This is a genomic window from Halopseudomonas sabulinigri, assembly GCF_900105255.1.
Classification (GTDB): Bacteria; Pseudomonadota; Gammaproteobacteria; order Pseudomonadales; family Pseudomonadaceae; genus Halopseudomonas; species Halopseudomonas sabulinigri.
On the sequence record NZ_LT629763.1, the window covers coordinates 1 to 922746 of the forward strand.

Genomic DNA, 922746 nt, shown 5'->3' on the forward strand with positions numbered 1-922746 from the left:
GCTATGACGTGGACTTCAATAGCGTGGGTGAGCTGACCACGGCGCAACCCTATGCGGTGACCGGCTGGGTACCGCTGGATAGCGAAGGTCAGCCGACGGGTGCCGAATCACCGGTAGCCAACCTGACCATCAACCTGGCAGGCTCTTCGCAGTACGCTTCCAGCTTTGCCGTAACCTCGGTAACCCAGGACGGTTTCACCACCGGTGAGCTGGCCGGCCTTGAGATTGATGAGTCCGGTCTGCTGGTCGCGCGCTACACCAACGGTCAGACCCGCGTGCAGGGCCAGGTAGTGTTGGCGACCTTTGCCAACCAGCAAGGCCTGACCCCGCTGGGCAATACCTCCTGGGCGCAGTCGTTCGCGTCGGGTGAGCCGGTGATTGGGGCGCCTGCTACCGGTACCCTGGGTGGTATCCAGTCCGGCGCGCTGGAGGAGTCCAACGTGGATATCTCCGAGCAGCTGATCAACCTGATTGTGGCGCAGCGCAACTACCAGGCTAACGCCAAGACTATCCAGACCGAAGACGCGGTAACCCAGGCGATCATCAACCTGAGATAAGTCAGCGGCTGATCCCTCAGCGGCGAACCTGGCGGCAATACCGGCAATAAAGCTTGCCGGTATTGCCGCTTTTTTATGGGCGTCTATTTCCAAGCTATTGAAGATAAAGCAATAAATTTGTTTTATCTAGTGATGGCATGATCCGTGCTTTATCTTCTGTATCAAGAGCAAAAGCGGCAATTACTTGTCGCGTAAGTTGATGCGGGAGTAGGGCATGGACAAATCCTTGTACATATCCATGACGGGTGCGAGCCAGAACGCCTTGGCGCAACGCTCGCACGCCAACAATCTGGCAAACCTGACCACCACGGGGTTCCGCAAGGACTTCGAGCAAGCGCGCTCCATGCCGGTATTCGGCGATGGCTTTGCCACGCGCGCCTACGCCATGACCGAGCGCCCCGGCACCGATTTTTCTGCCGGCAGCATGCAGGAAACCGGGCGTGAGCTGGATGTGGCGGTGCAGGGCGAAGGCTGGATCGCGGTGCAGGCACCCGATGGCACCGAAGCCTATACTCGCGCCGGCAACCTCAAGGTTGATGTATTCGGCATCCTGCGTACCGCTGGCGATTTGCCGGTGCTGGGTAATGGCGGCCCGATTGCCATTCCGCCCGCAGAAAAGATCGAAATTGGCTCCGACGGCACCATCAGTATCCGCGCGTTGGGCGAGGCGCCGACGGTGATGGCAGAAGTCGACCGTATCAAGTTGGTCAATCCCGATCCTGCCAGCATGCGCAAGGCCGAAGATGGCCTGATGCGCGCTGACGGTCTGGAACAGCCCGCCGATGGCGCAGTGCAAGTGGCTACCGGGTTTCTGGAAGGCAGCAACGTCAATGCGGTGGAAGAAATGACCTCCATGTTGGCACTGGCACGGCAGTTCGAGTTGCACGTGAAAATGATGCGCACCGCCGATGAAAACGCACAGGCGTCCGATCGCGTCCTGCAGATCAGTTAACGTTTAACAGCAGTGTCAGTTAACTGACACGCGAGGAGACACAGCATGCTCGCAGCACTTTGGGTCAGCAAAACCGGTTTGTCCGCACAGGACACCATGCTCACCACCATCTCCAACAACCTGGCCAACGTGTCGACCACCGGCTTCAAGCGTGATCGCCCGGAGTTTGAAGACCTGCTGTATCAGGTCAAGCGCCAGCCCGGCGGCCAGAGCACCCAGGACACCCAGCTGCCGTCCGGCTTGCAGCTGGGTACCGGTGTGCGGGTGGTGGGTACGCAGAAGATCTTCACCGAAGGTACCCTGCAGACCACCGAGCAGCCGCTGGATATGGCGGTGAACGGCCGCGGCTTTTTCCAGATACTGATGCCCGATGGCAACCTGGGTTATACCCGCGACGGTAGTTTTCATCTGGACGCGGACGGTCAGATCGTCACCTCCAATGGCTTCCCGCTGGAGCCCGGCATTGTACTGCCCGACGACGTGCAGAACCTGACCATTGGTGAAGACGGCACCGTCACTATCTCGGTGTTTGGCGATCCGGCGGTGCAGCAAATCGGCAACATCCAGACCGCCGACTTCATCAACCCGGCTGGCTTGCAATCGATCGGTAACAACCTGTTCCTCGAGACCGCCGCCAGTGGCGCGCCGCAGACCGGCAACCCCGGTGAAAACGGCCTGGGCACGGTGTTGCAGAACACCCTTGAGAACTCCAACGTCAGCGTCGTTGAGGAACTGGTGAATATGATCACCACCCAGCGCGCCTACGAGATGAACTCCAAGGTTATTTCCACCGCAGACCAGATGCTGCAATACATCAGTCAGAACCTCTGACGGGAGTGAGTCGCAATGAACATGTTGCGTAATGCATTGGTGCTTTTCGGCTTGGCAAGTCTGGTGGGTTGCGTGCAGATGCCGCCGACCCGCGACGATCCGGCCTATGCACCTGTGTTACCGCGCACGCCGTTGCCGCAAGAGTTGAACAACGGTGCGATCTATCAGCCCGGGTTTGAAATGAGCCTGTACAACGACCGCAAGGCGCACCGGGTGGGTGACATCATCACCATTACCCTGAGCGAGCGAACCGCTGCGCAGAAAACCGCTGAGAATGAGATCGACAAGGACAGTAGCGCTTCTATTGCCAACCCGACCCTGCTGGGTAATGCGGTTGGCTTCAAAGGCCTGGATCTGGGCGTGAGCCTTTCTGGCGAGCGTGAGTTTGATGGTTCGGCCGACGCCAACCAGAGCAACAGCCTGACCGGCTCGATTACCGTGACGGTTGCCGAGGTATTGCCCAACGGCATTCTGGCGGTTCGTGGCGAGAAGTGGATCACCCTGAACCAGGGCGACGAGCTGATTCGTATCTCGGGCCTGGTGCGCTCGGACGATATTGGCCCGGACAATACCGTGCTCTCGACCCGGGTGGCCGACGCCCGCATTACCTATTCCGGTACCGGCGCCTTTGCCAATGCCAGCCAACCGGGTTGGTTGAACCAGTTCTTCCTCAGCCCGCTGTGGCCGTTCTGACAGGAGAGACAAGATGCGCCTTTTTTCGCTCTGCCTATGTCTGCTATTGGCCAGCCCATTGGCTTTGGCTGACCGCCTGAAAGACATCGGCAGCATTGCCGGGGTTCGCAGTAACCAGTTGATCGGCTACGGCCTGGTCGTTGGCCTGGACGGTTCGGGTGACCAGACCAGCCAGACACCCTTTACCGTGCAGACCTTCAATAACATGTTGGCGCAGTTCGGCATTACTGTGCCGCCAGGTACCCGCATTCAGATGAAGAACGTGGCGGCGGTGGCTATTCATGCCGATCTGCCGCCCTTTGCACGGCCAGGGCAGAGCATCGACATCACCGTGTCGTCTATCGGTAACGCCAAAAGCCTGCGCGGCGGCAGCCTGCTGATGACTCCCCTCAAGGGGATCGACGGTCAGGTCTATGCCATTGCCCAGGGCAATCTGGTGGTCGGCGGCTTTGGTGCCGAGGGCGCGGATGGCTCGCGAATTACGGTTAATATTCCCAGCGCCGGCCGGATTCCCAATGGCGCCACGGTAGAGCGCTCGGTCGCCAGCCCCTTTGCCTCCGGTGATCACCTGACCTTTAACCTGCACCGGCCCGATTTCACCACCGCCAAGCGTGTGGTGGATCAGGTGAACAATACCTTTGGCCCGGGCGTCGCTCAGGCGCTGGATGGCGGCAGTATTCGCATACGCGCCCCGATCGACCCCAATCAGCGCGTCGATTACCTGGCGATGGTCGAGAACCTGCAAATCGAGCAGGGCAATGCCGCTGCCAAGGTCATCATCAACTCGCGTACCGGCACCATTGTGATCGGTCAGGATGTGCGGGTGCAGCCGGCCGCCGTGACCCACGGTAACCTGACGGTGACCATCAGCGAGAACATCAATGTCAGTCAGCCCGATGGCGTGCTGTCCGGCGGCCAGACTGTGGTCGCGCCCAGCTCGCAGATCAACATCGATCAGGGCGACAGCCGCATGTTCGTGTTCAATCCGGGCGTGTCGCTGGATGAAATTGTTCGCGCGGTCAATCAGGTGGGCGCAGCGCCCGGTGACCTGATGGCCATTCTCGAAGCACTCAAGCAGTCCGGCGCCCTGAACGCCGATCTGGTCATCATCTGAGTCGGGAGGCCAGCATGAGCATCAGTAACAGCAGTCTCAACTACACCGACCTGAACAGCGTCAGTCAGCTGAAGTCGGGTGCCAAGGCCAATAGCCCGGAGAATATCCGCAAGGTGGCCGAGCAGTTCGAGTCGTTGTTCGTGAACATGATGGTCAAGAGCATGCGTGACGCCAACGCGGTATTTGCCGAAGGCAACCCGCTGAACACGCCGCAGACCCGGCACTACCAGGATATGTACGACAATCAGCTGTCGATCCATCTGGCGGAAAGCAAGGGCCTGGGTCTGACGGACACTCTGATGCGGCAGCTCTCGCCGCAGGGCAGTACGCCGGTCGCCACCAGCGCTGCCAGCCAGGCTGAAGCGGTCAGCGGCGTGGATCAGTCTGCCTTGCTGGCGCGCCGCCGCCTGGCTATCTCGTCCAACTACAGCGCCTGGGCGCAGAAGCACGCCCAGCAGCAGGGCGGTAATCTGCAGACCACGGACAGTGGCAGCGTAGCCGACAACTGGCAGCCGCTGCGCGCCTTGCAGGCAGCCGCGCGGACTACGGCCGTGGGTACCACTGCCCAGACCCTGGGCGCTGAAACCACCGGTCGCACCCGTTTTGCCAACGCTGATGAGTTCGTCGAAACCATGCTGCCGATGGCGGAGAAGGCTGCTGCGCGCCTGGGCGTAGACCCGCACTATCTGGTCGCCCAGGCAGCGCTGGAAACCGGCTGGGGCAAGTCAGTGATCAAGGAGTCTGACGGTTCCAGCAGTTACAACCTCTTTGGCATCAAGTCGCATGGCGGCTGGCAGGGTGATTCGGCCAACGTGATGACCACCGAATATCGCAATGGCGTGCAGGGTAAGGAGCGGGCCTCCTTCCGCAGCTACGACTCCTGGGAGCAGAGCTTCGAGGATTATGTCAGCTTCCTGGAAACCAACGGTCGCTATCAGCAGGCGTTGAGCAGCACCGCCAACCCCGACTCCTTCTTCCGTGAGCTGCAGCAGGCCGGTTATGCCACCGACCCGCAGTACGCGAACAAGGTATCGCAGATCGCCCGCAAGCTGATCAGCGAAACCGATACCCGGCTGGCCAACAACACAGCGGCGGCTGACAGCGCGGGCAGGGCATAATGGCGGATCTTTTTGGCATTGGCCTGAGCGGGCTCAAGTCGGCGCAGACCCAGCTGTCGGTAACCGGTCAGAACATCAGCAACGTCAATACCCCGGGTTACTCCCGGCAGACCGCCATACAGGCGGCGCAGGTGCCAACCCTGACCGGTGCCGGTTACCTGGGTAATGGCAGCAAGGTGGTGGATGTCGAGCGCATCTACAACCAGTTTCTGACCAACCAGGTGCGTACCAGCACGTCGGCGAATGCCGAGGTCAACGCCTTTCAGTCGCAGATGGAGCAGCTCAATACGCTGGTCTCCAGCACGGCTACCGGCATCACGCCTGGCCTGCAAAACTACTTTGATGCACTGCAGACCGCGATTGAAGATCCATCGAACCTGCCGGCGCGACAACTCTTTCTATCCGAGGCGGAGGGGCTGGCGTCGCGCTTCAACACCGTGCAGTCCAGCCTGACCGCGCAGAACCAGTTCATCGGTCAGCAGATGAGCACCTTGACCGATCAGGCCAGTCGCCTGGCCACCTCGGTGGCGCAGTACAATGACAGCATCGCCAAGGCCGCCGCCAATGGTGCACAACCCAACGACCTGCTGGATGCGCGGGACGAAGCCGTGCGCCAGCTGGCGGAGCTGGTGGGCATCACGGTGGTGCCGCAGGACGACAACCAGATCAACGTGTTTGTGGGCTCGGGGCAGCCGCTGGTAGTCGGCAATCAGGCCTCGACCCTGGCGGTCGCCACGGGTGCCTCTGATCCGTCGCGGGTTGATATCGTGCTGAAAAGCGGTGGCTCTACCCAGGACATCACCTCGCTGATCAGCGGCGGTGAACTCGGCGGTCTGCTGCGCTACCGCGACGATGTGCTGGACCAGGCTTTGAATGCCGTGGGCCGCCTGTCGCTGGCCATTGCCGATCAATTCAACCAGCAGCAGGGCCAGGGCCTGGACCTGAACGGCAACGCCGGCTCGCTGCTGTTCAACGACATCAACAGCGAGGCGCTGGTCGAGGGCCGTAGCCGGGCGCGGGCCAACAACACCGACCCCAACGCCAAGCTCGATGTGCTGATCAGCGACACCTCGCAGCTCAGCACCTCGGATTATGAAGTGGTATTTTCTAGCGCCACGCAATTCACCGTGCGCCGTACCTCGGATGACAAGGTCAGCGGTCCTTATGACCTGAGCAGTGTGCCGCCGCCGGAACTGGATGGCTTCACCATTGAGCTGGACTCCGGCAGCATCACCTCCGGCGACCGCTTTCTGCTGTCGCCGACCCGCTATGCGGCGGCCGGCATTGAAGTGGTCATGCAGGAGCCGCAGGAGCTGGCGTTTGCCGCACCGGCCAGTGCCGACGCCAGTCTGGATAACCGCGGCACCGGCAGCCTGTCGCAGCCGACCCTGAGCAGCGGCCCGGCGCCGATAGACCCGGCGGCATTGCAGACGCTGCTGCCGATTGACCTGACCTACGACGCCGCCACCGGCGAGCTGACCAGTTCCAGCGGCACCCTGAACCCATCGCCACTGGTGATCAGTGCCGGGCAGACCAACGCCGTAGAGGTAAGCGTCGGTGGCTATACTTTCAGCATGAGCATGACCGGCACGCCCAAGGATGGCGACACCTTTACGCTGAACTTCAATGAGGGCGTGGCGGATAACCGCAACGCACTGGTGATGTCCGAGCTGCAGACTGCCAAGGTGCTGGGGCAGGCCAATGGTGCCGATGGTTTCTCTTTCGTTGATGGTTACGGTGATCTGGTGCAGCGGGTGGCGACCTATACCGCGCAAGCACGTACCGACGCCGAGTCCAGTGCGGCGGTGCTGCAACAGGCGACCAACAATCGCGATTCGGTTTCGGCGGTGAGCCTTGATGAAGAGGCCGCCAACCTGATCAAGTTCGAGCAGTACTACAATGCCTCGGCTCAGGTCATTCAAGTTGCGCGCACTTTGTTCGATACATTGATCAGCAGTATTCGCTAACGGGTAAAGAACGATGCGAATTTCCACCATTCAGCAGTTCAACAGCGGCGTGCGGGGCATTCAGGATAACTACGCCAATGCCTCGCGTACCCAGGAACAGATCAGCTCCGGCAAGCGCATCCTGTCGCCCGCCGACGATCCGGTGGCCACGGTGCGTCTGCTGCAGCTGAGTCAGGAGTCGAATAAACTCGAGCAGTACAGCAACAACATGACGGCTGCGAACAACAGCCTGGCGCAGGAGGAGGCCATCCTCAATTCGGTCAACAACGCGCTGCAGCGCGTGCGTGAGATTGCGCTGGAGGCCGGTGGCGGCGGTTTGACCAACGAAGACCGTCAGGCACTGGCGACCGAGTTGGGGCAACGGGAAGAAGAGTTGTTGGATCTGTTCAACAGCCGCAACGCCCGCGGCGAATATCTGTTTGGTGGTTATCAGAGCAACCAGGCCCCGTTCGTCAAGAACCCCGATGGCAGTTACAGCTATCAAGGCGATGAGGGCCAGCGCTCGGTTCAGATTGCCGGTTCCAAGACTGTGGCGCTGAACGACAACGGCAAGGAGCTGTTCGTCAACGTCGCCAACGTCAACCGCGTGTTGACCAGTGCCGATGCCGCCAACACCGGCAGCGGACGCATCTCGCTCGGCGTGGTGGAGAACAAGAACACCTACGATGACAGTTTCTACCCGCAAGGCAGCGTTGGCATCGTGATCGGCGCTAACGCCGCCACCTATGAAATTGTCGACAGCGCCGGCAACCCTCTGGTGCCACCGGTGACCGGTGCACTGGAGGAGAACGACGAGGGCGGTTACGACATTCGCTATGCCGGAGTGGCGGTCACTCTGGATGGTCAGCTGGCGGCGGGCGACCGCTTTACCATCGCTACCGGCGACAGCGACCCGGCCAGCGACAAGCGTGAAACCCGAGGTGTGCTGGCGACCATCGCCAACCTGCGTAGCACACTGGAAACCAGTACCGACAGTACCGAAGACAAGCTGCACCGGCGCGATGTGATTGCAGTCACCCTGGACAACCTCGACAACGCGATGAACAGCGTGCTGCAGGTGCAGACCACCATTGGCGCGCGGATGAACGTGATCGACTCTACCCAGGTGCAGAACGACGAGTTGTCGCTGATCAACACCAGCGTCACCTCCGAGCTGGAAGACCTCGATTACGCCGAGGCGTTGAGCCGCCTGTCGTTGCAGACAGTGGTACTGGAGGCTGCACAGCAAAGCTTCGTCAAGGTCAGTGGCCTGAGCCTGTTCAACCTTATCTGACGCCTTGCTCGTCTGCGCCACTGGCGGCGGCCTGCAGTATTTCGATAAACGCGGTGGCCGCCGGTGATAGCGGTCGGTGCAGGCGGGTGACCAGGCCAAAGCTGGTGCCGGGCATCAGCGCCGGCCAATCCAGCAACACCAGTTGTCCGGCGGCCAGCTCGCTGGCCAGAGTACTGCGGCTGGCAATACTCAGGGCGTCACACTGCATGACCAGACGCTTGAGCACATCCAGGTTGTCGCACTCCAGGCTGATCATCGGTTCCGCGCGGGGCAGAGTACGCCGCAGTATCTGTTCGATACTGCCAGGCAAGCGGAAGCTAGCCAGCGGGTAGGCGGCCAGGCGCTCGCGGGTCAGTACAGCCTCGCTGCACAGCGGGTGGCCGGGCCGGCAAAACAGCAGGCTTGGCTCTTGCTGCAGCGGTTGCACCTGGAGCAGGGGATCACCCTCCAGCTCACGAATGTCCGCCACAAAAAGCTCCAGTTCCTCGCCCAGCAGTTGCCGCCGCAGGGCATCCCAATGTTGAATGTCCAGGCGCACCCGCACGCCGGGATAACGCCGGTTGAACGCGCCCAGCACGCGGGGCAGCAGATCAGCGGCGGGGAAGGGACCGGCACCGATCAACAGTTCGCCGTCTTCCAGATCATTGAATTGGCGCAAGGCATTTTTCAGCGCCGTACTGCCGGCCAACAGCCGCTTGGCGTGCGCCAATACCAACTGCCCCTGCGGCGTCAGTTCCACTCCCTTGCCACCGCGCACGATCAGCGCGCAGCCCAGGCGGTGTTCCAGGGTCTGGATGCTGCGGCTGAGTGCAGGCTGACTGAGGCCAATGGCCTCGCCAGCGCGAATGAACCCCTGGTGCTCCACCAGTGCGGCAAAGTGGCGCAAGGATTTAAGGTCCATAGGATGTTGTTCGCTCATGCAGTCGCCAGTGAATTGATGATCGGGCAGTCGGGACGTTCATTGCCCTGACAGCAGCGTGCCAGATCTGCCAGCGTATCGTGCATCGCCTGCAGCTCTGCAATTTTCTGCTCCAGCGCCTGCAGGTGATGCTCGGCCAGCGCCTTGACCTCGGCGCTGCTGCGCGAGCGGTCCTGCCACAGGGCCAGCAATTGCGCGGTATCGTCCATACTGAAGCCCAACTGACGGGCGCTGTGAATAAAGCGCAGTGTATGCAGCTCGCGTTCATTGTATTGACGATATCCGGCATCGCTGCGCGCCGGCGCCTGCAGCAGGCCAATATTTTCATAGTGGCGAATCATTCTGGGGCTCAGCCCACTGGCCTTGGCGGCCTGGCTTATGTTCATGCGCTCTCCGGTTGCCAGCGTTTGAGCAGCAGCGCGTTGCTGACTACGCAGACGCTGCTGGCTGCCATCATGGCGCCGGCCAGCATGGGGTTTAACAGCCCCACGGCGGCCAGCGGAATACCGATGCAGTTATAGACAAAGGCCCAGAACAGGTTCTGTCTGATCTTGCGCCAGCTGGCGCGGGACAGCGACAGCGCCGCCGGCACCAGTAACGGATCGCCGCGCATCAAGGTGATGCCTGCGCTGTGCATGGCTACATCGGTACCGGTGGCCATGGCCATGCCAATGTCGGCCGCCGCCAGCGCCGGCGCATCGTTGATGCCATCACCTACCATGGCCACTGACTTGCCCGCGGCACGCAGGCGCTCAACCACTGCGGCCTTGTCCTCTGGCAAAACGTTGCCGGTCACCTGGGTAATGCCCAGGCTGCGGGCGACCGACTCGGCGGCGGCCTGGCTGTCGCCGCTCAGCAGTTGGGTGCTGATGCCCTTAGCGTGCAGCTGGCTGACGGCTGCTGCGGCAGTGGGCTTGAGGGTGTCGGTGAAGGCGAGCAGAGCAACCGCACGGGGCGGGTTGTCAGTGGCCAGCCAGGATACTGTGGCGCCGTCTGCGGCCAGCGCCTGGGCGTCCTCCTGCCAGGCCGAGAGGTCGATCTGCTGATCCGCCATCAGCCGGTTGTTGCCCAGCCAGAGGCTGTGCCCGTCAATGCGCCCTTGTGCGCCGCGGCCCGCCAGAACCCGAAAGTCGGTTGCCGCTGCCGAGCGGACACCCTGCGCCTCAGCGTAAGCACACAGGGCGCGTGCCAGCGGATGCTCCGCCTGTTGCTGAAGCGCCAGCGCCCAACCCAGTGCTTGTTGCTTTGCGGTGTCACCGAGCGGTTGCAATGCGCTCAGTTGTGGCTGGCCGAGGGTCAGGGTACCGGTCTTGTCGAACACCAGGGTATCTATGCCGTGCGCCTGCTCCAGCGCTAGCGCATCGCGGATCAGAATGCCATGGCGGGCGGCGACACCGGTGCCGACCATGATGGCGGTAGGCGTGGCCAGGCCCAGCGCGCAGGGGCAGGCGATCACCAGCACGGCGATGGCGTTGAGCAAGGCCTGCTCGGGCCCAACGACTAGAGCGCCGATGCCCCAGGTTAGTAGCGCAATAAGGATGACCACCGGGACGAAAACGGCGCTGACACGGTCGACCAGACGCTGAATCGGCGCCTTAGAGGTCTGCGCGGTTTCTACCAGGCGGACAATCTGCGCCAGGCGGGTTTCGGCGCCGGTGGCGCGGGTTTCCAGCAATAGCATGCCGTCCTGATTCATCGCCCCGGCGCTGACTGCATCGCCGGGTTGCCGGCTCACCGGCAGGCTTTCACCGGTCAGCATCGACTCGTCGACATGGCTACCGCCCTCGCTGACCACGCCATCCACCGGTATGCGTTCGCCGGGTCGCACGACCAGCAGGTCGCCGGGGCTGATCTGGCCCAGTGCCACCGTCTCCTCGGCGCCGCTGGCGGTGCGCCGCCGCGCGGTGTCCGGTCGCAGGGCGCTGAGCGCGCGAATGGCTTCCAGGGTTTGGCCCTTGGCGCGGCTTTCCAGGTACTTGCCCAGCAGAATGAAGCTGACGATGGTGGCTGAGGCTTCGTAGTACAGGGCCGGCATCTCTCCTGGCGCCGCCTGCAACAGATGCCAGGTGCTTAACGCCCAGCCGGCACTGGTGCCGAGGGCAACCAGCAAATCCATATTGCCGGTTTTGTTACGCAGGGCATGCCAGGCGCCGCGGTAGAAGCGGGCGCCAAAGATGAATTGCACTATCGAGGCCAGCAGCAATTGCAGCCAGGGCGGCAGCATAAATTGATGGTAGCCGAACAGTGCCGGCACCATGCCCAAGGTTAGCGGCAGGGTGAAGGCAATGGCGAGCAGCAGCCAACGCTTCTCCTTGCGCTGGGTAGCTGCCTGCTCGAGCCCGGCGGGGCGGGCCGCATCCAGCCACTCAGCGGGATAGCCGGCAGCCTGCAGCGCGGCGAACAGCGGTTCGGTAGCGGCATTCTTGAGCAGCGTCACCCGGGCCTGCTGACTGGCCAGATTGACCTCGGCATGCTGCACGCCGGCCACGGCGCTCAGGGCGCGCTCCACCCGGCCCACACAGCTGGCGCAGCTCATGCCCTGCAGTTGCAGTAGTCGGGTTGTCTGCTGGGCGGGGTAGCCGGCGTGGGCCAGGGCTTGGGTTGCGGCCTGCAACTGCTCGGCGCCGGCGTAGTTGAAGCGGGCGCTGTTGGCGGCCAGGTTTACCTGGGGTTCGGTGATCCCGGGCAGATCGCCGAGCACGCGCTCGACGCGACTGACGCAGCTGCCGCAGTTCATGCCGTCCAGGGTCAGGGTTACGCTGTGCATTGCGGATCTCCCATGCTGATGAGGAGTTCAGCATGAACCTTGACATCATGTAAAGGTCAAGCGACTTGCTCATACGCTGAGCTGCAGCTGGCCGGTCAGAACCCCAACGTGGGGCCGCTGCTGCCTTCGCCGAGCTTGAGGCCCACCTTGAGAATCCAGTCGTTATCCATGGCGGCGACGACCCAGCTGTGCCCTTCCCACTGAATATGGTCGCCGACCACCGGGTGGCCACCAAAGTGGCGGCTGAAGAACGCAGCCAACGTCAGGTCCTGCATTTCCTCCGGCACCTCGAAGCCGTAGAACTTGCCGACTTCACCGAGCTGCGCGTCGCCTTCCAGAATAAAGTCGCCAAAGAAATTGCGACTCTCCAAATAGCGTTTGGGCTGCGCCTTGCTGAACAGCTTGGACAGCGCAGGCAGGTCGCGCGGTCGGCCCACCACGCAGAGCACATCGTGCAGCGCCAGCTGGGTGCTGCCGGTGGGGTGGAGTAACCGGTTACCACGAAACAGCGCAGCGATGCGGGTATCGGCGGGCATGGTCAGGTCGCGCAGCGCCACGCCAACGCACCAGTTGGCGTTATCCAGCTGATAGATCAGCAGTTCAAAATCGCCCTGAATGGCGGTATCCAGGCTGGTGCGTTGCAAGGGCTCCGGCTGTGGTGGGATCTCCACCTTGCACAGGCGTGCCGCTAGCGGCAGCGATGAGCCTTGTAAAAGCAGTGAAACCAGCACCACTACGAAAGCCAGGTTGAATAGCAGCTGCGCCTGCTCCAGCCCTGCCAGCAGCGGGAAAATGGCCAGAATGATGGGCACTGCGCCGCGCAGGCCGACCCAGGCAATAAACAGGCGCTCGCGCCACGAGAAGACAAAGGGCGCTAGGCAGATGAGCACGGCAATCGGCCGCGCCACGAAAATCAGGAAAAGCGCAATCAGCGTAGCGGGCATGGCAATGATGATCATGTCGCTCGGTGTGACCAGCAGGCCAAGCATAAGGAACATGCCGATCTGACTCAGCCAGGCCATCCCGTCCTGCACCTGCAGAATGTTCTGCAGATTGCGTACGCGCTTGTTGCCGAGGATCAGGCCGGTGAGATAAATCGCCAGAAAGCCGCTACCGCCGATTTTGTTGGTCACCGCAAAGACCAGAATGGCGCCGCTGGTAATCAGCAGCGGATACAGCCCTACCGGGAGTTGCACACGGTTGACCAGCCACACCAGCAAAAATCCGCCGCCCAGACCGCACAGCGCGCCAATGCCGAACTGTTCAATCAGCAGCAGGGCGAAGTTCCAGCTGAAACTGGTTTGCCCACTGGAAAGCATCTCGACCAGGGTAATGGTCAGGAAGATTGCCATGGGATCGTTCGAGCCGGACTCGATTTCCAGCGTCGCGCCAACCCGCTGCTTGAGATTCAGCCCCTTGCCCTGCAGTAGCGAGAAGACCGCGGCGGCGTCGGTAGACCCTACAATGGCGCCGAGCAACAAGCCCTGCAGCCAGTGCAGATCCAGCAGCCAGGCGGTCAGGCCGCCGGTCAGCGCGGCGCTGATCAATACACCGCCGCTGGCCAGCGACATGGCGGGCCAAAGGCCTACACGGAAGTTCTCTACCCGGGTGCGCATGCCACCATCCAGCAGGATAATGGCCAGGGCCAGGCTGCCGATCAGAAAGGCGCTGCTGGTGTCCTCAAAGGCGATGCCGCCCAGGCCGTCTTCACCCGCGAGCATGCCGATGACCAGGAAGATCAACAGCAGCGGGATGCCCAGCCGCGAGGAGAGGGAGCTGGCGAGCACGCTGAAGCACAGCAGCAGCGCGCCGATCATGAACAGGGTATTGATGTAATCCATTAAACGCTGGCCTGGAAACCGGATGATAGACAGGCCCACTATATCTTCTCCCACCCGATTGGGTGAAAAAATTACTGTATAGTCAAGCGATTGCATTAGCGGAGGTGAAGATGGACGCAGCGTTCTGGCAAGCCCGCTGGCAGCGGGGTGAAACCGGTTTTCACAAGGCGGCGGTGAACCCGTTATTGAGCCATTGGTGGCCAAAACTGCAGGTGCCGGCCAGCGCCGCCATCTGGGTACCGCTGTGCGGCAAGAGCCTGGATATGCTCTGGCTGCGCCAGCAGGGGCATCGGGTGCAGGGCGTCGAGCTCGCCCGCAGTGCCATAGAAGCCTTTATCCACGAACATCAGCTGGCGCTCGACTGGCAGCAGCAAGGTGAATTCAGCGCTGCAACGGGGGACGGTTTTGAACTGCTCTGCGGGGATTTTTTTGCATTGACGCCGGATCGGCTCAAAGGCATCAGCGCCGTGTATGACCGCGCCGCGTTGATCGCCCTGCCGGAGGCCATGCGCGCCCAGTATGTTGCACATACTCGCCGCCTGTTGCCAGCCGGCTGGAGAATGCTGCTGGTGACCCTGGAGTACCCGCAGGAACAACGCCCCGGGCCGCCCTTCAGTGTGTCCGATGCTGAGGTAAAACACCTCTACGCCGGCTGCCATATAGCGCTGTTGGACGAGCAGGATGTGCTCGCTGACCACGCGGTATTTGCCGCCCAGGGTATGCGTGAGCTGGTCGAGCGGGTTTACCTGATTTCCGATGAGCGTGTCGCCGCCTAGAACGTTGCGGTCTTTGCTGTGAGATAAGCCATGCTGGCGTCCCTCGCCTTGTTGTACAAATTGCTACCACTCTACGTGACGGTGGCGCTCGGCTGGGTGGCGGGTCGCTATCTGGACGCCAGTGGTCGTCATATCGCCGGCATCATGATGTATATCGTCACTCCGTCGGTGGTGTTCGCCGGCGTGATGAATGCGCCGCTGTCGCCAGAGGTGGTGTTGCTGCCGTTTCTCACCTTCAGCCTCTGCTCGCTGCTGGGAATACTGCACCTGTGGCTCGCCAAGCGCTGGCTGCATGATGGCAGCGCGAACATGATTCCGCTGTCGGTAGGTACCGGTAATACCGGTTATTTCGGCATTCCGGTGGCCTTGCTGCTGTTCGGCGAGCAAGGTCTGAGTATCTATATCGTCTGCATGCTGGGCACCACGTTGTTTGAAAACTCCGTGGGCTTCTATCTGGCGGCGCGTGGCCGTTTCAGTGTGCGCGACTGCGTGCGCAAGGTACTGCGACTGCCCTCGCTGTACGCTTTTTTCTTGGCCGTTGCGCTGAATTACAGCGGGCTGCAGATCCCCGCTGCCTTCGTGCCATTGTTCGATAACCTGCGCGGTGCCTACAGTATCTTCGGCATGATGATTATCGGCATGAGTATCCTCAGCTTTCAGGGGCTGGCCGGCAACCTGCGCTTTACCGGCCTGGCATTCTTCGGCAAGTTCTTCAGTTGGCCACTGGCTGCGTTGTTGTTCTGGTGGCTGGACAGCCAGTTCCTGCATATCTACGACGTGGCGGTGTATCGCGCCATTTTGCTTATCTCCATCACGCCCATAGCCGCCAATACGGTGGTGATTGCGACGTTACTCGATACCAGCCCGCAACAGGTAGCAGGCACCGCCCTGCTGAGTACGCTGGTGGCGCTGGTCTATATTCCCCTGATGATCGCCTGGCTGCTGCCTGCAGTGGGCTAGCGGCCAAGCGCCATTATTTTGTAACAGCAGGTTTTTATCGAGTGAAAGCGCCTTAAATCCGTTAATGCTTTGCCGGATTTGGTCGATACTGTGGTTAGGAGGCGATAGCGCGGGGAAGGTGTATTGCGCCATTGCGGGGCGGTCCCGTGATCTTCTTCCCGTGGCGTTCGTCATACCTGTCTGGGCAGGACGTCCGGGGTCGACGGACCAAGGAACCGCATTTCAAAGGAGTTGAAGCGCCGTGTGCTACGGCGTTTGCCAGCGTCGCCAAATGCTATTGCCAACGCAGCACAACTAAAAAAGAGTGCAGACAATGATCAGCCTATTTCGTGACATGAGCTTCCGTTGGAAGCTGACACTGCCAATACTGGTTCTCGCCATTCTGTTTGGCGTTTTGGGGTTTTCTGCCTTTTGGGCAGTTAACCAGGTTGAAAGCCGGCTGGAGCGGGTTTCGCAAGAATTGCTGCCGCAAAGCTCACTCATCCTTGAAGCTGACCGCGATATGTACCAGGCGTTGCAGGCCGAGCGCGCGTTGTTGGCTGGGGTTCCGGCGGCCGAGGTAGGTGATGAGCAGACCGGTAATATGCAGCAGGCGCGTGATCGGATTGCGAAATACGGAGCGTCTACGGTTTCTGCGCAAGGCAAGGCGTTGGCGGCGGATTTTGCTCGTGCCTTCGAGGTTTGGCAGCGCACGTCGCTCGACAACGCACGTATGGCGGCCAGCGGTAATGCCGATCAAGCCAGTGAGATCAGTTACGGTCGTGGTTATCAGGAGTTCAGCACCGCACGCGATCTTATTGATCAGATGACCGAGCTGGTCAACGCCGAAGCAGAGCAGGAAGGCATCGACGCCCGTGCCGATGCTGACGCCAGTCACTTCAGGGTCGGGGTCGTATTGGTGATTGGCGCGCTGGTGTGCCTGCTGATGATCGCCTTCTTCCCCAGCCTGATCGTCACCCCACTGCACGATTTGCTGCAGCGCATTCGCGACATTGCTGACGGCGAGGGCGACCTGACCAAACGTGTAACCGTGCACTCCAGCGACGAGTTGGGCAAGCTCAGTCGCGCGGTAAACGACTTCCTTGAGCAGTTGCAGACGCTGATTCGCCAAGTCGCGGAGTCAACCTTGCAGGTTGCTTCTGCCTCCGAAGAAATGAGCGCCATTGCCACCGGGCAGGAGCGGCTGGTCAACGAGCAGTACATGGCGATCGACCAGGTCAGTACCGCCGCTACCGAGATGAGCGCCGCTATCCATGAGGTAGCGGACAACGCGCACAGCACGGCCGATGCGGCCAGCACTGCCGACAAGCAGGGTCACCAGGCATCTGAAGTGGTTGGTCACACAATGAACGATCTGCGCCGCCTGGCGGCCGACGTCGAAGAGGCAGCCGGTGTTATCGACAACCTCGAGCAGGACACCGACAAGATTGGCGGCGTGCTGAGTGTGATTGAAGGCATTGCCGAGCAGACCAATCTGCTGGCGCTGAATGCAGCGATTGAAGCGGCGCGTGCGGGTGAGCAGGGTCGTGGTTTTGCGGTGGTGGCAGATGAGGTGCGAGCCTTGGCGGCGCGTACCCAGGATTCCACCCGTGATATCCAACAGATGATCCAGAAGCTGCAGGCCGGTGCCGGTCAGGCGGTATCGGTGATGCAACGCGGTGCCGAGCTGGCCGCGCAAAGCGTCGAGAAAGCGACCGCCACGGAAACCTCGCTCTCGGAAACCTCGGCTTCGGTAATGCGCATCAACGACATGGCGGCGCAAATTGCCGCCGCCTGTGAAGAGCAGAGCCAGACCACCGAAGACATCGCCCGCAATATCAGCGGTATTCGCGACCTGTCCAACCAGGCCGCGCAGTCGTCGCAGGAGAGCCGTGATGCCAGCAACGCCTTGGCGCGTCTGGCCTCGACCCTGCAGCAGCAAGTTGGTCGCTTCAAAACCTGATATTCGGGTTGTAACTTGTGGGCAAGCCGTTACAATAGCGCGGCCTGACATCAGCTCAGGCCGCTATGGTGACCCTGCCGGTCCCCTCGCAATGATCAGCCGTGAACCCGGTCAGGCCCGGAAGGGAGCAGCCGCAGCGGTCATATCGTGTGCCGGGGTGTGGCTGGTAGGGTTGCCACCCAATTTTCCTGTATCCCCCTTTTTCCAAGCTTTTGCGCACTCTTTGCTGCGGCGTTTTACCGTGCCCTGGTGCTGCCCGCTTCTGTGCAGGGTAGCTGTCGTGTCGTCTCGCATTGTCCGTCTGCATTGGGTACAGTACCGGCTTGCACACTGACCACACTGGACTGCAGAAATCCCGATGAGTTATCAGGTACTGGCTCGTAAATGGCGTCCCCGCCTGTTTCGTGAAATGGTTGGGCAGACGCACGTACTGCAGGCGCTGATCAATGCGCTGGATAACAATCGACTGCATCACGCCTACCTGTTTACCGGTACCCGTGGCGTAGGTAAAACCACCATCGCGCGCATCCTGGCCAAGTGCCTGAATTGCGAGCAGGGCGTCAGCTCCGAGCCCTGCGGCGTTTGTTCGGCCTGCCGTGAGATTGATGAAGGCCGCTTTGTTGATCTGATCGAAGTCGACGCCGCCAGCCGTACCAAGGTTGAAGACACCCGCGAGCTGCTTGATAACGTGCAGTACGCGCCGTCGCGCGGGCGCTTCAAGGTCTACCTGATCGACGAAGTGCACATGCTCTCCAGCCACAGTTTCAATGCCTTGCTGAAGACGCTGGAGGAGCCGCCGGAGCACGTCAAATTCCTGCTCGCGACCACCGACCCGCAGAAGCTGCCGGTCACCATTCTGTCGCGTTGTCTGCAGTTTTCACTGAAAAACATGCCGCCGGAAAAGGTGGTAGAGCATTTGCGCCATGTACTGGGCGAAGAATCCATCGGCTATGACGACGAGTCGCTCTGGCTGCTGGGACGTGCCGCCGATGGGTCAATGCGCGATGCCCTCAGTCTGACCGATCAGGCGATTGCCTTTGGCAATGGCGCCTTGCAGGTGGCCGAGGTGCGCAGCATGCTGGGCACCATTGATCATGGCCAGGTATTTGGGCTGCTGGAGGCACTGGTGGCCAACGACGCCCGCGCGTTGATGCGGGCGGTTGCCGAGTTGGCGGAGCAGGGCGCCGATTTTGCCGGGGTGATGGCGGAGTTGATCTCCACCCTGCAGCGCCTGGCTATGGCGCAGGTGGTGCCAGAAGCCGCTGACAATAGCCTGGGTGACCAGGCGCGGGTACTGGAGTTGGCCGGGCGCATCAGCGCCGAGGATATACAACTTTTCTATCAGTTGGGGCTGCATGGGCGGCGTGATCTGCCCCTGGCGCCCGAGCCGCGCGGCGGCTTTGAAATGGCGCTGCTGCGCATGCTGGCGTTTCGTCCGGGTACCCTGGGTGATGGCCCCGTGGTCAGCGCGCCGACCAGCCCACCAGCGCCGCCTGAGCCTGTGCCGGAAAAGCCGGCAGGACTCAGCCCGGCCAAGGCTGAGTCTGCGCAAGACCGGCCTGACGACGCAGCGCCTCCGCGTCCGCCAGCCTCGGCTGTTGAGCCTGAGCAGATTGCCCCCGTCCTGCCTGCTGAGCAGTCAGCGATCAGTGGCCAGCCCGCGGTGCAGGCTGCCGCGCCCGCGCCGCCACCAGTCAGCCAGCAGCCAATCAATCCAAACACGCCGGTCAAGCCACCGCAGGACGAGCCGCCGGCTGAATGGCTGGAATCACCGCCACCGCAGGATGACCTGCCGGACCGTGATGATGACGACGACTCATTGGACGCTGCGCAGTACCTGGGCGACTGGGCTGATGAGGGCAGTGTGGTGGCAGACGACGGCCAGCAGACTGAGAGCGATGACATCAGTGATCTGCCCCCCGCGACCGGGCTGGCGGCGGAGTGGCTGCAGCTGTTCGAACAGCTGGGCCTGAGTGGTCTGACACAGAGCATTGCCGCCCACTGTCAGTTGGTCGGGCGCGAAGGCGGCGTTTGGTCGCTGCATCTTGATCCCGGCCACAGCGCGTTATACAACGAGAACCATCGTCAGCGGTTGCAACAGGCGCTCAGCACCCAGCAAGGCGCTGAGCTCCGGCTTGAGGTGGCGGTGCAGGCTCCAACCCAGGAAACACCGGCGGTTGCGGCGGCCCGGCGCAAGGCCGCCAGACAGAAGGCGGCTGAGGCGAGCATTCAGGCCGATCCCATGGTCCAACGCCTGTGCACTGAGTTTTCCGCCGAAATATGTGAGGGCAGCATCCGTCCGCTGGATGCGCCCGCCCCCTAACCACAGAGGACAGAATCATGATGAAAGGTGGCATGGCAGGCCTGATGAAACAGGCACAGCAGATGCAGGAAAAAATGGCCAAGATGCAGGAAGAGTTGGCCAACGCCGAGGTGACCGGCCAGTCCGGTGCAGGCCTGGTATCGGTGGTGATGACCGGTCGGCACGATGTGCGCCGGGTCAGCATCGATGACAGCCTGATGCAGGAAGACAAGGAAGTACTTGAGGATCTGATTGCTGCCGCGTTCAACGATGCTGTGCGCAAGCTGGAAAACGAGAGCAAGGAAAAGATGTCGGGCATGACCGCAGGCATGAACTTGCCCGACGGCTTCAAGATGCCGTTCTGATCAGGCCACAGGCGACCCATAGATGAGTTTCAGTCCATTGATTCGGCAGATGATCGACGCCCTGCGTGGCTTGCCAGGGGTGGGTCCCAAGACCGCCCAGCGCATGGCGCTGCATTTGCTGGAGCGCGATCGCGCCGCTGCTGCGCACCTCTCAAGTGCGTTGGACAAGGCCATCGCCGGGGTCGGTTACTGCCGCCGCTGCCGCACCCTGAGCGAAACCGAATTGTGCGCTATCTGTACCGATCCGCGCCGTGATCCCAGCCTGCTGTGCATTCTGCAAAGCCCGGCAGATGTCTGGGCGGTGGAGCAGGCCGGTGGCTTCAACGGCCGCTATTTTGTGCTCAAGGGGCATCTTTCGCCCATTGATGGCATGGGCCCCGATGAAATAGGTATTCCGGCGCTACTGGATTGCCTTGATGGCAGTGAGGTAATGGAGGTTATTCTGGCCACCAACCCCACCGTCGAGGGTGAGGCCACGGCGCATTACATTGCCAGTATGCTGCGGCCACGCGGCATCAAGGTATCGCGTATTGCCCATGGCGTGCCGCTGGGTGGCGAGTTGGAATACATCGATGGCGGCACGCTCGCCCACGCCCTGGCAGGCCGCACCCAGATACTCTGAGTGCGGCATGTTGGCTAGCCGGCCAATTGACCCAGTTGGTAATCGCGCACCGCCTGATGAATCTCGGCTTCGCTGTTCATTACAAAGGGGCCGTATTGCACCACGGGCTCGCCAATCGGCTTGCCGGCAATCACCAGCAGGCGTGCTCCCGCTGCGCCAGCGGCCAGCGCCAGCCGATCGCCCTGCGCAAAGCGGCCAAGTTGACCTGCCTTGAGCGATGCCTGGCGCTGCTCCCCCTGCACCTCAATCCCGCCTTCATAGACGTAGCTCAGCAGCGTATGCGCTGTGGGCACAGGTAGTTCCAGCTGCTCGTTGGGTTGCAGCAACAGATCGAGATACAAGGGCTTGGTGGACTTGCCGGTAATCGCGCCTTGCAGCGTGCGGTCCTGCAGCCTGAGCTCGCCGGCAATCAGCTTTAGCATGCCGCCGCCGGGCAGTGTGTGTAGCGTGACTGCGGCGGCGGGCAGGTCCTGATAATGCGCGGGCTGCATTTTTTCGGCAGCCGGCAGGTTCAGCCAAAGCTGAAAGCCGCGCATGGTGCCATGATCCTGCTGCGGCATTTCCGAGTGGATAATGCCGCGCCCGGCGGTCATCCATTGCACACCGCCAGACTCAAGCAGGCCTCGATTGCCCATGTGATCCTCATGCAGCATGCGGCCCTCAAGCATGTAGGTCACCGTCTCAAAGCCGCGGTGCGGATGCGAGGGGAAGCCGCCGATGTAGTCATCGGCGCTGTCAGAGCCAAACTCGTCAAGCATCAGGAAGGGGTCAAAGCGCGCCGCATCGCGGCCGCCGAAGACGCGGGTCAACTTGACGCCGTCGCCATCGGAGGCGGGCTGGCCCACGATAGCTTCAAGCAGATCACGTTTTTTGAACTGGTTCATGACGCACCTCCGTTAGTGGTTATGCGTCATTGTAATAACTGTAAATTCGATTTAATAACGCAATTTTTGCGCTGAAAATATCGATTTTACTGTTCTTTCTGGGCTTGCTCGGCGTCCGCTTGCGTCTGCTTGGTCGCTTCGCCATCCAATGCGTCGATCAGGCGCTGATAGGCTTGGCAGGCATCGAAGCTGCTGTCGGCAGGATTCTCTTCCTGCAGCTGATTCATGCGTTCACGCAGTTCATCCGCTTTGCCGGGATTGTTCTTGGTCATGTCGTAGATAAGTTGCGCCACCACTTCGGCTTTGGCGATCGCGGCCTCCGGTGTGCAGGCTTCCACTTCGGCAGTGGTCTGCGCTGTAGCGGGTATAGCGGTGAGGCAGAGCAGGCCGGCGCACAGCAGTGCAGAATAACGTTTCATCATTACCTCATGTGTGGGTATCTGGAGTTTCATGGTAGCCGCATCGCTGGCAACCTCCAAGTAACTGTTGGACGTTGCCAGCGGCCAGAAAGTGCCGGACACTCTGTAGATAAAGCAAAGGGGGGCAAAAATGGCGGGCTGGGGAGCCATTGCAGTGATGGTGCTAGGGACTGGCTGTGCGCTTGTGTCGCAGGTGCGTGCCTCGCCGCTGCTGGTTGGTTTTGGAACCACCAAGCCGCCCTATGTATTCGAGTTCGAGGGGCGTGGGCTGGAGTACGATCTGGTGGCCGCGGCGTTACGTGAAGGCGGTATCGAGATGCAGCCGTATTATGCGCCGTCAGAGCGACTGCATCTGATGCTCAAGCTCGGCGAATTGGATGCGATCACGACGACCAGCAGGGACAGTGGCATCAGCGCGTTTTACTCAGACAGTTATATTGAATACCGCAACGTGGCGGTGAGTTTAACGCGCAACCGGATTCACCTGCAGCGTATTGAAGATCTTGCCGGCTATTCGGTCAGCGCGTTTCAGCGGGCGCGGTATCTGCTGGGCAACGAGTTTGGCGCCATGGCGGCGGCTAACAGCGGTTATCGCGAAGAGGCTCGGCAGATTACCCGAAATTTACTGCTCTATGCCGGGCGTGTAGAGGTGGTGGTAGCGGATGAGCGCATTTTTCGCGCATTCAATCCACTGATTGCGCAGCAGGTAGACGTACAGCAACCGGTTACCCTGCACGCGCTGTTCCCGGCTACCCCCTATGCGGTGGGGTTCATCGACAAGGCGTCGCGTGATGGCTTCAACACGGGGCTGGCCGCGTTGCGTGCCAGCGGCGAGTACGCGCGCATCATGGCCGCTTACGCCGGCCAGTGATGCGCGCACGTCTCAGTTATGGCTTTTCTGCCAATCCTTCTTGAGGCTGAGCCAGAAGGTTTTCAGGCTCAAAACCTTGTGATCGACGGCGTCGATAAACTCGTCGAGATGCTCAATCAGGTCGTGCTGGTTGGCGTCATCCTGGCGGTGTGTCGCCAACTGGCTTTCCAGCTGGTTGAGCGATTCGCGCAGTTCCTTGATGCGCTCTTCGGTTTCCTGGCGGCTGTACTGATTCATTGCGTTGTGCTCCTTGCAGTTAAAGTTGGCTGGCGCCGATCAGTACCAATGGCAGCGCGAAGAAGACGCCGCCAATATAGCCCGCGACATATAGCTTGTTGCGTTGCGCAAGCGTAGCCAGCCACTCGGCAATGCGCGGCGGCACCTGACGCAAAAAGGGTAGGCCGTAGATCAGTACTATGCCCAGCAGGTTGAAAAACAGGTGAACCAGGGCAATCTGCAGGGCAAGCACGGCGTTGTCCCCTACAATGGCTGTCGCTGCCAAGAGGGCGGTGACGCAGGTGCCGATGTTGCTACCCAGGGTGAACGGATACACCTGGCGCATCGAAAACACGCCGGTACCCGCCAGCGGTACGATCAGCGAGGTAGTGGTGGAAGACGATTGCACCAGCACGGTGATGATGGTGCCACTGGCCATGCCTGACAGCGGGCCGCGGCCCACGCTGGCGTGCATGATGTCCTTGGCGCGGCCGACCATGACCTTGCGCAGCACCCGGCCAATCGCCGACACCACAAACAGAATCATGCCCACCCCAATCAGGATCAGCGCAACCCCCTGCCATACCGAGCCCGGCAACCAGGAGACCAGAAACTTCAGCAGGTCGGTGGCCGGGGTCAGGATGGTTTTCATGATGTTCACACTGCCCATGTCCAGGCTGGCATCACTGACCAGCAGCCCGGCCACCATCTCCGAGCTGATTTGCAGCGGATGAAACAGCAGTTCGATCGGGAGCAGTAGCAGCACGGCGAGAATATTGAAGGCGTCGTGCACCGTGGCGGCAGAAAAGGCGCGGCGGAACTCCTCACCGTTGCGCACGTGCCCCAGACTGACGATGGTGCTGGTCAGTGAGGTGCCGATGTTGGCGCCCATGATCAACGGAATGGCAATTTGTACCGGCAGACCACCGGCGACCAGACCGACGATGATCGAGGTGACCGTGCTGGAGCTCTGAATCAGCGCCGTGGCGACCAGTCCGATCATCAGGCCGACGAAGGGGTTGGTGGCGAAGGCAAACAGCTCCTTGGCGTTATCGCCCGCCGCGGCCTTGAAGCCACCGCCAATCGAGCCGACGGCCGCCAGCAACAGATAGACCAGTACCACCACGGTCAACCAGGCCAGCCATTGGCGGCTGACGGGTTGGGTGGGTTCTTGCGAAAGCGGTTCCTGCGGAACAGATTGGGCGTGGCTGCTCATCCCTGGCGATCCTGTGTGAGAGTGAGGGGTAGGTACCCTCAGACTTTCTACGGCGACTATGGCCGACAGGTGACAGCATGATGAACATCTGATGACGGCGGATGCCCGGTGTCAGCGTTGCTCAGCGAGAAAGTCGCGCAGCATCTCGGGTGGCACATCGCGGCGGTGGCAGAGGCTGGCGTCTCCAGTGTCGGCGTGAAAGACGATCAACAGTTCCTTGCGCTCAAGCAGCCGGCGCACCTGGGTAACGCGCTCGGCCAAGCTGTCGTCGTAGCCGTTGTCGGTGCCGTCGCGGGTAACAAAATCTTCCAGCAGGCGTTGCAGAGTCTCGGCTTCCAGCAGTTCGTAGGGTATGAGCATGGGTCTACTTCTCGGATGACAGGGTGAGCGATGCTACACTCGCAGGCCCTCGATAGACGCTTGGCCTGTAATGATTACTGACCCGCTATTCTACCTGTGCGCCATTCCTGCCGTCCTGCTTTACGGCATTGCCAAGGGCGGCTTTGGCGGCAACATCGCCATTCTCTCCGTGCCGCTGATGGCGATGGTCGTAGTGCCGCAGCAGGCGGCGGCGATTCTGCTGCCGATTCTCTGCGCCATGGATCTGGTGGCGCTGCGTACCTTTCGCGGGCGCTGGGACAAGACCAATCTGCGCATCATTTTGCCCGCCGCACTGGTGGGCATTGCCCTTGGCGCTTTGACCTTTCGCTATTTGAATGATGCTCATATCAAGTTGCTGATCGGCGCGATCGCACTGCTGTTTACGCTCAATATGGCGCTGCGTCGTGGTAACCCCGAGCCGCGTCCGGCGAGTCTGTGGCGCGGGCGCTTCTGGGGCATGGTGTCTGGCTTCACCAGTTTTGGTATTCATGCGGGCGGGCCGCCCATCAATGTCTATATGCTGCCGCAGCGGCTGGAAAAGACGCTCTTGATGGGCACCATTGCGGTGTTCTTTACCGTGGTCAACTGGGTCAAGGTGCCGGCCTACGTCTATCTGGGGCAATTTTCCGCCGAGAATCTGCTCACCTCGCTGGTGCTGCTGCCATTGGCTCCCATCGGCGTAAAACTGGGTTTCTGGATGCTGCAGCGCAGTAACGAGCAGTTGATCTACCGGTTGTGCTACCTGTTTTTGTTCTTTACCGGCGGCAAGCTCTTTATTGAGGGTGTCATGGGCCTGGTTTCGGCCTGATCAGGCGCTTCAGGCTGCTGTATAAAGTCTCGCTCTGTACCGGTTTGGCCAGGTAATCATCCATGCCGGCAGCCATGCCTTCCAGCCGATGGCTATCCAGAATATGCGCGGTGAGGGCGACGATGGGCGTGCGCGGCAGGTGCTCGCGCTGCTCGTGGGCACGAATGCGGCGGGTGGCTTCAAAGCCATCCATGACCGGCATTTCGCAGTCCATCAGTATCAGGTCATAGCGTTCCGGCGCGGCGCGATAGGCGGCCAGGGCGTCGACGCCGTTGGCGGTCATGTCCAGGCTGTAACCGACCTTTTCCAGCAAGGTTTTCACCACCAACTGGTTGACGCTGTTGTCTTCGGCAATCAGCAGGTGGCCGCTGGCGCGCTCCGCTTCCCCAACGCTCTCTGGCGTAAGCTCATTGCTGCGACTACCCAGCGTCTGCAGTTGCTGCAGCAGTTCCCGCATCTGGCTCGGCAGCAGTGGTGTGTCGTGAATCAGCAGGCCGGGCAGGCCATGGTTGGCGGCTATGCGGTGATCACGCTGGTCGCGCAGCAGCAGGGTAGGTGTACCGCTGCCTTCGGCGCTGCGCAGCAAGCTGTCGAGGGGGGCGTCGGGCAAGCCCTGAGCGGCGATCACCAGTAGCTGCAGCTCGCCGACTGGCAGCAGCGGTTCGCCGGTTTCTGCGGATTGGCAAATGACATCGTAACCCAGGCGTTGCAGCTGCAGCCGATAGGTCAGTTGGGCACGCGGCTGCTGGGCGATCAGCAGCGCCCGCGGGGCCGGCTCTGGCGGCGCCTCGGTGGCGTGGTCCTGCGGGGTCACCGGCAGCTCCAGCGTGAAGCGAAAGCTGGACCCCTCGTCTGGCGCACTGGAGACGTTGATCTGGCCGCCCATCATGCTGATCAGCTCCTGGCTGATGGTCAGCCCCAGACCACTACCACCGTAGCGCCGGGTGGTGCTGCTATCGGCCTGGGTGAACGAGCGAAACAGGTTCTCGCGGGCGTCTGGTGCGATACCGATGCCAGTATCGGTGACGCTGAAACTCAGTTGCCAGTGCGGCTGCGGGCTCTTGATCGGCAGACCGCTGATATCCAGCGCGATGTAGCCGCGCTCGGTGAACTTGAAGGCATTGCCAAGCAGATTGAGTAGTACCTGCTTGAGCCGTGTCGGGTCGCCAATCAGCTGCCGGGGAATGTCGGGGGCAATGCTGCAGTAGAGGTTCAGGCCCTTGTCGAGGGTTTGCGCTGTGAACAGGCTGGCGGTATCGGACAGCAGTTCCTCGGGGTCGAAAGCGATGGCCTCCAGTTCCACGCGTCCGGACTCCAGGCGGGCAAAGTCGAGAATGTCGTTGATCACGGTAATCAGCGTATTGCCCGACTTGCTGATGGTGTCCAGGTAATAGCGTTGGGTGGTGTCCAGGCGGGTGTCGCGCAGCAGTTGCAGCATGCCCAGCACGCCGTTCAGCGGGGTGCGGATCTCGTGGCTCATGCGGGCCAGAAAGCGCCCCTGCGCGCGCGATTCCAGCCGCGCCTGGCGCGCCTCTTCATCTGCCCGGTAGCGCGCCTCCTGCAGTGCGTTGATACGGTCGGCCAGGCCCAACGACAGAATGAACATTTCGACACAGATGCCGAGCTTGACCCAGGTGGTGCCGTAGGACGAGCCGAAGAACTCGTAACCGAGGGAGCCCGCGGTGGAGAGCATCAGTGAACACAGCAGCAGCACCCAAGCGCAGGTGTAGTACGAACCATAGCGAAAGCCCTGTCGCCACACGCGCAGGCCGCTGAACAGCAAGATCGCGGAACTGCTCAGCACAAACAGACTGGCAGCGCGGTTGTACAGGTCATAACTGATCAATGGCAGCACGAACAGGCTGATCAACACCAGCATGATCTTGATGCGCAGCAGGCGATCTAGCTTGGGAAAGTGCGCAGCCGTGTGCAGAAAATGGCGGCTGAACTGGGTAGCTACGGCGCAGTGCAGGAACATCAGGGTGTAAACCGATAGCGACTGTATGGTGTTACCGGGAGCCAGCCATTTCCACAGCACGCCGTCGAAGGCGAGCATGAACAGCATCATGTTAAGTGCGTAGATCAGGTACCAGAGGTAGGTAACCTCACGCAGCGACACCAGCAGAAACAGGTTGTAGGCAAAGAGCCCCAGCATGATGCCGTAGAACAGGCCGGCGGCCAGGCTGCTGTTTTCCTGCGCCACCGCATTCGCCGGCCAGGTGGACGCGAACAGCGGTACAAACACGGTGCTGGTGGTTTCCACCCGCAGATAAAAGAAGTTGTCGCCGGGCGCCAGGGTGATCGGCAGCCAGTGGTTGCGAACCTCGATGGGCCGCTGGTTGGCATCGATATGGTCGCCACTTTGCTGGTGGCTGATATCGTCGCCGGCGATCTGGTACAGGTCCAGCTGGTCGAGCAGGTTGTAGTTGACCTCAATCACCGCTTCCTGCGGCTGCTGAGCCGGGTTGCGCAGGGTAAAGCGCAGCCACCAGACCGATTGATTCTTGCCCTGGTTTACGTTGCGCGCGCGGGTGGTGTGCCAGTCAGCAGGGGAGGTGAGGGTGAGTACCTGGTTGAGTGTCTGGCTGGCGCTGGGATCCTCGTATATCTGCAGATGCGATACCAGGTTGATTCTGGGGGTCTGCTGATCAAGGGTAACCGCGTCAGGTGGCGCGCTGGCGGAGATAAAGCTTTCCGGCGTGTTGGCGGCATGCGTGGCGGTTTGCCAGAGCATCAGGCACAGCAATAACAGGACTAGGCGGCACGCGTGCATTCAGATTCTTACCTGATCGACCCATCAACTGATTGTAGTGTTATTCAACGTGAGGGTATTGGCCAAAGGCTAGCACAGTCAGCTCATTCTGGCGCCGCCCCCGGAGGGCCTTTCTGACGGTCGGCTCGGTTGCCGCGAATCAGCGTGCGCAGCGGAAAACGGCTGGGGTGCACGGCCTCGCTCAGATCCCGCGGCAGGGGTAGTGGCTCGCCGGTAATCCAGGCCGCTACCAACTCGCCAGCCAATGGGCAACTGATCAAGCCGCGTGATCCGTGCGCGGTATTGACGAACAGATCTGCGTACCAGGGTGCGCACGCCGTGGGCTGTTGCGAGGCATCCTTGGCGAGCATGGCAAAGCGCTCGGCAAAGCTGACGGGGTCGGCCAACGGGCCAATCAGCGGCAGGTAGTCTGGTGACGTGCAGCGCAGCGCCGCGCGCGCCGCAAGGGTGGCGGTCTGATCGCGGCAGTGGGCAAAGCCGGCGTTCAGTTGCGCCGACAGCGCCGGCAGCAGATCGAGGTTGCTCAGGTTCTCTTCGCTGCTGGGGGTGGAGTCGAGGCGATCAAAGCGAAAGCTGGCACCCAGATGATGTTGATTCTGGCGGGCTGGCGAGATGTAGCCGTCGGCGCACAGCACGGTGCGTAAACCGCGGCTTTGCGCGGTAACCGGTAAGTGGGTGATCTGGCCGCGGATCGCCTTCAGCGGCAGTTGGGTACTTTGCTGGAACCGGGCGCTCTCATGCGCGCAGCAGATCACCGCCACCGGCGCGCTGGCCAGTAGCTCGCCCGCGGCTGTGCGCACTTGCCAGGTATCCTCTATACGCGTCAGTTGCTCGGCTTCGGCCAACGGCTGAACCTGAATCAGCGGGTGCGCCACCAACTGACGACAGAGGTTCGGTGGGTTGACCCAGCCACCGCCGGGAAAGAACAAGCCGCTACGCTCCACGGTGACGCCCGCCACGGCACTGGCCTGGTGTGGATCGAGTGCTTGCAGAAAATCTGCCGGGTAGCCCTGCGCTGCCAGCTGTGCCTGGCGTTCTGCCTCCTTGGCATTGCCGGCCAACTGCAGCACGCCACAGGCCTGCCAGTTATCGTCGTTAGCTGGCAACTCGCGGGCCAGCAGGCGCAGACTGTACTGGTAGCTGCTTTGAATAAAGCGCGATAGCGGCGGGTGGTGTGGTGACAGCTTGGCGTAGAGTATCCCCTGGGGGTTGCCGGAGGCTTCCTGCGCCAGCTGCTTATGGCGCTCGAGCAGGGTAATGCGCCAGCCACGCCGGGCCAGGGCGTGAGCGGTGCTGCAACCCGCCAGCCCGCCGCCGATCACCAGAGCATGGCGTTCCGCCCGCGCGGGCTGCTCGGGTCTGGCATACCAGGGTGCTTGCCAGCGGCTTGCCGCCGCGCTGCTCAGGTTGCCGCACAGCATCTCGCGTTTGCGGCCAAAGCCTTTCACCTTGCGCATGCTGAAACCAGCCGCCTGCAGGCCTCGTCGCACCTCGCCAACGCTGGTAAAGGTAGCCACCGTGGCCTGTTTGCTAGAGAGCTCAGCCATGCGTTGATACAGCGCGGGTTGCCACATGTCCGGATTCTTGGCGGGGGCAAAGCCGTCGAGAAACCAGGCGTCGACCTGGGCATCCAGTTGCGGCAGGGTATCAAACAGATCGCCTATCAGCAGGGTGAGCGTGACGCGACCCTCGGCCAGGCTGAAATGCTGCCAGCCGCTCGTCAGACCGCTGTATTGCTGAAGTAGCTGCTGCGCCCAGGGAGCGAGTTCCGGCCATAGTGCCAGTGCTTTGCGCAGATCCTGCGGAGTAAGCGGGTATTTTTCAGTGCTGACAAAGTTCAGCTGTGCGTCAAGCGGAGCTCTTTGGTCCCATAGTTGCCAGGCAGCAAGGAAGTTCAGGCCGGTGCCAAAGCCGGTTTCGGCGATACAGAAGCGCGCGCCTGATGTCAGTTCAGCCCAGCGCTCGGGCAGACTGTTGTGCTGCAAAAATACATGGCGCGTTTCGTCCAGGCCGGCATCGCGGGAGAAATAGACGTCGGCAAATCGGGTGGAAAAGGGCTGTCCACCTTCAATCCAGTCCAACTCTGCGGTAGGGGATTTTGACTCTGACAAAGTGGCTCCGAAATCGACGATTTCGGGCTATTGTAACGCCGCCTAGCGCGGCTTGCCGCCGTCAAATTACCCCTTTTCAACTCATGTTGGGCAATATCAGCAGCAACCAGGTGGCAAGGAAAACCAGGCCGACAGTCGACCATTTGGCTTTGATCAGGTTTTTCATGGCATACGCCTTTTATTTTTATTTGGCTGTTGGCTCCTTGTGGGGGCCTTGCGGGCGCTTACCGCGGGTAGCAGTTGAGCGCAGGGCGCGATACTGATACGTACCCCAGTGGGGTCAAGTGTCGCGCCACGGGCTATTTATATCATGGCTTAAAGGTCAGTTTAGTGACTTGCATCGCTTCTATTAGACCAATTGGCTACAAGCCCTCACAGGCATGTCGCCAACCACTATGAAACCGTCATCAAACTGTCATCTGCATTCGCCTGAGTTGGTAAGAGATGCCTATGCCAGTTGATCCGTTCTGGCGGCCATGATCAGGTCGTTTCGGTGCAGGCCGCCCAGGGAGTGGCTCCACCAGCCAACGGTAACCTGCCCCCACTCGGTCAGCAGCGCGGGATGGTGATCTTCCTGCTCAGCCAGCGCGCCTACCTGATTGGTAAACGCCAGTGCCTGACTGAAATCCTTGAATGAATAGACTTTTTCGATGCGTTCAACGCCATCGACTTTTTTCAGTAACCAGCCGGGTAGCCCACGCAGCAGCGCGCTGACGTGTTCTGTAGGTAACTGGCTGGCAGCGCTCTGACTGGTATCGAGGGCCTCGCTGGCAAGATCGGTCATCATGGACTCCAGATAATTGCGGGTGATGTTCAGCAGCCTAGCGGAGCTGCCGCTGTGACGGGCGGACACCCCAAGGGGTATCATGGCCCGATATACATGATCTGAGTGGCATTGCGTGAGTAAGTTTCGGGCGATATTTCTGAAGGGTAGGCGCGCGGTGAAGCGTGGGCTGCGTTTTGTCGGCTGGCGCGCGGACAGTACCAGCCATCGGGAAAAGGCCATCTCGGCGCTGGGCACCACGGTATCTCTGCTGTTGGTTTATTGGACTACTCACCTTGGCTTCGGCGCGGAAGGCGCGCTTTGGGTCACCGGCTCTATGGGCGCGACCGCCATTCTGGTATTTGCCATGCCGCACGGGGCGCTGTCGCAGCCGTGGCCGGTGATTGGCGGTCACGTGCTCTCCTCCACGTTTGCCGTGGCCTGCATTCACTGGTTACCGAGCAATCCGCTGATGGCGGCGCTGGTAGTTGGTGGCAGCGTTCTGGTGATGATGTATGCGCGTTGCCTGCACCCGCCCGGTGGCGCGACTGCCATGATTGTGGTGCTGGGTGGGCCGACTGTGGCAGACGCTGGCTACGGCTTTGTGCTTTACCCGATTCTGCTCGACTGCGTGATCATCGTTTGCGCCGCCATGTGCTTCAACAGCCTGTTTGAAAGTCGCCGTTATCCGTTGGCGCTGGTCAAGCATGAAGTGACGCGGGCTCCCGGTATTGCCCCGGAAGATTTCGAGCACGCGCTCAAGCAGATGAACTCCTTCATGGACATCCAGTTTGACGACCTGCTGCGCCTGGTGGAGTTGGCCAATGCCAATGCCCAGAGCAAAGGCGTGGCATTGGATGATCTGGCCGAGGGACGTTTCTACAGTAACGGCCTGCCAGGAGAAAACTGGTCGGTGCGCGAGGTGCTGCAGGTGGTTAATCGGCCGGGGCGGGCCGGACGCGTGCGCTACCGTATCTTCAAGGGCCGCGGCGAGGGTGGTAACGGAATCTGCCGCGCCAGCGAGTTCGTGCGCTGGGCGCGCTATCGCGTTGAGGCGGATGAGAGTAGTGAGGCCTGGCATCGGGTGATGCCGAGCTGAGTCTGCCGCTGCGACCATAACAGTTGGTGCCTTAACCGCGGCGCAGCTGTTTCTGTTTGGCTTGCCTGCGCCATCCTACAATAGGGGCTTCTCCCTCCTGTCTTTTCGAGTTCCCCCATGCACGTTGCGTCCGGTCGCTGGTTGTACGGATTTTTGTTGGCGTTGACTACCACCATTCTGTGGGGCGTTCTGCCGATCATGCTCAAGGAAGTGCTCAAGGTCATGGACCCCTACACCGTGACCTGGTACCGCCTGTTCAGCGCTGGCCTGGTGCTGTTTCTCTGGCTGGCAGCCAAGCGCCGGCTGCCGTCGATTCGAGCTTTGTCGCTGCGTAACCGGGGCCTGTTACTGGTGGCGATTCTGGGCCTGGCGTTCAATTACGTGTTGTATCTGATGGCGCTTGATCGGCTGACCCCGGGCACCATGCAACTGATCATTCAGGTTGCCCCGATCATGTTGATGCTCGGCAGCATGCTGGTATTTCGCGAACGTTTTGGCCTTGGCCAGGTGATAGGTCTGGCGGTGCTAATTCCAGGTTTTGCACTGTTCTTCAACCAGCGGCTGATAGAGCTGCTGACGCAGATGAGCGGTTATACCCTGGGGATTCTGATTGCCATTGCCTCGGCGTTCAGTTGGGCGTTGTATGGTCTGGCGCAAAAACAACTGCTGACTATCTGGTCATCGGTGACCGTGATGATGGTGATATATCTAGCCTGTGCGCTGCTGCTCTGGCCGCTGGCATCACCGCTGGAGTTGCTGCAGCTCTCGACGCTGCAACGCTGGCTGTTGCTGGGTTGCTGCCTGAACACGCTGGTCGCCTACGGCGCCTTTGCCGAGGCGCTGGCGCACTGGGAAGCCTCAAGGGTGAGTGCCACTGTGGCGACGACGCCGCTGTTTACCTTCTCGATGGTGGCGCTGGGCTCGATGCTCTGGCCTGGCCTGATTGAACCTGAGCTGCTCAACTCGCTGGCCTACCTGGGCGCGCTCATGGTAGTGGGTGGTTCGGCGTTGATCGCGCTGGCGCCCAGCCTGATCCAGAACCTGCGCAGCCGCCGGTTGCGCAGGCTGAGTATCACGCCGCCGCCGGCGCCCTGATCAGGGCTCCGGGCTGTGGTCGCCGAGCATCAGCTCGGGTCTGACTGCGGCATCAAAACCGGCCTCATCCAGATAGCCCAGCGCCAGCGCCGCCTGCTTCAGTGTAGTGCCTTCACTGTAGGCCTTTTTGGCGATATCGGCGGCCTTGTCGTAGCCAATCACCGGGTTGAGCGCGGTGACCAGCATCAGACTATTATCCAGATGCTCGCGCATGCGCGCCGCGTCGGGCTGCATGCCCTCTACGCAGTGCTCGCTAAAACTGTTGCAGGCATCGCTCAGCAGGCGGATGGACTGCAGCAGAGTATGGATAATCACCGGCTTGAACACGTTCAGCTGAAGCTGGCCGTTGCTGGCGGCAATGCTCAGGGTGGTGTCGTTGCCGATTACCTGACAGGCCACCATCGACAGCGCTTCACACTGGGTTGGGTTGACCTTGCCGGGCATGATAGAGCTGCCGGGCTCGTTGGCTGGCAGCCGTACTTCGGCAAAACCGGCGCGCGGCCCGCTGCCGAGCAGGCGCAGATCATTGGCCAGTTTCATCAGGGTTACCGCCAGCTGCTTGCAGGCACCGTGTAGTTGCACCAGCGGCTCGTGTCCGGCCAGGGCGGCAAATTTGTTGTCGGCACTGGTGAAGGGCAGGCCGGTCAGCTCGGCCACTTCGCGGGCAAACTCGGTCGCAAAGCGGGGCGGGGTGTTCAGCCCCGTGCCTACGGCCGTGCCGCCCTGGGCCAGCGCCAGCACGCGGGGCATGGCCTGTTCCACCGCCTGCACGCCCATTTCCAACTGCGTGACGAAAGCAGACAGCTCCTGCCCGAAGGTGACCGGCGTCGCGTCCATCATGTGCGTGCGGCCAATCTTGATCAGCTGCGCATGTTGGTCGGCCTGCTTTTGCAGTGCGTCGCGCAGTGCACAGACCGCCGGCAATAGCTGTTGGTGTGCCTGCCGGGCGGCGGCAATATGCATGGCGCTGGGGAAGGTGTCGTTGGAACTTTGCGACTTGTTGACCTGGTCGTTGGGGTGAACCGGCTGCTTGCTGCCCAGTGGCTGCCCAGCCAGCTCGTTGGCGCGGTTGGCGATCACCTCGTTAGCATTCATGTTGCTTTGCGTGCCGCTGCCGGTCTGCCAGACGGAGAGCGGGAAGTGCGCATCCAGTGCGCCACTGATGACTTCGTCGGCGGCGCGCTCGATCAGGCTGGCCAGCTCCGGGGAGAGTTGTCCGAGTTGCTGGTTGGTGCGCGCTGCGGCCTTCTTGATGATGCCCAACGCGTGGACCACGGGTAGCGGGATACGCTCTTCGCCAATCGCAAAATGTGCCAGCGAACGCTGGGTCTGTGCGCCCCAGTAACGCCCGGTGGCGACCTCAATTGGCCCCATGCTGTCGGTTTCGGTACGGCTTGTCATAGTGGCTCCCGGGTAGTGCGGTGGATGGGCGGCGCTGACGCGTGACCGGATTGAGCAGGCCGCCGGGTAAAGTATGGCAGGCCAGCACCGCGATGCTATGCAGGTTGAACTCTTGGCAGTTTGGACTCTTGCTGGCGGCAGTGGTTCGCCTGTTGGTACCGCCGCTTTGGGCTACAATGGCGGCCGCACTTATTTGGAGGTCAACATGAGCACGACTCAACAGGCACTTGAGCAGGCGTTACAGGCCCTGGCACCGAGCCATCTGGAACTGGTCAACGAAAGTTACATGCACAGTGTGCCGCCGGGCTCGGAGTCGCACTTCAAGGCGGTTCTGGTGAGTGAGGAGTTTACCGGGCTGAATGCGGTCAAACGGCATCAGGCGGTGTATCGCGTATTGGGCCCGCTGATGCAGCAGATCCATGCGTTGGCGCTGCATACCTACACCGCAGAGGAATGGCAGGCCCGGCAGCAGGCGCCGGCCTCACCCAATTGCCTGGGTGGCAGCAAAGCCGACGCTTGAACCCGGCGACCGACAGCGGTTTTGCGCAGCGCAGCGCTTTGCTAGAATGCCGCCTCCCAAGGTACGCCCTTTACGTGGGCGCCCACTGAAAAAGAGGTATGCATGTCTGCAATCGTTGTTGTGGCACTCTACAAGTTCGTCTCGCTGGAAGATTACCAGGCCCTGCGCCAGCCCCTGCTCGACACCCTCACCAGCCATGGTGTGAAGGGTACGCTGTTGCTCGCGCGCGAAGGCATCAATGGCACCGTGGCCGGCCCGCGTGAGGGCATGACGGCAGTACTCGACTGGCTGCGCAGTGATCCGCGCCTGAGTGATCTGGATTACAAGGAATCGCTGTGCGACGAGATGCCGTTCTATCGCACCAAGGTCAAACTGAAGAAAGAAATCGTCACCCTGGGCGTCGAGGGTGTGTCGCCCACCAAACGCGTCGGTACCTACGTTGAGCCGCAGGATTGGAACGCGCTGATCAGCGACCCCGAAGTGCTGTTGATCGATACCCGCAACGATTACGAGGTGTCGATTGGCAGCTTTGCCGGTGCCATTGATCCCAAGACCAAGACCTTTCGCGAGTTCCCCGATTACGTCAAGGCGCATTACGACCCGGCCAAGCACAAGAAGGTCGCGATGTTCTGCACTGGCGGCATCCGCTGCGAAAAAGCCTCCAGTTACATGCTGGAAGAGGGCTTTGATGAGGTGTTCCACCTCAAGGGCGGCATTCTCAAGTACTTCGAAGAGGTGCCCGCCGAGCAATCCATGTGGAATGGCGAGTGCTTCGTGTTCGATAACCGGGTAACCGTTCGGCATGACCTGGCACCGGGCTCTTTCGACCAGTGTCACGCCTGCCGTCATCCGGTCTCGGCTGAAGACATGGCCTCGGTACTCTTTGAAGAAGGCATCAGTTGCCCGCATTGCTACGACAGCCTGCCGGAGAAGACCCGCCAGCGTGCGATAGAGCGGCAGCGGCAGATTACACTGGCCAAAGTGCGCAATCAGCCGCATCCTATCGGCCAACCCCAGCACCTGGCTTCGCCCAACGCCAAGCCGAGCTGACCCGCCGATCTGCGAGGTACGTGATGAGCCAGCGCCTGATCTACGTGATGGACCCCATGTGTTCCTGGTGCTGGGGCTTTGCCCCGGTCATTGATGCGATTGTTGCTGCGTATCCGCAGTTGCCGCTGCGTCTGGTGGCGGGCGGCCTGCGGGCCAACCACGGCGCGCCGCTGGATGAGCACACCCGCAGCGTGCTGGCTGAACACTGGCAGACGGTGGCGCAAGACAGCGGTCAGCCAGTGGGTGACCCGCAGAACCTGCCAGCGACCTTTGTGTACGACACCGAGCCCGCCTGTCGCGCATTGGTGGTGGCCCGCGAGCTGGACCCTGCCAGGGCGTGGAGTTTCGTGCGGACGCTGCAGCAAGCCTTTTACCTGGATACCGAGGAAATCACCCACGCAGCGGTGTTGATGCGGCTGGCCGAAGCGGCCGGTTACTCGGTTGCGGCGTTTAGCGAGCTGTTTGACCAGCAGGCGATGCGGGAGGCTACCGTGGCTGACGTACGCTGGATGGCAGACCTGGGAATAGCGGGTTTGCCCATACTGCTGGCTGAGCGGGACGGTCAGTTGGCGTTGCTGGCCAACGGTTACCAGACGCCTGAGCAGGTGCTGCCGTTATTGGCGCGCTGGGTTGCGGCGGGAGAACAGTGCGCTGAGGTAAGTGCCTGAGCGCAGTCGCCATGGACAAGCCTGGCGCTGCGCTCAGAGGCTAGGGCGAGTTACTTGCGGGGAGAGATCAGCGCAGGCTTCTGCTTTTCTTCCGGCGCGTGGAACAGCAGAAACAGCTGGGTCAGGACGCCCGGAATGTGTTCCATCATGTCTTCGACCATGTCCTCGTCTTCGTCGATCTCGGCGAATTCCGGTTGATCGGCAAACAGACCCGAACCCACCATTACCGGCAGCAGCAGTTCGCTGACCAGCTCTTCGTCATTCTCGAACCAGGCTTCCTCACGCAGAAAAACCCCTTCCATGAAGCCGATGCACCAGCTGCGCAGATCTGAGTAGTCGGGCTCATCACCCAGGCTCAGTTCGCAGGGTAGTTCCAGGTCTTCATCGCTGGCCAACTCGCGGGCGATCCGCGACTTCAGCTCTTGCAGGGTTCCGACGATCTCGGCTTGCTGCTGCTCGTCAGTGTAGTTGGGGGTTTCGGCGAACAGCTCTGCCAGCCATTCTTCACTCGGCACCTCTTGCGGGCTGACGGACAGTGCCGCGAGATAGCCGCAGGCGGCCATGTAGTCCAGCGCTTCATCGTGCAGGTCATCGGCGTCCAGGAATTGCTGTAGGCGCTGGAGTTGATCATTGAATGACATGGGACACCTCTCATTGGTTATCCCGGCATTTTACGCATGCCCCCGGACAATTGCCAAAGACGTTATACTCGGCGGCCGATATGGTGGTCCCGCCACTGGCCCAACCTGCAAAGGAGTCCCATGCGCGAGCAAGCCCTTCAACAACTGCGTGACGTTTTTGGCTACGGTGAATTCCGTGGTCAACAGGCCGATATCATCGATCAGGTGGCCACGGGCGGTGATGCCCTGGTACTGATGCCCACTGGCGGCGGCAAGTCGCTGTGCTACCAGGTTCCGGGTCTGCTGCGGGCAGGGCTGACGGTGGTGGTATCGCCGCTGATCGCGTTGATGGAAGATCAGGTCGCCACGCTGACCGAGCTGGGTCTGAACGCAGCGGCGCTGAACTCCACCTTGACTGATGATCAGCAACGGGAAATCGCGCGCCAGATGCGCAGCGGCGAGTTGGAGTTTCTCTACATGGCGCCCGAGCGCCTGCTCAAACCGCGCACGCTCAACTTTCTGCAGTCGCTTGATATTGCCCTGTTTGCGATTGATGAGGCCCACTGCGTATCGCAGTGGGGGCATGATTTCCGGCCAGAGTATCTGCAGCTGGGGCAGCTTGCCGAGCTGTTCCCTGGCGTGCCGCGCATGGCGCTGACGGCCACTGCCGATGAGCGCACCCAGGGCGAGATAGTTCAGCGTCTGAAGCTGGAATCGGCGGCCTGTTTTATCTCCGGCTTTGATCGTCCGAACATTTTTTATCGCATCGTGCCCAAAGACAAACCCCGGCAGCAACTGCAGCAGTTTCTGCGGGGCCACAAGGGTAACGCCGGTATTGTCTACTGCCTGTCACGCAAGAAGGTCGAAGATACCGCGGCCTGGCTGAGTGATCAGGGCTGGCCGGCGTTGCCCTATCACGCGGGGCTGCCGCCGGAGTTGCGCGCCACGCACCAGCGGCGCTTTCTCAACGAGGAAGGCCTGATCATGGTGGCGACCATTGCCTTTGGCATGGGTATCGACAAGTCCAACGTGCGTTTTGTTGCTCACCTGGACCTGCCCAAAAGCATCGAAGCCTACTATCAGGAAACCGGGCGGGGTGGGCGCGATGGCCTACCCGCGGACGCCTGGATGGCCTATGGGCTGCAGGACGTGCTGATGCTCAATCAGATCATGGCCAACTCTGAGGGCGATGAGCGGCACAAGCGCATCGAACGGCACAAGCTGGATGCCATGCTGGCCCTTTGTGAGATGACCAGTTGCCGGCGGCAAGCGCTGCTGGGCTACTTCGGTGAGGAGCTGGCCGAGCCCTGCGGGCACTGCGACAACTGCCAGGAGCCGGTGGAAACCTGGGATGGCAGTGAACCGGCTCGCATGGCGTTATCGACCGTGTACCGCAGCGGCCAGCGTTATGGTGTGGGCCATCTGGTGGATATTCTGCTGGGGCGCGATAACGAAAAGATTCGCACCGCCGGACATCAGCACCTGTCGACCTACGGTATTGGCAAGTCGCTGGCGGAAAACGAATGGCGTTCGGTGTTTCGGCAATTGATTGCCCGCGCGCTGGTCGAGATCGACCTCGACGGCTTTGGCAGCCTGCGCCTGGCTGATAGTTGCCGGCCGTTATTGCGCGGCGAGGAAACCCTGTTGCTGCGCAAGGATATAACACGCAGCAGCGCGCCTATGGGGAGAACCGGCAACAAGGCGGTTATCGCCGATGCCGACCGCGACTTGTGGGAAGCGCTGCGCGCACGCCGCAAGCAGCTGGCGGATGCGCACGGCGTGCCGCCTTACGTGATCTTCCCCGACAGCACCCTGGTCGACATGCTGCGCCAGCGCCCGGCAACCCTGCAGGACATGGGCCTGGTCAGCGGCATCGGCGCGCACAAGCTGGAGCGCTACGGTGCGGACTTCTTGCAGGTACTGCAACAGTCGGGCGGCGCCGAAGCCGCGGTAGAGCAGGATCAGCAGGCCCAGGCGCATGAAGTCAACGCGCTGGTGCTTTCGGGCATGAGCGCCGAGCAGGTGGCACGGCAGCTGGGCAAACCGCTGCGCCAGGTCTACGGACAGTTGGCGCAAGCCATCGCCACCGGTAGTCTGACGCTGGAGCAGGCGATTGATATCGGGCCGGCGCAGCTCGAACGTATTCAAGACGCCTTTCTCAACCACGACGGCGAAGATCTGCCGGGCGTGCGCACCCTGGCAAAGGAGCTGGACGAAGCGGTAGATGAAGGGGTGCTGCACTGCATTCGTGCTGCCCTGGTTGCGGAAATCAGCGGCTGACTCCACAAGCTCGACCCGCGATATCGCCGTCACGGCTGTTGTTCAGCGTGGCCGCAGCCTTCCGTGCGGCTGGCTGATCCCGTGTGCTGCGCCCATCAGGCAACGTCAGGGGGAAGGGCCAAAGCCGGGCTCGAGCTGAACCTGCCGGCTGCGGGCAATGGGCTTATCAGAAGGTTTGGCCAAGCTTCATATAAAGGGCTTCCTGGCCTTCTTCGTTAGCTCCCAAGCCAAAGAACAGTGGCCCAAGGAAAGTATCCAGCCCGAGCAGCAGACTGCCGGCGGCAAAATAGCCGGTATCAAAGGCGTCCTCACCCCGGTTGTACACCCGGCCATATTCCAGACTGGTGCCCAGATACAACGGCATACTGAGGATATCGAAGTACCTGGGGTTCAGGCGGCGATAGTAAACCAGCCGGCCCAGATCATAGTTCTGCCCGGCCAGACCATCCTGACGATACCCGGAGAACAGACCAGGGCCGCCAAGAATAAAGCTGCTTTGCGCCACATTGACGTCGCTGTCGGTACGCCCCATGAAGGCGCCCACCTGCATGCTGTTGAGGCCAAAGCCAAAGGCTTTATTGGCCTTGATCTCCAGCTGCTGATAGCGTTCATCGGCGCCCAGGTCGGGTTCGGACTGGCGCCAGGCAATCTGCGCCTCGTCGCCGGAGTGCGGGAAGTTGACGTTATCCAGGGTGTCGCGGTTGAACTCGATACCGTAAAAAGCTTCCTCAAAACTGATGCTCGGCGTCTCTGGGTCACCGACGCGTACCTTGGATTCGCCCCAATAGCGCGACAGGCCGAAACGCACTTCGCCGGTATTGGCGATCTGGCGGCCCAGGTTGATGCCGGTGCCATAGCGCTGCTGACGGAAATCCACCACCGGTTCGTTATCCTGCAGCACTTCGACGTTCACCGCTTCGCCATCAATAAAGGGGGCGATGAAGTAGCGCGAGCCATAATCCAGCGGCTGGTAGAACTCCGAGTAGAGAATTTGGTGGGAGCCTACTTGCGCGCGGGTCAGCCACTCGGCGCCGAGCGGGTTCAGACCATTGACCCGGAAACTGGCGCCGATGTTGTACTGGCTGCCGCCCTCGAAGTCATCAACCAGATTCAACCCCAGGCGCAGATAGTCGGTGCCGGTACGGCGCCCGGCAGTATGGATCAGCAGGGTATTGCGCCCCTCATCGTGCACCACCTCGTAGGTCACGCGGCTGAAGTAGTCGGTGCCGTAAACGGTGCCCATGTCGGTCTGCAGGCGTTCCAGGTTCAGCGGTTCGCCGATGGGCTGACGGATCATGCCCAGTACGACTTCGTCGGCAACCTTGCCGCTGTTGTCTACCTCGATGGCGTCGATCACCGCCTGACGTTGCGGGCGCGCGCTGGCCAGGTTACCACCGGTCGGCTGCTGCGCCGGGTTAACAAACGAGAGCGCCTGGTGCGAGGCGCGCAGGGCCGTGGCGCCGGCATCAATGGCTTCGGCAATCGCATCAAAGCTGTTGAAGCCCATATCGCCCAATTGCGGTTGCAGTAGCAGGTCGTGGGGCCCCAGGGTGGCCAGCTGCTTCTCGGAGTTCACCCGGGTCAGCAGGGTGGTGGTCTGGTCCATGATGTCGAGCACGGTCTTCAGCTCGCCGGTGGATTTCAGCGGCGTGCCGATGTCGACCACGATCACGCGATCCACACCCATGGCGCGAGCAACGTCGATGGGCAGGTTTTTTGACAGTACGCCGTCGACCAGCAGCCGGCCGTCGACTTCAACCGGGGCGAAGAAGCCCGGCAGCGCCAGGCTGGCGCGGATGGCCAGCGGCAGGTGGCCGTGGTCGAACACCACGGCTTCGCCGGTGGCGATATCGGTGGCCACCGCGCGAAACGGAATCGGCAGTTTGTTGAAGTCGTCTATTTCATTGGTGTGCACCAGCAGGCTTTCGAGCTGCAGGCCCAGATTCTGGCCTTGCAGCAGGCCCAGCGGAAAGCTGAGCTTGCCGTGGTCGAAGCTCAGGCGCTGTTTGACCAGAAAGTCGCGGTCGTCCTGTTTGCGCCGAAAGGGGATGTCCTCGCGCAGCGGTGCATCGGCCAGGGTGTTCTCCCAATCCAGCTCCTGAGCGATCTTTTCCAGTTCCTCAGCGCTGTAGCCGGCCGCATACAGGCCGCCAATCACGGCGCCCATACTGGTGCCGGCGATCGCATCGATGGGGATATTCATCTCTTCCAGTTGTTTGAGCACCCCAATGTGCGCCAGTCCGCGGGCGCCGCCGCCGGAGAGCACCAGCCCTGTGCGCAGCGGTTCGGCACAGGTCCAGCCCGAGAGGGTGAGCAACAACAGCACAAGGGCTCGTTTCAGCATGCGTGGCATCCAGACGACAGAGAGCAGTGAACAAAAGTCGACATTGTATACGAACGCCGCCCAGGCTGCGGCGCTCAAACTGGTTAGTGCTTGTCATCTTAGATACATCTGTTTGCCATATGAGGTTCACGCCTGTGACCTAGCCTGTGTGCATCTTCCAAAGGAGATGGGCGTATGAACACAGCAGTGTCGTTGCCAGTGGAAAAAAAACAACGGGTCAAAACCCTGTGGATTTCAGACCTGCATCTCGGGACGCGGGGCTGCCAGGCCGATAAACTCGCCAGCTTTCTCAAATCCTACGATTGCGATCACCTGTACCTGGTCGGCGACATCATCGACGGCTGGCGCTTGCGCAAGGGTATTTATTGGCCCCAGGCGCATACCAACGTGGTGCGCCGGGTGCTCACCATGAGCAAACGCGGCACCCGCGTGACTTACGTCACCGGGAACCATGACGAGTTTCTGCGGCGCTACTCGACGTTGCAATTGGGTAATATCGAGCTGGTCGACGAGGCGGTGCATACCACCGTTGATGGGCGTAAATTGCTGGTTATTCACGGTGATCAGTTTGACGTGATCACCCGTTGCCACCGTTGGCTGGCGTTTCTGGGTGACCATGCCTACGAATTCAGTCTGGTGCTTAATCGCTGGTACAACCACTGGCGCAGCCGTTTCGGCTATGGCTACTGGTCGTTGTCGGCCTACCTCAAGCAGCGGGTGAAGAAAGCGGTCAACTTCATCAGCGATTTTGAGGACGGGATCGCCCACGAGTGCGTCAAGCGTGGTTACGACGGTGTGGTGTGCGGGCATATCCATCACGCCGAGATCCGTGATGTGAAGGGTATCGAGTATCACAATTGCGGCGACTGGGTAGAGTCATGTACGGCACTGATCGAGCATCAGGATGGTCGTATCGAGCTCTATCGCTGGAACGACGCTATGGTGCCGGACATCGCGGCTGAGGCGGCGGCCATGAAGGGCCAGACGGCGGCAGGCTAAAGCTTTGCTCTGCCCGCTGCTGCTGCACGCCGCCGGTCAGACGATGACCTTGTCTTTCAGCCGGCGCGCAGCCTGCTCCAGGGCTTTGATGATCTCGTCCTTGTCGTAGTTGCGAATGGTGTTGGTGTCGAGATACATCGAAAAACCCGACAGCTCGTGCTCGACAAAGGTGGGAGCGATACCCAGCTCGCGTCGCAGCCCGACTACCTGGTAGATCTGTACCGGGCGGGCAAAGCCCTTGACGCTGATCTGCCCCTTGTCGCGGCACATGATGATGTCCTTGATCAGCGAGTAGGTCTCGTGGGAGATCAGAATCTCGCCCGCATCAGCCGCACTTTCCAGCCGGCTGGCCAGGTTCACTTCACGGCCGATGATGGTGTAGTCCATACGCGTGGCCGCGCCGAAGTTACCCACGGTGCAATAGCCGGTGCTCAACCCCATGCGAATTTCCAGCGGCTTGGTGATGCCGCGACTGCGCCATTGCTGGCGGAGTACCTTCATGTGCTTGCGCATGGCGATCGCCATCGAAACCGCCGCTTCAGCATCCTGCTTGGCGCCGCTGCTTTTGGGGTCGCCAAAAAACACCATGACGCAATCGCCGATGAACTTGTCGATGGTGCCGCCGTATTGCAGCGCTATACGCGACATTTCCGTCAGGTAGCTGTTCAGTAGATCAGTCAGCGCTTCGGCTTCCAGTTCCTCGGCCAGCTCGGTAAAGCCACGAATATCGGAGAAAAATACCGTCAGCTTCTTGCGGCGGGTTTCCAGCTTGACGGTGCGTTTGCCCGAGAAAATCGACTCCCAGACCTGTGGCGACAGGTATTTTGAAAGGTTGGCGGCCAGTCTGGCGGTTTTTTCCTGCTCGGCGCTGATCAGCGACTGCGCAGCCTCAAGGTTGCGGCCCTGCCGATGTACGAAAGCAGCGGTAATGAGAATGCACAGGCCGCCGCTGACCAAGCTGACGACGGTGACCAATACTGAACTATGCAGGCTGACATCGGGCGTAAAGGCGGCCGCGCCGAGTAAAATGCCGGCCACAGCCAGTAGCCAGCCAGCGAGCAGATAAGTGGGGCCGCCAGCAATCAGACAGGAGAACCCCAGCAAAAGCAGGAAAATCAGGCTGGGGACGTAGTTGAAGCCCAACAGGGCGACAAAAACGCCGGTATGCACGGCATCCAGTGCAAGCAATATCAGGCGTCTGGGGATTTGTTTGTGGTTTAACAGCCACTTGGGCAGGTATTGAGCCAGCTGCGGGTAGGCCAGTGCGTAGAGAATGGTTGCCAGCACCGTCGCCGTGTGGCCATTTTCAACCAGCAGTGCCGCGAAGGTAACCGCCACACACAGGTAGGCTATAACCCTGGAGTAGTAGCCTTCCAGTGGCGGTCTGACGGGTTTTATGCGGCTTTTCACGGTCATGATCGGTCAGTTTCCAGAGCCTGGTGAGGCGTCCGCGCCGGCGGGCGCCGGCTGAATCGTCTCGCTGCCTGATCATAATATGACTCTGCGTCCGGGGGAAACACCAAGGTTGCCCCCAGATGGTGCGATTGCGCTGTTACTCGGTTTTGTATACCGAGTTGCGTGGTCTGGCGAATACGTTACGCAGCATGGGTTCAAAAAATGCCAGGGGTTCGGTGTCGTAGTCGGCGTCAAACGCAGGCGCGTCGTACTTGGCGCAGAACTCGGCCGTGTGGGCGTACAGCGGGTGGTCCTTGAATTGGTCCCGCAGGTGGCGATCCATGCCCAAGTGGTGGAAGAAATAATAGCCTTGGAAGATGCCGTGTTTTTCGACCATCCACAGGTTCTCTTCGCTGACAAAGGGTTTGAGAATGGCAGCGGCTACGTCGGGGTGGTTGTAGCTGCCAAGAGTATCACCAATATCATGCAGCAGGGCGCAAACCACGTACTCTTCATCGCGGCCATCGCGGTGGGCGCGGGTCGCGGTTTGCAGCGAATGTTGCAGGCGGTCGATAGGAAAGCCGCCAAAGTCACCATCGAGCAGCATCAGGTGGGCGATGATGCGATCGGGCAGTTCCTTGGCGAAGGGCCGGTAGTGGTCGGCGATGATGCCCCAATCCTCGGCGGTACCTTCCTGCATGGCGCGAAACTGTGCACGTTGCTCACCCATGGTTGTTCTCCTCTTGTTTTGGTTTTGGGTCAGGCTGTAGAGGCATCATAGTCTCGCTACGCCTGGGTGACTGTCGCGCTGCTGACAGTCACCCAGCTGCAGCTTTAGAAGCGGATACGGCCGGTCAGTGCATCGCGCAGCATCACCCAGTCGCCGAGCAGGCTGTAGAGTGGATAGGTAAAAGTGGCCGGTTTGTTGTGCTCGAAAAAGAAGTGGCCTACCCAGGCAAAGCCGTAGCCGGCCAGCGGCACAGCGAGTAGCCACCACCAGGCCTGGTTGAGCAGGGCAAAGGCGATGATCAGTATGACCAATGAGCTGCCGATGTAATGCAGGCGGCGGCAGCTGTCGTCGCGATGCTCGCTCAGGTAGTAGGGATAGAATTCGGCGAAGCTGTTGAAGCGGGGCACGGCAGTCTCTGGGGAGGCGTTCGGCATGGGAGCTCCTGATAGTTCGCAGGGGTGATTCAGCAGGGGAATAGTGGTTTTTGCTATTTCACTATAGTGTAGGCTGCGCTGGCGGCCATGGCCTTGTGCGCCAGAAAGCTATCCGTTGGCGGTGATTTTATCTTGGTGGGCACTTTGTTCTATGATCTGCCCCCAAAACACCCTGTGACCCAAAGGTCGAATAGACAAAACCTGTTGCGAGAAAACATGGAGCACGCTGAAAGGACTACATCTGCTGGCTGGGCCAGGGCCATCGCGCAGGCGCTGGAGGGGCGAGGCATGAATGCCGCTGCCCTCTTTGCGGAGTTGGGTATTGATCCGGCCGTTATCGCCGACCCGGATGGCCGTATTCCACAGGATAGTATGACCCGGCTGTGGCAACGTGCGGTTGCGGTATCGGGTAATCCGGCGATTGGTTTGAGTATGGCGCAAACCCTGCGTCCAGGGCATTTCAGTGTGGTGGGCTACGCGATGATGTCCAGTCGCACGTTGCTGGAGGGGTTTGGCCGGGTGATTCGTTACCAGCGGATTCTCGCTGAGGCGGCGGACCTGGCGCTGAGCGTGGAGCCGGGTTGCTACCGTATTACCTTTTCCATTCATGGTGACCGGCTGCCCGCGCCGCCGCAGAGCCACGAGGCTGCCATGGCCTACGCCCTGGCATTTTGCCGCTGGATGACGGCCCAGCACATTCGCCCGCTGAGCGCCAGTTTTGCTATTGCCGAGCCTGCCGACCCCAGCCCTTACGCCGAGCTGTTCGACTGCCCGCTGAGCTTTGCCGCGCCGACCTACAATCTGCAGTTGTCGCGCGAGGTGATGGAGGCGCCGCTGGCATCGGCCAATGACATGCTGGCACAGTTGCATGACCGCTTTGCCGGCGATTATCTGGCGCGCTTTGAATCCGACCCGGTCACCCATCAGGCGCGGCAGGTGTTGTGCCGCTTGCTGCCGCAGGGCGAGCCCAAGCGCCAAGCGGTGGCCAATGCCATGAAAGTGAGTACCCGCACACTGCAGCGTCGCTTGCAGGAAGAGGGCATCAGCTTTCAGCAACTGCTTGAGAAAACCCGCCGGGAACTGGCGCTACAGTATCTTGGTCAACCGCAACTCACGCTTTTCGAGATTGCCTGCATGCTTGGTTTCGCCGATCCCAGCAACTTTTTCCGTGCTTTCAAGCGCTGGTTTGGCCTGCCCCCGGGACAGTATCGTGAGCAGGTGTTGCAGAACGCGCAGTCGGGCGAGCAACAGAGTACAGCGGAGGAATAATGCCAGTCGACGCGATCAGCGCTCTGCATCAGCGGGTTTCGGTCCCGCGTCTGACCGGCCCAGTGCCGACGGCGGAGCAGCAGCAGGCCATTTTTCAGGCAGCGCTGCGTGCACCGGATCATGCCTACCTGCGGCCATGGCGTTTTCTGGTCATGCAGGGCGAACAGCTTGAAGCCCTGGGTGAGCTGTTCGGCCAGTCGGCGCTGGCCGACACGCCGGACTTGTCGGCCGATACGCTGGCGCGTTTTCAGGGGCTGCCGCTGCGTGCACCTTTGGTGATAGTCGCCATCAGTTGCCATCAGGAGCATCCCAAAGTACCCGCCATCGAGCAGGATCTGGCCTGTGGCGCAGCCGTCAGCAACATGCTGCTGGCCGCGCATGCTTTGGGGTTGGGCGCGGTATGGCGCACCGGCGCGCTGGCTTACCATCCGCTGATCAAGCATGGGCTGGGTCTGGCCGAAAATGAACAGATCATCGCGTTCCTGTATGTCGGCCAGCCGGCTGGCGAGCGCAAGCAGGTGCCGCAGTTGAACGTCGACGATTTTTTCCAGCCCTGGCCCCCGCAAGCCTGATACGCAGTCGCTTGGCGGCCTGAGCGCCGTCCGGTATTAGCTCTGTCCTTTTGGCAGTCGAATGATCGCTCGCAAGCCACGTTGCGGCGCACAGTCGAAGCGCAGGGTGCCGTTGTGGCGGGCAATGGCGCGTGCGGCAATGGTTAGTCCGAGCCCGTAGCCGCTGTCGGCGGGCTGTCCTGGCACCCGCACAAAGGGCTCACTGAGCTTGCTGAGCCAGGGTTCGGCAACGCCAGGTCCCTCATCCTCAATGCTGATTTCGCAGTGCCCAGCGGCAGCATCCACTTGCACGCGGATTTGCCCCTCTGGCGGGCTGAACCGCTGCGCGTTACGCAATAAATTATCGATGGCGCTGGCCAGTTGTTCCGGCCAGCCGCTGAGCTGCAGCTGGCTCGCGCCTTGCAGGTTGATAGTCAGTTCCGGCGTGGCAAACTGAGCGTCTTCGACCACTCGCCTGAGCAGCGGGTCGAGAGCGAAGGTTTGCGCGGGTTCGGCCTGACTGTCCAGGCGGCTGAGCGTCAGAATTGCATCAATCAGGCGGTCGAGCCGGTCGCATTCCCGATCCAGACGCTGCCAGAGCGCCGCGTCAGCTGCCCGGTCAGGCTGACTGCCCAGCGCCAGGCCGATGCGCAGTCTGGCCAGCGGCGAGCGCAGCTCGTGGGAGATGTCGCGCATCAGTTGCTGCTGGCTGTCCAGCAGGTTCTGCACCTGCTCGGCCATCAGCCCGAACTGGCGAGACAGATCGCCGATTTCGTCGCGTCGCTGGTTGATGCGAGCCAAACGCGCACCTTCGAAGCGTCCATGCCCCAGCGATTGCGCGGCCAGCCCCAGTTGCCTGAGCGGCGCGGTCATGTAGCGGCTAAGCAGCAAGCTGAGCAAGGCCAGCAAGCCCATACCCAGGGCGATGTTGAGCACCAGGCCGATGGGCGCGCGTTCTGCGTTCCACAGGTTCGGCTCGGCAATGTGCACGGTTATCAAGTAGTCCTGCTGGTCGGTCTGCCAGCTGAGCTGCAGCAGGCGCCCTCGTGGTGGCGGTGGTTCCGGGTGGCGTGCCGAGGGAGGAGGCTGCGGACCGAAACGCGGTAGCCGCGGCAGGGTGCCTGGTAACAGGCTGGTCGCGCTGGCGTCGAATAGCCGTGCGCGAATGCGGTGCTGGCGCCGTTGTTGTTCAAGCCAGTCCTGGGCAGCAACGGCGCCCTCGTGTTCGTAGGTGCTGGTCAGCTGCGCAGCAAAGTCCCGCAGCTGGGGGTTCAGTTGCAGCAGTAGCCAGTCCTGTTGCAATGCACGACTGACCAGAAAGCCTGAGCCGCCTACCAGCAGGGTGGCCAGCCAGAGTACGGCAAAGACTTTCCAGAACAATCGCATCACATTACTCCATCAGAACGTGATTATTTCTTTTCGCAGGGCGGGCCGTCACGGCGCTCGCGGCGTTCGTTCATGCGCTCGCGGCGCTCTTCACGCAGGCTCTCGGCCTTCTCGCGCTGCTCGGCGGTCAATACGGCGTCCATGCGGGCCTTGCCTTCTTCACGCAGTGCTTGCAGTTTGGCGCCTTCCTCTTCGTGAATCTGGCGCAGCTGTTCTTGCTGCTCGGTCGTCAGCGACAGCTCTTTGGCCATACGTTCCATGCCGCGCTCGTGGCGATCAGCCGGGCCACCTTCGGCCAACAGGGCACCAGACAGGGTGGTGGCGATGAGCAGGGTGGTAGCGATCAGGATCTTTTTCATGATGATTCTCCGGTTTCGATCTGGCCGGCTTATCCGGTCATTGGCTACAGAGTTTAGGGCGCGCAATGTCAGTGGTAGCCGTGACAGGGTAAAGATTGTGTAAAGACCGAACCGGGCTTTGTCAGGGTCAGAGTCAGGGGCTGAACAGATAGCCCCGGCCACGAATCGATTGAATGCGTGGATGGCCCTCGGGGTGGGGGCCGAGTTTGCGCCGCAGATTGCTGATGTGCATATCCAGGCTGCGATCGTAGCTGCCGAGGGATTTGCCCAGTGCAATCTGTGAGAGGGTCTGGCGATCGACCAGTTGCCCGGCTTGCTCCATCAAGGTACGCAGAATCAGGGCTTCGCTTTGCGTCAGTTGCAGTGGCTGGTCGTCGCGCCAGGCGAGCAGGCTATCGCCATCCAGCCGCAAATTGCCGGCTTGCAGCTGGTTGCTGTCGGAGCTGGCAGGCTGGCTGCGGCGCAGCAGGGCGCGCAGGCGCGCGACCAGTTCGCGCGGGTCGCAGGGTTTGGCAAGATAATCATCCGCCCCCAATTCCAGCCCCAGAATACGATCGACGGGTTCACCGCGGGCGCTGAGCATCAACAGCGGCGTCTGGCAGCTCTGGCGCAGCTGTCGGAGGATTTCCAGCCCGTTCATACCCGGCAGCATGACGTCGAGGATGATGGCGGCGAAGTCACCGCCAGTGGCGGCCTGCAGTCCACTGGGGCCGTCGTGGGCGGCGGTCAGGCTGAAGCCTTCTACCGCCAACCAGTCGCCCAGCAGTTCGCAGAGTTCCTGATCATCGTCGATGATCAGCACCGGATGCGGCATCAGTTCAGCCATTCGTTGCGCTTGCGGCGCCCACCCTTGGCCAGCATGAAGCCCAGCAGCAGGCTGACGGCAACGGTCAGGCCACCGACCAGAAACCATTGCTGGCGCTGTTGCACCAGTTTGCTCTGTGCGCTGAGGCGTTCGGCCTGATTGGCATTGCGCAGCTGCTGATTTTCGTCCTGCAACGCCTGTAGCTCTTCGCTTTGTCCGCTCCCGGCTAGTTGGTCCGCGAGGCGCTGGCGCTCCGCCTCGACCTTGGCCAGTTCTGCCTGCAACGTGCCCAGGTCATGCTGCTGGGTGGCGGTTGCAGCGTCGCTGGCGGCCGCAGGTTGTGCGGCTGGTGCGGCAGGTGTCTCCTGCGCCATGGCAGTACCGGCAAGCAGGGTCGCACTGAGCAGCAGGGCAGGGTAGACGGCGTGTCTGAACATGAAAAACATCCTTGGATTAGGCCGGAAATACGCGCTTTAAAGGTTTTACCGTGACTTGCTGATAGACGCCGGCAGCCACGTAGGGATCGGCGTCAGCCCAAGCCTGCGCCTGTTCCAGCGAGGCAAACTCGGCGACAACCAGGCTGCCGCTAAAGCCCGCGCTGCCCGGATCGGCCGCATCGATGGCCGGGTGTGGCCCCGCCAGCAGCAGACGGCCGGCGTCCTGCAGGGTCTGCAACCGGGCCAGGTGATCGGGGCGGGCGGCCAGGCGCTTGCTCAGGCTGTCGGCGTTATCGGTAGCCATGATGGCATAGAACATTGCACTTCCTTGGATCGGTGGTTGTCTGTAGGGTGCCGGCATGCTCGAATCAGCCATTCGGGCAGTATCACAGCCGTTTAGGTGCTGGGCAGGCTTAGGCGGCATAATAGGCGAAACACGCGCTGTCCCGTCAAGCGCCGCACCGGAAGGAGAGTCATTTGTTAGCCGATCTGCACATGCACAGTACCGCCTCCGATGGCGCGCTGGACCCCGCTGAGTTGATGCGTCGAGCCAGCGCCGCCGGCGTCGAGTTGATTGCGCTGACCGATCATGACTGCGTCGACGGTCTGCCAGCGGCAGCGGACACAGCCCGCGGCCTGGGTATGCGCTGGGTCAGCGGGGTGGAGATGTCGGCACAGTGGCACGGTCACACACTGCACATCCTCGGCTATGGGTTTGATCCGCAACAGGGTGCCATGGTGCAGGCGCTGGCAGATGTGCGAGACGGGCGCTGGCGGCGCGCCGAGCAGATCAGCAAACGCCTGGAAGGCAAGCGCATGCCCGGCGCCTATGCAGGCGCCGTGGCTGCACAGCAGGCGGCTGGCGGCGACGTCGATCAGCCGCCAGGGCGGCCGCACTTTGCTGATTGGATGGTCAGTGCCGGGTACGTTGCCGATCGCGGCGAGGCGTTTCGTAAATGGCTGGGGGCGGGCAAGCTCGGAGATATAAAGCAGCATTGGCCAACCCTGCCGGAGGTGGTGCAACAGATCCGCAGCGCCGGTGGCATGGCGGTGCTGGCGCACCCCTGGCACTACGGACTGACCCGCAGCAAGCTGCGCGCGCTACTGCGCGAGTTCGCCTCCGCTGGCGGGCGCGGCATTGAAGTAGCCAATGGCAAGCAACCGGTGGACCAGGTGGCCTATCTGGGCAAGTTATCTGTCGAGTTCGGTTTTCTGGCCAGCTGCGGCAGCGATTTTCATACCCCGGAGTCGCCCTGGACCGGGCTAGGCGTAATGACCGCCTTGCCACCCGATTGTCAGCCTGTCTGGGAGGATCGGCTGTTCACCAGCTAGACTGACATCAGTATCTGTATTTCATCAGACCCCACGACACAGAGTAGCGTTTGCACATGAGTCAGTTTTTTCAACTACATCCGGCCAACCCCCAGGCGCGTCTGGTGCGCCAGGCGGCCGACATCATCCTGCAGGGCGGCGTGGTGGCCTATCCGACGGACTCGGCCTATGCGCTGGGGTGCCGGTTGGGCAACAAGGACGGGCTGGAGCGTATTCGTCGCCTGCGTCAGCTGGATGACAAGCACAACTTTACCCTGGTGTGCCGCGATCTCTCCGAGCTGGCGCTGTATGCCAAGGTCGACAACAGCATGTTTCGCCTGCTCAAGGCCAACACGCCGGGCGCCTACACCTTCATCCTCAACGCCACGACCGAGGTGCCGCGGCTGATGCTGCACCCCAAGCGCCGTACTGTGGGCCTGCGCATCCCCGATCACCAGATCACCCTGGATCTGCTGGAAGCCTTGGGCGAGCCGCTGATGAGCGTGACCCTGATGCTGCCCAGCGATAATCTGCCGCTGACCGACCCTGAGCGCATCCGCGAGCTGCTCGGCAAACAGCTTGATTTGATCATTGATGGAGGCGCCTGCACCGTTGAGCCGACCACGGTGATCAGCCTGCTGAACGGCGAGGTGGAGGTGATGCGTCAAGGTCTGGGCGATCCTGAGCCTTTTGGTGTCTCGCGCCGCGAGCTGCACGAAGGCTGAGCGCGAACGCTGACGTCGCCGGCAATATCGGTATAATCGCCGACAGATTACCATCACAGCCATATTACTGTTCAGGAGTTCCCCTTGAGTTCTGTTGATTCGCAGCGCCGGGTTTTGTCAGGCATGCGCCCCACCGGGCGTCTGCATCTGGGCCATTATCACGGCGTGCTGAAAAATTGGGTCAAGTTGCAGCACGAGTTCGAATGCTTCTTCTTCGCCGCCGACTGGCACGCGCTGACCACCCACTACGAGAATCCGCAGGATATCGAGCAGAGCGTCTGGGACATGCTGATCGACTGGCTGGCCGCCGGCGTCAGTGGCAGCTCTTCCACCCTGTTCATCCAGTCGCAGGTGCCGGAGCACGCCGAGTTGCACCTGCTGCTGTCGATGATGACCCCGGTCAGCTGGCTGGAGCGCGTGCCGACCTACAAGGATCAGCAGGAAAAGCTCAAGGACAAAGACCTCGCTACCTACGGGTTTCTGGGTTACCCGCTGCTGCAAAGTGCCGATATCCTGATCTACCGCGCCGGTCAGGTGCCGGTGGGGGCCGACCAGGTGGCGCACGTCGAAATCACCCGTGAAGTGGCTCGCCGCTTCAATCATCTTTACGGCAAAGAGCCGGGCTTTGAAGAAAAGGCCGAGTCCGCCGTCCACAAGATGGGCAAGAAGGCCGCCAAGCTCTACAACAACCTGCGCAAGGCGTATCAGGAACAGGGCGATGCCGATGCCCTGGAAACCGCCCGGGCGCTATTGAAAGAGCAACAGAACATTACGCTGGGCGACAAGGAACGGCTGTTCGGTTATCTGGAAGGCGGCGGCAAGGTTATCCTGCCCGAGCCCCAGGCGTTGCTCACGCCAGACTCCAAGATGCCGGGCCTGGACGGGCAGAAGATGTCCAAGTCCTATGGCAATACCATTACCCTGCGCGACACCACCGACGAGGTGTCGGAGAAAGTTCGCCGCATGCCGACCGATCCGGCCCGCGTGCGGCGCACCGATCCCGGCAACCCGGATAAGTGCCCGGTGTACCAGCTGCACCAGGTGTATACCGACCAGGCCACCCACGATTGGGTGCAGGAAGGCTGCCGCAGCGCTGGCATTGGTTGTATCGACTGCAAGAAGCCGATCATCGATGCCATCAGCGCAGAGCTGGCGCCCATGCAGCTGCGGGCCCGCGAATACGAAGCCAACCCCGACGCTGTCCGGCTGATTCTCAACGAGGGTACCGAGCGTGCCCGCGAAGCTGCCCGCGAGACGCTGATCGAAGTGCGTCAGGCCATGGGCCTGCAGTACCGGCAGTGAAGCATGGCTGACCAGCCGCAGGACGCCGCGGTCGGCCCCGAGGCTGAGTCCGCCATCCGCCCCGCCAAACCCTTGGCGTTGGGTGGGGGCGGCCAGCAGGAACTGCCTTTTGCCATGGTGTACGGGCAGAAGTACACGGAGATGCCCCAGGACCTCTACATTCCCCCAGAGGCACTGGAAGTCTTTCTCGAAGCCTTCGAGGGCCCGCTCGACCTTCTTCTCTATCTCATTCGCAAACAGAACATCGATATCCTGGATATTCCGGTGGCGGAAATTACCCGCCAGTACATGGGCTATGTCGAGCTGATGAAAGTGGTGCGGCTGGAGCTGGCAGCCGAGTATCTGGTGATGGCGGCCATGCTCGCCGAGATCAAGTCACGCTTGCTGTTGCCACGCCCCGAGCAGGAAGATGACGAAGAGCATGATCCGCGCGCCGAACTGATTCGCCGGTTGCAGGAATATGAGCGCTTCAAGAAAGCTGCGGAGGGGCTCGACAGCCTGCCGCGTGAGGGCCGCGACTTTCAGCAGGCGCATGCCGAGGTCCCGGAGTATCCCTCGCGCAAGCCACATCCTGAGGTTGATATGCAGGAGATGCTGCTGGCGCTGTCCGAAGTGCTGCGCCGTGCGGATATGTTTGAGAGTCACCAGGTAACCCGCGAAGCCCTGTCGACCCGGGAGCGCATGGCCGAGGTACTGGATCGGCTCAAGGCGGGCCACTTTGTTCCCTTCGTCAGCCTGTTCAGCGCCAGTGAGGGCAAGCTGGGCGTGGTGGTAACCTTCATGGCGGTGCTCGAGCTGATCAAGGAACAACTGGTTGAACTGGTGCAAAGCGAGGCGTATGCACCTATCCACATCAAGGCGAGAGGGAAGGATGAGTCAGCCACCGATTGAGCATATTCTCGAGGCCGCCTTGCTGGCAGCGGGCCGTCCGCTGTCGCTCGACAAGTTGCGTGAGCTCTTTGATGAGGACCAGCTGCCCGGCAATGACGACCTGCGCAAGGCGTTGGCCAAGCTCGAAAAGCATTATGCCAAGCGCGCTATCGAGCTGAAGGAGGTGGCCAGCGGCTGGCGTTTGCAGGTACGTGAGGCCTACACGCCCTGGGTGAGCCGCCTGTGGGAAGAGCGCCCGCAGCGCTATTCAAGGGCGCTGCTGGAGACCCTCGCGCTGGTGGCTTACCGGCAGCCAATCACGCGCGGCGAAATCGAGGATATTCGCGGCGTGGCGGTCAGCAGTCAGATTGTGAAAACCCTGCTTGAGCGCGAATGGGTTCGTATTGTCGGCCACCGCGATGTGCCAGGCCGGCCTGCCATGTACGCCACCACGCGGCAGTTTCTCGACTATTTCAATCTGCGCAGCCTCAATGAGCTACCACCGCTGGCGGCCATCCGCGATCTCGATGACCTGGAGCCGCAGCTCCAGCTGCAGGACGAAGGCGTGGATGCGGCGGACGACATTGATACTCCTTGGATGCCGGTCGAGCCCCTCAAACCGCTGGAGGCGGGGCAGGGTGAAGGCGGCTTCCGGCACTTGCTGGATGAGCTGAATGCGATGGAAGCCAACCTGAAGAGCGACTTTGATGACATGCCGATTTCGGTGCCGGTGCGCTCAGCCGGCGACGCTGCTGACGAAGAAGCTGACTCTTCGGACGAGTGAACTGGCTGGCGCGCCGCGCCGGTGCTATCCTGCGCGGCCTTGATCAATTCCTACACCGGGAGGTGCCCTATGACTGATGTAACCGAATCCCCCTCTATCCCCGCCGCCGGCGAAAAACTGCAGAAAGTGCTGGCCCGTATGGGGCTAGGCTCGCGTCGCGAGGTGGAAGGTTGGATTTCCGCCGGCCGCGTCAGCGTCAACGGCAACGTTGCCGAGCTGGGCTGCCGGGTTGATAGCCTGGACCAGATCAGCGTCGACGGCCGCCCGCTCAAGCGTGATCTGAACACCGAAGTCGTGCGTCGCGTCATGCTCTACAACAAGCCCGAAGGCGAAGTCTGTACCCGCGATGACCCGGAAGGACGCCCCACCGTCTTTGATCGCCTGCCGCGCCTCAAGCAGGGCCGCTGGATCAACGTTGGCCGGCTGGATATCAATACCACCGGTCTGCTGCTGTTCACCACCGACGGCGAACTGGCCAACCGCTTGATGCATCCCTCCTACCAGATGGACCGCGAATACGCGGTGCGGGTGATGGGGGAGGTTGAGGACGAAATGATTGAACGCCTGAAAGAGGGCGTCATGCTGGAAGATGGCCCGGCCAAGTTCACCGATGTGGTGGCCTCGGGCGGTGAAGGCATCAACCGCTGGTTCCATGTGTGTCTGCTGGAAGGCCGCAACCGTGAGGTGCGTCGCCTGTGGGAGTCCCAGGGTTTGCGCGTCAATCGCCTTAAGCGCGTGCGTTTCGGGCCGGTATTTCTCGGACCGGAACTGCCGGTGGGCCGCTGGCGCGAGCTGAAGCAGAACGAGCTGGACGCGCTCAGCCAGGAAGTCGGCCTCGAGCCCATTGCGTTGCCGGCGATGAAAGCCAGCGAGAAAGAAAAGCAGCAACGTCTGGCGCGCAAGCCTTCAATGCACCAGGCACGTCAGCCACGCCGCACCAAGGTGCCCAAGGGGCGCTAACAACGCCTTGGTTGTTAGTTGAATGAAAAACGCCAGAGCCTGCAGGCTCTGGCGTTTTTCATTTTATGGATAGCCGCATTTTGCGCGCGTGTTAACGGTTATTGCTTGATGCTGGTCCGGCTGGCGTCGGCAACTTATTGCGCAGCAACCACGCAACCAACCTGCTAAAAGCGCCTGCAACCCCCGTGCTACGCTGCCTCCACTCCACTGCGCAACAACTTGCACAGCACTGCGCAACATCCTGCGCAACTTTGCGTGACCGAGATCACAAACGGCTTTTTCGCCACCTGCCTGATCACTCCAATCGTTTGATTTAATTGCCCTTTTTATTCCTGGCACAGCTCTTGGTTGTACTGGGTCAACCGGATCAACCGGTAACCCCATTTCAAGCAAGGAGAGCAGCAATGCCAACACCCGCGTATCTGACCATCGAAGGCACCAAGCAGGGCCTGATCACCGCCGGTACTTTCACCGAAGACTCGGTCGGCAACATCTTCCAGGAAGGCCACGAAGACCAGGTGCTGGTGCAGGGCTACAACCACCAAGTCATCATCCCGCGTGACCCGCAGTCCGGCCAGCCCACCGGCCAGCGCGTACACAAGCCGTTGATGATCACCAAGGTGTTCGACAAGTCCTCACCGCTGATCTTCAACGCCCTGACCTCCGGCGAGCGCCTGAGCAAGTGTCGCCTGGAGTGGTACCGCACCTCCGCCACCGGCACCCAGGAGCACTACTTCACCATCGAACTGCACGACGCCATCATCGTCGATGTGCAGTCGCAGATGCCCAACTGCCAGGACCCGAACATGGCGCACTTCACTCACCTGGAAGACGTCTACTTCACCTACCGCAAAATCGTCTGGACCCACGAAGTCTCAGGAACCTCCGGTTCTGATGACTGGCGCACACCCATCGCCGCCTGAGGTCTTTACAATGCCAGGCCACCGAGTGACTTGAGAGTCAGTCGGTGGCTTTTCGCGTTCAAGCGTCTCGCCGATCCCCGCCCGGATCACTGAACGAATTCTGTAAAAAGGACAACGGATGTTCTCTCCAGCCAACGAAGCGGCCTTTACCCTGCACATCGACGGCGCCGCCCACGACTTCAAGGTACTGGCCTTCACCGGCAGTGAGGCCCTCAACCGGCCCTACGCCTTTGAACTGGAACTGGTCAGCGAACAGCCCGACATCGACCTGGCTTCCCTGCTGCACCACACCGCTTTTCTTGCCATGGGCCAGGGCGCCGGCATCCACGGCGTGATCGACCGCCTCGCCCAAGGCGAAGCCGGCAAACGCCTTACCCGTTATCACCTCTGCCTGCGCCCGCAGCTCAGCTACCTGGCGCACCGCACCAATCAACGCATCTTCCAGCACCTACCGGTTCAAGCCATCATCAGCCGCCTGCTGGAAGAGCACGGCATCCAGAGCGACGCCTACCGCTTTCAACTGAACCAGAGCCACCCGGCGCGCGACTACTGCACCCAGTACGATGAAAGTGACCTGCAGTTCATCCAGCGCCTGTGTGAAGAAGAGGGCATGCACTACCACTTCGAACACAGCCAGGAAGGCCACATCATCGTCTTCGGTGATGATCAAACCGCTTTCCCCCAGCTCAGCCCCATCGGCTACAGCCAGGGCACCGGCCTGGTGGCCGACCAACCCGTGGTCAAACGCTTCGGCCTACGGGTAGAAACCCGCCCCAGCCGCGTGACCCGCCGTGACTACGACTTTGAAAAGCCGCGCCTACTGATGGAAGCGGCGTATACCAGCCAGAATGCCGCAGAAGAGCACCAGAAGCCCGAGCCGGACCTGGAAGACTACGACTACCCCGGCCGCTTCACCGACCGCGAGCGCGGCAAACAGCTCAGCCAGATCGCCCTCGAACGCCACCGCGCCGAACAGCAACTGGCCGACGGCGCCAGCGATCAGCCGCAGCTGCGCAGCGGCCACTTCATGCCGCTTACCGGTCACCCCAGAGACGACTGGAACGACCTCTGGCTGCTGACCGAAATCCAGCACGAAGGCAAGCAGCCGCAAGTACTCGAAGAGGGCGTCACCAGCGACCTCAGCAAAGCAGACGGCTTCACCCAGGGCTACCGCAACCACTTCAAGGCCACGCCCTGGCAAATCCTCTGGCGCCCGCAGCTCGATCACAAAAAGCCAAAAGTCCTCGGCAGCCAAAGCGCCGTCGTCACCGGCCCAGAAGGCGAAGAAATCCACTGTGATCAATACGGCCGCGTCAAGGTCCAGTTCCACTGGGATCGCGAGGGCCAGGCGGATGACAAAACCAGCTGCTGGCTCAGAGTCGCCTCCAGCTGGGCCGGCGACCGCTACGGCGGCATCGCCATCCCACGAGTCGGCATGGAAGTACTCATCTCATTCCTCGAAGGCGACCCCGACCACCCCCTGGTCACCGGCTGCCTGTACCACAAGGAACACGAAGTCCCGTACGAACTGCCCGCGCACAAAACCCGCAGCGTGTTCAAAACCCTCAGCAGCCCCGGAGGCGGCGGTTACAACGAACTGCGCATCGAGGATAAAAAGGGCGAAGAACAGATCTACCTGCACGCGCAGAGAGACTGGGATGAAAACATCGAGAATAACCAGACCGTCCGCGTCGGCAACGAACGCCACGACACGGTCGAAGCCAACAGCTACAGCGAGTTCAAGGCCGAAGAACACCACACCACCCACAGCGACCGAAAAACCGACATCAAAGCCAACGACCACCTCACCGTCGGCACCAGTCAGCACGTCAAGCTGGGCACTGCGCAACTAACCCAAGCCGGTAATGAAATTCACTATTACGCTGGTGACAAGGTCGTGATAGATGCTGGCATGGAGATGACCGCCAAGGGTGGCGGTTCTTTCTTAAAGCTCGACCCCAGCGGCGTAACCCTGGTTGGGCCGGGGATCAAGATTAATTCGGGTGGTGGGGCAGGCAGCGGTAGCGGTCTGGCAATCAAGCCGCCACTACAACCTGGTGCGGCAGATAGCGATGCTGCAGGTAACCTGCTCGAGCAAGCGCTTATCGGGCAAGGCTTGCCTGTTGATCCTCTTAATACGCCGGATCTCCGCTTTAAAATTCGGTTATCCGACCGCCCCGGCAAGGATGGTCTGGCTCTGGTAGCTGCGAAATGGCGGATTGTTCGTATGAATCAGCCTACCTGGAAGAAGCTTGGGCAAGTCTCGGAGCAAGACATCCTGGCGAGCGGTGAAACCGACGAGCAGGGACTGGTTTGCTTGAGCGATAGCGACCAGAAAAACCTGTCCCTTGAGTATGCAAAATACCCGGGGATGCTGTGGCTGGTTTACCCCGGGCAATGCGTTTCACTACGCGTCCACTTGGAGCAGGACTGGACCGAGGAGCAGAAGCAAGCATTAGCGATTGCGAGTATGGATTTCAGCGCGGCCACACACTCGAATCTACAAGAGGCAAATGCCGCGCACGATAAACAAAGCGCTATGGACAGCTGGTCGCTAGCCGACGCTGCAGAGCTTTACGGCAAGCTCAAGGAGTTTCTGGTATAACCGAGATGAATGGAATCAAAGCCAAACAGCTTAATCAGATCAACACCCAAGAGGGCGAAGCACTTTGCGCGACGTCCGCTCCCGACTGGTTCATTCCGCAGAAAAGTGGTCTGGGCGAGGCTTTCGCGCCACCACGGCCAGGCAACGACATCCGGTTTTTCACCACCGGTGCCGATTATTTCAAAGATGTGGCCCAAGCGATAAAAAATGCCAAGAAGTCCGTTTTCATTACCGGCTGGCAAATTAACTATGAAGTACGCCTGGACGGCGACACGCGTTTGTGGGATTGCCTACACGAAGCAACGCGTAAAGAGAACGCGCCAGATATCTACCTAATGCCCTGGCTCTCCCCCAAAGCGGGGGTAGATACCGGTGATATGGAAACCATGCTGGCCGCTTTCATCCTCAATGCCGGATTAGCTCAGCGCAAGGTTTGGTGTATGCCAGCTATCCAGCAGAGCGATATGGGTAATCTCGGAACTTTCTTTTCTCACCACCAGAAAGCGGTCGTGATCGATAACGAAATTGCCTACGTTGGTGGCATCGATCTAGCCTATGGCCGTCGTGATGACAACAATTTCCGCTTAGCGGCAGGCGATCGGCAGGCACGAGAGTTATACAACCCCTGCATTCCGCCTCTGGCTGAGATTGAGGGTCACAAGCAGTATCCCTATATGACCTCTGTAGAGTTGATCGGCGCCGCACTCATGGCTGGCGACAGTCTCAGCAAAGCGCAACGCGCTATCGGCTGGGCCTCCGATAACCGGATGTTCAATGCCGTGCGTGGTACCGGGAAAGAACTGGGCGAATGGGTAAGCGACCAAGGCAAGGACTTGCTACGTTTTTTTGGCGCCGGCGCAGCAGATACGACTGGGGGGGTTATCGAAATTGCAAAGTTCGTTAACAACCAACTCACTCCTGCCAACATAGCGCTTTGGAAAAGCACCTTGAAACAGTGGCAGCATTCACTCAATGCAGCGCTTCAAGAGCTGGATAAGGAAACCGACACCTTTGCAGGCAGCAGCCAAGGTTTGAACGACTTGCGCCTACAAGCACGTGAGATCAATGGCTTAATATCCAGTTGGCTGGTTAGCGCAGAGCAGGCGGGCGCGTTAACATCGGAGCAGCAGCAAAGTCTTACGAGCCGGGCCGAAACCATTCTAGCTAAGGTTGAAAATTGGATAACCCAAGCTCTGGAGCTAACTCCAACCGCACGTACCCAGAGCGCTACGTTAAAGGGGCGCATCGCTTCATTGAACGCTCAAGTTGATGAGTGGAAAGCGCGAGTCACGCCAGAGCTAAGTGCACTTGAAAGCGAGTTATCGCGCTGGGCGAAACAAACCATCGCATCGGGGCAGGCAATCAGCAACGATCTGCTCACCCGGGGTACGGAGCTGGTCAATCTATGGACGCAGCAGTCTGGGCTTGGGGCATTTTACGCCTGGCTAAACAACACGCCCACCCCCATCATTACTGCCAACGCGCTCAAAGAGTTTGACGAGCTAGCCACACCTTTTTTGCTATATCTGCACTCCATACTCGACCGGATGGCCGACAGTCAGAAATCAGAACCTTACAGCTATCTAGCCGACCGAAATACAAGGCTGTTACCCGTCAGCGGCATGACAATAGACCCAAAAAAGCAGCCGCGCATGCCCTGGCATGATGTACACATGCGCATGGAGGGAACGTCCGTATACGATATATCTCGCAACTTTGTAGCCCGCTGGAACAGCATTCAGGCGCGCTACGATGGAAAACAGCAGCAACTGCCGGCCGTTTTGGCAAGTGCGCTAAGCCTGGTGAGTGAAGATCTTAAACCCGTTCCGTTCATACCCCACTTCCTTCCCGAACCAGCGCCAGTAGCGGCAAAAGGCAGCGTCACTGCGCAGGTTCTGCGCAGTGCCCCTTTCCGCTTGCTTCAGGAAGAGCATCAGGGCAAGGGCGGCCAAGGCGCCGCTCCACAGAGCCGTCAAGCCAACTGCCAACAAGCCATGCTGCAGGCTATATCGGGCGCTCAGCATTTCATTTACATCGAAAATCAATTTTTCCAGAGTGATTTTGGGGAAAGTAGCCCGAGCAGCGAACAGGCTCCTGGCGCGGTAACCGGCCCTATGGATAGCCTCATGAGCGTAGAAGGATTGCCTGGTTACGAACAGTACGCACAGCGGCTGTGTTTGGATGAACTGGAAGAGAACTCAGCCAATCTACACAAGATCAACTATTTCGAACTGGCAAAAATGATTCGCAGTGGTGAAGCGGAGCCCTTCACGCGCGGCTTGATTCAAGTGCTCAGTAACCAAAGCGCAATGGAAGCGCTGCGCGCTATACAAGAACCCCAGGCCAATATACTCAATGACCTGGCCGGCGCCATAGCGGAACGCATAGAAAAAGCCATCGATATGGGAGAGAGCTTTCATGTCTATATGGTGCTGCCCGTTCATCCGGAAGGGCCCCTGAACATGCTTACCTTGATGACTCAGGTGCACCTGACTATGCAAACGCTCTCGCTTGGTGAGAACAGCCTGGTTGATAGGATTCAATGGGCCATGGAAATAAAGGCTTATATGGACAGAGGGTCGACCGAGCAGGAAGCAAAGGCACGCGCCTTGATAAAAGACAACAAAGATATTCCCCTGTATAAAAAACAGAACTGGCAACAGTATCTAACCCTGCTCAATTTGCGTACTTGGGACATGTTTGGTGGCTATCCAGTCACCGAGCAGATTTACGTGCATAGCAAGCTGTTGATAGCTGATGACCGTGTTGCTGTGATCGGCAGCGCCAATATTAATGACCGGAGCCAACTGGGTGGCCGTGACTCGGAACTGGCAGTGGTTGTTTCAGGTGGCGCCACCAGCACCGAATCCATTGATGGCCACTGCAACTACCCTGTGTGTAATGCGGTTCAGCAGTTGCGTATAGATTTATGGCGCAAACTATTTGGCTTGGAAATCAGCCATCCGGAAGTCAAGGTAAAGCCGGCCAGCCAGCTGGAAGCGATCCTCCCACAACCCGCTGTCGCTGAAAGCTGGCGCTCGATTCAAGCCCAAGCGGCAGAAAATACAAAATTCTATCAAGCTGCGTTTCCTTTCATACCACGTAATGGTGCGTCTATCTGGCCTACTTGGGAGGAGATGGTGAGTGCGCGTACAACGCCGAATACCCCTGAAGAAGAGCTGGATATTTATATGCCATTTGAGGAAGGCTTTTGGAAGTATTCAACGATGGCAGCTGAACCAAACGAAATAAAAGGCTTTATTACCGCTCTGCCTGTTAGTTGGACGCAGAGCGAGTACAACGACTGCACTGCAAACCTGTCTATCCTGGCGTTGATAGAGCCACAGCTTTCCTCTGGTCAAGGCTTCGCCACCGTTGCTTACAAGCCCCGAGCCCAGAACAACAAAGGGACCACCTGATGCGTTTAGTACCCTTCTCCTTTTTACTGCTGCCCGCCGTAGTATTTGCTGAAGCTGTAGCGCCTGACAGGTATCAAACACCAGAAGGCTGGCGTACCGAATGTTTGGGTCGCTCACAATTTGACATGCCGCCTACAGCGGTTTGGCAGCTTCAAATCCCATACGGTGATACCGTCGATTATGCAGCGACCGACCCTCGGGCTAAGCGCAGTCTTGATTACGGCACTGACCCAGGCAATGGTATTTACAAATTTGTTCGTATTCGGGTTAGCCCAGAAACCACTCGCGAAGCATATGAGAACGCATTGGGCACTGAGCTGCCGAACGAAACTAAAGCAAAAATGAGGGTGCTCGAAAACAGAGTAAAGGAAAAAGAGGAACGGTTTGACTCTTTGAATGATGACATGAAAAAACATGTCGAAGAGCTGATGGCGCTAGAGGCAGAATATAAAAAATACAGCGACATGGTCTCTGACATAACAAGGTTTAAAATATTTATCGATTTTGATAAAAGCAAGGGTCGACCAACAGAAGAGTTAGAGGCTCAACTCGCAGATTTTGAGAGACAAGTAGCTGCGCTGCCTACAGACGCACGCTATGAAAAAGAACGCGCTTTTGAACTTGGTATTCCCGATGCAGCCGGCGCTTGGCACCCAGACAGGATGGTGGCAGTGTTATGGCGTAACAACCGCATTTTTCATTTCGAGTTTGGCCCCAAAAACGGAGAATATGACAGCTCGATTGAAGCGATAGAGCCCGCGGCGCGCGATCTGTTGGCACGTTTTCGTCCCCGCGAGGCATTTGAGATACCGCAAGAGCCCGGCGTTTGTCTGCCATTTGGTTTTATTGCTGATAACGGCACTGAAAATTACTACGCAGGCTTTTCCTGGCATGTAAAAAGCACGCCCTACGTGCTGAACAGTCTGACGCTAAGTAATTCAGTGACAGATGCTATCCAGCTGCTACCGATGCTCACCAAACGGTTGATGGGCAATCCTTTCCCGGCCGCCCTGGTTGCGACCAACATAGGCCCACGCCGTATCGATATCGGCAGTAGCCGCGGCACTCTAACTGGTCGCAGTCTGCAAGCCATTGATCCCGAGGGCGACCGGCTCTCATCGCACGCCCAGTACAACCTCAACGCCGGCGCAGCGGCCGGCAAGTACACGCCAACCTTGCTCTACAAGCTGCAAACCTACGCCAACGACCAGCCGCCGCCACCCATAGAGCAAGCCGAAGCTGATGTACTGAAATTCATGAAAAGCTTCCGACCACTGCCTGGTATGCAGGCGCTATATGAAGCTGCAGAAAACCAGCAGTGAGCGCCTATTTTTCACAAGGATTGTGTATGAACACGCTGGCAAAGCTCGTTAGCTCCTGTTTGTTGCTACCCGCGGCGTTGGCAGCAGCGGATGCCCCGCGCAAAGAATGTCTTGGACGCCTAAGTTTTAACGTTCCAGAAAGCATCGAGTGGGCCACCTTCTCTAAGGGCTACACCCTCCGCATATCACAAGGAGGAGGGCATGGCTTTGGTTTAAAGGTAGGCGCTGACGGCGATAACGCTAGGTACGGCGAGTTCGGCGCGGTCATCTACGTCAGCGACGTAGTAGATAGGTCTATGCTTGACCATGTTTATGGTTATAGAAGAGGAACAAGCGTACTTTACCAAGACTATTTGAAAGAAGAGTTGGAGACTGAAAAGCGATTAGTAGAGCAGTTTGAAAGGGACAACGATCCAGAAAGTGCTGCCATATGGAAAAAGCAGATCGAAAATACCAGAGAAAATATTTCTCTTGCTCTCCCCACAGTCCACAACCTCGGCATCCCCGACGCCTATTTTGTAGGCTCCGCTTCAGCCCCCGCTGAAGCCTACATTTACTGTAATAATCGCGTTTATGCCTTTTTTATGAGTGAGGCCTACGCTCAGGGCGAGGGCAAAGATGCCATGCTCGATATGGTGTCGCGTTTTCGGCCACGTGAGCTTTACGAGGTGCCGGATGAAAGCGGTGTGTGCATCCCCTACGGTTTTATTGCCGATGACGGCAACGCTCACTACTCAGTCAAGAACAGCCTGCGCTTCACTGCAACGCCCAACGTGGTATTCAGCATCGTCACGGCCTCGGCCAACGATCCTTGGGATACACACCCAAAAACAGGCACCTACGATACCGATTATTACCCCGGCTACGATGCCCAGAAGTGGACCTTCAAACGCTTCGTGGAACCCACCTATATCGGCCCTCACCTGGCCGGCATGGACGGCTGGCGGCTTGATCCCAAGCCAGATTCAGGGGAACAGGAGCGCGGTTGGTTTGGCTTGGCGAAAACCGGCGGTATGCTCAGCCCGCTGGTAGCTGTGCAAGTGTTTACCTTCCAGAAAGGCACGGACGATCTGACGGACTTCACCCCGCCGCCGGAGGAGGAGGTGCTGCCCCGTTGGAAGGCGCTGAGTGAAACAATAGAAATCAGCGGTGACTGAAAGCAAAGCGCCGACCGTTTTTCCATGTTGGCGTCGGCATGGCTATGCGCTGTTCTGCAATGTGCTGGCTGGCGGCTGGCGGACCGCGTAAATAGCTAGCCCGTTGCGGTAACAGGATTAGGTGCCGTGTTGCCGGTGGCAGCCAGGTAATCTGGCTGCTGGAGTTAACTCTCTACTCGGACCCGGTTGCGGCCCTGGCGCTTGGCATCGTACATCAACTGGTCGCCCCGGTTGATCAGGCTGTTGGCGTTGTCCTCGGCGTGCAGGGTGCTCAACCCAATGCTGACGGTCAGTGGAATCGGTTGGCCGTCCAACTCGAATTGCATGTTTTCCACCGATTTGCGAATACGCTCTGCGACCATGCGTGCAGCGTCCAGCGAGGTGCTGTTGAGGAGTACGACAAACTCCTCGCCGCCCAGGCGATACAGCCCATCTACCGATCGCAGTGAGTCGCTGATGCAGTTGACCACGGCCTTGAGCGCGGCGTCGCCATAGGCATGGCCGTAGCGGTCGTTGACCTGCTTGAAGTGATCAATATCGAGCACGAGCAGCGATAGAGGCTGTTGGCTGCGATGGCTCTGCCGGATGTCGCGTTCCAAGTTCTGATTTAGCGCCAGACGGTTGCTGGTGCCGGTCAGGCTGTCGTTGAGCGCATCGCGCAGGGCAGCGCGGTACATCAGCGCGTTACGCAGCGGATAGAGCAGGGTGCCGAGCAGGGTTTCGATGGCCAGCAATTCGTTTTCGCTAAAGCGTTGCTGGCGGCTGAACTGCAGCTCGCCCAGGTAATTGCCGGCGTGCGATATGCGGTAGCTGCAGCGGTGTACGGCGGGCCGCCCGACTTGCACGACGGCGGGCTCCGCATTGTGCCGGTATTCCAGGGCGTCAACCTGCAGCAACTCTTGCAGTCCCTTGTGGAACAGGTTCAGTACCTGATCGACTTCCAGCGTGGTTTGCAGGCTATGCAGTAGCTGCTGCTGTACCGCCTCGAACTGGCTGCCGCGTTTGGCCACTTTGCGTCGTGCGCCAGCGTTTTTTGCGCTCTGGTCTAGCTTCAAGCGGGCGGTATCGAAGTCGATGGTGTTTCCCTGCACATGCATCATGGCGAATCCTGACATGGGGTCTTATGCAGGACATGAAGCAATCAATGTGCCATTATATTAATCTTATTAATTTCAATGGCTTATGATTTATTCTTGAGGGCGGGGTACGCCTAGGCGGCAAAAAATTGCCGCCTAGGCGGGAAGCTTTGCCGCTCTGGTAGTCCGAGCGACAAAAAACCGACTATTGCGCGTCCCGCGCCTGACCGTTGGTGCTGCGGCTGTCGGGGCCCAGGAGGTAGAGAAAGGCCGGCATGATAGCGCTGGGTTCCGGGTTGGTCTCGGCGGGCTCGTTGGGATAGGCCTTGGCACGCATCTTGGTGCGGGTGGCGCCGGGGTTCAGGCTATTGACGCGAATCTCGCTGGTGCCGTCCTGCTCGTCTGCCAGGGTCTGCATCAGGCCCTCCACGGCAAACTTGCTGACTGCGTACGGGCCCCAGTAGGCGCGGCCTTTGCGACCGACACTGGACGACAGCAATACCACTGAAGCGTCGGGCGCAGCACGCAGCAGCGGCATCATGGTTTTGGTCAGCAGGAAGGGGGCGTTGACGTTGACCTGCATGACCTTGAGCCAGGCGTCTGCCTTGACGGTGTCGAGCAGGGTGCGCGGGCCCAGTTCGGCGGCATTGTGCACCAGGCCATCCAGCTTGCCGAAGGTGTCAAATAATTGATCGGCGAGGTCTTCGTAGTCTTTTTCGAGCGCTGTTTCCAGATTCAGTGGACAGAGGGCCGGGCGTGGGTGGCCGGCTGCTTCAATCTCATCGTACACCGCCTCCAGCTTGCTCAGGGTGCGGCCGACCAGAACCACGGTTGCGCCATGGGCGGCGCAGCTCAGTGCGCAGGCCCGGCCAATGCCGTCGCCGGCGCCGGTGATCAGAATGACACGGTCCTTGAGCAGGTCGGCGGGGGCGGTGTAATCAAACATGCGTTGTCTCCGTAGCGCGGCGCTGCTCCAGCCAGGGGCGGAGTGCAGCGGCGTTGTTGATGCTGTGGGTGGCGTTCCAGTTCGCAGGATCGTCGCCGGCCGGTATGTAGCCGTAGAGGGCGGCCACGGTGGCGGTGCCCGCGGCCTTGCCGGCCTGAATGTCTCGCAGGTGGTCGCCGACAAACACGCAGCCAGCGGGGTCGACCCCAAGCTCGGCGCAGGCCTTGAGTACGGGCTCGGCGTGCGGCTTGCCGTGGGTGACCTGGTCCGGGCATACAAGGGTTCGGCAGCGCTGTCCCAGCCCCATGCGCTCTATCAGCGGAATACTGAAGCGGCTCATCTTGTTGGTGACCACGCCCCAGGGCAGGTCTTGCGCATCAAGCCAGTCAAGTAATTCGCTGATACCCGGGAAGGGCCGAGTCTGGTTGCCCAGCTGGTCGGCGTAGCGCTGCAGAAAGTCTTCGCGCAGTGCGTCAAACCCGTCGGCATCGGGCCGCATCGCGAACGCGGTGCAGAGCATACCGATGGAACCGTCAGACACCTGGCTACGCACCAGGCGGGCGTCTATCTCGGGCCGGCCGTGTTCATGCAGCATGGCCTCGATGATGCTCATGAAGTCGTCGACGGTGTCCAGCAGAGTGCCATCCAGATCGAACAGGACGCTGTTGAGCATCAGGCTTCGGCTCCGCGCTGGCAGTGGATCATGTAATTGACGTCCACGTTGGCTTCCAGCTTGTAGGTCTTGGTGAGTGGGTTGAACGTCAGGCCGGTCATGTCCAGCAGGTTCAAGCCGGCTTCGCGCGACCAGCTGCCCAGTTCGGCAGGGCGAATGAACTTGGCGAACTCGTGGGTGCCGCGCGGTAGCATGCGCAATACATATTCGGCACCGACGATGGCGAACAGAAAGGATTTGGGGTTGCGGTTGATGGTCGAGAAGAACACGTGGCCGCCGGGCTTGACCAGTTTTGCGCAGGCGCGAATCACCGAGCCGGGGTCGGGTACGTGCTCCAGCATTTCCAGGCAGGTGACCACGTCGAAGCGTCCGGCGTGTTGCTCGGCAAACTCTTCGGCGGTGCTCTGCTGGTAGTCCACGGCGACGCCTGATTCCAGTTGATGCAGACGTGCTACCGAGAGCGGTGCTTCGCCCATGTCGATGCCGGTCACCGTGGCGCCACGTTGCGCCATGGCTTCGGCCAGGATGCCGCCGCCACAACCTATATCGAGCACTTCTTTGCCGGCCAGTGGGGTCCGCTCGTCGATCCAGTTGGTGCGCAGCGGGTTGATTTCATGCAGTGGCTTGAACTCGCTGTTGCGATCCCACCAGCGGCTGGCCAAGGCTTCAAATTTGGCGATTTCCGCCCGGTCGACGTTAAGACTCATGTGTATCCCCTTTGCGAATGCGTGTGGCCAGCTCATTGGCCTGCTGCAACATCGGACCGGTATCCACAGAGCAGAGTTTCCCTGCGCGCAGTTTCGGTCTGCCGGCAACCCATACGTCGGAAACCTGGGCGGCGTTGCAGGTGTAAAGTAGTTGTGAAACCGGTTGGTAGACAGGTTGTTGGGCCAGTGCGGAAAGGTCGATGGCGGCAAGATCGGCAGCCTTGCCAACTTCCAGCGAGCCAATCTCGTCGCTTAGCCCCAGCGCCTGCGCGCCGGCCAGGGTGGCCATGTGCAGAGCGGCGTGCGCATCAAGTGCGGTTGGGTCGCCGGCGGTCAGTTTGGCCAGCAGCGCAGCGCTGCGCATCTCGCCGAGCATATCCAGATCGTTGTTGCTGGCCGCGCCGTCAGTGCCAAGGGCGACATTCACCTTGGCGTCCAGCAGTTGCTGTACCGGCATGGCCCCGCTGGCCAGCTTCATATTGGACTCGGGGCAGTGAATCACCTGCACGCCGTAGTCGCTCAGTAGTTTGAGATCGTCGTCGTTGACCTGGGTGACATGCACGGCCTGCAGGCGCGGGCTGAGCAGGCCAAGCTGCTGCAAGCGTTGCAGCGGACGCTGGCCGCTCAGCCGAACGGCTTCGTCGACTTCAAAGGCAGTTTCATGGATGTGCATGTGAATCGGTAGATCGAGTTCATCGGCCAGGGTGCGCACCCGGGTCAGGGTTTCGTCGCTGACGGTGTAGGGCGCATGGGGGCCAAAGGCGACGCTGATCAGGGGGTTGTGGCGGGTTTCATCGTGCAGCTTCAGGCCTTTGGCGATAGCCTCGGCGCTGTCGCGCGCGCCCGGGATCGGATTATCGATCACCGGGAACGCCAGTTGGGCGCGAATGCCGGCTTCCGTGGCAGCGGCAGCGGCGACATCCGGGTAGAAATACATGTCGGAAAAACAGGTGGTACCGCCGCGCAACATCTCGGCAATCGCCAGCTGCGTACCCAGTCGCACAAAATCGGCATTGACCCAGCGCCCTTCGGCTGGCCATATATGATCAGTAAGCCAGGTCATCAGCGGCAGGTCGTCGGCCAGGCCGCGGAACAGGCTCATCGCGGCGTGGCCATGTGCATTGACCAGGCCGGGGATCAGCAGGTGGTCTGGCAGGTCGCGGCGTTCGCGGACCTTGAGGTCGGCGGTCTGCTCGACCGGCAGCAAGGCGACGATGCGGCCTTGATGCACTGCCAGTGCGTGCTGTTCCAGTACTAGCCCGCGCGGCACAACCGGTACTATCCAGCGCGGCAGCAACAGCAGGTCGAGTTCGTCGGGTAGGGTAGTCATATCGAGTTCGCCTTGTTTCATGGTGGCGAGTATAACCTTAGGTGGGAGGGGCGTGCAGGGGATTAAGTGCGGCAACAGCGCCGCAGAGCAGCGGCGGGAAGAGGTCCAGGCAGTCAGATCAAAATAAGGAGAGCTCGCTATGTTGCAGTCCAAAGCACTGGGTGGTGAGCAAGTTTCGCTGGAATCCATTGAATGGTTGAGTAACCGACGTCTGCGCCTGCTGGACCAGCGCAGGCTGCCGGATCGTATCGTCTATTGCGAGTGCAGTTCGGCGCCAGAAGTGGCTGAGGCTATTGCCAGTATGACGGTGCGCGGCGGGCCGGCGATCGGCATAGCCGCAGCCTATGGTATCGCCCTGGCAGCCCAGGCCATTGGCGCCAGCGAGGACTGGAACGCCGCTCTGGCGGCCGATTTTGAGTTGCTGGAAGGCGCTCAATCCACGGCGATCAGCCTGACCTGGGCGCTGGGCATCATGCGCGAAACGCTGCGCAAACTGACCCTGCAGCAAGACGTGCCGGCGCGCTTGCTGCAGGCGGCAATTGCAGTGCACGAAAGTGATCGCGAGGCCAATCGCAGCATGGCGCGGTTTGGTGTGCAGATACTCGGGCGACGGCACAAGAAGCCGCAGAGAATCATGCTGCACTCCAACGACGGTGCCTTGGCCAGCGGTGGTGTTGGTACTGCGCTGGGCGTGGTGAGTGCCGCGCACGAGGCAGGCTTGGTAGAGCGGGTTTATATCAGCGAGACCCGGCCGCTGCTGCAGGGGGCGCGCTTGACCGCGTGGGAGTTGGCACAGGCAGGCGTGCCGGCACAATTGCACATCGACAGCGCCGCTGCGCATCTGATGAAAAGTGAGGATATCAACTGGGTCGTGGTTGCGGCTGACCGGATCGCGGCCAACGGTGATGCGATCTGCAAGATCGGTACCTATGCCTTGGCAGTGCTGGCCATGCACCATGGTTTGCGGTTCATGGTTGTAGCCTCCAGCTCCTGTATCGATCTGAGCCTGGAAGTCGGGGACGACCTGCCGCTGGAGGAGCGATCCAGTCGTGAGTTATTGCAATTGGGTGAGCGCAATATTGATACCGGAACACCGGTCAGCAACCCGGTATTCGATGTCACCCCGGCGGACCTGATTGATGTGATTGTTACCGAGAAGGGCGTTATCGAGCGTCCGGACGAGAAAAAGCTGGCTGACCTGGTCAGTCATCGTCGCCTGCACTGATGAAAAAGTGCTAAATGCCTCTGCTGGCTCCTGAGCGCGTCTCAGGGGCCTTTTCCGCTCTGCTTAATGCTCCCTCCCCAGTCCTGTCTGTGGTATCCTGTGCGGCTTTGATCGGGCGGGTTGAGCGGTGCTGCGGCCAAATCGTCGCTGCCTTTACGGGCGAGCGCTTCCAGCCTCCTTGCAAGCTTGAATAATGCTATTGGCATCAATGAGTTGCCGACAATAAAAGGAATGCCGTTTCATGGGTGAACTGGCCAAAGAAATCCTTCCAGTCAGTATTGAAGACGAGTTGAAGCAGTCCTACCTCGATTACGCGATGAGCGTTATTGTCGGGCGGGCATTGCCGGACGTGCGTGATGGCCTCAAGCCGGTGCATCGGCGCGTGCTGTTCGCCATGAGCGAACTGAACAACGACTGGAACAAGCCCTACAAGAAGTCGGCCCGTGTGGTCGGTGACGTGATCGGTAAATATCACCCGCATGGTGACTCCGCCGTATACGACACTATCGTTCGTATGGCGCAGCCGTTCTCGCTGCGCTATCTGCTGGTCGATGGTCAGGGCAACTTCGGTTCGGTCGATGGCGACAACGCCGCCGCCATGCGATACACCGAAATCCGCATGACCAAGCTGGCCCACGAGCTACTAGCTGATCTGGATAAAGAAACCGTCGACTGGGTGCCCAACTACGACGGCACCGAGCAGATCCCGGCCGTGCTGCCAACCAAGGTGCCGAACCTGCTGATCAACGGCTCCAGTGGTATTGCCGTCGGCATGGCGACCAACATTCCGCCGCATAACCTGACCGAAGTGGTCAATGGCTGCCTGGCCTTGATTGCCAATCCGGATATGTCCATCGACGATCTGATGGAATACATCCCGGGGCCCGACTTCCCTACGGCCGGTATCATCAACGGTCGCGCCGGCATCGTCGAAGCCTACAAGACCGGCCGTGGCCGCATTTACGTGCGTGCGCGCTGCGAGATTCAGGACATCGACAAGGTCGGTGGCCGCCAGCAGATCATCATTCACGAGCTGCCTTATCAATTGAACAAGGCGCGGTTGATCGAAAAGATCGCCGAGCTGGTAAAAGAGAAGAAGATCGAAGGCATTTCCGAGCTGCGCGACGAGTCTGACAAGGACGGTATGCGCGTGGTGATCGAGCTGCGTCGCGGCGAAGTCGCCGAGGTCGTGCTCAACAACCTTTACCAGCAAACCCAGATGCAGGGCGTGTTCGGTATCAACATCGTTGGTCTGCTCGACGGTCAGCCGCGCATTCTCAACCTGAAAGAGCTGCTCGATGCCTTCGTGCGTCACCGCCGCGAGGTGGTTACCCGCCGTACCGTGTTCGAATTGCGCAAGGCGCGTGAACGTGGCCACATTCTGGAAGGTCAGGCGGTAGCGCTGTCGAACATCGACCCGGTTATCGAGTTGATCAAGAAGTCGCCCACCCCGGCCGATGCCAAGGTCGCGCTGATCGCCAAGGCCTGGGAACCGGGTGCCGTGGTCGAAATGGTCGAACGCGCCGGTGCCGAATCTTGCCGCCCCGACGGTCTGGATGAGCAGTACGGTCTGCGTGAAGGCAAGTACTACCTGTCGCCTGAGCAGGCCCAGGCTATTCTCGAGCTGCGCCTGCACCGTCTGACAGGCCTCGAGCATGAAAAGCTGCTCAGCGAGTATCAGGAGATCCTCAAACAGATTGGCGAACTGCTGCGCATCCTCAATAGCGAAGAGCGGCTGATGGAAGTCATCGTCGAGGAGCTGGAACAGATTCGCGACAATTACGGCGACGCGCGTCGTACCGAAATCGTCGCTTCGCGCATGGATCTGACCATTGCCGACCTGATTACTGAAGAAGACCGCGTGGTGACCATCTCCCACGGCGGTTACGCCAAGAGTCAGCCGCTGGCCGATTACCAGGCGCAGCGCCGGGGTGGTCGCGGCAAGGCGGCAACCGGCGTGAAGGACGAAGATTACGTTTCGCATCTGCTGGTTGCGCACAGTCACACCACGTTGTTGCTGTTCTCCAGCCGCGGCAAGGTGTATTGGCTGAAAACCTATGAGATTCCCGAAGCGTCGCGTACCGCACGTGGTCGCCCGCTGGTTAACCTGCTGCCGCTGGAGGAGGGTGAGTTCATCTCCACCATGCTGCCGGTCGACGAATACACCGAGGGCTGGTTCATTTTCATGGCCACCGCCAACGGCACTGTGAAGAAGACGCCCCTGGAGCAGTTCAGTCGTCAGCGCAGCGTCGGTCTGATTGCTCTGGATCTGGACGAGGGTGACACCCTGATCTCGGCCGCGCTTACCAATGGCGAGCGCGAGATCATGCTGTTCTCCGACGGCGGCAAAGTGACCCGCTTCAAGGAAACCGATGTGCGCGCCATGGGCCGCACGGCGCGCGGTGTACGCGGCATGCGTTTGGCCGAGGGTCAGCGTCTGGTGTCCATGCTGATTGCCGAGGCCAATACGCAGATTCTCACCGCCTCGGCGCGCGGCTTCGGCAAGCGCACCGCGGTAGAAGACTTCCCGCAGTACAAGCGTGGCGGTCAGGGCGTCATCGCTATGGTCTCCAATGAGCGCAACGGGCCGCTGGTCGGTGCGGTGCAGGTGGTAGACGGCGAAGAGATCATGCTGATCTCTGACCAGGGCACGCTGGTGCGTACCCGCGTCAGCGAGGTGTCCTGTCTGTCGCGTAATACTCAGGGCGTGATGCTGATTCGCCTGGCGGCAGATGAGAAGCTGGTGGGCCTGGAGCGCGTTCAGGAGCCTTCTGAAGAAGAGCTTGAGGCAATGGCAGAACTGGATGAAGAGGGTAACCCTCTGCCGGTGGAGCCAGCCGCCAACGATGGTGTGCCGAATGACGAAGAGCAGCAACCCTTGGATGATCAGGAGTAATCGTGAGTAAGCGTCTGTTCAATTTCTGCGCGGGTCCGGCGGCATTGCCGGAAGCGGTATTGCAGCGGGCCCAGGCCGAGCTGCTCGACTGGCAGGGCAAGGGTTTGTCGGTTATGGAAATGAGCCATCGCAGTGACGAGTTTGTCAGTGTGGCCCAAACCGCCGAACAGGATCTGCGTGACCTGCTGTCGATCCCGGATAATTACAAGGTGCTGTTTTTGCAAGGCGGCGCCAGCCAGCAGTTCGCGCAGATTCCGCTGAACCTGATGCCTGAGGGCGGCAGCGCTGACTATATTGATACCGGAATCTGGTCGCGCAAGGCGATTGAAGAAGCCTCTCGATTTGGCGCTGTGAACGTCGCCGGCAGTGCCAAGGCGTACGACTATTTCGCCATTCCCGGACAGAACGAATGGCAATTGTCGCAAGACGCCGCCTACGTACATTACTGCCCGAACGAAACCATCGGCGGGCTGGAATTCAATTGGGTGCCGCAGACCGGTGACGTTCCGCTGATTGCGGATATGTCCTCGACCATACTGTCACGCCCGGTGGATGTGTCGCAGTTCGGCATGATCTACGCCGGTGCACAGAAAAATATTGGCCCCAGCGGTCTGGTTGTGGTGATCGTGCGTGAAGATCTGCTCGGCAAGGCGCGCTCCAGTTGTCCAACCATGCTGGACTATGCGGTGGCCGCGCAGAACGACTCTATGTACAACACGCCGCCAACCTTCGCCTGGTACCTGTCCGGCCTGATCTTCAGCTGGCTGAAAGAGCAGGGCGGTCTGGACGCGATGAAACGTATCAACGACGCCAAGCAGCGCAAGCTGTATGCCGCCATTGATGCCAGCGAGCTGTACAGCAACCCGATCAACCTGGCGGATCGCTCCTGGATGAATATTCCCTTCCGCCTGGCAGACGATCGTCTCGATAAACCGTTCCTGGCCGGTGCCGAGGAGCGCGGCCTGTTGAACCTCAAGGGGCACCGGTCGGTTGGTGGTATGCGCGCGTCCATTTATAACGCGGTGCCTGAGGCTGCGGTGGATGCACTGGTGGCCTACATGGCCGAGTTCGAACAGCAGCACGGTTGATTTCCATGTCAGATGAAGACCAGTTGAAGGCGCTGCGCAAGCGTATCGATACCATCGACGAGAAGATTCTCGGCCTGATCAGCGAACGTGCCGCCTGTGCGCAGACGGTGGCGCAGGTAAAGCAGAAGTCGTTGCCGGCTGACGCCAAGCCGGTTTTTTACCGCCCTGAGCGTGAGGCCTGGGTGCTCAAGCACATCATGGAGCTGAATCAGGGGCCGCTCGACAACGAAGAAGTGGCACGTCTGTTCCGCGAGATCATGTCGGCTTGTTTGGCCCTGGAGGAGCCGCTGCGCGTGGCTTATCTGGGGCCGGAAGGCACCTTCACCCAGGCCGCCGCGCTCAAGCACTTCGGTCACTCGGTAATCAGCGTACCGATGGCGGCGATTGACGAGATCTTCCGTGAAGTGGCAGCGGGCGCTGTGCAATTTGGCGTGGTGCCGGTGGAGAACTCCACCGAAGGTGCCATCAACCATACGCTGGACAGCTTCCTCGAGCATGACATGGTGATCTGCGGCGAGGTCGAGCTGCGCATCCATCACCACCTGCTGGTCGGCGAAAACACCCGTGCGGACAAGATTTCTCGCGTTTACTCGCACTCCCAGTCATTGGCCCAGTGCCGCAAATGGCTCGACGCGCACTATCCCAATGTTGAGCGGGTTGCGGTGGCCAGTAACGCTGAGGCAGCCAAGCGCGTCAAGGGCGAGTGGAACTCCGCGGCGATTGCAGGGGATATGGCCGCTGAACTGTACGGCCTGACCAAGCTGGCGGAGAAGATCGAGGATCGTCCCGACAACTCCACGCGTTTTCTGATCATCGGCAACCAGGCGGTACCGCCCACCGGCGACGACAAGACCTCGGTCATCGTTTCCATGCGCAACAAACCGGGGGCATTGCATCAGCTGCTGCAACCGTTCCACTCCAATGGTATCGACCTGAGCCGCATTGAAACGCGCCCATCGCGCAGCGGTAAATGGACCTACGTGTTCTTCATCGACTTCTTCGGCCACCAGCACGATCCGCTGATTCGCGATGTGCTGGAGAAGATCAACGATGAGTCGGTTGCACTGAAGGTGTTGGGGTCCTACCCGAAAGCGGTACTTTGAATCGTCAGCGACAAGCTGCAAGCCGCACGCTGCAAGCAACTGCGGCCTGGTGTGACTTGAAGCTTGCTGCTTGTAGCTTGAGGCTTGTGTTATGAGTTGTGATTTCCTCTCCCTGGCGCGGCCAGGAGTGCAAAAGCTGTCACCTTATGTCCCCGGCAAGCCGGTAGAAGAGCTTGCTCGCGAGTTTGGCTTGCAGGCGCAGGATATCGTCAAGCTGGCCAGTAATGAGAACCCCATGGGGCCAAGTCCGGCGGTCAAGGCGGCTATCGCTGCGGCGCTGCCGGAGCTGACACGCTACCCGGACGGCAACGGCTTTGCCCTTAAACAGGCGCTCGCAGAGCGCCTGGGTGTTGCGACCGACAGCATTACCCTGGGCAATGGTTCAAACGACATTCTGGAGCTGGTTACCCGCGCCTTTGTCGGGCCCGAGCACGAGGTGATTTTCAGTGACCACGCGTTTGCGGTCTATCCGATCGTTACCCAGGCGGTCGGCGCCAAAGCGGTGTCTGTGCCGGCAAAGAACTGGGGGCACGATCTGGTCGCGATGGCGGCAGCCATTACCGAGTCGACTCGGCTGATCTTCATTGCTAACCCCAACAACCCAACCGGTACCTGGATTGAGCGGGCTGAGCTGGAGGTGTTTCTGGCGAAGGTGCCGGAGCGGGTGATTGTGGTGCTGGATGAGGCCTACACCGAATACGTTGAAACCGATGACGTACCCAACGGCATGGATTATCTGGCCCAGTACCCGAACCTGCTGGTCTCGCGCACCTTCTCCAAGGCCTACGGTCTGGCGGCGATAAGGGTAGGTTACGGGGTGTCGTGTGCAGCCATCGCCGATGCGTTGAATCGCGTACGTCAGCCATTCAACGTAAACGCATTGGCGCTGGCAGCAGCGCTGGCGGCTCTGCAGGATGAGGCCTACCTGATTGAAAGTCGGCGCCTTAACCGAGCTGGTATGCAGCAGCTGGAAGACGGCTGCGCCGCGCAGGGGCTGAGCTGGATACCGTCGCGCGGCAACTTTCTGGCGATTGATCTGGGGCGTGAGGCAGCGCCGATATTCCAGGCCTTGCTGCGCGAGGGTGTGATTGTGCGCCCGGTAGCCAATTATGGCATGCCCAACCATTTGCGCGTCACCGTTGGCCTGCCGGCAGAGAATCAACGCTTTCTGGATGCATTGAAGCGGGTAATGCTTCGTGGTTGATGTAACAGGGGTGTCATCGACAGCTCCCACAATCGGGCGCCTGACGGTCGTTGGTCTCGGCCTGATCGGCGGCTCCTTCGCCAAGGGCATGCGGCAGAGTGGCCTGTGTGGTGAAGTGGTCGGTTGTGATCTGGATCCGATGTCGCGGCGCCAGGCAGTGCCTTTGGGCGTGGTCGATCGAGTGGTAGCCGATCTGGCCGAAGCAGTGAAAGGCGCCGATGTGATCATGCTCGCAGTCCCGGTCCTCGGCATGCGCGCGGTGCTGGAGCAACTGGCCGGCTTGCCGCAGCAGAATGCAGTGATTACCGATGTCGGCAGTACCAAGGGCGCTGTGGTCAAGGCAGTAGCAGAGGTTTTTGGCGAGGTGCCGAGCCGGTTCGTGCCCGGTCACCCGATTGCCGGCTCGGAAAAAAGCGGCGTTGAGGCGGCGCGGGCTGATCTGTTCAAGCACCATAAGGTCATTCTGACGCCGCTCGACAACACCTGCGAACAGGCGCTGACGCTGGTACAGCAGTGCTGGCAAGCGCTGCAGGCTGATGTCGAGCAGATGAGTGTAGCCGACCACGACGAAGTGCTGGCAGCCACCAGTCACTTGCCGCACCTGCTGGCATTCTCCCTGGTCGATACCCTGGCCGGGCGCAACGAAAATCTGGAAATCTTCCGTTACGCCGCCGGTGGCTTTCGGGATTTTACTCGCATTGCTGCGAGCGACCCGGTGATGTGGCGCGACGTATTTCTCGCCAACCGGGACGCGGTATTGCGCAGCCTGGACGCCTTTACCCAGGATTTGAGCCGCTTGCGTGATGCGGTCGAAAGCCGGGATGCCAACACGCTCTTGGGCGTGTTTACCCGAGCCAAGTCGGCGCGCGAGCATTTCAGTACTATTTTGGCCCGTCGGGCTTACTTGGAACCTATGCAGACTAAATCGATCAATTTCGTCGCCAGCCCTGGCGGCAAGGTGCAGGGCAAGATTCGCGTGCCCGGCGACAAGTCCATCTCTCACCGCTCGATCATGCTGGGTTCGCTGGCCGAAGGCGTGACCGAGGTTGAAGGGTTTCTGGAGGGCGAGGACAGCCTGGCGACGCTGCAGGCATTTCGCGACATGGGCGTGGTGATCGAAGGCCCCCATCACGGTCGCGTTACCATCAATGGGGTCGGCTTGCACGGCTTGCAGGCACCTCCTGGCTCGCTCTACCTGGGTAACTCGGGCACATCCATGCGCCTGCTCTCAGGGCTGCTGGCCGGACAGGAGTTCGATACCGTGCTCACCGGCGATGCCTCCTTGTCCAAACGCCCCATGGGTCGTGTAGCCAAGCCACTGCGAGAAATGGGTGCGCAGATTGAAACCGGCGATGAAGGCCGGCCGCCGCTGCGTATTGGCGGCGCCGGGCGCCTGATGGGGATGGATTACACCATGCCGATGGCCAGTGCGCAGGTTAAATCCTGCGTGCTGCTGGCAGGGCTATATGCCTCTGGCAGTACCTCGGTGACCGAGCCGGCGCCTACCCGGGACCACACCGAGCGCATGCTCAAGGGTTTCGGTTATCCGGTCAAGGTCGATGGCGCAACCGTAACCATCGAGTCCGGCCATACGCTGAAGGCCTGCAAGATCGACGTGCCGGCGGATATTTCCTCTGCTGCCTTCTTCATGGTCGCAGCCAGCATCTGTGAAGGTGCTGACCTGCTGCTGGAGCATGTGGGCATCAACCCTACGCGTATCGGCGTTATCAACATCCTGCGTGAAATGGGCGGCAACATCGAGTTGACCAATGAGCGGGAAGTGGGTGGTGAGCCGGTCGCTGATATTCGCGTGCGCTATGCGCCGCTCAAAGGTATCGATATCCCGGTCGATCAGGTGCCGCTGGCGATTGACGAATTCCCGGTACTCTTTGTGGCAGCGGCTTGCGCCGAAGGCCGCACTGTACTGCGCGGCGCTGAAGAGCTGCGAGTCAAGGAGTCTGATCGTATTCAAGTAATGGCCGACGGGCTGATCGCCCTAGGGGTCGCGGCCGAGCCTACGCCGGACGGCATTGTGATCAACGGCAGCAGTATCGGTGGTGGTAGCGTGGAAAGCCACGGTGATCACCGCATCGCCATGTCCTTTGCAGTAGCGGCGCTGCGCGCCGAGGGCACCATTCAAATCAATGACTGTGCCAACGTGGCCACATCATTCCCGGACTTTGTCGGTTTGGCGCAGAGCGTCGGCATGCAGGTTCGTCTGGAGGAGAACGCGTGACTGAACAAGCTATCCCGGTGATCACCATCGACGGCCCTGGCGGGTCCGGAAAGGGCACCATCGCCGGTTTGCTGGCCAGTCGGTTGGGCTGGAATCTGCTGGATTCCGGGGCCTTGTATCGGCTGCTGGCGTTCGCGGCGCAGAACCATGGTGTGTCGCTCACCAATGAAGAAGCGCTGGAGGCGCTGGCCGCGCATCTGGACGTGCAATTCGTCGCCGGCGATGACGCGCGCGAACAGCACATCATTCTCGAAGGTGAGGAAGTGACCCGTGCCATTCGCACTGAAGCCGCGGGTGCTGGCGCTTCCCAGGTTGCTGCCCTGCCGGCCGTTCGCGCGGCGCTGTTGCAGCGCCAGCGGGCTTTTCGCGAGGCGCCGGGCCTGGTTGCCGATGGTCGCGACATGGGTACGGTGGTGTTTGCCGACGCCCAATTGAAGGTTTATCTGACGGCCAGTGCTGAAGAGCGGGCCGGCAGGCGTCATAGGCAGTTGCTCGAAAAGGGTGAAGCTGCTAATCTGGCGAGTCTTCTCGATGAGATCGTTGCGCGTGACGATCGGGATATGAATCGCAGCGTTGCGCCTCTACGGCCGGCTGAAGATGCAATCCTGATTGACTCCACGCAAATGGACATCGAAGAGGTACTTGAAATGGTTCATAAGGAAGCGCAAAAGCGCGACCTGCTGAACTGATCAGGCTGCTCTATCCGGGCAACCAGCCAAACCGGAAAGAGCATTGATACCATCAACCCACGCAAGCTGGTGGCGTGGCGGGTAAGTGGCTGCACGGCGCGCTCTTGAGCGGCTGAGCGGTAGCTGCCTTTATACTTAATTTACAGGATTCCAAATGAGCGAAAGCTTTGCCGAACTTTTTGAAGAAAGCCTAAAAACCCTTGATATGGAGCCAGGCTCCATCATCACCGGTATCGTTGTGGACATCGACTCCGACTGGGTCACCGTTCACGCCGGTTTGAAATCAGAGGGTGTTATCCCACGCGAGCAGTTCCTGAACGATCAGGGCGAGCTGACTATCGAAGTGGGTGATGAGGTTCACGTTGCACTGGACGCCGTTGAAGACGGTTTCGGTGAAACCAAGCTGTCCCGCGAGAAGGCCAAGCGCGCCGAGTCGTGGAAAGTCCTCGAAGCTGCTTTCGCTGCAGAAGAAATCGTCAAGGGTGTTATCAACGGCAAGGTCAAAGGTGGCTTTACCGTCGACGTCAACACCATTCGCGCGTTCCTGCCAGGCTCTCTGGTTGATGTGCGTCCGGTTCGTGATACCACGCACCTGGAAAACAAAGAGCTGGAATTCAAGGTCATCAAGCTGGACCAGAAGCGCAACAACGTTGTCGTTTCCCGTCGCGCTGTCCTCGAAGCCGAAAACTCCGCCGAGCGCGAAGCTCTGCTGGAAACCCTGCAGGAAGGCCAGGTGGTCAAGGGTATCGTCAAGAACCTCACCGACTACGGCGCGTTCGTCGATCTGGGTGGCGTCGATGGCCTGCTGCACATCACCGACATGGCGTGGAAGCGTATCAAGCATCCGTCTGAAATCGTCAATGTTGGCGACGAGATCGATGTCAAGGTGCTGAAGTTTGACCGTGAGCGCAACCGCGTTTCTCTGGGTCTGAAGCAACTGGGCGAAGATCCATGGGTTGCTATCACCGGTCGTTACCCAGAAGGCACTCGCGTTACTGCCAAGGTCACCAACCTGACCGATTACGGCTGCTTCGCAGAGCTGGAAGAAGGCGTAGAAGGCCTGGTTCACGTATCCGAAATGGATTGGACCAACAAGAACATCCATCCTTCCAAAGTTGTCAATGTTGGCGACGAAGTAGAAGTTATGGTTCTGGACATCGACGAAGATCGTCGTCGTATCTCCCTGGGCATCAAGCAGTGCAAGATGAACCCATGGGAAGAGTTCTCCAGCAAGTTCAACAAGGGCGACAAGATCTCCGGCTCCATCAAGTCGATCACCGATTTCGGTATCTTCATTGGTCTGGACGGCGGCATCGATGGCCTGGTTCACCTGTCCGACATCTCCTGGAACGAAGCCGGCGAAGAGGCAGTACGCCGCTTCAAGAAAGGCGACGAGATCGAGACTGTTATCCTGTCTGTTGACCCAGAGCGCGAGCGCATCTCCCTGGGCGTCAAGCAGCTGGAAGACGATCCGTTCTCCAACTTCGTTTCCCTGAACGAGAAAGGCACCATCATCACCGGTACCGTCAAGGAAGTTGATGCCAAGGGTGCAGTAATTACCTTGGCCGACGACATCGAAGGCACTCTGAAAGCCTCCGAAATCAGCCGTGACCGTGTTGAAGATGCTCGTAACGTTCTGAACGAAGGCGACAGCGTCGAAGCCAAGATCATCAGCATCGACCGCAAGAGCCGCGTCATCAGCCTGTCTATCAAGGCGAAAGACGTAGAAGACGAGAAAGAAGCCATCCAGGACCTGCGCAAGCAGGAAATGCTGGCAGCTGGTCCGACCACCATCGGTGATCTGATCAAGCAGCAGATGGAAGGCAAAGGCAACTAAGCCTTTCCAGCTGTAGAAAAAGGGCGACTTCGGTCGCCCTTTTTTGTGCGCGCTTTTTGCGCGCAAGCCGCAAGCAGCAAGCTTTACGCTTAAAGCGAACCCCTAAACGCCAACCTGCTTGAGTCTGGTTTTTGCTTCAAGCTTGAAGCTAGCTCCGACCGTATAGTCCTTCCCGCCGCACGAGACGTGGTGCGCTTGTCTCCTGGCTCGCGCCAGTTTTGCTAGTAGCTTGAAGCTTAAGGCTTGCAGCGTGCGAGCAAGCTCGCGCTTATCAGGCTGTTCAAAGCTAGTCAAGCATGGTAAAACCGTGTAAAACGAAGCTACTCGCTTGATAAAAAAGGGAAAACCATGACCAAGTCGGAGTTGATCGAGCGCATTGTCGAGCAACAGGGGCAGTTGTCGGCGAAGGATGTTGAGCTTGCGATCAAGACTATGTTGGAGCATATGTCTCAAGCGCTTTCTACTGGGGAACGGATAGAAATTCGGGGGTTTGGCAGTTTTTCGCTGCACTACCGCGCACCGCGGGTAGGGCGTAATCCGAAGACCGGTGACGCAGTCGAGCTTGAGGGCAAGTTCGTGCCGCATTTCAAGCCAGGCAAGGAGTTGCGTGACCGGGTTAACGAGTCGCTGGAAAACAGCTGATCCGGTGTATCACTGACAGTGCCCTGCGTTATACTTCGCCTACACAAATGGATGCGGAGTAGTGTGGCATGCTATGGCTAAAGCGCGCGTTGCTGATCGTTGTATTGCTGCTGGTGGCATTGGCAACAATGGACTTCATGCTGGAAAACCAGCAATCCACGACGCTGCAATTTCTTGAAGTTCAGTCTCCTGAATTACCCCTGTCCATCTATATCGTTTTTTCCTTCATTCTCGGCAGTATTCTCGGTGTCTTCATTGGCTGGCTGATCACCACCCGCCTGCGCCTGAAGTTGATGGTGCAGAGCAATGAGCTGAACCGTTACCGCAAGGAAGTCGACAAGCTGCGCACCCAAGCTGTCAAAGGTTGATCCCATGCAGGAACTGCTGTTCCTCGGCCTGTTCGTTGTGGCATTGGCGATTGGCTGGTTTCTCGGTCGTCGGGAGGCGATCAAGGTCGGTTTCATGCTGCAGCCGCACGGGAGTGCGATTGATCGCCAGTATTTCATCGGCCTGAACTACCTGCTGAATGAGCAGCCGGATGAGGCGATTGAAACCTTTATTCGCGCCCTCGAAGTAAATCCGGAAACCGTTGAAACTCACATCGCTATCGGCAAGCTGTTCTGCCAGCGTGGCGATGTCGAGCGTGCCATCAAGGTTCACCAGAACCTGCTCGCCCGCCCCAGTTTGAGCGCGCAGCAGGCTGATCGTGTGCAGCTTGAGCTGGCCCGTGATTATCTCGCAGTGGGTATGCATAACCGCGCGGAGCGTCTGCTGGAGGAATTGGGCGGCTCTTCTTCCAGTTTGCGTGGCGAGGCGCTGGGTGATCTGGTCACGGTCTACGAGCAGCAGCGTGACTGGGCGCAGGCATCGCAGATCGGTTCGCGTTTGCTGCGAGAGCGGCCGGGGTTTGCCGTCACCCAGGCACACTATTGTTGCGAGTTGGCCGACGAGGCGCTGCGCAATCATGACAGCAATCTTGCGCTTGGGCATCTGCACGCGGCGCTCAAGGTCGACCCTGGTAGCACCAGAGCGATGTTGATGCTGGCTGATCTGGAAGAGCGGCAGGGGCATACCTGGGCTGTGCTCAAGCTGCTGCAGCGAATTGCCGATGAATCTCCCGACTTTGTCCCGCAGATATTGCCGCTGGCACGACGCTGCGCGGATAATGGCGACCTGGACCTGTCCGCGTACCTTGACCGGGTGCTGGAGCGCCCAGAGCCACCCATGTTGCAAACCGTGCTGGCCCGTAGCGGGCAGTTGGAGAAGCAAGAAGGGGGGGCTAGTGCGCAGCGCTTTTTACTCGGTTGGGTGCAGCGTCAGCCGTCTATTGGCGGCACGCTTGGTCTGGTCAACTTGCAGTTGCGTAGTGCCGCCGAGGCAGAGCAGGGCGGTATGCAGGTGCTCCGGCAGATGCTGGAGTCCCTGCAGCAACAAAGGCCACAGTACCGCTGTGAGTCCTGTGGTTTCGCCGGGCAGAAGCTGTACTGGCAGTGCCCCACCTGCCACGGCTGGTCAACTATCAGGCCTCTCAAGGGATATGAGGTGGTCTGAGTTTTAACTCTTGAATGTTCAAAACAGGATGCAAAGTATGTCGAGCACTAGCCCAATCATTGTCGCGCTGGACTTTCCGGATGCGCCATCGGCGATGAATATGGCCGAGCAGCTGGATCCGGCGCGTTGCCGCGTCAAGGTCGGCAAGGAATTGTTTACCAGCAGCGGCCCTGCAGTTGTCGAAGCGCTGCAGCACAAGGGCTTTGAAGTGTTCCTTGATCTCAAGTTTCACGATATTCCCAACACCACCGCGAGTGCGGTTCAGGCCGCCGCTGAGCTGGGCGTCTGGATGGTCAATGTGCATGCCGCCGGTGGCCGCCGCATGATGGAGGCGTGCCGCGATATCCTCGAGCGCCGCAGCACGCGACCGCTGCTGACGGCGGTGACCATCCTGACCAGTCTGGAGCAGGAAGACCTGCAGGAAGTAGGGGTGGATATTGAACCCATGGTGCAGGTGCAGCGCTTGGCTCGACTGACCCAGGACTGCGGGCTGGATGGTGTAGTGTGTTCGGCCCGTGAAGCCAAAGCGCTGCGGCATGCCCTGGGGGATGAGTTTTTGCTGGTAACGCCGGGGATTCGTCCTGCTGAAAGCAGCGCAGATGATCAGAAGCGGATCGTGACGCCCGCACAAGCGCTTGAGAACGGCAGTAGCTATCTGGTGGTTGGTCGGCCGATTACCAAGGCCGAAGAGCCTGGGCAGGCACTCGAGGCGATTCTGGCCAGTCTGTAGGTGGCCTTTGCCACCGCCCAATAAAAAACGCCGCATGATGCGGCGTTTTTTATTCTTGCTTTAGCGGCGAGCTGACTAAAGCTTACTCACTGATTTGTGACTGCTGATAGTTCTCAAGACCCACTTTGTCGATCAGGCTCAGCTGGGTTTCCAGCCAGTCCACATGTTCTTCTTCAGACTCGAGAATATCTTCCAGCAGTTCGCGGCTGCCGTAGTCGCCAGCTTCTTCACAATAAGCGATGGCGGATTTCAGGTCGGGTATGCCCTTCATTTCCAGCTTCAGATCGCACTCGAGAATTTCACGAGTGTTCTCGCCAATCATCAAGCGGCCAAGGTCCTGCAGGTTGGGCAGGCCTTCGAGAAACAGGATGCGCTTGATCAGCACATCGGCATGCTTCATCTCGTCGATGGATTCTTCGTATTCGTGTTTGCCCAGCTTGTCCAGACCCCAGTCCTGCAGCATGCGGGCATGCAGAAAATACTGGTTGATGGCGACCAGTTCATTGCCAAGAATGGTGTTCAGGTGCTGGATGACTTTTTTGTCGCCTTTCATGGTGCAGACCCTCGTAAACATGTACGTGCCAATAACCAAGTTTGATCTGGGCAGGGCCGTCTGTCAAATATAAGTATTTGAAAAGAAAGGAGTTAAAAATGATTATCAGTTGGTATCTGCAGCGCTTTCTTAGGCCGCTACGTACTGCACTGTAGCCATTGCGGCCGCCTGGCTGCTGGTCATGTTTTCCAGCAGGATGGATTTGCAGTCACGAGCGCATTTGCCGCATTGGGTTGCTACGTCCAGCTCTGCTCGCAGATCACGCATGGAGCAGGCGCCCTGATTGATGGCGTCCTTGATCTGATTGTCGGTAATACCCTTGCAGAGACAAACGTACATGCAGGCTCTCCGGTAGCGGATCTGGCGGCTGATGCATGCATGCTAATGTTAATGAGAATGATTGTCAAAGTTTATGATGGTCTTTTTACTCTGTACTGCACTCAAGCGCCTGAAGGTCTTTGGTCAGGTCTTCCAGGCGGTCAGTCAGGTGGTCTCGCTGCTTGACGGTAGCGCTCTGCATGACCTGCACCAGGAGAGCCATGAAGGCTTGTCTGGAGAGCGGTTCCTGTTGGGCGTAGCGCGGCGTTTGCAGTTCACGGTAATCGACAATCAAATGGTGTATGCGCTGGCTGAAGTCGCTGTGGTGGCGAGTGGGTAGTTCGTCGAATAGCAGCTGATGCCAATGCGCGCGGTTATCCAGCCAGATTTCGGTGTTGCCATCACGCGTGCTCGCCCAGTGTACGACCAGCGTCTGCTGATCGGGCTGCAGGCGCCCTAACCAGTATTTCAGCATTTTCTCCACGCGCTCAGCGCTGTGCTCACGCTGCTCGTCCAGTGGCGGGTCCAGCAACTCTTCGCGCTGCTCTGCAAGCTGTTCGGCCAGGTTGGCCTGCAGCTCCTCTACTTGTTCATCATTGAGGCGCTGCAACAGGCCGCTGCTGAGCGGTGCACTGCGCGCCAGCAGCGCGTCAGCCAAGGCCTCAGCGCGCTGAGCGTCGGCTTCTAGCGTTGCCGTTTGCAGATCCTGGCTGAGCAGATGCTGACCGATTTCTGTGAGGATGGCACGATAACGAGGTAGCTCCTCGGCGCAGTGCCAGCGGAGTGTGTTTTGCAGTTGATTGTCGAACCAGGCCTGTTGATCACCGTTCAGGTCGACTAGCTGATTAACCTTGCGGCTGATCAGCCAGTCCAGGTTGCGATAGGTCAGTTGTGTTGCACTGCACGCGCTGATAAGCAAAGCCAGCAGGGCGACAGTGAACTGCCGGACGGTTCGCCGGCTGGGGTACGACTGATTAAGCCTACGGCGGATCAAGGCGCTACTCGTCAATCAAATGCGTCGTTGATAATGGCCTCGATAATGCCGGTAGTGACGCTGACCAGAATCGCGTCTTCACCGGCCTGGCGCCAGTCGTAACCGTCGTAATGGGGCAACTGACGGCTGAGGCGAGGGTCGATCTGCTTGGCGATGCCGGGTGGTAACGGCTTGCCCCGCGCCAGATTCTTGCGAATGCCCGGTGGCAGGCTGTCGCGGCTGTCTACGTACTGATGGTTGTCACGGAAGATGCTGCGCACCAGTTGATCATTGATATCGATGCGCGCGTCTCGCTCGCGTTGTTCGTGGCGCTCTTCCTGGTGGTGACCGCCGCCTTTATTGTTTCCCTGGCCAGGGTGGTTGTCGGGCTTGGCCTGCAAGGGTGTCGCCAAGGCGATTGCAATCACACTGGCCGTCAGTAAGTAGGGTAGGCGCTTGTTCATGGTAGTTACTCCCTGTGCTGCAGGTTACCTGCGTTTATAGCGCATTGGAGTCGCGCGGGTGCGTGAGGTTCAACTTGTATGCTTGGGCACTGGGTTGACCTTGAACATCCACACCAGGCTCCAGACTAACGCGGCAGCGCCAAGCCAGAGCGTGTCAGCTAGCTGGCCGCCGTGATCCAGCCATAGCCGGGCAAGCCAGGGCGCAATAAGCTGAGTAAAACCATACAGGGCGATGAGCGCGGCGGAGAGCCGTGGGCCTTGATTGGGCTGCAAGGCGCGCCCCAGGCGCTGAGTCAACAGCACTGCGCCAAGGAAGCTGCTCCCCATCAGCAGCGCACACAGCGGCATGCCGAGCGGCGCTGACAACAGCAGGGCCGCCAACACGCTGGCAGTCTGCATGGCGTAATTGAGGATCAACGCGTTACGGTCACCCAGGCGCAGCCCCAGCCGGTTCCATACCCAGGCAGAGGGCAGGGTGGCACAGGCAAGGATCAGCCAGCTTTGGCTGACCATCGGGTGCTGCTCGCCCAGCTGCAGGCTGGCGATCATTGGCAGAAAGGTCATGGGCAGGATGTAGCCCAGCCCGGCACCGGCATAGGCGAGAAACAGCGGATTGCTGTGGCGATCAAATAGTGGGCGTTTGGCCGCTGTACCAGGCTGCTGGTGGTGCGCCAGCGCCATGTTGGCCATAACCAGAGCGCCCCAGACTGCCAGCGGGATGCTCAGCAGCGCCGCGGGCCACCAGCGCTGCGCGCCATGCAGGTCCAGCAGGGGAGGATTGGCGAGCAACCCCGAGATCACCAGTCCGCCACCGACACCTAGGTAGGCCAGGCCGCTCAGCGCTATGCGCTGCCGCGTGGCCAGCCACTCCATTAGCAGTGCCGGCACCATGACAAAGATCATGCCGTTGCTGATGCCATTGGCCAGGCGCAGGCCGAGCAAGCTGCTGAAGTGGGTACTCTGCGTCAGTGCCAGTAGCGTGATGCAGTGCAAGATCAGGGCGGCGGGTATGGCAATGCGCAGTTGGCCGGCGGTATGCCAGCGTATGGCGGCCAGGGCGCCCAATAGGTATCCCACGTAGTTCCAGCTGGCCAGGTCAGCCGCCTGTGTCACGCTGAGCTGACCGTCGGCCACCAGGAGCGGAAGCAATGGGGTGTAAATGAAGCGGCCAAGGCCGTGCACCACCAGCAGCAGGCAAGCCGTAGCGGCGACGGCGGTTTGCGGCGTTGGTTGGGCTTGGGGCATCGGCGGGCTCTCATTTCACGAAGGCGGGAAGGGGCTAACGGCGCTACGCGGCGGCCTTGCCGCCGGCTTCAATTTGCTGGCCGGAGCTGACAGTACACCGCCGCACTCGCCTGGGCCAATAATGTATATGAATGTTGCAAATCCTTCCTGCTGATTGTGGGTTAAAAGACGTGATTGTGCGGCTTTCGTGTAGGTAATATCGCTCAAATAGAACGGTTTCTGGAACGGTGTCGTCGCCTTGACCAATTTTTGGTCGGGAGCGAGCAGCTGCTCTAGCGCGCGACCTTCATATAGAGTAGACAGGCGTACACAGCGCAGGGCTCTGATGCTCCTGCCTGCCCTGAGACGACAAATACAATAAAGCGGCCGACCGGCTCGCAAGGTTCTCACCAGGAGAAAAGCATGGCCGACACCGGCATATTGAAGCGCTCCACAATTCTTATTCACGGCTCCATCGGTATGCCGCTGGCGATCATCGGTTACCCGCTGGTGGTGTATTTGCCGCCGTTCTATGCACAGGAAGTGGGTCTGAACATGGCGCTGATGGCGCTTGTTCTGGTGTTTGCGCGGATCACCGATGTGATTACCGACCCGCTGATCGGCACCCTGAGTGATCGCTGGCAAACCCGCTTTGGCCGTCGCAAGCCCTGGTTGGTGATGGGGGTGCCGCTGATGCTGATGGGCACCATCATGATATTCATGCCACCGGAGGGTGTGGGTATTGGCCACCTGCTGTTCTGGACCGTGTTGATGTACCTCGGCTGGACCATGGTGACGCTGCCGTATGGCGCCTGGGGCGCAGAGCTCTCCAACCTGTATCACCAGCGTAGCCGGGTAGTGGCCTCGCGTGAGGGCTACGTACTGATCGGGCTGTTCCTTGCGGCCCTGGCACCGGCCATAGTGCAGGCGTTGGGCGCGCGTTATCAGGCCGGGCAGACCGAAGGCTTTTTGATGGAGTCGGCCGTCTGGCTATTCGGCAAGGACGGTGAGCTGGGCATTGGCTACGGACCCATTCTGGCGGTGATGGCTTGGTTGATGATCATTCTCTTGCCGCTGACAGTCCTGCTGGTGGTCACCCGCGTCAAGGAAGCGCCGTCGCAATCGGTACAACGTACCGAGTGGAAGCAGGGGCTGCGAGTACTGAAGAACAACGGTCCGTTCAAGCGCATGATTTTGATGCTGCTGGTGGTGGTAACGGGCGAATCGTTCCGCAACGCGCTCTCGGTATTTTTCATGCAGCACGTGATCCAGATTCAGGCGCAGATCGGTCTTATGTACCTGCTGTATTTTGGCGTTGGCATTCTGGGTATTCCCTTCTGGCTGCTGGTGGGCAAGCGCATTGGCAAGCACAAGGCGTTTTGCATGGCGTTGGGGATTTCCAGTGCCAGCATCCTGTGCATGTTCTTCCTCGGGGCCGGGCAACTACTGCCCTTTGCAGTGTTGTTCTGCGTCAAGGGCTTCTGTTTTGCCGCGTTCCAGTTTCTGCCGCTGTCGATGCTGGCGGATATCGTTGATCTGGATACCGCGCGCAGCAAGGAGCACCGTACTGGGTTGTTTTTTGCCATCGCTGGCATGGCGCAGAAGATGGCCATGGCGTTGGGCCTTGGGCTCTCGCTTGGGTTACTGGCGCTGGTCGGGTTTGACGCCAAAGCGGTTGAGCACAGCGCCAACCAGCTGCTGTCGTTGCGCGTGCTTTATATTCTGGGGCCTGTGCTGTTGTATATGACGGCCTTTGCTATCGCCTGGAAGTACCCGTTGACCGCTGCGCGCCAGGAGCGCATCAATCAGTGGGTCGTTCGCCGCAACACACGACTGGGCCGCACGGCCGGCTAGTAAGGTCCGGTTGCTGACGGTCAGCATGTGCTGCCCGTCAGCCGACTCTGTGTCGGGCGTTTTTCCTTTGCGCTTTGCTGCCGGCTTCCGCCGGTATGTATTACTTGGGTATGCTGGCGTACTTCAATGATTGAACGCCATGGCACAAGGAACTTCAGGCCCATGTCTGAGCACTCGCAATTTCGTTTGCTGCGTAGCAAGCGCTTCTTACCCTTCTTTCTCAGCCAGCTGCTGGGCGCTTTCAACGACAACCTGTTCAAGCAGGCATTGATTCTGGCGATTCTGTTCAAGCTCAGTTTTTCGGCCGACAGTGACTTGTTGATCAACCTCAGTGCCATGCTGTTTGTACTGCCGTTCTTCCTGTTCTCCGCACTGGGTGGGCAGTTTGGCGAAAAGTACCGCAAGGATGCACTCATCCGTCGTATCAAACTGGGTGAGGTGGTGATCATGCTGGTGGGCGCATTCAGCCTGTGGCAGGGCAGCCTGCCGCTCATGCTGGTGGTGCTGTTTGCCATGGGTACCCAGTCGGCGCTGTTTGGTCCGGTCAAATATTCGATACTCCCGCAGCACCTGCAAGAAGACGAGCTGATTGGCGGCAATGCGCTGGTCGAGATGGGCACCTTTCTGGCGATTCTCGGCGGCACGCTCTATGCGGGACTGTTGATGTCGGGTACGACTTGGGCGCACTGGGTCGGCGGCTCTGTGGTGGCGCTGGCGGTGCTGGGTTATCTGGCCAGTCGGCGCATTCCCGCCGCGCCGGCGGCATTGCCCGAGCTGGCACTGGACTGGAACATCTTTCGCCAGTCCTGGTCAATTTTGCGCCTCGGTCTGGCAAAGCAGGTGCCCTCCGTGTCGCGGTCGATTCTGGGCAACTCCTGGTTCTGGTTTCTGGGCGCAACCTACCTCACGCAGATTCCGGCTTACGCCAAGGAATACCTGTTTGGCGACGAGAGCGTGGTCACGCTGATTCTTACCGTGTTTTCGGTCGGTATTGCACTGGGTTCTATGCTCTGCGAGCGGCTCTCCGGGCATAAGGTTGAAATCGGTCTGGTACCCTTTGGTTCAATGGGGCTGACAGTGTTTGGCTTATTGCTGTGGTGGGTCTCGGGCGCCGTAACGCCGGGCAATATTGCCTACACCTGGACCGCCTTGTTGGTTCAGCCAGCAGCCTGGATGGCGATGGGCAGTATTCTGGGGCTGGGTATTTTTGGCGGCTTTTACATAGTGCCGCTGTACGCGTTGATTCAATCGCGTACCCATGAGGACGAACGCGCGCGGGTAATTGCTGCCAACAATATTCTCAATGCGCTATTGATGGTCTGCTCGGCGATTCTATCCATTGTGCTACTCGGCGTTGCCGGCTTCAGTATCCCGCAGGTGTTTCTCACTATCTCGCTGCTGAACATACTGGTGAACCTGTACATCTTCAGCGTGGTGCCGGAATTTACCATGCGCTTTCTGGTCTGGCTGCTGGGCCATTCGATGTACCGCGTGGAGCATCAGAACCTTGCGGCCATCCCGGACGAAGGGCCTTGTGTGCTGGTGTGCAATCACGTCTCTTTTGTCGATGCGCTGCTGATTGGTGGTGCCGTGCGGCGGCCGGTGCGCTTTGTCATGTACTACAAGATCTACCGCCTGCCGGTGCTCAACTTCATCTTCCGCACCGCCGGCACCGTGCCCATTGCCGGTCGACAGGAGGATGAGGCCATCTATGAGGCGGCGTTCAAGCGCATTGATGCGTACCTGCAGGCGGGTGAGGTGGTGTGTATATTTCCGGAAGGCAAGCTGAGCGCCGATGGCGAGATGAGCGAATTCCGCAGTGGTATCAGCCGCATACTGGAGAGCAATCCGGTACCGGTAATTCCGATGGCGTTGCAGGGTTTGTGGGGTAGTTTTTTCAGTCGCGACCCGAACAAGGGCTTTTTTCGGCGCTTCTGGTCAAGGGTAGGCTTGGTAGCGGGGGAGGCCTTGCAGCCAGAGCAGGCTGAGCCGGCGGTATTGCAAAGCCAGGTGCAGACTCTACGCGGTGATCGGCGTTAGAGTCTGTGCACGTGGGGCTGGGTTACTCTGCGGTTTTGGCCGCTACCGCGGGCTTGGCGGCTGGCTTGCCGGCGCGGGGTGAGCTGTAGGTCTGACCGCTTTTGCCGTTGGGGATCTGCTGGATTTCGCCACCCGACGACAGAAAGGCTTCGATCTGGTTGTCGATGGACTGGCTGGTGGCAACAGCCGCATCGGCTTTGCGCTTACTGGTGGTGGTTTTCGGTGCAGTGGTTTTTGCTGCCGCGGGTGCTTTTGACTCGGTTGTTTTGGCGGTCATGTGGGGCCTGTGTGGTTAGCGGGTAGTCAGCCAGCTTACAGGTTTTTGCACTTTTTTGCTGAACTTTCTCTTGACCTCAGGTCGAGCAGGTATTAGTGGTTTGGCTTTAGCGCGGCTGTTGGCTGTGTGCTGGGCAGGTTAGCGATCTGCGCAGAGAGAGTGGCGCCGGGCGAGTGGCGCTGGTCGAGACGGAACTCGACCTGCCCAGCATTAACGCCATCCCCTAGGTAAAGGGGTGGTTATTTTCTGGGAGGGCGGGTTCCGGTCCGGCCGAGAGGCAGGAATCAGTGCTGGTGACCGCCCGCACCGTGCGCGTGGCCATGCGCCAGCTCATCTTCGGTCGCTTCACGTACATCCAGAATGTCGATAGTGAAGGTCAGTTCGCGACCGGCCAGCGGATGATTGCCATCCACGACAACCTGCGACAGACCGGGCTTGACGACGGTGACCTGGCGCGGACCCTGTTCGGTCTGCAGCACGGCGATCATGCCGGGCTTCCACTTCTTGGCACCCTGCAGACGTTTGGCCTGAACCTTTTGAATAGCGTTGTCGCGCGGTTGGCCATAGGCTTTTTCCGGCGCGATGGTGACGCTGAAGCTGTCGCCCGCGGTGCGGCCTTCCAATGCCTCGATCAGACCGTCGATCAGACCAGCCTGGCCATGCAGGTAAAGTACCGGCTCGTGTTTACGTGAGCTCTCAATCGGTCCGTTGCTGTCGGACAGGTCGTAGTGAAACTGCACTACGGTTTTATCGGCTATTTGCATAACGTGAATCCATACGGGCTGAATAATGAAAGTGCGCCATTATCCAGCCTCGCTCGGCGGATTACCACGCCTGCGTCAGTTTCCCCACAACTCTTCCAGACGGGCGTCGCGGCCGCAGGTAGTGCGATAGAAGTTGTAACGCAGCGGATTCTTGTTGTGGTAGTCCTGATGGTAATCCTCGGCGGGGTAGAAGGGCTTGAGCGGCAATATCGCAGTGACGATGGGATCGTCAAAACGCCCCGAGTCCTTCAGCTTCTTCAAGGAGGCTTCGAGCACCTGCTTCTGCTGCTCATCGGCGTAATAAACAGCGCTGCGGTATTGGGGGCCGTGATCACAGAACTGAGCGTTGGCGGTCAGCGGATCGATTGTCGGCCAGAATGCCTCGACCAGTTTCGCGTAGCTGGTTTTCTGCGGATCATAAAACACGGCAACCGATTCTATGTGCGCAGTGCGGCCGGAGGAGACCTGCTCATAGTCGGCGGTTTCCGCCGCGCCGCCGGTATAACCTGAAATGGTTTCCAGTACGCCGGGCACCTTGTCAAAGTCCGACTCGGTACACCAGAAGCAACCGCCGGAGAAAACGGCCATTGCGCTGCCCTCAGGGCCTTTGTCGAGTGGCTCAGCTGCCTGTGCCAGGCTGGCACAGAGCAGTAGGGCGCTAGTCAGAAGAAGGTTTTTCATGCATCACCTCGCAGTGCGGGCAGATCTTCGCCCTTGGGAATAAAGCGCAGTGCCACACCGTTATTGCACCAGCGTTCGCCGCGCGGCTCAGGGCCGTCATCAAACACGTGCCCCTGATGACCACCGCAGCGCCCGCAGTGATACTCGGTACGTGGCCAGATCAGCGCGTAGTCGGCGCGGGTCGCCATGTGGCCATCAATCGGCTGGGTAAAACTGGGCCAACCGGTGCCACTGTCGAACTTGGCGCTGGCATTGAACAGCGGCAGGTAGCAGGCGGCACAAACGTAGGTGCCGTCGTCATACAGTTTGTCCAGCGGGCTGCTGCCGGGGCGCTCGGTATCCTCTTCAAACAACACGTCGTACGCCTCTGCCGATACCTTGTCGCGCCAGTAGCTTTCCGGCTGATCCAGCGGCGTGATCTTGAGGGGCCCGGTCTTTTCATCCGCGAGGGCCGGCGCGGTCCGCGCCAACAGCGGAATAGCGGGGGCGGCAAGAAAGCCGCTCAACAGAGTTCTGCGTTTCATTGAAGCACCTTTGTCCGGTTGTGCGATGGCTGATGACTATCTGACGCCGCGCAGCGGCGTTTGTTACAGCGGGCTGTCACGCATTGCCTGCGGTCAGAAAATAAGCCTGTTTTGTCTTGAGCCATCTTGGCTAAGTGTGCCGCTCAGGCTAGAGTCGTCTGGCCAACACATTCCAAGGAACAACAATAATGCTGGATATCAGAGAAGGGGTACTGCGCACCAGAGTTTTGCTGCAGGGCGGGCTGCTGGCAGCCGGCTTGGTGCTGGGGCAGGCAGCCAATGCCGAGGCGCTGTCGCAACAGCGGCTGGACGCCTTCGCCAGCGCCATGCAGGCGCAGGTGGAGCAGGGCAAGATTGGCGGTATTGCGACGCTGGTCTATCAGAACGATGAAGTGGTGCAGCGGGGCAATTATGGCTTTCAGGATCGCGAAGCGGAAAAGCCGTTGCGCGACGATTCGCTCTACAAGATATTTTCCCTGACCAAGCTGGTCACCGGTACCGGCCTGCTGCAGTTATACGATCAGGGTAAGTTCCAGCTGGACGATCCCGTGGGCAAGTATCTACCGCAGCTGAAGGACTTGCAGGTGGCCGTGGCCGAGGGGCCGGATGGCTTCCCGCTGACCGAACCGGCCAACCACCCTGTCACCATCCGCGAGCTGATGACGCACACCGCCGGTTTTACCTATGGCCGGTTTTCGCAGTCGCAGGTGGATGAACTGTACGTCAAGGCAGACATCCAGGATCCCAAGACTACGCTGGCGGTCATGATGGACAAGCTGGCCAGCATTCCGCTGCGTCAACAGCCGGGTACCGTCTGGCACTACAGCATCTCGGTAGACATTCAGGCGCGGTTGATCGAAGTGCTCTCTGATATGCCGTTTGACGCCTATTTGAAACAGCACGTGTTCGAGCCGCTGAACATGGTGGATACCGATTTCTACGCACCGCCAGATAAGGCCGAGCGCTTGGCTGTTTCGTACATGCCGCAGGAAGACGGCTCGCTCAAGCCACTGCCGAATGACTTTTTCCTGAGCAAGCCCAGCTTTCTCAATGGCGGCGGCGGTTTGATCTCCAGTACCGACGACTACCTGCGCTTTGCCCGCATGCTGCTCAACGAGGGCGAGCTGGATGGTAAACGCCTGCTCAAGGCCGAGACGGTGCGGCTCATGCGGCAGAACCAGTTGCCGCAGGGTGTCGACAACATTGGTCCGTTCTTTCCCGGTAACCAGTTTGGCTTGAATGTGGCTGTTGTAAACGATTCCAAGGCGGCCGGTTATCTGCCAGAGGGTACTTTTTGGTGGTGGGGCATTCAGGGCGCCTGGGCCTGGATTGACCCAACCAACAACAGCATCGTGCTGGGTATGATGCAAAACACCGATTACCGTCTGTCACGGGTTATTCACAACACGGCCAGCCAAGCGCTGTATGGGCCGGTGGAGCAGCAGAAGCAGTGAGCATTCTGCTTTCAGCAGAAAGCGGGGTAGCGGTTTAGGCCGTTGGTCGGGACGGCCCCTGACCCTCCCATGCTAAACGCCGCAGCGCACCTGGGAAGGTCGAGTTCCAGCTCGACCAGCGGCCTCGGCGTGGCAACTCAAGGCTGTTTTGAATACATCCAAAACAGCCTCTGCTGCGCATAGATTCGAGCACCGGCTAACTGTTGGCGACACCCGCATCCAGCACCTGCTCCAGCGGCAGCCGGGCGTGCAGGTTGACGCTGCCCTGCGCAGCGAAGATCACCAGGTGCTCGGCCGCCACGCGGATACCCAGGCTATCGCCAACACTGTGGTCTGCGTGGCTAGGGAAGATGGCTTCCAGCACGCTGCCGGTCGGTAGCTGCAATTGGTAGAGAATATTGGCGCCAAGAAAGGTACGCCCCAATACCTGTGCTCGCAGGTCGCCATCTGGCGCGGCGACCACATCGTCTGGCCGCAACAGGACATCAACGGCGCTACCTACCGGCAGGCGGTAGGCCCGGTTGCCGCGAATCAGGCCCAGTTCGGTCTGGACGGTATCCGGCGTCACCATCTGCCCGCGAATGAAATACCCCTGACCGATAAAACTGGCGACGAAAGGCGTGGCCGGCTCGTGGTAGAGGTTGTAGGGCGTATCCCATTGCTGCAGCTGGCCATCCTTCAGCACTGCGACGTGGTCGCAGACGGCGAAGGCTTCGCTCTGGTCGTGAGTGACCAGCATGGCGCTGATGCCGCGGCTCTTGAGTATCTCGCGCACTTCGCCAGACAAGCGGCGGCGCAGCTCACCGTCCAGATTGGAGAAGGGCTCATCCAGCAATAGCAGTTTGGGATCGGGTGCCATGGCGCGCGCGAGGGCGACGCGTTGTTGCTGGCCGCCTGAGAGTTCGTGCGGGTAGCGCTTGCCCAGCTGGCTGAGTTTGACCAGATCGAGCAGCTCACTCACCAGGCGTTTACGCTCGGGGTGCTTGTGAATGCCGAAGGCGATGTTGTCGGCTACGGTCAAATGGGGGAAGAGCGCGTAATCCTGGAACACCATGCCGATGCGCCGCTGCTCGGGCGGCAGGCGCGTGCTGGCGCTGGACAGCACTTGGCCATCGAGCACGATAGTGCCGGCACTGACCGGCTCAAACCCGGCAATCGCCCGCAAGGTGGTGGTTTTTCCGCAGCCGGAGGGCCCCAGTAGGCAACCAATGTCGCCGGGGCGCAGGTGCAGGTTGAGGTCGGCGACTACGGTATGTTCGCCGTAACCGCAGGCGAGCTGGTTGAGCTCAAGCAGGGCCTTGGACTGACTGGGCATGCAGCGTCTCCGCGTCAGTCGACGAGCAGGAACTCGACCAGTGCCTTCTGTGCGTGCAGGCGGTTTTCGGCCTGGTCCCAGACCACGCTACGCGGGTCTTCCATCAGCTCGGCGCTGACTTCCTCACCACGGTGCGCTGGCAGGCAGTGCATGAAGAGCACCGATTCGTCTGCCGCATCGAGCATGGCGGGCGTTACCTGGTATGGGGCAAAGCGCTTGAGACGGGCTTCTGTTTCGTCTTCCTGCCCCATAGAGGCCCACACATCGGTGTTGATCAGATGTGCGCCTTTGACTGCTTCCTGCGGATCGCGCATGACCTGGACACGGTCACCGGCCTGCGCGAGGAACTGCGCACCCGGCTCATAGCCCTCAGGGCAGGCAATACGCAATTGAAAATCGAACTGAATAGCCGCCTGAATAAAGGTGTTGCACATATTATTGCCGTCACCGATCCAGGCGACTGTCTTGCCCTTGATGGCGCCGCGGTGCTCCAGGTAGGTCTGCATGTCGGCCAGCAACTGACAGGGGTGCAGGTCGTCGGTCAGACCATTGATCACGGGTACGCGGGAATACTGGGCGAAGGTTTCCAGCATGTCGTGGGCGAAGGTACGGATCATGATGGCGTCGCACATGCTGGAGAGTACGCGCGCGCTGTCTTCAATCGGCTCGCCGCGGCCCAGTTGCGTGTCGCGCGGCGAAAGGAAAATAGCCTGACCGCCAAGATGGGTCATGCCCGCCTCGAAGGACACCCGCGTGCGGGTGGAGGCCTTTTCGAAAATCATGCCGAGCACGCGGTTTTTCAGCGGCTCGTAGACCACACCCTGGCGGTGCAGTGATTTCAGCTCGATGCCGCGTTTGATCAGGCCAATCAGTTCAGCCTCGGTGCAATCCATCAGTGACAAGAAGTGCCGTGCAGTCATATCCATACTACCTGGTTAACGCGGTCGTCTACCGACCGGAAACAGTGTGCCCTACCGCGACCTGACGGCCCGGTAACAGCCACAGCAAAAAAAGAGAAGCAGCGATCTTATAGGGAAATTCCGGGCAAAGGCAAATGCGGGGCGCGCCAGCTGCCGAGCGGGGCTGGATTCAACCACTGAATAGCCATGCATTTTGCCGCTTGCGGCCCCGTCAGCCGCGCCTTAGAGTGAATTTCAACATAATAAAATCAGCCTGGTGAATTCAATGTCGGTAACCCATTTCCGCGCCTGTCATCTGTGCGAGGCCATCTGTGGTCTGGCCATCGAGACCGAAGGCGAGCGTATTCTGTCGATCAAGGGCGATGCACAGGACAGCTTCAGCCGTGGGCATATCTGTCCCAAGGCCATTGCACTGCAGGATATTCAGAACGATCCCCAACGCCTGCGCCAGCCGGTCAAGCGGGTGGGGGATGAATGGCACACCATCGGTTGGGATGAGGCTTTTGAATTGGTCGCCCATCGTTTTGCAGCGATTCAGCGTGAGCAAGGCAACAACGCCGTCGGCGTGTATATGGGCAATCCAAATGTGCATAACTATGGCTCAATGACGCACGGCAACTACTTTCTCGGTCAGCTGCGCACCCGACAACGCTACTCGGCGACATCGGTCGATCAGTTGCCGCACCACCTGGTCTCGCTGTGGCTGTACGGCCACATGCTGATGATCCCGATTCCCGATATCGACCATACCGACTTCTTTCTGATGCTCGGTGCCAACCCGATTGCCTCCAATGGCAGCATCATGACCGTGCCGGACGTCGGCAAGCGTATCAAGGAGCTGAAAGGTCGCAGCGGCAAGCTGGTGGTGGTTGATCCGCGGCGCAGCGAAACCGCCGAGGTCGCCAGCGAACACCTGTTTATTCAGCCCGGTACCGACGTGGCTCTGCTACTTGGCTTGCTCAATACGCTGTTTGCCGAGGAGTTGACCAAGGCCAGTCCGGCGCTCGATGCAACTCAGGGGTTGGAAGAGGTGGCAGCTGCGGTCAGGCCCTTCAGTGCCGAGAAAATGGCCGCGCACTGTGGCATTGCAGCCGAGCAGATCAAGCAGTTGGCGCGGGAGTTTGCGGCCGCCGAACGCGCCGTCTGTTATGGACGTATGGGCGTTTCGGTGCAGCGTTACGGCACTCTGTGCCAGTGGCTGATTCAGGTGATCAATCTGGTGACGGGTAATCTGGACGCACCCGGCGGCTCGCTGTTCCCCGAGCCGGCCTTCGATGTAGTCAGCAAGGGGCGAGGTGGCCACTTCAATGCCTGGCAGAGCCGTGTATCGGGCTTGCCGGAGTTCAACGGCGAGTTGCCCTCTGCGGTGCTGGCTGAAGAGATACTCACGCCGGGCGAGGGGCAGATTCGCGCGCTCTTTACCTCGGCAGGCAATCCGGTGCTCTCTACCCCGAACGGCCGGCAACTGGATGAAGCCCTGGCCGGTCTTGATTTCATGGTCAGCGTCGATCTCTACATCAACGAAACCACCCGCCACGCCGACGTTATTCTGCCGCCCACCTCATCGCTAGAGCACGATCACTACGACATCACCTTCAACAACTTTGCGGTGCGTAACGTCACCCGTTATAACGAGCTGGTGCTGCCCAAGCCCGCAGGGGCACTGCATGACTGGGAGATCTTCGTCGGCCTGGGTCAGGCGTTCGCCCGTGTCAATGGGCAGCCTGCGCGCGAGACAAGGTCACCGGCCGAGATGGTCGATCTTGCCATGCGCAGCGGCCCCCATGGTGAGCGGCTGAGCCTGGCCGAGTTGCAGAAGCACCCGCACGGCATTGATTTGGGGCCCTTGCAGCCGAACCTGCTGCGCCGTATTCAGACCGAGAGCAAGAAGATTGAGCTGGCACAGCCCCTGATGCTGCAGGATTTGCAGCGTGTAGCCGCAGAGCTGCAGGGCCTGATGCCGCAGCAGGGCGAGTTGCGGTTAATCGGTCGGCGGCACGTGCGCAGCAACAATTCCTGGATGCACAACTACCAGCGGCTGGTCAAAGGCAAGCCGCGCGACCAACTGCTGATGCACCCGCAGGATCTGGCCGAACGCGGTCTGCAAGATGGTCAGTTGGTAACGGTGCGCTCACGGATTGGCGCGGTGAATGTACTGGTAAGCGCTACCGATGAGGTTGCTCAGGGCGTGGTCAGCCTGCCGCACGGCTGGGGCCATAACCGTAGCGGTACGCAAATAGAGGTGGCAGAGCGCAACGCCGGGGTGAGCGTGAACGACCTGACCGATGAACGCTTTTTTGACCCGGTAACCGGCAATGCCGCAGTCAACGGCGTCAGCGTTGAGGTGGTGGCAGCATAAGTGGGCGCTTTGCTGTAGAATGCCAGCCCAGAAACGCGTTCGAACGCCTGACCAAGCTATGAGGATTTACCATGGACGTCATCGATACCATTAAAGAACAGATCGCCAACAACCCGGTGCTGATCTACATGAAAGGCGCCCCGAATGCTCCGCAGTGCGGTTTTTCCGCCCGTGCCGTGCAGGCGCTGATGGCCTGCGGCGAGAAATTCGCTTACGTCGATATCCTGCAGAACCCGGATATTCGCGCCAACCTGCCTGCCTACGCCAACTGGCCAACCTTCCCACAGCTGTGGATCGGCGGCGAACTGGTCGGCGGCAGCGATATCATTCTCGAGCTGCACGAGTCTGGTGAGCTGACCGGGATGGTAAAGGCTGCGCAACCGGCTGAGTAATTTGTAGGTGCTCAAGAAAAACCGCACTTTGGTGCGGTTTTTTTATGCGCGCGTTGGGGGAAGCGCTCAGAGGTAGGGGCGATCCTTGGGCCGGCGAACCCGCGCAGAGATAAGACTGAAGCTACGCGCGCGCAGCCATGAGCGTGCTCAAGCAGGGGTGGAAGCAAAAAAGGCTTGGCCGCCGCTTGCCACAAAGTGCGGGTTTTCAAACCCGTGCTTGCCGTACATCAAGGGCTCGCCCGACAGCGTCTGGACTTGACCACCTGCCGCAGCAAGTACGGCATGGCCGGCTGCGATGTCCCACTCCATGGTACGTCCCAGGCGTGGGTAAATGTCGGCTTGGCCATCTGCGAGCAGACACAGCTTCAATGAAGAACCAGCGCTGACCAGAGACTTGACATTGCGGCCCTTCAGTAGCTGCTCCAACGCGCTGGCATCGCCGTGCGATCGGCTGGCAACGACATCCAATCCGGCGCTGCTGGCAACACGAACCTGCACGCTGCGGCGCTCATGGGCGTCCTGCATGAACGCGCCGTTATCGCGTGAGCCTGCATATAGCTGACCCAAAGCGGGCGCGAATACGACGCCCAACAAGGGTTTACCATGCTCAATCAGGGCAATGTTGACGGTGAATTCGCCGTTGCGATTGACGAACTCCCTGGTGCCGTCAAGCGGGTCCACCAGCCAGAAGCAGTCCGCCACCTCTGGAGTCTTGCCCGCCGCGTGGGCTTCTTCGGCAACCACCGGGAACTGGCGTTGCAGTTTGCTCAAACCCGCCAAAATCAGCGCCTCGGCTTTCTCGTCTGCTTCAGTAACCGGCGAGGCGTCATCCTTGCCGCGCACCTCAAAGTCACTTTTATAGACCTCAAGAATCAAATCACCGGCGTCCTTTGCGATCTGGATGATGGATTCGACCATCGCTGCCTGTTCACTTGCCTGCATCGCCTGTCTCCTGCTGCGTTATTTCGCGGATGCGGTCATTTTATACCGCACTGAACTATGGGCAACGCAGGCGCGTTAATGAAACCCGCTTCAGGGCGACTTGTTGCGCTTGCCGCTATAGGCGCTAGACCAGCGCCAATCTTCAGGCTGGTCGCAAAGTCCGGCTCTGACCGGACTTTGTTGCAGTACCTGGATAGCCTCAGCCAACTGTTTATTATCAGGGATGTATCTATCCTGGCAGCGCTTGAGCCAGAGTCTTTTGCCATTCAGGCCCAAGCCAAGTGCTTCATTGTTCTGCACAGCCCAGCGCGTAGTGAGCACTCGCCAATCCTGAATGATGCGACCCACCGGAAAACAGGGTTCTATCAGCACGTGCAGTTGGTTGGGCAGTATGCACCAGGCGATCAATTTGTACTTCTTGGCGTGCTGGTCTTCCAGTACATCCAGCACAGCACGGGCGAGCTCTGGGTTCTTTAAGGCGCAACAGCCGTGCTGGGCATCCAGTATTTCTTCGGTACGCTGGCGCTTGAACAGAACGCGGTCGGCAGGCTGGATCATCAGCGCATCGACATTCATCTGCTCCAGCGTTTCAGGGGGCAGGGCGTCCGCCAGGCGCAAGCTGATGAGTTGAACGTCGTAGGGGATTTCGGGTTCTGGCTTGGGCGTATGGAAGTACCAGCCGCGCCATACTTCAAAGTGTCGGTTGTTGATCCTGTAAGTAGTTCGGCTCATGCAACGTCATCCTTGTCGTTTCAGGTGAGTTACAGAACTTATCAGTCACAAAGTGGTTAATGGTGAGATGCAGTGCGCAGTTCGCCGTTTTGATGGCAATTTGATGACAGGGATGCGGGGTAGTTCGCGTTTGCGGGCGGCGATTGAGTTTCGGTCGCCGCGCTAGCGTGGCGGGCGATCCGATTTCCCAGAATACGTCAGCAGCTGATAGGCGCCGAGGCACAGAAGCCCGAAGGCGATGCCGCCGGAGTTGGCATAAATATCTGCCCAGTCGGCGGTCCGGGTCGGGTGAAACGACTGCACGTACTCGACCGCCACGCCAACCGCAAACATGAACAGCGCACGCCACCACCAGCGCCAGTGCGGAAAGGCGAGGGCGCTGAGTATGGTCAGAGAGAACAAGCCGCCAGCGTGATAGCCAGCGGCCTGCCAACTATACGCCGTCGGCGGGGGCGTTGGGCGCATGCCCAAATACAAACCCAATGCGAGCAGCGCAAAAAAGGCGATTTTGAACAGGGTGCGATACCGCGCCCAGAGGCGTAACAGGGTCGGCCGCATGGTTACTCCGTTATGCTGCCGAACCCGTCATTAAAGTGATCCAGGTCTCGGTCTGAGGTGAAATTGTACAGCTGATAGTAGCGGTTCAGGCGCGCGCCACCGTCTCGGGTGAGTGGGTTCCAGGCGATAGTGCCGGTAGAGGTGGTAGAGCGTACAAAGAAAGCATCAAACGGAAAGCTAACGTATATACCTTTATCGAAGCTACCTTCACCGTACTCTTCTTTGGATACATTGGTCAGAGTAGCCCAACCCCCTATGGAAACGCCGTTGTTGAAGCGACGAGAGAGATCCAGCGTTCCGCCGTAATCGCCAGCCAGATAACGGCCGACGCTACCCTTGGCCAAAATATTGTAAAAGCCAGTCTGCAGGTAGCCAGTCACATGCCCAGTCAACGTCGAGTAGTCACGGAAGCCAAAGCGCTGATCGTAGTCCCGCTGCTTGACCCAGTTGGCGTCCACACCCAGGGCCCAGTTGGCATCGTAAGGGCGGTAGAGAAGCTCGCCGCCTACACCGCCATACATAGACTCGAATAGACCGGCGTAGGCCATGCCATAGAGATCGCGGTCGAGCTGCTTGGTCTGTGTATATTGCAGGTGAGAGAGCTGTACGTCAGAGGTGGTCATGTACTGGCGAATATCGGTGCGCACCCGTGGCAGGTTGCTCGGAGCATCGTATTCAAACTGGTCGTAGTTGTTCAGTAGGTTGACACCCAGACTGCCATGTAACCACTTGTTGCGCTCAAAGTAATAAGCGCCATCAAACCTCAGAAGAAACTGATACAGCAGGAAGTTGTCTGGACCACCGACGTTCTGGGTATAACCCAAGTTGGTGCTGAAATCGGTTTTGTCGAGCTCTCCAGTATAGACAATATCGTCGTCCAGCACGGCAGGGACGGCATTGGCAGTAGCACGGCGCAAAGCCTGACGATCAATCTCATTGCGCTCATATTCACGCAGCTTTTCGGCATTGATGCTGGTTTGGCTGATAGGCATGCCACGCGAGCTATAAACCAAGGTGTACCAATTGTAGCTGCCCTCTCCCAGGCTATTGTCCAGTACCCTGGCGGCGCGGCCGAGGCCTTTGGCGCTATCACGAAACATTTTTTGCTCGCCGGTAACGATCACTTCATCGCCGTGCAGCGAAATCTCCTGCACCTCGATGCCAGCATTGCTGCGCAGTCGCTGGCTCACGTTACTCCAGTCTATAGCGTTTCCACTCACGCCGGTGGGCAGTGGCTTGCGGGCCTCCGGCGCCGGGTCTAGCACCTTCTGCGGCATGCTGCCGGCTTTAAGGTTGGTATGTAAGGTGATCCCGAACATCGCGGTGTTGCCGCGCTCCCAGGCGGCGGTCAGATCTATGCCGTCACTAAGGCGGTACAGTGCACCAAAGTTGACCGGATACTCTTGCGGCTGATCGTTTCCTTGAGGCTCAGACTTGTAATCGTTACCGTCAAGCTCCACCTTAAACCGCAGCTTTTCCCAAGGGCTTTGGTACTCAATACCGCCGAATACGCCGAGGGGGCCCCTGAAGTAGCTATTGGTTCGGGTCCCACCCGCCTGGCTCACATCAGTAGTTACCTCGCCGCGGGTGTCAAACTTGTCATTGAGGAGTCCAAGCGGGTTGTCTATACCTCCGCGATTGCCGATATAGCCCCACGCCAACCCAAGGCTGAAGTCAAAGTTGTACACCCGCTTGTTGGCGACGAAGTATTCGCTGGAGAAAAGCCCAGTGCCGCCCAGGTCACGCATGCCGAAAGCCACCTGTGGATACCAGTAGCTTTCTTTCAATAGGCGGACTTTTGCGTCTATCCCCTTATCCTTGAAACTTTGATCACCACTGAAGCTTTCCGCGCCATAGCGGCGGTTGCTCACAGACGTATATCTGATAGTACCCTCAAGCCAGGGTAGAGGCTGGGCGGAAATACTGTATCGGCTGTAAGGATCAACGCGAGTAGCATTGAAACTGATATCGCCCTCGGGTGCCATGCGCGCTGTTGGCGTTTGCAACAGGCCTGTGCCGCCGAAGTCACTTTGTGTTGTGCGGTACTTGGGGTTCTGCGCGGATAGCGCAACAGGAGCCGCAATAAGCACGAACAGAGCGGTCAGCAATGGAGCGTGCAACTGCAGGGCTGGTCTTTTCTGTATCACTGTGTTTGCTCGCCCCATTGGTACTGCGTGGCCAGCCATGTGGCCAGCTCCTGATTGAAGTCGGCACTGCTGGTGCCAAACTGGGCCGGCGTGATGGGTACATAGATAATCGCGCCCACGGCGACCCAGGCGTCCTCTACATTCCAGTAGGCAGCTCCAACGGTTTGCACCTTGCCGTCGGGCTGAATCAGGAACAGCTGGTTTGGGTCTGCGGCCGGGTGGGCGGGGCAGTCTTCAAGGTACTCAACAGGTGTGCGCGCTGGAGAGAATGGCAAGGTGCAATCTTGCATTACAGCGCCGACTACCCGTATCGAGTTTGGCCGGCGGGGATAAAAAATGTGATCCCCCGGTTCAAGTAAGGGGTTGCTGCTGATAAGCCACTGCTTCAGCGGATTCAGCTCGGCGGGCACGCGGCCCGTAACCGGCATGTCTGCCACCCGCTGTGACCAGCGCTGGAGAAGTTCCACAGTGGAGGTTGCGTTATTGGCACGAGCCTCGACGATCGCGGTTTGCAGGTCGAACTCAATACCGCGTTTGAGTTTGCGCTGCTCGCGCATGGCGCTTTTGCGTAGCAGTGCCGCCCCCTGATACCAGGCGTCCTGGTTCACCTGCGCTACCACAGAAGCGCCCAGTAGGCGGCTGCCGGGCTGCCACGCGAAGTCGCCAGGGTTGGCTACCGCACCGGTAACGGTCACTGTTTGTGCATCAGCAAGAGCAGTAATGCCAGCGCAGCAGGTCAGCACCAGAGCCTTGGCAAGCGCCGTCGCCATTCTACTCATTGTGGCCGCTCCGTGGCGGGGAGGCGTACCAACGTGATGTCCAGTGCCGGCAACTCCGGGGCAATGTGTTGAATGCTGCGGCGTATATGCCCGTTATTCGGGTCTACCCAGTAGTAATTGGTGGCTTCGTAGTTCAGCTGCGGCATCCAGATTTGCTCATCGACGCGTTGCAGGGCAATTAACTGGTCGAGTACCTGGATTCGTTCGTAAGGGCCCTGGTTATAGGTCGCGTATTGTTCCAACCCACTTTGATAGGCCAGCGGGTAGTCGACATGCCGCAGCACCTGTGTGCCCTCAGTCACGTTCAACAGGCCTTGAGAAAAGGGGTCCTGCTCGTTCAGCGGCGCAAGCACGTCATTGGCGTAACCGACCAACTGCGTCAGCCGGCCATGATTGGTTTGCACGTTTTCGTTCAAACCCACCCAGTCGGTTCTGCCGTCGTAGCTTTCCTGGCGTACATACAGGCCTTCGGCCTGGCCTGCCTTTATCAGGAGGCTATCATTTTCAACTGCTGTGATTTGTTCCAGCGGAATCTTGTTGAGGTCGCCTTTGATAGCCAGATTGATAGTTTCAATCGTGGTGGCGGTAAGCGAGTTACAGCCACCCAAAGCAAGGAAAAGCAGGGCCAGCGGGCCCCTGCGATAGAACGAATTCACAGGGTCGCCTTATTTAATTGTTGTTTGATAAGTCGTTGTAATCATTGCCGATATTTACGGCAGTGCCCAAGATATTCGCACTGGGGAATAGCTGGCTGACAAAGCGATTCCAGCGAGTGATGCCGGCGGCTCCAACAAATACCACGTCCTGCGGCTGCATTTCGAACTGGTCAGCGAGGATGAAGGCGGAAGGGGACTGGGCGTTTAGCTGGAAGATGGTCGCTTTTTCTGTTTCCAAGTTTTCCACGCCGCGAATCACGTAGACCTCGCGGCCACTGGCAGAAGTCGGCGACGGCCCGCCCACAGTGGCCAGCACTTCGCTCAGGGTCATACGGCTGGTGCTGTAGGAAAGCGCAGCAGGGCGAGGTACCTCACCCATGATGAACACTTTGCGGGCATCGTTCAGCCCCATATGCAGCTTGTCCCCGGCCTTAAGATAGACGCTGCCCACTGCGCTAGGATGGCTGGTGAGATAGTCATAATCCAGCGTGAAAACCTGACCGTCCCGTATCAGGTTCAAGGTGGATAGGTCAGCACGCTCATTGTCGATAACGGCTTCGCCAACAGCCTGTAGCAAAGTTAATGGCTGGGAGTTTATTTCACGAAAGCCAGGGGTAACAAAAGCTCCACTGAGTGTGACTTTCTGGCTGTTGTACTCAAGGATATTAACGTCGACCTGAGGCTGCTCGATATACCTGGACAGCTTGTCGCTAAGCAGCTTGCGTAGTTCTTCTTGGGTCAACCCAGCGACCTTGATGCTGCCAACAAAAGGGTAAAACAAGGTGCCGTCATCTCTAACTACGCGAGAGTTGGCCGAGGAGGTTTGTTGCTGCCCGCCTGGAATGGTCAACTCGGGGTGATCCCAAACCGTGATAAAAAGCGAATCATTAGGGCCCAGACGGTAGTTCTCAGGCACAAAGTTCAGCAATTCTTGGGGGACTGCTCTATTGGTAGCGACTGCCTGTTCCTGGGCAAGCACCTTGGGCGTAATTTGCACCATCTCGACCAGGCTTTCTTCCACAGAGTCCTCGGCTAGCAGGCGATCCGTGTCCATATGCATACCCGGCGAAAACATGCAGGCTTGCAGAAGTAGTGCTGAGGTGCCCAGAGCGGCAAAAGAGAAACGATTCATGGTCGAGGTTCTTGTCTTTTATGTTGTTACGGAATGCAGGCAATAAAAAGGCCACCCGAAACAATGTCTCAGGTGGCCTTAGATTTACTATTGCTCAAAATCAGGGAGCAGTAGCGGTAGTGCCGGTAGTGCCAGTGGTGCCAGAGGAGCCATCACCACTGTCAGTGGCAGCCACAACAGCGCCAGCGACGATTGCGGTGCCAAGAGCCACGCCACCGGCTCCTACGCCGCCTGCTGCGCCACCCGCTGCAGCAGGGTTGCCAACCGGAGTTTGAGTGGGTGGCGGATTGCCGGTAGTGTCAACACCAGTGCCGCTGCCCACTGTAGCATCGCCAGTAGCTTGACCAAAGGCCACAGAAGAGGCGAGCAGCAGGCCGCTGGCCACCAAAGCAAAAGTTTGTTTTTTCATAACTCGTCTCCTTGTCAATCGGAATTCAAAATTGATTATACGCAGCTGCTTACAAATAGAAACCCCAGTCTAGCTTAATTTCCTCTCGCCAGCGTATTAATGCGGCTGCAATACGGTGGTTAGAGATAGAGGATTATGCCGTTAGGGTAACGACTTTGATCATTATGTCGCCTGATTGTTGCAGTTCGCTTGGGTTTAAAAATGTTGCGATATTTTGCTATGTAATCGCGCTTCTGCTGACTTTAGGCTGGCAGCTACTGTGATGCAATAGAGCTATTGGCTTTTTTCGTTCATAGGGGCTGGGTAGAGGTCTTTGTGCGATGGCGTTCACGAAATTGAAGCCGTCTAGGAATTCTTTGGTTCACTGTGTTGTCTGTTGGTGAAGGCCAGATTTGTTAACGGGCGGTGCATGAGTCTGGCATAGTGCCTGCATGGCTTTGCGTGCCATGCGCGGGCATTCATGGCACGTAAAGCCTTTCAGTGTGTTTCTGTCAAGACTTGTTCAGGTTGGCTGCTCACGGATATGATGCGCACAGCACAAATCTCACGAGTTCATGCCGCTGGACCTGTCACGCCATCAGGCATGGAGTAGGTGGGCAATGAGCGAAGTCAATGCAGCAACTTCGGGTGGCGTCACCCGACAACGAGACAGGATGTCTGAGGTAACGTCGCCAGCCGCATGCTGGTATTTGATCCAGAGCAAGCCGAAGCAGGATGAGCGAGCTGAGCTCAACCTGCGTAATCAGGGCTTCACCTGTTACCGCCCGACTCACAAGGTGGAAGTGTTGCGCCGCGGGCGGCGAGTGCAATTGGAAGAGTCGCTGTTTCCGGGTTATTTATTCATCCGCCTGGATCGCATGCAGGATAACTGGTTTGCGATTCGCTCCACGCGTGGTGTTTCGCGCCTGGTCTGCTTCGGTCAAGACCCAGCCCGAGTGTCGGCCGGCATCATCTACAGCATCAAGACCCTCGCCGATATAGAGCCCGTGTCCCCCGCGTTACACAGCGGTGATCGCGTACGCATCACCGAAGGTCCCTTTAGCGATCTTGAGGCCATTTTTTTACGGCCTGACGGCGATGAGCGGGCCATCTTGCTGCTCAATTTGTTGCATCGTGAGCAGAAGCTCAAGGTTCCACTGCGAGCCATTAAACCATCCAGTCCACCTCGGGCGGCGCCTACCCGTGCATTCGCTGGCCCAACGTATGCTTGAAAAGTTTGACAGTTAAGATAAATCGTTTTTTTACGGTCTCTTGTGTTCCTGAGGCCGGCACTCAATATTGAATTTTGGTAAAAGGAATTTATTGTGTCAGTAAAAACAGCAGTACTTCCCGTAGCAGGCCTTGGTACCCGTTTTCTGCCCGCCAGCAAGGCCATTCCCAAGGAAATGATCACCGTAGTAGACAAGCCCGTTATCCAGTACGTGGTTGACGAAGCGGTGGCCGCGGGTATCAAGCAAATTGTTTTGGTTAATCACTCGGCCAAACGCGCCATTGAAGATCATTTTGATGTGCATTACGAGCTTGAAACTGAACTCGAGCGCCGTGGTAAAGACGAGTTACTGCAGATAATGTGTTCCATTTTGCCAGCCGATGTCAGGGTCATCAGTGTGCGTCAGGGTAAAGCGTTGGGCCTGGGCCATGCGGTGATGTGCGCGCGTGAAGTGGTAGGCGATAGTCCCTTTGCGGTGATGCTGCCTGATGTTTTGGTAGATGCCTACCATCAAGCAGCAGGCAGCCAGGGCGATTTGGCGGCCATGAATCAGCGTTTCGAGCATTCGGGGCGGGCACAGATCATGGTCGAACAGGTACCCATGGAGCGGGTTTCGCAGTACGGCGTGGTTGCGCTCGACGGCGAAGCCCCGGTGGCCGGGCATAGCCAGGTCATGACCGGTGTGGTCGAAAAGCCGGCGCAGAGCGAAGCGCCTTCGGATTTGGCCGTAGTAGGCCGCTACGTGCTGCCGGCGCGTATCTTCGAATTACTGGAGACGACCAAGCCTGGAGCGGGTAACGAGATTCAATTGACGGATGCCATTGCCAGCCTCATGCAGGAACAGCAGGTTGAGGCCTACCGGATGCAGGGTGTGACCTACGATTGCGGCAGCAAGCTGGGTTATTTGCAGGCAACCCTGGCCTACGGCTTGCGGCACCCGCAGGTTGGCTCCGGTTTTGCCGAGCTTATTCGACAATGTGACGTCTGAGCCGGAGAAGGCAGCATGCAAATCGATCTGTATGGAGACACCCTCCCGGCGTTGGTAACTGCGGCCTGCATGGCGGCGACAGGGCACGATGTAGTACTGCGTATGCCACAAGGCCGTATACGGCAGCAGGTCATCGCCAACAAGGTGGCTTACAGTGAGCCCGGGCTGCGGCGTCTCATCAGTAATGAGCATACGGAAGGGCGATTGGTTTACGGTGATTTTGATGGCTTGCCCGGTGCCGATAGCCGAGCGGTGTTTCTTGCGCTGGATACCGATGAGGCGCCACAAGCGAATGTTATTGTAGAGCGTCTGGCTGCAGTTGATGGTCGTCGCTGGCTGGTTGTCAATCAGTCGCCCTTTGCTGTCGGTTCTACCGAAGAGCTGGATAAGTCGCTAAAAAGCGGTATAGCGCACAGTCAAAGCGCGGCCGTGGCATTGCCAGACTTCCTGCAGGAGGGCACCGCCCTTGCCGGCATGCAACGGCCACCGCAAATCATCCTTGGCTGCAACGATGGCTACGCGGAGTTGCTGGTCAAGGAGATTTTCCGCCCATTCAATCGCGACAGCGACCACTTTCTGGTGATGACGCCACGTGAAGCGGAGTTCACCAAGCTGGCCATTACCGGCATGCTGGTAACGCGAATCAGCTTCATGAACGACATGGCAAACCTGGCTGACTCACTCGGTATTGATGTGGAGAACGTACGCCAGGGTGTGGCAGCGGATCCGCGAATCGGCCCTACCTATCTTTATCCTGGCGTTGGCTTTGGTGGCCCCGGTTTCTCCACTAACGTGATCAACCTGGTCGATACACTGGACGCAACCGGTGTGGGTTCAACCCTGCTTAACCAGGTGATCGAGATCAACGAGCGGCAAAAAGAGTACTTGTTTCGCAAACTCTGGCAGCACTACCGCACCGACTTGAAAGGCCGTACCGTGGCTATCTGGGGTGCGGCATTCAAGCCCGACACCGGCCGCATTGATAACGCCCCCATCATCAGAATGCTCGATGCGCTCTGGGCGCAGGGTGCCAAGGTGCGGGTGCACGACCCTGAAGCGCTGCCGGCATTGCTGGAGCGCTATGGTCACCACCCAGGGCTGCATTATGCCAGCCACCCCTATGCCGCTGCAGAGGGGGCGGATGCTCTGATTGTGCTTACCCAGTGGCGCGCGTATTGGAGCCCCGATCTGGATCGGCTGGCCGCCATCATGCGGCAAAAGGTGTTATTGGATGGTCGCAATATTTATGACCCAAGCTACGTGCGTGAGCATGGCTTCACCTATTACGGGGTAGGGCGCTGAGCCCTAAGGACAACGGAATGAATGCATTCAAAGCCATACCCGATACTGGCAGCCAGGCCGAGCAGCAGGCCTGGGCAGAGCTTAATCTGCAGGCTGAGCGGCTCAAGCCGCTGCATATAGCTGAACTTTTCAGAGCTGACTCCCAGCGTTTCAGCGGTTTTAGCGTAAGTCATGGCCCACTGCTGTTGGATTTCAGCAAACAACGCCTGGACAGCCTGGCGCTGGACAAACTGTTTGATTTGGCGGATGCCTGTGACCTGCAAGGGTGGACCGAGAAGTTGTTCAGCACCCAGGCGGTGAACAACACTGAAGATCGAGCGGCCATGCACTGGGCCCTGCGAACCCCGGTGGACGATGTGCAATATGAATCCTGCCGGGACGTGCTGGAAGGCGTGCAGGAACAGTTGGACAAGATGGCTGACATGGTCGATAAAATTCACAGCGGCCAATGGCGCGGCATGACGGGCGAGCCCATTACAGATGTGGTAAACATTGGGGTGGGTGGTTCTGACCTGGGGCCGCTTATGGTCAGCCGTGCCCTTAATGACTTTACCCTCAAGCGCAGCCGCTCACTAGGGATTCATTTCGCTTCATCCATGGATGGCAGCCAAATGGCGCAATTGCTCAAGCAACTGCGCCCGCAGAATACCCTTTTTATCGTTTCTTCCAAATCCTTTAGTACCGTCGATACCCTTTACAACGCCAATACCGCGCTGGCCTGGCTGGAGCGCTCGCTTGGCAAGTGCGCCGGACTGCTGCATTGTCATTTTATTGGTGTGTCATCTAAGCCCGACAAGATGAGCGAGTGGGGTATTCACCGCGAGAACCAATTGCAGATTTGGGACTGGGTTGGCGGTCGTTACTCGCTGTGGTCCTGCATCGGTCTGCCTATTGCGCTGCGCATTGGTATGAAGGGTTTCCGCCGTTTGTTGGCGGGTGCTCATTTAATGGACAACCACTTCCGCAATGCACCTTGGTCAAGCAACATTCCGGTGCTCATGGCGTTGATTGGAGTTTGGAATACCAACTGTCTAGGCATTAACGCGCAGGCGATCCTGCCCTACGATGGACGCTTGGAGAAACTGCCAGCCTACCTTGAACAGCTCGAAATGGAGTCCAACGGCAAGTCGGTCAATCGCGACGGGGAGCTGGTCCAGTTGCACACTTGCCCGGTGCTCTGGGGTGAGGTTGGCCCCAATGCACAACACGCGTTCTACCAATTGCTGCATCAAGGGACTGAGGTGGTGACCTGCGATTTTATTGCGCCGGCCCTGCGCTACCACGAACCCACCCACAGCGAGGACTCGCTGGAATTGGTTCGACAGCACGAGCTGGCATTGGCTAATTGCCTCGCACAGTCACGTCTGCTGGCATTGGGTGAGGCTGCATTGGAGGGGGAGGGCGAGCTGCCGCACTACAAGCGTTATCGCGGCAATCAGCCCAGTTCGACGCTGTTGATGAAGGAGTTGAGTCCCTTCAGTCTCGGCGCCATGCTCGCGGCCTATGAACACAAGGTATTTGCTCAAGCGGTGATTTGGGGGATCAATCCCTTTGACCAGTGGGGGGTTGAAATGGGCAAGAAAATTGCTACCGAAACCTTGGGCGTCATTCGCAAAGAGCAGGCACCGGAGTTTCCGCTAGACAGTTCAACCCTCGGGTTAATTGATTTCATCAACGCTCAGTAATAGGTCCAGACTTCGTTAGCCTTTGGGAGATTCGGGCTCCATCCTGACCAAGCTGGTGTAGCTGTTAAGCATGGTTGAGATGGAACTCGAGGTATAAAAAATACCCAAGCTCTACACGAAAAAGCCGGGCTCCGTCAGGAAGCGCGGCTTTTAGCATTGCAGCAAAGTTTATCTATTCAGCCGCGGTACCCGGCAGGATTCTGCGACTGCCAGCGCCAACTGTCGGCGCACATGTCTTCAAGCGTTAGGCGGGCCTTCCAGCCCAGTTCCTGCTCGGCCAATGCCGGATCAGCGTAGCAACTGGCAACATCACCGGGGCGCCGGGCTTCCAGCTTATACGCCAGTGTCTTGCCACAGGCTCGCTCAAACGCCTTGAGCATCTCCAAGACCGAGTAGCCTCGGCCGGTCCCCAGATTAAACGCCTTGATACCCAAGCCTTGCTCTAGCCAGGCCAGTGCTTTTACGTGGCCGTCTGCGAGGTCCATCACATGGATATAGTCGCGAACTCCGGTACCGTCTTTAGTTGGGTAATCGCTACCAAACACACTTAATTTGTCACGGCGCCCGACTGCTACCTGTGCAATGTATGGCATCAGGTTATTGGGAGTGTCGCTCGGGTCTTCACCAATAAGTCCGCTGGGGTGTGCGCCCACCGGATTAAAGTAACGCAGTAGTGCGACGTTCCAGCGCGGGTCTGAGCTATGCAGATCAGCCAGAATTTCCTCAATGATTAGTTTGGAGCGACCATAGGGGTTGGTCGCACTGGTAGGAAAGTCCTCACCAATGGGCAATGACGCCGGGTCACCGTACACCGTCGCAGAAGAGCTGAACACCAAGTTGAACACACCAGCGCGCTGCATGGCCTGGCAAAGCGTGACTGTGCCGCTCACGTTATTATGGTAATAGAGCAATGGCTTAGCTACGGACTCTCCTACCGCCTTGAGCCCAGCGAAGTGAATGACCGCATCAATTCTGTGCTGCGCAAACAGGCCGTCCAGCAGAGCAGCATCATTAATGTCACCCTTTTCGCAAAGCACCTCTATACCCGTAATCGACTCCACTCGGTGGAGCGCCTCTGGTGAGCTATTGCTGAAGTTGTCCAGCACCAACAGTTGATAACCGGCCGCCAGCAACTGAATGCAGGTGTGGCTGCCGATGTAACCAGCGCCGCCGGTTACTAATATGAGTGGGTTACTCATGACGCTCCAGAGGTAATCATATAGATGGTGTTGAGGTAGCTACGGCGTGGTCTGACTGTAGACTGATTGCGTTCGCTATATCACGTGCTATCAGCCTAGCGCCGTGCATACTTGGATGGTGCCCATCAAAAAAATAGGCGCCTCCTTCATCCCCGACATAGCAGTCGTCGTTTATGCAGAAGTTTTTCCAAGACTCGATTTTTGTGACTGAGGAGGGTAAGCCCGACACTAGGTCAAAAGACTCTGAATATTTATTCATAAAGGCCTCCAAAGTCATACTGGTTGCACGTTTTTGGCTAAGCATGATTGAGCGGGCGATCATTGTTGGGGCGTTGTCTGTAGTTTGAGGCAAAGGGTACATTACAATAACGTTCTTCCCAGCAGACTCCAGGTGCTCAACGCTAGCTTTAAAGCCATCAAGAAAATCACTGGAAATTTTTTGGTTTACCGGGAAATAAGCAGAAAGAATTACAGTTTGAATTTGGGGGTCAGCTATTATGGCCTGTAATGTTGCTTCATTATGGCTTCTGCATCCAGGTCTACTTGCTTTTGCTAAATTTATTGCAGGGGGGCAGGAGCTGTAAGTTAATTGCCTTACAGACTGCTTTTCTGGAGCGAGCTGCTCAGCAAGTGCTGCCGCGATCTCGACGCCATGGCTGTCGCCCCAAACCGCTACCGAAGAAGGGGAGTTGCTGTGCCCAAGAATGCAAGACTTAGAGTACTCAAGGCGGTTTCCTTCCCCGGAGTGGCACGAAGCTCGGTAAGGACTATAGTCTTCCAACGCTGCTTCTGCTGCTATTACGTTAGATTCAACCCGAAATGGCAGACCGTTTGTCAGTAGTGTAGATGAGCTCAACGCGATGACGGGGAGAAAGATACTTACGACGCATGCAGAAGCCGGAATTGGTCGCAAGCGGGCTATTTTTCCTCGGCTCCATTTTTCAATTGTTGCCCATGAAAATAAGCCGATACAAATCGAAATTGCTGCGATCAGAATACTCTGAACAAGATTGCTTGGATAGCCAAATACTAGTCCGTAGAAAACGATGAATGGCCAATGCCACATGTAGATTGAGTAGGATGCTTTTCCTAAGGTGGTGACGGGAGCGAAATTGAACGCTTTACGAATACTGTTTTGAGGGTGTGCTGTCGAATAAATAAGTAGGGCTGCACCCAAAACGGGGAATAGCGCATTGGGGCCTGGAAATGCTGTCTCTTTATTGAAAAAAAAGATACACCATAGGCACATTGAAAGGCCTGTCCAAGATAGAACTTCGGAGGCGATTCGTCTGCTGGGTATTGGTAAACGTATTAGTGCGAGCAATGCGCCGATTAGTAGCTCCCATGCTCTTGTTGGAAGAAGATAGAAGGTGGCTGAGCTGTAGTTTTGCAATGCGAGTGATGAAAGTGTAAACGAAACTGCAGCGGCAATCGCAACTAAGGCAATGGGTAGCTTTAGGCGAAAGGCTATAATGAGTACAAAGGGAAAGAAAATATAGAATTGTTCTTCTATTCCTAATGACCAAGTATGGAGCAGTGGGATTGTGAATGCGGATGCCGAGAAGTAGTCGCTAGTGCTCCAAAAAAAGATGTTGGAGGTGAATGTGCCCGCGGCAATCACGCTTTTCGCTATTTCTTGGTATTCGTCCGGCGGGCTAGTAAAAAATCCAATAATAAGCGTTGCTAAAAGCACTGACGCAAGAACAGGGAAAAGCCTGTCGGCTCGTTTCTGGTAGAAAGTTGAGATCTTAAAAGTATTGCTCTCTATTTCGCGGCTTATAATGCTTGTTATTAAATACCCCGAAATTACGAAAAAGATATTTACTCCGGAAAATCCGCCAGAGAAGGCTTCAACTCCGGAGTGAAAGAGGACTACGGGTACAACGGCGAGAGCTCTAAGGCCATCTATTTCTGGACGATATTTAATCGTACTGCTCACAATTATTCTCCGTTGTTAATACGCATTCTTGTTGATAAAGCCCTTGAACACGGTCAAGAATACTATCTTCAAATCCAGAAACAGCGACCAGTTACGAATGTAGTCGAGATCGTACTCGATACGTTTTTCCATCTTGTCGAGTGTGTCGGTCTCGCCACGCCAGCCGTTGATTTGCGCCCATCCGGTTATGCCCGGCTTGACCTTGTGGCGGAGCATGTAGCCGCTGATAACCTTGCGATACTCCTCGTTGTGGGCTATCGCGTGGGGACGGGGGCCGACGATAGACATCTCACCACGCAGTACATTGATGAACTGCGGTAGCTCATCAAGGGAAGTCTTGCGTAGGAAGGCGCCAAAAGGCGTGATGCGGTTGTCGTTACGAGTGGCCTGAGTCACCTTGCCGCCGTTTTCCATAACTTTCATGCTACGAAACTTCCATACCTCAATCGGCTTACCGTCAATACCGTAGCGCTTTTGGCGGAACAGGGCAGGGCCGCTGGAGGTCATGCGCACGCAGAAGGCAATAAACAGCATAGGCAAGGCGATCAGAGCCAGAATAAGACAGGACAGCACAATGTCTTCAATGCGTTTTACGATGCGGTTGGCGCCGTCCATGGGCGTGTCGAAAATACTGATGCTGGGTAGGCCATTGATCGACTCGCTGCGTGCGTGCAAAAGATCAAAAACAAACACATCAGGAATGATATAGACCGATGCAGTGCTGTCGCTAAGCTCATCCAGCAGCCATTTGATCTTCAGCTCTGCCCGCATCGGCAGCGTAATATAGATTTTGTCGATGATACCGGCCTTGGCATCTCTTACCAATGCCTGCATATCGCCATTGGTGGGAATAGAGACGGGTGTACCTGCCAAAGGCACTGGGTCGCTGGACTTGTCGTCATAGAAACCCATCAGATTCAGCCCCATCCAGGGCGTGCTCACAATGTTGTCTGCCAAGCGCTGGCCTAGCGGCCCTGAACCTGCAATCGCTACCGAGCGAGTGTTGTAACCACGGCTGCGTAATTGGCGCATGGTATGCCGCAGCCCCACTCGGTAAAACAGCAGTGCGATCAGCCCGGTGGAAAACCAGATGATCTTGTCCATGTCGGGCAGGCGGGTGTTCTGAAACAGAAAATAATCGGCAACGAACATACCGGCAAAGGCCACCGCCCAGTTACCGCCAACCTGGCGAAGCTCTTTGAAGGATTCTTCACCGCGCCAGGAACCGTACAGTTGGCTGAAATCATTGATCAAATAAAACAGGAAGAGTGTGACAAGCAAACTGATCCAGTGATCGCGGTGCAGGGTGGTGTCTTGCCACCAGAGCACCAGCACAAAGGCCAGGCCGATGACCAGAATATCCAGCCAGCGATGCAGCACGGCAAGCATGGGTTCGTTGGAGCGGATAATGCCATTCTGGTTATGCATCATGCTTTCATACCTGAAAAATTCCGTATCAATAACGTCTGTGCAGCAAGAGCAAGGGGGCCAGGCCTTGGAAAGCAAGATCCTGGCGGAGCGCCGTGATCAAAGGGATTTGATATGGGCTAACAGTTCCTCAGTCTTTTCCTTCATCAATCCTGCGTTGCCTCGGCTTTCGACATTCAGCCGAATCACCGGTTCAGTGTTGGAGGCACGAAGATTGAATCGCCATTGTGCAAAGCGAATACTCACTCCGTCCGTGTGATCTACGTCTTCGGCGTTTTCAGAGTAGGCACGCTCAATCGCTGCCAACACTGCCGGGGCATCCGACACCGTAAGGTTGATCTCACCAGAGGACGGGAAGGCCGCGATACGTTCGTCGACCAGGGCGGACAGCGGCTTCCCTTTCGCGCACAGCAACTCCGCGACCAGTAACCAAGGGATCATACCACTGTCGCAGTAGGCAAAATCGCGGAAGTAGTGATGAGCGCTCATCTCGCCGCCGTATATGGCATCTTCCTCGCGCATACGCTCCTTGATGAACGCGTGCCCGGCTTTGGTTTGTACAGCGACCCCGCCGTTGGACTCAACTTGCTCCACTGTATTCCAGGTCAGGCGGGGGTCATGAATGATCCGCGCGCCTTTTTCTTTCTGCAGGAAGGCTTCTGCAAGTAGCCCGACAATGTAGTAGCCCTCGATAAAACGTCCCTGCTCGTCAAATAGGAAGCAGCGGTCAAAGTCGCCGTCCCAGGCTATACCCATATCAGCCTTGTGCTCCAACACAGCGTTCCGCGTCATGTCGCGGTTTTCGATCAATATTGGGTTGGGAATGCCATTCGGAAAGCTGCCATCAGGTTCATGACAAATCTTGATGAAAGTTACAGGAACGCCAGCTGCTTGGAATGCAGCTTCAATAGCGTCAAGCGCGGGACCGGCGGCGCCGTTGCCCGCATTAACCACTAGTTTGAGTGGTCGCGAAAACTTCGCAATATCGATATATCCCATCAGATGTTCGACGAAAGCAGGACGTGTATCCACGCATTCGTAGCTACCGCGCGTAGCGTCATCGACGCGCGGATCGCGGCCGTCGACAAGGTCGAAGCTCATGGATTCCGCCATGGAGCGGATATCGGCTAGCCCGGTATCGGCTGATATGGGGCGGGAGCCTTGGCGTACCAGCTTGAAGCCGTTGTAGTCGATAGGGTTGTGTGAGGCAGTCACTTCAATACCGCCGTCGACGCCCAAATGGAAAGTCGCGAAATAGACTTCCTCGGTACCGGCCAATCCCAAATCAAGGACATCCACACCCTCGTCTCGCAAGCCGTTGGCAAGCGCCGCTTTGAGTTCGGGAGAGGTGGCGCGTACATCGCCTCCCAGCACTATACGCTGAGCCTTTAGGAAGCGGGCAAAAGCGCGAGCGATGCGGTAGGCGATGTCCTCGTTAAGTTCGGTGCCGAGCTGGCCTCGGATATCATAGGCTTTGAAACAGGTAAGATTCATTTAAAGTCCAATTAAATAAAGTTATCGGAATATGTACGCCATGCTGTTATGGTTGATAAGTAGAAGTAGGTCTATGGAGCAGAGGATTATGGTTTTCGGTGTTTGGCGAGTTGCGCGTTATTAGAGAAGAGGAAAACATTATGCACGCCACGCCGAGGGCGCCATATACACTATTTATTGACGATACCGAAAGTCCATTTAGAAAAAGAAGGGTTAATACGCATATTTTATATTTTATCGGGCAGCGTCCCAAGAGTTGCCATAGCACGAATAGGGTGGCTACAGTTAATATAATGCCATGGTCATAGATTATTCTAAGATTAAAGGAGTGTAAGATAACGGAATAGCAAGTCCCATCTCCCTTGAAGCTGTTAAGTGTGTTGTAATATGACAGGCTTGAACACACGTGCTGCGGTAACGCTGATATTCGTTCAGCACCAAATAAGTAGTTAAGCACTCCCCAGTCAGAGATCGAAATTAGGAAGCTTTGAAGAAAACGGTATCTGTCTATGTCTTCAATACTTGCTGTGCCTGAGCGTTGGCTGAAAACGTACACTGCGGCTGCGACACCAATTAGCCCCATGCTGAGGAGAAGCAAATTCTTGGTTTTGTGAGCTTGCTTAAAATCAAACGAGAAAAGTATTGCTACCGCAATCAACGCGGAGCCAGAGCGGGATCCTGAGGCTGCGGCAATTAATAGGATTAGAATTGTGTCAAGTGTCTTGGGTTTGTCTGGGGATATGCTGCATGCAATATATAAAAGTGATAAAAGCATCAGCTCGAAATTATTTTCGGTAAAGAACGTGGGTCTTGGGTTTCCTAATGCCACTTTCCCAAAGTAGACCAAAAAAAACATGACTAGTGAGGCTCTTAGTATTTTATATATGTCATTCGAAGTAGATACAGGGCGAGCATAAAATAGCGAGAGTATTAGGAGGTACCAAGTGAATTTATAAGCCATAAGGAAGTCGAGAATGTTTGCTCCTCGCAGCGCGACGGATATAAACATACCTGCTGTGATGTATATAAATATTAGTGTGGCGACCCTAAGTGTTGTACTTTGTACTCTTCGGCTATGCTGAGCTATAGCGATGAGGCCAAGCAGGGCGAAATAAACTTCCAATATTCCGTCGGCAGAAAGGCTGGTCACGGCGTCGACTAGCCAGCCGAACAGCATTAAAAATAGCATTCCCCAGTAAAAAAAGGCTTGAGGAAAGGGTCTGCGCTTTATGGATGAAATAGTGATGTTAAGCATCAGTATGCTTGCGTTCTCTTGTGAAAAAAAAGTCAAAAATGAAAAGCGTCATTCCTACGGGGTAGTCGACGGCATATCGAAATAACAGTCGACGTGGCTCTTTAGCAATTCGGTACAGCCAGCGAAGATTATACCTATCTACCCAAGTAGGATAATAATCTTTGCCTCCTGCGCTTACTAGCTGGTCTAAAAAACCACCGCAGGTGAAGCCGGTGCCTTCCCAGTTTTGCAGGCGAAGTTCATAAAGAAAGTCTTCTTGTCTGGGAGTACCCATGCTGCAGACAATCACATCACATTCGAGCGCTTTTTCTTTTACGTCTACTTCGGTCTGACCGCTCAGAAAACCGTCGGAGACAAGCTGCACAATTAGGCTGGGATATCTCTGCTGTAATAACTGAGAAGCCTCTTCCGCTATTCCAGGTGCGGAGCCCACAAGCCCAACCGAAAGTTGATGACGCTGGCATTCGCTAAAAACTGTAGGTGCTAGAGATGTATCGTCAAAGCTGCTCCTTTTGCTCGGTAGGCCCAAAGCGTTGCTTAAGCAAACTAAGGCTATACCATCATAGTGCAGTTGGAAGCAGTTCTTGGTGAGATATCCGGGCCGCTGCTTCCTTAGGATTGAGTAAGAGTAAGGGTTTACGAAAGTATGGTTCTTATTGTCAATTACGTTCATGGCTTTAGTCGCGACCTTTGGTTGAGTCTTTATTCCTGATGCGGATGAACGCGTTCACTAGGGCGCGATACTTATCGCGTGGGACAATGCACCGCAATACTTGGCGCGACGCAATTTTTGTTGGCACCCCGGCAGTTAGCCAGGCAGAGAGTATCAGTCTCAGTGCAGTTAGTTTTTTGCTGGGAGCAAGGTAATATGCCAGCACGGTGGCCTTGTAGCCTTTTGCTGCTCGCTTTGTTAAATAAGGTTCTGCCTTGTTTAGCCAGTCCAGCACTGGCTTGTAGCCAGAGATATGAGAGGTTCTACCTACTTCAGTTTTATCGGACCATATGGAAAGTGGATTGCTAAGCATTTTGAAGCGAACGCCGGCATGATGAAGCCTCAGGCAAAAGTCTAAGTCTTGGCCTTTTCGCAAACTTGGATCAAATGGAATTTTTTGAGCAAGTTCTCTTGTTAGTACAATCGTTGAGGTCTGTATGAACTCGTTTTTTATGAACAAGTACTCACCCATGTCTTCGTCGGGCTTAATGGCACGTGAAGGCCGTAGCCACATGGTGCTCACACCCCTATCTACGAGGGTCTGAGTGTACCAAGCAGTGTCCATAGAAGGATAAACATGTTTTGAAAATTCAAGTAACTTATCCGGCAAGAAAAAATCGTCACTATCAAGGAATGAGATATAGGTACCCTTCGCTGCAAAAATGCCGGTATTCCTGGCTGCCCCCCCCCAGAGTTCTCTTGCTGAAGCACACTAAACCTAACATCGTTGAGTGATGTGATAACTTGTTTTAGTTCTTCAATGTCGTCGCTTCCGTCGTCTATAATCAAGCATTCAAAGTCAGTGAAAGATTGGTTTTTTACTGAGGATAGCGTTGGAAGTATCGAGCTGGCTCTATTATAGGTCGGTATGATTACAGAGAAGGAAGGGGCTTTTTGCTTGTCAGTCATGGCATGTCAATAAAAGTAAGGGTTGGATTTAAATAGTGAGTATTTTATCTTTCGATAGGCGCCAGTGATAAAGTCATTAACCACACCTTTCCTTCTCTCGATTAAGTGCGTTGAGAGATTTAAGTAATCTTTCGAGTATACTATCCGGTTTGTGGAGTGCCACTGCTTATGCCCAGCGGAGAAGTGCATGATCGCCGGGTCGCTTAGAAAATCAGTGTTCCACCGTGGAGTTAATTCTTTTTCCAGTTCTTGGTGCTTGATAAGCATTGATACTTGGCAGTTGTATGTTGGGCATATTTCTAAAATCTTTCCTTTAAGTACCACGTTTAAAGCATCTTGGTCCGGCATTCTTAAAATGTCAGAATTTCCGGATAGAAAACTGATTATTTGATCTTTTGTGGCATTTTTGCGCCACTTCTCTGCATTGATTAAAAGCACGCCAGAGTTAAAGTATAGTTCCGGGCTTTCGATACCTAATCTAGTGGCGTCGTAGAAGGGGTTGACTGCCGCTGCGAGGTAATTGTCATTGAGTTCTATGCTAATTAAGTCGCAAATATCTTTTCTGACTATGATGTCGCAGTCTAGATATAAAACTCTATCGGCGTTTATCAGCTCCGGAATCAAAAGGCGATAGTACATCGCTCTAGAGATATGGGTGACTTCTATGAGGTGCTTGAACCCCTCTGGGTCTATAATATGCAGCTGGTTGCGTCCAGGGCATAACTGTCTTATGGCGTCCTTAAATTCGATACTTGGAGCGTGGTCCATTATTATGCTCACAAACCACTGCTCAGGGTTTGCGGATGCACGCAATAGTGACTCCAGTGCAGGTATAATAAACTTAATGTACCGTCCGTCTGCACAGAAGCAAACATGATTGTATTCGTCAGGCTTAATAGTTGGCTCTGCCATTGTCGTGCTCTCTAATGTATTTAACCAAGCGACTATGCTCGAAGGCCGATTTTCTGCAAGGGAAGGCTTTTACGCAGGTTAGGTATTCCTGCCAGCAATAGTGTGAATGTTAAAAACGCTGTGAAACTGACAGTCGCTTGATAAAATATTGAATCAAATTTATAGGGTATTAATTGCGCTATCGCTAATGCTAAAGACAATATTGAGATTGCTGGGAGCGTGAGCTTTATAAGCATCTCGCGGGTTCTCCGTTTGCTTACATTGCATGCCTTGCTGCTACTTATATATATAAATACTCCAATTGCTGCGCGCTGAATAGATAGAAGCACTACTGCGCCTTCTAGTCCGAAGTTATACGCTCCGATTGTTACTGAGCCTAAAACGGTAACGGCGTCAAGGGAAATGTAAGAAAACTTTCTCTTCCATAGCCCTTTGGCCTCTAGTAGAGAGTAGCTCATTGGGGCAAGCATTTTCAGCGGCAATGATACGGCAAAGAAAGAAGCGAGAAGTGCCGCTGTATCCCACTTGCCATCCCAAATTAGGTGTACTGCTGAAGGCCCTAAAAGAATAAAAGTAAGGGATATTATTGATGTGCCTGAGAATATAATAGAGCTGTGCTTTGTAAAAAGCATAGCGCGCGCGTGGTTGTTCTTATTCTCTTTTACTAGGAATGGCATGAAGACATTATTTATCCCGTGGGCTATTACCAAGCCAAGGTTGGCGGTCAGCATGAATGCGAAATAATAAATGCCAAGATCTGATTCGGATAAGAATTTGGATAGTACTAAAAAGTCTCCTCGTAGAGCTATGCCCATCGCAAATGTTGTTAGAGCTATCCAGCGTAATTGGTATGCTAGCTCGATGATTGTTGTCGTTTTTTCTGTGAAAGTGATCTTTGGGCACCTACTTTTTGTTGCATGTCTTAATAGTATAAAGGTTGTTGAGTAACTAGCCGCAAAGGCTAGACCATAGCTGGTCACTCCTAGTCCGAAAAAGGCACACCCTATTAGTACAGCAGTGTTTGCTATGGAGGCATATATTTCTACGCGAGATATTACGGGAAGGCTTAAGTTTATGGATAGCCTAGCTTTGTAAATTTGAGCTGCTGAATTTAACGGCAGAAACAAGGCAATGATGCACGCGGCTGCAACGGTTTCCGTGTCAAGAGTTTGGGCGTATGTTGCTGTTACTAGGATTGCACCACCTGCTATAGCCGCGAGCAATGTAAATATGATGGCCGGCCTCATATTTTCCGGCAGTTTGTCCTGCTCTTTAATGAGGAACTTGTTTATGCCGGTGTCAATAAAGCCAGAAGTAAGGCTCATGGTGCCAACTATTAACGCAAATTTACCAAACTCTCCGGCAGAAAAGAGATAACCCAAAAATACTTGAGCTATTAGCGTTGAAGTTTTTGCCGCAATGATTGCGACAGACATCCAAGTAAAGCTTCTTCCAATAGACATTACGATGCTAACGCTGCAGTTAGTTTATTCCTAGACTCTTTTGCTAGGTCTTGTACTATTGTTTCTTGCTGTGCGGAGAACGGTTTTGTCAATAGTGACAAAATTTCTTGCTGCGTGTTGTTGACTTCTACTGCTCTCTCTTTCATCTTTAGCTGTTCCAGCATAAATCCGAGCTTGTTTCGCTTGCTCTCATTCATGAATGCTACGAATGGGGTAGAGGATTTAATTGAAAATATACTGCCATGAAAGAGTGACGTGATATGGTACTTTGAACGATTTATATGCTGAACCCACTCCAGCGCTGTGGCGGAAAAGTAACTGTTCTCGAGCCCTTTGTACAGGTACCCAGGGGAGATTATCTTAAGGTTTAGCGCCTGTGCTATTTTCTTCGCGGTTTCGAGTTGGTCCTCTGTCATCTCTCCGGACAGTATTAGCTGGTTTTCTTTATCAACTATTTTTTCCGTGAGTTCAACTAAGTAGGTTGGGTCTAATACGAGTTTAGGGTGAAGGGAGAGACCACGTACCGCTTCCGCGGTGTGATTATCCCTTACGAGGATTGTGCTAAACTGCCTCAATGCAGCTTCAAAATTGCTTTTTTCAGCCGTTGGTAAATTGTAAGACCCCATTGAGGCTGCATAGCTGATTTTTTTGCCGTCAAATGGGAAGTCCAGTATAAATGGAGGCTGGTGGCCTAAGTAATTCCCAAAGTTCCAAATCTCGTCGCTTCCACATATCAATGCATCGTAGTTCTTCGAGATTTTTTGTACTCCTGAAGTAGTGTATAGCGCCTTGGTGTTGATGCAACCGAGCTCTATTGCTGACTTTCTGAATGTGTTTCTCGCTTCTAAGTTTCGGAAATATTCTTTCGTTTTTAATTTCAGTGCAGGCCGTATAATGTGTGCAGCTATCCGTGCTCTTGATCTTGGAGGCTGGTAATTTATTATGTCGCACTCGTACCCACAGTCAATGCAGAACTTTCGCAGGGAGGCGGCTTGCAGTTGTGCGCCGAAGTTGTTTATTTCATGGTAGGTTAAAATTCCAAGCTTCTTCATGGCGTCAGGCTTTATCTTCTTCCAAGGGTTGGTTTATCTTACAAGTTTCGCTAATGTCTCTTCTAGGGGATGCTGCTATCACCGTTTCTTCTGGTATGTGGCCAAATGCGATGAGTGTAATGACTATTTCTGATTCGGGTATCCCTGTTAGTTCATGTAGTTTTTTGTCTGTTCTGACGCCTTGACTCCAGTTAAGCATGCAACTCCCAAGGCCGACTGCGTGCGCCGCGTAAACGATGCTCATGGCGTACAGGCCACCATCCACGTAACCTTGATTACGCTCTGCTCCTTTGTAGAAGCACGCCAGTTCAGATGTTACCACCGCTATAGCTTTGGCGTGATGACCAAACCCTGAGTTTCCGTCTTGCAAGCTTAGTATTCTTTTTATCGACTCTTCATCAGTGTAGAAATATGACTTCGCTGTTTGTCTGTTGCATACTGAAGGTGTCTTAGAGGCTATAAGCCCAATTCGCTTCAGGAGCTCTTCGCTTATAGGAGTAGCACTGTAGTTTCGTAGGCTGAATCTAGAGAAAAAGAAGCTTTCAGGGTTGGCTGGTAAGCTTGCGGCTATTGCTTTTTTGGAAATAACCTTGTTGCCAGCTATTCCGGAAGTAGTCTCTTGTTTGCCGGCGTTTTTATGAAAAAGAGCTGTAAGCTCTTTTGTGTCCATTCCTTGTTTGGCTTGGTACTCTAGATAAGCTGTTGCAGTTGCCAAGGCGGCGGATAATGAAGAGTCGCTGTCGTAAGAGTTTAAATGTATGTTGCAGGATTTCATTAGTTCTTGAAATTTATTAACTCCAAAGCCCTTTCTGGGGTTTGGTAGCGACATCCCTTTTTCCAATGCGTGAGCTGTTCTTAGGAGGTGAGCTTGAAGGGAGTTTCGGTTTTTATAAGGGCCAAATAACTGGGAATGCCTCAATAGTCGGCGTATGTCTGAGCTATAACCGTAAAATACTATTGCTAGGTTTTTTAGTCGAGTTTTCATGTTGGTTGAGGCTTCTGTTTAATCAATTTTGTATATGTCGCGAGTGTAAATCTTTTCTGAAATGTCTAGCAGTTCGTCACAAAGTCTATTTGCTAGTACTATGTCAGAGCGCTCTTTAAGCTCTGTGAGACTTCGAGTTACTTTAGATCCAAAAAAAGTGCTCTCTTGCATGTTCGGCTCGTAAATAAGTATTTCTATGCCCTTTGCTTTTAATCTTTTCATTACACCCTGTATTGCGGAGGCTCTGAAGTTGTCTGAATTTGACTTCATTGTTAGTCGATATATTCCAACGCAAGAAGGCGATAGTGCGAGAATCCTTTCCGAGATAAAATCTTTCCTTGTTTTGTTGGCATCAACGATCGCTTTTATCATTGTGCTAGGAACGTCGTAGTAGTTTGCGAGCAATTGTTTCGTATCTTTGGGCAGGCAATAGCCGCCATAGCCAAAGCTTGGATTGTTGTAATGGTCACCAATACGTGGGTCCAAGCATACACCATCAATAATCTGGCGAGTGTCCAGCCCGTGAGTTTCTGCGTAAGTGTCTAGCTCGTTGAAGTAGGCTACGCGCATGGCCAAGTAGGTGTTGGCGAATAGCTTGATTGCCTCCGCCTCAGTGCTATTGGTTAGCAGCACCTGCACGTCTTGCTTTACTGCTCCCTCTTTCAATAGATCTGCGAATGCTTGTGCGCGCTCGCTCTTCTCGCCCACGATGATGCGAGATGGATATAGGTTGTCGTATAGAGCCTTGCCCTCGCGCAGGAACTCAGGCGAGAAGATAATGTTTGGGTGACCTGTTTTCTCACGCAGTTGCTGGGTATAACCAACCGGGACGGTAGATTTGATTACCAGAGTTGCTTCTGGGTTCAAGGTTAGGGCGTCCGAGACAACCGACTCTACGCTTTTAGTATTGAAGTAATTAGTTTGTGGGTCGTAATCAGTTGGCGTGGCAATGATGATAAAGTCAGCACCTTTGAACGCAACCCCTTTATCAGTTGTTGCTTGCAAGTGCAGAGTGCGATTGCAGAGAAAGTCTTCGATCTCCGCATCTACGATAGGGGACTTACGATCATTGATTAAGTCCACTTTACTCTGCACTATATCGAGTGCGACTACTTGGTTGTGCTGTGCCAGTAACACAGCATTGGACAGTCCGACGTAGCCAGTCCCTGCGACGGCGATTTTCATACGAATGTTCCTATGGTTTTGTTGCGGCTTTTTCTGCGGAAAAGGGGTGAGGTTGCCTTTGATCGCGGTGCCGTAGTGAGGGCAGAGAGAGTTTCACTGTTACAAACTAGTTCGCTTCAACGGCTGCTGTGTTGCACAGAAGCCGTTGAAAAGGCCCGAAACTTCAGGACTTGTCTGATTTGTACTCGTAGTTGTAGTAACCGTAGTTGCCATAACCATAGGCGCCGTAAGACGAGGCTTTTTTCACAACGGCATTGAAAATGGCGCCTTTGAGCTGAATATTGTTTTGCTCGAACCGGCGCTTGGTTACTTCAATCTCCTTCGCGCTGTTCAAGCCAAAGCGAGTCACGATAAGGCTCATGCCCACCTGCCGGCCAACAATGCTGGCGTCCGTTACCGCGAGAACTGGGGGGGTGTCGATAATAATGCTGTCGTACTCATCCTTCACGTTATCCAGGAAGCTCGAGAAGTTGGCATGCATGAGCAACTCGGACGGGTTGGGCGGTATCTGGCCTCGTGGAATAAGGTGCAGATTATCCAGTTCCGTTTTGTAAATGGCGTCTGCGCTGGTAATGCGGGTAGACAACAACTCAGACAGGCCGTTTTCCGGCGCCTGGCGGAACATTTTGTGGATGTATCCCTTGCGCATGTCTGCGTCGATAAGCAGTACTTTCTGGCCTGCCTGCGCCATGATGGCCGCGAGGTTGGCTGAAACAAACGATTTACCGACGCCTGGACTAGGGCCGGAGATCATCATTATGTTGTTCTTTGATTCGAGGCGAGCGAAGTGCAGGCTGGTGCGAAGGCTGCGCAGCGATTCGATTGCCAGATCTGCCGGGTTGCTGATGGCGAGCAGTAGCGAGTGCGCATTTGACGGCGCTTGGCGTTTACCTTTGGCAACGTTTTCAACGACCTCCTGATCTTTACTGAAAGGTATGCTGGCGTATACCGGGAGGCCGAGTTGTTCGATAACGTCGGGGTCTTCCACGCCTCGGTTCATAGCGTGGCGCAGTAGCACTACGGCAACACCTATTATGCCGCCCAGTAGGGTGGCGACGACTGCAATCAGTGCCTTCTGGGGTTTAACTGGCTTAACGATGTTAACGTCCGCATTATCAATAATACGGACGTTCCCCACGGTGCCTGCACGCATTACATCCAGCTCTTGTGAGCGGTTTAAAAGGGCCGTGTACACCTCGGTGGTAACCTGCACATCACGCGTGAGCCGCAGAAGCTCTTGTTGTGTCTCTGGCAGGCCTTCTACCTTGCTGGTGAGCTCGTCTTTTTGTCGCTTGAGCTGCTCCATCTGGTCGAGCAGGGCTTGGTAGGATGGGTGCTGACGTGTGAACCGGCGCTCCATTTCAGCGCGCTTGAGGTTTTGCTCTGAGATCAGCGTGTCGATCTCAACAATCTGATCAAGCACAGCCTGTGTCTCAATGGAAATATCCACAGACTTGCTGCTGGTTTGGTAGTCGTTCAACGCCTGCTCATAGCGTTCAAGCTCTTTGCGTACTTGGGGTAACTGCTGCTTAAGAAACTCCAGGCTCTGTGCGGCCTCCGCTGAGTTACGCTCTACGTTTTGGCGCACGTACAGTTTGCTGACTTCATCTAGGACCCTGGTCGCATGCTCGGGCTCAGGACTTTGCAGCGCGAGCGCGATGATGCCAGAGTCTCGTCCGCGCTCGCTTGCCAAAATTTGCTCCTGGTAACTCAGTGTGGTGTTGAGCTCTCGGGCTTTGGTCAGGGTGAATTCGGCTCCGGGGTTGGCCATCAGCGTCTGGATCTGGATCTTGAATCCGCCCTGTACTATCTGCTCGCCGACTTTGCCTTCGACCAGCAGGTTCTCATCGTCGTTGTACAGCCCAAAAGTTTGACTCTCTCCTACGACCAACGTCAGTGGTTTAGCCAAGTAGTCGGCAGGAACCTCGAGCTGGAATACATCCAACTGCTCGCCACCCCAATTGTAGCTATTTAAGCCAAGCCAGGGCTCAGCAACGTGTTGTTGTTCCGTTGGCGTGAAGTGCCTCGCTATCCACTGGCCCAATACCGGGAAATAGTTTGGCTTAACCGTAATATCCAGCTTGAGGTTACGTACGGTCTGCCCTACAACTGCGCGCGACTTTAAAAGCTCTATTTCGGTAACAGCTTTTGACGTTGCGCCAAACATTTCGCCGACTTCGCTGAAAGCGGATAGGCCGCCTCCGGATTTTTCCTCAATCTGGATCAGCGCATTAGCCTGATAAATAGGGGTTGCCAGAAGAGCATAAGCGACACCGATTACTGCAAAAACCAACGTAAATCCGATGATTATCCACTTACCATCTATCAACGCCCCCAGGAGAGCCAGCAGGTCAATTTCATCACTGTCGTGTTGTGGTGCTTGAGGAGAGGGGGTGTTGTTTTGCATGAAATCCCTTAAATGGATAACCAGGATGGTGACGCTGGGTGTTTATAGGTGTTTTGACCAGCTGGTGACGCCTTGGCTGATCAGAGTATAGACGTGTTCAAATGCAGGCTTTTGCTGGCGATAGGGGTCAGGTATTTTTTGATCGCTTTGCCATTTGCCTAGCAGGAAGGTCTTGCCGCGTGCTTCGGGGGCCATCTCTAGGATGTCGTGTACGTGCCTGGGTTCCATGGTGAGAATCAGGTCGTTTTGATGTAGCAGGTCGCGGGTAAGCTGCTGGGCGCTGTGATGCGGATGGTCACCGCCGTGGGCGCGGAGTACCTCAAGGGCGGTGGCGTCCATGGGCTTGCCGACCAGGGCGCCGATACCGGCGGAGCTGACCTTGATGCCTTTATGTTGCAGGCTTTGCTGCAGCATGGCTTCAGCCATGGGGCTGCGGCAGATATTGCCCACGCAGACGACGAGGATGGTTTTGAACATGGGTACTGTTGGTCTCTGCCTTGATTATTCCGTGGCTTCGGTCTTGGGCTGGCAGGCTGTTTTTGCCAGCTTGGCGTGTTCAGAGGCCATTCTTATATGACGATAAAGTGACGTCAATGAAAAGGATGTCTTTGTGCGCCAAAACGGTGCCTTCAGGCACGCTACCGCCCCAGGATTTACAGTCTTCCTCCTGAGGACTCTCTCTAGCATGCGGTTGGTCGGCCGCGTTAAGGGCGCCTGAGCATGCGATGCATATTTTAAGCCGAGTCAGTATGTTTAGTTAAGGTTAAAGTTTTGTGACCTTATGTCGCGGGCCAATGCTCGCTAAAACAATAACTAAGGCCCGTCAGTTCGGCTGTTGCCTGACGGGCCGGTGGCTTTGAGGGTTGGGACTGGCCGCGGTTCCGTGGTCGGACGTTATTCAACGGTGACCGATTTGGCCAGATTCCTTGGCTTGTCTACATCCGTGCCCTTAACCAGTGCAACGTGGTAGCTAAGCAGTTGCAGCGGCAGAGTATAGAGCACTGGGGAGATGCAGTCTTCCACCCAGGGCAGGCTGATTGTCTGGATGCTGCTGTCACTGGTCGGTTCGATGGTTTCACAGGCGAAGTTGATCAGTTGGCCCCCGCGTGCGCGTACTTCTTCCAGGTTCGATTTGAGCTTTTCCAGCAGGCTGTCGCTGGGGGCGACGCTGACCACGGGCATGTCGTCGTCGACCAGCGCCAGCGGGCCGTGCTTGAGTTCGCCAGCGGCATAGGCTTCGGCGTGAATGTAGGAAATTTCCTTGAGTTTGAGCGCACCCTCCATGGCAATCGGGTAATGCGTGCCGCGGCCAAGGAAGAGGGCGTGGTGTTTGTTGGCAAAGCGCTGAGCCAACTGGGTGATGGCCGGCTCCAGGGTGAGCACCTGCTCTATGATCGCTGGCAGCCCGCGTAGGGCGTTGACATTGCGCGCGACAGACTCGTGTTTGCCCCGCGCTTGTGCCAAGGCGGTGGTGAGCCAGAGGAGGGCTACCAGTTGCGTGGTAAAGGCTTTGGTGGAGGCGACGCCAATTTCGGGGCCGGCGTGGGTGAGCAGGCGCCAGTCGGCTTCGCGCACCAGTGAACTGCCGGCAACGTTGCAGATCGCCAGGGTGGCGAGGTAGCCCTGGTCCTTGGCGTAGCGCAGGGCGGCGAGAGTGTCTGCGGTTTCGCCCGACTGCGAGATGGTAATCAGCAGGGTGTCCTTGGGCACAACGACGGTGCGATAGCGGTACTCGCTGGCAACTTCTACCTGGCAGGGGATGCCCGCCTGGGCTTCGATCCAGTAGCGGGCGACCAACCCTGCGTGATAACTGGTGCCGCAGGCGACAATGTGAATATTGGCAATGTCGACCAGGCGGGTTTCGGCATCGGGCCCGAGAATGGCGGTGAGTACGTGATCGTCACCCAGGGTGCCGGCGATGGTGTCGCGGATGGCCTGCGGCTGCTCGAAGATTTCCTTGAGCATGAAATGACGGTACTCGCCCTTATCGAGGCTATGGGCGGCATGCTCATAACGGGTAATGGGGCGATCTACCTGCTGCTCGTTGCGATCCCAGACATCGCAGCTATCCAGGCTGATGCGAGCATAGTCGCCTTCTTCCAGGTAGCGGAAGCGGTCGGTGACCTGCAGTAGGGCGAGTGGATCGGATGCCAGATAACGCTCGCCGCTGCCCTCGCCAATCACCAGCGGACTGCCCATGCGCGAGCAATAAAGAGTGTTGGGCTCGGACTCATGAATCACCGCCAGTGCGTAGGCACCGTGGATGTCATTCAAGGTCGCGCGGAAGGCGCCGAGCATGTCCTGGCTTTGACTGTAATGATGGGCCAAGAGATGGGCGACTACTTCGGTATCGGTTTCTGAGGTGAAGACGTAGCCCAGGTCGATCAGTTTCTTGCGCAGCGGCGCGTGGTTTTCGATGATGCCGTTATGTACCACGGCCAGCCCGGCAGACAGGTGCGGATGGGCGTTATGTTCCGCCGGTTTGCCATGGGTGGCCCAGCGGGTGTGGGCGATGCCCAGGTGGCCAACGGCTGGCGTCGCCTGCAGTGCCTTTTCCAGTTCGGCGACCTTGCCGACAGCGCGCACGCGCAGTAGCTGTTGCGCGCTGGTGAGCACGGCGACGCCGGCGGAGTCGTAGCCTCGGTATTCGAGGCGGCGCAGACCCTCAAGCAGGATGGGAGTGATATCTCGCTGGGCGACGGCGCCGACGATTCCGCACATGGTGATGTCCTTGGCTGGCAAACAAAGGCGCAAGTGTATCACCGAGCCGCTCGTGGTGGGCACTGGGCGCCCCGACTAGCGGTTCAAAATGGCGATAGGTTGGCCCAATGCTGGCCTGATAATGTTGGTTTTTATCTGCATTTGTGAATTTTTCTATGCGCACTGGCGAAAGCTTCTGGGCTGTCTATGCTGGGGTATGTGCGGCTTTTCTGATCTCGCTTGAGCTGCGCTTTAACTCGCATGGAGAATAGCAATGGAATACCGGCAGACAACACCCTCATCGCGGCGTCTTACCAGTGTGCTTTCTATGGCATTGTTATGCGCATTGGCGGGCCCAGCGGCCGCCCAGCAAACCGAAAAACCCAATATTCTAGTGCTGTGGGGCGATGATATTGGTCAATCCAATATTTCTGCCTATACGCATGGCCTGATGGGCTATCAAACGCCCAATATCGACAGCATCGCCAACGACGGCATGATGTTCACCGATTACTACGGTGAGCAATCCTGTACGGCGGGGCGGTCGTCCTTTATTACGGGGCAAAGTGTGTTCCGTACAGGCCTGTCCAAAGTAGGTATGCCCGGCGCCAAAGAGGGCCTCAGCATTGAGGACCCAACTATTGCCGGACTGTTGAAGGCGGAGGGTTATGCCACAGGCCAATTCGGCAAGAACCACCTTGGTGATCGGGACGAACATCTGCCAACCAACAATGGTTTCGATGAGTTTTTCGGCAACCTTTATCACCTCAATGCTGAGGAAGAGCCGGAACTGCCTGACTATCCTGGCGACATGAAGATGCCCGACGGCAAAACCTTCCGTGAAACCTTCGGGCCGCGTGGCGTGATTCACTCCACCGCTGATGGCAAGATCGAAGACACTGGCCCGCTGACTCGTAAACGCATGGAAACCATCGACGACGAATCGTCGGCGGCCGCTCTGGACTTCATGCAGCGTAAAACCGATGAAGGCAAGCCTTGGTTCGTCTGGTGGAACGCGACGCGGATGCACTTCCGTACCCACGTGAAGGATGAGCTGCGCGGCATCTCCGGTCAGAACGAGTACGCTGACGGAATGGTAGAGCACGATCGCCACGTTGGGCTGTTTCTCAAGAAACTGGACGATCTCGGCGTTGCCGACAACACCATCGTATTTTATTCGACCGACAATGGCCCGCACATGAACTCCTGGCCGGACGCGGCAATGACGCCGTTCCGCGGTGAGAAAAACACCAACTGGGAAGGTGGCTGGCGTGTGCCAGCTATGGTTCGCTGGCCGGGCCATATCAAGGAAGGCGTTATTTCCAATGACATCATGCACCACATGGACTGGCTGCCTACCTTCCTTGCCATGGCAGGTAATGAAAACATTACCCAGCAATTGCTGGACGGGGAGGCAGAGGCTATTGGTCGTGAGTACAAGGTGCATTTGGATGGTTATAACTTCCTCCCGTACCTGACTGGAGAGACTGAAGAGTCTCCGCGTCATGAGGTTTTCTACTTCTCTGATGACGGTGATCTGACTGCGCTGCGCTTCAACGACTGGAAGTTGATCTTCATGGAGCAACGGGCTGAAGGTACCTTGAAAGTCTGGGCTAACCCCTTCACTCCGCTGCGTATGCCGCTGATGTTCAACTTGCGTCGCGACCCCTATGAGCGGGCTCAGATTACCTCGAATACCTACTATGACTGGGTGCTGGACCATGCCTTTATGTTGGTCCCGGCGCAGGCCTACGTGGGGCAGTTCCTGGAAACGTTCAAGGAATACCCGCCGCGCATGGAAGCTGCCAGCTTCAGTCTCGACAAGGTACTTGAGAAATTGCAAACCCCACCTGCCAGCCACTAAACCGGCCAGGTGTTTTGTTAGCACCCGCTGGCATGCCAGCGGGTGCTGGCTTGAGTAGTCGGCTTGGATTTTCTTCGGGTTGCTTCACGCAACCGCACTCTGTTTCTGCAAAGTAAAGCATTGCTTCATAGCGGTTGGCCGGCAAAGGTTTGAGTCGCCGCGCGCGTGGAACAGTGGCTCAACAGAACAGGGCACCAAGGGTTCCAGCGACTGACCTACTTCTTTTGGTGGGAATGGATCATGAGTTCTCGAGCTGACATCGAAGCGCTGGAAGCAGCGATTGGCGAGTCCATTATTGGGCAGGCAGCTGTGGTTCGGCGTCTGGTTATCGGTTTGCTGGCCAACGGCAATCTGTTGATTGAAGGCTTGCCCGGCTTGGCGAAAACCCGTGCGATCAAAGCGATGGCGCGGCATCTTGAGGCTGACTTCAGCCGTATACAGTTTACCCCCGACTTGCTGCCCTCGGACGTGACGGGCAGTGACGTCTATCACCAAAGTGAGGATGGCCCGGTGTTTCGTTTCAGCCCAGGGCCGCTATTTGCCAACCTGGTGCTGGCGGACGAAATCAACCGCGCACCAGCCAAGGTGCAGTCTGCATTGCTGGAGGCCATGGAAGAGCGTCAGGTGACGGTCTCCGGTAAAACCCATCCGATGCCAGACCTGTTCATGGTTCTGGCCACGCAAAACCCGATTGAGCAGGAAGGCACCTATCCGCTGCCGGAGGCCCAGTTGGACCGTTTCATCATGAAAGTATTGATCGACTACCCCAGCGTGGATGACGAGGTAGAAGTCATTCGCCTGGTACGTAGCGAAGAGCAGGCGGCCCAGGAAAAGAGTGGCCACTCTACCGCACCGGTTCAGATCGCCCAGAGCGCCATCTTCGCTGCTCGGCGTGAGATTGCCGCGCTGCATGTGGCCGAGCCGGTGGAGCGTTATATGGCCGAGTTGATTGATGCCACGCGGTCACCGCAGCGGCTATCCGAAGATCTGGGTCGCTGGATTGAGCTGGGTGCCAGCCCGCGCGCGAGTTTGGCACTGGATCGCTGCGGCCGCGTGCATGCCTGGTTGAACGGGCGAGACTATCTGGACCCGCAAGACGTGCAGGCGGTCGCGCCCGATGTGCTGCGCCACCGCCTGGGCCTCAGCTTTGCTGCGCAGGGCGAGGGCATCAACATGGAAGCGGTGATTGAGCAACTGTTGGCCGTTGTGGCCTTGCCATGAGTGAGCGGGGCGTTTGCCCCAGGTTGGCAAAGGAGAGCTGAATGGCGTTTTTCCCTAACCGGCGCCCGGCGGAACCTGCGGCTGCGAGTGCAATGCCCGGCGTCGCTGATACCCGCGTACATGTTGATCTGACGCACCTGCGCGGGCTCGAAGGGCATGCCAAAGCGTTGAGTCTCTTGCCCCGGCAACCGGCCAGCAGCGTACTCAGTGGCCGCCACGGTTCCCGGTTGCGCGGTCGCGGCCTAGATTTTCTCGAGTTGCGGGGCTATCTGCCTTCCGACGATGTGCGCAACATCGACTGGCGCGTAACCGCACGCACTGGCGAGCCCCATGTGCGAGTGTTTACCGAAGAGCGTGACCGTCCCGCGTTGATCGTGGTGGACCAGCGTATGTCGATGTTTTTTGGCAGCCAGCATGCGATGAAGTCAGTAACCGCTGCCGAAGCTGCCGCTTTGTTGGCTTTCGCCGTGTTGGCGCAGCAGGACCGGGTTGGTGGCGTGGTGATGACCGACAGCCAGGTCGAGGAGTTTCGCCCGGCGCGCTCGCGGGCCGGCGTAATGCACTTTCTGCAAGCGCTCGCCGCCGCCAACCAGGCGCTGCACGCCGATGCCGCCGCCCCAGCGCCTACCTCGCTGGACAGGGTGCTGGAGTCTGTTGCGCGTCTGGCCCGGCGCGACCATCTGATTATCGTTCTGAGCGATTTTGACGTTATTGGCCCGCACAGCGACTCTTTGTTGAGCGCTTTGTGCCAGCACAACGATGTAGTACTCGCGCCGGTCACCGATCCGCTCGCAGAGCAATTGCCCCATGATCTGAGCCAGGTGGTGTCCGATGGTCGCCAACAGGCACTGCTGAACACGGCGAATGAACAGGTACGGGGCGAGTTGAATGGCGTCTCACAGGCGCGCCGTGAACAATTGCTGGACTGGCAGCGTCGCTTTGGGCTGTCGATCGCGCCCCTCTCGGCCAGTGAGGACGCTGTGCTGCAACTGCATCGCTTGCTTGGTGTCACGCGGGGCAGGAGATAGCTGATGGCTACCGATAGCGCTGTGCCAGCCGATCCGGCAGCCATGCCGATGATGCTGCCGGAGTTGATTGACCTTCTGCCGCCGGTGCCTGAGCCGGAGGCGATTTCCTGGCTGCCGCAGACTTGGGGCTGGGCAGTGCTCGGGTTAACGCTTTTGGTGTTACTGGCCTGGTACGGTTGGCGCGGCTACCGGCATTGGCAGGCCAACCGTTATCGCCGCGCCGCGTTGCAGGAGCTGGAGCATCGGCTCGCTGCGGGCGAGGGTGCCGTGGCCTTGACGGAGGTGTTGCGGCGCACCGCCCTGGTTGCCTTCCCCCGCGCGGAGGTAGCGGCCTTGAGCGGCGATGCATGGTGTGACTTCCTTAACCAGAGCACGGCGCCTGATAAGCCCTGCTTTGATGCCCAGGCGATCGCGCAACTCTCACGTATGACCTATCGCCAGGAAGCCGCCGCGGCCGACGGAGACTCGCTGAATGCCTTGCGCCAGCGGGTCGAGCGTTGGATCAAAACCCATGAGCTGAGCCATGGAGTGGCCCATGATTGAATTGGCCGCGCCGCTTGCTTTGTTGTTGCTGCCCTTGCCGCTCTTGGTGATGTGGCTGGCTCCTGCTCACAAACGCCAGATGCCGGCCCTGCGCTTGCCGTTCTTTCAACGCTACGTTGCCGCTGCCGGAGTGACCCCGGCCGCCGGTGCGCAGGTGGTGCCACGTACGCGCTTGCAGTGGTTGCTGGGTGCTCTTTGCTGGGCACTGCTGGTCTTGGCGCTGGCCAGACCTGAGCAGGTAAGTGCGCCGATCCACTGGCAGACCTCGGCCCGCGATCTGATTCTGGCTGTGGATATTTCCGGCTCGATGGACGAAAACGATTTTGCCGCCAGCGAGGAGGATAAGCTGCAGCGTCTGGCGGGCGTCAAGCAGGTTATCGCCGAGTTTCTGGATGGCCGTGAGGGCGAGCGCATGGCGTTGATTGTGTTTGGCTCGCAAGCGTTCGTGCAGTCACCCCTGACCGAAGATCTGGATACCCTGCAGGCGCTGTTGGCGCGTACCGAAGTCGGCATGGCTGGTCCGCATACCGCATTGGGCGACTCCATCGGCTTGGCCATAAGACAGTTTGACGCCAGTGAGGTGGAACAGAGATTGCTGATCTTGCTGAGCGATGGCGCCGATACCGGTAGCCGCATGAGCCCCATCAACGCCGCCGAAATTGCAGCTGATCGGCGCGTGCGCATCGTCACCATCGCCATTGGCGACCCCGACGGCAGCGGTGAAAATCGGGTAGACACCGCCACCCTGAAAAACATTGCCAACACCACCGGCGGCGCTGCTTTCCTCGCTACCGACCAGGCGGCGCTCAAGCATGTGTATGACCAAATAGATGAGCTGGCGCCGCGCAAGGTGTCTGACCACAGCTACCGCGAACGGCGCTCCTTGGCGGTCTGGCCGATGGGACTGGTGTTTCTGCTGGTGGCGCTGGGCTGGGCTTGGCGTAACTGGGGCCTGCGGCGGAGGCCGGCAGCATGAACCTGCTTGATTCGCTGTCTGCCTTTCACTTCCTGCGCCCGCTTTGGTTTCTTGGGCTGCCGATCATCGTGGGCCTCTGGTGGTGGTATCGGTTCCGTCAGCAGCAAGCCGACCGCATCTCTAGGCACTTTGCGCCGCATTTGGCCAAGGCGCTGCGTACCGGGCAGTCGGCGGCGGGCCGCATTTCCCCGGCCGATACCCTGGCGGCGATGCTGCTGTGCCTGCTGGTGGGGTTGGCCGGGCCAAGCTGGAATCGCATGGCCAATCCCATGGTCAGCCAGACGGCACCGCTGGTAATAGCCCTGGAAGTGTCCCAGGGCATGCTCGCCAATGATGTACCGCCCAACCGGCTGGAGCGCGCCAAACACAAAATTGAAGACTTGCTTGCCACTCGCACCGGGGCCGATACGGCGCTTATTGCCTATGCCGGCTCCGCGCATTTGGTGGTGCCGCTCACCAACGATCCTGAACTCATCAAACCCTACCTGGAAGGCCTGCGGCCGGACATCATGCCCAGCGAGGGCGATGTTGCGGCGCAGGCACTGATCATGGCTGAAGAGCTACTGCAGGCCCGCGATGTGGCCGGCACCATTGTGTTTATCACCGATGGGATGGGCGCGCAGAACGCTCCGGGCTTCGCTGACCGGCAGGAGCGCAACGCGCTGGCTATTTTGCAGATGCTGCCCGAGGGTAAGCAGGATGCCACCCTGGCGGCCATTGACGCCCAGCGCGTGGTGGTGAGCGCGGATAACAGCGATGTAGCGCAGCTGGAAAAGACCCTGGCGACAGCCTACCAGCAGGCGCTGCGCGAAGATGATCGGCTGGCCTGGAAAGATAACGGCGGCTGGCTGGCCTGGCCGGCAGCGCTGCTGGCCCTGTTGTGGTTCCGGCGCGGGTGGGGCCTTGGCGCGGTGGCGTTGCTATTGTGGTTGGCACCGCTGGGCGCCTGGTTGCCGGCCAGTGCCTGGGCGCAGCAAGACAACAGCTCGGTATCCAAACGCGCAGAGACAACCGCAGAGCCCAACTCACCCTGGCTTCAGAGCCTGTGGGATGCTTTCCTGACGCCCGACCAGCAGGGTGCTTGGTGGTTGCAACGGCGTGACTATGCCCGGGCCAGTGAGCACTTTACCGATACTGCCTGGCAGGGCTACGCGCTGTTTCGCGATGGTCAGTACAGCGCGGCAATCAACACTCTGAGTCAGTTGGACACCGCCGATGCGGCGTACACGCAGGGTGTGGCCATGATACGCAACCGCCAGTATCGCGATGCTGTGCAGGCCTTTCAAACCGTCTTGCAGCGCGACCCGGATTACCCCGATGGCGAGAAGAATCTGGCGCTGGCGCAGCAGATTCTGGAATACGTGGAGAAAACCCGAGAACAATCGGATACGGGGGAGGAGAGTGGTGAGGGCGCCGATGACGTGGTGTTCGACAACGAATCCGGCCGCGGTGAGCTCACCCAGATGGCGGGAGAAAAGGGCGATAAGCTGTTGACTGCCGATCAGTGGATCCAATCGATTGATGCCGACACCAGTGATTACCTGCGCCAACGCTTTGCCTTGGAAGCAGCGGAGGCCAAGCCATGATGCGGACCCTGTACAGGTGCCTGCGCCGGTCTCATCTGGGCGCCGCCGTGCTGTGCGGCGCGATGTTTTGCGCGACTGTCTCTGCGGTCTATGCGCAGGAGCAAGCGCAAACTCAGCCACTGTCTGAGAATAGCGCGGCGCAACAAAGCGACGAGAGCGCAGATGCAGGCGCGCTGGCCCCCAAAGTCACCAGCGAGCTGATGCCAGATGAAGTCGCGCCCGGCCAAAGTGCGCGCTTGCGCGTCACGGTATTGGTACCTACCTACATGCCCAGACCGGTCGAATTTGCCGATCTGGATCAGGCCAACCTGCGAGTGCGGCTGGGCGAGCGGGCTACTACGCCCCTGAGTCGTCGCATGGACGGTCGCACCTGGTCCGGGGTGACGCGCACCTATCAACTTACGCCACTTGCGCCAGGGCAGTACAACCTGGGGCCGGCCAAGCTGACGATTACCTTCCAGCACCCGGACAGCGGCGAGATAGTAAGTGAAGCGGCAGAAACCGACGTTCAGACGCTGACGGCCACAGTACCGCCGGCCGCCGCTGGCTTGTCGCCGTATATCGCCGGTCGCTCATTGTCTTTGAGTCAGACGTTCACTACCACGCGAGCTGGCGCTGAAGAAAGCGAAGGTGCTGTTGAGCAGATTGACGCCAGCAGCGAGGGGACAGTGGAGCTGGCAGTGGGGGATAGTCTGAAACGCGACATCACCTTGGCCATTGAGGGTGGCAGCGTGTTGCTGCTGCCCTCGTTGAATGAGCAGGCGAGTGCTGCCGGGATGGAAGTTTATACCGCATCGCCCAAGGTAAGTGAGCACGAAGCCGGTGGTGAGCGGAGTGAAAGCGTGACTTATATTGCGCAGCAGAGTGGCCATGCCAGCTTGCCGTCACTCTCTTTGCGTTGGTATGACACGCAGAGTGAAAAGGTAGCTACGGTGCAACTGGAGGGACTGGCGCTGAGCATCAAGGGCGGCGGTTTTCCTGCGGTCGGTCAGCGCAGCGACTTCGCCTGTTGGTGGCTGCTGATGCCGCTGTTAGGGTTGCTGCTCTTGCTCTGGGCCTGCCGGCGCTGGCTGTTGCCTCTGTGGCAGCAGCGGCAGCAGAAGTTGGCACAGCAGCAAGAGGCGCTCGGCGTCGGCGCGCTTGCCGATCTGCACAAGGCAGCGAAAGCAAGGCACTACGCAGCCAGCTTGACGGCCTGGCAGCACTTGCAGCAGTGCGTACCGGTGTTGTCTGCGCACCGCCGCGCAGCTGTTATCGAGGCGCTGGCGGGCATCGGGCAGCAACGCTACGGCACCGGTGCTGGCACGGAAACTTCGGCGTTATGGCAGACGCTGGAGCAGGCCTTGCCCTCCGCCGGTGACCTGCGCGCCAGCGCGGAACCCGGTGTGCTGCCCGAGCTTAACCCGCACGCGCGCCCACAGACGGTGGCCTGAAGCGTCCGGCAATACTGCTGTGCTTCCAGGCGCCGCTGATTATCCCCTGACCACACCGCACCAACTCAACATAGCAGATGCATGCTTGAACGCTGGTCCTGCAGCGCTCAGGGGGGATAGCACGTTGTTTTGTGGTTTCTCTACCGCTCTAGCTATGCCTTCGAAGCACCGCCGTGATGGCGACCCGGTCTGATCGCCAAAGCGCCTGCAGACTTGATCAGCGCTCCTTAACGGCGGTTGAAGCGTTCAACCAGGTTCACCTGTTGCTCCGCGGTGGCTGCCAGTTCGCCGCTCAGGTCGGCACTGCGCTGGGCCTCCTGCGAGGTAGTGTCGGCGAGGCTGGCGATATTGGTGACGTTGCGGTTGATCTCTTCCGCAACGCTGCTTTGCTCCTCGGCGGCACTGGCAATCTGGCCGGCCATTTCATTGATGCGCTCTACGGCCTGGCGGATGCCTTCCAACGCGTCGTCTGCCTCTATGACCTGTGCAACACCACGCTCGGCCTGCTCGTTGCCGATGCGCATGCTGTCGACTGTACCTTGGGCGGCGTGTTGCAGGTTGGCGATCAGGCTGTGGATCTGCTCGGTTGACTCGGCCGTACGGCTGGCGAGTGCGCGCACCTCGTCGGCGACCACGGCAAAGCCGCGACCCTGCTCGCCGGCGCGGGCGGCTTCGATAGCGGCATTCAAGGCCAGCAGGTTGGTCTGCTCGGCAATGCCTTTGATCACGTCGACTACCGTACCAATCTCGCGCGCATCGCTGGCCAGTTTATTGGCGACGGTGGTCGCGGTGTTGACGGCGCCTGACAGGTTCTCAATGGATTCGCGAGCTTTGGTCGCGACGTTTTTGCCGTGCAGTGCCAGCTCGCTGGCGTCGCGGGTGGCGGTGGCGGTGCTTTGGACGTTGCCCGATACCTCCTGGGTGGCGGCGGCCATTTCGTTGATGGCGGCGGCAACCAGGTCGGTCTCGTTGCGTTGCTGGGCAAGCCCTGTGCTGCTTTGGCTAGCCAGCTGACTGGCTTCACCGGCCTGCCGCTTGAGCTGCTCGGCGCTGTCGGCCAACCGGGTCAGGCAGGTTTGCAGCCGCGCTTGCTGGCTGTGGATGGCCATTTCGATTTGCCCCAAGGCGCCGTGAAACGGCGTGTACATCTGCGCCAGCAGCGGGTCGGTAATGCTGCTGTCGGCAGCGTTGATAATGCGGTTCAGACGTTGATCAAGTGCGGCTTTCAGCGCGATGCCGGCAGGCAGGCCGAGCACGGCGCCCAAAGCGATGCCAGGTGCGCCAAGCAGCGCGCCGGCGGCACCACCCACTGCCAGCATCAGTGCGCTGGGCACCACGTGTAGCGCCACGCCAGACCAGTCGGCGGGGATCGCTTTTTTCCCTTTGTTCAGCCGCGCATAAAGTTCTTCGGCCCGCTGAACCTGGCCGGGTGTGGTCTTCACGCGCACCGATTCATAGCCCTGAATCTGGCCGCCTTCATAGATGGGGGTTACAAAGGCGTTGACCCAATAGTGGTCACCGTTCTTGCAGCGGTTTTTTACGATGCCCATCCAGGCGTGCCCCTGCTTCAGGTCGCCCCACATGTGACCGAATACAGCTGAGGGCGTATCCGGGTGGCGCACCATGTTATGCGGGCTGCCGATCAACTCTGCACGCTCAAAGCCACTGACATCGACGAAGGCGTCGTTGCAATAAGTGATGATGCCCTTGAGGTTGGTGGTAGAGATCAGGCGTTGCTCTTCCGGAAAGGTGCGCTCTCGCTGGGTGACGGGCTGATTGTTGCGCATATCGGCATCCTTGACTGGAGTTGCGGGATTTTATTCCCGTCGTGTTGTCTATTCTGTGGTTATCGGCTGCAATCGGAATGGCTGAATAGCCGGTTGCAGAGGCTGGTTTTGCTTAGTACGGTGAAAACAGCCTGTCGATTCATAACTATGTAATAGACCGTGATTTCGAGTTAAGCCAATCAAAAGCCGGTTCGTAGCCGGCTGAGAGGAGACGACTGAATGTCTGTAGTCAACAGTTTGAAAACGCACTCCACACTGGATGTGGCCGGCAAGACCTACCAGTTTCATTCCCTGCAAAAGGCCGCTGAGCAACTCAAGGGCATCGACAAATTGCCCAAATCACTCAAGGTGTTGCTGGAAAACCTGCTGCGCAACGAGGATGGTGAGACGGTGACCGGGGCGGACATTCAGGCCATGGCTGACTGGCTCGAGGCGCGGCATTCTGACCGCGAAATCCAGTACCGTCCAGCGCGGGTATTAATGCAGGACTTTACCGGCGTGCCGGCGGTGGTCGATTTGGCGGCGATGCGTGACGCCGTGGCCCGCGCCGGTGGTGACCCGCAGCAGATCAATCCGCTGTCGCCGGTCGATCTGGTGATTGATCACTCGGTCATGGTCGACCGGTTTGCCACCGACGAAGCCTTTCATCAGAACGTTGAAATCGAGATGCAGCGCAATGGTGAGCGCTATGCGTTCCTGCGCTGGGGTCAGACAGCCTTCGACAACTTCCGCGTGGTGCCGCCGGGTACCGGTATCTGCCACCAGGTGAACCTGGAGTATCTGGCGCAGAGCGTCTGGGCCTCCGAGGTCGACGGCAAGCTCTGGGCCTATCCTGACACGCTGGTAGGTACCGACTCGCATACCACTATGGTCAACGGCCTGGGTGTACTGGGCTGGGGTGTCGGCGGTATTGAAGCAGAGGCGGCGATGCTGGGGCAGCCAGTGTCGATGCTGATTCCCGAGGTTATCGGCTTCAAGCTGACGGGCAAGTTGCGCGAAGGCATGACCGCTACGGATCTGGTGCTGACAGTTACCCAGATGCTGCGCAAGCGCGGCGTGGTCGGCAAGTTTGTCGAATTTTACGGCGATGGCCTGGCCGATCTGCCGCTGGCGGATCGCGCGACTATCGCCAACATGGCGCCCGAGTACGGTGCGACCTGCGGGTTCTTCCCGGTGGATGACATCACGCTGGGCTATATGCGTTTGAGCGGTCGCCCTGACGAGGTAATTGCGCGGGTGGAGGCGTACAGCAAGGCGCAGGGTCTGTGGCGTGAGCCAGGCGATGAGCCGGCCTTTACCGACAGCCTGCATCTGGACATGGCCGAGGTGGAAGCCAGCCTGGCCGGGCCCAAGCGCCCGCAGGACCGGGTGGCACTGCCGGATATCCCCGACGCCTTTGATGACCTGCTGGCGCTGCAGGTGGCTCCCGCCGATCAGGAACAGGCACGCCTGGAAGGTGAGGGCGGTGGCGGCACTGCAGTGGGTGCGCAGAATGCCCAGGCGACCATTACGGTGGATGGCAAAGAGCACGTGATGAGCCACGGTGCGGTGGTGATCGCGGCGATTACCTCCTGTACCAATACGTCCAACCCCAGTGTGATGATGGCGGCGGGGCTGGTGGCGAAGAAGGCCATCGAGCGCGGTTTGATGCGTAAGCCCTGGGTCAAATCTTCGCTGGCTCCCGGCTCCAAGGTGGTGACCGACTACCTGGAAAAAGCCGGTTTGACTGATTACCTGGACCAGCTGGGTTTCAATCTGGTGGGTTATGGCTGCACGACCTGTATCGGCAACTCCGGCCCGCTGCCCGATGACATCGCCCATGCGGTGAGCGAGAACGATCTGGTGGTCTCTGCCGTGCTTTCGGGCAATCGCAACTTTGAAGGCCGCGTGCATCCGCAGGTAAAAGCCAACTGGCTGGCCTCGCCGCCGCTGGTGGTGGCGTACGCCCTGGCGGGCAACACGCGCCTGAACTTGGCCGAAGAGCCGTTGGGGCTGGATGCCGAGAACAAGCCGGTATTCCTCAAGGATATCTGGCCCAGCAACGCGGAAATCGCCGACGCTGTTGCTCAGGTTGAAGATGGCATGTTTCGCTCGCGCTACGCCGATGTGTTCAGCGGCGACGAGCATTGGCAGTCGATTCAGATCAGCGAGGGAAAAACCTATGCCTGGCAGAACGACTCTACCTATGTGAAGAACCCGCCGTATTTCGACGAGATTGATCAGCCGCTCAAACCGCTGGTGGATGTGCAGCAGGCACGCGTGCTGGCAGTATTTGGCGACTCCATTACCACCGATCACATCTCGCCCGCCGGCAACATCAAGGCCAGCTCGCCCGCCGGCGAGTATCTGCAGAGCCTGGGTGTGAAACCCGACGACTTCAACTCCTACGGTTCGCGGCGCGGTAATCATGAGGTGATGATGCGCGGCACCTTCGCCAATATCCGCATTCGCAACCGTATGCTGGGCGGTGAAGAGGGTGGTGAAACAATCCATACGCCTAGCGGTGAACGCATGGCGATTTACGATGCTGCGATGCGCTATCAGCAAGAAGGCACACCGCTGGTGGTGCTGGCGGGCAAGGAGTACGGCACTGGCTCCAGCCGCGACTGGGCGGCCAAGGGCACCAACCTGCTGGGTGTAAAAGCCGTGCTGGCCGAAAGCTTTGAGCGTATTCACCGCTCCAATCTGGTCGGTATGGGCGTCCTGCCATTGCAGTTCAAGGAAGGCCAGAACGTCGCCAGCCTGGGATTGGACGGCCACGAGGTGATCGACATCCAGGGTATCAACGATGACCTCAAACCCGGCCAAAGCCTCAAGGTCGTTGCCACCACCAGCAAGGGTGACAAGGTCAACTTCGACGTGCTGTGCCGCATCGATACGCGCAACGAGATTGATTACTTCAAAGCGGGCGGGATCTTGCACTACGTGCTGCGCGATCTGATCGGCAGCTAAAGGACGCTGCGCCGGCAAGGCCGGCGCTGTGCTCCTCCAGAAGGGCCGGGTTCCATCCCGGCCAGCGTCGGCGCGTTGCTGATGCAGTGGGTCGAGATGGAATTCGACCCTCACAGAAGCGGGCACGTGCCTTTCCGGGAGCACTACTTCTATCCCGGCCACCACTGCCTTTGGCGGCCTGCCGGAGATACAAATAAGTACGGGTTGAACCGCGCCGAGCACCAGGTGCGGTAATTCCGCGCACCCAAAAATAAATATAAGTTGTTGTTTTAACTGGCTTCTGGCGAGGCGTACAAGGTCCGGTTTCAGCAAATTATGTAAATGTGATTTTCTTACACATTTTGTAACATGTATGCTGTGGCTCACTTGATAGTGATTCCCGTTCCCATACCCGGTTGGTGGTGATGCTCGTTCCCTTTCTTATCATGTTGCGTGAAGGCCTTGAGGCCGCTTTGATTGTCGGCATTATTGCCAGTTACTTGCGCCAGACCGGTCGGGGTGCCTGGATGCCGGCGGTGTGGATAGGTGTTTTTCTTGCCGCGACCCTGGCGCTGCTGGTTGGCGCGGGCCTGCAATTGGTCAGCGCCGAGTTTCCGCAGCGCGAGCAGGAGATGTTCGAGGCGGTGATTGGCTTGCTGGCGGTGGGCGTGTTGACCTGGATGGTCTTCTGGATGCGGCGTGCGGCCCAAGGGCTGCGGACGGAGTTGACCGGCGCACTGGATAGCGCCTTTGCCCGTGGCCAGAGCCACACCTACGCGCTGATCGGCATGGTATTTCTCGCCGTGGCGCGCGAGGGGCTGGAGTCGGTGTTCTTTCTGCTGGCCATTTTTCAGCAAAGCCGCGGAAGTGGCGCACCCTTGGGCGCGTTGCTCGGTGTGCTGTGCTCAGTCGCTGCTGGCTGGGCGTTCTATCGCGGCAGCCTGCGGCTCAATCTCAAGCACTTTTTCCGTCTGACCGGGTTGTTCATCCTGCTGGTAGCAGCGGGCCTGTTTGCCGGTTCGGTGCGCGCCATGCACGAGGCGGGTTGGTGGAACCAGGCTCAGCAGGTGCTATTTGATCTGAGTGCCTGGCTGCCGCTGGACACGCCGTTGGGCAGCGTTTTTGCCGGCGTGTTTGGCTATCAGCCGGCGCCCAGCCTGAGCGAAGTGGTGGCCTATCTGGGTTATCTGGCGGTCACGCTCGCGCTGTTCTTCCGCACTCAACGCCTGTCGCCGCTGCCGGCGCGGGCTGATGTTGTCCGTTAAGCCTACAAGCGAGTTTTCCATGTCTGATTCAAAGTCGTCTTCCGCGGCGCCATCAGCCGGCCTGCTGCGTCTGGGTATGGTTCTGGCGGCGCTGCTGCTGTTGGCCGCACTGGGGCTGTTTTATCTCTCGTTGGGGCATAACACCGGCGATCAGCAGGTAGGCACCGAGATTGTGATTACTGCCCGGGGCTGCGAGCCGAACGCGGTCACCGTGCCAGCGGGGCAGCCGCGCTTCACGGTGATCAACCAGAGTGAGCGCGCCATTGAGTGGGAGATTCTCGACGGTGTAATGGTGCTGGAGGAGCGCGAGAACATTGCCCCGCAGTTGCGCCAGCCCATCACCGCGACGCTGGCGCCGGGCGAGTACCAGATGACCTGCGGCCTGCTCAGCAATCCACGGGGCACGCTGACCGTCACCGCGGTGGCCGGCCAACCGGCCGGCGCTACCCTGTCTCCCAAGGCGCTGATCGGGCCGCTGGCGGAATACCGGGTCTACCTGACGTTACAGGGGCGCGAGCTGGATCGCGCTGCGCAGGCGTTGCAGAGCGCGATTGCTGCAGACGACCTGACGGCGGCGCAGGACGCCTATCGCCAGGCGCGACTGATTGATCAGCGCATGGCCCCTGCGATTGGCCTGTTCAGCGATCTGGATCAGCGCCTGAATGCCCGTGCCGACTACTTTGCCGAGCGCGAACAGGATTCGGCTTTTTCCGGTTTTCAGCGTTTGGCCTATGGCCTGTTCGAACAAGGCAGCACGGCGGAGCTGCTGCCGGTGGCAGACCAGTTGAGGGCGGATATTCAGCAACTGCGCGAGCGACTGCGCAATGACGGCGTACCGGCACCGCAGCTGGCTCAGGGGCAGGCGCGGGTGTTGCAGTCCTGGCATGACCAGCAGCGCACGCAAGCGCAGCTCACACCGCGTGAACTGGATGATTTGCGCGGCCTGCAGCAAGGCGCAGACAAAGTGGTGAGTCTGCTGGCGCCGCTGTTACCCGATGCCGATGAGCTGCAGCAAGCGCTGGGGGCACTGGATCAGCAGCTGCAGCACAAGCCGGCAGAACGCAGTGCGCTGTTGCGCGATACCCAGGCGTTGGCGGCGGCGCTGCAGCAGGTCAATGGCGAGCTGGCCTCGGCGTACTGAGTGCGCTGCACGGTGAAAGTAAACAAAGGTGGTTAAAGCATGAGTGAGTACGACAACAACGCCGGTGGCGGCTGTCCCTTCGCCGGTCTGAACCGACGGCGGTTTTTGCAAGGCTTGGGCGCTGCCGGTCTGGGGGCGGCCAGCCTGAGCGCCGTCGCTGCCGCTAACACTGCTGGCGGTCAGGGCAGGGCGGTAGAGGTAACAGATGCGCCCTCGAGCGCCGCCACCTTTCAGGCACATGACTTTCATGGTGCGCATCAGCAGGGCATTACCACGCCGCGCCCGGCGGTGGGCATGATCGCCGCCTTCGATGTGCTGAGTACCGATCGCGCGGGCCTTGAGCGCTTACTGCGGATACTGTCCGAGCGCATTGCCTTTCTGACCCGCGGCGGTCGAGTAGAACAGCGCGACGCGCGCTTCCCACCGACCGACTCCGGCATCCTCGGCCCGCAGGTAGCGCCCGATGCGCTGACCATCACCGTGTCGGTGGGGGCCTCATTGTTTGATCAGCGGTTTGGGCTGGCAGCGGCCAAGCCGCGCCATCTGCAGCGTATGGTGGCATTCCCCAACGACGCCTTGGACGCAGCACGTTGCCATGGCGATTTGTCTTTGCAGTTCTGTGCCAACACCGAAGGCACCACCATTCACGCGCTGCGCGACATTATCAAGAACACCCCCGGTCTTTTGTTGCTGCGCTGGAAGCAGGAGGGCACCGTGCCGGTGATGGCGCCTAAAGCCGACGGCTCCACCGAGAGTGCGCGTAACTATCTGGGTTTTCGTGATGGTACCGCCAACCCGCAGGCCGATGACCGCCAGCTGATGCAGAAGGTGGTTTGGGTCGATGGCAGCGAGGGTGAACCAGCCTGGGCGCGTAATGGCAGCTATCAGGCGGTGCGCATCATTCGCAATTTTGTCGAGCGCTGGGATCGCACGCCGCTGCAGGAGCAAGAAGCCATTTTTGGCCGCCGGCGTGACAGCGGCGCGCCCATGTCGGGCACCGTGGAGCACGATGAGCCGCACTATGCCGATGACCCGAAGGGTGAGATTACCGCGCTGGACTCACATATCCGTCTGGCCAACCCGCGCACTGCGGGCAGCGAGCGCAATCTGATTCTGCGTCGGCCGTTCAATTACTCCAATGGCGTTGAGGCTAATGGCCAGCTGGATATGGGCTTGCTGTTCATTGCTTATCAGGCCGACCTGGAGGCGGGTTTTATCAGCGTACAACAGCGCCTGGATGGCGAGCCGCTGGAGGAATACATCAAACCGGTGGGTGGGGGCTATTTCTTTACCCTGCCGGGCATACAACAGGGGGATTTCCTGGGCAGCAGCCTGCTGACTGCCAGCTGAACCCCGTTATTCGTCGATTGGCCATACCCTTCATTTGCTGGAGAGAAAAAATGTCATTACCTCGCACCTTGTTTATTGCCGCCAGCGCCTTTGGCCTGATCGGCATGCAGGCCTCAGCGCACGCAGCGGTGGCGCCGCAGGATCTGGTCGCGCCCATCACTGATTACAAACTCTATGTGCTGGATAATCTGGAGCAGTTTACTGCCCACAGCCGCGAATTCACCGAGGCCATCAAGGCCGGTGACGTGAAGAAAGCGCAGGCGCTCTACGCCCCCTCGCGCGTTTACTACGAGCGCATCGAGCCGATTGCCGAGCTCTTTGCCGATCTGGATGCCAGCATCGATGCGCGGGAAGATGACTATGAGAAAGGCGTCAAGGACCCGGAGTTCACCGGCTTTCATCGCCTGGAATACGCGCTCTTTCACGATCAGAGCACTGATGGCATGGCGCCTTACGCAGAGCGCCTGATGAGCGATGTGGAAGATCTGGAACAACGCGTTGCCGGCTTGACCTTCCCGCCTGAGAAAGTCGTGGGCGGCGCAGCAGCGCTGATGGAAGAAGTGGCCGCCACCAAGGTGTCGGGGGAAGAGGACCGTTACAGCCGCACCGACCTGTGGGATTTTCAGGGCAACGTCGACGGCGCCAAGAAAATCTTTGAACTGGTCAAGCCGCTGGCGGCGGAAGAAGATGCCGCCTTCGTGCAGCGCGTGGAAGACAACTTTGCTTCGATGGAAGCGACGCTGGCGCATTACTACGTGCAGAAAGGCGATGTAGACAGCGGCTTTGTCAGTTACGAGCAGGTCAGCGATGCCGACCGCCGTGCGCTGGTGGGACCGGTGACAGTGCTGGCCGAAGAGCTATCTACGCTGCGTGGATTGCTGGGTCTGAACTGACGTCCTGCAGGCATCCCTGACCAGTAGGCAGTGCCGACAACGGCGCTGCCTGCCCGGCCGCGCTGGCGGCTTACGGCTGTGCTCAGGTTGGGTCGCGAGTGGCCAGGAGGCGCCGTCTGCAGCGCCTCCGCTCAGTGCTCATCCCGCACACGGCGAATCGCGTCAAGCCAGCCATCATATAGCGCGTTGCGTTTCTCTTCGCTCATCTGCGGGGTGAAGGTGCGCTCACAGGCCCAGTGCCTGGCGATATGCTCCAGGCTGTCGAACATCCCCAATTGCAGTCCCGCCAAATACGCGGCGCCCAGCGCAGTGGTCTCGGTCACTTGTGGTCGGTCGACGGTCACGCCGAGTATGTTGGCCAGCTCCTGCACTACCCAGTTATTGATCACCATGCCGCCGTCCACCCGCAGGGCGGCGGTGCTGTGGGCGCCGTCAGCGGTCATGGCGTCGAGCAGGTCGCGGGTCTGGAAGCAGACCGACTGCAGCCCGGCGGTGACAATCTGCGCGATGCCGGTATCGCGGGTCAGACCGAAGATGGCGCCGCGTGCGGCCGGGTCCCAGTAGGGCGCGCCCAGGCCGGTGAAGGCCGGCACCAGATAGACGCCGGTGGTGCCGCCGGCTTCGCGCGCCAGGGCTTCGGTTTCACCGGCGTTCTGAATCAGCTTGAGGCCATCGCGCAGCCATTGAATCGCTGCGCCGGCAACAAAGATGCTGCCCTCCAGCGCGTAGGTGGTTTCGCCCTTGAGCCGATAACCCACAGTGGTCAGCAGACGGTTGCTGGAGCGTACCGGCTCACTGCCAGTGTTCATCACCATGAAGCAGCCGGTGCCGTAGGTGCTCTTGACCATGCCTGGGCTGAAGCACGCCTGGCCGATCAGCGCGGCCTGCTGGTCGCCGGCAATACCGCAGACCGGGATGCTGGCGCCGAGCAGCTCGGCGTCGGTCTGGCCGAAATCGGCGGCGCTGTCCATTACCTCTGGCAGCAGGCTGGCAGGAATATCCAGCAGGGTGAGCAGTTCCTCATCCCAGCATTGCTGATGAATGTTGAACAGCATGGTGCGTGAGGCGTTGGTGGCGTCGGTGCGGTGCACTTGGCCCCCGGTGAGGCGCCAGAGCAGAAAGGTATCGACGGTGCCGAAGCGCAGCTCGCCGCGTTCGGCGCGCGCGCGCGCGCCCTCGACGTGCTCCAGCAACCAGCGCAGTTTGGTGGCGGAAAAATAGGGGTCGATCAGCAGGCCGGTATGTTCGGTCACCATGGTTTCGTGGCCGGCGGCCTTGAGCTCGGCGCAGAAGTCGGCGGTACGGCGGTCCTGCCAGACGATGGCGTGGTAGAGCAGCTCGCCGGTTTGCGCGTCCCACAGCAAGGTGGTCTCGCGCTGATTGGTAATGCCGATGCCCGCCACCTGATCGGCACTGATGCCAGCTTTTTCGAGCACCTCGCGGCAGACCGCCAGGGTGCTGTTCCAGATATCTTCACCGTCGTGCTCCACCCAGCCGTCATGCGGAAAATGCTGAGCAAATTCCTGCTGCGCAGTAAATTCGGGCTTGCCGGCGGCCGAGAACAGGATGGCGCGGCTGCTGGTGGTGCCCTGGTCGATGGCGAGAATGGGGTTGGCCATAAGGCTGGAGTCCTGTGCGGTCGGTATTGTTATGGGCGTTATGCTCAGTCGCGGCACAGCTCGCAGAGCTGGGCGGCGGTATGCTGGCGCAGATCTGCGGCGCTGAGTTCAATTTCCAGCCCACGGCGCCCGCCACTGACGTACACAGTAGGCCAGTTTGCCGCGCTGGCATCAATAAAGGTGCGCAGGCGTTTCTTCTGCCCCAAGGGGCTGATGCCGCCAACCAGATAGCCGGTGCTGCGCTGCGCGGCGGCGGGGTCAGCCATGGCGGTCTTCTTTACCCGCGCGGCGCTGGCCAGAGCCTTGAGGTTGAGCTTGTCGGTTACCGGTACCACGGCCACCAGCAGTTCGCCGGTTTCGGTCGTGGCCAGCAGGGTTTTGAACACCCGGCCGTGCTCCAGACCTAGCTTGTCGGCGGCTTCGGTACCGTAGGACTCGGCTTGCGGGTCGTGGCTATAGCGGTGCAGTTGATAACTGACGCGGGCTTTGTCGAGCAGTTTGGTGGCTGGGGTCATGGCGTTCACATGCAGGTAACTGGCCACAGAGTAAACTGCCGGGCGCGCGGGGCCAAGTCGCCGTTTGCAGGCCTTGCGAGCGGGCCGGTGACGTTGTACAACAGGCTGGCGCGGGATTGCGCAGGTTTCGGAGATGCTGATGTTCAAGCCCCATCCAGAAGAACGCCGTACCGTCCGACCGGCCGGCGAAGCCCCGGTCTATGATCTGTTGGTCATTGGCGGTGGGGTAAATGGCGCAGGGATCGCCAATGATGCCGCCGGGCGCGGCCTTTCTGTACTACTTTGCGAGCAGCATGATCTGGCCTCGCACACCTCGTCGGCGAGCAGCAAGTTGGTACATGGCGGCTTGCGTTACCTCGAACACTACGAATTCAGATTGGTGCGTGAGGCGCTCGGCGAGCGTGAAGTGCTGTTGCAGAAGGCGCCGCACATCATCTGGCCGCTGCGCTTTGTGCTGCCGCACCGGCCGCATCTGCGCCCGCGCTGGATGCTGCGCGCCGGCTTGTTTCTGTACGATCACCTGGGCAAGCGCACCACACTGCCGGGCTCCACCGGCGCGCCCTTGAATGGCCAGGGCCCGTTGAACCCGCAGATCGATTATGCCTTCGAGTACTCCGACTGCTGGGCTGATGACGCGCGGCTGGTGGTACTCAACGCGGTGCAGGCGGCGAGCCTGGGCGCCGACATTCGCACCTACACCCGCTGCGAGTCGGCACGCCGCAAGGGTGACCTGTGGCAGATTGAGCTGTTGTCTGACCATGGCACGGCGGAAACCGTGCACGCGCGGGCGCTGGTCAATGCAGCCGGGCCCTGGGCCGCGCGAGTGATGGAGCGCGTGGTGGATACGCGCTCGCCCTATGGCGTGCGTCTGGTGCAGGGCAGCCATATTGTGGTGCCGCAGCTGTACCACGGTCGTCAGGCCTATATTCTGCAGAACGAGGACGAGCGTATCGTCTTTGTATTGCCCTACGAGAACGATTACTCGCTGATTGGCACCACCGATGTGGACTATCAGGGGGACCCCGCCCAGGTTGAGCCTACAGAGGCCGAGGTCGATTACCTGCTGCAGGTGGTGAACGCGCACTTCAAGCGCCAACTTAAGCATGAAGACATCCGTCACCGGTTTTCCGGGGTGCGGCCGCTGATCAGTGATGCCAGTGAATCCGACCCTTCGGCGGTCAGTCGCGATTACAGCCTGACGTTGGAAGGGGATACCGGCCAGGCGCCGCTGCTGGCCGTGTACGGCGGAAAACTGACGACCTTTAGAACCCTGGCCGAGGCGGCGGTAGATAAACTCAAGCCCTGGTTCCCTGACGCGCACCCATCCTGGACCGCTAGCCATGCGCTGGCCGGGGGCGACTTTGAGTCACAGGCGCAGCTGAGCGCCGAGCTCAAGACCGAGTACCCCTGGCTTACCGAGCAGCAATTGGAGCGCTTTGTGCGTTGCTACGGCACCCTGAGCCAGGTATTTCTGCGCGGTATGCGCTCACAGCAGGACATGGGCGAGCAATTCGGCGCGGGCCTGACCGAGCGCGAGATCAAGTACTTGCGCGAGCGCGAGTGGGCGCGGGACATGCAGGCGATCCTCTGGCGGCGGACCAAGCTGGGGCTGCACTTGAACGCGGCTCAGCAGGCGCGACTGGCTGACTATCTGCAGGCGTTGGCGGGCGAAATACTGGCGGTGTGACTAGCGGCAGCAGCCCGCATGGCGAAGCCTGGCCCGTGCAACGCACCCCGCAGGCCAGGCTCGGCATACCTCAATCGGCGATCTTGACCACCAGCTTGCCGAAATTCTTACCTTCCAGTAGCCCGATGAAGGCTTCTGGCGCGTTCTCCAGACCCTCTACGCGATCTTCCTTCACCCGCACCTTGCCACTCTCGACCCAGGGGGTCATGGTCTTGAGGAAGTCCGGGAAGCAGTGACCGTAGTTGTCGAAGATAATGAAGCCCTGCATGCGAATGCGTTGGCTCAGCATCAGGCGCATCAGTTGTGGCAGGCGGTCCGGGCCGGCGGGCAGCTCGGTTGCGTTGTACTGCGCGATCAGACCGCACAAGGGGATGCGCGCGTGCGGGTTGAGTAGCGGCATCACGGCATCGAACACCTTGCCGCCGACGTTCTCAAAGTACACATCAATGCCCTTGGGGCAGGCGGCGATCAGTTTGTCGTTGAGGTCATCGGCCTTGTGATCGATACAGGCATCGAAACCCAGCTCTTCGACCGCGTAGCGGCGCTTGTCTGCACCGCCGGCAACGCCGACCACGTGGCAACCCATCAGCTTGGCGACCTGACCCACCACAGTGCCGACCGGGCCAGTGGCAGCCGCGACGACGACGGTTTCACCGGCCTTGGGTTGGCCGATATCGGTCAGACCCATATAGCCGGTGAAGCCCGGCATGCCGAGCACGCCCAGTGCCTGCGATGGTTCTTTCATGTTGTTGTCGAGGCGAAACACCATGGCGCCGTCGGAGAGGGTGTAGTCCTGCCAGCCTGAGGCAAAGCTCATTACCAGGTCGCCTGCGGCGTAGCCGTCGAGCTTGGATTCCAGCACCTCACTGACGGTGGCGCAGGTCATTACGCCGCCGACCGGGACCGGATCGGCGTAGGATTTGGCGTCGCTCATGCGTCCGCGCATGTAGGGGTCGAGTGACATCCAGCGGTTGCGTAGCAGCATCTGCCCCGTGCCCACGGCGGGAATGGCGGTTTCTACCAGATTGAAGTTGGCAGCGGTCGGTGCGCCGACCGGGCGCGAGGCAAGCAGAATCTGGCGATTGGTGGTGTCTGACTGTGGCATTGCACGTCTCCTGCTTTGGGGTGTGAGGCGGCATGGGGCCGATGTTGGCGCCATGACGATGGTGTTGCCCTAGGATGCGCAGTGCGCGGTAATGGTTCAACTTGGCGCTAGTGGCGGTGATGCTGTGCTATTGATCGCGAAGAGACGCTGCTGGGCGCGCTAGGTGCCCGTCGCGCAAGTTGGTGTTGCAGCGCGCCCTGGTCGAGAGGGAGCGCGACCCGCCCGGGAGGGCGAGGAGAGCTACTTGCAGGCGGCGCGCCAGGCGCGCAGGAAGTCCTGTGCGCGGCCACCCTTATGGGGGTAGGAGCGCTCCCAGATTCGCGCTAGGCTGGGCAGGTCGCTGCGCGTGGAGATGGCCAGTTGCTGGCGCTCGTAGATCAACCAGGCAATGGCGGTCGCGTAGGCGAGGTTGTAGCCCAGTTCGGCGTGCGGGTTTTGCAGAAAACAGTGTTGGCTGGCCAGACCGCGAACCTTGCTGGCCAGTTCGGGCTGACTGGCCAGGTGCTGATCCCAGATGTCGGTGTGTTGCTGTGGGCTGATGGCGTATGGGCCAATTGCCTGGTCGCCGCGCTGCAGCGCTGGCAGGCGCGCGGTGGTCAGCAGAGTGCCCAGCAACAGTTGCTCCATGGCAACGCAGCGCACGCCAAGATAGGCGAGGGTCGGTCGCAGTATGTTTTCCAGTAGGTTGTCGGCAGCGCTGAGGGCCAGCAGGTTTAGGGGGAAAAGGTCTTGGGCAGCATTGTCCGGTGTGGGTAAGGCAACTGGGCTGGCAATCACGACTACATCCTGTTTGTTTATATGCCTAAGCTAAAGCGTAGTTGTAATTTGTTGCGGTAAAGCGCTGTTTTTAAATTATTTTAAGGCGTAGGTTTTTTTCGATATAACTGCTTGCTATATAGCGGGACGATTACAAGAAAAATGGATGAAACACCATGAGTAACCCGACTGTGACTGCAGCGACAGTCATTGATGAGCCGGCCTTATTGGCGCAGGAGCGGGGCTTTGCCCGCTTGCGCTTCAGCGCGCAGTTGGAGCCCGGATTTCAGCTGTATCTGCACGCCAAGATGTGCGCACGGGTCAAGATAGTCGCGATCTCGTCGATCTCATTCATGCTGTTTTTCATGTTGCTGGACTACGTCTATCTGCCGCATTGGGTCAGTGATTACACGCTGGTGGTGCGGATGATCGGTTTGCTGGCTATCTGCTTTGCTCTTTTCTATTCCAACCGGGTGGGTAAGGTAGCGCCCAACCGGGCTTTTGCGGTTTCCACACTGGCGTACTTCTGCACCGGGCTGATGATTGCCATGGTGATTATCGTGGCCAGGCTGGCGGAGGTGTCCATACGGGTGACCCATGATGGGCTTTATGTGGTGCTGCTGTCGGGTATGTTTCTGCTGGCGTTGCCCATGCGCCACGCCATCGTCGGCTCCGGGGCCATAGTGGCGGTCTATTTGCTGGCGGAATACGCGATCGGCTCAAGTCGGGCTTTGGTGATATCCAACAGTATTTTCCTGATCAATTTCACCATCATGGGCGCTTTCGGCGCCTATCTGTATGAATACATGCAACGCCGCGCCTACCTCAACGAGCAGCTGCTGGAGGCGGCGCGTAACCGCGCCGAGCGCGAAAGTCAGAGCAAAACGCGTTTTCTGGCCACCGCCAGCCATGATCTGCGGCAGCCGTTGCATGCGATGTCGCTGTTTATTCAGCATTTGTATGAACAGGTCGACAGCCCTGAGGCCAGCAAGACGGTGGCGCGTCTGGCCGACTCTACCCAATTGCTGCAGGCGATGCTCAACTCGCTGCTCGACATGTCGCGCCTGTCGGTGGGCATGGTGCGTGCGCAGGAGCGCTCATTCAATCTCGAGCCCTGGTTGCAGCAGTTGCTGGACAGTCTCGAGCCCTTTGCCAGTCGCCGCAATATTCGGCTGCAGCTGCGTTGCAACAAGGCCTACGCGGTACACAGCGACCCACTGTTGCTGGAACGACTGATTCGCAACTACCTGAACAACGCGCTCATTCATGCCGAGGCGAGTACCGTCAGCATTGAGGTACAGCGGGTGGATGAGCGCCTGCGCATTGCTGTAGTGGACGACGGATGTGGTCTGGCAGAGGCAGATCAGGAGCGGATTTATGAAGAGTTCACCCAGTTGCGCAATCCCGCGCGAACGCTGGACAAGGGCGTGGGCTTGGGCTTGAGCATCTGCCGTCAGATAGTGCACCTGCTGGAGTACCCCTCCGGATTGCAGTCGCACCCCGGCACCGGCTCGCGTTTCTGGTTCGATGTGCCGCTGGGTGAGTGGCAACTGCAGACCCAAGCCCCGCAGCAGCAGCATGCCCCGACCCTGAGTGGCCAGGTAGCGCTGATTGAAAATGACCGTGTCAGCCGTGAAGCCATGCAGGCGTTGCTGTCGGCCTGGGGCTGTATTGTGTGGGCCTTTGAAAGTGCCGAAGAGGCCATTCGCGGGCTGCAGGGCATCACGGTGGATGTGCTGCTGACCGACTATCGGCTGGAGGGCGAGCGAAATGGTTTGATGCTGGTGCGTACGCTACGCGATCAGGCGATCTTTGCCGGCCCGGCGGCGCTGGTTACCGCAGATACCTCAGAGGACGTGACCGAGGCCGCGCGGCTGGCGGATGTGGAGCTGCTGTACAAGCCAGTCTTGCCGGCCCGCTTGCGGCGCGTGGTGCATAACCTGTTGGCGCTGCGGCAGTAAGTTGTTTCCAGGCGCTTGGCAGTGGCTTGTGGCGGGCATCCGTGCCCGGTGAGCGAAAAGAAAATCCGGCTAGAAGCTGACCAGGCCGAGTTTGCGCGCGTTACTTACGCATTCGGTCCGGTTGTGGCACTCGAGCGAGGTGAACAGTGCCTTGAGGTGGGTCTTTACCGTGTCTTCTGAGAGCGACAGACGCTGACAAATCACCTTGTTCGGCAAGCCCTCTGCGAGCAGGTCGAGGATCTCCAGTTGCCTGGGCGTGATGCCGACATCGCGTGCGCTGCTTTGCCGGTCGAGCGGGCGATTTTCATCGCCGATCACCACCTGCACGCCGTAGAGCAGCTGGGTAACGGCATCGAGCAGGGTTTTGCCATCGGCGGTTTTGCTGATGAAGCCGGCCGCGCCCAGTTGCAGTGCTGCGTCCAGATCACTGGGGCTGTTGCTCGCGGTCAGTACCGCGACCGGCACCATGGCGTCTTCGCTGCGCAGCTTTTGCAGCAGCGCCAGGCCGCTGCTGTCGGGCAGCTGCAGGTCCAGCAGAATCAGGTCATAGGTGTTGTGTTGGACTTGCTGCAGGGCCTGCGCCGCATTGTGCGCATGGTCCAGTTGTACCCCTTCGCATAGGCTGCCCAGCGTCAGGCTGAGGCCGTCCAGGTAGATCTGGTGATCATCAATCAACAACAGCCGGGTATCCGGCGGCAGATTACTGCTCATGTTCGTCATCCTCGACAGCTGCCTTCATGCCGGAAGGCCGGGCAGACTTGTTATTTTTCACCTGGGTGATAATAAGCAACCCTGTCCGGCAGGTCTAGCAGCAGGCCGCGAGGCTGTGCGCTATTGCTCGTCTGCGCCGCCTGTTGGCGGTGGCAAGCGCTGATGCAGGCTATGCAGCTCAGCACGCAACTGGCGCACCTCCTCGAGCAGCAAAGCCTGCTCGGTTGGTGGCCCGGGGGCGCGTGCTCGGCGGTGCGCTCGCGTTGAGTCTGAATGGCATCAACGATGACCGCGATAAACAGGTTCAGCATCATGAAGGTGGCAATCAGGATGAAGGGCACGAAATACAGCCAGGCATAGGGGAACTGCGCCATGACCGGTCGGACTATGCCCATCGACCAGCTCTCCAGCGTCATTACCTGAAACAGGGTGTACAGGCTGGCGCCAAGGGTGCCGAACCACTCGGGGAAGTGCTCGCCGAACAGCTGCGTGGCGATTACCGCGGCGACATAGAAAATCAGCCCCAGCAGCGCAACGATGCTGCCCATGCCCGGCAGCGAAGACAGCAGCGACTGCACTACCATCTTCATGCTGGGAACAATCGAGATCAGCCGTAGCACGCGTAGTACTCGCAGCGCGCGCAGCACGGCCAGCGGCCCGCTGGCCGGAACCAGGGCGATAGCGATAACCAGGGTGTCGAACAGGCCCCAAGGGTCGCGCAGCAGACGCCAGCCGTGGGCGGTGAAACGCAGGCCAATTTCGATGACGAAGCAGGCGAGTATCAGTTGATCCAATGCCTTGAGGCCGCCGCCCCAGTGCTGCATTGCGCTGGGCGAGGTTTCCAGGCCGAGAATCACGGCGTTGATCAGGATCAGTGTGGTAATCAGGTACTGCACGGCAGGGCGGTCAAGCCAGTCGGCCAGCCGCTGCCGCCAGGGGCGGGTGAGGTTCAATGTGTCGGTCATGGGAGCGTCAATGGCGCTGCAGAGCCCGCGTGAGCGGCAAGCCCTGCGGGCGGTTACTGTTCGTCCTCGGCAAAGGCGCAGAGGGTAAAGGTAGGAATGCCGGCATCCTGCATGCTGCGCGAGCCGCCAAGGTCGGGCAGGTCGATGATGGCGGCGGCTTCGTACACGTTTGCACCGCACTGGCGCACCAGCCGGGCGGCGGCGAGAAAGGTGCCGCCGGTGGCGATCAAATCATCCAGCAGCAACACCTGTTCGCCACCACTGAGGGCGTCGCGGTGCATTTCCAGTGTGGTTTCGCTGTATTCGGTGGCGTAGCTTTCGCGCAGGGTATCGGCGGGCAGCTTGCCGGCCTTGCGGAACAGCACCAGCGGCTTGTTCAACTCGTAGGCGAGCACTGCACCCAGCAGAAAGCCGCGGGCGTCAATGGCGCCGATGTGCGTGACGGGCGACTCGACGTAACGCTGGATCAGGCTGTCGGCCACCATGCGCATGGCGCGCGGTGAGTGATACAGCGGCGTGATATCGCGGAAGGTAACGCCAGGCTTGGGAAAGTCGGGCACCGGGCGAATCAGCGACTTGATGGTGTATTCGTCAAAAATCATCGTGGTTCCTGCAATCAGTCGAGTTGGCCGCCAGCCAGGGCGCACAGCTCGGCGTGGTCAAGAATGTCAATTTGCTTGCCTTCAGCGGCAATCAGGCCCTGCTGCTGGAAGCGGGTAAACACGCGTGACACGGTTTCCACGGCCAGGCCCAGGTAGTTGCCGATGTCGTTACGTGACATGGCCAGACGGAAGCGATTGGCCGAGTAGCCGCGCGAGCGAAAACGTGCAGAGAGGTTGATCAGCAAGGTAGCAATACGTTCATCTGCGGTTTTCTTCGAGAGCAGCAGCATCATCTGCTGGTCGTCACGAATCTCACGGCTCATCAGGCGCATTACCTGACGGCGCAGGCCGGGCATGCTGGCGGTAAGATCATCCAGGCGTTCATAGGGGATTTCGCAGACCGAGGTGGTTTCCAGCGCCACGGCAGACAGCGGCTGGCGCTCACCGTCCATGCCGGAAAGGCCAATCAACTCGCCCGCCAGATGGAAACCGGTAATCTGCTCGACGCCCGCGTCGTTGACGCTGAAGGTCTTGATGGTGCCGGAGCGCAGCGCGTAAACCGAGCTGAAGGTATCACCCTGACGGAACAGCATCTCGTTCTTGCGCAGCGGCTTGCCCCGCTTGACGATGTTGTCGAGGGTGTCCATTTCGTTGTCATGCAAGGCCAGGGGCAGACACATGGTCGCCAGGCTGCAATCCTTGCAGTGCGCTTCGGGCAGGGCGCGCAGTTTGATGGCGTCAGACATGGGGGACTCGTTTCGTTGGCGGATAGCTGCAAGCGTACAACAAGCGCTGGTGGGTTTCACATCGGAGTGTGCGCAAATTGTTGCCGTCAGGGTTGGGCATGGTCATGGTGTCCACCACTGTGCTGGCTGCCGGGTGGCGCGAGCGTGCTGATGACCCACTGCTGGTGCGGTCCGGGCAGGGTCCAGAGGCCAAAGGCGATGATCAGACTGGCCGCGCCGATGCGCAGGCTGCGCTTGCGCAGCAGGGCAGTCAGCTTGTCGGCGGCGGCGCCGGTGGCGAGCAGGGTAGGTAGCGTACCCAGCCCGAAGGCGAGCATCAGGAGTGCCGAGGTGCCGCTGCTGCCATGGCTGCTGGCCCACACCAGTGAGCTGTATACCAGCCCGCAAGGTAGCCAGCCCCAGAGCATGCCCAGACACAACGCCTGAGCGGGGCGCTGCACCGGAAGCAGGCGCCGCGCGCGAGGCTCAATGTGGCGCCATAAGCCACGGCCGAGCGATTCGATACGGGTCAGCCCCGACCACCAGTTGGCCAGATACAGGCCCATGCAGATCATCAGCAGACCGGCGATGGTGCGCAGCACCACGCCCAAGCCCATCCCCTGCAATGCCCAGCCGAAGCTGCCGAGCAGGGCACCGGCGAGTGTATAGCTGCTGATACGGCCCAGGTTGTAGCTCAGCAGGATGCGCCACAATGGCCAGCCCTTGCGCTGCTCGGCGGGGATGGCCAGAGTCAGTGCACCCATCAGGCCACCGCACATACCGATGCAGTGGCCGCCGCCGAGCAACCCCAGCGCCAGAGCGGTAAATAGCTGCGGCAGCAAGTCTGCGCTCATGCCGGGCGGTCGTCGTCGGCTTGGGCGGTTTTGTCGTCGCTTTGGTTGGCGCCTTGATCTGGGGTGCTGGCAGCTTTGCTGCGGCCTTGAGCGGCCAGATGGGCCGGGTCATCCTCGTCAAACAGGATGCTGTGCGCGGGGCTATCGAGATCGTCGTACTGGCCGTTGTTCACCGCCCAGTTGAAAACCCAGATGGCGATCACCACCAGCAAAATGGCGATCGGAACCAGAATGTAGAGTACGGTCATGCGCGGGCCTCCGCGAGTTGGCCGGTGGACGCCTGCTGCGGCGCAAGCCTGAACCGGGTCAGGCGCAGGGCGTTGAGTACCACCAGCAATGAACTGGCTGACATGCCGAGTGCCGCCCAGGCTGGCGTGACCATGCCCAGTGCGGCGAGCGGCAATATCGCCAGATTATACAGGCTGGCCCAGGCCAGGTTCTCGATCATGATGGCGCGGGTGCGCTGAGCTACCTGCAGGCTGTCGACCAGGGTCAGCAGGCGGCTGTTGAGCAGCACGGCGTCGGCATTGGTCTTGGCCAGGTCCGAGGCGTTGCCCATCGCTACTGAGATGTCGGCGCTGGCCAGTACTGGCACGTCGTTGACACCATCACCCAGCATCAATACCTTCTCGCCGCGCGCCTGTTGCTGTTGCACGTAGGCCAGTTTGTCGTCGGGACTGGCGTTGCCGATCGCTTCGCTGATGCCCAGTCGTTCGGCCATGCGGTCAACCACTGCGGCCTGGTCGCCAGACAACAGGACAACCCGCAAACCGCGCGCCTGCAATGCGGCCACCATGGCGGCGGCGTCGCTGCGCAAGCGGTCGTTCAGGGCAAACCAGGCGATTGGACCATCCGCGTTGCCCAACAGCAGCCACTGGCCTGGCGCTTCGGGGTAGGCAGGTGGGGTATAGCCGCCCAGCGTGCTGACAAAGTCTGCTTTACCGATGCGCAGTGTTTGTCCGTCGCATTCGCCCTGCAGACCCTGGCCCGGCACGTTTTCGATGGCGTTGGCACTGTGCAGGCTGCGGCCGAAGGCGCGAGCAATCGGGTGCTCCGAGCTGCTTTCCAGCGTGCGCGCCCAGTGCAGCGCCTGATCGGCATCATGCGCGGCAAAGGGCTGAATCTGCTCCAGCGTCATACGACCTTCGGTCAGGGTGCCGGTCTTGTCGAGAATGACCGTGCTGATCTGCTTCATGCCTTCCAGTACGTGGCCACGGGTAATCAGCAGGCCGAGTTTGTGCAGGCTACCGGTGGCGGTGGTCAGCGCGGTGGGCGTCGCCAGTGAGAGGGCACAGGGGCAGGTCGCTACCAGCATGGCCAGCACAATCCAGAATGCGGTATCAAGGTCGCGCAGCGACCACCAGAGGGTGCCCACCACGACCACCGAAAGCAGCACCGCGAGCAGAAAGTACTGCGCAACCTGATCGGCGAGTTTCGCCAGCCGGGGCTTATCGGACTGGGCGCGTTCCAGCAGGCGGACGATGGCCGAGAGCCGCGTTTGGTCGCCCAGCGCCGTCACTTCGATCTGCAGGGGGCCTTCGACATTGAGCGTACCGGCGGTAACCGCATCGCCGGCGGTTTTGGCGATGGGTAGGTATTCGCCGGACAGCGCAGACTCGTCGATGCTGCTGCTGCCCTGGCGAATACGCCCGTCAGCGGGGATGCTTTCACCGGGTTTGACTTCGACCAGGTCGCCGCAGGTCAACTCCTCCAGCATGATGCGCTGGCTGCTGCCATCCGCGGCAATACGCAGCGTGCTGGGTGGCAACAGATTGACCAGCCGGGCGGTACTTTCCACCGTGCGCTGGCGCGCGCGGCGTTCCAGATAGCGGCCGGCAAGCAGGAAGAAGGCGAACATGGTGACCGAGTCGAAGTACACCTCGCCGCGGCCGATGACGGTGGCCCAGATGCCGGCCAGATAGGCGCCGCCGATCGCCAGCGAGACCGAGACATCCATGCTCAGGCGGCGGTTTTTCAGGTCGCGCCAGGCGCCCTGAAAGAAGGGCGCACAGCTGTAAAACACCACCGGGGTGGTCATCAGCAGGCTGGCCCAGCGCAGCAGATGTGCCATGCCCTCGGTCAGGTCCTGATCAAACTCCTCATACAGGGCCATGGTTGCCATCATTACCTGCATGAACATCAGCCCCGCCAAACCCAGGCGGCGCAGATAGCGGCGGTTTTCGGCGGCAATCTGCTCGGCAGCCTTGTCGGGCTCGTACGGGTGGGCGGTGTAACCGATGCGCCGCAGCCCTGCAATCAGTGTCGAGAGTTTGGTGGCGTCGGCCTGCCAGCTGAGGCTGAGGCGCTGATTGCCCATGTTCAGACTGGCCTCCAGCACGCCGGGTTGCGCGCGCAGGTGGCGCTCGATCAGCCAGCAGCAGGCGGCGCAGTTGATCCCTTCGATGAGTAGCTGAATCTGCTGGCCAGTGCCTTGGGAGGAGGTGTAGCGCTGTTGCACGTCTTGCCGGTCATACAGCTCCAGCTCGTCCTGCAGTACCCGCGGCATGGCTTCGGGGTTGGCGGAGCGCTCGGTCCGGTGCTGGTAATAGGATTCCAGCCCGGCGCAGCAAATGGCTTCCGCCACCGCCAGGCAGCCGGGGCAACACAGTGGCCGCTGTTCGCCAAGTATGTTCGCGTGCCAGGGCGCGCCGGCGGGAACCGGTTCGCCACAGTGAAAACAGGGGGTGGGTTGCGCCATCGGTTACTGTGCGGAAATCTGGTACCGCTGACCGGGTACCAGGTTCAGCTCGCCGGTCAGACGCCAGCCCTTGTCGCCGGGTTTGTCCGGATCGCTGAGCTCAATGTAGCGACGGCCTTCGATCTGTTGTTCGAGCTGGCCGGTGTAGCTGTTGCCGCGAATCTGCCGCAGGATGATGGCGCGATCTTGCGAGGCGTGCGCGGGGGAGATCAGGTCGAGCGTAAGGCTGCGCGGCAAAGCCACAAAGTCACCCTGCAGCTCCAGGGTGATGTCACCGGTGACTTCGTCGATGCCGAAATCAGCACCCACGCCCAGGTCGCGTGCCATATGGTCGCGGCCAAGGTACAGGTTGATGGCCTTGCCCTCAGTGTAATAGTTGTCGCGTACCAGGCTGTCGGGGTTGAGCGTGGCAACGAACAGCAGCCCCAGGCCAATGAACACCGCAAAGGCCAGAATGGCGATGATGAACCAGGCCCAGAACTGCTTGTACCAGGGCGTGCTGAGGTTGTCGTGCTGCATGGGTGTTCCTGTAATCATTGACCTGACTGTCTTTGCGCTAACGGGTTGAGCGTCGCCCGGCGATCAACGCACCTTGGGTGCCATGAACCGACTTTCCGAGCTGGCGACGACGCTGTCGTCATCGGTGGCGACCACTTCAAAGATGACGGGTATGTTGGTTGCGCCATCCAGCTCTGCCGGGTCGATCTGCACATTCAGCGGCAATTGCAGTTTGCTGCTTGGGCCGACCAGCAGTGGGCGATCCGGCAAGTGCAGAGTGAGCCCTTCATGGCCTTGCATGCTCAGCCGGTAGCTGCGCTCGGTAGTACCCTTGTTGAAGATTTTGACAATGTACACGTTCTCGATCTGGCCGCTGCTGGTTTCTCGAAACAGAACATTTCGATCGCGTTCAATATCCAGCGAGACCTGAGAAATATTGCTGACGGTGATGATGAACAGGCCAATCATCACCAGCAAGGCGGTGCCATAACCGAACAGGCGGGGGCGGAACACTTTGGTCGGCTTGCCCTCCAGACTGTGCTCGGTAGTGTAGCGAATCAGGCCCGGCGGGTAATCCATCTTTTCCATCACTTCATCGCAGGCGTCGATACAGGCGGTGCAACTGATGCACTCGATCTGCAGGCCATTGCGAATGTCGATGCCGGTAGGGCAGACCTGCACGCAGATTTCACAATCGATGCAGTCACCCTTGCCAACCTCGGCGGGATCGGCGCCTTTCTTGCGTGAGCCACGCGGCTCCCCGCGCGCCGCATCGTAGGAGACGATCAGCGTATCGGCGTCAAACATCACGCTCTGGAAACGAGCGTACGGACACATGTGGATGCACACCTGTTCACGCAGCCAACCGGCGTTGATGTAGGTAGCTGCGGTAAAGAAGAACACCCAGAACAGCGACCAGCCGGCCATCTGCCAGGTAAACATCTCGACGATCAGCCCGCGGATCGGCGTGAAGTAGCCGACGAAGGTCAGTGCGGTAGCCAGCGATACCAGCAGCCAGATGCTGTGCTTGGCCGCGCGGCGCGCGAATTTGTTGAGGCTCATGGGCGCGTGATCGAGCTTGATACGCGCGTTGCGCTCGCCCTCGGTAACGCGTTCGGCCCACATGAATACCCAGGTCCAGACCGTCTGCGGGCAGGTATAGCCACACCAGACCCGGCCGGCAAAGACGGTAATGAAGAACAGTCCAAAGGCGCAGATGATCAGCAGAAACGACAGCAGGAAAAAGTCTTCCGGCTGGAAGGTGGCGCCAAAGATGTGGAACTGGCGGGCAGGCAGGTCCCAGAGCACTGCAGGGCGGTCACCCCACTGCAGCCAGACGGTACCGAAGTACAGCATGAACAGGAATGCCACCCCGGCCAGGCGAATGTTCTTGAACAGGCCCTTGTAAGAGCGGGTCTGTATCTTTTCGCGTTTGGCGTAGAGGTCGTAGGTTTCTACCTTGGGAGTGACGTCTTCCAGGGGGATTTTACTGCTCATATCAGGCTGACCCTCAGGCGAAGGGGAGTGTTGGCGGACTGACCTCACGTAGGGTCAGACTTTGCCTGTATCACTGAAAATAGACCGGATTGGTAAGCTGCACAATGCGACCAGTGGTCGCGCAGCCGGAAAGCCAGAAACAAGATGGGGGAACCAAGTTCCCCCATCTGTCAGTGCTTTTACTTACGTGCTAACTACACCTTACTGCTCGTCCTGCTGATGGGACAGGCTGTAGATGTAGGAGGCCAGCATGTGGATCTTGTCTTCACCCAGATGCGCCTGCGACGGCATGTGACCGTTACGGCCGTAGCGCACGGTCTGCTGAACCTGCAGGAAGCTGGAACCGTACAGCCAGATATCGTCGGTCAGGTTCGGCGCGCCCATCTGATGGTTGCCCTTACCGTCTGCGCCGTGACAGGCCACACAGGTATTGGTGAAGGTTTCGGCACCGGCAACCAGATCAACGCCTTCTGTTTCCAGACCAGACAGGCTGCGAACATAGCCAGAGACGTTGCGCACACCGGACTCACCAATTACGTTGAGCCAGGCAGGCATGGCTGCCTGACGACCGCCGCGCAGTGTGGTCTTGATGGTTTCCGGGTCGCCGCCGTACAGCCAATCGTTGTCGGTCAGGTTGGGGAAGCCGAATGCACCGCGCGCGTCGGAGCCGTGGCAGACCGAGCAATTGGTGGCAAACAGACGCTGGCCAATGCGGGTGGCATCGCGATCCTTGGCTACTTCTTCCACCGGCATTTCGCGGTATTTGGCGAAAATCGGAGCAAACTGCTCTTCTGCCTTGGCGACTTCAGCCTGATATTCCTTGACTGAAGTCCACTCCAGGTAACCGGGCCATTTGCCCAGGCCCGGATACAGGAACAGATAGAAGGCAGCAAATACCATGGTGGCGACGAAGAGTACAAACCACCAGCGGGGCAGGGGGTTATCGTACTCTTCAATACCGTCAAAGCTATGGCCGACTTTCTCGTCGGTTTGCTCCGGACGCTGACCCTTGCGCGTGGCCAGCAGCAACCACAGGATCAGGCCCAGGCAGGTCAGGGTCAGGACAACAATGTACCCGCTCCAGAAATTAGTCATTACTTGTTACTCCTAGCATCATCTTGCTGCTCTTCCGTGGCCTTGGCGTCGTCGTCATCGAGGAAGGGCAGTTGCGCTGCTTCGTCGAAGTCTTTCTTCTTGTATGAGCTGTAAGCCCATATCACGACACCAATGAAGGCCACCATGGCAAAGATGGTGCCCAGGCCGCGGAGAGTGTTGATATCCATGGTTGCTTACCGATCCGAAAGGACAGTGCCGAGGTGCTGCAGGTAGGCGATGATGGCGTCCATTTCGGACACTCCCTCAACCGCTTCCTTGGCACCAGCGATGTCTTCGTCAGTGTAAGGCACGCCCATTCCACGCAGCACTTCCATCTTCTTGGCGGTGTACTTGCCATCGAGGACGTTGTCCTGCAGCCAGGGGAAGGCGGGCATCTTGGATTCCGGCACCACGTCACGCGGGTTGATCAGGTGAGCACGGTGCCAATCGTCGGAGTAACGCTTGCCGACACGGGCCAGATCCGGACCGGTACGCTTGGAGCCCCACAGGAAGGGGTGTTCCCAAACGCTTTCACCGGCGACCGAGTAATGGCCGTAGCGCTCTGTCTCGGCACGGAAAGGACGAATCATCTGCGAGTGGCAGCCAACGCAGCCTTCACGGATGTACAGGTCACGACCTTCCAGTTCCAGGGCAGTGTAAGGGCGCAGGCCCTCTACCGGCTGGGTGGTTTCCGGCTGGAAAAACAGCGGGACGATCTGGACCAGGCCGCCGAAGCTGATGGCGATAACCATCAGCACGACCATCAGGCCCAGGTTCTTTTCTACGGTTTCATGCATTTTCATCTAATTCGTCCCTCAAGCAGTCTGGGCTGCGGCTTCAAGTGCCGCCGGCTTGCTGTGACGCACGGTACGCCACACGTTGTAAGCCATCAGCAGCATGCCCAGCAGGAAGAAGGCGCCGCCGATCATCCGCACGATGTAACCCGGATGGCTGGCTTCCAGAGCTTCGACGAAGGAGTAGGTCGGAGTGCCGTCGACGTTGACTGCACGCCACATCAGACCCTGGGTAATACCGTTGACCCACATGGCAACGATGTAGAGCACGGTGCCGATGGTCGCCAACCAGAAGTGGGCGTTGATCAGCGGGGTGCTGTACATGGCTTCGCGACCAAAGATCTTGGGGATCATGTGGTACAGAGAGCCGATGGAGATCATGGCAACCCAGCCCAGAGCACCGGCGTGTACGTGACCAATGGTCCAGTCGGTGTAGTGGGACAGCGCGTTCACGGTCTTGATGGCCATCATCGGGCCTTCAAAGGTGGACATGCCGTAGAACGCCAGCGCCACAACCAGGAAACGCAGGATGGGATCGGTGCGCAGTTTGTGCCAGGCGCCGGACAGGGTCATCATGCCGTTGATCATGCCGCCCCAGCTCGGAGCCAGCAGAATCAGCGACATCACCATGCCTAGGGATTGAGCCCAGTCAGGCAGGGCGGTGTAGTGCAGGTGGTGGGGGCCGGCCCAGATATAGATGGAGATCAGCGCCCAGAAGTGCACGATCGACAGGCGATAGGAGTAGATCGGACGCTCAGCCTGCTTGGGTACGAAGTAGTACATCATTCCTAGGAAGCCCGCAGTCAGGAAGAAACCAACCGCGTTGTGGCCATACCACCACTGAATCATCGCGTCAGTCGCACCGGCATACATGGAGTACGACTTGGTCAGTGAGACCGGTACCGCCATGCTATTGACGATGTGCAGCACGGCGACGGTGATGATGAAACCACCGAAGAACCAGTTGCCGACATAGATGTGCTTCATCTTGCGCTTCATGATGGTGCCGAAGAACACCAGCGCATAGCTGATCCAGACGACCGCAATCAGGATATCGATCGGCCATTCCAGCTCGGCGTATTCCTTGGTGGAGGTCAGACCCTGTGGCAGGGTGATAACCGCCAGCACGATCACTGCCTGCCAACCCCAGAAGGTGAAAGCAGCCAGGCCGTCGGAGACGATGCGCGCTTGTGAGGTTCGCTGCACTACATAGTAGGAGGTAGCAAACAGGGCGCATCCGCCAAAGGCGAAGATGACGGCGTTGGTGTGCAGTGGACGAAGACGCCCAAAGCTGGTCCAGGGTAAGCCAAAATTAAGTTCAGGCCAGACCAGTTGGGAGGCAATAAAGACGCCCATGGCCATGCCTACGATACCCCAGACGACCGTCATGACGGCGAACTGGCGTACCACCTTATAGTTATAGGCTGTCGGAGTGGTAGCTGTGCTCATGCGAGATTCCACGGATAGCAGTTGGTTTATGGGTATTAAAGCGCTGGCAAGTATGAGGAAAGCCCGCGCGCATTGCAATGACATAGGTCATTGTTTGGCCGCGGGAAATGGCCTCTGGAACGGCTTTGCAGGCTATTGTTATGCTGCTGCTATGACGCCTTTGGCAGTTGTTCATCGACCGCTTGGTTGCTGGCATGTCACCGTCTTCCGATGAGCGCTGATGAGGGCTACGGGTTTCCGGCCGCCTGCGCGCGAGGCCCGTATGTTCTGCCCTAATCAGCGTAGCCGTCGCTGGCGGATCTGTGAAGCGCAGCGGATCAAGTTTGCCGCTGTGACAAGATGTCGCATTCCACTATTGAGAGAAAATATGTCAAACGCGGTTTTGCTTGATGAAGCGGTAACCCCCCTGGGGGCCACGTTGGTGCTTGGACATGGTGCGGGTGCGCCGATGGACAGTCCTTTCATGGCGCTTTTGGCCGCGCAGCTGGCGCTGCGCGGCGTACGCGTACTGCGTTTTGAGTTTCCTTATATGGCTGCGCGGCGACGTGATGGCGGCAAGCGCCCACCCAATCCCATGCCGGTTTTGCAGGCCCATTTGCGCGAGCTGTGCGGTGAGCTGGATCAGCCGTTCTTTGTCGGTGGCAAGTCCATGGGCGGTAGGGTAGCCAGTATGCTGGCTGGCGAGTTGGGCGCGCGTGGCTTCCTTTGTTTTGGTTATCCCTTTCATCCACCGGGCAAGCCGGAGAAAACGCGTATCGCGCATTTGCAGCAGCTGGAGTGCCCTGGCCTGATCTTACAGGGCACCCGCGATCCCTTTGGTAAACCGGAGGAGCTGGCAGCTTATACGCTGGATTCACATCTGCAGCTGCATTGGCTGGACAGCGGTGAGCATGACTTCAAGCCATTGAAGGCGAGTGGGCGAACGCAGCAGGAGTTGATAGCCGAGGCGGCCGAGGTGGCTGCCGGTTTCTGCCGGCAGCACCTGTGATATGAGGGGGTCAGACGCCCAGGGCGGCGGGCATGATAGCGGCGGACATAGTGCCCCAGCGGCGGCCTTTGACAAAGATAGGCACGTAGAGGACGAAGACCACCATGGTAGTGCCCGGTAGCACGAAGGTGCCCAGGTTCAAATAGGTGCATGAGCCCATGACCCGCAGATCGGCCTCGCTGGTCACCGCAAAACGCTTGTAGTTACTGCGCGCCGCGTCGGTAGCGAAGTCACCGGTCGGAGGTTGGGAAGAGGCCGTGCGGCTGGTTGGCAGATAGCCCTTTTCGTTGACCGCAGCGGTGTACACGACGCCGTCCTTGCCGCCCTTGTCCCACTCATCCAGCAGCGGGCGTACGCGCTCGATAAAGGCGTTGGCCCAGCTCACCTCGTGCTTGGGTGGATTGGTGTTGGCGATAGGGGTGTAATGCTGATCGAACAGATCCACGCCGCTGTCTGCCAGTTGCTCAAGGCGGCTTTCCATCTCGCGGCGCCGCCCCATCAACAACTCAGTCACCGCTTCCAGGTGACCTTCACCCAGCCGGAAACCGGCGAGCGCGCGCAGGGCCAGGTTGGTGTTGTCGCGCAGGGAGTCGGCCTGGGTAAAGGTATCTTCCATGCGCTTGCTGATAGTCATGCTGAGATCGCGTATTTCGCCGCCATGCTGCAGGGTCTCGGCGTTGGTGGCCGTCAACTCTTCCAGGGCGCTGCTGACCATCAACAGGTCGTCGTTGGTACGCTGGAAATCCTCTACCAGCGTATCGAACTGATCAGCAGCGCTGCTGACAGCGGAGCCGGTGGATTCGGTTTGCTCCAGCATGCCGTGCGTCTGTTGCTCGGCACCGGCCATGGCCTCGGTCATCTGTTCCATCAGTTGACTGATCTGCTCGGCAGCGTTGCCTACCTTGAATGACAGGTTACGCACCTCATCGGCCACCACGGCAAAGCCGCGCCCCTGCTCGCCGGCGCGGGCCGCTTCAATGGCTGCGTTCAGGGCCAGCATGTTGGTCTGTGCGGAGAAATCCTGGACCGTTTTGAGAATCTCACGCACTTTGCCCGATGTGGCGTCCAAGGCATTGATATTGTTCTTAAATCCATCCATGGCAGCGTTGATCAACTTCATCTTGTCGCGGGCATTGCCGAGCTGCACCTTGGACTCGCGGGCCATGTCCAGATTGCGGGTATTGACCTCGGTCACCCCGGTGGCGCGTGAGGAGATATCCTGCAGCGCCTGGGTGGTCTGCTCGCTGGCGTGGAAGATGAGTTCGGACAGCTGCTGCTGTTTGCCGGCATCGCGCGCGGCTTGCTCGGACAGTAGTCGGCTGTTGGCGGATGCCAGGGCGGTACCCAAGCTGTTTTGTTGCAGCTCGAGCATGATGCTGCGCAGGCGGTTGTTCAGTTCGGCGAACTGGCGGCTGGCTTCTTCGCTGGTGGTCTGATCCAGCGCGCGCAAGTCAATCTGCTGGCTATTGGTTTTGCTCAGTTGGTTGCTCAGTGAGGTCCCGGTACCGGCAGTGCCCGGTACACTCCACCAGGTCAGCAGCAAGGTGGGCGCGACCATAGCGATAGCCACCCAGAACAGCGTGCCCTCGGCGATCGATATCAAAGCAACAAAGAAAAACAGCTCGCAGGCCATTAACCCCAAACAGCGAACCAGCGGTGACAACGCCGGTGCGGAGGAGGGCTTGTTGTGTCGGTCCGCAGACAGGGGAGCGGCTGGGTACTGGTTTGGCATGGTTGACTCGCTGCATCGTTATTTTTATTGGGCAGTGCTTGTAATAACACACTGTCACAAAATGAGACTCTCGTCTCGTTCTAGACACAGTATCGGCAGCTGCTCAGCAAATCTATAGGTCATTTCTGCCATTTGCCCGGCTGATTTGCAGTTTAATGTAAGCGACTGTAGTCGGGCTGGCCCTGCCGAGCGCTGGTTCAATGAGCCAGCGACGGCAGCCAGAGAGACAGGCTGGGGAAGAGTACCAGCAGCAAGGTGGCAAACAGCAGGATGATAATGAAGGGCGGTGTGCCTTTTATTACATCGAAATACGGCCGCCGGAAAATCGCCATCGCAGTGAAGATATCGCAGCCAAAGGGCGGTGTGGCCGAACCTATGGCGGCCTGCAGGGTGACGATCACGCCGACATGAATCGGATCCAGACCGGCAGCTTCAACCGCGGGCTTGAACAGCGGTGTCAGAATCAGGATGACCACAATAGGGTCGACAAACATGCAGCCGATGAAAAATGAGACAGCAATCAGGCCAAGAACCAGCGTTGGGCTATCGCCAATGCTGGCAATAACCGGCTCCAGTATGGCTTGTGGAATGCCGGCAAAAGAGATGGTGTAGGTAAAAGCATTGCCGGCAGCCACCAGAATGAACACCACGGCGGTGATCAGACCGGTGGACAGGGCCACGTCCCAGATCTCTTTCAGTTTTACCGCGCGCAGGATGATGACCTCAAGAATCAGTGCGTAGAGTACGGCGATGGCAGCGGCTTCGGTGGGGCTGAAAATTCCGCCATAGATGCCGCCCACCACCACCAGCGGGAAGCCCAGTGGCAGTAACGCCTTCTTCATTGCCTGCCAGCGCACCGCCCAGCCGACGCGCTCTTCGGGTTCGATACCCATACGGATGGAGCCAATCCAGCAGTACACCGAGAACAGCACCAGAATCAGCAGGCCAGGCAGGATGCCGGCGATGAACAGGTCGCCGATCGATGAGCCCGATACCACGCCGTAGATGATCATGCCGATGCTCGGCGGAATCAGCAGGGCAATGTCGCTGGCATTGATGATCAGCGCGATGCTGAAGGCGTCGGAGTAGCCCTTCTCAAGCAGCTTGGGCCGCATGGGACCGCCCATGGCGACGACGGTCGCCTGCGTTGAACCCGACACCGCGCCGAACAGCGTGCAGCTGGCTGCCGTGGTAATCGGCAGGCCGCCGCGTAAATGGCCGACAAAGCTCTGTACCAAGTCAAGCAGCCGCTGGGAGGTGTGGCCGCGGGTCATCAGGTCTGCGGCAAATATGAACAGGGGCACCGCGGCCAGTGCCCAGGATTGCACGCCACTGATCATCTGCCCCATCAAGAGTCCAACATTGCCCATGTCGATAACCAGAAACAGCAGCATCAAGCTGGCGACCAGCAACGGCACCATCATCGGGAAGCCCAGCATCAACAGCACTATCATGGTTATGAACGTCAGAGTCAGCATGCGGGGTCCAATAGCTAGCGGTTAGACGGCGCCATCGTCGGGAATGGCGTCGTACTCTTCTTTCTCGGTGAAGGAGCGATAGATGTCGCGGGAGATCAAATTGCGGATGGCGGTGAGCCAGTATTGAATGCCCGCCAGAGCAAACCCGATTGGTGCTGCCAGGTAGGGAATCCACAACGGGATTTGCAAGGCAGAGGAGGTGCGCCCGCGATCCTGAATAGCGCTGACGTATTCCCAGGCGTACCAGGCGAAGTAGAACATCAAGGCGCCGGTCAACAGGCTGATGCATACCAGCAGCGCCTTGCGTGGCCAGCCGCTGAGCTGATCGTAGAAGGCCGACATGCAGATGTGGCGGGCCCGCCGCACGCCGTAACCCAGGCCGGCAAAGGTCATCACAATCAGGCTTATTTGAGTGAGTTCGACCTGCCCGGTGAGACCGTTACCCAGCAGCTGCCTGCCCAGTACATGCACTATCAGCAAACCGGCGAGAAACAGCACGCTGAGCCCGAGAATGGTTTTTTCGATGTGTTCCGACGTGCGATCCAGTGCGCCCAGCGCTTTGCTGAGCAATGCCTTTGGAGAGTGGCTGGCCGACGTGTCGCCAGGCTCGGGCATTGAGCTGTCCTCTGCTTGGCCTGTTGGGTCAGGCTCTGACCGGGTGCGTGAAAATACGGCCCGATTTGAATTCGTGTGCTGAAATCGACGTGCCGGTCAGCTTGTGATGGCGTTATCGATTTACGATCTGTTTTTGAACATACCCTATCCCAAGCGGTTTTGCACGGGTGGACATCCGCTGGTCGTATGTTAGGGTTATTTAGCTAACCAGAACAGTTGATAAGGAGTGTTCCATGAATTGGCGTAATGGATGTATTGGTGCAGCGGCAGTCCTGCTGGCGGCCTGCGGATCGGATGAAGAGCCTACGGCTGAAACTGCGGCGCCCGAAGCGGAAGCGGAGCAAACCACTGCCGCTGCCGAACCTGAGACCTGGGGCTTTGCGCTGGAAGAGATCGAGGGCAGCGTCCAGTACGAATACGGCGCCAAGTTCGCCGAGCTGGTCAAGGAAAAGACCGATGGCGAGGTGGAGGTGAAGCTTTATACCTACGGCCAGCTGGGTGGTCTGACAGATATCTATGATCAGGTTCAGTCAGGCGCCGTACAGTTTGCCTTTGGCTCCGGCTTTCTGGGCGGGACCGTTCCCGAGTCGCAACTGTTCAGCCTTAACTTTGTGCTGACCGACAACGAAAAAACCAACGCCGAGATCCTCAACGCGCCTGAGTTCCGCAAGAACGAAGATCTGGTCGCGTCTTTCCGCGAACGTGATCTACAGCCCCTGGCCATCGTGCCCGAAGGCTGGCAGGTATGGAGCGCGAATAAGGAAGTGCGGTCTCCCGAGGATTTCGACGGCATGGCCATCCGCACCATGGATAACCGCCTGCTGCGCGAAACCTACAGCGCTTATGGCGCCGATCCGACCACCATGGAGTACGGCGAGTTGTTCAGTGGCATGCAGCTTGGCCAGCTGGACGGCAACATCCAGCCGGTCTTTGCGCATCAGGAGATGGATTTTTACAAGGTCCAGGACTACCTGATCTTTGCCAACCAGGCTGAATTCATCGCCACCTTTATGGCCAACAGCCCTTGGTATGACGGCTTGAGCCAGGAGCGCAAGGACGTGATTGAAGAGGCGGTCACCGAGCTGGTGCCTTACATTCACGACGTGCAGACCCGCCTGAACACCGAGCGTCTGGATATCATCACTGAGAACAGCGATATCGAGCTGGTTTACTTGACGCCAGAGCAGCGTGAGGTGTTCCGCGAGCGCAGCCTGCCGGTACGTGAAGTGTTTTCCGAGATGGTGGGTGAGCGTGGTACGCGCCTGATGAATGCCCTGCTGGAGCAGGTCGAGAAGGCGGATGTAGACAAGTCGGCAGCTGCTGCCGAACCCGCTGCGGCCGAACCAGCCGATGAGCAATCAGAAGCAGAAGAGCCTGCAATGGATGAGGCTGCCTGATACGCAGTGAGCCATTTGCAGTAGTGCTTACCTCGAGTCGCGTATTCGAGGTAATTGCAGAAAACCCGGATTGGCGTGAGCTGATCCGGGTTTTTTGTGGTCGCACGTTAGGTAGTCGTTACTCACTTCCAATGGAGAACACCATGAGCAAGACAGTCAGCACCATTGACCCGAGCACAGGTGAACAGATTACCGAATACCGCTTGCTGAGCGACGAGGCGGCCAGCGCTGCAATCGATCGCGCTGACGCCGCCTTTCAGAGCTGGCGAATGGAGAGCCTGGCCAACCGTGGCAAGGTACTGAATAAAATGGCCGACCTGATCGAGCAGCACAGCGATGAGCTGGCGCAGCTGATGACCCGCGAAATGGGCAAGCCGATTGCCCAGGGCGGCCAGGAGTGTCAGCTGTGCGCAGCTATCTGCCGGTATTCTGCCGAGCAGGGGCCCGAGCAGTTGAAGGATGAAACCCGGCCGCTACAGGGTGGCCGAGCGCTGATTACCTACCAGCCAATCGGCGTGATTCTGGGCATTCAGCCGTGGAACTTCCCGCTGTACCAGGTCATCCGTTACAGCGCCTGCAATATCATGGCGGGCAACACTACTGTGCTGAAACACGCGAGCAATGTGTTCGGTATGGCGCAGAAGATCGAGCAGCTGTATCTCGAGGCGGGCTTGCCGGAGGGTGTCTTCCAGTCGCTGTTGCTCGACGGCGCCGGTGCCAGCAAATTGGTGGAGCATCCCAAGGTGCGCGGCGTTACCTTTACCGGCAGCGACAATACCGGCAAGAAGATCGCCGAGGCAGCCGGTAAGGTGGTTAAGAAAACAGTGCTGGAGTTGGGCAGCAACGATGCCTACGTGGTGCTGTCCGATGCCGATATTGAATTGGCGGTGAAAACCTGCGTGCAGGGGCGTGTGGTCAATAACGGCGAAACCTGTGTGTCTGCCAAGCGCTTTGTGATCGCGGCGGATGTATACGATGAGTTTCGCGATGAGTTTGTCGCGCAGATGGCCGCCATCAAGACCGGTGACCCGCGCCAGAAGGGCACCCAGTTGGGCCCCATCGCCCGCAAGGACCTGCGCGAGACCCTGCACGAACAAGTTCAGGAGTCGGTACGCCAGGGCGCTAAAGTCAGTGTGGGCGGGCAGATTCCCGAGGGCGCCGGCTTCTTCTACCCCGCTACGGTACTGGAAGACGTCAAACCCGGTATGCCGGCTTACGACGGCGAGTTGTTCGGGCCGGTTGCGGCGCTGATCAAGGCTGCCGACGATGAAGATGCCATGCGTATCGCCAACGACTCGCGTTATGGTCTGGGTGGCGGTATTTTCTCGCGTAACGAAGATCGCGCCATTGAGCTTGCGCGACTGCATTTTGATACCGGCATGGTCAACATCAACGGCTACAACCTGGCGCAGCCGCACTTGCCCTTTGGCGGCGTGAAGGACAGCGGCTATGGCCGCGAGCACGGTGGATTTGGCATTCGCGAGTTCGTCAACATCAAGGCGGTGATGATCAGTCACCAGTAAGGCGGTCGCCGCACTGTCTGCACCTCTGCGCGCAGTGCGGCGCTCTTTCATGATGGCCAGCGAGCCAGTAGCATAGCGCCCATTCCCCAAGTTGATCGGAACACCCCATGAGCCAAGTTGATCGCGCTGCTGTCGAGCAGGCCATAGCCCAGTACCAGGACCCCTATCTGAAAACCGATCTGATCAGCAGCGGCTGTCTGCGGCGTCTGGATATAGAAGAAGGGGTGGTCAATGCCGAATTGGTACTGGGGTATGCTGCGGGCTCCATCGTCGGCGGCATTGCGCAGATGATCCAGACCGCTGTCGAGAACCTCGACGGCGTCACCGCCGCCCATATAAAGGTAGGCTTTGAGGTCGCTGCGGGCGAGCTGCAAGGCAAGGTGCCGGCGCTTGCCAACGTCAAGAACGTGATTGCCGTGGCCTCGGGTAAGGGGGGCGTGGGCAAATCTACTACGGCTGCCAACCTGGCGCTGGCGTTGTCGCGTGAGGGCGGCAAGGTTGGAGTACTGGATGCCGATATCTACGGCCCCAGCATGGGCTTGATGCTGGGCCTACCGGAAGGTACCCGGCCCGAGGTGCGCGACAACAAATGGTTCATCCCGCCGCGCGCACACGGCTTGCAGGTGATGTCGATGGCTTTTCTGGTCGACGACACCACGCCGGTGGTCTGGCGCGGGCCCATGGTGTCGGGTGCGCTGATGCAGCTGCTGACCCAATCGGCCTGGGATGAGCTCGACTACCTGGTGGTCGACATGCCGCCGGGCACCGGTGATATTCAACTCACCCTTGCGCAAAAGGTGCCGGTAACCGGCGCGGTGATCGTGACGACGCCGCAGGATCTGGCGTTACTGGATGCCAAGAAGGGCATCGGCATGTTCGAGAAGGTGAATATTCCGGTGCTGGGTGTGGTCGAGAATATGGCTATTCACATCTGTTCCAACTGTGGTCACGCCGAGCATCTGTTTGGCGAAGGCGGCGGCGAACGCCTGGCCGATGAGTACGGGGTAGACCTGTTGGCCTCGATGCCGCTGTCGATGATGATTCGTGAGCAGGCAGATGGCGGCAAGCCCACTGTCATCGCCGAACCGGAATGCCAGATCAGCATGATCTACCAGGATATGGCGCGACATGTCGGCGCGCGCATCAGCCAGCAGGCGGCTGGCCAGGGGATGCCGGAGATCAGCATCAGTGATGACTGACCGTGGTCTTTTGTCCGCTCCCATAACCCGGTAACATGCAGGCTCTTTTTCGACCAGTTCAGGACACACCATGAGCATCAAAGCCGACCGTTGGATCCGCAGAATGTCCCAGGAGCACGGGATGATCGAGCCCTTTGTGGAGCGCCAGGTGCGCGGCGCGGAAGGCGATCGGGTGATCTCTTATGGGGTGTCCAGCTACGGCTACGATGTACGCTGTGCCGATGAGTTCAAGGTATTCACCAATATTCACTCGGCCACTGTCGACCCCAAGCACTTTGATGAAAAGAGCTTCGTTGATGTGAAGGGTGATGTTTGTATCATTCCGCCAAACTCCTTCGCGCTGGCACGCACGGTTGAGTACTTCCGCATTCCGCGCGACGTACTGACCATTTGCCTGGGCAAGAGCACCTACGCGCGTTGCGGCATTATCGTCAACGTCACGCCGCTGGAGCCTGAGTGGGAAGGGCACGTGACCCTCGAGTTCTCGAACACCACCACGCTGCCGGCCAAGATTTACGCCAACGAAGGTGTGGCGCAGATGCTGTTCTTCGAGTCTGACGAATCCTGTGAAGTGTCTTACCGTGACCGTGGCGGCAAGTACCAGGGCCAGCGCGGTGTGACCCTGCCACGCGCCTGAGGCAAGTGGATGGCAAAACCGGCGCTTTAGCGCCGGTTTTTTTTGCTTGAATCACAGCTAACGCAGCATTGCAGACGTAAAAAAACCGGTCTGCGAACCTTGCCGTGGAACAAGGCGTGCGAGACCGGTGTAATGCTACTGCTTCAGCTGATGACATCCCTGGATGAGTGGGGATGTCAGATAGTGCTCTTACAGAGACTTGGACACGGAGAAAGTGAAGTTCGCGTCGCAAGAGTCGCTGTCTGAATAGGCGCAGTCGTCACCTAGGTCGGTATCGCTATACATCAGCGCCATGTCGAGGCCCAGGACGGTTTTGCCGATGCTGACAGCCCAGTCGCCGTACTCTTCGTCACCGTCAACACCGTTCAGCGGGTCTTTGGTATCGGTCAGACCGTAGTGCAGGCCCAGACCCATGTCCCATGGCAGGTCAAAGCCGTAGTCGATGTAGGTATACAGGGCGCTGGACGGGTCATAGGCGTACTTGGCGCCTAGAGTGAAGCCATACAGGCTCAGGCTGGCCAGCGCTTCTTCGACGTCGATGGAGCTGTTTTTCGGATAAGTGTAAGTGGCCCAGGACAGGTCGTAGGTGATGTCATCGGTGATGGCGCCGCCGTAGCCTGCGTAGTAGTCGATTTCTACGCTGGCGCCACCGAAGTCGTCGGCATCTACGTTGGATGCCCAGGCGCCGATGTACAGGCCGCTTTCATGGGCGAAGTCCAGGCTGCCTTGAATTGCGCCTGCACCGTCAGTCTGAGACTGGCCGCGCCAGATGTAGTCGGTGGCGAGAGTTACAGTCATGCTCGCGTCGATTTCCCCAATCGCTGTGTCAAATGCTTCAGCGTGTGCCATGTTGGCAAAGGACAGTGTGCTGGCGGTAGCAACGGCAACTGCAAGTTTCTTCATCATCGCGTGTTTCCCCAAAATGTTTTGATTAAATGCGTTGGCATTGCTCTCATAGCATTTTGCTTGCCAGGTTTTAAAAACCTTTTACTTTCATTTGCTTATGTCATTTTTATGACAATGTGAAGCGTGGCATCGCAGGTCTCTGGGGAAAGTCATGCACTGTGGGGGTGCGCAAAAAAATGCTAGTGGCACAAAGGGTGGCAGTGCGATAGCACCGTAATAGCCTTTTCAGTGCAAGGGGATGCAAGGGAGTGCAGAAGGAGGGATTCCGGTGCAGGTAGATGCGTGTGTGAGCTAAACCGGTGGGCTGTTGATGAGGGCAATCAGCGTTTTGTGGCGCCGATAGCGCAGCAGTTTGTCTTGCAGGCTTTCTGGCAGCTCGCTGGCCACTCGATAGCCAGTCTGCTCATAGAGGGGGCGTAGTTCCGGTGCGCAGAATAGCCAGATTGGCCCGGCGTACTCGTGTCTGATGTGCTTCAGCAGCATAGCGGCCAAGCCAAGACGGCGGTGGCTCGGGGCAACCAGCAAGCTGGTCAGCCAGTGGCCGTGGCTAATCGGCGTCAGGCAGAGCGCACTGACTATCAGGTCATGCTTCTTGCCAACCCACACCAAGTGCTGTCTGCCGACTTTGGTGCCGCGCTGGTGCTGTCGGTAAAACCGGTTCGCCAGCGGATATAGCAGTGGCGTTAACTGGTGAATGTCGGCGGGCATGCAGGCGGTTTGGCGGGCTCGTGATCAGATGCGGACAATTATGGCACACAGCTGCGCGGGCCGGGCCAGCAGCGCTCGCCCAGCTCGACTAGATACGACGACGCTTGCTCATCCACATGGTGCCGACGAACAGTAAAAGACATACGCCGAAAAACATTTTTCCCAGTGTCGCGGCGGTGGCTCCAAACCCCCCAAAGGTGAAAACGGCCGCAGCGACGGTCATGACAAAAAATACAATGGCCCAGTTAAGCAAGGGATACCTCCGGAAATACGCGGTGTTGCTGGACTGCCCGCCCATACATTCGATTGCGCCTGGCAAGGTCGCTTCCTTTATATGGAAATAGATGGCCGGTTTTTGCTCCATGTTCATCTGGTGTTGGTCCTTAGCTGTCTATCTATGTAGAAAATGGTTTATGCAGCAATGGGTTGGTTACAGGCGCAGGGTTGGCCCGCGGTCGGTCACCGAGTCGGTCGACGCCCAGCGTGGTTCGGTCAGCTGTGGGGCAGCGCGACCTACCTTGAGTTCGCTGGCATCAAGAGCCCGTACACCGGGGGTGTTGCGTGCGGTGGCGATGGCTACACGTTTGTCGTTGACGTGCAATACGGTGCCGCTGAGGGTGACCATGCCGTCATGCGCATTCACGCGGATCTGGATGCCGTCCGTGTTACCATCCCATTGCAGACGCGACTGCAAGGTGGCGGTCAGAATACGGTCATCATCCAGTGGTTGCCCCTTACCCTCGCGCTGTTCGGTGGGCATGGTCCGACTGTCGCTGTCGGCGGCGTGTGCTGTCAGTGGCAGCAGTGCAGTAAAACTGATCGAGAGTGCAAGCAAAGCAGTGCGGTTGATGCCGTGCATGATGTCAATCTCCGTTCAATCAATGTCCATATCAGGGCCGGCCATCCAGCCCACGAGCATTCACAGTAGATAGAGCAACAGCTGTGCCAGTTATTTTTAAATAATAAAAGCCTTTAAAATCAATAGCTTGATATGTTTTTGCGTGTCTGGCGGAGTGCGTTTTGCAAGATTGCACGATTGGCGCCATGCAACTTGCACGATTATTGGTGGACTAATACCTCACATCACGTCTGGAGCAGACAAACAAATGGAAGCAGCACAGAATTCGGGGCGCATCCTGCTGGTCGATGACGAGCCAGCGATCCTCAGGACCTTTCGTTATTGCCTAGAGGATGAGGGCTACCAGGTAGCTACGGCGGCCAGCGCGATGCAGGCGGAATCGGTCCTGCAAAGCCAGGTATTCGACCTGTGTTTTCTCGACCTCCGCCTAGGCGAGGACAATGGTCTCGACGTCATGGCCAGAATGCGTGTGATCGCTCCCTGGATGCGCGTGGTGATAGTGACGGCTCACTCAGCGGTGGATACTGCAGTGGATGCCATGCAGGCCGGCGCGGCAGATTATCTGGTCAAACCGTGCAGTCCAGATCAATTGCGCATGGCGGCAATCAAGCAACTGGAAATGCGCCAGATGGCTGCCCGACTTGAGCAGCTCGAAGGTGAAGTGAAGCAACCTCAGGCACGTGCAGAATCGCAAAGCCCGGAAATGATGGCGGTGCTGGAAACGGCTCGGCAAGTAGCGACAACAGACGCCAACATTCTTATCCTCGGCGAGTCAGGCACTGGCAAGGGCGAACTGGCCCGGGTGATTCATGGCTGGAGCCGGCGGGCGAAGAAGGCCTGCGTTACCATCAACTGCCCCTCGCTGACCGCAGAGCTTATGGAGAGCGAGCTTTTTGGCCACAGCAAGGGGGCGTTCACCGGGGCCAGTGAGAACACCCTTGGGCGCGTCAATCAGGCTGACGGCGGGACTCTGTTCCTTGATGAGATTGGCGACTTCCCGTTGACCCTGCAACCCAAGTTGCTGCGTTTTATTCAGGACAAGGAATACGAGCGCGTCGGCGACCCGGTTACCCGCCGTGCCGACGTGCGCATTCTTGCCGCCACCAACCTCGACCTGGCTGAAATGGTCAAGGAAGGCCGCTTCCGTGAGGATCTGCTCTACCGTCTGAACGTCATCACCCTGACGCTGCCGCCACTGCGCGACCGCCGGGATGACATCATGACTCTGGCCGAACGTTTTCTCGCCGGTTTCGTCAAAGATTACGCGCGCCCGGCAACCGGTTTCAGTGCCGAGGCGCGCGAAGCCATGCTGGGCTATCGTTGGCCCGGCAACATTCGCGAGCTGCGTAACGTGATCGAGCGTGCCAGCATTATCTGCGGCGAAGAGCTGGTGCAGGTAAGCCACTTGGGGCTTTCAGCGGCCGACACTAGCAGCGCTCCCAGAGTCGGCGCCGAGTTAAGTCTTGAAGCGCTGGAGAAGGCGCATATCGCCGCCGTACTGGCGTCCAGCCCTACTCTGGACCATGCAGCAAAGACGCTGGGTATTGATGCCTCGACCCTGTATCGCAAAAGAAAGCAGCTGGGTTTATGAAACTAAGAACGCAACTGTTCCTCAGCAGCAGCGCGTTGATCACGGTGGCCTTGGTGGGGCTGGTTGTGGGGATGTTTGGGGTGTTGAGCCTGACGCAGTCGCAAAAACTGTCGATGACCAGCACGCTGAATATCATCAAATCGACATTGGCTATGCGTCAGGAGATCGGCAGTCAGGTCACCATGCTGCTGCAGGAAGATCTCGACCGCGATGCACTGAAAGCATCGGATGCCAGCTTCAAGCACTGGCTGGCCGTTGCCAAAGCGCATGCGGTGGATGACGCCGATCGTCAGGCCATGGAAAGCCTGGCCAGAACCTACGACGACTACGATGACATTCTCCGCCGCCCGGTAACTCTGCGCCGTGAGCTGCTGTCCAACGACGTGTTCAGCGATAACGTCTCGAACATGCGCGATCTGCTCAACACCATTCAGAATCGCTACCTGGCAAAGGCCGAGCGGGCCGAAGCGGCTGCGCATCAGCGTGCCTGGCTGATTGCCGGCCTGCTGGGGCTGATTGGCCTGGCGGTGCTCTTGTTGGGCTTGCTGACGGCGAACAGCATTGCACGTCGCTTTGCCCAACCCATTGAAGGGCTGGCAAAGGCGGCGGATCAGGTCAGTACCGGCGATTTCAACGTGATGCTACCTATCTCCCCGGTGCTGGAAGTGTCGGCTTTGAGCCGCCGTTTCGGCGCCATGGCCGAGGCGCTGCGTGAGTTCAAGAACAGCGATGTAGAAGCCCTGAAGAGCGAACAGCGTCGCCTGCAGGCGGTGCTGGACAGCATTGATGATGGCTTGCTGATTCTCGATCAGGACGGCGAGGTAGAGCACTTCAACCCCGTTGCGCGGCGCCAGCTTGATTGGGATGCGCGTGAGTTGGGGCAGAGCCTGGGCATTGCCATGGGGCGGCCTGAACTGGACGAGCAGGTGCGGGACGTCTTGGCGGGCAACCCGCACAGCAGTGAGCAGGAAGATCTCGCAGTGGAAGTCGCCGGGGAAACTCGCTTGCTCGACTACAGCCTGACCCCGGTGCTGCGCACCGATACCTGGGTGCAGGGCGCGGTGATGGTGCTGCGTGACGTAACCGATCAGCGGGCATTCGAGCGCGTGCGCCGTGAGTTTGTGCTGCGCGCCTCGCACGAGTTACGCACACCGGTTACCGGCATGCACATGGCGTTTTCTTTGTTACAGGAACGCGTCAGCTTCGCTGCCGAGAGCCGTGAGGCCGACCTTCTGGCCGTGGTCGACGAAGAAATGCGGCGTCTGGTGGATCTGATCAATGATCTGCTGAATTTTTCCCGATACCAGAATGGCTTGCAGAAGCTGAATCTTGAGCCCTGTGATCCAGGCGAGTTGGTGCATCAGGCGGCAGCGCGCTTTGCCGAACAGGCAAGAGGGCTGGGTATCGAGCTAGCGGTAGAAATACACGACGAGATGCCGCATGCGCGACTCGACCGGCTGCAAATCGAAAGGGTGCTAGACAACCTCTTGGGCAACGCGCTGCGGCACTGTAGCAGCGAAAACGGTGAAGTGCGCCTGCAGGCGCGACGTCAGGGCGAGCGGGTTATCCTCAGCGTTGAAGATAACGGCGAGGGCATTCCCTTCAGTCAGCAGGTCCGGGTGTTTGAGCCTTTTGTCCAGGTGGGCGGCAAGAAAGGCGGTGCGGGACTGGGGTTGGCCCTGTGCAAGGAAGTGGTGCAACTGCATGGCGGGCACATTGGAGTGCAGTCAAAACTGGGCCAGGGCGCCCAGTTCTACATGTCGTTGCCGTTATAGCCGCTCAGCGTTTACCCATTGAGCGCCGCGTGTTGCGCGGCGCCATGCCGATCTTCTTCTCGTGGCGATCACCGCCAGCTTTGCCCTTGCTCGGTGCTGCGCCGGTGCGAGCGTGCGCGGTAGCCGCAGCAGAAAACAGCGAACCCAAACCCGGCAGGGCCTTTGCAGTCTGAGGAGCAGCCTCTACAGGTGCTGTGGTGGCATCGGGGGTGGGACGGTCGGTCATGGGTTGCTCGGCTGGGTGTTGAAAAGGTCGGCAAGTATACTGGCTCATGCGCTGTGGCCCTAGCCGCTGATGAAAAAATAACCGGCGCAGTGAATAAACCGATTTTGAACGCAGGAAGCTTATGCCCGCGATTATCCCCATTGCCTACCAGGGCGTTGAAACTCTCAGCCTGCGTCAGCTGGATGAACTCAACGCTGCGCCCAAGGGCACCAGTTTTCGGGCGTTCAAGCGCGCGTTGCCTCACCTGTGTGAAGGTGAGCACTTTTTTCATCTCCCGGCGGATGAGCACAAAAGCTGGATTGAGGCGCTCAAGGCCAGCGAACAGGTATATGCCACCACAGTTCATCTGGTGCTGCTTACCCGCAGCGGCTGTGAACGAGTGCAGCAGGTCGCCCGTTCCTCAGCGTAACGCCGGCCGGCCCCGTTGTCAGGCCAATAATCCGAGCCAGCCGGAACCGGCCAGCAACACTCCCATCAACTGATTGAATCGACGCAGCCCACGGGGTGAGTGCAGCCAGCGCCCGGCTTGCAGGCCCAGCCAGGCCCAGAGCAGCATGCAGGGCACCGCGATCAACAGAAACAGCAGTGCCAATATCCAGGCCGGCGCGCCAGCGCTGGCCATGAATACGCTGACTACCGCCAAGGCCACTGTCCATGGTTTGGGGTTGATCAGCTGCAGGAAAGCGGCGGTCCAGCCACTCACCGCGCGTTCAGCGGCAAGATTGGCGTCGAGCGTGACGGGTGCTCGGGCGATCTGCCAACCCAGATAGCTCAACCAGAGCGCGCCAGCGTAGCCGAGCACGTGCGCCAGTTCAGGGCTGGCCAACAGGGTGCTGCCCAGCCCCAGACCCACCGCCAACACCAGCGCGGCAGAGGCAAGGCAACCACCCCAAACGATCGGCAGGCTGGCGCGCCAGCCGAAGCGAGCACTGTTGCTCATGGCCAGCAGGTTGGTAGGGCCGGGGGTGATGGAGGCAACGAAAGCGAACAGTAGAAAGGGCAGTAATGGCGTCAAGGTGGGTCTCCCGAAAGTGGTCTCGGGAATCAGTCTGCGCTGTGCTTCAGCGCCGGTCTGGAACGGGCGTGCAGCGGTTACGATAACTGGCCGGCGTGACCCCGTAGGCGCGTCTGAACCAGCGGCCGAGGTGGCTCTGGTCGGCGAAGCCCAGGCTGGCGGCGACCTGCGCGGGTGTCTCGCCGGCGGCCAGGCGCCGTCTTGCCTGGGCGAGCCGCAGTTGCACCAGATAGGCATGCGGGGCCATGCCGAAGGCGGCCTTGAAGGCGCGGGTCAGGCGAAAGCGATCCACCCCGGCAACGACCGCGAGTTCGTTCAGGCTCACGTCCTGCTCCAGGTGCGCGTGCAGGTACTCCCTTGTGCGCTGGGCCACCAACGGCATGCGCGGATCGGCCTGCTTACGCTGGCGCCATTGCATCTGGCTGGATAGCTGGGTCAGCAGGTAATCGGTAGCGGTTTGCCGCACGATGCGCAGTTCCTGCTGATGCAGGGTCTGGAAGGTGCTGGCGATGGCAAAGATCAACTCGGGCGAGGGGCCCACCGTCATACTCATGGTGGGTACGCAGTCCTGCGGCGCATCGGCGAACAACGCTCTTAACTCACGCTCAAGCCACTGCGGATCAAGGTACAGCATGGAATAGGTAAAGCCGTCTGGCGTCGGCGCTTCACCATCGTGAATCTCGCCCGGCTCCAGCAGAATGACCTTGCCGGGCACGCTGTCGTAACGCTGACGCCCGCAGCGAAAGCGCTGCACGCCCTGTTCGGTAAAGCCCACCAGATAGCTGTCATGCCAATGCGGGTCATAGGCATGGCCCTCAAAATGCGCGCGAATGGTCTCAATGCCGGTGTCGGCATCCTGTTTGAGATCAATCCAGTTGCGTGCGCTCATGGGGTTCAGTTGCTAAGCCGGTGCGTTGCGATGAACGGCCATCATAGCGCGGCAGGTGCGGCAGTCTGGAAGATTTGTGCAACTCAGCGCTCGCCGCTTTGCACCCATTTGGCCACCTTGGGGGCTTCATAGGCTTGTACTTTGCTCAGTAGGGCATCTACCTCGTCTGCGACTATCAGCATGTCGCGGTAGGGCTGCTTCATGAAGCCCTCGGCCAGGGTGTGGTCGAGAAAAGCGATGAGCTTGTCGTAGTAGCCCGCGGCGTTGAACAGCGCGCAGGGCTTTTGGTGGTGGCCCAGCTGCCCCCAGGTCCAGACCTCAAACAGCTCCTCAAAGGTACCCACGCCACCGGGCAGTGCGATGAAGCCGTCGGCCAGGTCAGCCATTCTGGCCTTTCGTTCGTGCATGGACGCCACCTCGATCAGCTGCGTGAGGCTCTCATGAGCCAACTCTCGCTCCACCAGGTGACGTGGAATCACCCCAATTACCTCGCCACCGGCTGCCAGCGCGGCGTCGGCCACGGCGCCCATCAGACCGACCTGTGCGCCGCCGTAGACCAAACCGATGTTGGCCTGGGCGAGGGTGGTTCCCAGTTGCACGGCAGCTTGCAGGTACTCGGGTTGGTTGCCGGCGCTTGAGCCGCAGAAAACGCAAATTCGCACAGGAGCTCCTTGGAGTGTGAGATCGGGATAGGGGATAGCAGCGGACAGTAACCGAAAAAAACGGCGCTCGCCAGCGTAGTGGCAGGGCATGCCAGTCAATACGAGCGCGTGCGCAAGCGCTGGCGAATATTGCTGAATTGCCGGTGCCAGAGGCGTCCCAGGCGTGTGCTCGCTTGGCCGGATCTGCCGTCTTGGCAGCCGGGCGCAGCGTCCGTGGCTATAGCGCAGGTATCACCGAAGTTGAGGTTTCGTGTTAGGTTTTGCGCTGACTCATAGTGGAGCCTTACCGTGTACCTGCCTGATCATTTTTCCGAAACCCGGCCAGAAAAGCTGCATGCACTGATTCAGGCTAACCCGCTGGGAGCGCTGGTGACGCACAGTGCCAATGGGCTGGACGCCAACCATATTCCCTTCGAGCTGCTGGCAGAGCAGGGCGTGGAAGGCACCCTGCAAGGTCATATCGCCCGCGCCAATCCGTTGCTGCAACAACTCACCGAAGGCATGCCAGTGCTGGTCATCTTTCAGGGCGCGCAGGGTTACGTCTCACCCAACTGGTATCAGAGCAAACACGAGACGCATCAGCAGGTGCCGACCTGGAACTACCAGGTGGTTCACGCGCACGGGCGCCTCCGCCTGCGCGACGACGAACGCTTTGTGCGCGGCCTGGTGGCGCGTTTGACCCGCAGCCACGAAGTGCGCAGCGAGCAGCCGCGCCCCTGGAAAATGACCGATTCCAGCGCGGACTATATCAGACGCATGCTCGCGGCCATTGTGGGTATTGAGATCGAGATAGAGCAGCTTGTGGGCAAGTTCAAGTTGAGTCAGAACAAGGCGCCGGCGGATATCGCGGGTGCGGCAGCGGGGCTGGAAGCGCGCGGGCACGCTGTCTTGGCGCAGGCGATGCGCGAGGCCGAAGACGGCGCCTGAATCGCCATCACAGCTGCATTTGAGGTCACGGGTTTGATGATCAGCACCGCTCTGGTGCGGCACTTTGCACGCAACCAGCGGTAATTGGGGTGGCACGATAGTGGCACCCTTCTTGCTGTGCTCTTGAAGCAAGTCTGTCCAATTAGTCAGGTTTTACTTCAAGGCGCGAAAATATGCTGTCCATGCTTCGAAACATCTCGATGCGCGGCAAGTTGTTGCTGCTCATCCTCCCGGCGCTGCTGGGTACCCTGTATTTCTCCATCACCACCGTCAGTGCACGCTATACCAATCTGGAGGCGACTGAAGCTGCGCGCGATCTGTTCAATCTGGTGCTGGTAGCCGATCCCTTGGTCGAGAACCTGCAGAAGGAACGCGGTCTCACGGCATTGCTGATTGCCTCCGGAGGCGCCGACGGTCGTGTGATCGAGCGATTGGAAGCGCAGCGCGAGCAAACCGATGCCAGTCTGACCAACTTTGCTACAGAGCTGGAAAGCCTGGATGGCGCCGTGCGCTCGGTAATTGCGCCGCAGTTGGCGCGGTCCGGTGCCGCGTTGAGCGAGCTGGCGCCCCTGCGCGAGCGGGTGATGAACGAAGACCTGCCAGCCGAAGCCGTTAGCGCCGCCTTCACCCAGGCGGCTGCGCAGTTGATTGCACTGAGCCCCGAGATACTGCACCAGTCCGAAGAGCCGCAATTGACTCGCTTGATGGGCGCTTTTTACGCGCTGACCGAGGCGACTGAATGGGCGGCGCAGGAGATGGCCAGCGGCGCTGCCGTGCTTAGTGAGGGCAATGTGTCGCTGGCGTTAGCGGCCGAGGTCAGCGGCGCTGGCGCGCGCAAACAGGCGTTGCTGGATACCGCGGGCAGCCTCTTGGGCGATGCCATGCAGGCGCAGGTAGAGAGCCTGCGCGAACAACCGGACAGTCTTGCGTTCAGCGAGTTGCGCAACAAGCTGATTGGCTCGGAATACGGATTTCTTGGTATGGCCAACATCGAGTGGTTCGACAGCGCGAGCAACGCCATCAATGGCGTTTATCTGTTGAAGAAAAAGGTTGCGGCGGAAATGGCCGCGCGCACCGATTACGTGCTGGGCCATGCCCGCAGGGAGCTGCAACAGGCGGCGATTATCGGCGCCGTGGTGGTGGTGGCCGTGCTGCTGCTGGCGCTGATGATCATCATGGGCGTGACTGGGCAGGTAAATCAGTTGTTGGGTGATTTCCGGCAAATCATGGAAAAGAAGGATTTGTCGATTCGTACCCGCGTTTGCTCACGCGATGAAATGGGCCTGATCGGCAGCGCGCTCAATGGCTTGATCGAAACCTTCTCAGGCGCCCTCAGCCAGATTGACCAAACCAGCGTGCGCCTGGCTTCAGCCTCTGAGCAAACCCGCGCCACGGCGAGCCAAAACTCCGATCAGGTCGGCCAGCAGCAGTTGCTGGTAGAGCAGGTGGCGGCCGCGGCCGAAGAGATGTCGAGCACCTCGGAAGAAATTTCGCGTAATACCCAGCAGGTGGCCGAGGCAGCGTTCCACGCCTCGGGCAAGAATCAGGCAGGCCGTGCGGTGGTGGAACAAAGCGTCGCGCGCATTCGCCACCTGGCCGGCGCTATCGAACAGGTTAATGGGCAAATGGAGCGCCTGCAGCACAGCAGCGAATCTATCACCCGCGTGATAGATGTGATCAAGGCGGTCGCCGACCAGACCAACCTGTTGGCACTGAACGCGGCTATTGAGGCCGCTCGAGCGGGCGAGCATGGCCGTGGCTTTGCCGTCGTGGCGGATGAGGTGCGCAACCTGGCCCGGCAGACCCACGACTCCACGGTAGAGATCGAAAGCATGATCGGCGGCTTCCGCGACATCGCCGACAGCGTCAAGACGTCGGTCACTCAAAGCCACCGGTTGGCGACCACCAGCGCCGATGAAGCGGAGAAGCTAGAAGGCACCCTGGCCGATATTCTGCAGGATGTTGATCGTATCTCCGGCATGGCCAGCCAGATTGCCGCTGCGGCAGAAGAGCAGGTGGCGGTCACGCGCGACATTTCACGCAGCATGTCGTCGGTACGGGAAACCTCACTGCAAACCCTCAGCGGCTCGCAGGAAATCTCGCAGGTAACGGTCAGCCAGGCGGAGCTCGCCAGCGAACTGCAGGCGTTGGCGCAGGGGTTTCGGGTCTAGGGCGCGGGTACTGCCAAGGGACGTCTTTCTGTGTGTTTTTGGTAAATAAGTATCAAAAAAACACAAAAATACATTTTGCATCACTCTTGCTTGCGGCCAATACTCTAGACAATACCGGCGTGTGTCTTGGAGGCCCTATGAGTCGTTTCAAGTCGTTCGATGGCGTATCTATCTATTATCAGCGCTGGGGGCGCCTGTCTGCCCAGCCGCCTGTAGTGCTACACCACGGTTATGTGGCCAATGCTCGCATAAACTGGGTGATCCCTGGCTTTGTGCGGCGGCTCACCTTGGCCGGCCGCTGTGTCATCGCGCTGGACGCGCGCGGCCATGGCCGTTCAGAGAAGCCGCATGACCCGGCAGCCTACGGCGAAGCCCGCATGGCCAAAGACCTCAGCTGTCTGCTGAATGAGCTGGGCCTGGAAGAGGTCGATCTGGTGGGCTACTCGATGGGCGCAACGGTGGCATTACTGGCAGCCACGCAAGAACCGCGGATTCGCCGGCTGGTGGCTGGGGGCATCGGTGGTAACACCCTGCATCTTGATAGCCATTTCCATGTAGAGGGCAGAAAAGCCCTTTCGCGCGCCATGCTCGCCAGTCGCTGGAGTATTCGCAACCCCACCTTGGCCGGTTTCAGGCTGCTCGCGGATATGGTCTGGGCCGATCGCAAGGCCATGGCCGCGCAGGCGCTGGCCTTCCATTCCACGCGCATTCCGCTGGAAAAGATCAGCGCTCCCACACTGATTATCGCCGGCGACAAGGACCCCTTTGCCAAACAGCCGCGCAAATTGCAAAAAGCCATTCGTGGAGCGCAGCTGAAGGTCGTGCTGGGTGATCATTCCAGTGTGTTGATTCGGCCCGGTTTTCAGCGCGCCATTGTAGATTTTCTGCAGGCCTGAAGGCGAAACGCAGAACTGGTTGTTCGTGCCGCCCAGGCTGGTGAGCACGAACCGTGCGCAGGCATGGCCTGCCAAGGGGCGCGCGCAGTAACACCCACTTGTCTATGGCACCTTTTGGCGTCTGACTGATCCAAGTTCTAACGCCCGTTTGAATTATAAGGGCGCAGTCAAGTAATGGCGTGGCGCGTTGGAGTGCGTGCAGAGCAGAGAAGCCCAAGCGTAAAGCGCCCTGATCGCCCGTATGTGGGCTTCTCACTGCGGCGTAGCGGTACCATTAGTGGGGGGGCACATCAATGATTATTCGCGCTATGAGGGCGGCTGATCTCACCGGGTCTGTGCAGGTTCATCGGCAGGCGTTTGGCCGGCTTGCACAATCACCGTACTGGATTGAGGTCACGCTCGAAGCTTTTCCGCGCTTTCTGTGCTTTGTCGCGGAAGAGGGAGCGCAGATCCTGGGTTACTTGATCTGGGCGCAGCAGCGCGGCTACCGCGATGAGGCAAGCGTAGAGCTGGACCAGATTGCCGTGCTGCCAGAGTTTCTGAACGAGCAGGTAGCGCGGCGGTTGATAGAAGAGTCTATGCCACACGTGAGTGCGCAGCTGGCCAGCCAAGGGATCTGCGCCAAACATATCAATATCAGTCTTCGCGACGATGAGCACCTGCATCGGCCTTATCAAGCCGCGTTGGATATTGAGGTCACCACCGCTATCTCTGAACTGTACCGTATTGATAAAGTGATGATGGCGGCAAAGGAAATGGAAAGGCGGGCTGAAACGGCGGACTGAGCAGCCGGCTGCACGCCGATCAGCAGCTTCCCAGCATCGGCGGCCAGAACGAATCGCTGGCGGTAAATGAGGACGCATCTGGGGACGTGTCGTTTTGGTCCGGAGCCAGTCAAAGGGCAGAAACAGAACCGGGTGCACTCAGTCTCAGGCAAGGGGGGAATGTGGTGCTGGCTCTGTATCGCCCGGAGCAAGCCTGGTTTGACCAGACCTGGCAGCCAGGTGAGTTTGAGCCTGTGCGCTAGTGCGGGGTAGTCTGGTGATATTGCCAGCCAGTCATACCACCAGCTGGCAGTATCACATCGCGGGACGTCTCCCGGTCGAGTGGTGCGGGAGACTTCAACCACGGGAGCTACGCAAGCTTGGCTATTCTTCGTCCGGGGCGTACATGTCTTTCATGAAGTAGGCGAACGCGGTATTAAAGGCGGTTTCCTGATAACCCTTTAGGCCGGTCTCGGCAAAGGGGATATGCACAGGATTGCGCTTGAGCGTTTCCTTGATGTCGGTGGTCGACATGATGATTACGTCCAAGTCGCTGATCAGCTCAATCGCCGCTTCCAGCTTGAAGCCAACCGCACCACCGGCAAATTTGCCCTTCATCGGCCGCTGACGGATGACCACCTTCTCGACCTTATAGTCCTGCATCAATTTGGCAAACGTCTGCTGGAAATAACGCAGCTCTCGTGTGCTGTTGATGTCGGTCAGGGTCAGCCGCCGTGAGCGGCAGTCAGGCAGCTCAAAAATCTCGTCCGACAGGGACAGCAAACACAGATTTACATCGTTACTGTTGATTTCAACGCCGCACACTTTCATAAAAATACCCAACCTGGCTAGATCGGCGCAGTGTAGCGCAAAAGCCTGCAGTTAACCTCCGGCGCGGCTGTGCGGTCAGTGAAAATGTACCGGCACGCATTATCTGCTTTACGCCACAACGCAAATGGCATTACATTTTTGCCATGGCAATAAGCCAGTTTGCAGGAGCCCAAGGATGGCATCTAGACGTACTGCAGCGTTTACCTCAATCGTGTCTTTCCCAGGCCGAGGATTCTCCGTTGCTCCACGACGCTACACCCACTCTGGTTGTGCCTTCGCCCCCAGCTGTGAGAGCCGCTTCTCTTCTTCCCTCGGCCAGCAATGGCAGAGTTCTAGCGCTCACACTGCGCCCTTGTTGATCTTTCCCGGAAATAGCCCTGTATCCCCGAGTTACCGATCGCGACTACCTCAGTTGAAACGCCCGTTGCTCCAGCGCCAAGCCGTTGGGCGGCGAAACGTGGTTTCGCGCGGCCTTGGCGCCTTCGCTTGAAGACTTGATTTGCTGGATGGCTACGTCAGTAGCAACGCACGCTGATGGCTTTAAAGCCAGCGGGTGCCGGTGTTGGGTTGCAGGCGTTTTGCGGTTAATACCGTAAGCGAGCAGTGGGTGGTCGTGATGCGCGCAGTGGTTTCAATAATTAAAAACAAAAACTGAATAAGGGGTGGGTAGTGAAAGCATTGATTGCTGTTCTTTTGGTGGTTACGTCGCTGTTGAGTGTGGGGTGTTCTTCGGTAAAAACAAAGGTGCTCGCCCCCAATACGGCAGGTGCCTTCAGCGGTAAAAGTCTGGTGCTGTCAAAATACAACGAATTACCGGATTTTCCGGCGCAGACTGCGGTTAACGTTCAGTTTGGCGTGGTTGGGGTGCTGACTGCTATTTCGAATGGCAATGCCATTATCCGCAGAAACAACATTCAGGACCCGGCGCTGGGTATTTCTCGCCAGTTGGCGCAGGGCATGCAGAACAGTCATGGGTTTAATGTGACAGAAGCCGACGACTTTGTAACGGTCAAGTCAGATGTGCCCGAGCTGGCTGCTCGTTATCAGGATTATGACTATGTACTGGACGTCAAAACCCTGGGGTGGAGCTCCATCTACTTTCCAACCGACTGGGACAACTATCGCGTTATCTACACGGCGCATGCGCGCTTGATAAGTGTAGATAGCGGACAGGTAGTTGCCGAACAGCTTTGCAGCCACGTGCCTGATTATGCCGACACCAACCAAGCGCCGTCTTATGTACAGCTGGAAAATGGCACGGGGTTAAAAGCGACATTGAACAAGTCGATCGAGTATTGCGTCGATCACATCCGCGCCACTGCACAGCTTTATAACGAAGGGCAAACTGAAAATGTCGCGGTAGCCGAGTGAGCTTTCGCACTGCGGTTTGATAAGGTTGCGGCCTCAGCTGTTGCCCAATGCAGAGGGTGACAGCGAGTGCGTATCTTGAGGCCCGCCCCGCGGTCAGATCGCAGCCAACGTTAACTTGGCAGTTATGCTCGGTTATCCTCCGACAGCGGCTAGGCTCGTTCCGCGCGAATAAAAACGACAAGAGGTGCTCAAGGGAATGACGAACGAACAATTCGATGCACTGGTGGCTCGCCTTGAAACGCAGGCTCAGCGCCATCCGTTTTTGTACAAGTCTCGCGTGCTGCTCATGGCTTTGTTGGGCTATGGCTATATCACGGTGATGCTGATTGGCCTGGTGATGGCCACTTTGCTATCTGTGCTGTTTCTCAAGGTGCTTGGGCTCAAACTGGCCATTCCTTTGCTGGTGCTAATCTGGGCGGTACTCAAGGCACTCTGGGTACGGCTGGATGCGCCGCAGGGGCGTCGCGTAACCCAACGGGAAGCGCCGGCGCTATTTGAGATGATAAATGACCTGCGCAAGCGGCTGAAGGCGCCGCGTTTTCATCGAGTACTTATTACCGACGATTTCAACGCCTGTGTAGTGCAAACCCCGCGCTTGGGCGTCTTTGGCTGGTATCGCAACTACCTGGTAATAGGTCTGCCGTTGATGAAGTCACTCAGCGTAGAGCAGTTTCGAGCGGTGCTAGCGCATGAGTTTGGTCACCTCGCGGGCGGCCACGGACGGATTTCTAACTGGATATACCGCTTGCGGCTCAGCTGGCATCGGCTGATGGATTCGCTGACGGCTGGCGGGCACTTTGGCACCTTCCTGTTCCGCCGTTTCTTCAAGTGGTATGTGCCTTACTTCACGGCGTTTTCCTTCCCGCTGGCGCGTGCCAACGAGTATGAGGCCGATGCCGCAGCGGCAAGAGTGACCTTGCCGGGTGCGATGGCGCAGGCGCTCACGGCGGTCAACGTGGTTGGCAGCTATCTGGACGAACGTTATTGGAGCGATATCCACCGTAGCGCCGTGGACCTGCCGCGCCCCGCCTTTGCGCCTTTCGAGCGGCTGGCAGAGCGGCTTTCATCGGATATAGAACCGGCATCCACGCAGCTTTGGCTGGAGCATGCCCTGGAGCGCAAAACCACATCGGCCGACACCCACCCATCCTTGTCTGACCGCCTGCAGGCCCTGCAACAGACCCCGCACCTGGTGCTGCCGGCGCGTGAGGAGCGTGCTGATCTGCTGCTCGGCCCGGCATTGCAGAGCATTACCCAGGAATTGGATGGCCAGTGGGAACAGGCCATTCTGCCGGCCTGGCAACAACGCTATGAAACCGCTACTCAGGGCCGGAAACGCCTGCAGGAATTGGAGGTTTGTATAACGGAAGGTACCGCCTTGAATGCGTCTGAGGCCTACGAGCGGGCCTGCTTGACCGAAGAGTTTGGCAGCGGCGTGGAGGCGGCCCTGGAACAGTTCCGTCAATTGCAGCAGCAGGAGCCGGATAACCCGGTTGCCTGTTTTGCGCTGGGGTCACGTTTGCTGGGTCGCGATGACGAGGCTGGCCTGGATCTGGTGCAGCGAGCAATAGCGCTCGATGAAGACGCCATGCTGCCCGGTTACGAGTTGCTGCGCGACTTCTGTTGGCGGCACGGGCAGGAGGCTGCCGCCCACGCCTGGCACGACAAGCTGATGCAGCGTGCTGAACTGCTTCAGCGCGCGCGCGCCGAGCGTGAGCATCTCAGCCTGAAGGACAAGTTTGATCGCCATGGCCTGCCTGACGAGGTGATCGCCCAGGTTCGTGCCTGCCTGAAATCCATTCGCGGGTTACGCAAGGTCTATCTGCTACGCAAGCGCCTGAACCTCTTTCCGGAGCAGCCGCTTTACGTAGTGGGTTTTTCCTGCACGCCCTGGTGGGGCATTTACCGGCGCAAGCGCGAGGCCGGCATTGGTCAGCGGATAGTCGACGAACTAAACCTGCCGGGGGAGATTTTCTGCCTCAGCGTTGATGGCGATAACTACCGATTTGGCCGCAAGTTCAGATGGAAGCGCGGTACCCGAGTACGCTGACCTAGCGCTCGAGTGGCGCTGCGCAGGCTTGGGCAACCCATACTGCTTGCCACGGTGCAGACAGGTCAGGTTGCCTAAGCCGGTCACGGCTGTCGGTTCGGGAAATAGCGGTAGACCAGTGACGAGTCGTGGCGAGCCACCTAACAGCGCAAGCGACGTGCGCCGGGGGTTCGCAAAGGACGTGTGAGCGCGTAACGAATGCTTTGCGCCACACTGTGATGCGGTTAATTTCAATGCATGGCAATACGCCAGTCGCAGGAGCCCAAGGATGGCGCGTAAACGTACCTCAACACTCGATGACCTGGTAACCATACTGTCCCGGTTGCCCTGGTGGGCAAGCCTTCTGATAGGCCTGCTGAGCTGGCTTATTCTGCATCCCGTGGCCACCACGCCCTACGTGCCACCCGCGGGGCTCAAGCCCGGTGACATGTCCGGCGTTCTGCTCGGACATCTCTGGCGCACCTTCGCCCTGTTTGGCCAATACCTCATACCGGCGGTTTGCGTGTTCGGCGCCATGGGTTCTATCGCTGGCCGCCATAAGCGCAAGCAACTGCTGAATAACGTTAAAACCGCCACCCAACCCGGTAAAGCTATCGATGGGCTCAACTGGCAACAGTTTGAACTCCTGATTGGCGAAGCCTTTCGCCGCCAGGGTTACAGCGTCTCGGAAACCGGCGGCAGCGGCCCCGACGGCGGCATTGACCTCATCCTTCGCAAGAACAACGAAAAGTACCTGGTGCAATGCAAACACTGGCGCTCACTCAAGGTCGGGGTGCCGGTCGTCCGCGAGTTTTTCGGCGCCATGGCAGTCGAAGGCGCAGCAGGTGGGTTTGTGGTTACTTCCGGGCAATACACCGCAGAGGCCATAGGCTTTGCCGAAGGCCGTAATATTCAGCTTATCGACGGCGTAAAACTCAAGCGCCTGCTAGCACAGCGCAACCCCATAACCCCCGTCCCTGAGCCCGACACCACAGCGCATGTACCGTCGCAGGCAGTGTTTCAGCCGCCAGCATCGGAACCGCGTTGCCCTGCCTGCAACAGCAGCATGATAAAACGCACCGCGCGCAAGGGTAGCAACGCCGGCAACGTATTCTGGGGGTGCAGCACCTATCCAAAGTGCCGGGGAATAGTGGATGCGTGAGCTGCGCACATACCAAGATGGTATGCAAAGCCCCATGCCATACAGTGTTATTGAAATGATGAAATGCGGAATTCAAGATAATCCGTACATTGGGGGGAGTTGGGGATGGGGCTGTTTTTAAGGGTTTCTTAATCGGAGGGCTTGGCCTGTGAGCGATGATATGCAGAAGTCACTGATATGCAATCATAAAGCCGTCGGTCCAGTTAGCTGTTAGGCGCTAGTTTATGTGTGAGTTTAAATTAAAAAAGGTACTTTATGAGTTTAGTTAAAAAAATAGCATTATCGCTTGTGTTTTTTTATTTGGCTGGGTGTGCATCTGGAGTAAAGCCCAATAATTTGAATGCCCCGGAAAAGATTAGCTGCATTAACTTTGCTGAAAGAGAGTCATATCAAATAAAGCGTGGGCTGTTAGATATTGTATGGGAGACAAGGTTAGAAAGAGGGCCATATATTTCAGAGAAGGTCGATGCGGAGGGGGCTTACTTCAGGGCGCCTCAAGGAGGTGTTTATTTTGGGCGTCCAGATATGGCGTCACGGCCTAGCGGCTTAGGGTCACACATGACTTATGAGGGTGGCATATACGTTCCGCATGACGCAAATAAAACGCCAAGAATTTATACATATTTTTCTACCCAAGCAGTTCCTCCTGTTGTGCCAGAAGAGGGCTTGAATTGCTCAAATATTGGCGTGGTAAGAGATCCAGTAACGGCAAAGCTTGAGGTATATAAGTATGCAGGATCTGGTGCATTGGGCGGCGTTGTCGGTAAACGCCTTGCGGGTTCGGGTGGTATTACTTATGGCCAAGCAGCAGCAGGAGGTCTAATTGGCGGTGCTATCGTCGCAGGCCTGATAAATATGGACGTTGGTAAAATATTTTTGAATCCATCCCCGCCAGAAGATGATAGCTTTGCGGCTAAGCTTAGGCTGTATTCGGCAGCAGTAACTGAAATCAAAGAGAGTAGTAGCGATGAACCATTAAATCAAAAATAAAATATGTGAGCATGAGCCTAACAAGTGACTGTGGTGTCAACGTCCCAAATCAGGCTGTTTTTTCACGCCACGGCTCTTGATTCTTAACCATGGTGTTGAGCATCACGATCATCTTTCGCATGCAGGCAATGAGGGCGACTTTTGGTAACTTTCCTTGGGCTTTCAGGCGTTCATAGAACTGCTTGAATACCGGGTTGCATTGGATGGCTGACATCATCGCCATGAACATCACTGTTCGCACTCTATGACGACCGCCACGGATCCGACGCTTGCCCGTCAGTCTGCCGCTATCGCGATTGATGGGTGCCACGCCAACCAGGGCTGCGATCTCTCGCCGGTTAAGCTTGCCTAACTCAGGAAGCTCGCTCAGTAGCGTAAACGCCATGACTTTGCCAACGCCTGGCACGCTGGTCAGGATGTCTGTTTTGCTTCGCCAATGATCAACCTTGGCGACTTCATGCTCGATCTGCTTGGTGATGGTTTTGATCTGGGTCTGGAGCGTTTTGAGTAGACTATTGATGGAGCTGTGAAGTGTTTTTGGCAGTATTTGCAGGCGGTTTTTTTCCATGGTGGACATTTCCATGAGCTGGCTGCGCCTCGCCAATAGGTCTTTGATTTTTTGAGATGTTTTATCCGGTATGGGCTTGAATTCTGGCTTCAGCGTAGCAGCATATTTGGCAATGACCTGAGCGTCGATGCGGTCCGTTTTTGCCAACACACCGATAGCTTGGGCATAGCGCCGCACACTGATCGGATTGACCACAATGATGGGCAGCCCAGCCTGACTGATGGCTCGAACCAATGCATGTTCGTAGCGGCCTGTTGCTTCTACAACGATCCGCTCAATGGCGTAGCCCTTGAGTATCTTCACAAGCTCTCGGATATGAGTGGTGCTGTTCGGAATGGTAAAAGATTGGCCGGACGGATGAAGGGCGATATCGAGGTTAGCTTTACCGACGTCGACACCGATGTTGATCAGGGTTTGGTTTTCTGGAGTGTTCATAATAAGCTGACTCTGCCTTGCTATACGGGCTCGAGGCCCCGATGACTGTTCGAGTTATCGCTTGAGAGTCATGCAGCGCTACCCACTTGTTATCGGTCTCTCAAAAGAGGAGCCGGCGCTACACCGAGCTGCTGCATGAAGGCCCCCGATGGCCGTCGGGGGTGGGCCTCAATTTACCCAAACACGGCAGAAATTATCCATACAACGCGCTCAACTGCCGCTCACTTCGTTCGCTGGACAGTCAAAAGCTGCGCTTTTTCCTGCCCGTTTGCTTAATCGTTAGGCCCTAAAAGAGGTATGTGATAGTGCTAAGAATGATCGTAGGTTTCGCAGCCGCCATACTCGCAGCTGCCGTCTCAAGTGCCACGCTGGAAGAGCATGTAACCAGCAAATGCGGAAAGTATGGCGAGCCGGAGTTCGTGTTCTCTGTAGGCCCCGCTTCCGTTGTTACCGGAGATGCTTCCTGGCTTATAACTTCTCTGGAAGCGATGGTGGCGAGCGGCGAGCGATTTAAGCCGGGTGAAATCCTGTTAATTGGGCCGGTTCCCCTCAAGGTCGAGGCGGCGTCAAATGGCAGATTGCGACTTCTCGAGCCTGACATGAAGGCCATGCCTTTCAATTATGTTGATTCGGTGGGTGCCACTCTCAATATGGTTCGGCGCCAGAAAGATGCCGTGCAAAGTCTTGATGCAAACGCTTCTCCCGATTTTGCGCCGCTACATCTCCCCTTGTTGGTTAGCTCTGATGCACTTCAGGCGCGGGTTATCCTCATGCGTCGTGATTCTTCCCTACAAATGGGCACGAACTGGGTGCTCATGGATGCAGAGAGCAAGCTTAGTGCCGACGAGCTTACATTTCGACCAATGTCTGTCTACGAGGCCATGCTCCAACGACCAGAAATTCACGACTTTCTGGCCCTGCCAGATGGGTACTCTGTAGCAGTATCAGGCCAACGGGATTTTGTAATTCTCAAAGGCGACCAGACCGCAACACCAGTCAAGGGCAGCTATCTCTTCGGACTTCAAGCTACACCCTAGTTAGTCGTTCAAGGGGGCCGGGCGCGGCCCCTTAACTCAAGTGTCAAATATCATGCACCAATCACACTAAGGTTAAGGTGCCGCTGTTTATGATGCGTGTCACAGACGACTTCTGCGTCGGTAAAGCCGGATACTTTCGGGGGTAAGTAAATGCAGATCAGAGCAATGCAAGCCGCTGACCTTTCGGCCGCTGCAGAGGTTCATCAGCAGGCGTTTATTCGTCAGAAACAGTCGCTCCAGTGGCTGGAGTCAAGCTTGAATGCCTTTCCACGATTTCTGTCCTTCGTTGCAGAAGAGCAAGCGGGTGTTGTGGGTTACATTCTTTGGGCGCAAAAGAGCGGCTTTCGCGATCAGGCTGTAATGGAGCTGGATCAGGTTGCAGTGCTTCCAGCGGAGCAGGGCAGGGGTATTGCCCGTTGTCTGATATATGAGTCCTTGCCGTTGGTAAAGCAGCAACTATGCAGACAGGGCTCGACGCTCAAACACATTATCGTGAATACCCGTGCCGACAATCATGCGCAGCGCTTGTACCGGAGTGCCTTGGGCGCGGAAGTGGTAGCGACCATTGCTGATCTGTATTCGGCGGATGAGGTGTTGATGTTGTCCCGTGATATGGATGGAAAGGCCTGAGGCGCAACGGTGCGCTGGATAGCCGTCGTTTTCTCGTGGTGGCGGCGCTGCCTTCATGCCTCTTTGGCAAGCGCCTGTATGCTAGTCGGAAGGTAGAGTGCGGGTTGGTTACTGCGCGTACCAGTCACTGACCCGGCCGGCACAAACCCAATCGTTTCCAGGCATGGTGGAGCCAACAGCCTTGGCCATAGTTGATGCCTGGGTAACGGATTCATATTTGCTCTTGCTCTGGCCTGCACGCAAGCTGTCGGCACCGCAAAACTCGTTGGCACACCACTTCATGTACAGGCGCTCATTGCACACATTGGTTAGCCTAAAGTAAGTTTTTCCGTCTTTTTCCTGGGTGCTGTATTCCAAGCACGAGCCCTGAGTATTCAACCCGTTCCAGCATCCCTTGGCGTCTGGGGTAAAGCCCAGTGCTGCAGGTGCAGCGGTGTTGTTGGCGGTTTGCTCGGGTGTTGCTGACGGATTGGATGCGGTCGCACTGGCAGTGGTGGCCGGAGTAGTGGGCACGTTACCGGTCGACTGGTCAGGCTTTGTCTGTGAAGCGTTGTCCCCGTTTGCCGTTGTTGATGCCCCGGTGAACGACGTCTTTGTAGTGGGTGGGTCAGCGGCTAGAGTGCCAGTATCGGCTGCTTGCAACGCGGCTTTCTGGGACGAGGATTCCCTTGTTGCAGTTGATGATGTGGCTGCAGTGTAAGCGCTCGCCGCTTGCTGTACCGCATTCTCATAGCCGCGTCTGGTTGGCGATTTGGATTGTGCGCTCTGCGCGTTGCGTATCATTGCCTGGTTTTGTTGGTACTGATTACGAATGCTGTTGTTCCGGGCCTGAATGCTGTTGAAAGTGTTTGCCCACGTCTGCTCGCTGAAGGCATCCAACTGTCGGTTGCGCGCATCAAGCTTGTCCGCAAGCTCGAGTTCGCTATACGCGTACTCAATATCGTCAGCGGCCGCCTCCATGGATTCAAGTACGCGTTCAATAGTCGCTTCTGGGCGAACTACCCGGTAGCGCTCCCGTTTAGTGGAGCGTTCCCATAGCATTTGTTCCCGTGCGTACAGATGCTCATACGCTGCTTGATAGGGCGCCAGATCATAGCTCTCCAGCACATCGGAATTACATTCAATGTAGTTCACGTTAATTCGAATGATTGTGTTTGATTTGCTGCGTCTATCGCCTCTTATCTCCCGGGGGTAGGCGATATCTTTTGGGCACCCTGCTTTTTCCGCCCAATAGGCGAAGGTGAGGGGTTTGTGTTCGGTGTCGGTGAATTGGCGATACTGATCATCGTAAGACTGTGCATCGGCGATGGCGCCGCTCAGCTGGTTTACGCGTTCAGCTAAAAGCGCTTGTTGTTGCTGTGCCTCTGCGCCGGAGTAAACCTGAATCGAGGGACGATTCTTGAAATTAACAGCCTTCCTGGGGTCGCTGACAAAAATTAAACGATCGAGAGGTCTGCTTATGGTCGTTTGCGTCATTTGCTCACGGAGGGAAGAAAGGTTCGCAGGCGTTAGCTCGTTTAGGGGCTTTGACGTGAAGCAGTCATAGCAGTATTGCCAGTCGGTTACCACAGCGCCATTGGTTACCGTTGCTGGCGTTTTGGCGGGCAGGTTGTTGAGCCGATTCGTGCTGTTAGTGATGTAGTTGCCCTGCGTGATCAGCTCTTCGGCGGTGATCGCCTTGAGCGGCTGAATAACATAACGGTAGAGCGGTATGGGCTGCTCAATTTCCTTGAATTCTATCCAGGCCAGAAGCACTGGCGTGTCAGCAGAAATTAGCTCGTCATCAGAGGCAAGGCGGTTGGAGCGGGTGTAGTGAGTCGATGCAAAGGTGGCCAGCAGCAGGGTGCGGTCAGTATGGGGCTCGACCCTTTCCCATTGATCTATCGATGGGTCGCGGTTTTCATAGGCGGACCAGGCGAACTGCCTAGCGTTGATTGAGCAGCCAGCTTGCACTACCAACAGGGCGGATAATAAAGCGAGATAGATGTATCTCAGCGTCTTGCTCGGGGTTGACTTCATGACGTGTCCCTTTGTCAGCAGGCTTTCCGTACAGTCAAACCCTAACGTTCACAAGAGAGTGATGCAAGTTTGCGTCCCCTTGGACTCGGCTGCTTGCAGCGACAACACAAGTATCATGTTCTAATGCGCGATTGCTCTGGCTTCACTTGGCCGGGGTTTCCATTACACGGAGGGAACATGGGCCTGATTGTCCTACCCCTGTTGGCGGCCTGGTTTGCTGCTTTCGTTTATTCAGGATTTATTCTGTACGCGATATTCAGTGACGATAAGCCGCTTTGGTACGTCGTCACTGCGCTAGGGGCAGGTGTCGTGTTGGCGTTATGTTACCCGCAGGTCGGTTTGTCCGGCTTTAAAACAAGAGAGGACGTGTGGGCTTTCGAGATCCCGCTATATTTTTTGCTGAACAAGGTAGCGATAGTAGTGTGCGTAGCCGCGGCGGCGTGCCATTTCTTCGGCTGGGGCGCTGCAACAACTCCGCACTTCAATGCGGTCTGTTTTGTATTGGGTTTTGCTGTGTCGGCCGGGACTTTGACGGGCGCGCTCTACGCTGACCGTTTTCAGCAGAAGCAGGGTATCGGTACGACCTATTAAACGGTCTCAATCAGCAGCCTGCGCACGCCTCACCGTCTCCGACGGGTTCTCCCCAAACAACGCCTTGTAGTCCTTGGCGAACTGCCCCGGATGCCAGAAGCCCCAGTTGGCTGCGGTAATGGCAACGGGGGCATCATGCTGAGGGTCGCTGAGCGCGCGTCGCACCTGATTCAGGCGCGCGGTGCGCAGGAACTGCAGCGGGCTGATGCCAAGAATGCTTTCGAAGCTGTACTGCAGGGTGCGGCGGCTGACGTGGGTGAGTTCACACAGCTCGGTTATGCTCACCGCCATCTGAGGGTTGGCGGCCAGTTGCGCCTTTACCTGCTCGACTACTCGCTTGCGGTGGTCATAGCTGGGCGCGGCTTCCGCGCTCAGATGCTCTTCGCCAAGCAAGGTGAGTAGGGCGGTTGTGGCCAGGTCTTGCTGTAATTGCTTGTTCAGGCCGTTGGCGCCGTGATTCACCACCCGCTCCAGCAGAAAGCGCACCTGATCCAGCTTGTGCTGTTCCACTGTCAGGCGCGGGGCTGATTCCAGGTTGGCCAGATTGAGGGCGCGACCTTCGCGTTCGGCGGCGCGCAGCAGCACATCTTGCTTGACCACGATACCGTAGATGTCGAAAGCGTCGGGCGTCATCAACTCAAAGTCGCGCTCGCCGGGGCGGCACATCAGTTGGTTGCTGTCGACCTGCAGGCCGTTGATGCGGCAGTCGGCGGTTTGCGCCGGAATGCCCAGCCAGACGGAATCCTTCCAGACGTTGCACTGCTGCCGTAATGAGCGGTTGGTATGCTCCTTGAACAGCTGAAAACCCTCCAGTGCCACCTCATCAATACGTCCGTAAAAACGGCCCGCGCTCAACTGGTCGTATTCCTGCTGCCAGTTGGTCAGGTTGTGGGCGTGTTCGTCGGCGTCCTGTGCCTCGCGGGTGCTCCGTCCTGGTGCATCGGGCGATATAGGTGAGTGCATCGGTAGGCTTCTGCGGCTGGCCTCTAGGCTTCAAATAATGGGGTTTTGCTCAGGCTGGTAACTCAACGTCTTGAATTGGCGAACAAATTTCGATTTGCCAAAACTTGATAGTGCGCTGGTACGACTATCGCAGCAGTAGCTCGTATCGATTGCTGCTATTACGCGACGTTGCCGCATTTTAGCAGCAAGTTCTGTGCCTGAGGTAACCATGACTGACACCTATCGCTACACACTGGGTAGCACGACCTATCAATTCCGTGCCTTGGCCGAGCTGATGGCCAAGGCGACTCCCCAGCGCGCCGGTGACCGCCTGGCCGGGGTGATTGCGCTGTCGGCCGAGGAGCGCGCGGTGGCGCAAATGACGCTGGCCGAAGTGCCGCTCAAGACCTTTCTGAACGAGGCGCTGGTGCCCTACGAGCAGGATGAAATCACCCGGCTGATCATCGATGATCACGACGCGGCGGCTTTTGCCGCTATCGCTCACCTGACCGTCGGCGACTTTCGCAATTGGCTGCTCAGTGACCACGCCAGGCCCGAGGTGTTGCAGTCGGTGCGTACCGGTATCACACCCGAGATGGCGGCGGCAGTGAGCAAGATCATGCGCAATCAGGATCTGATTCTGGTCGCCAAAAAGTGCCACGTAACCACCGCCTTTCGCAGCACCATCGGTCTGCCGGGTCACCTGTCTACCCGGCTGCAACCCAACCACCCGACCGACGATGTGAATGGTATCGCCGCCAGCATTCTTGATGGCTTGCTGTACGGCAACGGCGATGCCGTGATCGGCATCAACCCGGCGACCGACAACGTGGCCCAGGCAATCAAGCTGATGCAGCTGATGGGCGAGGTGATCGACAAGTATCAGATCCCGACCCAGTCCTGCGTGCTGACCCACGTGACCAATACCATCGAATGCATCGAGGCGGGGGCACCTGTGGATCTGGTGTTCCAGTCGATTGGCGGCACCGAGGCGACCAATAGTAGCTTCGGATTCAACCTGGCGACGCTGGCCGAGGCGCAGGAGGCTGCGCTCGGCCTTAAGCGCGGCACCGTGGGCGATAACGTCATGTACTTCGAGACGGGGCAGGGCAGCGCGCTTTCGGCCAATGCCCACCATGGTTTGGATCAGCAAACCTGCGAGGCGCGCGCCTACGCTGTGGCGCGCAAATTCAAACCGCTACTGGTGAATACCGTGGTCGGTTTTATCGGCCCGGAGTATCTGTTCGACGGCAAGGAAATCACCCGCGCCGGGCTGGAGGATCACTTCTGCGGCAAGTTGCTCGGTGTGCCGATGGGCTGCGACGTCTGCTACACCAACCACGCCGAAGCCGACCAGAACGATATGGACAACCTGCTGACGCTATTGGGCGTGGCGGGGTGCTCCTTCGTGATGGGCATTCCGGGCTCGGACGACATCATGCTGAATTACCAGACCACCTCCTTTCACGATGCACTCTATGTGCGCCGCGTGCTGGGCTCGCGGCCAGCGCCGGAGTTTGAGCAATGGCTCACCCGCATGCAGATCATGCGCGACGCCGACCGGCACATTCTGCACGACGCGCTACCCGAACCCTTTGCCCGCTCGCTGAAGGCGTTGCCGGGAGGTCGCGCATGAGCAAGCCGGACGATCAGCACCTGCAGCACGGCAAAGTGGTGGATAACCCCTGGCGCCGACTGCGCGAGTTTACCGATGCGCGCATTGGCCTGGGCCGCGCGGGTATCAGTCTGCCGACCAGCGAGATGCTGGCCTTTCAGTTGAGTCACGCCCAAGCCCGTGATGCGGTGCATTTCCCGCTGGATGTGGACGCGCTGTGCGCGCAGTTGGCGGATCTGAGCAATCTGCCGAATGACGCGCCATTGCGCTTGCACAGCCAGGCGCAAGACCGCACCTCCTACCTGCAGCGGCCTGATCTGGGCCGCCTGCTGGACGACACCTCGCACGAGCAATTGGCGGCCCTGCCGGCGGCCAGCAGCCAGAGTGATCTGGCCATCGTGATTGTGGATGGCCTGTCTTCCTTGGCGGTGCAACAGAACGCGGCGGCCTTTCTCGCGCCATTGCTGGAGCTGCTGCAGGCCGAGGCTGAGCCCTGGCGGCTGGCGCCGGTGACGGTAGTCGAGCAGGGCCGGGTGGCGGTGGGCGACGGCATTGGCGAGCTGCTGAACGCGCGCGCGGTGTTGCTGCTGATTGGCGAGCGCCCCGGACTGAGTTCACCCGATAGCCTCGGCCTGTACCTCACCTGGAATCCCAGGCCGGGGCTGAACGATGCCGCGCGAAACTGTATTTCCAACGTGCGTCCGGCCGGGCTGCCCTACGCAGAGGCGGCGAGGCGCGTGCTCTACCTGCTGCGCGAGGCGCGGCGGCTGAACCTCTCCGGCGTGAAGCTGAAAGACCGAACCCAGGATGAGGTGATTGAGCACGGCGGCAGCGGCAAGAATTTTCTGGTTTCCGAGTAACGCAGCACGCGCAACACAAGGCTTTAAACCAACAGCAACTTTCACTTAGAAAAGTAGAGGAATAACCATGTCGACAGACAATCAGGAGTACCTTGCCAAACGGCAACTCAAGCGCGGCACCGCGGGCTGGATTCTGCTCGCGGGGCTGGGTGTGTCTTATGTGATCTCTGGCGATTTTGCCGGCTGGAACTTCGGCATTGCCGAGGCAGGTTGGGGCGGCTTTGCCATAGCAGCAGTATTGATGGCGCTGATGTATCTGACGCTGGTGCTGTCACTGGCCGAGATGTCGGCAGCCATCCCGGCGGCGGGCGGTGGTTACAGCTTTGCCCGCCAGGCGATGGGCCCTACCGGCGGTTTCATGACCGGGCTGGCGGTACTTATCGAGTACGCTCTGGCACCGGCGGCCATCGTGATCTTTATTGGCTCGGCGGTGGAGTCGTTGCTGGGTGTCAACGGCCCCTGGGTGTACGCAGCCTTCTATCTGGTGTTTGTGGGCATTCACCTGGCCGGTGTGGGCGAGGCGCTGAAGGTGATGATGGTGATCAGTGGTCTGGCCGTGTTTGCCATCGTAGCCACCGGTGTGGCGCTGGTGATGCACTTTGATGCCAGTAACCTGTTTGACATCGCCGCGACCGAGGCCGCCGGAGCCAGCGACATGCTGCCGTTGGGTTGGTACGGTGTATGGGCGGCACTGCCCTTTGCCATGTGGCTGTTCCTCGCGGTAGAAGGCGTACCGCTGGCTGCCGAAGAAGCCAAGGACCCGGGCAAGGACGTACCCAAGGGCATCATCGGTGCCATGGTCTTTCTGCTGTTTACTGCGCTGATGGTCGTGGTTCTGGTGCCGGGCGCAGCGGGTGCCAAGGCCATGGGTGAAAGCGCGGTACCCTTGGTAGACGCGCTGAACGCTACCGGCAACGGCAGCCTCGCTACGTTGGTGAATGTGCTGGGGCTGGCCGGCCTGGTCGCGTCTTTCTTCTCGATCATCTACGGCTATAGTCGCCTGGTGTTTGCGCTGTCGCGGGCTGGTTACCTGCCCAAGTCGCTATCCTTGACTACCGAGCGCAAGGTGCCGGCGCGGGCGCTGATCGTACCCGGTGTGTTCGGTTTTCTGGCCTCGCTGAGCGGTGAGGGCGATTTGATGCTGGCCATGGCGGTCGTGGGCGCGACTGTTTCTTACGCGCTGATGGCGCTCAGTCACATCCTGCTGCGTATCAAGCAGCCGGGTCTGGTGCGTCCTTATAAAACGCCCGGTGGTGTGCTGACTTCCGGTATTGCACTGGTGCTGTCGCTGGTGGCCCTGACCGGTGTGTACGCCTTTGACCCGCGCGCCTTCTTCTTCACCATGGTGCTGTTCGCAGTGGGCGCCGCCTATTACTTCGGCTACAGCCGAAAGCACTTGGTGGCCAAGTCGGCGGACGAAGAGTTTGCCATGCTGGCTGACGCGGAGGCTGATCTGGCGGCGGCCTGAATTGGGTGGGTTACGCTGAGCGACAAGGCCGCCTGCGGGCGGCCTTTCTTGTTTTCGGTTACGCGGATGGCGGTGAAGGCACTTTATCGCCATAGATGGCGCGGTCCTTTCTCAGTGCTCGAGTGGGCGCTGACTCTACCGGTCGAGATGGGACTCGACTGTCCCGGCTTGTGCTTGGGGTGTCCGGGAGAGCCCGGCAGAGAAGCGAGACCTGTTATTCGCTTACGCGTCGCGCAGCAAATCCTGGCTGTTGAGCAGCGCATACGCCACTTCCGGGTGCTGTTTCATACAGCGGCGGATGGCGGCGGGAATGGTCTTGCGGGTTTTACGGCATAGCCCCGGCTGCGGCGCGAAGGCCATACCGATACCGCGTATCACACGTATCTCTTCGATGCCTGGCCCAATCGCAAGGCCGATGCCCAGTTGCTCTGCCATACGCTGTTGCAGATGCTCCAACTCCTGCAGGCTGGCCACGTTTTCGAGGCGCTCAATCAGCCGCCGTTCTTCATGCAGCGTCAGGCGCAGAATACGTGCATCGGCACTCGGATCGTCCAGCAGCCTATCGCGATCACAGTCGCAGGTACCGGGCGGGCAGGATTGGCGCAGGGCGGTCGAGTTCATGTAAGGCAGCTGGCTTGAGCGTTGCGGTTATCGTGCGATGTTTCGCGAGCGGGTGCAACGACTGCGTGCTGGCGTTTCTTTCGGGTACGACTTTGGCGGCTGAGCAAGCCCGGCAAGCTGATAACGGCCTGCCGCTAACGCGGTCTAGCGCTGTGGTAAAACTTGTTTTAAGACGCGAGTGAGTCGGCTTTTTTCTTGCTGCGTGATATCTTTTTTGCGTTTTGGCCAAGGTCGGCCTCTTATCTACGCCACTTTTGTGAGAAGGAACTCAAACCATGCGTCCCGAACTGCCCCCATCACGTTATGAAAAGCCATCTCCCTATCCTGAGCCGTACCTGGAGTATGGCGAAGATACGTTTTATGGCGAAGATACGGCTCGCCCGCACCTTGGCTGGTTATTGCTGCTGCCGATATTGCTGGTAATGGCGCTAGTCGCCTTTTGCTTGGTTGTGCCGGACAAGTGGCTTGCTGTAGAGCATATGGATCAGGCAGCGACGGTCATGCCCTTTGATCCACCGCGAATCGAGACTCAAGCGGCCTTGATGGGCGTTTCTCTGCCGCCTGCCAGCGTGCAGCAAAGGCTTCAACAGCGTCGCGCCTTTTTTTCCGGCGATTTTGAGTATCTGGACCAAAGTCTCAGTGCTCAACGACAGCAGGCTTTGCTCAACCCGCAGCAAACCATAGGCTACCATCCTTTTATTGAGGGTCTGGAGGATACCGCGCTGGCGGGTTTGGATGCCTGCCAACGGTGGTTGCAGGCGATGCCGGATTCGTACGTGGCGCATTGGGTATGTGCCGAGGTCTGGAATGACGGCGCCTGGGAAGCGCGCAGTGAAAAGCGCAGGAGCGACATCAATATTGCGCAAACCGTTCTGATGGAAGAGCGATTGCATCAGTCCAATCAGCTACTTGAGCGGGCGCTGACGCTTGATGAGCAGCCAGTGGAGGCACTGACCCTGCTTGCGCAGAATCACTTTCTGCTGGGTACCCGTATAGACGATGGCTTTGAGTGGGCGCAGCTGCTCAATGTATTCGACGGCAAAGATGCGGAGTTGTCTGAACCCTGGCCGCACTCACGCACCACCGGCTTGGCTAGTTCCTACATCGAGCGAGCGTTAGCGGTTTATCCGCGTTACTTGCCAGCACATCGGACCTGGGCCAATTTTCTGCAGCCGAGGTGGGGTGGAACACAGGCTCTGGTGCTGAGCGCCATAGATCAGGCGCAGCGCGCAGGAATAGAAGAGTCGGATTTGCTCGATATGCGTGATGACTTCGTGGTTTATCCTGCTACGTTTTCGACACCCGGTGCCACGCAAGCCTATTGGGAAAAGGCGATCGCTCAACAGCCCACTCGCAAACGTCTGGAAGGGCTGCTGCATGACCAGGTTGGCCGGCAAAATTGGAAGGCCATAGTGCCCGCAGCCGCAGCGCTGATTGTTCGTTACCCGGACGACGGCGACGCCTATTATTGGTTGGCGGAAGCCAGGAAAATGATGGGTCAGACCGATGAGGCGCGGGCGGCTTATCTCTACGCGGCTGCGTTGGGCAATGATGCAGCCGCCCAAGAGTTGATCATGGCCTTTATTCGCGGCGGCCTGGGCATCGACGAAAGCTATGCCGGCCCGAGTCTTCCCCAGCTATGCCATTACAGCGCGGCTCTGGGCTCACCCATTGGTGCCAACTGCCTCGGTGCTGGTTACTTCGAGGGTGGCCAGCCCGGTGTGCCTTTTGCACGTGATCCCGGGCAAGGTTACGCCTGGCATTTGCTAGCCTCCCGAGCGGGCCATTACAACTCGCAGTTTGATCTTGGCTGGATGCTTTATAGCGGCCGGGTGCCGGGTGTTGATAGTGAGCAGGCTCAAGCGCTGGGGATATTCTGGTTGCGGCGTGCCGAGGAAAAGGGCCATACCTTTGCTGCCCGCAGGCTCGATGAACTAGGTGTTGATCGGTCCACATCGTTTATCAGTCGCGATAACCTATTTGCGGTGACCAACTCGCTCAAGACCGGTCTTTTGTGGGTGCGTCAGCGGCTGCGGAGTCTCTGGGCTTAGCCAAAAACTGCGTCGCTAATCCGCATCTATAACGTTACCTGGGCTGACGCTTGCCGGGTGAATCGGCTTTTGCTGCGGGGCGCTTTGCCGGCACAGGAGTAATCGAATGCGCAAGGTCAGTTTGCTGTTGGGCTGCGTCCTCGTTGTCGCTATTTGGCAGACAACGGCAGTGGCCGAAGGGCTGCTATCAGTCAACACCGAAGGCCGATGGTATCGCCCGGCTGTGGGGGTGAGCTGGCAGTGGCAGTTGCTGGTTGATGACGAGCATCCGTTGAACACGGCTTACGAGGCGGAACTATACAATCTGGACCTGTTCAGCACGCCTGCGACCACCATCAGCCTATTGCAGGCTGCCGGTCGCCGCGTGGTCTGCTACTTCTCGGCTGGCACCTACGAGAGCTACGTAGCAGACCGCAATCAGTTTGCCGCCAGGGATGTGGGCCAGGTTCTCGCGGACTGGCCCGATGAGCGATGGCTGGATATCCGCTCACCCGCGGTACAGCGCATCATGACCGAGCGTCTGGACTTGGCGGCAAGCAAGGGCTGCGACGCGGTCGAGCCGGATAACGTGCAGGGGTATCTGGAGGACACCGGCTTTGCTCTCAGCGCCGAACATCAGCTCGCCTACAATCGCTTTATTGCCACCGAGGCGCATCGCCGCGGTTTAGCCGTAGGGCTGAAGAACAGCCTGGAGCAGGTTGCAGAGCTGGTTGATTACTTTGATTTTTCCATTAACGAGCAATGCTTCCAGTACAAGGAATGTCAGCCATTACTGGCTTTCATTGAGGCGGGCAAGCCGGTACTGAATGTCGAATATCCAGACCAGCATCTCGCCCTGGATGCACACTGGGTAGCGACGCTGTGCGCTGCTGCCAACGCTCGCCAGTTCAGCACGCTGATACTGCCGGTGGAGCTGGATGACCGCTTTCGTATTGCGTGCGCGGACGCCGCATCGAGATGATCGACCTGGGTGGTTGCAAGGCCATCTTTTTTTACACCCGCCATTGAGTTGTGCTTTACCCAGCGCCGCCACTAGGGATAACGTCGGTCAGACTAGCAGCGCCGTCGCTGCAACTATCGCTATCGCGAACAGGGACGATATGAATAACCATCCTCGCGCCACTGCAATTCAGGAAAGCCCCAACGGTAACGATGTGCCGGTCGCGGTGCTGGTCGACTGCGATAACGTACCGCCCGAAATTCTGCCCTATGCCTTACGCATGGCAGCACAGTTCGGCCGCGTTGCCCTGCGCCGCGGTTACGGCAATCATGCCACCTTGGCCAACCGCTGGCAGGAAGCGCTGGTGCGACTGGCCTTTACCCCGCACCTGCAATACCAATACGCCTCCGGCAAGAACACGGCTGATATTGCACTCGCACTGGATGCGCTCGAGGCGATGTTTGATCATCGTGCAGAAACCTTTTGCCTGGTAACCAGCGACTCCGACTTTGCCTACCTATGTCGCAAGCTGCGCGAGCGCGGCGCTCGCGTGTGTATCGTGGGGGAGGCCAAAACGCCGGAGGCTTTGCGTAACGCCAGCGATCAGTTCTTTGAATGGTCGCCCGCCGAGGCTGACGCTGAGGCAGCTAGTGACTCGGCGGAAAAGTCACCAGCAAAAAAGGAGCCCACGACCAAGCGCAAGTCTGCCAAAGCCGAGCAAGGCAAGGAGGCTCCGAAAGAGGCGGTCAAGGAACCACCGAAGGAGAGTAGTAAAAGCACCACCAAACACCGCCCGCGCTTTGTGGTTGAGGCGGTCTCGCTGCTGGTCAGCGAGTCTTCCGAGGGCAGGGTCGGACTGGGGCCGCTGGGACAATACCTCAAGCGGACTGATCCAGCGTTCGCACCAAAAAACTACGGCCACTCCGGTCTGCTGGATATGGTGAAAACGTACGATCTGCTGGAGCTGCACAAGGAGGCTGGCGGTAACTGGACGGTGGGCCTGGCGGACGTCAAGGCAGGTTAGCAGAGCTTCGCCTTTAAGCGTTTCGCTAAATTATGGAGCGCGCCGGCCCCGGCTGGGCTATGCACTTTCTCTTGTTGGTGTGGTCTGCATAGAAGCTGCCGCTTTGCGGTTGCTGATATGGGCTAATGAGAGGAAGACCACATGGATTTGCGTTCAGGGCATTGTTTTTGGCCGATCAACTCGGGCTTGATTCAGCCTTATCCCAGCCTGGCTGGTGATCTTGACTGTGACGTACTGGTGATAGGCGCGGGCATTACCGGCGCCTTGATTGCGGATTACCTTACGCAGAAAAAGGCCAAGGTCGTGGTGCTGGATCGTAGAGATGTGGTCAGCGGCAGCACCAGCGCTTCGACGGCGATGCTGCAATACGAAATCGACACGCACCTGAGTGACCTGATTACCCGCATCGGCAAGGATCCGGCCGAACGTGCCTATCACCTGTGCTCTGATGCCATCGATAAACTGGCGAAAATCACCAAGGATTTGCCGGACTGTGGCTTTGAGCGCTACAGCAGCTTTTACTTCGCCTCCAGCGAGGATGACGTTTCCGCCCTGGAGCGCGAATATGAGGCGCGCAAGCAGGCTGGTTTTGATATTGAGCTGTGGCGCACCAAGGACATCACCAGCCGCTTCAATTTCAGCGCGCCCTGTGGTCTGTATTCCAAACAAGGCGCGCAGGTAGATCCTTTCCGTCTCGCCCACGCTTTACTGGCCCGTGCCAGCAAAGCGGGCGCGCAGATTTTTGACCGTACCGAGGTCAGCGATATAGACCAGGTACAGGACGGCATCGTTGCGTACACGGCAGAGGGGCATCAGGTACGTGCGCAGAAGGTGGTATTTGCCTGCGGTTATGAAGCGCAAAGCTGGTTGCAGGAGAAGGTTGTTGATCTCAACAGCACCTTCGCATTGGTGACTGAACCGGTTGATTCGTTTGAGGGCTGGTATGAGCAGTGCCTACTTTGGGAGTCCGAACGCCCCTACACTTACATGCGCACCACCAGTGATAACCGGATTCTGATTGGTGGTGAAGATGAGCCGTACAAAAACAGCGAACTGCGCGACAAGGCCTTGCCCAAGAAGACCAAGGCGCTGAGCAAAAAACTGTCTGCGTTGATGCCTTCGATTCCCTTCCAGGTGGCGTACTCCTGGGCCGGCACCTTCGGTGAAACCGAGGATGGCCTGGCGTACATAGGGGAAACGCGGGAGTTCCCCAATGCTTATTTTGCACTGGGCTACGGTGGCAACGGCATAACCTACAGCGTGACCGCGGCGCAGATCATCGCCGACCTGTATCTGGGCAAGAGCAATGCCGACGCGGACCTGTTCCGCTTCGGCCGTTAGCACTCAGGTCGCTACTCAGGTCGCAACCGACTTCTCGATCTGGTTGGGGAATCTGGCCACAAAGCAGGTGCCGAACTCGTCGGTGGAGGACACGCCCAGCGTGCCCTCGTGGCTTTGCGCAATCTGCGAGGCGATGTACAGACCCAATCCCAGGCCTTCGCCGCGCCCGTCTGCCTGCGATCGGGTAAAGGGATGAAAGAGCAGCGGCATCAGCTCCTGGGCAATGCGCTTGCCCTGATTGGTAACCGAGAGGATGACGTGATTGTCTTCGACCGTGGCGGTGATGCTGATCGGCGCCGCAGGTGCACCGTGATTTACCGCATTGACCAGTAGATTTGACAGCAGCTGCCCCATTCGACCGGCATCACAGAAACTCTGCTCCGGCAGCACCAGCTCTCGGTGCAGTGAACGGGCGGGATGTGTAGCGGCCACCTCGTCTATCACCGCGTTGAGCGCGTAAGCCAGTTGATCTGTCATCACCCGGCGCACGGGGATGCCGCCGCCGAGGCGGCCGCGGGAAAAGTCCAGCACATCCTCGATCAGCGCGCTCATGCGAACCGAACTCTGTGTTATCGACGTGGCAAGCTCGCGGTCACGCTCGACCGTCAGCTTGCTTTGCAGCAGTTCGGCGCTCATGCCGATTGCCGTCAGGGGAGAGCGCAGATCGTGGCCCAACACGGCAATGAACTGCTCGCGCAGGCGACCGGTTTCCGTCTCTCTGGCCAGGGCAGCTTCGATCTGCTCCTGCGCTTCCTGCATATCCAGCTGGACTGCAATCAACTGGGCGAACAGCTCTAGCGTCTTGCGCGCTGCAGATTCATCAAACTGCGCGGGCACGCTGTCGATGGCGCAAAGCGTGCCAAAGAACTCCCCATTGGCGCGCACAATCGGGATGGAAACATAGCTTTCCAACTGGTAAGTACGCGGCGTGTGGTGCGTGGAATAAACCGGATCTTTTTTTACGTCGCGGAAAATCACCGGCTGGCGGTGATCGCGAATCTCATTGCAGATGGTGGTGTCGAGCACCAACTCGCCGCCGGGCAGCAGACCAAAGTCGATGGAATCGTCTACCGCACAGGCGACCCATTTCTCGGTAGTAACTCTGGCAATCGCGGCAAAGCGCATACCGGTGGTCTGCTTCATCATGCTGAGTATCAGCGGGACGGCGTCAATCCGGGCAATTTTTAGGACGTCACCCTCAAGGTTGGAACAGTCAGACATCAGGTGGCGCCAAATAGGGAAGTTTCCGGGAGTTTAGGCGTTATCAGCCTGTTTGCCTATGCACCGCTTGCGCTGGCCAGTGAGCGCGGGCCTGGCTAAGCGGTCTTCGGCAATACATGACTTCCCGCGTAAAAGCGGGATAATGGCCGCCAATTCGTCTCGCTCGCTATTCTGGTGCCCCCCATGGAAATCAAGGTCAACTTTCTCGACAACCTGCGGCTTGAAGCCAAGTTCGATGACTTCACGGTGGTGTCTGATCAACCGATTCGCTACAAGGGCGATGGTTCGGCGCCGGGCCCATTTGACTACTTCCTGGCGTCTTCGGCGTTGTGCGCGGCCTACTTCGTCAAGCTGTACTGCAACACGCGCAATATACCCACCGACAATATTCGTCTCTCGCAGAACAACATCGTCGACCCTGAGAACCGCTATAAGCAGACCTTCAAGATTCAGGTCGAGTTGCCGGCGGATATCTCCGAGAAAGATCGCCAGGGCATTCTGCGCTCCATCGACCGCTGCACCGTCAAGAAGGCAGTACAAACCGGGCCTGACTTCATTATTGAAGAAGTCGAGAATCTCGATGCTGACGCCCAGTCATTGCTGATGCCCATGCAGGCAGAGGGTGACGGCACGCGGATTCTCGGCAAGGATCTGCCGCTCGAGCAGACCATCGCTAATATGTCCGGCATCCTCGCTGACCTGGGCATGAAGATTGAGATCGCCTCGTGGCGCAACATCGTGCCCAATGTCTGGTCGCTGCATATCCGCGATGCGCAATCGCCGCTGTGCTTTACCAACGGCAAGGGCGCCACCAAGGAAGCGGCGTTGGCCTCGGCGCTCGGCGAGTTCATCGAGCGGCTGAACTGCAACTTCTTCTACAACGATCAGTTCTGGGGCGAAGACATCTCCAATGCCGACTTTGTGCATTACCCGAACGAGCGCTGGTTCAAACCCAGCCGTAAGGACGCGCTGCCAGCGGGGCTGCTGGATGAGTACTGCCTTGAGATCTACAACCCCGAAGCGGAGCTGCGCGCCTCGCATTTGATCGACACCAACTCGGGCAATGTTGAGCGCGGCATTTGCGCACTGCCCTATGTGCGCCAGTCCGATGGCGAAACGGTTTACTTCCCCTCCAACCTGATCGAGAACCTGTTCCTCAGTAACGGCATGAGCGCTGGCAATACCCTGGCCGAAGCGCAGGTGCAGTGCCTGTCGGAAATCTTCGAGCGGGCGGTGAAGCGCGAGATTCTGGAAGGTGAAATGGCGCTGCCGGATGTGCCCGAAGCCGTCATCGCCAAGTATCCCGCCATCGCGGCCGGTATTCAGGCGCTGGAGGAGCAGGGCTTCCCGGTGCTGGTGAAAGATGCATCGCTCGGTGGTGAATTCCCGGTCATGTGCGTGACCCTGATGAACCCACGCACCGGCGGCGTTTTTGCCTCCTTTGGCGCACACCCCAGCTTTGAAGTGGCGCTGGAGCGCAGCCTCACCGAGCTGCTGCAGGGCCGCAGCTTCGAAGGTTTGAATGACCTGCCGCAGCCTACTTTTGAAAGCCAGGCGGTGACCGAGCCGAACAACTTTGTCGAGCACTTTATCGATTCCAGCGGTGTGGTCTCCTGGCGCTTTTTCAGCGCAAAAGCCGACTATGAGTTTGTCGAGTGGGATTTCTCGGGGCAGGGCGAAGACTCCAATGTGCAGGAGGCGCAAACCCTGTTCGGCATCCTCGAAGGCCTGGGCAAGGAAGCCTACATGGCGGTCTATGACGATCTGGGCGCCACCGCCTGCCGCATTCTGGTGCCGGGCTATTCCGAGGTGTACCCGGTGGATGACCTGATCTGGGATAACACCAACAAGGCGCTGTACTTCCGCGACGACATACTCAACCTGCATAGCCTGGATGAGGCGCAGCTGCAGGATCTGGTTGAACGGCTGGAAGAGAGCGAGCTGGATGATTACACCGACATCAAAACGCTGATCGGTATCGAGTTTGATGACAACACTGTGTGGGGTCAGCTGACGATTCTGGAATTGAAGGCGCTGATCTATCTGGCGCTGCAGCAGTTTGAAGAGGCCAAGGAGCTGGTCGAAACCTTCCTGCAATTCAACGACAACACGGTTGAACGCGGGCTGTTCTACCAGGCGGTTAATGTGGTGCTCGAAGTCCTGTTGGACGACGAGCTGGAGCTGGCCGACTTTGCGCCCAACTTCGAGCGCATGTTTGGCGCGGAGCGCCTGGACGCGGCGATCGGCTCCCTTGACGGCAGCGTACGTTTCTATGGTCTCACGCCCACCAATACGCAACTGCAAGGGCTGGACCGTCACCTGCGCCTGATCGACAGCTACAAGAAGCTGCATGCCGCGCGGCAACGAGCCGCCGGCTGATTCACAGAGGCAAGGTTACTGGCGCGCCGTTCAGCCTTCGCGCCAGCGATCCCAGGGCGCCACGGGCGTCACTGCTGCGCTCAGGTAGTCCATGAATGCCTTCACCTTCGGTGTTGCGATCTGGCGCTCCCGAGTGAGCACATACAGCTCGCGCCGCCCTGGCATGACCTCGCACCGCCAGCTGTTCAACAGTGGCACCAAAGCGCCTTTGGCGAGCTCATCTGCGACCAGCCAGGTGGGAAACAGGACGATGCCTTGCCCCAATAGCGCCGCGCGCAGCAAGCTCCCGGCATCGTTGCTGGTCAGGCGGCCCCCAACCTCGTAGGCCTGTTCTGTTGATGACCCCGTCCGCTGAAAGTACCAGCGCTGGCGGCCCAGTTCCCCCTGATAGACCAGACAATCATGTTGGCCAAGGGCTTCGGGATCGCTGGGCGTCCCCTGTTTTTCCAGGTAAGCAGGCGCGGCGGCCACGACATAGTTCATTGGTGCCAGGCGCCGGGCGACCAAGGAAGAGTCTGCCAGATTGCCGACCCTGAAGGTGATGTCATGACCCTCGCGCACGGGATCAATAACTCGATCATTCAACAGCAGTTCGACCTTGATGGCCGGAAACTCCTGCTGAAAGCGGTGCAGCAACGGCACCAGCTGGTATTGGCCAAAGGCACTGGGTGCGTTGATTCGCAACACGCCGCCGGGTTTGGACTGGGATTCACGCAGGGCTTCATTGGCCGTGGCCAGGCGCTCGAGAATGTCGCGCACCTCTTCATAGTATTGCCGGCCGGCTTCGGTCAGGGTGACCGCGCGCGTGTGTCGATAGAGCAGTGGCTGGCCCACTGCGTGCTCCAAGGCTTGAATTTGGCGCGATACCGACGACACTGCCCGATGGAAATGGCGTGCGGCGGCGGTGAAGCTGCCGGTAGCCGCGACCCGCTCGAAGACGAGTAAAGCGTTAAGGTCCATGTGCTGGTTCAAGTTGCGCCCTGTGCAATAAAGATTTGCGATAACGCTGATTGTAGCAATGATCCGCTGCCACCAGACTCTGTTCATCTGCTCGGCGTAACGCCGCGATTCCGAATTCTCAACAGGAGATATGAACATGCGCAAAGGTACAGCACTGGTAGTTGGCGCCACCGGTATCACCGGCGGTAATCTGGCGAGCTATCTGGTTGCCAGCGGTTGGTCGGTGTATGGGTTGTCACGCGGTGCGACAGCGCAGGAGGGTGTGATCCCGGTCGCCGTTGACCTGCTGGACGCACAAGGGGCCCGTCAAGCACTCGCTGGCTTGCCCATTACCCATGTTTTCTACTGCACCTGGGTGCGCCGCGACAGCGAGCAGGCCAATGTGCAAGCCAACAGCGCGATGATGCGCAACCTGTTTGCGGCGCTGGATGGACAGCGGCTGCAGCACGCTTCACTGGTGACTGGCACCAAGCAGTACCTGGGTTCCTTCGAGGCCTATGGCAGCGGGCGTATCGAGACGCCGTTCCGCGAATCCGAACCTCGGGTGCCGGGTGACAACTTCTACTATGCATTGGAAGACGTGTTGTTTGAGGCCGCTGAGCGCGATGGTTTCAGCTGGAACGTCCACCGTCCGCACACGGTCATCGGTTATGCCCGCGGCAACGCGATGAATATGGGCACGACGCTGGCGGTGTACGCTTCGATCTGCAAGGCGACAGGTCAGCCGTTTGTATTTCCTGGCTCACAAACGCAGTGGAATGCGCTCACCGATATGACCGATGCGCTGGTGCTGGCGCGGCAGATGGAGTGGGCAGCCACCACGCCGGGCGCAGCGAATCAGGCGTTCAACACAGTTAACGGCGACGTTTTTCGCTGGCGCCGGATGTGGCGTGAGATCGGCGAATACTTCGGCCTTGAAGTCGCCGATTGCCCCGAAACGCCGCAGCCGCTGGATGACCGCATGGCCAATGCAAAAACGGTGTGGGCCGAATTGGTGCAACAGTACAGACTGGTTGAGCCGGACCTCGACAAGCTGGCGTCCTGGTGGCACACAGATGCCGACCTGGGCCGCGAGCAGGAATGCGTGAACGACACCACCAAGTCGCGCGACTTCGGCTTTGACCATTTCCGCGAAACGCGCAGCGCCTTTTTTGATCTTTTTGATCGCCTGCGGGCTGAAAGGATTATTCCCTGAGTGCGCTACGCTGCAGAGCGGATCAAAGCGGCAGATTAGTGAAACAGCAAGTGGCGCCGAGATGAACCGGACCGTCACTTGCGTTTGCTCAAGCGCTACAAGAAACTGCCCTCCCTAGCGCATGTGGAAGGCAGCAAGTTCGAGCCGCTCGCCGGCACCTGCAGCGATGGGTTTACTATCGGATCTTTTACCCCCAGGAGGCATTATGCCGATTGATACAACGCCTGCAGCAGCGCGCCACGCGATGGTCATTGGTGCGTCCCGCGGTATCGGCCTGGGCCTGGTTCGTACTTTGCTAGGGCGGGGCTGGCAGGTAAGTGCAACGGTGCGCGATCTTGAACGCATGCCTGCGGCGCTGAGCGAACTACAGTTACAGCACCCGCGACAGCTTGACGTTGTGGCTTTTGATATGGCGCAGGCGGCACCGGCCAGCAACCTGGTCAAGCCTGCGCAGCCACTGCAACTACTGGTGGTGTCTGCCGGCGTTTTGGGGCCGGAGCACCAACGAGCTGACCAGGTAACCCGGGATGAGCTAGCCGACTTGTTCAATATCAACGCCATGGCTCCCCTGCGTGTTGCAAGGGCGCTGCTGCCGGCCCTGAGCGCTGGTGGTGTAGTCGCGTTTATCAGTTCGCGTATGGGCAGTGTGGCCTTGAACGATGGCGAAGGTCTGGAGCTTTACCGGGCCAGCAAGGCGGCGCTCAATAGCCTCACCCGTGGTTTTGCCATCAAGGAGGCAATCCCGGCGGGGCTTGGCGTGCTCAACCTTCATCCCGGCTGGGTGCAGTCCGACATGGGCGGCAGTAACGCACCGGTCACGGTTGAGAAAAGTACCAGCGGCATGGTCACAGTGATAGAAGCGGCGCTGGGACAGATTGAACACCGCTTTCTGGATTTTGAAGGTAATACGCTGGACTGGTAACACGGTGCGTCACTTTTCCAGCAGCTACCCAGACAGAACAGCCACTGGAACAGGAGTGAGTCATGCAAGAGCATCCAGTCACCGAGGGGGCTAGCGTCTCGCCGGATCAGCTCATTGATGTGTATTGCGCCGGAGCGGTTGATACCACCCCGTGGCGCGTTATTACCGACGAGGTTATGGGCGGTGTTTCCACCGCATCGCTGCAGCAGGGCGAACGCCTTGGTTCACCCTGTACCTGTCTGCATGGTCGCACCCGGTTGGAGAATGACGGCGGCTTTGTACAGATGAAGCACCCGGTAGCGCCTGATGTGAAGACGGCCAATTACACCGGCATTTTTGTTGAGCTGGCTGGCCCAGCGCACGAATATGAACTGCGCGTAAAGACCAGCCAGTTGGACAAACCATGGCAATCCTTCCGCCATACCCTCGCGGTAACGCCAGCCTGGACGCGCTTTATCGTGCCCTACAGTGAGCTGCACCCGCACCGCACCGAGGCCACGCTGGCGCCTGAAAGCATTCTCAGCGTGGCGATTGTTGCCATAGGTACAGCCTTTGATGTGGACGTCGGCGTGCGCCGCTTGGGCTTCTATCGTTGAGGGCCCGGCGCGCCCGGTGAGTGCGCGCCGGGGTGGTTGCGCGATCGTCGTTGCCACACCAAGGTCGCCGGCAATCAGGCTGACTGCAGCGTGCCTACAGGCTGCAAGGCTCGCTGTAGTTCTGTCACCAAGGCGTCAATCTGTCGTGTTGCCTGTGCAACGGACTGCGCCAACACGTCGCCACCTGCCTCCTGCCCCTCAATGGCGATCTGGTGCACCCGCGTGATGCCGATGAACCCGAGGGCGGTTATCAGGTTGGGTTCCAGGTGATTCATGTGCGCCATTTCGCCTCCGACGCCAAAGCCAACACCGCCTCTGGCGCTCAGGATCACGGCATGGCGTGGTCGATCGGCCAGCTTGGCTACGTAGGGATCAAGCGGATTACTGTCATCCACTTCAATGGTTCTGCCGGGGCGCACGATCTGATCTATCCAGGCCTTGAGCGCGGCGGGCATGCCAAAGTTGTATAGCGGCGCGGCGATCACCAGCACATCCGCTGCGATCAGCTCGGCGACCAGCTCCTCGCTTTCTGCCAGAGTCTCTTGCATCCAAGGCTCGCGGTTCTCATCCGGGGTGAACGAGGCCGCTATCCAGTCGTGGTTGATGATCGAGGGTGGCTGCTGGCCAATATCGCGATAGCAGAGGGTGTCATGTTTGCGCTGGGCCAGCCACCGACTGACGAAGCGCTGGCTGAGAAAGCGGCTGTGTGAGCCATGCACGTCTGTGCCGGCCAAGCCGGGTCGGGCGCTAGCGTCGAGTTGCAGAATGTGCGTCATGGCAAGTCTCCTTTATAAAAAACAAATTCATCTGTTATTCACTGAGAGCTCAGCCTAGAGTTAGTCGTGTTGGGCGACAAACGATCAATATTTTCAGTTATGAATGAAAGGAGATCATCTATGGGGCGGCGCTGGTTACCTTCGCTTTCAGCATTGCGTGGCTTTGAAGCGGCTGCGCGCCACGAGAGTGCCAAGCAGGCGGCAGAGGAACTGTCGGTGACTGCAACAGCGATCAGTCATCAGGTGCGAGCGCTGGAGGAGTCGCTCGGCGTCAGCCTGTTTGTGCGCAAGCCACGTCAGTTGGAGCTGACGCCGCAAGGGCGTGAATTGCAGCAGGTGCTGGAAACCGCCTTCGATAACATCAGCAACACGCTCGAGCGCATCAGCGGCTCGCCGTGCCGGCAGGCGATTACCTTGAGCACCACGCCGGCGGTGGCGGTGCGTTGGCTGTTGTCGTGGGTGTGCATGCTGCGCGATGCGCATCCGGATATTGATCTGCGTATTCACGCCTCCCACGAGCCGGTCGCGCTGGATGGCGTGACCGCTGATATCGCCATTCGCTATGGCGACGGCCGCTGGCCGGGACTGGTGGCAGAAAAGCTGCTCGATAACACTTTCATTCCGGCGTGCAGCCCGCATCTGGCATTGAATGATCCTGCGCAGCTACCGCAACACTCCTTGATCCACTTTCGTAATCAGGCAGCTGCTTCGGCACCGATTGACTGGGCGGCCTGGCAGAAGCAAGCCAACGTACCCGGCCTGGACGTGAGCGCGGGCCTGGTTTTTACGGATGAAACCCACGCCGTCTCCGCTGCCGTAGGCGCCCAGGGTGTGGCGCTGATGAGCCGTCAGTTGATCGAAGACGAGCTGCGCGAAGGGCGCTTGGTGCAGCCATTTGGCCCTGAACTGGAGGGCAAGCCGTTCTTTTTGGTGTACCCGGAAAGCCGCAAAAACGACCCGACTATACGGGCTGTTCGGGATTGGGTGATGGCGGTGCCCGGCGGGCTTTGTAGTTTGTAGTTCAACCGGTTACTTGCTCGGTATCAGCGTGCTACATACCGTTGCACGATCTGTTCATAACTGCCGTCGCCCACCAGCGCGCGCAAAGCGTCGGCATACTGTTCAACAAACGCCGGGGTATTAGAGCCTTTGCTGAAGGCAACCTCGGCTGCCGCACTTGAAACCACCACGCTGGAGGCCTTGATCTTATCGTCCAGACCAAGCTGCTGAATTTCAAAGGTGCCGGTATTTTCATCGGCGATGGCACCGTCGATGCGATCCTTTTCTATCATGTTCCACAGGTTGGCGCGTGTCGCGACCATGGCAACGCGGCTGGCATAGGCGGGGTCGCTCATCAGCTGCTCATAGTCCGGCCCATAATGCACATTGATTTGCGCGCCCAGCCGAAAGGGCAGGTTCCTGAGCTCAATCAATCGGGTGATAGGCCAGCGCTCAAAGGCGTCCTGACGGACAAACAGTAAATTGCGCGAGGCAGGTAATACCTTGCCAGAAAAGTACGCATATTCTTCCCGCTCTGGCCGCCGGAACGCGCCCGGTAGAATATCCAACCGGCCCAGTTCAAGCTCCTTGAGTGCGCGCGCCCAAGGCAGTTTGCGCAGCGTTACCGCGCAGTTCAAACGCTTCAGCGCCTCACGGTTGGCGTCCACGTAGATGCCGCCAATACTGCCATCAGGCAGCTGCATGCTGAACGGTGGGTCGTTGTCCCAGCGCAGGGTTTTTTCGCAGGTGGCCAGGGCCAGCCCGGGTAGGCAGGCGGCAAACAACAGGGCGGTCGCCAGGCCGTGGCGCAGTAAAACTCGGGAGTTGTGCGGGGCTGCAGACAAGGTCGTCACTCATCTAGTGCCAAAGGCGGCTATTCGCAGTCTAGCAGTGAGTGGGACTGTTCTGGGAGTGGGGCGTCGCGTGCGCCGGCAATCTGCAGAACAATAGCTGCCTTGGCATCTTCTTTTGTCAGCGTTGCGCCTTTGCTGGTGCGTTCCGTCCAGATTTTCGGGTGGATTTTCCCGCGCCGATATATGATGCGCCACCGCCACTTCCGCACCAGGTCATCATGCCCGCAAACGCCCTCTATACCGATCTCTCCGGTTACTACGACCTGATGTGTGCAGACATTGATTACCAAGCGCAAAGCCAGTGTGTGCAGCGGCTGCAGCAGTTGTTTGGCAACGCCGGTAAACGCCATCTGGATATTGCGTGCGGCACTGGCCCGCACGTGCGGTACTTTCTCGATGGCGGCTTTCACAGTAGCGGGCTGGATATCAATCAGCCCATGCTGGATCAGGCGCTGCTGCGCTGCCCGGAAGCGCACTTCTCGCTTCAGGATATGTGCGGATTCAGCGTCAGCCAGCCGCAGGATCTGATTACCTGCTTTCTTTATTCCATCCACTACAGTGCCAGCATCGAGCGCCTCAAAGACTGTATTGCCAGCGTGCATGCTGCCTTGGCAGAGGGAGGGCTGTTCTGCTTCAACGCGGTAGACAAACAGCAGATCGATAACGGCGCCTGGGTTTCGCACAACGCCGGCCATGCCGATGGTCTGCTCAGCTTCAGCTCGGGTTGGCATTACCCGGGGGAGGGCGCGCAGCAGCTGCTGAAATTACGCGTTGAGCGCAGCGGCGCCGATGGCCGGCAGGTATCGAAGGATGAGCATCCGATGGTGGCGGTGAGCTTCAGCGAATTGCTTGAGCTGCTGGCGCCGTATTTTGCGGTGCAGATGCTGGAGCATGACTACGACAGGATTCTGCCGTGGGATGGGGCCTCCGGGAATGCGCTTTTTGCCTGCGTGAAGATCTAGAGAGAGCCGGGCAGGGGCACGCTGGCAGCGGCCCCTGCGAGTTCCGTGTCTACTCAGGCGGCCACTACCGAGACCGGGATGCCGTTCAGTACCGCATTGCCGGACAAGACGTCGACTACCTGATCGTCAGTAATATCATTGACGTTGATACCAGGGTTGCCCTGTGCCACACGCAGGCTCACCCCTTCGCGATCATGGCCCCAGCCGTGCGGCAGGCACACTACGCCGGGCATGATGTCGTCGCTGACTTCCACGTTAACCATCAGCTCACCGGTGCGCGACATGATGCGCGCTTGCTTGCCGCTGGCGAGCCCCAGCCGCTCGGCGTCGCTCGGATGAACGAGCAGGGCGCAGCGGTCCTTGCCTTTGACCAGACGCTTGCTGTTGTGCATCCATGAGTTGTTGGTACGCAGATCGCGGCGGCCAATCAGCATCAGCTCGCCACTCTCCGCCCCGCGCAGCTCAGCCAGTGCACGACCCAGGTCAGCGACCAGCTCGGGCGGCGTGAGGTGCAGCTTTTTGTCGGCGGTAAACAGATAGCCGGGGAAGGACTCGCGCATCGGCCCCAGGTCCAGACCGTGCGGGTAGCGCTTGAGTACCTCAAGGCTCAGCGGTTCGTCGTGCCTGACCGGCTCGCCGCTGTTGTACGCAAAAAAGCCCTCGGCATAGGGGCCGGTTCTCAGGCCATGGTCGAGGATTTCCTCGGGATGCGGCGCATTGCGGCTGGGCGCGTCTGGCTTCTTCAAGGCCATGATGCGCTGGGTCAGGCCCTGCACAATGTCCCAGTCGCAGCGGGTGCCTTCCGGCGCGGCAAACACCGGATCGCTAAAGCGCGCCAGGTTGCGCACCGCCAGCATGTTGAACACGATGTCGTATTGCTCGTGCTCCAGCGGCCCGGTGGGCGGCAGGATGATATCGGCATGGCGTGAGGTTTCGTTCAGGTAGAAGTCGATCGAAACCATGAACTCCAGCTGTTCCAGCGCCTCGTCCATCTGCCGCCCGTTGGGCGTCGACAGCACCGGGTTGCCGGCCACGCAGACAAAGCCGCGTACCTGACCTTCGCCGGGCGTGAGCATTTCTTCGGCGAGGGTGACCGCAGGGAAGTAACTGTCAAACTCCGGCAAACCGCGCACGCGACTCTGACAGGTATTGAAGCTGCCCATGGGTCGGCTTTGCGCCTTGTTGAACGCCGGTGTGGTAAACATCATGCCGCCGGGGCTATCCAGGTTGCCAGTGAGAATGTTGAGCACCAGCATCAGCCAGTGATTCAACGCGCCATAGCTTTGCGTGGCGACGCCCATGCGGCCATAGCAGACGGCGCACTCGGCGTTGGCGAAGTCTTCGGCAATGCGCCTGATCTCAGCTACCGGAATGCCGCAGCGCGCGCTGACCTGCTCCAGAGATATACCGTCAAACAAGGGGGCCAATGCCGCCCAGTTGTCGGCCAGCTCCAGCAGGCGACCGGGCTTGGTCAGGCCCTTGTCGAGCACATGGCGAATCAGCCCCAGCAGGAAGAAGGCATCGGTACCGGGGCGGATAAACAGGTGCTGGTCTACATAGCGCGCGGACTCGGTGCGACGCGGGTCTACCAGTACCACCTTGCCGCCGCGCTCACGAATGCGCTCCAGTCGTTTGAGAATATCGCCAGCGGTCATCAGGCTGCCGTTGGAGGCCGCCGGGTTGGCGCCCAGCATGAGCATGTACTGGGTGCGGTCGATGTCGGGAATGGTAAACAGCTGGCTATGCCCGAACATCAGGTACGACACCAGCTGGTGCGGCATTTGGTCGAGTGATGCAGCAGACGAGATATTGCGCGTACCAATGGCCTTGCGCAGCGTGCCCGAAGCCATCATCAGACCCAGGTTGTGCGAGGCGGGATTGCCCCAGTAGCCGGCAATCGAATCGTTGCCATGGCGCGCCTGGATGTCGACCAGTTTGGCCGCGACCTTGTCGAGGGCGCTGTCCCAATCAATCGGTAACCACTCGCCGTTGACCTTCTCCAGCGGTGTGCGCAGGCGGTCGGGGTCGCTGTGCAGGTCTTGGAGGGCGTAGCCCTTGGGGCAGATATGCCCTTCACTGTGCGGGTCGTTCTTGTCACCCTTGATCGACAGAATCTGCTCACCCTGGGTTTCGATTACCACGCCACACATGGCCTCGCACAGGGTGCAGGCGCGGTGATGGGTTTTCACCGGCAAGCGGGTTTGTTCCTCTTCGCGGGCGCGGGCATCGCGGATAACCGCCAGCATCTCGGCGATATTCACCACCTTGCTGCGGGTGCGGCCCTCGATGCGGCCGCGCGCCTGTTCGTGCTGATCGAGCAATTGCCAGTCAGCCATGCTGACGGCCTGCACCTGACGGCTAGCCAGCAGCTCGGCAATATCCGCCGAACGGCTTGGCAGGCTGCTACCCAGGTCGTCGATCAGGCGCTGCACACTCTCCGTAGCGCATTGACGGTTGCTGCCGATTACGCCGCTGGCGCCGCGCTTGATCCAGCCAGCCACGTAATCGCGGTGGTCGGCCTCGCCGGCGATACGGCCCTGCTCGTGCTGCATGACGCCAGGGCCCAGATCAAATGGCAGTTCGTCGATGGCCGAGCCTTGATAACCAATGGCATGCACCACCAGACCGGCGGTAATCCGCGAGGTCTGTTCGGCAGGGCGCGCCACCAGCGCCCCCTGATCATCGCGTACCAGCTCATTGCGTTGTACCTGCACGGCGCTCACTTGGCCGTCGACTGCGTCGAATTGCGCAGGGCTGGTATAGAACAGGAAGCGAATGCGCTTGCCTTCGCCCTGCGGACGCGCGGCAATCTCGCGCAACAGGGCGAGGTTCTGGCGTGCTTCGGCGTAGTCCGGTTGCGCCAGTTGGCGCGCGCTGGCGTCATCCAGTTCAAGGTCGGCGGAGTCGACCAGCAGCTGCAGACCGGGAATCGCCATCAGCTGTTCCAGCTCTTTCGGCGTAAAGGCCGCCTGCGCGGGGCCACGGCGGGCCAGCAGACAGACCTCATCCACGCTGCTATTGGCCAGTGCTTGCAGGGCGTGGTCGGCAATATCGGTTTTGGCCAGTTGTTGGGCCGGCAGCACCAGCAGGCGGGCGATATCCAGCGCGACGTTGCCAATACCGATGATCACCGCGGTCGAACCGGACAGATCAGGGGCGAGGGCGGCTTCATCCGGATGGCCGTTGTACCAGCCGACGAAGTTGGAGGAGCCGAAAATGTTGGCGCTGTCGGCGCCGGGCAGGTTCAGGGCGCGGCTTTGTGAGCCGCCGGTGGCGTAGATCACCCCATGGTAGTGCGCGCGTAACTCGGCGCTGCTCAGGTCGCGGCCGATCTGTACATTACCGAAAAAGCGAAAGCGCTCGTTCTCGGCAATGCGCTCAAAGCTTGCCGTCACGGATTTGATGCGTGGGTGGTCTGGCGCCACGCCGTAGCGCACCAGTCCGAAGGGCGTTGGCAAACGCTCAAACATGTCCACCTGGGCGCCGGGTAGTTGCTTCATCAGCGCCTCGGCAGCATAAAAACCGCTCGGGCCGGAGCCGATAATCGCAAAGCGGCTTGCCACATTGGCGAGCGGGCTGGCGGCCTGCTGGCCAGACTGAATGCTTTCCCGGATTACGGGATGGGTTTTGGCGCCCTCGGCATTCAGGGTAATGAAGTTCTGCTGGTCCTCGGGCACCATGCTGCGCGGGAAGATCGCCCCCTCGGGGCAGGCCGACACACAGGCGTTGCAGTCGATACACACGTCTGGGTCGATCAACAGCATTTCCGAGGCTTCACGGAAAGCCTCTACTGGGCACACATCGACGCAACTGGTGTGTTTATTGCCAATACAGCTTTGGGTGACTACGTAAGCCATCTTCTACTCCGCACAGAGATTGCAAAGCCCTTATGGTATGTCCGGGCTTGTACAAGCGTATTGGCAGTACGCGCCGGATTGACATTTTGTGCCAGCCTCTCGATAGTGCGCGTATGAGCACACCCGATCTATTGCCGTCAGGCTTTTTACGAACACTGCAGAATTACGTGCGTGAGCGCGAGTTGCTCGCGCCAGCGCTGCTGGACGAATTGGATCAATACCTGCAATCGCCGACCGTTCCCGCCTACAAGTTCTGCGAGTTGATTGCCGCGGTACGCGAGCAAAACCCGGTCAGCGCACTGGGCATCAGGCTGGGCCTGGCCACCCAACCTAATGATTTTGGCGTCGTCGGCTACATGGTTTCTTACTGCGGTACCCTCGGTCAGGCACTTGCGCGCTACCATCGCTACCACCGCTTGCTGCAGCGTGGCTTGGTATCACGTACCGAGCTGAAAGACGGCGTACTGCACATGCGTTGGCGGCAGGCGGTGGCCAATACACCGCTGGCCTGCGAGTTCAGCCTCGCGGCCTTTGTCAGTTTGTGCCAAGCACTGATTGGCCGGGCCGTGACCCCCATACGGGCGGGTTTGCCCTTCCCGAAGCCGGATGATCTGGGGATTTACCAAGCGCTGCTCGGTTGCAGCGTGGATTTTGACTGCGACGACATCGAACTGGCGATCCCGGCGCACCTGCTGGCACTGCCCATCTCCAGCAAAGACCCCTACCTGCTGCGCTTGCTGGAGCAGCAAGCAAAGGTGCTGCTCAACCAGCTGCCTCAAATGGAAGACGCTCAGGCAGGCGCATCCTTTCACCGCGTGCAGGAGCAGATTCTTGAATCGATGAAAAACGGTGATGTGAGCGCCGTCGCCGTCGCCTCCGCACTGGATTGCTCGGTGCGCACCTTTTATCGCCAACTGCGCAGCGCCGGCTATAGCTATCGCGGCCTGCTGGCGCACACCCGCCACACCATCGCCAGACAATACCTCGCCGACCCCGCGTTGGCGCAAACCGATGTCGCGCTGCTGCTCGGCTATTCCGAACAAAGCTCCTTTATCCGCGCCTTTCGTAGTTGGACCGGCATGACGCCGGGGGAGTACCGGAGTCACTTGCAGCACAAAACCGGGAATCTCGGTTGAGCCTTTTCACGGCTACGCGGGCACACAGCCTTGGACGCTCAGCGTCCATTCACTGACTCTTACCTCAATCTCAAGCAGCCCCACTGCACTGCATAGTGCTGCGCACCGGATTAACGCCAACGCCCAGGCAAATCTGCATAGCTGCGTGTCGCAGCGGGAGGGCTCGCTGGGTCAGCACGGGAACAATCGGTATGGTTAAGGTTCGGATGAAAATGAGAGAAAAATACTCCCGCTACCTGTCGTACAACACCTAGCAAGAGGAGCTTTTGAGCAGCCTATGATTGATTGGATTTTGGCCAACCAAACGCTATTCAACGCGGGCATCAGCACTATCACTGTCCTGGTCTGGATTCTTTACGCGCAGCTGCTTTATTCCGGTTTTCGGCGCCAGCGTACGCCCAGAGTCATCATTAATCGTGGCAGACAGAAAGACCTCAACGCACTGTGTATTATCAGCAACATGAGTCAGGAGGCAATCTATGTGGAATACATACTGGCTACTCTGAGAACATCCCACGGCAAGGTGGTAATGGATGTTACGGATTTTGAGCGATCTTCAGCAGATGTGCAGCATGAGGATAATGACCCCGCAGATACAGCGATGGCGCCTTCGGAAAACCTCCGTGACGATACCCGGCAGGGTCCGCTACTATCGGGTGACTTTATGCACATTGGGACATTTGTTGATCTCGCCAACCGACTGGCACGCGAAGCAGGTATAAAAATGCGAGGGGATCGTCCCGAGGGTGATATCCGCCTGCAGTGTCTGTCGATCCAGATCATAGCCTTGTATGGGCCTGATTCGCGGCCGATCAGCGCTACCCGTGATTTCAATATCCATAGTGATGAAGCTGGCACCACTCTGACGCCCACATCCTGGGCGACGCGCCAGGGCGTTTCTTATCTACATCGCCGGCGCTTGGGCAAGTTCGTAAACGAAATGAACGAAACCAATTTTTCGGTGAGCTCCAGTGTGCGTAAGCAGGAGTAAGCTAGCGCTCCTGCTCTGATGGTTGCCACGCTCTGCGTTCAATCATTCCCAGCCACCAATCTTAATCAGCCCCGTCTGCCCTGCACAATTGCGCGCACTGGAATAACGCCAATGCTAAGGCAAGTCCACATAACCACGCTTTGCCGGGTTCAGGTGAATATAGTCCAGTTTTTGCCGCATCACCCCGGCACTGCACACCAACTCCGCGTGACGGCCTTCCGCCAGAACTGATAATTCCGATCCTGCTTGCGCGTTTTCTTGGCGAAGCTCAAGCGCTGCAGAGTGGACCTGGCACCGCGCTGCGCCAGATGGGTGGGCATCGGGTGTGCGGTCGATTCTCCCGTGAATCGGTTGGCTGAGGCGCACAGCAGCCTTTAAAGTTGCGTGTAGAACGAAGGTGGCCTGATGGCGAGCAGGTATGGAACGACGAGCATCCCATGGTGGCAGTGAGTTTCAGTGAGCTGATTGAATTGCTGGCGCCGTACTTTGACGTGCAGATGCTGGAACATGACTACGAACGGATTCTGCCCTGGGAGGGGTCATCGGGGAATGCGCTTTTTGCCTGCGTAAAGCGCTGAAGCGAATTACTATCGGCCCACGCTAACGCGGGCCGATAAGATGCTGCTGGTGGTATTCAGACCCGGTTAGGCGGTGCCGCGAATCGGGTAGTCTTTCTTCTGAATAAAGGCGATGCCGGACTTCAGCATCTTCAGATCTGGCCGGGAGAAGGGCGCATTGGAGACGTCCATGATGTGCAGCTTGCGGTCGGGACGAATCAGGAAAGTCCCCGGCTCGGCAAAGGGCTGATCGGTCTCGGCACTGCTCATCGGTTCTGAAATGAACAGACCGAGGGTGCGGGCCTCGCTGATAGAGAGGCCGTAGCCAATGGTCATGCTCAAATTACATTCGTCGCGGAATTTTTTTGCCTTTTCTTCCGGGTCGGTGGAAATGGCGATCACCTTTACATTGATCTCTTCGAATTCGCTTTTCATCGCTTCTATCTGGCTCAGATAGCTTTTGCAGATTGGACAGTGCAAGCCTCTGTAGACCACCACCAATTGCCAGGTAGCGCTGTTTTGCTGGCCAAGCTGAATGGTTTGATTGTCCAGGGTCTTCACGGTAACGCTGGGGAGCCGCAGTCCGACTTTCGCTTGCTGAGTCATATTTCCACCTTGCATTGCGAGGATGAGTGTCTTATTGCGACTCGGGTAACCATGCGCGGTTCCGTGATTGTTTGTCTGCCTCTGCTCGGCCGTCGCTCGCGTTTGCAAGCTCCGAGTCCTATCAGCTGTATGCAGTAGAAGCTACCGGGTTAGAATTCGCCTTTACCAAATCGTGCCAAGCTGACGAAAGTCACGGCTGATATCGCAGCACCGGGCCTCCGCCAACGTACAGTTGCGACAGATGTTACACGGCGGTTGGCGGGATTCCTGCCAGCCGCGCTCACCATTCATGACCGTATGGGTGGTTTGGACGTGAGGTACCTCAGTTAATTCAGAGAGAATTTTATGCAAGCGCTGTTCAAAAAATACACGGAATCATCTCTGATACTTCGCATCACTATCGCCTTGCTGTTGGGCGTTGGCGTTGGTCTGTTTGCCAGCCAATCGGTCGTAGACCTGCTTGCTCCTCTGGGTGAGCTGCTCTTGCGGCTACTGAAGTTTCTAATTGCCCCCATCGTTCTGTTTACCCTGATCATGGGAGTAAATCAGGGCGACATTGGTGGAGTGGGGCGCCTGGGGAAAAAAACCATTGCCTGGTATTTACTCTCTACGGCCATTGCCATGATCGTCGGTATTGCCGTGGCCACCATACTAGCCCCCGGTACTGGTATGCAGCTGGATAGCGAGGCGGTAGTCGAGGTCAAGAATCAGGCGAGTATCGTGCAGGTGCTGCTGAGTATCGTGCCTGACAATTTGTTCGCCGCCTTTGCGCAGCTGAACATGCTCGGCATCATATTTACCGCATTGACCTTTGGCGTTGCCCTGCTGAAACTGCGTGAATCACCGGCATATGGCACAGCCGCCAAACAGGTGCTGACGGTCGTGGAGGGGCTTAACGCAGCTACCATGATGATCATGCGTGGCGTGCTGCATTACCTGCCCATCGGCATATTCGCTATCGTGGCTGGCACCGTTGCCGAACAGGGCACTGAGACCATCAAGTCCCTGGCAGGCATGGTTTTGGTGCTGTACATCGCCTTGATCGTACATGCGGGTTTGTACGTTCTCGCCATGCTGGTATCGGGCGTCAGGCTGGGCAAATTTATCCGCCACGCTAGAACGCCGGTCATTACCGCCTTCGCCACTCAAAGCAGCTCCGGCACCTTGCCCATCACGATGAATGCGGCCAGCAGCATGGGGCTATCCCACCGCGTTTCCAGTTTCATGTTGCCCCTTGGCGCCACCATCAATATGGATGGCGCCGCCATCCGAATCGCAATATCCGCCGTCTTTGCTGCCAACGTAATAGGCGTGCCGCTGGACCTGATGCAGATGGTGCAAATAGTGATTGTCGGCACCCTCGCCACCATAGGTACGGCAGGCGTGCCAGGCGCTGGACTCGTGATGATCGCCACCGTCTTCGCTCAGGTGGGATTACCCATAGAAACGGTCGCTCTGCTCGCTGCCATTGACGCGCTAGTCGGCATGGGCGCGACGGCACTGAACGTCACTGGGGATTTGGTGGGTTCGGCGATTATCGATCGGAGTGAGAAAGACGATGGTGTTGAGGTTGAGTGACCCTAATTGATCATTCCCACGCTCTGCGTGGGAACGAACATTCGCCGCTTTACCTAGCGAGACCTTCGGTATAATTTCGGTTGATACAAAACTCAGGAACATGAAGTCACTATACACAGGCTTCAATCAAACACGGACGCTATGAAAAACATCACTCGGTCCAACACGGTTCAGGTTCGTGATGGTTTCCACGCTCTGCGAGGGAATCCGTCTGGTGATGCCCCGCGTCTCAACGATCATCAGAAGGAGCGTTGAGAGATGTGGACCATTCGGCAGTTTTCATTCCTGGTTCTTGTGGTTCTTTTTAGTCCTCTGGCTAAAGGCTGGAACTTGTTCTCGGATGATATCAGTGTTGCTTTGACCGTTGTGGATGAACAGGGAAAAGCCATTCCTTATCCTACGGTCTGGGGGTACGTACTACCAAGGTCCAAGCCCGAATCAATAAATGGCGAAGATCTTTGGCGATTGACCATGCGCTACCGCTCATCTTTTGAATTCGCTACTGCTTATAATCGGATAATACCTAGCTTGCTTGTTATGCCAATGGGTAATTCCGATGGAAAGGCAAGCTTTAAAGTCGATTATGAATTTCTTGAAGGAAGAGGCAATAAGCGCCCTGCGGCCCTGCAGGTTGGCTTTACGGTTATGAAAAATGGCTATTTGCCGGCTAGAGCCTATTTTTCTGTCGGGCGGGAATCTCGTCTATCGGCTGATGTTGTCCTAAAGCGAGATCCTGAGCATAAGCCGGAGATGCAGCCGTACATACAAGAGTATGAACGGGTACGCTACGAGTTGTCAGACCCTAATCGAAATGAAACCTTGCGGTCTACTGCCCATAAGGATACAGCTGAACTGCGCCAATCGCTGTTGTCCGCAGCGAAGCAGGCTATGAATGCGGGTGATGATTCTGCTGCCGCACGGATTTATACCAGGCTGATTTATGCGCCGAGCACGATGATCTACAACGGGCAGGTGACCGGCTGGGCACAGCAGGAGCCCAGGTCCGATGAGTCGTTAAGTTATTTGAAGGAGGCCTATAGGCTGGCCCCGGATAATATATATATCGCAGCGACTTATGTTAACACGATGGCGTATGAAGAGTTTAAAGTTCCTGGAAGCGGGCCTTTATCTAAGAGAAGTGATGAGGTCCGTGTAGCATTTTCAATCTTTTTAACTGAGTTGGATGATTTGTTGCTAAAGAATAAAAAGCAAGTGTGGCCTGGATTTCTATGGGAGCAGGCAAATTGGCATGACTATCATGGAGCTGCTGGGGAAAGACAAGTTGCGCTTGATCTCTTGGAGCAGCTTTACGAAGATGAACCGAAGTATATGGGCCGAGAAGAGATGTTCCGTTTTTATAGATGAAAATTGATGGTTCCCACGCTGAGCGTGGGAACGGTCAAGGTTAGCGGTCAGAAGCTTATCAATCCCAGCTCAAAGCCCCACCTGTCTGATACTCAATCACCCGCGTCTCAAAGAAGTTCTTCTCTTTCTTCAAGTCCATGATTTCGCTCATCCACGGGAAGGGGTTGCTGGTACCGGGGTACTCTTCCTTCAGGCCGATTTGGGTCAAGCGTCGGTTGGCGATGAACTTGAGATAGTCTTCCATCATGGCGGCGTTCATGCCGAGTACGCCGCGGGGCATGGTGTCGCGGGCGTATTCGATTTCCAGTTGGGTGCCTTGCAGGATCATCTGCGTGGCTTCGTCCTTCATGGCGGCATCCCACAGGTGCGGGTTTTCGATCTTGATCTGGTTGATCACGTCGATGCCGAAGTTCAGGTGCATGGATTCGTCACGCAGGATGTACTGGAACTGCTCGGCGACGCCGGTCATTTTGTTGCGGCGGCCCATGGAGAGAATCTGGGTAAAGCCACAGTAGAAGAACACACCTTCCAATACGCAGTAGTAAGCGATCAGGTTGCGCAGCAGTTCTTTGTCGGTCTCGACGGTGCCGGTGTTAAAGGTCGGGTCGGAGATCGAGCGGGTGTACTTGAGGCCCCAGGCGGCTTTTTTCGCGACGCTGGGAATCTCGTGGTACATGTTGAAGATTTCGCCTTCATCCATGCCCAGCGACTCGATGCAGTACTGGTAGGCGTGGGTGTGGATGGCTTCTTCAAAGGCCTGGCGCAGGATGTACTGGCGGCACTCGGGGTTGGTGATCAGGCGGTAGACGGCCAGCACCAGGTTGTTGGCGACCAGGGAGTCGGCGGTAGAGAAGAAGCCGAGGTTGCGCTTGACGATGCGGCGCTCGTCTTCGGTGAGGCCGTCGGCGCTTTTCCATAGGGCGATGTCGGCGGTCATGTTGACCTCTTGCGGCATCCAGTGGTTGGAGCAGCCGTCGAGGTACTTCTGCCAGGCCCATTCGTATTTGAACGGCACCAGCTGGTTGAGGTCGGCGCGGCAGTTGATCATCTGCTTGGCGTCTACGTTGACGCGCGCGGCGGAGCCTTCCAGGTCTTCGAGACCTTCTTCAATGTCCAGATTATCCAGTGCGGCTTTGGCGCGGGCGATGGCGGCGGAGTCGTTGCCGTCCACGTTGCGGGCCTGTTCGGCCTTGGCGGCGGCTTGTTGATCCAGCGCGCTGTTGTCTTGCACCGGGGCTGCGGCTTTGGCAGCGGCGGGTGCGGCGGTGGTGTCTTCGCTATCGAATTCGTCCCAGCTGAGCATGGGTTTGGCTCCCTTTGGTCGCCCGCCTCAAGCGATAAGCTTCAAGCGGCAAGTTGTTTGGTGCGGCGGGCCGAGCGGCGTTGCTGCCAGCTCGGGGTCCCTATTGGTTCTGTTTGATTCCCGCCTGGCGGGAAGGTCTTGATGTCTTTGCGGCCTAAGCGCCTGGCTGAGCGAGTGAGCGCTAGGCGCCGGGCTGGCCGGACCCGGGAGCGTACTCATGTACGTGACCGGGTTCGGTCGGCTCGGCAACAACGCGGGCGCCGCTCAGATACGTGCGTTTTATTGACACGCCTCGCAGTCCGGATCATCGATGGAGCAGGCCTGCGGCAGCGGCGCCGGGCCAGCGGGTGCGGCGGTGATAGCCGGCGCGCTGCCGCTGGAAACGGCGTTCAGCTTGCCGGTGTTGACCGTCGACTTCTCGGTGCTGGTGGCGGCCAGGGCACGGAGGTAGTAGGTGGTTTTCAGGCCACGGAACCACGCCATGCGGTAGGTCACGTCCAGCTTTTTGCCGGAGGCGCCGGCGATGTACAGGTTCAGCGACTGCGCCTGATCGATCCATTTCTGGCGGCGGCTGGCGGCTTCGACGATCCACTTGGTTTCCACTTCAAAGGCGGTGGCGTACAGCGCCTTGAGGTCATCGGGGATGCGGTCGATCTGCTGTACCGAGCCATCGTAGTACTTGAGGTCGTTGACCATGACCGAATCCCACAGGCCGCGAGCTTTCAGGTCGCGCACCAGGTAGGGGTTGATCACGGTGAACTCGCCCGACAGGTTCGATTTGACGTACAGGTTCTGGTACGTCGGCTCGATCGACTGCGAGACGCCGGTGATGTTGGCGATGGTCGCGGTGGGGGCGATGGCCATGATGTTGGAGTTGCGAATGCCTTTCTTGGCGCGCTCGCGCACCGGCTCCCAATCCAGGGTGCTGCTGCGGTCGACTTCAATGTACTTGGCGCCACGCTGCTCGGTGAGAATGTCGAGCGAGTCGTAGGGCAGGATGCCCTTGGACCACAGCGAGCCCTCGAAGCTGGAGTAGCTGCCGCGCTCTTCGGCCAGGTCACAGGAGGCCTGGATGGCGTAGTAGCTGATGGCTTCCATCGACTGGTCGGCGAAGGCCACGGCCTCGTTGGAGCCGTAGGGGATGTGCTGCAGGTAGAGCGCATCCTGAAAGCCCATCAGACCGAGGCCCACGGGGCGGTGCTTGAAGTTGGAGTTCTTTGCCTGGGGCACCGAGTAGTAGTTGATGTCGATCACGTTATCGAGCATGCGCACGGCGGTGCGCACGGTGCGCTCCAGCTTGGCGGTGTCCAGCTTGCCATCGGTGATGTGGTGCACCATGTTGACCGAGCCCAGGTTACACACGGCGATTTCATCGGCGCTGGTGTTCAGGGTGATCTCGGTGCACAGGTTCGAGCTGTGTACCACGCCTGCGTGCTGCTGCGGGCTGCGCAGGTTGCAGGCGTCCTTGAAGGTCAGCCAGGGGTGGCCCGTCTCGAACAGCATGCTGAGCATCTTGCGCCATAGGTCGGCGGCCTTGATGGTCTTGTGCAGTTTGAGTTTGCCGTACTCGGTGAGCGCTTCGTAGTACTCGTAACGCTCCTCGAAGGCTTTGCCGGTCAGGTCGTGCAGGTCAGGCACGTCGGACGGGGAGAACAGCGTCCACTGGCCGTCTTCGAAGACGCGCTTCATGAACAGGTCAGGAATCCAGTTGGCGGTGTTCATGTCGTGGGTGCGGCGACGGTCGTCACCGGTGTTCTTGCGCAGCTCGAGGAATTCTTCGATGTCGAGGTGCCAGGTTTCCAGATAGCCGCACACCGCGCCCTTGCGCTTGCCGCCCTGGTTGACTGCCACGGCGGTGTCGTTGACCACTTTCAGGAAGGGCACTACGCCCTGCGACTGGCCGTTGGTGCCCTTGATGTAGGCGCCCATGGCGCGCACGGGCGTCCAGTCGTTACCCAGGCCGCCGGCAAACTTGGACAGCATGGCGTTATCGTGGATGGCCTTGTAAATGCCGGACAGCTCGTCGGGGACCGTGGTCAGGTAGCAGCTGGACAGCTGCGGGCGCAGGGTGCCGGCGTTGAACAGGGTCGGCGTGGAGGCCATGTAGTCGAAGCTGGAAATCAGGTTATAGAACTCGATGGCGCGGGCGTTTTTGTCCTGCTCTTCAATGGCCAGACCCATGGCCACGCGCATGAAGAAGATCTGCGGCAGCTCGATGCGGGTGCCTTCACGGTGCAGGAAGTAACGGTCGTACAGGGTCTGCAGGCCCAGGTAGCCAAACAGTTGGTCGCGGTCGTGGTTGATCGCCGCGCCCAGCGCTTCAAGGTCGAACTCGGCCAGCTTGGCGTCAAGTAGTTCGTATTCGATGCCGGCCTTGATGTAGACCGGCAGGGTCTTGGCGTACAGCTCGGCCATGTCGGTATGGGTGGCGCTGCTGGCCACGCCCAGGTGGCCCAGGGCTTCGGCGCGCAGGTTGTCGAGCAGCAGGCGGGCAGTGACCTGGCTGTAGTTGGGCTCGCGCTCAACCAGGGTGCGGGCGGTCATCACCATGGCGGTATTCACATCCAGCTGGGTCACGCCGTCGTACAGGTTCTTCAGGGTTTCCTGCTCGATGTGCTTGGCGTCGACTTCCGCCAGGCCGTCGCAGGCCTCCTGAATCACGGTGCGCAGGCGGCCCATGTCGAGCGGTTGACGGCTGCCGTCGGCCAAGGTGACGCGGATGCTGGGGTGGGCATCGGCCGGCGCAGCGGCCTGACGCTCTTGGCGCTGGCGCGCGTGCTCTTCGCGGTACAGCACGTAGCTGCGGGCGGTCTTCTGCTCGCCGGAGCGCATCAGTGCCAGTTCTACCTGGTCCTGAATTTCTTCAATGTGCAGGGTGCCGCCGGAGGGCAGGCGACGCTTGAAGATGGCGCTGATGGTGTCAGTCATCTCGTCCACGATCTGGCGGATGCGCGAAGACGCGGCCGCCTGGCCGCCCTCCACGGCAAGAAATGCCTTGGTCATGGCGACGCGAATCTTGTCGTCGGTGTAGGGCACCAGGGTGCCGTTGCGCTTGATGACGCGCAATTGACCGGGTGCGCTCATCTGCAGATCGTCGTTCTGCTGTTCTTGCTCGGCATGCACGTGAGAGGTTTGGTTACTGCTGGCTGACGGGGTAGCGTGCATGACAGGCTCCTTTGTTGGGCACGAATGTTGGACACAAACACAATATGTAGTGTTGGCTGAGGCGCTGCTGCGATGGCGTCGGCAGCGCGATCTATCAATAAAATGGCTGGTTTCAGCCCTTGACGTGGCCGGGTAGGCTGTGAAGGTTAACCATATATATGGTTGTCTGAAACGGCATTGGCACAAGATAGTGTGTGATCTGGGTTGTGGCAAGCCGATTTTTTCATTGTTTTTTTGCCCTTGGGGCTTGACCATCGGTGCACCCAAGAGCGCGCGCTGCTTGCACGGCATTTTTGCTTTTTACTAGATATGGTGATTACTGTGAGCTGCGCCACAACAAAGCGTCGGCGCGGCAAAATACTGTTGCAGCCATGGTGTTTTCCGAGTGCCCCGGCTCTGTCTCGCGGGTGTTACAATCGCCGACCAATTGCGGTGAGCAGTCTTGGCAAGGTGGTGGGGATGGAAACGGATAAAGGTACTCTCAAAGATACGCTGCAAGATCAGGGCACCATTCTGATTGTCGAAGACGACCAGAAGCTGGCCGGCCTGATCAGCGACTTTCTGCAGCAGCAGGGCCTGACGGTCGCGCTGGAGGCAGACGGCAGTGCAGCGGTGCAGCGTATTCTGGATACGCAGCCGGCACTGGTGGTGCTGGATCTGATGCTGCCCGGTGAAGATGGCCTGTCCATCTGCCAGCGGGTACGCGAGGCGGGGTTTGCCCGTCCCATTCTCATGCTGACTGCGCGCAGTGAAGATCAGGATCACATTCGTGGCCTGGAACTGGGCGCTGACGACTACGTCAACAAGCCGGTACGCCCGCAGGTGTTGCTGGCGCGTATCCGCGCGCTGCTGCGCCGCTCGGCCGAGCCGGAAGACAGTGGCAATACCACGCGTCTGAGCTTTGGCAATCTGCTGATCGACAACGACCGCCGTGAAGCCTGGTTGAGCAGCGAATTGATCGAGCTGACCGGCGCCGAATTCGATCTGCTCTGGCTGCTGGCCAGCAACGCCGGCCGTATCCTCAGCCGCGAAGAGATCTTTGTCTCGCTGCGTGGCATCGAGTACGACGGTCAGGACCGCTCCATTGACGTACGCATTTCGCGCATTCGTCCCAAGATCGGTGACGACCCCGAGATCCCCCGCATGATCAAGACTGTACGCAGCAAAGGTTACCTGTTCGTCGCACCGGGCCCGGAACAGCAGTGAACTCCATTTTTATCCGCATCTACGGCGGCATGCTGTTGGTGCTGATTGCGGTGTCCTGTCTGGCCTTGATCAGTATTCGCCTGGTCAATGATGTGCGCGCGGAAGATTATCGTGAGCGTATGGCAACCGGCACCTTTCGGCTGATGGCCGACAACCTGGAACCCATGGATACCGCTGAGCGGCAGAAGGCCCTTGCGGTGTGGTCGCGGTTGATTGGCGTGCCGCTGGAGCTCAATTCGCTGGATGATCTGGGGCTGGAAGCCAGCAACTGGTCGCGCCTGATTCGTGGGCGAGTGCTGGTGCGCACGCGCGGGCCGGACGAAGTGCGGGTGTTCAGCCTGGTTGATCTCGCGGATGAGGTGGTGCTGACCGCCGACATTCAGCGTATCTCTGAGCAACTGGGCCGTGCCACGCTATTTCTGATTGCCGATGAACTGGTGCGCCACGCCGATACCGAGATGCCGCGCTGGCTATCGGAGCTGCGCCGTGACAAGGGCTTTGGCTACCCGCTGCGGCTCACACGCCTGGCCGAGGCTGACCTGGATGCCGACCAGCTGCGCCGCCTGGATGAGTTCGACACCGTGCTCAGCCTTGGGCCGGAAGGCAACTCGGTGATGATGTACATGAAGATCCCGGACACCGAATGGGTGCTCAGCATGGGCCCGGTGTATCAGATGCAGGACTATCCCACCGAGATGCTGCTGATCACCGGCCTGCTGGCACTGTCGCTGAGCGGTCTGCTGATCTACCTGCTGGTGCGACAGCTCGAACAGCGGTTGATGAATCTGGAATCCGCTGCGCTGCACATTACCCGGGGCAATCTGGATGCGCGTGCCGAGGTGATCGGCAACGACTCCGTGGGGAGTCTGGCGCGGGCATTCAACGATATGGCGCGCCACCTGCAGCGGCTGATGAATATTCAGCAGGAAATGATTGGCGCCATATCGCATGAGCTGCGTACCCCGGTTGCACGCCTGCGCTTTGGGCTCGAGATGGTGGAAACCGCCGGCAGCGAAGACGCGTTGAAGCGCTATCTGGACAGCATGGACGGTGACCTGACCGAGTTGGACAAGCTGGTTGACGAGATCTTGACCTACGCCAGGCTCGAGCAGGGCGCGCCGGCGCTGGTGCTGGAACCGGTCGACGTCTCGGCGGTGATCGAGCAGGTGATGGCCGAGCTACGGCCGATCAATCCCCAGGTGCTGATTGAATACAATGATCGCTCACGTGGTAGGGCTGGCTGGGTGGATGCCGAGAAGCGTTACCTGCACCGCGCCATCACCAACCTGGTGAGCAATGCCGCACGGCATGCCGGTAGCCGCGTGCAGGTCAGTACGCGGGTGCTCGGCGGACGCTGCCGGGTCACCGTGGAAGATGACGGGCCGGGCATTCCCGAGCGCTACCGTGAACACATCTTTACTCCCTTCCTGCGCCTGGATGATAGCCGTACGCGGGCCAGTGGTGGTTATGGGCTGGGGCTATCCATCGTACGGCGGGTGGCCTACTGGCATCGTGGCCATGTGGCGGTGGAGGCGTCGGAAGGGCTCGGCGGGGCAGCCTTCATTATCGAATGGCCGCTGCGCCGACAGTAGCGCAGGCCCACGCGTGCGTCGGCACGCGTGGGTTGTCTCGCTGGCCGCGTGGGCTGGATCAGCGCTGCGCGGGTGCTCAGGCCTGGTGGCCGTTCACCAGCAGCCGGAAGGCGGTGGCAGCGGGCGTGGGGTCTGGCTTGCGGGCGCAGATCAGGTCGCAATAGATAGCGCCTTCGCCAATCTTGACGATGTACAGCGCCAGGCTATCGGCATCCATCTCGGGGTTGATCTTGCCGGCTTTGATCTGCTCGTCGAACATTTTGCGCCAGGTGTCCATCAAGCGTTCGTGCAAACCCGAGACCCGCGAGGTCAGCAGCTGCAAACCCCACTGTGGCTCGGCCTGCAGGAAGTCGTGCATGGGCTTGGCGTTGATCAGGGCGACGTTGATGTCGGTGTAAATCTGCGTCAGGTAGTCGATGCCATCAAGCCCTGGCGTTTGATCGGCACGGGCAATCGCCTCATCGTAGATGCGCTTGTACAGCGACCAGAGAATCTCGCCCATCAGCAGATCCTTGTTACCCACCCAGCGCATCAGGGTGGCGCGGCCAATCCCCAGCTCTTCTGCCAGTAAAGACAGATTCAAGCGTCTGCCTTCCAGCCACCAGCTACGCGCCATGCGAAAGGCGCTGAGGGGCGTTGCACGTTCATCGGACTTGCGTTTGGACAGTGCCAGCGCCAAGGGGGTCTGTTGGGTGCTCATAGTGTCTGCCTAGCCAGTATGGTTCTCGTTATGTGCGAGCATGGTAGCAATTGTGATACCAAGAATGAAAGTGTCCCGACTCTGAATCAGAGGTTAATCGTTAGTAAATAAGACTTTGGGCTCATGCTGAGGGTGATTCAGAGCATCTTTATCATCGGGGGGATGACTTGGGGTTTTTTAGTTAATTGGGGATTTGTATCGCGGGCGGACGATCTGCACTGAGTGCTGTGCCCAGGCTGGCTAAAGCTGTGAGATGCATTGACGGGCATCACCGCTGGGCAAAGCGAATGCAGAAGAGTAGCCGCGCCGCCCGTTGAACGATGGCCGCCCCGGGTTCCCGGCGGGGGCGGCCAGAGCGGTGGGCTAGCATTGCGGCTCGCCCGGCGGCGCGGATTATCCCCGACCAATAAACGGCATCTTGGTCGCCATGATGGTCATGAACTGAATGTTGCTCTCCAGCGGCAATTCGGCCATTTGTACGACCGCCTGCGCCACGTGCTCCACGTCCATTACCGCTTCGGCTGAGATCTGGCCATTGGCCTGGGGTACACCCCGTTGCATGGGAACGGCCATGTCGGTCGCGGCATTGCCGATGTCGATCTGGCCGCAGGCGATGTTGTACTTGCGGCCATCCAACGAGGTGGATTTGGTCAAGCCGGTCATCGCGTGCTTGGAGGCGGTGTAGGGCGCGGAGTTGGGGCGCGGTGCGTGGGCAGAGATGGAGCCGTTGTTGATGATACGCCCGCCCATGGGTGACTGCGCCTGCATCAGCTTGAACGCCTGCTGGGTGCACAGAAAGGCGCCGGTGAGGTTGGTGTCTATAGTGGCGCGCCAGTGCTCGAACTGCAGCTCTTCAAGCGGTACCGGCGGCGCGCCGGTGCCGGCATTGTTGAACACCAGGTCGAGGCGGCCAAAACGCGCTTTGATTTCACCGAACAGCGCGGCCACGGAGTCCGGCTCACGTACATCACATGCTACCACCAGCGCTTGGTCTGCCAGCTCTGCTGCATCGGCCAGCGAGGCTTGCAGCTTGCCCAGGTTGCGTCCCGCCAGCGCTACCTGATAACCCGCGCGTAACAGGGCCAATGCCGTGGCGCGACCTATGCCGGTGCCGGCGCCGGTAACCAGGGCAACTTTGCGAGGGTGAGAGGTCATGCTTGTTCTCCTGCTGAGCGATTTGCCGCAAGCATACAACAGGAACGCGCAGACATCTGTCGCCTGTGAGACAGGTGCCGGGCTCTAGGGCCTAAAAAAAAACGGCGGTCTGCCGAAGCAGTCCGCCGTGGTCGGGACAGGTCACGCCGAGCCGATAAGCCCGGCGCGCGGTAGCTTAGTTGATGCCCTTGCGGCGTACGTCCCAGTCGCGATCCGAGCACAGGCCGCAGTTGCTGCCGTAGAACGTGTTCTCGGCTGACTGGTCGTCCATCAGGTGATAACGGAACCAGGCTGTAGCGGGCCCGCGGAAGTCGCCGGCATTGCCGACCGGCTCAAAGTGGCTCGCGCCGCTCAGCTCACCCCAGAACACTGGCACGTTGGCGCGGTTGTATACCGGCAGTGAATTCAGTGTGGGCGAGGCGATGGTGTCAGCACTGCCGGACATCAGGAACATCGGACCATTCTGATTGCTTTGCGAGGAGCTGCTGTGACCCAGGCCGATAGTGTAGGGCTGGAAGGGGGCAGTAGCTTTGATGCGGTAGTTCTGCCCAGCCATGATGGTACCGCCGCCACCCTGCGAGTGGCCGGCAGCGCCAATGCGGTTGAGGTCAAGCTTGCCCGCATAGGTGCCGCTGCTGCGGTTGTTCTGATCGACCAGATAGTCGACACAGTTGAGCATGTCTTGCCCGGTACCGGCATTGGAGGTGTTGGCCGCAATCACCACGAAGCCATGGCTGGCCCAGTGGGTCAGCAGTGCAGAATAGGTGCTGGGTGAGGCGGTAGTGCCGTTGCCCCAAACGATAATCGGGTGCTTGCGGCCGCTGGCACCAAGGGTGCTGGGGCGGAAAACCGTACAGCTGAAGCCGGCGCTGCCGCTGGTGGTGGAGAAGGAACCGCTGGAGCTGAAACTGGATACACCGGGAAAACCTGTGCCGGTCGGGTCGCTGCTGCCACCGCCACCACCACCGGGATTGGTTGCCAGCGCGGCGGAAGAGAAGGCGAGACCCAGTGCGATGGCCGCCAGCTTGAATGCGGGTGCTTTCATGGTTAATTCCTTTAGTCGGTTCATTGTTGTTGTGCTGGGCGGATGGCGAATAACGACTTTGCGATCACGCCGAATGAGCACCTTAGTTGCTGCCGCTGGCAAATAAACTCGCCTGTTTGGGTGGCGTATAATGTTGGGGTGTTTGCGAAAATTTAATATTGTTTTAAAGGTGGTCTGTAACTTTATGATGTTGTTGCTATTGCGGGGCGCGGTTTGTTTTATTGCGGTTTTATAGGGGGGTGGTCGCTCACCCGAATGGGGGTATTTGAAACGGCGGAGCAACTTGCAGTTGCATCCGCCGCCATGGCAAAGCGGCCGTTTTTAGTTGATACCTTTGCGGCGTACTTCCCAGTCATTGTCGGTGCACAGATCACAATTGCTGCCGTAGAACAGCTCGCCAGCGCTCTGGTCATCCATCAGGTGATAGCGGAACCAGGCGGTCGAGGGGCCGCGAAAGTCGCCGGCATCGCCGACTGGCTCAAAGTGACTGGCACCGGCAAGTTCACCCCAGAACACCGGCACGTTGGCGCGGTTATAGACGGGCAGGGAGTTCAGGTTGGGTGCTGCAATGGTATCGGCGCTGCCGGACATGAGGAACATCGGCCCGCTTTGGTTGCTCTGTGACGAGCTGCTGTGGCCCAGCCCGATAGTATAGGGCTGGAAGGGCGCGGTGGCTTTGATGCGTGGGTCCTGCCCGGCCATGATGGTGCCGCCGCCGCCCTGCGAATGACCGGCAGTGCCGACGCGATTCAGGTCGAGCTTGTTAGCGTAAGTGCCTGAGCTGCGGTTGTTTTGTGTAGTCAGGTAATCGAGGCAATCGAGCATCTCTTCGCCGGTGCCGGCGTTGGACGTATTGGCCGCGATGACCACAAAGCCCTGGCTGGCCCAGTGTTCCAGCAGGTCGGCGTAGGTGCTGGGGGATGCGGTGGTGCCGTTGCCCCAGACGATAATCGGGTGCTTCAGGTTATTCGCTCCCAGGGTGCTGGGGCGAAAGACGGTGCAGCTCAGGCCGGCGCTGCCATCGGTAGTAGCGAAGGAGCCAGTAGCAGCAAAATCGGTTACGCCCGGAAAGCCGGTGCCGGTCGGATCGGCGGTGCCGCCGCCGCCACCGCCGGGGTTGGTTGCCAGCGCAGCGGTCGACAGCGCCATACCCAGAGTGAGGGCAGTAAACTTGAGTGCAGATGTTTTCATGATGAATCCCTTGTTGTTGATATTGTCTGTTCCGCAATGGAAGTAAGAAACTAGTAAGAAGTCCGTTACCCGCGGAGAAGGGACGCTAACTTTCGCGGCAGGCCAATAAACTAACCTGAATGGGTGAGATGAACCCTTTCGTGAAGTGGGTCCGTTATTGATAGTTTGCTTGTGCGTTACCTCGCAGTTTGGATTTTTAAATTGATGGCGTTTTGCTCGCGTTGTAATGGCGTGCGGATATTAAGTTTATGTATCTATCGCTGAAAGTGTATTGTCTGCGGATTTTGTTATTGTGCTGTTTTTGTTTATTGCATGAGACTAAATTAGCCGGTGTAAGAGTGACTTTACCCTTTTAAACTCTGCCGGATGCTGTGCGCTTATCCCCCGGCGATCTTGCCAGCAGGGCAGCGGGTGGTTGGCCTGCGCCCGAGGATGGGCTACAAAGAAGGCGTCTTTTCACCTGTCGGGATGCTTTGATGTCTGACGATCCGTACTACTACGAACCCGCGCTGGGCCATGGCCTGCCACACGACCCTTTCAACGCGATTATCGGGCCACGGCCCATCGGTTGGATTTCATCGCAGGACGCCCAGGGTCGCCTGAATCTGGCGCCCTACAGTTTCTTCAACGCCTTCAATTACACCCCGCCGATCATTGGCTTCGCCAGTGTGGGGCGCAAGGACAGCCTCAACAACATAGAAGCAACCGGTGAGTTCGCCTGGAGTCTGGTGACCCGGCCGCTAGCCGAGGCGATGAACCAGAGCTGCGCGGCGGTCGCGCCCGAGGTAGACGAGTTTGAACTGAGTAGCCTGACGCCCGCTGCCTCGCGGCGCATTGCCGTACCACGTGTGGCGCAGAGCCCGGTGAGCTTTGAATGCAAAGTGACGCAAATACTGCAGCTGCAGGGGGTAGATCAGGTCAAGGTGCCCACCTGGCTGATACTGGGCGAAGTGGTGGCGGTACATATTGCCAGGCACCTGCTCAAGGAGGGTATTTACGATACCGCCGCGGCTGAGCCTGTGCTGCGTGGCGGCGGGCCGGCGGATTATTTTCAACCGGGGCCGGAGTCGCTGTTTCGCATGTGGCGCCCCTCGATGAACTGATCATCGGGATCCTCTGGCACAGAGCTGCGTATACCCCCCACAAGGGGGGTAATCATCTGCCGCACTGCTGGCTAGCATCGACAGTCATGTTTTCAATAAAAAAGAGAACCCGCATGACTCAGATGATCAAAGGCTTCGGCCCTCTGCTGCGCCTGGCTGGCCTGAGCCTGGTCAGCCTCGGCTGGCTGGGCAATGCCCAAGCCGCGGTGGACGCGGCCGCCATGCAAGCACTGGAAACCGACGGCAGTGAGTGGTTGAGTTACGACCGCACCTGGGCGCAGCAGCGCTTCAGCCCGCTCGAACAGATCAACACCGAATCGGTAGCCAAATTGGGTCTGGCCTGGTCGATTGACCTGGACAATAAACGCGGGTTGGAAGCCACGCCGCTCTATCACGACGGGGTGCTGTATACCTCGCTGTCCTGGAGCCGGGTGATGGCGGTTGATGCCGGCAGCGGCGAGATCCTCTGGAGCTTCGATCCCGAGGTCAACAAGGCCAAGGGGCGTGACGCCTGTTGTGATGCGGTCAATCGCGGGGTTGCGCTGTGGCAGGGCAAGGTCTATGTGGGCACGTTGGATGGGCGGCTGATCGCGCTGGACGCGCAAACCGGCAAGCCTGTCTGGACCCAGCAAACCACGGACAATAGCCAGCCATACACCATCACCGGCGCGCCGCGGGTGCTCAAGGACATGGTGCTGATTGGCAATGGCGGCGCCGAGTTTGGCGTGCGCGGCTTCTTCTCGGCTTACGATGCCAATACCGGCGAGCTGCGCTGGCGCTTCTACACCGTGCCGCGCGACCCAGCGCAGCCGCAGGAACACCCGGAGCTGAATGCGGCGCTGAAAACCTGGAGTGAAGATACCGACTGGTCGCTGGGCGGCGGTGGTACGGCCTGGGACAGCATGGCCTACGATCCCGAGCTTGATCTGCTGTACGTGGGCACCGGTAACGGCTCGCCCTGGAACCGTGAGGTGCGTAGCCCTGGCGGTGGCGACAACCTCTATCTGTCCTCGATCCTGGCACTCAAACCGGAGACCGGCAAGCTGGTCTGGCACTATCAGGTGACGCCCGGCGACAGTTGGGATTTCACGGCGACCCAGCAACTGACGCTCGCCGAGCTGGAGATTGCTGGCAAGCCGCGTCAGGTGATCATGCAGGCGCCCAAGAACGGTTTCTTCTATGTGTTGGACCGCGCCACCGGTGAGCTCCTTTCGGCGGAAAAATTCGGCAAGGTAACCTGGGCCGAGCGCATTGATATGGCCACCGGTCGACCGGTCGAAACCGCCGACGCGCGCTATCAGAAAGACACGCTGGTGATGTGGCCCAGCCCGCTGGGGGCGCATAACTGGCACTCGATGTCGTTCAGCCCGCTGACCAAGCTGGTGTATATCCCGTATCAGGAGGTCCCCGGCACCTACAGCAATGAGGCCGGCAGTTTTGTGCGCAAGCGTGCTTTCAATACGGCGGCGGGCTCTTCGGAAATTACCGAGCTGCCGCGCGAGTACACCTCGGGCGCATTGCTCGCCTGGGACCCGGTCAAACAGCAAGCTGCCTGGCGGGTAGAGCGCCCTAATCACTGGAATGGCGGAACCCTGGTCACCGCCGGCAACCTGGTTTTCCAGGGCACCTCCGCTGGGCAGCTGGAAGCCTACAGTGCCGATAAGGGGCAACCGCTGTGGAGCTTTGAGGCGCAAACCGGCGTGATTGCCGCGCCCATGACCTACCAGCACAAGGGCCAGCAGTACATTGCCCTGATGGCTGGCTGGGGTGGCTCCGGCGCGCTGATTGGCGGCGACGCGGCAGTTGCTACGGGCGTACGCAACGTCAGTCGTATGCTGGTATTCAAGCTGGGCGGCAACAAGCAACTGCCCGCCCTGGCGCCGCCGGCGGGCAGCGAGCGCGTGCCTGAGCCGGTGGTGGCGGCAGCCAGCGAGTTGGCTGCCGGTGAAAAACTCTATTCGCAATACTGCGCCGTCTGCCATGGCGTTGGGGTTGTGGGGGGAGGAGTGATCCCCGACCTGCGCCACAGCAGCGACGCGGTGCGTGGCGCCTGGGATGCGATTGTGCTGCACGGTGCCTATCAGGCCAACGGTATGGCAGCCTTTGGCGACAGCCTGAACAGCGAGGAGGCCAACCAGATCCGTCTCTATATCATGCAGCGCGAATACGATAGCTGGATTCAGGAGACAAAGAAGTAGCTCGAACCTGTCTGCACTTCGGGTCAGAGCGTGACCCGAAGTGCATCTAGAGTCTTTACTCTAATATCACCAGATCTTATGATGGGCGCGTCAGCCTGGTTGCGGCGTGTCTCGCGTCTTCTGCCTGCTATGCTGACCTCAAGGCCAATGGACTGTGGCCAGACAACAATAACAATAGGTCGCACATTCGGTTGCTGCTGTCGACGCTTGCCGTGACCGCATCGCCCCAGGCGACCCGCGCTCAGCATGGGTAGTTCATGAACATCAGATTGGGTGTGCAGCAGTACGCCAACGCTCCCGATACGGGGCAAGGTAGCGACGTTCCGCTTCTGTTGAAAACCAAGATTACGCCGCCGCGTCGTGGTCGCGGGATATTACCCAGGCCGCGTCTGGAGCAGCACGCCAGCTTGCTGAATGAGCGTCGCCTGGCGATTCTCATGGCGCCTCCCGGCTTTGGTAAGACCACCCTGGCCAGCATCTGGGCCGATACCCTGCAGGCACAGGCGCACGCGGTAGCCTGGCTCTCGCTGGACGCCGAAGACGATTCTGCCCAGCGCTTGCTGTTCTATATCGCGGCTGCATTGAACCAGGCCGACCCGATGCTGGGGCAAGCTTGTCTGAGCCTGCGCGCTGAATTGACCTTCTTTTCCACCGAGACCTTGGCCAGCCTGCTGATCAATGAGCTCAGTCGCAGCGAGCGGCCGATCACCCTGTTTATAGATGACCTGCACTGCATCGACGACGAGGTGCTGGTCGAGGCGCTGCGGTTTCTGCTCCAGCGCGCGCCCGCGCACTTCCATCTGGTTTTTATCAGTCGCAATGAGCTGCCCTCGGCGCTGCTGGAGCACTTGTACGCCGATGACCTGCTGGAAGTAGGCGGTGCTCAGCTGCGGTTTGAACTGGAAGAAACCCGCGATCTGTTGCGCAAGGCCGGGTACGAGCCACAGGAATCCAGCGATATCAGTCGCATTCAGGAGTCGGCCGAAGGCTGGATTGCTGCGCTGCGGGCTTTTCTGCTCACGCCGGGCCACAATGTCGCGCGTATCGCCCCGCGCAGCATCTGTAACCTGTTTGAGGAAGTGGTGCGTCATCTCGATGAGCCGCTGCGGCAAAGCCTTTACCCGCTTGGCTTGCTGGATAAGTTCAGTGAAGGGCTACTGGCTGAACTTCTGGGCGGCCCGGCCGCACGGCAATTGCTTGATCAATTGCAGCAACGTCAGCTGTTCATTACCGCGCTGGACCCCGAGGAAACTTGGTTCAGCCTGCACCCGCTGTTTCGTGAACACCTGAAAAAGGCCTATCTGCGTCAGCACGAGAGCGAGGCGCGCGAAGTGTTGGTGCAGGCAGCGCATTGGTTTGCCGAACGCAAGTTGTGGCTCGATGCGATCAGGCTGGGGCTCGACAGTGGCGAGGTCTGGCAGGTCAAGGTCTGGATAGAGCACTGCGCGACCACGCTGATTGAACAGGGCGATTTCACTACCCTGGTGATCCTGGAAAAGCGCTGGAAATTGCAAGCGGCTGACTGCCCCCTCCCTCTGAAAATGGCACGCGCCTGGGCCATGGGGCTGTCGCTGGAGTTGGGGCAGGCGCACAAGCTGGCCAAGCAGATAGAGGCTGAGCTGTGGAATGAACCGGACAAGGGCCAGAGCACCTCGATCTATTGGGAGGTACAGGCCTTGCAGGCCATGCTGTTGGGGCTGGCGGATCACAACACCCGGTCCGGCCCTTGGGCGCAGCGCTGCTACGACTCGGGAGCCACCCGGCCCTGGGTTACCAACGTCCTGCTCAACCTGATGAGCGGCAGCTTGCTGCGCGATGCCGACTGGGAGGCGCTCTACCAGTTGCCGCCGACCATGGACGCGCAGGATGGCAATCGCGGTTACTTTCTGCATGAATGCTACCGGCAGTCGTTGACCGCTCTGGCCGAAGGCGCGCAGGGCCGTATCAGTTACGCGGTCGAAGGCTTGCAGGCCTTGGTGAGTCAGATAGACCAGAACTTTGCCGATGGCCTGACGACGCCGAACCCGGTGCTGTTGGCGCTGCCCAATGCCCTGCTGGCGCATTATTTCTATCTGCGTGGCGAGATGACCCAGGCAGCGGATCACCTGCAGGGCTGCCTTGATTACATCAACATGGGCGGCTTTCTGGATTGTATTGCGCTGGCCTTCATCACCTCTGCGCGGCTGCAAGCGCAGCAGGGGCAGGCACTGCGCGCGCGGCAGACGCTTGAGCAGATGACAGTGCTGGCGCAGCAGCGCGAGTGGCCACGGCTGCAAGCCTGGGGATTACTGGAGCGCGTGCGGCTCTGCCTGCAGGAGCGGCGTGTTCGTGAGGCCGCCGGTTGCCTGCGTGAGCTGCAGCAACTGCAGGCGCTGGCGCTGGACGACGGTGGCGTTGATCGCGCTCAGTTTGCCCTGCTGGCCGAGCTATGGCTCGGGTTGGCAGGCCAGCCGGTGCGCAGCGAATTGGTAGAGGAGGCGCACGCGCTCCTGGCTGATTTACGCCAGCGCCAGTTCTGTTTGATGACTGCTGAGCTGGGGCTGGCGCTGGGTTTTTATCTCGCCATGCACGGTGATCGACAGGGTGACTCCCTGCTGAGCGAGGCACTGGGCTTGATCCGCGACAGCGGCGCCGTGGCGCTGTTGCGCGATATCGGCGTCGCTGAAGCCTGCACCGCGCTGGCGGCCTATGTTCCGGTGAGCTGGCATGCAGAGGTCATCACACTACTTGGCCCGGCTGCCCAGGTGGAGGAAGAGGGGAGTAGCTGCGCGGCCTTGCTGGCGCTCACGGTGAAGGAGCGGCAGGTGATACAACGCGTCGCCGAGGGCAAATCGAACAAGCAGATTGCCAAGGATCTGAGCGTGACCCCGGAGACCATCAAGTCGCATATGAAAAGTATCTTCGCCAAGCTGAAGGTAGAAAGCCGTGCACAGGCCGCAGTGATGCTGCAGCAAGGGTAGGCTAGGCGCAGCGCTGGCCGCAAGCTACAAGCAAAGGCAGCTATCACGGGATTTGGGTGTGGATTTCAGCTTGCCGCTTGCCGCTTGCAGCTCAGAAGAAGGGTGCCCTGTCGCCCGGAGCAGCGGAAACGACAGGGGCTTGGTAGTGCTCGGTACTAGCGGATACCCGCCGCGCGCAGGGCGTTGGGGGTGAAGTCCGCCGAGGAGGCTTCAAAGTCGAAGTCGTAGTTCTTGCGCTCTTCGTTGGTCATGCCCAGGGCCATGTAGCGACCGTTCTGCAGGTCGTACAGAGTTTCAATCGCATAGCCAGGTACTTGCTGATCAAAGCGTTGCAGCGCGACCGCTTCTGCCACCCGCCACAAACCGCCCCGACCGTCGTAATGGTCGATCTCGCCAGCTTGCCAGTTGTCCTCGTCGATGAAGAAGTGCCGCTTGGCATAGACGTGGCGCTGGCCCTCACGCAGGGTGGCTTCTACTTCCCAAACGCGATGCACCTCGTAACGCACCATGTCCTGGTTGATATGGCCCTTCTGGATGATGTCGTCGTACTTCACCTCGCGCGAGGCAATAGCAAAGTTGTTGTAGGGGATCAGCAGCTCGCGCTTGCCCACCAGCTTCCACTCGTAACGGTCGGGTGAGCCGTTGTAGAGGTCGTAGTTGTCGGAAACCCGAGTGCCGTCTGCGCTCAGTGCGGGACCGTCGTAGGCGACCTGTGGTGCGCGGCGTACGCGGCGTTGACCGGCGTTGTACAGCCAGGCGGCGCGGGGCTCTTTAACCTGATTGATGTACTCGTGGACCAGCAGTACGTCACCGGCCAGCCGTGAGGGCGAGAGTACCCGCTGGGTGAAGTAGAACATCAGGTTGTCGGAGATCTTCGGGCCGTAGTCGGTCAGCGCAGTAGCGAAGCTGAAGGCGTCCTGCAATACCACGTAGGTGTTCGAGCCATTGGCCTGCGGCGTGGCCTGGGCCATGGTGCGGGTGAAGCTGCCACCGCGATAGCGGGTGATGTGGTTCCAGATCACCTCGACGCCGTTTTGCGGGATGGGGAAGGGGTAGGCGGTATCGAAGTTCTCCAGACCGTTGCCGCCGGCTGCCAATTTGGTATTCACCGCGTTGCGCGCGACGGCGTCAAATACCTTCTGCGGCACGGTGGCGGTGCGTTTGGTCTGGAATACCCGCAGTTTGTAGGTATCCGGGTAGCGCTGCAGCATGGCCTTCTGGCCATCAGTCAGCAGGTCCTGATACTGATCCATGTTGGCCGCTGTCACCACGTACTGCGGTTGCTCGCCGGCGAAGGGGTCGCCATAAAAGCCATCGCTGTCTACCGCGGCGGCATTGGTCGCCATGCCGCCGGTCCATTCCGGGATGGTGCCGCTGGCGTTGCCGGCGCGTTCGGCGCCCAGCGGTGTCAGCGTGGTCTGCAAGGTGGCAGCCTGCTCCGGCGTGACGGCGGCCGAGACCGACAGCGCCAGCGAGCTCAGGGCCAGTACGCCGATCGTCTGGAGTTTCAGTTTTTGTATTGAGGTCATATTGTTCTCCGTTTGATCAGAAGTTCACGCCGAAACTGACTGCCACAAAGTCGCGGTCGGTATTCGGGTTGTAGTCGCCGCCAAAAAAGTTGGTGTAACTGACGTTGGCGTTGTACTTGTTGTTGTACACCGCGGTGAGGCCGAGGCTGGCGGCCATCGAGCCTTCTACGAAGTTCGGACCGGTGCCGTCCACGTCGTGCGAGAAGGCGAAGTTGGGTTTCAACGCGATGCCAGCAAAGCCGTCGTAATCCATGTTGACCAGGGCGCGGTAACCCCAGGAGCTGCTGGTGTAAAAGCCGTCATCGTTGCAGTACTTGGGTTGCGCTGCGTTGAGGCCTTCGCAGGCGCCGGGTACCGGCAGTTCGCCGCTACCGTAGAGCGAGTCTCGGCCGTAACGCAGCTCACCCATGTCGTTCTTGATGCCGCTGATGTGGTTGTAGCCAACCTCGCCGATCAGGGTCATGCTGCGCGCGCCCCAGATATTGTCGAGGATGCGTACTGCGGTCACCTGCGCCTGAGAGACCGGCAAGCGCTTGTAGCCCTGAATCTCGGTGCCGGCGGTAATGGGCACGCCAAACACGGCGCCGGGCACTTGGCCGCTGGTGCTCAGCGGGGTAACCGGGTTGCCCAACGCCGCGCCGACCAGATCGTTGGAGCTGATCTGCACCGGCTGGTTCGGACGATAGCTGACTTCGCCAGACAGCGCGGTGCCACCGACGTTGGTCTGGAAGCTGACGCCGTAGATGCGGATGTCTTCCGGGTAGGCGAGGAAGTAGTTGCCCAGCATGGCGACATCGATCTGCCCGGTTTGCGAATTCGGTTGCGTGCCGATCGGCGTCTGTCCGCCCGCAGCGATGGTGTTGAAGGTAGGCAGGCGGCTGTGAATGTTCATGAAGTAGGCGCCGAACTCGGTCTGGTTGAGCTGCTCTGCGTAGTAGCGCAAAGACATGCCAAACTGACCTTCATCGCTGGCATCCCGGTCGCCCGCACGGGGCACGTAAACGAAAGTCGGGTCACCATTGGCGCCGTTCTGACTGCCGCCCACACCGACCTGATAACAGCCATCGGCGAGTGTGTCACTGGGCGAGAAGAAAGTGCCGCAGTTGTCGATGACCGTTTGGTCCCACTCCAGCTGGTAAAAGGCTTCCATCCCCAGATTTTCGGTCAGACTCTGGGACAGGTAGAACATGTTGACCGGTATCAGGCCTTCCTTGATCTCAGCGCCCGGGCGGCGGAAGGCAGCGGCATCGATGGGGTTGATGCTGTTAATGCCGTTCTGGATAAAGGTGCTTTCGCCCCAGCTGACCACTTGCTTACCCACGCGGACGGAGCCGGGCATGTCGCCGATGGTGTAGTTGTGATAGAGAAAGGCATCCAGCAGCTGCACGCCAGAGCCCTGGGCCGCACTTTTGCGGTTGTCGTCGCTGATGTCATACAGGCCCTGATGGCCGTCCTTCAGCTCAAAGTCGTACCAGTACTTGCCCCGCACGAAGACGCCGGTGTCGCCGTATTGCAGCGACAGGTCATGGATGCCCTTGAAGATGGTCGAGAAGGCATCGCCCTTGTCGAAGTTCAGCCGGTTGTCGTCGGTATTGGCTGCGTTGGCGTTGCCGCCGTTGGCTGCCCAGATGAGATCCTTGTCCGGGTCGGCGGTAGCCCAGCTGGAGCCGACCGAGATGCTGGAGTCGAACTGGCCCTCTACCTCGCCAATATCAAACCGCAGCGCATTGGCTGGCATCGCGGCGGCCATGGCGATAGCCACGACCATGGGCTTTAGCCCTGTCTTCAAGGCATTTTTTGTTGTGTCTTTCATGAGCTTCCTCGCGCCGGGCGCTTGTTGTTATTAATAATCCCTGGCAAGTGAGGCGCCGCGGCGTGTTGCCACAGAGCCGTCACATGCACCGACTCTATGTGGCCGCGGATGACGGCTATACCCCCCTGATGGGGGGTGAGGATGGGGTAGCTGGCTTGCAAGCCGGGCATGGCGGTCCATAATGCGATGGCGCAGCGAGGCAGCTGCAACAACGCATTGATTAACCCAGAGCATCGCTGGCTTGGCGCGGCTCGCAGCAGGCAGGGAGAGTTGGCTGATGCCGGATTTACAGAGGGCGCCACTATTGATTGGCGGCAATGACAGTGTCAGCGTGGCGATCGAGCCGCGCATGGCCAACCGCCATGGGCTGATTGCTGGTGCCACCGGCACCGGCAAGACCATTACCTTGCAGGTGTTGGCGCAGAGTTTCTCGCAGCTCGGTGTGCCGGTGCTGGTGCCGGATATCAAGGGCGATTTTTCCGGTATTGCCAAGGCCGGCACGGCGAGTGAGAAGCTGCAACAGCGCGCCGACAAGGTGGGGCTGGGCAGCATGACGCTGTGCGGCGCGCCGACGGTGTTCTGGGATGTGTTTGGCAAGCAGGGCCATCCGCTGCGCCTGACCCTCGCCGAGCTGGGCCCCATGCTGCTCTCGCGCCTACTCAACCTCAATGAGACCCAGAGCGGCATCATCGACATCCTGTTCCGCGTGGCCGACGACAACGGCTGGCTGTTGCTGGATCTGAAAGATCTGCGCTCAATGCTGAGCTATCTGCACGAGCAGCGCGCCGAGATCGGCAAGCGCTATGGCAATGTCTCTGCCGCCAGCCTGGGCGCCATCCAGCGCGCCTTGCTGCGGTTGGACGGAGAAGGTGCCGAGCAGTTGTTCGGCGAGCCGGCCATCAGCCTGGATGATTTTTTGCAGACCGACGAGCACGGTCAGGGCGTGGTTAATGTGCTGCACGCCGCGCAGTTGTATCAGACGAGCCCGTTGGCGTATTCCTGCATTCTGCTCTGGCTGCTGTCGGAGCTGTTCGAGCAATTGCCCGAAGTGGGCGATGCCGACAAACCGCGCTTTGTGCTGTTTTTTGATGAGGCGCACCTGTTGTTCAGCGACACGCCCAAAGCCCTGGTCGACCGCATCGAGCAGGTGGTGCGGCTGATCCGCTCCAAGGGGGTAGGGGTGTACTTTGTTACCCAGAGCCCGCTGGATGTACCGGAGAGCATTCTCGGGCAATTGGGTAACCGGGTGCAGCACGCGCTGCGCGCCTTTACGCCGCGTGACCAGAAGGCGGTGCGCGCCGCCGCGCAAACCTTCCGCGCCAACCCTGAACTGGATACCGAAAGCGCCATCATGGCGCTGGGTGTGGGCGAGGCGCTGGTCTCGGTGCTGGATGCCAAGGGCACACCGGGCATAGTGCAGCAGATACTGATTCGCCCGCCCGATAGCCAGATGGGGCCGATTGACGAAGCCGAGCGCGCGGCGCTGATCGAGGCCTCGCCGCTGGCCGGTGCCTATGACCACCTGGAAGATCGCGAGTCGGCGTACGAGGTTCTGCAAGCCAGGGCAGACAAAGCGCTGTCTGCGGAAAAGCCCGAGGTGACCACGCAGGCTCAGGCGCGCAAGAAACGCGGTGCGGCCGAGAAGTCGATCAGCCAGGAGCTGGCCGACATGTTCAGCGCTTTCGGCCGCAGCGCCATGCGTTCGGTGGGTACCCAGGCGGGACGGGCGATAGTGCGGGGGATTCTCGGCTCGTTGCGCAGCAAGTAGCGAGCGGCCGCCTCACTCGTGCACGTGGGCGAGGCGGCCACGCTGGTTACCCTTCAATCAGGCAATCCACCCGCCAGTTTGTCTGGCCGTCAAACTGCTCCATGCGCAGACCATGGATGTCGTTGGCAAAGCCGGGGAACTGCTCCTCCAGCTCGATGGCCGCGTTCAGGTAGTCGGTGATCGCGCTGTTGTCCTGCGGGAAGCGCTCCCCTGGCATGATCACTGGAATACCCGGTGGATAGGGTACCAGCAACACGGCGCTCAAGCGCCCGGCCAGCGCGCTGACGGGCACGGATTCAACCTGACCTCTGACCATCTGCTGGTAAGCGTCTGCCGGGCGCAGGGTGATTTGCGGCAGGGTGGTGTACATCTGCCGCATTAGCTTGATCAGGCTGTGCTTCTTGTAGCACTGGTGCAGGCGTTCACCGAGCGCGCGCAGTCCCAGGCCCTGATAACGCGGGTGCTGCGCGAGACTCGGCAGCGTTACCTCCAGGGGCGCGTCCCGATCGTAGAGGCGCTTGAATTCGCGCAGTTCCGACAGCAGTGTGCTCCATTTGCCCTTGGTAATGCCTAGGGAGAACAGAATCAAGAAGGAATACAGGCCCGTCTTTTCTACCACCAGGCCGCGCTCGGCCAGAAAGCGCGTTACCAGTGCGGCCGGTATGCCGCTCTTGGCCAGGCGGCCCTTTTCCTCAACGCCGGGTGTGAGCAGGCTGACCTTGATCGGGTCAAGCATGGCAAAGTCATCGCTCATGTGGCCAAAGCCGTGCCACTCGGCCTGATCATCCAGGGTCCAGTCGTTGGCCCGCAGATCGGGTTCGGCCAGCGCCGACTCCGGCTCCCAGACATCAAACCACCATTGCTCCTCTGGCATCTGTTCGGCGGTCTGCGCCATGGCGCGGCGAAACGACAGGGCTTCGTCGAGGGTTTCCTGTACCAGCGATCTGCCGGCCGGGCCGGCCATCATCCCGGTCGCCACATCGATGGAGGCGATCATGCCGTAGTGCGGCGAGGTAGAGGTATGCATCATGTAGGCTTCGTTGAAGCGCTCATGATCGAGCTGCTGCTCGGCGCTGTCCTTGGCGAGAATGATCGAGGCCTGCGAGAGTGCGGCCAGTACCTTGTGCGGCGACTGGGTGGCAAACACCAGCGGGTGCTGGGTGCGCGGTGCACCGGTCCGCTCGCTCATGCCGTGACGCCCGTGATAGAACGGGTGAAAGGCCGCGTAGCCGTACCAGGCCTCGTCAAAGTGCAATACGTCGACGCTGTCCTGCAGCTGCTCCTTGATCATCTCGGTGTTGTAGCACAGGCCGTCGTAGGTGGAGTTGGTGAGCACCGCCAGCTTGATCTTGCGTTGGCTGCCATCAAGCAAGGGGTGTTGTTCAATCAGCCGCTGCAGCGCAGCAGGGCTGAAGGCCTCGCGGCCAATCGGGCCGATGATGCCGTAATCGTTACGCGAACCGCTGAGGTAGATGGGGATGGCGCCGGTCATGATGATCGCGTGCAGGATCGACTTGTGGCAGTTGCGGTCAACCAGTACCAGATCATCGCGGGTAACGTAGGCATGCCAGATGATCTTGTTCGACGTGGAGGTACCGTTGACCACGTAAAAGCTGTGATCCGCGCCAAAGGTTCGCGCGGTGTTGGCTTCGGCTTCGGCCACCGGCCCGGTGTGATCCAACAGCGAACCCAGACCCGGTACCGAGACAGACAGATCCGAGCGCAGGGTGTTCTCACCGAAGAAGTCGTGAAAGGCGCGCCCCACCGGGCTCTTGCGAAAGGCCACGCCGCCGCCGTGGCCGGGTGAATGCCAGGAGTAACTGGAGCGCGCGGTGTAATCCAGCAGGGCCTTGAAAAACGGCGGCAGGAGTTGACTGAGGTAGCTGCGCGCGGTGCGCGCAATCTGTCCGGCAATGAAGGGCAGGGTATCTTCAAACAGGTAGATGATGCCGCGGATCTGGTGCAGCTCACGCAGCTCGGCGAGCAGCTCCGGCGCTATGGTCTGGCGCGTGCTCAGCGCCATGATCGGCAATTCCGGCGAGCGGCTGTGGGCGGCACTGAACAGGGTCTCGACGTCGTCCAGCGCGACCTCGCTGTCGGGGGTAAACAGGATGCATGAGAGGCCGCGATGCGCCTCGGCGATCAGCCGCCCCTCATCCAGTGACTCGGCGCCCAATACCTCAAAGCCTTCGCCGTCAAGTGCCTGGAACAGGGCGTCAAGTTGGGTGCCTGCCACGTTGGACAGGCCGATAGCGGGGTTGATGACCAGAATGGGGAAATTCAGGTGCTTGAACATGACGGCCCTGTGTTGCTGTGGATGTATCTCCAGCCTAAGCCAGATTGCCCTGTTTTGCCTATGCCAAGGCCGTGGCAGGGTGTCTTTGTAGTACCATCGGGCATCCAACCAAGGCGGCTAGTATTGGGCCGCCCTTGCCAAGGAGATGCGCTTTTGAATTGGGATCTGCATAACCCGCATACGCTGGATATTCTGGTGCGCGCCGAGGATATCGACGAGCTGGGCCATGCCAACAATACCGTTTACGTCCGTTGGCTGGAGCGTTGCGCCTGGGAGCATTCGATGTCACTCGGGCTGGGGCTAGCTCAGTACCGTGAGCTGGACCGCGCGATGGCGGTGCTGCGCCATGAAATCGATTATCTGGCGGCTGCGTATGAGGGTGATGAGTTGGTCATGGCGACCTGGATCATTCACTGGGACAAAAAGCTGCGCATGACACGGCACTTTCAACTCTGCCGCAAAAGCGATGGTGTGACGCTGCTGCGGGCACGGACTACCTTTGTATGTATCGAACTCAGTACCGGGCGGCCCAAGCGCATGCCCGAGGTATTTATCGAGCAGTACGGCAAGGGGCTGACGCAAGCCAGCCCCGAGTAAACCTCAACCTTGGCGCGGCCTTAGCGGTATTCGCAGAGGTAGGCGGTATCGCGCTCTACCTTGAGGTTGAAGCGGCTGTTGGCGGCAACAGTGAACTGCTCGCCGGCAGCGTAGGTAGTCCAGCTGTCGGCATCGGGAAGCTTGACCGTCAGAGCACCGTTGATGACGTGCATGATTTCCAGTTGGCTGGTGCCGAACTCGTACTCGCCCGGTGCCATGACGCCCACGGTGGCGCTGCCTTCTGGCTGTTGAAAGGCGATGGACGCGACCTTGCCGTCAAAATACTGATTTACCTGAAACACGGGGCATACTCCTGGAAGGAAAGGGCGCTCATTATGCCGAGCAGTCAGGCCTTCAGGCAATTGCCGCCAAGCTTAAAAATCATCTGTTTTTACCCGTTCAAAGGGGTATGGGAGTCGCTGGCATGGCAAATATCGGTTTTATTGGTCTGGGTGTGATGGGTTACCCGATGGCGGGGCATCTGCAGCGCGCCGGGCACAATGTCACGGTCTACAACCGCACGGCCAGCAAGGCGCGCCAGTGGGTAGCCGAACATGCCGGCAGCGCTGCGGATACGCCTGCGCTGGCCGCAGTCGATCAAGACTATGTGATGCTTTGTGTGGGCAACGATGATGATCTGCGCAGCGTCGTTACCGGCGAGGACGGCGTATTGACGGGGGCCAAAAATGGCCTGGTGCTGGTGGATCACACCACAGCCTCGGCAGATGTTGCGCGTGAACTGGCAGCGCTGGCGGCGAAGCAGGGGGTTGGCTTCCTGGACGCGCCGGTATCGGGTGGGCAATCCGGTGCCGAAAAGGGGCAACTGACCATCATGGTGGGTGGTGATGAAGCGGTGTTCGACCTGCTGCGTCCAGTCATGAAGTGTTATGCCCGCATGTTGCAGCTGATGGGGCCGGTCGGTAGCGGCCAGCTCACCAAAATGGTGAACCAGATCTGCATTGCCGGTCTGGTGCAGGGGTTGGCCGAAGCGCTGAACTTTGCCCAGAACGCGGGGTTGAACGGCGAGGCGGTGGTCGAGGTTATCAGCAAGGGCGCGGCGCAATCCTGGCAGATGGAAAACCGTCACAAGACCATGCTGGCCGGCGAGTTTGATTACGGTTTTGCCGTGGACTGGATGCGCAAGGATCTGGCTATTGTGTTGGCCGAGGCGCAGCGCAATGGCGCGCAATTGCCGGTGACCGCATTGGTGGATCAGTTCTATAGCGATGTACAGGCCATGGGCGGCGGACGTTGGGATACCTCCAGCCTGATTGCGCGGCTCAAGCGCTGACACTAGAATGCGCGCCCTGTGTTCTTCAGTGGTTACCTTCAGAGAGTGTTAAATGCAGTGTCGAGACGGCTGTGGTGCCTGTTGCATCGCACCATCCATAAGTTCGCCTCTGCCGGGCATGCCCAACGGCAAGCCGGCGGGTGTGCGCTGCCTGCATTTGCAGGCGGATAGACGCTGCGCCATTTTTCACTCGCCCGAGCGGCCGGCGGTCTGCGCCGGCTTTGCGGCCGAGCCCGCCATCTGCGGCGAGAACCTGGACGAGGCCATGCGCATCATCACCTGGCTGGAAGGAGAAACCGCCTGAACGGCGGCATCAGCTACGTTGATTCAGCGGTACCGCGCTGCGCCGCGGAGCGGCAAACACGTTGACCGCCAGCCCACCCATCACCAGTAGTGTGCCCCACATCTGCAGCTCACTCAGTTGTTCGCCCAGCAACAAGGCTGCAGAACTGAGACCGATCACCGGCACCAGCATCGAGAAGGGCGCCACCTGCGCAGCTGGGTAGCGCGACAGCAGTCGACTCCAAAGGCTGTAGCCCAGCAAGGTCGCACCAAAGGCAAGATAAATCAGCGCTAATATCGACTGCAGGCTGATGTTGCCCAGGGCGTGGCCTATCTGCTGTGGCCCCTCCAACAACAGCGACATCGCCAAAAAGGGTAACGGCGGCACCAGGCTGCCCCAGACCACCAAACTCACCAGGTCGACCTGACCAACGCGCTTGGTAATGATGTTACCCATGCCCCACATCGCTGCGGCGCAGATAGTCAGGATAAATCCGGCCAAGGTCATGCCGATGCCGCTGTTGATACCAATCATTATGAGGCCGGTGGCGGCGATCAGCAGGCCGATCAGGTTGTGCGCGCGGATGCGCTCGCCCAGCACCAGAGAGGCGAACAGCAAAGTGAAAAAGGCCTGCGATTGCAATACCAACGAGGCCAGGCCGGCTGGCATGCCTACCGACATGGCCGAGAACAGAAAGGCAAATTGGCCAAAGGAAATGGTCAGGCCATAGGCCAACAGCCAGCGCAGCGGGATCTGCGGACGACGAATGAAAAACACCGCCGGAATAGCCGCCAGGGTAAAGCGCAGCGCGCCCAGCAGCATGGGTGGCAGTTCGTCCAGGCCCAGCTTGATGACGACGAAATTGAGCCCCCATACCAGAATAACCAGCAGGGCGAATCCAAGATCTCTGGGCGACATGAGGCGGCGGGCTCCGTTGTTACAGGGGATATAGAGCTGCCTATACAATCATGCCCGGCGCGTTGTGCTGCGGTACAGTGATGCCCGCAATGACCTGTACAGTACTGCGCTGCTGGATTGCGCAGCAGGCCACGCGCCTCCCAACTGACCGGCGTGGACGCAAACCAGGGTTACAACATTTCGAAGCTGTGAGTGACGAAGCTTTGCAGCGCATCCACTAGCGGGCCGCTCTGGCTGCTACGCTCAAGCAAAATCTGATACCTGCCGAGTGGCGGCAGCCCCGCCGCGTCGTCCACTATCTTGAGTGGTTTGCTGACCAGCCCGCGCGGGAAGGGAGCAATCGCCAAGTCGGCCGCCATTGCCGCTTGCTGGCCAGTGCAATGTTCGCTGACATAGGCAATGCGGTAGGCAATGTTGGCGCGGTCGAGCGCCGCCAAGGCGGCCTCTCGCCACACGCAGCCGGCGCTGGCCAACGATAGCGGCAAGGGTCTGCGCGCGGCTGCCTGGCCACCAGCACATTCCGTCCAGACCAGTTGCTCGGTATAAACCACCTGACCGCTCGTGGCGTGATCGCCGGAGGTGACCAGGGCCAGGTCAAGCTCGCAGCGCGCTATCTGTTCGAGCATATCAACACTGCGCCCCACGACCACATCGACCTGCACGCCGGGGTAGCTGCGCGCAAAACTGCTCAGTACTGCCGGCAGTATGCGCGTGCCGACGTCATCCGACGTACCAAGGCGAACGCGGCCGGTAATCTCCGGATGGTAGAACTGACGCAGGGCTTCCTGGTTGAGACTGAGCATGCGTCGGGCAAAGCCCAGCAGTGCCTCGCCCTCGGTGGTGACGCGGGCGCGCCGTGGGGTACGCAGTAGCAGCTGGTAGCCCAGCAGCTCTTCCAGACGCTTTATCTGCATGCTCACGGCGGAAGGGGTGCGGTGCACCTGAGCGGCGGCGCGGCTAAAGCTGCCGGTTTCCGCGATGGCGATGAAGCTGCGCAGTACATCCAGCTCCAGCAGTGGCAGGGCGGCGCCCTGTGCTGTGTCGACCATAGGATTTCCGTTCAATTAAATTGAAAGTTGATGTTATTTAAATTCGCTGGATTGAACAACCTGGCCGCGCGAAGGTGATCGTTCATTGCCAAAGGAGACCTTCATCATGACTAGCGACGAGAAAAACCAATGCCAGAAAAGAGATGTTCCGCAGCCACGGCCCGAACGCGACTTCTATATGCCGGCGATGCCGCCATTTTGGCTTTGTCGTGCGGTGACGCGGGCAGCGCGCAAGTTGTGCCGCTACTTCAAGTAATGCGCGCCGCGACCGCAGCGACCTTCATTCAGGTTCTTGGCGAGTAGCGCCAATGGCCTCGCCTCTGGGTAAGGTGGTTTTGCGCTTGTGCCGTAAGGGTTGTGGTTGAAATTCGCGCACAAAAAAACCCGCCGAAGCGGGTTTTTGTGCACAGACGACTTACTTGGAAGGGTAGTCGCGCTGCGGCGAGCCAGTGTAAAGCTGGCGCGGACGGCCAATCTTGTACGGGCCGCTGATCATCTCGTTCCAGTGGGCAATCCAGCCCGGCGTGCGGCCGGTGGCGAAGATAACCGTGAACATCTCGGTCGGAATACCAATCGCCTTGAGGATGATGCCGGAGTAGAAGTCGACGTTCGGGTACAGGTTGCGTTCCTTGAAGTAGGGATCGTTGCGCGCGATCTCTTCCAGCTTCATGGCCAGTTCCAGCTGCGGGTCGTTGATGCCCAGCTCGGCCAGTACTTCGTCGCAGGTCTGCTTCATGACCTTGGCGCGGGGGTCGAAGTTCTTGTAGACGCGGTGACCAAAGCCCATCAGTTTGAACGGGTCGTCTTTGTCTTTCGCTTTGGCGACAAATTTTTCGATGTTCGACACGTCGCCGATTTCATCCAGCATGCGCAGTACGGCTTCGTTCGCGCCACCGTGTGCCGGTCCCCACAGGGCGGCGATGCCGGCTGCGATACAGGCGAAGGGGTTGGCGCCGGACGAGCCAGCCAGACGGACGGTGGAGGTAGACGCGTTTTGCTCGTGGTCAGCATGCAGGACGAAGATACGGTCCATTGCCTTGGCCAGAACCGGGCTGATCGGCTTCTCGTCACAGGGTGTGTTGAACATCATGTGCAGGAAGTTTTCCGAGTAGCTCAGGTCGTTGCGTGGGTACATCATGGGCTGGCCCATGGAATATTTGTACACCATGGCGGCCAGGGTCGGCATTTTGGCGATCAGGCGGATAGCCGAAATTTCACGGTGGTGGGCATCGTTGATGTCCAGCGAGTCGTGATAGAAGGCGGACAGCGCGCCGACAACGCCACACATGATGGCCATCGGGTGTGCATCGCGACGGAAGCCATTGAAGAAGGTCTTCAGTTGTTCGTGCACCATGGTGTGGTTCTTGATGGTGCTGTCGAACTTGGCTTTTTCTTCGTCAGTGGGGAGCTCACCTTTCAGCAGCAGGAAGCAGGTTTCCAGAAAGTCTGCTTTTTCTGCAAGCTGATCAATGGGATAGCCGCGGTGCAGGAGCACGCCCTTATCGCCATCGATATAGGTAATTTTGGATTCACAGGATGAGGTGGCCATGAAGCCAGGGTCGAAAGTGAAAACGCCTTCTGCAGTGAGGCCGCGAACGTCCACGACATCGGGACCCATGGTCCCGGAATAGACCGGTAGGTCAATGGGGGCAGCGCCCTCGATGATCAATTGCGCTTTTTTGTCAGCCATTGATGGCCTCCTGTTTTGCTGTATCGAAAAGGTGACCCCCCACGCAGGGCCCGCATCACTATAAGGTGATAAATCGGTTTGTCAATTGTACTGATAGTGAAAGGAAATAAGCGCAATTAAAAGCTTTAATTGGGCAGTTAAATGTGTTTTGGGCATTGCTAGGTATCCGCGATTCAGAGCGCTTTGCAACACGCTGTTGCATTGTAATCAATGGTTCAAGTCTCTATACTCCTTGACCGGCAAAGTGACTCACAGGGCCTCTCGCAGGGGCTGCAGTACAGGGTTACGCACCTTCCTATAATCCAGCCCTGCCCACAGGGCCATGAGTGTGAATATAGCCGTGAATAGCAAAAGACCCGTCAACCTGGACCTCAGGACAATCAAACTTCCTGTCACAGCCTATACGTCAATTCTCCACCGCATTTCTGGCGTGATTCTGTTCGTTTCCATTGCAATTCTGTTGTGGATGCTGGACACATCACTGAGTTCGGAAAGTGGTTTCGAGCAAGTTCAAAGTTGCCTTCAGCACCCTCTGGCCAAACTGGTCGTATGGGGCATTCTCGCTGCATTGCTCTACCACCTGGTTGCCGGTGTGCGCCACCTGGTAATGGATGCTGGCGTGGGCGAAGGCCTTGAAAGTGGCAAGCGTGGCTCGCAGGCAGTGATCGTTATTTCTGTCATTCTGATTGTTCTTCTGGGGGTTTGGATATGGTAACCAACGTCACCAACCTGTCTCGCAGCGGCTTGTATGACTGGATGGCGCAACGCGTTTCCGCTGTTCTGCTGGCTGCATACGTGCTGTTTCTGCTCGGTTATCTGATCGCGCACCCGGGTCTGACCTTTGCCGAGTGGCAGGGTCTGTTCAGCCAGAATTGGATGCGTATCTTCAGCCTGCTCACGCTGGTTGCCTTGAGTGTGCATGCCTGGGTTGGCATGTGGACCATTTCAACCGATTACCTGACTCCCATGGCCTTGGGCAAATCTGCCACTGTTGTCCGCTTCCTGTTCCAGGCGGTCTGCGGTCTTGCCATGTTTGTGTTTTTTGTCTGGGGCGTGCAGATCCTGTGGGGTATTCGATAAATGTCTAACATGCGTACTTTGACTTTTGACGCCATCATCATCGGTGGCGGCGGTGCTGGCATGCGCGCTGCGCTGCAGCTGGCCCAGGGCGGTCACAAGACTGCCGTTATCACCAAGGTGTTCCCGACTCGCTCGCACACCGTATCTGCCCAGGGTGGCATTACCTGCGCCATCGCGTCGGCTGATCCGAACGACGACTGGCGCTGGCACATGTACGATACCGTCAAGGGTTCCGATTACATCGGTGACCAGGACGCTATCGAGTACATGTGTTCAGTAGGTCCAGAGGCGGTGTTTGAGCTTGAGCACATGGGGCTGCCGTTCTCACGTACCGAGCAGGGCCGTATCTACCAGCGTCCGTTCGGTGGTCAGTCCAAGGGTCCGGATAACCCGACTCAAGCGGCACGTACCTGCGCCGCCGCCGACCGCACCGGTCACGCGCTGCTGCACACGCTGTATCAGAACAACGTCAAGCACAACACGACCTTCCTCAACGAGTGGTACGCGGTTGATCTGGTGAAGAACCAGGGCGGCGCCATCGTGGGTGTCATCGCGATCTGCATTGAAACCGGCGAAACCGTCTATATCCGCTCCAAGGCCACTGTACTGGCTACCGGCGGCGCGGGTCGTATCTACGCATCCACCACCAACGCGCTGATCAACACCGGTGACGGTGTGGGCATGGCGCTGCGCGCTGGCGTGCCGGTGCAGGACATCGAGATGTGGCAATTCCACCCGACCGGTATCGCCGGCGCGGGCACCCTGGTGACCGAAGGTTGCCGTGGTGAAGGTGGTTACCTGATCAACAAGGACGGCGAACGCTTCATGGAGCGTTATGCGCCCAACGCCAAGGACCTTGCCGGTCGTGACGTGGTTGCCCGTTCCATGGTCAAGGAAATCCTGGCCGGTAACGGTTGTGGTCCGGATGGCGACCACGTAATGCTGAAGCTGGATCACCTGGGTGAAGAAGTCCTGCACAGCCGCCTGCCGGGCATCTGTGAGCTGTCCAAGACCTTTGCTCACGTAGACCCGGTTGTCGCGCCTATCCCGGTTGTGCCGACCTGTCACTACATGATGGGCGGTGTTGCTACCAATATTCATGGTCAGGCTATTACCCGTGACTCGGCCGGTAACGACAAGATCGTCGAAGGCCTGTTCGCGGTGGGTGAAGTGGCTTGCGTGTCCGTGCATGGTGCCAACCGTCTGGGCGGCAACTCGCTGCTTGACCTGGTGGTATTCGGTCGCGCCGCTGGTCTGCACCTGGAAAGCGCGCTGAAAGAAGGCGTTGACTACCGTGATGCGTCGCAATCCGATATCGATGCTTCGCTGGCTCGCCTGGCTGGTCTGAACGAGCGCACCAAGGGCGAAGACGTCGCGCCGCTGCGTAAAGAGCTGCAAAACTGCATGCAGAACTACTTTGGTGTATTCCGCACCGGTGAGTTCATGCAGAAGGGCATCACCCAATTGGCTGATCTGCGTGAGCGTATCGCGACCGCCAAGATCGACGACAAGAGCCAGGCGTTCAACACCGCACGTATCGAAGCGCTGGAACTGCAAAACCTGCTGGAAGTGGCTGAAGCCACCGCGATCGCAGCCGAAGCCCGCACCGAAAGCCGCGGCGCCCACGCGCGTGAAGACTATGAAGATCGCGATGACGTGAACTGGCTGTGCCACAGCCTGTACATGCCTGAAACCAAGCAGCTGGAAAAGCGTGGAGTCAACTTCTCGCCGAAGACAGTGCCCGCCTTTGAACCTAAAGTGCGTACCTACTAAGGGTGACCGATATGTTGCAAGTAAGTGTTTATCGTTATAACCCCGAAGCCGACAGCGCGCCGTTCATGCAGGACTTCCAGGTCGACACCGGTGGCAAGGACATCATGGTTCTTGACGTGCTGGCGCTGATCAAGGAACAGGACGTAGGCATGGCCTATCGTCGCTCCTGCCGCGAGGGTGTTTGCGGTTCCGACGGCATGAACATCAATGGCAAAAACGGCCTGGCGTGCATCACGCCGCTGTCCGATGTGGTCAAGAATAACAAGCTGGTACTGCGTCCGTTACCTGGTTTGCCGGTAATTCGTGACTTGGTTGTAGATATGAGCATCTTCTACAAGCAGTACGAAAAAGTTCAGCCGTATCTGCAGAATGACACGCCGGCGCCCGCTATCGAGCGCCTGCAGTCTCCCGAAGAGCGGGAAAAGCTGGATGGCCTGTACGAGTGTATCCTCTGTGCCTGCTGCTCCACGTCCTGTCCTTCTTTCTGGTGGAATCCCGACAAATTCATCGGTCCCGCTGGTCTGTTGCAGGCCTACCGCTTCCTGGCGGACAGCCGCGACGAGAAGACCGATGAGCGTTTGGCTTCACTGGATGACCCGTTCAGCGTGTTCCGCTGCCGTGGCATCATGAACTGCGTCAATGTCTGCCCCAAGGGTCTTAATCCGACCCGGGCAATCGGACATATCCGCAACATGTTGCTGCAAAGCGGTACCTGATCGGCTGTAATTGCATTAAGTTGGCCTGAGCCGACCCCTGCTACAAGGGGTCGGACAGTTTTAAGACGGACCGCTAGCTCAAAAAGCCGCGGTTTGTATGTACCTAAACCAACAGGGGCAATCGGGTAACACCCGAACTATCTGTCGGGGCCGGCAATTTTCCGTTATGACGGAATATGTGGCAGCAAGGTAGGAAGCAGCGACACTGCTCCGATACCACCAAACATATTCTGCGCGGATGGCAGAGTTGTATTTGCCAATTAATGGTCTTTGCGCCAGATGGTGTCCCCATAACAGGGTGACCAAGCATGCCAGACAGCGAAATGCAGCAGCTGTGGAGCACGTCTCACATATCCGGTGGGAATGCATCCTATGTTGAAGAGCTTTACGAGCTCTACCTGCAAGATCCGAACAGCGTTGCCGAAGAATGGCGCAGCTATTTCCAGAAACTGCCCCAGGTTAACGGCCATGCCGGATCAGATGTCCCTCATTCCGCCATTCGCGACCATTTTCTCCTGCTTTCCAAGGGTAACCGACGTCCTCAGGCCGCCGCTGGCCAGGTCAGTACCGAACACGAGAAAAAGCAGGTCGATGTTCTCCGCCTGATTCACTCCTACCGCATGCGTGGCCACCAGGCTGCAACGCTCGATCCGCTTGGGTTGTGGAAGCGCGAAGAGATCGCGGACCTTACGCTGTCTGATTATGATCTGACCGAAGCTGACCTGGACACCGTGTTCCGTACCGGTGAACTGCAGTTCGGCACAGGCGAAGCCACCCTGCGTGACACCCTGGAAGGGCTGAAGACCACCTACTGCTCGAACTTTGGCGCCGAGTACATGCACATCGTTGATTCCAGCCAGCGCCGCTGGTTTCAGCAGCGCATGGAGAGCGTGCGCGGTCGTCCGCAGCTGGGCGCTGATACCAAGCGTCACCTGCTTGAGCGTCTGACCGCAGCAGAAGGCCTGGAAAAGTACCTGGGCACCAAGTACCCGGGTACCAAGCGCTTTGGTGTGGAAGGCGGCGAAAGCCTGATTCCCATGCTGGACGAAATCATTCAGCGCTCCGGTTCATACGGCACTCAGGAAGTGGTGCTGGGTATGGCCCACCGTGGCCGCCTGAACGTGCTGGTCAACACCCTGGGCAAGAACCCACGCGACCTGTTCGACGAGTTCGAAGGCAAGAAAAAGGTTGATATGGGCTCCGGTGACGTCAAGTACCACCAGGGCTTCTCCTCCAACGTCATGACCTCCGGCGGCGAAGTGCATCTCGCGCTGGCATTCAACCCGTCACATCTGGAGATCGTTTCTCCGGTGGTCGAAGGTTCGGTGCGCGCCCGTCAGGATCGCCGTCTGGATACTACTGGCGACAAGGTTTTGCCGATCAGCATCCATGGCGACGCGGCATTTGCCGGCCAGGGCGTGGTGATGGAAACCTTCCAGATGTCCCAGACCCGTGCCTACAAGACCGGTGGCACCATCCACATCGTGGTTAACAACCAGGTGGGCTTCACCACCAGCCGTCAGGACGATGCGCGCTCTACCGAGTATTGCACCGACGTAGCCAAGATGATTCAGGCGCCGATCTTCCATGTGAATGGTGATGATCCGGAAGCCGTGCTCTTTGTTACCCAGCTGGCCGTTGATTACCGCATGCAGTTCAAGCGTGATGTGGTCATTGATCTGGTTTGCTACCGTCGTCGTGGTCACAACGAAGCGGATGAGCCCTCCGGTACCCAGCCGCTGATGTATGACATCATCACCAAGCACGCCACTACGCGTGAAATCTACGCTGACCGTCTGGTCGGTGAAGGTGTGCTGAGCAAGGAAGATGTTCAGGAGTACTTCGAGGAGTACCGCAACGCGCTGGATAATGGCGACCACGTGGTCAAGAGCCTGGTCAAGGAGCCTGATAGCAGCTCCTTCGTCGACTGGGCCCCGTACCTGAATCACAAGTGGACCGCGCGTCACGACACCAGCTTCGATCTGAAAACCCTGCAGGAGTTGGCCAACAAGCTGACTGATCTGCCGGACGGTCTGGTGCTGCAGCGTCAGGTCAGCAAAATCGTCGAGGACCGTCGCAAGATGGCGGCCGGCGCGCTGGCACTGAACTGGGGCTTCGCTGAAACCATGGCCTACGCGACGTTGCTGCACGAAGGTCACCCGATTCGTATTACCGGTCAGGACGTCGGCCGCGGCACCTTCTCGCATCGCCACGCCGTGCTGCACAGCCAGAACGACGGTCGTGCCTACGTGCCGCTGCGCAAGCTGAGCGACAACCAGCCGCGGTTTGATATCTATGACTCGCTGCTGTCGGAAGAGGCGGTGCTGGCCTTCGAATATGGGTACGCGACGACTACGCCTAACGCGCTGGTTGTCTGGGAAGCCCAGTTCGGCGACTTCTTCAACGGCGCTCAGGTAGTGGTTGACCAGTTCATCACCAGTGGCGAGCACAAGTGGGGCCGTCTCTGCGGTCTGACCATGTTGCTGCCGCACGGTTATGAAGGGCAGGGGCCTGAGCACTCCTCGGCTCGCCTGGAACGCTTCCTGCAACTGTCTGCCGAGCACAACATCCAGGTTTGCGTGCCGTCCACGCCAGCGCAGGTTTATCACATGCTGCGCCGTCAGGTGATCCGTCCGCTGCGTAAGCCGCTGATTGCACTGACGCCCAAGTCGCTGCTGCGTCACAAACTGGCTACCTCGACCCTGGAGGAGCTGTCTGAAGGTTCGTTCCAGACCGTGATCCCCGAGGTTGATGCGCTCGATCCGAAAAAGGTCGATCGCGTGGTCATGTGTAGCGGCAAGGTCTATTACGACCTGCTTGAGAAGCGCCGCAAGGAAGAGCTCGACAACATCGCCATCGTGCGCATCGAGCAGCTCTATCCCTTCCCGGAAGACGACCTCGGCGAGGTATTGGCACCTTACAAGCACCTGAAAAAGGTGGTCTGGTGTCAGGAAGAGCCGATGAACCAGGGCGCCTGGTATTGCAGTCAGCACCATATGCGTCGGGTTCTTGGTGAGCACAAGACCAAAAATCTGTATCTGGACTACGCTGGACGGGAGGCTTCTGCCGCGCCGGCCTGCGGCCATCCTTCCATGCACGCGGAACAGCAGGAAAAGCTCCTGCAAGACGCTTTTACTGCCTGAGCACCGGCGACAACAGAGAATTTATAAGGATCGACAATGGCTATTGAAATCAAGGCCCCTACTTTTCCGGAATCGGTTGCTGACGGCACAGTCGCTACCTGGCACAAGCAACCGGGCGATGCGGTAAAGCGTGACGACCTGCTCGTCGACATTGAAACCGACAAGGTTGTGCTGGAAGTACTGGCCGAAGCTGACGGCGTCATGGGCGACATCGCCAAGGCCGAAGGCGACACTGTGTTGAGCGGTGAAGTTCTGGGTAGTCTGAAAGACGGCGAAGCTGCGTCGGCACCGGCTGCCAAACCCGCAGAAGCCAAGGCCGAAGCTGCTCCGGCCGCGGCCGAGTCTGCTGACGAGCCCATGCTATCTCCGGCGGCGCGCAAGCTGGCAGAAGAGAATGGCCTGGCTGCCGCCGACATTGCCGGCACTGGCAAAGGCGGACGCGTTACCAAAGAAGACGTACTGAACGCCGTCGAAGCCAAGAAGAACGCGCCAGCGGCTGCGCCGGCTGCCAAGCCTGCTGCTGCACCCGCTGCGGTAGCGGTAGGCGAGGGTGATCGCGTCGAGAAGCGCGTGCCCATGACCCGTTTGCGTGCGCGGATTGCCGAGCGTCTGGTCGACGCCCAGTCTAGCATGGCGATGTTGACCACCTACAACGAAGTCAACATGAAGCCGATCATGGACCTGCGCAAGAAGTACAAGGATCTGTTCGAGAAGAAGCACGACGGTGTCCGCCTGGGCTTCATGTCCTTCTTCGTCAAGGCCGCTACCGAAGCGCTCAAGCGTTACCCTGCGGTGAATGCCTCTATCGACGGTAACAATGTGGTTTACCACGGCTATCAGGATATTGGCGTCGCCGTGTCCAGCGACCGTGGCCTGGTTGTACCTATCCTGCGTAACACCGAGCACATGGGCCTGGCGCAGATCGAAGGCACCATTGCCGATTACGGCCGCAAGGCGCGCGACGGCAAGCTGACCATGGAAGAGATGACCGGTGGTACCTTCACCATCTCCAATGGCGGCGTATTCGGTTCGCTGCTGTCTTCACCCATCGTCAATCCGCCGCAGGCCGCGATTCTCGGCATGCACAAGATCCAGGAACGCCCCATGGCCGAGAACGGTCAGGTGGTCATTCTGCCAATGATGTATCTGGCACTATCCTACGATCACCGCCTGATCGACGGCAAGGAAGCGGTCAGCTTCCTGGTCGCTATCAAGGAATTGCTGGAAGATCCGGCACGTTTGATTCTGGACGTCTGATTAAGGCTGCACGCTTTCAGCGGCAACATTAGGCGCTGCTCAGCTTGGCAAAGAGCTGAGCAGCCTTCGGATTATTGCTGCCAACAGAGGATTTGGTTATGAGTCAGAAATACGATGTGGTAGTCATTGGTGCGGGCCCTGGCGGTTACGTCGCGGCAATTCGCGCCGCACAGCTGGGTTTGAAAACCGCCTGTATCGAAAAGTATGTGGGCAAGGATGGCAAGCAGGCACTGGGCGGCACTTGCCTGAACGTGGGTTGCATCCCGTCCAAGGCGCTGCTCGACAGCACCTGGAAATACCATGAAGCGAAAGAGGGCTTCAAGATTCATGGCATCGACATCAAGGGCATCAATATGGATGTCCCGGCGATGGTCGAGCGCAAGGACAAGATCGTCAAGCAGTTCACTGGCGGTGTTTCCACTCTGTTCAAAGCCAACGGCGTGACCAGCATCGAAGGTCACGGCAAGCTGCTGGCAGGCAAGAAAGTTGAAGTCACGGCGCCGGATGGCACCACCAGTGTCATCGACGCTGAAAACGTCATCCTGGCCTCCGGCTCGGTACCGATCAATATCCCGCCAGCACCGCTGACCGACGACATCATCGTTGACTCTACCGGCGCACTGGACTTCACCAGCGTACCCAAGAAGCTGGGCGTTATCGGCGCCGGCGTTATTGGTCTTGAGCTGGGTTCGGTATGGCGTCGTCTGGGCGCTGAGGTTGTGGTATTTGAAGCCCTGGATACCTTCCTCGGTCTGGCCGATGAGCAGGTTGCCAAGGAAGCACTCAAGACCTTCACCAAGCAAGGTCTGCAGGTGCGTCTGGGCGCCCGCGTTACCGGCACCGAGATCAAGCGCAAGCAGGTGGTGGTATCCTTCTCCGATTCTGAAGGCGAACAGCAACTGACCTTTGACAAGTTGATTGTCGCGGTTGGTCGCCGTCCTTACACCGAAAACCTGTTGGCCTCCGATTGCGGTGTTGATCTGGACGAGCGCGGCATGGTGTTTGTGGACGATTACTGCGCTACCAGCGTACCTGGCGTCTATGCCGTGGGCGACATGGTGCGTGGCCCTATGCTGGCGCACAAATCCTCGGAAGAGGGTGTGATGGTTGCAGAGCGCATCGCCGGTCACAAGGCAGCCATGAACTACGATCTGATCCCTTCGGTAATCTACACTCACCCGGAAATCGCCTGGGTCGGCAAGAACGAGAAGCAGCTCAAGGCCGAAGGCGTCGAGTACAACGTCGGCGTATTCCCCTTTGCCGCCAGCGGCCGTGCAGTGGCCGCCAACGATACCGGCGGTATGGTGAAGATGATTGCCGATGCCAAGACCGACCGGGTGTTGGGTGTTCACGTGATCGGGCCAAGCGCGGCGGAGCTGGTGCAGCAGGGCGCGATTGCCATGGAATTCGGCACCAGCGCCGAAGACCTGGGCATGATGGTGTTCTCCCACCCGACCCTGTCCGAGGCGCTGCATGAAGCGGCTTTGGCGGTCAATGGTCACGCGATTCACATCGCCAACCGCAAGAAGCGTTAATATAGCGATCCAGAGACCAGGCGGTTACTCTATGACCGTCTGGTTTTCGCAACGAATAACTTTGACCGAGTAATCGGTCAGGCCACAACGAGGTGGTCAGTCAGCTGGCTGGAAAAGGTTTCCCGACGCATTAGCTGCGCCAGTGGTTACAAAATGTAACCCTGGGATGGTATGTAGTGTTTACCATGTTCGGGCTGACAGGCTTCCGGCAGGCGGCATTGGTGGCGGCAACTCGCAGAGTGGCGGCTAGAAAGTAATTCCTACACGATCAAAACGGTAGATAAGCATGAATCTTCACGAATATCAGGGGAAGCAGCTGTTCGCTGAATACGGTCTTCCAGTATCCAAGGGCTTCGCTGTTGACACTCCGGAAGACGCGGCAGAAGCGTGTGACAAGATTGGCGGCGATATGTGGGTCGTCAAGGCGCAGGTTCACGCTGGTGGTCGCGGTAAGGCTGGTGGTGTAAAGCTGGTCAAGAGCAAAGAAGAAGCCAAAGCCTTCGCCGAAAAGTGGCTGGGCCAGCGTCTGGTAACCTACCAAACAGACGCCAGCGGTCAGCCTGTCAGCAAGATTCTGGTTGAATCCTGCACTGATATCGCTCAAGAGCTTTATCTGGGCGCCGTAGTCGATCGTTCCACTCGCCGTATCGTTTTCATGGCCTCCACCGAAGGTGGTGTTGAAATCGAGAAAGTGGCTGAAGAAACCCCCGAGAAGATCCTCAAAGCTACCATCGATCCGCTGGTTGGCCCGCAGCCTTACCAAGGCCGTGACCTGGCATTCCAGCTGGGTTTGAAAGGCGATCAGATCAAGCAGTTCACCAATATCTTCGTCGGCTTGGGCAAGCTGTTTGCTGACTACGATCTGGCGCTGCTGGAAATCAACCCGCTGGTGATCAAGGAAGACGGCAATCTGCATTGCCTGGATGCCAAGATCAACATCGACGGCAACGCCATGTACCGCCAGCCCAAGCTGCGCGCCATGCACGATCCGTCACAGGATGATCCGCGCGAAGCCCACGCTGCCAAGTTCGAACTGAACTACGTTGCCCTTGAAGGCAACATCGGCTGCATGGTGAACGGCGCTGGCCTGGCCATGGGTACCATGGACATCGTCAACCTGAATGGTGGCAAGCCTGCCAACTTCCTGGATGTGGGCGGCGGCGCGACCAAAGAGCGCGTTACCGAAGCCTTCAAGATCATTCTGTCCGACTCCAACGTCGCTGCGGTTCTGGTCAACATCTTCGGCGGTATCGTTCGTTGTGACATGATTGCCGAAGGCATCATCGGCGCGGTGAAGGAAGTGGGCGTTAAAGTCCCTGTGGTCGTTCGCCTTGAAGGCAACAACGCCGATCTCGGCGCCAAGGTACTGGCCGAAAGTGGCCTGAACATCATCGCTGCAACCAGTCTGACCGACGCTGCCCAGCAAGTCGTCAAGGCCGCGGAGGGTAAATAATGAGCATCCTGATCAATAAAGACACCAAGGTAATCTGCCAGGGCTTCACCGGCTCGCAGGGCACCATGCACTCCGAACAGGCCATCGCCTATGGCACCAAGATGGTTGGTGGTGTTACCCCAGGCAAGGGTGGCACTACGCACCTGGGCCTGCCGGTTTTCAACACCGTACGTGAAGCCGTAGAAGCCACTGGCGCTGACGCCAGCGTGATCTACGTTCCTGCGCCGTTCTGCAAGGACTCCATCTTGGAAGCAGCCAACGGCGGCATCAAGCTGATCGTCTGCATCACCGAAGGCATTCCTACCCTGGACATGCTGGATGCCAAGGTACGTTGTGACGAGCTGGGCGTGCGCCTGATCGGCCCCAACTGCCCGGGCGTCATCACCCCCGGCGAGTGCAAGATCGGCATCATGCCCGGTCACATTCACCTGCCAGGCAAGGTTGGTATCGTGTCCCGTTCCGGCACCCTGACCTATGAAGCCGTCAAGCAGACCACTGACGCCGGTTTCGGTCAGTCTTCCTGTGTTGGTATCGGTGGTGACCCGATCCCGGGTTCCAACTTCATCGACATTCTGGAAATGTTCGAGAAGGATCCGGCCACTGAAGCGATCGTCATGATCGGCGAGATCGGTGGTAGCGCAGAAGAAGAAGCTGCCGCCTACATCAAGGCCAATGTCAGCAAACCAGTTGTGTCCTACATTGCGGGTGTAACTGCTCCGGCAGGCAAGCGCATGGGGCACGCTGGCGCGATCATCTCCGGCGGCAAGGGTACTGCCGACGAGAAGTTCGCCGCGCTGGAAGACGCTGGTGTAAAAACCGTGCGTTCGCTGGCCGACATCGGCAAGGCACTGTCCGAGCTGACCGGCTGGGCAATGAAGTAAACATCTGAGCGCATCAGATGGTGAGCAAAACCCCGCCAAGGCGGGGTTTTGTTTTTCCAATCCCCCTATTTCGGTGGCAGGGCAACCCGGCGCCAACTGAGCTATAACCAGCAGACACCCGCTGTTTTACGGCCGAGCAATACATAAGGATTAAACGATGCCGGGGTTTGACCGCATCAACAGCCTGCATTTGATGGTAGGTAGTTTTCAGGCCGTGTTGGCCTATGGGTTGTACGAAGCGGCTGAGCAGGCTGTATGGCCTGCGAGCCACGCAGCGGCCTTCATTCCGCTGTTCATGCTCATGCTGTTTTTCCCCTTTGCGTTTTATTGCGCAAGCCAGGCGCTGACGGTACGGCGCTGGCTGATTAGCTTTGCTATCGCCTTGCTGGCGGCGGCAGTGGGCTTGTATCAGGGGCTGACCGTGAGCGGTTTGGCCAGCAACGGCGCGGTGCTGCAGGCAGATTGGTCGCCAAGTAACCTGGAAGACTACCTGATGCCGGCGCTGATTCTTGGACTGGCGCTGTTTCTGCTGCTTCCCGCGCTGGCGCTGTATCAGCGCGGGGCGCGTGTTACGCACGCGCGTTGGATGCAGGCGCTGCAGCAAAACGCCCAGTTACTGATGCAGGCGGCCCTGGTGCTGGGGCTGTTCTGGGCGGTGTTGATGTCGGCCTCGGCATTGTTTGGTTTGATTGGCCTGGAGTTCTTGCAGGAGCTCATCGAACGCAGTTGGTTCTCCATTCCGCTCAGTGTGCTGGTGTTCTCGCACGGTGTGTCGCTAGCGGTACGCCATCACGGCGTTTCCGACTATTTATCGGATCGGGCGGGTCGGTTGTGCGGCTGGCTGTTCCCGCTGGCTGTGCTGTTGAGTGTCGGTTTTGTGCTCAGCTGGCTTATGCAGGGTGTTGGTACGTTATTGGCCACGGGGCATGCGGCCAATCTGTTGTTGTGGTTTGTCACACTGAATCTGTTGCTGCTGATTCTGAGTGTACAGGCTGGTGATGGGCCAAGGTCTTCGCGCCGCTGGTTTGGCTGGGTGATGCTGGCCGGTGCTCTGTCGCTGTTGCCGATGGTTGCAGTCGCCGGTTATGCGCTGGGGTTGCGGGTTGAGCAGTACGGCCTTACGCCTGCGCGCATTTGGGCCATCTTCGTCAACCTGGTGCTGGCCGTCATGGTGCTGGGTTATCTGCTGCACGCGCTGCGGGTTGTTAGCTCGCCCGGATCGCCCTGGTTGCGAATAACCAGCGGCTATGCGGCTGCACTGGTAGTGCTTGGCATCTTGCTGATGCTTGGCGGGCCACTGGATCCGCGGCGTATCAGTGTTGGTAGTCAGATGGCGCGCTTGGCAGAGCCTGAGCTGGATAACGCGGCACTGGTGCGCTTCCTGGCGCGCGACGGCGGCCGTTTTGGCACCGTGGCGCTACTGCAGTTGGCCAAGCAGACGGGCGAGCCAGGCAGTGCGGTGGCGGTGCGCGCCGCGCTCGCACGCGATGCCCTGGAGCGCACCGATGGCAGCTCCGGCGAGGCGTTGTTGGCCATCGTCGAGGGTTTGCCGGTATTTCCTGCCGATGTGGCATTGCCGCAGGGGCTTCAGGAAAAACTCGTGGATTACCCGGTCTTGGCCGGCTGCTCCGCTGATCTGAAGGCGCGCAACGCCTGTCTGATCTGGCAACTGCAGCTTAGCGATCACGGCCCCGTGCAGTACCTGTTGCTGAAGCATAACGCGGCGTCAGGCCCGCACCCGGTGCTGTGGCGACAGTCGGCTGATGGTAAGTGGGGGCAGGTCGGGAGTATTGATTTGCAAGGCGACTGCGATACCGAGCAACTGGGCGCTGCCCAGCTGTTTGATGCGGTAGTGGCGGGCCAGGTAGAGCAGGTGCCAAAACCGAACAGAGACCTGGCGGTCAACGGTAAACGAATTCACACCGCGCTTTGGGAGCAGTTCGACTGCGACTGAGCCGGTATCACTTAACGCGTTCGAGGCGCAGGGACGTAGTACTCGTGCAGTAGACAGGTAACTGAAAAGCGATGAAAACACTGAAATCATTCGACCTACTGGCGCTGGGTTTCATGACCTTTGCCTTGTTCCTGGGGGCCGGTAACGTCATATTCCCGCCAAGTGCCGGCCTGGCGGCGGGCGAGCACATGCTGCCGACCGCACTGGGCTTCATGCTCACCGCCGTTGGCCTGCCGCTGTTGACGCTGATTGCGCTCGCGCGGGTAGGCGGTGGCCTGGCTGAGTTGACTACGCCACTCGGGCGCTGGCCAGGACTGGTATTGAGCGTAGCGGTTTACCTCGCCATTGGACCTCTGTTTGCCACGCCGCGGACCACTGTGGTGTCTTACGAACTGGGTCTGGTGCCTTTTGTACAGGACACGTGGCTCACCCTGCTGTGCTACAGCGTCCTCTACTTCGCTGCGGTCATCTTCCTGGCACTCAAGCCGGGCCAACTGGTACAGCGTGTGGGTATGTTCATCACGCCGGTCCTATTGCTAGGGCTTACCCTGCTAGGCCTGGCGGCGGTGCTCTTTCCAGCCGGCGAGATGGCCGCTGTCAGCACCGGCTATCACGATGGCGCGATGCTCAAAGGGTTCGTGCAGGGATACCTGACCATGGATACGCTTGGCGCTCTGGTGTTTGGCATCGTGATTACCACGGCTATTCGTGACCGTGGTGTCAGTACCGAGCGTCTGATCACCAGGTACACAGTGATGGCTGCGCTGGTGGCGGCGCTGGGACTGTCGCTGGTGTACCTGGCCCTGTTCTATCTTGGCTCCACCAGCAGTGAGCTGGTGGCTGCCGATGCCAACGGCGGCGACATTCTGGCGGCGTATGTGCAGTTTCGTTTTGGCACGGCGGGTAGCCTGTTGCTGGCGGTGGTCATCATACTGGCCTGTATGACGACGGCCGTGGGCTTGCTGACCGCGTGCGGCGAGTTTTTCAGCAAGCTGCTGCCGGCCAGCTACGCACAGGTAGTGTGGGTTTTGGGGCTGTTCAGCATGCTGGTGGCGAATCAGGGGCTTGATTCCTTGATTCAAGTGTCCATTCCGGTGCTGGTGGGCTTGTATCCGTTGGCTATTGTGTTGGTGTGTCTGAGCTTGGTGGGCGCGGGGTGGGCCAGACCGCAGAATATCTTCCGCCCGGTGATGCTGGTAACCCTGGTGTTTGGTGTGATCGATGGCCTCAAGGCAGCTGGCCTGATGGCGGCGGAGGGTGGCTGGTCTGACGCGCTGCCGCTGGCGGGCCAAAGCCTCGGCTGGCTGCTGCCAGTTCTGGTGGCGCTGATGCTGGCTATACTGGTGGAGTATCTGCGCCATGGTGGATTGCGGCGCGGCGCGGCTTGATACAGCAAAGTGTTAACAAGACCGTTTTTCAATGAGCGCAGGGAGTGTAGATGCAGTCGTTTCCGGATGCGGGTAGTCTTTGGGTCAATCTGTTGGCCATCAGCTGGTTTCTGTTCTGCTGGGTAGGTTACACCTACTACGCACAGCACAAGGGGCGTGATACCGCCTGTCTTGCCAGCGTTCTGCACTTGTATCGACGTGACTGGATGAATCGCCTGCTGCTGCGTGAGCAGCGCATGTCGGACGCCAGCGTGATTGGTAATCTGGAGCGCAATACTTCCTTTTTTGCCTCCAGCACGCTGCTGATTCTGGCGGGTCTGATCACGGTGCTGGGTGCGACCGACCGCGCGCAGAATCTGCTGCACGAGCTGCCATTTGTGGCGCAGGTCAGTCGCGAGATTTCTGAACTCAAGTTGCTGGTGCTGATGGCGATCTTCGTTTATGCCTTCTTCACCTTTTCCTGGGGTATGCGCCAGTACAACTTTGCCTCGGTTCTCTTGGGTTCGGCGCCGTTGCTGGGCGAGAAGAACGTGACCGAAGCAGAAAAAAATGCTTATGCCGAGCGCATGGCACGGGTGCTGTCGATGGCCGGTAACGAGTTCAACCTCGGGCTGCGGGCCTACTACTTCGCACTGGGTACCCTGACCTGGTTTATCAATCCTTTGCTGTTCATTCTGACCACGGCGGGTGTGGTGCTGGTACTCTATCGCCGTGAGTTCCATTCCGATGTGCTGGATATCATGATGTTCAGCCCGGCCCCCATCGCGTCACCGGTTAATCAGGAGAAGGTCGAATGAGTTTTATGCTCTGGTGTTTGTTCTTTGCCGCATTGCTGCTGGTGTTTACCAAGGTGCCGGTCGCTATGGCCATGGCGCGTAGCGGTGACAAGGGCTACGACAACAGCCACCCGCGCGCGCAGCAGGCGGCATTGACTGGCTGGGGTGCTCGCGCGATGGCCGCGCACAACAACATGTTTGAGGCCTTTCCGTTGTTTGCCGCTGCGGTGCTGGTGGTGCAGTCGACCGGCAGCGTGGGTAGCCTGGCCAACCTGCTGGCAGGCTTGTTTATCGTTGCCCGCGTACTTTATACGCTGTTGTATTTGGCAGATCGTTCGACCTTGCGCAGTCTGGTCTGGGGGGTGGGGTTTATCTGCTGCCTGATCATGCTGGTATTGCCGGCCATGCGTTAGGCGCGGTAACGGTCTGGAGCCAGGCCGGGTTGATCAATAAGTCGAGAAGGGGTTTGGTGCCGGGGTGGGTATGGTGCTGGACTGCAACGGAATGCGGGCAAGCCCTTGGGCTTGCCCGCAATCGGTTCTGTTACTCTTCTTCGATGGCGCGTTCCATGGACTCCTTAGACTCAACGGCAGCATCCTTCACCGCTTCACCCTTGTCTTCCACGTAATCAGCGGAGGTATCGTAGGCTTCTTCGATATTCTCGCCAGCGGCATCCATCTTGTCTTCAATGACCTCGCCAGTGGTCTTCTCGTTACCGGTCATTTCACGGGCTTTCTGCTCAACGGCATCGCCGGTCTCTTCGGCGGCGTCACCCATGTTGTCCACGGCTTCGGAAACATTTTCTTTGGCGCGGTCCATCTTGTCTTCGGGCTCATCCTGACAACCTGCTACCAGGCCGACGGCACTCACCAACATCGCAGCTGCAAACAGTTTTTTCATCTTAATCTCCTTATGATGAAAACAGGCTTATCTTTACGTGCTTGTTATAGGTATTACTGCGCTTCCTGGGCTTTCTGCTCGATGGCATCGCCGGTTTCCTCGGCGGCGTCACCCATGTTTTCCATGGCGTCAGAAACGGAATCTGCTGCGTCTTCCATCTTGTCTTCGGGCTCATCCTGGCAACCTGCCAACAGACCCATGCCCGCCATCAAGATAGCTGCTACGGCTAATTTTTTCATCGTAATTCTCCATACTGATGATGTTGAATGTCAGGCATATAGGCCGTGTGCGCGGCGTGAAGTTCCGTTGCCTGCAGTTTCTGGAGTCAAAACTGTGATCTGGGTACTATGCTCACCCTTATGGCGCAGCGATCAACAAGCCGCGTTTGAATGCCAATGGCACAGCAAATAGCAGGATGAGCAATGAGTAGTATTCAAGAGCGGGCGCAGAACTTTCTGTCTGTGCTGCGGCACTGTCAGCATCTGGGTTTGAGCGTCGAGCAGGCCGATGAAAACGGCCTGATCATCAAACTGCCCTACAGCGATAAAATCGTGGGTAACCCGGTGACGGGGCTGATTCATGGCGGCGCCATCACCACCTTGATGGACACCTGCTGCGGCATCTCGACCGTCTGCTATCTACCGAGCTTTGAAATCTGCCCGACGCTGGATCTGCGAATCGACTACATGCGGCCTGCCGAGCCCGGCAAACCTATTTTCGGTTTTGCCGAGTGCTACCGCGTGACGCCCACGGTGATCTTCACGCGTGGCGTGGCCTATCAGGAGGACCGCGAGCAACCCATTGCCCATGTTGTGGGCACCTTTATGCGCATGGGTAAGGCGGCGGAGCAGGGTGGCTTGAACGGCAAGGTTGATGGGGGCGCAGTATGAGTTTGGACGAACTGAAAGCCATGAACCTGGATGAGCTGAAAGTGCAGGAGGTCGTTGCCAGCTCGCACCAGAGCGGTGATTACAGCCCGCTGGTCAGGCTGATTCCGTATGCCAGCATGATCGGCATGGAAGTAACCCGGTTGGGCGATGAAGCGGTGTTTCGCCTGCCCAAGTCTGAAGACAATATCGGTAACCCGGTATTGCCAGCGTTGCACGGTGGCGTGATTGCGGGCTTTATGGAGCAGTCTGCCATGTTGCACCTGATGATCTTCATGAACAGTGCGGTGTTTCCCAAAATCATCGACTTCTCGGTAGATTACCTGCGGGCCGGGTTATACCGTGATACGTTTGCAACCTGTCAGGTGTGGCGGCAGGGCCGGCGCGTGGGCAATGTGGCGATTACCGCCTGGCAGACACGTTCAAAAGAGCCGATTGCAACGGCCAGGGCACATTTCAAGCTCGATTAGCATTGGTAGGGGAGTAGTGCACAGACATGGAAGCCTTGTTGATTCTGGGTGGTGCAGTTGTCTTTCTGGTCGCCTGGGTATGGCTGGCCCTGGCCAGTCGCAACCTCTCGGTAGGGCTGTTTGTGGTCGCGCTGGTGGCGCCGGTGGTGACCCTGGTCTTGCGGGGCAAGGGCTACCTCAGGCCGCCTCGCTTGCTGTTGCTGCTGGGTATCCTGATCAGTCTGGGCGGTTTGGCTTTGCTCTATCGAGAGCAGCCGGAGCAATTTGATCGGCTGGTGTCGGGCCAGTGGGTGCAGCAACCGGACGACAGCGCGCTCAGCGGTACCCTGATGGATCAGCCCTTTATCCCCACCGAGGTTCGTTGGCAGGGCAAGCACCTGATCTTCGCGGAAAAGGTAGGTGAGCGCACCCGTCGCTCGCTGGTGGTCAAGTTTGATCGTGCGACATCCTTGCTGCAGGGAACGGCCATTGACCTGTTGCCGGGCGACGTCGGGCCGTGGCCCGAAATGGTCCTGCAGTGGTACACCGGCGCCCTCGAGCAGCCAGGCCTACGCCGCCTGGACGGCGCCTACAGCATGAGCCTGGCCTTCTCGGCACAGGGTTCCAGCACGCAGATGATCGTGCACCTGCACCTGCCTAGCGAGTTCGGTACGCGCCTGAGCGGCAGTGTGCTGCTGGATGGTCAGCCCAGCTGGCTAGGCAAGTCGGCCGTGGTGGCGCCAGTCCCAGCGCCGGCACCTGAACCGCCGCCGGTTATCAAGCCTGAATGGCAGGACATCAGCGTGCTTGCGCTGCTGGATGAACCGCGGTTGTTCATTGGCCAGCCGGTGCGGCTGACCACTACTGCAGGCAAGGAGTTCGCCGGAGTACTCAAGGCGGTCACCGCTGACAAACGCGTGGTACTGGCGCTGCCGCAGGGCGCCAACCAGGTGGATTTTCAGTTCCATCCGGTGGATATCGAGCGCCTGCGCACCCGCACGCGCTGACGGAATTTTCGCCTGTCGTAATGGCGGGCCTTGAAAAACGACAGCCAGCCCCCATTTCCTCTCCATTGCCGGCCCTATCTCCTGACGAGGTAGGGCCACGTTTCAACTGAACGCTATGGAGACAATTCGACATGACCGTGGAAAGCCAAAAGGAAACGCTCGGGTTCCAGACTGAGGTGAAGCAACTGCTGCATCTCATGATCCATTCGATGTATTCGAACAAGGAGATTTTCCTCCGCGAGCTGGTTTCCAATGCGTCCGACGCTTCCGACAAGCTGCGCTTCGAAGCGATCGCCAACCCCGAGCTGCTCGAAGATCAGCCCGATCTGCGCATTCGCATCAGCGCCGATGAGAAAGCCAACACCTTGACCATCGAAGACAATGGCATCGGCATGTCGCGTCAGGAAGTGATCGATCATCTGGGTACCATTGCCAAATCTGGCACCGCAGCATTTATGCAGCAGCTGACCGGCGACCAGAAGAAAGACGCCAGCCTGATTGGCCAGTTTGGTGTGGGCTTTTACAGTGCATTCATCGTTGCCGACAAGGTCGAGGTGTTTACCCGCCGCGCTGGTTTGAGCGCCGGTGAGGGTGTGCACTGGGAGTCGGCCGGTGAGGGCGAGTTCAGCATTGCTACCGTCGAGAAGCCCGAGCGTGGTACCCGTATCGTACTGCACCTCAAGAGCACCGAATCCGAGTTTGCCGATGGTTTCCGTCTGCGCAACGTGGTAACCAAATACTCCGACCATATCTCCCTGCCCATCGAGTTGCCCAAGCAACACCACGGTGAAGAGGCCGACAAGCCAGCAGAAACCGAGTGGGAAAGCGTCAACCGCGCCAGCGCGCTCTGGACTCGCCCGCGTACCGAGGTTAAGGACGAGGAGTATCAGGAGTTCTACAAACACGTTGCCCATGACTTCGAGAACCCGCTGAGCTGGAGCCACAACAAGGTCGAAGGCAAGCTGGAATACACCAGCCTGCTCTACGTGCCGGGTCGTGCGCCCTTTGATCTGTATCAGCGTGAAGCACCGCGCGGCCTCAAGCTGTATGTGCAGCGCGTATTCATCATGGACGACGCCGAGCAGTTCCTGCCGCTGTACCTGCGCTTTATCAAGGGTGTGGTGGACTCCAACGACCTGTCGTTGAACGTCTCGCGGGAGATTCTGCAGAAAGACCCGGCGATCGACAGCATGAAGTCGGCGCTGACCAAGCGCACACTGGATATGCTGGCCAAACTGGCCAAGAACGAGCCAGAGCAGTATGCGACCTTCTGGAAAGCCTTCGGCAGCGTATTGAAAGAAGGCCCGGCGGAAGACTTCGCTAACCGCGAAAAAATCGCCAGCCTGCTGCGCTTTGCCTCTACCCAGCAGAACGACGACAGCGAAGTAGTCAGCCTGGACGCCTACCTTGAGCGTATGGTCGAGGGGCAGGACAAGATCTACTACCTCACTGGCGAGCGTTACAACCAAGTGAAGAACAGCCCGCACCTCGAGATCTTCCGCAAGAAGGGAATCGAAGTGCTGCTGCTGACCGACCGTATCGACGAATGGCTGATGAGCCACCTGACCGAGTACAGCGGCAAGCAGTTTGTCGACATTGCGCGCGGTGACCTGGATCTCGGCAAGCTGGAAGGCGAAGAAGACAAACAGGAGCAGGAAAAGCAGGCCGAAGCCAAGGCCGATCTGGTCAAGCGTATTCAGGATGTCCTCAAGGATGAGCTGCAGGAAGTGCGCGTATCCCATCGCTTGACCGATTCGCCGGCGGTGCTGGTGATCAACGAGGATGACATGGGCCTGCAGATGCGCAAGATTCTCGAAGCTACCGGCCAGAAGGCGCCGGAGAGCAAGCCGATTCTTGAGATCAACACCAGCCATCCGCTGCTCGACAAGCTGGACGCGGAGCAGGATGAGGCGCGGTTCGGCGACCTCAGCCGCATCCTGTTCGATCAGGCGGCACTGGCCGCAGGCGAGTCCTTGCAGGATCCGGCTGCCTACGTGCGCCGTCTCAACAGCCTGTTGGTTGAGCTTAGCCGTTAAGCGGCCGAAGGCGATTGGCGTGCACCGCGCCAGTCGCCACAGACAATGTTACGAATGATGCCTGCGCAAGCAGGCATTTTTTATGTGTATGGGGTTATGCTTGGGCCTTTCTTGCGGATGCTGAAAGGAGATGGCAGATGAAAAAGACCCTGAGCACACTGGTGATGACCGGGCTGGCCAGCATGGCGCAAGCCGAGATGACTGTGCAGAACGTGGCTTACGAGATTGATGGCGAGGCGTATGAGGGGCTGCTGGTATTTGATGACAGCATCACCGAGCCGCGCCCTGGCGTGCTGATGGTGCCCAATTGGATGGGCGTCACCGAGCAGGCCGCGGAGAAAGCCGCTAAAGTCGCGGGTTCCGATTACGTGGTTTTCGTCGCGGACATGTACGGTAAGGATATTCGTCCGGCCAACGCTGACGAGGCTGGTGCAGCTGCCACCAAGGTGCGCTCAGACCGGCCGCTGATGCGTCACCGTGTGAATACTGCACTGCAGGTGCTGCGCGAGCAGGCCGCTAGCGTGCCGCTACAGACCGACAATCTGGTGGCTATTGGGTTCTGTTTTGGCGGCGGCACGGTGCTGGAGCTGGCGCGGTCTGGCACCGAGATCAAGGGCGTGGTGTCTTTCCACGGTAACCTGGATACGCCCGAACCGGCTGACGCCAAGGCGATCAGGATGCCGGTGCTGGTGCTGCATGGCGCCAATGACCCCTTTGTTCCGCAGGAGCAGGTATTGGCCTTTGAGGACGAAATGCGCAACGCCAACGTAGACTGGCAATTGGTCAGTTATGGCGGTGCGGTGCATTCCTTTTCCGACCCCTACGCAAAAATGCCTGGCAAGGCCGAATACCATCCTGTGGTAGCAAAGCGGGCCTTCGCCGCGATGCGGCAGTTCTTCGACGAAGTGCTTTAAGCCAGTGGGGCGCTCTGGATAGTTGCGTTAGTACATGAGTAACCATGGGTAGCTCAATGTTTTCAAAGAATAAAAATAACCTGGTTGCGCTGCTGTTTGGGTTCTTTAGCCCTTTGGCTGTCGCTCAGGTCGCGCGGCTGCCGGTCATAGTGGCGGCGGTGGAGGAGCGCACCCTGAACAGCGATATCCAGGCGCTCGGTACCCTCCAGGCGAACGAGTCAGCGCAGTTGACCAGCCCGATTTCGGCGACCATTTCACGCATCCATTTTGATGACGGCCAGCGAGTGGCTGCCGGCGAAGTACTGGTCGAGCTGACCAACCGCGAGCAGGTGGCTGAGCTGGAGGAGGCCAGGGTGGCGTTGGACGATGCCCGTCGTCAGTTGCAGCGCACCCGTCAGCTGGTGGATAACAAGTTTGTCTCGGCGCAGGAATTGGATGGTCGACAGCGCGAATTTGAAGTGGCCCAGGCGCGCCTCGGCGCCGTTGAAGCGCGTTTGGCAGACCGCCTGATCAAGGCGCCCTTTGCCGGCGTACTGGGGTTGCGGCAGATCAGTATCGGAACATTGCTGTCGCCGGGCATGCCGGTTGCCACGCTGCTGGACGACAGTGTCATGAAACTGGATTTCAGCATTCCGGAAACCCGCATGGCGCAGCTGCGACCGGGCCTGGGAATCATCGCCGTTGCCAGTGCCTTCCCTGAACGTAGCTTCATCGGGAGTATCGTTTCGCTGGACAACCGGGTAGACCCGATCACGCGGGCTATTCGCGTGCGCGCCGAGCTGGATAACGAGGAGCGCCTGCTGCGCGCCGGCATGCTGATGAGCGTCAGTGTGGCCAGTGCTCCGCGCCAGACTCTGGTTATTCCAGAAGAAGCGCTGTTGCCGCTGGGCGACAAGCAGTTCGTCATGCGTATTGAAGGCTCGTCCGGGGCACTGCACGCACAGAGCGTGCGGGTAGCCATAGGTGAGCGGCTGCCTGGGTTGGTAGAGATTACCTCTGGGTTGGCGTTAGGTGAGCGGGTGGTGACCCACGGTGGCTTTCGCTTGGTTTCCGGTCAGCCGGTGCTGATCAAGGCTGAAGTGGCTGCAGGTGAATCAGTGCGGCCGGCGCTCAACGCGGCGGCGACGCCCTGATGCGGCAGCGGCCATGATTCTTTCCGATACCGCTGTTCTGCGGCCCGTATTTGCCACCGTATTGTCACTACTGCTGGTGATTTTCGGCCTGGTGGCGTTCAACGAGTTGCCACTGCGTGAGTACCCTGACATCGACCCGCCGGTGGTGACCATCGAGACCGACTACGTTGGCGCCAACGCCAGCGTGGTCGACTCGCAGATTACCCAGGTGATCGAAGAGCGCATCGCCGGCATTGAAGGGATCGAGTTTATCGAGGCGCGCAGCGAAGATGGCCGCTCGCAGATTACCGTGCGCTTCGCCATCGACAAGGACATCAACGAAGCAGCCAACGATATTCGCGACCGTGTCTCCAGCGCCGCCGGCAACCTGCCGGTCGAGGCCGACCCGCCGGAAGTACAGAAGCTCGACGCCAACGAGGATGTCATCGTCTGGTGGAATCTGACCAGCGACCGCCTCAGCCTGCCTGAACTCACCGACTACGCAGAGCGCTATCTGGTAGACCGCTTCTCCACACTCAATGGTGTGGCACGGGTGCAGGTTGGCGGGTCGCAGCGCTTTGCCATGCGTGTGTGGCTCGACGCCCAGGCGCTGGCGGCGCGCAATCTCACCGCCGAGGATGTCGAGCAGGCGCTACGCCGCGAGAACGTGGAGCTGCCGGCGGGCTCGGTGGAATCGATCAATCGCCAGTTCACCGTGCGCGTCACGCGCGCGTTCAATGACGCCGAGCAATTCAGCCGGCTGGTGGTCGCCCGCGGCGACGATAACTATCTGGTCCGCTTGGGCGAAGTGGCGCGGGTCGAGCGGGGTACTGAGGAAAGCCGCAACCTGTTTCGCGGCAACGGCGTACCTATGGTCGGCATTGGCCTGACGCGGCAATCCACCGCCAACACGCTGGAGGTGTCGCGCAGCTCCAAGCAACTGGTCGATGAGCTGAACCCGACGCTACCTGAAGGCATGCAGATTCTGCCCAGTTACGACAGCGCGATTTTTATCGAGGGCGCGGTAAAGGAGGTCTACAGCACCCTGCTGATTGCACTGGTGCTGGTGGTGATCGCGATTTTCATCTTCCTCGGCAGTCCGCGGGCGATTCTGGTGCCAGCGGTGACCCTGCCGGTCTCCATCATGGCGACTTTTATTGCTCTGCTGCTGTTTGGTTTTACCGTCAACCTGCTGACCTTGCTGGCGCTGGTGCTGGCTATCGGGCTGGTGGTCGACGACGCCATTATCGTTCTTGAAAACGTTCGCAGACGCATCGACGAGCTGGATGAAACGCCTTTGGTAGCGGCCTTTTACGGCACGCGTCAGGTTGGCTTCGCGGTGGTGTCGACCACCCTGGTACTGATCGCCGTGTTTGTACCCATCGCCTTTTTGCAGGGTGATGTCGGGCGCCTGTTTTCCGAGTTTGCCCTGACCATGGCGGCGGCCGTGGCCTTCTCCAGCTTTGTTGCGCTCACACTCTCGCCGGTACTCGCCGCCAAGGTACTCAAGCCCCACGATGAGGGACGCCTGAGCCGCGCGGTAGAGCGGATACTGCACCACAGTCGCGCAGTCTATCGGCGTCTGCTGGTCGCGGTGTTACGGCTACGCTGGCTGGCGCTGGTAGTGTTTGTGTTGTTGGCGGCCGGCACTGGCTGGCTATTCCAGACGCTGCCCAGCGAATACACCCCGCGTGAGGATCGTGGCACCTTTTTCATCATCGTCAACGGCCCCGAGGGTGCTACTTACGAGTACATGAACGATTACATGGGCGAGATCGAGGCGCGCATGTCGGAGTATGTCGACAGCGGCGAGGTTACGCGCATGCTAGTGCGGGCGCCGCGCTCCTTTGGCGGGGTCACCACCTTCAACACAGGTATGGTCATTGTGGTGCTGGATGACTGGGAGCGCCGCCGCTCCGGCTGGGAGATTATGCAGCAAGTACAGCGCGACATGGCCGATCTGACCGGGGTACGGGTATTCCCGATCATGCGCCAGGGCTTTGGTGGTCAGCAGTTACAACCTTTCCAACTGGTGATCGGCGGCGCCGGCAGCTACGACGAGTTGGCCGAGTGGCGCGATCTGCTGTTGTCGCGAATCCAGCAGGACAACCCGGGCCTGGAGAACATCGATACCGACTACAAGGAAAACCAGCCGCAGCTGCAGGTCGATATCGACTACGACCGCGCGGCCGATCTAGGGGTGAACATCAGCGTGGTGGGGCGTACCCTGGAGACCATGTTTGGCTCGCGGCGGGTGACCACTTACATCGACGATGGCGAAGAGTACGATGTGATTCTGGAAGGCGAACGCAGCCAGCAACGCAGCCCGGCGGCGCTGGAAAACATCTACGTGCGCTCCGATACCAGTGGGGAGCTGATACCGCTGTCCAATCTGATCACCCTGCGCGACACGGCCGGCTCCACCACCCTTAACCGTTACAACCGCTCACGCGCCATCACCATCAGTGCCTCACTCGCCGAAGGCGTGCCGCTGGGCGTGGCCCTGACACAGGTCGAGCAGATGGCGCGCGAGCTGCTGCCGGAAACCCTGGTACTGGATTACAAGGGTGACTCGCTGGATTTGCGTAACGCCGGCAGCTCGATGGTGTTTATTTTCATCCTTGGGCTGCTGGTGGTATTTCTGGTGTTGGCGGGGCAATTCGAGAGTTTCGTGCACCCGCTGATCATCATGCTGGGCGTGCCCATGGCGATTGGCGGCGCGCTACTGGGCCTGTGGCTCACCGGCAATACGCTGAACCTCTACAGCCAGATTGGTTTGGTCATGCTGATTGGCCTGGCGGCCAAGAATGGCATTCTCATCGTCGAATTTGCCAACCAGCTGCGTGATCAGGGTATGGACTTTGATCAAGCGCTGACCGAGGCCAGTGTCTTGCGCTTGCGCCCAATTCTGATGACCGGTGTGACCACGGTGGCCGGCGCCGTGCCGCTGGTGCTGGCGTTTGGCGCCGGGGCGGAAACCCGCTCGGTCATCGGCATTGTGGTGATTTCCGGCGTGAGCATGTCGATGCTGCTAACGCTTTTTGTCATCCCGGTGCTCTACAGTTTTCTCGCCCGGGGTACCGGCTCGCCGGAGGCAACCGCCAAGCGTCTGGCGGCGGAGCAGGTAACAGGCGAATAGGTTGCTTCGGGCAGAGCAACATAAGCGAGAACAACGTTATGCCATCGGTCGGGGTGATAGGCGCCGCAACCGCTGACGTAGAGCGTCTCGTCTGGGCATAATGCGCCAAGAAGTGCGGTAACAAAGGGCGGCTCGACTGCCCGCTACAAAAACAATAATCATCGACACGGAGAATGCAATGGCTCACCCCGAACAACCCGGCTGGCGCTGGGGCCCCTTTACCTTTCGTTTGCCGTTCTACCACACCCGATTCCACTGGCAGGAAGCGCTGCAGGGCTTCTTTGTAGCAGCGGCGACCGGGCTGGCGTTGGTGCCCATCATGACCGGTGCCTTTGGCTTGAGCTTCGAAGAAGCCATTGCCGTATCGATGATTCACTCCATTCTGATCGGCTCAGCGCTGATCTTTTTCGGCGAACCCTACGCCCCCGGCTGGATCACTCCGGCGCTGCCGCTGGTGCTGACCTTTGTGCTGACCGGTTATGAAGACCCGGTCAGTCGCTTTCAGGCCATGACGGCGCTATCTCTCAATTTTGCGGTGCTGCTCATACTGCTGGGCATCACCGGGCTGGGAAAAAAGTTCGTCATCTGGCTACCGGACACGCTGAAGGCCGGCATTATTCTGGGCGCGGCGATCGCCGCGGTGTACCGGGTGTTTGTGGGTGATGAAAGCAGCCCGTCGATTCTCTCGCACCAGCCAATAAGCATCATCCTGGCCTGTGGTGTGTGCCTGATCTTCTCGTTTTCGCTACCGCTGCAGAAGCTGCGAGAGAAGTCGCGCGCGATTGCACTCATTGCGGCGCTGGGCCTGCTGCCGGGGTTCTTCGTCGCTGCCTTGGTTGGCCCCATGGTAGGCGAGATCGACTACAACCTGCAGTGGGGTATTCTGTTCCCGCCGGTGGCCGACGCCTTTGCCAAGATGTCGCCCTTTGCCATTGGCTGGCCGAGCATCGAGATGTTTGTGCAGGCCATCCCTCTGGCGGTGATTACTTATGTCATCCTGTTTGGCGATATCGTCACCGGTAACGAGGTGATTCGCGATGGCATGACCAAACGCAACGACGAACACATCGACATCAACCCGACGCGCACCCATCTGTCGGTCGGTATTCGTAATGGTCTGCTGGGTCTGTTTGCACCTTTCTTCCCCACCCAGGGCGCCATGTGGACCGGTGTGCAGGTAATCATCGTGCAGCGCTGGGCGCAGGGTAAAGCCAGCATGGACAGTCTGCACAGTGGCTTGATCAGCTACTACATGATGGGCATTCCGGTGCTGTTCTTCCTCAAGCCGCTGCTCACCGGCCTGCAGCCACTGCTGTACGTTGCTCTGGCGCTGACCCTGATGCTTACCGCGTTCGCCTGTGCCTACGTGGCCATGTCGATCCCGCGCAACAACACCTCGCGTGGCACCGTACTGTTGATCGGCGCGGGTCTGGCGTTTTTCGATCCGTGGACGGGTCTGGCACTGGGCGTGCTGGCTACCGTGCTGATGGTGGGCTGGGATCGCAGCACTGATCCTATCCCGCACGAGGATTGAGGTCGACGGCTAACTCTGCCGACTAAGCCGGCAGGGGACGTGTTGCGTGGGCCAGGGTGCTTGACCCTGGTCCACGACATGACCACACTGCCGAGCTCCACTTAATTCGCCCAGTGCGGTCATCATGCGCCCCCGTTCCGATAACCAATACGCTTCCGGCCCGACCAACTGGCGCATCATCCTCAGCCTGCTGCCTTATCTGAAAGAGTTTCGCGGACGTGTGCTGCTGGCCATGCTCTGCATGCTGGTCGCCAAGCTCGCCGGTGTCACCGTTCCCTGGCTGTTGAAACTGATCGTGGATCACTTCGACTCCGCGGCCGATGCCCTGGTGCTGGTCCCCGTGGCGCTGCTGGCAGCCTATGGTCTGGTTCGATTTTCCTCCGTCTTCTTTGGTGAACTGCGCGACGCGGTATTTGCTCGCGTGGCCGAACGTGCCATGCGGCGTATCTCGCTGCGGGTGTTCGAGCATCTGCACCGGCTTGATCTGAGCTTTCACCTGTCGCGGCGTACCGGCGGCCTGGCGCGAGACATTGAGCGCGGTACCACGGGCATCAGTTTTCTGCTGCGCTTTATGGTCTTCAATATTTTGCCCACGCTGATCGAGATTGGCCTGATCACGGTTATCTTGCTGATCAATTTCAGTGTCTGGTACGCGCTGGCGGTGCTGGGCGCCGTGGTGTTGTATTGCGGTTTCTCCATCTGGTGCACCGAGTGGCGCAACCGCTTCGTGCGTGAGAGCAACCAGCTCGACAACCTCTCCAATACCCGCGCCATCGACAGCCTGCTCAACTTCGAGACGGTCAAGTACTTCGGCAACGAAACCTTCGAGGCGCAGCAGTACGATCAGAACCTGCAGCGCTGGGAAGCAGCGCGCATGAAGAACCGCCTGTCGCTGGTGGCGCTCAACTCCGGTCAGGCGCTGATTATCGCAGCAGCGGTAATGCTGCTGATGTTCATGGCAGCCGGCGAGGTCAGTGCCGGCAGCATGACGGTAGGCGAGCTGGTGATGATCAACGCCTACATGATTCAGCTGTTTGTACCGCTGAATTTCCTCGGGTTCATTTATCGCGAGATCCGCGAAGCCCTGACCAATATCGAGCGCCTGTTCGGCCTGCTGGACGCCCCGGCCAAGGTCGTGGATGCAACGGATGCAGTGCCCTTGCAACTGCGCGGAGGCGAGGTAAGGTTCAAGCAGGTCGCCCATGCGTACGACCCGGCGCGGCCCATCCTGGACGACGTCAGCTTTCACATCCCGGCTGGGCATACGCTGGCTATTGTGGGGCCAAGCGGCGCCGGCAAGTCGACCTTGGCGCGCTTGCTGTTCCGCTTTTATGACGTAGCGGCTGGCAGCATCGAGATCGATGGCCAGGATGTCCGCACCGTGACTCAGAACAGCCTGCGCCAGGCCATCGGCGTAGTGCCGCAGGACACCGTACTGTTCAACGCCAGTATCGGCTACAACGTGGCCTATGGCGCGCCGGGCGCGAGTGAAGAAGACATCTGGCGGGTACTGCGGCTGGCGCAGCTGGAAGACTTTGTGCGCGAGCTGCCACAACAGCTGGAGACGCCGGTCGGCGAGCGCGGCCTGAAACTCTCCGGTGGCGAGAAACAGCGTATCGCCATCGCCCGAGTGCTACTCAAGGACCCACCGATCTTGATTCTGGACGAAGCCACCTCGTCGCTCGACAGCCACGCCGAACGGCGCATCCTCGATGCCCTGAATCTGGTTGCCAGCAAACGCACCACCTTGGCGATCGCCCATCGGCTCTCGACCATCGTACACGCCGAGCGCATTCTGGTACTGGATCACGGTAGGGTAGTGGAACAGGGTACCCACGCCGAGCTGCTGGCTCATAAGGGGGCTTATGCCCGCCTGTGGGCTGATCAGCAACGGGGGGAGCAACAGGGCGAACAGACTGATCCGCGTGACGCCTGATTCAGCCGCTGAATCTCCCTTGCCGTGCCGCTAGATTGGCTCAAGAATGAGTCAATCTCAAAAACAACAAGGCACGACAGGAGCACAGTATGAGCAGCGTAATCGAACAATGGCACCACATCGTGGAAAATCTCGATGCCAACGGGCTAGATAAGCTGCTGGCCGACGATGTGGTGTTCCATTCGCCGGTGGTACACACCCCGCAAGCCGGCAAGCACATCACCAAACTCTACCTGGCCGCCGCCATGCAAACGCTGAACGCCCCTGGCCATTTCAAGTACCTGCGTGAAGTGATCGATGGCAACAACGCGGTACTGGAATTTCAGACCGAGATCGACGGCATTACCATCAACGGTGTCGACATGATCCAGTGGAATGACGCCGGCCAGATCATCGACTTCAAGGTCATGGTGCGCCCGCTGAAAGCCGTCAACGCTATCCACGCAGCCATGGGGCGGATGCTGGAGGCGATGAAGCCTAAAAGTTGATCTATCTGAGTTGAGAAGCTCCTCGCTTTTTGGGGGCTTCCATCTTCACCTATTAGCGCGCTGCCACTGTGTCGTGACCGTTCGTTCATTTTCTGTGCGTAACTTGCGATCTGTGTCACGTTTCTCTTGATACTTATTTGACCTGCTAGGCTGCCTCGAATATCAATTGGCCACCTCTAGCCTGGAAGCTAGAGAACTCTCTTTCGAAGTCGCATTCAAGGACGAAGTAATGGCCAATGTGGATAAGGGGCCCGAGCTAGCAGCTCGTGCAGACAGCGGACTATCGTGCCTAGTTATGCTGGCGCGCTTCCACAATGTCGCTGCTTCTGCTGCACAGCTCCAGCACGAGTTCGCTACTGATGGCGAACCGTTCGGTCGATCTGAAATATTGCTGGCAGCCAAAAAACTCGGGCTTAAAGCCAAATCTATCCGCAGCAACCCTTCACGACTGTCACAGCTACCACTTCCAGCGATGGCGCTATCCTCAGACGGCCAGTTTTTTATTATGGCTCGAGTGGATAACGCAGCGAATCAGGTGCTGATTCATGATCCTCACTCCCAACGCCCAGAAATTCTGAGCGTTGAAGAGTTTGAGGCTCGCTGGACCGGCGAGCTCATTTTGCTCCGCTCTGAAGCATCGGTAGCCGGCGACATTTCTAGATTCGATTTCACCTGGTTTATCCCTGCGATAGTCAAGTATCGAAAACTACTAGGTGAAGTATTGCTGGTTTCTTTTGTGCTGCAGATTTTTGCGTTGTTGACGCCGCTGTTCTTCCAAGTCGTGATGGACAAGGTGTTGGTACATCGTGGTCTGTCTACGCTGGATGTGATTGCGATTGGCCTTCTCGGCATCATGATCTTTGAAACGGTTCTTTCAGGTTTGAGGGGCTATGTTTTCTCTCATACAGCCAGCAGAATTGATGTCGAGCTTGGCTCCAAGTTATTCAAGCATCTCGTTACTTTGCCCTTGGCTTACTTTCAAGCACGCAGGGTGGGGGATTCGGTTGCGCGGGTAAGAGAGTTGGAGAATATCCGTAGCTTCCTGACGGGGAACGCGGTAACCCTGATCCTTGACGTTCTTTTCTCCGTTGTGTTCATCGCCGTCATGTTCTTCTACAGCGGCTGGTTAACACTAGTGGTTGTTCTTTCGCTACCGCTTTATTTTTTGATTTCTTTGCTTATTACTCCTGTCCTGCGGGCTCGGCTGAACGAGAGCTTCACCCGGGGGGCTGAAAATCAAGCCTTCCTGGTCGAAACCGTAAACGGCATTGATACATTGAAGTCCATGGCGGTTGAGCCTCAAATAAATCGCAAGTGGGATAATCAGCTCGCCGGTTACGTCGCTGCGAGTTTCAAGACCCAAACACTCTCTATGCTCGCCAATGAAAGCGTTGGGTTCGTCGGCAAGTTGGTTACGGTATGCACCCTGTGGCTTGGTGCTCGGCTGGTGATCGACGGTGATCTCACGGTTGGCCAGCTTATTGCTTTCAATATGCTGGCGGGCAGAGTTTCGCAGCCAATTATGCGATTGGCGCAGCTCTGGAGCAACTTTCAGCAAACAGGCGTTTCGGTTCAGCGCTTGGGCGATATTCTGAATGCCCAAACCGAGGTTTCTCAAGCTGGTCGCAGCAGCTTGCCTCCTGTTAAAGGCGCCATCGAGTTTGATCAAATCCACTTTCGGTACCGCCCAGATGGCTCTGAAGTACTCCGGGGCATCAGCTTAACTATTCAGCCAGGTGAGATCATCGGCATCGTGGGGCGTTCCGGGTCCGGTAAAAGCACGTTAACCAAGCTACTTCAGCGTTTGTACACACCTGAACGCGGTCGCGTGCTGGTAGATGGGATGGACCTCGCGTTGGCTGACGTGTCTTCTTTGCGTCGGCAGGTAGGCGTGGTACTGCAAGACAACATGTTATTCGCTCGCAGCATAAGGGAAAACATTGCCCTCTCCGATCCTGGCGCACCGATAGAGCAAGTAATGCAGGCGGCCAAGTTGGCAGGGGCGCATGAGTTTATTCTGGAGTTGCCCGAGGCTTATGACACTGTCGTTGGCGAGCATGGCGCTTCGCTTTCTGGCGGTCAGCGACAGCGCATTGCTATTGCTCGAGCCTTGATGGGTAACCCGCGCATTCTGATCTTCGACGAAGCCACTAGCGCGTTGGATTACGAATCAGAACGCATAGTGCAGCAGAACATGCGAGCCATCTGCCGTGATCGCACTGTCATCATAATTGCGCACAGGCTTTCTGCAGTACGTGATGCCAACCGCATAGTAGTTATGGATCGTGGCCAGATAGTAGAGGAAGGCTCCCATGCTGACTTGCTTGGCTATCAAGCGGGGCATTATTCCCGTCTGCACCGCTTGCAGGGGGGTAACCTATGAGTGCAGGAAGAGAACTGCTCAGTCGTTATCGGAAGGTGTGGCGCGGTGCCTGGCAGCAGCGAAAAAGTATGGATGCTCCCAAGCGATTAGGGCACGAGGTCACTTTTTTACCAGCAGCCTTGGCACTACGCGATGCGCCTGTTCATCCAGCCCCCCGCGTTGTCCAGTGGCTGATCATTGCTTTCGCGGTGCTGGCGCTGATATGGGCATGTTTAGGCGAAATTGATGTAGTCGCCACCGCAACGGGAAAGGTAGTGCCCAGTGGTAAAAGCAAAATTGTCCAATCCAGTGAAGTCGCTGTAGTAAAAGCAATTCACGTTCAAGACGGCCAGAAAGTTGAAGTAGGCGACTTGCTGGTAGAGCTGGATGCGCAGATTACTGGCGCAGACGTTCAACGTCTTCAGTCCGATCTCGTGGCGGCCCAGGTTGACAGCGCAAGGGCAGCTGCGCTCCTGGAGGCGATGAATGCAGAGCGTGCTCCGGCCGCGTTATCAAGCCGCCTGACCAATCTTAGCTATCAGCAACAGGTTGCGGCTGAGGCATGGTTGCAAGGGCAATATGCGGAATTACAAAGTTCGCTTGCGCAGAGCGATGCTGAAATAGCCCAGCGGAATGCTGAAATGGCCGCTGCGCGCGAAGGTATTATTCGCCTGGAAGAGTCCATTCCTATCACTCGCGAGCTTTCAGCAGATTACAAGCGACTTTTAGAAAAGGGGTATATCGCCAAGCACGCCTATCTGGAGCGCGAGCAGCTTCGTTTGCAGCAAGAACGCGAGTTGGCATTGCAAAAAGCTCACGTACTGGAGCTGCAAGCCGCCAAGCAGCAGGCGCAGAGCCGACGCCAAAGCGTTCTGGACCAAACTAGTCGTGCCATGCTGGACCTTTTAAACGCATCGGAACAGCGCGCTGCCGGGTTAGAACAAGAGTTAAATAAGGCAGAACAGCGTAACAGGCTGATGTTACTCAAAGCGCCCGTATCCGGGACTGTTCAACAGTTAGCTATTCACACTGCAGGCGGGGTAGTGACAGAGGCGCAGCCACTGATGGTAATTGTGCCAAGTAATCAGCCTGTTGAGGTAGAAGTGATGGTTCAGAACAAAGATATTGGCTTTGTACGCGCTGGTCAAAGTGTCGAGATTAAAGTTGATGCTTTTAGTTTTACAAAGTACGGAGTCATTGACGGGGTGGTGGCAAGTATATCTGATGATGCGATTGAAGATGATAAGTTTGGGCTTGTATATAGTGCAAAAATATCAATTGCTGATGCGGGCTTGTTTGTGGGCAATAGGCGTGCCTACATTTCTCCGGGTATGAGTGTGCAGGCCGAAGTTAAAACTGATAAACGCAAGGTGGTTGATTACTTCCTGAGCCCGTTGAAGGTATACACACATGAGAGTTTAACAGAAAGGTGATCGTGGGTTTTATGTTGATTGGTTGATTTTAATAGGGAGATAGACATGTATACAGGGCAGTATAGGAATGGTGTTTCTGCTGATGCTAGCGGTATTGTTGTTACCGATACCAAAGGGTATCAAGCTCATATTCGTCCCGATGGGTCTGTGGACTTTACTGATAATTCGGGCAATCGGCTTAAGATAACGCGCGGCGAAGCGACTGTGGGGCACTCCAGTGGAAGTTCCTCTGTTGAAGTTAGCAACTCTGGTAGAGTGACGCTTACTGCGAAGGTTGGTGGCGGGGAGGTTAAAGTTGTAGCGCAAATAAATTCAGATGGTACGCTCTCTGTATCAGAAGTCAGGATGCACAAAACGCTGCTGAAAGTTGGTAATGCAATTCTTGGGGTCAAAGCCGGCGTTGAGATGGTCTGGAAGCCTGGAGAAGGATGGTCTGTAGGTAAGTTTGGCGAGGAACCGATAATATTGGGCTTGGAGTTGTCTGAAATAGCAGAAATCGCTGCTTCCGGTGTGGAGAACTCTGCGTTAGGAGAAATGCTTTCGAGTACCGATGATTATATTGATGATGTACTTAACGGGGAGTTTGGTGCTGGCTCACGTTTAGACTGGATGAAGTATAGAAATTCAAAAATAGATCCGGATGTTAATAAGTCGTTTGATTACGCGATGAGTGCAACAAGTCCTATTGTTCTGGATCTTGATGGGGATGGTATAGAAACAATTGGCGCAAACGGCAGCGTCCTATTTGATCATGATGGGGATGGGCATAAGCACGGAACTGGATGGGTTGAGTCAGATGATGGTCTTCTGGCGTTAGATGTTAATGGGAATGGTGTTATAGACAGTGGAAAGGAGTTGTTTGGTGAACATACTATTTTAAATGGTGGGGCTAAGGCCGAAAACGGCTTTGCGGCTATGCAAGGTATCGATAGCAACTCTGATGGTATTCTTGATTCAGGCGATGCAGCCTGGGTTGATTTGCGTGTATGGAGGGATTTAAATTCCGATGGCGTTAGCGATAGTGGTGAACTTTTTACACTGGATGAACTTGGGGTGAAGAGTATATCCACAGGTTCAACTGGAACTCGTCGTTCTTTGGGAAACGGGAATTATATTGATGGGGATGGAGGGTTTGATTGGGAGTCGGGGGTTGGCAGTGGACCAGGCCGCTTAGCAGATGTTTACTTTGAAAATAATAATTTTTACAGAGAGTTTGGTGATGAGGTCGATATCCCTCTCGAACTTATGTATCTACCTGATATGACCGGTTCAGGTGCCGTGCGGGACTTGAAGCAAGCTGCCGCGGTTGATTCAAATTTGGCTGATATTTTGTTGAATTACTCGTCGGTCAGTAGCGCCTCTGAGCAAAAATCTCTTTTAGATAAGCTGGTATCCGCTTGGGCTGAATCCGCCGAATTTAGAACCTTTGATGAACGTGTGAGCGACTTGGGTATTGGAAAAGATTACCGCGTTGAGTTTCGTTATTCTTGGGAGATAGAGGTCGATGCTGCCGGGGCTGGAGGAGGTGGCGGTGGCGGCGCTAGCTCTGGCGTGGCGGGTGCCGGAGTTTCTTATGCAGAGGGCCTCAAGAAGAAAGAACTTCTTGATATGGTGAAGGCTCTGGAAGTTTTCAACGGTGAGTATTTTTTTGACTTTACACCGGCATCGACTGAAGAGAATGACTCAGGTGAGGTGGGTGGCGCTTATAGGGCTGGCAATCAAGGAAGGTCTTTCTCCGGGGCTCGGGTGACGGATACCGGTCCGTTTTATGTAACGGAGCGCAGCTTTAATTTTGGGCCCAATCAAGAGCGGGAAATTAGATCTGCTTACAGCTCGCTGATTAACTCAGTGTATAACGGCTTATTGATGCAAACGCGGCTTCAGTCATACGTAGATATTGTAGAGATTCGTGCTGGCCAACAGCCCGTGGAATTTGAATATGATGCGGTCTGGGAGCGACTGGAGGAAGTCGCTAGCATAAATGTTGAAAATGCCTTTTACGACTTGGTTGACCTAGATAAAAATCAGTTTTTCTTGGGTAGCGCTAACCAGGCTGTCGTTCATGAACGATTATTAGGTTTTATACAATTACTGCCAGAGGATGCGCTGACTGAGTATCAGTCGCTGATAGGAAAGATAGTAGTCGCTGGTAGCGTTTACGATGATGAGATAATAGGTGGGTCGGATAACGAAGTAATCTATGCAGGTGGTGGCGCCGACTCAGTCTCAGGCGGAGCAGGAGATGATGCTATTTATGGCGACGCTGGCAACGATGTCCTAGACGGCGGTAATGGAAGCAACCACCTGTACGGTGGTGACGGTGATGATATTTTGAGGGTGGCTGCGAATGCCAACTCGGACAAAAACATCCTGGCCGGCGGCAAGGGCGATGACACTTTGCACGGTAGCCTTCTGAGTGATACCTACTTATTCGATCTAGGCGACGGCACCGATACTATTGTTGAAGTGAAGGGTACTAGTTACAACCATACGGATGTACTTCGATTTGGTGTTGGCATCAATCCGGATGACATTCAGCTGCGTCGATCTGGTGCTGACTTGATCTTTTCCCATGTCAACGGTACGGACAGTATGACGCTGCAAGGTGCATTTAGTAGTGAGACGGCCTCCGCAGTACTACAAACTCACACGCGAATCGAGGCTATTGAGTTTGAAGGTGGTCCTAGCTTCACATGGACTGAGTTTGTAGCAGGTAGGCTGGCGCAGCATGGCACGGACGCTGGTGACATACTGTTCGGCCACAATGGGAATGACGCCATTTATGCGGGTGCTGGCAACGATGTCCTAGACGGCGGTAATGGAAGCAACCACCTGTACGGTGGTGACGGTGATGATATTTTGAGGGTGGCTGCGAATGCCAACTCGGACAAAAACATCCTGGCCGGCGGCAAGGGCGATGACACTTTGCACGGTAGCCTTCTGAGTGATACCTACTTATTCGATCTAGGCGACGGCACCGATACTATTGTTGAAGTGAAGGGTACTAGTTACAACCATACGGATGTACTTCGATTTGGTGTTGGCATCAATCCGGATGACATTCAGCTGCGTCGATCTGGTGCTGACTTGATCTTTTCCCATGTCAACGGTACGGACAGTATGACGCTGCAAGGTGCATTTAGTAGTGAGACGGCCTCCGCAGTACTACAAACTCACACGCGAATCGAGGCTATTGAGTTTGAAGGTGGTCCTAGCTTCACATGGACTGAGTTTGTAGCAGGTAGGCTGGCGCAGCATGGCACGGACGCTGGTGACATACTGTTCGGCCACAATGGGAATGACGCCATTTATGCGGGTGCTGGCAACGATGTCCTAGACGGCGGTAATGGAAGCAACCACCTGTACGGTGGTGACGGTGATGATATTTTGAGGGTGGCTGCGAATGCCAACTCGGACAAAAACATCCTGGCCGGCGGCAAGGGCGATGACACTTTGCACGGTAGCCTTCTGAGTGATACCTACTTATTCGATCTAGGCGACGGCACCGATACTATTGTTGAAGCTGAGGGGCGTAGGTATAACCATACGGATGTACTTCGATTTGGTGTTGGCATCAATCCGGATGACATTCAGCTGCGTCGATCTGGTGCTGACTTGATCTTTTCCCATGTCAACGGTACGGACAGTATGACGCTGCAAGGTGCATTTAGTAGTGAGACGGCCTCCGCAGTACTACAAACTCACACGCGAATCGAGGCTATTGAGTTTGAAGGTGGTCCTAGCTTCACATGGACTGAGTTTGTAGCAGGTAGGCTGGCGCAGCATGGCACGGACGCTGGTGACATACTGTTCGGCCACAATGGGAATGACGCCATTTATGCGGGTGCTGGCAACGATGTCCTAGACGGCGGTAATGGAAGCAACCACCTGTACGGTGGTGACGGTGATGATATTTTGAGGGTGGCTGCGAATGCCAACTCGGACAAAAACATCCTGGCCGGCGGCAAGGGCGATGACACTTTGCACGGTAGCCTTCTGAGTGATACCTACTTATTCGATCTAGGCGACGGCACCGATACTATTGTTGAAGCTGAGGGGCGTAGGTATAACCATACGGATGTACTTCGATTTGGTGTTGGCATCAATCCGGATGACATTCAGCTGCGTCGATCTGGTGCTGACTTGATCTTTTCCCATGTCAACGGTACGGACAGTATGACGCTGCAAGGTGCATTTAGTAGTGAGACGGCCTCCGCAGTACTACAAACTCACACGCGAATCGAGGCTATTGAGTTTGAAGGTGGTCCTAGCTTCACATGGACTGAGTTTGTAGCAGGTAGGCTGGCGCAGCATGGCACGGACGCTGGTGACATACTGTTCGGCCACAATGGGAATGACGCCATTTATGCGGGTGCTGGCAACGATGTCCTAGACGGCGGTAATGGAAGCAACCACCTGTACGGTGGTGACGGTGATGATATTTTGAGGGTGGCTGCGAATGCCAACTCGGACAAAAACATCCTGGCCGGCGGCAAGGGCGATGACACTTTGCACGGTAGCCTTCTGAGTGATACCTACTTATTCGATCTAGGCGACGGCACCGATACTATTGTTGAAGCTGAGGGGCGTAGGTATAACCATACGGATGTACTTCGCTTTGGTGAGGGGGTGAGTGCCGACATTGTGTGGTTTGAGCGTGAGGGTAGCGATTTACATGTGGATTTGCTCGGAAGTAATGATGGTTTGGTGATCAAAGAGTGGTATGGAAGTACTCCTAAGTCGGTGGAGCAGTTTCAGCTTGCAGATGGTAGGGCATTACATGCGAACCAGGTTGATAGCCTAGTGAGCGCAATGGCTTCGTTTGGTGTCCCAGCTGGTGGAGAGTCTAGTTTAACTCCAGTCCAACGAGAGCAATTAGATATTGTTATAGCAGCGAGTTGGCAATGACGAACTTTGCCTAAGTCTTGAGCTACCGTTTGAGATGCATTTCTCATAACCCATATCCTCGGATATGGGTTTTTTTGTTGTAAATGAGCTTCTTTTCACAGGCTTAAGCATAGCTGTTGCTTACATCAGAAAGGTGCTCGGGTTGGTTTTCTAAATTGCTAATTGCAGAGAATTTGGTGACCGCAACTGCGGCCACCACCTCACCAATCACCAATACCGCCGGGCTTTGCAGCTTGAAGGCAGCGGCCTGTTCGCACAGCTCATCCAGACGGCAGGTGTGCTGGCGTTGTTGCGGTGAACTGGCCTGTTCGATCATGGCGATGGGTGTGCTGGCGGGCATGCCGCCGTTGAGCAGGCCTTGCTGAATTTGCTGCAGGCGGGCGACGCCCATGTAGACCACCAGGGTGGTGCCGCCCTGGGCCAGGCCCTGCCAGTTCAGCTCGCTGTCATCCTGAGTGTGGGCGGTGACCAGGGTGACGCCGCGGCTGACGCCGCGCAGGGTTAGCGGGATGCCGCACTGGGTCGCGCCGGCCAGGCCGGCGGTAATGCCGTTGATGATTTCTGATTCCACACCGCGTTCGCGCAGCCATTGGGCTTCTTCACCGGCGCGGCCAAAGATGCACGGATCGCCGCCCTTGAGGCGCACCAGGCGTTTGCCCTGGCGGCCATAGCGCAGCATCAGGCGGTTGATGAATGCCTGCGGGGTAGAGCGGCAGCCGCCGCGTTTTCCCACGCGAATGAGGCGCGCCTGCGGGCAGTGCTCGAGGATCTCGGGGTTGACCAGGTCATCGACCATGACAATTTCGGCCTGGCTCAGCACTCGCGCCGCCTTCAGCGTCAGCAGCTCCGGGTCACCGGGGCCTGCACCTACCAGCCATACAGTCGGGTTCATGCGCGTGTACTCCTTGGATTTGATGGTGGTCATGCCGGTACCGCCAGGCTGCTGATCAATCGTTTGATTTCAGGGACGCAGGAGCCGCATTGGGTGCCGCAACCGAGTTCCTGTTTCAGGCCATCCAGGTTCAGACCGCGTTCAATGCCGGCGCAGATCTGGCTTTGGCTGACGTTCATGCAGTTGCACAGGGTTTTGTCCTGCTGATTGCTGGCACCGCCGGGTGGTGCGCTAACCGGCGCGAGGAACCAGCGGCGCAGCTCTGCATCGGTCTCGCCGCTTTGCCAGGCGCTGCGCAACCAGTTGCGCGCGGCGGTTTCGCCGGTCAAACGAATGGCAGTAATGCGGCCGTCTTCGATTTTTACCCGTTTGCCAATGGCGCGGCCCGCGTCGTCGTAGCGCAGTACCGGGCCGCTATCCAGGCCGATCAGAGCGTCTATCTGTGCCAGCAAGGCGGCATCCGGCGGGGTTGTGGCAGCGGCGCGGATCAGCAGTGCAGGACGGTCACGGCCGATCAGGCCCATGCCGAGGTAGTCGAGGTTTTCGCAAAGGGGGCGAATGGCTTCAAAACGCTCCTGCACCTGACCCTCGGCCAGAATAAACAGCTCCCAGGGCAGCTCGGCGGGGGCGATGTTGATGCTGCTCTGTTTCAGCTCGGGCTGTTTTGACAGCGGATCAAAGGCCGGTTGCGTCAGCACGTTACTGCCGAGACCCTTGAGAAAGCGGTCACCCCAGTGCATGGGTAGAAAGGCTTGGCCGGGACGGATCTGCGCATCGCTTTCCACCGGCAAAATCAGCTCGCCACGGCGACTGCTGACGCGCACCAGGTCGCCCTCGTTGAGGTTGCGGCGGCGCAACTCGTCAGGATGCAGGCTTAGTAGGGCTTGCTCCACGTGACCAAACAATTGCGCCGCGGTGCCGGTGCGGCTCATGCCGTGCCACTGGTCGCGCAGGCGGCCGGTGTTGAGGATCAGCGGGAACTGCGCATCGCGGGTTTCCTGCGGCGCGCGGTAGGGCTCGGCAACAAAACGCGCATGGCCATTGTCTGTGGCGAAAATACCATCGCTGTACAGGCGTGGGGTGCCTTGCCCGGTGGCTGCATTGAACGGCCATTGCTGCGGGCCCAGGGTGTCGATCAGTGCATGGCTGAGGCCGCTGTAGTCCAGATCGCGCCCGGCAGTCAGCGCTTTGTACTCGTCAAAGACCTGCGCGGGGCTGCTGAAGTTGAACAGGCTGGGCTGGCCGGGGCGCAGCTGTTTTTCCAACCGACGGGCGAAGTCGCAGACGATCGCCCAGTCCGGCCGGGCGTCGCCGGGCGCCGCTACCGCAGAGCGCACGTGGCTGATGCGGCGCTCGGAGTTGGTTACGGTGCCTTCCTTCTCGCCCCAGCTGGCCGCGGGCAGCAGCAGGTCGGCGTAACGGCAGGTTTCGGTGGTGAAGAAGGCTTCCTGCACTATTACGAAGGGACAGGTGGCTAATGCTTCGTGGATCAACGTCTGATTCGGCATCGACTGTGCGGGGTTGGTGCAGGCGATCCACAGCGCCTTGATACGGCCGCTGCGTACGCCTTCAAACAGCTCAATGGCAGACAGTCCGACGTTGGCGGGCAGGGCGTCCACGCCCCAGTACTCTGCTACCTCGGCACGGTGCTCGGCGTTACCGGCCTCACGGTGCCCTGGCAACAGGTTGGATAGGCTGCCGGTTTCGCGGCCGCCCATGGCGTTGGGCTGGCCGGTGAGCGAGAAGGGGCCGCTGCCGACTTTGCCAATCTGGCCGGTGGCCAGATGCAGGTTGATCAGTGCGTTATTCTTGGCGCTGCCGGCACTGGACTGATTCAGTCCCATGCACCAGAGCGACAGGAAGCTGGGCGCGGTGCCGATCATGCGCGCGGCACTGTGCAGGTCGTCTTCGCTGATGCCGCACAGCTGCGCAGTGATGGCCGGGCTGTAGTCACGCACCAGGGTTTTCAGCTGATCAAAGCCGTCGGTGTGAGCCTCGATAAAATCGCGATCAATCCAGCCCTCCCAGAGCAGCAGATGCAGGATGCCGTGGAACAGGGCAACGTCGGTGCCGGGTTCGATTGCGAGGTGCAGGTCGGCGATCTCGCAGGTGTCGGTGCGGCGCGGGTCTATGACGATGACGCGTTTGCTTGGATCGGCCGCCTTGGCTGCTTCCAGCCGGCGGAACAGCACCGGGTGGGCGAAAGCCATGTTACTGCCAGCAATCAACAGGCAGTCGCTCTGCTCGATGTCTTCGTAGGAGCAGGGCGGCGCGTCGGCCCCCAGGCTGCGTTTGTAACCTACCACAGCGCTGGACATGCACAGGCGCGAGTTGCTGTCGATGTTGTTGGTGCCGACCAGAGCGCGCGCCAGCTTGTTGAAACAGTAGTAATCCTCGGTCAGCAATTGACCGGAGATGTAGAAGGCGACACTGTCGGGGCCGTGTTCGGCGATGGTGCGGCCAAATACCTCGGCGGCATGGCCCATCGCGCTGTCCCAGTCGGTGCGGCTGCGGCTCAGGCCTTTGCCCAGGCGCAATTCGGGGTACAAGGCCCTGGCGGCGAGGTCGCCGGTCTTGTGCAGAGTCGCGCCCTTGCTGCACAGGCGACCGAGGTTGGCCGGGTGCGCCGGGTCGCCTGCTACATCCAGCACGCGCTCGCCGTTATGCTCGATCAGTACGCCGCAACCGACGCCGCAGTAACAGCAGGTAGAGGCTGTGGATTGGGTACTCATTGGACGCTGTCCTTGGATTTTTCGACGGCAATTTGTACTCGGCCGGCTTCGATGCGGGCCGGGTAGCGCTGGCAGCAATCTAACTGAGGCGCAGTGGCTTCGCCGCTGTCGAGCTGGATTTGCCAATTGTGCTCAGGGCAGGTGACGACATTGCCGATAACCACGCCCTTGGAAAGTGGTGCGCCGGTGTGGGGGCAGCGATCATCCAGGGCGAAGACCTGGTCAGCTCGGGTGCGGAAAATGGCGATGTCGCCATTTGGCGCCATCACCACATGGGCGCCCATCTGCGGAATATCTTCAAGTGCGCAGATATCGACCCAGCTCATGCGTTCGCCTCCGTCAGCTCAGCGCCGTTTTGAGTGGTGTTGGCAGCCCCTACACAGGCCTCGCCAAACATCATCTGGTCGCGAATCTCGCTGATGTTGCGGTTCTCCTTGACCATGCGGAAGTACCAGGCGCCGTCGCTGGTATCGCCGTACAGGCAGGCACCGACCAACTTGTCGTCCTTGACCACCAGCTTCTTGTACACGCCGCCAATGGGGTCGGACAGGGTGATGGTCTCGCTGCCGTCAGCGCCCATGAATTCACCGGCGGAAAACAGGTCGATGCCGGTCACCTTGAGTTTGGTCGAGGTCACCGAGCCTTGGTAACGGCCATAACCGAGCATCGCCAAGTGGTTGGCGCAGACCTTGGCCTGCTCGAACAGGGGCGCGACCAGACCGTAGGCAATGCCGCGGTGGCTGGCGCATTCGCCGATGGCGTACACGCGCGGATCAAAGGTTTGCAGGGTATCGTTGACCAGGATGCCGCGGTTGCAAGCGAGGCCGGCGTTTTCCGCGAGTTCGATATTGGGGCGGATGCCGGCGGCCATCACTACCAGGTCAGCTGGGATGACGCTGCCGTTGGTGAACTTGACCGCGCAGACCCGGCCCTCGCCGTTGTCGATCAGGGAGTCGGTAAACTGCGGCAACAGAAACTTCAGACCGCGCTCTTCCAGTGAGCTTTGCAGCAATTTGCCCGCCGTGGGGTCGAGCTGGCGATCAAGCAGCCACTCGCCGATGTGCACTACGGTCACGTCCATCCCGCGCAACTTCAGACCATTGGCCGCTTCCAGGCCGAGCAGGCCACCGCCAATCACCACTGCATGCTTGTGTGTGGTGGCGGTGTCCATCATCAGTTGGGTGTCGGCAATGTCGCGGTAGCCGATCACGCCGTCCAGGTCGTTGCCGGGTACTGGCAGCATGAAGGGGGTAGAGCCGGTGGCCAGCAGCAGGCGATCATAGCTGGCCTCGGTGCCGTCTTCGGCGATGACCTTGCGGGCACGGCGATCGATCTGGCTGACGCGCTTGCCCAGGTGCAGGGTGATGCCGTTGTCGTGGTACCAGTTCAGGTCATTGAGCACGATTTCTTCAAAGGTCTGCTCGCCGGCCAGTACCGGTGAAAGCATGATGCGATTGTAGTTCGGGTGCGGCTCGGCACCGAACACCGTGATGTCGTATAGGTCCGGGGTCAGTTTGAGCAGTTCTTCCAGGGTGCGTACCCCGGCCATGCCGTTACCGATCAATACGAGTTTGAGCTTTTGCATTGTGCGCGCTCCGCCTGAAGCCAAAACAAAAAAAGGCGTCCCCCTGCTCACGCAGTAGGGACGCCTTTGTCCAGGTCCTGTTCGATCAGGAAGGCAGGGTCATCGCCGTTGACAGCCCCGCATTGTATTCGTTGATTAACGATGCAGTGTTTAAAGCAGGTTCCGTGCCACTCCGTTCAACCCCGCTATTCAGGCGCCTGGCGCAAGCAGCAGAGGCCTGCGGTCGCGGTTTTCTGCACTGTCATGCAGCGCTTCGCACCGGCTTGGGGCGGTTATTGATTCAGCAGCAGGATCGCCAGCAGCAGGTTCAGCGCCAGTGATGCCATGGCGAAGTAACGCCAGAAGCGCAGTGGATCGCGCTGCAGCAGCGGCTGATGGCTGGTGTGTAACGGTCGGCTCTCGCCCTGGGTCGATTCCAGTAACCATTGCTCGGCGGTTTCAAAACGCTCCTTGGGCTCAAGCGCGACGGCGCGCAGCAACAGGTCGTCGAGCCAGGGCGGCACGTCGGGACGGTAGCGGCTAGGGGGCACCGGCTTGCCGAAACGCGGCCGCTGGAAGGCTTCGACTTCCCCATAGGGGTAGTGGCCGGTCAGCAGGAAGTAAAGGGTAACGCCGGTGCTGTAGATGTCTTGCTGGGCGTGCGGTTCGGCGCCGTTCAGCACCTCGGGCGCCATATAGCTCGGGGTGCCCGGTGCCTTGCCGTCCTGCGCTTGGGTCAGGCCTGGGCAGTAGGTCAGGCCGAAATCGAGCAGGCGTAGCTGGCCGTCGTCACCCTGGTGCAGATTTTCCGGCTTGATGTCGCGATGAATGAGGTTGCGCTGATGCAGTTTGCCAACCGCCTTGATCAACTGCGCCGCCAGTTCACGCCACGCGGGAATGCTCAGCAGACCGTGCTGCCGACGTTGCTCCTCAAGTGTCACGCCAGCGTATTCGCGCATCACGTAATACAGGTGGCGACGTTGTGGCAGCGGGTGCAGCTCGGGGGTAAAGGCACTGGCCACGCGGCGCATAAACCATTCCTCCAGCACCAGCGCCTGGCGCGCCTGCTCGTCGTTGTGCAGCGCGGCGGGCAGGGTTTTCAGCAGCCAGGTCTGGTTTAGTTGATCTCGTACCCGGTAAAGCACCGATTGGCGCGACTCTGCGCGCACGTTCACTACCTCCCAGCCTTCAAAGTCCTGTCCGGTCTTGAGCAAGGGGGGCAGTGCGCGTTCATCCAGCGGAGCCAGCGCATCGCCCAGCGACGCCTCGGGTAGCGCATCGACCCGCACCAGCAGGGCGCTGGCGTTGTCCTGGCTGCCGGCACGATAGGCCCGTTGCAGCAGCTGCGCGCAGGCCTGGTCGAAGGGCTGCTCCTGCAGGCACTGCAGAATCTCGTTGTCTTTCAGCACTGCCCAGATGCCATCGCTGACGATCAGTAGTTGGTCGTCGGCGCGCAGCTCACCCTCGCTGTAATCCATCAGCAGGTGTTCATCCAGGCCCAGGGCACGCTTGAGTACGTGCTCCATGCCCGGCTGCTCCCACACGTGCTCGGTGGTCAGGTGGCGCAGTTTGCCGCTGCGTAGCAGGTAGGCGCGGCAATCGCCGATGTGCGCCAAAGTGTAGCGACAGCCGCGCAGCACTAGCGCGGTCAGCGTTGTAAGTAGTGGCTGGCCACCGCCATTGGCGCGCAGCCAGCGATTGTGGGCGGTCAGCAGCTTGTCCAGCGCGTGTGGAATGGCCCAGGTTTCTGGCGTGGAGTAGTAGTCCAGTGCCAATGCCTGCAGGGTGGCGTTGGCGGCCAGTCCGCCATCCTGACACTGGCTGACGCCATCGGCCACGGCCAGCAGGTGGCCCTTGCTGGTGGCCAGTCGGGGCGCCGGCGTGACAACCCGCACGGCATCCTGATTTTGCGCGCGCGGGCCCTTGTCACTGGCTTCGCTGATACTCAGCTGCAGCGTCGTCATCTATCAGACCCGCGCAGCGGTCATGGACGAAGCGCCCCAGGTAGTGCGCCAGCGACGCTTGACATTGAACAGGCCAAACCAGGCCAGAATACCCAGGCTGGCGAACAGCCACAGGCCGAGTTGATAGTCGCCGGTGTGCTGTTTAATGGCGCCCAGACCGGCTGCCAAAATAAAACCGCCCACGCCGCCGGCCATACCGATTAACCCGGTCATCACACCGATTTCGCGGAAAAAGCGCTGTGGCACCAACTGGAACACAGCGCCGTTGCCTGCGCCGAGGCCCAGCATGGCGGTCACGAAGAAGGTCAGCGCGGCGTAGGAGCTGGACAGGTTGAAGCCGACAATGGCGATGCAAAGCGCGGCAATGCCGTACATGAACAGCAGCGAGCGAATGCCGCCAATCCGATCCGCCAGCGCGCCACCGAGGGGGCGCATCAGGCTGCCGGCCATGACGCAGGCCGCGGTGTAGTAGCCCGCGGTAACCGGGTTCAGGCCGTACTGATCGCTGAAGTAGCCGGGCAGGGCGCTGGCCAGGCCGATAAACCCGCCAAAGGTGACGCTATAGAAGAACATGAACCACCAGCTGTCGACGTCCTTCAGTGCCATGGCGTAGTCCTTCAGCGCCTTGGGTGCAGGGCGGTTTGGTGAGTTCTTGGCCAGGGTGATAAACAGGATCAGGGTGATGCCCAGCGGAATCAGCGCCAGACCGAATACGTTCTGCCAGCCGAACAGGTAGGCCAGGCCGGGCGCGAAGATCGCGGCCATCACGGTGCCCGAGTTACCGGCACCAGCGATGCCCATGGCTTTGCCCTGATGCTCCGGTGGATACCACTGTGAGGCCAGTGGCAGTGCTACCGCGAAGGAGGCACCGGCGAAGCCCAGGCCGAGGCCGAGCAGCAGGGTGTGCTCGTAGGTATTGACGCCCAGTTGCCAGGCCAGCAGCAGGGTACAGATGACCACTACTTGGCCGATGATGCCGGCAGTTTTCGGGGACAGGCGATCGGCCATAAAGCCCATTGCCAGCCGCAACAGCGCGCCGGCGAGAATCGGTGTGGCGACCATAATGCCCCGTTCTTGTGCGCTGAGGCTCAAATCGGTGGCAATTTGCACCGCAAGCGGGCCGAGCAGGTACCAGACCATGAAGCTCAGGTCGAAGTACAGGAAGGCGGAAAACAGGGTCGGTGTGTGGCCGGCTTTCCAGAAGCTCGTGTTCATATGGCAGTCCTCTCAGCGCCATCAGGCGCGCTTTGCAGCATGTACTACCCGCTACTTCGGGGCAAAAAAAAACGTCACCCCCAACCCCAGAGTAGCTCCGGGCCGAGGATGACGTCGTTGTCTGTGTAGGCAGCCGCCGTTGGCTGCCTGCTATAGACCAAGCAGGATGCGTGCCATCAGTCGCTGCTTATTCCCCGAGCATCTCGTGCATGGCGATGATTTGCTCGGCCACCTGAATCAGCTTTTGCTGTCGGCTCATGGCTTGGCGACGCATCAGCGTATGGGCTTCGGCCTCATCACAGTTTTTCATTTTCATCAGCAGGCCCTTGGCCTTCTCTACCCGCTTGCGCTCATTCAGCTGTTGTTCACGGGCCTGCAGTTCGGCGCGCAGCTGCTGGTCGGTCTCGAAGCGTGCCATGGCGACATCGAGTATAGCCTTGAGGCGCGAGCTCTCTACGCCTTCGACAATGTAGGCACTGACGCCGGACTGTATCGCCTTGCGCATCACGGCCGGGTCTTGCTCATCAGTGAACAGGGCAATGGGGTGGGGCAAGTCGCGGCTGAACAGGCAGACCTGCTCCATCACGTCGCGTCCGGGGGAGTCGCTGTCGATCAGAATGACGTCCGGCTTGGCGCTTTGGACCCGTGCCGGCAGGTCGATGGTCAGGCCCGATTCGTCTATAACCTCAAAGCCTGCTTCCAGCAGGGCGCCCTTGAGCTTTCCGACTTTTTTTACGGTGTCGTTTATCAGCAGAATGCGCAGCATGATTTATCAAACAATCCTTGATGACAAAATGTCAGTTGGCCTGCTGCAGGGCAGCGGTATCGGTCATGGCGTGCAGTTCAAAGCTGCCGGCGTAGGCAGCGGGGTCGCGGCCATCCCAAACCTTGCCGTCCATCAGGGTGCTGCTGCGTAGCGGGCTCTCGGGCACGCTGATGCCCAGCGCGCTTGCGGCTTCACGGTACAGCTGCAGTTGCTGCACCTGGCTGGCGAGGCCCTGATAGTCGGGCTCTTCGCGTAGCAGGCCCCAGCGGCGGAACTGGGTCATGAACCAGGTGCCGTCAGAGAGGTAGGGCACGTTTACCTCGCCATCGCCGAAAAAGCGCAGCCGGTGCTCGTCGCGCCAGGCGTTACCGCGGCCATCGACGTACTCGCCGAGCATGCGCGGTTGCAGTGACTCCAGGGGCGCGTTGACATAGTCAGCGCCACTGATCAGCTGTGCGGTACTGCGGCGGTTATCGTCGTTCTCGTCAATGAAGCGGCTGGCATCGAGAATCGACATGATCAGCCCACGCGCCGCGTTGGGGCACTCTTCGACGAAGCGTCGAGTGGCGCAGAGCACCTTTTCCGGGTGGTTCGGCCAGACCGACTGGCTGGTGGCCAGGGTGTAACCCATGCCGTCTTCAATCGCGTGGGCGCCCCAGGGCTCGCCCGCACAGAAGCCATCAATGCGGCGTGCGCGCAGATGCTCGACCATCAGCGAAGGGGGGACCACGCGGGTATCCACGTCGCGCAGCGGGTGAATGCCGTTGGCGGCCAGCCAGTAATACAGCCACATGGCATGCGTGCCGGTAGGGAAGGTTTGGGCCAGGCAAAGGCGGGTATTGCCCAGCAGGGCGCGTTCAACCAGCGCCTGGCTGCTGTCGACACCGGTTTCCAGCATGGCCTGCGACAGGTTGATGCTCTGACCGTTCTGGTTCAGGCCCATCAGTACCGCCATGGACGTGGCGGCACTGCCAAGGCCGAGCTGAATACCGTAGGCCAGACCATAAAGACCTTGCGCTGCATCCAGCTCGCCGTTAAGCAGACGGTCGCGCAGTGCAGACCAGGACTGCTGACGTTGCAGGTTGAGGGTCAGCCCGTACGGCTGCGAAAAGCCCTGGGTGGCGGCGACGATCAGCGAGGCTGAGTCGGTCAGTGGCATGAAGCCCAGATTCAGAGTGTGTTTTTCCGGTGCATCGCTGCCATTGACCCAGGCGAGCACGTCGTCGCGTTGCTGGTCTGTCTGCTTCATTTGTCAGTCCTGCTGCTGCATGAAAAAAGCGCCGCACACCTGCCGGCAGCGGCGCATCTTAACCACAGATGCGGCTTGCTGCCAGCCAGGGGAACGACGCCGTTGTCGTGGTCTGTGCCCCGGTTGCGAGGCGATGGTGTCACGATACCAGCAAAGGTTGTGTCAGTCAGCGCACTATCATCACCGAGCGTTTGGACTGCTGCACTACGCGCAGGGCATTGGTGCCCAGCAGGTAGTCTTCCAGCCGCTTGCGTTTGTGCGAGGCCATGATGATCAGGTCGACGTCGATCTTCTTGGCGACCCGCAAGATCGCCTCGTAGGCCTTGCCGTCAGCGACGATGCGCTGCACTTTCACATCCTTGGGTACATGCTCCTTGACGAAGGCGCGCAGGTTGTCGGTCATGGTCTTCTTGGCCTGGTCGGCGTATTCCTTGGGAAAGAACCCCCCGACCAGCGGCATGCCAAAATCCGGCAGTACGGTAATCACATGCAGCGAGGCATTGTAGGTCTGACAGAAGTTCAGCGCGGTCGGCAGCGCCTTGCTCCAAGACTGTTTATGGTTCAGATCGATCGGCAGCAGAATTTTGTTGTACATGGCCGTTACCTCACGCGGTTGGGGCGGTGGCTTTGCTGGTGTCAGCGGGACGCCGGCGCCATTGCAGGCCGATAACCAGCAGGAATACTGCCAGACCGGGCAGCCACATCCATTCCTTGGCCCAGCGGTCTACCGGCGCAAGAATCTCGACGATCTCCTGGTCGAACTGGAAGCCAAGGTCGGCGGCTACGCTGCCGTAGGTGACCATGTCGACAATGGTGCGATCGCCGTCTTCCATCAACATCAACCCCAGGTTGTCCATGCGCTCCTGCGCGGTATCGCCCTCGGGCACCGGTACCAGTACGAAGAAGGTGCGAGGCTGACCGATATCGTCTTCACCATTGACCTGTACACGCAGGTTGCTGCCCTTGTCGACGTTGCCCAATGCCTGCTCCAGCTGCGCGGGCGGAATGCTGCGGTAGGGGTCGTGCAGCATGTCCATCCAGAAGCCGGGACGGAACAGGGTGAACGCCACCAGCAGCAACAGCAGGCTTTCATACCAGCGGCTCTTGACCAGCATCCAGCCCTGGGTGCCGGCGGCAAAGATCAGCATGGCGATGGTGGCGACGATGAAGATCAAAATGCCCTGTGCCCAGCTCACATCGATCAACAACAAATCGGTGTTGAAGATGAACAGGAACGGCAGCGCGGCGGTGCGCAGGCTGTAGTAGAAGGCCTGAAAGCCGGTGCGTATCGGGTCGCCGCCCGACACCGCAGCTGCGGCAAAAGAGGCCAGGCCAACCGGTGGCGTGACGTCGGCCATGATGCCGAAATAGAAGACGAACAGGTGCACGGCAATCAGCGGCACCAGCAGGCCGCTTTCCTGACCCAGGGTAACGATCACGGGCGCCAACAGCGCGGACACCACGATGTAATTGGCTGTGGTTGGCAGACCCATGCCGAGAATCAGGCTGAGCACGGCGGTCAATGCCAGCATCAGCAGCAAGTTGCCCATGGACAAGATTTCGACCAGATCGGCCAGTACCAGACCCACGCCAGTCTGGGATACCGCGCCCACGATAATGCCGGCGGTAGCCGTGGCAATGCCAATACCTATCATGTTTCGTGCGCCGGCCACCAGGCCCTGCCAAAGATCGTCAGCGCCCTGCAGCAGATCGGCCTGCAGGCTCGACTGCTTGCGGAACAGTGCCATCAGCGGGCGCTGGGTAAGAATGATCACGATCATGAACACGGTCGCCCAGAAGGCTGACAGACCGGGGGAGAGGCGTTCTACCATCAGACACCAGATCAGAACGATGACCGGCAGAATGTAATGCAGGCCCGACATCACTGTGGGTTTGGTCTGCGGCAGGTGCACGACTGGCGAATCCGGATCATCCAGTTCCAGCTCAGGGTAGCGTGAACCGATTTTCAGCAGACCTACGTACACCGCCGCGAGGCCGCCGGCGATCACCCAACTGGCAGCATCGCCGAGTGCTGGTTTGAGCCAGCCAAGGCCGTAGTAGACGCCGAACGACAAGGCCATCAGCAGCAAGAGGCCGGTCAGAAAACCGATGACCTTGCGCAGCAACGGTTTCGGTGGGTTGCTGCTTTGCAGCCCCTGCATACCGGCCTTAACCGCCTCAAGGTGCACGATGTAGATCAGCGCGATGTAGGAAATCAGCGCCGGCAGAAAGGCATGCTTGATTACCTCCACATAGGAGATGCCCACGTATTCGACCATCAGAAAAGCTGCGGCGCCCATTACTGGCGGCATGATCTGACCATTGACCGAGGACGCCACCTCAACAGCGCCAGCCTTTTCGGAAGAGAAACCGACGCGTTTCATCATCGGAATGGTGAAGGTACCGGTGGTCACGGTATTGGCAATGGATGAGCCGGAAATCAGCCCGGTCATGCCCGAGGCCACGACTGCCGCCTTGGCCGGGCCGCCACGATAGTGCCCAAGCAGTGAGAAGGCCACCTTGATGAAGTAGTTACCGGCGCCGGCCTTGTCGAGCAATGAGCCGAACAGCACAAACAGGAAAACGAAACTGGTGGAGACGCCCAGTGCAATACCGAACACGCCCTGCGTGGTCAGCCACTGGTGATTGGCCAGTGACTCGAGGCTGACGCCGCGGTGGGCCAAAATGCCGGGCATGTAGGGGCCGGCTACCGAATACACGATGAAAATCAGCGCCACTATCATCAACGGCGGCCCAAGCGCGCGTCGCGTGGCTTCCAGTAGCGTCAGCAGGCCGATGACCGCGATGACCACATCCTGGGTAATGGGCTTACCTGGTCGGGTGGCCAGTTCGGCATAAAAGAAATACAGGTAGGACGCGCAGAAGGCGGCCACCAACGCCAGCACCCAATCGATCACCGGGATGTAGTCACGCGGGGAACGCTTGAACGCCGGGTAAGCCATAAAGCCAAGAAACACCGCGAAGGTGAGATGAATCGAGCGTGATTCCGTGCTGTTGAATACGCCAAAGCCAAGCATGAAAGGCAGCGGCGACGCGATCCAGAGTTGGAACAGCGACCAGAGTGCGGCTATCGAGAGCAGGAGCTTGCGAGCCAGTCCGGTGGGTTTTCGCGCGCCGGTGTCGCTGGTGGCGACCAGGTCTTCCAGATCGGTTGGGGTATTGCCTGTTGCGTCGCTTGGTTGGCTCATGGCTGCGCGCTACTCCTGTTCTTTTATCTTTTGGCGTCACTAGTGACGAAGGTGGCAGACCCGGTTGGGGTTACTGCCCGGCACACCGGAAAGCTCTTGTGGAGCACCGGTTACTGCAATAATTCGCCGGCAAAGGGGCCAACGAAACGAAAAGTGTGCGCCTGGGCGCGTTTGGCATCGAAAATGCCGAGACTGAAACAAGCGAGCCGCCCCGTGGGGCGGCTCGCAAGGGGTGGCTTACATCCAGCCACGCTCTTTGTAGTAACGTACTGCGCCGTCATGCAGCGGTGCAGACAGGCCTTCCTTGATCATCTGCTCTTCCTTCAGGGTGGCGAAGGCGGGGTGCAGGCGCTTGAAGCGATCAAAGTTCTCGAACACCGCCTTGACGGTCTGGTATACGGTTTCATCGCTGACCTGATCAGAGGCAACCAGGGTCGCACGTACGCCGAAGGTGTTTACGTCTTCGTCGTTGCCGCGATACAGGCCACCGGGGATAACGGCCTTGGCGTAGTAGGAACGGTCACCCACCAGCTTGTCGATCTCTGGCCCGTCAACCGATACCAATACTGAGTCGACGGTAGTGGTGGCTTCCTGAATGGAGCCATTCGGGTGGCCTGCCACGTAAACCATGGCATCGACGTTGTTGTCACCCAAAGCAGCCGCTTGTTCGGCAGCGCCCAGTTCGGATGCCAGGGAGAAGTCCTTCACGGTCCAGCCAAGGGCCTCCAGCACCACGTCCATGGTGTCGCGCTGGCCGGAGCCTGGGTTACCGATGTTGACGCGCTTGCCTTTCAGATCCTTGACGCCGGTGATGTCAGCGTCGCGACGGGCAACGATAGTCAGCGGCTCGCCGTGCAGGGCGAAGAGTGCACGCATACCTTCGAAGGGGCCATCGGCCTGGAAGTTCTGCACGCCCTCATAGGCTTTGTACTGCACATCGGACTGCACTACGCCCATGTCCATCTCGCCGCCACGAATGGCGTTCACGTTGGCTACCGAACCGCCGCTGGAAGGCGCGTTGCAGCGAATGCCATGCTCCTCACTGTTACGGTTGAGCAGACGACACACGGATTGGCCGACGACGTAGTACACACCGGTCTGGCCACCGGTACCTATGGTGACAAACTCTTCCGCGACAGCAGGGGTGGCAGCGAGCGAGGCATAGCCAATGGTGGCCGAGAACAGCATGGCTAGGGATTTGCGCTTCATGTGAAATGACTCCTTTTTCTTTTCTGATTATTCATGACTGCAGATTGATGGACCGCAAGCCAAGGGGTTGATTCAATGCTGTTGTGCAGCACAGGAAGCAATTAATAGCGCTAAGGTAATAGCGTTCACTTTGTTGAATGAACAGTGTAGTGGATGATTTCAGTTTCACCCGAACATACCCGGCGATGGCAGCAGGGGCAAGCGGCGATGCGGGTTGTTGCGGCGCGGTGTGCAATGCTGCGCACGCCGCGTACGAACTGCAGGCGGCGATGCCCAAGACGTGGCCTCAGTCTACCGGCGGCCAGCCGCCCATCTCACGCCAGCGATTGACGATGGTGCAGAACAGTTCGGCGGTTTTTTCCGTGTCGTAGCGGGCGGAATGCGCTTCCCGGCCATCGAAGTCCATACCGGCAGCGTTGCAGGCCTTGGCCAGCACCGTCTGACCGTAGGCGAGGCCGCCCAAGGTCGCGGTATCGAAGCACGAAAAGGGGTGAAAGGGGTTGCGCTTGATCTGAATGCGCTCCACCGCGGCGTTGACAAAGCCGAGGTCGAAGAAAGCGTTGTGGCCAACCAGTACCGCACGCTTGCAGCCGGCTGATTTTACGGCTTTGCGCACATGCTTGAAGATTTCCGTAATCGCGTGCTCCTCGCTGACCGCCTGGCGCAGGGGGTGGTCCAACTTGATGCCGGTAAACTCCAGCGCAGCCGCCTCAATGTTGGCGCCCTCAAAGGGTTCGACGCGAAAGAAGTGGGTCTGATCGGGATAGACCATGCCCTCGTCGTCCATGCTGATGGTGGTCGCGGCAATTTCCAGCAGCGCGTCGGTCGCAGCATTGAAACCGCCGGTCTCGACGTCTATGACAACCGGCAGAAAGCCCCGGAAGCGGTAAGCCATCGGCGATTTTGGTTTGCCGGACGCTGGCGCGTCCATGCCATCGCTGTCACTGTCAAAGTCGAACTCACTCACGCGTAATCCTTAGCATCGCAAAGAGGGATATCAGGCCAGGCGCCACTGCAGGGTTTCGCCTGCGCGCAGCGGAATGACGTTCTGATCACCGAAGGGTAGCTGTTCTGGCGCCTGCCAGCTATCGCGCAGCAGGGTTATCTGCTCGCTGTTGCGGGGCAAGCCGTAGAAGTCCGGCCCGTGGAAACTGGCAAAGCCTTCCAGCTTGTCGAGTGCGCCCAGGCTGTCGAAGGCTTCTGCGTAGAGTTCAATGGCCGCGTAGGCGGTGTAGCAGCCGGCACATCCACAGGCCGCTTCCTTGGCGTGGCGCGCATGGGGCGCCGAATCGGTACCGAGAAAGAACTTGCTGGAGCCGGAAGCGACTATGTCACACAGGGCCTGCTGATGCTTCTCGCGCTTGAGGATCGGCAGACAGAACAGGTGCGGACGAATGCCGCCGACCAGCATATGATTGCGGTTGAACAACAGGTGATGTGCCGTGATAGTGGCGCCGACGTTGGCCGGAGCCTGCTTGACGAACTCAACTGCGTCGGCGGTGGTGATGTGCTCAAATACGATTTTGAGAGTAGGGAAGCGTTCTACCACCTTGACCAACTGCTGATCGATAAAGGCCTTTTCGCGGTCGAAAATATCGACCTCGGCGTGGGTTACTTCACCGTGTACCAGCAGCGGCATGCCGACCTCGGCCATGGCTTCCAGCGCGGGGTAGATATTCTCCAGCGCGGTCACGCCGGACTGCGAGTTGGTGGTTGCACCTGCGGGGTAAAGTTTGGCGGCAATCGCCTGACCGCTGAGCTTGGCTTCGCGGACAATCTCGGGGCTGGTCTGATCGGTGAGATAGAGCACCATCAACGGCTCAAACTGTGAGCCGGCAGGGCGGGCGGCGAGGATGCGCGCCTTGTAACCTGCCGCTTCCTGTGCGTCGCGCACTGGCGGAACCAGATTCGGCATGATGATGGCGCGACCAAAGGTGCGCGCAGCATCGGCAACGGTGTGGCCCAAAACCTCCCCATCGCGAAGGTGAATATGCCAGTCGTCTGGCCGGGTGAGCGTGAGGCGATCAGTCATGCAGGGAGCTTCCAGAGCGGGATAATGCCGCAATGCTACCGTAAACGCCGGGTGTTTCACACAGCCTCAGGGTGCGCAATCTACTGTCGTCGGGCGGTCGGCTGCCGGAATTTGCGGATTTATCCGTCCTGCATGGTAAAGAATTGCCGCGCGCCGCCGATGAGACTGGCAAGAGAGATTAGCGACGCCGACCGCGACCCGGCGTCAGATGAGGTGAACAGCGTGATGACGCGATCCTGTCCGGCCCTGTTGCTGGTGCTGGCGCTACCAACCCAGGCACTGACCTTCCAGACCCGTATGGAAGACGTGCAGTGGCAGGTGGCGGGCGATGAATTTGCCTGCCGTTTGACCCAGTCGGTAGCAGGTTATGGCGAGGCCAGCTTTGTACGCCATGCGGGCGAGCCGGCAGCCTTCGAGCTGAAGGCCTGGGATAATCCCATGAGTCCGGGCTCGGCGCAGGTTTATAACGAAGCGCCGCCCTGGCGCCCGGGCACCGCAGCCGTGCCGCTGGGGCAAGTGGCGGTAACCGGCGGTGCGGGCGTCATGCAGGTGCCTTATCAGCAGGCAGGGCGCATGCTTGCGGGTTTGGCCTCCGGGTTGCAACCGACCATTCAGCGCAGCGGATACGCGGGAAGCGCACCGGTACGGGTGGTGGTTTCCAGTGTTGGTTATCAACAGGCCTGGCTGGATTTTCAGAAGTGCATCAGCGGGCTGTTGCCAGTCAGTTACGCGCAAATCTCCGAGAGCCTGATCAGCTTTGCATCCGGTGGCGACAAGCTCAACCCGCAGGCCAAAGCCATGCTGGATGCGGCGGTGATGTATATAAAGGCGGATGAAGACATAACCGAGATTCTGCTCGACGGCCATTCCGACAATCAGGGCAATCGCCTGGATAACCGCGAACTGTCGCGTCAACGTGTACTGGCCGTAAAGGATTACCTGGTCGAGCAGGGCGTGAATGAGGATCTGTTTGCCATGCGCTTTCATGGCGACCGCTATCCGGTGGCGAGCAATCGCACCGAGCAGGGGCGCGCCGCCAATCGACGGGTGATGCTGCGTCTGGAGAAGGATTGAGCCGGCTTTCCCGGATATCGCCGGGTTGTTCTGTTCCCGGCCTGCGATCGGCAGATTCCTGCCGCTGAGGCTATAAACTAGCGCCCACTCCTCTGTGATTCCTTGTGCCTAGGCGCTAGAATAGCTGCCTTTCGTCCGCTCCTGCGTGAGTGGCGGTACAGTCTTGTTAAGGGAGCTCCTCATGGCAGAAGTCAATAAAGTCGTCCTCGCCTATTCTGGCGGCCTGGATACCTCGGTCATCCTCAAGTGGTTGCAGGAAACCTACAACTGCGAAGTGGTGACCTTCACCGCTGATCTGGGCCAGGGCGAAGAAGTAGAACCGGCGCGTGCCAAGGCTCAGGCCATGGGCGTGAAGGAAATCTACATTGACGATCTGCGTGAAGAGTTTGTACGTGACTTCGTGTTCCCGATGTTCCGCGCCAATACCGTCTACGAAGGTGAGTACCTGCTGGGCACCTCCATTGCCCGTCCGCTGATTGCCAAACGGCTGATCGAGATCGCCAACGAAACCGGCGCCGATGCCATTTCCCACGGTGCGACCGGCAAGGGTAATGACCAGGTACGTTTCGAGCTGGGCGCCTACGCGCTCAAGCCTGGCGTTAAAGTGATTGCCCCCTGGCGCGAATGGGATCTGCTGTCGCGTGAGAAGCTGATGGACTACGCCGCCAAGCACGAGATCCCGATTGAGCGTCACGGCAAGAAGAAGTCGCCTTACTCGATGGACGCCAACCTGCTGCACATCTCCTATGAAGGTGGCGTGCTGGAAGACACCTGGGCCGAGCACGAAGAAGACATGTGGCGCTGGTCGGTCTCGCCGGAGAACGCCCCGGATCAGGCAACGTACATCGAGCTCAGCTACCAGAACGGCGACATCGTTGCCATCGACGGTAAAGAGATGAGCCCGGCCACCGTGCTGGCTTATCTGAACAAGGTGGGTGGCGACAACGGCATCGGCCGTCTCGACATCGTCGAAAACCGCTTTGTCGGCATGAAGTCGCGCGGCTGCTATGAAACCCCCGGCGGCACAATCATGCTCAAGGGCCACCGCGCCATCGAGTCCATTACTCTGGACCGTGAAGTCGCCCACCTGAAAGACAGCCTGATGCCCAAGTATGCCGAACTGATCTACAACGGCTTCTGGTGGAGCCCGGAGCGCGTCATGCTGCAACAGATGATTGATGCCTCTCAGGCCCAGGTAAACGGTGTTGTGCGCCTGAAACTCTACAAGGGCAACGTGGTCGTGGTCGGCCGCAAGTCGGATGACTCGCTGTTTGATGCCAACATCGCCACCTTTGAAGATGATGCCGGTGCCTACGACCAGGCCGATGCAGCCGGTTTCATCAAGCTGAACGCCCTGCGCATGCGCATTGCTGCCAACAAGGGCCGCAAGCTGCTCTAAGCTGCTGCTGGTACCAGCAAAACGCCCGGCTTGCCGGGCGTTTTGCTGTCAGGCTGGCAGAACTTTCAGGAAGCTTGTAGCTTTACTCTTATCCTTCAAGCAAAGGCTGCGATCATGCGAATTCTTCACACCATGCTGCGGGTCGGTAATCTGGAAAAGTCCATCGCCTTCTATACCGAGGTGCTGGGGATGACTCTGCTGCGCCGCAAGGACTATCCGGAAGGGCGCTTTACCCTGGCCTTTGTCGGCTACGGTAATGAGGCCGAGCATACCGCGCTAGAACTCACCCATAACTGGGACACCAGCGAGTATGATCTGGGTAGCGGCTACGGACATATCGCCATTGAAGTGCTGGATGTGTACAAGGCCTGTGAGCAGATAACGTCGGCGGGCGGCAATGTGGTGCGCGCGCCGGGGCCGATGAAACATGGACATAGCGTGCTGGCCTTCGTTGAAGATCCGGATGGCTACCGCATCGAACTGCTGTGCAAAAAATGACGTAAAACGGCCCGCAGGGCATTCAGGGAAGTACGGGCATGATATGGATGCTGTTCATCGCCATAGTGGTACTTTCGGCTTTCGGGCTTTACCGCCTGCGCCGAGTGCGTCAGCGCGCAAGACATGAACAGCGCTTGCAGGCCATAGTGCAGATAGGCCTGTTGCGCCAGTTGCTGGAGCAGGTGCAGCGTCATCGCGGCCTGTCGTTTGGCGCCATGTCGGGCGAGCACACCCTGGAAGCACGTCGTTGGTCGGTGCATCAACAACTGTTGCAGTTGCTCAAGGTGATTGCCGAGCATGAAGCCACCTTGTACTGGTATGACAGCTGGCACCAGACGCGTGATCTCTGGCAGCAGATAGAGGCCGGGTTCGAGCATGAAAGTGCCGAGCACCTGCTGACGCTGCACAACAGCATGACCGCCAGCCTGCTGGACACCATAGAAGCGCTGGCCCATCGTTTTGATCTGGTGTGCCTCGGGCGGCTCGCGCCTCAGGCCGAAGGGCTGTGGCTGGAACTACTGCAGAACATCGAGCTGATAGGGCAGAGCCGTGCAGTGGGTACTGGCATCGCTGCCAACCGCCAGAATCTGCCGGTATGGCGCGAATTGCTGCAATCGTTGAGCGATCAGATCAACGACCAAGCCTACGCGGTGCTTGCGCGCCTGATCTCCGATCCTGATTTGCGGGTGCTGGTCAGCCAGCCGGTGCGTGATGCAGAGGACGCGCTGGACGTGCTGCTGGAGAATATCCGCGCGTTGCTGGAACGCCAGCGTGAGCCGCGCGTGCATTCGGTAGAGTTCTTCCAGTTGGCGACCCGCGCGATCAGTGCGCAGTTGCTGCTGGTAGACCTTCTGCTGGAACGTCTGGCGTTGGCCAACGGCGCAGCCAGGTCGACATCGTCCCCGACTGAAGGCTAACGGGGCTGCACCAAAACAGTGTTTTTTAGTGGTTTCGCACTCTTCTGGTTCATTTGTGCGTGCGATATCCGGTGGCTGTTGCGCGTGATAAAGAGTGTCAGTCAATTCTATTTTTGTTCTTGTAATGCATTGTAATATTTGATTTTTGTCGCCTTGTTCTGGCGTTCTGCTGCACACCTTTCCCTGCTTTTTTTCTTGCTGGCACGGCTATTGCTTTTGTCTGTTCAGCGGCTATTTGTTTTCAGCCAATACTTCCCGTGGTCATCGTCGACCAGAGGCTCAGGCCGGGAAGCGGGTGCACCGAGCAACGACGCTCAGGCTAGCGCCCATCACAATTTATGAGTACCAGGCAACGGCGCCTGGAGTCCCTTGGGGACTCCAGGCGTTTTTTTTTGTTTTTTTGCCGGCCCGTGCCGGCTACGGCTTCGACTGAGGAAAGGCGATGAACTCGAATGTGACCCCGATCAAGAACGAAACACTGGTCATCATCGGTAACGGGATGGTCGGCCATCATTGCGTCGAGCAACTGACCGAGCAAGGCGCGCTTGCCCATTATCAAGTGCACGTGTTTGGTGAGGAGCGTCAGCGGGCATACGATCGAGTGCACCTGTCGGAATACTTCGGCGGCCGCGATGCCGAGTCCCTGGCCATGTGCGAAGCCGATTTCTACGATCAACACGGGGTGCACCTGCACCTTGGTGTTGCGGTGCTGGAAATCGACCGCGAGCGCAAGGAGGTGGTCACCAGTGAGGGCCGTCAGCCCTACGACCGCCTGGTACTGGCGACCGGCTCCTACCCGTTTGTGCCGCCGATTGCCGGGGCCGAAGGTAACTCGCGACTGGTGTATCGCACGCTCGACGATCTGGATGACATTCGTGCCGCGGCCAAGGGCGGGCGCCGGGGTGTGGTGGTTGGTGGTGGGCTTTTGGGTCTGGAAGCGGCCAACGCGCTCAAGTCGTTGGGCCTGGAAGCCCATGTTGTCGAGTTCGCACCACGGCTGATGCCAGTGCAGCTGGACCCGGACGGCGGCGCGGCGCTGAAAGCACGTATTGAAGAGCTGGGCGTGCGCGTGCACCTGAACCGCGCCACCAGCGAGATCGTCGCCGGCGATGACTATGCCTACCGCATGAACTTCAGCGACGGCGAGTCGCTGGAAACCGATCTGATTGTATTTTCTGCCGGTATTCGCCCACAAGACGCCTTGGGGCGTAATGCCGGCCTGGCGATTGCAGACCGTGGCGGGGTGGTGATCGACAGCGATTACCGCACCAGCGATCCAGACATCTTTGCTATCGGCGAGTGCGCCTCATGGAATGGCAGCATCTTTGGTCTGGTTGCCCCGGGCTATACCATGGCGCGTAACCTGGCAGCGCTGCTGGTAGGCAAGCCGCATGAGAGCTTTATCGGCGCCGACATGTCGACCAAGCTGAAGCTCCTGGGTGTGGATGTGGGCTCCATTGGTGATGCCCACGCTGCGACTCCCGGTGCCAAAAGCTACCGCTTTAATGATGAAGTCAACGCCAGCTACCGCCGTTTGGTCGTCTCGCCGGATGGCAGTCAGGTGATTGGCGCCGTGCTGGTGGGCGATAACAGCTACTACGACACCCTGCTGCAATACGCACAGAATGGCATCAAGCTGCCTGCTGATCCAGCCAGCCTGATTCTGCCCGCCGGGGAGGGTGCGCCTGCGCTGGGCGCCGACGCGCTGCCCGACACCGCGACCATCTGCTCTTGCCACAACGTCAGCAAGGGCGCGGTGTGCTGCCAGGTGGATGCCGGTTGTACCGATCTGAGCGATCTGAAAGCTGCGACCAAGGCCGGCACCGGTTGCGGCGGCTGCAGTGCGCTGCTCAAGCAGGTGTTCGAGCACGAGCTGAGCGCGCGCGGCGTCGAGGTCGACAAGAGCCTGTGCGAACACTTCGCGCACACTCGCCAGGAGTTGTACGGCATTGTCCGCGTCGAGGGCATCGAGAGCTTTGAAGAGCTGCTGGCCAAGCACGGCCGTGGCCATACCGGCTGTGACATCTGCAAGCCGGCGGTGGGGTCGATTTTGGCCTCTTGCTGGAACCAGCCAATCACCGATCCAGGGCTGATTCCGCTGCAGGATACCAACGACACCTTCATGGCCAACATGCAGAAGAACGGTACCTACTCGATCGTGCCGCGTATCGCCGGCGGCGAGATCACACCCGAGAAGCTGATTGTGCTCGGCCAGGTCGCCCAAAAGTACGATCTGTACACCAAGATCACCGGCGGTCAGCGTATCGACCTGTTTGGCGCCGAGCTGCACCAGCTGCCCGATATCTGGGGCGAGTTGATTGCTGCGGGCTTTGAGACTGGCCACGCCTACGGCAAGTCGTTGCGCACCGTTAAGTCCTGTGTTGGCAGCACCTGGTGCCGGTACGGCGTGCAGGACAGCGTTGGCATGGCGCTGACACTGGAGAATCGCTACAAGGGCCTGCGCTCGCCACACAAAATCAAGTTCGCCGTCTCCGGCTGTACCCGTGAATGCGCCGAGGCGCAGAGCAAGGACGTGGGCGTGATTGCCACGGAAAAGGGCTGGAATCTCTACGTTGCAGGCAACGGCGGTATGCGCCCACGCCATGCCGAGCTATTTGCGACTGACCTGGATGATGAAACCCTGATTCGCTATATCGACCGCTTTCTGATGTTTTATGTGCGCACCGCCGACCGGCTGCAGCGCACCTCGGTCTGGCGCGAAAGCCTGGAAGGCGGCCTGGATTACCTCAAGCAAGTCATCATTGAAGACAACCTGAGCCTGGGCGCCGAGCTGGAGTCGCAGATGCAGCTGGTGGTGGATCGCTACGAGTGCGAGTGGGCCAATGCCATCGGTGATCCGGAAAAGCTCAAGCGCTTCCGCACCTTCGTTAACGCCAGCGGTGGCGACCCCGATATTCAATTCGTTACCGAGCGTGACCAACGTCGCCCGATACAGGCGCATGAACTGAACCTGATTCCCGTAGCTGAGGAGGTAGTCTGATGAGCCTGTCCAATACCCAAAATGCGACGTCCGGCACGGCGGCAAATCTGGCCTGGCGCGCGCTGTGCTCCCGGCAGGATCTGGTAGCCAACTCGGGCGTGGTTGCCCTGTTGGACGATGCCCAGGTGGCGCTTTTCCACCTGCCCGACAACAGTGACGGCGAGCAGGTGTTTGCGATTGAAAATCGCGACCCGCAATCCGGCGCCAACGTCATCGGACGCGGCATTATCGGCCATCTCAAGGGCGACCTGGTGATTGCGTCGCCCTTGTACAAACAGCATTTCCGCCTGGCCGATGGCAGCTGTGTCGAGTACCCCGAGCAGCGCTTGCGAGTCTGGCCGGTGCGCCTGAACGGCGATCAGGTTGAAGTCGCGCTGCAGGCTGAATAACTGGATTGAATAATCAGGCAGTACTGGCGGGCCGCCGTCTGCCACGCACAGCGGCGGCCACCTTTAACGAATGCATCGAGAGAGAATCACACCATGTCCTATCTAGTCCCTTCAGAGTTTGTTACCAAGATGGTCGACGCCGGCGAGTCGAAGGTGTTCATGTCGACCCGCGACACCCTGATCCGCGCATTCATGGCGGGCGCCATTCTCGCCCTGGCTGCGGTCTTTGCCATCGCCATCACGGTACAGACCGGCAACCCGTTGGTCGGCGCTATCCTGTTTCCAGTCGGCTTCGTCATGCTCTATCTGATGGGTTTTGACCTGCTCACCGGGGTTTTCATGCTGGTGCCACTCGCGCTGCTCGACAAGCGTCCCGGCGTGACCATGGGCGGTTTGCTGCGCAACTGGGGGCTGGTCTTCGTCGGCAATTTTGCCGGCGCGCTGACCGTTGCCTTCATGATGGCTTTTGTTTACACCTATGGCTTTTCGGCCGAGCCCGGTGCTATTGGCGAGAAGATCTCGCACATTGGTGAGGCGCGGACCCTGGGTTACGCGGAATACGGCGCGGCGGGCTGGGCGACCATTTTCCTGCGCGGCATGCTGTGCAACTGGATGGTCTCGATGGGGGTGGTAGGGGCGATGATTTCCACCTCGGTCAGCGGCAAGGTGATCGCCATGTGGATGCCGATCATGCTGTTCTTCTACATGGGCTTCGAGCATTCGGTGGTCAATATGTTCCTGTTCCCTTCCGGAATCATCATGGGCGGCGACTTCTCGGTCATGGATTACATGATCTGGAACGAGATTCCAACAGCGCTGGGTAATCTGGTTGGTGGCCTGGCCTTCACCGGCCTGACGCTGTACACCACCCACGTACGCACGGCACCCAAGCGCGCGCTCTGAGCCGCGCTGTCCCGGTAATCACCCCGGTCCGCAAGGGCCGGGGTTTTTGGGTTGATATGGCATGTCGAAGCAACTGGTAGTGCAGGTTGGGCAGTATTCGGACAAAGGCCGCAAGGCGATCAATCAGGATTTTCATGGCGCCTGGCTGCCCCCCGAGCCGCAGCTCAGTGCCAAGGGCGTAGCGGTGGCATTGGCCGACGGCATCAGTAGCAGCAGTGTCAGCCAGATTGCCAGCGAGTCGGCCGTGTCAGGCTTTCTGGCCGATTATTACTGTACCTCGGAGGCCTGGACGGTAAAAAAATCGGCTCAGCGCGTGCTCATCGCCACCAATTCCTGGCTGCACGCCCAGACCCGCCAAAGCCAATACCGCTACGACCGTGATCGCGGTTACGTCTGCACCTTCAGCGCCCTGATCATCAAGGCGGCAACGGCTTACCTCTTTCACATTGGCGATGCGCGCATCTACCGCGTGGCCGGGCAGCAACTGGAGCAGTTGACCCAGGATCACCGCTTGTGGGTATCCCAGGAGCAAAGTCATCTGGCCCGCGCCCTGGGCGTAAACCAGCAGTTGGAGATCGACTATCAGGCGTTGCCGTTGGAGCAGGGCGACACCTTTGTACTGGCCACCGACGGTATTTACGAGTTTGCCAGCCCCGCGTTTATCAGCCAGACCATTGCAGCGCAGCAATTTGATCTGGATAACGCCGCGCGCCTCATCGCCGCTGAGGCCCTGGCTCAGGGCAGTGACGACAACCTCACGGTGCAGATAGTGCGGATAGCACAATTGCCCAGCCCCGATGCTGCCGGCAACCGGCTAACCAATCAGGCCGGCGCAGCGCTGCCGTTACCGCCGGTCCTGGAGCCGCGCATGCTATTTGACGGTTATCGCATCATGCGCGAGGTGCACAGCAGCAGCCGCAGTCACGTTTACCTTGCCGTGGACGAGCAGACCGGCGAGCGGGTGATTCTGAAAACACCGTCCATTGATCTGGGCAATGATCCGGCCTATCTCGAGCGTTTTCTGATGGAGGAGTGGATTGCGCGGCGGTTGAACAGCCCGCATGTGCTCAGGCCCTGCGCTACAGAGCGTCGCCGAGAGTATCTGTATATCGCGACCGAGTACATCGAAGGGCAGACCCTGCGGCAATGGATGATCGATAACCCCAAACCGACGCTGGAGCAGGTACGCGGCATTGTCGAGCAGATTGCCAAGGGGCTGCAGGCCTTTCATCGTCTGGAGATGCTGCATCAGGATCTGCGCCCCGACAACATCATGATTGACAGCACCGGCACGGTGAAGATCATTGATTTTGGCTCTACCCGCGTGGCGGGGTTGATGGAGATGGGGGCGCCCCAGCTGCAGGAGCAGATGCTGGGCACCGTGCAGTATTCGGCACCGGAGTATTTTCTGGGCGAGGGCGGCACATCGCGCTCGGATCAATTCTCGTTGGCGACCATTACCTATCAGATGCTGAGCGGAAAGCTGCCCTACGGCACCCAGGCGGCGAAGGCGCGAACTCGCGCGGCGCAGAACAAACTGGTTTATCAGTCTGTCCTGCACGAAGAGCGGGATATTCCAGCCTGGATCGACGATGTGCTCAAGCGGGCGCTGCAGCCCAATCCGCTCAAGCGTTACGAGGCGCTGTCGGAGTTTGTGTTTGATTTACGCCAACCCAGTGCGGCATTTCTCAGCCGCACCCGGCCGCCGCTGCTGGAGCGAAACCCCTTGCTGTTCTGGAAGAGCCTGAGTTTTGTACTGGTGATGATCATTGCCGCGCTGCTGGCCTGGTAAGCGCGCGGCAATCGCTCAGTTTGGGCCTATACCGCGAATACGGGTGGCCAGATCGGCCGCGTAGAGGTCGGTCATCCCAGCGATGAAATCCACCACCCTCAGGTAGCTGCGGTAAGGATCCCAATCGGGCTGCGGGATGGTGTGGCCGAGCAGGTCGAGAATGCGCTGGTGCTTGAAGCTCAGGTTCTGCCCGGCATGCAGTTCGGTAACCGCGCCACAAAAAGCATCCAGCAGGGTTTCCAGTGTGCTGTAGGCGCCGATCTCGACCACTGTCTTGCGCTTGTCCTGAAAGATGCGCTTGCGCGCCATCTGTTTGGCGTCCAGCACACAGCGCCGCGCGGCGCCGTGCATGTGCTCAACCAGATCGCCCTGCAGTTCGCCGGCCAACAGCGCAGGCTGCTGCTCGATAAAGGCTTCGGCAGCGGCGTTGACCAGATGCTCGATAGCCTTGCCGCGCAAAATCGCCAGGCGGCGCCGTTGTGAGTCTTGCGGACCGAGTTGGCGGTAGGTTTGTGGCAGGTCGTCACCGACCAGATCAAGCAACACCTGTTCGACTTCGGCGTAGGCCAGCAAATCCATTTCCAGCCCGTCTTCCAGGTCAATCAGGCCATAGCAGATGTCGTCAGCCGCTTCGACCAGATACACCAGCGGGTGGCGGCTCCAGCTTTGCTCGCCCTGCGCCGGCAAGCCCAGCTTGTCGGCGATTTGCTGCAGCAGCGGATATTCGGCCTGGTAGCAGCCGAATTTGTGTTTTTTGTAGCCCTGACTGTCGGCGTGCCGCGCGGTCCAGGGATATTTGAGATAGGCGCCGAGGGTCGCGTAGGTCAGGCGCATACCACCTTCGGCCTGGTGGTATTCAATTTGCGTCAACACGCGAAAGCCCTGCGCGTTGCCCTCAAAATGTAGAAAGTCCTGCCGCTGGGCCTCGCTCAGATTATCCAGCAGGCCACCGGCGGCGGCCTGACGAAACCAGTGACGGATGGCGTCTTCACCCGAGTGACCGTAGGGCGGGTTGCCGATGTCGTGGGCCAGGCAGGCGGCCTGCACGATAACGCCCAGGTCGGCGGGCTCGCACCAGTCCGGCAGCTCACTACGTAGCATCGAGCCTACGCGCATGCCGAGTGAGCGGCCGACGCAGCCGACTTCCAGACTGTGGGTCAGGCGAGTATGAATGTGATCGTTGCTGGACACCGGGTGCACCTGGGTTTTCTTGCCCAGCCGGCGGAAGGCGCCGGAAAAGATGACGCGATCGTGATCCTTGTGGAAGGGGGTGCGCCCCAACTCGTCGGCGCTGGCCAATGGTTTGCCAAGGCGTTCGCGGCACAGCAGTGTTTCCCAATCCATAGTTGTCTCCGTAATAGTGCCACGAGTATGTGGGATGCAGCAGTCGCTGCCAAGGCTGAAGGCAGCGTGGTTTCGCGCCGGAAGGTGGTCGGCAGAGATGCAGCAAAGGGGTAGAATGGCCGCCCCTAAGCTATCTGCGAGCAGTTCGAATCGGCATGACTCTTCTTACTCTTTACGGTACCAGCGCCTGTCACCTGTGTGAGGCGGCCTTGGCCGAGCTGGCGCCGCTGCAGGCCGGCGGCGTGCAGGTACGCGAGCAGGACATTACCGAAGCGGATGAGCTGATGCAGCGTTACCAGCTGCGTATTCCGGTGCTGCGCCGCGAGGATACCGGCGCCGAGCTGGACTATCCCTTTGACCTCAACCGTCTGCTCGACTGGTTGCAGGATGTACTGGCAGAGGAGGGCTGAGCCATGGCGATGCGCGTAGTGCCGTTTTGGCAGCGCAAGACGCTGACCGAAATGGATCAGCAGGAATGGGAGTCGCTGTGCGACGGTTGCGGACTGTGTTGTCTGCAGAAGCTGGAGGATGAAGACGAGCCGCAGGTGTTCTACTACACGCGGATCGCGTGCAAGCTGCTGGATCACAAGAGCTGCCAATGCAGTGATTATCCAAACCGGCAGGACAAGGTGCCCGATTGCATCCAGCTCACACCGGGCGCCGCCGCCGACTTTGCCTGGCTGCCACCAACCTGCGGCTACCGCCTGGTTGCCGAAGGCACCGACCTGCCGCCATGGCACCACCTAGTGTGCGGCGATCGCAATGCGGTGCACAAGGCGGGCATCTCACTGTCGGGTCAAATGCTGGCCGAGGGCAGCGTGGATGATGATGACTGGGAAGATCACATCATCTTTCGGGTGGGGTAACGCTCACGGGCGGCAATAACGCCGCCGCCCGCGCCGTCAGTTCGCTACCTGAAACTCACGTAATTTGGTGTACAGGTAGCGCACTTGGTCGTACTCGAAGGGGCTGTCGAGCGCACCATAACGGAATGCCGTCTGGTAACGCAGGTCGATAGCCCACAGCCCCCAGGTATAGGGCTGCTCGTTCATGTAGTCGCGGTGCTCCATGAAATTGACCTTATCGTCAATCACCCAGTCCATCGCGTAGCCAGTACCGTCGCGTAGGCTGGAAGGGCCAAGGAAGGGGATCACCAGATAGGGCCCGGGCGGTACACCGTAGTGGCCTAGTGTCTGACCAAAGTCCTCCGGTTGCGCTTCCAGCCCCATGGCGCTGGCAACGTCGAACAGGCCGCCGATACCCAGGATGCTGTTGAACAGCAACCGCGCGGTGGTGCTGGCGCTACGTTCCAGCTTGAGCTGCAGCAGGCTGTTGGCCAGGTAAGGTATCTCGCGCAAATTGTTGGTGACATTGGAGACACCGGTGCGCACGAAGCTTGGCGTGGCCCAGACATACCCGCGCACCACGGGCAGGTAGACGTAACGATCAAACTCGGCGTTGAAACGGTAGGTCAGGCGGTTCATGCCTTCCAGCGGATCCTGTACGTTCAGCGCGCGCAGGCTGGAGCGTTCAAACTGATAGCGATTGTCGCGCTCGTCGATCTCCAGCTCGCTCAGGGCGTCGGTATAGGCGGGGAAGGTCAGTTGCTCGCCGTCACTGGTGGTGATGGAGATGTTCTGGCTGTCGTCCGCCGCATACAGTGGGCTGCAACACAGGCTGGCCGTCAGGCCGAGCAGGCCTAGCTTATTCATGGTTGCCTCCTTGCAGGAATGTCATGTAACGCTCGGTAACCGGCTGATAATCGAGATTGCCGCCGTGGCCGCCGTGCGGGTAAAGATAGGCGTTCTCGCCAAAGGTATCAGCCAGAAACTCGTAGTCCTTGCGGGTCAGGATCAGGTCGTCGGCGTTGCTCACAGCTGCGATGTGCGGATTATCCTGCAGAAACTCGTGCAGGCTGCGCAGACTGGTTTCATAGGCCATGTCGTCGATGCTGCGACCGGCGTTCTTGGCCTCCCAAGCTGGCCAGAGCTGGCTGTTGACGTAACAGGTGAAGTCGCAGAACAGCGCCCGGCGCAGGTAAGGGGTAAGCGAGGTGCTCACCTTCAGCTCCTTGCCTACGGGGGCGAAGCGGCCACCGTCGTTGATCAGATCACTCATGAAATTGAGGTCGGCGGCGGAGAAGCGGAAGACAGCGCCTATCAGCATGGCCAGTTCGGCGTCGGTCAGTGCTTCCGGCGAATTCTGTATTTCATAGAACAGGCTGGCCTGAATGTCGTTGTTGCCGCGCTCGGCGAAGTGACGCGAGAGTTTCTGGAAGATGTGTTCATAGAAACTCTCGGTGTCGCTTACCCCATCGATACGCGTATACGACAGCTCGTCCAGGCGGCCAACGGAGGCGTAGAGGTCGACTGGCGGATTGAGCAGCAGAACCTTGTCGAAGTTGAACTGGCCAAGGTGTGAATCCAGCTCGGCGACAAAGGCGGCGTGCAACGCGCCAAGGCTGAAGCCGGCAAGGCGGTACTCCGTCACCTCGAAGCCTTTCTTGTCCTGGGCTTCCTGCAAGGCCAGGGTCATTGCGGTGTGCAGGTCACGGGCGTCATCAGCACCGACACCGGGCATACCGCTGTTGGAGGCGGCGGCAATAAAGTCGTGATTGGACGGTGAGGAGAGCACGATCACGTGCATGCCTGCTTGCCAGAATAGGCGCTTGAGGTAATCCATGCGGCTACTGTCGTAGCCCGAGCCGGTACCGGCAATCAGAAAGATCAGCGGGGCGGGCTCATCCTGCCAGGCGACGCGAAAGTGCAGATCGCGATAGCGCGACAAGGCGGGCGGGAGCTTACGATCCGGCAGCACGCGGACCGACAGGTCATCCTGCTGTACGTCTATTTCGTCAGGTACCGGGGCCTTGAGCTTGTCTGGCGTACCGGCGACCGTGGCCATGAACGGATTGGTCTCCGGGTAGGCGAAAGGTTCAGCCGAGGCGCCAAAGGCAAAGCTGAACAGAAGTCCTGCGCAGAACTGGAGTGTGCGGTGCGGCGTAATTCGGGTCATAGACGTTTCCCTGTGGCTACACCATCTATACCCCTGAAATGCCAATAAAGTTCCGCAAACTGCTGTCAAAATACCGTCAAATCGCCATGACGTTGCACGGGGGAGGCGCCTTCCCGGGTTTTCACGCTTGCATGATCGGAGAATTCGGCCTCAGCTGCAGCTGTTTACGCCGCTCAACACGCTGCCACACCTTCTCGTGGAAGTAGAAAGCAATGGTGTTGACGGCCGGCTCAACCAAAGCGACGGCGCCGCCGATGAGTACGCTACCGGTCATCAGGTATACCACGCCAAAGGCGATGGAGAAGTGCATGCAGGCAAAAGTGATGGTTTTCAACATGGGAGACCTCGGTGCTCAACTGTCTAATGAGAATCATTAGTATTGGTTTGGAGGTTACTCGCCTGAATTGATAGTGCAAAGCGAAAATCAATAATGGCGCTGATAGGGGCGTTCAATGGCAGGCCCTACGCCGGGTTCTGCTGTTGCGGCAAAACCCGGCTGGGGTTGATCAATCGAAATCGAAGTCCGAGAGTTCCCGTTGCAGGCGGCGTTCTTCCAGGTAATTGTCGATCAAGCGACGCTTGGTCAGACTCGCCTTGGAATTGGGCGCGCTGTCGGTATCGGGGGTGTCATCATCCTCGATGAACTCATCATCATCCAGTTCGATGTCGCTTTTTGCTTTGGCCATGACTCAACTCCACACTGAAGATGCCATTTGCGCACCTTATAAACGGAGTCTGGGATTTGCGGAAATAGTTTTTTTCAATTAAATCCGCAGAAAATCAACAGAAGGTCAGTCGCCGGTTTTCTGCTTGTAGTCGCACAGGTCTTCAATGCGGCAGCTGCCGCACTGTGGTATGCGGGCCTTGCACACGTAGCGGCCGTGCAAAATCAGCCAGTGGTGGGCGTCCACGAGAAACTCCTTAGGCACAAAGCGCATGAGTTTTTTCTCCACCTCCAGCACGTTTTTGCCGGGGGCGATGCCGGTGCGGTTACTGACGCGGAAGATGTGCGTATCGACCGCCATGGCGGGGTGGCCAAAGGCGGTATTGAGCACCACGTTGGCGGTTTTGCGCCCCACGCCGGGAAGGGCCTCCAGTGCTTCGCGGTTATCCGGTACTTGGCTGTTATGCAGCTCGATCAGCATCTTGCAGGCCGCGATGACGTTGCGTGCCTTGCTGTTGAAAAGGCCGATGGTTTTGATGTATTCCGATAGCCCCTCGACCCCCAGGGCGTAGATGGCCTCGGGTGTATTGGCCACCGGAAACAGCTTGGCGGTCGCCTTGTTGACGCCCACATCGGTGGCCTGGGCAGACAAGGTAACCGCCACCAGCAGTTCGAAGGGCGAGCTGAAGTTCAGCTCGGTGGTAGGCGTGGGGTTGTCTTCGCGCAGGCGGCGGAAGATCTCGTAGCGTTTTGCCTGATTCATCCGGCGCCTCAGCTGATGGTGCCGGTGACGCGGACTCGCTTGCTACCGGCGGCCGGCTTGGCCTCGCGGGCGGCGGCGCGCTCCTTGACCTTGGCATCGATCACATTCTTCAGCGCAATCAGCAAGCCCATGAACAGGAAGGCGCCGGGCGGCAAGATGACGAACAGCACGTCCTTGTAGTTGGGGAAGACTACCAGTTTCCAGTCGGCTGCAACCGGGCCAAGCAGCAGGTCCATGCCGGCGAACAGGGTGCCGTGCCCCACCAGTTCACGCAGGCCGCCCAGTACTATCAGCACCAGTGCAAACCCCAGGCTCATCATGAAGCCGTCTACCAGCGAGGGCAGAATCGCATTTTTCGAGGCGAAAGCGTCGGCGCGCCCAAGAATCACGCAGTTGGTCACGATCAGCGGGATGAAAATGCCAAGAATCTGATACAGCTCGTAGGTGAAGGCCTGCATCAGCAGTTCGATGCAGGTTGTGAGCGCGGCGATGATCATCACGAAGGCCGGCAAACGCACCGCATCGGTCACCGCGCTGCGGATCAATGAGACGCAGAGATTGGAGCCGGTCAGTACCAGCATGGTGGCAATGCCCAGCCCCAGCGCGTTGACCACCGAACTGCTGACGCCCAGCAGCGGGCACAGCCCCAGTAGCTGTACCAGCCCCGGGTTGTTGTGCCAGAGGCCATCAGCGGTGATTTCGGATAGCGACTTAGTTGCCATTGGTGGGCTCCTCGGCGGACAGCAACAAGCTGTCGCGATGCTCTGCAAAGTATTCCAGGCTCTGATACACCGCCTGTACCACGGCGCGCGGGGTAATGGTAGCGCCGGTAAACTGATCGAACTCGCCGCCATCCTTTTTCACCGCCCAGTTTTCCGGTACCGGCATGCTCAGGCTTTTACCATTGAACTCCAGCACCCACTGGCTTTTGCCGATCTCGATCTTGTCACCAAGACCCGGTGTTTCGCGGTGGTTGACTGCGCGCACGCCAGCCACCTCGCCATTGGCGTAGATGCCAACCAGCAGGTCGATACGCCCACTGTAGCCCTCGGGTGCCACCACCGGGAGGATTACCGCCACCACCTCACCGTGCTGCCGTGCGCGGTACGCATCGCGCGGGGCGCCAAGGCGCAGGTGGGGGTAGTCGTCCACACTGAAACTGTCGGCCAGCAGATCGTTGTCGTGCTGCTCGTGCGGCAGTATTTCGTTCAGCGCGCTCAGTTGCACGCGGCGCTGGGCGTCGCTGATGTGCTCGGCGGTGCCTTGCTGGGTGATGGCAATCATGCCGACGGTGGCCATGGCGAATACGCCCAGGATGATGCTGTTGCGCAGTACCGAACTGCGGGTGCTGGTGGGGTTGTCCATGCTCAGTCCGTCTTGCCCATGCCGCGTTTGGCCTTGCGGTGGCCGTAGGTGCGGGGTGTGCTGTAGTAGTCGATGGTCGGTGCGGCCAGATTCATCAGCAGCACGGCGAAGGCAACGGCATCGGGGTAGCCGCCCCAGGCGCGAATGCAATAGACCAGAATGCCGACGCCGGCACCAAAGATCAGCCGCCCCTGCTTGCTGGTCGCGCCGGAGACCGGATCGGTAACGATGAAAAACGCGCCCAGCATGCTGGCGCCACTGAGCAGGTGAAACAGCGGCGAGCCGTTGGAGTCAGAGCCGCTGCCGTTCCAGAATAACAGGCTCATCACGGCCAGGGCGCCGAGCATGCCGACCGGTGCATGCCAGGTGTAGATGCGCTTGCAGAGCAGCGCGATGCCGCCGGCCAGGTAGGCCAGGCTGACCCACTCCCAGCCGTGGCCGGCCAGGCTGCCGAATACCGGCTTGCTGGCCTGCAGTTCGGCCATGGTCAGGCTGGCATTGGTTTTTACCACATCCAGTGGCGTCGCCATGGTCCAGCCGTCGATAGCGTGGGCCGAGGGTAGGAAAATACGCGAGAGACCCTCAAACAGGCCAAGTGTGGCTTGCACATCGGGCAATACGTTTTCTACGCCGCGCCAGGCGGGCCAACTGGTCATCTCGACCGGGAAGGAGATCAGCACCACGGCGTAGCCCAGCATGGCTGGGTTGAACGGGTTCTGGCCCAGCCCGCCGTACAACTGCTTGCCAAACACGATGGCGAACGCGGTGGCGACCAGCGTCAGCCACCAGGGCGCGTAGGGCGGCAGCGCGAGTGCCAGTAGCCAGGCGGTGACCAGGGCGCTGCCGTCGCGCAAATAGAACGCTATGGGGCGCTTGCGAACCCACAGAATCAGGCTCTCGACCGCGAGTGCTACCAGGCTGGCGAAACAGATATTGATCAGGGTGCCGAAGCCGAAGAACCAGGTCATGGCCAGCACGCCGGGTAGGGTAGCGCCCAGTACCCAGAGCATGATGGTCTGGGTGTGGTTATTGCCCTTGGCGTGGGGCGAGGTCATGCGAACCAGGGCCATCAGTCGGTCTCCTTGCTGGCCATGTAATCGGCGAAGGCCTTGGCGGCGGCATCCAGTTTGGCGCGGCTGGCAGTGAGCTGTTCCTGCGCGGGCGCGGTATCGGTATCTGCATCCTTGGCAGCCTGTAGTTCGCGCTCGGCGCGCTTGAAATCGGCCTTGCTGGTGGCGAGGTTGGTTTTCAGTTCGCGCAGGTTTTCATCCACCGGCTTCTTGTCTACCTTTTGCCGTTCGGGCGGCGGGATGGGGCTGTTGTTTTCAGCCTCATGCAACGCGGCTTCTGCGGCCTTGAAGCTTTCCTGTTGAGTCGCCAGCTGCGCCTGTAGCGTTTCGTCGTCCGGACTGTTGGCCAGTTCACGCTCGGTTTTCTTTACCGCAGCGCGTGCCATGGCCAGGTCGAGCTTGGCTTTCTTGAGGTTTTCATCGGCCGGTGGCTTGACGGCTGGCGCGGCAGGTACCCGGGCGTCTGCTGCCTCGGCTTCTTCACGCAGCTTGGCGATCTCGGCCTGCTGTTCTTCGCTGGGGTTGTCACCGGCAGCGCGTTCGGCCTTGCGCAGATTGGCGCGCAACATGGCGGCCTCGATCTTCAACTTCTTGGCATCGTCCGCGCCGGCCGCAGGTTCTGCTGCAGGCTGGGTAGCGACCTCGCCCTGCGCCTTGTCGAAGGCTTCCTGGGCGGCACGCGCGGCTTGTTCCAGCTCGGGAATCTGCGCTTGCAGGTCTCTGTTGTCGGGGTTGGCGGCCAATTGCTTGTTGGCCTTTTTCAGCGCCATCTGCGCGGTGGCGGCAGCAATCTTCAGCTGTTTCTGCTCGGGGCTCAGCCCGCTGGGTTTCTGCGCTTGCAGGCGGGCGACGTCGGGTTCGGCAGAGGCGCTGCTTTCGCTGGCACTGGCGGTGCTCGCCTTGGCAGCTTCGGCTTCCTTGGCGGCTTTCAGGCGTGCGGCTTTGTCCGCGCGGGCCTGACGGTCGCGTTCCTTCTGCTCGGCCTCACGTTGCAGGCGCTCCTGGCGGTGCTCGAAGCGTTGCTTGGAGTGGTCCGACTTATGCTGCTGCAGATCCAGTGCGCGAATGTCGGACTTGGCCGCGCGGTAATACTGCACCAATGGAATGCTGCTGGGGCAAACGTAAGAGCAGGCGCCACACTCGATGCAGTCAAACAGGTTCTGCCGCTTGAGTTGGTCGTAATCCTTGCCGAGCGCGAAGAAGTGCAGTTGTTGTGGCAGCAGCTCTGCGGGGCAAGCCTCGGCGCACAGGCCGCAACGGATGCACGGCTGCGCGGGCGGTGGTGGCGGCAGTTCATCTTGCGTGCCGGCTAGCAGGCAGTTGGTGGTCTTGATGATGGGCGCGGCCATGCTTTGCAACGTAAAGCCCATCATCGGGCCGCCCATGACCAGGCGGTACAAGCGCTCGGGTTGCAGGCCGGCAAAGGCCAGCAAGTGGCTGATGGGCGTGCCGATCAACGCTTCCACGTTAGTGGGGTGGCTCAGCGCCGCACCGGTCAGCGTGGTGATGCGTTTGATCAGTGGCTGGCCGAGCAGCACGGCGTCGTGGATCGCCAGCAGGGTGCCGATGTTCTGGCAGACCATGCCAATGTCGGCCGGCAGGCCGCCGCTGGGTACTTCCTTGCCGGTCAGAATCTGGATCAGCTGCTTCTCGCCGCCCGAGGGGTATTTGGTCGGGAAGACCACCACCTGCATGGCTGCTGTGGGTGCGTGTTCGGCCACCGCAGCGCGCATCGCCTCAATCGCTTCGGGCTTGTTGTCTTCAATGCCGATCAGCACCTGCTCAGGGTGCAGGATGTGCTGCAGAATCTCGATCCCGGCGACGATTTCCCGCGCCTTGTAGCGCATGGCAGAGTCATCGGCGGTGATGTAGGGCTCACACTCGGTGCCGTTGACGATCAGCGTGTGAATCTTCTGCTCGGGCCGCGCCTTGAGTTTTACCGAGGTCGGAAAGCCCGCACCGCCCAAACCGCTAACGCCAGCCTGACGAATGACTTCCAGCAGGGTGGCAGGTTCCAGTGCGTGGTAATCGCTGATTGGGGCGAGCGTTGTCCATTCGTCCTGCCCGTCGACTTCAAGGGTAATGGCCCATTCTTCCAGGCCAGAGGCGTGGGGGTAGGGCGCCGGGCCGATAGCCGTGACGGTACCTGAGGTTGGTGCATGCAAAGGGCAGCTGATCATGCCGCTGGCTTCGGCGATCAACTGGCCCTTGAGCACCCGCTCGCCAATCTCTACCGCGGGCTCAGCGCGGGCTCCCAGGTGTTGCTGCAGGGGCAAAATCAGTTGGTTAGGCAATGGCAGGGTTTCGATGCCATGTTGGGTCGACTGGTGCTTGTTCTCGTCGGGATGAATGCCGCCGGGGATATCCCAGATGCGGATCGGGGTCGCAGCGTTCATTAAGCGGCTCCTCGCTGGGCGTCGGTGGCAATAACGGCGGCACCGGGTAGCGGGAAGTCCCACTTCCAGTTCTGCGGGGTGGTCGGCAGCGGGAGCATGTCGATGCAATCGACCGGGCAGGGCTCGACACACAGGTCGCAGCCGGTGCACTCATCGGTAATTACGGTGTGCATCTGCTTGGCGGCCCCGAGAATCGCATCGACCGGACAGGCCTGAATGCACTTGGTACAGCCAATACACTCGGCCTCGCGAATGTAGGCGACCATCTTGGGCTTTTCTTCGCCGTGCTCGGCATCCAGTGGGAGTACTTCCACGTCGAGCAGGTCGGCCAGCGCCTGAATGGTTGATTCACCGCCGGGCGGACACTTGTTGATCGGCTCGCCATGGGCGATGCCTTCGGCGTAGGGCTTGCAGCCGGGGTGGCCGCACTGACCGCACTGGGTCTGCGGCAACAGATCGTTGATCTGATCAACGATGGGGTCGCCCTCGACCTTGAAGCGAATGGCGGCGTAACCCAGGATGGCGCCGAAAATCAGCGCCAGGCCCAGCAGAACGACTACGGCAGTGAGAATCATCGACATGCTTACAACCTTATCAAGCCGGTGAAGCCCATGAAGGCCAGTGACATCAGCCCGGCGGTGATCATGCCGATGGCCGCGCCGCGAAAGGGGGTGGGCACATCGGCAATGGCGATGCGCTCACGCAGGCCGGCAAACAGGATCAGGATCAGCGAAAAACCAATGGCCGCGCCCAGACCATAGGTAGCCGATTTCATGAAGGTTTGCTCGGCGCGGTTGGTGTTCAGCAGGGCGACGCCCAGTACTGCACAGTTGGTAGTAATCAGCGGCAGGAAGATGCCCAGTACCCGGTACAGCAGCGGGCTGGTCTTGTGCACTACCATCTCGGTGAACTGCACCACCACGGCGATTACCAGGATGAAGGAGATGGTGCGCAGAAACTCCAGGTCCAGCGGTACCAGAATGTACTGAAAGGTCAGATAACTGAGGATCGACGCCAGTGTGAGTACAAAGGTGGTGGCCGCCGACATGCCGATGGCGGTTTCCAGCTTGCCGGACACGCCCATGAACGGACAGAGCCCGAGAAACTGCACCAGTACAAAGTTGTTGACCAGAATGGTACTGACCAGAATAAGGGCAAATTCAGCCATGTTACCCAACCCCATATGTGAAATCGGCTTGCGATTCTGTTGACCGCTGCGGCCGACTCCGGCTAATCAGAGCGGCAACGGCCGCTCCCGTTTGTCGTAGTGCGCGGTGTTACTTGACCCGTTGCCCCGGCTTGGCACCCGCATCGGGGCTCAGCAGGAAGATCTCTTCGCCGCCGGGGCCCGCCGCCAGTACCATGCCTTCGGAGACACCAAACTTCATCTTGCGCGGCGCCAGGTTGGCAACATAAAGCGTCAGGCGGCCTTCCAGTTTGCTCGGGTCCGGGTAGGCGCTCTTGATGCCGGAGAACACATTGCGCTTGGCATCGCCAATATCCAGCGATAGTCGCAGCAGCTTGTCGGCGCCCTCGACGAACTCGGCCTTTTCGATCAGCGCGATACGCAGGTCAACGGCGGCAAAGGTGTCGAACTTGATCTCGGCCTCAATCGGTTCTTTTGCCAGCTCGCCGTTACCTGCAGCCGCTGCGGGTGCCTCACTGGCGGCGGCAAGGTCTTCCTTGGAGGCTTCGATCATGGCGTCGATCTTCGCTGGCTCGATGCGCGCCATCAGCGGCTTGAACGCGTTCAACTGATGATTGGCTAGCAGCGTCTGGTGATCGTCCCAACGCAGTGGCGCCACATTCAGGAAGGCCTCGGCATCGGCGGCCAGGTGTGGCAGCACCGGCTTGAGGAAGATTACCAACTGGCGGAACAGGTTTACGCCCAACGAGCAGATGGCCTGCACCTCGTCCTGCTTGCCTTCCTGCTTGTTCAGCGACCAGGGCGCCTTGTCGGCGATCCAGGCATTGGCCTTGTCGGCCAGGCCCATGATTTCGCGCATGGCGCGGGAGAAGTCGCGCTTCTCGTAGGCGTCGGCGATCAGTGGCGCACCGGCGGTGAAGGCGGCGGTCAGTTCGGGCGCCGGGTTGGCGTCAACCATGACGCCAGCGTTGCCCTTGTGGATGAAACCGGCGCAGCGGCTGGCGATATTGACCACCTTGCCAACCAGATCGGAGTTGACCTTTTGCACGAAGTCTTCGAGGTTCAGATCAAGGTCTTCCACGCCGCGGCCCAGCTTGGCCGCGTAGTAATAGCGCAGGTATTCCGGCGACAGGTGATCCAGATAGGTGCGTGCCTTGATGAAGGTGCCGCGCGACTTGGACATCTTTTGCCCGTTGACCGTCAGGTACCCGTGTACGTTGACGGCGGTCGGCTTGCGGAAGCCCGCGCCTTCCAGCATGGCGGGCCAGAACAGGGTGTGGAAGTTGACGATGTCCTTGCCGATGAAGTGATACAGCTCGGCGCTGGAGTCGGCGTTCCAGAAAGCGTCGAAGCTCAGCTCCGGGCGGCGGGCACAGAGATTCTTGAAGCTGGCCATGTAGCCGATAGGCGCGTCCAGCCAGACGTAAAAATACTTGCCGGGCTCGCCGGGAATCTCGAAGCCGAAATAGGGTGCATCACGGCTGATGTCCCACTCATGCAGACCGCTATCAAGCCACTCGGCGATCTTGTTGGCGACGGCTTCCTGCAGGGTACCGCTGCGGGTCCACTGCTTGAGCATGTCGCTGAAGTCTTGCAGGCGGAAGAAAAAATGCTTGGAATCCTTCAACACCGGCGTCGCGCCTGAGATGGCCGAACGCGGGTCTTTCAGCTCGGTGGGCTCGTAGGTGGCGCCGCATTTTTCGCAGTTGTCGCCGTACTGATCTTCGGCCGCGCACTTGGGGCAGGTGCCCTTGATGAAGCGGTCGGCCAGGAACATTTCCTTCTCTGGATCAAAGTACTGGGTGACCGAGCGGGTGCTGATATGGCCGGCGTCTTTCAGACGCTCGTAGATCAGTGAAGATAGCTCGCGGTTCTCTTCCGAGTGGGTCGAGTGAAAGTTGTCGAAGTCGACGAGAAAGTCGGCGAAGTCGGTGGAGTGCTCCCGCTTCACGTTATCGATCAACTGCTCGGAGGTAATACCCTCTTTCTCGGCGCGCAGCATGATGGCCGAGCCATGGGCGTCATCGGCGCAGACATAAACTGCCTGATGGCCACGCAGTTTCTGGAAGCGAACCCAGATGTCGGTCTGAATGTACTCAAGCATATGCCCCAGATGGATCGAACCGTTGGCATAGGGCAGGGCGCTGGTAACGAGGATCTGGCGAGAAGGGGCGTTGCTGGACATGGGGTCTCGGCTTCTGTTGGTAACGGAAAAAAGGGGTGAATAATAGCAGAGTAGGGCGCACTGGGGTATGCCGGGCAGTCCCGATGTTGGTAATCAGGCCGGCCTTGCGCCATGGCTGTCAGCTCTCTCTGCGTGCGGTTGACCGCGGCTCTACGGTTGCTCGACGGCTGTACCTGGGAATGGCTGGGCAACTGTACCTTGCGCGAGTTGCCTGGCCGTCCTATAAGGCTAGTCCCTGTAAATGGACGTCGTTCGATGATGGCAAGCAATCTGGTTGAATCTGGTATCACGCCGCGCGCAAGCCGTCGCGAGTGGCTTGGTCTCGCCGTTCTGGTGTTGCCAACCTTGCTGCTGGCGCTGGATATGACCCTGCTGCACCTGGCGGCGCCGCACTTGAGTGCAGACCTGCAGCCTTCCAGCGCGCAGCTACTGTGGATCCTGGATATCTACGGCTTCATGGTGGCCGGCTTTCTGATCACCATGGGCACCCTGGGCGACCGCATTGGCCGGCGCCGGGTGCTATTGGCCGGTGCGCTGGCCTTTGGTCTGGCCTCCATTGCAGCTGCCTTCTCCACTTCTGCCGGTATGCTAATCGTAACCCGGGCCTTGCTGGGCGTCGCGGGGGCAACCTTGATGCCTTCCACCCTGTCGTTGATCCGCAACATGTTTCATGACGAGCGTGAGCGCACGCTGGCGATTACCGTCTGGATGACCGGTTTCATCGTTGGCAGTGCCATAGGCCCGCTGGTGGGCGGAATCATGCTGGAGTTTTTCTGGTGGGGCTCGCTGTTTCTGCTTGGCGTACCGGTGATGGCGCTATTGTTGCTGGCCGGCCCGCTGCTTCTGCCGGAGTGCCGCGAAGCGCAGGCCGGCCGCCTGGATATACCCAGCGCGCTACTTAGCATTGCGGCCTTGCTGCTGATCATCTACGGCTTGAAAGACTCTGCGCGCGACGGCTTCAACTTGCTCGCCAGCGTCGCTGTGCTGGCTGGGTTCGCCCTGGCGCGCGTGTTTGTGCTGAGGCAGCAGCGCCTGGCAGACCCCATGCTGGACTTGGCGCTTTTTCAACGCCAAAGCTTTACCGTCTCGGTGGCGTCCATGCTGCTGGCCATTTTTGCGCTGTCCGGTGCCTGGTTGATGATCTTCCAGTATCTGCAGGGGGTGGCGGGGCTGAGTGCACTGGATGCCGGTCTGGTCATGTTGCCAGCCGCGGCCTTGCAAACGGCAGCCTCCTTATTGGTACCGCGCATTGCCCGCCGGTTGAAACCCTCGGTGTTTGTCAGTCTGGGCTTGGCCATGGCCACGCTTGGCCTGTTGGTGCTGTTGCTGGTTCATGGCCGCGAGGGCGTTTTGCTCATGGTGCTGGGTACGGTGCTACTGGGTGTTGGCATCATGCCGGTGATGATTCTGGGTACCGACCTGGTGGTTGGCTCGGTCCCGGCAGATAAAGCCGGCGCTGCGGCAGCCACCTCAGAAACCGCTACTGAGCTGGGTATGGCGCTGGGAATAGCGGTTATCGGCAGCATTGGGGCGGCAATCTACCGTCAGCATCTGAGTGAGGCACTGCCTGCCGGGCTAACACCGGCGCAGGTGGCGGTGGCCAGTGACACGCTGGGCGGCGCGCTGGGCATCATTCAGCAGCTGCCGCCAGCCTTGGGCGACGCCGTATTGGTGGCGGTGCAACAGGGCTTTGCCGACGCGCTGCACGTTAATGCCCTCATCGGTGCGCTCATCATGGCGAGCACGGCGCTACTCACTGCCCTGTACCTTAGGCAAGCGCGGCTGGAAAACTGACGGCTGCCAGCACCGACAGAGCCTGCCCGCCTTGGCGTGTGCCTGGCGTCGAGGGGTTGCCGTCAGCCCCGAAGACCGCTAGTTTCTGGGGCTGATTCCAACCATAAAAACGGACTTTTCATGCTTTCCGACAATATCCCCTACACCCTTTACGGCTCCTCACACTCACTCTACACCGGCAAGGCACGCTGTTACCTGCGCAATCAGGGCATTGCCTATGTGGAGGTGGCCAGCTCGCATCCGGATTTTGCCGCGCGCATCTTGCCGCAAATTGGGCGGGGCATTATTCCAGTGCTGGAAACGCCGGACGGCCAGGTGATTCAGGATACGGTCGATATCATCGATTTTTTTGAAGCGCAGGGTGTGCCATACCCGGTTTATCCAGGCACGCCATTGCAGCGCGTGGTCGCCGTGATCATCGAGTATTACGGCAGCCAGGCAATGCTCAAACATGCCATGCACTATCGCTGGTCGTACCGTGCCGAGCAGGAAGCCTTTCTGCGTCACGCCTTCGTTAGCGGTTCGGGTGAGGCCATGGCCGAGAAGATCATGGGGCGGATGAACTCCTATTTGCCACGCTTGGGCGTGAACGAGCAGAGCGCTGCGTTGATCGAGCAGTCCTTCGAGCAGCTACTTGAGGTGCTAGAGGCGCATTTTGCGATGGTGCCCTATTTACTGGGAGGCCGACCTTCGATCGCCGACTACGGCCTGATCGGGCCCATGTTTGCCCATTTGGGCCGTGATCCGGTGCCGCTGGGCATCATGCAGCGCCGTGCACCGCGGGTACATCGCTGGGTTGAACGCATGACGGCGCCCGGCCTGGATGTGGTTGAGTATGCCGATAGCCGTCCCGAGTTCTGGCCAGATGATGCCTTGCCGCCAACGCTGTTGCCGGTACTGCAGCACATTGCCCGGGATATCTTCCCCGAGCTTACCGACAAGCTGGCCTATATGGATCAGTGGGTCGCTGATGTGCAGCCGGCCGATGGCACCCCGGTGACGGAAAAACCCGCGTTGCGCCAGATTGGTATGGTTTCTACACAGTTCCGTGGTGCTGTGGTGGACGTCGGCGTAGAACCCTACCTCCTGTTTCTGCTGCAGCGCGCTGCCGAGGTGGTGAGCGCCTTACCGCCGGCGCAGGCAAGCGCCTTGATGGCGACGCTGGATGAGTTCGGGCTGGCGGGTGCGGTGCCGCTGGGACGGGATTACAGCGTGGCACGCGCAGGCAATATCGAGGTATGGCGGCGTAGCAGCTGAGCTGTCTCAGCGCTGCTCATGGGCAAGGGGTTCGGCCGTCGCTTCAATGGCTTGATGCGCCGCCAGGCGACGTTGATAGGCCGCGTCCAGGGTGTCGGCAAGCTGCTGCGCCTGCGGGTTGCGCCGTGATACCACGTATACCAGCGGCCACTCATCCAGCGTATCGCAGTCTGCGCCTTGCAGCGGATAGTCCTTCATGGCTTCCTGCATGGGGTGGCCATAGCTGATCAGGTAGTCGCCACGGCCGCGTTGCAGTAGTTCCAGCGCGGCAGGGTGGTTTGGCGCCACTATTGGCTGATGCGGGTTCTCCTGAAATAGCGTGTTCAACTGGTCGCGGTAGGTATAGCCGCGAATCAGCACCAGTTGCTTGTCACGCAATTGCTCCGCACGGGTGATGGTCTGGCTACCGGCCAGCGAAAACGCACAGAGCCTGACGCTGATGCCAAGGGGTTGCGAGGATAGGGTGAAGTCCTTCAGGGCCGGCACATTCGGTGAGCCTGGCCAGAAGTCGATATCGCCGCTTCTAAGGCTATGGTAGATGCGGTTGATTGGATAGTTTATCCAATTGATGCGGTAGCCACTGTCGGCCGCCAACTGATTGGTGAGTTCGATGATGCTACCGTGCGCCTGGCCGTTTTCGTCCATGTAGGCAATCGGGGGGAAGCTGATATAACCGGCGTTCAGTACTGGCAGCGCTTCCTCCGCATGGAGTGGCACCGTCCACAGCACGAAGGCGATCAGTGCAGCTGGCGCCGATGCACGGCAGCGCTGCTTAAACAGTGAATGCATCATCATGTTGTTATTTTTTTAGGTGTAATTGGGGCGTCGCAAAACAAAGATTAGTCGGCTTTTGTGATCTGGTCGAGGTTGGGTAGCTTGCTCTGCCCCTGACCAGGGCGATTGCTACAGACGCTGAGGGCCCTTTGTATATTTACTTGCCGGCAATCATTGCAAACGCGCACTTCGCCCCCATCAAGGCGTAGACAAGAATGCGCCTTGCCAATAGGTACCCTCTACCAAATCGGAACAGGAGCGCGGTACTGTCACTATTCCTGTCTCGTTCAGGAATACTATTTATGATTGCCTACCTCATTCTGGTTCATCGTTATCCAGAACAGTTCAAGCGCCTGTTCAAGGCTATTTATCACCCGCTGAATCATTATCTTGTTCATATTGACAAGAATTCGGGCGCCGCGCTGGCAGACGATATTCAAGAGTTTCTGAGCGAGTATCCCAATGCCCGTATGTTGAAACCGCAAAAGGCGCTCTGGGGCGGCTACAGCCTGGTCAATATCGAGCTGCGTGGTATGGCGCAACTCTTGGAGGAAAATAGTGCCTGGACTCACTTCATCAACCTCAGTGGCCAGGATTTCCCACTGAAGACTCAAGAGTTCATTCGGCAGTTTCTGGGCAAACACCCTGAACGTGAATATATCCTCGCGGCCAATCAGCGGGATATTCGCCCCGATACCATGCACCGCGTGCTGGATATCTGCTTCGAGTTTGGCAGCCGCATATTTCGGCCCAAGCTGTCACGCAAGTTTCTTGAGGGTGTAACTCCGCACATAGGTACCCAGTGGATGATCGTAAGCCGGCGTTTTTGTGAGTTCGTTTGCACCGCGAAGGCGGCCAGGCGCTACAAGCGTTTCTATAGAAACAGCTTTATCGCCGACGAAGGCTTTTTTCAGACGGTGATGATGAACAACGATTGTCACGGCCAGATCGTGCAGGATGACCTTCGGCTGATTGACTGGATTCCTGATGGTGATATCAAGTTACGGCCGCGCACCTTTACCTCAGCCGACACCAAGCACCTTATCGCCAGTCATCACCTGTTTGCTCGCAAGTTCGACGCGACTGAGGATGACGTGGTGTTGCGCGACATCGAGCGGCATCTGCAGGCGGTGCCAGCCGTTTTCCGCCAACCGCAAGCTCAGCCAGCAGTGCTTTGCTGATCTCGCAGTACCCTAAAGCGGCTGACGTTGGTTGCTACCGGGTGCCTCGAGCAGATGCTTGAGCCGCTTGAGGTCGGCCTCTATGGCTTGCCTGTCTGCAGCGAACTCTGCGTCAGTCATCTCTGGCTGGCGCAGCAGGGTGAAAATGAACTCGCTGCCATCGCCATTGGCGACGACCCGCATGGGGTTATGGAAAATCTGCCCCGATTCAAGCTCCACAGCATGGTCCAGCACGCCAAAGGTATTTCGCGCAGCGAAGCGGATGCGGACTCGCCCGAACGGCGCCTGGGCGATCCAGTCTTCACCGTCCTGCAGGATTTCCGAGCTGGCCAGGCCGGCCGCCCAGCGCGGCAGATTCCGCGGATCGGCGGCATACGCGTAGACCTGCTCCGGCGGACAGGCAATGGCGATACTGAGGTGGCTGCAGAGTAGCAACGCGCCGGGCATAGGGTTACTTGACTGCGTCCAGAATCGGGCTCAGGTACGGCTTGTGTTCGTCTATATCGGCACGGCTGAGGCCGTTCATTTCATACGGGAAGACCAGCCAGTCCTCGGTCATGTGCAGGCAGAAGTTCGGTTCCAACTGAGTCTGGCCTGCACCCAATCGCTTGTAGAGCGTTGCCAGGCGGGTGTCGGTGGGCATGTTGCGCTTGAGTTGCTGCTGCAGCTTGTTGAGTACCGCCTGCATGCTGTGACCGGTGCCAAAGGCGTCGTCCACGATCAGCAGCCGGTCGTCCTGGTTGATGTTGTCCAGCAGGTAATGGGTGCCATGCACGCGGATCTCGGCGTCGGGAGAGGCGATCATGGCGTCGTAGTGGTCCATGCCGCGGTAGGAAGTGCGCAACGCGATATGGTCGGTCTTAACCCCCAGCGTCTGCAGGCATTCCTGCACGTAGATACCCACGGCACTGCCGCCACGCCACAGGCCCACAATGAAATTGGGGCGGAAGCCGCTTTCGAAAACCTGCACGCCGAGGCGAAAGGCATCTTCGATCAGTTGGTTTTCGTCAAGAAAACGGCGGTTGCGGGCGGGTGTTTGCATGCTGCTGGGCTGGGTCATGGCTTGCCAGAGGGCTCCGTCTGGTGGGACTATGTCGCGAATTCACAAACGCTAACGGTCTTATGGCTGATAAACAATACCTTAGTGCACAAAGCCTGCTGGAAGACGCCTTTCATCTGGGTGCGCAGATACTGAATTCCGGGTTTCGCCCGACCTTCATCATTGCCGTGTGGCGCGGCGGCGTGCCCATGGGTATTGCCGTGCAGGAGTTCCTTGATTACCACGGTGTGCATACCGACAACATCGCCATACGCACCTCGTCTTATCACGGTATTGATCAGCAAAGCAGAGAAGTACGCGTGCACGGCTTGAATTACCTGGTCAAACACGTTACCCATGAAGACTCGCTGCTGATCGTCGACGACGTCTTCGATACGGGCCGCTCGGTCGAGGCGATTATTCAGGAGTTGAAGAACAAGGCGCGTTTGAATACCCCGCACGACATCCGCGTGGCGGTGCCTTACTACAAGCCCAGCCGCAATGAGGTGGACTGGGAACCGCATTACTTCCTGCACAGCACCGATGCCTGGCTCAAGTATCCTCATTCGCTGGAAGGGCTGACGGTCGAAGAGATTGCCGCCAATCGCCCAGCCCTCTATGAGATTCTGAAACCGCATCTGGTCTGAGGCCTTGCTGGCTATTTTTCCGGGTTGTTAATGTAGCTGTCCTGGCCCTGAATAAAGTCCTCATACTCAGTTGAGTTGTAGATAGTCAGGCAGGCGATCAACGGATTCTTGCGGCCTTGTGCTTGCGTTTGGGCTGGGGTTTTCGGGTAGGCAATCCCTATGAAGTCGGCGGTCGCCTGATAGGGGTCGTGGGATATTTCCAGCGTCTCTTCATCTTGCGCTATAAAATGGGCGCCACGCCCCATGAAGTGATAAGCACCGCTGGCGGCAGCGAGGTCCTCATCAAGGTGCTTGCTATCGGGGTATGCCTGCGCCAGGCAGTAGGTGAAACCGTAGTTCTTGAGCGAGGTTCTGGCCTGTTCCAGGGTGTCAGCAAAGGCCGGAGCCTGAGCTGCCAGAAGCACAGCGAATGCCATGCCGGCAACGGTGGTGTGGCGCACTATTTCAATTCCCAATACAAGATGTGTTTTGGCGATACTGCAGGGCTGTCAAAGGCATGGCTGCGCGGATTCTGATAGTCGCTACCGTCGCCGGTTACAGAGCCATTCCAGAGCGCGACATGCCCCGACGCATCGCTCCAGCCGTTCACTTCAATAACGATCAGACCCTGGATGCCGCTGAGCTGCGGGTGCTCGGATGGCTTGAGTACCTTATCCGCAGCTCCCCAGTTGTGGCGAACAAAATGAATGACATCATTGACGCGCAAAATATAGGGGAGCCCGTCTGCCCCTTTGGCCCGATAGATATTGGTGCCGGGAATGATGGTGCCTTTGGGGATGGCATAGCCGCCGTAGTTGAAGCCTCGACTCAAGCGTAGCGCGCAGGCATTGGTGTAGGCCGCCGGATTGGCACGTCGCAACTCCGCTACGTTGCCACCTAATCGGCTGTGCAGAGCGCAACTATAGGCAGCCGGGCACAAACAATGGAAACCTGGGTGCGGCCAGCTGGCAACCAGCCTGCAAATCCGGCTGTGAACCCGACAATTCTGCGGCGCTCGGTTAAACTGGACAACAACAAAGTTATACAGGATGTATTTATTCGTACAAGTATTGCATTCGATTGGCGTATTGATAGTATGGCTAAGTGCCACTAATGGCCGGGGAGAGCGCGATGTTCAATGCAAAACTGAAAGACTTGTACAGGTCACAGGGAGAGGACCTGGCAGAAAAGAAAGCTCGACTGGACGCCGTAAAAATGCATATGGCGTTCATCGAATTTACCCCGACGGGCGTGGTGCTTGACGCCAACCCCCGCTTTTTGCAGCTCATGGGATATTCCCTGGACCAGATAGTGGGTCAGCCGCATCGCAAGTTCTGCTTGCCCAGCGATACGGGCACGCCAGCCTACCAACGCTTCTGGGTCGATCTCGCACAGGGCAAGGCGTTCTCGGATACCTTTCGCCGTGTGCGCGCCGATGGTCAGGAGGTCTGGCTTGAAGCGACCTACTTCCCGGTGACGGACGCCAGCGGCAAGGTCGTGACTGTCGTGAAGCTGGCCTCTGACGTTACCGCCGTCAGCAACGAGCTGAAGGAAAAGGACGCCGTCATTTCGGCCCTCGATAAATCATTGGCAGTAATCGAGTTCACTCCCAGCGGCGAGATACTCAAAGCCAACCGCAATTTCCTCAATGTCATGGGCTATTCACAGAGTCAGCTGGTGGGCAAGCATCACCGGCTTTTCTGCACCGACGCCTTCTTGCAGCAGAATCCGAGGTTCTGGGCAGAGCTGAGTGCGGGTGCGCACAGAAGCGGCCAGTTTGATCGCATCAACAGTCGCGGTGAAGTGGTGTGGCTGGAAGCTACCTACAATCCGATTTTCGATGTGCATGGCAAAGTCGTAAAGGTAGTTAAGTTTGCCAGCGATATCACCGCGCGAGTTGAGCAGGGGCTGGCCATTCGTCAGGCCGCGGAAGTGGCCAGCAGCACCTCGGAAGAAACCGCATTGATCGCCCAGCAGGGCATGAGCTCGCTGAAGTCTGCGGTGGATACCTCGGCGCGAATAGCTGCTCAGGTAGCCGATGCCACCAGTTTGATCGGACAGTTGAACGCGCAATCCAAGAATATCGAAGAGATTGTCGCGACCATCTCGGCGATTGCCGATCAAACCAACCTGCTGGCGCTGAATGCCGCCATTGAAGCGGCGCGGGCGGGTGAGCAGGGCCGCGGCTTTGCGGTAGTGGCCGATGAGGTTCGCAGTCTGGCCGCGCGCACCAGCAAATCGACGTCGGAGATTGCGGCCGTGGTGCAGAATAACCGTGACCTGACACAGAGAGTTACCGGTACCGTGCATTCAGTGAGCGTAACGGCGGCGGAGGGGAGCGAGCGTACTCAGCAGGTGTCGTCGATTATGGACGAGATTTACCAGGGCGCTGAAAACGTGTGTCGCACGGCCTCCGGTTTGCTCAACGCGAACTGAAGCGGCGGATCAGGCCAGCGGCACCCCTAAGTGCTGCATGGCTTGATCCGCCTGATGCCTGCTTAGTTACCTTCGCGGCGCAACGCCTGGGGCGAAAAGTCGCGTGGGTTGATGTTGGCATTGAAGTCGTACATCGGCTCGTTGTTGTCCAGGCCGTCGACGAAGTAGTTGCCATCTTGCAGGTGGTACAGGGTTTCCAGGGTGCTGCTGACCATGGGCACGTCGTAGTAGTTGATCGGGTGAGCCTCCTGCAGACCGATCAGCTCGCCGTTCTTGTCGCGCAGGTCGACGGCCAGAATTTGCCAGCTGTCCTCATCCACATAGAAGCGGCGTGCTGCGTAGGGATGGCGGTAGCCGGTGCGCAGGACGGCATCAACCACCCATACGCGATGCAGTTCATAGCGCAGCAGTTCGGGGTTGAGCGTGTCGGTCTGCACTATCTGGTCGTAGGGGATGCCTTTCTGATGCACCTGGTAGCTGTTGTAGGGCACCAGCATTTCCTGTTTGCCGACCAGACTCCATTCGTAGCGATCCGGCGCGCCGTTGTAGGTATCCAGCACGTCCGCGGTGGCCAAGTCGCTGGTGTCGGGCTGGACCGAATCGTAAGCCAGGGTGGGCAGCCGGCGCACGCGGCGGTTGTCCGGGCTGTAGCGCCAAGCCTTGCGGGTAGCCAATACCTGATCCAGCGGATCCTGTACTACCAGCGCGGTGTTGGCCAGCTTGGCTGGTGCGGTGACTACGTATTTGTACAGCAGCAACGTGTTGTCGAGCGCGGCTGTCGTCATGCCCTCGCGGCCGTATACGTAGTAAATCTGCCTATCGCGCTTGATCAGGTTGCTGGTGCCGTTGATTACCACGGCCTGGTTGTTGATGAAGTGGTTCTGGTCACCCTTGTAATGCAGGATGTGGTTCCAGATAACTTCGATGCCGTCCTGCGGGATCGGGAACGGAATGCCGGCGGCGGCACCGCGCAGGCCGTTGCCGTTGGCAATCAGCTCAGCCTTGACCGCATTGGCTTTGGTGGCATCGTAGATGCGCTGTGGCGCAGAGGCACTGCGACGGGTGGGGAATACCCGCATGGCGTAGCCAGGGTGGCGTTGCAACAGGTCGGTCAGGCCGGCGGGCAGCTGGGCGTCATATTGCTCCTGATTCTGCGCGCTGACGCGGAACAGTTCGCCGTCTGCGGCGTAGGGGTCGGGGTGATGCATGCCGGGGCTATAACCGGAGGGGGCGCTGACGCCGCCAGTCCACGCCGGGATGGTGCCCTCGTTGTTGCCGGCTTGCTCTGCACCCAGTGGGGTCAGATCGCGTCCCAGACGGTCGGCCTGCAGCGGATCAACCTTGGCCATGACCTGGGTGGTGGCAACGCTCAGCAGCAATGCCGCAAACGTCCTGTACATGGTTCTGCTCCTTGCAACACGCCGGTAGGGCGCGGCGGTGATCGAAAGATGAAGGAAAGCGGCCCATTGACTGACCGCAGCGCAGGCCTCGCGAGCGCGCGCGGGTCGAATTGTAACGCCAAAAGCCCAGTGCCGTGGGGCGCGCTACAAAACGCTACAAAGTGTTGCTTACGCTGGTATTGTCTCGGCGTCATGCGTCGCCGGCCTTCGCCTGGCCAGCAACAGCGCGGTAGCGCACTCGGCGCCAGCCTGGCTCGGCATGATGTATAGGTTGGCGAGCAATTGCCCAGCCGCTTACCCGGGATGCGCCGTGCAGTTGATTGGATTGAGCGGGTGCTGAAAGACAGGCTGGGAGCAAGGGCTTCCAGCCTGGTGGCTTACTGGTCGGCTGCGGTAGCGACAGACAATTCCTGCCAAGCGTCCATCTCGGCCTGCAACGACTTCACGCGGTAGCGAGCCGCTTTCAAGGCGTCCGCGCCAGCCAGAAAGCGGCTTGGGGCTTGGGGCGCATTTGCCAGCTGCAGCAAGGCGGCGGCGAGCTTCGCCGGGTCACCCTGTTGTTTGTGGTTGTTTTGCTCGGACGAGGTTTTGATCTGGCTGGACAGGGCCTGATAGTCGTCAATCGGATTAAGCCCAAACTGCGCTGAAGAGGGGTCGAGAAAATCGGTCTGAAAGGCACCGGGCTGTACCACGGTCACCTTAATGCCAAGGCCTGCGACCTCCTGCGCCAGGGCCTCGGAGAAGCCACTGACAGCAAACTTGGATGCGCAGTACAAACTGGCGCCGGGCATGCCCATCACCCCAGCGATGGAGGCAATGTTGAAGATATGGCCTGCGCGCTGCTGGCGCATTATCGGCAATACCGCGCGGCAGACATCGAACAGGCCGAATACGTTGGTGGCAAACTGGGCCTGACCGGCCTCAAGGCTGTGTTCCTCAAACGGCCCAAGCAAGCCATAACCAGCGTTGTTGACCAATACGTCAATACGCCCAAACCGCGCCTGTGCAGCGTGAATGGCGCCTTCGACCTGCGGGTAATCGGTGACGTCCAAAGGCAGGGTGAGCAAGTGCTCGCTCTCGCTGCCGAGCGCTTCGACGATGGCAGCGGGTTTGCGCGCGGTGGCGATAACATTATGTCCGGCTGCGAGCGCCGCTTTAACGATGTGTAAGCCGATACCGCGCGCCGCGCCGGTTATGAGCCATGTCTGCGCCATGGGAAATGTCCTTATAAGCCAAGTGAAAGGGAGCTGCATGCTGCGTTGGCAGATGGTTGAGGTGTCAGGTTAATCGAACATTATTTTGCCCCTCACTTCAATTTGCCCGCGTTCTGTCTGGCTGCCTTGGTGTTGTATTCAACTCTCGTCAAACCAGGTGCCCAGATGCACCTTGCCTTTGCTACCCGGCTGCTTGGTTTTTTTCGGCTTCTTCGGCTTCTTGACCAACTGGCCACCCAGCCGGGTTTCCGGTACCCGGTGCTGGGGCGTAAAACCGCTTTCTTCACGGCGCTCCAGCAGTTGTTGGGTCAGGGTTTCTATCGCGGCCAACTGGCGTACCTCATCGGCGCTGACCAGTGAGATGGCCGCGCCGCTGGCGCCGGCGCGGCCACTGCGGCCGACACGGTGCACATAGTCTTCTGCGTTGAGCGGCAGATCGAAGTTGACCACCAGCGGCAGTTGCTGAATATCCAGGCCACGTGCGGCAACGTCGGTGGCGACCAGCACCTGCACCTCGCCAGCTTTCAGTCTGGCCAGTGCTCGCAGTCTTGCTGGTTGCGGGCGGTCACCGTGAATCGCATCGGCACTGAGGCCTGCACTTTCCAGCCGTTCTACCAGCTGCTCGACGCCCTTGCGGGTGTTGAGAAAGACCAGTGCCTGGGCGCCGTTATGCTGCTTTAGCAATTGCAGCAACAGTTCACCTTTGCGTTTTTTGTCGACCGGTATCAGCCATTGCTCGACACTGCTGGCCGCGCTGTTGCGCGGGCTGATGTCGAGCATCAGCGGGTCGCGCAGCAGACCGTCGGCGAGTTGCCGCACGGGCGCGGCGAAGGTGGCGGAGAACATCAGCGTTTGTCGCCGGCTGGGCAGCGCGCAGACCACCTGATCCAGCTCGTCGGCAAAGCCCAGATCGAGCATGCGGTCGGCTTCATCCAGCACCAGCATCTGCAGTTGGCTGAACTTGATCGCGTTCTGGCGATACAGGTCAAGCAGCCGGCCTGGGGTAGCGATCAGCACATCCACACCTTTACGCAGCGCCATCATCTGCGGATTGATCGACACCCCGCCATACACCGCGTAGCTGCGCAGCGGCAGGCTTTCGCTGTAGCGCTGGAAGCTCTGCAACAGCTGTTCTGCGAGTTCGCGCGTAGGCACCAGAATCAGCGCCCGCGTCGAGTTACTGGCCAGCTTGGGGCCTTCATGCAGCAGTCTTTGCAGCACTGGCAGGGCGAAGGCGGCAGTCTTGCCGGTACCGGTTTGCGCGCTGGCCAGCAGGTCGCGGCCCTTGAGAGCAGCGGGGATGGCCTGGGCCTGGATGGGCGTGGGGCTGCTGTATTCCAGGCTTGCAAGCGTGCGCAGCAAAGGGTCAATCAGGCCGAGGGCGGCAAAGGTCATAGTGGCGTCTTGGCAGGGAGTAGGCCGGCCAGTTTACCCGTCGCCGGCATTGGCGGGTAATCGATCTTACCGGCGGTGCAGCAGGGCGGGGGTTTTAACTGGTCGACATTCGTGTTTTGCTAACGGCCAATAACACCCTCGAATGGACGAAGAGACAATGGACACGCAGCGTTTTCGCACTACTTGGCAAGTGGCAATTCTCTTTTTTCTCAGCAACCTCTTGGCAGGTTGCGGCATCAACAACATTCCGACCTATGACGAGCAGGTGAAGTCGGCCTGGTCGCAGGTGGAAAATCAGTATCAACGGCGTGCCGACCTGATTCCCAACCTGGTGGAAACGGTCAAGGGCTTCGCCCGACAGGAACAGGAAACCCTGACTGCCGTCGTCGAGGCGCGGGCCAAGGCGACGTCAATCAACATCAGCGCCGCCGATCTGAACGATCCGGCCAAGATGCGTCAATTCGAGCAGGCGCAGAGCCAGTTGACCGGTGCGCTGAGTCGGCTGATGGCGGTGTCCGAACGTTACCCCGATCTCAAGTCGAACCAGAACTTTCTGGCGCTGCAGTCCCAGCTGGAAGGCACGGAAAACCGCATTGCTGTGGCGCGCCGCGACTTTATCGCCGCGGTGGAACGCTACAACACCGAGATTCGCACCTTTCCCGGCCGGATCTGGCACAGCCTGATGTATAGCGACATGCCGATTCGTGAAAACTTCAGCGCTACCACGGAGAACGCCGAGCAGGCGCCGCAGGTTAATTTCGAATGAGGTTGTACCTGCCGCTGTTGCTGAGCCTGTTGCTGGCGCCACTGCTGTGGATCGGCAGCGCGGCGGCCCAGTCTGACGAGGCGGCCTTGCCCGCGCTGACCGGCCGCGTGGTTGATCAGGCCGGGTTGCTGGGGCAGGGCGCCGAGCAGCAGCTGACGCAGATGCTGGCCGCGCACGAACAGGCGACCACCGAGCAGGTGGTGGTTGTCACTGTGCCCAGCCTCCAAGGCCAGAGCATCGAGCGCTTTGGTGTGGAGCTTGGTCGCGCCTGGGGTATCGGGCAGAAGGGCGAAGACAACGGTGCGCTGCTGATCGTCGCCCGTGATGACCGCAAAATCCGCATCGAAGTGGGTTACGGCCTGGAGGGGCGGCTGACCGACGCGCAGGCCTCTACCATCATCAACGGCATCATCACCCCGGCGTTTCGTCAGGGGCAGTTTGAGCAGGGCATCGTGCAGGGTACCGGCGCGATCATTCAGGTGCTGGGCGGCAACCCGCTTGCGGTCGCCGAGGGTGGTGAGCGCGCTGAGGGCAAGAAAAAGCCGGCCGGTGCGCTCTTGCTGGTGATTATCATCATCGTCATGTCGATGCTGGGCGGCGGCGGTCGCGGCGGCAGTGGTCGTGCGTTGTTGGCTGGGGCGCTGCTGGGTGGGATGAGCGGTGGCTCGCGCAGCGGCGGAGGCTTTGGCGGAGGTGGTTTTGGCGGTGGGGGCGGTGGCTTCGGCGGCGGCGGGGCCTCTGGCGGATGGTGATTTCAATCAAGGATGCACAATGACGCTTCTCTCTAGCATTGAACAGCAACAGGTTGCCGAGGCGATCGACCGCATCGAGCAACGCACCGACGCCGAGGTGGTCACGGTGCTGGCGCGCCAGGCCGACGACTACCGCTACATCCCGCTGCTATGGGCCAGCCTGATAGCGCTGGTGCTGCCGGGCGCGGTGGCGTACTTCAGTGGCGGGCTGGCGCTCAGCGAGTTGCTGCTGACGCAGTGGCTGACCTTTGCCGTGCTGGCGGTGGTATTTCGCCTGCCGCGTATTACCAGCCGGCTGATCCCGCGGGCGGTGCGGCACTGGCGCGCCTCGAATCTTGCCCGGCGGCAATTTATTGAGCTCAACCTGCACCATACCGACGGCGAGACCGGCATGCTGATTTTCGTCTCCGAGGCCGAGCGTTATGTCGAGATCATGGTCGATCGCGGCATTTCCAGTCGCATCGACAACACCCACTGGGAGTCGGCCGTGGCACGGTTCACCGCGCAGGTGGGCAAGGGCCAGGTATTGCAGGGCTTTCTTGAGTGCATTGAGGCGTGCGGCGAGCACCTGGCGCAGCATCTGCCGGCGACCCACGAGCGCAATGAGCTACCGAACCGTTTGGTGCTGCTTAACTGAGCTTGATGACGGTTTTGGCACCGCAGCATCGCTGGCCGGCGGGTTGCGTGCTTTCTGCGACCCGCTGCGCATTTCTGATCAATGAGTTTGCTTGTCCGGCTGGTTGTCACCTGAGCGTCACCCGGACGCGCAACCCTGTGCAGGCACATCCACTCATTTCAGAAGGAGTCTGGTATGACGTCTCACAGCATAGCGGTAAGCCTATTGCTCGTCGGCGGCTTGATGGTTGGCAGCACAACCGTCAGCGCGCAGGGCTGGTTCGGTAACAACCATCACAACGATGACCGTGCGCAACGTAGTTTTGAGCGGCTGCACGAAAAACTGGCCGAGCTCAAACAGCGCCATCAACGTCGTGCCGACGTGCAGGTCGGACCACGCCCGCAGTGGCTGGTTGATGACATGGACGACGGCCCGCTGAAGACCCGCCTGCAATCGTGCCGCACCGACAACATGAAGCGCACCGACTTCTCGATTGGCCACCGCGGCGCGCCGCTGCAGTTTCCCGAGCACACGCTGGAATCCTACGTCGCCGCAGCGCGCATGGGCGCGGGCATCGTCGAGTGCGACGTGGCTTTCACCAAGGACCGCCAACTGGTCTGCCGCCATGCGCAGAATGACCTGCACACCACCACCAACATCGTCACCATTCCCGAGCTGAACGCCAAGTGTACCCAGCCATTTGTAGCGGCGGACCCCGCCAGTGGCACGCCGGCGCAAGCCGAATGCCGTACCAGCGACATTACCCTGGCTGAGTTCAAACGCCTCGAGGGCAAGATGGATGCGTCCAACCCCCTGGCCGCCACGCCGGAGGAGTACGTCAAGGGCACAGCCGACTGGCGCACCGACCTGTACGCCAGCCGCGGCACGCTGTTGAGCCACCGCGAAAGCATTGAGCTGTTTCAGTCACTCGGCGTGAAATTTACCCCCGAGCTGAAAACCCCGGTAGTTGAAATGCCCTATGAGGGCGACTACAGCCAACAGGATTACGCGCGGCAGATGCTGGAAGATTATCGCGACGCAGGGGTCAACCCGCGCGACGTCTGGCCACAATCGTTCCAGTTGGCGGACGTGACCTTCTGGATCAACGAGATGCCGGACTTTGCTGATCAGGCGGTATTCCTCGACGAATCGCCGATTACCCCTGAGACCTCGTCTCTGGCTTACATGGAAGAGCTGCGTGCCCAGGGCGTGCGTATTCTGGCACCGGCGATCTGGAAAATGCTGACGCTGGACGGGCGAGGCGAGATCGTGCCATCGGAGTACGCTGAAAATGCCCGCGCGGCGGGGCTGGACTTGATTGCCTGGTCGATGGAGCGCGCCGGACCCCTGGCCAATGGCGGCGGTTGGTACTACCAGAGCGTGACAGATGCCATCAATAACGACGGTGACATGCTGACGGTAATAGACGTGCTGGCGCAGGATGTTGGCGTGATCGGCATTTTTTCCGACTGGCCGGCTACCACCACCTTCTATGCCAACTGCATGGGCATCAAGTGAAGCCGGTCAACTGACGGCCAGTCTATTGGCGCGGTAGAACACGCCGGGAGTGCTCGACACTGCCCGGCGTTTTCATTATCGCTTACCGACTCCGGCTGGTTTTGAACTGGCCGATCAGGCGATCAAGCTGCGCAGCTGCGTCGGTCAGCTGCTGGGTATTGCGCGCGGTATCCTGCAGCTCCAGCAAGACACGGTCGCCCAGATTACTGAGCTGGCTGAGGCTGGCGGAGATTTCGGTGCTGGTGCGTGATTGCTGCTCGGCTGCGGCAGCCACCTGGCTGGTCATATCGGTGATAGTGTCCACCGACCCGGCGATGGACAGCAACGCGCTGCGCGAGCTTTCCACTTGCAGCTGCATATCTTCGGACTGCTGATAGCTGCCTTCCATTGAGCTGACTGCTTTGGCCGTGCCGGCCTGCAGGGTATCGATCATGCTACGGATTTCATCGGTCGAGGCCTGGGTGCGGCTGGCCAGGGTGCGTACCTCATCAGCTACCACGGCAAAGCCGCGGCCCTGTTCACCGGCGCGGGCGGCCTCAATGGCGGCGTTCAGTGCCAGCAGGTTGGTTTGTTCGGCCACCGAGCGAATCACTCCGAGCACCGAGTCAATGGTGTGCGACTGGGTGTTCAGCTCGGCCACTGCCTCGCCGGCCTGAGCAATGTCGCGCGCCAGCCGCTCCATGGTCAGGGAGGTGGTGTCAGCGGTCTGCTGGCCTGCCAGTGCCTGCTCGTTGGCCTGTCGGGCGGCGTCGGCGGAGTCGGACATGCGTTGCGCGACCTCGTCGGAAGTCGCGCTCATTTCCTCTACCGCTGAGGCAATGGTGTCGAGCTCGCTGTTCTGCTGGTTGTAAGAGGCTTCAGCCTTGTCCATGGCATCGCCCACGGCGGTGGCAATGCTGCGGTTGCGCGCGACCACGTCACGCAGATCGTCGATGACCTGAGCCAGTTTGTCGGTAAAGGCATTGAAACCGCGCGCTAGACCGCTGACTTCGTCGTTACCACTGGCATCCAGATGCTGCGACAGGTCACCATCGCCGGTGGCTATCTTGTTCATGGCGCCAACTGCCTGCGCTATGGGGCGGCTGATGCTGAGCGCAATCAGCAGGTTGATGACCACCAACACCAGCAGGCCCAGCGCGGCGAGCGTCAGCTTGGGAACCATGTCCGTCCAGAAGGCCTGGTTGACATCGTCCAGGTAGATGCCAGAGCCAAGTATCCAACCCCAGGGCTCGAACCCGGCGACGTAGGAGATTTTTGGTACCGGGTCAGTTACGCCGGGCTTGGGCCACATGTAGGCGACAAAGCCGGCGGATTTTGCCTTGACTACCTCGACCATCTCGCGGAACAGGTACTTGCCGTCAGGATCCTGCACATCGGCCACACTGTTGCCCACCAGTTTGGTACTGAAGGGGTGCATGATCATTTGCAGGTCGTTGGAGTGTACCCAGTAATAGTCGTTGTTGCCGTAGCGCAGCCCTTGCAGGGTGCTGGCAGCGGCGGCCTTGGCCTGGTCCTCGGTCATTTCACCGCTTTGCTGCAACTGATGGAAATGCTCGATCACACCCAGGCCGGCTTCCACCAGATGCTGGGTTTTTATCGCGCGACCATCCAGCAGGCTGTTGCGATAGTCCACCGCGAAGGCGGCTACGAGACCCAGCACGATAATCAGAACCAGCGTGGTGACGGCGATCAGCCGTTGAAAGATGGAAAAGCGGCGCAGCATAGACATGGCAGAAGCTCCGGGCCAGCTTGGCTTTGATGCGGCACAGCGCGAGGAGAAGTAGCGCAACGCCATTATTCTTATGATTCTTTCAGCCTAGCAGGCAGCGGCGAAAGCGCTAACGGGATTGATCGGGAAACTGAGAGGAAAATGCAGCGCTACCGTGCGGTAGCGCTGCATCTGGGGCGGTCGAGGGAAAATGCCTGGGTTATTGCACGTAGTCGCGGAATTGAACCGAGTTGGAGCGGATCTCGTCCGACGGCCAGTTGGGTATGTTGATGGTCTGCACGGCGCCGTTACCACCGCGTGGCGTCAACTCGATGCTGATGGTCTGGCTGGCGGCGGGTGACGCGGGGAGGAACAGATCCAGCCCCGAGATAAACGGCAAGGCATTGAAGAACAGGTCCGGGCCTGGCAGGGTGCTCACCCCGTCGCTGTTGCGGTCGTGCAGGAACAGGCTGCTGGTGCGCTTGAGCAGCGGCGCTGTGGCACTGGTGACTATCTGAGTATCGTTGACCGTCAGGCTGTCATTGGCGTCGCCCTGGTCGCCCCAGAACTCACGGTCACGCGCTACCATGATGTTGGTGTGATTCGGGCTGCGATGCAGATAGGCGCCAACACCGGCCCCGGGTAACGAGGTGTTCAGGCGCACAAACAGGCTGTCTTGCAGATAGCCTTCGCGATAGAAGTAGTGATCGGCACCCGCAAGCTCCCGATCCAGACCAAACTCGTAAGTGGCACCCTTGCTCAGCTGCACTGGCCCCCAGTTGCCATCTTCACCAATGGCGCTGCTGTGGTCCGGCGTATCGCTCAGGCGTATGCCCGTGGCCGGGTCGACTTCAAAGATGCGCAGCTCGGTACCGTTCGCGCCGGTGTTCTGCGGAAACAGGCTGGCACGTCCGGCGATCCACACATAGTCATTGTCGGTTTCAGGTATCTGCCTGCTTTCCGGCTGCTCGCCGTTAAAATGCTGGAAAATCCGGGCAAAGGAGTCTGCCGAGGTGGCGACCTCGATATGCCCGACGGACTGTCCTGCTGCTGGATAAATATTCTCGGCGCCGGTCACTTCGCGATCAACGTATTGCCCCCACAAGGCCAGGGTCGGCACATTACCCGGCGGTGCTGCGAGGGCAACGCCATCGATACTGGTGTAATGCGCGACCTTGGCTGCGTTCTCCGGCTCGCCCAGGTACATCAGGCTGACCCCGGTGCCCATTGAATGTGCCATCAGATCAATCTGCTCGGCACCGGATATCTGCCGCAGGCGATCAATCATGGCATTGATGCCAATGTTGCGCTCAGCCGCCTGCACCGGGTCAAGCGCGCTTTGCCCAGTGTTGGTGTTGTATTCGTAAACCGCCAGGTAGCTGCTGGGATAGCCGTTGGCACGAAAACGCATGGCCTGTGACTCGAACTGCGAGGCTGAGCCCGCACCACCGTGGATGAAGAGCACCGGGCGTAGTGAGAAATCGACGCTCTGGCCGGCGGCGCTGCCCAGTGAGTCGAGCAGATGATTGAAGGCATCGAGCCGGCTGGTCAGCGCGCGGGTGCCTGCGCTGGCGTTCTCGTCGAAGACGGCTTCGCTGTTGAGCTCCGTCAGCAGGTCTGCCATAGCGATTTCGAAACTGTCGGTGTCACTGAAATCCAGGCTTACAGCGGGGTTCGCGGCAAGGTAGTCGCTGATGGCGGAGCGGATTGATTCGCTGATATCGATGCCATTGCTCAGATTGCCGTCGGCATCCAGCGACTGCAGAAAGCGTGACAGATTCAGCACCGCAGGATCGCTGAGGTCGCTGGCGCCGTCGATCAGGTCCAGGGGAGTCAACTGACTGGCGCCGCTTGCCGAGCCCAGTTCGATGCCGGCCAGCGAAAAGCTGACGGCCTCTGTGCCCTGATACTCGAAGCGCCCGTCGGCGTTGGTCTCGCCGTTACGGCTGCTGGTCTCGTAATGGAGCCCGGCAACCGGGGCATCAATGAAGACGCCACTGGATACCTCAGAGTCGGAATCTCCGCCGCCAGACAGGCAGCCGCTCAACAGCAGGGAAGAAGCGCCCAGCAGCGGGAGAGCGCGACCGCGGATGGCGCGAGTAATGCGAACATGGCACGTCATGGTAAACCTCTTGTTTTTCTTGGAGTGGTTCTGTGAGCCGCCGGCGGTGGCTTAGCGCGTGCATGGCGTGATTCTGCGACCACGTAGGCAGGCCGAGAGCGGCTGCAGAAGTTTATGTGCGTACACTTGTATACTGTCAAGCGGTTTATGAACGACTGTTCATTTGCGTTGCTGTTTCAGCCAGCTGGAAGCCCAATACACGCACGGTTACAGTTGCCAAAATCCATGTTGGTAGATGGCGTGCTAGGCTGCCGACGCTGATTACTTTGACCTGTTCGCCCGGAGGTAGATATGCACAAGTGGGGTACACACGCGTGGTTACTGATGCTGGGGATCGCACCCTTGCTGGTGGCTTGTGGCGAGCCTGAGCCGCCCAAACCGCAAACAGAGTCCACTGCTGCAGCGCTGGACAGTGCCGCGCTGCTGGCAGCCCCCCACCCGACAACGCTGCTGCAGGTATTCAAGAGTCCTACTTGTGGCTGCTGCGAGGGGTGGATTGAACATGCTGATCAGGCTGGATTCGGCACCGAGGCGCAGCATCCGGCAGATTTGGCCGGCCTGAAAACCGAATACGGCATAGCGCCGCAGTACCGCTCTTGTCACACCGCAGTGTCTGCTAATGGCTATGTATTTGAAGGTCATGTGCCTGCGCGTTACGTGCAGGCCTTTTTGGCTGAGCCGCCGGCACAGGCGATAGGCCTGGCGGTACCGGGTATGCCGGTGGGCAGTCCAGGAATGGAGATGGGCGATGACTTTATGCCCTATACGGTCATGTTGCTGAAAGAGGGCGGCGGTGCTGAAGTCTACGCGAGGATCGATAGCCCGGCTGACCAGTAAAAAGCCTGATAGCTTTTTGCCAATCAAGGCTATAGCGCTAATCCATTTCATCAATTGGTAGCGCCGGTCGATGATGCTCCCTGTCGCCAATACAACCAACAGGGAGCATTTCCATGGCCATACTCAAGCGCATCATCAAACGCAGTAACACGCCAGCCAAGACCGTCGAGCCCCAGGCACATCCCAATTTTTGGATGTATCAGTAAGCGGCGTTGGCAGTGCAGAGGGTAATCCAGCCGCAGGTGTCGCTTAGCCTGCGGCGGCGCACGCAGCGGGTAGAGGCAAACCGGCTTTAGGCTTCTTCGTGGTCTTCGGCCAGGCTGCTGAGTACGTCGGGGTTGCTCTTGAATGCCTTGGCAAAGACATCGCGGTGCCGCGCCATGTAGATGCTCACTTCCTCGGCCAGTTTTTCACCCAGCTCCGGTACCGCCTGTTGCAATACCTCGCCCAGGGTCTCTGCCAATTCCAGCATCTTGTCGTGACGATCGGCTTCGGCTTTATCCATGAACAACTGCTCCGGGTCTCTGCTGCTGCGATACACAATTTCAACGGCCATACACACCTCAGGCTTGAACGCGATTTTCAGATTGTGCGGCCTTGGCTGGTTAGCCGGCAGGTCACGTGAGCGCTATTGTACTGGATGAAAATACAGTATCAAGTGCTTTGCGTTGCCGGTGCCGCTGACTCGCCGTTCTGGCCAAAGCGCTGTAGCTGCATCTCTTGCAGTCGGCTGCGCGTGCGCTCAAAGGCGAAGGCCAGATAACCCTCGGTATAGAGCGCTTCGAGCGGCACTGCAGCCTCGATATACAGCGGAATACGGCGGTCGTAGCATTCATCCACCAGGGCGATGAAGCGGCGCACGCTGTCGTCATGTACCGACAGCTGTGGCAGTTCACGATCACCGGCGGCTACGCGCTCAGCGCTGTCCTCGGTGCCACGGGCGATGGTGCCCTCGCGTTGCGGGCTGCTCAGATTGGGTACCTCACTGAGCAGCAGGGCGGGAAAGCGGTCAGCCAGGCTGATAAAGTCCAATGCCGATAACGAACTGCTGCACAGTGCGCGAAAGGTGAACCAGCCGGCCTTGCTGCAACGTTTTACGCAGGGAATCTGCTGATGGCCCAGCAGCAAGGGCTCGCTGCTTACGCTGCGATCCCCGCAGAGCTGCTCAAATACAGCGCTCAGCGGGTTTGGCTGTGCCTGCTGATCGCTGACCCAATAGCGCTGAAGAGTCTGGCCAGGCTGCAGGCGATGGTCCTGTGCGCCGTCCAGCCTGGCGATCCACATGTGTTCCTCGATGGCGGTAATGGCAGGCATGAAGCGGTCGCGGTTGAAACCGTCGGCATACAGCTCTTTGGGAGGCAGGTTGGAGGTGCATACGACGACCAGACCCTGCTCGAACATATGGCGCATCAAGCCGCCGAGCAGTATGGCGTCACCGATATCGCTGACAAAAAACTCGTCAAAGCAGAGCACCCGCACCTTCTGCGCCATCTCGCGCGCCAGGGTCTGCAAGGGGTTGGCGGTACCGGTAATCTGAAATAGTCGCTTGTGCACCCAGCCCATGAAGTGGTGAAAGTGCAAACGCTCACTGGGCACGGTCAGGCTGGCGTGAAAGCGGTCCATCAGCCAGGTCTTGCCTCGCCCCACCGGCCCCCATAGGTAGACGCCACGGGTTTCGCGGCCAGCTTGTAGCGCCTGCCAGCAGTCTTCCAGCATCTGCGCAGCCTGTTGCTGCGCAGGGTCTGCGCTGAAACCCTGATGCTGCAGTGCGTGGTGGTAAGCGGTAAGGGGGGAGGCTGAGGTCATGCGTCTGATACTGACCGAAAGTCATTGGGCGCCGCAAGAGGGGCGCGCTTTGACCCGCGTCGATTTTGCGGTAATGCTGTGTAGCAGCACAGGCAACAGTGGAGAGTGATGATGGCAACCGGTTGGGCGCATGAAGGCGCCGTGCAGGAGCAGATAGACGACACCGTCGATGAGGCGGTGGCACGTGCCCGCAGCCAACTGCCCAAGGGCGAGAGTCTGACGCACTGCGAGCACTGTGATCAGCCGATTCCCGAAGCACGCCGGCAGGCCTTGCCCGGCGTGCGCCTGTGTGTGGCTTGTCAGTCGGCGCTTGACCAGGATGCCCGATCCGCTGGCATCAACCGGCGCGGCAGCAAGGACAGCCAGCTGCGCTAAGGTTACTCAGTTCACGCTCTTGCAGTGCATGGGCGTGGCCTCGTAACCCCAAACCACTACGGCTTCGTCGTCGTTGAAGGCGATGCTTTCATTACGCCCACGGTACTGGCTGCCCTCGGTGGAAGTCTGCTGGTACATCAACGAGGTGCTGTCGCCATAGTCGGCAATCAGGGTAGCTGGAGAGGTGGAGAAGTGCGATACCACCAATTCGTTGGCGCGGTTGTTGTCACAGGCGTAGGTTATTACGCTGGTCATCTCGGCCAGGCGGTAGCGGGCCTGTAGCTCAGCAATGCGCATGCTGTAAGCCTCGCGCACGCAGGCGTTCTTGTCGTCCTCCTTCCAGCATTCATTGCGTCCGGATAGCCAACCGCGCTGCTCCGCCTTGAGCATGGGGGGCTGCTCGTTTGCGGCCTTTTCCTGCGCGGCGCTGTAAACCTCGGCCAACTGGCGATCAAGCGCCGCCAGGCTGCTGTCGTCGCAGATCAACTGCTCGATGCTGCCTGCCTGCGCTTTGCTGCAATCAAAGGAGGGGCCTTCGGCTGCGTGCAGGGGTGGAGTGGCGGCCAGACCCAGAAGGGTGGCGATGGCGATACCGACGGGTGCCTTGTTCATTGGAATTCCTTTTGCGCGTGTGGAGGCGGGTGATTTACAGCGTAGTCTTCTGGTAGAAAGCGCGCCGCACCAGTGGTTCCGTTTTTGCCCTGCGACTGCTGCAGCTGTGGTCTGATTATTGCTTTTTGATTTGCTCAAGGGGGCTGTTGGAACGGCCTGCAATATGCTGGCAGTTGGGGGAGTCGATTAATGCGAATGCTGGGGCGGATCAGTGAAGTCTGGCGTTATCCGGTCAAGGGTATGGCCGGAGAGTCCTTGTCGGCCTGTCGCGTGACTGACAGGGGGCTACAGGGCGATCGCCTTTGGGCCGTGCGCGATAGCGCGCGCAACGAAATCCAGAGCTGCAAGTTCAGACCAGAGCTGCTCCAGATAGTGGCGCAGTACGCGCGCGCGCGGGGCGCTGCCGGTGACCACTCAGTGCAATTGCTGATGCCCGATGGTGCACGGGTGAGCAGTGACGTGCCCGAGGTGCATGAGCTGATCTCCCGGCTGCTTGGGCACGCATCCCGCCTGGAACCCTTGTCGGCACAAACCGATATGGCGGCTTTCAAGCGCTACAAGGCTGACGGGCATACCTGGCTGGACGAACTCAAGGCAACCTTTGAACGGGAGGCCGGAGAACCCCTGCCTGACTTTACCGATCTGCCGCAGGATATGGTCGACTACGTGTCGCTGCCCGGCAGCTTTTTTCTGGTCTCGCCGCTGCATTTGCTGACCACGGCCAGCCTCGACTACCTGCGTGCCCGGCAGCCGCAAAGCGACTGGGATACCCAACGTTTTCGCCCGAACCTGGTGATCGATACCTTGGGCAGCGAGGTGGGTCTGATTGAGCAGTCCTGGCTGGGCGGGCGTTTACAGCTGGGCGAGGCGCAACTGCGTTGCACTGCCGCCGCACCGCGTTGTGGCGCAGTCACCCGTGCGCAGCAGGCTCTGCCCGCAGATACCCGCCTGTTGCGGACTGTGGTGCGCGAAGCCGATCAGAACCTCGGCATCTACGCCAATACGTTGCAGCCGGGCTTGCTGCAGGTTGGCGATCCGGTGTATCTACACACCTGAGTTACTAGCTGCCTGGCAAAGCCAACGCCAACGGGCTCACTGATAGGTCTTGCCGTTGTGACTGAGCCAGCCCCCAGGGTGGCGGCCGCCGGGGTCATGGTGCGTCCAATGCAGCACACCGCCCTGCGGGTTCCATTCATACTCGCCCATAAATCCGACGTAATCCTTTACCCGCAGGTCGTCGATGCGCGGCGCCAGGTCAATATTGTGCGCGACCAGCAGGGTATGGCCGTCGCTCAGGCGCAGGATGAACTTCTGGTGCCGGCTGCCCTTGGTGTCGTCGGGCAGCAGTTTGATTACCACACCCTGACCGCGTACCTGCACCTTGCTCTGCTGCTGCGCATAGGCCTCGCTTACCTGCTCGGTACTACTGGCCTGCGGCGCTGAGTCCGGAGCCTGTTCAAACAGCTCAGGCGTTTGAACCAACAGGTAGGCCAGGCCAAACAAGGCCGCTATATACACTGACTTTCGCATCTTGAACCAGGCTCCTGACAGTGGCTTCGGGGCAGTATGCTGTGCGGCTGAATTGTACATGCGTGTTGCATAGCCGCATTGCACGGCTGACGGTGGCTAGTGGTGAGTTTAGTCCTGAATCCTGGCGCTGTCGGTGGCGGCGTTGAGGCTATGCTAGGCTGAAACGAAAACAGAGGTCCCATGCAATGGCACGCGGCGCGAGACTGCTCGCAGGATATTTTCGCAGAACCTGGCTGCTATGGCTGGTGCTCGCAGGCAGCGCTGCGGCCGATGAGTCGCCGTTGGTGTTCTCCATGCTGCCGGGTAATCCGGTCAACAGCATTGCGGCGCCGCTGATCGTCGAAATTTATCAGCGCGCCGGTATCAGCGTTGTGCCGACCGCGGTGCCGCCGCTGCGCGAAACACGCATGCTGGAGGAGGGCGCACTGGACGGTATTGTGGGCAAGTTCGAGAACTTCGAGCTGGCCCATCCCGAGGTGGTTCGCATTCCCGTGCCGCTGGAAACCATCCAGATTGCGGCTTTTGTAACCGATCAGACGCCTGACCTGCCAAGCCTATTGCAGCGTGATAACTTGCGCCTCGGCGCGCTGCGCGGAATCGACTATCAACTACAGCTCCCCGGTTTGCGGCAATGGGTTTTCGTCAACGAGCCGGGGCAGCTTATGCACATGCTGGTGCGCGGACGGGTAGACGCCGCGATCAGTGTCGACATATCCGGCCTGCGCCTCGCGCGCGAGTTACCGCAGGCGCCGATTCGCATGCTTGAGCCAGAGCTCCGTGAACTGCGGGTTTACCACTACCTGCATCGCAAGCATGCCGGTCTGGTGCCAAAAATAACCGCGGTGATGCAGGCAATGTACGACCAGGGGTACCTGCAGGCGCTACACGCGCAGTTTCGTCGCGGCACCGACGCCGCGGTGACGTCTTCGCCGAGGCCGGCCGAGTAACCCCCGCACTGCCATTTATTGGCGGCGGGCGGTGAGTACTTCTTGCAATACCCGTGATTCGATGCGCGACGGCACCGACATGTGGTCCTCGCCTTGCTCGATCAGCATACTGCTGCGTAGCCCCCAGGCTGACAGCGGCTGCAAGCGTCGATGTAGCGCCTGGGAGTCCTGTATTTCCTGCGGTGAGTCGCGCTCGCCCACTATCAGCGCCAGGCTGCTGTGGGTCACGTCCGTTTTGCCGGCCCGAACATCAGCGCTGAAACGTCGCTCCGGCGCCAACAGAAAGCGGTCGTGCCACCAGAGACTGGGGCTGGCGGCGACGATGTGATCAAACAGCGTCGGTCGGGTGAACAGCGCATAGATGCCAAACATGCCGCCAAAGGAATGGCCGAACAGGCTTTGCTGGTCGGTATCGACCGGAAACCGATCAGCCACAGCGGGCATGACTTGCTGCTGCAAAAAATCCAGCAGTTCGTCCTGGCCACCCTGGGGCGGTGTGTTCTGCGCCGCGGGTACTGGCGGTGAAAAATCGTAGGCGCGGCGCAGGAAGTTCAGCGGCTCTTCGCCGGGATAGGCAATGCCGACGATGATCGCGTGGCGGAATTGCTCTTGAGCCCGTTTGGCTTCGTGGAAGGAAGCAAAGTAGGCGTTGGCGTCCAGCACGTAAAGCACCGGGTAGCCGCCGGTATAGGGCACTTCGCCCTCGGGCTTGCTGATCAGGATGCGATAGGGCTGGCCCTTGGCGTTGTGCATTGACCACTCGATGCTGCCGCTCAGGGTGACGGGCTGCTCGCCGGCCTGCGCCGCGTTGGCGAATGTAATAAGCCATAAAGTCGAAAGCGCAGCCAGACAGGGGCTGCGCAAAAACGTTATCCAAGACAAGGTTCAAGTCCTCAAATGGGGCCCTTTGCAGGGCCCCTTTTCGCTTACCAGCGGTAGCTGACGCTGCCGATCAGGGCACGGCCGGCGCCGCGATAGCAGTATCCCGCCTCACAGGAAATGTACTGTTTGTCGGTCACGTTCTTGGCGTTGAGGCCCAGACGTATACCCTCGGCCCCGCCGCGCAGGTCGTAGTGCGCGCCCACATCCACCAGCGTGTAGGCTTCGTTCTTCTCGCTGTTGCTGGCGTTGGCGTAGCTGCGCCCGTTGTAGCGCGCACCGGCAGAGAGGCCCAGGCCCTGCAACAGACCGCTGGGCAGGGTGTAGTCGAGCCACAGGGACGCCAGATGCTTGGGCGTAAGGATCGGTGTGTTGCCCTTGTCGCCATCGTTGCTCTCGGTAATTTCCGCATCATTGAAGGCGTAGCTGGCGATCATGTGCAGATCGTCGGTCAGGTCGGAGACGGCTTCCAGCTCAAGCCCCTGGGACGTTTCTTCGCCTTTCTGAACGTTGAACGCGGTACCTGGCACCGAGGTAAGCGAGTTGGACTGCACCAGATGATAAACCGAGGCGGTCAGCAGAGTGCTGCTGCCGGGTGGCTGGTACTTGATACCCAGTTCGATCTGCTCGCCCTCGGTGGGCTTGAAGTCATCGCCATTCTGGCCGGTGCCGGTTTGTGGCAGAAATGACTGCGCGTAGCTGATGTAGGGCGCCAGGCCCGAGTCGAACAGGTAGAGCGCGCCGACTTGCCCGGTGGTCTTGTCATCGTGCGTCTTGCTTCTGGCGCCGCTGAGATTGTCGGTTTTCTCGGTATTGGCCCAGTCGTGACGCAGGCCGGCAGACAGGCGCCAGGCGCCGAGCTCAATCTGGTCCTGCAGATACACAGCGCTGCGGTGGGTGGTGCCGCTCTGATCGACCAGCACCGAGCGCGGGCGGGCGATGGGCTGGTGGTAGTCCGGGTTGTTGATGTCGATCGAGGGCGCAGCGCCCATGGAGTACTCCACATCAAAATCCAGGTAGGCATAATCCAGGCCGGTCAGCAGCGTGTGTTGCAGGACGCCGGTGGCAAAGCGTGAGACCAGCCGGGTGTCGGTGGTCACCGAATCCATCTGCTCGTAAACCCCCCAGGCGGTGCGATCCAGGATGCTGGTGCTACCGGGCTGCAGGCTGGAGCTGGTGTATTGGTTGACCGTATCGGTCTGCCCGTAGCGCAGGTTGTGCTGCAGGGTGAAGGTGTCGTTGAAGCGATGCTCAAACTCGTAGCCGAGCAGCGTTTGCTGTTGATCCAGTTGATCAAAGTCTTCGTCGCCGGCCCAGAAGCGGGTCAGGGTGTCGCCCGACTGGTAAGGGCGCGGGGAGCCTGAGGTTTCACGGTCCTGATACTGCGCAAGCAAGGTCAGGTCGGTTTGTTCGCTGATGCGCCAGGTCAGCGAGGGCGCGATCAAACCGACATTGTTCGGTACCTGCTCGATGTCGGTATCGGCGTCACGGGCGATGGCGACCAGGCGATAGAGTACGTCGCCGTCGTCATCCAGGCGGCCACCGATATCGAACTGGCCCTGCAGGTGATCGTTGCTGCCGTACTGTAGCTCAACCTGTTCGACGGCCTCTTCGCTGGGGCGCTTGCTCACCCGGTTGACCATGCCGCCCGGGCTGATCTGCCCATACAGCACCGATGCCGGTCCCTTGAGAATTTCGACTCGTTCCAACGCAAAGGGATCAGTGGTGAAGTATGACAACCAGCCGGTGTTGGCCTGGCGCATGCCATCCAGATAATCGGCGTTGGTGACCGCAGCGTAACCGCGAATGTTGATCTGATCGAAACGCGGGTCGAGACCGGCGCCACCTACGCTGACGCCGGCGGAGTAGGCGACGGCCTCTTCCACGGTAGTGGCTTTGCGGTCGGCAATTTGCTCGGCGGTGACCACGCTGATGCTTTGCGCGGTCTCTACAATCGGCGTATCGGTCTTGGTGCCGGCGCGGCTGGTACCGGCAAAGTAACCAGGCACCGGTGCGACGCCAGAGCCCTCGGCCTGCTGCGCTTCAATGGTCAAGGGGTTGAGCTGATAGGCGCCACTGTCGGTTTGCGCAGGCACGATCACATAACCGGAACGGCTTTTTTGCGCCACCAGGCCGCTGCCGCTGAGAAGCGCCGTCAGGGCGGCATCCACTGAGCTGGCGTTACTGACACCGCGACTGCTGAGCCCCTGCACCTGGGCAGGGGTGAATGACAGGTTGATGCCGGTTTGCTGGGCAAAGCTGCTCAGCGCGGCGGCTAGCGGCCCAGGGGCAATCGACAGACTCTGGCGTGAGCTGGCGGCCTGGCTGGTATCGACAGCCAGGGTCAAAGGGCTGGCAAGGCCCAATGCCAGGGCCATGCAGACGGCCAGGCTGCTGTTGCCGGCCAATCGAAAGCCGTAGTGGAGGGGAGCTTTTGCTAGTGCGCGCATAAATCAGATCCGTTCGCAGTTGAGGTTGTATCTCAGTAACCGAACGCCGCGCCCAATCCCGACAGAAAAATTCAATTAATTTTCCAGTACCCGTGGCGTAGCCGGTTCAGGCTTTGGCCACCAAGCGCACCCAGAAACGGGAGCGGCTCACGATGTCGACGGGTAACGTGCGCGCCAGGTGCTCCAGCAAGGCTGCTTGCTGATCGAGTTGAAAGACCCCGGACAGGCGCAGGTCGGCGACAGCCGGATCACAGCCGATCAGCCCGCTGCGGTAGCGGCCAAGCTCCTGCAGGAAGGCGTCAAGGCGGATGTCGTCGACCACCAACATGCCGCGCGTCCAGGCACTGGGGTCAATCGTCTGGTGGCCAATCGGTTCGATATGCTCCGGGTAAAGCGCATAGCGCTCACCGGCCTTGACAGCTAGCGGTTGCTGGCCGCCAAGGGTGCTCACCGCAACGCTGCCCTGTTGCACCAGCAAGTCGCTGTGGCTGCCTTGATCGCGCAGTACGAACTGCGCATCTGCGCTGTCACACCAGCCGTGGCGGCAGGCTACGCGCAAGGGGCTGGCACGCAGGCTGTTCGGGTCTGCGGCGCTGCTGACCTGCAGCTCGCCGGCGCGCAGCACCAGCAGGCGCTCGGTCGCGCTGAACAGCACATCCAGCGCCGAGCCGCTGTTGAGCAGCAGCTCGCTGCCATCGGCCAGGGTGATCTGTCGGCGCTCGCCTGTGGCCACGCGGTAGTCGGCGGTGACGCTAGGGATGCTGGTGACCAACCAGCCAGCGGGCCCGCCGACGGCGACCGTGAGTGTCAGCAGCTTCAGCGCGCGGCGACGCTGCAGGTCGGTGCCGGCGCGCTTGAGGATCGGAATGCCCAGCTCGGGCGAGGGCAGGGTAGCGGTGTAGGCGTCGAGCTCACGCTGCAAGCCGCCGAGACGCTGCCAGGCAAGCGCATGCTCGGGATGCTGTTGGCACCAGTGCTGAATGAGCGCCTGCACCCTGGCCTGGTCGGCGGCGACATCCAGCTTCAGGCGCCATTGGATCGCAGCGCGGACGATACGCTCGGGCAGCGGGGCGCCTGGCTGGCGCGCGGCATCCATGGGCTAACCCTCGCGGTAACGCAGTTGATAGCAGTGGAACAGGGCGTCCGCCACATGGCGCTCTACGGTACGCGAGGAGACGCCTAACTGCGTCGCGATCTGCGCATGGGTCAGGCCTCCGAGCTGATAAAGCAAAAATGCGGTACGCACCCGGGCCTTGAGCCCCTCCAGCAGGGCGGCGATCTGCTCCAATGTTCGCAGGGTCTGATGCTGCTCCTCGGCGGAGGGGTAATATTGCTCTGGCAGTTGCGCGAGGGCCTGCAGGTAGGCATTTTCCAGCGCGCTGCGGCGCCAGTGATCAATCACCAGACCACGGGCGATGGTGGACAGAAACGCCTTGGGCGCCTGATTGCTGACCGCCTGATTGCGCACCAGCACCCGCACGAAGGTGTCTTGCGCCACATCAGCCGCCTGCTCGGCACAGCCAAGCTTGCGCCGCAGCCAGGCGAAGAGCCAGCCGTGGTGCTCGCTGTATAGCGTGGCAATGCTGATGCTGGAGGTGGTTTCGGTGGCGGGCATGCTCGGTCTGAACGGCAAATAGCAGAGAAGCCGCAGTGGCGGCGACAAGGGGTGAAACATTAAAAGAGAATGATTCCTATTACAAGTCGAGTTTGTAGCTTTTCACGCTTCTGCGCTCTGTTTGCCTGACTGTGCCAGGCCGGCGAGCCTTATCTGGCAGTGCTGATGGCAAAGCAGGCAAGTAATGCATCTGGTCGCTCGACATCCAGGCGGGATGTCAGTGTAATGCGCTTTTTCGTCCCCAAAGGAGACGCTGCGTGTCGGAGCCAACGCCGCAATTGAGGACGCTGTCGCGCGCCCTTGATGTGCTCGAACTCATAGAAGCGTCGCCAGTACCCATCTCCCTGTCGGAGCTGGCCAAGGCGATGGATGAGTCGACGCCAATCGTCTTTCGTATCCTGCAGACCCTGGAAGCCAGGGGATACATCCGTCGCCGCGCGGAAGACAAGCGCTACTCGCACACCTGGCGCTCTACCGGCAGTGGCGCCGTGCGCCGCGCTGTGATCTTGCTGAGGAGTGCAGCGGGTTTCTCCGTTGCCGGCAGCAGCGTCGAGGAGCTGGCAGACAGGGCGGCCATCGAGCCCGCCGCGCCCTGAAGGCTTTCAGACGATGCTGGAGCAGGGTGATTTCACGCTGTCGGGTGACGGCGCCAGGCTGGACGAGGCAATAAAAAAGGCGCCGTCTTGAGGCGCCTTTTTCATTTTCTTCACTGGTTGGCCGCAGCCCTCAGGGCGCGTGACTGGCGATGTCTGTCGGCCCACGGCGATACACGTCCTGCAATACCAGATCCAGTGCCTGACGGCTGACGCCGGCGTAGGTGTGGTTGACGATGGCGGTGACCGCCCAACTCTGGCCGTTGTTGTCGCGAGTGATGCCGGCAATGGCCTTGACGTTGCGCAGCGAGCCGGTTTTCACGTGTGCCTGGCCGGCGACCGGCGTATTGCGCAATCGACGGCGCATGGTGCCATCCATTGCCGCCAGCGGCATGGAAGCAACGAACTCGGCGCGGTAGGGGCTGGCCCAGGCAGCCTGCAGCAGCTTGGCCATGTCTCTGGCAGTGAGCCGCTCCATGCGTGAGAGGCCAGCACCGTTTTCCAGTACCAAGCCGGTCGGATAAATACCCTTTTCCGCCAGCCACTGGTTGATCACGCGCACCGCTGCCTTGTGATCGTCGCGATCCGCCGGCGTGCGCTGGTCGCGGCCGATGGTCAGGAACAGCTGCCGAGCCATGGTGTTGTTGCTGTATTTGTTGATGTCACGCACTACCTCGACCAGATCGGGCGAGGCGCTTTGCGATACCAGGCGCGAGCTGGCGGGCGCGCGGCCGATGCGGGTGCCGCCAGCGATAGTGCCGCCCATGTCCCGCCACAGGCTGCGCAGGGTGCTGCCGGTGTAGGTAGTCGCGGTCAGTGCAGACAGGTAGCGTTGGGCAATACAGTTCTCGTGCAGGCTACCGGTTAGCGTGATGGTGGCTTGATAACCGCTGTCCTGAATGCTGTAGGCAACATTCGGGCGTGGGCAGGAACGGACCGGCGGCAACAGGGTGAGCTGGTTGTTGACGGTCACTTCCGGCAGATTGGGTTCCAGGTTGATGCGCACCCCGTTCTGCTCGCCATAGCTGCTCAGCACGAAGAGTTTCAGGTTGGTGAGCAGGGGGTCGGGCTCTACCAGAAATGGTTTGTTCGGGTCGCCACCGTCGTCGACGAAGGGCGGCACATCGCTGGGAAAACGCATGTCTGCCGGCTGCAGTACCAGATCGCCGGTGATGTCGCGCACGCCAGCAGCTTTCAGGTCACGCATCATCAGCCACATGCGCTCAATGGTCAGCTTGGGATCGCCGCCACTACGGAAGATCAGATCACCCTGCAGGGTGCCGTTGACCACCGGGCCATCGATAAACAGGTCGCTGCGCCACTGATAGGTCGGCCCCAGTACTTCCAGTGCGGCATAGGTGGTGATCAGCTTCATGGTTGAAGCCGGATTGACCGGGATATCGGCATTGACGAACTGCGCCATGCCCTGACCTTCCAGCGGGATCACCGCCAGTGACAGCGCGTTGGCCGGGATCTTTGCCGCGGCAAGCGCGGAACTGACCTTGGCAGGCAAGGTGCCGCTGTCGGCAGCAAAGGCAGGGGCGTTGACCAGCAGGCCCAGGGTGGGCAGAACGCAGAGCAGGGCACGTTTGAATCGGGTAGGCATGAAGACCAGCTCCGTAGGGATCGAGGTGGCTGAAAGCTATGGCGTTTTCATTCATTCCCTTGTAGAGCGCATCATCACTCAAATAACTGCTTACGCCAAGTACTTAAAGTAAATTGTTATGTTTGCTGTTTTTGCCTGGGCGGTGCTGCAAAAAAGCACTGGATGCTTCGCCTGCAGGCGCAAACGCCCGGTTCGCATGCTAATCTTGGTTGCGGCGAATGCGCCCAGAAAACCACAAAAGTGGCAGCAATACCAGACAGATCGTCAGAGAAATCCAGACACTCTCGCTGCGAATGCGATACGCCTCGGCAAGTAGCTCGTCTTCGGGCACCAGCACTGCCAGGTAGGTGTCCGGCGTGCCGCGCAGCCCAATACGGCGTTGCTGGATGATCCAGCGGCGGCCTTCCAGTTCGCGGGTAATGCGGCGCTCCTGGCGATAGCCGTCCAGCGCCAGGGTGGCCAGCAGGGTGCTGCCCAGCTGGTTGAAACGCTTGAGATGCAGACTGCTGCCCTGCGCCGTGTGCAGCAGGCGCTGCACGTCATGGTAGGCGATCACCGTGCCATCGGCGGTATAGATCAACAGCTGCGAGGAGGGCGTGATCTTCTGTTCCTCCAGCGCCTGTGACAGCCGGCCAAGGGTCAGATCGGCGCCCAGCACCGCACCGTTACGTGCGCGCTTCGCCAGTGTGGTTCCGAACTCGTGGGTCGAAAAAAACACGTAGGGCAGGGTGACTATCTGCTGATCAACTGCCGTTGCTTCCTCATACCAGGGACGCTGCCGTGGATCAAAACCGTCATCCACCATCAAGCGAGCCTCAATGATGCCCAGTTGCTGGTTCAGAAAGAGATAGGTGACGTTGCGCTCGCCGTTTTCATTTTGCACATGCCAGGCCATCCAGCGTGCTTCCTCCGGCGCATCAAAGCGGTTCTGGTTTTCGGCCACGTCGAGCGAGCGCAGCATGAGGTAGTCGCCGTCGGTCCAGCCCAGATACACGGAATTGAGTTGCGGGTTGTCGCTCAGCACCTGCGCGAAGGATTTCAGATGCGGGAGGCGCTGGGCCAGGGTACGGGTATCTGGCAGGGAGCCAAGGCTCAGCAGGTTCAGCGCCTGGCCGGGTGGCTGATAGATATTTTCCAGTTGGGTCTCAACATTCAGGCTCAGGCGTTCAAACAGCTCATCGCCGGTGGACAGCATGATCCGAGACAACTGCTGGTATTGAAACAGGGTCAGCAGCGTGCCGGTGAACAGCAAGGTGATCAGCGTGATGAGGGCTGTCAGGCGATAGGGCCTGGCGGCGAACTTCCTTCCTGGATCGTCCGGCATGACATTCCTGTATTGCGACCTGTCGGGATGAGGCCAATATAGACTATTAAGCCGGGCTTGGCAGGGCAAACAGCGTGCGCGCGGTGGCCGTGGTGTGGGCAGCGAGTTGCGCCAGGGTTTCGTTACGACACTGGGCCACACAATGCGCTACTTCGATCAGGAAGGCGGGCTCGTTGCGGCGGCTCTTCGGCTTGTTTTCCATGCTGCGTGGCAGCAGCCAGGGCGCGTCGGTTTCCAGCATCAGGCGGCCGGTGGGAATATCGCGCATCAGGGGGTGCAGGTGGGTGCCGCGGCGCTCGTCGCAGATCCAGCCGGTAATGCCGATGTGCAGATCCAGATCAAGGTAGGCGTAAAGAGCTTTCTGATCTGCGGTAAAGCAGTGCACCACGGCGCCGCTGAGCTGGTCCCGGTAATCGCGCAGCAATGGCAGCAGCGTTTCGCTGGCATCGCGTTCGTGCAGAAACACCGGCAAGCCGGTCTCCACGGCAATGCTGAGCTGGTCTTCCAGCGCCTTGACCTGCGCCGGGCGCGGCGAAAAATCCCGATTAAAATCCAGCCCACATTCACCGATGGCCTTTACCGCATTGTGTTGGCTCAGCTGCGTGAGCTGGCGGTGGCCGTCGCTGTTCCAGTGGCGTGCTTCGTGGGGGTGAACCCCGGCAGTCGCAAACAGCCGGTTGGGCTCATCTGCGCAGAATTCGAGTACCTGATCGGCGTGATCAAGCGAGGTGGTGGTCAGCAGCAACTGGCTGACATCGGCCTGCCAAGCCCGCTCCAGTACTTCAGAGCGGTCTTTGGCAAAAGCCTTGTCAGTCAGGTTGACGCCGATATCGACCCATTCCATGGTGCGAAGGGTCAGTCCTTGCGTGGCGGTCTGGCGGCGCGCGGCTTGCTGGCGAAGTCACGCTTGGGCTTGCGCGCCGGGCGTGATTCGGTTTCACCGGGCGGCAGCGGCCAGGCGCGGATCTGCAGCGGAACGCCGTTGATCTCGGCACTGGCCAGCCGGTTGAGGATGTCCTGGTCGAGTTGCGGCAGGTAAACGCCGGTGTGCTCGGGGAACATCTTGATGTGGCCGATCTGCTGGCGCTGCAGCTTGCCAACCTTGACCAGTACGTCCACCAGCGGTTTGGGCATCAGCCCGCTCTTGCGGCCGCCCTGGACCTTGTAGCGGGTCAGGCCGCTGTCGCGGTCGAACTGGTTTTCCTGGCGTGCAGGCGCGCTGGGCAGCTCGGAAACCGGCTCCAGCAGGGTCTTGGCGCTTGGCAGAATGGCCAGCAACGCGGCTGCCAGCTCGGTAGCGTCCAGGCTGGTAAGCTCCTGCAGATCGGTCACCAGCTGCTGGTGCAGCGAGGTGGCGTTTTCGCGGGCGGCATTCAGGCGCGTGGCCAGCTTGCTCAGACGACCGCTACGGACGGCATCGGCTGACGGCAGCGCCTGGGGTTCGATCTTCTGGCCTGTGGCTTTCTCGAGTACGTGCAGCAGGCGACGCTCACGCGGGGTGGCAAACAGGATTGCCGTGCCCTGGCGGCCGGCGCGGCCAGTACGACCGATACGGTGTACGTAGCTTTCGCTGTCGTGCGGCAGATCGTAGTTGAGTACGTGGGTAATGCGTTCCACGTCCAGGCCACGGGCGGCAACGTCGGTAGCCACGATAATGTCGATCAGGCCGCGCTTGATGCGGTCGACCACTTGCTCACGCAGTTGCTGGCTGAGATCGCCATTCAGTGCAGCGGCCGCAAAGCCACGTGCTTCCAGCCGCTCAGCCAATTCAAGACTGGCGGTTTTGGTGCGCACAAAGACGATCATGGCTTCGACCGGCTCAACTTCGAGCAAGCGTGTCATGGCGTCCAGTTTGTGGTGGTTGGACACTTCCCAGACTTTCTGGGTGATGGTGTCCAGGCTGCTGCTGGAGCCGCTGTGCAGGCGGATCTCCTTGGGCTCTTTCATGTGCTTGCGTGCAACGGTACGCACGCCAGGCGGCATGGTGGCCGAGAACAGCGCCTTCTGGGTTTGCTCCGGGACTTCTTCAAAGACGGCTTCGAGATCGTCGGCAAAGCCCATCTTGAGCATTTCGTCCGCTTCGTCGAGCACCAGGAAGCGCAGGTCCTGCAGCTTCAGGCTGCGACGGCGCAGGTGGTCGGTGAGACGGCCGGGAGTCGCAACAACAACATGTGCGCCGCGCTCCAGCGCCTTGAACTGCGGCGCGAAAGCTGAGCCGCCGTAGAGGGCAAGTACGGAAAAACCACGCATGTTCTGCGCATAGCGCTGAAAAGCTTCGGCAACTTGCAATGCCAATTCACGGGTTGGCGTGAGGATCAGTGCCTGCGTGGCGCGCAGGCTGACGTCGATGCCGGCCAGCACGGGCAGTGCAAAGGCGGCGGTCTTGCCCGTGCCGGTTTGCGCCAGACCAAGCAGGTCATCACCGCTGAGCAGGGTGGGGATGGCCTCGGCCTGGATGGGGGAGGGTGTTTCATATCCGAGGCTGTTTAGAGCCTCGAGAAGCGGAGCAGGTAAGCCAAGATCGGCAAACTGCTTGGCCGCCGGAGCGGTATCGGACATACGGGAAGTAAACCTTGGGGATATGTAGATCGGGCATTATACGCGGTTCGCGACGAAATTGCCGCAGCCTTTTTTGCCGCTCTGTTCATTCCCGTGCCGAAGTGGCAGGCTAAAGCCCAAATTTACGAGAAAGGACAGACAGATGGGGCGTTTGGTTGAAGGCCAGTGGCACGACGAATGGTATGACACCGAGTCAAATGGTGGCGCGTTCAAGCGTGAAGATGCCGGTTTTCGCGAAGGTGTGGGCGAGGGCTCGCGCTACCCTGCCGAGTCGGGGCGCTATCACCTGTACGTGTCGCTGGCGTGCCCGTGGGCGCATCGTACCCTGATCATGCGCAAGCTCAAGGGTTTGGAGCCGCACATCGGCGTGACTGTGACTCACCCGCATATGCTGGAGCAAGGCTGGCATTACGAGCCTGCCGAGCCGCTCTACGGCCTGCAGTACCATCATCAGCTGTACACCAGGGCGAAAGCGGATTACACCGGCCGGGTGACTGTTCCGGTGCTCTGGGACAAGGTGACCGAAAGCATCGTCAATAACGAGTCTGCCGAGATTCTGCGGCTGTTCAACAGCGCCTTCAATGGTCTGACCGGCAACCACGACGACTACTATCCGGCGCCGTTGCGCGAGGAGATAGACCGGATCAACGAACGGGTCTATCACGACATCAACAACGGCGTGTACAAGACCGGTTTCGCCACGCGCCAGTCAGTGTATGAGCAGGCCTGCGAGACCCTGTTTGCCGCGCTGGACTGGGTCGAGGAGCGGCTGACTACCCAGCGCTATCTGGCCGGGGAGCGTATCACCGAGGCCGATTGGCGCTTGTTTACCACCCTGGTGCGCTTTGACCCTGTGTACCACGGCCACTTCAAATGCAACGTGCGGCGCATTCAGGATTATCCGGCCCTGTCTGGGTACCTGCGTGAGCTGTACCAATGGCCGGGCATCGCCGAGACGGTCAATTTCGAGCACATCAAACAGCATTACTACTACAGCCACGACACCATCAACCCGACCCGAATCGTTCCCTTGGGCACAGGCCAGGATCTCAATCTGCCGCATGAGCGCGCGCACCTGCCCGTGATCAATTAGTGCAGGCCACAGGCTTCATGCCTGCTAACATGCAGCGCCGCGCCGCAACCGCCAGCAGGACGGCGCTGCCTACAATAAACTGCCTGTATTGACCGCCTGAACTTTGGAGATGTCGTGATCGACCTAGCAAACCTGTTACCGCCGGCCCTCACATTATCGGGCATCGCCCTGATCAGCCTGATCTGTCAGCTGATGGCCTGGCGCCTACGCTTGCCCGCGATTCTGTTTCTGCTGATCAGCGGTATTATTTGTGGTCCGGTGCTGGGGATGATCAATCCGGACGAGTTTCTCGGCGATCTGCTGTTTCCGATAGTGTCGTTATGCGTTGCACTTATCCTGTTTGAGGGCAGTCTGACCCTCAAATTCGAGCAATTGAAGGAAACCGGCCCGGTAGTACGGCGCTTGGTCACTGTGGGTGCTTTGGTCACCTGGGGCGTCATCAGTCTGGCCTGTTATTGGCTGATCGGCCTGGATGTCGCGCTCTCGGCGCTGTTTGGAGCATTGGTTGTGGTTACCGGGCCGACCGTTGTGGTGCCGATGCTGCGCACCCTGCGCGCCACGCCGCGGATATCCAAGATATTGCGCTGGGAAGGCATTCTGATCGATCCCATCGGCGCCTTGTTGGCGGTCTTGGTGTACGAATGGATCGTCTCGCAGGCAGCCGGACACAACGGTTTCATGGCCAGCTTGCTGATTTTTGTCGAAGTCATCGGAGTAGGCACCATCGCCGGTATCGTCGGTGGCTTCCTCATGGCGACGGCCATGCGCCGCCACTGGATCCCCGAGTACCTTGAAGTCCTGGCGTCCCTTACCCTGGTACTGGTGATGTTTGCGGTGTCCAACGAGATTGCCCATGAATCGGGCCTGCTCACCGTTACCATCATGGGTATCTGGCTGGCCAACGCCAAGGGTATCGATATTGAAGAGATTCTGGTGTTCAAGGAGCATCTGTCGGTCTTGCTGATCTCGGGTCTGTTCATTTTGCTGGCCGCGCGGCTCGACCTGAATGCGCTGCTGGCGTTGGGCTTGCCGGCGCTGGCACTGCTGGCGGTTATCCAGTTTGTGGCGCGTCCGCTAGCGGTGTGGATCAGCAGTATTGGTAGTGAGCTGACCTGGCCGGAACGGGCCATGGTCGCCTGGGTAGGGCCGCGCGGCATTGTCGCGGCGGCGGTCTCTGCGCTGTTCGCCCTGCGGCTGGAGCAAGCGGGTTATGAGGACGCGGCCCTGGTCAGTGCCCTGACCTTTGCGGTGATCATTGGCACCGTGGTGTTTCAGAGCGCGACTGCACGTTCGGTCGCCAGCCTGCTGAAGGTCACCGAGCCGGAGCGTCGCGGTATCCTGTTGGTCGGCGCCAATCAGGTATCCCGCGCGCTGGGGGAGGTGTTGCAACGTCTTGAGGTGCCGCTGCTGGTAGTGGATACGCACTGGGATTCGATCCGTCAGGCGCGGATGAAAGGCCTGCGCACGCTGCGCGGCAATCCGCTGTCGGCCACGGTGGACAGTAACCTCGATCTGACCGGTCTGGGCACCCTGCTGACGCTGACCCCGGAGCGCGAGTGGAACGCGCTGCTGAATCAACATTTTCGCCGTGACTTTCCGGCCCACCGCATCTTCACCGTGCGCAACGAGCGCGCGGGCGCCAACGAGCGTATGCAGATTTCCTCCAAGCATGAGGGCATGCCCTTTGGGCGGGAGGGGCTGACGTTCAGCAAGCTTTCCAGCCTGATCAGCCAGGGCGCGCGGTTCAAGGCCACCACGCTCAGTGAAGGTTTCAGTTACGAGCAGTGGCAAAAGGATGCTGGCAAAACGCGCATCGCCCTGATGGCGCTCACGCCGGAACGCCGCTTGCGGGTGCTCAGCCCTGGGCTGGATTTGGCGCCGGAAGCAGGCTGGACGCTGATTTATCTGGCGACCAGCCAGGACGAAAAGCCCGGTGATACCGCCGCGCTGGTGGCACGCCGTGAGAATGGTCAGGGTGACGAGGCTGCCAAGCCGGCGCTGCCAGACCCTCAGTAATCTATCGCGGTAATCCAGTACAGGCGCTCGCCACCGGGCGCCTGTACACATATCTCATCGTCCAGCGTCTTGCCCAGCAGCGCTCTTGCCATGGGGCTGTCAATGCTGATGTGCTGCTGCTTCGGATCAATTTCATCGGGGCCGACGATGCGCAGCAGCAAGGGTTTGCCGTCTTCATCCTCCAGTGTGACACGGGCGCTGAAATACACCTTGCTGGGATCGCTGGGTGGCTGGTCTACCACTTTCAACGCTTCAAGACGCTTGCGCAGAAAGCGCACCCGACTGTCTATTTCACGCAGCATTTTCTTGCCGTAGATGTACTCGGCGTTCTCTGAGCGGTCGCCGAGTGCGGCCGCTTCGCTGACTGCCTGGGTGACCGCCGGGCGCTTGTGCAACCAAAGCTGGTCCAGCTCTTCGCGCAGGCGCTGTGCACCGGCGGCGGTGATCAATGGCGTGCCGGCACTGCGTGGTGGGCGGTAACGGCTCATCTCAATGGCTCCGGTTGATCAGGCGCATGGGGCTCTGATGCACCACGGCGCGGGTGCCCAGGGCACCGGCCACGCCGATCAGCAGGGCACCGGCCAACGGCGCCAACAGCCAAAACAGCAGGTGCGGCTGCCACTCCAGATCCAGCGCAAAGCGATACAGTGCCCAGGTGGCCAGTTCGCTGGCGACCACCGCCATTAGCCCCGCGAGTGCGCCGAGCAGCGTGAACTCCAGCCGATTGGCGCGTCGCAGCAGCGCTTTCTGCGCGCCCAGGGTGCGCAGCAGTGCGCCTTGATACAGGCGCTGATCCAGCGTGGCTTGCAAGGCAGCGAACAAGACTGTCAGCCCTGCCAGCAAAACGAACACCAGTACGTACTCCACCGCCAGGGTTACCTGCGCGAGGATGCTGCGAATCTGCTCAAGTATGGGTTCTACTTCCAGCAGCGTCATAGCAGGAAAAGCGCGCGTCAGGTCGCGCAGCGCAGCGCGTTCGCTGCTGGGCAGGTAAAAACTGGTCAGCAGCGTGGCGGGCAGATCGTTGAGGCTGCCGGGCGAGAAGATCATGTAGAAGTTGGGCGTGAAGTTGTCCCAGTCCACTTCGCGGATGCTGCTCACACGGGCGCTCAGGGTTTGCCCGGCGATAACAAAGCCCAACTGGTCATCCAGCTTGATGCCAAGGCTGTCGGCCAGCTCGGACTCGATCGACACCAGCGGCTGCTCACTTGGCGCAGAAGGCCACCAGCTGCCTTCACGTAGCTGGTTGCCGGCCGCAGGCTCGGCGGCCCAGGTCAGGCTCAGGTCGCGATTGATAGCGCGCTCACCCTGGCTGTCCTTGGTAACCTGCTCGCGCACAGGTTGATCGTTGATGGTAACCAGTCGGCCGGGCGTGACCGGGTAAAGTGGGGCGCTGCGTGCGCCGATGGTGTTCAGCTGCGCGGCAAAGTCGTCAGCCTGCTCGGGCAGGATGTTGAGCGCAAAGTGGTTGGGCGCATCGGCGGGGAGCTGGTCTTGCCAATTGCTGAGCAGCTCGGTGCGCAGAATGATCACCACCAGCATGCTCATGAAGATCAGCCCAAAGGCGAGAATCTGCGTCGCCGCCGCAGCGGGTTGCTTCAGCAGCTCACCGCTGCCCAGTCGCCAGGCCAGGCTGGCACGCGCCAGCGGGGCGGCACTCGCACGCAACAGCAGCCAGGCCAACAGCCCCATCAGCAGTGCGGCGGCCGCGCCGCCGAACACCATCGACAGGGTCAGTTTCAGGTCGCCGGTAAATTGCCACATCAGTAGGCAAAGCGCAGTCAACGCCAGGCCATAGATGAACCAACTGCTGCTGGGCATGGGTGCCAGGTCGCGGCGCAGTACCCGCAGCGGTGCAACGCGTCCCAGCCGCAGCAGCGGCGGCAGCGCAAAGCCGAATAGCGCCGTGAGACCGGTGGCCGCACCGATCCAGAGAGGTTGCAGGCCGGGCGCTGGCAGGTCGGGTGGCAGCAGGTCCTGCAAGAGTGCTATCAACCCCCACTGTACTAACCAACCGAGCAGCAGGCCCGCCAGCGTGGCGAGGGCGCCAAGCATCAGCAACTGAGAAAGGAACAGCTGCAACACTTGCCGACGTGACAAACCCATGCAGCGCAGCAGTGCGCTGGCATCGAAGTGACGCACGGCAAACCGGCCGGCAGACAGCGCCACGGCAACCCCTGCCAGCACGACTGCGGCGATACTGGAGAGCCCCAGGAACTGATTGGCACGCCCTAGGGCGCGGCCAACCTGGCGGTTGTCGTCATTGACCGTGGTCAGCCGCTGATTGACCTCCAGCTGAGGTTCCAGCCAGTCGCGGTAACCCTGCAATGCCGGCGCGTCCCCGCTGATCAACAGGCGATAGCTAACACGGCTGCCGGGTTGCACTATGCGCGTGGCGGGAATGTCGGCAAGGTTCATCAGTACGCTGGGCGAGAGGCTGTAAAAGTCGGCTGCGCGATCCGGTTCATGGGTGATCAACGCACTGATGCGCAGGCTGGCGTAGCCCACCTCCAGTGAGTCACCGACCTGCAACGCCAACTGGTTCAGCAGCCGGGGTTCGATCCAGACCTCTCCCGCTGCGGGTATCTCGCCGGTTGTGCGCTCCTCGCCAAAGGGCTGGTCGGTGATGCGCAGCTCGCCGCGCTGCGGGTAGCCGGATTCGACGGCCTTGACGCTGCTCAACTGCATTTCGCTGTCACTGGCCATGACGCTGGAGAAACCCACCTGCGCGCTGGTGCGCAGTCCCTGGGCGCTGGCCTGTTGAGCGTAAAGATCCGGTAGCGGGCTGCGCGACGAGATGACCATGTCGGCACCCAGAAATTCGGCCGCGCGGCTGGTCATACTGCGCTCAATACGGTTGGTGAAGAAGCTGATGGCGGTGCTGATGGTGACGGCGATCAGCAACGCCAGGATAAGCACCCGCAGTTCGCCGGAGCGCCACTCCCGCCCAAGCAGACGCAGCGCCAGGGCAGGGGAGTTGAAGCCACTCACAAAGCAGGCTCCAGCAGTTTGCCCGCCTGCATGTGCAACGCGCTGCTGCAGCGTTCGGCCAATCGCGCGTCATGGGTTACCAATACCAGCGTGGTCTGCTGCTCGCGGTTGAGTTCAAACAGCAGATCGGTGATGCGTTCACCGGTGGCGGCATCCAGGTTGCCGGTGGGTTCATCGGCAAACAGGATGGCCGGCTCACTGGCAAAGGCGCGGGCGATGGCGACGCGTTGCTGCTCGCCGCCGGACAACTGCTGCGGGTAGTGGCTGGTGCGCGCAGCCAGACCGACGCGGTCCAGCAATTCCGCGGCGCGTTGGCGAGCATCTCGGCGACCGGCCAGCTCCAGCGGTAACATGACGTTTTCCAGTGCGGTGAGGCTGTCGAGCAACTGGAACGATTGGAACACGAAGCCGACCTGCGCGCCGCGCAGTGCCGCACGCTGGTCTTCATCCAGGTCATTGAGTACCTTGCCGGCCAGTTCGACTCCGCCACCGCTGGGCAAATCCAGACCGGCGAGCAGGCTCAAGAGCGTCGACTTACCGGAGCCCGAGGCGCCGAGAATCGCCACGCTGCTGCCGCGCGTGATCTGCAGGCTGACGTTATCGAGAATGGTGAGTTCGGCTTCCGAGCTGGAGACGACTTTGCTAAGGTGGCGAGCGATTATCACATTGTCTGACATGGTATCCGGCCTGATGAAACCCTGGAAAAACTGCCTCGCGGCAATCCTGTTGGCGCTGCTGACACTGCCCGTCTCGGTGAGTGCTTCTGCACAAGGCATTTTGATCGTGGGTGATAGTATCAGCGCCGCTTTCGGTCTGGAACTCGAGCGCGGCTGGGTGAGTCTGTTACAGGCGCGTTTGCGCGAACAGGCCGTTGCGCTGCCGGTGGTCAATGCCTCGGTCAGCGGCGATACCACTGCCGGTGGGCTGGCCCGCCTGCCACGCCTGCTGCAGGAGCACCAGCCCGAGCTGGTGATCATCGAATTGGGTGGTAATGATGGCCTGCGCGGGCTGGCTCCGGATAAAATGCAACAGAATCTTTCTGCCATGGTAGCAGCGGCGCAAGCCTCCGGTGCCGAGGTGCTGCTGTTGGGCATGCGGATACCGCCAAATTACGGGGTGCGCTATACCCAAGCCTTTGAACAGGTGTTCCGCGAGCTCGGTGATCAGCCCGACGTCGCCGTGGTGCCCTTTGTGCTTGAAGGGGTGGCAGGCGTGCCGCAGCTGATGCAAGCTGACGGCATACATCCGAATGCCGAGGGCCAGCCGGGGATTCTGGAAAACGCCTGGCCGCTGATCAGCGACTGGCTTGAAACGCAGCCCTGAGCTGTTTCTTATTGTTGGGAGCTTGCTGTGGCTGTAAGTGTGTCCTGGATTGCCAGGCGCTGGTGTATTGTTGAACAGGATGAGCAACGCGACCTGTTCGTGCAGGATCCCTGGCATCTTCATCTGGTGGATATCAATCTGCGTCTTGATGTGCCGCGTGAGCGTACTTTGTGCGGTGACCTGTTGCCGTCGCGGCCGCTGTATCGCGAGGTGGCGCGGTCGATGATGGCAGCGATCTGCCCTGCATGCATGCGACTGGTCAATGAGTTGCGCCAAGGGCAGCAGCACTCACGGCCTGTCGCGCAAAAGGCGCCGTTAGGCGAGAGTGGCCAGGTTGCCATGACTATCTTTCTAGCAGGAGTTGATGCATGAGTGTATTTCGTCCCACCCTGATGGCATTGGCTCTGGTTGGCGGGCTGTTGAGCGCTGCACCGGCAGTGCAGGCCAACGATTACGTGCTGCAAAGCACCGATCAAGACGTGATTGGCCAGGTGGAAACGCGCAAGGCGCGCTACGAAGATACCTTTGCAGACCTTGGCAGTTCATTGGGTTTTGGCTATCTGGAAATGGTCGCCGCCAACCCCGCAATCGACCCTTGGTTGCCGGGGGAGGGAACCGAGATCACCCTCCCGGGCGAGCATGTGCTGCCGGTTGCCCCGCGCGAAGGCGTGGTAATCAATCTGCCCGAGTTTCGCATGTACTACTTCCACAAGGGGGGCGAAATAGTCTCCAGCTATCCGGTCGGCATCGGCCGTGAGGGCTGGTCGTCGCCGCTAGGGCAGACGCGTATTCTGCGCAAGCAGGAGAAACCGTCTTGGTATCCGCCCAAGTCGATCCTGGAAGAGCATGCCGCCAATGGCGATCCGTTGCCGGCGGTAGTGCCGCCGGGGCCGGACAACCCCATGGGGCCGTTCAAAATGAACCTGGCCATGAGCGGTTATGTTATTCACGGTACCAACAAGAAGTTCGGCATCGGCACGCGGGTGAGCCACGGTTGTTTCCGTATGCGCAATGAAGACATTACCGAGTTGTTTCCCCAGGTGCCGGTGGGCACCACAGTGACCATAGTCAACCAGCCGTACAAGTTGGGCGTGATCAATGGGGAGCTGTATCTGGAGGTGCACACGCCGCTGGATGAGCATGGCATGCCGTCAACCCTGGACAAGCAGGGCGCAATTCAGACGCTGCTGGCTGAGCAAAGTGAGAAAGTAAGCGGGTTCAGGCTGGATTGGGAGGCAATTCGCGATCTGGTGTACGCCGAGAGCGGGATTCCCGGGCGTATCGGACAACCTGTCCGGTCCATGTGAACCGGACAGGCGGCAAGCCGGCTGATTACTTCTGGCTGGCTTTGTCGAGCATGCGCATGGCGCGCTCGTTCGCTTCGTCAGCGGTTTGCTGCGCGCGTTGTGCAGCAGACAGTGCTTCTTCAGCCTTGCGATAGGCTTCATCAGCACGCGCCTGAGCGCTTGCAGTTGCGTTTTCGTTAGCGGCTACACGAGCGCTCATTTCCTTTTCCATGCTGTTACCGCAACCGGCAGCCAGCAGGGTGGCGAGAGCGACGGCAGATACTTTCAGTGCAGTTTTCATATACTTTCCCCTTGTGTAAAAGTCCTTGCTATAAGAACGCACTGCTAAGGACTCGGTTATGGGTTATGAGTTCCCCAGGCCCTTGGCAGTGCGTTCTTCGCTAGCGTTGTTAATAGTAGCAGGTGACTTGGCGGATGAAAGTCGGGCACTAATAAATCTCTCCTTATGAATGGCAATCAACCGTTGTAATGCGCGCCGCATTTGCTTGTTTTGATGTGCCACTGAGGTAATGTGTCGCAGGCAAATAACTATAAGGATTGACCATGCTCGGAAATCTCGGCTTGCTCGCCGGTCTTGCGCTACTGATCTTCATGGCCCTGCGCGGCATCAACATCTTCATTGCATCACTCATCTGTGCGCTGGTCGTGGCGCTGACCAATGGCCTGCTGGTCTCGCAGACGCTGCTGGAGTTCTATCCCTTTGGCGCGCTGGGTGCCTTTACCTTCGCCGGCAAGTTCTTTCTGCTGTTCCTGTGTGGGGCGATTTTCGGCAAGGTCATGGCAACCAGCCAGGCGGCCAAAAGTATCGCACTGGCGATCACTCGCAGCCTGGGCGTCAAGCATACGTTGCTGGTGGGGATGGTGGTGTGCGCGCTGCTGACCTACGGCGGGGTAGTGGTCTTTGTGGTGGTCTTCACCATGTACCCACTGGGTATCACGCTGATGCGTGAAGCCAACCTGCCGAAACGCTTGTGGGTGGCGGCAACCTCGATAGGTGCCGGTACCTTTACCATGACTGCGCTGCCGGGTACGCCCTCGATTCACAACGTGATTGCTGCCAGCTCGCTGGGCACTGATCTGTTTGCCGGCGGCTGGATTGGCATATTTGCCGCGCTGGTGATGGCAGGCCTGGGCATGTGGTATGTCGAATGGGAATGGAAGAAAGCCAAATTGACCGGTGAAGGCTTCGTCGAGAATGCCCAGGACCTGCGCATGGAGCAGCTGGCTGACAACACCACTGAAGCGCCGCCGTGGATCATGGCCATGGTGCCGATGGTCGTAGTGCTTGGCACTATCATGCTGCCACGGTTACTGCTGGGTATGGCTGACTGGTCCGCCGGCGACAGCCTGATTGGCAAGGTGTTGCTGTTCAGCGCATCACAGCCGATCGTTTGGCCCAGCATGGCGTTGATTCTGGGCTCGCTGACCTGCGTAGTCTTGTTCCCGCGCTTGCGCCGCAATGCCGCCCAGGTATTTGGCCAGGGTGCTGATGATTCCATCATGCCGCTGCTGAACACGGCGGCGGTTATCGGCTTTGGCGGCGTAGTTACCCAGACCGCCGGTTTTGCTCACTTCGCCCAATGGATTCTGAACGTTGATATGCCGCCGTTGCTGTCGGTTTTCGCGTCGGTCAGCGTGGTCTCGGCGATTGTCGGTTCCTCTTCCGGCGGCTTGCAGATCTTCATGCAAACCCTGGCGCCCAAGTATCTGGAAATGGGTATTGAGCCGGAAATTCTGCACCGTATCGCGGCCATCGCCGCTGGTGGCCTGGACTCACTGCCGCACTGCGGTGCGGTGATAGCCACCCTGATGATCATGGGCCTGACACACAAGGAGGCTTACAAGAACCTGTTTGTCGTCACCGTAGTTATCCCGGTGATCGCCTGCCTGCTGTCGATCGCTGTATTGATGGCTATGGGCGTTGGCGTCAATCCGACGACCTGAGGGTATTTTTTGCTCGGATGGGAATCATTCTGTCCGAGCAGCGTCTATAGTGGATAACTCGTGTAATGCCTATCCAGCAGCCTGGGAGACTGACAATGACCATGAACGCCACCGTCCAGCACGACCCGGAAGGCAAGCAGTTCTATGTTGTCGTTGAGGGCACCAAGGCTTATCTGGCCTACATGGATCTCGGCAAGCAGACACTCGATATTTATCGCACCTTCGTGCCCAATGCCCTGCGTGGCAAAGGGTTGGCGGCGCAACTTACCGAGCACGCCTTGCGCTATGCCGAGGAGCAGGGCTATACCGTTATTCCATCCTGCTCGTACGTTGAATGGTATATGGATCGCCAGTCGGCCAACGCCGAGTAAGCCCAGTTGTGCTTTGCAGTACATAAAAAAACCGCCGAAAGGCGGTTTTTTTTCTTCTGACTCAGGGCTGGGCTTAGCCCCGGTTGCGCTTGGGCAACACGTCCTGCAGTTTGTCATGCATGCTGCGTACGCTGTTGACGGTAGTGTCCCAGTCGATACAGGCGTCGGTAACGGAGACGCCGTACTGCAGCTGCGACAGGTCCTTGGGAATGGACTGACTACCCCAGCCGATGTGGCTTTCTACCATCAGGCCAACAATCGAGTTGTTGCCTTCCAGAATCTGGTTGGCCACGTTATCCATCACCAGCGGCTGCAGGCCGGGGTCCTTGTTGGAGTTGGCGTGGCTGCAATCAACCATGATGTTGGGGGCAATCGAGGCTTTCTCCAGCTCCTTCTCGCACAGCGCAACGCTGACCGAGTCGTAGTTGGGTTTGCCGTTGCCGCCGCGCAGCACCACGTGACCGTAGGGGTTGCCCTTGGTGGTGACGATGGACACCTGACCCTGTTGGTTGATGCCCAGAAACCGGTGCGGACTGGAGACCGACTGCAGCGCATTGATGGCGACCGACAGGCTGCCATCGGTACCGTTCTTGAAGCCAACAGCCGAGGAGAGGCCGGATGACATCTCACGGTGCGTCTGTGATTCGGTGGTGCGTGCGCCGATGGCTGACCAGGAGATCAGATCCTGCAGATACTGCGGCGAGATCGGATCAAGCGCTTCGGTGGCGGTGGGCAGACCCATTTCAGCCAGATCACGCAGCAGCTGCCGGCCAATGTGCAGTCCATCTTCAATCTTGAAGGAGTCATCCAGGTAAGGATCGTTGATCAGACCTTTCCAGCCGACGGTGGTACGTGGCTTTTCAAAGTAGACGCGCATCACCAGATAGATGGTGTCCTTTACCTCATCGGCCAGCACCTTGAGGCGCGCAGCGTAATCCTTGGCAGCGTCAATGTCGTGGATGGAGCAGGGGCCGATGACGATGAACAGGCGGTGGTCCTTGCCGTCGAGGATGTCGCGAATCACCTGGCGGCTTTCGACGACGGTTTTTTGCGCTGCTTCACTCAGCGGAATCTTGGCTTTCAGCTGCTCGGGGCTGATAAGGATTTCGTTGGAGGTGACGTTCAGATCATCAATTGGTAAATCGGCCATCATTTATCCCGGAAAGTCGTGCCGGCCGCGATTCGGTGCGACCGTTTCAAAAGAGTTCCACAGCTTAATCAAGCTTGCCCACTTAGGCTACCCCGCAGCTCTCTATTACCCTGAAAAACAATATTAATCGTTACTCCGCTGAATATTTGTCGATTCATGCCGGGCTTTGTCGTGCTGTTGACTGTCTTGCGGTGGCGGTGCGGATTACCATCGGCCTACATTAACAACACACCCGTTCGAATGAGGCTTGTATGGATAATAAGAACCCGCGCATTGGTATTATCGGCACTGGTGCCATTGGTGGCTTTTACGGCGCCATGTTGGCAAAGGGCGGCAACGATGTGCACTTCCTGCTGCGCAGCGAGTACGACGCGGTGGTAGAGAAGGGCATTACCGTCAACAGCCTGGTAAACGAGACCCTGCATCTGCACCCGGTGCAAGCCTACAAGAACGCTGCCGACATGCCGGCCTGTGACTGGATCTTCGTGGGTGCCAAGGCTACCAGTAATGACCTGGGCGACCTCATTGCCCAGGCGGCCAAGCCGGATGCGAAAGTGGTGTTGCTGCAAAACGGTTTGAACAACGAGGAAACCCTGCGCCCGTACCTGCCGGAGGGCGTGCACCTGATTGGTGGTCTTTGCTACGTTTGCCTGTTCCGCGAAGGTCCGGGTCTGGTCAAGCATCAGTTCAACGGCATGATCGATCTCGGTTATCACTCAGGGCCTGCCAATACCCAGCAACAGCAAGCATTGCTGGAAGAGGGCGCCGCATTGCTCAAGACCGGCAAGATTCCAACGCGGATTTTGCCTGGCGTGGCGGACGCGCGCTGGCAGAAACTGGTGTGGAACGCGCCGTTCAATGGCACGTCCGTGGTGTTGAATGCCGGTACCAAGGCGCTACTGGCGAGCGATGCCAGTCGCAAGCTGATTGGTGACATGATGGACGAGGTGGTCGGTGCGGCCAAGGCGTGCGGCGTCGAAATGCCGGACGGGTTGGGGCAGAAGCTGTTGGCTGGCACCGCAATGATGCCGGACTATCACCCCAGCATGTACCACGACTGGTTGCACAAGCGGCCCATGGAGCTCGACAGCCTGTATGGCGAAATGCTGCGTCAGGCCAAGGCCGCCGGTTGCAGCATGCCGAAAACCGAGGCATTGTTGGATCAACTGACGTTCATCCAGAACGGCTATCTCAACGCTGATCCAGCCTGATAAGGACGCCTATGCCCGCGCTACTCGGTGACAAACTGGTCATCGCCATTTCATCGAGGGCACTGTTCGATCTGGACGAAAGTCATCAGGTGTTTGAGCAGGAAGGGCTGGAAGCCTACCGGCAGTATCAGATTGCCCGCGAGGACTCACCGCTGGAACCGGGTGAGGCCTTTGCCTTGGTGCAGAAACTGTTGCACATCAACAGCCTATTGGAGGGCGACAGCCGCGTTGAGGTGGTGCTGCTGTCACGCAACAGTGCCGACACCGGCCTGCGGGTGTTCAACTCCATTCAGCATTATCAATTGGGCATCACGCGGGCCGCCTTCGCCGGGGGGCGCAGCCCGTTCACCTATATTCCTGCCTTTGGTTGCCATCTGTTTCTTTCGACCCACGCCGAAGACGTGCGGGCTACGCTGGAAGCCGGATTTGCGGCGGCCACCATCCTGCCGTCGCGGCTGCGCCGCGAGACCCGCGACGAATTGCGCATCGCCTTTGATGGCGACGCGGTGCTGTTTTCCGACGAGTCGGAGCAGGTATTTCAGCGCGAGGGCTTGGCCGCGTTTCAGGCCAGCGAGCAGGCGGCGGCCCGGCAACCGCTCGGCGGCGGCCCGTTCAAACCCTTTTTGGCCGCGCTCAACCGCATTCAGACCGAGTTTGCGGATGCGCCGTGCCCCATCCGCACCGCACTCTTTACTGCACGCAGTGCCCCTGCGCACGAGCGGGTGATTCGCACCCTGCGGGAATGGAACATTCGCCTGGACGAGTCTCTATTCCTTGGTGGCCTGGATAAATCCGACTTCTTGCAAGCGTTCGGCGCCGACCTGTTTTTTGATGACCAGGAAGGCCATTGCCAGCGGGCAGTGGGCGTAGTGCCTACCGGTCACGTGCCGCACGGCATCAGCAATTTCAAGAAGCCAGAATCAAACTGAGACTATCGCTGTAACGGCGTGATCGCCGTGTTCCGGGCCGTTTTACCCTTCCTCTCTGGCGGCGCGACTGGCCGAGCAGAAACTTTGCTGTATCAGCTGGTTTTTATCGTCTAACCTAACTCCAATAACAACTAATCCGGTTATAAGCGGTCTACCCCGCAAAGCTGCACCTGTACCACCGCTGCAAAGGTGTTACGCCCAAGACCAAGCAAGCGAGGCGACTGGCGTCGCTGGAACCGATAGAGGAACACCTGACATGAAGCTGCAGCAACTGCGCTATATCTGGGAAGTGGCCCACCATGATCTGAACGTATCGGCCACCGCGCAGAGTCTGTATACCTCACAGCCGGGCATCAGCAAGCAGATTCGTCTGCTGGAGGATGAGTTGGGCGTGGAGGTCTTTTCACGCAGCGGCAAGCACCTGACGCGTATCACGCCCGCCGGTGAGCGTATCATCGCTACCGCCGGTGAAATTCTGCGCAAGGTCGACAGCATCAAGCAAATCGCCCAGGAGTTCAGCAACGAACGCAAGGGCACGCTAACCCTGTCGACCACTCACACCCAGGCGCGCTACGCGCTGCCGCCGATCATCAAGAAGTTCATCAGTGCCTATCCGGACGTGTCGCTGCACATGCATCAGGGCACGCCGATGCAAATCTGTGAAATGACCGTGGATGGCACCGCCGACTTCGCCATTGCCACCGAAGCCCTTGAGCTGTTCTCCGATCTGGTGATGATGCCCTGTTACAAATGGAACCGCTGCGTGATCGTGCCCAAGGGCCATCCCCTGACCAACATCGGCGAATTGACCCTTGAGGAGCTGGCAGCGCATCCCCTGGTGACCTACGTATTTGGCTTTACCGGGCGCTCCAAGCTGGATGAAGCCTTCAGCAATCGCGGCCTGTCACCCAAGGTGGTCTTTACCGCAGCCGATGCCGATGTGATCAAAACCTACGTGCGCCTAGGGCTGGGCGTCGGCATTGTGGCGCACATGGCCGTCGACCCGGTGGCTGATCCTGACCTGGTGGTCATCGACGCCAGCAAGTTGTTTGAAGCCAGCGTCACCAAGATTGGCTTTCGCCGTGGCACCTTCCTGCGCGGTTATATGTATGACTTCATCGAAACCTTCGCGCCGCACCTGAGCCGCGAAATGATTGATCGCGCGCTGCAGTGCAGCAGTCGGCTGGAGCTGGATGAGCTGTTTGCTGAAGTAGAACTGCCGGTGTTGTAACCGCTACCGACCACACAGTAAAACGCCGGAGCTTGATGCTCCGGCGTTTTACTTTCTGCGGCCTTATCCGATGTTGCGGGTATCAGCTCTTGGCAATCAGGTTACCTGCGTGCAACCCGCATTCTTTCTGGGTGGACTCTTCCCACCACCAGCGACCCTCGCGTTCATGCTGATTGGGCAGCACCGGCCGCGTGCAGGGCTCGCAGCCAATGCTGATAAAGCCCTTTTCATGCAGTGGGTTGTAGGGGATTTCGAGCATGCGGATATAGTTCCACACGTCTTCGCTGGTGTAGTTGGCCAGCGGGTTGAACTTGATCAGATCATGCTCCGCGGTGGAGAACGCGGCATCACGCTCGATCACCGGTACATCGGCACGGGTCGGGCTCTGATCCTTGCGCTGACCGGTGATCCAGGCATCGACGCTGGCCAGCTTACGGCGCAGCGGGGCGATCTTGCGGATACCGCAGCACTCGCCGTGACCATTTTCATAAAAGTCGAACAGACCCTTTTCACGCACATAGGCTTCAAGTTGCTGGTGATCCGGCGACAGCGCCTCGATCTGAATGCCGTAGTGCTTGCGTACCTGCTCCAGAAATCGGTAAGTCTCGGGGTGCAGGCGGCCGGTATCCAGGGTGAATACCTTGATGTTGGGGTTGATCTTCCAGGCCATGTCGAGCACGACAATATCGTCGGCGCCACTGAACGACAGCCAAAGGTTGTCGAAGTGTTCCAGGGCCAGTTCGAGGATTTTCTGCGGCGACTGCTTGGCGTAATCGGCCGCCAGTTGTGCGGTATCAAAATTTTTCATGGGCATCAGGCTCTCTATCCCGCGGTGTCTGTATTGTTCACCGTTCTATGGGCGGGAAGTCTAACAAAGGGCTTTTAGTCCATCCTCTTTTATTTGGTTATATTTTTATGCGTTTATGTTAGATGTGCGCGGCTTACGCGGGCTTTCTCGTTGCGCCTGGGGGCGCTTGCCGGTAGATTGTGCGGCATTGAAATTACCCTGATCAGGAGAGTTACGTGGAAATTGCCTGCCTTGACCTTGAGGGCGTGTTGGTCCCCGAAATCTGGATAGCCTTCGCCGAAAAAACCGGCATCGAAGAACTCAAGGCGACCACCCGAGACATTCCTGATTACGATGTGCTGATGAAGCAGCGCCTGTCGATTCTTGATAAGCACGGGCTGAAACTGTCTGACATTCAGGAAGTGATCGCCACGCTAAAGCCGCTGGACGGCGCGATCGAGTTCGTCAACTGGCTACGTGAACGCTTCCAGGTGGTGATTCTGTCGGATACCTTCTATGAGTTCTCGCAGCCGCTGATGCGTCAGTTGGGCTTTCCGACGCTGCTGTGTCATCGCCTGATTACCGATGAGAACGACCGGGTGGTTGACTACCAGCTGCGCCAAAAAGACCCCAAGCGTCAGTCGGTGGTTGCGCTGAAGAGCATTTACTACCGCATTATCGCCGCGGGTGATTCCTACAACGACACCACCATGCTGTCTGAAGCCCACGCCGGCATTCTGTTTCATGCACCAGACAACGTGATTCAGGAATTCCCGCAGTTCCCGGCGGTACACACCTTTGAAGACCTGAAGAAGGAATTCATCAAGGCCTCCAATCGTGAGCTGGCGCTTTAAGTTGCCAGTGAGCTGATCGATCAGCCGCAACGAAAACGCTCCGCAAACCAGGTTTGCGGGGCGTTTTTATTGGCGTTGCCGGTTATCCGTGGCGAGCGAACAGGCGCTGCAACAACCCGGTGGGTTGATAGCTGAATGCGGCCAATAGCTCGGCGACCGTAGTGGCGCGCTGGTCTTCATCGAACGCCAGGGCGACTTTCAGCTTCGACCAGCAGTGTGTCGGCAATTTGTCGGGTTTGCGTAGCGAGTCGCCTTGTTCCATGCATTTCGCCTGTTTGGCGGTCAGCCGGCTATACGGATGATGCCCGCTGCTCAGCTCGTACAGAATCACCGCTACCGCGAAGAGATCGGTGGCCTCACTCAGCTGCCCACCCTCCAGCAGTTCCAGCGCCGCGTAGCGGGGTGTCCAGGCCGCAATGCGTTTACGGCTCAGGCGCGGCAAACCGGGGAGCAGTCCCTGAACCGGCTGGCCCAGGCCGTAATCGAACAGACGCAGGCCGTCGGCGGTGAGCATGACATTGCTCGGCTTGATGTCGCCGTGTAACACACCCAGGCTATGCGAAGCCTGCAGCGCCTCAAGCAGGGGGACTGCAATCTGCTTCAGTTCTGCCCACTCGAGCCCCTGCGCACGTTCGCTGATCAAATGATCGAGCGTCGGGCCCTTGAGCAACTCCATGGTCATGAAGGCGCGCTGGCTGGTGCGGTCGACATTGAAGGCGTAGAAGCGAATGACATTGCTGTGGCGCAGGCGGCTGGTCAGCGCGAACTCGCTGTACAGCAGCGCATTGGCGTCCGGGTACTCGGCAAATTCCTCGTTCAGGGTTTTCAATGCAACGTAAGGGTCGGGATCGCCGTACTGTTCGCGCAGCAGGTCGCGTGCGCGGTAAACCGCGCCCATGCCGCCGACGCCGAGCAAACGTTCAATCCGATAACGGTTGCTCAGTACATTCGGCAGTTCACCGTGCTGTTTCACCGCCGGCATGGCGGCCTTGGCAGGCTTGCCGGCGACATGCGAGCCAGCCAGGCTGTTGGCGGAATCTAATGCAGTATCCATTGCGTGCTCCTTATGCATCATCGGCGCATGACCACCGCGCTGATGTTGTCGCGGGCGGGCCCGGAAAGGGCATGAGAGAAGAGGTATTCCACCGCCGCGTCGGGCGATAGCAGGCCCAGAGCGTGGCTGAGAATACCGGTAGAGACCGATTGGTACAGGCCGTCGCTGCAGAGCAGTAGGGTGTCACCGGGCTGCACGCTGAACTCGAGAATGTCGAGCACCAAGCGTTCGTGCGCACCCACTGCACGGGTCAGCGCGTTGGCGGCCGGGTGGCGTGCGGCCTCCAGCGGGTCGACCTGTTCCTCGTGAATCAGCTGCTGCATCAGTGAGTGGTCCCGCGACAGCTGATACAGCCGCTGATTGCGCCACAGATAACAGCGGCTATCGCCAGCCCACAGGCAGACCGCGCGCTCCTGATTGCCGAGCAGCGCCACCACGGTACTGCCCATGACGGCGTCCGGCTGGTCGGCGGTCACGGTCACCTCATGGCCGAGGCGGCGGTTGACCACGTGGAGCGCCTGACGCACCCGGCGAACCTGCTGGTCGAGGTTGCCGTTGAGCGCCAGCTCGGCAATTTCTTCCACGATCAGCCGGCTGGCTAGGGCACCGTTGAGGTGCCCACCCATGCCGTCGGCAACCAGCCAGATGCCCCGCTCGGGCTGCGCGAGTACCGAGTCTTCGTTGCGCTCACGGACCTTGCCGCGGTCGGTGCGAGCGGCACTTTTCCAGCAGCTTTGCAGCGCCTCCATCAGAGCCGCGCCGGCAATTCGAAACCACGTAGAACCGCGACATCGAATGGGTTGGGCGTGCGCTGGCTGTGCAGCAGGTAGTTGGCACGCAAGCCGCCGAGGCTGGCCTTGAGCAGCATTACGTCACGGTCAGTGTGGTAGTCGACCTCCATTTGGTCCAGCAGGCGAAACAGGGACCAGGCGCCGGAGCGTTGCTCCATGCCCATACGGCGCCCGCCCAGGTCTTCAACTACCAGGCTGATACGCTCTTCCTCGCCGCGTGAGGGCCAGCGAAACGCACTTTGCACGATGGGGCCGTGGCGGTATTCCATTTGCTGGTTGCCGTAACGGAAGCTGGCCCGGCCCAGACTGGAGTCGAGCGAGTAGGGCTCCAGCTTGAATACAATGCTCGGCTCGTTCGGGTCTTCGGCAAAGAAACTGCGGCGGATGGTCTGTACCCGGTTCATCTGGCTGAGAAACTCCCGCGAGATCGGCAGTGCACGGCCATCGACCCGGCGCAATTGATACTGGCCGGCGGTGCCGCTGACAAAGGGCGAGAGATAGCGCTCGAAGAACGCATCGGCGATGCCCTGGTCCTTGAAGAACGCGCGGAAGTCAGCCAGATCCACATCGCTGTCGGTATCCGTCGCGAAAGGGTAACGCTGGCGCAGGGAGGTGCGATAAGCGCTGTACAGCTCGGTCCGGTAGCGCTGGTTAAGGTACTGATGGGCATCGGACAACACCAGCATCCAGCCATCCTCCGCGACCAGCGATATCCAGTTGCTGACCGGGCTGGGCAGGTTGCCGGCGCTGCTGCGCACCTGGTTGATGGCGTCGCGCTGGCCCTGCATGCGCGCTTTGGCCATCTCGAACGCCTCCTGCTGTGGGGTGCTGGAGTTGGCCAGCTGGGCCAGCTGCATCTGCAGCGCTCCCATCGCCTGCAGCGCTGTGGCCAGCTGTGGTCCGGGGTTGCCGTCGGCGTCGAGCAATTGGTGCAGGCTGCTGAAGCGCTGCTGCAGGGCGGCCTGCCCGGCGGTTTGCGTCAGTTGGTCGGCGGCGGCCTCGGCCCCCAGTTCGGCCACTTTCTGCAGTTGCCGCGCGCGGCGGGAGTTGCCGATGTTGCCCACTTCGTCTGGGATCTCTGGCAGTTCGGGCGGCAGGAACAGGGTGTTCTCCCGGACCTCCTGCAGCAAGCGGGTAATCGGCGAGTTGGCCGCTGACAAGCCTGACAGGCGTTCAGCACCCGCGCCGGGTGCGCCCAAGGGTTCGAGCTGCAGCCTGGCGATGGCATTGATCCACTGGTCGGCGTAATCCTGGAAGTAGAGCGCTTCCATCTCGCTGCTCAGGCGTGCCAGATCGCGGGGGCTGAGGTCATCACTCTTGCCCAGCACCCAGTTGTCCTTGAGCATGTTGCGCACCAGGTCGGCGCCCTGGGCGAGGAACATCTGTTCGTAGCCGGCTTTGGTGTAAAAGCCGGGAATACGGTTGCTGCGTGAGGTAAGCAGCAACGCCTGCGGCCCCAGGTGCTGGTCCAGCCGGTATTCAGGCAGGCGCCGTGCCTGTTCGCGCAACATGCGATAGATAACGCTGGCCAGTGACTCGCCGCGCAACTGCTGGCGGGCGTCGGCGACCAGGCGCGGGTCCAGGGTGTAGGCGCTGAAGCCCGTTGCCAGCAAGCGCTCGAAGTGATCATCCAGACTGCTTTGCACGCTGTTGTTATTGGGGTAGCGCATGGACCATTCATCGGCCATCCAGCTCTGCAGGTAGGCGTTGTCGCGGCGCTCTTCGATGTTCAACATCAAATAGGCGCGCAGGCTGCCCAGCAGCAGCTCACGGTCGTGCATGTCATTGCGAATCTGCGCTTCCAGTTGCTTGCCTACCAGCGGCAGTAGGTAGCTCTGCAGGGCGTCGTGGTATGCCGCTTGCAACTGCGGGTTGACCTCGTCGGCCGGGTAAAGGCCCGCCTTTTCGTGCCAGCGCACCTCATCGGTTGGTGGAAATACCAGGGTGGCGGCGTAGCGGGTGTCGAGTTGCTTGAGCAACTGCGGGGCGTTGCTGTGCGCGCTGATACGAGCGGGCTCGGTATCGAAGTACTCGCTGAGCTGCCGCAGCTGTTCAAAGCGGTCGTGGTTGGCCGAGAAGCTCAACGCCCAGCTGGTGCCCAGGATCGCCAGCCCGGCGAAAGCGGCAGCGTACAGCACGCGCTGACGACGGTGCAGGCGTTTTATCTCCCGCTCGTCCAGACCGGCCAGTGCCGACTCGGGAAAGATCACTTCACTGAGCAGGCGCTGAATGAAATAACCCTGCTGGCGTTGCAGCGCGGGCAGCGGTGGTGTGGGCATGCCAAGGCTGCGGCTGAACTCGCTGTGCAGCGGGTTGTGGTCGCCATGCAGCTGCGGAGCACTGGTCAGGTAGAAACCGCGCAGTTGGGTCGCGCGTTGATAACGGTTGCCGGCGAAGGCCAGCTCAACGAACAGCCCAAGGTGCTCTGCCAGAGCGCCAAGCTGATGCGGGAAGTCGAGGATCCTGCCACGGCGCTGATTGTCCCGCTCCAGGTGCAGGCGGGGAATGATCTGGCTATTCAGGCGTTGCAGTAGCGCATCGAACTCGGTGCGTACCACGCCACTGTCAGTGCCATCTTGCTCCTTGCTGAAACTGGCGCCCATGACCTGGTGGCGCTCATCCTGGCTGAGGTGATCGAAGAACTCATCGAAGCCCAGCACCTGGTCGGACTTGCTGAGCACCAGGTAGACGGGCACATCCACACCCAGTTGTTGGTTGATTTCCAGCAGCCGCTGGCGCGTCTGGCGGGCCAGGGCTTCGAGCTCCATTTCATTGCCGCTGAGCAGCAGGTCACTTGGCAGGGTCACCAACACGCCATTGAGGTGACGACCGCGGCGTCGTTGCAGCAGCTTCAGCAGTGTGCGCCACCCCAGCGCGTCCAGGTCGCTGTCTGGCTGGGTCAGATAACGTCCGGCAGTATCAACGATGACCGCGTGCTCGGCAAAGTACCAGTCGGCGTAGTCGGTACCTTCAAGGCTACGGGTCATGCGTTGTTCGGCATTTTTGTTCAGCGGAAACTCCAGGCCGGAGTAATCCAGTAGGCTGGTTTTACCACTGGCTTCCGGCCCCAGCAGGAGATACCAGGGCAGGTCGCGCTTCCAGCGTTCGCTGCGGCCGCGGTACAGGCTGGAGGTCCGCAAGGTGCGCATGGCTTCACGAAAGCGCTCATGCAAGGTGACCTGCTGCTCGATGATCTGTTCTTCACGGCGCAGACGTGCCTGTGCCTGCTCGTCATCTTCCTCGGCCTTCTTGCGTTTATCACGCCGCCAGTTGAAGAACACCATGGCCAGACCCCAGGCCAGAAACAACAGGCTGATACTCAACAGTCGGCTGCCGGTTGATTGCCAGAAACGGTAGTCGCTAACCGCCAGCAAGGGGCCGGCGGTCCAGATGAACAGTGCCAGCAAGAGTACGCAGAGCAAGGTCCATACCCAGGTTTTACGCAGCGCCGCTGCGGTTTTTCGTGCAAATCCCTTCATTGTGCATTCTTCCCTGCAACAGATGGCGCCACGGTGTGCGCGCTTTCACTCGAAAACGGCGGCATGACACTGTCACGCTGCTCGTCCAGCACCCAGGCAAAGCCGCTATAGAGCACCAGCAGACAGGTCAGCGTCAGGGCGCCGACCAGCCACCATGGGGCGTAGCGCACCAGGCGACGGCCTTCACCCTTGAGGCCTTGCCAGTGCGGCGAGATTTCGCGCGGAACGTCGCCGCGAATCTGTCGAATCTGGCGGAACAGGCTGTCACGGATGTTCTCCAGCTCCAGTAACCCGCGCGGTAGAACGCGGTACTTGCCTTCAAAACCCAGTGACAGACAGACGTACATCAGCTCCAGCATGTCCAGGTGTTTGACCGGGTTGCGGGCCAGCCGGTCAAGCAGAATGAAGAACTTCTCACCGCCGAAGGTTTCGTTGTGAAAGCTGCTCAGCAAGCTCATTTGTGACCATTCGCTTTCATTGCCCCAGGGCGTGGTGACCACGGCTTCGTCGAGCGCGGTACACAGCACATAGCGCGCGCCCATGACCTGACCGCTATCGGTGCTTTCCTGCAGAGCGCGGTGCTCGAACAGCTTGATCTCGCTGACCAGCTTCTCCTTCAGTAGATAGAGGTCTTCGGACTGATGGCTGTGCTTGAGGCGAACGATTTCCGAGAGCAGGCCGGTAGCCATGCCCACCAGTGGATTGAGTCCCTGGTGGGATTGTTCCGCCGGTTTGACCCTGGCGGCATAAACCATCCGCTCTTCGAGCTTTTCATAACGCGGAGGGGCCGCAAAGTCGGTGAGCGTGCTGTTGGCCGGGCTGTGGCCGTGCCGGCTGAGAATGACCGTTTTGTCATCCTGACTGTATTCCATTTCCCTGATCATGTTCATTAGCTCCTGATGGCCCAGAAGGCCAGATCCAATCCGCTGATTTCACCCGACACATGGAAGGCGAAGCCGCCGGAGCGTTCGAGCTGGGCGAGTTCTTCGGAGGTGAATTCGAGGGCAAAGTAGGTTTTGCTGGAGTGGAACGGGATCTGCCGGGGCGCGACGGGCAAGGGTTTCACCTTGATACCCGGCAGATGCAGGTTGACCAACTGGCGAATGCGTTCCACTGCGCCGACCTTGAGGTGCGCGGGCAGGCGCTTGCGCAGCTCTTCGGAGTCGCACTGGGCGCTGGCGGCCAGCACGAAGGAGGCGCTGCCGAGCAACTTGGGGTCGTTGATCGGCGATACCTTGATGCCGTACTGACGCTGCTGCAACGGCAACTCGACAGCGTGCTGTTCCAGTACCATCGACAGCACCTGGCGAATGGCGTCCATCAGTTTACGGAAGCTCTGGCCCTGATCACTGTGCTGATAGCGACTGTCGTGCTTGGGCCGCTTGCTGTCACTGGAGTAGGTCGACAGCTCACCAAGCAGCGCCAACAGCTCGCGGTAGATATGCTCGGGGTGTACCTGTTCCAGGTTCAGCAGATGACGCAGCACCGGCTCGCTGCGGTTGATCAGCTGCAGCATCATGAAGTCACCCACTTCCGAGCTGCCCATCTTGCCGGTAGCACGGATACGTTCGGCCAGCATGTCGCCGCGATGCGCCAGCATGCTGACGACCTCCTTAAGGCACGACAACAGATAACTGCTGGCATGGCTGTGCAGGTAGGTAGCGACGTATTCCGGATTCAGACTGATGACCGCGTCGGGCGTGCTGTCCTGAATTTCGCAGACCTGCAGGCGCACAAAAGCCTGCTCGTTCGGGTGCTGACCCAGCAGCAGCTTGAAGTCAGGCTGGGCACAGCTGACCTGGCTGGCGCTGCCGTCACCGGCATTGGAGTCGGCCACTTCGTTTTCGTGGGCGGTGTAACGGGCCAGCACGTCCTTCTGGTTTGGGCGGCGGGTTTCCACATGGTTACTGGTGACCAGCGGCAGGGCCAGGTAAACCGGCGTGCTGCTGGTATTGGGCGGCACATCCAGCGCCAGCGGTTCCTTTTCATTGCCGATTTCGAACAGACTGCCATCGGGCAATACGCCGCTGGCGTGGCTGATAACCAGTTTGCCCATATTCAGAAACTGCGCGTCTATCTCCAGGCTGAAGAACCCCCAGGCGTGGCTCATCAGCTTCTGTGTGCGGCTTTTCAGTTGCTGGTCGTAGTACCTGTCGTTCTGTTGGAAATGCTGCGGACGCAACAGCATGCCTTCCTGCCAGACCACTTTTTGCATGCTCATGCCTCAGTCCTCTTCCCGGCTGGGGTCCAGCGCGCGAATACCATGCTCATCAAGCAGCAGCGCCACCGTGTTGCGGTCTTCGCTGTGCAGCGGCACAACGATGCGCCACTGCGCCTGCGGCAGATCGCGGTACGCGGCCAACACCGCCAGATAGCGGCTGTCGGGCGAGGCGGCCAGCTTGTAAGTGCGCTCCTCGCCGGGCCGCAGTTCGAGCTCTTCAATGGCGACCAGATCAGGCGCCAGTACTTCGCGCGGGCGCTGATACAGCGAGAAGAAATCCGCGTGCTCGAAGGCAACCGGGTTCTTCAGCTCGATCAGCTGCAGCACGATGGGCGAGGGGCGATCATTGATGTCGGGGTTGAGGCGCTCGCTACCCTGCAGGCTAAGGTCAACCTTGGTCAGATCGGAGTAGGGCGACAGGCTGGAGCAACCGCCAATCAGCACAGTGCAGAGCGCGGCAAGCAGGCAGCGGCTAACGAATGATGAAGACATGGTGATCATCCTTGATAAGAACTGTTGAGGGAGGCGAGCAGGCGCAGCTGCTCCTGATAGGCCTGGCTGAACTCGGCGCTGTAGAGCGTTTTGTGCCACTGCTCCTCGCGTTGCAGGCTTTGATGCAGGCGGCTGTAGGCGCGCCATTGGGCGCCGGCGGTATTCAATAGCGTGCCGCCGCCATCCTGTTCAAAGCGCAACTTGAGTTGCTCCGGCCCCAATTGCTCGAACAGGCCTTTGCTGGCTGCGCGGCTGGCGGCAATCAGCGCCACCTGGTGGGTTTGCACCTCGCCAAATGCGCCGGAGAGCAGTTGGTAAGCCGCTTCGTCCGTGCTGGTTTCGCGCAGCAGTCGATGCAAGGCGCCGGCGGTGTCCTGCGCCTGGAGCAGCGGTTGGGCGGCCAGCGAGTCGGTGTTCAGTTGCAGGTCGCGTTTGAGCTGGGTTTGCGTGTGCAGGTTCTGACGCAGCAGGGCCAGATTCTGCTTGAGCAGTTTGGCGCTTTTTACCGCCAGGGCTTCACGTTGCGCTTCGCTCAGGCTGTCCATGTTGATACCCAGTGCCGCGGCGAAGCTGTCCCAGAAACCCGAAGACAAGGCCGTAGGCGGAACGCTTTTGGCCGGTTGCTCGGGCTGGCGCAGCTCGGGGATCGGCAGGCTCTCCATGTCCACGCGGGCGTAATCGGCGCGCTGATCGGCGTAACTTGGTTGTGGCTGGTTGAGTAGGGCAAAGTCGTCGTTGCCGCGATAGTTCTGCTCGGGCTGATCCATGGCGTTGAGTGGATCCAGGTCGAGAAAAGCATCATCGGGAATCAGGCTTTCCGGTTGCTCGATCGGATCAGCCGGCTCGGCAAAGACGCTCGGGTCCTGAGCAAGGCGGGCGCGAATGTCGAAATCGCCCAGACAGTAGACCTGGCCGTGTTCCACGGCCTGGGGCTTGCCCTTGGGCAGGGCGGCTTCGCTGTCCTTGAGCAGAATGCCGTTGCTGCTGGTATCGGTGATATAGAACACGCCATTGTGAAAACTCACCTCGGCGTGTCGGCCTGAAACAACGCGCTTGCGGTCGGGGATAACCCAGTCGCAGTCCTCCGCACGGCCGATCACGCCGCCGGCCTGGCGAAAGGTTTTGCTGACGGGCAATCCCGGTTCGAATTGCTGCGCACTGACCACATCAAAGACCAGTTCCATTGCGTTATTGCTCCTTGCGACTAGAGGTCGCGTGCTGCTGTCTTGGGGTCGCCCAGGGGGCGATATTCATCATCGTCAAACTTGTGGTTGCCAGCGCAGGCGGCCAGCAGGGCGGTAAGCGCCAGGGCCATCAGGCAGCGGATAATGCGGGCAGTCATAGCCATGTTCCTTCGAGTTGACCAAGTTGTGTTGTGGGGGAAATGCCGTGTTCTTGTGTCATGGGCGCGCCTGAGCCTGAGCTCGATCCTTCAGCCTGAGGTCGGCGGCGTTGATGTTCAGGCGCTGCATGCGGTAGAGCAGGGTGCGGCGTGGCAGGCCCAGCTCGCTGGCGGCGCTGGTCTGGTTGCCCTGGTTCTTGCGCAGGCAGTCGAGCAGCAGGTTGCGTTCGACCTGCTCCAGCCGTTCACGCAAGGATCGGCTGCTGATGGGTTGCTGGCTGTCGGGCAGGCTGAAGTGCTCGGGCAGCAGTACATTGCCCTCGCACAGCAAGAGCGCGCGGGCGATCAAGCCCTTGAGTTCACGAACGTTGCCGGGGAAGTGGTAGCCGGCAAGGTGCTCCAGGGCTTCGTCGGACCAGCGGCACGGGCCGCGCTGCAAGAAGCAGCAGGCTTCCTTAGCAAAACGCCGGGCCAGCAACTGGATATCGGTACCACGCTCGCGTAACGGCGGGATCTCAATGGGAAAGTGGCCCAGGCGATAGAACAGGTCTTCGCGGAACTGGCCCTTGTCGACCAGGGTGCGCAGGTCGTGATGGCTGGCCGCAATGATGCGCACATCGACCTTGTGGGTGCGGTTGCTACCCAGCGGTCGCAATTCGCCTTCCTGCAATACGCGCAGCAGTTTGGCCTGCAGGCCGAGCGGCATATCGCCTATCTCATCCAGAAACAGGGTGCCGCCATCGGCCGCGTCGAACAGCCCGGCGCGATCCTGGTTCGCACCGGTAAAGGCGCCTTTCACATAGCCGAACAGCTCACTCTCCAGCAGGGCTTCAGGCAGTGCACTGCAGTTCTGCGCAATAAAGGCTTGGGAGCGGCGCAAGCCGTAATCGTGAATCGAGCGGGCCACCAACTCCTTGCCGGTGCCGGTTTCGCCGGCGACGATCACGCTGACGGGGTTGTGCAGTACCTTGCTGATCAGCCGATAGACACGTTGCATCGCGGGGCTGTCGCCGATCAGACCATAACCGCGCTGATGACTTATGGTGCTGCTGGCGATATCTGGCGGCGTGCCGGGCGTGTTGTCGAGACGCTGCAGCAACTGCAATTGGCCCATGGCAAAGTCGCCCAGCAGGCGTAACGAGTCGGCAAAGGCTTCGAGTGCCCGGTCGTCGCGCTGGGCAATCAGCAGCAGACCGCCGAGTTGCTGCTCACGGTCATGCAGCGGCAGACACAGCAGGCTGCGCCAGCTGCGGTCGGTATCGGGCAGGAAGGGCGTGGCGTAAAGGCTGCTGTTGAGCGCTTCCACGTGCAATACCTGATTTTGGAACAGGCAATACTGCAGCAGTTGCTGGTCCTTGTAGTCGCTGGGCAGCGTGGACGCTTCGCGTTGCAGCGGGGCACCATCGAGCCATTCAGCGCACAGCGTCAGCTGGGTGTGGGTCTTGTCCAGCAAGTACAGCTGGGCCAGCGGGCAATGGCTGAGTTCGGCCGCCGCCGCCACCAGCTGCTGCTGCAGGCTGCGGCTGTCACTGCTGGTTGCCAGATGGCTGAAGCGCGCCAAGAGTGACTCTGCATATACCAGCGGCTGCGCCAACTGATCGAACAGGCTTGGGAGCTTAAGCGAACTCACAGACAATGGCTCCTGCGCTGCCAAGGGTGGCGGTTACCTGTTGCACGCGCTGGCCGCTGGCCATGGCATCAAGCAGCCGATCGACCACCTGTGGCTGCAGGTGCTCATCGATCAACTGGTCGATCAGGCGGGCGCCGCTATCAGCGCGCAGGCAGCGTTCGGCCAGGTGGCTGACCAGTTGCTGGTCGTGGGCAAAGCTGAGCTGGCGGCGCTGCAGGCGCTCGGCAAAACGCTGCAACTTGAGCTCAACCAGCTCCTCAAGCACCGCGCCGGCAATCGGGTAATAAGGCACGATGCGCATGCGCGCCAGCAGGGCGGGTTTGAAGTGGCGGATCAGCGCTGGGCGGATCGCCTCCTCAAGCTGCTGGCTGTCAGCGTTGGCGCCGTTCGCGCACAATGTAGAGATCTGTTCGCTGCCCAGATTCGAGGTCATCAGAATCAGCGTATTGCGGAAGTTGATCTCGCGCCCTTCGCCGTCGTTGGCGATACCCTTGTCGAAGATCTGATAGAACAGGTTGAGTACGTCCGGGTCGGCTTTTTCTACCTCGTCCAGCAGAATCACCGAGTAAGGCTTCTGGCGCACGGCTTCGGTCAGCATGCCGCCTTCACCGTAGCCGACGTAGCCGGGCGGCGAGCCAATCAGGCGAGAGAGGCTGTGTTTCTCCTGAAACTCGCTCATGTTGATGACAGTGAGAAAGCGTTCACCGCCGTACAGCAGGTCGGCCAAGGCCAGTGCGGTTTCGGTTTTACCTACGCCGCTGGGGCCAACCAGCAAAAACACACCGACCGGTGCGTCAGGGCGGTTCAGGCCTGCGGCAGTGGCGCGCATGGCCCGGTCGAGCGCTGCAATCGCAGGCTCCTGACCGCGCAGACGCTGCCGCAGATCGTCGGCAAAGGTGGTGACCTTGGCGTTGTGCTCGCGGGCCAACTGCGACAGCGGTACGCCGGTCCAGTGGCTGATGACTTCGGCCACCAGCCGCGGGCAGACCTCATGACTGACCAGACGTTCGTCCCGCTGGGACTGCTGCAGCTCCAGTTGGACTTGCTGCAGCTCAGCCTGGCTGGCGTCATCAGCGCCGCTTTCAGCACAGGCCTGACGCAGTGCCAATAGACGCTCTGCCAGCTCGCGTTGCTGCTGCCAGCGCTCGGCCAGCGCCTGGGCCTCACTACGCGCGGCGTGAAGCCGCGTTTCCAGCGCGTCCAGCGCGGGAGCATCTACCTCCAGCCCGGCGCTCAGATCACGTTGTATTGCTTGCAGCTGGCGCTCGCCCTCGGCGATTTCACCGCGCAAGGCCTCAAGCGCGCAGGGCGCCGCCGCCAGGCTGATGCGCACCCGTGCGCAGGCGGTATCCAGCACATCCACCGCCTTGTCGGGCAGCTGACGGCCAGCAAGATAGCGCGCCGAGAGTTCCGCGGCTGCCACCACCGCATCATCGCGCAGGTAGATACCATGGCTACGTTCATACACCGGGGCCAGGCCACGCAGAATGGTGACGGCTTCGGCGGGGGTGGGTTCAAGCAGCTGTACTGGTTGAAAACGCCGCGCCAGCGCTGGGTCCTTTTCAAAGTACTTTTTGTACTCGCTCCAGGTGGTGGCGGCGATGGTGCGCAGTTCGCCCCGTGCCAATGCCGGCTTGAGCAGATTGGCCGCGTCACCGCTGCCGGCCTGTCCCCCGGCGCCAATCAGGGTGTGGGCCTCATCGATAAACAGCACTATGGGCTTTGGTGAGGCCTTGACCTCGTCGATAACGCCTTGCAGGCGCCGTTCAAACTCGCCCTTGATGCTCGCCCCGGCCTGCAGCAGCCCCAGGTCGAGACAGAGTAACTCAACGTTGCGCAACGCCTCGGGAACCGCATCGTTGGCGATACGCAGCGCCAGGCCTTCAACCAGTGCGGTTTTACCCACGCCGGCTTCACCGACCACGATGGGGTTGTTCTTGCGACGCCGGGCGAGAATATCGATCATCTGGCGGATCGACTGGTCACGGCACAACACCGGGTCCAACTTGCCGTCGCGCGCCTGCTGGGTGAAATTGTGGGTAAAACGCAGCAGGGCAGATTCGCCCTGTGGCGCCTTGGCGTTGTTGCCATCAGCCTGTTGTGACAGCGCAAAGTCGCGCAGCCGCTCGGCGTTCAGCCCGCTCAGAATGGTCTGATAAGGCGTGCCGGCATAACGCATGGGGTTACGCAGCAGTGCCAGCAACAGCGCTGCCTGGTCGATGCGGCTGCTAGCCAGCTCAAGGTTGGCCACCAGCAGCGCATCCTGCAGCCATTGCACCAATTCGGCGGAGAAGCTGGGATTGCTGCTGCTCTCGTTCTGGCCACGGGGTACCAGGGTTTCGGCCAAGCGTCCGGAGGCAATCTCGGCGTCCTGCAGGGCACGGCTCAGCAGGCCGTCCTGACGCTCAAGCAAGCCCAGCAACAGGTCTTCTACCAGTACCTTGTTGCCGCCGCGCTGCATGCAGCGCTCTGCTGCGGCTTCCAGGTCCTGGCGGCTGGGGGCATCCAGCGCTTGTACCAGTTGTTGTAGATCGAGTTGCATCATGTCATCAGTCCTTAATGAGTTACGGTGCCGAGCGTCACGCTGGGCTGTGCCTGCTCGTGACCAAGCCAGCTGGTCCAGCCGAGGCGGCAGGGGTTGCTTGCGCCGAGCCGCAATTCGCGGATTTCGTCCTGACGCAAATGCAGTTGAATGTCGTACTCCAGCGGTTCGCGCAGGGTGAATCGCAGCAAGGCACGCAGTGGTTTGAAGTGTTGGCCGGGCGGCAGAAAACCGTGGAATCCATCCCAGTCCAGCGCGCGAATGTGTAGGCGAAACTTGCCACTGCGATCGGAGACCGTTTCACCCAGTACCAGGTCGTATCCCAGGCGGCTGTTGGCGCGGCCCAGCTGGCTGCGCTGATCCGGCTGAATACTGACGTGGCGCTGCATGCATTGCTCGATCTGCATCTGCGGATGCCGAAAGTAATAACGCAGTACCGCTTCGATCAGCTCAGCCGACTGGGCGCGCATGCTGAGTAGGCCCAGGTAGGGCAGCAGGCGCTTCCAGTTCAGCTCGGGCGCCTGGGCCATACGGTCGGGCCGCAAACCGACCAGCGACAGCAATTGCACGGAGAAGGGATCCTGAGCGCCCTTGCTGAAACGCGCGCGGTAACGATACTTCTGCCAAATGGGCAATAGCAGGCGTTGCAGACGATCATTGAACAGGTCGAGAAACTCGCGCGTCGGATTACCGTCCGGTCCGTCGCCCAACGCCTGTTCGCCATAGAAGGCCGGTAACGGCGAGCCAGCACCGCTGAGGCTGATGAGGTTGACCTGCAGGCGTGCGCGCAGGCCGTCGGTGCCCTGAATGAACTCCACCCCTTCAATATCGCTGCCGGGAAAGCCCATGCTCGGATTGGCGACGAACTGCAGGCGCTCGTACAGGGCCTCGTCTTCCAGCTCGGGGTGCGCGAGCTGCAGGCGTTCGAGTACCAGCAGCACACCCTGAAACAGACTGTACTGACGGATGTCGCGTTTGATTCTGGTTAGAACAGGGGCTGTTGGCCCATGCGCGGCGCCCATTGGTACACCTCTCCCTGTGTGCTGTTGACGGAAAATTCGTGGTACGAATTGAGGCTGGAATACAGCGACAGGAACTCGTTCAGCACGGAGGCGAACAGGTACATGTCGCCTTCACCCAGATAACTTTCCAGATCCATGCTGAGTTCGGTCTTGATGCCGCGCACCGGCAGGCCGCGCAGCAGTCGATCCACGTGCACATGGCGTACGCTCTTGATGCCCTCCAGCCGCCGCTTGCTGACGCGCGCTGCGTGCTGGTCGTAATGGCGCGGCAGGTCGTAGGTTTCGAGCACCAACTTGAGCGCGTTGACGTCTTCCAGCGACAGGTAGTTGAGCGACATGTTGCTGATCAGCTTCCAGAGAAAATCCTGATGCAGCGGCGGGGCGTAGGTCGGCGTAACCGTGCTGATATTGCGGAAGCTGAGAAACTCCGGGGTGTCTTCGGTGGGTCGGCAGATGTCGCCGAGCGCCAGTTGCCGTGGCAGGTCCTGATTGGTACAGGTCAGCTCAATCGACAAAGTTTCGTGCTGATCGATATTGCGCAGGCCAAAGCTCAGGTAGGTATCCTGACCTTCGCCCAGCATCGAAGGATACTGGCGCAAGCTGTAGTGCGGGCGCGACTCGCGATTGTCAAAGCTCACATCGTGCTCAAAGGATTCAAAGGGCACGTAATCCTCGTAACCCATACCGCCCGGCTTCCAGCCGGTTACCCGGTCGATCGAGAAGATGCCGCAGTGATCTGCCGGATACTCGGCCGGGCGCAGCAGATACTGGTCCTGCCGGCCATCCAGGCGAATCGGCACCGCATCGTGACAGAACAGGTTGACCACCGGGGTGCAATACAGACGCACGTTGTCTTTGGTGGGGCTAATGCGCTGGGTGCCAACCTGGCGAATGTCAAAGCGCAGGGCAAAGCCGCGCGCGCGTTTCAGCAGATCGGTTGCCAGGGGCTGAAAATGGTCGATGCCTAATACGTCTACGAACAGGAATTTCTCCTGAAAGGCGTAGTACTCCTGCAAGTAGCGATAACCGCGGAAGGTGTTGTTCGGATAAGGAATGAGCGCCTGCGCTTCGTCAAACCCGGCGGGCAGAACCTGATTGGCGGCCAACTGCTTGCGGCCCAGCGGCGAGCCGTAATCGTCGAGCAGGGCTTTGCCGTTGTGGTCGAGCAATACCAGCTCTACACCATCAAGGTGGCAGAGCAGGTGCAGGTACAGCATCTGGCTAATGTACCCCTCGCCGGCCAGGTGCAGGCGCAACCGATCCAGGCGCAGATCACCCAGGTTGCCTTCGGCGGTCATCATCAATTTGAGTTCCAGCAGCGCGCCGCCACCCTTCACCGAGTAATCCAGGCTGCTGATATCCAGCGGCATTACCTCGGTGTCAAAGGCGGTGCGGAACTGGCAGGTGACGCCCTTGACCGGCTTGGATTCCACCGGTGTGTTACGGGGTACCTTCTGCACCGGCGATGGGCGCTTCAGTGGGTCAAACTGCAGCATGCTGAACGCCGGGAGTGGCCGCATGTAATTGGGCCACAGCAGGTGCATCAGCGAGTGGGTCAGCTCCGGCAGCTCGTCATCCAGCTTCTGCCGCAGGCGCCCAGTCAAAAAGGCAAAACCTTCCAGCAGACGCTCAACATCCGGATCGCGACCGCTTTGTCCCAGAAAAGGCGCGAGCGCCGGGTTACGCTCGGCAAAGCGTTTGCCCTGCTGGCGCAGTGCGGTGAGTTCGCTCTGGTAGTAGTGATTAAATGACATCTGTTTTGCTCATCCTTGGGCGTGCTGTTGCGGACACAAACTGCTATCGCTAATAGTCCATGTCGTGCCGCTTTTGCCCGTATGTGTGCTGGGCGAGTTTTTCAATTGAGCGATAAATAGCTGTTTGTCGAGTGAAATGGTCTGCTCGTTAGCTTTGATGTCCAGTCGATAAGTATCGGGGATGCTAATTTCCATCTGCTCACTGAAACTTATTTGTGATAGAACTTCGACATTCCCGCCCGAGGCTATTTCCTGGTCTGGAATGAACGCTTTTTTAGCGTTTGAATAATCAACTGCGTTCACTCGGATAGGGTGCGAACAAGTGTTTTCCAAGTTTGCAATAAAAAAATATTTGGGTTGCGCGCTACAACCTGAAAGCACGGTCACGAGGGCTAATAAGAAAATATTAAATTTAATCATTGAAAAAACCTTCGTGCCGATTAGAACAAGATTGCTGTCGGTAACAAGCTGTTTTTTATAGAAATAATTTTTGTCACTCGTTACTCCTTCTTTAGTGTTTGACCGCTGATGTACCACCTGGAGCGAGTCGCAGCGCTACATTTACGGCGGCCAGCGATAAACTTCCCGACAAAATTGCGAAAAGCAGAGCGCGCAAAAGGTGTTGCGGGAGTAAGCAAATAAAATTCGCTAAAACCGATGTGCTAATCACAATAATTTTTGCTCTTATGCTGCTTACCAAGACGATAATTCCATTGGTCAGGATGAAAACAGCAAAAACAAATTGAACAGCCAAACCTATCGCTCCCCCCTTGATAACGGAGTGCCCCAAAAAAGGCATAAATTTCAAACCCCCAAAGAAGTGGTTAACGGAGATGACAAGCAAGCGGCGCTATGACACACCAAGGCCGTCGTTATCCGGCGATTCATTTAGCTTGCGCCAATAAGCACAGTTCCTGAACCGGCTACCACGGAATTGCCATGATTTCCGGTACTGCCCAGTACTGCAGCAGGTTTGCCATTGATCAGCACTGTGCTGGCGACAGCGCCCACCAGGCTGCTACCACAGGCGGTGCTGTCACCCATGCGGGCGGCAGGTACGCCGTCGATCAGTACATCGGCTGAGCCGGTGACGACGGGATTGGTGCCGTGGCCCTTTTTCGGGCAAGCGGTGGGGTCGCCAACGCGTGCGGCGGGTTTGCCTGACATGTAAAACTCCTTGTCAGTGCCGCGCAGCCTGCGCGGCACTTGCTGTTGTTACCTGACTGAGGCCTGGCCACGGCCATCCAGGCGTACTGCGAAACTGACCGCCTGGCGCATACCATCCAGGGTCAGCATGCCTTCGATGGCAAAGGACAGGTTCAGTGGGTCGTGGTCACGCGGCAAGGTCAGCACTTTTACCTGGCTGAGCCTGGGCTCGTAGACCTCGATAAAGCGTTCAATCGCTGCCCGGGCTTTCTGCAATGAGTCATGCAATGAGAGCCGCATGTCGTTGAGGTCTGGCAGTCCGTAGTCCGGCAGCGCTTGCACGCTACCGGCACGGGTGCTGAGCATCTTGCTCAGATGGGCTGCTACCGAGGCATTGATGGCGGCATCGCCAGGGATGCCGTCACGCAATGCAGCGCTACCATCAAGTCGCTCGAACAGGCTGCCGTAGGCCATGCTGCGTGATTACTCCTTGTCCAGTTTGCCGACCAGCGACAGGGTGAAGTCGGCGCCCATATACTTGAAGTGCGGACGCACGCTCAGACCCACGCGGTACCAGCCCGGCTCGCCCGGCACGTCGCTGACGACAACTTGCGCTGCGCGCAGCGGACGGCGGCCGCGAACCTCGGCGCTCGGGTTATCCTGGTCAGCCACGTACTGACGAATCCATTTGTTCAGCTCCAGCTCCAGGTCAGTGCGCTCTTTCCAGGCGCCGATCTGTTCGCGCTGCAGCACCTTCAGGTAGTGGGCCAGACGGTTGACGATGAACAGGTAGGGCAACTGGGTGCCGAGACGGAAATTCAGCTCGGCCAGCTTGCCTTCTTCGCTGTTGCCAAAGAACTTGCCTTTCTGCGTGGAGTTGGCGGAGAAGAAGGCGGCGTTGTCACTGCCTTTGCGCATGGTCAGGGCGATGAAACCTTCGTCTGCCAGCTCGTATTCGCGGCGATCTGATACCAGCACCTCGGTCGGAATCTTGGTTTCGATTTCGCCCATGCTTTCAAAGTGATGCAGGGGAAGATCTTCCACCGCGCCGCCGCTCTGCGGGCCAATGATGTTCGGGCACCAGCGGAATTTGGCAAAGCTTTCGGCCAGGCGGGTGGCGAAGGCAAAGGCGGTGTTGCCCCACAGGTAGTGCTCGTGGCTCTGCGCGACGCTTTCCTTGTAGACGAAGCTGCGCACCGGGTTTTCAACCGGATCATAGGGGTTGCGCAACAGGAAGCGGGGCAGGGTGAGGCCGACATAGCGGGCGTCTTCCTGTTCGCGGAAACTTTGCCATTTGGCAAACTGCGGACCCTCGAAGTGGTCCTTCAGGTCCTTGATGTCGGGTAGGCCGGTGAAGCTTTCCAGACCAAAAAACTGCGGGCCGGCAGAGGCAATGAAGGGTGCGTGCGCCATGCTGGCAACACTGGAAATGTGCTGCAGGGTTTTGATGTCCGGCGAGCTGGGGTTGAAATAGTAGTTGGCGATCAAGGCGCCGACCGGCTGACCACCGAACTGGCCGTACTCCGCGGTATAGACGTGCTTATACAGACCGGACTGAACCAGCTCGGGGCTGTCTTCGAAGTCTTCCAGCAGGTCTTCCTTGGAGGCGTTGATGATCTCCAGCTTGATGTTCTCGCGGAAATCGGTGCGATCCACCAGTAGCTGCAGGCCGCGCCAGGAGGATTCCAGCGCCTGGAATTTCTCGTGGTGCAGAATCGCGTCCATCTGACGGCTGAGCTTGGCGTCGATTTCGGCGATCATGCGATCAACCAGAGCCTTCTTGACCGGCTCCTGCTCGTTGTGCGGTTTCAGTAGTTCGGCGATAAAGGCCGAGACGCCGCGCTTGGCGATGTTGTAGGCCTCGTCGTCCGGGGTGAGGCGGGTTTCGGCGATGATGCGGTCGAGAATGCCGGTATCGGCGCTACTCTGGGTTTGCTGTGCGGAAGATTGGCTGCTCATGGCGGCGTCCTTGTCGGTGGCGATCAGGTTTCAGGTTGGTTCTGGTCGGTCAGGCCGAGCTCGGCGAGTACGCGGTCGCGCGAGTCATCGTCATTGAGCACGCTCTCGATCGCCTTGCGGAACGCTGGGGCGTTACCCAGCGGGCCCTTGAGCGCAACCAGCGCGTCGCGCAGTTCCATCAGTTTTTGCAGCTCGGGTACTTGCTGCACAACGCTGGTGGGGTTGAAATCCTTCATCGAGTTGATCTGCAGGTTGACCGCCAGGTCTTCGCTGGTGGGTTCGTCCTGCAGCTGATTGGGTACCGCAAATGTCAGGTTCAATTCCTGCTTGGCCAGCACTTCATCGAAGCTACGTTTGTCGATGGCGATGGGCTTGCGCTCTTCAATGGTGCGGTCGTCCTCACGCTGGGTGAAATCGCCCAGCACCATCAACTTCAGCGGCAGTTCGATTTCTTCGTGAGCGTCGTTGCCGTCGGGGGTAAAGGTGACGTTGACGCGTTCCTTGGGGGCTACTGAGCCGTCTTTGGCCATGTTGTTTCTCCGTATGGTGTTAGGCCCCGAGGGCCTGTTCCAGCACCACACCCAAATCGAGGTGGCACAGGCGGTGGTAGATCTCGTCCTTGCGCTCGCGCGTGTTCTGATTCTGCGGCAGCAGGTCACAACAGCTGTGCAGCAGGCGCAGCACATCGAGGTTGAGATCAGGTTCCCATTTGTCCAGGCCATGGGCCTGAAGCTGTTGATGCAAGGTTTCCAGCTGAGCCTTGGCCAATTCGTACTGGCGGGCTTGAAAGCACAGTCGTGCCTGCGCCAGGCGCCAATAAAAAGCGGCGCGTTCACCGCGGGCCTGTTTGATCTGTCCGCCGAGCGCCTGTACAGCGTCTTTCAGACCGGTTTTGCGCAGGGTGCTGAGTGCCTCCTCGAGCCCCTGGTCCCAGGCGGCGAGTGGCTGTTCGGCGCCACGCGCAAAGGTGATGGTGGCCGGTTGTGCGGCTGCGCCGTGCGCCAGTACGCGGCTGTTGATCCAATCCAGGGTGCTGTCATCGGCAAAGGGGGTGTCGTCAAAGAAGCGGAGCTTCTCGAGGCCCGGCAGGCGTGTGAGCTGCCAGGCAAGTTGCAGCTCTATTTCTTCCGCGGCGTCACTGGCGCCCAATGCGTCGCAGCATTGCCATGCCAGATACTGGCCATCGAGCCAGAAGGGTGCGCGAGCGAGACTGGCCTCGATATCGGTTAACAGCGCGGCATGCTGGCCCTGGCTAAGCCGCTCTCGGTAAGCAGCGATTCGATCGGTGGGGAGGTTTCTCAACCCGGTCTTGTGATTGGCGTCGTGGCTGGGTAGTGCGTCTATGGGTAGCCAAAGCACGGTGCGCGACAGGCGCAGCGCGCGTAGATCGCACTGATTGTCGCGAAGCCACCAGTGGCACAAGGGCCGAGCGTGATCCTGCAGTAGCCGCAGTGCCTTGTGCGCGTCCTTGGCGTTGCTGATGGGGCCGGGAGTGCTTTGGGTGGTGGTCACGGGCGCGCTGCTGTCAGAGACGGGCGTAACGACAGGCGCGGGGGCTGGCTTTTGCTGCGCAGCCTTTGCTTTGCGGCACAAGGGCTGCAAATCGGGTGCCTGCTCCTTCAGATGTGCCGCCAGGGCTTGTTGCAGGTGTTGCAGTGCGCTGACGAGTACTTCTGTTTCGCTGTTCAATCGCTGTTCTGCGCTGCTCTCAAGGCGTGCAAACAACCAATTTAGCGCCGCGATACGAGTGCGGTCCTTGCGCGGGTGCAGCTCCTGCCAGTGGCTGTCGCATAGACTGCCGAGCATCTGTAGGCCGCTACAGAGTCCCGCCACACCATCGGTTTCCAGCAAGCTCCAGCACAACCACGCGGCTACGCGCAGATCCTTGGACTGGCTGCCAAGTATTGTCAGGCTGCCGTCGCGCACCACTTCCCAGTCGGGCTGCTGGTTGTCATGCAGTGAGCCGGCCTTGGCCAGTTCGCGCTCAAGCTCCTCATACTCGCTGCTATAGCGCACATCCTCGCCAGCAAAGCTGGTTTCATTGATGGGGCTACTGGCAATGGTATTTATAGTCTGCAGCTGCATGTGGGTACTTATCACTGTCCGTTGTGTGTACTGTTTTCAGGCGTATTGCTCTGCGGCAATGTGCTGGAATAGATGGCGCAACATGCGCAACTTCTTGCGCATGTTGGTGCGCAAAAAGCTGCGCACTCCATAACTTCTGATTTCACGATGGCAATTAGTTGCTCAACTTTCTGTGCAAGAAACTGCGCATTACTGGCTGGAAAGGTGGCTATCCTATTCGCGGTTGGCAGTGCCTTCAAGTCCATAAAGTGTGAACTGGTTTGGCTTGTTGGTAATCGCTTTCAAACTGTGAATTGGTTGTTGTGTTGTTTATAAAATCCAATAAAAACAATGATTTGTGTTTTTTAAAGCTTATCTTTTACAGCTGTGTATTGACGTCAAAAAAATGGGTTTTTGTTCTTGTGCTCTTGTTCGCATTTGCAGTCGATAAAGTCGATGTTTATGTGTTGTTAGTTGTTGGTAAGTGTTTTAGGGCTCGGGCGGGTTTGCCATGCCTATAAATAGGCGGGCCGCGAGTAATTAATTCATCGATGTAGTAACCCGCTGTTACCACCGCCGAGCTTCTCGGGCGCATGATGTGATCTCATTCACTGCAGGAGACGGATCATGGGCAGCAAAAAGCTGTTGTTATTGGCAGGCGACTTTGTCGAAGACTACGAGATCATGGTGCCGTTTCAGGCGCTGAGCATGTTGGGCTATGAAGTCCACGCCGTGTGCCCCGAAAAACAGGCCGGCGATAGCGTGAAAACGGCGATACACGATTTTGAGGGCGATCAGACCTATACCGAAAAGCCTGGCCACAATTTTGCCCTGACGTACAATTTTTCCGATGTTAACCCTGAAGACTATGTAGGTCTGGTTGTGCCGGGTGGGCGCTCGCCCGAGTACCTGCGCTTGAACGAACGGGTGATCGAGATAGTGCAGGCCTTCGCCGCAGCGAACAAGCCGATTGCGGCCGTTTGTCATGGTGCCCAGCTGTTGGCAGCGGCGGGTGTGCTTGAGGGGCGTGAGTGCAGCGCTTATCCTGCGTGCGGTCCCGATGTGCGCTTGGCGGGTGGTCAGTACATTGATATTGCCGCAGATCAGGCCCATGTTGAGGGTAACCTGGTGACAGCGCCGGCCTGGCCTGCGCATCCGCTCTGGTTGGCCGCGTTCGTCAAATTGCTGGGCGCGCGGATCGAGTTGTAAGATGAGCGGGTTGCCTTTGACGAGCGACCCCAGGGCGGAGACCATTATGTGTGAACTCTATGTGAAGGCGGATCCGATTCTGTACGAGTCACGGTCACGTTCGTTGCGCATCCGCGGCGTGGTCACCACGCTGCGGCTGGAGAACCAGTTTTGGCAGATACTGCAGGAGATTGCCGAGGTCGATGGCATGACCACCAATCAGTTGATTACCAAGCTGTACGACGAAATCATGGAGTTGCGCGGCGAGGTGGTTAACTTTGCGTCTTTTCTGCGCGTCAGTTGTACTCGTTATCTGGCGCAACGTGAGGCCCAGGTTGTGCCGCTGGCGCTGGTGGGGCGGGCAACGGGCTGAAGCCGTGGATCAAGATATTTAGCCTGTTAGAATGCTGTTGCAAACACGTCGCCCAAGGGCGGCGTGTTTGCTTTCCTGTTTGCTTATTATCTGGAGTAACTCCGTGGCGATTGAGACCTGGCTGGCTTTTTTTGTTGCGTGTTGGGTGATCAGCCTGTCGCCCGGCGCGGGGGCGATTGCCTCCATGTCCAGCGGTCTGAACTACGGCTTCGCGCGGGGTTACTGGACGGCGCTTGGGCTACAGCTGGGGTTGCTGCTGCAGATTGCCGTGGTAGCGGCAGGGGTGGGGGCGCTACTGGCGACGTCGGCGTTGGCGTTTAACCTGATCAAGTGGTTTGGTGTGCTCTACCTGCTTTATCTGGCTTGGCGGCAGTGGCATGCGCAACCGGTTGCCATGGAGCAGGAAGTGTCACTGCGCCCATTGGGCCAGCCGCTGGTTCTGGTATTTCGCGGTTTTCTGGTGAACGTCAGTAACCCCAAGGCGGTGGTTTTCATGCTCGCGGTGCTGCCGCAATTTCTCGATCTGACGCACCCCATGTTGCCGCAATACGCGGTGATGGCGCTGACCATGATTGTAGTTGATCTGATCGTGATGGCGGGCTACACCGGTCTTGCCGCCAAGGTACTGCGTCTGCTGCGTTCGCCGCGTCAGCAAAAAATCATGAACCGAGCGTTTGCCGGCCTGTTTGCCGGAGCGGCCAGTTTGTTGATGCTGGTACGCCGTGCCGGCGCCTAAATTAGCCTTTGAGGCGCAGGGCTGACGGGCTGCATCCGTACACCTGGCGAAAACGATTGCTGAAATGGCTGGGCGAGCTAAAACCACACTGCAGGGCAATTTCGGTCAGCGGTAGTGCACTAGAGCGCAGCAATTGCTTGGCTCGCTCAAGCCGCCGGCTCATAACATATTGATGCGGTGCAACGCCCTTGCTGTGTTTGAACATGCGGGCAAAATGATACTCGCTGAGACCCACCTGACCGGCCAGGTCCTGCAGCAGCAGCGGCTGATCCAGTTGCTCGTCGATGAATTCCATCAGCCGTTTCACTTGATAGGGCGAAAGCCCTCCACGCACCGCTGGCGCCTGCCATTGCAAATGCACGTAGTGCTTCAACAGGTGATTGAGAATCAGCGTGGTGGCGCTGCTGATGGCCAGCTGATCGGCAGGGTCTTGCCAGTTGTGGTTGAGCAGGAATTGACGGTACAGCAGCGCAATCTGCGGGTCATCGGCAAACAGCCGTTCATCGAGGGTTAGCTGCGCCGGGCTGCGATCCCAGGTTTGTTCAGCCTGCTGGCGCAGGTGCTGATCGGTAAAGTACAGATGCATGAAACTCAGCGGCCCGCGGATATGCCAGGTAGAGGCGTAGTCTTTGGGCATCAGGCAGAGTTTGTCGGGTGCGCCGCCGTTGCGCCAGCCATCAGGGGTGCGAAAGTAAGACTGAAAACCATCGGCCAGATAGACGCTGAGCGTGTGATGGTCGGCGTTGTCTAGTGCGATCAGTGCATCATCGTTATACCAGCGCGCCAAACCAAGGCCATTGCTCAGTTGAGCGCTGCCTTGCAGCTGGGCCTTGTGCTGCTGGAGATTGGAAAATACCTGATACGACTGCGACATGCGGACTCCTGGCCACAGCTGCAAGGTGGCGTTAACCCGTGATGTTAGCGACAGGCCGCCTGCACGCCAAGTGCAAGCTGCCTGAAAGCGTTCAGGCGGACAACAAAACCGCAAGAATCTGCAAGCGAGGGTGAGCTGGGTGCAAGCGCACACGGAGTCAGGCGTTGGATAATAGATAACACCCATCGCCGCGAGCGCCCTCGATGAATGCCGTTTTGTATGTCACCACCGTCCTGATCTGGGGTACCACCTGGATCGCCATCTCCATGCAGTCCGGCTCAGTATCCGTACTGGTTTCTGTGTTTTACCGATTCGCGTTGGCGGCTGGGCTGCTGCTTGTGGTGCTGATGCTGTTCGGTCGCTTGCGCCGGCTGAGCCGGCGTGACCACGGTTTCTGCGTGCTGCAAGGGATGTGTGTGTTTGGTTTCAATTTTTGCTGCTTTTATGCTGCCAATGCGTATATCAACAGCGGCCTGGAGTCTGTGCTGTTTTCGTTGGCGACAGTATTCAATGCGCTCAACGGCGTGTTGTTCTTTCGCCAGCGTTTGACGCGTCGACTGCTGGTGGCCAACCTGCTGGGCTTTGTCGGCATTCTCAGCCTGTTCTGGCACGACCTGACAGGGTCGAGCATGAGCGCAGATGTATTGCTCGGGATTGGCCTGAGTCTGCTGGGGACCTACGGGTTTTCGCTTGGCAACATGATCAGCGTGCGACATCAGGCGCGTGGGTTGGACCTACTCTCTACCAACGCCTACGCCATGGGCTACGGGGCTCTCGTGATGCTGACCCTGGCCTGGCTCACTGGCGCGTCTTTCGGCATTCTGTGGACGCCTGCCTACATAGGGTCGCTGTTGTATCTGGCACTGTTTGGCTCGGTGATTGGCTTTGCTGCCTACTTTGCCCTGATCGGCCGTATCGGCGCCGGACCGGCTGCTTATGCAACGGTAATGTTTCCGCTCATTGCGTTGGGAATGTCTACGCTGTTTGAAGGGTATCAGTGGACTGGCAGCGCGGTGCTGGGGCTGGTGCTCATTTTGCTGGGCAATGCTGTTATGTTCTACCGGCCGCGCCGGCCCGTGAAGCAGGCGCAGGCGGTCTGAACAAGCAGGTCTGGAAAACAGGGAGTGGGGCATGGACTACTTCATTATTGCCGTAGCGGTGCTCGCCGGGGTGATTTTTCACTGGTGGCTGTTTGTGCGCATTCGCCGCTGGGGCGAGCGTGATCTGGCGCTATCCATGGCCGGGGAAGATCCGCTAAAGCGCGCCTATATGCTTGAAAAACTGGCTGAAGCAAAAAGCCGCAAGGTGCCCAAGGCGCAGCTCGAGGACTGGCTGCGCAGCGCGGCCGACGCTTGGCAAAACGGAGAAAGATTGAACTGATCGTCAGGCTGAGACTCTCTTTTACTATGCAAGCAATTGTTAGCTGATAGCCAAGGAGAGTCATCATGGAGTTGCCGAACAAAGATTTGACCACGCTCTTCGATCAGTTGGGTCTGGATTCCGACCCGGCGAGTATGGATGCCTTTTTTGCCAGCCACGCGTTGGCACACGACACCAAGCTGAGCGATGCCGATTTCTGGACGCCGTCCCAAGCCGCCTTTCTGCGTGACGAGATTCGAGAAGATGCAGAGTGGGCGCCAGTGGTCGACGAGTTGAACGCACGCTTGCATGAGCAGTAATCAGCGAGCAATAACGACCTTTTTTATGAACTGGCTGGCTCGCCCACAAGGCGAGGTAGCGATTGATTTCCAACCGTAGCAAGTCCACAGACTTAATTGCAGGGGAATGACCATGACCAGTACTACAGACAAGATCAAAGGCAAATACGACGAAACCGTTGGTAAAACCAAGCGAGAGATCGGCCGAGCTACCGATGATGAGGAACTGCAGGGTGAAGGTGAGCTGCAGAACATCAAAGGTAAGGGCGAGAGCCTGAAAGGTGATGTGAAGGGTAAGCTGAAGGATTTGGTTGATAAGACCTGATCAGCCTCAACGCCTGATCCGCAGTATGAAAGCCGCCTGTTTTGCAGGCGGCTTTTTTGTGCAGTCAAATCTGGCGCCAATTCTGCCTTGGCTAAGACTCCAGGCAAAAAAAATCCGATGCCAGACTCTGGCATCGGATTTCTCAAGCTACTTCCCGGCAGCTCAGCGAGCTGCTCCGCCGGGTGGTGCTTTTTGCGGGTCTGCGATCAGACCTGAGCGACCGGGATGGACGCTGCAGCTTTCTGATAAGACTCGATTTCGTTGAAGTTCATGTAGCGATATACATCGCTCGCCATGCTGTCGATCTGCGCGGCGTATTGCATGTACTCATCAACGGTCGGCAGTTTGCCCAGGATGGACGCAACCGAAGCCAGCTCGGCGGAAGCCAGGAAGACATCGGCGCCATCGCCCAGACGGTTCGGGAAGTTCCGTGTGGAGGTGGAAACAACAGTCGACTTGGCAGCCACACGTGCCTGGTTACCCATGCACAGCGAGCAGCCCGGCATTTCCATGCGCGCACCGGCTTTGCCGTAGATGCCGTAGTAGCCTTCTTCGGTCAGCTGGTACTGATCCATCTTGGTTGGCGGAGCCAGCCACAGACGGGTCGGCAGGGCGCCCTTGTTCTTCTCCAGCAGCTTGCCGGCAGCGCGGAAGTGACCAATGTTGGTCATGCAGGAGCCGATGAATACTTCATCGATCTTCTGGCCAGCAACATCAGACAGCAGACGAGCATCGTCCGGATCGTTCGGTGCGCACAGAACCGGCTCTTTCACGTCAGCCAGATCGATTTCGATCACGGTGGCGTACTCGGCGTCGGCATCAGCCTGCATCAGCTTGGGATCAGCCAGCCAGGCTTCCATAGCCTGTGCGCGGCGTTCCAGTGTACGTGGGTCCTGGTAGCCGTTGGCGATCATCCAGCGCAGCAGGACGATGTTCGACTTCAGGTACTCGGCAACTGACTCTTCGCTCAGCTTGATGGTACAGCCGGCAGCAGAACGCTCGGCAGAAGCGTCAGACAGCTCGAACGCTTGCTCGGCAGTCAGGTGCTCCAGACCTTCGATCTCGAGAATACGGCCAGAGAAGATGTTCTTCTTGCCTTTCTTCTCGACGGTCAGATGACCTTCCTGAATAGCGTAGTAAGGGATGGCATGGACCAGGTCACGCAGGGTGATACCGGGCTGCATCTTACCCTTGAAGCGCACCAGAACGGATTCCGGCATGTCCAGCGGCATAACGCCGGTGGCTGCTGCGAAGGCAACCAGGCCGGAACCGGCCGGGAAGGAAATACCCATCGGGAAGCGGGTGTGCGAGTCGCCACCGGTGCCGACGGTGTCGGGCAGCAGCATGCGGTTCAACCAGCTGTGGATGATGCCGTCACCCGGGCGCAGTGCAACACCGCCACGGTTGTGGATGAAATCAGGCAGGGTGTGGTGCGTGGTCACGTCGATCGGCTTGGGGTAAGCCGCAGTGTGACAGAACGACTGCATGACCAGATCGGCAGAGAAGCCCAGGCAGGCCAGGTCTTTCAGCTCATCGCGGGTCATCGGACCGGTGGTGTCCTGAGAACCCACGGTGGTCATTTTTGGCTCGCAGTAAGTACCGGGGCGGATGCCTTCAACGCCACAGGCCTTGCCGACCATCTTCTGCGCCAGGGTATAACCCTTGGTGCTTTCAGCTGGTGCTTCGGGCTTGCGGAACAAGTCGGAAGCAGGCAGGCCCAGTTCGGTGCGGGCTTTTTCAGTCAGACCGCGACCGATGATCAGCGGAATACGGCCGCCAGCGCGAACTTCGTCGAGCAGCACCTGAGTTTTCAATTCGAAGGTGGTCAGTACCTCGTCAGTACCGTGCTTGCAGACCTTGCCTTCGTAGGGGTACACGTCGATCACGTCGCCGGTGTTCATTTCGGAAACATCGAACTCGATCGGCAGTGCACCGGCATCTTCCATGGTGTTGTAGAAGATAGGTGCGATTTTGTTACCAAAGCAGAAACCGCCAGCGCGCTTGTTGGGTACGTACGGGATGTCGTCACCGAAGAACCACAGCACGGAGTTGGTTGCCGACTTACGGGAAGAGCCGGTACCCACAACGTCACCGACGTAGGCGACCGGGAAGCCCTTGGCTTTGACTTCTTCAATCTGCTTCAGCGGACCGGTGACACCTTGCTCGACAGGCTCGATGCCATCGCGCGCCATTTTCAGCATGGCCAGCGCGTGCAGCGGGATGTCGGGGCGTGACCAGGCATCAGGCGCAGGGGACAGGTCGTCGGTGTTGGTTTCGCCAGTGACCTTGAATACGCTCAGGCTGATCTTGTCGGCCAGCTTGGGACGGTTGGTGAACCATTCGCCGGCAGCCCAGGATTGCATGACGGCTTCGGCATTGGCGTTGCCTTTCTTGGCGCGCTCGGCCACGTCGTGGAACGCATCAAACATCAGCAGGGTGTGCTTGAGTTCCTTGGCGGCGGCGCCGGCAAGCTCGCTGTCGTCCAGCAGCTCAACCAGAGTGGCAATGTTGTAACCGCCCTGCATGGTACCAAGCAGCTCGACAGCGCGCAGTTTGGTCAGCAGCGGGGAAGTGGCTTCACCCTTGGCGATGGCAGACAGAAAGCCGGCCTTGACGTAGGCGGCTTCGTCGACGCCTGGTGGGACGCGGTTGGTGAGCAGATCAAGCAGGAACTCTTCTTCGCCAGCTGGCGGGTTCTTCAGCAGATCAACCAGACCAGCAGTTTGTTCGGCGTTCAGCGGCTGAGGCACGATGCCCTGGGCTGCGCGCTCTTCAACGTGTTTGCGATAGGCTTCAAGCACAGTTATTACCCTCATCAGTCTGTTCCGCTCGTGACGGAACGGTCATCCTCTCGGACCCCGGGAAGCACTGAATAAACATCTTGGGTAAAGGGGGCTATTCAGTGCTTCCCTGTGTGCCGACAATAAAGACTGGTTCAGACGCAGGCCCGTACGGTGGGGGGCAACCTGGGTAACTGGGTTGGCAGATACGAAACGGGTTGCGGGCTAACGCCTGAGACACAGCCCTAACGGCGGGCCGATTCTACAGTAAGCCGGGTGTAAAGTTAAGTTATCCCTGCATTGTCTGCGAATGAGGCAATCTGCACGCAGGCGCACTGGGTAAATGCCTGGCGGCTGGTTTACAATGGGCGCGTCAGCCCCGTTGTCTTGTCCGTCGCCGAGAGTCCGCATGAAAGATTTGCCCGCTCACACCCGCACCACGCCCTGTGTTGGCCTGTGCTCCACCGTTTACGGTGACCTGGTGTGTCGTGGTTGTAAGCGCTTCAGTCACGAGATCATCGACTGGAATCGCTATGACGCGCTGGCCAAAGCGGCGGTGTGGCAGCGTCTGGAGCAGCTGCTTGAACAAGTGGTCATGGCGCGGGTAGAGGTGGTTTCCGTGCTGGCCTTGCATGCGGCAGTGGAGCGCTTGCAGGTTAAGGTCGCGCTCGATTCATCGCTGGCCCTGAAGGTGCTGCGGGTGATTCCGCGGCTGGAGGAGGGCGCGCTGGCGGCCAGTGGCTTGCGCCTGCGTAGCCACTGTGCCGAGCTCAGCGTGAAACAACTTCGCGATGAGCTCGACAGCGCCTACTTCGAGTTGTCCTGTGCTTACCACGAGCGCCGCGTGGGCGCTCCGGGTTAGACGCCGGGTTATTTCTCCAGCAGTTGCTCCAGGTGCGCCAGGGTGTCATCGGGCTTGAGCACCAGAACGTCGGTATTGAGTTGATCCAGTACCACCTCGGCAGTATTGCCAATCAGGGCGCCAGCGATACCCTTGCGACCGACCGTACCTATTACCGTAACACTGGCACCTATCTTGTTGGCGACAAAGGGAATTAGTGTGTCTGCCGGGCCCTCGTCGATGTGTAAGCGCTGCGCGTCGATGGCGTACTTCCCGGTGTATTCGACCGAGGCATCCAGGTAACTGGAGGCGATACTTTCACGTAACTGAAAGGTTGGGTCAGCGGACGACAGCATCGGCGCCGGGTGCGCGCTGATCAGGTGCAGGTCACCGTCTATCATCTCGGCGATGTCGGCGGCGTGGCTGACGATGGTGTCGTGCAATACGTGGTGCTGGTCATCATGGCTGCCCAGATCGATGGCCGCCAGCACGCTGCCCTTGATCCAGCTTTCGCTGTTTTTCACCATGAGTACCGGCGCTGGACAGTAACGCAGCAGCTTCCAGTCGTCGGGCGTCAGTAGTGCCTTGCGCAAGGCGCTGTCTGGCAGGTGCTGCTTGATCACCAGGCCGCAGCCTTCGCGCACCACGGCGCGACTGATGGTGTCGGTCAGGTTGCTGTACCAGCTTTGGCTGAAGCCGCAAGCGATGCCACTGGCTTTCAGTTGATCGGCTAGCTCTTGCAGCAGTGGCGTGTAGTCCTGGCGGTTTTCGCACACCAGCAGGTGCAGCTCCGACTCAATGAAACCGGCGATGAGCGATGCTCGTTTGAGTGCAACCTGCTCGTTTTGCGTGGGATCAATGACCACGAGAATGCGTTTAACTGCTTGCATGGCGTTCTCCTTGTTAAGCCTGCGGTGATAACCGTTTATCTGCTTCCAATGTAGTCGTTTTTTGCTGCGTCGACATTGATTCAGGTCTATACACGCGACTGATAAGCACGCTCAAACAGGTATACTGTGCCGCTTTACCGCTGCCTGAACATATCGCCATGCTGCCAGATGAACTCATCGCCTTTTTACCTTGCGCCACCCCCGATGCCTGGGTCGAGCAAGCGCTCGCACACCCCGAAGAGCTGCTGATTGATCATGCCAATTGTGAGAAGAAGGCGGCCTCGACCGCACTGAATCTGATGTTCCGCTATATCGACAAGCCTGACCTGCTGCAGAAGATGTCGCGCCTGGCGCGTGAGGAGCTGCGTCACTTCGAGCAGGTAACTGCGCTCATGCAGCGCCGAGGGGTGACCTATCGCGGTCTGTCGGCCAGCCAGTACGCGCAGCGCTTGCGTCAGCACGTGCGCACAGTGGAGCCAGGCCGGTTGGTGGATACGCTGATCGTTGGCGCTTTTATCGAGGCCCGCTCCTGTGAGCGCTTTGCCAAGCTGGCACCGCATTTGGATGAAGAGTTGGGCGATTTCTATCGCTCGCTGCTGAAGTCGGAGGCGCGGCACTATCAGGATTACCTCAAGCTGGCGCGCACGCACGCGGCGGGTGAGATTGATGATCGCATCGCGTTATTTCGTGAACTGGAGCAGCAGGCGATAGTCGCTGACGATGCAGAGTTTCGTTTTCACAGTGGGGTGGCGGCCTGATAGGCTGCAACCTCGTCGCCAGGGTGCTGTCTCTGGTATGACCGCCTTCGATTGTCCGGGAGTGATTTGATGCACCAGCGCCAACAGCTTGACCTCCGTGCAGCCCCTGTTTCTCGCTTGCTGCGACACCTTGCGGCCGCCAGCTTGCTGTGTGGTGCTGCCGGCGCGTTCGCGGCCGACAATGTCTGCGAGCGCGTGGTGGTAACGGGTAATCCGGATTATCCGCCGCTCATCTGGGCGCCTGAGCAGGGTGATCAGGCGCTTACCGGCGTGGCGGTGGAAATGCTGCAGTCGGCCTTGGCTGAAAGCAATATCGAAGTCGAGGTCCTGAACCTGGGCTCGCGCCTCAAGGCGCTGGAAGCGGTTGAACGCGGGCAGGTTGATATCATGGCCGGGTTGTTCATGTCGCGTGAGCGCCTGTCCAGCGTCGATTATGTGTACCCGGCGATCATGGAGGTGCCCAGCGTGTTCTTCGTGCGCCGTGGCGCCGCCTTCCCCTATACCGGCTGGCAGGACCTGCGCGGTAAGCGCGGCGCAGCGCAGGAGGGCAGCCGTTTTGGTCTGTCGTTTGATACCTATGCGCAGGACAATCTTCAGCTGGAGCGCGAATCCACTGGCGAGGCCGCGCTGCGCAAGCTGCTGGCCGGTAAATTGGATTACGTGGTACTGGAGCGGTATCAGGGGCTTGCCCTGGCGCAGCAGATGCGGGTGGACGATCAGCTCGACACGCTAGAGGGTTCCTTCATCAACGCACCCTTGTATGTCGCCATTTCGCACAACTCGGTGTGCAACTCGCCAGCCCTGCGCGCAGCGTTGGCCCTGGGTATGCAGGAGTTGACGCAGCGAGGGGAGAGCCGTCGTTTGCTCGATAAGTATCGCGGCATCTGGGCTGCGCCCTTCATGCCGGCAGCCGAGCCAGCGGCGGACGCGCCGCTGGAAGAGTAAGGTGCGGGCTAAACAGTCCTGTCGCTGCTAATCTGTACTGGTCATCTGTATTGCATCTGTCACTGTTGCGGTGCTGATCGTCTCGGTTAGTCTGTAACTGTACCCACTGCAGGTGCGGGCTACTTATGCCGGGAGGGCAAGCGCAATGACCAGTCTGCTGTATCAAAAGATCGCCAGCCAGCTGGCGGAAGATATCCAGAGCGGCGTATATCGGCCGGGTGAGCGCGTACCCTCGGTGCGCAAGTTGAGCACCCAAAAGGGTGTCAGCCACGCCACAGTACTGCAGGCCTACGCGACGCTGGAAGATCAGGGGCTGATTCACGCGCGCCCACAGTCCGGTTACTACGTGCATCAAACGCCCGCGCTCACCGCGCCCACGCCGCCAATTGCGCGGGTCGAGGCGCCCTACGCGGTGACCCGCAGCAGCATCATTACCGAGATTTTGCTGCAGGCCCGCCGCGAGGGTGTAATGCCCTTGGGCGCTGCTGTGCCCTCCAGCGAGTTTCTGCCGCTGCGCGCCTTGCATCAACAGATGAGCAAGGTGACGCGTTTTCACAGCCAGAAAGCCTTCAGCTATACCTTCAGTCCGGGCTACGAGCCGCTGCGGCGTCAGGTCGCCATTCGTATGCGCGACGCCGGAGCGGTCATCGACCCTGCCAACGTGGTGATTACCAATGGCTGCGTGGAAGCGCTGCAGCTATCGTTGCGGGCTGTTACCAAGCCGGGTGATCTGATTGCCACCGAGTCACCCAGTTACTATGGTCTGGTGCAATTGTGTGAGCTGCTTGAGCTCAAGGTAGTGGAGATTCCGTCTGATCCTGATACCGGCCTGAGTCTGGAAACCCTGCAGTCGGCGTTGGAGCAGTGGCCGGTCAAGGCATTGGTGCTGACCGCGCGCGCCGGTAATCCCATGGGTGCGACCATGCCGGAACATCGCCAACGCAAACTGGTTGGCATGATGGCGCAGCGCAATCTGCCGATCATTGAAGACGACATCTATGGCGAGCTGATGTTTGATCATGGTCAGTCCAAGGCGCTCAAGGCCTTCGATTGCTCGGATACGGTCATCTACTGTTCGAGCTTCTCGAAAACCATTTCGCCCGGCGTGCGCACCGGTTGGCTGATTACCAAGCGCTATCAGGAGACGATCGAGAAGCTGCAGACCTTCACCACGTTGTCGGCCTGCAGCGTTAGCCAGATGGCGGTATCGGCCTATTTGGAAAACGGCGGTTACGATCGGCACCTGCGGCACATTCGTCAGGAGTACTGCAAGAATCTCAGTCTGTTTCAACTGGCGGTGCAGCAATTCTTCCCCGAGGGTACGCGGATCACGCGGCCCAAGGGCGGCTTTATTTTGTGGATCAGTCTGCCCGGCGGGGTAGATACGCTGACCCTGTTCAATCGCGCGCTGATGCACAACATCAGCATTTGTCCGGGCGTGGTGTTCAGTAACTCGGATCAGTTCAACCATTGTTTGCGGCTGAACTGCGGTATTCCATGGAATCGTGCTGCCGAACAGGCGGTGATGACCCTGGGGGTGCTGGCCAAGCAGCTGTTGCAGGAAACCCTGCCAGCGGCGGAGCGCATGGGTGAAGTGCACGAGGAGCTAAAGGCGTCCTGATATTTATCAGTGGCTTATGCGTCCTTCTTTAAGCTGGAAATAAAAAAGGCAGCCTGGATTCAGGCTGCCTTTTTTGTTGCTGCTTGCTCAGTGCTGAGCGGTAGCTGCGGCTTCACGCGCCTTCAGGTGCTGACGCTTGAGCTGCTGTGACAGCTCAATGATCTGCTCGCGCATCCAGCGATTGGCCGGGTCCTGGTCGGTACTTTCATGCCAGAACAGATGCGTCTCGATTGCGGGGACGTCTTCAATCGGCAGCACGGTCCAGTGCAAGTCATGACGTTCGGCAAAGCGTTCGTGCACGGTCATGACCATGTCGGTTGATTCCAATACCAATGGCGCCATCTGATAATGCTGTGAACGCATGACCACGCGGCGCTGAATACCCATTTTGCCCAACGCCAGATCCACATGGCCAAGGCCGTTGCGACGGCTGGAGATGTGGATGTGCGATTGCGCCAGATAGTCGTCCAGGGTGATTTTGTCTTTCTTGGCCAGCGGGTGCCCCTTGCGCATGACGCAGACGTGGCGATCTTCAAACAGCTTGACGTGGCGCACCTGGGTATCCGTGTTGAGCGGCGCGTCGATGGCAAAATCCAGACGACCGGCCGCCAGTTCCTTGGTGGTTTCCCGGCGCTTGATCAGGAAGCTGTCTATATTGATGTTGGGTGCCATGCGGCGGATGCGGCCGGCCAGGTGCGGCAGAATAACTGCCTCGGTGAGGTCGGTCATGCTGATGCGATAGGTCTTGGTTGCCTGCTCGGGAACAAAGCTGCGGCTTTCCTGCACAGAAACGCGCAGCAGTTGCAGGGCACTGCGTACCGGCGTGATGATGTTCTGCGCCATTGGCGTGGGCACCATGCCTTGGGCGGTGCGGACAAACAGCGGATCGTTGAAGGTCTCACGCAGGCGGGCGAGGGCGTTACTGACCGCAGGCTGAGTGATGCCGACGATTTGTCCGGCACGGGTAAGATTGGCTTCTGTATAGATTGCGTCAAACACAATGAACAGATTCAGATCGACCTTACTGAGGTTCATCGCAACTTCCTTACTTAAATGGCTCATGACGAGACAAACAGGTCTGCGGATCGGCCAAGTATATATTGCTTATGAATGTTAATACACGACAAAAATAGGTTAGATAAATCGAGCGAGGTCATCTAGCATTTTCCTCGTCGATACCCAACAACCAAAGGCAACCACTATGGATTTCGGATATTCCCCCAAGGTTAAAGATCTGCGAGAGCGTGTAGACGCTTTCATGCAGGAGCACGTTTTTCCCGCCGAGCACATTTTTCACCAGCAGGTGAATGAAGGAGATCGCTGGCAGCCTACGGCTATCGTCGAAGAACTCAAGGTCAAGGCGCGTGCTGCCGGTCTGTGGAACCTGTTTCTGCCTGAGTCCGAGCTGGGCGCTGGCCTGACCAACCTGGAATACGCACCGCTGGCGGAACTGATGGGTCGCTCCGGTCTGGCCTCCGAAGCCTTCAACTGCAGTGCGCCGGACACCGGCAATATGGAAACCATCGTTCGCTACGGCAACGAAGAGCAGAAAGAGCGCTGGGTCAAGCCGCTGCTGGCTGGCGAGATCCGCTCCTGCTTCGGTATGACCGAGCCGGGTGTTGCTTCCTCCGACGCCACCAATATGCAGGCCAACGCGCGCCGCGAAGGTGACGAGTGGGTGATTAATGGTCGCAAGTGGTGGACTTCAGGTGCCTGCGATCCGCGTTGCAAGGTCATGATCTTCATGGGTCTGACCAATCCCGATGCGCCGCGTCACCAGCAGCATTCGATGATTCTGGTGCCGATGGATGCGCCTGGTCTGAAGGTTATTCGTCCGCTGCCGGTGTTTGGTTACGACGATGCGCCACACGGTCACGCCGAAGTCGTGCTGGAGAACGTGCGCGTTCCCTACGAAAACGTGCTGCTGGGTGAGGGTCGTGGCTTCGAGATCGCCCAGGGTCGCCTTGGGCCAGGCCGTATTCACCACTGCATGCGTTCCATTGGTGCCGCCGAGCGCGCGCTGGAGCTGATGTGCAAGCGCTCGGTTGAGCGTGAAGCTTTCGGCAAGCGCCTGGCGCAGCTGGGTGGCAACATTGACCTGATTGCCGAGTCTCGCATTGAGATCAACCAGGCTCGCCTGCTGACCCTGAACGCGGCTTACATGATGGATACCGTGGGTAACAAGGTCGCCAAGAGCGAAATTGCTCAGATCAAGGTGGTGGCGCCGAACGTTGCGCTGCGCGTGATCGACCGCGCGATCCAGATGCACGGCGGTGCCGGTGTCTCTGAAGATACCCCGCTGGCTCACATGTATGCCATGCAGCGTACCCTGCGTCTGGCTGACGGCCCGGATGAAGTGCACCGTGCTGCTATCGGCAAGCACGAGCTGGGCAAGTACATGGCGCGCTAAGCCATTCGCCTCAGGCAACAGAAAACCCGCTCCTGGTGAGCGGGTTTTTTGTGTCTGTGTTGCGGGTAATGAGTTTACTGCAGACGCAGCAACGCCCACCCGAGAGCATCTTCGGATGAGGCGAGGGAGTTGACGTTGCTGTAACCGAGCGGGGGAGGTGCTCGGCCGGGCGGCCTGTTAGCGGGCGCGGTAGGTGATGCGACCTTTGGTCAGGTCGTAGGGCGTCAGTTCAACGCGAACCTTGTCACCGGTAAGGATGCGGATGTAGTTTTTACGCATCTTGCCTGAAATGTGGGCAGTCACGACGTGGCCGTTTTCCAGTTCAACGCGGAACATGGTGTTCGGCAGTGTGTCGATGATGGTGCCTTCCATTTCAATACTGTCTTCTTTTGCCATTAAGCAATGACCTCTTGGGTTTGTTCACAGGCGGGCGTATTTGTAGCAATACCCGCAAAAAAGGTGAGCAATTGTGCCTGAAAAAGTGCCCAAGCGCCAAGTTTGACGGACTTTTTTTACAAGAGATGTACAGCGGATGGCTTTGCAGCGGGTTCAGGTCAGGCGTACCCAACGCTGATTGACCAGCATTTCGATGGGGCGATACTCGGTCTTGTAGTTCATCTTGCGGCAATCCTTGATCCAGTAGCCGAGGTAAACCGCCTCCAGCTCCAGCTCGCGGGTGTGCTCAATCTGCCAGAGAATGGCATAGCGGCCCAGACTGCGCTTGTGCTGGTCCGGGTCGAAGAAGGTATAGACCGCCGAGGTGCCGCGCTGCATCTTGTCGGTAACGGCGACGGCCAGCAGGGTGCCTGCCGCGTCGCGGAAGGTGAAAAAGCGGCAGAAATGCCAGTCCTTGACCAGAAACGAGGTGAACTGCTCGCGGCTGGGTGGATACATGTCGCCGTCGGCATGGCGGGCGATGATGTAGCGCTGATACAGATCGTATATCTCGTCACTGGGCAGTGGCTCGGTTTCCTCTACCTGCAGGTCGCGGTTCTTTTTCAGGATGCGCTTTTGTTGCGAGGAGGGGGCGAAGACGTCCACCGGGATGCGCGCGGGGATGCAGGCGTTGCATTCGCGGCAGTGTGGTCGATACAGATGATCGCCGCTACGCCGAAAGCCCATTTCCGAAAGCTGACTATAGGTTTCCAGGTCTAGCGGTTGCTGAGGGTCCAGGAATAGCGTGGTGGCCTGCTCGTGGGGCAGGTAGCTGCAGGGGTGCGGATGGGTCGCGTAAAACTTCAGTTGGGACAGGTCGGTCATGGTCTGGCTCCCGGCGGCTTGCTGTCAGTATAGAGCCGGGCGGCGCCCCTTCAAAGGCCTGTAGGCAAAAAGCCCACTAGTGCTCCGCTCACTCAGCACGCCAGCAGGAGGCCTGCTCGGGCGGGCAGAGTTGCTGCAGTTGCTGCAGAAAAGCGCTGCGCGGCAGGCTTCTGGCTCCAAGGCTGAATAGGTGGTCTGTGGGCATCTGGCAGTCGATCAGTGCAAAGCCGCAGGCCTCCAGATGCTGGGCCAATGCGATAAACGCCAGCTTGGATGCATTGGGGCGTACGCTGAACATGGATTCGCCAAAGAAGGCGCGGCCCAGCGCCAGGCCATATAGACCGCCCACCAGCTGCTCACCGTCCCACACCTCTATCGAGTGGGCGTGTCCGAGTTCATGCAGTCGCGTGTAGGCGGCTTGCATGGCTGGCGTGATCCAGGTGCCTTCGGCATCGCGCCTGGGCGCTGCGCAGGCGCGCATGACAGCGGCAAAGTCATGGTCACGGGTGACGGTAAAGTGGGTTTGGCGCAAGAATTTGCGCATGCTGCGTGAAATATGCAGTTCGGCGGGCGCCAGCACCGTACGCGGGTCCGGGCACCACCAGAGCAGCGGTTGACCTGCCGCGTACCAGGGGAAGATACCCTGTCGGTAGGCATTCAGCAGACGCTCAGGGGAAAGGTCACCGCCGGCCGCCAGTAAGCCGTTGGGTGATTGCATTGCGCGGCTGGCGGGTGGGAACTCGATGCTGTCGGCAGTTAGCCAGGTAAGTTGACCCATAACGGCCTCGGCTGGGTTTGATCGTTCAAATGGTTTATCAATATTGCCTTATAAGTTATTGTCCTTCATACAGAAAGACAACCCGATAGCCGGAACCCGCTGGACTGAATGCGGTCATGGTTAACGCTATTGTGCTCTGCGATTGTGAAATGCACCGGCAGAGACCGTACAATAATCGCCTTAATAACGATGGAAGCTTCCGTTTTGAAGGATACCGCAGCCCAGAAAAACCCCCTTGCCTGGCGAGAGCAGCTCTCGTTGCGCCTGCGTGAAGGCGCGTTGTTGGCGATGATCGCCCTGTGTCTGTACCTGTGCATGGCCCTGTTCACCTACAGCGCGGGCGACCCCGGCTGGACCCGCAGCGCCGGGCCGGTCAGCGTGCAGAATGCGGGAGGGCGCATGGGCGCGTGGATCGCGGACGTGCTGCTGCTGACACTCGGGTACCTGGCATTTCTGTTTCCGCTGATCGTCGGCGTCAAGGTGTGGCAGATGTTTCAGCGTCGCCACCTGCCGTTCGTCTGGAATGGCTGGTTGTTCTCCTGGCGGTTGATTGGGTTTGTACTGACACTGCTCGCAGGCACCGCGCTGGCGGCGCTGCACGGCACGCCGCCGGCGTCTTTTCCGGAGGGTGCTGGGGCGGGCGGGGTGCTCGGTCAACTGCTGAGTGATCTGGCCAAGCCGGTACTCAATATGCAGGGCAGCACGCTGCTGTTTCTCACCCTGTTTCTTTTCGGTATTACGGTGTTTACCAATCTGTCGTGGTTCCGCGTCATGGACCTGACCGGCAGGATCACCCTTGATCTGCTTGACCTGCTCAAGCGTGGCTGGTCAGGCTGGCGCTCGCGCCGCGCCGATGACCGGGTGCGTGATGAAGCGCCGGCGCCGCGTGCCAAGGCACCGGCCGCGCGTCAGGAACCCGCGTTCAGTGCCGACGAGCAGCGCCGTGGTGATGCCTCGCGCGCCCAGCGTCAGGAGGCGCAAGCCAAATACACCGCGGCGCGCGAAAGCCGCGTGCCGCCGGAAATCGTGCCGCTGGATACCAAGCCGCCAGAGCCCAGTGTGCGCCTGCAGAAAGAGAAACAGTCGAAACTCTTTGCCGATACCGTCGAGCCCGGCTCGCTGCCGCCCATTTCGCTGCTGGACCCTGCCAGCAAGAAGACCAAGGGTTTTTCTGCAGAGTCACTGGAAGGCATGTCGCGCCTGCTGGAGATCAAACTAAAGGACTTTGGTGTTGAAGCCGAAGTCGAGAAAGTGCAACCCGGACCGGTGATCACGCGCTTCGAAATCCAGCCTGCCGCGGGCGTGAAAGTGAGCAAGATCACCAACCTGGCCAAGGATCTGGCACGCTCGCTGGCAGTGATCAGCGTACGGGTAGTTGAAGTGATTCCGGGCAAGACCACCGTGGGCATCGAGATTCCCAATGAGGATCGCGAGATAGTGCGGCTGTCAGAGGTGCTGGAAACCCGCGAGTTCGACGATGCCCAGTCGCCGGTTACCCTGGCTCTGGGGCACGACATTGGTGGCCATCCGGTGATGGCCGACCTGGCCAAAATGCCGCACTTGCTGGTTGCCGGCACCACCGGTTCGGGTAAGTCGGTCGGGGTGAACGCGATGCTGCTGAGTATCCTGTTCAAGTCCACGCCAGACGAAGTGCGCCTGATCATGGTCGATCCCAAGATGCTGGAACTGTCGATCTATGAAGGCATTCCGCACCTGTTGGCGCCCGTGGTTACCGACATGAAAGAGGCGGCCAATGCTTTGCGTTGGTGTGTTGCCGAAATGGAGCGGCGCTACAAAATGATGGCCGCGCTCGGCGTACGTAACCTGGCCGGTTACAACCGCAAGGTGAAGGACGCGGAAAAAGCCGGTGCACCGCTGCGTGATCCGCTGTATCGCCGCGAGAGCATGGACGATGAAGCGCCGGAACTTGAAGCGCTGCCGGTGATCGTAGTGGTAATCGACGAATTTGCCGACATGATGATGATCGTCGGCAAGAAAGTCGAAGAGCTGATTGCACGTATCGCACAGAAAGCGCGTGCTGCCGGCATCCATTTGATTCTGGCAACCCAGCGCCCGTCGGTGGATGTCATCACCGGTCTGATCAAGGCCAATATTCCTACGCGTATGGCATTTCAGGTTTCCAGCAAGATCGATTCGCGGACCATCCTTGACCAGGGCGGCGCCGAGCAACTGCTGGGCCACGGTGACATGCTGTATATGCCCCCAGGCACCAGTTTGCCGGTGCGGGTGCATGGCGCCTTCGTCTCCGATGACGAAGTGCACCGTCTGGTTGAGGAGTGGAAGAAGCGCGGTGCGCCCAACTACATCCAGGACATTCTCGATGGTGCGGACGACGGCGCTGGCGGTGGCAGTTTTGAAGGCGGCGGCATGGGGGGTGACGACAGCGAAGAAGATGCGCTGTACGACGAAGCGGTTCGCTTTGTTACTGAAAGCCGTCGCGCCTCCATCTCTGCGGTGCAACGCAAGCTCAAGATCGGTTATAACCGCGCGGCCCGCATGATTGAATCCATGGAAATGGCCGGCGTGGTGACCTCAATGAACACCAACGGCTCGCGTGAGGTGATTGCACCTCCGCCGGTTCGCGATTAACTGGAGACAAAATCCATTATGTTGAAATCCCTGCTGCGTGGCCCGGTTCTGTTGTTGTGTGCCTGGCTGCTGGCGTTACCTGCACTGGCGGACGATGCCGAACAGAAAAACGCTGCCAAGCGTCTGAATGAGCTGCTGTCTGCTGCCAATACCATGTCGGCGACCTTCTCGCAGATGACGCTCAGCTCCAACGGCTCCAGCCTGCAGGAAACCACCGGTCAGGTGACCCTGCAGCGCCCTGGTATGTTTCGCTGGCACACCGATGCACCGCTGGAGCAGGTACTGATCTCCAACGGCGAGAAGATCTGGCTGTACGATCCGGATCTGGAGCAGGTGACCATTCAGAAGCTGGATCAGCGCCTGACCCACACGCCGGCGCTGTTGCTGTCCGGTGACGTCAGCACCTTGGCGGAAAACTTCAGCATCAACTGGAAAGAGGGCAGCGCGGTCGACGATTTTGTACTGTCACCCAAGGCCAGCGACAGCATGTTCGAGACGTTGCGTTTGTCCTTTCGCAACGGCGTGATCAATGACATGCAACTCAACGACCCCATTGGTCAGCGCACCAACATCCTGTTTCAAGGGGTGAAACTGAACGAGCCGGTCGACGCCAGCCAGTTCAATTTCCAGGTGCCTGACGGGGTCGACGTTATCAGTGAGTAACGGCGGCCTGTTTGCCGCGCCGGCGCCGCAGCAGCCGCTGGCGGCGCGCATGCGGCCGAAAAATCTCGATGAATACGCCGGGCAGGCGCATATTCTGGGTGCTGGGCGGCCACTGCGCGTGGCGCTGGAACAGGGTGCGTTGCATTCGATGATTTTCTGGGGGCCGCCGGGCGTGGGTAAAACCACCCTGGCGCGGCTGATTGCCACCCTGGCCGATGCGCATTTCGAAACTATCTCGGCGGTGCTGGCCGGGGTGAAGGACATCCGCAATGCAGTCGACCTGGCGCGTCAGCAGTTCAGCCTCAACGGCCGGCAGACCATTCTGTTTGTCGACGAGGTACACCGCTTCAACAAGGCGCAGCAGGATGCCTTTCTACCCTACGTGGAAGACGGCACGCTGCTGTTCATCGGTGCGACTACCGAAAACCCCTCGTTTGAACTCAATAACGCCTTGCTCTCCCGTGCCCGCGTTTATGTGCTCAAGTCACTGGATGACGAGGCGCTTGACGGCCTGCTGGACCGCGCGCTAAGCGATTCCGAGCGGGGGCTCGGTCAACATCAGTTGAGCCTGGAGCCACAGGCGCGACGCATTCTGCTCGACGCTGCCGATGGCGATGCGCGGCGCTTGCTCAATCTGCTGGAAATCGCCGCTGATCTGGCGGAAGAGGGCGGCACCATCGAGGCCGAGCTGGTCAGCGATTTGCTGAACGACAGTCGCCGCCGTTTCGACAAGGGCGGCGAGGCCTTTTACGATCAGATCTCGGCGCTGCACAAATCGGTACGCGGTTCCAACCCGGATGCCTCGCTGTACTGGTTCGCCCGCATGATCGATGGCGGCTGTGATCCGCTATATATTGCCCGGCGCGTGGTGCGCATGGCCAGTGAAGACATCGGCAATGCCGATCCGCGCGCGCTGACCCTGGCGTTGAATGCCTGGGATGTGCAGGAGCGCCTGGGCAGCCCCGAAGGTGAGCTGGCGGTGGCGCAGGCCATCAGCTATCTAGCCTGTGCGCCGAAAAGCAACGCTGTGTACAATGCCTTCAATGCGGCCATGCGTGATGTGGCCAGCCAGCCGTCGCACGAGGTGCCACTGCACTTGCGCAACGCACCGACCAAGCTGATGAAGGAGTTGGGCTACAGCGAAGGCTATCGCTACGCGCATACCGAGCCCGAGGCCTACGCCGCTGGCGAAGACTATTTCCCCGAGGCGCTGGAGCCACGCGAATACTATCAGCCGGTGCCCCGCGGGCTGGAGCTGAAAATTGGCCAGAAGATGCAGCACCTGCGGCAACTCGACAATGCCAGCGTGAAGAAGCGAAGGAAACCAGCGGATGATTAACACGGTAGTGGCGGTAGCCGTTGGCGGCGCCCTGGGGGCGCTGGCGCGCCATGGCGTGGCGCAGTGGTCCTTGCAGCACTGGCCAAAGGCGTTCCCACTGCCGACGCTGATTGTTAATCTGCTGGGTTGCTTGTTGATCGGTATACTTTACGGGCTCTGGTTGCAGCGACCGGAGTTGTCGCCGTTGCTGCGACAAACCCTGATGGTCGGTTTTCTGGGCGCCTTTACCACCTTCTCGACCTTTTCGCTGGATTCCCTGCGGTTGCTGGAGAACGGAGAGGGCGTGTTGGCCATAACCTATATTCTGCTCAGTGTGTGCATCGGTTTGCTTGCCACCTGGGCCGGTCTGTCATTGACGCGTTGAGCGTTGCGCAGACTGCCACCTGACTACTGTTGAAGATGATTATTCATGCTTGATCCGAAACTGGTTCGTACCCAAACGCAAATGATCGCCGAACGCCTGGCGACTCGCGGTTACACCCTCGATGTAGCGCAGCTGGAGTCGCTGGAGACACGCCGCAAGCAAGTGCAGACCCGCACCGAGACCCTGCAGGCCGAGCGCAACAGTCGCTCCAAGTCCATCGGGCAAGCCAAGGCGCGGGGCGAGGACATTCAGCCACTGCTGGCGGATGTGGATCGCATGGGTAACGAGTTGAGCGAGGCCAAGCAGGAGCTGGATCGCATCCAGACCGAGCTGGACGCGCTCATGGCCGGTATGCCCAACCTGCCGGACACGGATGTGCCGGTAGGCAAGGACGAGAACGACAACCTTGAAGTGCGCCGCTGGGGCACGCCCCGCGAGTTCGACTTTGCGGTCAAGGATCACGTCGCGCTGGGCGAGCAGCACGGTTACCTCGATTTTGAGACCGCCGCCAAGCTGTCCGGTGCACGCTTTGCACTGATGCGCGGGCCCATTGCTCGTCTGCACCGCGCGCTGGCGCAGTTCATGCTCGACCTGCATATCAACGAGCACGGTTACGAAGAGGTGTACACGCCTTATCTGGTGCAGGCCGATGCCTTGCAAGGCACGGGTCAGTTGCCCAAGTTCGAGGAAGACCTGTTCAAGATCGTGCGTGGCGAAGACCAGCGTGATCTGTATCTGATTCCGACCGCTGAGGTCTCGCTGACCAATATCGTCAGCCAGAGCATCCTGGCGGCAGAGCAACTGCCAATCAGACTCACCGCGCACACGCCCTGTTTTCGCAGTGAAGCCGGCTCTGCCGGTCGCGACACCCGCGGCATGATTCGCCAGCATCAGTTCGACAAGGTCGAAATGGTCCAGGTGGTACGCCCCGAGGAGTCTGCCGCCGCGCTGGAAGCCCTGACGGGGCATGCGGAAGACGTGCTGCAGCGTCTTGAGCTGCCTTATCGTACGCTGGCGCTGTGCACTGGTGACATGGGCTTCAGCGCGGTCAAAACCTACGACCTTGAAGTCTGGGTGCCCAGCCAGGGCAAGTACCGCGAAATCTCCTCTTGCTCCAACTGCGGCGACTTCCAGGCGCGTCGCATGCAGGCGCGCTGGCGTAATCCGGAAACCGGCAAGCCTGAGCTGGTGCACACGCTCAACGGTTCTGGCCTGGCGGTAGGTCGCACCTTGGTGGCGATTCTGGAAAACTATCAGCAGGCCGATGGCAGCATCGAAGTCCCTGCCGCGCTGCGCGGTTACATGGGCGGCATCGAGCGTATTGCTTAACGCCGATTACCAGTGGGCGCCTCCTATGGGCGCCCTTTAGAACGTCAGCAGGACGCCGCGGGCGGTCTGCCTGCGAGGTTTTTGCATGGAATACCTGCCTCTTTTTCATAATCTGCAAGCGCGCTGCGTACTCCTGGTCGGCGGTGGCGAGATTGCCCTGCGCAAGGCGCGCCTGCTGAGCGAGGCGGGTGCCGCACTGCGCGTTGTGGCACCGGAAATTGAAACGCAGTTGGCGCAGTTGGTCGAGCAGGGTAACGGCAGCTGCCAGTCGCGTGGTTATCAGGCGTCCGATCTCGAGGGCGCGGTACTGGTGATCGCGGCGACCGGCGATGAGGCTCTCAACGCGCAGGTCTCGGCCGATGCGCAGGCACGCAATATTCCGGTCAATGCGGTCGACGCGCCACATCTGTGTACGGTTATTTTCCCGGCCATTGTTGACCGCTCACCGCTGGTCATCGCGGTCTCCAGTGGCAGCCACGCACCGGTATTGGCGCGGCTCACGCGGGCACGTATTGAAACGCTGTTTCCTGCGGCTTACGGCCGCCTGGCACAGTTGGCCAAGCGATTCCGCCAGCAGGTGAAAGACACCTTTCCTTCGATCAATCAACGCCGAGTGTTCTGGGAGAACATCTTCCAGGGCGATGTTGCCGAGCGCGTCTTCTCCGGACGTGACGAGGAGGCCGCCAAGCTGCTGGAGCAGCAGCTGAGCCAGCAAGCGGGTGAACGCTATCAGGGCGAGGTGTATCTGGTAGGGGCCGGGCCGGGTGACCCTGACCTGCTGACCTTCCGTGCACTGCGGCTGATGCAGCAAGCTGACGTGGTGCTGCACGACCGACTGGTCGCGCCGGCGATTATCGATCTGTGCCGCCGCGATGCAGATCGCATCTATGTGGGCAAGGCGCGCGCCAATCATGCCGTGCCGCAGGAAGAGATCAACCAGTTGCTGGTGCGCCTGGCCAAGGAAGGTAAACGCGTGTTGCGTTTAAAGGGCGGCGATCCCTTCATTTTTGGCCGTGGCGGCGAAGAAATCGAAGAGCTGGCTGCCCATGGCGTGCCGTTCCAGGTGGTGCCGGGAATAACTGCCGCCAACGGTTGCTCGGCCTACGCGGGTATCCCGTTGACGCACCGTGATCACGCGCAGTCGGTGCGTTTTGTGACCGGCCACCTCAAGGATGGCTCAAGCAATCTGGCCTGGGCAGACCTGGTCGCTCCAGGGCAGACGCTAGTGTTCTACATGGGCCTGGTGGGGCTGCCGGAGATCTGCGCCGGGCTGATCCAGCATGGCCGTGCAGCGAACACGCCGGTAGCGCTGGTGCAGCAGGGCACCACGAGCAACCAGAAGGTGCTGATCGGCACCCTGGGAAGCATGCCGGCGCTGGTCGCCGAGACTGAAGTGACGCCGCCAACATTGGTGATCGTGGGTGAGGTGGTCAGCCTGCACGACAAACTCAAGTGGTTCTCACCCTCAACCGATGTTGTCTCACAGGGTGTACTCTGACCCAACGATAGGACTATACGGCCAAACTTCGTACCCTGAGGCTGTCAGGCTGGCGCTGTGGCCGCAAATAGGGCACCGTTTGCGCTTACGTAGACGCTAACGAGACAGAATAACAATGGCTTCACTTGCGCCCCAGGCTACCGACAACGAACTGCCAGTTGAGCTGACCCAGGCGGTAGAAGGCTTCTTCAACCGCATCCCGTTCAATCGGCTGCTGGGCATCGAAATCGATACCCTGCGCAGTGATTGCGTGGCCATGAGCCTGCCGATGCGCCCTGAGCTGATCGGCAATTTTACCCAAGGCATCCTGCATGGCGGCGCGATTTCATCGCTGCTGGACGTCTGCGGCGGGGCCATGGCCTTGATCGGCGCCTTCGAGCGGCACGCGCACCTGAGCGTACAGGAGCGCATGATCCGCCTGGCCAAGCTGGGTACCATCGACTTGCGCGTGGATTACCTGCGCCCCGGGCGCGGCGAGCATTTTGTCTGCACCTCGGTACTGCTGCGCTCCGGTAACAAGGTGGGAGTGGTGCGCTCCGAGCTGCATTCCAACGACGGCACACTGATCGCCGTGGGCACCGGTACCTATCTCTGCGGCTGAGGCCCCTTAAGCAACAGACTAAACCGCTTTACCGGTGACCGAGGCGCGCTCCGACAGCTCAATCCAGGTGCCATCAGGATCGCGAATAAAGGCGATGCGCGCGGTGCTGCCCAGGGTCACCGGCTCGCGGCCAGACGTTGCCCCCGCCGCCAGGGCGCTGGCGTAGGTAGCGTCGCAATCAAATACCTGCAATGTGATGTAACGCAGCCCGATGGCCGCCAGCGGCGCTGCAAGATCGGTCACGGTGGCGCCAGCAACCAGCAGCAGGCGGGTGTCGCCGCAGTTCAGCAGGCCTGGCTCCACCGGGTGCAGCCCCAGCACCCCGGCATAGAACTGCGTACTGCGGGCGACGTCCTGCACTTTCAGCTGCACCGCCAGACCCTGAATGCCTCGGTAACCCGGCGGCACCAGGCGAACCGGGTTGCCATCAGGGTCATTCAGCAATTGCGGCACTTTAACCTTGCTACTGGCTAGCAGCAGCTCCTCGATCGGGCTCGCTGAGGCCGGGGGTAGCGGATCACGCGCGTCATTCAGCTTGAGCACGGCGCCGTCGGCGTTATGCCGATGCTGCAGCACGCCACCGCCAAGCTTGAGGCTGTGACCGAATGCCAGCCCCACCTGCTGCTGCCAAAACGCACGCTGCGCCTCTGATTGGTTGCTGAATATACCGACGTCGTAGAAGGGTTTGGCCAGTTGCATGCTTGGCTCCGAAAGCGGAAAACCCCACCATAACCGGCAAGGCGATCGGCTTGTAGCGTTAGCCGATCGCGGAATGGGGCGCTATTGCGGTTGCTGATCTGGCGTTGCACGCACCGCAAGCCAGGCGGTTTCGGCAAGCATATCGCGGTACTCCACCAGGTTCTTGCTGAGGCGCCCAGCCAGCCAGTTACGCGCCATATCATGCGCGGGGCCGATGATAATGGAGGCGAAACACTCTGGTGGCACGTCGCGAAAGCAGCCTTGCTCGCGGTAGGTCTGCAAGCGCGTTTGCAGCCGCACGTAATGCTCGCGGTTACTGGTTTTCAGTTGTTCACCCATTTCACCCGCCTCGATACGGCCACGGCTATGCAGGATAAAGCGCGCCCAGTCCGGGTTTTCGACCACCCAATCAATATAACTGGTGACCAAAGCGCTGATGCACTCTGTGGCTTGTGCAGCAGCCGCAAGATTGGCATCCAGGCGCTCGGCATAGCGGCGTAGCCCCTCGAAGTAGAGCGACGCCAGAATCCGCTCCTTGTTACCAAAGTGGTGGTACAAGCTGCCGATACTGGCACCTGATCGTTCGCGAATCATCTCAATGGTGGTCGCGTCGGCTCCAACCTCGGTGATGCAGGCGAGGGCGGCGTCAAGGATGCTGTCTTTACGATTGGGTTTGGGCATGCGGACTCAAACTAGAATAATGTTCTAGAAAATGATTCTGTTCTGGATATACTAACGGGGTGATCACATTTAACTCAAATCAGTTTAACGAGGATTCACCCATGAGTCAGATGTTGCAGATGTATACCCAGGTCGGTCCCGATCAGTTCAGTACCCTGATTGGCCAAACTGCGCCGTATTTCGCGACTATCGCCCCGCGCTTTATCGAGTTGCGCCCGGGCTATGCCGAAGTTGCCTTTGCCAAACGTAGTGAGGTGCTGAACCACCTGGGCACAGTGCATGCGATCGCGCTGTGCAACGCAGCCGAACTGGCTGCCGGCACCATGACCGATGCCTCCATTGCCGCGGGTTGCCGCTGGATTCCCAAGGGCATGACGGTCGAGTATCTGGCCAAGGCCGAAGGTGATGTGGTGGCGATTGCCGACGGTAGGGAGATTGATTGGCAGACGACCGGCGACATCGTCGTGCCGGTCACGGCCTATGTTGGCGAGCAGGCGGTATTTCGGGCGGCGATAACCATGTACGTTAGCCGCGCCTGAGCGCGCGGCGTCGCCAGCGCGCTTAGCCCTGGCGACGTCTTGCTACCAACCGCACCAGCAGACCAAGAATCACCAGAATGATCAGTGCAATGGCGACCAGGGCGCTGCGATGCTCGGCGATAAAGTTTTCGCGACCATTGATCTTTACCTGCTCCCAGGCGCGATAGTCATCCGGTACTTCAATCACGTTATAGCGCTTAACGTAGTCTTCGTAAGCCGCGTATAACTGCGCGGTTTTCTCTGGCATAGCGGCCGCCAGATTATGCCGCTCCAGCGGGTCTTTGCGGGTGTTGAACAGCTGCATACCCTGACGTGCAGGCACCGCTCGGGTCTTCGAGGTGACCAGTTTGTAGTCGCCCTGCCACACGGCGATGCCACCGGCCAGTTCATACACGGTAATGTGCTGCGCATCGTGAATACGCTCCGTCTTGCCCTGCAACAGCGCCAGCATGCTGGTACCCATGATCTCATGTACCTTGCGGCCGCGGTACTCGCCGGCAGGAGCCGGTACCCCGGCCGCCGCCAGCAGCGTGGGGGTGATATCGGTAACGTAGCCAAAGCTGTTGCTGCGCGAGCCCGCTTTTATCAGCCCTGGTTGGCTGACGATGAAAGGCACGCGCATGCCGCCGCTGAAGGGCGAGCCCTTGTACGAGTAAAACGGCGTATTGGAGGCGTAGGCCCAGCCCGGGCCGTACTCGCTGTAGCTGCCCTTGGCGCCCAGGGCTTCCTGCTCGGTTTTGTAGCGCAACCGATAGAACAGTGGGGCGACTTCGCGCAGCACGGTCGACTCGCCGCCGTTGTCGCTCATGAAAATGATCAGCGTGTTGTCATACTGGCCGCTGTCCTTCAGATACTGGATGACCTTGCCAATGCTCTGGTCCATCGCCTCGGCCATGCCGGCGAAGACCGCCATCTGGCGTGAGCGGTACGCCTTTTCCTCGTCGCTGAGGCCGTCCCAGGCAATGTAGGGTGTGGAGTAGAAGGTCCCCCAGTCATCGCTGACGGCTTGCTCGCCCGTGTCGGGCAACAATCCGGCTTGCAGTTGGCGCGCATAGCGCTGCTGGCGGATGGTATCCCAGCCAGCGTCGTAGGTTTTCCGGTAGCGGTCGATATATTCTTCCGGCACCTGGTGCGGTGCATGCACCGCCTGAAAAGCCAGGTAGCCGAAGAACGGGCGGCCTTCGTCCTGGCCCTCGCGAATATAACTGATCAGCTTGTCGGCGTAGGTAAAGGAGGAGTAGAAGTCCTCCGGCAGGCTCACCTGCTTGCCATCCTCGATCCAGGTCGCGCTGCCGCCGGGCAGGTAGTGTTTCTCTTCCCAGTTGTCGGCACCACTTTCCATCAACGCGAACGAGTGCTTGAAGCCACGCGCAATGGGCTGGCTTTCGGCGCGCATGCCCAAGTGCCACTTGCCGGCCATGTAGGTGTTGTAACCGGCATCCTGCAGCAGGGTGGGCAGGGTCACCACGCTGTCGTTCAGATAGCTTTCATAGCCGGGCTGGCCTTTCTGGTTGTCGGCCATGATCTCTTTCATGTTGCCCATGCCGACCAGATGATTGGTTACGCCGGTCATCAGCATGCTGCGGGTGGGCGAGCAGGTGGCAGCCACATGAAAGTTGGTGAACTGCATGCCACTGGCGGCCAGCTCATCAATGTTGGGTGTGTTGATCTCCCCGCCGTAGGCGCCGGGGTCGCTGAAGCCCATGTCATCCGCCACGATCAGCAGGATATTGGGTTGTGGCGCCGCCAGGGCGGGCAATGTCAGCAAGGCCAGACCGGCGATCAGCGTGAGGCGTGGCAGTCGTGCCATGGCAGGAAAAAGGGCGGGCATGGGGTGATCCTTGCTTTTATGGGCCTGGGCCTGTTGTCTTGCAAGGAGTATAGGAGCCCCACTGGCGGGGTTGAGCGGCCAACCCCGCCAAGCCTTTGTCTTTGCAGGCCAAAAGCTTCAGTTTGTGACGGGGTTCTGGCACTGGGCACTATCGGCGCGTAGTTAGCCGATGCTGTCGACTATGCCGCCCTCAACGCGCAGTGCAGCGCCGGTGGTGGCGGACGCTTGCGGCGAGCAGGTGTAGACCACCATATTGGCGACCTCCTCGGTCGTCGCTATGCGCTGGATAATGGAGGAAGGGCGCTTGGCCTTGACGAAGGCATCGCCCGCTTGCTGCAGTGACACGCCCTGTTTCTTTACCATGGGCTCGAGCATCGCCGCCACACCCTCGGACAAGGTTGGCCCGGGCAGCACCGAATTGACCGTCACCCCGGTGCCAGCCAACCGTTTCGCCAGGCCGCGGGCCACCGAGAGGTTCGCTGACTTGGTGAAACCGTAGTGAATCATATCTGCCGGGATGTTCAGGCCGGATTCTGAGGAGATGAACACTACCCGGCCCCAGCCCTGATCGACCATGGCTGGCACGTAAGCACGGGAAACCCGCACGCCAGACAGCACGTTGACGTCGAAAAATTCCTGCCATTGCTCATCGCTGGTTTCGAAAAAGTCCTGCTGGGCGTAGATCCCCAGGTTGTTTACCAGAATGTCTGCCTTGGGCTCGGCGGCCCGCAAGGTGGCCAGTCCTTCAGCGCTGCTAAGATCGGCGGCGACGCCGCGCACGTTGGCCTTGGGCAGCGCGTCGGTGATTTGCTTGATGGCGGCATCGACACTGTCTTGCTTGCGGCCATTGACGATCACGGTAGCGCCCGAAGCCGCGAGGCCCTGGGCAATAGCAAGGCCAATACCGCCGGTAGAGCCTGTGACAATGGCGGTTTTATCGCTTAGATCAATCAGCATGTTGCTTCCTCTGTATGAGTTGACTGAGTGCTCACCATAGTCGTTGCCGAGCCCAGAAGCGGGCAAGTTGCTGCAACGCACGTCCTGATTTGGTGATTCGTTGGCGAGCGGCTATGTTTTTATGACAGGTTTGGCAGGATGCCGTTCACAGCCAGCAGTCGTGATTCATGCCCCAATCCCCCTCAGGTAAGGAGACGACGATGCTGGTCATCATTCATGGCTGGAGTGACAACTACAGCTCCTTTCGCGCGCTGGCCAAGCGGCTGGCATCCCCCTTGCCGGACGGCATCGGCGCCAGGGTGGCGGAAATTCACCTCGGCGATTACATTTCGCTGGACGATCAGGTCACCTTTGCCGATCTGGTTGAGGCGATGGATCGCGCCTGGACGGACGCCGGTCTACCGCGCAAGCCGCGCAGTGTGGATGCCGTGGTGCACAGCACCGGTGGTCTGGTGATCCGGGACTGGATGAGCCGCTTTGCCGTCGACAAGGTCCCGATTCATCGCCTGTTGATGCTGGCGCCAGCCAACTTTGGCTCGCCGCTGGCACACACTGGGCGCTCGGTGATCGGTCGGGCGGTAAAGGGCTGGAAGGGCACTCGCCTGTTCGAAACCGGGGCGCAGATTCTCAAGGGGCTGGAGCTGGCCAGCAGTTACAGCTGGCAACTGGCCGAGCGCGATCTCTTTGTTGATGACAGCGTGTTTGCGCCATCGCGCGTGCTCTGTACTGTGCTGGTGGGAAACACCGGTTACAGCGGCATCTCGGCGGTGGCCAACAAGCCGGGCACCGACGGGACAGTGCGGGTTTCCACAGCGAATCTGGCGGCCGCGCGCATGCTGATCGACTTCAGCCATGAGCCAGGCAAGGCGCCGCGCATCGATTACCAGGCCGTGGACGCCGCCGGGCTGGCATTTACCGTGGTAGATGGTGAAGACCATGGCAGCATCACGGCCAAAGGACGCGGCACCAACGAGTCGATAACCTGGAGCCTGATCTGCGGCGCGCTCATGGTGCCAGATACCGGTTTCGAGGCCTGGCGGTTGCGGCTGAAAAGCCACTGTCATCAGGTCAGCCTGGCTGCAGCACAGCGTTCCGGCGATCATTTTCAGCGCTATCAGAACACCGTGTTTCGGGTGTTCGACAACCACGGCGAGTCGGTTACCGACTACATTATCGAGTTCTATATCAACGATGACCGCACTACGCGCGAGCGCCGCCTGACCAAGGTCATTCAGGAGGAGGTGATCAAGGGGGTGCATGTGTTTTCCGGCGAGAAGACCTACCGCAGCCTGCTGATCAATTGTGATCGGTTGTATGAGCTGCTGCCGCGCCCGGAAGATCGCCTGCGTATCAGCATCACCGCTTACCCGGAAGTCAGTAATGGCAAGGTGGGTTATCGGACCTATACCGATGACGACATCGGCGCCTTGTCACTCAGCCTGCAGCAGGTGCGTGACATGTTTCGCCCGCACCGCACGCTGTTGATCACCCTGTGTCTGAAGCGTTATCAGCAGGAAGATGTGTTCCGTTTCAAACCGGTGTAGGGGGGAACCTTTGCCCGCCGGCATTACTCAGAGAGCGAGATGCGGCCGCGCCTGGCCGCGGTATATTCAGGATCACCAGAGGTTGGTACCAGATGCGTGCTCACTATCTGCAACACGCACCCTTTGAAGGGTTGGGAAAGATTGAACAGTGGCTGGAGCGCAATGGCTATGAGGTCAGCGCAACCCACTTGTACCGGGATGAACCCTTGCCCGACGCGCAGGCGCTGCAACAGATAGATCTGCTGATCATCATGGGCGGCCCCATGAGCGTAAATGACGAAGCGCAGTTGCCGTGGCTGGCGGCAGAGAAAGCCTTCATCCGTCAGGCGCTCACCGAAGACCGCCGCATACTCGGTATCTGCCTGGGCGCACAGTTGATCGCCAGCGCCCTGGGTAACTCGGTGCATGCCAATGCTCAGCAAGAAATTGGCTGGTTCCCGGTGCAGGGCAACACCCACCATAACGGTGCGGCTTTTCATTTTCCGCCGGAGGTCACCGTTCTGCACTGGCACGGTGAAACCTTTGATCTGCCCCATGGCGCCGTACCCTTGGCATCAAGCGTTGCCTGCGCCAACCAGGCGTTTCAGCTGGGGCGCTCGGTGATCGGTTTGCAATTTCACCTGGAAGCGACCCGTGAACTGCTGACTGACTTCATTCAGGCCGATGGTCAGCACCTGCAGCACGCTGAGTTTGTGCAGCCCGCCGAACAGATTCAACGCGTGCAGGACCCGGTACTGGCCGCCACCTCGGAGTTGCTTGATCAGCTACTGGATTACCTTACCCGCAAGGAGGACGTCGTATGAAGCCACTTCAATCAGCCTCACTGGTACTGGCGACAACACTGCTCGGCGCCTGTGTTGAGTTACCTGAAAAGGTCGAGCCAGTGCAGGGGTTTGAGCCGCAGCGTTACTTGGGTATCTGGTATGAGGTGGCGCGGCTGGATCACTCGTTCGAGCGCGGGCTATCCAACGTGACCGCCAATTACAGCCTGCGCGATGACGGCGGCATCAAGGTTATCAACCGTGGCTGTGACGCCGAGAAGGCTGAGTGGGATGAGGCCGAAGGCAAAGCCTACTTTGTGCGCGGTGAGGACGAGGGCTTTCTCAAGGTATCGTTCTTCGGCCCTTTCTACGGCACCTACGCAGTCTTCGATCTGGATCAGCAGGATTACCAGTATTCGTTTGTGTCGGGGCCGGATACCGATTACCTATGGCTGTTGTCCAGAACCCCCGAGGTCAGTGACAGCGTGCGCGCAGACTTTCTACAGCAAGCCGAAGCGCTGGGTTTTGCGACCGATGAGCTGATCTGGGTGGAACAGGGCAAGTCGCAATGTCAGCCGGGCGATAAAGGCTGAGGCGTTTATGTGCCCATAGCAGCATGAAGTAGGCGCATTTTGACATTATCTGACGTGGAGTTTGCCTGCGCTTACCGCTAGTCTTTGCGTAATGCTAAAGCGGATCGAAGGCGCTTCATGCTTGATATCACCACCCTGATGGCTGTGTTGGCGCTCACAACCGTGACCTCGGTGTTCGGCTTGCTGGTGGCCAGCGTGCTCAACCGGCAAGTAGTTGCGATCCGTTACTGGGCCCTGGGGCTGAGCATCATCGTCTGCGGTGTGGCTTTGCAAAGCGTACGTGCCTACTTCCCTTTATGGGTCAGCGCTGTTGTGATCACCCAGGGTTACTTCGTCCTGTTATGGGGCACGCGCTGCTACCGCTTGAGCCGTTCCTCGCGCGGCTTTGTCCCTGCAATGGTGATAATTACGCTGTTGCAGGGCCTGGTGTTCTTCGCACTGCAGGCATCACTGCGCTTCAGCATCATGGCGCACAGCGCGATAGTCGTACTGGTCGCGGTGCTGATGATAGTGGAGCTGTGGCGCATGCAGATCCCGCAGCGTGCGCTGGTCTGGGTCTGGAGTGGTATCTGGTGCATGCACGCTTTGTTGTACTTGCGGCGTTTTCTGCTATACCAGTTCGACTCCGCGTATATCAATGCCAGTACCTTCGAGGCGGCGGAAAAGGTCGAGGCGCTCAATTACCTTGAGGGCATCGTCTTCCTCTATGGCTTTTCGCTGTTGTGTGTGATTCTGGCTACCCGCAGCTTGCAGGAAGAGCTCAAGCTGCAGGCGACCCGCGATCCTTTGACCAATCTGCTGAATCGCCGCGCCTTTGAAGAGGCCGCGCTGCGCCAACTCGCCATCAGTCGCCGAGCGCGTGAAGGCGTCGCCCTGTTGTTGCTGGATCTGGACAAGTTCAAGGCGATCAACGATGCCCACGGGCATAGTGTGGGTGACGAAGTGTTAACAGTATTTGCGGCACACCTGACAGCACAGCTGCGCGCGCAGGATTTGCTCTGTCGCTTTGGTGGTGAGGAGTTTGTCCTGCTGGTTCCCGGTGCGGACAGCGCTAAGACTGAAGCATTGGCTGAGCGTATTCGTTCGCGTTGGCAGAAGCACACCTTCAAGTCGCTGCACGGCGAGTTGGCGACTACGGTCTCGATAGGCTATGTCTGCGTGAACGATGGTGCAGAACAGGGGCTCTATCGTTTGATCGAGCGCGCAGATCAGGCGCTATATGAAGCCAAGCAGCAGGGTCGAAACTGCGCGAGAAGCTGGCAAGTCGAGGGGATTCTGACTACGGCTGGCGTGTAAGGCGCCGCCTAACCCATCTCAATTAAGGTTGTATGCATATGATTGTGGTTCATCACCTGAACAACTCGCGCTCACAGCGCATTCTCTGGCTGCTGGAAGAGCTGGGGCTGGAGTACGAGGTCAAGCGCTATGAGCGCGACCCCAAGACCATGCTGGCGCCGCCAGAGCTCAAGGCGGTGCATCCACTGGGCAAATCGCCGGTAATCACGGATGGAGAGCTGACACTCGCCGAGTCGGGCGCAATTATCGAGTACCTGGTCGATACCTACGGGCAGGGCCGTCTGGCACCGGCGCATGGCAGTCCGGAGCGGCTGCGCCTGAACTACTGGCTGCATTACGCGGAAGGCTCGGCGATGACCCCGCTGCTGCTCAAACTGGTATTCAACCGGGTTGAATCGGCGCCCATGCCGTTCTTTGTAAAGCCGATTGCCAAAGGCATCGCCGGTAAGGTCAAGGGCACCTTGGTCGAGCCGCAGATCATTCAGCATTTGAATTACCTGAACGACGAACTGGCAGCCACCGGCTGGTTTGCCGGCAGTGAGTTCAGCGCTGCCGATGTGCAGATGAGCTTTCCGCTGGAGGCAGCTGCTGCTCGCGGCGGTCTGGATGACAAGTGGCCTAACCTGATGGCGTTTCTCGCGCGCATACACCAGCGCCCGGCCTATAAACGCGCGCTCGAGCGTGGCGGCGAGTACGACATTATCGGCTGAAAAACACAGCGCGAGGCGCCCAGAAAGCGGCGAAAGCCGCGTCCCGGTGCTTGCCTCGGGCTGTGTCAGTTCTGCCAAATAAATAATTCAAGACACATCTTGTTTTTGCCTACTCTGTCCAATAGAGTGCTTTGCAGATAACAAAAACAGAGATAGTGCATGTCACCATCCCCCGAAGAAGCGGCGGCAGCGCTGCGCGCAATCAATAGCGTGCAGGCCAGGGCCGCCGGCTTTCAAGACTACCGCGCCGAGTCACGGCAGTTGATGCTGTGGGGCGTGGTCAATCTGCTTGGCTGTGTTTTCACCGCGTTGTTCCCCTCATTTTTGTTGCTGATCTGGCTGGCCGTGGTCATCGTCGGTCTGGTCGTGGGTGTGCGCCTTGCGCGCATTGCAGAGGAGGTCATGCCTGGCATTGTCTGGCGTTACCTGCTGGTAGTGGGGTCTGTGCTGCTGTTTGCGTTGCTGTTGCATGTGGTCATGTGGCCGCTGACGCCGCGCCAGGGCAGTATGATAGTCCCGCTGTTTGTGGCCACCCTTTACGTTATTCGCGGCGCGCAGTCGCGCCCCCGTTACGTGATCATTGGCGCCGGCCTGGCGCTGCTTTGCTTCTGCTGTTTTCTGTTTGCTACCAGCCACTACTGGTGGTGGCTGGCGCTTGCCTGGGGCGGCACTTTCATCCTGTCCAGTCTCTGGCTGAGGCGTACCTGATGCAAACGCCTGATGACCTCATTCACCAGCCTGTGCGGCTCAAGATCATGGCCGCCCTGAACACGCTGGCAAGCAATCAGTGGCTCGAGTTCGTCTCGCTGCGGGCGATCGTGGACACCACCGACGGTAACCTCGGAGCACACTTGGGCACGCTTGAGGGCGCCGAATATGTACGCATCAAAAAGGATTTTGTCGGCAAGAAACCGCGCACGCGGGTATGCCTGAGTGTCAAGGGACGAGAGGCCTTTGCGCACTACGTGGCGACCCTGCACGCGATTCTTGCACCGCAGAATATTGATACCTGAGCGCAGTACCCAACAACCTCACATAACAATCAACAATCGGGGGCAACATGCAGAGTCGTACATTTACCACCTTCGCCAATCGCTGGCATAGCCGTTTGCGGGCGCTTTCATTGATGCTGCTGCTGGGCGCTGGCGGGCTGTCAGCCAGTTGGGTCTGGGCGCAGGCGGAGGAGGCCAGCACCGCGGCAGCTACCCCCGCCGTCAGTCAGGCTGCGCCAGCGCAGGTACCCACCATTGCCCAGGAAATTGCCGCGCAACAGGCGCTCCCGGTCGAAGCCTTTGGGGTGCGCGAGATGTTCGAGCAGGCCGACGCGCTGGTCAAAAGTGTGATGCTGCTGTTGGTGTTCTGCTCACTGCTGACCTGGGCCGTGCTGTTCGAGAAGATTTTTGTATTCTCCCGGGCACGTCGTGGCAATCAACGCTTTCTCAAGGCGTTTCGCGCAGGCCAGTTGGATGTGCTGAGCGAGACGGCAGATAACAGTGCGATGGGTCGGATGTGGCAGGTAGGGCAGGCGGAGCTGAAGCACTATCGCAGCATGCCCGCGCAACCGGCAGAGACCGACCGCGTCAACCGCTTACTGCAGCGCATGGCACTGACCGCCGGTATCGTGCAGGAACGTGATCTGGCGCGGATGGGCAGCATGATGGGGGTACTCGCAACCATTGGCGCCACGGCCCCCTTCATCGGTCTGTTTGGCACGGTATGGGGCATTCTCAACAGCTTTGCCAGCATTGCCACGCTCAAGTCGGCCAGCCTCGCAGTGGTCGCGCCCGGTATCGCTGAAGCCCTGTTGGCCACCGCGCTGGGTCTGTTTGCGGCTATCCCTGCGGTGATGATCTTCAACAAGTTTGCGCGTGACATCAACGGCTTTGTCGGCGCCCTGGATAACTTCTCGGCAGAGATGATTGCCAGCGTGTCACGGCAACTCGACGAAGGACGCTGATATGGCAATCCAGCTCAGTTCAGGGCCGCAGGTAAAGCGGCACAACTACCAGCAGAACGCCGAGATGAACATCACGCCCTTTGTGGATGTGATGCTGGTACTGCTGATTATTTTCATGGTGGCTGCGCCGCTGGCAACTGTCGATGTGCCGGTGGATCTGCCGAGCAACGCGGCGACACCCAGCCCGCCACCGCAGGATCCGATCTATGTCAGCGTACAGGCTGATGGTCAGTTGTTTGTGCAGGAGCAGGCTACCAGCCTCGCAGACCTGTCGGGCCTGATCACGGGTGTCACCTCGGGAGCCAAGGACACGCGGTTGTTTCTCCGCGGCGATCAGGCCGTGGATTACGGCACCCTGATGCGCGTCATGAATACCCTGCAGAAGGCGGGTTACACCCGCATCAGCCTGGTCGCCTCGGAAGAGCTGGAGCCCTGATGAGCCACACGACAGATAGCAGCCGGTGGGCGGTGCGTCTGCTGGTGGTCGGGGTGTCTTTGGGGCTGCATGCAGCCTTGCTGGCGTGGTTGTTCAGCAGCCAGTTTCGTCACGCCGCCCCACCGCAGCAACAGGTGGTCGCGGTGGAGCTGGTAGAGATTCCGCCACCGCCGCCAGAACCCGAGCCAGAGCCGGAACCGGAGCCAGAGCCGGAACCGGAGCCTGAACCCGAACCGGAACCGGAGCCCGAGCCGCCGCCCAAACCACGCGTGGTGGAGCGCCCAACGCCGCCGCCTGCGCAGCAGCCCAAACCGCGTGGTCCGCCGGTGCACAGCTTTGGAGCCAACCAGCAGTGGGCCGCGCCACAGGCACCAGCACCCAGCGCGCCGGCGAGCAGTCGCGGCCGTATGGCGCCGTCGGGCTATGCCGATACCGTGAAAAACCGCGTAATCGCCAACCTGAAACGCCCCGAAGGCTCGGTTTACAAGCCGCCGCCGGGCTATAAGGGGGACCCAAACGACTTCAAGCGCCAGTGCTACATCCCTTACGAAATTACCGTGGATGGTAGTGGCCGCATGGTGTCGTTCGAGATAGATCGCTGTGGCGATACCGTGCTGGATCAGGCTGCAGAGCAAGCCATCCGCAGTGCCGGACCTTTCCCTGCACCGCCGGGTGACGGTGCAGGGCAATACATCATTTATGGCACCGCCATTTTTATCAAATAGGCAGGAGACAAGTATGTCGATCAACCAACGCCTGATGCTTGTAGCAACCCTGGCCGCGCTCGGTGCCTGTGTGAGCGCACCACCGCCGCCACCGCCCAAGCCTGACCTGACGCCAAAGCTGACGCCGCTGAACGCCGATACCAAGGCCAGTTTTGAGTGTGCCGGGGCGCTGCCAGCGGTGCATCGTCAGATCTGTGCCAGCGACGCGCTCGCGCAGCAGGACAAGGACCTGGCCAATTACCTGCGTAAACGCATCGATCAGCTGGATGTGCCAGGCGCCCTGGTGCTGGAGGCGAACCAGCGGCAATGGCTGCTGAGCCGGGCAGGGCAGTGTGGGCTGGGTGTCGATACCGCCACCGGCGTCGCCGCCGACAGCAACGCCATCGCCTGTCTGCAGGCGATGTATCGCCAGCGCGACGCGCAGCTCAAGGCCTGGCCCACGCCCCAGCCGGAGGCGCAACGTGAGCGGCATGCCTGGTCAACCTATGCAGAGTTTCGTGTTGCGGAAGACCGGAGCAACGGCATGTGCAGTACCCTCGTTAACGGTCTGAATCAGGCCATGGCACGCGATGGCCGTATCAGTATGGCGGCGTTACCCGGCGCGGAGCTCAAGGCCGGTAGTCACGCTGCTGTCACTAGCGCCGAGGTAGGCGGACAACAGATTACCGTTGAGCTGTATGACGCCGGTCTGTACGCCGGTTATCAGCAGCGCGCTCGCGGATTGCGGATCAACGGCCAGGTGGTGATGGATGATCGCATGCTGCCACGCTGGGTCGCCGAGCAGCCCAACTACGGTGGCCGGGCGCACGCGTCCTCATCGCAGACTGGTGATTACGCCAGTATCGACGTGTTCACCTATCGCGGCCAGACGCTGGCGCTGGTAAACGAAACCTGGGGGTTCTACTCGCCGGCAGCGCGGGGTGAATCGGCCTATGCCGGTGTTTACAGCCTGCAGGGTGGCGTGACGCCGCAGTGCCTGCTGCAGGCCTACCTGACGCCGCCACGGACCAATACGCTGCGCGGCTTGCCGGCTTACAGCGCGCTGGATAGCGAGCTGACCAGGTTGGCCGGAGACCCGTTGCCGGGTTATTCGCAACAGGATCGGCGCGATCTGCATCAGCGCTGGAAAGAGCGCCAGTGGACGTTGCTCAACCTGCCACTGCTGGGGGTTGACCAGTTGCAGCGCAATGGCCGCGAAGCTGCCGTGCGCGCCCGTCACGATGCGGCGATGGACCAGTTCTTCGCCTGGTCGGAGCGTAATATCGGCGCCAAGCAGCTTTATCGCAAGTTGATGCCCATGCTCCAGCCGGCGCACCAGGAGCTGGTGTCGATGTTTGCGGCGCAGGGACTCAAGCCCAAGGAAGCCAGCACCGCTGCAGACCTGCTGTTCCATGAAACCTTTGCGCGCACGATGGAAAACCTGCAAGCGCCTACCGAGGCACCGGCTGCGCCGGCTGCTCCCTTTGCCCGTTACTCGCCGCGTTACGCCTTTGCACCGCAGCCGGGCGCTCTGGAGCAAGGACGTCAGTTCGCCACGCTGCACAGCGTTTTGCTAAATGGCGCGCCGCTGCCGGTGATCAGCGATTTTGTCGATTACGAAACCGATGTGCTGGGCCGCCAGCGCGGCCTTGGTCCGGATGGCGACACGGCGCTGATGGCGGCGGTGGAAAATCCGGACGCGGTGGCATTTTTGCTGCAACGGGGCTTCGCCGTGGATGAGCCTAATCATTGGGGCAAAACCGCGCTCATGTCTGCCGCGCAGGCAGACCAGCCGCAAAGCGCCACGCTGTTGCTGCAGGCGGGCGCCAATGTGCACGCCCAGACCGAGCGTGCGTCTGGCTTGGGCGTGGGTGGGCCGGACCGCCGTGAGGCCGAGTCGCCACGACAGACCGCACTGTTGATTGCCGCCGGGGAGGCGGGTGCTCGCATGATCGACACGCTGGTGGATGCTGGCGCTGCCAGGCAGGCATGGAGCGGCTACGATCAGCAGGTGTGTCAGCAAATTGAGAAAAATACACGTTTGGATCAGAGCCAGCGTGCGCGTTACCTTGCTTCGGATCTCTGCAAGGCCGCTTACGCCCCAGTGCCGGTGAGTGCGCAAAAGGTCGTCGATATTCGTGCTGGCGATCAAATGGTGGTGCGCGATGACGGCACCGAGTATGCCATCAATCTGCTGACCCGCCCCGCGATGCTGCTGTTTGGGCGACCGGCTGAAATAGCCCCGGCCGAGATGCGGGAGGAGGTCGGCCAGATCGCTGTCAATGTCGCCATGACGGCGCAGCGCAAGGCTGGCGGCCGCATTACGGGACCATTGAACCTGGTGTTCGAGAATCTGGCGGATAACACCCCCGAGTTGCTCAAGCCAGTGGTCAGCTTCCCGGTAGAGGGCAATATTGGCAGCATCGCGGGCTACCGTCTGATACCCAGGCAGCAGGAGCAGGTATTGAGCCTGCACTTTCAGGCCGACAAGCACAGCGTCGAGGGTGCCTGGCGAGCTTTGTACAGTGCGGCCTATACTCAGGGTTTGAAGCCCTCGGGCGCCGGTTACGTGGTCATCAACAACCGTGGTGTCTATCGCGTCGATTATCAGTTGGTGGTCACCGATACCTACGCAGACCAGTAACCGCCGAGGAACCTGAGGTGCCCGACTGCGTCTGATGAGTCGGGCAAACTGCAAAGGATGTGATCAATGCGAATTCTAGGGCTGCTGGCCATGACAGGACTTTTGCTTGGTTGTGCGACACAGGGCGCGAGCCACACAGAGCTGCCTTCGTTCTATCTGCCAGCCGACCCGGACACCCGGCTCAGCAAATATGTCGAAAAAGTAAAGCCGGCAGATGCGGAAGCCTCCGGCTTTACCTTGCTGCACAAGGGCAATGACGCCCTGGCCGCACGCCTCAAGCTGATCGACATGGCCGACAAGAGCCTAGATATCCAGTACTACATCTACAAAACCGACATCACCGGCGGGCTGCTCACCGAGCATCTTCTCAAGGCGGCAGATCGTGGCGTGCGGGTGCGCCTGTTGCTGGATGATATTGGCAGCAGTCTGGAGGACATCAAGGTATCGATAGTTGATGAGCATCCCAACATTGAAGTGCGCCTGTACAACCCGCTTAGTTTGCGCCATGAATGGTTGAAGATGTTCAGCAAACTCGGCGAGTTTGGACGCATCAACTATCGCATGCACAACAAGCTGATCGTGGCCGACAACCGCGCCATTATCACCGGTGGCCGCAATATTGGTGACGAGTACTTCGCTCTCAGCGATATCGACTTTCAGGATGTTGATGTGATTGGTATTGGCCCCATCGCCGATGCGGCATCCGACAGCTTCGACAATTTCTGGAATAGCGGCATTGCCATCCCGATCGCCACCTTGTCGGAGGAGTCAAATGCCGAGGCGCTGGCCGATATGCGTGCACGCCTGGGCTCGAAGAACCGGCAGGCCGAGCAGGACCCCTACCTGAAGGCAGCGGCGCAATCGCCCTTTATCCAGGCGATGAACAGTGGTGAACTGGATTGGCACTGGGGGCACGCAAAGTGGTTCTACGACGACCCCTCCAAGTCCGATCCGCACGGTGATGGTAACGAGGTCGCGTTTCTGGGCCGGAGCCTGGTCGAGCCTATGAAGGCGGCGGAAAGTGAGCTGCTGCTGACGTCAGCCTATTTTGTGCCGCGCGAGGGTGGTGAAGACATGCTCCTGGGTATTCGCGACAAGGGTGTGGCTGTCTCGGTGCTGACCAACTCGCTGGCAACCACCGATGTTCTGGCCGTGCACAGCGGTTACGCCAAGTCCCGCGAGCGGCTACTGCAGGGTGGGGTAAAAATGTGGGAGCTGCGCCCCATCGCCGGTCAGCAGGAGCGCGCCAGTCCGTTCCTCGGTGAGTCGTTGGCCAGCCTGCACGCAAAGACCTTTGTGTTTGATCGCAAGGCGGTGTTTGTCGGTTCGGTCAACCTGGATGCGCGCTCGGTCAAGCTGAACACCGAAGCGGGCGTCTACATCGAGCAACCGGAAATTGCCCAGGAGATGGTCGATCTGTTTGCGCGCTGGACCTCGGAGGACTTCGCCTACCACCTTACTCTGAACGACGACGATGACCTTGAGTGGCAGGCTGAGGGCAAGACCTGGACCACTGAGCCGGCGGCCAGCCGCTTCCGTCGCTTCATGAGCTGGACGCTTGGCTGGTTGCCGCTGGAAGGGCAGCTCTAAGGCGCGGCTCCCGCTGCCTCAGACAGGCTGACCAAGCCAGCGCTGTGCGGCGCTCAGGTACGCAGTGGCGTGCATGAGCACCGCGTTACCGTCCTGATGCTCCACCGCCTGGTGGAGTGATTCCAGCGGCACGGCGACTGGTGCCGAGGGCGTACCCAGCAGCAGTAAGTCACTTTCCAGTTGGTAGCTGAGTTCATCGATCAGGCTGAACGTGTTGCTGTCGAGCGGCGCGTTCAGCAACTGCTGCAGCGATTGATTGTGAGCGCTCAACTGCATGACCACGGCGTGCAGGGAATTACAGGGCGTCTTGCCGGCGGGACTGGCGGTCGTCATGGCGGGGCTCATCATGGCGACGGTAAGGCTGACGGGTAGCAGGTGTACTTTCATGCGCTCATCCATAATGATAATCAAACTCATTAAGGATTGTAATCAGCCTGCCCAGGAAAGCAAGTCGCGTGCGCGGTTTTATTTTCAGCTGCGCAGCAGGTCACGTGCCCAGACCTTGCCTGACCCCTTGCCGGCATTCAGAGCAGGGGGCTGAGAAAGAACACGCCGCGCTCCAACACCCGTGAAGCACGTGAGCGTTGCTGCCAGTCCGCCAGTAGCAGGCGATGACTGTTGGCCTCATAGCCATCGAGTAGCTGGCGGATACTGGCGCAGCCCTCTGGCGAAAACAGCGCTACGGTGAGCTCGAAGTTCAGCTGCAGACTACGAATGTCCAGATTGACGCTGCCAACCAATGCCAGCTGGTCATCCATCAACATGGCCTTGGTGTGCAGCAGGCCGCCACGGAACAGGTGAATTTCCCCGCCAGCTTCCAGAAACCGCTGATAGAACGCGCGGCTGGCCCAGCCAACCAGTTTGGAGTCGTTACGCTCGGGGATCAGAACCTTGACCCTGACGCCACGCTCGGCGGCCTGACACAAGGCGTTGAAGATGGCTTCCGAGGGCACAAAGTAGGGAGTGCTGATGGTGATGCTGTCGTTCGCACGATAGATGCTGGAAAGTACCGCCTGGCCGATCAGGTCGTCACCCACCCCAGGGCCGGAGGGCAGAATCGACAGCCATTTATAGCAGGCCGGCATGCTTGGCGGCGCCGGTTCCAGGCGGCGCAGGCCGGTTTCAACCTCCCAGTCCCAGGCAAACACCTTGTCTAGACCGCGCGCGGCCGGACCGTCGAGGCGCAGCATGATGTCGACCCAGGCGCCCACGTTGGCGTCCTTCTTGAAGTACAGCGGGTCGGCGATGTTCATTGAGCCGCTGTAGGCCACGCGCCCGTCGATCACCACCAGCTTGCGATGCATACGCAGATCGATGCGCTGTGCCAGGGCGCGCAGCAAACGTACCGGCAGGGCTGGCACTACTTCAATACCGGCATCGATCAAACGCTTACGCCAGGGTGAACGAAAGAACGGACGGCTACCGGCGTGGTCAATCAACAAAGAGACTTTCACGCCGCGCGCGCTGGCCTTGATCAGTTCTTCACTGAGCTCATCCACGCGCCCGCCGGGAAACCAGATATAGGTTTCAATATGAATGCTGTGTTGGGCGCTCCGCACATCGTCGCACAGGTGGGAAAAGATCAGCTCTGGTGTGTCCAGCAGGGCCATCTGCTGATATCCCAGTGCGCCGATACCCATGCGGGTGGCCAGCAGTTGATAGATGCCCTGGGTCAACGAGTTGCCGCCCATGGGCGGCGCCTTGGTGGCAGCAAAGTCACTGGCGATGCTGTGCAGAAACGGCTCGACCATCGCCTCGGCGCGTCTGGCGCGCTGCTTGCCCAGGTTGAGCTCGCCGAACATGAGATAAAGCACGGCACCAAGAACGGGAAGAATATAAATGACCAGCAGCCAGGACAGTGTGACGCTGACGGGGTTGCGCCGTCCAACTACACGCAGCGTGACCGCTGCGGTGAAAAGCCAGTAGAGTACCAGCAGCGCCACGCCGAGAATATTTTCTACATTTTGCATAGTTGAGCGGTGGGCCTGCGCCAAGGTGTAAGTGCGCTCAATCTAGCAGGATTTACCTGTGCCGTTAAGAATCAGACACAACCGAGCAGAGAGGCTCACTGAATGCTGCCATTTTCCTTCGTTGATCGCCTGCGCTATGTCATTGAGCGGCAATTTGTCAAAGGCGCGCATTATCAATTACTGGTAGTAGCGGGCTTCATCGCACTGATCTCGCTGGTTGGCGGCTGGCTGGCGTGGCCCTCGGCACCCGAGGGCGGCTCCCTGGCAGATTCGGTGTGGTGGGCCTTCCTGCGACTGACCGACCCGGGCTACCTGGGCGACGACGAGGGCACTTGGCGGCGCATTGTGTCCACCGGGCTGACGATCAGCGGCTATGTGGTGTTTCTCGGTGCCTTGGTAGCGATCATGACCCGCTGGCTGATCGATATGATGGTCAAGCTGGAGCAAGGCCTGACGCCGGTAACCGTACGTGACCATATTGTCATTCTCGGCTGGACCAATCGCACCATTCCCCTGGTGCAGGAGATTCTGGATGCCAGCGGCGGCATTCAACGCCTGTTGAAAGCGCGTGAAACCAAACGCTTGCGTCTGGTGATTCTGGCCGACGAGATCAATGCCGATCGGGTGCAAGAACTGCGCGAGATTCCGCAGATACGCCGCGCCATGGGCAACATCATTCTGCGTTCCGGCACGGCATTGCAGCCCGAGGACCTGGATCGAGTGGCGTGCCTGCAGGCCGCAGTGGTGCTGATTCCCGGCCGTAACCAGTCAGGTAATACGCTACTGACCGGTGACGTGGAAACCATCAAGGCACTGCTTACCCTACAGGCGCAGGCGTTGTTGCGCAGCACACCGCCGCCATATGTGGTTGCCGAAATAGACGATATGCGCAAACTCAACGTATTGCAGCGCGCCTACTCTGGCCCGCTGGAGGTGATCGCCAGTGATGCCATGGTCAGCCGCCTGTTCGCGCAGTCGTTGGTGCATCCGGGCATGCCGGAGCTGTTTGGCGAGGTGCTGACAGTACACGACGGCAATGAATTCTATATTCGCTCGACCGATAACTGCGTAGGGCAGAGCCTGGGTGAAATTGGCCGTCACGCACCGCAAGCGATTGTCTGCGGTCTCATGCGCCCACATGGCGACAGCTGGCGTACCTGGCTCAACGCGCCGACCGAAGAGGTGATTCGCAAGGGCGATAAGGTAGTAATGCTGGCCCGTGACTATGCGCACGCCGAGCCGCAAAGCACTACGGAGCAACCGCTGCGGCCGTTGCAGCGTACTACTCAACCCTCCAGAGCGGATGTCGGCGGTCTGCGCCGGCTGTTGATCCTGGGCTGGAATCGCCGGGTTCCCGCGCTGATTCACGAGTTGGCAGGCTACGCTAACTACCGTTTCGAGGTGCACGTAGTGGCGGTGGTCGACCCTGATCAGCGCGCCGCTCAGATCAGCGCGTACAGTGAGTTGACGGCGGGTGTCAGCTGTCAGCACACCCAGGCCGACTATATGGTTGAAGGAGCGCTAAGGGATTTGTTGGCGCAGCGCTTCGACAGTGTGCTGTTGCTGTCGTCCGACCGCATGGATTCGGGTGAAGAGGCCGATGCACGCGCTATGGTAGGTTACTTGGTGGTGGATGAGCTGCTGCGCGAGCGCAGCCACAAACCGCAGATTCTGCTGGAGCTGAGCGACCCTGCCAACGAGGCGCTGGTGGTGCGCAAGCGGGGTGAAAGCATCGTCAGCCCAATGATTCTCAGCCATCTGATGGCACAAATTGCCCAGCGTCGAGAACTGGGGCTGATGTTCGAGGAGCTGTTCACCACCGGCGGAGCAGAGATTGTCTTTCGGCAGCCCGCTCAGTATTCAATGCAGAGCGTAACCACCTTCGCTGATCTGGAGGCGGTCATCGCGCTGCAAGGTGAAACCGCGCTGGGCGTGTATCGCCACAAGCCCGACGACGAGGGTCGGCGGCTGCATTTGAACCCGCCCCGTGATCAGCCGTTGAAGCTGAGCGATGCAGATCAATTGGTGATATTGACCACCTTGCCGGCGAGCTGACCGGGGAGCCAATTCAGAGGCAATTGTCCGGCTTGGGTAGCCCGGCCAGCTTGGCAGCAAACTTTGCCGGGCTACCGGGGAACAGGCTCAGCAAATAAAGGCTGGTGCCTTTGTCCTTACCCAGTTGTTGGCCAACGTACTTGACCAAGGGGCGCATCGCCGGTGATAGCTGATAGGTGTGGTAAAAGTCGCGCAGCACCAGCAGCACCTCAAGGTGCGCCGGTGTCAGGGTAATGCCTTCCTGTTCCGCCAAGGCCGCCGCAGCGTCCTCCGACCAACACTGCAGGTCGAGCAGAAAGCCCTCACGGTCGACCGCGACAGGCCGGTTATCGACCATGATAGTCTGGCTCACCAGCTGAGTACCTTGTTGTACTGCGTGCATAACTGCACGAAGGTTGGGTAGTCAATAAGGCTGACCCGCTTGGGGATGTCGTCCATCGCCATGCCCCTGGCGACCACGTCGCTTTCCAGCGCATAAAGACGCACGCTGGCGGGCAGCAACTGCAGGGCGCTCAGCGCAGTAGTCCGGGGCAGCAGGGCATAAATACCGTCTTCAATCAGCAGCAGCCCCTGCTTTGGTCCCATCACGCGCAGGCTACTGGCAAAGCGGCTGCAGTCCTGTGGGGCGTGGCGCAACACGTGCAACATGGTCAGGCTCCCGAGCAACAGGCCGTCACAGGGTGACAACCTGATCGTAGTGTTCCAGCAGGGTGGCGATCTCAGACCCTTCAACTGGTTTGACCGGCAACATCAGTTGGCCAGGCTGCAGGCCACGCTCGCTGAGAGAGTGCTGGCAGACAAAAAGATCGTCGACCCCAAACATCGGCAAGGCCTGCAAGTTGGCCGCCAGCGATTTCTGCTGGATGACGGCGGGGTCCTGCCCCTTGAGCAGCTGCAGTACCCCGGCATCGAGAAACAGCATGCCGGCCGGGACGCCAAAGGCAGCTGCGGCCAAGGCCAGATCCAGCGCTTCGCGGGCAGCGGCTGCAGTGGGGGAGTGGCGGCTGATGACCAGCAGACTTTTCAGCTCAGGTTCCAAAGGTCACCGCCCGGTCTGCCGTCTGCATGGCATCGACCCATTGCCCAAGGCCAGATAATTCCCAGGGCTCGCCACTGTTGGCTGCCGGGCGCTCCCAGCGGTAGGCTTCGGCCTCGTTCAGCACGCCACGACGCAAAGCAGCAGCGATGCAGACCACCGCATCAAGTTGATTGTCGCGGATGAACTCACGCCATTGCCTTGCTAAATCAGCCTCGTCCTGGGGTTGCACGGCTAGGCTTGAGGCAAGGTGCACGGCATCACGGTAGAAGAACAATCTGCTGATTTGGTGACCGCCGGCAAGCACGGCCTGGGCAAAGCTCAGGGCGCTGCGGGCGGCCGGATCTTGCGGCCCGGCGAGCAAGGCGATGGCAAATTTCATGCTGTTTGAATGCTCTGAAATAAAAATGGCTCGCCGTTGCGGGCGAGCCATGGAGTATAACCCAGCGACAGATATCAGTCGTCGTTGAAGGCGCCAATCAGGCTCAGCAGGCTGAGGAACAAATTGTAGATCGAGACGAACAGGGTAATGGTCGCCATGATGTAGTTGTCTTCACCGCCGTGGATGATAGCGCTGGTCTGGTACAGAATCACCGCAGAGGAGAACAGCACAAAGCCAGCGGAAATGGCCAGCTGCAGGCCGCTGATCTGTACGAAGAAGCTGGCAACCACTGCCACCAGCAACACGACAAAACCCGCCATGATGAAGCCGGACAGGAAGCTGAAATCCTTGCGCGAGATGATCGCGTAGGCAGACAGGCTGAAAAACACCAGCGCGGTCATGCCCAGCGCCAGGGTCACCACAGAACCGCCATTAGGCATACTCAGGTAGGCGTTAAGGATGGGCCCAAGCGTGTAACCCAGAAAGCCGGTAAAAGCGAAGGTGCTGACCAGGCCCCAGGCAGAGTTGCGCAGCTTGGTGGTCAGAAACAGCAGCCCATAGAAGCCGACCAGGGTCACGATGATACCGGGGTAGGGTAGATTCATGCTCATGGAGACAAAGGCAACCAGAGCCGAGAAGGCCATGGTCATGGCCAACAGCGTGTAGGTGTTGCGGAACAGCTTGCTGACTTCCGCTTCGCTTACCGCGCTATGTTGCAGAGTTGAGTGGCGTTCTTGCATGTTCATGCACAGCTCCTGTCGTGATAAATCAAATAATCCATTCGTTACTGCCAGATAATACGGGTAATCGATGTCAAATCAAGGCAAGCCTGCGCCGCAACTATTACCATTCATGTTCAAATGCGGCCGCCCGCAGATTTTGCGCCAAAAAGCTTGTAATAAGTTGGTCACAGGTACTCGTACCCCATTGACTCATCAGCAATTTCCGGTAGTATTGCCCGCCGTGGAGGGATGGCAGAGCGGTTGAATGCACCGGTCTTGAAAACCGGCGTAGGTTAATAGCCTACCCAGGGTTCGAATCCCTGTCCCTCCGCCATACAAGTAATGAAATCAATGACTTACGAGTGAGTTTGGTTTCTTGCCAACAAAAGCCCCAACATACCAGCAACGGTTGTTGGGGCTTTTTTGCGTCTGGTCTGCCACCGATGTGATTATTCTTGCGACGATGTTAAATGTCGGCATCGAAGCGCAGGGCACAATTGGATCCCGGTTCAACGCATACCTCTCCGGTTCTTGGATTTGGTGCGGATCACGTGGGTTGAAGACGGACGACCACCTTTGCTCGGGACTTTGACCAGTTTTAAAGGAGGTAACCAGTCTTTCTGCCTACCCAGCGCTTCAACCAAAATAACGATAGTGCGTTTGTAGTCGACAGCAGTGGCGGCGCTGTACTCGGCCAATCTTTCATTCCTGACGTATTGCAGATGCTTGAGTTTGATCTGCTCGGGTCGCTTAACCTCAGGAAATTTTTCATTGATAATCCTGCATATTTTGTTCAGGCGACCGATGACTTTTCTCTGGGCGATCTCAGAGTATTTGCCGTCAAAACGCAGACGCTTTAGAACTTGGCTGATATTCATCAATATCCACCCACATAGCAGCTAGATATTTCGACCCTGCCATGACCTAGAACACGGGCAACTTCTTCTCTAGCTTTTCTATCGAGCTCTCGAGGTACATTACGGCCGCTCATGGGTTGTGTGCCTGTGGCAGACTCATAAACGTCTGCAGCAAACGCCGCGCGCAATTCTCGATAGCTGATAATGTCGAAAGAATGCAGCACGCGACGACACCTATTGAGCTCACGTTGGTAAAATGTTTTGACCGTTTCGGTTTTCGCTAGCAGACATCGGGAACCGATTGGGCGGGTCCCCAGTGCGAACTCGAGTGACTCTATGCGCTCAGGCGTCGCCGATAACCAACGATCTTTGCTTTTACGGCCGCCTTTGCAGCCTTCCAGAATACACGCGCCACCAGTGGTTATGACCTCGCAATGCATGCGCTGGAGATCTTGCAAGGTGGCCTCCTGAGCGCGCATGCCCCAATGGCGAGCCAACAAAACTACCGCTGCTCCTCGTCGATCCCCTTGGATTAACATCCTCGCGACCGCTTGGTATACGGCTGCTTGATCTGCGTTGGCAGGCTCCTTACGGACATGGCTTCGAGACTTATTCAGGACGCGTAGCGCTGACAACTCGATTTTCGAGTTCCTGCGCATCGCGAACAGTACTGTGTTCGCGGTCGAGATCAGGTTGTGCGCGTACGCGATAGAAATTCTTTTGTCGACAATGCCGTCTGGCCACACGAAATCGCCTTGCAAACGATCCCTCAGGTACTCCCCGTACAAATCGAGTGTCGATTGGGTAATCAATCGCGCGTCCACCAATCCGTTCTTTCTGCAGAACCTTGCAAAAATCCGTAGCCGATAGTTGTGCGTTCGCCGGGTGCTGTAATGATCACGCTCGCCGTAAAAAGAGTTTACTGCCTGGGACATCGCATATCTGAGCTGGCGACCGAAACCAAAATTTCGCTTAGCCCCTCGCTTGATAGGTTGTTTCATAGATGCTCGTTTCCTTTATTTGTTGGGGGGTGCAGCTTTGCGTGGCGATGCGCTCCAGGTGGGGCAGGGACGCATTGCTTTATCGCTCACCACGCACGCGTCCCTGCCCCTAACCGGAGTTAGATTTTTAACCATTTGAGGTTTCCTCATAGGCGGGTGGACGGTTGTGTGCCGCTGCTAGCACGATTGAATCTGCTGCGCCGGAAACCGATCCCTGGAGAGGAGCGGGGGGCGTGGGCTGGCTCTTTTCATCGAGGCCGTGCAGCAGAATTGGGTGCCAGAATTATCTGGCTGAATTTTGACTAGATCGCTCGACATGCCGGGCTGAAAACCCGGTGGCGGAGGCCGGTCGATTGAGTTTTGTCCAGGTTTATTTTCCGTTTTAGTCCGGAAGTGATTCGTATCTTATTGATACTGTTTGGGTATTTGTATTTTAACGGGTCCATCTCTTAAACGTTTGGACCATTAAAAAAAACCGCCGCGGTATATAGATATCGCATGACGGTGCTTAGAATCAGGCCATAAAGGCATTGGAAAGCTGTAGCTTTCAGCGTCCAGCTCACCAGCCCTTTGGCATTTCCTCAAGGGGATGGTGTGTATCTTTGGGCCGCAGAGGGTTGTCCCGCAGTCGTCATGGATGACCGCGGGCTTTGGGCATGCTTTGCCATAGGCAGAGCTTTCATAGAGATTTGGCCGTGGCCAAAATTCAGATGCTGTTTTTGTACGTGCCCAGCTAGCGCGTCAGGCTCGGCCTGAAGAACATTTAGTGTCGCCGAATTTCGGTGTCTTGGGACTCGTCTAAATGCTGAGTTTGGCGATTAACTCGTGGAAGTTGGTATTGTCTCCTGACTATCCGAGGATAGTCAGGAGTGAAGGGACAGGCTCGAACTACGTGAGCATCTCCAATCAAAGGCTTTAGCTAAGTGTCAGAGCTGGAGTCGCTGTCCGAATCGAGATCCGATTTAATGCGCTGCAAGAGCGTTTGAACACTCACTCCCTGTTCCTCTTTGAGGTATAAAGCGACCAATGCTGAAATTGGATGGACTCCTAATTTTTTTGATATTTTCTCAATCTCGTCGATGCTGTGCTCTTTTAACTCAAGCCCCAGCTCGCTAGAAATTTGCCGATGTTTCATGTTTTAAATCTCCTGAGTTGACTACGTTTTTGGGTTCGGAATCTGGCCATGGTTAGCGTGTTTGTGAGTCAGGTTTCATTAAAACAGACACTCGGAAAACTCAAAATTAACACTATAGTGTGCACTGTCGAACGGCTTATACACTCGACGAGTTGCTTCGACATCTAGAAGAACAGATGAAAGGCTGGCACGGTCTGGCAACGCTGCGCGGCCACGGCATTAATGCGAGGCCGCTCTCGACAATGGATGCAGTCAAGTCAATTGCCGAGAATGCACATACTGGGCAGCCGATCGTGGTCAATCCGTGGGCTGAGGCTAGCCTACGTAGGGGCTCTGAGGATGCTGGAGTACCTGTTCTCTAACAGTCGACGACATCGAGATCCGATTCAACTCGCTCGAAGAGGGCCTCAATCGTAGTACCCGGATTTCCAGCCAAATAGGTTGCTACCATTATTGATACCGGATGGATTTCCAGCACGTCTGAGATCTGCTGAATTTTATCGATGGTTGGAGACTTCAATCCCCTCTCTAGTGAGCTCATATAGGTCCGGCTGCTAATGTCTGAAAAATCCTCTTGGGAGAGATTTCTCTTATTGCGGAGTTGCCGGAGAGCGACGCCAAATGCCTGCTTGAGATCCATATTCCACCCAGAAAATGGTCTTGATACAGTCTTTGAACACTATAGTGCTACAATCTATAGGGTTCGCAAATGGTGTGAGGCGAGCTTCAGGATGCATACGTTGGCCAAATAGGGAGATCTTGCAGGCGTCCATAACCCTGGTCAGTATCAACGTCGACCGGAGCAATTGAATAAAACCGCGTATCAGTTTTGACGAATTTATGCGTGAACATGAACACAATGGCTTTGTGTTATCGCGAGATATGGCGGCGCCTGGATAGCTCAAGCAGTCAGTTCAGGTCTACCGGTGCTGAGAACCTGACAACCCGCTATCCATTCCGTAAACCGATTTGAAATTTAATCGACCTCCGACATGGAGGCCTCTGGAGTGACAGATGACACTGCCACATGAAAGGACAAGATCACTTGTTCAAGCTGGAGAATTGCTGGCCGAGATTTCCAAAGATCATTCACTTCCGGATGAAATAAGGGCTCAGGTCAAAGTGGTCCTGCGCCATTACCCATCGAGTAAAGAGATTTTGCTCATAGGTAAACGCGATGAAATGGCCGACGATCCTTTTGGGCCATGGCTTTCATCGGATACAAAAAGCTGAGAGATCCGATCTTGTAAGAAATGCAAAGCAGAAGCAGATCTTCCGAGCTCGACTAGGCAGGTTATGAACACTATAGTGCTACAGTCTATAGTATTCATTAAGAGGAGAGGGTCGTGTATTGGATGCGCAAAATGACCAAGCAAGAAGAGCAAGCCGAAGAGGGAACATGCTTATTAGATTTAGGCATCACTTCAAAAATCCCCGAGCTAACATTTGTTTTGGCTTATTTAAAGCTAGAGGATGAAGCGGGCAACTGGTCGCTACGTTCAAAAATGATTAATAACCTTGATGTCATCGCTGTCTTGAACGCAGAGGCTGCTGGTTATCGTCCGAGAGCTCACAGCATTTATGTCGTAACGCCAGTGCCGTCTGACTCAGGCCCTGCAATCCAAATGGAGCTAATCAAGGGGGTGGACACTGTGATGTTGGATATTTCTGGCTCTAACTGCTTTGGTCTCAGATGCGAAGTAGACGACAATACGATTTACAATTTCATTCCGATAGCAGCGACCGGCTCCTACAAAAAAGCCGATTTAAATTGCTAGCTCTCAATATCCGAGCACGCACTAAATCCTGCTGGCGGATGAAACGGCTTCTGATTTCGGCATCCGATTGCGTGGTGGGCGGCACTTCCTCCGAACGAAGTCACTCGCTTATATAGGCTTCAGAGTCTCCAGTGTGAGAATGATCAACGCCCTTATCTCGTGCTGCTTCTTTTAGACGCAATTTTAAATTGCACGCCCGGGGTAACTTTATGCCGTGGCTGGGCCTGACTGAGGATTTGCTCAGTGCCGTCGGGTAATTCGGCAACAATGAAACCGTTTTTTGACAGCACGACTGTTTGGCCAGAGCGCTTTGCTCTCTCGTAAGCCGCATTGGTGGCCAGAGCTGCCAGGGCTGGAAATTGTTCTTCAAGCTCTCGTATGGTTTCATCAGATAGTGGCTGTTTGGTGGATCTAGTCATAGCCTCTTCCTCCACGAACGTTTTTTGCTTACCTCGTTTGATAATAACCTAGTGAAAGCCATTGGCGCGGCTCTATCGACCTCTTTTACCTAGGCTCGATTTAGAATATTGAGCATCCATGAAATTTGGGACGATTCAGGCCGGGCCTACAGGCAGGCATGTCGACGTATAGCTCAGCGCATTAAAGTTTCCAATGCGTACGCGTCCTAGCTTACGCTTGTCAGCCAAACCTCTTTCGAGCTTTCTACTCCAACCCATTGGCGCTAAAGTGAGAAACCGTCGAAGTTCGCACGCAAGGATAGCCTCGGATGACATTGCCACCACAACCGAAAGGCCTGGTTTTTGACCTAGAGGTAGTGCCGGCAAAAAATGGTAAGCCTGATCGCATAATCATGATCGGTGGGTTAAGGCCTGATACCGGCGGCGAGCTCGAGCTCAAGGTTGGTAGCGATTCGGCAGATGCGCTGCGGAAGCTTGATGCACTCTCGCAAGGGGCCAGCTTTGTGCTTGGCCACAATTTGGTGGAGCACGATCTGCCAGTACTACAGACTGCGGTGCCAGATCTCGCGATGCTTCGCTTGCCGGTGATTGATACACTTCGGCTCTCGCCGCTGGCTTTTCCGCAGAATCCGTACCACCGGCTGGTCAAGGATTACAAGCTAATCCGTGACAGTCTCAATTCGCCTCTGGCCGATTGTCGTTCCACCCTGACCCTCTTTCAGGACCAGCGCGAAGCTTTCGGCCAGTTGCGCTCAACCCATCGCGATGAACTTCTCTGTTATCAGAGCCTACTCGCCCCGTCGATCTCTGGTGGCGATCTAGGGGCCTTCTTTGGCTCACTCACAGGCGCGACACCGATCTCGTTGCCAGAGGCGCTGAAGCTGGTGCCAAACCTGTTGATCGAAACCGACCCCACGCTGGACCGGGATCTCAAGGTATGTCGACCGGCGCTGGCTGTACTGCTTGATCATGTTGAAGCAGAGGAACATCTCCGGTGGGCCTTCGCTTATGCATTGGCCTGGCTGCGCGTCTCCGGCGGTAATTCGGTGCTGGCACCATGGGTCAGGTACCAGTTTCCTGCGGTCGTCGGCATGATCCAGAAGCTCAGAGACGAGCCGTGCGGTAGCGCGGACTGCCAATACTGTCGAACGACTCATGATCCCAGGCTTGAGCTCAAGCGCTACTTCGGATTCGATGATTTCCGATACGAGAGCCCCGGCAGCAGTCTCCAGCATGATGTCGTGCTGGCCGGCATGCAGGGCGAAAACGTGCTCGCGGTACTCGCTACCGGCGGCGGCAAGTCGCTCTGTTATCAGTTGCCAGCGCTGAACCGATTTCATCGCAACGGTAGCCTGACGATTATTGTCTCACCGCTGCAGTCGCTTATGAAAGATCAGGTGGATGGCTTACTGACACGCAACGTGCAGTGCGCGGCAGCGCTCAATGGTCTGCTTACCATGCCTGAAAGGGCAGATGTGCTGGAGAAGATCCAGCTTGGGGATATTGGCATTCTGCTTGTCTCCCCCGAACAGTTTCGCAACATGACCTTCCGCAAGGCGATTGCCCAGCGGCAAATCGGCGCCTGGATCTTTGATGAGGCGCACTGTTTGTCCAAGTGGGGTAACGACTTCCGGCCTGATTACCTTTACGTCGCCAGATTCATCCGCGAATTCAGCGGCGACCAGCCCGTTGCCCCGATCGGCTGCTTCACCGCCACGGCGAAACTTGATGTTCTAGGAGATATCGAGGAGCATTTTCAGGAGATGCTCGGCTTGACCTTCAAAAGCTTCATTGGCACGCATGAGCGAACCAATCTGAGTTTTGAAGTGCTGCCCTGCCTTCGTAACGAAAAATGGGCGCGCATCAACCAGCTGCTCTCTACAGAACTTGGTGAGCAGGATGGCGGCGCGGTAATATTTGTTGCGAGCCGGCGCAAAACAGAAGAGCTGGCCAGTTTTCTCATAAGCCAGAACTGGTCATGCAGGCACTTCCACGCTGGCCTTGAGCCCCACGAAAAGAAGGACATCCAGGAGTCGTTCATAGGCGGATCGTTGCGAATCATCGTCGCGACCAATGCCTTTGGGATGGGCGTAGACAAGCCGGACATCCGGCTCGTCGTGCACGCAGACATCCCCGGCTCGCTGGAAAACTATCTTCAAGAGGCGGGCCGGGCAGGGCGGGACCAGGCACAGGCACGTTGCGTGCTGCTATACGACCCCCAGGATATTGAAACCCAGTTTGGACTCAGCGAGCGCTCGAAGCTCAGCCTGCGCGACATCCAGCAGATTCTGCGCAAGCTGAGGGTGGAAAGCACCAAGCGCAAGGGTGGCGAGCTTGTCATTACTGCCGGAGAGATACTGCTCGATGATAACGTCGATACCAGTTTCGATATCGATGATCAGGACGCGGAAACCAAGGTTGTCACGGCAGTTGCCTGGCTTGAGCGGGGGGAGTACCTCAAGCGTGAGGTGAACAAGACGCAGATATTTCCCGCCCGCCCGGGCCTGAGCAAGGAAGAGTGCGACAAGCGCCTGAAACAGGCGAACCTGTCTCAGCGGCGCCGTCAGGAGTTCGAAGCCATCCTGCGCTTTCTGTTCTCCGCCTGCCCGGATGAGCGCATCAACACCGACCAGCTTATGGCCCTCACAGGGCAGACGCAGGAAGAAGTCGCCGGTGCGCTCAAGCAGCTGGAAGAGCTCGGGCTGCTGGTCAACGATGCGCAGCTCACCCTCTATCTTCGCCACGGTACGAGCGATTCGGCCACGCAGCTTCTTGAGCATTCACTTCAGCTCGAGAAGGCTCTGTTCGATGTCCTGCGTGAGCAAGCTCCTGACGCTGATAGTGGTGCATGGCAGGATCTGAACCTGCAGCCGCTTACGGCGGAGCTGAAACAGCGCACGAATCGGCCAGACCTATTGCCCTTGCATGTGCAACGCCTGCTGCGCAGCCTTGCTCAGGACCGGGACGGTGAGAGCCGGCAGCGTAGTAGCTTCGAGCTGCGCCAGATAAGCCGCGACTACCTGAAACTGCGGGTACAGGTCGGCCACGATTGGAACAAGCTTGAGGCGCAAGGCGCAAAAAGACGCGCGATCGCCAGCAAGGTGCTGAGCTTTCTGGTGGACAAGATCGCCCCTGGCGTCCGCGGCAAGGATCTGCTGGTAGAAACGACCTTCTCCGAACTGCTGGGAGTGATCGAGCAGGATCTTGCGCTCCGTCATGAAATCCGCCTGGAGCAGCGCCGCAAGGCGATCGAGCATGTCCTGCTGTATATGCATCTGCAGGAAGTGCTCACCCTTAATCACGGCATGACGGTAATGCGCCGCGCGATGACTATCGACATTAACCCGGAAAAACGCGGCGTCTATCGCAAAGAAGACTACCTCCGGCTCGATGAGCATTACCGGGAGCGGGGTATTCAGGTCCATGTCATGCGTGAGTACGCCGAGATGGGCTTGAAGGGAATGGCCACGGCACTGGGGCTGGTGCTCGATTATTTTAGCCAGGGCAAGAGTGAATTCATCATGAGGTACTTCGCGGGGCGCGAAAGGACTCTGAAACTGATGACCAGCGAGGCGTCCTGGCGCACCATCGTTCATTCACTTAATAGCGCTCAGAAGCAGGCAGTGACAGATGACGATGACCGCAACTGCCTGCTGCTCGCTGGGCCTGGCTCCGGCAAGACGCGCGTCATCGTCCACAGGATCGCCTATCTGCTGCGGGTCCGCCGGGTGCCAGCCAGTTGCGTTGTTGCGCTAACGTTCAACCGCCACGCTGCCAATGAGATCCGCAAACGCCTCTTTGCGCTAATAGGGCAGGAGGCTTACGGGCTAACGGTTCTGACCTACCACAGCATGGCCATGCGCCTGACAGGCACCCGATTTGAACGCGGGGCGGAGGTCAATGAAGCAGAGCTCAAGCGCGTGCTGGAAAACGCCGTTGAGCTGCTTGAGGGTAAGGGCCACGCGGAGGGTGATGATGACCTGCGTGAGCAGCTCATGCGGGGGTACCGCTACATATTAGTGGATGAGTATCAGGACATCGACGAGATGCAGTATCGGCTGGTTAGTGCCCTGGCGGGGAGGACCACCGACGACGAAGGCAAGCTATGCATCATGGCGGTGGGCGATGACGACCAGAATATCTACGGGTGGCGCCAGACCAGCAACCAGTACATCGAGCGCTTTACTCAGGAATACGAAGCCAGCATCTCCTATCTGATAGAGAATTTTCGCTCGACCGGCCACATCATCAACGCGGCCAACCGCGTCATCCAGGCCAACCCTGATCGCCTTAAGGCAGAGCATCCCATAGGGATAGACAAGAAGCGTGTGACTGCGCCAGCCGGCGGCAACTGGGAAGCGCTCGACCCCGTCCGGAGGGGCAGGGTGCTGCGCATCCAGCTACCGGCAATAGATCGGGATGCTGGTAACCTGCAGGCGCAAGCAGCGGCCCGCGAGCTAGTGCGGCTAACGAATCTGGAAGGGTTGGACCTGAAGGGCTGCGCAGTGTTAGCTCGGTCACATCGCTATCTCGCACCTCTGCAAGCCTGGTGCGAGCAGAACGGCGTGCCTTATCACTTGGCCGCCAACAAGGACAGCGCGCTCCCGCTTACGCGCCTCAGGGAGTTTGTGCAGGTCGTGCGCATGATAAGTGCACATGAAGAAGCGTTATCACCTGCAGACTTGCAGCAACTGGTCGAGGCCCGCGAGTTCAGCACGCAGTGGCGCGCATTCTTCACGGCCGCAGTAGAGCAGATGCAGGTCGAACTCGGAGACTCCAAGTTCTCCGCCGCCACCCTGGTGGACTGGCTGTATGAATACGCACGGGAAATACGTCAGCAAACCAGTGAAGGGCTTTACCTGGGTACCGTCCATTCCGCCAAGGGGCTGGAGTTTCGGCATGTGGTGTTGCTCGACGGCAGCTGGAAAGTAACGGCGGACCAGCTAAGCGATGAAAGAAGGCTGTACTACGTCGGCATGACCCGGGCTGAGCATAGCCTGACGATCTGCGAATACCCCGGAGGGAACCCGTTTAGCCATGCCCTCGCAGATAGTGCAATAGTCGAAAGCTTCACCGGCACTCATGATCCACAGATTGAAGTGCAGTACCGACAGCTGACCCTCAGGGACGTGGACATCGGGTACGCGGGCAGGCATTCCGCGAATGATTCGATTCACAAGGCATTAGCCGAGCTGTCCATCGGGAATGAGATCGAGCTTCGGCCAGAGGGTGACCGTTATCTGATGGTTACTGAGGAAGGTTGGATAGTTGGGCGAACGGCGAGATCTTTCAAGCTGAATGCACCCCCGCGAAAATGCGAGGTAATGGGTATGGTTGTCCGCTATGCGGCGGACGGGGAGGAGCATTTTAGGAAGGGGATGCAGGTGGAACAGTGGGAGGTGCCGGTTGTGCGGGTGGCGTTTGTCGGCTGAACTATTGTGCTGAGGCCTGGGCAGAGCTGATGTAATACGATGGCAGGCATTCGCTATCGGCAAAATGCGGTCATCAGGTGCCTACAGAAACAGGGGCTATTCAATCTTTATCCGTGTAGAGGTCAGCACTGTCGCTTGGGATTTTGTGAGAGTTTTTGAACCGTGATACTGCTCTAGAAGAGCTGCTGAGTTAAAGTCTTAGAATCCATCAGCCCGGCATATTACCCTAAGCCGTCACAAGGAAGAGGCTATGCAGATCCAGCACTTGGAGATCGCAAATTTCCGCAAGCTCCTGTCCGTTCGAATCGACCTGGCAAGCACCACCACCCTATTGGTCGGTGCCAACAACAGTGGTAAATCCTCCGCGATGTTGGCACTGCGTAAATTTCTGCTTTCGAAAGCGAGCGCTTTCCGCCTCCAGGATTTAACGCTTGCTCACCTCACGACCATTCATGCCATTGGTGTCGAGTGGGAAGAGGCTGGCGAAACGTTCGAGATACCAGAGGCAAACCAGTGGACGCATTGGCTACCGACTCTCGATCTATGGGTGGAAGCCTCGCAAGGAGAACTGCATTACATCAAGGATCTGATTCCCAATTTTGCCTGGAAAGGTGGCCGCGTCGGGATGCGTTTTCGTCTTGAGCCCAAGGACATGGCCAAACTTTTCACCGATTACCGAAAAGAGCGTAATCGCGTCAAAACACTGCTGCAGGAGATCTTGAACAAGACCGAGGAGGGAAAAACTCCACCCACCCTTTCACTTTGGCCGCAAAGCCTGCATGACTACTTTAACCGACGTTTGGGAGCGATGTTCACGATACGCTGGTATCGTCTCGATCCGGCGCAGCTCTGCGAACCAGATCCCAATACTCGTCACGCTAGCCCACAAGCACTGTCTGTGAACGCACGCCCGCTGGAGAGCAATCCACTGACCGATCTCATACGCGTTCACGAGATCAATGCGCAGCGCGGCTTTGGTGACAGCGCCGAGGAGTCCATCACTGAGGGACGAGGTGGTTCAGGGAAAAAGCTTACTGAGCAATTGCGTGCTTACTACAGTAGGCATCTGGATCCTGGTGACAGCCCTGACATTTCGGACTTGGAGGCGCTGACAGCCATTCAAGCTGCACAATCGGCTTTCGATTCCCGACTAACCTCCAGTTTCGCTCCCGCCCTTGAGGAGGTCGCCGGCCTAGGCTATCCGAATAATACTGACCCGGCGATCAGGGTAGAAACCCGCCTTTCCCCTACGGACGGCATGAACCATGAAGCTGCAGTGCTGTTCGAGTTGGATTCAGTAGTAGGTGCACCTGGTGCTCCTCCCATGCGCCTCCCCGAAACATCCAACGGCCTCGGTTATCAGAATCTGATCTCGATGATTTTCCAGCTGATGGCATTTCGGGATGAGTGGTTGAGGAAGTACAAAAATACCGAGGAACAGTCCGACGCAGGCGTTGAGCCGATCCACCTCGTGCTGGTTGAGGAGCCTGAAGCTCATCTCCATGTCCAAGTACAACAAGCCTTCATCAAGCACGCGTATCACGTCCTATGTAATGAGCCGCTTCTCAAGAAATACCCGAGGCTCAAAACACAGCTGGTGGTCAGCTCCCACTCCAGCCATGTTGCTCACGAGACGCATTATGCAAACCTTCGGTATTTCCGAAGGCTACCTGCAGGAATGGCCGGTGTACCCATCCCGGTGTCCACCGTCTCTAACTTGAGCACAGTGTTTGGTGACAAAAACCGTCATAAGCAAACCAAGGAGTTTGTGACTCGTTATCTGCGGGCGCAGCATGCCGATCTCTTCTTCGCTGACGCGGTTATATTGGTAGAAGGCGCTGCGGAGCGAATGATGATGCCGCATTTCCTACGCAGTCATTTTCCCTTCCTTGACCGTTGCTACATCACCATCCTGGATATCGGTGGCAGTCACGCGCATCGCCTCAGGCCGTTAGTCGATGCGCTGGGAATTGTGACGCTTGTGGTCACGGATTTGGACGCCGGATTTAAGAAATCAGCGGTACCCGTCAAGCGGAAGGCAAAACAAGAAACCAATAACCCCACCCTGCGCAGCTGGGTCACCGCCCTGGAAATTGGGCATGATGTCGACACGTTGCTGGATCTGGATGCGAAGCAAAAATCGCAGCAGATAGACGACTTGTTTGCGATCCGCATTGCGTATCAGACACCTATCAACGTCGTTCTGCCCAAAACGAAAGTTGAAGCCCTGGCGTTACCCAACACGTTTGAGGACAGTCTGGTGCTGAGCAATGTGCAGCACTTCGCCACGAAGCAAGGCAGAGGTATGACCAAGGCTTTCGCAAAAGCGCTGCGAGATTCTGCAACTGCAGACGACCTAGGTCAGGCTTTGTTCGACGCGCTCAGGTCAGGTGACAAGGCGGAGTTCGCGCTACAGGTGCTTGGTGACCCCGATTTCGCCAAGGTGGCTGTTCCGGAGTACATACGGGAAGGGCTCGTCTGGTTAGAGAAAAAACTCAAGAAGAAGAGCAAGGAGCTCCTGATTATTCCTACGGCCAGTGTCGAGGTGACGCCCGAATGAATGCCACACAGGATGTCGCCGTTGAAATGACGCCCACTGCGGATGACGTTATCCAAGAGTGCCTTAGCCTGGAGCAGCCGCGCAGTTTCTTCCTATACGCCGGTGCCGGCTCAGGTAAGACCCACTCCCTCGTCGTGGCGGTGAAATCGCTTAAAGAACGTGAACGTCAGCGCCTCACGTTTGAAAGTCGGCAAATCGCGATCATTACGTACACCAACGCAGCCTGTGAGGAGATCGCAAGTCGCCTTGAGCACGATCCGCTGGTTAAGGTTTCAACGATTCATGCTTTCTCTTGGAAGATGATCAAAGGCTTCAACGACGACATTCGTGAATGGTTACGTATCAAACTCGCGGGCGACATCGATGAATTGGATGACAAGCTCCGTCGGGCGAAAACAGTGAACAAGACGTCCCAGGCTAACCAGGCGAGCCGGGATAGCAAAGCTCGTCGTTTGGCATCCTTGGATGAAATTCCCGAATTTACCTACAGTCCGACGGGAGACAACGTAAGCAGGCAATCGCTGAATCACAGTGAAGTTATTCAGATGGCCGCAGAGTTTCTACCCCAGCCGCCTTTACTCGATGTTATGGCGGATCGGCACCCAGTGCTGCTCATCGATGAGAGCCAAGATACAAACGGCTCGCTCATGGATGCATTTCTGAAAGCTCAGGCAGCGATTCCTGAGAGATTTTGCTTAGGACTGCTCGGCGATACGATGCAGCGTATCTACAACGACGGGAAGCCAAGGCTTGATGAGGCGATACCGCCAGACTGGGCGAAGCCTGAGAAACGTATCAATCGTCGTTGCCCGATACGAGTGGTCGATTTAATCAACGATATCCGCGCGGGCGCCGATGATCATCAGCAGATACCAAAGTCGGGAGCTGCCCAGGGTGCCGTACGCATGTTCTGCACCCGGCAAGCGCCGGGTCAGGACTTCAGCCTGGAAGACCAGATCGCTAAGCAAATGGCACAGATCACGGGAGATGCTCAGTGGGCCACCGGCATGGGAGGCCGCAAGACGCTGATCCTGGAGCACAAGATGGCTGCCCGCCGCATGGGGTTTGAGGGCGTGTTCGCTCCACTCTATGCAGTTGCACATCTGAATACCGCGTTGATGGACGGTACGTTACCCATACTCAAGGTTTTCTTCGAAGGGGTAGCTCCAATCGCCGCAGCAGCCCTTTCGGATGATTTCACGCTCATAGAGGCGGTGCGGCTGCGCTCTCCTTTGCTTGATCCTAAGCATTTGGAGGCGGCTGGCAACAATCAATTCGAGCTCCTGGAATCTGTTGGAGTAGCGACTCAATCACTCTGCGAGATGTTGAAAAACAACGATCCCTTGGTTGAGGAGGTGGCTCAAATTCTCCTAAGTACGGGTTTGCTCGCGTTGCCTGATGGACTTGTTGAGGCGATGGCTCTAGGTGCCACTGCAGACCCTGCACCGGAAACGTCCGATCGTCGCGCACTTGAAATCCATGCCTATCGGGTTGTCCTAGGACGTCGTTACTCAGAGATGGCGGCCTTCGCAGGCTATGCAAACGGCCTTTCGCCCTACGGTACCCACCAGGGCGTCAAAGGCCTAGAGTTCCCCCGGGTGATGGTGATCCTGAACGACGAGGAAGCCCGCGGTTTCCTATTCAGCTATGAGAAATTGCTCGGTGTTACGCCGGCTTCGGCGACCGACATGAAGAATGAGAGCGAGGGTAAAGACACGTCGCTATCACGCACAAGAAGGCTACTCTATGTTACCTGCAGTCGTGCTGAGGAGAGTTTGGCAATCGTGGTCTATAGCTCTCAACCAGAGATTGCGAAAGATAGAGTCATTAAAGCAGGCTGGTTGACCGCTGAAGAGATCGTAGTGCTCTGAACCAGCTCATTGAATAACCCCTGTTTCTGTAGACACCTGATGACCGCTATTGGCCGATACCTGCCTGATACGGAAGTCTCAAACCGGCCAGAAGTTGCCATCAGTACAGGGCCATGGGGTCACCCATTCTTGGCATTAATCGATAGCTTTTGCTCAAAACCAATCAGCTCATGAACTTGGCTACTGTGCGGGTCATAGACCCATTCATGATCAAAAAGGTTGGTTAAACGTTGAGTCATAAAGCAATCGCCTACAACTAAGGAATAGAAGCGATTGCCATGAGTACGTTGCTGCTCAATTTGCTGACGTAGCTGCCCCGGCAAGCCAGCCATGATGAAGTCTGAAATCATCAGTAGATCAGCGTGCTCATAGGCCTCGCTCTGCATCACACTCAACGCATGATCCAATGCCGGTATAGCATCCGTACCGCCATGAAAGGACATGGCTAAAAACTTGATCAGTGCCTCCATGCCAAAGTCGTCGCCAAGATCCAGAGTGTCGATGCCGGTGGAAAAGTTAATCAAATAGCATGCTCGTTTCTGCTGCCTGGCCTTGCCTGCAATGAACAGCGCAACGGCTTTGGCAACCGTCTCAGGCATACCGCTCATAGAGCCGCTGGTGTCGACACAGATCACCATTGGCCCCTGTTTAGCCGCCTCTTCAACGCTCCGCAGCTCTTCTTTTTGGTGATGTTGCTGCACGTGCTTAATGCCCTGCATGTCAAAACACATCAGGCGTGATTCGACGTACTTGAGGTCGAAAAGAAGGGACGTTTCGGGGTCAGCCAGTAGTGCCAACTCGCCGGGCAGAACATGCTCGATATCACGCCCCAAGCGAATGCCGATGATCTCTTCCCGCGAATTGATATCTGGTAACTCAAAGTCTTGCGTATAGCGCACCTGGGCTCGCTCAATGCGCTCTGATAACTCCAATTGGCGTAGCTTGCCTAGCAAGTCACATAGTGACCGAACACCTGGATCATTGGCCAAGTATGTGGCCCAACGCTCAAAGCGCTTGATCTCTTTTGCAGACAAACTACCTTGGGAGAGGTCAAGAAAAATACTTGGGTCCAACCCCAGCAAATTCAACTGCTGGTAAAGCTGTTGCAGTAACCGCAGAAATGCTTCGAGCTCTTCCATGAACTGCCGGCGCAGCATGAATATACGCTCAAGCTCCCACTCTGCCCGTGCCTTATCCAGCGCCTTTTGCCATTCATCTCGCAAAAGGCGAGCACTCACAGTGCTATCGGCTTGACGTTTTTTCTCAACTTTTTCAGGGGCCGTCGCCGCTGCCAACTCACGCTGCCAAAAAGATTGATTGTTCGGCAATTTGGCTACACGGCATAGCGCAACATACTCCGCAACAGCTGCTGCCAGTTCTGCACTCGAAACAGGGGGAAACTGGTTCCGGATTTGCCAGTCCGATAGCTGTTGCTCATATAACGCGAAAGGAAAATCTGCTTTCAGCTCAGCGGCCGAGGCCGATTGCCATAGCCGAATGCTCTCTGCTACGTGGCCTGCGACCGAATCAGAGCCCCTTAGTAATGACGAAAATATGTGCTGAACGTTATCACCAACATCTTTAGCAGCGCTGGACAGTGGATCTATCGGCATAGCTCTTCCAGCCGCTCGCAGTCCTTGATGCGAAGCTGTAAGTCCTCGATTTGTTTCGCTATACCAAAGACTGCTAGATTGACTTTATCGGCCGGCACAAATGGAGAAGCGAGTCTTGACTTGTAGCCTTTAAATTTAGCCTCAACCTGCTTGAGTGTACCTTGCAATATCTCTCTCATCTCCATAACTGACTGCGAGAGCGAAGAAACAAGGCGTGAATTTATATCTTTCTTTTTATCGCCTTTGTGGAACAAAACAGAAGGCGTAATATTGATTTTCTTGTACTTGATGCCACCACTTTTATATTCAAGCCGACAAGTGCCCTGTCCATCAAACTTGCAGTATATCTCCTCCTCTTCATTTCCTTTTACGTCTACTGGATGAAAGGCGTCAGTCGACTTTAATTTGTCGCTATGAATGTATATCTCAAACTCCTCCTGGTGCCGATAATAGTTATCCTCAGGAAGGAAGCTGACTTTTTTCTGGAAGAACTCATTGCCATTAACAGTAACTGTCTTGTAAACATTTTCCGAATGATAAAGCTCAGTGTGAATTTCCTTATCGAGTTTATCTTTTCGCCTATCCGCTTCAGCGAGATCGATCCCACTATCAATCCCCGAAGACTTCACAGCATCCGCAACGATATCCCAGACGGCCTGACGATTCTCTTCATGCGTCCATAGGCAATGCTGCAGCAGTAAGGCGTCACTATGGTTGGTTTCCTTACGGTCATTAAAGAAGGCTGCCGCCTTCATGAGCATCGCCGCGCGCTGCCAGCGTCGGTCGGAGACATAAACCTTGAGCGTTTCGTATTGCTCCTCCAGCTGTTCGCGGATCAAGTGAATGATGGTTAGCGTCTCAGCAGACAGCTTGACCTTATGCGATCGCGCCATCCATTCAGCCCATTCGCTGGACTTCACCTGCAGAGCCGAGGGGATATCGATTTCGGCTTCGGTCGGTTTGCTATTAAGTAGCTGATCGAAATGCTGGGCTTCACGAATGGGCCCCACCATCAGCCTCACAATAAAGCGGTCGTACAAGGCTTCCAGACCTTGATTGGCATCTGGTGTTTCGTTGGATGCAGCAATCAGAGCCTTGAGTGGGGCTTTTTCAATGGCTTCACCATTCCGGAACACATGCTCGTTAATCAACGTCAACAAGGTATTCAAAATGGCGGGGCTGGATTTCCAGATTTCATCGAGGAAGGCGAACTCGGCCTTAGGTAGGTAATTATCTGTCTTACGAATGTAGTGATCTTCTTTTAGCGCCTTGATGGAGACAGGGCCAAACACCTCTTCAGGTGTGCTGAAGCGGTTCAGCAGGTACTCGAAATAGGTCGGCTGCTCAAAGGCGCAGGCTATACGGCGAGAAATCAAACTCTTGGCCGTGCCCGGCGGCCCGTACAAAAAAGTATTCTGCCCGCAGAGCGCTCCCAACAGAGATACCGCAATGATCTCTTCACGCTCAAACATGCCCTCGCTTACGCTGGCGACCAAATCCCCGATACGCTTTTGCAAACCCACACTCAACTCCTTGAATCCATTCGGCTGTTGACGTCGAGACTATCGAGATTAATCGCGAATGGCCACTTCCTGACTGGCTTTCTCCTCCAAAATTTGCGTCGGAGACCGAACCAATGCCCGTTTTTGGCCCAGTGACGTCTATTGCGAGCGGCTGAGTTCGGCTAGAAGCGGTCGTGGGTGGCCGCAAAATTCCAGGCGCGAGAAGATGATCTGCTTCAAAGCGCCAGAGGTTCAACACGTGTCACTGCCACCTTCAGTTCGTACTCATAAAGCTGAATGTTTGGAATTGAGCACGCTGCCAGCTTGAGGTCCTCGCTAATGTTTCTGCAGATAATGAATCCTCTCACGGATTGATTTGGCTCGGCCAGTTCACGGGTCACCCAGTTCATATAACGAAGGGTCTGACCAATCACGCGATCATATCCTTTGCTCACTTTGAGCTCACAAACTACGAACCCGCCGTTACGGTCAACTGCCAAGATATCGATCCTACGACCACCAGCGTCGTACTCAAGGCCGCGAAGTCCATCTTCATCCACGTATAGGCTGAGCCCCGGTTCTATAATCGAGAGATTCTCGGCTAGATAACGTTGCAAATCGCGCTCGAGCAGAAATTCGCTGCTTCCGGGATCTGTCGCGGGGTCAGCTTCAAATTCTTCATCACCACAATCTTGGTGATGCTCCATCTGCCGGGCTGTGTCACCTGCAATCAGCTCCTGGATTGGGGCAGGGTCCTGGCCCGGCACATAGAGCCGAAACTCCTGACTCGCGACCCGAAACAGCAGGTCATCCGTACTGTTGGTTGACGGGTGATGTAATCGGCTGGGGTCGTTAGTTGAAGCTTGTACCAAGTGGGCTTTAATGCTTCCTGCTTTTAGCTTTGGGTAATTCTGAGCGAACCAAGCAACGGCCCTTTCACCAGTGAATACAACTCCTGGCTGTAAATTGAAATCTTTGAGCATGTCCTTGAGCAGTTCGCGAGTAGTTTTATCGTAAATCCTACGGCCCATTGGTTTGTCTCCATCCGTGCGTGAGTATACATCTTGCGCTGTTTGGGTAGATCACTACCAGCACTTATGTCTGTTGCTTCTCGATGCGCTGATTGCACCCGGCGCTTAGCCAGTCTTCTTGAGTTGCCCATATCTTCGTCGACGCTTTCAAGACTGTAGGCAGTTGGTCCTGTTGCCCTCAAGCCACAATTAGGGAGAGTAAAAAGGTAACAAATTTATATACAGGATATGCCGTCCGCTCCTGGCCGATATCGGCCTGGCGCAATTTCTTCTGGACTATAAGCGACCAGCAAAAAGGTGCGACTATCCCGGTGCAACTGCAGCACTCCTCGAAAAGGTGCGACTAAATTTTCCTGACCTTGGGAATAAGGTGCGACTTTCTGCTCAGCCACCACCAAATGCAGAAAAAGGTGCGACTAATATTCCCGGCGCTCATGAAAAAGGTGCGACAAAGGCGTACCAACCGCAGCATATCGTCAGAAAGGTGCGACTAAACCTTCTTCGTCCAGAAAAAAGGTGCGACCTGAGTCTGGGCTTGGGCTTTCTGGCAAAAAAAGGTGCGAGTAAACAACTTACACGGGCGGGTACTCGCAAAAAGGTGCGACTAGACATCTGCCACTGTCCGACCATGACTCAAACAAGAGCTAAGTCCTCATGGCGTCTGCACTCGACGCTGCTTTCAGACCGGAATCGGACCTCGATGCTTCCCACTCAAAGTGGTTACTGAACAGACGTATTTGTCGGGCAGATCAGGCCAGCGCCTTTGTTTTTCACATTCCCTACGTCCTTGCCAACCTCATACCACTCAAACGACTCCACCGGTTCTGCGTGGCGCCTTGCAAGGTCTTCAGCTCGTTCAGGTGCCAAGCCAGCCTCTAACCACTCCCGAGCAATCTCCGGCGGTAGCACGACAGGCATACGATCGTGAATGTCGACCATGCCTTGGTCGCTGGCGCTCGTAACAATGGCAAAGCCGGCGCTGTCACTCAGTTCCTCATCGGCGCCGCGTGGGAAGTGTCCGATCGCAGCGTAATACATGGGTTCGTCGGTTTTTAGCTTGATGTAGTAAGGCTGTTTGCGTTTCGCATCATCGAGATCTTTTACCCACTCGTACCAACCGTCCGCTGGCACCAGGCAGCGACCGTGCTTCCATACGCTTGACCAGTATCGGCTGGTCACAGCGGTTTCCAGTCTCGCATTTATGGCCGGGGGGCGTTTGCCTTTGGCACGGGCCCAGTGCGGAGCGTAGCCCCAAGGTACTGCGCTCACTCTCAAGCCATCTTCATCCCAATGCAGAAGCTGAACCCGGGTGGTGGGGGCAACGTTGTACCGGTCAATGGGCTCGTCGTTCGGCTCAAAAGCGAGCGGCGCTTGCCAGTTCAGCTTCTCTAGGTAGCGCACTTCCGATTGATATTGTGTGAAGCGTCCGCACATGGCTGATCCGCCTATCTGGTATTTGCATTTTTCTTTGACCCCGAACTCACAATTTTGTTTACTGGTTGTATGTACAGTATTTATCGAGATTAATTGATATGGACACGGTGACGATTTTGGGCACGCTGTGCAGCTCCGACATTGAGCTGCCCTTTTTTTCCTCTAAGGTTTCCGCTGGTTTCCCGTCGCCGGCCCAGGATCACATGGAGCAGACGCTTTCGCTGGATGAGCTGCTTGATATCGACGCGCCTCACACGTACCTCGTGCGCGCAGATGGCGAAAGCATGACGGGAGCGGGAATTCTGGACGGGGATGTACTGGTGGTCAGCCGTGCATTGACAGGCAGGCATGGTGATGTGGTTATCGCTGCGATCAATGGAGAAACCTTCGTGAAGCGGTTGGTTGTGCGGGGAGAGGAGGTGGTGTTGCAGTCTGAGCATCCCAACTACCCACCTCGATACATACTCGAAGGAGACGATTTCATGATCTGGGGCGTGGTGACAGACAGTATCCGCAGGCACCGATGCCATGGCTGAACCCGTTTTTGCGCTGATCGACTGCAATAGCTTTTACGCCTCGTGCGAGAGAGTATTTCGCCCCGACCTGAATCGGGTGCCGATTGTGGTCCTTAGCAACAATGATGGTTGTGTGATCGCCAGAAGTGCCGACGCCAAAGCGTTTGTGAAGATGGGCGAACCCTACCATCAGATACGCGGGACGCTTCAACGCAATGGCGTCCTGGCGTTCAGCTCGAATTACGCCCTATACGGTGACATCAGCGAGCGGGTGATGACTGTGATAGAAAGTATGGTGCCCGCCCTGGAGGTGTACTCGATCGATGAAGCTTTCGCGGATATGACCGGGATTGACGATCGCGACAGGCTCGGGCGACGTATCCGTGCACAGGTACTCAAATTAACGGGTATTCCTACCTGTGTGGGAATCGCTCAGACCAAAACATTAGCCAAGCTTGCGAACCACGCCGCAAAGCGTTGGCAAAAGCATTACGGCGGCGTGATGGATATTTGCGACCCCGAGCGCCGAGACAAAGTATTGAAAGCGCTGCCAGTCAATGAAGTGTGGGGTGTGGGCCGACGGATGAACGAACACCTCACCGTCATGGGCATAAAAACCGCATGGGACCTGGCACAAGCTGACGCCTGGACGCTACGCAAGCAGTTCTCGGTTGTAGTTGAGAAAACGGCCCGTGAACTACGCGGTATTTCCTGTCTGGCTTTGGAGGAGGCGGCGCCGCCGAAGCAGGAAATTTGCAGTAGCCGCGCTTTCGGTGAGCGCTTATATGAAATCGAGCCTATCAGGGAAGCAGTTGCGACTTACGCCGCTCGCGCATGCGAAAAGCTAAGAGCTCAGGGCTCGCTGTGTAAACGCATTCGGGTAGCGATCCGGACCGGCATGTTCAACCCTGACGAAGCGAAGTTCGCAAAGGGTATCGTATGTGAGTTGCCGTACCCCTCAGACGATACCCGTTTGATCATCCGCGCTGCGCTGCAGGGATTGGAGGCGATATTCCGCCTTGGTCACGCATACGCAAAGGCAGAGGTCATGCTTCTGGACCTCCGACAGCAGGGTGAGTTTACCGACGATTTATTCGCAGAGCTTCAGCCCGCCGCGGCTGAAAAAGTCATGAGCGTATTGGATGAGATAAATGGCCGGTGGGGTAGGGGTACGCTACGTCCCGCTCGGGTGCCGATTGCGCCTGGCTGGGGAATGAAACGAGAGCTAAAAAGCCCGAGCTATACGACCAGATGGGGTCAGATTTGGAGTGCGCGGTGTAGGTGAGCTGGTCGGTTTGGATTGCCGGCTAGCGGCCAAAAGTGGCCGTTAAAGACTCTATACAAAAACTGGACAGCTCACTTGATGTCTATTAGAGATCTATTGCCGTAGTATCCATGACGTATAAATCACACTCAGGGAAGCGTATGACCACCGCATTAGAAAGGACAGCTAAGCTCCAAATATTCATAGATTGGGTCAAAGAACACATTAAGGGCGACGAGAAAGGGGAGGCACAGGTATTCCTCGACCGTTTTTTCCAAGCTTTTGGCTGGTTGGGTTTGAAAGAGGCTGGTGCCGACTGCGAGGAGCGGGTCAAGAATACAACTGGTGGCACATCCTTTGCCGATTTGGTCTGGAAGCCCGTTGTGGTCATCGAGATGAAGAAGCGAGGCACCGATCTTAGCAAGCATTACAGTCAGGCATTCACATACTGGACCCGTTTAGTGCCCAACCGGCCACGTTATGCCGTCTTATGCAACTTTGACGAGTTCTGGATTTATGACTTCGAGACTCAACTCGACACGCCAGTTGACACGATAAAACTATCAGTGTTGCCTGAAAAATATGGCCCTCTGAACTTCATGTTTCCTGGAGACGTTGTGCCGGTTTTCGGTAACCACCAGGAAACTGTCACGCGCCAGGCTGCAGACAAGTTGGCAGCATGCTTCAACTCGATGATAGCCCGAGGCGTTGATAAGCCACTAGCCCAGCGTTTTACATTACAAATGCTCATGGCGTTGTTCTCCGAAGACATCGGCCTGCTGGAAAAATACCTGGTTACACGAGTTCTTGAAGAATGTAAGAGTCCACAAGATGCTCACGACTTGCTAGGCGGACTATTCCAAGCCATGAATGCTAAGGGCGGAGTTAACGGTGGCCGCTTCAAAGGCGTACCTTATTTTAACGGAGGCTTATTTGCAGAACCAGCCTACGTTGAGCTCGCCCATGATGAACTGGTACTTCTTAAAGAAGCTGCTCAGTTCGACTGGTCTAAAGTCCGTCCCGAAATATTTGGGACCATTTTTGAACACTCTTTGGGTAAAGAACAAAGACATGCCTCAGGCGCGCACTTCACAAGCGCAGTGGACATCATGAAAGTTATCGGCCCAACCATTGTCACTCCCTGGACTGAACTTATCGACTCGACCACTACTCTCAGTGGTCTACAAAAGATCTTAGCGCGTATTGAACACTTCACGGTCTTGGATCCGGCGTGTGGTAGTGGGAATTTCCTGTACGTCGCTTACAGAGAGCTCAAGAGACTAGAGGCTCGCATTTACGAGCGTATGGCAGCGGAGTTTAAAAGCGTTGATCCTCAGCAGCGCCCGTTTGGGTTCCTGTCGACCCGGAACTTTTACGGAATGGACATTAACCCCTTCGCGGTAGATATTGCAAAAGTAACAATGATGCTCGCGCAAAAGTTGAGTATTGATGAGCTTCACATCAACGAAGCTGCACTACCGTTAGATAACTTAGATAATAATTTTCGAGCGGGAGATGCCCTTATTAATCCAGACGGCTCGCGAGCGCTTTGGTTTAAGACAGATGTAATCGTAGGTAATCCCCCGTTCTTGGGGGCTAAGCTCTTAAAGCCAGTATATGGTGCGGAATACATCAACATGGTCCGACGCGCCTATCCCGAAGTCCCGGGTATGGCAGACTTCTGCATATATTGGTTCCGGCGGGCTCATGATGAGCTGCAGGAGTGCACAACAAATAATACCGTTGCTGGTCGCGCAGGCCTTGTAGGCACACAGAACATTCGAAACAACGCATCACGTGCTGGTGGTCTTGATCACATTACTGCATCAGGAACTATCATTGATGCGGTCGAAAACCAGCCTTGGTCAGGAGAGGCCAATGTACACGTGTCGATTGCTAACTGGGTAAAAACTCAGGAGAAATCAATCCTCCCAAAGGATCGGCGTCTCTGGTTTGTGATTAAGCCATCCGCTGCAAAAAAGCGCAGACTTCGTGGAACGGGATCTGCAGCCAAGCTGTACGAGCTTGATATGCGAGACGTAGCTCACATCAGCTCGTCGCTATCGGATCAAGTAGACGTGACAAGCGCAGAACAGCTCTCAATCAACAAAGGATTTTGCTACACCGGGCAATACCCTAGATACAACGATGGTTTTGTTCTTCTGCTCGCCGAAGGTGTGGCGATGAAGTCCGCTGCAGTTAAAAACTCGGACATTATCCACCTGTTCGCAGGAGGAGATGAGTTGCTTGAGAATGGGAAACCGGAGCGATACGTAATCGACTTCCAGACCCGGTCCATTCTTGAAGCGCAGGCGTATACGCAGCCTTACAATTATGTGAGGGCAAAGGTGCTCCCTTATGTTCAGGAACTAGCAGACAAAGAAAGAGAAAGAACGAAAAAAGATAGGGGGCAAGACCAGGGATGGTTGAACACATGGTGGCGGCACTTTCGGGACCGCCCTGAACTTGTGCGAAAAATAGGAAGCATACCTCGATATTTAGCATGCTCTCGAGTGACCAAACGGCCGATATTTATGTTCTTATCATCAAAGATTAGGCCAAGCGATGCCTTGTCATGTTTTCCTTTAGATGATGATTATAGTTTCGGAATATTACAGTCGCAAGCCCACTATACGTGGTTCCATGCGAAATGCTCGAATATGAAATCAGATCCGCGCTACACCTCGAATTCTATATTTGGCACATTCCCTTGGCCTCAGACGCCAAGTAGTAAGCAAATTTATGAGGTCGCTGCCGCGGCGCGGGTCCTGCAAGAAGTCCGATCCAATTCTGCAAAAGAGGGCATAGGTTTAAGAGCTCTCTACCGCACCTTAGACCTTGCCGGTAAAAACCCTCTGAAAGAGGCACATGCTTGGTTGGACATCGTAGTGCTCAAGGCTTACGGCTTCTCTAACAAAAAAGACCTTCGGCAACAGCTACTTGATTTGAACTTTCAGGTTGCCAATAACATAGCTGAAGGTCTTCCAGTAACTTGCCCAGGTATTCCCGCTAGTTATCCGAGCCCAAACGAGCTGGTGTCAGCTGATTGTTTTCTGTAATTGGAGTAGTTTTTCGTTAAACACCTTCGAGGAAAAAAACAGCCCACTAATATAGGTCCACTAGGGGGGCTGGATCGCCCCTCGGGGTCGGTAGAAAGTCGATGACCACAAATGGCCGCCACCTCCCCGTCGGGTAGCGGCGGGTTAGCTCCGAATGAAAGCCCGGCCTCTCTGATTAAGGCTGCAATGTAGCTAATTGGGTGAGTATGAAGTATTTGTATAGCCAGTTTTTGGTTGGGAGAGCAGGGGGGGCAATTGCAATATTGGATTGAGCTTCAGACACTTTACACCCACTCAAGGTACTTGGAACTTTATCAGCTCCGGTCGGGAAATATTGAACGAATGATCGGAATAGTATTGGCTATGACATCCTCTGTGAGCATCGGTGGCTGGGCGATCTGGAGGGAATACGCGTTTACATGGGCTGTTTTAATCATAGCCAGCCAAGTCGTGTCGGTCATTTACAAATTTCTGCCTTTTAAATCTCGAATAAAGCCGCTGAGCTCTGTCGGTAGCGAGCTTTCTGTGCTCGTGGATGGTGCTGAGCACCAATCGTTAGAAGTGGCTTTCGGCATGATGCCAGAGCAAGAAATAAATGATTTGCGCTTCTCTATTCGAGCCAAAAAAACTGCAATCATGAAATCGGCATTTTCCGGTATGGCACTCCCGGAGAACACTCAGCTGATGAGAAAGGCTGAGCAACGAATGAGTGCTTATTTCAAGAGTCATTATCCGGAGCTAAATCATGACTGACAAAACCCCTCCCCCAAAAACTCCTCCGCATGGTCGTCCAATCCAAACAAATGATCGAGGTCTACCACCTGTTCAAAATAGTTTGCCGATGCCTAAAGTTGTTCCTCCTAGAAAGGGCTAACACGGAACTCCGGAATCAATAGCAAAGGCGTACCCTCGAGCGACTAGATCATGCAGGTTAATAGGAACGGCCAATATTCAGTATGACCCTAGGTCATGGCAGGAGACGGATTTGTTTATATGACTGAGTGAAAATCTGCTTTTCGCCGGGAGACACCTGTCGCGATCGGCTGAAATCGGCCAGAGGCGGACCTCTACAGCTTGTGAGAGAATCGGAGTCAGGTTACCGACGCTAGAGCAGACTCTCTTTTATGGAATTAAATCGCCCAACTCCCTATGACATCGCATGTCATTTCTGCGTCAGCACCATTAGCGGCGCAACCATTCCCGCTACTCGCCTGAGCAATATCCTCGAAAGAATATTTCGCGGGCAGCCCCTCACCTTATTGTCGCTGAACTATTTGCGGCAGCAGAACCTCAATGAGCTTTATCAACTGGCGACTGGTCAGATCACCTATGAAGCCTTCATTGCAGCTTTGGATCCGGTCTTAGTAGCTCGTGAGCAGGCTGCCAAAGCGGAAAACCAAACTCGGACGGCGGAGCGTTTAGCCCAAGAACGCGCGTGGCATATTGATGCCCAACGTGAGATCGAAGCCGCAAAGGTTGCTCGCAATGAACGCGCTGCAGCGCAGAAGGCTCAGTCCGATCATGAGCGCAAGGCTGCTGATGCAGCTCGCATCGCCTATGAATCTGCATGGGCAGTGCAATGCAACCATAATCGTGAAGCGGCGGCCGCGACGTACCGAACTCGTATGCGCGAACCCAATTACACGCCCCCGACGCCGCGAGACATTGCCCGTCACTTCCGAGTGGACCACCCTACGGCGATTATTTCGCCGTTTAGCAATGTTCTGGAAGCACTCTATCAAGGGCGTCCGCTTGCAGCAGCCTATCTCAACTATCTCAAGATCAAAGGGTTTACCCGGCTGTATGAACTGGCCATTGGCCAAGCCACCTACGAATCCTATATTTCAGAGATCGATGCAGCTGAGGTCGCACGGATGGTTGCAGAAGCAGCTCGCCTTAAACAGACCGAAGCAGAAATACTGCGGCGCGAGGCTGCCGAGGTCGCCCGCATTGCCCGCGAAAGCGATCCGGCATACATCCTGCGCAGGAAATACGGTATTTTCACCATTGCTCAGTCTTCATTGCCACGGATGATGGCCATCCTCCAGAACATCGACTCCGGTAACCGACTGGCTGATGAAGACTTCGTTTGGCTTAACACTGAGGTCCGAGAGCATTTCACTGAGGAGCTGCGGAAGACATACCACCTGCGCGAAGCTGAATTCTGCGGTAATGAGTACCGCCGCACCCTGGACCCGTGGAAAGCCATCAACGCCAGTGGCCACTTTCGAAAGTGCGACCAGCCAGAGTCGGCACTCGAACTACTCGCCAGCGTACCGAGCAACCGCTTCAAACACCCCAAAATCCACTCAGCTATGTGCACCACCCGCGGCGGAGTCATGCGCGACTTAGGCCGACGTAACGAAGCTCTTCAGTTCGGTAAACAGGGGCATGAGTTACAGCCCCGTAACTTCCGTCCATGCACTCTGCTAGGCGCTGTATACGTAGAGCTAGGCAACTTTGTAGATGGGCATGGCTGGTACGCAAAGGCAGAGGAGCGCGGTGCTAGCACACAGAGCATCGACACCGAACTACGAGGCATCTTCCTTCGGGCTGATAAGTCCAGGCGCGAGACTATGAGAGCCGCCTTATTGGCAAAAGATCCGATCCGCTACCGCTGGGTGAAGAACAAAAAGTATGGTAGTGATTCGTAGTTGATATTTCCAAAATTCAAATCAGAAGCGGATATTCATGGAAGAGATAACACTGGTTGAGATGTATCGTGAAGCGTTGGTGGATATAGAGCCACGGTTTTTGACGATAGGTGACAAGGAAGGGTTGTCGGGACTGTTTCTTCCTAGCATGCCTCAGGGTTATGCGACAGCCAAAAACAAGGTGATGGTGGTAGGTCGTGAGACGCGGACGTGGAAAGTAAGCTTGCCAACAGACGATCAAAGCTTCTTCCACGGCTATGTTGACGCTGCAATGGATACCCATCGGAAGCATTTACTCGGCGAGTGGGGAAAAACCAATAGCCGCGGTCGGTCATTTTTTAATTTTGTTCGCGATGTAAAACCAAGACAGGGCTGGAAGGACTTATTTATTCCAATTTACTGTGTTACTCGTGGAAAAGAAAAAGTCCTCTTAACTGCACTGATCTGAAGGTCATCACACTCTATTCAGAGCGTTTGCTTAAGGCGCAAATCAGGTTTTTTCAGCCAGATATCATCGTTTTCGCAAACGGTATCGCTTCGGCTGCCGTAAGGAGGAGTTTTTTTCCAGTCAAAGGTAATAATAATGTCAGTTTCAATGGTCGAGACTATTCCAACCTGGGTGTTAGAAAGCACCACCTGTGGTCATTCGATTTGGAGGCCGGACTTGATCGGCGTATTCTGTGCTATCGAATCCATCATCCCTCGGCACGCGCACCTGAGGCGGTCCAAGCACGTAAATTTTTGCTGGACTTGTTGCCCGACCAGGGCTAACGCAGTAAAGCCCGCAAACTTCAGCTCAATTCTGTCTGAAAGCGCGACATGAGCTGTCGCTGTGCATCTCTTGGACTTACCCCCGATACGCATGCCCCCCAGCCTCAAATGTAAGCCCTTTCAAATTCCTCCGGGCTGACCTCCCAGGTCTGATTGATCTCAGGCAAAGTAGGGTTAGATAAAAATTAATCCCTGTTTACGGTGCAATATTTACTAAATCCTAACCATTTCGATAACCGCCCTTGAGCGTCCAAGTCTGGGTGGTTACCGACCGCCACAATGTCGGATCGCGTGCCATTGCCCTCAGGTCTTATGCGGTCCAAAGCTGGCCGGAATAGGACGCTTGGCTTTAATGACAGTCAGGTCTCTGGCTGGTCGGCACTGCTTGCACAGCCGTACAATGGCCGGCTAATTTACACATTAAGCGGACCTATGAAGCAGTTCTTCTCTGCATTATTTGCTTTTCTCCTGATTTCATCGCACGCGCTGGCCGCAGCTCCAACCAGCTTTTCAGCCGCCAAGGCGATAGCCAAGCGGGATATTTTCTTCGATCAAGCTTCTAGTGTGCAGGGCGATCTTTATTGCGGGTGTCGTTGGGAGTGGGTTGGCAGATCAGGCGGTAGAATTGATGCTACGTCATGCGGCTATGAGACGAGAGCCCAGCAGACACGAGCTGAGCGGATCGAATGGGAGCACATTGTTCCCGCTTGGACCTTAGGTCATCAGCGTCAGTGCTGGCAGAGTGGAGGTCGCAGAAACTGCATCGCGGATGATCCGGTGTTCCGAGCGATGGAAGCTGATTTGTTCAACATCTACCCATCGGTGGGAGAGGTAAACGCCGACCGTAGTAACTTCCAGTTCGGCATGGTCCGCGATGACTCTCCTCAATACGGAGCCTGCCCGACAAAAGTTGACTTTAAGGGGCGTGCTGCAGAACCCAGAGACCAAGTAAAAGGGCTCGTTGCCCGCGTCTCATTCTACATGCATGATCGCTACGGTCTGAACATGTCACGTCAGCAACAGCAACTGCTAATGGCGTGGGACCGTCAGTACCCGGTCTCTGAATGGGAGAAGAGCTGGAGTAACCGCACGGCCACGGTCATGGGCCATCCGAATCCATTCGTCAGCGGTGAGCGCTCTTGGGCGCTTGGCCATACCCCGTCTCGTGAGGGAATGGTAACTCCTATTCCAAGGGCTTCACGTACTACGGTATCCGCATCTTCGGCCGCGGTGAATGGCGTCATCATCGGCAACCGAAACAGCAAGGTTTATCATCTGCCGCACGGATGCCCTAGCTATGATCGAGTGTCTGCGCAAAATCGAGTTCCTTTTAAATCGGAACCCGAAGCCGCTTCGGCGGGGTATCGTAAGGCGGGAAATTGTCGCTAGGTTTTGAAAGGGATTAACGATTTGATCAGTTGCAGTTCTTCATTACTTAAGTCACCTACCGGTCGGTCTACCTCTTAAACCATTTCCTGACCAATGCAGGCATCAGCACAAACGGAAAACGGTCTGAACGTCGACAAAGGCTTGTTATTGGCGCCGGCCGCAATTTCCCAGCCATCTGTATCCCTGAGCGTTCTGTCTGCACCTCATCAGGTCCCAGACATCAGTCGTCCCCACGCTGATTCCAATGTTCGACTAGCACATCAACACGATCCGGAACTTGAGGTGTCTTGCTGAGAATCAGACAGCGGGTGCTGTCTACGTGTGCTTCGAGTAAGTAGAGGGTGTCGCCTACGTTGATCCTCATTTCCTGCAGGACCTCAGCAGAGATGCGAATTGCCGCATCGCCATCCCAATCTTCGATTTTAATTTGTTGATGGTCCATTTGATGCCTACAAAATCGTGGTTGTATTTAAATTGGGTGGTCATGCCTCAGTGTTAGGGGGCTCGCTTGAAGCTGAGAAAACACCTCTAAACAGTGCGAAGATCCCGCGTTAATTTTGATATGAACACTATAGGGTTACAAACTATAGTGTTCATTCCAAAAAAAGGAAGAAGCGCAATGTTTGTAACGTATCGCACCACAGAAAATAAAAAGGCCGCTCGAATTAATCCCAACCTTCAGGTTTGGCCGGCGGTAGAGCTGGTCATCCAAAAAGCAATATGTCTCATCACATTCCAGGCAAGGGGTAAGGGAGACCATGATCGACTTACCCGCAGTATGTTGGTAGGCGACCCTTCTGAATTTCAGACGGGACTGACTGGGCAGGATAAAGATCTATTCGTTCACAGCATTCATTTGCTTACACCAGGGGAAATGAACGGAACCGAGTCTTGGAAGGTGGAGCGTCTGCTCAACGTTTCACACGTCAGCTGGGACGAGAATGGCGAGAAGCAGTATGGTTTCAGCTACGAAGTGGACGGAGCTTATTGCTACCAAGATGTGCCCAAAGAGTTTGTGGAATCGACCAAGGTTGAACGCTTGATTTACCATGAATCGCGGGGTTCTCCCCCGCAACCGCGGATCAACTGACCGCCATTGCGACCACTGGCTGCCCAAGCGATACGCTTGGCCTCGAGAATGATTACCGATAGTCCTCGCTCAGCGAACTCGATGGCGGTGTTAAGACCCGAGAACCCTGCGCCGATCACACAAACATCTGCGGCTTATGTCGGTCATGGTGAGCCTCGATTTTCGAGAATATCAGCAAGCAGGCGGGCATCTTCGAGCGCGTGATGGGGAGGTTCAGCACCATCGTACGAGAACTCAAGGTCACTGCTGACTCGGCCAGCCGTGACGTTACTTGGCAGACCCTCTGGACCGGCCAGCCATAACAGTAGAGGCCAATCCCAGACGGGTGCATCGCATATGATTTCGACGGGTCCAAGGCCCTTCAGGAAATCCAACAGAAGCATGCGTGCTTGTACCGTATCGCACCCGTGAACTTTCAGATCGAGCTGCGGTAACACAGTCTCTTTAACGAAATCCGAACAATCGCTTTCTTCCCATGCGTCCGTCAGCTCGACATAGAACTCAGGACCACTCGGGACCACTAGAGCGAGACTGATCAGCTTGTAGATATATGAGTTTAGAATCGTGAACTCTGTGTCCAGATAGACGCGGATCATTTCAATCTCCGGCTTTTTTGCCAAAAAACTGGGTAGTACTTTTCTCTATGCCTCTCATACTAGAAAAATCACCATTTTCCGATCTCCTCAAAACCCTGGTCATCAGTGGTAGGTCGGCCTCCGCATTGACAGGATAGCGTTGATCAGCACGGCTTTGTCAGCTTCGCGCATGACACAGATGTAAATGCTGTTGCGCGTGTTCAACACCAGAACCTCCTGTGTCGTCAACGCGACTATACGACGACATAACGCAAGGTGCGCTTTGATCAGTTGCAGTTCTTTAGTATTCAAATCACCTGCCGGTCGGTCCGTCTCGTAAAATTCAGCATGGTCAACTGCTTCGCATGATGACTGGTTCGGACATCCGCGCGCTTAGTGGCGATGCCGCTCTTGTACCCTTTCCTGACCAAGACACCTGCACTCAGGTCATGCGGTACGAAGGCTTGTTTGCCGGCTACGATCACAATTCCCCAGCCAACTGTATCCCTGGATTTGCAGTCTGCGCCCCTCCAAATCATAGATATCTGTCGACACCGTCTCGATTACGTCTTCTGGAACGCCTGAGCATGCGGAGGGGAGGGCAGTAAGCCTGAGCTGCCAGACGATAGTCCCATCCATAAACGAGCACGCAGCAAAAAGGCGCCTTAATGCCCGACTGACCGCTCAGTACTCACCCATACTTCCGCACATCGATTTAAAGCTATGGGGATAGCTCAACCATCTGCATTCGATCATGTGATTCCTTTCCCGATCACTGAAAGCGTAAAAGGCATGTCTCCTGAGATTTAGAAAGAGCTCGACCCCGCGCAACGATACCGCGTTAATTTTGATATGAATACTATAGAGGTACAATCTATAGTGTTCATATCACAAAAGGAAGAAGTGCAATGTTTATAACGTATCGCACCACAGAAAATAAAAAAGCCGCTCGAATTAATCCCAACCTTCAGGTTTGGCCGGCGGTAGAGCTAGTCATCAAAAAAGCAATATGCCTCCTCACATTCCAGGCGAGGGGCACGGGAGACGATGAGCGACTTACGCGCAGTATGTTGGTAGGCGACCCTTCTGAATTTGCGACGGTATTGAGTGGTCAGGATGAAGATCTTTTCGTTCACAACATTCATTTGCTTACGCCAGGTGAGATGAACGGAACCGAGTCATGGAAGGTGGAGCGTTTGCTTAGCGTTTCACACGTAAGCTGGGACGAGGGCGGCGAGAAACAGTATGGTTTCAGCTATGAAGTGGATGGAGCCTATTGCTACCAAGATGTGCCCAAAAAGTTTGTGGAATCGACCAAGGTTGAACGGCTGATTTACCATGAATCGCGCGACATTCATCCTGAGCTATTCGATAGCCACTGAAGACATCCAGATAGAGGGAAAGTCCTGTCAGTAATGGCTGGCAGGAATATGCTCGTCGGTAATGTGAACCATATTGAGTCAACATCGGCTACCGATTCCGAGCAGATAGCCGCAATTTCTTACAGGGGAGAGGGCATGAGCACTGAAGCGATTTTCATCATAACGGTATGCGGGGTCTTGGCCGCGGTGGCCGTTATGGGCAGTGTGGGCTTTCGGATTGCTTGCAAGCTGGACTCGAAGCAATCCGAGGAGGATGAACGGCGGAGGATAGGCAATAACCGTTACCAGCAAGGTTGAACGCTGACTGCAATTTGACAAATCTTGTGGGGAAAGAGAATCCGCCGACCACAGCTAAATGAACGGCGGAGTACCCGCTTCCGGCTGAGTCATTCGGTGCGTCTTTTTGGCTCGAAATCTTCCAGATCAGCGATATGCCACCGAGTCGTAGCCGGACCTAATTTATGCGGTTTCGGAAAAGCCCCGGTGCTCACCCAGCGCCATATAGTGGCTGGGGAAACGCTATATCTTTGGGAAATCTGCTTTACGGTGAAGTACATAGCTGCGACCTCGCTCGGTTATCGATAACCGATAAGTTACCCAACGTGACTGCACCTTTGTTCCGTCTAAATGCCTAATTTCAGCGCCAACTCGGGTTTGGCGCAATTTCCTTCCATTTAATCGGTTTTGGTTAGCTGGTTCCCATCTTGAGAACATTGCCGGCCATTTTTTGGCCGAGATAATTGGCCCAGGCCTGCATCAGCTCCTGACGCTCCTCTAGTAAACCGCCTCGAGCGTACGCCGCGCGCGTCTCGTCACTATTTACGTGTGCCAAAGCGAGCTCACTTAGCTCATCCGGGAAGCTCGAAGTATTTCCGTTTGCCATCACACGGGCAGTGGATTTAAGGCTCCAATCTTTAAAGCTGGACCTTGCTGTGCCATGGGGAGTAGCAATCCGTCCTTGGTCGGGATCTAGATAGCCCTTGCCTCCTGCTTCCACAGCTGTTGTATGCATGTCCTTAATCAACTTACCCATCGCGGCATCAGACAGAGCAGCATTCTTGCTATTAGTGAACACCAAACTTTGGCCTCGATATTTTGGGAGAGCCTCGAGCAATGACATCGCAGCATCCGACAGCGGTACCGTATGACCTTTGTCAGCTTTCATGCGTTCCGGGCTTAACCGCCATACTCGGCGTTCAAGGTCGATCTCTTCCCAGGTTGCACCTCGAACCTCGCCAGACCGGCCAGCCGTAAGAATGGCAAACTCCAATGCCTTCGCACTGATGCTCTTTTTTGTTCTGAGGTCTGTCATGAACGAAGACATCTGTTCCACTGGAACGCGGGCGTGATGCCGTTTACCTGCTTTCTTCCGCACGGCTTTTGACCTGGGCAGCAGCTCTCTTAGCTTGCCCTGCAAGTCCGCTGGATTAGGTCCTGTGCGTAGCTCCATTGCCGTCGCGTAATCCAGAACGCTGGCAATACGCTGCCTCACTCTCGATGCCGTCTCGTGTTTGGTCAGCCATATTGGTTGCAGCACTTCTACCAGGTGAGTGGTATCAATGGCACCAACCGGCAGCTTGCCTAGGATAGGAAAGGCATAGGTGGTCAGGGTGTTAATCCATTGGGCGGCATGCTTGCTATTTTTAAATTCGGATTGGCGCACCGTGTGGCATTCTTTAGCCACGTCTTCGAATGTCCTTAATTTAGCTCGATCTGCCACCTGGGCCGCCCGTAAAGCTTTCTTCTCAGCTACGGGATCGATTCCATCACGTAGCTGCTGCCTGAGATCGATGGCTCTTTTACGAGCCTCAGCCAGGCTCACATCCGGAAAACCCCCGAGCCCGTGATCGCGGCGAACGGTATAAATCTTTCCAGACGTTGCAGTGCGAAGCTCGCCCGTGGTTGCCCTTAAAATCCAAGAACGTGAGTCACCGCTGCTGATTTTCAAACCTAGGCCCTTAACTCCGCCCACGGGATAAAATCCAGGTGCTTTTATGGCCTTTACCTGCCTATCAGTTAACACTGCTGCGACCTTCGGCATACCGCTACTCCCAACAACCTTGCCAACATAAAACTTGTGTCTAAGTACTATAGGCTAAGATGGCCTGATACAAAATCAAATATCTAAGTTGCTGTTTATTAATGGAAATAATTTGACTTAAGGCGTCTCATGCTGTCTTGTGGAAGGACTCGGTCGGCGGACTGTCCCTCCGCCACTATTCGACTTCAAAGCCCCGTATATCGGGGCTTTGTTGTTTCTGGGTTTGCTGGCCCATGTTTTGCCTCCCTGCGATCAATCCGCACGGGGGGGTAAACGTAATACTTATCCCGCTGTGGCGGCATCTTGGTTATGGCGTCATTCGGGTTGGTCTGCAGCCTACTACCCCCGGCTATGTTCACTTTGATGCTCTGTCAGCTCTTCGGGGCGGCTACAAAAAAACATCCCAGTTCAGCCGGGAATACAGCCGCCTGTTTGGAACACCGCCAAAACGCGATATCAAAGCCTTAGCCTGGCGGCAGGGGAGTGATCCTGTCGCTAGCCCTGCCTGCCACTCTCATCGTGGATCGTCTCAAGGCCCTCGCGGTAGCTGGTCACACGAAAGTCGGGAAAGCGTGCTTTGAACTTGCTTGACTCAAAGATGTTGTCGACCCGGTAACGCGGCAGCAGTTCGGCTGCTCCCCGCGCGGTTTTGTTGACCAAGCCTGCCAGGCTCAGCTGCCACTGTTTGAGTACCTTGTATTCCCCTTTGGTTCCAAACACCTCTGCAGCCAGGGCGATGAACTGGCGGTAGGTGAGACGGTTGTCGTCACAGGGCAAGTGCCATACCTGACCCCAGGCATCAGCAGTGTTCCCAAGCAAGGCCATGGCGCGGCTGGCGTCCGGCGTGTAGATCAGGCTGCGCAGGGTGTCATCGCGCAGGAAGACGCGCGCGGGAGTGCCTTTCTTGACGTTGTTGATGATGGTCGAGTTGGTGATGCTCTGGGTCTTGCCCGGGCCATAGAACTCAGGCGCGCGACAAATCATCGCCTCGACCTTGCCATCGGCCATGGCCTGCATGAGCTGGCTGGCGATTTGCGCGCGTACCTTGCCTTTGGCTCCGTTGGGTTTAAACGAAGTGCTTTCGGTGTGCGGCGCACTGGTTTGCGGATACATGTAGGTGTTGTCAAAGAACACCAGGCGAGCGCCATGCAGCGCGCAGGCCTCGATGACGTTGCTCATCATGATCGGCCACTGGACTACCCAGCGCTCGGTGTCCATCGGCAGGCCAGCTGTGAGGTACACGATCTCGGCGCCAGCCACTGCCGCCCTGGTCTGCTCCGCATCCAGCAAGTCGGCGCTGAACAACTTGTCAGTCGGATTTACCTTTTTCGGATTACGGCTGACCAGTTGGATGTCGGTGGTGAAGTTATCGTGCAGTGCTCGGGCCAGTTCTTCGCCAATCTGACCGCTGGCACCAAGGATCGTCTGCATAGGGAATCTCCTGTGTGGCGACTGCCACGGGGGTATCGGAGTTTCATCCTAAGGATGAACCAAACTTTAAGGTCAACCTTTTAAGTTCTGCACAGTATGCGAGGCGATGGGTAGGGTCTAGTGGCTAGCTTTGCCGGAAGGCTTGGCTGTCGCATCGCCGAAGCTGACCTGCGACCAAACGCGTCTCGCGTTAGTCGCGCAGTCCATATCGTCCGGTTTTTGTTCCACCTGTACTAATACTTCCTGCAGTCGTGATTTGCTATCTGCCAGGCGTAGCTGGATTTCTTCGATGTCCTGAATCTTTTGGCGCAGCGCCTCGGTAAGTGCCTGATGATTCCATTGGGTCAGATCCGAAGGGAGCAGGGTGCGCAGCTCGTCAAGACTGAATCCAGCCTTTTGCGCGGCGGTGATCATGCCCAGCACGAGCACGGCTTCCGGCGGATAACTTCGGTACCCGTTGGCCTGGCGCTTGACCGTTTTCAGCAGGCCGATACGCTCGTAGAAACGAATGCGCGACGGCGCCAGGCCGGTCTGTTCTGCGAGTTCGCCAATCTTCATTAGGGTCCTCCTGGTGACTGCTGTCACTGTAGCGCTCTCTGGCTGGCATTTGCCAGCCAGAGCAGGTCACGATATTACTGGTCGAGCAGGGTGCTCAAGAGTTCCGGTGCGTACAGTGCGCTCTGGAATTCAGGCACATAGTCGTACTTGATCATGCGGCCCGGATCCAGCGCGCGAATGAACGCTGAAAAGCTGCCATCGCCCAGCGTCAGCTTTACATCGTCTGGGTCAGAGGATGAGGCCGAGAGCAACTGCCGTGACACGGCGTGGCCCCAGGCCAGATTGCCGTCGTGATCGAGGTTGGTAAAGCTGGTGGTCGCCAGTGCCGGTTCGGTAGCTAAGTCATCGAGGCGGTTCGCCTGGATGCTGAAGTCCAGCTTGCCGCTTTCGCTGTCGTAAACATCGAAGGTCAGATCGTCAGCTGATTCGCGGTAGTCGATCCGGGTAAGCCACTTGGGCAGGTTGTAACCAACGACGCCGCGCACGCGTGCCACTTCGGTATCCACCGGCAGCTTGAGCACATAGCCCCACATGTCGCTGTCCATCGACTGGCCAATCAGGCTGAATGGCCCCATGTTGGCACTGCCCGGTTTGTTGGTGACGATCGACAGCGCAATCTCGTTGTAGCTGTCGTTGTCGCAGTAGTGATAGGCGTAGGCTGTGAGCGCAATCAGCCCGCGGCCTGGCCAAATCTGCAGCGGCTGCACCTGCTCCAATACCTTAGCTGGCATCAGCTCGGTCAGGCGATCGATGTCGGCAGTGAACACCAGGGTCACCCGGCTGTTGCGGTAGTAGAAGTTAGGCGAGTAAGACTCAAAGCCGATATCGACACGGGTTTTCTCGAGCGTCTGGAACCAGCTGAGATCCAGTGTCGGGTCTTCGTTAGCGATAACGCTCAGCGGTGGATTGGAGTGGAAGCGATCGTACAGCCCGCCCGCGACGAGGGGTACTTCGTGCCCTGCAATCATGGCAATGGCTGTTTTTGTCTGTGTTGTAGTTTCAGCCACTGCGGGCAAGGTGGCGAGGCCGATGCTCAGGCTCGCTGCGAGCGCGAATGTCTTCAGGGTGGTCATGCTGTGGTATCTCCGCCTTCATGGGTTGGCCACCGTTTACCGGCGCACTGAGTGCACCGAGTAAGGTGTAGGCGGACGGTAAGGTTGAAGTGATGTTGAAGGTCAACGGCTTTTTTACCGCTGGTGAATGGTTGCCGGTGTCTGGGCGATGGCGCAGCCAGAATTGATCTGCTGCTGCGCGCTGGCAAGACTGCGTTGAGCGGTCCGCAAGGAGGGAGGCCAACCCTGGTTGTTGACGCTCTTGAAAGGCGCTGCAGGGGGCTTTTAGTGCGCGTAAGGCGTCGGACGCAGCGGTCAGGGTGTGCCGGCAGCGGCTAGCAGACGCGCACGCAACTGTGCATCCAATTCGTATGGAAATGCTGCCAGCGGGCAGGGTGGGGAAATCAGATAACCCTGAATCTCGTGGCAACCGGCGGCCCGTACCAGTTGCAGTTGCTCGTCGCTTTCAACACCTTCGCAGACGGTCCGTTTGCCAAGTTCCTTGGCCAGATCGGCAATCATTCGCACAATGGCTCTGGCGTCCTGCTTGGTCAGTAGTTCGGTCACGAACGAGCGATCAATTTTCAGCGTGTCGAACGGAAACCGTCGCAAGTAGGACAATGAAGAATAACCGGTACCGAAGTCGTCGAGCGCCAGGCGTACGCCGGTGCTGCGTATGTCGTTGAGAACGGTCATGGCCTTGTCGGCATCCTCGATCAGCACCGATTCGGTCAATTCCAGCTCAAGCTTCTCCGGCGCAATACCAGAGCTGCGCAGGACCTGTTTGAGGTGATGCAGATACTCGCCAAACTGTAGTTGAGAGGCTGACACGTTGACCGCAATTGTCAGGCCCGCCAGCTCCTTGGTGCCAGCTCGGCAGGCTTCGGTTAGCGCCCAGATATCGAGGCTGTCGATCAGGCCGCACTGCTCTGCGATTGGAATGAACTCCATCGGGCTGATAGCCCCCAGCTCAGGATGGTGCCAACGCATCAGCGCCTCTGCCCCGGTGATTTTCCCGCTTTGCAGATCCAGCTTGGGCTGCCAATGCAGACTGATCTCGCCGTTGTCGATGGCGCTGCGCAGGCCTTGTTCGATGCTCAGCCGCCGGCGGTTAGCATCGCCGAGCTCGTGTGAGTAGGATCTCCAGCGGCCGCGCCCGGCCTCCTTGGCTGCGTACATCGCGATGTCCGCCTGCACCAGCAGGTCATCCAGGCTGCAGTGAGTTTCACTACGCAACGTGAAGCCAACGCTGGCGCCAATGCGGAACTGGCGCTCTGCCAGCGCGATGGGCTCAGCCACGCTCTGTACTACCTGCTGAGCCAGCTTGCGGGCAGCGGCTTCTACATCATGGCCCCATAAGGCGATGGCAAATTCGTCGCCGCCCAGACGCGCTATCAATGCATGCTCCCCCGCACAAGCACCTAGCCGTTTGGCAACGACTATAAGCAGTGCGTCGCCCACGCTGTGGCCGTAGTTGTCGTTAACTACCTTGAATCGGTCGAGGTCGATGCAGAGCAACGCGAGAGGTTTGTGTTGCTCTATCGCTTCGCTCAGGGCTTCACGCAGGTAAAAGCGGTTGGCCAGCGAGGTGAGCGAATCGGTATGCGCCAGCTCGCGAAGCTTTTGTTCGCTTTTGACCTTGTCGGTCACATCGGTCAACACGCCGCGCCAGCCTACAAACATGCCTTCTGCCGAGTACAGGCACTTGCCGGTCATCACCAGATTTTTATCGCCCTCGGCTGAAAGCATGGTGAGGTGCACGTCGCGAAAGGCTGATCCTTCGCCAAGCAGCATTTCCAGTTGTGCCAGATTATCGGGACAACGCATGGCGAGCAGTTGATGAAAGCTGTAGGCGCTGTTTTCGCCGTCGCGCAGCAGCAGCACGTCAGTCAGCCGCGGTGAGACGTGGTTGAGCTTGCCATCCACTGCGGTTTCCCAGAGCGCATCGCCGGCGTTGTGTTCAAAGTCCTGCAGTAGCACCGTCATCTCTTGCTCTTGCCGCTCGGACCGGGCTTTGGCGGCAATCAGGTCGGTGGACTGACGCCAGGCGAATAGGGAGCCGATCAACACCATGGGTGAATACAGCAGTACCAGAATGGCGACGCCAAGGTACGCCGTCTGCCCGGACAGCCAGAGTGCCCCTATGGCGGCAAAGGAGTAGATAAGCGTGTAACTGATGCTGGCGTAGGGCAAAGGGCTGAGCACAAAACTGCCGGCGCCGATCATACCGGTCACTATGGTGGCTATCGCCAGCTGTTGGCCGCGCGAGGCATCGGGAAACCAGGTCAGTACCATCCAGGCCCACATGAGCGCCAAAATGGCGGCGTGCAAGGTAGCCTTGTGCGCGGACGCGGATGAGGCGCGCACAATAGGGCGCTTGCGTGCCCTGTACCAACCCAGGGCAGAGAATGCGCAAACCAGAGAGAGTAGCCCAAGCCACAGCAACAGGCCGGTGGGAAAATGGGGAGCAAAGGCAAGGAGCACGCAGCTACCACTGCCGACGTTGGCGAGCATCATGGGGAGTGACACGCTCACCACCGAATTGAGCTGGGTGCCCCGCAGGCGTGCCACATCGGTATCGTCAGACGAATACATCGTCGATACATCGGCGAAAAGCTGGCGAACCTCTGCTCTACGGTCTTTTGCTCTACGGTCTTTCAACTACGCATACTCGACTGGCCGGTAATAAGCGTGTCTACCTTGCTAACTCTAGCAGAAGGCCATCACCTGGAATAAAAAATGGGGGCACAGGCCAGCTTGCATGGGTGGTGTAAACCCATCGACGCCGCCGAGCAGCGCCGACAGGGTGCAGCCTAGGCGTCAGCCCGGAAATCACTGGCCGCATGGCGTTCAGCGAGTTGTTCCGACTCCTCCCCCCAGACCCGGTTGACCATGCGGCCGCGCTTCACGGCCGGGCGTTGGGCGATGGCTGCTGCCCAACGCTGCACGTGCTGATACTCCTGAACGGAGAGAAACTCGCCGGCACTGTACAGCGCGCCTTCTGCGAGCAGGCCGTACCAGGGGTAGATGGCGATATCGGCAATACTGTATTGGCTGCCGGCCATATATTCGTGCTCGGCCAGATGGCGGTTGAGTACATCAAGCTGCCGTTTTACTTCCATGGCAAACCGATTGATGGGGTACTCAAACTTCTCCGGCGCGTAGGCATAGAAGTGGCCAAAACCGCCGCCCAGATAGGGCGCCGAGCCCATTTGCCAGAACAGCCAGTTCATCGCCTCGGTGCGCTCGGCATGCGCTGTTGGCAGCAATACGCCAAACTTCTCTGCCAGGTACAGCAGTATCGAGGCAGACTCGAACACGCGGGTGGGCGGATTGGTGCTGTGATCCATCAGCGCCGGGATTTTGGAATTGGGATTGGCGGCAACAAAACCGCTGGAGAACTGATCACCTTCGTTGATGCGTATCAGCCAGGCGTCGTACTCGGCATCGCGAAAACCCAGCTCCAGCAATTCTTCAAACATGATGGTCGCTTTTACGCCGTTGGGCGTGGCCAGCGAATACAGCTGAAACGGATGCTGGCCGACTGGCAGGGCCTTGTCATGCGTTGGGCCGGCGATCGGGCGATTGATATTGGCAAATTTGCCACCGCTTTCGGCGTCCCAGGTCCAGACTTTGGGCGGTTCGTACTGCTTGTCGTTGCTCATATTGCGTGGTCCCGAACAGTGAATGGCGAGCCCGAGTGGATCACAGGCCCGATACAGGTAGCCGAAATCCTAGCATGGAGTCGGCTACCCCACCTCGCGGCATGGATCAGACCTTGTAATAGGCCAGCAGCGCACGGAGCTTCTCCGCCAGTTGCGTCAGGTTCTGACTGGCAATGCGGGTTTGCTCCACCTGTTCACTGTTCTTCAGTGCCTCATCACTGATGCGCACTACGTTGCGGTTGATCTCTTCCGACACGTGGCTCTGCTCTTCGGCGGCGCTGGCAATTTCAGTATTTACCTGGTTGATACGCGTGACCGCATTCATTACATCACTGAACGCCTTGCCGGCGGCCTCGGCGACTTCAGCATTACGGGTTGCGAGGGCGCGGTTGCTTTCCATCATGCTGGAGGAGCGGCTCACACCGGTCTGCACCCGGTCGATCATGCTGTGAATCTGTTGGGTGGACGCCTGAGTGCGCTGGGCGAGTGAGCGCACCTCATCCGCGACCACCGCAAAGCCGCGACCCTGTTCGCCCGCGCGCGCTGCTTCAATGGCGGCGTTCAAGGCCAGCAGGTTGGTTTGCTCGGCAATACCAACGATGACTTCCAGCACCTTGCCGATGTCGTTGGAAGCCGAGGCCAGTTCATCAATCACCTGCATGGACGCGGTAATCTCACTGGCCTGTTGCTGAATGCTGCTGACCGTGCTGTTCATGGTGCCGCGGCCTTCTTCGGCTTCACGGCTGGCCTGGTTGGCGGCGGTTTCCCCGGCGGCGGCGCTCTGCGCGACACTCTGCGCAGTAAGACTCATTTCATGCATGGCCGTGGCCACCATCTCGGTCTCACGGTTCTGCACACTCACCGAGCTAGCGGATTGCTCGGCAATACGCGCCAACTCATCGGCCTGCTTGAGAATGGTGCCGGACGATTCCAGCGCCTCACGGATGGTGTGCTGGATGCGGTCGAGCAGACGGTCGAAGGCACCGGCGAGGATGGCAAACTCATCGCGGCCTTGTGCATTGAAACGCACGGTGAGATCGCCCTTGCCGTCGGCGATATCCTCGATCGCAGCGATGGTGGCATTCAGCGGTCGGCTGACGATGAACTTCATCAGCAGGCTGATACCAATCGCCAGAATGACGCCGGCCAGGGTGATCAGCGCGGCGACCGCCAGCGAGTTCTTGATGATGAGGGCGCTCACTTCCGCATTTGAATAGCCCAGCACAATGTCGTAGCCCCAGGGCGCGAACGGCGCTGTTTCAATGTGCCACTGGCCTTCGGTATCGGCCAGGGCGTCGGCAATCTGCTCGTCGGACAGATGCGAGGAGTGCATGCGAATCTTGCCGGTGGGGTCGCGCAGGGCAACAAAGCCGTCTTCCAGAATACGCGCATCGGCAATCGCCTCGGCCAGCGAAGTGAGGTTGGCGGAATAGCCCACATACCAGATGCCCAGCACCCGGCCGCTGGCGTCCTTGATCGGCTCGTAACCGGTCAGGTAAGGCTGCCCGAGAATATCGACCTGACCATAAAATGCCTGCCCGGCGAGTATCGCCTTGATCGCCGCGCCGTCTGGCGCCAATTGTGTGCCGATGGCGCGCTGCCCCTCGCGCATGACGTTGGTAGACACGCGGATGAAGTTATCGCCCTGGCGGGAGAACAGCGTGGCGGTGCCGCCCATGACCTGGGTCAAACCATCCACCAGGGCAAAATCGTTCGCTTGCGGTTGGTAGCCCAGTTGCAATTGCGCCGCACTGGCCCCGCCCACCTGCACGCTGCTGCCCAATGAAGCCTCTCCCAAGGCAGTGCCACGCTCGATCAGTAACGCCATGCTGTTGCGAACACGCTCGCTCATGATCGCGTCCGTGACGCCCAACAAGCGCAGCACCTCGTTGCGCAAACCCGCCGACTCAGTGGTGGCGCGGGCATGGATCAATCGGGTTTGGGTAACGGAGCTGATAACCACGCCGACCAGAATGAAAACAACTAACAGGGCGGCCAACGTGGCGACAAACTTCTTTTGCAGGGTCATTGGGGGAGCTCTCCTGAATGCCGACATGGCACGACCTTGCCTTGCTATCGGCTGAAGCGGAGCGAGGTTTAGTGAAAACCTCAGGGCGGTAGTGACTTTCGCCCGTTCCGGTGCGCGCCGGTCGAGAGCGGCGGCTTAAGGTTGTTGCTGGGATACCTGCGGTGATTGAGCGCTCCGCTCTATGGTGGATCACACCCGCTCGCTGCCAACCTCCCACCAGGTGGGTAGCAGGGCGCGTACGCTGCGCTGCCCGAAGCGATCATCCAGCAGGTAGACCACGCCGTTGTCCTGGGTGGTGCGAATCACCCGCCCGGCAGCCTGTACTACTTTCTGTAGCCCGGGGTAGAGGTAGGCGTAGTCGTAGCCGTTGCCACCCTGATCGGCAAACATGGTTTGCAGGCGTTCCTTCATTTCTTCATTGACCGGATTGATCTGCGGCAGACCAAGGGTGGCAATGAAGGCGCCTATCAATCGACTGCCCGGCAGGTCGATCCCTTCACCAAAGGCGCCGCCGAGCACAGCAAACCCGATGCCCTGGCCCTGCTCGGTGAAGCGCGCGAGAAAGGCGCTGCGCTCACCCTCGTTCATGCTGCGCGACTGAGCCCAGACGGGGATAGCGGGGTAGCTCTGCTGAAAACGCTCCAGCGCCTGCTGCAGGTAGGCGTAACTGCTGAAGAAGGCCAGATAGTTACCCGGCTGCTGGGCAAACTGCTGCGCGATCAGGTCTGCGATGGGCTGCAGGCTGGCGGTACGATGCTGGTACCGGGTGGAGAGGTTACGAATCACCGAGACGCGCAACTGCGTGGGTTTGAACGGCGAATCAACCTCCAGCCAGCGGCTCTGCTCCGGCAGGCCGAGTAAGTCTGCGTAATACTGCGCGGGACTCAGGGTGGCGGAAAACAGCGTGGTGCTGTGGGCACTGGCAAAGCGCTGCTTGAGAAAGGGCGCCGGCACCATGTTGCGCAGGCACAGGGTCGAGAGGGTGCGCTGGCCGCCAAAGCCTTCATGCCGCGTTATGTCGAATAACGAGTGCGGGCCATAGGCTTCGGCCAGCCGGCAGAACAGCATGGCATCGAAGTAGAAGCGCAGCAGCGCGGCCTCGTTGCCGGTGGGTTGCTCGGTCAGGTGATCGGTGATGGCGCTGACCGCTTTTTGCAGACTGGCGATGAACAGGTCGGCGATGGTCGGGTAGATCTGGTAGTCGTCGGTCTGATCGCGGTGCAGCGCATTCCAGTGGCGGGCTACCCGATCAAGCGAGCTCTTTAATGATTTGGGTGCGCTACGGCGCAAGACATTGAATACCTGTTGATCGAGTTCGGCGGTGTACATGCCGCGGGCGCGGTCGATCAGATTGTGCGCCTCATCCACTAGCAGGGTGACGCGCCAATCGTTGAGCACGGTCAGGCCGTAGAGCAGGGCGGTCATGTCGAAGTAATAGTTGTAGTCGCCTACCACCACGTCACTCCAGCGGCACAGCTCCTGGCTCAGGTAGTAGGGACAGATGTTGTGCTCAAGGGCAATATTGCGAACGCTCGACTGATCCAGCCAGCGGACGTTGACGGCGGCTAATCGCGCAGCGGGCAGGCGGTCGTAGAAGCCCTCTGCCAGCGGGCAGGATTCGCCGTGGCAGGCTTTGTCCGGGTGCTCGCAGGCTTTGTCGCGGGCGGTATGTTCCAGCACCCGCAGGGGCATGTCGTTTTGCTGGCTGCGCAGCGTGGCCAGCGCTTCCAGCGCGAGTTGCCGGCCAGGTGTTTTGGCGGTGAGAAAAAACAGACGGTCCAGTTGCTGCTCGGGGAAGGCTTTGAGCTGCGGAAACAGGGTGCCGAGGGTCTTGCCGATGCCGGTGGTGGCTTGCGCCATGATGGTCTCGCCATCGCGCGCCGCGCGAAACACCGCCTTGGCCAGCTGGCGCTGGCCGGCGCGAAAGCTGGCGTGCGGAAAGCGCAGCTCTTGCAGGCAGGCATCCCGCTCACCCCGGTGCTGCGTTTCTTGTCGCGCCCAGGCAATAAAACGGTCGCATTGCAGCGCAAAGAAACGCCGCAGGTCGTCTGCCTTGAAGGTCTCGCGATAGGGCGTTTCTTTCTGACTGATGACGTTGAAGTACACCACCGCCAGGTCGATTTCTTCCAGCGCCAGCTCGGCGCACAACAGCCAGCCGTACACTTTGGCCTGGGCCCAGTGCAGGCTGCGGTGGTTGTCAGGGATGCGCGAGACGTCGCCGCGGTGGGTCTTGATCTCTTCCAGCAGGTTTTGCGCGGGGTCGTAGCCGTCGGCACGGCCGGTGACCAGCAACCCGGGGTAGCTGCCAGCCAGAGCGAGCTCGCTGAGATAACCCTCACCCCGCCGGCTGACCACCGTCTGATGCCCGGCAATACCTTCCTGGGCGGTGGGTGCGGGAGTAAAGCGCAGGTCGAGATCACCCTCCTTGGCGGTGAACTCGCATAGCGCGCGGACTGCGACGCGGTAGCTCACGCGGGCTGCTGCCACTGCACATAACACACCTCGACCGGCATCTGGTGCTCCGCACAAAAGGCCAGCCAGCGCCGCTGGTTGTCCTGCAGGCGGTCGCCTGGGCCCTTTACCTCGATCATGCGATAGCGCTGCTGCGCGGGCCAGAACTGAATCAGATCGGGCATGCCGGCACGATTGGCTTTGATATCGCCCAGCAGGCGCTGGAACCAGTACCTCAGGTGAGTGGCCGGAATGCAGCGCAGTGCAGTCTCCAGTAGCGGCTGATTGAGCAAGGACCAGCAAACAAAAGGTGATTGAATCCCCTGCTTCTGCTGGAAGTAATGGTTGATGGTCTTTTGGTATTGCGCGCTGTCGAGCTGGGCCAGGCAGCGATCAAACAGCGCGCGTCGCCGTGGGTAGAAATCAGCGCTGTGCAGGTCGGCCGGGCCACTGTGAAAGGGATGGAAGAAGGCGCCGGGGAGGGGAGCAAAGATGGCCTCCCAGCACAACAGACCAAAGAGGCTGCAGATCAGCGTGTTTTCCACGTAGTAAACCGGTGCGGAACCCTGACCCAGGTGCTCGGCGACCATCTGCTCTACGCTCCGGTCAGGCAGCTGCGGCAGCACCAGATGTTGCTCGGGCGTAGGCCGTGCGGTCGCAGGCGTCGAATTCTGCATTTTCAGCTTGCGCGTGAGCCGCGTCACGGCGCGTTCTACCAGTTGCCGCTCGGCCTCGCTCTCCGGGGCGAGCAAGGCTTGTTGTGCCAACGCATACGCAGCGTGCGCCTGTTCGGACTTTTCCAGCAAGCGAATGCAGCGTTGCCGCGCGCCTGCGTGGTGGCAGCGCTGATATAACGCTAGCGCCTGTTCCAGCTGTTGCTGGCGCTCAAAGTGCTGCGCGAGTTGAAACAGCAACCGCTGGTGACGTTGCTCGATCCAGGGATTGTCGCTGTGGAAACCGCTGAGCCACGCCAGGATGTCGGTTACGCTGGCACCCGCGTTGAAGGCATCGCGGCATTGCCATAGCAGCAGATAGTCTTCCACGTCCTGGCGCCGGCTAAAGGCGCGTGACTCGGCCGATAGCACCACCTGTTCATAACGGTAGACACCCAGATCGGCGAGGACAAATTCGGACCAGCTCTGCGCCAGGTTGCCAAAGAACAACAGCCGAAAGCGATCACAGATATCGCTCACGGTGAGGCTGACAAGCGGTTCGTCAGGCACGCCAGGCCACTGTCGGTAGGGCAGGGCCGCCGGTTGCAGCGCGGCCAACGCGGTGGTCAGTGTGGTCTTGCTCTGTTGTCTGGCGGCAGCGGGGTTGGGCAGCAGTGCAGCGAGCTCGTTCTTTAGCAGCAGGGTGGCCAGCTCCTCTGCATACAGTGGTGCGTCATCACGCAACCAGCCATTGACCAGGAGCGGCGTGGCCGCAGTGTCAATGTCGCCAATCTCGTCGTATTGCAGCTTCGTCAGCCGGAAGTGCTGACCCTTGCGCATGATCAGGCGTACAAGCAAGGCACGGGGTTTTTTCGGCGCGGCGACAAAGCCTTGGGCAAAACCCAGCTCTTGCTCGCTCAGCAGATCGCGATAGCGCGCGAGCACCCAGTCGAGCACTGTCTGAAAGTTGCTGAGATAGTAGAAGTCGGCGGCGTCTGGGATCGGCATAAATACAGTACTGGTTGTGCGTACAGTATTGTGGCGCCGTCACCCCGTGCTTGCAAGCGTGGCTTGGTACGTCTGTGCTGCCGTTCATCAGCCAGCTCTCCCGGCAGGCGTGGCGCGCCGGCGTCAGTACAAATCGGCCAGATCCAGGGCGACCATGCCCGCCAGCTCGGCTGCCGGCCGGGGCTTGCTCAGGTAATAGCCCTGCACCATGTTGCAGCCGAGCTGGCGCAAAAAGTGCAACTGTTCAGGTTGCTCCACTCCCTCGGCGACGACTTCAAGTCCCAGCTTGTGCGCCAGCAATATGGTCGCTTCGACAATGGCGCTGTCACTCAGGTTGGCGGGTAGTTCGCTGACAAAGGTGCGGTCAATTTTCAGCGCATGCAAGGGGAAGCGCTTGAGATAGGCCAGAGAACAGTAACCGGTGCCAAAATCATCGATGGACACTCGCACACCCAGGCGCTGCAACGCCTCCAGGGTGCCGGCCGAGGTTTCCAGGTCATTGATCAGCATCTGCTCGGTAATTTCCAGCTCCAGCTGATTGGGCGCAAAGCCGATTTCCGCCAGCACTTCGGCAACCTGAGCGGCCAGGTCACCGGCGGAAAACTGCCGCGCCGAGAGGTTGACCGACATGCGCAGCGGTAGCTGGGTCAGGGCCTGTTGCGCCATGGCGTCAAGGCAGGCCTGTTTGAGTACCCACATACCGACCTTGACGATCAGCCCGGTCTCTTCCAGCAGGGGGATGAAATCATCCGGCTGTATCAGCCCGCGCTCGGGGTGCTGCCAGCGCAGCAGGGCTTCCATACCAACAACCTTGCCGCTGAGCATGTCTGCCTGGGGTTGGTAGTAAATAACGAACTCGTTGCGCTCAAGCGCCCAATGCAAGTCTGACTCGAGCGCCAGCAGATCCTGTTGGCGCTCATTCATGGCCGGCGCGTAGAAGCGGAAGGCGCGCCCGCCCGCGGCCTTGGCCTGATTCATCGCCGAGTCGGCATTGCGCAGCAGCGCCTCTACGGTTTGGCCGTCGTCTGGCCAGATGGATACGCCGGCGGTGAAGCTGAGAAAAATATCCTGCTCCGCCAGACGTATGGGGGCCTCGAACGCACGCTTGAGTTTATCCAGCACGCCGACGATGGCTTCTGGGGCGTTCAGGTCGCTGGCAACGATTACAAACTCGTCCGCGCCATAACGCGCCAGCAGGTCTTTGGGTCTGATGTGGCGGCTTAGGCGCCCACTGATCTGTTGCAACAGCAGATCGCCGGTGCCATGGCCGAGGCTGTCGTTGATCCGTTTGAAGTTGTCCATGTCGAGAAAGAGCACCGCCATTCTGGACTGGCGTTGCTCGGCGCGCTGAATCTCGCTTTGCAGTTGTTGCCCCAACATCACCCGATTGGCCAGGCCGGTGAGACCATCGTGGGTCGCCTGATGCTGCAACTCTGCCTCGAACTGCTTACGCTCACTGATATTGCGCGCGATGGTGGAAAAGTAAGCGGTTTCACCCGATTTGTCGCGGTGCGCCATGATCACTTCCGACAGGTAAAGCTTTTCTCCATCAGCCAGGCTAAGCATGGACTCGCGCTCCACCACACCGTGCCGCTCCGCCTGACTCAGGGCGCTGAGAATCAGCTCCTGGGCTGTCTGCATGGCGTGGTTGGGCTGATCTTCTACCCGATAGGGTGATTCATAGCTGGCATCACCGAACAGCTCCTGTCCGGCCCGGTTCAGATACATGACCTTGCCCTGAGCGTCGCTGATGGCCACGGCATCGGTGGTTGCCTCAAGAATCGCATTCAGGCGCATGCGGTCCTCTTCGGCCTTGATGCGCTCGGTGACATCACGGCCGGTCGAGACGAAGTGGGTAATGCGGCCTTCGGCATCTACCAGCGGGGAAATGACCTTTTCTTCAAAAAATACGCTGCCGGACTGAGTGCGATTGATCAGCGTACCCCTGTAGGTGCGACCCTGGCGCAGGGTTTGGTTGATCTGATCGTATGCCTCTGGGTTCTGCTCCGGCGCCTTGAGCAGCGTAAATAGCTGGCCATTGGCTTGCGCCGCGCTGTATCCGGTCATGCGCTCGAAGGCCGGGTTGACGTACTCGATCCGGCCCTCGCGGTCGGTGATGAAAATACTGTCGGCGGCCTGATCGACCGCCTGGGACAGTTTGCGTAGCAATTGGCGCGAGGCGCGATGAGTCTTCTCGGCAGCGCGTTCGGCCACGGAGCGTTGAATGACAGGCGCCAGGCGCTGCAGGTCATTCTTGACGATGTAGTCCTGTGCGCCTGCTCTGATGGCCTCTACGGCGGCCTTCTCGCCAAGAGTGCCGGACACGTAGATGAAGGGTAGGTCCTCGCTGTACCGGCGAACCGAGGCAAGGGCCTGAGCGCCATCAAATAGCGGCATGCTGTAATCGGACAACACAACATCCCACTCGCCATTGCTCAGTGCCACCTGCAGCGTATCTTCGGCTTCAACTCGCTCCCAGGTGACCGACCATCCGTGAACTTCCAGGTGGTTGACGACCAACAGGGCATCATCCTCGTTGTCTTCAACGATGAGGATGCGCCACTGTTTTTGCGGGTCTTCGGGTTTTCGTGGTTCCATTGCCCCTCCTGCCTAGGCTTCCAGTGCCGGGTAGTTGAGTTGTAGCCAGTAGTGTCCAAGATCGCGGGTGACTTGAACAAACTCCTCGAAGTCGACCGGCTTGCGTACGTAGCTGTTGGCGCCACATCCATAGGCGTTATGAAGATCGCTTTGCTCCAGCGACGACGTGAGCACCACAACCGGTATCAGACGTGTGTCGACATGGGCGCGCAGCTGTCGTAGTACCTCAAGGCCCTCTACCTTGGGCAGATTGAGATCCAGCAAGATCAGGGCGGGCTGTTTGGCCGGTTCCACTGCGTCGGCAAACAGCATGTGCAGCGCTTGCTCACCGTCTTCGGCAACGCTGATCTGGTTGGAAATCCGGTTACTTTTCAGTGCGTGCAGCATCAGCGCTACATCGTCGGCGTTGTCTTCGACCAGAAGTATGGATCGGTTTTTCATGGTCTATCCCTTACCAACTTTAGTTTGAGAAAGAATGTCGCGCCCTGTCCAGTGATCGACGTGGCCCAGATGCGGCCATGCAGTTTGGCCATTATTCGTTCGATGGTTGCCAGGCCGACACCGCTGCCGGGAAAATCATTGCCACTGTGCAGCCGTTGAAACGGGACGAAGAGCTTATCAGCGTAGTTCATATCGAAGCCCGCGCCGTTGTCACGGAAGAAAATAACCTCTTCTTCACCCTGGATTTCGGTCCCCACCTGTATCTGGGGATGCTCGGTCTTGCCGGTAAACTTCCAGGCATTGCCAATCAGGTTCTGGACCGTGACCTGCAGCAGCGCCAGGTCGCCTTCCACCCGTATCCCTTGCTGAATCTGTACCTCGATCTCGCGCTCGGGCTGCAGCTCCCTGAGGTTTTGCACGGCGCTCTCTGCCAGGCTGCTCAGGTTGACCTCGGCTGACAGCACATCAGCGCGGGAGACGCGTGCGAGCAGCAGCAGATCATCGATCAGCTTGCTCATTTTTTGCGCTGCCTTGCGGATCCGGTTGAAGTAGTCCGCCTCCTGCTCATCCAGTTTGTCGGAGAGGCTGGTGGATAGAATCTGGCTGAAGCCATCAATGGCGCGCAACGGCGCTCGCAGGTCGTGGGAGACCGAGTAGCTGAAAGCCTCCAGCTCGCGGTTTACTACCTGCAGTTCGTTATTCTGTGCGGTCAGGCCATTGTTCAGGTGTTTGATCTTGTCTTCGGTCTCACGGCGTTCGGTCACGTCGCGTATGGCGCAGAACACCAGTGTCTCCGATGGCGTGCGAATAGGGCTCAGACTCACCTCGACGGGAAGTTCGCTGCCGTCCTTGCGCTTGGCTTGCAACCGCAAGCCCGAGCCCATAAGGCGTGGTCGTGGGGCGCTGACATAGCCCTGGCGGTGCTGAATATGGCCCTTGCGCAGTTCCTCTGGCAGCAGAACTTCAACCTTCTGGCCGAGCAGCTCAAGCTGCGTATACTCAAACAATCGAATGGCCTGCTCGTTCAGCAGTACGATGGTGCCATCGGTATCGGTGATAATGATGGCGTCAGGTGCCGCCTCGATCATGGCGCGAAATTTGGCTTCGCTGTCCTGCAGACTGGATTCGGTGTGCCAACGTTGCGCGAGCGAGCGGGCCAGCAAGTAGGCCAGGCCCGCCGACAGCAGCACAATCAGCGCGCCGGCCTGCAATAGCCCTGTTTTCAGCGGGCTTATGAGTGCATCCAGTTGCTCTGCGGAAAGGCGACACACCACATGCAGACGCCCCAGTGCCTGTTCAAAATCGGGGCTCTCGCTGGGCATCAGGTCAATCGAGGCAAAGCTATAGTGCGCGTCGTGATAAGTCAGCTCGCCCAGTTGTGTGGGCTGGATGAGTTGGCTCCACAGCGTGATATTTTGTTTGGCCAGACTTTGAGCCTCGAGCCCTGACAGCATGAAACCCCATTCCTGCTCGGGTGTCGGGCCCTTGAGCCAGTAGCCATTCTGGTTGACCAGCCAGAGTTGCCCGGTACGGGGTGAATCCAGCGCCGCCATGGCCTCAAGCAGGGCAGCGCCGCGGTAATTCATTACCAACAGGCCGGCGGTCTCGCCCCGTTCGTTGGCGACCGGCGTAGCGACCCGGATGGTCGGGTTCAGGGGGCGCTCTATCTCGCCGTGTTCAACATTCAGGTCGAAGGGGGAGAAGTACAGCTGGCCGGGCCCCAGGCGCAGGCCCGCCTGCACATAGTAGCGCTGGGCCTTGTTCTGCAGTTGCTGTGCCGGATTGATGACGACTCGGTCGTTTTGCCGCTCGACGCGAACCTGCTCAAGCCCTTGTGGGTCCAGCAGGCGCAGCTGATCGTATTGCGGGTTGAACTGCATGAAGGAGACCAGCGCGTGGGTGTTGTCTGCCAGCTCAGGGAGGGGGTGCGTCGGCGACGGTGCCAGTCGCGCTAGTGTTGCCAGATAGAGCGCATCGCTACGGATGCCACCGATGCTGTTTTCGAGCAGCTGCACGGCATTTTGAATCTGCGCACGTTGCTCGGTATGCGCAACGATGGTCCTTGCTTCAATATTGCTGCGAATCAGCAGCGCTATGGCCAGCAGTGCAATGATGACCAGAGGAATCCAGATCACCAGAAAGTAATAACCCACGCTTTGACGCGGTTTTATCTTTGTAGGCATGTGCTCATCCTTGGAGCCAACGCAGGTGTATGCGCCTTTTGCCAGTATAGAAGCTGCCCCTGATTCTGCTTGCAGCCCTCACGCCTATTTGTGCTTAACGTGTCACCTCTGAAAGATAAAGCCGACCGTTATTAATCGCCGCCCGGACATGCCAACGCGGGTGAGCACTTGGTGTAGACTGCGGCTGTCAAGCGGAGGTATCGCCGATACCGAGGGCAAAGGGTGTGACATGCTTTTGAGTCTTGTATTGCTGCTGGCACTCTTGCTTAACGCCTGGGTGTTGCTCGCCCTGTGGTTTCATCGCCCGCATCGGGTGCAGTTGCGCTATGTGCCCATCGCACTTTGGCTGCTGCTGTGGATCACCTCGGTCGTTTGCCTGTGGCGCGGCAATTACCTGCAGGCCGTGCTCTGGCTGGCTGCCGGCCTGACGCCAGTGCTGCTGTGGTGGCGGGGCCTGTTGCCAACGGGGCAGGGCGACTGGGCAGACGATGTAGCCTATACCACGACTGGCGCCCTTGACGGCGATACCCTCAGCCTACAGCGCGTACGTGAGTTTCGCTGGCTTAGCTGCAGCGAGTATGAGCAGGTCTGGAGCAGCCGCGAGTATCAATTGTCCGAGCTGCAGAGCGTGGACATGATCACCTCATTCTGGGGATTGCGGCCAATTGCCCATGTGCTGGTGTCCTTCGGCTTTGGCGACGACCGTTATCTCACCTTTTCGGTTGAAATACGCCGCAAGCGCTGCGAGGAGTTTTCGGTGCTGGGTGGGTTTTTCAAACATTTCGAATTGAATATCGTAGCCAGTGACGAGCGCGATATGGTGCGCGTGCGTACCAATTGCCGTGACGAAGATGCCTATCTTTATCGCACGCGGATTTCCCCGGAGCATGGCCGCGAACTCTTGCTGGGCTATGTTGCGGCGGCCAATACGCTGGCCGTTGAGCCGCGCTTCTACCACACGCTGAAAGCCAACTGCACCACCATCGTCTACGCCTTTGCCAAGCGCACCTACCCTGGGTTGCCGCTGGATTACCGGCTGTTGCTCAGTGGCTACCTCGATGAGTATGTGTTTGCCCGTGGCGGACTGCAGCAAGGTTATTCCCTGGCGGAGTTGCGTCAGCGTGGCTGTATTACCGAGCGGGCACGTGCGGCAGGCGACGCCGCGGACTTTTCTCGCCGTATTCGTGAGGGCGTGCCCGGCTGCAACGGCACGGCAAGCCCGACAATCTAAAAGGAGTCAGCATGAACAGCTTCAAGCGCCTGGTGTGTGTGACCGCCCTGATGATGCCGCTGGTTGGACAGGCACAGCAGGCTCCGGAAGTGTCCGACAACGTGGCTGATATCGTCGCCGATGCCAGCATGGCGCCGGATGTACGCATCAAACGCAGTATGGCCCTGCTGCAGGAACGCTCCCGGGTGCTGCGCGAACAGGGCGACAGCGTGGCAGCCGATCAACTACAGCGCTGTATTACCTATCTGTTGCAGGCCCCGCCGGAGGCCGAAGCGGCTGAACTCGCCGCCCAGTCTGCCGAGGCTGCGGCTGCAGGTGATAACGAAGCGGCGCTGGTGTTCGCCGAAAGTGCGGCGACCCTGGCCGGTGCACTTTCGGCGCCACATGAAGAGCCGGTGCTGGAGTAACCCAGGGAATATCGCGCCAGCCTGTACTGGTGTTTCAACTTTTGGAAGGACAATGATGAAAGTCGGCTTATTGCAGTGTGATGATGTGCGTGAAGACTTGCGGGCAGTACACGGAAACTATCTCGAGATGTTTGAACGGCCGCTGCGGGCGCGTTTGCCGGACATGGACTATCGGGTTTACCGCGCGCACGACGGCGAGTTGCCTTCGAGCGTGGATAGCTGTGACGTCTACCTGACCACCGGCAGCAAGTTTGGAGTCTACGACGGATTGCCCTGGATTGACGCGTTGCAAACTTTTGTACTGCAACTCTGGACCGCCGGAAAGCCGCTTGTGGGTATCTGCTTTGGTCATCAATTGATGGCCAGAACGCTGGGCGGCCAGGTGCTCAAATCGCTAAAGGGCTGGGGTGTGGGCATGTCTTTCAACGACGTACTGGTACACAAGCAATGGATGAAACCGGCGACCAGTGCGCTCGACCTGATTGTCAGCCATCAGGACCAGGTGGTGCAGTTACCGCCGCAAGCCGAAGTCTTGGCCAGCAGCGACTTCTGCCCCTATTACCTGCTGCAGTACGGCGAGCATTTTCTCAGCGTGCAGGGCCATCCCGAGTTCTGCAAGGCCTATTCAGCCGACCTGATGACCGCGCGCGAAGCCAGCATACCGCCCACGCGGCTGCGCGCCGGGCGCGCTTCGCTGGCCGCCGAGGTGGATGATCAGGTGATGCTCGACTGGATCGTTAGCTTTCTGCAGTACGCCCGTTAACGCCGGTTTTTTGCCGCTGACTCGGCAGGCGCGTATCCTGAGGATGTGCGGCGCGATGCGGCCGCTATTTGGTCAAGTGGAGAAAGGCGCATGATTGTTCTGTCCAACGAGGTTCAACTGGGAGACTGGGAGGTGGATATTTCCGCCGTCCGCTCTCAGGGTGCGGGCGGCCAGAACGTCAACAAGGTGGCCAGCGCCATCCATCTGCGCTTTGACATTCAACGTTCCAGTCTGCCGCCGTTCTACAAGGAGCGGTTGTTGCGCCTGTCTGATCAGCGCATCACCAAGGACGGCGTGATTATCATCAAGGCGCAGCAGTTCCGTACTCAGGAGATGAACCGTGACGACGCGATCGAGCGTCTGCGTGAGCTGATTCTCAGCGCGATAGTGGTGCAAAAGAAGCGCCGGCCGACACGCCCGACCCGTGGTTCTCAGGTAAGGCGAGTGGACAGCAAGGTAAAGCGGGGGCAGGCCAAGCAGTTGCGTGGGAGGGTAGACATTTAGCGCTGTTAGAAGGTTTTCCAGCTTGCTGTAAGGTTGTCGGTAGGCAACCTGGCTTGAAATGCAGCACCACCCTGGCATCAGACGCGGCCCAGACTCAATCTCGGTAGTGCTTCAATCTTCCTCTTCTGCATCCCGCAAGCGTTCCTGCCGAGCGGCTTCCTCCTCCAGCACCGCCCGAATCTCTGCTACTACGCTGTCTACGTCAGCTTCTCCCTCGGGATCAGCAAAATGCCCGGTAAGCTCCGTTTCCGGTGTGAGCTTGCCTTCTTCGTACAAAGACCACATCTCGGCAGCATAACGACTGTCGAGCAGGTCGGGAGCGTACTGACCGTAATACTCGGTCATGTTGCGCACATCGCGGTCCAGCATCTTGCGCGCGTTGTTGTTGGCGGCGGCGTCCACGGCCTGCGGCAGGTCGATGATGACCGGGCCGTAGGCGTCCACCAGTACATTGAATTCGGAGAGATCGCCGTGTACCAGGCCGGCGCAAAGCATCAGTTTGACGTACTCCATGACCACGGCATGGTCCTCACGTGCCTGTTCGGCCGACATGGAGACATCATTAAGGCGGGGGGCGACATCACCGTCATCATCGGTGACCAGTTCCATCAGCAGTACGCCGTCGAAGCAGCCATAGGGCGTAGGCACGCGGGCACCGATGGCAGCGAGGCGATAGAGCGCGTCTACTTCGGCATTCTGCCAAGCCGACTCCTGTTGGTCGCGACCGAATTTGGAGCCCTTTTCCATTGCGCGGGCGCGGCGTGAATTGCGCACCTTGCGGCCTTCCTGATAGAGCACGGCCTGTTTGAAACTGCGCTTGGCGGCTTCCTTGTAGACCTTGGCGCAGCGAATCTCATCCCCGCAGCGAACAACGAAGACGGCGGCTTCCTTGCCGCTCATCAGGGGACGTATGACCTCGTCGATGAGGCCGTCTTCTACCAGTGGTTGCAAACGCTTGGGGATCTTCATAGCGCCCTTATACCCTAAATGGATAGAGGGTGTTAAGTGGCGCTGTAAATGTTGCCCTTAGTTCCTTGAATTAACTCATAAAGCGCGCTGTTTTCCAGCTTAAATCGGAGCATTCGCGAGCGTGCGGTTGGCGCTGCCGGGCAGGCTGACGAGCGTTTTGCTGCGGCTATCGTCCACCACATAGTCGCTGGACTTCACGGTGCTGACAAAGCGCCAGTCGGCGCGTGCCTCGTCTGCGGTGAAGGTCACCAGCAGGTAGCCTCGCTGGCTGGCATTGAGGTACTCCAGGTCATCCACCAGCGTGGTGATCGCCTGTTCGGCGCTGGGGATGGCTGCGGCGGGCAGGCCGAGGTAGCTTTCCAGTCCGGGCGAGGTGACGCCGGCAGTAGCAAACTCGACACCCACCGGCTCACCCGCCAGGGTGCTGAGGTTGTTGGCCCAGGCGTTATGGGTATCGCCGGCGAGTACCACCAGGTTTTTGTCCAGGCTGCGGGCCAGGCCGAAGATCACTTCGCGTTCGTAGGCATAACCATCCCAGGCATCCAGGTTATAGGGGATCACGGTATTGACGCGGGCAATCTCCGCCGGCGTCAGGCTCGGGTCGCCGGCCTGAACGCGCAGCTTGAGGGTAACCAGCTCGGTGAGTGAGCTTGCCAGATCGGCGCCGGCTGGGTTGCTCAGCGCCGTCAGCATCTCTGCCGGCAACAGCATACGGCCCATCAGTACCTGTTGGCCCAACACCTGCCAGGTAGCGGTGGATACCGCTATCTGGCTTTGCAGCCAGTTCATCTGCGCCTGGCCAAGCAGGGTGCGACTTGGTGCGCTGACATCGGCGGTGAACGCCGCAGCGTCAAATCCGGTAGGGGTGTAGTAATTGGCGTAGTTGAGCTGCTCGTCACGGCCGATGATGCGAGTGTCGAGCATGTGCAGGCTGACCAGGTCGCCGAAATCGAAGCTGCGGTAGATGGTCAGCTCATCGTCCTCGCTGGCGGGGCGCACTGGCAGCCATTCGAAGTAGGCTTGCAGCGCGGCCAGCTTGCGCTGGGTAAAGTCACCTTCGCCTTCGTTATGGTTTTCGGCGCCGTCTTTCCAGGTATCGTTCGCTACCTCGTGGTCATCCCACACGGCGATAAAGGGGGCGGCGGCGTGCAGCGCCTGCAGGTCGGCATCGCCGCGGTACAGCGCGTAGCGCTTACGGTAATCCTCGAGACTGAACAGTTCGCCGTTGTTGTCTTGCGGCAGACTGCGGCCCAGCGCGGCGGCGTCTTCAGTGGCGTAGCCGCCGGTGCCATATTCGTAAATGTAATCGCCCAGGTGCAGCACGGCGTCGAGATCCGATTCCTGTGCGGCCTGCGAATAGGCATGGAAGTAACCGGCCGGGAAGTTGGAGCACGAGAGCACGGCGAAGCGCACTTGCTCAATTCCGGTGGCGGGCAGGGTTTTCATTTTTCCAGCCGCCGAGACCTGATCTGCTGCCTTGAATCGATAGAAGTAGCTTTGGCCGGGCGTGAGGTTCTGTACATCAACCTTGAGCGTGTAATCGCGCGCCTCGCCGGTGCTGGCGGTACCGCTGTGCAACAGGTCGGTAAAGGCTGCATCGCTGGCGACTTCCCAGCTTACTTCAACATCGGCGGTTGAGCTGTCCTTGGGCGTGACACGCGTCCAGATCATGATCCGGTCCGCCAGCGGATCGCCACTGGCAATGCCGTGCTCAAATGCCAGCTGGCGCGCTGGTGTAGCGTCTGATGAAGATGAGCTGCTGCTCAGGCAGCCCTGCAGGCCAGTGGATACCACCACACCGCCCAATGCCAACGCCGATGCACGAAGAAAATCCCGCCGAGTAAAACCAGCCATGCTGTTGCTCCCTTTGCTGAACTCAGATTGAGGTAAATGCGGGGGAATAATGGCAAGGCTGTGTGACAGGTTGAGGAAGGCGGCTCAGCGGGGGTTAATCAGGCTCAATAAACCACTCTTCAATGGCCTGGCGGGTGAGTTCTTGCCGCTCGTCTGGCCGCGGCGTCCAGTTGCGCCAGCATCGGGTGGCGTGGGTAAGAAACTCGAACAGCGGCAGGTGCTGCCGCAGCACGCGCTGCTTGCGGTGGCTGATCACCGGGTTGAAGTAACCGAAATAGTCGAACATCTGGCGTGGGTTCTTGCGCACCCAGAGCCAGGAACCCATCTCCAGCGTGAACGGCAGGAACAGGTTGTCGGGGTGCTGTTCCAGCCCGCTATCGTACAGGTGATCCCAGAGGTCGCCGTGGGTGGTGTAATTGATCGACTGGGGTTCGATGATGTACGGGTGGTGGTTGGGATAGGTCTGCTCGAACAGCCGCTTGAGGCGCAACACCTCGGCTATATGAGCGATGGGCTTGTGACTGCGTGCGTAGCTGCACCAGAGCCGATCACGCCGACCGAAGCCGCTGTGGCAATCCACGCTGATGGCAAAGGGCGAGCGCTGCATGCGCTCCTGAACGACTTTCACCACCGCCGCCGATTCGGGTTCCATGGGTGAGCCCAACTTGCCGCGATACCAGGGCAGGCGCTTGCTGATGCGGTGACCGCTGACCAGCCAGGGCACCGGCCCCATGGCATCCACCGGTGCGTTGCGCATCAGGTCTACGCCATTGAGGTTGCTGCGTCTGTGATGCCAGATACCGCCGGGGTTGATCATCGGCATAAATAGTAGCCGCACGCGCTCGAGCTGCTCGCGTAGCTGATCATCCCAGTCAAGACGGTGCACCAGGCTGTGCAGCCAGGAAATCAGCACCTGGGTGCCGATACGTTCAACGCCGTGCACACCACCAAAGAAACCGATAACCGGGGCATTGGGTGAACGGCTGCCCAGCTCAATAACCCGCACGGGTATGCTCAACTCGCCGATGGGAACGTGCAGCGGTGTGGTCACTCGAATGTGGCGTGCGGCCTGGTGCAGCAGGCGTTCCAGCTGGGTATGTTCGGGGAGGTGGCGTTGGATCTGGTGGAGCGCGTCGGTCATGATTGGCCCGGGCAAGGTGTGTTTTTACCCTAGCGGGAATGTATGACAGTTGGATGATGGTTGTGTTGCTTGCTGAGCTAATGGATGGGGAACGCATTCAAATACATGGGTGACATGTGTTGAGCTGTATTTATTGCTGTTTACAGCGTATCTATTTGTTTTATCTGGTTATTGTGCTCTGGTGTTGTACGCCTTTCGCCTTGCCGGCGAGTCACTTTTCTTTGCTTGGCCATCGAGCCGTAACCAAAAGAAAGGTCGCGACCAGCTTGGGCCCCACCAAGCTGGCCTTCGGCTTCTCTGCGTTACTCGGTGCCGAGCGGCGCCGCGAAAACTCGCTTCGCTCAGACAACTCGCGACGCTTTATCGCTCGGCCCCTGCGTTACTCGACAGCTTGGATGGGGATAAACGGCCGGAGAAAGGCGTGATTTTCAGGTCTCGTGATTTGGTCTAAGTTTGAAAACCCCAAATCAGCCGTTTGCAAGGACTAGAATATCCCATCTGAGCGGGCGAGTAGCGCAGAACTGACGGGAAAAAGGCGCTTGCGATGTCTGAGCGAAGCGAGTTTGCAAGCGTCCCCGGCAGGTCGAGCAACGCAGCGAACCCGAAGGGCCGCGCAGCTGGGTGCCCGGGGGGATTGCTAAGGGGGGTCGGGCAAACGGTCCCCCTTGGCTCGCCTAGAGGCGAAAACGGTAGTGAGCTAAACCCCGCAGCTCGAAGCTTGGGAAAAAATGCCAAACCACCACATCCTAGCCGTAGGGTGGGTGGCCAGAGCCACCCACCATGGCGAACAATCCTGCGGCGTTGTCCGCCTTACAAAACCGTTAGCACGGCTAACTCAATCCACCAAAGCCCCATTGATGATCGCCCGCAACTCCTGCCGCACCGCATAGGTAGAAGATGGAATCAGCTGCGTCATAAAGATCATCAGCACATCCTCGACCGGGTCGATAAAGAAGTTGGTACTGGCCATGCCTCCCCAACCGTATTCCCCCACCGAACCGTTAGTCTGCGACTTGGCCACATCGGTCTTGACCGAAAAGCCCAGGCCAAAGCCGGTGCCGTCATAGGGCGTTTCGCTGAAGGAGCCGATGGCCACGCCGGGCAGGTCCTGATTGCCCGGCAGGTGGTTCATGCGCATGAACTCCAGCGTTTTGCGGCCGATGATGCGAGCACCGTCCAGCTCGCCGCCGTTGGCCAGTGCCTGGGCGAAGCGGTAGTAGTCATCAATACAGGAAACCAGGCCGCCACCGCCGGACAAATAGCCGTGGGCTTTGGCAAAGGCCGAGTTCTGCGGGTCGTCCTGCAGGCTGAAGGTGTCGCCGGGTTGATATTGATAGCAGGCGGCGAAGCGATGAAGCTTGTCCTGTGGCACGGTGAAGAAGGTATCCGGCATGCCCAGTGGCTGGAAGATATGTTTGGCGAAGTACTCATCCAGGCTCAGGCCGGAGAGTACCTGGACCAGGTAGCCGCACACATCGGTGGCGACCGAGTAGCCCCAGGCGGTGCCTGGAGAAAACTCCAGCGGCAGGCGCGACAGTTCGTCGATCAACCTGTCCAGAGTATGACCAGGGCCGCCATCGAGTTTCAGGCTGCGGTAGGCAGCGTCGACGTTGGTTCGGTTCATAAAGCCGTAGGTCAGGCCCGATTGGTGGGTCAGCAAGTCGCGGATGCTCATTGGGCGTTCGGGCGCGGTGGTCAGCATCTGCGGGTGGCTGCCGGTCTTGTAGACGCGCAGGTCTTTCCAGGCGGGGATGTATTTGTGCACCGGCTCATCAAGCAGAAAGCGACCCTGTTCGTACAACTGCATCAGCGCAATCGAGGTGATGGGCTTGGTCATGGAGTAAATGCGGAACAGGGTGTCGCGCTCCACGGCCAGCCCGCGCTCCACGTCGCGCAGGCCCTGCGCCTTCAGCCAGGTGATTTCGCCGCGACGGGCGACCAGCGTCAAAGTGCCGGGCAGCTTGCCGGGTTCAAGGTAGGCGCGTTGCAGGTGGTCGCCAATGCGATCCAGACGGGTAACGTCCATTCCGGCGATGCAGGTGCTCTGTTCCATGGGAAATTCCGGTTATTGATCAATGACTTGATAGTAGCCTGTCTGCGTTGCCAACAGAAACCCCCGAGAGCCGCGAATGACGCATCATGCAGCGCTCTGATGCGGCTAGAAAAATAGTTGTTTATGGCCGCTGAAATCCGTTGTTAAGCGCCCTGAATTCGGTGTAAAAAGCCGCACCGAAGCAAAATGAGGGTTGCGATGAAATGAGCGAACAATCGCCCTGTCTGAATTGCGGTGCCTGTTGCGCCACTTTCAGGGTTTCTTTTTATTGGGGCGAGACAGACAGCGCGCCCGGCGGTGACGTACCCACCCAGCTTACCGAACAGATTTCCCCTTATCGCGCCTGCATGCAAGGTACCAACCAGCCCAAGCCGCGCTGTGTTGCGCTATTGGGCACCGTGGGTGAGGGCACGCGTTGCAGTATTTATGAAAAGCGTTCCAGCCCGTGCCGTGACTTTCCCTATCACGGTGAAAATGGCGTAGACAGCCCGGGTTGCCAGCAGGCGAGGGCGGCGCACGGGTTACCGCCGCTCCCGGATAGCCCACTTCGCCCCCGGCTGGTGCCGATCATCGCCGCCTGAGCGGGGTCACGCAGCAGCTGCCTCGGCCGGCTGGCCGGCGCTGGCGACCACTGAGTGCACCAGGTACAGCTTGCGCATGCTGTCCACCGTCAGCACGAAGGGATAGATATCCTGCTGGCCCATGCTGCGGGCCAGTACGTTGAGCACACTGCTCAGCTGCACCCAACGGTTAACAAAGGCAAGAAAGCGCTGACGGTCATCCTCGCCGTGTTCCAGTGCGGCCAGCTGGCTGCTGTCGAACGGGTCGGTTTGCAGTGTCAGGGTGTCGAGCTGCAGGCCGAAGTCCAGTGCGGCATTCAGGGTATCGGTCATGTGCAGATAGTGCGCCCAGGTCTCGGCCCAGTCTTCCCAGGGGTGGGTGGCGGCGTAGCTGCTGATGAAGTGATCTTTCCAGTTGGCTGGCGGGCCATCGTTGTAATGGCGCTTGAGGGCTTCCTGATAGTCCTGCCGATCATCGCCAAACAGGGCGCGGCAGGGTTCCAGCCAATGGGTGTCGCGTACCAGTCGATCCCAGTAGTAATGGCCGCTCTCGTGACGAAAATGGCCCAGCATGGTGCGGTAGGGCTCATGCATATTGACGCGCATGCGCTCCCGGTGGGCAGGGTCGGCTTCATCAATGTTCAGCGTGATCATGCCGTTCATGTGGCCGGTCATGACCGGGTCTTCGCCAGGTTGCTGGCGCAGAAAGTCGAAGCCTAGGCCCTGCTCCGGATCAACACTGCGAGGAATGACCGGCAACCCCAGCATTAATAACTGGGCGACCAGACGGCGTTTGGCGACCTCGGTTTCGTGCCAGAGGCGGGCGTTTTCGTCCAGGCTCAGGTCCGGGATGGTCTCGTTCAGCGCGCAGGCAAGGCAAAAGGGTGAGCTGGTGTCGCCGGTTACCAGCCAGTTGCAGGCAGCCGGCGCCGTCAAGTTCTGACAGCGGCGATAATGGCGCCTGGGCTGCTCGGTATCGGCCTGTAGATGCCAGCAACCCTCTTCACTGGCGGCTTCCAGGCTGAACAAGCTGCCTTTCAATGGGTGGTAACCCAGCTCTGCCCCGCAGCGCAGACACTGGGTGTTGTTGAAGAACACCGCCTGGCCACACTGACAGCGCTGTACCTGACCGGTTGCCTGGTAGTCGAACAGCTGCTGGCCTTCGGTCGCACGGACCAACTGATCAAAATAACTCATCTGTCTCTACCTGTAGCATGCGCCGGCGCGCTGACGCGCCCTTGGCTTAAGATTGCGATTGCGACTGAGTCTGCGCGCTTTCTTCCGGTTGCGCAAAGTAGGTCTGGCGAATGGCGTCATGCAGCTCGTCGAAGTCGACCTGAATCTCGTCGACAAAGGCGTGCAGGCGATCCGGCTCGGCGGCGAGCACCGCAATTTCTGCTTTGGCCAGATCCTGCCGGCAGGTTTCTACTTCGCTCAATGCGGCTTCATGCCGAGGCAATGTCAGCAACGCATTGGCCAGGCGCTCCAGCGCACAGGCCACGCTGCGCGGGAACAGCTGATCCTGCAGCAGAAACTGCAGCACGTCCGGCCCGCGGATGCGCAAACGCACATGCTGGCGGTACATCTGATAGCCGCTGAGCGACTTGAGCACACTCATCCACTGCAAGGTCTCGAACGGCGTGAGATCCTCAGGTGTGCGCGGCAACAGGTTGGCCGAGCGCACATCAAGTACGCGGGTGGTCATGTCGGCCCGTTCCAGTTGACGACCGAGCATCAGGAAGGAGCGCACCTGCGTGTAGCTTAGGGTGCTTTCAATCAGCCCGTTGACTGTTTGACAGCTGCGGATCACTCGGCCAAGGAAGGCGTCGCGCCGGCGCGGGGTAATGCCCGAGCCCACCTGTTCCTTGACGTTCAGATACATCTGGTTGACCTCTTCCCAGATCTCGCGGGGGATCACATCGCGGGTGGTACGCAGGTTCTCGCGGGCAGCGCTCAGCGAACTGAGAATGGAGCCGGGATATCGCCGGTCACCGCACATGAAGGTCAGCACGCTGGCTTCATCGCGAGTGGGGTAATGCTCGTCAAACAGTTCGTCGTTGCCGGTGATGGCGATGATTTCCGACCACCCCAGTTCAGTGGTGCGTGGCAAGTCGAGCAACAGGTGGCTGTTGACGCTCAGTAGGCGCGCGGTATCTTCGGCGCGTTCGAGGTAGCGGGCCAGCCAGTACACATTTTCGGCTACACGTGAAAGCATGATTCAGTTCCCCGCCATGTCTACGATCCAGGTGTCTTTACTACCGCCGCCCTGTGACGAATTGACGACAAGTGAGCCCTTGGTCAGTGCCACCCGGGTTAGCCCGCCGGTGGTGACCCAGTTGCTCTCGCCGGACAGGATAAAGGGCCGCAGATCCACGTGGCGAGGTTCCATTTCCTTGCCGCAAAGGGTGGGAGAGGTCGATAGGCTGAGCGTTGGCTGGGCCATGTAGTTGCGCGGGTCGGCCTTGATCAGTTCGGCAAACTTGGCGCGCTCCTTGTTGCTGGCGTGCGGGCCGATCAACATGCCGTAACCGCCGGACTCATTTGCCGGTTTGACCACCAGTTTGTCGAGGTTATCGAGGACGTACTTACGGTCTTCTTCGAACATGCACAGGTAGCTGGGCACGTTGGGCAATAGCGGCTGCTCACCCAGATAGTACTCGATGATCTTCGGCACAAAGGCGTAGACCACCTTGTCATCCGCCACGCCGGCACCCGGCGCGTTCGCCAGCGCGACGTTGCCCTTGCGCCAGGCCCGCATCAGCCCGCGAACGCCGAGCATGGAGTCGGGATTGAATACCTCGGGATCAATGAACATATCGTCCACGCGGCGGTAGATAACGTCTACCCGTTTCAGACCATCGATCAGACGCATGTACACGCAGTCATCATCGCCCACTACCAGGTCCGGACCTTCTACCAGTTGCACGCCCATCTGCGCGGCCAGGTAGGAGTGCTCGTAATAGGCTGAGTTGTAGATGCCGGGAGTAAGAATGACGATGTTCGGGTCGTCGCCTGGCCGTGGCGATAGCGAGGCCAGCATGTCGTATAGCTGAGAGGTGTAGTCATCAACAGGTTGAATGCGGCCGCTGGCGAACAGGTCCGGCAATACCCGTTTGGTAACGTTGCGGTTCTCCAGCATGTAGGAGACGCCGGAGGGAACCCGCAGGTTGTCCTCAAGAACATAGAGGGTACCGTCGTTGTCACGCACCAGGTCTGAGCCGCAGATATGCGCCCAGACGTTATGCGGGGTAGAAATGCCGACACACTGCGGACGAAAGTTGACCGACTGGGCAAGCACTTCAGCAGGGAATATACCGTCCTTGACGATCTTCTGGTCGTGGTAGAGATCATCGATGAACATGTTCAGCGCCTGCACGCGCTGCTTCAGGCCGGCGTCGGTCTTCTGCCATTCACTGAGGGGGATGATGCGCGGCACTATGTCGAACGGCCAGGCGCGGTCGATCATGTTGCCTTCGGTATAAACGGTAAAGGTGATGCCCATCAGCTGGATGGCCACCTCGGCCGCAGTCTTGTGCTCGGCCAGTTCGCGCGCATCGAGGTTGGCGAGGTACTGGCACAGCAGGTTGGCTTCCTGCCTCGGCTGTCCTGGTGCCTTGATGAGTTCGTCGTAAAAGCCCTTGGATAGGTAATTTTCCCAGTTTACTTTGCTCATTCAGCTACTCTGTCCGCTAGGGGGAGGGATGGCAGATCTGCTGCAATTGCCATACCAGATAACACCGGGTGAATGTTTGGCTCACCTCGTCTGACGGTGGCCAGGTTGTGGTGATGAGTTACTGCTGTACTGGCTAGTGTCACATTAGCGTGTTAAGAAATCAGGTGCGTAATAGGCTTGTATCATCCAAGGTGTTGGCATAGCCATTGCTTTGCTCTGGTAACGCATCTGCCGACCATATAACCGGGATCATCCAGCATGACTATCCGTGTAGCACTCAGGCACTCCACGCACTACGACTTTGATCGTCCGGTCACTGTCGCACCTCATCAAATCCGCCTCAAGCCGGCGCCGCACTGCCGCACGCCAATTGATGCCTACAGCCTCAAGGTTAGCGGAGGCGAGTACTTTATCAATTGGCAGCAGGATCCTTTTGGCAATCATATTGCTCGACTGGTGTTTCCGGAGAAGATGGAAAAGCTGCACATAGACGTGGAAGTGGTCGCGCCGATGACGGTGATCAACCCCTTCGACTTCTTTGTCGAGGAGTACGCGGAAACCTTCCCCTTCGAGTACAGCAAAGAGCTGAAGCGGGAGCTGGCTCCCTATCTGGATGCAGAAAAGCCGGGGCCTCTGCTGCACAAGTGGCTTGAGGGCGTTACCAGTAAAGAGATGACTGTGAGCGACTTTCTGGTCGAGATAAACCAGCGGTTGTCGCAGGATATTGCTTATCTCATTCGTATGGAGCCGGGTGTTCAGGCGGCGGAAGAGACGCTGGCGCTCAAACGCGGCTCTTGCCGCGATTCGGCCTGGTTGCTGGTGCAGATTTTGCGCAATCTGGGTCTTGCCGCACGCTTTGTATCGGGTTACCTGATCCAGCTGACGGCGGATGTAAAAGCGCTGGACGGCCCCTCGGGTACGGATGTCGACTTTACCGACCTGCACGCCTGGACCGAGGTATTTCTGCCGGGCGCAGGCTGGGTCGGGCTTGACCCTACCTCGGGGCTGTTTGCCGGCGAAGGGCATTTGCCTCTGGCCGCTACGCCTGAGCCCAGCAGCGCCGCGCCCATTACCGGGGCAACCGGCAAGTGCGAAGTTACCTTTGATTTTCATATGAGCGTCACCAGGGTGCACGAAGACCCGCGCGTGACCCTGCCGTACAGTGACGAGCAGTGGCAGGAAATCAATGCGCTCGGCGCCATCGTGGATGCGCGTTTGGACGAGCAGGATGTGCGTTTGACCATGGGTGGCGAGCCCACCTTCGTCTCGATTGACGATATGGATGCACCAGAATGGACCATCGCTGCGCAGGGGCCGACCAAAAGGGGGCTTTCCGAAGCGCTATTACGGCGCCTGCGCCCGCATTATGCACCGCACTCGCTGATCCATTATCAGCAAGGCAAGTGGTATCCGGGTGAACCACTACCGCGCTGGGCGCTGGCCTGCTATTGGCGCCGTGACGGTAAGCCGATGTGGCAGGACGATCAGTGGCTGGCCGACATGGAGAAAGATTACGGTTACGGCGATGCCGAGGCGCAGCTGTTTGCCGAGACCCTGGTCAAGCGGCTGGGCCTGTCTGCGCAGTACCTGATCCCGTGCTATGAAGATGCCTATTACTACCTGTGGATCGAGCAAACACTGCCGGCGGACGTCGATCTGACCAAAGCCGATCTCAAGGACGATGAAACTCGCCGTCGTCTGGCGCGTCTGCTGGAGCGTGGCCTGGATGAGATTACCGGTTTCGCGCTGCCATTGGCGGCCGGCAAGGCGAAGAATGTCTGGCAGACCGGCGAATGGCCGCTGCGCCGCGAGCATCTTTATCTGATACCGGGCGATTCGCCCATGGGCTTGCGGCTGCCGCTATCGGCATTACCGGAGAAGAAGCGTGAGGAGCCACAGGCTGCCTCGCTGTTTGAGCCGGCCACGGAGCTGACCGACATCCATGGTGAGGTCGCGCGATTATACAGCGCCTCCCAGCAGCCAAACGCCGGCGCCGGGCAAGGCAGCCATCACATGGCTGCCGGTCAGGAATGGCAGGAACAGATTCCGACGCTGCAGGAGGAGGGCATCATCGGTACCGCGCTGTGCATCGAGCCGCGCGACGGCAAGCTGTTTATCTTTATGCCGCCGCTGACCCAGCTCGAGAGCTATCTGTCGCTGTTGGCCAGCCTGGAGCAGACGGCTGCCGAGCTGAAGATGCCACTGTGCATTGAGGGTTATGCGCCACCGTCGGATACGCGTATCGAAAAATTCATGATCACGCCGGACCCGGGGGTGATCGAAGTCAACGTGATGCCGGCGGGCAACTGGCCGGAGCTGGTGAAAAACACCGAAATTCTGTACGAAGAAGCGCGGCTCACGCGCCTGGGCACCGAGAAATTCATGCTCGATGGCCGGCACACCGGCACCGGCGGGGGCAACCACGTGACCCTGGGTGGCCGCACGCCGTCGGAGTCGCCGTTCCTGCGCCGCCCGGACCTGCTGGCCAGCATGCTGACCTTCTGGCAACACCATCCGAGCCTTTCCTACCTGTTCTCCGGCATGTTCCTGGGCCCGACCAGCCAGGCGCCGCGGATTGACGAGGCACGGCACGAGGCGCTCTACGAACTGGAAATTGCCCTGGCGCAAATGCCCAAGGGTGAAGTGCCGCAGCCCTGGCTGGTGGATCGGCTGGTGCGTAACCTGCTGACCGACATTACCGGCAATACCCACCGCGCCGAGTTCTGCGTCGATAAGATGTACTCGCCAGACAGTGCCACCGGACGTTTGGGCTTACTGGAGCTGCGCGGGTTTGAAATGCCGCCGCATGCGCGCATGAGCCTCATGCAGCAGTTGCTGATCCGCGCGCTGGTCGCGCGCTTCTACGCCGAGCCATACCGCCAGCCGTTGGCGCGCTGGGGAACCGCACTGCATGATAAGTGGATGATGCCGCACTATATCTGGCGCGATCTCTGCGATGTGCTGGCAGATCTGCGTGCGCATGGTTTTGCCTTCAAGGATGAATGGTTTGCGCCTTTCCTGGAGTTCCGCTTCCCGCACGCGGGCGAGGTGCAGTATGGCGATGTACGAATCGAGTTGCGTCAGGCGATAGAGCCCTGGCACGTGCTGGGCGAGGAGGTGAGCGGCGGCGGTACTGCTCGCTACGTTGATTCGTCTGTCGAGCGTATGGAAGTCAAGGTAAGGGATTTCAACGCCGCGCGGTACACCCTGACCTGCAACGGTTACAAGGTGCCGCTGCAACCCACGGGTGTCAGCGGCGAAGCCGTTGCGGCGGTGCGTTTCAGAGCCTGGCAGCCACCCTCGGCGCTGCACCCGATGATCACCATTCAAGCGCCGCTGGTGTTTGATCTGGTGGATAATTGGAATCAGCGCTCGGTTGGCGGTTGTACCTATCACGTAGTGCATCCCGGTGGGCGTGGTTACGAAACCTTCCCGGTCAACGCGAACGAAGCCGAGGCGCGGCGCATGACTCGTTTCTGGGATTATGGCCATACGCAAGGCTCGATGGCCGATGTGCGCCAGGCCGCGGGACAGGAATATCCGCATACCCTGGATTTGCGGCGTGCCGCAGTAGCCAGCCGTGGTTTATAATGGCTGACTAAACCCCATAGTGCCGGGCCGCTGAAGTCGGCGGCCTTCAGGAAGCTTTGCATGCAACAGGCAGGTAACGCCGTCTCTCCGCTTAAAACGCTGCTGGGGGACTATCCCGGTCATACCGGCCATGACGAGCTCCTGGATGCCGATCAGCAGCCGCGCGCCCATTGGCAGGGCCTGCTGGACGATATTGCCAGGTTGGGCACCGATACTCTGGTCAGCCGCAGCGAAGAAGTTCAGAACCTGCTGCACGAGAATGGCGTCACCTTCAATCCCTATGAAGACGATCCGGGTCAGCTGCGCTCCTGGCAGCTTGATTGCGTGCCCTGGGTCATCAGTACCGAGGAGTGGGAAACACTGGAGGCTGGGCTGCGCCAGCGCAGCCGCCTGCTGGAACACCTGCTGGACGATCTGTACGGCGCGCGCCGGGTTTTTCAGGAGGGCCTGCTGCCCCCCGAGCTGATTTTTACTCACCCCGGTTTTCTGTTCTCCGCTGCTGATGATCCGCAGCAGGTTGATCGCCCGCTATTGATCTTCCACGGCACCGATGTCATCCGCGATGAGCGCGGTGGCTGGCAGGTGCTGAGTGACTGGACGCAGTCGCCGGCAGGGGTGGGTTACGCGCTGGAAAATCGCATTACGCTGGCGCGCGCCTTGCCCAGTATCTACCGCGATGCCCCGATCAAGCGCCTAGCCGGCTTTTTACAGGCGCAGCACCGCTGTCTGGCCAGTCTGGCCAAGACCCAGCGTGAGCAGCCCAATATCGTACTGCTGTCGCCTGGCCCCGGCAGCCCCGGTTACTTCGAGCATGCCTGGCTGGCCAACTACATGAACTTCTCGTTGGTCGAAGGCGATGATCTGGTGGTGCGTGACGGCCAGGTTGCCATGCGCACCTTGGGCGGCCTGACCCAGGTCGATGTGATTCTGCGCCAGATCAACGACCCCTGGTGCGACCCGCTTGAGCTAAGGCCCGATTCGCTACTGGGCGTGCCGGGCCTGCTGCAGGCGGCGCGCTGTGGCAATGTCCATATCGCCAATGCGCTGGGCGCCGGCATTCTTGAGCATCCGGGCCTGTCAGCCTTTCTGCCCGATCTGTGCCGTGCACTACTGGGCGAAGAGCTGCTGCTGCCGTGCCGCGAAACGCTCTGGTGCGGTTCTGCTGACAGCTTGTCGCAGGTGGACGATGAGCTGGATGAGTGGGTCCTGCGTGATATTAGCCGTCCAGGCAAGCTCTATCGTGCAGACCAGATGGGCTTGGATGCGTTGCGCGATCTGCGCACCCAGCTGCGTCACCATCCCTATCTGTTTACTGCGCAGCGGCAGATCGCTGGCGGTGTAACGCCGGGTTTCAATACTCAGACCCGGAGCCTGGAGCGCCAACAGACTACCCTGCGGTTCTTCAGCCTGGTCGAGCCGGATGACCTGCTCAAGCCGGTGAATGAACGCAACTACCGCGTTATGCCCGGCGGCCTGGCGTGGCAGGGGGAGGCAGGCGCCCCCCTGATGAAGAGCCGCCTGGTAAAGGACGTCTGGGTGCTGGCGCCAGTGCCGCAGCCGCATATCAGCTTGTTGCGTCAGGCGCAGGGCCCCATCGTGGTAACCCGCGATGGCAAGGACCTGCCGTGCCGAGTGGCAGAAAGCCTGTTCTGGCTGGGGCGTTACGGCGAGCGACTGGATACCCGCGGTCGCTTACTCCGTGAGTCGCTTGCCAGACTGCTGCAGGATGAACGGCAGGAAGGCGGCTCTACCTTGATGCCCGACCTGCTGCGCGCGCTGGAAATACCTCTCGATGAGGAAATAAAAAACCCCGAGGCACCGGTCGCTGCCGGGCGCGTTTCCCGTGAATACATACTCACCCGCGACCGCCTGTTGCAAATGTTTTCTGATGATCTGCCGGAAGGCTTGCCAGTGCTGTTTGGGCATTTTGTACGCAACAGCCGTGCAGTGCGAGACCACCTGGGCGACGACACCTGGCGTGCCATCAATAGCTTACGCCAGCAGTTCAACAGTATGTCGCGCACGCGCGGCGTGGTGGTGGGGCAGCGCCACCTTGAAGCAATGGTGCTCGACCTGGCGGCGTTCTTTGGTCTGTGCAACGAGACCATGCCACATCACTATGGCTGGCGTTTTCTCGATATAGGTCGGTTTATCGAGCGTATGCTGGGATCGCTGGAGCTGCTCAAGCTTGCTTTGCTCACTGCCGAGGAACCGGGCATTCCGTTATGGGAGGTGGTGTTGGCGACCACCGACAACCTCACCGTGTATCGCCGTCGCTACCGTTCACAGCTGCACCCGCTGGCGATTCTTGATCTGCTGCTGTTTGATGAAACCAATCCGCGTTCGATCGGTTACATGCTTAAACGCCTGGACAGACAAATCGCCAAACTGCCCTCGCCGGGCAGCTCGCCGTACCGCAATACCGAGCAGCGCCTGGTTATCCAGGCGACCAGCACGCTGCATCTGGTCGATATTGCTACACTCGCCGACCTGGAAGGCTCTGCCGATGCCAGAGAGGCGCTGAGCAATCTGCTGGATCAATTGATCGAACCCATGTCCGAGTTGTCGAACGCGCTCTCGCACAGTCATTTCAGCCACGTTGAAGCACCGCGTCAGCTGGTAAGCATGCATTTCAGTGGGCAACCCTGACCGAGGCCGTGATGAAATACCAGCTACGCCATACTACCCATTACGAATACAGCGGCGCGGTCACGCTGAGCCACAACGAGGCGCGTATTCTGCCGCGTAACCTGCCGTGGCAGGACTGTACCGAGACCCAACTGGTGATATCACCGACACCGGACCGCCTGCGTGAGCGCACGGACTTTTTCGGCAACCGGGTGGTGTATTTCTCCATTGAGTCTTTGCACGACAGCCTAGATGTAACCGTCAGCAGCAATGTGATCACGCGCCCGCGGCTGGCTGCCGATTTCTTCAGCAGTATTGGTTGGGAGGCTGCTGCTGGGGAGTTGCAGCAGGACCCACGCAAAACCAACCGCGATTGTCTGGAAGCACGTTTGTATGTGCTCAGCTCGCCGTTCATCTTTCAGCACAGCCGACTCGCGGAGTACGCGCGCGATTGCTTCACGCCGGGGCGCAACCTGGTTGATGCGGTGCTGCAACTGAACAGCAAAATCTTCAACGAGTTTATCTACGACCCCGAGTTCACGACGGTCGCTACGCCCCTGGCTGATGTGCTCGCCAGTAAGCGCGGGGTTTGCCAGGACTTTGCCCACTTGATTATTGGCTGCCTGCGCTCCCTTGGCTTGGCGGCGCGCTACATCAGTGGCTATATGGAAACCTTGCCACCGCCCGGTGAAGTGAAGTTGCTGGGCGCCGACGCTACCCACGCCTGGGCTGCGGTATTCATTCCGGGCTGGGGCTGGCTGGAGATAGACCCCACCAACGGCTGCATGCCCGATGAGCGCTACATTGTGCTCGGCTGGGGCCGCGACTTCGCCGATGTGACGCCACTCAAAGGCGTGATGACCGGCGGCGGCGACCACGTGCTCAGCGTGGCAGTGGATGTAATTCCCCTGCGTGAGGAAGCGTCGCTGCTTTAGCAGCGCTTGCGCGATCTCGGTCTTTTCATCTCCATTTCGCGTTTCTATCGGTGTTCAGGCACTGAAGCTGGATTCGCCAATCCAGTGCATTGCCGGACGAATATGGCCTGGCTGCCTCTCCCTGTCTGCATGGATAGAGCAGCGTCAGCCAGGCATCGAACAGACTGCAAGGCCAAGCACTGGTTGTCGGGTCCGGGTAAACCAGTAAAATGCGCCGATTCTATTTATCCGCTGCTGGAGTTGCCGCATGCCCCATCCGTTAAGCCCCCCCAACCGTCTGGTGCCGCTGTGTCTGGCATGTTTGCTTGCCTCGCCTGCACAGGCGCAAGAGGCGGTGCAGCTCGAGGCCATGACCATCTCTGGCGAGAAACTGGATGCGGTAGCGCAGGCTCGAGAGCAGCTGCATGACGTGCCCGGCGGCACCAACCTGATTGATATGCAGCAGGTCGAGCAGGGAAGGGTGGCCGGTGTGGCTGATGTGCTGGCGTATCAGCCCGGTGTGTATGCTCAGTCACCTGGCAACGAAGGGGTTAAAATCAGCATCCGAGGCTCGGGTATCAATCGTGGCCCCGGTGCGCATGCCTCCGGCAATCACATCATGCTCGACGGTCTGCCGCTGACCGGCTCCGGCGGCACACCCTATGAGCTGTTGGAACCGCTGTGGCTTAGCCGTGCGGAAGTGCTGCGTGGTGCTAACGGCTTTGACCGCGGCGCGCTGGCGTTGGGCGGCGCCGTTGACTACATCACCCGCAGCGGTTTTGATGCGCCGCGTCTGCAGCTGCGTATGGAGGCGGGCAGCGACGGCTACCTCAAGCGTCATATCGCTTCCGGTCAGGTTATCGACAACCTTGACTATTACCTCGGTGTCACCGATCTGCACTACGACGGCCAGCAGGATCACGCCGCCGGCAGTGGCAAGGGGGTGGTTGCCAACCTGGGCCTGCAGTTGAACCCCGATCTGGAAACCCGCTTCTTCCTGCGTTACCGCGAGACCGAACACCAATCGCCTGGCCGCCTGACCCAGTCGCAGATCGACGATGATCCGACCCAGGCCAGCGCCGCCAACATCGCCCGCGACGCAAAACGCGAGCAGCCTGGCAGTACCTGGCTGGCGAACAAGACCACGCTGCGCCTGGACGACGTCAGTACGCTGGAAATGGGATTGGTTTATCACCATTACCCGATGGACCTGATGGAGAGTCCGTACCGCATTCGGGTGGATTACAGTGATGTCAGTGCGACCCTGAATTACCGTCGTGAACACCAGCTGTTCGGGCTGAATTCGAACACCACGGTCGGCTGGCGCACCACCACCAACCTGCCAAGCAGCGATGCCAAGGAAACCGCCTACCAACCGCTCAATGCCAGCGGCACTGTCTATCCGGTGGGCACCCTGATGCGCAAATACACGCATCAGGGCTCAGACAACGTACTGCATATCAGCAACGAGCTGGAACTGGCGCAGAATCTGTGGCTGACCAGTGGTCTGGCGTTGATTTACACCGAGCGCGAGGTCGAGGTGACCTGGCCAGATGCAGGAGAGAAGCTCAACGAAGGCACCTGGGATTACGCGCCGCGTCTGGGGCTGCGTTATCGCCTGGATTCTGGTAGCGAGCTTTACGGGAATCTGTCGCGCTCTGTAGAGCCGCCGCACCCGTGGTCGATGATATGGGGCTCGCCCACGCGTTTCCCGATCAGCAATCAGCCCTGGAGCAATCGCCAAAGTGCCCCGGTCAGCCTGGATAACCAGACCGCAACCACCTTTGAGGTTGGGGCGCGCGGTGACTCGCTGATTGGTCTCTGGGATCTGGCGTACTACTACGCACAGGTTCGGCATGAGTTGCTGACCATTGAGATAGAGCCCAACATTTTCGCCGAATCCAATGCCAGTCCGACCGTGCATCAAGGGCTGGAAGTCGGGCTGACCAGTCAGCTCTGGCAAGGCGGCGATCTGGGGGCGCTGGCGCTGCGTCAGGCGTACACCTTTAGCGACTTCCATTATCGCGATGACGATACCTTTGGCGGTAACCGTCTGCCAGGGCTGCCGAGACACTATTATCAAGGTGAGCTGCGCTATCAGCATCCGGCAGGTGTCTATGTCGGGCTGAACGTAGAGCATGCTTCCAGGGTGCCGGTGGATTACGCCAATTCCTGGTACGCCGATGACTACACGACCTTTGGTGCGATCCTGGGGTACGAGGCGCCGCGGCAAGACTGGCAGGCATGGCTTGAGCTGCGCAATCTGACAGACGAGCGCTACGCCGCCACGGTTACGCCGGGTTACAACGACAACGGCGTGGAGGCTGCACGGCTGACGCCGGGCGAGAGCTTTGGCGTCTATACCGGATTTTCCTGGAGCTGGCTGTAAGGTCGGAGGTGAGCGGCGGGACCGCTCGTCCTGTCTACTGGAAAGCCTGCCTGACTCTGCTTCACTGAAGGGTAGGCCCTTGGTGATTCAGTCGGGAGGTACCCCATGTCCTTTGATCAGCATCATCCCGGTGAGAACAACTTGCCACACTTGCCGTTGCCGGAACTGGACCCGCCCCACAGCCACTGGGAAGGGCCGATCGAAAGTGAAGAGCTGAATGAGCTGGATGCTGGGGAAGTGTACCGCATGCTGCATGAGGACGATTAAGCAGCATCGCTACGCTCGATAACCAGATGAAGAACTAATAAAAAACCCGGCACAGAGGCCGGGTTTTTTATTGTGGCTTACAGCTCGGAATTTCCCGCTGTAACGCGCAGGTTCGCGTTACATGTTCGGGTAGTTCGGGCCGCCGGTGCCTTCAGGGGCCACCCAGTTGATGTTCTGGGAAGGGTCCTTGATATCACAGGTTTTGCAATGCACGCAGTTCTGCGCATTGATCTGGAAGCGCTTGTCGCCGTTGTCTTCGGTCACGATCTCGTAAACGCCGGCCGGGCAGTAGCGCTGCGCAGGCTCGTCGTACAGCGGCAGGTTCTTCTCCAGCGGGATGCTTGGGTCTTTCAGCGTCAGGTGAACCGGCTGATCTTCTTCGTGGTTGGTGTTGGAGATAAACACCGAAGACAGCTTGTCGAAGCTGATAACCCCATCAGGCTTGGGATAATCGATCTTCTGCGCGTCGGCCGCCTTTTTCATGCAGGCGTAATCCGGCTTGGTGTCGTGCAGGGTCAGCGGAATCTTGCCACCGAACCAGTTCTGGTCGATATAGTTGAACGCGCCGCCCATCAAGGGGCCAAACTTGTGGATGGCCGGCCCGAAGTTGCGGGACGCGAACAGCTCGTCATACAGCCAGCTGGCCTTGAAGCCATCGACGTAACCGGTCAGCTCATCGCCGCCTTCACGGCCGGCCTTCAGCGCCTCGACAACGGCGTCAGCGGCAAGCATGCCAGACTTCATGGCGGTGTGGCTGCCCTTGATCTTGGCGAAGTTCAGGGTGCCCAGATCACAACCGATCAGCGCGCCACCCGGGAAGACCATCTTCGGCAGTGAGTTCAGGCCACCTTTACAGATGGCGCGAGCGCCGTAGGAAACCCGCTTGCCGCCTTCCAGGTACTGCTTGATCACCGGATGGTGCTTGTAACGCTGGAATTCATCGAAAGGCGACAGGTGCGGATTGGCGTACGACAGGTCGATGATCAGACCAACCACAATCTGGTTGTTCTCGATGTGGTACAGGAAGGAACCACCGGTGTTCTCGGTACCGACCACGTCGAGCGGCCAACCGGCGGTGTGTACCACCAGGCCTTGTTCGTGCTTGGCAGGGTCGATGTCCCAGATTTCCTTGATGCCGATACCGTAATGCTGGGCGTCGGCTTCTGAATCCAGATTGAAGCGCTTGATCAGTTGCTTGCCGATGTGGCCGCGGCAACCTTCGGCAAACAGCGTGTACTTGGCACGCAGTTCCATGCCGGGGGTGTAGAAGCCTTCCTTCGGGTTGCCTTCGCGGTCAACACCCAGGTCGCCGGTCAGAATGCCGCGAACCACGCCGTTCTCGTCGATCAGCGCTTCCTGTGCAGCGAAGCCGGGATAAACTTCAACTTCAAGAGCTTCGGCTTGCTCGGCCAGCCAGCGGCAGAGGTTGCCGAGGGAAATAATGTAGTTGCCTTCGTTGTGCATGGTCTTGGGCACAAAAAGGTCGGGAATCTTGCTGCCTTTTTCGGCACTGGTGAGCATGTAAATGTCATCACGAGTAACCGGTGTGTTCAGCGGGGCGCCAAGTTCTTTCCAGTCAGGGAACAGCTCTTCCAGTGCGCGGGGTTCAAACACGGCGCCAGAGAGGATGTGGGCGCCAACTTCAGAGCCTTTTTCTACGACGCAAACGCTGACTTCCTGGCCGGATTCAGCTGCCTGCTTTTTGATTCGACATGCAGCTGCCAGGCCGGATGGGCCAGCACCTACGATGACAACGTCAAACTCCATGAATTCGCGTTCCACTATGTATCTCCTAACTCTAGGCCGGTCACAAGTATCGATTTTCGTATGATCTTCCATGATCGATTAGCCGCGAAGTATAACAGCCCGTTGTTTCGGCTCCAATCCAAAGATGGCGTTTTGTCTCGCTCTTGCGTCTATGGTCGGGTTGCAAGTATTGACCGTCTGTGAGCTGACCGTCATGATAAAGGGCTTTTGAATGACGGGCCCGCTTTAGTCTGAATGTGAATAAAATGGACTTTTTAGTCATGTTTTGCGGGTTTTTGTTTTGGTCCATCCGAAAATGAGGCAATCATGAAGGTACTTGTAGCGGTTAAGCGAGTCGTTGATTACAACGTCAAGGTTCGCGTCAAGGCGGACAACTCCGGCGTCGATCTCGCCAACGTCAAAATGTCGATGAACCCCTTCTGCGAAATCGCCGTGGAAGAAGCCGTACGCCTGAAAGAAAAAGGCGTCGCGACTGAAATCATCGCCGTCACCGTCGGCCCGACTGCTGCCCAGGAGCAGCTGCGCACCGCACTGGCACTGGGTGCCGACCGCGCCGTGCTGGTCGAGTCGGCCGAAGAGCTGAGCTCGCTGGCCATCGCCAAACTGCTCAAGGGCGTTGTCGACAAGGAACAGCCTCAGCTGGTCATCCTCGGCAAGCAGGCGATCGATTCCGACAACAACCAGACTGGCCAGATGCTGGCGGCACTGAGCGGTTACGCCCAGGGCACCTTTGCCTCTGAAGTCGCGGTTGATGGCGAGAGCGTCAAGGTCACCCGCGAAATCGACGGCGGTCTGCAGACTGTTGCCCTCAAGCTGCCGGCCATCGTGACCACCGACCTGCGCCTGAACGAGCCACGCTACGCGTCGCTGCCGAACATCATGAAGGCCAAGAAGAAGCCGCTGGAAACCCTCAAGCCGGAAGATCTGGGCGTCAGCACCAGCTCCACCGTGACCACCCTGAAGGTTGAAGCCCCGGCCGCGCGCAGCGCCGGCATCAAGGTCAAGAGCGTCGACGAACTGGTCGACAAACTCAAGAACGAAGCCAAGGTGATCTAAATGACGATTTTGGTTATTGCTGAACACAACAACGCCGAGCTGAACGCAGCGACCCTGAACACCCTGGCCGCTGCTGCGGCCATCGGTGGCGACATCGACGTACTGGTTGCTGGCGAAGGCTGCTCCGCCGTGGCCGACGCCGCGGCCAAGGCCGCTGGCGTGAGCAAGGTGCTGCTGGCCGATAACGCCGCTTATGCACACCAGCTGCCGGAAAACATCGCAGCCCTGGTTGCCGAGCTGGGCAAGGGCTACAGCCACATTCTGGCCGCTGCCAGCACCAACGGTAAGAACTACCTGCCGCGCGTTGCCGCGCTGCTGGACGTTGACCAGATCTCCGAGATCATTGCCGTCGAAAGCGCCGATACCTTCAAGCGCCCGATCTACGCCGGTAACGCTATTGCCACCGTGCAATCGAGCGCCGCCATCAAGGTCATCACCGTGCGCGCCACCGGCTTTGACGCCGTGGCAGCCGAAGGCGGCAGCGCCAGTGTTGAAGCGGTTTCCGCGGTGCAGGACGCGGGCGTTTCCAGCTTTGTGGGTGAAGAGCTGGCCAAGTCTGACCGTCCTGAACTGGCCGGTGCCAAGATCGTCGTTTCGGGCGGCCGCGGTATGCAGAATGGCGACAACTTCGAAATGCTCTACAAGGTGGCCGACAAGCTGGGCGCTGCGGTAGGTGCATCACGCGCTGCGGTTGACGCCGGCTTCGTACCCAACGACATGCAGGTTGGTCAGACCGGCAAGATCGTCGCACCGCAGCTGTACGTTGCAGTCGGCATCTCCGGCGCCATCCAGCATTTGGCCGGTATGAAAGACTCCAAGGTGATCGTTGCGATCAACAAGGACGAAGAAGCGCCGATCTTCCAGGTAGCGGATTACGGTCTGGTGGCAGACCTGTTTGAAGCTGTGCCTGAGCTGGAAAGCAAGCTCTAAGCCGCAGGCCAAGAGCAGCCGCAAGCTTCAAGCGGCAGCTACAAGAAAACCCCGGTCTCGAGAGAGCCGGGGTTTTTGGTTTTAGGCCTCGCGGCAAGCTGCAAGCCTTAAGCTGCAAGTAACACCCAGACCAGCACGCGCCTGGAGTTTGCTTTTGCTTTTGCTTGTCGCTTATGGCTTACGGCTCGAGTCGGCGGCAGCCAGCGCGAACGATTCAAGATGGTAGCCACTTTCATCAACCAATAAGTACCACCCAGCCTGATCCCAGTCACCCAGTACTATGCGCTCGGCCGGTTCGCCGTCAATCATCAAGGGGTGGCGGGCGGGGCGGTGGGTGTGGCCGTGAATCAGCGTGCGTACGCCTTGATTACGCATTACTTCGGCCACTTCACCCAGGTTAACGTCGGTAATGTCTGCCGCCTTCATGCGGGTTCGGCTTTGGCTTTCATCGCGCAATTTGCGGCCAATTTTCCGCCGCGTGCGCAGTGGCAGGTTGCGCAAGACAAAACGGCTGGTGGGGTTGCGCAGCCATTTGCGCATGCGTATGTAATCGAGGTCGTCGATGCAGAGGCTGTCACCGTGCATCAACAGCACCGGCTCTCCGTTCAAGTTCACGATGCTGGGATCGCGCAGTAGCGTACAGCCGGCCTTACGGCAAAAACGGCGCCCCAGCAGGAAATCGCGATTGCCATGCATGAGAAAAACTTTCACGCCACGGCTGCCCAGTTCGGCCAGGGCGGCAGCGGCCTGTTCACCCAGCGTATCCATGGCGTCATCGCCGAGCCAGACCTCAAAAAAGTCGCCGAGTATATACAGCTCGTCGACCTTGCTGGCCTGGTCCTTCAGGCATTGCAAAAACGCCCGGGTGATATCCGGGCGTTTTGCTTCTAGATGCAGGTCGGAGATAAACAGATAGCGCATCTGCGAGGCGGTACTCAGTCGACCAGTTCGGCGCGTTCGATGATCACGTCGTCTGCAGGTACGTCCTGGTGGCCGGCACGCGAGGTGGTGCTTACAGCCTTGATTTTCTCGACTACGTCCATGCCATCGCTGACCTTACCGAATACCGCGTAACCCCAGCCCTGGGTGGTCTTTGCGCTGTGGTTGAGGAAGTCGTTATCTGACACGTTGATAAAGAACTGGGCGCTGGCAGAGTGCGGCTCCATGGTGCGTGCCATGGCGACGGTGCCTACCGCGTTGCCTACGCCGTTGTCGGCTTCGTTCTTGATCGGCGCGCGAGTATCTTTTTGCTTCATGCCGGGTTCAAAACCGCCGCCCTGGATCATGAAGTTGCTGATGACACGGTGGAAGATGGTGCCGTCGTAGTGGCCGTCTTTAACGTACTGCTTGAAGTTTTCGACTGTCTCGGGGGCTTTGTCGGCGAAGAGTTCTAGGGTGATAACGCCGTAGTTTGTATGCAGTTTGACCATCGGGCAGTCCTCGGGCAAAAAAATCTGGTGGGGTAGCGTCGCGCAAGTGCGTTGTCGCATTCAGGCGCTTGACAGTTTCGGGTATGATACGGGTTTTGGCCAACTCGGCCTAGCCAAAATCCGTGATGCCGCAGGCGTCACCCGTAGCGAGTTTTGCTGACCTTATGAACAAACCCGAAGCCACGCCGCCCAGTCACTTTCTGCGCCAGATCGTTCAGTCGGATCTAAGCAGCGGCAAGCACGATAGCATCGTCACCCGTTTCCCTCCTGAGCCCAACGGCTATCTGCATATTGGCCACGCCAAATCAATCTGTCTCAATTTCGGTTTGGCCAAGGAGTTTGCTGGTGCCTGTCATCTGCGTTTTGATGACACCAATCCCGCCAAGGAAGAGCAGGAATACATCGATGCGATCAAGCAGGATGTTGAGTGGTTGGGTTTTGAGTGGGCCGGCAATGTGCGTTATGCCTCCGACTATTTTGATCAGTTGCACGCCTGGGCGATTGAGCTGATCAAAGCTGGTAAGGCTTATGTCTGTGAGTTGTCGCCAGAGCAAGCGCGCGAATACCGGGGCTCGCTCACTGAGCCCGGCAAGAACAGCCCGTTCCGCGATCGCAGCGTTGAAGAGAATCTGGACCAATTCGCCCGCATGACCGCCGGCGAGTTTGCCGACGGCGCCAAGGTATTGCGCGCCAAGATCGACATGGCCGCGCCCAACATGAATCTGCGCGACCCCATTCTGTACCGCATCCGTCACGCCCATCATCACCAGACGGGTGACAAATGGTGCGTGTATCCCAGCTATGACTTCACTCATGGGCAGTCTGATGCGATCGAAGGCGTTACGCATTCGATCTGTACGCTGGAGTTTGAAGATCACCGGCCGCTGTACGAATGGTGCTTGAACAATCTGCCGGTGCCAGCGACGCCGCGGCAGTACGAATTTGCCCGTCTGAATCTGAATTACACAGTAACCAGCAAGCGCAAGCTGAAGCAGTTGGTCGACGAAAAACACGTGGATGGCTGGGACGATCCACGTATGTCCACTATCAGTGCCTTCCGTCGCCGTGGCTATACGCCGGCGTCCATTCGGGAGTTCTGCGAGCGCATTGGGGTAACCCGCTCCGACGGCGTGGTGGACATGGGCGTGCTGGAATTCTGTATCCGTGACGACCTGGATGCACACGCGCCGCGAGCCATGTGCGTGCTCAAGCCGCTGAAGGTGACCATTACCAATTATCCCGAGGGCCAGACCGAGCTGCTGAGCCTGCCGCGTCATCCCAAGGAAGACATCGGCGTGCGCGAACTGCCTTTCGAGCGCGAGATTTACATCGATCAGGATGACTACATGGTTGATCCGCCCAAGGGCTACAAGCGCCTGGTGCCAGGTGGCGAAGTGCGTCTGCGCGGCAGCTATGTGATCCGCGCTGACGAGGCAGTGACCGACGCAGACGGCAACATCGTCGAGCTGCTGTGCTCGTATGATCCGGATACCCTGGGCAAGAATCCCGAAGGTCGCAAGGTCAAGGGCGTGATTCACTGGGTGCCGGCAGCTGCCAGCATCGAGTGCGAGGTACGCTTGTACGACCGCTTGTTCAAGACGCCAAACCCGGACAAGGGCGAAGAGGGCGCAGGCTTTCTGGATAACATCAATCCCGAGTCGCTGATCGTGCTCACCGGTTGCCGTGCCGAGCCCTCATTGGCATCCGCCAGCGTGGATGATCGCTTCCAGTTCGAGCGCGAAGGCTACTTCTGCCTGGACTCGAAAGACGCCACCGCAGAGCGTCCGGTATTCAACCGTACTGTCACCTTGCGCGACTCCTGGGGTAACTGATGGCGCTGACGATCTACAACACGCTGAGCAAGACCAAGGAAGCCTTCAAGCCGCTGATCGGCAACCAGGTGCGTATGTATGTCTGCGGCATGACCGTGTACGACTATTGCCACATAGGTCATGCGCGGGTGATGGTCGCCTTCGATGTGGTAGCGCGCTGGTTCCGCCACAGTGGCTATGAGCTGACCTACATCCGCAACATTACCGACATCGACGACAAGATCATCCGCCGTGCCAATGAAAACGGTGAGACATTTCAGCAGCTGACCGGCCGCATGATCGCTGCCATGCACGAAGACGAAGCACGTCTCAATGTGCAGCGCCCGGATCAGGAGCCCAAGGCCAGCGAGCACGTGCCGGGCATGCATAGCATGATCCAGACACTGATCGACAAGGGCTTCGCCTACGCACCGGGCAACGGTGACGTGTATTACCGCGTCAGCCGCTTTGCCGATTACGGCAAGCTGTCACGCAAGAAAACCGAAGACCTGCGCAGCGGCGCGCGGGTTGAGGTAGATGAAGCCAAGGAAGATCCGCTGGACTTCGTGCTCTGGAAGGGTGTCAAGCCGAGCGAGCCGAGCTGGACCTCGCCCTGGGGCGAAGGGCGTCCGGGCTGGCATATTGAATGCTCGGTGATGTCCACCTGCTGCCTGGGTAACACCTTTGACATTCACGGCGGCGGGCCCGACCTGGTGTTCCCACACCACGAGAACGAGATCGCGCAAAGCGAGGCGGCTACTGGGGAGCTGTATGCCGCCAGCTGGATGCATGCCGGTGCCGTACGCGTAGACGGCGAGAAGATGTCCAAGTCGCTGGGCAACTTCTTCACTATTCGTGAGGTGCTGGAGAAGTACCACCCAGAAGTTGTGCGCTACCTGCTGGTTTCCAGTCACTATCGCAGTGCAATCAACTACTCCGAGGACAATCTGAAAGAAGCCAAGGGTGCCCTTGAGCGGTTTTATCATGCGCTCAAGGGTTTGCCGAAAGCCGCGCCTGGCGGCGGTGATGAGTATGCCCAGCGCTTCGCAGCGGCCATGAACGACGATTTCAATACGCCTGAAGCCTGTGCAGTGCTGTTCGAGATGGTGCGCGAGGTCAACCGGTTGAAAGAAGCTGATCTGCAATCGGCAGCGGCGCTGGCTGCGCGCCTGCAGCAGCTTTCCGAGGTGCTTGGCGTCTTGCAGTTGGAGCCCGACGTCTTTCTGCAGGCCGGCGCCGCCGACAAGGTCGATGCCGTTAAGGTCGATGCGTTGATTCAGGCGCGCCTGCAAGCCAGGGCGGACAAGAATTGGGCAGAATCCGACCGCATTCGCGATGAGCTGACGGCGATGGGCGTGGTGCTGGAAGACGGCAAGGGTGGTACTACCTGGCGTCTGGCGCAATAGTGATGCCGCACAGCATGACGGACCTTACCGGGCGGGTTGCCCTGGTCACGGGTGCGGGCAGCCCCGATGGTATTGGCTTTGCAACGGCCAAGATGTTCTATGCCGCTGGTGCAGAGGTGGTGCTGACATCCACCACCAACCGTATCTTTCAGCGGCAAAATGAGCTGGACCCGGAGCGCGCGCACAGTATGGCGTTAGTGGCGGACCTGACCCACCCGGAGCAGGCCGCCGAATTGATCGATCAGATCACGGCACGCTTTGGTCGGGTCGACATTCTGGTCAATAACGCCGGTATGACGCAGTCCGGCGTTGAAGAGCCGATTGGTGAGTTGTTCCACCAGATGCCGTTTCAGCACTGGCAGCGCGAGATCGATCTGAACCTCAACACCTGTGTGCACATAAGCCAGTTGGTCTTACGGCATATGCTGCAGGCGGGGTTTGGCCGCGTCATCAATATTGCGTCGGTCACCGGCCCGCTGGTGACCTTTCCGGGTACTGCGGGTTACAGCGCCGCCAAGTCAGCGATGGTCGGGCTGACCCGCTCCATCGCCCACGAGGTGGCGGGGCAGGGGATCACGGTCAACGCCATTGCGCCGGGCTGGATTGAAACGCCCTCAAGCATGCCGGCCGAACTGGAAGCAGGACGCCGCACGCCGGTGGGTCGGCCAGGGCGACCCGAGGAGGTCGCGCGGGTCGCGTTGTTTCTTGCCAGTGAGGGCTGCAGCTACATGACCGGTCAGATGCTGGTCGTTGATGGCGGCAATGCCCTGCAGGAAATGAAAGGCTGATACAGCTGTATAAAGGTGCTGCTGAAGGCCAACCCGCGCTGCGCGCGGGTTGGCCTTTTTGTTAGTACCAGATGTCCGAGCTGATCTTTTCCTTCAGTTCGGGGTAGTCGGCCGCTTTGAAGGTCGGCTCCTCACCCGCCTTACGCTGGGCCATATAGTCCTTGGTCAGCTTCACCACAGTGCCCGACAGCATCAAAATGGCGATCAGGTTGATGGTTGCCATCAGCCCCATGGACGCATCGGCCGCATTAAAGACGGTTCCGACCGCCTGATAGGCGCCCCAGATCACCATGGCCAGTGCGGCGCAGCGCAAGATAAGCATGCCCGCCTTATTGCCCACGCCGAGAAAGACCATGGCGTTTTCCGCGTAAGAGTAATTCGCCACGATGGAGGTGAAGGCAAAAAACAGGATGGCAACGGCAATGAAGTATTTACCGGCTACCCCGATGTGCGCCTCCATGGCCAGCTGCGTCAGCTGGGTGCCGGTCACGCCGTTACCGGGTTCGAGCACACCGGAAAGCAGAATCATCACGGCGGTGGCGGTACAGATCACCAGGGTGTCGATGAAAACCCCCATTGCCTGCACAAAGCCTTGGGACGAGGGGTGGTGCGGCGCGGGCGTGGCTGTGGCAGCCACGTTGGGCGCCGAGCCCATGCCTGCTTCGTTGGAAAACAGCCCGCGCTTGATGCCGTTGAGCATGGCGGCGGTCACCGAGCCGGCAACCCCGCCGGCGGCCTCCTCAAGGCCGAAGGCGCTCTTGAATATCAGCGCGAGTACACCAGGAACCTCGCTGATATTCATGGCCAGCACGTATAACGCCATCAACACATAGGCTGCGGCCATGAAGGGAACGATGATTTCGGCAAAGCGAGCAATGGAACGCAACCCACCGAAGATCACCATCCCCGCCAGTACTGCGATGACTATCCCAACCGCTAGCTTGGAGAAGCCAAAGGCCCCCTCCATGGCGTCAGCGATCGAATTGGCCTGCACGGCATTGAACACCAGCCCGAAGGAAATGATCAGGCACACCGAAAAGATGCTGCCTGCCCAGGGCGCTTTCAGACCCTTGGAAATGTAAAACGCCGGACCGCCGCGGTACTGCCCCTCACCATCGCGCACCTTATACAGTTGCGCCAGGCTGCTTTCAGAGTATGCGGTTGCCATGCCCACGAGGGCGACCATCCACATCCAGAAGATGGCCCCGGCGCCGCCCAGATACAGCGCCACAGCCACCCCGGCGAGATTGCCGGTGCCAACCCGTGACGCCAGGCTGGTGCAAAGGGCCTGAAAGGGTGAAATACCGGCCTTGTCGCTTTTGCGTGAGCCCAGAATAGAGCGAACCATCTCGCCAAAGTGCAGAAATTGAAGAAAGCCCAGCCTGACGGTGAAGAAGATACCTACGGCCAGTAGTCCGTAGATGAGTACATAGCCCCAGAAAATCGTATTTAAATAGCCGATTACCGCATCCATGGAGGACCCCCGTGCGTGAGTGGCAAATGCCGAAATGTTTAGTAACAGTAGATGTTTGCAGAGAATGTGCCAGTTGTAAGACGAATGAAACAGGCTTGTGTTTCGTTCTGGCTGGGCAGAGGATAGGACACTTGATGACTCTCGTTGCATCCTAAGAATAATGACAGCAGACCAGTACGAGGTGACCCATGACAGCACTGCAGCCGGCGGATCTGGCTATCAAGCCGCGGCGTATCGACTTTGCCTTGCCTGAATCATTGCCCAGGCATTGGCACGGCGGTGATCCGTTCAAGACCCACTTTTTCAACTCGATGTCGATTCTATTCCCAGACGGAGAGCGCTTTTTTATAGATTCCGTGCGCCATTTTCGGCCGCAGATAGACGACGCCGAGCAACTCGCGCTGATCAAGGGGTTTATTGGGCAGGAAGGGCATCACAGTCGTGAGCACATCGAATACAACCAGCGCCTGAGCGATCTGGGCTATGACGTGGACAAACTGATGCAGCCGGTCAAGCGGCGCATTCGCTATGTGCAGAAGCACTTTTCGCCTGAGCGTCAGCTGGCCGGCACCGTGGCGATGGAGCATTTCACTGCAATCATGGCTGACTCGGTACTGCGCGAGCGGCGCTGGTTCGATGGCGCCATAGAGCCGATGCAGCGAATCTGGCGCTGGCATGCGCTCGAAGAGACAGAGCACAAGGCCGTGGCCTTTGACGTCTACATGCAGGTGTGCGGCGACCGCAAGCTGTTGCGTGCGGCGATGCGCCAGTCCACCTTCTTCTTTCTCAAGGACGTCACCCTGGGCATGTGGCACATGCTGCGGCATGACGGCGAATTGACCAATTTGCGCATGTGGCGCAAGGGTCTGGCCTGGTTATGGGGCCGCGGCGGGTTTCTATCCAGCCTCTGGGGCGTCTGCCGCGACTTTTACCGCGAAGACTTTCACCCCTGGCAGCACGATAACCAGCAGCTGATGCGCGAGTACCAGCGCGAGTTTGAGGCCGATGGCGTCATTTCGCCCGCCTGATTCATTTGGTATATCTGTCGCTTATGTGCAACCTTTTGTCGCGTTTGGTCGAGTGGCTGCGCTATCATATGCGCCTTTTCGCCGATGAGGAGTCATTATGTCCATTCCTTTGTACATTCCCAGAGAGACTAGGGAGCACGAAAAACGTGTCGCTCTGGTTCCCTCTGTTGCAGCCAAGCTGCAGAAGCTGGGGCTTGATATCAGTCTCGAATCCGGTGCCGGCAATGCCGCGCGGATTCCCGACACTGCCTATACCGATGCGGGTGTAACCCTGGGAACAGGTGAGGGCGCCAAGCTCATCTTCCGGGTTCAGCCGCCAAGCGTGGAAGATGTTGCACAGATGGCCGAAGGGTCAATTCTGTTCAGCTTCATTTACGCACAGCGTGAGCCTGCTGTGGTCAAGGCGCTGCAAGAGCGCAAGATCACCTGTTTCGCCATGGAGCTGGTGCCGCGCATCACTCGCGCCCAGGCAATGGATGCATTGTCTTCGCAAGCGGCGTTGGCGGGTTACTACGCTGCATTGCTGGCAGCGACCAACCTCAACCGCATTTTGCCGATGATGACGACTGCCGTTGGCTCGTTGCGCCCGGCGAAAGTACTGGTCATGGGGGCTGGTGTTGCCGGTCTGCAGGCACTGGCAACCGCCAAACGTCTGGGTGCCATGATTGAAGGTTATGACGTGCGTCCTGAGGTTAAGGAGCAGGTTCAGTCGGTAGGTGGCAAGTTTGTCGATACCGGTGTGAACGCGGTAGGTGAGGGCGGCTACGCCCGTGAGCTGACCGACGAAGAGAAGCAGCAAGTTGAGGCGGTTCTGACTCGCCACATCCAGCAGGCTGACGCGGTCATCACTACTGCATCCATTCCTGGCAAGCCGAGTCCGAAGATCATCACCGAGTCCCAGATCATGGGCATGAAGAGCGGTGCCATCATCATCGATCTGGCCGCCGAGGGCGGCGGCAACACGCCGCTGACCAAGCCCGGTGAGACAGTTGAAGCCGGTCCGGCAACCATCGTTGCACCTTTGAACATCACCAGTAACCTGGCCGAGCACGCGTCCGAGCTGTACTCGCGCAACCTGCTCGCACTGGTTTCGCTGATGGTTGAAGAAGGCGAGTTGAAGCTCGACTGGGAAGACGAAGTGCTGGCCAAGAGCGTACTGACCCACGAGGGTGAAATTCGCAACGAGGCGGCACGTGCTGCCGTCGCAGAGCAGGCATAAGGAGCCCATTATGGATATGTCAGTCACCATCACAGGCTTTGTAGCCCTGTATATTTTCTTGCTGGCGGCTTTCGCTGGTTACGAAATCATCGGCCGCGTTCCGGCCATTCTGCACACGCCGCTGATGTCCGGCTCCAACTTCATCCACGGTATCGTCGTGGTTGGCGCCATGTGGGCACTGCTGAACGCGGGTTCCACTCTTGAGCAGGTCATTGGCTTCGTTGGCGTACTGCTGGGTGCGGGTAACGCCGCCGGTGGTTACGTGGTTACCGAACGCATGCTGGAAATGTTCAAACCGACCAACAAAGCGCCTGGCGCAGACAAGGAGTAAGTAGACCATGTTCAGTGCTTTTCTGATTGACGCGGCCTACTTTGTCGCAGCCTTCCTGTTCCTCTATGGCCTCAAGCGCATGGCCAGCCCGGTTACCGCCCGCTCCGGTATTGTTGTTGCCGGTGGTGGTATGGTCCTGGCTGTAGCCGCGGCCTTCCTGTATGGCTTTGATGTGGCGCCGCGCGCCGAGCCTTACCTGGGCACCAACCTGCTGTTGCTGGTTATTGCTCTGGGTCTGGGTGTGACCTGGGCCTGGTTCAGTGGCAAGCGCGTTGCCATGACCGATATGCCGCAGATGGTTGCCCTCTACAACGGCATGGGTGGTGGCGCCGCAGCTGCCATTGCAGCGACCGAGCTGTTTTCCGGCAACGCCCTGGCGCATGGCCCGGTAGTGACACTGCTGGCGATTCTGGGTGGTCTGATTGGTGCGGTTGCGCTGTCTGGCTCGCTGATTGCCTGGGCCAAGCTGGATGGCCGCATGAACAAGTCCTGGCGCTTGCCCAAGCAGCAGTACGTCAACCTCGGCCTGTTCTGCGCCGCGTTGGCACTGGGTGCTGCGGTCGTGGTCATGGGTCTGATGGATGTGGTGCAGGTGCCGGTCTTTGTGGTCGCGCTGTTCTTCATCATCGCGCTGGTGCTGGGTGTCATGCTGACAACGCCGATCGGCGGTGCCGACATGCCGGTGGTTATCTCGCTGTACAACGCCTTTACCGGTCTGGCTGTTGCCTTTGAAGGTTTTGTGCTGCAGAACCCGGCGATGATCATTGCCGGTACCGTGGTAGGTTCTGCCGGTACGCTGCTGACGCTGATGATGGCCAAGGCCATGAACCGCCAGGTCAGCAACATTATCTTCAGTGACTTCGGTGGCGAAGACGACGGCAGCGATGGCGAGATTCAAGGCACCATGAAGTCGGCTGACGCTTCCGACGCCGCTATCGCCATGTACTATGCCAGCAAGGTAATCATCGTTCCGGGCTACGGTCTGGCGGTTGCCCAGGCGCAGCACAAACTGTACGAGTTCGTGAAGTTGCTGCAAAAGCAGGGCGTTGAGGTGAACTTCGCGATTCATCCGGTTGCCGGGCGTATGCCGGGCCACATGAACGTACTGCTGGCCGAAGCGGGTGTTCCTTACGACATCATCTACGATCTGGAAGATATCAACGAGGACTTTGCCCAGGCAGACGTGGCTATCGTACTGGGTGCCAACGACGTGGTTAACCCCGCGGCACGTACCCGTAAATCCAGCCCGATCTACGGCATGCCGATTCTGAACGTAGATATGGCGCGCCAGGCTTACGTGGTCAAGCGTGGTCAGGGCAAGGGGTATTCCGGCGTGGAGAACGAGCTGTTCTTCCTGGATAACACCTCTATGGTCTACGGCGATGCGCAGAAGGTCATGGTACAGATGATCGAAGCGGTCAAGTCGCTGGGTTAAACCCAGCGGCTAGCTTCAAGCCGCAAGCTGCAAGCAAATAAAAACCCCGGCCTGAGCCGGGGTTTTTATTGTGTACCTCAGGGTTTACTTGCAGCGTGAAGCTTCGCGCTTGCACCTGCTTTCAACCTTACTTGGCGTGATAGCCAAAGATCGACTTGATCTCGAGGAAGTCCTCAAAACCGTAGTGACCCCATTCGCGGCCGTTACCGGATTCCTTGTAGCCACCAAATGGCGCCTTGTTGTCCAGCGGGGCACCGTTGAGGTGGACCATGCCGGTGCGGATGCGACGAGCGACCTTACGCGCACGCTCGAGGTCGCTGGATGACACGTAACCGGAGAGACCATAGTTGGTGTCGTTGGCGATGCGCACGGCGTCGTCTTCGTCTTCGTAACCAATGATCGACAGTACCGGCCCGAAGATCTCTTCACGGGCGATGGTCATCTCATTGGTAACGTGGCTGAACACGGTGGGCTTGACGTAGTACCCCTTGTCGATCCCATCTGGGCGGCCAGGACCGCCGCCAACGACCTTGGCACCTTCTTCGATACCGGCGGTGATCAGATCCTGGATCTTGTTCCACTGTGCCTTGGAAACAACCGGGCCGATGACAGTGTCTTCTGCGTTCGGGTCGCCGGCCTTGACCTTGGCAACGGCGGCTTGAGCGATGGCGGCAACCTCATCCATGCGGCTGTTGGGTACCAGCATACGGGTGGGTGCGTTGCATGACTGACCGCTGTTGTTCATGCAGGACATCACGCCGTGGGCAACCATTTTCTCGAAGTTCACATCGTCCAGCAGGATGTTGGCTGACTTGCCACCCAGCTCGAGGGCTACGCGCTTGATGGTCTGTGCGCCGTTCTGCATGACCTGACGGCCGGCACCGGTAGACCCGGTGAAGGACATCATGTCGATATCCGGGTGGGCAGACATGGCCGCGCCGACAGTGGGGCCGTCGCCATTGACCAGGTTGAACACGCCCGCGGGTACGCCAGCTTCATCCAGGATTTCTGCCAGCAGCAGGGCGGACAGCGGCGCGACTTCGGACGGCTTGAGTACCATAGTGCAGCCAGTTGCCAGTGCCGGTGCGATCTTGCAGGTAAGCTGGTTCATCGGCCAGTTCCAGGGCGTGATCAGGCCGCAAACGCCGATCGGCTCCTTGACCACCTGGGTTTTGCCAATCTGCTCTTCAAACTCGAATTCTTTCAGGGCCTCCAGCGCCGCGGCAAAATGACCGAGACCGGAGGGGGCCTGGGCAACCTTGGACAGCTTGGCCGGTGCGCCCATCTCGATTGAAATCGCCTCAGCTACCTCGCCCATGCGTTTCTGGAACACTGCCATGACGCGTTCGAGTAGTGCGATGCGCTCTTCACGGCTGGTGTTGGCGTAACTATCGAAGGCGCTTTTGGCGGCGGCGACAGCCAAGTCGACGTCTTCCTTGTTGCCAAGCGCAATGGTAGCGACAGCTTCTTCGGTGGCCGGGTTGATCACGTCCAGCGTCTTGTCGCCTTTGGGTTCGACCCACTTACCATTGATGTAGAACTGCTTGTGATGGCTCATTCTGAGGTGGCTCCTTGTTATGGGTGTTCAAAACCTTCAAACCTTAGCATTGTCTCAGCCTAGGTATTAACGGTTTTGTGTTTAATCAATGTAAATGTTCCGGCGTCATCAGCCTTTCGACAGTGCTATCGACTCTTTATAATGCGCGCGGCAGGCCGTGCCGAATACTTGACTGTTTTGCTTGGATATTGCATAGTGGCACGCAGATTTCCACCGTCCGAGAGCGCCTATGCGACTGACCACAAAGGGTCGTTACGCCGTCACAGCCATGCTGGATCTGGCACTGCACGAAGATCAGGGACCCATTACGCTAGCTGATATTTCAATGCGTCAGGGTGTGTCCATTTCCTATCTGGAACAGCTGTTTGCGAAACTACGGCGCAGCAAGCTGGTTGAGAGTGTGCGGGGGCCGGGTGGTGGCTATCGGTTGTCTGGTGGCCCCGGGGCGATCAGTGTGGCGCAGATTGTCGAGGCGGTTAACGACTCCATGGATGCAACGCGCTGCCTGGGTAAAGGTGACTGCCAACACGGTGAAGTCTGTCTTACCCATCATCTGTGGTCGGACCTGAGTGCCCGGCTGCGTCAGTTTCTGAATGACATCACGTTGGCCGATCTGGTCTCGCGCGACGACATTCAGCGTGTCAAAACCCGTCAGGACAACTGTCCTGCATCGGCTCGGCAGACGGTAAACGAGCTGGAACGCATTATCTGAAGAGGCCGTAGAGCCTTCCATCGATGCATTGCCGGCTAGGCGGTGCAATGCCTGAACTATGAAAGTGGCGGCCCGATTCCATCGGGCGGCAGGATTGAGGTGATACCGTGACTGAACAAGTCGAAAGCCTGATCAAGAAGGATTACGCGGCAGGATTCCACTCTGCCATTGAGTCTGAGACGCTGCCACCAGGTCTGGACGAAGACGTTGTCCGCTTTATCTCCGCCAAGAAGGAAGAGCCCGAGTGGCTGCTGGAATGGCGTCTGAAGGCGTTTCGCGCCTGGCAGGAAATGGAAGAGCCGACCTGGGCCCACGTGCATTACCCGGAAATCGACTTCCAGGCGGTTTCCTACTATTCCGCTCCCAAGAGCATGGACAGCAAGCCGAAGAGCCTCGATGAGGTTGATCCAGAGCTGCTGGCGACCTACGAAAAGCTGGGTATTCCGCTGCACGAGCAGGAAATGCTCGCCGGTGTTGCGGTTGATGCGGTATTTGACTCGGTTTCGGTGGTCACCACTTTCCGCGAGAAGCTGTACGAGGCTGGTGTCATTTTCTGCCCGATCAGCGAAGCGGTGCACAAATACCCTGAACTGCTGAAAAAGTACCTGGGTAGCGTGGTGCCGCAGAAGGACAACTATTACGCGGCGTTGAACTCTGCCGTGTTCTCCGATGGCTCTTTTGTATACATACCCAAGGGCGTGCGTTGCCCGATGGAGCTGTCTACCTATTTCCGCATCAACGAAATGAACACCGGGCAGTTCGAGCGCACGCTGATCGTCGCCGATGAGGGCTCTTATGTGAGCTACCTCGAAGGTTGCACCGCGCCCATGCGTGACGAGAACCAGCTGCACGCTGCTGTGGTGGAACTGGTTGCCCTGGACGATGCGCAAATCAAGTATTCGACCGTGCAGAATTGGTACCCGGGTAACGCCGAAGGCAAGGGCGGCATTTACAACTTCGTGACCAAGCGCGGCATCGCCCATACCAACGCGAAGATCTCCTGGACGCAGGTGGAAACCGGCTCTGCGGTGACCTGGAAGTATCCTAGCTGTGTGCTGAAAGGTGACAACAGTGTTGGCGAGTTCTACTCGGTTGCCCTGACCAATAATTTCCAGCAGGCCGACACTGGCACCAAGATGATCCACCTGGGCAAGAACACGCGCTCAACGATCATCGCCAAGGGGATTTCCGCCGGGCGCAGCGACAGCGCGTACCGCGGTCTGGTGCGCATCAACCCGGGCGCTGAGGGCGCGCGTAACTTTACCCAGTGCGATTCGCTGTTGATCGGCGATCGCTGTGGTGCGCACACCTTCCCCTATATCGAGAGCAAGAATCCCAGTGCCGTAGTAGAGCACGAGGCGACGACGTCCAAGGTCAGCGATGATCAGCTGTTCCTGTGCCAGCAGCGCGGGCTGGACGCTGAGAAGGCCGTGTCGATGATCGTTAACGGCTTCTGCCGCGAGGTATTCAAGGAGCTGCCGATGGAGTTTGCCGTTGAAGCAGGCAAGCTGCTGGAAGTCAGCCTTGAGGGCTCGGTGGGCTAAGGTTCGCTCAGGCAGGTTCAGTTAAGTACGCTGGCGCGATATCCGCGCAGCGCTGACAGTTAAAGTAATTTATTGGGCATCAATATGTTAAATATCAGTGACTTGTACGGTAAAGTTGAAGAGAAAGAGATCCTCAAGGGTCTGTCCATTGAGGTGAAGCCGGGCGAAGTGCACGCCATCATGGGGCCGAACGGCTCGGGCAAAAGCACCCTGGGCAACGTTCTCTCCGGGCGGCCGGGCTATGAAGCCACCGCCGGCAGCGTTACCTTCAAGGGACACGACCTGCTGGAAATGGATACCGAAGAGCGCGCCCGCGAAGGCTTGTTTCTGGCGTTTCAGTACCCGGTGGAGATTCCCGGCGTCAGCAACATGGAATTCCTGAAAGCGGCTGTAGATGCCAAGCGCAAGCACCACAACCAGAGCGAGTTGTCTTCGGTCGACTTTCTCAAGCTCGCTCGCGAAACCTGCAAGCGCGTCAACTTGGATGCCAGCTTCCTCAAGCGCGGCGTCAATGAAGGTTTTTCCGGCGGTGAAAAGAAGCGCAACGAGATCATGCAGATGATGTTGCTTGAGCCGGACCTGTGCATTCTGGATGAAACCGATTCGGGTCTGGATATCGATGCATTGCAGGTCGTTGCCGATGGCGTTAACGCCATGCGCGACGGGAAGCGCAGCTTCCTGGTAGTGACTCACTACCAGCGCCTGCTGGATTACATCATCCCGGATTATGTTCACGTGCTGGCCGGCGGCCGCATCGTCAAGTCTGGCGACAAGAGCTTGGCGCTCGAGTTGGAAGCCAAGGGCTACGGCTGGCTGGAAAACGAGGTTGCCTGAACCTATGACTGATTTCCAACAAAGTGCATTGCAGTTGGCCGCTCGCCAACAGACGCCCGCTTGGTTGCAGCCGCTGCGTGAGCAGGGCGCGGCCAACTGGTCGGCCGCCAGCTGGCCTGGCCGCAAGACCGAGCTGTGGAAATACATCTCGCTGGCACCTTTGCAGCAGCAGGGTGATCTGCGCTGGGGTGGCGAAGCAGACGACAGCGCCATTGATGCGGTAGAGCGTGTTGAACTCGACGCGACCTGTCTGGTGTTCGTCAATGGCCGCTTCAACGCGGCGCGCTCCAGTGCGTTGCCTGCCGGGATCGTACGTTTTGCCGATGCCGATACGGCGCAGCAGCAGCTGATCGCCCAGCACCTGGGGCAGGTGGTGGATAGCCAGCGTCACCTCTTTGCCGCCTTGAGCAACGCCTGGGTAGATGACGGCATACTGCTGCACGTGCCGCGCAATCAGACGCTCGACAAGCCGGTTTACATCCTCAATGTGGCCACGCCAGAAGCGCAGCCAGCGGTGGCCAGTCAGCGTTTGCTGGTGGTGCTGGAGGAGGGCAGTGAGGCAGAGGTGATTGAGCATTTCGCTTCCGATGCACGTGAGCAGAACGGCTTCGTCAACAGTCTGACCGAAGTCGTGGTTAGTGCTAACGCACGCTTGCAGCATTACCGCATCAACCTGGAAGAAGAGAACCTGTTGCACGTGGGCGGGGTGCACGCCGACCTGCACCGCGACGCACGCTTTCATGGCTTTACCCTGGCCCAGGGCAGCCGTCTCAAGCGCATTGACTACCAGGTCAACATGCGTGGCGAAGGCGCACACATGGATCTCAACGGCGTCTACCTGCCGCGCAACAAGCAGGTGATCGACTACCACACCAACGTTGAACATTGCGTGCCGCATTGCACCAGCAATGAAGTGTTCCGCGGCATCATCGGCGATTCGGCCAAGGCCGTGTTCAATGGCCGTATTCATATTCATCCGCAGGCGCAGAAAACTCTGGCCGAGCTTAGCAATAAAAACCTGCTGACCTCGCGCACGGCTGAAATCAACACCAAGCCTGAACTGGAAATCTATGCTGATGATGTGCGTTGCGCCCACGGCGCGACCATTGCACAGCTGGATGAGACCTCGCTGTACTACCTGCAAAGTCGCGGTATCTCCGCTGCTGATGCCACCACCATGCTGAGCTTCGGTTTCATCAACGAGCTGCTGACGCAGGTGCCCGAGCAGGCCATTCAGGATTATCTGCGCCCGCGTCTGGCCTCGCTGTTTGGTCAGGGTAGCGAGCAGGTGGGGCACCTCAGCTATGAGTGAGCAGAGCCACACCCCGGCGTTTGACGCCGAGCGGGTACGCGCCGACTTTCCGATCCTGCAACAGCAGGTGAACGGCCACCCGCTGGTGTATCTGGATAATGCCGCGACCACGCAGAAGCCGCGTGCGGTGATCCAGGCCATTGTCGATTACTACGAGCAGGACAACAGCAATGTGCACCGTGGCGCGCACGCCCTGGCTGATCGCGCTACCGAAAAGTTCGAGGCAGCGCGGGTCAAGGTAGCCGATTTCATCAACGCCGCGCAGGCGCGTCAGGTGATCTGGACGCGCGGTACCACGGAAGGCGTCAACCTAGTTGCCAGCAGTTGGGGGCGTAGCACGCTGCAGGCCGGTGACCGTATCCTGGTCTCGGCAATGGAGCACCACTCCAACATAGTGCCTTGGCAGCTGATAGCGCAGGAGAAGGGCGCCACCGTAGAGCCTATTCCGGTACTGGACGATGGCTCCATCGACCTGGATGCCTTCGCCGGCCTTCTGGACGACCGCGTGCGCATGGTGGCCTGCGGTCACGTTTCAAATGCGCTGGGCACCGTCAATCCAGTACAAGAGATCGTGCGTATGGCGCACGCCGCAGGCGCCCTCGCGCTGATCGATGGCGCGCAGGCCGTTAGCCATTGGCCCGTCGATGTGCAGGCGCTGGATTGCGATTTTTACGTTTTCTCGTCGCACAAGCTGTTCGGTCCAACCGGTCTGGGCGTGCTCTACGGTAAGGCGGCGCTGCTTGAGGCTATGCCTCCCTATCAGGGTGGCGGCGAGATGATCGAGACCGTGAGCTTCGGCGGTACGCGTTTCAATCAGTTGCCCTACAAGTTTGAGGCGGGCACGCCGGATATTGCCGGTGTGATTGGACTGGGCGCTGCGGTTGATTATCTGCAGACACTGGACCGCGCCGGCGCTGCGGCACACGAAGCGGCGCTGTTGGCGTACGCTGAAGAGCGCGCGCGGGCCACGCCGGGTATTCGTTTGGTGGGCACCGCTCAGCAAAAGACCAGCGTGCTGAGCTTCTTGCTGGAGGGCGCGCACCCAAATGACGTAGGGCTGTTGCTCGATCAGCAAGGTGTCGCAGTCCGTACCGGCAACCACTGTGCACAGCCGATCATGGAGCAGTTTGGTATTGCCGGCACGGTGCGCGCCAGTTTCAGTTTCTACAATACTCGGGCAGACGTTGATCGTTTGTTCGAAGCGTTGGACAAGGCAAGGCAATTCCTGGTTTAGGAGTGCATGAAATGAGTGTTGAATCCTTTGACCCTAGCAGTCAGGTGGTAACCGTCAGTCCTGCAGCAGTGGCGCATTTTCGTCGCCAGCTGAGCAGTGCGCAGGGCAAGTCCGTGCGTCTGAGCGTAAAGAAAAGCGGCTGTACCGGCTTCATGTATGCCATTGATCTGGTTGAGCAAGCCAGCGCCAGCGACTTGCATTATCAGTTGGATGAGCAGGTTGAACTGCTGGTCGATAGCAATAGCCTGGAAGTACTGTCCGGCACCCAGATTGATCTGGTGCGTGAGGGCGTCAACCAGCAGATCAAGTTCATCAACCCCAACGTCAAGGACGAGTGCGGTTGTGGCGAGAGCTTCAGTGTCAACTAGCGGGGCAGCGCGCGGATGAGTATGGAAAGACGCATGGTCGTAGCGCAGGCAGATTGTCCTGCACGGCGGGTACCCGATGGCACCCCACTGACCATCCCGAAAGACACCTTTGTGACCATCACCCAGGCATTGGGCGGCAACTATACGGTGACCTACCACGGCCAGATGGTACGGGTTGACGGCACCGATGCGGCGGCACTGGGCCTTGAACCGGAGCTGCTATCGTTTCCTGAGCCGAGCGACGACCAGATCAGCGAAGAGCAGGTCTGGGAAGCGCTGAAAACCGTTTATGACCCGGAGATACCGGTCGACCTGGTTAATCTGGGTTTGATCTATTCGCTGGACATTGATCAGGCAAGCCGTAGCGTTACCATCAATATGACCCTGACCGCACCCGGTTGTGGCATGGGGCCGGTGCTGGTCGGTGATGTGGAGTACCGCGTGCGGCTGGTACCCAATGTTGAGACCGTCAAGGTAGATTTGGTGTTTGACCCGCCGTGGCAACGCGAGATGATGAGCGAAGAAGCGCAGCTGGAAACCGGGATGTTTTTTTAACCCCCGGCCTTTCACCCTGTTTTGCCGGTAAGTGAGTTGGTTGCAGCTCGCTGTTAACTGAACCCACCAAGGGCTTGCACATGAGCGAATTTGGTACCGATATCACCAGCGATGACATTATCGACACCCTGTCGTTTTTCGATAACTGGGAAGACCGTTACAAGTACATCATCGACCTGGGTAAGGAACTACCCGAACTGGACGCGGCGCTACGCAGCGAAGAGCACCTGGTGCGCGGCTGCCAAAGCCAGGTATGGCTGGTCAGCGAGGCCCGCGATGGCAAGCTGTTCTTTGCGGCCGATAGCGATGCCTTTATCGTCAAGGGTCTGCTGGCTGTAGTGCTGGCTGCCTACAATGGCAAAACGCCGGAGCAGATCAGTGCGTTCGACGTCGAGGCCTACTTTGCTCAACTCAATCTGTTGAAACACCTGAGTGTGACCCGCGGTAACGGTCTGCGCGCCATGGTAAAACGAATCCAGGCGACGGCGGCCGCCGCCTGAGCAGGGCGAAATCGCAGCGCAACAGGGCATATGTGTCACTTTGCCAGTAGCTGGTTGTTATTGCTTCGTGCAATCGTTAATGTTGTGCGCGCTTGCCTTGGCAAGGCTGAAAACGAAATAGGCGGTGCGCGTGTGAGCACACCGCCAAGCGGCAGATAGAATAGAAACTACAATAATAAGAAGTTATCCAGGGTAGCCCGTGATGTCAGGTGTGTGGGGAAGGCTGAAGAGCGATTTTCAGCTATCTATAGTGACACTGGTGGGAATCTGCTCCGTGTTCGGCGTTACGCCCTACGCGGTGTACCGTTTACACCAAGGTAACTGGATCGTCGGCTTCACCGACACCTTTCTGGTGCTGGGTACCTCCTTCGCGGTTTTCTACGCCTGGCGCACCGGCAACACCGTCAGGCCCGGGCAGTTTCTCGCAATCATCTACTCACTGGGTGGCTTTCTGGTCACCATCAAACTGGGCATCAATGGCCTGTTCTGGCTTTATTGTCTGGTTTTATTCAACTTCTTTGTTGTACCTCCGCTGCAGAGCCTGATCGCCACGGTGACAACGCTGGTGGCTGTGTGTGTCTACGGCTGGATGCGACCGCAGGACATATTCGAAAGTCACTACCAGATGATGTCCTTTGTAGTCACTTACCTGTTGGCCAGCCTGTTTGCCTTTGTGTTCGCTTACCGGGCGCGCGTGCAGCGAGTTCAGTTAGCGTTACTGGCAACACTGGACCCGCTTACGGGTATCGGCAATCGGCGGACTATGGACGAGGAACTGGATATCGCCATTGCCGACAGTCAGCGCTACGGCATGAGCTTTGGATTACTGGTACTGGATCTCGACCACTTCAAGTCAGTTAACGACCGTTACGGGCACAGCGTCGGGGACCAGGTGTTGGTTGATTTTGTGCGGGTGATCAGGAGCGCATCCCGCGCCTCGGATCGGGTCTTTCGTCTGGGCGGGGAAGAGTTCGTGCTATTGGTGCCCAAGGTGGACAAGGCCGGCTTGGCCGGTGCCGCCCAGCATGTTCAGCGCAGCGTGGCGAACCAACTACGCTCACCGGGTGGGCCGGTGACGGTCTCGATAGGTGGTTGCGTACTGGCCGACCACGAAAACCGGGACGATTGGCTGAGAGACGCGGATATATGTCTTTACCAGGCCAAGGATGCAGGCCGTAACTGCACCGTGATCAAGGGACTGGCCTAGCCGCTGGCCTGATCAGTCACGATCGCGCCCGCGCGCCCTGTCATGCTCACGTTCAAGGTCTGGCAGGTTGCCTTTTGCATCATCCACGTGGTCATTCACGTTGTCGCGTACATCATGCCTGGCATTATCAGTGGCCTTGCCCATGTCGCAGCCACCGCTGACGCCTACGGTTGCCTGCATAGCGGCGTTACGGGTGGCGCGCTTGGCATCGCATTCAAGCACGTCGGGCTTGAGGTCGGCGTGTGCGGCCAGGGTGAAAACACAGCCTATGAGTACAGTCAGTTGCTTCAACATGGCTCGGTTGCTCCCTAGAGGCTTTGTCTCTGCGTTGTAAAACACGGCGTTTTGTCTCATTCTAGTCAGCAATCCAGAATTTACCCATCAACAGTGAGTGCCGTTAGTGCGGGCAATCAGCGAGGTGACGCTCATGGAACATCAATTCAGCGATAAGGCGTTTTGGCAGAAGTTGGCGCAGCACGCGCGTGCGGCTGGCCGCGAGGTTGTCGAGAAAGCGCTGTGGCTCTATTACGCGGCCCGCCGCCCGGAGACGCCGAGCTGGGCGAAGGCGGTGATTATCAGCGTACTGGCGTACTTTATTGCACCTATCGACGCCTTGCCTGACTTCACCCCCTTTGTCGGTTTTACCGACGATCTTGGCGTGTTTGCCGGCGCGTTGGCCATGGTTTCCATGTACATCGATGACGAGGTGAAGAGCCGGGCAGCGACGACCGCGGAGCGTTGGTTTGGCCGCTCTGGAGCGACTGAACCGGTTGTTTGATCAGTTCCTTTGCAACGCGCTATCAGCGCGTATGCAGAGCAGACACGAAAAGGCCGTGCCCAGTGTTTCTCCGGGCACGGCCTTTTCCGTTCAGGCGAGCTGAGCTCAGCGTTTTGCGATAATCCAGACGGCGTGCACTATGCCTGGAATATAGCCGCAGATAGTCAGCAGGATGTTCAGCCAGAAGGCGCCGCCGAAGCCTACCTGCAGGAACACCCCAAGCGGCGGCAGCAGTATGGCAATCAGTATGCGAAGAAGATCCATGGCGTTAAGTCCTTGTCTTGATAAATGAAAAAGGTTCCAAGCTTAGGACTGTCACGGCGCCTGATCGTTCACTCTAGCGGGCTGCTGTGCGCCTTAGCTGCCGATCACGCCGCCGTCTTCACGGGTAATCAATACGGTTGTTGAACGGGGGCGACTGCGGCCATCACTGGCGGGATAACTGATGCCGGGGTGCTGCACATTGATCCACATGGCGGTTTCATCCGGCGACCAGGTAATGCCGGTAATTTCGGCGCCCCAGGGCCCGACAAGAAAGCGCCGCACCTCGCGGGTCAGTGGGTCGGCACAGAGCATCTGATTGGAGCCGATTGTGCTCATGTAGGGCGCCGTTTCGTCGGCGTCGGTGAGTATCCACAGGCGTCCTGCGCTGTCAAAGGCCATGCCGTCTGGCGAAGAGAACAGGTCTCCGCTGATGTTGCCCACCCGGTTGGTGGGAATACTTTGCTCGGCATTCTGCCGTTCACCGGCTATGACAAAGATATCCCACTCAAACTCCTCGGCGGTCGGGTTCGCGCCTGCTTCTCGCCAACGCAGGATCTGCCCGTGCACGTTCTCTGCTCGCGGGTTCGCGGCGTCGGTCGGCTGTACTCTGCCACGGTCGGTGTTGTTGGTCAGCGAGACATAGGCTTCGCGGGTCTGCGGATGCACCGCGACCCATTCCGGGCGGTCCATTGGCGTCGCGCCTGCGGCGTCGGCGGCGCCGCGTGAGTTGAGCAATACCGCTTGCTGATCAGCAAATCCGTCTTGTGTGGTCAGCCCCGGCTCACCAAAGCGCAGTGGCAGCCAACGGCCGCTGCCATCAGCGTTGAATTGAGCGGCGTAAAGCGTACCACTGTCCAGCACGCTGGCGTTGTGTTCAGGTTCATCCGGGCGATAAGCCCCGGCGGGTACAAACTTGTACACGTATTCACCGCGAGCATCATCGCCAGAGTAAAACGCCATCCGACCATCGTCGCCCAGCGAACACACGGCGCATTCACGGCCCAGACGCCCCATTGCCGTTCGCTTGGTGGGCGTACTGCCCGGCGCAAAGGGATCCAGCTCAACCACCCAGCCAAACCGATTGGGCTCGTTCACATGCCCCAGATGAGGCTGATCGGCTTGCGGCGTCGCATTGAAGCGTGGCTCTGCAGACTCCCAGGCGTAGTAGCGACTGCTGCCACCCAGTCCGATGCCGTAACGTTGGTGCTCTGGCCGCCGGGCGTAGTCCTGCTCGTCCCGGTTCACAAAATAGTTGTGGAAGTTCTCTTCGCAGGCCAGGTAGGTGCCCCAGGGCGTGACACCCATCGAGCAATTATTGAGGGTGCCAAGAATCTCGTCGCCGTCGGGGTTGCTGGCGGTCTTCATGCGCGGGTCACCGGCCAGCGGCCCGCTGATGCGAAAGGGAGTGAAGCCCGTGACGCGGCGATTGAAGGGTGATTTTGCTACGCGTTGCCATTGGCCGTCAGGGTCCTTGGCAATTTCGATCACACTCAGGCCGTGCGCCGCCAACTCCTTGTGTACCTGTTCGGCAGGGCGCGTGCGGGTGCCGTTCGGGCCATCAACGAAGGTCATTCCGCCGGTGTGCAGGGTCGGGTTTACATATTCGTGGTTGATTACCAACAGGCCGTGCCGGTTGGGGTTCTCGGCAAAGGGGAAAAAGTGCATGCCGTCGTGATTGTCGCCGGCTTGCAGCAATTGGTCTTGCCAGCTGTTGCTGGCGTCATCGCGCCAGGCGGGGGCCTCCGGCATGACCGCGTCGCCCCAGCTGAAAAACGGCTGAGCTCGGTAGCCCGGCGGCACCCTCACTGAATCGAAAGAAGATGAGGAAATTATTTCAACTGATTGAAAATTAAGAAGTGTGCTCTTTCTATTAGTGGCTGAGACGGCTTTCGCTAGCGGGCTGAGCAGCGCTGGAAAAAGGCCACACAGGGCTAACGCTGCGCCGCCCTTGAGCAGGCTTCTTCTACTTTGGCTGATGACCTGATCAAGGCTCGGTTGCTGACTTGGGTTGATAATCCGATCATCCAGCGACTCTAGCGCGTGATGAAACTGCTGATCCTGCTTCATGGTCGACTCACTGTTTCCAGGCGATAACGGAAGGTATTGCGGACGCCGGGGACGGCGACTGGCTGTCCGTTGATCATCCGGGGTTGATAGACAAAATCCTTGGCTGCGGCCAAGGAGGGGCGCACGAAGATCTGTTCTTCGCAGGCACCGGGCACGATTTGCGGGTCGCTTACCCGGCCATCGGGCAACACCGTGTACTCGACCGTGCAATCTCCCTCCAGACGCCGGCTGAGCGCGCGTCTCGGGTAATCCGGTGCGGCCTTGGTGAGCGGTGTGTAACTACTCACATCCGCCGCTTTGGCGGCCGCCGCCGCGGCGCGCTGCCGGGCTGCTTCGCGCTCGGCGGCTTGTTGCCGCGCCTGGGCTAGCGCCTCGGCCGCCTGGTGAGCCTGGGCTGCCGCCTCTTGCTGCTGCGCCAGCTCGCGTTGCCGCTGCTGCTCGGCCTGCTTGCGCGCGATGGCCGTAGCGTCAGGCGGCGTGGCGACCGACGTTTGCTGGCTGGGCGTTTTCGCCGGTGGTGCTGCGACGGGAGCCGTTACTGGCGGTGTCACGGGTTCAGATTCGGCTACAGGCTCCGGCACCGCGGCAGGCACAGCCTTGGGTTCCGGCTCAGGGCGCTCAGGCATCGGCGGTTGCGCGGCGGATGACGGCATGACCACCAGCTGCGTCTTGATGCTCCGGGCCGCCTCGGGCGGTGGCGGCGGTTGCGGCTGCCAGCCGAGGTAGATCAGTCCCGCGGCACTGGCGTGCAAGGTCAACGTGGCGATCAGCGGCAAGCACCAGACACGGGGACTGGATGACACCGCTCGCTCAGCCGTCAGCAGCGGGGCGTTCAGGGTGTTATCGGGCAACATGGCGTTCTCTCATGGTGCTTCAGTGATCAGGCCGAGACTGGTGACGCCAGCCTGTTGCAGTGCGGCCATGCCGGTGACCACCCGGCCATAGTCGACGCCGGCGTCGGCGCGAATCATCACCTGCGTATCGGGCTTGCGCTGCAGGAGCTCGCCAAGCGCTGTAGTCAGGCCTTCCGGTGCATTGGCGCTGTACTGGTAGCGTTCGGTTTGTACGCTGTCACCCTGGTTCCAGTGGTAGCGACCAGCGTTGTCGATAGACAGCGTCACTATCGAGGGCGCCTCGCCAGGTAGCGCCTCGCTGGCCACCTTGGGCAGCTCGATCTGCACGCCCTGCGTCAGCATGGGCGCGGTGACCATGAAAATAACCAGCAGCACCAGCATCACGTCGATGTAAGGCACCACGTTCATTTCGGCCTTGGGTTTACGTTTCAGGCGGGCAGGGCGCATCAGGCTGCCACCTGCGCCCGGTTGTGCACGCGGCGATGCAGAATCGCGCTGAACTCTTCGGCAAAGTTGTAGTACTGGCCCAGCAGACTCTCGCTCCGCGTGCTGAAGCGGTTATAGGCCACCACGGCGGGAATCGCGGCGAACAAACCGATGGCCGTGGCGATCAGGGCCTCGGCAATGCCCGGTGCCACTGTGGCCAGCGTGGCCTGCTGCACCTGCGACAGGCCGATGAAGGAATTCATGATGCCCCAGACGGTGCCAAACAGACCGACATAGGGACTGACCGAACCAACGGTCGCGAGGAACGGCAGGTGCTGCTCCAGCCGTTCTTCCTCACGGGCGATGGCCACGCGCATGGCGCGCTGCACGCCCTGCATGACCGCGTCGGGGTCGCCCTGGTTGTGACGATTCAGTTGGGCAAACTCGCCATAGCCTGCGCGGAATATCTGTTCAACGCCGGCACGGTCCTGGCTGCTGCTGTACAACTGGCTCAGCTCCAGACCAGACCAGAACTGATCTTCGAATGCCTTGAGGGCGCGCTTGGCCTGGTTGAACAGGTTGCTGCGCTGGGCAATCAAAAACCAGGTGGCCAGTGATGCCAGCAGCAGAATCAGCATGACGCCCTTTACCAGTACGCTGGCTTCGAGCACCAGTGACCAGATGGTGTGTGTTTGAGTGGTAGGTACCATAGGTTCCTCGCTGGCGGGCCGTTAGCGGGCCCGCTTGTGTATTGGATGACAAAAAGATGCAGGTTTGATGACGGCGGTGATATCAGGGCAGCTTTAGCGCATCGGCGATCTGTTCCCAGGCCACCAACTTGAAGTTCTGCCTGCCCTGCGGCATGCGCTTGCGACCGTCCTGTACTACCAGCATGCCGCTGGCCCAGATCCCACCAAAATCAACCGAACTGACTTCCAGCCCATCGGTTTCGGAAACGCCGTCGATGCCGGCGGCGGTATTGATGCCAATCCGGAATGCGCCGCGCAGTTGGTAGGGCGGTTCGGCATCGAGCACCAGATAGCTGTCGTTGCCCTGGCTCGAAATCACCAGATATGGCTGCTCGGCCTGATACACCGCCAGACCCTCGACATCGGCGTGCAACGGGCCTTCGGCGCGGATAACTTCAACCAGCTCGCCGCTAGCGGCTGGATCGCTACTCAGCGCCCAGACGGCAACGCCTTCTTCACCAATAAACAGACGTTGGCGTGCGTCATCCGCTACGCAGCCTTCCGGCTGGGTTTGCGTGCTGAATTCGCGCACCAGGCTGCCCTTGACGCTGCCCTGATCGTCTTCCAGGCGGTATTGCAGGAAGCGGCCGCTCTTGTCGTTGGCAATGGCGTAGATATCGCCGCGCGGGCCTTTCGCCATGCACAGGCCATAAATATCGTCGAGGGGCAGGGCTATGCCTCCCAGGCCTGTCACTTCGCCGTTGACGGGGTCGATCGCGAACAGCTCCAGGCTGTTAGTGTCACGGTTGCTGGCAACCGCGATATCCGCTGGTTTGCCGGCCAGGGTGAATCCACTGCGCACATCGACATTGTTGATGCGCCCGACCGGCAGGTATTGCAGCTGCTCACCCGTAAGGTCGTACACGCCCAGGCCGCCGCGTTTGTCGGTGCCGAGGATGCGTGACTGGCTGGCATCGACGGGGTTGACCCAGATCGCCGGGTCATCCGCTGCATCGCCGCCGTGCGGTACTGGTGTGGTCTGCGCCTGCGCGGGCACCTCCACCAGAGCCGCAGCTGTGGTGGGGCTGTCGCCGCCAGGCAGCTCGGCCATGCGCAACGCTTGATCCGTGGCATCCGCTATCAGCAGCTCCAGTGCCGCGCCACTGCGGCTATACAGGCGCTCGGCGGCCTGTACAGCCGGTAAGGTCAGGGCGCTGTCGGCAGCCCAGCCATCGGCGAGTGCGCGGTAGCGATACAGCGCTGCGTTGCCATCGACCGCCAGTACCCCGTCGGTGCTCGCCGCCAGGCCTTGGGGGCTGTCCTGCAATTGGCCGTAAGGCGTGAGCAGATCGACCATCTCACGTTCGCCGTTGGTTTCAGGGTTGGCCGGGTAGGCCCAGATGCCAATGTCTTCTTCGCTGATGAACAGCGTCTGCAGCGCATCATTGACGGCGCAGTACTTGGCGCCCACCGGCAGATGGAGGTCTCGCATCAGCCTGGGTTCAGTCAGCTGTTGCTGCTGCTCCGCCAGTAGCCATTGCTGACCCAGGCCTTCTTCGCCAATCAGAAACAGGTACAGGTAGTCGTGTGGGTCGCGGTAGAAGCACAGGCTTTCAATCGGGTAGTTGGCGGCTGGCAGCCAGCTCGGCTTGGTGAAAGCTCGCTGCGCGCTATTCCAGTTCAGCAGCAGGGTCTGGTCGCGTACCTCGTCCAACGTGGCGCTGAGTATGTTGTCACCCAGTGGCCGCGCATCCAGAGCGGAAAAGCGACCCTGGTAGGGCTGGCTGACCGCGTCGCCGGCAGCATTGAGCAGCCAAAGGCCGCTAGCTCCCACGGCGACCCGGTCGACCTTGGCGTTGTTGCCCTTGGGCAGCAGCGCCCAGCTATCAACAGGGCGGGGCGGCTGCTCGCTGGACCAGATGGACAGCGAAAGATTGGTCGCGCTCGTTGCTTGAGCAGGAGCGGCCGCGCTGGATAATGGCTGCGCCGCGTCGTTATCGCCGCAGCCGCTCAAGGCTAAACAGGCCGGCAGCAGGGCGCCGGCGATCAAAAGTGTCAATCGCATTCAGGTTCTCGCATCAAATCGGTAAGCCGGGCGCGGTGGCGCCCGCAGGATTCAAAAGTGGGTCAACGACAGGCCTACCTTGTAGGTCGGGCCGTACTCTTCGTACTGGGCGTTGTAATCACGTTCGCCGGTGTAGACGTAGTAGCTCTCGTCGGTAATGTTTTGCGCCTCGGCAAACAGTTGCAGATGCTCGGTGAGGTTGTAATGCGCGCTCAGGTCGATAAACAGTTGATCGTCCACGCGATAGTCGTAGCGCTTGTCGAGCACATCGCCCACTTCGCTGAGATAGTCGGACTGATAGTTGGCCGCAATGCGCATGCCGAACCTGCTGTTTTCCCACCCCAGGGTCAGGTTACCGGTGGTGTCGGACTGACCGGGCAGGCTGATGCTGCGTTTGGCGCGCGTGCCGCTGTTGGTGTCGAACTGTTCGATATCGGCGTCGGATTTACTGAAGGTACCGTTGGCGCTCATCAGTAAGCCGTTCCAGGGCGACGGCAGCCAGCTGAACTGCTGCGAATACGCCAGTTCCAGGCCGTAGACACTGGCCTGGTCGCCGTTAACGTAGGTGTAGGCCTCATCGAACGCGGCGTATTCGGCGGTGCCCGCGAGATTGGCGTTGTAGACGAAGTTTTCGATGTCTTTGTAGAACACAAAGGCAGACACCGCTCCAGCCTTGCCCATGTAATGCTCTATACCGATATCAAGGTTGCTCGACTCCAGCGCCTTGAGTTGCGGATTACCGAACTCGGCTTCGTCACCGTCAATAACAAACCCCGGAAACAGTTGGCCAAAGGTCGGCCGCACCACGGTATTGGTCCAGGCGGCGCGCATTTGGCTGTTGCTGCCGAGCTGATAGATGGCGTGCAGGCCTGGCAACCAGTGGTGGTAGTCGTTGCGTTCGTCAACGGCTTCAAAAGCACCTTCATTCAGGCCGGTGCCCTTGGCTTTCAGGCGCGTGCCCTCGTAACGCAGGCCAGCAATGATGCGCAGGTCGTCGATATCGACGGTGTTCATCATGTAGGCAGCGTTGATGTTCTCCTGGATCTCGAAGTCATTGATCCGCGATTGCTCGTCATCATAGAAGTCAGCGGCGTCCAGCCCGGCCATCAGGCGCTCCAAAGCGCTGGCGGAGATCTGCGGGCCGAGACTACCGTTGCCGTTAATAAAGTTGGCCATGTTCAGCTGGGCATCGGTGAAGCCATAGCTATCCAGGTCTTCATAGGCCCAGACTTCAAGGTCGTTATCCTTGGTGCGCGTGCTGAATTTGGTGCCGAATTTGATCTGGGACGGTAGCCCCTGCCAGAAGTAGTCTCGGGCCAAGTCAACGCGGATATTCTGTTCGGTATCGGTGGTGAGCTGTTTCTCGCGTTCGATTTCATCCAGGGTAAAGTTGCTCGCCTGGTAAAAAGCATCGTTGATTTGGAGGTTGGGCTCCTTGCTGCTGTCGTACCCGGCGTCGATGAAATCATCGTTACCCGCAAAGCTGGCGCCGGGGATGTGCAGCGGGCTGTCTTCGCTGGCTTCGCTATAGCCATATTGACTGCTGAGGGTCCAGTCACCCAGGCGTCGCTCGCCGCCCAGAACCAGGCTTTTGACTTCCTGGGTTTCCGAGCGATCCTTGATTTCGCGGGTACCTTCAGCATCGCCGCGCTCGCCGGGCAATTGCGCGTCGGCAAACTCGATCACGTTGGCCTGCCGCGTTTCGCTGTCCTGGTAGCGGCTGTAGAGGGTGCGCAGATACAGCTCGGTGTCGTCATCGGGGCGGTAATCGAAGTTCAGACCGGCGCCGGTGCGCTCACGCTCAATGTCGTAGCGCCGCTCTTCCAGCTCCTCCAGCCGGGCACCTGCGGCATCGTCAAAGTCCCAGGCGCCACCCGTTTCGACGTTGTCTGAACCAAAGCTGCGGTTCTCCCAGCTGAGGGCGGCGGCTACGGCGAAATTGTCGACCCCTTGGCCCAGGCTGAAACGATTGCTGAGCGCGCCAGAGACCTTGGGGCTGGTATCACCGGTGTTGTCGTCATAACTGGCTTCGCTGGTCACGCTGTAAAAGGCCGCCGGGTGGTCGAAGCCCGATAGGCTTTCTACCTCGACGGTGCCGCCCAGGGAGTTGGCATCCATATCGGGAGTGAGCGTCTTGACCACGGATAGTGACTGGATCAGCTCGCTGGGCAATACATCCATGGCCACCGCGCGGCGGTCATCCTCCGGCGCGGGTACCAGGGTACCGTTGATGGTAACCGAGTTGAGGTCGGCGCCCAGGCCGCGCACCCGTACAAACCGGCCTTCACCCTGATCGCGCTCTACCGAGACCCCAGGCACGCGCTGCAGCGCTTCAGCGGCGTTGTCGTCAGGTAACTGCCCAATGGCATCCGCGTGCACCACGCTCTCTACACTGTCGGACAGACGCTGCTCTTCCAGCGCTTGCTGCATCTGCGCCGCCTGGCCAATGACGTTGACCACTTCGGGTTGCGATTGTGCTGCGGCGTAACTGGCGCCGGCAATCGACAGTGCCAATGCACTGCAACGAAAACCGGCACGAAACAAGGAATGGGTGACTGACATCTACAAAGTCCTCTGTTGGCGAGTGGGCATCTACCCTGATCTGGGGAGGACCTTAGGCTGGCTTTGTGTCTGTTCTGTGACATCCATCCGCTGCAGCCGCAAGGATCGCGGTTTTTACGTGAACATCAGCGCAGGTTGAGCTATTAACACCCCCATTCGCGCTGCTTGGCTGGCTTGAAACGCCGTGTTTATGGCCCGTTACCAATTCTGGACGAGCAATATCCAGCCGTCGCCGCATTCAGGCTGAGCTGAAATGACCCCCGGCGCTGAAACCTCGCTGTCATGTTCTTCTGCTGAGCTTGCCTGCAGTTACCCCAAGGAACGCTGGCCCTATGTCGACCATGTTTGCGCTTCACCGATTCAAACTGCTGGCGCTGTTGCTGCTGGCCAATGGCGGTGCGCTGCTCTACCTGAGCCTCGGCGACCTAAAGCCAATGGCGATCTGGTCCTGGACCGATATTGCCGGGGAGGGCGGATCGGCCTTGCTGGTGCTGGTGTGGGCAGGCTTGTTACTCAAGGGGAGGCCGGCAGGGCGCGTTACCAATCTGCTGTTTTTTGGCCTGGCCTGCTTGTTCTTTTCGCTGTGGATGGACAGTCTGGACGAGTTCATCGCCTTGCCCGAAAGCCTGACCCTGGATCACTGGCTGGAGTCGGCGCCGATGCCGCTGGGCTTTGCATTGCTCACGCTGGGGATCTACCACTGGCATTGTGAACAACTGGCGATCAGCGCGCAGATGATCAACCGCGAACGCCATTTCCGAGAACATCGGCTGTTCGATAAGGTGACTCCGCTCGGCGATGCCGGGTATTTCCGCCGGCAATTGCAGCAGGCGCTACCGGCTGCGCAGGCCAACAGTGAGCCGCTGTCGCTGGTCATGCTGGATATCGACGATTTCAGTGCAATCAATCGCTCCTATGGCCACCGTGAGGGGGACCGTGTACTGCAGTTGGTCGCGCAACAGATACTGCTCAACCTGCGCAGCCACGATCTGTTATGCCGTCTGGCCGGGGACAGGTTTATTGTATTGCTGCCGGCTACACTGGAAGCGCAAGCGCTGACCCTGGCGCAGGAGCTGCAGCAGTCGATTGCGCATCTGGCGTTGAAAAGCGCGGGGCAGGGCGAACGATTGCAGCTGCGGGCGACCACGGTCGCGCTGATGGCGCGGCAGGAAGAGGCCGACGCCTTGCTCAAGCGCTTGAACATTGTCATGGCGCGGGCCAAACAGGCGCCTCAGTTGCGGCAAGCGCAGGTATGAGCACGGCTGTCTGGCTGGACAGCGAAGCGCGCTTCATTGCCGCGCGCGGGCAGCCGGCCTGTCTGATCGATCTGGCGCTGTCGCGTGGCATCGACAGCCACCGCTTGCTCAAGGGCACCGGGCTATTCTACGAGGATCTCCTGGAGCATGACCCGCTGATCACTGCGCGTCAGTTTCACCGCCTGATCGACAACGCCCGGCAACTACTGGCGGCGGATGACAGCGCTTTTCTGTTCGGTCAGCAATTGCTCCCCGGACACTATGGCGCGACCAGCAACCTGTTGTTGCAGGCCGATACAGTGCTGCAAGCGCTGCAACAGCTGCAGCGCTTCAAGGCGCTGTTGAGCCCGCTGTGCGCGCCGGTGATAAGGATCGACGAACAATCGTTGTATCTGTATTGGCTGGACAGTTTTGATAGCGGCAAGAACCGGCAGTTTATGGTGGACGCCAGCATGACTGCTGTGACGGCGCTGTGCCGCCAGGTCTGCGGCCACGCGTTGCCCTGGCAATACCATCTGATGCAGGCCGAGCCGGTCTACGTAGAGCAGTATTGGGTGCATCTGGGCGAGCACCTGCACTTCAACAGCCCTACCAGCTTCATGCGCTTGCCGCGAGAGCATCTGATTACGCGCGCCGGTCAGGCTTCAGCTGTATTGGGGCGCATTGCCGAACAGCAAAGCCTGCAACAGCTAAGCGCGCTAACCGCGCCGCAGAGTTTGACCGACGGCCTGTTCGACTACTTGTGCGAGCACATTTCCGGGCTGGCCGGGTTGGAGCAGGTAGCGGCGGACTTTGCTATGAGCGCTGCGACCTTCAAGCGCAGGCTGCAACGGGAGGGGACGCACTTCCAGGCGCAGCTTGACCGGGCACGCACGCTTATAGCGACAGATCTGTATTTGCGACGGGGGTTCAGCAACGAGGCGGTGGCGAGCTATTTACACTTCAATGATCGCACCAACTTCAGGCGCTTTCTCAAGCGCCTGACGGGCAGGTCACCCAATGATCTCAGACAATTTCTTGGCCACTGAAGCTTTTAAAATCAAAGCCTTGCGGCGGTTACTTCAAGCGCCTTTCAATGCCCATTTGCATCAGGATCTTGGCAGAAATTTCTTCTACGGAGAAATGGGTGGAGTTGATATAGGGGATGTTTTCCTTGCGGAACAGGTTCTCGACCTCGCGCACTTCAAACTCGCACTGGGCAAAGCTGGAATAGCGACTATTGGGGCGGCGCTCGTTGCGAATGCCGGCCAACCGCTCCGCGTCGATGGTCAGGCCAAACAGTTTGGCCTTGTTCTGCTTGAGCGCCTTGGGCAGCTGCAGGCTTTCCATATCGTCTTCGGTCAGCGGGTAATTGGCCGCGCGAATACCATACTGCAGAGCCATATACAGGCAGCTGGGCGTCTTGCCGCAGCGCGATACGCCAACCAGAATGATATCCGCCTGGGCATAGTGGTGGGTGCGGGCGCCGTCATCGTTGTCCATGGCGTAATGCACCGCATCAATACGGTCCTTGTAGTGGGTGTTGTGCTGGATGGAATGGGTTTTGCCCACCGAGTACGAGGAGCCGTCACCCAGTTCCTGCTCCAGCGGCGCCAGAAAGGTCGAGAAGATATCAATCATATAGCCGCTGGACTTGGCCAGTTCCTGGCGGATTTCATTGTTGACGACGGTATCAAAAATGATCGGCCGCGCCGCATCCTTCTCGGCAGCGGCATTGATTTGTTGTACCATGTCTCGCGCTTTTTCCACGGTATCGACGTAGGGTCGCAGCAGCTTGATAAACTGAATGTTTTCAAACTGTGCCAGCAGGCTCTGACCCAGAGTTTCGGCGGTGATGCCGGTGCCATCAGAAATGAAAAAAGCAGTGCGTTTCATTCGCGAAGCCTTAAGATGTCGTATTCCATGGAGAGCGTGGTTGTGAGCTCAGGCCCGGCACACTCGTAAAAGACGGCATTGTGGCGCATTTGTTTCGGGCAAACCAGTCGTGCCCGTGCGGTCGCCGACTAATTCATTGATTGACGGAGAGATCACCTTGTTAGAGTACGTAGTGTCCTTCGAGCAGCTGGGTGTTGATGATGTAGAACGGGTCGGGGGCAAGAACGCTTCCCTTGGCGAGATGATCAGCAACCTGGCTAACGCCGGCGTTTCGGTTCCCGGCGGCTTTGCCACCACTGCAGACGCCTATCGCGAGTTTCTCGAGCAAAGTGGTCTGAATGATCGCATCAATGCGGCGCTGGACAAGCTGGACGTCGACGACGTCAACGCCCTGGCCCAGACTGGCGCGCAGATTCGCCAGTGGATCATGGACGCGGACTTCCCGCCAGCACTCGATAAAGCCATCCGCGACGAATTTGCCAAGCTCTCCGACGGCAATCCGAATCTGGCCGTTGCGGTACGTTCCTCGGCTACCGCAGAGGATTTGCCCGATGCTTCCTTTGCCGGCCAGCAGGAGACCTTCCTGAACATCCGCGGCGTCGACAACGTCATTTATGCTGCCAAGGAAGTCTTCGCTTCTCTCTTTAACGACCGTGCTATCTCCTATCGTGTACACCAGGGCTTCGACCACAAACTGGTCGCCTTGTCCGCCGGTGTGCAGCGCATGGTGCGCTCCGAAACCGGCACGGCTGGCGTGATGTTTACCCTGGATACAGAATCCGGTTTCCGTGACGTGGTATTCATCACCGGCGCTTACGGTCTGGGTGAAACCGTGGTGCAGGGCGCGGTCAACCCCGACGAGTTTTATGTGCACAAGCCCACGCTGGCAGCAGGTCGTCCTTCAATCCTGCGCCGCAACCTGGGTAGCAAAGCCATCAAGATGATCTACGGCGACGAAGCCAAGGCAGGCCGTTCGGTCAAGACGGTCGATGTTGACCTGGCCGAGCGCAGCCGCTTCTGCCTGAGCGACGCAGAAATCGTCAACCTGTCCAAGCAGGCCGTGATCATCGAGCAGCACTACGGCCGCCCGATGGACATCGAGTGGGCCAAAGATGGCGATGACAACAAGCTGTACATCGTTCAAGCGCGTCCCGAAACGGTCAAGAGCCGCACTACTGCCAACGTGATGGAGCGTTACCTGCTCAAGGAGCGGGGCGAAGTGCTGGTTGAAGGTCGTGCTATTGGTCAGCGCATTGGTGCGGGACCGGTACGTATCGTCAATGACGTTTCCGAAATGGACAAAGTACAGCCGGGCGACGTGCTGGTCTCCGACATGACCGACCCTGATTGGGAGCCGGTGATGAAGCGCGCCAGCGCCATCGTGACCAATCGCGGCGGTCGTACCTGCCACGCCGCCATCATTGCGCGTGAGCTGGGTATTCCGGCGGTGGTTGGCTGCGGCAACGCGACGACCGAATTGAAGGAAGGTCAGGAAGTCACCGTTTCCTGTGCCGAAGGCGATACCGGCTTGATCTATGCGGGCCAGCTGTCCTTTGATATCAAAAAGAACAGCGTTGACGCCATGCCGCCGATCCCGTTCAAGATCATGATGAACGTCGGTAATCCGGATCGTGCTTTTGATTTTGCGAACCTGCCTAACGAAGGTGTAGGTCTGGCGCGTCTGGAATTCATCATCAACCGCATGATCGGCGTGCACCCCAAGGCGCTGCTCAACTTCGACAGCCTGCCGCCTGACGTCAAGGAAAGCGTGCAGAAACGGATTGCCGGTTACTCCGATCCAGTCGACTTCTACGTCGACAAGTTGGTTGAGGGTATCAGCACCCTGGCTGCGGCCTTCTCGCCGAAGAAAGTTATCGTGCGGATGTCGGACTTCAAGTCCAACGAGTACGCCAACCTGATCGGCGGCAAGCTGTACGAACCGGAAGAAGAAAACCCGATGCTCGGCTTCCGCGGTGCATCACGCTACATCAGTGACTCCTTCCGTGACTGCTTTGAGCTGGAATGCCGCGCCATGAAGCGCGTGCGTGATGAAATGGGTCTGACCAATGTCGAGATCATGATTCCGTTCGTCCGTACTGTTGGCGAAGCCAAACAGGTGGTTGAGTTGCTGGGCGAGAACGGCTTGAAGCGTGGCGAAAACGGCTTGCGTTTGATCATGATGTGCGAGCTGCCGGCTAACGCCCTGCTGGCGGAAGAGTTCCTGGAGCACTTTGACGGCTTCTCCATCGGCTCCAACGATCTGACCCAGCTGACGCTGGGCCTGGACCGCGACTCCGGAATCATCGCGCACCTGTTTGATGAGCGTAACGCGGCGGTGAAGAAGCTGCTGAGCATGGCTATTTCGGCCTGCCGTGATGCCGGCAAGTACATTGGTATTTGCGGTCAGGGTCCTTCGGATCATCCCGATCTGGCGCAATGGCTGATGGATCAGGGCATTGAAAGCGTATCCTTGAACCCTGATTCGGTCATGGACACCTGGTTCTTCCTGGCCGAGAATGCCAAGTAAGATCTATCGCAATCCCGGTTCAAGGAGAACGCCATGCATTATGTAACGCCCGATCTGTGTGATGCCTATCCGGACGTCGACGTAGTCGAGCCCATTTTCAGCAATTTTGGCGGCCACGATTCCTTTGGCGGCGAGATTGTCACCGTGAAATGTCACGAGGACAACTCGATCGTCAAGGAGCAGGTTGACCAGGATGGCACAGGCAAGGTCATGGTGGTAGACGGCGGCGGTTCCTTCCGTCGTGCGCTGCTCGGTGACATGCTGGCCGAGAAAGCGGCCAAGAATGGCTGGGAAGGCATTATCGTGTACGGCTGTGTGCGTGATGTGGATGTTCTGGCGCAAACGCCGCTGGGGATCCAGGCGCTGGCAAGTCACCCAATGAAAACCGACAAGCGCGGCATTGGTGATTTGAATGTGGTGGTAACCTTCGGCGGCGTGACCTTCCGGCCAGGCGAATACGTCTATGCTGATAATAACGGCATTATCGTATCGCCCACCGCGTTGAGCATGCCTGAGTAAGTTGTAAGTCAGGCAGGCAGCACACAATCGAGGGGGAAGGCCGATGTCTTCCCCCTCGGTGCATCTGCAACGCGACTTCCCCGAGGAACTGTACATGTCTGAAGACCCCCTAGAAAGTCGATTGCGTGATCTCCTGCAGGGTGAGCCCAGCGACTTTGGCTCACAGCGTGATGACCGCCGGCTGGATCGCGTTCTGCACAAGGCGCATGTGCGCGGTGGGTTGTTTGATCTGGTCAATCTCTTTGCTCGTTGGGGATGGGTCCTTTCTGAAGGCGGTGCGCGTGGCGCCCGTCACCTCAAGCCGGTGAGTCGAGACGCTACAAAGACCTCACCCCAAGACATCAACCAATAATAGAGACGACCATGGAATTCAACGTCTGGAGTCAGAGCTTCGTTGCAGCCATGACCACTTTGTGGAGCAAGGTTGCTTCCTTTGTGCCTGATTTGATAGCAGCGCTGTTCATTATTCTGCTGGGCTTTGTAATCGCCAAGCTGGTAGATGCCGTACTGAGCAAGGGGCTCGCCAAGATTGGGCTGGACCGCTTGATGGGCGGCGCTGGCGTGAACAAGATGTTGGCGCGGGTCAGCATTACTGCCTCGGTGTCTTCTATTATTGGCAAGATTGCCTACTGGTTCGTTGTGCTTACCTTTCTGGTCTCGGCCGCCGAGTCGCTGGGGCTGGCGCGGGTATCGTCCACGTTGGACGTGTTTACCCTATACCTGCCCAAGGTATTTGGTGCAGCGCTGATTCTGCTTGCCGGCTTACTGTTATCGCATCTGGTCAATGGGGTGGTAAAAGGTGCGGCAGAAAGCATGGGGGTCGATTACGCCAGCGGGCTGGGTCGTTTTGTGCAGGGCCTGCTGGTCATCATCACGGTCTCGTTGGCTATCGGCCAGCTGCAGATAGAAACCGCCTTGCTGAACATGGTCATAGCCATCGTTCTAATCACCTTCGGCACTGCGGCCGCGTTGGCGCTGGGGCTGGGCAGCCGCCATACGGTGAGCCAGATTATTGCGGGTATCTATGTTCGAGAGTTGTACCAGGTCGGGGATCAGATCAAGGTTGGCGAAGTCGAAGGCAGTATTGAAGAAATAGGGACTGTCAAAACCTCGATTTTGACCGATGACGGCCAACTGGTCTCGGTGGCCAATAGCGTTCTGACCACTGAAAATGTGTCACGTTAACCGTGATTGATCCAGCCTCCGAAGCAAAGACGCCCAAGCCTTGACCCCTCGTAAAGAACCTCGCCGGCGTTATAACCCGGCTACGCTGAGTGATGAAGACCTGGTCATCGCGGCAAAAGGTGAACTACTTCACACTACAACTGCGTATGAAGAGCTGATGCGCCGCTACCAGCGTACGTTGTTTAACGTGTGTGCCCGTTACCTGGGGAATGAACGTGACGCGGACGATGTGTGCCAAGAGGTGATGCTCAAAGTTTTACACGGCTTGAAGCAATTTGAGGGGAAAGCCAAATTTAAAACATGGCTTTATAGTATTACCTATAACGAATGCATCACTCAGTACCGCAAAGAGAAACGCAAAAGGCGCCTGCTAGACGCTCTCAGCCTGGACGAGCAAGAAGAGCTCGTCGAGCCAGAATCACCGCTAGCAGAATCACAGGGCCTCAATAAAATGCTGTCGCACGTCAACCCGATTGACCGCGAAATACTAGTTTTGCGATTTATTGCGGAACTTGAGTTCCAAGAAATTGCCAATATTATGCACATGGGCTTAAGTGCGACTAAAATGCGCTACAAGCGTGCCTTGGAAAAATTACGCGATCAGATTGACAGCCCTTTCATATAAGGCTTGTATAGTTATTAGCGTGATTCAGTTATACTGCGTGCGAGTTTTGCGTAAGCTTAACGTCTTAATGGATTTGATGGGGATTCAATGATGAAATTGAAAAACACTGTGGGTCTCGTTGTTGGTTCTGCGATTGCTGCGTCCAGCATTCCTGCTATGGCCATGAGCCAGCAGGGTTCTGTGGAAGTCGAAGCCTTTGCGGATCGTTATTTCACTGACAGCAAGTACGACATGAACGACGGCACCCTGGTGGGTGGTAGCATCGGTTACTTCCTGACCGATGACGTGCTGCTGAATGTCGGCCTGGGTAAGTACAAAAACCTGGAATTTGATGACACCAAAAATGAAGTTGATGGCAGCCTGTTTCAAGTTGAAGCTGTTCACCACTTTGGCGAAAGCAACGTCCGTCCGTATATCTCGGCTGGTTTGGCTCATCAAGAGTTGGAGCCTGAAGGCACCAACATCAATGACCGTACGACCATGGCGATGGCTGGCGTTGGTATCAAAAACTATCTGAACGAAAACTTCTTCGTGAAGGCCGGTGTTGATGCTCTGTACGGTTTTGACCACGGTAACACCGAGTGGCAGGCTGGCGTAGGTCTGGGTATCAACTTTGGCTCCAAGAAAGAAGAAGCCGTAGTTGCAGCTGCCCCGGCACCAATGCCGCAGCCAGAGCCGGCTCCGGAAATGCAGTCAGTTCGCGTTGAGCTTGACGTGCTGTTTGACTTCGACAAGGACACTATTCGTCCTGAGTACCGCCAAGACATCCAGAGCCTGGCTGAGTTCATGAAAACCTACCCATCGGTTACCACTACCGTTGAAGGTCACACTGACTCCGTCGGTAGCGATGCCTACAACCAGAACCTGTCCGAGCGTCGCGCTAATGCAGTTCGCGAAGCGCTGATCGGTGAAGGCGTTGACGGCTCTCGCGTAAGCTCTGCCGGTTATGGCGAATCTCGTCCGATTGCTGACAACTCTACCGACGAAGGCCGTTCCATGAACCGCCGCGTTGAAGCTGAAGTTGAAGCTGAAGTCGAAGTGCGTTAACACCGTGCTTTAATAAAAAACCCGGCTCAGGCCGGGTTTTTTATTGCTTATAAATTAAAGCGCTTAATCGTCTACGGAGTTTACGCCGGGAAAGCGCAGGCGGAAGTCTTCCGGCATAGGGCATACCTTGGACGTGCTGAAGTGATAAAAAACGAAGCCTGACTTCGCCAGGGCCACCAGTTCACCGTCGGCCGCCTTGGTGATCCTGAAGATAATGTCTCCGCCGTAACGGTTAAGGTCCATCAAGCCCACTTCGAAGATCAGAGCATCGCGGGCGAAGGCTTCCCGGCGGTAGGTCGTGGCCAGATCGGTCACGATGATACCAATATCGTTCACGCTGACTTCTTCAATGCCAAACTGGTAGAGAAAGCGAGCCCGAGCCTCCGAAATCATGGATATCATCGAATCATTGGCCAGGTGCTTGCCTGAGTTGATGTCGGTGATGCGTACCGTCAACTGGGTAGTGAAGTAGAACTGGTTTTCGGGGAACTCGAGGTGCAGACGTGCCATAGCGAATAAAGCCTTGTTACTTGGGAGGGGAGGTGCAGGAGTCGCGCATTCTACCCGAGGTAAAACCCGCACGATAGATAAAAAAAGACCGCCGGTTAGGCGGTCTTTTTCACACCAAGGATGCCAGGCATCCGAGGAATCAGCGGCTATTAACCAAACTGGTTCATGGTGTTGTCTTTGCCACCCGCTTTCAGGGCAGCTTCACCAGCGAAGTACTCTTTATGGTTGTCACCGATGTCGGAGCCAGCCATGTTCTGGTGCTTGACGCAGGCGATACCCTGACGGATTTCCTGACGCTGAACGCCCTTGACGTATGCCAGCATGCCTTCCTTGTCGAAGTAACCTTTTGCCAGGTTGTCGGTAGACAGCGCAGCAGTGTGGTAAGTCGGCAGGGTGATCAGGTGGTGGAAGATACCGGCTTCGCGGGCTGCATCAGCCTGGAAGGTACGGATCTTCTCGTCAGCAACCTGAGCCAGTTCGGTTTCGTCATACTCAACGCTCATCAGCTTGGCGCGGTCGTAGGCAGAAACATCCTTGCCTTCTTCAACCATGGCATCAAATACTTGCTGACGGAAGTTCAGTGTCCAGTTGAAGGACGGGCTGTTGTTGTAAACCAGCTTGGCGTTGGGAACCACTTCGCGGATACGGTTAACCATGTCAGCGATCTGGCCAACGTGTGGCTTTTCGGTTTCGATCCACAGCAGGTCAGCACCGTTCTGCAGGCTGGTGATACAGTCCAGAACTACGCGGTCAACGCCGGTGTCCTTGCGGAACTGGAACAGACCAGAAGCCAGACGCTTGGGCTTCAGCAGCTTGCCGTTGGACTTGATCACAACGTCGCCGTTCTGGATGTCGTCAGCGCTGGTGATGTAGTCGCCGTCCAGGAAGCTGTTGTACTGGTCGCCCAGGTCGCCTGGCTCGTTGGTCACAGCGATTTGCTTGGTCAGACCGGCACCCAGGGAGTCGGTACGCGCAACGATAACGCCGTCATCAACGCCCAGTTCAAGGAACGCGTAACGAACAGCGTTGATCTTGGCGAGGAAGTCGGAGTGAGGAACGGTTACTTTACCGTCCTGGTGACCGCACTGCTTCTCATCGGAAACCTGGTTTTCGATCTGGATGCAGCAAGCACCAGCTTCGATCATTTGCTTGGCCAGCAGGTAAGTAGCTTCGGCGTTACCGAAACCAGCGTCGATGTCAGCGATGATCGGCACAACGTGAGTTTCGTAGTTATCGATCTGAGCCTGGATTTCAGCAGCCTTGGCGTTGTCGCCGGCATTGCGGGCGTCGTCCAGGGCAACAAACAGCAGGTCCAGTTCACGGGCATCAGCTTGGCGCAGGAAGGTGTACAGCTCCTCGATCAGCGCAGACACGGAGGTTTTCTCGTGCATGGACTGGTCAGGCAGCGGGCCGAACTCGGAGCGCAGGGCAGCAACCATCCAGCCGGACAGGTACAGGTAGCGCTTGTTGGTGGTTTTCAGGTGCTTCTTGATGGAGATCAGCTTCTGCTGACCGATGAAGCCGTGCCAGCAACCCAGGGACTGGGTGTAGACAGAGGAGTCGGCGTCGTATTCGGCCATGTCCTTGCGCATGATGGCCGCGGTGTACTTGGCAACGTCCAGACCGGTTTTGAAACGGTTCTGCGCACGCATGCGAGCGACGGATTCCGGGTTGATAGCGCTCCAGCCACTACCTGCTTGTTCTTTCAGCTCGGCAGCTGCTTTGATGTCGTTTTGATAAGCTGACATGGTCCATCCTTCAAAGTTTGCGTTAGGTTCAGCACGATTTGTCGACCCATGCTCCGCTGGCCGTAAAACCGCTTAAGCAACGTTTGACTAGTAAAGGAGGAAACTGGAGAAATGCCAAGGAGGAGGGGTGACAAGCGCGACGAGCGGCTGAAATCCTGAGCATGGCGTTGCCGCCACGGCAGGGTCAGGCTGCTGACCACTGATTGTCTACGTTAAATCGCTTCCCCGTCCCTCAGGACAACTTTCGTTCCAGTCGCCACCTCGTCAAACAGCTTTGTGAGCGGTAAAGACACGTGTCGGGCCGTTGGTTTTGGCGTCGACTCGGAGACCTTCTTGAGATCTCTGGCTAGCGGGAGCGTCGCAATGATGAGACTTCGGGTCTTATAAGTCAATCAAGTGTAGTGTTTTTTTTAATTCACTACATAAGGCGTGTGACAGGGGAAACGCCCTAGTTAAGGCGCTCTACCATAAGTCGAACGGTGCCGCTGGAGTTGCTCTGCGTCGAGATACGACGGCCAATATCGGCATTGTTACCCGAGCCAGATTCGTTGAGCCCGCCCACGGTAACCCATTGACCGAGACGCGCGGTCACCACGGTGTCGGTGCGCTGCACATCAATCACGTCCTGACGGTTGCGGTTCAGGCGATTGTTGTTGGCGCTAAGGGTGATGGTGGCCATATCTCCATTCAGGCGAACCGTGGCGTAAAAGCCTTGGGTTACGTCCTGATACTGGGTCTGCTCCACCACACGCCCGTAAGCGTCTGTCGTGCGCGTGGTCAGGGGCACGCTTTGACCGCTCTGAATCAGCACTGGATAGCCTTCGTTGGCGGTTATCTGCCGCACTCCGTCGTTAGCGGAGCGAGTCTGGCGGTTGATGATCCTCGCCTGGTTGCCGTTTCGCGGGTTACCCACGATGATGTCTGCCGGTCCGGTGTCGATGCGCCCATCCACACGATAGCCTTGCTGTACGCCGCTGCTGCCGCCGCTATCGGATACGCTAATCAGCAGTCGTGACGGCTGCTTGTCGATTTGATTGAGTAGCGCCTTTATTTCGACTATGCGAGCAGGCTCTGCACGAATCAACAACTGGTTGCCATAGGCCGAGACACGCTCATCTGAGCGCAGCATGGGTTGCAGGGCGGGGATGACGTCCTCTGCCATGTTGTAACCCAGGGACACCACCTCGGTGGTCGGTGTTGCGTTGGCATAGAGCACGGCGAAGGACAGGCACAGCCAGCTAAGTAGCTTGATAATCAGGCGTGGTGTCATAGCAGAAATCTCCGTATCGCGGGGTCGCTCTGGCTGCTGCCCCATAACTCATCGAACTGATCTGCCCAGCGTTTGACCTGGTCAGGCGAGTATTCACGCGCAAACGCCTGGCGTACACGGTGATCTGGCTGCATGAAAAAGCCTTGAGCATCGGTCATCAATTGCACGTACTTTTGCTTTTGCAGGTCGGGATGCTGGCAACGAATCTCGCACAGGCTGGGAAAGCGATGAGTGAGGCTCAACAGGCTGCGACCCTGCAAGAAATCCCTGTCTACACTCTGCAGCAGGATCTGGATGCGCGCCAAGGGTTCGCGGGCAATCAGGCTTTCGCATGCGTTGATGAAGTCGAGTCGATTGAACAGCCAGCGCGCCTGTTCAGGAGAGTAGATGCGCAGCCTACGGCGACACTGGCTAACCAGCGTCGCGACGTGGGGCAGCGCATTGTCGTCGTTCACGGCAATCATCCCTTCGGTCTCCCGCGCGTATTCCGACACTGGCTCGCGGGAGAGATCGGGGTTGTGTATCGCAAAGCGACCGGGTGAGTCGAATTCGATATCCGGCAGTTGCAAGGGGGATTGGTCGCTGGACTGCCAATACATATCCTGATGCGCGATCCCCGCATCCAGATATTCGTCTGAAGTAATGCTGAACCCCAGCTTGCGATAAAACGCCGTGGCGTGAGTCTGCGCGGAAAGATGAAGCTCATGCATACCACTGGCCTGGGCGAAGGCAATCACCTGCTGCATGACCTCCGCACCCAGCCCTATGCCGCGGAAGTCGGGCAATACCGCCACGCGGCCGATGTGGCCATCATGCAGCAGCCGTGCAGTTGCCGCAGGTTGCTGCTGATAATACAGAAGGAAATGGGTGGCGTTGTCGTCTTCTGCGTCCCACTCAAGGTCTTCCGGTACCTGCTGTTCGTCGATAAACACCTGCTGGCGAATGTCGCGAACGGCCTTGCCGTTTATCCAGTCGACTGTGGTGACATGTATTTCATTCATCATCCCTCTCCAACAGGAGATACCCTTTCGCAAACAGCTGCTCCAGCAACTCTATGGCCTCCGCCTCCTGGTGCCATGGCTCCAGGGCCTCAGGGCTCAAGTAACGCTGATTGCAGATCAGTTGCACCAGTGGCAACAAGGCGCCTGGCACCACGCAGTGTTCGCCACTGGCAAACAGCTGCACCTGATCGTTCTCAGCAAGACGGTAGGCCAAACGCACGCTTGGGTTGTGCAGCAGCGCGTAGCCGGCGTTCAGGCCTTCAAGCATATCGGCTTCTTCGTCGACATAACTCTGTGCCAGATCAGGGTAGCGTGCCTCGGTCATATGACGCCCAAACCAGGTGGCCAATGCTTCCTTGTCTTCGACCAGACGAAGAATGCTTTGTTGCAACTGGTCAATAGTTTCCTGATCAATGGCGGCCGGGTCTTGTGGCTGTTTGCGACCTGCGTCACTGTAACGCGCGTCGTCCGTGAGTTGGTGCGCCAGATAGTCGGTGAAGTGCACCAGCACTTCCTGGTGACTGGGGGCGCGAAAGCCAATGGAAAATGTGAGGCAGTCGGTTTCCGCAACACCGTCATGCGCGACCCCTGGCGGGATGTACAGCATGTCTCCAGGCTCAAGAACCCACTCGTTCTGGCACTCAAAATCCTGCAGGATGCGCAGGTCAGGGTTGTTTTGCAGTGGGCTATCAATGCTGCAATGCTGGCCGACGCGCCAGCGGCGCTTGCCCTCGGCCTGTAGTAGGAATACGTCGTAATTGTCGAAGTGTGGGCCTACGCCGCCGCCGGGCGTGGCATAGCTGATCATCACGTCGTCCAGACGCCAGCTGGGCAGAAAGTGGAAGCGTTGCAGCAACTCGGCTATCTCGGGCACAAACTGGTCGACGGCCTGCACCAGCAGAGTCCAGTCGCGCTCCGGCAGCGTCTTGTAGTCATCGTCACCGAAGGGGCCGTTTAGCAACTGCCAGGGATGCGTACCGTTTTTCAGAATAATGCGCGACTCGACTTCCTCCTCCAGCGACAGGCCGGCCAGTTCGTTAGGTTCGATCGGGCTGGTATAGCCCGGTATGGCCTGGCGGATCAGCAGCGGTTTACGCTGCCAGTAATCGCGCAAAAATACCTCAACACCTACATCACCCAGCAGCGCGTCAAATTCGGATTTCATTGATTGGTCGTCCCCAATAGCAAACGCCCGGAAGATCCGGGCGTTGTGACTCGATACAGAAAAGCGGATCAGTAGCTAAAGACTAGCTGATTCGCCTGCGATTAGATGCGCTTGGCTTGCGCGACGGCACTGCCGATGTAACCGGCAGGCGTGAGCGTCTTGAGCTCCTGCTTGGCGGCGTCCGGAATCTCCAGTGTCTCGACGAACTCCAGCAGCGCTTCAGGGGTAATGCCCTTGCCGCGCGTCAGGTCCTTGAGCTTTTCGTAGGCGTTCTCTACGCCATAGCGGCGCATTACCGTTTGAATCGGCTCGGCCAGCACTTCCCAGCAGTTATCCAGATCCTCGGCGATACGCTTGGCGTTGAGCTCAAGCTTGCCGATACCCTTGAGGGAGGATTCGTAGGCGATGACGCTGTGGGCAAAGCCTACGCCAAGATTGCGCAGCACGGTGGAATCGGTCAGATCACGCTGCCAGCGAGAGATCGGCAGTTTACTGGCCAGATGTTGCATGATGGCATTGGCGATCCCCAGGTTGCCTTCGGAGTTCTCGAAGTCGATGGGGTTTACCTTGTGCGGCATGGTTGATGAGCCAATCTCGCCAGCGACGGTCTTCTGCTTGAAATAACCCAGGGAAATGTAACCCCAGATATCGCGGTCAAAGTCGATCAGAATAGTGTTGAAACGGGCGAAGGCGTCGAACAGTTCGGCGATGTAGTCGTGCGGTTCAATCTGGGTGGTGTAGGGGTTAAAGTCGAGCCCCAGCGTGCCCTCGATGAACTGCTTGGCATTGGCTTCCCAGTCGACATCCGGATAGGCCGACAGGTGCGCGTTATAGTTGCCGACGGCACCGTTGATCTTGCCGAGCAGCGGAATGCTTTCGATCTGCTTGATCTGGCGCTCAAGGCGATAGACCACGTTGGCCAGCTCCTTGCCCAGGGTAGTGGGGGAGGCAGGCTGGCCATGGGTGCGTGAAAGCATCGGCACCGCGGCATGCTCGACCGCGAGCGCGCGGATATCGCCTGCAATCTGACGCATCAGCGGCAGTAATACCTCGTCGCGTCCGGCCCGCAGCATGAGCGCGTGGGACAGGTTGTTGATATCTTCCGAGGTGCAGGCGAAGTGGATGAACTCGCTGACCTTCTCCAGCTCTGGCAGCTGCTTGGCCTGCTCCTTGAGCAGGTACTCGACCGCTTTGACGTCGTGATTGGTGGTGCGCTCGAACTCTTTGATGCGCTCTGCGTGTACCAGCTCAAACTGCTCTGCCAGGGTATCAAGAAGCTGGTTGGCCTGCGCCGAGAACGGGCCGATTTCCGGTAGGCCTGGGTGTGCGGCCAGGCACTGGAGCCAGCGTACTTCAACCTGAACACGAAAACGAATCAGGCCATATTCGCTGAAAATGGGGCGCAGGCTGGCAGTTTTGCTGCCGTAACGGCCGTCAACCGGAGATACGGCGGTCAGAGAGGAGAGTTGCATAAAAGAGTTCTCGTCAAGGAAAGCTGGCGGAAAAGGCGCAAATCATACACCAATTCAGGTGGTTTTGGCCCGCGCCGGTGGCAGGGTGATGCTCAGCAGGCTGGCGGCAAAAATCAACGCAGCCCCAACCCAGGATGACCAGCCGGGGACCTCACCCCAGAGGTACCAGGCAAAGGCGCCGGAAAACACAATCGCCAGATAGCTGAGCGGACCGATTTTGCCCGGTGGCGCCAACGCATAGGCTTTAGACATAACCAGCTGACTGGTGGTCGCCACCAGGCCGATGGCCAGCAGCAGCATCAACTGATGTGTGGTGAGAGCCTGACGCGCCCAAAGCATCGGAATCGCCGACAGCAAGGTAGAAAAGGTCGCAAAGTAGAAAACGATGCGGCTGGCCGGCTCGCTGTTGCTCATGGCGCGTATCGAGACGAAGGCTGCCGCTGCAAGCAGGCTGGCTGCGACGCCGGCGAAGGCCTTGGGTTCGAACAGCGCGCCACTGGGCTTGGCCACCAGCAATACCCCGACAAAACCAATAAGCACCATGCCGACGATGCGCGGTGTGAGGCTTTCGCGCAGCCACCACCAGGCGAGCAGGGGGGTAAACACCGGCGCCGCGTAGGTGAACACCATGGCGTCAGCCAGCGGCAGGTGCGCAATGGCGTAAAAGAAGCAGTACATGGCGCCCAGGCCATAGAAGGTGCGCAAAAAGTGGCTGGTCAGGCGTTGGGTGCGAAAAGGCGCAAAGCCCTTGAGCAGCATCATCGGCAGAAAGAAGAACACACCGACCAGATTGCGAAAGAACACCACAGTTTCGTTATTGACCCCGGATGAAACCTCGCGGATGAGTACACCCATTATGGCAAACAGCAGTGCCGAGAGGGCGAGCAGCAGGGCGCCCTGGCGTGGGTTGTCCTGGCGAACCAGTTCAACCACGTAGCAAGGCCTTGGTTGCGTCCAGCAATTTCTTACGCTGGAACAGCAACTGCCAACGGTGCCCACCGACCTGCCGCCAGAGCGTAGCGCCACGAATGCCAGCCAGCAGCAGTGCACGAATGCGATTGGCAACATCAGGCTGTTGCAGGTGGCGCATGTCGCCCTGTACCTGAATGCGTAGGCGCAGGGTGCTGAGCGTATCCTGGTAGGTCGCGCCGAGCGAGGCCGTCACGTTATCGTGCAGGATGCCGAAATGCTCCACCTGTTGGGCGGTCTGACCGATGCGCTGCCCCAGCTCCTGCAGCATATCGCTGCGCTTGGCCAACTGGCGCTCGAGTGTCAGCAGATTCATCACATAGCGCAGCGCATCGCGCTGCAGCGCCGCGGTATCGCGCTCAAGCATGGCTTCCAGCGCTTGCAGGCCGGAGCGAATCTGATGCGTGCTGCCGCCGTAGACGCTGAGCACATCGTCCGGCGACGTTATCAGGATGCTGTGGGCCAGGCAGGCGGCGGGGCCTTCAGCGGCAGACCCACTGCGCGCCAGTTTGTCGACCTGCAAGGCAGCCTCGAATATCGCGCCCAGCGCGATGGCCTGATCACGCAGGCCGCTCATGCTGCACGCTCGTCATAAGCCGGCTCGGCGCTTTCGATGACGCCACCGCCCAGGCAGATGTCGCCCTGATAAAGCACCACGGATTGGCCCGGTGTAACGGCGCGCTGCGGCTCGTCAAACACCAGCCGATATCCGTCAGGGGTTGCCTCCAGAGTGCAGCCTTGATCAGGCTGCCGATAACGAACCTTGGCCGTCAGCGGCAACGGGGTATCCAACGCGGGCTGCGGATTGACCCAGTAAATGCTGGAGCAGCTCAAGGCGCGGGAAAACAGCCAGGGGTGATCATTACCCTGGCCGACGACCAGCACATTATTGACCAGGTCTTTCTTCAGCACATACCAGGGCTCGTCGCCGGCGCCGGGCATGCCGCCAATGCCCAACCCCTGGCGCTGACCCATGGTGTGATACATCAGGCCATGGTGGCGACCGATCACCTTGCCTTCGGTGGTTTGGATGTCGCCAGGCTGCGCAGGCAGATACTGTTTCAAAAAATCGCTGAAGCGGCGCTCCCCGATAAAACAGATGCCGGTGGAGTCCTTTTTACGGGCGGTAGCCAGTTCGTACTTTTCGGCAATGCGGCGAACCTCTGGCTTCTCCAGCTCGCCCACCGGGAACAGTGTGCGGGCGATCTGTTCGGCACCCACCGCGTGCAGAAAGTAACTCTGGTCCTTGTTGCCATCCACGCCGCGCAGCAACACAGTCTGCCCATCGCGCTCGCCGCGGCGAACGTAATGGCCGGTGGCAATCAGATCGGCGCCCAGCGCCAGAGCGTAGTCGAGGAAGGCCTTGAACTTGATTTCGCGGTTGCACAGGATGTCGGGGTTGGGCGTACGCCCGGCCTGATACTCTTCAAGAAAGTGCTCGAACACGTTGTCCCAGTACTCCGCCGCGAAATTCGCCGTGTGCAGTTTGATGCCGAGCTTGTCACTCACGGCCTGCGCATCTGCGAGATCGTCCATGGCAGTGCAGTATTCCGTACCGTCATCCTCGTCCCAATTCTTCATGAACAGGCCTTCGACCTGATAACCCTGTTCCAGCAACAGTGCGGCGGAAACGGAGGAGTCCACGCCGCCGGACATGCCGACAATAACGCGGGTGTGCTCGGGGGCTTTGTCTGTGTAGGTGCTCATGTCAACGAATCAGATCCAGTGAGTAATGCGGTTTGTTCAGATAATCCAGAATGCAGTCGAGTACCAGATGGCTGCGCAGGCGGTGCTGCTCCTGCTGTAGCTCATCCAGTGTCATCCAGCGCGCTCTTACAATGCCGTCATCCAGCGCTTGCTGCGCGTCGTGCTCAAGCGCTTGTGCGCTGAAACAGGCGCGTTGGTAGGTCACACCATTGGCAGCGGTGAACAGATAAAGCCCAGTCACTGCCGTGAGTTCGACGCGCCAGCCGGTTTCTTCGCGGGTTTCACGCACCGCAGCCTGCAGCAGTGTTTCGCCTGCCTCAAGGTGGCCGGCGGGCTGATTCAGCACCAGTTTGCCGTCACGCTGTTCTTCGACAATAAGAAAGCGGCTCTGTCTTTCAACAATGCAGGCAACGGTCAGATGGGGAGTAAAGCGCATGGGGTACCCTCAGCAGGGAGCATAGGGTAGCGCAAAGCTGCCGTTGGGTGAAACATCACGCTGCTGTATAAAGGCAAGACTAGCATTGACAGGAAAAGCGACTAGGATTCTGATAGTCAAAGACTTGTAGTGCGTTTTGTAGTGTTACTACAAAATAGATGCGGTGCAGTCTAAGTGGCGTGCTGGCTTGCTGCTCAATGGGGTGTTATCCATTGGTCTAAGCAAAAAGTACGTGACATTATGTAGGAAAACTACAACAATACCGCAGCTCAAAATCCGTATTCTTATTCAGAGCCTTCGGGTTACCCGCCCGTAGGTTGCTAGTGACAACGACAACATACACGGAGTCAAAAATGGGATACCAAAAGATCCAGGTGCCGGCTAGCGGCGACAAAATTTCCGTAAACGCCGACCTTTCCCTGAACGTGCCTAACAACCCAATCATCCCTTATATCGAAGGCGATGGCATCGGTGTTGATATTTCCCCCGTCATGATCAAGGTTGTCGACGCTGCCGTCGAAAAAGCCTACGGCGGTGAGCGCAAGATTTCCTGGATGGAAGTCTATGCCGGTGAGAAAGCCACCCAGGTTTACGATCAGGACACCTGGCTGCCGAAAGAAACGCTCGAAGCGGTCAAGGACTACGTTGTATCTATCAAAGGCCCGCTGACCACGCCAGTTGGTGGTGGCATCCGCTCGCTGAACGTTGCGCTGCGTCAGGAGCTGGACCTGTATGTTTGCCAGCGCCCGGTTCGCTGGTTCACCGGTGTACCTAGCCCGGTCAAGAAGCCAGGCGACGTAGACATGATCATCTTCCGCGAGAATTCGGAAGATATCTATGCGGGCGTTGAGTTCAAGGCCGGCACGCCCGAAGCCGAAAAAGTCATCAAGTTCCTCACTGAAGAAATGGGCGCGACCAAGATCCGCTTCACCGACATGTGCGGTATCGGTATCAAGCCGGTTTCCGAGGAAGGTACCAAGCGTCTGGCACGCAAAGCGCTGCAGTATGCCGTCGACAACGATCGTGACTCAGTCACCATCGTGCACAAAGGCAACATCATGAAGTTCACCGAAGGTGCCTTCAAAGAATGGGGCTACGAAATTGCACGTGACGAGTTCGGTGCCGAGCTGTTGGATGGCGGTCCGTGGATGCAGTTCAAGAACCCCAAGACTGGCAAAAACATTGTCGTCAAGGACGTGATCGCTGACGCCATGCTGCAGCAGATCCTGCTGCGTCCGGCCGAGTACGACGTGATCGCCACCCTCAATCTGAACGGCGACTACCTGTCTGACGCACTGGCAGCAGAAGTGGGCGGCATCGGTATTGCTCCGGGTGCCAACCTGTCCGACTCGGTTGCCATGTTTGAGGCCACCCACGGTACTGCACCCAAGTATGCAGGCCAGGACAAGGTCAACCCTGGTTCACTGATCCTGTCTGCAGAAATGATGCTGCGTCACATGGGTTGGGTTGAAGCGGCTGACCTGATCATCAAAGGCACTGAGGGCGCAATCGCCAACAAGACAGTGACTTATGACTTCGAGCGACTGATGGACGGCGCCAAACTGCGCAAGTGCTCTGAGTTTGGTGACGATCTGATCGCCTCCATGTGAGGTCGATGCGGGCCAGCCTGGCTGGCTCGCGTCAGGGCAGTAACAACAAAGCCGGCGTGAGCCGGCTTTGTTATTTGCACTGGAAACAGGTAAGAGCGTTAATGGTGCGCGGCCGCTTCGGCTGAAACGCCTTCATTTTCCAGTTGTTTCTTGCTAGCTTGTTCAGCCGGAGACTGAATATTGATCGCATGCAATCCCTTTGGGCCCTGGATGATGTCAAATTGTACCGGTTGCCCGGCCTTCAGCGTCTTGTACCCGTCCATCTGGATGGCCGAATAATGCGCAAATAGGTCTTCTTCCCGGCCGTCGGCTACAATGAATCCGTAACCTTTAGCGTTGTTGAACCATTTGACCTTACCGTTCTCCATACTGCATCCCTCTGATAACTTGTCACGTCATGTGAATGTGCATCGTCTGGTGCTGACCGAAAGCCGGTGGGAAATCTAAATGGTGACTGATCAGTCGAGCACACTTACACTTTTTAACAGCTAATCGAGGTAAGTCAAGCCAGCCTCGGACAAGCTGTGTGCCAGTACGCACTTTTACGATGAGCGGCCCCGTTATCAATGCAACCAGCCAAACGACAGATGTTTTCAATGACAGAATTTCAACTAACCTTAAATCAGGGATCAGGCGCGCCAGAGCACGAGGATGATCACGGCCTTGCGGTCGAGACGAGCAAGCCCGAACTCAAGCCGCCATCGCGCTACAAGGTGGTCATGATGAACGATGACTACACGCCGATGGACTTTGTCGTTGAGGTGCTTGAGCGTTTTTTCTCGCACAACCGCGAAAGTGCTACGCAGATCATGCTGAAGGTGCATACTGAGGGTAGGGCGGTGTGCGGTATCTACACCCGGGATATCGCGGAAACCAAGGCGGCAGAAGTGAACGACTATGCGAAGGAATGCCAGCACCCGTTGATGTGTCAGATTGAACGGGAAGCGTAACAAAGCGATTTTTATCGCGTGAGATGAGGTGGCAACATGCTCAATAGAGATCTCGAGATCACCCTGAACCTGGCGTTCAAGGAAGCGCGCAACAAACGCCACGAATTCATGACCGTAGAACACCTGCTGCTGGCCTTGCTGGACAATCAGGCAGCGGTCAATGTGTTGAACGCCTGTGGTGCCGATATGGACCGGTTGCGCCGCGAGCTGACCGAGTTTATCGACTCCACCACCCCCCTGATTCCGAAACAGGACCATGAACGCGAAACGCAGCCGACGCTGGGTTTTCAGCGCGTTTTGCAGCGTGCGGTTTTCCACGTGCAGAGCTCCGGCAAGGGCGAAGTCAGCGGTGCAAATGTGCTGGTCGCGATTTTCAGCGAGCAGGAAAGCCAGGCTGTGTTTTTCCTCAAACAGCAGCAAATAGCGCGCATCGATATCGTCAACTTCATCTCCCATGGCATCTCCAAGGTGCAAAGCGGCGAGGAGCCGTTGAGCGACGATCAGGAAGCGATGGACGACGAGGGTGGTGAAGGCGGTACCGCCAGCAACCCGCTGGAGTCGTACGCCAGCAACCTGAACGAGCAGGCGCGCAAGGGGCGCATCGACCCCCTGGTTGGCCGCGCCTCAGAAGTGGAGCGGGTGGCGCAGATTCTGATGCGCCGGCGCAAGAACAATCCCTTGCTGGTAGGTGAGGCCGGGGTTGGCAAGACCGCCATTGCTGAAGGCCTGGCCAAGCGTATTGTCGATGGCGAAGTGCCCGACATTCTGTCCGAGGCCGTAGTTTACTCATTGGACCTTGGCGCCTTGCTGGCCGGTACCAAATACCGCGGCGACTTTGAAAAACGCTTCAAGGCGTTGCTCAAAGCCCTGCGCAAGCGCCCGCACGCAATCCTCTTTATCGATGAAATTCACACCATCATCGGTGCAGGTGCTGCCTCTGGCGGCGTTATGGACGCGTCCAATCTGCTCAAGCCGTTGCTGTCGTCCGGCGAAATTCGCTGCATTGGCTCCACGACTTTCCAGGAGTTCCGCGGCATCTTCGAGAAGGATCGTGCTCTGGCACGACGCTTCCAGAAGGTAGACGTGGTCGAGCCTTCGGTCGCCGATACCATCCAGATTCTCAAGGGGCTGAAAAGCCGCTTTGAAGATCACCACAGCATTCGCTATACCGACGAGGCGTTGAAAGCCGCGGCAGAGCTGGCCGACCGCTATATCAACGATCGGCACATGCCTGACAAGGCAATCGATGTCATTGATGAGGCGGGTGCCTATCAACGCTTGCAGCTGCCGGAAAACCGCCCCGACTTTATCGACGTGGCGGAAGTCGAAGCGATTGTGGCCAAGATCGCGCGTATTCCGCCCAAGCACGTGTCGTCCAGCGACAAGGAGCTGTTGAAGAATCTGGAGCGCGACCTCAAGCTGGTGGTTTTCGGTCAGGATACGGCGATCGACGCCCTGTCTACCGCCATCAAGCTGTCCCGTGCGGGTTTGAAGTCCGCGGATAAACCCGTGGGCTCTTTCCTGTTTTCCGGCCCCACCGGGGTCGGCAAGACCGAGGTTACCCGCCAGTTGGCCAAGAGCCTGGGCGTAGAGTTGCTGCGCTTTGATATGTCGGAGTACATGGAACGGCACACCGTGTCGCGGCTGATCGGCGCGCCTCCGGGTTATGTTGGCTTCGATCAGGGCGGTCTGCTGACCGAGGCAGTGACCAAGAATCCACACTGCGTGCTGCTGCTGGACGAGATCGAGAAGGCGCACCCGGAAGTCTTCAACCTGCTGCTGCAGGTGATGGATCACGGCACCTTGACCGACAACAACGGGCGCAAGGCGGATTTCCGCAACGTGATTATCGTGCTGACCACCAACGCCGGTGCCGAAACCATGACCCGTGCCTCCATTGGGTTTACCCACCAGGACCACACCAGCGATGGCATGGAGGTGATCAAGAAATCTTTCACCCCCGAGTTCCGCAACCGCCTGGATGCCATCATCCAGTTTGGCCGTTTGACCCACGAAAGCATCAAGTTCGTGGTCGACAAGTTCCTCACCGAACTGCAGGCCCAGTTGGAAGACAAGCACGTGCTGTTGGAAGTGGACGAAAGCGCCCGAAACTGGCTGGCCGAACACGGCTACGACCCGCTGATGGGCGCGCGACCCATGGCGCGTTTGATCCAGGATAAGATCAAACGCCCGCTGGCCGAGCAGATTTTGTTTGGTGAGCTGGCAGAGCAGGGCGGGACGGTGCACATCACCTTGCGTGACGGTGAACTGGAAATTGAAGTGCCCGAGCCCGAAATGGCCTGATTCAAAGGCTAAAAAACGCCCGACAGCTTTGCTGTTCGGGCGTTTTTTTATCAGTGCTGTTTGTGCGCCTCAGAGGTCGAATCGACTCCAGATCGGCGCGTGGTCCGAGGGCTTTTCCATACCGCGAATGGTGTAATCGATATCGCTCTCTACGCAGCGCTCGACCAGAGCGCGACTGGCCATGACCATGTCGATACGCAGGCCGCGCTTGGGGGTGTCCTCAAAGCCGCGACTGCGGTAATCGAACCAGCTGAAGCGGTCGTTAACGTCCGGATTGAGGTGGCGGAAGGTATCGACCATGCCCCAGTCCTTCAAGCGCTGCATCCAGGCGCGTTCTTCCGGCAAAAAACTGCACTTGCCGGTACGCAGCCAGCGCTTGGCGTTGTCGGCGCCGATGCCCACATCCGCATCGGTATCGGAAATGTTCACGTCACCCATGATCACGATGCGCTGGTCGGCCGTGAAGTCCTGCTCCAGGTGTGCCTGCAGGTCGGCGTAGAACTTCTCCTTGGCGGGAAATTTGGTCGGGTGGTCGCGGCTTTCGCCCTGCGGAAAGTAGCCATTGAATACAATCAGTGGCTCGCCGTCGGCACAGGGGATTGCGGCGCTGATCATACGGCGCTGCGCTTCCTCGTTATCCTTGGGTAGCCCCTTGCGCACCCACAGTGGCTCATTGCGGCAGAGCAGGGCAACGCCGTAATGGCCCTTCTGACCGTGGAAAAACACGTGGTAGCCAAGCTCCTGCACCATCTCAATGGGGAACTGCGGGTCGTCCACCTTGGTTTCCTGCAAGCCGATGACCTCAGGCGAGTGGCGTGAAACCAGTTCGCTGAGCTGGTGCGGGCGGGCGCGCAGGCCGTTGATGTTGAAGGAGACTAATTTCATGACTATTTCCTGAATGCGTGAACTGGCGCCAGTTGCCAGCCTTCGATAGCGAGATGAAAGATTACAATAAAATCAGGCACAAAGGCCCGGTTAGACACTGCCAGCATGTTAGCATTGCTCGGCTGCAAAGTTCAGGAAGGACGCATGGTTCGATTCACTCCACCGCTAGCGCTGCTTTTGCTCGCACCCACCGCCTGGGCCGACCTGGAGGTGCAGGTGGAGCCGGCGAAGCGCGCGGTCAAGGAAAACATCGAAGCCTACATTGGCCCGGTGGAAGCCGGCAGCCGTGAAGAGCTGCGTCGGCTGTTCGATCACGCGGACGAGCAGGCCACGCTGGCGGCGCAGGCGCTGGGTTATTACCACACCCGTAACTACCTGCATTTCGCCGGCACCGAGGATGATCCGACGCTGATTATCAAGGTCGATCTGGGCTCACCAGTGCGGTTGAACGACATCAGTATCGATATCCAGGGTGAGGGCAAGGGCACCGACGCTTTTGCGCTGACCCTGCCCGAGAATTTCGCGCCCGGCAAGCGTCTCAATCATGGTGACTACGAGAGCATCAAGACCCAGATAAGCAACCGTGCGCTGCAATACGGCTACTTTTCCGGTCAATATCTACAGCACCAGTTGCGCGTCAACCCTGACGCCAACCAGGCGGATGTCGATATCGCCTATCTCACCGGCCCGCGTTACAAGCTGGGCGAAGTGACCTACTCGCAAACCCTGTTCAGCGAGGACCTGCTAGATCGCTTCATACCCTTTGAACCCGGCGTGCCCTACGACGCTGAGCTGATCGGCCAATTCAATCAGGATCTTCTATCCAGCGGCTACTTCAACGGCGTGCAGGTGCTGGCACCGGCGGATAAAGCCGTGGAGAACGTGATCCCGGTCGAGGTTACCCTGAGCGAGCGCGATCCGCACTCGCTGGGTTTTGGTGGCGGTTTCTCTACCGACGTGGGGGTACGTACCAAGGCGACCTGGGATCAGCACTGGCTTAATCCTCAGGGCCACAGCCGGGGCGCAAGCGCCGAGCTATCCAAGCCACGGCAGGAAGTCAGTGCCTTTTATCAGGTGCCGCTGGATCCACCGCTGACCAGCAGCTTGCGCTATTTCCTCGGATGGCAACACGAGGACATAGACGATGTTGAAACCCGCAGTCTGGCGGCGGGCGCAGAGCTGCGCAAGCGTCTGGACAGTGGTTGGGAGCGCACGCTGGGGCTGCGCGTGCAGAATGAGATCTTCTCGCTGGGCGACGACTCAGGCACCAGCACCTTGCTGATTCCGAGCCTGGCAATGCAACGTACCAAGACCTCAGGTGGCGTTGATCCGGCCAAGGGCTACAGCCTGTTGTTCGACGTGCAAGGCGCCAAAAAGGGGCTGATCTCGACCGTCGACTTTGCCCGGGTAATGGGCCAGGCCAAGGGCTTGTATACGCTGTTTGATCGACACCGTCTGTTGGGTCGTCTGCAACTGGGCGCGCTGGCAACCAATGATTTCAGCAATATCCCGCCCTCGCTCCGGTTCTTTGCCGGTGGCGACCAGAGCATACGCGGCTACGCATACCAGACGCTATCGCCCGTCGATAGCACTGGCGAAACCGTGGGCGCGCGTTATCTGATGACCAGCACCGCCGAATACCAGTACGAGTTCATTGACCGCTGGCGGGCAGCCACCTTTGTCGACTACGGCAACGCGGTAGACTCGCCAACCGACCCGCTGAAAACCAGCGTGGGCCTGGGCGTTCGCTGGGTATCGCCTATCGGCCCGCTGCGCGTAGACGTGGCCCGCTCCCTATCCGATCCGGACGAAGGCTTTCGCATCCACTTTTCCATGGGGCCTGATCTCTGATGCGTCTGGCGCTGAAAATCCTGTTCCGCAGCCTGCTGGTGCTGATCGCGCTGCCCTTGCTGCTGTTAGCGTTGCTGGCCAGTGAAACCGTCAACGAGTGGCTGTTTGCCAAAGCGCAATCGCTGGAGCCCCGGCTGCAGCTGGAGTACGTCAGTGGGGATTTGTGGCAAGGCTGGCAATTTGCGCATATCAGCTGGCAGGACACCACGCTGGAACTGCAAATAGAGCAGCTGGATTTTGCCTGGTCGCCGGCCTGCCTGTTTGGCATGAAGCTGTGTATCGATCGCTTGTACAGCGAGAGTATTACCGTGGTGTCACAACCGACGGAGCCCAGTGAGCCCGGCGAGCCTTTCAGCTTGCCGGACTTGCAACTGCCACTGGCCATCGAGCTGGGCGATATTCGCATCGACCGCATCTCGCTTGATGGCGAGAACGCGTTGCTTCGTGACCTGGTGCTGCGTGCCGATGCCGATGGTGACCGGGTTACCATTACGCAGTTTTCCGGTATAGGCCCTGACCTTGACTGGCAGCTGCAAGGTGACCTGCACATGCAGCAGGACTGGCCGCTGAATCTCAAGGGCCGGGTCAATCTGCCGCCGGTGGATGAGCGCGACTGGCACCTTGATCTGGCGGTAGGCGGTGAACTCAAGCAGCAGCTCAGCCTGCAGCTGCAAAGCAGCGGTTACTTGACCGGCCAGTTGAATGGCGAGGTGGCCGTGCTCGCCCCCGAACTACCCGCTTCCATCCACTGGCAGGGCGAGTCGTTTCTGGCGCTGAACAGCCTGCCGCCAAGCCTGACGTTGAATAACCTCAAGCTGGACGCGCAGGGTAATCTGGATGACGGCTTCAAGCTCATTGGCAGCTCGAGCCTGCCGGGGCAGGGTGGCGAGGTGCAGCTGCAACTCGAGGCTTTGGCCAGCTTGACGGGGGTTAGCGACGCGCAGTTACTGCTGTATGTCAGCGAGCAACCAGAGCGCAAGCTGGAACTCAAGGCGCAGGCTAACTGGTCAGATCAGCTCAGCGCCGATGCGCAGGCTAGCCTGCAGCAGGCTTTTCCCTGGTACTGGCTCTACCCGCAGGACTTGGGTGAGGTGGTCTTGCAGCAGCTTGACTTGCAGGCCAGTTTGCGTGGCGAAGAAATCGACAGCGACCTGACGGCGCAGCTCAGCGGCGTTGCCGGGCAGACCATTGATCTGCAGCTGCGCGCGCAGGGTGATCAGCAAGCGCTCAAGGTGGCGCCGCTCAAACTCAGTACCGAGGCTGGCAACCTTGAAGGCCAGGTGGACCTGAAGCTAGCGCCTGACGTTGCCTGGGATGGTCGCTTCCAATTGCATGACTTGAACCCCGGCCTCTTTGTAGCCCAATTGCCCGGCAAACTCAGCGGCGAACTTGCCAGTCAGGGCGCGCTGGCGCAGGACGTACTGCAATTGCAGGCGCAATGGGATATCGACGGAACGCTGCGGCAGCAGCCGCTAGCCCTGGCGGGTAAGCTCAACAAGGCAACTGAAGCCTGGCAGGTGCGTGAACTGCTGGTACGCCAGGGTGAAAATCGCATCAGCGGCGAGGGCGAGTGGGGCCCCCAGGTGAAAGGCTACCTGGATGTTCAGTTGACGCAGTTGGCGACGCTGTGGCCGGAGCTGCGCGGGGCGTTGACCGGGCGTGCAGACTTCAGCGGCACCGATCAAGCGCCGGGGTTAAGGCTGACGTTAGCTGGCGAAACACTCGGCTATGCGGAAAATCAGGCTGAGAGTCTTAGCCTTGATGGCCGCATCAGGCTATCCGAGGCCACGCCCGGTAACCTGATGCTCAAGGCCAGCGGAATACGCAGCAGCGACAACCAGCTGGGCGATCTCACCGCCAGTGCGCAAGGTGATCGAGCCAACCATAGCCTGGCGGTGGATCTGTCTGGTGGGCTGGCCAGTGCGAGTCTGCAGCTGCGTGGCAATCTTAACGATACGCGCTGGCAGGGGCGCCTGACCCAAAGTGAGTTGGCCTACCAGACGTTCGACTGGCAGCTAAACGAAGGTGCAGACCTGCAGTACCAACTGGCCGCAGGCCGCCTCCAACTGAGCGAACACTGCTGGCAGCACGATAGCGCACGCCTGTGCTTCAACGGTCAGCAGACGCTGATGCCCGAGCGGAAGGTGGATATTACCCTGGACGATTTCGATCTTGCCGCACTCAAGCCCTGGATGCCGGATGACATCGAGTGGCAGGCGCAGTTGAGCGCCAGGCTGGCGTTCAATCAAGCGGTGGGTAAGGCTCCCACCGCCGACATACGCATCGCCAGCGAAGACGGCGTGATTCGCGTTTCAGAGGAAGAGCAAACCCTCGATTTCCCTTACCAATTGCTCGAATTTACCACCCTGCTGCAGGAGCGTAAGGCGGACGCCGCGCTACGCCTGAGCAGTGAGAGCCTCGGTCGCCTGGATGTGCAGGCCATGGTGCAAGAGCCAGGCGGCAAGCAGGCGCTTAGCGGGGCCTATCAGATTTCCGGCTTCAAGCTGGATTTTCTGCGTCCCTTTGTTGCTCAGGTGCAACGCCTGGAGGGCGAGGTGAACGGGCAGGGCAACCTGAGCGGTGTGCTGCGTGAGCCTATCATCGACGGCGAATTGCGCTTGCGTGACGGGCACGCCAGTGGCCCGGCGCTGCCGATCAGTCTGGAGGCGCTCAGCGCCGATATTCTGGTACAGGGCCAGCGCGCAAGTATTGACGGCAACTGGACCAGCGGCGAGCGCGGGACCGGGCGACTGAACGGCACCGTCGGTTGGGCGCCTGTGGATGTTGACCTGGAGCTGACCGGCGATGCCCTGCCAGTGACGGTGGAGCCATACGCTGATCTGCTGGTCAGCCCGCAGCTGGACATCGGCCTGCGCGACAATGCATTGCACGTTTCGGGCAAGATTGCCGTGCCCGAGGGCGACATTCGGGTCAGGGAGCTGCCAGCGCAGGCAGTGAGAGTATCGCCCGATACCGTGATCGTCGGGCAGCAGACAGAGGAAGAAGAGTCAGCGCTGGCAATTACCGCACGGGTGCAGTTGGTGATCGGTGATCAGTTGCGTCTGTCTGCCTTCGGTCTGACTGGCCGGCTAAAAGGGCAGTTGGCGGTGCAGGAGAATATGACCGCCAACGGAGATCTGCGCATTCTGGACGGCCGTATCAAGCGGCTGGGGCAGGAGCTCAAGTTACGCCGCGCCATTTTGCTGTTCTCCGGCCCCATCAGTCAGCCCTACATGAACATCGAGGCCGTTCGTGAAGTGGACGATGTGGTTGCTGGCCTGCGGTTGACCGGCAACGCCACCAGCCCGACCTCCGAAGTGTTTTCCGAACCTGGCATGTCGCAACAGGAAGCCATGTCTTACCTGGTTCTGGGGCGTCCGCTGGATGACGAGGGCGACAGCAACGTAGTAGGGCAGGCGGCGCTGGCTCTTGGCCTGGCCGGCGCGGCGCCAGTTACCCAGAAGATTGGCGACACCCTGGGCTTGAACGACTTTGCGGTTGAATCTGAAGGCACAGGGACCGATACCCAAGTGGTGGCCAGTGGCAGCATTACAGATAAGCTCAGCGTGCGTTATGGGGTAGGGGTGTTCGAGCCTGCCAACCAATTGGCGCTGCGCTACGACCTGACCAAGCGGCTGTATCTGGAGGCCATCAGCGGCTTTGCCAGCTCACTGGATTTCTTCTATCGTATCGACTTCTGAACGACGTACTGCTCATCATCACGGTAGCCCGTTGCGGGCTGCCGGTTCGCCCAGAGCGACAACACCATCCTGTGCCAAAGGCACATAAAAGGAGTCATCATGTCTAGCGTCACAATGCGCGGTAACCCGATTTCCGTTGGCGGCCAATTCCCGGCCACAGGTGACAAGGCGCCGGCTTTCAGCCTGGTGGCCAAGGATCTGTCCGATGTCAGCCTCGCGAGCCTGACCGGTAAGCGCAAAATTCTCAACATCTTCCCCAGCGTGGATACGCCCACCTGCGCTACCTCAGTGCGCACGTTCAACACCAAGGCCAGTGCACTGGAAAACACCGTAGTGCTCTGCATCTCTGCGGATTTGCCTTTTGCGCAAGCGCGCTTCTGTGGCGCTGAAGGGTTGGACAACGTGGTAAACCTGTCGACCATGCGCGGCAGCGAGTTCATCCGCAACTACGGCGTCGACATCGAGAACGGTCCGCTGGCCGGCCTGACTGCCCGGGCGGTGGTAGTCCTGGATGAGGATGACAAGGTGTTGCACAGCGAGCTGGTCAGTGAAATCGGCAATGAGCCTAATTACGACGCTGCCCTGGCGGCGCTGTAACCAAGGCATAAAAAACGGCGCCTCGTTGGCGCCGTTTTTTGTACTTAGCTGTTTATCACGTTCCGCTTTGAGTTGATTGCGCATTGGCGCGCTTTATTAAGTCTGCCAGCACCGGTAGCACTTTAAACTCTTCGACCGGCTTGTCTAACCAGGCAACGCCCTCTACCCGCCCATCCAGCAGTCGCTGCCCCTCATCGCAGTAGGCTGAAACCACCAGCACCGGCAGGTGCCGTGTGGCATTTTGTAGGCGCAGCTCCCTGATCAGGCTGAGGCCGTGGCCATCCGGCAAGCGCAGATCGGTCACCAGGGCATCTGGTGGCTCGTTAAACAATATCGGGCGTGCTTCTCGCATACTGTGGATGATAACCGGCTGGTAGCCAGCGCGGCGCAGCATCAGCCCCATGAACTGTGCGTAAGTCTCGTCGTCATCCAGCACCAGCACCCGGGTTGCATGCTCGGCTGGCGCCTCAGAGACCTCCTCTATATCGGTAGCGGCCAGGGGCAATTCCAGCCAGAAGGTCGCGCCCTGGCCAGGCTCTGAGTGAAAGCCTACTTCGCCGCCCATCTTCTCCATCAGGTCGCGGCTGATCGCCAAACCCAGGCCGGTTCCCGGCTTCTGCCGATTATCGGCGCTATCAGCCTGGGCAAACTTGCTGAAAATCATGGGCTGGAAGGAGGCCGGTATGCCCTCGCCCTGATCCGATACGCTGATACGCAAGCGGCCGGCGGACCGCTCCAATGTGACCTTTACCAGGCCTGCGGGTGGCGAGAACTTGATCGCGTTGGAGAGAAAGTTGCTGAGCACCTGATGCAGGCGGATGCCGTCCACATTGGCCCAATACTCGTTACTCGGTGCGCACTGCAAGGTCACCTGATGCTTGTCGGCGTAGCCCTGGTTGGCGGCAATCGCATCGCTTACCAGCACATCTACCCGCTGTACGCGGATATCGAAAGTCATTTTACCAGCGGCCAGCTTTTCCATATCCAGCAGGTCATTGATCAGGTGGTTCAGGCGCAGGCTGTTGGTATGCGCGATCTCCAGCATTTTTTGCATGGGCTCTGGGACCGCGCCGAGCGACCCACTATTGACGATGCCCAGCGCGCCGGAGATGGATGTCAGCGGGGTGCGCAACTCATGACTGACGGTCGAGACAAACTCGTTCTTCATGGCCTCGACCTGCTTTTGCTCGGTCAGGTCAAGCATGGTACCGCTGGCGCGCAGCGCCTTGCCGGCATCATCGCGTTGCAGTGCGCCGCGCAGTAACAGGCAGACCTCGCTGCCATTCTTGTGCAGGAAGCGTGTTTCGCAGGCGAACGACATGGTGTCTGATGCAAGCGCCTGCTGCAGTTGCTTCAACAAAGTATGTCGCGCCGCGGGCGCGATAACCGCCTGCCACCGGTGCAGGGATTGAAACCCACGATGTTGTGGATAACCGAGCATTTCCCAGGCGCGCGCAGACGCCACAAAGCGCCATTGCTCGATGTCGACATCCCACCAGCCATCGTTGCTGCCCTTGAGTACCAGCCGTTGTCGCTCCTCACTTTGTCTCAGGGCATCGTTGCTGGCACGCATCTTTTCGGTCATACGCGCGGCCAGCGCTTCGGCCTGATCGCGACGCAAATTAAGCAGGGACGCCAGCAAGAACAGCATCAAGGCGATGCCCACACCGGCAATCAGTACCAGCGCGTGGGAGGGTATGCTCTGATCGAACTCCGCTGTGCTGCTGAATGATAACTGCCAGTCGCGACCGTACAGCGGCACCAGGATCTGGCGGCTAAACAGCGGCGCCTTGGCGCCTTTGGATTGTTCAGTTGCAAACAGCAGCTGGGGCACGGCGCTGTCGGTTACATCGCGCAGCTCGTAACTGATCCGCGGATTGGCGTAACCAAGAATACCGCGCAGCAAATCGCCCATCCGATAGGGGCTATAGACAAAGCCCTTGAGTGCCGTCTGGCGCTGTTCTGCGGTGCCCAGAGGCATGCCGCTCGCATACACCGGCACATACATGAGAATGCCAGCCTGCACCTTGCCATGGGTTTCCTGTAACAGCGTTACCGCTCCAGTGACACTGGTCTTGCCGCTGTCTACGGCATTTTGCATTGCCTGCCGGCGGGTGCTTTCGGAGTACATGTCGAAGCCGAACGCCGCCAGGTTACGGCCGGAAAAAGGCTCAAGAAACAAAATGGAGGTATAGAAGGGGCGTTCGCCCTCGGGATGTACGCGAAAGGCCGGGAAGCCCTCCGCGCGAACCTGCGACTCAAAAGCTGTCAGCTGCTCAGGCGCAATAGCCGCGGCAAAACCCACGCCCATGATCCCGGGATAATGCTCAGACAGCCGTAATCGTTCGATCTGCTGCTTCCATTCCTGCCGGGTAACCTGCTCGCTGGCATCGATCAGGCCGGCCGCGCCAAGCAAAATCTGTTCATGGTCGACCATGCGTTTGCGAATAGCTGCAGACATGTCGGTGGCCAGCAGCTCAAACTGGCGTTCAGCCAGCACCACCTCACGTTGTCGGAGGTATTGCCAGGCCAGCAGCGAGGTAAGTAACGCGATAGCCAGAACAAACCATGCCAGCACGTTCTTTTGGCTGAAGATGGCGCGCCTCAGATTGAAGGGCGACTCGCGGCGGTTAAAAGGCATGGGCGTCACTACGTATCATAACTATCTCGGCAAAAGCACCTGTGCCTATGATAGTTGGCCAGCGCAATGATTGCAGGGCAATATCGCAGCGAGACGCGCTTTTCATGCGCGTTGCGCTAAATTCGTACGGTCGGGCTGTCAGCTTCTCATCACCTGGCGGCGTCTCTGGTTAACTCTGGCAGCCCTAGGGCCAGGTGCCCTCAGCGTCTCCAATAACCTGCCCTCCGGTAGGGTCCACCGTCGCACACATGATCGCTGAGGCCCCTTGCTCAGGTGGCTGTGCGTTCAACCTCTCGGGCAGGGGCTGACGACGGGCGCCACCACCGGCCAGGTGCGGCTACGTAGTAGGGCAGGGTAGCACCTTGGAGTCTTGAAAGCGCTGATCTGCGATACGCCAAAATATTCAGCCCGTCGTAACACGCCCTACAGCACCCAGCGCTGATCGCGCCAAACCGCAGCTTCGCAAGGCCGTAAAGGGTTACGCAGCAGAAGCAGATCCAGTTGTTCGATATGTCTCGCCATACACAATAATGATTGGCTAACAACCAATGGAACAAATATCGAATATGTCCTATTAATGGCGGTATCTGATTTCTAAAAAAAGGCCCATACAAGGCGCCCACAACAACAATATGGAGTCATTATGCGCAGTAACCCCTATATAAAACTCACCCCTTTGGCACTGGCAACCACCCTCGCACTCGGCGGCTGTCTTAGTAGTGGTGGGGGTGGCGATGACGAAGCAGCAACGCGGTCCAGTTTTTATCCTCTGTTTGATCCCGCAGCGAGTCTGGTTGACCGGGCGCTGCCCATACCCAACAACTTGGCCATGCGCGGCACCACGGACGGCACCCTGAATATCCTGCTGAACGATGTTGCAGAGGGGAGCTATACAACCCTGCTTGAGCAGGTAAACGACCTTGACGGCTGGTCTACAGTCGCGCCAGTGCAAGTACCGTTCAGTGAGGCGATTGACGGCGAATTCCTCGATGACAATGTTGTCGTGTTACGCACGACTCTGGTGTCGCCGGCGACTGCGCAGCTGCTGCAGGACGCGGCCAGTCTGTATTCTGAAGAGGGCGCGGCTGCGGCGGTTGAGGCGATCAACAACGCCGTTGCACTGAATGCACATGACGCGATGAGTGGCCATCAAGTGCCGCTGGCCGACTTTACCTGTGCCGATGCGGTCACCGATCAGTTCAGCGTCAGCGTGGCGGCGACGGATGACCATCTGCTGCTGCTCAAGCCGCTCGTTCCGCTCGCCAGTGGCGATGATCTGGCCTGTCTGGAGCAGGGTGGTGCCTTCTATCAGAGCGTGATTGCTGCCTCGGACCTGGAGACAACGGCTTTTTCCAATGGCTATATTCCCCTGCTGCTCGACGGTTTGAACAGCGCCGAGGCGGTTGCGGTGGGCCGTGACGAACATTTTGATCAAGCCAACAGTGAGCCAGCCAGCGGCGAGTCGGCAGCAACCGGTGACCTGAAAGCACTGTACGGCGAAATTAGAGCGGTGATCGAAGGGGCAGGCATCGATCCCGATGACGTGGTGCTCAGCTTTGCCTTCAGCACGCAAGCCATCAGTCCGGTGCTGGATTATCTGGCAGAGCACGCCCGTGCCCACAACAGCAGTTTTACCCTGGCTGCGCCGGCGGGCACCGTTTTGCCCAACGCAAACATTTACCGTGGCACCTTGCAGCAGGTGCATTATTACCTCAACAACAAACCGGCCAATATCGCGGCCGATGACGGCCTAACCAGCGCTGAAGACGCCAGTTCAGTGCTTGAAGGGCAGTGGGTCAGTGTGCTGGGTCATGGCGTCACGCGCTTTGATATTGCCGCCGGCCGCGCGCCGGTGACGGATCAGGCCGTCGACCTGCCCATGGTGGTTACGCTCCCCACTGGCACCGCTCCAGCAGCGGGTTGGCCGGTAGTTATCTACCAACATGGCCAGGGAAGTGACCGCTCCGCTGCGGTCGGGCTGGCGGCGCACTTCGCAGCGCAGGGCTGGGCCGTCGTGGCCATCGATCACCCGCTGCACGGCGTGACCTCCAGTAATGCGCTGGCGGGCCTGTTGATGGATCCGACCAACGAACGACACTTCTATATCGACATGGACGGTGATGGCGTGATGGATGCCTCTGGCGCGCACTCAATGAATGGCTCACCCGCTACCGTACGCGACATCCGCCGCCAGACAGTGGCTGACTTGCATCAATTGCTTGCCAGCCTGGACAGCATGAATATTGGTGGGCAGAGACTGGACAACAACCGGGTAGGCTACGTGGGTATTTCGATGGGGGGTGTAATCGGCTCGATGTTTGCTGGCACCGTTGCCGACGATCAGGTGCAGGCCTTCACGCTTGATGTGCCGGGCGGCGGCATGGCCAAGCTATTTGATGGTTCCGTCGTATTTGCCTCGCGCTTCCGGCCACAACTTGCGGCGCAGGGGCTGGACTATGGCACGTCCGAGTATGAGGCATATTTTGCTCTGGATCAGGCGGTACAGGACAGCGGCGACCCGATCAACTATGCCCGGGCCATCAATGCCGGTACGGCCGGCGTCCACATGGTTGAAATGGTAGGTTCAGAGAGTGGTAATCCGCCCGATCTGGTGCTGCCGAACAACTTGATGAATGCAGCTAACTACAACGCCATCTTCCGGACTGTCGGTCTGTCGGACACCCAGGTAGCAGAAACCGCGCCTTTGTCAGGAACTACCCCCTTGTGGCAAAGCAGTGACCTGAGCCCGCTGACCAGCGGAGCGGCGGCTGAAAGCCCGGTTCGTCGGGTGGTTCGTTACACTGGCGGTAGTCACTTCTCACTGCACCTTGAGGATCGTCCGGCCAGCATGGCGCCGTTCAATGCTCTGTTCCCCGTGGCCAACGGGACCGCGACCATGAACGCCGTGCAGCGGCAGACGGTTGAGTTTCTTACCTCTGGTGGGGCGCTTTTGCGTGTTGCCTCGGAGGAGCAACCACTGGTCAGCCCATAACACCACCACGTATCCCGGCGGCCAGGCGCGTTTCTCAGGTCTGACCGCCGAGACTTTGCGACGGCCAAGCTACCGCGTTAGCGGTTTGCTCGGCTTACAGCCAAAGCGTCAATCCAAACGTTGTTCTTTTGTGAGGTGCGTCACGCCCCGCACCTCCCGTCTATACCAGCCAATCAATTAAATTTATTTTGACGCTATTTTTATGACGCAGGCCGCGAGTTAGAGCGGGCGCGTCCAAAACCGCGTTTGCAACGCTCAAGCTCGGGGCTTGCGCAGGTTGCACGATATTCGTTAGCGTTCGCGATTGCGCTGTATTTGAGCTCATAGAACGTTGTCGCTAAGGAAGCATGCACTGTATGCCAAACATGCAGGAAGAAACGGATTTGGAGTCTTTGCTGCAGAGTAATGTGCGGACTCAACAGGCTGACCGGCTGATGCTGATCGCCAACGCGCTCGCGGTCATATTACTGCTGATTGCCTTGCGTACCCTTAGCTCGGGTGACCTGTTCAATAGTGGCCTGGTCGCTGCGGCCTTCACCGTGGTCATGTTCGCTCGCCGGCTTAACCGGCGAGGCCGCGTGGACGCCTCGGTGCGGCTGGTGCTGGTTGCGCTGACGCTGGTCGTCAGTCTCTCCATGTGGCACAGCCAGGGGCTCTATAGTGGTGCGATACTGGCTTTTCCTGCCTTGCTGGTGGTTGCTGGCACCGTAGCCAGCCGCGGTCTTTTTCTGACGCTCTTGGGCCTCATGTTGTGTGTGGTCGCGTTTATCAGCTATGCCGCCGTCAGCGGATTGAAAGCTTACTACCCAGCGCCAATGGGGGTTGGGCGTGTGGTGGTGGTCAGCTGCATACTGGTAGTCTCGGCGCTGGCCATCTCGCTGCTGATGCGCGATTTACGGTCTGCGCGCATGTTGCTGCAACAGGAAATGCGCCGCCTGCACTCCTCGGAAGCCAAGCTGACTCACCTTGCGCACCATGACCCCTTGACCGATTTGCCCAATCGCGAGGCGATAGCCACGCTGGTGCAAGGTTCAATCGAGCGGGCGAGGGGGCAGGGCAGGCAACTGGCCCTTTTGTTCGTCGATATCGACAACTTCAAGACCATCAACGATTCGTTGGGTTACGCCGCGGGCGATGAACTGTTGCAAGCCATCGCTGGTCGGCTGAAGCAGGCGATCCGCGGGGCGGATACGGTCAGCCGCCAGGGCGGGGATGAGTTCATCATGACCTTGCCCGACCTGGACAGTCAGGACACTGCGATTACGGTAGCCCGCCGTATGCAGGAGATAGTCAGCCAGCCGATCCAGCTGCGTGACATGCAACTGATCACCTCACTGTCTATTGGCATTGCGCTGTTTCCGCGCGACGGTGACGATTTTTCGGCTTTGCTACGCAAGGCAGAGCTGGCCATGCAGCGCGCCAAATCAACTGGCCGCAATAGCTATTGCCTGTTCGATGAGCAAATGAACGTCAACACCCATGAGCGACTCGGCATAGAGCAGGACTTACGCCAGGCGTTGGTACGCAGTGAATTCGTACTGCATTTTCAACCGATTGTGGATCTAACTGCCAACAAGCTGGTAGGCGCAGAGGCGCTGCTGCGCTGGCACCACCCGGAACGCGGGTTGCTTGGGCCAGACCTGTTTATTGGCGTGGCCGAACAATCTGGGCTGATTACCGAGATAGGCGAATGGGTACTGAATGAGGCTTGCCATGAAGCCGCCCGCTGGCAGAGGCAGGGCGCTAGGGGGCTTGCCGTCTCGGTAAACCTTTCTACGGTGCAGCTGCACCGCGGCGATCTGGAGGCGATTATCGCCCAGGCGCTGGTGGCTTCAGCATTGCCGCCTGCATTACTGGAACTCGAGTTGACCGAGTCGATGTTGCTGGAAAAATCCGACAGCTTCATTCAGCGACTGAGAAGCCTGAAAGAGCTGGGCGTAAAACTGTCGATTGATGACTTTGGCACCGGTTACTCCAATCTTTCGTACCTACAACGGTTCCAGGTCGATAAATTGAAAATTGACAAGTCATTCGTCACCAACCTCAGCAGCAACGAGCAGAACCGCGCGATCGTCACTGCAATCATTCAAATGGCACACAGCCTTAAGCTGAAGACCACCGCCGAGGGCATCGAGCATCAAGTGGTGAAAACCATCCTGACATCCCTGGGCTGCCATTTTGGACAGGGTTACCTGTTCGCCAAGCCCATGCCGGCGGACGACTTCCTGGGCTTGGCCCAGCAGGCCCGTGTTGAACGGGAGCGCTAAGCGCGCCCCCGTATCCTGCTTGGTCATGGCCGCGCGGTGCTGAACACTTCCTGCATGGGCTGAGTTCAGTTGCTTACAGGCTTGGGATCGGGCAACGCATACTGGTTGTCCTGTACTGATTGGTCGGGCATGTAAACACGGAAAGCCAAAGTCCAGTTATCGGTGGGCGCGATCAGCAGGTTTTTAGCGTTCTCTCCGCAGGTGTCGGGCGTGCCGAAATGCAGCGTAAAGCTGTTGCCGCCTTCATCAGACTGGATCTCGTGATTGGAGAGGCTCGAGCCTTCCTCGGTTTTTAGGTAAAGATCATCGCCGTAGATAGTCATTGAATAGAAACCAAGCTCTGGATCAGCCATGCCCGGAATAGAGTATTGCGCGCTATAGCAGGTTTCCTTGCTGACCTTGTAGGTACTGAAGGAATACCAGGCGTGTTGGTCAGGTAGCAGGCCGGTAGCCGCAGCCGCGCCTACGTTGATGTCATCCTGGGTGATGCTGCCGCGCGCACCCATGGTCTTGCTCACACCCCGAGTGTCGCCCAGATTCACGTACTCCTGTGTGAGGGCCTTGAGCTGCTCTTCGTTCCAGTCGATGACAACAAAGGGCTTGGGCTCGTAGCCGTTGGGGAAGGTGATCTTGTACTGATCCTGCTGGGCATTGGCTTTGGCGATATCCTCGGGATCATTTGGATTGACCTGGGTGCGGATATTGACGACCAGGAAGTTGGTTACCGTTTCAGGGTCGATTACATAGTCACCCGCGCCGTAATAGACGTTATCGGTGACGTGATCATGCTGCATGACATGAACGGAGAAGTAACGTCCGTCCCCCTCGGGCACGCTGATCGTCGCACCATGGGATGCATCAATCACAGCAAACGAGTACAACGTGTCGCGATTCATCAGCACCGCCGGCTGCTTGTCCAGTTCCATGGGTTTGCGGTGGTGGTAAAACGTATTGGTGGCACCAAGGTTTACTTCGCGCTGCATGGCAACATCAAGGCTGGCAAATGCAAAGTTGTGCTTGGTGACTGGCACGTCGCTTTGGCCGGGCAGGGTGGTTTCTAGTTCTCGGGCTTCCTCGAGGGTAAGTAGAGCGGTAGCAGTATCGTTCGGCGCCTCAGGCGCCTCAGCCTTCGGGAGTGTCTCAGGCGCGGCAGCAGGTGGAGTATTGTCTGCGGTGTCGGTTGGCTCCGTTTCAACCTCCGGTTCGGTGGGCTCACAGCCAGCGGCAAACAGAACAGACAGCAGCGCAGTGGTCAGCAATTTCAGTTTTACGTTCATAGCGTGTCATCCACATGAGAGGTAGCAGTAGAGCGGGGCAGGACCCGCAGATACGATTGGACTTTTATTGGATTTTTTCGATGTCGCCGGGTTTCCAAGAACCGTCAAGGGCTGGCTGAGAAGGTGCATACAACCGAAGAATCGTGAAAAATCCGCGCTCCGGTGCGGTGGCGAGCCAATTGCTTTCCTTGCCCTCGGGCGCTTCCGGTCCAATGTACAAAGTTGTGCTGCCATCGGGGTTCTGTTCAGGGTTGTCGAGTTTTCCCAGCGAGGGGAAGGGTTGGCCGTTATTCAGACCAGACGCATTTTCGGCCTCGTACAGCGTTACCGACCAGAACAGCTCTGCCGGGATATTGGGGGGCAGCTCTACCTTGTAGTTGCTGTGTCCATCCAGCGCGTCGCCTGCGCCATCGTTGAACGCGATCATGTAGTACGCGCCCTTGCCTGGCGTCATGGAGACCATGCCGGGGCTGATTGAATAGTAGTCGGTAAAGAACCAGGTGCGGGCATCCAGCTCCCGGAACCCGCCTTGGGTGGTGAAACTGAGGTCGACTAGTGCATCCGGCCAGCGCGCTTCCATGTTGTTGATCGGATTCAACCACTGACGGTCCTGGTAGACGCGGAAGTCGGAGTCGCCAGTGCCTTGCTGCAGGCCAATCACGCGACTGGTCTTGTAGGCGGTCATGGCCGCCGCATCCAGAATCTTGGTGGTGTCGGCGCTCGGTTCAAACGGCTTGTCCTGTACGATACCCAGACCGGCCAGCATCCCCAGCCAGTCAGGGTCGGCGAGGTTGGAACCCTCGGTGTCGACCAGATACTTGAGTTGTTTGAAGGCCTCAGCGTCGGTGCGCGGCAGCATGTTGTGGGGCTTGCCTGAAGCCATCTCGAATCTCATGGGTGCGGCGCTGTCTTGCTTGCCGAGCGGATACAACACGCTCTGCGTGAGTACATCGACCGCGGGCTGGATGTTATCCAGAGACTGGTAGAAGGAGCGCAGGAAGATGAAAACGTTATTGGTAGCCGAGCGGTAGACGTAGTGACCGTCCGGCACATCGCCGGTATAACCTGGCGGCAGTATCAGAAACTTGCCGCCTTTGCCTCCGTCGGGGCCAGGCAGGCCAATGTCGCCAAAGAATTTGCCACCGTCATGCGGGATTGGCCGCTGCCACATATCGAGCAGGATGCCTTGCAGTTTGGGCGGCGCTTCGAATACCAGGGGGCCTGTATCGGCCAGGTTGACAAAGACCATGCCGTAAATCAGATCCGAGTTGGGCGTGGTGATGAGCGTCTTGGCGTCCAGCCGTTTTTCCCAGATCGCCATGGTGTTGTAGGTTGGCGAGTACGTTGCGGCAAAACCGTCGCGCATGCCCATGGTGTTAAGCAGTGGCATCGCCCACAGATAGGTTTGCGAGGCACGCTGGAACCAGAGTTCCTCGGTCAGGGTCTGAGCGGTTTCGGCCGTGGGACGATTATTTTCGAGCGGGAGATTGGCCAGTTCCTCGAAGCGTTTGCTGTCTGCCGCCACGTTAAGGCTTAGGATCAAGGCGGTACTGAGCAGCGTCCTGCCGAAACTGCGCGTAGTGATGGGTGAACTCACAGGGTTACCTCCGTTGTATTTGATCATACAACCTGGCCACTCTGTTGCTCAGCCAGCAGCCTCAACCGAGCAAATTGCTCACGTCACAGCATAGTTCGGGAAAACCAGTTATCCAGGTAGACGCGAGGTGATTTGTGAACGGTGACCAGTCGTTGAACCTGATGTTTCAATGTTGAGGATTGATTACTCCGGAGCGTCTTCACCAAACATTGCGATTCGCATAATATATATTATGTTAAATACGATAATGCGTATTTCATTCTTATGTATTCAGTACTCACTGCTCACAACTCCTCTGCATTCAACTCTGTATTCAACAAGGCATCACGTAACCAGCTCCCTGCCGGCCCTAACGGTCGTTCGCGAGACCAGATAACTTCCAGCGCCTGATGACGTGGCCAACCCGGTATCTGGAGTTCAACCAGGCGTTCGGCGGCGTAGCTATTGACCAGCCAACGCGGTAAGGCGGCCCAGCCGAAGCCCAGTACGGCAAGATCAAGCAGTATTAGATAGTTGGGCGCTGACCAGCTGCGTACGCGGCTTTTTGGTACGTCATCCAGCCGTGCGCCGGTTTCGTGCAAAGTATTGAGGCGTAGTGAGCGCCATTGCCCCAGCTCGTCCAGGCTTAGCTGCGCGGTTGTGGCCAACGGATGTGTGGCGGCGACAAAAATTGCAAATTCGGCGCGTTCGGCGACGGTTGCGCTGCCAATCTCGGGCGGATGTGGGCCTGTTGCCGGCAATAGACCCAGGGCCGCGCGACCGCTGCTGATCAGGTTGATGACATCAGCGTGTTCGGCAAATACGCATTCCAGTTCCAGTTCGGGAAAACGTTCTGCCAATCGGGTCATCCGGGTTTTGTAATCCGGTGACTGGTAGGCATCGGACATGACCAGTGTGAGTCTGGCTTCAAGCCCTCCTGCCAGCGCCCCAGCGGCCAACTGCAAGCGATCAGAGGCGCCCAGCACATCCTCTACTCGTGGCAGCAATGCGCGGCCTGCATCGGTCAACATGGGTGCTTTGCCGCTGCGATCAAACAGGTTGACGCCAAGGTCGATTTCCAACCGCGCGACCGCTTCGCTGACCGTGGATTGGCTTTTGCCCAGGCGCCGCGCTGCGGCGCTAAAGCTGCCCTGGGCAGCGGCTTGCATAAAGGCTTCAAGTGATTCTGGCGATAACTTCATATCGGCTTTCCCGATGGAACCTAATTTATTAATGCAGGTTAAACCGGAGAAAATGCCGATGTCGATCTCTGGAGCTGTTTGTTATGTCTTCCGCCGCCCTCACCCCCCACAAATCACTGCCTGAACGTGTGCTGCATGCGCTGCTGTTTGAGCTGATTGCGCTAGTGCTCTTTGCGCCCCTGATCGCGCTGATGACCAGCCAAAGCCTGGCGCGCACGGGCGTGCTGACGGTAATGCTGTCGTTGATTGCGATGGGTTGGAATATGCTATTTAGCGCTGGCTTCGAGGCCCTTGAGCGCCGCCTTGGCTGGCCACGCACGCTGTGGGTACGACTGCTGCATGCCGGCCTGTTCGAGTTGGGTCTGCTGCTGGTGATGGTGCCGCTGATTGCCTGGTGGCTGCATGTTGGCTTGCTGCAGGCGCTGTTATTGGATATCGGTCTGGTGTTGCTGTTTCTGCCGTACACCTTGATATTCAACTGGCTGTACGATCTGGCCCGCCCCCGTGTGCTCACCCGTCGCCGCCGGGCGAGCACCAACGCCTGAGCGGGGGGCTAGCCGCCCTGCTCTGCCGTGGTCCAGCTGCCAAAGGGATCAGGCAGTTGCTGCCAGTAGGCGGGCTCTACCTGCATTTCCTCGTCGCTGAGCAGGCAGGCGTTGAGGTCCCGATGTAGCTGCGCAGTATCGAGTTGCTGACCGATAAACACCAGTTCCTGGCGGCAATCACCGCTTTCAGGGTGCCAGTGCTGCATTATCTCGTTCACGGTCTCCGCGTCCTCAGGCCAGTGCGCCTTGTCGACAAAGCGCCACCAGCGCCCGGCTAGACCATGCCGCATCAGGCTGCCGGCCTGCGACCAGCTGCCCGCTTCGCCCCATTTGCTGGCTAACCAGAACAAGCCTTTGGAGCGCAGCAAGGTGCCGTTTTGCCAACCGGCGCTGATGAAGTTGTAAAAGCGCTGCGGGTGAAAAGGTCGCTGCGCGCGGTATACGCTAGAGGCAATGCCATATTCCTCAGTCTCCGGCACGTGTTCACCGCGCAGCTCCTGTAACCAGCCCGGCGCCTGCGCGGCGCGATCAAAGTCGAAGCGGCCGGTGTTGATTACCTCAGCCAGCGGGACCTGGCCCATCACCATCGGCAGTATGCGGGCGTGGCGGTTGAGGCTGCGCAGGATGGATTCCAGCTCTTCACGCGCGGCGCTGGAGATAAGATCGCTTTTGCTGATGAGGATCACATCGGCAAATTCAACCTGTTCCACCAGCAGATCGGTGATTGAGCGTTCGTCTTCTTCACCCAGGGTTTCACCTCGGCTGGCGAGACTCTCCGAGCGCTGGTAGTCGGTCAGGAAGTTCACGCCATCGACCACGGTGACCATGGTATCCAGCCTGGCAATGTCAGACAGTGCCTGACCCTGTTCGTCGCGAAAGGTAAAGGTTTCCGCTACCGGCAGCGGTTCAGAGATGCCGGTTGATTCAATCAGCAGATAATCAAAGCGCCCCTCCTTTGCCAGGCGCCCTACTTCCTCCAGCAGATCCTCGCGCAGGGTGCAGCAGATGCAGCCATTGCTCATTTCTACAAGCTTTTCTTCGGCACGATTGAGGCTGACATCACGCTGCACCTCAGCGCCGTCGATGTTGATCTCGCTCATGTCATTCACGATCACCGCGACCTTCAGGCCCTCACGGTTTTTCAGAATACGATTGAGCAGTGTGCTTTTGCCGGCGCCAAGAAAGCCAGACAGCACGGTTACGGGAAGACGTTCAGGCATCGGGGATAAATTCCGGTTACATTATCGATGCGCAATTATAGTTATAATATAACATTATACAAGCGCGCCGAGTGCCGCTGTTCGGCATGGTGGGTTATTCAACAGGCTGAGTTGTCTTGACCTGGCAGCGGGCGCTGCGTTAATCAGTAGCTGGATCACCTGCAAACAACAATAAGGACCACCTATGTACCGCCTGGACGACATCTCGCTTGAGCACTGGCAAGTAACCGGCCTGAGAACGCGCGTTGCCACGCTTGGCCAAGGCCCGGTTGCTCTGCTCATCCATGGCTGGCCGGAATGCTGGTATTGCTGGCGAGAGCAGATGGTGGCACTGGCCAACGCGGGCTATCGTGCCGTGGCGCCGGATATGCCCGGCTTTGGCGACACCGCGTCACTTGAGCTGATTGCCGATTACAACGTGTCGCGTATTTGCGAGTTCATGGCGGAGCTGGCCCAAATGGCAAGCGGTGATCAACCGATATTGCTGATTGGCCACGACTGGGGCGCAATCAACTGCTGGCAGTTTGTGCAGCGGCACCCTGAGCGGGTATCCCGTTTGATTAACATGAGCGTGCCGCTGCGCCCCGTCGCTGACCAGCCGCCGATTGAGTTTTTGCGTGAATACTTTGGTGACGACTTTTTTTACCAGATCTACTTTCAGGAGCCGGGCGTGGCCGAGGGCGAGTTCGATGCCGACCCCGAGGGCATTCTGCGCGCGCTTTATTGCTCGCCGGACACCCCGCGCGAGCCTCCCCTGTTGGGCCGTTCTACCAAGGAAGGCGGTGGCTGGATTGGCCGCTTGGGTAAACCGACCGAGCAGCCAAGCTGGGTGACGGATGACGCCCTGAGCTACTACATCGCGGCCTATCGCCACAGCGGCTTTGCCGGTGGCATCAATTATTACCGCAACCTGGATGAAAACTGGCGACAGATGCTGCCCTGGCGCGATAGCCAGATCAGTTGCCCGGTACTGTTCATCGTCGGCAGCCGCGATATGACCATTCAGGGCGCCAGTGAAGAGCGGCTCCGGGCGATGATGGCCCCGCGCATTCCTGATCTGCACATGGTCATGCTGGAGGGCAAGGGGCACTGGATTCAAAGCGAGGCGACTGCAGCGGTAAACGCCGCCATGCTGGATTTTCTGGCTGCCTGAGCCACATTAAACAAGAATCCCCGCACAGGGCGGGGACGCTTGTTACAGCACTGGCGCTACAGGGCCGCAAACAGCGCCTGGGTCGGCACTACGCGGAAGTCGATCGACATCATCAGGCTGAGCGCGGTGATGGCGATGATCGAGAAGCCGAACAGCTTGCGCGCCCACACCCGATCGTCCACCTCCTGCTTGTAACCGGACAGCGCGATCAGCAACCACCAGATACTCACCAACAGCGCAATCACCAGGTAGCCGTAACCGGCAAAACCGGACAGGGCCAGCATCAGCGCGGCGCCGGCAAAAGCCACGATGTACCAGACGATATGCTGTTTGGCGACTTTGATGCCCTGCTTTACCGGTAACACCGGAATGCCGGCTGCGCTGTAATCGTCAAAGCGGAAGATGGCAATCGCGTACGAATGCGGCATCTGCCACAGGCAGAAAATCAGCAGCAAGAGCGCGGCGCCGGTATCAAACTGGCCGGTCACTGCGCAGTAGCCCACCACCGGCGGCATCGCACCAGACAGGCTGCCTACCAGGGTGCCGTAGACCGAGGTGCGTTTGAGCCACAGGCTGTAGAAGCCGACATAAATGATGAAGCCGAAGGCCGCGAGCAAGGTGGCTACCGGGTTGGTAAACCACCACAAGAGCCCGAAACCGATCAGCCCCAGCAGCACGCCATGGGCCATGGCCGCCTGCAGCGAGATTTGCCCGGTGACCAGCACCCTGCCCTGCGTGCGCTGCATGTGGCGGTCAATATCGCGGTCGATGCAGTTGTTCATCACGCAGCCGCTGGCTACTACCAACGACAGCCCGATCACCGTGGCCAGCAGCAGGGTCAGATCAATCTGGCCCTGCGCCGCGAGGAAATAACCCCCGGCCACCGCAATCAGGTTGCCGAAGATGATGCCCGGCTTGGTGATCAGCAGATAGCGTTTGAGCTTCACTGGAACATCCAGGGCATCATCAGCATGTCGGCGTTGACCATGATCCAGATGGCCAGGCCCACCAGCATGATGATGATCAGCACGGTGAAAAGGAAGGCGAGCAGATTCCAGCGACCCTCGGAGGAGGTATTCATGTGCAGGAAGCACACCAGATGCACCACCACCTGCACCACGCCCATCACCAGCATGGTGATCAGCGCGACCTGCCGGCTGACGTCGCCACTCATGACCATGCCAAAGGGAATGACCGTGAGGATGACCGACAGCACGAAGCCGATGGCGTAGGACTTGTAGTTGCCGTGGCCGGCACCGGCGTCGGTATGTGCGTGACTCATGCGACTACTCCCATCAGATAGACAATGGTAAACACGCAGATCCAGACGATATCCAGAAAGTGCCAGAACAGGCTCAGGCACATCAGCCGCGTGTTGTTCTGCGGCGTCAGACCGCGAGTCTTGATCTGCGCCATCAATACCAGCATCCACACCAGGCCGGCGGTTACATGCAAGCCGTGCATGCCCACCAGGGTGAAGAAGGACGACAGAAAGGCGCTGCGGTCGGGGCCAAAGCCCTCGGCGATCAGGTGATGAAACTCGTTGATTTCCATGCCGATGAAACCGGCGCCCAGCAGGAAAGTCGCCGCTAGCCAGCCCAGCGCCTGGCTTTTGGCGCCGCGGTGCGCTGCGATCATCGAGAAGCCGTAGGTGCAGCTACTGATCAACAGCAGAAAGGTTTCGCCCAGCACATAGGGCAGCTCGAAAATGTCCTTACCGCTGGGGCCGCCAGCGGTGTGATTGACCAGCACCGCGTAGGTGGCGAAGACGCTGGCAAACAGCACACAGTCGGTCATCAGGTAGAGCCAGAATCCGAACACGGTGTTGCCACCGGCATCGTGGTCATGCGCGTGGTCATGACCGCCGGCGTGGGAGTGCATTACATCTGTTGACATGGTTTAGACCTGCCCTGCCAGAGAGTGGGAGTTGAGCGCATTACCGTGAGCTTCAAAACGCGCGTGGTGACGGTCTTCGATACGCTCGATCTCGTCCGGCTGCACGTAGTAGTCCACGTCCTGGTTGTAGCTGCGCACGATGAAGGTCGCGACCATGCCGAGGAAGCTGAGGCCGGCCATCCACCAGATGTGCCAGATCATGGCAAAGCCGAATACCGCGCCCAGCAGGCCGATGACCACGCCCGCGGCGGTGTTTTTCGGCATGTGAATGGGGCTGTAATGTTCAGGCCGCTGGTAGGCGGTGCCCTTCTCTTTCATGTCGTAGAAAGCATCGAGTGTGTGCACGGTAGGCAGCTGTGCAAAGTTGTAGAACGGCGGTGGTGAGCTGGTAGACCATTCCAGCGTACGGCCGCCCCACGGGTCGCCGGTCAGATCGCGCAGCTGCTCGCGATTCTTGAAGCTGACGATCAACTGAGCAAGCTGGAACAGAATGCCGCAGAAGATCAATGCTGCGCCGCAGAAGGCAACGATCAGATAGGGTTGCCACAGCGGGTTGTCGTAATGGTTCAGGCGGCGCGTCATGCCCATGAATCCCAGTACATAGAGCGGCATGAAGGCGACAAAGAAGCCGGTAAACCAGCACCAGAAGGCGCCCTTGCCCAGCCGCTCGTCGAGCTTGAAGCCGAAGGCCTTGGGGAACCAGAAGGTGAAGCCGGCCAGATAACCGAAGACCGCACCGCCGATGATGGTGTTGTGGAAGTGGGCAATCAGGAACAGGCTGTTGTGCAACACATAGTCGGCACCCGGCACCGCCAGCAGCACGCCGGTCATACCGCCGATGGTGAAGGTGACCATGAAGCCCAGGGTCCAGAGCACCGGTGTGGTGAAATGCACGCGGCCACGGAACATGGTGAACAGCCAGCTGAATAGCTTCACCCCGGTGGGCACCGAAATGATCATGGTGGCCACGCCGAAGAAGGCGTTCACGTTGGCCCCCGAGCCCATGGTAAAGAAGTGATGCAACCAGACCACAAAGCCCAGCAGGGTAATCGCGCCGCTGGCCCAGACCATGGAGGTATAGCCGAACAGCTTCTTGCCGGAAAAGGTCGAGATAACCTCAGAGAAGATACCGAACGCCGGCAGGATCAGGATGTACACCTCGGGGTGGCCCCAGGCCCAGAACAGGTTGATGTACATCATGGCGTTGCCGCCAAGCTCGTTGGTAAAAAAATGCATGTCGAGATAGCGATCCAGCGTCAGCAGACCCAGGGTTGCGGTCAGGATCGGGAACGAGGCGACAATCAAGATATTGGTGAAGGTACAGGCCCAGGTGAAGATCGGCATCTTCATCAGGGTCATACCGGGGGTGCGCATCTTGAACACGGTGACCAGGAAGTTGACCCCTGTGAGCAGCGTTCCCAGCCCCGATAACTGCAGGGCCCAGATGTAGTAATCCACCCCCACGCCGGGGCTGTAGCCCAGCTCGGCCAGCGGCGGATAAGCCACCCAGCCGGTACGCGCGAACTCCCCTACCCCCAGCGACACGTTGACCAGAATCGCGCCGGCGACAAACAGCCAGAAACTGAGTGAGTTGAGGAACGGAAAGGCCACGTCACGCGCGCCGATTTGCAGCGGCACGGCGATGTTCATCAAACCGACCATAAACGGCATGGCCATGAAGATAATCATGATCACGCCATGCGCGGTGAAGATCTGGTCGTAATGCTCCGGCGGCAGAAAGCCCTGTTCAGCGCCCTGCGCCATGGCCAACTGGCCGCGCATCATGATCGCGTCGGCAAAGCCGCGCAGTAGCATGATCAAGGCAACCAGAATGTACATGACGCCGATTTTCTTGTGGTCGACCGAGGTCAGCCACTCAGACCACAGGTAGCCCCATTTGCGGTAGTAGGTGAGCGCGGCAACCACGCCAAAGCCAAGCAGCGCCACCACGGCGAGGGTGACCATGATGATAGGCTCGTGAAACGGCACGGCCTCCAGAGTTAATTTGCCGAACATCTTAGTGAGACTCCTCGATACTGGCGTTCATGGGCATGCCGTGCATGTCGGCATCTGCGTGCTCGGCGTGGTGCATCGCGTGATGACCGCCGTGGGCGTACTGCATGAGAATGTGTTGATACAGCGTCGGGCTGACGCTGCCGAAATAGCGCACCGGATCCGCTGTGCTGGGCGCAGCCAGCGCCGGGTAGTTGCTCTGGTCTAGGTTGTCGCTGTTGGCTTTGACCTTGGCGATCCAGTCGGCAAAACCCTGCTCCGAGGTCGCAATGGCCTGGAACTTCATGTCCGAGAAGCCTTCACCGCTGAGGTTGGCCGAGATACCCTCAAAGCTGCCCTCGTGGTTGGCGATCAGGTGCAGCTTGGTCTGCATGCCGGCCATGGAGTAAATCTGGCTACCCAGCTGCGGGATGAAAAAGGAGTTCATGGCCGACTGTGAGGTGATCTTGAAATTCACCGGCGTATCCGTCGGGAAGGCAATTTCGTTGACCGTAGCTATGCCCTGCTCGGGGTAGATGAACAGCCACTTCCAGTCCAGCGAGACCACCTGGATTTCGATCGGCTTGACGTCAGAATCCAGTGGCCGGTACGGGTCCAGCTCGTGGGTGCTGGTCCAGGTAATGGTGCCCAGAATGGCAACGATGATGCAGGGCACCAGCCAGACCACCAGCTCAATGCGGTTGGAGTGCGCCCAGTTGGGCCGGTAAGTCGCCTTGGTATTGCCGGCGCGGTATTTCCAGGCGAACGCCAGGGTCATCACGATCACCGGAATGACCACAATCAGCATCAACAGGGTCGCTGTGATGATCAGCGACTTCTCGTCCATACCGACCTGCCCCTTGGGGTCAAGCAGTGCCATCTTGCATCCGCCCAGTATCAGCAGGGGGAGCCAGACAAGGTGTTTCAGATATCCAGTGAACTGCTCTATTTTCATGTTGCGGCCTTGTTGGATGAACTGGCGCCACGCCGACATTCCGGCAGCGGTACCGACGTGCCACCCGGGTATGGCGGGTGGTGATTAAAGCGGTGATGCCGAAACTCAGGGCGCACGAAGGCGTCCGGTTATCGCTGCGGCGAAACCGATTCATTTGCTGTTGTCGTTGTTAGTCAGCGTGGGTCGAGCTGCGCAGCTCCTTACGCGCTCGCCCTAGATCATTACGGACTGCGGCCACAGGGCCACGGGACGGTCAGATCGGGCCTGCTGCCAGCCTGCGAAGGCGTGGCAAGCTCAGGTATCCTTGTGGCTGAAACGCCAGCCACCCTGACTCAAGGCGCAAATATTACAAAATATTTCAGAGTGTTTCGCAAATGCAAAGCGGCTCTAATCAGCGGGTTTGGCTTACGCAACGCGGCCAGTTGACGGTTGCGGATCATCCGCGAAGGTTCTGCGGGCTGGCTGAAAGCCCGCGCCGTTGCTGGGCTGCCCAGCGCTTTCTGGTGAGCCGCCGGGAGGTTTTTGTCGCACTGCGTACGTGCGACCTTGTGTCGCGTTCGTGTCGCGCGCTTTCACCCATTTGCTTGACCCATGTCATACTTTTTTGGCGCGGACGGTGTTACAGCTGCTCACGGCGCGAGCAAGGGTCCCGTTCGGACTACTGCAAGCGGTAGCGATCAGTCATCGAGGATAATCATGAGCCAGACCCATACGCCGATGTTCGGCACAGCGGATGCGTCCTACCAGGCGGCCGGTGAACTGACGGGCATTCGTCAGTTGGTTGAGGATTTTTACCGCATCATGGACAGCTGGGATGGCGCGGCTAACGTCCGGGCCATGCACAAGGCCGATCTCAGTGCGTCGGAGGACAAACTGGTGTGTTTTCTGTCGGGTTGGTTGGGCGGGCCGCGGTTGTATCAGGAGCGCTACGGCTTGATCAGCATTCCCGCCTTCCACGCGCAGTGGCCGATTGACGCTGCGGCGCGCGATGCCTGGCTGGGCTGCATGCAGCAGGCGATTGATCGCCAGCCGTACAGTGCCGAGTTCAAGCGCTACCTGTTTGCGCAGCTGAGCATTCCCGCCAATCGCGTGGTGCAGGCAAGCCAGGCACGGCAGCAGGCCGCGCAGTAACTTACCTCCCGTGGGTCAGAGTGGTTTTTCCCAGAACATGGCATTGCCCATCTTCGGATCAAGCCCGTAGGGCGCGAAACCCAGCGCGCGATAGGCAGCCTGCGCCAGGGTGTTGCCCTGCAGCACCTCGAGTGTCAGCTTGCCGCAACCGCGCTTGCGGGCCAGCTCGGCGACCGCTTCCAGCATCAGGCGGCTGGCACCCTCGCCACGCGACTCGCTGGCCACGATCACATCATGAATATTCAGTAGCGGGCGGCAATCGAATGTAGAAAACCCTTCAAAACAATTGACCAAGCCAATGTATTTATTGTCTTTTACTGCGAAAACGCCAAAATAATTTTCCCGTCGCGCAAGCGCATCTGGCAAGTCTTTGCGCACCTGTTGGCTGAGTGGCTCGCCGCCGCCCATGGGGTCCATTGCGTAACAATCAAGCAAATCCACCACCGCCGTGCGGTGGTCGGGCTTGCTGAGATCGACTGCCACTATCTGTATATCGATACTCATATAACCTACTCCGGGCTGCTCTGTAGCTGTGCTTTGAGGGTGGTCAATTGTTGGTTGCCGGGTGCCAGCGCAAGACCTTGGTTTATCACCGCAATGGCTTTCTCACGCTGGCCCGCGGAGTTGAGCGCCACGGCGAAGACGTAGCGATAACGTTGATTGTCTGGCTGCAACTCTAGCGCCCTTGCAAGCGGCACCATTGCCTGCTGCAGCTGCTTCTGGCGTACCTGCAGCAGACCCAGGCTGAAATGCAGCGCGGCGGCCTGCGGGATGCGCTCCAAGGCTTCGGTCAGCAGCCGTTCGCCGTCCGGGTCGCGCAATGAGGCGCGGTAAAGATCCGCGAGGTTAACGTAGGCCGCTTCAAAATACGGATCGAGCAGCAGCGCCCGCTCATACGCCTGTTCCGCCAGCGCCAACTGGTTGCGGCTCTGATAGTAAACGGCGAGGTTAAGCTGCGCAGATGGGTTGTCTGCATTGGCGTGCTGCGCGGCGAGGTATTCGTCCAGCGCCTGCTCCAGGCTGGCGCGTTTGTCCGCCGGAACCTGATCTGGCGGAATATCCAACAGCTGTCCTGCCGCTTCAATGCGTACGGTGCGCACCGGGTCACTCAGCAGGGGCGAGACCATCTGCCAGCGGGTGATGGGCGACAGTTGTGCCACGGCGTTGAGCGCCCCAAGCCGCAGTTGCGGATCGGGGTCGCGCAGCGCCATGACGACATCACCGATCACCTCTGGCTGCGGCCAGCTCTGCAACAGGCTGGCAGCGGTGGCGCGGGCGATTACCGGCTGGCTTTGATTGGTCAGCAAGGCGAGCAGGTCATCCGGCGACTGCTGCGAACCGTTGCGTGCATCGTGCAGGGTCTGCGCAAACTGCTGATGGCCCTGCGGTACATGGCCGTACCATTGCTGCACATGATCGGCGGCCCACTGTGCGCTCTGGTCTTGGTGGCAGCTGTTGCACGCGTTGGGTACACCCAGGCTCAGGGTTTGATCAGGGCGCGGTATGCGCAGGCTGTGGTCGCGCCGTGGGTCGACGCCCATGTAGGTGGTTGCCGGCATGTGGCAATCCACGCATTGCGAGCCAGCCGAGGTTGCATGGAAGTGGTGCTTGGGCGTCTGATATTGATCCGCCGCATGGCATTGCAGGCACACGCCGTTACCTGGCGCGCGCAGCTCCAGGCTATGCGGGTCGTGGCAATCGCTACAGGTAACGCCCGCCGCATACATCTTGCTCTGCACAAAAGAGCCGTGCACAAAGACCTCATCCTGAATTTGGCCATCGGCGTGATACAGCCCCTGGTCGAGATTCGACAGCAGGAAGCTTTCTACCAGTTGTTGCGCGGGAGTGTTGTCATCAAAGATCTGCGCGCGCCGCGAGTGGCAGGCGGCGCAGGCCTGAATTTCGGTTTCGGTGGTTTTCGCCACACTGCGCTCAGGTTGTCCAGTCTGTGGGTTGTGTTGCCAGATGGCTTCACGGCGTTCGTCAAAGTTCAGCGTGAGGCCTTTCTTGCCGAGTAGCTCAGGACTTATATCCTGCGGGTCAGCGGCCCATTTCAGGTGCAGGGAGCCGGGGCCGTGGCAGGACTCACAGGCTACATCGATATCGTCCCATTGCGTGTCGTAGCTGTTGCTTGCCGGATCATAATTGCGCTGCAGGTTGGTGGAGTGACACTCGGCACAGGTCAGGTTCCAGTTGAAGTTGCGCCCGGTCCAGTGAAACGCCTTGTCCGGCTCATCACCGTTGAATTCAGGGTTCAGCTGAAACCAGCGCTGACCGCCCTCCTCCTTCGGCCGTGCGTCCCAAGCGACGCTGAAAGCCTGATAACGTCCGCCGGGTAACGCCAGCAGGTATTGCTGCAGCGGGAAGACGCCAAAGGTGTAGCGCGCGAGGTAATCGTGATACTGGCCCTGATCATCAGCGGTATTGACCATGAAGTCGCCATCGCGACGAAAGAACCTGGTGGTTACGCCGCCGAACTCAAACACCACATCGTCGAAATCACCCAAGACGGTGCTCTCGGTGCTCTCCTGCATGGCCAGATCATGGTGCGAGCCGGTGAAACGTTCGGCCTGCTCGGCGTGACAGCCGACGCAGTTTTCCATGCCGACAAACTCTGCAGTCGCGAACGCTGTTTCTGGCGGCGTTACAGGCGCTGATTTTTCTGCTGTTGCGACCGCCGTCGGTGGCGGGTTGTCAGGCGCGGCAACCGGCGCTGGACGAGCAGCGGGTGCCGCTGGCTGCTGGGACCACCACCAGCCAGCGACCGCCAGCATCAGCAGTAGCACTGCCAACGCCAGGGACCATAGGCCTTTGCGGCTGGTTTTTGCGGGTGTGGGCGGCGCATCGCCTGCCCCAGATTGTTTCGGGTTTTTGTTGTGCTGCTTGCTGCGCATCGATAACGGCCTTGTTTTTTACTGAACGGAGTCCTGCGTGATAACGCGTGCAGCTGCCGGGTTTGCGGGGCGAATCCGCGTGCCCAGCGTGTGGCTTTCGCCGGGTTGCAGCAGTCGGGCATCTGGCCCCGCATTGGCCGCTTCGATGCAGAGCATGCCGAGATAACCGTTAGCCGGAAACTCGCTCAAGCGCAGGCTTTTAGCCTGCCACGGGTTCCATACCACGACCGATTCACTGCCTTGGCGTTCTACCACCACCGGGTGCGCGGCATCGTGCAGTTGCACTGCGGCGGAAGTGCCGTAATAGATGCGGTCCAACTCGCCGGTAAACTCGATGTCGCCAGCCTGCGTTTTGTGCGTCCAGTCATCCAGCGCGTCGATATAGGCAGCACCGTCCAAACCGCTGATGCGGGCCTGCTGAATCGCCGTGACGGGCAAATAGGTATGCAGGGCCTGGCTCAGCTTCATCGGCTGCTCGCCAAGGTTACGGGTAGTCAGCTGCACCTCGATTGCCGCGCCAAGACGATATTCGACATGTACCTGCCAAGGCTCGCCGGGCAGTTGCTCGGCGATGCAGTCAGCGGGTAGCTCGAAGCGCAGATAGACGCCCTCTGCGTCCTGTTCTGCCGCGCTGAGCTGCCACGGCGCGCGGCGCGCTATCCCGTGGGCGCTCTGTGGTCGATCGCCACCAAACCAGGGCCAGCACAGCGGGATGCCGCCGCGCAGCGATTTGCCCGGTAGTTGCGGGTCGTCCGGGCTGACCCACAGCATCGGCGCCTGGCCGCTGGGTGTGCATTGCAGCAGGTGTGCGCCTTCGAGTGCGATGCGCGCGCTCACCGCAGGATGGGCGATGTCGATAAACGCCTTGCCGGCTTGTTTGCGGGAGTGGCGTATACAATCAGGCAGTACAAGCGTCATGGCAGCGGATCCGTCCAAAAAACCGAGGTTAACACGCAGGCGGTGAAAGTAGTTCGACGCAATTGCGCCGCAGACCTTTTGCTTGATAGGCAGCCCTGTCTGCCTGCGACATAAGCTGTTCCAGGCTGGTACGGCCGTTATCTGAGACGGTTACCCCAAAACTGCAGGTAACCCCGATGCTGACTCCCAGATACTCAGTACTCAGCTGTTCGATGGCCTGGCGCAAGCGTTCGGCCATCTGGCAGGCGGCGCTGGCATCGGCGCCCGGCAGCAGCAGCGCAAACTCCTCACCGCCGATGCGCGCCAGTATGTCGCCAGCGCGAACCTGGTCGCTGGCTACCCTGGCAAGTTGCTGCAGCACCAGGTCACCGGCGGCGTGCCCATGGCGATCGTTGATGCTTTTGAAGTGGTCGGCATCAAACACGATCAGCGCCAGCGAATGCCCCAGGCGCTGGGCTTGATCAATCGCGCGCTGGCCGGCGGCGATAAACGCTCGGCGATTGCACAGGCCGGTCAGTTCATCCTGATGGGCCAGCTCCTCGGCCAGTCGCTTGGCGGCCTTCAGCTCGGCCTGGGCGTCTTTCAGTTCGGAGATGTCGGTAGCGATTTCGATACGTACCATCCGGCCATCCGGCCATCGAATCGCCTGATCGCGACATTGGTACCAGCGCTGGGTCACCGTATTGCGAAACTCCCAGATGTGTACGCTGGCCGCTGTGCCATCGGCGTTGAGCAAGCGGTTGTTAGTACAAAAGCTGCAAGGCCCGGTCTGCCCCTGCTGCAGTACCTCCCAACATTTTCGTTTGTTCGGTACGCCCCAGTGTTGCCGCCCGTAGGCGTTGAGAAAGATCAGCTCGTGCGTCTGCATGTCGGAGACGTAAACCAGTGCATCAAGGCTGTCGAGCACGGTGTTTACGGCCTCCTGGCCAATCGCTTCGGACTCTTCACCTGGGGTAACGTTGAATGGCATCGGGCACCTGACGCTGCTGGGGTGGCATGGCGTGGCTCAACGCTCAAAGGGCGCTGCGCTGCGCGCATTACATTTCCGTATTATCGGCCATGCAAACGGCCAGCTTAAAGTCAGATTTTAGTCGACTGCATGCGCCTGCTCGCTGTTATATGACATTATGTTGCCGCTTTACAGCTAATCAATTCCCAATCAATTCGTCGCCAGGGGAGTTCTGCCAGAGTCACGCTCTGCGCAGAGCTGAGAATCCGCTGCTCTAGCGAGCGCCAAACCCTGGAACCTGATCCGGATAATACCGGCGGAGGAAGCGCGACATGTGGTATCTCAGTTTGGCTGCCGTAGCGGCAGCGTTGTTGTTGTTTGTCTGGGTCGGCCTCCAGGCGCGTCAACCTGATAGCGGCATGGACGATTACATTACCGCGCGTAACAGCCAAGGCGCTCAGGCGCTGGGGCTGTCGTTTCTGGCCTCCGGCATGGGTGGCTGGATTCTCTTTGCCCCACCCGAGGTGGGCGCGCTGGTCGGCCCTATCGCGCTGGCCGGCTATGCGGTCGGCGCGGCCCTGCCCTTTATCGTCTTTGCCTTTTGCGGGCCGGCGATTCGCCGCGCGCTGCCGGAAGGTCGTAGCATTGGCGAGTTTGCGCAGGCCTGCTTCGGCACCGGCGTGCGCCGTTGGGTGGCGCTCATCTCCCTGCTGTACATGAGCTGTTTTCTGATTGCCGAGCTGACCGCCATTGGCGCCATTACCGGCATGCTGTCGGCGCTCAACCCGGCCGTGGTGATCGTCGGGGTCGCTGTAGCTACGCTGATCTACACCGTCTGGGGTGGCTTGCGGGCCAGTCTGGTGACCGACCGCTGGCAGGCCTGGCTGCTGCTTGGCTTGTTGTTGCTGGTGGGTGGCGTGGCCTTGCAGCGCTTGCCACATATCGATACCGCCACCGCGCTACCCGGCATACCGGCCGGCGCTGCCCTGGGGGTTGCGCTGACGCTGGTGATCGCCGTGACCGCAGCCAACCTGTTCCATCAAGGCTATTGGCAACGGGTATGGGCGGCCGAGGACGGCCGCGCGCTGGGTAAGGGAGCCATGCTGGGCGGCGTTACCACCGTGCTGGTGGTGGCGGTCGTCGGTGGCCTGGCCATACTCACGGCCATGAGCGGCGCGGATATTGGCTCGCCGCCTATCCCGTTCTTTGCCATGCTCAAGGACGCGCCCTCTTGGTTGAGCCTCCCTGCCCTGCTGTTGGCGATGACGCTGGTGGCCTCTTCGGTGGATACCCTGCAGAACGCGATTGCCTCGCTGGCGGTCACTGAAAAACAGGGGCTCAGCCTGCCAGCTGCGCGCTGGTTTACCGTGTTGTTGATGGTACCGGTGGTGGTCATCGCGCTGCAGGGCATTTCAGTACTGCGACTGTTCCTGATTGCGGACCTGCTGTGCGCTACCGCGGTGGTTCCGGTGCTCCTCGGGCTGTGGTCGCGGATGACGCCGGGCGCGGCCATCGCCGGTGCGCTGGCGGGCTTGCTGGGCGCGGTTCTGCCCGGCTGGTTCAGCAGCGGCAGCGCGCTACAGGGCATCCTGATGGCCAGCTTCCCCGGCGGTGTGCCCAGCCTTGGTCCGTTCGCTGGTGCGTTGGCGGCCTCGGCGCTGGTCAGTGTGGCGGTGGCTCTGCTGGGGCCGCGCCGGCAGCCGGCGCGTGGTCAGGCGTAGCGGCCTGCCCGCTAGTGCTCAACGGATGGCGCAGCCTGCCAGTCGCTGGTGATGGCAGGCTGCGCAAAATAAGCCAGCGCGTTCTATAGTCTTCTAAGCCAAAATAAAAATAGAAGGCGCTGAAGTCTATGGAACACCATGATGTGATTATCATCGGTGCCGGCCTCTCCGGCATCGGTACGGCCTGCCACCTGACCCGCGAATGCCCTGGCCACAGCTACCTGATACTGGAGCGCCGGGAAGCCATTGGCGGCACCTGGGATCTGTTTCGCTACCCGGGTATCCGCTCTGATTCCGACATGTTCAGCTTCGGCTACGCCTTTCGTCCCTGGCATGCGCTGCAGACCCTGGCTGATGGCCCGGCGATCCGCCAGTACATTGCCGATACCGCGCGCGAGCATGAGATCCTGCCGCATATCCGTTTCGGTCAGGAAACTCAGCAGGCCGATTGGGATTCCACCGCCCAGCGCTGGACGGTGACCACCCGCGACAGTCGCGCGCAGATACGCCAGGTAACCTGCCGCTTTCTGATCAGTTGCACTGGCTATTACGATCACAAGCAGGGTTACCTGCCGGACTTCCCCGGCGTTGAACGTTTTCGCGGGCGCTGCATTCATCCCCAGCAATGGCCCGAGGATCTCGATTACCAAGGCAAGCGCGTGGTGGTGATTGGCAGCGGCGCCACGGCCGTCACGCTGGTACCGGCCATGGCCGACGCGGTGGCGCACATCACCATGCTGCAGCGTTCGCCGTCCTACATCATGTCGGTGCCTGCGTATGACAGTCTGACAGGCGTTCTCAGCAAGCTATTGCCCAAAAGCTGGGCTTACCGGTTGGCCCGGCGGCGCAACATTGCCATCCAGCGCTGGATTTATCGGGCGGCCAAACGCTGGCCGGAACAGACCCGCAAGCTGTTACTCCGAGGCGTCAGCAAACAGCTCGACGACCAAAGCCTGATGCCCCACTTCACTCCCAGTTACATGCCCTGGGATCAGCGCCTGTGCGCCGTCCCGGATGGTGACCTGTTCAACGCCATCAACAGCGGTAAAGCCTCGGTTGTCACCGACCAGATTGCTGAATTTACCGAGCACGGCATTCGTCTGGCCTCAGGTCAGGAACTGGCGGCCGACATCGTCATTACCGCAACCGGCCTGCAACTGCAGGTGCTTGGCGGCACCCAGCTGACACTCGATGGTGTGCCCTGCAAGGTCAATGAACGTATGACCTACAAGGGGGTACTGATGGAAGGTGTACCCAATATGGCCTGGATTTTTGGCTACACCAACGCGCCCTGGACGCTGAAAGCCGATATTGCCGCGCGCTACGTCTGCCGGCTGCTCAACCATCTGAATGCGACCGGCCTGGCCGAAGTACGCCCGCGCGATCGCGCGGGCAATGCCCTGTCTGAGTCAATGATGGGGGCACTGCAATCGGGTTACGTGCAGCGCGCCGATGCGGTGCTGCCGCGCCAGGGTGCCGCGCTGCCCTGGCGACTGCTCAACGCCTACGAGCAGGACGCTCCGATGTTGCTGGACGAGCCCATTGAAGACGCCATTCTGGAGTTTACTCCCTATAGCCCCAATCGACAGGCGCCCTACCGTGGCGTATCAAAGGCGCCAGCCTGAGTTGGCCAGGCAAAAAAGAAAAAATAATAATCGAGGACACAAGCATGTCACACCCACTGCACTCCATCAGCGTGTTGGGCGCTGGTGTTCTTGGCGGCCAGATTGCCTGGCACAGTGCTTTCAAAGGAAAAAGGGTTGTGGTTTACGACCTCTTTGAAGACGCACTAGACCGCTGCAAGGTAGCCCATCAGCAGTATGCCCAGATTTACGCGCAAGACCTGGGCGCCGGCCAGCGCAGTCTGAACGAGGCCCATGCTCGCTTGACCTACACCAGCGACCTGGCCGAAGGCGTCAGGCAGGCCGACCTGGTAATCGAGGCAGTGCCGGAGATTCCTACGGTAAAAACCAGCCTGTATCAGGCCATGGCGCCGCTACTGCAAGCGCACACGCTGCTGGCTACCAATAGCTCGACCTTGTTGCCGCGGGACTTCGCTGCCGCGACAGGTCGCCCTGACCGCTACTGCGCGCTGCATTTTGCCAACATGATCTGGCACATGAACCTGGCCGAAATAATGGCCCATGAAGGCACCAGCGACGAGACTCTGAGCGCCGTCACCGAGTTTGCCATCGACATCGGCATGGTGCCGATTCCGGTCAGCAAAGAGCAGAACGGCTATGTGCTCAACACCTGGCTGGTAGCCCTGCTGCAGGCTGCGCAGACGCTGATCACCAATGGCGTGGCCACGCCTGAGATCGTCGATCGCACCTACATGATTGTCAACCGCGGCTGCGCCATGGGGCCGTGCGGCATCATGGATGTCGTCGGCATGAAAACCTGTTACGACATACTCCAGCATTGGGGCACTGAGCTGAACGACGAGCAAATGCAGCGCAACGCCAGTTACATCAAGGCGCATTTTCTGGATCGCGGGCAGCTTGGGCTGCAGTCTGGCTCGGGGTATTACACCTACCCTGCCCCGGCGTATCAGCGCGCCGACTTTCTTGCGGTGCCCGACAAATCCGACATTGCCAGCCTCATCGGCAAAATACGGCTGTTGCCGCGCTGAGTGCTGATTCAGTCCGACGAGGCTGGCAGCCCGGTTGCAGCCTGCTCTTTCGGCTCTACACAACAGAGCACCAAGAGTGACAGCGCCGGCATGGCGCTACCCAGCAACGCGGCGGTCAGCCAGCCACCATGAGCGTAACCCCAAACGCCCACCGCGCTGCCCACGGCACCACCGACAAAGAAGGTCGCCATATACAGGCCGTTCAAGCGGCTGCGCAGCTCGGCGCTGAGCCCGTAAATAGCTCGCTGCCCCAGGACCACGTTGCCCGAGACGCCAAAGTCCAGCAGTATCGCCGCAGCCACCAATGCCACCAGTGAGAACGTAGAACCCAGCGGCAGCACCAGAGTTATGCCAAACGACAGGATTGCCAACACCATGGCAAATACAGTGGCCACCCGAGTTTTGCCGGCATCTGCCACGCGCCCGGCAAGAGGAGCCGACACTGCGCCAGCGACGCCGGCCAGCGCGAACAGAGCAATGCCGGACTGCGACATGCCAAACGCGGGGCTCGCCAGCAGTAACGGCGCGGTGGTCCAGAACAGGCTGAAGGCGCCGAACATCATCGCCTGGTAAAAGGCTCGGCGCTGGAGCAGCGGGGTGTGCAGCGCCAGGCTGCCCATGGATGCCAGCAAACGACCATAGCTCAGGCGCGCCAGGGGCTGACGCGGCGGCAGCAACACTCTGATGGCCACGCCCAGCAGCAACATGACCAGCGCAGAAAATACAAATACCGCATGCCAGCCAAACAGGTCGGTAATCAAGCTGGACACCGGTCGCGCGAGCATGATGCCGAACATCAGGCCGCTCATGACGTTACCAACTACCTCGCCGCGCTTGTCCTCGCTGGCCAGATGCGCCGCGAGCGGCACTATCACCTGCACCGCTACCGCGCCGAGCCCGATCAGCAAGGAGGCGGCGAGAAACACCAGCGCGCTTTCGGCAACGGCTGCGATCAGTACGGCGATAATCGACAACCCGACCATGCTGAGTATCAACCGGCGGTTTTCCAGCAGATCCGCCAGTGGCACTACCAACAGCAAACCGATGACATAGCCAATCTGTGTCAGGGTCACAATCAGCCCTGCTGACCCCGCAGACATCGACAGCGCCTGACTGATCGGCCCTGCCAGCGGCTGCGAGTAATACAGGTTGGCGACGATCAACCCACAGCACAACGCCAGAAAGAAGGTCATGCTGGCGGTAATGGGCTGATGGCGCGGGGGCAGTGCAGACATGCTGGCTCCGGTACTTCGAGAATCAAGACCAGGTATTAACGCATATTTGTTCGAGAATAGTCGAAATAATCTGTTGCTCTGCGGGCAACACACTGTTGCAGGGCGTCGGCGGCCGTCACCGTGGTTACCACTTCCCTACCATTTCGGCCTGGGCGGCACGGCGCACCTGGTCGGGATAATCTTCGGCGAGATACCAGATGCCTTCAGCCTCGGAATAAGACAAACCGCGTCTGTCCGGCCGCAGCCCGGTGCGCAGCAGGAACACCATATCGCTGCTGATCCAGGGATGCCGATACCAGTAATGGTGGCCGCGGATATCAAACCCACGCACCTGTTTGCCCGCCGACACGTCAATAATTTCGATATTGGTGATGTGGTGCTCAAGAATGAAAAACTGCTCCGCGCTCTCGGCCTGTGCTTCACCGGCACGGTTGCCGCCGCCCATGTAGTGGCGCGCAGCGATGAGGGCGTTGTCGTCATCACTTACGGTGATGACCACCTGCCCCGCCACGTCGCTGACGCTGCCCAGACGCTGAAGAAAACTGTCCAGCTCCACATCGGCCGCGGCAAACACCACGGTGCCGATGCGCAACCGGCGTTTGAGCTGATAGTTGCTGTCGTCTGCATAGAGCTGGCGCAGTTCATCCAGCGCCTTGGATGTCACCCGAGCACCGGCGCTGTACGCCAGTACATTGATACGTTCGGCATCGGTATGTTGGGCAAGCAACTGCAGCAGATTAGCCAATGCCTGACTGGAATCCTGCGCGCGGTGTACATCCTGACGAACGAGATAGCGCAATATGTTCTGGTGCGAGGGCCACGCGAAAGCAAGGCCGACGTAATCGCGCCCGGAAAAGTGATCTATCTCGGCGGTCAGCGCGGCGGAGTTGACAAAGCCAACCTTGGTGCCATGCACATACACCAGAATCTCGCGATCCTGCGCTACCGCCAGTTCTACGTTTATCGCAGCAAAGTAGGCTTTGGCTTCTGCCGCCAATGCGTCTGCCGGCTCGGCTGGCGTGAGAGGCAGTCGAGCCTGTTGGGTGACCGAATGTAACGCCAGCGGCAGCAAGAGACCGGTTTGATCGGTGAGCGAGGCCTCATACAGGTCGCGCCACTCGGTGTTCTCGTCACCCAACTGGACCACCGCCTGGCCCAAATGCAGCTGGTCGGTGATCCCATTGCCATAGCCAAGGCCGTCGTGGTCAATCTCCGGCGCGCGATTGGTGGCATAGAAAATCGACATGCGCGGGACCCGGTGAGTTTCTTCCAGGTGCGCAAAAGGGTCGATCAGACCATCCTGATAGATAATTGGCGAAGGCATCAACATCAGCGGCTGTGGCGCCGCGCAGGCGCTCAGCAGTACGCACAGCGCAAGACTCGGCACAGCACGGAGGCTGCGTGCGGCTCGGTCGGTTATCAAAGATAAAAGTGGTATGGAAGTAGCCATGGCCATCGGCGGTCGTTTGCGTCCCTGATATAACCAGTCTAGACCCTGGCGCTAAGATAGCTATCGAGACAATCTTAGCCGTTACTGAGTTGCAGTGCCGTCATCTTCTGCTCGTCGCTCAGAGTGCCATCTTTCAGCGCCTTGGCCAGGCTGGCATAAGCGCTGGTCAGCGCGCTCATCAGGCTGCTCAACTGCTGCTGCAGCTTCTGCAATTGCGCCGGATCGGCGTTGGCTTGCTGCAGTGCTGCCAGCTCGGCCTGTTTCTCGGCTATTTGCGCCTTGAGCTCGCGTATATGCTTGATCAGCTCTTTTATATGGTCAGGCAGGCCACTGTCGTCCACGTCCTGCTCTCGCTGGCTGGCGGCAGACTTGGCTTGCGCCTGCTCCGATAACGTCACCTTGATGCCCTGCCCGATTTCCTTCAGGTCAGCCTGTGCCGCCTTGACCGAGTCGGTCGGCTCAGCGAGCGTTATTGCGGTGGCGGGCACTGCCGCAAGCGTGTCTATGCGCATGACAACCTCGAGATGATCACAACAGTATATCGGCAGACCTAGGCCCGGCTTTAAGCCGCACAGCGTTTTGACGCCCGTTGGGATAACCCTTATATTGCTGCCCGCTGTGTAAAACAGCTTCGTTCTCGGGGCGGGGTGCAACTCCCCACCGGCGGTGATGGGACCCAGCTCCCCAGCCCGCGAGCGCTCTGGCAAGGCGGTAAATGCCTGGAGGTCAGCAGATCTGGTGAGACTCCAGAGCCGACGGTGATAGTCCGGATAAGAGAGAACGCGTCAGTTGCCTGCGCCTTGCGATAACTTGCCTGGCCTCGCCCTGCCCGTTCGCCCTGATTCACCTTTGTCCAGGAAGTAACTGATGAATCAGAGCTCGACGAATACGACCTTTAATCGCGCCAGCCAGCGCGTCGCCTTTATTCACGCCTCATGGCACGCAGAGATCGTTCTGCAATGTCTTGCAGGGTTCAAGACCCAGTGGCAGGAACGCGGTTACGATCCGGCACTGATCGATGTGATCGCGGTGCCCGGCGCCTACGAAATACCCCTACAGGCCAAGCTATTGGCCAAGACGGGGCGCTATGCGGCGATTGCCTGCAGTGGCCTGGTGGTAGATGGTGGGATTTACCGCCACGACTTTGTGGCCAACGCGGTAATTTCAGGTTTGATGCAGGTGCAGCTGGAAACAGAAGTGCCGGTATTGACTGCGGTGCTGACGCCGCACCACTTCCATGAGCACGCGGAGCATCAGACCTACTACAAGCGTCATTTTGTACATAAAGGCGAAGAGCTGGCCGCTGCCGCGGATGGCGCTATTGCGCTCACCCTGGCAAACAAGGCCAGCTGACGGGGAATCTTCAGATCACCCGAAGCAATTAATTGCTTTCAATGCGGAAGCCCACTTTCAGTACCACCTGATAGTGGGCGACCTTGCCGTCGGTCACATGGCCGCGGGTTTCCACTACCTCGAACCACTCCACATTCTTGATGCTCTTGCTGCACTCCGCAATGGCGCCTTCGATCGCATCCTCGATGCTTTTGGTAGATGAACCTGCCAATTCGACTTTCTTGTAAACGTGACTGTTAGACATTGCGTTCTCCTGTTAACGAATTTACGTCCTCGCTATGAGAGACAGCGATGTTTGCCTTGGGTTCAGACGCAATTGCCGGAACTGGCCTGCGTCGATTGCAATATGTGTGGCGCTGCTTATAATCACAAATGCAAATCAGTATCATTAATTTGAAGCAACTATTAAAACAGGGAGTCCTCCATGGCTGCACGTTTTCCTCTGCAGGCGCTTGCGCTGGCAATATCCACCACTTTTCTGCTGACGGCGTGCAGCGATGAAGATAAGGCTGCGCAATCAGCCGCGCCTGAAACCACTGCTCCGGCCCCCGCGGAAGTAGCCGAGACAGCGCCGGCGGCAGAGGCCAGCAACGACGCCGTTCAGCCGAGCGCGGTGGTCAGCCACTACGCGGATCTGGCACACGCCACCTTCGAGGACGCGCTCACTACCGCCAAGGCGCTGGACGCTGCCACCGATGCACTGATCGCCAACCCCAGCACTGAAACGCTCGAAGCCGCCAAGCAGGCCTGGCTCGCCGCACGCGTGCCCTACCAGCAGTCTGAAGTCTTCCGCTTTGGCAATGTCGTGGTCGACGACTGGGAAGGTCAACTCAACGCCTGGCCGCTGGACGAAGGCCTCATCGACTACGTCAAGGCCGACGGTTACCAGCACGCGCTGGGTAACGATGGTGCCAACGCCAACATCATCGCCAGCACCGAGCTGACCATTGGCGGCGAAACCATGGACCTGAGCACCCTGACGCCCGAGCTGCTCGCCAGCCTGAATGAAGTCGGCGGCTCCGAAGCCAACGTTGCCACTGGTTATCACGCCATCGAGTTTCTGCTCTGGGGCCAGGACCTGAACGGCTTTGCGGCAGGTGCCGGTGAACGTCCGGCAACTGACTACGCCCAGGGCGAAGACTGCACCAATGGCCATTGTGATCGCCGCGCAGCCTATCTCGATGCCGTGACCGACCTGCTGGTAACCGATCTGGAGTGGATGGTCGGCCAATGGACCGCCGATACCGAGGGCAACTACCGCGCTGAATTGGTTGCCATGGAGCCGCAGGCTGCGTACCAGAAAATGCTGTTCGGCATGGGCTCGCTGTCGCTTGGCGAACTGGCCGGTGAGCGCATGAAGGTCGCACTGGAAGCCAACTCCTATGAAGACGAGCACGACTGCTTCAGCGACAACACCCACAACTCGCACTATTACAACGCCAAGGGTATCCAGAACGTTTACACCGGCACTTATCAGCGTGTTGACGGCACTGAGGTGAGTGGCGCATCGCTGTCCGATCTGGTCGCTGCCAGCGATGCTGAGCTCGACAAGCAGCTGACCGGCGAGCTGGAAGCCAGCATGGCCGCACTCGGCGAGATTAAGAGCCAGGCCGAAGCCAGCGAAAACCCGGTCAAGTTCGACATGATGATTGCCCCCGACAACGCCGAGGGTGCGCAAACCATCAACAACGCCATCAACGCCCTGGTAGCGCAAACCGGCTCGATCGAGAAGGTTGCCGCCACCGTGGGTGTAGACTCACTGCAGCCCGACGACGCCGGCCATAATTTCTAACGGCCAAATGGCGGCACAATAAAAGCCGGTGGTATGGGAGCATCCCCTACCACCGGCTTTTTTGAGTGAGTATGATTACTGGCCGCAGTAACTCCCTCTGACACGGTAAAAACGTTTTTATGTCTCGCCCCTCTTTTCGTTGCTCTACCCTGTTTCAAGCGCTGCTGTTACCCCTGACGCTGGGTGCGGATGCGCTCTTCGCGGCGCAAGCTGACTACCCGATTCAGACGACCCCCATGACCGGCGGTGCCGGCAGTGTGAAGCAGCACGACCACAACGCGTTTTCCCTACCGCAAGGCAACCTGCCAATCACCAAGCGCCTGGACTTCAGCGTTGGTAACAGCTTCTTCCGTAATCCCTGGGTGGTCGCGCCGTCCAGCACCGATGCCCGCGATGGCCTCGGACCGCTGTTCAATACCAACTCCTGTCAGGGCTGTCACATCAAGGACGGCCGCGGACATGCGCCGCCCTCTGTCGACGAGCCTTCAGTATCCCTGTTCCTGCGCCTTGCTGTACCGGCAGACCCACAACGGGACGCCGAAATACTCAAACGTCATGGCTTTGTACCCGCGCCGGTCTATGGCAGTCAGCTGCAGACCTCCGCCATACCCGGTATGCAGCCTGAAGCCAGTATGGTGGTCGAGTGGCAACCGCTGGAGCAGACGCTGGCCGACGGTAGCAAGGTCAGCTTGCGGCAGCCGATTTACCATATCGAATCGCCGAATTACGGCCCGCTGCCGGATAACCTGCTGATTTCGCCCCGCGTAGCCCCACCGATGATAGGTCTCGGGCTGCTCGAATCCATTGCCGAGGCTGATATCCTGCGCCATGCAGATCCCGACGACAGCAACGGTGACGGTATCTCCGGCCGAGCCAATCGCGTGTGGGACAAGGCCACTGAAAGCACGGTGCTCGGGCGTTTTGGCTGGAAAGCCGCAGAGCCCAATATCCTGCAACAGGCCATGGGTGCCTTTGCCGGTGATATGGGCCTGACCTCGGCCCTTAGCCCGCAAACCGACTGTACCCCCGAGCAGCAATGCGATGCCTTCCCGAACGGTGGTGAGCATGAAGTCAGCGACAAGGTTGCCAACTTCATCGCCTTCTACTCAGCCAGCCTGGCGGTACCTACCCGGCGCGATATGGACAGTGCGGAGGTGCAGCGCGGTGCCGAACTATTCAATCAGCTCAATTGCGCCGGTTGTCATACGCCAACCTATACCACCGCCAAAGTCGAGCGCGACGATTTGAGCGAACAGGTCATCTGGCCCTATTCCGATCTGCTGCTGCACGACATGGGCCCGGGTCTGGCCGACGGGCGGGACGAGTTTCTGGCCGATGGCAACGAGTGGCGCACACCGCCGTTATGGGGCATGGGTCTGGCCCAACAGGTTAATCCCAGCGCCGGGTTCCTGCACGACGGTCGCGCCCGTACGCTGGAAGAGGCTGTGCTCTGGCATGGTGGTGAAGCACAGGCTGCCGCTGATCAATACCGGCTGTTGCCCGCGCCTGAGCGCGCTGCGCTGCAGCGTTTTCTCAACTCCCTTTGAGCGAGATAAACCCAATGACATCTTTCCATCGTTTCGGTTGCAGCGCCCTGCTGGCACTGGGCCTTGCCGGTACTGCCCAGGCAGAAACGCCACGCGCAGCCTGGCATGCACAAATCGCGCACGGTTACAGCCAGTTGGCCACCGCCACTGCGCAGTTTGAAAGCACTGCCACCGACTATTGCCAAACGCCCTCGCCGGCGAGTCTGCTGCAACTCAAGGAACAGTGGTTGGCAGCTTTCAGTGCCTGGCAGGCGGTGCGTTTTGTCGGCTTTGGCCCGATCGAAGAAAACACCCGCGCCTGGAAGTTTCAGTTCTGGCCAGACCCCAAGAACCTGACCGCCAGCAAGGTGGACTACTGGCTGAACAGCGACAAGGCGATCAGCGCTGAGGCCATCGCCAAGGACAGTGTGGCTGTGCAGGGCTTTCCGGCGGCTGAATATCTGCTGTATGACGAGCGTATCACCGCGACCGACAAGGCACTGCCCGCCGAGCGCAGCTGCGCCCTGCTCAGCGCCATCAGCAGCAATCTGGACAGCAATGCCGACAGCCTGAGCGCTGACTGGGCCGCGCTGGAAGAGCGCTACCTGAGCGTGGCAGATTACGATAACGGCACCTTGCAATCCGCCATGCAGTCGCTGGAGCTGATGGCAGACTGGCGCCTTGCCGGGCCCATCGGTGCACGTGGTAACGGCAAGCCCAATCCTTATGTCGCTGATGCCTGGCGCAGCGGCCAGTCACTGAACACGTTGCACGCGTCGCTCAAGGGGTTGTCGGACTACTTTGTCCCGGGGCTCAATCTGCTACTTGCGGAAAACGACAGCGCGGCGCTGGCCGAGCAGTTTAATCAACAGTTGAATAAAACCCTCGCGCACTTTGATCAGTTGCCCGCCGACATTGCTCCGTTGATGGCCACCGAAGAAGGTCAGAAAAGCCTCAAGGCACTGCTGGATGACCTCAATGCCACCAAGGCCATGCTAACCGGCCCGGTCTCTGCGGCGCTGAGTGTGGTGCGCGGCTTCAACTCCAGTGATGGAGACTGAAGCATGTTGAACCGTCGGCAACTGTTGAGGGCCGGTTTGACTGGCGCCGCAGTCATCGGCCTGTCCGGTTGTGCCGGCCGACAGCTAGGCCGGCAGCCTGCGCCGCTGCAACTGCTCAGCGCGGTTGACGATGACCATGGCCAGCATTACATCACCGCGGTGACCCAGTCGGGCGAGCAGGCCTTTATGGTGCCAGTCAGTGAGCGTTGCCACGGTGGCTGCCCACAGCCCCATGGCGATCACGTGGTCATATTTGCGCGCCGGCCTGGCCGCCAAATGCACGTCATCGACACCCGTCGCGGCGCTCTGGCGCACAGCATTGACGCCGGTGAAGGCTTTCACTTTTATGGCCACGGCGTATATAGCCCGGATGCCCGTTACCTGTACGTCACCATGAATCGCTACAGCGACGCCGCCGGGCTGATTCGCGTGTATGACGCGATGAACGGCTACCGAGCGCTGCAGGACTACCCGCTGCACGGCATCGGCCCGCATGAATTGCGCCTGCATCCCGATGGCGAAACCCTGGTGATCGCGCTGGGTGGCATAGAAACCCACCCGGATTACGACCGTCTCAAGTTGAATATCGCCAGCATGCAGCCGGCGCTGCTGTTGATGAACCGTCATGATGGCCAGATCACCCAGCGTTTTGCGCCCTCGCACCATCAACTGAGCTGTCGCCACCTGGATGTCAGCCCCGAGGGCATCGTGATCGCGGGTTATCAGTACGAAGGCCCGGAATGGGACACGCCGCCGCTGATTGCCAAACTGGATACCCGCGACATGCAGTTCAGCGAGCTGGAGCTGCCGCTGGAAGATGTCATGGGGCTGAAGAACTACACCGCCAGTATCGCCATCAGCCCTACCAGCCCTTATACGGTGATCACCGCGCCGCGTGGGCACCGTGCGGTGATCATCAATCATCACACCGGTGAGCTGGTGCAACGTATTGCGGTACAGGATGTGGCCGGCGCCCTGCCCTACGGTAACAGCGGGTTTCTGGTGTCGTCCGGTATGGGCGGGTTGTACCTGCTGGATGCTGAAAGCGATCAGGCCCAGCCGCACGGTGATTATGCCGTGCACTGGGATAACCATCTGACACCCGGTGCGCTGCGCCAGGTGTAACCAAGCCGGGCTGTGCAGGCTAGCCTGCACAGTGTCAGGCTGGCCGCTGGGTTAGCTGATCGCGCTGGGGCAGTGCCACGGAAATCAATGCTGCCAAGAGCACCAGGGCACTGGACACCCACAGGCATGCCGGCAAGCCATAAGCCTGGTATACCCAGCCCGACAATACCGTGCCAAGCAATCTGCCAAGCGCGTTGGACATGTAATAGAAGCCGATATCCAGCGACACGCCATCCGCTTTTGCATAACTGACAATCAGATAGCTGTGCAGCGACGAGTTGATGGCAAAGAGCACGCCAAACAGCATCAGGCCGCCGAGCAAGGCTATCTGTGGCTGCCAGCCTGCGCCCAGAGTGAGCGCGATTACCGCTGGCAGGCCAGCCAGCACGAACGCCCATACTGCGGCTGAGCGACCATCAGGCACATCTCCGTTGCGACGCCGCGTTAGCGCAGGGGCGACCGATTGCACGGCGCCATAGCCAATCACCCAGGCCGCCAAAAACCCGCCGACCAGCCAAAAGTTCCAGCCAAACACGCTGCTCAAATACACTGGCAGCGCGATGACAAACCACACATCCCGGGCGCCAAACAGACACAGACGCGCGGCGGACAACACGTTGATCGGCCTGCTCTTGGATAGCATGTCGCGAAACTTGGGTTTGCTGCTGGCTTTGCCGAGGTCCTTTTTCAACAGCAGCAAGCTCGCCAGCCAGACCATTGCCAAGGCAGCCGCCATTGTCAGCACTGCGCCAGTGAATCCCAGCAATCCCAGCAAGCCCCCACCGAGGAAGAAACCAACGCCCTTCAGCGCGTTTTTTGAGCCTGTCAGTATCGCCACCCAGCGGTACAGGGTGCCCTGCTCGCCATCGGCCACCAGCAGCTTGATCGAGCTTTTCGCGCTCATCTTGTTCAAGTCTTTGGCGATGCCTGAGAGGGCTTGCGCGCCCATTACCCAAGGCACGGTCAGCATCGCCGCCGGCACAGTCAGCATGAGTAGCGCCGCGACCTGGATTCCCAAGCCCAGGTTCATGGTGCGGTTGAGGCCAATGCGCGCACCGAGATAGCCGCCGACCAGATTGGTGACCACGCCAAATATCTCGTAGAACAGAAAGAGCGCGGCAATCTGCAGCGGGCTGTAGCCCAGGGTATGAAAATGCAGCACCACCAACATGCGCAGCGCGCCATCGGTTAGCGTGAACGCCCAGTAGTTGGCGGTAACCACAAGATACTGGCGCACGTCCGCAGACAAGGCTGACAAGTTCCGCATGCGCTGCGCCTCAGCCAGCCTGGCCGACCAAGCGGGCCAGCTCGACTGCACGGTTGGCGTAGCCCCACTCGTTGTCGTACCAGGCATAGATTTTTACCTGAGTGCCGTTGATTACCATGGTCGACAGCGCATCAACAATCGAGGAGCGCGGATCGGTGCGGTAATCGATCGACACCAGCGGGCGCTCTTCATAGCCCAGAATGTTTTTCAACGGCCCGGCGGCGGCGGTTTTGAACAGCGCATTGACCTCCTCTACCGTGGTACTGCGCTCCACCTCAAACACGCAATCGGTCAGCGAGGCGTTGGCCAGCGGTACGCGCACGGCGTGGCCGTTCAGCTTGCCGCGCAGGGCCGGGAAAATCTCGGCGATGGCAGTTGCCGAGCCGGTGGAGGTCGGAATCAGGCTCATGCCGCAGGCCCGTGCGCGACGCAGGTCCTTGTGCGGCTGATCTAGAATGCTCTGGGTGTTCGTCAGATCATGGATGGTGGTAATTGAGCCATGACGAATGCCGAGTGCCTCGTGAATGACTTTCACCACCGGCGCCAGGCAATTGGTGGTGCAGGAGGCGGCGGTAACAATGCGGTGCTGCGCCGGGTCGAACAACTCATGATTCACCCCCAGCACGACATTCAGTACACCGGATTCCTTAACTGGCGCACACACCACCACGCGCTTGACGCCTTGCTCAAGGTAGCCTTGCAAGAGTGCTGTGGTTTTCATCTTGCCGCTAGCTTCCAGTACCAGGTCACAGCCGCTCCAGTCAGTGTCCGCAATCGCCTTGTTGGCGCTAAGCCTTAGACGCTGACCGCCAATCACCAGACTGCCATCTGCACTGCTCGCCTCGTGCTGCCAGCGGCCGTGCACCGAGTCGAAGTTCAACAGATGCGCGTGGGTTGCTGCGTCGCCAGCGGGATCGTTAATCTGCACAAACTCCAGCTCTGGCCAATCCCAGGCTGCGCGCAGTGCCAAGCGGCCGATGCGGCCGAACCCATTGATGCCCACTTTGATCGTCATGACAAATCCTCGCGTTGTATGTTGTCTCATGGCAGTGCGTGCCGCTGCCTGCCGATAACCCCCGGACGCAGCTCAGCAGCAGCTACTTTGCCGCTCCGGCCGGTCGCCCATGGCTGCGAGCCGCTCGCGGTCGGGGTGCAGCCAGTGCTGGTTGGCACCGAGCGTCTGTTGCAGCACCAGGGCTACCCAGTCAGGCAGTTGTGGATGCAATCGATAATAGACCCATTGCCCCTGCCGCCGGTCAGCCAGCAGACCACAGCGGCGTAACTGTGCAAGATGCCGTGAGACCTTGGGCTGGCTCTGCTCAAGGGCGCAGGTAAGCTCGCACACACACAGCTCCACTTCGCCGGTAATCAACAACATCAGCCGCACACGGGTGTCGTCGGCCAGGCATTTGAATACGGCGGTGGGTGTCAACAAGTCTGACATCGGCGACTCCAGCGTTGTTGATATGGCATGCCGGTCAGGCTCGCCGGCACGGAGCGAGTATATACGGAAAATCATATATGGAGTTGTGAATACTCTGTTACACAGACTGGCGCTTTAGATAACGCCCGGCGGCGCTAGTGAGGGCTGCGCAAAAAAAAAGAGCAGCCGGTGGCTGCTCTTTTCAAACTTGCATGTGCATGCTGAGTCAGGTCAGCGGCTGGCGACCATGCGCTCAATACACTGGCGGGACTCCTCCGGTAGATTGGTGAAGTGCAACCCGGTCCAGTACTGCTGGCCGCTGATGCTTTCACGGTTCCACAGGCTTTCCGCGTCGATCAGAAATTCGGTCATTCCATTGAGGGTCATCGGCAGGTTGACCTGCAGGGCAAAGGAGCGAAACAGGTCAAGCGGACGCTCACTGAGCAGCATCAGCCCCTCTGCGTGCAGGTCCACAACCCGACCAAGGTGATCTCCGGTATCCAAATCGAAAACTTCAAGGCTTGTGCTCACTGAGTGGCGCTCCAGACGTCTGCGTTCTGCTGATTTATTTTGGTCTACCACGGCAGGCTTCCTCGGCCACCAGACTGAATGCTGTACCCAGATTGTGGGCCAATTTCATGCTGGCGAATAGCTATCTTCAGTTTGATTTTGTATAGCAATCGACATTTTCTGAAACTTTTAACGCGGCACTACTCAAGCGCAGGTTCTGGTCGATATGTCCCCCGGTTGCCTGCTAAGGTTAGGCCTGTTTCGCTTCGGATCACAAGGACTGCTGATGTCATTTCACAAAGTTTTATCCGTGCTGTTTTTCTGCTGCTTGTCGCCCCTGCTGGCCGCGCACGAATTTGAGGCGGGCACATTGCATATTGATCACCCCTGGTCCCGCGCGTTGCCCGCAGTGGCAAAAACCGGAGCGGCCTACTTGAGTATCACCAACCACGGCGAGCACGGGGATACCCTGCTCGGCGCCGACACACCGATTGCCGGCAAGGTCGAAATGCACGAGCACCTGCATCAGGATGGATTGATGAAAATGCAGCAGGTCGTGGACCTGCCGATTGCCGCCGGAGAACGCCTCACGTTTCAACCTGGCGGCTATCACCTGATGCTGTTTAACCTTGCCCAGCCCTTGAATGCTGGCGAGCACTTCCCCCTTACCCTGCACTTCGCCGAAGCCGGTGATGTTGAGGTGGTAGTGAATATTCAGGCCGACGCCGAGCCGCAAGCGCCGAAGGACAGCCATTCAACCCACGGCGATCACTGATCGGAGTCGTGCGGCTCGCGGTCAAGCAGGTGAAAGCGCGGCAGCTCAAGGTGCCAGCGAATGGCCGCAAGGCGAATGCCGAGCACTGCCAGCATGGCGAGAATCGACGCCAGGTCTGTGCCTAGCTGCAGTTGCTGCAAGGCGATATAGATAAGTGCGCCGGCAATGCAGGCCGTGGCGTAGATTTCCTTGTGGAAAATCAGCGGGATTTCATTGCAGATAATGTCACGCATGACGCCCCCGGCGACGCCTGTCATCACACCCATGATTACGGCCGCGCTCATCGGCACATCGTGCGCCAGCGCTACCTGAGTCCCCAGCACAGTGAAAACAGCCAGCCCAAAGGCGTCGGCTACCAGCAGACCGCGCTCGTTTATAGGTTGGGTGAAGCGAACCCAGAGCACGGTGCCGATGGCCGCCAAGCTGGCCACCAGAATATACAGGTCGTTGCCGATCCAACTGACGGGATGGCGGCCAAGTATCACGTCGCGCAGCGTACCACCACCCAGGGAGGTAACAATAGCGATCACCAGTACGCCAAACAGGTCCATCGATTTGCGTCCGGCCATCAGCGCGCCGGTAATGGCGAACACCGCGACACCGAACAAATCGAACGCGTAGAACCAGCTCATACTTCACACTCCGCAGCGAACCGCGATCAGTCCTCGCGGGTGGGGGTGCGCATGGTAACAAACTCCTCGGCAGCGGTGGGATGAATGCCCAATGTGGCATCAAAAACCGCCTTGGTCGCGCCAGCTTTAACTGCCACCGCCAGGCCCTGCAGAATCTCGCCGGCATCCGGCCCGATCATGTGAATACCCAAAATACGATCACTTTGCTGATCGACCACCAGCTTCATGAAGCTCTGCTCGCTGCGGCCGGCCAGGGTGTTGCGCATGGCCCGAAAGCGGCTCTCAAAGATACGCAGCTTGTGCCCGGCTGCCCGCGCATCTTCTTCACTCAAGCCCAATGTGGCGATATTCGGGATACAGAACACCGCAGTCGGGATGTCGTTGTAATCAACCGGCACGTACTCGTCGGGCTTGTACAGTCGCCGTGCCAGCGCCATGCCTTCGGCGAGCGCAACGGGTGTGAGCTGCAGGGTATCGGTCACATCGCCGATCGCATAGATAGATGGCTCGGTGGTCTGGTAGTCCGTATCGACCGCGATGAAACCCTTGTCGTCCAATGTCACCGCGGTGTTTTCCAGCCCAAGCCCGTCCAGGTGCGGACGGCGGCCGGTAGCGTACAACACCAGGTCGGTTGCAATGGTTTCACCGTTGTTCAGGGTGACTTTCAGGCTGCCGTCCGCCTGCTTGTCGATGCGCTCCACATCGGCATTGAAGGTCAACTCCAGACCTTTATTGCCAAGGGTCTGCGCCATATGTTCGCGAATGCCCCGATCAAAGCCGCGCAGGAACAGGTCGCCGCGGTACAACAGCCGAGACTCGCAGCCAAGCCCCTCGAAAATGCAGGCGAACTCGACCGCGATGTAACCACCACCCACCACCAGCGTGCGCTTGGGTAAGGCATCCAGGAAGAAGGCCTCATTCGAGCTGATTACGTGCTCACGCCCCGGAAATTCCGGGATGAACGGCCAGCCACCGGTAGCGATGAGAATCCGCTCGGCACTGTAGGTGGTCTCCCCCACCACCACGTGGTGAGCATCCTGCAGACGCGCGCGTCCGTTGATCAAGCTAACGCCGGCGGAAGTCAGCAGGTTGTGATAGATCCCGTTCAGGCGAGTGATTTCCTGATTCTTGTTCTCCAGCAGGCGTGCCCAGGTAAAATCGGGGCTGGCGATATCCCAGCCAAAGCCCGCTGCGTCGGCAATATCCTCGGCAAAGTGCGCGGCATAGGCAAACAGCTTTTTGGGTACACAACCCACATTGACGCAAGTGCCGCCCAGGTAGCGGTCCTCAGCCACCGCCACGCGGGCACCGAAGCCGGCGGCCATTCGGCTGGCACGCACACCGCCAGACCCGGCGCCAATCACAAAGAGATCAAAATCGTAGTCGGACATACTCGCCTTTTCGCTGTGGAGTGAGGTCTCCAGCATACCGCAAAGACGTCGACGCGTGGCAGCCGCCTCTGCCCTTCAACCAGCCCGGCGCAAGGCAGGCAGCTGAGGCCGGCTGGCCGGGCGGCCTACCCCGTGATAGGCAAAGCCGGCGCGCTCAACCTGCTGAGGGTCGTACTGATTGCGGCCATCCAACAGCAGCGGCCGACGCATCAAGGTGCGCATCAGCGCAAAATCCGGTTGCCTGAACTGTTTCCACTCGGTTACCAGTACCAGGGCGTCGGCGTTGTTCAATACGGCGTAAGGCGCGTCGCCCAGTGCCAGTTGACCCTCAGCCACCGCTCGCGCATAGCACCGTGCGATGTTATCGGCGGCGATGGGGTCAAAAGCCTGGATTCGCGCGCCGGTAGCCAACAGGGACTCTATCAGCACACGGCTGGGTGCATCGCGAATATCATCCGTGCCCGGCTTGAATGCCAGGCCCCAGATTGCCACCGTCACGCCGCGCAGATCCTGCCCCAGGCTTCGCTGTAAACAGCGGAACAGCCACTCCTTCTGTAATTGGTTGCGCGCCTCTACGGCTTCCAGAATGGGCATGCGTGTGCCCTGGGTTTCTGCCATGTGCAGCATCGCCCGTATGTCCTTGGGGAAACAGGAGCCACCGTAGCCACAACCGGCATATATAAAGTGATGACCAATGCGTTGATCGGCGCCGATACCTTTGCGCACTTGCTCGACATCCACGGCAAACTCATCGCAGAAAGCCGCCATCTCGTTTATGAAGGAAATCTTCGTGGCCAGAAAAGCGTTGGCAGCGTACTTGGTCATCTCGGCCGCACGGCGCGACATGAACATGATGCGGTCGTGGTTACGCACGAAGGGCTCATACAGTTGGTGCATGACGCGCTGCGAATGACGGTCGTCGGTACCGATAATGATCCGGTCCGGCCGCATGAAATCGTTCAACGCGTCGCCCTCCTTGAGAAACTCCGGGTTGCTCACCACACGGTGCTGCAGGCCAGCTGGAGTTCGATCCAGGATGGCTTGCACTCGGCAGGCGGTGCCGACCGGCGCAGTGGACTTGCAGACGACAATGGCTGGTTTGCTCAGATGCTCGGATAGCGCCTGTGCCACCGCCAGAATCTGCGAAACGTCTGCCGCGCCATCGCTGGCCGATGGCGTGCCCACGGCGATGAAGACGATCTCTGCGTCAGGCGCCGCTGCTGCCAGGCTACTGCTGAATGTCAGCCGGCCGCCAGCGATGTTGCTGTGCAGCAACGCTTCGATACCGGGCTCGAAAATCGGCGAAATACCCTTTTCAAGGGCGGCAATGCGCTCACCATTGCTGTCCACACAGGTGACACTATTGCCCATTTCGGCGAAACAGACCGCCGTTACCAGCCCAACGTAGCCACAGCCAATGACGCAGATTTGCATGATGCGCTCTCCTGTTGTCTTGACTCCGATTGCGCCAGCGCGGCGTGACCATGAAATGACCAAAAGGTGAAAGCTTTATGAATGCGCTCAAATGCGAATGACTTGTATTTGCTGCGATATCGGGTATCGTGGCTGCATTCCGCGAGCACGAGCCGTACTACCTTGCAAACCTCCTCCGACCAGCGACTGACGCGCATTGAGCGCGTGCTCAGTTACATTCACTGCCACCTGGACGATGCCCTGTCGGTGGAAAATCTGGCAGCGCAAAGCTGCTGGTCGCGCTGGCAGTTTCAACGGGTGTTCACCGCAGCCACCGGCTTTACCGTGGCGCAATACATTCGTCAGTTGCGCCTGAGCCGCGCGGCAGAAATGCTGATCAGCACGCCGCAGCGGCAGCTGGATATCGCGCTCAGCTGTGGCTTCGAGACCGAGATCAGCTTCAGCCGCAGCTTTCGTCAGATGTTTGGCTGTGCACCGGGTACCTACCGCCAGCGCGGCAAGCGTACCGGTATGCTGGCCTCGATCAATCTGCAGGATGCGCCGCGGCTGCCGCCTGCAATGCACAAACCCATGCTGTCGATCAGGGTCGAAAACCGGCCGGCGTTCGAGACTGTTGGCATCAGTGCGCCGGTCAGTGGACTGTTTGCTGATTCGCCGGACTTTGCCACCAGCGTACCGGCACTCTGGGGTGAGCTGCTTGGCCGCGCCCGCGCTGCGCAGCTGGATTTAAGCTCGCTGACGCTGCTGGGTGTGCTGGACCTTACCCACGCGGAGGCGAATCAGGGCCGCTTCCCCTACTGGGCATGCCTTGAGCCCGGCGTGTCGGGCATTGCCGATGGCTTTCGTGTGCTGCAGGTGCCGGCACAGGAGTACGCCGTAATCCCCTATCACGGCCCGCTGGAAGGCCTGCAGAACGTACTGGAGTGGTTTATTCGCCATTGGTTGCCTGAATCCGGCTACCGTGGCGTCAACGGATTCGATCTCGAAATATACGACCAGCGTTTTCGCGCCGGCCATGTGGAGAGCTACATGGAGTACTGGGTGCCGATCAAACCGCGCTAGCCCGCCTCTGCTCACCCCTCGAAACAGAGCCTCTGGCCCTGTGCCATGCACCAAATTGTTAAGTCGCGTTCCGCGCTCGAAGATAAAATAGAATCATTATCATTTATCTCGACATCTAAACCTGCTCGGAGCCGCAATGAACGTGCAACCTCTTTTCCGCCATACCCTCCTTGCTACGGCTATCGCCAGCGCATCGTATTTCCCTACGGCCCAGGCTCAGCAAGAGGTACAAGAGCAGCAGCTCGACAGCATGACTGTCTATGGCAGTACCTACCGTAATACCGCGACCAAAACGCAGCTGAGCCCCGAGGAAACGCCCCAGGGTATTTCGGTGATTGACGAGCAGGCGCTGGAGGCACGTGACGCCGACAGTGTTGCCGAAGCGCTGCGTTACACCCCGGGCGTCAACACCGAGCTGCGCGGTGGCGCCGTCAGCCGGCTGGATCTGTTCAATATCCGCGGTTTCATCAACTACCAGAATTTTTACGATGGGCTGCCCCTGCTGTACAACGACTGGAACCTGCAGACGCAGATCGACATGCAGGCCGTGCAACAGGTAGAAGTCTTCAAGGGCCCTACTTCGTCGCTGTATGGCGCCATGCCGCCGGGCGGTATGGTCAACCTGATCAGCAAAAAACCGCTGCCGGACGCCTACAACAGCGTCGAGCTCAGTGTGGGCACTAACAAGCTAAAGGAAGTCACCTTCGACTCTGCAGGACAGCTGGGCAGCTCCGACTTGACCTATCGCTTCAATGGTCTGGCCAACAGCAGCGATGGTCAGGCCGAAACCTCGGAAAACGAGCGTCTGATGCTGGCTCCGTCGGTTGACTGGCAAATGTCCGACGATACCCTGATCAACCTGAACGCCTACTATCAGAAAGACCCGGACATGGGCATCTACACCACACTGCCCGCCCAGGGACTGTTTCAGGACAATATCAATGGTGACCTCGATGAGGATGCCTACAGCGGCGACGCCGATTGGAATACCTACGAACGTGAAGTGCTGATGCTCGGCTACAAGATCGACCACCAGATCAGCGACAACTGGAACTTCCTGCAGAACTTCCGTTACCAGCACGGCGATGCCTACCAGGAAAATACCTACACCACCGGACTGGCGGCAGATCAGCGCACCCTTGGGCGCCGCGCCTATCTGACCGATGAGACCACCGAAGGCTTCGCCGTGGATAATCAGTTGTCCGGCATCGTGATAACCGGCGCGGCCGAGCATAACCTGCTGCTGGGCGTGGATTACACCAAGATGGAGAGCGATATTGGCTATGAAGACGCCGCTGCGCCGTCCATTGATATCTACAACCCGGATCATCACCAGATTGTTGGCAGCGCACTGGACTTTGCTGCGTCCGGGTACAGCAGCCAATTTACCCTCGAAAAAGAACAGATCGGCGTCTACTTCCAGGATCAGCTGCGCATTGGCCAGTGGGTGCTGATCGCCGGCGGCCGCTACGACACTTTTGAGTCCCGCGAGCACGGCCTTCAGTACGGCGCCAACGTAGATGGCAAGATAGACCAGAACAACACCTCTTGGCGCGCCGGTGCGCTCTACGAGTTCAGCAACGGGCTGTCACCCTTCATCAGCTACGCCGAGAGCTTCGAGCCGGTTGGAGGGCTCGACCGTCTGGGACAAACCTATGAGCCCTCTACCGCCAAGCAGTGGGAAACCGGTATCAAGTACAGTACGCCGAACAAGCAGACCACCGGCTCGATTGCGCTATACCGTATCGACAAGGAAAACGTGCTCACCCGCGACCCCAACGGCACGCCCTATGACAAGATTCAGGCCGGTGAGGTGCGCTCCCAGGGGATTGAACTCGAAGCCCGCAGTCAGCTCACCCGCAACCTGAATCTGATGGCCAGTTACAACTATCAGGATGTGGAAGTCACCAAAGACAACAGTGGGCTGCAGGGCAAGACCCCGGTCTGGGTACCCGATCAAACCTTCTCTACCTGGGCCAGTTACGACGTGTTCAACGGCCCGCTGGCCGGCCTGACCCTGGGCGGCGGTGTGCGCTACATCGGGGAAGCGGAGCTGGATGCGCTCAACTCCGATACGGTACCCTCGGCGACCCTGGTGGACGCCAGTATCGGTTATGACCTGAGCGGCTTGAGCAGCGCGATGGACGGCGCCAGCGTCAAACTGACGGCCAACAACCTGTTCAATGAGCGCTACTACAGTTGCTACGACGGACTGAACTGCTGGTTCGGTGCCGAGCGTAGTGTGCAGGCCAGCGTGCGTTACGACTTCTGAGCAGCCGCAACAGCCATCAGGGAGGCCTCAGCCTCCCTTTTTTATATCTGGCTTTTGGCCGACTCGCTCAAGCCAGGTGCAGCATCTTCGGAATATGGTAGAAAACCAACCCCAGCATGCAGGCAGCCCCCACCCAGAGCAAGCCGATACCCGAGGCATTATCGCGTCGGGAAAAACCGGCACAGATAAACAGCACGCCCACCGAGAAAATAGCCAGACTGGCCCAAAACAACTCGTGCTCCATGCCTCAACTCCCTGCGCTGCCAGACCGCCCCTGCATTGGAGCAGCTAACTGCAGTATAGAATCAATTTGTTACACAGGAACAGACGGATGGCCACGCGCAGATTTCAGGCACAGTAACGCGTACAGGCAAGGCAATGGAAAGGCAATCTAGGCAGTACGGCAGAACAGAAAGGATATTTTGCGCAAAGCGCCGAGGCTAGCAGACTGGCTCAAACCCGCATGGTAATTGGTGCCCGGAGCCGGGGTCGAACCGGCACGATCTTACGATCGAGGGATTTTAAGTCCCTTGCGTCTACCAATTTCGCCATCCGGGCTAGCGAAAGAAACGTAAAGATGGAGGCCGAGGTCGGAATCGAACCGGCGTACACGGATTTGCAATCCGCTGCATGACCACTCTGCCACCCGGCCTCATAAGGGGACTATCGCGCTGTGGATGACGTCAGCGCAACAAAAACTGGAGCGGGAAACGAGACTCGAACTCGCGACCCCGACCTTGGCAAGGTCGTGCTCTACCAACTGAGCTATTCCCGCAAATTTACATCTACTACAACTGACCCACCGGGTCGCGAAACCTCGCGAAGCTATGCGCCCCACCCCGACCTCGGAAGGTCGTGCTCTAACAATGAGCAGTCTCGCAAATACTTCTTGCTCTTTCCGCTGAAGATACAACCGGTTGCTCTCCGGCTCTAGCGCTTCCAGCGTTGGAACGGCGCTCATTCTATCTCGCTGCGCCATCCTGTCAAGTTATTGATTCAAAAAAAGTTATTTGTTGCTATTTTGATCAGCGTCCGGGCGCAGGTGGGGCCACGCAGCGCGCAGGTAAACCGCCATCGACCATAGCGTCAGCGCTGCCGACAACGCCAGCAGAACGTACCCCAGCACCACCCAGCCGGTGATCAGGGGCGGATTGGCCAACAGCACCACGAGTGCCACCATCTGCAACGCGGTTTTGTATTTGCCCAGTTGGGATACCGCCACCTGGGCGCGGGCGCCCATTTCAGCCATCCACTCGCGCAGGGCTGAGATGACCAGTTCGCGGCCAATGATGATAGCCGCAGGTGCGGTGACCCAGAAGTTGGCGTGATGCTGTACCAGTAGCACCAGCGCGATCACTACCATCAACTTATCGGCGACAGGGTCAAGAAAGGCGCCAAAGGGGGTGCTCTGTTGCAGCTTGCGCGCCAGGTAACCATCAAGCCAGTCAGTAACGGCGGCCAGCGTGAAAACCAGGGCCGCCGCAACATAGCTCCAGTGATACGGCATGTAGAACAACAGGATAAAAATCGGGATAAGCCCGACCCGTATCAGCGTCAGGATGTTTGGAATATTCATGTAGTGGGCTGCCTCGTCTAAGCGGGCATTCTAATCGCTATGCAGGGCTGCATAAATCTGTTCCGCAAGTTTTTTACTGACGCCTGGTACTTTGGCCACTTCTGCGGCGCTGGCGCGCTTGAGTTCCTGTAGTCCGCCAAAGTGCTTGAGCAGCTCCCTGCGACGCTTTGGCCCCACACCGGCGATGCCCTCCAGCGAGGAGGTAGTGCGCGCTTTGCCGCGCCGGGCGCGGTGACCGGTAATGGCAAAGCGGTGCGCTTCATCGCGGATATGCTGTATCAGATGCAGCGCCGGAGAATGCCCGGGCAGCACAAGCTCGTTGTGCGGGTCGTTGAGAAACAGCGTTTCCATACCGGCTTTACGGGTAACGCCCTTGGCGACGCCAAGCAATGTCAGGTCGTGGATCGCCAGTTCCTGCATCACTTCCATGGCCATTTTCATCTGCCCTTTGCCGCCGTCGACCAGCAGGATATCCGGCATCTTGCCCTCGCCTTCCTGAATCCGGCCGAAACGCCGTAACAGCGCCTGACGCATCGCGGCGTAATCATCACCGGCGGTGACGCCTTCGATGTTAAAACGCCGATAGTCACTCTTCAGCGGCCCCTCGGGGCCAAATACCACGCAGGACGCGACCGTCGCTTCACCACTGGAATGGCTGATGTCGTAACATTCAAGCCGCGTCGGCACTTCATCCAGGCTGAGCGCCTCCTGCAGTGATTCAAACCGCGCCTGAATATGCTGCCGGTTGGCCAGCAGACTGGCCAGCGACTGCTCGGCGTTGCTGTGTGCCAGCTCCAGCCAGCGTTTGCGGTTGCCGCGGACCCGGTGGCTGATTTGCAGGTTGCTACCGCGCGTCTGGCTCAAGGCCTGGGCAATGACGGCAAAGTCCTCGTGCTCGGCGTTGACGATGATCTCTGCCGGCACCTCGCGCTCTGCAGTACCCAGATAATACTGCGGCAGGAATGCCGCCAGGACTTCCCCGGCGTCCTGTTCAATGGGTACACGCGGGAAGTGGTTTTTGGTGCCCAGCACGCGGCCCTGGCGCACCATGACCACGTGCACGCAGGCGCCGCCGGGGGTAACCACCGCCGCGACAATATCCACATCGCCCTGCTCGGTATCCATGCTCTGTTGGTCCTGCACCCGCCGTAGCAGCGCAATCTGGTCGCGCAGTTCGGCGGCACGCTCGAAGTTCAGCTCACTGGAAGCCTGCTCCATGGCTTCATTCAGCTCGGTGGCCAGCGCGTTGCTTCGGCCTTCCAGGAACATTACCGAATGGCGCACGTCTTCGGCGTACTCGGCCTCGTCCACCAGCCCCACGCAGGGCGCCTTGCAGCGCTTGATCTGATATTGCAGGCAGGGCCGTGTGCGATTGCGGTAATAGCTGTCCTCGCACTGGCGCACCATGAACGTTTTCTGTAGCAGGCTGAGGCTTTCGCGAATCGCGCCGGCGCTCGGATAAGGTCCAAAGTAACGACCCTTCGCCCGCTTGGCTCCGCGATGCAGCCCCAGCCGTGGAAAGTCATCATTACTGGAGAGAAAGACGTAGGGGTAGGACTTATCATCGCGCAGCAGGATATTGTACGGCGGGCGGTTGTTCTTGATCAGGCTCTGTTCAAGCAACAGCGCCTCGGTCTCATTGGCCGTTATGGTGGTATCGATCTGCGCAATGCGCGCCACCAGCGCTTCAGTTTTCGGGCTCAGCCCGGTCTTGCGAAAATAGCTGGCGAGACGCTTTTTCAGACTCTTCGCCTTACCCACGTACAGCAGCTCACCCTGCGCATCGAACATTCGATAAACGCCGGGCTTGTTGCTGGCCGTTGCCAGAAACGCCTTGGGATCAAAGATGACGTCGGGCATGCTCACTGGTGCAGGGTGTCAACCATGCCGTTGCGCACTGCCAGCAGCGTCAGCTCCACGTCGCTGGTCACCCCAAGCTTCTCGAATATCCGGTAGCGGTAGGTGTTGACGGTCTTGGGGCTGAGGCAGAGTTTGTCAGAGATGCTGTTGACCTTCTCGCACCCCACGATCATCAGTGCGATCTGAATTTCACGTTCGGACAGGCAGTCAAAGGGTGACTCGCCGCCAGGGTTTAGATGTTTGAGCACCAGCAGCTGAGCGATATTCGGGCTGATATAGCGTTGCCCGGAATGCACTTGCCGGATAGCTGCGACCATTTCTTCCAGCGCAGCCCCCTTGGTAACGTATCCAGCGGCACCCGCTTGCATCAAGCGCGAAGGGAATGGTTCTTCATTGCAGACCGTCACCGCGATGACCTTGATGTGCTTGTCATGCTGAACCAGTTTGCGCGTTGCCTCAAGGCCGCCGATACCCGGCATGCGTACGTCCATCAGGACCACGTCCGGGCGCAGCGCGCGGGCTTGCGTTACGGCTGTTTCGCCACTATCTGCCTCGCCAACCACGGTAAGGCCGGGTACATCACCCAGCATCCGACTGATGCCCATGCGAACCAGGTCATGGTCATCAACCACCAGTACCTTGATCAAGTCCCACCCCTTGCGCAGAAAACCGTACGTTATTATTCCATCGCATTGTTGCGATGGCGGCATCCTAGCTCATTGCCTTTTCTATAATAGTAGGCGTCGGGAGACGTGCTTTGAACGGCGAAATCAAAAAGCTGTCCGAACGCGATATTGCAGCCGCCACAATAGCAAAACGGCCCGGCAGATGAAACAGCGCGGCGCACGCCCTGAGGGCACAGTGGCAGAATATTCCAGGCGCCGCCATCCCCAGACTTAGGTAGCATGGGCAGGCAATCCTCAGCGCTGCAAACTGGCGTTATACAACAAACAGGTTGGCCGAGATGACCCGAGAAGACCGCTTCGCGGCGGCCGGCAAGACCGCCGTGATGCAGAACGTACACGGCACCGTCAGTTTTTTGCTGGCCTACCCGCCTTTCAACCTGATGGAGCATGCACACCTCGCCTGGCTGGTAGAGCATGCCCAACTGCGCTTTTATGCCGCGGGGGAGCAGATACTGCACCCCCAGGATGGACCGGCGCAGCAGTTCTTTATCGTCAAGCAGGGGCTGATCCGTGGCGAGCGGCTGATTGCCGGGCAGCCGGTTCCGGACACCACCTTTGAGATCAGCGCCGGCGAGTGTTTTCCGCTGGCCGCACTGATCGGTGAGCGCGCTACCCGGACCGTGCATCTGGCGGGGGAAGACACCTTCTGCCTGACCATCAGCCGCGACGACTTTGTCAGCCTGTTCCGTCGTTCCTTACCCTTCCGTGACTTTGCCTTGCGTGGCGTCAGCAGCCTGCTGGATCAGGTCAATCAGCAGGCGCAGCAGCAGGCCAGCGAAAGCCTGGGCTCGCATTACTCGCTGGATGCCGAGCTGGCCGAGCTTTCCGGCCGGGCGCCTGTCACCTGTGCGGCCGACACGCCGATACGGGCCGCCGTAAAACTGATGCATCAGGCCAGTGTGGGCAGCATTGTGATTACCGATGCCCAGCAGGCGCCGCTGGGCATTTTCACCTTGCGCGACCTGCGCGGCCTGATCGCCGACGCCAGTGGAGATCTTGAGCAGCCGATCAGTCAGGTGATGACGCCCAATCCCAGTTACCTGCCCTCCTCGGCCAGCGCTTTTGATGCGGCTATTGCCATGACCAGCGAGCATATTGCGCATATCTGTCTGGTAGATGGCGGGCGGCTGACCGGCGTGGTCTCCGAGCGTGATCTGTTTTCCCTGCAGCGCGTGGACCTAGTGCACATGGCGCGCACCCTGCGCGAAGCGCCCCGCCTGGAGAGCCTGATCGCGCTACGCAGCGACATCCGCCGCCTGGTCGACAGCATGCTGGCGCACGGCGCCTCATCCACTCAGGTTACCCGCATCATTACCCTGCTGAACGATCACAGCGTAAGACGGGTTATCGAGCTCTGCCTGCAGCAGCACGACCCGGGCATTGAGTTCAGCTGGCTGTGTTTTGGCAGCGAAGGTCGGCAGGAGCAAACGTTACACACCGATCAGGATAACGGCATTCTGTTTGTCGCTGAGGGCCCGCATCAGGCCGATCAGGCCCGTGAACGGCTGCTGCCGGTGGCGCAGTGGATCAACCAGGCGCTCGCCAAGTGTGGCTTTACCCTGTGCAAGGGCAACATCATGGCGGGCAACCCGCAGCTGTGCCTGTCGGCGAGTGAATGGGCTGCACGCTTTGAGCGCATGATCAACAGCACAACGCCGCAAAATCTGCTGGCGTCGTCGATCTATTTCGATTTTCGCGTGGTCTGGGGTAAGGCGGATGCCGCGGAGCGCATGTTCCAGAGCGTACTCAAGCGCATTGCCAGTAACACACTATTTCAACAACAAATGGCGCAGAATGCGCTGCTGCATCGCCCGCCCATCGGGCGGCTGCGCGAATTCATTCTGGCTCGCAGTGGCAGCGAAAAGGATACGCTCGACCTCAAGGTGCAGGGCCTTGGCCCCTTTGTGGACGGTGCGCGCCTGTTGGCACTGGCCAATGGCATCACCGCCAGCAATACGCTCACACGGCTGCAGATGCTGCGCGATGCCGGCGTCATTGAACCGCTCGATGCCGACGCCTATGTCGAGGCCTATCAGTTCATTCAACTGGTACGCATGCAGCAGCACCAACTGCAGGACGCCGACGGCAAAGCCTTCAGTAACCGCATTGATCCCGACCAATTGAATCATCTGGATCGGCGCATCCTGCGCGAGTCCTTTCGCCAGGCCAAACGCCTGCAGGCCAGCCTGGCGCTGAGGTACAACCTGTGAACCCACTGGACTGGCTGGCCCGGCGCCCAACTCAGACGCTGAGCGCTGCGCAGCAGCAGCGTTGCGCGCAGTTGCCCCAACCACAAGCGCTCGACGCCACACCACTGGGTGCAGCGCGGCTGGTGGTGGTGGACCTGGAAACCAGTGGCTTGAATGTGCACCGCGACCGCATTCTCTCGGTCGGCGCTGTGGTGATCAGGGACTACTGCATCGATCTGGGTAGCCAGTATGAGTGCACGCTATACCGCGAAGACCACAAGGTAACCGAATCCATTCTGATCCACGGCATCGCCCCCAGCGAGATCGCCCGGGGCGTGGACGCCGTCGACGCCCTGCTCGACTTCATGGACTTCGCTGGTGAGTGCGTCTTTGTCGCCTTCCACGCCGCGTTTGACCAGCGTATGTTGCTGCGCGGCTTGCGCCTGGATCTGGGTTACAAACTGCGTCACAAATTCATTGATGCCGCAGAACTGGCTCCCATGCTGTTCCCGGAGGCCAACTTGCCCCAAGGTAGCCTGGACGACTGGCAGGGTTACTTCCAACTGCGCAATAGCCAGCGGCACAACGCTGCAGCCGACGCGCTCGCCACCGCCGAAATAATGCTGATTCTGATGGCGCGAGCACGTAGCCAAGGCCTGCTCACCCTGGCCGAGCTGAAAAGCCGTTTGAGCCAGTGGCGCCGTCTGCGCCATGCGCGAGTTGGCAGTTTTTAATGGAACTTCGATCTTTCTCCGCAAACTAAGCTGATAAGTCCGACTTTAACCGCCATTTTGCTGCTTTTGTTGTCAGTCAAGTCTGGCACGAAAAGACAATGGCTGTTAATTTGCGCGCCCTTCCAATGACAACGCAACGCGCTGGAGTATCGCCAGATGAAAAAACACACCTGGATCAAGGGGACACTCGCCCTCGCGATTAGCGCCCTGACCCACCCCGCCTTCGCCAACGGGCTTACCATCAACGAACAGAGTGCCAGTGGTATGGGCACCGGTTTTGCCGGTCGTTCTTCCTCTGCTGAGGATGCCAGTACCCTGTTTGGCAACCCCGCCGGCATGTCGAAGCTGGACCGCGCCGAGGTCAGTGGTGGCTTGGCCGTTATCTCGGCTGAAACTGATATCAGCAACGCCAGTGGTACCTTTCCAGGCAGCAACGACGGCGACATGGTGCCAGTAGCGGCCGTGCCGTTTGGCTATTACGTCACGCCACTGAACGAAGACTGGCATTTCGGCGTTGGTGTTTACGCGCCCTTTGGCGTTATCAGCGATTATGAAGACAGCTTCCAGGGCCGCTACCACGGTGTCTACAGCAAGGTGCAGGTAGTAACGCTGCAACCTACCCTGAGTTACCAGGTGAATGACCGCGTAGCTATCGGCTTTGGCCCGACCATCAACAAGATTGACGGCAAGCTGACTAGTGCAGTACCCAACGCGTTGGCTCCCGGCGTAGGGCCAGACACTGACGTCAGCATCAAGGGTGACGACGTCGGCTACGGTTTCAATGCGGGCGTACTGGTAGACATTACCGACGCACTTGCCTGGGGGCTGACCTACCACTCCAAAGTGGATTACAAGCTGGAAGGCAGCACTCGCGTCAGCAATGCGCCGGTTATCCCGGTCCCCGGCATTCCCGACCTGAACGGTAGCTACGATGCCAGCCTGGACTTCACCTCACCGGAGTCAGTCGATACCTCGCTGACCTATCAGCTCGATGACTTCTGGACGCTTTACGCTGGTGCTACCTGGACGCGCTGGAGCCAACTGCAGGAAATTGTGGTTGAGAACAGCGGCGTACCCGCGCTCTATGCTGGCCAGTTAGGCACTGTGACAGAAGAGCTCAAGTGGAAGGACATCTGGTCGTTTGCCGTCGGTGCGGCCTATCAGGTCAACCCAAGCTGGGTGCTGCGTGCCGGCTTCACCGTCGATCCATCGCCAACCGATGACAACGACCGTACCGCGCGCATTCCGGTGTCTGACCGCAAGATCTTTTCGCTCGGTGCCGGTTGGGACATCAACCAGGACGTCACACTCGACATGGCCTATTCCTATCTCTACGAGAGCAAGGGCGAGGTCAACTACGACGACGCGCCAACCTACAACGCCGAATATCAGAACAGCGCCCATGGCCTCTCGGCCCAGCTGTCCTATCGTTTCTGATCGCGCATAAGAGCACGGACGCTGCATAAAAAACGCCCCGAACCAGTCGGGGCGTTTTTCGTTGCGTTGCTGACAACCTTGCTGCTTAGTGATCCACGGCAGCTCCGGCGCCACGGGGTACGCGGATGTCTTCAATCATGTGCTGGATGTGCTCCGGTGGTGCCTTGGTGAAGGACGCCACTGCAACCGATGCAATGAAGTTGAAGATCATACCCAGAGTACCAATGCCCTCGGGCGACACACCAAACCACCAATGCTCTGCCGTGTTCAACTCAGGGCTGATGAACTTGAAGAACACGATGTAGCTGAAGGTGAAGGTCAGACCTACCAGCATGCCGGCGATGGCCCCTTCCTTGTTCATCTTCTTGGAGAAAATCCCCATGACGATGACCGGGAAGAAGGATGCGGCTGCCAGGCCGAAGGCAAAGGCCACCACCTGGGCTACAAAGCCCGGAGGGTAAATCCCGAACAGACCGGCAATCGCGATCGCCACACCTGCGGCTACGCGCGCGGCCAGGAGTTCGCCTTTCTCGCTGATGTTGGGTGCAATGTTGCTCTTCAGCAGGTCATGCGAAATCGAGGTCGAGATCACCAACAGCAAGCCGGCAGCAGTCGACAGCGCAGCGGCCAAGCCACCGGCTGCAATCAGGGCGATTACCCAGCCCGGCAGGCCGGCAATCTCCGGGTTCGCTAGTACCATGATGTCGCGGTCAACATACAGCTCGGTTGCCGCATCCGTCGGTGCATTGCTGAGCAGGCGCTCACCGCTGACACCACGTTCGCCAGTGAAGCTCGGGTTGCCTACAAAGGGAGCGCCCGGGCCGTACTGAATCACACCATCGTTGTTCTTGTCCTGCCAGGCGATCAGCCCTGCATTTTCCCAGGTCTGCAACCAGGCGGGGACTTCCTCGTACTGCGCATCAACCACGGTATTGAGCAAATTGGTGCGGGCAAACGCGGCAACAGCCGGCGCTGTGGTATAGAGAATTGCAATGAACAGTAGCGCGTAACCTGCTGATTTACGTGCATCTCGTACGGTCGGAGTGGTGAAGAAGCGAACGATCACGTGGGGCAAGCCGGCGGTACCGACCATCAGCGCCATGGTAATGAAGAACACGTCCGTGGTCGACTTGGAGCCGTCGGTATAGGCCCCGAATCCAAGTTCCGCGCCTATGCCATCCAGACGCTCGATGACCGATTGCCCGGTCCCTATCACCTCGCTACCAAAGCCGAATTGCGGGATCGGGTTACCGGTGATCAGAATCGAAATGTAGATGGCCGGCACCATGTAGGCGAAGATCATCACGCAATACTGCGCAACCTGGGTGTAGGTAATGCCCTTCATGCCGCCCAATACCGCGTAGAAGAAGACGATCGCCATACCGATGATCACGCCGGTGGCGATGTCGACTTCCAGGTAACGTGAGAACACGATGCCCACGCCGCGCATCTGACCAGCCACATAGGTAAAGGAGATGAAGATCACGCAGATAACCGCCACCACTCGCGCAGTCTGCGAGTAGTAACGCTCACCGACGAAGTCCGGCACAGTGAACTTGCCGAACTTGCGCAGATAGGGCGCCAGACACATCGCCAGCAGCACGTAGCCACCGGTCCAGCCCATCAGATAAACGCTGCCGTCGTAGCCCGCGAACGCGATAATCCCGGCCATGGAGATGAAGGAGGCGGCAGACATCCAGTCAGCGCCCGTGGCCATGCCGTTGGCGATGGGGTGTACGCCTTTGCTGGCAACGTAGTACTCGCTGGTGCTGCCGGCACGAGACCAGAGTGCGATCCCTATGTAGAGCGCGAAGGTCGCCCCCACAAAGAGGTAAATCAAGGTTTGCGTATCCATTGCAGGACTCCTGTTCTTATTCTTCGTGGAAGTCGTATTTGCGATCGAGCTTGTTCATCTTCCAGACGTACACAAAGATGAGCACCACGAAGGCGTAGATGGAGCCCTGCTGGGCAAACCAGAACCCGAGCGGGAAGCCGAAGAACTGGATGTTGTTGAGTTGATCGACGAACAGGATGCCGGCAGCGAAGGAAACCGAGAACCAGATGACCAGCAGGATCATCATGAACCGCAGATTTTCCCGCCAGTAGCCGCGCGCCGCGTCTTCTTTTGACAAGGACATAACCATCTCCAATTTTTGTTGTTATTACACTCAACAAGGTAGCACCGGGGCCGGTGGTAGGAGACTAAGACTTTGGTAGAGTGCGCCGCTGCGGGCGCGCATCAGACTTTATTCTTTGAATCAAAAAAACCGCATAAGTGCATGATAATAAGCACCTACGCGGGTTTTTCTTGCTGGCGGTCTTTGGCCGTTAGACTAAAGCCTCATCCGCTTGCCTGGCTCAGTCAGCCAGGGTGTTGCCGTTAGCCTCTATCACCTGCTGGTGCGAATAGTCAGCGCGCAGTGGCGGGCTGACCATGCCGGTCTTGAGCAGGTAGTCGACCAGGCTCTGGGTGTACAGCAGGAAGGTGTTGGTCGAACGCCCATCTGCAGTGACCTCACCCAGGGCGGTGTAGCCATCACGCCCTTCGGCGATGAAGTCGTTGGTCACCATCACATAGGTTTGCGCCGGGTTGATCGCCACCCAGCTACCGCTGGCGTCCCTGACCTCGACATTGCTGAACCGCGTACCCTCTGGCTGTGACATGTCCAGGTCCCAACGAAGGCCGGCGGCGTAGGGCTGCGAGCCGGTAGACTGCGCGTCGTCCAGATGGTTGCTGACCGCATCTTCCAGCGCCTGAACCACCTCCTGACCGGTGATATCCAGCTCTACCAGCACATTGGTGAAGGGCAGCAGCGTAAAGGCGGTGTTGTAGGTAATATCCCCCGCCTGTACCGGTACGCGCACGCCGCCGGCGTTCTGCAGAGAAAAGTCTGCACGCAGGCTGGCATCCAGGAAGGCCTCCGCTACCAGCTGGGCGGCGTCGCTACCCTTGGCCAGGGTGTTGGCGGTTTCACAGCCAGCCACGCCAGCGCTGCGGTTAGTGCTCTCGCCGGGTACCCGCACCAGGCAGAAGGCCTCGTTGGCAAAGCCGATAACCTCGGCCTTCTTCTCATCGATACGGTCCTTGTAGGTCGCCAATACTGCCTCTGCCTCAGCGTCCTGTTCGGCCACCAGCAGCTCCGGCATATCCTCGATCAGCGCCAACAGATCCGCCTGCTCGCTCTCGCTCACTGCTACAAAGTTACCGGTGCCGTCATCCTTCTTGAAGCTGTCACCAATCACCAGCGCTGCCTGACCCTCGCAGCGCTCAACCCGGCCGCTGGTATCAAAGCTGACCTGCATCAGCCCCATGGCCTTGGCATATTCCCAAGCTTGCCCGATACACACGGGGTCGCCATCCAGATTGTTGGTTTGTGTGGGGTAAGGGCCGGAGGCGCTGTAACCAACGGCAGTGAAATCACCCAGCAGGGAGTGCGAGTCACCGCCGATGATCACGTCTACGCCTGACAACGCCGCCGCCATGGCCTGATCATTCTCGTAGCCCTGGTGAGTCAGCAGGATGATGTGCTCAACACCCTGCTCTTTCAGCTCATCGATTGCCGCCTGGGCCGCCAGGGTTTCGTCTTCGAATACCGTGGTTTCCAGTGGGCGGGAGGAGTTCTGTGTTTTGCCCTTGATATCGATACCGATAATACCGACGTCACGGCCATCCACGTCCTTGATGGTGTAGGGCTTGATGTAGTCATCCGCTGCGGTTTCTGCCAGCGGCGTGCCGATGGCGGGCTTCACGTTAGCCGCCAGGACCGGGGTATTGCATGCGTCGGTTGCGAGGTAATCGAGAAAGGTCTTCAGCCCGGCGTCGCTGTTGTCGAACTCGTGGTTGCCCAGCGCGAAGGCATCAAAGCAGACGGTATTCATCATGTCTGCGTCTGCCTCACCCTGATAAAAGGTGTAATAAAGCGTACCGGTAATTGCATCGCCGGCGTGCAGCTTGATCAGGTTGGGCAACTCTTCTTCGGCTTTATGAAACAGCGAGGTGACCCGCGAGAAGCCGCCCAGTTCAACGCGGACCTCCTCGCCATCGAGCTGAATACTGGTGTCGCTGAACGCTTCCAGCTGCGAGTGGTGATCGTTGATATGCGCGATATTGAGCTGCAGGCCTTCGCCCTCCTCCGCCTGCTCGTTATCGTCATCATCGCTGTCGCTGTTACAAGCAGCCAACGACATGCACAGCATGACTCCCAACAACCCTTTGCGCGGTAGATCCAGCATGACTAACGTCCTGTGTTTTGACTAAATGGTCAAAACACCCTAGCCAGCTGCTGTTACTGGCCAATGGCTGTTTCATGACGCTGGTATGAAACGGCCATTGGCTCCGTGGCATAAAGCTATTTTGGCAAGGCGTAGGCAATCACGGCGTCCCCGGCTTTGGTGCCGGTAGAGCCGTGTCCACCAGCCACCACCACCAGGTACTGCCTGCCGTCCGCCCCCAGGTAAGTGGACGGTGTGGCTTGGCCGCCCGCCGGCAAGCGGCTGCGCCAGAGCTCCTCACCGGTGCGCAGGTCATAGCCGCGTACGTAGTAATCCATGGTGCCGCTGAGGAAGGCCACGCCGCCACGGGTAACAATCGGGCCGCCAATCCCCGGCACGCCCATTTTGAATGGCAGCGGCAGCGGCGCCAGATCGCGTACGGTACCGTTCACCCGCTGATAACGGGTCTCACCGGTAGTCAGGTCTACCCCTGCCACATAGCCCCAGGCCGGCTGTTGACAGGGCAAGCCAACAGGCGACATGAAAGGTGCCATGCTGGTGGCGTAAGGCGCGCCGAAGTTCTCGTTGATGATCGGCTCACCCTCCTTGGTAACGGTGCGGCTGGTGCCGTCGGCGCGGGGTACCAGGGTGGAGGTGAACGCCAAATAAACCGGCATGCCGAACAGAATCTGACGGTCCGGATCGACCGCCACGGCGCCCCAGTTGAACGTGCCGAAGTTGCCGGGATACACCAGAGTGCCCTGCTCAGAGGGTGCGGTATACCGGCCGCCGTACTTCAACTGCTGAAACTGAATGCGGCAGGCCAGCTGATCCAGCAAGGTCGCGCCCCACATGTCCTTGCCGGTCAGCGTCGGCGGGTTGAATGAAATTGCCGATACCGGCTGGGTGGGCGCAGTAAAGTCACCCTCGGCGGCGCCCTGGGGTACCGGCTCTTCGGTTACCGGCAGAACGGGCTCGCCGGTGACGCGATTGAGCACATAAATTTCACCCTGCTTGGTTGGCGCTACCAGCGCCGGGATGCGCTGCCCCTGAATGGTCAGGTCAATCAGGCTGGGCTGCGAGGGTACATCGTAGTCCCACAGGTCGTGGTGCACGGTCTGGAACACCCAGGCCACCTGCCCCGTACTGGCGTGCAGGGCCAGGATGGATGAGGAGTACTTTTCTACCGCCGCGCTGCGGTTGCCGCCAAACTGATCCGGCGACTGGTTGCCCATCGGCAGATAAACGATATCCAGCTCAGGATCGTAGCTCGACACACTCCAGGAGTTGGGCGCGTTCTCCGAGTAGGTATCCCCCTCGGCGATTGGCGCCGTGGCGTCCGGCTTCTTGCTGTCGAAATTCCACACCAGGTCGCCGGTGTAAATATCAAAGGCGCGAATTACGCCCGAGGGTGAGGTGGTTGAGGCGTTATCGTTGACTGCGCCGCCGACGATGATCACCTTGTCGGTCACCACTGGTGGCGACGTGGAATAGTAGGAACCGGGGGTAACATTCGGCATGTTGGCCCACAGGTTTACCGTTCCGTCATCGCCGCCAAAGCCTGGGCAGATACTGCCGTCCTCGGCGCTGATGGCAATCAGGCGACCATCAGAGGTGGGTACAAAGAGGCGTTTCTGGCACACGCCGCGGGCATTGGCATAACCGCTATCGCGGCGCACTCGCGGATTTGGATCGCTCGGCGCTGCCTGCCCGGCCGCGACATTCTGCGCCACCCCCGCCGCCTTGGCGGTGATCTCCTGCGCGCTCAACTGCAGGCGTTCGGCGTTACTCAGGGCGGCGCCTGATTCAGCAGCTTCGGCGGGTTGCGCACCTGCGTCGTGGTAAGACACGCCGCGGCAGGTCATATGCTGCGTGGTGACGGTCGGCGGTTGGCGCAGCTGCGGATCAAACCGCCACAGCTCTTCGCCGCTGGTGGGGTCAAGTGTAATCACGGTGCCAAAGGGCGTGCACAGGTACATGCGCTCATCTACCACCAGCGGTGTGACCTCGTAGGTGGTCTCACCCGGGTCGTCGGCATCGCGAATCTGCCCGGTGTTGTAGCGCCAGACTTCCTGCAGCTCACTAACGTTATTGGCGGTTATCTGGGTCAGCGGCGAGAACCGCTGGCCAGCGGCGGTGCGCCCATAGGCATGCCATTCGCCATCGGGTACAGCAGCGGCCGCCACCTGCTCACTGCTGGCAGACGCCATGCGTTCTTCACTGAAGGCGCCGTTGATACCCTGTGGTTGCAGCCAGGCATACCCCGCCACGCCGGCAGACACCAGCAGCGCCAGGCCCAGCAAGCCCGTATAGGCGATCTGGCTGGTGGCGGAGTGCAGCCCCCGACGGGTGGCGGGCAGTAGCAGTAACAGCCCCAGTACAAACAGCAAGCCGCCACGCGGCGCCAGGGCCCACCAGTCGAAGCCCACTTCCCAGACTGCCCAGGCCAGCGTCGCCAGCAGGGCCACGGCGTAAACCATCAGGCCAATGGCGTGACGGGCGAGTAACAGACACGCCGCCACCCCCAGCAGCAACCCCACCAGCAGATAGAACCAGCTGCCGCCCAGTAGCCCAAGCCAGGCGCCCCCGGCCACGCAGAACAGGGAGCACAACAAAATCAACCAGGCGATAACGGGGCGAAGCATAGATCCTCCAGGGAGCAGCCGAAAAAGTACGCTCTCAGTGTAGTCGATGGGCTAAGCTTTGGGTCTATCCCAAGCAAATGTCAGAGGCGTGTCATGCCCCGTTTAAAGCTATTCGCCGCACTTTTTACCGCTGTGCTGTCCACCTCGGTCAGCGCGCTCTCCTTGTCTGACCTGACCCAGCAGGACGCCAGCGCCGGCCTCAAGGATGCCCTTACCCAGGGTGCCGAAGTGGCAGTCAAGGAGCTGAGCGCCCCTGGTGGCTTCAGCAACAACCCGGACGTACGCATCGAGCTGCCGGGCAATCTGGGCAAGGCGTCGCGCACCATGAAGATGATGGGTATGGGTGGCCAGATCACCCAGTTGGAAGACAGCATGAACAAAGCCGCAGAAGCCGCCGTGCCTCAGGCACAGAGCCTGCTGGTGGATGCCATCAGCAAGATGAGCGTGCAGGATGCCAAATCCATCCTGACCGGCCCGGCTGATTCGGCCACCCGTTACCTGGAAACCAGCAGCCGGGATCAGATCCGCGCGCTCTTTCTGCCCGTGGTCAAGAATGCAACCGATCAGGTCGGCCTGGCCCAGCAGTACAATACCTTTGCGTCACAGGCCTCCAGCTTTGGCGTGGTGGATGCCAAGGATGCGAATATCGAGGGTTATGTGACCGAGCGCACCCTGGACGGGCTGTTCGAAATGATGGCCGAACAGGAAGCGGATATCCGCAGCAATCCCACGGAAGCCGCCACCAGCCTGGCAAAGAAGGTATTCGGTAGCCTGTGAAAGCTGGCGGGCGCCCTGCTCATCGGGGTACCCGCTGCAGCCCTCAATTACGCAGCAAGTTCGCCAGCGCCTCCATAACCCGCCGGGTCATTGCGTAGGTAAAGTCGTTGGATGCCACCGGGTGGGAGCCCAGGCGCACCACACTCAGCTGCGCGACTGGGTTCACATGGATCAACTGACCGTGCACGCCCATGGCCTCGAATACGCCATCACTGTTGTGCGATACCCACCACTGGTCGTGGTACGAGTATCCTTCCATGCCCTGGCGGCCGAAGCGTGCAAAAGCCTCCCGGTCGCCGCCACGCTGTATCTCGGCAATGATCTCCTGCGGCACTATCTGTTGACCGTTATAGCACCCGCCCTGACGCAGCATTTCAGCAAATCGCCCCAGATCCCGCAGCGTCGCATTCAGCCCTGCGCCGGCCCATTCGGTACCCTTGCCGTCCAGCAGTATGTAGGCGTCCTGCTCGGCGCCCAGTTTGCTCCAGATGCGCTCGGTAACCTGTTGGGCCAGATCTTTGCCGCTCACCCGGCGGATGATCCAGCCGAGCACCTCGCTGTGCACAGTGCGATAGGCAAAGTGCTCGCCATGCGCGCGATCGGCGCCAATCGACGGCAGGTACTCATACAGACTGGTAGGGCCCTGCCAGTCTGAGGACTGGGTAATACCGGCAGACAGCCCGTAGTGAATGACATCCGAGGTGCCATCGGCATAGACCTCCGAGTACTTCACATCGGCGGTCATATCCAGCACCTGCTGTACGCTGGCACCGGCCCAGCCGGAATTGGCCAGCTCGGGAATGTGGGCGACCACCTCCGACTGGCCGTCCAGCAGCCCTTCGTGCATCAGCATCCTGGCAATCAAACCGGTGAACGACTTGGTCACCGACCAGAGCATGTGCGGGCTAAGCTCATCGGCCATGTTCGGGTAGGCCTGATAGATCACCTGCCCCTGGTGGATGATCAGCAGGGCATCGGCGTAGGAGCGCTCGAGAAACTCGCTGAAGCTGATCGACTCGCCTTCCTGCAGGTTGATCTGCAGCGCGTTGATCTGGGCCTCGCGGTTTTCGCCTTCTGGCAGCAGCGATGCAGCATGCGGGCCGCGGCTGATCTGGCGTGACGGGATCAGCTCGCGCATATGTTGGAATGCCCAGCGAACCTTGGGGTAGTCGATCAGATAGTCGGCGCGGGTGATTTGCTTGTCCGCCGCTGGCGGAAAGCCCTGCATATAGTTCAAGTCAGCCAGCTTGATGCTGGCTGAGGGCGGATAACTGGGGGCACCGGACTGCTCCGGTGCACAGGCAATACGGGCGTGTCGCGCGGCAAAACCGACTGCATTGAGCATGCTGATCCAATCCTGTCTTGTTGTTGTGTGGTCTTAATGCAAAAACCTGCAACAAGAAGCTAATCAGCAGCGTCAGCCAATGCAAGGAAAGTGCTTGCCGCGCCACAGACCGAATTACTCGCCCATAAGCGCAGTGAATAGCGTGCCGTTTAGTCTTCTTCCTTCACGCGCTTGGCAATTTCACCGGCATCCACTTCATTCAGCTCTTCGCTGGTGACCTCGCCTTCCCACTTGCTGTGGGGCACGTCGTCATCGGGGAGCGGCTTGTGCGGAAGATCATTCTCACCTGGATGTTTTTGATCACTGGACATAACTCATCTCCTGTCTGGGCCGCAAAGGGTTGGTTAAGTAAACGCAGGCCCTGTTTGTGTGAAAGCGCAGGAGCCAAGAGGTTCACCCAGCGTTTGGGCGCGTCAGCAAATCCTTGAACTAGTAGCCACCCTCTCGGCTCTACCGTTATGCACGGCCAAGGCCGGCACACCCACTGCCTCAGGAGAATGTGATGAACCCGACGTCGAAACTACTCAGTTCAGCGCTGTTTTCAGCCGCCCTTGCGAGCAGCTTGCCGGTGGCGGCAGCCGACTATAGCGCCCCGAACAATGCAGCGGAAAACCGCGCGAATGTTGTGGAAAGTGAAACCAGCGGTGCGATGGATGAGGCGCGGCAGAAGCGCCTGGATACCATCGAGTCGGATAATCGCGACCAGCGTAACCGCAGCAGCACTCGGCCCGCCGGTACGGGCACCATCAATAATGGTGCCGGCGGAGCGGCCGGCAAGCCGCCAGGTACCACACCAGGAACGGGGCCCGGCACCCCACCCGGCACTACCCCAGGTGCCGGCCCAGGCACTGCGCCGGGTACCACTCCCGGCACTACGCCCGGCATTGGCAACGATGCTGGCGCCCATACCGCGCCGCGCCCGGGGGCTGGTGGTGCGGGCGGCGCATCGGGTGCGACCACGCCTTGAATACCGCGACGCGGCTCTTTCGCCGTACTGACATGATCATCTCGGCCGCGCCAGTAATTGAGCAGACCGAGCATAAGGGCTCCCTACTAGCGGGTGCCGAACGGAGGACCATACAATGAAAAACATACCTGTTATCACCGCAACAGCGGCTGCCATGGTGTTTGGTTTGGCCACGCTGCATAGCCACGCTGCCAACGACGAGCAGCCCCACGCGCTCAGTGACGGCAACCAGCAAATGCAATCTGAAGATCAGGCAAGCGAGTCGCCCGGGATGGACGTTGAGCGTTCCGATTACCTGCAAGGTGAGGAACTGAACGCCTTTTTCGAAGAAGCCACTGCCAATAACCTGGCAGCCATAGAGAGCGCCAAGGCGGCGCTGAAAGAAGGCTCACCTGAGATTCAGGCCTTTGCCCAACAGTTGCTCGACGATCACACCGCCTTGAACCAGCAACTCAGCGCACTGGCCAAACGGCTGGATATCGACATCGCCTCGGACCCTGGGCTGATAGACCAGGGCAAACAATGGATACTCGAGCGCCGCGATGGCGAATCCTTTGATGCGGCGTATCTCAATAGCCAGATAACCGAGCACCAGCAAAGCATCGAGCTGTTCAAGGAGGCGCAGCAAAGCCGTGATCAGGAAGTCAGCGCGCTGGCGGAAAAGGCGCTGTCCAGCCTGCAAGGCCACCTGGAAGCGGCGAAGCAACTATCCCGCGAGCGAGCCAACGCCGAGGAGTAACCCTTGCCACGCGTAAAAGAACCCGGCTGCTTGCCGGGTTCTGCGTCTCTGCAGTGGGGCATCTCCCTGCCCGCTGGCTATTTGGCCAACATCCACAATGCCATCGCGATCATCATCAGATTCTCGGTCAATGAGATAAAGCCGAGCGGCACGTTGCTGTCACCGCCCACGCAGGCGCACTTGAGCTCGCGCTTATCGATGTACACCGCCTTGAATACCGAGATGGCGCCTATGCTGCCGATTACCAGTGCCACCGGTATGGCCAGCCACAGCAATGCACCGGCGATCATCAGAATGCCAGCCAAGGCCTCACCAAAGGGATACAAGTAAGCATATCTGACCCAGCGTTGGGCCAGCAGGTCGTACCCCAGGAACATATTCGAGAAGCTCTCCAGGTCACGCAGCTTCAGAATCGCCAGTACACACATGCTGATCGCCACAAACCACTCCAGCGCACGCACGCTGAACAGGGTGTCGAAGGCGGCCCAACTGACGCCCAAGGCCATCAGCGCTGCGGTGGCAAAGACCGCGATCACCGGCTGATAGGTAACCTCGTCAGGATCTTTCACCGGCTTATCAAAATAGCGGCGTAAATCGTCGTAACCGCCAATGCGTTGATCTGCGATAAAAGTTTGCGGCGTAGTTTCAACGTCGTACTGCTGTTTAAAGGCATCAGTCTCTTCGCGGGTGGTCAGCCAGTGGTCTTCCACCCGGTAGCCTTCGCGCTTGAGCAGGTCGCGTGATTTGAGCCCGAATGGGCAAATGTGATCTTGCATTACCATGCGGTAGAGTTTTGCGTGGCGTGCTTGCTCCGTCATCACTTCACCTCCGTCTGCTGGTTAAAAGCACATTACTGCGTACGGCCAGGTGCAGCTGGAATGGCTTTTTGATTCTTGAGTTGCACCCTTGAACTGCGGTGCTAGCTGAGCGCCATCTCGAAGCAGCGTCTCTGCCTATCCTGACAGCAACGGCGGCCGCGCCGTTCCCTTGCTCTTGGTTCTTGTTGGCGCGTACTAGCTGCTCGCGCCGCTTGATGGGGGGATTGAGCCTTAAGGGCGGCTTGGTGAATGAGCAAGTCTGGGTGCGCGTTGGCGCACAGCGTCCTGCCTTCGGCGTATCAACCAATCTGCGTCGACAGCTTGTGTACCGCAGCGATATCGCCGTTCCAGATCATCTCGTAATGTGCCGTCTGTACTACCGAGCTGACCTGCCTGGGGGTAAACAGACCCCAGCACACCGCATTTGGCTGCCGCACCGAGCGATAGCGTAAGCCCATGGCAGCGGCCTTCAGTGCATCGCGGCCCAAACCGCGTGAGGCGCTGTAATCGTCGGGTGCATAAATCGGATCGCGGCGCGCGATGGTCAGTGCATCCAGCGCGCCGGCCTCATCAAAGCGCGTGGTCAGGCCGCGGAAAACAAAGCGCTCATAGCGTAAATCCGGCACCTGCGACCAATAGGCCTGCTGGTGATAACGTACCTCGGCCAACGCGGTATCCATGGTGTCGGCGAGGTACAAAACACCGAAGGAGCCATCACTGAACCGCGAACCCTCCGGGTTTACGTGGGTAAAGGGCGCAGCGGCGTATGAGCAGCCGGGAATGCCAAAGGGAATGTCCTGCCGCGGGATCATTTCCAGGCGCCCGGCCTGATTGGCCAGGCGTGGATTTGTGAGTGCCTGCAAGGCATAGAGGGCCTCAAATTCCTCAGCATCGGCCACATCGTCGAAAATCGCGATGGGCGGATATTTGGAATTGATCAGCCGGTAACCGCGGATTTCCGCCGCCGGCAGCACCGGCAAGTGCTGCGCCTTTACCACTGGCTGCCACGCAATACATCAATACGGCGGAAGGTCTCGTATACCGCGACTATATCGCCACTGCCCATTACCTCCAGCGGCGAGCGGCCGAGAAAGAACGGGTTGTGGTTAGGCATACGCATAAAGCCGTACAGGTTCTCGGGATTATCAAACACGGTGCGCAGCGCCGCGTGGATGTTCAACACAAAGCTGACGCGGGTAAGTTGATCTCGATCCAGGTTGATCGCGGCCAGCCCGTCCTTGCGTTTGGCACGCGCGTAGGTGCTGTGCGACACACGCAATATGGCCTCGCCCTGCTCGCCCGTCGCGCCCCACTTATCGAGGATGGCAACGGCCGCCCGCAGACCGGTAGCAGAGGTGGTTTTTTCTGGCGCAGCGGCAGTCAAGGTCAGCATGGTAATACCCATAAATGCATGTATCTACAAACACTACTCTCGAATTTGAGTATTTGCAAACACAGAAAGAGAGCATTCACGCTGCCGGGCGCCGCCAAACGCTGGCCAGCCAGGGCTGCTGCTCACGCGGCAAGCCGGCGGGCCGATAATAATGTTCCAGCTCGACAAAGCCTGCGGCCTGCATGCAGCTTTGCCAGGTTTCCAGCCGGTAGTAGACCCCATAGCGATCGCCATTCCAGCCTTCCTGATCTTCACCCCGCGGGTTGGAACTGAGCAGCACCCCGCCCGGCTTCAAGCTGCTGTACAACTGGCGCAGTGCGTGCGGCAGCGCCTGGCTGGGAATATGGAACAACGCTGCATTGGCGAACACACCGTCAAAGCGTTGCGCGGGTAGATCGAGCTTCAGAAAATCCTGCAACCAGACCTCGCAGCCGCTGTCGGTGCGCGCCATCTGTACAAAGCGTTCGCAGCCGTCCAGCCCGACCGCTATGTGGCCCAGCGCAGTAAAGGTTTGCAGATCGCGCCCCGGCCCGCAGCCTACATCCAGGATTTGCCATGGCGCAGGCGCTTCGATATACCGCAACAGGGCAGCGATATTCTGGCTTACATCGTGCCCGCGCGTACCCTCGCGAAAGCGCTCGGCGTTCAGCTCATAATGCGACAGCGTCTGCCGAGCGGCCTGTATGAGCTGTTCATCCGCGGGCTCAGAGCACGGACCTGCGCCCAGCAGCGCGAGCGTCTTTTCATCCGCCTGTCCGCCGTAGAACACCTGCAGTATCCCGGTAAAAACAGCCTGATCCGGCGCCGCCAAGGCAAAAAGCGTCATGCTCGAGCGCAACTTGAGATCATCCGGCGAGCCCAGGATTTGCCGCGCCGAACGCCCGCGCCAACCGAGCAATGCCTGGCTGCAAGCGATCAAGCGTGGCCCCAGCACTGAGTGCTGCACGTAAGCTCGCGCCTCGTCGAGATCAGCGATCGCATAGCGCTGCGCCATCTCGCTGTACCCCAGCCCGGCTACCTGCGGGAAGATGAACCACATCCAGTGCGACGTCTTGCGGCCTGCGTTCAGCTCCGCCAGGGCGGTAGCGTAGGTGTTGGCCTGGGCTTGAACAAAACGCTGCAGGTTATAGGGGGCAGACATACTGCTGGCTCCGAACAGGGTGGTATTCACTAGAATGACAGAAAGGCGCACGCACTCGGCAGCAGACTAACCCGTACCCAGGCCGCTGTTAACAAAAGGTTGCCGGGTGGCCGCGAAAGCCACATGCCAAATGAAAGCGGATGGTTTATAAACAATAAAAAAGCGCCGCTGCCCCATCGAGAATCACCATGGCTGACCACAGCAGAACGGACCGCATGAAGATCGACGTGACCCAGCTCACCATCGGTATGTATGTGACCGAGCTGGATCGTCCGTGGACCGAAACCAGCTTTCTGTTTCAGGGCTTCCGTATTCGTCAGCAGCAAGAAATCCGCCTGCTGGCGCAGGTCTGCAAACACGTCTGGGTCGACTCGCGGCGCAGCGTTGGCGTTAAACAGCAAGTCATAGAGAATCACGCGCAATCGCCTGAGCTTCAGCCGATTGTCGCCAAGGTCGAGTTCAACCAGGAAATGCAGCAGGCCTCACCGGTCTGGCACAAGGCGCATGAAGAGTCGCTGCGCCTGCTGGACGCCGTGAGGCTGGGCCAGGAGCTGGACGTCGCCGCGGTCAAGGCGGTGGTGAGCGAATGCGTGCAGAGTATCTTGCGCAACCCCGCCGCCATGCTGTGGCTGGCCCGCATCAAGAACAGCGATCACTACACCGCCGAGCACTCACTGCGGGTGTCCATCCTGGCCATCGCCCTGGGCAGGGAGTTGGGGCTGGCCGAGTATCAGCTGGAGCAGATTGGCGTATGCGGCATGCTGCACGATGTCGGCAAGATCAAGGTCCCCAACGAGATCCTGAACAAACCCGGCGCACTCACCGCAGAGGAGCTGCGCATCATGCAGAGCCATGCCAATGAAGGGCGCCGGCTGTTGATGAGCAATCAGCAGGTCACCCCCGCTACCGTGGACGTCGCCTACTCACACCACGAGCGCCTGGATGGCAAGGGTTATCCGCGCGGGTTGGATGCGCCGAAAATCCCCTATTTCGCCAAGATCATCGCCGTAGTCGACGCCTACGATGCAATCAACAGCGACCGCGTCTACAGCAAGGGCAAGTCCAGCCTGGAGTCATTGAGAATCCTGTTGGAGGCAGTCAACAGCCATTTTGACGAAGAAATAGTTGGCCACTTTGTGCGCTTGATTGGCATCTACCCGGCTGGCGAGATCGTCGAGCTGAGCAATGGCGAGGTTGGCATTATTATCGGCTGCTCCACCACCAGCAAGCTCAAACCCAAGATCATGCGGGTACTCAACGCCAACAAGAAAACCTGCGAAGAACGGGTAATCGACCTGGCCACCACCAGCGTGGATGCCAACGGCAAGCCCTTGCGCGTCAAGGAGGTACACGGCAGCGGCGCCTTCGGTATTGATATAGACGCCTACCGGCGCAAGGGGCTGCTGATTCCAGCGCACGTGTAAGCCGCCGACTCGGCCCAGCAGGTAAGGTTCAGCCGGGCTCCGCTACGGGCGCGTGACGCGCCATCAAGTCAGCCACCCAATCGATGAACACGCGCAGCTTGCGGCTGATATGCCGGTTGGGTGGGTAAGCTACATACAGCGGCATGGGCTCCAGCACCCAGTCTTCGAACAGCGGCAGCAGCTCCCCATTCGCCTCATGTGCGGCGCTCATGTACCTGGGCAACCAGAGAATGCCCAACCCGGCCAGCCCCGCGGCCAGATACGCGTTGCCGTCGTCCACCGCCAGCTGGTACTGGCCTTTCACGTGCAGGCGCTCGCCGTCTTTTTGCATGGCGTAGGGTACGGCGCGGCCGGTCCGCGCCCAGAGAAAGCCAACGGTACGGTGCGCAGAATCCTCCAGCTCCAGCGGGTGCGCCGGCCGGCCAAGCCGCTCGAGATAGGGCGGCGCGGCAAATACGCCCAGCTGCAGCTCGCCTACCCGCCGCGCCATCAGCGAAAGGTCTTGCAGCTCACCGCCGCGTACTACGCAATCCACGTTTTCATCAATGATGTCGACAATGCGATCACTCACGCCCATGTCGATCTGAATATCCGGGTAGAGCGCGTAAAACGCCGGTAACGCGGGTACCAGTATCATCCGCGCCAGCGGGCTGGGTACATCCACCCGCAACCTGCCGCGCGGCACGGCCGAGGCGCCGGACAAGCTGGTTTCCGCCTCTTGCATCTGCGCCAGCAGCTCGATGACTCGCTCGTAGTAGAGCGCACCATCGGCGGTCACATTGACCTTGCGCGTGGTGCGATTGAGCAGCTTTACCCGCAGCCGAGCCTCCAGCTGCTGAATCAGCTGGGTGACTGTGGTTTTACTCATGTGTAGCGTTTCCGCCGCCTTGGTAAAGCTGCCCGCCTCTACCACACGGGCAAACGCCTGCATCGCATCAAATCGGTCCATCGCCCGCCTCATCTGGATTGTTTGGGAAACCCAAACAGTGCTGATTACTGTTGCGCGTTTATCGTCTGCGCACAAGCACCTAGAGTTTCCTCATCGGGCTTACGCAGCCCTGAGCAAACCAACGAAGAGGTAGTTATGAGCAAGCGCGACGTAGTCTTCCCCGCCGGGCGCCACGCCCTGTACGAGCAACACCATTACTCACCGGCCATCCGCTCTAACGGTTTTCTGTTCGTCTCCGGGCAGGTGGGCAGCAGAGCAGATGGTAGCCCCGAGCCGGAGCTGCTGGACCAGGTAGCTCTGGCCTTCAAGAACCTCAACGGCATTCTGGACGCCGCCGGCAGCAGCTTTGCCGATGTGGTAGACGTCACCGTGTTTATTGTCGATCCGCACTCGCGCTTTGAAAGCATCTGGCCCACGGTGGTAAAAAATCACTGGGGCGAAGCGCCCTACCCCAACATCACCTGTGTGGGCGTAACCTGGCTGGCCGGGTTTAATTTTGAGATCAAGGTGATCGCCAAACTGCCAGAGGCTTGAACCGGCAATGCGCTAGCCGCGCAGTGGCAGCGCTACCCCGATGGCGATGAAAATAGCCCCGCAACCCTGATTGAAGCGTCGCCCCACCCTGGCTAGCCACAAGCTGATACGGCTGGCCAAGCTGGCGACCAGCAGCTCTACGCTTAATTCAACCACCGCGAAGGTACCCGCCAGCACGGCAAACTGCACAAGCAGACTACGGGCCGGATCAATGAACTGAGGCAGAAAAGCGACAAAGAACAAAATTACCTTGGGGTTGCTGACCGCAGCCAGCGCACCCTGGCGAAATAGCAACGGCGCCGACCTTGGTGCCGCCGCTGGCTGGCTGGTAGAGCCTATTGGTGGCGAGCGCCAGAGCTGAATACCCAGCCACACCAGATACGCGCCGCCCAGCCATTTCAGCGCGGTCAGCCAAAACAGCGATGCCTTGAGTAGCGCACCTATACCGAACATCGACAACGCGATGATTACAACGAAACCCAGGCAACCGCCCAGAATCGTGTAGAGCGTCTTGCGCCAGCCATAGAGCGCGCCATGCGATAACGCCAACAAGCCGTTTGGCCCCGGCGACAGCGACAGGCCAATAACCGCCAGCAGGTAGATCAACCAGGTTTGCAGTGCCATGGCCCGTTGTAACTCCAGGATTGCGCACAGGCGCGATTAGTTGGTTTTATCTTGCAAAGGTAAGCCAGCGGCTGCCCGCGATGTCAGCCGCACGGGCGCCGCCAGACGATCATTCACCCTGCGCCAGCGCATCGACTACCGCGCTGATGGCCGTGGGTTTCAATGTCAGCCCAATATGGTTGACGCCATCCACGATGGTCACCGGCACTCGCTGGTTAGCCGCGCGGAACACCTCATCAAAGCGCTGCGCCTGGAACATTTCATCCTGCTCACCCACGAGCACCCGGGTTGGCTGGCGTAGGCGGCGTACGGCCTCGTTATAATCGACCTGCGGACGATAGTTCTGCGCCAGATTGAAAGAGTATTCCGGGGTCAAGAGTTGCCGCGCATCTTCGCTCAATGCATAGCTGATAACGGGCAGGTGATTGAACCGGTGAATCCCCAGCTGATTCAAAATCGACAGTGCCACGTAGCGTGGTACGCCCACTTTGACCCAGCCCCCGCTGTTAGCGCGATAGGTCGGCGCATCGTGGCTGATGAACGGGGCAAGCAGCACGTAACGGTCGAACAAATCCGCGCGCTCGCTACCGGCCACGCGCAGGGCAAATCCGCCACCGGATGAAAAGCCAATCAGCGTTACCGGCGCGGCAGGTTTCACTGCGGCAACAAAGTCCTGCAGGTCGTGCTCGAGTTGCCCCACATAGGCGATATCGCCCTTCTCACCCGAACTGCCATGCCCGCGCACATCGAGGGAATGCACCTCCAGCCCTGCCGCCGAGAGTGCTTCGGCCAGCACGTGCATGCTGCGGCTGTCAGCCGATGAGCCGTGCAACAATACGGCACTGCCTCTGGACTCACCTTGTGCGGCGCTATAGCGCCGAAACCCCAGGCTCTCGCCATCGCGTGCGGGATAGTATTCAAGCTTGGGCAATCCGGAATAATCCACCGCCTTGAAGGGGTCGTTTACTGAAGACATAACAGCCGGTGCTGAAGGGCCGCCAAAAGCAACCGCCAGAGTAATTGCCCCAACAAAAAGCGTTAAACCAATAACAAGTGCGCGTAACAGACGCTTTTTCATGTTCATCCCTGTGTGTGGTTCGCTAAGTCCATACTGTGGCACTTTATCACGCGCCTGTTACGGGCTAGAGCCCCGCTTTACTTGTGACAGCGCACTGACAGCAGGTTGCGCCTGCCGCCAGTGCCAATCAAATAGCAATCATACCCCCACGTTGCTGCCAACCGCATTGGCAGTAGCGCTCAAGGTTTGGCCAGATACCCCGGCAGTGCCTCTACCCTTGCCAGCCAATTCAAGATGTTGGCATAGGGCGCAAGATCCACATCACCCTCCGGAGCCAATGCCACATAAGGATAGACCGCGCACTCGGCGATGGTCGGCCGCCCCATTGCCAACCATTCATGCTGCGCAAGGTGCGCGTCCAGGATCGGCAGTATCACTGCAGCTCTGTCCAGAGCCGCCGATTTGTCCAGATCATTGCCGAACCGGCTAACCAGCCGCGCTGCACACAGGCTATGCTCCACCTCGTTACCGGCAAACGACAACCACTGCATGATCTCCGCCTGCCCCTGGGCATGCGCTGGCCACCAGGCCAAGCCGCCATACTGGCCAGCCAGATAGACCAGAATGGCCTGCGAATCACGCAGTACCAGATCACCATCGTGCAATATCGGTAGCTGGCACAGCGGGTTGAGGTCAGACAGTGGCGGCTGCTTGTGCTCGCCGTTGGCAAAATCGACCGCGACCAAATTCAGCTCAATATTGCTCAGCGCAGCCAACAACCGCACCTTGTAGCAGTTGCCCGACGGCTCCAGATCGTAGAGTTTCATTGTGCGTCTCCCGTTACCAATTGGTTGAATTCAAGAACGTTCCCGTCCGGGTCACGGATAAACAGCGCGATACGCCGGGGGCCGATGTGATGCGGGCCTTCGGTGATGGCGACGCCCCGCTCTGCCAGCCAGGCTTGCAGTGCTTGCAGGTCATCAACAATGAAGGCTGGGTGGGTAATGCCGGGCAATTTCACTGGCTCATCCAGCAGCACATTGTTGGCCCGGCGTGTGCCGTTGAAGATCAGGTTGATGCGCACGCCCGCGGCGGTGATCATCTCGTTGGCCTCAAATTGCGCAAAGCTGGCACTCTCTACGAAACCCAGCGCCTGATAAAAAGCCATGGCGCGGCTTTTATCGCTGACCCTAATTCCGATATGGTCATAGGCCTGAATGCGCGCCGGGTTGATTGCATGATTCATGGTGAACACTCCCGTTGTCGTCGGTAGCCATAGTGTCCGCCTAACCCTGTGCCAGACCTATGGTGCAGGCCTGACAACACCTATGCACTAAACGCACAAATGGACGGTGGCAATGGATAGACTCAAGGCAATGGCCAACTTCGTGCGCATCGTCGACAACGGCAGCTTGAGCGCCGCCGCCGAGGCGACTGGCCAATCCGTTGCCTCCCTGGTGCGCTCACTGGCGGCGTTGGAACGCCATCTTGGGGTACGGCTGCTTAATCGCAGCACACGCAGTATGGCGCTTACCGACGAAGGCAACGAGTACCTGGCCTGGAGCCGCCGCCTGCTGGCAGAGATGGATGACATGGAACAGCGCCTGGGCACACAGGACGGCTGCATTCGCGGCCTGCTGCGCCTGACCGCACCCGTAGAGTTTGGCCAGCGCTATCTGGCGCCGCTGGTGAATGAGTTTCTGCAAGCACACAGTGAATTGCGCATCGAGCTGCTGCTCAATGATCACCTGGTACCCCTGGTGGATGAGCGCCTCGACCTTGCCCTGCGCATCGGCCACCTGCCGGACTCCACACTGGTCGCCCGCCAGATCGGCGCCACCCGGCTGGTCGCCTGCGCAAGCCCCGCCTATCTGGAAAGCGCCGCCCCCCTCGATCACCCCAAGGCACTGCAACACCACAGCTGCATCGCTATCTCCTCCCAGGGCAACCAGTGGTACTTCCGCGAGAACGACAAGCAACAAGCCCAGACCATAACGCCGCGGCTGACCTGCAACCACATACGCGCGGCCAGCCAGGCATGTACGCAAGGCGTGGGTGTCGCGCGGTTTATGCATTATCAGGTGGCGGATGAATTGGCCGACGGGCGCCTCATTCGCGTACTGACGGCCTTTGAACCGGCGGACCTGCCGATTCAACTGGTGTATCCGCACTCGTTACAGCTTGCGCCACGGGTACGGGCTTTTGTGGAGTGGGCTTGCGCACGGTTAGAGCGGGCAGTGCCTGACCCCCGCAACCAGCGATAGCATCCCGATACCGTCGCCCTGCCATTCAAGCTGCACAGGACTGGCCAGGTAACGCGCATTCCCGCAAGCCAAGGGCGTAGCCGGGTAGATGCACGCAAAGTTACATTTAAAACGCAGTTTTTACGGCCATTTTGCTGTCGTATGAATAACCCCCGCGCTGCAGGATGCATCCGACGCTGGTATCAATGCGATCTGCCCAAGCGAGACAAGCCAATGAACATACCTCGTAGTATTGCCCTTATAGGCATTTCAGCCCTGTTGCTCAGTGGCGGTGCCAACAACCTCTACGCCAGCCCGGGCAACGCCGCGCCCCGGCAGCAGCATGCGCAGGTAAACCCGGCGCAGCCACGGGTAATCATCGTGCAACAAAATAGGCAAACCTATGGCCAGTCGTCGCGTAGCTATGGCCAACAGGGCCGGATACAGCAGTACGACTATTACCCCGGCCTGCAATATCAGCAGCCCAGGCAGTATCAGCAGTGGCCGCAGCAGAATTCCTATGGCCAGCAACCGCGATACGACAGGCACAACAACTATGGCCAGCCGCGTAATCGTTGGTCGCAACGCCCCAGTCAGCAACAAGACAACCAATATCAACGGCCGGATTACCGCGCTCAACAACAGCGGTACAAAGCGCAGCGTGACCATGAGCGAGAGGTTCGAGAAAGGAACATGGACCGCATGCTGCGCAATGCCAGGCCACAGCAGTATCAACAGGGTCCTCCACGAAATCAGTACCCCAACTACGGCCGTGGCATTCGCCGGTAACGTTAAACGCGCTGCAGCTCGAAAACGGGTTAGATACTTCCACGCCTGGCGGCCCTGCACATAGCTTAGCCTCCCAAGAAAAGAGGGCGCATTGCGCGCCCCCCTTAGATAGCCACCGGTGAAGTGACAGGTTAGCTAACCTGCCGATCCACCATATCCTTACCCAACCGGCGCCAGGTCAACAGAAAGCACAGTGCGCTGGCGAGATACAGGCAAGCCATGATGACCATGGACGTTTGCAGGCTTTGCGCGTAAACCTGCCCACAGACTTCCTGCAGATTCTCGCTCAGCTGGCCGACCACCGCAGGGTGACATTGATTGCGCGCCAGTTCGCCCGCTGCGACCCCAAGCTCGGCGACGCCAGACTTGAAGAAGATGTCGGAGACAGCGCCAATAAACAGCGGGCCGAAGCCGTAGCCAATCAAGTTGACCAACAGCAGCATCACCGCGGTTGCCATAGCGCGCACCCGCATGCTCACCACACCCTGGCCGATGGTGTATTGCGCAGCCAGATAGCCGTATTTCACGAAGCCACCGATCACCAGACCGATTGCAGCGTAAAGCAGATTGTTGGTGGTGAAGGAAAAAATGTAAAACGGCACCGATAACGCCAGACCTACTGCTGGAACCCAGGCGATAGCACCCGGGTGCTTCTTGTAAATACGGGTCGCCAGCCAACCGGTGGCAAAGGTGCCAATCGCTGCAGACAGAGCTACCGGCGTGTTGATCCAGATAGCAGCCTGACCGGCGGTGATTTCATAGGTGCGAACCAGAAACAGCGACTGGAACGAGGAAATACCGTAGCCACAGAAAGCGGCGATAGTGGCGCCGGCGGTCATCAGCCAGAAAGCAGGCTTGCCCATCAGTTCATGGATAGCTTCACCCAGGCTGGCTCGCTCTTTTACTTCGGCTTGCTGCGGATCGGTGTAGCCGCGCGGCGGCTCCTTGACCGTGAGTTTGAACACAACAGCGACCAGCAAGCCCGGCAAACCAACCACGAAAAACGCGGTACGCCAGTCGAACATGTCGGTCACCCAGCCGCCGACGATATTGGCAACCATGGTACCTAGCGTAACGCCCATCGCGTAGAAGCCCAGTGCCTGGGATCGTTCACGCGGAATGAAGTAGTCGGCAATCAGGGAGTTGGCCGGCGGCGTACAGCCCGCCTCGCCAATCCCCACACCCACCCGGCACATCAGCAGAATCCAGAACGCGCCTATGGTAATCGAGCCAATAGTGACTTCCGTGGCCAAGCCGCAGAGCGCCGTCATAATCGACCACAGGGCCACACAGACGGTCATGATCCACACCCGGTTAGCCACATCGGCAAAGCGCGCCAGCGGGATGCCTACGGCGGTGTAGAGCAAGGCAAAACCGAAGCCGGTAAGAAGACCAAATTGGGTGTCAGTAATGCCGAGATCCGGCACCAGATCGGGACCGACGACCGCGAGTAAAGCGCGGTCGACGAAATTCAGGATGTAAATCAGGGTTAACGCGAAGAGTACATAATTGCGGTACGCCTTGGAGCCGTAACCAACCAAGTGGCCCTGGCCACCCCCTTCTCCGCCAATACTGGCTCTCATGGACAAACCCCTTCTCAGTGCATTGTTATTAGTAGACGCGAGCCGTATCCACCCGCTGGGCCTATTCGTAAGACCCGAAACAGCATATCGACATACAGGATCAGGTGTCGTACAGAATTGTTGTCTCTTTGTGACAGGCCGTATCACCATATCGGTTGGTACAACAGCGTAGCAGCCGGGTGACGTGGCCTGCGTGAGACAAACAGCCATGGTGGAAACCAGACACCAATCCATGAGGCAAATGGCTAGGTATTAGCGGTGCGGCGCGCTGATGAAACGCAGTCTGGGACCAAACGCGGATGATGCGACGTCAGAAGTATGTTTATCTGCCCCCCGATTACACAGAGGCATGCAGCAATGACTGACGACAACACCCCCGCCAAGCCTTCACGCACCCATTCCAGCCAGGTGGTGGACGGCGTCGAGCGCGCCGCCAGCCGCGCCATGCTGCATGCGGCAGGCTTCAGTGGTGATGACTTCCGCAAGCCTCAAGTTGGCGTGGCCTCTACCTGGAGCATGGTGACGCCCTGCAACATGCACATCAATGCCCTGGCCGAGACGGTCAATGCCAGCGTCAATGCGGCTGGCGGCAAAGGCGTGATCTATAACACCATCACCATCTCCGATGGCATTTCCATGGGCACCGAAGGCATGAAGTACTCGCTGGTATCGCGCGAGATCATTGCCGACTCCATCGAAGCCGTCTCCGGCTGCATGGGCCTCGACGGCATTATTGCCATCGGCGGCTGCGACAAGAACATGCCCGGCTGCATCATGGGCCTCGCGCGCCTGAACCGGCCGGCCATCTTTATCTACGGCGGCACTGTTCGCCCGGGCAAGAACCACACCGACATCATTTCCGTATTCGAGGCCGTAGGTGGCCATGCCAAAGGCACGGTGTCCGATATCCAGCTCAAGCAGATCGAGGAAACCGCGATTCCGGGGGCCGGCTCCTGCGGCGGCATGTACACCGCCAACACCATGGCCTCGGCCATTGAAGCCATGGGCATGAGTCTGCCCGGTAGCTCGGCCCAGGACGCGGTATCCGCAGACAAGATCCAGGACTGTGAACGCGCCGGCCAGGCCATCCCCGAACTGCTGCGCCGGGACATCAAACCCAGCGACATCATGACCCGCGAAGCCTTCGAGAACGCCATTACCGTGGTTATCGCCCTGGGCGGTTCAACCAATGCCGTGCTGCATCTGATCGCCATGGCCTCGACCATCGGCGTACGCATAACCCTGGACGACTTTACCCGCATCGGCCAGCAAGTGCCGGTGCTGGCCGACCTGCGCCCCAGTGGTCAATACCTGATGTCCGAGCTGATCCAGATTGGCGGTATTCAGCCGATGATGAAGATGCTGCTGGAGCGCGGCCTGCTGCACGGTGACTGCCTGACCGTCACCGGCCAGACGCTGGCCGACAACCTGGCTAAGGTGCAGCCCTACCCCCAGGGGCAGGACATCATTCGTGCCTTCGATAACCCGATCAAGCGCAACAGCCACCTGGTCATTCTCAAGGGCAACCTGGCCCCGGACGGCGCCGTCGCCAAGATCACCGGCAAGGAAGGCCTGCAATTCACCGGTAAAGCGCGGGTATTCCACTCCGAAGAACACGCCATGGCCGCCATACTCGCCAACAGGATAGTCGCCGGAGATGTCGTGGTTATCCGCTATGAAGGCCCCAAAGGCGGCCCCGGCATGCGCGAAATGCTCAGCCCCACCTCCGCCATCATGGGCCAGGGTCTGGGTGACAAGGTCGCGCTGATTACTGACGGACGCTTCTCCGGCGGCAGCCACGGCTTTGTGGTTGGCCATGTCACACCGGAAGCCCAGGCAGGCGGCCCGATTGCCATAGTGCAAGACGGTGACGAGATCACTATCGATGCCGAGACCCGACAAATCGTCCTCAACCTGACTGACAAAGAAATCACCCGGCGCCTCAGCACTTGGCAAGAACCCGCACCGCGCTATACTCGCGGCGTGCTGGCGAAATACGCCAAAACAGTCGCCTCGGCCTCGGAAGGAGCAGTGACGGATACGGGTTTATAACCCGAGAGGACGTGGCCGCACAGCTGCCGCCGCTGGCTTGGCTGTGTGGCGTTAAGCAGTCGTGCCCAACCGGCGCGCTGCCAGCAGCAAAACAGCGGCAATAATCACTTCCGGCGCAATCAGATCAAGCGCCAGCGCCGCATCATGCACCGCCCACGCCAGCACCCGCCCCAGCGCCGCAATACCCAGCAGCATGGCGGCCGGGTAAAACCAGAGACGCTGCGACGTCACCAAACCAAGCAGAATAAGCACGCCCAAGGTGAGGAAGAAGGCAGCAAAGTCACCAATCTGCGTACTGCGCCCCACGTCGTCCAACAACGGCATACCCAGCTGACCCGCCGCGCCAGAGGGATCCACCAGCCAACGCAACCCGATCAGCAGAAACATAAGGCCAAGCAAACCTGCAACTACCGTCAGTATCTTGTTCATTGTTGTCTCCGGAATGATTATTTTTATCTAACTTTGGTTACCTGCACTCGGTTGCCAAGTCGATTGAGAGCCCCGTTAACTAAGATAGCCTCGGGAAGCATCATCGGGGCTTTTTACATTGCAGGCGGGGATATTTTCTTGCTAAAGCATGCACATATAACCCAATTTTTCATGTCGATGGAATCGACATGAGGTCTTGGATTGACAGCTCCTTCGCAACCGATAAACTCGCGAGAGTCGGAGATGTCATTACATGGATTACTACATCGAACGCGCGGAAGAGCTATTCGCCGCCTATCAGGCCGTTGCGCCGGAAGCTGTCCACTCGGCTTGGCTCCATCTGTTGCCCACACAACCGGGGCTGGCCTGCGACATCGGCGCAGGTTCAGGTAGAGACGCGCGCTGGCTCGCCAGTCTGGGCTGGAATGTTACGGCCGTGGAGCCCAGCGATAAGCTGCGCCAACTCGGCGCCTCGCACACTACAGCCCAACGCTGCAGCCCTGGTTCAGTAACCTGGCTGGATGACACCCTGCCCGAACTCAAACGCCTACGCTCACTGGATCAGCGCTTTCAACTGATCCTTATCAGCGCCGTGTGGATGCACCTGCCACCTACCCAACACGAACGGGCCATGCGAATTGTCAGCGACCTGCTGACTCCGGGCGGAATTCTGGTTATCTCGTTGCGAATTGGTGAAGACAAGGAGCAGCGCTTTCATCCGGTCACGGCGCAACAGCTACAAAACCTCGCACAGGGCCGCGCACTGGCCCCAAAGGTCTACCAAAGACAACCCGACCTCACCCGCCCCAGTATAGAGTGGGACTGCCTGGCTTTTGTGTTGCCTGATGATGGCAGCGGCAGCCTTCCCCTGTTGCGCAACATCATCGTCAACGACAACAAGTCAGCGTCCTACAAACTAGGACTACTGCGCGCGCTGATCCGCATAGCAGAAGGCACACCCGGCATGGTCACCCGACGAGATGAAGCCTGGGTGGAAATACCCTTTGGGCTGGTCGCGCTCTACTGGCTGAAGATGTACATGCCACTTGTGCTGAAACACAACCTGATCCAGACCCCGACCGCCGATCATGCCAACCAGAAAGGCTACGGCTGGGCCAGTAGTCACTTTTACAAACTGCATACGCTATCACCCTACGATCTGCGCGTTGGTGCAACTTTTGATGCCGAAACCGCCGCCAGCCTGATCGCTGCGCTCAAGGATATCTGCCGCAATATCGAAGCCATGCCAGTCAAGTACATAACCTACCCCGGTCAGGCCAAGCAGGTATTCGAAAGCAACCGCCTCGGGGGACGTTTCGCCAAAGGCGCCTGGCAATGCAACAAGCAAACACTTAGCGAGTTCGGCACGTTCAGAGTCCCCGCATGCCTATGGCAAACCTTCTCCCAGCACGCCTGCTGGCTGGAACCTGCCATTCTCAGTGAATGGACGCGGCTGATGCGCTCATGGAGCATGCACTACGACCCCGGCGTTTACGAACGCGCCCTGCAGTGGAATGAAGACAGGCGCGACACCGCAGAAGTCAGAAACAGAATCGCCGCAATGCAGCGGGTAGGCCGCGACGTCTCATGCGTCTGGAGCCATAAACACCTAGGCCCCGACCGCTACGCCGTGGACCACTGCTTCCCCTGGGCTCGCTGGCTCAATAATGACCTATGGAATCTGGTGCCCGCAGCTGAAGCCATCAACAGCGCAAAGGGAGACAAACTTCCTTCCGCCCTCCTCCTGGAAAATTCGAAAGAGTTGATACTCGACTGGTGGAATGAAGCCTACCTCTCGGATCAGAAGTTTTCCGAGCGCTTTCTGATTGAGGCTGAAGCGGCGCTGCCATTGGTTTCGCAGCAGAGCACCGTGGGAGATATTTTTGCGGCGATGCAGCATCAGCGAGCGAAATTGAAGGCTAGCCAGCAGTTGGCAGAGTGGTCGTTTAGCTGAACTGCCGCTCCCTAAAAGGGTGCGGTGCGCCTTTAAGTTAGAACACGAAGTCTCATTGACGCCCTCGGTGGCCTATAAGGAGTATTGAACATGGCGAACGGACCCTGGAGTCAAGAAGAAGTCCGCTTGGCGGTTGCAGACTACAAGAGGATGCTCGTACAACAACTGAGCGGGCAGAAATACAGTAAAACCCACCACCGCCGCGCCTTGCAATCAATGCTGAATGGCCGGTCGGAAGGGTCTATTGAGCGCAAACATCAAAATATCAGCGCCATACTAAATGAACTGGAGTGCCCGTGGATCATCGGCTACAAGCCGCTCGGAAATTACCAGGCACTGCTCGTCCAAGCCGTCCTAGAGACACTGGTGAACGACCCAATATTCGACCAAGCTGCGCGTCACGCTAGTGAGCAGCCAGCCATTGTTCCAATGGGAGTGAACTTCGATTATTGGATCGAGCCTATTCCCCAGCCAACAGATATTAGTGAACCCGCCAATACACCAACGTTTCTAGCCATGAAGCGCGACTACGTGGCGCGCGAAGCTCGGAACCGCTCGCTTGGCCTGGCTGGAGAAGAGTTGGTCTTCAGCTATGAACAACAGCGCTTAGAACGCAGTGGCTACGGATCACTTGCTGGCAAAGTAGAACACACGTCAGTCAAGCGAGGAGACGGAGCCGGCTACGACATCCTCTCGTTCGAAACCGATGGTAGGGAAAGATTTATCGAGGTAAAGACCACCGCGTTTGCAAAAGCCACGCCCTTCTACATCAGTCGCAACGAAGTAGAATTCTCCAAAGTCACATCTGATCGTTACCACCTTTACCGGCTCTTCGAGTTTAGAACAAAGCCTCGAATGTTCGCTTTAGCGGGCAACATGCAACAGCAATTGCGACTTGATCCGGCGACCTATCTTGCTTCGTTGGGTTAGTGGCAAACCTAAGAGCAATCAATCACACTGACCCCATTGATTCCGAAGACCACACAAATAAATCTGTCACCTTTTCAGTCACGGGAAGCAGGGAGTCCACCGTATCAAGTAGCTGGGGCGGTAAGCAGATTGAAAAAGCCCTGCGAATCGGTGTCTTTGGCGTAGTGACGGATGCAGCGGTGTTGATGAGTGGCGGTCCGGCGTCTAGGGTGCATGGAAGGCTGGCTCCGGGGTTGTCGGGTGATCGCTTGGTCGCTTTCACCATGTGACCCCGAGCCAGCCTTTCAATTTCAACTCAAGTGCTTAGCGCTTAAATAGGTGCCATTCTTATCTGACCCCAATTACTAATATTTTGCGTGTTGATCGTCAAGAGCAAAGAGTTACTAAGAAATAGGAGTACATCAAAGCAGGTGATTAAATCCGCCACTTCGTTGACTCTAAACTAGTCCGCAACAATCCTAATAGATATTTATTTTGTATCAGAACTCGGAGATATACCTTTCAAAGAATTCCTGAATAACTCTCGCGCTTGTGAATGCGGAATATTTTTGGTAACTATCGTTTTTTTGATTGTCTGCATGGTCGCATACAGATTTCACCGCAAAGAAAATTGGTTTAGGCTCTGGGGCGCTGTTCGCGGCACTATAGATACCGTAGATTTCCATTTCGATTCCGAGCAGAGCTCGCTGCTGATTCTCAATAATGTCCTCTACTATCCTGTAGTCCGCCAATACAGCTGAGCCACAAGCAACCGGTCCAGAGTGAAGGCGCAGTTCTGTATCAGGCTTTTCTCCTCGCCATTCATCTTTGATTTTTGCGAGAAAACCTGGCGTTCTAGCGATTTGCAAAACGCGCGATTCAATTGACTCGCTAACATGAATCTGATGAGGCGCGATGTAAAACTGCGACCCTTCATCATTCGATAGGCGCTTACCACACTGGTAATCCCAACTTGGATTCGCAAGAAGAACGTCGCCATAGTTAGTCTTTCCAGGAACACCTGCACAAATACCAGGCATAACAAGAAATCGAGGCTTGCACAGAGCAATCAGCCTAGTTGCCAATATGGTAGCTGCAACCATACCCATTCTTAAGCTGTGGGCTACCACCACAGAGTACGTTTTCTTACCTGAAGTGAAGCTTCCTCGTCTGACTGGAGTGCTCTGGTCTAGCAGCTCCCAATCACCCCAGTTCCAAGGCAAGTCAAGTATTGCAGTGCACTCAGGATTGTAAAGCGCTGCGATTATGCACAAATCAACAGGCTCTACATCGTGCCTTTTACCAGACTCTAAGTTGATCATGTACTGGGCGCAGTTCAAGATGGCTTTCAGCCAGTCATCAGTTTTCTCATCATAGTGATGAAAAACCATAGAGCCACAAGTCTGCAGACTTCGGACTTCTGAAATATAATCATCGTAGGCAGAAAAACCAACAATCAACTTAGGCTTACGCAGCCCTTCTTCTGAGTCGTGCAACTCATCAAGCAACTGCTTAACCACATCTAAAGAGGGATTTTCTTCTATAACTTCTGGAAGACACAAGTCCAGAACCACCAAATCGTACGATTCCGAGCGAAGCTTTAATCGCGCATCCGAAGCGGATTCTGCAGTATGAATGTCATCTCTAGAAATGTTTAGCGCGATCATGCCTCTGATTAGCGGCAGAATTTTCGCTCGATTATCATCAATAATTAAAATATTCAAAACAACCCCTCAATCGCCATAATACTTTCAACCAGCTGCGTTTGCCATTCATCAGTGAAAGTATCGTACTTGATTAGCTCTATAAAAATTTCTGGAAATTCGTCGCCCAACTCGCATTTTAATTCTATCAACGTGGACTCTTTGCCATGAGCTAGATCTTCATCACTATCAACGGAAAAATATTCATACGCCGTAACCACAATAACAGGCGTAATCATTTCATAATTAACCATATCACGCATTACTTCCACGCCACCGAACCCTTGCGGACGCCCACCATGTTCATCTTCGCTGATATCAAAAGTTGGCAGGGACATATCCAACACCACCAAATCGTACTGAACCAGGTCAAGTTTCTTGAGCGCCGAACGCACAGACCTAGCGAGATTGATGTCAATTCCCGGGAATACATCTACAAGGCAAGAGGTGATCTTTTCACTTTTAGGCCCCTCATCCTCAACAAGTAACAATCTCATCATTCAGCTCCGATGAATAAGGGCTAAAATTAATACTTTCCACAGTCAGAGCTAAATCGACATCAAGGAAAAAGCATGAGGGTGTCTGAAATCCAAATTCAATTCTACCACCAGACTCAGGCTTAACTATAGATGCAACTTTGAACAAACCACTACGTCGATCAAAAGCCATCTTGTCTATATAAGCACCTGATGCTATATCTGCTCGAGTTGCCTCAATAAGCTCCAGACTCTTATGACTATAAGATCCAGTACCAACAGAGCTCTCAAACCTAAAGTTTATCAAATTTCGCTCCTCATCCATTCGCGAAAAAACCTTAAGTCTTGCATTTTCTCTGCAACCTGAATGATCAGAAATATTGCCTATTACAACAAGAAAAATATCAGCAACAACCACTAAAGCATCTGCTCGCAGCTCCATTGTCTGTATAACTTCCTTTTCAATCTCGATTTTGCAGCTTCTATGCCTAGTCATGGCTGACTGAATGGAAATATCAATAACCTCGGTGAGCGAATAAGCATATTTGCTTAGCTCTCCTTGACGTTTGTTAAACCAGTCAGCAGCCCTGTCAATAAGATTTTGAAGCTCGATGGACGCATCGTTTATTGCACTATTTAGGTCGTGACATTGATTCTCTCGGCCAAGAATATTAACCAAATCCGCACGGAGACTGTCAAAAAGAGCCACCGCTTTGGCCTTATATTCTTTTGAAAGAACTTCCCTTACACGAAAAAGGGAAGGCTCAAGCCTAAGCCAGAACATTGCGATGCTGACCTCAAACCATGATCCTAAATCGTAGTTCGAGGATTGCAATGCGGAGCGCGCCACATACACCAACGCGGGAGCCAGCGGCAGATCAATTAATCCATTAGGATATTCAGGCCTTTTGATATGAAGAACGGAATCCTTGAGGTGAGATGTCAAGGCATCGTATTTTGCACCAAAGTCCTTAAGTAAATCCAGAACGGTCCTAACCTCGAACGGAGTATACCCACGGTCTTTCAGGATGGTCTGCCAGTGTACATTTTCTCGATAATTACCTTCAGAAATCTGCGTAATCAAAGAATCTTTATCGAGCGCACCCCTTAAATATCCAGCGATAGAATTATGACGCACACGTTTGCTTAGGTAGCTATTCAGCCCATGCGGTTTATCAAACAGAAATCTCTCTCTAAGCTCCCATAGCATGGAAACAACGATATCGTCAGCTTCACTTTTTGGGGCATCAAGATATGACTTTGGGGTAGACTGAACCATAAAGTCTTTAATAACATCATCTAAATCTTCAGCAATACCAATTCCTGCCTCCACAAGACTCTTATAGCGCGATAGGTTTTCCTGAAGCTCAGCATGGGCCCATCTCGAAATCCCTTCTAAATCTACGTGTATTCTGCTGCCGTCAACGACTTTCAATCCCTCTCTAATTCGAAGACTGCTTGAGAGCGTGAGAATTTCAGTCTCATATACATCGGTATTTTCAGGATCCAGCTCTAAAAGCGTGCCCAATATCCGCAGTCGTTCTTCATCTACAGCTTTGGTGCCCTCGAGGTGCTTACACATATCCAAAATCGACGGCGCACACAAGTTTCTCATAAAGTAGATAACATTTGCTTTGCCGAAACGCTCAATGTGATCAGATAAAGTTGACGGCTTATCGAGATGGTTACTTCGGAGGAATGAGTCGACCGCCGTCCGACGTAGCGTAGCCAGACCATTGCTGGGGCTGGACTTATACACCTGATGCAAAAGTATCGGGACTGATATCTCATCTGAATACTGGCGCAAATCAGCCCACCGAGTATATTTATTTACCAAGGCCGTAAATGGTAGAAGGTCAACATAGCTTCTGCCGGTAGAAATCACTTCTCCAAATATCCTTATTGCGCTTCGAGTATCACCGAGGGATATAAGAGCATCAGCTTCAACAGATGTGAACCTATGCTCAATAAGATGGAATCCATCCCGAGCCTTCTGCTCGCCCAACGTCTCAATCAGTAACTTATGTTCTCTCCGCTGAAAGGCTCCTAAAGCCTGGGCTATACTAACTGCTATTGGAGGTAACACACCGTCTTTAGCGTCACCTGATCTTCGAATATCTACAAAGCTCTTTACTGCAACAGCAGGGCTTGAATTGCTTTTGTACAGAAGCCTTTCAACTTTAGATCCAGGAGGCGCATCATAAGGCGAAAACGTAGGATTGTTTAGAAAGAAATATAGCTTCGCCTTTTCATTTTTAAAAGAAATAGGATCATGCTCTCGCCTCACAACATCCAGAAACGCCTTGCATGATGGAAACACATGAAAATTTCGAAGAGTCTTCTCTAAAAAATCGTAGGAGCGCGCAGAGCCTGAGTTTTTGGCGATCACGTTCGCCAGTCTACGTGTATAACCATGCTCTGGCTTACGCTCCTTCAGCTTTTTACAGCTCGCTCGCTCGCCACCAAACGAAAGCGCTTCAGCAGCAATATATAACTGAAAAATATCCTTAGGAGGATTGGATCGAAAGGTTCGCAGCGCCTCCTTAATTGCTTCTTTGTTTTTCCCGAGAAGCAACAAACCTGCAGGCTTTACATCGCAAACATTCTGAGCACTAGCTTCTTTCCTGCCGTACACCATCTCAAGCTTGGAGATGCGCTCATCGTCCACGCCGACTCTAAGTAAAGCGCCAAAGAGAAGCCTGAAAATATCTTGGCTGTCCTCAACCCCTACCAGCTCTTGAACAATATTTACCAACCCCTCATAACAATCAATTATAGAGTGATTCTGTTGAAATCTGATAATCGAGCAAATCTCAGATTCTGTTGTAGGGACATTATGACAAAGTTTAAATCTCAAATACTCTGCTGTTTCCAGCTTCAAATTCGGCCTTGACGCTATATAAGAATTAAGGTTCGCAGCGAAGCGCTGGGTTGTCACAGCCATTTCGTTTCGCATACTTATTCTATGAGATAAAAAGCGAATGAACCCCCGCCCCGCTTCTTTTCGAATTACTTCAAGAATTTTTTTCTGACTTTCCAGTCCTTTGAAGGCCTGTTCCACGGACAATCTTGCTTCCACCAACCATACTGACTGGCCCAACTTTTCAGCAATCTCAACAAATAGCTTATATATCGCCTCCAAATTTCCGGACCAAAAATTGTTTTCAATCTCTCCTCTAATCCTTATAAACTCTTTTATTGTCTCACGCTCTCTGTAAAGCCTATGCGACAACCAGAATGCTTCGGAGATAAGAGAAATTTCTTTAGTGTCCCGCACGAAACTCAAGCTAGACAGCGTTGGCTTTACTTCCTTGAAAGACTTTGGCAATAGATGATCTTGCTGAGTATCCGCCCACTTTAAAAATTCATCATAATTATTGAAAGGGAGCTCCTGCCTAGCCAAAAGCAAATTCACACTCAGCGATTGCGAAAAGTAAGTTTTACGCTGAGCGGAATCATAACTATGAGAACCTTTCATATTGTAAGTTGTTGCATTACGAGCAGCGGCTATCACGCCCCGGAGCTTTGCCTTGGCTTGACTTACCGCTTTTGATTTATTCTTTTTTGAATTCCGCTTCGCCATGCTTCCATTCCGAGCAGTTTTAAGGTTGTACCTGCAACTCTTTTAAGTATCGAGCAGATAGATCCTTGCAGATTAGAAATGCCGCGTCTTCAGCAACATCGTAAATATGCAGTCTATACCGATAACGCACCGCATGCGAAGGCCTTTTGATATCACGTCGAAATTATGCCTAGCTCGTGACTTAACTCAGTGTGAGGGGTATGGAGTTAGCCACCCCCTAACTTATAAACACATGAGAATCTCAGTATTTTGGCTGCAACGGGACCTTGGGCGTAAGCCTGCTCTTGACGACACAGCATCATTAAATCAGGACCACAACCAGCTCCGCCAACACCCTTACCTCATCCTGATCCTCAGTCCCCAACACAATCGGTTGAAATGAACTATCCGAAGACTCCGGCAACAGCTTAATCCGCTGATGTGCCCACCCTACCCCACCCTCGGCCTCTACCTTTTCACTGTAGTACTTTTTCACCGTAAAGCTGCCACCTGTTTCGGCATCATCAATGCGGTGGTGCTGGGCGACTACTATTTTGCCCTGGCGTGTGCCTTTCGGATTAGCGCGAAACAGACACCAGGCGCCGTTGGGTATACGGCGGTTCATTGATTCGCCTACTACCTGGGCGACAAACAAGTCTTCGCTTGCGCTAAAGCCATCCGGTAGCTCAACCCATTCATCCACATCGGTATCCAGTGCCTGGGATTCGGAGAATGAGCCTGCGGCTATCTGTAATGGGATCAGAGGTACGGCGCGGGGGTTGGTTCTGCCCTCCTCGCCACGTAGTACGGTAAATGGCAGTTCAGGCGTGAGATCGATCACTGACTGGTCTGGTTGATCATCGTTCTGCGAGCTCGCCTGAGTGTTTGTGCCAATCATCCCGTTTCGGAAGAAGGCTGCAGTTTCTGCGTCGGTGAAGTAGACGTAGCAGCCCTTCATGCCGCGGGTCATCAATGTGCGGTAGGTGTTCTTGATGATGGCGTCGGCTTTCGCCTGGGCCAGTTCCGGGTCGGTTTTGGCTAGCTTTTTCAGACCTGATATGGAGCGGTCGGATGAGGCACGTTTTTCTGGGCGGGTAATAACCTGCCCGTCACGCACCACCAGGTCATCACCGACGATCACGCCGATATAGTCGGCTTCCAGCCCCTGGCAGGTGTGAATGCAGCCCACTTCATGCGCTGAGTCCTCGGACACCATCCACAGCCCGCCGTCTTTCGTGAGGTTCCAGCGCGCTTGAAAGTCGTGCTCTGGCATTTCTATGTCGTAGGCTGCTGCATTGGTCTTGCTTGGCCACTTCCAGCAGTAGCCAGCCACCATGCGTGCCCGGTTTCTTTCGCGGTTGCGCTCAAGGATCAGTCGCTTGAGTTCGGTTGGTGAGTCGAGCACGCGAAAGTCGTACTCTGCCACGTCCAGCTTGTCGTTGGCTGTTGGTCGTACCTGCAGGATGTTGTCCAGCCAGGCGAGGTAACCGTCGGAGCCATTACAGCGGAACTGGGATTCCAGCGCGTCTTCGATCACTGTAGCGCCCAGCTCGGTTGCCCATTGGCGGATGGTCTCCTTTTTACCGACGTCCTTGAGCGTGACGATCTGTGACTCATCGATAAAGAACACGGAAAGCCTGGCAGCGTTGATGATTTCCTTGATCTGGTGTTCGCCCAGGTTGCCGTACAGCCCGGACTTTTCATTCAGGCGGTGCGCTTCGTCCACCACCAGGGCATCAAACTCATTGCTGCCGGTTTCGGTAAAGGCGCCGGAGCCGACAAACAGGTTGGAGATGTAGGTCTTCTTGTACGAGCCGACCAGTCGCGCTTCATACACGGCCCTAGGCGCGGCGTTCTTGGTCACGTATTTGGCGACCATACCGGCTTTAGTAAGGCCTACCAGCAGATTGACCGCCACCACCGATTTACCGGTGCCGGGACCGCCCTCGACGATATAAACGCGCTTGCCCTTCTCGCGCACGGCTCTGGCGTGGCTCAGGGCGTTCTCGTAGACCAGCTTTTGATCATCGATCAACACAAACTCCTGATTGCCCTTGAGCAGTCCGAGCAGGCCGTCCGCCAGACTCTTTGAGGGCCGAATGCGTCCGCCTTCAATCAGAAAGAGCGTATTGCCCTTGTCGCCATATTTAACGTGCTGCTGAATAAACTGCCGTAGCCTGTCGCGCTCTGCATCACCCTTGAGGAAGAGCGGCGCGCGCTCTATGTGGTCGGCGTAGAAAGGATCATTGATTGGACCCTTGGCGTCGGCATAGTTATGCAGGTACGCGCAGGGGCGCAGTTGCACGCCGCCGTCATACACTGCTTCGTTATAGCCCTCCAGCAAGGCGGCATAGGACCAGGCCTGATACGAGGGGTGGCCTACTTCGGCTTCTCCACGGGCAAAGCGGGTGGAGACGATGCCGTCCTTTGTGGTTTTGCGCGCCGACTCCCACTGCTTGAGCTCGACGATGACGACGCAATCCTTGTCTTCGTGATTCTTACCGGTGAGCAGAAAATCAACACGCTTGGCCGTTTGCGGGATCATGTACTCGATGGCGACGCCGCAGTCATTGGGGATGGCGTCATCGTTCAGTACTTTGCCCATGTAATTGAGCGAGGAGGCCCAGGAGCGAATCTCTTCTTTCGATACGCTTCTGCCGGTGCGGTGGCGAAAGGAGTCCAGCACGATTGCTTCGATATCGTGCTTGAACACATCATCCAGAAAATGCTGTTTGTCTGTCTGATAGATGATCAACCGTTAGAGCTCCGTGTATTTTTTGTCGGAGCCCTTGGCTTTATCTACGGGATATTTGGCGTTGTTCTTTTCGATCTTGGCTTCGAGTGCTTTGCCCAGATCGATGCCCAGGTCATTCGCCATCAGCAGCGTGTAGCAGAACACGTCGGCCAGTTCGTCGGCGAGATCTTGCTTGCGCTCCAGGGCAATGCTATCGATAGCGGCCTGGTCTTGCTTCCACTGGAAGATTTCCAGCACTTCAGTGGCTTCCAGCACAAGCGACAGCGCCAGGTCCTTGGAGTTGTGAAACTGCTTCCAGTCGCGCTCATCCCGGAACACCAGCACTTTCTCAGTCAGTTGCTTTATCTCGGACACGTTCTCTCCAAAATCCTTGTCAGCAAGAAGACGTTACCGGCCAGCGCTCGGGCCGGCTCGTTATGTGAACCACTTTGCATTATCTGTCGGGATTTGTCTAAGCGGTTGCACCAGACCGTTAAGCCTCCCGGAATATCTGGGGTGACTACGGCCAAGAGATGTAACGGCTTTTATGTCGTCGTCCATGACTCCCACGCTTCAAATACCGCTCACGCAAAAAGGGAATATAAAATAACGCGGTGGTCCGTTCGTTCACACCGCCAATATGTATAGAAAACCGGATAATTTAGACACGTCCTCCTCACGTGTCTAAAAAGCGCTGAAATTTAAACACGTTGTTTTGGTGCTGAAGCGTCCTCATCGTGCTTCGACCGCCCACCGCATCCCGCTTCAACCTCGCACCCCGCCACCATCGCCGCATCCTCCGGCTGCAAGGTGCTGTGCGTTATACCAAAACGCACGCGCAGTACCTCCTGAATCTGCGGCAAAAGCTGGTGCCATGCGCTGATGCTGTCTACATCTACGTGCGCGGCCAGCGCGTGGCTGTTGGATGAGAGGCTCCAGATGTGCAGGTCGTGTACTGCCTGTACGCCGTCGATCTGTGCGAGGGCCTGGCTGACGTCGACCGGGTCTATGCCTTGCGGCACGCCTTCCATCAGTACGCGGGTGACGGCGCGCAGCAGGCGGACGGCCGATACCAGGATGAGCAGGCAGACGAATAGCGAGAGGATGGGGTCCATGATCGCCGGGCCGCCGTAATAGATGATGGCGCCGGCGGCGACGGCGGCGACCGAGCCCAGCAGGTCGCCCATGACGTGCAGCAGCGCGCCGCGCACGTTCATGTTCTGCTCGCCGCGCATCAGTACCCAGGCGACGATGATGTTCACCAGCAGACCCAGGGTTCCGACGACCAGCACGGTGACGCCGTTCACCTCGGGCGTGTCGAGCATGCGCAGCACGGCTTCGTAGGCGATATAGGCAATCACCAGGAACATGAAGATGACGTTGAACAACGCGCCCAGCACTTCGGCGCGCTGCAGGCCGAATGAATGCTGGCGTGAGGCGGGTTTGTTGGCCAGCCAGGCAGAAAAGGCGCCGACGGCCAGTGAAAGCGAATCGGTAAACATGTGGCCGGCATCGGACAACAAGGCCAGCGAGTTGGCCATGAGCCCGGCAAATACTTCAACCAAGGCAAACGCGGTGGTAAAGATGAGCGCGAATACCAGGGTCTTGCCGCTGCCATGACTGTGGCTGTGGCCATGTGCGCCATGATTATGCTCATGCGCGTGATGGTGGTTGTGTTCGGTCATGTCTGTTTAGCCCCTGGTTCTGCGCTTTTGTTCCGCCAAGGTGGTGCGCTCTGCTGAGTATCAATGCTGTTGCGGATTGGTTTGGATGATGGATTGGCGTTGGCACCGCCCTCCCCGTGTCACCAACAACGGCATTAAAAACCCTGTGGCCGCTACAGGGTCAAGCATGACCAAGCTTTATGGCTTTTCAAGCCTGGTCGCGCAACGTCAGAAACAGCCGCAAGTCGAGTTCCAGCTGGTGATAATCGGGCTCCATGTGCCGGCAGAGCTGATAGAAGGCCTTGTTGTGGCCTTTCTCGCGCAGGTGCGCCAGCTCATGCACTACCACCATGCGCAGCAGCGGCTCAGGCAGGGTTTTGAGCATGGCCGAAACCTTGATTTCGTTCTTGGCCTTGAGCTTGCTGCCCTGCACGCGGCTGACAAACTGGTGCTGGCCCAGCGCGTTGTCGATCACGTGCATGCGGGTATCGAAATACACCTTGCTGATCGGCCCGCTGCTGCGCATGTGCTGCTGCTTCAGACGCTGGGTGTACTCGTACAGCGCAGCGTCGGACTGAATCAGATGCTGCGCCCGCGGTGGGTAGCGCTGCTCCAGCCAGGCGCCCAGCCGGTCCTGGTCAATCAGTGCCTGCACTTGCTGCTGCAGGCTGGGAGCGTAGCCGCTGAGGTATTTGAGTGTGGTCAAGGTCAGCTCAGTGTCAAAACTCGTCAGCGGCCGATGATACAGAAACCAACCGCCGGTGGCTTGTAGTCGAGGGTTGACGCACGGCGGGCCGTTGGAGCTTCACTGGGCTACGACCACTCGCTAAACCGTCGGCACGGTCCCGCCGTCAACAACAAACTCCGTTCCGCTGATGGATGCGGCGCGCGGCGAGACCAGGAACGCGATGAGGTTGGCCACTTCTGCCGGCTGCGACGGGCGGCCAAGCGGAATGCCGCCCAGCGAATCCATGATGATCTTCTTGCCGCCCTCATAGTCGGTTCCGGCCTCTTCTGCCAAACGTTCTGCCAGCGCGACCGAGGCCTCAGTTTCAACCCAGCCTGGCGACACTCGGGTTACGCGTACGCCCTGCGGCGTCACTTCCTTTGAAAGGCTTTTGCTGTAGGTAGACAGTGCCGCCTTGGCGGCGGCGTAAGCCGTGGTGGCTTCAGGTAAAGGCAGTTTATTTTGAATAGAGGTGACGTGAATGATGACGCCCGACCCGCGCTGCAGCATGTTGGGCAGCAAGGCACGATCCAGCCGCACAGCCGGCAACAGGTTCAGGTTCAGCTCGCGCTGCCAGTGCGCATCACTGAGTGCGGCAAAGCCGCCACCAGGCGCGGACGAGCCGCCCAGCACGTGAACTATCACATCTACCCCGCCCAACAGGCGGACGGCTTCTGCTGCCAGCGTCTCGCAGCCCTCTTGAGTCGTGAGGTCTGCCGCCAGGTACAGGCAATCGGGTAGCTCCTTGGTTATCGTTCGAGCGGCGGTGATGACCTTTGCCCCTTCTGCGAGAAGCAACTCGACCACTGCCTTGCCCACCCCTTTGGTACCGCCGGTGACCAGCGCGCGCTTGCCGCTTAATTGGAGGTTCATGCGGGTTTGATCTCCAGTGACTGAATCATGCCTTGCTCAAGCACAAAAACATGGTCGAGCTGCACCGGACTGCCAGGGAAGTCCCCGGTCAGTCGCGCCCTGACGTTGAGCACGCCATTTTCTGTGGTCGCCGCCAAGGGTTCGGCCTTGTAGGTAAAAGCTTGGCGGGTCTCGCGCTGCCAGGACTCGATGGCGCTGAGGCCCTGGTGTCGCTGGTTTTCATCCGTCACTGTGGCATCTGGCTGGAAACACGCGTTCACGCGTTTGGGATCGCCCCCATTGATGATGTCAAAGCAGGTTAAAACGGCATCAGGAAGTGAAAATGTCATTACCCAATCTCCTATCTGAACGAATGGAGGCTCCTCCCTACGAGAGGACTCCGTTGGAGGATCATCGAAACCTTTTCCATTGCTGGGCGGCTGTTACTGACGATGACCTTGTCCCCACAATAGAGGCAGGCAATAATCCACTCAATACGGATAAATCGAAACGGCAAATCCCGCAAAACAGGATAATCATATGGCTATCTACCGCCCCGGACTGATCGAACTAGAGGCTGCCATGGCTGTTGCGCACAGGGGGTCGTTCCGTGCGGCGGCGGTGGACATGGGTATGTCGACCACGGCGCTGAGCAATACCATTGCCAAGCTGGAAGCCAATCTGCAGACCCGACTGTTCAGCAGAACCACACGCAGCGTATCGCCGACCGAAGCCGGCCGTATCTTCATCGATCAGGTGGGGCCGGTATTACAAGACATGCGCGGCGCGATCGACACTGTGGTGTCGCATAACGCCGGACCTTCCGGCACCTTGCGTATCAACGCATTCGCCAGCGCGGCACGGGAAATTCTAACGCCGCTGGTGCTGGCGTTTTTGAAGCAACATCCGCAGGTGGACGTGGACCTGGTCACCGAGGGGCGCATGGTGGATATCGTGGCCGAGGGTTTTGATTTTGGCGTGCGTCTGGCCAACCTGGTACCCAGCGACATGATTGCGATTTCGCTGGGCCGGCCACAGCGCTACGCGGTGGTAGGCTCGCCAGAATACATCGATAAGAATGGCCGCCCTGCTACACCTGCCGATTTGTTGCAGCATCACTGCGTGCGCATTCGCCTGCCCAACGGCGCGCTATTCCCCTGGCAGTTTGAGCGAGACGGCGAGCAGGTCAAGATTGATGTTACCGGTCAGCTGACCCTGGATGAGGCCAGCCTGGCCAAGGCGGCGGTGAAAAGCGGGGTTGGGCTTGGTTTATTGATGGAGCACGACGTCGCCCATGAGATCGAAACCGGACAATTGTGCCGCGTGCTGGAAGACTGGACGCCAGCGCGAGGTAGCCTTTGCCTTTACTACCCCAATCGCCGCAATCCGTCAGCGGCCTTTACCGCCTTTACTCATATGGCACACTCGCTTGCGAACCAATAGATATTGGTTAACCACAGGAGTGGGGCCTCGCACCTAGACCCTACTCCTGCCGTATCCAGGTTTGCGTGCGGCCCAGGATGGGCGTACCGATATAGCCCCGCACCTGCAGCTTCTCACCACCGTCGATCAGCTCCGCCTTGCTGCGATAGACCTTGCCATTCTCGGGGTCGAGTATCTCACCACCGGTGTATTCGTCGCCGTCTTTCTGCAGGCCGGTGAGGATGGTCAACCCGATGATGGGCGCGTCCTTGTTCTCGCCTTCGCACTCCTTGCAGGTTTTGTGTTGCTCTTTACCTGGCTGCGGAAAAACCTCTTCAATAGTGCCGCGCAGCGTGCCCTCTTGCTCGACAATACGGATAAGTGCACGGGGGTTTCCGCTGTTGTCATCAATGCTCTTCCATAGCCCCTCAGGTGAGCTGTTATCCGCCCAGGCGATAGAGGACAGGCAGACGGCTAGCAGTGCAAGAACGAAGCGGCTCGCGCGAGAGGTGGTAGGCATGGAGTTCTCCAGTTTCGGCTTAAGGACTATCAACCCAGCGCTGCCGCCCAAGACTCGATACAAGCGCAGTAATAGAAAGCGGCGACATCAGGTTTGCTTGCCAGTGTGACAGCGAGCTAAGCAAAAGAGTTGCGTTGCCCAAGCTGACGAAGTGGAAGTCCAAGGCTTAGTTGAGCGCACTTTTACGGTCGCATCAGATCCGATCTGCATATCGCTTGACGCCAAAGTTCAGTGCCAGCGCCGGAACAGCACACTGGCGTTGACACCGCCAAAGCCGAAACCATTCGACAACGCATACTCCATGCTGATGTCGCGAGCCTGAGTGCGAATCAAATCGAGCCCCTGCGCGGCGGGATCAGGCGACGTCAGGTTCAACGTCGCAGGGGCGATCTGATCACGCAGTGCGAGCACGGTAAAGATGGCCTCTATCCCCCCGGCTGCACCCAGTAAGTGGCCGGTCGCCGATTTGGTTGAACTGATGGCGGGCCCAGCGCCGTGACCAAACAACGTTTTAATTGCGGCGATCTCACCCAAGTCGCCTACTGGTGTAGAGGTGGCATGGGCGTTCAGGTACTGCACTTGCTCTGGTGATACGTCAGCTTGGCGCAATGCTTGCTGCATGGCTCGTAACGCGCCGCTACCGTCTTCCGGTCCAGCGGTCATGTGGTAGGCGTCAGCACTGGTCCCGTACCCCACCAATTCGGCGAGCGGTGTCGCGCCGCGCGCGAGGGCGTGTTCCAGGCTCTCTATCACCAAGAGTCCGGCGCCCTCGCCCATGACAAAACCATCACGCGCCTGATCAAAGGGCCTGGATGCCAGCTGCGGCGAATCACCATGGCTGGTAGACAACGCACGCGCTGCAGCGAAGCCTGCGAGACTAACGCGGTGCATACAGGCTTCCGCGCCACCACACACGGCTAGATCTGCCTCCCCAGCGCGGATCAGTCTGGCGGCGTCGCCAATGGCTTGTACGCCCGCCGCACAAGCCGTGACGGGCGTGCCTAGCGGGCCCTTGAACCCGTGCAGAATAGATACATGCCCGGCCGCCATATTGCCTAGAAAAGAGGGAATGGTGAACGGTGAAAGTCGGCGTGGGCCTTTGTTGTCGGTGGTGCGCACCGCCTCGACCATCGCTGGAAAGCCACCGACACCGGAACCGATGATGGTCGCTGTACGCTCCTGCGCTTCTGGCGTGGTCGGTCTCCAGCCCGCCTGGTCTAGCGCCTGCTGAGCAGCGGCGATGGCAAAAAGGATAAAGCGGTCCATCTTGCGTTGTTCTTTGGGCGGCAACAGCGAATCCGGATCAAATCCGGCTTCGGTATCCTGCGTTGCATCAGGCACTTGTCCACCAATACGCACGGCCAAATCACCAATCAGCGCTTCGGGCAAAGCACGAATCCCTGATTGCCCTGCCAGCAGTCGCTGCCATACTGTTTCCACCTTTGAACCCAGGGGCGTTACCGCACCCAGACCGGTCACAACGATACGTTTGCTCACCATGTTCCTGCTCCTTCAGTGTGGGGACTCAATGCGTAGACGTTACTATCATAATGAAAGTAACATTGTTGGCCAGCCAATGTATTCATCAATAAGCGAGACGCTATGCAACGTAAAACCCTCCTCCCTAGCGAATGCCCGATTGCCAGAGGTCTGGAACAGGTTGGCGAGTGGTGGAGTATCTTGCTGATGCGCGATGCGTTACAGGGGTTAAAACGCTTCGATGAGTTCGCCCGCAGCCTGGATATTGCGCCCAGCATGCTCACGCGCCGCCTGAACTCGCTGGTCGACGCAGGTATGTTGCAGAAGGTGCCCTACAGCCAGCGTCCCCTACGCTATGAATATATTCCTACCGACAAGGGCAAGGATTTCCTGGTTGTGCTGATGGCATTCGTAAGCTGGGGGAATAAGCATCTCGCGCCGGAAGGCGAAAGCGTGCAGATGGTTGACCGGGATTCAGGGCAGCGTTTGCAGCTGTCGTTTACTACGACCCCTGAAGTGCAATCGCTGCCGCTCGATCGCTGTACTGTGCGGCCAGGGCCGGCTGCAAGCGCAGCCATGCGTGACCGCTTGCATAACATCTAGACCAAGCGCCAGAAGCCGTAAAAACGTTCGTCTCACTGCCGTCGCAGTAGAGACGCAAAAGAAAACGGCCATAACGATATGGGATACAAAAAAAGGGGCAGGCTTTTCAGCCTGCCCCCTTTTTCTAACTGATAGCGCCGCGCAGGTGGAATGCTTGATACCCCCTCGCCTTGCTAACCGCCAGACTCAGACTGCCGCAGCCACCGGCTTGTCTGGATACCAAGCATCCTGCAGCGGGCTGACTTCTACCTTGGCCAGCTCGCTACGACTTTTCAGCCAGCTTTCTACTGCAGCGCGCTGTTCTTCGCTGACCGAGCCGCGCTCAGCCAAACAGACCAGACCGAAATCTTCGCCACCGACATAATCCAGGTTATTGGCGTCCATTGCCTGAACCAGAAAATCCTCGAGGAAACTGTCGATCTCTTCGACGGTAAGACCGTCCTTGAATGCCAGGTTCAGCTCAAAACCCAGCTCCTGAAATTCGTCAACACAAAGCTTTTTGCGCAAACGGCGCGAACGGGTGGTAGCCATGAAAGTGTCCTCTTGGATAAAGATAAGCGAGAGTGTAGCCCACCGATGCGCGGCGGCTGCAGAAAAGTATCAGCGTAATGGCTTTCGGGCACCGACGCAGAAGACGCCAGCGGAGAAAGGTGGGCTGAACAGGCCAACAAAGCCTGAAAATGAAAAAGCCCAATGCGTAAACATTGGGCTTTTTCACTATTAATATGGTCGGGACGGAGTGATTCGAACACTCGACCCCTTGCACCCCATGCAAGTGCGCTACCAGGCTGCGCTACGCCCCGACGATGCTTCGATTTGTCTTCCGAAGCGGGTCGCATGATACATTAACTATCTGAAATGAGAAAGTTTTTTTTCAGTATCAGCGTACGCGTAAAACTTGCAGAACTTCTTCCAGCTCGGCAATGGTCTGACGGATCAGTTGCTTGTACTGGGTCACATCATCCTTGGCATCATCACCGGACAGACGCTGACGCGCGCCACCAATGGTGAAACCCTGGTCGTACAGCAGGCCGCGAATCTGCCGAATCATCAGCACATCCTGGCGCTGATAATAACGACGATTACCGCGACGCTTCACGGGTGAAAGTTGTGGAAATTCCTGCTCCCAATAACGCAGAACATGAGGCTTTACTGCACAAAGCTCGCTGACCTCACCGATGGTGAAATAGCGTTTGCCGGGGATCGCCGGCAGTTCGTCGTTATGGCTGGGTTCCAGCATAGGCTTCTACTCTGGCCTTGAGTTTTTGTCCGGGGCGAAAAGTCACTACACGCCTGGCGGTAATGGGTATCTCTTCGCCCGTCTTGGGATTGCGTCCAGGGCGCTGACGTTTGTCGCGCAGATCAAAATTGCCGAATCCGGACAGCTTGACCTGCTCGTTGGTCTCCAGTGAATTACGAATCTCTTCGAAAAACAGTTCGACCAACTCCTTGGCTTCGCGCTTGTTGAACCCGAGTTCTTCGTACAACCGCTCAGCCATTTCCGCTTTTGTCAGAGCCCCCATCGGCTATTTCCTTAGTGTGGCGTTGAACCCTTGCTCCAAGGACTTCAGCACTCTGTCCATGACAGCATTCACCTCTTCATCCGTAAGAGTGCGCGAGGAATTCTGCAAGGTCAAGCCGATAGCCATACTTTTTCTAAGCGGATCAATACCTTTGCCCTCATAAACGTCAAACAACCTGAGGTTTTTCAGGTGCTCGCCCGCTTCTCGGCGAATGCATGCCAGCAGATCTTCTGCCAGAACGCTACGGTCTACCACCAATGCAACATCACGTCTGACTTCAGGATAGCGGGACAATTCGTTGAAACGCGGGAGTTTTCCTTGGCAAATTTTCGCCAATGCCAACTCGAACACAAAAATCGGCCCGTTCAGGTCCAGATCAGCCACCAACTGCGGGTGCAGCGCGCCCAACAGGCCTACCTGCTCGCCATTACGCTGGATGCTGGCCGTTTGCCCCGGATGCAATGCCGGATGCTCGGCAGGAACGAAGGTGAACGCCTCGCCCGCACCGCCGCTGCCCAGAATGGCTTCCACATCGGCTTTCACGTCAAAGAAGTCCAGTTTATCTGCGCCGTTGGCCCAACCTTCCGGCAGCCGTGTGGCACAAGCGATGCCAGATAGCATACGCTCCTGCAGCAGTTCGCCATTGGCTTGCGGTACAAAACGCAGACCACTTTCAAACAGACGCACGCGGCCCTGCTGACGGTTCTGGTTGTACTGCAGCGCCTTGCTCAGGCCGGGCCACAACGAGGTACGCATAACGGCCATATCGGTCGAGATGGGGTTGGCCAACGCCAGTGGCTCGATTTCAGGGTCAAACTGCTTGCTCAAGCCCGGCTCAATGAAGCTGTAGGTGATAGCTTCATGGTAACCACGAGCCACCAGCAGGCGACGCAGCAGAGGCAGCTCACCCAGGGTTTCCGGTTTGGCGCTCAGTGTCAGGGCCGCGGTGGGTGCGCTCACTGGCAGGCGGTTATAGCCATACAGACGCGCGAGTTCTTCAATCAGGTCGACCTCGATACTGATATCGAAACGATGACTAGGTACATCGACCTGCCATTGACCTTCGCCCTGAGCAGTCACGCCCAGGCCCAGACCGGTCAGATAACCGACCACGTCGGCCTCGTTCATCTGCATGCCGAGCATCTGGTTGATGCGCTCGCTACGCAAGGCGATCTGCTTCAGCGTGGGCAAGGCACCGTGCTCGACCGCTTCGATCACCGGCCCCGGCTCGCCACCGACAATCTCGAGGATCAGCGCGGTGGCGCGCTCCATGGCTTCACGCTGCAGTTGCCAATCGACGCCGCGCTCAAAGCGGTGCGAGGAATCGGTATGCAGGCTATAGCCACGCGCCTTGCCGGCGATGGCGATGGTGTCGAAGAAGGCGCTTTCCAGGAACAGATCCTTGGTTTCACCGCTAACACCGCTATGCTCGCCACCCATGATGCCAGCCATGGCCAGCGGGCGCTCGTGGTCGGCGATTACCAAGGTGTCGGCGCGCAGGCTGATTTCCTGGCCATCAAGCAATACCAGCTTCTCGCCCTCCTCAGCCAGGCGCACGCGAATGCCGCCCTTGATTTCAGCCAGATCGAAGGCGTGCAGCGGTTGGCCCAGCTCAAGCATGACGTAGTTGGTGATATCCACTACGGCATCGATGCTGCGGATGTCACTGCGACGTAGGCGCTCGACCATCCACAGCGGTGTGGGACGTGACAGATCGACGTTACGGATCACTCGGCCCAGGTAACGTGGGCAGGCCTGCGGGGCCAGCAGCTCGACCGGCCGCACGTCATCATGTGCAGCCGCAACGGGATCAATCTGCACGCGCGTTACCGCCGCGCCATAGTTGGCGCCGACTTCACGGGCCAGACCGGCGATGGACAGGCAGTCGCCACGGTTGGGAGTCAGGTCGACTTCAATGATGGCGTCGTCCAGGCCCAGGTATTCACGCAGGCTCTGGCCGGTGGGGGCGTCAGCAGGCAGTTCGTACAGACCGTCGTGATCTTCAGACAACTTGAGTTCGGCGGCGGAACACAGCATGCCGAAGGATTCTACGCCGCGCAGCTTGGCCTTCTTGATTTTGAAGTCCTCACCCAGCTCGGCGCCCACCATGGCGAACGGGATCTTGATCCCCGGGCGCGCGTTGGGCGCGCCACAGACGACCTGGAACTGTTCGCTGCCGTTGCTGACCTGGCAGACGCGCAGCTTATCGGCATCAGGGTGCTGCTCGGCACTGACGATTTCGCCCACGACCACACCGCTGAACACGCCAGCGGCCGGAGTAACGCTATCTACTTCGAGTCCGGTCATGGACAGGCGCGCTACCAGCTCGTCACGGGAAACGGCGGGATTCACCCAGGTGCGCAGCCACTGTTCACTGAATTTCATTATGGATTCCTGCTTTCAAAAGGGTTGCGGGTGCGGCGCTCAGCGAAACTGCTCAAGAAAACGCAGATCGTTGTCGAAGAAAATGCGCAGGTCGCCCACGCCGTAGCGCAGCATGGTCAGGCGCTCTACGCCCATACCAAACGCAAACCCCTGGTATTTTTCCGGATCAATGCCGGACATACGCAACACGTCCGGGTGAACCATGCCGCAACCCAAGACTTCCAGCCAATCGGCCTTCTCTTCACCGTTCTTTACCACGGTGCGGCGAATATCTACCTCGGCAGAAGGCTCGGTAAAGGGGAAGAACGACGGACGGAAGCGCACTTCCAGATCTGCCTCGAAAAATTCGCGCAGGAACTGCTCGATGGTGCCTTTCAGGTCAGCAAAGCTCACGCCTTCGTCGATCAGCAGGCCTTCGACCTGGTGGAACATGGGTGAGTGAGTCTGATCCGAATCGCAGCGGTACACACGACCCGGACAAATGATCCGAATCGGCGGCTGGGAGCTTTCCATGGTGCGCACCTGTACCGGCGAGGTATGCGTACGCAGCAGGGTGTTGGCATTGAAATAGAAGGTGTCATGCATTGCCCGCGCCGGGTGATGGCCGGGAATGTTGAGGGCTTCAAAGTTGTGGTAGTCGTCCTCGACCTCAGGACCTTCCTCGACGGTATAACCGACGTGGGCAAAAATCTGTTCGATGCGTTCCATAGTGCGCGTGACCGGGTGCAGGCCTCCGCTCACCTGGCCGCGGCCTGGCAGGGTTACGTCTACTCGCTCAGCCGCCAGCTTGGCGTTCAGCGCGGCAGATTCCATCGCGCTCTTGCTGCTGTTCAGCACGCTGGAGACACGCTCTTTGGCCTCATTGACCATGGCGCCGACTTTGGGCCGTTCTTCTGCCGGGATGTTGCCCAGGGTCTTCATCACCTGGGTCAGCTCGCCCTTCTTGCCTAGATACTGCACGCGAATCTGTTCCAGCGCATTGACATCGGCAGCCTGCTCGATTGCGTCAAGGGCTTGGGAGACCAGGGCGTCAAGGTTTTCCATTTACAAACTCCAGAAACAAAAATAGGGGAAGAGCGTTGAGGCTCTTCCCCTATCATTGACGTTGCCATCCGCGCCTAGCGGCGCGGTGATTGTCGTAACGAGGGCTTAAGCCAGGCTAGCCTTTGCTTTTTCGACAATCGCGGTAAACGCCGCTTTTTCGTTCACAGCCAGATCAGCCAGAACCTTGCGATCGATCTCGATGGACGACTTTTTCAGGCCGGCAATCAGACGGCTGTAAGACATGCCGTTCTGACGAGCGCCAGCGTTGATACGAGCAATCCACAGCGCGCGGAACTGACGCTTACGCTGCTTGCGGTCACGATACGCATACTGACCAGCTTTGATAACGGCTTGTTTGGCAACGCGGAATACGCGTGAACGCGCACCGTAGTAGCCTTTAGCCAGTTTGAGAACTTTCTTGTGACGCTTACGCGCCATTACACCACGCTTAACACGAGCCATTCTTTAATCCTCGACCTTAGACTTAACGGAGACGCAACATGCGTTCAACTTTCTGAACATCGGCAGCATTGAGCTGCTGAGTGCCACGCAGTTGGCGCTTACGCTTGGTGCTCATCTTGGTCAGGATGTGGCTCTTGAAAGCATGCTTGTGCTTAATGCCGTTCCCGGTTTTCTTGAAGCGCTTGGCTGCTGCGCTTTTGGTCTTCATCTTTGCCATGTTCAGTTACTCCACAGTGAAGTGCATCAGATAATCGCAAGGCCTGGCGTTGCCCTGGAGATTACTTTTTCTTTTTGGGGGCGAGGACCATCATCAGCTGACGACCTTCCATTTTCGGGTGCTGTTCGACGGTGCCGTATTCAATCAGGTCAGCTTCAACCCGCTTCAACAACTCCATCCCCAGCTCCTGATGAGCCATCTCGCGGCCGCGGAATCGCAAGGATACCTTGGCCTTGTCCCCGTCAGACAGGAAACGAATAAGGTTGCGAAGCTTGACCTTATAGTCCCCTTCTTCCGTCCCTGGACGAAATTTGATTTCTTTGATTTGAATCTGTTTTTGATTCTTGCGTGCAGCGGCCTGCTGTTTCTTCTTTTCGAAGATGTGCTTGCCGTAGTCCATTACGCGACATACGGGCGGCTCTGCATCAGGGGAGATTTCAACCAGGTCGAGCTTGGCCTCCTCAGCGTTAGCCAATGCTTCCTGAATGGACACGATACCGATTTGTTCACCATCGGCGCCAATCAGGCGCACTTCGCGCGCCGTGATGTTCTCGTTGATCGGCGGGCGCTGTGCGGCTCTTTTGTCTTGTCTCATCTCGCGTTTAATCGTTATAACTCCGAATTCGGGCGGCCTCTTAGTGATACAGAGCGGGACAGGAATTCAGAAAACTCGGTTACAGTCATTGAACCCAGATCTTTACCCTCCCGCGTACGCACGGCCACTGTGTGCGATTCAACTTCTCTATCGCCGATTACCAGCAGATAGGGGGTCTTGTGCAAAGTATGCTCGCGGATTTTAAAGCCGATCTTCTCGTTTCTCAAGTCCGCAACGGCGCGATAACCCAATTCATTCAGGGTTTTCTCGACATTTGCACAATATTCCGCCTGATTATCGGTAATATTCAGGACGGCAGCCTGCGTCGGTGCCAGCCAAGCCGGGAAGTCGCCGGCGTAGTGTTCGATCAGAATTCCGATGAATCGTTCAAACGAACCCAGGATCGCGCGGTGCAGCATGACCGGCGTTTTGCGCGCGCCATCTTCAGCGACATACTGCGCGCCCAGACGGCCCGGCAGCATAAAGTCGAGCTGCAGGGTGCCGCACTGCCATACCCGGCCAATGCAGTCACGCAGTGAAAACTCGATCTTGGGACCGTAGAAAGCGCCCTCGCCCGGCTGCAGCTCCCAATCAAGACCCGCTTCATTCAGCGCGGCTTCGAGCCCCTGTTCGGCCTGGTCCCAGAGCGCGTCGTCACCAACACGGCTTTCCGGACGAGTGGACAGCTTCAGCTCGACATCATCGAAACCAAAGTCCTTGTAAACCTGCAGCGTCAGCGCGATAAACTCGGCCGCTTCTTTCTTTACCTGCTCGTCGGTACAGAAGATATGGGCGTCGTCCTGGGTGAAGCCGCGCACGCGCATCAGGCCATGCAGCGATCCGGACGGCTCATTGCGGTGGCAGGAGCCAAACTCGGCCAGACGCAGCGGCAGCTCGCGGTAGCTCTTCAGCCCCTGATTGAACACCTGGATGTGACACGGGCAGTTCATTGGTTTGATGGCGTAGTCGCGACTTTCCGACTCGGTGGTGAACATCGCGGCGGAATAATGCTCCCAGTGACCCGAGCGCTCCCAGAGTACACGGTCCACTACCTGCGGGGTCTTGATCTCTTTATAACCCGCGTCGCGCTGAATCTGGCGCATGTACTGCTCAAGCACCTGGTAAATCGACCAGCCATTGGGGTGCCAGAACACCATGCCCGGCGCTTCTTCCTGGGTGTGGAACAGGTCAAGACGCTTGCCGATCTTGCGATGGTCGCGCTTCTCCGCCTCTTCCATACGCTGGATGTACGCGGCCAGCTGCTTCTTGTCGGCCCAAGCGGTGCCGTAGATGCGCTGCAGCTGCTCGTTCTTGGCATCGCCGCGCCAGTAGGCGCCGGAGATCCGGGTCAGCTTGAAGGCTTTCAGGAAGCGGGTATTGGGTACGTGCGGGCCACGGCACATATCGACGTATTCTTCGTGGTAGTACAAGCCCATGGCTTTTTCGTCGGGCATGTCTTCAACCAGACGCAGCTTGTACTCTTCGCCACGCTCGGCGAACACCTTGATTACCTCGTCACGCGGGGTCATCTTCTTGATGACGTCGTAATCGGTGGCAATCAGCTCGCGCATGCGCGCCTCAATGGCCGCCATATCGTCGGGCGTAAAGGGGCGCTCGTAGGAGATGTCGTAGTAGAAGCCTTCGTCAATCACCGGACCGATCACCATCTTAGCAGTCGGGTACAGCTGCTTGACGGCGTGGCCGATCAGGTGCGCGCAGGAGTGGCGGATAATTTCCAGCCCTTCTTCATCCTTGGCGGTAATAATCTGCAGCGTTGCATCTTGCTCGATGAGGTCGCTGGCGTCGACCAGGCGGCCGTCCACCTTGCCGGCAATGGTGGCTTTCGCCAGACCAGCACCAATGGATTGGGCGACATCGGCAACGGAAACGGAATGATCGAAGGAACGCTGACTGCCGTCAGGAAGAGTAATAGTAGGCATGGTGCCACTCCTGCTCAGTGGTGACCCCTACGCAAGGCCACATGATGGAAATGCCGCTCGGACTGCTCGCCGCAGTTCATACCGACTCACGATCGCCGGCAGCCCTCATCAGGCTACTGCAGAAGCGCCCCGAACAGCGCATAAACAAAAAACCCGGTCACAGGGACCGGGTTCAAATTTGGTAGGCACAATTGGATTCGAACCAACGACCCCCACCATGTCAAGGTGGTGCTCTAACCAACTGAGCTATGTGCCTGCAATGGCCGCGAACTTTACGCAGCCTGCAAAACCTTGTCAAGCATAAGTGACTGAAAAATACGATTAAACCTGAATCTGTACAATAAACGAGCAAGCCTTCCCAACAGCTGCCCGTTTCACTTCTGCCTGGCTACCCGAGCTTCACCAACTGATCGCGCAATTGCTGAATCTCGTCACGCAGCTGCCCTGCCGATTCGAACTCCAGATCCCGGGCGTACTGATACATTTTCTCTTCCAGCTGCTTGATGCGTTTGCTGATATCGGCCGGTGTGCGCAACTCGCTTGCCTTGTAATCCGCAGCGTCCTCTGCAGCCTTCTGCTTCTTGCGCTTGTTGGAGCGACTGCCGGGCACGACCGCGCCTTCGAGGATGTCCGCCACGCTTTTGGTCACACCCTTGGGCGTAATGCCATGCTCCAGGTTGAAGGCAATCTGCTTCTCGCGGCGACGCTCGGTTTCACCGATAGCGCGTTCCATCGATCCGGTTATGCGATCGGCATACAGGATCGCCTTGCCATTGAGATTGCGCGCCGCACGGCCGATGGTCTGGATCAGCGAGCGCTCTGAGCGCAAGAAGCCTTCCTTGTCCGCATCCAGAATCGCCACCAGAGAAACTTCCGGCATATCAAGGCCTTCGCGCAGCAAGTTAATGCCAACGAGCACATCAAAAACACCTATCCGCAAGTCACGAATGATCTCTACCCGCTCGACGGTGTCGATATCCGAATGCAGATAGCGCACGCGTACACCGTGGTCGCCGAGATAATCGGTCAGGTCTTCCGCCATGCGCTTGGTCAGCGTGGTGACCAGCACCCGCTGTTCTTTCTCTACCCGCAAGCTGATTTCCGACAGCAGATCATCCACCTGGGTAGTCGCGGGGCGCACTTCAATCTCGGGATCAACCAAGCCAGTGGGTCGCACCACCTGCTCGACCACACGCCCAGCGTGCTCTGCCTCGTAGGGGCCGGGTGTGGCGGAAACGAAGATGGCCTGCGGCGAGACCGCTTCCCATTCGTCAAAGCGCATCGGGCGATTGTCCAAAGCCGAAGGCAGGCGGAAGCCGTAGTTGACCAAGGTTTCCTTGCGTGACCGGTCGCCCTTGTACATGGCACCGACTTGCGGAACCGAGACGTGCGACTCATCGATGATCAGCAGTGCGTTCTGCGGCAAGTAGTCGAATAACGTTGGTGGTGGCGCGCCCGGTGTTCTGCCCGACAGATAGCGCGAGTAGTTTTCGATACCGTTGCAGTAACCCAGCTCCATGATCATCTCCAGATCAAAGCGGGTACGTTGTTCCAGACGCTGCAGCTCGACCAGCTTGTTCTCCGCCTTGAGTACCTCCAGACGCTCGCCCAGCTCCACCTTGATCTTCTCGACAGCCTCAAGCAGATTCTCACGCGGCGTAACATAATGGCTTTTGGGATAGACAGTTACGCGCGGAACCTTACGTAAAACCTCACCTGTTAGCGGATCAAAAAAGCTGATGGTTTCAACGGTATCGTCAAACAGCTCGATACGAATTGCCTCCAGATCCGACTCCGCCGGGAAGACGTCAATCACATCACCCCGCACCCGGTAATTGGCCCGCGCCAGCTCCATATCGTTGCGGGTATATTGCAGCTCCGCCAGGCGACGCAGCAGCGTGCGCTGATCCAGATGGTCGCCGCGGCTCACGTGCAGCACCATACGCAGGTAGGATTGCGGGTCGCCCAGACCGTAAATAGCCGACACTGTCGCCACGATGATCGCATCCGGGCGTTCCAGCAGCGCCTTGGTGGCGGAGAGACGCATCTGCTCGATATGGTCGTTGATCGACGCATCCTTCTCGATGAAGGTGTCCGAGGACGGCACATAGGCTTCGGGCTGATAGTAGTCGTAGTAGGAAACGAAGTACTCAACCGCGTTATGCGGAAAGAACTCTCGAAACTCACCGTATAACTGGGCGGCCAGCGTCTTGTTGGGCGCCATGATGATGGCCGGGCGCTGCACCTGCTGAATGACATTGGCGATGGTAAAAGTCTTGCCCGAGCCGGTTACCCCTAGCAAGGTTTGGTGCGACAGCCCCGCTTCCAGGCCTTCGACCAGTTGCTTGATGGCCACTGGCTGGTCACCGGCCGGCTCGAAACGGGTTTGCAGATTGAATTCAGTCATCGACGGACGTACTCCGTGGTTCTGCGACAAAGACGCATGATACCGCACATGGCAAGCCCCTGAATCGACGCAGTGATGGCCATGCGGCTGCCCCTAGCACCTGACCGGGAAACCCGATTGGAGTTCTGCAGTCACTTCTCTATAATGAACGGCCGCTACGGCATAGCCCGACACCTTCCATTCACCTGTATCGAGTTTGCCCATATCATGAGTGTGTTTTCCCCGGTTGAACTGGCCCCGCGTGACCCCATCCTTGGTTTGAATGAAGCCTTTGGCGCCGACACCCGTGCCAACAAGGTCAATCTCGGCGTTGGGGTTTACTGCAACGAGGAAGGCAAGGTGCCGCTGCTGCGCGCCGTGCAGAAGGCTGAAGAAGCACGCGTTGCCGAACACGCTGCCCGCGCCTATCTGCCGATTGACGGCCTGGCGCCCTACGATCTGGCAGTGCAGAAGCTACTGTTCGGTACCGATTCTGCGCTGCTGCAGTCCGGCCGCTTGATTACCGCACAATCACTGGGCGGTACCGGTGCGCTCAAACTGGGCGCCGACTTTCTCTACCGTCAGGCCGAGAAACGTTTGGTTGCGATCAGCAACCCCAGTTGGGAAAACCACCGCTCGCTGTTTGAAGCGGCCGGTTATGAGGTCGTCGACTACCCCTACTACGATCCGGCCACCAATGGCTTGAATCTGGACGGCATGTTGGCCGGCCTAGAAGCCCTGCCGGAAGGCACAGTCGTGGTTCTGCACGCCTGCTGCCATAACCCGACCGGTGTTGATCTGGCGTTGGCCGACTGGGCAAAGGTGATCGACGTGGTTACCCGTCGCAAGCATGTACCCTTCCTCGACATAGCCTATCAGGGCTTTGGCGAAAATCTGGAAGATGACGCCTTTGCCGTGCGCCTGTTCGCCGAGTCTGGCCTGCCCTTCCTGGTTGCCAGCTCGTTCTCCAAGTCGTTCTCGCTGTACGGCGAGCGCGTTGGCGCCCTGACCATGGTCACCGCCGATCAAGGCGAAACAGCGCCGGTGTTGTCGCAGCTCAAACGCGTGATTCGCACTAACTATTCCAACCCGCCGACGCACGGTGCCAAGGTAGTCGCGTCGGTACTCAACTCGCCAGAGCTGTATCAGCTGTGGGAAGAAGAGCTGGCCGAAATGCGCGACCGTATCCGCGACATGCGCATAGCGCTGGTCGAGAAGCTGCAGGCCGCTGGCGTGCAGACCGACGTCGATTTCATTCAGCGTCAGCGTGGCATGTTCTCCTACTCCGGTTTGACCAAGGAGCAGGTAGCGCGCCTGGCCGATGAGTTTGGAATCTACGCCGTGAGCAGTGGGCGCATCTGCGTAGCCGCATTGAACACCAGCAATATTGACGCTGTCGCCAGTGCCATGGCCGCTGTGATGAAGGACTGAGCAATCAGGTAGAACTGCTTTAACTGGTTTCAAGGCGTTGACTTTAATCATTATTTTGATAAAGTGCGCAGCGTCCGATCCGCGATAGCTCAGTTGGTAGAGCAAATGACTGTTAATCATTGGGTCCCAGGTTCGAGTCCTGGTCGCGGAGCCAAATTGAAAAACCCCGGTTGATCCGGGGTTTTTTATTGCCTGTTTTCAGGCTGGCTCGGGCTTCTTCTCCGCGCTCAGCGCCTCACGGTGGATCGCATAGGGCCCCCAAGCCTGGCGTACCGGCACCACCTCCAATCGATTGATGTTCATATGCGCAGGCAAGGCGGCGATATAGGCAACTTGCTCGGCCACGTCCTCTGCCGTCAGCGGGACGGTATCGCGGTAGACAGCGTCCGCTGCGGTCTCGTTACCCGCGTTGCGAACCAGGCTGAACTCGGTTTCCGCAATGCCGGGCGACAGGTCAGTCACGCGCACGCCGGTGCCCTGCAGGTCACAGCGCAGATTGAACGAAAACTGCTGCACAAAGGCCTTGCTGGCTCCGTAAACATGGCTGCCGGGATAGGGGTTGCCGGAGGCGGTCGAGCCGATATTGATCACGCTGGCACCCGCGCCCCAGGCAATCAGCCGGGGCAGCAGCGCGTGGGTGACGTTGACCAATCCGGTGATATTGGTATCGATCATGGTGTGCCAATCACCCAGGTCGACCGCCTGCGCCGGCCCCGGCGCCAACGCCAGGCCGGCATTGTTGACCAGCAACTGAATGTCGCCGAACTCCAGTGGCAAATCGTCGATCGCGCGCTTCACCGCGGCGGCATCACGCACATCCAACTGCAACGCCAATACCGGCGTGCTGGGCGACAGCTCCGCTGCCAGCGCATCCAGCCGCTCCTGGCGACGGCCGCAGATAATCAGTGCCCAACCGTCCGCCGCCAAGCGGCGCGCGCTGGCCGCGCCAAAGCCGGAGGTTGCTCCGGTGATCAAAGCTACACCTTGCATGCAAATATCCTGTTTCAAGTCGTTGTGCAGTATGCAGAGTGGATACGCCGATTCAGCGGCGCTCCTCTCGAATAAAGGGCTCACCCAAGGCGCCCGGCTGACTGCTGTTATCACGGCTGACGATGGCTACCCAGATCATCACCCCCAGGGTTACCGCGTAGGGCGTCATGAACACAAAGTATTGCGGTAGACGAATGCCGGATGCCGCCATCTGCGGGATCAGCGCCTCGATGCAACCGAATAGCAAAGCACCGGCGAGCGCTTTCCAAGGCGCCCAGCGCGCAAAAATCACCAGGGCCACGGCAATCCAGCCGCGCCCACCGACCATGTCGGCAATCCACATCTTGGTGCTCAGCACCGAGATGTAAGCGCCAGCCAGACCGATCAGCGCCGACCCAGCGGCAATTGCCGCGCAGCGATACGCCAACACCGGTATGCCCGCGGCATCGGCTGCCTGCGGGTTTTCACCCACAGCGCGCAGACGCAACCCGGTCACGCTACGATTGAGCACCAGCACCACCAGCACAAAGATGATTGGCGTGAGGTAGACCACCGGATTCTGCACAAACAGCTTGCCCACCACCGGCAGTTCCGACAGCGGCCACAGCGAAACCGACTGCAGCCCGCTCACCGGCTTGTTGGTCCAGTTCATCAGCGTACCCAGCAGCCCCGTTAAGCCCTGACAGAAGAACACCAACGCCAGACCGGCAATCACCTGGTTAATGCGCATTACCAGCACCATGAGCGCGAATAGCTGCGACACCACGGCGGCAGCGATCATGGCGATAATCAGCGCCCAGACAGTCGCGCCACCGGTCATCAGCGAGGCGCCAATGCCCGTCAGCGCGCCCACCAGCATCAAACCCTCGGCACCCAGCGCCAGCACGCCACTGCGCTCAATGACGATCAAACCCAGCGCTGCCAGCGCGAAGGGCACGGCAAAGTCGGGGATATTGCCGATCCAGCTTGCGATCATATTCATCAGCCCTGCCCTCCCTGAATACGACGAATACGGTGGCGAATAAAGAATTCCGAGGACGCCACGCAGATCACCAGAATCGCCTGGATCAGCTGCACCATCGAGAAAGGAATCTGGTAGAACACCTGCAAACTGCGCCCCGCGACAAAGAGTGTGGCCACCAGCAGGGCCACCACGGTGGCGGCGATGGGTTGGTTACGCGCCAGAAAGGCGATCAGAATGCCGGAGAAGCCGTAGCCGGCGTAAAACGAATGGGTCAAGCGCCCTTCCTGCCCGGCGGTAACCATGAAACCGGCCAGCCCGGCGAGAGCACCGGAGAGCAGCACGGTACCCAGAATCACCCGAGTGACCGGCACGCCGACTGCCCGCGCCACCCCAGGACTGTTGTCGACGAAGCGCAAGTACAGACCCGCACGCGATACCCCGGTGAACCAGAGCACAAAGAGCGCGACCAGCATGGCAATCACCACCGCCAGGCTGAGACCGTCGAACAGTTCCGGCAAACGCTCGAACACCCGGTACTGCGGCGAATAGGGAAAGGAGTCACGCGGGTCTTTCCAGCTGCCGTACACCAGGTGCAGCAGAAAATTGAGCGCAATGTAGTTGAGCATCAGCGTCGAGATGATCTCATTGACCTTGAGGTGCAATTTCAGCAGCGCCGGGGCCAGCGCCCACAGCAGACCGCACACCAGCGCGCAGGCCATCATCAGCGGCAACCGTAGCGCCGGTGGCCCTATCTCGAACAGGGAGATGGCGGTCGCGCCAACGGCGCCCCAGATCATCTGGCCTTCCAGCCCCAGGTTCCAGAACCGCGCGCGGAACGCCAGGCAACCAGCCAGACCAACCATGATCAACGGCGCGGCCTGAAACAGTACCGCGCGAAGGCTTTGGTTATCGAACAGCGTGAGAATCACAAACTCGTTGAGCAGCTCACCCGCTGGCACGCCGGCGGCGACCAGAATCCCAGCGGAAATCAGCAGCCCCACCACCAGCGCCAGGGCGATGACCAGCGCCTGCCAATACCAGGCCATCTGCTGCCGTACTTCCAGCGTGTAGCGCCGCGCCAGCAAGGGTTGAAAATTCGTTGCATCAAACATGGTTCACCATGGCCTGCCCTATCGCCTGGCGGTCTGCCGGTTGCGCAAACTCACCGATAATTCGTCCTGCCGACATCACGCCAATGCGGTCTGCCAGCGCCATAACTTCGTCCAGATCCTCGCTGATCAGCAGTACCGCCGCATCGGCATCGCGTGCACTGCGTAGCCGCTCGTGCACCGCCAGGGTGGCGCGCACATCCAGGCCGCGGCTGGGGCTGTGGACGATCACCAGTTGCGGTTGGCGGTTGAACTCGCGGGCGATCACCAGCTTTTGTGCGTTACCGCCCGATAAAAGCGCAGCCTTTTGCTGCAATGAGCGCACGCCCTGCACGTCGAACTCGCTGACCGCCGCCGCGGTATCGGCGTCGATTCGACCGCGGCGTAAATACCAGAAAGGCCCGTAGCGTCCGCTGTGGATTTCGCCCATGGCAAAGTTGTCGCTGATCGACAGCGGCGCAGCCAGCGCGGCGCTGTAGCGGTCCGCCGGGATACAGGCGATGCCCAGTTCGCGGCGGCGTGCCGCACTCAGGCTACTCAACTCACCCTCGCCTATCAGCGTCATACGGCCGCTGACGGGTTCCGGCAGCCCCATCAGCGCATTGGCCAATTCACTCTGGCCGTTGCCACCAACGCCGGCGATGCCATATATCTCACCCGCGCGCAGGCTTAGATTCACGCCGCGCAATACCGGGTTGCTGGGATCGCTCGAATGCAGCTCGCTGACCTTGAGGCGCACCTCTCCAGCGGCACGGCTGGCCGGAATCTGCGGGGGCGTTGGAGCATCGCCCACCGTCAGCTTGACCAACTCGCCCACCGAAACCGATTGCGGCTTGAGACTGGCAACCGTGCGGCCGCTGCGCATGACCGTGACCTGGTCGGCGTAGCGCATCACATCGTTCATCTTGTGCGTCACCAGGATGACGGCAGCGCCCTCCTGCTGAGCAAAATGCTTGACCGTGGTCAGCAGGTTTTCTGCTTCCGCATCGGTGAGTACTGCGGTGGGTTCATCTAGAATCAGGATGCGGGCACCGGCCAGCAGCACCTTGAGAATCTCAACGCGCTGCTGCTCGGCAACCGACAACTGATCAACCCGGGCAAAAGGATCAATACTGAAGCCCAGCTTGGCCGCCATGGCTTTGATGTCCTCGGCGGTCTGCTGCAAACGTTTGCGGTAACCGAGGGCCTGATCAGTGCGCAGGCCCAGGAGTATGTTTTCCGCAACGCTGAATGGCTTAACCAGCTTGAAGTGCTGATGCACCATGCCGATACCCTGGTTGGCAGCATCCAGTGGCCCCTTGAGGCGCACCGGATTATCGTCAATCAACAGCGACCCGGTCTCCGGTGCGTACAGCCCCGCGGCAATGTTCATCAATGACGACTTGCCTGCGCCGTTCTCACCCAGCAAGGCGTGCACCTCACCCCAGCAAGCGGTAAAAGACGCCTCTGAGAGAGCCTTGAAGCCGTCAAATGACTTGCTGACGGCGTCCAGTTGGATCGCGTTGGTATGACTCATTGCTGGGTAATCACTCCCTTCACGAACCAGTCCATTGACCACAGCTGACCGTCGTCCAGGCTCTCGCCTTCAGCAGCCTTGACGTTGCCGTCACGGTCGGAGATCGGGCCGGCGTAGATCAGCTTCTCGCCGTTGAGCAGCTCTTCACGCGCCGCCATGATCTTGGCCTTGTCTTCTTCGCTCACCGCCTTGCCGCAGCAAGCCACGTCAGTACCGCCCTGCTCCATCGACAGCAGCGCACCGTTTTCAGCCGGCTTCCAGTTACCTGCCATGATTTTCTTCAGTTCAGGTGCCAGGAAGCGATCCCAAACCCAGACGGAAGAGCATACGGTGGCTTCTGGCGCGAACTCGCTCATGTCGCGGTGGTGACCGGTACCATGCACGCCCCGCTCCTGGGCAACGATCTGCGGGGTTGGGCTGTCTACGTGCTGGCCGATAACATCAGCGCCCTGGTCGATCAAGGCGGTCGCTGCAGCGCGCTCTTTAACCGGATCGTTCCAGGCGCCGGTGTAGATCACGGTAACGGTGGCATCCGGGTTGATCTGCTGCGCGCCCATTGCGAAGGCGTTGACCGTCCAGTTCACCTGGCCAAAGGGGTTGGCTGCGACAAAGCCCAGCTTGCCGGTGGGCGATGCGGCGCCCGCCGCCATGCCACACAGGTACTGGCTTTCATAGGTGCGACCGTAGAAGGATTCCAGGTTGTCGGAATTGGTGGTGCCGGAGCCATTCAGGAAGGCAACATCCGGGTACTTGTCGGCCAGCTCCTTGAACGTATCGGAGTAGCCAAACGCTGTACCAATAATGATGTTGGAGCCACGCTGAATCAGACGCTCAACCGTGGGTTTGATGGCCGAGGCCGTTTCCGGCACGCTCTCCACGTACTGGATCTTCTGATCGATGTCGTCTTCCAGACGCATACGCGCCTCATCAAAGGCCTGGGTCCAGCCGCCGTCGTTGCGCGGGCTGATGTAGAGCATGGCGATCTTCGCCGGGCCCTTCAGGGTAAAGCCTTCGTCCGCTGCCGAAGCAGAGTTCATCAGGCCGCACGCGGCCAGAGCACATACCGTGCCCGTAAGCAGTTTCTTCATTGCCAAAGTCCTTCTTGCGGTGGGTCTTGAGGTTTAAGCGCGTTACAGCATGTGATTGATCCGGAACACGTTGCCTTCCGGGTCCAACAGAACCGCCTGATACCAGTTGTAATAGGTGGTATAGGGAGGCTTGATCAGGGTGGCGCCATGCTCGCAGGAAATCGGCACCATGCGGTCGACGTCGTCGGGGCTATCAACATCGATATTCAACAGAAACTTGCAGCCGCTGGTCTCGGCGTAATCGGCCAGGTGCAGCAGATCGTAGGCATCCGGTGCATTGAAGCCGATGCAGCAGCTGCCGGCGTCCAGACCGACAAAGATGGGCGAGCGGATGGCTTCTACTTCCGGGAAGCCGAATACGCGCTGATAGAAGCCGCTTAGGGCTTCGATGTCGCGGGCAAACACGTTTACGTAGGAAAGTTTGCTCATATCAGGCCACCTTGCTGCCGCCGAAGGTGGTCTGGCGCACAAACTTGGACTGCAGGTGGTCACCTGAACTGACCGGTGCGTAGCGTGGATGCTCCCCTGCCGGCAGGCAGCTGGGCAAACATTCGACCATGACGTCGTAGTTCGGCTGATGGAAGAACACCAGCGACTGGCGCTGCTGATCACCTTCTACATCTTCCGGCGGGTTGACCACGCGGTGCAGCGTCGAGATCCACTGGTCGTTTGTCCACTGCATCATCAAATCGCCAATGTTGACCACAAAACCGTCTTCTACATAGGGCACATCGACCCACTCGCCTTCGCGGTTGCAGACCTGCAGACCACCCAGGGCGCCGTCCGGTTTGACGATGGTCAGGCTACCGTAATCAGTGTGCGCGCCGGCGCGCAGCTGGCCTTCCTCGATACCTTCCTTTAGGTGCGGATAACGCAGGCTGCGGAACATGCTGATGTGCTTGTCGATCTTGTCGTCGAAGAAGTTTTCCGGCAGTTCCAGCGCCAGGGCGAAAATACGCATCAAGCTGCGCGCCAGATCTCCCATGGCGTCAAAGTACTCAGCGTAGGCCGCATCGAAGCCCGGCAGTGCGGTTGGCCATACGTTCGGCGCAAAATGCGGACCGGCCATGGCTTCGGAATAATAGGGCTCATCCGGCACATTCAACGGGCCGATGGAGAAGGATTCTTTCAGGTCGCCGGGCGCAGCTTCTTCCATGGAGTAAGAAAGGCTTTCCTCTGCCACTGCACTGTAACCGCGCACCATGTCCGGACGCGGCCTGTTTGCCTTGCGTTTTTCCTCCATGGGCAGATCAAAGAACTCGGTCGTCAGCTGGCTGACGCGTTCTATCAGCTCGACAGGAATCTGATGCTGGGTAATGACCAGAAAACCGATGTCCCGGCATGCCTGATTGACGGCCTTGGCCACTGCGGTCTTGCCCTCAGGGCTACCGCTGAAATAGGGACCAAGATCGATGATGGGTACATATTGAAGCGTCATACGATTGCATCCTCCGACTGAGTTCCGGAGTACACATCGCTGCGTCGCCGGATCTGAAGAATCTGCAGGCAGTTAAAACCGCCCACCGTTTCAAACGAGGAAAACAATTGCAGCAACTATGCCAAGAAAGCTTTTTTCAGCAATTACAGCAACTTGAATAAAAAGCCTGGCTTATGTTTGATCAAATGGTCTGATTCAGAGCACCCGGTTTGTGCGGGTAGCCCGAAAACGGGGCGACGGAGCCGTCGCCCGCAGTCAGTTGCGCGGGCAGATACCCTGCAACACCAACATCTTGAGATTTGCCAGGGTTTCAGCAAAGAAAGCAGGATCGTCCAGGGTGCGACCGGAGACGGCCTCAACCTGAACGCGGAAGTCAGCATAATGTTGCGTAGTGGCCCAAAGCGAAAAGATCAGGTGGTGTGGCTCGACCGGGGCCAGCTTGCCACTTTCAATCCAGGCATTGATTACCGCCACCTTGGACTCGACGATCTCGCGCAGCGAGGTGCGCAGCTCTTCCAGCAACAAGGGGGCGCCCTGAATTACCTCCAGGCAGAACAACCGCGATTCCGCGGGATGATCACGCGACAGCTCCAATTTAACTTGAAGGTAGTCACCAATGGCCTCGACCGGGTCCTGCTCTACGCTAAACGCCTGCAATGGTCGCAGCCAGACCTCCATCAATTGCCGCAGCACATTGATGTACAACTCTTCCTTGGAGGCGAAGTAATAAAGCAGATTGGTTTTCGATACATCGGCCTGGCTGGCCACCTGATCGAGACTGGTGCCGTGCAGACCGTAGCGCGAAAAGATATCCAGCGCGGCTTCCATAATGGCGCTGCGCTTGGTTTCCATCAGCCGCTTGCGACGATTCAGCGTCGCCTCGCTCGGCACCCTGCTCCGCGCCTTGGGCTTCTTCGCCGGCGTGCCTGGGCGCTGTATCTGTTTGCTCACGGGTTATCAGCCTCATTCCTTGGTGTGCGCATTCTACCCCCTTGCGCCCTATGCAACTCAAGCCCCGGATTTTAATCATGCGCTTGCCCCAATTCGGACCGGCCGCGCACAAACCAAGTGCTCTAACTTGGACTAAATGGTCTGTAATAAGCAGCAAGTTAAATGCAACTACTTGATAAATATATAAAACGCAATTCTGGCACGCTTGATGCTGTTCTCTCGTCACCAAGCGGCACGCCGTGTCGCTACCGAATTGATAGCAGAACCTGAGGGCACAGCAATGAACGTAGGCATCTTCATCCCCATAGGCAATAACGGCTGGCTGATCTCAAAAAACGCGCCGCAATACATGCCGACCTTTGACCTGAACAAAACCATCGTTCAGCGCGCCGAGCATTACGGCTTCGAGTTCGCGCTGTCGATGATCAAGCTGCGCGGCTTTGGTGGTGAGACCGAGTTCTGGGAGCACAACCTGGAATCCTTCACCCTGATGGCCGGCCTCGCTGCCGTCACCGAGCGCATCCAGTTGTTTGCCACCGCCGCCACGCTGACCATTCCGCCAGCGATCGTTGCACGTATGGCCTCCACCATCGATTCCATCTCCCACGGCCGCTTTGGCGTCAACCTGGTAACCGGCTGGCAGAAGCCGGAGTACTCGCAAATGGGCCTGTGGCCCGGCGATGAGTTCTTTGCCAACCGTTATGACTACCTCAGCGAATATGCCACTGTGCTGCGCGATCTGTGGAGCACCGGCACCAGCGACTTCAAGGGCGAGCACTTCCAGATGGACGACTGCCGCGTGAGCCCAAAACCCCAGGCCGACATGAAGATCATCTGCGCAGGCCAAAGCGAAGCCGGCATGGCCTTTACCGCCAAGTTCGCCGATTACAACTTCTGCTTCGGCAAGGGCGTAAACACCCCGAAAGCCTTCGCTCCCACGGTAGAACGTCTGGAAAAGGCCACCGCCGATTCCGGCCGCGATGTGACCTCGGTTGCACTCTTCATGGTTATTGCCGATGAGACCGACGAAGCCGCCCGCGCCCGCTGGGAATCCTACAAGGACGGCGTCGATGAAGAAGCCGTGGCCTGGCTGGGCGCGCAGGGCGCCGCCGACACCAAGTCCAAGGGCGATACCAACATTCGTCAGATGGCCGACCCTACTTCAGCGGTGAACATCAACATGGGCACCCTAGTCGGCTCCTTCGAGAACGTTGCCAAAATGCTCGATGAAATTGCTGAAGTGCCCGCCACCAGTGGCGTAATGCTGACCTTTGACGACTTTGTCGAAGGCATCGAGAACTTCGGCCAGAAGATTCAGCCGCTGATGAAGAGCCGCAAACACGTTATCGACATGCTGGAGAGCGCGTAATGAACAGCCTGAGCACAGCGGTTGTGGGTTATGCGCCCAACCATAGCCACGACAGCAACATGGTCCTGCCGGCACGCCCGGAATCACTGGCGATCAACGCCAATGACACCGCGCTGATCGTGGTCGACATGCAGAACGCCTACTCGACCAAGGGCGGTTATCTGGATCTGGCCGGCTTTGATATTTCCAGCACCGGGCCGGTCATCGAATCCATCGCCAAGGCAATCAAAGCTGCAAGGGAAGCCGGCGTACAAGTGGTGTTCTTCCAGAACGGCTGGGACCCGGAATACGCCGAAGCCGGCGGGCCGGGTTCGCCCAACTGGCACAAATCCAACGCGCTGAAAACCATGCGCAAGAACCCCGAGCTGATGGGTACGCTGCTGGCCAAGGGCACCTGGGATTACGATCTGGTTGACCAACTCAAGCCGCAGCCGGGTGATTTGGTGGTGCCCAAGCCTCGCTACAGCGGCTTCTTCAACACCGCTTTCGACAGCCTGCTGCGCAGCCGCGGCATTCGCAACCTGGTGTTCACCGGCATCGCCACCAATGTGTGCGTGGAGTCCACCCTGCGCGATGGCTTCTTCCTCGAATACTTCGGTGTGGTGCTGGCCGATGCCACCCACCAGGCCGGGCCGGATTACGTACAAAAAGCCTCGCTATACAACATCGAAACCTTTTTTGGCTGGGTCAGTACTGTAGATGACTTCTGCAGCACCCTCGCCGCCGCAACCAAAACCCAAGGAGCAACCGCATGAGCAAGCAGACTGTACTTCCCGCCGGCACCGGCAAACCGCTGGCGCCTTACGTCCCGGGCTCCATGGCCGACGGCATTCTCTATGTCTCCGGCACCCTGCCCTTCGACAAGGACAACAACGTGGTCCATGTGGGTGATGCCGCTGCCCAGACCCGTCATGTGCTGGAAACCATCAAGGGTGTGGTCGAAGAGGCCGGCGGTACCATGGATGACGTGACCTTCAACATGATCATGGTGCGCGACTGGAGCGATTACGCGGCAGTCAATACCGTGTATGCCGAGTACTTCCCCGGTGAAAAGCCCGCGCGCTATTGCATCCAGTGCGGTCTGGTAAAACCGGACGCGCTGATCGAGATCGCCAGCATCGCGCATGTTGGCTAAGCCATGAATCACAGCCTGCACATCGAGATCCATGGTCGGCAGGACGCCGCGGCCCCGACGCTGGTGTTCAGCTCGGGGCTCGGCGGCGCCGCGCACTTCTGGACGCCGCAGCTGGCCGCGCTGGCCGATGACTTTCGCATCGTGCTGTACGATCAGCTCGGCACCGGCCGCAGCCCGGCCGCCCTGCCGGCGGGCTACAGCATTGCCGCCATGGCCAAGGAGCTACGAGAGCTACTGGCGGCCAACCGCATCGCTGACTATCACCTGGTGGGTCACGCCCTTGGTGGTCTGGTGGGTCTGGAGCTGGCACTGCAAAACGCGCCGGGGCTGCGCAGCCTGACCTTGATGAACGCCTGGGCCGCCGCCAGCCCGCATACCGCGCGCTGCTTTTCAGTGCGTAAGCAACTGCTCGCCGGTGCAGGGCCCGCGGCTTATGTTGAGGCGCAAGCGCTGTTTCTGTATCCGCCAGACTGGATAGCCGAGCACATCGAACAACTGGACATTGATGACCGCAAGCACGTGGCCGGCTTTCCGCCGACCGACAATCTGCTGCGCCGCATCAACGCGCTGCTGAGCTTTGCGCCCGGCGCCGCCCTGCAGCAGGTTCGCCAACCCACCCTGCTGATTGCCAACCGCGACGACATGCTGGTGCCCTGGACCTGCTCGCAAACCCTGCAACAGGCATTACCGAACGCTGAGCTGCAGTTGTTCGAGTATGGCGGCCATGCCTCCAGTGTGACCTGTGCCGAGACCATCAACACCGCGTTGAGCGATTTTATCGCCCGCGTAACACACACCCATACCGCCGCCTGAGCGAGGGCCACATGCATCAATCACTCGACCAAAGCGCCCTGGCGCAACTCTTCACCGACGCCCGCAGCCACAACGGCTGGCTCGACAAGGCCGTGCCCGACAGCCTGCTCGAAGAACTCTACGATCTGACCAAAATGGGGCCCACCTCGGCCAACTGCAGCCCCGCGCGCTTCGTGTTCATTCGCACCAAACAGGGCAAGGAGCTGCTCAAGCCCTGCCTGTCTTCCGGCAACCTGGAAAAGACCATGGCCGCGCCGGTCACGGTCATCGTTGCCTACGACAGCCGCTTCTACGACTCACTGCCGTTTCTGTTCCCGCATGCCGATGCGCGCAGCTGGTTTACCGGCAGCCCCGAGATGATCCATGAGACCGCGTTCCGCAATAGCTCAATGCAAGCGGCCTACTTTATTTTCGCCGCGCGCAGCCTGGGTCTGGATACCGGCCCCATGTCCGGCTTCGACCCCAAGGCACTGGACACGGCGTTTTTCAGTGACAGCCACTGGAAGTCCAATCTGTTGATCAATCTGGGTTATGGCGACAGCAGCAAGGTATTTGATCGCTTGCCACGCCTGCCCTGCTCGAAAACCTGCATACTCACCTGAAGGAGTTCACCATGTTGGCCATGAAAACCCCAGAGCCCATGCCCGTGGAAGTCAGCCGTGATGCCTTTCGCAATGCCATGTCGGTGCTGGCCGCCGCTGTCAACGTTGTCACTACCGATGGCCCCGCCGGTCGTGCCGGATTCACCGCCACAGCGGTGTGCAGCGTTTCGGATGAGCCGCCCAGCCTGCTGGTATGCCTGAACCGCAATGCCTCGGTATACGACACCTTTTGCGCCAACGGCCAGTTGTGCGTTAACACCCTGACGGCTGATCAGCAGGCACTGTCCAACCTGTTTGGCGGCAAGTCTTCGATGCAGGAGCGTTTTGCCACCGCTGAATGGAGCACCGAATGCACCGGCGCACCGCTGCTGGATGATGCGTTGATCAACTTCGACTGCCGCATTACCAATCGCGTTGCTGCAGGCAGCCACGACATTCTGATCTGCGAAGTGGTTGCCGTGCGCCAGCAAACCAGCGGTGAAGGGCTTGTCTACTTTCAACGCGGTTATTGCAACGCCACCTCGCGCGCCTGATTGCCTCGCACAAAAAAGGCCGGCATACCTTTTGGGTATGCCGGCCTTTTTATGTCGCCGAGTGGCGCAAGCTAGCCCTCACGACTATATCAGGCAGCCACTGCAGCCAAGGCCGCTTCTACTTCTGCTCGGCCCTTGCCAGCCTCCACGTCACCCATCGACTGGCCTTCAACATGCAGGAAGGTCACATCCTTGATGCCGATAAAGCCAAGCGCAGTGGTGATGTACGGCTGTTGGTGATCCTGCGGCATACCCTGGTGGCGACCGCCACGCGAGGTCACCACAAACACCTTGCGATCGGGCGTCAGACCAACCGGGCCGGTTTCGGTGTATTTGAAGGTTCGGCCGGCGCGCAGTACGTGGTCAAACCAGGCTTTCAAGGTTGAGGTAATGCCGAAGTTGTACATCGGCGAGCCAATCACCACCACGTCACTGGCAAGCAGCTCATCGACCAGTACGTTGGAGCGATCAGACGCCGCGCGCTCGGCATCGGTCTGTTGGTCTACCGGCTTCATCCAGCCGTTGAGCAAGGTTTCATCCAGATGCGGCAGGGCCTGGGCAGCTAGGTCGCGAGTGACGACCTTGGCTGCAGGGTATTGAGCCTGAAGCTTGGCAACCAGGTTAGCGGTGTATTCGCGCGACAGAGAACCGTTCTGGCGTGCGCTGCTTTGAATGACGAGAATCTGCTGCATGAAAAACCTCCATCGAATGCGTTGTGATGGAGGCCATATTAGACCCAACAAAAAGATATAAAAGCGCAAATATACGCTGATTATGATCGATTAAGTTGATACATTTACTTGGGTTTACAGTTCAGCGTCACCCGTACCAGGGTAATCGCGCGTTCAAACGGCTGGGTCAGCACCGTGCTTTCACCCGGCTCGAGAATGGTGCGTCGGGGGAAGGGCCGTTCCGGGCCGCTGACGAAGGTGCCCTCGCATTCTGCGGTGGTGTCGCCATTGTTGCTCACGGTCACAGTGGCAACGTTGCTGACATCGTCCGAGGTAGCGGAAATGTTGAGGCCCTCTGCATTGATTTCGATCTCGATGGGAAAGGATGCCAGAGCCACCGCGGGCAGCAGGCAGCTCAACAGTAAAACCGGGGGTAAGCGCGACATGCTCAAGCTCCTTGTTATTAATCGACGATCAGTACGTAAAGCGGCAGTACCAAGTGCTGCGCCACAGGAGGCAGTATAGATGAAAGCACCCCGGGTCACGCTGGAACAATGGCGCACACTCCAGGCGGTTGTCGATCACGGCGGCTATGCCCAGGCAGCTGAAGCTCTGCACCGCTCGCAGTCCTCGGTCAGTTACACCATCGCGCGCATGCAGGAGCAGCTCGGCGTGCCATTGCTGACCATAGAAGGCCGCAAGGCAGTGCTGACCGAGGCCGGTATTACGCTGCTGCGGCGCTCACGCCAGGTGGTCGAACAAGCCAGCCAACTGGAGCTACTCGCGTACCAGATGGAGCAAGGCTGGGAAGCAGAGGTTCAGTTGGTGGTTGATGCGGCCTACCCTACCGAGCGCCTGGCGGTGGCTCTGAAAGCCTTCATGCCACTAAGCCAGGGTTGCCGGGTGCAGTTGCGTGAAGAGGTACTTTCCGGCGTTGAGGAGTGCCTGATCAACGGCAGTGCAGACCTGGCCATCTCTGGCATCAGCATTGCCGGCTTCCTGCCGCAACAGCTCAACGCGGTAGATTTTGTCGCGGTAGCGCACCCCGATCATCCTCTGCACCAATTGCAGCGTGCCCTCACCCACGACGATCTGCAGAGTCAGCTACAGGTCGTGATCCGTGACTCCGGCCGCCGCCAACCGCGCGACTCCGGTTGGCTGGGCGCCGAGCAGCGCTGGACGGTTGCCAGCCTCGGCACTGCCGCCAAGCTGGTCGCACGCGGGCTGGGCTTTGCGTGGCTGCCAGAACACGAAATCAGCTCAGAGATCGCTGCCGGCAGACTCAAGATACTGCCGCTGGAACAAGGCGCACGCCGTTCGCATTATCTGTTTCTGTATGCCAACCGTGAGCGACCCATGGGCCCCGCCACACGGATTCTCGCCGACCTGCTGATTGAACATTCAGTGACAGCCTGATGCCAGGCTTCTCTTCGCGGCAGCTCCGTGCCTAGAATGGGCTTTTCGGCTTTCAGGGATGCACCGCATGCCGCAGATCAGACTCAATGGCTGCCAGTTTCATTACACCGATCAAGGCAGCGGGCCCCCGCTATTGCTGTTGCATGGGCTGGGGTCGAGCGAGCGCGACTGGGAATACCAGATTCCCGCATTGACCCCGCACTACCGGGTGTTGTGTCTCGATAGCCGTGGCCACGGACAGAGCGAGAAAGGCGGCGCCGGTTACTCGATAGCCCTGTTTGCTGCTGATTGCCTGGCATTCATCGAAGCACTGAAATTGGAAAAGCCACACATTGTCGGCCTCTCCATGGGCGGCATGATCGCCTTTCAACTGGCGGTCAACTCGCCGCAGATCCCGGCCAGCCTGACCATCGTCAACAGCGCGCCGGAGGTCATTCCACGCAAGCCAAAAGAATACTGGATGGCCGGCAAGCGGCTGTTTTTTGCCCATGTGTTGCCGATGCGCGCCATCGCTGGCGGGCTAGGCAAGTTGCTGTTCCCCAAGCCGGAGCAGCAGCATCACCGCGATACCTTTCAGGCGCGCTGGAACGAGAACCACCGCGCCAGCTATCTGGCCTCGCTGCGCGCCATTGTCGGTTGGGGCGTGAGCGCCCAGCTGGATCGCATCGCCTGCCCGGTCCTTGTCGTCAGTGCGGACCAGGATTACACGCCAGTGGAACAAAAGCGCGAGTATGTCAGTCGATTGGGCGATGCCAGACTGGAAGTCGTCGACGATTCACGGCACGCTACACCGGTTGACCAACCCGAGGCCTTCAATGCGCTGCTGCTGTCGTTTCTGCAGGAAGTGGACGCCGAACGGACCCTGACCCACGAAGTAGATCCTGCCTGAGCAGGACTCTGAATAACGGAGTAAATGATGCTGAAACACCTTATTGGCGCTGCCACCCTGATGCTGCTGAGCTGCACCGCACTGGCCGACAGCCCCCGCGTGCAACTCTCGACCTCGCTCGGCGATATCGTACTGGAGCTTAACGAAGAAAAAGCCCCGATCAGCGTGGCCAACTTTCTGCGCTATGTGGAATCCGGGCATTACGACGGTGTGATTTTTCACCGCGTCATACCCGGCTTCATGATCCAGACCGGCGGCTTTGAAGAAAATATGCGCCAGCGTGACGTCGGCAAGCCGATCAAGAACGAGGCCGACAATGGACTGGACAACAACCGCTATACCATCGCCATGGCGCGCACCGGTGTGGTCGACAGCGCCACCAGCCAGTTCTTCATCAACCTGGGCAATAACGATTTTCTGAACCACGGTGGCCGCGACTTTGGTTACGCGGTGTTCGGCAAGGTGGTCAGCGGTGAAGGCGTAGTTGAAACCATCGGTAAAGTCGCCACCACCAGCAAGGGCGGCCACTCCGATGTGCCGGTCAATCCGGTCACCATCCTCAGCGCCAAGGTATTGGACGCGGAATAAACACGCTCGCTCAGGTTGCCTGCCGGAATGGCAGGTAACCTGTAGACTCCTGCTGGTAAGCCCTCACCCCGGCGCGCTCGCGCTGCAGAAACTCCGCCACCGCCTCGTGCAGCCCTGGCTGCAGTTTGTGCCAAGACTGCGTCAGTACCGGCTCAAAGCCGCGCACCAGTTTATGCTCGCCCTGCGCGCCGGCATCAAAGCGTTTCAGCCCCTCGGCAATACACCTATCCATGCCCTGGTAGAAACAGGTCTCGAAATGCAGCCGATCAAATTCCTCCAGGCAGCCCCAATAACGCCCGTAGAGCGTGTCGTCACCGACCAGAAAGAGCGCTCCGGCTACGTCCCGTCCGTCCTGCCGCGCAAACACCAGGCGCACAGCGTCGCTCAGCCCGGCTGACAGCTGGCTGAAAAAAGCGCGACTGAGATAGGGTTGCTGGCCGCGCTTGAGATAGGTCGCGGCGTAGAACGGGAAAAAACGCTCCCAGTGCGCCTCGCTTATTTCAATGCCCTGATGCCATTCAAAGGTGATGCCTTGCACCACCACCGACTGACGCTCCTTGCGAAAATTCTTGCGCTTGCGCGAACTGCACTCAGCCAGAAAGTCATCAAAGCTGCGGTAGTCACGGTTGAACCAGTGAAATTGGCAGCCCAGCCGTTGCTCCCACCCGGCCTGCTGCAACAAGGGGCTCTGCGCATCATCGTTGAACAGCAAATTGACGCCCGATACCAGGCCGCGCTCCAGGGTGTCATTCAGCGCCTGCACTATCAGCTGCTGGCTGGCCGTGCAGCGGCCCAGCAAACGCGGCCCCTGCACCGGCGAGAAGGGCACCGCGGCCAGTAGCTTGGGGTAATAGTTCTGCCCTGCTCGCTCCCAGGCCTCGGCCCACTGCCAGTCGAACACGTACTCACCGTAGGAATGCATCTTCTGGTAGAGCGGCAAGAGTGCCTGCAGGCTACCGTCGCTGTTCTCAACGATCAGATGCGCCGGCAGCCAGCCGGTGCCTTCCCCAACCGAACCGCTGCGCTCCAGAGCGGCCAGAAAAGCATGGCGCAAAAACGGATAGCTACCAGGCAACAGAGCGTCCCACTGGCTGGCGTCGACCTGGTCAATCTGCGTAAGCTGGCGTAGCTTCATAAGGTGTCACATCTATAAATCGGCATAGCGCAGAGAGTGCCACAGCCCGACGGCATTGCCGAACTGATTTACCCGCGGCACGAATTAATTCGGATTCGAGCGCAAGAAATGCGATGCAGCCAAACGTAAGCGGCTGGCATGCTGTGACTTCACTCGACCAGTTTGTGAGATGAACATGAAGGCAGCAAACAACAGCAGCGCGACCAGCCCAGGGATTCCCAATCTCGCCCCTGCAGATACTGATGAGCTGCGCTGGCAGGCGGTGGTAGCGCGCTCAGCCGCAGCCGATGGTGAGTTCATCTATGCGGTGCTCAGCACCGGCGTATACTGCCGCCCAAGCTGCCCATCCCGTCAGGCGCGGCGTGACAACATGCGTTTCTTCGACAATCCGGCGGCAGCTGAACAAGCCGGTTTCCGCCCCTGCAAGCGTTGCCGCCCCACGGGTGCATCCCCTCAGGAGCACCAGCAACAGCGCATTGCCGAGCTGTGCCAGTGGATTCAGCGGACCGAGCACCTGCCAAACCTGCAGCAACTGGCCGAGCACGCGCAGCTCAGTCCCCATTATCTGCACCGTCTGTTCAAACAGACGCTGGGCATTACGCCCAAGGCCTACACCAGCGCCCTACGGCAGCAGCGCTTGCAGGCCGGCCTGAGCCAAGCCACCAGCGTTACCGAGGCCGCCTACGCTGCCGGTTTCGACTCCAGCAGCACACTCTACAACCAGGCGGCGCTCGGAATGGCACCCGCGAGCTACCGGGATGGTGGTCGTGCGCAGCAGATCACCTACGCCATCGCGCCCTGCCCGCTTGGTCAGGTGCTGGTAGCGATGAGCAGCAAGGGTATCTGCGCCGTTCTTCTGGGTGATGACCCTCAACAACTCGCTGCAGACCTGCACCAGCGTTTTCCGGCAGCGGCCTGCCTGCAACAGGACGCTGCCTTGCACGACAGCCTGAGCGCGGTGATCCAACTGATCGAGCAGCCGCACGCCGGCATCAAGCTGCCGCTCGATATTCGCGGCACCGCCTTTCAACAACGCGTCTGGCAGGCATTGCAGCGCATTCCGCCTGGTGAGACGCGCAGCTACCGCGAAGTCGCCATCAGCCTGAATGCGCCCAACGCGGTGCGCGCGGTCGCCGGCGCCTGCGCGGCCAACCCCTTGGCCCTGCTGGTACCTTGCCACCGAGTGATACGCAGTGACGGAGCCTTGTCCGGTTATCGCTGGGGGCTGGAACGTAAACAGCAATTACTGACGCGTGAGGCCCGGGAATCTGCTGATGCATGACCTGAACCACGGCGTTCGCATCCGCACCACGCTAGCGCTGCCTGGCGACTTTCGCGTGGATGATGTGCAGCGCTTCTACCGCCGTGACGGCCAGCAGCTTGCTGAGCGCGTGAACGAGCGCGCTGTCTACAAGGCCCTACTGTACCGCGGCGTGCCCAGTCGCCTGGTAATCGACTTTTCACCGCTGCCTGCCGCCCGCATCAGCCTGCACAGCGACGCGCCAGTCGAACTGACTGAAGCGGCGCTGGGCGACTGGGCAGCTCGCCTGCTGGGGCTAACCCAACCGATAGAGAGTTTCAGCCGTTGCTATGCCGAGCACCCACATCTGGGCGAACTGCTCCAGGCCAATCCGGGCTTACGCATACCGCAGGCCATCCTTCCCTTTGAAGCGGCCTGCTGGGCAGTGATCGGCCAGATGATCAGCGTTGAAGCGGCGACCTCCAATCGCCGACGATTGATCCAGACCTTTGGGGTAACCCACAGCAGCGGCCTGCTCTGTCACCCAGACGCCGCCATCCTGGCCGGGCTGGACGAGGCCCAATTGCGCTCCTGCGGTCTGTCGCGCAGCAAAGTCGCTGCATTGCAGCTATTGGCCAAGGAAACCCTGGCCGGCCAGCTGCCGCTGGAACAGACAGCAACACTGGACACAGCCGCAGCACAACGCCTGCCTGCCGACCTGCTGGCCCTGCGGGGTATTGGCCCCTGGACCGCCAGTTACATATTGCTGCGCGGCTTCGGTCTGCTGGATGGCTCGCTGCACGGCGACGTGGTGGTACGCAAACGTCTGCAACGTCTGTTGGCGCTGGAGGCCGCGCCTGATCAGCGCGAGACTGCAGCCTGGTTGGCGACTTTCAGCCCTTACCGGGCATTGGTGGCGGCGCACCTGTGGGCCATGCCCAGCGAGCAGAAAACCACCGACTACTAAGCTGGTTGCACCTGTAAGGCAGCGCTCCATACTCAGAAAAGTGATCGGGCCCAAGCGCTGCCACTTTTTTATCGGGCAAAAAAAACCCCACCGAAGTGGGGTTCAAATCAGGAGCAGATCTTTGTTGCTAACAGCTTAGAACGCGTACTGCAGACGGGCAGAGATGGCGTCGCCGCTGTCGTCTACGCCAGCACCGTTGTAAGACGGATCGCTGGTTTCAGCCATGATGTAGTCCAGCATGACCTTGACGTTGTTGTTGGCGTACCAGTTCACACCCAGGGTGTGAGTCTGTGCGTCAGTGCTGCCAAAGCCGGATTCTTCAGCTTCGATATCGTCGTAGCGGTAAACCACTTCCCAGGCACCCATGCGCGAGTTGGACGGCTTGACCGCGTCAAACTTGCCCAGCTTGTAGCCGCGCGCTTCGCCAGTGATGGTCCAGGCCAGTTGTGCGTTGTAACCGGTGGCTTCACGATCGCCGCGACCAGAACCGCTCTGAGCGTCGATGTTGACCCGCATGTATTCGCTCTGGATCGAGAAAGGACCAGCTGCGAAGGCGGCTTCCAGGCCCCAGGCAGTGTCGTTCTCGTAAGCGTCAGCCACTCCGCCGGTGTCGAAAGGACGGCCGTTGGCGTTGGCAGAAGTATCTTCAGTAACACCGCGAACGTTCAGACGTGAACGCAGACGGCCGTCGCTGTTGTCGGTGCCGCGGTCGGCGTAATTGATACCGAAGTGCAGTACGTTGCCCGCTTCGTGCATCGGGGCGAATACGGCACGCAGGTTCATCTGAACGTCGTCCTGACCGTCTTCGTCGTTAGAGTCTTCAGGCTGATTCAGACCAGCAGAACCGTAGAAGCTGTCAGCCAATTTGGCTTGCAGCTGGATGCCCATGCCGTTGTCACGATCGTTGACCCAGCTGGCCAGATCATAGATGGACGAGCGCTCGATGGTGGTGATCCACTTGGAGCTGGTGGCTTTTTCCAAACCGAAATCGGGGTCAAAACGACCGACCTTGATGCTGACCGGCTTCCAGCCAGTGTAGGCAATGGAGGCTTCATCCCAATCACCGCCGCCTGCTTCGTTGGCAAAGTTGTAGTTCAGGGTGTACTGCCAGTCAGTGAACGCGTAGCCAGACAGTTCCAGAATGGCGCGGCGGAAGTAAGCTTCGTTGGCAGCGTTGCCGTTGCGAGTGTACAGACCGTCGAAGCTGTCGTAGTCAGCTTGCAGACGACCGCCCAACTTGAAACCGAAAGACTTGTCAGAGGCGTCGAGGGTCAGGCCACTCTTGGTGCCCAGTACCAGATCGGAACCATCGGTAGTCACGGTACCGGCTACGGCTTGCATGGATACAGCGGCTGCCAGGGCGCTGATAGCGAATCCGGCAAGTTGCTTACGCAGTGTCATTGAGTCTTCCCTCATTTGTGTTTTTGCGTTGACAGTGAAACAACACATTTGGGCCGCCATGTGGCATCAGGCCCGGTGTTGGAGGGAATCTTGGCAGCGCTATATTTCATATCAGTTGCGCGAAGATGAACATTCGATGACAGAGGAACTTTTTACCGCAACCTGGGCTCGCGCAGGTTGCGGTAAAAAAGAGCAGAAGAGGAATATCGCTAAATCAGTAAGATAGGAAAACAATCCAGAATTATTGTCAGCTAGGTTTTACGTCACCGGGCAGCAGGATGTCGTCGGTAAACCAGGCGTTCAAAAGCTGCAGCCCGTTGCCGAGAAAAACGTGGTCGCAGGCTAATCCGCATTGCGCGGCTACCTTGGTCAGCAACTTCTCGATGCGCTGCGCGCCGCTATCCAGTTCAGCCAGCAACTGATAAGTGAAGGCCGTCAGCTGCATAAAACGCACCTTGTCGTGGCGGTCGCGCCAGACCAGCAGCCAGGTCGGTTGCTCCGGCCTGTTGCGCGGCTGAAAATTCACGCCAATTCGATGCACTGGCCATTCATACGCATGGGCACACACCAGCGGCGATACCTGAACACTGCTCTGCAGACTCAACGTGCTGCCCTGCTCTGCCGCGCCTGGCAGCTCAGCGCAGGCGGTATCCAGCGCGAGCTCCAGCCATTCGTAATGCGCCAGCTCCAGCAGATATGGAGGGTCATCCGCTTGCGCACGATAACCTTGTTGCAGCCACTGGATGAATTCTTGCCCGATCTCCAGAAAGTACGGCGAGCGGCAGTGATGCTCGGCAATAAAATCGGTTACCAGCTCGCGCCAGCGCGGCGCCGGTAACAGGCTATGCACTACCGGGAAGGTTCCGCGCACGAAGCTTTCTATGCTTTGGTAAAACAACCGCTCGTACACCGCCACGCGTGCGGGCGGCACACCCTCAGGCAAGGCGGCGCGCTCGGGCGCGCGCACCCTGGCGGCAAAACCGCGTTGCTGATCGACCGCGCTCATGCGCGCAGCGCCTGCGGCGCGGCGGCTCGTTGCAGCGTGCGAATATGCTCGACCTCCGCGTAGAGTTCCGCCAAGGGAGGAAAGTTGAAGTCGCGCTCCAGCAAGGTGGGCCTGACACCGTGCTGCCGGTAAGCCAATTGCAGCAATTGCCAGACCGGATCGATGACAGCGGCGCCGTGGCTGTCGATTTTCAGGTCCGGCTCGGCATCGAAGTGACCGGCTACATGCATGTAGGCAATACGTTCACTGGGCATGGCACGGATATATTGCTCGGCATCGGTGGCAAAGTTGATGCTGTTGACCAGCACGTTGTTGACGTCCAGCAGCAACTGGCAATCGGCCTCCTGCAATACCGCGTTGACGAAGCCAGGCTCATCCAGTTCGCCCGGAAAGCAGACGTAGGCCGACACGTTTTCAATGATCAAGGGCCTTTCCAGCGCGTCTTCAACCTGTTTGATACGCGCCGCTATACGCCGCACGGTGTCGTCGGTAAAAGGCACAGGCATGAGATCGTAGAGCTGACCGTCATCGGCGCAGGCCGACAGGTGCTCGCTATAAACATCGATGTGGTGAGTATCAAGAAACTGCTTTATATCGCCCAGCAGGCGCTGATCCAGCGGCGCCAGGCCGCCCAGGTTGAGCGACAGGCCGTGACAGGCGAAGGAGTAGCGCTCAGTTAGCGCACGAAACTGGCGGCCAAAGCGACCGCCCAGATTGATCCAGTTTTCCGGCGCTACTTCAAGAAAGTCGGCCCCGGATACCGGGCCGGCATTGATCTCATTCAGCAGACTGCGGCGCAGACCCAGGCCTGCGCCCTGCACGCCGAAAGCGTGGGGAATCGTCATTGCTCAGCTACCGCAAGTGCCTTCACCGCACTTGCCTTCGCGTTCGCCCTTGCTCTCGCCCTTGTCTTCGCCACAGCTGCCCTCGCCGCACTTGCCTTCCATGTCACCTTCGCCATGGTTGTCGGCCAGGTTATAGCCACTTTGCAGCTCTTCTACGGCAAACGGATTGTCTGCAGCGTTGACGCTGGCGCCAGCGCCCATCAGCGTTACGCCCAGAGTAACGATAGCGGTATTGAGTTTGTTCATGGTCAATCTCCATTTTGTAATGAGGACAGGAACTGCCCTCTCACCAAACTAGACCAGGCTCGGTCGCTACGGTTACAAAAAAGTGATTTTTTTCTTCGCGGCGGTTATTGCGGGCCATCGTGATCGGCTGCGGCGCCCTTCTTCCGCTGCTGTGCAGCCATGGCACGCAGCAGGGTATCTAGCTCTGCAACAGGAGCATCCGGCAGTTGGCGAATCACCCGCTGGCTGACTCGCAGTTGGCGAATAAAACGGCGACAACGAAAGCAGATTGCCAGGTGCGCACGCACGGAAATGCGCTGCCGCAGGCTCAACTCGCCATCCAGCAGGTCACTGGACTGTGCCACCAGATCCCTACACGTCAACATTCGCCGGTTACCTCAAAATGCTCCAAAGTCGCAAAAACGCTCAAGCGTGCACGGTGCAACAACACTCGAACATTAGAGTGCGATATGTCGAGCAGGTTACAGATTTCTTCCAATTCGAGGCATTGGCGGTCGCGCAACAGCAATACGCTGCGCTGCAATTCCGACAGGCTACTGAGGGTGTGTTCCAGACAATCACGCAGCTCCTGCGCATCCAGCAGCGCTTCGGGAGAGTCGCTGTGCCACCCGGCAGGGCCTTGCTGCCAATGGCCGTCCGGTTGGAAGCGATCGTTGTCTATGCTGCCGTGCGGGCCGCGAAGGTCATCGATAAACACTTCGCGGCGCTGTTTTTTCAGGCGGGTCTTGGCGGTATTGGCGGTAATGGTCAGCAACCAGGTCTTGAGACTGGAGCGCTCGGCAAAACCGTCGATATTGCGCACCACCGCAAGCCAGCTGTCCTGTACCACCTCGTCGGCGCTACTGCTGCCGACGATAGCGATGGCGACGGCGCGCATAGCCCCCTGATACTGCGTAACCAGGGCGGCGTAGGCCGCCTGGTGGCCGGCGCGCAACCCGGCGAGCAATTGCTCTTCAGTCACCGGCGCAGCAGCCGCGCAGTGGGCAGTGGCATCAGTGCTTGCGTACCACGACACTGCCGATGGAGTAACCGGCGCCGAACGAGCAGATCACCCCGTGGCTGCCCACGGGCAGATCGGCCTGATTCTGGTGGAACGCGATGATCGAGCCGGCTGAGCTGGTATTGGCGTACTTGTCGAGTACCACCGGTGCCTCCTCGGCACTTGGGTCACGCCCCAGCAGCTTGCGCGCAATCAGCATGTTCATGTTCAGGTTGGCCTGATGTAGCCAGAAGCGCTTGATGTCTTCTACGTTCAGTCCTACTTCCTGCAGATGGTTGCCAATCAGCTCGGCCACCATGGGGCAAACGTCACGGAATACCTTGCGACCATTCTGTACAAAAAGTTTGTCTGGCTTACCGACGCCCTCCTCGTCACAGCGGTTAAGGAAGCCGAAGTTGTTGCGGATGTTGTTGGAGAACTTGGTCAGCAGCTTGGTGCCGAGAATCTCGTAGGGGTGCTCGCAAACCGCCTGGTCGGCGCGTTCTATCACCACGGCGGTGCAGGCATCACCAAAGATGAAATGGCTGTCACGGTCACGGAAGCTCATGTGCCCGGTGCAAACTTCCGGGTTGACCATAAGCACCGCCCGGGCCTGGCCCAGTTGCACGGCGCTGACCGCGTTCTGAATACCAAAGGTGGCAGACGAACAGGCGACGTTCATGTCGAAGCCAAAACCTTCGATGCCTAGCGCTTCCTGCACTTCAACCGCCAGCGCGGGATAGCCTCGTGGCAGATTGGAGCAAGCGACGATCACGGCGTCGATATCGGCGGCCGTGCGACCGGCCGCTTCAAGCGCCTGATGCGCGGCCTTGACGGCCATTTCGCAGAGCAGCGAAGGCTCATCGTTACTGCGCTCGGGAATATCCGGAACCATGCGGTTAACGTCTAGAATGCCGCTCTTGTTCATCACATAGCGGCTTTTGATGCCGGAAGCTTTTTCGATGAACTCGGTACTGGAGCCGGCCAGCGGCTCAACGGTACCGGCTTCGATAGCGGCGGCGTTGTCGGCATTAAACTGCGCGACATAGGTATTGAAGCTTTCCACCAGCTCTTCGTTGCTGATGCTTTCTGTGGGGGTGTACAAACCTGTTCCGCTGATCACGACTTTGTGCACGGTCGGTCCTCTTCTCATGTTATGGACGCGGTCTACTGCACGCCGGCGCGTTACAACCAGTAAACCACTCTACTTTTCAGATACTAATCAGCTATGCGTCAGATACTAGCGCAGGTGTTGCTCAAGCCAACTCAATACCAGCGGAAAATGATCGACCTCCGCCTGCGGGTGAGTCAGCAGATCATTGTGGCCGTAGCGCCGAGAACAACCCTGGCCCTTCTGCAACAGGACAATCTGCGCGTCGTGTGGGCCCAGCTCGCGGGCAAAGTCACGAACATCGCCGATATGCCCCTGTTGACGATCCGTTTCGCCGGCAAGATACAAACTTGGCGGCCACGCCAGCTCCGCTATCGCGCTAGCATAGTCGAATCCATCCTCAAGATCACGCCATTCACCGCGCATCCAGGCCAGATTGGCTGCATAGATGGCAGTGGATTCATCCGCGGACCCCAGCGCCATGGCGCGGGCCGGAATCAGGCCCTTGGCGTGGCCGAGCAGCGGCAGCAGGCGCCGCCAGAACAGCGCACTGGCGAAGCGGGTAAACAGGCCGCCATGCCGCTGCCCTCGGCGCACGGCAAACTGCAGCAGACCAGCGATCCCTGCCAGTAAATCCGGGCGGCGAATCAGCGCGCTGGCCAACCAAACACCGCCCCAGCCATGGCCGCCGGCAAACAGCGGTTGTTGCCGATGGCGTTCCTGCAGTAGCGCCAGCGCGGCTGGCAAATCTTCGGTAATCACTCGGTGCTGGGTAACCTCAGCCGCCGCGTCCTGCAGCCTGGGTTGACTCGCGCCATGACCGCGCAAATCGAGCACATAAACGCTGTGCCCTGCTGCCGTCAGCACGCCCACCAGGCCTTGGTCTCTCCGCGGGTGGAACACCCTGCCGTCTTCCAGCGCGCCGTGTACCAGCAGAACCACGGCGCGCTGCGGCGACCCGGCAAAGCAGCGCAGTTGCAGCTCGACCGAGTCCAGATTCAGACTGAGCCTTTCCATCGCGGGGTCTTCCACCGGCCATCCTTTTGCGTTGAGTGGTTGTTGGCTCGGCAGTGTAGCGAGCAATGGCGCTTCAAGCTGTGATTTCGCGCCAAAGTTTGGCCAGTCGCTTGGCCGAAACCGGCATGCGCGTGCCGAGCTGCTGAGCGAACAGCGACACCCGGTATTCCTCCAGCATCCAGCGCCATTCATCCAGCTGGCTGTCCCAACGGCCCTCGCGTTGCCACTTGTCAGTGAGCGCCTGATATTGCTGCTGAAAACCCTGCAGCTCATCGGTCCAGGCGCGGTCACGCGGCACCTGGCCCGGCAACTTGTCGAGCCGTTGCTCGATGGCGCTGAGGTAGCGCGGGTATTGTGCCAGCCACTGGGCTGGTACCTCGCGAGCAAAGCCAGGGTAAATCAGTTTGGCCAGTTGATCGCGCACATCGTTCATGGCCATGGCGTGGGCCAGTTCAACCTTACCCTTGAAGCGTTTACGCAGGCCGTGCCACTGCTTGAGGATCGCCAGCACTTGCTGCGCCAATTGCTCCGCAGCTGGCACCCAGTCTGCACGGCGTTGCTCAAGCAAGGCCTTGATCGCATCGGGGGCACGCGGCAGCGGCTCGCCCTCAAGCAGAAAAACCCGATCAACCGCGCCCAGCAACACGTCTTCGGTCAGCTGTTTTGCCGTGCCCAGATCACGGTAATAGATGGCGGCGTCTTTCAATGCCTGGTTCCTCTGTCGCACCAGCCGGGCTTGCTCCGGCAGCGCCTGCAGCAACAGGCGTTGCACGCCCTTGCGGTGCTGTTGGGCGGCGATCTGCGCCACATCAAACAACTGCTCCACCACCTCCTCGCCCTGCTCCACCCAGGCTGGATAGACCTGCACGGCAATGCCCGCCTGCTTGCGCACCTGCGTTTCGGCCAAGGCATAACTGCCTGCCGGCTCAGCATTCTCAGGTGATTCCTGCACGGCGCTGCTGGCCGGCTCCGGCTCCATAGGGCGGCCCTCCAGCTCTCCGCAGAGGGCACTGTAGTCGCGCCCACTGCAGATCACCTCGCCAGCGGCGTCAACTACTTCGATACGCATGCGCAGGTGATCTTCCAGCGCGATGTCATGCCAATTCTGTTCATCCAGGCGTACGCCGGTCATGCGCGTCAGTTCCCGGCCCAGGGCCTGAGTGAGACTACCCTCGCCAAACGGCATGCGCTCCAGCGCCGCGCGCACAAAATCCGGCACAGGCACGAAGTTCTTGCGCAGCGCCTTGGGCAGGCCACGCACCAGTGCCACGCACTTGTCGAACAATAGCCCAGGCACCAACCACTCCAGGCGGGCCGGAGGAATGCGGCGCAGCAAGGACGCGGGGATCCTCACCGTTACCCCGTCAGCCGGATGCCCTGGCTCAAAGTGATAACTGAGCGGCAACGCGGCAGACTCCCAGCGCAGCAGGTCAGGATAAAGGTCGGCACTAACGTCGTTGGCTTCGCGCTGCAGCAGATCATCGCGGGTCATGTGCAGCAACTTGGGCTGCTGCTGGCTGGTACGCTTCAGCCAGCGCTCGAAACTGGCCAACTGCACGATATCGGCGGGCAAGTGCTGATCGAAATAGCGATACAGGGTTTCATCGTCTACCACGATGTCGCGCTTGCGCGATTTCGCTTCCAGCTCATCCAGCTCACCGATCAGCTGTTGATTGGCCTTGTTGAACGCAGCGCGGCCATGCCATTCACCCGCCACCAGCGCATGGCGAATAAATAACTCGCGCGACACCACCGGGTCTATTGGGCCGTAGTGCACCTTGCGCCGCGGCACTATGATCAGGCCGTAGAGCGTTACCTGCTCGAACGCTACCACTTGCCCGCGCTTTTTCTCCCAGTGCGGCTCGCTGTAGCTGGTCTTGGTCAGGTGCTTGGCCAGCGGTTCTATCCAGAGGGGATCGAGCTTGGCCGCCAGCCTACCGTAGAGACGCCGGGTTTCGGTCAATTCGGCCACCATGACCCAGGCAGGCTTTTTCTTCGCCAGCGCAGAGGACGGATGCAGCAGAAAGCGCCGTTGCCGTGCACCCAGATAATCTCCCTCCTCGGTCTTGTTACCCAAGTGGCTGAGCAGCCCGGACAACAACGCCTTGTGGATGGACTCGTGGCCTGCGGCCTGTTCGTTTTCTTTCAGACCCAGATCACGGCAGGTCAGGCGAATCTGGCGGTGCGTCTCACGCCATTCGCGCAGTCGCAGATAATTGAGAAAGTTGCGCCGACACCAGCTACGCAACTGGCCCTGGGTCAGCGCCTGACGTTGCTGCTCATGGCCGGCCCACAGGTTCAGGAAGGCGGCAAAGTCGGAAGCGTCGTCGGCCCATTGCGCATGTGCCTGGTCGGCGGCTTGCTGCTTTTCCAGCGGCCGTTCACGCGGGTCCTGCACGGCCAGCGCACTGGCAATCACGGCGATCTCATGCAGGCAGTTTTGTTGCGCGCCTTCGAGCAGCATGCGGCCGATCCGCGGATCGACTGGCAGGCGCGCCAGCTGGCGGCCCAACTCGCTCATGCCACCGGCCTTGTCTACGGCGCCCAGCTCCTGCAACAAGGTAAAACCGTCACTGATGGCACGGCTGTCTGGTGGCTCGATAAAGGGGAAGTCCTCGATGCGCCCCAGACGCAGGTTGAGCATCTGCAGAATGACCGACGCCAGGTTAGTACGACGAATCTCCGGATCGGTAAATGCCGGCCGACCGTTGAAGTCTTCTTCACTGTAGAGGCGCACGCAGATACCCGGCGCAACGCGACCACAGCGACCCTTGCGCTGATTAGCGCTGGCCTGCGAGACCGCCTCGACAGGCAAACGTTGCACCTTGGAACGCGGGCTGTAGCGGCTGATACGTGCTTCGCCCGGGTCAATCACATAGACAATCCCAGGTACCGTCAGCGAGGTTTCCGCGACGTTGGTGGCCAGCACCACCCGACGCCCGGCGTGGGAAGCAAAAATCTTCTGCTGCTCGGCGGCTGACAACCGAGCGTAGAGCGGCAGAATCTCGGTATGTTTGAGATTGGCCTTGCGCAGATAGTCAGCGGTATCGCGAATCTCGCGCTCGCCCGGCAGAAAGATCAGCACATCACCCGGCGGTTGCCGCTGCGCACGTTCGTGATCGGCAATTTCGCGCAGGGCAGAGACGATGCCCTGATCGATACTCAGGTCTTCCTCTACGGCGTTGCCCTCTTCGTCCTGCTCCGCGGTGAGCGGGCGATACCAAAGATCGACCGGGTAGGTTCTGCCGGAGACCTCAATCACGGGGGCATTATTGAAGTGTTGCGAGAAGCGTTCCAGATCAATGGTCGCCGAGGTAATGATTACCTTCAGGTCTGGCCGCTTGGCCAGGATAGTCTTCAGGTAGCCCAGCAGAAAATCGATATTCAGGCTGCGCTCATGCGCCTCATCGATGATCAGCGTGTCGTAGCGGTTGAGAAAGCGATCATTCTGCGTCTCGGCTAGCAGAATACCGTCGGTCATCAGCTTGATCAGCGTCTTGTCCGAGCTTTGGTCGGTAAAACGCACTTGGTAGCCCACCAGTTCGCCCAGAGGCGTACCCAGCTCATCGGCGATACGGCTGGCGACACTGCGCGCTGCCAGACGTCTTGGCTGAGTGTGGCCGATCAGGCCGCGGGTGCCACGCCCCAGTTCCAGACAAATCTTCGGTAGCTGGGTGGTTTTACCCGAGCCAGTCTCCCCGGCAATAACCACCACCTGGTGCTCGGCAATAGCGGCTTTGATCTGCTCGCGCTTCTCGGCAATCGGCAAGCTGTCGACAAAGCGAATGGACGGAATGCTGGCCGAGCGCGCGGCAACCCTGGCAGCTGACGCCTCGAAGCGCCTGACCCAGTCGCCGCTGGCGCTGACCTGGCCGGCACCGCTCAGTTTGCGAAACTGTTGTTGCAGGCGCTGGCGGTCAGCCGCCATGACGCTGGAAAAATCGGGGCTGCGCATCTCTGAGTCGGGCATGGAGCTTCCTGTGGCATGAAAAAACCCCGCCGGGACCAGCCAGGCGGGGCTTTATTGTCGCAAAAATGCGCGCGTGATTGCAGGCGATTAGCCGGCCAGTTTCTTCAGCTCTTCATCGCGCAGTTCACGGCGCAGAATCTTGCCTACGTTGGTGGTGGGCAGACTGTCGCGGAACTCGACGAACTTGGGCACTTTGTAGGCCGTCAGGTTGCTGCGCATGTGTTCCTTGACCTGGGCTTCGGTCAGGTTGGCATCCGCGCTCTTGACCAGGAAGACCTTGATCGCCTCACCGGATTTCTCATCCGGCACACCAATGGCAGCGCACTGGGCAACACCTGGAATAGCGGCCATAACGTCTTCCAGCTCATTGGGGTAGACGTTGAAGCCGGAGACCAGAATCATGTCTTTCTTGCGGTCGACGATGCGCAGGTAGCCGTCTTCCTGAATGATGGCGATATCGCCGGTCTTCAACCAGCCTTCGTCATCGAGGATTTCCTCGGTGGCTTCCTTGCGCTGCCAGTAGCCCTTCATGACCTGCGGGCCCTTGACACACAGCTCGCCGCGCTCGCCCAACGGCAACTCGTTGTTGTCTTCGTCGATTACCTTGCACAGCGTTGAAGGCACTGGAATACCAATGGTACCCAAGCGAATATCACTGATTGGGTTGACCGTAGCGACCGGGCTGGTTTCGGTCATGCCGAAGCCTTCACATACCGGGCTGCCAGTTACCTCTTTCCAGCGTTCGGCCGTGGCCAGTTGCAGCGCCATGCCGCCGGACAGCGTGACCTTGAAGCCGGTGAAATCCAGCGCGCGGAAAGCCGCGTTGTTGCACAGGCCGGCAAACAGCGTATTCAGACCGACAAAACCGGTGAAGCGATGCTGCGAGAGCTCTTTGACAAAGGCATCCAGGTCACGCGGGTTGGTGATCAGAATGTTGTGGTTACCGCTCAGCATCATGGCCATGCAATGGAAGGTGAAGGCGTAGATATGGTAGAGCGGCAGCGGGCAGATGATCACCTCTTCACCGTCGATCATGTTGGAGCCCATCAGCGCCTTGGCCTGCAGCATGTTGGCCACCAGGTTGCGGTGCGTGAGCATCGCGCCCTTGGCAACCCCTGTGGTGCCGCCGGTGTATTGCAGCACAGCCAGATCTTCGGCGGCGGGCGTGGCTTCAGTGAAGGACAAGGCACGGCCCTTGGCCATGGCGTCATTGAACTTGACCATGCCCGGGATGGAATAGGACGGCACCATCTTCTTGACGTGTTTGACGACGGTATTGACCAGAAAACGCTTCAGCGGCGGCAGCATGTCGCCCACTTCGGTCACGATGACCTGCTTCACGCCGGTTTTCGGCACCACCTGTTCCGCCAGATGCGCCATATTGGCCAGGCAGACCAGCGCCTTGGCGCCCGAGTCGTTGAACTGGTGTTCCATTTCACGCTGGGTATACAGCGGGTTGGTATTGACCACTACGTAACCGGCGCGCATGGCACCAAAGACGACGATCGGATACTGCAATACGTTCGGCATTTGCACGGCGATGCGATCGCCGGGCTGCAGACCGCTGTGTTTTTGCAGGTAAGCGGCAAAGTGACCAGACAGGGTGTACATCTCACCGTAGGTAATGGTCTTGCCAAGATTGGTAAAGGCGGGCTTGTTGGCAAAGCGTTGGCAGGACTCTTTGAGCACAGCCAGAATATTGGGGTACTGATCGGGGTTGATCTCTGAGTCAACGCCCGCTGGATATTTGTCTTTCCAGAAATTTTCAAGCATGGATGCCCGCTCCTGAACGCAGTCGGCCGTGATACGCCGCGCTGTTGTCTTATGGTTTTACCGTGCCGATGCACGCATTTCGACGCAGATTTATAAAATATCGTTATTTCTGCGGCCGAAGAGCCGGAAGACTAGCAGCTTTTCCGGGGGCAGACCAGCACCCCCGGAATCAGCTGAAAGGCGCTGACTACGGGTGTTGTCAGGCGACAGGAGGCTGACCGAACAGTCAGCTTTAGCGGGTTATCTATTCCTTGTCACGCAGCTCGCGGCGCAGAATCTTGCCCACAGCAGACATGGGTAGCGACTCGCGCATTTCGTAGTATTTGGGCACCTTGTAACCGGTGAAGTTGGCACGACAATAGGCTTTCAGTTCGTCTATTGTCAGATCGGGCGAGTTGGCCACCACAAACAACTTGACCGCCTCTCCCGACTTTTCATCCGGCACGCCAATGGCAGCGGCATTGGCCACTTTGGGATGCGCGGCCACCACGTCTTCAATTTCGTTGGGGTAGACGTTGAAGCCGGACACGATGATCAGATCTTTGATGCGGTCGACAATGGATACAAAACCATCGGCGTCGATAATCGCAACGTCGCCCGTGTGGAACCAGCCGTCGGCGTCCAGCACTTCATCAGTTGCTTCCGGCCGGTTCCAATAGCCTTTCATCACCTGCGGCCCCTTCACACAAAGCTCGCCACGCTCACCGATGCCCAGCTCCGCGCCCTGCTCGTCGATCACTTTCAGCGCTGTGCCAACAACCGCCAGACCCACAGTGCCGATACGCGAAAGGCCATCGCCCGGGCTCGCAGTCACCACCGGGGAACATTCAGTCAGGCCATAGCCTTCGCCGATCTTGCAGCCGGTTTTTTTCTCCCAGCGCTCCGCCGTCGCCTTGACCAGCGCCGTGCCGCCGGAGCCGGTACTTTTCAAATGGCTGAAATCGATATTGGCGAACTCGGGATGGTCCATCAGCGCAACAAACAAGGTATTGAGGCCAACTACCGAGGAAAACGGCCACTTTGTCAGCTCGGCGACGAAACCGGGAATGTCGCGCGGGTTGGTGATCAGCACGTTGTGGTGACCGGCGATCATCATGCACATACAGTTCACGGTGAAGGCGAAGATATGGTACAGCGGCAGCGGCGCGATGATGACCTCGCCACTGTCCTTGGTGATCTTGTTGCCGTCCTTGTCGAGCTGCTGCATGTTGGCGTACACCTGCAGCATGTTGGCCACCAGGTTGCCGTGGGTCAGCATGGCGCCCTTGGCAACGCCGGTAGTACCGCCGGTGTATTGCAGCACCGCCACATCATCCAGCGTCTTGCTGACCGCCGTCGGGCGCTGTCCCTGGCTACGCTGCAAGGCTTTCTTGAAGGAGATTGCCTGCGGCAGCTGATAAGCCGGCACCATCTTCTTGACGTGCTTGACCACCGCATTGGTGATAACCCCTTTGAGACCCGGCAGCATGTCGCCAATCTTGGCTTCGAAGAGAAACTCGATGTCGGTGTCTGGCAGTACTTCCTGCACCAGATGACCAAATACGTTCATGAAGATCAGCGCACGTGCACCGGAGTCCTTGAACTGGTGACGCATCTCCCGCGCGGTGTACAGCGGGTTGGTATTGACCACAATCAGGCCGGCGCGAATGGCACCAAATACGGCAATCGGGAACTGCAGTACGTTGGGCATCTGCACGGCAATACGGTCACCGGGCTGCAGGCTGGTGTGTTGCTGCAGGTAAGCGGCAAACGCGGCAGAGTAGCGATCCAGATCAGCATAACTGAGGGTTACACCCATATTACTGAAGGCAGGACGATCGCTGTGCTTCTGGCAGGCCTGCTGGAAGACATCTATGACCGATGTGTACTGTGCGGGGTCAATGCTAGCCGGGATGCCGGCTGGCCGTTTGTCGTCCCAGAACGAAGCGTCCATTATTTTTATCCTCTTTCCCGTTGGTGCATTTGTTATAAGCTGCTCTGACTGCTGACAGGCGCCGACCAACGCCGTTACCTGCGCCGTCGCGCAAAGATCCCAAAACTAACAGCTGCTTGGGGAAATACAAACTGCAGATATGTTTCATTTGGTTTGTGAATACCTGGCTCCACTGGCGGGCAGTCAGCGCCAGGCTTGCTCCGTTTACACCCATAACAACAATCAGGATAACAGCCCGCATGAATGCCGCCAGCACCGCTAATACCCAAACACCTGACCTTGACCAGCTACGTCAATGGCACCCGCAAGCCCCCTCTCGCGCCAGCGTGCTGATCTGCCATGGCATGGCGGAACACGGCGGGCGCTACGCCCGCCTGGCCGCTGTACTCAACGCGCAGGGCATCAGCGTGTATGCTCCGGACCTCCGTGGCCACGGGCCAGCTGCGCAAGCCCGGCCAGGGCAACTACCGGGCGGCTGGCCTGCCATGGAAGAGGACCTGCGGCGATGGTTGGCTGCGATACGCAAGCGCAAGCCTGACGCCCCTTTGGTACTTCTGGGGCACAGCATGGGTTCCTATCTGGTGCAGGGCTTGCTGTTGCAGCACTCAGCACTGGTGGACGCGGTCATCCTTAGCGGTAGCAACGCGCACCCTCCTACACTCAGCCGAGTAGGCCGTTTCGCCGCAGCAATAGAGCGTACGCTGCGTGCTGACGATGCGCCGGCCCAGACCCTTGGCAAGCTCAGTTTCGGGCAGTTCAACAAGGCTTTCACGCCAAACCGCACGGACTTTGACTGGCTCAGCCGTGACCCCGTTGAGGTTGATGCCTACGTAAACGACCCGTTGTGTGGTTTCACCCTGACCGCAGATTACTGGCATGGTCTGTTTACCACGCTGCTGCGTATCGCCGATGTAAAGCAACTGCGCAAGATAAGACACGATCTGCCCGTCCTGATCATCGGAGGCGATCAGGACCCGGTCAGTGCCGGCAATGGCTTACGTAAATTGCAAAGCCGCTTGCAGCAAGCGCAACTCAAGCAGGTAGAATTGCGGCTTTACCCACAAGCGCGCCATGAGGTGTTCAACGAAATCAACCGGGAGCAGGTTACCCGCGAGACGCTTGACTGGATCATGGCCACGCTTTCACTCGACAGCATAGGGAAGCCGACTGATGAAAATGCTTGAAAACCGTACCTACGACGAACTCACTGTGGGCGACAGCGTCCGTGTTGATCATCTGGTCAAGGAGCGCGACCTGATTCTGTTTGCCGAGGTGTCGGGCGACGTTAACCCGGTGCATCTGGACGAGGCCTTTGCTGCCAACACCCCGTTCAAGGGTCGCATTGCCCACGGCATGTTTTCCGGCGCGCTGATCTCCGCGACCATCGCCTGCGAGCTGCCGGGCCCCGGTACTATCTACATCGGCCAGGAAATGAGCTTTCTGCGCCCGGTGCGGTTGGACGACACCATCAGCATTGAGCTGGAGGTACTGGAGAAATTGCCGAAAAACCGCGTGAAGATTGCCACCCGGGTGTTCAACCAGGATGGCAAGCAGGTTGTCGACGGCGTGGCGACGGTGATGGCGCCTACGGAAAAAACCGCCATCCCACAGCCCGCGCTGCCGCCGATCAGCTTTTAAACAGCAAGCAAGCAGCGTGATAACGCAGCTGTTTGCCATCATCCCCGCCATCGCAAGCTGCCAGTTTTGCTTGTCGCTTGCGATGAGGGCTTGTAGCTCTCGGCAACCGCCGCGCCGCTATTTGCTCAGATAACGCATGCCCTCCTCCAGACCTTCCAGCGTCAGCGGGTGCATGCGGTCTTCGATCAGATCGCGCACGATCTTGGTCGAGGTGGTGTAGTCCCAGGCATCACGCGGGTACGGGTTGATCCAGATCAGCTTCTTGTACTTCTCTGTAAAGCGCTGAATCCAGACGTGGCCCGCCTCCTCGTTCCAGTGCTCCACGCTGCCACCGGGCTGGGTAATCTCGTAGGGCGCCATGGCGGCGTCACCGACAAAAATGACCTTGTAGTCCGGGCCATACTTGTGCAGCAGATCCACTGTGGAAGTACGCTCGCTGGTACGGCGCATGTTGTTTTTCCACACCGATTCGTAAATACAGTTGTGGAAGTAGAAGTACTCCAGATGCTTGAACTCGGTACGGCACGCCGAGAACAACTCTTCGCAAACCTTGATGTGCGCATCCATTGAGCCGCCTATATCAAACAGTAGCAGCAACTTGACGGCGTTGCGCCGCTCCGGTCGCATCTGAATATTCAGCAAGCCGGCATCCTTGGCGGTGTGGTCAATGGTGCCGTCGATATCCAGCTCATCTGCCGCGCCCTGACGCGCAAACTTGCGCAGACGGCGCAGTGCCACCTTGATGTTGCGCGTGCCCAGTTCAACCTGGTCGTCCAGGTTCTTGTATTCGCGCTGATCCCATACCTTGGCTGCCCTGCCCTGGCGTTTGCCGGCGTCACCCACACGAATGCCTTCGGGGTTGTAACCACCTGAGCCAAACGGGCTGGTACCACCGGTACCGATCCATTTATTGCCGCCTTCGTGGCGTTCCTTCTGCTCTTCGAGGCGCTTCTTGAACTCTTCGATGAGTTTATCCAGCCCACCCAGAGATTCGATCTTTGCCCGCTCCTCGTCACTCAGCATGCGCTCGAACTCCTTGCGCAGCCAGTCATCGGGGATCATCGCTTCAATCAGCTGGTCGAGATTTTCCAGGCCCTTGAAGTAGGCTCCAAAGGCACGGTCGAACTTGTCGAAATGACGCTCGTCCTTGACCATTACGGTGCGCGCCAGATAGTAGAACTCGTCCATGTCGGCAAACACGACATGGTGCTTCAATGCATTGATTAGATCGAGCAACTCGCGCACCGATACCGGCACCTTGGCTGCACGCATTTCATTGAACAGGCCCAGTAACATGGGCACCTCCCAATCAGGGAAAGACGACTACGGCGATAAACCCGCCAGCCTTGTGGTCAGCGTTGAACCCGGGCACCGAAACCAGTCTCGGCGCGAGGGCTCTGCGAATGCACGGCGGGCGTTGGCCGGCCGACTTTCCTTAGCGGTTTTGACGGCGGGTCATGAAGGCCAGGCGTTCGAGCAGCTGCACATCCTGCTCGTTCTTGACCAGCGCACCGTAAAGCGGCGGAATCGCCTTGGTCGGATCGCGGTCACGCAACACAGCCTCGGGGATCTGATCAGCCATCAGCAGCTTGAGCCAATCAACCAGTTCGGAAGTAGAGGGCTTCTTCTTCAGGCCGGGCACCTTGCGCACGTCGAAGAAAATATCCATGGCTTCGGACAGCAGGTGCGTTTCGATTTTGGGGAAATGCACATCAACGATCTTCTTCATGGTCTCGCGATCGGGGAAGGCGATGTAATGGAAGAAGCAACGGCGCAGGAAGGCGTCCGGCAGTTCTTTTTCGTTGTTGGAGGTGATGATGATGATCGGGCGCTGCTTGGCCTTGATCGTCTGATTGGTTTCGTAAACAAAGAACTCCATCTTGTCGAGTTCTTGCAGCAGGTCGTTAGGGAACTCTATATCGGCCTTGTCGATCTCGTCGATCAGCAGAATCGCGCGCTCTTCAGATTCGAAGGCTTCCCACAGTTTGCCCTTCTTGATGTAGTTGGCAACGTCATGCACTTTGTCGACGCCCAGCTGAGAATCACGCAGACGGCTGACCGCATCGTACTCATACAGCCCTTGATGCGCCTTGGTGGTCGATTTGATGTGCCAGGTAATGAGTTTGGCCCCCATGGATTCGGCCAACTGCTCGGCCAGCATGGTTTTACCTGTGCCAGGCTCGCCCTTGATCAGCAGCGGGCGTTCCAGGGTAATGGCGGCGTTGACTGCCAATTTCAGGTCGTCGGTAGCGACGTAGGACTGAGTGCCTTCAAACTTCATCGGATATTCCTTGGGCCGAAGCCCGGTTAGACCAGGCGTTACGAGGATAAATGGGTAGTCAGAAACTATAGCGTGCAGGCAATCGGGCTGTAAACGAAGGGAGAGGATTCAAGATTTGAATGATACGGCGTCATTACTATTGACGAGATCGCCAAAGCGCAGCGACTTCGGCGGCTCAGCGGTCGTCCTGAACCTGCTCGAATCGCGTGGTGAAGGCTTCGACGAAGGCGTTTCGCAAGATGCCGAAAAACGCTTGCAAAGGGCTGACATCAGCCTGGTCGATACTTCCTGAGAGTTCCACGCGCGTCGCGAACTGATCTAGCTTCTGGTTCTGCAGCACTTGCTGACCACCGCCCACTACCGCCTCCCATAGGCCGCGGAAGAATCCCTTATCCTCGTTTCGCACGTCCTGGTCCAGGTCAAATACATCGACATTGCGCAGCAAGGGTTTGACGTAGCCAGTCAACTGGCTGTCGCGCACCTTGGCTTCGATCACCAGATCGCCGGTGCCGGCCTTGAAATCGAACTTGCCATACGCTGAGGCAAACTCGTTAAGCCGCGGCAATTCCAGATCGGTCATGCGCAGACGCAAGTCGAGGTTTTCCATACGTACCAGCGGATCAAAACTGGCCGAGGCCTCAATCGGCGCCTGACCCAGAAACAGCGCGGTGCCCTCGGCCGTCGCATCACGCGCGCCCTCTTGCTGCTTGGCGTTGGTCAGGTTGAGCACCGTGAGATCAAGCTCATTTATATACAGGTTGACCGGCGGTTCGGAGTTGAAATTACGGAAGGCAACCACGCCTTGATTGATGTCTACCCGGTCCAGGCGTACCGGCAGAATGGATTGCACCTTCTCGCGCCAATCCACCCCGGTACCGGATTGCTTCTGCTCCTCGCTGTCACCATCGACAAAATTGAGTTCCGGCTGGTTTACTTCCATTTCCGCCACCAGCACGCCGTTGCTCCAGAAAGGCCGCAAACGAATTTTGACGTTGGTTTCCGGTAGCTTGAGGAAAGGCGCCTGTGTATTGCCATCCACCTTGACGATATTCAGACCTTCCATACGGTAGGCGCCGCGCCACAGGACGATATCGACATCCTCAACATGGCCACGGTAATCGCCCATGTCGGCCATCTTCTTGTTCAGCACGTCCTTGACGACAATCGGCAGCAACAAATGTACTGCCAGCAGCAACACCGCCAGCAGCACAAAAAAACCCAGAAGATAACGACTTTTTCGATTCATACCGGATTGACCCTCGCAACCCAGCGCAGTTCACCTCGATTGACGGATATTCCCGCCAGGCATAGGCTGATTGACCTGTATTCGGTAGTCACCCACCACCTTCACTGCCCACAAGGAGCTCTCGCATGAGCCGCATTTTCGCAGACAATTCACAGGCCATCGGCAATACGCCGCTAGTGAGAATCAATCGACTCGGCCCCCAAGGCGTGACCATCCTGGCCAAGATCGAGGGCCGCAACCCGGCTTACTCGGTAAAGTGCCGGATTGGGGCGAGCATGATCTGGGATGCCGAATCCAGCGGCAAACTGAAAAGCGGTATGACCATCGTAGAACCCACATCCGGCAACACCGGTATCGGCCTGGCATTTGTTGCCGCCGCCCGCGGCTACAAGCTGGTGCTGACCATGCCTGCGTCAATGAGTCTGGAGCGGCGCAAGGTACTCAAGGCGCTCGGCGCCGAACTGGTACTCACCGAGCCCGCCAAGGGCATGAAAGGTGCGATTGAAAAGGCCAGCGAACTCGCCGAGCAAAATCCGGACGAGTACGTGTTACTGCAACAGTTTGAGAACCCAGCCAACCCGAGTATTCACGAAAAGACCACTGGCCCGGAAATCTGGAACGACACCGAAGGCAGCATCGACGTGCTGGTGGCCGGCGTAGGCACCGGCGGCACCATCACCGGGGTTTCCCGCTATATTAAGCAGACCTGCGGCAAGCAGATTATTTCAGTCGCAGTTGAGCCCAGCAGCTCGCCGGTCATCTCCCAGACGCTGGCCGGCGATGACGTCAAACCCAGCCCACACAAGATTCAGGGCATCGGCGCCGGCTTTGTGCCTGGCAACCTCGACCTCAGCCAGGTAGACCGCGTAGAGCAGGTCAGCGACGAACTCTCCAAGGAAATGGCCCTGCGCCTGATGCGCGAAGAAGGCATTCTGTGCGGCATTTCCTGTGGCGCCGCCATGGCCGCTGCCGTGCGCATGGCCGAAGAACCCGAGATGCAGGGCAAGACTATCGTGGTGATCCTGCCGGATTCCGGTGAGCGTTACCTGTCTACCATGTTGTTTGCCGACATGTTCAGCGAGCAGGAAAACGTACAGTAACCCAGCGCGCCGCCTCGCCTTCTCCGGCCTGGCGGCCTGCCCACTCGCAGCGCTTCCGCATCAGGCGCAGACTGGCTATGCTGCGGGGAAGTTTCCCCGTAACAGGCTTGGTTAAATGTCCTACTCCCCCGATCTGATTGTGCAGCACATGCTCGACGGCTTTGATCGCTATCGTGACCAGTTCCGTGAGCTTACCGCCGGTGCCCGTGCGCGGTTTGAACAGGCCCGCTGGAACGATATTCAGGAAGCCTCCACTCAGCGTATCAACGCCTATGAAGATCAGGTGCATCGCACTGCCAACGAACTGGTCGCCTCACCAGCCGGCACTGCAGTCACTGATGTAAGTAACTGGCCAGACATCCGCCGCGCCTACATTAGTGCGATTGAGACCCGGTTCGACGACGAACTGGCCGAAACCTGGTTCAACTCGATTTTCACCAGCCTGCACCAGCATGATCAGATCAGCGATGAAACCATGTTTGTGCATAGCACCCGTCCGCTGTCACGCCCGCCGTCGCGCAATGCACTGACCCGCGGGTTCATTTCCGACGGTTCACTGGAGAACCTGGCAAGCCAGATACTGCGCGAATTCAGTTTCGACACCCCTTGGGAAGACCTTGAACGCGATACCCAGATGATTGTGGCTGAGTTACAACAGGGCCTGCCGGATTGGGCCCAGATGGATCATGGACTCACCGTCGAAGTGGTGCAAAGCGTGTTCTATCGCAACAAGGGCGCCTATCTGGTTGGCCGACTGATCAGCCAGCATGAGCAATGGCCTTTCGTACTGCCGCTGCTGCATCGTGAAGGCCAGGGTATTTGTGTCGATACGCTGATCACCGATGAGTCCGAAGTCTCTATCATCTTTTCCTTCACACGCTCCTACTTCATGGTGGAGGCGCCGGTACCCAGCGAAATGGTCGCCTTCTTGAAACGCCTGCTACCCGGCAAGCATATCGCCGAGCTCTATACGGCGATTGGTTTCTACAAACAGGGCAAATCCGAGTTCTATCGCGCGCTGATCGCGCACTTGGCCAATAGCGATGATCGCTTCATCATGGCGCCCGGCGTGCGTGGCATGGTAATGAGCGTCTTTACCCTGCCCGGCTTCAATACGGTGTTCAAGATCATCAAGGACAAGTTTGCCCCGTCCAAGAACATAGACCGCGCCACCGTCATCGAAAAATATCGCCTGGTGAAGCGGCACGACCGCGTCGGTCGCATGGCCGATACCCAGGAGTTTGCCGACTTCCGCTTCCCGCGCGAGCGCTTTGATCCTGATTGCCTGAAAGAGTTGCTCGAGGTAGCACCCTCGACCGTGGTGGATGAAGGCGATGTGATCCTGATTCGGCACTGCTGGACCGAGCGCCGCATGACGCCCCTCAACATTTATCTGGAGAGCGCCAGCGACGCGCAGACCGAGGAAGCCCTGTTCGATTACGGCAAATCGATCAAGGAGCTTGCCGCGGCCAACATCTTCCCCGGCGACATGTTGCTGAAGAACTTTGGCGTAACCCGCCACGGCCGCGTAGTGTTTTATGATTACGATGAGATCAGTTACCTCACCGAAGTTAACTTTCGGGTCATCCCCGAGGCGATGTATCCGGAACAGGAAATGTCCTCCGAACCCTGGTACTCGGTGGCGCCCAATGATGTGTTCCCTGAAGAATTTCCGGTGTTTCTGTTTGCCGACATCAACCACCGTCGGCGCTTTTTCAAAATGCACGGAGACTTGTTTGACGCCAGCTATTGGAAGGGGCTGCAACGCCAGATAGAAGACGGACAGGTGATTGATGTCTACCCGTATCGGCGGACCGAGCCCGCAGCCTGAAACAACGCTTGCAAGGCTATGCAAAAAATCCGACGAAAGGCGTGTTATTTCTGGAAACTGTCGTATACTGAATTTCGTTTATTCGAGCCTGACAGTGGTTGTCAACACAGCTTGACTTGTACTACTGAAAGGCGCAGAGTGAGCGCGTAGGTTTTCAAGAGATAGAGTTGTAGGCTGCAAGCGCACTTTTCAGTACGTAAGTTTGTCATTCTCGTAATCTTTGATTCCCACGCTTTAATTGAGTGCAAGCTCAAGTATTTCAATTTGATAGGAATTATCTGAAATGGCAACTGGTACAGTTAAGTGGTTCAACGACACTAAAGGTTTCGGCTTCATCACTCCAGATGGCGGTGGAGACGACCTGTTCGCCCACTTCTCCGAAATCAAGGTTCAGGGCTTCAAGTCTCTGGCCGAGAACCAGAAGGTGTCTTTCGACATCACTACTGGTCCTAAGGGCAAGCAGGCTGCAAACATTCAGATCATCGGCTAATCCCGATCTCTGAACCAAAAAACCCGGCTCATGCCGGGTTTTTTGTTGCCTGATTTTCTGCTCGCATCAGCCCCCTACTACCGGAAAAATTACTCGCCTCAAGCCGCCGTACATCGTACCCTATGGCCCATATAGCAGAGGCCCCGGTAGTTATGCCATCGCCCGTCCGGGCGGCACGCGCCAAACCCTACCCTGCAACACCAGGCCTCGTTTTCCGCTGCCAGCCTTCTTTGTTTACCGGCAGCGTCGACCATAATCACAAGGGGGTTTACCAGTGGACAGCAAAGGTAGCAGCCAGAGCCCGGAAGCAATCAAGGTCACTATTTTCCGTGCTGCCGAGGCCATCGTCAGCGAACTGGGCGCATCCCAGCTGACCTTTGAAACACTCAGTGCTCGCAGTGAAATCGCCGAGCCTGACATCAAAGCCCTGTTCCCTGACCGTGAAGCCCTGCTGACCGCCATGATCGAGTATCGGCTGGAACGCTTCCGGGTTCGTTGGGGCGCCTACGAGAGCGTACTGCCTGATGAGCCAATGCGCGAACTCAAGGCCTTGCTGCTGAGCAACATGAGCGAATCCAGCGAAGAGAAGAACCTCGACTCGGCCATTTTTGCCGCGGCCGCGAGCAATCCGGCTTTGCTGCAGACCAGTGCCGACAACGTTGAGGGGTTGTTTGATATTCTGGCCAAGTCACCGCTGGGATTGGCACAGGCCAGCATCCTATTTTTCTCTGTGCGCGGTTACCGCCTGTTTGAGCAATTGGGCATGTGCCCGATGACCGATGCACAGCGCACCGAGTTTCAAGAGCAGATCATGCGCCTGGCGCGCATCATGAACGAGCAACGCAGCGGCGAGTAATTGCCGCCACCGCGCAGCGTTTCAGGCGTCGGAACCAGTAGGTGGTGCATCCTGTTTGCGCCAATGGTGATACAAGGCCCGCAAGCCAACAAAGAACAGATAGGCCGCGAATGCCAACGTCATGACCAGGCTAAGCTCACCCAGCATCCGCGCCTGGTTGTCCCCCGTATCCAATATCGTGTCCAGCAAATAGATGAGAAACGCCGGAGCCTGCCAGCCCGCGCCTACTTCAGCTTCGGTCGGGGTAAACAACAACACGGCCATGATGATCCACAGCGGCTCGCGGATAAACCACCATTTGATCAATCCGGCCAGCTTCCACCAAACCAGCCAGCAACCAGTCGCTGCTGCCAAGTAGACCAGCCACACGGTTTGGTATTCTGATTCATTGAACATCGACAGTTATCCACTCGGCTACAATACGCGGCCCATCATAACGGTTTTTACCCCATGCGTCCTGATCACGAACAGCCCATAGCCCACCGCCAGATTGGTACCGATCCCTACGCCTGGCTGGAGCAGCGCGACGCTGACAAGGTGCTTGCCTACCTGCACGAAGAAAACGCCTACACCGACGCCTGGCTTGCCCCTCACCAATCTTTGCAGCAGCAACTGTTTGACGAGATACGCGGTCGTATACGTGAAACCGACCTCGGGCTGCCGAGCCCGCGCGGAGCCTGGCTGTACTACCAACGCACCGAAGCGGGCGCGGAATATCCGCGCTTCTACCGCTGCGCAAGGCCAACACCCCCAAGCCTGGCCATCGACGAGTCGAGCGAGCAACTGCTGCTCGATCTTAATCAATTGGCCACGGAGCACGATTTCTTGCAGCTAGGCGATTTCAGCGTCAGCCCGGACCACAATTGGCTGGCGTACAGCCTGGACACCCAGGGTAACGAAACCTATAGACTGTTCCAGCGCTCTCTTACAGACCTGAAGACCAGCGAGCTGACACTGGCCGAGGCGGATGGCAGCCTTTGCTGGGCTCTGGACAGCAAAACGCTGTTTGCCGTGAGCATGGACGAAACCTCCCGCCCCGCGACCCTGTGGCGATTGCAAACCGGACTGGCGCCTGTGAAGGTATTCCACGAGCCCGACCAACGCTTCTATCTGGGTGTGTATCGCACCAGTTCAGACCAATTTATCTGCATCAGTAGCACCAGCAAGAACACCAGTGAAGTGCATTTTCTGCCCGCTGCGCGGCCCGAGGCCGCCCCGCTCTGCCTTGCCTTACGCGAGAGCGGACACGAATATGACGCCGACCACGGTGCAGACGGTTTCATGATACGCAGCAACCGACTTGGAGAAACCTTCGGTCTGTACCAGTGCGCCGCCGATACGCCCGGACTTGCCAACTGGCAGCTCATTACCGCACCCGATAGCGCGCGTACTCTGGAAGAGATCAGCCTGCAAAGCACCGCCGTGGTGTTGCAGTATCGTAATCAGGCGCTGACCGAGTTGGAGATACGTCCTGTTGACGGCGCACCCTACACGCTTGGCATGCCCGATGCTGTCTATAGTCTTGGCGTACAGGGCGGCGAGGAGTACAGCAGCCCGCAAATCCGCCTGCGTTACGAATCACTCAACCGCCCTGCCGAGGTCCGTGCACTTACCTTGGCCAGCGGCGAACAACAGGTGCTCAAGCAGACGCCGGTGGAGGGCCAGTTCAACGCCGAGGACTACCTGGTCGAGCGCCGCTGGGCCACTGCCGGCGACGGTACCCGCATACCCATAAGTGTGATTGGACACCGCAGCACACAGGGGGAAGCCCCCCTTTATCTGTATGGCTACGGCGCTTACGGCGCCTCGATGGACCCCTGGTTCTCGCACGCCCGCCTGTCACTGTTGCAGCGTGGCTGGCGCTTTGCCATAGCGCACGTTCGCGGCGGTGCCGATATGGGCGAACACTGGTATCAGCAGGGCAAGTTGCAGCACAAGGAGAACAGTTTCTCCGACTTCATCGCCTGTGCCGAGGAAATGATCCGCGCGGGCATCACCCAGCCGCAACTGCTGACAATCGCCGGCGGCAGTGCCGGTGGCCTGCTGATTGGCAACGTCATAAACCAGCGCCCAGAGCTGTTTGCCGCCGCCGTGGCCGATGTGCCGTTCGTCGACGTCTGGAATACCATGAACAACCCCGACCTGCCGTTGACGGTGGGTGAGTACGAGGAATGGGGCAACCCAAACGAGCCCGAGGTCGCTGCGCGGATCAAGGCCTACGCCCCCTATGAGAACGTCGCAGAGCAGCCCTACCCGGCGCTCTGGATTACTGCTGGCTATCATGATGTACGGGTGCAGTACTGGGAAGCCGCCAAGTGGGTAGCCAAATTGCGTCACCTGCGCAGTAACGACCAGCCATTGCTGCTGCGCACGCAGATGAGCGCTGGCCACGGCGGCGCCAGCGGGCGCTACCAGGCGATGCGCGAATTGGCTGAAGAATACGCTTTTGTACTGACCGTCGTACCGGCTGCAGCATCGGCCTGAACGTGCAGCAGATATAAAAAAACCGAACCCGGTCACGGGTTCGGTTTTTTATTACGCATAACGGCTTAGAAGCGCGAGTTCACATCGTCAAATTGCGCTTCGATACTGGCAGACGGTGGCGCCGTCAGCAGCGAAACAACAATGATTGCGATGGTTGCCAGGATGAAGCCAGGGATGATTTCGTACAGCCCCCAGATGCCCAGCTGCTTCCAGATCACGACGGTAACGCCACCGACGACGATACCTGCCAGCGCGCCATTGCGGTTCATCCGACGCCAGAACAGCGACAAGATCATGGCTGGGCCAAAGGCCGCACCAAAGCCTGCCCACGCGTAGGACACCAGACCCAACACCGTGCTTTCCGGGTTGAAGGCAAACATCAGCGCCAACGCAGCAATACCCACTACCGCAAAGCGACCAACCCACACCAACTCCTGTTGAGTGGCGTCGCGACGGAACAGTGCCTTGTAGAAGTCTTCCGCCAGGGCAGAAGATGACACCAGCAGTTGCGAATCAGCTGTCGACATGATGGCAGCCAGTACAGCTGCCAGCAAAATACCGGCTACCAGCGGATGCATGAGTGCCTGAACCAGCGCCAGGAAGACGGTTTCAGCATCAGCCAAACCTGCTTCGCCGAAGTAACCGATACCAATCCAACCGATTACCAGTGCCGCCAGCAAACAAACACCTGACCAGATGACCGCAATACGGCGCGCAGTTGGCATGGCAGCATCGCTCTCAATCGCCTTGAAACGAGCCAGCACGTGCGGCTGACCAAAATAGCCAAGCCCCCAGCCCAATAGCGAGATAATCGCGACAAAGCCCAGTGGCGCCCCTTCGACATCAGTCCAGATATTCAGCAGCTCGGGATTACGCGTTTCCATTGCTCCATGCACTGCTTCCCAGCCACCCATTGTGCTCAGCGCCATGACGGGCACCAGCACCAGCGCGGCGGCCATCAACAGCCCCTGAATCACATCAGTCCAGGAAACAGCGAGAAAGCCCCCAAAGAAGGTGTAGGAAATGATCGCCAGAGTGCCGACAATCACGGCAATGCTGTAACCAAAACCGAAGGTGCTCTCGAACAGTTTGCCCGCCGCAACCAGACCGGAACTGGTGTAGAACAGGAAAAACAACAGAATGAAGATAGCCGAGATAACGCGCAGCAGACGGCTCGTGTCTTCAAAGCGGTTTTCAAAGTAAGCCGGCAGCGTCAATGAGTCGCTCGCGGTGTGGGAGTACACCCGCAGACGGCGCGCCACGATCAGCCAGTTCAGCCAGGTACCTGCCAGCAGGCCTACAGCAATCCAGATCGCTTCATAGCCAGCCGTCAGTGCGTAACCTGGTAAGCCCAGCAGCAGCCAACCGCTCATATCTGACGCACCGGCTGACAAGGCAGCGGTGCCCGGCCCCAGAGAACGCCCGCCGAGAATGTAATCCGACAGGTTGGTGGTGCGCTTGTAGGCGATATAGCCCAGGGCGAGCATGACCCCGATATAGACCACGAACGTGGCCGTCACTATTGCGGTATTACCGTCCATTATTCTTCTCTCTCTTGGTTGCTGAACGTTCCCAGCATTAACTGTCCCTGCTGAATTGGCTTCCCTGTTGGTGTAGCACCTACCAACGAGCCGTTATGGCTCGCCGTCCCCCAGCGACAGCAGGCTGGCGTTTCCGCCCACCGCCGTCGTGTTGATCGTGCGCGTGCGCTCGGTGACGAAGCGCAGCAGATAATGCGGCCCGCCGGCCTTGGGCCCAGTGCCGGACAAGCCTTGACCGCCAAAGGGCTGGACACCCACCACTGCGCCAATCTGATTGCGGTTGACGTAGACATTACCAATACGCACGCGCGCATCAATATGCTCGGCGGTGTCTTCATTACGGCTGTGAATGCCCAGTGTGAGACCAAACCCCGTGGCATTGATGTCGTCGATGATCTTGTCCAGATCCTTGTTGCGCCAGGTCACCACGTGTAGCACCGGGCCGAACTGTTCCTTTTCAAGTTCGCTGATGCTGTCCAACCGGAAGGCTACCGGTGAAACGAAGTAACCATCAAGCCCCTCTGGCAACGTTGTTTCGGCAATCAGCCGACCCGCCGCCTTCATTTTGTCGATGTGCTGCTGCAATCCCGCGCGCGCCTCGGCATCAATAACCGGCCCCACGTCCGTTGCGCGGTAGCCGGGGTTGCCAATATTCAGTTCAGCCATCGCACCTTTCAGCAGCTCCAGCACCCGCTCGGCAATATCCTCCTGCACAAAGAGCACGCGCAGGGCGGAACAGCGCTGTCCGGCACTCTGGAAGGCGGAATGCACCACATCCTTGATCACTTGCTCCGGCAACGCTGTGGAGTCGACAATCATCGCGTTCTGGCCGCCGGTTTCGGCAATCATCGGGGCGATGGCGCCGTCACGCGCCGCCAGCGCGCGGTTGATGATGTGTGCCGTCTGGGTGGAGCCAGTGAAGGCTACGCCGGCGATGCGTGGGTCCGATGTCACCACGCTGCCTACCTGTGCACCGTCCCCTGGCAGTAGTGCCAGTACATCCTTGGGCAGGCCCGCCTCATGCATCAACTCGACACAGCGCATGGCCACCAGGCTGGTCTGCTCTGCTGGCTTGGCAACCACGGTATTGCCGCAGACCAGTGCCGCCGACACTTGGCCCAGGAAGATGGCCAGCGGGAAGTTCCAGGGGCTGATACAGGCAAACACGCCGCGCCCCTGCAGGTAAATCTCGTTACTCTCGCCGGTCGGTCCAGGCAGGGTGATGGTAGCGAAGCGCTGCCGGGCCTGTAGCGCATAATAACGACAGAAATCGACCGCCTCGCGCACCTCGTCGATACCGTCCTGCAGGCTCTTGCCAGCTTCCCGGGTGCACAGCGCCATCAGCTCCGGCATGTGCTCTTCAAGCTTGTCAGCAGTGCGCTCGAGCACCGCCGCACGCGTGTCCACCGGGGTTGCGTTCCAGCCGACGAAGGCGGCGCTCAGGTGGTCAATGGCGTCGCGGGTCTGTTCTGCACTGGCCCAAACCACCTCACCGACCTGATGCGACAGCTGATACGGGCACATCACCTTGCGCACCTCGCCGGCCAGCCGGTTTCCACCGACCAGCGGCGCGGCTTGCCATTGCTTATCCCACCAATTTTTCAGTTCGGCCTGCAGTGGCAACCACTGGTCCAGAACGTTCATATTGATTCCGCGGGAATTGCGCCGCTCTTCACCGTAAAGGGCCGGCGGCAGGGGGATTCGCGGATTGGCCAGCGAGGCATGGCGCTGCAGGCTGGTTACCGGATGCTCGATCAGGCCTTCCACCGGCACCCGTGAATCAACCAGCTTGTGAACGAAAGAGGAGTTTGCGCCGTTTTCCAGCAGGCGGCGCACCAGATATGGCAGCAGATCCTTGTGTGCGCCGACGGGGGCGTAAATACGTACCGGGCAACCGGCCTTTTCTATCACGGTGTCATACAGTGCATCGCCCATGCCGTGCAAACGCTGGAACTCGAACTCTTCGCCCTGGGCCATGGATAGAATACAGGTGACTGTGTGCGCATTGTGCGTGGCGAACTGCGGGTAGATCAGGCCGCTGGTGAGCGGGCTCAGCAAAAAGCGAGCGCAGGCCAGATAGGAAACGTCAGTTGCTTCCTTGCGGGTAAAGACCGGGTAAGCGGAAGTACCGCCCTGCTGGCACCACTTGATCTCGGAGTCCCAATAAGCACCCTTCACCAGACGTACCGGGATACGATCGCCCTGTTCCTTGGCCAGCAAGGTCAGCCAGCACAGCACCGGCAGAGCGCGCTTGGAATAGGCCTGAACCACCAGGCCGAAGTTGCCCCAGCCTTTCACGTCAGGGTGCTGATATACCTTGTGAAACAGCTTCAGCGACAGCTCCAGCCGGTCTGCCTCTTCCGCATCGATGGTAATCCCCACATCACCGATTCGCGCTTGACGCACTAGCTGCAACACCGTTTCGCTCAGCTCGGCGAGCACCTGTTCTTCACGGGCGGTTTCATAGTGCGGGTGTAGCGCGGAAAGCTTGATCGAGATGGTCGGCTTGGGGCTGCTACCCTTGTATTTGTCATCCACCAGGGCGGCGATAGCGTCACTGTAATCTTTCAGATACTTGCTGGCATCGGCATGCGTCAGTGCCGCCTCGCCAAGCATATCGAAGGAGTAAGTATAACCGCTATCGCGCTGCGGCTTACCGTTCTTCAGTGCCTCCTTGATGGTGCGCCCAAGCACAAATTGCCGGCCCATAATTTTCATTGCCTGCATCATTGCAGCGCGAATGACCGGCTCGCCGCTACTCTTGACCAAGCGCCCCAGCACCGTACCGGGGGTACCGTCATGGCGTTTGTCGAGGTTTACTACCTTGCCGGTCATCACCAGGCCCCAGGCCGCCGCGTTGACCAACGTGTGCTCGCTCTGGCCCACATGCTTGTCCCACTGGGCAGCATTCAACTTGTCGCGAATCAGTGCGTCGGCAGTGTCGGCATCGGGTACGCGCAACAAGGCTTCTGCCAGGCACATCAACATGATGCCCTCCTGCGTATCCAGGCTGTACTGCTGCAGTAGCGCGTCAATGCTGTCTACAGCGTTGTCACGCTTGCGCACATCAAGGATCAGTTGCCTGGCCTGCGCCGTGAGCGCATCGAGATCGCGCGGGCGCGCAAGCTCCAGCAGCTCCTGCAGATAAGCCGTCTCATCTACCGAATAGTTTTCACTTACCTTCAGCAGAAAGGCTTCCGGCTCACTGCCCATGAAGTCACCCTGCAACACCGCACTCGCTTTGAACATCCTGGCACGCTCCTGGAATCGCCTGCCACTGCCAGCCACGGCAGCCACAGTTGAATGAGTTCGCCTATCCCCTAACCCTAGACCATGGTCGGCAATTGAACGAATCACCCGTTGTTATTGAGATCTGTCGACCGATCCGCGCGCGCGCAGATACAGGCCATAAGCGACTCTAGAAGCTGGCTGGGTGAAAATATTGTTGGAAACTATGTTTTTTTTGCAAAAAACTGCGGACTAAACGGTTAATGCAGCCGGCCCAGACGCAGCTGCCGCGGCGTGACGCCGAGCTGGCGACGCATGGCGTGATTCAGGGCACTCTGACTGGAAAATCCGCAGCGGCTGGCCAGCTGAGCTACCGGAAGCCTGGTGTCGCGCAGCAATCGACTCGCTTCGCGCAGCCGCAAATCCAACACATGCTGGTGGGGTGTCCGGCCGCTAGCGGCACGAAACAGGGCATGGAAGTGACTGGGACTGACGCAGACCAGAGCCGCCAGCGCAGCCACACTCACGGTTTGCTCAAGGTGTTGAATGATGTAGGCATCAATGCGCTGCAGGTCCGCCGCATCCAGCGCATGCGGTCGCTCCTGAACCGGCCGCACCAGGCGTTCGTGCAGCGCATGCAGTAACACGCCACCCAAGTGCCAATTCAGCTGCGGCGAGCTGTGCGGCTGGTTGAGGCTGTGATCGGCGAAATCAAGCAAGCCCTGCAGTTGATGGTCCAGGTGTACAAAGCGCGGGCGGTCGAACAGCTCCGCCAAACTGTCGTCCGCGTAACCCGCCAGACCCGAGGCCTCGACCGGCAGGTCCATGATCAACATGTGATTATGGCCGCGACCGGAAAACGCATGCGCTTCACCACCGGGCACCAGGCAGGCGTGCAAGCGACTTACCGCACCGCCCTGCCCCATGACCTCAAAGTCGGCGCAGCCCTGCAACCCGACCACCAGCTGGTGTTCCGGGTGAGCATGGGTTGCCGATTGGCTCGGCAGATCGAGGATGCGCGTTTTGATCATCGGCCGATCTTGCCACAATCGCCAAAAAATTACCTGCCATTGAAAAACCCGATTGCCGTCTCCACTTCTTAAGCAAGCGAGACAACGTCCTTTTGCAGCCGCAAGGTAGACCCATGACCGATCAGGATTCAGCAGCTCCAGACTATATCGAACGTGACCAGGCCGAGCCCTCCGGCACCGGCCTGGCACTACCCAATCAGCGCCTGCCCGACAGGCTTTACCTGTTGCCTATCAACAATCGGCCCTTCTTCCCGGCGCAGGTCATGCCAGTGGTAGTCAACGAAGACCCCTGGTCCAAGACCATAGATCTGGTAGCCAATACCGAACACAAGGCACTTTCACTGTTCTATCTTGAGCACCCGCCGAAGGCCGATGGCGAGCTGTCGGCAGATCAGTTGCCCGCGACCGGCTGCGCGGTGCGCATTCGTCATGCGGTACGCGAAGACGGCAAAATCCAGTTCATTGCTCAGGGCTTGACCCGGGTGCGCATAACCCAGTGGCTGAGCCGCAAGCCGCCGTATCTGGTCGAGGTCGAATACCCCGATACCGCAGACGATGAGCGCGATGAAGTACGCGCCTATGCCATGGCACTGATTAACGCCATCAAAGAGCTGCTCCCACTCAACCCGCTGTATAGCGAAGAGCTGAAGAACTACCTGAACCGCTTTAGCCCCAACCAACCCTCCCCCCTATCCGACTTTGCCGCCGCACTCACCTCTGCCAAAGCCGGCGAGTTGCAGGACGTGCTCAATACGGTGCCCATTCTGCGGCGAATGGAGAAAGTGCTGGTGTTGCTGAAGAAGGAAATCGACGTCGCACGACTGCAAGGCGAAATCAGCGCCGAGGTTAACCGCAGCATCAGCGAGCATCAGCGTACCTTCTTCCTGAAGGAGCAGCTCAAGGTCATTCAGAAAGAGCTGGGACTGTCCAAGGACGACCGTACGGCAGATATCGAACAATTCCGCGAGCGTCTGCAGGGCAAGCAGGTACCTGAAGCCGCGCAGAAGAAGATCGACGAGGAGCTGAACAAACTTTCGGTGCTGGAAACGGGGTCGCCCGAGTATGCCGTCACCCGCAACTATCTCGACTGGGCGACGGCAATGCCTTGGGGCATCACCCATACCGACAAACTGGACATCCCGCACGCGCGCAAGGTGCTCGACCGCGACCACGATGGCCTGGACGACGTAAAACAGCGGATCCTGGAGTTTCTCGCTGTCGGCGCCTTCAAGGGCAGCGTGTCAGGCTCCATCATCCTCTTGGTGGGCCCGCCTGGCGTCGGCAAAACCAGCATCGGTCACTCCATCGCCGAAAGCCTGGGACGCCCGTTCTATCGCTTCAGTGTAGGCGGTATGCGCGACGAAGCCGAGATCAAGGGCCACAGGCGCACCTACATCGGTGCCATGCCGGGCAAGTTCGTGCAGGCATTGAAAGACGTCGGTGTAATGAACCCCGTCATCATGCTGGACGAGATCGACAAGCTCAGCAGCAGCCATCAGGGCGACCCGGCCTCAGCCTTGCTGGAGACGCTGGACCCCGAGCAGAACAATCAGTTTCTCGATCACTATCTGGATCTGCGCCTCGATCTTTCAAAGGTGCTGTTCGTATGCACTGCCAACACCCTGGACAGCATTCCCGCCGCCCTGCTCGACCGCATGGATGTCATTCGTCTCTCCGGCTATATCGCCGAGGAGAAGCTCGCCATCGCCAAGCACCATCTCTGGCCACGGCAGCTAGAGCGCGCAGGACTGCGCAAAAGCCAGCTACGCATCACCGACAAGGCGCTGCGTCAGGTGATCGACGGCTACGCGCGCGAAGCCGGGGTACGTAACCTCGACAAACAACTGGCCAAGCTGGTGCGCAAATCCCTGATGCAACTGCTGGAAACACCAGAACAGAAACTCAGTATCAAGCCGGCCGACCTGCAGGCGATGCTGGGAACGCCCGCCTTCAAAACGGAAAAGCGCCTGAAAGGCACTGGCATTATTACCGGCCTGGCGTGGACCTCCATGGGCGGCGCTACGCTGCCGGTGGAAGCCACCCGCATTCATACGCTCAACCGGGGCTTCAAATTGACCGGTCAGTTGGGTGACGTGATGAAAGAGTCAGCCGAGATCGCCTACAGCTACCTGTGCGGGAACCTCAAGACCTACCGGGCCGACAAGAGTTTCTTCGACGAAGCCTACGTACATCTGCACGTACCTGCGGGCGCTACACCCAAGGACGGCCCCTCTGCTGGCGTGACTATAGCGAGCGCCCTGCTCTCGCTGGCCCGTCAACAGGCACCGCGGGCCGGCCTGGCGATGACGGGTGAAATAACACTTACCGGTCACGTACTACCGGTGGGCGGTATACGCGAAAAGGTCATCGCAGCGCGCCGGCAACAGATACACGAGCTGATACTGCCGGAGGCAAATCGGGGTGATTACGATGAACTGCCGGATTACCTCAAGGCGGGCATGCAGATCCACTTTGCCCAGCATTTCCGCGACGTCGCCAAGCAGCTATTCGACTAGCCAACAGACGAGCAAAAAAAGGGCGACTTTTCAGTCGCCCTTTTTTTCGCTTGTACGACAGCAACAGCCCGTATCTCAATCGTCCCGATTACGACGATCATCTTCCGATGTCACGCTGAATCGATGATCCTCATCCAGCTCTTCGATTTCCGGGAACTCATGCAAGCTGCTCTCGAAGTCGTCATCGTCTTCCTCGGGCTCAGCTTCCGGCTTCTCGACTGATTTGCGCGCAGGTGCCGGGGTGAGACCTTCGATCAAATCCCAATCGGGGTCCAGGGTGAAATCGTTCAGGTTAAGGCGAGACTCGGCCAGGTCTTCGTCATCCGCCATGACATCTTCAACGGTATCCAGTGCAACGGCACTCGCCACACCGGTTTCCAGTTGTGGGAAGCGCGCCTTGAGCTGATCAACCCGCGCCATGTCACCGCCCAGCGACTCAATGGCGGCGGCCTGCTCGGCAAAGCCCTCAGCATCGCCCAGCTCGCCCATCACTCGCGCTTGCTTGTAGCGCAGCTCCAGACGATCCGGCTCTTCCGCAATGGCCTTGTCCAGCATGGTCCGCGCCTCAGGAAAGCGGCCGTAAGTGATGTAAAGCTCTACGCCATCCAGGTCATCCAGCGGGTCTGCCGGTGGCGCTTCTGCGGCTTGGGGCTCGACCACCCGGGCACTGCTTTGTTCACGTGGCGAAGCCATGCCAGCTGCGCCGATGACAGGTTCTGACGGTTCAGGACCACGCTCATCGCGCTTGCCGGTAGAACGCAGCTTGGAAATCAGCCAACCGAACAGGAAGGCCAGACCGGCAACCACCAGCGACCACCAGCTGAACCAGGAAGACGACTCCTGCTGCTGAGTTGCCTCCGGCGGCAGCACCTCGGCGGAGATAGCGCCGGCTGCCGGGGCATCGCTGCCTGACGCTGAGGCGTTGGCGCCGCCAGCACCGGAGCCCACGGTACCTGCAGCAGCACTGGCAATCGCCGCTTCACTTTCGGCGTCTTGCGCGGCGCGCAGGACTTCCAGCTCGGCCTGCAGACTGGCAATTTGACGATCACGGTCATCCAGCTCGCTAAGCAATGCGTTGAAGCGCCCTTCGAGTTCTGTCAGGCGACCCAGCAGCTCCGCAGCATTCGCCTGCGCAGCGGTGGCTTCACCCTCTTCAATGCGCAGACGCGCCTGTTGCTCTTGGCTAGCATCCGCCTGTGACTGGCTGGCAGCACCATCGCCAGCCTCATCGGTAGCCTCAGCTTGCGCAGCAGTAATCTCTGCCAGCTCGGCATCGGTCAACGGCATCTGAGCACTGTCGCTCGGCAGTGATTGGCTGCCGCTGGCGGTCCCAGCTGACGGAAGGCTCTCTGGCGAACTTTGCACGGCAACCGGTTCACTGGCCGCAACACCCAGTTGGTCAGCCGTTGGCAGCGTCAGGGTTTGCCCCAACTTCAGCCGGTTACGGTCGCCATTGACGAAAGCCGCAGTGTTCAGCGCATGGATAGCTGCCATGGTATCGGGGATGCTGGCGCTTTCCGCCGGGCGGGTCCGTTGGGCGATATCCCAGAGAGTGTCACCCGATACCGTGGTGTACTGCTTGGCACCGGCTTGCGGTTCAAGGGATGGGAGTGGCTGAGCTTCCGGCGCCGCTATCGGCGCGGGCGCCCGATCCGCAGACTGAACCCGAGCGGGTGGTGCCGATTGCGCCATGCTTTGCACCGGTGCCGGAGCGTTGGCGCCGTACAGCGGCGGATCCAGCAACAGGGTATATTCGCGCAGTAGTCGCCCATTGGGACGGCGCAATTCAACCAGGAAATTCAGATAGGGTTCGCGCACCGGCTGGCTGGAATCAACTTTGATCGCCAGTTTGTTGCCCTGCATCACGGGTTTGAAACGCAGATCCGTAAGAAAGTAAGGACGCTCAATGCCCGCCTCGTCAAAGGCGGCGGTATCGGCCAGCGAGACCAGCACGTCGTCGGGAGAAAGCCCTTCCGCGCCCTGGAGTACAATGATCGCACTCAACGGTTGATTAAGCGCAGAGTCCAGCTGCATCTCGCCCAGCCCCAGCGCGTTGGTGACTCCGACGTAGAGAGAAGCCAATGAAGCTGCTCCCAAGACTATTTGGCGCTTAACAGCCATACCCTTTCCTCATTTTGCATGTGAGCTTCAGCTGCGTTTTCACGCGTGAAACTCTGCTATCCGTTGCTTGATTTTTTTGGATTGCCTTCCCAGCCAAGCTGCTGGATACACGGCAATCTGATTGGGGTCATTATGCCACCACGTACTTCAAAAAAAGAACCCTGCCACAGCTTTCTGCCAGAAAATACGCGATTAAATAGCAACATGATAGCGCAAAGTCATAATTTTGACTTCTCTGGCCAGTGCGACATTGTTCTGTCAGTCAAGCAAGCAGTTGCGGTTCCTGTCAAGGTCGCCGAGTTGCGTTAGAATATCTGGCTTGCTTTTGCCTTTGGATCCCGCGCATGACCGATGTAGACAAACTCTTTGCAACACCCTTCAGCAAGGTCGCAGACTTTGCCTTTGATGAACAGGTCGCGCGCGTGTTCCCGGATATGATCAAGCGTTCAGTGCCGGGTTACCCGACTATTATTGAGAGCATCGGCCTGATAGCAGCGCAGCACGCCCAGCCGCAGTCGCTGATATACGACTTGGGCTGTTCACTGGGCGCCGCCACTCAATCAATGCGCCGCCATGTCGGCAGCGAGGGTTGCCAGATTGTTGCGATTGACAATGCCGCAGCAATGGTTGAGCGCTGTCGCGAATACCTGAGCGCGCAGGACGCCATGCTTGAAGAGCCACTACCGGCGCAGGTCGTGCTTGGCGACATCGTGAATTACCCGCTGGCGCCCTGCTCGGTCGTGGTACTGAATTTCACCCTGCAGTTCGTCAAGCCAGAGGAACGGCTCGCGCTGCTCACCCGCATACGCCAAGCGCTGCAACCCGGCGGCGTACTCATTTTGTCCGAGAAGCTGAACTTCGCCGACACCAATACCCAACAAAGCCTTGAGCAACTGCACTACGCGTTCAAACGAGCCAATGGCTACAGTGACCTCGAGATTGCCCAGAAGCGCAGCGCCATCGAAAACGTCATGCTGCCCGATACCCAGGAGCAGCATCAGCAACGCCTGCAGCAAGCCGGCTTCAGCCATAGCCATATCTGGTTCCAGTGTCTCAACTTCTGCTCGATGATTGCTCACACGTGATTGATTACACCGCTTTTCTCGCCTCCCTGGCCGACGGCCCACTTACCAAATGGCGCCGTCCCATCAGCGAAGGTCTGCAACAACGCTTTGACAGCCTGCAGCACGGCGACCTTGAGCGCTGGCAGGCCAGCCTGAACAAGCTGCCGTCCCTCGACGATGTCGAAGCAGACCTGGTCAACGGCGTAACCCTGCGCAGTCGGCATCCCTTAGACGCAAAGGCGCAAACCACGCTCGAAGAGGGCTTGCGCGGCCTGCATCCATGGCGCAAGGGCCCCTTTGACCTGTTCGGCGTACACATAGACACGGAGTGGCATTCGGACTGGAAGTGGCAACGCGTCGCGCCGCACATCGATCTGCGTGGCCGGCGGGTGCTGGATATTGGCTGCGGCAACGGCTATTACATGTGGCGCATGTGGCAGGCTGGGGCGAGCATGGTCATTGGAGTTGACCCGAACCTGCTGTTTCTCAACCAGTTCGAAGCGGTAAAACGTTACCTACCCAACGCGCCGGTCTGGCAGCTACCTTTCACCCTTGAGGCACTGCCTGAACCCAGCAACGCCTTTGATACGGTATTTTCAATGGGCGTGCTCTACCACAGGCGCGCGCCCATAGACCATCTGCTGCAGCTCAAGGCCTGCTTGCGTCCTGGCGGTGAACTGGTGTTGGAAACTTTGGTGATTGAAGGTGATGAGCAGCAGTGCCTGCTGCCGGAAGACCGGTATGCGCAGATGCGCAACGTGTGGTTTCTACCGTCGGTAGCGATGCTGGAGCGCTTTCTCGCCCGCGCGGGATTCAACGACATTCGCTGCGTTGACCTGAATCGCACCAGCGTGGAAGAGCAGCGCAGCACCGATTGGATGCGCTTTCAATCCCTGCCGGATTTCCTGCAGCCCGGCGACGCAAGCAAAACCATCGAAGGCCATCCGGCACCGCTACGGGCCACGCTGGTCGCGCTCAAGCCAGGAGGATGAGCGCGAGGCGTCTCAGCCGAACACCGCCACGGTTTGTCGGCTGATCGCGACCAGCTCGCCAGCCTGGCTCCAGATCATCGCCGCGATATGTCCGTAGCCATCGCGGGCATGTTCGATATTAGCCTTATAGAGCAACCAGCCTTGATCTCCCAGGTCGGGCTGTGGCTGAACAAACTCGATAGTCCAGGTAAGCGAACTGGCCGGCGCACGCTCTTTCAGATGCGGCAGTACCGCCGGCGGCCAGACATCGACCAGACCCACCAGATGGACTGAATCAAAGTGCGCGAACTGCTCGTCAAAACGCATCCAGCCGCCCATTTCCCGCTTACGGCTGTTGGTGCAGGGGTAGTCGCCGAAGGTCCAGCGCACATCAAAATAGCGAATGAACGGAGGGTTCATACCTTCGATGTAGGGCATGCGTTGGCAGCTTTCCGGCACCGGCGCGGGCGGAGCGGGCAAGGCAGCCACATCGACACTGGACTCGCGCCCCGCACCGAAACTGCCTTGGATGATGCACATTGTTTGCCCGTTCTGCAGCGCCCGCCCCAGAACCTGGCTGACCGCTCTTCCCTCGCGAAGCACTTCTGCTTCGACTGACATCTCCTCACCCGGCGTGACTGGCCCGACGAAGGTAATGGCCAGCGAGCGCAGTGGTCGCCCGTCTGCCACCTTGGCGCGCATGCCCTGCACTACCAGCGCGGCAACCAGACCGCCGTAACCCGCGCGACCTTGAGCCCAGTCGGCGGGGATGGTGACGCGCTGATCAGTAGAGGCGCTGAAAGCGCGCAACAACTCGGCAAAATTCATCTTGATGTCCTGCAAAATGACGGCCCAGCATGGTAGTTGAATTCAGACCATACTGACCAGCCTGGCGCATCGCTCAGTTGGCGCCCTGCAGCCGCAGACCACACAACCAGCCAAGCGCCAACCAGGCTGGCGGCATGTCGGGCCAGTCGACGTCACTGAGGTCGGTCAGCTCAAAGTCGGGCATGCCGGCCCGCGCCATCAGGCGCTCGTACCACCAGACCACATAAAAACCATGGCCGGTACGATGTTCATTCGCGAGGCTGCTACGCAGACGCATCGGCAAGGAGCCAAACAGCAGTTCATCCAGCGCGACAAAAATGCGTTTCTCATTTTCCAGGTAGGCGCTGGGCGCGGCAGCATCACACCCCATTTCATTGGCAAGGATGGCCAGTTGATTAGCGTAATCGCGGTGGCTTTTCAGCGGATTCAGCTGGCTACGCCAATCCAGCTGCTGGCGTTCAATCGCATCGATCAGGGTATTGCTGCCTGCTCTTGGCGCGCCCAGCAGGGCAGCCAGCCAGCGCCGTTGAAACAATGGGAGTTTGTCGACCCAAAGGCGCAGTTCAGCGCTACTGGAGCCAGGCGCCGGCTGCCAGCCACTGACCTCTCCATCGGGAATCAGCTGTACAGCCGCCATGCGCTCCGGCCAGGCCGGCGACACGAACTGCTGCTGAAACCTGCCCCACTTCTTGTCAAATACTGCCTTGCGTTCGGCTAGCCAGCGTTCCGCCAGCCAACGTCGCCGTGATTTATAACCTGTCATCCGTTGTGCGTCCCAACCGTTCCTTCATGGTTCTAATGATGCCCTTGTTGTCCTCCAGCAGCGCGCTGGTCTCAGACAGCGGGACTGCACGGCAAAGATCCAGGGTGAAATGTCCCAACCGGGCACTGTACAAGCCGATGCCCATGCCCTGCCCCACCCGAGCAGCCAGCTTTTCCAGCAAACCTGACAGCAGTGAGTCACTAAAGGCGCCCATGGCCATTTCAGTTCCACCTGCCAGGGCGATATTACGCAACACATGGCGAGCTAGACGCCAGCGGCTCAAGCGGCCAATCGGCAGTCCGTAGCACACCGCCACACGTTGCATCATGCGTATGTTGCGCCACACCACCAGCAACAGATCAACTGACACCCAGGGACTGGAAGCAACCAGCACGCCGGTGCCCACCGCTTCGTTGCGAACGATCTGCCGCGCCTGTTGATCAATGCCCTGGTAGAACTGCAGATTCAACCGGCGGCATACCTCGTCCGCCTCATGTGCTGCGTCAAGGTCGGCGCACGCGGCCTGCAACCTGGCAGCCAGCGGCGTACCGGCGTAAACACCAGCCAGGCGGTCAAGCCAGTCGAGTGCCAGGCGCTGACGCGGGTCACGCAGCGCAGCCTGCATTTCACTGCGTAATTGCTCGAGATCACTTAGCCGGTGACGCTGGCGTCGCAAATCGCGCAATGCAAACAAGCCAGCCCCGCCCAGGAGAGCGCCCAGACCACCCACCAGCGCCCCGGCCACCGGGTGCCAGTGCCACGAGGCCCAGGCCCATTGCCCCCACTCCACAGCAGCGCCACCCACCACCACCATGACAGCCAGCTTCAGCAGGCGCGACGGCCAGCGGCTTGGCGGTGGCGCGTTGAGCGTTCCAGGCAATGGCACTTCATTGGCCCGGTGCGCCTGCAGCTGCGATTCGTCTACTTCACCCAGCAGCTCGGTGACCCGCCTGTCGGCCTCCTCTGAGGGCAACTCCCAGGTATCCAGAATGCGGGTCTTGTTGTCGTCACTCACAGGCGGGCTCCCTTTAGCAACCAGGCAACCAGATCGTCCATACGGTAATGCGGAAAAGGTTCATTGCGGTGCAATCCCGGTGGTGGGCGCAGAGCCAGCAGTTGCGGACTGTTGACCTGCAGTGATTGCGGTAGATGTGCGGGGATGTCGCCGGGCTGGTAGCGCACCCAGCCGGTTTTGCCTTGCAAGCCGGCGACCAGTGCGTCGCCCTCCTGCCGGGTCGCACGAATAGCGGACAACGGAATACCCTTGATCTCAACGCCGCCATGTCGCACATCAGCCAAGCGATCAACCATCAAATCTTCAAGGCATTGCTGTACCGCGCGCTGCTGCAACGGGCCTACCTTATCAACCTTGGTAGCGCACAAAGCCAGCCGACGAATGCGTGGACGAAACCTCAGCAGGCGCGCCAAAAATCCATTCTGGCCATAGTGGAAACTCTCCAGCACTGCTTCCATCGCACCTTTCAGATCGCTCAGCGCGGCCTGCCCTGCATCCATCGGCGTGAGCATATCGACCAGCAGAACCTGTTGATCCAGGTGTCGGAAGTGCTCGTCGTAGAATCCGCGCACGATGAAATCGCGGTAGTAGTTGAACCTTGCTTCACATACGCCCCACCAACTTTTGGCGTTACCCTCACTATGCTGGTTGGCCCGCAATAACGGCACGAAGTGCAGCATCTGCGCAGCCACATCGCTACCCGGCTGCAGAAATCGCGCTGGCTGATTACGCGAAAGCCCAGCCTCTGAACGACAACGCTGCAGGAAAGCCGACCACGCCCCCGCGAGATCGGCCAGCTCAGCCTCATCAGCCTCCGCCTGCGGATCAAGCGACTGCAGACGCTCACGCAGGCTGACCGCCAGTTCGGCCCGCGGCGACTGCGCCAGCCACTGCGTCATCTGCTCGCACCACTGGCCAAAGTTCAGGTTGAGCAGCGGCAAATCGAGCAGCCACTCTCCCGGATAATCAAGTATCTCGATACTGACGTCTCGGGTGCCCTGCACTTTGCCCAGCAAGCCTCGGGGCTTGAACCGCAAGTCGAGCAATACGCGTGACAAATCGGCGGTGGATTGCGGCCAAGTCGCAGGTTCGGCAGACAGCGCGGCTAGCGAGTCCAGATAGGGAAAGGGCTGCTCCACCTCGTCGCGTCGCCAGCGCACGGACACCAGACGATCGAACGGCGCGCGCTGTGCGAGAAGCCCTTTTTGGTGATTCTCCAATTGATTGATCAAACTGGTAATGAAGGTGGTCTTGCCTGCGCCACTCAAACCGGTCACACCCACTCGCAAACTCTGACGCCGCAGCGGGTTGCCGGCGCGTCCCGCTTGCTTGAACCAGTTCGCACTTTTATTTGACACCGCGCAGGCACTCCCCGAATCGTTTATGGTCTATGACCAGTATTACACAACCAACACACGGAGCGGAGGAGCACCCCCCATGGCCTATTCGGACACCCACAGCAAAGCAATCGGATATCTACTCTGGATATTCGGCTTTATGGGGGCGCATCGCTTCTATTATGGAAAGCCCATCACCGGGACCCTCTGGTTCTTCACGCTGGGGCTGTTTTTCATCGGCTGGATTGTGGATCTGTTCCTGATCCCTTCGATGGACCGCGACGCTGATCGCCGGTTCCGCACGGGTCCGATCAACTTCAACCTGACCTGGATACTGCTGACCTTTCTGGGCGTCTTTGGCGCCCACCGGCTGTACATGGGCAAGTGGATTACCGCGATCATCTATTTCTTCACCGTTGGCCTGTTCGGCCTGGGCCTGCTGTACGACTACTGGACCCTGAACGAACAGATCTCGGTAAAGAACATGCAGCGAGACTGGTGAGCGCGAGCACGCACCAAACTTTTACTCCATAACCACGGCGTCACCCTGGCGCCGCTGTGGGCTGCGTTGCAGCAACAGCAGCAATGGAAATGCGCTCAGGGCAATCCACATCATGAAGCGAAAGTCCTGCAAGTATCCCAACGTGGCAGCCTGCCGGTTCAGTTCCTGATTCAGTCCAGCCAGCCCTGCGGTTGAATTGATGCTGTAGGCGCCAAGCTCCGTCGCCTGGCGCAAGGCGAGATTGAAGGGGTTGATATAGTCAGCGAACGCTGCGTGGTTGACCTGCGTGCGTTGCGCCAGATAGGTCACCACCAGCGAGATGCCAATGCTGCTGCCGATGTTGCGCACCAGACTGAACAGCGCGGTACCGTCATTGCGGTACTCCGCCGCCAGCGTCGAAAACGTCAGCGTCGACAGCGGCACGAAGATCAAACCCAACCCCAGCCCTTGAATGATGCCCGTGCGCACCACATCGGCGGCCGCCACATTGAGGTTGAAACCACTCATTTCCCACAGCGAAACGCAGGTCAACAGTAGCCCTACGGCGATCATCAGACGTTCATCTACCCGCCCCGACAAACGCCCGACCAGCACCATGCCGACCATGGTACCCAAGCCTCTGGGAGCCAGCAGCATGCCCACGTCGATTACCGGATAGCCCAGCAGGTTCTGCAGAAACGGCGGCAGTAGCGCCATGGTCGCCAACAGGATGATGCCGATAATGAAAATGAAGATCAGGCCCACGCTGAAATTACGATTGCGGAACATGGCAGGCTCAACAAACGGCTGACGCCGCGTCAGAATGTGCGCAATGAACAGATAGAACCCCAAACCCGCCAGCACGGCTTCAATCACCACCTCGCGACTGGCAAACCAATCCAGCGACTCGCCGCGGTCAAGCATCATCTGCAGCGCGCCTATGCCGAGCGCCAATAACAGAAAACCCAGCAAATCAAAGCGTCGCTTGTTGCTCGTCTCTGTCTCGGGCAGGAACGCGAGCAAACCGAACCAGGCCAGAATCCCCAAAGGAACGTTGATATAGAACACCCAGCGCCAACTGTAGTACTCGGTCAACAACCCGCCCAGAGAGGGCCCAAGAATAGGCCCAACCATAACCCCTACGCCCCACATCGCCATAGCCGATCCGTGCTTCTCCGGCGGATAGGTGTCCAGCAACACCGCCTGCGACAGCGGCACCAGACAGGCACCAAACACGCCCTGCAACAGACGGAACAACACTATCTGCTCAAGACTCTGAGCTGCACCGCACAGCATCGACGCCAGGGTGAAGCCAACCACCGCCGCCATGAAAAGACGCTTGCGGCCAAACCTAGCGCTAAGAATCCCGGTGAGTGGCATGCAGATAGCCGCTGCAACAATATAAGACGTCAGCACCCAGGATATCTGATCCTGGGTGGCGCCCATCGACCCCTGCATGTGCGGCAGCGCCACGTTGGCAATAGTTGTATCCAGCGCCTGCATGATGGTCGCCAGCATCACCGACAGCGTGATCAGCAGTCGCTGTGCTCCAGCGGAGTTTTTGCTAGCCGCGGTCATGGCACGCCGTCACAAAAGGTCGGATAACTGGCGGCGATGGCCGGTGTCAATCTCTACTTCGGTGCTCAGACCCGCCAGCAACGAGGGCGCGCCTGCCTCAGTCTGCAACTGAATACGCACTGGCACCCGTTGTACAATCTTCACCCAGTTACCGGTGGCGTTCTGTGCTGGAATTACCGAAAACTCGGACCCGGTTGCAGGACTCAGACTTTGCACGGTTGCCTGCCATACCCGGTCAGGATAGATGTCGATGCGCACTTCAACCGACTGCCCGGGCTGCACGTGGGTGAGATCGGTTTCCGGAAAATTGGCTTCGATCCAGGGGGTATCCGAGGCGACCAACGCCAGAGCCATGCTCCCGGCGGACAGGTACTGACCCGGTTTTGGCAGATTACTGACCACGCCCGCAATCGACGCTCGTACCAGCGTACGTTGCTGGTTCAACAGCGCGTCCTCCAGCTCCGCCTGCGCCGCCTGATAACTGGGGTGCGACTCGGCCGGCGCATCGGCGCTGCCGCCCAGCATTTCAGTCAGGCGACTGAGTTCCTGTTCGAGTACGTTGACTTCCTGCGCCGCCACATCGCTGGCCTGCCGTGCGTTATCAAAGGTAGCTGCAGAGATGTATTCCTTGTCCAGCAGCTGCGACTGCCGCCGTTCCTCTTTCTGACTGAATGCCGAACGTGTCTTGCGCAGCGCCAGTTGCGCCTGGGTTTCTCTATAGCTTGCCTTCATGGCTGCAAGATCGGCGCGCACTTGGGCCAAGTGCGCCCGGGCCTTGGCCACGCTGATGTCGAAGGGCGCTGAGTCTATGCGAAACAGCGGCTGACCTGCCTCGACATGCTGGTTTTCCACAACCAGAACCTGCTCCACACGACCAGACACCTGAGAGCTTACCGGGACCTTGTCTGCACGTACGTAGGCATTGTCGGTAGTAACGTAGCGTCCGCCTTGCAAGTAAAAGACAGCCGCCCCTGCCAGCAGCACAACGGGTACCAATACCAGCAACACTAACCGGCGACCACGCTGGCGTGGCTCGGGCGATGCTGCAACTGCGGTAGATTCAGTCATGAGAGAACAATCCGATTAGTTGAACAGAGACGTTACTGACCCATCTGCGCGTGCACATGCCGCAGCAGAAGTAGCAACTGCGCTACCTCTGCGTCACTCAGACCTGCGGTCATTCGCTGGGATATCTGGTTTTTCAGAGTTTCGAAGGTTTGCAAATGAGGTTTTGCAGCATCCGTCAGAAAAAGCTGATGAGCACGTCGGTCGTTGGGCGCCGGACGACGCTCGATCAGGCCCGCCTGGCCTAGCTGATCGAGCACGCGGGTCAAGGTAATCGGCTTTATCTCAAGGATGTCGGCCAACTCTACCTGCCGTATACCCTCACGCAGCGACAGGTGCACTAACGTGCGAAACTGCTCTTGAGTAAGACCATCAGGCTGCCGACTGGCAATAAAAGTCTTGCGCACCAAGCGATTGACGTCGGCAACAAGAATAGGCAACCAGGTTTTATCCACAAAAAACACCGCAGGCATATAGTAAGCTTTACGTACTATATGCCTGCAAAACGCACAGGGTCAACCCGAAAGAAATAGGGAGTGGTCCGTGAAACGATGCGGCCGTCATGCCCGAGCAAGACGGCCTGGAGGCGCTTAAACGGGATCGTTGCGCGTCAGCAACTCATCCGGCAGGTGCACTATGTAATCCTCTTCCTGCGGTGGCATCTGCACATGAAAACCTTGCCCCTGCAGATTTTCCAATACCTTGAGAATATCTTCCTGGGCCAGCTTGCGCTCTTCGGTCAGCACCAGGTCCATTGCGTGCTCAGCACGACCAAATAGCGTCATCAGTTCGGCTGGCACCTCGCGCAGGCCCGCCTCGCGGGGCACATATAAATACATGCCAGGCTTATTGCGGCTGCGGTAAATCGAACAGAGTACTTTCATGCACACACCTTCATACCGGCTCTTCCACTTCTGCGTTGGCGACGGCTAACAGCGCCTCACCCATCAACTCACGACGCCAGCCGTTCAGCTCGTCTGGCAGACTATAGGGTCCGCTGGGGAATCCGGTTCGCAACATGGCTTCCAGCACCTTTTTGCGCAGCATGATTTCCGGTGCGATACCCAGTCGTTCGGCTTCTGTTTGCCCTACCTTGCGCATGAGTTTGAGCAACCGGTTGGCAGCAGCGGGCAAGGGCTCAGGGAGCCGCTCGGGATAATCCTGCGGGTCTGCTGCCTTGCCTTCGCGAATCAACTGCAGCAGCGTTTCGCCGTCCTGACGTACAGTGCGCGGGTGCATATCTTCGATGCGCGCCAACGTTTGCAAGTTGTCGGGTTGCTGCTGGGCCATGGGCACCAGCGCGCGCTCACGTACCAGGCGATTACGTGCCTGGTCGCGCTGGCGTGATTCGGTTTCTCGCCAATAAGCCAGCCGCTGCAAGATCGCCAGCTGCGCGGGGTTCAGCCGCCAGGCCTGCTTGACTTGCTGATAAGCCTGCTCCGGGTCGGTAACCTGGCCACTTGCCCTCACCTGCTCCGCGGTATCGGCAAACAGCCACGGTTCTACGCCAGCAGCGGCGATGCGCGGTGCCAGCAGCTGATATAGCTCGGCCAGGTGCTGGGCATCACGGGCAGCGTATTCAATCTGGCCGGGGCTCAGTGGCCGCTGCAGCCAATCGGAGCGCGTCTCTTCCTTGGGTAGATCGATGTTCAGCAGCTCGCTGACCAAACGCGAATACCCCATGGAAAAGTCCATACCGAGAAAGGCGGCGGCCAGCTGGGTATCAAACAATGGCAACGGCACGGCATTACAGAGCCGGGTAAAGACTTCAAGGTCTTCACTGCAGGCGTGCAGCACCTTGACCACATCAGGCGCCTGTAGCAGCGTCACTAACGGCGACCAGTCGGTAATCGCCAAGGGATCAATAAGATACGCACGTTGCCCGTCGCCTACCTGAATAAGGCCGGCAATCGGATAGAAGGTTTCAGTGCGAACAAACTCGGTATCCACAGCGACATAGGGCAGGGTCAGCCAACGGCTGCACCAGGAGGCCAATTCGGCGTTAGTGTCGATCATCAACGGGGGAGCCAGCGGGCTTGTCATGGGAAACCTTTTCAATAAATTGCCGTGAGTATAACTGATCTGCAACCGCCCTGCCCCGGCGGCATTCACACCCTGTTTCACCATCAAGTTTGATCAGAATCAACCGATAAAGTGGGTAGGTTTGGCATAATGCCGTCTTCAGGCTGGCCGTCAGTACTCCCGAGTTCACTGCACTATTGGAGCATGCATGCAATTTCTTCAGCACCTGCCATTGAAATACAAATTCTGGGCCGTCAACAGCGTTGCGTTCATCGCCACCTTGCTGTTGGTGCTGGTAGCCGTGTGGATCGAGCAGGACAGCATTCAGGACAACCGCAAAGCACTGGGCAAGGCATTAATCAGTAATCAGGCCGAGCTGCAGCCTGATCTCCCCGGCCTGCGCTGGTTAGGGACTGATAACCTCAATACTTCCGGCACGACGCCGGTGTGGCGCGACGCCAACGCGTTGCCGGCCGGCACGGGCGGCGACCTGCAAGGCGTCTGGAGTACTCCGACCCGCGCACTGGGTGTGGAGCATCAGGGCTACGTGAGCTTGCTGTTCACGCGTGCACCGCTATATGCCGTGGTGGTGTTCGCATTGATGCTGCTCGTGCTCGCCGTGTCTCAGCTACTGATCCTGTTTATCACTCGCCATATTCTCAGCCTTCGCGACACCATGACCAAGGTGCAGCAAACCGGCGATCTGACGCTGCGCGCGCGCGCTACCAGCCGCGATGAAGTCGGCTCAATGGCCGCTGCGTTCAACGCCATGCAACAGGCCCAGCAACAGGTGGTCGCTGCCGTGCGCCAGGCTTCGCTCGAACTCGATCAGGGCGCGAGTAATCTGGCCGGGCTGATGGGCCAGGTGCGTGACGGCATGGTGCAACAACAGGGCGAAACTGACCAAGTGGCGGCCGCGGTCAATGAAATGAGCGCGACGGTACAGGACATTGCCGGCAATACTTCGACCACCCGCGATCAATCCAGCCAGGCGGACACGCTAGCGAGCGACGGCCGCGATCAGGTGGAGCAAGTACGCAAGACCATCACCGGCTTGGCAACCAGCATTGAACGCTGTACTCAGCATATGCAGACACTGGCATCCAACAGTGAGGACATCAGCGGTGTAGTTCAGGTGATCCGCAGCATCGCCGAGCAGACCAACCTGTTGGCTCTCAACGCGGCAATCGAGGCAGCACGCGCAGGCGAATCGGGTCGCGGCTTTGCTGTAGTGGCAGATGAGGTGCGCGCCCTGGCGCAACGCGTGCAAAGCTCGACCGACGACATCCAGCGCATGATCGAAACGCTGCAATCAGGTACCCAGGTGGCGGTGCAGGACATGCAGGCCAGCGCCGGACTGACCCATGATTCGGTAGAACAGGTTGCCCAGGCTGGCGACTCTCTGCATGAAATTGCCAGCGCTGTCAGCCGGATCAGTCGCGGCAACAGCGAGATCGCCTCGGCGGTTGATCAGCAAAGCCAGGTGGCCGAAGCCATTACGCAAAGCATTGTGGAAATTCGCGACGTCACTGAGCGCACGGTTGATCAAACCATGCAAAGCGCGGCGACCAGCGATCAACTGGCCAAGCTGGCGCACCAGTTGAAACTCTCGGTCAGCCAGTTGAAGGCGTAAAGCCAATTTGTAGCGCTTAGGCTGAAGCGGCCTGCATTCAGGCCGCTTCTACAGAGGTTATTGCAGCTTGATGCGATCACTATTGTTCGCCAGCGTACTCGGCCCAATCCCCTTCACGGCGGTAATTCCATCGACCGAGGTAAAAGCGCCGTTCTGCTCGCGATAATCCACAATTGCCTGCGCCTTGGCCTGACCAACGCCCTGCAGCACCTCGGCAATCTCGTCCGCTCCGGCGGTATTGATGTTGACACTGATTGCGGCTTCGCTCGCAGCCGGCATGGCCTCGTCGGCCAGCGCGGGAACGGCCAGCCAGCAAGTCATCAGCAGGCAGAATGCAGTAACTAGTTTACGCATGGGACTCTCCTTATTTGATTTAGGGTTCGCCGCACTGAAGGAACATACTTCAGCAGCCCTGGACCGCCATCCCTGCGGCCCGGCAACACTAAAACAAAGGCCGGCGGGGTTATAACCCGGCCGGCCTTGAATGTGAAACCAATCGCATTTGCCTGCGCAATCAACTCATCTTTGCGCATCCAGCCCGCGCTGCAAGTCGGCTTTAAGGTCTGCCACCTCTTCCAGGCCGATCGCCAGGCGAATAAGGCCATCGCGGATGCCAGCCGCGGCACGCGCCTCGGGTGTCAGGCGGCCATGCGTGGTCGTCGCAGGGTGCGTAATGGTGGATTTGCTGTCGCCGAGATTGGCGGTAATCGAAAGCAATCGCGTGGCATCAATAAACCGCCAGGCCGCATCCCGCCCGCCTTTCAGCTCAAAGCTCACCACTGCACCAAATGCCGATTGCTGCGCCTTGGCCAATTCATGCTGTGGGTGACTTGGCAGGCCCGCGTAGTAAACGTGCTCCACCTGCGGTTGCTGTACCAGCCACTCCGCCAGAGCCTGCGCGGCTTCACAATGTGCACGCATACGCAGGCGCAGGGTTTCCAGCCCCTTGAGAAATACCCAGGCGTTGAAGGGGCTGAGTGTTGGCCCGGCCGTACGCAGGAAACCCACCAACTCCTGCATGTGCTCCTTGCGCCCGGCGACTACGCCACCCAGGCAGCGCCCTTGCCCGTCGATGTATTTGGTCGCCGAATGCACAACGATATCGGCGCCCAGCGTCAGCGGTTTCTGTAATGCCGGCGTGCAGAAGCAGTTGTCCACCACCAGGAGCACGCCCTGCTCCCGCGCCACGGCGCTGAGAGCTCGAATGTCGGCCAACTCGGCAAGCGGGTTGGACGGTGACTCCAGAAACATCATCCGGGTATTGGGCTTGCAGGCGGCTTGCCAAGCGGCGATATCCGACAACGGCACATAATCGACCTCGATGCCAAAGCGCTTGAGGTACTTCTCACACAGGGTCACGGTCGAGCCGAATACACTGCGTGACACCAAAATATGATCGCCAGCTGAGCACAGGCTCATCACTGTCGCCAGGATGGCAGCCATACCCGACGCCGTAGCGACGGCCTGCTCGGCTTGCTCCATCAGCGCAATGCGCTCTTCGAAGTTGCGCACCGTCGGGTTCATGTAACGTGAATACACGTTGCCGCCAGACTCGCCGGAGAAACACGCAGCCGCTTCAGCAGCGCTGCGAAATACGTAACTTGACGTCAGAAACAGCGCCTCGCCGTGCTCCGCCTCAGGGCTGCGGCGTTGGCCGGCGCGCACTGCCAGGGTATCGAAACCTGCGCCGTCCAGATCACTGTCGAGCCGTCCGGCGTCCCAATCCTGTGTCATCCTGAAACCCTCTCTTGCCGACCACCCTCAGGCAGTGCGGCCTTTACTATCAATTGTTGTGCAGATCGATGATGGCGTTGCCTGTGTCTGCGACAGCCTTGGCAGAATCGTTACGTGCCTGCTCGATCTTGCCCAGATAAGCCTCACTGACGTCGCCTGTAACGTATTCGCCATTGAATACCGAGCAGTCGTAACGCTTGATATCCGGATTACCCTCTGACACGGCCTCGATCAGGTCCTCAAGGTCCTGATAGATCAGCCAGTCCGCGCCGATCAGCTCTGCAACTTCCTCGGTCGTACGACCGTGAGCGATCAGCTCGTGGGCCGTTGGCATGTCAATACCGTAGACGTTCGGGTAACGCACAGCCGGCGCCGCCGAGCAGAAGTAAACCTTGGCAGCACCGGCCTCTCTGGCCATCTGGATAATCTGCTTGCAGGTAGTACCGCGCACGATGGAATCATCCACCAACAGAACATTCTTGCCACGAAATTCGAGGTCAATCGCGTTCAGCTTCTGGCGTACCGACTTTTTGCGGGCCGCCTGCCCGGGCATGATGAAGGTGCGGCCGATGTAGCGGTTCTTGACGAAACCCTCGCGGAACTTCACGCCCAGATGGTTCGCCAGCTCTACCGCCGAGGTACGGCTGGTATCGGGAATCGGGATAACCACGTCAATACCGTGGTCCGGCCGCTCGCGCTCAATTTTCTCGGCCAGTTTCTCGCCCATGCGCAAACGCGCCTTGTAGACCAGCACCTTGTCGATCATCGAATCCGGGCGCGCCAGGTATACGTGCTCGAAAATGCACGGCGAGTATTCCTGGTGGCTGGAGCACTGACGGGTAAACAGTTCGCCCTCGTCGGTGATATACACGGCTTCGCCAGGCTCCAGATCGCGGATCAGGTCAAACCCCAGCACATCCAGCGATACGCTTTCGGAGGCGATCATGTATTCGACACCGTTCTCCGTTTCACGCTTGCCGAACACAATGGGACGGATCGCATTGGGGTCGCGGAAGCCGACAATGCCATAGCCGGTGACCATGGCGACTGCCGCGTAACCGCCACGGCAACGCTCGTGGACGGCGCGAACGGCGTTGAAAATATCCTCTTCACTGGGTTGCAGCTTGCCACCCCGGGCCAGCTCGTGGGCGAACACGTTGAGCAGCACTTCCGAGTCGGAGGTGGTGTTTACGTGGCGCAGGTCGGATTCATAGATCTCGCGCGACAGCTGCTCGACGTTGGTCAGGTTGCCGTTATGTGCCAGCGTGATGCCATAAGGCGAGTTGACATAAAACGGTTGCGCCTCGGCGGAACTGGAGGAACCGGCAGTGGGATAGCGCACATGCCCGATCCCCATGTTGCCGACCAGGCGCTGCATGTGACGCTGATGAAAGACGTCACGTACCAGACCGTTATCCTTGCGCAAGAACAGGCGACCACGATCACAGGTCACAATGCCGGCGGCGTCCTGGCCGCGATGCTGCAGGACGGTCAAGGCATCATAGAGCGCCTGATTGACGTTCGACTTGCCCACTATGCCAACAATGCCACACATGCCTAAACACCTTTTAGTAGAGTATGTGAAAAACCATTCGGCGCCAGGCCGAATCAGCGACCAGCCAATTGCAGAATAAAATTCTTGGACCAGTCAGCTACCAGTAAGAAGTGAGGAATCAGCGCTGACTCGCGCCACCAGGTATCGGCGTCAACCGGGGCCAGACTCAGCAGCCCCACGATAACCACCACCAGCAAGCCACCCCGCGCGGCACCAAACACCATGCCCAGAAAGCGGTCTGTGCCGCTCAAGCCCGTCGCCTTGACCAGTTGACCGATCAGATAGTTGATCAGCCCGCCAAGCAGCAATGTCAGTATGAAAAGAATAGAACAGGCGGCGATAACCCGCAGTGAAGGCGTATCAATGTAGGGCGCCAGCAGCTCGGCCAGCGCACCGCCGAACAACCAGGCCACCAGACCGGCCAGAATCCAGGTCACCAGCGACAACGCTTCTTTAACGAAGCCTCTGGTCAGGCTGATCAAGGCCGATACAGCAATGATGGCGATGATAGCCCAGTCAACCCAGGTAAATGGCACGGTCACAACACCCTGTTACGCAAAGAGCGGTATTCTAGCAGAGCAGTAAAGGGCATCGAAACAGCAAACTTGCACCCTGCAAATTTAGGCAACCTGCCGGGCAATTCCGCCGCCAAGCTGATATATGCCTCAGCCGCGACCACTGTCCGCATCGTACGCCACAACCAGGCCTTTGCTGCCACGCTTGCTGGCCAATTCGTCCCGCAGACGATTGGCGGCCTCGCGGCTAGCCAGCGGGCCGACGTATACGCGCGTAATTGCATTACCCTGCACAGTGACCGAATGCGTATAAGCGTTATAACCCTGTTTGCGCAGGGTTTCGCTCAAACCCTCGGCGTTGGCACTGCTGGAAAAACTTCCCAGCTGAATCACCCAGTCGCCGCTAGCCACTGCGGCAGGCGGTGCTACAGGCGCGGGCTCGGGCTCCTTGACCGGCTCGGCGCTGGCCTCGTCTGCCACTGCAGGCTCGGTAGGCGGCTGCGCCGGCGAGACCTCGGCTGCAGGCTGCTCAATGACCGTATCCGCTGCGGGAATCTCCGGCACTTGTGGCGGTTGAGGCAGGGGCACTGGCTCGGCGGGCGCTATCGGCTGTTGATCAAGCACCGGCTGCTCAGGCACATCGACGACGACTTCTACCGTTTCATCCTGCCCGGATAACAGCATCGGCAAAAACACCACGGCAGCAACGATCAACACCAGGGCGCCGATGATGCGCTGTTTCAGACCTTCATCCATCAATCAGTTCTCCGGACGTTTCAGACAGCCAGAGTATGGCCGCAGCGACGCAGAAAAACGACCCGAAAATAACAATTTCAGTCTCACTAGCGGTTTCGTCCAACGCGCAACGCAACGCTTCGGCGATACTGCTGCAAGCCTTCACCTGCTCACCCCGCTCGCTCAGGTGCTCTGCCAACTCGGCGGCAGGCCGGCTGCGCGGGCTATCGAGCGGCGCCACATACCAACGGCTGAACATCCCCTGAAGCGGCAAGTGCACACCCGCAAGGTCCTTGTCTGTAAGCAAACCGAACACCGCGACGCGCTCGCGCTTGGACGCTGCCAAGGCGTTGGCCATGAACGTAGCGGCATGCGGGTTGTGGCCGACATCCAGGCAAACCTGCCTTGGCTGCCCGCGCCAGCTCACGCGGCGCACCTCCAGACGGCCCGGCGCGGTAGCCGCGGCCAGTGCCTGACGCACTTTTGGTTCTGGGAGACGAAACCCCGCCTGCAAAAAAGCTTGCAGCGCAACTGCAAGATTGTCGCGCGGCAAGCTCACGGGCGGCAGATCGTGATAGTCGCAAGCTTGACCGTCCACCCGAGCGAAGGCACACCAACCATCCTCGCCCTCGGGCTGCCAACCAAAATCAACGCCGCGCACCAGCAGCTCACAATCTAGCTCTGCCACTTTTTGCTTGAAGCTGCTCGGCAGATGCTGCTCACCACTTATCACTGGCCGCCGGCTGCGCAAGATGCCCGCTTTCTCAAACCCCACCGACTCCAGGGTGTTACCCAGATATTCCTGATGATCCAGGCCAATACTGGTAACGATGGCCACGTCAGCATCGACGACATTGACCGCATCCAGGCGACCACCCAAGCCAACCTCCAGCACTACGGCATCCAGCCTTGCAGCTTTGAATAGCCATAGCGCCGCCAGGGTACCGAACTCGAAATAAGTGAGAGTTACATCACCACGAGCTTGGTCCACGGCCGCGAATGCCTCGCATAGCGCCTCATCACTGACCATCTGGCCATTGATGCGAACGCGCTCGTTGTAATGCAACAGGTGTGGGGAGGTGTAACAGCCGGTTTGCTGACCGGAGACGCGCAGTAAAGAGTCCAGCGCAGCACAGGTAGAACCCTTGCCGTTGGTTCCAGTTACCGTAAAGACTATCGGTGCGGGCTGCAGCAGCTCGAGCCGCTCAGCGACCTGGCGCACGCGCGCCAGGCCCATATCGATCTCACTCGGATGCAGCCCTTCCAGCCGCGTCAGCCACTGGGCAAGACTGCGTTGCGACATCAGGCCTCACTCGGCTCGGGGCTATCTTCGCTCACCGGCGCCGGGGCATTGGTGAAGATAGACAGCATACTGGCCAGCCGATCACGCATCTCACCACGCGCAATGATCATATCCAGTGCACCGTGATCCAGCAGGAACTCGCTACGCTGGAAGCCGGCAGGCAGCTTTTCACGTACTGTCTGCTCAATAACGCGCGGTCCGGCAAAACCGATCAAGGCATTGGGCTCAGCCACGTTGAGGTCGCCCAGCATTGCCAGGCTCGCGGACACCCCGCCATAAACCGGATCAGTCATCACCGAAATAAACGGAATGCCCTCTTCCTTCAAGCGTGCCAAAGCAGCACTGGTCTTGGCCATTTGCATCAGCGAGAACAACGCTTCCTGCATCCGCGCGCCGCCGGAGGCAGAAAAGCAGACGTAAGGGATACGCTCACGCAGTGCCACTTCAGCGCCACGCACAAAGCGCGCGCCAACCACACTACCCATGGAGCCACCCATGAAGTTGAACTCGAACGCGCTGGCGACAATGGGCGAACCCTTGAGCTTGCCCTGCATGACCACCAGCGCATCTTTCTCACCTGTTTCCTTCTGCGCTGCGCTCAAGCGGTCCTTGTACTTCTTGCTGTCGCGAAACTTCAACCGGTCGATTGGCTCCAGCTCGGCGCCAATCTCGCTGCGATCACCCTCGTCAAGAAAGATATCCAGACGCCGGCGGGCATTGATACGCAGATGGTGGCTGCACTTGGGGCAGACATCCAGGTTCTTTTCCAGCTCAGGACGGTACAAAACCGCCTCGCATGATGGGCACTTGCGCCACAGCCCTTCGGGCACGCTGCTCTTTTGTGCTTCAGAGCGCACGATGGAAGGAATCAGTTTGTCCACCAGCCAATTGCTCATCGCCATTCCTTATTTCGTTTATCGGGCCAGGCTGCGCAGGCAGTCCGGCTGATTAAATCTTTTATTGGTCCATTGCGCTACGCATGCTGCTGATGATGGCAGCAATACCCTTGCGGGCCTGCTCTGGCTCGTCAGCATGGTCGGCAATCTGGTTAACCAGTACCGAGCCAACCACCACGCCATCGGCCACCTTGGCCACTGCCGCCGCCGATTCACCATCGCGGATGCCAAAGCCCACGCCAATTGGCAAATCGGTCACCGTGCGCAGCATGTCCAGCCTGTTTGCTACTTCGGTGACGTTCAAAGCACTGGATCCGGTCACACCTTTCAATGAAACATAATAGACATAACCGCTGGCCTGCTCACAAATCAGCCGGGCACGTTCTTTGGTTGTGGTTGGCGAAAGCAGGAAAATACTGTCGAGCCCCTGGGCCTTGAACACCGGCAATACGTCCTGAGCTTCTTCCGGCGGCAGATCTACAGTCAGAATGCCATCCACACCCGCGTCAGCTGCGGCTGCAGCAAACGCGGCGTAACCCATGCGCTCAACGGGATTGAGATACCCCATAAGCACCACCGGCGTCTTGTCGTCATCCTCGCGGAAGCGCCGGACCATGTCCAGTACCTGCTCCAGGCTGACGTGGTGCGCCAAAGCGCGCTCCATTGCCAGCTGGATCACCGGACCGTCAGCCATGGGGTCGGAGAACGGGATGCCTAGCTCGATAATATCGGCACCCGCTGCCACCAGGTCGTGCATCAACGGCAGGGTAACGTCCGGAGCGGGATCGCCAGCAGTGATGTAAGGAATCAGCGCCTTGCGGCCCGCAGCCTCAAGGGCGGTAAAACAGTCTTTGATTCGGCTCATGCTAGCTCTCGTTAAATGCTGATGCCGTCGATACCGGCGACAGTATGAATATCCTTGTCACCACGACCTGACAGGTTGACGACAATCATCTCATCGGGGCGCATGCGCGCGGCCAGCTTCATTGCGTATGCAACGGCATGGCTGGACTCCAGCGCGGGCATGATGCCCTCAACCCGCGTTAGTTCGCGGAACGCTGCCAGTGCCTCATCGTCGGTGGCATCAACGTAGTCAACCCGGCCGATATCCTTGAGCCAACTGTGCTCAGGGCCAACACCCGGGTAATCGAGGCCGGCGGAGACAGAATGGGTCTCAATGATCTGACCAGCCGCATCCGACATCAGATAAGTGCGATTGCCGTGCAGCACACCAGGCTGACCCGCGCTCAGCGGCGCCGCGTGCTCGCCAGTGGCAATACCATGCCCCCCCGCCTCTACCCCGTACATCTTGACGGTTTCGTCATTGAGAAAAGGATGGAACAGACCAATCGCATTAGAGCCGCCGCCCACACAAGCGACCAGGGCATCGGGCAGCCGACCGGCCTGCGCCAGGCACTGCGCACGCGCTTCACGTCCGATGACGCACTGGAAGTCGCGCACCAGTTCCGGGTAAGGATGCGGGCCCGCCACGGTACCGATGATGTAGAAGGTGTCGTCGATATTGGTTACCCAATCGCGCATGGCCTCGTTCATGGCATCCTTGAGGGTTTTCGAACCGGAGGTGACCGGAATCACCTCGGCGCCCAGCAGCTTCATGCGATAAACGTTGAGCGCCTGCCGCTTGACGTCCTCTGCGCCCATATAAACCTGGCACTTGAGCCCCAGTCGCGCTGCCACAGTGGCAGTGGCGACGCCGTGCTGCCCGGCGCCGGTCTCAGCAATCACCCGCGGCTTGCCCATGTGCTTGGCCAGTAGCGCCTGGCCAATGGTGTTGTTCACCTTGTGCGCACCGGTATGGTTGAGGTCTTCGCGCTTGAGATATATTTGCGCCCCACCCACTTTGGCAGTCAGGCGCTCAGCCAGATACAGCGGCGACGGACGGCCTACGTAATGCGCAAGATCACGGTCAAACTCAGCCTGAAATTGAGGATCCTGGGATAATTTACGGTAAAGCTTCTCGAGATCGTCGAGTGCGTCCATCAACGTTTCGGAGACAAACCGGCCACCGTAGGGGCCAAAGTGACCCCGCGCATCGGGGACCGCAGCATAATCGGTTTTACAAGACTCGGACACGCTTCACCTCTTGAATAAAAGCGTTAATTTTTTCGACATCCTTGATGCCCTTGGCGGCCTCTACACCGCCGCTAACATCAACTGCCCACGGCCTCACTTCAGCAATGGCCTGGGCCACGTTGGCGGGCGTCAAGCCTCCGGCCAGCACCAGACTCCAGCGCCGTTCATTCGGCACCAGCGCCCAGTCGAACACCTCGCCGGTACCACCGGGTACACCGGGCTTATAGCTATCGAGAAGAATACCGCTAGCGTCGGGCCAGGCGGCGGCAACGCTGGCCAGGTCCTGACCTTCACGCACCCTGACCGCTTTCAGATAGGGTCGGTTGAACTGTTCGCAGTAGGCCGCATCTTCATCACCATGAAATTGCAGCAGATCCAGGGGCACCTGTTTCAACACATCACGCACGTAGTACGCATCAGCATCGACAAACAGCCCGACCACGGTCACGAACGGGGGCAACGCCGCTACGATTTCAGCAGCCTGCTCAGGCGCAACCGCACGTGGACTGGGCGCGTAGAAGACCAAGCCAATGGCGTCGGCGCCAGCTTGCGCTGCCGCCAGGGCATCTTCCACCCGGGTGATGCCACAGATTTTAATGCGCGCCATAGGAGTCAAGGCACCTCAATTCGATAGGGGGAAACGATAGTAGCAGATAGCACCTCAAGCGTCAGTCGGCCACATTTGGCAGCGCCGAAAGAAAGTGCGGCCCCAGATAACGCTCCGGTAATGCGAACTGCTCTGGATAGGTAACGTCAACCAGATACAGCCCGAATGCGGGGGCAGTCAGCCCGCCCTGGGCGCGATCGCGCGCCGCCAACACCTGCTCAGCCCAGGCTATCGGCCGCTCACCGCAGCCTATCTGCATAAGCACACCGGCGATATTACGCACCATATGATGCAGAAACGCGTTGGCCCGGATATCCAGCACGATGAAGCGGCCATATTCAAGCAACTCAAGATGGTGAATCGTTTTGATCGGTGATTTGGCCTGACAACCAACGGCCCGATAAGACGTAAAGTCATGGGTACCCAGGAGCGCACGCGCCGCCTGTCGCATCGAGCCGAGATCAAGCGGACGGTAATTCCAGGTCACTTCGTGCGCCAGGTGCGCAGGCCGAATAGGGTCGTTATAGATAACATACCGATAACGCCGGGCGACCGCTGAGAAGCGGGCATGAAAATCCATACCCATTGGCTGCACCCAGCTCAATGAGATATCTGCAGGCAGATTGGCGTTGGCACCGTGAATCCAGTTACGCGGGGTACGCACCGCATCGCTGTCAAAATGGATAATCTGACAGGACGCGTGCACGCCAGCGTCGGTACGCCCGGCACAGAACACCTGAACAGGATGGTTAGCCACTCGGCTCAACGCCTTTTCAACCGCTTCCTGCACGCTGGCGACACCACTCTGCTGCCGCTGCCAACCACGGTAGGCGCTACCGCGATACTCTACGCACGCTGCCACCCTTGAAACAGCAGCGGCCGCCTCAGGGGCGGCCGCTGCTTCGTGCTCATCAACATCCATCAGTCAGTCAAACGCTCCATCATCTCGCGCGCTTCCTGCTGCTGTTGCTCATTACCTTCATCGATTACCTCATTGAGAATATCACGGGCACCTTCGCTGTCACCCATATCGATGTAGGCTCTGGCCAGGTCGAGCTTGGTCGCGCTCTCATCAGTACCCGAGAGGAAATCAAACTCGTCATCTTCGTCCAGATCGCCAGCCACTGGCTCCTCCGTCATGTTTTCAAGCGGCATGAGGTCGTCGTCCTCCCCAGACAGCGCCTCATCTTCTTTCAATTCCAGCGTATCCAGCGGTAGCGACACATCAGCCTGCTCGGCTTCACCGGCGGCCTCATCCAGTTCTACTTCAAAGCCGGCCAGATCATCTTCAGACAGATTAAAGCTTTCCTCGGCTACCGGCTTGTCAGCCACTGGCTCCTCGATCGCGTCGAAGTCAGCGCTCAAGCTGTCAGTCTGCAAGTCGTCGGTCAGGGACAGGTCAAAATCGTCATCCAGAGCACTCGGTTCAGACTCTGCAACCGGCGTCTCTTCCAGACTTTCGAACTCGGTGAAATCGAGAGATTCATCCAACTCCACCGCTGCGTCTGCGGCAGTGGCTTCTGGCTCGGTAGCACCCTGCAGATCCTGCGGCGCGACCGTGTCATCAAGATCAAAGTCGAGGTCAAAGTCGATATCTTCATCACTGGAAGTTGCGGGCTCGGCGACAACTTCGGGTGCAGCGGCCGGAGCCGGGCTGTCGCCCATCTCAAACTCGCTGAAGTCAAAGTCCATATCCTCTTCTTCAACCACAGCTGCGGACGCCTCGTCGGCAGGCATTTCAAAGGATATTTCGTCCTCATCTGTGCTGTCATACGCAAGCCCTGCGGCAGCACCGGCAACCGCCGCCGCCATCAACGGGAAGCGTGCATCCATTGCATCCACCTGGGCGTCTACCGTGCCGGCAGCGCGCAAGGCTTCGTGTTGTGCACGATAGCCTTCAGCGTTCTCAAGCAAGCCTTCAACTTCGAGCAACTTGAGACGCAGATCGGTTCTTTCCGGCTCGTTCTCGACCGCAGCAAGCAGCACCGCCTGCGCTTCTTGCGGCTTGCCATAGGCCAGCAGGCCGTCGGCTTCGGTCAGCGGATCGACGGCGATACCAGCATCGTCGTCCAGCTCTGCTGCCAGTGCAACGTTGAAATCGTCCGACTCGCCAGCCGTTGGATCAGCATCATGGCCATCAGCCGCATTGGCAATGAAGTTGTCCGCCATATCGGCTTCGCGACGGGCGTTACGGCGCGACACGGCCATCAACACCATCAGCAGCAGCAAAATGGCAATAACGCCGCCGCCAATCAGCAACATTTGGTTCTGCATCATGCGCTGCAGCAGAGACTCTGCAGTTGTTGAGGCTTGCGGCTCAGACGCAGCGACAGCGGGCTGATCAACCTCTGGCGCCACATCAGCTGCGGGCTCGATAACTTCCGGAGCCTGCGGCTCAACCGCAGCCGGCTGCTCAGTGGATGCCTCAGCGTCCGCGCCTTCCGGCTGGCTGACTGCTGCCTCAGCGACCTCTGCATCCGTCAGCTCGGTCTCAGGTGTAACTTCTGCTGTTTCATCAGCGGATGGCTCGACCTCAACGGCCTCAGCATCAACCTGAGCGCCTTCAACAGCGCCAGCTTCAGCCTCAGCCTGCTGCTGTTCGAGTGCGGCAATTTCTTCCAGGTCGGCTTGCGGCTCGGTGGTCAGCTCGCTGCTCTCACCGCTGCTGCTGATTTCCTGCTGCAATGCTGCGAGCTGCGCATCTTTCAGTTCAAGCAGACGCTGCAAGGTTTCGAGCTGACCCTGCACATCGTCCAGGCGCTCGCCCATCTCGGCCTTTTCCCGCTCAGCCGCATCCAGCTGTTCCTTGGTACGATCCAGTGAGTCGCGTAGCTGAGAAGCGTTATTCGCGTTGGCTGCGCCATCGCCGGCACCATCGCTTACCTGCTCATCAGCGCCGGAAACCAGGCGCAGCGAGTCTTCCGCATCCACTTGTTCCGGTGCGGCACCTGCGCTTTCGCGCTGGCGAGCATCCAGCTGCGGCGCACTCGGCGCACTGTCCGCAGCAGCCGGAGCTGGAGCCGAGCGACCGTCCTGCCAGGCACGATTCTGCGCTGCCACCTCAGCTACCGCCTCGCTACCAGTGCGCTTGGCGGCCTGTTCGCTGGTCGGCAACTTCAGAGTTTGCCCGGACTTGAGTTGATTGATGTTGCCATTGATGAAGGCACCAGGATTAAGATCCTGGATCGCCAACATGGTCTGATGCACATTGGCACCGGAGGGGCGCGACTTCAGCGCGACTTCCCACAGGGTGTCGGAAGGATTGGTGCGCCACTCGGTCGAACTTGGCTGCGTGGTTGCGGCAGGAGCTGTGGCGTAAGGGCTGCTACCACGCGGTTGTGCCGGCGCAATGGTCGGACGCGGTGGCGAAATCTGTGCTGAAGAACTGGTTGGCGCGGTCACCGGGGCACTGCTGGTGATTGAGGCCGGCTGGTACAGCGGCGGATCAAGCAATACGGTGAACTCACGCAATACTTTACCGGAGGGCCAGCGCACTTCCATCAGGAAGTTCAGATAAGGTTCATTGACTGGGCGACTTGAGGTAACGCGGATAACCGACTTGCCGTTAGGTTTTACCACAGGCGTAAATTTGAGGTCGGTCAGAAAGAAAGTGCGTTCAATCCCGGCTCTACCGAAGTCATCCGGCGAGGCCAGCATCGAGCGAATCTCTTCGCTGGTGAGATCCCGTACTTGAAGCAGATCAATTTCAGCATCCAACGGCTGATTTAAGGATGAGCGCAGGTTAATGTCGCCTACTCCCAATGCTTGAACCATTCCTGTGGACATCAAGGCACTTGCTGCGGCGACAGCTATAACCAGTTTGCGAACCATAGCGAAAATCCTTTGCTTTTATCGTTTTCTCACGCTTCAACAGACCCTGTTGTGCACTGACTGGCCTACCGCGAACATCCCCCATCCAGTCTGAGACAACCAGCAACCGCTGAATCCAATCAGGGCTTGCATGGACAAACCTAAACCGCTTAATACAAAAACACCAGCAAGTATCGATTACAAATAGTCTTTTATCAACAACTCGGCAAGCTTAAGACTGTTAATTGCGACACCTTTACGGAGATTATCAGACACAATCCACAAATGAATAGTGTTCGGCTCGGCGGCATCGGCCCGGATCCGGCCCACCCAAACGTGGTCGCTGCCGGTCGCCTCGGTAATTGGCGTAGGAAACCCGCCAGAGACTGACTTATCCAACACCTTTATACCCTTGGCGCGGCGCAGTACGTTGCCGATGCGTTTGGCGTCTGGTGCAGCCTCGAAGCTCACCTGCATCATTTGCGCGGTACCGTAGAACAGCGGCACCAGCACCGAGTTGACTAGGACCGGCAAGGCCGGCATAGCCAAACAGGCCTTTACCCCTGCGGTCAAGGCGCGCTCTTCAGCGCAGGCGCCAGACTCGTCAAGATCGGTAACACAGGGCAGTAGATTGAAGGCAGCTTGCTTGTCCAGCGCACCCTTCTCTACCGGCTGACCGTTGAGCAGCTTGCCAGTCTGCATCGCCAGCCCTTCTACCGCAGCCTTGCTGTGAGTAGACATGGACTGATAGGTCGCGATACTGACGCGCTGCAGCGTGCCCATGCCGGCCAGCGCAGCAAGCACGATTGCGGTTTGCACCACTTGAGCGTCCGGCGAACCGACAATGCCGTCTCCCTTGGCTGCGTTGAGCGCGTCTGGATTAACCTCGGCAACCACCGGAACCCCGCCCAAAGTGCCCGTAGTATCAACAATGACCGCGCCGGCCGCGCGAATAACTGGCGCCCACTGCTGGGCAAATTCAGCTGTGCCGGCCAGGACTACAACAGCGACCTGACTGAAATCAAAGCGGGAAACCGGCTCCACACGCATGCTCTGGCCGTTGATCATGCGGCGCTCACCGGCATCGTCATCGGCATCCACCAGGTGCAAGTATTCAAAGGTGAAGCTGTCGTCTTCGAGCACACTGGCCAGCATGTCACCCGCCAGACCGTTCACACCTACAACTGCTACACCTGCTTTCTTACTCATGATTACCAACCCATATTTGATTTCATTAAAGACAAAGGGCACCCCCGACCTAGTCGGGGATGCCCCATGTCAGTACCAGCCAAGCTGCTACCGGTAAAACCTCAACCTTCCTGCAGAATCCGTAGCATACGGCGCAGTGGTTCTGCCGCACCCCACAGCAACTGATCGCCGACGGTAAAGGCAGACAGATACTGCGAGCCCATATTGAGCTTGCGCAAACGTCCGACCGGTACATTCAAGGTGCCGGTCACTGCTGTGGGCGTCAGGGCCGCCAGTGTGGCTTCTTTGGTGTTCGGCACGACCTGCGACCAGGGATTGTGCTCGGCCAGCAGACCTTCGATATCTGCCAGCGGCACATCCTTGTTCAGCTTGATGGTCAGCGCCTGGCTGTGGCAGCGCATGGCGCCGATACGCACGCAGATACCATCAACCGGAATCGGGCGTGCACTACGACCGATGATCTTGTTGGTTTCGGCCTGTGCTTTCCACTCTTCACGGCTCTGACCGTTCGGCAGTTGCTTGTCAATCCAAGGAATCAGGCTGCCGGCCAGCGGCACGCCAAAGTTGTCCGCCGGGAAGGCGTCGCTACGCAGGGTTTCAGCCACCTTGCGGTCGATCTCCAGAATTGCGCTGGCAGGGTCAGCCAGTTGCTCGGCAACCGAGCCATGGATGGTGCCCATCTGACCAATCAGTTCGCGCATATTCTGCGCGCCGGCGCCACTGGCGGCCTGGTAGGTCATGGCGCTCATCCACTCAACCAGCCCCTGTTCGAACAGACCGCCCAAGCCCATCAACATCAGGCTGACGGTGCAGTTGCCGCCAACGTAGGTTTTAACTCCATCGCGCAGCGCCTGATCGATGTTGCGACGGTTGACCGGATCCAGCACGATTACCGCGTCATCTTCCATGCGCAGCGTAGAGGCAGCGTCAATCCAGTAGCCGTCCCAACCTTCAGCGCGCAGCTTGGCGTAGACTTCCTTGGTGTAGTCGCCACCCTGACAGGTGATGATCACATCCATAGGCTTGAGGGATTCAAGGTCGAAGGCATCTTTCAGCGCAGGAATGTCCTTGCCGATGTCAGGCCCTTTACCACCTACGTTGGAAGTAGTGAAAAAGACCGGTTCAATATCGGCAAAATCGTTTTCATCGCGCATGCGCTGCATCAGCACGGAACCCACCATGCCACGCCAACCAACCAGACCAACTCGCTTCATAACAACACCCCCCGTGGGGTAACAAATTCAAAGACAATAACGCCCGACCAGGGCCGGGCGTTTTCGAATAATCCAACAGATTACAGGTTTTTCAGGGCCTCGGCCACGGCGTCACCCATTTCGGCGGTGCCTACCTGGCGGCAACCTTCGGAATAAATGTCACCCGTGCGCAGCCCTTGATCCAGCACCAGACTGACCGCCTGCTCGATCGCATCAGCCGCCTCTGCCTGCGCAAAACTGTAACGCAGCATCATCGACACCGAGAGGATGGTAGCCAGCGGATTGGCAATACCCTTGCCGGCGATATCCGGCGCGCTGCCGTGACAGGGCTCATACATGCCCTTGCCGTTCACATCCAGCGACGCTGAGGGCAGCATGCCGATAGAACCGGTCAGCATCGAGGCCTGGTCAGAGAGAATGTCGCCAAACATGTTGTCGGTGACGATCACATCGAACTGCTTGGGCGCGCGCACCAGCTGCATGGCGCAGTTGTCGACGTACATATGCGACAACTCGACCTCTGGATAATCCTTGGCGACCTCTTCAACCACTTCGCGCCACAACTGGCTGGATGCCAGCACGTTGGCCTTGTCGACCGAGCACAGCTTCTTGTTGCGCACCATGGCCATGTCGAAGCCGACCTTGGCGATTCGGCGAATTTCACTTTCGCTATAGGGCAAGGTGTCATAGGCCTGGCGCTCGCCATTGGCTAGCACGCGTTTTTCGCGCGGCTGGCCGAAATAGATGCCGCCGGTCAGCTCACGCACGATCAGAATATCCAGCCCGGACACTACTTCGGGCTTGAGCGTGGACGATTCGGCCAACTGTGGATAGAGAATGGCCGGGCGCAGGTTGCCGAACAGCCCCAGCTCGGAGCGAATCTTCAACAGACCACGCTCGGGGCGCAGCGCAGGATCAATTGCGTCCCATTTGGGACCGCCCACAGCACCTAGCAGCACGGCATCTGCCTGGCGCGCACGCTCCAGCGTCTCGTCGGCCAGCGGTACACCGTACTTGTCGTAAGATGCGCCACCCAGCTCGCCTGATGACAGCTCCAGATCCAACTCATACTTCTCATTGGCCAAGTTCAGCACCTTGACCGCTTCGGCCATGATCTCGGGACCAATGCCGTCGCCCTGCAATACCAAAATACGCTTGCTCATGATTCTTCCTTAACATTACTCAAGTGCCGACGCAGTCGGCACAAGCCACTAATTACTTGATGGCGCCGAACAGCCAGGGCTGGCTCTGCTGGTGTTTTTGCTCAAAAGCCGCAATGGCGTCTGCATCCTGTAGCGTCAGGCCAATATCGTCGAGACCGTTCAGCAGGCAATGCTTACGAAACGGATCGACCTCAAAGCTGTAGGACTTGCCGTCGGGACGGATAACCGTCTGCGCCTGCAGATCGACGGTCAGCTCATAACCTTCCTGCGCCTCTGCTTGCTTAAATAGCTCGTCGATATCTTCTACAGGTAAAACAATAGGTAACAACCCATTCTTAAAGCTATTGTTATAGAAAATATCGGCATAACTCGGTGCCAGAATGGTACGAAATCCATATTCTTCCAACGCCCAGGGTGCGTGCTCACGGCTAGAGCCGCAGCCAAAATTCTTGCGTGCCAGGAGCACGCTGGCGCCCTGGTAACGTGGCAGATTCAATACGAATTCGGTGTTCAGCGGGCGATTGGCACAGTCCTGCCCCGGCAGACCTTCATCCAGATAGCGCCACTCGTCGAACAGGTTCTGCCCGAAGCCGGTACGCTTGATCGACTTGAGAAACTGCTTGGGAATGATCTGATCGGTATCCACATTGGCACGATCGAGCGGCGCGACCAAGCCGGTGTGTTGGGTAAAGGGTTTCATGCGCTCGCCTCCTGATTCAACATCTCACGTACATCAACAAAGTGGCCGGCAATCGCCGCCGCAGCCGCCATGGCCGGACTAACCAGGTGTGTACGGCCGCCGTTGCCCTGGCGCCCTTCAAAGTTGCGGTTGGAGGTCGAGGCACAATGCTCGCCCGACTGCAGTTTGTCGGGGTTCATCGCCAGGCACATGGAACAACCCGGCTCACGCCACTCAAAGCCGGCCGCAGTGAAGATCGTATCCAGGCCTTCCTTCTCTGCCTGGGCTTTCACCAAGCCCGAGCCTGGTACCACCAGGGCCTGCTTGACACTGGCAGATACCTTGCGCCCCTTGGCCACGGCAGCAGCTGCGCGCAAATCTTCAATGCGCGAGTTGGTGCAGGAGCCGATAAACACGCGATCCAACTGAATGTCGGTAATCGGCTGATTGGCATTCAGCCCCATGTATTTGAGCGCACGGACAATAGAGTCGCGCTTGACCACATCCGCTTCTGCAGCCGGATCAGGTACACGCTGATCCACGGCCAGTACCATCTCGGGCGATGTACCCCAGGATACCTGCGGCTTGATCTCGGCAGCGTCCAGCTCAACAACGCTATCGAATACGGCATCGGCGTCAGACACCAGATCGGCCCATGCCGCGACGGCGTTATCCCAGTCCGCACCCTTGGGCGCATACGGGCGATCCTTCACGTAAGCGATGGTCTTTTCATCGCAGGCAACCAGCCCGACCCTGGCGCCGGCTTCAATAGCCATGTTGCAGATGGTCATACGGCCTTCTACTGACAAGTCCCGAATGGCCGAGCCGGCAAACTCGATGGCATGACCATTACCGCCAGCGGTGCCGATCTTGCCGATCACCGCCAGCACTATGTCCTTGGCGGTGACGCCAAAGCCGAGCTCGCCCTCAACCTTGACCAGCATGTTCTTCATTTTCTTGGCGACCAGACACTGGGTCGCCAGCACATGCTCCACCTCGGAGGTGCCGATACCGTGCGCCAGAGCGCCGAAGGCGCCGTGGGTAGAGGTATGCGAATCACCGCAGACCACGGTCATACCCGGCAAGGTGGCGCCCTGCTCCGGCCCGACCACGTGCACGATACCCTGACGCAGATCATTCATCTTGAATTCAAGAATGCCGAAAGCGTCGCAATTCTCATCCAGGGTCTTAACCTGAATGCGCGACACTTCATCGGCGATGGCCTCCAGTCCACCGGCGCGCTCGGCCTTGGTGGTGGGCACGTTGTGATCCGGCGTGGCGATATTGGCGTCGATCCGCCAGGGCTGACGCCCCGCGAGCCGCAGCCCTTCAAATGCCTGTGGCGAGGTCACTTCGTGAAGAATATGGCGGTCGATATAGATCAACGCCGAGCCATCATCTCGCTGTTTGACGAGATGGCTGTCCCACAGCTTGTCGTAAAGCGTTTTCGCAGACATCCGGAACTCCTGAAATCAGACTGTGACCGCCGTCGAGTATGGCCGGAGAGCTCCGGTCCGCAGCGGTTCTTTGACATCACAAAGGATAAAATTTAGCCAAAGATAAAACAAAGGAATATTATTTATTAAATAGATAACCAAAAGGAATCCGATATGGATACAGCCAACCTGTCCGCCTTTCTGGCCGTTGCCTCCACCGGTTCCTTCTCGCGGGCCGCTGAGCAACTGCATCTCACGCAACCGGCGATCAGCAAGCGCATCGCCATGCTGGAGCAACAGCTCAACGCCCGCCTGTTCGACCGCATCGGCCGCAAGGTGGCGCTGACCGAAGCCGGGCGCGCGCTGAAACCGCGGGCCGAAGAGGTGTTGGGGTTGCTCAATGATACGCGCCGCGCGCTGAGCAATCTATCGGACACTGTGCAGGGCCGTCTGAGTATGGCGACCAGCCACCATATTGGTTTGCACCGCTTGCCCCCGGTACTGCGCGAGTTTACTCGGTCTTACCCGCAAGTGGCGCTGGACATCCAGTTTCTGGATTCCGAGGTAGCCTACGAAAAGGTGCTGCAGGGTGAAATAGAACTGGCCGTCATCACCCTGGCCCCGGAAGTAGAACCTCCGGTAGTGGCAGAACTGATTTGGCATGATCCACTGGACCTGGTAATCGCACCGGAACATCCGCTTGCCCAGGCCGATACCGTTGGTCTGGCCGAACTGGCCGCTTATCCGGCGGTTTTTCCCGGTGCAAACACCTTTACTCACCGCATCGTCAGCGCCCTGTTCGAGCAGCATCAGATTACGCCGCACATCAGCATGAGCACCAATTACATGGAGACGATCAAGATGATGGTCTCCATCGGGTTGGCCTGGAGCGTGCTGCCACGCAGCATGCTGGACGAGCAGGTGCACGCGCTACCCATCCCGGGCATTCACCTGCAGCGTGACCTTGGCTGTATCTGGCACAGCGGCAGGACACGCTCCAATGCCGCCCTGGCCCTCATCAATCTATTGCAGCAGGCCAGCAGCATGCCCAGCGAAAAAGCCTGATCGCTGCCTTGTTGCACCCTCTGCCACCGACTATCTTGAATGTTAATGGGGCGCAACGAGCATTCAACAAAAGCCGCCTGGCTCATGCCGCATGAGCTGGCCAATGCGCACCCACGGGCCATGGCAGTAAAAGGCCGGGAACGCTCGTGCAGATCAGCCTCAGTTGATCGCGCGGGCAGCCTTGATCCAAAGGACCAGTAGCCCGCGGAGAACCTATGCCAAGCACCACCGGTGCCTTTCCGACCGACCCTTTGACCAATGCTGACAGCGCATTTGTCACGCTCTTCCAGACCATGCCCGCGGCCGGTATGCTGGTCGACGCGCGCAACCAGCGCGTGCTGCAGATCAATGCCGCCCTGAGCCAGCAGTTCGGCTGGCAGGCAGATCGTATTCTCGGTCAGCCGGCTGGCAACTTCCCCTTGTGGTGCGGCAGCGAGCACTGGGAATACCTGCTTCGCCAGTTGGAGAAACAGCCCACCGTGACCAATCTGCGGCGCGACATCTGCAGCCGCAATGGCAGCATCCAGAGCTGCCTGCTGAACATAGCCCCAATCCAACAGGGCTCGCCGTGTCTGCTGATCACACTTCAGGTCGAGCGCCCCTCTGCCCCGGCAACGGCGGGCATTGACGAGCGCCATCTCAAGGTGTTCAACGCGACCGGCGAGGCGCTACTGCTGATTGATGCCGGCACTGGCACGGTGCTCGAGGTCAACAGCCGTTTTGAACGCCTTACCGGCTTGCGCAACAGCCGCTGCGTCAACCACCGACTCAGTGAACTGCAACTGCTTGATGCTGATACCGCCGCGCGCCTGATGGCCAAGCTCAAGTTGCGCGGGCGCCTGGATGACGAGTACATCCGCATTCAGCTCGGCACCAACCCTGAGCGCTACGATATTCTGGTCCAGGCCGAGACAATTCGTCTGGCCGGCCGCACATGCCTGGTAGTCACCGCCCGCGACATCACTGCGCAACGGCTCAGTGAAGCCGCCTTCAATGAAAGCCAGGAGCGCCTCAACCGCGCGCTGGAAGCCAGTGAGATGGGCATCTGGGATTGGCAAATCCACAACCGCGTACTGCATTGCTCAGCGCGCAGCGCACAGCTCAACGGCCTGGATGCCACTGCTCTTGAGGGCAGCATCGGCCACTTCACCCAGCATATAGTGGCCAGCGACCGCCGCAGCCTGCGGCGCGCCTTCATCTCGATCTGTCGCAGCCAGGGGCAACACCACAAGCTGACCTACCGCGTGATCGACGCCAACGGCAAAGAGCGCTGGCTCGAGGCCACCGCCACCCTGCATCGCGATGAGCAGTACAAGCCGATTCGATTGGTCGGCACCCTGCTCGACATCACCGAACGGCGCAAGAACGAGAAAGCACTGATCGATAGCGAAGCCAAGTTCGCTGCGCTATTTCAGGGAGCGCCTGACCCCTACTGCCTGATCCACAGCCAAAGCCGCCGCATCATTGAAGTGAACCTCAGCTTTACCGCCACCTTCGGCCACTCTCCGCAAAGTCTGGTGGGCCGCACTCCCATCGAGGCCGGCGTGTGGAGCGAAGCCGAGATGCATGCGCCACTGGATGAGGCCATCCACGGCAAGCGCGTGCTGAACGGCCTGATCGAGACGTTCGCAACCCACCAGGGCAAGCTGCTGGTGTGCGAGGTTTCCACTGCCAGTCTGAGCATCAATCGCCAACCCTGCGTTCTGTTCAGCTTCCGCGACATTACCGCGCGCAAACAGGCTGAAGCAGCGCTGCGTGCCTCCGAAGACAAATTTGCCCGCGCGTTCAAAGGCAGCCCGGATGCCATCAGCATCACGGAGAAACAGACTGGCAAGCACCTGGAAGTCAACGATGGCTTCACCCGCCTTACTGGTTACAGCGCACAGGAAGTCATCGGTAAAACCGCGCTGGAGTTGAACATCTGGGCCGACTACGCCGACCGGCAGAAGTTGATTGAGGAGCTTGACCGCCACGGCCGCGTGCATCATCAGGAGATGACCGTCAACACCCGCTTTGGCAAGCAAATCACCGTGGCTGTTTCTATCCAACCGCTGAACATCGATGGCCTGGAATGCATCCTGCTGACCTCGCGCGACATCACCGAACAAAAGCAGATCGAAGCCCGCGTCAAGCACTTGGCCTACCACGACGCGCTCACCGACCTGCCCAATCGCCTGCTATTGAGCGACCGTCTGAACCAGATCGCGGCGCTGAATCAGCGGCATGACCTGCGCGGCGCACTGCTGTTTTTCGATCTTGACCACTTTAAACACATCAACGACTCGCTCGGCCATTCCTGTGGCGATGCCGTGCTGCAAGAGGTCACCGCCCGGCTGCTGGCTCTGGTGCGCAAAGAGGATACCGTCGCCCGGTTGGGCGGCGACGAGTTTGTGGTATTGCTCAGCGGCCTGCAGTCCAGCGGACTGCGTCTGGAGCACGAGGTGGAGAACACCGCCAGAAAGCTGCTGGACGCCGTTTCCGCACCCATGCAGATTGAAGGCCATGCCCTGCAGCTCAGCACCAGCATCGGCATCGCCCTACTCCCCGATCACGGCAGCACTCCGGACGACCTGCTCAAACGTGCCGATATCGCCCTTTACCGGGTCAAGGAGCTCGGGCGCAACGGCATCGCCTTCTTCGAGCAGTCAATGCAAGTGGCGGCCAGCGAGCGGCTGGCCATCGAATCCGAGCTACGCCGTGCGCTGCTGAAAAAACAGTTTGTGCTGCACTATCAACCACAGATCAACCACCGCACCCAGGCTATCGAGGGTGCAGAGGCACTATTGCGCTGGCAGCACCCGCACAAGGGCACCATAGGGCCTGCGGCCTTCATGGACGTGCTGGAAGAAAGCGGCCTGATACTCCCGGCCGGCAAGTGGGTGCTGCTGAGCGCCTGCAGCTTTCTCTCGCGCCTGCTGCAGGCCAACGCGATCGACGCCAACTGCTTCAGCCTGAGCGTCAATATCAGTCCTCGCCAATTCCGTCAGGCCAGCTTCGTGGACGATGTGCTGCACGCCATCGCCACCTACGCTATACCGCCGCAGTGCATCAAGCTGGAGATTACCGAGGGTATCGTCATCCAAGATGTGGCCGACACTATCGACAAGATGAACGTCCTGCGCGAGCGCGGCGTGCATTTCGCCATCGACGATTTCGGTACCGGCTACTCTTCGTTGAGCTACCTCAAGCAATTGCCCGTGGACGTGCTCAAGATCGATCAATCCTTTGTGCGCGATTGCACCCACAACCCCAATGATGCAGAAATCATTCGCGCCATCATCGCCATCGCCTCCAGCCTGCGCATGGACTTTATTGCCGAAGGCGTGGAAACCTCAGAGCAGCTCGCGTTTCTCCACGAACTTGGCTGCGATCACTACCAGGGTTACCTGTTCAGCCCTCCGGTAGACGAGCACGCATTTTGCCTGCTGTTGAACTCCCGCCAGCATGATTAGCGGCCTGTAGCCACATCGCGAACCAGATCATATTCCTGTGTGGCCAACTGACAGCAAGGGAACCGGGCTTACTTTTCCGTGTCTACCCATGCATGGACCACGGCCGAGCCGTGGAAGACTAGTCATAGACCAGGGAGTATTCATCATGAACAAGTCTATGTTGACCGGTGTGTTGATCGGCGCGGCAGTAGCAACTGCCGGCGGCGCCATCGCGGGCTATACCGCCTTTGCAGACAAAACACCTGACCAGGCTGAGGTTCTTGATGTTCGCGAGATCAAGGAAACCAAAAGCACCCCACGGGAAGTGTGTAACGACGTGGCCGTTACCCGCCAGAAACCGGTAAAGGATCAGCACCAGATTATTGGTTCGGTGGCCGGCGCAGTGATCGGGGGTGTATTGGGTAACCAGGTAGGTGGTGGTAGCGGCAAGGATATCGCCACCGTCGCAGGTGCCGCCGCTGGCGGGTATGCCGGTAACAAAACCCAGGAGCGCATGCAGGCCAACGACACCTACACCACTACCGAGCGTCGCTGTAACACTGTTTATGACAAACACGACGAAGTGGTTGGCTATCAGGTGAAGTATCAGATCGGCGAGAAAACTGGTTCAGTCCGCATGGATCATGATCCGGGCAGCAGTATCCCGCTGAAAGAAGGCGAGCTGGTGCTTAGCAGCAATCAGTAAACACTGCAGCCTGACTAGAGGGCATCCGCTTCGGCCGATGCCCTTTTTTGTGCTCCGCCCTTAGCCCCTGCTACTCGGACAGACTACTGCGACATAGCTCAAGCCAGCGCTCGATTCCGGCGCTGCGAAACTTCTGCCGGTGCAGGGCGAAATAGAAGCGTCGATGAAAGTTGCGTTGCGGTACCGGCAACGGTACCAGGCTGCCGCGCTTGAACGCGTCCACCAGGGTGATTTCCGACAGGCAGCCAATGCCCAGTCCGGCCTCCACTGCGCGCTTGATTGCTTCGGTGTGTTGCAGCTCCAGCTTGATGCGCAGGTCCGGCAGTAGCCCCTGCATCGCCCACTCAAAGTGCTGGCGGGTGCCTGATCCCTGCTCGCGCACAATCCACTGCGCTTCCAGCAACTCGGCGTCGCTCAACCAGGGCCGTCCGGCCCAGGGGTGGTCCGGCGCACAGAACACCATCAGCTCATCATCACGCCAGTGCAGCAAGTCGAGCTCCGGGTGGCGCGTCTCGCCTTCGATCAGGCCGATGTCCAACTCGAAGTTGGCGACCTTGCGTACGATGGTTTCGGTGTTGGCCACTTCCAGCTCCACCCGCGCACCATCCTGCTCGCCCATGTAGCGGGCCATGATCTCGACTGCCAGGTAATTGCCGATGCTCAAGGTGGCGCCCACCTTCAGGTGGCCGATGTCCTGATGCCGCGCCAGCGCCGTTTCCAGCCCTTTTGCCTGCTCCATCAAAGCCTGGGCGCGGGGCCGGATGCTTTGCCCCAGTTCGTTCAGCTGCAGGCGTTTACCGACGCGGTCGAACAACTGCACATCGAATTGGCTTTCCAGATCCTTGAGCGCACTGCTGGCGGCCGACTGCGACATCGCCAGGCTACTGGCCGCACGTGTCAGGTTCTCGTGATAGGCGGTGGCGAGAAAAACCTCGAGCTGCCGCAGACTGTATTTCATAATCGATTTTTCCGAATACTCTAATAACAATTACCCGTTTATCCGATAGGTTAGCCAGGTATAGACTCCACGCCAAGAAATCATTCATGCCGGGAGGCGACATGGCAGGCTTCAATACCGAAAGCGTACTCAGCGTTCATCACTGGACCGACAATCTGTTCAGCTTTAAGACGACTCGTGATCCGGGTTTTCGCTTCAAGAACGGCCATTTCATCATGATCGGCCTGGAAGTCGAGGGTCGCCCACTGATGCGCGCCTACAGCATCGCCAGCCCCAACCATGAAGAAACCCTCGAATTCTTCAGCATCAAGGTGCCAGACGGCCCGCTGACCTCTCGCCTGCAGAATATTCAGGCAGGTGATCAGATCATGATCAGTCGCAAGCCGACCGGCACCCTGGTACTGGACCACCTGATTCCCGGGCGCAACCTGTACCTGCTGAGCACTGGCACTGGCCTGGCGCCCTTTATCAGCATCATTCAGGATCCGGAAACCTACGAGCAATACGACAAGGTCATCGTCACCCACGGCTGCCGGCATGTACGCGAGCTGGCCTACGAAGAGTTGATTACCGAGGACTTGCCCAATCACGAGTACTTGGGTGAGCTGGTGCGTGACAAGCTGATCTATTACCCCACGGTCACTCGTGAGCCCTTCCGCAACGAAGGTCGCCTGACCGATCTGATGACCAGCGGCAAGCTGTTCGAAGATATTGGGTTGCCCAAGTTCGACCTGGAACAGGATCGTTTCATGCTCTGCGGCAGCCCGAGCATGCTCAAGGACTGCTGCGAGATTCTTGACGCCCAAGGCTTCAAGGAAGCCCGCCACGGCGATCAGGGGCACTATGTTATCGAGCGTGCCTTCGTCGAGAAGTAATCAGGGAAGCGGTACAAACTAGAAAGGCCCGGAGCGTCCTGCGCACCGGGCCTTTCTTGTTTGTACCATCTGGGCCGTATTGGCCCCGCTAGACCTTGTTGCCGCGCGGCCCCGCGAAGAACCAGATGATCAGGCCCAGCAGCGGCAGCAGTACCACCAGCAATACCCAGAGCAGCTTGGCACCCATGCTGGCATTGCTTTGCAAAATGTTGATCACAGCCCAAATGTCGCCGATCAGAATCAGCAGACCCAGAATCCCCCCACCGGTACCAAAGTTCATCGCACTCTCCCTTTTCTTGTCAGACAAAATACCGAGCTGCTTTCACTATAGCCGCCCCAGGGCGCGGGCCCGGCGCTCAGATATCCAGTAATTGCAACTCGCCTAACTTCGACCCTGGCACCGGCGTATCGTTCAGCGCCTGCTCATCGCCCACCAGATTCAGCCAGTGACAAGCGCTGCCGGCAGCGGGTACCAGTGCCCACTCATGGCCAGACGGAATCCATACCAGATCGCCGTGGCGTACCGCCAGCACCAACGCTTGATCAGCATGGCCAAGGCACAGGCGCGCCTGCCCGGCGCTTAACAGCAGCCATTGGCCGGCTGAGCGCTGCACGGCCCCAGCGTCCAGCCGGCTGGGCACTTCGGCATAGCCCGGCTCGCCTTTCTGTTCTGCCGCCGTTGCACAGCGTGGCACTGGCAAGCCGCTATCGGCGATGCGCTGCGCGGCAGCCGCTTGCAGCTGCGCGCGATCCTCAGGCAGCCCGGTGGGCAATTGCAGCAACCGCACCTCACGCTCGATCAACACGGCAGTGATGTCTTCCAGATGGGTGAGAACACGAGCCGGACAAAGCCACTGCCCCGCCTCATACATCGCCAGAATGCTCATGGTCTGCTCCTCATGCACGCTGCAAGCGCAGCGCGAGAATGATTGCGCCCAGTGCGGCAGCCAACGCGGCCAATGCGAAAGTCCAGGACGCTCCCAGGCTGTCCCAGGCGTAACCAGAGTAAAGTGCGCCCAAGGCGCCACCAACCCCGGCCAAGGTCGCATACAGCGCCTGGCCCTGACCCTGCAGCCGGGCGCTGAAACTGTGCTGCACAAAGTGCACCGCGGCCACGTGGAAGGCGCCAAAGGTGGCGGCGTGCAGGCACTGCGCAAAAAGGAGCGTGGGCAAGTCGCCAGCATAATTGCCCAGTAGAATCCAGCGCAGCGCTGCCAGGGCAAAACTGACCACCAGAATCAGCTTCAGGCTGCAACGCGCGAGCAGCGGACGCATCAGTAGAAACAGCAGTATCTCCGCCAGCACACCCAGCGCCCAAAGCAAGCCAATAAAGCCGCGGCTGTAACCCAGGCGTTCAAGATGAATGGTCAAAAAGGTGTAGTACGGCCCGTGCGATAGCTGCATCAGCGCCACACAGAGAAAAAACGCCATCACGCCGGGGCGGCGCAGCTGTTGCAGCAAGCCCTCGCCCAATACCTTGCTGCTGGGCGCCACCGGCGGTGCGGGAATCAGCAGGCTGCAAGCCACAATCGCGCACATGACCGTCAGCAGAACTCGAGGGTAGGCCTGCATACCGAAGCGCTCCAACACCTCACCCAGCAGCACCACGGTGAGAATGAAGCCGACCGAACCCCACAGACGCACCTGACTGTAGCGCGAAGCCTGCTCGCGCAGATGCGTCAGCGTAATGGCCTCGAATTGCGGCAGAATCGCGTGCCAGAAAAAGCTGTGCAGCGCCATTACCGCTGCCAGCCACCAATAGTCCTGGCGGTAGAAAATCGCGGCAAAGCACAACGCGGTAAAGAGCGCGCCGCAGCGCACGATCAACAAGCGTTGGCCCGTGGCGTCGCCAATCCAGCCCCACAGATTGGGCGCCAGGCAACGCATCAGCATGGGAATAGCGACCAGCTCGCCAATGCGTGCCGCCGAAAACCCCAAGGACTCGAAGTAGAGTGCGAGAAAAGGCGCGACCCCGCCCAACAGGGCAAAGTAGCTGAAGTAGAAACCGGAGAGGCGCCAGTAAGGCAGCGGCGCTGTGTGCGCCCCTGCCCCCGCGCCCGTTGAGCTCAAAGCTGGCCCAGTACCGGCGTGGTGACCGTGACGTCGGCGTTCTGCCCGCGGTGGCGCAGCAGATGGTCTATCAATACCAGCGCCATCATGGCCTCGGCGATAGGCGTGGCGCGGATGCCCACGCAGGGGTCGTGGCGCCCCTTGGTGATCACATCTACCGCGTTGCCGTGCACATCGATGGAGCGACCCGGCGTGGTTATGCTGGAAGTCGGCTTGAGCGCCAGGCTGGCGACAATCGGCTGGCCAGAAGAAATACCACCCAACACGCCACCCGCCTGATTGCTGACAAAGCCTTCCGGCGTCAGCTCATCGCGGTGCTCGGTACCGCGCTGCGCGACCGCGGCAAACCCGGCGCCCACCTCAACGCCCTTCACCGCATTGATGCCCATCAGCGCATAGGCCAGCTCGGCATCCAGACGATCAAAGATCGGCTCGCCCAGACCCGGCGGCACACCTTCGGCAACTACAGTGATTTTGGCCCCGACAGAATCCTGATCACGGCGCAGCTGATCCATGTAGGCTTCCAGCTCGGCGAGCTTGCCCGGGTCGGCGCTGAAAAAGGCGTTATCGTTCACGCCATCCCAGCTCTTGAACGGAATCTCGATGGGGCCCAACTGGCTCATGTAGCCCCGCACCTGAATGCCCTGGGTCGCCAGATACTTCTTGGCAATGGCACCGGCTGCCACGCGCATGGCGGTTTCCCGCGCCGAGGAACGCCCGCCGCCACGGTAATCGCGCACGCCGTACTTGTGGTGATAGGTGTAATCGGCATGGGCCGGGCGGAACAGGTCCTTGATCGCCGAATAATCCTTGGATTTCTGATCAGTATTGCGAATCAGCAGGCCGATCGGGCAACCGGTAGTGACACCTTCGAACACGCCGGAGAGGATCTCGACCTCGTCGGCCTCCTGACGCTGCGTGGTGTGACGGCTGGTGCCGGGTTTGCGGCGATCCAGATCACGCTGCAGGTCTTCGCTTGAGAGCGGCAAGCCTGGCGGGCAACCGTCCACGATGGCAACCAGTGCAGGGCCATGGCTTTCGCCGGCCGTGGTGACGGTGAACAGGGTTCCAAGGGTGTTTCCGGACATAAACTCAACCTGATGTAAGCGACGGCAGTGCCGCAGTATACCGTTCGCCCCGCATGGGTGACAGTCTGAAATCAACCCGCTAGGCTAGTGCGCTTCACCCTCGCGGAGCCAATATGCCGAGCTTTCTGGCGTCGTTATTGCCCGATCAGATTTCCCCACTGCTGGCTGCCGCGCTGATTCTCTGCTCGGCCGTCACCTCGATGATTACCGCCGCCCTTGGTGCCGGGGGCGGCGTGATGCTGCTGGCGATCATGGCGCTGAGCATGCCCACCGCCGCCATCATTCCGGTACACGGCATGGTACAACTGGGCTCCAACGCCAACCGTGCGCTGATGACCTGGCGGCACATCAACCTGCGGGTGATCGCCTGGTTTCTGCCCGGCGTGGTCTTGGGCGCCTGGCTGGCCAGCCGCCTGTTGGTGAACCTGCCCCTGGCGAGTATCCAGCTCAGTATTGCCCTGTTCATTCTCTTGCTGTGCTGGGGCCCCGCTATTCCCAAGGTTGCCACCGGGCGCGTGGGCACTCTGCTGGCCTCTACCCTCACAAGTTTTCTCAGCCTGTTTGTCGGCGCCACGGGCCCGCTGGTAGCCGCTTTTATCAAACAGCAGCAGAACAGCAAGCGGCTGCAGACGGTGGCTACCTTTGCCGCCGCCATGGCTCTGCAACACGCACCCAAGGCGCTCGCCTTTGGCGCCGCGGGCTTTGTGTTCCACGCCTGGCTGCCGCTGATTATCGGCATGATCGCCGCGGGTGCGCTGGGTACCTGGGCTGGCCTGCATATTCTGCAGCGGCTGAGTGATCGGCACTTCAGCCGGCTGTTCAACGTGATTCTGACCCTGCTCGCCATACGTCTGGCCTGGGAAGCCATCACCCATTGGTGAGCATGACTTTTGCTGACCATGGGGATACATTACAGAAACCCGCCGCAACGCCGATACAGGTTGAAGTAACCGCCGAACGCAGTACGCGCGCCCAGGACGAAGCATGAGCGAGATCGAGACCATCAGCCCGGAATCCAGCCAGGAGCAGACCGCTCTGCGTGATCCCTTTGCGCGCGCCAAGCCCTCAGACTTCTACTGGGTACAGCTCAAGCCGGTATTCAAAGCGCGCGTACTGGTGCATCAGGAAAAGCTCGCGCAGATCGCAGTAACCCAGGAAAAGGTCGGCAGCCTCGAGTTGCTGCGTCTGCAAGTACGCTTTGAGGGTGAGGCGCTACCGGAAAGCGGCAATTGCCTGGAAGTCATGGTCGATCACAAACGCCAACGTGTACGCTTTGGGCCGCTCAGCGGCGTTAGCATCCAGCCAGCCCAGCGTGGCCTGGGCACCTTCATGCTCGCGCAACTGATTCACTGGTGCCAGCGCTACTGCGGCGAGTATGCGGTCACGCCAATCAGCCTGCGCGCGGAGGATTTCAAAAGCGGCGACGCCCGCAACGCCTTTGAGAACGTGCTCAGCCGAGCCGGCTTTACCGTCACCACGCTGGATGAAGACACCCACAGCGGCGTAGCCCAAAGCAACCGCGTAAACGACCTCATCGGCAGTTGGAACACCGAACGAATCCAGCCCCTGCAGATCGGCAATCTGCTCGGCCAACTGCGCGAGCACGAAGCCCTCAACCTCAAGCAAACAGCCCAACTGAACAACCTGCAAAGCGTGATCGCCGGGTACAAGCGCTCCGACATGGGCAACCGCTTCGCCATTGGCTGCCTCATCGTGTTCAGTATTTTCCAGGCACTGATGCTGCTGTGGGTGGTACTGCGCTGAACGCTAGAGCCCTTCGGCGAACAGCGGCTGAAAATGGCGGCACTGCTCGGCACTGAGCACAAACACCCCGTGCCCGCCATGCTCGAACTTCACCCACTCAAAGTCGACCTCGGGCCACTCAGCCATCACATGCACCATGCTGTTACCCACCTCAATCACCAGCACACCGTCTTCACTGAGGTAGTCCGCCGCTTCTGCCAGCATGCGGCGCACCAGGTCCAGGCCGTCGTCGCCCGCAGCCAGGCCCATCTCGGGTTCGTGCCGGTATTCCTCCGGCAGACTGTCCATGTCCTCGGCGTCCACATAGGGCGGATTGCTGACGATCAGGTCGAACCGCTCGCCGGCCAAACCATCAAAGCCATCCGACCAGCGCGCTTCTACCCGCTCGGTTAGGCCGTGCATCTCAATATTGGCCTCGGCTACCGCCAGCGCATCGGCCGACAAATCAGCCAGCACCACTTCGGCTTCGTCAAAGGCGTAGGCACAGGCAATGCCAATACACCCACTGCCGGTACACAGGTCCAGAATGCGCAGCGGATCACGCTCCAACCAAGGCTCAAAGCGTGAGTCGATCAGCTCGGCAATCGGCGAGCGCGGCACCAGCACGCGGTCATCGACGATGAAGTCCAAGCCGGCAAAACGCGCGTGACCAGTCAGGTAGGCCGCCGGAATACGCAGGCGTATACGCTCTTGCAGCAGCGCCACAGCGGCGTCGCGCTCCTCTTCGGTGACCCGGCATTGCAGATAGGGTTCGGGCGTTTCCCACGGCAAGTAGAGCGCATGCAACACCAGCAGGCGGGACTCGTCCCAGGCGTTGTCGGTGCCGTGCCCGAAAAACAGCTCGGTCTGATGAAAACGGCTGACGCCCCAGCGGATCAAATCCTGCACGGTTTTCAATGCGGCGTATTCACTCATGATCTAAATCCTTGTTCTGTCAGGCGCCCATTCTACGCTGCCGCGTGCCAGCGACTACTGGTACACTGCGGTTTTTTAGCAGCTGATCACTGAAAATGTCTCAGGATAACGTCGAACCCGATGACGAAAACCTGTTCCGGCAGGCCATCAAGGGTGTCAAACCACTCAAGCAACAGCAAGCCGATACCGGTAAGCCCAAGGCCGATCGCGCCCGCATCGCGGCCAGTCGCGCCCGCGCGCTGACCGGTAACACCAGCATCGTGATAGACGGCCTTTCCGACCAGTTTGTGATTGATGTAGCCCCTGAAGAAGAACTCATGTGGGGCGCCAACGGCGTCCAGGCCAGCCAGCTGCGCAAACTCAAAAGCGCGCAAATCCCCTTTGATGGCTCAATCGATCTGCACGGCATGACGGTAGAACGTGCCCGCGAGTTGCTCTGGGCCTTTCTGGCCGAAGCGGTAAAGCAGGAAATTCGCTGCGTGCGCGTCACCCACGGCAAAGCGCAACGCAAGGACGGCCGCACGCCCATCCTGAAAAGCCACGTCAATACCTGGCTGCGACAACACGCCAGCGTACTGGCCTTCACCTCCTGCATCCCGCGCCATGGCGGCACGGGGTCTGTTTATGTGCTGCTCAAGCGGACTATGCTGGAGGGGCGGGAGGACTGAGGAGAGTGTTATTTCCTCGATGTCCTTAGCAGTCTTTTGGCCTATGCTCCGATTGGGAAGCTTGATGATAGGCACTACTGCCAAGTGTTAAACCGCAAACGCAAGGGCAGTACGTTTCAAAACTCAGCCAGTTATAACTATTGTATGGATAATTTCTGCCGTGTTTGGGTAAATTGAGGCCCACCCCCGACGGCCATCGGGGGCCTTCATGCAGCAGCTCGGTGTAGCGCCGGCTCCTCTTTTGAGAGACCGATAACAAGTGGGTAGCGCTGCATGACTCTCAAGCGATAACTCGAACAGTCATCGGGGCCTCGAGCCCGTATAGCAAGGCAGAGTCAGCTTATTATGAACACTCCAGAAAACCAAACCCTGATCAACATCGGTGTCGACGTCGGTAAAGCTAACCTCGATATCGCCCTTCATCCGTCCGGCCAATCTTTTACCATTCCGAACAGCACCACTCATATCCGAGAGCTTGTGAAGATACTCAAGGGCTACGCCATTGAGCGGATCGTTGTAGAAGCAACAGGCCGCTACGAACATGCATTGGTTCGAGCCATCAGTCAGGCTGGGCTGCCCATCATTGTGGTCAATCCGATCAGTGTGCGGCGCTATGCCCAAGCTATCGGTGTGTTGGCAAAAACGGACCGCATCGACGCTCAGGTCATTGCCAAATATGCTGCTACGCTGAAGCCAGAATTCAAGCCCATACCGGATAAAACATCTCAAAAAATCAAAGACCTATTGGCGAGGCGCAGCCAGCTCATGGAAATGTCCACCATGGAAAAAAACCGCCTGCAAATACTGCCAAAAACACTTCACAGCTCCATCAATAGTCTACTCAAAACGCTCCAGACCCAGATCAAAACCATCACCAAGCAGATCGAGCATGAAGTCGCCAAGGTTGATCATTGGCGAAGTAAAACAGACATCCTGACCAGCGTGCCAGGCGTTGGCAAAGTCATGGCGTTTACGCTACTGAGCGAGCTTCCTGAGTTAGGCAAGCTTAACCGGCGAGAGATCGCAGCCCTGGTTGGCGTGGCACCCATCAATCGCGATAGCGGCAGACTGACGGGCAAGCGTCGGATCCGTGGCGGTCGCCATAGAGTGCGAACAGTGATGTTCATGGCGATGATGTCAGCCATCCAATGCAACCCGGTATTCAAGCAGTTCTATGAACGCCTGAAAGCCCAAGGAAAGTTACCAAAAGTCGCCCTCATTGCCTGCATGCGAAAGATGATCGTGATGCTCAACACCATGGTTAAGAATCAAGAGCCGTGGCGTGAAAAAACAGCCTGATTTGGGACGTTGACACCACAGTCACTTGTTAGGGGACCGCTAGTGATGAACGCTAAAAGCTCCCCTACTGACCAATTAGTACCGTGGACGGTCGGATGACCAGCCGCATTTCTTGCATTCAAAGCTCACCCTGTATAACCACAAACCAACGAGAATCGACCGTCTATAGCAACGTGGGCATTTAAATGGAAATATTCTGGGGAAGACCAGAAAGTGGAGAACCACGAATAAAAGAAGAGCTACGAAAAACCCAACATCCGAAAACACGTCGCCAGACAAAAATAAATATTCAGCGATTGGCTCAGCCGAGATATATGAGACGGCATAAACAGTTGCGACAAATAAAAAAACCAAGCTCATCCAAGTGAAAACAACAAGCATGGAGTATGCTAACTTGGGCGCATCTGATAACAGGACTAGCCCGCTCCGCGTATCAGCACCACCAAAGAATACCCGACTAACCGCGAACCCAAAGAGCGCAGGAGCAAACCCGAATACTGCGGATAACATGCATATCCGCAATAATATTTTAACAGAAACCACTGACCCGCCGTCGGTCACCACGAAAACAATTGCCAAGGCGATGGTGACAGCCATCCACATTTGAAAAAAGAATTTAAAGTGCCGCATATTTCCTCAAGACTCGCCAAATAAACTTGGATAATAAGGTGAAACTTTACACTCGTCGGTATAGATTAACCTCACGCTACACTTAAGATTTGAAAAATAACTCATCGCACCCTCACCGTTAATCTTCTGCTCGACAAACCGGGATTGCTTCGCCAACTCAAGCCGCGCGTCTTCTATCGACGTGTTTGAGCCAGACAGAATACTGACGAACTCAGCCGACTGACCCACATTTATTTTTACCGATTCTTTAACCCAGAATTTGTAGTACTTCATGCGCAAGTATCATCCCTGATGGAGAACTGTGCAGCGCTGAGCGCCGCCAAACGGTGCAAGATAAGCTACCAGCCGCCGCTCGTCATGCGTTCGAGAGAAGAATCACCGTCAGCCCAAAAGTGATTTGAAAAAACATGACCATCAACACAAAACTCAAAATCAGGTAGTTCGGCACCGGGTTTTTCAGCAGATACCAGGCGATGCAGGTTTGCGCTATCGCTTGTATGGCCGCGATACCCAGAAAGTGCCGAAGCGCCCATAGACTCGCGATGATATCCGGCTTGGCCTCGACGAAAATTACAGCGAACGGGAACAGGCCAAGCAACAGAACTACCGAAAATAGCCCCTTCTTTCGCCAAAGGGCCAGGTCAGTAGCCAACATCTCCTGCGTTATCTTATTCATACCCGCGCCCCTATACCGCCTTTGCCGAAAAGATGAATCACGCCCTTGACCGCTGTGTACGCGCTTCACGCCCGGCTGTGATCACACCAGAAAAGATTGTCCCTCAGACAGGCGCTGGCAACGTGTAATAGCTCCAGCGCCGTACACCCTGCTTTGTCAGCCGCCCCTCTTTGTGGAGTTTTTTCAGCAAATAGGAGGCACGGCCATGGTTAACGCCAAGTAGCGTCTGCACTGCGGCATTGTCGATACGCCCCTGCGTGCGAATGCAGGCCAGAATCTGCTCTTCATCACTGTGATCTGCTCCCCCGCTTTCCGCCTCAGCAATGCCGCCTGAAGGCGGTCCCGCGGCGATCTGGTTTGATGTTGAATCGAGTGAAGCTGGCCTCGCGCCGCGTATATTCGCGTGGCCAGCGAGGCTCTCGGGCGCATCGAGAAAATGCAGGTGCCGAACCTCTATGGCGCCGCCGCGACTGGCGATGAGCGCGTACTCAATAATGTTTTTCAGCTCTCGCACGTTGCCTGGGTAATGGTAGCGGTTCAGCGCTGCCATGGCCTCAGGTGTTATGGTCGGCCGGTCGCGCCCCATCTGGCCGCCCAGGCGCACCAGATAGTGGTTCACCAGCAAGGCAATATCGCTGACCCGATTGCGCAAGGCAGGGACCAACAGCTGGTAACCCGCCAGGCGGAAGTACAGGTCCTGGCGAAACTCCTTTGCATTCACCCTACCGACAAGATCCGCGTTGGTAGCGGCCACAATGCGCACATCCACCTGCCGGCTACTTCTGCCGCCGACGGGTGTGACCACCCCGTCTTCCAGCACGCGTAGTAACTTGGCCTGCATGGCCAACGGCATATCGCTGATTTCATCTAGAAACAGAGTGCCCCCGTCAGCCTGCAGAAAGTAGCCATGCCGATCATGGGTGGCACCGGTGTAGGCGCCTTTGATATGACCAAAAAACTCAGCATCGGCAAGCTCCGAGGGAATCGCCGAGCAGTTCACGGCAACAAAGGGCTTCTGGCTGCGCGCACTGCCAAAATGCGTGGCCCGGGAGATCAGCTCCTTACCCGTGCCGCTTTCGCCCAGCACCAGCACATTGGTGCGCGGTGCCTGCTGCAAGGCGCGGACCTCGTTCAGCAGGTCGAGCGTCGCCTTGCTCTGGCCCACAAAGGCATCGATACCCCAATGTTCTGCCTCCTGCCGCGTTAACGCAGAGAGCTTTTCATCGGCCAGGTGCAAAGCGTCTTCCACCAGTTGTCGCCGTTGTATTTGTTCAAGCAGGTCACGGTTGAGCGCTTCGAGTTGCTGGTTCTTGAGCTGCAGCTCGTGCTGTTGACGGCGCAAGGTAAGGTGCACCTGAATCCTCGCCAGCACCTCTTCGCGTTGCAAGGGCTTGTTGAGGTAATCAACAGCACCTGCGGCAAAGCCTTGCATCTTGCTGTCGGTATCGGCGAGCGCACTCATGAAAATGACCCGCACCTGCGCTGTGATCGGGTTGTCTTGCAAACGCCGGCAGGTTTCAAAGCCGTCGATGCCCGGCATCATCACATCCAGCAGCACCAGTTCGGGCAGGTGAGAAACGGCCAACTCTAGCGCCTGCTCGCCATCGGTGGCCACGACCAGTTCCAGCCCGCTGTCGGCCAGATAATTAACCAGCACATCCAGATTACCTGGCTGGTCATCGACGATTAATACCACCGGGCTGGTCGGCACGGGCCACTCCTTTTGATCTGATTTGGCTGCGCCTCTCGTTTAACGTTACCGCAGCCAGGGGAACGTCAATATAAGTGACTATAAGCTTTATGCCTATACGCCTATAAGCAATCTTCTGAGAACAGTTGCTCATAGCAGCTAAGCCCATGAAACAGCGTAACTTTCCAACTTGGCGCGAATCTTGTAATAGCGATAGGATCCACCACGCTTTGCGTCATGCCATTAACTCGCGCGGCAGAACGCGAACGTCATACCAGCAAAGCGGTTACCAGGATCAGACATGAACATTCAACCCAATGCGAACCAGCAAACCCCTACGGTACTGATCGTCGACGATGTTCCGGCCAATCTTGACGTCTTGGTTGAGCATTTGCAGCGAGAGGCCGTACATCTGGTGGTCGCCCTTTCAGGAGAGGAGGGTTTGCGGCTGGCCAAAGAGATTGGCCCGGACCTGATCCTGCTTGATGTGATGATGCCCGGCATCGACGGTTTTGAAACCTGCCGGCGCTTGAAGGCCGATCAGGACACCAACGACATCCCCGTAGTGTTTCTCACCGCGCGGGAAGACGAGCTGGACACCGAAAAAGGTCTGCGACTGGGCGCGGTGGATTACATCAGCAAGCCCTTCTCCATGCCGATCCTGAAAGCGCGTCTGCGCAATCATCTGGCTCTCAAGCGCAAAAGCAATTTGCTGCTGCAGCTTGCCTGTACCGACGAGCTGACCCGCGTCGGTAATCGCCGCCACTTCAACAAGATGCTGCACAGCGAATGGGGGCGCGCCATGCGCAATCAAACGCCGCTGTCGCTGGTGATGCTCGATGTGGATTACTTCAAGCGCTTCAATGATCACTACGGCCATCCCGAGGGAGATCGATGTCTGGCCCAGATCGCAGGCGCCCTCGACAGCGTGCTGCATCGGCCATCTGATATGTTGGCCCGCTACGGCGGCGAGGAGTTTGTCGTGTTGCTGCCGGAAACCGAGCGCGATGGCGCAGCGGCTATCGCAGAGCAACTGCATGCCAGCGTATTCAATCTGGCACTGCCGCATCAAAGCGCGGGCACTGATGGGCGGGTGACTATCAGCCTCGGGGTCGCCACAGCGGTCCCAGCCGCCCCCAACACGCCCGAAGACTTGCTCGCATGGGCAGATAATGCACTCTATCAAGCCAAGGCCCAGGGTCGTAATCAGGTCTTTGTAGCTGCCGAGATGGATCAATAAGAACAACAACAATTGGCGAACCGATCGCCACAACCAGCAGAGCTCTGCACTCGAGGACCCGCTCCATGCCGTACCCCCTGAAAATAGCACTGACCTTGTTACTGCTCGCCCCGCTCTCCAGCCCGGCGGCCAACGAACCCGGTGATGGCAGTGAAATGGAAGACCTGCTGGCGCTGCTCGATCAGGAGACCGCGTTGGCAACGCAAAGCAAAATGAACACCGACTACGTGCCCGGCATGGTTACCGTGCTGCACGGTGAAGAATTGCGCTCCTACGGCGCCGGCACCGTTGCCGACGCATTGGACCAGGTGGCCGGGTTTTATATGTCCCTCAACAACGTCGGCGATCCGGTAGCGATTGTGCGCGGGGTTGGGGCCAACGTGAACGGCAGCAACCTGAAAGTCCTGGTGGACGGCGTCGCCGTGAACCGGGCCACGGACGCCTCCGCCGACTGGGTATTCCGTATCCCCATGACCCAGGTCGACCGGGTAGAGGTAATTCGTGGCCCCGGCTCTGCGCTGCATGGCGAGTTCGCCTTCTCTGGCGTGATCAACATCATTACCCGCCGCGATAATCTTGTCAGCGTGCGCGGCGGCAGCCACAACCTGAAACAAGGCGACATTCTTGCCACCCACAGCTTTGAGAGCGGCGCGCAGATCGCCATCAACGCCTCGCTGTGGGGCCGCGATGACAGCGATCGGATGACCAATCCAGACAACTTTCAACGCCCCGGTGTCGGCTATTCGCCAGGCAACATCTACGACGACGAACGGGGCGGCGTTCTGTTCCTTGATGGCAGTCACCAAGGCTACCGGCTGCAAGTCACCTACAGCGATGTGGAGCGCGGCGCCTGGTATGGCCGCAACGGAGCACTGCCCTATGAACTGGAGCCCCGCGAAGAAACCACCACCAGCCTGAACCTGTCTAAGACCTGGAGCATCAATGACGACCTGACGATGGATGCCAGTCTGGGATACCTGAAAACCGATCTCGAGTTCGCCACCTACCTGCCCATACCCAAGGGCGAAGATCCACCCGGACCACGGCCGCCGATTGCCAACAACGTTTTCAGGCGCGATGCCAACAAAGATGAAGCACAACGTGCAAAAGTGGTTCTGCACTGGGACGGCCTGGCCCAACATCAACTACTGCTGGGTCTGGATTACGCACACAGCAAGGTGACGGGATCCTCGATTAAAACCACACGCGAGGGCTTTGCACCGGTATACGGTACGCCTGATGAGGAGCTGGTGCTGGACGGCGCCGAACGTGGCATCACCAGCCTGACGCTGCAGGACCAGTGGACGCCCGTGGACAACCTTGAACTGACCCTCGGCGCGCGCTACGACGATTACGACGACTGGGGCAGTAGCGTCTCGCCCCGCGTCGCCGCCGTCTGGCGGGCCAGCGACCGGCATATTTTCAAAGCTCAATACGCCGAAGCCTTTCGCCCCCCTACCCTGGCCAATCAAAACCCAGGGCCCAATACCTACCCCCGATTTGAGTACGACTCACTGCAGGAGGAGCGGCTGAAATCCACGGAGTTAGCCTATATTTTCAACGGCAGCGGCTACAAGCTGCGCTCAACGGTCTTTCATACCGAAGTGCGCGACCTCATCGAATTCTATATACCGCCAGGCCGCCCGCCGGTGTTGCGCAACCGCGGCGATGTCACGACCCAGGGCGTGGAGCTGGAATGGGAGCAGCAAATCGGACGCGATTGGGAATGGCACGCCAACCTCTCCTACATCGATGCTGAAGACAAACGAGACGCCGACAGTCGCCTCATCGGCGCAGTTGATTGGCTGGCAAATCTCGGCGCCAGTTGGCGCGCAACGCCGCATACCCGGCACGCCCTTAGCGTGCGATATGTTGGCGACCAGGAAGGCTACGACCCACCGAGCGGCGGCGGCCGGTATCCGGAAACCTACGACAGCTACACCCTTGTCGACTATGCCCTCACCGTGAACCACCTGCTTGGAGCACCCAATCTGACCCTGCAAGCCAGCATCAACAACATTTTTGACCGGCAGTACGATGTGGTGTCCAACCCGCAGTTTTTTCCGGGTGGCCTGCCCCGCGGCGAGCGCACCGGCTGGGCGACACTGGAGTACCAATTCTGACGTGGACGCTGCCCTGATGGCTTCAACATGAGCGTGCAAATACGCCGTTCAACCCTGCTCACCCTGGCGCTTGGTCTGCTCTGCCTGTCGCTACTGGTCTGTGCGACCACGGCAAACGGTACAGACAGCTTTAGCGAGCGCCGCGTGCTGGTGGGGTTAAAGCTGTTTCGCACCCTGGTCGCAGCGGATCTGGATATCGACACTAAAATCAGTGGCGATAATCAGCTCAATCTGCTGCTCGTCTATGCCGATGATGAAACAACCGCCACCACTTACCAGAAAGCCCTCGAGCAAGACGTTGACTCCCTGAACGGCACGCCGGTGTCGGTGCGTGTTAGCGCCCTGAGCGCATTGCTGCAGCCAACCAGCAGCAAGCCAGCGGCGATCTTCGTCAGTCAGGCCCTGAGAGATAGCGAGCGCGACGCTCTGGTGCGCTACAGCATCGCGAACAACATCATCGTCTTCTCACCCTTCGAGGAAGACGTTGAGCGTGGCGTACTCGCCGGCCTTTCCGTACAGGCCACAGTGCGCCCCTTGATCAACATGCAAACCCTGTCCGCGGGGCAGTTCAATATCAAGCCCTTCTATCTCAAGGTGGCCAAACACTATGAATAAGGCCAACCACCAGAGACTGCGCAACTGGCTGGCGTCCCTCAGACAGGATCCGGCATTCCATACCCAGATCCTGATCAGTACCGTGTTCATTCTGCTGATAGCCGTATTCAACTGGTCACTCGACCGCTATTGGCAACATTCCTTGCAGCCGCGACTGTACAAGGTGGCAGAAACCCAGGCCAAAGTGCTGGCAGAGTCGCAATCGGCGGTACTGCTGCAAACGCTGGAGCGGACCGCGCCAAATTACCTGGCCCAGGCGCTGGCTGACACCGTGCAGGAAATGCTCATCGTCGAAGACCCCGCCATCGGCGAGCGCTTTGTGCGGCATCTGACCCTGCAGATCGACTACTCAACGGTAGATGCCGAAGCGGGCACCCTCGACATCAGCGAAGGCGACGCCAACTGCACTCGCTGCTTTCATACCGATGTGCCACTGATCAACCGCCAGGGCGAGATTCTGGGCCTGGCCAGCTTCGCCATCAGCGATGGTTACCTGCGCACCCTCAGCAAGGACATGAGGTCGAAGCTGTTCGCCGAATCCAGCATCGTCATCGCACTGGTTATCGCCGTCTGGGTCGTCATGATGGTCATGTTCTACCGCCTGCACAGCGCCAAAAAGCTTATAGAAGCCTCAGACCATGCCAAAACCCGCTTCATGGCTAATGTCACCCACGAGTTACGCACGCCACTGAACGCCATCCTGGGCTACACCCAGCTGTACAAGCAGGATGCCCAGTTGATGCAACATCATCGCCAGGGTATAGAAACCATCGACCGCAGCGCCGACCACCTGCTGCTGATGATCAGCGACATACTGGAGTTCTCACGCGCCAATGAAGACAGCCTGACACTGCACCCCGAGGAAATCGACCTGGGTAAGTTCCTCAGCACTATCGTGGAAATGACAAGAGTAAGCACCCGTCTCAAAGGCCTGGAATTTCTTTACGACTTCTCCGAGCAGTTACCCGCCATCATCGTGGCCGACGAAAAGCGCCTGCGTCAGATTCTGCTTAACCTGCTGAGCAATGCGATCAAATTTACCGAACACGGAAAGGTCATATTTTCAGTCAAGACAATCCCCTGCCGATCCAACCACAGCAGGCGCTTGCGCTTTGCCGTGCAGGACAGTGGCATCGGCATCGACCGCGGCCAAATAAAATCCATATTCATTCCGTTCCATCAACTGGACAACGCCATTACCCGAGCAGAGGGCACCGGCCTGGGGCTGACCATCAGCCAGCGGCTACTGAACTTGATGAACTCGAAATTGCAGGTAAGCAGCGAAGCCGGCAGTGGAAGCGTATTCTGGTTTAACCTTGAAGTGCAGGCATCAGGCAGCGAAACATTGTCGCGCTCAACCGTGGTAGAGGAACCCACGCTACTAAACCTGCCCGATCCGGCGGTACTGGCTCAGCTCAAAGAACACGCCAAGCGCCACAACGTGTTGGCACTACGACAACTGATCGACACCCTCAAGGCCAGCGAACAACACGCCCAATTCCTGCAGCAAGTTCAGCCTTTCATCCAGCAATACCGCTTCAAGCAACTACTGGAGTGGCTGGACAACCAAGAAAAAACTGCGCGTAGCCAGAATGACAGCGTGCCTGGATAGAGGGCCGCCCCGTCAGAACCATAACGCTGCCGGCCGTCTGAGCAACCTGAGCACCATCGTCTGTAGCCGCAGAGGTGGCGGCCTCGATTTTTAATGACCGCAACGAAGTTGAGTGGCGTGTCAGGCTTTACCACGGATGATGTCCAGTTTATTGGATGGTGCATCTGGGGCCATAAATCTCGGGATAGTATCAGGGCCTCTTCTCGGACGGGACAAAAACGCTGCCGGCCACTCCGCGATACGCTCCTCCTTCTTGTGAAGGTATATTCCCGGCTCGGGCTCATCAATATATTCACGCTGCAGAATAAGAGCCAGCGGGGCTCCACTACCAGGAATTTCATTAGCACATTCCAAAGCCTCTTCAAATGTTGCAAAGGCATAGTAGTAGTCACTGCCGTCCTCTAAATCTGGCGAACCTTCGTGCGGGTGGCACCACACCCGGTACTCAAGAACCTCATCCCAGACATATCCACCTCCGGCTTTTGCGGCACCAGAATACTCTCCTACCATGTCCGGGTCTTTTACTTTTGGGTATTTGCTCATGGTTCTCTTTGAATAATTGGGTCAGATGAAAATTGGTTCTAACGCCTGCATATGGGATCGGAGTGCAGTTGGGTGTTTTTGTGGCAACCACCATAAAAACGGCCGACGGAACGGAGGTCCCAGCCCACGAAGTGGGCGAACATGATGCATTTTTTAGGCATTAATTGTTTTTCCATTTGTAACTTGAGATTTCACCTTCAGTATTTACTAAATATTTTAAGTCCTGTGAGATGAGTCCCATATACCCTTTCACTTTTACATATTCATCATGAGGCTCTATGGAATCAATTTCAGTTTTCAAAATCGCTGAATCATTAAATATTGCTGTCCGTATATTGTCGTGCAACACAATCTTTGCAGGACTCTCCCCCCACGACCTTACAATTTTATTAAATTGATCTTCAATTATGACATTTCTACCATTTTCAAATTCAAATACGTATTTTGTATGCTGAGTTTCAGCATCCGCTTTCAAATTAGCACCATCAATAAATGATTTAGCCGCAAGACTAAAATAGAGAACAAAAGGAGCAATCAAAATAATTAAAAGTACCTTCAGCATTTTCATATTTGCCTAACAGTGATTAGATAGCACGCGGCATTAATACATAACCGCGCGTTCGATATAACTGCGGGCTCAGGCCGCCCATCACAAAAAGCTTATCGATAAAAAATCAGTAGCTTGCGGAGCCTTTCCGCCAGCAGCCCGTATTCGCGTGCGCGCGTCATTTCGTGAATCCATTACGACTGGATGGCATGGCACTTATCATTCCACCTGAGGCGAACTGTCCTTTATCTGCGACAGGCGAGCCTGCCCGTTGCGCGCGGTACACGGGTACTGGGCTGGACAGCGGCGATGCTTTCATCGCAGGCATACGACGGGTGAGCAGCCGATATAACGGCGGTTGAGCACTAAAATCTGAGGTTTGTGAGAGGTTTACTTTGCGCGCCATCCTTGGGCTCCTGATGCATGGCCATGCGCCATTGACGCAACTTAGCGCTAATGCGGCTGCGGGTAAAGCGCTCTGCAACACTTGTTTCCACTGACGCCAGCGCGTTGTTTCGCGCCGCTGTGTTTTGCTGACCGGTAGTCTGTGATGAGCACCCTCCCCGTTTTACTGGCTGCCTTGGCTAATCCAGCAAGGTGAACTCACGCTGCACCTTGAAGTAGATTTCCCGCGCGGTCAGGTCTTTTTGGTTTATGTCCGATTCGTAGTCTTTTACCAGGCGCAGGCCCCACATGAGCTGCCAGGCCGGGTGTGGTGAAAAGATTTGCGTGTACTCCAGAGTGCGGCTGGTTTCGCGGGCGAGTTCGTCGCCGCGCCAGCGGTCGATATCGCGCTCGGTCAGGTCGTTGAGCCACAGCAATCTATGCGTCAGGCCGCTGGGGGTGTGGTAGAGCGCAGTGAGGGAGAAGAATTGCTCCTTGTAGAGGCGATCGCCGTCGGTATCAAAGTGGCGCAGGGTCAGGTCGGCCATCAGGTCGAGTGGGCCGGTGGTGTAATGCAGTTTGGGTTTGATCTCGCGCATGTGGCCCAACACCAGATTGTCGGGGTCAGCCATAGCGCCCCAGCGACCGTCCAGGTGCAGGGTCCAGGGTACGTAGGGGGCGGTCTGGAAAAACCATTGCCAGTAGTGCTCATCAAAGCGCGGGGCGTTGTCTCCGGCTGACAGGTCACTCTGATCCAGCCTGTTTACCGCGCGTTTTCGGTGCTGCCAGCCCAGGCGCGCGATGGTCTGGTAGCTGCCACGAAATTCGCCCCAAATACCGACCGTAGTCTCCAACGGCTGGTTATCAGAATGGGAGCGCATGTGCCCTCCTACCAGGTAGGCACGAATGCGCGACTGGCTTTCATCGTCGGCTTTGGCCTGAAAGTACCATTTGCGGCCGTAGGCCAGGTTGATCGCGCGATAATCCACACGGCGCAGAAAGCCCAGATCGGCGCGAAAGTCCGGCGATACATCGTAGTACCTTGCCCAGTACAGCGAGTCGGGGCCGTCGTGGTTATAGCGTAGCTGCAGGTTATAACCGCGCAGCCGGTCGTCGTAATCGGCACGCCGTACATAAGGCGTGATGTCGCAGTCACCCAGCTCACACTCGGCGTCGGGGTCCTGCTCGGTACAGCCTGTAGTGTCGCAAAGGTCTTCGGCAAACCGCTGCGGGTAACGGGTATCCGACACCATGAACTGGCCGCGCACCTTGTCATCCACGCCAAGATTGCCGGTGCCGTTCAGGCTCAGCACGGCGTTGTGGTAGTCATCGGCGGTGCGCAGGGTGGTGAGTACGCCCAGGCTGCGTTTGTCGGATTGGCGCTCGTAGTTAAAGGCAGCTGACTGACTGTTATCGACCAGCGTAACCACGTCTGAACCGAGATTGTCTGGCATGTAGAGCTGCGTCTGCTGGTCAAAGGCTGCTAGGAGACCACTGGTCGCCGTGGGGCTCCTCCAGAGATGCGCCAGCCCCACATCCGGCTGCACAATATTGCGGGTATAGACCACTTCGTTCAGGGTGCGGAAGTACTCGCGGGTATCAACAAACATCTCGCGTTTTTCCGGCTCATAGGGATCGAAGGGGTTGTTGATGCTGTCGCGGGCGATGTCCGATTCGACCTCCGCGTAGTTGGGCTTGACCGTCATCAGGAAGCTGCGGTCAGCCGAGAGGCGGTAATTGAGATAGGCGCCGGCGGCGTGGCGTGGCTGCTCCTCTACCTGCTCGAAACGCCCGCCAATGTCGCGGTCCTCATCCCGGTCAAACACATAGTGCGGAGTAATGGTCAGGCGCCGACCACTGTCTTTCGCCTCGCTGGGCTTGGGTGGCTCTTCGGTCAGCACCAATTGCACGGCACTGGCCAGTGTGCGCTCAACCTGGCGCGGATAATGCCGCTTGAGCATGACCAGCAATTCGAGTTGCTGGGCCTGGTCGCCAGGCAGAATGCCCAGCTCACTGCGCGGAATCGCCATCTCTACCCGAAAGCCGGTCTCGTCTATCTGTGCGGCGGCCTCCCACTCAGCATCCCAGTCGTACAGGTAGCGGTCACTGATGGTGTCTTGCAGTACGTCAGACTGACTGCCGTGCGGATTCACGCGAAATTCGTATTTGCGCAGGCCCTGCCCCGCCGGATCAAGCACCAGGGAAACGTAATCGTCTTCTTTCAATCCATCACGTTCGCGCACCGCAGAACGCAGGTTACTGATATCGGGGTCAGGGGCGTCGAAAGCGGCGTATAGATGGGTCTCGGTCAGCGCGATGCGCACGCGCGTGGGCACTCCCGCATCGCGCAGCCGCACCGGAAAAACTTCGTACTCGATGGGTATTTCGTGCAGATTGAACCAGAAGCCGTCAGACAGATCGCCGTCGATGACCGGGGCATCAAGCCGCACAAAGGTAAATACCCGGGGTATCTCCGGGCTGGCGGCATCCACTTTGTCGGCGGCAACCGCATCGACGGTCTCAGAGTTCTGATCACCCAGAATCTCTTGTGCTGCGGCGTGCAGGCTCACGCACAGCAGCACCACTAGCAGCCACAAGTGCATGCCCTTGCACCCGTTCAAGGCAACGTCCGTTTTTGCACTGGCAGCATAAGTGGAGCCCGAGTCCGCGTTTCTACCAGAGCATAGCAAAGCAGAGCCGCGGTATTAGGGCGATGACGGCGAGCGCTCTCCTGAACAACGCGGCTGCTTGCCGGATGATCAGACTGGGATACCATGGGCCCGGCGATGGCCGGGCCAGCGGTCTTAGATGCAGGTACTGCCGCCGTCTACGGGCAGTGCGATACCGGTGGTAAAAGCGGCGGCATCGGAACACAGATAAAGGACCGCAGCAGCGATCTCTTCAGCCTTACCGATGCGGCCGACCGGGTGCATGCCAGCAACGTACTCGGCCTTGCGCGGCTCAATGGCGGCGGCGCGGCGGAACATGTCGGTGTCTATTACCGCCGGGCAAACGGCATTAACGCGGATGCCTTTTTTGCCGTATTCCACGGCAGCTGAACGGGTCAGGCCAAGTACCGCGTGCTTGCTGGCGGCGTATATGCTCATCTTGGGCGCAGCGCCCAGGGAGGCGATAGAGCCGGTATTGACGATGGCGCCGCCACCGTTCTTGAGCATCAGCGGGATTTCAAAGCGCATGCACTGCCAAACGCCTTTGACGTTGACGTCCATGATGCGGTCGAACACGTCTTCCTTGGCGTCGGCGATCTTGTCTTGCTCGATCTCGATGCCGGCATTGTTGTAAGCGCAGTCGAGGCGGCCGTAGTTGGCTTCGATCATGTCGATCAGGGCTTTGACTTCGGCGGCATCTACTACGTTGCAGGCCTGGAATACGGCATCGCCCCCGGTAGCGCGAATGCCGGCGGCAACCGCTTCACCGCCCTGGCTGTCGACATCTGCCAGAATCAGCCGCGCGCCGGCGGCCGCGAAGGCTTCTGCTGTGGCCTTGCCAATACCCGCAGCTGCGCCGGTAACCAGTACAACCTTGCCTGCAAAATCCAAACTCATTGATTGCGCTCCTTGACGATGGGAGCAGCTGGGGCCGCTCCGTTGTTATCGCTGGATGATAACAACGAGCGCCGTCATATTTCGACTGAATCAGCTGCGTTGTTCACGCGCCATGCTGATTATTGATGGTGAGTTCTGCAAGATACTCGATGATCTCGGCGTGATTGCCGGAGAAGACCACCCGTGCCTGCTTGCTTTCGCGCTGATAGGCGTACATGGGGTCGTAGTAGTTCTCCAGCAGGCCCTTGATCCAGGCGCGATGTAGGGTTTCATCGCCGCTGCTCTGCTGCTCTGTCAGGGCCTGTTGCATCAGGGCGTCGAGCTGCTGATGCTGCTCGCCGCCAAGGCGTTTGCGGATACGCAACAGGCTGTTCAACAGGTAGTCGGAGAACTCCGCAAACGCGCGCTCCGGGTCGGCGTGCAACGCGACAAACTCGGCGTGCATCGCGGTCACGTAATCAGCGAGGATACGGCTGATTCGATTTTCCTGGCTGTCCTCCAGCCACACCAGCGGCGCCTGTTGCATGGCGTGGTAAACGTTCAGCGGCACCGAGCAACTGCCGACCATGCGTCCTTCGTCTTCCAGCACCAGCCGCTGGGCACCAGTCTCGCGGACTTTCAGCGCTTCAATCGACAGGCGGTTCTCAAAATCGATCTGCGTAGGCTGCGGCGTGGCGTGGCGACCAAAGCTGGAGCCACGGTGATGCGCATGACCTTCCAGATCCAGGCTACTGCTTAACGCGGCGATTACTTCGGTTTTACCGGTGCCGGTCAGGCCGGCGACCAGCACCGGCGGGCATTGCTCGACTGCCTCATCCAGCGAGTCGATCAGAAAGCGGCGCATGGCTTTGTAGCCGCCGATAACGCGCGGGTACTGCACGCCAGCGTCACTCAGCCATTGCTGTACCAACTGCGAGCGCAGGCCACCGCGAAAGCAGTAGAGATACCCCTGCGGGTTGGCCTGCACGCGTTGTATCCAGGCGTCGATTCGCGCCGCTTTGGTGTCACCGCAAACCAATTTGTGGCCCAGAGCGATGGCGGCCTCCTGGCCACGCTGTTTGTAGGTTGTGCCCACCTGCTGCCGCTCATCATCGTACATCAGCGGTAGGTTGCAGGCCGCGGGAAAGGCGCCCTTGGAAAATTCGATGGGCGCGCGCACATCCATCAGCGGAACATCCGCAAGAAACAGCTGGCGAAAGTCCTCGGTATTATCGCGCATCAAATAACCTCGACCCAGGGGCCGCCGTCGGCTGCTACGCACTCACCAATTGCCTGTAACTCAAGGCCCTCTTCCCGTGCGGCCAGCAGAAACTCGCTTACCGCAGCGGGTGCTACCGCCACCAGCAGGCCGCCGCTGGTCTGTGGGTCGCACAGCAGCTGTTGCTGCGCATCGCTCAGCGGCCCCAGCTTGTGGCCGTAGCTATCGAAATTACGCAGTGTGCCGCCGGGGATGCAGCCCTGCGCCAGGTAGTAGTCGACGCTGGCGATACGCGGAATGCAATCGGCATGGATCTGCGCCTTGACGCCGGAGCCCTCGGCGACCTCGGCCAAGTGACCCAGCAGGCCGAAGCCGGTGACGTCAGTCATGGCTTGCACGCCGGGCAGTGTGGCGAAGCGTTGGCCTGGTTTGTTCAGCGTGCACATCAGATCCCGGGCCACGCCAACATCTTCAGCGCGCAGTTTTTTCTGTTTCTCCGCGGTGGTCAGAATGCCAATACCCAAGGGCTTGGTGAGAAAGAGTTGAGCGCCTGGCTTGGCTTGGTCATTGCGCTTGAGTTGGCTGCGCAGTACCTGACCGGTGACGGCCAGACCGAAGATCGGCTCGGGGGCATCAATCGAGTGGCCGCCGGCCAGCGGCATACCGGCCTCAGCACACACCTGGCGCGCGCCGGCGAGCACTTCGCCCGCCACAGCGGCGGGCAGCAGGTTGACCGGCCAGCCAAGGATGGCGATGGCCATCAGCGGCGTACCGCCCATGGCGTAGATGTCGCTGATGGCGTTGGTGGCGGCGATGCGGCCGAAGTCGAAGGGGTCATCGACGATCGGCATGAAGAAGTCAGTGGTGCTGACGATGCCCTGTTCGGCGTCCAGGCCAAACACGGCCGCGTCGTCGCGGCTGTCGTTACCTACCCAGAGCCGTTCGAAGCTGGGCCCCGGCTGACCGACCGACAACATTTCGTCCAGCACCTTGGGCGCTATCTTGCAGCCGCAGCCGGCGCCGTGGCTGTATTCGGTCAATCGCACTGTTTGGGTCATGCGGGCTCTCCGGCGGTAAGGATCAAGCCCGCGATTCTACCAGCCAGGGCTGGCTGCGCCTACGCTTCAGCAGCCGCGCTTCAGCGGCCGCGCCGCTCGAACTGGTCGAGGGTATCACTGGCGACCATGCGGCCCAACTCGATCAGTTCCGGCGCGCGGTAAAACTCGAAGAAGCGACACAGGCGCTTGGGAACGTTGAACAGTACATCCGGCGGGTAACCAGCAATTTTGTACTGGGTAAGCGATGACTGCATGGCCTCAAACGACAGGTTGACCAGTTCCAGCATGCTCGCCGGGCCAGGGGACGCCTCGACCTCGACGGGTTGCGCCTGATCTTCTTCACGCGAATGCGGCGGTTCCTGCGGTTCGTGCTCGGCGGTGAGCAGGGCCATGGCGTCTTCACCCTCTTCTTCATCGCCCTTGCGGCCCAACCAGTTGGGCTTGAGTGCCGTCATCCACTGATCCCACTGCTGGCGAATGGGTGCGGGCCGCTCAACCACGGGCATGCGGTAGCCGTCGTTTTCTATCGAGTTGAGGTTGACTGCCATGATCAGATCACAGTGCTGGGACACCACCGGCACAATCGGCAGGGGGTTCAGCAAGCCGCCGTCTACCAGTACCCGGCTGCCCTGGCGTACCGGTGAGAACAGGCTGGGTATGGCCGCCGAGGCGCGCATGGCCTGATGCAGGCAGCCCTGCTGGAACCACACCTCCTGCTGGTTGGTCAGGTCGGTGGCCACGGCGGTGAAGGGAATGTTCAGTTGCTCGATATTGATCTCACCGAGAATCTCGCGAATGCGCCCAAATACCCGTTCGCCGCGGATGGCGCCCAGGTTGCCAAAGCCGATATCCAACAGGCGAATGACATCCAGATAGTCCAGGCCCGTGACCCAGTCACGGTAGGCCTTCAGGTGTCCGGCAGCGTGAATGCCGCCTACCACTGCACCCATGGAGCAGCCGGCAATACAGGCGATTTCATACCCGCGCCGTTCAATCTCTTCAATCACGCCGATGTGCGCATAGCCGCGTGCTCCGCCGCTACCCAGCACCAATGCTACTCGCTGCCCCATCTTTGTAGGCTCCCCCGCAATTTGGTTAATCCCGATTGACGTAATTGATCACTCTGCGCATGATGCCGGGATGATTTCCCGCAGCACAAGGCACCCCGTGATCAAGCGTCTTTCCTTACCTTTAAAAGCATTCGTCTTCATCGCTTTGCTGCTGACCCTCATAGCCCTGTTGGGCGTCTGGATACTGCATACTGCCGAAGCCAAACGCAGCGGTGAGCTGCGCCTGGGCAACCTGCAAAGCCGCGTCTCGGTGCATTACGACGCCTGGGGCGTACCGCATATCGACGCACAAAACGAAGAAGACGCCTACCGCGCTCTGGGTTACGTGCATGCCCAGGATCGCCTGTTCCAGATGGACATGCTGCGCCGCGTGGGCGGCGGCCGACTGTCGGAGCTGTTTGGCGCTGAATCCTTCGCGACCGACCGTTTCTTCCGCACCCTGGGCATCAACCGCTTTGCCCGCGCCTACGCCGAACGCCTGGAAGCCGAAGCCAACAGCCCCCATGTGAAGCTGCTGCACGCCTATCAGGACGGTATCAATCAGTACATCGACCACGGCGGCCGGCCGCTGGAATACCGCCTGCTGATGGCCAAGTCGGATTACTTCACCACCGAAGACATCGCCCAGATCATGGGCTACATGGCCTACTCGTTCGCCGAAGCCTTCAAGACCGATGTGCTGGTGGACCATATTCGCGGCACTCTGAGCGAGCGCCACTATAAGGACCTGGTACCCAGTTGGCCAGATCAACTCCCGCCCGCCCGCTCCTCCGGGCAGCCCTACATAGAGCTGCTCAAACCCATGCTGGAGCAGATCTCGGCGATTGAAAAGGACTTTCCGGTCGGTCAGTTCATCGGCAGCAACGCCTGGGCCGTCAACGGTAGCAAGAGCGCCAGCGGCGCCCCCCTGTTAGCCAACGACCCGCACATAGGGTTCGCCGTACCGGCCGTGTGGTATGAAGCCCATCTGCGCACGCCGGAGAACGAGGTGTACGGGCATTTTCTGGCCGGCATACCCTTCCCGCTGCTGGGCCAGACGCGACATCACGCCTGGGGCCTGACCATGCTGATGAACGACGATATCGACTTCTACCGCGAGCGCATCAACCCGGAAGACCCCAACCAGGTCTGGGCGAGTGATCACTGGGAAGACTTCGCCCTGCATGAAGAGGTCATCAAAGTCCGCGGCCAGGAAGACCGCCTGATCAAAACCCGCAGCACTCGCCACGGCCCGGTAATCAACGACCTGCCGGGCAGCCTGGAACGGCAGCCGGTCAGCCTGTTCTGGACCTTCCTCGACCCCGAGAACGATTCTGCCAAGGCCTTCTACGGCTTTACCCGCGCACAGAACATGGCAGAGTTTGAGACCGCGGCAGCGGCCCACAGCGCACCGGGGCTGAACCTGATCTACGCCGATACCGACGACAACATTGCCATGTGGGCCATCGGCAAACTCAAGCGCTGGCCCACCAGCAGCAACGGTTTTGCGCTGCTCAATGGCAGCTCCGGGCGCGACGAGTTTCTGGGCTATCAACCCTTTGAGAACAATCCGCGCATCATCAACCCGCGTGACGGCTACCTGTTCAGCACCAACAACCCGTACCCGGAAAAGAACGTGCGCCGCAGCCTACCGGGTTACTACGCACCGACTGAGCGGGCCCAGCGGCTGAGCGAACTGTTGCAGGAGGAAGAGACCTTCGACCTGTCCCGCTTCAAGGCCATGCAGCTGGACGACCAGCGCCCGCAGGCCCTGGCTATGGTGCAAGATGCCCTGCCCCTGCTGGATTACAACCTGTTCAGCAGTGAGCTGCACGCCCCGGCAGCCAAGGCGGCGCAATTGCTGGAGCAATGGGACGGCCGCTATCAGCAGGACAGCGTTGGCGCGAGTATTTTTCAGCGCTGGCGCGACGAGTTGAGCGTGGCGCTGTTTGCCGATGAACTGGGAGACCGCTACGCCTTTTTCCGCAATACCTATCTGGCCAGCAAGACCCTGACGCAGCTGTACTGGAAGCCCACCTCACCCTGGTGGGACAACCGCCAGCAGCCCAGCCTGGATGGCCGTCAGGCGGCAATCACCCACGCCTGGATCAAGGCCGTGGAAGGCCTGGTGGCCGACCTTGGCGATCAGCCGGAACAATGGCAGTGGTCGCGCCTAGCCAGCTTGCAGCACCAGCACGCCCTGGCAGATCGCATTCCCTTTGGTCGTTACCTGAACACTGAACCGGTCGCCGTCAACGGCGGTAACGAGACGTTGAACAACATGGCGTACAACATTGGCGAGCCGCGCTATCAGGTCAAATCAGGCCCTTCTACGCGGCGCCTGATCGACCTGGCCGATGTGAATGCCACGCTGGGTATCAATCCGCTGGGGCAGTCCGGCAACCCGCTGGACATGCATGCGCTGGATCAGGCAGAGATGTACAACGAGGGCCGCTACCGCACGCAGTTGTTCGACTGGCTGTCGATTCAGGCGCTGCCCGATCAGCTACTGATCCGCCCCGAGCGCAAACGCTGAGCCACCCGGCTCAGCGAATCCGGGTGATCCGCACGCCCTGCTCCGGCTGCGGCTCGCCAACACTCAAGCGCTGATCGCGAATACCACCCTCCTTGAGCGCCTGCACCAGTGCGGGGGCGTCAGCGCCATCGATGCTGACCCGCAGCAACGAATCGGTCCGCAGCATCCGCACCAGCAGCCTGACCCACTCTGCCGTGGGCGCCGCTTCAGGGTGCTGCAGATCGAGCGTGGGCAACAGCAGCTGACCCTCACGCTTGAGTACCTTGAGCAAGGTGGTGGGCGTTGGATACAGCGCCTGGGTGACTACCGGGCTGGGGCTGAACTGATCCATGTGCAGATAGCTGCGCTTATTGCCCCGGGTGATGGAATACAGCGCGATGAACTGTTGCGCCTCGCCATCCAGGCGCAGGGCAAGATAACGCTGGTCTTCCTCAGGGCCATAGAGCTGGGCGTTGCCAAACACCTGATTGGCCCACAGGCTACTGCTGCCGCACTCGCGACCCTCGCAGGCGTAGAGCAGCGTATGCGGCTGCTCGGTGAGCTGCTGCAAGGCATCGCGGAAGGCCTCGTCCGGCGCATAGCCGTCATTCAGTTGCCAGGTGGCGCGCAGCAGTTCGCCGCTGGCGCGCACCTCACGCTCCGCGCGCAGTTGATTGTTGATGCGACGAATGCTGCCGATGATGAATTGGTATTCGGCGCCCTTTACGCGATCTTGCTGGACCGTGCTGACTTGGGCAAAGGGGGTGATGCTGAGCGACTGTTCAAAGGCCTCGTCGGCCTGGCTGGCGGTACTCAGCAGCAAGGCGGCAACGGCCCATCCGATCGGGGTGGTACGGCGCAAAAACATGGCTTTCCTTGGGCAGCAAAGAGCTAACCCACAGCATACCCGGTTTGCCGCATTGCGGTCAGGCCGGGCTGACGTCCCTGGCCGGCAGTGCGGCATAAAAATCATTCAACAGCGCCGCAACAGCGGGCGCCTGCTCCTCCAGATGCAGGTGATGACCACCGTCCATTTTGTGTAACTGGATGTGCTTGAAGCGCTCGATGCGGTCGAGTACCTGCGGATGTTTATGCATCACACCCTGATTGGCCAGCACCAGCATGGTCGGTGCTTCGATAGCCTCAATGAAGGACACCGCGTGGTGATTGGTGAAGCGCAGCGCCGAGGGCAGCATCAATTGCGGGTCGGTGCGCCAGGTCCAGCCGCCGTGATCCGGCATCAGCCCGCGCTCGACCAGGCAGCTGACCGCATCGCGTGAAATCGGTGTAGTACCGCCCAGCACGCGCGCCGACACCGCCTTCTCTACGCTGTCGTACACCGGCTTACGCTTGTTGCCCACGGCCAGGCTGGACTTGAAAAAGCGCGCCATCTGCTTGGGTGCATCGTCGGCCTCTGAGGTAAAGGGCATCAGCCCGTCGATCATCGCGGCGCCGAGAATGCGCTCCGGCAGCGAGCCGGCCAACACGCCGCTGATGATCGCCCCCATGGAGTGGCCGAGCAGTGCAAAGCGGTCCCAGCCCAGCTCTTCTGCCACTTGCAGCACGATGGAGGCCTGCTGCCACAGACTGTAGCCGGCCATTGGCAGATGGTCCGACAAGCCGTGCCCGGCGAGATCCAGGGCAACCAGATGCACGCCTTGCAACGCCGGGGCCAAGCGGTCGAATGTAGCCGCGTTGTCGAGCCAGCCGTGCAACCCGATCACCGGTACGCCACCGGGTTCCCCCCAGACCTTACCGGCAACTTCAAGGGAGGGCAGAGAGAAACGCACTTCGCGGCTGGTTGTTGTCATCGGTTATCCGTTGGTCCTGAGCGTGATTTACTCCGCCAACTTAAAGACTCTGCCACACAGCAGCAATCAAGCTTGCAACCATGAATGCAGCAGCATAGATCAGGCCTTATTCCGCTTTCAGCGGCACCACGGCCATGGTCAAGCGAGCAATACAGGTCAGCGCACCGGCATCGTTACTGAGACGAATATCCCAAACATGGGTCGTGCGGCCCAGGTGCACGGGCTTGGCGATTGCAGTCACCCGCCCGCTTTTTACCGCTTTGAGGTGATTGGCGTTGACTTCCAGCCCCACGCAGTAGAAACGGCTGCTGTCGATACACAGATACGAGGCAATGCTACCCAGGGATTCCGCCAGCACAACCGAGGCGCCGCCATGCAGAATGCCGTAGGGCTGATGCGTGCGCTTGTCGACCGGCATGCTGGCGGTAATCCAGTCATCGCCATGATCTTCCAGGCGTACGTCCAGCAGCGTATTGATGTTGTCTGCCGGGGCGTTCATGGCGTCCAGATCGACCTTGCCAAACCAGATTGCACTCATGCGTTTTCCTTTGTGTCCTGTTGCCAAACAACGGTATTGCCCGAGACTAGCCACAGATGCACCTGGCCCTGATAGCTTGCCTCGACCACGTTGCGTTTGAGTTTGAGGTTGGGCGTACGGAAGCCGGTTTCGACATTCCATTCGTCACTGATCACCACCAGGCAACCCAATTGCTCGCTGCGCTGCAGCCTGGCGTTGACCTCCTGCAGCAAGGCATCAAGCTGCCGGTTCAACGCGTCTGGGGCACCCTCGGCCTCAGCGCACAAGCGTACCAGCGCCAGCGGTTGCGGCAGGTCGTGACCGACCACGCAGGCATCTTCGATCAACGGGCTATCGAGCAACAGCGCTTCTATCGGCACCGGCGTTACGTAGCGCCCCTTCGAGGTCTTGAAAATATCCTTGGCACGCCCGGTGAGGCGCAGAAAGCCTTCCTGGTCAATTTCGCCGAGGTCACCGGTATGCAAAAACCCGTCGTCGTCCAGCACTTCGGCGGTACGTACCGGGTCCTTGTAATAGCCCAGCATTGCGGCGCGGCTGCGCACCAGCACTTCGCCCTGTGCGGTTAAACGGCATTCAACGCCGGGATTCGGCAGACCGATGTATCCTGCCTTGATTTTCGCCGGTCGGCCTAGGTGCGAGTAGCCGCAGTTTTCCGTCATGCCATAGGCCTCGACGATCAACAGGCCGCGCTCGGCGAACCAACTACTCAAGCCAGGACTAAGCCGCGCCGCGCCGCAGACCGCGTAGCGCACCTGATCCAGGCCCAGGTCGGCCAGCACCTGACGTGCCTTGCGTTCTCTAAGCAACGGCAGGCGCAGCTGCAAGCGCGCCCAGGCTGAGCCGTGTCTACGCTCGGCGTATTGCTTGAAGTTTTCCCACACCCGCGGCGCAGCAAAGAACACAGTGGGTCTGGCGCGGCGCGCATCATCAAAAAAGGTGGCAACACTATTGACGAAATAGATCTGCTGACCAGACAGCAGCGAGGCAATCTCGACAAACTGCCGCTCGGCCACATGACTCAATGGCAGATAGGACAACAGCCGGTCCTGCGCGCTGATGTTGAATAGCCGCAAGCCATTGCTGGCGGCAAGGTACATGCTGCCAAAGCTGAGCATCACGCCCTTGGGTATGCCAGTGGTGCCTGAGGTGTATACCAGAGTGGCCAGCTGATCGGCCACTGGCAGGCTCAAGTCCTGCAGAGGCTCGTTGGTCTCCAGCAGCGCAGCCCAGGATTTGATGTCGGCATCGTCCGGCGCCAGCGGCAACCCGATCCAGGGCATATCCTGCGGTACGCCAGCGCGCATGTGCGACCAATCGTCGAGTTTGCCAATAAAGACGGCACAGGCGTCAGCGTGCTCAAGCACTTGCCTGATGGTATCGGCGGTCTGGTTGGGATACAGCGGAACAGATACATGACCGGCCATCCAGATAGCCAGGTCGGCGATTATCCAGTGCGCGCAGTTTTTCGATAACAGGCCAATCTGGCTGCCCGCCGGAAAGCCCAGCGATTGCAGGTAACTGGCCATGCGCCGCGCCTGATCACCCACCTGGCGCCAGCTCAGTTCAACCACCTGCCCATCGGGCATCGGCTGAATCAGATAGGTTCTGTCTGCCTGCAGGCTTTCCTGACGCAAAAATGCATCAAGAGCCGTTACCGGCGTTTTGGCCAAGGCGCCCATACTGTGCCCTCGTGCTGCTGGATATTATTATTGTTGGAATGATTGCGCTGATCGCGCGGTGCTCACCCGTTTGAGTGAACACTATCCCAAGCCACGGACCCACCACAAGGCCCTAACGCGCAGCTTGCGGACCAGGTCACCGGATAACTCGGTCAGTTGATGAACTGCCTGATTCGCACTGGCGTAACGCAGCGCCCGGCTCAGCCAGCCAAATCAGCAGGTACCCGCAGGGCGACCAGGGTACCCAGCCCGGCGGCCACGAAATCAAGGTCAATGCAGGCCAGTGCCGCCGTCGGCATGGGATAGTGTGAAGCGCGATTGCCCTCCACCAGCAGGCTGACCAACTGGCTGACCAAAGGTTGATGCGAGACCAGCAACAACTGCTGCTCGCTGCGCTCCGATAAAAAACGCAGCACCTCTCCCGGATCATCATCCGGCGTCAGCCAGGGTGCGGTTGCCACATCATGAGTAAAGCCGATGGCGCTGCGCATCACGGCGGCAGTCTGCTGCGCCCGGCGATAGGGGCTGGCGAGAATTGCATCCAGCGGCTGATTCGCCAGGAGCGCACTCATTGCCTGCACTTCGGCTTCGCCCGCTGGCGTCAGCGGGCGCTCTGCGTCACTGGCCGCCTGCGTCGCCGCCTGACCATGGCGCAGTATCCAGAGTCTCATGCCTTTGGCTCAGTTGGCTCGGCTGGCTTGGATACGTCAGCGGCTTGCGCAGCCGGCTGCGGCCACTCGATAAACGGCCAGGGCTTCTGCTCGCTGGCCATGGTGACGTAACGACCGATCTGGCAGGCGTAAACCGACAAGCCCTCACCCCAAACCACGGCATCCTGATTGGCGCTGCCGGTAAAGAGCCGCGCCAAAATCTGAATGACCACCAGCAGCGCCAGCAGAATTTCGACTACCTGCCAAGCGAGCATGAACAGAAAGGTGTACAGCAGGCGCAGCCAGAAATCGGCTGAGCACAGGGAAGTCTTCAATGCAGACATTGACTCATTACTCCTTGATCGGCGTGCAGCTCATGAACGCGGAAAATTCGACATCGTGTTTCTGTTCTGCCGACATCAACTTGCCGATCACCTGCCCCAGCGGCTGCTGCTCAAACACAATGGCGTGCAAACCGGCCACCAGCGGCATGTAAACGCCCTCCTCGTCGGCCTTCTGCTTGAGTGTCTTGAGCGTATTGACGCCCTCGGCAACTTGGCCCAAGCGCGCGACGCCCTCTTCCAGGGTTTCGCCTTTGCCCAGCGCATGGCCAACCCGAAAGTTGCGCGACTGCGGCGACATGCAGGTCACGATCAGATCACCAACCCCCGCCAGCCCCAGAAAGGTCAGCGGATTGGCCCCCATGTGCACGGCAAAGCGCGTCATTTCCGCCAATGCGCGGGTAATCAGCATGCTTTTGGTGTTTTCGCCCATACCGAGCGCGACCGCCATGCCGGAGATGATGGCGTAGACGTTCTTCAACGCGCCGCCCAGTTCGACACCATAGCGGTCCTGGCTGGCATAAACGCGCAAATTTTTACTGCCGAGCACGTCTTGTACAGCATTGCACAGCGCTTCGTCCTCGCTGGCAATCACCGTAGCAGTCAGCTCGCCAGCGGCCATTTCCTTCGCCAGATTGGGGCCGGACAGCACCGCCACCTTGGCTTGCGGGGCCTCCTGCTCGACGATCTGGCTCATCATCAGAAAGCCCGGCTGCTCTATCCCCTTGGTGGTGCTGACCACCTGCTTGCCGGCCAGACTTGGGCCAACCTCCTGCAGCACACTGCGAAAGGCGCCACTGGGGATGGCCAGAAACACCAGATCGGCCGCGGCAATGGTGGCTTCAATGTCGGTAGACACCTGCAGCCGAGCGTCTAGCTTGTAGCCCGGCAGATAGCGCGGATTTTCGTGCTGGGTGCGAATGTGGTCGGCCACATCCTGGTCACGCAACCAGAGAGTAACGTTCTGTCCCTCGCAAGCCATCAAATTGGCCAGCGTAGTACCGAAACTGCCTCCGCCTAATACGCAGACAGCCGCTTTGGAATCGGTCATGCAAGATCCTTAATCAGGTTTTCCCGGCCAAGTATAAGCTTGCCCGACGATAACAGCGATTGAGCAGTGGAAAAACCTGTTGCGACCGTTAATATGGAGGCCCAAGAAAAATAGCTACAAAGTGCCATCACATGTTTACCAATCGCATCACCGCCCTGGCGGGCTTCGCTGCTCTGAGCCTGCCACTTACCTTGCAGGCGACAACGGATCCGTTGCTTGATGACCTCGAATTGCCGACCGTCCTCAGTGCAACCCGCCTCAAGCAAGCACCGGCGGAAGTGCCCGGCAGCATGACAGTGCTGGATCGGCAGTTGATCCGCGCCAGCGGTGCGCGCGACATTCCCGAGATACTGCGCCTGGTGCCCGGCATGATGATCGGTTACCGGCGGGGTAATCAGATCAACGTCAACTACCACGGCACCAACGTCACCGAGGCCAGGCGCCTGCAGGTACTGGTCGACGGCCGCTCGGTGTATCGCCCCGGGTTCGCCACCGTGGATTGGGCGGAGATCCCCGTCGCCATCGAAGACATTGATCGCATTGAAGTGTTCCGTGGCCCCAACACGGCCGCCTACGGCGCCAATGCGCTGATGGGGGTGATCAATATCATTACCCGGCATCCGCGCGAGACTCTGGGCACCAGCCTCAAAGTCACCAAAGGTACGCGGGGCGTCAGTGACTGGGTGGCGCGTCAAGGCTTCAACACCGACAACAGCCAGACCAGGTTGACATTGTCGGGCATGCAGGATGACGGTTTTGATATTTACGAAGAGCCCGGCCAAGAGTATCGCGACGGCAAACGGCTGAACCGCGTCAACCTGAGCAGTGCTTTCCAGATCGATGCGAACAACACCCTTGAATGGCAATTGGCTGCCAGTGAAACCAGCCGACAGGGCTACTACGACTACAGCCCGTTTTTAGGATCAGGCGCAACACGGCTTGGGCAGTTCGACGACCTTATTGATGAATGGCAGCCCAACTCAGACATTCGCGGCAGCGATTACGCCGCTCAAGCGCTGTGGAAAACCGACCTGACACCTGATCACAGCTTGCAGGTATTAGCCTATGCCCAGCACACCGAACGTCTCAGTGAGTGGCGCGCGTGTGATAGCCCGCTGGCCTTCTCACCGACGTTAAAAGAGCTGTCAGATCTCAGTCCACTGGGCGCTCGCCGAGTCAGCCGCTACCTGACCCACAATTACGGCGTGACGCTGCGCGAGTACATGGAACGATTCATGTACGGCGAGTACTACGATTATCTCGGTGATCTGGGCGAGGCGATTCAACAGGAGCGCCTGCAGTATGTTGACAGCGAGCCCGCCTGCTTCGACATCAATCAGAACATACGCGAGAGCCGCTACCACCTCGAAGTACAGGACACCCTACGGTTGAACGAGCAACTGCGATTTGTCAGCGGCGCCAGTTACCGCCAGGATCGAGCAAAGTCAGAAACCTACTTCGGCGGTGCCATTGACAATGGCATCGTGCAAGTATTCGGCAATGCCGAGTATCGCCCACATCAGAACTGGCTGTTCCAACTGGGCGGCATGTATGAAGACTCCGAACTGGTGGGCGACGCCTTCTCGCCACGCCTCGCCATGCATTACTTTCTGGCCCCACTGCACAGCATTCGCTTCGTCTACTCAGAAGCCGTACGCACTCCTGACATGTACGAAAACAACGTGAACTGGACCTACCAGGTTAAGAACTTGTCTGGCCCCGTGAGCAGCCCGCAAACCTACTATGTAACGGCGGTGGGCCCAGGCAACCTGGGTCCTGAAAAAATGCGCTCGCGCGAGGTAGGTTACAACGGCACTTTCCATCAATATGGCCTGGCGCTTGACCTGCGCGTATTTCAGGAACGTATTACGGAGATGGACAGCGAGCCATTGAAGATCACTGACTTCTACCCCAACAACGAATCGTCCGCCGAGTTTGAGGGTGCAGAAGCGCAGATAGACTGGCGTGCCACCTACGCGGATCGCTTCCGGGTGACCTACGCCTACGTGGATTTTGAGGCCTCCAGCGAGCTGGACCAACGTCTGACTGCCCGCAACTCCGGCAGTGCCGCCTGGCTGCATTCATGGCCCGCCCAGATCGAGAGCAGCGTTATCTATTACGGTGCAGATCAACTGAACGAGCGCCGTTTCGAGCGTCTGGACCTGCGCCTGGCAAAGGACTTTGATATCGGCCAGGCCAGCCAGTTGAATCTGGCACTGGTAGTTCAGCATCGCCTGGACGATGAGGCGCTGACCTGGAGCGAGAACCTGTACGACAGCCGAAACCACTATTATTTGAGCGCTGAACTAAACTTTTGAGCCTGCCGATACCACTAACAGTTGATGGCCGCTGGTAATTCAAGGTTCTGACATGGAACGTCGCGTGATGATGGATAATGCACAGCAGGAATCTCTCGCAGCATGAGATTCCTCGGTAGTTTGCTGCTTTTGCTATGGCTGGCCCTGGTGCCGGGCTTGAGCGTTGCGCGCGAAATCCTGGTGGTCACCCCAAACACCAAGAGCCCGTTGATAACGGACTTCACTACGGCGTTGCACGCTGCGCTGCCGCAGGACACCATTCAGGTGTCAAACAGTGACGAACCAGCAACAACGGGCTTCGATGCCATCATCACCCTGGGTAGCGAAAGACTCAAATGGCGCCTCGCCTCGCCAGCGCAGACACCCAGCATTGCCACCTATGTAAATCGGGCCGCACTTCCAGAAGCCCCTCTCCCCAGCTACCAGCGCATTGTACTGGCCAACCCAAAGCCAGAACGGCAACTGCGCCTAGCCAGGCTGCTACTGCCCAGGGCACGCAAGGCTGGATTACTCTACAGCGAGCATCAGTCAGGCCTGAGGTTGGAGTGGGAAGAAGCACTCGCCAACACCCCGCTAACAGGCGAATCGATTACCGTCACTGCGTCTAAAAATCTGATTCGCGCATTACAGCAACTTTTGGGTGATACCGACGTACTGATGGGCACCGACGACCCTGCCATATACAACGCGGACAATTTGAAAACCATCCTGCTGACCAGCTACTCGCGCAGCAAGGTCCTGATCGGCCCCAGCGCGCCTTTTATAGAGGCGGGCAGCCTCAGTACTACTTACAGCAGTCCGCAGGATATGGCGCGCAGTGTCGCCCGATTGCTCGAGATTGAGGCGCCTGGCGGCGGCCTCTCCTACCCCGCCTACTTCTCTGTACTCAGCAATGCCCAGGTAGCGCGCTCGCTGGGCCTGCCTGTCCCTGATGACGCAAAGCTTGGCCGCGAGTTGGCCGAGCTGGAGCAAACACCATGAGTTTTCTGCAACACGGCACCATATTCAGCCGGCTGATCCTCATTGCCACCTTGCCCGTACTGCTCATGGGGGTCGTGGGCTTTACCTTCCTGACCAGCGAACGCTTGGATGACGTCAACCGTGAACTGCAGCTGACCGGTCAGTTGATTGCCGACCAGTTGGCACCGGCGGCGGAATACGGCGTGATCAGCGGCAACCTGCGCACGCTGGAAAGTCTGGTCCAGGGCGCCCTGAACATGCCGCATGTGCGCTACGTACAGGTCTTCGACAACGCCGGCCTGCCCCTGCTGATGCTCAGCAAGGACGACATTGAGACCGGTCCGGGATTACAGGTGTTCGTCGCCGACATCATGCGCCAGCGGATTCCGCTACAAAACGAGCTTTTCCTGCTTGATGCGCCGGCCGCCGCAGATGACGAGGGTGAGCTGCGGTATCTGGGGCAGGTACACGTCGGCCTGAGCAACGAGGCCTTCGTTGAGCGGCAGCGCGTCATCCTGATGAAAACCCTGGGGCTGGCAACCCTGGTGCTGGTCGCCACGCTGTTTCTGGCCATACGCCTGGCCCGCGCACTGGCCAACCCCATGGCACGCATGGGCATCGCAGTACACAAGTTGCAGGAAGGCCAGTTGAGTACCCGGCTGGAGGTCGACGATCAACATGAGATCGGCCAGTTGATGAGCAATATCAACAGCCTCGCCGCCACCCTTGAGCGCTCCAGCCAGCAGCAGCAGCAGGCGATGCAACAGTTGGTCAGCGCGCGCGAGGAGGCCGAGGCCGCCAACCGCGCCAAATCCGAGTTCCTGGCCATGATGAGCCACGAACTGCGCACCCCCATGAACGGCGTGCTCGGTATGCTGCAGCTGCTGGAGACCACCGAGTTGAGCAGCGAACAGAGCGAGTATGTGCATATCGCCGGCGAGTCCACCGACCACCTGCTCAAGGTGATCAACGACATTCTCGACTTCTCGCGCATTGAACGTGGAGCCCTGGAGCTGGAAAAAATCCCCTTCAACCTGCCGCAGCTGATCAGCTCGTCGGTGAATGTGTTTGAACACACCGCTCGGCAAAAGGGCCTGCAGTTGATAACGCGCCTGCACGGTGACCGGCAATGGTCCGAGGTATTGGGCGACCCCACGCGGATTCGTCAGATTCTGGTCAACCTAATCGGCAATGCGCTCAAGTTCACTGAAGAGGGTAACGTCACCGTGGTTGCCAACTGGCACCTCTCCGGCAGCGACCGTCTGTGGTTCGAATGCGAGGTCTCCGACACCGGCATCGGTATAGCCCCGGAGCGCCTGGAAAGCATGTTCGATGCATTCCAGCAGGCCGATTCCAGCACCTCACGCCGCTTCGGCGGCACCGGGCTGGGGTTATCAATCGCGCGCACCTTTGTGCAGAAAATGGGCGGTGAGCTGATTGCCCGCAGCACCGAAGGCCAGGGCTCACGCTTCACCTTCACCATTCCGCTTGAGATCGGGGATAACCAGCGTCCGCAGCAGGATGAAGCGCAACCCATACAGGGCCGCCGCAATGACAAGCCGCTGCTGTTGGTCGAGGACAACCCGGTCAATCAGATGGTAATTGAAGGCATGCTGCACAGCTTCGGCATGACCGTCGAGATCGCGGGCACTGGAGAACAGGCACTGCAACTGCTGGCCCACCAGCCGGACCGTTATGCCGTCATTCTGATGGACATACATCTGCCCGATACCGACGGCCTGGCCGTCTGCCGCCGTTACCACGAGCTATGCAGCGCGCAACTACGCGCTCCTATCCCGTGTATCGCGCTGACGGCCAGCGCTTTCGACATGGACCGGCGGCACAGCGAAGAAGCGGGCATGCAGGATTTTCTCAGCAAACCCATCAGCCGCCAGGCGTTACTCAAGGCATTGAACCGCTGGATGCAAACCGCAGATCATTGATCAGGTTGATCCAGTACCATTCTGCTTTGCGGCAACGACGGTAGACGCTGGATTCAGCTGCCCAATATCGCGACACTAGGGCTCGTTTTTTTCAGCCCCGGTCACATCCGCCACTGCAGCGCAGTGGGCACGGTGATGCGGGGCCTGTCCCGGTCCAGTTATGCGAGCGTAAAACAATGCCAACTATCACCCTGGAAACCCCTTACAGCACCCTTCCCGAGCTGATCGCCCAGCACGCCCGCGAGCGTGGCGACCACCCTGCCCTGATGCAGGAGAGCGAGAGCCTTAATTACCGCGAGCTGGACGCGCAGGCCGACCAAGTCGCTGCTGCCCTGCAACGTGACGGGGTAAAACCGGGTGAAGCCGTTGCCGTGTGTGCCGCCAACTCGATCAACTATTCGGTGCTCTTTGTCGGCGCGTTGCGTGCCGGTGCGGTGGTTGCTCCACTGGCGCCCTCATCCACACCGGAAAGCCTGCTTGGCATGCTGGCCGACTCGGCCGCCAAACTGTTCTTCGTCGACGCCGCCGTGCGTGATGCCATCAGCGGCGTGCGCGAGCGCATCAGCGCCCCGCTATACAGCCTGGACGACAGCACCGGCGAGCCGGGTTTCAGCAGCTGGCTGGCCAAGGGCACGCCGGCAGCCGTCACCCTCGCGCCGGAGCACGTGTTCAACATCATCTATTCATCGGGCACCACCGGCGAGCCCAAGGGTATCGTGCAGTCGCACGGCATGCGTTGGGCACACATCCAGCGAGCGCTGGTGTTCAGCTATGGGCCAGACAGTCGCACACTGATCTCCACCCCGCTGTACTCCAACACCACCCTGGTGTCCTTCCTGCCCACGCTGGGTCTCGGTGGCACCGTGGTATTGATGGCGAAGTTTGACGCCGCGCGCTATCTGGCCCTGGCCGAGCAGCACAAGGTAACTCACACCATGCTGGTGCCGGTGCAGTATCAGCGCATCATGGCGCGCGAGGATTTCGACAGCTACGACCTCTCCAGCTTCATCATGAAGTTCAGCACCAGCGCGCCCTTCCACGCCGCGCTCAAGGCGGACATTCTGCAGCGCTGGCCGGGTGGCCTGGTCGAGTTCTACGGTATGACGGAAGGCGGCGGATCCTGCATTCTGCCGGCCCACTTGCATCCGACCAAACTGGGTACTGTGGGCATGCCCTCAGAGGGGCACGATATGCGCGTAATTGATGAAGATGGCGTGGAACTGCCCCGGGGTGAGATCGGCGAAGTGGTAGGCAACTCTCCTGCCATGATGACCGGCTACCTCAACAAGCCGGAAAAAACCGCCGAAGCCGAATGGTATGACAGTACCGGCAAGCGCTTTATCCGCACCGGCGACGTGGGCCGTTTTGACGAAGAAGGCTTTCTGACCCTGATGGATCGCAAGAAAGACATGATCATCAGCGGTGGCTTCAATATCTATCCCAGTGACCTAGAAGCCGAGCTGCGCCAGCACAGCGACCTGCAGGACGTCACCGTCGTCGGCGTCGCCTCCACCAGTTGGGGCGAAACCCCGGTCGGCTATGTGGTAGCCAAGCCCGGTGTTCAGGTCAGCGCCGAGGCGGTGCAGGCGTGGTTCAACGAGCGTGTGGGCAAGACCCAGCGGCTGAACCGCGTAATCATCACCGACGAGCTGCCACGCAGCGCCATTGGCAAGGTGTTGAAGCGCGAGCTGCGCGATCAGTTCCAGGCCGAGTTCGGTGTCCTTGCCTGATTGGTACCCGCCACATCCTGCCTGCGCGGTATTGACGCGCCACCCCGAGGACACAGAACCTTTGTCCTCGGGGGCCATCGCGGGTATCCTCAACGCCTCGTTGCACAGTTAAGAGCGACAGTTGTGACTTTATCGTCAGGCGAGCAGTCTGACCTTACGCTGGCCCGATAGCGCCAGGAAGCATCTGAAAACGCTGCAACATGAGAGCAAAAGAACAAGAGTCCTGATTGAAATTTCTTTTATTTCATACAAATAAAGCAATTTCTTAACACAGGATCTACTACTGTTGGCTTCTCACAGCGCGCTTTTTCAGATGTTGCCTGAAAATCAGGTCAAGCCGAATTAACAGCGCCCCACTATTCAGGGGAAGAGCAGGAGCCTCTATGACACAACAAAATGCGTATTCCCGGGAAGAGCTGCTCAAATGCAGCCGTGGCGAAATGTTTGGCCCCGGTAACGCACAACTCCCCGCCCCCAACATGCTGATGATGGATCGCATCGTGCACATCAGCCAGACCGGCGGCAAATACGGCAAGGGCGAGATTGTCGCCGAGCTGGATATCACTCCTGATCTCTGGTTCTTTGCCTGTCATTTTGAAGGCGACCCCGTCATGCCGGGTTGTCTGGGCCTCGACGCCATGTGGCAGCTGGTTGGCTTTCACCTTGGCTGGCTGGGCTACGAAGGCCGTGGCCGCGCGCTGGGCTCCGGCGAGGTCAAGTTCTTTGGCCAGGTACTACCCACCGCCAAGAAAGTCACTTACACGATTCACATCAAACGTACCATCAACCGCGCCCTGACCCTCGGTATTGCCGACGGCAGCATGGCTGTTGATGGCCGCGAGATCTACAGCGCCGAAGGTCTGCGCGTAGGTCTGTTTACTTCTACCGACAGCTTCTGAGGATCATCACTATGCGTCGCGTCGTGATTACCGGCATGGGCATTGTTTCCTGCCTTGGCCAAGATCTGGAAAGCGTGGCCGCCAGCCTCAAGGCCGGCAAGCCAGGCATTCGCTTCAACCCCTCGTACGCAGAAATGGGCCTGCGCAGCCACGTTTCCGGCTCCGTCGATATTGACCTTGAAGCCGCGATCGACCGCAAGGTCAAGCGCTTCATGGGCGATGCCGCAGCCTATGCCTACCTGTCCATGCAACAGGCTATCGCTGACGCCGGCCTGAGCGACGAGCAGGTCAGCAACGTGCGCACCGGCCTGGTGGCCGGCAGCGGCGGCGCCTCCACGTTGAACCAGATGGAAGCCATCGACATTCTGCGCGAGAAAGGCGTCAAGAAGATCGGGCCATACCGTGTGCCCCGCACCATGGGCAGCACCGTGTCCGCCTGCCTGGCCACACCGTTCAAGATCAAGGGTGTGAACTACTCGATTTCTTCTGCCTGCGCCACCAGTGCCCATTGTATTGGTCACGCTGCAGAGCTGATTCAGCTGGGCAAACAGGACATCGTATTTGCCGGCGGCGGCGAAGAAGAGCACTGGTCTCAGACCATGCTGTTCGATGCCATGGGCGCTCTCTCCACCCAGTACAACGAGACTCCGGAAAAAGCTTCGCGCGCCTACGACAGCAAGCGTGACGGCTTTGTCATCGCTGGCGGCGGCGGCATGGTCGTGGTCGAAGAGCTGGAACACGCGTTGGCGCGTGGTGCCAAGATTTACGGTGAAGTGGTCGGTTACGGTGCTACCTCCGACGGTTACGACATGGTCGCCCCGAGTGGTGAAGGCGCAGTGCGCTGCATGCAGCAGGCGCTCGCGACCGTTGACGGTGCCATCGAGTATCTCAACACCCACGGTACTTCAACGCCGGTGGGCGATGTCGCCGAACTCAAGGCAATCCGTGAAGTGTTTGGCGACAAGGCGCCCAAGATCAGCTCCACCAAGAGCCTCTCGGGTCACTCGCTGGGCGCTGCCGGTGTGCAGGAGGCGATTTACTGCCTGCTGATGCTGCGGGACAACTTCCTGGTGGCCTCGGCCAACATTGAAGAGCTGGACGAAAACGCCGGCGATCTGCCAATTCTGCGTGAACGCCTGGACCAGGCGGTTGATCTGGTGATGTCCAACAGCTTCGGCTTTGGCGGCACCAACGCCACACTGATCATGAAGCGCTGGAACGCTGCCTGATTTCAGGCAGTAATAAAAAACGCCGCATCTGCGGCGTTTTTTATTACCTGCGCACGACCGATCAGGATGACCAGCTGGGCTGCGGCGCATTCGCTGAAGCACGCCGCGCCAACAGCGCCATGATGACCGTCACCAGGCCACAGCTGGCCATCACCAAAGCCATGGGCACATTGCTGCCATCGTGCAGCCAACCCACAGCGGCGGAGGTCGGACCGGCAATCGCGAATTGCATGGTCCCCATCAACGCCGAGGCCACTCCGGCCTGATGCCCATGACCGGCCAGCGCACAGGCCGAGGCGTTGGGAATCACCAGCGAAATCACCGCTACGCTGCAAAACAGCGGCGGCAGGAACAACCAGATGCTGGGCGAATGCGACAAGGCTACCAGCAGCAGCGAGGCCGTCGCGGCGAGATAAACCGCCGTAGTGCCCTTGAGCAGATTCAGTGGCGTGTGCCGGCGCAACAGGCGGCTATTGAACTGGGCAAAAAGAATAAATCCCGCCGCGTTGGTGCCGAACAGCCAGGCGTAATGATCCACGCTCAGACCGTACAGCTCGATGAAGATATAGGGCGAGCCGGCGATGTAGGCAAACATCCCGGCCATCGCCACGCCGCCGGTCAGTGAGTGGAACATGAACACCGGCTCGCGCAGCAAACCAAGGTAGCGCCCCAGCGCGCTGCTCAGCTTTGATGCGGGCACATTATCTGGCAAGGTCTCCGGCAGGAAGAAGTAGACCGCCAGTGCAAAGAGCGCAGAGAAGGCGGTCAGAAACCAGAATATCGAGGGCCAACCCGCCACCTTGAGCATAGCCCCGCCCAGCAGGGGCGCGAGGATCGGCGCTACCCCCATGATCAGCATCAGCTGAGAGAAGGCCTTGGCAGCATCAATCGGAGCACACAGGTCGCGCACCACCGCGCGGGTGACCACCATGCCCGCGCAACCACCCAGCGCCTGGACAAAACGCGCTGTCAGCAGCCACTCGAGCGTAGGTGCCATGGCGCAGGCGAAGGACGCCAGACAGAACAGCAAGACGCCGACCAGCAAGGGCTTGCGGCGGCCAAACCGGTCCGCCAGCGGGCCATACAGCAACTGACCACTGGCCAGACCGAGGAAGTAGACAGACAGACTCAGTTGCACCTGCTCAGCGTCCGCGCTCAGCGCTGCGCCAATGGCCGGGAACGCCGGCAGATACATATCAATGGCCAACGGGCCGAAGGCGCTCAGCGCGCCAAGAATGAGCAAAATATAGAAAGGCATTCAGGTATCCATCAGAGCCGCACGCCACGCCTGGTGACACAGCAGCTATCTGGTGCGTAGCACCAGTGAAAAGAAAGGAACGAGATCAGCTTAGATATCGATTGCGCATGATGCCAGAAAACCCCTGCACTGCGGGGGAACAGATTGTTGCCACAATGAGTCTGAAAGCCATATAGCGCCGCGGCCGCCCATAGCCAGCAGCCGAACTTCAACTCAATTCTGCCCAGGAGTTTGCATGAGCGAGCCTACGCACAGCAGCAACAATCCCGAACTGAATGACGAAGCACTGGCCTTTGCCGAAAAGGTCTTCGATCTCGCACGCAACGGCGATGCCGAAGCCCTGGCACCCTTGCTCGACGCCGGCCTGCCGGTCGACATTCTGACCAGTAACGGCGACAGCCTGTTGATGCTGGCCAGTTATCACGGCCATGAAGCAGCCAGCCGCCTGCTGCTGGAGCGCGGCGCCGATCCGGAGCTGGCGAATGGGCGTGCGCAAACACCGCTGGCCGGCGTCGTCTTCAAGGGCGATGCGCAATTGGTAAAGCTACTGCTGGAGCACGGCGCGGCGGTGGACGGCCGGCCCGACGGCGGCAAGACCCCGCTGATGTATGCAGCCATGTTTGATCGCACCGACATGCTCGATCTGCTGCTGGCCGCCGGCGCCAACCCGAGAGCTCAGGACGACGCGCAACGCACTGCACTGGATTACGCCAACGCCATGGGTGCCAGCGCAGCTGTTGCCTATCTCACCGCGCGGCTTGAGCACGCCTGATACAGCGGCCGCGGCTCAACCCTCGAGTAAAGCGCCACCCAGTTTGAACGCGGTGGCGGCAACCTCTTCCACCGGCTTGCGGTAACCCGTCGCCATCCAGTGCAGGGCAATGTGAATCACCCCGCCCATGATCCCGGCGTGCAACAGTTCATCGACCGGCTCACCCTCGTGCCCGGGCTTTACCAACAGGCGGGCCATATCGTTATTGGCCGCGTGTAGCGCCTTGTCGATTGCGCGATCAACCGCCGGGCTGATGCCGCGAATCTCGATCAGCAGCAAGCGTGCGATCAGCGGGTGATCCTTCAGTGACTGAAAATAGGCCCGCAACATCGCCATGCTGCGGTCAACTGGGTTAGGACCGGCCGCCTCCGCTACCGCGGCATTGTTCTCGCGCAGCTGCTCTGCGGCTTGCTCATAGCAGGCGATCAGCAGTTCATCACTGTGCGAGAACGACTCATAGAAATAGCGTTGGGTCAGACCAGCGGCATCACACACTTGCTTGACGCCCGAGTGGCGATAGCCATTACGGCCATAAACCTCTATGGCCGCATCTATCAATTGCTGACGGCGCAGCGCTTTGCGCTCTTCGACTGCAGAGCCGCGATAACGTCGTTTGGCAGTAGTTGGAGTATTCATGCGATAAATTCTGACAATAGTGATTGCCAAATCATATATGACAATCTAGATTGTCACCACAACCTATCGCACGGATATGACCACGGATACCACCATGAGTACAGTACAACAACAATTTGCCCCTGCTCCGCTGGACGTCTTGATCATTGGCGCAGGTTTGTCCGGCATTGGCGCCGCCCACGCGCTGACCGATCAATGCCCGGACAAGCGCTACCTGATCCTGGAGCGCCGTGCAGCCATAGGCGGGACCTGGGACCTGTTTCGCTATCCCGGTATTCGCTCCGATTCCGACATGTACACCCTGAGCTTCAGTCACAAGCCCTGGACGCACCGCAAAGCGATTGCCGATGGCGCCGACATCAAGCGTTATATCGAAGACATCGCCGAGGAGTCCGGCATTACCCATAACATTCGCTTTCAGCGCAAGGTCATCAGCGCCAGTTGGTCCACCGAGGCTGCGCTCTGGACCATCACCGCGCTTGCCACAGACCCATCAGGCAACGAACAGGAAGAAGTTTATCAAGCGCGCCTGCTGTCGATCTGTGCCGGCTATTACAGCTACGATGAAGGATACCGCCCCGAGTTTCCCGAGGAGCAGGTGTTCAAGGGTCAGATCATTCACCCGCAATTTTGGCCAACCGACCTCGACTACAGCGGCAAGCGCGTCGTGGTGATCGGTAGTGGCGCCACCGCCGTCACCCTGGTTCCGGCAATGGCGAAAACCGCAGCACATGTCACCATGTTGCAGCGCTCCCCCAGCTATGTGGTTGCCCGTCCATTGAGCGACCGTACCGCGCAGTCGTTGCAGAAATGGCTACCAATGCCCACCGCGCACCGGCTGACCCGTTGGAAGAACGTATTGATTGGCTCTTTCTATCATCGGCTCGCACTGAAAAAGCCCGATTTTTTCAAGATGCGACTGATCCAGATGGCCAAAGCCCAGGTGGGTTCTGAGGTCGATGTAAAACACTTCATCCCCTCCTACAAGCCTTGGGACCAGCGCATCTGCGCAGTGCCGGACGGCGATCTGTTCCACGATCTGCGCGCTGGCCGCGCCTCGGTAGTAACCGACACCATCGAGTCCTTTACCGAGAACGGCATTCGCCTGTCATCCGGTGAAGAGCTCGAAGCAGACATCATCGTCACTGCCACCGGATTGAGGTTGAATGCCATGGGCGACGTGCAGGTGAGCGTGGACGGCGAAACCGTCGCTGTCGCGGAGCGCATGTCCTACAAGGGCATGATGCTCAGCGATATTCCCAACCTGATTCTGACCTTTGGCTATACCAATGCATCCTGGACGTTGAAGGCCGAGCTGACCTCAAACTACACCTGCCGGCTGCTGCGCCATATGGACAGCCAGGGTTACCGCATTGCTGTCGCTCGGCGCGACCCAGCAGTACAGAACATGCCGTTCCTCAACTTCACCTCCGGCTACGTTCAGCGGGGCGCGCATGTTTTACCAAAACAGGGCGACCGCAAACCCTGGCAGGTCTACCAGAGCTACCTGGCAGACAAGCTCACCATTCAATACGGCCGCGTTGATGACGGCATAATGCAATTCAAATAAGAAGGATAAGCAACGATGCAAGTTAACAACTGTGTTGCCGTACTGACTGGTGCCGGCAGCGGCATAGGCCGGTGCCTTGCCCTGGCACTGGCCAAGCAGCATTGCCACCTTGCCCTGGCAGACCTGAATGCCGAGGCCCTGGCAGAGACCGCCGCCCAGGCCCGCGCGTTTGGCATCAAGGCCAGTGAACATCCGCTTGATGTCGCCGATAGAGCAGCCGTAGCTGCCCTGCCGGCAGCGGTGATGGCAGAACATGGCAAGGTAGACCTGCTGATAAACAACGCCGGCGTCGCGCTGGGCGGTACCTTCGCGCAAACCTCGGAGGAAAACTTCGACTGGCTGATGCGTATCAACTTCGACGGCGTGGTCAGCATGTGCCGCGCCTTTTTGCCATTGCTCAGCGAGCGCCCGGTGGCGCGAATCGTCAACGTATCCAGCCTGTTCGGCCTGATCACCCCGGCGCAGAACACCGCGTATTGCGCGAGCAAATTTGCCGTGCGCGGCTTTTCCAACTCGCTCAGGCTGGAACTTGAAGGCAGCAATGTCGGCATGACTGTTGTGCACCCCGGCGGCGTTGCCACCGCCATCGCTACCAGTGCTCGCGGTCCTGCCGAGGCGACCGAAGCGCAACGGCAAGAGAAGCTCGCGCAGGCCAAAAAGCTGCTGCGCATGCCACCGCCCAAGGCGGCGGATATCATCCTGCGCGGCATCGAGCGCGACAAGCCCCGGGTTATCGTCGGCAACGATGCGCTGATTCTTTCCTGGCTTGAACGCTTGCTGCCGGTCAACTACTGGCGCCTGCTGCCAGGTATTGCCACCCGCAACAATTGACACTGAAGCCAGCACAAGGAATTCATCGTGAGTTATCTGTTCAATGCAATCATCATTGTTGTTCTGCTGGTCATGCTCGGCTTGTTTGTTTTCACCTGGCTTATCAGCAAACGAGTGGAAGCCGGCATGCCGCCTGAGGGCAACTTCATCACTATCCAGGGTACCCGCGTACATTACCTGGAGCAGGGCCAGGGCCCGGCGATGGTGATGATTCACGGGCTGAGTGGCGTAGCACAGAATTTCGGCTACCAGGTGCTCGGCGATCTGGCCAAGACCCATCGGGTAATCGCCATCGACAGGCCGGGTAGCGGTTACTCGGTCAGGCACCCGCGCTCAGCGGCAACGCTCAACGTACAGGCCGATATCGTCGCCGGCCTGATAGACGCTTTGGGTCTCGACAAGCCGCTGCTGGTCGGTCACTCACTGGGCGGCGCCGTATCACTGGCAACCGCATTGCGCTATCCAGGCAAGGTCTCGGGTCTGGCGCTGATTGCCCCCTTGACGCACAAACCGAAAGAAACCTCCAAAGCTTTCGCCGCGCTGAATATCCCCTATCTGTGGCTGCGCAAGCTGGTGGGCTGGACCGTGGCGATACCGCTGTCGATCCGTAATCGTGACAAGGTCACCGAGCTGGTATTCGGGCCAGAAGCCGTACCCAAGGATTTCCCGACCCGCGGCGGTGGCTTTCTGGGCATGCGTCCCAGCCAATTCGTCGCTGCCTCATCCGACGCCTATGCGCTGAACGCCGCCCTGCCGGCCATGCAGCAATGCTATGGCGCGATTGCCCTGCCAGTCGGCGTGCTATATGGCCGCCAGGACCGCATTCTCGATCCGCAGGAACAGGGCCAGGCACTGGCCGACGCCCTCCCCGGCACGGAACTTGAGCTGGTTGATGGCGGTCACATGCTTCCTATAACCCAGCCCGATCTCACCAGCGAATTCATTCGCCGGCAGTCCCTGCGCTCGGCTGTGGCTGAGTAAACACAACAGCGCTGCCCAGGTTGCTAAAAAGGCGCAGCGCTGATTTCAAATCCCGCTGAATGTTCAATTTATACACACACCCATTGCGTATTTTGTGAGGTTTTCGGCGAAATAGCGCCAATTTAACCTGCAAACTGAACCTTTACGGTCATAAGCCTGTCATCTATGTGTACATTTTGCACAAGCCACAGTGAGAGGATTATCTTATGAAACCATGGAAACTTGCCGCGCTGGGTGCCGTCGCCATGCTGGCCGTTGTGGGTTGCTCGAATGACCACATCATTCGCACCGAAGACGGGGAAATGATTCAGAGTAACGAGAAGCCGGAAATCGATGAAGACACCGGCATGATCGAGTACGAAGATGAGCAGGGTTACGACAACCAGGTTAAACAGTCCGATGTGAAAGAAATCATCGAGCGCTGATAACCGAGGTTGTGAACCGAAACGCCGGCCCCGAGCCGGCGTTTTTATGTGCGCCCTCCCCGCCGATCTGCCCGGCATAAATCTGTAAGGCGCCGCCCGCTCTATACACGCCCGACGATAGCCCTGTCACAAAAATGCAGTCTCGCTGCCTTGCTTGCGGCGTTTCATCAAATTGCGTCTATTCTCTGTAAGGCAATAAAAAAAGCAGGAAAGCTAAATTCCGTATAGGAGCGTCACCATGAAACACGCAATGCTCGTCGCTTTCGCCCTGTTCGCCGCCATCTCTCTGACGGCCTGCTCCAGTGAGTACATCATCAGTACCACTAGCGGCCAGATGATTCCCACCGATGGCAAGCCCAAACTGAATAACGAGACCGGCATGGTCGAATACAAGGACGCAGAAGGCCGCAAAGCGACCATCATGCAGTCGGACGTCAAATCGGTTATCGAACGCTAGCCAGAGCACAGTGGTGGTGAGCCGCAATGGCTCATCACCGCACTCCGGCTCTCCCTCTTCGACCTCTTCGCGCCCTCATCTACCTTTTCCTGCTATCTGAACTACGCTTGCTGTCGAAAACTCATTTGCTCACTCGACGTAAATGTGACGCCGGGCAATAACGCCCGCCACCGCGTCCTATGAGGAACTCGCCATGCAGCTGACGCCCTACCTGTCCTTCGACGGCAATTGCGCCGACGCCTTCGCCTTCTACCATGCCTGTTTGGGTGGCGAACTGGAGGCCATGCCCTACGCCGGCTCACCCATGGCCGATGAGATGCCCGCCGTGATGCAAGACCGCATCATGCACGTGTCATTGAGCAATGGAACGTTTTTCCTGATGGGCTGCGACGTACCGCCGTCGGTCTATCAAGCGCCACAAGGCATGCAGGTTGCCCTGCAATGTGACGATCTGGAAGAAGCGCAGCGCCGCTTCGACAGCCTGTCGGCCGACGGCCAGATCAGCATGCCCTTGCAGGCGACTTTCTGGTCCACAGGCTTTGCCATGTTCACCGACCGCTTCGGCATCCAGTGGATGATCAACTGCACCTGCGCGCTCGATACCCAGGCTTGAGGAGAACACCATGCAATACATGCTGCTGTGCTGCATCGATGAAGCCCTGTGGGCTGCGCTCCCCGACGAGCAACGCCAGACGGTGATGAACGATTACGACAAACTGATTCAGGAGATGGTCACCACCGGGCATTACCGTGGTGGCGGCAAGCTGCTGCCGACGCACGCTGCCACCACGCTGCGCAAGGAACAGGGCGAGTTGATCGTCACCGACGGCCCCTTTGCCGAAACCAAAGAACAGCTCGGCGGCTTTCACGTGATCGAGTGCGAACACCTGGACCAGGCGCTGGCTTTGGCCAAGCGCATCCCGCCATTGGCAGTGGGCGGCGTGGTTGAAGTACGGCCGCTCGACCCGGCCTATCAGCTGTAATGACCACGCCAACGCTGGATCAACTCTACCGCAGCGAGTACGGCAAGTTGCTGGCCGGCCTGATCCGCCGCAGCGGTAGTTTTGACCAGGCCGAAGATGCCTTGCAGACCGCCTTTGAGGCCGCCCTGCGGCAATGGCCCGGCGATGGCCTGCCAGCCAACCCTGCGGCGTGGCTCAGCCGCACCGCGCAGCACAAACTGATTGATCAGCAGCGCCACCTGATCACGCAACGGGACAAGAGCGATGCCCTCGCCTTTCACCTGCACCAGTTGGCGCAAGATCAGGACGATCAGGATATACCGCAGGATAGCCTGCGGCTGATGTTCACCTGCTGCCATCCAGCCTTGCCGCAAACCAGCCAGGTGGCTCTGACGCTGCATACCCTGGGCGGCCTGAAAACCGACGAAATTGCCCGCGCCCTGCTGGTGCCGCTATCCACGCTGGCGCAACGCCTGGTGCGCGCCAAGAGCAAGATTCGCGATGCCGGCATTCCCTTTCAGATCCCCGCAGATGAGCAACTATCGGCGCGGCTGCGACCCGTCCTGACGGTGCTGTATCTGATTTTCAACGAGGGCTACAGCGCCAGTTTCGGTACACAAATGGTGCGTAATGACCTTTGCCAGGAGGCCATCCGCCTGGCCAGCCTGCTGGTACGGCTGCTGCCCGCAGAGGCCGAAGCGCGCGGCTTGTTGGGCCTGATGCTGTTGCACGATGCGCGGCGCGCCACGCGCATCGACAGCCAGGGCGACCTGGTGTTGCTTGAGGATCAGGACCGCAGCCAATGGGACCAGCAACAGATCGAGCTTGGCTGCCGGCATACCAGCCGCGCTTTCCAGCAGGGCCGGCCTGGCGCCTATACCTTGCAGGCGGGCATCGCCGCGCTGCACGCCCAGGCGCCCAGCAGCGCAGCAACGGATTGGCGGCACATTGCCGCCCTCTACAGCCTGCTCTACCAGCAACAGCCAACGCCGATCATAGCCCTCAATCGGGCAGTGGCGATCGCCATGACCGATGGGCTCGAACAGGGCCTGGCACTACTCAAGCACATTCATCTGCCCAGCTATCACCTGCTGCCGGCGACCCGCGCCGACCTGTTGCGCCGTTTGGGTCGGCCGGCCGAGGCGGCCGACCAGTACCGTGCAGCACTGGTACTGGTAAACAACCAGCTGGAGCAGCGCTTCCTCGCGCGGCGCCTGCAGGAAATGCAGTCGGCAATGGCGTTGTCGAATTCGCCCCTGCCCGATCGACAAGCTTGTGCACCTTGATTGTTCAACCGCCCGAGGAGGCTGATATGTCTTATGTAGATGGATTTGTGGTTCCCGTACCCAAAGCCAGGATCGATGAATACATCCGCGTCGCCCAGATCGCCAAAACGGTCTGGATGGAGCACGGCGCACTGGAGTACGTCGAATGCGTTGGTGATGATGTGCCCGATGGGCAGCACACTTCCTTCCCGATGAGCGTCAAGCTAGAGCCGGAAGAAATGGTGATATTTTCCTGGATTCGATACAGCTCACGCGAAGAGCGCGACCGCATAATAGCCCTGGTCATGGCCGACCCCAGGCTCGAAGGCCAGATGACGCCGGAGAACATGCCCTTTGATGGCAAGCGGCTGATCTTTGGTGGCTTCAAGGTGGTGATCGACTGAACGGCTGCCTGCCTGCGTTTCGCAGGCAGGCAGCTGGCAATACCGCCTTAGCGGGCAACAGCCTATCGGGTTGCCACCTTAGACCTGCCGCTACCAGTTGTACTTGACCTGGGCAGTCACCACTCGACCGCCGTCGTAGAAACAGCCGGTACTGGAAATACAATAAGACACGTATTCTTTGTTCATTATGTTGTTGGCGCTCAACGACAGCTGCGCACCCTCGAGTGACTGGCTCAGCGCGCCCACGTCATAACTCAGCACCGCATCAAAGAGCGTGACGCTCGGCGATTCAAAGTTATTGGCCACCTCACCGTACGACTTGCCGATATAGCGCACGCCACCGCCCAACCCGAGCCCGCGCAGCGCACTGCTCTGCACCACATAATTAAGCCAGGCGCTGCCCTGTTTATTAGGCACAAAAGGCTGTTCATTGCCTTCAACCGTCGGATTGCCATCTCGGGTGATTTCGCTGTCGGTCAGGGCGTAGGAAACGCTCGCATCCAGCCCGCGGCGCAGAGCCATCTTGCCCTCCAGCTCCATACCGCGTACGCGCACCTCACCGGTTTGCGAGCGTACGTTGGTCAGCAGGTCGCGGGTGAGCACGTTCTGCTGCGTCAGATCATAAACAGACAACGTCCACAGACTGCTACCCGAGGCCGGTTGATAGCGCACGCCCAGCTCATACTGCTCGCCTTCGGTGGGCTTCAATGCGTTGCCGTCGGCGCCTACCCCGGCAGTCGGAGCGAATGACTGCGAATAGCTGGCATAGGGCGCAATCCCGTTAGCAAACTCATAAACCAGGCCAAAACGACCAGTGAAAGCTTCGTCATCCTGATCCACTGTACTGCTGGTGCCCGCCAGCACATCAGTAGTTTTGCTGTCAGCCTTGGCGAGGTCATACCGGCCGCCCAGATTGAAGGTCCAACCGGCCAGCTGCAGCTCTTCCTGTAGGTACAACCCAGCCTGGTAACGGTCCTGTTCGCGCCTGGTGGTCAACGGCGGTTTTACCGCATCGCCGCTGTACTCCAGCGTGCTCAGGTCGATCGGGCTGACGCTGGTGCCCTGGAAGTGCTCATCGTAGGTCGCGTCTTCGTGCTGATAATCTGCGCCGATCAGCAGCGTATGCTCAGCCGACCCCGTCGCAAAGCGAGCGATAGCCTGATTGTCCACGGTGAAGGTGGTGGAGTCTTCCGGGAAGGCCCAGGCGTAACGCGCCAACACCGTCGGGCTGATCATACTGTAGGCTTGCACGCGCTGGGTGTAGGTATCCACACGCGAGGCGCGCAAGTTCTGGCGCAACTGCCATACCTCGTTAAGCTGGTGCTCAAACTCCCAGCCAGCCATCATTTGCTCATTGCTGAAGCGATCAAAGCCCGGCTCACCGATAAATGTATCGGCGTCCAGTTTGCCGTAGGGGGAGCCACCATAGAGCGTGCCAACCGCAGGCAGCGCTGGCTGGGCACCACCGCCATCCGAGTCGATATTCTGATACTGCGCCAGCAGAGTCAGCTGCGTGTCATCACCAATCAGCCAGGTCAGCGAGGGAGCGATGAACTGGCGCTCCTCATTGAGGTAATCCACCCGCGAGTCACTTTCGCCCAACTGGCCGACCAGGCGATACAGCAGGTTGCCACTGTCAGTCAACGCGCCGCCCAGATCGAAACCCACTTGCTGCGCATCGTAGCTGCCGTACTCGGCATAGACTTCCCGCACCGGGGCGACGCTGGGGCGCTTGCTGACCATATTGATCATGCCGCCGGGAGCATTCTGACCATAGAGCACCGAGGCAGGGCCCTTGAACACCTCTACCCGCTCCAACCCGTAGCTGGCAATTTTTGGCTGCGCGTAACCCAATACACCAAACGGCAGGCGCAAGCCATCGAGATAACGCCCCGGCGTAAAGCCGCGCACGGTGAACCAGTCATGCCGCACGTCGGCATTGCCATACTGACTGACCAGGCCCGGTGTGTACTGCAACGCCTGGGACACATTGTTGGCGCCGTGCTGCTGCAGCTCTTCGCGGGTCACCACGTTCACCGCCTGGGGTGTGCGTATCAGCGGCGTACCGGTTTTGGTACCGGCTGCTGAGGTGGTAGCCACGATGCTACCGGCTGCCGCGCTCGGCAAGTGCACTGCGTGCTGCCCGGTGATGGTGAGCGGTGCCAGCAGCGCGGCATCCGTGCCAGCCGCGCTGAGCACGTAAACCCGGCTGCCGTGCTGCTCAATGCTCAAGCCGCTCCCTTGCAACAAGCGGGCGAAGCCCTCAGTAACGCTGTATTCACCGCGCAGACCGGGCGACTGACGCCCCTCAGTCAATGATGGCTTGAACTGCACTGTGACGCCCGCCTGGGCAGCAAAATCGGTTAGCGCATTGGCCAGTGTTCCCGCAGCAACCTGATAACTGTTGCGCTGCGCGTCAACGCCGCCGGGCTGGGTCTGCACCTGAGCCTGAACTTGGGCCACGCTGGTGAGTAGCGACACGGCAATGATGGCTGCGCGCAGCGGCAGCCTGGCAAAGTGCGCTCCGGCGACCCGTTGGCGAGAAAAAGCATGCGTCATTCCATAAACTCCTGAAGCTGAAATAGATGAGTTGTCTATGGGAATGACACGCGAGTTGAAAAAAGGGGACACTCTTTTTGCCAAGTTGATGGGGCACGACCTCAGGCCGCAGTCAGCGACACCCAAAAGCGCGTGCGATACACCACCTGCACCGGCAGCGTGGCGGGCAAGGCAGCCAGCACCTGATCGGTGTTATCCAATTGAAATGCGCCGCTGATGCGCAGGTCGGCAATCGCCGGATCACAGCGCAGCAAACCAGGGCGATAGCGCGCCAGCTCGTGGATAAACTCGCCGAGTGGCATCTGCTGGGCCACCAGCAACCCGCGCGCCCAATCAGCGCCATGGGGGTCCACCGGGCGCGGCAACTGCACCGCCTCGGCACTGAAGCTCAACTGCTGGCCAGCCTGAATCACCTGCCTTGCGCCAGCATTGGCCGGTTGTACCTCCACCGCGCCGTCGTAGACCTGCACGCGGGTAATGTCGTGATCGCGGCGTACCACAAAGCGCGTACCCAAGGCGCGAATACGCCCTTGTCGCGTCTGTACCCAGAACGGGCGGAAACTTTCATCCGCGCGCCGGGGATCGGCGCCGGTATCAATCAGCACCTCCCCGCGATGCAGGCGTATCAGCCGCTGCACTGCATCGAATTTAACGTCCAGCGCCGTGTCGGTATTGAGTTCCAGTTCAGTGCCATCGTTGAGCGACAGGCTGCGCCGCTCGCCAGTACGAGTGGCGTAATCGGCCGTCCATTCGCGCCAGGCAGAATGTCGGTAGGCGACGTAAGACGCGGGTACAAAGGTCATCAGCAATACCAGCGCCTTGATCGCGCGCCGCCGTGAACTGCTGGAGGCGTGCCCCAACACCGGCATCCCAAGCTGTGCCGGAATCAGCCCGAACTTGTCATTCACCAGCTGCGCGCGCTGCCAGGCGCGCTCATGCTCCTCACTACTGGCCCGCCAGCGTGCCAGCGCCGCTAGTGTCTGCGGGTTATGGCGTTCCTCGTGCAATCGCACCAGCCAGCCGGCCGCCTCACGCACCGCCGCGCGATCCAGCTTGTCGGTCTGATCCATCCCGTTCAGAGAGTAAGCATGATGCATTGTTCGTATGCCTCCGCCATGTAGCGTTTAACCGTGCGTACGCTGATGCCAAGCCGTTCGGCTATCTGCGCGTAGGTACAGCCTTCCAGCTGCGCCAACAAAAAGGCCTGCCGCACGCGCGGCGCCAGACCGTCCAGCATCGCGTCCACCTCATGCAGACTCTGCAGCAGGCTGGTTTGCACCTCCGGCGAGGGGACCTGCTGCGGCGGTAGCGCCGCCAGCGTCTCCAGCCAGGCCTGTTCCAGCGAGCGGCGACGGAAATGGTTCGAGACCAGGCGCCCCGCCACCGTGACCAGAAAGGCGCGCGGTTCTTGCAGCGGCTCTTCAGTCTGCAGCTCGCGGGAGCTGAGCACGCGCACAAAGGTATCCTGCGCCAGATCGGCAGCATCATGCAGGCAGCCCAGCTTGTAGCGCAGCCAACCAACCAGCCAGCGGTGGTGCTCAATATAGAGCGCGCCGCACTGCTGCCTTGCACTGTCGCTGGATGTCATGAGCTCCCTCTCGTAAAGCGGATCAAAACAATATAAATGAGAATTGTTCGCATTGTAGGCAGTAAAAAGGCGCCGCGCAATCGCTGTCAAACAATAATGGGAATGGTTAAGCAAATGGCGGGACGGACGGCGACTGGCAAAGCTGGAATGGGGCAAGGCAGATCGCTAGAATACGCCGTTTTCAGCTACGGCTATCACCTGATGCCGCCCCGCGAGGTCATTGATGTCCACCACCCAGTCTGCCCCTAAAGTCGGCTTCGTTTCCCTCGGCTGCCCCAAAGCCCTGGTCGACTCGGAACGCATTCTTACTCAGCTGCGCACCGAGGGTTATCAGGTGGTGCCCACCTATGAAGATGCCGACGTGGTGGTGGTCAACACCTGCGGCTTTATTGATACCGCCAAGGCTGAATCGCTGGATGCCATCGGCGAAGCCATCGCCGAAAACGGCCGCGTGATTGTCACCGGTTGCATGGGCGTGGAAGAAAGCGCTATTCGCGATGTACACCCCAGCGTGCTGGCCGTTACCGGTCCGCAGCAGTACGAGCAGGTGGTCAATGCCGTGCATGAGGTTGTACCACCGCGCGCCGATCACAACCCGCTGATCGACCTGGTACCGCCACAGGGCGTCAAGCTCACCCCGCGCCACTACGCGTACCTGAAGATTTCCGAAGGCTGCAACCACAGCTGCAGCTTCTGCATTATTCCCTCCATGCGCGGCAAGCTGGTCAGCCGCCCGGTAGGTGATGTATTGAGCGAAGCCGAGCGTCTGGCCAAGGCCGGCGTCAAGGAAGTGCTGGTTATTTCGCAGGACACCAGCGCCTATGGCGTCGACATCAAATACCGCACCGGTTTCTGGAATGGTCGCCCGGTCAAGTCGCGCATGACTGAAATGTGCGAAGCCTTGAGCGAGCTGGGCATCTGGGTACGTTTGCACTACGTCTACCCTTACCCGCACGTGGATGAGCTGATCCCGCTGATGGCCGCAGGCAAGATCCTGCCCTACCTCGACATTCCCTTCCAGCACGCCAGCCCCAAGGTGCTCAAGGCGATGAAGCGCCCGGCCTTTGAAGACAAGACCCTGGCGCGGATCAAGAACTGGCGCGAAATCTGCCCCGAGCTGACCATTCGCTCGACCTTTATCGTCGGCTTCCCGGGTGAAACCGAAGAAGACTTTCAGTACCTGCTCGACTGGCTGACCGAAGCGCAACTCGACCGCGTGGGCTGCTTCAAGTATTCGCCGGTAGAAGGCGCACCGGCTAACGATCTGGGCCTGGACCCGGTACCGGAAGACGTGCAACAGGATCGCTGGGAGCGGTTCATGGCGCACCAGCAGGCCATTTCTACCGCACGTCTGCAGCAGAAAGTCGGCAAGACTATCCAAGTCATCATTGATGAAGTGGATGAAGAAGGCCCTATCGCTCGCTCCATGGCCGACGCGCCGGAAATCGATGGCAACGTGTATATCGATACCGACGAAGTGCTCAAGCCCGGCGACCTGGTCACCGTTACCGTCACCGACGCCGACGAATACGACCTCTGGGCGCACCTGGCCTAAGCCAGCCGGCACCGCCTGCTTTCCACAGCAGGCAAGGCTAACCATATTCGGACAGGTCGAGCCTCATCTCGATCATCCGCCTCAACCGCACTACCGCTGGCCGGGATGGCTCCCGGCCATCCCCAGCATCCCATCGCTGCCCGGCACAGGTTGGTCATCTGTACCGCTCAGCTCGCGGCGTGCAGACGACCACGTTCACAGTCTGGCGCTGTGCCTGCACGCGAGCATTGAAAATCAGTACATGATGGCCGATCCTGTGACGCGCATAGCCGCACCGCACTAGATCAGGACAAGAACAGGGAGGTCCGCTCATGAAGTGCTTCAACCACACCACCGATGACGCCATCGGCATCTGTAAAATCTGCGCCAAAGCGCTCTGCATGCCCTGCACCACCGACACCGGCTCAGGCTTGGTCTGCTCCCAGAGCTGCGCCGCAGAACTCGCTGACCTCGATGAAATCATGCGCAAGAACAAAGTGCTTTTGGGCGTCGGCAGCGAACGCAAATCCATCCCCACCGGCCTGCTGATGTTCTTTTTCTTTGGCGTCATGTTTACCGGCTTCGGCCTGTATTTCGCGCTGGTGAAGGGCCGCGATGACTACTTTCTGGTACTCATGGGCCTGGGATTTCTGGTCATCGGCGGGATCGGCTGGTGGCGCAACCGCAAGATCAATATAAGCTGCTGAGCCGCCGGCGCCGCCAGCCGGACTGAAGGCCGGATGGTAGATCAGGTAGCCACTGCAACCCGACAAAGGATGTGACATGCACATGGACGTGTACAAATTACTGGCCTTCATTACCCTCGGCATCGCCCTTGGCGGCTGCTCCGAAAACTCCGCCCCGGCCACCAGCACTGAGAGCAGTGCATCGCGTTTCCCTGCCCTGCCGACGTCTGCGGACGAGCGCGTCACGCTGAACGGCACAATGACTTTCTGGATGTACGAGGGCGACGGTGGCTGTTTCGGCAGTATCAGCGACGGTGTTCAGGCGGTAGAGCTGTGGGTCGATGTGGATAGCTGCGGGGAAGTAGAGTACCCGGAAAACGCCCCCGCCTCGGTTGCGGTGACCTACCGCTCAGACAATCAGTACGCGCCGGGCAAGCTGTACACCATTGTCAGCTTTAACGCGCCACCGGTTCTGGCGCAATAGCGCGCTGGCGGCGCAGCGCCGTTGCGGCGCTGCCAGCCGGCCTAGACCATTTTCATCGGTTCAAGGTTAACCACCTGGTCGGCAATGTCCCCAAGGCCCTCTTTCACCCCGGCCAGGTTAATCAGCGGCAACGACATGCCATCTACCATTCCCTTTGCCGTAGCGCCCTTCTTGCGCGCCGCCATCAGGTGCTTGGCCAGACAAATTACCGCCGCCAAAGGGCTTGGCTCAGCGTGCTCCAGCGGCGCGCGGTGCTGCAGCACGGCAACGCACAGCTCGGTGGGCAGCTTCCACTCCTCCAGCAAGGCCGCGCCAGCCTCGGGGCTGGTGAACTGAAAGCGATCCAGCTCTGCCTGATTACGATCCGCGCCCTCGTCCACCATGGTCTGTACCGCCTTGGCACGGTTGGGCGTAGTCAGATGCAACAGCAAACGGCCAATGTTACTGATGATGCCCGCGGTGAAAGCGACGTCTGGCTCAACAGCTTTGGTTTTCTTGGCGATGATCTTGCAGATCTCACCGGTCTCGAACGACTCATTCCAGAAGCGCTTAACGTCCAGACCCTCTACTTCCCCGCTCACTGAGCCAGAGAGGCCAGAGGAGATCACCAGTATCTTCAACCGATCAAAGCCGATACGCACGATGGCCTCATCAATGGAGTTCACCTTGCGCGGCAGACCGTAGTAGGAGGAGTTGACCATGCGCAGAATCTTGACCGACAGGGTCGGGTCGCGGGCCACCTTGGTAGCAATCAGATCCAGGTCAGCCTTGTCGTCAGACAGCACCTGAATCAGCTCCTTGACCACCTCGGGCACGTTCGGCAATTTGTCTTTTTGCGCCAACAACTCGCTTATATTCATCGTTCGGTTTCCGTGGCAATGGGGTAGTGCCGTCCGATCCAACGGCAGGGAAAACATAAACAGCAAAGACACCACAAAAATAGTTGCCGCCCCAGTGGAAAGCAAGACGACAGCCAGATCACCCGCTCGCAGCAGGTAACGCTAAATCTGCCGGCGCAATCCCGCGCCAGTGGCGCGCCGCCGCCAGAACAGCAGTGCGCTGGGCAGCTAAAGTCAGCTTAGCGCTTGGTGCGCACGGCGGGTTTGGCTAACATGGGCGTGATAATGGCACTTTGGAACAGCAGTTAACCCAATGGATGGTCGCAGGATGCCGCTAACCCGTTTCTTTGTTTTGCTCGTTCTGCTGCTCTGGGCTGCGGCAGCCAGCGCCGAGCCACGCGTGGTACTCGACTCTACCAGCGTCAACCTCACTGACTTTCGCATCGGCTATTACATCGACGACTCGCGCGAGCTGACCTACCAGCAGGTGCGCGACCGCAGCTTCCGGGAAACCGCCAGCACCACCAGCCTGGGTACCAATGCCCGTGTCGCCTGGTACAAGGTCATTCTTGAGAACGCCACTGACAGCGATCTCGCGCTGGATGTGCAGATGCCCCACGCCTACCATGTGGAATCGGTCGCTTTCCATGAAGAACGCGATGGCCAACTGGTGCGCAGCGAAACCCTGGACCTCGATAACCTGGGCAACAGCGGCATCATGTATCACGGGGTCGCGGTTTACCCCGTCACCCTGCCGGCGAACGCCACCACCACGCTGTACGTGCGCAGCTTTGCCTATTCGCACCAGTGGTTTGCCCTCGATATCTACGACGAAGAGCACTCGCGTCAGGCACTGGTCGCCACCAATAACGACGTCGCCCTGCTGGTCGGCATGATGCTCGCCTTGGTGTTCTACAACTTCCTGCTGTACTTCGCGACCAGCAAACTGGAAAACATCTTCTATTCCTTCTACCTGATCTCCGGTCTGGTCTGGATTGCCCTGTCTTACGGCCTGGTAGCAAGCCTGTTTGATGCCTACGGCGATGAAGTCTTCATGCTCAACATCTCGCTCATCACCATGCCGATTTTTCTGGTGCTGTTCATGATGGCCATTTTTGAGACCAAAACCCGCTATCGCCTTGAGCATCGTTTCTTGCAGGCGCTGCTGGTGCCGCTGTGCGTCATGTTCGTCTGGGGGCTGTTTGATATATCGGCCGCGCTAAAGCCGGCCAGTACGGCGGCCGTCATCATGATGGTGGTCACCCTGTCCGTCACCTTTTCGCTATTGCGCAAGGGCAACCCGCTGGCCAAGTTCTTCCTGGTGGGGCACGGCTTTTTTGTCATCTTCAACGTCATGGCGGTGCTCTTTTACAAAGGCCTGATTGAACCCACCTACGTTGCCAGTCACGGCGTGGGTATCGGCATCATGCTGGAGGCGTTGATGCTGGCTTTCATCATTTCGCACCGCATCAAGATTCTCGAAGACATCCGCGCCTCGCAGGACGAACTGAAAAAGCAGGCCGCGACCGACCCCCTCACCCGGCTCTACAACCGCCGCTATTTCTTTGCCGAGGCCGGTTACCTGATGGAGGTCGCCAAGGCCCATCAGCAGCCCCTCGCGGTACTTGCCATCGACATCGACCGCTTCAAGCAAGTCAACGACTCGCACGGCCACGCCGTGGGCGATCAGGTGATTATCACCCTGGCCCGCGCACTGAAAACGCAAAGCCGCAGCAACGACCTACTGGCCCGCTTCGGCGGTGAGGAGTTTGTCATGCTGTTGCCCGAGACCAACACCGACCAGGCGCTTGCCTGTGCCGAACGCGTGCGCGCCGCCATTGCCGCGCAGCGTATAGACCTCAGCCCGGACAAGCAGCTGTCGCTGACCGTCAGCATTGGCGTGGCAACCGTCAACCTTGCCACCGACAGCATAGAAACCGCGCTCAACCGGGCAGACAAGGCGTTGTATGAAGCCAAACACAAAGGCCGCAATCAGGTGTGCCTGAACAACGACAACCAAACCACCGAGCCCGGCGTCACGCAAAAGCCCTGACGCGCCACTCGCAAGGACGCCCCATGCATCCACCGGCCTACCCGCACGATCCAATCCAGCAGCTCTACGCTGGCGTCTACTGGGTGCAAGGCAGCATCCGTATGGGCCCCGGTTTGCGCATGAACCGCAACATGGTCATTGTGCAGAATCACGGTGAACTCACCCTGATCAACCCCGTACGCCTCAGCGAACACGGGCTGGCCAGCCTGGATGCGCTGGGCAAGGTTACGCATCTGCTGCGTCTGAGTGACTTCCACGGTATGGACGATGCCTTCTACCTGGAGCGCTACAGCTGCGCGTTCTGGGCGCAACCCGGGCAAGCCACCTACCCGCAACCTGCACCCGACCACGTGATCACCGAACAGCTTGCGCCGCCGCTACCCGACGCCGCGTTCTTTGTATTCCGCACAGCCATCTACCCGGAAGCCGCTCTGTTGCTCAAACAACACAAACTGCTGGTCACCGGTGACAGCGTGCAATACCACGCACACTGGCGCTATTTCAGCATCATTACCCGTCTGGTCTTCAAACTGCTGGGTTTTAAAAAGGGCATCAACATTGGTGGGCCTTGGCGAAAACGCGTCACGCCCAAGGGCGGCTCGCTGCGCGCCGACTTCGACAGCCTGCTGAACCTTGATTTCGACGCCCTGATCGCCGCCCATGGCCAACCACTCGCCAGCGGCGCCAAGGCAGCGCTGCGGCAAGAGGCAGAGCAGGTTTTCAAATGACGCCCGCCTTGCATTGCCCAGCTTCTGCCGCCCCCAATCACCGCCACGAGTACGCAGCATGCACCCTCCGGTAATACAGGAAGAGCCCACCGGCTGCGGCATCGCCGCCGTGGCCAACATACTCGGCAAGACCTACGCCCAAATGCGCGCCATTGCCCATGGCATGGGCATTTATGCCGCAGATACTGCACTCTGGTCAGATACCCAGTATGTACGCCGGCTGTTGGCATCGGCCGGCGTAAACTCCTCGCCAACTGAAATACCCTTCACCCGTTGGCAAACGTTACCTGACCTGGCGTTGCTGCCGATCAAGCATCACCAGGAAGCAGGCAAGGAGTTCTGGCACTGGGTGGTATTCAAGCGTGAGGCCGACCAGGCCGTGGTGCTGGATTCTGCCAGCTATCTGGAGCACAACGTCAGAACCGATTTTGAGCAGATGCACCCGCGCTGGTTTATTGCTGTAACCCTACCCGTAGCGCAGTGATCACATTCGGCAGACAGGAACAGCACCATGAGCGCAGCACTCACCGGCATCATTCTCTACGCCAAAGACATGCAACGCAGCGCCGCGTTCTATCAGCAGCATTTTGGCTTCAGCGGCAGCGGTGAGGTCGTGGAAGGCTTGATTGAACTGACAGCGGGCGATGGCAGCTGCAGCATTTTGATTCATCAGGCGGCCAAGAGCCTCAAGTTTGGTCAGGCCACCGTCAAACTGATGTTCAGCGTGCAGGATGTAGAGGCTTTCAAGACGCGCAGCGCAGAGCAGGGAATGCACTTTGGCAGCACCCATCAAGCCAATGGCTACAGCTTTGCCAACGCCAAAGACCCGGACCAGAACAACATCTGCATTTCCAGCCGCGCCTATCGCACCACAAACCCATAACCCTACTCCCCGCGCCGAGCATCCCGGCCGCACTCCCCAAAGAGCAGCCTGCACCGCCGCTCTCCATCAGGGCTGACGCTGCACGAGCAGCCTGCCCGACAACACCCAACGCCAATAGCCTCTAGGTAGCTTGGTCTCTGCCCTATCAGCCCGCGTCTAACGCTCGGGAAGAGGTTTACGTAATTTACAAAGCCTCTTTTATTCCAAAAGCGGCTCGAATAGAATGCGAACGATTATCACCACGACTACGCTTATCAAGGAAAGTTCACCGATGCCGTCCTTCTATCCTGTCCTTACTTCCAGCCAACACTCAAGCACCGCTGCGCACACGACGTTACGCCCGCTGGCATTGGCCGTACGCCTGCTCGCTTGCGGCATGGCGGCTGCTGCCCTGCCGGCTTTCGCGCAACAGTCCGACACCGCAGCGACAGAATCAAGCACCACGTTGGCTCCTCTGACCGTGACCGGAGCACGCGACGCCAAGGTGACGGAAGACAGCGGTTCCTACACCGCAGAAGCAGCTCGCACCGCCACTCCGCTAGATCTCTCCCTGCGTGAAACCCCGCAGTCGGTGAGCGTGGTCACTCAGCAGCGCATACAGGATCAGGATCTACAGACCATCCTCGATGTGGTCAACAACGCCACCGGGGTCTCGGTCAACCGCTATGAGACCAGCCGTGCCCAGTTCAATGCCCGCGGCTTTGAAATCAACGCCCTGATGATCGACGGCGTGCCCACCATCTGGGAGCAGCCCTGGAGCTCGGGGGAGATTTTCAGCAGCCTGGCCATGTACGACCGGGTAGAGATTGTGCGCGGCGCCAATGGTTTGATGGCCGGTTCAGGCGACCCATCCGCTTCGCTCAATCTGGCACGCAAACGCGCCAACAGCGCGGATCTGCACGGCTCGGTGGAAGTCAGCGGCGGCACCTGGGATACCTATGGCACGCTGGGCGATGTCGCCATGGCGCTGAATGAAGCCGGCACCGTTCGCGCCCGCTTGGTAGGCGAATACAACGAGGGCGACAGCTGGATAGACCTGCACAGCAACCAGCGCGAAACCCTCTATGGCACCATGGATATCGACCTGAGCGACAACACCACACTCTGGTTCGGCATGAGCCATCAGCAGAATAACTCCGATTCTCCGATGTGGGGCGGGCTGCCAGTATGGAATGCCGATGGCACCCGCACCGACTGGAGCCGCTCCAAAACCACCTCGGCCGAGTGGAGCAAATGGGACACCACCTACGACAACTACTTCGTCAACCTGGACCACACCTTTGCCAATGGCTGGCTAGCCAACCTGAGCTACAGCCGTGGCGAGCGTATTGCAGACTCCTACCTGCTGTATCTGTACGGCAACCCGGACTTTGACCCCAGCACCGTCGACATGGGTGGCTCCGTGGGTGCCTACCACGTAGAAACCACACAGGACGACTTCAGCCTGCGCTTCAGTGGCCCGATCCAGCTGTTCCAGCGTGAGCATGAGCTCGCCTTTGGTTACATCAACAGCAAGCAGGAGTTCGACGCCGACGCCCGCGCCGGCACACCGGGTGCCTATCCCATTGCCGACTTCCCCGGTTATACCGGTAACGTGGCCGAACCCAGCTGGGCCAACCGCTCACGCTACGGCGAAGGTGAAGTGGAGCAGCAAGCCTTCTACGGCGTTACCCGGCTGAACATGACCGACGAGCTAAAGGTTATCCTCGGCGCGCGCGTCAACTACTACGAGCGCGACAGCGACGACATCTATTCCCTTGAACCCACGCACATCGACGTAACCCAGGAAGTAACCCCCTACGCCGGCATCATCTACGACCTGACCGAGCAACTCTCGGCCTACGCCAGTTATACCGACATCTTCCTGCCGCAATCTGTCGCGGATGCCAGCGGCCAGATACTCGAACCCATCGTTGGCGAGAGTACCGAACTGGGCCTGAAAGGCGAGTTTTACGATGGTCGCCTGAACGCCTCCGCCGCCCTGTTCCAGATCAAGCAGGACAACCTTGGCGTCAGCACCGGCGTCTATCTTGATCCCACCACCCCAGCGCTGGGCTTCATCTACGAAGCCAGCGAAGGCGCCACCAGCGAGGGTTTTGAACTGGAAGTATCCGGCGAACTGGCACCCGGCTGGAACGTCTCTGCCGGTTATACCCAGTTCGATATTGAAGATGCGGACGGCGCCGCGGTAAACACGCTCTATCCCACCAAGCTGCTGCGTACCTTCACCACCTACCGCTTTCAAGGCCCGCTCAACAAGCTGACCATTGGCGGCGGCGTAAACTGGCAAGACAGCATCCACACCTACGCCACCAACCCGGCCGGCGATTCCGAGAAAATCGAGCAGGACGCCTACGCCCTGGTCAACCTGATGGCCCGTTACGACATTACCGATAACCTCTCGGCCCAGGTGAACGCCAACAACGTCACCGACGAGAAGTACTTCGATATCTTCGATGCCTACGGCGCCATGACCTACGGTGAACCCCGCAGCGTTACCGCCACAGCCAAATACCGCTTCTGATGTACCTCACGCGGGGCTGGCAACAGCCCCGCGTCACCCTCAAGGTGGCTTACAGCCCCAGATACTCCGCAATCAGAAACGCCTCGCCCTGCCCTTCGTGCTTGCCGAAATAACTCACCGGCTCGCGCTCGCCGTCTTCGATGTAACCCACCTCGCAATCAATCTGGTATTTTTTGGCAAGGTCGTTAAACAGGTTCACCGGGAAGTTCAGCTGAATGTGCTTCTTGATCGGCTGGCTGATACCCAACTGCCAGTCTTCGCAATCATCGCTTTCGCAGTCATTGATCAGCGTTACCTGGTTCGCCTCGTTCGCCTCAGCGTACGCCTGCAAGGCCGCCTGCAGCTCAGGCAGGTTTTGCCGCAGCTTCTTTTCCTGCTTCTCTTCAAGACGGTCAGTGGCGATGAGTACGTATATAAGCATGTGAAATACCGGAGCTAGGCTGGAGTTTGCGGCCACTTTACCACAGGGCAGCGCCCTGCCTCGCAGGGGTGGCGGTAAGCCAACCCTTTCACACCAGGAGAGGCACGCCACCCCTTACCGAAGCGCTTGGCGCACCCGACAAATGAACCAAAAACCCGGGTTGGCACCACATAAAAACTGTAGCACTATGCCAGTAACTGCAAGCCAGCCTACGCCCCTCCGGACGAAGCAAGGACGCTCGCTTACAGCTTTGATGCAATGCGCATTCGGTATAACACGCGACTAATGGTGTTAAGCCGCATGCGGTTTAACGTGCACAGATGAGCTGAGGTAGAACATGGAATGTACTGATTTGACGATATTTTCACCTCAAGCGCGCGACGGTCGTCGCACGTTATATCGATGCGTTCCATCTAATCACTGTTAAATTTCGTAAGAGGTCACGAGCATGTCCGAATGGGATGACGATATCGCAGCGCTTGATATGAGCGATGTCGAAAAAAATGGCCTGCAGGTTTATCGAAATTATACAAAGGCATTCGAGAGGAATCAGGCGAAGAAATTTGCAATAGAGGTTAATTCTGAATCTCACGATGTATCAAGGTTAAGCAAGGTATGTGATGCCATAGCATCTGATGATGAAAGGCTTGTCCCGGTAATAGCTTGCGCATTTGCTGACGAAGCGCTTGATGAAATGTACAAGCGTGAAGTGCCCAAGGGCATCCCAGGAGGTAGAGACAGTCTATTCTCTGGGTACGGGCCATTCTCAAGTCTGTCAAAGAGAATACAAGTTGCCTACGCCTTTGGCTGAATGAGTGAAGATATACTGAAAGACATGGATTCTCTGAGAAAGGTCAGGAATAAATTTTCCCACTTATGGGACCATGAATCGCTATCTGGCTATGCCGAACAAGCCCCAACCTCTGATATCACTCCCATAGAAACAATGTTCAAAGAGCATGAGGAGCGATTGCTTTTGGCTGGGGTAGAAAACCTTGACGCCCTTGGGCGCCTCCGAATCCGGACAATTTGGTTATTGGGTAGGCTATATTATGAGTCGCTACTATATCCCCTCGCCCTTAAAAGGCGGCTACAACCCTATGTTGTGATCTACGGAGAGCATCAACCAGATCTGTTATCACAGATCGCTGGCGTGTGTAGCGAATTCACTCGGAAAGTGCTTAGGGAAAGAATTTAACAAGGCCAGGCACAGCGACGGCTTTTTCGTTCCGGTTTCGCCTCCACTACAAAGCCGCGCGTGCTGGCGGCGTTAGCCAAAAGGAGCATGTATGGAAGATTTAGGAAAATTCATAGAGTCATTATCCAGCATCCTTTGGCCAGCCATTTTTATATGGGTTTTGTACTATTTTAGAGAAGCCTTTAAAACGGTGTTGGAATCTGCAAAGGGGAGGAAATTCACTTTAAAGATAGCCGGCAACGAATTGACGATGGAGGAAGTTACTGAGCAGCAGCGAACTATTCTGGCTGATTTGCAAGATAAGGTAGCTAAGTTAGAAGAGCTATATGAATCTTCGACTCCGACAGCTTTTTCTCTTGGAGAGGTGAAACGTCAAGCTTTTGGTAAAATTTTGTGGGTGGATGATAAGCCGAAAAATAATAGCTTTCTTGTTTCGCATTTATCAGATTTTGGTTTGGAAGTTCATATTGCAAAGTCAACAGCTGAAGCTAAAGAGCTATTAGGACAAAACCAATACTATAAGATCATCAGTGACATGGGGCGACCAGAAAGTGATACGGCGGGAATAGACCTACTTAAGTATGTCAGGGCGTCGAACGTAGAAACGCCTTACTTTATATTCTGTGGTGGCTGGGCAGCCAGAAATATGAAAAATGAGTTCGTTGCGGCCGGGGGTAATGGAATTACCTCATCCGGTACTACGCTCCTAAAAATGCTGGAAATCGATGGCTAACAAACGCAAGCAGGCAGGGACAAACTTTCCGCTGACGCTAAAAGTTTGCCCCTGTTGCGGGCGTTAACAGTTGAGGGAGCTTCATCATGTCATGGAGAACGACAGTATATGGAACCGAAGATTTATCAAAAACCAGTGTTATTGTAACTAACTTCATCTTAGCTTTTACCTTCCTTGGAGCATACGGCTGGTGGGCTGATTTCGCGCCGTCATCAGAGTGGAGCGAAATGGGCTTTAAACTGGCAAGCACAGCAACAGTAACTTTCATTTTTGTATACTACTTAGCCCTTTTAACAGGTCGGGCAAAGTTCAAACCAAACACATCAATCTCAATAAAAATCCTGGCAGTCGCCTTGCTACCCGCAATCGTTTTCTTTTTTTTCCTTCTCGCCATAACGCACGGCCTTGGCGACATCGCAACGCAAATAATTGGTCAGGATAATAAACTAACCACTGCGTTCACTAAAAACCAAACACGAAGCAGAAGACTCTGCGATTATCGCCTTGAGGGCCACGCCATAGAAAATGCGCTACCAGACTACGTGTGCATATCTGAAAAAGAGTTCCAAGCTTTCCCTCAAGCAGGCATGTACACGCTGCAAACCAAACAAACCGGGCTAGGGATTCATATTAAAAGCCTTACTCCTGTTGTTAACCGCTAAAAGAAATGGGGTCAGATGAGCATTTCGCCAGTGTTCCTCGGTCCTTGACTTTGCTAGTGCGCAAAAAAAGAAAGCCCTAACGGGCCTCTCTTTGAGGATTGATCAAGCACCTTACAACTTTAGCAGCCCCTCAATAGAATAACGATCAACATCGCTTTTAATGCCGTACCACTCCCACTCATCGACGATAATCAACGCAATACTCAGGGAAATATTGGCCGGGGCGGGCGACCGCAAAGCCGCATTTTCTTAATACCTTTGATCCTCCCGTGAGCACATCAACACCCTTCCACCCTATTGCGACCCGCATTTTTTGCGCGGTAGAGCGCAGCGTCTGCCTGTTCTTTGAGCTCTTCCAGACTGTTGGATTCGCTCGGTACCATGGAGCACACGCCTGCGCTGATGGTCACTCGCTTGCTGGTTTCTGAAAGCTCGTGCTGCATTGCCGCCTGTTCAATGGCGGCTCGACAGGCTTCGGCAACGAGGCTGCCGTTGGCCGTGTCGGGCAGAATGATTGCGAACTCTTCGCCTCCGTAGCGGGCCAGCATGTCGGTCGGCCTGCGCACGACGCCTTGTAGAATGCGCGCGACATTCCTCAGGCACTCGTCACCAGCGGGGTGCCCGTACTGATCGTTGTAGTGTTTGAAGTGGTCTATATCCAGCATGATCAATGACAGTGGTTGGCTTTGTCGCATACCGCGAGCCCACTCCTGCTCAAGAAACTGATCAAAATGCCGTCGGTTCGCCAACTGGGTCAAACCGTCGGTGAGGGACATCTTTTCCAGCTTCTCCTTGCTGGCAACCAGCGCGCGGTTCCGATTGACGTTGATCAGCGCATAGATCACCAGCAATGCAATGAAAAAAGAACCAGACACCATGATCAGCGCCGGCAGAAAGCTACGTCGGGCATTGACATAGGTCTGTGAAGGCTTGGCTTGAATCTGCCAGGTGCGGCCAGCCACGTCGGCCAGCAGGGTTTTATAACCCATGTCGCTCACCCACCTGGGGTCTGCGGGATCGGCGTTGCTGTACAGCTGGTTAGGTTGGGCGCCGGTAATATCTACCACCTGAAACAGCAGATTCGGGTTATTCCTGATACCAATCGCCTGGTTGGCCAGCTCCCCAACCAGAAAGACGCCATTGATGTAACCATAATGGGCCTCGCGCCGCTGTTCCAGGTTGGTCGGTCGGCCCTTATAAAGCGGAGCGAATACCAAGAACCCCTGTTTCTTTTCCGTCTCTTGAACCAGCTTGATGCCAGCAGTTGCAACCATCGTGCCCGTGTCGCGTGAGGCTTCGATCGCTGCGCGGCGGTTGGCTTCACTGGCCAGGTCAAAACCCATTGCAGCAGCGTTCTTGTCCAATGGCGCTATGAACTGCACAGGGACGTACACACTGCGTTCGGCTACCGGAATAACTCTGTTTTCAGCATCCCTTTCGCTAAGGCGCCAACCCGGGAAATGGCCCTGCTGGTCCCTTTCAAAGGTCGCTGTCTGGCTGCGCTCGATGACCGGGGCCCAAGCAAAGGCCATGATTACCGGGGAACGCTCGAGTATGCCATCGGTGATGGATTGGAAGCGCTCTGCGTCCATACCGGGCACAACCTCGATGGCCGCTTTCAAAGCAAAAAGCACCTCAAGGTTGAGAAGTACCTCTCGCTCCAATACGGACGCAATCTGGCCAACATCCCCCTGAAACTCGTTGGAAATAGCCAGGGTCTCCTGAACGTAAAAGCTACGGCTCATTGCCGCGCAAAGAGACATGCCCAGTACAGCGAGGATCGCGATAGCGACGAAGGGAGAGCGCTTCAACTTGGCGCCGTCGGCCGCATGGGCTCAAGGGTTCTAACGCTGCTCACGGCAGGGGGCTCCAATGTAATGATGCAAACGAGTAAACACGGCCACTGACCGTGCAGCAGTTCGTGAATATGAGGGCCCATGAGACAAACAGTTCCGCACAGATGCAGGGTAAAGCAGGCAAATCGCCAGCACCATCACTCCGTGCCATAGCATTGCTCTCACTCAGGTAACAGCAGGCCCTGCTGAATGGGGAAGACTGCTGGCTATCACGCTTGTGTGATTTAAGCATCCAGACAGAGGCTGAGCGTGAACTTGAGTGCCAACGGCGGCTTTTCAGACGGGGCTTCAGGCTTGATGCCACATTGCCCTACCTTTCTTCCGCAGGCCCGGCGCCTGTACGATGCACAAATGTAATTGGCAGGTAATTGGGGTCAGATGAGTAGCATTCACTCGGCCTCGTGCACCGGGCGCTCCCCTGCTCTCGCGTCACAAGGGCGTTAATCTGCATTAATCGAACGGGTCTGAATTCAGCTAAAGGTAAGGACACATGTTATTAAGTCGTTGGTTTTTCATTTCTTTTTTGCTGCTCGCGCTGACCGGTTGCCAGTCGGCGTACTACGGCGCGATGGAGCGGGTTGGCGTTCACAAGCGCGACATCATGGTCGATCGGGTTGAGTCGGCCCAAGACGCGCAAACCGACGCCAAAGAGCAGTTCGAATCGGCGCTGGCGCAGTTCCGCTCCATTATCCAGATCAAGGATCAGGATCTGGCCACCCGCTACGACAAGCTGAACAGCGAATACGAAGACAGCAAAGCTGCCGCTGAAGCGGTGACCGATCGTATTGATGCGGTAGAAGATGTGTCTGAGGCATTGTTCGATGAGTGGGAAGATGAAATCGAGCTATACAGCAGCGCCAACCTCAAGCGCCAGAGTGCTGCCAAGCTTTCCCAGACCCGGCGGCAATACCAGGCGCTCATCAAAGCCATGCGCAGCGCTGAGTCCAGCATGGAGCCGGTATTGCGCGCCTTCCAGGATCAGGTGCTGTTTCTCAAGCACAATCTGAACGCGCGAGCGATTGACTCGCTCCAGGGTGAACTGGGGAGCATAGAGACGGATGTCGCCCAGCTGATCAGAGAAATGGAAAGATCGATCGCCGAATCAGAAGCGTTTATCAGCAGCTTGCAGAACCAGGGTCAATAGTCGGCAATGGCGTTAGCGCCATAGACGGCAAGATTGCCTTGGTGCAGACGCTGGAGCCAGATCGGCTCCAGCGTCCTGGGCTGGCCAGGCGGCCACAGACAAAGTTCAGCTCTGCGGCTTGATCAGGAACTTCTCGCCAGTCGCCTGTTTGCCGTATATCGCCATCGAGTCCAGCTTCAGCGCACCGGCCAATGACACTTCGTGCGTGTAGCTGCTGGCGAAGGTGGTTTTGATTTCAGCGGCAACGCGTTTGCGCATGGCGGCGGCGGTGTCGTTACCCAGTTTGCCTAGCGCGTTGAACAACAGGAAGCCATTCACCCCCCAGGCAAAACCGAAGGCGCGGTTCAGGGTGATCGGGCCGCGATCCAGGCCGCCATAGATATACACCTGTTTGAAGACGGTAGAGCCATACACGCTGTATTCAGTGATGTCGCGCGATACGGCGGCTTCCATGCAGGTGAGGATGTCGCTGGCCAGCTTGCCACCACCAATCGGGTCAAAGGCGATGGTAGCGCCGGTTTCGATCAGCGCCTGGGTCAGGTCGGCCATGAAGCTGTCGCTGCTGGAATTGACCACGTACTTGGCACCCTGCTCGCGCAGCAAGGCTTCCTGCTCGGGCTTGCGGACGATGTTGACCAGGTCAATGCCATCGGCGATGCAGATGCGGTTAAGCATTTGCCCCAGGTTGGAGGCGGCGGCCGCGTGTACGATCGCCTTGTGCCCTTCTGCGCGCATGGTTTCGACCATCGCCAGGGACGTCAGCGGGTTAACGAAGCTGGAGGCGCCTTCAACGGCGGTGGTGCCCGCCTCCAGCTCCAGACAGCTTTGCACATTGGCACGCAAGTATTTGCGGTAACTACCACCGCCGATGAAGGCGACGGTTTTGCCCATCAGAGCCTGAGCAGCGGCGGACGAGCCTGCAGCAATAACAGTACCGGCGCCTTCGTTGCCTACCGGAATCGCCTTGCCAATGCGCTTTTTAACCGCGCCCATGAACTTGGCTGGCACATCAGCTGTGATCACCGGGCGCTCGGCGCTGCCGGACTGCTTTGCCGTCGTCATATCGGCCATGCTGAACATCACGCCCAGGTCAGACGGGTTGATCGGGGCAGCCTCGATGCGGATGATCACGTCATTTTCGCCCGGCTCCGGGATCTCAATCTCGCGCAGGGCCAGCTCCAGCTGGTTGTTTTCGCTGATGGTGGAAATGAGTTCGATGTTGGTGTCCGACATTTTATTCTCCTGAAAGGTGGCGGGCCTTGGCATGGCGCCCGAGGGACCGTCTTATCATAGGCCTTAATACCCATTCGCATGAACGCTTTGACCTGTGAGTGACGGCTGTGAATGGGGCGACATTTCGCTAAAGGGTGCCGCGGCAGGGCTCACTCCGCGCCAGCTATTTGGGCGCCCCTCTTCCCGCACGCTTGCAGAAGGCATTGCAGAGCCTTCCAGAGCGCTCACCGCGCCTGCCAAAGCCGGCCTACGCAGTGGTCAGGCTTTAGCGCATGTGTCTACAATGGCCCAGACCCGCAAGACTGATTTCAAGAAAAGGCATTTCGACAATGGTTTTCAGCTTTCACCGCAGCGCCGCCCTATGTTGAAACACTGGTTCAGCATTCTTCGCGCCGCCATCCAGAACTGGCTCGATAGCCAGGCCTTTATCTACGCTGCCGCCCTGGCCTTTTTCACCGTGTTTTCCATCGCACCAGTGCTGGTTGTGGTGGTGGCCCTGGTGGGGCTGATTCTGGGTCAGAGCGCTGTACAAGGGGAGCTGTTTGCGCAGTTGGAGGGTACGCTCGGCCCGGATGCGGCCGGGGTCATTCAGACCGCCGTGGCCAACTCGCAGATCGACAACAGCGGCATCTGGCCGGCGTTGATCGGGATTTTTGCCACCATCGTGGGCGCCACCACAGTGTTCGCCAAGATGCAGCAGTCACTGAATCAGATCTGGGGCGTGGCACCGCGGCCTACCCGAAATAACATGTGGCTGTTTATCAAGAGTCGATTGCTGTCGCTTACCATCATTCTGGCGATCGGCTTTATCCTGCTGGTTTCGCTGATGTTATCCGTCATTTCCAGCGCCATTATGGCCTACGCCCAAGGTTGGCTGCCGATACCCGGTGGGGCGATGGTCGGTGTGGAGTCGGGGTTGTCTCTGTTGGTAACCACGCTGCTGTTTGCGGCCATGTTCAAGATCCTGCCCGACGTACTGCTGTCATGGCGCGATGTACTACTTGGCGCCTTTATTACCGCCGTACTGTTTACCGTGGGCCGCTCGTTGATCTCGATTTACCTGGCCTACTCTGCGACGGCATCGGCCTACGGCGCGGCGGGCTCGTTGGCGCTGCTTTTACTCTGGGTGAACTACTCCTCGATGATCCTGCTGTTTGGCGCGGCGTTTACCCGCGCACACCTTGAAGGCCGGGGCCAGTCTGTGCGCCCCAGGAGCACGGCAGTACGTGTACAGCGGGAGTTGATTGCCGAGGCGCCAACGAACCGCGACTGACACAGGCGGCAGCGCAAGAGAGGCGGCGTTGGCTCGGCTAACGGTTAACTGGAGAGGTCTATGCGGCAGGACGAAATCAAGGCCTTGTTCGACCAGCAGGCGGCAAGTTATGACAGCCAGTGGGCAAAAACGGCGCCCATCAGGCACTGCCTGCATCTGCTGCTGGAGTCACAGTTTGCTGCGTTGCCGCGCGATGCGCAGATTCTGTGTGTTGGCGTGGGTACAGGCGCTGAACTGGCACACCTGGCGTCGAAGAATCCGGGGTGGCGGTTCACCGCAGTGGAACCTTCCGGGCCAATGCTGAACCTGTGCCGTGAGCGCGCCCAGGCCGAAGGCTTCGCCTCGCGCTGCGTGTTCCACGAGGGTTACCTGGAGTCGTTGCCGACTGCCGCGCCGCACGACGCCGCCACCTGTTTTCTGGTGTCCCAGTTCATCCTCGACACCGGCGAGCGTTCGCAGTTTTTTGCCGGGATCGCCAACCGCCTCAAGCCCGGTGGGTTGCTGGCCAGCTCTGACCTGGCGGCTGATGTTGATTCGCCCGAATACGAAGTTCTGCTGCGCGCCTGGATGAACATGATGGCCGCTGCCGAGCTTACCCCAGAGAACCTGCAACGCATGCGCACCGCCTATGCCAACGACGTGGGCGTGCTCCCGCCGGCCACAGTGGCGTCCATCCTTGCTGCAGGCGGTTTCGAGTTGCCGGTGCTGTTCTTTCAGGCCGGGTTGATTCACGCCTGGCTTTCCAGGCGAGCTTGAGTCGCTGCCACGCTGATCCGCCGCGGCCCCCGCTGCAGGCGAGCTAAAGCGCCCGACCTCCTGCTGGCTCGCAATGCCCGGTTTAGCGCAGCCGCACGCTTTGCGAGCCTCGAAAAGCGGGCCCATACCCATCAATCACGACCACTTATAAGTTAGAAAAATCAGCCGGCCATCCGCGCTCGCCCCTAAGATATCCAAACAACAATAAGACGGAGCATAGGAATGAAAAAAGGGATCATCTCGATAGCACTGCTACTGGTGCTGGCCTGCGGCATTTTTTGGGCAACCGCCGACCAGGATATGCGCCGGCTGGCCTTGAACCTGCCGACCGATACCAACGTACTGTTCTGGTCCAGCGAGCAGCGCGATGCCGGCTTCCGCGCCATGGACCGCCTACCGATTCTAAGCCAGTCCCGCGTGATTGCGGCCGGCAATAGTGTTTACCCGCTGCCCGCAGGCGCGCCGCTGGATATTGGCGTAGACGTGGATGCCTTTATGCACGAGCAGCACGCGGCGGCCTTGGTGATTGTGCACAACGGCAAGGTGCGGCTTGAGCAATACGGATTGGACTTTGGCCCCGAGGGCCGCTGGACCAGTTTCTCGGTGGCCAAGTCCTTTACCTCCACCCTGGTCGGTGCCGCCATTCAGGATGGTTACATCAACAGCATCGACGACATGGTCTCGGACTACATCCCCGACCTGAAGGGTTCGGCCTACGATAACGTCACCATCAAGCAACTGCTGACCATGACCTCCGGCGTGGCCTGGAACGAGGACTACGCAGACCCGCAGTCAGACGTAGCGCGCTTTAACTCACACCAAGCCGAGCCCGGCGTGGATGTGACCGTAAGCTATATGCGCCAATTGAAAGCCGAGGCAGAACCCGGCACCAAGTGGGTATATAAAACCGGCGAAACCAATCTGATTGGTGTGCTGGCCAGTTCCGCCGCCAACAAACCACTGGCGGACTACCTCTCGGAAAAGGTCTGGAAACCCTTTGGCATGCAGCAAGACGCCACCTGGCTGTTGGGCTCGACCGGACACGAGATCAGTGGTTGCTGTGTGCAGGCTGCCACCCGCGACTTCGCCCGCTTTGGCCTGTTCATGCTGGGCGGCGGTGTGGCTGGCGGCGATCAGGTGCTGCCCGAGGGCTGGATCGCCGAAGCCACCACCAGGCAGGCCGACATAGGCGCGCCCGGCCGCGGCTACGGCTATCAGTGGTGGACGCTGGATGATGGCGCCTACATCGCCCAGGGGATTTTCGGCCAGGGCATCTTTATCGACCCCAACCGCCAGCTGGTGATCGCCTCCAACGGCAACTGGCCGCAGGCCACCGACGCCCAGGGTGGCGATCAGAGTAAACAGCGCCTGGCCTTTTACCGACAGGTACAACAGGCTATAGATAACGAGAACCAGCCCTGAACCTCACCCAGCCCGGACGGTTAAGACCATGAAAGCATTGTTAGCGGGTGCCCTACTGCTCCTCGCGGTCGGCAGCGCGCAACACAGCCAGGCGCGGTCAATGGCGCAGGAAGTGCGCCTGCCGCACGTGCAGGGCTGGCAGATCACCGCCACGCGGAAGATCAGGTCAGTCACTTGCTCGGCACAACAATCTGCAACCGACGGGCAGCAACTGTACCTGTCAGTCAGGGCCCTGCCAGACGATGCGTTCGCCTGGAACCTGCAGTTTACCTCTCGCGATCGCACCGTGACGGCTGGCGTGCAGCAGGCGGCGGCGAGCCTGCTGGTGAATGGCGTGCCAGCCTCCACAGGCAGCGTAGTTGCCATTGGCGATAGCACCAGGCGCTATGTTCGCTTTGAGTTTGCGCCGTTAGCGGGCAACGTTGCGGCGATAAAACCGGCGTCTGCCGTCGAGCTTACGGCGCCAGGTCTGGCCCCATTGGGCATTACAGCGTTGGCGCCGTTGATCACGGCGCTGGAGCAATGCCAGCGGGACAGCCTGAATTCCGGCTTCTGGAACAACGCGACCACGCGGTGCAATTAAGCCGCGTTGTTGCGGGCTTTGCGGTAGCGACATGGCGTTGATCTGCCTGCGATCAGCTGGCCTACAGGCTACGGCTGTGCGCTACGGGGGACCGCGAGCGCCATTGGTAACCAGCGCTCTGCGGCGAACCCGGCAATGTCTGCCCAGCCAGTCGTCATGCCGACTGAACCCAGGGCGACTTTGGTGATCACTGTTCAAGCAGCCTGAAACTTCGCATGGCATTTCGCCGGCTGCACCAGCAACCGGAGGTACCCATGCATCTCAAAGGCTCATGCCACTGTGGCCGCGTTCACTTCTCACTGGAGTCCGCGCAGCCCTACCCGTTCAACCTGTGCTACTGCTCCATTTGCCGCAAGACGGCGGGCGGTGGTGGCTACGCGATCAACCTCGGTGGCGATTACCGGACGCTCAAGGTAGAGGGCATGGAGCATGTGAAGGTCTATCAAGCCACGATCACCGACGCGGATACCGGCGAGCAGCGATTAAGCTCGGGGCAACGACACTTTTGTGTGGAGTGCGGCAGCGCGCTCTGGCTTTGGGACCCGAACTGGCCAGAGCTGGTGCACCCGCTGGCCTCGGCCATTGATACACCCCTGCCGGTGCCGCCGGAGCGTACGCATTTGATGCTTGGCTCAAAAGCGCCCTGGGTTAAAGTACAGGCCGCTCCGAATGACAAGTTGTTTGAGGTATACCCCGACGAATCCCTGGCCGAATGGCACCAGCGGCTGGGGTTAAGCAGCTAGGGCGCACTGCCATGCGGATTCATCGCGTCTCTGTTTTTGGCGCACCATACATGCCTTTCAAAACCGCGCAACCATGCCAAGACTGACGCTATACCTGCTGTTCTTCCTCGCCCTGCCACTGCACGCCGCCGAGCGGGAACGTGCCGACTGGGCAGCCGAATTCGCCGCGCAGGATGCCGTCGGCACCATAATCGTGGTGGATGAACGCATACCAGGCAAAGCCACCTGGGTGCATAACCCCGAGCGCGCAGCGCAGCGCTTCTCCCCCGCCTCAACGTTCAAGATTCCGCATACGCTGATGGCCCTGGATGCGGGCGCGGTGAAGGACGAGTTTCAGGTCTTCCCCTGGCATGGCACCCAGCACAGCTACGCTGGCCACAATCAGGATCAGACCCTGCGCTCGGCCATGCGCCATTCTACTGTGTGGGTGTATCGCGGCTTTGCCAGCGCTATCGGCGAGCCCAAGGCCCGCGCCTATCTCCAGCAGCTGAACTACGGCAATGCCGACCCTTCGGTGGACGCCGGCGATTACTGGATTGATGGCAAGCTGGCAATCTCTGCCGAAGAGCAAATTGCTTTTTTGCAGCAGCTGTACCGTAATCAGCTGCCGTTCAAGATAGCGCACCAACGGCTGACCAAAGATCTGATGATTGTGCAGGCCGAGCGTAACTGGATCCTGCGTGCCAAAACCGGCTGGGAGGGTCGCTATGGCTGGTGGGTCGGCTGGGTGGAATGGCCCGAGGGGCCTGTGTTTTTTGCGCTTAATATCGACACGCCAAACCGGCTGGAAGACCTGCACAAGCGTGAAGACATCACCCGTGCACTGCTGCGCTCAATCAATGCGCTGCCTGCTGCACACTGACTACTCTGCGAGCTTTATTTGGCTGCCAAGATCTCACTAAAAACACCTACAAACAAAGTGTTAGGCGAGGATTCATAGAATGAACGTGAGCGAGTTCTCCGTGCGATCCGGGCTCTCGGCGCACACTCTGCGCTACTACGAAAAGATCGGCGTGCTACCGCGTATTCAGCGCAATAGCAGCGGGCACCGCGCCTTCACAGCCAGGGACCTGGAGTGGATCAACTTTGTCACTCGGCTGAAAGAAACCGGCATGCCGCTGGAAGGCATACTCAAGTATGCCGCGCTCAGGCTTGAGGGCGATGGCACCCTGGCCGAGCGTCAACGCATGTTGGCGACCCACCGCGATGCACTGAAGCTCAAAATCGAGCGGGAGCAACTGCATCTGCAAGCGTTGGACGCCAAGATCCGCCACTACCAGGCGCTTGTCGGTAGCGCTTGACTTAGAGCTTACTCAAAGCGGCATCGTGACTGATCACCTAGCGTATGGGAGCAGTAGCATGAGCACGAGCAGATACCAGACAGGTTTGCAGAACCTGACAGCAATAGACGGCGAAGCCGGCCACAGCGTCATTGATAGCCTGAAAGACGTTTGCCCTGATCTGGCCAGGTACATCATTGAGTTTCCCTTCGGCGACATCTACGCCAGGCCGGGCCTGGACCTCAAATCACGTGAAATCGCCACAGTCGCGGCGCTGACCGCGCTGGGGCACTGCGCGCCACAGCTGAAAGTACATGTGAACGCGGCCTTGAACATTGGCTGCACGCCGGATGAGATCAAGGAAACCGTGCTGCAGATGGCGGTATACGCCGGCTTTCCGGCAGCATTGAACGCTATGTTTGTGGTGAAGGAGGTGCTGGCAGAGCGTGCTTTGCTATGACCTCCGCCAGCAGCGCAATGCTGTGCACTTGAGCGTAAGCGGTCGAGCTACATCTGGATCATCAGAGGTAACCGCACCGCCGCCGGCCGGGAGCAAGCTCGGCCAGCCCGAGCACCAGCGCATGGACTTTACGCCACGAGAGCCGTTCAATCTTCGGCTGCTAGGCGCCGGTTTGCACGCTGCATACCTTGCCAGGCAGACCAGGAATACAGCAGCAACGCCAGCCAGATCAGTACGAAGCTGGCCAGTTGCGGCGCGCTGATGCTCTCCTTGAAAACGAATACGGCGATCAGGAACTGAATGCTGGGGTTGATGTACATGAGAAAGCCCAGCGTCGCCAGGCGTAAACGCCGCGCCGCGCCGGCGAACGCCAGTAGCGGAATCGCGGTAACCACACCGCTGGCTACCAGCAGCACTGGCGTTCGCGCATCCTGAGTGAAGTGAGACAGCTGCATTTGCGACAGCGCGCCCAGCGCCAGCAAGGCCAGCGGCAACAGCAGCAAGGTCTCGACAAACAGGCCAGACAAGCCGTCCAGCAGTACTTGTTTGCGCAGCAAACCATAGGTGCCAAAGCTCAGGGCCAATACGAGCGCGATCCAGGGAAGACTGCCCAGCAACACCAGCTGCACCAGTATGCCGGCCACGGCCAGCGCAATGGCGATGCCCTGCAGGCGCGCGAGGCGCTCGCGCAGAATCAGCATACCCAGCGCGACGTTGACCAACGGCGTGAGAAAGTAACCCAGGCTCGCTTGCAGCACGTGGTGGGTTTCTATCGAGTAAATGTAGACGCCCCAGTTCAACCCGATCAACACCGCACAGCCCAGCACCCGCCCCAGGCGCGCCGGTTGCTTGAGGGCCGCCATTACCGGCGCCCAGCGGCGCAACACACTGACCAGCAGGGTAAGGAAAACACAGGACCAGATAATCCGGTGCACCAGAATTTCAAAGGCTGGTACGCCGTCGAACAAGGCAAAGAACAGCGGAAAGCAGCCCCACATGAGGTAGGCGCTAATACCAAAGGCGATGCCCTGGCTGCTTTCATTCAGTTTGATGGCCATCAGGTGCTCGGTTCAGGGTGGGTGTCGACAACGCAGGCGATTCTACCGCTCCAGGCGTGGCGGCCAAATGAATATCACCGCGCGGATACGCTAGCGCGGTTTTGCGCTCGCAAGGGCCAGTGCGCCGCTCGCTGTCGACAGCATAGCCAACAGGCGACCCGCCGAAGACAGTAAGCAGCATCTAGCGTTTCATTGGCCGGCACGTCTGCCGGAAGCTCGGTCAGTGCCGCGGGCAACATTCCTGCTTATCCTCACTCTGCAGCTGCATAACCACAAACAATGATGCTTGAGCACGCCTGCGTTTACTGGTATTTCAACAGCTCGACGCGGCCTGCTGCTCTGCCCGCAGCCTGTTTTGCGCAGGGGCGGCAACGTGATCCCGCGTCGTTTCCAGCTAATTGGGAGACATCACATGACACTGCACGCAGCTGATTTTATTGCTCGCAAGGGCAACAAGCCGATCACCATGCTGACTGCCTACACCTGCCCGGTTGCCCGCGGCATCGAGGCGGCTGGCGTTCCGGTGATTCTGGTGGGCGACACCGTGGGTATGGTGGAGATGGGGTTTGCAAGCACCCGTGATGTGACCCTGGAGCATATGGAGTACCACATCGGCGCCGTGCGCCGTGGTGCCCCCGACACACACATCATTGGCGATTTGCCCTACCTGACCGATACCGATCCGCAAACCGCGCTGGCCAGCGCGCAGCGCCTGATTGCCGCCGGTGCCAACAGCATCAAGCTGGAAGGCCCCAAGGCCGAGGTTATCCGCCATCTGGTGGATAACGGCATCGCGGTGGTTGGCCATACCGGGCTGACGCCACAAACCGCCACCTCGTTCAAGAAGGTCGGCAACACCGATGCCGAGGCGCAGCGCATTGTGCAAGAGGCAAAGTTGATCGAGGCATCCGGCGCCTTCATGGTGGTACTGGAGCACATCCCCTATACCCTCGCCGGGCAGATCACTCAGGCCTTGGGTATTCCCACCATCGGCATTGGCGCGGGCCCGGAGTGTGACGGCCAGGTACTGGTGATCAACGATGCACTGGGACTGGGCGACTACTGGCCACCGTTCTCCAAGCAGTACGCCCACGTCAGCGATACCATCGTCAAGGTGGCGCGCGACTTTACCGCCGAGGTAGAGACGCTGGAATTTCCGAATAACATCATTCAGTTCACCGGCACCGGCAAACGCTGAGACCGGCTCCCATGTGGGCGGGGCGCTGCCAGCCGCGCAGCAGCGCTGGCCCGCTCTGTTCCCTTGCTCTGCCAGCAGCTATTCTGCAACAGGATCTGTTGTTCACCGCCCTGGTGTGCAGCGCGGCTGCACGCCAGGATCATTACGCAAGGAGCATTCATGTCGCGAACCCTTATCATTCTCTTGCTGCTGTGCAGCCTCGCCGGTTGCCGCGACGAGACAGGCCAGATCAGCCTGCCAACCCTGGAGCTGAACTGGCATAGCGACAGCGCAGACGCGCGTCAGACCACCTGGAATACCATGGTCGGGCGCTGGTATGGCGATCGCATGGATGAAGACGGCGAGCGCATACAATGGATTACCCAGCGCCACGCCGACGGCACCTACCAGGTAGACTTTCGCAGCACCACGGCAAGGGGGCGTATCGAGAACAGTACCGAGCTGGGCCAGTGGGGCATGGCCGGGCCAATCTACTTCGGCTTTTTTCGCGGCTGGCTGGAAGGCGACGTTTTTACGCCTTCCGACCCGCGCCAGGCTGACAACTACGACGCCTATAACGTTATCAGTCTGACCGACGACCACATGGTCTACGATAGCCTGACCACCGGCACCCGCTACGAAGTCCGCCGCGTACCGGACGGTTTTTACATTCCGGATGCGGCTAGCGAGACCCGGCTGTAAGCGGAGTTTTTGGCCTGGGGTTATTGACTACTCTCGCTCACTGCCAGCTAGGCTTCATCACTGAATCAAGGAAGAATCATGTACCGCTATTTGCTTTCACTGGTCACTACCCTGCTTATCTGGGCGGTGTTTGCACCCACCGGGGATAGCTTCGTTGCACTCGTCCTCATTGGCGCCATGGTCTTTCCGTTGGTCGAATGGCTGAACCGGCGTTACTTCCCACGGGGGCGGGTTTCCACAGAGCAGGAGCTGGAAATCGAAACCGGCGGCATGAGTATCGGCAGCGACGGTGGTGGCGATGGCGGCGGCGGTGACTAGCGTTGCTACTCGGTAACTGTACTGCTCGTCTGCTTGGCTACAGCGCTAGACTGGCTGCAAGCTCGTCGCTGACGCGCGAGCCGAACACGTGGGCGCACATATCTAGGGAGCACGTATGCAAACCATCGGCCTGCTCGGCGGCATGAGCTGGGAGTCGACCCAGAGTTACTACGCCGCCATCAATCAGGGCATCAAACAGCAGCTGGGCGGCCTGCACTCCGCCAGGCTGGTGCTCTACAGCGTGGACTTCGCCGAACTAGAGGCGCTGCAACAGCGCGGTGACTGGGCTGCCGCGGCGCAAATATTGAGCCAGGCAGCGCAATCCCTGCAGGCGGCCGGCGCCGACTTTCTGGTGATTGCCACCAATACCATGCACAAGGTCGCGCCCGAAATACAGCAGCAGATCACTATTCCCCTGCTGCATATCGCTGATGCCACTGCCAGGGTGCTCAAGCAGCAAAACATCAACCGCGTTGGCCTGCTGGGCACGGCCTTTACCATGGAGCAGGCCTTCTATCGCGAACGGCTGGAGGCACAAGGCATCGAGGTACTGGTGCCCGATGCGGCTGAACGCGCCGAAGTGCATCGCATCATTTATGAGGAGCTGTGCCTGGGCAACCTGGTGGAGGCCTCGCGCAGCGCTTATCTGCAGATTATTGCTGCGCTGGCCGAGCGTGGCGCGCAGGGCGTGATACTCGGCTGTACCGAAATAGGCCTGTTGGTGCAGCAGGCCGACAGCCACGTGCCCCTGTATGACACCACCGCCATCCACGCGGCAGCCACCGTCACTCAAGCGCTGGCCAGCCAATAGACCAGGAAACCAGCATGGCCGACATCAGCTATCCCCTCTCGGGCGCTTGCCAATGTGGCAGCGTCACCTACCAGCTGCTGGCCCCACCGCAGGCGGTGATTGCCTGCCATTGTCGGGAATGCCAGAAGCTGTCCACCAGCGCCTTCAGCCTCACCGCACTGGTGCCGGCGAGCGATCTGCGTTTCAGCGGCCCTTTGCAGCACTGGAGCCGCGTGGCAGACAGCGGCAACACCAACGCGGCGGCCTTCTGTGGCACCTGCGGTAACCGTATCTATCACGTCAATCCTGAGCAGCCCGAGCTGATCAAGCTCAAACCCAGCAACCTGTCGGATACCCGCGTTATTCAACCGACCAAGCACGTGTGGGTCAGTGAGAAGCAGGATTGGTTTGCCCTTCCCGACGGGGCAGAGATTTTCCCGAAGGATCCGTAGCGCGCGCCGGTGCCAAGGCGCTTAACGCAGATTTTTTGCGGCGACACCTTTGCTTCCACAAGATGCGGGAGCAGAATCAATCCTGCACCTGCTTCGAGGTCGAGTTAGAGCGCTCTATGGATGCTTACCTGCTGTTTCTGATCATCACCGTCGCCACTGTCATGAGCCCCGGCCCTGGCGTCCTGCTGACGCTGACCAATGCCATCCGCTTCGGTGTGAGCGGTGCCATTGGCGGTATTCTTGGCTTGGCGGTGGGCGCCTTTCTGATTGCCGGGGTATCGGCTACCGGGTTGGGCATTTTGCTGGCGACCTCGGCAGTCGCCTTCACCGTGCTCAAATTCATTGGCGCTGCATACCTGATCTACCTGGGCGTGAAGCTGTGGCGTGCGCCGCCAGCGGTGATCGAACTGCGCGCGGCCGGGCGCCGTACCTTGCCCCGCCAGTTTGCCGAAGGCCTGGGCCTGCAGCTGACCAACCCCAAGGCGGTGTTCTTTTTCCTCTCTATCCTGCCGCAGTTCGTGACTTACGACAGCGCTCACGTGGGCCAGTTTGCCCTGCTGGTGTGTACCTACAGTGTGGTGCTGGTGGTGGTTCACCTGATCTACGCCGCATTGGCCAGAACCACCCGGCAATGGCTGGCATCCGATAGCGGTGGGCGTCTGGTCAACCGCCTGGGCGGCGGCACCTTCATGGGTTTCGGGCTGGGGCTAGCCGCGACCAGCCGCTAACCTGGCTGCATCTGGGTTCTCTCTGCGCTCAGGGCTGTTGATCCGCTCAGGGCTGCTCCGGTCGCTCGGCAGCATCACCCACATCGTCACCCACCTGCCAACTGCCGCCAATGCTACCCGCCAGCTCTGCAGCGGCGGCCAGTTGCGCGGCGGTCACGTTCACCTGTGTGCGCTTGGCGTTGAGCGTGGTGTTCTGCGCCACTGCCACTTCCAGATAGGAAATCAGACCGGACTGGTAACGGTTGGTAATTACCCGCTCGTTCTCCTCCGCCAACTCGACCAATCTGGCCTGCTGCACGGCTTTCTCGCGCAGGATGCTGGTGGTGGCCAGGGCGTTCTCCACGTCGCGCAGACTGTCGAGTACGATCTGGCGATAGGCCGCCGCCTGCTCGTCGTAACTGGCGACGGCGGCGTCTTCTGCGGCGCTGCGGCGGCCGCCGTCGAAGATGGTGAGGGCCAGACTAGGACCGACCGACCAGAAACGCACCGGGGCATTCCACAGGTCACTGACGTTCTGTCCATTCACTCCACCACTGGCATCCAGGCTGAGGGTCGGCAACCAGGCGGTAATGGCCACGCCGATCTGTGCGTTGGCCGCTGCCACGTTGCGTTCCGCAGCGACCACGTCCGGGCGCCGGGCAATCAGCTCGCCGGGCAGCTGCGCAGGAATCGCCGGCACGGCGGGCAGCACGTCCTGCCGCAGCAGGTCGAAGGCTACCGGTGGTTTGCCCTGCAACGCGGCGATGGTGTTTTCTTCAATGGCGCGCTGATTTTCCAGATCGTAGAGATCACTGCGCAGCGATTGCAACTGGGTTTCAGCCTGAATCACGTCAGCGCGCGACACTATGCCGGCGTCGTACTGATTGCGCGTAAGCTGGGTCGAACGCGTGAAGGAATCCATGGTTTGTCTGAGAATGCGGTACTGCACGTCCAGCGCACGCAGATTGATGTAGCTGTTCACTACCGCCAATTGAATCGACAGCCGCGCCGCCGCCAGATCGGCGGCACTTGCGTCCAGCTGCGCGGTACTGGCCTCCACCTGACGCCGCACCCTACCCCAGAGATCCAGCTCCCAACTGATGCCCAAGCGCGCGCTACTGCTTTCGCCGATCACCTCATCACTGCTGCTGCGCGCGGCGTCCACGGCAGCGCTCAGCGTGGGGCTGTAGTCGGCGCGCGCCAGCCGCCGCTGGGCCAATGCAGCGCGGTAACGTGCTTCAGCCTGCGCCAACGTCTGGTTATTTGTATTGGCTTCCTGCACCAACGCGGTAAGTTGCGCGTCGCCAAACGCCCGCCACCACTCGCCACTCTGAGCCCAGCTTTGCGCCGGCAGCGGCTGCCAGCCCGCATCGTACTTGAGTTGCTGTACCGGCACGGTGGCGGGTTTGACATAGTCCGGCCCCATGGTGCAACCGGCGGCAAGCGTGGCCGCAAGGATGACGAGGGTAGGCAGTGGTAGGCATTTCATCGATTACGCGCCAGTCAGGTAGATGAGTCGGATTGTTCGGCGGCCGCGCCGCGCTTGAGCCAGCGCTGACGCAGGTTTTCCAGATACAGGTAGACCGCGGGCGTGGTGTAAAGCGTGAGCAACTGGCTCAGCGCCAAGCCGCCAAAAATGGTGATCCCCAGCGGCCGACGCATCTCCGCGCCCTCGCCAAAACCAAGGATCAGCGGCACGGCGCCCAGCATGCCGGCCATGTTGGTCATCAGGATCGGGCGCAGGCGCAGCAAGGCTGCGCGGTGAATGCCCTGCTGTGGAGTCAGACCTTCGCGGCGCTGCAGGTCCAGTGCGAAGTCGATCATCATGATGGCGTTTTTCATCACAATGCCGATCAACAGAAACAGCCCGAGCATGGCAATCAGGCTGAGGCTCTGCCCGCCCAACTGCAAGGCCAGCAAGGCGCCCAACCCGGCCGGCGGCAAGGTGGAGAGAATCGTCAGCGGATGCAGGGTGCTTTCATAAAGCACACCGAGCACCAGATAAACGGCCAGCAAGACGGCAACAAATGCCCAGGGATCATTCAGTGCATTGCCAAAATCGTTCGGCGACGGCGGCGCCTGATGTACCTCGCTGGGCAGCATGACCTCGTTGAGTATCTGCTCGATGGCAGCATCGGCCTCGCCTTCGGTCACCTCGGGCGCCAAGGAATAGCCGATGCCCATGGAAGCGAACTGCCCTTCGTGACGCACCCGATCTTCGGCCATGCCGTAGTCCCAGGTGGCAAAGCTGGTAAAAGGCACCCGCTGGCCGTCACTGGTCAGCACTTCCAGCTGATCGAGTACTGCCGGGCGTTCGGTGTAACGCGGCGCCAGCTCCATCACGACGCGGTACTGGTTCAACTCGTCATACAGCGTTGCCACCTGACGCTGCGAAAACGAGTTGTTGAGCACCGAGGCGATGGTCTGCATGTCTACGCCCAGGCGGCGGGCAGCCTCACGGTCGATAGTCAGCACCATCTGCCGGGTTTCATCGCCATCAACGTTGTCGACATCGGTCAGTAGCGGGCTCTGCTCCATCGCCTGCGCTACACGGCGCGCCCAGACCTTCAGCGCCTCCAGCGAGTCGGAGCGCAGCACCACTTCATTCTCACTGTTACCGAAAGGGCCGCGGAAATGCAGATCCTGATCGGCCATCAGGTACATCATCACGCCCGGCACCGCCGGCGCGTTGGCGCGCAGCCGATCAATCACCTGCTGGGACGACAGTTTGCGCTCAGCCAGCGGCTTCAGGCGGATCGCCAGTTGCGCGTTGGTCAGGCCGCCGTTACCGCCGCTGGTGCCGGTCAGATCCTGTACCGCCGGGTCGGACAGGATGTACTGCCGGTAGGCTTCGATCTTGGGCTGCATGACCTGAAACGAGAGACCATCGTCGCCGCGAATAAAGCCGCGAATCTGGCCGGTATCCTGCTGCGGCAGCGACTCCTCCGGCAAGTTGAACAACAGATAGCCGCTGGCCAGAATCGCGCCCAGCAGCGTGAGCAAGGCCAGTGGGCGGTGATCGAGTGTCCAGCTCAACGAGCGAGCATAGCCCCGCTGCAGACCGGCAAACAGCGACTCAGACCTGACCTCGTCGCCCTGACCTTGCCCCTGCCCCACAACATGAGCGCCGCGCCGCTGCAACCAATGGGCGCAGAGGCTGGGCGTCAGCGTCAGCGACACCAGCAGCGAAATCAGCATGGCAGCAATCAGGGTGATCGAGAACTCTTCGAACAGCTGCTTTACCAGGCCGCCGAGAAGCAGGATGGAGGCAAAGACCACCGCCAGTGCCAGGGTCATGGCGATCAGCGTGAAGCTCAGCTCGCGCGCGCTGCGCGCGGCGGCCTGCTGCGGCGACAAGCCATTAGCCATGTGCCGCTGCACGTTTTCCAGCACCACAATGGCGTCATCCACTACCAGTCCGGCACCCACGATGAGCGCCATCAACGACAGATTGTTGAGCGAGAAGCCCCAGAAATACATGACCACGAAGCTGCCGATCAGCGACACCGGAATGGCCGCTGAGGGAATCAGCGCAGCGCGAAAGTTACCCAGAAACAACCAGACCACTACGACCACCAGCAAGGCCGCCAGCAGCAGCGAAATCTGTGCCTCGCGCAGGGTGGCGCGGATCACTGGCGAGCGGTCCATGATCACCGACAGCTCAGCATCGGCCGGCAGCAACACCAGCAATTGCGGCAGGCGGTCGTAGATGTTGTCGATGGTCTCGACAATATTGGCGCCGCTCTGCCGGCTGATGTTCAGGATTACCGCGGGGCGATCATTGTGAAAGCCGCTGCTGTAGCGGTTCTCGACCGAGTCGGTGACCTCGGCCACATCTCCCAGCCGCACCACGGCGCCCTCGTCATAGCGCACCACCAGTTCGCGGTAGGCCTTGGCCGTGCGCAGCGCATCACTGGTTTGCACCTGCCAGCGATGCGCGCCCTCTTCGATCACGCCCATGGGCCGCAGCGCGTTGCTGCGCGAGATGGCGTTACGCACCTCATCCAGCGAAAGGCCGTAATGCAGCAGCGCGCCGGCGTCAATCTGCATCCGCACCGCCGGCAAGGAGGCGCCATCAACGGTCACTTCACCAACGCCGGAGATCTGCGCCAGTTTCTGCGCCAGAATGGTCGCGCCTATGTCGTACAACTCGCTGGACGCCAGATTCGGCGAACTCAGCGCCAGGCCCATGATGGGCGCCTGGGAAGGGTCGATCTTCACGTACTGCGGGTTACCCGGCATGCCGGCCGGCAGGTCGCCGCGTACCGCGTTGATGGCGGCCTGCACCTCGCGCGCGGCTTCGTTCAGGTCGCGTTCCAGCTCGAAGGTCAGGGCCACCTGGGTGCTGCCCTGGCTGCTGGATGACGAAATGGCCGTAACCCCGGAAATACTCCCCAGCGCCCGCTCCATTGGCGTGGCCACCGTGGTGGCCATACTCTCGGGGCTGGCGCCTGGCAAGCTGGCGGTCACCACGATCATGGGGATATCCAGCTGCGGCAGTGGCGCCACCGGCAGCAGGCGCCAACACAGTGCGCCGCAGAGCACCAGCGCCAACGCCAGCAGCGAGATACCGACCGGGCGCTGAATGAAGGTATTAACGGCGCTCAATGCGCGGCCTCTACCGGCTCGCCGGCATCCTGCTTGCGCGTCAGCCGATCGAAGAACAGGTACACCACGGGGGTGGTGAACAAGGTCAGTACCTGATTGACCAACAGGCCGCCGACCATGACCACACCCAGCGGCTGACGCAGCTCCGCACCCGAACCGCTGGCAAACATCAACGGCAAGGCGCCAAACAGCGCCGCCAGGGTAGTCATCAGAATCGGCCGAAAACGCAGCAGCGCCGCGCGGTGAATCGCCTCACGCGGGCTCAGGCCCAGATTGCGCTGCGCATCCAGGGCAAAGTCGACCATCATGATGCCGTTTTTCTTGACCAGGCCAATCAGCAGCACGATACCGACCACCGAAATCATATCCAGCGCGCGGTCGGTCAGCAGCAATGCCAACAGCGCACCGAGGGTGGCCGAGGGCAAGGTCGAGAGAATGGTGATGGGGTGAATGGTGCTCTCGTACAGCACGCCCAGCACGATGTACATGGTCAGTACCGCCGCCAGAATCAGCCACAGGGTATTGGCCAGCGAGCTGCGAAAGGCCTCTGCCGCGCCCTGGAAACGCAATTCGATGGCAGCAGGCAGCTGCAGCTCAGCCTGCACCTGCTCGATGGCATCTACCGCTTCACCCAGCGAGGCGCCGGGTGCCAGGTTGAACGAGACCGTGGCCGCCGGGAACTGACCCTGGTGGTTGATCAGCAGCGCGGCGCGGCGCTGATGCACGCTGGCGACGCTGGCCAGCGGAATCGGGTTGCCATCCGCACTGGTCAGGTACACCTGACTCAGGCTTTCCGGCGTGCCGGCAAACTGCGGATCGACCTCCATGATCACCCGGTACTGGTTCGACTGGGTAAAGAGCGTCGCAATCTGCCGCTGGCCAAAGGCGTTGTACAGCGTGTCGGCAATATCGGTGACATCCAGCCCCAGTCGCGCGGCGGCGTCGCGGTCGATGTCCACATAGGCTTCCATGCCCCGCTGCTGCAGATCAGACGCTACGTCGGCCAGCTCGGGACGCGCGCTCAGCGCCGCAATCATCTGCGGTACCCAGTTGTGCAGTTCGTCGCTGTCCAGGCTGGTCAGGCTGAACTGGTACTGCGTGCGGCTCACCCGGTCCTCAATGCTCAGCTCCTGCACCGGCTGAAACCAGGCGGTAATACCGGAGACCTGAGCACTGCGCTCGCGCAGCCGCTCCATTACCTCAAACAGGCTTTCGCTGCGCTCACTGTGCGGCGGCAGGTTGATCAGCAGGCGACCGCTGTTGATAGTGACGTTGGTACCGTCCACGCCGATGAAAGACGAGATACTCTCCACGCCCGCATCTTCCATCAGTGCCTTGGCCAGGTTCTGCTGCCGCTCGGCCATGGCGGTAAAGGAAATATCCTGCGGCGCCTCGGTGACCACCTGAATCACGTTGCTGTCCTGCACGGGGAAGAAGTCCTTGTTCACCGCCAGGTACAGCAGACCGCTGAGCACGATAGTCGCCAGCATCACCAGCAGCGTTGGCCCCTGGCGTGCCAGCACCCAGTCCAGGCCCCGGCCATATCGTTCGATCACCCGTTGCAGCAGGTCGTCCTTATGTTCCTGTGGCGGACGTTTCAGCATCCGCGCGCACATCATGGGTGTCAGCGTGAGCGATACCACCAGCGAGATAACGATGGCGACCGCGAGCGTAATGGCAAATTCGTGGAACAGCCGCCCTACCACATCCGGCATGAACAGCAGCGGAATCAGCACCGCCACCAGCGAAAAGGTCAGTGACATCAGCGTAAAGCCAATTTCCGAAGCGCCCTTGAGCGCGGCCTGCATCGGCGTTTCACCCATCTCGCGATGGCGCGCCACGTTCTCCAGCATGACGATGGCATCGTCCACGACAAAACCGGTAGCGATGGTGAGCGCCATCAGCGTCAGGTTGTTGACCGAGAAGTTCATCAGATACATGAAGGCGAAGGTGCCCACCAGCGACAAGGGCACGGCGATACTGGGGATGAAGGTCGCCTGCAGGTTACGCAGGAATACCAGGGTCACCAGCACCACCAGGAAGATGGCAAATACCAGCTCTTTCTGGGTATCGCGTACCGAGGCGCGAATACTGTGGGTACGGTCGGTCAGCACCTGCACATCCACTGCGGCGGGCAAACTGGCGGTCAGCTGCGGGAGCAGCTCGCGCACCCGGTCGGCCACTTCGATTACGTTGGCACCGGGCTGGCGCTGCACGTTCAGCAGCACCGCTGGTGCGCCGTTGGCCCAGGCAGCCAGAAAGCGGTCTTCGGCGCCATCGACGATGGTCGCCACATCACCCAGACGCAGCGGCGCGCCATCTACCCAGGTAACGATCAGCTTGCGGTAATCCTCGACCGAGCGAATCTGATCGTTGGCATCCAGCATGGTGCTGCGCGTTGGGCCATCAAAACTGCCCTTGGGCTGGTTGACGTTGGTCGCGGCGATGGTCTGACGCACGCTGTCCAGGCTCAGGCCGTAGGACGCCAGTGCGCGCGGGTTGACCAGTACCCTAAGCGCCGGACGCTGACCGCCCGCCAGACTCACCATACCCACACCCGAGAGCTGGGCTAGCTTCTGCGCCATGCGGGTATCGACCAGGTCGTGGACCTGCGGCAGCGGCAAGCTGTTGGAGGTTATCGCCAGGGTAAGAATGGGCGCATCGGCGGGGTTCACCTTGCGGTAGATCGGCGGCGTTGGCAGATCGCTGGGCAGCAGACTCTCCGCGGTGTTCATGGCCGCCTGCACTTCCTGCTCGGCCACCCCCAGATCCTCATCCAGCGCGAACTGCAGGGTAATCACCGAGGCGCCACCGGAGCTGGTGGACGACATTTGTTTCAACCCGGGTATCTGCCCCAGATGGCGTTCCAGCGGCGCGGTAATGGTCCGCGCTGTGACCTCGGGGCTGGCGCCCGGCTGGAAGGTGAACACCTGAATGATGGGGTAATCCACCTGCGGCAACGCGGCCACCGGCAACATCCGCCAGGCAATCAGCCCGGCGGCCAGAAACGCCAGCATCAGCAGCGAGGTGGCGACCGGCCGCAGGATGAAGGGAGCGGAAAGATTCTTCATGGTCGCTGGCTCAATTGCCGGCGCGTGGCGGACCGCGGCGCTCACCGCTGGCCGGTCGCCCGCCGGCGGGCCCCTCGGGCGTGACGTCAGACTCGGCAGCAGGCTCGGCGCCGGGAATCGTCACCTGCTTGCCGTCGCGCAGGCGATCAAGCCCTTCGAGCACCACCAGCTCGCCGGCTTCCAGGCCACTGGTCACGGCTACGCGATCATTGGCTGCAGCGCCCAGCACCACTTCGCGGATGTACGCCTTGCCATCGTTGATGACATACACGTAGTTGCGGTCGGTACCAAACTGCACGGCGTCAGCCGGAATGGTGACAACGTCTGCCAGGGTGTTCAGACGCAGACGCACATTAACGAATTGATTCGGGAAGAGCGCGCTGTCGTCGTTCTCGAACCGGGCGCGCACCCGCAAGGTACCGGTAGTGGTATCGATCTGGTTATCCAGCGTGGTCAGCTCGCCGGTTGCCAGCACCTGGCGCTCGCTGCGATCCAGGGCTTCCACCTGCAGTTTGCCTTCGCCTTGAAAGGCGCTGCGCAGCGCCTGCAGCTCAATCTCGGGGACGGTAAAGTTCACCGCTATCGGCTGCATCTGCGTGATGGTCACCAGCCCTTCGGTATCACCGCTGGAAACCAGGTTGCCCGGGTCCACCCGGCGCAAGCCCAGTTTGCCAGCCAGCGGCGCTTCGATCCGTGTCCAGGACAGCTGCAGCTGCGCATCCTCCACCTGCGCCTGGTTCGCGCGGAGGGTACCGTCAAGCTCCTTGACCAGCGCGCGTTGATCGCTCAGTTGCTGGCGAGCGATGGAATCCTGCTCCCAGAGCTTTTCATACAGTTGCAGGTCGGCACGGGCGTTTTCCAGCGTGGCACGGTTCTGCTGCAGTTGACCCTCGGCCTGCTCCAGCTGCGTTTTGTACGGGCGTGGATCAACTTCAGCCAGCAGTTCGCCCTGCTCTACCGCCGCGCCCTCAGCAAACGCCACGCGGTCGAGCACGCCATCTACTCGGCTGCGTACCACCACGGTATTCAGCGGCGTCACCGTGCCAATGGATTTGATCTGTACTTCCAGGCTACCCAGGGTGGCGGGCTCGGCACGTACCACGGCCGGCGCGTCCCACCCCATGCGCCGCCAGCTCTCGGCCTGAGTCGGTGCTGGCTCACGGCCAAACTGGTACCAGGCGAACAGCAGTACGGCAATGACGCCGACAACCAGAATCAGCAGTTTGCCGTGACGGCGAAAAGAAAATGCGTGGGCCATGAGATCAATATCCGGGTGTACAGCGCGTGTGGCAGTGGGCGAACAACGTGAGAACGCTGACTTTAGAGGAGCTCATCAAAGAGCTGTACCGAATTTACATACCTTTACCTTGGCTTTACATTACTTTTCCTTTACCGGGCATTACCGCCACAGGCTCGAGATAGAGCAGCGCGCCGAGAGCGAGCAAATGATAGTTATTATCATTTGCTCGCACAAGCAGGCATTCGTCGTCCATGAGCACCATGCTCTAGTAGACTCTTTGACAGCCGTCGCTACCGCGCTCTAGCATTCAATTCCTATAAACGTAAATGATTACCCATAACGAACAATCTATATCCTGTCTGCCATGTCATTTTCGTCTTGCCCTAGCCGGTGCCGGGCAGGGACAATCTTTACCGTGCTTAACTCCACCAGCCTCCTGCGTGCCGAGAACCAGCTGCGTAGTAAACAAAATTCGTTTTAGTAATATTGCGAGCCAATAACGTAAAATAATTCACTTTGGTGGCTGGCCAGCGTTGCATGCCAGGGTGAGATAAGACAGGTTTCAGCACCACACGAACACTATAGCCAAGCCAGTAATCAGCAGATGAAAGGAGAAGAACAATGAGTCGTCAGGCAAAAGCCGTCGTTTGTCGGGAATGGGGCCAACCCATTCAAGTGGAAACCATCACCGTGGATGGACCCAAGCGCGGCGAAGTCACCATCAAGGTGGCCGCCTGTGGCGTTTGCCACAGTGATCATTCCGCCACCACCGGCAAGATTCCTTACCCGGCGCCGCTGGTACTCGGTCATGAAGCGGCCGGCGTGGTGGTTGACGTCGGTGAAGGCGTTACCGCGCTCAAGGAAGGCGACTACGTGGTCAGCACCTTCATCACCATGTGCGGCAAGTGCCGCAACTGCGTACGCGGCCGCCCGGTCCTTTGCGAGAACGCGCGCAAGTCGATGGTCACCCTGCCCGACGGCACCGTGCGCACCCACGGCAAGGACGGCGAAGACCTCAACGTGTTTGGCGCCTGCGGCGTCATGGCCGAGTACGCCACCCTGCACGTCGACAACTGTGTGAAGATCGATGACGACGTGCCCATGTCCAGTGCTGCCCTGGTGGGTTGTGCAGTCATTACCGGCGTAGGCTCGGTATTCAACACGGCGCAGCTGGAGCCCGGCTCGCGTGCAGCGGTATTCGGTATTGGCGGTGTGGGTCTGAACGCCATTCAGGGTTGTGTAACAGCGGGTGCCGAGATGGTCATCGCGGTAGACACCAACGCCGCCAAGCTGGAAATGGCCAAGGAGTTTGGCGCGACGCATACCGTCAATATCACCGAGGTCGATGACGTTTCCAAGGCGATCAAGAAGCTCAGCGGTGGCGGTGTGGATTACGCCTTCGAGTGCGTCGGCAACGGCAAGGTAGTCGAGCAGGCGTTCAAGGCGCTCGGCCGTGCCGGGACTGTAGTGGTTGTAGGTGTTGCCGATGGCAAGGACACCACCTCCATCAATACCTTCACCCTGCCCGCCGATGAGCGCACGCTCAAGGGCAGCTGGCTGGGCTCGGCGCGTCCGCAGTATGACTTCCCGCGGATTCTCAACCTGTACAAGGCCAACCGCCTGAAACTGGATGAGCTGGTCACCCAGACCTACAACATCGACGATGCTGCGCAAGCCTTCGCCGATATGCTGGATGGCAAAAACGCCCGTGGCGTGATCGTCTTTGAATAAGGCGCTTCTCTGGCAGTAAGCTGCCGACAGAAAAAACCCGACCCGCTGTTCTGCTGGTCGGGTTTTTTATTGCCTGCGCAGTAAGGTCTAGGCGCGGCGGGTTATGCGCCAGGTTTTGTGAATTTTGGTGTTGCGCTGAAAGTCCTTGTCCAGCGTTTGTGCGGAAATATCCTCGACCTGATAGGCCGCCGCCACCGCGTCGTCCATACGGAAGCGCCGGAAATTGTTGGAGAAGTAAATCATCCCGCCCGGTGCCAGGCGTGCCATCGCCAGTTCCAGCAATTTTGGATGGTCGCGCTGCACATCGAACACATCGTCCAGGCGTTTGGAGTTGGAGAAGGTCGGCGGATCAATGAAGATCAGATCGTAGCTTTGCTGCTCCTGCGCCAGCCACTCCATCACATCGGCGCGCTCCAATTTGTGCAGCTCCGAGAGGCCATTCAAGGACAGGTTACGCCGTGCCCAGTCGAGATACGTCTTGGACAGATCCACACTGGTAGTCGAACGCGCGCCGCCTGCGGCCGCGTGTACGCTGGCCGTTGCGGTGTAGCAGAACAGGTTGAGGAAGCGCTTGCCGCGCGCCTCCTGGGCGATGCGCAGGCGAATCGGCCGGTGATCGAGAAACAGGCCGGTGTCCAGGTAATCGGTCAGATTGACCAGCAGTTTCACCTGCCCTTCGTGCACAGTCATGAACTCGCCGCGCTGCGCCATGCGCTGATACTGCTGCTTGCCGGTTTGCCGCTGGCGCTGCTTGAGCACCACCTGGCTTTGCGGAATATCCAGCACCTGCGGGATGGCCGATAACACGTCCTGCAGGCGCGCCTGCGCCTTGTCTTCGTCGATGCTGGCGGGCGCAGCATATTCCTGCACGTGTACCCAATCGGCGTATACGTCAACGGCAACGGAGAATTCGGGCATATCAGCGTCGTAAAGGCGGTAGCACTGAATATCCTGCTGCCGCGCCCATTTGCCCAACAGCTTGAGGTTCTTCTTCAAGCGATTGGCGAACATCTGTGCCGACTCACTGAGGCGTGCGGTCGTCACCGGTGCGGCGGTACCCTGCTCAGTCTGTTTTTGCGTTTGCGGCGCCGCCGCCTGGGTGATGAAGCGCTCTGGCGCCAGGTCCATCAGCAGCAGCTTGCACGGCA

At 58.8% G+C, this 922746-nt stretch carries 800 protein-coding genes, 7 tRNA genes, 1 other RNA gene, 12 pseudogenes and 1 riboswitch (1 of these 821 only partly in view); of the genes and pseudogenes, 384 read left to right on the top strand and 436 right to left on the bottom strand.

The genetic code is table 11. From position 1 onward, the window contains the following. Positions 1-14 precede the first annotated feature (14 nt). From BLU26_RS18470 to flgL, 8 genes and pseudogenes are all read left to right on the top strand, one after another. Positions 15-557 (top strand): annotated as a pseudogene (locus BLU26_RS18470) (flagellar hook-basal body complex protein); the annotation flags it as partial. Between the two features lie 214 nt (positions 558-771). Then, positions 772-1509, top strand: coding sequence for a flagellar basal-body rod protein FlgF (gene flgF / locus BLU26_RS00010; protein WP_092282916.1), 738 nt, complete (start codon positions 772-774; stop codon positions 1507-1509). 45 nt (positions 1510-1554) lie between these two features. After that, positions 1555-2340 (top strand): flagellar basal-body rod protein FlgG, encoded by a 786-nt coding sequence (gene flgG, locus BLU26_RS00015; RefSeq protein ID WP_092282917.1) that lies wholly within the window; start codon positions 1555-1557, stop codon positions 2338-2340. 15 nt (positions 2341-2355) lie between these two features. After that, positions 2356-3033, top strand: a complete 678-nt coding sequence (gene flgH / locus BLU26_RS00020; RefSeq protein ID WP_092282918.1) for a flagellar basal body L-ring protein FlgH — start codon at positions 2356-2358, stop codon at positions 3031-3033. Between the two features lie 13 nt (positions 3034-3046). After that, positions 3047-4147: a flagellar basal body P-ring protein FlgI gene (locus tag BLU26_RS00025; protein ID WP_092282919.1), complete on the top strand. Its 1101-nt coding sequence runs from the start codon at positions 3047-3049 to the stop codon at positions 4145-4147. Positions 4148-4161: 14 nt separating this feature from the next. Then, on the top strand, positions 4162-5265 hold the full coding sequence (flgJ, locus tag BLU26_RS00030; protein ID WP_092282920.1) for a flagellar assembly peptidoglycan hydrolase FlgJ: 1104 nt from the start codon (positions 4162-4164) through the stop codon (positions 5263-5265). After that, entirely contained in the window at positions 5265-7232 is a 1968-nt protein-coding gene (gene flgK / locus BLU26_RS00035; RefSeq protein ID WP_092282921.1) for a flagellar hook-associated protein FlgK, read from the top strand. The genes flgJ and flgK overlap by 1 nt, the downstream gene beginning before the upstream one ends. 13 nt (positions 7233-7245) lie before the next feature. After that, entirely contained in the window at positions 7246-8505 is a 1260-nt protein-coding gene (gene flgL, locus BLU26_RS00040) for a flagellar hook-associated protein FlgL (RefSeq protein ID WP_092282922.1), read from the top strand. On the opposite strand, the gene BLU26_RS00045 is transcribed toward flgL, so the two are convergent. The 4 genes from BLU26_RS00045 to BLU26_RS00060 form a co-directional block, all read right to left on the bottom strand. After that, positions 8498-9424, bottom strand: coding sequence for a LysR family transcriptional regulator (locus BLU26_RS00045; RefSeq protein WP_231701979.1), 927 nt, complete (start codon positions 9422-9424; stop codon positions 8498-8500). The two genes, flgL and BLU26_RS00045, sit on opposite strands and share 8 nt — an antisense overlap. Continuing rightward, on the bottom strand, positions 9421-9810 hold the full coding sequence (gene cueR / locus BLU26_RS00050) for a Cu(I)-responsive transcriptional regulator (protein ID WP_092282924.1): 390 nt from the start codon (positions 9808-9810) through the stop codon (positions 9421-9423). Before cueR ends, BLU26_RS00045 begins: the two co-directional genes overlap by 4 nt. Then, positions 9807-12191: a heavy metal translocating P-type ATPase gene (locus BLU26_RS00055; protein ID WP_092282925.1), complete on the bottom strand. Its 2385-nt coding sequence runs from the start codon at positions 12189-12191 to the stop codon at positions 9807-9809. The genes cueR and BLU26_RS00055 overlap by 4 nt, the downstream gene beginning before the upstream one ends. A 95-nt stretch (positions 12192-12286) precedes the next feature. Next, positions 12287-14032, bottom strand: a complete 1746-nt coding sequence (locus BLU26_RS00060; RefSeq protein ID WP_092282926.1) for a potassium/proton antiporter — start codon at positions 14030-14032, stop codon at positions 12287-12289. A 110-nt stretch (positions 14033-14142) separates the two neighbouring features. Here BLU26_RS00060 and BLU26_RS00065 point away from each other — a divergent pair, with 110 nt between their 5' ends. From BLU26_RS00065 to recR, 7 genes are all read left to right on the top strand, one after another. Beyond that, positions 14143-14808 carry a thiopurine S-methyltransferase gene (locus BLU26_RS00065; RefSeq protein WP_092282927.1) on the top strand — a complete coding sequence of 222 codons (666 nt, stop codon included), beginning with the start codon at positions 14143-14145 and terminating at the stop codon, positions 14806-14808. Positions 14809-14838: 30 nt separating this feature from the next. Further along, positions 14839-15768: an AEC family transporter gene (locus tag BLU26_RS00070; protein ID WP_092282928.1), complete on the top strand. Its 930-nt coding sequence runs from the start codon at positions 14839-14841 to the stop codon at positions 15766-15768. 313 nt (positions 15769-16081) lie between these two features. Then, complete coding sequence (locus tag BLU26_RS00075) at positions 16082-17710, top strand: methyl-accepting chemotaxis protein (RefSeq protein ID WP_092282929.1); 1629 nt, start codon at positions 16082-16084, stop codon at positions 17708-17710. A gap of 75 nt (positions 17711-17785) precedes the next feature. Beyond that, an RNA gene (gene ffs, locus BLU26_RS00080) (signal recognition particle sRNA small type) lies at positions 17786-17882 on the top strand. 186 nt (positions 17883-18068) lie between these two features. Beyond that, on the top strand, positions 18069-20033 hold the full coding sequence (gene dnaX / locus BLU26_RS00085) for a DNA polymerase III subunit gamma/tau (RefSeq protein WP_092282930.1): 1965 nt from the start codon (positions 18069-18071) through the stop codon (positions 20031-20033). 17 nt (positions 20034-20050) lie between these two features. Continuing rightward, complete coding sequence (locus BLU26_RS00090; protein ID WP_092282931.1) at positions 20051-20377, top strand: YbaB/EbfC family nucleoid-associated protein; 327 nt, start codon at positions 20051-20053, stop codon at positions 20375-20377. Between the two features lie 22 nt (positions 20378-20399). Next, positions 20400-20999 (top strand): recombination mediator RecR, encoded by a 600-nt coding sequence (recR, locus tag BLU26_RS00095; protein ID WP_092282932.1) that lies wholly within the window; start codon positions 20400-20402, stop codon positions 20997-20999. 14 nt (positions 21000-21013) lie between these two features. Here recR and BLU26_RS00100 read toward each other — a convergent pair whose 3' ends face one another. Together BLU26_RS00100 and BLU26_RS00105 are read right to left on the bottom strand one after the other, a co-directional pair. Beyond that, positions 21014-21883 (bottom strand): pirin family protein, encoded by an 870-nt coding sequence (locus tag BLU26_RS00100; RefSeq protein WP_092282933.1) that lies wholly within the window; start codon positions 21881-21883, stop codon positions 21014-21016. Between the two features lie 86 nt (positions 21884-21969). After that, positions 21970-22302, bottom strand: coding sequence for a hypothetical protein (locus BLU26_RS00105; protein ID WP_092282934.1), 333 nt, complete (start codon positions 22300-22302; stop codon positions 21970-21972). Positions 22303-22432: 130 nt separating this feature from the next. Here BLU26_RS00105 and BLU26_RS00110 point away from each other — a divergent pair, with 130 nt between their 5' ends. Beyond that, positions 22433-23173: a substrate-binding periplasmic protein gene (locus BLU26_RS00110; protein WP_231701980.1), complete on the top strand. Its 741-nt coding sequence runs from the start codon at positions 22433-22435 to the stop codon at positions 23171-23173. A gap of 12 nt (positions 23174-23185) precedes the next feature. Here BLU26_RS00110 and BLU26_RS00115 read toward each other — a convergent pair whose 3' ends face one another. The 3 genes from BLU26_RS00115 to BLU26_RS00125 form a co-directional block, all read right to left on the bottom strand. After that, complete coding sequence (locus BLU26_RS00115; RefSeq protein WP_092282935.1) at positions 23186-23410, bottom strand: hypothetical protein; 225 nt, start codon at positions 23408-23410, stop codon at positions 23186-23188. Between the two features lie 19 nt (positions 23411-23429). Then, positions 23430-24605: a Na/Pi symporter gene (locus tag BLU26_RS00120; protein WP_092282936.1), complete on the bottom strand. Its 1176-nt coding sequence runs from the start codon at positions 24603-24605 to the stop codon at positions 23430-23432. Between the two features lie 111 nt (positions 24606-24716). After that, positions 24717-24965, bottom strand: a complete 249-nt coding sequence (locus BLU26_RS00125; protein WP_092282937.1) for a YheU family protein — start codon at positions 24963-24965, stop codon at positions 24717-24719. Positions 24966-25035: 70 nt separating this feature from the next. Here BLU26_RS00125 and BLU26_RS00130 point away from each other — a divergent pair, with 70 nt between their 5' ends. Continuing rightward, positions 25036-25794, top strand: coding sequence for a sulfite exporter TauE/SafE family protein (locus BLU26_RS00130; RefSeq protein ID WP_092282938.1), 759 nt, complete (start codon positions 25036-25038; stop codon positions 25792-25794). On the opposite strand, the gene BLU26_RS00135 is transcribed toward BLU26_RS00130, so the two are convergent. From BLU26_RS00135 to BLU26_RS00145, 3 genes are all read right to left on the bottom strand, one after another. Continuing rightward, entirely contained in the window at positions 25772-28567 is a 2796-nt protein-coding gene (locus tag BLU26_RS00135; RefSeq protein WP_092282939.1) for a hybrid sensor histidine kinase/response regulator, read from the bottom strand. The two genes, BLU26_RS00130 and BLU26_RS00135, sit on opposite strands and share 23 nt — an antisense overlap. An 83-nt stretch (positions 28568-28650) precedes the next feature. After that, positions 28651-30678, bottom strand: coding sequence for a bifunctional tRNA (5-methylaminomethyl-2-thiouridine)(34)-methyltransferase MnmD/FAD-dependent 5-carboxymethylaminomethyl-2-thiouridine(34) oxidoreductase MnmC (gene mnmC, locus BLU26_RS00140; RefSeq protein WP_092282940.1), 2028 nt, complete (start codon positions 30676-30678; stop codon positions 28651-28653). A gap of 448 nt (positions 30679-31126) precedes the next feature. After that, positions 31127-31462: a 4a-hydroxytetrahydrobiopterin dehydratase gene (locus BLU26_RS00145; protein ID WP_092288290.1), complete on the bottom strand. Its 336-nt coding sequence runs from the start codon at positions 31460-31462 to the stop codon at positions 31127-31129. Positions 31463-31619: 157 nt separating this feature from the next. Here BLU26_RS00145 and BLU26_RS00150 point away from each other — a divergent pair, with 157 nt between their 5' ends. Continuing rightward, positions 31620-32540 carry an HPP family protein gene (locus tag BLU26_RS00150; protein WP_092282941.1) on the top strand — a complete coding sequence of 307 codons (921 nt, stop codon included), beginning with the start codon at positions 31620-31622 and terminating at the stop codon, positions 32538-32540. Between the two features lie 117 nt (positions 32541-32657). Next, positions 32658-33635 (top strand): DMT family transporter, encoded by a 978-nt coding sequence (locus BLU26_RS00155; protein WP_092282942.1) that lies wholly within the window; start codon positions 32658-32660, stop codon positions 33633-33635. Here the strand turns inward: BLU26_RS00155 and fumC are convergent, their stop codons facing one another. After that, positions 33636-35036 carry a class II fumarate hydratase gene (gene fumC, locus BLU26_RS00160; protein WP_092282943.1) on the bottom strand — a complete coding sequence of 467 codons (1401 nt, stop codon included), beginning with the start codon at positions 35034-35036 and terminating at the stop codon, positions 33636-33638. It abuts the gene before it with no gap. A 205-nt stretch (positions 35037-35241) separates the two neighbouring features. On the opposite strand from fumC, the gene BLU26_RS00165 reads away from it, so the two are divergent. The 3 genes from BLU26_RS00165 to BLU26_RS00175 all read left to right on the top strand — a co-directional run bounded on the left by BLU26_RS00165 (position 35242) and on the right by BLU26_RS00175 (position 37274). Continuing rightward, complete coding sequence (locus BLU26_RS00165; RefSeq protein ID WP_092288291.1) at positions 35242-35556, top strand: BolA family protein; 315 nt, start codon at positions 35242-35244, stop codon at positions 35554-35556. 102 nt (positions 35557-35658) lie between these two features. Next, positions 35659-36606 carry an oxygen-dependent tRNA uridine(34) hydroxylase TrhO gene (gene trhO, locus BLU26_RS00170; RefSeq protein WP_092282944.1) on the top strand — a complete coding sequence of 316 codons (948 nt, stop codon included), beginning with the start codon at positions 35659-35661 and terminating at the stop codon, positions 36604-36606. A gap of 23 nt (positions 36607-36629) precedes the next feature. Further along, the gene (locus BLU26_RS00175; protein WP_092282945.1) at positions 36630-37274 is read left to right on the top strand and encodes a DsbA family protein; all 645 of its coding nucleotides are present in this window, start codon (positions 36630-36632) and stop codon (positions 37272-37274) included. Positions 37275-37324: 50 nt separating this feature from the next. Here BLU26_RS00175 and BLU26_RS00180 read toward each other — a convergent pair whose 3' ends face one another. Beyond that, positions 37325-37915 carry a YecA/YgfB family protein gene (locus tag BLU26_RS00180; RefSeq protein ID WP_092282946.1) on the bottom strand — a complete coding sequence of 197 codons (591 nt, stop codon included), beginning with the start codon at positions 37913-37915 and terminating at the stop codon, positions 37325-37327. A 120-nt stretch (positions 37916-38035) separates the two neighbouring features. Here BLU26_RS00180 and recQ point away from each other — a divergent pair, with 120 nt between their 5' ends. Continuing rightward, a complete protein-coding gene (gene recQ / locus BLU26_RS00185) occupies positions 38036-40174 on the top strand; it encodes a DNA helicase RecQ (protein WP_092282947.1) in 2139 nt (712 codons plus the stop codon). A 166-nt stretch (positions 40175-40340) separates the two neighbouring features. On the opposite strand, the gene BLU26_RS00190 is transcribed toward recQ, so the two are convergent. After that, positions 40341-42527: a patatin-like phospholipase family protein gene (locus tag BLU26_RS00190; RefSeq protein WP_092288292.1), complete on the bottom strand. Its 2187-nt coding sequence runs from the start codon at positions 42525-42527 to the stop codon at positions 40341-40343. 165 nt (positions 42528-42692) lie between these two features. On the opposite strand from BLU26_RS00190, the gene BLU26_RS00195 reads away from it, so the two are divergent. Continuing rightward, positions 42693-43517, top strand: a complete 825-nt coding sequence (locus BLU26_RS00195; RefSeq protein ID WP_092282948.1) for a UDP-2,3-diacylglucosamine diphosphatase — start codon at positions 42693-42695, stop codon at positions 43515-43517. 36 nt (positions 43518-43553) lie between these two features. Here BLU26_RS00195 and BLU26_RS00200 read toward each other — a convergent pair whose 3' ends face one another. From BLU26_RS00200 to BLU26_RS00210, 3 genes are all read right to left on the bottom strand, one after another. Then, positions 43554-44933 carry an adenylate/guanylate cyclase domain-containing protein gene (locus BLU26_RS00200; RefSeq protein WP_092282949.1) on the bottom strand — a complete coding sequence of 460 codons (1380 nt, stop codon included), beginning with the start codon at positions 44931-44933 and terminating at the stop codon, positions 43554-43556. A 136-nt stretch (positions 44934-45069) separates the two neighbouring features. Beyond that, complete coding sequence (locus tag BLU26_RS00205; RefSeq protein ID WP_092282950.1) at positions 45070-45642, bottom strand: HD domain-containing protein; 573 nt, start codon at positions 45640-45642, stop codon at positions 45070-45072. A gap of 104 nt (positions 45643-45746) precedes the next feature. Next, positions 45747-46076, bottom strand: coding sequence for a DUF962 domain-containing protein (locus BLU26_RS00210; RefSeq protein WP_092282951.1), 330 nt, complete (start codon positions 46074-46076; stop codon positions 45747-45749). 216 nt (positions 46077-46292) lie between these two features. Here BLU26_RS00210 and BLU26_RS00215 point away from each other — a divergent pair, with 216 nt between their 5' ends. Further along, on the top strand, positions 46293-47345 hold the full coding sequence (locus tag BLU26_RS00215) for an AraC family transcriptional regulator (RefSeq protein ID WP_092282952.1): 1053 nt from the start codon (positions 46293-46295) through the stop codon (positions 47343-47345). Next, a complete protein-coding gene (locus BLU26_RS00220) occupies positions 47345-47917 on the top strand; it encodes a nitroreductase family protein (protein WP_092282953.1) in 573 nt (190 codons plus the stop codon). Before BLU26_RS00215 ends, BLU26_RS00220 begins: the two co-directional genes overlap by 1 nt. A 36-nt stretch (positions 47918-47953) precedes the next feature. Here BLU26_RS00220 and BLU26_RS00225 read toward each other — a convergent pair whose 3' ends face one another. The 5 genes from BLU26_RS00225 to BLU26_RS00245 form a co-directional block, all read right to left on the bottom strand. After that, positions 47954-49282 (bottom strand): HAMP domain-containing sensor histidine kinase, encoded by a 1329-nt coding sequence (locus BLU26_RS00225; RefSeq protein ID WP_092282954.1) that lies wholly within the window; start codon positions 49280-49282, stop codon positions 47954-47956. A 23-nt stretch (positions 49283-49305) separates the two neighbouring features. Beyond that, the gene (locus BLU26_RS00230; protein ID WP_092282955.1) at positions 49306-49641 is read right to left on the bottom strand and encodes a Spy/CpxP family protein refolding chaperone; all 336 of its coding nucleotides are present in this window, start codon (positions 49639-49641) and stop codon (positions 49306-49308) included. 133 nt (positions 49642-49774) lie between these two features. Next, complete coding sequence (locus BLU26_RS00235; RefSeq protein WP_092282956.1) at positions 49775-50467, bottom strand: response regulator transcription factor; 693 nt, start codon at positions 50465-50467, stop codon at positions 49775-49777. After that, positions 50455-50883, bottom strand: a complete 429-nt coding sequence (locus tag BLU26_RS00240) for a hypothetical protein (protein ID WP_092282957.1) — start codon at positions 50881-50883, stop codon at positions 50455-50457. The genes BLU26_RS00235 and BLU26_RS00240 overlap by 13 nt, the downstream gene beginning before the upstream one ends. A gap of 16 nt (positions 50884-50899) precedes the next feature. Then, complete coding sequence (locus BLU26_RS00245) at positions 50900-51202, bottom strand: YciI family protein (RefSeq protein ID WP_092282958.1); 303 nt, start codon at positions 51200-51202, stop codon at positions 50900-50902. A gap of 158 nt (positions 51203-51360) precedes the next feature. Here BLU26_RS00245 and BLU26_RS00250 point away from each other — a divergent pair, with 158 nt between their 5' ends. The 11 genes and pseudogenes from BLU26_RS00250 (at position 51361) to BLU26_RS18655 (ending at position 66261) form a co-directional block, all read left to right on the top strand. Continuing rightward, positions 51361-52215, top strand: coding sequence for a PHP domain-containing protein (locus BLU26_RS00250; protein ID WP_092282959.1), 855 nt, complete (start codon positions 51361-51363; stop codon positions 52213-52215). A 56-nt stretch (positions 52216-52271) separates the two neighbouring features. Then, complete coding sequence (locus BLU26_RS00255; protein ID WP_092282960.1) at positions 52272-52919, top strand: L-threonylcarbamoyladenylate synthase; 648 nt, start codon at positions 52272-52274, stop codon at positions 52917-52919. Between the two features lie 123 nt (positions 52920-53042). Beyond that, entirely contained in the window at positions 53043-54221 is a 1179-nt protein-coding gene (locus BLU26_RS00260; protein ID WP_231702029.1) for a tryptophan--tRNA ligase, read from the top strand. A 54-nt stretch (positions 54222-54275) separates the two neighbouring features. Next, entirely contained in the window at positions 54276-55112 is an 837-nt protein-coding gene (locus BLU26_RS00265; protein ID WP_407920342.1) for a segregation and condensation protein A, read from the top strand. Then, a complete protein-coding gene (gene scpB / locus BLU26_RS00270; protein ID WP_092282963.1) occupies positions 55093-55875 on the top strand; it encodes an SMC-Scp complex subunit ScpB in 783 nt (260 codons plus the stop codon). The genes BLU26_RS00265 and scpB overlap by 20 nt, the downstream gene beginning before the upstream one ends. Before the next feature lie 69 nt (positions 55876-55944). Further along, positions 55945-56820 (top strand): annotated as a pseudogene (rluB, locus tag BLU26_RS00275) (23S rRNA pseudouridine(2605) synthase RluB); the annotation flags it as partial. 419 nt (positions 56821-57239) lie between these two features. Continuing rightward, positions 57240-57758: an Hcp family type VI secretion system effector gene (locus BLU26_RS00280; protein ID WP_092282965.1), complete on the top strand. Its 519-nt coding sequence runs from the start codon at positions 57240-57242 to the stop codon at positions 57756-57758. A 118-nt stretch (positions 57759-57876) separates the two neighbouring features. Beyond that, positions 57877-60363 (top strand): type VI secretion system Vgr family protein, encoded by a 2487-nt coding sequence (locus BLU26_RS00285; protein WP_092282966.1) that lies wholly within the window; start codon positions 57877-57879, stop codon positions 60361-60363. Positions 60364-60368: 5 nt separating this feature from the next. Continuing rightward, positions 60369-63782, top strand: coding sequence for a hypothetical protein (locus BLU26_RS00290; RefSeq protein WP_092282967.1), 3414 nt, complete (start codon positions 60369-60371; stop codon positions 63780-63782). Further along, positions 63782-65104: a T6SS immunity protein Tli4 family protein gene (locus tag BLU26_RS00295; protein ID WP_157719253.1), complete on the top strand. Its 1323-nt coding sequence runs from the start codon at positions 63782-63784 to the stop codon at positions 65102-65104. The genes BLU26_RS00290 and BLU26_RS00295 overlap by 1 nt, the downstream gene beginning before the upstream one ends. A gap of 26 nt (positions 65105-65130) precedes the next feature. After that, entirely contained in the window at positions 65131-66261 is a 1131-nt protein-coding gene (locus BLU26_RS18655; protein WP_172830620.1) for a T6SS immunity protein Tli4 family protein, read from the top strand. A gap of 164 nt (positions 66262-66425) precedes the next feature. Here the strand turns inward: BLU26_RS18655 and BLU26_RS00305 are convergent, their stop codons facing one another. From BLU26_RS00305 to BLU26_RS00325, 5 genes are all read right to left on the bottom strand, one after another. Continuing rightward, complete coding sequence (locus BLU26_RS00305) at positions 66426-67361, bottom strand: GGDEF domain-containing protein (RefSeq protein ID WP_157719254.1); 936 nt, start codon at positions 67359-67361, stop codon at positions 66426-66428. 181 nt (positions 67362-67542) lie between these two features. Next, positions 67543-68283: a YciK family oxidoreductase gene (locus BLU26_RS00310; RefSeq protein WP_092282970.1), complete on the bottom strand. Its 741-nt coding sequence runs from the start codon at positions 68281-68283 to the stop codon at positions 67543-67545. Further along, positions 68276-68956 carry an HAD family hydrolase gene (locus tag BLU26_RS00315; RefSeq protein WP_092282971.1) on the bottom strand — a complete coding sequence of 227 codons (681 nt, stop codon included), beginning with the start codon at positions 68954-68956 and terminating at the stop codon, positions 68276-68278. The genes BLU26_RS00310 and BLU26_RS00315 overlap by 8 nt, the downstream gene beginning before the upstream one ends. Next, on the bottom strand, positions 68956-69663 hold the full coding sequence (ubiG, locus tag BLU26_RS00320; RefSeq protein ID WP_092282972.1) for a bifunctional 2-polyprenyl-6-hydroxyphenol methylase/3-demethylubiquinol 3-O-methyltransferase UbiG: 708 nt from the start codon (positions 69661-69663) through the stop codon (positions 68956-68958). Before ubiG ends, BLU26_RS00315 begins: the two co-directional genes overlap by 1 nt. Next, positions 69653-70993 carry a TRZ/ATZ family hydrolase gene (locus tag BLU26_RS00325; RefSeq protein ID WP_092288294.1) on the bottom strand — a complete coding sequence of 447 codons (1341 nt, stop codon included), beginning with the start codon at positions 70991-70993 and terminating at the stop codon, positions 69653-69655. Before BLU26_RS00325 ends, ubiG begins: the two co-directional genes overlap by 11 nt. A gap of 142 nt (positions 70994-71135) precedes the next feature. Between BLU26_RS00325 and mtnA the strand changes: the two genes are divergently transcribed. The 12 genes from mtnA (at position 71136) to pyrF (ending at position 86194) form a co-directional block, all read left to right on the top strand. Next, positions 71136-72218, top strand: a complete 1083-nt coding sequence (gene mtnA / locus BLU26_RS00330) for an S-methyl-5-thioribose-1-phosphate isomerase (RefSeq protein WP_092288295.1) — start codon at positions 71136-71138, stop codon at positions 72216-72218. A gap of 241 nt (positions 72219-72459) precedes the next feature. Then, positions 72460-75114: a DNA gyrase subunit A gene (gene gyrA, locus BLU26_RS00335; RefSeq protein ID WP_092282973.1), complete on the top strand. Its 2655-nt coding sequence runs from the start codon at positions 72460-72462 to the stop codon at positions 75112-75114. A 2-nt stretch (positions 75115-75116) separates the two neighbouring features. Then, entirely contained in the window at positions 75117-76202 is a 1086-nt protein-coding gene (serC, locus tag BLU26_RS00340; RefSeq protein ID WP_092282974.1) for a 3-phosphoserine/phosphohydroxythreonine transaminase, read from the top strand. A 5-nt stretch (positions 76203-76207) separates the two neighbouring features. Continuing rightward, a complete protein-coding gene (gene pheA, locus BLU26_RS00345; RefSeq protein WP_092282975.1) occupies positions 76208-77305 on the top strand; it encodes a prephenate dehydratase in 1098 nt (365 codons plus the stop codon). Between the two features lie 91 nt (positions 77306-77396). Next, entirely contained in the window at positions 77397-78509 is a 1113-nt protein-coding gene (gene hisC / locus BLU26_RS00350; RefSeq protein WP_092282976.1) for a histidinol-phosphate transaminase, read from the top strand. Next, positions 78502-80745, top strand: a complete 2244-nt coding sequence (locus BLU26_RS00355; protein WP_092282977.1) for a bifunctional prephenate dehydrogenase/3-phosphoshikimate 1-carboxyvinyltransferase — start codon at positions 78502-78504, stop codon at positions 80743-80745. The genes hisC and BLU26_RS00355 overlap by 8 nt, the downstream gene beginning before the upstream one ends. After that, a complete protein-coding gene (gene cmk / locus BLU26_RS00360; RefSeq protein WP_092282978.1) occupies positions 80742-81434 on the top strand; it encodes a (d)CMP kinase in 693 nt (230 codons plus the stop codon). Before BLU26_RS00355 ends, cmk begins: the two co-directional genes overlap by 4 nt. Before the next feature lie 154 nt (positions 81435-81588). Then, the gene (gene rpsA / locus BLU26_RS00365) at positions 81589-83271 is read left to right on the top strand and encodes a 30S ribosomal protein S1 (protein WP_092282979.1); all 1683 of its coding nucleotides are present in this window, start codon (positions 81589-81591) and stop codon (positions 83269-83271) included. Between the two features lie 348 nt (positions 83272-83619). After that, positions 83620-83913, top strand: a complete 294-nt coding sequence (gene ihfB / locus BLU26_RS00370; RefSeq protein WP_092282980.1) for an integration host factor subunit beta — start codon at positions 83620-83622, stop codon at positions 83911-83913. Positions 83914-83981: 68 nt separating this feature from the next. Continuing rightward, complete coding sequence (locus BLU26_RS00375; protein WP_092282981.1) at positions 83982-84281, top strand: LapA family protein; 300 nt, start codon at positions 83982-83984, stop codon at positions 84279-84281. A 4-nt stretch (positions 84282-84285) separates the two neighbouring features. Continuing rightward, positions 84286-85464, top strand: coding sequence for a lipopolysaccharide assembly protein LapB (gene lapB / locus BLU26_RS00380; RefSeq protein WP_092282982.1), 1179 nt, complete (start codon positions 84286-84288; stop codon positions 85462-85464). Between the two features lie 37 nt (positions 85465-85501). Then, positions 85502-86194 (top strand): orotidine-5'-phosphate decarboxylase, encoded by a 693-nt coding sequence (gene pyrF / locus BLU26_RS00385; RefSeq protein WP_092282983.1) that lies wholly within the window; start codon positions 85502-85504, stop codon positions 86192-86194. Between the two features lie 82 nt (positions 86195-86276). On the opposite strand, the gene bfr is transcribed toward pyrF, so the two are convergent. The 5 genes from bfr to BLU26_RS00410 form a co-directional block, all read right to left on the bottom strand. Further along, positions 86277-86747, bottom strand: a complete 471-nt coding sequence (bfr, locus tag BLU26_RS00390) for a bacterioferritin (protein ID WP_092282984.1) — start codon at positions 86745-86747, stop codon at positions 86277-86279. A gap of 129 nt (positions 86748-86876) precedes the next feature. Further along, on the bottom strand, positions 86877-87086 hold the full coding sequence (locus tag BLU26_RS00395) for a bacterioferritin-associated ferredoxin (RefSeq protein ID WP_092282985.1): 210 nt from the start codon (positions 87084-87086) through the stop codon (positions 86877-86879). An 85-nt stretch (positions 87087-87171) separates the two neighbouring features. Continuing rightward, positions 87172-88059: a DUF6279 family lipoprotein gene (locus BLU26_RS00400; RefSeq protein ID WP_157719255.1), complete on the bottom strand. Its 888-nt coding sequence runs from the start codon at positions 88057-88059 to the stop codon at positions 87172-87174. 11 nt (positions 88060-88070) lie between these two features. Beyond that, a complete protein-coding gene (locus tag BLU26_RS00405; RefSeq protein ID WP_092282987.1) occupies positions 88071-88502 on the bottom strand; it encodes an anti-virulence regulator CigR family protein in 432 nt (143 codons plus the stop codon). Between the two features lie 69 nt (positions 88503-88571). Beyond that, entirely contained in the window at positions 88572-89747 is a 1176-nt protein-coding gene (locus tag BLU26_RS00410; protein ID WP_092282988.1) for a YbfB/YjiJ family MFS transporter, read from the bottom strand. A 402-nt stretch (positions 89748-90149) separates the two neighbouring features. Here BLU26_RS00410 and BLU26_RS00415 point away from each other — a divergent pair, with 402 nt between their 5' ends. Together BLU26_RS00415 and BLU26_RS00420 are read left to right on the top strand one after the other, a co-directional pair. Further along, positions 90150-91580 (top strand): MFS transporter, encoded by a 1431-nt coding sequence (locus tag BLU26_RS00415; protein ID WP_092282989.1) that lies wholly within the window; start codon positions 90150-90152, stop codon positions 91578-91580. A gap of 162 nt (positions 91581-91742) precedes the next feature. Further along, the gene (locus BLU26_RS00420) at positions 91743-93620 is read left to right on the top strand and encodes an MFS transporter (RefSeq protein ID WP_092282990.1); all 1878 of its coding nucleotides are present in this window, start codon (positions 91743-91745) and stop codon (positions 93618-93620) included. Between the two features lie 22 nt (positions 93621-93642). Here the strand turns inward: BLU26_RS00420 and BLU26_RS00425 are convergent, their stop codons facing one another. The 4 genes from BLU26_RS00425 to msrB all read right to left on the bottom strand — a co-directional run bounded on the left by BLU26_RS00425 (position 93643) and on the right by msrB (position 95866). Then, positions 93643-93897 carry a hypothetical protein gene (locus BLU26_RS00425; protein ID WP_092282991.1) on the bottom strand — a complete coding sequence of 85 codons (255 nt, stop codon included), beginning with the start codon at positions 93895-93897 and terminating at the stop codon, positions 93643-93645. Between the two features lie 284 nt (positions 93898-94181). After that, the gene (locus tag BLU26_RS00430; RefSeq protein ID WP_092282992.1) at positions 94182-94661 is read right to left on the bottom strand and encodes an FKBP-type peptidyl-prolyl cis-trans isomerase; all 480 of its coding nucleotides are present in this window, start codon (positions 94659-94661) and stop codon (positions 94182-94184) included. 75 nt (positions 94662-94736) lie between these two features. Then, positions 94737-95342 carry a peptide-methionine (S)-S-oxide reductase MsrA gene (gene msrA / locus BLU26_RS00435; protein WP_092282993.1) on the bottom strand — a complete coding sequence of 202 codons (606 nt, stop codon included), beginning with the start codon at positions 95340-95342 and terminating at the stop codon, positions 94737-94739. Next, positions 95339-95866, bottom strand: coding sequence for a peptide-methionine (R)-S-oxide reductase MsrB (gene msrB / locus BLU26_RS00440; protein WP_092282994.1), 528 nt, complete (start codon positions 95864-95866; stop codon positions 95339-95341). Before msrB ends, msrA begins: the two co-directional genes overlap by 4 nt. A gap of 188 nt (positions 95867-96054) precedes the next feature. Between msrB and BLU26_RS00445 the strand changes: the two genes are divergently transcribed. Next, complete coding sequence (locus BLU26_RS00445) at positions 96055-97320, top strand: serine hydrolase domain-containing protein (protein WP_092282995.1); 1266 nt, start codon at positions 96055-96057, stop codon at positions 97318-97320. A gap of 196 nt (positions 97321-97516) precedes the next feature. Here BLU26_RS00445 and BLU26_RS00450 read toward each other — a convergent pair whose 3' ends face one another. Together BLU26_RS00450 and argF are read right to left on the bottom strand one after the other, a co-directional pair. After that, complete coding sequence (locus BLU26_RS00450) at positions 97517-98635, bottom strand: ABC transporter ATP-binding protein (protein ID WP_092282996.1); 1119 nt, start codon at positions 98633-98635, stop codon at positions 97517-97519. Between the two features lie 14 nt (positions 98636-98649). Continuing rightward, positions 98650-99555, bottom strand: a complete 906-nt coding sequence (argF, locus tag BLU26_RS00455) for an ornithine carbamoyltransferase (RefSeq protein WP_092282997.1) — start codon at positions 99553-99555, stop codon at positions 98650-98652. Between the two features lie 265 nt (positions 99556-99820). On the opposite strand from argF, the gene BLU26_RS00460 reads away from it, so the two are divergent. Then, complete coding sequence (locus BLU26_RS00460) at positions 99821-101914, top strand: molybdopterin-dependent oxidoreductase (protein ID WP_092282998.1); 2094 nt, start codon at positions 99821-99823, stop codon at positions 101912-101914. 71 nt (positions 101915-101985) lie between these two features. Further along, positions 101986-102306 (top strand): Grx4 family monothiol glutaredoxin, encoded by a 321-nt coding sequence (grxD, locus tag BLU26_RS00465; protein ID WP_092282999.1) that lies wholly within the window; start codon positions 101986-101988, stop codon positions 102304-102306. A gap of 147 nt (positions 102307-102453) precedes the next feature. Here the strand turns inward: grxD and cysQ are convergent, their stop codons facing one another. The 8 genes from cysQ to BLU26_RS00505 all read right to left on the bottom strand — a co-directional run bounded on the left by cysQ (position 102454) and on the right by BLU26_RS00505 (position 109661). Further along, entirely contained in the window at positions 102454-103248 is a 795-nt protein-coding gene (cysQ, locus tag BLU26_RS00470; RefSeq protein WP_092283000.1) for a 3'(2'),5'-bisphosphate nucleotidase CysQ, read from the bottom strand. A gap of 90 nt (positions 103249-103338) precedes the next feature. Then, positions 103339-103980 (bottom strand): hypothetical protein, encoded by a 642-nt coding sequence (locus tag BLU26_RS00475; protein WP_092283001.1) that lies wholly within the window; start codon positions 103978-103980, stop codon positions 103339-103341. Positions 103981-104142: 162 nt separating this feature from the next. After that, positions 104143-104538 (bottom strand): VanZ family protein, encoded by a 396-nt coding sequence (locus BLU26_RS00480; RefSeq protein ID WP_092283002.1) that lies wholly within the window; start codon positions 104536-104538, stop codon positions 104143-104145. 2 nt (positions 104539-104540) lie between these two features. Further along, positions 104541-106724 carry a YjbH domain-containing protein gene (locus BLU26_RS00485; RefSeq protein WP_092283003.1) on the bottom strand — a complete coding sequence of 728 codons (2184 nt, stop codon included), beginning with the start codon at positions 106722-106724 and terminating at the stop codon, positions 104541-104543. Further along, the gene (locus BLU26_RS00490) at positions 106682-107464 is read right to left on the bottom strand and encodes a capsule biosynthesis GfcC family protein (RefSeq protein WP_092283004.1); all 783 of its coding nucleotides are present in this window, start codon (positions 107462-107464) and stop codon (positions 106682-106684) included. The genes BLU26_RS00485 and BLU26_RS00490 overlap by 43 nt, the downstream gene beginning before the upstream one ends. Continuing rightward, positions 107461-108120 (bottom strand): YjbF family lipoprotein, encoded by a 660-nt coding sequence (locus BLU26_RS00495; RefSeq protein WP_092283005.1) that lies wholly within the window; start codon positions 108118-108120, stop codon positions 107461-107463. Before BLU26_RS00495 ends, BLU26_RS00490 begins: the two co-directional genes overlap by 4 nt. A 13-nt stretch (positions 108121-108133) precedes the next feature. Continuing rightward, the gene (locus BLU26_RS00500) at positions 108134-109252 is read right to left on the bottom strand and encodes a polysaccharide biosynthesis/export family protein (protein WP_172830621.1); all 1119 of its coding nucleotides are present in this window, start codon (positions 109250-109252) and stop codon (positions 108134-108136) included. A gap of 100 nt (positions 109253-109352) precedes the next feature. Further along, positions 109353-109661, bottom strand: a complete 309-nt coding sequence (locus BLU26_RS00505; RefSeq protein WP_092283006.1) for a hypothetical protein — start codon at positions 109659-109661, stop codon at positions 109353-109355. A 653-nt stretch (positions 109662-110314) separates the two neighbouring features. On the opposite strand from BLU26_RS00505, the gene rfaH reads away from it, so the two are divergent. The 4 genes from rfaH (at position 110315) to pgi (ending at position 114846) form a co-directional block, all read left to right on the top strand. Continuing rightward, positions 110315-110872 (top strand): transcription/translation regulatory transformer protein RfaH, encoded by a 558-nt coding sequence (rfaH, locus tag BLU26_RS00510; protein WP_092283007.1) that lies wholly within the window; start codon positions 110315-110317, stop codon positions 110870-110872. A 93-nt stretch (positions 110873-110965) separates the two neighbouring features. Then, on the top strand, positions 110966-111859 hold the full coding sequence (gene galU / locus BLU26_RS00515) for a UTP--glucose-1-phosphate uridylyltransferase GalU (RefSeq protein WP_231701981.1): 894 nt from the start codon (positions 110966-110968) through the stop codon (positions 111857-111859). Between the two features lie 15 nt (positions 111860-111874). Further along, the gene (locus BLU26_RS00520) at positions 111875-113161 is read left to right on the top strand and encodes a nucleotide sugar dehydrogenase (protein ID WP_092283009.1); all 1287 of its coding nucleotides are present in this window, start codon (positions 111875-111877) and stop codon (positions 113159-113161) included. Between the two features lie 17 nt (positions 113162-113178). Then, the gene (gene pgi, locus BLU26_RS00525) at positions 113179-114846 is read left to right on the top strand and encodes a glucose-6-phosphate isomerase (RefSeq protein WP_092283010.1); all 1668 of its coding nucleotides are present in this window, start codon (positions 113179-113181) and stop codon (positions 114844-114846) included. A gap of 176 nt (positions 114847-115022) precedes the next feature. Here the strand turns inward: pgi and galE are convergent, their stop codons facing one another. From galE to glmS, 15 genes and pseudogenes are all read right to left on the bottom strand, one after another. Further along, positions 115023-116045: a UDP-glucose 4-epimerase GalE gene (galE, locus tag BLU26_RS00530; RefSeq protein ID WP_092283011.1), complete on the bottom strand. Its 1023-nt coding sequence runs from the start codon at positions 116043-116045 to the stop codon at positions 115023-115025. A 16-nt stretch (positions 116046-116061) separates the two neighbouring features. Continuing rightward, on the bottom strand, positions 116062-117984 hold the full coding sequence (locus BLU26_RS00535) for an acyltransferase family protein (RefSeq protein WP_157719256.1): 1923 nt from the start codon (positions 117982-117984) through the stop codon (positions 116062-116064). Between the two features lie 15 nt (positions 117985-117999). Then, positions 118000-119415, bottom strand: coding sequence for an undecaprenyl-phosphate glucose phosphotransferase (locus BLU26_RS00540; RefSeq protein WP_092283013.1), 1416 nt, complete (start codon positions 119413-119415; stop codon positions 118000-118002). Positions 119416-119511: 96 nt separating this feature from the next. Next, a complete protein-coding gene (locus tag BLU26_RS00545) occupies positions 119512-120906 on the bottom strand; it encodes a phosphohexomutase domain-containing protein (RefSeq protein ID WP_092283014.1) in 1395 nt (464 codons plus the stop codon). Positions 120907-120952: 46 nt separating this feature from the next. Then, on the bottom strand, positions 120953-122161 hold the full coding sequence (locus tag BLU26_RS18480) for a hypothetical protein (RefSeq protein WP_157719257.1): 1209 nt from the start codon (positions 122159-122161) through the stop codon (positions 120953-120955). Beyond that, positions 122154-122834 (bottom strand): WecB/TagA/CpsF family glycosyltransferase, encoded by a 681-nt coding sequence (locus tag BLU26_RS00550; RefSeq protein WP_092283015.1) that lies wholly within the window; start codon positions 122832-122834, stop codon positions 122154-122156. Before BLU26_RS00550 ends, BLU26_RS18480 begins: the two co-directional genes overlap by 8 nt. Positions 122835-122838: 4 nt before the next feature. After that, a pseudogene (locus BLU26_RS18705) lies at positions 122839-123782 on the bottom strand (glycosyltransferase family 2 protein). A 6-nt stretch (positions 123783-123788) separates the two neighbouring features. Then, positions 123789-124694 carry a glycosyltransferase family 8 protein gene (locus tag BLU26_RS00560; protein ID WP_092283016.1) on the bottom strand — a complete coding sequence of 302 codons (906 nt, stop codon included), beginning with the start codon at positions 124692-124694 and terminating at the stop codon, positions 123789-123791. A gap of 32 nt (positions 124695-124726) precedes the next feature. Further along, positions 124727-126130 carry an oligosaccharide flippase family protein gene (locus tag BLU26_RS00565; RefSeq protein WP_157719258.1) on the bottom strand — a complete coding sequence of 468 codons (1404 nt, stop codon included), beginning with the start codon at positions 126128-126130 and terminating at the stop codon, positions 124727-124729. Positions 126131-126156: 26 nt separating this feature from the next. After that, entirely contained in the window at positions 126157-127209 is a 1053-nt protein-coding gene (locus tag BLU26_RS00570; protein WP_092283018.1) for a polysaccharide pyruvyl transferase family protein, read from the bottom strand. Positions 127210-127213: 4 nt separating this feature from the next. Then, positions 127214-128038 carry a nitroreductase family protein gene (locus BLU26_RS00575; RefSeq protein WP_197674512.1) on the bottom strand — a complete coding sequence of 275 codons (825 nt, stop codon included), beginning with the start codon at positions 128036-128038 and terminating at the stop codon, positions 127214-127216. A 174-nt stretch (positions 128039-128212) separates the two neighbouring features. After that, positions 128213-129379, bottom strand: a complete 1167-nt coding sequence (locus tag BLU26_RS00580) for a nucleotide sugar dehydrogenase (protein WP_092283020.1) — start codon at positions 129377-129379, stop codon at positions 128213-128215. Positions 129380-129542: 163 nt separating this feature from the next. Further along, a complete protein-coding gene (locus tag BLU26_RS00585) occupies positions 129543-131786 on the bottom strand; it encodes a polysaccharide biosynthesis tyrosine autokinase (RefSeq protein WP_092283021.1) in 2244 nt (747 codons plus the stop codon). A 42-nt stretch (positions 131787-131828) separates the two neighbouring features. Beyond that, the gene (locus BLU26_RS00590) at positions 131829-132263 is read right to left on the bottom strand and encodes a low molecular weight protein-tyrosine-phosphatase (RefSeq protein ID WP_092283022.1); all 435 of its coding nucleotides are present in this window, start codon (positions 132261-132263) and stop codon (positions 131829-131831) included. A gap of 417 nt (positions 132264-132680) precedes the next feature. Further along, positions 132681-134507, bottom strand: a complete 1827-nt coding sequence (glmS, locus tag BLU26_RS00595; protein WP_092283023.1) for a glutamine--fructose-6-phosphate transaminase (isomerizing) — start codon at positions 134505-134507, stop codon at positions 132681-132683. A gap of 307 nt (positions 134508-134814) precedes the next feature. Here glmS and BLU26_RS00600 point away from each other — a divergent pair, with 307 nt between their 5' ends. From BLU26_RS00600 to BLU26_RS00630, 7 genes are all read left to right on the top strand, one after another. Beyond that, positions 134815-136350, top strand: coding sequence for an arylsulfatase (locus BLU26_RS00600; protein ID WP_197674513.1), 1536 nt, complete (start codon positions 134815-134817; stop codon positions 136348-136350). Between the two features lie 240 nt (positions 136351-136590). Further along, positions 136591-137571: an AAA family ATPase gene (locus tag BLU26_RS00605; protein WP_092283025.1), complete on the top strand. Its 981-nt coding sequence runs from the start codon at positions 136591-136593 to the stop codon at positions 137569-137571. A gap of 41 nt (positions 137572-137612) precedes the next feature. Continuing rightward, positions 137613-138599 (top strand): DUF58 domain-containing protein, encoded by a 987-nt coding sequence (locus BLU26_RS00610; RefSeq protein WP_197674514.1) that lies wholly within the window; start codon positions 137613-137615, stop codon positions 138597-138599. A 3-nt stretch (positions 138600-138602) separates the two neighbouring features. Further along, entirely contained in the window at positions 138603-139142 is a 540-nt protein-coding gene (locus BLU26_RS00615; protein ID WP_092283026.1) for a DUF4381 domain-containing protein, read from the top strand. Then, positions 139135-140118: a VWA domain-containing protein gene (locus tag BLU26_RS00620; protein ID WP_092283027.1), complete on the top strand. Its 984-nt coding sequence runs from the start codon at positions 139135-139137 to the stop codon at positions 140116-140118. Before BLU26_RS00615 ends, BLU26_RS00620 begins: the two co-directional genes overlap by 8 nt. Next, positions 140115-141704 (top strand): VWA domain-containing protein, encoded by a 1590-nt coding sequence (locus BLU26_RS00625; protein WP_092283028.1) that lies wholly within the window; start codon positions 140115-140117, stop codon positions 141702-141704. The genes BLU26_RS00620 and BLU26_RS00625 overlap by 4 nt, the downstream gene beginning before the upstream one ends. After that, on the top strand, positions 141701-143137 hold the full coding sequence (locus tag BLU26_RS00630) for a BatD family protein (protein WP_092283029.1): 1437 nt from the start codon (positions 141701-141703) through the stop codon (positions 143135-143137). The genes BLU26_RS00625 and BLU26_RS00630 overlap by 4 nt, the downstream gene beginning before the upstream one ends. A 227-nt stretch (positions 143138-143364) precedes the next feature. Here the strand turns inward: BLU26_RS00630 and BLU26_RS00635 are convergent, their stop codons facing one another. Next, positions 143365-144924, bottom strand: a complete 1560-nt coding sequence (locus BLU26_RS00635; protein WP_092283030.1) for a methyl-accepting chemotaxis protein — start codon at positions 144922-144924, stop codon at positions 143365-143367. A gap of 219 nt (positions 144925-145143) precedes the next feature. On the opposite strand from BLU26_RS00635, the gene acnA reads away from it, so the two are divergent. From acnA to efeO, 5 genes are all read left to right on the top strand, one after another. Then, entirely contained in the window at positions 145144-147876 is a 2733-nt protein-coding gene (gene acnA / locus BLU26_RS00640) for an aconitate hydratase AcnA (protein ID WP_092283031.1), read from the top strand. A 404-nt stretch (positions 147877-148280) separates the two neighbouring features. Beyond that, entirely contained in the window at positions 148281-149120 is an 840-nt protein-coding gene (efeU, locus tag BLU26_RS00645; RefSeq protein WP_092283032.1) for an iron uptake transporter permease EfeU, read from the top strand. 19 nt (positions 149121-149139) lie between these two features. Beyond that, entirely contained in the window at positions 149140-150261 is a 1122-nt protein-coding gene (locus BLU26_RS00650) for a cupredoxin domain-containing protein (RefSeq protein WP_172830622.1), read from the top strand. Positions 150262-150300: 39 nt separating this feature from the next. Beyond that, positions 150301-151611 carry an iron uptake transporter deferrochelatase/peroxidase subunit gene (efeB, locus tag BLU26_RS00655; RefSeq protein WP_092283034.1) on the top strand — a complete coding sequence of 437 codons (1311 nt, stop codon included), beginning with the start codon at positions 150301-150303 and terminating at the stop codon, positions 151609-151611. A 50-nt stretch (positions 151612-151661) separates the two neighbouring features. Then, positions 151662-152504: an iron uptake system protein EfeO gene (gene efeO, locus BLU26_RS00660; protein ID WP_092283035.1), complete on the top strand. Its 843-nt coding sequence runs from the start codon at positions 151662-151664 to the stop codon at positions 152502-152504. A gap of 131 nt (positions 152505-152635) precedes the next feature. On the opposite strand, the gene glpK is transcribed toward efeO, so the two are convergent. Together glpK and ybaK are read right to left on the bottom strand one after the other, a co-directional pair. Further along, the gene (glpK, locus tag BLU26_RS00665; RefSeq protein ID WP_092283036.1) at positions 152636-154123 is read right to left on the bottom strand and encodes a glycerol kinase GlpK; all 1488 of its coding nucleotides are present in this window, start codon (positions 154121-154123) and stop codon (positions 152636-152638) included. Positions 154124-154167: 44 nt separating this feature from the next. Then, the gene (gene ybaK, locus BLU26_RS00670; protein ID WP_092288298.1) at positions 154168-154638 is read right to left on the bottom strand and encodes a Cys-tRNA(Pro) deacylase; all 471 of its coding nucleotides are present in this window, start codon (positions 154636-154638) and stop codon (positions 154168-154170) included. Positions 154639-154777: 139 nt separating this feature from the next. Here ybaK and glpD point away from each other — a divergent pair, with 139 nt between their 5' ends. Then, complete coding sequence (gene glpD, locus BLU26_RS00675) at positions 154778-156325, top strand: glycerol-3-phosphate dehydrogenase (RefSeq protein WP_092288299.1); 1548 nt, start codon at positions 154778-154780, stop codon at positions 156323-156325. 70 nt (positions 156326-156395) lie between these two features. Here the strand turns inward: glpD and BLU26_RS00680 are convergent, their stop codons facing one another. After that, positions 156396-157430: an NADP-dependent oxidoreductase gene (locus tag BLU26_RS00680; RefSeq protein ID WP_092283037.1), complete on the bottom strand. Its 1035-nt coding sequence runs from the start codon at positions 157428-157430 to the stop codon at positions 156396-156398. Between the two features lie 240 nt (positions 157431-157670). Next, positions 157671-158207, bottom strand: coding sequence for a hypothetical protein (locus tag BLU26_RS00685; RefSeq protein ID WP_092283038.1), 537 nt, complete (start codon positions 158205-158207; stop codon positions 157671-157673). Positions 158208-158362: 155 nt separating this feature from the next. Between BLU26_RS00685 and BLU26_RS00690 the strand changes: the two genes are divergently transcribed. Then, on the top strand, positions 158363-160147 hold the full coding sequence (locus tag BLU26_RS00690) for an ATP-binding response regulator (RefSeq protein WP_092283039.1): 1785 nt from the start codon (positions 158363-158365) through the stop codon (positions 160145-160147). A 69-nt stretch (positions 160148-160216) separates the two neighbouring features. Here the strand turns inward: BLU26_RS00690 and BLU26_RS00695 are convergent, their stop codons facing one another. The 13 genes and pseudogenes from BLU26_RS00695 to ccoN form a co-directional block, all read right to left on the bottom strand. Next, positions 160217-160858, bottom strand: a complete 642-nt coding sequence (locus BLU26_RS00695) for a response regulator (RefSeq protein WP_172830623.1) — start codon at positions 160856-160858, stop codon at positions 160217-160219. Positions 160859-160978: 120 nt separating this feature from the next. After that, a pseudogene (locus tag BLU26_RS00700) lies at positions 160979-161823 on the bottom strand (ion transporter). A 53-nt stretch (positions 161824-161876) separates the two neighbouring features. Further along, entirely contained in the window at positions 161877-162425 is a 549-nt protein-coding gene (locus BLU26_RS00705) for an adenine phosphoribosyltransferase (protein ID WP_092283041.1), read from the bottom strand. Between the two features lie 14 nt (positions 162426-162439). Further along, positions 162440-163171, bottom strand: coding sequence for a fumarate/nitrate reduction transcriptional regulator Fnr (gene fnr / locus BLU26_RS00710; protein ID WP_092283042.1), 732 nt, complete (start codon positions 163169-163171; stop codon positions 162440-162442). A gap of 86 nt (positions 163172-163257) precedes the next feature. After that, complete coding sequence (locus BLU26_RS00715) at positions 163258-164004, bottom strand: sulfite exporter TauE/SafE family protein (RefSeq protein WP_092283043.1); 747 nt, start codon at positions 164002-164004, stop codon at positions 163258-163260. Continuing rightward, positions 164001-164252: a cbb3-type cytochrome oxidase assembly protein CcoS gene (gene ccoS / locus BLU26_RS00720; protein WP_092283044.1), complete on the bottom strand. Its 252-nt coding sequence runs from the start codon at positions 164250-164252 to the stop codon at positions 164001-164003. Before ccoS ends, BLU26_RS00715 begins: the two co-directional genes overlap by 4 nt. Next, positions 164249-166702: a heavy metal translocating P-type ATPase gene (locus BLU26_RS00725; RefSeq protein ID WP_092283045.1), complete on the bottom strand. Its 2454-nt coding sequence runs from the start codon at positions 166700-166702 to the stop codon at positions 164249-164251. The genes ccoS and BLU26_RS00725 overlap by 4 nt, the downstream gene beginning before the upstream one ends. Before the next feature lie 3 nt (positions 166703-166705). Next, the gene (locus BLU26_RS00730; RefSeq protein WP_157719259.1) at positions 166706-167221 is read right to left on the bottom strand and encodes a FixH family protein; all 516 of its coding nucleotides are present in this window, start codon (positions 167219-167221) and stop codon (positions 166706-166708) included. A gap of 63 nt (positions 167222-167284) precedes the next feature. Next, on the bottom strand, positions 167285-168697 hold the full coding sequence (gene ccoG, locus BLU26_RS00735; RefSeq protein ID WP_092283047.1) for a cytochrome c oxidase accessory protein CcoG: 1413 nt from the start codon (positions 168695-168697) through the stop codon (positions 167285-167287). 201 nt (positions 168698-168898) lie between these two features. Continuing rightward, a complete protein-coding gene (ccoP, locus tag BLU26_RS00740; RefSeq protein WP_092283048.1) occupies positions 168899-169792 on the bottom strand; it encodes a cytochrome-c oxidase, cbb3-type subunit III in 894 nt (297 codons plus the stop codon). Beyond that, positions 169792-169980, bottom strand: coding sequence for a cbb3-type cytochrome oxidase subunit 3 (locus tag BLU26_RS00745; RefSeq protein ID WP_092283049.1), 189 nt, complete (start codon positions 169978-169980; stop codon positions 169792-169794). Before BLU26_RS00745 ends, ccoP begins: the two co-directional genes overlap by 1 nt. A 6-nt stretch (positions 169981-169986) precedes the next feature. Continuing rightward, the gene (gene ccoO, locus BLU26_RS00750) at positions 169987-170595 is read right to left on the bottom strand and encodes a cytochrome-c oxidase, cbb3-type subunit II (RefSeq protein ID WP_092283050.1); all 609 of its coding nucleotides are present in this window, start codon (positions 170593-170595) and stop codon (positions 169987-169989) included. Between the two features lie 12 nt (positions 170596-170607). After that, positions 170608-172035, bottom strand: a complete 1428-nt coding sequence (gene ccoN / locus BLU26_RS00755; protein ID WP_092283051.1) for a cytochrome-c oxidase, cbb3-type subunit I — start codon at positions 172033-172035, stop codon at positions 170608-170610. 367 nt (positions 172036-172402) lie between these two features. On the opposite strand from ccoN, the gene BLU26_RS00760 reads away from it, so the two are divergent. Further along, positions 172403-173023: an alpha/beta family hydrolase gene (locus BLU26_RS00760; protein ID WP_092283052.1), complete on the top strand. Its 621-nt coding sequence runs from the start codon at positions 172403-172405 to the stop codon at positions 173021-173023. A 10-nt stretch (positions 173024-173033) separates the two neighbouring features. Here BLU26_RS00760 and BLU26_RS00765 read toward each other — a convergent pair whose 3' ends face one another. From BLU26_RS00765 to BLU26_RS00775, 3 genes are all read right to left on the bottom strand, one after another. Beyond that, complete coding sequence (locus BLU26_RS00765) at positions 173034-174755, bottom strand: methyl-accepting chemotaxis protein (protein ID WP_092283053.1); 1722 nt, start codon at positions 174753-174755, stop codon at positions 173034-173036. Positions 174756-174952: 197 nt separating this feature from the next. After that, positions 174953-176233, bottom strand: coding sequence for a TRAP transporter large permease (locus BLU26_RS00770; protein ID WP_092283054.1), 1281 nt, complete (start codon positions 176231-176233; stop codon positions 174953-174955). A gap of 21 nt (positions 176234-176254) precedes the next feature. Next, positions 176255-176848, bottom strand: coding sequence for a TRAP transporter small permease (locus tag BLU26_RS00775; protein ID WP_092283055.1), 594 nt, complete (start codon positions 176846-176848; stop codon positions 176255-176257). Positions 176849-177081: 233 nt separating this feature from the next. Between BLU26_RS00775 and dctP the strand changes: the two genes are divergently transcribed. From dctP to dcd, 4 genes are all read left to right on the top strand, one after another. Next, positions 177082-178245 (top strand): TRAP transporter substrate-binding protein DctP, encoded by a 1164-nt coding sequence (gene dctP / locus BLU26_RS00780; protein ID WP_092283056.1) that lies wholly within the window; start codon positions 177082-177084, stop codon positions 178243-178245. A 143-nt stretch (positions 178246-178388) separates the two neighbouring features. Further along, positions 178389-179768 carry an NAD-dependent succinate-semialdehyde dehydrogenase gene (locus BLU26_RS00785; protein WP_092283057.1) on the top strand — a complete coding sequence of 460 codons (1380 nt, stop codon included), beginning with the start codon at positions 178389-178391 and terminating at the stop codon, positions 179766-179768. Between the two features lie 107 nt (positions 179769-179875). Next, positions 179876-180967 (top strand): iron-sulfur cluster carrier protein ApbC, encoded by a 1092-nt coding sequence (gene apbC, locus BLU26_RS00790; protein ID WP_092283058.1) that lies wholly within the window; start codon positions 179876-179878, stop codon positions 180965-180967. Positions 180968-181037: 70 nt separating this feature from the next. Further along, complete coding sequence (gene dcd, locus BLU26_RS00795) at positions 181038-181604, top strand: dCTP deaminase (RefSeq protein ID WP_092283059.1); 567 nt, start codon at positions 181038-181040, stop codon at positions 181602-181604. A 189-nt stretch (positions 181605-181793) separates the two neighbouring features. On the opposite strand, the gene BLU26_RS00800 is transcribed toward dcd, so the two are convergent. The 4 genes from BLU26_RS00800 to BLU26_RS00815 all read right to left on the bottom strand — a co-directional run bounded on the left by BLU26_RS00800 (position 181794) and on the right by BLU26_RS00815 (position 184077). Beyond that, positions 181794-182510, bottom strand: a complete 717-nt coding sequence (locus BLU26_RS00800) for a TorF family putative porin (RefSeq protein ID WP_092283060.1) — start codon at positions 182508-182510, stop codon at positions 181794-181796. Positions 182511-182801: 291 nt separating this feature from the next. Then, positions 182802-183218: a GNAT family N-acetyltransferase gene (locus BLU26_RS00805; protein WP_092283061.1), complete on the bottom strand. Its 417-nt coding sequence runs from the start codon at positions 183216-183218 to the stop codon at positions 182802-182804. An 88-nt stretch (positions 183219-183306) separates the two neighbouring features. Further along, complete coding sequence (locus BLU26_RS18685; RefSeq protein ID WP_092283062.1) at positions 183307-183588, bottom strand: DUF1328 domain-containing protein; 282 nt, start codon at positions 183586-183588, stop codon at positions 183307-183309. Positions 183589-183648: 60 nt separating this feature from the next. Then, positions 183649-184077, bottom strand: coding sequence for a BON domain-containing protein (locus BLU26_RS00815; protein ID WP_092283063.1), 429 nt, complete (start codon positions 184075-184077; stop codon positions 183649-183651). A 247-nt stretch (positions 184078-184324) separates the two neighbouring features. On the opposite strand from BLU26_RS00815, the gene algB reads away from it, so the two are divergent. Both algB and BLU26_RS00825 read left to right on the top strand, forming a co-directional pair. Next, a complete protein-coding gene (gene algB, locus BLU26_RS00820; RefSeq protein WP_092283064.1) occupies positions 184325-185668 on the top strand; it encodes a sigma-54-dependent response regulator transcription factor AlgB in 1344 nt (447 codons plus the stop codon). Beyond that, positions 185665-187443: an ATP-binding protein gene (locus tag BLU26_RS00825; RefSeq protein ID WP_092283065.1), complete on the top strand. Its 1779-nt coding sequence runs from the start codon at positions 185665-185667 to the stop codon at positions 187441-187443. The genes algB and BLU26_RS00825 overlap by 4 nt, the downstream gene beginning before the upstream one ends. A gap of 4 nt (positions 187444-187447) precedes the next feature. Here BLU26_RS00825 and BLU26_RS00830 read toward each other — a convergent pair whose 3' ends face one another. After that, complete coding sequence (locus tag BLU26_RS00830) at positions 187448-187669, bottom strand: hypothetical protein (RefSeq protein WP_092283066.1); 222 nt, start codon at positions 187667-187669, stop codon at positions 187448-187450. A gap of 121 nt (positions 187670-187790) precedes the next feature. Between BLU26_RS00830 and BLU26_RS00835 the strand changes: the two genes are divergently transcribed. Then, positions 187791-188078: an ORF6N domain-containing protein gene (locus BLU26_RS00835; protein ID WP_092283067.1), complete on the top strand. Its 288-nt coding sequence runs from the start codon at positions 187791-187793 to the stop codon at positions 188076-188078. 18 nt (positions 188079-188096) lie between these two features. Here the strand turns inward: BLU26_RS00835 and BLU26_RS00840 are convergent, their stop codons facing one another. From BLU26_RS00840 to BLU26_RS00850, 3 genes are all read right to left on the bottom strand, one after another. Next, positions 188097-188684 carry a LysE family translocator gene (locus tag BLU26_RS00840; protein WP_092283068.1) on the bottom strand — a complete coding sequence of 196 codons (588 nt, stop codon included), beginning with the start codon at positions 188682-188684 and terminating at the stop codon, positions 188097-188099. A gap of 46 nt (positions 188685-188730) precedes the next feature. After that, a complete protein-coding gene (locus BLU26_RS00845; protein ID WP_092283069.1) occupies positions 188731-189573 on the bottom strand; it encodes an AraC family transcriptional regulator in 843 nt (280 codons plus the stop codon). 83 nt (positions 189574-189656) lie between these two features. Beyond that, positions 189657-190235, bottom strand: a complete 579-nt coding sequence (locus BLU26_RS00850; RefSeq protein ID WP_092283070.1) for an LOG family protein — start codon at positions 190233-190235, stop codon at positions 189657-189659. A gap of 288 nt (positions 190236-190523) precedes the next feature. On the opposite strand from BLU26_RS00850, the gene BLU26_RS00855 reads away from it, so the two are divergent. The 4 genes from BLU26_RS00855 to BLU26_RS00870 all read left to right on the top strand — a co-directional run bounded on the left by BLU26_RS00855 (position 190524) and on the right by BLU26_RS00870 (position 195014). Next, positions 190524-191162, top strand: a complete 639-nt coding sequence (locus BLU26_RS00855; protein WP_092283071.1) for an FMN-binding negative transcriptional regulator — start codon at positions 190524-190526, stop codon at positions 191160-191162. Between the two features lie 173 nt (positions 191163-191335). Beyond that, positions 191336-193333 carry a methyl-accepting chemotaxis protein gene (locus BLU26_RS00860; protein WP_092283072.1) on the top strand — a complete coding sequence of 666 codons (1998 nt, stop codon included), beginning with the start codon at positions 191336-191338 and terminating at the stop codon, positions 193331-193333. Between the two features lie 137 nt (positions 193334-193470). Then, positions 193471-194229, top strand: a complete 759-nt coding sequence (locus BLU26_RS00865; RefSeq protein ID WP_092283073.1) for an alpha/beta fold hydrolase — start codon at positions 193471-193473, stop codon at positions 194227-194229. A gap of 293 nt (positions 194230-194522) precedes the next feature. Further along, entirely contained in the window at positions 194523-195014 is a 492-nt protein-coding gene (locus BLU26_RS00870; RefSeq protein WP_157719260.1) for a GNAT family N-acetyltransferase, read from the top strand. A 363-nt stretch (positions 195015-195377) separates the two neighbouring features. Here the strand turns inward: BLU26_RS00870 and BLU26_RS00875 are convergent, their stop codons facing one another. Then, a complete protein-coding gene (locus BLU26_RS00875; protein ID WP_092283075.1) occupies positions 195378-195824 on the bottom strand; it encodes a DUF3010 family protein in 447 nt (148 codons plus the stop codon). Positions 195825-196493: 669 nt separating this feature from the next. Between BLU26_RS00875 and BLU26_RS00880 the strand changes: the two genes are divergently transcribed. The 4 genes from BLU26_RS00880 to BLU26_RS18490 all read left to right on the top strand — a co-directional run bounded on the left by BLU26_RS00880 (position 196494) and on the right by BLU26_RS18490 (position 201376). Beyond that, entirely contained in the window at positions 196494-197195 is a 702-nt protein-coding gene (locus BLU26_RS00880) for a hypothetical protein (protein WP_157719261.1), read from the top strand. Positions 197196-197391: 196 nt separating this feature from the next. Then, positions 197392-199245, top strand: coding sequence for a M48 family metallopeptidase (locus BLU26_RS00885; RefSeq protein ID WP_092283077.1), 1854 nt, complete (start codon positions 197392-197394; stop codon positions 199243-199245). Positions 199246-199513: 268 nt separating this feature from the next. Continuing rightward, a complete protein-coding gene (locus BLU26_RS00890; RefSeq protein WP_092283078.1) occupies positions 199514-200386 on the top strand; it encodes a restriction endonuclease in 873 nt (290 codons plus the stop codon). Positions 200387-200641: 255 nt separating this feature from the next. Beyond that, a complete protein-coding gene (locus tag BLU26_RS18490; protein WP_157719262.1) occupies positions 200642-201376 on the top strand; it encodes a hypothetical protein in 735 nt (244 codons plus the stop codon). 49 nt (positions 201377-201425) lie between these two features. Here BLU26_RS18490 and BLU26_RS00895 read toward each other — a convergent pair whose 3' ends face one another. Next, a complete protein-coding gene (locus BLU26_RS00895) occupies positions 201426-202379 on the bottom strand; it encodes an IS110 family RNA-guided transposase (protein WP_092283079.1) in 954 nt (317 codons plus the stop codon). A gap of 314 nt (positions 202380-202693) precedes the next feature. Between BLU26_RS00895 and BLU26_RS00900 the strand changes: the two genes are divergently transcribed. Together BLU26_RS00900 and BLU26_RS00905 are read left to right on the top strand one after the other, a co-directional pair. After that, entirely contained in the window at positions 202694-203416 is a 723-nt protein-coding gene (locus BLU26_RS00900) for an immunity protein Imm33 domain-containing protein (RefSeq protein ID WP_092283080.1), read from the top strand. Positions 203417-203566: 150 nt separating this feature from the next. Then, positions 203567-204046: a GNAT family N-acetyltransferase gene (locus BLU26_RS00905; protein ID WP_197674515.1), complete on the top strand. Its 480-nt coding sequence runs from the start codon at positions 203567-203569 to the stop codon at positions 204044-204046. A 108-nt stretch (positions 204047-204154) separates the two neighbouring features. On the opposite strand, the gene BLU26_RS00910 is transcribed toward BLU26_RS00905, so the two are convergent. Next, positions 204155-206065: a hypothetical protein gene (locus BLU26_RS00910; protein ID WP_092283082.1), complete on the bottom strand. Its 1911-nt coding sequence runs from the start codon at positions 206063-206065 to the stop codon at positions 204155-204157. Positions 206066-206242: 177 nt separating this feature from the next. Between BLU26_RS00910 and BLU26_RS00915 the strand changes: the two genes are divergently transcribed. Further along, positions 206243-206656 (top strand): hypothetical protein, encoded by a 414-nt coding sequence (locus tag BLU26_RS00915; protein WP_092283083.1) that lies wholly within the window; start codon positions 206243-206245, stop codon positions 206654-206656. A gap of 6 nt (positions 206657-206662) precedes the next feature. Here BLU26_RS00915 and BLU26_RS00920 read toward each other — a convergent pair whose 3' ends face one another. Next, positions 206663-207619, bottom strand: a complete 957-nt coding sequence (locus BLU26_RS00920) for a helix-turn-helix domain-containing protein (RefSeq protein ID WP_092283084.1) — start codon at positions 207617-207619, stop codon at positions 206663-206665. Positions 207620-207827: 208 nt separating this feature from the next. Here BLU26_RS00920 and BLU26_RS00925 point away from each other — a divergent pair, with 208 nt between their 5' ends. The 3 genes from BLU26_RS00925 (at position 207828) to eat (ending at position 211541) form a co-directional block, all read left to right on the top strand. Continuing rightward, positions 207828-209234: an ethanolamine ammonia-lyase subunit EutB gene (locus BLU26_RS00925; RefSeq protein ID WP_092283085.1), complete on the top strand. Its 1407-nt coding sequence runs from the start codon at positions 207828-207830 to the stop codon at positions 209232-209234. Next, positions 209231-210073 carry an ethanolamine ammonia-lyase subunit EutC gene (gene eutC, locus BLU26_RS00930; protein ID WP_092283086.1) on the top strand — a complete coding sequence of 281 codons (843 nt, stop codon included), beginning with the start codon at positions 209231-209233 and terminating at the stop codon, positions 210071-210073. The genes BLU26_RS00925 and eutC overlap by 4 nt, the downstream gene beginning before the upstream one ends. A 67-nt stretch (positions 210074-210140) precedes the next feature. Continuing rightward, positions 210141-211541 (top strand): ethanolamine permease, encoded by a 1401-nt coding sequence (gene eat / locus BLU26_RS00935; protein WP_092283087.1) that lies wholly within the window; start codon positions 210141-210143, stop codon positions 211539-211541. 222 nt (positions 211542-211763) lie between these two features. On the opposite strand, the gene BLU26_RS00940 is transcribed toward eat, so the two are convergent. Beyond that, positions 211764-212162: a hypothetical protein gene (locus tag BLU26_RS00940; protein ID WP_092283088.1), complete on the bottom strand. Its 399-nt coding sequence runs from the start codon at positions 212160-212162 to the stop codon at positions 211764-211766. A gap of 275 nt (positions 212163-212437) precedes the next feature. Between BLU26_RS00940 and BLU26_RS00945 the strand changes: the two genes are divergently transcribed. The 4 genes from BLU26_RS00945 to BLU26_RS00960 all read left to right on the top strand — a co-directional run bounded on the left by BLU26_RS00945 (position 212438) and on the right by BLU26_RS00960 (position 217518). Further along, positions 212438-214213 (top strand): DUF4034 domain-containing protein, encoded by a 1776-nt coding sequence (locus tag BLU26_RS00945; RefSeq protein WP_092283089.1) that lies wholly within the window; start codon positions 212438-212440, stop codon positions 214211-214213. 106 nt (positions 214214-214319) lie between these two features. After that, on the top strand, positions 214320-215174 hold the full coding sequence (locus BLU26_RS00950; protein WP_092283090.1) for an endo alpha-1,4 polygalactosaminidase: 855 nt from the start codon (positions 214320-214322) through the stop codon (positions 215172-215174). Positions 215175-215313: 139 nt separating this feature from the next. After that, positions 215314-216177, top strand: coding sequence for an NYN domain-containing protein (locus BLU26_RS00955; RefSeq protein WP_092283091.1), 864 nt, complete (start codon positions 215314-215316; stop codon positions 216175-216177). A gap of 141 nt (positions 216178-216318) precedes the next feature. Then, positions 216319-217518 carry an NAD(P)/FAD-dependent oxidoreductase gene (locus BLU26_RS00960; RefSeq protein WP_092283092.1) on the top strand — a complete coding sequence of 400 codons (1200 nt, stop codon included), beginning with the start codon at positions 216319-216321 and terminating at the stop codon, positions 217516-217518. A 15-nt stretch (positions 217519-217533) separates the two neighbouring features. On the opposite strand, the gene BLU26_RS00965 is transcribed toward BLU26_RS00960, so the two are convergent. Further along, positions 217534-218739 (bottom strand): GAF domain-containing sensor histidine kinase, encoded by a 1206-nt coding sequence (locus BLU26_RS00965; RefSeq protein WP_231701983.1) that lies wholly within the window; start codon positions 218737-218739, stop codon positions 217534-217536. Positions 218740-218922: 183 nt separating this feature from the next. On the opposite strand from BLU26_RS00965, the gene BLU26_RS00970 reads away from it, so the two are divergent. After that, positions 218923-221118 (top strand): OsmC domain/YcaO domain-containing protein, encoded by a 2196-nt coding sequence (locus BLU26_RS00970; protein WP_092283093.1) that lies wholly within the window; start codon positions 218923-218925, stop codon positions 221116-221118. Between the two features lie 30 nt (positions 221119-221148). Here BLU26_RS00970 and BLU26_RS00975 read toward each other — a convergent pair whose 3' ends face one another. Beyond that, on the bottom strand, positions 221149-222078 hold the full coding sequence (locus BLU26_RS00975; protein ID WP_092283094.1) for a LysR family transcriptional regulator: 930 nt from the start codon (positions 222076-222078) through the stop codon (positions 221149-221151). A gap of 136 nt (positions 222079-222214) precedes the next feature. Between BLU26_RS00975 and BLU26_RS00980 the strand changes: the two genes are divergently transcribed. From BLU26_RS00980 to BLU26_RS00990, 3 genes are all read left to right on the top strand, one after another. Beyond that, positions 222215-223273, top strand: coding sequence for an SDR family oxidoreductase (locus tag BLU26_RS00980; protein ID WP_092283095.1), 1059 nt, complete (start codon positions 222215-222217; stop codon positions 223271-223273). Positions 223274-223478: 205 nt separating this feature from the next. Next, on the top strand, positions 223479-224195 hold the full coding sequence (locus tag BLU26_RS00985) for an SDR family NAD(P)-dependent oxidoreductase (protein WP_092283096.1): 717 nt from the start codon (positions 223479-223481) through the stop codon (positions 224193-224195). 62 nt (positions 224196-224257) lie between these two features. Further along, positions 224258-224791: a CIA30 family protein gene (locus tag BLU26_RS00990; protein WP_092283097.1), complete on the top strand. Its 534-nt coding sequence runs from the start codon at positions 224258-224260 to the stop codon at positions 224789-224791. 74 nt (positions 224792-224865) lie between these two features. On the opposite strand, the gene BLU26_RS00995 is transcribed toward BLU26_RS00990, so the two are convergent. Continuing rightward, positions 224866-225567, bottom strand: coding sequence for an FMN-dependent NADH-azoreductase (locus tag BLU26_RS00995; protein WP_092283098.1), 702 nt, complete (start codon positions 225565-225567; stop codon positions 224866-224868). Positions 225568-225687: 120 nt separating this feature from the next. Here BLU26_RS00995 and BLU26_RS01000 point away from each other — a divergent pair, with 120 nt between their 5' ends. Next, on the top strand, positions 225688-226587 hold the full coding sequence (locus tag BLU26_RS01000) for a LysR substrate-binding domain-containing protein (RefSeq protein WP_092283099.1): 900 nt from the start codon (positions 225688-225690) through the stop codon (positions 226585-226587). 23 nt (positions 226588-226610) lie between these two features. On the opposite strand, the gene BLU26_RS01005 is transcribed toward BLU26_RS01000, so the two are convergent. Continuing rightward, on the bottom strand, positions 226611-227411 hold the full coding sequence (locus BLU26_RS01005) for a substrate-binding periplasmic protein (protein ID WP_231701984.1): 801 nt from the start codon (positions 227409-227411) through the stop codon (positions 226611-226613). Positions 227412-227638: 227 nt separating this feature from the next. Between BLU26_RS01005 and BLU26_RS01010 the strand changes: the two genes are divergently transcribed. Next, positions 227639-228382: a class I SAM-dependent DNA methyltransferase gene (locus tag BLU26_RS01010; protein ID WP_092288302.1), complete on the top strand. Its 744-nt coding sequence runs from the start codon at positions 227639-227641 to the stop codon at positions 228380-228382. A 53-nt stretch (positions 228383-228435) separates the two neighbouring features. On the opposite strand, the gene BLU26_RS18710 is transcribed toward BLU26_RS01010, so the two are convergent. Continuing rightward, positions 228436-230577, bottom strand: coding sequence for a molybdopterin oxidoreductase family protein (locus BLU26_RS18710; protein WP_269433976.1), 2142 nt, complete (start codon positions 230575-230577; stop codon positions 228436-228438). A gap of 948 nt (positions 230578-231525) precedes the next feature. Beyond that, positions 231526-232239: pseudogene (locus BLU26_RS18815) on the bottom strand (4Fe-4S binding protein); the annotation flags it as partial. A 113-nt stretch (positions 232240-232352) separates the two neighbouring features. On the opposite strand from BLU26_RS18815, the gene BLU26_RS01020 reads away from it, so the two are divergent. Further along, positions 232353-233375, top strand: a complete 1023-nt coding sequence (locus BLU26_RS01020; protein ID WP_172830626.1) for an AraC family transcriptional regulator — start codon at positions 232353-232355, stop codon at positions 233373-233375. 277 nt (positions 233376-233652) lie between these two features. Beyond that, positions 233653-234366, top strand: coding sequence for a hypothetical protein (locus BLU26_RS01025; protein WP_092283101.1), 714 nt, complete (start codon positions 233653-233655; stop codon positions 234364-234366). Between the two features lie 42 nt (positions 234367-234408). On the opposite strand, the pseudogene BLU26_RS18720 reads toward BLU26_RS01025, so the two are convergent. Further along, positions 234409-234659: pseudogene (locus tag BLU26_RS18720) on the bottom strand (REP-associated tyrosine transposase); the annotation flags it as partial. 66 nt (positions 234660-234725) lie between these two features. Between BLU26_RS18720 and BLU26_RS18495 the strand changes: the two are divergent. Then, a pseudogene (locus tag BLU26_RS18495) lies at positions 234726-234944 on the top strand (SAM-dependent methyltransferase); the annotation flags it as partial. A gap of 66 nt (positions 234945-235010) precedes the next feature. Here the strand turns inward: BLU26_RS18495 and BLU26_RS01030 are convergent. Beyond that, positions 235011-235529, bottom strand: a complete 519-nt coding sequence (locus tag BLU26_RS01030; RefSeq protein WP_157719265.1) for a peroxiredoxin-like family protein — start codon at positions 235527-235529, stop codon at positions 235011-235013. Between the two features lie 345 nt (positions 235530-235874). On the opposite strand from BLU26_RS01030, the gene BLU26_RS01035 reads away from it, so the two are divergent. After that, positions 235875-237107, top strand: coding sequence for a dicarboxylate/amino acid:cation symporter (locus BLU26_RS01035; protein WP_092283103.1), 1233 nt, complete (start codon positions 235875-235877; stop codon positions 237105-237107). A 258-nt stretch (positions 237108-237365) separates the two neighbouring features. After that, the gene (locus BLU26_RS01040; protein WP_092283104.1) at positions 237366-238472 is read left to right on the top strand and encodes a hypothetical protein; all 1107 of its coding nucleotides are present in this window, start codon (positions 237366-237368) and stop codon (positions 238470-238472) included. A gap of 58 nt (positions 238473-238530) precedes the next feature. On the opposite strand, the gene BLU26_RS01045 is transcribed toward BLU26_RS01040, so the two are convergent. Then, the gene (locus BLU26_RS01045) at positions 238531-239775 is read right to left on the bottom strand and encodes a ribonucleotide-diphosphate reductase subunit beta (RefSeq protein WP_092283105.1); all 1245 of its coding nucleotides are present in this window, start codon (positions 239773-239775) and stop codon (positions 238531-238533) included. A 279-nt stretch (positions 239776-240054) separates the two neighbouring features. Then, on the bottom strand, positions 240055-242940 hold the full coding sequence (locus BLU26_RS01050; protein ID WP_092283106.1) for a ribonucleoside-diphosphate reductase subunit alpha: 2886 nt from the start codon (positions 242938-242940) through the stop codon (positions 240055-240057). Between the two features lie 459 nt (positions 242941-243399). On the opposite strand from BLU26_RS01050, the gene BLU26_RS01055 reads away from it, so the two are divergent. Together BLU26_RS01055 and BLU26_RS01060 are read left to right on the top strand one after the other, a co-directional pair. After that, positions 243400-244146, top strand: a complete 747-nt coding sequence (locus tag BLU26_RS01055; RefSeq protein ID WP_092283107.1) for a response regulator transcription factor — start codon at positions 243400-243402, stop codon at positions 244144-244146. Further along, positions 244143-245738, top strand: coding sequence for an ATP-binding protein (locus tag BLU26_RS01060; protein WP_092283108.1), 1596 nt, complete (start codon positions 244143-244145; stop codon positions 245736-245738). The genes BLU26_RS01055 and BLU26_RS01060 overlap by 4 nt, the downstream gene beginning before the upstream one ends. Positions 245739-245814: 76 nt before the next feature. Here BLU26_RS01060 and BLU26_RS01065 read toward each other — a convergent pair whose 3' ends face one another. The 4 genes from BLU26_RS01065 to BLU26_RS01080 form a co-directional block, all read right to left on the bottom strand. Beyond that, complete coding sequence (locus BLU26_RS01065) at positions 245815-246438, bottom strand: QsdR family transcriptional regulator (RefSeq protein ID WP_092283109.1); 624 nt, start codon at positions 246436-246438, stop codon at positions 245815-245817. A gap of 393 nt (positions 246439-246831) precedes the next feature. Then, a complete protein-coding gene (locus tag BLU26_RS01070; RefSeq protein ID WP_092283110.1) occupies positions 246832-247593 on the bottom strand; it encodes an SDR family oxidoreductase in 762 nt (253 codons plus the stop codon). Between the two features lie 175 nt (positions 247594-247768). Then, complete coding sequence (locus BLU26_RS01075; protein WP_092283111.1) at positions 247769-248638, bottom strand: alpha/beta hydrolase family protein; 870 nt, start codon at positions 248636-248638, stop codon at positions 247769-247771. A 321-nt stretch (positions 248639-248959) separates the two neighbouring features. Continuing rightward, complete coding sequence (locus tag BLU26_RS01080) at positions 248960-249829, bottom strand: alpha/beta hydrolase family protein (protein ID WP_092283112.1); 870 nt, start codon at positions 249827-249829, stop codon at positions 248960-248962. A gap of 476 nt (positions 249830-250305) precedes the next feature. Here BLU26_RS01080 and BLU26_RS01085 point away from each other — a divergent pair, with 476 nt between their 5' ends. From BLU26_RS01085 to BLU26_RS01095, 3 genes are all read left to right on the top strand, one after another. Next, entirely contained in the window at positions 250306-250932 is a 627-nt protein-coding gene (locus BLU26_RS01085) for a flavin reductase family protein (protein WP_092283113.1), read from the top strand. Between the two features lie 113 nt (positions 250933-251045). Beyond that, entirely contained in the window at positions 251046-253130 is a 2085-nt protein-coding gene (locus tag BLU26_RS01090; RefSeq protein WP_231701985.1) for a PQQ-dependent dehydrogenase, methanol/ethanol family, read from the top strand. Between the two features lie 257 nt (positions 253131-253387). After that, complete coding sequence (locus tag BLU26_RS01095; protein WP_092283114.1) at positions 253388-256090, top strand: LuxR C-terminal-related transcriptional regulator; 2703 nt, start codon at positions 253388-253390, stop codon at positions 256088-256090. A 155-nt stretch (positions 256091-256245) separates the two neighbouring features. On the opposite strand, the gene BLU26_RS01100 is transcribed toward BLU26_RS01095, so the two are convergent. Further along, on the bottom strand, positions 256246-257619 hold the full coding sequence (locus BLU26_RS01100) for a DUF1329 domain-containing protein (RefSeq protein ID WP_092283115.1): 1374 nt from the start codon (positions 257617-257619) through the stop codon (positions 256246-256248). Between the two features lie 16 nt (positions 257620-257635). Further along, positions 257636-259432, bottom strand: coding sequence for a DUF1302 domain-containing protein (locus BLU26_RS01105; protein ID WP_092283116.1), 1797 nt, complete (start codon positions 259430-259432; stop codon positions 257636-257638). Positions 259433-259709: 277 nt separating this feature from the next. Between BLU26_RS01105 and BLU26_RS01110 the strand changes: the two genes are divergently transcribed. After that, positions 259710-261200: a helicase HerA-like domain-containing protein gene (locus tag BLU26_RS01110; RefSeq protein WP_092283117.1), complete on the top strand. Its 1491-nt coding sequence runs from the start codon at positions 259710-259712 to the stop codon at positions 261198-261200. A gap of 46 nt (positions 261201-261246) precedes the next feature. On the opposite strand, the gene BLU26_RS01115 is transcribed toward BLU26_RS01110, so the two are convergent. Further along, complete coding sequence (locus BLU26_RS01115; RefSeq protein WP_092283118.1) at positions 261247-263496, bottom strand: Orn/Lys/Arg family decarboxylase; 2250 nt, start codon at positions 263494-263496, stop codon at positions 261247-261249. Between the two features lie 153 nt (positions 263497-263649). On the opposite strand from BLU26_RS01115, the gene BLU26_RS01120 reads away from it, so the two are divergent. Continuing rightward, positions 263650-264093, top strand: coding sequence for an acyl-CoA thioesterase (locus BLU26_RS01120; protein WP_231701986.1), 444 nt, complete (start codon positions 263650-263652; stop codon positions 264091-264093). A 20-nt stretch (positions 264094-264113) separates the two neighbouring features. Here BLU26_RS01120 and ppnP read toward each other — a convergent pair whose 3' ends face one another. Continuing rightward, a complete protein-coding gene (gene ppnP / locus BLU26_RS01125; protein ID WP_092283120.1) occupies positions 264114-264395 on the bottom strand; it encodes a pyrimidine/purine nucleoside phosphorylase in 282 nt (93 codons plus the stop codon). Positions 264396-264517: 122 nt separating this feature from the next. Between ppnP and BLU26_RS01130 the strand changes: the two genes are divergently transcribed. After that, the gene (locus tag BLU26_RS01130) at positions 264518-265384 is read left to right on the top strand and encodes an NAD(P)-dependent oxidoreductase (protein WP_092283121.1); all 867 of its coding nucleotides are present in this window, start codon (positions 264518-264520) and stop codon (positions 265382-265384) included. Between the two features lie 52 nt (positions 265385-265436). Next, positions 265437-265688, top strand: a complete 252-nt coding sequence (locus BLU26_RS01135) for a YkgJ family cysteine cluster protein (protein ID WP_092283122.1) — start codon at positions 265437-265439, stop codon at positions 265686-265688. Between the two features lie 9 nt (positions 265689-265697). Here the strand turns inward: BLU26_RS01135 and BLU26_RS01140 are convergent, their stop codons facing one another. Beyond that, complete coding sequence (locus tag BLU26_RS01140; protein ID WP_092283123.1) at positions 265698-266585, bottom strand: EamA family transporter; 888 nt, start codon at positions 266583-266585, stop codon at positions 265698-265700. Positions 266586-266755: 170 nt separating this feature from the next. Beyond that, positions 266756-267634: a LysR family transcriptional regulator gene (locus BLU26_RS01145; protein ID WP_092283124.1), complete on the bottom strand. Its 879-nt coding sequence runs from the start codon at positions 267632-267634 to the stop codon at positions 266756-266758. Positions 267635-267740: 106 nt separating this feature from the next. Between BLU26_RS01145 and BLU26_RS18500 the strand changes: the two genes are divergently transcribed. Next, positions 267741-267890, top strand: a complete 150-nt coding sequence (locus tag BLU26_RS18500) for a hypothetical protein (RefSeq protein WP_157719266.1) — start codon at positions 267741-267743, stop codon at positions 267888-267890. Positions 267891-268049: 159 nt separating this feature from the next. On the opposite strand, the gene gltA is transcribed toward BLU26_RS18500, so the two are convergent. Beyond that, positions 268050-269324: a citrate synthase gene (gltA, locus tag BLU26_RS01150; protein WP_092283125.1), complete on the bottom strand. Its 1275-nt coding sequence runs from the start codon at positions 269322-269324 to the stop codon at positions 268050-268052. A 328-nt stretch (positions 269325-269652) separates the two neighbouring features. Between gltA and sdhC the strand changes: the two genes are divergently transcribed. From sdhC to BLU26_RS01215, 13 genes are all read left to right on the top strand, one after another. After that, a complete protein-coding gene (gene sdhC / locus BLU26_RS01155; RefSeq protein WP_092288305.1) occupies positions 269653-270039 on the top strand; it encodes a succinate dehydrogenase, cytochrome b556 subunit in 387 nt (128 codons plus the stop codon). Beyond that, positions 270033-270404 (top strand): succinate dehydrogenase, hydrophobic membrane anchor protein, encoded by a 372-nt coding sequence (gene sdhD / locus BLU26_RS01160; RefSeq protein WP_092283126.1) that lies wholly within the window; start codon positions 270033-270035, stop codon positions 270402-270404. The genes sdhC and sdhD overlap by 7 nt, the downstream gene beginning before the upstream one ends. Beyond that, positions 270405-272177, top strand: coding sequence for a succinate dehydrogenase flavoprotein subunit (gene sdhA / locus BLU26_RS01165; protein ID WP_092283127.1), 1773 nt, complete (start codon positions 270405-270407; stop codon positions 272175-272177). A gap of 11 nt (positions 272178-272188) precedes the next feature. Continuing rightward, the gene (locus BLU26_RS01170) at positions 272189-272893 is read left to right on the top strand and encodes a succinate dehydrogenase iron-sulfur subunit (protein ID WP_092283128.1); all 705 of its coding nucleotides are present in this window, start codon (positions 272189-272191) and stop codon (positions 272891-272893) included. Positions 272894-273201: 308 nt separating this feature from the next. Then, positions 273202-276036 (top strand): 2-oxoglutarate dehydrogenase E1 component, encoded by a 2835-nt coding sequence (locus BLU26_RS01175; protein ID WP_092283129.1) that lies wholly within the window; start codon positions 273202-273204, stop codon positions 276034-276036. A gap of 36 nt (positions 276037-276072) precedes the next feature. Next, positions 276073-277293 carry a 2-oxoglutarate dehydrogenase complex dihydrolipoyllysine-residue succinyltransferase gene (gene odhB / locus BLU26_RS01180; RefSeq protein WP_092283130.1) on the top strand — a complete coding sequence of 407 codons (1221 nt, stop codon included), beginning with the start codon at positions 276073-276075 and terminating at the stop codon, positions 277291-277293. Between the two features lie 98 nt (positions 277294-277391). After that, positions 277392-278828, top strand: a complete 1437-nt coding sequence (gene lpdA, locus BLU26_RS01185; RefSeq protein ID WP_092283131.1) for a dihydrolipoyl dehydrogenase — start codon at positions 277392-277394, stop codon at positions 278826-278828. Positions 278829-279114: 286 nt separating this feature from the next. Continuing rightward, the gene (sucC, locus tag BLU26_RS01190) at positions 279115-280281 is read left to right on the top strand and encodes an ADP-forming succinate--CoA ligase subunit beta (RefSeq protein ID WP_092283132.1); all 1167 of its coding nucleotides are present in this window, start codon (positions 279115-279117) and stop codon (positions 280279-280281) included. Continuing rightward, on the top strand, positions 280281-281162 hold the full coding sequence (sucD, locus tag BLU26_RS01195) for a succinate--CoA ligase subunit alpha (RefSeq protein WP_092283133.1): 882 nt from the start codon (positions 280281-280283) through the stop codon (positions 281160-281162). Before sucC ends, sucD begins: the two co-directional genes overlap by 1 nt. A 157-nt stretch (positions 281163-281319) precedes the next feature. Beyond that, entirely contained in the window at positions 281320-283116 is a 1797-nt protein-coding gene (locus BLU26_RS01200) for a DUF4153 domain-containing protein (protein ID WP_092283134.1), read from the top strand. A 71-nt stretch (positions 283117-283187) separates the two neighbouring features. After that, positions 283188-284504 (top strand): branched-chain amino acid transport system II carrier protein, encoded by a 1317-nt coding sequence (brnQ, locus tag BLU26_RS01205; protein WP_092283135.1) that lies wholly within the window; start codon positions 283188-283190, stop codon positions 284502-284504. 50 nt (positions 284505-284554) lie between these two features. Beyond that, positions 284555-285301 (top strand): DUF599 domain-containing protein, encoded by a 747-nt coding sequence (locus tag BLU26_RS01210; protein ID WP_092283136.1) that lies wholly within the window; start codon positions 284555-284557, stop codon positions 285299-285301. After that, positions 285298-285693, top strand: coding sequence for an MAPEG family protein (locus BLU26_RS01215; RefSeq protein ID WP_092283137.1), 396 nt, complete (start codon positions 285298-285300; stop codon positions 285691-285693). The genes BLU26_RS01210 and BLU26_RS01215 overlap by 4 nt, the downstream gene beginning before the upstream one ends. A 130-nt stretch (positions 285694-285823) precedes the next feature. Here BLU26_RS01215 and BLU26_RS01220 read toward each other — a convergent pair whose 3' ends face one another. Both BLU26_RS01220 and BLU26_RS01225 read right to left on the bottom strand, forming a co-directional pair. Further along, entirely contained in the window at positions 285824-286180 is a 357-nt protein-coding gene (locus tag BLU26_RS01220) for a hypothetical protein (protein ID WP_197674516.1), read from the bottom strand. Positions 286181-286233: 53 nt separating this feature from the next. After that, positions 286234-286419, bottom strand: a complete 186-nt coding sequence (locus tag BLU26_RS01225; RefSeq protein WP_092283138.1) for a hypothetical protein — start codon at positions 286417-286419, stop codon at positions 286234-286236. A 183-nt stretch (positions 286420-286602) separates the two neighbouring features. Between BLU26_RS01225 and BLU26_RS01230 the strand changes: the two genes are divergently transcribed. The 13 genes from BLU26_RS01230 to BLU26_RS01290 all read left to right on the top strand — a co-directional run bounded on the left by BLU26_RS01230 (position 286603) and on the right by BLU26_RS01290 (position 308385). Continuing rightward, positions 286603-287070 carry a PaaI family thioesterase gene (locus BLU26_RS01230; RefSeq protein ID WP_092283139.1) on the top strand — a complete coding sequence of 156 codons (468 nt, stop codon included), beginning with the start codon at positions 286603-286605 and terminating at the stop codon, positions 287068-287070. Between the two features lie 20 nt (positions 287071-287090). Beyond that, entirely contained in the window at positions 287091-287537 is a 447-nt protein-coding gene (locus tag BLU26_RS01235) for a PaaI family thioesterase (protein WP_092288306.1), read from the top strand. Positions 287538-287563: 26 nt separating this feature from the next. Beyond that, positions 287564-288523, top strand: a complete 960-nt coding sequence (locus BLU26_RS01240; protein ID WP_092283140.1) for an LSm family protein — start codon at positions 287564-287566, stop codon at positions 288521-288523. A 131-nt stretch (positions 288524-288654) separates the two neighbouring features. After that, the gene (htpG, locus tag BLU26_RS01245; RefSeq protein WP_092283141.1) at positions 288655-290559 is read left to right on the top strand and encodes a molecular chaperone HtpG; all 1905 of its coding nucleotides are present in this window, start codon (positions 288655-288657) and stop codon (positions 290557-290559) included. 137 nt (positions 290560-290696) lie between these two features. Continuing rightward, positions 290697-291473, top strand: a complete 777-nt coding sequence (locus BLU26_RS01250; protein ID WP_092283142.1) for a dienelactone hydrolase family protein — start codon at positions 290697-290699, stop codon at positions 291471-291473. Positions 291474-291529: 56 nt separating this feature from the next. Continuing rightward, positions 291530-292606, top strand: coding sequence for an efflux RND transporter periplasmic adaptor subunit (locus tag BLU26_RS01255; protein WP_157719267.1), 1077 nt, complete (start codon positions 291530-291532; stop codon positions 292604-292606). Between the two features lie 13 nt (positions 292607-292619). Then, positions 292620-295724, top strand: a complete 3105-nt coding sequence (locus tag BLU26_RS01260; protein ID WP_092283144.1) for an efflux RND transporter permease subunit — start codon at positions 292620-292622, stop codon at positions 295722-295724. Positions 295725-295902: 178 nt separating this feature from the next. After that, positions 295903-297258 carry a hypothetical protein gene (locus BLU26_RS01265; protein ID WP_092283145.1) on the top strand — a complete coding sequence of 452 codons (1356 nt, stop codon included), beginning with the start codon at positions 295903-295905 and terminating at the stop codon, positions 297256-297258. A gap of 124 nt (positions 297259-297382) precedes the next feature. Then, entirely contained in the window at positions 297383-299194 is a 1812-nt protein-coding gene (locus BLU26_RS01270) for an ABCB family ABC transporter ATP-binding protein/permease (protein WP_092283146.1), read from the top strand. Positions 299195-299283: 89 nt separating this feature from the next. Then, positions 299284-299682, top strand: a complete 399-nt coding sequence (locus BLU26_RS01275) for a nuclear transport factor 2 family protein (RefSeq protein ID WP_092283147.1) — start codon at positions 299284-299286, stop codon at positions 299680-299682. A gap of 229 nt (positions 299683-299911) precedes the next feature. After that, positions 299912-302065 (top strand): type I secretion system permease/ATPase, encoded by a 2154-nt coding sequence (locus BLU26_RS01280; RefSeq protein ID WP_092283148.1) that lies wholly within the window; start codon positions 299912-299914, stop codon positions 302063-302065. Continuing rightward, entirely contained in the window at positions 302062-303477 is a 1416-nt protein-coding gene (locus BLU26_RS01285; RefSeq protein ID WP_092283149.1) for an HlyD family type I secretion periplasmic adaptor subunit, read from the top strand. The genes BLU26_RS01280 and BLU26_RS01285 overlap by 4 nt, the downstream gene beginning before the upstream one ends. Before the next feature lie 18 nt (positions 303478-303495). Beyond that, on the top strand, positions 303496-308385 hold the full coding sequence (locus BLU26_RS01290) for a calcium-binding protein (RefSeq protein ID WP_157719268.1): 4890 nt from the start codon (positions 303496-303498) through the stop codon (positions 308383-308385). A 103-nt stretch (positions 308386-308488) separates the two neighbouring features. Here BLU26_RS01290 and cobA read toward each other — a convergent pair whose 3' ends face one another. The 13 genes and pseudogenes from cobA to pyrC form a co-directional block, all read right to left on the bottom strand. Then, the gene (gene cobA / locus BLU26_RS01295) at positions 308489-309277 is read right to left on the bottom strand and encodes a uroporphyrinogen-III C-methyltransferase (protein ID WP_092288307.1); all 789 of its coding nucleotides are present in this window, start codon (positions 309275-309277) and stop codon (positions 308489-308491) included. 29 nt (positions 309278-309306) lie between these two features. Next, positions 309307-312009: a nitrate reductase gene (locus BLU26_RS01300; protein ID WP_092283151.1), complete on the bottom strand. Its 2703-nt coding sequence runs from the start codon at positions 312007-312009 to the stop codon at positions 309307-309309. Beyond that, a complete protein-coding gene (gene nirD / locus BLU26_RS01305; protein ID WP_092283152.1) occupies positions 312006-312335 on the bottom strand; it encodes a nitrite reductase small subunit NirD in 330 nt (109 codons plus the stop codon). The genes BLU26_RS01300 and nirD (BLU26_RS01305) overlap by 4 nt, the downstream gene beginning before the upstream one ends. Positions 312336-312355: 20 nt before the next feature. Next, positions 312356-313594, bottom strand: a pseudogene (locus BLU26_RS01310) (NAD(P)/FAD-dependent oxidoreductase); the annotation flags it as partial. 272 nt (positions 313595-313866) lie between these two features. Then, complete coding sequence (locus BLU26_RS01315) at positions 313867-315537, bottom strand: bifunctional protein-serine/threonine kinase/phosphatase (protein ID WP_092283154.1); 1671 nt, start codon at positions 315535-315537, stop codon at positions 313867-313869. A 3-nt stretch (positions 315538-315540) separates the two neighbouring features. Continuing rightward, positions 315541-316752 (bottom strand): nitrate/nitrite transporter, encoded by a 1212-nt coding sequence (locus BLU26_RS01320; protein ID WP_092283155.1) that lies wholly within the window; start codon positions 316750-316752, stop codon positions 315541-315543. Positions 316753-316939: 187 nt separating this feature from the next. Beyond that, complete coding sequence (locus BLU26_RS01325) at positions 316940-317518, bottom strand: ANTAR domain-containing response regulator (protein ID WP_092283156.1); 579 nt, start codon at positions 317516-317518, stop codon at positions 316940-316942. Positions 317519-317549: 31 nt separating this feature from the next. Beyond that, the gene (locus BLU26_RS01330) at positions 317550-318767 is read right to left on the bottom strand and encodes a CmpA/NrtA family ABC transporter substrate-binding protein (protein WP_092283157.1); all 1218 of its coding nucleotides are present in this window, start codon (positions 318765-318767) and stop codon (positions 317550-317552) included. 166 nt (positions 318768-318933) lie between these two features. Next, a complete protein-coding gene (locus BLU26_RS01335) occupies positions 318934-319362 on the bottom strand; it encodes a universal stress protein (protein WP_092283158.1) in 429 nt (142 codons plus the stop codon). A gap of 10 nt (positions 319363-319372) precedes the next feature. Then, a complete protein-coding gene (locus tag BLU26_RS01340) occupies positions 319373-321976 on the bottom strand; it encodes a TRAP transporter permease (RefSeq protein WP_092283159.1) in 2604 nt (867 codons plus the stop codon). A 237-nt stretch (positions 321977-322213) separates the two neighbouring features. Next, positions 322214-323185 (bottom strand): TAXI family TRAP transporter solute-binding subunit, encoded by a 972-nt coding sequence (locus BLU26_RS01345; RefSeq protein WP_092283160.1) that lies wholly within the window; start codon positions 323183-323185, stop codon positions 322214-322216. Between the two features lie 286 nt (positions 323186-323471). Next, positions 323472-324152 carry a ribonuclease T gene (gene rnt / locus BLU26_RS01350; RefSeq protein WP_172830627.1) on the bottom strand — a complete coding sequence of 227 codons (681 nt, stop codon included), beginning with the start codon at positions 324150-324152 and terminating at the stop codon, positions 323472-323474. 30 nt (positions 324153-324182) lie between these two features. Continuing rightward, positions 324183-325217, bottom strand: coding sequence for a dihydroorotase (gene pyrC, locus BLU26_RS01355; RefSeq protein WP_092283161.1), 1035 nt, complete (start codon positions 325215-325217; stop codon positions 324183-324185). 225 nt (positions 325218-325442) lie between these two features. Between pyrC and BLU26_RS01360 the strand changes: the two genes are divergently transcribed. The 8 genes from BLU26_RS01360 (at position 325443) to BLU26_RS01395 (ending at position 335190) form a co-directional block, all read left to right on the top strand. After that, positions 325443-326291: a flagellar protein MotY gene (locus tag BLU26_RS01360; protein WP_157719269.1), complete on the top strand. Its 849-nt coding sequence runs from the start codon at positions 325443-325445 to the stop codon at positions 326289-326291. Positions 326292-326472: 181 nt separating this feature from the next. Continuing rightward, a complete protein-coding gene (locus BLU26_RS01365) occupies positions 326473-327690 on the top strand; it encodes an argininosuccinate synthase (protein ID WP_092283163.1) in 1218 nt (405 codons plus the stop codon). Positions 327691-327804: 114 nt separating this feature from the next. Beyond that, a complete protein-coding gene (gloA, locus tag BLU26_RS01370; RefSeq protein ID WP_092283164.1) occupies positions 327805-328188 on the top strand; it encodes a lactoylglutathione lyase in 384 nt (127 codons plus the stop codon). Positions 328189-328226: 38 nt separating this feature from the next. Then, positions 328227-329105, top strand: coding sequence for a hypothetical protein (locus BLU26_RS01375; protein WP_092283165.1), 879 nt, complete (start codon positions 328227-328229; stop codon positions 329103-329105). 442 nt (positions 329106-329547) lie between these two features. Further along, positions 329548-332106, top strand: a complete 2559-nt coding sequence (gene nirB, locus BLU26_RS01380) for a nitrite reductase large subunit NirB (RefSeq protein WP_092283166.1) — start codon at positions 329548-329550, stop codon at positions 332104-332106. Beyond that, on the top strand, positions 332106-332495 hold the full coding sequence (gene nirD, locus BLU26_RS01385; protein WP_092283167.1) for a nitrite reductase small subunit NirD: 390 nt from the start codon (positions 332106-332108) through the stop codon (positions 332493-332495). The genes nirB and nirD (BLU26_RS01385) overlap by 1 nt, the downstream gene beginning before the upstream one ends. A 93-nt stretch (positions 332496-332588) precedes the next feature. Beyond that, the gene (locus tag BLU26_RS01390) at positions 332589-333398 is read left to right on the top strand and encodes a formate/nitrite transporter family protein (RefSeq protein WP_092283168.1); all 810 of its coding nucleotides are present in this window, start codon (positions 332589-332591) and stop codon (positions 333396-333398) included. Positions 333399-333459: 61 nt separating this feature from the next. Further along, on the top strand, positions 333460-335190 hold the full coding sequence (locus BLU26_RS01395) for a bifunctional protein-serine/threonine kinase/phosphatase (protein WP_092283169.1): 1731 nt from the start codon (positions 333460-333462) through the stop codon (positions 335188-335190). A 15-nt stretch (positions 335191-335205) separates the two neighbouring features. Here the strand turns inward: BLU26_RS01395 and BLU26_RS01400 are convergent, their stop codons facing one another. Beyond that, on the bottom strand, positions 335206-336534 hold the full coding sequence (locus BLU26_RS01400; RefSeq protein WP_092283170.1) for a deoxyguanosinetriphosphate triphosphohydrolase: 1329 nt from the start codon (positions 336532-336534) through the stop codon (positions 335206-335208). Positions 336535-336689: 155 nt separating this feature from the next. Here BLU26_RS01400 and BLU26_RS01405 point away from each other — a divergent pair, with 155 nt between their 5' ends. Together BLU26_RS01405 and BLU26_RS01410 are read left to right on the top strand one after the other, a co-directional pair. Then, complete coding sequence (locus BLU26_RS01405) at positions 336690-336944, top strand: glutaredoxin family protein (RefSeq protein WP_092283171.1); 255 nt, start codon at positions 336690-336692, stop codon at positions 336942-336944. Positions 336945-336947: 3 nt separating this feature from the next. Next, on the top strand, positions 336948-337400 hold the full coding sequence (locus BLU26_RS01410) for a YcgN family cysteine cluster protein (protein ID WP_092283172.1): 453 nt from the start codon (positions 336948-336950) through the stop codon (positions 337398-337400). Between the two features lie 36 nt (positions 337401-337436). Here BLU26_RS01410 and BLU26_RS01415 read toward each other — a convergent pair whose 3' ends face one another. The 12 genes from BLU26_RS01415 to metG form a co-directional block, all read right to left on the bottom strand. Then, entirely contained in the window at positions 337437-338246 is an 810-nt protein-coding gene (locus BLU26_RS01415) for an MlaA family lipoprotein (RefSeq protein ID WP_092283173.1), read from the bottom strand. Next, positions 338239-339549: a hypothetical protein gene (locus BLU26_RS01420; RefSeq protein ID WP_092283174.1), complete on the bottom strand. Its 1311-nt coding sequence runs from the start codon at positions 339547-339549 to the stop codon at positions 338239-338241. Before BLU26_RS01420 ends, BLU26_RS01415 begins: the two co-directional genes overlap by 8 nt. A gap of 121 nt (positions 339550-339670) precedes the next feature. Further along, positions 339671-339886: a DUF2061 domain-containing protein gene (locus BLU26_RS01425; RefSeq protein WP_092283175.1), complete on the bottom strand. Its 216-nt coding sequence runs from the start codon at positions 339884-339886 to the stop codon at positions 339671-339673. A gap of 169 nt (positions 339887-340055) precedes the next feature. After that, positions 340056-340235, bottom strand: coding sequence for a PA3496 family putative envelope integrity protein (locus BLU26_RS01430; protein ID WP_092283176.1), 180 nt, complete (start codon positions 340233-340235; stop codon positions 340056-340058). A 105-nt stretch (positions 340236-340340) separates the two neighbouring features. After that, the gene (nth, locus tag BLU26_RS01435; RefSeq protein ID WP_092283177.1) at positions 340341-340976 is read right to left on the bottom strand and encodes an endonuclease III; all 636 of its coding nucleotides are present in this window, start codon (positions 340974-340976) and stop codon (positions 340341-340343) included. An 8-nt stretch (positions 340977-340984) separates the two neighbouring features. Continuing rightward, on the bottom strand, positions 340985-341698 hold the full coding sequence (locus BLU26_RS01440) for an electron transport complex subunit E (protein WP_092283178.1): 714 nt from the start codon (positions 341696-341698) through the stop codon (positions 340985-340987). Next, positions 341688-342341 (bottom strand): electron transport complex subunit RsxG, encoded by a 654-nt coding sequence (gene rsxG / locus BLU26_RS01445; protein WP_092283179.1) that lies wholly within the window; start codon positions 342339-342341, stop codon positions 341688-341690. The genes BLU26_RS01440 and rsxG overlap by 11 nt, the downstream gene beginning before the upstream one ends. 2 nt (positions 342342-342343) lie before the next feature. Continuing rightward, positions 342344-343411: an electron transport complex subunit RsxD gene (gene rsxD, locus BLU26_RS01450; protein WP_092283181.1), complete on the bottom strand. Its 1068-nt coding sequence runs from the start codon at positions 343409-343411 to the stop codon at positions 342344-342346. Beyond that, on the bottom strand, positions 343411-345807 hold the full coding sequence (gene rsxC, locus BLU26_RS01455; RefSeq protein ID WP_092283183.1) for an electron transport complex subunit RsxC: 2397 nt from the start codon (positions 345805-345807) through the stop codon (positions 343411-343413). Before rsxC ends, rsxD begins: the two co-directional genes overlap by 1 nt. Further along, a complete protein-coding gene (gene rsxB, locus BLU26_RS01460) occupies positions 345807-346388 on the bottom strand; it encodes an electron transport complex subunit RsxB (protein WP_092283185.1) in 582 nt (193 codons plus the stop codon). The genes rsxC and rsxB overlap by 1 nt, the downstream gene beginning before the upstream one ends. A gap of 2 nt (positions 346389-346390) precedes the next feature. Beyond that, the gene (gene rsxA, locus BLU26_RS01465; RefSeq protein ID WP_092288309.1) at positions 346391-346975 is read right to left on the bottom strand and encodes an electron transport complex subunit RsxA; all 585 of its coding nucleotides are present in this window, start codon (positions 346973-346975) and stop codon (positions 346391-346393) included. 109 nt (positions 346976-347084) lie between these two features. Then, the gene (gene metG / locus BLU26_RS01470; RefSeq protein ID WP_092283187.1) at positions 347085-349139 is read right to left on the bottom strand and encodes a methionine--tRNA ligase; all 2055 of its coding nucleotides are present in this window, start codon (positions 349137-349139) and stop codon (positions 347085-347087) included. A gap of 255 nt (positions 349140-349394) precedes the next feature. Here metG and BLU26_RS01475 point away from each other — a divergent pair, with 255 nt between their 5' ends. After that, positions 349395-350933, top strand: a complete 1539-nt coding sequence (locus BLU26_RS01475; protein ID WP_197674517.1) for an MFS transporter — start codon at positions 349395-349397, stop codon at positions 350931-350933. Between the two features lie 120 nt (positions 350934-351053). After that, the gene (locus BLU26_RS01480) at positions 351054-352190 is read left to right on the top strand and encodes a glutathione S-transferase family protein (RefSeq protein WP_092283189.1); all 1137 of its coding nucleotides are present in this window, start codon (positions 351054-351056) and stop codon (positions 352188-352190) included. A gap of 6 nt (positions 352191-352196) precedes the next feature. Here the strand turns inward: BLU26_RS01480 and BLU26_RS01485 are convergent, their stop codons facing one another. Continuing rightward, positions 352197-352985 carry a substrate-binding periplasmic protein gene (locus BLU26_RS01485; protein ID WP_092283191.1) on the bottom strand — a complete coding sequence of 263 codons (789 nt, stop codon included), beginning with the start codon at positions 352983-352985 and terminating at the stop codon, positions 352197-352199. Positions 352986-353266: 281 nt separating this feature from the next. On the opposite strand from BLU26_RS01485, the gene BLU26_RS01490 reads away from it, so the two are divergent. Then, positions 353267-354145 (top strand): beta-1,6-N-acetylglucosaminyltransferase, encoded by an 879-nt coding sequence (locus BLU26_RS01490; protein WP_092283193.1) that lies wholly within the window; start codon positions 353267-353269, stop codon positions 354143-354145. A gap of 12 nt (positions 354146-354157) precedes the next feature. Here the strand turns inward: BLU26_RS01490 and BLU26_RS01495 are convergent, their stop codons facing one another. Next, complete coding sequence (locus BLU26_RS01495) at positions 354158-354592, bottom strand: SRPBCC family protein (RefSeq protein ID WP_092283195.1); 435 nt, start codon at positions 354590-354592, stop codon at positions 354158-354160. 4 nt (positions 354593-354596) lie between these two features. Then, complete coding sequence (locus BLU26_RS01500) at positions 354597-355205, bottom strand: phosphoribosyltransferase (protein WP_197674518.1); 609 nt, start codon at positions 355203-355205, stop codon at positions 354597-354599. Between the two features lie 62 nt (positions 355206-355267). On the opposite strand from BLU26_RS01500, the gene BLU26_RS01505 reads away from it, so the two are divergent. Continuing rightward, on the top strand, positions 355268-355831 hold the full coding sequence (locus BLU26_RS01505) for a phosphoribosyltransferase (protein WP_092283197.1): 564 nt from the start codon (positions 355268-355270) through the stop codon (positions 355829-355831). Between the two features lie 11 nt (positions 355832-355842). Here BLU26_RS01505 and BLU26_RS01510 read toward each other — a convergent pair whose 3' ends face one another. Next, positions 355843-356271, bottom strand: coding sequence for a hypothetical protein (locus BLU26_RS01510; RefSeq protein WP_092283199.1), 429 nt, complete (start codon positions 356269-356271; stop codon positions 355843-355845). Then, positions 356271-356690: a T6SS effector amidase Tae4 family protein gene (locus tag BLU26_RS18505; RefSeq protein ID WP_157719270.1), complete on the bottom strand. Its 420-nt coding sequence runs from the start codon at positions 356688-356690 to the stop codon at positions 356271-356273. The genes BLU26_RS01510 and BLU26_RS18505 overlap by 1 nt, the downstream gene beginning before the upstream one ends. Before the next feature lie 251 nt (positions 356691-356941). On the opposite strand from BLU26_RS18505, the gene BLU26_RS18820 reads away from it, so the two are divergent. Further along, positions 356942-358246 carry a methyl-accepting chemotaxis protein gene (locus BLU26_RS18820; protein WP_092288312.1) on the top strand — a complete coding sequence of 435 codons (1305 nt, stop codon included), beginning with the start codon at positions 356942-356944 and terminating at the stop codon, positions 358244-358246. Between the two features lie 62 nt (positions 358247-358308). On the opposite strand, the gene BLU26_RS01525 is transcribed toward BLU26_RS18820, so the two are convergent. The 3 genes from BLU26_RS01525 to BLU26_RS01535 all read right to left on the bottom strand — a co-directional run bounded on the left by BLU26_RS01525 (position 358309) and on the right by BLU26_RS01535 (position 362255). Further along, complete coding sequence (locus BLU26_RS01525) at positions 358309-359646, bottom strand: DUF1329 domain-containing protein (protein ID WP_092283203.1); 1338 nt, start codon at positions 359644-359646, stop codon at positions 358309-358311. Positions 359647-360023: 377 nt separating this feature from the next. After that, positions 360024-360860 (bottom strand): oxidoreductase, encoded by an 837-nt coding sequence (locus BLU26_RS01530; protein ID WP_092283205.1) that lies wholly within the window; start codon positions 360858-360860, stop codon positions 360024-360026. A gap of 138 nt (positions 360861-360998) precedes the next feature. Next, the gene (locus tag BLU26_RS01535) at positions 360999-362255 is read right to left on the bottom strand and encodes a DEAD/DEAH box helicase (RefSeq protein WP_092283208.1); all 1257 of its coding nucleotides are present in this window, start codon (positions 362253-362255) and stop codon (positions 360999-361001) included. A gap of 157 nt (positions 362256-362412) precedes the next feature. On the opposite strand from BLU26_RS01535, the gene BLU26_RS01540 reads away from it, so the two are divergent. The 4 genes from BLU26_RS01540 to BLU26_RS01555 all read left to right on the top strand — a co-directional run bounded on the left by BLU26_RS01540 (position 362413) and on the right by BLU26_RS01555 (position 365907). Next, the gene (locus BLU26_RS01540) at positions 362413-363021 is read left to right on the top strand and encodes a LemA family protein (RefSeq protein WP_092283210.1); all 609 of its coding nucleotides are present in this window, start codon (positions 362413-362415) and stop codon (positions 363019-363021) included. Further along, positions 363018-363773 (top strand): TPM domain-containing protein, encoded by a 756-nt coding sequence (locus BLU26_RS01545; protein WP_092283212.1) that lies wholly within the window; start codon positions 363018-363020, stop codon positions 363771-363773. Before BLU26_RS01540 ends, BLU26_RS01545 begins: the two co-directional genes overlap by 4 nt. A gap of 19 nt (positions 363774-363792) precedes the next feature. Continuing rightward, positions 363793-364410 carry a TPM domain-containing protein gene (locus tag BLU26_RS01550; RefSeq protein WP_092283214.1) on the top strand — a complete coding sequence of 206 codons (618 nt, stop codon included), beginning with the start codon at positions 363793-363795 and terminating at the stop codon, positions 364408-364410. Positions 364411-364584: 174 nt separating this feature from the next. Beyond that, positions 364585-365907, top strand: coding sequence for a glycerophosphodiester phosphodiesterase family protein (locus BLU26_RS01555; protein ID WP_197674520.1), 1323 nt, complete (start codon positions 364585-364587; stop codon positions 365905-365907). An 82-nt stretch (positions 365908-365989) separates the two neighbouring features. On the opposite strand, the gene BLU26_RS01560 is transcribed toward BLU26_RS01555, so the two are convergent. Both BLU26_RS01560 and BLU26_RS01565 read right to left on the bottom strand, forming a co-directional pair. Next, complete coding sequence (locus BLU26_RS01560; protein WP_172830629.1) at positions 365990-367636, bottom strand: methyl-accepting chemotaxis protein; 1647 nt, start codon at positions 367634-367636, stop codon at positions 365990-365992. 199 nt (positions 367637-367835) lie between these two features. Then, a complete protein-coding gene (locus BLU26_RS01565; protein ID WP_092283218.1) occupies positions 367836-369737 on the bottom strand; it encodes an alpha/beta fold hydrolase in 1902 nt (633 codons plus the stop codon). A 291-nt stretch (positions 369738-370028) separates the two neighbouring features. Here BLU26_RS01565 and BLU26_RS01570 point away from each other — a divergent pair, with 291 nt between their 5' ends. Next, on the top strand, positions 370029-370574 hold the full coding sequence (locus BLU26_RS01570) for a DUF411 domain-containing protein (RefSeq protein WP_092283220.1): 546 nt from the start codon (positions 370029-370031) through the stop codon (positions 370572-370574). 292 nt (positions 370575-370866) lie between these two features. Here the strand turns inward: BLU26_RS01570 and BLU26_RS01575 are convergent, their stop codons facing one another. Next, positions 370867-371130 carry a YebG family protein gene (locus tag BLU26_RS01575; RefSeq protein ID WP_092283222.1) on the bottom strand — a complete coding sequence of 88 codons (264 nt, stop codon included), beginning with the start codon at positions 371128-371130 and terminating at the stop codon, positions 370867-370869. Positions 371131-371228: 98 nt separating this feature from the next. Then, complete coding sequence (gene zapE / locus BLU26_RS01580) at positions 371229-372380, bottom strand: cell division protein ZapE (RefSeq protein ID WP_092283224.1); 1152 nt, start codon at positions 372378-372380, stop codon at positions 371229-371231. A 111-nt stretch (positions 372381-372491) separates the two neighbouring features. On the opposite strand from zapE, the gene BLU26_RS01585 reads away from it, so the two are divergent. Then, entirely contained in the window at positions 372492-372755 is a 264-nt protein-coding gene (locus BLU26_RS01585; protein ID WP_092283226.1) for a DksA/TraR family C4-type zinc finger protein, read from the top strand. Positions 372756-372761: 6 nt separating this feature from the next. Here the strand turns inward: BLU26_RS01585 and BLU26_RS01590 are convergent, their stop codons facing one another. Continuing rightward, on the bottom strand, positions 372762-373367 hold the full coding sequence (locus tag BLU26_RS01590; RefSeq protein WP_092283228.1) for an MliC family protein: 606 nt from the start codon (positions 373365-373367) through the stop codon (positions 372762-372764). A gap of 189 nt (positions 373368-373556) precedes the next feature. Here BLU26_RS01590 and BLU26_RS01595 point away from each other — a divergent pair, with 189 nt between their 5' ends. After that, complete coding sequence (locus BLU26_RS01595) at positions 373557-374423, top strand: MOSC domain-containing protein (RefSeq protein ID WP_092283230.1); 867 nt, start codon at positions 373557-373559, stop codon at positions 374421-374423. A 36-nt stretch (positions 374424-374459) separates the two neighbouring features. Here BLU26_RS01595 and BLU26_RS01600 read toward each other — a convergent pair whose 3' ends face one another. Continuing rightward, complete coding sequence (locus BLU26_RS01600; protein WP_092283232.1) at positions 374460-374897, bottom strand: DUF3465 domain-containing protein; 438 nt, start codon at positions 374895-374897, stop codon at positions 374460-374462. Between the two features lie 185 nt (positions 374898-375082). On the opposite strand from BLU26_RS01600, the gene BLU26_RS01605 reads away from it, so the two are divergent. Next, positions 375083-375844: a substrate-binding periplasmic protein gene (locus BLU26_RS01605; protein ID WP_092283234.1), complete on the top strand. Its 762-nt coding sequence runs from the start codon at positions 375083-375085 to the stop codon at positions 375842-375844. A gap of 15 nt (positions 375845-375859) precedes the next feature. On the opposite strand, the gene BLU26_RS01610 is transcribed toward BLU26_RS01605, so the two are convergent. The 4 genes from BLU26_RS01610 to BLU26_RS01625 form a co-directional block, all read right to left on the bottom strand. After that, positions 375860-376726: an alpha/beta hydrolase gene (locus BLU26_RS01610; RefSeq protein WP_231701987.1), complete on the bottom strand. Its 867-nt coding sequence runs from the start codon at positions 376724-376726 to the stop codon at positions 375860-375862. A 44-nt stretch (positions 376727-376770) separates the two neighbouring features. Next, complete coding sequence (locus BLU26_RS01615) at positions 376771-379173, bottom strand: TonB-dependent siderophore receptor (protein ID WP_197674521.1); 2403 nt, start codon at positions 379171-379173, stop codon at positions 376771-376773. A gap of 106 nt (positions 379174-379279) precedes the next feature. Next, positions 379280-380269 carry a FecR domain-containing protein gene (locus BLU26_RS01620; RefSeq protein ID WP_092283236.1) on the bottom strand — a complete coding sequence of 330 codons (990 nt, stop codon included), beginning with the start codon at positions 380267-380269 and terminating at the stop codon, positions 379280-379282. A gap of 3 nt (positions 380270-380272) precedes the next feature. Beyond that, positions 380273-380788, bottom strand: a complete 516-nt coding sequence (locus tag BLU26_RS01625; protein WP_092288315.1) for a sigma-70 family RNA polymerase sigma factor — start codon at positions 380786-380788, stop codon at positions 380273-380275. Between the two features lie 257 nt (positions 380789-381045). Here BLU26_RS01625 and BLU26_RS01630 point away from each other — a divergent pair, with 257 nt between their 5' ends. After that, positions 381046-381384: a helix-turn-helix domain-containing protein gene (locus BLU26_RS01630; protein WP_157719271.1), complete on the top strand. Its 339-nt coding sequence runs from the start codon at positions 381046-381048 to the stop codon at positions 381382-381384. A 130-nt stretch (positions 381385-381514) separates the two neighbouring features. Here the strand turns inward: BLU26_RS01630 and dacB are convergent, their stop codons facing one another. From dacB to BLU26_RS01650, 4 genes are all read right to left on the bottom strand, one after another. Then, positions 381515-382987, bottom strand: coding sequence for a D-alanyl-D-alanine carboxypeptidase/D-alanyl-D-alanine endopeptidase (gene dacB / locus BLU26_RS01635; protein WP_092283240.1), 1473 nt, complete (start codon positions 382985-382987; stop codon positions 381515-381517). A gap of 199 nt (positions 382988-383186) precedes the next feature. Then, the gene (locus BLU26_RS01640; protein ID WP_092283242.1) at positions 383187-384311 is read right to left on the bottom strand and encodes a cache domain-containing protein; all 1125 of its coding nucleotides are present in this window, start codon (positions 384309-384311) and stop codon (positions 383187-383189) included. A 46-nt stretch (positions 384312-384357) separates the two neighbouring features. Continuing rightward, positions 384358-385155, bottom strand: coding sequence for a TatD family hydrolase (locus BLU26_RS01645; protein ID WP_092283244.1), 798 nt, complete (start codon positions 385153-385155; stop codon positions 384358-384360). Positions 385156-385166: 11 nt separating this feature from the next. Further along, positions 385167-386870, bottom strand: coding sequence for a DEAD/DEAH box helicase (locus BLU26_RS01650; RefSeq protein WP_092283246.1), 1704 nt, complete (start codon positions 386868-386870; stop codon positions 385167-385169). A gap of 142 nt (positions 386871-387012) precedes the next feature. Here BLU26_RS01650 and BLU26_RS01655 point away from each other — a divergent pair, with 142 nt between their 5' ends. Further along, entirely contained in the window at positions 387013-387963 is a 951-nt protein-coding gene (locus BLU26_RS01655) for a glutathione S-transferase family protein (RefSeq protein WP_092283248.1), read from the top strand. Between the two features lie 114 nt (positions 387964-388077). Continuing rightward, positions 388078-389979 (top strand): cation:proton antiporter, encoded by a 1902-nt coding sequence (locus BLU26_RS01660; RefSeq protein ID WP_231701988.1) that lies wholly within the window; start codon positions 388078-388080, stop codon positions 389977-389979. Here BLU26_RS01660 and greB read toward each other — a convergent pair. From greB to BLU26_RS01675, 3 genes are read right to left on the bottom strand one after another with little or no spacing between them, the layout of a single operon-like run. Next, positions 389973-390467, bottom strand: coding sequence for a transcription elongation factor GreB (gene greB / locus BLU26_RS01665; RefSeq protein ID WP_092283250.1), 495 nt, complete (start codon positions 390465-390467; stop codon positions 389973-389975). The genes BLU26_RS01660 and greB overlap by 7 nt on opposite strands. A 1-nt stretch (position 390468) precedes the next feature. Continuing rightward, entirely contained in the window at positions 390469-392970 is a 2502-nt protein-coding gene (locus tag BLU26_RS01670; RefSeq protein WP_092283252.1) for an ABC transporter permease, read from the bottom strand. Continuing rightward, positions 392967-393647, bottom strand: a complete 681-nt coding sequence (locus BLU26_RS01675; protein ID WP_092283255.1) for an ABC transporter ATP-binding protein — start codon at positions 393645-393647, stop codon at positions 392967-392969. The genes BLU26_RS01670 and BLU26_RS01675 overlap by 4 nt, the downstream gene beginning before the upstream one ends. 13 nt (positions 393648-393660) lie before the next feature. Here BLU26_RS01675 and BLU26_RS01680 point away from each other — a divergent pair, with 13 nt between their 5' ends. The 3 genes from BLU26_RS01680 to BLU26_RS01690 are packed head-to-tail and all read left to right on the top strand — an operon-like array spanning position 393661 to position 395600. Continuing rightward, a complete protein-coding gene (locus BLU26_RS01680) occupies positions 393661-394293 on the top strand; it encodes an arylesterase (protein WP_092288317.1) in 633 nt (210 codons plus the stop codon). Between the two features lie 27 nt (positions 394294-394320). Continuing rightward, positions 394321-394665, top strand: a complete 345-nt coding sequence (locus BLU26_RS01685) for a hypothetical protein (protein ID WP_157719272.1) — start codon at positions 394321-394323, stop codon at positions 394663-394665. Next, a complete protein-coding gene (locus tag BLU26_RS01690; protein ID WP_231701989.1) occupies positions 394662-395600 on the top strand; it encodes a L,D-transpeptidase family protein in 939 nt (312 codons plus the stop codon). Before BLU26_RS01685 ends, BLU26_RS01690 begins: the two co-directional genes overlap by 4 nt. Positions 395601-395625: 25 nt before the next feature. Here the strand turns inward: BLU26_RS01690 and BLU26_RS01695 are convergent, their stop codons facing one another. Beyond that, a complete protein-coding gene (locus BLU26_RS01695; RefSeq protein WP_092283259.1) occupies positions 395626-395880 on the bottom strand; it encodes an Lpp/OprI family alanine-zipper lipoprotein in 255 nt (84 codons plus the stop codon). Between the two features lie 263 nt (positions 395881-396143). Here BLU26_RS01695 and BLU26_RS01700 point away from each other — a divergent pair, with 263 nt between their 5' ends. Together BLU26_RS01700 and BLU26_RS01705 are read left to right on the top strand one after the other, a co-directional pair. Continuing rightward, on the top strand, positions 396144-397544 hold the full coding sequence (locus BLU26_RS01700; protein WP_092283261.1) for a GntP family permease: 1401 nt from the start codon (positions 396144-396146) through the stop codon (positions 397542-397544). A 95-nt stretch (positions 397545-397639) separates the two neighbouring features. Beyond that, positions 397640-397915 (top strand): GNAT family N-acetyltransferase, encoded by a 276-nt coding sequence (locus BLU26_RS01705; RefSeq protein WP_092283263.1) that lies wholly within the window; start codon positions 397640-397642, stop codon positions 397913-397915. A 73-nt stretch (positions 397916-397988) separates the two neighbouring features. Here the strand turns inward: BLU26_RS01705 and BLU26_RS01710 are convergent, their stop codons facing one another. Then, complete coding sequence (locus BLU26_RS01710) at positions 397989-399065, bottom strand: 3-deoxy-7-phosphoheptulonate synthase (protein ID WP_092283265.1); 1077 nt, start codon at positions 399063-399065, stop codon at positions 397989-397991. Positions 399066-399316: 251 nt separating this feature from the next. On the opposite strand from BLU26_RS01710, the gene BLU26_RS01715 reads away from it, so the two are divergent. From BLU26_RS01715 to cysB, 3 genes are all read left to right on the top strand, one after another. Next, positions 399317-400276: a putative 2-dehydropantoate 2-reductase gene (locus BLU26_RS01715; protein ID WP_092283267.1), complete on the top strand. Its 960-nt coding sequence runs from the start codon at positions 399317-399319 to the stop codon at positions 400274-400276. Between the two features lie 11 nt (positions 400277-400287). Then, positions 400288-401205: a 5'-nucleotidase gene (locus tag BLU26_RS01720; RefSeq protein ID WP_092283269.1), complete on the top strand. Its 918-nt coding sequence runs from the start codon at positions 400288-400290 to the stop codon at positions 401203-401205. Positions 401206-401461: 256 nt separating this feature from the next. Further along, positions 401462-402436: an HTH-type transcriptional regulator CysB gene (gene cysB, locus BLU26_RS01725; protein WP_092283271.1), complete on the top strand. Its 975-nt coding sequence runs from the start codon at positions 401462-401464 to the stop codon at positions 402434-402436. An 82-nt stretch (positions 402437-402518) separates the two neighbouring features. Here the strand turns inward: cysB and BLU26_RS01730 are convergent, their stop codons facing one another. Next, entirely contained in the window at positions 402519-403244 is a 726-nt protein-coding gene (locus BLU26_RS01730) for a phosphoadenylyl-sulfate reductase (protein WP_092288319.1), read from the bottom strand. A gap of 215 nt (positions 403245-403459) precedes the next feature. Here BLU26_RS01730 and thrH point away from each other — a divergent pair, with 215 nt between their 5' ends. Then, the gene (gene thrH, locus BLU26_RS01735; RefSeq protein WP_092283273.1) at positions 403460-404077 is read left to right on the top strand and encodes a bifunctional phosphoserine phosphatase/homoserine phosphotransferase ThrH; all 618 of its coding nucleotides are present in this window, start codon (positions 403460-403462) and stop codon (positions 404075-404077) included. An 82-nt stretch (positions 404078-404159) separates the two neighbouring features. On the opposite strand, the gene BLU26_RS01740 is transcribed toward thrH, so the two are convergent. From BLU26_RS01740 to tssA, 19 genes are all read right to left on the bottom strand, one after another. Beyond that, positions 404160-405131: a serine/threonine-protein kinase gene (locus BLU26_RS01740; protein ID WP_172830630.1), complete on the bottom strand. Its 972-nt coding sequence runs from the start codon at positions 405129-405131 to the stop codon at positions 404160-404162. Between the two features lie 17 nt (positions 405132-405148). Further along, positions 405149-405880, bottom strand: coding sequence for a PP2C family protein-serine/threonine phosphatase (locus BLU26_RS01745; RefSeq protein WP_092283275.1), 732 nt, complete (start codon positions 405878-405880; stop codon positions 405149-405151). After that, positions 405880-409401: a type VI secretion system membrane subunit TssM gene (gene tssM, locus BLU26_RS01750; protein ID WP_092283277.1), complete on the bottom strand. Its 3522-nt coding sequence runs from the start codon at positions 409399-409401 to the stop codon at positions 405880-405882. The genes BLU26_RS01745 and tssM overlap by 1 nt, the downstream gene beginning before the upstream one ends. After that, on the bottom strand, positions 409398-410285 hold the full coding sequence (gene icmH / locus BLU26_RS01755) for a type IVB secretion system protein IcmH/DotU (protein WP_092288321.1): 888 nt from the start codon (positions 410283-410285) through the stop codon (positions 409398-409400). Before icmH ends, tssM begins: the two co-directional genes overlap by 4 nt. Before the next feature lie 5 nt (positions 410286-410290). Then, positions 410291-411622 (bottom strand): type VI secretion system baseplate subunit TssK, encoded by a 1332-nt coding sequence (tssK, locus tag BLU26_RS01760; protein ID WP_092283278.1) that lies wholly within the window; start codon positions 411620-411622, stop codon positions 410291-410293. Positions 411623-411625: 3 nt separating this feature from the next. Continuing rightward, the gene (gene tssJ / locus BLU26_RS01765) at positions 411626-412114 is read right to left on the bottom strand and encodes a type VI secretion system lipoprotein TssJ (protein WP_092283280.1); all 489 of its coding nucleotides are present in this window, start codon (positions 412112-412114) and stop codon (positions 411626-411628) included. Between the two features lie 5 nt (positions 412115-412119). After that, entirely contained in the window at positions 412120-413298 is a 1179-nt protein-coding gene (gene tagH / locus BLU26_RS01770) for a type VI secretion system-associated FHA domain protein TagH (RefSeq protein ID WP_092283282.1), read from the bottom strand. 20 nt (positions 413299-413318) lie between these two features. Beyond that, a complete protein-coding gene (locus BLU26_RS01775) occupies positions 413319-413429 on the bottom strand; it encodes a type VI secretion protein (RefSeq protein ID WP_407920343.1) in 111 nt (36 codons plus the stop codon). A gap of 85 nt (positions 413430-413514) precedes the next feature. Next, entirely contained in the window at positions 413515-415062 is a 1548-nt protein-coding gene (locus tag BLU26_RS01780; RefSeq protein WP_092288322.1) for a sigma-54 interaction domain-containing protein, read from the bottom strand. A gap of 10 nt (positions 415063-415072) precedes the next feature. Then, a complete protein-coding gene (tssH, locus tag BLU26_RS01785) occupies positions 415073-417631 on the bottom strand; it encodes a type VI secretion system ATPase TssH (RefSeq protein ID WP_092283286.1) in 2559 nt (852 codons plus the stop codon). An 11-nt stretch (positions 417632-417642) separates the two neighbouring features. Next, the gene (tssG, locus tag BLU26_RS01790; RefSeq protein ID WP_092283288.1) at positions 417643-418650 is read right to left on the bottom strand and encodes a type VI secretion system baseplate subunit TssG; all 1008 of its coding nucleotides are present in this window, start codon (positions 418648-418650) and stop codon (positions 417643-417645) included. Beyond that, positions 418614-420404, bottom strand: a complete 1791-nt coding sequence (tssF, locus tag BLU26_RS01795) for a type VI secretion system baseplate subunit TssF (protein WP_092283290.1) — start codon at positions 420402-420404, stop codon at positions 418614-418616. The genes tssG and tssF overlap by 37 nt, the downstream gene beginning before the upstream one ends. A gap of 9 nt (positions 420405-420413) precedes the next feature. Next, positions 420414-420824 (bottom strand): hypothetical protein, encoded by a 411-nt coding sequence (locus BLU26_RS01800; RefSeq protein ID WP_092283292.1) that lies wholly within the window; start codon positions 420822-420824, stop codon positions 420414-420416. 91 nt (positions 420825-420915) lie between these two features. Beyond that, on the bottom strand, positions 420916-421158 hold the full coding sequence (locus BLU26_RS18510) for a hypothetical protein (protein WP_157719274.1): 243 nt from the start codon (positions 421156-421158) through the stop codon (positions 420916-420918). Positions 421159-421292: 134 nt separating this feature from the next. After that, complete coding sequence (locus BLU26_RS01805) at positions 421293-421571, bottom strand: PAAR domain-containing protein (RefSeq protein WP_092283294.1); 279 nt, start codon at positions 421569-421571, stop codon at positions 421293-421295. Between the two features lie 48 nt (positions 421572-421619). Next, positions 421620-422024, bottom strand: coding sequence for a type VI secretion system baseplate subunit TssE (tssE, locus tag BLU26_RS01810; protein ID WP_092283296.1), 405 nt, complete (start codon positions 422022-422024; stop codon positions 421620-421622). A gap of 9 nt (positions 422025-422033) precedes the next feature. Beyond that, a complete protein-coding gene (tssC, locus tag BLU26_RS01815) occupies positions 422034-423509 on the bottom strand; it encodes a type VI secretion system contractile sheath large subunit (protein WP_092283298.1) in 1476 nt (491 codons plus the stop codon). A gap of 23 nt (positions 423510-423532) precedes the next feature. Next, a complete protein-coding gene (gene tssB, locus BLU26_RS01820; RefSeq protein ID WP_092283300.1) occupies positions 423533-424039 on the bottom strand; it encodes a type VI secretion system contractile sheath small subunit in 507 nt (168 codons plus the stop codon). Positions 424040-424058: 19 nt separating this feature from the next. After that, complete coding sequence (gene tssA / locus BLU26_RS01825) at positions 424059-425594, bottom strand: type VI secretion system protein TssA (protein ID WP_092283302.1); 1536 nt, start codon at positions 425592-425594, stop codon at positions 424059-424061. A gap of 606 nt (positions 425595-426200) precedes the next feature. Here tssA and BLU26_RS01830 point away from each other — a divergent pair. The 3 genes from BLU26_RS01830 to BLU26_RS01840 all read left to right on the top strand — a co-directional run bounded on the left by BLU26_RS01830 (position 426201) and on the right by BLU26_RS01840 (position 427870). After that, positions 426201-426782 carry a DJ-1/PfpI family protein gene (locus BLU26_RS01830; protein ID WP_092283304.1) on the top strand — a complete coding sequence of 194 codons (582 nt, stop codon included), beginning with the start codon at positions 426201-426203 and terminating at the stop codon, positions 426780-426782. A 46-nt stretch (positions 426783-426828) separates the two neighbouring features. After that, positions 426829-427134 carry a ribbon-helix-helix domain-containing protein gene (locus tag BLU26_RS01835; RefSeq protein WP_092283306.1) on the top strand — a complete coding sequence of 102 codons (306 nt, stop codon included), beginning with the start codon at positions 426829-426831 and terminating at the stop codon, positions 427132-427134. 103 nt (positions 427135-427237) lie between these two features. Then, complete coding sequence (locus BLU26_RS01840; RefSeq protein ID WP_092283308.1) at positions 427238-427870, top strand: LysE family transporter; 633 nt, start codon at positions 427238-427240, stop codon at positions 427868-427870. A 1-nt stretch (position 427871) separates the two neighbouring features. Here the strand turns inward: BLU26_RS01840 and BLU26_RS01845 are convergent, their stop codons facing one another. Continuing rightward, positions 427872-428744: a helix-turn-helix transcriptional regulator gene (locus BLU26_RS01845; protein WP_092283310.1), complete on the bottom strand. Its 873-nt coding sequence runs from the start codon at positions 428742-428744 to the stop codon at positions 427872-427874. Between the two features lie 203 nt (positions 428745-428947). Between BLU26_RS01845 and BLU26_RS01850 the strand changes: the two genes are divergently transcribed. From BLU26_RS01850 to BLU26_RS01865, 4 genes are all read left to right on the top strand, one after another. Further along, complete coding sequence (locus BLU26_RS01850; RefSeq protein ID WP_092283312.1) at positions 428948-429844, top strand: DMT family transporter; 897 nt, start codon at positions 428948-428950, stop codon at positions 429842-429844. A 31-nt stretch (positions 429845-429875) separates the two neighbouring features. Continuing rightward, positions 429876-430124, top strand: coding sequence for a hypothetical protein (locus BLU26_RS01855; protein ID WP_092283314.1), 249 nt, complete (start codon positions 429876-429878; stop codon positions 430122-430124). Positions 430125-430189: 65 nt separating this feature from the next. Beyond that, positions 430190-430423, top strand: a complete 234-nt coding sequence (locus BLU26_RS01860) for a DUF2789 domain-containing protein (RefSeq protein WP_092283316.1) — start codon at positions 430190-430192, stop codon at positions 430421-430423. Between the two features lie 112 nt (positions 430424-430535). Beyond that, positions 430536-430727, top strand: coding sequence for a CsbD family protein (locus BLU26_RS01865; RefSeq protein WP_092288323.1), 192 nt, complete (start codon positions 430536-430538; stop codon positions 430725-430727). 206 nt (positions 430728-430933) lie between these two features. On the opposite strand, the gene acnB is transcribed toward BLU26_RS01865, so the two are convergent. Continuing rightward, positions 430934-433528: a bifunctional aconitate hydratase 2/2-methylisocitrate dehydratase gene (gene acnB / locus BLU26_RS01870; protein WP_092283318.1), complete on the bottom strand. Its 2595-nt coding sequence runs from the start codon at positions 433526-433528 to the stop codon at positions 430934-430936. Positions 433529-433916: 388 nt separating this feature from the next. Between acnB and BLU26_RS01875 the strand changes: the two genes are divergently transcribed. Next, positions 433917-434369: a DUF1289 domain-containing protein gene (locus BLU26_RS01875; RefSeq protein WP_092283320.1), complete on the top strand. Its 453-nt coding sequence runs from the start codon at positions 433917-433919 to the stop codon at positions 434367-434369. An 8-nt stretch (positions 434370-434377) separates the two neighbouring features. On the opposite strand, the gene BLU26_RS01880 is transcribed toward BLU26_RS01875, so the two are convergent. Beyond that, a complete protein-coding gene (locus BLU26_RS01880; protein WP_092283322.1) occupies positions 434378-435238 on the bottom strand; it encodes a universal stress protein in 861 nt (286 codons plus the stop codon). Positions 435239-435396: 158 nt separating this feature from the next. Between BLU26_RS01880 and miaE the strand changes: the two genes are divergently transcribed. The 3 genes from miaE (at position 435397) to BLU26_RS01895 (ending at position 438562) form a co-directional block, all read left to right on the top strand. Continuing rightward, complete coding sequence (gene miaE, locus BLU26_RS01885) at positions 435397-435996, top strand: tRNA-(ms[2]io[6]A)-hydroxylase (protein ID WP_092283324.1); 600 nt, start codon at positions 435397-435399, stop codon at positions 435994-435996. Between the two features lie 69 nt (positions 435997-436065). Next, entirely contained in the window at positions 436066-436941 is an 876-nt protein-coding gene (locus BLU26_RS01890) for a substrate-binding periplasmic protein (protein ID WP_092283326.1), read from the top strand. Between the two features lie 145 nt (positions 436942-437086). After that, entirely contained in the window at positions 437087-438562 is a 1476-nt protein-coding gene (locus tag BLU26_RS01895) for an aminotransferase-like domain-containing protein (protein ID WP_092283329.1), read from the top strand. Positions 438563-438649: 87 nt separating this feature from the next. Here the strand turns inward: BLU26_RS01895 and BLU26_RS01900 are convergent, their stop codons facing one another. Beyond that, positions 438650-439597: a LysR family transcriptional regulator gene (locus BLU26_RS01900; RefSeq protein ID WP_092283331.1), complete on the bottom strand. Its 948-nt coding sequence runs from the start codon at positions 439595-439597 to the stop codon at positions 438650-438652. A gap of 166 nt (positions 439598-439763) precedes the next feature. Here BLU26_RS01900 and BLU26_RS01905 point away from each other — a divergent pair, with 166 nt between their 5' ends. Continuing rightward, positions 439764-440972 carry an acyl-CoA dehydrogenase gene (locus BLU26_RS01905; protein ID WP_092283333.1) on the top strand — a complete coding sequence of 403 codons (1209 nt, stop codon included), beginning with the start codon at positions 439764-439766 and terminating at the stop codon, positions 440970-440972. Positions 440973-441149: 177 nt separating this feature from the next. Here the strand turns inward: BLU26_RS01905 and infA are convergent, their stop codons facing one another. From infA to aat, 3 genes are all read right to left on the bottom strand, one after another. After that, positions 441150-441368 (bottom strand): translation initiation factor IF-1, encoded by a 219-nt coding sequence (gene infA / locus BLU26_RS01910; RefSeq protein ID WP_080050557.1) that lies wholly within the window; start codon positions 441366-441368, stop codon positions 441150-441152. Between the two features lie 153 nt (positions 441369-441521). Then, complete coding sequence (locus BLU26_RS01915; RefSeq protein WP_092283335.1) at positions 441522-442232, bottom strand: arginyltransferase; 711 nt, start codon at positions 442230-442232, stop codon at positions 441522-441524. Between the two features lie 88 nt (positions 442233-442320). Further along, the gene (gene aat / locus BLU26_RS01920; protein ID WP_092283337.1) at positions 442321-443010 is read right to left on the bottom strand and encodes a leucyl/phenylalanyl-tRNA--protein transferase; all 690 of its coding nucleotides are present in this window, start codon (positions 443008-443010) and stop codon (positions 442321-442323) included. A 189-nt stretch (positions 443011-443199) separates the two neighbouring features. Between aat and BLU26_RS01925 the strand changes: the two genes are divergently transcribed. From BLU26_RS01925 to BLU26_RS01955, 7 genes are all read left to right on the top strand, one after another. Then, positions 443200-445620 carry a DNA translocase FtsK gene (locus tag BLU26_RS01925; protein WP_092283339.1) on the top strand — a complete coding sequence of 807 codons (2421 nt, stop codon included), beginning with the start codon at positions 443200-443202 and terminating at the stop codon, positions 445618-445620. Between the two features lie 18 nt (positions 445621-445638). Continuing rightward, positions 445639-446283 (top strand): outer membrane lipoprotein chaperone LolA, encoded by a 645-nt coding sequence (lolA, locus tag BLU26_RS01930; protein ID WP_092283341.1) that lies wholly within the window; start codon positions 445639-445641, stop codon positions 446281-446283. Between the two features lie 49 nt (positions 446284-446332). Next, positions 446333-447622: a replication-associated recombination protein A gene (locus BLU26_RS01935; RefSeq protein WP_092288324.1), complete on the top strand. Its 1290-nt coding sequence runs from the start codon at positions 446333-446335 to the stop codon at positions 447620-447622. Continuing rightward, complete coding sequence (gene crcB / locus BLU26_RS01940) at positions 447615-447986, top strand: fluoride efflux transporter CrcB (RefSeq protein WP_092283343.1); 372 nt, start codon at positions 447615-447617, stop codon at positions 447984-447986. The genes BLU26_RS01935 and crcB overlap by 8 nt, the downstream gene beginning before the upstream one ends. Positions 447987-448031: 45 nt before the next feature. After that, complete coding sequence (gene serS / locus BLU26_RS01945) at positions 448032-449315, top strand: serine--tRNA ligase (protein ID WP_092283345.1); 1284 nt, start codon at positions 448032-448034, stop codon at positions 449313-449315. Between the two features lie 85 nt (positions 449316-449400). After that, entirely contained in the window at positions 449401-450813 is a 1413-nt protein-coding gene (gene cysG, locus BLU26_RS01950; RefSeq protein WP_092283347.1) for a siroheme synthase CysG, read from the top strand. A 115-nt stretch (positions 450814-450928) separates the two neighbouring features. Next, positions 450929-451414 carry a thioesterase family protein gene (locus BLU26_RS01955; RefSeq protein WP_092283349.1) on the top strand — a complete coding sequence of 162 codons (486 nt, stop codon included), beginning with the start codon at positions 450929-450931 and terminating at the stop codon, positions 451412-451414. Positions 451415-451432: 18 nt separating this feature from the next. On the opposite strand, the gene BLU26_RS01960 is transcribed toward BLU26_RS01955, so the two are convergent. Both BLU26_RS01960 and BLU26_RS01965 read right to left on the bottom strand, forming a co-directional pair. Next, entirely contained in the window at positions 451433-452113 is a 681-nt protein-coding gene (locus tag BLU26_RS01960) for a VOC family protein (RefSeq protein WP_092283351.1), read from the bottom strand. 81 nt (positions 452114-452194) lie between these two features. Beyond that, positions 452195-452794: a TetR/AcrR family transcriptional regulator gene (locus BLU26_RS01965; protein WP_092283353.1), complete on the bottom strand. Its 600-nt coding sequence runs from the start codon at positions 452792-452794 to the stop codon at positions 452195-452197. A gap of 101 nt (positions 452795-452895) precedes the next feature. Between BLU26_RS01965 and BLU26_RS01970 the strand changes: the two genes are divergently transcribed. Next, positions 452896-453333: a hotdog fold domain-containing protein gene (locus tag BLU26_RS01970; protein WP_092283355.1), complete on the top strand. Its 438-nt coding sequence runs from the start codon at positions 452896-452898 to the stop codon at positions 453331-453333. A 22-nt stretch (positions 453334-453355) separates the two neighbouring features. Here the strand turns inward: BLU26_RS01970 and BLU26_RS01975 are convergent, their stop codons facing one another. Beyond that, a complete protein-coding gene (locus BLU26_RS01975; RefSeq protein ID WP_092283357.1) occupies positions 453356-455164 on the bottom strand; it encodes an arylsulfatase in 1809 nt (602 codons plus the stop codon). A gap of 162 nt (positions 455165-455326) precedes the next feature. Further along, on the bottom strand, positions 455327-456121 hold the full coding sequence (locus tag BLU26_RS01980) for an SDR family NAD(P)-dependent oxidoreductase (RefSeq protein ID WP_092283359.1): 795 nt from the start codon (positions 456119-456121) through the stop codon (positions 455327-455329). A 200-nt stretch (positions 456122-456321) separates the two neighbouring features. On the opposite strand from BLU26_RS01980, the gene BLU26_RS01985 reads away from it, so the two are divergent. The 12 genes from BLU26_RS01985 (at position 456322) to BLU26_RS02045 (ending at position 468356) form a co-directional block, all read left to right on the top strand. Beyond that, positions 456322-457665, top strand: a complete 1344-nt coding sequence (locus tag BLU26_RS01985; protein WP_092283361.1) for an esterase/lipase family protein — start codon at positions 456322-456324, stop codon at positions 457663-457665. Positions 457666-457757: 92 nt separating this feature from the next. Then, complete coding sequence (locus BLU26_RS01990) at positions 457758-458468, top strand: type 1 glutamine amidotransferase (protein ID WP_092283363.1); 711 nt, start codon at positions 457758-457760, stop codon at positions 458466-458468. Next, the gene (locus tag BLU26_RS01995) at positions 458465-459019 is read left to right on the top strand and encodes a lipocalin family protein (RefSeq protein WP_092283365.1); all 555 of its coding nucleotides are present in this window, start codon (positions 458465-458467) and stop codon (positions 459017-459019) included. Before BLU26_RS01990 ends, BLU26_RS01995 begins: the two co-directional genes overlap by 4 nt. A gap of 117 nt (positions 459020-459136) precedes the next feature. Continuing rightward, entirely contained in the window at positions 459137-460315 is a 1179-nt protein-coding gene (locus tag BLU26_RS02000) for a GGDEF domain-containing protein (RefSeq protein WP_092283367.1), read from the top strand. 38 nt (positions 460316-460353) lie between these two features. After that, a complete protein-coding gene (locus BLU26_RS02005) occupies positions 460354-461025 on the top strand; it encodes a glutathione S-transferase (RefSeq protein ID WP_092283369.1) in 672 nt (223 codons plus the stop codon). Positions 461026-461184: 159 nt separating this feature from the next. After that, entirely contained in the window at positions 461185-461733 is a 549-nt protein-coding gene (locus BLU26_RS02010) for a hypothetical protein (protein WP_092283371.1), read from the top strand. Next, positions 461733-462038, top strand: coding sequence for a winged helix-turn-helix domain-containing protein (locus tag BLU26_RS02015; protein ID WP_092283373.1), 306 nt, complete (start codon positions 461733-461735; stop codon positions 462036-462038). Before BLU26_RS02010 ends, BLU26_RS02015 begins: the two co-directional genes overlap by 1 nt. 47 nt (positions 462039-462085) lie before the next feature. After that, positions 462086-462982 carry a MotA/TolQ/ExbB proton channel family protein gene (locus BLU26_RS02020; RefSeq protein ID WP_092283375.1) on the top strand — a complete coding sequence of 299 codons (897 nt, stop codon included), beginning with the start codon at positions 462086-462088 and terminating at the stop codon, positions 462980-462982. Position 462983: 1 nt separating this feature from the next. Beyond that, the gene (exbD, locus tag BLU26_RS02025; protein ID WP_092283377.1) at positions 462984-463418 is read left to right on the top strand and encodes a TonB system transport protein ExbD; all 435 of its coding nucleotides are present in this window, start codon (positions 462984-462986) and stop codon (positions 463416-463418) included. Beyond that, positions 463418-464143, top strand: coding sequence for a TonB C-terminal domain-containing protein (locus BLU26_RS18515; protein WP_157719276.1), 726 nt, complete (start codon positions 463418-463420; stop codon positions 464141-464143). The genes exbD and BLU26_RS18515 overlap by 1 nt, the downstream gene beginning before the upstream one ends. Before the next feature lie 13 nt (positions 464144-464156). Beyond that, positions 464157-466766: an ankyrin repeat domain-containing protein gene (locus tag BLU26_RS02040; protein ID WP_157719277.1), complete on the top strand. Its 2610-nt coding sequence runs from the start codon at positions 464157-464159 to the stop codon at positions 466764-466766. Between the two features lie 66 nt (positions 466767-466832). Further along, positions 466833-468356: a phospholipase D family protein gene (locus BLU26_RS02045; protein WP_092283383.1), complete on the top strand. Its 1524-nt coding sequence runs from the start codon at positions 466833-466835 to the stop codon at positions 468354-468356. An 18-nt stretch (positions 468357-468374) separates the two neighbouring features. Here BLU26_RS02045 and BLU26_RS02050 read toward each other — a convergent pair whose 3' ends face one another. Continuing rightward, positions 468375-468743, bottom strand: a complete 369-nt coding sequence (locus BLU26_RS02050) for a DUF6746 family protein (RefSeq protein ID WP_157719278.1) — start codon at positions 468741-468743, stop codon at positions 468375-468377. A gap of 137 nt (positions 468744-468880) precedes the next feature. Then, positions 468881-470326 (bottom strand): cardiolipin synthase, encoded by a 1446-nt coding sequence (gene cls / locus BLU26_RS02055; RefSeq protein ID WP_092283387.1) that lies wholly within the window; start codon positions 470324-470326, stop codon positions 468881-468883. Between the two features lie 102 nt (positions 470327-470428). On the opposite strand from cls, the gene BLU26_RS02060 reads away from it, so the two are divergent. Then, positions 470429-472381 (top strand): CASTOR/POLLUX-related putative ion channel, encoded by a 1953-nt coding sequence (locus BLU26_RS02060; RefSeq protein ID WP_092283389.1) that lies wholly within the window; start codon positions 470429-470431, stop codon positions 472379-472381. A gap of 13 nt (positions 472382-472394) precedes the next feature. On the opposite strand, the gene BLU26_RS02065 is transcribed toward BLU26_RS02060, so the two are convergent. From BLU26_RS02065 to BLU26_RS02085, 5 genes are all read right to left on the bottom strand, one after another. After that, positions 472395-472718, bottom strand: a complete 324-nt coding sequence (locus tag BLU26_RS02065; RefSeq protein ID WP_231702035.1) for a TusE/DsrC/DsvC family sulfur relay protein — start codon at positions 472716-472718, stop codon at positions 472395-472397. Between the two features lie 11 nt (positions 472719-472729). Then, positions 472730-473029 carry a sulfurtransferase complex subunit TusB gene (gene tusB, locus BLU26_RS02070; RefSeq protein WP_231701990.1) on the bottom strand — a complete coding sequence of 100 codons (300 nt, stop codon included), beginning with the start codon at positions 473027-473029 and terminating at the stop codon, positions 472730-472732. Between the two features lie 25 nt (positions 473030-473054). Beyond that, the gene (gene tusC, locus BLU26_RS02075; protein WP_231701991.1) at positions 473055-473420 is read right to left on the bottom strand and encodes a sulfurtransferase complex subunit TusC; all 366 of its coding nucleotides are present in this window, start codon (positions 473418-473420) and stop codon (positions 473055-473057) included. Further along, positions 473410-473799 carry a sulfurtransferase complex subunit TusD gene (gene tusD, locus BLU26_RS02080; RefSeq protein WP_092283393.1) on the bottom strand — a complete coding sequence of 130 codons (390 nt, stop codon included), beginning with the start codon at positions 473797-473799 and terminating at the stop codon, positions 473410-473412. Before tusD ends, tusC begins: the two co-directional genes overlap by 11 nt. A gap of 74 nt (positions 473800-473873) precedes the next feature. Then, complete coding sequence (locus BLU26_RS02085; RefSeq protein ID WP_092288327.1) at positions 473874-474539, bottom strand: Bax inhibitor-1/YccA family protein; 666 nt, start codon at positions 474537-474539, stop codon at positions 473874-473876. 225 nt (positions 474540-474764) lie between these two features. Here BLU26_RS02085 and BLU26_RS02090 point away from each other — a divergent pair. Next, a tRNA-Ser gene (locus BLU26_RS02090) sits at positions 474765-474855 on the top strand. A gap of 175 nt (positions 474856-475030) precedes the next feature. On the opposite strand, the gene BLU26_RS02095 is transcribed toward BLU26_RS02090, so the two are convergent. The 4 genes from BLU26_RS02095 to BLU26_RS02110 all read right to left on the bottom strand — a co-directional run bounded on the left by BLU26_RS02095 (position 475031) and on the right by BLU26_RS02110 (position 478154). Beyond that, the gene (locus BLU26_RS02095; RefSeq protein ID WP_092283395.1) at positions 475031-475399 is read right to left on the bottom strand and encodes a hypothetical protein; all 369 of its coding nucleotides are present in this window, start codon (positions 475397-475399) and stop codon (positions 475031-475033) included. Next, positions 475399-476379, bottom strand: coding sequence for an integrase domain-containing protein (locus BLU26_RS02100; protein ID WP_092283397.1), 981 nt, complete (start codon positions 476377-476379; stop codon positions 475399-475401). Before BLU26_RS02100 ends, BLU26_RS02095 begins: the two co-directional genes overlap by 1 nt. A gap of 919 nt (positions 476380-477298) precedes the next feature. Further along, positions 477299-477514: a hypothetical protein gene (locus BLU26_RS02105; protein WP_092283399.1), complete on the bottom strand. Its 216-nt coding sequence runs from the start codon at positions 477512-477514 to the stop codon at positions 477299-477301. A gap of 358 nt (positions 477515-477872) precedes the next feature. Continuing rightward, complete coding sequence (locus BLU26_RS02110) at positions 477873-478154, bottom strand: helix-turn-helix domain-containing protein (protein ID WP_092283401.1); 282 nt, start codon at positions 478152-478154, stop codon at positions 477873-477875. Positions 478155-478528: 374 nt separating this feature from the next. On the opposite strand from BLU26_RS02110, the gene BLU26_RS02115 reads away from it, so the two are divergent. Together BLU26_RS02115 and BLU26_RS02120 are read left to right on the top strand one after the other, a co-directional pair. Beyond that, positions 478529-478747, top strand: a complete 219-nt coding sequence (locus tag BLU26_RS02115; protein ID WP_092283403.1) for a BPSL0761 family protein — start codon at positions 478529-478531, stop codon at positions 478745-478747. Between the two features lie 131 nt (positions 478748-478878). Continuing rightward, complete coding sequence (locus BLU26_RS02120; RefSeq protein WP_157719279.1) at positions 478879-479292, top strand: hypothetical protein; 414 nt, start codon at positions 478879-478881, stop codon at positions 479290-479292. Between the two features lie 152 nt (positions 479293-479444). Here the strand turns inward: BLU26_RS02120 and BLU26_RS02125 are convergent, their stop codons facing one another. Next, positions 479445-479711: a hypothetical protein gene (locus tag BLU26_RS02125; protein WP_092283407.1), complete on the bottom strand. Its 267-nt coding sequence runs from the start codon at positions 479709-479711 to the stop codon at positions 479445-479447. A 308-nt stretch (positions 479712-480019) separates the two neighbouring features. Between BLU26_RS02125 and BLU26_RS02130 the strand changes: the two genes are divergently transcribed. From BLU26_RS02130 to BLU26_RS02140, 3 genes are all read left to right on the top strand, one after another. After that, the gene (locus BLU26_RS02130) at positions 480020-485143 is read left to right on the top strand and encodes a RecQ family ATP-dependent DNA helicase (RefSeq protein ID WP_092283409.1); all 5124 of its coding nucleotides are present in this window, start codon (positions 480020-480022) and stop codon (positions 485141-485143) included. Positions 485144-485393: 250 nt separating this feature from the next. Beyond that, complete coding sequence (locus BLU26_RS02135; protein WP_092283411.1) at positions 485394-487703, top strand: AAA family ATPase; 2310 nt, start codon at positions 485394-485396, stop codon at positions 487701-487703. Continuing rightward, positions 487700-489574, top strand: coding sequence for a UvrD-helicase domain-containing protein (locus BLU26_RS02140; protein WP_172830631.1), 1875 nt, complete (start codon positions 487700-487702; stop codon positions 489572-489574). The genes BLU26_RS02135 and BLU26_RS02140 overlap by 4 nt, the downstream gene beginning before the upstream one ends. Before the next feature lie 119 nt (positions 489575-489693). On the opposite strand, the gene BLU26_RS02145 is transcribed toward BLU26_RS02140, so the two are convergent. The 4 genes from BLU26_RS02145 to BLU26_RS02160 form a co-directional block, all read right to left on the bottom strand. Then, positions 489694-491187 (bottom strand): VWA domain-containing protein, encoded by a 1494-nt coding sequence (locus tag BLU26_RS02145; RefSeq protein ID WP_092283413.1) that lies wholly within the window; start codon positions 491185-491187, stop codon positions 489694-489696. Beyond that, entirely contained in the window at positions 491178-492710 is a 1533-nt protein-coding gene (locus BLU26_RS02150) for an AAA family ATPase (RefSeq protein WP_092283415.1), read from the bottom strand. The genes BLU26_RS02145 and BLU26_RS02150 overlap by 10 nt, the downstream gene beginning before the upstream one ends. 215 nt (positions 492711-492925) lie before the next feature. Beyond that, positions 492926-493720 (bottom strand): endonuclease NucS domain-containing protein, encoded by a 795-nt coding sequence (locus BLU26_RS02155; protein ID WP_092283417.1) that lies wholly within the window; start codon positions 493718-493720, stop codon positions 492926-492928. Positions 493721-494440: 720 nt separating this feature from the next. Next, positions 494441-495154: an SOS response-associated peptidase family protein gene (locus BLU26_RS02160; protein WP_092283419.1), complete on the bottom strand. Its 714-nt coding sequence runs from the start codon at positions 495152-495154 to the stop codon at positions 494441-494443. 98 nt (positions 495155-495252) lie between these two features. Here BLU26_RS02160 and BLU26_RS02165 point away from each other — a divergent pair, with 98 nt between their 5' ends. The 7 genes from BLU26_RS02165 to BLU26_RS02200 all read left to right on the top strand — a co-directional run bounded on the left by BLU26_RS02165 (position 495253) and on the right by BLU26_RS02200 (position 504806). Beyond that, entirely contained in the window at positions 495253-495690 is a 438-nt protein-coding gene (locus tag BLU26_RS02165) for a LexA family protein (protein ID WP_092283421.1), read from the top strand. Then, positions 495683-496954, top strand: a complete 1272-nt coding sequence (gene umuC / locus BLU26_RS02170; protein WP_092283423.1) for a translesion error-prone DNA polymerase V subunit UmuC — start codon at positions 495683-495685, stop codon at positions 496952-496954. The genes BLU26_RS02165 and umuC overlap by 8 nt, the downstream gene beginning before the upstream one ends. 140 nt (positions 496955-497094) lie before the next feature. Then, complete coding sequence (locus tag BLU26_RS02175; RefSeq protein WP_092283425.1) at positions 497095-499992, top strand: DNA methyltransferase; 2898 nt, start codon at positions 497095-497097, stop codon at positions 499990-499992. 357 nt (positions 499993-500349) lie between these two features. Further along, positions 500350-500745 carry a hypothetical protein gene (locus BLU26_RS02180; protein WP_231701992.1) on the top strand — a complete coding sequence of 132 codons (396 nt, stop codon included), beginning with the start codon at positions 500350-500352 and terminating at the stop codon, positions 500743-500745. 371 nt (positions 500746-501116) lie between these two features. Beyond that, entirely contained in the window at positions 501117-502646 is a 1530-nt protein-coding gene (locus BLU26_RS02185) for a hypothetical protein (protein ID WP_092283429.1), read from the top strand. Positions 502647-502683: 37 nt separating this feature from the next. Beyond that, positions 502684-503094, top strand: coding sequence for a hypothetical protein (locus BLU26_RS02190; RefSeq protein WP_092283431.1), 411 nt, complete (start codon positions 502684-502686; stop codon positions 503092-503094). 755 nt (positions 503095-503849) lie between these two features. Further along, positions 503850-504806 (top strand): endonuclease, encoded by a 957-nt coding sequence (locus BLU26_RS02200; RefSeq protein WP_092283435.1) that lies wholly within the window; start codon positions 503850-503852, stop codon positions 504804-504806. A 220-nt stretch (positions 504807-505026) separates the two neighbouring features. Here BLU26_RS02200 and BLU26_RS02205 read toward each other — a convergent pair whose 3' ends face one another. Next, on the bottom strand, positions 505027-505248 hold the full coding sequence (locus BLU26_RS02205) for a hypothetical protein (protein ID WP_092283437.1): 222 nt from the start codon (positions 505246-505248) through the stop codon (positions 505027-505029). A gap of 177 nt (positions 505249-505425) precedes the next feature. Between BLU26_RS02205 and BLU26_RS02210 the strand changes: the two genes are divergently transcribed. Beyond that, the gene (locus tag BLU26_RS02210) at positions 505426-505896 is read left to right on the top strand and encodes a hypothetical protein (protein WP_092283439.1); all 471 of its coding nucleotides are present in this window, start codon (positions 505426-505428) and stop codon (positions 505894-505896) included. On the opposite strand, the pseudogene BLU26_RS02215 reads toward BLU26_RS02210, so the two are convergent. After that, positions 505875-506027 (bottom strand): annotated as a pseudogene (locus tag BLU26_RS02215) (FAD-dependent oxidoreductase); the annotation flags it as partial. The gene BLU26_RS02210 and the pseudogene BLU26_RS02215 overlap by 22 nt on opposite strands. A gap of 12 nt (positions 506028-506039) precedes the next feature. Then, positions 506040-506492, bottom strand: coding sequence for a hypothetical protein (locus BLU26_RS02220; RefSeq protein ID WP_172830632.1), 453 nt, complete (start codon positions 506490-506492; stop codon positions 506040-506042). A gap of 887 nt (positions 506493-507379) precedes the next feature. On the opposite strand from BLU26_RS02220, the gene BLU26_RS02230 reads away from it, so the two are divergent. After that, on the top strand, positions 507380-507853 hold the full coding sequence (locus BLU26_RS02230; protein WP_092283443.1) for a hypothetical protein: 474 nt from the start codon (positions 507380-507382) through the stop codon (positions 507851-507853). 386 nt (positions 507854-508239) lie between these two features. On the opposite strand, the gene BLU26_RS18865 is transcribed toward BLU26_RS02230, so the two are convergent. Further along, a complete protein-coding gene (locus BLU26_RS18865) occupies positions 508240-508410 on the bottom strand; it encodes a helix-turn-helix transcriptional regulator (protein ID WP_092283447.1) in 171 nt (56 codons plus the stop codon). A gap of 131 nt (positions 508411-508541) precedes the next feature. Then, positions 508542-509894: a tyrosine-type recombinase/integrase gene (locus BLU26_RS02245; protein WP_092283449.1), complete on the bottom strand. Its 1353-nt coding sequence runs from the start codon at positions 509892-509894 to the stop codon at positions 508542-508544. A 371-nt stretch (positions 509895-510265) separates the two neighbouring features. Between BLU26_RS02245 and BLU26_RS18735 the strand changes: the two are divergent. Then, positions 510266-510361, top strand: a pseudogene (locus BLU26_RS18735) (AraC family transcriptional regulator); the annotation flags it as partial. A 28-nt stretch (positions 510362-510389) separates the two neighbouring features. Here the strand turns inward: BLU26_RS18735 and BLU26_RS02255 are convergent. The 11 genes from BLU26_RS02255 to BLU26_RS02305 form a co-directional block, all read right to left on the bottom strand. Next, the gene (locus BLU26_RS02255; RefSeq protein ID WP_092283453.1) at positions 510390-511325 is read right to left on the bottom strand and encodes an NAD-dependent epimerase/dehydratase family protein; all 936 of its coding nucleotides are present in this window, start codon (positions 511323-511325) and stop codon (positions 510390-510392) included. A 117-nt stretch (positions 511326-511442) separates the two neighbouring features. Next, positions 511443-511883 carry a MerR family transcriptional regulator gene (locus BLU26_RS02260; protein WP_092283455.1) on the bottom strand — a complete coding sequence of 147 codons (441 nt, stop codon included), beginning with the start codon at positions 511881-511883 and terminating at the stop codon, positions 511443-511445. Between the two features lie 74 nt (positions 511884-511957). Continuing rightward, positions 511958-512956, bottom strand: coding sequence for an acetoacetate decarboxylase (ADC) (locus BLU26_RS02265; RefSeq protein WP_407920335.1), 999 nt, complete (start codon positions 512954-512956; stop codon positions 511958-511960). A gap of 294 nt (positions 512957-513250) precedes the next feature. After that, positions 513251-515530, bottom strand: coding sequence for a putative bifunctional diguanylate cyclase/phosphodiesterase (locus BLU26_RS02270; RefSeq protein ID WP_092283457.1), 2280 nt, complete (start codon positions 515528-515530; stop codon positions 513251-513253). A 218-nt stretch (positions 515531-515748) separates the two neighbouring features. Continuing rightward, positions 515749-516600, bottom strand: a complete 852-nt coding sequence (gene yghU / locus BLU26_RS02275) for a glutathione-dependent disulfide-bond oxidoreductase (protein WP_092283459.1) — start codon at positions 516598-516600, stop codon at positions 515749-515751. 106 nt (positions 516601-516706) lie between these two features. Beyond that, positions 516707-518629, bottom strand: a complete 1923-nt coding sequence (locus tag BLU26_RS02280; protein WP_092283461.1) for a methyl-accepting chemotaxis protein — start codon at positions 518627-518629, stop codon at positions 516707-516709. 189 nt (positions 518630-518818) lie between these two features. Then, complete coding sequence (locus tag BLU26_RS02285; protein ID WP_092283463.1) at positions 518819-521101, bottom strand: ATP-dependent DNA helicase; 2283 nt, start codon at positions 521099-521101, stop codon at positions 518819-518821. Next, positions 521098-522741: a VRR-NUC domain-containing protein gene (locus BLU26_RS02290; RefSeq protein ID WP_092283465.1), complete on the bottom strand. Its 1644-nt coding sequence runs from the start codon at positions 522739-522741 to the stop codon at positions 521098-521100. Before BLU26_RS02290 ends, BLU26_RS02285 begins: the two co-directional genes overlap by 4 nt. A 123-nt stretch (positions 522742-522864) precedes the next feature. Next, entirely contained in the window at positions 522865-525339 is a 2475-nt protein-coding gene (locus BLU26_RS02295) for an EAL domain-containing protein (protein WP_092283467.1), read from the bottom strand. Positions 525340-525351: 12 nt separating this feature from the next. After that, positions 525352-525780, bottom strand: a complete 429-nt coding sequence (locus BLU26_RS02300; RefSeq protein WP_092283469.1) for a response regulator — start codon at positions 525778-525780, stop codon at positions 525352-525354. Then, positions 525777-527963, bottom strand: coding sequence for a sensor histidine kinase (locus BLU26_RS02305; RefSeq protein ID WP_092283471.1), 2187 nt, complete (start codon positions 527961-527963; stop codon positions 525777-525779). The genes BLU26_RS02300 and BLU26_RS02305 overlap by 4 nt, the downstream gene beginning before the upstream one ends. 229 nt (positions 527964-528192) lie before the next feature. On the opposite strand from BLU26_RS02305, the gene BLU26_RS02310 reads away from it, so the two are divergent. The 4 genes from BLU26_RS02310 (at position 528193) to arfB (ending at position 530868) form a co-directional block, all read left to right on the top strand. Next, complete coding sequence (locus BLU26_RS02310) at positions 528193-529194, top strand: Lnb N-terminal periplasmic domain-containing protein (protein WP_092283473.1); 1002 nt, start codon at positions 528193-528195, stop codon at positions 529192-529194. Positions 529195-529205: 11 nt separating this feature from the next. Then, on the top strand, positions 529206-529601 hold the full coding sequence (locus tag BLU26_RS02315; RefSeq protein WP_092283475.1) for a hypothetical protein: 396 nt from the start codon (positions 529206-529208) through the stop codon (positions 529599-529601). A 52-nt stretch (positions 529602-529653) separates the two neighbouring features. Then, positions 529654-530364: a glutamine amidotransferase-related protein gene (locus BLU26_RS02320; protein ID WP_197674522.1), complete on the top strand. Its 711-nt coding sequence runs from the start codon at positions 529654-529656 to the stop codon at positions 530362-530364. Between the two features lie 90 nt (positions 530365-530454). Next, entirely contained in the window at positions 530455-530868 is a 414-nt protein-coding gene (arfB, locus tag BLU26_RS02325) for an alternative ribosome rescue aminoacyl-tRNA hydrolase ArfB (protein WP_092283479.1), read from the top strand. A 111-nt stretch (positions 530869-530979) separates the two neighbouring features. Here arfB and BLU26_RS02330 read toward each other — a convergent pair whose 3' ends face one another. The 4 genes from BLU26_RS02330 to BLU26_RS02345 form a co-directional block, all read right to left on the bottom strand. Continuing rightward, positions 530980-531837: a PA4780 family RIO1-like protein kinase gene (locus BLU26_RS02330; protein ID WP_092283481.1), complete on the bottom strand. Its 858-nt coding sequence runs from the start codon at positions 531835-531837 to the stop codon at positions 530980-530982. Between the two features lie 99 nt (positions 531838-531936). Continuing rightward, positions 531937-533691, bottom strand: coding sequence for an alkaline phosphatase D family protein (locus tag BLU26_RS02335; protein ID WP_092283483.1), 1755 nt, complete (start codon positions 533689-533691; stop codon positions 531937-531939). Positions 533692-533785: 94 nt separating this feature from the next. After that, positions 533786-534832, bottom strand: a complete 1047-nt coding sequence (locus BLU26_RS02340) for a DUF2817 domain-containing protein (RefSeq protein ID WP_092283485.1) — start codon at positions 534830-534832, stop codon at positions 533786-533788. A gap of 835 nt (positions 534833-535667) precedes the next feature. After that, positions 535668-536885 (bottom strand): serine hydrolase domain-containing protein, encoded by a 1218-nt coding sequence (locus BLU26_RS02345; protein WP_092283487.1) that lies wholly within the window; start codon positions 536883-536885, stop codon positions 535668-535670. Positions 536886-537088: 203 nt separating this feature from the next. Between BLU26_RS02345 and BLU26_RS02350 the strand changes: the two genes are divergently transcribed. Continuing rightward, a complete protein-coding gene (locus BLU26_RS02350; protein ID WP_092283489.1) occupies positions 537089-537466 on the top strand; it encodes a YkgJ family cysteine cluster protein in 378 nt (125 codons plus the stop codon). Positions 537467-537472: 6 nt separating this feature from the next. Here the strand turns inward: BLU26_RS02350 and BLU26_RS02355 are convergent, their stop codons facing one another. The 3 genes from BLU26_RS02355 to BLU26_RS02365 are packed head-to-tail and all read right to left on the bottom strand — an operon-like array spanning position 537473 to position 541118. Then, on the bottom strand, positions 537473-538642 hold the full coding sequence (locus BLU26_RS02355) for a zinc-binding metallopeptidase family protein (protein WP_092283491.1): 1170 nt from the start codon (positions 538640-538642) through the stop codon (positions 537473-537475). A 46-nt stretch (positions 538643-538688) separates the two neighbouring features. Further along, a complete protein-coding gene (locus BLU26_RS02360) occupies positions 538689-539660 on the bottom strand; it encodes an alpha-E domain-containing protein (RefSeq protein ID WP_092283493.1) in 972 nt (323 codons plus the stop codon). A gap of 3 nt (positions 539661-539663) precedes the next feature. After that, positions 539664-541118 (bottom strand): circularly permuted type 2 ATP-grasp protein, encoded by a 1455-nt coding sequence (locus tag BLU26_RS02365; RefSeq protein ID WP_092283495.1) that lies wholly within the window; start codon positions 541116-541118, stop codon positions 539664-539666. A 258-nt stretch (positions 541119-541376) separates the two neighbouring features. On the opposite strand from BLU26_RS02365, the gene BLU26_RS02370 reads away from it, so the two are divergent. The 5 genes from BLU26_RS02370 to BLU26_RS18520 all read left to right on the top strand — a co-directional run bounded on the left by BLU26_RS02370 (position 541377) and on the right by BLU26_RS18520 (position 550907). Next, positions 541377-544709 carry a transglutaminase family protein gene (locus BLU26_RS02370; RefSeq protein WP_092283497.1) on the top strand — a complete coding sequence of 1111 codons (3333 nt, stop codon included), beginning with the start codon at positions 541377-541379 and terminating at the stop codon, positions 544707-544709. Between the two features lie 60 nt (positions 544710-544769). After that, a complete protein-coding gene (locus BLU26_RS02375) occupies positions 544770-547358 on the top strand; it encodes a circularly permuted type 2 ATP-grasp protein (RefSeq protein WP_092283499.1) in 2589 nt (862 codons plus the stop codon). 11 nt (positions 547359-547369) lie between these two features. Next, positions 547370-548272 (top strand): transglutaminase family protein, encoded by a 903-nt coding sequence (locus tag BLU26_RS02380; RefSeq protein WP_092283501.1) that lies wholly within the window; start codon positions 547370-547372, stop codon positions 548270-548272. A 247-nt stretch (positions 548273-548519) separates the two neighbouring features. Continuing rightward, positions 548520-550640, top strand: coding sequence for a TonB-dependent receptor family protein (locus BLU26_RS02385; protein WP_092283503.1), 2121 nt, complete (start codon positions 548520-548522; stop codon positions 550638-550640). Positions 550641-550745: 105 nt separating this feature from the next. Beyond that, positions 550746-550907, top strand: coding sequence for a hypothetical protein (locus BLU26_RS18520; RefSeq protein ID WP_157719280.1), 162 nt, complete (start codon positions 550746-550748; stop codon positions 550905-550907). Positions 550908-551024: 117 nt separating this feature from the next. Here BLU26_RS18520 and BLU26_RS02390 read toward each other — a convergent pair whose 3' ends face one another. Then, on the bottom strand, positions 551025-552689 hold the full coding sequence (locus tag BLU26_RS02390; protein WP_092283505.1) for an electron transfer flavoprotein-ubiquinone oxidoreductase: 1665 nt from the start codon (positions 552687-552689) through the stop codon (positions 551025-551027). Between the two features lie 291 nt (positions 552690-552980). Here BLU26_RS02390 and BLU26_RS02395 point away from each other — a divergent pair, with 291 nt between their 5' ends. After that, positions 552981-553730 (top strand): electron transfer flavoprotein subunit beta/FixA family protein, encoded by a 750-nt coding sequence (locus BLU26_RS02395; protein WP_092283507.1) that lies wholly within the window; start codon positions 552981-552983, stop codon positions 553728-553730. Continuing rightward, a complete protein-coding gene (locus BLU26_RS02400; RefSeq protein WP_092283509.1) occupies positions 553731-554660 on the top strand; it encodes an electron transfer flavoprotein subunit alpha/FixB family protein in 930 nt (309 codons plus the stop codon). Between the two features lie 171 nt (positions 554661-554831). Here BLU26_RS02400 and BLU26_RS02405 read toward each other — a convergent pair whose 3' ends face one another. Beyond that, positions 554832-555581, bottom strand: coding sequence for a UDP-2,3-diacylglucosamine diphosphatase (locus tag BLU26_RS02405; protein WP_092283511.1), 750 nt, complete (start codon positions 555579-555581; stop codon positions 554832-554834). 14 nt (positions 555582-555595) lie between these two features. Next, positions 555596-556090: a peptidylprolyl isomerase gene (locus tag BLU26_RS02410; protein ID WP_092283513.1), complete on the bottom strand. Its 495-nt coding sequence runs from the start codon at positions 556088-556090 to the stop codon at positions 555596-555598. Positions 556091-556254: 164 nt separating this feature from the next. Between BLU26_RS02410 and BLU26_RS02415 the strand changes: the two genes are divergently transcribed. From BLU26_RS02415 to BLU26_RS02425, 3 genes are read left to right on the top strand one after another with little or no spacing between them, the layout of a single operon-like run. Beyond that, on the top strand, positions 556255-557922 hold the full coding sequence (locus BLU26_RS02415; protein ID WP_092283515.1) for a glutamine--tRNA ligase/YqeY domain fusion protein: 1668 nt from the start codon (positions 556255-556257) through the stop codon (positions 557920-557922). Beyond that, complete coding sequence (gene cysS / locus BLU26_RS02420) at positions 557922-559307, top strand: cysteine--tRNA ligase (protein ID WP_092283517.1); 1386 nt, start codon at positions 557922-557924, stop codon at positions 559305-559307. Before BLU26_RS02415 ends, cysS begins: the two co-directional genes overlap by 1 nt. A gap of 14 nt (positions 559308-559321) precedes the next feature. After that, positions 559322-560095, top strand: a complete 774-nt coding sequence (locus tag BLU26_RS02425; RefSeq protein ID WP_092288331.1) for an SDR family NAD(P)-dependent oxidoreductase — start codon at positions 559322-559324, stop codon at positions 560093-560095. A 61-nt stretch (positions 560096-560156) separates the two neighbouring features. Here BLU26_RS02425 and BLU26_RS02430 read toward each other — a convergent pair whose 3' ends face one another. Beyond that, positions 560157-561569, bottom strand: coding sequence for an alanine/glycine:cation symporter family protein (locus tag BLU26_RS02430; protein ID WP_092283519.1), 1413 nt, complete (start codon positions 561567-561569; stop codon positions 560157-560159). Positions 561570-561757: 188 nt separating this feature from the next. Here BLU26_RS02430 and BLU26_RS02435 point away from each other — a divergent pair, with 188 nt between their 5' ends. The 4 genes from BLU26_RS02435 (at position 561758) to BLU26_RS02450 (ending at position 565582) form a co-directional block, all read left to right on the top strand. Continuing rightward, on the top strand, positions 561758-562597 hold the full coding sequence (locus BLU26_RS02435) for a metal-dependent hydrolase (RefSeq protein WP_092283521.1): 840 nt from the start codon (positions 561758-561760) through the stop codon (positions 562595-562597). 97 nt (positions 562598-562694) lie between these two features. Beyond that, complete coding sequence (locus tag BLU26_RS02440; RefSeq protein WP_092283523.1) at positions 562695-563816, top strand: NAD(P) transhydrogenase subunit alpha; 1122 nt, start codon at positions 562695-562697, stop codon at positions 563814-563816. Between the two features lie 10 nt (positions 563817-563826). Continuing rightward, entirely contained in the window at positions 563827-564147 is a 321-nt protein-coding gene (locus tag BLU26_RS02445; protein ID WP_090475079.1) for an NAD(P) transhydrogenase subunit alpha, read from the top strand. A gap of 7 nt (positions 564148-564154) precedes the next feature. Then, positions 564155-565582: an NAD(P)(+) transhydrogenase (Re/Si-specific) subunit beta gene (locus tag BLU26_RS02450; RefSeq protein ID WP_092283525.1), complete on the top strand. Its 1428-nt coding sequence runs from the start codon at positions 564155-564157 to the stop codon at positions 565580-565582. 127 nt (positions 565583-565709) lie between these two features. Here the strand turns inward: BLU26_RS02450 and BLU26_RS02455 are convergent, their stop codons facing one another. Continuing rightward, on the bottom strand, positions 565710-567140 hold the full coding sequence (locus tag BLU26_RS02455) for an aldehyde dehydrogenase family protein (protein WP_092283527.1): 1431 nt from the start codon (positions 567138-567140) through the stop codon (positions 565710-565712). A 229-nt stretch (positions 567141-567369) separates the two neighbouring features. On the opposite strand from BLU26_RS02455, the gene BLU26_RS02460 reads away from it, so the two are divergent. From BLU26_RS02460 to BLU26_RS02500, 9 genes are all read left to right on the top strand, one after another. Then, positions 567370-567852, top strand: coding sequence for a Fe-S cluster assembly transcription factor (locus BLU26_RS02460; RefSeq protein ID WP_092283529.1), 483 nt, complete (start codon positions 567370-567372; stop codon positions 567850-567852). 107 nt (positions 567853-567959) lie between these two features. Next, positions 567960-569396, top strand: coding sequence for a Fe-S cluster assembly protein SufB (gene sufB, locus BLU26_RS02465; protein WP_092283531.1), 1437 nt, complete (start codon positions 567960-567962; stop codon positions 569394-569396). Positions 569397-569480: 84 nt separating this feature from the next. Further along, a complete protein-coding gene (sufC, locus tag BLU26_RS02470; RefSeq protein WP_172830633.1) occupies positions 569481-570230 on the top strand; it encodes a Fe-S cluster assembly ATPase SufC in 750 nt (249 codons plus the stop codon). A 4-nt stretch (positions 570231-570234) separates the two neighbouring features. Continuing rightward, positions 570235-571542 (top strand): Fe-S cluster assembly protein SufD, encoded by a 1308-nt coding sequence (gene sufD / locus BLU26_RS02475; RefSeq protein WP_092283535.1) that lies wholly within the window; start codon positions 570235-570237, stop codon positions 571540-571542. Further along, positions 571535-572776, top strand: coding sequence for a cysteine desulfurase (locus BLU26_RS02480; protein WP_092283537.1), 1242 nt, complete (start codon positions 571535-571537; stop codon positions 572774-572776). The genes sufD and BLU26_RS02480 overlap by 8 nt, the downstream gene beginning before the upstream one ends. 11 nt (positions 572777-572787) lie before the next feature. Continuing rightward, complete coding sequence (locus tag BLU26_RS02485; protein WP_092283539.1) at positions 572788-573144, top strand: HesB/IscA family protein; 357 nt, start codon at positions 572788-572790, stop codon at positions 573142-573144. A gap of 15 nt (positions 573145-573159) precedes the next feature. Further along, the gene (sufT, locus tag BLU26_RS02490; RefSeq protein WP_197674524.1) at positions 573160-573699 is read left to right on the top strand and encodes a putative Fe-S cluster assembly protein SufT; all 540 of its coding nucleotides are present in this window, start codon (positions 573160-573162) and stop codon (positions 573697-573699) included. A gap of 80 nt (positions 573700-573779) precedes the next feature. Continuing rightward, on the top strand, positions 573780-574199 hold the full coding sequence (locus BLU26_RS02495) for a SufE family protein (RefSeq protein ID WP_092283543.1): 420 nt from the start codon (positions 573780-573782) through the stop codon (positions 574197-574199). A 259-nt stretch (positions 574200-574458) separates the two neighbouring features. Next, positions 574459-575406, top strand: a complete 948-nt coding sequence (locus BLU26_RS02500) for a GGDEF domain-containing protein (protein WP_231701993.1) — start codon at positions 574459-574461, stop codon at positions 575404-575406. 12 nt (positions 575407-575418) lie between these two features. On the opposite strand, the gene BLU26_RS02505 is transcribed toward BLU26_RS02500, so the two are convergent. After that, positions 575419-575700: a hypothetical protein gene (locus BLU26_RS02505; RefSeq protein ID WP_092283547.1), complete on the bottom strand. Its 282-nt coding sequence runs from the start codon at positions 575698-575700 to the stop codon at positions 575419-575421. 133 nt (positions 575701-575833) lie between these two features. On the opposite strand from BLU26_RS02505, the gene BLU26_RS02510 reads away from it, so the two are divergent. Beyond that, entirely contained in the window at positions 575834-576184 is a 351-nt protein-coding gene (locus tag BLU26_RS02510; protein ID WP_092283549.1) for a YkvA family protein, read from the top strand. A 105-nt stretch (positions 576185-576289) separates the two neighbouring features. Here BLU26_RS02510 and BLU26_RS02515 read toward each other — a convergent pair whose 3' ends face one another. The 7 genes from BLU26_RS02515 to BLU26_RS02545 form a co-directional block, all read right to left on the bottom strand. Then, positions 576290-576448 (bottom strand): YqaE/Pmp3 family membrane protein, encoded by a 159-nt coding sequence (locus tag BLU26_RS02515; protein WP_092283551.1) that lies wholly within the window; start codon positions 576446-576448, stop codon positions 576290-576292. Positions 576449-576541: 93 nt separating this feature from the next. Next, on the bottom strand, positions 576542-578515 hold the full coding sequence (locus tag BLU26_RS02520) for a PhoX family protein (RefSeq protein ID WP_092283553.1): 1974 nt from the start codon (positions 578513-578515) through the stop codon (positions 576542-576544). Continuing rightward, complete coding sequence (locus BLU26_RS02525; protein ID WP_092283555.1) at positions 578512-579369, bottom strand: energy transducer TonB; 858 nt, start codon at positions 579367-579369, stop codon at positions 578512-578514. The genes BLU26_RS02520 and BLU26_RS02525 overlap by 4 nt, the downstream gene beginning before the upstream one ends. A 9-nt stretch (positions 579370-579378) precedes the next feature. Continuing rightward, a complete protein-coding gene (gene tolR / locus BLU26_RS02530) occupies positions 579379-579816 on the bottom strand; it encodes a protein TolR (RefSeq protein ID WP_092283557.1) in 438 nt (145 codons plus the stop codon). Then, positions 579816-580505, bottom strand: coding sequence for a protein TolQ (tolQ, locus tag BLU26_RS02535; RefSeq protein WP_092283559.1), 690 nt, complete (start codon positions 580503-580505; stop codon positions 579816-579818). Before tolQ ends, tolR begins: the two co-directional genes overlap by 1 nt. Positions 580506-580587: 82 nt before the next feature. Then, positions 580588-582549: a phytase gene (locus tag BLU26_RS02540; RefSeq protein WP_092283561.1), complete on the bottom strand. Its 1962-nt coding sequence runs from the start codon at positions 582547-582549 to the stop codon at positions 580588-580590. Between the two features lie 51 nt (positions 582550-582600). Then, complete coding sequence (locus BLU26_RS02545) at positions 582601-585111, bottom strand: TonB-dependent receptor (protein WP_092283563.1); 2511 nt, start codon at positions 585109-585111, stop codon at positions 582601-582603. Positions 585112-585443: 332 nt separating this feature from the next. On the opposite strand from BLU26_RS02545, the gene BLU26_RS02550 reads away from it, so the two are divergent. Continuing rightward, positions 585444-586367 (top strand): GGDEF domain-containing protein, encoded by a 924-nt coding sequence (locus BLU26_RS02550; protein WP_092283565.1) that lies wholly within the window; start codon positions 585444-585446, stop codon positions 586365-586367. After that, a complete protein-coding gene (locus tag BLU26_RS02555; protein WP_092283567.1) occupies positions 586364-587395 on the top strand; it encodes an AraC family transcriptional regulator in 1032 nt (343 codons plus the stop codon). Before BLU26_RS02550 ends, BLU26_RS02555 begins: the two co-directional genes overlap by 4 nt. Before the next feature lie 28 nt (positions 587396-587423). On the opposite strand, the gene ppsR is transcribed toward BLU26_RS02555, so the two are convergent. Beyond that, positions 587424-588242, bottom strand: a complete 819-nt coding sequence (gene ppsR / locus BLU26_RS02560) for a posphoenolpyruvate synthetase regulatory kinase/phosphorylase PpsR (RefSeq protein WP_092283569.1) — start codon at positions 588240-588242, stop codon at positions 587424-587426. A gap of 157 nt (positions 588243-588399) precedes the next feature. Here ppsR and ppsA point away from each other — a divergent pair, with 157 nt between their 5' ends. The 6 genes from ppsA to BLU26_RS02590 all read left to right on the top strand — a co-directional run bounded on the left by ppsA (position 588400) and on the right by BLU26_RS02590 (position 594145). Beyond that, positions 588400-590769: a phosphoenolpyruvate synthase gene (ppsA, locus tag BLU26_RS02565; protein ID WP_092283571.1), complete on the top strand. Its 2370-nt coding sequence runs from the start codon at positions 588400-588402 to the stop codon at positions 590767-590769. 33 nt (positions 590770-590802) lie between these two features. Next, positions 590803-591288, top strand: coding sequence for a ribonuclease E activity regulator RraA (gene rraA / locus BLU26_RS02570; RefSeq protein WP_092283573.1), 486 nt, complete (start codon positions 590803-590805; stop codon positions 591286-591288). 43 nt (positions 591289-591331) lie between these two features. Further along, positions 591332-591640 carry a CrfX protein gene (locus BLU26_RS02575; RefSeq protein WP_231701994.1) on the top strand — a complete coding sequence of 103 codons (309 nt, stop codon included), beginning with the start codon at positions 591332-591334 and terminating at the stop codon, positions 591638-591640. An 11-nt stretch (positions 591641-591651) separates the two neighbouring features. Further along, positions 591652-592473 (top strand): mechanosensitive ion channel family protein, encoded by an 822-nt coding sequence (locus BLU26_RS02580; RefSeq protein WP_092283575.1) that lies wholly within the window; start codon positions 591652-591654, stop codon positions 592471-592473. Positions 592474-592513: 40 nt separating this feature from the next. Continuing rightward, the gene (gene sigX / locus BLU26_RS02585) at positions 592514-593098 is read left to right on the top strand and encodes an RNA polymerase sigma factor SigX (RefSeq protein WP_092283577.1); all 585 of its coding nucleotides are present in this window, start codon (positions 592514-592516) and stop codon (positions 593096-593098) included. A 90-nt stretch (positions 593099-593188) separates the two neighbouring features. Next, entirely contained in the window at positions 593189-594145 is a 957-nt protein-coding gene (locus BLU26_RS02590; protein WP_092288333.1) for an OmpA family protein, read from the top strand. Positions 594146-594208: 63 nt separating this feature from the next. Here the strand turns inward: BLU26_RS02590 and BLU26_RS02595 are convergent, their stop codons facing one another. The 10 genes from BLU26_RS02595 to BLU26_RS02640 all read right to left on the bottom strand — a co-directional run bounded on the left by BLU26_RS02595 (position 594209) and on the right by BLU26_RS02640 (position 604423). After that, positions 594209-594655 (bottom strand): acyl-CoA thioesterase, encoded by a 447-nt coding sequence (locus BLU26_RS02595; RefSeq protein WP_092283579.1) that lies wholly within the window; start codon positions 594653-594655, stop codon positions 594209-594211. A 149-nt stretch (positions 594656-594804) separates the two neighbouring features. Next, positions 594805-596403 (bottom strand): isocitrate lyase, encoded by a 1599-nt coding sequence (locus tag BLU26_RS02600; RefSeq protein WP_092283581.1) that lies wholly within the window; start codon positions 596401-596403, stop codon positions 594805-594807. 448 nt (positions 596404-596851) lie between these two features. After that, complete coding sequence (locus BLU26_RS02605; protein WP_157719281.1) at positions 596852-597673, bottom strand: secretin N-terminal domain-containing protein; 822 nt, start codon at positions 597671-597673, stop codon at positions 596852-596854. Then, entirely contained in the window at positions 597670-598674 is a 1005-nt protein-coding gene (locus tag BLU26_RS18850; RefSeq protein WP_092283585.1) for a GNAT family N-acetyltransferase, read from the bottom strand. The genes BLU26_RS02605 and BLU26_RS18850 overlap by 4 nt, the downstream gene beginning before the upstream one ends. Next, positions 598667-599839 (bottom strand): cupin domain-containing protein, encoded by a 1173-nt coding sequence (locus BLU26_RS02615; protein ID WP_092283587.1) that lies wholly within the window; start codon positions 599837-599839, stop codon positions 598667-598669. Before BLU26_RS02615 ends, BLU26_RS18850 begins: the two co-directional genes overlap by 8 nt. A 101-nt stretch (positions 599840-599940) precedes the next feature. After that, on the bottom strand, positions 599941-601311 hold the full coding sequence (gene purB / locus BLU26_RS02620; RefSeq protein WP_092283589.1) for an adenylosuccinate lyase: 1371 nt from the start codon (positions 601309-601311) through the stop codon (positions 599941-599943). A 54-nt stretch (positions 601312-601365) separates the two neighbouring features. Then, positions 601366-602244, bottom strand: coding sequence for a DMT family transporter (locus BLU26_RS02625; RefSeq protein ID WP_231701995.1), 879 nt, complete (start codon positions 602242-602244; stop codon positions 601366-601368). Then, the gene (hflD, locus tag BLU26_RS02630; protein ID WP_092283591.1) at positions 602237-602857 is read right to left on the bottom strand and encodes a high frequency lysogenization protein HflD; all 621 of its coding nucleotides are present in this window, start codon (positions 602855-602857) and stop codon (positions 602237-602239) included. Before hflD ends, BLU26_RS02625 begins: the two co-directional genes overlap by 8 nt. After that, complete coding sequence (mnmA, locus tag BLU26_RS02635; protein WP_092283593.1) at positions 602854-603987, bottom strand: tRNA 2-thiouridine(34) synthase MnmA; 1134 nt, start codon at positions 603985-603987, stop codon at positions 602854-602856. Before mnmA ends, hflD begins: the two co-directional genes overlap by 4 nt. 1 nt (position 603988) lies before the next feature. After that, positions 603989-604423 carry an NUDIX hydrolase gene (locus BLU26_RS02640; protein WP_092283595.1) on the bottom strand — a complete coding sequence of 145 codons (435 nt, stop codon included), beginning with the start codon at positions 604421-604423 and terminating at the stop codon, positions 603989-603991. Between the two features lie 353 nt (positions 604424-604776). Between BLU26_RS02640 and icd the strand changes: the two genes are divergently transcribed. Continuing rightward, complete coding sequence (icd, locus tag BLU26_RS02645; RefSeq protein WP_092283597.1) at positions 604777-606033, top strand: NADP-dependent isocitrate dehydrogenase; 1257 nt, start codon at positions 604777-604779, stop codon at positions 606031-606033. A gap of 98 nt (positions 606034-606131) precedes the next feature. On the opposite strand, the gene cspD is transcribed toward icd, so the two are convergent. Continuing rightward, positions 606132-606401 (bottom strand): cold shock domain-containing protein CspD, encoded by a 270-nt coding sequence (gene cspD, locus BLU26_RS02650; RefSeq protein ID WP_331457185.1) that lies wholly within the window; start codon positions 606399-606401, stop codon positions 606132-606134. Between the two features lie 219 nt (positions 606402-606620). Here cspD and clpS point away from each other — a divergent pair, with 219 nt between their 5' ends. Continuing rightward, complete coding sequence (gene clpS / locus BLU26_RS02655) at positions 606621-606983, top strand: ATP-dependent Clp protease adapter ClpS (RefSeq protein WP_092283599.1); 363 nt, start codon at positions 606621-606623, stop codon at positions 606981-606983. 36 nt (positions 606984-607019) lie between these two features. Then, complete coding sequence (gene clpA, locus BLU26_RS02660; protein WP_092283601.1) at positions 607020-609287, top strand: ATP-dependent Clp protease ATP-binding subunit ClpA; 2268 nt, start codon at positions 607020-607022, stop codon at positions 609285-609287. A gap of 69 nt (positions 609288-609356) precedes the next feature. Here the strand turns inward: clpA and xthA are convergent, their stop codons facing one another. Continuing rightward, positions 609357-610172 carry an exodeoxyribonuclease III gene (gene xthA, locus BLU26_RS02665; RefSeq protein WP_092283603.1) on the bottom strand — a complete coding sequence of 272 codons (816 nt, stop codon included), beginning with the start codon at positions 610170-610172 and terminating at the stop codon, positions 609357-609359. 144 nt (positions 610173-610316) lie between these two features. On the opposite strand from xthA, the gene BLU26_RS02670 reads away from it, so the two are divergent. The 3 genes from BLU26_RS02670 (at position 610317) to tpx (ending at position 616321) form a co-directional block, all read left to right on the top strand. Further along, positions 610317-612023, top strand: coding sequence for an autotransporter assembly complex protein TamA (locus tag BLU26_RS02670; RefSeq protein WP_231701996.1), 1707 nt, complete (start codon positions 610317-610319; stop codon positions 612021-612023). After that, positions 612023-615724, top strand: coding sequence for a translocation/assembly module TamB domain-containing protein (locus BLU26_RS02675; protein ID WP_092283605.1), 3702 nt, complete (start codon positions 612023-612025; stop codon positions 615722-615724). Before BLU26_RS02670 ends, BLU26_RS02675 begins: the two co-directional genes overlap by 1 nt. A gap of 99 nt (positions 615725-615823) precedes the next feature. Beyond that, positions 615824-616321, top strand: coding sequence for a thiol peroxidase (tpx, locus tag BLU26_RS02680; protein ID WP_092283607.1), 498 nt, complete (start codon positions 615824-615826; stop codon positions 616319-616321). A 55-nt stretch (positions 616322-616376) separates the two neighbouring features. Here tpx and BLU26_RS02685 read toward each other — a convergent pair whose 3' ends face one another. Beyond that, positions 616377-618962 (bottom strand): hybrid sensor histidine kinase/response regulator, encoded by a 2586-nt coding sequence (locus BLU26_RS02685; RefSeq protein ID WP_092283609.1) that lies wholly within the window; start codon positions 618960-618962, stop codon positions 616377-616379. 643 nt (positions 618963-619605) lie between these two features. Here BLU26_RS02685 and BLU26_RS02690 point away from each other — a divergent pair. Then, positions 619606-621954, top strand: a complete 2349-nt coding sequence (locus BLU26_RS02690) for an alpha/beta fold hydrolase (protein ID WP_092283611.1) — start codon at positions 619606-619608, stop codon at positions 621952-621954. Positions 621955-622310: 356 nt separating this feature from the next. Next, the gene (locus tag BLU26_RS02695; RefSeq protein WP_172830634.1) at positions 622311-624221 is read left to right on the top strand and encodes a putative bifunctional diguanylate cyclase/phosphodiesterase; all 1911 of its coding nucleotides are present in this window, start codon (positions 622311-622313) and stop codon (positions 624219-624221) included. 65 nt (positions 624222-624286) lie between these two features. Here the strand turns inward: BLU26_RS02695 and BLU26_RS02700 are convergent, their stop codons facing one another. The 3 genes from BLU26_RS02700 to BLU26_RS02710 all read right to left on the bottom strand — a co-directional run bounded on the left by BLU26_RS02700 (position 624287) and on the right by BLU26_RS02710 (position 628276). Beyond that, on the bottom strand, positions 624287-625498 hold the full coding sequence (locus tag BLU26_RS02700) for a DUF1254 domain-containing protein (RefSeq protein ID WP_092283615.1): 1212 nt from the start codon (positions 625496-625498) through the stop codon (positions 624287-624289). 64 nt (positions 625499-625562) lie between these two features. Further along, on the bottom strand, positions 625563-627095 hold the full coding sequence (locus tag BLU26_RS02705; RefSeq protein ID WP_231701997.1) for a DUF1254 domain-containing protein: 1533 nt from the start codon (positions 627093-627095) through the stop codon (positions 625563-625565). 284 nt (positions 627096-627379) lie between these two features. Continuing rightward, the gene (locus BLU26_RS02710) at positions 627380-628276 is read right to left on the bottom strand and encodes a LysR family transcriptional regulator (RefSeq protein WP_092283619.1); all 897 of its coding nucleotides are present in this window, start codon (positions 628274-628276) and stop codon (positions 627380-627382) included. 83 nt (positions 628277-628359) lie between these two features. On the opposite strand from BLU26_RS02710, the gene BLU26_RS02715 reads away from it, so the two are divergent. After that, on the top strand, positions 628360-628821 hold the full coding sequence (locus tag BLU26_RS02715) for a PACE efflux transporter (protein WP_092283621.1): 462 nt from the start codon (positions 628360-628362) through the stop codon (positions 628819-628821). A gap of 8 nt (positions 628822-628829) precedes the next feature. Here BLU26_RS02715 and zigA read toward each other — a convergent pair whose 3' ends face one another. Next, positions 628830-630041 (bottom strand): zinc metallochaperone GTPase ZigA, encoded by a 1212-nt coding sequence (gene zigA, locus BLU26_RS02720; protein ID WP_092283623.1) that lies wholly within the window; start codon positions 630039-630041, stop codon positions 628830-628832. Between the two features lie 184 nt (positions 630042-630225). Between zigA and BLU26_RS02725 the strand changes: the two genes are divergently transcribed. Further along, a complete protein-coding gene (locus BLU26_RS02725; protein WP_092283625.1) occupies positions 630226-631194 on the top strand; it encodes an alpha/beta fold hydrolase in 969 nt (322 codons plus the stop codon). Between the two features lie 56 nt (positions 631195-631250). Here BLU26_RS02725 and cyoE read toward each other — a convergent pair whose 3' ends face one another. From cyoE to cyoA, 5 genes are read right to left on the bottom strand one after another with little or no spacing between them, the layout of a single operon-like run. Continuing rightward, the gene (gene cyoE / locus BLU26_RS02730) at positions 631251-632141 is read right to left on the bottom strand and encodes a heme o synthase (RefSeq protein ID WP_092283627.1); all 891 of its coding nucleotides are present in this window, start codon (positions 632139-632141) and stop codon (positions 631251-631253) included. Next, entirely contained in the window at positions 632138-632476 is a 339-nt protein-coding gene (locus BLU26_RS02735) for a cytochrome o ubiquinol oxidase subunit IV (RefSeq protein ID WP_092283629.1), read from the bottom strand. Before BLU26_RS02735 ends, cyoE begins: the two co-directional genes overlap by 4 nt. Continuing rightward, positions 632473-633090 (bottom strand): cytochrome o ubiquinol oxidase subunit III, encoded by a 618-nt coding sequence (locus BLU26_RS02740; RefSeq protein WP_092283631.1) that lies wholly within the window; start codon positions 633088-633090, stop codon positions 632473-632475. Before BLU26_RS02740 ends, BLU26_RS02735 begins: the two co-directional genes overlap by 4 nt. A 3-nt stretch (positions 633091-633093) precedes the next feature. Further along, positions 633094-635106, bottom strand: a complete 2013-nt coding sequence (gene cyoB, locus BLU26_RS02745) for a cytochrome o ubiquinol oxidase subunit I (protein WP_092283633.1) — start codon at positions 635104-635106, stop codon at positions 633094-633096. A 1-nt stretch (position 635107) separates the two neighbouring features. Next, on the bottom strand, positions 635108-636037 hold the full coding sequence (gene cyoA / locus BLU26_RS02750) for a ubiquinol oxidase subunit II (RefSeq protein ID WP_092288336.1): 930 nt from the start codon (positions 636035-636037) through the stop codon (positions 635108-635110). A gap of 696 nt (positions 636038-636733) precedes the next feature. On the opposite strand from cyoA, the gene BLU26_RS02755 reads away from it, so the two are divergent. Beyond that, positions 636734-637168 carry a group II truncated hemoglobin gene (locus tag BLU26_RS02755; protein ID WP_092283635.1) on the top strand — a complete coding sequence of 145 codons (435 nt, stop codon included), beginning with the start codon at positions 636734-636736 and terminating at the stop codon, positions 637166-637168. A gap of 15 nt (positions 637169-637183) precedes the next feature. On the opposite strand, the gene BLU26_RS02760 is transcribed toward BLU26_RS02755, so the two are convergent. The 4 genes from BLU26_RS02760 to BLU26_RS02775 form a co-directional block, all read right to left on the bottom strand. Beyond that, positions 637184-637672: a GNAT family N-acetyltransferase gene (locus BLU26_RS02760; protein WP_092283637.1), complete on the bottom strand. Its 489-nt coding sequence runs from the start codon at positions 637670-637672 to the stop codon at positions 637184-637186. 5 nt (positions 637673-637677) lie between these two features. Next, positions 637678-639771 carry an ammonia-forming cytochrome c nitrite reductase subunit c552 gene (locus BLU26_RS02765; RefSeq protein ID WP_172830635.1) on the bottom strand — a complete coding sequence of 698 codons (2094 nt, stop codon included), beginning with the start codon at positions 639769-639771 and terminating at the stop codon, positions 637678-637680. 309 nt (positions 639772-640080) lie between these two features. Further along, on the bottom strand, positions 640081-640980 hold the full coding sequence (locus tag BLU26_RS02770; RefSeq protein WP_092283641.1) for a D-hexose-6-phosphate mutarotase: 900 nt from the start codon (positions 640978-640980) through the stop codon (positions 640081-640083). 28 nt (positions 640981-641008) lie between these two features. After that, the gene (locus tag BLU26_RS02775; protein ID WP_092283643.1) at positions 641009-641950 is read right to left on the bottom strand and encodes a GGDEF domain-containing protein; all 942 of its coding nucleotides are present in this window, start codon (positions 641948-641950) and stop codon (positions 641009-641011) included. Between the two features lie 311 nt (positions 641951-642261). Between BLU26_RS02775 and BLU26_RS02780 the strand changes: the two genes are divergently transcribed. The 3 genes from BLU26_RS02780 (at position 642262) to BLU26_RS02790 (ending at position 646282) form a co-directional block, all read left to right on the top strand. Continuing rightward, positions 642262-643650 carry a sodium:solute symporter family transporter gene (locus tag BLU26_RS02780; protein WP_092283645.1) on the top strand — a complete coding sequence of 463 codons (1389 nt, stop codon included), beginning with the start codon at positions 642262-642264 and terminating at the stop codon, positions 643648-643650. A 128-nt stretch (positions 643651-643778) separates the two neighbouring features. Then, the gene (locus BLU26_RS02785; protein WP_092283647.1) at positions 643779-645275 is read left to right on the top strand and encodes a flavin-containing monooxygenase; all 1497 of its coding nucleotides are present in this window, start codon (positions 643779-643781) and stop codon (positions 645273-645275) included. A 44-nt stretch (positions 645276-645319) separates the two neighbouring features. Continuing rightward, the gene (locus tag BLU26_RS02790; protein ID WP_092283649.1) at positions 645320-646282 is read left to right on the top strand and encodes a 3-hydroxyacyl-CoA dehydrogenase; all 963 of its coding nucleotides are present in this window, start codon (positions 645320-645322) and stop codon (positions 646280-646282) included. 8 nt (positions 646283-646290) lie between these two features. On the opposite strand, the gene BLU26_RS02795 is transcribed toward BLU26_RS02790, so the two are convergent. The 3 genes from BLU26_RS02795 to BLU26_RS02805 all read right to left on the bottom strand — a co-directional run bounded on the left by BLU26_RS02795 (position 646291) and on the right by BLU26_RS02805 (position 649479). After that, entirely contained in the window at positions 646291-647517 is a 1227-nt protein-coding gene (locus BLU26_RS02795) for an MFS transporter (protein WP_092283651.1), read from the bottom strand. A gap of 124 nt (positions 647518-647641) precedes the next feature. Continuing rightward, a complete protein-coding gene (locus tag BLU26_RS02800) occupies positions 647642-648841 on the bottom strand; it encodes an alpha/beta hydrolase (RefSeq protein ID WP_157719282.1) in 1200 nt (399 codons plus the stop codon). 200 nt (positions 648842-649041) lie between these two features. After that, positions 649042-649479, bottom strand: a complete 438-nt coding sequence (locus BLU26_RS02805) for a hypothetical protein (RefSeq protein WP_231701998.1) — start codon at positions 649477-649479, stop codon at positions 649042-649044. Between the two features lie 117 nt (positions 649480-649596). Continuing rightward, positions 649597-649753, top strand: a riboswitch (FMN riboswitch). Between the two features lie 81 nt (positions 649754-649834). On the opposite strand from BLU26_RS02805, the gene BLU26_RS02810 reads away from it, so the two are divergent. Further along, positions 649835-650320 carry a 6,7-dimethyl-8-ribityllumazine synthase gene (locus BLU26_RS02810; RefSeq protein ID WP_092283655.1) on the top strand — a complete coding sequence of 162 codons (486 nt, stop codon included), beginning with the start codon at positions 649835-649837 and terminating at the stop codon, positions 650318-650320. Positions 650321-650348: 28 nt separating this feature from the next. Here the strand turns inward: BLU26_RS02810 and BLU26_RS02815 are convergent, their stop codons facing one another. After that, entirely contained in the window at positions 650349-650564 is a 216-nt protein-coding gene (locus tag BLU26_RS02815; RefSeq protein ID WP_092283657.1) for a dodecin, read from the bottom strand. A 180-nt stretch (positions 650565-650744) separates the two neighbouring features. Here BLU26_RS02815 and BLU26_RS02820 point away from each other — a divergent pair, with 180 nt between their 5' ends. The 4 genes from BLU26_RS02820 (at position 650745) to BLU26_RS02835 (ending at position 655824) form a co-directional block, all read left to right on the top strand. Further along, the gene (locus tag BLU26_RS02820; protein WP_092283659.1) at positions 650745-652112 is read left to right on the top strand and encodes an imelysin family protein; all 1368 of its coding nucleotides are present in this window, start codon (positions 650745-650747) and stop codon (positions 652110-652112) included. Positions 652113-652231: 119 nt separating this feature from the next. Beyond that, positions 652232-653659 carry a di-heme oxidoreductase family protein gene (locus BLU26_RS02825; RefSeq protein ID WP_197674525.1) on the top strand — a complete coding sequence of 476 codons (1428 nt, stop codon included), beginning with the start codon at positions 652232-652234 and terminating at the stop codon, positions 653657-653659. A 14-nt stretch (positions 653660-653673) separates the two neighbouring features. Then, the gene (locus BLU26_RS02830) at positions 653674-654699 is read left to right on the top strand and encodes an imelysin family protein (protein ID WP_092283661.1); all 1026 of its coding nucleotides are present in this window, start codon (positions 653674-653676) and stop codon (positions 654697-654699) included. Between the two features lie 3 nt (positions 654700-654702). Next, positions 654703-655824, top strand: coding sequence for a DUF1513 domain-containing protein (locus BLU26_RS02835; protein WP_092283663.1), 1122 nt, complete (start codon positions 654703-654705; stop codon positions 655822-655824). A gap of 34 nt (positions 655825-655858) precedes the next feature. Here the strand turns inward: BLU26_RS02835 and arsJ are convergent, their stop codons facing one another. The 4 genes from arsJ to BLU26_RS02855 form a co-directional block, all read right to left on the bottom strand. After that, on the bottom strand, positions 655859-657091 hold the full coding sequence (arsJ, locus tag BLU26_RS02840; protein WP_092283665.1) for an organoarsenical effux MFS transporter ArsJ: 1233 nt from the start codon (positions 657089-657091) through the stop codon (positions 655859-655861). Positions 657092-657101: 10 nt separating this feature from the next. Next, complete coding sequence (locus BLU26_RS02845; RefSeq protein ID WP_092283667.1) at positions 657102-658106, bottom strand: ArsJ-associated glyceraldehyde-3-phosphate dehydrogenase; 1005 nt, start codon at positions 658104-658106, stop codon at positions 657102-657104. A 72-nt stretch (positions 658107-658178) separates the two neighbouring features. Then, complete coding sequence (locus BLU26_RS02850) at positions 658179-658535, bottom strand: metalloregulator ArsR/SmtB family transcription factor (RefSeq protein WP_092283669.1); 357 nt, start codon at positions 658533-658535, stop codon at positions 658179-658181. A gap of 210 nt (positions 658536-658745) precedes the next feature. Beyond that, positions 658746-659045, bottom strand: coding sequence for a PilZ domain-containing protein (locus BLU26_RS02855; RefSeq protein WP_157719283.1), 300 nt, complete (start codon positions 659043-659045; stop codon positions 658746-658748). 265 nt (positions 659046-659310) lie between these two features. Here BLU26_RS02855 and BLU26_RS02860 point away from each other — a divergent pair, with 265 nt between their 5' ends. Further along, positions 659311-659799, top strand: a complete 489-nt coding sequence (locus tag BLU26_RS02860) for a copper chaperone PCu(A)C (RefSeq protein ID WP_092283673.1) — start codon at positions 659311-659313, stop codon at positions 659797-659799. Here BLU26_RS02860 and BLU26_RS02865 read toward each other — a convergent pair. The 3 genes from BLU26_RS02865 to BLU26_RS02875 form a co-directional block, all read right to left on the bottom strand. Then, positions 659793-660431, bottom strand: coding sequence for a trimeric intracellular cation channel family protein (locus BLU26_RS02865; RefSeq protein WP_092283675.1), 639 nt, complete (start codon positions 660429-660431; stop codon positions 659793-659795). The two genes, BLU26_RS02860 and BLU26_RS02865, sit on opposite strands and share 7 nt — an antisense overlap. Positions 660432-660457: 26 nt before the next feature. Beyond that, a complete protein-coding gene (gene gorA / locus BLU26_RS02870; protein ID WP_092283677.1) occupies positions 660458-661822 on the bottom strand; it encodes a glutathione-disulfide reductase in 1365 nt (454 codons plus the stop codon). A 75-nt stretch (positions 661823-661897) separates the two neighbouring features. Next, entirely contained in the window at positions 661898-663256 is a 1359-nt protein-coding gene (locus BLU26_RS02875) for a UDP-glucose dehydrogenase family protein (protein ID WP_092283679.1), read from the bottom strand. A gap of 162 nt (positions 663257-663418) precedes the next feature. Between BLU26_RS02875 and BLU26_RS02880 the strand changes: the two genes are divergently transcribed. Continuing rightward, complete coding sequence (locus BLU26_RS02880; protein ID WP_197674526.1) at positions 663419-664318, top strand: AraC family transcriptional regulator; 900 nt, start codon at positions 663419-663421, stop codon at positions 664316-664318. Positions 664319-664454: 136 nt separating this feature from the next. Then, complete coding sequence (locus BLU26_RS02885; protein WP_092283683.1) at positions 664455-666590, top strand: TonB-dependent siderophore receptor; 2136 nt, start codon at positions 664455-664457, stop codon at positions 666588-666590. Between the two features lie 67 nt (positions 666591-666657). Here BLU26_RS02885 and BLU26_RS18525 read toward each other — a convergent pair whose 3' ends face one another. From BLU26_RS18525 to uvrY, 7 genes are all read right to left on the bottom strand, one after another. Beyond that, the gene (locus BLU26_RS18525; protein ID WP_157719284.1) at positions 666658-666834 is read right to left on the bottom strand and encodes a hypothetical protein; all 177 of its coding nucleotides are present in this window, start codon (positions 666832-666834) and stop codon (positions 666658-666660) included. 227 nt (positions 666835-667061) lie between these two features. Further along, a tRNA-Leu gene (locus tag BLU26_RS02890) sits at positions 667062-667148 on the bottom strand. A 20-nt stretch (positions 667149-667168) separates the two neighbouring features. After that, positions 667169-667242 (bottom strand) — tRNA-Cys (locus tag BLU26_RS02895). A gap of 47 nt (positions 667243-667289) precedes the next feature. Continuing rightward, a tRNA-Gly gene (locus tag BLU26_RS02900) sits at positions 667290-667365 on the bottom strand. 231 nt (positions 667366-667596) lie between these two features. After that, complete coding sequence (gene pgsA, locus BLU26_RS02905; protein WP_092283685.1) at positions 667597-668166, bottom strand: CDP-diacylglycerol--glycerol-3-phosphate 3-phosphatidyltransferase; 570 nt, start codon at positions 668164-668166, stop codon at positions 667597-667599. A gap of 30 nt (positions 668167-668196) precedes the next feature. After that, complete coding sequence (uvrC, locus tag BLU26_RS02910) at positions 668197-670026, bottom strand: excinuclease ABC subunit UvrC (RefSeq protein ID WP_092283687.1); 1830 nt, start codon at positions 670024-670026, stop codon at positions 668197-668199. 2 nt (positions 670027-670028) lie between these two features. Beyond that, a complete protein-coding gene (gene uvrY / locus BLU26_RS02915) occupies positions 670029-670673 on the bottom strand; it encodes a UvrY/SirA/GacA family response regulator transcription factor (protein ID WP_092283689.1) in 645 nt (214 codons plus the stop codon). Positions 670674-670990: 317 nt separating this feature from the next. Between uvrY and BLU26_RS02920 the strand changes: the two genes are divergently transcribed. The 3 genes from BLU26_RS02920 (at position 670991) to BLU26_RS02930 (ending at position 675072) form a co-directional block, all read left to right on the top strand. Continuing rightward, positions 670991-672922 carry a putative nucleotidyltransferase substrate binding domain-containing protein gene (locus BLU26_RS02920; protein ID WP_092283691.1) on the top strand — a complete coding sequence of 644 codons (1932 nt, stop codon included), beginning with the start codon at positions 670991-670993 and terminating at the stop codon, positions 672920-672922. Beyond that, positions 672919-673635: a 3'-5' exonuclease gene (locus BLU26_RS02925; protein ID WP_092283693.1), complete on the top strand. Its 717-nt coding sequence runs from the start codon at positions 672919-672921 to the stop codon at positions 673633-673635. Before BLU26_RS02920 ends, BLU26_RS02925 begins: the two co-directional genes overlap by 4 nt. A 156-nt stretch (positions 673636-673791) precedes the next feature. Continuing rightward, a complete protein-coding gene (locus BLU26_RS02930; RefSeq protein ID WP_092283695.1) occupies positions 673792-675072 on the top strand; it encodes an OmpP1/FadL family transporter in 1281 nt (426 codons plus the stop codon). Positions 675073-675157: 85 nt separating this feature from the next. Here BLU26_RS02930 and BLU26_RS02935 read toward each other — a convergent pair whose 3' ends face one another. The 4 genes from BLU26_RS02935 to BLU26_RS02950 all read right to left on the bottom strand — a co-directional run bounded on the left by BLU26_RS02935 (position 675158) and on the right by BLU26_RS02950 (position 681929). Beyond that, complete coding sequence (locus BLU26_RS02935) at positions 675158-676927, bottom strand: sodium:solute symporter family protein (RefSeq protein ID WP_092283697.1); 1770 nt, start codon at positions 676925-676927, stop codon at positions 675158-675160. A 16-nt stretch (positions 676928-676943) separates the two neighbouring features. Then, on the bottom strand, positions 676944-677210 hold the full coding sequence (locus tag BLU26_RS02940; RefSeq protein WP_092283699.1) for a DUF4212 domain-containing protein: 267 nt from the start codon (positions 677208-677210) through the stop codon (positions 676944-676946). Between the two features lie 220 nt (positions 677211-677430). Then, entirely contained in the window at positions 677431-679305 is a 1875-nt protein-coding gene (locus tag BLU26_RS02945; RefSeq protein WP_092283701.1) for a 5'-nucleotidase C-terminal domain-containing protein, read from the bottom strand. Between the two features lie 116 nt (positions 679306-679421). After that, entirely contained in the window at positions 679422-681929 is a 2508-nt protein-coding gene (locus BLU26_RS02950) for a membrane-bound PQQ-dependent dehydrogenase, glucose/quinate/shikimate family (protein ID WP_092283703.1), read from the bottom strand. Between the two features lie 93 nt (positions 681930-682022). Between BLU26_RS02950 and BLU26_RS02955 the strand changes: the two genes are divergently transcribed. Then, positions 682023-682706, top strand: a complete 684-nt coding sequence (locus BLU26_RS02955) for a DUF4197 domain-containing protein (protein ID WP_092283705.1) — start codon at positions 682023-682025, stop codon at positions 682704-682706. A 43-nt stretch (positions 682707-682749) separates the two neighbouring features. On the opposite strand, the gene BLU26_RS02960 is transcribed toward BLU26_RS02955, so the two are convergent. Together BLU26_RS02960 and BLU26_RS18530 are read right to left on the bottom strand one after the other, a co-directional pair. Next, positions 682750-684051, bottom strand: coding sequence for a serine hydrolase domain-containing protein (locus BLU26_RS02960; protein WP_092283707.1), 1302 nt, complete (start codon positions 684049-684051; stop codon positions 682750-682752). Positions 684052-684200: 149 nt separating this feature from the next. Then, positions 684201-684362, bottom strand: a complete 162-nt coding sequence (locus BLU26_RS18530) for a hypothetical protein (RefSeq protein ID WP_157719285.1) — start codon at positions 684360-684362, stop codon at positions 684201-684203. A gap of 191 nt (positions 684363-684553) precedes the next feature. On the opposite strand from BLU26_RS18530, the gene BLU26_RS02965 reads away from it, so the two are divergent. Both BLU26_RS02965 and BLU26_RS02970 read left to right on the top strand, forming a co-directional pair. Continuing rightward, positions 684554-685018 carry a hypothetical protein gene (locus BLU26_RS02965; protein ID WP_092283709.1) on the top strand — a complete coding sequence of 155 codons (465 nt, stop codon included), beginning with the start codon at positions 684554-684556 and terminating at the stop codon, positions 685016-685018. Between the two features lie 115 nt (positions 685019-685133). Beyond that, positions 685134-685757, top strand: coding sequence for a DUF4142 domain-containing protein (locus tag BLU26_RS02970; protein ID WP_092283711.1), 624 nt, complete (start codon positions 685134-685136; stop codon positions 685755-685757). A gap of 77 nt (positions 685758-685834) precedes the next feature. Here BLU26_RS02970 and BLU26_RS18660 read toward each other — a convergent pair whose 3' ends face one another. The 5 genes and pseudogenes from BLU26_RS18660 to BLU26_RS18745 all read right to left on the bottom strand — a co-directional run. Continuing rightward, the gene (locus tag BLU26_RS18660; protein WP_172830636.1) at positions 685835-686575 is read right to left on the bottom strand and encodes a MauE/DoxX family redox-associated membrane protein; all 741 of its coding nucleotides are present in this window, start codon (positions 686573-686575) and stop codon (positions 685835-685837) included. Positions 686576-686874: 299 nt separating this feature from the next. Further along, a complete protein-coding gene (locus BLU26_RS02980) occupies positions 686875-687573 on the bottom strand; it encodes an RES family NAD+ phosphorylase (RefSeq protein ID WP_407920336.1) in 699 nt (232 codons plus the stop codon). Then, a complete protein-coding gene (locus BLU26_RS02985) occupies positions 687567-687968 on the bottom strand; it encodes an antitoxin Xre/MbcA/ParS toxin-binding domain-containing protein (RefSeq protein WP_092288339.1) in 402 nt (133 codons plus the stop codon). Before BLU26_RS02985 ends, BLU26_RS02980 begins: the two co-directional genes overlap by 7 nt. A 76-nt stretch (positions 687969-688044) precedes the next feature. Beyond that, positions 688045-688653 (bottom strand): class I SAM-dependent methyltransferase, encoded by a 609-nt coding sequence (locus BLU26_RS02990; RefSeq protein WP_231702036.1) that lies wholly within the window; start codon positions 688651-688653, stop codon positions 688045-688047. A 99-nt stretch (positions 688654-688752) separates the two neighbouring features. Further along, a pseudogene (locus BLU26_RS18745) lies at positions 688753-689109 on the bottom strand (DUF1810 domain-containing protein); the annotation flags it as partial. A gap of 188 nt (positions 689110-689297) precedes the next feature. Here BLU26_RS18745 and BLU26_RS02995 point away from each other — a divergent pair. Continuing rightward, positions 689298-690533: an HD-GYP domain-containing protein gene (locus BLU26_RS02995; RefSeq protein WP_092283713.1), complete on the top strand. Its 1236-nt coding sequence runs from the start codon at positions 689298-689300 to the stop codon at positions 690531-690533. Positions 690534-690561: 28 nt separating this feature from the next. Here BLU26_RS02995 and BLU26_RS03000 read toward each other — a convergent pair whose 3' ends face one another. Beyond that, the gene (locus BLU26_RS03000; protein WP_092283715.1) at positions 690562-691482 is read right to left on the bottom strand and encodes a LysR family transcriptional regulator; all 921 of its coding nucleotides are present in this window, start codon (positions 691480-691482) and stop codon (positions 690562-690564) included. Between the two features lie 135 nt (positions 691483-691617). Between BLU26_RS03000 and BLU26_RS03005 the strand changes: the two genes are divergently transcribed. Then, on the top strand, positions 691618-692016 hold the full coding sequence (locus tag BLU26_RS03005) for a RidA family protein (protein WP_092283717.1): 399 nt from the start codon (positions 691618-691620) through the stop codon (positions 692014-692016). Positions 692017-692028: 12 nt separating this feature from the next. Here BLU26_RS03005 and BLU26_RS03010 read toward each other — a convergent pair whose 3' ends face one another. The 4 genes from BLU26_RS03010 to BLU26_RS03025 form a co-directional block, all read right to left on the bottom strand. After that, entirely contained in the window at positions 692029-692640 is a 612-nt protein-coding gene (locus tag BLU26_RS03010) for a LysE family translocator (protein WP_092283719.1), read from the bottom strand. A 109-nt stretch (positions 692641-692749) separates the two neighbouring features. After that, entirely contained in the window at positions 692750-693616 is an 867-nt protein-coding gene (locus BLU26_RS03015; protein ID WP_197674527.1) for an alpha/beta hydrolase, read from the bottom strand. Between the two features lie 281 nt (positions 693617-693897). Next, on the bottom strand, positions 693898-694485 hold the full coding sequence (locus tag BLU26_RS03020) for a glutathione S-transferase family protein (protein ID WP_092283723.1): 588 nt from the start codon (positions 694483-694485) through the stop codon (positions 693898-693900). After that, positions 694482-694904 carry a VOC family protein gene (locus tag BLU26_RS03025; RefSeq protein ID WP_092283725.1) on the bottom strand — a complete coding sequence of 141 codons (423 nt, stop codon included), beginning with the start codon at positions 694902-694904 and terminating at the stop codon, positions 694482-694484. Before BLU26_RS03025 ends, BLU26_RS03020 begins: the two co-directional genes overlap by 4 nt. 112 nt (positions 694905-695016) lie before the next feature. On the opposite strand from BLU26_RS03025, the gene BLU26_RS03030 reads away from it, so the two are divergent. Together BLU26_RS03030 and BLU26_RS18540 are read left to right on the top strand one after the other, a co-directional pair. Next, positions 695017-695922, top strand: coding sequence for a LysR family transcriptional regulator (locus BLU26_RS03030; protein WP_092283727.1), 906 nt, complete (start codon positions 695017-695019; stop codon positions 695920-695922). Positions 695923-696135: 213 nt separating this feature from the next. Next, positions 696136-696690: a hypothetical protein gene (locus BLU26_RS18540; RefSeq protein ID WP_157719287.1), complete on the top strand. Its 555-nt coding sequence runs from the start codon at positions 696136-696138 to the stop codon at positions 696688-696690. A gap of 131 nt (positions 696691-696821) precedes the next feature. On the opposite strand, the gene BLU26_RS03040 is transcribed toward BLU26_RS18540, so the two are convergent. After that, positions 696822-698273 carry a spinster family MFS transporter gene (locus BLU26_RS03040; protein WP_092283731.1) on the bottom strand — a complete coding sequence of 484 codons (1452 nt, stop codon included), beginning with the start codon at positions 698271-698273 and terminating at the stop codon, positions 696822-696824. A 357-nt stretch (positions 698274-698630) separates the two neighbouring features. On the opposite strand from BLU26_RS03040, the gene ilvD reads away from it, so the two are divergent. After that, the gene (gene ilvD / locus BLU26_RS03045; RefSeq protein WP_092283733.1) at positions 698631-700325 is read left to right on the top strand and encodes a dihydroxy-acid dehydratase; all 1695 of its coding nucleotides are present in this window, start codon (positions 698631-698633) and stop codon (positions 700323-700325) included. A gap of 51 nt (positions 700326-700376) precedes the next feature. Here ilvD and BLU26_RS03050 read toward each other — a convergent pair whose 3' ends face one another. After that, positions 700377-700754, bottom strand: a complete 378-nt coding sequence (locus BLU26_RS03050) for a hypothetical protein (RefSeq protein ID WP_092283735.1) — start codon at positions 700752-700754, stop codon at positions 700377-700379. A gap of 253 nt (positions 700755-701007) precedes the next feature. Here BLU26_RS03050 and BLU26_RS03055 point away from each other — a divergent pair, with 253 nt between their 5' ends. Next, positions 701008-702708, top strand: a complete 1701-nt coding sequence (locus BLU26_RS03055; protein ID WP_092283737.1) for a class I SAM-dependent methyltransferase — start codon at positions 701008-701010, stop codon at positions 702706-702708. 90 nt (positions 702709-702798) lie between these two features. Beyond that, positions 702799-703638 carry a DUF3883 domain-containing protein gene (locus BLU26_RS03060; RefSeq protein WP_092283739.1) on the top strand — a complete coding sequence of 280 codons (840 nt, stop codon included), beginning with the start codon at positions 702799-702801 and terminating at the stop codon, positions 703636-703638. A gap of 479 nt (positions 703639-704117) precedes the next feature. Here BLU26_RS03060 and BLU26_RS03065 read toward each other — a convergent pair whose 3' ends face one another. The 10 genes and pseudogenes from BLU26_RS03065 to BLU26_RS03105 all read right to left on the bottom strand — a co-directional run bounded on the left by BLU26_RS03065 (position 704118) and on the right by BLU26_RS03105 (position 715685). Further along, entirely contained in the window at positions 704118-705341 is a 1224-nt protein-coding gene (locus BLU26_RS03065) for a phosphorylase family protein (RefSeq protein WP_092283741.1), read from the bottom strand. After that, the gene (locus tag BLU26_RS03070) at positions 705338-705817 is read right to left on the bottom strand and encodes a response regulator transcription factor (protein WP_157719288.1); all 480 of its coding nucleotides are present in this window, start codon (positions 705815-705817) and stop codon (positions 705338-705340) included. The genes BLU26_RS03065 and BLU26_RS03070 overlap by 4 nt, the downstream gene beginning before the upstream one ends. Next, complete coding sequence (locus BLU26_RS03075) at positions 705798-709379, bottom strand: hypothetical protein (protein WP_092283745.1); 3582 nt, start codon at positions 709377-709379, stop codon at positions 705798-705800. Before BLU26_RS03075 ends, BLU26_RS03070 begins: the two co-directional genes overlap by 20 nt. A gap of 301 nt (positions 709380-709680) precedes the next feature. Then, entirely contained in the window at positions 709681-710256 is a 576-nt protein-coding gene (locus BLU26_RS18750) for a LexA family protein (protein ID WP_231702037.1), read from the bottom strand. A 3-nt stretch (positions 710257-710259) separates the two neighbouring features. Further along, positions 710260-712113: pseudogene (locus BLU26_RS03080) on the bottom strand (DNA/RNA helicase domain-containing protein); the annotation flags it as partial. A gap of 3 nt (positions 712114-712116) precedes the next feature. Continuing rightward, a complete protein-coding gene (locus tag BLU26_RS03085; RefSeq protein ID WP_197674528.1) occupies positions 712117-712467 on the bottom strand; it encodes a nucleotide pyrophosphohydrolase in 351 nt (116 codons plus the stop codon). A gap of 326 nt (positions 712468-712793) precedes the next feature. After that, positions 712794-713777, bottom strand: a complete 984-nt coding sequence (locus BLU26_RS03090) for a cation diffusion facilitator family transporter (RefSeq protein ID WP_092283749.1) — start codon at positions 713775-713777, stop codon at positions 712794-712796. A 187-nt stretch (positions 713778-713964) separates the two neighbouring features. Then, entirely contained in the window at positions 713965-714462 is a 498-nt protein-coding gene (locus tag BLU26_RS03095; protein WP_092283751.1) for a M48 family metallopeptidase, read from the bottom strand. Positions 714463-714582: 120 nt separating this feature from the next. Beyond that, the gene (locus BLU26_RS03100; protein ID WP_092283753.1) at positions 714583-715356 is read right to left on the bottom strand and encodes an SDR family oxidoreductase; all 774 of its coding nucleotides are present in this window, start codon (positions 715354-715356) and stop codon (positions 714583-714585) included. Beyond that, on the bottom strand, positions 715353-715685 hold the full coding sequence (locus tag BLU26_RS03105) for a nuclear transport factor 2 family protein (protein ID WP_092283755.1): 333 nt from the start codon (positions 715683-715685) through the stop codon (positions 715353-715355). Before BLU26_RS03105 ends, BLU26_RS03100 begins: the two co-directional genes overlap by 4 nt. A gap of 190 nt (positions 715686-715875) precedes the next feature. On the opposite strand from BLU26_RS03105, the gene BLU26_RS03110 reads away from it, so the two are divergent. Next, positions 715876-716778, top strand: a complete 903-nt coding sequence (locus BLU26_RS03110; RefSeq protein ID WP_092283757.1) for a LysR family transcriptional regulator — start codon at positions 715876-715878, stop codon at positions 716776-716778. A gap of 40 nt (positions 716779-716818) precedes the next feature. Here the strand turns inward: BLU26_RS03110 and BLU26_RS03115 are convergent, their stop codons facing one another. Together BLU26_RS03115 and fabF are read right to left on the bottom strand one after the other, a co-directional pair. Further along, entirely contained in the window at positions 716819-717277 is a 459-nt protein-coding gene (locus BLU26_RS03115; protein WP_092283759.1) for a DUF2147 domain-containing protein, read from the bottom strand. Positions 717278-717505: 228 nt separating this feature from the next. Beyond that, a complete protein-coding gene (gene fabF, locus BLU26_RS03120) occupies positions 717506-718774 on the bottom strand; it encodes a beta-ketoacyl-ACP synthase II (protein ID WP_092288343.1) in 1269 nt (422 codons plus the stop codon). A 105-nt stretch (positions 718775-718879) separates the two neighbouring features. On the opposite strand from fabF, the gene BLU26_RS03125 reads away from it, so the two are divergent. Then, on the top strand, positions 718880-719359 hold the full coding sequence (locus tag BLU26_RS03125; RefSeq protein WP_092283761.1) for a winged helix-turn-helix transcriptional regulator: 480 nt from the start codon (positions 718880-718882) through the stop codon (positions 719357-719359). A gap of 186 nt (positions 719360-719545) precedes the next feature. Here the strand turns inward: BLU26_RS03125 and BLU26_RS03130 are convergent, their stop codons facing one another. The 12 genes from BLU26_RS03130 to uvrB all read right to left on the bottom strand — a co-directional run bounded on the left by BLU26_RS03130 (position 719546) and on the right by uvrB (position 729932). Continuing rightward, positions 719546-719890 carry a 50S ribosome-binding protein YggL gene (locus BLU26_RS03130; protein ID WP_092283763.1) on the bottom strand — a complete coding sequence of 115 codons (345 nt, stop codon included), beginning with the start codon at positions 719888-719890 and terminating at the stop codon, positions 719546-719548. Positions 719891-720085: 195 nt separating this feature from the next. Beyond that, positions 720086-720162: transfer RNA gene (locus BLU26_RS03135), tRNA-Pro, on the bottom strand. 77 nt (positions 720163-720239) lie between these two features. Then, positions 720240-720599 (bottom strand): MerR family transcriptional regulator, encoded by a 360-nt coding sequence (locus tag BLU26_RS03140; protein WP_092283765.1) that lies wholly within the window; start codon positions 720597-720599, stop codon positions 720240-720242. Beyond that, a complete protein-coding gene (gene ihfA, locus BLU26_RS03145) occupies positions 720580-720882 on the bottom strand; it encodes an integration host factor subunit alpha (RefSeq protein ID WP_092283767.1) in 303 nt (100 codons plus the stop codon). Before ihfA ends, BLU26_RS03140 begins: the two co-directional genes overlap by 20 nt. Positions 720883-720885: 3 nt before the next feature. After that, on the bottom strand, positions 720886-723267 hold the full coding sequence (gene pheT / locus BLU26_RS03150) for a phenylalanine--tRNA ligase subunit beta (RefSeq protein WP_092283769.1): 2382 nt from the start codon (positions 723265-723267) through the stop codon (positions 720886-720888). A 39-nt stretch (positions 723268-723306) separates the two neighbouring features. Continuing rightward, on the bottom strand, positions 723307-724311 hold the full coding sequence (pheS, locus tag BLU26_RS03155; protein ID WP_092283771.1) for a phenylalanine--tRNA ligase subunit alpha: 1005 nt from the start codon (positions 724309-724311) through the stop codon (positions 723307-723309). A gap of 105 nt (positions 724312-724416) precedes the next feature. Further along, complete coding sequence (rplT, locus tag BLU26_RS03160; protein WP_092283773.1) at positions 724417-724773, bottom strand: 50S ribosomal protein L20; 357 nt, start codon at positions 724771-724773, stop codon at positions 724417-724419. 22 nt (positions 724774-724795) lie between these two features. After that, entirely contained in the window at positions 724796-724990 is a 195-nt protein-coding gene (rpmI, locus tag BLU26_RS03165; protein WP_092283775.1) for a 50S ribosomal protein L35, read from the bottom strand. A gap of 61 nt (positions 724991-725051) precedes the next feature. Beyond that, entirely contained in the window at positions 725052-725603 is a 552-nt protein-coding gene (infC, locus tag BLU26_RS03170; RefSeq protein WP_172830675.1) for a translation initiation factor IF-3, read from the bottom strand. Then, positions 725600-727525, bottom strand: a complete 1926-nt coding sequence (gene thrS / locus BLU26_RS03175; protein ID WP_092283779.1) for a threonine--tRNA ligase — start codon at positions 727523-727525, stop codon at positions 725600-725602. Before thrS ends, infC begins: the two co-directional genes overlap by 4 nt. Before the next feature lie 179 nt (positions 727526-727704). Next, positions 727705-727781, bottom strand: a tRNA-Val gene (locus tag BLU26_RS03180). Positions 727782-727913: 132 nt separating this feature from the next. Then, complete coding sequence (gene uvrB, locus BLU26_RS03185; protein WP_092283781.1) at positions 727914-729932, bottom strand: excinuclease ABC subunit UvrB; 2019 nt, start codon at positions 729930-729932, stop codon at positions 727914-727916. A gap of 207 nt (positions 729933-730139) precedes the next feature. Between uvrB and BLU26_RS03190 the strand changes: the two genes are divergently transcribed. After that, positions 730140-731342 carry an amino acid aminotransferase gene (locus BLU26_RS03190; protein ID WP_092288344.1) on the top strand — a complete coding sequence of 401 codons (1203 nt, stop codon included), beginning with the start codon at positions 730140-730142 and terminating at the stop codon, positions 731340-731342. Between the two features lie 78 nt (positions 731343-731420). Continuing rightward, positions 731421-731496, top strand: a tRNA-Asn gene (locus BLU26_RS03195). A gap of 44 nt (positions 731497-731540) precedes the next feature. On the opposite strand, the gene BLU26_RS03200 is transcribed toward BLU26_RS03195, so the two are convergent. The 8 genes from BLU26_RS03200 to rutR form a co-directional block, all read right to left on the bottom strand. Continuing rightward, a complete protein-coding gene (locus BLU26_RS03200; protein WP_092283783.1) occupies positions 731541-732332 on the bottom strand; it encodes an SDR family NAD(P)-dependent oxidoreductase in 792 nt (263 codons plus the stop codon). A 52-nt stretch (positions 732333-732384) separates the two neighbouring features. After that, entirely contained in the window at positions 732385-733314 is a 930-nt protein-coding gene (locus BLU26_RS03205) for an ABC transporter permease (protein WP_092283785.1), read from the bottom strand. Then, the gene (locus BLU26_RS03210; protein ID WP_092283787.1) at positions 733314-734408 is read right to left on the bottom strand and encodes an ABC transporter permease; all 1095 of its coding nucleotides are present in this window, start codon (positions 734406-734408) and stop codon (positions 733314-733316) included. The genes BLU26_RS03205 and BLU26_RS03210 overlap by 1 nt, the downstream gene beginning before the upstream one ends. Beyond that, entirely contained in the window at positions 734401-735921 is a 1521-nt protein-coding gene (locus BLU26_RS03215; RefSeq protein ID WP_092283788.1) for an ABC transporter ATP-binding protein, read from the bottom strand. Before BLU26_RS03215 ends, BLU26_RS03210 begins: the two co-directional genes overlap by 8 nt. Beyond that, positions 735918-737009 carry a BMP family ABC transporter substrate-binding protein gene (locus tag BLU26_RS03220; protein ID WP_092283789.1) on the bottom strand — a complete coding sequence of 364 codons (1092 nt, stop codon included), beginning with the start codon at positions 737007-737009 and terminating at the stop codon, positions 735918-735920. Before BLU26_RS03220 ends, BLU26_RS03215 begins: the two co-directional genes overlap by 4 nt. 42 nt (positions 737010-737051) lie before the next feature. Further along, on the bottom strand, positions 737052-737438 hold the full coding sequence (locus BLU26_RS03225; RefSeq protein ID WP_092283791.1) for a VOC family protein: 387 nt from the start codon (positions 737436-737438) through the stop codon (positions 737052-737054). Between the two features lies 1 nt (position 737439). After that, positions 737440-738447: an isopenicillin N synthase family dioxygenase gene (locus tag BLU26_RS03230; protein WP_092283793.1), complete on the bottom strand. Its 1008-nt coding sequence runs from the start codon at positions 738445-738447 to the stop codon at positions 737440-737442. Between the two features lie 255 nt (positions 738448-738702). Continuing rightward, entirely contained in the window at positions 738703-739302 is a 600-nt protein-coding gene (rutR, locus tag BLU26_RS03235; protein ID WP_407920344.1) for an HTH-type transcriptional regulator RutR, read from the bottom strand. Between the two features lie 376 nt (positions 739303-739678). Between rutR and rutA the strand changes: the two genes are divergently transcribed. The 6 genes from rutA to rutF are packed head-to-tail and all read left to right on the top strand — an operon-like array spanning position 739679 to position 743850. Next, positions 739679-740767, top strand: a complete 1089-nt coding sequence (gene rutA / locus BLU26_RS03240; protein ID WP_092283797.1) for a pyrimidine utilization protein A — start codon at positions 739679-739681, stop codon at positions 740765-740767. Between the two features lie 59 nt (positions 740768-740826). After that, on the top strand, positions 740827-741522 hold the full coding sequence (gene rutB / locus BLU26_RS03245; RefSeq protein ID WP_157719407.1) for a pyrimidine utilization protein B: 696 nt from the start codon (positions 740827-740829) through the stop codon (positions 741520-741522). Further along, on the top strand, positions 741519-741902 hold the full coding sequence (rutC, locus tag BLU26_RS03250) for a pyrimidine utilization protein C (RefSeq protein ID WP_092283801.1): 384 nt from the start codon (positions 741519-741521) through the stop codon (positions 741900-741902). The genes rutB and rutC overlap by 4 nt, the downstream gene beginning before the upstream one ends. Before the next feature lie 15 nt (positions 741903-741917). Continuing rightward, positions 741918-742715, top strand: a complete 798-nt coding sequence (rutD, locus tag BLU26_RS03255; RefSeq protein WP_092288345.1) for a pyrimidine utilization protein D — start codon at positions 741918-741920, stop codon at positions 742713-742715. Positions 742716-742726: 11 nt separating this feature from the next. Further along, positions 742727-743317: a malonic semialdehyde reductase gene (locus tag BLU26_RS03260; protein ID WP_092283803.1), complete on the top strand. Its 591-nt coding sequence runs from the start codon at positions 742727-742729 to the stop codon at positions 743315-743317. Between the two features lie 11 nt (positions 743318-743328). Further along, on the top strand, positions 743329-743850 hold the full coding sequence (gene rutF, locus BLU26_RS03265) for an NADH-dependent FMN reductase RutF (protein ID WP_092283805.1): 522 nt from the start codon (positions 743329-743331) through the stop codon (positions 743848-743850). Positions 743851-743939: 89 nt separating this feature from the next. Here rutF and BLU26_RS03270 read toward each other — a convergent pair whose 3' ends face one another. After that, positions 743940-744542: an FMN-dependent NADH-azoreductase gene (locus tag BLU26_RS03270; protein ID WP_092283807.1), complete on the bottom strand. Its 603-nt coding sequence runs from the start codon at positions 744540-744542 to the stop codon at positions 743940-743942. A gap of 104 nt (positions 744543-744646) precedes the next feature. Then, the gene (locus BLU26_RS03275; RefSeq protein ID WP_092283809.1) at positions 744647-744967 is read right to left on the bottom strand and encodes a hypothetical protein; all 321 of its coding nucleotides are present in this window, start codon (positions 744965-744967) and stop codon (positions 744647-744649) included. 79 nt (positions 744968-745046) lie between these two features. On the opposite strand from BLU26_RS03275, the gene BLU26_RS03280 reads away from it, so the two are divergent. From BLU26_RS03280 to BLU26_RS03290, 3 genes are all read left to right on the top strand, one after another. Further along, complete coding sequence (locus tag BLU26_RS03280) at positions 745047-745937, top strand: LysR family transcriptional regulator (RefSeq protein WP_092283811.1); 891 nt, start codon at positions 745047-745049, stop codon at positions 745935-745937. A gap of 67 nt (positions 745938-746004) precedes the next feature. After that, positions 746005-746826: an alpha/beta fold hydrolase gene (locus BLU26_RS03285; RefSeq protein ID WP_092283813.1), complete on the top strand. Its 822-nt coding sequence runs from the start codon at positions 746005-746007 to the stop codon at positions 746824-746826. Between the two features lie 27 nt (positions 746827-746853). Then, a complete protein-coding gene (locus tag BLU26_RS03290; protein WP_092283815.1) occupies positions 746854-747414 on the top strand; it encodes a peptidylprolyl isomerase in 561 nt (186 codons plus the stop codon). 10 nt (positions 747415-747424) lie between these two features. Here the strand turns inward: BLU26_RS03290 and BLU26_RS03295 are convergent, their stop codons facing one another. Continuing rightward, entirely contained in the window at positions 747425-748549 is a 1125-nt protein-coding gene (locus tag BLU26_RS03295; protein ID WP_092283817.1) for a GNAT family N-acetyltransferase, read from the bottom strand. Between the two features lie 175 nt (positions 748550-748724). On the opposite strand from BLU26_RS03295, the gene ada reads away from it, so the two are divergent. Both ada and BLU26_RS03305 read left to right on the top strand, forming a co-directional pair. Then, positions 748725-749831, top strand: a complete 1107-nt coding sequence (gene ada / locus BLU26_RS03300; RefSeq protein ID WP_092288346.1) for a bifunctional DNA-binding transcriptional regulator/O6-methylguanine-DNA methyltransferase Ada — start codon at positions 748725-748727, stop codon at positions 749829-749831. Next, positions 749824-750756, top strand: coding sequence for a DNA-3-methyladenine glycosylase 2 (locus BLU26_RS03305; RefSeq protein ID WP_092283819.1), 933 nt, complete (start codon positions 749824-749826; stop codon positions 750754-750756). Before ada ends, BLU26_RS03305 begins: the two co-directional genes overlap by 8 nt. A 135-nt stretch (positions 750757-750891) precedes the next feature. Here the strand turns inward: BLU26_RS03305 and BLU26_RS03310 are convergent, their stop codons facing one another. The 11 genes from BLU26_RS03310 to BLU26_RS03360 form a co-directional block, all read right to left on the bottom strand. Next, complete coding sequence (locus tag BLU26_RS03310) at positions 750892-752157, bottom strand: OprO/OprP family phosphate-selective porin (protein WP_092283821.1); 1266 nt, start codon at positions 752155-752157, stop codon at positions 750892-750894. A gap of 247 nt (positions 752158-752404) precedes the next feature. After that, the gene (locus BLU26_RS03315) at positions 752405-753163 is read right to left on the bottom strand and encodes an HvfC family RiPP maturation protein (protein ID WP_092283823.1); all 759 of its coding nucleotides are present in this window, start codon (positions 753161-753163) and stop codon (positions 752405-752407) included. Beyond that, entirely contained in the window at positions 753160-754008 is an 849-nt protein-coding gene (locus tag BLU26_RS03320; protein ID WP_092283825.1) for an HvfB family MNIO-type RiPP peptide maturase, read from the bottom strand. Before BLU26_RS03320 ends, BLU26_RS03315 begins: the two co-directional genes overlap by 4 nt. Positions 754009-754011: 3 nt before the next feature. Next, the gene (locus BLU26_RS03325) at positions 754012-754254 is read right to left on the bottom strand and encodes an HvfA family oxazolone/thioamide-modified RiPP metallophore (RefSeq protein ID WP_092283827.1); all 243 of its coding nucleotides are present in this window, start codon (positions 754252-754254) and stop codon (positions 754012-754014) included. A gap of 104 nt (positions 754255-754358) precedes the next feature. Continuing rightward, a complete protein-coding gene (locus BLU26_RS03330; RefSeq protein ID WP_092283829.1) occupies positions 754359-754619 on the bottom strand; it encodes an anti-sigma factor family protein in 261 nt (86 codons plus the stop codon). Continuing rightward, on the bottom strand, positions 754613-755215 hold the full coding sequence (locus BLU26_RS03335) for an RNA polymerase sigma factor (protein ID WP_092283831.1): 603 nt from the start codon (positions 755213-755215) through the stop codon (positions 754613-754615). The genes BLU26_RS03330 and BLU26_RS03335 overlap by 7 nt, the downstream gene beginning before the upstream one ends. 31 nt (positions 755216-755246) lie before the next feature. Further along, positions 755247-756368 (bottom strand): beta-ketoacyl-ACP synthase III, encoded by a 1122-nt coding sequence (locus BLU26_RS03340; protein WP_092283833.1) that lies wholly within the window; start codon positions 756366-756368, stop codon positions 755247-755249. Positions 756369-756473: 105 nt separating this feature from the next. Beyond that, a complete protein-coding gene (locus BLU26_RS03345) occupies positions 756474-757376 on the bottom strand; it encodes an alpha/beta fold hydrolase (protein ID WP_092283835.1) in 903 nt (300 codons plus the stop codon). Between the two features lie 58 nt (positions 757377-757434). Next, the gene (gene hrpA / locus BLU26_RS03350; protein WP_092283837.1) at positions 757435-761331 is read right to left on the bottom strand and encodes an ATP-dependent RNA helicase HrpA; all 3897 of its coding nucleotides are present in this window, start codon (positions 761329-761331) and stop codon (positions 757435-757437) included. Between the two features lie 87 nt (positions 761332-761418). Continuing rightward, entirely contained in the window at positions 761419-763104 is a 1686-nt protein-coding gene (gene fadD1, locus BLU26_RS03355; RefSeq protein WP_092283839.1) for a long-chain-fatty-acid--CoA ligase FadD1, read from the bottom strand. Positions 763105-763348: 244 nt separating this feature from the next. Continuing rightward, entirely contained in the window at positions 763349-765037 is a 1689-nt protein-coding gene (locus BLU26_RS03360; protein WP_092283841.1) for a long-chain-fatty-acid--CoA ligase, read from the bottom strand. A gap of 239 nt (positions 765038-765276) precedes the next feature. Here BLU26_RS03360 and BLU26_RS03365 point away from each other — a divergent pair, with 239 nt between their 5' ends. Together BLU26_RS03365 and BLU26_RS03370 are read left to right on the top strand one after the other, a co-directional pair. Continuing rightward, positions 765277-766221, top strand: coding sequence for an alpha/beta hydrolase (locus tag BLU26_RS03365; protein ID WP_092283843.1), 945 nt, complete (start codon positions 765277-765279; stop codon positions 766219-766221). Beyond that, positions 766208-766675 (top strand): MaoC/PaaZ C-terminal domain-containing protein, encoded by a 468-nt coding sequence (locus BLU26_RS03370; RefSeq protein ID WP_092283845.1) that lies wholly within the window; start codon positions 766208-766210, stop codon positions 766673-766675. The genes BLU26_RS03365 and BLU26_RS03370 overlap by 14 nt, the downstream gene beginning before the upstream one ends. A 117-nt stretch (positions 766676-766792) precedes the next feature. Here the strand turns inward: BLU26_RS03370 and BLU26_RS03375 are convergent, their stop codons facing one another. The 3 genes from BLU26_RS03375 to BLU26_RS03385 all read right to left on the bottom strand — a co-directional run bounded on the left by BLU26_RS03375 (position 766793) and on the right by BLU26_RS03385 (position 770202). Next, complete coding sequence (locus BLU26_RS03375; RefSeq protein ID WP_092283847.1) at positions 766793-767971, bottom strand: vWA domain-containing protein; 1179 nt, start codon at positions 767969-767971, stop codon at positions 766793-766795. A 139-nt stretch (positions 767972-768110) separates the two neighbouring features. Further along, on the bottom strand, positions 768111-768956 hold the full coding sequence (locus BLU26_RS03380) for an AAA family ATPase (RefSeq protein WP_092283849.1): 846 nt from the start codon (positions 768954-768956) through the stop codon (positions 768111-768113). 175 nt (positions 768957-769131) lie between these two features. Beyond that, positions 769132-770202: a DUF748 domain-containing protein gene (locus BLU26_RS03385; RefSeq protein WP_092283851.1), complete on the bottom strand. Its 1071-nt coding sequence runs from the start codon at positions 770200-770202 to the stop codon at positions 769132-769134. Positions 770203-770327: 125 nt separating this feature from the next. Between BLU26_RS03385 and cysK the strand changes: the two genes are divergently transcribed. From cysK to BLU26_RS03405, 4 genes are all read left to right on the top strand, one after another. After that, complete coding sequence (gene cysK / locus BLU26_RS03390; RefSeq protein WP_092283853.1) at positions 770328-771302, top strand: cysteine synthase A; 975 nt, start codon at positions 770328-770330, stop codon at positions 771300-771302. Between the two features lie 115 nt (positions 771303-771417). After that, complete coding sequence (aceK, locus tag BLU26_RS03395) at positions 771418-773133, top strand: bifunctional isocitrate dehydrogenase kinase/phosphatase (RefSeq protein ID WP_092283855.1); 1716 nt, start codon at positions 771418-771420, stop codon at positions 773131-773133. A gap of 283 nt (positions 773134-773416) precedes the next feature. Further along, on the top strand, positions 773417-773623 hold the full coding sequence (locus BLU26_RS03400) for a cold-shock protein (RefSeq protein ID WP_036989629.1): 207 nt from the start codon (positions 773417-773419) through the stop codon (positions 773621-773623). A gap of 274 nt (positions 773624-773897) precedes the next feature. Next, the gene (locus BLU26_RS03405; protein WP_092283857.1) at positions 773898-774479 is read left to right on the top strand and encodes a TetR/AcrR family transcriptional regulator; all 582 of its coding nucleotides are present in this window, start codon (positions 773898-773900) and stop codon (positions 774477-774479) included. A 21-nt stretch (positions 774480-774500) separates the two neighbouring features. Here BLU26_RS03405 and BLU26_RS03410 read toward each other — a convergent pair whose 3' ends face one another. Beyond that, positions 774501-774875 carry a hypothetical protein gene (locus tag BLU26_RS03410; RefSeq protein ID WP_092283859.1) on the bottom strand — a complete coding sequence of 125 codons (375 nt, stop codon included), beginning with the start codon at positions 774873-774875 and terminating at the stop codon, positions 774501-774503. Positions 774876-774929: 54 nt separating this feature from the next. Here BLU26_RS03410 and BLU26_RS03415 point away from each other — a divergent pair, with 54 nt between their 5' ends. Continuing rightward, entirely contained in the window at positions 774930-776963 is a 2034-nt protein-coding gene (locus BLU26_RS03415; RefSeq protein ID WP_092283861.1) for a S9 family peptidase, read from the top strand. A gap of 65 nt (positions 776964-777028) precedes the next feature. Here BLU26_RS03415 and putP read toward each other — a convergent pair whose 3' ends face one another. The 3 genes from putP to BLU26_RS03430 all read right to left on the bottom strand — a co-directional run bounded on the left by putP (position 777029) and on the right by BLU26_RS03430 (position 782763). Beyond that, the gene (gene putP, locus BLU26_RS03420) at positions 777029-778504 is read right to left on the bottom strand and encodes a sodium/proline symporter PutP (RefSeq protein WP_092283863.1); all 1476 of its coding nucleotides are present in this window, start codon (positions 778502-778504) and stop codon (positions 777029-777031) included. Between the two features lie 93 nt (positions 778505-778597). Next, a complete protein-coding gene (gene putA / locus BLU26_RS03425; RefSeq protein ID WP_092283865.1) occupies positions 778598-781753 on the bottom strand; it encodes a bifunctional proline dehydrogenase/L-glutamate gamma-semialdehyde dehydrogenase PutA in 3156 nt (1051 codons plus the stop codon). 239 nt (positions 781754-781992) lie between these two features. After that, positions 781993-782763 carry an AraC family transcriptional regulator gene (locus tag BLU26_RS03430; protein ID WP_092283867.1) on the bottom strand — a complete coding sequence of 257 codons (771 nt, stop codon included), beginning with the start codon at positions 782761-782763 and terminating at the stop codon, positions 781993-781995. 113 nt (positions 782764-782876) lie between these two features. Here BLU26_RS03430 and lon point away from each other — a divergent pair, with 113 nt between their 5' ends. Continuing rightward, entirely contained in the window at positions 782877-785279 is a 2403-nt protein-coding gene (gene lon, locus BLU26_RS03435) for an endopeptidase La (protein WP_092283869.1), read from the top strand. A 75-nt stretch (positions 785280-785354) separates the two neighbouring features. Here lon and BLU26_RS03440 read toward each other — a convergent pair whose 3' ends face one another. Then, on the bottom strand, positions 785355-787361 hold the full coding sequence (locus BLU26_RS03440; protein WP_172830637.1) for a type IV pilus assembly protein FimV: 2007 nt from the start codon (positions 787359-787361) through the stop codon (positions 785355-785357). Between the two features lie 383 nt (positions 787362-787744). On the opposite strand from BLU26_RS03440, the gene cmoA reads away from it, so the two are divergent. Together cmoA and cmoB are read left to right on the top strand one after the other, a co-directional pair. Further along, complete coding sequence (gene cmoA, locus BLU26_RS03445; RefSeq protein ID WP_092283873.1) at positions 787745-788485, top strand: carboxy-S-adenosyl-L-methionine synthase CmoA; 741 nt, start codon at positions 787745-787747, stop codon at positions 788483-788485. Next, positions 788482-789456 (top strand): tRNA 5-methoxyuridine(34)/uridine 5-oxyacetic acid(34) synthase CmoB, encoded by a 975-nt coding sequence (gene cmoB / locus BLU26_RS03450; RefSeq protein WP_269433960.1) that lies wholly within the window; start codon positions 788482-788484, stop codon positions 789454-789456. The genes cmoA and cmoB overlap by 4 nt, the downstream gene beginning before the upstream one ends. Before the next feature lie 12 nt (positions 789457-789468). Here cmoB and BLU26_RS03455 read toward each other — a convergent pair whose 3' ends face one another. From BLU26_RS03455 to BLU26_RS03470, 4 genes are all read right to left on the bottom strand, one after another. Next, the gene (locus BLU26_RS03455; protein ID WP_092283875.1) at positions 789469-790263 is read right to left on the bottom strand and encodes an acyl-CoA thioesterase; all 795 of its coding nucleotides are present in this window, start codon (positions 790261-790263) and stop codon (positions 789469-789471) included. Positions 790264-790336: 73 nt separating this feature from the next. Further along, positions 790337-791026 carry a hypothetical protein gene (locus BLU26_RS03460; protein WP_092283877.1) on the bottom strand — a complete coding sequence of 230 codons (690 nt, stop codon included), beginning with the start codon at positions 791024-791026 and terminating at the stop codon, positions 790337-790339. Then, positions 791013-792041 (bottom strand): YcjF family protein, encoded by a 1029-nt coding sequence (locus BLU26_RS03465; protein ID WP_092283879.1) that lies wholly within the window; start codon positions 792039-792041, stop codon positions 791013-791015. The genes BLU26_RS03460 and BLU26_RS03465 overlap by 14 nt, the downstream gene beginning before the upstream one ends. Further along, entirely contained in the window at positions 792038-793399 is a 1362-nt protein-coding gene (locus tag BLU26_RS03470) for a YcjX family protein (protein WP_157719289.1), read from the bottom strand. The genes BLU26_RS03465 and BLU26_RS03470 overlap by 4 nt, the downstream gene beginning before the upstream one ends. Positions 793400-793478: 79 nt before the next feature. Here BLU26_RS03470 and BLU26_RS03475 point away from each other — a divergent pair, with 79 nt between their 5' ends. Then, positions 793479-793880 (top strand): NINE protein, encoded by a 402-nt coding sequence (locus BLU26_RS03475; protein ID WP_092283883.1) that lies wholly within the window; start codon positions 793479-793481, stop codon positions 793878-793880. Between the two features lie 21 nt (positions 793881-793901). On the opposite strand, the gene BLU26_RS03480 is transcribed toward BLU26_RS03475, so the two are convergent. The 5 genes from BLU26_RS03480 to rnd form a co-directional block, all read right to left on the bottom strand. Beyond that, the gene (locus tag BLU26_RS03480; RefSeq protein WP_092283885.1) at positions 793902-795437 is read right to left on the bottom strand and encodes a DHA2 family efflux MFS transporter permease subunit; all 1536 of its coding nucleotides are present in this window, start codon (positions 795435-795437) and stop codon (positions 793902-793904) included. 9 nt (positions 795438-795446) lie between these two features. After that, positions 795447-796505 carry an HlyD family secretion protein gene (locus BLU26_RS03485; RefSeq protein ID WP_092283887.1) on the bottom strand — a complete coding sequence of 353 codons (1059 nt, stop codon included), beginning with the start codon at positions 796503-796505 and terminating at the stop codon, positions 795447-795449. 32 nt (positions 796506-796537) lie between these two features. After that, a complete protein-coding gene (locus BLU26_RS03490) occupies positions 796538-796975 on the bottom strand; it encodes a MarR family winged helix-turn-helix transcriptional regulator (RefSeq protein WP_092283889.1) in 438 nt (145 codons plus the stop codon). A gap of 117 nt (positions 796976-797092) precedes the next feature. After that, positions 797093-797386, bottom strand: a complete 294-nt coding sequence (locus BLU26_RS03495) for a YcgL domain-containing protein (RefSeq protein WP_092283891.1) — start codon at positions 797384-797386, stop codon at positions 797093-797095. Between the two features lie 10 nt (positions 797387-797396). After that, the gene (gene rnd, locus BLU26_RS03500) at positions 797397-798545 is read right to left on the bottom strand and encodes a ribonuclease D (protein ID WP_231701999.1); all 1149 of its coding nucleotides are present in this window, start codon (positions 798543-798545) and stop codon (positions 797397-797399) included. 187 nt (positions 798546-798732) lie between these two features. Here rnd and BLU26_RS03505 point away from each other — a divergent pair, with 187 nt between their 5' ends. Further along, positions 798733-800157 (top strand): methyl-accepting chemotaxis protein, encoded by a 1425-nt coding sequence (locus BLU26_RS03505; RefSeq protein ID WP_092283895.1) that lies wholly within the window; start codon positions 798733-798735, stop codon positions 800155-800157. A 57-nt stretch (positions 800158-800214) separates the two neighbouring features. Here BLU26_RS03505 and BLU26_RS03510 read toward each other — a convergent pair whose 3' ends face one another. The 17 genes from BLU26_RS03510 to leuC all read right to left on the bottom strand — a co-directional run bounded on the left by BLU26_RS03510 (position 800215) and on the right by leuC (position 819128). Next, positions 800215-800511: a ComEA family DNA-binding protein gene (locus BLU26_RS03510; RefSeq protein WP_092283897.1), complete on the bottom strand. Its 297-nt coding sequence runs from the start codon at positions 800509-800511 to the stop codon at positions 800215-800217. Positions 800512-800676: 165 nt separating this feature from the next. Beyond that, the gene (locus BLU26_RS03515; RefSeq protein WP_092283899.1) at positions 800677-801891 is read right to left on the bottom strand and encodes an O-succinylhomoserine sulfhydrylase; all 1215 of its coding nucleotides are present in this window, start codon (positions 801889-801891) and stop codon (positions 800677-800679) included. A gap of 49 nt (positions 801892-801940) precedes the next feature. Continuing rightward, on the bottom strand, positions 801941-803446 hold the full coding sequence (purF, locus tag BLU26_RS03520; RefSeq protein ID WP_092283901.1) for an amidophosphoribosyltransferase: 1506 nt from the start codon (positions 803444-803446) through the stop codon (positions 801941-801943). A gap of 53 nt (positions 803447-803499) precedes the next feature. Next, a complete protein-coding gene (locus BLU26_RS03525; protein WP_092288348.1) occupies positions 803500-803982 on the bottom strand; it encodes a CvpA family protein in 483 nt (160 codons plus the stop codon). 129 nt (positions 803983-804111) lie between these two features. Further along, positions 804112-804717, bottom strand: a complete 606-nt coding sequence (locus BLU26_RS03530; protein ID WP_092283903.1) for an SPOR domain-containing protein — start codon at positions 804715-804717, stop codon at positions 804112-804114. Next, complete coding sequence (gene folC / locus BLU26_RS03535; protein ID WP_092283905.1) at positions 804710-805999, bottom strand: bifunctional tetrahydrofolate synthase/dihydrofolate synthase; 1290 nt, start codon at positions 805997-805999, stop codon at positions 804710-804712. Before folC ends, BLU26_RS03530 begins: the two co-directional genes overlap by 8 nt. Further along, positions 805999-806895: an acetyl-CoA carboxylase, carboxyltransferase subunit beta gene (gene accD / locus BLU26_RS03540; RefSeq protein ID WP_092283907.1), complete on the bottom strand. Its 897-nt coding sequence runs from the start codon at positions 806893-806895 to the stop codon at positions 805999-806001. Before accD ends, folC begins: the two co-directional genes overlap by 1 nt. A 61-nt stretch (positions 806896-806956) precedes the next feature. Continuing rightward, a complete protein-coding gene (gene trpA, locus BLU26_RS03545) occupies positions 806957-807760 on the bottom strand; it encodes a tryptophan synthase subunit alpha (protein ID WP_092283909.1) in 804 nt (267 codons plus the stop codon). 11 nt (positions 807761-807771) lie between these two features. Continuing rightward, positions 807772-808989, bottom strand: coding sequence for a tryptophan synthase subunit beta (trpB, locus tag BLU26_RS03550; RefSeq protein ID WP_092283911.1), 1218 nt, complete (start codon positions 808987-808989; stop codon positions 807772-807774). After that, entirely contained in the window at positions 808973-809596 is a 624-nt protein-coding gene (locus BLU26_RS03555; RefSeq protein ID WP_092283913.1) for a phosphoribosylanthranilate isomerase, read from the bottom strand. The genes trpB and BLU26_RS03555 overlap by 17 nt, the downstream gene beginning before the upstream one ends. 61 nt (positions 809597-809657) lie before the next feature. After that, a complete protein-coding gene (gene truA, locus BLU26_RS03560) occupies positions 809658-810518 on the bottom strand; it encodes a tRNA pseudouridine(38-40) synthase TruA (protein WP_092283915.1) in 861 nt (286 codons plus the stop codon). Then, entirely contained in the window at positions 810518-813382 is a 2865-nt protein-coding gene (locus BLU26_RS03565; RefSeq protein ID WP_172830638.1) for a FimV family protein, read from the bottom strand. The genes truA and BLU26_RS03565 overlap by 1 nt, the downstream gene beginning before the upstream one ends. Before the next feature lie 222 nt (positions 813383-813604). Further along, positions 813605-814615: an aspartate-semialdehyde dehydrogenase gene (locus tag BLU26_RS03570; protein ID WP_092283919.1), complete on the bottom strand. Its 1011-nt coding sequence runs from the start codon at positions 814613-814615 to the stop codon at positions 813605-813607. A gap of 101 nt (positions 814616-814716) precedes the next feature. Beyond that, positions 814717-815829: an aspartate-semialdehyde dehydrogenase gene (gene asd / locus BLU26_RS03575; RefSeq protein WP_092283921.1), complete on the bottom strand. Its 1113-nt coding sequence runs from the start codon at positions 815827-815829 to the stop codon at positions 814717-814719. A gap of 80 nt (positions 815830-815909) precedes the next feature. Continuing rightward, positions 815910-816992, bottom strand: coding sequence for a 3-isopropylmalate dehydrogenase (gene leuB / locus BLU26_RS03580; protein ID WP_092283923.1), 1083 nt, complete (start codon positions 816990-816992; stop codon positions 815910-815912). A gap of 52 nt (positions 816993-817044) precedes the next feature. Continuing rightward, positions 817045-817692, bottom strand: a complete 648-nt coding sequence (gene leuD / locus BLU26_RS03585) for a 3-isopropylmalate dehydratase small subunit (protein WP_092283925.1) — start codon at positions 817690-817692, stop codon at positions 817045-817047. Next, positions 817689-819128, bottom strand: a complete 1440-nt coding sequence (gene leuC, locus BLU26_RS03590) for a 3-isopropylmalate dehydratase large subunit (protein ID WP_092283927.1) — start codon at positions 819126-819128, stop codon at positions 817689-817691. Before leuC ends, leuD begins: the two co-directional genes overlap by 4 nt. Positions 819129-819281: 153 nt before the next feature. Between leuC and BLU26_RS03595 the strand changes: the two genes are divergently transcribed. The 3 genes from BLU26_RS03595 (at position 819282) to BLU26_RS03605 (ending at position 824309) form a co-directional block, all read left to right on the top strand. Next, positions 819282-820172 (top strand): LysR family transcriptional regulator, encoded by an 891-nt coding sequence (locus BLU26_RS03595; RefSeq protein WP_092283930.1) that lies wholly within the window; start codon positions 819282-819284, stop codon positions 820170-820172. Positions 820173-820387: 215 nt separating this feature from the next. After that, complete coding sequence (locus BLU26_RS03600) at positions 820388-823624, top strand: bifunctional diguanylate cyclase/phosphodiesterase (protein ID WP_092283932.1); 3237 nt, start codon at positions 820388-820390, stop codon at positions 823622-823624. Between the two features lie 145 nt (positions 823625-823769). After that, the gene (locus BLU26_RS03605; RefSeq protein WP_092283934.1) at positions 823770-824309 is read left to right on the top strand and encodes a glycine zipper 2TM domain-containing protein; all 540 of its coding nucleotides are present in this window, start codon (positions 823770-823772) and stop codon (positions 824307-824309) included. Between the two features lie 70 nt (positions 824310-824379). On the opposite strand, the gene BLU26_RS03610 is transcribed toward BLU26_RS03605, so the two are convergent. After that, positions 824380-825267 (bottom strand): LysR family transcriptional regulator, encoded by an 888-nt coding sequence (locus BLU26_RS03610; RefSeq protein ID WP_092283936.1) that lies wholly within the window; start codon positions 825265-825267, stop codon positions 824380-824382. Positions 825268-825368: 101 nt separating this feature from the next. Between BLU26_RS03610 and BLU26_RS03615 the strand changes: the two genes are divergently transcribed. After that, positions 825369-826142: a ferredoxin--NADP reductase gene (locus tag BLU26_RS03615; RefSeq protein WP_092283938.1), complete on the top strand. Its 774-nt coding sequence runs from the start codon at positions 825369-825371 to the stop codon at positions 826140-826142. 88 nt (positions 826143-826230) lie between these two features. Here the strand turns inward: BLU26_RS03615 and BLU26_RS03620 are convergent, their stop codons facing one another. The 4 genes from BLU26_RS03620 to aroC form a co-directional block, all read right to left on the bottom strand. Beyond that, positions 826231-826422, bottom strand: a complete 192-nt coding sequence (locus tag BLU26_RS03620; RefSeq protein ID WP_092283940.1) for a PLDc N-terminal domain-containing protein — start codon at positions 826420-826422, stop codon at positions 826231-826233. Between the two features lie 76 nt (positions 826423-826498). After that, positions 826499-827029, bottom strand: coding sequence for a hypothetical protein (locus tag BLU26_RS03625; protein WP_092283942.1), 531 nt, complete (start codon positions 827027-827029; stop codon positions 826499-826501). Positions 827030-827039: 10 nt separating this feature from the next. Further along, positions 827040-828212 (bottom strand): MFS transporter, encoded by a 1173-nt coding sequence (locus BLU26_RS03630; RefSeq protein ID WP_092283944.1) that lies wholly within the window; start codon positions 828210-828212, stop codon positions 827040-827042. After that, positions 828209-829300 carry a chorismate synthase gene (aroC, locus tag BLU26_RS03635; protein ID WP_092283946.1) on the bottom strand — a complete coding sequence of 364 codons (1092 nt, stop codon included), beginning with the start codon at positions 829298-829300 and terminating at the stop codon, positions 828209-828211. The genes BLU26_RS03630 and aroC overlap by 4 nt, the downstream gene beginning before the upstream one ends. A 113-nt stretch (positions 829301-829413) precedes the next feature. On the opposite strand from aroC, the gene BLU26_RS03640 reads away from it, so the two are divergent. Further along, positions 829414-830181 carry a sulfite exporter TauE/SafE family protein gene (locus BLU26_RS03640; protein ID WP_092283948.1) on the top strand — a complete coding sequence of 256 codons (768 nt, stop codon included), beginning with the start codon at positions 829414-829416 and terminating at the stop codon, positions 830179-830181. Positions 830182-830284: 103 nt separating this feature from the next. Beyond that, positions 830285-831064, top strand: coding sequence for a hypothetical protein (locus BLU26_RS03645; RefSeq protein ID WP_092283950.1), 780 nt, complete (start codon positions 830285-830287; stop codon positions 831062-831064). 3 nt (positions 831065-831067) lie between these two features. Here the strand turns inward: BLU26_RS03645 and prmB are convergent, their stop codons facing one another. Beyond that, positions 831068-831979: a 50S ribosomal protein L3 N(5)-glutamine methyltransferase gene (gene prmB / locus BLU26_RS03650; protein WP_092283952.1), complete on the bottom strand. Its 912-nt coding sequence runs from the start codon at positions 831977-831979 to the stop codon at positions 831068-831070. A 95-nt stretch (positions 831980-832074) separates the two neighbouring features. On the opposite strand from prmB, the gene BLU26_RS03655 reads away from it, so the two are divergent. Both BLU26_RS03655 and BLU26_RS03660 read left to right on the top strand, forming a co-directional pair. Continuing rightward, a complete protein-coding gene (locus tag BLU26_RS03655) occupies positions 832075-832647 on the top strand; it encodes a Smr/MutS family protein (RefSeq protein ID WP_092283954.1) in 573 nt (190 codons plus the stop codon). Between the two features lie 345 nt (positions 832648-832992). After that, positions 832993-833946 carry an IS110 family RNA-guided transposase gene (locus BLU26_RS03660; protein ID WP_092283079.1) on the top strand — a complete coding sequence of 318 codons (954 nt, stop codon included), beginning with the start codon at positions 832993-832995 and terminating at the stop codon, positions 833944-833946. 636 nt (positions 833947-834582) lie between these two features. On the opposite strand, the gene BLU26_RS03670 is transcribed toward BLU26_RS03660, so the two are convergent. The 3 genes from BLU26_RS03670 to BLU26_RS03680 all read right to left on the bottom strand — a co-directional run bounded on the left by BLU26_RS03670 (position 834583) and on the right by BLU26_RS03680 (position 836963). Continuing rightward, a complete protein-coding gene (locus tag BLU26_RS03670) occupies positions 834583-834849 on the bottom strand; it encodes a hypothetical protein (protein WP_092283958.1) in 267 nt (88 codons plus the stop codon). An 82-nt stretch (positions 834850-834931) separates the two neighbouring features. Next, positions 834932-835252 (bottom strand): hypothetical protein, encoded by a 321-nt coding sequence (locus BLU26_RS03675; protein ID WP_092283960.1) that lies wholly within the window; start codon positions 835250-835252, stop codon positions 834932-834934. 103 nt (positions 835253-835355) lie between these two features. Then, entirely contained in the window at positions 835356-836963 is a 1608-nt protein-coding gene (locus BLU26_RS03680) for a sigma-54-dependent transcriptional regulator (RefSeq protein ID WP_092283962.1), read from the bottom strand. 280 nt (positions 836964-837243) lie between these two features. On the opposite strand from BLU26_RS03680, the gene BLU26_RS03685 reads away from it, so the two are divergent. The 4 genes from BLU26_RS03685 to BLU26_RS03700 all read left to right on the top strand — a co-directional run bounded on the left by BLU26_RS03685 (position 837244) and on the right by BLU26_RS03700 (position 842532). After that, complete coding sequence (locus BLU26_RS03685; RefSeq protein WP_092283964.1) at positions 837244-838182, top strand: diguanylate cyclase domain-containing protein; 939 nt, start codon at positions 837244-837246, stop codon at positions 838180-838182. 65 nt (positions 838183-838247) lie between these two features. Then, positions 838248-840305 carry a TonB-dependent receptor plug domain-containing protein gene (locus BLU26_RS18545; RefSeq protein ID WP_157719290.1) on the top strand — a complete coding sequence of 686 codons (2058 nt, stop codon included), beginning with the start codon at positions 838248-838250 and terminating at the stop codon, positions 840303-840305. A gap of 27 nt (positions 840306-840332) precedes the next feature. Next, the gene (locus tag BLU26_RS03695) at positions 840333-840920 is read left to right on the top strand and encodes a type 1 periplasmic-binding domain-containing protein (protein ID WP_092283966.1); all 588 of its coding nucleotides are present in this window, start codon (positions 840333-840335) and stop codon (positions 840918-840920) included. After that, on the top strand, positions 840913-842532 hold the full coding sequence (locus BLU26_RS03700) for a sensor histidine kinase (protein ID WP_092283968.1): 1620 nt from the start codon (positions 840913-840915) through the stop codon (positions 842530-842532). Before BLU26_RS03695 ends, BLU26_RS03700 begins: the two co-directional genes overlap by 8 nt. A 120-nt stretch (positions 842533-842652) precedes the next feature. Here BLU26_RS03700 and BLU26_RS03705 read toward each other — a convergent pair whose 3' ends face one another. The 7 genes from BLU26_RS03705 to BLU26_RS03730 form a co-directional block, all read right to left on the bottom strand. Then, a complete protein-coding gene (locus BLU26_RS03705) occupies positions 842653-843075 on the bottom strand; it encodes a GCN5 family acetyltransferase (RefSeq protein ID WP_092283970.1) in 423 nt (140 codons plus the stop codon). 160 nt (positions 843076-843235) lie between these two features. After that, positions 843236-843643 carry a hypothetical protein gene (locus tag BLU26_RS18550; RefSeq protein WP_157719291.1) on the bottom strand — a complete coding sequence of 136 codons (408 nt, stop codon included), beginning with the start codon at positions 843641-843643 and terminating at the stop codon, positions 843236-843238. A 563-nt stretch (positions 843644-844206) separates the two neighbouring features. Beyond that, positions 844207-846609 (bottom strand): DOMON domain-containing protein, encoded by a 2403-nt coding sequence (locus tag BLU26_RS03710; RefSeq protein ID WP_092283972.1) that lies wholly within the window; start codon positions 846607-846609, stop codon positions 844207-844209. 201 nt (positions 846610-846810) lie between these two features. Continuing rightward, on the bottom strand, positions 846811-847572 hold the full coding sequence (locus BLU26_RS03715) for an SDR family oxidoreductase (protein ID WP_092283974.1): 762 nt from the start codon (positions 847570-847572) through the stop codon (positions 846811-846813). Positions 847573-847675: 103 nt separating this feature from the next. Next, on the bottom strand, positions 847676-848791 hold the full coding sequence (gene mnmH, locus BLU26_RS03720; protein WP_092283976.1) for a tRNA 2-selenouridine(34) synthase MnmH: 1116 nt from the start codon (positions 848789-848791) through the stop codon (positions 847676-847678). Continuing rightward, positions 848791-849828, bottom strand: coding sequence for a selenide, water dikinase SelD (gene selD, locus BLU26_RS03725; protein ID WP_092283978.1), 1038 nt, complete (start codon positions 849826-849828; stop codon positions 848791-848793). The genes mnmH and selD overlap by 1 nt, the downstream gene beginning before the upstream one ends. Positions 849829-849908: 80 nt before the next feature. Beyond that, complete coding sequence (locus tag BLU26_RS03730; RefSeq protein WP_092283980.1) at positions 849909-850898, bottom strand: patatin-like phospholipase family protein; 990 nt, start codon at positions 850896-850898, stop codon at positions 849909-849911. A 97-nt stretch (positions 850899-850995) separates the two neighbouring features. Between BLU26_RS03730 and BLU26_RS03735 the strand changes: the two genes are divergently transcribed. Further along, positions 850996-853413 (top strand): penicillin acylase family protein, encoded by a 2418-nt coding sequence (locus tag BLU26_RS03735; protein ID WP_157719292.1) that lies wholly within the window; start codon positions 850996-850998, stop codon positions 853411-853413. A 10-nt stretch (positions 853414-853423) separates the two neighbouring features. Here BLU26_RS03735 and BLU26_RS03740 read toward each other — a convergent pair whose 3' ends face one another. From BLU26_RS03740 to BLU26_RS03770, 7 genes are all read right to left on the bottom strand, one after another. Continuing rightward, entirely contained in the window at positions 853424-854260 is an 837-nt protein-coding gene (locus BLU26_RS03740) for a DUF4892 domain-containing protein (RefSeq protein WP_157719293.1), read from the bottom strand. Positions 854261-854318: 58 nt separating this feature from the next. Continuing rightward, positions 854319-855203, bottom strand: a complete 885-nt coding sequence (locus BLU26_RS03745) for an alpha/beta fold hydrolase (protein WP_092283986.1) — start codon at positions 855201-855203, stop codon at positions 854319-854321. A 106-nt stretch (positions 855204-855309) separates the two neighbouring features. Continuing rightward, positions 855310-855741 (bottom strand): hotdog fold thioesterase, encoded by a 432-nt coding sequence (locus BLU26_RS03750; protein ID WP_092283988.1) that lies wholly within the window; start codon positions 855739-855741, stop codon positions 855310-855312. Next, a complete protein-coding gene (locus BLU26_RS03755; RefSeq protein ID WP_092283990.1) occupies positions 855738-857420 on the bottom strand; it encodes an AMP-binding protein in 1683 nt (560 codons plus the stop codon). Before BLU26_RS03755 ends, BLU26_RS03750 begins: the two co-directional genes overlap by 4 nt. A gap of 200 nt (positions 857421-857620) precedes the next feature. Then, positions 857621-858091 (bottom strand): phosphohistidine phosphatase SixA, encoded by a 471-nt coding sequence (sixA, locus tag BLU26_RS03760; RefSeq protein WP_092283992.1) that lies wholly within the window; start codon positions 858089-858091, stop codon positions 857621-857623. After that, complete coding sequence (locus BLU26_RS03765) at positions 858088-858414, bottom strand: DUF4389 domain-containing protein (protein WP_092283994.1); 327 nt, start codon at positions 858412-858414, stop codon at positions 858088-858090. Before BLU26_RS03765 ends, sixA begins: the two co-directional genes overlap by 4 nt. 7 nt (positions 858415-858421) lie before the next feature. After that, complete coding sequence (locus BLU26_RS03770; RefSeq protein ID WP_092283996.1) at positions 858422-859462, bottom strand: NAD(P)H-dependent glycerol-3-phosphate dehydrogenase; 1041 nt, start codon at positions 859460-859462, stop codon at positions 858422-858424. A gap of 131 nt (positions 859463-859593) precedes the next feature. Between BLU26_RS03770 and BLU26_RS03775 the strand changes: the two genes are divergently transcribed. The 6 genes from BLU26_RS03775 to fabB all read left to right on the top strand — a co-directional run bounded on the left by BLU26_RS03775 (position 859594) and on the right by fabB (position 868541). After that, positions 859594-861780, top strand: a complete 2187-nt coding sequence (locus BLU26_RS03775; RefSeq protein WP_092283998.1) for a TonB-dependent receptor plug domain-containing protein — start codon at positions 859594-859596, stop codon at positions 861778-861780. A 102-nt stretch (positions 861781-861882) separates the two neighbouring features. Continuing rightward, positions 861883-862761, top strand: a complete 879-nt coding sequence (locus tag BLU26_RS03780) for a hypothetical protein (protein WP_092284000.1) — start codon at positions 861883-861885, stop codon at positions 862759-862761. Further along, a complete protein-coding gene (locus BLU26_RS03785; protein WP_092284002.1) occupies positions 862758-864683 on the top strand; it encodes an ATP-binding protein in 1926 nt (641 codons plus the stop codon). Before BLU26_RS03780 ends, BLU26_RS03785 begins: the two co-directional genes overlap by 4 nt. 176 nt (positions 864684-864859) lie before the next feature. Then, a complete protein-coding gene (locus tag BLU26_RS03790) occupies positions 864860-866413 on the top strand; it encodes a class I adenylate-forming enzyme family protein (RefSeq protein WP_092284004.1) in 1554 nt (517 codons plus the stop codon). 383 nt (positions 866414-866796) lie between these two features. Then, positions 866797-867312 carry a 3-hydroxyacyl-[acyl-carrier-protein] dehydratase FabA gene (fabA, locus tag BLU26_RS03795; protein WP_092284006.1) on the top strand — a complete coding sequence of 172 codons (516 nt, stop codon included), beginning with the start codon at positions 866797-866799 and terminating at the stop codon, positions 867310-867312. An 11-nt stretch (positions 867313-867323) separates the two neighbouring features. Then, the gene (gene fabB, locus BLU26_RS03800) at positions 867324-868541 is read left to right on the top strand and encodes a beta-ketoacyl-ACP synthase I (RefSeq protein ID WP_092284008.1); all 1218 of its coding nucleotides are present in this window, start codon (positions 867324-867326) and stop codon (positions 868539-868541) included. 61 nt (positions 868542-868602) lie between these two features. Here fabB and BLU26_RS03805 read toward each other — a convergent pair whose 3' ends face one another. Beyond that, positions 868603-869799 carry a multidrug effflux MFS transporter gene (locus tag BLU26_RS03805; RefSeq protein ID WP_092284010.1) on the bottom strand — a complete coding sequence of 399 codons (1197 nt, stop codon included), beginning with the start codon at positions 869797-869799 and terminating at the stop codon, positions 868603-868605. A 235-nt stretch (positions 869800-870034) separates the two neighbouring features. On the opposite strand from BLU26_RS03805, the gene BLU26_RS03810 reads away from it, so the two are divergent. Further along, the gene (locus tag BLU26_RS03810) at positions 870035-870571 is read left to right on the top strand and encodes an ankyrin repeat domain-containing protein (RefSeq protein WP_092284012.1); all 537 of its coding nucleotides are present in this window, start codon (positions 870035-870037) and stop codon (positions 870569-870571) included. A 15-nt stretch (positions 870572-870586) separates the two neighbouring features. On the opposite strand, the gene BLU26_RS03815 is transcribed toward BLU26_RS03810, so the two are convergent. After that, positions 870587-871207, bottom strand: a complete 621-nt coding sequence (locus tag BLU26_RS03815; protein WP_092284014.1) for a TetR/AcrR family transcriptional regulator — start codon at positions 871205-871207, stop codon at positions 870587-870589. A gap of 94 nt (positions 871208-871301) precedes the next feature. Between BLU26_RS03815 and BLU26_RS03820 the strand changes: the two genes are divergently transcribed. The 9 genes from BLU26_RS03820 to BLU26_RS03860 all read left to right on the top strand — a co-directional run bounded on the left by BLU26_RS03820 (position 871302) and on the right by BLU26_RS03860 (position 878102). Continuing rightward, on the top strand, positions 871302-872777 hold the full coding sequence (locus BLU26_RS03820) for a flavin-containing monooxygenase (RefSeq protein ID WP_092284016.1): 1476 nt from the start codon (positions 871302-871304) through the stop codon (positions 872775-872777). Between the two features lie 15 nt (positions 872778-872792). Continuing rightward, positions 872793-873608 (top strand): SDR family NAD(P)-dependent oxidoreductase, encoded by an 816-nt coding sequence (locus BLU26_RS03825; RefSeq protein ID WP_092284018.1) that lies wholly within the window; start codon positions 872793-872795, stop codon positions 873606-873608. A 27-nt stretch (positions 873609-873635) separates the two neighbouring features. Beyond that, complete coding sequence (locus BLU26_RS03830) at positions 873636-874589, top strand: alpha/beta fold hydrolase (RefSeq protein WP_197674529.1); 954 nt, start codon at positions 873636-873638, stop codon at positions 874587-874589. Positions 874590-874795: 206 nt separating this feature from the next. Further along, entirely contained in the window at positions 874796-875014 is a 219-nt protein-coding gene (locus BLU26_RS03835) for a YgdI/YgdR family lipoprotein (RefSeq protein ID WP_092284020.1), read from the top strand. Between the two features lie 238 nt (positions 875015-875252). Further along, a complete protein-coding gene (locus tag BLU26_RS03840) occupies positions 875253-875471 on the top strand; it encodes a YgdI/YgdR family lipoprotein (RefSeq protein WP_092284022.1) in 219 nt (72 codons plus the stop codon). Positions 875472-875664: 193 nt separating this feature from the next. After that, positions 875665-876084, top strand: a complete 420-nt coding sequence (locus tag BLU26_RS03845) for a VOC family protein (protein WP_092284024.1) — start codon at positions 875665-875667, stop codon at positions 876082-876084. Between the two features lie 10 nt (positions 876085-876094). After that, positions 876095-876454, top strand: a complete 360-nt coding sequence (locus BLU26_RS03850; RefSeq protein WP_092284026.1) for a YciI family protein — start codon at positions 876095-876097, stop codon at positions 876452-876454. After that, positions 876454-877719 (top strand): RNA polymerase sigma factor, encoded by a 1266-nt coding sequence (locus BLU26_RS03855; RefSeq protein ID WP_092284028.1) that lies wholly within the window; start codon positions 876454-876456, stop codon positions 877717-877719. Before BLU26_RS03850 ends, BLU26_RS03855 begins: the two co-directional genes overlap by 1 nt. 26 nt (positions 877720-877745) lie before the next feature. Then, complete coding sequence (locus tag BLU26_RS03860; protein WP_092284030.1) at positions 877746-878102, top strand: DUF1428 domain-containing protein; 357 nt, start codon at positions 877746-877748, stop codon at positions 878100-878102. A gap of 90 nt (positions 878103-878192) precedes the next feature. On the opposite strand, the gene BLU26_RS03865 is transcribed toward BLU26_RS03860, so the two are convergent. The 3 genes from BLU26_RS03865 to BLU26_RS03875 form a co-directional block, all read right to left on the bottom strand. Further along, positions 878193-880661, bottom strand: coding sequence for a TonB-dependent siderophore receptor (locus BLU26_RS03865; RefSeq protein WP_092284032.1), 2469 nt, complete (start codon positions 880659-880661; stop codon positions 878193-878195). A 101-nt stretch (positions 880662-880762) separates the two neighbouring features. Then, on the bottom strand, positions 880763-881758 hold the full coding sequence (locus tag BLU26_RS03870) for a FecR domain-containing protein (RefSeq protein ID WP_092284034.1): 996 nt from the start codon (positions 881756-881758) through the stop codon (positions 880763-880765). Further along, the gene (locus BLU26_RS03875; RefSeq protein ID WP_092284036.1) at positions 881737-882249 is read right to left on the bottom strand and encodes a sigma-70 family RNA polymerase sigma factor; all 513 of its coding nucleotides are present in this window, start codon (positions 882247-882249) and stop codon (positions 881737-881739) included. Before BLU26_RS03875 ends, BLU26_RS03870 begins: the two co-directional genes overlap by 22 nt. A gap of 223 nt (positions 882250-882472) precedes the next feature. Between BLU26_RS03875 and rimO the strand changes: the two genes are divergently transcribed. From rimO to BLU26_RS03890, 3 genes are all read left to right on the top strand, one after another. Continuing rightward, a complete protein-coding gene (gene rimO / locus BLU26_RS03880) occupies positions 882473-883804 on the top strand; it encodes a 30S ribosomal protein S12 methylthiotransferase RimO (protein ID WP_092284038.1) in 1332 nt (443 codons plus the stop codon). 311 nt (positions 883805-884115) lie between these two features. Continuing rightward, positions 884116-884490: a hypothetical protein gene (locus tag BLU26_RS03885; protein ID WP_092284040.1), complete on the top strand. Its 375-nt coding sequence runs from the start codon at positions 884116-884118 to the stop codon at positions 884488-884490. A gap of 76 nt (positions 884491-884566) precedes the next feature. Next, positions 884567-884953, top strand: a complete 387-nt coding sequence (locus BLU26_RS03890; protein WP_092284042.1) for a hypothetical protein — start codon at positions 884567-884569, stop codon at positions 884951-884953. Between the two features lie 41 nt (positions 884954-884994). Here BLU26_RS03890 and BLU26_RS03895 read toward each other — a convergent pair whose 3' ends face one another. Beyond that, positions 884995-885813 carry an HDOD domain-containing protein gene (locus BLU26_RS03895; protein ID WP_157719294.1) on the bottom strand — a complete coding sequence of 273 codons (819 nt, stop codon included), beginning with the start codon at positions 885811-885813 and terminating at the stop codon, positions 884995-884997. Positions 885814-886120: 307 nt separating this feature from the next. Between BLU26_RS03895 and BLU26_RS03900 the strand changes: the two genes are divergently transcribed. The 5 genes from BLU26_RS03900 to BLU26_RS03920 all read left to right on the top strand — a co-directional run bounded on the left by BLU26_RS03900 (position 886121) and on the right by BLU26_RS03920 (position 891980). Next, a complete protein-coding gene (locus BLU26_RS03900; protein WP_092284046.1) occupies positions 886121-887845 on the top strand; it encodes a sensor domain-containing diguanylate cyclase in 1725 nt (574 codons plus the stop codon). Positions 887846-887868: 23 nt separating this feature from the next. Further along, complete coding sequence (locus tag BLU26_RS03905; protein ID WP_231702000.1) at positions 887869-888573, top strand: hypothetical protein; 705 nt, start codon at positions 887869-887871, stop codon at positions 888571-888573. A gap of 58 nt (positions 888574-888631) precedes the next feature. Next, positions 888632-889057, top strand: coding sequence for a hypothetical protein (locus tag BLU26_RS03910; protein ID WP_092284048.1), 426 nt, complete (start codon positions 888632-888634; stop codon positions 889055-889057). A gap of 27 nt (positions 889058-889084) precedes the next feature. Continuing rightward, positions 889085-889456, top strand: coding sequence for a VOC family protein (locus BLU26_RS03915; RefSeq protein ID WP_092284050.1), 372 nt, complete (start codon positions 889085-889087; stop codon positions 889454-889456). A 271-nt stretch (positions 889457-889727) separates the two neighbouring features. Further along, complete coding sequence (locus BLU26_RS03920; protein ID WP_092284052.1) at positions 889728-891980, top strand: TonB-dependent siderophore receptor; 2253 nt, start codon at positions 889728-889730, stop codon at positions 891978-891980. Positions 891981-892029: 49 nt separating this feature from the next. Here the strand turns inward: BLU26_RS03920 and BLU26_RS03925 are convergent, their stop codons facing one another. After that, positions 892030-892401: a hypothetical protein gene (locus BLU26_RS03925; RefSeq protein WP_092284054.1), complete on the bottom strand. Its 372-nt coding sequence runs from the start codon at positions 892399-892401 to the stop codon at positions 892030-892032. 448 nt (positions 892402-892849) lie between these two features. Here BLU26_RS03925 and BLU26_RS03930 point away from each other — a divergent pair, with 448 nt between their 5' ends. From BLU26_RS03930 to BLU26_RS03945, 3 genes are all read left to right on the top strand, one after another. Next, a complete protein-coding gene (locus BLU26_RS03930) occupies positions 892850-893212 on the top strand; it encodes a hypothetical protein (protein WP_092284056.1) in 363 nt (120 codons plus the stop codon). Between the two features lie 478 nt (positions 893213-893690). Further along, entirely contained in the window at positions 893691-894332 is a 642-nt protein-coding gene (locus tag BLU26_RS03940) for a response regulator (RefSeq protein WP_092284060.1), read from the top strand. An 86-nt stretch (positions 894333-894418) separates the two neighbouring features. Continuing rightward, entirely contained in the window at positions 894419-894994 is a 576-nt protein-coding gene (locus BLU26_RS03945) for a hypothetical protein (RefSeq protein ID WP_157719295.1), read from the top strand. Positions 894995-895272: 278 nt separating this feature from the next. On the opposite strand, the gene BLU26_RS03950 is transcribed toward BLU26_RS03945, so the two are convergent. After that, positions 895273-896739 carry a CHASE domain-containing protein gene (locus tag BLU26_RS03950; RefSeq protein ID WP_172830639.1) on the bottom strand — a complete coding sequence of 489 codons (1467 nt, stop codon included), beginning with the start codon at positions 896737-896739 and terminating at the stop codon, positions 895273-895275. A gap of 601 nt (positions 896740-897340) precedes the next feature. Between BLU26_RS03950 and BLU26_RS03955 the strand changes: the two genes are divergently transcribed. Continuing rightward, complete coding sequence (locus tag BLU26_RS03955; protein WP_092284066.1) at positions 897341-897994, top strand: DUF2959 domain-containing protein; 654 nt, start codon at positions 897341-897343, stop codon at positions 897992-897994. Positions 897995-898099: 105 nt separating this feature from the next. Here the strand turns inward: BLU26_RS03955 and BLU26_RS03960 are convergent, their stop codons facing one another. Continuing rightward, positions 898100-899227 (bottom strand): zinc-binding dehydrogenase, encoded by a 1128-nt coding sequence (locus BLU26_RS03960; protein WP_092284068.1) that lies wholly within the window; start codon positions 899225-899227, stop codon positions 898100-898102. A gap of 361 nt (positions 899228-899588) precedes the next feature. On the opposite strand from BLU26_RS03960, the gene BLU26_RS03965 reads away from it, so the two are divergent. From BLU26_RS03965 to BLU26_RS04000, 8 genes are all read left to right on the top strand, one after another. Beyond that, entirely contained in the window at positions 899589-900500 is a 912-nt protein-coding gene (locus BLU26_RS03965) for a YihY/virulence factor BrkB family protein (RefSeq protein WP_092288351.1), read from the top strand. Positions 900501-900560: 60 nt separating this feature from the next. Continuing rightward, the gene (locus BLU26_RS03970; RefSeq protein WP_092284070.1) at positions 900561-901256 is read left to right on the top strand and encodes a class I SAM-dependent methyltransferase; all 696 of its coding nucleotides are present in this window, start codon (positions 900561-900563) and stop codon (positions 901254-901256) included. Positions 901257-901478: 222 nt separating this feature from the next. Next, positions 901479-902678: a serine hydrolase domain-containing protein gene (locus tag BLU26_RS03975; RefSeq protein WP_092284072.1), complete on the top strand. Its 1200-nt coding sequence runs from the start codon at positions 901479-901481 to the stop codon at positions 902676-902678. Between the two features lie 28 nt (positions 902679-902706). Then, on the top strand, positions 902707-903261 hold the full coding sequence (locus BLU26_RS03980; RefSeq protein ID WP_157719296.1) for a hypothetical protein: 555 nt from the start codon (positions 902707-902709) through the stop codon (positions 903259-903261). 254 nt (positions 903262-903515) lie between these two features. Beyond that, entirely contained in the window at positions 903516-904004 is a 489-nt protein-coding gene (locus BLU26_RS03985; protein WP_092288352.1) for a GFA family protein, read from the top strand. A 73-nt stretch (positions 904005-904077) separates the two neighbouring features. Continuing rightward, positions 904078-904866, top strand: coding sequence for a class D beta-lactamase (blaOXA, locus tag BLU26_RS03990; protein WP_092284076.1), 789 nt, complete (start codon positions 904078-904080; stop codon positions 904864-904866). 79 nt (positions 904867-904945) lie between these two features. Further along, entirely contained in the window at positions 904946-905305 is a 360-nt protein-coding gene (locus BLU26_RS03995; RefSeq protein ID WP_092284078.1) for a MerR family transcriptional regulator, read from the top strand. A 58-nt stretch (positions 905306-905363) separates the two neighbouring features. Beyond that, positions 905364-905744, top strand: coding sequence for a carboxymuconolactone decarboxylase family protein (locus tag BLU26_RS04000; RefSeq protein WP_092284080.1), 381 nt, complete (start codon positions 905364-905366; stop codon positions 905742-905744). A gap of 146 nt (positions 905745-905890) precedes the next feature. Here the strand turns inward: BLU26_RS04000 and rarD are convergent, their stop codons facing one another. Next, complete coding sequence (gene rarD, locus BLU26_RS04005) at positions 905891-906802, bottom strand: EamA family transporter RarD (protein WP_092284082.1); 912 nt, start codon at positions 906800-906802, stop codon at positions 905891-905893. Between the two features lie 412 nt (positions 906803-907214). On the opposite strand from rarD, the gene panB reads away from it, so the two are divergent. The 6 genes from panB to BLU26_RS04035 all read left to right on the top strand — a co-directional run bounded on the left by panB (position 907215) and on the right by BLU26_RS04035 (position 910969). Then, positions 907215-908000 carry a 3-methyl-2-oxobutanoate hydroxymethyltransferase gene (panB, locus tag BLU26_RS04010; RefSeq protein WP_092284084.1) on the top strand — a complete coding sequence of 262 codons (786 nt, stop codon included), beginning with the start codon at positions 907215-907217 and terminating at the stop codon, positions 907998-908000. A gap of 159 nt (positions 908001-908159) precedes the next feature. Further along, entirely contained in the window at positions 908160-908681 is a 522-nt protein-coding gene (locus BLU26_RS04015; protein WP_092284086.1) for a hypothetical protein, read from the top strand. Positions 908682-908759: 78 nt separating this feature from the next. After that, positions 908760-908999, top strand: a complete 240-nt coding sequence (locus BLU26_RS04020) for a hypothetical protein (protein ID WP_092284088.1) — start codon at positions 908760-908762, stop codon at positions 908997-908999. Between the two features lie 115 nt (positions 909000-909114). Next, a complete protein-coding gene (locus BLU26_RS04025; RefSeq protein WP_092284090.1) occupies positions 909115-909810 on the top strand; it encodes an aspartate/glutamate racemase family protein in 696 nt (231 codons plus the stop codon). Positions 909811-909824: 14 nt separating this feature from the next. After that, positions 909825-910241 (top strand): GFA family protein, encoded by a 417-nt coding sequence (locus tag BLU26_RS04030; RefSeq protein WP_092284092.1) that lies wholly within the window; start codon positions 909825-909827, stop codon positions 910239-910241. Between the two features lie 116 nt (positions 910242-910357). Further along, positions 910358-910969, top strand: a complete 612-nt coding sequence (locus BLU26_RS04035; RefSeq protein WP_092288353.1) for a LysE family translocator — start codon at positions 910358-910360, stop codon at positions 910967-910969. Between the two features lie 46 nt (positions 910970-911015). Here the strand turns inward: BLU26_RS04035 and BLU26_RS04040 are convergent, their stop codons facing one another. The 4 genes from BLU26_RS04040 to BLU26_RS04055 are packed head-to-tail and all read right to left on the bottom strand — an operon-like array spanning position 911016 to position 919885. Beyond that, a complete protein-coding gene (locus BLU26_RS04040) occupies positions 911016-912437 on the bottom strand; it encodes an efflux transporter outer membrane subunit (RefSeq protein ID WP_092284094.1) in 1422 nt (473 codons plus the stop codon). Positions 912438-912451: 14 nt separating this feature from the next. Beyond that, positions 912452-915556 (bottom strand): efflux RND transporter permease subunit, encoded by a 3105-nt coding sequence (locus BLU26_RS04045; RefSeq protein WP_092284096.1) that lies wholly within the window; start codon positions 915554-915556, stop codon positions 912452-912454. Beyond that, on the bottom strand, positions 915553-918627 hold the full coding sequence (locus tag BLU26_RS04050) for a multidrug efflux RND transporter permease subunit (RefSeq protein ID WP_092284098.1): 3075 nt from the start codon (positions 918625-918627) through the stop codon (positions 915553-915555). Before BLU26_RS04050 ends, BLU26_RS04045 begins: the two co-directional genes overlap by 4 nt. 10 nt (positions 918628-918637) lie before the next feature. After that, positions 918638-919885, bottom strand: coding sequence for an efflux RND transporter periplasmic adaptor subunit (locus BLU26_RS04055; protein ID WP_092284100.1), 1248 nt, complete (start codon positions 919883-919885; stop codon positions 918638-918640). A gap of 603 nt (positions 919886-920488) precedes the next feature. Between BLU26_RS04055 and BLU26_RS04060 the strand changes: the two genes are divergently transcribed. Next, the gene (locus BLU26_RS04060) at positions 920489-921598 is read left to right on the top strand and encodes a Zn-dependent alcohol dehydrogenase (RefSeq protein WP_092284102.1); all 1110 of its coding nucleotides are present in this window, start codon (positions 920489-920491) and stop codon (positions 921596-921598) included. Between the two features lie 87 nt (positions 921599-921685). Here BLU26_RS04060 and rlmKL read toward each other — a convergent pair whose 3' ends face one another. Beyond that, on the bottom strand, positions 921686-922746 hold the 3' end of the coding sequence (gene rlmKL / locus BLU26_RS04065; RefSeq protein ID WP_092284104.1) for a bifunctional 23S rRNA (guanine(2069)-N(7))-methyltransferase RlmK/23S rRNA (guanine(2445)-N(2))-methyltransferase RlmL. The gene runs 1129 nt beyond the window's last position; 1061 of the gene's 2190 nt are visible here — the last part of the coding sequence; its start codon lies beyond the right edge, outside the window; it ends in the stop codon at positions 921686-921688.

Bases quoted from the DNA above. Each gene is read 5' to 3' on its own strand.
- flgF (WP_092282916.1), top strand. From the start codon at position 772: ATGGACAAATCCTTGTACATATCCATGACGGGTGCGAGCCAGAACGCC.
- flgG (WP_092282917.1), top strand. From the start codon at position 1,555: ATGCTCGCAGCACTTTGGGTCAGCAAAACCGGTTTGTCCGCACAGGAC.
- flgH (WP_092282918.1), top strand. From the start codon at position 2,356: ATGAACATGTTGCGTAATGCATTGGTGCTTTTCGGCTTGGCAAGTCTG.
- BLU26_RS00025 (WP_092282919.1), top strand. From the start codon at position 3,047: ATGCGCCTTTTTTCGCTCTGCCTATGTCTGCTATTGGCCAGCCCATTG.
- flgJ (WP_092282920.1), top strand. From the start codon at position 4,162: ATGAGCATCAGTAACAGCAGTCTCAACTACACCGACCTGAACAGCGTC.
- flgK (WP_092282921.1), top strand. From the start codon at position 5,265: ATGGCGGATCTTTTTGGCATTGGCCTGAGCGGGCTCAAGTCGGCGCAG.
- flgL (WP_092282922.1), top strand. From the start codon at position 7,246: ATGCGAATTTCCACCATTCAGCAGTTCAACAGCGGCGTGCGGGGCATT.
- BLU26_RS00045 (WP_231701979.1), bottom strand. From the start codon at position 9,424: ATGAGCGAACAACATCCTATGGACCTTAAATCCTTGCGCCACTTTGCC.
- cueR (WP_092282924.1), bottom strand. From the start codon at position 9,810: ATGAACATAAGCCAGGCCGCCAAGGCCAGTGGGCTGAGCCCCAGAATG.
- BLU26_RS00055 (WP_092282925.1), bottom strand. From the start codon at position 12,191: ATGCACAGCGTAACCCTGACCCTGGACGGCATGAACTGCGGCAGCTGC.
- BLU26_RS00060 (WP_092282926.1), bottom strand. From the start codon at position 14,032: ATGGATTACATCAATACCCTGTTCATGATCGGCGCGCTGCTGCTGTGC.
- BLU26_RS00065 (WP_092282927.1), top strand. From the start codon at position 14,143: ATGGACGCAGCGTTCTGGCAAGCCCGCTGGCAGCGGGGTGAAACCGGT.
- BLU26_RS00070 (WP_092282928.1), top strand. From the start codon at position 14,839: ATGCTGGCGTCCCTCGCCTTGTTGTACAAATTGCTACCACTCTACGTG.
- BLU26_RS00075 (WP_092282929.1), top strand. From the start codon at position 16,082: ATGATCAGCCTATTTCGTGACATGAGCTTCCGTTGGAAGCTGACACTG.
- dnaX (WP_092282930.1), top strand. From the start codon at position 18,069: ATGAGTTATCAGGTACTGGCTCGTAAATGGCGTCCCCGCCTGTTTCGT.
- BLU26_RS00090 (WP_092282931.1), top strand. From the start codon at position 20,051: ATGATGAAAGGTGGCATGGCAGGCCTGATGAAACAGGCACAGCAGATG.
- recR (WP_092282932.1), top strand. From the start codon at position 20,400: ATGAGTTTCAGTCCATTGATTCGGCAGATGATCGACGCCCTGCGTGGC.
- BLU26_RS00100 (WP_092282933.1), bottom strand. From the start codon at position 21,883: ATGAACCAGTTCAAAAAACGTGATCTGCTTGAAGCTATCGTGGGCCAG.
- BLU26_RS00105 (WP_092282934.1), bottom strand. From the start codon at position 22,302: ATGAAACGTTATTCTGCACTGCTGTGCGCCGGCCTGCTCTGCCTCACC.
- BLU26_RS00110 (WP_231701980.1), top strand. From the start codon at position 22,433: ATGGCGGGCTGGGGAGCCATTGCAGTGATGGTGCTAGGGACTGGCTGT.
- BLU26_RS00115 (WP_092282935.1), bottom strand. From the start codon at position 23,410: ATGAATCAGTACAGCCGCCAGGAAACCGAAGAGCGCATCAAGGAACTG.
- BLU26_RS00120 (WP_092282936.1), bottom strand. From the start codon at position 24,605: ATGAGCAGCCACGCCCAATCTGTTCCGCAGGAACCGCTTTCGCAAGAA.
- BLU26_RS00125 (WP_092282937.1), bottom strand. From the start codon at position 24,965: ATGCTCATACCCTACGAACTGCTGGAAGCCGAGACTCTGCAACGCCTG.
- BLU26_RS00130 (WP_092282938.1), top strand. From the start codon at position 25,036: ATGATTACTGACCCGCTATTCTACCTGTGCGCCATTCCTGCCGTCCTG.
- BLU26_RS00135 (WP_092282939.1), bottom strand. From the start codon at position 28,567: ATGCACGCGTGCCGCCTAGTCCTGTTATTGCTGTGCCTGATGCTCTGG.
- BLU26_RS00145 (WP_092288290.1), bottom strand. From the start codon at position 31,462: ATGACCGATCTTGCCAGCGAGGCCCTCGATACCAGTCAGAGCGCTGCC.
- BLU26_RS00155 (WP_092282942.1), top strand. From the start codon at position 32,658: ATGCACGTTGCGTCCGGTCGCTGGTTGTACGGATTTTTGTTGGCGTTG.
- fumC (WP_092282943.1), bottom strand. From the start codon at position 35,036: ATGACAAGCCGTACCGAAACCGACAGCATGGGGCCAATTGAGGTCGCC.
- BLU26_RS00165 (WP_092288291.1), top strand. From the start codon at position 35,242: ATGAGCACGACTCAACAGGCACTTGAGCAGGCGTTACAGGCCCTGGCA.
- trhO (WP_092282944.1), top strand. From the start codon at position 35,659: ATGTCTGCAATCGTTGTTGTGGCACTCTACAAGTTCGTCTCGCTGGAA.
- BLU26_RS00175 (WP_092282945.1), top strand. From the start codon at position 36,630: ATGAGCCAGCGCCTGATCTACGTGATGGACCCCATGTGTTCCTGGTGC.
- BLU26_RS00180 (WP_092282946.1), bottom strand. From the start codon at position 37,915: ATGTCATTCAATGATCAACTCCAGCGCCTACAGCAATTCCTGGACGCC.
- recQ (WP_092282947.1), top strand. From the start codon at position 38,036: ATGCGCGAGCAAGCCCTTCAACAACTGCGTGACGTTTTTGGCTACGGT.
- BLU26_RS00190 (WP_092288292.1), bottom strand. From the start codon at position 42,527: ATGCCACGCATGCTGAAACGAGCCCTTGTGCTGTTGTTGCTCACCCTC.
- BLU26_RS00195 (WP_092282948.1), top strand. From the start codon at position 42,693: ATGAACACAGCAGTGTCGTTGCCAGTGGAAAAAAAACAACGGGTCAAA.
- BLU26_RS00200 (WP_092282949.1), bottom strand. From the start codon at position 44,933: ATGACCGTGAAAAGCCGCATAAAACCCGTCAGACCGCCACTGGAAGGC.
- BLU26_RS00205 (WP_092282950.1), bottom strand. From the start codon at position 45,642: ATGGGTGAGCAACGTGCACAGTTTCGCGCCATGCAGGAAGGTACCGCC.
- BLU26_RS00210 (WP_092282951.1), bottom strand. From the start codon at position 46,076: ATGCCGAACGCCTCCCCAGAGACTGCCGTGCCCCGCTTCAACAGCTTC.
- BLU26_RS00215 (WP_092282952.1), top strand. From the start codon at position 46,293: ATGGAGCACGCTGAAAGGACTACATCTGCTGGCTGGGCCAGGGCCATC.
- BLU26_RS00220 (WP_092282953.1), top strand. From the start codon at position 47,345: ATGCCAGTCGACGCGATCAGCGCTCTGCATCAGCGGGTTTCGGTCCCG.
- BLU26_RS00225 (WP_092282954.1), bottom strand. From the start codon at position 49,282: ATGCGATTGTTCTGGAAAGTCTTTGCCGTACTCTGGCTGGCCACCCTG.
- BLU26_RS00230 (WP_092282955.1), bottom strand. From the start codon at position 49,641: ATGAAAAAGATCCTGATCGCTACCACCCTGCTCATCGCCACCACCCTG.
- BLU26_RS00235 (WP_092282956.1), bottom strand. From the start codon at position 50,467: ATGGCTGAACTGATGCCGCATCCGGTGCTGATCATCGACGATGATCAG.
- BLU26_RS00240 (WP_092282957.1), bottom strand. From the start codon at position 50,883: ATGTTCAGACACGCCGTCTACCCTGCCCTGCTGCTCAGTGCGACCCTG.
- BLU26_RS00245 (WP_092282958.1), bottom strand. From the start codon at position 51,202: ATGTTCTATGCCATCATGGCTACCGATAACGCCGACAGCCTGAGCAAG.
- BLU26_RS00255 (WP_092282960.1), top strand. From the start codon at position 52,272: ATGAGTCAGTTTTTTCAACTACATCCGGCCAACCCCCAGGCGCGTCTG.
- BLU26_RS00260 (WP_231702029.1), top strand. From the start codon at position 53,043: ATGCGCCCCACCGGGCGTCTGCATCTGGGCCATTATCACGGCGTGCTG.
- scpB (WP_092282963.1), top strand. From the start codon at position 55,093: ATGAGTCAGCCACCGATTGAGCATATTCTCGAGGCCGCCTTGCTGGCA.
- BLU26_RS00280 (WP_092282965.1), top strand. From the start codon at position 57,240: ATGCCAACACCCGCGTATCTGACCATCGAAGGCACCAAGCAGGGCCTG.
- BLU26_RS00285 (WP_092282966.1), top strand. From the start codon at position 57,877: ATGTTCTCTCCAGCCAACGAAGCGGCCTTTACCCTGCACATCGACGGC.
- BLU26_RS00290 (WP_092282967.1), top strand. From the start codon at position 60,369: ATGAATGGAATCAAAGCCAAACAGCTTAATCAGATCAACACCCAAGAG.
- BLU26_RS00295 (WP_157719253.1), top strand. From the start codon at position 63,782: ATGCGTTTAGTACCCTTCTCCTTTTTACTGCTGCCCGCCGTAGTATTT.
- BLU26_RS18655 (WP_172830620.1), top strand. From the start codon at position 65,131: ATGAACACGCTGGCAAAGCTCGTTAGCTCCTGTTTGTTGCTACCCGCG.
- BLU26_RS00305 (WP_157719254.1), bottom strand. From the start codon at position 67,361: ATGATGCATGTGCAGGGAAACACCATCGACTTCGATACCGCCCGCTTG.
- BLU26_RS00310 (WP_092282970.1), bottom strand. From the start codon at position 68,283: ATGTTTGATTACACCGCCCCCGCCGACCTGCTCAAGGACCGTGTCATT.
- BLU26_RS00315 (WP_092282971.1), bottom strand. From the start codon at position 68,956: ATGCTCAACAGCGTCCTGTTCGATCTGGATGGCACTCTGCTGGACACC.
- ubiG (WP_092282972.1), bottom strand. From the start codon at position 69,663: ATGAGTCTTAACGTCGACCGGGCGGAAATCGCCAAATTTGAAGCCTTG.
- BLU26_RS00325 (WP_092288294.1), bottom strand. From the start codon at position 70,993: ATGACTACCCTACCCGACGAACTCGACCTGCTGTTGCTGCCGCGCTGG.
- gyrA (WP_092282973.1), top strand. From the start codon at position 72,460: ATGGGTGAACTGGCCAAAGAAATCCTTCCAGTCAGTATTGAAGACGAG.
- pheA (WP_092282975.1), top strand. From the start codon at position 76,208: ATGTCAGATGAAGACCAGTTGAAGGCGCTGCGCAAGCGTATCGATACC.
- hisC (WP_092282976.1), top strand. From the start codon at position 77,397: ATGAGTTGTGATTTCCTCTCCCTGGCGCGGCCAGGAGTGCAAAAGCTG.
- rpsA (WP_092282979.1), top strand. From the start codon at position 81,589: ATGAGCGAAAGCTTTGCCGAACTTTTTGAAGAAAGCCTAAAAACCCTT.
- ihfB (WP_092282980.1), top strand. From the start codon at position 83,620: ATGACCAAGTCGGAGTTGATCGAGCGCATTGTCGAGCAACAGGGGCAG.
- BLU26_RS00375 (WP_092282981.1), top strand. From the start codon at position 83,982: ATGCTATGGCTAAAGCGCGCGTTGCTGATCGTTGTATTGCTGCTGGTG.
- lapB (WP_092282982.1), top strand. From the start codon at position 84,286: ATGCAGGAACTGCTGTTCCTCGGCCTGTTCGTTGTGGCATTGGCGATT.
- pyrF (WP_092282983.1), top strand. From the start codon at position 85,502: ATGTCGAGCACTAGCCCAATCATTGTCGCGCTGGACTTTCCGGATGCG.
- bfr (WP_092282984.1), bottom strand. From the start codon at position 86,747: ATGAAAGGCGACAAAAAAGTCATCCAGCACCTGAACACCATTCTTGGC.
- BLU26_RS00395 (WP_092282985.1), bottom strand. From the start codon at position 87,086: ATGTACGTTTGTCTCTGCAAGGGTATTACCGACAATCAGATCAAGGAC.
- BLU26_RS00405 (WP_092282987.1), bottom strand. From the start codon at position 88,502: ATGAACAAGCGCCTACCCTACTTACTGACGGCCAGTGTGATTGCAATC.
- BLU26_RS00410 (WP_092282988.1), bottom strand. From the start codon at position 89,747: ATGCCCCAAGCCCAACCAACGCCGCAAACCGCCGTCGCCGCTACGGCT.
- BLU26_RS00415 (WP_092282989.1), top strand. From the start codon at position 90,150: ATGGCCGACACCGGCATATTGAAGCGCTCCACAATTCTTATTCACGGC.
- BLU26_RS00420 (WP_092282990.1), top strand. From the start codon at position 91,743: ATGTCTGAGCACTCGCAATTTCGTTTGCTGCGTAGCAAGCGCTTCTTA.
- BLU26_RS00425 (WP_092282991.1), bottom strand. From the start codon at position 93,897: ATGACCGCCAAAACAACCGAGTCAAAAGCACCCGCGGCAGCAAAAACC.
- BLU26_RS00430 (WP_092282992.1), bottom strand. From the start codon at position 94,661: ATGCAAATAGCCGATAAAACCGTAGTGCAGTTTCACTACGACCTGTCC.
- msrA (WP_092282993.1), bottom strand. From the start codon at position 95,342: ATGAAAAACCTTCTTCTGACTAGCGCCCTACTGCTCTGTGCCAGCCTG.
- msrB (WP_092282994.1), bottom strand. From the start codon at position 95,866: ATGAAACGCAGAACTCTGTTGAGCGGCTTTCTTGCCGCCCCCGCTATT.
- BLU26_RS00445 (WP_092282995.1), top strand. From the start codon at position 96,055: ATGCTGGATATCAGAGAAGGGGTACTGCGCACCAGAGTTTTGCTGCAG.
- BLU26_RS00450 (WP_092282996.1), bottom strand. From the start codon at position 98,635: ATGCCCAGTCAGTCCAAGGCCCTGCTTGAGCTCAACCAGCTCGCCTGC.
- argF (WP_092282997.1), bottom strand. From the start codon at position 99,555: ATGACTGCACGGCACTTCTTGTCACTGATGGATTGCACCGAGGCTGAA.
- BLU26_RS00460 (WP_092282998.1), top strand. From the start codon at position 99,821: ATGTCGGTAACCCATTTCCGCGCCTGTCATCTGTGCGAGGCCATCTGT.
- grxD (WP_092282999.1), top strand. From the start codon at position 101,986: ATGGACGTCATCGATACCATTAAAGAACAGATCGCCAACAACCCGGTG.
- cysQ (WP_092283000.1), bottom strand. From the start codon at position 103,248: ATGCAGGCAAGTGAACAGGCAGCGATGGTCGAATCCATCATCCAGATC.
- BLU26_RS00475 (WP_092283001.1), bottom strand. From the start codon at position 103,980: ATGAGCCGAACTACTTACAGGATCAACAACCGACACTTTGAAGTATGG.
- BLU26_RS00480 (WP_092283002.1), bottom strand. From the start codon at position 104,538: ATGCGGCCGACCCTGTTACGCCTCTGGGCGCGGTATCGCACCCTGTTC.
- BLU26_RS00485 (WP_092283003.1), bottom strand. From the start codon at position 106,724: ATGGCTGGCCACGCAGTACCAATGGGGCGAGCAAACACAGTGATACAG.
- BLU26_RS00490 (WP_092283004.1), bottom strand. From the start codon at position 107,464: ATGAGTAGAATGGCGACGGCGCTTGCCAAGGCTCTGGTGCTGACCTGC.
- BLU26_RS00500 (WP_172830621.1), bottom strand. From the start codon at position 109,252: ATGAATCGTTTCTCTTTTGCCGCTCTGGGCACCTCAGCACTACTTCTG.
- BLU26_RS00505 (WP_092283006.1), bottom strand. From the start codon at position 109,661: ATGAAAAAACAAACTTTTGCTTTGGTGGCCAGCGGCCTGCTGCTCGCC.
- rfaH (WP_092283007.1), top strand. From the start codon at position 110,315: ATGTCTGAGGTAACGTCGCCAGCCGCATGCTGGTATTTGATCCAGAGC.
- BLU26_RS00520 (WP_092283009.1), top strand. From the start codon at position 111,875: ATGCAAATCGATCTGTATGGAGACACCCTCCCGGCGTTGGTAACTGCG.
- pgi (WP_092283010.1), top strand. From the start codon at position 113,179: ATGAATGCATTCAAAGCCATACCCGATACTGGCAGCCAGGCCGAGCAG.
- galE (WP_092283011.1), bottom strand. From the start codon at position 116,045: ATGAGTAACCCACTCATATTAGTAACCGGCGGCGCTGGTTACATCGGC.
- BLU26_RS00540 (WP_092283013.1), bottom strand. From the start codon at position 119,415: ATGATGCATAACCAGAATGGCATTATCCGCTCCAACGAACCCATGCTT.
- BLU26_RS00545 (WP_092283014.1), bottom strand. From the start codon at position 120,906: ATGAATCTTACCTGTTTCAAAGCCTATGATATCCGAGGCCAGCTCGGC.
- BLU26_RS18480 (WP_157719257.1), bottom strand. From the start codon at position 122,161: ATGCTTAACATCACTATTTCATCCATAAAGCGCAGACCCTTTCCTCAA.
- BLU26_RS00550 (WP_092283015.1), bottom strand. From the start codon at position 122,834: ATGAACGTAATTGACAATAAGAACCATACTTTCGTAAACCCTTACTCT.
- BLU26_RS00560 (WP_092283016.1), bottom strand. From the start codon at position 124,694: ATGGCAGAGCCAACTATTAAGCCTGACGAATACAATCATGTTTGCTTC.
- BLU26_RS00565 (WP_157719258.1), bottom strand. From the start codon at position 126,130: ATGTCTGTCGCAATCATTGCGGCAAAAACTTCAACGCTAATAGCTCAA.
- BLU26_RS00570 (WP_092283018.1), bottom strand. From the start codon at position 127,209: ATGAAGAAGCTTGGAATTTTAACCTACCATGAAATAAACAACTTCGGC.
- BLU26_RS00575 (WP_197674512.1), bottom strand. From the start codon at position 128,038: ATGTCGCTACCAAACCCCAGAAAGGGCTTTGGAGTTAATAAATTTCAA.
- BLU26_RS00580 (WP_092283020.1), bottom strand. From the start codon at position 129,379: ATGAAAATCGCCGTCGCAGGGACTGGCTACGTCGGACTGTCCAATGCT.
- BLU26_RS00585 (WP_092283021.1), bottom strand. From the start codon at position 131,786: ATGCAAAACAACACCCCCTCTCCTCAAGCACCACAACACGACAGTGAT.
- BLU26_RS00590 (WP_092283022.1), bottom strand. From the start codon at position 132,263: ATGTTCAAAACCATCCTCGTCGTCTGCGTGGGCAATATCTGCCGCAGC.
- glmS (WP_092283023.1), bottom strand. From the start codon at position 134,507: ATGTGCGGAATCGTCGGCGCCGTCGCCCAGCGAGATATCACTCCCATC.
- BLU26_RS00600 (WP_197674513.1), top strand. From the start codon at position 134,815: ATGGCATTGTTATGCGCATTGGCGGGCCCAGCGGCCGCCCAGCAAACC.
- BLU26_RS00605 (WP_092283025.1), top strand. From the start codon at position 136,591: ATGAGTTCTCGAGCTGACATCGAAGCGCTGGAAGCAGCGATTGGCGAG.
- BLU26_RS00610 (WP_197674514.1), top strand. From the start codon at position 137,613: ATGGCGTTTTTCCCTAACCGGCGCCCGGCGGAACCTGCGGCTGCGAGT.
- BLU26_RS00615 (WP_092283026.1), top strand. From the start codon at position 138,603: ATGGCTACCGATAGCGCTGTGCCAGCCGATCCGGCAGCCATGCCGATG.
- BLU26_RS00620 (WP_092283027.1), top strand. From the start codon at position 139,135: ATGATTGAATTGGCCGCGCCGCTTGCTTTGTTGTTGCTGCCCTTGCCG.
- BLU26_RS00625 (WP_092283028.1), top strand. From the start codon at position 140,115: ATGAACCTGCTTGATTCGCTGTCTGCCTTTCACTTCCTGCGCCCGCTT.
- BLU26_RS00630 (WP_092283029.1), top strand. From the start codon at position 141,701: ATGATGCGGACCCTGTACAGGTGCCTGCGCCGGTCTCATCTGGGCGCC.
- BLU26_RS00635 (WP_092283030.1), bottom strand. From the start codon at position 144,924: ATGCGCAACAATCAGCCCGTCACCCAGCGAGAGCGCACCTTTCCGGAA.
- acnA (WP_092283031.1), top strand. From the start codon at position 145,144: ATGTCTGTAGTCAACAGTTTGAAAACGCACTCCACACTGGATGTGGCC.
- efeU (WP_092283032.1), top strand. From the start codon at position 148,281: ATGCTCGTTCCCTTTCTTATCATGTTGCGTGAAGGCCTTGAGGCCGCT.
- BLU26_RS00650 (WP_172830622.1), top strand. From the start codon at position 149,140: ATGTCTGATTCAAAGTCGTCTTCCGCGGCGCCATCAGCCGGCCTGCTG.
- efeB (WP_092283034.1), top strand. From the start codon at position 150,301: ATGAGTGAGTACGACAACAACGCCGGTGGCGGCTGTCCCTTCGCCGGT.
- efeO (WP_092283035.1), top strand. From the start codon at position 151,662: ATGTCATTACCTCGCACCTTGTTTATTGCCGCCAGCGCCTTTGGCCTG.
- glpK (WP_092283036.1), bottom strand. From the start codon at position 154,123: ATGGCCAACCCCATTCTCGCCATCGACCAGGGCACCACCAGCAGCCGC.
- ybaK (WP_092288298.1), bottom strand. From the start codon at position 154,638: ATGACCCCAGCCACCAAACTGCTCGACAAAGCCCGCGTCAGTTATCAA.
- glpD (WP_092288299.1), top strand. From the start codon at position 154,778: ATGTTCAAGCCCCATCCAGAAGAACGCCGTACCGTCCGACCGGCCGGC.
- BLU26_RS00680 (WP_092283037.1), bottom strand. From the start codon at position 157,430: ATGCCACAGTCAGACACCACCAATCGCCAGATTCTGCTTGCCTCGCGC.
- BLU26_RS00690 (WP_092283039.1), top strand. From the start codon at position 158,363: ATGAGTAACCCGACTGTGACTGCAGCGACAGTCATTGATGAGCCGGCC.
- BLU26_RS00695 (WP_172830623.1), bottom strand. From the start codon at position 160,858: ATGAGCAGTAATCTGCCGCCGGATACCCGGCTGTTGTTGATTGATGAT.
- BLU26_RS00705 (WP_092283041.1), bottom strand. From the start codon at position 162,425: ATGATTTTTGACGAATACACCATCAAGTCGCTGATTCGCCCGGTGCCC.
- fnr (WP_092283042.1), bottom strand. From the start codon at position 163,171: ATGTCTGACGCCATCAAACTGCGCGCCCTGCCCGAAGCGCACTGCAAG.
- BLU26_RS00715 (WP_092283043.1), bottom strand. From the start codon at position 164,004: ATGAGCGCAGACTTGCTGCCGCAGCTATTTACCGCTCTGGCGCTGGGG.
- ccoS (WP_092283044.1), bottom strand. From the start codon at position 164,252: ATGACCGTACTCTACATTCTGGTTCCGATCGCCATTTTGCTGGTGGTG.
- BLU26_RS00725 (WP_092283045.1), bottom strand. From the start codon at position 166,702: ATGGCGCAACCCACCCCCTGTTTTCACTGTGGCGAACCGGTTCCCGCC.
- BLU26_RS00730 (WP_157719259.1), bottom strand. From the start codon at position 167,221: ATGCAGCACGACAACCTCAGCACGCCCTGGTACAAGCAGTTCTGGGCC.
- ccoG (WP_092283047.1), bottom strand. From the start codon at position 168,697: ATGAGCAGTAAAATCCCCCTGGAAGACGTCACTCCCAAGGTAGAAACC.
- ccoP (WP_092283048.1), bottom strand. From the start codon at position 169,792: ATGACTAATTTCTGGAGCGGGTACATTGTTGTCCTGACCCTGACCTGC.
- BLU26_RS00745 (WP_092283049.1), bottom strand. From the start codon at position 169,980: ATGGATATCAACACTCTCCGCGGCCTGGGCACCATCTTTGCCATGGTG.
- ccoO (WP_092283050.1), bottom strand. From the start codon at position 170,595: ATGAAAATGCATGAAACCGTAGAAAAGAACCTGGGCCTGATGGTCGTG.
- ccoN (WP_092283051.1), bottom strand. From the start codon at position 172,035: ATGAGCACAGCTACCACTCCGACAGCCTATAACTATAAGGTGGTACGC.
- BLU26_RS00760 (WP_092283052.1), top strand. From the start codon at position 172,403: ATGTCAAACGCGGTTTTGCTTGATGAAGCGGTAACCCCCCTGGGGGCC.
- BLU26_RS00765 (WP_092283053.1), bottom strand. From the start codon at position 174,755: ATGCCAAACCAGTACCCAGCCGCTCCCCTGTCTGCGGACCGACACAAC.
- BLU26_RS00770 (WP_092283054.1), bottom strand. From the start codon at position 176,233: ATGCTGACTCTGACGTTCATAACCATGATAGTGCTGTTGATGCTGGGC.
- BLU26_RS00775 (WP_092283055.1), bottom strand. From the start codon at position 176,848: ATGCCCGAGCCTGGCGACACGTCGGCCAGCCACTCTCCAAAGGCATTG.
- dctP (WP_092283056.1), top strand. From the start codon at position 177,082: ATGAATTGGCGTAATGGATGTATTGGTGCAGCGGCAGTCCTGCTGGCG.
- BLU26_RS00785 (WP_092283057.1), top strand. From the start codon at position 178,389: ATGAGCAAGACAGTCAGCACCATTGACCCGAGCACAGGTGAACAGATT.
- apbC (WP_092283058.1), top strand. From the start codon at position 179,876: ATGAGCCAAGTTGATCGCGCTGCTGTCGAGCAGGCCATAGCCCAGTAC.
- dcd (WP_092283059.1), top strand. From the start codon at position 181,038: ATGAGCATCAAAGCCGACCGTTGGATCCGCAGAATGTCCCAGGAGCAC.
- BLU26_RS00800 (WP_092283060.1), bottom strand. From the start codon at position 182,510: ATGATGAAGAAACTTGCAGTTGCCGTTGCTACCGCCAGCACACTGTCC.
- BLU26_RS00805 (WP_092283061.1), bottom strand. From the start codon at position 183,218: ATGCCCGCCGACATTCACCAGTTAACGCCACTGCTATATCCGCTGGCG.
- BLU26_RS18685 (WP_092283062.1), bottom strand. From the start codon at position 183,588: ATGAACATGGAGCAAAAACCGGCCATCTATTTCCATATAAAGGAAGCG.
- BLU26_RS00815 (WP_092283063.1), bottom strand. From the start codon at position 184,077: ATGCACGGCATCAACCGCACTGCTTTGCTTGCACTCTCGATCAGTTTT.
- algB (WP_092283064.1), top strand. From the start codon at position 184,325: ATGGAAGCAGCACAGAATTCGGGGCGCATCCTGCTGGTCGATGACGAG.
- BLU26_RS00825 (WP_092283065.1), top strand. From the start codon at position 185,665: ATGAAACTAAGAACGCAACTGTTCCTCAGCAGCAGCGCGTTGATCACG.
- BLU26_RS00830 (WP_092283066.1), bottom strand. From the start codon at position 187,669: ATGACCGACCGTCCCACCCCCGATGCCACCACAGCACCTGTAGAGGCT.
- BLU26_RS00835 (WP_092283067.1), top strand. From the start codon at position 187,791: ATGCCCGCGATTATCCCCATTGCCTACCAGGGCGTTGAAACTCTCAGC.
- BLU26_RS00845 (WP_092283069.1), bottom strand. From the start codon at position 189,573: ATGAGCGCACGCAACTGGATTGATCTCAAACAGGATGCCGACACCGGC.
- BLU26_RS00860 (WP_092283072.1), top strand. From the start codon at position 191,336: ATGCTGTCCATGCTTCGAAACATCTCGATGCGCGGCAAGTTGTTGCTG.
- BLU26_RS00865 (WP_092283073.1), top strand. From the start codon at position 193,471: ATGAGTCGTTTCAAGTCGTTCGATGGCGTATCTATCTATTATCAGCGC.
- BLU26_RS00870 (WP_157719260.1), top strand. From the start codon at position 194,523: ATGATTATTCGCGCTATGAGGGCGGCTGATCTCACCGGGTCTGTGCAG.
- BLU26_RS00875 (WP_092283075.1), bottom strand. From the start codon at position 195,824: ATGAAAGTGTGCGGCGTTGAAATCAACAGTAACGATGTAAATCTGTGT.
- BLU26_RS00885 (WP_092283077.1), top strand. From the start codon at position 197,392: ATGACGAACGAACAATTCGATGCACTGGTGGCTCGCCTTGAAACGCAG.
- BLU26_RS00890 (WP_092283078.1), top strand. From the start codon at position 199,514: ATGGCGCGTAAACGTACCTCAACACTCGATGACCTGGTAACCATACTG.
- BLU26_RS18490 (WP_157719262.1), top strand. From the start codon at position 200,642: ATGAGTTTAGTTAAAAAAATAGCATTATCGCTTGTGTTTTTTTATTTG.
- BLU26_RS00895 (WP_092283079.1), bottom strand. From the start codon at position 202,379: ATGAACACTCCAGAAAACCAAACCCTGATCAACATCGGTGTCGACGTC.
- BLU26_RS00900 (WP_092283080.1), top strand. From the start codon at position 202,694: ATGATCGTAGGTTTCGCAGCCGCCATACTCGCAGCTGCCGTCTCAAGT.
- BLU26_RS00905 (WP_197674515.1), top strand. From the start codon at position 203,567: ATGCAGATCAGAGCAATGCAAGCCGCTGACCTTTCGGCCGCTGCAGAG.
- BLU26_RS00910 (WP_092283082.1), bottom strand. From the start codon at position 206,065: ATGAAGTCAACCCCGAGCAAGACGCTGAGATACATCTATCTCGCTTTA.
- BLU26_RS00915 (WP_092283083.1), top strand. From the start codon at position 206,243: ATGGGCCTGATTGTCCTACCCCTGTTGGCGGCCTGGTTTGCTGCTTTC.
- BLU26_RS00920 (WP_092283084.1), bottom strand. From the start codon at position 207,619: ATGCACTCACCTATATCGCCCGATGCACCAGGACGGAGCACCCGCGAG.
- BLU26_RS00925 (WP_092283085.1), top strand. From the start codon at position 207,828: ATGACTGACACCTATCGCTACACACTGGGTAGCACGACCTATCAATTC.
- eutC (WP_092283086.1), top strand. From the start codon at position 209,231: ATGAGCAAGCCGGACGATCAGCACCTGCAGCACGGCAAAGTGGTGGAT.
- eat (WP_092283087.1), top strand. From the start codon at position 210,141: ATGTCGACAGACAATCAGGAGTACCTTGCCAAACGGCAACTCAAGCGC.
- BLU26_RS00940 (WP_092283088.1), bottom strand. From the start codon at position 212,162: ATGAACTCGACCGCCCTGCGCCAATCCTGCCCGCCCGGTACCTGCGAC.
- BLU26_RS00945 (WP_092283089.1), top strand. From the start codon at position 212,438: ATGCGTCCCGAACTGCCCCCATCACGTTATGAAAAGCCATCTCCCTAT.
- BLU26_RS00950 (WP_092283090.1), top strand. From the start codon at position 214,320: ATGCGCAAGGTCAGTTTGCTGTTGGGCTGCGTCCTCGTTGTCGCTATT.
- BLU26_RS00955 (WP_092283091.1), top strand. From the start codon at position 215,314: ATGAATAACCATCCTCGCGCCACTGCAATTCAGGAAAGCCCCAACGGT.
- BLU26_RS00960 (WP_092283092.1), top strand. From the start codon at position 216,319: ATGGATTTGCGTTCAGGGCATTGTTTTTGGCCGATCAACTCGGGCTTG.
- BLU26_RS00965 (WP_231701983.1), bottom strand. From the start codon at position 218,739: ATGTCTGACTGTTCCAACCTTGAGGGTGACGTCCTAAAAATTGCCCGG.
- BLU26_RS00970 (WP_092283093.1), top strand. From the start codon at position 218,923: ATGGAAATCAAGGTCAACTTTCTCGACAACCTGCGGCTTGAAGCCAAG.
- BLU26_RS00975 (WP_092283094.1), bottom strand. From the start codon at position 222,078: ATGGACCTTAACGCTTTACTCGTCTTCGAGCGGGTCGCGGCTACCGGC.
- BLU26_RS00980 (WP_092283095.1), top strand. From the start codon at position 222,215: ATGCGCAAAGGTACAGCACTGGTAGTTGGCGCCACCGGTATCACCGGC.
- BLU26_RS00985 (WP_092283096.1), top strand. From the start codon at position 223,479: ATGCCGATTGATACAACGCCTGCAGCAGCGCGCCACGCGATGGTCATT.
- BLU26_RS00990 (WP_092283097.1), top strand. From the start codon at position 224,258: ATGCAAGAGCATCCAGTCACCGAGGGGGCTAGCGTCTCGCCGGATCAG.
- BLU26_RS00995 (WP_092283098.1), bottom strand. From the start codon at position 225,567: ATGACGCACATTCTGCAACTCGACGCTAGCGCCCGACCCGGCTTGGCC.
- BLU26_RS01000 (WP_092283099.1), top strand. From the start codon at position 225,688: ATGGGGCGGCGCTGGTTACCTTCGCTTTCAGCATTGCGTGGCTTTGAA.
- BLU26_RS01010 (WP_092288302.1), top strand. From the start codon at position 227,639: ATGCCCGCAAACGCCCTCTATACCGATCTCTCCGGTTACTACGACCTG.
- BLU26_RS01020 (WP_172830626.1), top strand. From the start codon at position 232,353: ATGAGCACACCCGATCTATTGCCGTCAGGCTTTTTACGAACACTGCAG.
- BLU26_RS01025 (WP_092283101.1), top strand. From the start codon at position 233,653: ATGATTGATTGGATTTTGGCCAACCAAACGCTATTCAACGCGGGCATC.
- BLU26_RS01030 (WP_157719265.1), bottom strand. From the start codon at position 235,529: ATGACTCAGCAAGCGAAAGTCGGACTGCGGCTCCCCAGCGTTACCGTG.
- BLU26_RS01035 (WP_092283103.1), top strand. From the start codon at position 235,875: ATGCAAGCGCTGTTCAAAAAATACACGGAATCATCTCTGATACTTCGC.
- BLU26_RS01040 (WP_092283104.1), top strand. From the start codon at position 237,366: ATGTGGACCATTCGGCAGTTTTCATTCCTGGTTCTTGTGGTTCTTTTT.
- BLU26_RS01045 (WP_092283105.1), bottom strand. From the start codon at position 239,775: ATGCTCAGCTGGGACGAATTCGATAGCGAAGACACCACCGCCGCACCC.
- BLU26_RS01050 (WP_092283106.1), bottom strand. From the start codon at position 242,940: ATGCACGCTACCCCGTCAGCCAGCAGTAACCAAACCTCTCACGTGCAT.
- BLU26_RS01055 (WP_092283107.1), top strand. From the start codon at position 243,400: ATGGAAACGGATAAAGGTACTCTCAAAGATACGCTGCAAGATCAGGGC.
- BLU26_RS01065 (WP_092283109.1), bottom strand. From the start codon at position 246,438: ATGAGCACCCAACAGACCCCCTTGGCGCTGGCACTGTCCAAACGCAAG.
- BLU26_RS01070 (WP_092283110.1), bottom strand. From the start codon at position 247,593: ATGACCTCTCACCCTCGCAAAGTTGCCCTGGTTACCGGCGCCGGCACC.
- BLU26_RS01075 (WP_092283111.1), bottom strand. From the start codon at position 248,638: ATGAAAGCACCCGCATTCAAGCTGGCGGCCATCGCACTGGGTCTCGCC.
- BLU26_RS01080 (WP_092283112.1), bottom strand. From the start codon at position 249,829: ATGAAAACATCTGCACTCAAGTTTACTGCCCTCACTCTGGGTATGGCG.
- BLU26_RS01085 (WP_092283113.1), top strand. From the start codon at position 250,306: ATGTCTGACGATCCGTACTACTACGAACCCGCGCTGGGCCATGGCCTG.
- BLU26_RS01090 (WP_231701985.1), top strand. From the start codon at position 251,046: ATGACTCAGATGATCAAAGGCTTCGGCCCTCTGCTGCGCCTGGCTGGC.
- BLU26_RS01095 (WP_092283114.1), top strand. From the start codon at position 253,388: ATGAACATCAGATTGGGTGTGCAGCAGTACGCCAACGCTCCCGATACG.
- BLU26_RS01100 (WP_092283115.1), bottom strand. From the start codon at position 257,619: ATGACCTCAATACAAAAACTGAAACTCCAGACGATCGGCGTACTGGCC.
- BLU26_RS01105 (WP_092283116.1), bottom strand. From the start codon at position 259,432: ATGAAAGACACAACAAAAAATGCCTTGAAGACAGGGCTAAAGCCCATG.
- BLU26_RS01110 (WP_092283117.1), top strand. From the start codon at position 259,710: ATGCCGGATTTACAGAGGGCGCCACTATTGATTGGCGGCAATGACAGT.
- BLU26_RS01115 (WP_092283118.1), bottom strand. From the start codon at position 263,496: ATGTTCAAGCACCTGAATTTCCCCATTCTGGTCATCAACCCCGCTATC.
- BLU26_RS01130 (WP_092283121.1), top strand. From the start codon at position 264,518: ATGGCAAATATCGGTTTTATTGGTCTGGGTGTGATGGGTTACCCGATG.
- BLU26_RS01135 (WP_092283122.1), top strand. From the start codon at position 265,437: ATGCAGTGTCGAGACGGCTGTGGTGCCTGTTGCATCGCACCATCCATA.
- BLU26_RS01140 (WP_092283123.1), bottom strand. From the start codon at position 266,585: ATGTCGCCCAGAGATCTTGGATTCGCCCTGCTGGTTATTCTGGTATGG.
- BLU26_RS01145 (WP_092283124.1), bottom strand. From the start codon at position 267,634: ATGGTCGACACAGCACAGGGCGCCGCCCTGCCACTGCTGGAGCTGGAT.
- BLU26_RS18500 (WP_157719266.1), top strand. From the start codon at position 267,741: ATGACTAGCGACGAGAAAAACCAATGCCAGAAAAGAGATGTTCCGCAG.
- gltA (WP_092283125.1), bottom strand. From the start codon at position 269,324: ATGGCTGACAAAAAAGCGCAATTGATCATCGAGGGCGCTGCCCCCATT.
- sdhD (WP_092283126.1), top strand. From the start codon at position 270,033: ATGGTAACCAACGTCACCAACCTGTCTCGCAGCGGCTTGTATGACTGG.
- sdhA (WP_092283127.1), top strand. From the start codon at position 270,405: ATGTCTAACATGCGTACTTTGACTTTTGACGCCATCATCATCGGTGGC.
- BLU26_RS01170 (WP_092283128.1), top strand. From the start codon at position 272,189: ATGTTGCAAGTAAGTGTTTATCGTTATAACCCCGAAGCCGACAGCGCG.
- BLU26_RS01175 (WP_092283129.1), top strand. From the start codon at position 273,202: ATGCCAGACAGCGAAATGCAGCAGCTGTGGAGCACGTCTCACATATCC.
- odhB (WP_092283130.1), top strand. From the start codon at position 276,073: ATGGCTATTGAAATCAAGGCCCCTACTTTTCCGGAATCGGTTGCTGAC.
- lpdA (WP_092283131.1), top strand. From the start codon at position 277,392: ATGAGTCAGAAATACGATGTGGTAGTCATTGGTGCGGGCCCTGGCGGT.
- sucC (WP_092283132.1), top strand. From the start codon at position 279,115: ATGAATCTTCACGAATATCAGGGGAAGCAGCTGTTCGCTGAATACGGT.
- sucD (WP_092283133.1), top strand. From the start codon at position 280,281: ATGAGCATCCTGATCAATAAAGACACCAAGGTAATCTGCCAGGGCTTC.
- BLU26_RS01200 (WP_092283134.1), top strand. From the start codon at position 281,320: ATGCCGGGGTTTGACCGCATCAACAGCCTGCATTTGATGGTAGGTAGT.
- brnQ (WP_092283135.1), top strand. From the start codon at position 283,188: ATGAAAACACTGAAATCATTCGACCTACTGGCGCTGGGTTTCATGACC.
- BLU26_RS01210 (WP_092283136.1), top strand. From the start codon at position 284,555: ATGCAGTCGTTTCCGGATGCGGGTAGTCTTTGGGTCAATCTGTTGGCC.
- BLU26_RS01215 (WP_092283137.1), top strand. From the start codon at position 285,298: ATGAGTTTTATGCTCTGGTGTTTGTTCTTTGCCGCATTGCTGCTGGTG.
- BLU26_RS01220 (WP_197674516.1), bottom strand. From the start codon at position 286,180: ATGAAAAAACTGTTTGCAGCTGCGATGTTGGTGAGTGCCGTCGGCCTG.
- BLU26_RS01225 (WP_092283138.1), bottom strand. From the start codon at position 286,419: ATGAAAAAATTAGCCGTAGCAGCTATCTTGATGGCGGGCATGGGTCTG.
- BLU26_RS01230 (WP_092283139.1), top strand. From the start codon at position 286,603: ATGAGTAGTATTCAAGAGCGGGCGCAGAACTTTCTGTCTGTGCTGCGG.
- BLU26_RS01235 (WP_092288306.1), top strand. From the start codon at position 287,091: ATGAACCTGGATGAGCTGAAAGTGCAGGAGGTCGTTGCCAGCTCGCAC.
- BLU26_RS01240 (WP_092283140.1), top strand. From the start codon at position 287,564: ATGGAAGCCTTGTTGATTCTGGGTGGTGCAGTTGTCTTTCTGGTCGCC.
- htpG (WP_092283141.1), top strand. From the start codon at position 288,655: ATGACCGTGGAAAGCCAAAAGGAAACGCTCGGGTTCCAGACTGAGGTG.
- BLU26_RS01250 (WP_092283142.1), top strand. From the start codon at position 290,697: ATGAAAAAGACCCTGAGCACACTGGTGATGACCGGGCTGGCCAGCATG.
- BLU26_RS01255 (WP_157719267.1), top strand. From the start codon at position 291,530: ATGTTTTCAAAGAATAAAAATAACCTGGTTGCGCTGCTGTTTGGGTTC.
- BLU26_RS01260 (WP_092283144.1), top strand. From the start codon at position 292,620: ATGATTCTTTCCGATACCGCTGTTCTGCGGCCCGTATTTGCCACCGTA.
- BLU26_RS01265 (WP_092283145.1), top strand. From the start codon at position 295,903: ATGGCTCACCCCGAACAACCCGGCTGGCGCTGGGGCCCCTTTACCTTT.
- BLU26_RS01270 (WP_092283146.1), top strand. From the start codon at position 297,383: ATGCGCCCCCGTTCCGATAACCAATACGCTTCCGGCCCGACCAACTGG.
- BLU26_RS01275 (WP_092283147.1), top strand. From the start codon at position 299,284: ATGAGCAGCGTAATCGAACAATGGCACCACATCGTGGAAAATCTCGAT.
- BLU26_RS01280 (WP_092283148.1), top strand. From the start codon at position 299,912: ATGGCCAATGTGGATAAGGGGCCCGAGCTAGCAGCTCGTGCAGACAGC.
- BLU26_RS01285 (WP_092283149.1), top strand. From the start codon at position 302,062: ATGAGTGCAGGAAGAGAACTGCTCAGTCGTTATCGGAAGGTGTGGCGC.
- cobA (WP_092288307.1), bottom strand. From the start codon at position 309,277: ATGAACCCGACTGTATGGCTGGTAGGTGCAGGCCCCGGTGACCCGGAG.
- BLU26_RS01300 (WP_092283151.1), bottom strand. From the start codon at position 312,009: ATGAGTACCCAATCCACAGCCTCTACCTGCTGTTACTGCGGCGTCGGT.
- nirD (WP_092283152.1), bottom strand. From the start codon at position 312,335: ATGAGCTGGGTCGATATCTGCGCACTTGAAGATATTCCGCAGATGGGC.
- BLU26_RS01315 (WP_092283154.1), bottom strand. From the start codon at position 315,537: ATGACGACGCTGCAGCTGAGTATCAGCGAAGCCAGTGACAAGGGCCCG.
- BLU26_RS01320 (WP_092283155.1), bottom strand. From the start codon at position 316,752: ATGAACACGAGCTTCTGGAAAGCCGGCCACACACCGACCCTGTTTTCC.
- BLU26_RS01325 (WP_092283156.1), bottom strand. From the start codon at position 317,518: ATGCTGCGCATTCTGCTGATAAACGACACCGTAAAAAAAGTCGGAAAG.
- BLU26_RS01330 (WP_092283157.1), bottom strand. From the start codon at position 318,767: ATGAAGCAGACAGACCAGCAACGCGACGACGTGCTCGCCTGGGTCAAT.
- BLU26_RS01335 (WP_092283158.1), bottom strand. From the start codon at position 319,362: ATGTACAACAAAATTCTGCTGCCGATCGATCTGAACCATAAACAGTCT.
- BLU26_RS01340 (WP_092283159.1), bottom strand. From the start codon at position 321,976: ATGAGCCAACCAAGCGACGCAACAGGCAATACCCCAACCGATCTGGAA.
- BLU26_RS01345 (WP_092283160.1), bottom strand. From the start codon at position 323,185: ATGAAGCGCAAATCCCTAGCCATGCTGTTCTCGGCCACCATTGGCTAT.
- pyrC (WP_092283161.1), bottom strand. From the start codon at position 325,217: ATGACTGATCGCCTCACGCTCACCCGGCCAGACGACTGGCATATTCAC.
- BLU26_RS01360 (WP_157719269.1), top strand. From the start codon at position 325,443: ATGACGCGATCCTGTCCGGCCCTGTTGCTGGTGCTGGCGCTACCAACC.
- BLU26_RS01365 (WP_092283163.1), top strand. From the start codon at position 326,473: ATGGCAGAAGTCAATAAAGTCGTCCTCGCCTATTCTGGCGGCCTGGAT.
- gloA (WP_092283164.1), top strand. From the start codon at position 327,805: ATGCGAATTCTTCACACCATGCTGCGGGTCGGTAATCTGGAAAAGTCC.
- BLU26_RS01375 (WP_092283165.1), top strand. From the start codon at position 328,227: ATGATATGGATGCTGTTCATCGCCATAGTGGTACTTTCGGCTTTCGGG.
- nirB (WP_092283166.1), top strand. From the start codon at position 329,548: ATGAACTCGAATGTGACCCCGATCAAGAACGAAACACTGGTCATCATC.
- nirD (WP_092283167.1), top strand. From the start codon at position 332,106: ATGAGCCTGTCCAATACCCAAAATGCGACGTCCGGCACGGCGGCAAAT.
- BLU26_RS01390 (WP_092283168.1), top strand. From the start codon at position 332,589: ATGTCCTATCTAGTCCCTTCAGAGTTTGTTACCAAGATGGTCGACGCC.
- BLU26_RS01395 (WP_092283169.1), top strand. From the start codon at position 333,460: ATGTCGAAGCAACTGGTAGTGCAGGTTGGGCAGTATTCGGACAAAGGC.
- BLU26_RS01400 (WP_092283170.1), bottom strand. From the start codon at position 336,534: ATGGATTGGGAAACACTGCTGTGCCGCGAACGCCTTGGCAAACCATTG.
- BLU26_RS01405 (WP_092283171.1), top strand. From the start codon at position 336,690: ATGACTCTTCTTACTCTTTACGGTACCAGCGCCTGTCACCTGTGTGAG.
- BLU26_RS01410 (WP_092283172.1), top strand. From the start codon at position 336,948: ATGGCGATGCGCGTAGTGCCGTTTTGGCAGCGCAAGACGCTGACCGAA.
- BLU26_RS01415 (WP_092283173.1), bottom strand. From the start codon at position 338,246: ATGAATAAGCTAGGCCTGCTCGGCCTGACGGCCAGCCTGTGTTGCAGC.
- BLU26_RS01420 (WP_092283174.1), bottom strand. From the start codon at position 339,549: ATGACCCGAATTACGCCGCACCGCACACTCCAGTTCTGCGCAGGACTT.
- BLU26_RS01425 (WP_092283175.1), bottom strand. From the start codon at position 339,886: ATGTTGAAAACCATCACTTTTGCCTGCATGCACTTCTCCATCGCCTTT.
- BLU26_RS01430 (WP_092283176.1), bottom strand. From the start codon at position 340,235: ATGGCCAAAGCAAAAAGCGACATCGAACTGGATGATGATGAGTTCATC.
- nth (WP_092283177.1), bottom strand. From the start codon at position 340,976: ATGAATCAGGCAAAACGCTACGAGATCTTCCGCCGCCTGCGCGAAGAC.
- BLU26_RS01440 (WP_092283178.1), bottom strand. From the start codon at position 341,698: ATGGCAACTAAGTCGCTATCCGAAATCACCGCTGATGGCCTCTGGCAC.
- rsxG (WP_092283179.1), bottom strand. From the start codon at position 342,341: ATGGACAACCCCACCAGCACCCGCAGTTCGGTACTGCGCAACAGCATC.
- rsxD (WP_092283181.1), bottom strand. From the start codon at position 343,411: ATGGCCCTGGTTCGCATGACCTCGCCCCACGCCAAGGGCAATAACCAC.
- rsxC (WP_092283183.1), bottom strand. From the start codon at position 345,807: ATGAACGCTGCGACCCCGATCCGCATCTGGGATATCCCCGGCGGCATT.
- rsxB (WP_092283185.1), bottom strand. From the start codon at position 346,388: ATGTCGATGATTCTCACTGCCGTAGTCGTTCTGCTGGGCCTGGCGCTG.
- rsxA (WP_092288309.1), bottom strand. From the start codon at position 346,975: ATGGCTGAATTTGCCCTTATTCTGGTCAGTACCATTCTGGTCAACAAC.
- metG (WP_092283187.1), bottom strand. From the start codon at position 349,139: ATGTCCAGCAACGCCCCTTCTCGCCAGATCCTCGTTACCAGCGCCCTG.
- BLU26_RS01475 (WP_197674517.1), top strand. From the start codon at position 349,395: ATGATGGCAAGCAATCTGGTTGAATCTGGTATCACGCCGCGCGCAAGC.
- BLU26_RS01480 (WP_092283189.1), top strand. From the start codon at position 351,054: ATGCTTTCCGACAATATCCCCTACACCCTTTACGGCTCCTCACACTCA.
- BLU26_RS01485 (WP_092283191.1), bottom strand. From the start codon at position 352,985: ATGATGATGCATTCACTGTTTAAGCAGCGCTGCCGTGCATCGGCGCCA.
- BLU26_RS01490 (WP_092283193.1), top strand. From the start codon at position 353,267: ATGATTGCCTACCTCATTCTGGTTCATCGTTATCCAGAACAGTTCAAG.
- BLU26_RS01495 (WP_092283195.1), bottom strand. From the start codon at position 354,592: ATGCCCGGCGCGTTGCTACTCTGCAGCCACCTCAGTATCGCCATTGCC.
- BLU26_RS01500 (WP_197674518.1), bottom strand. From the start codon at position 355,205: ATGACCCAGCCCAGCAGCATGCAAACACCCGCCCGCAACCGCCGTTTT.
- BLU26_RS01505 (WP_092283197.1), top strand. From the start codon at position 355,268: ATGGCTGATAAACAATACCTTAGTGCACAAAGCCTGCTGGAAGACGCC.
- BLU26_RS18820 (WP_092288312.1), top strand. From the start codon at position 356,942: ATGTTCAATGCAAAACTGAAAGACTTGTACAGGTCACAGGGAGAGGAC.
- BLU26_RS01525 (WP_092283203.1), bottom strand. From the start codon at position 359,646: ATGTACAGGACGTTTGCGGCATTGCTGCTGAGCGTTGCCACCACCCAG.
- BLU26_RS01530 (WP_092283205.1), bottom strand. From the start codon at position 360,860: ATGGCGCAGACATGGCTCATAACCGGCGCGGCGCGCGGTATCGGCTTA.
- BLU26_RS01535 (WP_092283208.1), bottom strand. From the start codon at position 362,255: ATGACCTTTGCCGCCCTCGGCCTGATTGACCCTTTGCTGCGCACGCTT.
- BLU26_RS01540 (WP_092283210.1), top strand. From the start codon at position 362,413: ATGGACACGCAGCGTTTTCGCACTACTTGGCAAGTGGCAATTCTCTTT.
- BLU26_RS01545 (WP_092283212.1), top strand. From the start codon at position 363,018: ATGAGGTTGTACCTGCCGCTGTTGCTGAGCCTGTTGCTGGCGCCACTG.
- BLU26_RS01550 (WP_092283214.1), top strand. From the start codon at position 363,793: ATGACGCTTCTCTCTAGCATTGAACAGCAACAGGTTGCCGAGGCGATC.
- BLU26_RS01555 (WP_197674520.1), top strand. From the start codon at position 364,585: ATGACGTCTCACAGCATAGCGGTAAGCCTATTGCTCGTCGGCGGCTTG.
- BLU26_RS01560 (WP_172830629.1), bottom strand. From the start codon at position 367,636: ATGTCTATGCTGCGCCGCTTTTCCATCTTTCAACGGCTGATCGCCGTC.
- BLU26_RS01565 (WP_092283218.1), bottom strand. From the start codon at position 369,737: ATGACGTGCCATGTTCGCATTACTCGCGCCATCCGCGGTCGCGCTCTC.
- BLU26_RS01570 (WP_092283220.1), top strand. From the start codon at position 370,029: ATGCACAAGTGGGGTACACACGCGTGGTTACTGATGCTGGGGATCGCA.
- BLU26_RS01575 (WP_092283222.1), bottom strand. From the start codon at position 371,130: ATGGCCGTTGAAATTGTGTATCGCAGCAGCAGAGACCCGGAGCAGTTG.
- zapE (WP_092283224.1), bottom strand. From the start codon at position 372,380: ATGACCTCAGCCTCCCCCCTTACCGCTTACCACCACGCACTGCAGCAT.
- BLU26_RS01585 (WP_092283226.1), top strand. From the start codon at position 372,492: ATGGCAACCGGTTGGGCGCATGAAGGCGCCGTGCAGGAGCAGATAGAC.
- BLU26_RS01590 (WP_092283228.1), bottom strand. From the start codon at position 373,367: ATGAACAAGGCACCCGTCGGTATCGCCATCGCCACCCTTCTGGGTCTG.
- BLU26_RS01595 (WP_092283230.1), top strand. From the start codon at position 373,557: ATGCGAATGCTGGGGCGGATCAGTGAAGTCTGGCGTTATCCGGTCAAG.
- BLU26_RS01600 (WP_092283232.1), bottom strand. From the start codon at position 374,897: ATGCGAAAGTCAGTGTATATAGCGGCCTTGTTTGGCCTGGCCTACCTG.
- BLU26_RS01605 (WP_092283234.1), top strand. From the start codon at position 375,083: ATGGCACGCGGCGCGAGACTGCTCGCAGGATATTTTCGCAGAACCTGG.
- BLU26_RS01615 (WP_197674521.1), bottom strand. From the start codon at position 379,173: ATGCGCGCACTAGCAAAAGCTCCCCTCCACTACGGCTTTCGATTGGCC.
- BLU26_RS01620 (WP_092283236.1), bottom strand. From the start codon at position 380,269: ATGGATGCCGCGCGCCAGCCAGGCGCCCCGCTGCCCGAGCGTATCGTC.
- BLU26_RS01625 (WP_092288315.1), bottom strand. From the start codon at position 380,788: ATGCCCGCCACCGAAACCACCTCCAGCATCAGCATTGCCACGCTATAC.
- dacB (WP_092283240.1), bottom strand. From the start codon at position 382,987: ATGCCTACCCGATTCAAACGTGCCCTGCTCTGCGTTCTGCCCACCCTG.
- BLU26_RS01640 (WP_092283242.1), bottom strand. From the start codon at position 384,311: ATGCCGGACGATCCAGGAAGGAAGTTCGCCGCCAGGCCCTATCGCCTG.
- BLU26_RS01645 (WP_092283244.1), bottom strand. From the start codon at position 385,155: ATGGAATGGGTCGATATCGGCGTCAACCTGACTGACAAGGCTTTTGCC.
- BLU26_RS01650 (WP_092283246.1), bottom strand. From the start codon at position 386,870: ATGTCCGATACCGCTCCGGCGGCCAAGCAGTTTGCCGATCTTGGCTTA.
- BLU26_RS01655 (WP_092283248.1), top strand. From the start codon at position 387,013: ATGGGGCGTTTGGTTGAAGGCCAGTGGCACGACGAATGGTATGACACC.
- greB (WP_092283250.1), bottom strand. From the start codon at position 390,467: ATGAGCCGTTACCGCCCACCACGCAGTGCCGGCACGCCATTGATCACC.
- BLU26_RS01675 (WP_092283255.1), bottom strand. From the start codon at position 393,647: ATGTCAGACAATGTGATAATCGCTCGCCACCTTAGCAAAGTCGTCTCC.
- BLU26_RS01680 (WP_092288317.1), top strand. From the start codon at position 393,661: ATGAAACCCTGGAAAAACTGCCTCGCGGCAATCCTGTTGGCGCTGCTG.
- BLU26_RS01690 (WP_231701989.1), top strand. From the start codon at position 394,662: ATGAGTGTATTTCGTCCCACCCTGATGGCATTGGCTCTGGTTGGCGGG.
- BLU26_RS01695 (WP_092283259.1), bottom strand. From the start codon at position 395,880: ATGAAAACTGCACTGAAAGTATCTGCCGTCGCTCTCGCCACCCTGCTG.
- BLU26_RS01700 (WP_092283261.1), top strand. From the start codon at position 396,144: ATGCTCGGAAATCTCGGCTTGCTCGCCGGTCTTGCGCTACTGATCTTC.
- BLU26_RS01705 (WP_092283263.1), top strand. From the start codon at position 397,640: ATGACCATGAACGCCACCGTCCAGCACGACCCGGAAGGCAAGCAGTTC.
- BLU26_RS01710 (WP_092283265.1), bottom strand. From the start codon at position 399,065: ATGGCCGATTTACCAATTGATGATCTGAACGTCACCTCCAACGAAATC.
- BLU26_RS01715 (WP_092283267.1), top strand. From the start codon at position 399,317: ATGGATAATAAGAACCCGCGCATTGGTATTATCGGCACTGGTGCCATT.
- BLU26_RS01720 (WP_092283269.1), top strand. From the start codon at position 400,288: ATGCCCGCGCTACTCGGTGACAAACTGGTCATCGCCATTTCATCGAGG.
- cysB (WP_092283271.1), top strand. From the start codon at position 401,462: ATGAAGCTGCAGCAACTGCGCTATATCTGGGAAGTGGCCCACCATGAT.
- BLU26_RS01730 (WP_092288319.1), bottom strand. From the start codon at position 403,244: ATGAAAAATTTTGATACCGCACAACTGGCGGCCGATTACGCCAAGCAG.
- BLU26_RS01740 (WP_172830630.1), bottom strand. From the start codon at position 405,131: ATGGATACTGCATTAGATTCCGCCAACAGCCTGGCTGGCTCGCATGTC.
- BLU26_RS01745 (WP_092283275.1), bottom strand. From the start codon at position 405,880: ATGGAGGCGCTGCAAAGCTGCTGGAAAAGTGCCGCTCGCACCGACCGC.
- tssM (WP_092283277.1), bottom strand. From the start codon at position 409,401: ATGAAGGGATTTGCACGAAAAACCGCAGCGGCGCTGCGTAAAACCTGG.
- icmH (WP_092288321.1), bottom strand. From the start codon at position 410,285: ATGATCAGGGAAATGGAATACAGTCAGGATGACAAAACGGTCATTCTC.
- tssK (WP_092283278.1), bottom strand. From the start codon at position 411,622: ATGAGCATGCAAAAAGTGGTCTGGCAGGAAGGCATGCTGTTGCGTCCG.
- tssJ (WP_092283280.1), bottom strand. From the start codon at position 412,114: ATGTCTTCATCATTCGTTAGCCGCTGCCTGCTTGCCGCGCTCTGCACT.
- tagH (WP_092283282.1), bottom strand. From the start codon at position 413,298: ATGGAACTGGTCTTTGATGTGGTCAGTGCGCAGCAATTCGAACCGGGA.
- BLU26_RS01775 (WP_407920343.1), bottom strand. From the start codon at position 413,429: ATGGCCCTGGCGCTTACCGCCCTGCTGGCCGCCTGCGCTGGCAACCAC.
- tssH (WP_092283286.1), bottom strand. From the start codon at position 417,631: ATGATGCAACTCGATCTACAACAACTGGTACAAGCGCTGGATGCCCCC.
- tssG (WP_092283288.1), bottom strand. From the start codon at position 418,650: ATGGGCGCCGCGCATGGGCCAACAGCCCCTGTTCTAACCAGAATCAAA.
- tssF (WP_092283290.1), bottom strand. From the start codon at position 420,404: ATGTCATTTAATCACTACTACCAGAGCGAACTCACCGCACTGCGCCAG.
- BLU26_RS01800 (WP_092283292.1), bottom strand. From the start codon at position 420,824: ATGATTAAATTTAATATTTTCTTATTAGCCCTCGTGACCGTGCTTTCA.
- BLU26_RS01805 (WP_092283294.1), bottom strand. From the start codon at position 421,571: ATGTCAGGCAAACCCGCCGCACGCGTTGGCGACCCCACCGCTTGCCCG.
- tssE (WP_092283296.1), bottom strand. From the start codon at position 422,024: ATGGCCTACGGCAGCCTGTTCGAGCGACTTGATGGTAGCGCTGCATTG.
- tssC (WP_092283298.1), bottom strand. From the start codon at position 423,509: ATGAGCAGCCAATCTTCCGCACAGCAAACCCAGAGTAGCGCCGATACC.
- tssB (WP_092283300.1), bottom strand. From the start codon at position 424,039: ATGGCCAAAGACGGCTCAGTAGCCCCCAAGGAACGCGTCAACGTCACC.
- tssA (WP_092283302.1), bottom strand. From the start codon at position 425,594: ATGCAGCTGCAGACTATAAATACCATTGCCAGTAGCCCCATCAATGAA.
- BLU26_RS01830 (WP_092283304.1), top strand. From the start codon at position 426,201: ATGGGCAGCAAAAAGCTGTTGTTATTGGCAGGCGACTTTGTCGAAGAC.
- BLU26_RS01835 (WP_092283306.1), top strand. From the start codon at position 426,829: ATGTGTGAACTCTATGTGAAGGCGGATCCGATTCTGTACGAGTCACGG.
- BLU26_RS01845 (WP_092283310.1), bottom strand. From the start codon at position 428,744: ATGTCGCAGTCGTATCAGGTATTTTCCAATCTCCAGCAGCACAAGGCC.
- BLU26_RS01850 (WP_092283312.1), top strand. From the start codon at position 428,948: ATGAATGCCGTTTTGTATGTCACCACCGTCCTGATCTGGGGTACCACC.
- BLU26_RS01855 (WP_092283314.1), top strand. From the start codon at position 429,876: ATGGACTACTTCATTATTGCCGTAGCGGTGCTCGCCGGGGTGATTTTT.
- BLU26_RS01860 (WP_092283316.1), top strand. From the start codon at position 430,190: ATGGAGTTGCCGAACAAAGATTTGACCACGCTCTTCGATCAGTTGGGT.
- BLU26_RS01865 (WP_092288323.1), top strand. From the start codon at position 430,536: ATGACCAGTACTACAGACAAGATCAAAGGCAAATACGACGAAACCGTT.
- BLU26_RS01875 (WP_092283320.1), top strand. From the start codon at position 433,917: ATGAAAGATTTGCCCGCTCACACCCGCACCACGCCCTGTGTTGGCCTG.
- BLU26_RS01880 (WP_092283322.1), bottom strand. From the start codon at position 435,238: ATGCAAGCAGTTAAACGCATTCTCGTGGTCATTGATCCCACGCAAAAC.
- miaE (WP_092283324.1), top strand. From the start codon at position 435,397: ATGCTGCCAGATGAACTCATCGCCTTTTTACCTTGCGCCACCCCCGAT.
- BLU26_RS01890 (WP_092283326.1), top strand. From the start codon at position 436,066: ATGCACCAGCGCCAACAGCTTGACCTCCGTGCAGCCCCTGTTTCTCGC.
- BLU26_RS01895 (WP_092283329.1), top strand. From the start codon at position 437,087: ATGACCAGTCTGCTGTATCAAAAGATCGCCAGCCAGCTGGCGGAAGAT.
- BLU26_RS01900 (WP_092283331.1), bottom strand. From the start codon at position 439,597: ATGAACCTCAGTAAGGTCGATCTGAATCTGTTCATTGTGTTTGACGCA.
- BLU26_RS01905 (WP_092283333.1), top strand. From the start codon at position 439,764: ATGGATTTCGGATATTCCCCCAAGGTTAAAGATCTGCGAGAGCGTGTA.
- infA (WP_080050557.1), bottom strand. From the start codon at position 441,368: ATGGCAAAAGAAGACAGTATTGAAATGGAAGGCACCATCATCGACACA.
- BLU26_RS01915 (WP_092283335.1), bottom strand. From the start codon at position 442,232: ATGACCGACCTGTCCCAACTGAAGTTTTACGCGACCCATCCGCACCCC.
- aat (WP_092283337.1), bottom strand. From the start codon at position 443,010: ATGGGTCAACTTACCTGGCTAACTGCCGACAGCATCGAGTTCCCACCC.
- BLU26_RS01925 (WP_092283339.1), top strand. From the start codon at position 443,200: ATGGAAGCTTCCGTTTTGAAGGATACCGCAGCCCAGAAAAACCCCCTT.
- lolA (WP_092283341.1), top strand. From the start codon at position 445,639: ATGTTGAAATCCCTGCTGCGTGGCCCGGTTCTGTTGTTGTGTGCCTGG.
- BLU26_RS01935 (WP_092288324.1), top strand. From the start codon at position 446,333: ATGCGGCCGAAAAATCTCGATGAATACGCCGGGCAGGCGCATATTCTG.
- crcB (WP_092283343.1), top strand. From the start codon at position 447,615: ATGATTAACACGGTAGTGGCGGTAGCCGTTGGCGGCGCCCTGGGGGCG.
- serS (WP_092283345.1), top strand. From the start codon at position 448,032: ATGCTTGATCCGAAACTGGTTCGTACCCAAACGCAAATGATCGCCGAA.
- cysG (WP_092283347.1), top strand. From the start codon at position 449,401: ATGGAATACCTGCCTCTTTTTCATAATCTGCAAGCGCGCTGCGTACTC.
- BLU26_RS01955 (WP_092283349.1), top strand. From the start codon at position 450,929: ATGGCTTCACTTGCGCCCCAGGCTACCGACAACGAACTGCCAGTTGAG.
- BLU26_RS01960 (WP_092283351.1), bottom strand. From the start codon at position 452,113: ATGCAACTGGCCAAACCCTTCTACGACGTCGGTATATTCAGCAACCAA.
- BLU26_RS01965 (WP_092283353.1), bottom strand. From the start codon at position 452,794: ATGCCCAAACCCAATCGTAAAGACAGCATCCTTGACGCCGCCCTCGCC.
- BLU26_RS01970 (WP_092283355.1), top strand. From the start codon at position 452,896: ATGAGTCAGATGTTGCAGATGTATACCCAGGTCGGTCCCGATCAGTTC.
- BLU26_RS01975 (WP_092283357.1), bottom strand. From the start codon at position 455,164: ATGCCCGCCCTTTTTCCTGCCATGGCACGACTGCCACGCCTCACGCTG.
- BLU26_RS01980 (WP_092283359.1), bottom strand. From the start codon at position 456,121: ATGCTGATTGATCTAAGCGATAAAACCGCCATTGTCACAGGCTCTACC.
- BLU26_RS01985 (WP_092283361.1), top strand. From the start codon at position 456,322: ATGCTGGTCATCATTCATGGCTGGAGTGACAACTACAGCTCCTTTCGC.
- BLU26_RS01990 (WP_092283363.1), top strand. From the start codon at position 457,758: ATGCGTGCTCACTATCTGCAACACGCACCCTTTGAAGGGTTGGGAAAG.
- BLU26_RS01995 (WP_092283365.1), top strand. From the start codon at position 458,465: ATGAAGCCACTTCAATCAGCCTCACTGGTACTGGCGACAACACTGCTC.
- BLU26_RS02000 (WP_092283367.1), top strand. From the start codon at position 459,137: ATGCTTGATATCACCACCCTGATGGCTGTGTTGGCGCTCACAACCGTG.
- BLU26_RS02005 (WP_092283369.1), top strand. From the start codon at position 460,354: ATGATTGTGGTTCATCACCTGAACAACTCGCGCTCACAGCGCATTCTC.
- BLU26_RS02010 (WP_092283371.1), top strand. From the start codon at position 461,185: ATGTCACCATCCCCCGAAGAAGCGGCGGCAGCGCTGCGCGCAATCAAT.
- BLU26_RS02015 (WP_092283373.1), top strand. From the start codon at position 461,733: ATGCAAACGCCTGATGACCTCATTCACCAGCCTGTGCGGCTCAAGATC.
- BLU26_RS02020 (WP_092283375.1), top strand. From the start codon at position 462,086: ATGCAGAGTCGTACATTTACCACCTTCGCCAATCGCTGGCATAGCCGT.
- exbD (WP_092283377.1), top strand. From the start codon at position 462,984: ATGGCAATCCAGCTCAGTTCAGGGCCGCAGGTAAAGCGGCACAACTAC.
- BLU26_RS18515 (WP_157719276.1), top strand. From the start codon at position 463,418: ATGAGCCACACGACAGATAGCAGCCGGTGGGCGGTGCGTCTGCTGGTG.
- BLU26_RS02040 (WP_157719277.1), top strand. From the start codon at position 464,157: ATGTCGATCAACCAACGCCTGATGCTTGTAGCAACCCTGGCCGCGCTC.
- BLU26_RS02045 (WP_092283383.1), top strand. From the start codon at position 466,833: ATGCGAATTCTAGGGCTGCTGGCCATGACAGGACTTTTGCTTGGTTGT.
- BLU26_RS02050 (WP_157719278.1), bottom strand. From the start codon at position 468,743: ATGAAAGTACACCTGCTACCCGTCAGCCTTACCGTCGCCATGATGAGC.
- cls (WP_092283387.1), bottom strand. From the start codon at position 470,326: ATGCAAAATGTAGAAAATATTCTCGGCGTGGCGCTGCTGGTACTCTAC.
- BLU26_RS02060 (WP_092283389.1), top strand. From the start codon at position 470,429: ATGCTGCCATTTTCCTTCGTTGATCGCCTGCGCTATGTCATTGAGCGG.
- BLU26_RS02065 (WP_231702035.1), bottom strand. From the start codon at position 472,718: ATGGTCGATAACCGGCCTGTCGCGGTCGACCGTGAGGGCTTTCTGCTC.
- tusB (WP_231701990.1), bottom strand. From the start codon at position 473,029: ATGTTGCACGTGTTGCGCCACGCCCCACAGGACTGCAGCCGCTTTGCC.
- tusD (WP_092283393.1), bottom strand. From the start codon at position 473,799: ATGAAATTTGCCATCGCCTTGCTCGCCGGGCCGCAAGATCCGGCCGCC.
- BLU26_RS02085 (WP_092288327.1), bottom strand. From the start codon at position 474,539: ATGCAAGAACGCCACTCAACTCTGCAACATAGCGCGGTAAGCGAAGCG.
- BLU26_RS02095 (WP_092283395.1), bottom strand. From the start codon at position 475,399: ATGAATATCAGCCAAGTTCTAAAGCGTCTGCGTTTTGACGGCAAATAC.
- BLU26_RS02100 (WP_092283397.1), bottom strand. From the start codon at position 476,379: ATGAAACAACCTATCAAGCGAGGGGCTAAGCGAAATTTTGGTTTCGGT.
- BLU26_RS02105 (WP_092283399.1), bottom strand. From the start codon at position 477,514: ATGAAACATCGGCAAATTTCTAGCGAGCTGGGGCTTGAGTTAAAAGAG.
- BLU26_RS02110 (WP_092283401.1), bottom strand. From the start codon at position 478,154: ATGGATCTCAAGCAGGCATTTGGCGTCGCTCTCCGGCAACTCCGCAAT.
- BLU26_RS02115 (WP_092283403.1), top strand. From the start codon at position 478,529: ATGACACTGCCACATGAAAGGACAAGATCACTTGTTCAAGCTGGAGAA.
- BLU26_RS02120 (WP_157719279.1), top strand. From the start codon at position 478,879: ATGACCAAGCAAGAAGAGCAAGCCGAAGAGGGAACATGCTTATTAGAT.
- BLU26_RS02125 (WP_092283407.1), bottom strand. From the start codon at position 479,711: ATGACTAGATCCACCAAACAGCCACTATCTGATGAAACCATACGAGAG.
- BLU26_RS02130 (WP_092283409.1), top strand. From the start codon at position 480,020: ATGACATTGCCACCACAACCGAAAGGCCTGGTTTTTGACCTAGAGGTA.
- BLU26_RS02135 (WP_092283411.1), top strand. From the start codon at position 485,394: ATGCAGATCCAGCACTTGGAGATCGCAAATTTCCGCAAGCTCCTGTCC.
- BLU26_RS02140 (WP_172830631.1), top strand. From the start codon at position 487,700: ATGAATGCCACACAGGATGTCGCCGTTGAAATGACGCCCACTGCGGAT.
- BLU26_RS02145 (WP_092283413.1), bottom strand. From the start codon at position 491,187: ATGCCGATAGATCCACTGTCCAGCGCTGCTAAAGATGTTGGTGATAAC.
- BLU26_RS02155 (WP_092283417.1), bottom strand. From the start codon at position 493,720: ATGGGCCGTAGGATTTACGATAAAACTACTCGCGAACTGCTCAAGGAC.
- BLU26_RS02160 (WP_092283419.1), bottom strand. From the start codon at position 495,154: ATGTGCGGACGCTTCACACAATATCAATCGGAAGTGCGCTACCTAGAG.
- BLU26_RS02165 (WP_092283421.1), top strand. From the start codon at position 495,253: ATGGACACGGTGACGATTTTGGGCACGCTGTGCAGCTCCGACATTGAG.
- umuC (WP_092283423.1), top strand. From the start codon at position 495,683: ATGGCTGAACCCGTTTTTGCGCTGATCGACTGCAATAGCTTTTACGCC.
- BLU26_RS02175 (WP_092283425.1), top strand. From the start codon at position 497,095: ATGACCACCGCATTAGAAAGGACAGCTAAGCTCCAAATATTCATAGAT.
- BLU26_RS02185 (WP_092283429.1), top strand. From the start codon at position 501,117: ATGGAATTAAATCGCCCAACTCCCTATGACATCGCATGTCATTTCTGC.
- BLU26_RS02190 (WP_092283431.1), top strand. From the start codon at position 502,684: ATGGAAGAGATAACACTGGTTGAGATGTATCGTGAAGCGTTGGTGGAT.
- BLU26_RS02200 (WP_092283435.1), top strand. From the start codon at position 503,850: ATGAAGCAGTTCTTCTCTGCATTATTTGCTTTTCTCCTGATTTCATCG.
- BLU26_RS02205 (WP_092283437.1), bottom strand. From the start codon at position 505,248: ATGGACCATCAACAAATTAAAATCGAAGATTGGGATGGCGATGCGGCA.
- BLU26_RS02210 (WP_092283439.1), top strand. From the start codon at position 505,426: ATGTTTGTAACGTATCGCACCACAGAAAATAAAAAGGCCGCTCGAATT.
- BLU26_RS02220 (WP_172830632.1), bottom strand. From the start codon at position 506,492: ATGATCCGCGTCTATCTGGACACAGAGTTCACGATTCTAAACTCATAT.
- BLU26_RS02230 (WP_092283443.1), top strand. From the start codon at position 507,380: ATGTTTATAACGTATCGCACCACAGAAAATAAAAAAGCCGCTCGAATT.
- BLU26_RS18865 (WP_092283447.1), bottom strand. From the start codon at position 508,410: ATGTACTTCACCGTAAAGCAGATTTCCCAAAGATATAGCGTTTCCCCA.
- BLU26_RS02245 (WP_092283449.1), bottom strand. From the start codon at position 509,894: ATGCCGAAGGTCGCAGCAGTGTTAACTGATAGGCAGGTAAAGGCCATA.
- BLU26_RS02255 (WP_092283453.1), bottom strand. From the start codon at position 511,325: ATGCAGACGATCCTTGGTGCCAGCGGTCAGATTGGCGAAGAACTGGCC.
- BLU26_RS02260 (WP_092283455.1), bottom strand. From the start codon at position 511,883: ATGAAGATTGGCGAACTCGCAGAACAGACCGGCCTGGCGCCGTCGCGC.
- BLU26_RS02265 (WP_407920335.1), bottom strand. From the start codon at position 512,956: ATGACCACCCTGAAGACATTCGCGCTCGCAGCGAGCCTGAGCATCGGC.
- BLU26_RS02270 (WP_092283457.1), bottom strand. From the start codon at position 515,530: ATGTATTCGTCTGACGATACCGATGTGGCACGCCTGCGGGGCACCCAG.
- yghU (WP_092283459.1), bottom strand. From the start codon at position 516,600: ATGAGCAACGACAAGCAGTACGAACCGCCCAAAGTCTGGACCTGGGAC.
- BLU26_RS02280 (WP_092283461.1), bottom strand. From the start codon at position 518,629: ATGACCCTGCAAAAGAAGTTTGTCGCCACGTTGGCCGCCCTGTTAGTT.
- BLU26_RS02290 (WP_092283465.1), bottom strand. From the start codon at position 522,741: ATGCCGATCCCAGACGCCGCCGACTTCTACTATCTCAGCAACTTTCAG.
- BLU26_RS02295 (WP_092283467.1), bottom strand. From the start codon at position 525,339: ATGGAACCACGAAAACCCGAAGACCCGCAAAAACAGTGGCGCATCCTC.
- BLU26_RS02300 (WP_092283469.1), bottom strand. From the start codon at position 525,780: ATGAAAAACCGATCCATACTTCTGGTCGAAGACAACGCCGACGATGTA.
- BLU26_RS02305 (WP_092283471.1), bottom strand. From the start codon at position 527,963: ATGCCTACAAAGATAAAACCGCGTCAAAGCGTGGGTTATTACTTTCTG.
- BLU26_RS02310 (WP_092283473.1), top strand. From the start codon at position 528,193: ATGCTTTTGAGTCTTGTATTGCTGCTGGCACTCTTGCTTAACGCCTGG.
- BLU26_RS02315 (WP_092283475.1), top strand. From the start codon at position 529,206: ATGAACAGCTTCAAGCGCCTGGTGTGTGTGACCGCCCTGATGATGCCG.
- BLU26_RS02320 (WP_197674522.1), top strand. From the start codon at position 529,654: ATGATGAAAGTCGGCTTATTGCAGTGTGATGATGTGCGTGAAGACTTG.
- arfB (WP_092283479.1), top strand. From the start codon at position 530,455: ATGATTGTTCTGTCCAACGAGGTTCAACTGGGAGACTGGGAGGTGGAT.
- BLU26_RS02330 (WP_092283481.1), bottom strand. From the start codon at position 531,837: ATGAAGATCCCCAAGCGTTTGCAACCACTGGTAGAAGACGGCCTCATC.
- BLU26_RS02335 (WP_092283483.1), bottom strand. From the start codon at position 533,691: ATGGCTGGTTTTACTCGGCGGGATTTTCTTCGTGCATCGGCGTTGGCA.
- BLU26_RS02340 (WP_092283485.1), bottom strand. From the start codon at position 534,832: ATGACCGACGCGCTCCACCAGATCCAACGCCACCTCCCCGAACATACC.
- BLU26_RS02345 (WP_092283487.1), bottom strand. From the start codon at position 536,885: ATGGAACAGAGCACCTGCATCGCCGGAATGGACGTTACCCGTCTGGAT.
- BLU26_RS02350 (WP_092283489.1), top strand. From the start codon at position 537,089: ATGAGCGAACAATCGCCCTGTCTGAATTGCGGTGCCTGTTGCGCCACT.
- BLU26_RS02355 (WP_092283491.1), bottom strand. From the start codon at position 538,642: ATGAGTTATTTTGATCAGTTGGTCCGTGCGACCGAAGGCCAGCAGCTG.
- BLU26_RS02360 (WP_092283493.1), bottom strand. From the start codon at position 539,660: ATGCTTTCACGTGTAGCCGAAAATGTGTACTGGCTGGCCCGCTACCTC.
- BLU26_RS02365 (WP_092283495.1), bottom strand. From the start codon at position 541,118: ATGAGCAAAGTAAACTGGGAAAATTACCTATCCAAGGGCTTTTACGAC.
- BLU26_RS02370 (WP_092283497.1), top strand. From the start codon at position 541,377: ATGACTATCCGTGTAGCACTCAGGCACTCCACGCACTACGACTTTGAT.
- BLU26_RS02375 (WP_092283499.1), top strand. From the start codon at position 544,770: ATGCAACAGGCAGGTAACGCCGTCTCTCCGCTTAAAACGCTGCTGGGG.
- BLU26_RS02380 (WP_092283501.1), top strand. From the start codon at position 547,370: ATGAAATACCAGCTACGCCATACTACCCATTACGAATACAGCGGCGCG.
- BLU26_RS02385 (WP_092283503.1), top strand. From the start codon at position 548,520: ATGCCCCATCCGTTAAGCCCCCCCAACCGTCTGGTGCCGCTGTGTCTG.
- BLU26_RS18520 (WP_157719280.1), top strand. From the start codon at position 550,746: ATGTCCTTTGATCAGCATCATCCCGGTGAGAACAACTTGCCACACTTG.
- BLU26_RS02395 (WP_092283507.1), top strand. From the start codon at position 552,981: ATGAAGGTACTTGTAGCGGTTAAGCGAGTCGTTGATTACAACGTCAAG.
- BLU26_RS02400 (WP_092283509.1), top strand. From the start codon at position 553,731: ATGACGATTTTGGTTATTGCTGAACACAACAACGCCGAGCTGAACGCA.
- BLU26_RS02405 (WP_092283511.1), bottom strand. From the start codon at position 555,581: ATGCGCTATCTGTTTATCTCCGACCTGCATCTAGAAGCAAAACGCCCG.
- BLU26_RS02410 (WP_092283513.1), bottom strand. From the start codon at position 556,090: ATGGTCAAACTGCATACAAACTACGGCGTTATCACCCTAGAACTCTTC.
- BLU26_RS02415 (WP_092283515.1), top strand. From the start codon at position 556,255: ATGAACAAACCCGAAGCCACGCCGCCCAGTCACTTTCTGCGCCAGATC.
- cysS (WP_092283517.1), top strand. From the start codon at position 557,922: ATGGCGCTGACGATCTACAACACGCTGAGCAAGACCAAGGAAGCCTTC.
- BLU26_RS02425 (WP_092288331.1), top strand. From the start codon at position 559,322: ATGACGGACCTTACCGGGCGGGTTGCCCTGGTCACGGGTGCGGGCAGC.
- BLU26_RS02430 (WP_092283519.1), bottom strand. From the start codon at position 561,569: ATGGATGCGGTAATCGGCTATTTAAATACGATTTTCTGGGGCTATGTA.
- BLU26_RS02435 (WP_092283521.1), top strand. From the start codon at position 561,758: ATGACAGCACTGCAGCCGGCGGATCTGGCTATCAAGCCGCGGCGTATC.
- BLU26_RS02440 (WP_092283523.1), top strand. From the start codon at position 562,695: ATGTCCATTCCTTTGTACATTCCCAGAGAGACTAGGGAGCACGAAAAA.
- BLU26_RS02445 (WP_090475079.1), top strand. From the start codon at position 563,827: ATGGATATGTCAGTCACCATCACAGGCTTTGTAGCCCTGTATATTTTC.
- BLU26_RS02450 (WP_092283525.1), top strand. From the start codon at position 564,155: ATGTTCAGTGCTTTTCTGATTGACGCGGCCTACTTTGTCGCAGCCTTC.
- BLU26_RS02455 (WP_092283527.1), bottom strand. From the start codon at position 567,140: ATGAGCCATCACAAGCAGTTCTACATCAATGGTAAGTGGGTCGAACCC.
- BLU26_RS02460 (WP_092283529.1), top strand. From the start codon at position 567,370: ATGCGACTGACCACAAAGGGTCGTTACGCCGTCACAGCCATGCTGGAT.
- sufC (WP_172830633.1), top strand. From the start codon at position 569,481: ATGTTAAATATCAGTGACTTGTACGGTAAAGTTGAAGAGAAAGAGATC.
- sufD (WP_092283535.1), top strand. From the start codon at position 570,235: ATGACTGATTTCCAACAAAGTGCATTGCAGTTGGCCGCTCGCCAACAG.
- BLU26_RS02480 (WP_092283537.1), top strand. From the start codon at position 571,535: ATGAGTGAGCAGAGCCACACCCCGGCGTTTGACGCCGAGCGGGTACGC.
- BLU26_RS02485 (WP_092283539.1), top strand. From the start codon at position 572,788: ATGAGTGTTGAATCCTTTGACCCTAGCAGTCAGGTGGTAACCGTCAGT.
- sufT (WP_197674524.1), top strand. From the start codon at position 573,160: ATGAGTATGGAAAGACGCATGGTCGTAGCGCAGGCAGATTGTCCTGCA.
- BLU26_RS02495 (WP_092283543.1), top strand. From the start codon at position 573,780: ATGAGCGAATTTGGTACCGATATCACCAGCGATGACATTATCGACACC.
- BLU26_RS02505 (WP_092283547.1), bottom strand. From the start codon at position 575,700: ATGTTGAAGCAACTGACTGTACTCATAGGCTGTGTTTTCACCCTGGCC.
- BLU26_RS02510 (WP_092283549.1), top strand. From the start codon at position 575,834: ATGGAACATCAATTCAGCGATAAGGCGTTTTGGCAGAAGTTGGCGCAG.
- BLU26_RS02515 (WP_092283551.1), bottom strand. From the start codon at position 576,448: ATGGATCTTCTTCGCATACTGATTGCCATACTGCTGCCGCCGCTTGGG.
- BLU26_RS02520 (WP_092283553.1), bottom strand. From the start codon at position 578,515: ATGAAGCAGGATCAGCAGTTTCATCACGCGCTAGAGTCGCTGGATGAT.
- BLU26_RS02525 (WP_092283555.1), bottom strand. From the start codon at position 579,369: ATGTTGCCCGATAACACCCTGAACGCCCCGCTGCTGACGGCTGAGCGA.
- tolR (WP_092283557.1), bottom strand. From the start codon at position 579,816: ATGCGCCCTGCCCGCCTGAAACGTAAACCCAAGGCCGAAATGAACGTG.
- tolQ (WP_092283559.1), bottom strand. From the start codon at position 580,505: ATGGTACCTACCACTCAAACACACACCATCTGGTCACTGGTGCTCGAA.
- BLU26_RS02540 (WP_092283561.1), bottom strand. From the start codon at position 582,549: ATGCGATTGACACTTTTGATCGCCGGCGCCCTGCTGCCGGCCTGTTTA.
- BLU26_RS02545 (WP_092283563.1), bottom strand. From the start codon at position 585,111: ATGTCAGTCACCCATTCCTTGTTTCGTGCCGGTTTTCGTTGCAGTGCA.
- BLU26_RS02550 (WP_092283565.1), top strand. From the start codon at position 585,444: ATGTCGACCATGTTTGCGCTTCACCGATTCAAACTGCTGGCGCTGTTG.
- BLU26_RS02555 (WP_092283567.1), top strand. From the start codon at position 586,364: ATGAGCACGGCTGTCTGGCTGGACAGCGAAGCGCGCTTCATTGCCGCG.
- ppsR (WP_092283569.1), bottom strand. From the start codon at position 588,242: ATGAAACGCACTGCTTTTTTCATTTCTGATGGCACCGGCATCACCGCC.
- rraA (WP_092283573.1), top strand. From the start codon at position 590,803: ATGCATTATGTAACGCCCGATCTGTGTGATGCCTATCCGGACGTCGAC.
- BLU26_RS02575 (WP_231701994.1), top strand. From the start codon at position 591,332: ATGTCTTCCCCCTCGGTGCATCTGCAACGCGACTTCCCCGAGGAACTG.
- BLU26_RS02580 (WP_092283575.1), top strand. From the start codon at position 591,652: ATGGAATTCAACGTCTGGAGTCAGAGCTTCGTTGCAGCCATGACCACT.
- BLU26_RS02590 (WP_092288333.1), top strand. From the start codon at position 593,189: ATGAAATTGAAAAACACTGTGGGTCTCGTTGTTGGTTCTGCGATTGCT.
- BLU26_RS02595 (WP_092283579.1), bottom strand. From the start codon at position 594,655: ATGGCACGTCTGCACCTCGAGTTCCCCGAAAACCAGTTCTACTTCACT.
- BLU26_RS02600 (WP_092283581.1), bottom strand. From the start codon at position 596,403: ATGTCAGCTTATCAAAACGACATCAAAGCAGCTGCCGAGCTGAAAGAA.
- BLU26_RS02605 (WP_157719281.1), bottom strand. From the start codon at position 597,673: ATGACACCACGCCTGATTATCAAGCTACTTAGCTGGCTGTGCCTGTCC.
- BLU26_RS18850 (WP_092283585.1), bottom strand. From the start codon at position 598,674: ATGAATGAAATACATGTCACCACAGTCGACTGGATAAACGGCAAGGCC.
- BLU26_RS02615 (WP_092283587.1), bottom strand. From the start codon at position 599,839: ATGAAATCCGAATTTGACGCGCTGCTGGGTGATGTAGGTGTTGAGGTA.
- purB (WP_092283589.1), bottom strand. From the start codon at position 601,311: ATGCAACTCTCCTCTCTGACCGCCGTATCTCCGGTTGACGGCCGTTAC.
- hflD (WP_092283591.1), bottom strand. From the start codon at position 602,857: ATGAGCGGCCTGCGTGATCAGGCCATCGCGCTGGGCGCGATATTCGAG.
- mnmA (WP_092283593.1), bottom strand. From the start codon at position 603,987: ATGAGCACCTACACAGACAAAGCCCCCGAGCACACCCGCGTTATTGTC.
- BLU26_RS02640 (WP_092283595.1), bottom strand. From the start codon at position 604,423: ATGCGCTTTACTCCCCATCTGACCGTTGCCTGCATTGTTGAAAGACAG.
- icd (WP_092283597.1), top strand. From the start codon at position 604,777: ATGGGATACCAAAAGATCCAGGTGCCGGCTAGCGGCGACAAAATTTCC.
- cspD (WP_331457185.1), bottom strand. From the start codon at position 606,401: ATGGAGAACGGTAAGGTCAAATGGTTCAACAACGCTAAAGGTTACGGA.
- clpS (WP_092283599.1), top strand. From the start codon at position 606,621: ATGTTTTCAATGACAGAATTTCAACTAACCTTAAATCAGGGATCAGGC.
- clpA (WP_092283601.1), top strand. From the start codon at position 607,020: ATGCTCAATAGAGATCTCGAGATCACCCTGAACCTGGCGTTCAAGGAA.
- xthA (WP_092283603.1), bottom strand. From the start codon at position 610,172: ATGAAATTAGTCTCCTTCAACATCAACGGCCTGCGCGCCCGCCCGCAC.
- BLU26_RS02670 (WP_231701996.1), top strand. From the start codon at position 610,317: ATGGTTCGATTCACTCCACCGCTAGCGCTGCTTTTGCTCGCACCCACC.
- BLU26_RS02675 (WP_092283605.1), top strand. From the start codon at position 612,023: ATGCGTCTGGCGCTGAAAATCCTGTTCCGCAGCCTGCTGGTGCTGATC.
- tpx (WP_092283607.1), top strand. From the start codon at position 615,824: ATGTCTAGCGTCACAATGCGCGGTAACCCGATTTCCGTTGGCGGCCAA.
- BLU26_RS02685 (WP_092283609.1), bottom strand. From the start codon at position 618,962: ATGCCTTTTAACCGCCGCGAGTCGCCCTTCAATCTGAGGCGCGCCATC.
- BLU26_RS02690 (WP_092283611.1), top strand. From the start codon at position 619,606: ATGCGCAGTAACCCCTATATAAAACTCACCCCTTTGGCACTGGCAACC.
- BLU26_RS02695 (WP_172830634.1), top strand. From the start codon at position 622,311: ATGCCAAACATGCAGGAAGAAACGGATTTGGAGTCTTTGCTGCAGAGT.
- BLU26_RS02700 (WP_092283615.1), bottom strand. From the start codon at position 625,498: ATGAACGTAAAACTGAAATTGCTGACCACTGCGCTGCTGTCTGTTCTG.
- BLU26_RS02710 (WP_092283619.1), bottom strand. From the start codon at position 628,276: ATGAAGTTATCGCCAGAATCACTTGAAGCCTTTATGCAAGCCGCTGCC.
- BLU26_RS02715 (WP_092283621.1), top strand. From the start codon at position 628,360: ATGTCTTCCGCCGCCCTCACCCCCCACAAATCACTGCCTGAACGTGTG.
- zigA (WP_092283623.1), bottom strand. From the start codon at position 630,041: ATGCCTGAACGTCTTCCCGTAACCGTGCTGTCTGGCTTTCTTGGCGCC.
- BLU26_RS02725 (WP_092283625.1), top strand. From the start codon at position 630,226: ATGTACCGCCTGGACGACATCTCGCTTGAGCACTGGCAAGTAACCGGC.
- BLU26_RS02735 (WP_092283629.1), bottom strand. From the start codon at position 632,476: ATGAGTCACGCACATACCGACGCCGGTGCCGGCCACGGCAACTACAAG.
- BLU26_RS02740 (WP_092283631.1), bottom strand. From the start codon at position 633,090: ATGTCAACAGATGTAATGCACTCCCACGCCGGCGGTCATGACCACGCG.
- cyoB (WP_092283633.1), bottom strand. From the start codon at position 635,106: ATGTTCGGCAAATTAACTCTGGAGGCCGTGCCGTTTCACGAGCCTATC.
- cyoA (WP_092288336.1), bottom strand. From the start codon at position 636,037: ATGAAAATAGAGCAGTTCACTGGATATCTGAAACACCTTGTCTGGCTC.
- BLU26_RS02755 (WP_092283635.1), top strand. From the start codon at position 636,734: ATGAGCCAGACCCATACGCCGATGTTCGGCACAGCGGATGCGTCCTAC.
- BLU26_RS02760 (WP_092283637.1), bottom strand. From the start codon at position 637,672: ATGAGTATCGATATACAGATAGTGGCAGTCGATCTCAGCAAGCCCGAC.
- BLU26_RS02765 (WP_172830635.1), bottom strand. From the start codon at position 639,771: ATGGAAAACTGCGTCGGCTGTCACGCCGAGCAGGCCGAACGTTTCACC.
- BLU26_RS02770 (WP_092283641.1), bottom strand. From the start codon at position 640,980: ATGACGCTTGTACTGCCTGATTGTATACGCCACTCCCGCAAACAAGCC.
- BLU26_RS02775 (WP_092283643.1), bottom strand. From the start codon at position 641,950: ATGCCATTCAACGTTACCCCAGGTGAAGAGTCCGAAGCGATTGGCCAG.
- BLU26_RS02780 (WP_092283645.1), top strand. From the start codon at position 642,262: ATGTGGTATCTCAGTTTGGCTGCCGTAGCGGCAGCGTTGTTGTTGTTT.
- BLU26_RS02785 (WP_092283647.1), top strand. From the start codon at position 643,779: ATGGAACACCATGATGTGATTATCATCGGTGCCGGCCTCTCCGGCATC.
- BLU26_RS02790 (WP_092283649.1), top strand. From the start codon at position 645,320: ATGTCACACCCACTGCACTCCATCAGCGTGTTGGGCGCTGGTGTTCTT.
- BLU26_RS02795 (WP_092283651.1), bottom strand. From the start codon at position 647,517: ATGTCTGCACTGCCCCCGCGCCATCAGCCCATTACCGCCAGCATGACC.
- BLU26_RS02800 (WP_157719282.1), bottom strand. From the start codon at position 648,841: ATGCCTTCGCCAATTATCTATCAGGATGGTCTGATCGACCCTTTTGCG.
- BLU26_RS02805 (WP_231701998.1), bottom strand. From the start codon at position 649,479: ATGCGCATAGACACGCTTGCGGCAGTGCCCGCCACCGCAATAACGCTC.
- BLU26_RS02810 (WP_092283655.1), top strand. From the start codon at position 649,835: ATGAATCAGAGCTCGACGAATACGACCTTTAATCGCGCCAGCCAGCGC.
- BLU26_RS02815 (WP_092283657.1), bottom strand. From the start codon at position 650,564: ATGTCTAACAGTCACGTTTACAAGAAAGTCGAATTGGCAGGTTCATCT.
- BLU26_RS02820 (WP_092283659.1), top strand. From the start codon at position 650,745: ATGGCTGCACGTTTTCCTCTGCAGGCGCTTGCGCTGGCAATATCCACC.
- BLU26_RS02825 (WP_197674525.1), top strand. From the start codon at position 652,232: ATGTCTCGCCCCTCTTTTCGTTGCTCTACCCTGTTTCAAGCGCTGCTG.
- BLU26_RS02830 (WP_092283661.1), top strand. From the start codon at position 653,674: ATGACATCTTTCCATCGTTTCGGTTGCAGCGCCCTGCTGGCACTGGGC.
- BLU26_RS02835 (WP_092283663.1), top strand. From the start codon at position 654,703: ATGTTGAACCGTCGGCAACTGTTGAGGGCCGGTTTGACTGGCGCCGCA.
- arsJ (WP_092283665.1), bottom strand. From the start codon at position 657,091: ATGCGGAACTTGTCAGCCTTGTCTGCGGACGTGCGCCAGTATCTTGTG.
- BLU26_RS02845 (WP_092283667.1), bottom strand. From the start codon at position 658,106: ATGACGATCAAAGTGGGCATCAATGGGTTCGGCCGCATCGGCCGCTTG.
- BLU26_RS02850 (WP_092283669.1), bottom strand. From the start codon at position 658,535: ATGTCAGACTTGTTGACACCCACCGCCGTATTCAAATGCCTGGCCGAC.
- BLU26_RS02860 (WP_092283673.1), top strand. From the start codon at position 659,311: ATGTCATTTCACAAAGTTTTATCCGTGCTGTTTTTCTGCTGCTTGTCG.
- BLU26_RS02865 (WP_092283675.1), bottom strand. From the start codon at position 660,431: ATGAGCTGGTTCTACGCGTTCGATTTGTTCGGTGTCGCGGTGTTCGCC.
- gorA (WP_092283677.1), bottom strand. From the start codon at position 661,822: ATGTCCGACTACGATTTTGATCTCTTTGTGATTGGCGCCGGGTCTGGC.
- BLU26_RS02875 (WP_092283679.1), bottom strand. From the start codon at position 663,256: ATGCAAATCTGCGTCATTGGCTGTGGCTACGTTGGGCTGGTAACGGCG.
- BLU26_RS02885 (WP_092283683.1), top strand. From the start codon at position 664,455: ATGAACGTGCAACCTCTTTTCCGCCATACCCTCCTTGCTACGGCTATC.
- BLU26_RS18525 (WP_157719284.1), bottom strand. From the start codon at position 666,834: ATGGAGCACGAGTTGTTTTGGGCCAGTCTGGCTATTTTCTCGGTGGGC.
- pgsA (WP_092283685.1), bottom strand. From the start codon at position 668,166: ATGAATATTCCAAACATCCTGACGCTGATACGGGTCGGGCTTATCCCG.
- uvrC (WP_092283687.1), bottom strand. From the start codon at position 670,026: ATGCCCGACGTCATCTTTGATCCCAAGGCGTTTCTGGCAACGGCCAGC.
- BLU26_RS02920 (WP_092283691.1), top strand. From the start codon at position 670,991: ATGACCCGAGAAGACCGCTTCGCGGCGGCCGGCAAGACCGCCGTGATG.
- BLU26_RS02930 (WP_092283695.1), top strand. From the start codon at position 673,792: ATGAAAAAACACACCTGGATCAAGGGGACACTCGCCCTCGCGATTAGC.
- BLU26_RS02935 (WP_092283697.1), bottom strand. From the start codon at position 676,927: ATGGATACGCAAACCTTGATTTACCTCTTTGTGGGGGCGACCTTCGCG.
- BLU26_RS02940 (WP_092283699.1), bottom strand. From the start codon at position 677,210: ATGTCCTTGTCAAAAGAAGACGCGGCGCGCGGCTACTGGCGGGAAAAT.
- BLU26_RS02945 (WP_092283701.1), bottom strand. From the start codon at position 679,305: ATGCTGGATCTACCGCGCAAAGGGTTGTTGGGAGTCATGCTGTGCATG.
- BLU26_RS02950 (WP_092283703.1), bottom strand. From the start codon at position 681,929: ATGCTTCGCCCCGTTATCGCCTGGTTGATTTTGTTGTGCTCCCTGTTC.
- BLU26_RS02955 (WP_092283705.1), top strand. From the start codon at position 682,023: ATGCCCCGTTTAAAGCTATTCGCCGCACTTTTTACCGCTGTGCTGTCC.
- BLU26_RS02960 (WP_092283707.1), bottom strand. From the start codon at position 684,051: ATGCTCAATGCAGTCGGTTTTGCCGCGCGACACGCCCGTATTGCCTGT.
- BLU26_RS18530 (WP_157719285.1), bottom strand. From the start codon at position 684,362: ATGTCCAGTGATCAAAAACATCCAGGTGAGAATGATCTTCCGCACAAG.
- BLU26_RS02965 (WP_092283709.1), top strand. From the start codon at position 684,554: ATGAACCCGACGTCGAAACTACTCAGTTCAGCGCTGTTTTCAGCCGCC.
- BLU26_RS02970 (WP_092283711.1), top strand. From the start codon at position 685,134: ATGAAAAACATACCTGTTATCACCGCAACAGCGGCTGCCATGGTGTTT.
- BLU26_RS18660 (WP_172830636.1), bottom strand. From the start codon at position 686,575: ATGACGGAGCAAGCACGCCACGCAAAACTCTACCGCATGGTAATGCAA.
- BLU26_RS02985 (WP_092288339.1), bottom strand. From the start codon at position 687,968: ATGCTGACCTTGACTGCCGCTGCGCCAGAAAAAACCACCTCTGCTACC.
- BLU26_RS02995 (WP_092283713.1), top strand. From the start codon at position 689,298: ATGGCTGACCACAGCAGAACGGACCGCATGAAGATCGACGTGACCCAG.
- BLU26_RS03000 (WP_092283715.1), bottom strand. From the start codon at position 691,482: ATGGACCGATTTGATGCGATGCAGGCGTTTGCCCGTGTGGTAGAGGCG.
- BLU26_RS03005 (WP_092283717.1), top strand. From the start codon at position 691,618: ATGAGCAAGCGCGACGTAGTCTTCCCCGCCGGGCGCCACGCCCTGTAC.
- BLU26_RS03010 (WP_092283719.1), bottom strand. From the start codon at position 692,640: ATGGCACTGCAAACCTGGTTGATCTACCTGCTGGCGGTTATTGGCCTG.
- BLU26_RS03015 (WP_197674527.1), bottom strand. From the start codon at position 693,616: ATGTCTTCAGTAAACGACCCCTTCAAGGCGGTGGATTATTCCGGATTG.
- BLU26_RS03020 (WP_092283723.1), bottom strand. From the start codon at position 694,485: ATGAAACTCTACGATCTGGAGCCGTCGGGCAACTGCTACAAGGTGCGG.
- BLU26_RS03025 (WP_092283725.1), bottom strand. From the start codon at position 694,904: ATGAATCATGCAATCAACCCGGCGCGCATTCAGGCCTATGACCATATC.
- BLU26_RS03030 (WP_092283727.1), top strand. From the start codon at position 695,017: ATGGATAGACTCAAGGCAATGGCCAACTTCGTGCGCATCGTCGACAAC.
- BLU26_RS18540 (WP_157719287.1), top strand. From the start codon at position 696,136: ATGAACATACCTCGTAGTATTGCCCTTATAGGCATTTCAGCCCTGTTG.
- BLU26_RS03040 (WP_092283731.1), bottom strand. From the start codon at position 698,273: ATGAGAGCCAGTATTGGCGGAGAAGGGGGTGGCCAGGGCCACTTGGTT.
- ilvD (WP_092283733.1), top strand. From the start codon at position 698,631: ATGACTGACGACAACACCCCCGCCAAGCCTTCACGCACCCATTCCAGC.
- BLU26_RS03050 (WP_092283735.1), bottom strand. From the start codon at position 700,754: ATGAACAAGATACTGACGGTAGTTGCAGGTTTGCTTGGCCTTATGTTT.
- BLU26_RS03055 (WP_092283737.1), top strand. From the start codon at position 701,008: ATGGATTACTACATCGAACGCGCGGAAGAGCTATTCGCCGCCTATCAG.
- BLU26_RS03060 (WP_092283739.1), top strand. From the start codon at position 702,799: ATGGCGAACGGACCCTGGAGTCAAGAAGAAGTCCGCTTGGCGGTTGCA.
- BLU26_RS03070 (WP_157719288.1), bottom strand. From the start codon at position 705,817: ATGAGATTGTTACTTGTTGAGGATGAGGGGCCTAAAAGTGAAAAGATC.
- BLU26_RS03075 (WP_092283745.1), bottom strand. From the start codon at position 709,379: ATGGCGAAGCGGAATTCAAAAAAGAATAAATCAAAAGCGGTAAGTCAA.
- BLU26_RS18750 (WP_231702037.1), bottom strand. From the start codon at position 710,256: ATGATTGGCACAAACACTCAGGCGAGCTCGCAGAACGATGATCAACCA.
- BLU26_RS03090 (WP_092283749.1), bottom strand. From the start codon at position 713,777: ATGACCGAACACAACCACCATCACGCGCATGAGCATAATCATGGCGCA.
- BLU26_RS03100 (WP_092283753.1), bottom strand. From the start codon at position 715,356: ATGAACCTCCAATTAAGCGGCAAGCGCGCGCTGGTCACCGGCGGTACC.
- BLU26_RS03105 (WP_092283755.1), bottom strand. From the start codon at position 715,685: ATGACATTTTCACTTCCTGATGCCGTTTTAACCTGCTTTGACATCATC.
- BLU26_RS03110 (WP_092283757.1), top strand. From the start codon at position 715,876: ATGGCTATCTACCGCCCCGGACTGATCGAACTAGAGGCTGCCATGGCT.
- BLU26_RS03115 (WP_092283759.1), bottom strand. From the start codon at position 717,277: ATGCCTACCACCTCTCGCGCGAGCCGCTTCGTTCTTGCACTGCTAGCC.
- BLU26_RS03125 (WP_092283761.1), top strand. From the start codon at position 718,880: ATGCAACGTAAAACCCTCCTCCCTAGCGAATGCCCGATTGCCAGAGGT.
- BLU26_RS03130 (WP_092283763.1), bottom strand. From the start codon at position 719,890: ATGGCTACCACCCGTTCGCGCCGTTTGCGCAAAAAGCTTTGTGTTGAC.
- BLU26_RS03140 (WP_092283765.1), bottom strand. From the start codon at position 720,599: ATGCTGGAACCCAGCCATAACGACGAACTGCCGGCGATCCCCGGCAAA.
- ihfA (WP_092283767.1), bottom strand. From the start codon at position 720,882: ATGGGGGCTCTGACAAAAGCGGAAATGGCTGAGCGGTTGTACGAAGAA.
- pheT (WP_092283769.1), bottom strand. From the start codon at position 723,267: ATGAAATTCAGTGAACAGTGGCTGCGCACCTGGGTGAATCCCGCCGTT.
- pheS (WP_092283771.1), bottom strand. From the start codon at position 724,311: ATGGAAAACCTTGACGCCCTGGTCTCCCAAGCCCTTGACGCAATCGAG.
- rplT (WP_092283773.1), bottom strand. From the start codon at position 724,773: ATGGCTCGTGTTAAGCGTGGTGTAATGGCGCGTAAGCGTCACAAGAAA.
- rpmI (WP_092283775.1), bottom strand. From the start codon at position 724,990: ATGGCAAAGATGAAGACCAAAAGCGCAGCAGCCAAGCGCTTCAAGAAA.
- thrS (WP_092283779.1), bottom strand. From the start codon at position 727,525: ATGCCTACTATTACTCTTCCTGACGGCAGTCAGCGTTCCTTCGATCAT.
- uvrB (WP_092283781.1), bottom strand. From the start codon at position 729,932: ATGACTGAATTCAATCTGCAAACCCGTTTCGAGCCGGCCGGTGACCAG.
- BLU26_RS03190 (WP_092288344.1), top strand. From the start codon at position 730,140: ATGAGTGTGTTTTCCCCGGTTGAACTGGCCCCGCGTGACCCCATCCTT.
- BLU26_RS03200 (WP_092283783.1), bottom strand. From the start codon at position 732,332: ATGCAAGGTGTAGCTTTGATCACCGGAGCAACCTCCGGCTTTGGCGCG.
- BLU26_RS03205 (WP_092283785.1), bottom strand. From the start codon at position 733,314: ATGAATATGATCGCAAGCTGGATCGGCAATATCCCCGACTTTGCCGTG.
- BLU26_RS03210 (WP_092283787.1), bottom strand. From the start codon at position 734,408: ATGTTTGATGCAACGAATTTTCAACCCTTGCTGGCGCGGCGCTACACG.
- BLU26_RS03215 (WP_092283788.1), bottom strand. From the start codon at position 735,921: ATGAGTCATACCAACGCGATCCAACTGGACGCCGTCAGCAAGTCATTT.
- BLU26_RS03220 (WP_092283789.1), bottom strand. From the start codon at position 737,009: ATGAAGAAACTGCTTACGGGCACGGTATGTGCTCTGGCCGCGTGCGGC.
- BLU26_RS03225 (WP_092283791.1), bottom strand. From the start codon at position 737,438: ATGAGCAAACTTTCCTACGTAAACGTGTTTGCCCGCGACATCGAAGCC.
- BLU26_RS03230 (WP_092283793.1), bottom strand. From the start codon at position 738,447: ATGACGCTTCAATATGTACCCATCATCGATCTTGGTCCCTATTTCAGC.
- rutA (WP_092283797.1), top strand. From the start codon at position 739,679: ATGAACGTAGGCATCTTCATCCCCATAGGCAATAACGGCTGGCTGATC.
- rutB (WP_157719407.1), top strand. From the start codon at position 740,827: ATGGTCCTGCCGGCACGCCCGGAATCACTGGCGATCAACGCCAATGAC.
- rutC (WP_092283801.1), top strand. From the start codon at position 741,519: ATGAGCAAGCAGACTGTACTTCCCGCCGGCACCGGCAAACCGCTGGCG.
- BLU26_RS03260 (WP_092283803.1), top strand. From the start codon at position 742,727: ATGCATCAATCACTCGACCAAAGCGCCCTGGCGCAACTCTTCACCGAC.
- rutF (WP_092283805.1), top strand. From the start codon at position 743,329: ATGTTGGCCATGAAAACCCCAGAGCCCATGCCCGTGGAAGTCAGCCGT.
- BLU26_RS03270 (WP_092283807.1), bottom strand. From the start codon at position 744,542: ATGCAGCAGATTCTCGTCATTCAAAGCAGCGCACGCCAGAACGGTTCT.
- BLU26_RS03275 (WP_092283809.1), bottom strand. From the start codon at position 744,967: ATGTCGCGCTTACCCCCGGTTTTACTGTTGAGCTGCCTGCTGCCCGCG.
- BLU26_RS03280 (WP_092283811.1), top strand. From the start codon at position 745,047: ATGAAAGCACCCCGGGTCACGCTGGAACAATGGCGCACACTCCAGGCG.
- BLU26_RS03285 (WP_092283813.1), top strand. From the start codon at position 746,005: ATGCCGCAGATCAGACTCAATGGCTGCCAGTTTCATTACACCGATCAA.
- BLU26_RS03290 (WP_092283815.1), top strand. From the start codon at position 746,854: ATGCTGAAACACCTTATTGGCGCTGCCACCCTGATGCTGCTGAGCTGC.
- BLU26_RS03295 (WP_092283817.1), bottom strand. From the start codon at position 748,549: ATGAAGCTACGCCAGCTTACGCAGATTGACCAGGTCGACGCCAGCCAG.
- ada (WP_092288346.1), top strand. From the start codon at position 748,725: ATGAAGGCAGCAAACAACAGCAGCGCGACCAGCCCAGGGATTCCCAAT.
- BLU26_RS03305 (WP_092283819.1), top strand. From the start codon at position 749,824: ATGCATGACCTGAACCACGGCGTTCGCATCCGCACCACGCTAGCGCTG.
- BLU26_RS03310 (WP_092283821.1), bottom strand. From the start codon at position 752,157: ATGACACTGCGTAAGCAACTTGCCGGATTCGCTATCAGCGCCCTGGCA.
- BLU26_RS03315 (WP_092283823.1), bottom strand. From the start codon at position 753,163: ATGAGCGCGGTCGATCAGCAACGCGGTTTTGCCGCCAGGGTGCGCGCG.
- BLU26_RS03320 (WP_092283825.1), bottom strand. From the start codon at position 754,008: ATGACGATTCCCCACGCTTTCGGCGTGCAGGGCGCAGGCCTGGGTCTG.
- BLU26_RS03325 (WP_092283827.1), bottom strand. From the start codon at position 754,254: ATGAACAAACTCAATACCGCTATCGTTACTCTGGGCGTAACGCTGATG.
- BLU26_RS03330 (WP_092283829.1), bottom strand. From the start codon at position 754,619: ATGTTGACGTGTAGGGATCTGGTGGCACAGTCCAGTGACCTGCTGGAT.
- hrpA (WP_092283837.1), bottom strand. From the start codon at position 761,331: ATGCCCGACTCAGAGATGCGCAGCCCCGATTTTTCCAGCGTCATGGCG.
- fadD1 (WP_092283839.1), bottom strand. From the start codon at position 763,104: ATGCTTGAAAATTTCTGGAAAGACAAATATCCAGCGGGCGTTGACTCA.
- BLU26_RS03360 (WP_092283841.1), bottom strand. From the start codon at position 765,037: ATGGACGCTTCGTTCTGGGACGACAAACGGCCAGCCGGCATCCCGGCT.
- BLU26_RS03365 (WP_092283843.1), top strand. From the start codon at position 765,277: ATGAATGCCGCCAGCACCGCTAATACCCAAACACCTGACCTTGACCAG.
- BLU26_RS03370 (WP_092283845.1), top strand. From the start codon at position 766,208: ATGAAAATGCTTGAAAACCGTACCTACGACGAACTCACTGTGGGCGAC.
- BLU26_RS03375 (WP_092283847.1), bottom strand. From the start codon at position 767,971: ATGTTACTGGGCCTGTTCAATGAAATGCGTGCAGCCAAGGTGCCGGTA.
- BLU26_RS03380 (WP_092283849.1), bottom strand. From the start codon at position 768,956: ATGAAGTTTGAAGGCACTCAGTCCTACGTCGCTACCGACGACCTGAAA.
- BLU26_RS03385 (WP_092283851.1), bottom strand. From the start codon at position 770,202: ATGAATCGAAAAAGTCGTTATCTTCTGGGTTTTTTTGTGCTGCTGGCG.
- cysK (WP_092283853.1), top strand. From the start codon at position 770,328: ATGAGCCGCATTTTCGCAGACAATTCACAGGCCATCGGCAATACGCCG.
- aceK (WP_092283855.1), top strand. From the start codon at position 771,418: ATGTCCTACTCCCCCGATCTGATTGTGCAGCACATGCTCGACGGCTTT.
- BLU26_RS03400 (WP_036989629.1), top strand. From the start codon at position 773,417: ATGGCAACTGGTACAGTTAAGTGGTTCAACGACACTAAAGGTTTCGGC.
- BLU26_RS03410 (WP_092283859.1), bottom strand. From the start codon at position 774,875: ATGTTCAATGAATCAGAATACCAAACCGTGTGGCTGGTCTACTTGGCA.
- BLU26_RS03415 (WP_092283861.1), top strand. From the start codon at position 774,930: ATGCGTCCTGATCACGAACAGCCCATAGCCCACCGCCAGATTGGTACC.
- putP (WP_092283863.1), bottom strand. From the start codon at position 778,504: ATGGACGGTAATACCGCAATAGTGACGGCCACGTTCGTGGTCTATATC.
- putA (WP_092283865.1), bottom strand. From the start codon at position 781,753: ATGTTCAAAGCGAGTGCGGTGTTGCAGGGTGACTTCATGGGCAGTGAG.
- BLU26_RS03430 (WP_092283867.1), bottom strand. From the start codon at position 782,763: ATGATCAAAACGCGCATCCTCGATCTGCCGAGCCAATCGGCAACCCAT.
- lon (WP_092283869.1), top strand. From the start codon at position 782,877: ATGACCGATCAGGATTCAGCAGCTCCAGACTATATCGAACGTGACCAG.
- cmoA (WP_092283873.1), top strand. From the start codon at position 787,745: ATGACCGATGTAGACAAACTCTTTGCAACACCCTTCAGCAAGGTCGCA.
- BLU26_RS03455 (WP_092283875.1), bottom strand. From the start codon at position 790,263: ATGAATTTTGCCGAGTTGTTGCGCGCTTTCAGCGCCTCTACTGATCAG.
- BLU26_RS03460 (WP_092283877.1), bottom strand. From the start codon at position 791,026: ATGACAGGTTATAAATCACGGCGACGTTGGCTGGCGGAACGCTGGCTA.
- BLU26_RS03475 (WP_092283883.1), top strand. From the start codon at position 793,479: ATGGCCTATTCGGACACCCACAGCAAAGCAATCGGATATCTACTCTGG.
- BLU26_RS03480 (WP_092283885.1), bottom strand. From the start codon at position 795,437: ATGACCGCGGCTAGCAAAAACTCCGCTGGAGCACAGCGACTGCTGATC.
- BLU26_RS03485 (WP_092283887.1), bottom strand. From the start codon at position 796,505: ATGACTGAATCTACCGCAGTTGCAGCATCGCCCGAGCCACGCCAGCGT.
- BLU26_RS03490 (WP_092283889.1), bottom strand. From the start codon at position 796,975: ATGCCTGCGGTGTTTTTTGTGGATAAAACCTGGTTGCCTATTCTTGTT.
- BLU26_RS03495 (WP_092283891.1), bottom strand. From the start codon at position 797,386: ATGAAAGTACTCTGTTCGATTTACCGCAGCCGCAATAAGCCTGGCATG.
- rnd (WP_231701999.1), bottom strand. From the start codon at position 798,545: ATGACAAGCCCGCTGGCTCCCCCGTTGATGATCGACACTAACGCCGAA.
- BLU26_RS03505 (WP_092283895.1), top strand. From the start codon at position 798,733: ATGCAATTTCTTCAGCACCTGCCATTGAAATACAAATTCTGGGCCGTC.
- BLU26_RS03510 (WP_092283897.1), bottom strand. From the start codon at position 800,511: ATGCGTAAACTAGTTACTGCATTCTGCCTGCTGATGACTTGCTGGCTG.
- BLU26_RS03515 (WP_092283899.1), bottom strand. From the start codon at position 801,891: ATGACACAGGATTGGGACGCCGGACGGCTCGACAGTGATCTGGACGGC.
- purF (WP_092283901.1), bottom strand. From the start codon at position 803,446: ATGTGTGGCATTGTTGGCATAGTGGGCAAGTCGAACGTCAATCAGGCG.
- BLU26_RS03530 (WP_092283903.1), bottom strand. From the start codon at position 804,717: ATGGATGAAGGTCTGAAACAGCGCATCATCGGCGCCCTGGTGTTGATC.
- folC (WP_092283905.1), bottom strand. From the start codon at position 805,999: ATGTCGCAACGCAGTCTTGCCCAGTGGCTGACGCGGCTGGAAGGGCTG.
- accD (WP_092283907.1), bottom strand. From the start codon at position 806,895: ATGAGCAATTGGCTGGTGGACAAACTGATTCCTTCCATCGTGCGCTCT.
- trpA (WP_092283909.1), bottom strand. From the start codon at position 807,760: ATGAGCCGAATCAAAGACTGTTTTACCGCCCTTGAGGCTGCGGGCCGC.
- BLU26_RS03555 (WP_092283913.1), bottom strand. From the start codon at position 809,596: ATGGCGCGCATTAAAATCTGTGGCATCACCCGGGTGGAAGATGCCCTG.
- truA (WP_092283915.1), bottom strand. From the start codon at position 810,518: ATGGATGTTGATGAGCACGAAGCAGCGGCCGCCCCTGAGGCGGCCGCT.
- BLU26_RS03565 (WP_172830638.1), bottom strand. From the start codon at position 813,382: ATGTCCACAGGAATGGTTCAAGCATTGGGAGTAGGCGACATTAACCTG.
- BLU26_RS03570 (WP_092283919.1), bottom strand. From the start codon at position 814,615: ATGAGTAAGAAAGCAGGTGTAGCAGTTGTAGGTGTGAACGGTCTGGCG.
- asd (WP_092283921.1), bottom strand. From the start codon at position 815,829: ATGAAGCGAGTTGGTCTGGTTGGTTGGCGTGGCATGGTGGGTTCCGTG.
- leuB (WP_092283923.1), bottom strand. From the start codon at position 816,992: ATGAGCAAGCGTATTTTGGTATTGCAGGGCGACGGCATTGGTCCCGAG.
- leuD (WP_092283925.1), bottom strand. From the start codon at position 817,692: ATGAAACCCTTTACCCAACACACCGGCTTGGTCGCGCCGCTCGATCGT.
- leuC (WP_092283927.1), bottom strand. From the start codon at position 819,128: ATGTCTGCGAAAACGCTTTACGACAAGCTGTGGGACAGCCATCTCGTC.
- BLU26_RS03595 (WP_092283930.1), top strand. From the start codon at position 819,282: ATGGATACAGCCAACCTGTCCGCCTTTCTGGCCGTTGCCTCCACCGGT.
- BLU26_RS03600 (WP_092283932.1), top strand. From the start codon at position 820,388: ATGCCAAGCACCACCGGTGCCTTTCCGACCGACCCTTTGACCAATGCT.
- BLU26_RS03605 (WP_092283934.1), top strand. From the start codon at position 823,770: ATGAACAAGTCTATGTTGACCGGTGTGTTGATCGGCGCGGCAGTAGCA.
- BLU26_RS03610 (WP_092283936.1), bottom strand. From the start codon at position 825,267: ATGAAATACAGTCTGCGGCAGCTCGAGGTTTTTCTCGCCACCGCCTAT.
- BLU26_RS03615 (WP_092283938.1), top strand. From the start codon at position 825,369: ATGGCAGGCTTCAATACCGAAAGCGTACTCAGCGTTCATCACTGGACC.
- BLU26_RS03620 (WP_092283940.1), bottom strand. From the start codon at position 826,422: ATGAACTTTGGTACCGGTGGGGGGATTCTGGGTCTGCTGATTCTGATC.
- BLU26_RS03625 (WP_092283942.1), bottom strand. From the start codon at position 827,029: ATGAGCATTCTGGCGATGTATGAGGCGGGGCAGTGGCTTTGTCCGGCT.
- aroC (WP_092283946.1), bottom strand. From the start codon at position 829,300: ATGTCCGGAAACACCCTTGGAACCCTGTTCACCGTCACCACGGCCGGC.
- BLU26_RS03640 (WP_092283948.1), top strand. From the start codon at position 829,414: ATGCCGAGCTTTCTGGCGTCGTTATTGCCCGATCAGATTTCCCCACTG.
- BLU26_RS03645 (WP_092283950.1), top strand. From the start codon at position 830,285: ATGAGCGAGATCGAGACCATCAGCCCGGAATCCAGCCAGGAGCAGACC.
- prmB (WP_092283952.1), bottom strand. From the start codon at position 831,979: ATGAGTGAATACGCCGCATTGAAAACCGTGCAGGATTTGATCCGCTGG.
- BLU26_RS03655 (WP_092283954.1), top strand. From the start codon at position 832,075: ATGTCTCAGGATAACGTCGAACCCGATGACGAAAACCTGTTCCGGCAG.
- BLU26_RS03660 (WP_092283079.1), top strand. From the start codon at position 832,993: ATGAACACTCCAGAAAACCAAACCCTGATCAACATCGGTGTCGACGTC.
- BLU26_RS03670 (WP_092283958.1), bottom strand. From the start codon at position 834,849: ATGAAGTACTACAAATTCTGGGTTAAAGAATCGGTAAAAATAAATGTG.
- BLU26_RS03675 (WP_092283960.1), bottom strand. From the start codon at position 835,252: ATGAATAAGATAACGCAGGAGATGTTGGCTACTGACCTGGCCCTTTGG.
- BLU26_RS03685 (WP_092283964.1), top strand. From the start codon at position 837,244: ATGAACATTCAACCCAATGCGAACCAGCAAACCCCTACGGTACTGATC.
- BLU26_RS18545 (WP_157719290.1), top strand. From the start codon at position 838,248: ATGCCGTACCCCCTGAAAATAGCACTGACCTTGTTACTGCTCGCCCCG.
- BLU26_RS03695 (WP_092283966.1), top strand. From the start codon at position 840,333: ATGAGCGTGCAAATACGCCGTTCAACCCTGCTCACCCTGGCGCTTGGT.
- BLU26_RS03700 (WP_092283968.1), top strand. From the start codon at position 840,913: ATGAATAAGGCCAACCACCAGAGACTGCGCAACTGGCTGGCGTCCCTC.
- BLU26_RS03705 (WP_092283970.1), bottom strand. From the start codon at position 843,075: ATGAGCAAATACCCAAAAGTAAAAGACCCGGACATGGTAGGAGAGTAT.
- BLU26_RS18550 (WP_157719291.1), bottom strand. From the start codon at position 843,643: ATGAAAATGCTGAAGGTACTTTTAATTATTTTGATTGCTCCTTTTGTT.
- BLU26_RS03710 (WP_092283972.1), bottom strand. From the start codon at position 846,609: ATGCACTTGTGGCTGCTAGTGGTGCTGCTGTGCGTGAGCCTGCACGCC.
- BLU26_RS03715 (WP_092283974.1), bottom strand. From the start codon at position 847,572: ATGAGTTTGGATTTTGCAGGCAAGGTTGTACTGGTTACCGGCGCAGCT.
- mnmH (WP_092283976.1), bottom strand. From the start codon at position 848,791: ATGCGCGATAATACCGAGGACTTTCGCCAGCTGTTTCTTGCGGATGTT.
- selD (WP_092283978.1), bottom strand. From the start codon at position 849,828: ATGACCCAAACAGTGCGATTGACCGAATACAGCCACGGCGCCGGCTGC.
- BLU26_RS03730 (WP_092283980.1), bottom strand. From the start codon at position 850,898: ATGGGGCAGCGAGTAGCATTGGTGCTGGGTAGCGGCGGAGCACGCGGC.
- BLU26_RS03740 (WP_157719293.1), bottom strand. From the start codon at position 854,260: ATGTTTTTGCGCCGTACCACCCCGATCGGATGGGCCGTTGCCGCCTTG.
- BLU26_RS03745 (WP_092283986.1), bottom strand. From the start codon at position 855,203: ATGACAACAACCAGCCGCGAAGTGCGTTTCTCTCTGCCCTCCCTTGAA.
- BLU26_RS03750 (WP_092283988.1), bottom strand. From the start codon at position 855,741: ATGAGTGCAATCTGGTTTGGCAAGGTCGATCTGGACGCCATGAACGCC.
- BLU26_RS03755 (WP_092283990.1), bottom strand. From the start codon at position 857,420: ATGGGCGCCTTGGCCAAAACGCCGGTAACGGCTCTTGATGCATTTTTG.
- sixA (WP_092283992.1), bottom strand. From the start codon at position 858,091: ATGAGACTCTGGATACTGCGCCATGGTCAGGCGGCGACGCAGGCGGCC.
- BLU26_RS03765 (WP_092283994.1), bottom strand. From the start codon at position 858,414: ATGTCTGCATTGAAGACTTCCCTGTGCTCAGCCGATTTCTGGCTGCGC.
- BLU26_RS03770 (WP_092283996.1), bottom strand. From the start codon at position 859,462: ATGACCGATTCCAAAGCGGCTGTCTGCGTATTAGGCGGAGGCAGTTTC.
- BLU26_RS03775 (WP_092283998.1), top strand. From the start codon at position 859,594: ATGTTTACCAATCGCATCACCGCCCTGGCGGGCTTCGCTGCTCTGAGC.
- BLU26_RS03780 (WP_092284000.1), top strand. From the start codon at position 861,883: ATGAGATTCCTCGGTAGTTTGCTGCTTTTGCTATGGCTGGCCCTGGTG.
- BLU26_RS03785 (WP_092284002.1), top strand. From the start codon at position 862,758: ATGAGTTTTCTGCAACACGGCACCATATTCAGCCGGCTGATCCTCATT.
- BLU26_RS03790 (WP_092284004.1), top strand. From the start codon at position 864,860: ATGCCAACTATCACCCTGGAAACCCCTTACAGCACCCTTCCCGAGCTG.
- fabA (WP_092284006.1), top strand. From the start codon at position 866,797: ATGACACAACAAAATGCGTATTCCCGGGAAGAGCTGCTCAAATGCAGC.
- fabB (WP_092284008.1), top strand. From the start codon at position 867,324: ATGCGTCGCGTCGTGATTACCGGCATGGGCATTGTTTCCTGCCTTGGC.
- BLU26_RS03805 (WP_092284010.1), bottom strand. From the start codon at position 869,799: ATGCCTTTCTATATTTTGCTCATTCTTGGCGCGCTGAGCGCCTTCGGC.
- BLU26_RS03810 (WP_092284012.1), top strand. From the start codon at position 870,035: ATGAGCGAGCCTACGCACAGCAGCAACAATCCCGAACTGAATGACGAA.
- BLU26_RS03815 (WP_092284014.1), bottom strand. From the start codon at position 871,207: ATGAATACTCCAACTACTGCCAAACGACGTTATCGCGGCTCTGCAGTC.
- BLU26_RS03820 (WP_092284016.1), top strand. From the start codon at position 871,302: ATGAGTACAGTACAACAACAATTTGCCCCTGCTCCGCTGGACGTCTTG.
- BLU26_RS03825 (WP_092284018.1), top strand. From the start codon at position 872,793: ATGCAAGTTAACAACTGTGTTGCCGTACTGACTGGTGCCGGCAGCGGC.
- BLU26_RS03835 (WP_092284020.1), top strand. From the start codon at position 874,796: ATGAAACCATGGAAACTTGCCGCGCTGGGTGCCGTCGCCATGCTGGCC.
- BLU26_RS03840 (WP_092284022.1), top strand. From the start codon at position 875,253: ATGAAACACGCAATGCTCGTCGCTTTCGCCCTGTTCGCCGCCATCTCT.
- BLU26_RS03845 (WP_092284024.1), top strand. From the start codon at position 875,665: ATGCAGCTGACGCCCTACCTGTCCTTCGACGGCAATTGCGCCGACGCC.
- BLU26_RS03850 (WP_092284026.1), top strand. From the start codon at position 876,095: ATGCAATACATGCTGCTGTGCTGCATCGATGAAGCCCTGTGGGCTGCG.
- BLU26_RS03855 (WP_092284028.1), top strand. From the start codon at position 876,454: ATGACCACGCCAACGCTGGATCAACTCTACCGCAGCGAGTACGGCAAG.
- BLU26_RS03860 (WP_092284030.1), top strand. From the start codon at position 877,746: ATGTCTTATGTAGATGGATTTGTGGTTCCCGTACCCAAAGCCAGGATC.
- BLU26_RS03865 (WP_092284032.1), bottom strand. From the start codon at position 880,661: ATGACGCATGCTTTTTCTCGCCAACGGGTCGCCGGAGCGCACTTTGCC.
- BLU26_RS03870 (WP_092284034.1), bottom strand. From the start codon at position 881,758: ATGCATCATGCTTACTCTCTGAACGGGATGGATCAGACCGACAAGCTG.
- BLU26_RS03875 (WP_092284036.1), bottom strand. From the start codon at position 882,249: ATGACATCCAGCGACAGTGCAAGGCAGCAGTGCGGCGCGCTCTATATT.
- rimO (WP_092284038.1), top strand. From the start codon at position 882,473: ATGTCCACCACCCAGTCTGCCCCTAAAGTCGGCTTCGTTTCCCTCGGC.
- BLU26_RS03885 (WP_092284040.1), top strand. From the start codon at position 884,116: ATGAAGTGCTTCAACCACACCACCGATGACGCCATCGGCATCTGTAAA.
- BLU26_RS03890 (WP_092284042.1), top strand. From the start codon at position 884,567: ATGCACATGGACGTGTACAAATTACTGGCCTTCATTACCCTCGGCATC.
- BLU26_RS03895 (WP_157719294.1), bottom strand. From the start codon at position 885,813: ATGAATATAAGCGAGTTGTTGGCGCAAAAAGACAAATTGCCGAACGTG.
- BLU26_RS03900 (WP_092284046.1), top strand. From the start codon at position 886,121: ATGCCGCTAACCCGTTTCTTTGTTTTGCTCGTTCTGCTGCTCTGGGCT.
- BLU26_RS03905 (WP_231702000.1), top strand. From the start codon at position 887,869: ATGCATCCACCGGCCTACCCGCACGATCCAATCCAGCAGCTCTACGCT.
- BLU26_RS03910 (WP_092284048.1), top strand. From the start codon at position 888,632: ATGCACCCTCCGGTAATACAGGAAGAGCCCACCGGCTGCGGCATCGCC.
- BLU26_RS03915 (WP_092284050.1), top strand. From the start codon at position 889,085: ATGAGCGCAGCACTCACCGGCATCATTCTCTACGCCAAAGACATGCAA.
- BLU26_RS03920 (WP_092284052.1), top strand. From the start codon at position 889,728: ATGCCGTCCTTCTATCCTGTCCTTACTTCCAGCCAACACTCAAGCACC.
- BLU26_RS03925 (WP_092284054.1), bottom strand. From the start codon at position 892,401: ATGCTTATATACGTACTCATCGCCACTGACCGTCTTGAAGAGAAGCAG.
- BLU26_RS03930 (WP_092284056.1), top strand. From the start codon at position 892,850: ATGTCCGAATGGGATGACGATATCGCAGCGCTTGATATGAGCGATGTC.
- BLU26_RS03940 (WP_092284060.1), top strand. From the start codon at position 893,691: ATGGAAGATTTAGGAAAATTCATAGAGTCATTATCCAGCATCCTTTGG.
- BLU26_RS03945 (WP_157719295.1), top strand. From the start codon at position 894,419: ATGTCATGGAGAACGACAGTATATGGAACCGAAGATTTATCAAAAACC.
- BLU26_RS03950 (WP_172830639.1), bottom strand. From the start codon at position 896,739: ATGAGCCGTAGCTTTTACGTTCAGGAGACCCTGGCTATTTCCAACGAG.
- BLU26_RS03955 (WP_092284066.1), top strand. From the start codon at position 897,341: ATGTTATTAAGTCGTTGGTTTTTCATTTCTTTTTTGCTGCTCGCGCTG.
- BLU26_RS03960 (WP_092284068.1), bottom strand. From the start codon at position 899,227: ATGTCGGACACCAACATCGAACTCATTTCCACCATCAGCGAAAACAAC.
- BLU26_RS03965 (WP_092288351.1), top strand. From the start codon at position 899,589: ATGTTGAAACACTGGTTCAGCATTCTTCGCGCCGCCATCCAGAACTGG.
- BLU26_RS03970 (WP_092284070.1), top strand. From the start codon at position 900,561: ATGCGGCAGGACGAAATCAAGGCCTTGTTCGACCAGCAGGCGGCAAGT.
- BLU26_RS03975 (WP_092284072.1), top strand. From the start codon at position 901,479: ATGAAAAAAGGGATCATCTCGATAGCACTGCTACTGGTGCTGGCCTGC.
- BLU26_RS03980 (WP_157719296.1), top strand. From the start codon at position 902,707: ATGAAAGCATTGTTAGCGGGTGCCCTACTGCTCCTCGCGGTCGGCAGC.
- BLU26_RS03985 (WP_092288352.1), top strand. From the start codon at position 903,516: ATGCATCTCAAAGGCTCATGCCACTGTGGCCGCGTTCACTTCTCACTG.
- blaOXA (WP_092284076.1), top strand. From the start codon at position 904,078: ATGCCAAGACTGACGCTATACCTGCTGTTCTTCCTCGCCCTGCCACTG.
- BLU26_RS03995 (WP_092284078.1), top strand. From the start codon at position 904,946: ATGAACGTGAGCGAGTTCTCCGTGCGATCCGGGCTCTCGGCGCACACT.
- BLU26_RS04000 (WP_092284080.1), top strand. From the start codon at position 905,364: ATGAGCACGAGCAGATACCAGACAGGTTTGCAGAACCTGACAGCAATA.
- rarD (WP_092284082.1), bottom strand. From the start codon at position 906,802: ATGGCCATCAAACTGAATGAAAGCAGCCAGGGCATCGCCTTTGGTATT.
- panB (WP_092284084.1), top strand. From the start codon at position 907,215: ATGACACTGCACGCAGCTGATTTTATTGCTCGCAAGGGCAACAAGCCG.
- BLU26_RS04015 (WP_092284086.1), top strand. From the start codon at position 908,160: ATGTCGCGAACCCTTATCATTCTCTTGCTGCTGTGCAGCCTCGCCGGT.
- BLU26_RS04020 (WP_092284088.1), top strand. From the start codon at position 908,760: ATGTACCGCTATTTGCTTTCACTGGTCACTACCCTGCTTATCTGGGCG.
- BLU26_RS04025 (WP_092284090.1), top strand. From the start codon at position 909,115: ATGCAAACCATCGGCCTGCTCGGCGGCATGAGCTGGGAGTCGACCCAG.
- BLU26_RS04030 (WP_092284092.1), top strand. From the start codon at position 909,825: ATGGCCGACATCAGCTATCCCCTCTCGGGCGCTTGCCAATGTGGCAGC.
- BLU26_RS04035 (WP_092288353.1), top strand. From the start codon at position 910,358: ATGGATGCTTACCTGCTGTTTCTGATCATCACCGTCGCCACTGTCATG.
- BLU26_RS04040 (WP_092284094.1), bottom strand. From the start codon at position 912,437: ATGAAATGCCTACCACTGCCTACCCTCGTCATCCTTGCGGCCACGCTT.
- BLU26_RS04050 (WP_092284098.1), bottom strand. From the start codon at position 918,627: ATGAAGAATCTTTCCGCTCCCTTCATCCTGCGGCCGGTCGCCACCTCG.
- BLU26_RS04055 (WP_092284100.1), bottom strand. From the start codon at position 919,885: ATGGCCCACGCATTTTCTTTTCGCCGTCACGGCAAACTGCTGATTCTG.
- BLU26_RS04060 (WP_092284102.1), top strand. From the start codon at position 920,489: ATGAGTCGTCAGGCAAAAGCCGTCGTTTGTCGGGAATGGGGCCAACCC.